Origin of the sequence: Pseudomonas sp. ADAK18, assembly GCF_012935695.1 — a bacterium.
Classification (GTDB): Bacteria; Pseudomonadota; Gammaproteobacteria; order Pseudomonadales; family Pseudomonadaceae; genus Aquipseudomonas.
The window spans coordinates 1,759,396-2,682,141 of record NZ_CP052859.1; the positions used below are offsets into that span (position 1 = coordinate 1,759,396).

Below are 922,746 nucleotides of genomic sequence, written 5' to 3' on the forward strand. Positions count from 1 at the left end.
CCGACAGTGGTGCGCGTCGATCGGAGTTGCCTTCGCGCAGGACCGGGTTCACGGCGCTGCCCTTGATCTTGTCGTAACGTGCGCGGGTTTCTTTTTCCGCGTCGGTGGTTACGGTTTCCGGGTAGTCCGGCAGGTCGAAGCCCTGGGCTTGCAGTTCCTTGATCGCGGCTTGCAGCTGCGGCGTCGAGGCGCTGATGTTAGGCAGCTTGATGATGTTGGCTTCAGGGGTGACGGCCAGGGCGCCCAGTTCGGCGAGGTGGTCCGGCACGGCCTTGGCGCCCAGTTGCTCGGGGAAGCTTGCGAGGATGCGCCCAGCGAGGGAAATGTCGCGGGTTTCCACGGCAATATCAGCGGAAGCGGTGAAGGCCTCTACGATAGGCAGCAGTGAATAGGTGGCGAGGGCTGGGGCTTCGTCGGTGAAGGTGTAGATGATCTTCGAGCGGGTGGGCATATTCGGATTAACTCTCTTCTTTGCTGAAAGCGTGCGCAGAAACTCGAGATGCGCCGGGTAAAGCGCGTTCGTTCAAAGTCATCCATGAGCGAAATGTCGATGTTTCTTCGCGGTGATGTTGGGTTGCATCAGTCGAGCGTCAAGCGGGTGAGCTGCTGTGGCAGCCCGGCTTTTCTGGCGGAGGGCGTCGTTCTAGAGCGGTCAGCCGTCGTGACTCTTTGGTCAGCGGCGGCATTATACATAGGTCGCTATGCTTACGCCGAGCCTTCATACAAAAGGTCTCTCGTCCATTGGTCTAAAGGTCGCAGGGGAGGGCGTGAGCCTAAAGTCGTGGGAAGTGCTCAAGTTTGGCGCTTTTCCCTTTGCTTTCAAGCTTGTAGGTCACTAGATGTGCTGTTTTTGCTGCAAATGTGCAGGGCGTGAGGTTTCAGTCCTCATTTATCTGGAGTAGGCTCGAATGCAGCCAGATGTTCAATCCACAAACGGAGTTCAGCATGGGATACAAGAAGATTCAGGTTCCGGCAGTCGGCGACAAAATCACCGTCAATGCAGACCATTCTCTCAATGTTCCTGACAACCCGATCATTCCCTTCATTGAAGGTGACGGTATTGGCGTCGACATCAGCCCGGTTATGATCAAGGTTGTCGATGCAGCTGTTAACAAGGCTTACGGCGGCAAGCGCAAGATTTCCTGGATGGAGGTTTATGCCGGCGAGAAGGCGACTCAAGTTTACGACCAGGACACCTGGCTGCCTCAGGAAACCCTGGATGCGGTCAAAGATTATGTGGTTTCCATCAAGGGTCCGCTGACCACCCCTGTCGGTGGCGGTATTCGTTCGCTGAACGTGGCCTTGCGTCAGCAGCTTGACCTGTATGTGTGCCTGCGCCCGGTACGTTGGTTTGAGGGTGTACCTAGCCCGGTCAAGAAGCCCGGCGACGTCGACATGACCATCTTTCGTGAGAACTCCGAAGACATTTACGCCGGCATCGAGTGGAAAGCCGGTTCCCCGGAGGCGATCAAGGTCATCAAGTTCCTTAAAGAGGAAATGGGCGTCACCAAGATCCGTTTCGACCAGAATTGCGGGATCGGCGTCAAGCCGGTGTCCTTGGAAGGCACCAAGCGCTTGGCGCGCAAGGCCTTGCAGTACGTGGTTGATAACGACCGTGACTCGCTGACCATCGTGCACAAAGGCAACATCATGAAGTTCACCGAAGGTGCCTTCAAGGAGTGGGCCTACGAAGTGGCGGCTGAAGAGTTCGGCGCAACCCTGCTCGATGGCGGCCCGTGGATGCAGTTCAAGAACCCGCGCACCGGCAAGAATGTCGTGGTCAAGGATGCCATCGCCGACGCCATGCTCCAGCAGATCCTGCTGCGCCCGGCCGAATACGATGTGATCGCTACCCTCAATCTTAACGGTGACTACCTGTCTGACGCCCTGGCGGCGGAAGTAGGCGGTATCGGTATTGCGCCGGGTGCCAACCTGTCCGACACGGTAGCTATGTTCGAGGCCACCCACGGTACCGCACCGAAATATGCCGGCAAGGACCAGGTCAACCCGGGTTCGCTGATCCTGTCGGCGGAAATGATGCTGCGTCACATGGGCTGGACCGAAGCAGCCGACCTGATCATCAAGGGTACCAACGGTGCGATCTCTGCCAAGACCGTGACGTATGACTTCCACCGCCTGATGGACGGGGCCAAGTTGCTGTCTTCGTCAGCGTTTGGGGATGCGCTGATTTCGCATATGTAAGCGGATAACGGCCAATAAAAAACGGCCATCCTGATGATTCGGGATGGCCGTTTTTTTATTCCGGGTCGCGTGCTCAGTGGCGGTCAGGCCAGTTGCTCTTTTGGTTTTTGAGCAATGCTATCTTTGGTTTTGCTGATACTGACTGGAGCGCTGATATTCACCGCATGCAAGCCCTTTGGTCCCTGAATGATCTCAAAGGAAACCGGCTGGCCTGCTTTCAGTGTTTTATAGCCATCCATTTTAATTGCCGAGTAATGCGCAAAAAGGTCGTCACTCTTGCCGTCTTCGACGACGAAGCCGTAACCCTTGGCATTATTGAACCACTTGACCTTACCGCTTGCCATGCCCATATCCCTCTGCACCAGACTCCATCACTGGAGTATCATCCAGTTTATCCGTCCTAACCCGAATAAATAAGGTTGACTGCGCGGACCTTTTTTACCCACTGTGGGTTCTATTGGTTGTAACACCGATTTGCCGATAGTCAAGGCGACCAGTTGGTCAGAGTTGAAATTCTGACAGGTCGCCCCCACCACTGTATTCGCACAACTGACGAACCTTTCTTTCCATGCATGCAATCAGCCAGATTCGACTAACATTCAATCAGGATCGCCCGACTCTTCATCAGGATCACCCGGATGGTCAAGAAGACGACGACGGTTCTGCAGGCATTGCTGTTCAGGAGGCTAAGCCTGCTTTACAGGCGCCGCCGATGTACAAGGTGGTTTTGTTTAATGATGACTACACACCGATGGATTTCGTCGTCGAAGTGCTCGAGGTGTTTTTTAACCTGAACCGCGAGTTGGCGACCAAGGTAATGCTGGCCGTTCACACAGAAGGACGGGCAGTATGTGGAGTGTTTACCCGCGACATCGCCGAGACAAAGGCCATGCAGGTCAACCAGTACGCCAGGGAAAGCCAGCATCCGCTACTCTGTGAAATCGAGAAGGACGGTTAACTCCGACCACTTGGGTATGAGGTGAAGCTATGTTAAACCGCGAGCTCGAAGTCACCCTCAATCTTGCCTTCAAGGAGGCCCGTTCGAAGCGTCATGAATTCATGACCGTCGAACACCTGCTGCTGGCACTTTTGGATAACGAAGCTGCCGCCACCGTGTTACGTGCGTGCGGCGCCAACCTTGAAAAGCTCAAGCATGACCTGCAGGAGTTTATCGACTCCACCACGCCATTGATCCCTGTCCATGATGAGGACCGCGAAACCCAGCCAACCCTGGGCTTCCAGCGGGTATTGCAGCGTGCTGTCTTTCACGTACAGAGCTCCGGCAAGCGCGAAGTCACGGGCGCCAACGTGCTCGTTGCAATCTTCAGCGAGCAGGAAAGCCAAGCGGTGTTTCTGCTCAAGCAGCAGAGCGTCGCCCGTATTGATGTCGTCAACTACATCGCCCACGGCATCTCGAAAGTGCCAGGGCATGGCGATCATTCCGAGGGTGAGCAGGATATGCAGGATGACGAGGGCGGTGAGTCTTCTTCTTCAAGCAACCCGCTGGATGCTTATGCCAGCAACCTCAACGAGTTGGCGCGCCAGGGGCGGATCGATCCGCTGGTGGGGCGCGAGCTTGAAGTTGAGCGCGTGGCTCAGATCCTGGCTCGTCGTCGCAAGAACAACCCGCTGCTGGTGGGCGAGGCGGGCGTGGGTAAAACCGCGATTGCCGAAGGCCTGGCCAAGCGCATCGTCGACAACCAGGTGCCAGACCTACTGGCCAATAGCGTTGTCTACTCCCTTGATCTCGGTGCCTTGCTGGCCGGTACCAAGTACCGTGGCGACTTCGAGAAGCGTTTCAAGGCGTTGCTCGGCGAGCTGAAAAAGCGCCCACAGGCGATCCTGTTCATCGATGAGATTCATACCATCATCGGCGCCGGCGCGGCTTCTGGTGGGGTGATGGATGCCTCCAACCTGCTCAAGCCTCTGTTGTCGTCGGGTGATATCCGCTGCATCGGTTCGACCACGTTCCAGGAATTCCGCGGGATCTTTGAGAAAGACCGCGCCCTGGCACGTCGCTTCCAGAAAGTTGACGTGTCCGAGCCTTCGGTGGAAGACACCATCGGCATTCTGCGTGGGCTCAAAGGCCGTTTCGAAGCGCACCATGGCATCGAGTACACCGATGAGGCCCTGCGTGCTGCTGCCGAGCTGGCGTCGCGCTATATCAATGACCGGCACATGCCGGACAAGGCCATCGACGTGATCGACGAAGCAGGGGCCTACCAGCGCCTGCAACCGGTAGAGAAGCGCGTTAAGCGCATCGACGTGCCTCAGGTCGAGGACATCGTGGCGAAAATCGCGCGGATTCCGCCAAAACACGTCAACAGTTCTGATCGGGAGTTGCTACGTAACCTGGAGCGTGACCTCAAGCTGACCGTATTTGGTCAGGATGCGGCCATCGATTCGCTGTCGACTGCGATCAAGCTGTCTCGCGCCGGCCTCAAGTCTCCGGACAAGCCTGTCGGATCGTTCCTGTTCGCAGGGCCGACCGGTGTGGGCAAGACCGAGGCGGCGCGGCAGCTGGCCAAGGCCATGGGCATCGAGTTGGTGCGTTTCGACATGTCCGAATACATGGAGCGCCATACCGTGTCGCGCCTGATCGGTGCGCCTCCAGGCTATGTCGGTTTCGACCAGGGCGGCCTGTTGACCGAAGCGATCACCAAGCAACCGCATTGCGTACTGCTACTCGATGAAATCGAGAAGGCTCACCCGGAAGTCTTCAACCTGCTGCTGCAGGTTATGGATCACGGGACCCTGACCGACAACAACGGGCGCAAGGCGGATTTCCGCAACGTGATCGTGATCATGACCACCAACGCCGGTGCCGAAACGGCCGCGCGGGCTTCCATTGGCTTTACTCATCAGGATCACTCTTCCGACGCCATGGAAGTGATCAAGAAGAGTTTCACGCCGGAATTCCGTAACCGTCTGGACACCATTATCCAGTTTGGTCGCCTCAGTCATGAGGTCATCAAAAGCGTGGTGGACAAGTTCCTTACCGAGCTTCAAGCGCAGTTGGAAGACAAGCGCGTGCAGCTGGAAGTGACGGAGGCGGCACGCGGCTGGCTGGCAGAGGGTGGTTACGATGCGGCGATGGGCGCGCGGCCAATGGCTCGCCTGATCCAGGACAAGATCAAGCGTCCGCTGGCCGAGGAGATCCTCTTTGGCGAACTGTCTGACCATGGTGGCGTGGTGCATATCGATCTGAAGGATGGCGAGCTGACCTTCGACTTCGAAACCACGGCTGAAATGGCCTGATAGCTGACCGCAGCACAGCAAAAAGGCGCCGAGAAGGCGCCTTTTTGCTGTGTTGAATACACTAAATAACCAATGTGTGAGCGGGCAAGCCCGCTCCCACACAGATAAATAGTGCCCAAACAAAAACGCCCGGCATAACCGGGCGTTTTGTATTGACTTGCTTAACGAGCGCGGTAAGTGATGCGCCCTTTGCTCAAGTCATAGGGCGTCAGCTCGACGCGCACTTTGTCACCGGTAAGAATACGAATGTAGTTCTTGCGCATCTTGCCGGAGATATGCGCGGTTACGACGTGCCCATTTTCCAACTCCACACGAAACATGGTGTTGGGCAGGGTGTCGACGACAGTGCCTTCCATTTCGAAGCTGTCTTCTTTCGACATGCAGTAAAGCCCTCGGTATCCAATGAATGGCCCGGTGCAACTGCGCCAGGCAAAAGCGGCGTGCATTGTGCCCGAAAAATGGGGTTTAAGCCAAGGGGTTCTAGTTCAACGTGACCCATCTTTGATTAATCAGCAGCTCAATGGGCCGATATTGGGTCTTGTAGTTCATCTTTTTGCAGTTCTTGATCCAATATCCGAGGTAAACCGCTTCCAGTTCCAGCCGTATGGCTTCGCCGATTTGCCAGAGGATCGCAAAGCGCCCCAGGCTACGGCGCTCTTCGGCGGGTTCGTAAAAGGTGTACACCGCAGATAACCCGTTGGGTAGCAAGTCGGTGACGGCTACGGCCAGCAGTCGTCCCTCGAGTCGGAATTCGTAGAAGCGCGAGAACGGCAGGTCGCGCACCAGGAAGGTGGAAAACTGGTCGCGGCTGGGCGGAAACATATCGCCGTCGGCATGGCGTTGTTCGATGTAGCGTTGGTAGAGATCGAAATACTCTTCACTGAAGCCCGGTTTTGCCGGTGTCACCGTCAGGTCGGCGTTGCGCTTGAGAATACGTTTCTGATTGCGGTCAGGCAGGAACTGCGCCACCGGGATGCGCGCCGGCACGCAAGCGTTGCAGTTCTGGCAATGGGGGCGGTAGAGATGGTCGCCACTGCGCCGAAAACCCATTTCTGATAAATCGGCGTACACGTGCACGTCCATTGGCTGGCTGGGATCGAGGAACAGCGTGGTGGCCTGCTCATCGGGCAGATAGCTGCAAGAGTGAGGTTGAGTGGCATAAAACTTCAAACGCGCCAGCTCGGTCATGATCAACCCTCGGATAAGCTTTGAAATAAGTGTAAGCCAGGTGCGAGGAAGTCGCCTAGGAAACCCACGGTGCGGCGCTGGGTTGGTCCAGATGGTCGCGCAGGAACCCTGCAAAGTCGCTGCGAGGTATGGCGCGGGCGCCGAGGCTGTGCAGATGGTCGGTGGGCATCTGGCAGTCGATCAGCACAAAACCCCAGGCCTGCAATTGCCTGGCCAGGGTGACGAAGCCGAATTTCGAGGCGTTGTCGGCGCGACTGAACATCGACTCGCCAAAAAACAACTGGCCCATGGCCAGGCCATAGAGACCACCCACTAACTCGCCTTGGTCCCAGACTTCCACCGAATGCGCATAACCCCGCTGATGCAGTTGCAGATAGGCACTTTGCATGGCGTCGGTGATCCAGGTGCCGTCGGCGTAGCTGCGGGGTGCGGCGCAGGCCTGGATGACGGCGGCGAAATCCTGGTCGAAGGTCACCTTGTAGCGCTGCTGGCGCAAAAGTTTGCCCAGGCTACGGGAAACGTGCAGCTCGGCGGGGAATAGAACGGTACGTGGGTCTGGTGACCACCAGAGAATCGGCTGGCCTTCCGAAAACCAGGGGAAGCAACCGTGGCGATAGGCCTGGATCAGTCGGTCGGCAGACAGGTCACCACCGGCGGCGAGCAGGCCGTTGGGTTCACGCATGGCTTTTGTCAGCGGCGGGAAAGTCAGCGTGTTGCGTTGCAACCAGGTCAGCATGGCATCCAGACTTACGGAAGGGGAGGGGAGTGACAGGTGTAAAGCCCATCTCAAGAACAGTGATTATTGTCGACGAAACGGCTGGGGGCTAGCCCGAACATCAATGGGTGCTTTTGCAACTCTATCGCGGGGGCATGGTCGTAATCGGGTTCAAGGAGCGTCCGGTTGTCGTCAAGCTAGCCTGGATTGCTAAAAACAGCTCATAAGCCTTTGTCAGTAAAGACAATGCATGCTCAAATTGAACGCCAAGCGACAGGCCTTTGCTATGCTGCATTACGCAGGCTTACGGCGTGGCAACGGGCACACAAACCCGTACAATACGGCGATTCAGGCGCTATCGCCGTTTCATGAATCAGTCACAGAGTGTTAAAAGTAGTTTCATCGACACTTGTTCATTTTTTACCTGCTCGGATTGGGCAGTGTTTTGCAGTCATTCAACAGATGGACGCGCTAAAGGCGCAGGAAAAGACCCGTTTTGAAGAAATCCGCCGCAACACCTAAAACAGTAGTAGTTCCGGCCTGGCGCCAGCATCTGCACTACCGGCTCAAGGAAGGTGCACTGATCGCCATTGGCGCCTTGTGTCTGTTCCTGATGATGGCCTTGCTGACCTACGGCAAGGATGATCCGGGCTGGAGCCACAACAGCAAGATCGAAGACGTGCAGAACTTCGGTGGTCCTGCCGGCTCCTACAGTGCCGATATCCTGTTCATGGTCCTGGGCTACTTCGCCTATATCTTCCCGTTGTTGTTGGCCATCAAGACCTGGCAGATCTTCCGTCAGCGCCATGAGCCATGGCAATGGAGCGGCTGGCTGTTTTCCTGGCGGCTGATCGGCCTGGTATTCCTGGTGTTGTCGGGAGCGGCCCTGGCGCATATCCACTTTCATGCACCCACCGGTTTGCCGGCGGGCGCGGGCGGTGCCTTGGGTGAAAGCCTGGGCGACCTGGCCCGCAGGACCCTGAATATCCAGGGCAGCACCCTGATGTTCATCGCCTTGTTCCTGTTCGGCCTGACGGTGTTTACCGATCTGTCCTGGTTCAAGGTCATGGACGTGACCGGCAAGATCACCCTCGACCTGTTCGAGCTGTTTCAGGGCGCGGCCAACCGTTGGTGGTCGGCCCGTGTTGATCGAAAACGGATGGTTGCGCAACTGCGTGAGGTCGACACTCGCGTCAACGAAGTCGTGGCGCCGAGTACACCAGATCGTCGCGAGCAGGCCAAGGTCAAGGAGCGCCTGATCGAACGCGAGCAGGCCCTGACCAAGCACATGTCCGACCGTGAGAAACAAGTTCCGCCGGTGATTGCCCCCGCGCCAACCAAGGCGCCGGAGCAAAGCAATCGCGTGCAGAAAGAGAAGCAGGCACCGCTGTTTGTCGATAGCGCGGTGGAAGGCACCTTGCCGCCGATTTCGATTCTTGACCCGGCCGAAAAGAAACAACTCAACTATTCCCCTGAGTCCCTGGCGGCCGTCGGTCACTTGCTGGAAATCAAACTCAAGGAGTTCGGGGTCGAAGTCTCGGTAGATTCGATCCACCCGGGCCCAGTGATTACCCGTTACGAAATCCAGCCGGCAGCCGGCGTCAAGGTCAGCCGTATTTCCAACCTGGCCAAGGATTTGGCGCGTTCCCTGGCCGTGACCAGTGTGCGGGTGGTGGAAGTGATTCCCGGCAAGACCACCGTCGGTATCGAGATTCCTAACGAAGACCGCCAGATCGTGCGCTTCTCCGAAGTGCTGTCGACCCCGGAATATGACAATTTCAAATCGCCGGTCACTTTGGCCTTGGGCCATGACATCGGCGGCAAGCCCGTGATCACCGACCTGGCGAAAATGCCTCACTTGCTGGTGGCCGGTACCACGGGCTCCGGTAAGTCGGTGGGCGTGAACGCGATGATCCTGTCGATCCTGTTCAAGTCGGGCCCGGAAGACGCCAAGCTGATCATGATCGACCCGAAAATGCTTGAGTTGTCGATCTACGAAGGTATTCCGCACCTGCTATGCCCGGTAGTGACCGACATGAAGGACGCCGCCAACGCCCTGCGCTGGAGCGTTGCCGAGATGGAACGACGCTACAAACTGATGGCGAAGATGGGCGTGCGTAACCTCGCAGGCTTCAACGCCAAGGTCAAGGAAGCCCAGGACGCTGGTACGCCGCTGACCGATCCGCTGTACAAGCGCGAAAGCATTCACGACGAAGCGCCGCTACTGACCAAGCTGCCAACCATTGTGGTGGTGGTCGACGAATTTGCCGACATGATGATGATCGTCGGCAAGAAGGTCGAGGAGCTGATCGCTCGTATTGCCCAGAAGGCGCGTGCGGCCGGTATCCACCTGATTCTCGCCACCCAGCGTCCGTCGGTGGACGTGATCACCGGCTTGATCAAGGCCAACATCCCGACTCGTATGGCATTCCAGGTGTCGAGCAAGATCGACTCGCGGACCATCATCGACCAGGGTGGCGCCGAGCAGCTGTTGGGCCACGGTGACATGCTCTACATGCCGCCGGGCACCAGCCTGCCGATCCGGGTTCACGGCGCCTTTGTGTCCGATGATGAAGTACACCGTGTGGTGGAAGCCTGGAAGCTGCGGGGCGCACCGGAATACAACGACGATATCCTCGCCGGTGTCGAAGAGGCCGGTAGCGGCTTCGACGGTGGCAGCGGCGGTGATGATGATGCGGAAACCGACGCGCTTTATGACGAGGCGGTACAGTTCGTCCTGGAAAGCCGTCGTGCCTCGATCTCCGCCGTGCAGCGCAAACTGAAAATTGGCTACAACCGCGCCGCCCGCATGATCGAATCCATGGAGATGGCCGGGGTGGTGACGTCCATGAACACCAACGGCTCGCGCGAAGTCATCGCGCCAGGGCCAATGCGCGACTGATACGTGCCGCGTGGCTACACGCGGCACGCCTTCCACACGAATCTATGAGGACTCCCATGCGTCTTATCCGCATGCTGTTGTTGCCGGCACTGGCTCTGACCGCTCTTTCGGCTCAGGCAGATCCTGCCTCCGTGGCGAGCCTGACCAACTTGCTGGAACAATCCAAAACCATCACCGCGCGTTTTTCCCAATTGACCCTGGACGGTGGTGGTACCCGGTTGCAGGAAACGGCTGGCGAGATGGCTGTGCAGCGCCCAGGGCTTTTCTATTGGAAAACCGACAAGCCCAATGACCAGACCATCGTTTCCGACGGCCAGAAAGTTACTTTGTGGGATCCGGACCTGGAGCAGGCGACCATCAAGAAGCTTGATCCACGCTTGAGCCAGACACCGGCCTTGCTGTTGTCCGGCGATGTGTCGCAGATCAGCAAGAGCTTTGATATTACGTCCCAGCAAGCCAGCGGTGTAATCAACTTCACCCTCAAGCCGACCACCAAAGACACGCTGTTCGACAGCCTGCGCTTGTCGTTCCGTAACGGTGTAATCAATGACATGCAGTTGATCGACAGCGTCGGCCAGCGCACCAATATCCTGTTCTCCGGGGTTAAGGCCAACCAGCCTGTCGCCGCTTCCAAGTTCAAGTTCGACATCCCCAAGGGTGCCGACGTGATCCAGGAATAAACTGCTTAGAGGTTTCAAACGCTGCCCATGGATTTGTTTCGAAGTGACCCGATTGCTCAACCTTTGGCGGCGCGCCTGCGCTCGACCAACCTGGATGAGTACGTCGGGCAGGAACACCTGCTCGCCCGTGGCAAGCCCTTGCGCGAAGCCCTGGAGCAGGGTGCCCTGCATTCGATGATTTTCTGGGGGCCGCCGGGCGTGGGTAAAACTACCCTGGCCCGGCTGCTGGCGAAAGTCTCGGACGCGCACTTCGAAACGGTCTCGGCGGTGCTGGCCGGGGTCAAGGAGATCCGCCAGGCGGTGGACGTGGCCAAGCAGCAGGCCGGGCAATACGGCAAGCGCACCATCTTGTTTGTCGACGAAGTGCATCGCTTCAACAAGTCGCAGCAGGATGCGTTTTTGCCGTATGTCGAAGACGGCACGTTGATCTTTATCGGTGCTACCACCGAAAACCCATCCTTTGAGCTGAACAACGCGTTGCTGTCGCGGGCGCGGGTTTATGTGCTTAAAAGCCTCGACGAAGTGGCGATGCAGAAGCTGTTGCAGCGGGCGCTGACCGAGGAAAAGGGCCTGGGCAAGCGCCAACTGACGGTCAGTGAGGAAGGTTTCAAGATTCTCCTGACGGCTGCCGACGGCGACGGACGACGTTTCCTCAACCTGTTGGAGAACGCCTCCGACTTGGCTGAGGATGGCAGCGAAATTGGCGTCGATCTGCTGCAGAGCCTGCTAGGCGATACCCGCCGCCGCTTCGACAAGGGTGGCGAAGCCTTTTACGACCAGATCTCTGCGTTGCATAAATCGGTGCGTGGTTCCAACCCGGACGGTGCGCTGTACTGGTTTGCCCGGATGATCGATGGCGGTTGCGACCCGCTATACCTCGCCCGGCGCGTGGTGCGCATGGCCAGCGAAGACATCGGCAACGCCGACCCGCGTGCCCTGAGCCTATGCCTGGCAGCCTGGGAAGTGCAGGAACGCCTGGGCAGCCCGGAAGGCGAGCTGGCGGTGGCCCAAGCGATCACTTACCTGGCGTGTGCGCCGAAAAGCAACGCGGTGTACATGGGCTTCAAATCCGCCCTGCGCGCCGCCGCCGAGCACGGCTCCCTGGAAGTGCCGCTGCACCTGCGTAATGCACCGACCAAGCTGATGAAGCAGCTGGGTTATGGCGATGAATACCGTTACGCCCACGATGAGCCGGACGCCTACGCCGCTGGCGAAGACTATTTCCCGGATGAGTTAGAGCCACAACCGTTTTATCAGCCCGTGCCCCGTGGCCTGGAGTTGAAGATCGGTGAAAAACTCAACCATCTTGCTCAACTTGACCGGCTCAGCCCGAAACAGCGGAGAAAGTAGTGCTTAGAACGATTCTTGCCGTGTCCGTGGCCGGCATCGCTGGTACATTATTGCGTTTCGCCACCAGCACCTGGGTCAGCGCCAACTGGCCGCGGCATTTTTATGCGGCGACCTTGGCGGTCAACTTGGTAGGCTGTTTGATCATCGGCTTGTTGTACGGGTGGTTTCTGGTGCGCCCGGAAGTGCCGATTGAAATTCGCGCCGGCTTGATTGTCGGCTTTGTAGGCGGTCTGACGACCTTTTCATCCTTTTCACTGGATACGTTGCGCCTGCTGGAAAGCGGGCAGGCACCGGTCGCCTTCGGGTACCTGGCCATCAGCGTGTTCGGCGGGCTGCTCGCTACCTGGGCTGGCCTGTCCTTGACCAAACTTTGATAAACGAGAGACCGACATGCTCGATTCCAAACTGTTACGTAGCAACCTTCAGGACGTAGCGGACCGCCTGGCATCCCGTGGCTTTGCCTTGGATGTTGCGCGCATCGAAGCGCTGGAAGAACAGCGCAAGACCGTCCAGACCCGCACCGAAGCACTGCAGGCTGAGCGTAATGCGCGTTCCAAATCCATCGGTCAAGCCAAGCAGCGCGGTGAAGACATCGTGCCGTTGATGGCGGACGTTGAGCGTATGGCCGGTGAGTTGGCTTCCGGTAAAGTCGAGCTGGACGCGATCCAGACCGAACTGGATTCGATCTTGCTGGGTATCCCGAACCTGCCGCACGAATCTGTGCCGATCGGCGAAGACGAAGATGGTAACGTCGAAGTCCGTCGCTGGGGCACGCCAAAAGCCTTCGATTTCGAGATCAAGGACCACGTCGCCCTGGGCGAATTGACCGGTGGCCTGGATTTTGAAACAGCCGCCAAAATGTCCGGCGCACGCTTTGCCTTGCTGCGTGGTCCGATCGCGCGCATGCACCGTGCCCTGGCGCAGTTCATGATCAACCTGCATACCGGCGAACACGGCTACGAAGAGGCTTACACCCCGTATCTGGTTCAGGCTCCCGCGCTGGTGGGTACCAGCCAACTGCCGAAGTTCGAGGAAGACCTGTTCAAGATCAGCCGCGATGGCGAAGCCGATCTGTACCTGATCCCGACCGCCGAAGTGTCGCTGACCAACATCGTGGCAGGGGAAATCCTCGATGCCAAGCAACTGCCGATCAAATTTGTCGCCCATTCGCCGTGCTTTCGCAGTGAAGCCGGTGCATCGGGTCGCGACACCCGCGGCATGATCCGCCAGCACCAGTTCGACAAGGTCGAGATGGTTCAGGTTGTAGAGCCGTCGACCTCCATGGAAGCGCTGGAAGGTCTGACCGCCAACGCCGAACGTGTCCTGCAACTCCTGGAGCTGCCGTACCGCGTTCTGGCGCTGTGCACCGGCGACATGGGTTTCAGCGCCGTGAAGACGTACGACCTGGAAGTGTGGGTGCCGAGCCAGGACAAATACCGTGAGATTTCGTCGTGCTCCAACTGCGGCGACTTCCAGGCCCGTCGTATGCAGGCGCGTTTCCGTAACCCGGAAACCGGCAAGCCTGAGCTGGTCCACACCCTCAACGGTTCGGGCCTGGCGGTAGGCCGGACCCTGGTTGCTGTGTTGGAAAACTACCAGCAAGCTGACGGTTCTATCCGCGTACCTGACGTGCTCAAGCCTTACATGGCGGGCGTTGAGGTCATCGGCTAAATGGAATTTCTGCCGCTGTTTCATAACCTGCGCGGCAGTCGTGTGTTGGTCGTCGGTGGCGGGGAGATTGCCTTGCGCAAATCCCGGCTGCTGGCCGACGCCGGTGCGGTGTTGCGGGTGGTTGCTCCCCAGATCGAAGACCAGTTGCGTGAACTGGTGCTGGGCAGTGGCGGTGAACTGATTTTGCGCGGTTATCAGGAGGCCGACCTTGATGGCTGCACCCTGATCATCGCAGCGACCGATGACGAGCCATTGAACGCGCAAGTGTCCAGTGATGCTCGGCGTCGTTGTGTACCTGTCAATGTGGTGGATGCGCCGGCTCTGTGCAGCGTGATCTTCCCGGCGATTGTCGACCGTTCGCCATTGGTGATTGCGGTGTCCAGTGGCGGCGATGCGCCGGTGCTGGCGCGGTTGATCCGGGCCAAGCTGGAAACCTGGGTGCCGTCGACCTACGGCCAATTAGCGGGACTGGCGGCGCGTTTCCGTACTCAGGTCAAAGGCCTGTTCCCGGATGTTCAGCAGCGTCGTGCGTTCTGGGAAGACGTCTTTCAAGGCCCGATTGCCGACCGGCAACTGGCCGGGCAGGGCGACGAAGCCGAGCGCTTGCTGGTGGAAAAAATCAACGGTGCGCCGCCTCATGCGCCCGGTGAAGTCTATCTGGTGGGCGCGGGCCCGGGTGATCCGGACCTACTGACCTTCCGTGCCTTGCGCTTGATGCAGCAGGCCGATGTGGTGCTGTATGACCGCCTGGTGGCGCCGGCCATTCTTGAGTTGTGCCGCCGTGATGCCGAGCGTGTGTATGTCGGCAAGCGTCGCGCGGACCATGCGTTGCCTCAGGACCAGATCAATCAGCAACTGGTGGACCTGGCCAAACAAGGCAAGCGCGTGCTACGACTCAAGGGCGGTGATCCATTCATCTTTGGCCGTGGCGGCGAAGAGATCGAAGAATTGGCGGCCCATGGCATTCCGTTCCAGGTCGTGCCAGGCATTACGGCGGCCAGTGGTTGTGCAGCCTACGCCGGTATTCCGCTGACCCATCGCGACTATGCGCAATCGGTACGCTTCATTACCGGGCATTTGAAGGACGGGACCTCGGACTTGCCCTGGAGTGATCTGGTAGGGCCGTCACAGACCCTGGTGTTCTACATGGGCCTGATCGGCTTGCCGATTATTTGTGAGCAACTGATCCAGCATGGTCGCTCTGCAGACACTCCGGCAGCGTTGATCCAGCAAGGCACCACATCGAACCAGCGGGTCTTCACGGGCACCTTGGCCAACCTGCCGCAACTGGTGGCGGAGCATGAGGTTCATGCGCCAACGCTGGTGATCGTTGGGGAAGTGGTGCAGTTGCGTGAGAAGCTGAAGTGGTTTGAAGGCGCTCAGTCGCAGGTCTGATAAACACGTACCGGCTTCACACAGATCAAACTGTGGGAGCCGGGCTTGTCGTGGTGAGATTGCTTTTGTGGCGAGCGGGCTTGCCCGCGTTGGGGCGCGAAGCGGCCCTAAAGTCGGCGACTCAATCGAACTCCGACCGGGGCTGCTGCGCAGCCCAACGCGGGCAAGCCCGCTCGCCACAGGTGGTGCTTGTGCCTCAGGCCCGTGTCCAAACCCCTTTCTCGCTCAGTCTCCTCCGATCATGGGCGATATCAAAACTCTGTAACGGCCCCTTCGGCACAATTCCCGTCGGGTTAATCGTCTTGTGACTGGCGTAGTAGTGCCCCTTGATGTGAGCAAAATCTACCGTTTCGGCAATTCCCGGCCATTGATACAGCTCCCGCAGCCAGTTCGACAGGTTTGGATAGTCGGCAATCCGCCGCAGGTTGCATTTGAAGTGGCTGTAATACACCGCATCAAAACGAATCATCGTGGTGAACAGCCGTATGTCGGCCTCGGTCAGGTATTCACCGGCCAGGTAACGATGGTCGGCCAGATGCTGTTCCAGATGGTCCAGTTCGGCGAACACATCATCAAACGCTGCTTCATACGCTTTTTGCGAGGTGGCAAAGCCTGCACGATAGACGCCGTTGTTTACGGTCGGATAGATCCGTTCGTTTAGAGCATCAATTTTTGAGCGTAGGGCCTCAGGGTAGAAGTCCAGGGTGTTACCAGTCAGCTCGTCGAACGCAGTGTTGAACATACGGATGATCTCCGCCGATTCATTGCTGACAATCCGCTTCAGCTTCTTGTCCCACAGTACCGGCACCGTGACGCGTCCAGTATAGGTGGCTGTGTCGGCGGTGTAGCGTTGGTGCATGTAGCTGAAGTCATCAAGTTTGTCGCCGGTTGAGCCATGGGCCTTGTCGAAGGTCCAGCCGTTCTCCAGCATCAACCAACTGACCACGGACACATCGATCAGGCTTTCCAGGCCTTTGAGCTTGCGCAGAATCAGTGTGCGATGGGCCCAAGGACAGGCGAGGGAAACATACAAATGGTAACGCCCCGCTTCAGCAGCGAAGCCGCCTTCACCGGTAGGGCCAGGTTGGCCATCGGCAGTGACCCAGTTGCGACGTTGCGCCTGTTCCCGTTGGAAGGCGCCATCTGCGCTACTTTCGTACCACTGGTCATGCCAGCGTCCTTCGATCAGCAAACCCATGACTGACTCCTTGGCTAATAAGCGTTGGAGTCCAGTCTAAAGGTCTGGGTTCGAACAAAAAGCGCAAAGGCTGGGAGTTAATGATCGACTAAATCGATTTGTTCCGGGCGTCCCAGTATTGCTGGGCGAGTTCGAACGCTTGCTCCCGTGGGTGACCAAGGCCGCGCAAGGCCAGGGCCATGGTGGCAATCAAGGCCAGTTGCGGGTAGCTGTCCTGTACGTCACCGCGCCACAGCGCCTTCAAGTGCTCAGGGTCGAGTGCGGCCGGCTTGACGTGGCGTTGGGCGGAGAGGGCGGGCCACTCTTCATCCCAACTTTCGCCGCCGGTGGTGCCATACAAGTGACTGATGGTGTCGGGGTTGATCTCGATCTCGCCGCCGTCGCCCTTGATCACAATGGCGTTATCGCCGAGCAAGCCACTGGCGTCACGGTGCACGCCCTGGTAGCCCGGGTGGAAGATGCTTTGCAAGCCGCAACGGGCGTTCAACGGGTTGAGGATGCGCGCCAGGGAATGGATCGGTGAGCGCAGGCCCAGGGTGTTGCGCAGATCGATCATGCGCTGTAGTTGCGGCGCCCAATCCCCTAGCGGAATAAACGCCAGGCTGCCTTGTTCAAGGGCCGACTCGACGTGTTGCCAGTTACGGCACAACGGTATCTGCAAGCCTTCCAGCAACTGCTCGGTATACAGCCTGCCTGCTGTATGCGCGCCGCCGCCGTGCATCAAAATACGTACGCCGTTTTGTGCCAGGCATTTGGCCGCCAGCAGGTACCACGGCAGGTGGCGTTTTTTCCCTGCGTAAGTAGGCCAGTCGACATCAACGTTGAGTGACGGAGCATTCAAACGTTCGCGTACGGCTTCGGTGAAACCGGCGAGTTCTTCCGGGCTTTCCTCTTTGTGCCGCAACAGCATCAGGAACGCCCCGAGTTGGGTGTCCTCGACCTTTTCATCGAGCAGCATGCCCATGGCTTCGCGGGCTTCTTCGCGGGTCAGGCTGCGGGCGCCGCGCTTGCCTTTACCGAGGATGCGCACGAAGGGGGCAAACGGATGCTCGGCAGGAGTTTCGGTGATCAATGGGGCAAAGTCGGTCATAAGCAATTCGTCGGCCTGGGCAGGCCCGCCAACTTGGCGGCGAGTTTGGCGGGAGTGCCTTTGAACAGTCGGTTGAGGTGCAGGCTGTTGCCCTTTTCCGGGCCCAGCTTCAAGGCGGTGTACTTGATCAGCGGGCGGGTGGCAGGTGACAGTTGGAACTCGTCGTAGAAACCGCGCAGCAACTCAAGGATTTCCCAGTGCTCGGGGGTCAGGTCCATGGCTTCGGCGGCGGCCAGGGCATTGGCCACGTCGGTGGACCAGTCGCTCAAGTCGGCGAGGTAACCGTCCTTGTCCAGCTCGAGGGTACGCTCGCCTACGGTCAGGGTGTTCATAGCCAGGTATTAACCTTGTTGTAGTCGATCGACAGCTGGACGAAGGCTGGGTAATCGACGCTGTCGGCCCAGGCGGGCACAGGCAGATTTCGGGACTGGCTGTCTTCTGCGAGGACAAACACCTTCAGCCCTTTGGCTTGCAGGGCCCGGAAAGGCGCGCTGGCAGCTTGCAGGGCGTAGGCACCGTCACCGCAAAGCAGGATCGCGTCCTGCGCGCCACAGAGGCGCAGGCAGCTCTCCAGCCGGCTATCGGTAAAAGGGGAGTGGGATACCACATGCAAAGTCGCCATCAGAGGGTTATCACCTGGTCGTAACGGTCAATCATCTCGCTGATCTGCTCGCTGCTCAGCGGTTGCGCACTGGTGGGAGATACAAGCCCACGCTCGTTGAGGCTATGACTGCAGGCAAACACATCGTCGATACCAAACAGTGACAGCGCTTGCAGGTTGGCGCTGAGGTCTTTTTGCTGAACGGCCTTGGCATCCTGGCCCGTTGCCAATTGAAACACCCCGTCATCCAGAAACAGCAGGCCAATGGGCAAATCGAATGCACCACCGGCCAGCACGATATCCAGCGCTTCCCGCGCACTGGGCCCGGACCACGGAGCCTGGCGGCTGATCACCAACAAGGATTTCGACATGTCATGGCCCTCCAAAGCAGATCAAACGGTCAGCGGTTTGGGCGGCGTCGTGCAATTGCCCAAGGCCCGACAGCGCCCAGGGCGCGTCCAGGTTTACGGCACTGCGCTGATAGCGCGTCGCTTCTTCGGCATTCAACACCCCGCGACGCAGGGCTGCTGCAATGCACACCACGCCATCGAGCTGATGCTGGCTGACAAAGGCACGCCATTGGTTGGCGATATCCTGCTCGTCCTGCGGCGCGACAATGTTGCTGGACGCGCTGTAGACGCCATCCTGATAAAAAAACAGCCGCACAATCTCATGCCCGCCGGCCAACGCTGCCTGGGCGAACAGCAGGGCACGGCGCGAGGAGGGCGCATGGGCGGCGGAGAAAAGCGCAATCGCGAACTTCATGGAACACTCTGTGGGTAAACCTGGGCCAATGATAAAGCCGCAGACAACAAAAAGCCCGCCGAAGCGGGCTTTTTACATGAGGCTGCGATCAGTCGTCGCGGCTCATGATGCCGAAGATCTGCAACAAGCTGATGAACAGGTTGTAGATCGATACATACAGGCTGATGGTCGCCATGATGTAGTTACGCTCACCGCCGTGGATGATCGCGCTGGTCTGGAACAGGATGCAGACCGAGGAAAACAGCACAAAACCTGCGCTGATCGCCAGTTGCAGGCCGCTGATCTGGAAGAACATCCCGGCGACGACCGCTGCCAGCAACACGAAGAAGCCAGCGGTGATGAAACCACCGAGGAAGCTCATGTCCTTGCGGGTGATCAGTACGTAAGCCGACAGGCCGCCAAACACCAGCGCCGTCATGGCAAACGCCGAACTGACTACTTCCGCGCCGCCCTGCATGCCCAGGTAACGGTTAAGGATAGGGCCCAGCAGGAAACCCATGAAACCGGTCAAGGCAAACGCCGATACCAGGCCCCAGGCTGAGTCACGCAGCTTGTTGGTCAGGAAAAACAGACCGTAGAAGCCGATCAGCACGACAAAGATATTCGGGTAACCGACGCGCATTTGCTGCGCAACGTAGGCCATCACGCCGCTGAATGCGAGGGTAAGAGCGAGCAAGCCGTACGTATTGCGCAGGACGCGGCTAACTTCTAGCTGCTCAGCCTGCGCGTTGCCATTCACTGCGTAATTCTGTTCGCGCATGGCGACACTCCTTCAGTTTTGAAACGTTCAGTCGCAAAGATCATAACAGACGCTCTGTAACAAGCGATGGCGAGAGTTTGACAGTGTGTTTCATTCGGGTATTATGGCGCCCGCTGAGACAGGATGGACTACTATAATCCTGTGCTGCATAAGGGAAATTGGCAGAGTGGTTGAATGCACCGGTCTTGAAAACCGGCGAACGTTAATAGCGTTCCCAGGGTTCGAATCCCTGGTTTCCCGCCAAGATTTACACAAAAGCCTCGCGAAAGCGGGGCTTTTGCGTTTCTGGGGCTTGGGCTGAGAATCGGCTGAAATAGCAGGAGTTCCGAAACTTTTGGGTATGAGTTCCGAAACTTTGCCTATTTGGATGGTTTGGCGGTTGCGCCGATCCTCCTGTAAACCCGCTTGGTGATCTCCTGTTTGCTGTGTCCCAGCAGCAGGCTTGCATCGCCGATATCGATGATTTCCGAGGCTGCCTTCGGCCGTATGTCGCGAAACTGAAACCCTCCAATCTTCGCCGCGAGTAGCGGGTCAACGAACAGGCCGCGATCAATGATGTAGTCCTTGTCGAAGCCTTGGGCCGCTTTCAACTCTGGTGGTTGCAGCATGCGCAGAGTGATGTCCACCAGCACGTAACCGCCGATCATGATCATCTCGGCCGGCTCTTTGAAGTGTTCCGGCAGATGCTCATGCATGAAGGCAGCGCAGCGGCGGGCACCTTCCATTTGCTCAGGTGTTAGCGTGTCCGGCACCTGTACCACCTCGATCAGAGCCACCCGATCTTTCGTCGGTAGGGTGTGCATTGGCTCGGTCAGCGATATGCCGTCCTTCTCGTTGCCGTAGTACTTCACGAGGTAGGCGCTGGCCAGCCGTTGGTTGGCTCCTGATTGGCAGATGGTTGACGTCGGCGAGTATGCAGATCGGCCATCACCCTTGTAGAAGCCGCCGTTCGCCTGCTCGAAGAACGCCGCCGTTACCGCGTGGTGTCCGGTGCTGGTGGCAACCACAGCCAGCGGGCCATCAACATCAGCCCCTACTGATCCCTTGCGCAGCGTCACCATCGATGCCGCGACCAACGCTTGTTCGCCGCGATTGGCTCCGGTGACTGTGCGGGCCGCCTCATCGGGCGAGTAGCCGCTGCGCTCTCCGTGGTGGGAGAGGTGGGTCAGGTGACATGCAGCCATCGCGAAGTGCCCGCCCTTGACCTGGGCGACTTGCGTCCGGAGCGCTTCTTGAACATCGAAGTTGCGCTGCGATGACCCGTTGGCGAATTCGGTGAGGAACGGCGCCGCCACGGGCTGCACGAGGGCGTGGTGGGTACCGCCAGCGCTGATGGTAGAAACTGATTCGTCCACGCCGTGTGTGCTGGTGTGCGCTTCTGACGTTCCGCGCATCGGCACAATGAATGGCTTCTCGCTGGTGATGACGTGACGCCACATGCCCTTGGCCACCCGGCGGCGGGTATTGAGTGCCATTGGCTTGTCCCGGAAGATCGTCTTGCCCAGATTGCTCCAGTCGATGCACTCGGCTGCGGTGCGCCAAGGCTGCTGCTTCGCTGTCGGCTTCTTGTGACGCACAGGCTCAGGCCAAACAATCGGCAGGCCGTCGCTGCGGGCTACCAAGTACAGGCGCTTGCGGATGGTTGGGGCCCCGGCGTTCGCCGCGATGCGCTCTCGCCATTCCACGTTGTAGCCCAGGCCCCGTACCAGGCAATCCACCGGTACGAACTCTCCGATGGATTGCAGGATCTCCGGCATATCCGGGTGATCTGCCGGCAGGCCGGTGCTGAGCGCTGTAATGAATGATTTGAAGGTGCGCCCGCGCTCGGCTTTGATCGGCTGGCCGTGTTCGTCGATAGGACCCCAGTCGCAAAACTCTTCGACGTTCTCCAGGAACATCAGGCGCGGCCGAGTGGCGTGCGCCCAGCGAACAACGACCCAGGCCAGACCCCGCACGCCACGGTCGCGCGGTGCACCGCCCTTGGCCTTGCTGTGGTGGCGGCAGTCCGGCGAAGCCCAGAGGATGCCCACGGGTTGTCCACCAGTGGCCAGGACCGGATCAACCTCAAACACGTCAGCGACGTAGTGCGCAGTCTGGGGGTGATTGGCGCGGTGCACGGCCAATGCTATCGGGTTGTGGTTTACCGCTACGTCCGGCTCCCGGTACGCCCGAGCAATACCGGTACTCGCACCGCCGCCACCGGCGAACAGGTCCACCACCAGCTCTTTCTGAAACGGAAGGCCCATGCTCGGCTGGCCATGGATGAATTGGGGTTTCTTCTGTTGTGCGGACATAGGGGCTTATCTCCCGTGATTTTCGTGATAGCCGAGACTGTTTTCGAAGGATTTTCTGGCGGCCGCTGCATCAAACTTTGATAAGTAGCGGCCGAGGGTTATTTGTTTGCCTGCCAGGTAACCGAAGGATCGCCATAGGCCTCGCGAATCCCACGAGACGCCGGAGACTCCGCTGGAGTTTTTGCAACTGCGCTTTTGGTTTCTGGCGTTTTCCACTGGGCTAGCCTCGCGGAGGTTGATCCAGCGGTTGTCAGTCTTTTGGCCGTTGATGTGATCTACGAACTCGGGCGGGTGCCGGTAGAGCATGTAGACGAATGCGAGTCGGTGCAGGTTGTGCCGCTTCCTGTCGATCATCACCGTCAGATAGCCACTGGAAACCAAGCTCCCGGCTATCGAACCCGAGGGTGTGCGGCTTCTGCTCACCAACCAGGTGAACACACCAGTCTCAGGGGAGTAGCCAAGGATCGACTTCAGATATTCCGGAGTAATAGGCATGGCTTCGCCTCGCCGGCTGGCGTGATTCGTAGAAGTGGGGTATTTGTGCGTCACTAAATATTTGGAGAGTGATGGTTCGAATGGATACGTTTTGGATACCGCTATTACTGGCAGTCGCAGGTGCGGCGTTTGGCGCGTATTTCGCGATTGTCAGAACAAAAAGGGAGAAGCTTTGGACAGAGCGATACGAGCGAATAGCTTCTGCTCTTGAGAAGACGAACCTCATACAGCGCTACCTCGACAGTGAGGTAAACGGTGAGCATCGTATCCATGGGCTCACAGAGCATGAAAAAGCTCAACTCGATGCCAATTGGCCCATAGCCAGATACAAACTATCTACAGACATCACCATGTTGCAGATGCTTTTCACTAAGTCGGATTTCGCTGAGACCCATAAGCGTTGGGACGCGTTACAGAAAAAGCTATTCTCTTTGATCGAAGACTCGATGCCTCACGATGCCCATGAATATGTATCTGCTGCCCGGCCTAAGGCGGAGCAGCTTGAAAAAGCACTCATAGCTCTATCTCGTGCGAAGTGTTTAGGTTTCTTCTGAGGCTGTACGACCAATACCCGGCATGGAGCCGGATCAGGCTGCTACGGCGTCTTCGAACTTGATCAGCAGGCTGCGGGTGTCGTTGGTGCAGCCGTCTTCTTTGACGCAGTACATGGCCGGGGTGTGCTCGTAGATCCGCGTGATCACGCCTTGTTTGACCCTGGTGCCAATAGGCAGCGGCGGCTCGGGCTTGAACTCTTCAGCCCACGCTTTAACCGCCAGGCCCTCGGCCCGATCTACGAGATAGTCGACCTCGTCCAGCGCTTCCATGTCATCCCGCGTAGTGTCCCAGGATGCATACTTGTCGAGTTCCTTTGCCAGCTCAAAGCCATCCATGTGGCGGCGGTAGTGCTGGGCGATGGTTTCGGCGTCTCCATTGATCTTTTCAGCCACAACGGTGCAAGCCTCGAGGATCATTGCTTTGTCAGCCTTTGGGCGGGGCGGGATGGTGTTCATGGACTATCTCCAGGTAGGCGCCGCCCTCCGGAACCGGTGGTGGCAATTTGGTTTGGGTTGGGGTATTACGGGTGACCGGCATGGAGCCGGATCAAGGAGATACTGATGCGCTATGTGGCCTGGGCAGTGATTCTGTTTTTCGCTGTGAGCTGGACTTTCGGTCTTTTGGTGGCCCCGCAGCATCGAGTTAAATCGACAGTTGTAGCTCTCATCCACTGGTGGATATCTATTGCGGTAGTAGTGTTCACCGGCCTTAGCGTGTATCACCTTTTTTGGCTCATGCCGCTTGCATTGGTCGTGTCGATGGTTGCCCTGAATATGGAGCTAAGAAAATTTCGGGCTAATGTTGGAACGATTTTCTTGAAAGTCGCTGTGGTCATGTGGCCTGCCATTTTCTTCACATTGAAGGCTGCGGGCTTCTGAGGTAAGGCGCCGAGCTCCGGGTTACCGGATGCAGCGAGTAGGGTGGGAATTGTGGAAATTCTGGGTGGAATGCGGTTTGATGCTGTCATCAAAAAAGGAGCGTCAAATGGCAGCAGTTCCCGTGTGGGTATCTTTGATTACTGCGGTTCTGGGAGGAGGGATAGTTTCCGGAAGCATTACGTTTATCCTCGAGACTAAGCGATCAGAGAAAAACTTGCTCAGAACAAAACTGGAAGAGCTGCATACTGCATTCGATAGGTCCTCTCGTAACTTAACGATCATCCACGAACTGCTGAGCCAGTACGCAAAAGGTGAGTCCGATCTTCAAGGTTTTTTGAGTGAGTCAACGAGTTACGTCGATAAGTTTTCTGAGCCTACAACGGAGCGAGTGTCAGCACTCTGTGCCATCTACTTTCCTGAGTTAACTATTTGCCATAAGTCTTTCACAAGGGCGCGGGAGCGCTTCACCGAGCTGATGAACGACCGGGCCAGGCTAATGTCGCGTCCAGAGGGTTTCGAGTCTTCAGTAGAGGACTCTTATGACTTTCTTAAAGAAATGGATGAGGCCATGCGTAAAGCGATTTACCGATGTGCGGCAAACATAAATTTGGCGTGGACATCTCGTATGCTTAATAAAGTGCGCTTCCTGGGTAAATAAAATCATCTCCAGGATCTTTATTGAGATATCGCAAGCTTTGATCATGAAACTCTCGCGCCACTCTTTCGTCAATCACGATTTCGTGGCGCGGATAGCTCAAGAAGGCCGCAAGTTCGTCGTCGGCCATCAAATCCATCTTCATGATGGCGATCTGCAGAACCTCGCTGATGATGGGCACCTGGCCGCGCAGCCGGATACGCTCCATTGCTTGCTCGATACCCGGCCTGACCTTGTGTCGCAATTCCTTCTCGGCAACCGCCAGCCGCTTCTGCGCAGCCTTGGCCGACCGTTCCTGTACTGATTTGGCCATGGCCTACCTCTTCTATTCCACTGGCCGGCAGTGCGAGCCAGGTTTGACGTTTGCGTTGCTGGGTGCGGGCTATGCGGCGCATGAAGTGATGCCCCTGGATATGCTTGTCCTACTGAACTGGTCTTGGCTAGGCTCTCCAGTTTTCTGGACGGTGAGTCAAGTTAAGATCGGCGATCTGCTTACCTTTGATCTACTTTGGCGGAATCAGCAGAGATGCGAATAAAAAGCACTGCGTTAATTATTTAGAAATGCCTCGATCTTTCGAGGCATTTAAATCTATTAAACCCTAATCCAACCTGTAAATGCTGGCGTTTGAATGTACTTCAAACGCAAGGTTTGCCAGGCTGTAGAAAGCGGAATAGGCTCTAGCGAGCCTTCTATTGTCGCTCCCAGAGGGATTACTCCTACCACACCAACTGATGAGTCCCTTTTAAAGATAATTTCTTGACCGTCACGCCCAGGTTCAAGTAGCACGTTGTATCCATCACCTGTCAGTACTTCCATAGAGTACTGCATCCTCTTTTTGTCCAGTCTTATTGCTTTGGAAGTTACTCGATAATCCGTTCGGAAAATGCCATTAATTGTCGCTCCGTTATGGAAGGTGTTTCCGCCTACATCCTCTCCGGAAAGAACGTTTCTTAGAGTATTCCCGTTGGCAGGTGGAAACTTTACACCTACACGGTTTTGGAAGTAGCAGTTGGTGACATAAATCGTCGCACCAATGGAACTTCGAAAAGTAATTTCAAAAGTTGAATTTGAATCTGATGCGCCGGTGTAGGTCAATTCGCTGCCGATTTTTTGAAAATTCGCAGATGGTTTCAGCCTAGTAACATGTCGGTGCTGCACGCTGCCGGTGCTGTTTACAACGCGAAGCATTATTTCGATATCACCAGACACACACAATACAAAGCATCCGAAGCTGATTGGGCCATTAATCATTGTAATTGGCCCTTGGGACGCCCGATAAATCGCCTTTTCAGAAGGCAATGCCGGGAAGATAATCTGAGTTGAATTCTCATATCCCGAGTCAGGCATCGCTGAATCAGATGGTGTTGCTATTCCCGACCAGCTTGCACCGGATGTACCTCCTTTATTCCAGCTGTCAGAAATGAAATCACTGCTGTCTAGTAAAAGGTTTGTAGCTGATTGATAATTTCGCGTGATCGTTTCCATACCACGTTTTCCATTGACTTTACCAGTGCCAGCGGAGGCTATCGCCTGTAGTGATAGAAAGGTGAGGCTAGTATTATCCCCTCTGGGTAGCTCGTTGTAGTAATCGACCTGTGTCGCAAAATTAATTGTATTCTCGGGGCCTGCGTAAAAGCCCGCTCCATCGGTTCTAGTTGTGGTGCCTCCTGCGAGAACATTGATTTCGGCATCCTTCCCGTCAGCATAGATGTTCCAGCCAGTGCATGACTCTATGTAGCCTCTATAGACAGTTGCAAAGCCACTATCACGCAGTCCTACTGAAATCTCGGAGCGCCTGCAGTATTCAATGGTTGAATAAATCATGTTGTTCGAACTTGTTGGGTTAACATACACTCCGACCTCACAAGTGGTTGGGTCAGTTGGTATGGTTCCGTCACTATATCGACCACCAATATGCCCGCCGTTTAATTTGTTAGCATTGCTGTTGATGAATACAATGCCTCGAATGGCGTTATCACACCATCCCATGTTTACGACGTTTGAGTAGGAGTTGTTAAATTCGACGTTGTTTTGAAAGCCTCCAATTTGCCCTACGTCAATAATATTCCCGCCCATTCCGGAGATTTGTATGCCTACCAATGGGTGGCCACTAAAGCCTGCGCCTTGCATCCAGTCAATAGTGAGTCGTGCTGTGCAGCTACCAATTGAGACGGCAACCCCCGATGTCTGAATACATATTAGGTGCCGAATATGAACCCGAGATCGGTTAAAGTCGAGGGATGCGGGTGGATTAGTCCTATATTCAGGAATTGTTAGTGGCGAGCCTACGGTCAATGAAATAGTACAATTTACTGATGTTCCTGACGGTACACATGCATCCATAATCCTCTGGACAAGCAGGCCGCAATCGGTACCTTCTGTGACACCCCCATACTCCAATTCGATCGTACCTTCGAGCAGCCGAAGCCAGCAACCTGAACCCTGAGAATCGATCTCGCCGGAGCCTGTCATGTAGTCGAGAATCGACGACTGAGAGGTTGAAAGTGATGTAGTGGGTACGGTGGGGCTGAAAACTCGAAATCCATCGTGGCTGGTCTTCAATACTTCAGGTGCCCATACCAGTGTGCCTCCACCAATGCGGTGATCGGAGTGATATGAGCTAAGTAGTGCTTGTTCGCCTGCTGCCTCACCGCTGACTTCGAAGACATCCTTAATCGAAACGAATTGCCGGACGTAGCCGCCTGGCCCGAACACTGTATTTTCACTTGAAATTACTTCCATTTTTATTACTCCTTTTTAGTGGTGAAAATCGCCCTTTGGCGAAGATTTAGTTAGTCCTGTATGCAACTGATAAACTAATCTTATTCTTACTATCCGACCAGGCTGGGATGGGTGTTGACTATGGCGTCCTCACTTGATCCGGATCGAGCTGTCGCCGCGCTCGAGGCGTGCCCAGGCAAGCTCTTCGATCAGCTCATGCCCTACTTCTTCGCCTGCGGCAATACGTTTACGAACGGCTATGTTGTGCTCGCGGATTTCCTTGAGCTTTTCGGCGATAGCGTTTTTGTTTGGGGTGAAAGTAGTCTTCGGAACAACAAATTCATCCGGGAGCCTTCTCGGCTTCCTGGTCTTCGGCGTGTTCGATCAGCTCTTCGTCCTTCAGTTGGTTGACGTACTCCACGTCGTCAAACATTCCCAGGAACACGTCGGCGCTGAAACCAAGCATCGACAGCGATTTCTTGATGGCATCGGTCAGCGACTTCTTCGGCGCCTCGCCGTCTGTTGTCGTGCCGTACTTCGATTTGTAGAGGTAGCGAGTGCAGCCGTACTGCTCGATCTCACCGCGCTTTCCGTCGAGTTCGAACCAGAAGCGAATCTTGATGGTGTGGTTCAGTTCGCGGCCCAGCACCAAGCGTTTGTCGCCTTCGCCGCTAACCATTTCAGAGCCTTCGTCGAAGCGCTCTTCCATGACCGACCAGCCGAACCCGATCCCGACGGGACCGAAAACCTCCGTGGCCTTCATGATCATCGCCGTACCGTTCAGGCTGGTGATCTTCTGGCCGCCAACCTCGGCAGCTTTGGTGTAGCGGGTATCGGTCGTGCTGACCTTTTCCCAGATCTGCATGTTCGTCGACATGAGGAATCCTTGCCGCGATACACGCAGCGTCGAAAGGGGTAGGGGAAATAAAAGTTGATAAACGTTCTTATTCGTATTTAAGATACGTTATTACATATCAGCTCAACGCAAGGAGCCTCATCGATGAAAGTGCTGTCCTCACTCAAAGAAGCGAAAAACCGTCACCGTGACTGCCAGATCGTTATGCGTCGGGGACGGATCTACGTGATCTGCAAATCCAATCCGCGATTCAAGGCTCGGCAGGGCAGCGCGAAGAACAAGAACAAGGGCAAAGGTTGATCAGCTCTGATCCTGCTGTTGAACCCGGTAGCGCAGGACCTGGAGCACTCGACCGCCGTAGCCAGGCTCTGCGTATTGCTCAACTGGTGCCCCGAAGAAGCCGCGACGTTCGGCCAGGCTGTAGGCCTCGCGAAGATTGTGAGCGCTGATGTCTTCGAGCTGTTCATCGATCAGGAATTTAACCGGTGCGGTACTCATGGAGTCTCCTTACGCCGCCGGCTGACATCCAGGAGGCGTGCGCTATACCAATGGAATTCTTCGGCGTTGATGGTGCCCGAGGTGAAGTGGCGGACGATTAATCCCTCAGTCAGGATCTCGTCCAGCAGGGGCTTGTCTGGATCCTCAAGCGCAAACAGCGCTTTATCGATCTCAACGTATGGGCTCACAGTTCGTTGTCCTCTGCCTGGGCGATCAGAGCGTCTTGGGTCAGTGGGCAAAGAAGACCCTCGGCGATTTCCCAAAGCTTGCCCCGTGGGTGGTCAGTGGCGCCCAGCAGCTCGGCAGTAGCGGTTTTGTCGGCGCGGCCGCTGTTGTTGGCGATCAACAGCCAGCCCAGCGCGGGAGTGCCAACCTTGCAGTCAGCCAGGCGATTGTTCACGTACTCGTCAGCCGCCAATGCGAGCTGAGCCACTGTCACACCCTGCGGCTTCCCAGCTGTGTCCCTCATTGCCCGGAGCTGATCATGCGCAAACACATCTTGAGCGCGATTCAGGCGCATGCGGCGGCCCAGTACCCGAAAGAGTGTTGCGGCCTGGTCCTGGCTATCGGTCGCAAGCAGCAGTACTTCCCGTGCAGGAACATTTCCACGGAGCCGAACGAAGAGTTCCGGCTTGATCCCGAGGACTACGCCGCGGCGGAAGACCTGGGCGAGGTGATCGGCATTGTGCATTCACACCCGGACGCAACCAGCCGGCCCTCGCCTCGGGACCTGGCCATGTGCGAGGTCACGGCCTTGCCCTGGCACATTCTGTCGTGGCCCGAAGGCGACCTCAGGACGATCACGCCGACCTGTAGCACACCGCTGCTGAAGCGCACGTTTGTTCATGGGGTGTGGGACTGTTGGGCGATATGCGCCGAGTGGTATCATCGCGAGTGGGGGCTGGAGTTCGAGGCCTTCCAGCGCACCGATGGCTGGTGGGAGAGTGCAGAGAACATCAGCCTGTACGAGGCGAACTACGAGGCCGCCGGCTTCGTTCGCGTCGACCGGCCGGAGCGTGGCGATCTGATCGTTATGCAGGTCGGTCGGACGGTTCACCCGAACCATGCAGGGATCTACCTGGGTGCCGATCCGGCACTACCTGGCGAAGATACCGCTACATTCGGCCCAGGCCCTTTCCTACTACACCATCTATACGGCCGGCCGAGCGAGATCATTATTTTCGGTGGGCCTTGGCATGACCGGACACGCATGATTCTCAGGCACAAAGATGCAATACCAGGCTTACGACTAAACCCTGGCTGATGTTATTAGCTACTTGGCTTCATCGTTGCGCATCTTCTAACTTGCGTTGCGAGGGCTGCAACCAAGGCATTGTCATCTGGTTCACTAGAGTTTTTGGTCTGGTTAGTGTAATTTTTGTAAATTCCGTCATCTATGTATGCGAAAGCCTGCATGGTTACTTTTGATTTTAATGTTAGCGCTGCGGCCTTCACTTCAAGATTTCTATCGTTGGACGTTATAATTAGATCTCCTAGTTGCTTGTGTAATACTTTTGCGTCGTTGCAGTACTGGGCTCTAACTTCAAATGTCTTATCTTGGAGAAAAGCCTCTCTTTCTTGAGTGGACTTTATTTTTTCCATTTCTAAGAGCTGATCTAGTTTGAATTTTTCTACTGTTAACGAATTTTCTTGCTTGAGTTTTTCTAGTTCCTTGTTGGTGTTGTTGTTTTCGTAAGTTGCATAGCCTGCTGTAAGTGAAGTGAATATAACAGATGCAGCCGCAACCCAGTTTGAACCGCTCATGCTATCGCCCCAATATAATCAAAGGTAGGATGATAGCTAACGGCTATCTTTTTATCATCTGTTGAGATCGAATTGTTTTCGACTTTATTTCACTTGGTGGTCTCCAGTGCTAGAGTCCCGCCAAACCAAAGAGGGAACGACATGCGGATTTTGATAGCGGCGGTAGCGGTGGTGATGCTGGCGGGCTGCACAACACCTGGCGACCTGAAGTCGGGAAAGGCGACCATCAGCGCGTCTTCGAGTAAAGAACCGAAGCAATACGCACTTTGCGTCATGCCGAAATGGCAGGATGCTCGATCGGGCGCCACGATGACTGAAACGGCAAGTGGTTACAGGCTCATCGTCGCAACCGACTCGACGGCTGAGGAGCTTCTTGAGGTAAACCGGTCACTGAAAGGCAGCAGCGTCGCACTTTATCAGCGGTTGTCCTGGGCGCCCGGTTACGGCCGATCAGCCATTGAAAAGGCAGTTCGTGACTGCCTTTAACGAATAACCACATCGAGCCGCCTCCGGGCGGCTTTTTCATGCCCGGAGAAAACCATGGCAGCACTCGCAATCGAATATCAGCCACTCACCACCATCCTTCTCTTCGGTCAGCTACGACAGTTCGGCCGCTCTTTCAGGCTGTCGGTAAGAACTACGGCAGAGGCAATCAAGGCTCTTTGTGTGCAGGTTCCTGGCTTCGAGCGCTTCTTGTCGAATGCGAAGTCTAGAGGCATTGAGTTCGCTGTGTTCAGGGGGAAAAAGAATATTGGAGAGGGCGAACTCTCTTTTGGCGGAGAAGGCGAGATTCGCATTGCCCCAGTGATTACTGGTAGCAAGCGCGCGGGAATCCTCCAGACGATTGTTGGTGTAGTTCTGCTCGCTATTTCATACGTATTCCCGGTGACTGCCCCGTATCTGGCTCCGGCAGGCATCGGCCTCGTCGCCGGCGGCGTAATCCAGATGCTCAGTCCCCAGGCTGGTGGCCTCAAGACCAGCGCTGCGCCCGAGAACACGCCCGGTTACGCCTTCGGCAGCGCCAAGAACACCACCGCCTCAGGCAACCCGGTCCCGCTGTGCTACGGCAAGCGGCGGGTGGGCGGGGCGATCATCAGCGCCGCGATCTACGCCGAAGACCAGATGTAGCAAAAAGCTGACGCACCGCAGCCGCCCATGAGGCGGTTTTTTATTGCCTGGAGGAAAAGATGGGCGACGACAACAAGATCGATATCAGCGGCGCCAAGGGTGGCGAAGAGAAGCCAAAAACGCCAACCGAGGCTCCGGACAGTCTGCGCTCTGTTGCTATCGCCAAGATGCTGATCGCCGTGGGAGAGGGCGAGTTTGAAGGTACGCCCACCGCGCGCGATATCTATCTCGACAACACCCCGCTGCAAGACCCACAGGGCAACATGAACTTCCCGAACGTGAAGTGGGAGTGGCGCACCGGTGCCGTGGATCAGACCTACATCCAGGGTATTCCGTCGGTTGAGAACGAGACAAGCATCAGCACCGAGTTGCGGAGCGGCACGCCGTGGGTTCGTGCGGTCAGCAATATCCAGCTTTCGGCTGTGCGCCTGCGCTTTGCCTGGCCGATGCTTCAGTCCATTGATGCTGGCGGCAACATCAACGGCTACCGGATCCAGTACAAGGTTGAAGTAGCCACCGACGGCGGCACCTACCAGGAAGTGCTGAATGAGGCCGTCGACGGCAAGACTACCAGCACCTATGAACGCACACGGCGGATCAATCTACCCAAGGCGACAACAGGCTGGCTGCTCCGCGTCACTCGGCTGACGGTCAACCAGAACAACAACAAAATTTCCGACACCATGCAGATCGCTGGCTTCACTGAGGTGATCGACGCGAAGTTGCGGTATTCCAGCGCATCGGAGCGCACTCGCTATACCCGCGCCCTGATCAGCTACGACAACCCGGCGAACAACTACGACACGGACGTCACTGCGGTGACGGATGCCAAGCTTCAGCGGCGCTATGGCGATAACCCGCTGGAAATCAGCGCGATCGGCTGCACGCGTGAGTCTGAGGCCCAGCGCCGCGGCAAGTGGGCGTTGCTCACCAACTCCAAGGATCGGGCCATTACGTTTAAGGTCGGCTTGGACGGGCGTATACCGCTGCCTGGCTACGTGATCCCTGTCGCTGACGAACTTATCGCAGGCCGGCCTGTGGGCGGGCGCATCTCGGCGGTGAACGGCAAGGTCATCACCCTGGATCGCGACACCCAGGCCAAGCCCGGTGATCGCCTGATTCTCAACCTGCCTGACGGCAAGTGCGAGGGGCGTACCGTTCAACTGGTCAGCCGCCGCCAGATCACCGTGACCACTGCCTATTCCGTCGCGCCTGAGCGCGAGCTGGTGTGGGCACTGGATGCTGACGACCTGGCCATTCCGTTGTACCGGGTGACCAGCGTTTCCCGGCCAGAGCCTGGCGTGTTCGAGATATCGGCCGTGCAGTACGACCCGAGCAAGTTCGCGCACATCGACACCGGTGCCCGCCTGGAAGAGCGCCCAATCAGCGTGATTCCGGTCACCATCGTTCCGCCGCCGGCCAGCGTTACGCTGTCGTCGAACTACGCCATCAATCAGGGCATCGCCATCAGCACCATGAACATTTCGTGGCCCGCTGTGAACGGTGCTGTCGCCTATGACGTGGAGTGGCGCAAGGACAGCGGCAACTGGATCAAGGTGCAGCGCACGGGCTCGACCAGTGTGGATATCACGGGGATTTACTCGGGCGCCTACATGGCCCGAGTTCGTTCTGTAAGTGCGTTCGAAATCTCGTCGATCTGGAAAAGCTCAAACCTGACCAACCTCGAAGGCAAAACCGGCCTTCCGCCGGCGGTGTCGTCTCTGACCACCACCAGCCTGGTCTACGGCATTGGCATTCAGTGGGGCTTTCCACCAGGTGCGGAGGACACCCAGCGGACGGAACTCTGGTATAGCCAGACGCCGGCGCTTGAGAGTGCGATCAAGCTGAGCGACTTCAGCTATCTCCCGGTTGGCTCTCACCTTGGCGGTCCGGCCGTCTCGGTATTGCGCAATGATTTGCGGTGTTACCGCATCAATGGGTGCATCGCTGAAGGCTTTGCGCAGTTGCTTCAGGCTCAGCAGGTTATCGCTCTGTGTCTTCGGCGCTTTACCGGGGATGATTTCCCGCTCGTACCGGTCAAATACCTGGCCCAGCAGGGCGTTTTTCTTCGGTACCGGCTTGCAGTCGAGCTTTGCCCATTCAGCCTTGGCGATATCCAAGTCACCCCCGAGCGGGATTTTCACCCGCTTCCCATCCTCATTCCTCCCGTCGTAGTAGTACCCAACCCACCCTTTACCGCCTTTCAGCGTGCGTACCCGCCGAATCATTCGCGGCGGCAAGTCCCTGTTTGCCGCCTTTTTCGCTCGCATCTTTTTATCCTACCCGTGACAAGTCCAGTGACCAGGCTTCGGCCGCGACGTTTTCTGCTGATGGTTTGACGCCTGCCAGTTTCATGCGGGCATATATTCGACCCACCACAGGCCGTCTGGCCCTGGTCAGAACGTACCTCCATCCGTTTTTGTTGAGCCAGCCAATTTGGCAAGAGGGGATCATGTAGCCAGTGATCGCCGTCAACTCGTCGTCAGTAAGCGTTTCGCTTTGCATTTCCATAATGTGTACCTCTATGCCTCTGGCTTTTCGAAAGAGCCCGCAGCAGGCCGCGCTGTCTTGATGATGTGGATGGCCAGGCCAAAGGTGACCAGAAGCCAGGTGCAGGTGCCACCGAAGGCGCCGATCAGGGCGACCACGCTGCCGGTACCGACCAGTTCAGGACCGAGCCAAAGGAACCAGCACAGAGTGGCAAGCAGGTACAGCAAAGCGCCCAAGAGGATCAGGGTGAGTTTCGTTGCGTACATGAGGTGTCCTTGCCGAGCTGGGCGGCAGATATTAATAAAGAGAAGGGGCGTATTTCTGTCTGGCCAATCAGCCAGAACTGTTTCCGGACAGTTCCTAAAGACGATGCAAAACCGAATCCATATGATTTTGTATTTCGTGCCTAGCAACTCCTATCGCCGTCGGCGAGAGGTTCTAGGTAGCCAAATCTCTATGTCTCTAAGGGGGGGAACATGTCTTACTACTGGAAAGAGGTTGCTGATCTGGGTAATAGGGTCGAAGTTTCGTCGAAGAACCTTGCTGAGTATCTACGGATCAACCCTGAGCCTTGGAGAGTCGCCGACCTTGAGCGGTTTGCTGCTTTGCATGTAGAACTTTTGGATGCGCAGATTGCTTATGTCTCCTTTCAGCACACAAAACTGGCATAGAGGCGCGGCGCTGCTTGCCGCGCTGGGCGGCAGAAGGTGGTGAGGTGGGATTATGCTGACCGGCGCCCGTTCTCTTTCTGTCGCTCTACGTCGATCTGTTCGTAGAGGGCATCGACTCGAAGGCCTTGGCCGGCTCTCCCTGGTGCAACACCATCTGCTCGGCACGTTCCTTGGGCGTGGCCGGGTCCAGCCATTCTTGGACCAAGACAGGCGCATATGTCTACCATAAGCCGTGTGTTGCGGTTTACAGCTTCAGAGCCTCTTCCAGATCCTTACTTGTTGGTAACCAGCATGTGCTTGCTTCGCATGACTACGGTTCGATCAGGCCGTAATCGCTCGGCGCTACGTGGGCAAGCCAATCCAGGTGCGATGCCAGTCCGAAGGCTTTCTTCGAGGATTTGTTGCAGCATCAACAACTCCTCACGCTGCACTTTTAGCGTGGTTTCGATTTGCTCTATCTCCTCCAGACGTACATTGATCTGTTCCAGAGTGAGGGCTTTTGAGCAGCTCCCGTCATGAAGGAAAAGGCTACGAATGGTGTCGAGCGAAAATCCCAGTCTTTGCGCATGGATCACGACTTCCAAGCGTTTAATGGTGGATTCGCTGTAATAGCGATAGTTGTTCATGTCGCGCGTAGGGGCGTCCAGCAGACCTTGCTCCTCGTAGTACCGTATTGCTGAAGCAGCAAGTCCTGTACGTCGCGCAATCTCGCCTATCTTCATTTTTTGCTTGACCTTCAAGTTGACTTTAATCCGCAGTATAAGCCGGAGCGTAATCCGGAAGGTAATCGGATTGGGCTGGATAAAGACCGTTGACCTACGTGGAATATGAAGAATGAGCAAAATAACCGAGTTGCTGAATTGGCGTTATGCGACGAAAAGTTACGATTCGTCCAAGACAGTACCCGCTGAAAAGCTGGAGCAAATTCTGGAGGCGGTACGACTGACGGCGACGTCGAGCGGGCTCCAGCCATTTGAATTGCTGGTGGTGACTAACCCGCAAATTCGCGAAAAGATTAAGGCGGTCAGCTCGAATCAGTCCCAGATTACCGACTGCTCTCATTTACTGGTGTTCGCCGCCTGGGATGACATCACACCTGAGCGTGTCGACATGATGTTTGACCTGACCAATACTGTACGAGCTACTGTCAACCAGGGTTGGGAAGATTACCGTCAAATGCTCCTAGGCATAGTCGCCGAGCGCGGACAGGAGGCCAATTATCAAGCCGCTGCGCGGCAAGCCTATATTGGTCTGGGCTCGGCTTTAATCGCCGCAGCATCCGAGCAAGTTGACGCGACGCCCATGGAAGGTTTCGACTCATCGGCTGTCGATGACATTCTGGGACTGGGAGCCAGGCATCTGCGCAGTGTGGTGCTCTTGCCCCTGGGTTATCGGGCAGCAGAGTCTGACTGGCTGGTAAATCTGAAAAAAGTACGGCGGTCTCGCGAAAATTTCGTAACCGAAATCGACTAGGGAGAAAGTGCAGCCGCCCCACACTGCAGCAATAGTGGGGTGGCACTATCGCGCTCATAATCGATGGCGCGCAGGATGCCCGTATGGCTGGGTGAAAACTATTCAAAGTCATATAACCATCATGCGTAGAGCGGATTATTTTCGGTCGGCAGGACGCCGGGGAAGGGTGAAATCGTTTCCGCAACCTGATCTCGGCCCCTTGTTCTACGCGGCTTGCAGGGCATCAGCCAATGCTAATTTGCGGAAATTAAATGGCCAAGTTGTTGATTTACACAGCTAAGGCCGCAGTCTTGAAAACCGGCGAACGTTAATAGCGTTCCCAGGGTTCGAATCCCTGGTTTCCCGCCAAATTTAACGAAAAGCCTCGATTAGTCGGGGCTTTTTCGTGTCTGGGTTTTGAGTCTGGATGTGATGCAAAAGGCAGGGACGGTTTGCGGACGCTCCGACCCTTCTATAAATGTGCTTGGTGATCTCTTGTTTGCTAGTGCTTTTGAACGCGCTAAATCCTAGCGCAGGATTGGATACCAGGCGGCTACGGGTATGTGATATCTACCTTGATCAAGGGGCGTTTGTTGCCATTGAATACACAGTGGAAGGAGTCACCAGTTTCGGCACTGACCTTGGGTAGCTGCTCACAGTTGAGTGTGTATGTGATGCCGTCATCCATAGCAGAAAAACCTTTGATTGCCTCCTGCGGTGAAGGAGAACCAACGTATCCGTGCTGACCGGCTAACTTGATCACTGGGCCACCGAATAGCTCATACTTCTGCGTCTGCGCGCACAGCTTACTGTTGATGAATTTTCCATCAATGGTGTTGCTTCCAACGATGCAAAGGCGAACCTGAACCCATTTGTCTAGAACGATTTTTTGCACGGGGACTTCGGTTGTTGGCGGGGGTGGAGGTCCACTTTGGCAGGCTGCCGTGAGTATGGCAGCAGAGAATACAACTACGATTTGCAGGAAAGCCTTCATGGCCATCATCCTTTGGCTAGCAGGGCGGGCAATGTATTTGCCCCGGTGGAACTTAAGAGCAGTATTTGCGCGTAAGTGCGCTCAGGGCACAGTAGGTTTGCCGCAGGTAAGTGCGGCACACCTGATATCAAGCGCCGTCAAAGATGATTTTAGCGCTGACTAATTTCTGGCCGTTGACAGTGAGTGTGCAAAAGCTTTCAGGCATTGTCTTGCTGGGTTCAGTCTTCATAGGGTCGCATTTCAGGATTCCCGTTTTGTCACCAAATGGCAGGGCAAACCCCGATAACGTCTTGCTGAGCTCCAGCGTGTATTTCTGCCCGTAGTTCATCCGAGCGACCACTGTTGGTTCACCGTCACTCAAGAAGCCGGATGAGGGGGACGCGCACAAAGTACCCTCTGCTCGCCGACCGTCAATGATGTTGGCATCGGTATAACAGGCGATATAGCCACGCTTGGCAGCGATCCCGCCAGGACCCAGGTCGGTCCACGTGGCTTGGGGGCCTACGGCGCATCCGACGAGTGTTGAAGCACCCAATAGGCATGCAATGAGTGAACTGGCTTTGGCAAAAGACATGAGGATGAGCTTCCTTACTTTTGAAAGCCGCCACCAATACCGGCAATTGGCCATTATTTCAAGTGTCAGGGTGAACTCATGACAGCCAGGCAGTTCGCTAGTCGCGCAAGATTGCCTCACCGGTCCGCGGGTTTGTCAGGGTTACATTCTCAAGCGCTCGAATGCGCCAGGCCCCGTCCTGTTTCGTCAGCACCGCGAGAATCAGCGTATCCACCACGTGTGGTCCGGCCGGGTGGGCTGCGCCGGCTGCCAGGCGACTCCAGAAATGGATGACGGCCACCCCGTCAGCAACATGAGCAATATCGATCAGTTCGTTCTGGAGCGTAGAGTCGCGGTAGATCGTTTCGTGAATGGGAACGTGGAGCGCCACGATCTCTTCAATACCCCGGACATAGTGTCCGAAACGATTCACGAACGTCGCGTCTTGATCGAACAGATCGCCGAGAGCAGCCATGTCGTGGCCGTTCCAAGCGGCTTGGAGCGCACCGGGCGCATCTTCAGGTCTTTTCATTTTGGTCATCCGTATGCCTGTTGGATTACTACGGTGCCTGGCCGTGGTGGTGCTGGCGGGGTGTTCACGCTTTCCGGAGTCGGCCATAGCCATCGTGAGCAGTGACAGTAGAAGCTTGGCGAACCATAGGGTCAGCTCTTGTGTCGTTGATCGAATAACGTGTCAGACTCACTTGCAAGAATTCCACCTATCAAAGCCTCAGGTTGGTAAAATTCTTTGGCTTTCTCCGCAACTTCCACTGCGCTGATACTAATCTGTCCGATCCCCGATGCCCTGATTTTTTCTATAGAGCTCGCCCAGACGACTCTGGGTATACCGCACCATGCAATCGCGCTCATGCACATAGAGCATGGCTCGCCAGTTGTATACAGAGTCATATTCCTGAAGCCACTGCTGCCATGTTTATCAACAAAGCTATTAATGACAACGATCTCTCCGTGGTTGATTGGGTTCATCGCTCCAGAATTCACGCCTTCAGCCATAATCTCCCCTGTTTCTTCGTTCACAATTACCGCCCCGAAGGGATAGGTTTTATTGTTTTTCGCTTGCTCAATCGCAACCCTCATAAACTTTTTGTGCTTTGATTTTTCTTCCTCTGAAATATTGGGTGCTTTTGAGGGTTCTGATATGTTTTTCGACGAGGACATTGCGGAGTAAATGAAGGGGAGTGCACCCAGTCCGTAGGTAAATACTCTTCTGTTTATCATACAAATCCCTTCTGTTTTATTTTGACGTGGTTGGCTTTTCTGTAATGGCCAAATCGCTGACGTGTCCATGGATTCGTTGAGCTTGGACAGCCCGCAAGGGAGTAGGTCAGCGTTCTGCATCGGTGCTCCTCTGTGGAGTGAACAGCGTAGCAGCTAGCTGGCACCGGCTTCGTCACCTTGACTGAGGAGAATGCGCACTTTTGGAATACACACAACGAAGCTGGCGAAGGCAAAAGCGGTGCTTGAACCTCTCCAGTTGTGGGCGATCAAACGGATACAGGGTCAGGCTTCGCCTGGCCGGAGAGACTCAAATGAAACGAACAACGGTTTGGATCTTTGTGTTGTCAGCCGCATTGCTACTCGGTGGGTGCTGGCCTTATTGGCATGATGGTGGGCATGGACGTGATCATGGTCGTGGCTACGATGGGGATCGTGGCGGCCAGGAGTATCGCCGGTAGCGGCGGGTTAACACTGAGCCGATAACACACGTGTCACCGGCTCAGGTTGATTTTTTAAAGCGCCACGTAGACCAATGCTGCGAGTTTCCGTGCTCTGGGATCCATCAGCACATGACTGCCCAGGGTGCTGTGTCTCTTGCCCCCGGGTTGGTGATCAGCCCATCTACGCGATCTGAGGCACGCTCGAAAGCTGATAGCGACACCACGTTGCCGACTGGATGAGCTGCCTTGAAGCGGTCGGAGGGCTGAAAAAAGATGAACCGTACTGCTCTGGGAGGGGTCAATTACCTATCAGTCACAACTAAAGCGATTCGACTGACTGTGCATACCTAAGGAGGGGAGCATGAGTTGCCTGGTTTGCGCTGGAAGCGCTGAAAGGATCGAAGCGTCTGAGGACTTTGCAGAGCGCATTTGCGCTGAGTGTGGGCATTACCGAATTTCCCGATCGTTTGTTTTGGACCTCATTGAACAGGGCCAGATTTTCGATGTGGTCAAGATGAGAGATTGGCTTGCGGACAACAGGCAACGGGTCGATATACCTTCGATCAATGCGCAACAGGCGATCCTTGTGAAGTGATGCTGATTGGACAGGACCGTGAGCAAGAAAATCCCGGAGAGTCAGAGACTCTACGGGATTTTTTTTGCCTTCAGTTTTCCCCTATTTCAAGGCGAGATGGGCAAGCCAGCTTCAAACCAGGCTGATCATATCCGCACTCAGTTGTGCCGCGCTGAAACCTACCAGGGTGACACTGCTGTTGCCCGCCAGGATCACGCTGTCACTGCCGTTCTGAGTGGTGGCGCCGAGGACGGCGTCGGTTGAGGCAAACAGTGACTTGGAGAACACCAGCAGATCGTGCCCGTTCTGATGGATGTTGAAGTCGCTGATCCGGTCATGGCCGAACCCTGGCTGATCGAACACAAACAGGTCGCTGCCCACGCCACCGCTCAGTTGGTCGTTGCCTTGGCCGCCGATCAGGATGTCGTTGCCGCTGCCGCCATACAGGGCATCGTTGCCAGTGCCGCCGAGCAGCGTGTCGTTGCCATCGCCGCCATGCAGCAGGTCGTTGCCGGCGCCACCTTCGAGCCGATCATTGCCGCCCTGGCCGAATATCAGGTCCCGTGCGGCGGTGCCTTTGAGGGTGTCGGCCAGTTGAGTGCCTTCATAGGCTTTGGCGTAGGCTTTATCGGCGCCGAACAAGCCTTCGAAGTCCAGCTTGCCACTGGTCACGGTGTAGGCGGGCGTCAGAGCCTGCCCGATACCGCTGAAGATCCCGCCGATAATGGGCAGTTGACCAAGGGCGTTGGCCAGGCTGGTTTCGAACTCGACATGCTCAACGCCATGCAGTTCTTTAAGGCCGTACTGGCCGTTGGTGTCGTTGAGAAACAGGGTGCCATCGCTCAGTTTTACGGCTTCGTAGGAGGAGGCTGCGCCCTTGAGGAACACTTTGTCATTGCCGTCGCCGCCAGCGACGATGTCGGTGCCGGTGCTCACCCGGAAGCTGTCGTTGCCGCTGAACCCGTCGAGGAAGTCATCGCTGCGACCGTCCTGCAGCTTGTCTGCACTGTCGGTGCCCAGCAGGAAGGCCGGTGTGCCGAAGTGATTGGAGGTGGCGGTCTGTTTGTCGCTGACCCAGGTGAAACTGCGGCTGATCGGGTCGAGGTTGCTGATGATAACGGTGCTGTCACGCTCGATGTGGTCATAGAACGTCGATTGGCTTATGCGCTGGATAGGATTGATAAAAATCCCTTCGAGGTGCGCGGCCCAGCCGGTCAGGTTGGCGATGGAGAACGGGCCGTTGGGCCAGGTGGGCAAGGCGTAGATCGTGTCGAACAGCACGATGTTGTCGGTGGTCGAGGTGTAGCTCGCATCGCTGCCTTTCAGCGCGTCGATGATGGCGCTGCCCAAGTTGGTTTCCTGGCCTATAAGGCGGTGCACCACATCGTTCTCGAAGCCGAAGTTGAAGATCCCCTCACTGTTGCTGGATTTGGGCGACTCCATGCCGAAGTAGTCCGAATCCTTGAAAAAACCGTCTGCCAGCGTGTCTTTGCCCAGGAACATGCTGTTGGTCACCGAGCCGCCCTGGCTGTAGCCGGTTACGAGTACATCCTTGCCGCTCAGGTTGTGGCCGGTGGCGTAGTCCTTGATCGAGTCGAGCAGGTAGTCGTAGCCGTGGATGTAGGAGTTGTCGATCATCGCCGGCCAGCCCAGCAGATCGATCGGGGAGTTGGTGCCGGCGATGGAAAAGCCCATTTTCAGCAGTTGACCGCTGTCGTCGTATTGGCCGAAGACCCTGGCCTGGGAGCCAAATACGTTCTCACCCTTGAAGCTTCCAGTGAGGTCGGTGTGGCTGTTATCAACGTTCAGTTCGCTGGCACCGATCTCACGCCAGCCCTTGGGCAGCGCGAAGGTGTTGCCCTCTCCCAGGACCAGCCCCGGGATGTTGTAGAGGGCGCCTACGGTGGCTACACCACTGGTATAGGTGGCGAGGTTCCAGGCATCTGAAATCAGGACACGGGCGTCTTGCCCCTTGTAATCGAACATAGCCATTTACGTTCTCCTTGGACCCAACGATCAACACCGATGGTCGACGGTGGAGGCTGATACGTCGGGCTAAACAAACGTGCATTGAAGTTATTTTTGTGCGTTTGATTCAGGTTGCTCCCAATCACCGACATCGGCTTTGACTACGAAGGAAGCCAGGCAACATTAACGTATAAGTAAGTACGATCGTACTAAAAAGACCCGCCGAAGACCGCTTTTGGTGACCGTTCGTCGCGGTGGAAAAGCTGGATTTTTTACCTTTGATAATGCGTTCGTGTGCTTGAAGTACGGGAAATGACAGGTCCAGCTACGTTGAGAAACTTACTCTTGATCTAACTTGATCTAACTTGATCTAAGCTGACGTGCACGAGATAAGAGGTCCTCCACTGAAATCATTTTTGATAGTCCGCATAGCTCTATGCTGACTCCACTTAGAGGATCGCATCCATGTTTCACCACCTGTCACTTGGCGTGAAAGACCTGAACACGTCCGCACGGTTTTACGATGCGGCTTTGGAGGCGCTCGGTTTTCGCAGGGTTTTTGAGGATGAGATGGCAATCGGCTACGGCACCGAGGACGGGAAAGATAAGCTTTGTTTGAAACTACGCCCGGCCGCAATAGCTCCTGGGCCTGGCTTCCACTTGGCCTTTGCTGCCCAGTCAAGAGCCGCAGTTGACGCGTTTCACTCAAGGGCTCTCAGTGCTGGGGGCGTTGATAATGGTGCACCAGGTTTGCGTTCACATTATGGCGCTCACTATTACGCGGCCTTTCTCATCGATCCCGATGGGTATCCGATTGAAGTGGTCATTAACCGAGCTGAAGGTTGATGCCATAAGGACGGGAGCGCACGCTTCAAGTTCACCGCTCAAGGTACGGTGAAATCAGCCCCGCAAACCACTCGATAAACACACTCAAGCGCAGCGAACGCTGGCGACGGTCCGGATACAGCACCGACACCGCCATAGGCGCTGGACGGTACTTGGGCATGACTTCCACTAACTCGCCTGAATCGATCAAGTGCTGCACATCAAACAGCGGAACCTGGATCAACCCAAGTCCTGCGCAGCAGCAAGCGATGTAGTTTTCTGCATTATTGACCACGATATTGCTGGGCAACTGTCGAGTTTGCTCAACACCCTCGCGCAGGTACTCCCAAGCCAACTCATGGCCTGAAATGCCAGAGGTGTAGCCAACACTCATATGACCTTTAACCAGGTCATCGGGATGCTTTGGAATGCCGTATTTGGCGAGGTATCCCGGGCTGGCACAGTTGATCAGCACCGCGCGTCCCAGTGGCTTTACCACCAGGCTGCTGTTGTGCGGCGTACCGAAGCGGATGACACAATCAACGCCTTCATGAATCAGGTCGATGGCCCGGTCTGTTGAGCCCAGGGCCAGTTGGAGTCCGGGATGATCGGTGAGGAAGTCAGGTAGGGCAGGGACCATCAAGCGACGGGCGATGCGGCTAGGCACGTCGACATTGAGTCGCCCTGTTACCTGGTTTTCAACAGGCTGAAACAGCTGATCGAGGGCCTCGATATCGATCAACACCTGTCGCGCCCGCTCAAGTAGCTGTGCGCCGTCGGCGGTCAGGCAAACGTTACGTGTGGTGCGATGCAACAGCCGAGTGCCAATGGTGGCTTCCAATTGCTGGACAGCCGCCGAGACCGAGGCTCGAGGCAGCTTGAGCGCTCGGGCAGCCTTGATGAAGCTCTCCCGCTCGGCGACCTGGACGAAGACACGGTACTGTTCAATTTTATCCATGCCTTTGGCACTCATCCCGTTGCATCGCCATTTCAGGCCACGATTTATTTGGTCGTGTAGCCACCGTTGATCAGGATAGTCTGACCGGTAATCCACCAGCCATCACTGACCAGGTGGCGAATAAACGGAATGACGTCGTGGATGTCGGTAAGGCCTGTCTGGGAGAACGATGACAGAGCGGCGGCGGTTTTATGGTAGCTGACAGCATCAGCGCCTTCTGCCGGATAGAAGAAAGGTGTATCCATCGGCCCTGGGCCCACCGCTGTCACCGAAATCCCGCGCTCGCCAAGCTCCTTGGAGGCCGCCCGCGTGAAGTGTTCGACGGGGGCTTTGCCGCCTGCATAGGCCGCATAAAACGGCGTATAGGCGCCGAGTAGGGAAGTGACAATGGAGCAAATCTTGCCATGGTCGTTGAGGTGTTTACCGGCTTCCTTGATGAAGAAAAAGGCCGTCTTGGCGTTGACGGCCATCATGTCGTCGTATTCGTTCTCGCTGATTTCGGACATCGGTTTTTTCAGGACTTTGCCGACGGTATTGATGGCGATATCTGGCTTGCCGACCGCCGCAACGGCGTCGGAAAACAGCTTCTCGACTGCACCGGCCGAAGTGAGGTCCGCCTGCAGGGCCACCGCCTCGGCGCCCAGGGCCTTGATGGTCGCGACGGTTGCGTCGGCGTCGCTCTTGCTTGCTGCGCTGTTGTAGTGAATCACCAGGGCTTTGGCGCCCTGCTGCGCGAGGTCGCGGGCGATCAAGCCGCCCAGGTTCTTGGCGCCGCCTGCAATGAGAACGACTTTGCCTTTGATCGAGTGGTCTGTCATGAGGTGACTCCTGGCTGGGATGAGGTGAACCACAGTCTAGAGAGCGCCGGTTTAAAGATAAGCCTGCGGTGGCTGGATAGACTGTTCGCTATTTCTGACCAATCCGCAGTTGGGCAATGTTTAAACGGTGGAAGTTAGGAGCGCTCCCCTTATCGCCTATCCGTCTAGCTACCCCCCATTTCTTGACTAAGTTCTTTGTAGGGAGTTTTTATCTGCACGGAGGCAGGAAAGGTGAAAACACGCATCATCTTGGTCGGAGGCGGGGTAGGCGGCACGATGCTGGCTAACCAACTGGTCACCAAGTTGTACCCGGAAATCCTTCGGGGTGAAGTGCAGATCAGCCTGATATCCAACAGTCCAGATCATTTCTACAAGCCTGCGTTTATGTACGTAGCCTTCAACTTGTTTTTTCAGGACGAGTTGAAGCGCTCGGAGCGCTCGCTGCTACGGCCTGAAATCGACTTCACGGTTGACGAGGTCACAGGCTTTGACTTCGCCGGACAAACCCTGCGCACCCGAAGCGGGAGACGGTACGAATACGACATCCTGGTGATTGCCACAGGGTGTGTGCCTGCACCGGAGCGAATTGAAGGGCTGAAGGAGGCCGGTGACCATTTTTATCAATACGAACCTGCGCGGCAATTGGCGCAACGCCTGAGCACGATCAAGCAGGGGCGGATTTTTATTACGGTGTCGTTCCCGCAAACACCCAATGTGCCCCATCAATGTGGCATCGCCCCGGTGGAAACCACGTTGATGCTCGATGATTTTTTGCGTCGACGGGGCGTGCGTGACAAGGTCGAAATTATCTACACCTATCCCAGTACGGCACAGCTGATGCGCAATTGCCTGTTCATGCAGCGGGCCACGGGAGAGGTTTTGCCCAGCCTTTTTGAACAGCGCGGCATTCGTTTTCAGCGCGGCTTTACTTTGAGATCAGTCGACCCGGATCAACGTATCGCCTACTCCGCAGAAGGCGAGGCCCAGCCCTTCGACATCCTGATGGCGACTCCGCCGATCCGGGCCGTCGATGCCGTTCTCGAGTCAGGCGTATCACAAGCCCAAGACAACGAAGGCTGGTTGCCAACCCATCACGAAACGCTTCAGGTGTATGGCCTGGAGAATGTCTACGTCATCGGTGACACCGTTGATTTGCCCGTGAGCAAAGCCGGTGGGGCATGCCATAACTAGGCGCCTGTGATTGCCAACAACATTGCCGGTCAAATCCGCCACGGCTCGGCAGATGCGGTGTACGACGGGCGTGTCCAGGCGGTCGCGCAAATGGGCCTCAATGCAGGCATGCCGCTCTGGTATGACTACACACATGATGTATTACCCACACCCCCCAACAAACTCGGTGGTCTATTACGCGCAGGCTTCAATCGCGGCCTTTATTGGGCCGTTGCACGCGGAATGCTTTGACCTGACATCAGGAGGAGTATGCCGAAATGGAAGAATCAACCCCTAAAGGTAGCTGTGATCCAACAGCGTTAATGGACAACGACATTGCACTACAAGCTTTGCTGAACAAGCTGCAGCCTCTGGTCAACAGTGGTCGGCTGGACAACGTGGTAGATCTGATTTCGGTGACCTCCCACGCGATTGATCTAGTCGACGTGGCGATGGTTGAAAAACTGGCAGGCCTGTTCGATCAGGCTACGTCTGTCAGTTGGGAGCTGGGCAATGCCTTGCGCATGGCCAAGGCACAAACCCAGGCCCAGGTAGAACCCCACAGTCTCTATGGTCTGCTGACGTTACTACGCGAGCCCGATACCCGGCGAGGCGTCGGCTTGGTACTGCGAACATTGAATGTCATTGGAAGACAACTGTAAGACGACCTGGAGGTCAACCTCATGATCGTGAAACCCCTACCGGCAAGTTCGGCGAGTACGCAATGGGATCCGTCGACGTACCTCAAGTTCGCCCAGTTACGCGAGCGCCCGGTGATTGAATTGCTTGACCACATCACGGTCGAGAACCCACAACTGATCTACGACTTGGGCTGCGGCACAGGCATTGCTACTCATCTATTGGCCAAGCGCTGGCCCAATGCGGAACTGATCGGGGTCGACAGCTCTGCTGAAATGCTCGCCGAGGCCACCTACCTTCCCATTCGGGCACTGTGGCAACGGCGCAATCTGCAGGAGTGGCATGCTGAACAACCGGCTGACTTGTTGCTGGCAGCAGCTGTTCTGCATTTTATCAACGGGCATGAGCAACTGATGCCACGGCTGTTGAGTCAGCTCAAACCTGGCGGATGCCTGGCCGCCCATATGCCCAACTGGCGGGAAGCCCATTGGTATCGACTGATGCTGGAAACCCTGGAGCATGCGGGTGTTGGCGGCACGCCCCTGGGCACCGAGGCGCTGCGTCGTTCCATGGCTGAGCGGCCAGTACTCTCGCTGGATTGCTATTACCGTTTGTTGGCACCGCTGACCCAGGACCTGGATATATGGGAGACCGAGCATCTACAGGTAGTTGACGGGCAATCACCGATATTTGACTGGGTAAAGGTGTCGGCGCTGCGCCCGGTGCTACTGACACTGGATGATCAGGAGAGGAAGCGTTTTCTGAGCGAATACCTCAAGCGCGTGCACGAGGAGTATCCACCGGAGCTGGACGGACGCACGTTATTTCCCTTCAAACGCACCTTTATCGTGGCGCGTGTCTGAGGTGTTCCAGAGTGTTGGCTATTCACTATTTTCACCCCCGGTTAGATCGTTTATTTCCTTCTGATTGGTGGGTATTCCTGGATCGAATATCCATAGCGTTGATTCTGAATCGAAAACAGAAGGTTGGTACGTAATAGCTTATTTTTGAACGTTATCGCGGAATTAACGGGCGTTGTGCTCCGATAAACCCTGATGCAGCACCCGTTCCTGCTGCTCGGCCAGCGCCTTGTGCCGTTGCCTGGCATCCCTAGAATCGGCCCCAGAATTTGTCCCTTCCTGTCGATTACGGAGTTTCGAACATGATGAATGCCATGCAGATGCCTATGAACAACGCGATGCCGATGATGCCGATGATGGGCATGCCGATGATGATGGCAACCATGAAGTGCGAGATGACTGGCGATGCCATGATGTGCACCATGAAGCCGGCGGCCGGCATGGACATGGCCATGTTCAAGAACAACGCCGAGATGATGGCGATGATGCTCAACTGCGGCATGCCGATGATGATGCAGTGCGCCAACCTGTCCATGATGTGCATGTCCGAAGACGCCATGGCAATGATGAACAGCATGAGCATGCCGATGATGATGCCAATGGGCATGCCGATGCCGATGATGAAGTGCGTCATGGAATGCAAGATGGAAGCGGATTGCATGACCTGCAAAATGATGCCGATGCCGGGTATGAGCATGGACATGATGAACAACTGCTGCATGCTGATGATGAAGATGATGAACGACTGCGCCATGCCGATGATGATGAGCTGCAACGGCATGCCGATGATGTGCTGCACCTGCTGAAGGCGGCAATGAAAAAGCCCCGGCGTTTGCGCGCCGGGGCTTTTTTGCATTCAGTCCAGTCGTTCGGGGTAGGTGATCACCAGGAACGCCAGCGCTTCGCTGTCGGCAGGGTTTCGATAGCGGTGGGGCTGGTCGGCGTAAAACAGAATGGAGTCGCCGGTGGACAGCAGATACCGCTCCTCGTTGACACTGACTTCCAGCACGCCCTGGGCCACCACCAGGTTTTCCTGGATTCCCGGTCCATGGCCTTCGGAAATCTCCTCGCCGAGGGCGCTCAGGCGTATTTCATAGAACTCTGACTGACGCGCCATATCGTATGGGAACAGCGCCCGGCTGACGAAAGCGCCGCTGGCACTCACCAGGCGCTTGCTCTGTTGCGCCGGCAGCAGTTCAACCCCTTCAAACGCACGATTTTCCAGAAAGGCGGCCACCGAGACCTTCAAACCCTTGGCAATTTTGCACAGGACTTTGATCGACGGCACGCTACGCCCGGATTCAATCTGCGCCAACATCGCCCGGCTCACGCCACACGCCCGCGCCAAGGCATCCAGCGACAGGTGGCGCTTGCTGCGCAGGCGCTGCAAATTCTGCGCGACCTGTTGCCCAATGGCGTCATCGTCGCTGCTGCAGTCCTTGGTGTTGAGAGTGGGCTCTGGCAGTTCGGGAATCGTGTGCAGGAAATTCATGGGCGTCACGCCCGACGCGTGTCGCTGGACGGGTTCGTCGTCTGTGTTGCAAACACCGCCAGCCCGGCCCGGGCCGCATACATCGTCCACATCAGCTCGGCCGCCGCACGTGCCTGGCGCCGTTTGCGGTGAAGGGTGAAATCGATGACGTTGGTCGGTGTGTGCATGGGGTAGATCTCTTGTGACAGTGGCGACTCAGTGGCTTCACATTACTGTGTAGGACTTATTTCGATAAATACTGAGTTTGCATTTGTTAATTCGATTTTGGACTTAGTGGGAGCGGGCCGGTCTGACAGTGCTGTACGACACGTCCGGCTCTATCACCGGGCGTGACCCGTCGGGTTTCTGGTTCTTCCCATGACTGATCTCGTGCCGGGCGTAGCCCTCGCAACACTGAATTCCAAGGATTTGCTCCATGCACCTGCGACAACCCCCGTTTGCTTTTTCTGCCCGCAGGACCTGGCCCGTGCTTGGTTTTGGCGCCGCGCTGACCTTCAGCCAACTGGCCCAGGCCGAGGAGCCCAATACGCTCGAGCTTGCCCCGGTGGAGGTGTCCAGCGCCGAGATCAGCGCGCAGGAGGTGGCCCAGGCCCAACTCAAAAGCGTTCCGGGTGGTACCAACTACATCGACCTCAACAGCGTCAAACAGGGGCGGGTAAGCACTAACGAAGACGTGTTCAAGTACCAGGCGGGTGTCTACGCCAAGGCGGCAAACAATGAGGGCGTGAAGCTTTCCATTCGTGGTTCGGGCATCAACCGGGGCCCGGGTGCCCATGCTTCCGGGTTATACGAGACCTTCGATGGGCTGCCACTCACCGGTCCCGGCGGTACACCCTACGAGCTCAAGGACCCGTTGTGGCTCAGCCGGGTTGAGGTGCTGCGGGGCGCCAACGGTTTTGACCAAGGGGCTTTGGCCCTGGGCGGCGCCGTCAATTACGTCACCCATACCGGTTACGACGCGCCCAAGTTGCAAGTGCGCTACGAGGTCGGTAGCCATGGCTACGGCCAGCGGGAGATCAGTTCCGGACAGGTGTTGGGGGATGCCGACTATTACATCAGCCTGACCGACTCCGAATATGACGGTTTCCAGGATCACAGCTCGGGCAGTGGCAAGGGCGTGGCGGCCAACTTTGGCTACCGGTTCAATCCCGACCTGGAAACACGCTTCTATTTCCGCTACCGGGAAACCGCAAACGACTCGCCCGGCAAACTGACGCGCGACCAGATCAGCCACGACCCGCGAGCAGCCAACGCGCTCAACGTGACCCGTGACTCGAAACGCCTGCAGCCCGGCTCGACCTGGATCGCCAACAAGACCACCCTGCAACTGGATGACAATTCAAGGATCGAGGCTGGTCTGGTGTATCACGACTATCCCATGGACCTGAGGGAGGGGACTAACCGCCTCAAGGTGGCCTATACCGATATCAGCGGCACCTTGAACTACATCCGCCAAGACACCCTGTTCGGCCATGACAGCAAGACCACCCTCGGCCTGCGTACCACCCAGGCGCTGCCCAACAATGGCGCGTCGGAATACGTGCGGGTGCCTGCCGGCAATACGGCAGGTTATGCCCCTGGCACCAAGACTCGCGACTACAGCTACCTGGGCTCCGACAGCGTGCTGCATATCGGCAACGACCTTGAGCTGATCCCGGACCTTTGGCTGACCACCGGGATTGCGGCGATCTATACCCGCCGGGAAACCGAGGTCACGTATCCCCAGACCCATGCTCCTGTGAGCCAGCACGATTGGGACTATGCCCTCCGCGTTGGCTTGCGCTATGACTTCAACCCGCAGCTGCAGGTGTACGGCAACTTGAGTCGTTCGGTCGAGCCACCGCATGCGTGGTCGATGATCTGGGGCTCGAACAAGTTCTTCCCGGCTGGCAGCGGTCCGGCCAGTGGCTTGCAACGTGAAGGCGTGAAGTTGAAGAACCAGACCGCAACCACCCTGGAAGTGGGGGGGCGTGGTGAGGCGTGGCTCGGGCAGTGGGACTTGGCGCTGTACCGTTCCGAGGTGCGGCACGAGTTGCTCGCTGTGGAAATGGTAGCAACCTCTGCCTCATCAGCGGTGATCGCCGAATCCAACGCCAGCCCCACCGTGCATCAGGGCGTTGAATTGAGCTTGATCAGCCCGCTGTGGGATGGCGGCAACACCGGCAAACTCGACCTGCGACAGGCCTACACCTACAGCGATTTCCACTACCGGAATGACGACCGTTTTGGCGACAACGCATTGCCCGGTATCCCCAAGCATTACTATCAGGCACAACTGCGCTACAGCCATCCCACCGGCTTTTACACCAGCTTAAATGGCGAGCATTCCTCACGCGTGGCGGTGGACTATGCCAACTCCTATTACGCGACGGCCTACACGCTACTGGGCGCAACGGTTGGCTACGACGCGCCCAAGCAAGACTGGCAAGCCTGGGTGGACCTGCGTAACCTCACCAACAAGCGCTACGCGAATACGGTCACGCCTGGTTATGACGATAAGGGCCAGGATGTCGCACGCTCTACGCCCGGTGATGGCCGGGGTGTTTATGCAGGCGTTTCCTGGAGTTTGCGTTAATCTGACGGGCATCGAGGAAACTGCTGGCCCAAAGAAATGGAAATTTCGTACCTTGGGGTAGCGCCGAGCCGACCATCGCATGTCTGCCCAGGCCCGTTGGTTGGCTCACCATGACTCAGCCATGAACAAGGATGGACAGTGCCGATGGTCAACTCAGCCTTACGGATATGGTGTGCGGTCAGTGTGCTGTGCGTGGCCTCGTTCACGATGGTAACGTCCGAGTTCGCCCCCATTGGTTTGTTGTCGCAGATATCCGCCGACCTGGATCAAACCCCGTCTACCATAGGGCTGACGGTGACGTTGTACGCATGGATCGGAGCTGCCAGCGGTTTGCTGTCCAACTGGTTGAACTGCTGGATTCCCCGCAAGGCACTGCTGGTCGCTTTGATGCTGATACTGGCTGTATCGAACGGCCTGGCGGCGTTGTCCCCTGAATTTTCGACGCTGCTCGGCGCCCGTGCCGTCGGCGCATTGGCCCATGGCGTGTTCTGGGCAGTCGTGGCCGCCACCGCTGCGCATATTGTGCCGGCGCACCGCATGGGGCTGGCCACCTCGATCGTCTTGGGCGGCATCACGATCGCCACGGTCATGGGCGTTCCGCTGATCAATCTGGTGGGCCAATACGATGGTTGGCGCACGGCCTTTGTGTGCCTGGCCTTGATGTGTGTCGCCAGCGCTGGTGCGATAGCCCTGGTACTTCCCTCCATGCAGATTCACTCACTGGCCAAAGGCGTCGGGTTTGCAGCGGTGCTGCGGCGCAAGGATCTGTTGATCACATACGTCATCACCGGGCTGACAGCGGCTGCGCATTTTGGCGCCTACACCTTTGTCGAACCGTTTATTGGCCAGGTGCCAGGCATCACGTCATACCTGATTGCCGTCCTGCTGTTTGCCTTCGGCGCAGCCGGGTTTCTGGGCAACCTGTTGAGTGCGCTGTTTATTGATCGCTACTTGAAGACGTTCATTCTGGTGGCGTTGATCGCGATGGCATTGGCCTTGGTGACCTTGGGCATCTACGGCCCCTTACTGGGTATCGCACCCGTGGTTATCTTGTTGGTGGTCTGGGGCGTTGCTATTTCCGCCTTGTTTACCGGCCTGCAAACCTGGGTCTTGAGGATTGCCGGTGATCACATGGTGCCGGCAACCGCGATCCATACCGCCGTGTTGAACAGCGCGATTGGGCTGGGGGTGATTATCGGTGGGGGAGCATTAAACATGGCCGGGTTCAAGGGCGCGATGCTCGCGGCCAGCGTGGTGATTGTCCCGGCTATCGTCCTGATGATCGCCTCAGGCCTTCGCGCTCGTACCGAGCCGGTCTTCTCCTAGCGCTGCGGCCGGCAGCGTCGCCTCAATCCGGGCCTGCTCCCAGGCACTCAGCAGGCTGACCGGGTCGGTGCCGAAGCGTTGCCAATGGCCGGTCCTGCCGTCAGGTGCCACACAGGACGGGCAGCCGATCAATACACCATTGCTGGTCAGCAGTGTGATCTCCCAGTCATCCACCTTGAGCACCGTTGTCTCGCCATTGGAGGCGGTGGGCGGGTGTTGCAAGGCGCGGATGTCGAGTGCGACATCCTTGAGCACTTGGTAAGCCTCCCGTGCAGAAACGGTCGCTGTGGATTTCGTCATCGTGATTGCCTTGGTCTGGATTGGCGCAGTTTCGCGTTCCTCAGAGTGGGTTTCAAGCATTGTCGGACTCGTCGCCAGCGCTCGATTTTTTTTGCGAACTGCGCTAGTTTTTTTGTAACAATTGAGTGTATAAGATAAAGGCTACTGGGTAGAAAGATGACTTTCGCCAGTAGTGGAGTTCCTCGCGTTGTTGATTGTTTTCTCGGCGTCGGGTTCTCAAGCGTGTACGCACATGGAATGTCGCCGTACTCGCAAAAAAACATTTGTTCAGCACGCTTAAGTGTTCTTCGGATAAATGTCTGCAATCGACTTTATAGTGCTGCCGTTGCTGGGTGTGGATGGCGTTTCATTATGGGGTCTTATTAACTTTTATTTAATTAATCTGTTTTAAATGGAGCAATACTCATGCAAAGGAAAGCACAGTTGAAGTACCTGGCGCTGTTATGGCTGCCGCTGATGACGGCCTGTACCAGCACCCAAACTACCCGTGAGCCAGTACGTGCCATCCAGGCACCTGTCGAGCAGGCGGTCACGGTCGATAACTGCTCGTTCGGCTGCCCTTCGGGCGGTGGGCCGCTGACGCTGAATCGCCAGGCCTACACCTTGAACAACAATGGCTCGACCAAGTTCGCCAACTGGGTGGCCTATCGGATCACCAAGACCACACCGGCCAGCGGGCGCCCACGTAACTGGCAGACCGATCCCGATATTCCGGCCGGCGAAACCCTTGATCCTGTGGACTACAACGGCGCGAACGTCGCGTTGAAGGTAGACCGCGGGCACCAAGCGAACCTGGCATCGATGGCCGGGGTGTCCGATTGGCAGGCCCTCAATTACCTCTCCAACATCACCCCGCAGAAGTCTGATTTGAACCAGGGCCCTTGGGCGCGTCTGGAGGATCAGGAGCGCAACCTGAGCAAGGATGCGGGTATCGACGAGGTGTATGTGATGACGGGGCCGCTGTATGAAAAGTTTATCGGTACCTTGCCTGGCACCAATAAGGTTCACACGATTCCCAGTGGCTACTGGAAGATTATTGTTGTCGGAAAGTCGCCGGAAGAGGGTCTTTATGCCTCGTTCATCATGAATCAGGATTCGCCCAAGGAGGCCAACTTTTGTGACTATCGTGCTACGATCGAACAAATTGAAGAACGTTCGGGCCTGACGTTCTGGAGTGGTCTTCCGCAAATGGTGCAAACGGCGCTTAAATCCAGGCAGGGGCAACTTCCGCAGAGGATTGGTTGCAAGTAATCGCTGAGGTTGCGCGGCAGTGCCGCACTTAAACTATTCAATCTGATTGACCCACTAAGTTGATAGGGCAGTGAGTGCCTGTCAACTTAGCTGAGACTGTAACGTGGTTTGCGATCAGTAAGCGATCCACACGCTTTTCGAATGTCAGGAGGTCAATCCTGGCATTCGCCCATCCGAAATCCGCCAACGACAACCGACTTTCAGCAGGAGTGGCCTTTTAACATTGCCGCTCACTCTTTATTATCCGCCCCCAGCAACTCCGGCCATGGAGACGCTCCATTAAAAACTAAGGAAGTCGTAATGCACATTGGAAAAATGCTGGGGTTGGCCCTGATCATGTTGGGGATGAGTGGTTGCGCCAGCTTCACGAAGGACGAAGTGGCGCCCGTCAGCCTGCCATCGATGGCCAACTTCGCCAACAAACCGAACGTCTACGTAGACTTTGCGTTCTACCAAGGTGAACCGAAAAGCACGACTGCCGTCGAGGTTCCACAAGCGCGGGACATGCTTCGTCCACAGTTGCAAAAAGTCCTCACCGATTCCGGTCTGTTTGGTCGCGTCACCCTGGACGAGTTCCAGAAGCAGCCGGGCGATTACAGCCTGCGCCTGAAGGTCTACAACCATCCGCCAGGCGGCGGTCAGTTGGTCATGGCCTTTATCAGTGGCCTGACCTTCACCATCATTCCAACCCTGGGGACTGACCAGTACACCATGAGCCTTGAGTCCCTGGACTCGCAGGGTCAAGCGCTGAGTACTGGTACCAACCACGATGGGATCAACACTTGGATGGGTATCTGGTTTATCCCGATGATGGCGTACACGCCGAAAGAGGCGGTGACCGACACATTCACCCGTCAGGTCAACGCGCTGCTCAAGCAAATGGTGGACAGCAAGAACCTGAAGTATTCGGCTCTGGATGCTGGCGTGCCACGGGCCTGACCCGCTCGGAAGAATGCGAGGAAACCTCTGCGAGAGCGGGCTGAACCGCTCTCGCAGTACGTGGTTTATTTAAGCGCTTGAATAAACAACGGTTCGCTGTACAACGACTTGAGCAAATCACGCACCATCGGGTTGTAGGCATTCGCGGCATTCGGGATCGCAATGAACCCGAAGAAAGAACTGGACCACGTGTTATTCACTTCCTTGGTCCCCTCGTACACCACGTCATTACCCTTGAGCAGAGTAAACCGCGCGGCCAGCGTACCGTTGCCGGAGCCCATTCCTGCCGTCAGTGAATTCTTGACCACCAGCACCTGCAGATGACGTTCTGCCTGCGGGTTCAGCAGACCCGCCAATTTGAGTTCCTGGGTGATGGCTGCCTGGATATGTGCCGGGATGCTGCCGCTGGGAGACCTGATCGGATTGGCCCGCACTGTCAGCGTTCCCTCACCAGACGCGGGCGTAACCTGGGCGTTGCTGATGGGCTGCAGTGGGGGTGTTTGCTTGAGGCGCTGGACGTTGTCGAAGTTGGGCTCATATTGCGTCATGGTGACGCCACAACCTTGCAGCAGCAGTGCGAGCAACGGGGCCAACAGTAGAAGCTTTTTCACGGCATTTCCTTGCGTGAGAGTGAGAGAGGGCCGCGATTATCGTCAGCCAATGCCGAGGCGGCAACCACCGGTCGCATGAAGCTTGAAAAGCTATGCGGACCAGGGCTGTGGTGCGGAGCAAAAGTTTGTTTTGGAAAAGTCACCGAGAAGGCATTTTGCTGGCCCTCTTGTTACAAAATGTTCGCCAAAATCACTTTTATTTTCAGGTGGTTAGGCGGGATGCAAATGCGCAATGTAGGAATCATGCTGATCGCCTGTTCTCTGGCAGGTGGTGTGGCGACTGTTCAGGCCAGAGAACTGCGAGAGAACGATCGGTACATGTGCAGTTGGGGAGCGGGCACGGCCGCCAGGGCCCAGGAGTTGAAGCTGTCCGGCGTCTCGCTGTATGCCGCGCGGCAGAAGCTTCAGACGTACAAGTTCAACAAATCCTGGATGCACATGATGGCCATGGGCATTACCGAGCAGACCTATGACAGCCGCTCGCGGGCCAAGCCTGAAGTGATTCGGCAGAGCTTTTATCAGGACTGCCTGCGTTACAAGGTGGCGCGCAAATGATTGCACCGCCCAGTGCAAAATCTGCGTAACCCTGTCCAACTTTGCCCCCGCTGCGCTCTTCATACTGGCCCCAGGTATTTGAAGAGGCAGACGCAATGACTCACTACATATTCACCCCCGCCGAAACACCGTCACTCGCTATCCAGGGTGACGATGCTCGTTTCCCGCTGCGCCGAGTGTTCTGTGTAGGGCGCAACTACAGCGAGCACGCCCGGGAAATGGGGCATGACCCGGACCGTGAACCTCCCTTCTTTTTCATGAAGCCAGCGGACGCGGTAGTGGCGGCCGAGGGCGTGATCGCCTATCCGCCGTTGACCGCCGACTTGCACCACGAAGTCGAGTTGGTGGTGGCCATCGGCAAAGCTGGGGTGGATATTGCCGCCGAAGACGCCTTTGCGCATATCTGGGGTTATGGCGTGGGCATTGACCTGACCCGTCGCGACCTCCAGGCCCAGGCAAAAAAGCTGTCGCGCCCCTGGGAATGGGCCAAGGCCTTCGATGAGTCAGCGCCTTGTACCGCGTTGCGCCCGGTGAGTGCGGTGGGGCATCCCGGCAGTGGGCGAATCTGGCTCAAGGTTAACGGCGAGCAACGTCAGGTGGGCGACCTGGCAGACCAGATCTGGTCGGTCAGCGAGGTGATCAGTCATGCCTCAAGATCGGTGGCATTGAAGGCGGGTGACCTGATCTTCACAGGCACTCCAGCGGGTGTCGGTGCATTGCAGCCGGGGGATGTGCTCACCGCCGGGATCGACGGGATTGGCGAGTTGAGCTTCACCCTCGCTCAGGGTTGACGCTACAGTGGGGCCCAGGCAACCCGAGAGACATTTATGCCCGGCACCCGCGTCACCACCTACGGCATGGCACAACGCAGTGACCGCCCCGACTTCTACATCCGCGACAAGCGAGGCAGGGCGGCGCTGACCAGTCCCCATCGTCACGAATACTTCCAGATCCAGATCAACCTGGGCGGCGACACCGTGCAGCACATCGGTGGCGCCGTGCGCCCGTTCCCGAAGAAGGCCCTGGCGTTTATCCTGCCCCATCGTCTGCATGTGATTCCCCATCCTGAAGACGGCGATTTCATGCTGATCAATTTCAGCCAGGGATTTTTCCTGCCGCAACTGACCTGCGATCCCCTGGACCTGGAAGACATCCCCATCGACCAAGCGCCGGAGCTGTCACCGTTTCGCTTTCAGGAACACATCGACTTCATCCTCGGTGACGATGGGTTTGAAGAAGTGAAAGCCTGGCTGGAACAGATGCGCACGCTGGACGCCCACCGCAGCTTCGGTGCCCGGGAACGGCTCAAGGGTTACCTGTTTCAGATGATCGGCCTGGTGTGCCAACAGTACGCTGGACCGCTCCAGGCCTTTGCCGCCAACAATGCCACCCGGCGTGGCCGCAAGGATGCACTGGCCCGCGTGCAGATCTACATTCGCGAGCATCTGCATGAACCATCGCTCAACTTGAACGATGCAGCGGCGGCGGCCTTCCTGTCGCCCAACTACCTGACCCACCTGCTGCGCAAGGAAACCGGCAAACCCTTCTCTCAGTTGGTCCTCGACCGACGCATGCAACTGGCCCGCACGCTGCTGCTCAACGGTTCGCAGATGATTGGCCAGATAGCCCATGCCTGCGGTTTTACGGATGAAGCCTATTTCTCCCGGTGTTTTCGCAAGGCCCACGGGTTGGCGCCGGGGCAGTTCAGAAAGCGCCAAGGCAATGACTCCCTGATGTAGTCCACCGCTTCAAGCGCGTGCCATACGGCTCTATTACAAATACACCACAATCATTCTGTTTATTCGTGTGTATCCAATTCCCTACAATCAGATGCTTGTGGGGAGGAGGGTATGCATGGATACGCTGGTCAGGGTCGCTACGCTGGACGATATCGAGGTGATCTACGCCATCCGCACGGCCGTTTTGCAGAACCACTTGAGCCGTGAGCAGATGGACGCGCTGGGTATCACGCCCCAGGCGCTGGCGGACAGTCTGCTTGAGGCCGAGTGCTGCTGGATTGCCGAAGTGGGTGGCACGCCCGCCGGATTTTCCAAGGTGGATTTGACCGAGGGCGAGGTGTTCGCCATGTTTGTCCTGCCTTCCCATGAAAACCTTGGACTCGGCCGCCGGCTGATGGCTGTGGCCGAAGTGGCCCTGTTCGAGCGTCACGACACGATCTTCCTGATCACCGACGGTCGCGATGAAATCCGGGCCAACGGCTTTTACCAACACCTCGGTTGGTCGAAGGTCGCCAAGGTCGACGGTGACGACGTTCGTTATGAGAAGCACAGAGTGCAATGAGGTCATGAGCCAGCACGAACCCCCACCTGTTGAGACGAGTGGCAATAGCTTGTTCTACTTTGTCGTCGGGGTGCTGTGTGCAGCGATTTTGTTGGGGATCTATTTCGTTCGGCTCAATGCCCAGGTTGACCAGCAACGCATGCAAGAAGCCGAACGCCTGGTGCTCTGTCGCCAGGTTGAAAGCCTGACCCAAGGCGGGTTGGACAAACCTGACGCGTGTAAATACGTGAGGGAACGTGCGTCCGCGCCCCAGTAAGTAGTTATTCAGTCCGGACATAAGCACCGAAGCAAACAGTCTTTAAGTCCAGTGCAAGGGCCCCGCTATAGTCGGCCCTCGTGTCGACTTGAGAAGCCCGCCCCATGTCCAAATCCTCTGAACAGTTTGAATCCTTGCGCCAGGACATTGATGCCCTGGCCGAACGTTTAGGCGTCAGCTCCATTCTGATCATGCGTTCATTGCCCCAGCACATGCAGGTCGAAGCATCCGCCGGTCGCCACGAAGATACCTACCCGATCGGCGCCCAAGGGCAGAAAAGCAGCCTGGCAAAAAACGGGCAAGCCTTGTATTGCGAGCGTGTGGTGGACACGGCGGGCCCGTTGTATGTCAAGGATTCGCGCCTGGAAGCCGATTGGGCGGGCAACGAAGACGAAGTGGAGTTTGGCCTGAGCAACTACCTCGGTTACCCGGTACGCGGTCCGGACGGCGAGGTCTATGGCACGGTGTGCGCATTGCATGAAGAGGCCAAGGCATACACCCCTGAAGAACAAGCGGCGCTGGATGAACTGCGGGTCAAGGTCGAGGCCATTCTGGCCGGTTAATAACCTGATAGTTGCTAAGGAATAAACCTCGGAAGTTTGTCTAAATTGCACCAAAAAGTGGCACTAAAACTTCCAGCTGCCCTAAAAAATATGTGGTTATTGAATGACTTAGCGCTATTTTAATCCGACGAAAGGTGAGAAGTCATCTTGTTACAGATTCTTTCAAGCGGTATTATTGCCTCGCGTTCACCTCCCACGGTTTATGCATTTTTAAATCCCAAGTTTCCATCAGCTACTTGGGATTTTTTTTGCCTGAAATTTGATGTGTATTGACGCGTTACTCTTCAACCAACACGTCGAACTCTGCCCGCATCCGCCCATTGCGCTTGGCCTGATACAGCAATTTGTCGACAGCTTCGACAAAGGCCAGCGACTGGCTGTCCGGTGTCACCGTGCGGGTTCCGACGCCCAGGCTGACGGACAGCAGATTCGATACTGTCGAATACCCGTGCTCGATCTGCTGCTGGCGAATCAGATGCAGGCAGCGCTCGGCCACCCGTTTTGCTGATTCGGCGTCGGTTTCCGGCAGCAACCACACAAACTCCTCGCCACCGATCCGCGCAATGAAATCCCGTGGCCGGTTGGCGGCCTGGGACAGCGTACGCGCCACCTGACGCAGGCATTCATCACCCTTGATATGCCCGTAGTGGTCGTTGTACTGCTTGAAGTAGTCGATATCGAGGATGATCAACGACAGCGGCAATTGGCTGCGCTGGGCGCTGGTCCATTCGCGTTCCAGCACCGTGTCGAACATACGCCGGTTGGCGATGCCGGTGAGGCCATCCTGGAAGGAGTACTCCTCCAACTGCTTCTGCAGGCGGATCAGGTGTTCTTCGGTCTTCTTGCGCTCGCTGATATCAAACATGAAGCCGACCAGCGCATCTACTTCGTCGTCCTTGCGCACCACATGCACCACGTCGCGAATCCACACGTAGTCGCCATTGGCGGTCAGTGCCCGGTAATCAGCCTCGTGATCGACCCCGGCGCGGGACTGCGAGACGCAGAAGTTGACCACGTACTCGCGGTCGTCCGGGTGCATACGTGCGACCCAGTCATCGACACTGGCCCAGCTCTGCGGCGTCCAGCCCAGCAGCGTTTCGATCTGCGGGCCGATGTAGCTGAAGGTCATGGTTTGCCAGTCGATGCGCCAGGGAATGGCCTTGGTTGACTCCAGCAAGGTCTTGTACACGGCGCTGTCGGGTTCGCTAGGGTTCTCGATGCTCATACGGGACGCTCTGGGTGGGGCAAAAGCCAAGAGCATCTGGTGGGTGGCGCCAGGAATCAAGGACTTCCCATCGCGTTGGGTCAGAAGCCGTGACGTGGGTTTTTTGACGTCAATGGGCCAACGATTTCTATGGGAATGAGGGGTAGCTAACACTTTCGTGCTAATTGTGCGGGCGAAGCTGAAAAGCTCATCTACTCTGGACGGATCCAGTCTGCCGAGTCAGGTCCAGGGAGGGGTGCCATCATGATCTCGATTGTCGAGTTTCGCCGGATCATGGCGTCCGGGTTTCTGCCCTTGGCGTGTGATTGCACTGTGGATCATGATGGGTCTTTGCGGATCAGTGTTTTTGAGCCTGAATCCGGGCGGGTTGATTTGTTGCTCACGGGGGTCTCCACTGAAGGGTTGGACAGTGTTCGTTCTGTTTCCAATCTGATTGGTGAGCTGCGTACGGAAATCAAGGCTGGGCGTAGGGGGTTTGCTGCGGTTGGGTAGGTGGGTGGGTTTGGCGGGCATATCCGTTGCTGCGGTCGTGGCTGCTTAGGGTTTCGCCCTTACGGCGACTCACTTTGCAAAAGCGGCAAAGTAAGCAAAACGCTCTTGCCCCACCACTCGGCACCTCGCTAGTGCTCGGCCAGCGTGGTTTAACGGGGCGCCTAAGATCAAAGTCAAAAGCAGATCAAGAACACAGCGGCCTACCGGCCGGCTTGAGTGGTGTGAAGCGAAGGCAAAATCAAAAGCGGGCACGGTCTACTGTGGGAGCTGGCTTGCCTGCGATAGCGGTCTACCTGTGCAGAACAGGTTGGCTGACACACCGCCATCGCAGGCAAGCCAGCTCCCACAGGGGCACAGTGCTCACTTCAGAGAATAGGTCGGCTGTCAGGCCGCCTTGCTTTTGCTCTGTTCTTGATCTGAGGCACCCAGTGGTGGGGCAAGAGCACTTACTTTCGCGCTTTTCGAAAGTGAGTCGCTGTAAAAGCGAAACCCTAAGAGGCCGTTACCGCAATAACGGATATGCCCCCACCAGCCAATTTCCCGCAGCCCCCAACCTGCTCAAGGCTGCAAACGCCGCACCCTCCAGCCCATATCGCTGCGGTCATACCGCAACCGCTCATGCAGTCGCTCCTGCCCATTCCCCCAAAACTCCAACGACTCAAGCCGCAACTCAAACACACAATACCCCTCGGGACGCGGCAGCGGACCTTGAACCTCGGCCAGCTCCCGGGCAGCGTTGTGCATGGCCTGAACATCCTTCAGCTCTTCACTCTGGCGAGACACCGATGACATCGGATGCGTGGCATAAGGGCGCTTCAACCACGCCTCATCAGCCTTGGCATCCGGCAAGCGCACGGCCAGGCCATTGAGGATGATTTGTTGACTGGTTTCACGCCAATACAACACCCCCGAGGCCCACGGGTTGTGCGTCAGTTCACGGCCTTTCTGGCTACCGGCATGGGTGCTGAACAGCACTCCGGTATCGCTGATCTCACTGATCACCACGATGCGTGTCGAAGGCCGACCCTGGCTGTCGGCGGTGGCCAGCGCCAGCGCCTTGGGCTCGCGGATGCCCACGCGCCGTGCACGCTCCAGCCAGTTGCGCAGTACGCTCATGGGATCGGCGGGCAGCGTCTGGTACTCGGGGAACGGCGCATCCAGTGTGCCGGTGAGGGATTCCGACATGCCTTTACCCAGCAATGGCTTGCCTTGTACTGAACTGTTCATAGCACGATGGTCCCCCGTCCAAAAGTGACGCCATTGCCTGATACTTCGACCCGCGTCAGTTGATCGGCGCGGCCCTCCGCCCGCGCGAACATCAGCGAAGGGCGGCCAATTTCCACGCCCTGGAGAATTTCGACCTGCTGGCCGAACTCGACCTGGCCATGGCGCGCCAGATGAATCGCCAAGGGCCCTGCAGCGGAGCCCGTGGCCGCATCCTCGACCACGCCATAGGCCGGTGAGAACATCCGGCTGCGCCAACGCCGTCCCGCGCCGGCAAAACAATTAATGGCCATATCGTGGAAGCTGGACAGGGCGCGGTGGTCGGGGTGCAGGGCCGACAACGCGGCGATGCTCGGCAGGCCGACGAACACATGGCGCGGGCCGTTGTGATAGATCTCGATGGGAAAGGTCGAGCCGCTGATACCCAGGGCCTTGAGCAATTCGGCGTCGCGCCCCAGAGCCGTCCAGGTTGGTATCGGTTGGTCCATGCTGGCGGCGATGACGCTACCGTTTTGGCGCTCCAGTTCAAAGGCGATGGTGCCCATCTGGGTTTCCAGGTACAGCCGGTGATTGTCGGTGTGCGCCCCCAACGCAATGGCTGTACCCAGCAACGGGTGCCCGGCGAAGGGCAGTTCATTAACTGGGGTGAAAATCCGGATCAGCGCATCGCCGCCATTACGTGGCTTGAGCACGAAGGTAGTTTCCGACAGGTTCATCTCCCGGGCGATGCGTTGCATTTGCGTAGCCGGCAAGTCATCGGCGTCAAAGAACACCGCGACCGGATTGCCTTCCAGCGGGACGCTGGCAAAGGCGTCGATGATGACGTATTTGTGCATGGTTATCTCCCGGCGGCCGAAGCGTTGCTGTCGACAGGTGTGTGGATGAGAGCGTGGCGCAGCAGGTCGGCGATGATGCGCGGGCCTTCCTGGGTCAGCAGTGACTCGGCATGAAACTGCATGGAGGCAAACGACGGCCCACGCAGGGCATGTACTTCGCCGGTCGCGCTGTCGCGGCTGATCTCGACGGTGCCGATGCCGTTGATGTCCAGGCGGTCACTTGAGCTCTGGGCGGCGAAGGTGTTGTAGAAACCCACGCGTTCGGCGCTGCCAAACAGGTCGATTTGTTTTTGTACGCCCTGGTTGGGAATGGTTTTGCGCTGTAATTCCAGACCCAGGCACAGGCTCAGCACCTGATGACTCAGGCACACCGCGAGGAATGGCCGCTGCTGGCTGAGCAAGGAGCGGATGGCCACGTGCAGGTGGTCGATTTTCGGCAGATGGATATCGCTTGGGTTACCGGGGCCGGGGCCCATGATCACCAGGTCGTAACCGTCAAAGCTGTACTCGTCGCTGAAGCTGCACACTGTCACCACCAGGCCCAGGGCTCTCATCTGCTTGGCGATCATCGAGGTGAAGGTGTCTTCGGCGTCGACGATCAGCACCTGGCGGCCACTGAAGTCGGCCTGGGTCTGTTGCCGCTGCTGGCTGTCCATCAACCAGAAGTCCGAGACGTAGGCATTGCGGCTGGCCAATGCCGCACGCACTTGCAGATGGCTACCGAAGCGCGAGGGCTGCTGGTTTTTCAGTGCGGCAATCAGGCCGGCGGCCTTGGCCCGGCTTTCGGCGGCCTCGGCCATCGGTTCAGAATGGCGCACGATGGTCGAGCCCACGCTGATCCGCACCTGGCCGCTGTTATCGATGTCGGCGGTACGAATCAGAATCGCCGAGTCCAGGGAGCGTCCGCCTTTGCCATCGCTGCCGATCAGTGCAGCCATGCCGCTGTAATACGCGCGGCCTTGCGGCTCATAGCGCTGGATCACCCGGCAGGCGCTTTCCAGCGGGCTGCCGGTGACGGTGGGGGCGAACAGGGTTTCGCGCAGGATTTCGCGCACATCACGGCGGGTCTTACCTTCGATGAAGTACTCGGTGTGGGCCAGGTGCGCCATTTCCTTAAGGTAAGGGCCGAGGACGTGGCCGCCGTCCTCACAAATGCGTGCCATCATTTTCAGCTCTTCATCCACCACCATGTACAGCTCATCGGCTTCCTTGCGGTCGGCCAAAAAGTCCATGACTTCCGTCAGGTTTGGCCCGGCGGGCGGGTAGCGGTAAGTACCGCTGATTGGGTTCATTACCGCCAGCCCATCCTTGACGCTGATATGGCGCTCGGGAGATGCACCCACGAAGGTGCGGTTGCCGGTGTGGATGATGAAGGTCCAGTAGACACCTTTCTCCCGCTCCAGCAGGTGGCGAAAGAACGACAGCGCACTGGCCGGGCCATACTCGCTGATCTCGGCCAGAAAGGTGCGCTTGATCACGAAGTTGGCGCCTTCGCCTGAGCCGATTTCGTTGGCGATCACCTGGCTGACGATCTCGGCGTAACTCGCGTCGCTGAGGTCGAAGCGTTCGCTGTTCAACTGGATCGGCACGTTGGGCAGCAACCCCAGCAACTGTTCGATGCCGATGGAGTGCTGCTCGGTGATTTTCATCGCCAGCAGCGGCGACTGATCGTCTACCGCCTCGAAGCCGCGTTCGGCGATTTGGCGGTAGGGAATCAGCGTCAGAACATCCAGGCGGGGTGCGCCGATCGAGGTGGCAGGCAAGTCGATATCGGCCAGGACCTGTGGCTCCGACATTTCCCCTATCAGCACATCCAGCAGGCCGGGCCCACTGGATTCCGGGCGGTACAACAGGGCAAACGGTTCGGGAGCCGGTTGCAGGATGCGCTCCATGAGAAGGGCGGCGGCTTGGCTCATGACACCACCTCGTCGGTGGTGATGACCATGGCGCAACGACTGGCAGCGTATTCGATGGCCATCCAGTGGTGTTCCTTGCTGAAGTCGGCGATAGCGTCGGCAACGAGGAAGGGCTGGATATCGTTGGAGTAGGCATCCACGGTGGAAATCAGCACCCCGACATGGGCGTACACCCCGCACAGGATCAACTGATCGCGCTCGTTGGCACGCATGCGCTCCAGCAGGTCGGAGTTGAAGAACGCGCTGTAGCGCCACTTGGTCAGCAGCCAATCACCGGGCTTGGGTGTCAGGGCGTCAACCACCTCGCGGTCGGTGGGGCTGGCCTTCATGCCTGAGCCCCAGAAGTCCTTGAGCAACCCGCGTTGCTCTTCGCTCATGCTGCCCGGTTGGGCGGTATAGGCCACTGGCACGCCGTTGTCGGCTGCCCACTGGCGAATGCGCGCGGCATTGCTCACCACCTCTTCACGCAGGGCGTCGGGCAAGGGCCGCAGGAAGTAGCGCTGCATGTCATGCACCAGCAGCACGGCGCGCTCGGGGTCGATGTTCCATTGTGCGAGGTTGACGGGTAGATCGCGGGAAGTAGGCAGGGCGTAAGGGACGATCGATGGAATGCCGGTCATGGCGACAAACTCCAGTCAAAGGGAAGCAAGGGTGGAAGACGGCAGGTTTTTCCAGGCCATCACCGCAGTAATGGCTTGCCAGGGGTTCAGGCGCGGGTCGCACAGGCTTTTGTAGTGGCTGGCGACCTGGTTCAGGCCGGCGGCATCGGAAGCGCACTCGCTGACGTCGTCAGGGGTGGTTTCCAGGTGCAGGCCGGCGGCCACGCCCCCGGCCGAGGTCACGGCGTGCTTGAAGGCGGTGATTTCCTCGGTGATGGTCTGCACCATGCGGGTCTTGTTGCCGCAGGGCGCGACGATGGTGTTGCCGTGCATCGGGTCGCTCAGCCAGATGATCTTGTGGCCGGCATGGCGCACCGCTTCAACCAGAGGCGGCAGGCGATCGGCGACCTTGTGGGCGCCCATGCGGGCAATCAGGGTCAGGCGGCCGGGTTCGCGCTTGGGGTCCAGGCGCTCGCATAGGCTCAGCAACTGGTCCCGGGTGATGTCCGGGCCAACCTTGCAGGCCACCGGATTGAGCACTTCGCTGAGCAGCGCCACGTGAGCGCCCGTTAGCTGACGGGTACGCTCGCCGATCCATGGCCAGTGGGTCGAGCCGAGAAATACCCGGCCCTGTTCGTCCCGGCGCAGTTGTGGCAATTCGTAGTCGAGTACCAGCATTTCGTGGCTGGTCCAAGCCGGTGAACCGTTGAGTTGCTCCTGGCCTGCCGGTTCTTTCCAGCCCAGGTGTTGCATGATGTCCTGCGCGGCGCGATAGCCTCGAACCAGGCGTTGCGCATCATGCTGGCGATGGCCGCAGACGGCCTCGCGGCCGTTGACCATGTCGCCGCGATACACCGGCAACTCGAGATCACCAATGCGTTCGCTGTTGTTGGAACGGGGCTTGGCAAACTGCCCGGCAATCCGTCCCACCCGCACCACGGGTTGCTGGGTCACCAGCCGGAATGCACCGGCCAGGATGTCCAGCACCGCAGCTTTACGGGCCACATGGCTGGGAGCGCTTTCATCCATGTCCTCGGCGCAGTCACCGGACTGGATGATCATCGCTTCGCCTGCCGCGACACGCGCCAACGTGGCGCGCAGCACCAGGATGTCCTCTGCCCGAATCAGTGACGCGCTGTCCCTGAGGTAGGCCTGCGCGTCATGCAATTGTGAGGGCTCGCTCCATTGAGGCTGCTGGAACGCTTCACAACTTAGAACCCGTTTCAGTAAGTCTTCCATGATGCGATCACTCTCCCGAGGGATTAAGTAGGAATGCCTTCACGCTTGATTTGCGGTACTGGAATACCCAGGGCGCGTAGTTGTTGAAAGACGTTCATGAACTCGCGATTGCGTTTTACTTTGCCGTCTTCCAGCTCGAAGGAGTGCAGGAAGTGGTTCTCGTAATAGCCTTCCGGATAACCGGGAAAGAGGATCTTGCCGTGGCCATCGCACTCGACCCAGATATGGTTTGGGTCGTCGGTTTCAAATACCTTGACGTTGTACCACTCCCAGTCCGGGAAGCACTTGAGTGACCAAACAGCATGTTCGGCCAACTTGGCTTTACCACTGATTACAATCGGCGCGCCGGTGTCGGTGGTCCATAAACCGCCAGAACCGTCTTCGGTAAATAGTTCATGACGGCGCAGGCGGTCCAGGCCTTTGGTACGCATGTATTGCTCGACCGTGGCGCGGTTTTTTCGGCGAAGTTCAGTGGTGTCACTGGTGGTTAGTTGTCGTGCTGCGCTATTAGGCATGCTCAATCTCCAATGGATAAAGGGGCTTATGAAGCAGGGATACCTTCACGCTTGATTCTTGGAACAGGGATGCCCAAGGCGCGAAGTTGTTCGAAGGGGTTCATGAATTCGCGGTTTTGCGTGATCTTGCCGTTGTCCAGTTCGAAGGAGTGGATGTAATGGTTTTCGCAATAACCCTCCGGATAGCCGGGGACCAGGGACTTGCCGCGGCCGTCGCTTTCCACCCAGAAGTGGTTGGGATTGTCGGTTTCAAACACCCGGACGTTGTGCCATTGCCAGTCTGGAAAGCACTTCTCCAGCCAGACGCCGAGGGCGGCAAGCTTCGAGTGGCCTTTAAACACAAGGGGTTCACCGGTTTCGGTGTTCCAGGAGCCGCCACTGCCATCCTGCGTGAACAGCTCATGACGCCGCAGGCGATCTTTGCCGTTAGTGCGCATGTATTGTTCGACGGTGGCCCGATTTTTTTGGCGAAGTTCAAGATGATCGTTAAAGCCGCTAGGGGAAAGCGAGGCAGACATGGGCAATATCCTCCTTAGTTGATATTGAGATTTTCGAGTATCAAGTAAATATTTAGTTAATTGACTCGGGTAAATATTTACGGTTTTTAACTATTGCGTCGTCATGGCTGTGCTGAGTGGGTGTTGTTTATACACCTGGATTTCTTGGGGTTGGAACTACCAGATCTTGTAGTGATTGGGGTGTGAGTGGGCTGGCCGCAGTCCGTCGGATGAACTGTTGCATTATTGTGAAGAGACACGCTCATTCGTCGGCGGAGGTGCGGTAATGGCCAACTAACATCGCAAAGCTACATGGCCTATGGCTGATTGGTTGGATTGGGCGCAAGAAATCTAGTGCTAGTGCGAAGCGGTCTATGACTGTGTGGTATTGCTTGTTGACATGAGTTCAGGTTGGTCTAGTCTCACGACCTGTTTCCAACTTTAGTAGTGGTGTTCAAAATGGAATTAGGGCAGCTGTTGGGATGGGATGCTTATTTTTACAGTATCTTTGCGCAAACCATGAACATGCAGGAGTTTACTGTTGTCGCGTTGAGGGCATTGCGTGAACTGCGGTTTGATTTCTTTGCCTACGGCATGTGCAGCGTGACCCCGTTCATGCGGCCCAGGACTTATATGTACAGCAATTATCCCGAGGAGTGGGTGCAGCGATACCAGGCGGCTAACTACGCAGTGATCGACCCTACGGTGAAGCACAGCAAAGTCTCGTCGGCCCCCATTTTGTGGAGCAATGAGCTGTTCCGGGGGTGCCCGGACCTGTGGTCTGAAGCCAACGATTCGAATTTATGCCACGGCCTGGCACAACCCTCGTTCAACACCCAGGGGCGAGTCGGGGTGTTAAGCCTGGCGCGTAAGGACACCATCATCAGCCTTCAGGAATTCGAAGCGTTGAAGCCGGTGACCAAAGCGTTTGCTGCAGCTGCCCACGAGAAAATTTCCGAGCTGGAGAGCGACGTACGTGTCTTCAATACGGATGTGGAGTTCAGTGGGCGAGAATGTGATGTGCTGCGCTGGACGGCCGACGGCAAGACCTCGGAGGAAATTGGCGTGATCATGGGGGTGTGCACCGATACTGTGAATTACCATCACCGCAACATCCAACGCAAAATCGGCGCTAGCAACCGCGTACAGGCAGTGTCTTACGCAGTCGCGCTGGGCTACATCTGAGGTTCATCCATTACTGACGAGTCGGCCGCCTGGACGACTCGGTCGGTATCAAGCCGTCTCTTTCAATAATAATGCGCCAGACATGAAGGCTGAAGGTGCGAGGGCGCTGCGGTGGTGCTCACGGTGAGCCGAGAGTTTGATAGCGAGGACTTTTTCATCCTGGTGCACGGTGACTGGCCCCAGTCGTTCGTAGTTGACCCCGTTGATTTTGTAATAGCGCTCCATCGTGCTGTTGACGATGCCGACGATGGCATCGGCACCCGCCAGGCTTGCGGCCTTGAGGCTTCTCCAGAACAACGGCATCGCCAATTGCGGTTCGCGGGTGGTGAAACGTGTCATTTCCCAGATGGCGGGATGCTTGGGCGGTGCCCCGGCGCAGGCATGGCTGAAGACCCCTTCAAGCAGGTTAGGGAGTGTGGTGGGTATCAGGCGGGCGCAGCCAACGATGGCGCAGTCTTCGTTGAACGCTAGGAGGTAGCGGGCGTGCTCGGTGTCGTATTGATCCCATTCACAACCGGCCTGGTGCGGATGGGCTGGCAGTCGCCACCCGAGTTTCTCGACGAATTGTTCGTGCCGAAAGCGGCCTAGCATGAGTTTCAGCTCGTCGCTCATTGTGCTCAGCGTGTGCTCTTCCATGTGCATGGCTGGGGTTTCCTTTGGGATGGGGGGAAGTGCGGGCTTTTATAGAGGACTTGTACAGGCTTGGCACCTACAAGATCTGGTAGGGTGAGTTGGCATGACCTTCGCTCGTTTTTACAGGTTGTTCGTCGCCTGTGCCTTGATGAGACATAAGCCCATGGACCTGAGCCTTCGCCCGCCCGTCGCCTCTGATTATGAGGTCATTGCCCACTGGCTTCCGGATGCCACGGCTTGTCTGCGTTGGGCCGGTGATCGGCTGTCTTTTCCGTTTCTGCCCCATGAACTGGCGGATCGCCTGCAGATTGCCGATAGTCAAAGCGTTTGCCTGGCAATGGGGTCGGCACCTCCTGTGGCTTTTGCCCAGTTCTGGACAGTCACCACCGGCAGTGTGCATCTGGGACGAATCATCGTGTCTCCGTCTGTTCGCGGGCAGGGGGTAGGCGAGGTGCTGGTGCGTCAGTTGATCAGTGCGGCGATTGAGGGCACGGGGGCTGTGCGTTTGACCTTGCGGGTGTACAGCGACAACCTGGCGGCGATTGCGTTGTACCGCAAGTTCGGGTTTGTGACGCTGGATACGCAATCCAACGCCCAGGTGTTGTTTATGCAGGTTGATGCAGGTGCGCCTATAGCCGCCGCAAAAACGACCTGACAATCTGCTTGGTGGCTTGGGTCGTGTCCAACTGCTCCAGTGTGGTGTAGGGGTGCCATTGGCATTCGGTGATCTCACTGCGCGGCCGGGCCTCGTCGATGTTCACCACGGATGCCTCAAACACGTGATGGACGGTGTTGTCCGCCTTCAGCTCCTGCAGGTACAGCAAACCGTCCACGGTTAACCCGGTTTCCTCTTCCAGCTCCCGGGCTGCCGCGCCTGCCGGCCGCTCGTCACGTTCGACCTTGCCCCCCGGCAGTGCCCATTTCGATCTGGCCTTGCGCACGAACAGGATGTGGCCGTCGTGTTCGCAAATGACCGTGGCTCGTATCTTCATCGGATGTGCCCCCGCAGTCGGATGATTGTCATAAAAGTGTAATGCAAATGTCATGCTAGGTCTTTGTCTTGCAGACTGGAGGGGCGAGGGGAAAACACAGATACTGCTCGACTGAAAAGTACACATGGAGAGGCATACCGATGAACACCGTACGTTGGGGCATGATCGGCTGTGGCAGTGTCACTGAATTGAAGAGTGGACCGGCCTTCTACAAAGCGCCAGGTTCTGCCTTGGTGGCCGTAATGGGACGTCGTGAGGAAGCGGTGCGCGATTATGCGGCGCGCCATGGCATTGCCCGGTTTTACACCGACGCCCAAGCGTTGATCGATGATCCTGAAGTGGATGCGGTCTACATCGCCACACCGCCCGACAGCCACCTCGAGTACAGCCTGATGGTGGCGGCGGCTGGCAAGCATTGCTGCGTCGAAAAGCCCATGTCGTTGAACGCCGGGCAAAGTGAGCTGATGCAGCGCACGTTCGAACAGGCGGGGCTGCATTTGTTTGTGTCTTATTACCGGCGTTCGCTGCCACGCTTCCAGCAGGTGCGTGATTGGTTGCAGGCCGGGCAGATTGGCGAGTTGCGTCACTTGACCTGGGCCTTGTGTAAACCGGCGTCGGCGGCGGATGAACGTGCTGGTAACTGGCGTACGGATCCGCAGGTGGCCGGAGGCGGGTATTTTGCTGACCTGGCCAGTCATGGCTTCGACCTCTTCCAGTACCTGGCGGGGGATATTGTTGAGGTGGCCGGTTTCACGGCTCGCCAGGCGGGGCGTTATGCGGCGGAAGATGCGGTGACCGCCAGTTGGCGCTTTGCTTCGGGAGCGCTGGGGATGGGTTGCTGGAACTTTGTCGCGGATCGCCGCGAGGACCGTGTCGAACTGATTGGCAGTAAGGGGCGCATTACGTTCTCGGTGTTCGATGAGCATCCCTTGCGGCTTGAGGGGGAGGTCAACCTGAGCCTCGAGGTGCCTAATCATGAGCATATCCAGTGGCATCACGTACTGGGGATGAATGCGCATATTCGCGGGGAAGGAGAGCATCCTGCGATGGCGATTGAGGCGTTGAAGACGGATCGCATCATGGACCAGGTGCTGCAGCGCAACCTTCATCAATAACGGCAGAGCACTTTTTTAAGGAAATAGACGGATGAAATACAAAGCAGCCTGGATGGCCTTGTGGCTGGTGTTGGCGGGTATGGCCACGGGTGCTGCGGCAGCCCAGCGGGAGCAGGGGCAGGCGGGGGAGTTTGATTTTTATGTGTTGTCACTGTCCTGGTCGCCGACCTTCTGCCTGACCCACCCAGGGGATCAGCAGTGTTCGGGTAAAGGTTACGGGTTTGTGCTCCACGGTTTGTGGCCGCAGTACACGCGGGGAGGGTGGCCGGCGTCGTGTGACCCGCAGTCGAGGTTGTCGGCAGAGGAGCAGGCCAAGGGGGCGACGTTGTTCCCTTCGCCCAAACTGCTCAAGCACGAGTGGTCCAAGCATGGCACGTGCAGTGGCCTTGAGGCGTCGGCTTATCTGGACAAGACCGACGCCGCACTGGGCAAAGTCAACATCCCGGAGCAGTTGCAACCGTTCAACGTGCCGAACTCGCTCGATGCCCAGGACATCGAGACGCTGTTCCGCCAGAGCAACCCAGCCATGCGGAGTCACGGGCTGGCGGTGATCTGCAAGGGCAAAGTGTTGTCGGAGGTGCGGGTGTGCTTGAGCAAGGACCTGGAATTCGCCGGTTGCCCAAGGAGTGTCAAGAGTCAGTGCCGTGGTGGGGACATTCGGATTCCGACGCAGCGCTGAGTAAACCGCCGGCGCTTCAAAACGTCGGCGGCGTAATCACCCAGATCACCACCGTATCCACCTTGCCGGGGTTGCCATAACGGTGGGGCTCACTGCTCGGGAAACTGAAACTGTCGCCTTCATCCAGCTGGAAGTACCGCTCGCTCACCCACAACTCAAAACGTCCGCTCAACACATAGCCGGCTTCTTCACCTTCATGGCTGTAGCTTTGCTGGCTATAGGCCCCCGGCGGGAAGCACGAGTGCAGCATTTCCAGTTGATGGTTGGGCAGGGGGGTCAGCAACTGATCGACGATGCCGTCTTCATAGCGAATGCTCTGGCGATTGTGTTTGCGCACCACGTAGCCTTCGTCTTCCGGCGCCGGGATGGTTTCGCTGGCGAAGAACCACTGGATGGTCACCCCCAGGCTACGAGCAATATTGAACAGTGCCGGGATTGAGGGGTAGGCGAGGTTGCGTTCCAACTGGCTGATGTAGCCGGCAGTCAGGTCACTCATATCCGCCAAGGCGGTCAGCGTCATGCCGCGTGCCTTGCGCAAGCCACGGATCCGTGTGCCCAGGAACAGTTGCTGAGGTTGGTCTTTAGCCATTCATATTTCCCATGCCACCTTGAGTCCTTCATAAATCGCCTCTTCGGCGGTACGTGGTGCCAGGCAGTCGCCGATGCGCCGAAACGCCACCAACCCCTCCAGTTCCGCGCCGAGAGTATCCACCGGCTGGTGCCCTTGGCAAAGCACCAGGGTGTCGATATTTTCCAGCAGCATCGGCTCGCCGCTGGCGGTGTGTTGCAGGTAGACCGTGGTGTCGTCGCAGCCATACAGTCGGGCGTAAGGGATAATCGGGATACCCAGGCGGTGCAGTTCGCCGGCCAGTTGATCACGCACATACAACGGCAGATTCTCCCCGCAATGAGTGCCATTGACCGCCAGTTGCACCGCGTGACCTGCGCGCACCAGACGTTCGGCAATGCCCGGTCCGATCCAGTCGCAGCGCCAGTCGACCACCACCACTGAGCGGCCCAGCGGGACCTCATCGCGCAGCACTTGCCAGGCATCCACCACCTGCAATTCACCGCCGCGTTCGAAGGCCGGCCAGTATGGCTCGGCGCCGGTGGCGATGATCACCAGGTCGGGTTGCTGCTGTTCCACCAACGTGCGGTCGACACGGGTATTGCGAACCACCTGCACCCCGGCCAACTCCATCTCGCGTTGTAAGTTGGTGCTGGCGCCGCCGAACTCGCTGCGCCGTGGCAGCAGTTGTGCCAGCAACACTTGGCCGCCCAGTTGCGCGCTGGCTTCATACAACGTGACGTCATGCCCTCGCTCTGCTGCCACTGCCGCCGCTTTCATCCCCGCCGGGCCGCCACCGGCCACCAGAACGCGCTTGCGTTGCGAAGCGCGCTGCAGATGGCCGAACTGCAATTCCCGTCCGGTTTCAGGGTGCTGGATGCACGAGATGGGCAGCCCCTTGTGGAAATGACCGATACAGGCCTGATTGCAGGCAATGCAGGCCCGCACATCCTCGGCATGTCCGGTGTGGGTCTTGTTGGGCATTTGCGGGTCGCAGATCAGCGCACGGGTCATGCCGCAGACATCGGCTTGTCCCCGCGCCAGCATCAGTTCGGCTTCCTGGGGCTGGTTGATCCTCCCGGTGACAAACAACGGAATCGACAGACTGGCCTTGAACGTTGCGCCTTCAGCGGCGAGGTACGCCGGGGCGATCGCCATGGGCGGCACGATGTGGATCGCACCGCCGAGGGACGCGGAAGTGCCGGCGACGATGTGCACATAGTCGAGTTGCGATTGCAGGCGTTGCACGGCGGACAGCGACTCGTCTTCGGTCAGGCCTTCAGGGTCGCGCTCATCGGCAGAAATGCGCAGGCCGATGATGAACTGCTCATCGGTTTCAACGCGCACGGCGGCGATGATTTCCCGCAGGAAACGCAGCCGCTGATCCAGCTCGCCGTTGTAGCCGTCGGTGCGGCGATTGACCCGGGGATTGAGAAACTGCGACGGCAGGTACCCATGGCTGGCGACCACTTCCACACCATCGATCCCGGCCTGATACAGACGCCTGGCGGCCGCGCCGTAGCCCGCGACAATCTCGTCGATCATCGGCTGATCAAGGGCTCGGGGCATCACCCGGAACCGCTCATTGGGCACCCCGGACGCCGAGTAGGCCACCGCCAGCAACCCGTCAGCCGACTCCATGATTTCCCGTCCGGGATGGAAGATTTGTGACAGCACCACGGTGCCGTGGGCGTGGCAGGTCTCGGCCAGTTTGCGGTAACCCTCAATGCAACTGTCGTCGGTGGCCATCAGCACATGGGAGGTATAACGGGCGCTGTCGTGAACCCCCGCGACCTGCAACACAATCAGCCCGACACCGCCTTCGGCCCGGGCCCGGTGATAAGCGATCAGCTGTGCATTCACCCGATTATCGGTGGGCATCGAGGTGTCATGCCCGCTGGACATGATGCGGTTCTTCAGGTGCTTGCCCCGCAGCAAAAGCGGTTCAAACAGGTGCGCGAAAGCCGGGTGCGACATGGTGCGGATACTCCAGGCGCTGTTATTGTTATTTTTCTATAGGAGGTCAGCTCCAGTAAAAAATCAACTTGTTTTTTTACTGGAGGCTGGATTAGCGTCGGCCATCCCCCCAACACCATGGAGAATAAAAATGACTCACTCCACCGAACAAAAACTGCGTGAAGAGCTTGCCGCCTGCTACCGGCTGATCGCGCACTTTCGAATGAGCGACCTGATATTCACCCATATTTCGGTGCGTATTCCGGGGCCGGAACATCACTTCCTGATCAACCCTTATGGGCTGATGTTCGATGAGATCACCGCGTCCAGCCTGGTGAAAATCGGCCTGGATGGGCGAGCGGTGGAGACCTCGCCGTATGCCGTCAACCCGGCAGGTTTTGTGATTCACAGCGCCATTCACGGTGCGCGGGAAGACGCCCAATGCGTGCTGCATACCCACACGCGGGCGGGGTGCGCGGTGGCGGCGCTGGAGTGTGGACTGTTGCCGGTGAACCAGATCTCCATGGAGTTCTACGGCAAGGTCGCCTACCACGACTACGAAGGCGTAGCCCTGGACCTCGACGAGCAACAGCGCCTGGTTCGAGATCTTGGGGACAAGCCGGTGTTGATGTTACGCAACCACGGTTTGCTGACCGTGGGCGAGACCGTCAGCCAGGCGTTCTTGCGCATGTATTACCTGGACAAGGCCTGTGATATTCAGATTGCCGCCCAGGCCTGCGGCAAGCTGATCCTGCCGCCGGCGAATGTGTGCGAATACACCGAACGGCAATTCAACGATCCCGGCCGGCCGCTGGAGGAGGGTGAATTGAGTGACCCAGACGCTATGCAACTGGCCTGGGCCGCATTGCTGCGTTTGCTGGATCGAGTGTCGCCGGGTTTCCGGGCCTGAGAAGGTTTAATCACGGGTCGCGGTTGCTGTAGAGTCGGGCAGCCGACTCAGCCCAAGGAAATCGCTTCATGACCCAGGAATCCCGTTTCTCCCGTATGGAACCGGAGTTGCGCAAGGCCAATCTGGTCCAGGCGACGCTGGTGTGCCTCAAGCGCCATGGCTTCCAGGGGGCGTCGATCCGCAAGATCAGCGCTGAAGCCGGGGTTTCGGTGGGGCTGATCAGTCATCACTATTCCGGCAAGGATGAACTGGTGGCTGAGGCGTATCGGTCCATCACCGGGCAGGTCATGGACCTGTTGCGCGAAGCCATGGCCAAGGCGCCGCCCAGCCCTCGGGAGCGCTTGTCGGCGTTTTTTCGCGGCTCGTTTTCCCCCGAACTGCTCGACCCGCAACTGCTGGACGCCTGGCTGGCGTTCTGGGGGGCGGTCAAGACGGCACCGGCGATCAATCAGGCTCACGAACACTCCTATGGCGAGTACCGGACCATCATGCGCTCGGCCCTGGCAGACATGGCCGAGGAGGAGGGCTGGGAGCACTTCGACTCCGACCTGGCGGCCATCGGTTTGAGTGCCTTGCTCGATGGTTTGTGGCTGGAGTCGGGGCTCAACCCTGGCACCTTTACTCCGGAACAAGGCATCCAGATTTGCGAAGCCTGGGTCGATGGCTTGCAAGCCGGTGGTCGTCAGCGCTTTCAGATCAAACCCTGAATCCTTTCGCCGCCTGGACGCAATGTTCAGGCTGGCATCCCCCGTCTAAAAAATTTGCATCTTGCCGATTGCCTCCTTGCTGAACACTCGTTTAGTATCGCCCCATGTCGCACCCCTCAAGCCAATTAAAATAATTCGAGGATCCCATGACTACCGACGTGTCCGTGCTCACTCAGGTGCAAGCAGGCGTTGCCTGGATCACCCTCAATCGCAGTGCCCAGCGCAATGCCCTGGACATTCCGACCCTCAAGCACTTGCATGCTTTGCTTGAGGGTTTCAATAGCGATCCGGCCGTGCGCGTCGTGGTGCTGACCGGCAGCGGTCGCAGCTTCTGTGCTGGCGCCGACCTTGCCGAATGGGCCGAAGCCGAAGCTCGTGGCGCCCTCGAAAGCTACGGTTGGACCGAAACCGCCCACGCCTTGATGACTCGCTTGCATACCCTCGACAAACCTACCATTGCCGCCATCAACGGCACTGCCGTCGGCGCCGGTATGGACTTGACCCTGTGCTGTGACCTGCGAATAGCCGCCCAATCGGCACGTTTCAAGGCGGGCTACACCAGCATGGCGTACTCGCCGGACGCCGGTGCCAGTTGGCATCTGCCACGCCTGATCGGCAGCGAACAGGCCAAGCGCCTGCTGTTCCTCGACGAGCTGTGGAACGCCGACCGTGCACTCGCCGCCGGGCTCGTCGGCGAAGTGGTTGCCGATGATCAACTGCTGGCCCACACCGTCGAATTGGCCACCCGCCTGGCCAACGGCCCGACCTTCGCGTTCGCCCAGACCAAGACCCTGATCCGCGAAGGTGCCCAGCGCAGCCTGCCCGAGCAACTCCAGGCCGAACTGGCCGCCGGGTTGTTGTGCGGGCGCAGCGAGGACGGTGCTGAAGCCCTGCGTGCTTCGGTGGAAAAGCGCCCAGCAAATTTCTCCGGCAAATAAAACAGCCCGTTCAAGAAACAACACCCCCGAACGATCAACAGGTAGCGCCATGAATTTCCAACTCAGCCAAGAACAAGACATGTTGGTGGACGCGGTACGCAGTTTTGTTGCCAAGGAATTGCTGCCTCACGAGGAAGCGGTGGACCGTGCCGATGAGGTTTCGCCGGAGCTGGCGGCGCAGATCCGTGACAAGGCCATTGCCGCCGGTTTCTATGCTTTCAACATGCCCGAGGACGTCGGCGGTGGTGGCTTGGATTACCTGTCCCAGGCACTGATCGAACGGGAGTTGTCCAAGGTGTCCTGGGCGCTGCATGTGTTTGTCGCAAGGCCCTCGAAAATCCTCATGGCCTGCACTGGCGCGCAGATTGGCGAGTACTTGTTGCCGTGTGTCCAGGGTAAGAAAATCGACTGTTTTGCCCTCACCGAACCCGGCGCCGGTTCTGACGCCAACGCCATCAAGACCCGCGCCGTGCGCAGTGGCGATGACTTTGTGCTTAACGGCAGTAAGCACTTCATCAGCCATGCGGGGCACGCCGACTTCGCCATCGTGTTCGCCGTCACCGATACCTACGAACACAATGGCCGCCAACGCAACGCCGTCACCTCGTTCCTGGTGGATCGCGGCACCCCCGGCATGACCATCCGCCGCGGCCCCAAGTGTGTGAGCAACCGGGGTTATCACACCTACGAAATGTTCTTTGATGATTGCCGCGTGCCGGCTTCCAAAGTCCTTGGCGAGGTGGGCAAAGGTTGGGACGTGGCCAACGCCTGGCTGACCGCAGGCCGAGTGATGGTCGCCGCCAACTGCGTCGGCCAGGCCCAGCGGGCGCTGGATGTATCGCTGCAATGGGCGGCGGACCGCAAGCAGTTCGGCCAGCCGATCGGCACCTACCAAGGTGTGTCGTTCAAGCTCGCCGACATGGCCACCCAGATTCGCGCCGCCGAACTCTTGACCTTGCACACCGCCTGGAAAATGGACCAGGGCAACATGACCGACGGCGAAGCCGGTATGGCCAAGCTGTTTGCCAGTGAAACCCTGGGCAAGGTAGCTGACGAGGCGGTACAGATTTTCGGCGGTATGGGCCTGATGGACGAAGGGCCGGTGGAGCGCATCTGGCGCAACGCGCGGATCGAACGGATCTGGGAAGGCACCTCGGAAATCCAGCGCCATATCATCGCCCGCGAACTGTTGCGGCCCCTGTTGCGCTGATCGGGTCGGAGAACGCTCATGTCCCAGGTTATTCGCGACAACCTCAAGCGCTTGCTGGCGCCTCGTCACCTGGCTTTCGTTGGCGGACGCAGCATGGCGCGCGCCCTCAAACGCTGTGCCGAAGGGGGCTTTGCAGGCCAGATGTGGCTGGTCAATCCCCAGCATGACCACCTCGACGGCATTCCCTGTGTACGCCGCATCGCCGACCTGCCGTGCGGCCCGGACGCAGTATTTATCGCCACCAACCGCGAGCTGACCCTGACCTGTGTTGCAGAGTTGGCCGCCATCGGTACCGGCGGCGCCATTTGCTACGCCTCCGGGTTTGCCGAGACCGGAGCCGAGGGTCAGACCCTGCAAGATCAACTGCTCAAAGCAGCGGGCGATATGGCGCTGTTGGGGCCCAACTGCTACGGCCTGCTGGACTATCTGCACAGCTCGGCGCTGTGGCCGGTGGCCCATGGCGGCAAGCCGGTGGAGAAGGGCGTGGCGGTACTGACCCAGAGCGGCAACTTCGCCTATAACCTGTCGATGAGTGACCGCTCGTTGCCGGTGGCCTATATGGCGTCGGTGGGTAACCAGGCGCAGTTGGGCGTCGCGGAGTTGATGGACGTGCTGCTGGATGAGCCACGGGTCACGGCCATCGGCTTGCACCTGGAAGGTTTGAAGAACGTGCCTGGATTTGCCCGGGCCGCCCACAAGGCCCTGGTAAAAGGCATCCCGATCATCGCCCTGAAAACCGGCGTCTCGCAGATCGGCGCCGAGTTGGCCTTGAGTCACACCAGTTCGTTGTCCGGCTCTGATGTGCTGTACGACAGCCTCTTTGCCCGCCTGGGTGTGATCCGCGTCAGTGGGCCGGTGAGTTTTGTCGAAACCCTGAAAGCCGCGGCGTGCGGCAACTTGCCGGCGGGCAACCACCTGATCGCACTGGCCTGTTCCGGCGGCGATGCCGGGTTGATTGCCGACTATGCCGAGCGCAACCACCTGGGCCTGCCGAAGTTGGATGCCGGTCAGCGTGAGGAGCTGGCGCAGGTGCTGCCCAGCTACGCCAACCTGGTCAACCCACTGGACTTCACCACGGCCATCTGGGGCAACCGCGAAGCGCTGAACGCCATGCTCGACACGGCGCTGCGCACGGACGCCGATGCCGCCATGTTGGTGCTCGACTACCCCGCAGAGTTTACCGGCGAGCGTAAGGAGTGCGACCTGTTGCTGGAGTTGTTTTGCAGTGCATTGGTGCGCCATGGCAAGACCGGTTTTGTCACCTCGGCGTTTCCGGAGTTGCTACCTGCCCATGCCCGTGAACGCTTGCACGCCCAGGGCGTCGCGGCCTTGCAAGGTGTGGAAGACGCGCTCGCTGCCTGGGGCCGAATTGCCGACTACCAGAGCAACCGTCGGGCCTTGTTGGCGCGGGGGGAGTCAGCGTTGATTCCGCTGTGCCCGCAAGCCCTTCAGGACCCTGGGTTTCCTCTCAATGAATGGGACTCCAAACAAGCCCTACGCGCCTTTGGCCTCACCACACCGACCGGCATCCTCAGTACCCCCGAGCACGCCATTGCCGACGCGCTGACCTTGGGCTATCCGCTGGTGCTCAAGGCGGTCAGCGCCGAGCTGCCGCACAAGACCGAAGCGGGCGCTGTGGCGTTGAACCTGCGGGACGATCAGGCGCTGACGGCGGCTCTGGCGCACATGCGCGTGCAGATTGCCGCCTACGCGCCGGGCGTGGCATTTGATCAACTGCTGCTGGAGACCATGGCCACGCCACCCTTGGCCGAGCTGATCGTGGGCATCAAGCGTGAAAACGACTTCGGCCTGGCGTTGGTGATCGGTGCCGGCGGGATTCTGGTGGAGTTGCTCAAGGACAGTCGCAGCCTGTTGCTGCCCACCACCGACGATGCCATTCGCAATGCCTTGTTGAGCCTGCGCAGCACCGCGTTGTTGCAAGGCTTTCGCGGTCGTGAAGTGGCCGATATGGAAGCCCTGGTGGCGGCGATTCGCGCCGTGGCCGATTACGCCTGCGCCAATGCCGGGCTGTTGCTGGAGCTGGATGTCAACCCACTGCTGGTCAATGCCCGGGGCGCCACAGCGGTCGATGCGTTGATCCGCCTCGCCCAGGCTTGAAGGAGATGACGATGCAAAGCAAAACCTTGACGGGCGGCCAAGCCCTGGTGCGATTGCTGGCCAACTATGGCGTCGACACGGTGTTCGGCATTCCCGGGGTACACACCCTGGAGCTGTATCGCGGATTGCCTGGCAGTGGCATTCGCCATGTATTGACCCGCCATGAGCAGGGCGCCGGTTTTATGGCCGACGGATACGCACGGGTCAGTGGCAAGCCGGGCGTGTGCTTCATCATCACCGGCCCCGGCGTGACCAACGCCGCTACCGCTATCGGCCAGGCTTATGCTGATTCGATTCCTATGCTGGTGATTTCCAGCGTCAACCACACAGCCAGCCTCGGCAAGGGCTGGGGCTGCCTGCATGAAACCCAGGACCAGCGTGCGATGACAGCGCCTATTACTGCGTTCTCGGCCGTCGCGTTGAGTACTGAAGACCTGCCCGAATTGATCGCACGGGCCTACGCGGTGTTCGACAGTGAGCGGCCACGGCCGGTGCATATCTCTGTGCCGCTGGATGTGCTGGCGGCGCCGATTGAGCGGGACTGGAGTGGTGAGGTGGTGCGCCGTCCCGGACGTGGTGTGCCGTCGGCTGAAACCCTTGAGCTTGCCGTGGCGAAACTGGTGTCTGCCAAGCGCCCGATGATCATTGCCGGAGGGGGGGCGTTGCTGGCCGCTGATGCCTTGCAACGTCTGAGCACACAACTGGCCGCGCCGTTTTTCAGCAGTGTCGCGGGCAAGGGTTTGTTGCCGGTGGATCATCCGCTGAATGCCGGTTCCACCCTGTGCGTCGAGCCCGGCTGGCAACTGATCAGTGAGGCCGATGTGGTGTTGGCGATGGGTACCGAAATGGCCGACACCGACTACTGGCGTGAGCGTCTGCCGCTCAGTGGCGAACTGCTGCGGGTGGATATTGATCCGCGCAAGTTCAACGACTTTTATCCTTGTGCCGTCGCCTTGCAGGGCGATGCCCGGCAAACGGCAGAGGCGCTGCTGGAGCGCTTGCCGTCCACGCCGCGTAACGCCGATGCGGCGGTCCAAAAAGTGACGGCATTACGCCAAGCCGTCAGCGCCGGGCACGGACCGTTGCAGTCGATTCACCAGGCCATTCTCGACCGCGTTGCTGCCGAACTGCCTGCCAACGCTTTTATCAGCAGCGACATGACCCAACTGGCCTACACCGGCAATTACGCCTTCGGCAGCCGTGCTCCGCGCAGTTGGTTGCATCCCACCGGCTACGGCACCTTGGGCTATGGCTTGCCCGCCGGTATCGGCGCCAAGTTCGGCGCTCCCCAGCGACCTGGATTAGTGCTGGTGGGCGACGGCGGCTTTCTCTACACCGCCCAGGAACTAGCAACCGCGGTGGAAGAATTGGACAGCCCGCTGGTGGTGCTGTTGTGGAACAACGACGCCCTGGGGCAGATCCGCGACGACATGCTGAACCTGGACATCGAACCCATTGGCGTGTTGCCGCGCAACCCGGATTTTGCCGCCCTGGCGCGAGCGTTCGGCTGCACCGTGACCCAACCCCAGAACCTGGATGAGCTGCAGACGGATTTGCGTAACGGCTTCAAGCGCAACGGCGTGACGTTGATCGAGCTGAAACATGCCTGTGCCTGTTGATCATTAGAGGAACAAGACCATGAGTGATAACAACAACAAAATGACTCAAGCCATGCACCGCCGGGACTTCCTCAAACACAGCGCCGTCGCCGGTGCCGTGGCGGCAGCGTTCTCCATGGGCCTGCCGTTTCAAGCCTTCGCAGAAGACGCCACGCCCAAGGCAGGTGGCGTGCTGCGCCTGGGACTGGCGGGTGGTAGCACCACCGACTCCCGCGACCCAGGCTCCTGGACCGATACCTTTACCTTTGTCGGCTTCTCGGCCGTATACAACACCCTCACTGAAATTGCGGTAGACGGCAGCGCCATCCCCGAACTGGCGCAAAGCTTTGAATCCACCCCAGATGCCCGCGTCTGGACCTTCAAGCTGCGCCAGGGCGTGACCTTCCACAACGGCAAAAGCCTCACCGCCGACGACGTGGTGGCGTCGATCAATCATCACCTGAGTGCTACGTCCACCTCCGCAGCCAAGACCGTGCTGGGCGACGTCGCCAGCGTCAGCGCCAAGGGTGCCGATACCGTGGTGTTCGCTCTGCATTCAGGCAATGCCGACTTCGCTTTTGTGGTCGCCGATTACCACCTGGTGATCATGCCGGCCAAGGACGGCACCGCCGACTGGCAAGCTGGCATCGGCACCAGCGGTTATCGCCTGAAAAGCTTCGAGCCCGGCGTGCGCATGGACCTGGAGCGCAACCCCGATTACTGGAAGCCGGGCAGGGCGCATTTCGCCAGTGCCGAACTGCTCGCCATTGCCGACGGCGCGGCGCGGATCAACGCGCTGGTCACGGGGCAAGTGGACGTGATCAACAAGGTCGACCTGAAAACCGTGGCCCTGCTCAAGCGCAATCCCAACCTGGTGATCGAGGAAACCAAGGGCGCCCAGCAATACACCTTCCCGATGCTGTGCGACAGCAACGAGTTCAAGAACAACGATATTCGCATGGCCATGAAGCACGCGATCAACCGCGAAACCCTGCTGGCCTCGGTGCTGCACGGCTATGGCCTGGTGGGCAATGACCATCCGATCCAGCCCGGCAGCCGCTTCATCAATACCGCGTTGGAGCAGCGCACTTACGATCCGGACAAGTCGCGGTTTTACCTGCGCAAGGCCGGTGTCGATTCCCTCAAGGTGCGCCTGCAAGCCTCGGACGCCGCCTACACCGGCGCGGTGGACGCTTCGGTGCTGTTCAAAGAACAGGCGCGCCAGGCCGGGATCGACATCGACGTGGTGCGCGAGCCGGCGGATGGTTTCTTCTCCAACGTCTGGATGAAACAGCCGTTCACCACCTCCTTCTGGTACAGCAGCCTGACTGCCGACCGCATGTTCAGCATCGGTTATGCCAAGGGCGCGGCATGGAACGAAACCCATTGGGATAACCCCCGTTTCAACCAGTTACTCAACGCCGCGCGCGGCGAGATGAACGCTCCCTTGCGCCAGGAGATGTACAACGAAATGCAGGCCCTGTGCCGGGACGACTGTGGGGCGATTTTGCCGCTGTTTGCCAGCTCGGTGGCGGCCCGCTCGAACCGCGTCAGCCATGGGCCGCTGACAGCACCGTATGGGGAATTGGACGGCTTGCGGCTGATCGAACGGTGGTGGCAGGCCTGAATCTTGTGCAGTACGGGCTCCTGTGGCGAGGGGACAAGCCCCCTCGCCACAGAGGCTCTATCCTTTCAAGGAACCCAGCGATGAATAGCTTATTTAAACTGGTCCTCCAACGCCTGGCCCTCGGCTTGCTGTCGCTGTTCGCCGTCTCGGTGATCATCTTCCTGGCCGTTGGCATGCTTCCCGGCGATATCGCCCAGGCCATGCTCGGCCAGTCCGCGACACCGGAAACCATCGCCGCGTTCCGCGCGCAATTGGGCCTGGACCTGCCGCCCTTGAGCCGTTTTGTGCAATGGCTGTTGCGCCTGCTACACGGCGACCTCGGTGCCTCCTTGGCCAACCAGCGACCCATCGCTGAACTGATCGGCGCTCGCCTGGGCAACACCTTGCGCCTGGCGGCCCTGGCCGCGCTGGTCTCGGTACCGCTGGCGCTGGTATTGGGGATGCTCGCCGCGCTCTACCGCAACAGTTGGTTCGACCGCCTGCTCAATACCTCGGCATTGAGCGCCGTCTCGTTCCCGGAGTTCTTCGTCGCCTACCTGTTGATCCTGGTGTTCTCGGTCAAGCTCGGCTGGTTCCCCAGCCTGTCCAACCTGGCGCCGGATGCGTCCTTGGGCACGATCCTGGAACGCTCAGTGCTGCCGGTGGCGACCCTGAGCCTGGTGGTGATCGCGCAGATGATGCGCATGACCCGCGCATCCTTGATCAACTTGCTGGCCAGCCCCTACATCGAAATGGCCCGGCTCAAGGGCATCAGCCAATCACGAATCATCTGGCGGCATGCTTTGCCCAATGCCCTGGCGCCCATCGTCAACGTGGTGGCGTTGAACCTGGCGTATCTGGTGGTAGGCGTGGTGGTGGTCGAAGTGGTGTTTGTCTATCCGGGCCTCGGTCAGTTGCTGGTGGACTCGGTGTCCAAGCGCGACATCCCGGTGGTGCAGGCTTGCAGCCTGATCTTCGCCGCTACCTACATCCTGCTCAACACCAGTGCCGACGTGCTGTCCATCGCCAGCAACCCACGCCTGATGCATCCGAAGGGGTAGACCATGAACCTGATCCAACAACTGGCCAAGGCGCCATTGAGCGCCAAGTTCGGCCTGCTGGTCATCCTGCTGTACATCCTGGTGGCGCTGTTTGCACCGCTGCTCGCGTCTTACGGTGAAACCCAGGTGGTGGGCGACGGCTTTGCACCCTGGAGCGGGCAGTTCCTGCTGGGCACCGATAACCTGGGGCGCGACATGTTCAGCCGCCTGGTCTACGGCGCGCGTAACACCCTGGGGATTGCCTTTCTGACCACCGTCCTGGCCTTTGCCCTGGGAGGCTTGAGCGGTTTGATCGCGGCGATCAAGGGCGGCTGGATCGACCAGGGATTGTCGCGAGTGGTGGACATCCTCATGGCCATTCCGCAGTTGATCTTCGCCTTGTTGATTCTCAGTGTGGTGGGCACCAATGCCATGTCCCTGGTGCTGGTGATTGCGTTGCTGGATTCAACCCGAGTGTTTCGCCTGTCCCGCGCTGTGGCGATGACGGTGGTGGTGCAAGACTTTGTCGAAGCCGCAAGGCTGCGTGGGGAGGGGCTGTGGTGGCTGGTGACCCGTGAAGTGCTGCCCAACGCCGCTGCGCCGTTGATTGCGGAATTTGGCCTGCGTTTCTGCTTCGTGTTTTTGTTTATCAGCGCGCTGTCATTCCTCGGGCTGGGCATTCAACCACCCACCGCCGATTGGGGCAGCATGGTCCGCGACAACGCGGTGTTGATCACCTTCGGCGATATCAGCCCGCTGCTGCCGGCCCTGGCAGTGGCGTTGATTACCGTCAGCGTGAACTTTGTCGTCGACTGGATGCTGCATAAATCCAGCGGCCTGAAGGAGTGTTGAGGATGGACAGGCCACTGCTGGAAATTCGCGACCTGTACATCGAAGGTCACTACGAAGACGCCTGGCACCCGTTGATCAAGGGCATCGACCTGACCTTGCAGCGGGGCGAGGTGTTGGGGCTGATTGGCGAGTCTGGCGCCGGTAAATCCACCCTGGGATTGGCCGCCATGGGCTATGCCCGTGACGGCTGCCGCATCACCCGTGGTTCAGTGTGCTTTGACGGTATTCAACTGTTGCAGGCCAAGCCCGAAGCCTTGCGTAAATTGCGCGGATTGCGGATTGCCTACGTCGCGCAAAGCGCCGCAGCTTCGTTCAACCCGGCGCACCGCTTGATCGACCAACACGTGGAAACAGCGGTGATCAACGGCGGCATCAGCCGTGCCCAGGCCGAGGCCGAGGCGGTGGAGTTGTACCGTGTGCTGCGCCTGCCCAACCCGGAACAGATCGGCCAACGCTATCCGCACCAAGTGTCGGGCGGGCAGTTGCAACGGGTCATGACCGCGATGGCCATGGCTTGTCATCCGGACCTGATCATCTTTGACGAACCCACCACAGCCCTCGATGTCACCACTCAGATTGAAGTGCTGGCAGCCATCCGTGATGCGATCAAGACTTTCGGCAGCGCCGCGATCTACATCAGCCACGACCTGGCGGTGGTCGCGCAAATGGCTGACCGGATTATGGTGTTGCGACACGGCAAGTTAGTGGAAGAGGCCGAGACCCGCAGTATGCTCAGCGCACCGCAGCAGGACTACACCAAATCCCTGTGGGCGGTGCGCAGCTTTCGTACTGAACCCAAAGCCTGCCCGGTGCAGCAGACACCGCTGTTGGAAGTGCGTCAGGCGTGCGCCAGTTACGGTCATCAGCCGGTGCTGCACGATGTATCCATGAGCCTGTATCGCGGGCAGACGTTGGCGGTGATCGGTGAGTCCGGCAGCGGTAAAAGCTCCACGGCGCGCTTGATTACCGGGTTGTTACCGTCCACGGCCGGGCAAGTGCTGTATGAGGGCGAAGCCTTGCCGGCGGACTTTCGCCGGCGCAGCAAGGAGCAATTGCGGCGGATCCAGATGATCTATCAGATCCCCGACACCGCCTTGAATCCGCGTCAGCGCATCGTCGATATCATCGGTCGGCCACTGACGTTCTACCTCGGCCTCAAGGGCCGTGCCCTGCGTGCGCGGGTCGCCGAATTGCTGGAGATGATCGAGCTGGACCCGGCGACCTTCATGGAGCGCCAGCCCCGGGAACTGTCCGGCGGCCAGAAGCAGCGAATCTGCATCGCCCGCGCCTTGGCGGCCGATCCACAACTGATCATCTGCGACGAAGTGACCTCAGCTCTCGATCAACTGGTGGCCGAAGGCGTGCTGAAACTGCTCAATCGCCTGCAGCAGCAACTGGGTGTGGCTTACCTGTTTATCACCCACGACGTCGCCACCGTGCGCGCCATCGCCGATGAGGTGGTGGTGATGCAACGCGGGCGGGTGGTGGACCACGGCAGCCGCAGCGCGATCTTCACCCCGCCGTACCAGGACTACACCGGCCTGTTGTTTTCGTCGGAGCCGGAAATGGACCCCGACTGGCTCGATCATTTGCTGGCCCAACGTGCCGCGCTCACTTCTTGAGGAGTTTACATGAACGTTCTGATTGTCCACGCTCACCCCGAGCCGCAGTCCTTCACGGCGGCGTTGCGTGACCAAGCCATCGCCACCATGCAAGCCCAAGGGCATGAGGTGCAGGTCAGCGACCTGTACGCGATGGGCTGGAACCCGGTAGCCACGGCTGCCGACTTCACCGCGCGGGAAAATCCCGACTATTTGATGTACGCCCTGGAACAACGTCTGGGGGTGAAAAGCCAATCCATTGCTGCAGATATCCAGCAGGAACTGGACAAGTTGCTGTGGGCCGACCTGCTGATTCTCAATTTCCCGATCTTTTGGTTCTCCGCCCCGGCCATGCTCAAGGGCTGGATCGACCGGGTGCTGGTGTCCGGCGTGTGTTACGGCGGCAAGCGCTTTTACGATCAAGGCGGGCTCGCCGGCAAGAAAGCGTTGGTGACGGTGACCTTGGGCGGGCGCGAACATATGTTCGGCGAGCGGGCGATTCATGGCCCCCTTGAGGACATGCTGCGACCGATTCTGCGCGGGACGTTGGCGTATGTCGGCTTCGACGTGCTGGCACCGTTTGTGGCCTGGCATGTGCCGTACATCAGTGCCGAGGCGCGCGGGGAGTTTCTGCGCAGTTATCAGCAGCGGCTGGAAGGGCTGGCGGATGATCAGCCCTTGGTATTTCCAAAACTTGAACAATTCGACGAGGCGCTTTACCCGTTGTAGCTCAGAGCGGCTGGCCCTGGGTCAGCCACTCTATGAACAACGCAAACAACTCGGCCTGGGAACTGATCGCCAGCTTCGTATAGAGATTCTTGCGATGCATGCGCACGGTTTCCGGGGAGATGCCCAGCATCTGCGCTGTGGATTTCACCGAGTGCCCGCGCAGGATCAAGTGGGCGATTTCCCGTTCCCGCACGGTCAGCAGGCCGCTGCCAAAATGCATGAACGCGGCTTCGATCTGCTGATGCACCGGGGTTTGTGCAAAGACGCTTTCATCACCGATCACCTTGGCCATGCCGCCCGAGGTGCCGAACCGGCGCAGCAGCTCCCGGACCATCGGCAGCACGCTTCTCAGCACGGCCAATTGTTCGTCGCTGAACTGACCGGCACTCAAGCCTTGAAACATGCACAACGAGATTTTGCTCTGGGCACAGAGGTCGACAATGTAATAGCCCTCCTGGGCGCCGCCGCTGCGCAGGTAATAGGTCTTGTAGTACTCGCTGTTGAAGAAATCGTCCGGAGCAATCTGTGCCAGGTGGTAGAAACCTTCCGCCAGGCCCTTGTCCACCGCCAGGCAGAACGGGTCCAGGAGGTAGCCGCGGGAGAAATAGCGGTTGATGATTTCTTCCTGGTACGCCTTGGGAATGCCTTGCTGATACAGCGAATGCGGCGGCAGGCCCCGGCGCTCCAGGCTGATCATCATCGATTCGATGGGTGTCAGCGTGCTTAGCGCGGTGGCCAGATGCTCCAGGAACGACGCCTCATCCACGTGGGTGAAGGCGTGGGCCAATGCGTCATGCCAGGCTTCAAGCAACGGGAATGACGGGGCAGGGTAGCGATCGCTGGATGGGCTCATGCCGGCCAGTCTACCTGGCAGCCACGGCCCAGGCAAAAACGCCGAGACGGGCTCGGCGTTGGAGGTCATCGGCCCTGATACTCGCCGCTCTGGCGTAATTGGGTGGCGGTGTCGAGGATGCACTGGCGCAGGATCTCGACCACCTCGTCTACCTGGGCATGGGTGATGATCAAGGGCGGTGACATCACGTTCAGATGACCAATCGGCCTGACCAACAGACCCTTGGCCTGCGCCCGCAGATGAATTTTCTCGCCGATGTTTACCGCATCCGGCAGCAGCGCCTTGCTGTGTTTGTCGGCGACAAACTCGATGCACGCCATCAGGCGCTGACAGCGCACGTCACCCACCAGCGGCAAGTTCGCCAGGGTTTGCAGGCGCTGTTCCATGTACACCCCGACGTCTTCGACATGAGCCAGCAGGTTTTCCCGCTCGATAATCTCGATGTTTTTCAGTGCTGCCACGCAACTCACCGGGTGGCCGCTGTAGGTGAAACCATGGGTAAAGCAGCGGCCCTTGCCGGGTTCGCCGATCACTTGCCAGATGCGCTCGGAGAAAATGCAGGCGCCCAGGGGCAGATAACCCGAAGTCAGCCCCTTGGCCGTGGTGATGATGTCCGGCTGCATGTCGAACACTTCCTGAGAGGCGAAGAATTTGCCCAAGCGCCCGAACGAGGTAACGACCTCATCCGCCACGTACAGCAGGTCGTGGCGCTGGCAGACTTCCCACATGCGCCGGTGATAACCCTTGGGCGGAATAATCACGCCGCCCGAACCCATGATCGGTTCAGCAAAGAACGCCGCGACCTTGTCGGCGCCGATGGTCAGGATCTTGTCTTCGAACTCGTTCACCAGAAAGTCGAGAAAATCCGCTTCGCTCATGCCCTGTGGCGCCCGGTAATAGTTGGGGCAGGAGATGTGGTGGAACAGGTCGTTCATGAAGTCGAATTCCGGCGCGCGGTCGGCTGCCTTGTTGCCGATGGACATCGTCAGGAAGGTCGAGCCGTGATAGGCATTGAGCCGCGAGATCACGTGTTTCTTTTCATGCTTGCCACGGCTGTTCTGATAGAACTGCACCAGCCGATAGGCGGTGTCGACCGCCGTGGAACCGCCGGTAGTCAGAAACACATGGTTGAGGTCGCCCGGGGCCAGGCTGGCAAGCTTGGCGCACAGCTCGATGGCGGTGACGTTGGCCATGTCGCAAAACGGATTGGAGTAAGCCAGTTGGCGAACCTGGTTGGCGATGGCATCGGCCATTTCCTCACGGCCCAGGCCGATGTTGGTGCACCACATGCCGCCGACGGCATCCAGGTAGCGGTTGCCAGCGGTATCGTAGATATACGCGCCATCGCCTGCGGCAATGTTCAGCGAGCCTTGTTCCCGATGTTCATCGAACATATGGAAACCGTGCATGTAGTGGGCCTTGTCGGCGGCCACCAATTGGTTGTGGTCGAACTGTGCGAAGAATTCGGGATTCGGCAGGGTCATGAGGTTCACCTTCTAGGGTTGAGGAGGTCCTGGATCATTTGCCGGTCTTGACGGCATTCCAGGTTCGGGTGATCAGGCGCACGGCATCTGGCGGCTGGCTTATCTGCGTAAAGAGCCGCTGCATCGTCGCCGGGTCTGGGTAGATGGCCGGGTTATCGCGAATATCGGCATTCACCAGAGGCTTGGCCGCCAGGTTGCTGTTGGCGTAATGAATGGTGTTGCTGACGCCAGCCATCACCTGGGGTTGCAGGAGAAACTCGATGAATGTGTGGGCGTTGGCGACATGGGGGGCGTCGGCCGGGATATAGAAATTATCGAACCAGATCAACGAACCTTCCCGGGGAATGAAATAGTCCAGTTTGATCTTGGCTCCAACCTCTTCAGCCCGTGCCTGGGCGGTGGCGTAATCGCCGGACCAACTGGTGGACAGACACAGGTCGCCGTTGGCCAGGCCATTGATAAAACCACTGGAATCAAATTTGCGCAGGTAAGGGCGCACGGCCATCAATACATCCTGGGCGGCCTTGAGGTCTTTGGGTGCTGCGCTGTTAGGGTCCCGGCCCAGGTAGGTCAGGGCCAGGGGGATCATGTCGGTGGGGGAGTCCATGAAGGTAATGCCGCAGTCGGCAAACCGGGAAATAATCTTCGGATCGAAGATCATTGCCAGGGAACCGATCGGCGCGTTCGGCATGCGCTCTTTGATCTTGTCGACGTTGTAGGCCACGCCATTGCTGCCCCAGGTATACGGGGCGGAATAGGTCACGCCTCGGTCGTAGTTTTCCAGGCTGCTGAGAACCAGCGGGTCGAGGTTTTTCCAGTCCGGCAGTTGTGTCTTGTCCAGGGGCTGGAACATTTTCGCCTTGATCAGCAGCGGTACCAGCGCCGCATTGAGCACCACCAAATCGTATCCCGAACGGCCGGAAAGCAATTTACCCTGGACCGTTTCATAGGAGTCATAGGTGTCGTAGATCACCTTGATACCGGTGGCCTTTTCGAAATCCGCCAGAGTGTGTTCGCCGATATAGTCTGCCCAGTTGTAGATACGCAGCGTGTTGCCAGGATCGTCCGCCGCCCGGCTCAGGGGGGAGAGAATCAGCAATGTAATGCTGAGCAGGGCGATACGGGCTTTATGCATGGCGAACCCACCTTGATATTGTCAGTGTTGTCAGGGGCTGAGAACACTTTCAAGCAGGTACCACGGGTTTGCCATACCCCGTTCGGGTAGGTGGGTATGCGGCCGATTGAACCCTTTCGGCAGATCAGTGCCACACTGTTAAACCGCGAACTCATCTGGAGGTGCCTATGCGAACCATTGATCTGGCCGGCGTTTCTGTCCCTGTTATCGGCCAAGGGACCTGGCGCATGGGAGAAGACCGTCAGCAGCGGCAAGCTGAGGTTGGCGCCTTGCAGTTGGGCATCGATGAAGGCATGACCCTGATTGATACCGCTGAAATGTATGGCGAAGGCGGCGCGGAAGAGGTGGTGGGCGAGGCGATTCGTGGCCGGCGCGGCCAGGTGGTGCTCGTCAGCAAGGTCTACCCACATAACGCCAGCCACAAAGGTATTCCTCGTGCCTGCGAAGCCAGTCTCACCCGACTGGGCACGGATTACATCGACCTGTATCTGCTGCACTGGCGCGGGCAGTATCCTCTTGAGGAAACCGTCGAAGCCTTCGAACGTCTGCGCGAAGCGGGCAAGATCGGCCACTGGGGCGTTTCCAATTTCGACGTGTCAGACCTCCAGGAACTGGCGTCCCCGGCGTGTGCCACCAATCAGGTGCTCTACAACATTGAAGAGCGCGGTATCGAATTCGATTTGCTGCCTTGGTGGCAACAGCATCACTTGCCATTGATGGCTTATTGTCCGATCGCCCAAGGCGGTGAGCTGTTGTCCAGTCCCACCCTCAAGCAGATTGCCCATCGTCACGAGGTGACACCGGCCCAGGTATCGTTGGCCTGGGTCCTGCGCCAGGAAGGCGTGATTGCCATTCCCAAGGCGGTACAGCCCGAGCATGTTCGACTCAATGCCGCAGCAGCCAATATCGTCCTTGACGAGCATGACCTGGACGCCATTGACCGGGTGTTCGGTGCACCGAAGCGCAAACATCCGTTGGCGATGGTCTGATACGCCATTTCCGGTGAATCGGCATCACCTGTGGCAATGCCGATCCTCTTTCAATCGGGTTTAGCCCGCGACGGGGCTGCGCCAGTCATCGGAGCCGGAAGTACCGGAAACCTCGTGGGTCCAGACGATTTTGCGGTAGGTGAAATACACCTCTTCCTGATGAGTGAAGTGGGCATTGTTCGGATCCTGGCAGTTGGGCATCCGCGACTGGATGTCGACGATAATCGCGTCCTCCAGCTCAATGGTGAAGTAGTGCTCCTGAGTGCCGGCGCTGGAGGTGCGGTACCACTCCAGCCGGCATTTGACCATTTCCCCTGAAGTCAGCGCGCTGAACAGCAGCGGCGAAGATTTATCGAATACCTTGCTGATCATCAGCGGTTTGTGAACGCGCTGGCCTGTCGGCTGGCCGGATTGTGGATCGCGGGGAATGATGACCTGATGCGCAAAGGCCTGGACCAGAATCTGATCTTCATGGCCCTCTTGGTAAATGTTGCCGACCGAGTCCTGAGTAAACGTGCCTGCGGTAATCAGACCTTGTTTGGTGCCGGTAATGGACAGATACGCGGGTGTTGGCATGATTGGTTTCCTTGCCTGATAAATAGAATCGCCCCAAATGGCGATATTGCCCGGTGGGCGATATTTGATAACAAGAAGCGTGCCAAAAGATTATGGAGTAGGTAACTAGTGGGTTTCGTGGTGGGTGGTGTTTCAAGTTGATGCGCTTGCTGGGAATTTTGAATTGTTAAGTTGATTTGCTTGCGCAGCGGTGCGCAGTTAATTGCTCATTCTATTTGGCGTTGCATGTGGTTTGAGAGGTGGATGATAAAGAGGTATTCAGCTGGAATTAGCTGCGCAAGTTATTGCATAGGTATTTTTGGTTGAGTGGTTTCGATGTTTTTGTGTCCAGTAATCATTGGGTTTTATGGCTTTTGTGTCAGGGTGTTAATAAGGCGAATGTAGGGTGAGTGCTGGTTGTTTTGTTATTATTTTTAGAGCTTTCATTATTTTTGTAGGAGGTTTCTTAAGTGCGTTCCTTCTACTTGATCAATGCTAAGGGTGTGGATAAGGTGCGTGCTATTCGTTGTGTTAAGACGGAACTTAAACAGTGTTTCGATTCGGGTTGAAAGCTTTGTCGGAACTGTCGGCGTCCCTTGGGAATTAAAGTGCGGTCCCTCAAATGGTTTATTCAGACAAGCTTTCTGCTTATTACCTGGAACTTGCTCAGTCGCCGAGTTCTGAAATGAGCTTCTCAGGTGAGGATGTGCGTTTTTCTGGCGAGTACGAGGCCCTGGAAAACGAACTGAGCAAGGCGCATTCGATACATGGCCATGGTCAGCCTGACTGGCAAAAGATTGTGGAAAAAAGCGATACCTTGTTGCGCCATGAATCCAAGGATCTGCGAATCGCCGTCTGGTTGACCTGGGCACTGTATCAGCGCGAATCCTTCCCTGGACTGCTCGCTGGGTTAGGGCTGTTGCGCTATCTCTGCGAGCATCACTGGGCGGTGGTTTATCCGCGTAAATCGCGTACCCGTGGTGCTGCGTTTGCCTGGCTGGTTCCGCGTATTGAACAGGTATTTACCCAGAGTCTGTCGCTCAAGGACCAACGACCTCTGTTCGAGTGCATGCTCGAACACCTGTCTCGCCTTGACCAGTTGTGGAGTGAACTCCTCGGTGATGAAGCCCCCTTGCTGTTACCCATTCGCCGGCAGCTGGCGGACAGGCTGCAGCGGGTCGCCGAAGGCAACCCCCAGCCTGGAGGGGTGAGTGGTGTCATTACTCAAATCAAGCAAGTCACCACTCAGTTGCTGTCGCCCGATCACGTCGTGGATAACGAAAAAGACGCCCATAAGCTCCTGCGCGTCATGCAGGAAAATGCTCGCCCCTTGTGCGCCTGGTGGTTACGCCAGAGTGCGACTGATCTGCGTGCCCTACGCCTGAACCGAACACTGACCTGGCTGGCGATCTGCACCCTCCCGGAGTGTGACAACGAACAGATTACCCCCTTGCGAGGACCCGCCCCGGACAAGCTCAAGCGTTATCAGGAGCGCTTTCAACAGGGCTGCCATGCCGATCTTTTGCTGGAACTTGAGGGCAGCCTGACCCTCGCTCCTTTCTGGTTCGACGGATTACGCATGGTCTGGGAGTGCCTGCAGGCATTGCAGGCTCACTTGGCCATGACCGAGACGGAAGTGTGCTTCGCCCTGTTATTGCAACGCTTGCCAGGGCTGGCCCAGCTGCGATTTCACGATGGAACGCCGTTTGCCGACGCGGTCACTCGCAACTGGATCAATACCCAGGTCATGCGCCACCTGCATACACCTGCACCAAAAGCCGCACTCGACACTGAGGCCGCCCCTTGGGAGAACGCGTTGCAGGAGGTCACACCCTTGCTTCGCAAGGATGGGCTCAAGGCTGCCGTCCGGGCCTTCAAGCCAGGTCTACAGGCCGCCCGGGGAGCGCGCGCCCGGTTCCATTGGCGGCTGGGCCTGGCCAGGTTATGTGGCCTGGCGGGCAGGTATGAACTGGCCAAAATCCAGCTGGAACAGCTTGATCAAGAGCTACAGCTCGCAGGTTTGCAGCATTGGGAGCCTGACTTGAGCCTTGAAGTGCTGCAACTGTTGTACGGCTGTTGCGATGTGTTGCCGCAAAGCCATGCCGTACGTGAGCGCAAGGAAGAAATCCATCGCAGGCTGTGCCACTTCGATCTTGAAGCGGTACTTGAATAGGCCCTCGATCCACCTAAAAAAGGAGATACATCATGGCCAAAGAAAGTTCGGTAGCCTGAATGGCAGCGGACGGATCGAGGTCAAACCGGGTGTCCTTTAACCGTTACTACCAGAGCGAGCTCAATGCCTTGCGGCAGTTGGGTCGGCGCTTCTCCGAGCGCAATCCGGCACTGGCGCCGTTTCTCGGGGATGCGGGCCAGGATCCTGATGTGGAACGGTTGCTCGAGGGTTTTGCTTTCCTGACCGGTCGTCTGCGGCAGAAGCTTGATGACGAGTTGCCTGAGCTGAGTCATTCGCTGATGCACTTGCTGTGGCCCAACTACATGCGGCCTTTACCAGCGTTCAGCATGTTGCAGTTTGATTCCCTCAAGCGTGCAGGTCCAGCTGTTCGGGTGGAGCGAGACACTCCGGTAGAAAGCGCTGCTACCTGCTGTCCTGCCTCAAGGAGGTGATCGGTCTACTGGCCAACCGTGGCGATGCCATTGCCGAACGCCTGGGTTCCAATGGCAACGCTGGAGGAACGGAGGTTGGCGACTTTCTGATGTTGCAACTGATCAACCGCACTGAGTTGGTTCTGCGTCACTACCTGGACCTCGTCCAAGTCAGTCCTGAAGTGTTGTACCGGACCTTGTTGTCGATCTTGGGCGAACTGTCGACGTTTGCCAGCGACAGCAAGCGCCCCAGCCTTGAGGGACGCTATCGGACAGCTTGCGGGCGTACTTGATGCTCAACCTGCGAGAGCGGCGTGACCCGGACTGGCTGAAGGAACGGGTCGCGGGCCAATGGTCCTCGCTGCACACCGGTGAAACCGGGGCGCAGCGACGGTTGAATGAGCACTTTGAGCGGCTGCTTGAACAACCCTTTGTGCAGACACTCAATGACGAGTTGGTGGCTCAGGCACGTCAGGTGCTGCGAGGGGAGTCATTGGCCAGTGTGGTGTACCGTGTATTGCGCGAGCAGGCGCGTAACCTTGAACCTTATCGCTTTAGCCAGCATCTGGATCCACAGGGTCGGGTGTTTGCTGGGATTGATCACCCTATTCCCGGGTTTTACACACAGCGTTATGTGCGTTATTTCGCGGGGCAAGGAGCCAAACTGGTGAACACGCTCGTGCAAGAGAACTGGGTGCTGGGCGAGGGTACCGACCTGAGCCCGATGGACTTGCGTCGGCTGATAGTGGAGTTGGAGCAACGTTATTTCAGCGAATACGCCGAGGCCTGGAGCGAAGCCCTTGGCCGGGTTCGCCTGCAAGACACCGACACCGTCAGGCAAGGTTCCGAGCAATTGGCCAGCCTGACCTCGGCACAGTCGCCATTGTTACAGCTGTTGCAACAGGTAAAGGAGCACACGCGTTTCCCGTCGGCTGCGGAGCGTGTCGATGAGCTGGCTGCCAGCAAATCGGGGCAGGTGACGCCCATGGGACACGTTGCCCAGGTCGCATTGGGCAGTGCTCTGGCCGCAATTCCCAATGAGTCATCTGATAACGCTCGCCGGGCACTGCAACGTCGTTTCGAGTCCCTGCATCAATTGCTGGATGACCAGCACAATCCAGGAATCGAACTGACCCAGGTGTTGCAGGCGCTCAATCTGCTGCACTTGCAACTGGCAACTCTGAGCCGAGAGGGGCAGCCGGAGCAGGCGGCGTTCAATAGAGTCAGGCAGCGGATGCAGGGACAACAGGATGCCCTGAGCGACCTGCGCAATGTCGCCATGCGTTTACCGTTGCCGCTAGCCTCCTGGATTGATGGCTTGGCTGACAGTCATTGGCGTCGGGTACTCGATGATGCCTACCGCCATGTGAATCAGCGCTATCAGAGTGATGTGTACGGTTTTTACGCTAAGGCAATCAAGCAACGCTATCCATTCAATGCCCACGCCAGCAGTGATGTTGCCCTTGATGACTTCCATGAGTTCTTCAGGCCCCAGGGGGTACTGGCGCGATTCTTTGACGGCTACTTGAGACCTTTTGTCAGTGGTGATGCGGGCCGTTATCGATTGCGTAGCTTGGATGGCCGCAGTTTACCCATGTCTCGAGCGTTGCTTGATCAGTGGGGAAAGGCACAAGTTATTCGCCGCGGTTTTTTTGCTGATGATCAGGGCCCGCCTCATGTGCGTTTTACGCTTGCGCCGTACAGCCTCGACTCAACGGTGAGTCGTGCGATCTTTCGATTCGGTGGCCAGCAAATGGAATACCGCCATGGTCCGATTGTACCCATGGCGTTCCAATGGCCGACCGAGACTGAAGATGGTCGTAGCAGTCTGGTGTTGGAGCGGGGTGCGGAGCGACCGGTGGGCATTGAGAAGAATGCCGGGCTCTGGTCCTTGTTTCGATTGTTCGATCTGATGCAAAGCGAGTCTTTAAGCGGTCGAGATGTGCGGGTACTCAAGGCCGACCTCGGTGGTTTACGCGCCAATTACTTGCTGACCAGTCAGAGCACGTCCAGCCCGTTTGATCTGGCGATATGGCGTACTTTCCGCATCCCGGAGCAGTTGTGATCCGCCGGAACGGTCGCTGGCGCAGCGCTGGACGAACCGACCGCGGCAAGGTCAGGGGTCGCAATGAGGATGCTTTTCTCGATTGTCCACAACAAGGTTGCTGGGCGGTGGCAGATGGGATGGGTGGCCACGAAGCAGGTGACGTTGCCAGTCAACTGGTGGTCAATAGCCTGGCCGAGTTGCCAGGGCAAGGCAGTTTCGATGAGCGCCTCCTGAATGTTCGACGATGCCTGCAATGGCTTGATCGGCAGTTGGGGCAGGTATTACCAGTAACGGATCACGCCACTGATTGCATCATGGGGAGCACGGTGGTGGCGCTATTGCTTGAGGGGGATCGCGCGGCCTGTATCTGGGCCGGTGACAGCCGCTGTTATCTCTGGCGGGAACAGGCGCTGTACCAACTGTCCCGGGATCATTCCTTGATGGAGCAACTGATCGATGAGCGGCAGATGAGCCTGGAACAGGCGCGAGGTCATCCACAGGCCAGGGCCTTGACCCGGGCAGTAGGTGCGCGGGCGCCATTGACATTGGAGGTGCTGGAGCTCAGGACTGTTCCTGGGGATGTGTTTCTATTGTGCAGCGATGGTTTGTATCAGGGACTCAGTCCTGGAGAGTTGGGAGGTGCCCTGAGCCTGAGAACACCACAACGGGTCCTGGACTGGCTGTTCGAAGCGGTATTGCGTGGTGCTGCCAGGGATAATTTGACGGCGGTGGTGGTGCAGCCATGAGTGATATACAGGCAGGCTCCGGTGCAGGTCCGGCCCCGACGGCCACCAGCATGCCTTCCTTGCTGGCTGGGCGTTATCGTATTGAAAGAGTGCTGGGTGCAGGCGGCATGGGGGTGGTGTACCGAGCTAGGGATCTGCTGCATGAGCAATTTGGCGAACCTGAATCCAGTGTGGCGTTGAAGGTGCTGGGGGAAGTATTTTCCCAGGCGACGGACGCTCATGTGCTGTTGTACCGCGAGTTTTCCCTGACACGTCGCCTGCTACATGAGCGGGTGATCCGGGCTTACTCGTTCGAAGTGGACACAGCTTGCGAGATGGCGTTCTACACCATGGAACTGATGACTGGTGTGACCCTGGACCGTTTGCTGCATGAGTGTCCAGGCGGATTGCCGTGGCATGAGTTGCAGCCCATTGCCGTCGGTTTGCTCGAAGCATTGAGTTATACCCATCAACAAGGTGTGCTGCACGGGGATGTAAAACCAGGCAATGTCATGGTGGGTGATCAAGGGCTGCGACTGTTTGACTTCGGACTTGGTCAAACCGTGAAACAGGTAGCGGCAGGGCTGCCTGGTTTAAGCCGCAGTCGATTCAACGCCTGGACCCCGTCCTATGTCGCACCGGAACTGCTTGATGGTGCACCACTGTCTGCGAATGCCGACCTCTATGCCGTGGCGTGTGTACTCTACGAACTGGCGCAAGGGAGGCGCGCTTGTGACGGCCACTTGAGGAATCGGTCGGCAGCACGGTGGGGCTCACCTGGAGAGTTACCCCGGCACTGTTGGTCAGCGCTACGTGTGGCCATGGATTTCGACCCTCGCTGTCGCACGGTGACAATCGGTGAGTTACAAGAGGTGATAGGGCGCGCCAGAGGCGGCATTCGAGGCTGGTTCAAGCTCCGAGGTTGTACTCAGCCAACCAAATCATGAAGCTGGCAGTATTCGGCCCAGCTCAGTCCAGCCATCTGAGCGACTTCTTTATGGACTTCAAGGCGCCGCGCCTCGAATTCTTCGGGCGAGGGTGCCGTCAGTTGCAGTGTCAGCTCCCAGGCGAACAGTCCTTGGCGTTCCGCTTCGGCTTCAAAGGCTTCGTGCAGGCGTTCGGCACGGTATTGCTCAAGCGTTTCTCCCTTGGCCTGGGCGGCCAGGGGGTTCAACGTGTTCAGCTCAGCAGCTAGGTCAGGGTGTTGGTTCAAGAACCTGTCCAGTGCGAGTTGGTGGTTTTCGCCGGGTTGGGACAAAGGCTTACTCCAAAATGGCCAGGTGGTCGATTGGTGTCACGAGGTTCTGTGTAGACGGCTGTTACGTCTGGCGCGTTTGCGCAGACGGTGGTTTATCCAGGTTTGCAATGGGTCAAGCAAGAAGAACAGCAGGTAGGCTGTCAGTACCAGAGCCAAGTCGATCCAGGTTTCCGCTATCGGTCCTTCAAACAACTCGATACCGGCTTTGATCAAAAACAGAAGTGCGACACCACACAGCCATAGCATCAGGGTGAAAAGCAGTGGGCGTGCACGACTTGAACGCTTGTGTTGCATGTTGAATACCCTTTCCTTGAAGACGCAGATGGGCTTCGGCCACACCTGCTGAGTCGGTCTTCCCGCTCGGTTCGAAGCGCGTCTTTCCTAACTGCGCCATATTTCTCATGACTGGCTTGGACGGCTTTGGTTCCCGTATCGATAGTGTTCCTCAGTTGCAGGGTCTTAACCTGTAACGTTGCTGAGCAAAATCGTTTCGAGCACCGCGCAACCTGAAAAAGCATCCTTGGCCAGGCACATGACCATTCGGCCAAATTAAGACGCAGATAGTAACAATTTATCCCGTTTATGTGGGCATAAGTCTCTATCAGAAAACGCTTGAATCCCTCAAGCGTGCGGGATTGCCAGCAACCGTCGCGCCATTGCCTCGAAGGCGGGCAAGGTCACACTGTCGTTGGCGGCATTGCCAGCAATCGGATGAGAAGCGTAGCGGACAATTACCATTTCGGCCTTGGGGTCGATATATATGCTTTGGCCATGTACCCCGCGGGCCATGAAGGCGCCGTCCGGGTTATGGGTCACCCACCACATCGAACGATAGCTCCAGCCTTTCAACTGACCATAACCCGCTTGGGCAAACGCCTGTTTGTCGCCACCTTGCCGGATATCCGTCACAACACTTTCGGGCACGATCTGTTGCCCATTGAAGCGCCCACCGTTGCGCAGCATTTCGCCAAACCGTGCCAGGTCCCGCAGTCCGGTATTCAGGCCGCCGCCGGCGAACGGCGTACCGATGGAATCAACGGTGAAGTAGGCGTCTTGTTCCGCGCCGAGTCGGCTCCAGATTCGCTCGCTGAGCAGTTGGGCGACGTTGCGCCCGGTGGTTCGGGCAATCACCCAGCCCAGCACATCGGTATTCACTGTTTTGTAGCCGAATGCCCGGCCGTGTTCGCCCTTTGGCTGAACGGTTTGCAGGAACTCGTAGTAACTGCGCGGTCCGGTGTAGTCCTTGGGCTTGGGCAGCGGATTGCCGGCTTGGGCGTGGGCCCATACTTGGGCGTTGGGGTCTGCGTAGTCTTCGCTGTAGTCCAGGGCGGTGGTCATGTCCAGCACCTGGCGCAGTGTCGCACTGCCAAAGGCTGAATCAGCCAGTTCCGGAACATACTCGACGATCTTTTTCCCGGCATCGAGTGTGCCGTCTGCCACCAGCATTGCCCCCAGGGTGCCGATCACCGATTTGGTGACTGACATGGCCGCATGTTGCCCGTCTGGCTTGAGCACCCCAAAGTAGCGTTCATAGACAATGGCCCCGCGATGCAGGACCACGATGCCGTCGGTGTAGGTGGCGTCGAGGGTCTGGCGCCAGGTGAGGGGCTGGCTGGCGCCCACTGGCACAACGGACAGCTCATCAATCCCCGGCACAGGGTTTTCCGGCAACGCCAGTGGTGCGCCGAGCCCCCGGGAGACATTGACGGTGGGCATCAATTGGCGAAAATTGGCCACGCTCCAGCGCATGGCCGGGAAGCGGAAATAGCTGCCGCCTTCAAAACGCAAGGTACGGTCAGCCGGTGGCGGGGCGCCGACCATCCATTTGAGTGTCACCGGATCGCTGGCGGCTGCGTCGGGAAAGGTCGGCTGGGTTGCCGCGCTGGCGACGGGGCCAGCCAGCCAGAGCAGCGCACAGGTGGCGACGGTGAGCAAGGGGGAGATTCGCAGCATCAGTGGGCGCCTTGACGTCGGGGAGTCGCTCTGGACAAGGGCATGAGGGTGCTCATGGGCTCGAGTCCGTTCGAGAGGAGCGTCGCCTCTTGAGGCAACAAGTTTGGCAAAGGATGGGCCAAACCCGGGCAGTCGACAAGCGCCGTGGGTCAAGGCGGATGCTGAATAATCGTGCACCCTTGGGCAAATTGCTTTCGTTTGCGGTCTCAGGACGTGTAGCGTTATAGCTTCGTTGAACGCAACGACTTAAGCGTTGCTCCCGGTACCGCGAAGGCCTGGGAGCGATGGGGCAGAGGGATATGTCATGGCGCAAACGCTGTTCAAACTCTTCTTCACCCAACGCCTGGCAGCCTTGGCCAGCACCGAGTCGTTACGGGCCATACGCGAAGGGTTGTTGTGGATCCTGCCGTGCCTGCTGGTCTCGGCGGGTTTTCTGGTGTTGTCCGAATGCGCCCAGGTGCTGGGGTTCGACCCGCAACTGGTGACCTTCCTTTCCGGGTTGCACGCCAAGATCAGCTCGGTGATTCCGTTGCTGGTGGCGGCTTCCATCGGTTACATGCTGGCGATTCAACACCGGCTACCACAGTTGCCGGTGGCCTTCCTGTGTCTGGCCCATGTAGTGATCGCGACGTTCGTCCTGCGGGACCATCCCCGGGCAGCGGCGACTTTTATATTGTTTATCGCGATTGCTTCGCCGCTGCTCAACGTGCCGATCATTGCCTGGCTGCACCGACGCCGCTGGACCCGGTTGGTCAACGTGGATCTGGTAGGGCATAACCTCAAGGGCACCATCAATATGGTACTGCCGGGGGCGATCACGGCGGTGATCCTGGTGTGCGTGCTGTCGCTGTTGCTGCAAATTCCTCATATTGCGCAGATCGAGGGGCCGATGGCGCTCGATGCGCTGGAATCGCCCTACACCAGCGGGACGTTTGTTGCGGCGATCAATTCACTGCTGTGGTTTTTTGGTATCCATGGGGTCTATGCCATTCAGCCGTTGTTCGACGTCATGGAGCAGGCCGTTGCCCTCAATGGTGCAGCCCTGGCCGCAGGCGAGCCGATCAAATACGTGTTGAACGGCGGCCTGCTGGGGTGTTTTGCGTTTATCGGCGGGTCGGGTGGTTCATTGTGCCTGCTGCTGGCGATCCTGCTGTTTTCCAAGAGCCAGTCCATGCGCTTGCTGGCGGTGGCCAGCCTGCCGTTGTCGCTGTTCAATGTCAGTGAAGTGCTGCTGTTCGGTTTGCCCATTATTCTCAACCCGCGGTTGTTCATTCCCTTCCTGCTGGTTCCCGTGCTCAACGCGCTGCTGGCCATGACGGTGGTGCAGATGGGCTGGGTGTCGCCGTCGGTGGTCAGCGTGCCGTTTACCGCTCCAGTGTTGCTCAACGCTTACTTGAGCACCCACGGTGACTGGGGGGCGGTGTTGCTGCAGGTCGTGCTGGTAGCAGTGGGGACATTGATTTATATGCCCTATGTGCGAGCCATCCATCGGGCAGCAGAGGGCGGGACGGTGTACCTCAAATCCTTCGATACAACCTTTAGAGGGTTGGAGGAGAAGGGGCGCCTGCTGGAACTGGACCCGGTATTGGCGTCCCATAAAACCCTGGCCCGCCAGGCGAGTGAGTTGAGCCATATCCAGCAGATCAGCGACTACGAGTTTTACCTGGAATTCCAGCCGCAGGTGTCGACCACCACCGGCTTGTGTACCGGCTGTGAAGCACTAATGCGCGCGCGCGATGCCAAAGGTGTGGTGCATTCGCCCTGGGAGTTCCTGCAATGGTTGGCGCAGGCCAGGCTGATGCCGGATGTCGATGTCTGGGTGGCGACCCAGGCGGTACGGCAATACCAGAAGTGGCAGAAGGTGGGTTTCACGCTGCCCATGACCATCAATATTTCCAGCGCAACCCTGACGTCCCGGGCCTATGGCGACCGCTTGGTGGCGATTCTTGCCCAGGCCCAGGGCCAGGTGTCGGTGGAGATTACCGAGGATGCGTTGGTGGGGGACATTCAGGTGACGCGCCAGATGATCGAGAAGCTGCAGGGTATCGGTGCCAAGGTCTATATCGATGACTTTGGCACCGGCTTTTCCGCCCTGAGTTATTTGCATCAATTCCCGGTGGACTTCATCAAGATCGACCGCAGCTTCGTGGTGGCCCAGCACGACCCCAAAGGTGCCCAAGTGCTGACGGGCTTGTTGCGTTTTTGTGAGGCGTTGAACCTGGGTGTGGTGGTGGAGGGAGTGGAAACCGCCGAACAGTTGGCCTTCCTGCAGTCTGGATCGGAGCTGATTATCCAGGGCTGGTATTTCAGCAAGGCGCTACCGGGTGATCAACTGCAGGGCTTTGTCCGCGATAGGGCGGTCAAGGCCGCAGGCTAGTGTATTCCTCGTGTGTCCGTTGTACTTCTTCAACCAGCCGGTCAATTCCCGCAAGCCGTGCCCGGTTGTCATGATCCCAAGGATGAAACCCCGGCTTGAAGTAATGCATCCACGGCCGTGCCATCCGTGGAAACACGCCCTTGGACCCGTATAGAAACTTGAGCATCCGCCAGAACCCCTTCAGGTGTCCCCCGGCGCGGCGGTCGGCGATTAACAGGTGCAGGTGAAAATCAAACACCACCAACCAGAAGAGCACCGTGGTGAACAGCATAGTCCCGGTGCGTAACAGGTAGCGCTTGGGCCCTGGTTTGATCACCGTATTCCAGACGTCAAACGCCACCGCCTTGTGCTCTGTCTCCTCCAGCGCATGCCAGTACCACATCTGTTGATAGCTCTTGATCGACACACCAAAGCGTGAAGGGTCGCTGAGGAGAATTTCGGCCAGCATCGCGGTGTAATGTTCCAGGGCAATGGTCACCGCCAGGTTGAACGAGGCGGGCAGGTGCTTCTTCTGCAAGTCCAGTATCACTTTCAGTCGACGGTCCAGGGTATGTGCCGGCAGGCCGGCGGCTTGCAGCAGGTCGTTGTAGGCCACATGTTCACGGCTGTGCATGGCTTCCTGACCGATGAATCCTTGGACTTCTTTCTTCAACTGCGGGTCTTCAATGCGATCGCGGTAGTGGCGCACGCTGTCCATGAAGAACAATTCGCCCTGAGGAAACAGCAACGACAAGGCGTTGAAGAAGTGGGTGATGAAGGGGCCTTGCTCGTGCCAGTTCTTGATGTGCTCGGCAGGCAGGGCAAAACGCAGATCGCGACGAATGGGCAGCATGTTGGGTGCTCCGTGGCGTGATGAAAAGTTAGAGACGGTGTTCGTCCTGGGTTTCAAAGGCCGGTGCCTTGGCCTTTTTTGGGGCCATGCGTTTGCTGGCAAATACCACCAGCGCCTGATAGGCCGCCGGCAGGCAGCGCGCGAGCAGGTCCAGGGCGTAGGCGTCGCGGCCGATCAGCACGCGGCGCTTGTTTTTACGCACACCGTGCAGGATCACTTTGGCGGCCTGGTCGGCGTCGGTGATGAATAGTTTTTCGAAGTCGGCCCGGGCCTGTTGTTCGCTGTGGATCAAGAAGCCGTTCATGTTGGGATCGATCCGGCTGCTGCGGCAGATGTCGGTACGAATCCCACCGGGATGTACGCAGGTAGCCGAGACGCCGGCACGTTGCAGGTCCAGTTCCTGGCGCAGGGATTCGGTAAAGCCGCGCACAGCGAACTTGGTGGCGTTGTAGGCACTCATTCCTGGTTGGGCGAACAGGCCGAATACGCTTGAGGTGTTGACCACATGCCCATCGCCGGAGGCCTTGAGGTACGGCAGGAAGGCCTTGGTGCCGTGGACCACGCCCCAGAAGTTGATGCCGACGATCCATTCCAGGTCGGCGTAGTCCACACCTTCGACGGTGCTCGACAGGGCGACTCCGGCATTGTTGAAAATCAGATTGACCTGGCCGTGCTCGGCAAAGCAGAGGGCAGCCCAGTCGAGCATCGCCTGGCGGTCGGAAACATCCAGCACTTGAGAGGTGACGAGCACGGGCGACAGGGTCGAGGTCTTCACCAACTCCACCGTCTGGGCCAGGCCTTGGCTGTTTTTATCGGCCAGGGCCAGGTGGCAGCCCTCCCGGGCTAACGCCAAGGCCAACGCGCGGCCCATGCCTGATGCGGCGCCGGTGATGGCTGCTACGCGGCCGGTAAATGATTTCATGACAGGCTGCCCTCCGCCGTGGTGTTGGGGTGCGAAACTGGACGCGAATCAGCCGTAGCGGGTGCCGTGCTGACCACGTAATCCTTAAGGGAAAAGTGCCGGGTGACCTGTTTGAAGCGCCAGGTCGAGCCGGGCCACAAGGTGGTGTTCTTGCCGGTACGCGGGTCCAGGTACCAGCTTTGGCAACCGCCGGTGGACCAGATAGTGCGTTTGAGTTTTTCTTGCAGATTGAGGTTGTAGGCGCTTTCCACGGCAGGCTTGACGTCTATCGTGTCGATGCGTTGTCGCTGCATCTGCTGCAGGGCATCGAGGATGTAGGTGACCTGGGCTTCGATCATCAGAATCATCGAGTTATGCCCCAGCCCGGTGTTGGGGCCGACGATCAGGAACAGGTTGGGATAGCCCGGCACCGTGGTGCCCAGGTAGGCGTGGGCGCCGTCGCGCCAGGTGTCCATGATGTCGACTCCGTGGCGGCCGATGATGCAGCCACGGGGCAGGGGATCGGTGGCCTGGAAGCCGGTGCCGAAAATCAGGCAATCCGCCGGGTGCTTGATGCCGTCAGCGGTGATCACCCCATCGGCTTCGATACGCACCACGTTGTAGGTGACAACCTGCACATTGCTGCGCGAGAGCGCTGGGTAGTAGTCGTTGGAGATGAGTATGCGCTTGCAGCCGATGGTGTAGTCGGGGGTCAGGGTTTTGCGCAGGGAAGGGCGGGTCACTTGTTTATGCAAGTGACCCACGGCGATCTTTTGCACCACCTTCATCAGCTTCGGGTGCAGGGCAAAACCCACCACGCGACTTTCCAGGGCCAGGTAGAACGCCCCGCGAACCAGGCGCTGGGTGAAGGGCAGGTATTTGAAGGTCCAGCGTTCAAACCGCGAAATCGGCCGGTCCCGCTTGGGCATGATCCACGGTGGGGTACGTTGGAACAGGTCCAGGTGCGCCACGTGCGGCGCAATCTGCGGCACGAACTGAATGGCGCTGGCGCCGGTGCCGATCACCGCCACACGTTTGCCTTTCAATGAATAGTCGTGGTCCCACTGTTGGGAGTGGAAGCGTTTGCCCTTGAAGCTGTCCAGGCCGGGAATGTCCGGCAGTGCGGGGCGCGACAGGCCGCCCATTCCCGACACCAGCACCCGGGCGCTGACCTGGCGGCCATTGCTGAAGCGCAGGTTCCAGCGTTGCTGCGCATCATCGAATACGGCTTGGTCCAGGCCCATGCCGAAGCGCAAGTAAGACGCCAGCTCGTAACGCTGAGCGCATTGTTCCAGGTAGGCGCGGATCTCGGCTTGGGGGGCGAACTGGCGTGTCCAGTCCGGGTTGGGCGCGAAGGAAAACGAATAGACATGCGATTGCACGTCGCAGGCGCAGCCGGGGTAGTGGTTGTCGCGCCAGGTGCCGCCGAGGGTGTCCGCCTGCTCGGCAATAAAGAAGTCGTGCTGGCCTGCTTCCTTGAGTTTGATCGCCATGCACAGCCCGGCGAAGCCTGAGCCAATGATGGCGATGTCGACGCTATCCCTCGTACTGTCCTGCTGGGAGTAGGCATTCATAAGGTGTCCCTCGTTGGCGCTGCGCGCCTTGCGGGTTGAGGCATCGGATTGGCTCCTGTTTTTGTTATGGCTTGGGCGAACTGATTCGCCACAAATAGATAGAACACCATTGCAAAGAAAAATTGAATTAATTATTTTAAAAAACATTTTAAATAATGTGCCTGAAAAATATCGCCTACGCTACGAACCAGTTCCTCAGGTGCGAGCTGTCCGACGGATGAGCGTTTTACGCATGCAGCAGGGTCCAGGGTGTGGACGATTGGCTAGGGGCTCGATCAATTCCGGTCGACCTCCAAGCACAGGGAAGCAGAGGACCGAGCTATGGCTGTTGAATGGGTTGTTGCTGCGGGTGTGTTTGTGGGGGCCAGTGCGGTGTTATGGGGCATCAGTGCCTGGATGACACGGCGTATCGAAGCGGCTGTTCCGATCAACGGGCGCTTTCTGGAGGTCGATGGCGAGCGCTTTCATTATGTAGAAGAGGGCAAGGGCCCGCCGCTGGTGATGATTCACGGCTTGATGGGCAGCAGCCGTAACCTGACCTATGCCTTGTCGGCGCAGTTGCGTGAGCACTTCCGGGTGATCACCGTCGACCGGCCGGGCTCCGGGTATTCCACTCGCCACAAAGGTACGCCTGCCGACCTGCCGGGCCAGGCCCGGCAAATGGCGACTTTTATCAAGACCCTCGATCTGGGTCAGCCCCTGGTGCTGGGGCATTCCCTGGGTGGGGCGATTTCCCTGGCGCTGGCTCTTAATCATCCCCACGCGGTTTCAGGATTAATCCTGGTGGCGCCTCTGACTTATCCTCAAGGCATGTTGCCGTTGGTCTTCGTATCATTGGCCGTGCGTCCAGCGTGGTTACGCCGCTGGGTATCGCGAACGCTGGCGGCACCCTTGGGGATGCTGACCAAGGGCTCGGTGGTCAAGGGCGTATTTGCGCCCGATATTGCCCCGGATGATTTCTCTACCCGAGGTGGTGGTTTGCTGGGGATGCGCCCCGATAATTTTTATGCCGCCTCCAGCGAGATTGCCCTGGTCAACGATTATCTGCCAGAGATGGTCAAGCGGTACCCGCAACTCAGCCTGCCGATTGGCTTGATCTATGGCTCGAGGGACAAGGTGCTGGACTTTCGCAAGCATGGCCAGGCCCTGGCGGACAAAGTGCCCGGGCTGAAACTGCAATTGGTCAACGGTGCCGGGCATATGCTGCCGATCACCTCCCCGGAGCGCATTGCGGCCCTGGTCGAGCAGGTGGCCAAGCGTGCCAGGCCAGCGCAAAGCGCCACGATCCTGCACCCGCCCTTTGCCCTGGCGAGCAAATAATTGTGGCAATCGCGGCGTGCTCAATAGTCCTCAAAGCTTGCTCTAGACACCTGACCGAACAGATGAAAAAGAGACTGTGCGGTCACGTTTAAAAGGGCTCGAGAAAGTAGTTGACGACCTAACGATTACGCGCTATTTATTTAAAAAAATATTTCAATGTTTGTTTTGAAATGATTTTTGAAGTGCCTAAGAGCGAATAAAATAATGAAAAAAACGTCTTTTATCGCATGGTTGATTTCCTGGAGCAGTCATCGCTCCCTGAACCTGTTCACCGTTCATTTTGCTTCCCTGCCATGCCGCGTTGCGCCAAGCGCCCGGAGGTTGCCATGAATCAGACCCTGGCAGCTCCGCACGTCTGGACCGATGGCAAACGCCACTTGTGGTGGCTCGGCATCATGCCCCTGGCAACTCCTTTGCTCTCCGGCGCCCTGGCCATTACCACCGGTGTACAGCAACTGTGGTGGGTCGGCGTACTGGTGATCTTCGGCCTGATCCCGCTGATCGATGGCCTGTTGGGCGAAGACGTCAGCAACCCGCCGGAATCCGCCGTCAGCGGCCTTGAATCCCAAAGCTACTATCGCTGGATCGTCTACACCGGTGTGCTGTTTGTTATTTCCTCGGTGATCATCACCGGTTGGCTGGCAGTCAGCGGCATCGACTGGATCATCAGCGGCGGCTTGCTGCATGCCACCGCGTCGATGGATCCGTCGAGCTGGATGGCACAAACCGCCAGCTTCATCACCGCCCGCACGCAGTTACATGGTGAAGTCAGTTGGTTCACCTACCTGGGCATGGCCATGTCCACTGGCGCTGCCACCGGGATTGCCATCAACACTGCCCATGAGCTGGGCCATAAGCCGCGCCTGTTGGAAGTCATCCTGGCGAAGATCACTTTGGCACCCACCTTCTACGGACACTTCTACACCGAACATAACCGCGGCCATCACGTTCGTGTTGCGACACCGGAAGATCCGGCCAGCTCGCGGTTGGGGGAGAGCTTCTGGGCCTTCCTGCCACGCTCGGTAGGGTTCAGCGCGCGGTCGGCCTGGAACCTGGAGCGTGAACGTCTGCGCAAACTGGGGCTGCCGGCCTGGCATTGGAAGAACGGAGTACTGAGTGCCTGGATGTACAGCGTGGTGTTATGGGGCGCGATGATTGCCTGGCTGGGGGTTGGGGTGATTCCGTTCCTGGTGATTCAGGGTGTCTACGGCTTCTCGCTGCTGGAAGTGGTGAACTACGTCGAGCACTACGGTTTGATGCGCCAGAAGTTGCCTAACGGTCGTTATGAACGTTGCTCGCCTCGGCACTCCTGGAACAGTAATCGAATTGTCACCAACATCTTTCTGTTCCAGTTGCAGCGTCATTCCGATCACCATGCCAACCCGACTCGCAGTTATCAGTCTTTGCGCCACTTTGATGAATCGCCGCAACTGCCTTATGGCTATGCAAGCATGATTGTCTGGGCTTATGTGCCGTACTTGTGGCGTCGCCGGATGGATCATCGGGTACTCAAACATTATTCGGGTGAGGTGACATTAGCCAATATCCACCCGCCAAAACGTTTGAAGATGCTGGAGAAGTACGGCAATACCAGTAGCTTTTGATATGAAGTAGACAGTTGTTGAAGTACTCGGGATCTGTGTATCGCGCAGGTTTTTATCGCCCACGGTTTGCCGATTTCGAGTACTGACTAGTTGCACGAAAGTTGTTTGACCCGAACAAAAATAAAACCAAGGGAAGGGCGTCAACCATGCAAACCACTGCCAAGTTCACCACCCATATTGTACTGGCTGCACTGGGTCTTATTGTCTATCACCAGGCCCAGGCTGCTGCGCGTATCGAACCCGCCGGCAGTGCGTTTACCGCCCAGGGTCCTATCAGTTTCTCCAAGGGTGCCCTCATCAGCGCCGACTGCACCATCAAAGTGGCCGGCAAGGTGGCGGCGGATGGTGCGTCAGTCAGTGTCGACAAAGTCGTGTTCGACGGCGGCCTCAAGTGCAGTCGGGTTGAGGCGACAAACCTGCCCTGGATATTAGTGGCCAAAGATACCAAGAGTGGCTCGATGTCGAAAATCAGCGTCGACGTGCACGCGTTCGGCTTGGGTGGTAAGTGCGGTCCATCCACGGCCGATGGCACCTGGGATAACGCCACCGGCAAGTTGGAGGCCGCAAACGTCCCTATCGGCGAAGACTGCACCATCAAAACGGTGTCGATCAAAATGCCGCCGACTTTCAAGGTCGTCGAGTAAGCGCATTCGAATGTTGTAGCGGTAATTGAATTGAGATTTGGCTGGAAAGGGAAGTTCTGCAGTTTCACCGTGACCTCTCGATCATGGCCATTACCCCCCGGCGAAATGATTCGCCATACATGTGAGGAAAAACAATGAAAAGCTTGAAAACCCTCGTTTGTGCAACTTCTTTCGCAATGTGCTTTGGCGCCGCTTCCATGGCGACTGCTGCTTCGGTCTCGCCGGAAGGTCCGTTCTCGACGAATGCGGGCACCATTGTAGTGAAGTCGCCTTCGTCCTTCGGTGCTGCCGTGACCTGCGGCATCACCTTTACCGGCAACGTTAGCGGTGGCGTGGCTTCGATCAATGGCGCTTCCCTGACCGGCGGCGGTCTGTGCAGCCTGCCGACGCTGACCAACATCCCTTGGGTACTGACTGCTGCGTCTCCTACCACCGGGACTGTGACCAACGTGGGCTATAAGATCTCGTCGATCCCGGCCACCAACTGTGGGCCTACCACTATTAACGTCGCTTGGACAGCAGGCACCAAAACCCTCTCGGCGGCCAATCAGTCGCTGAGCGGCAACTGCACCGTGGTATCGCTGAGTGTCGTGGCACCGACGCTGTCGGTTAATTAACCACTGCAAGACTCCGAAAAGGGTTGATCACCCGTTGAAAGACCGGTGCCTCGCAAGAGGCCCCGGTCGAGGGGCGCCACCGGCGGAGCCGGTTGTGAGCGGTATTTATTGTCTGGGGAACATGGCAATGCAAAGCCTCAAGAAAACAGCACTTTTGGGCTCGATGTTACTCAGCCTGGGAGTTGCCTCATCCATGGCGGGCGCGGCGGGGTTCAGTCCACCGGGGCCGTTTAGCAGTACCAGCGGTAATGTTGTATTGAAATGGCCAGCGACTTTCCAGGCGCCCATGACATGCAATCTCAGTGTGTCCGGGTCCATTGATGTGAACGGTGTGGCAACCATTACAGCTGCCTCGTTGTCGGGCAACAACGCGCTCTGCACCTTGCCCAAAGTGCAGGGGCTGCCCTGGAGCGTGAACCTGAGTAGCGCTTCACAAGGCACCATCACCAACATTGGATTCTCGATGCCCAATCTTGCGCGACCAGGCGAGTCCGTCTGCGGGCCTGGCAGCCTCGCCGTCACTTGGGATAACGCCGCTCATGTGTTGGGTGCCGCCAATCAGGCAATGAACAGCAACTGCACGCTGGTGTCGTTGAACGTCACGTTGGCCGGTTCGCTCACCACTCATCCTTGAAGTCCACGTATCAGTCACGCCGTTCCAGGACAGGCGCTCTTTGAAAGACGCCCAGTGGGTACACGATCAACCGGCAGGGGCCGGGCGCAAATAATAATAAGGAGTGCCGCATGAACAATAAGAAACAACACGCACAAACGTTACTGGGACTGGCTTTGCTGGGAAGCCTGATAACGACAGGGCAAGTGCAGGCGGGTGGCTTCTCCACACCGACCTATGGCGCTCCCGGTTGGGGTCGTGCCTTCGGTGGTGGTTCACTGTTCAAGAACGACCCGAGCTCTGCCTTCAACAACCCGGCGGCCATGGCATTCATTGATCAGAGCATCGCCCAGCAAACCGTCGATTATGCCCGGATAAAGATCAAGTACAGCGGCAAGGCTTACGACTATGCCGGTAACCCGGTCACCAATACACCCGTGCTGGATGACTTGGGCAACGTGGGTGACACGACGCTCAATAACAACAACGGCGGTCAAGGGGGCTTCACGGCCTGGCTGCCGACGGGTTTTCTGGTCATTCCGATCGGCGATCGTTTTGCGTTTGGCTTGAGCCAGGTTGTGCCTCAGGGGATGCGTACTACCTGGGATGAGGGTTCAAAGTTCCGTGACTTTGCAGTCGACACCAAAATCGAAACCGTGGGGCTTACGGGCTCGTTGTCGTTCAAGGTAAACGACGAGTTTTCGGTGGGTGGTGGTGCCATTGTTCAACGCAGTCAGGGCTTCGTCAGTCAGAACGTGGACTTGTACGCAGCGGCCGCCAACTCACCGGGACTGGGTGGGTCCGCGTTCCCGTCAGGCATCGGCGAGTCGTTGATCAGGGTCAAGGTCGATAATGTGTCGGTCGGCTGGTTTGGCGGTGTGGTCTGGAAGCCGACGGCACAAGACACGCTGGGTCTGAACTACCACGCCAAAATCAAAAACAAGATGACCGGCAAATATAACTTCAAGACCGATGCGGTAGGTCGTAACGCCATGACGACGCCCTTTGGGCCCAATGGCGAAACGCTGGTGGAATTCGCCTACCCGGGCCTCAAGCTGTTCCCGGACGGTGCTAACGCCAGTGTTCAGCTGGACATCCCGGCCACGGCGGCGATTGACTGGGTACACCAGTTCAACGATCGCTGGACCTTGGGCCTGAGTGCCCAGTGGACCGAATGGTCGTCGTTCCAGGACCTGACGCTCAAATCCGAGGGGGCGACGATTGTTGCTATTCCGTACAACTACAAAAACTCGTGGATGACGTCGATTGGTGGTGACTACAAAGCCACCGACGAACTCACCCTGCGTGCCGGTGTAGCGTACGACCAGACACCTACCCGCAACTCCACCCGTGATCCACGGATCCCGGACGGTGACCGCTACTTCCTGGCGTTTGGTGCCGGTTACGACATCAAGTATGTTCCAGGCCTGTCCATTGATGCAGCGTACTCGCACCAGTTCGTACAAACGGTCAACATCAAGACCAAGAACGTCGATCGACTGGGCGCAGGCCAACTGGACGGCAAGGCCGAGTCTTCGGGCGATGTGGTCAGCTTGTCGGCAACCTACAAGTTCTAAGATCGTCCAGGGCAGTCGGGGAGAGGGCATCAAGCGCATCTTGATGCTCGCTTCGCGCGGTTACCCTAGCACTCGTTCCAATCTCCTTTCCTTTTGAATAACAAGGCTGACTCGTTCAGCCGCTATTTTTTCGCCAAAGCATTAAATTTAAATTTAAAAACATAATTTGAAATTATCTTTCCAAGTTTGTAGTGTGGCTTTACGCCGCAGGTCTTATCGACCGGCCTGCGTATTGGCTACGCCCTGAATCAAGTGAGGTATCTCCATGGTTATCTGGTTATTGGCGGGACTCGCTGCGGCGATTGCCCTGGCGTATCGACAAGCAGCTGCCATCCTGTGGCTGGGCGCTGGGCTGATCTGGCTGGCGGGTGGTTATCTGTTCAACGCAGTGGCGGGTTTGGGGGGCACGGTCACAGCGCTTCTGGTGGTGTTACCGGCGCTGTTGCTTTCCATCAAACCCCTGCGCCGCAGCCTGTTGACGAGCAAGGCCCTGGGCCTGTTTCGCACGATCATGCCGGCCATGTCCGACACCGAACGTGCCGCCATCGAGTCCGGTACCGTGTGGTGGGATGCCGAGCTGTTCAGTGGCAAACCCCGTTGGGAGCGCCTGCTGCAAGCCGCGCCGGCCAGCCTGACGACGGAGGAACAAGCTTTCCTCGACAACGAAGTGGAAACCCTCTGCGACATCGCCAACGACTGGGAAACCACCCAGATCTGGCAGGACATGTCCCCCGAAGGCTGGCAGTACACCAAGGACGCCGGCTTCCTGGGGATGATCATTCCCAAGCAATACGGCGGCAAAGGTTTCTCCCACTACGCCCATTCCCAAGTGGTCATGAAGCTGTCGACCCGTTGCTCGGCGGCGGCGATTTCTGTGATGGTGCCCAACTCCTTGGGCCCGGCCGAACTGCTGTTGCACTACGGCACAGACGCCCAACGCAATTACTACTTGCCACGCCTGGCCCAGGGTGAAGACATCCCGTGCTTCGCCCTGACCAGCCCGTATGCCGGCTCCGATGCGGGTGCGATTCCTGACTTGGGCATCGTCTGCAAAGGGATGCATGAAGGCCAGGAAGTGCTGGGTTTCAGCGTCACCTGGGACAAGCGATACATCACCCTCGGTCCCATCGCCACGGTGCTCGGCCTGGCGTTCCGCGCTGAAGACCCGGACGGGCTGCTGGGCCAGCCGGGTTCCCTGGGGATCACCTGTGCGCTGATCCCGACGTCTCATCCGGGCGTGAACAGCGGTCGCCGTCATTGGCCCCTCAACGCGGTATTCCAGAACGGTCCCACCACCGGCAAGGATGTCTTCATTCCCCTGGAATGGGTCATCGGCGGCCGTGAGCAAGTGGGTAACGGCTGGCGCATGTTGATGGAATGCCTGGCGGCCGGGCGCGCAATTTCCCTGCCGTCGGCCAACGTCGGCCTGGGCAAGGTAGCGGTGCGCGGCACCACAGCCTACGCGGCGATGCGCAAGCAGTTCGGCTTGCCTATCGGCAAGTTCGAAGGGGTGCAGGCGCCGTTGGCACGCATGGCCGGGCATTTGTATGCCTGTGATGCGGTGCGCAAGGTATCGGTGGCGTCCCTGGATGCCGGTGAAAAACCGTCGGTGATCTCGGCGATTGCCAAGTACCACGTCACCGAGCGTGCACGAATCATCGTCAACGACGGCATGGACATCGTCGCCGGTAAAGGTATCTGCATGGGGCCGAACAACTTCCTGGCCCGTGCCTACCAACAAAGCCCCATCGCGATCACCGTGGAGGGCGCGAACATCATGACCCGCTGCCTGATCATCTATGGGCAGGGCCTGATTCGTTGCCATCCCTATGTGTTCCGCGAGATGGAAGCGGCGCGCAACACCGACCGCCGCAAGGCGCTGGTGGATTTCGACAGCGCGATGTTTGGCCATCTGAGCTTTGTGCTGGCCAATACCGTACGTGCTGCGGTGCATTCGCTGACGGGGGGGCGGCTGATTTCCGTGCCGGGTAAAACCGACCCGGCCCTGGCGTCCTACTACCGCCAGGCCAATCGTCTGTCGGTGGTGCTGGCGTTGACTTCCGACATTTCCATGGGTGTGTTGGGCGGTGCCCTCAAGCGCAAGGAAAGCATCACCGGGCGCCTGGGGGACATTCTGTCGCAGTTGTACATCCTGTCCTGCGTACTCAAGCGTTTCGAGGACGATGGTCGGCCCCAGGCGGACTTGCCACTGGTGCATTGGGCGGCCCAGGACGCGTTGTTGCGCGCCCATGAAGCCCTGGCTGAAGTACTCGATAACTACCCGTCAAAACCTGCGGCAGCGGTGATTCGCGGCTTGAGTTTTCCGTTCGGTATCCCGCAGCGCAAACCGTCGGATCGCCTGCTGGCCCAAGTGGCGGAACTGGTGCAAATCCCGGGGGAAACCCGCGACCGCCTTCTGGCCAATTCCTACGTTCCACGGCCGGAAATCGACAAGCTGGCCTATGGAGAACTGGCTCTGCGCCTGCTGCCACAAGTGGAAGTGATCGAGGCGCGCCTCAAAACGGCGATCAAGCAGGGCCTGATCGAACCGATGCCGATTTCTGCTACCGCGTTTACCGCCTGGCGCATCAAGGCCCGGGCGCTGGACCTGATCAGCGACGACGAAGACACGTTGCTGGGTCGCTATGTGGAATACGCCGACCACGGCATCCAGGTGGACGACTTCCCGCAGGACTTCGGGTTGCTGGAGGCGTTGCAGAAGCGTCAGCAAGCGCTGGAACAAGCAGAAAAACCCAGTGTGAAAAAACGCGTGAGCCAAGGCGAAAACGCATCGGTTAACTAAATAATGCTGGAGGAATGCGGTCCGTGTGGGAGCTGGCTTGCCTGCGATGCAGAGCACTCGGTACATCAGTTACATCGAGGTGATGCTATCGCGGGCAAGCCCGCTCCCACATGGGTCGGGTTTCCATGGCAAGACAGTGTTGTGAGTGAATCTATCCATGAGTGACAGCTACCTATCTTTCGTCAACTCCCCGTGGGGACGCTGGTTCGCCAAGACCGCCGGGTTGCCCCAGCCACTGCCGTTGCAGCGTCATCGCAGCGGCCAACAAGGGTTGGTCAACCCGGTGATCGTGGCCGGGGCAGGGCGTCTGGCGGATGAGATTCGGCGGATCTTTACGGCCACCGACACCGTGACCGCACAGCCGGCGACGATCAAGGCGCCGTCCACGGTCAAGGTTCAGGGCGCAGTGTTTGATGCCAGCGAGATTGTCGACCTCAAACAGCTGGATGAGCTTTACGCGTTCTTCCACACCAATGCCCGGCGCTTGGTGCAACACGCACGGGTGGTGGTGCTCGGCACCGCGCCCGAGCAGTGCAAGGACTTGCCTCAAGCTATCGCCCAGCGTGCCTTGGAAGGCTTGGTGCGTTCATTGGCCAAGGAGCTGCGTCGAGCGATTACCGTGCAGTTGATCTATGTGGCGCCGGGTGCCGAAAGTGCCTTGGAAAGCAGCCTGCGATTCTTCCTGTCACGACGTTCGGCCTATGTGTCGGGGCAAGTGGTGCGGTTGGAAAAACCGGTCGACCAACCCACCGATATCGATTGGGACAAACCCTTCAGCGGATGCCGTGCCTTGGTCACTGGCGCCTCCCGAGGCATCGGCCTGGCGATTGCCCAGGTCTTGGCCCGTGACGGTGCACAGGTAGTCTGTGTGGACGTGCCGCAAGCACAGGAGTCGCTGCAGCAGGCGGCCAATAGCGTTGGCGGCACGGCCTTGGCGCTGGATATCACCGCCGCCGACGCCGCACAAAAATTGCAGGATCATGTCAGCGAACACGGTGCCTTTGACGTCGTGGTGCATAACGCCGGGATCACCCGCGACAAGACTATCGCCAAGATGACCGAAGCTGCCTGGCGCAGTGTGTTGGCGGTCAATCTGGAGGCGCCGTTGCAGCTCAGTACGGCGTTGTTGGAAGGACAGGGATTGAAACCGGGCGGGCGGATTGTTTGCGTCTCGTCGATTTCCGGGATCGCCGGCAACCTGGGGCAAAGCAACTACGCCACCTCCAAGGCCGGGGTGATTGGCCTGGTCCAGGGCCTGGCGCCCCGGGCGGCGCAGCAGCAGGTGACGGTCAATGCCGTGGCTCCAGGGTTTATCGAAACCCAGATGACCGCAAAAATCCCGCTGATGATTCGTGAAGCGGGGCGGCGGATGAACTCGTTGTCCCAGGGCGGCCAGCCCATCGACGTCGCAGAAACCATCGCCTGGCTCGCCCATCCGGCCTCCGGTGGCGTCAACGGCCAGGTGGTGCGGGTTTGTGGCCAAAGCCTGTTGGGGGCCTGAACATGGAGTACGTGACGCAGATTATCGACCCGCCGCCGTCCCGCAACCAGCTGTTGTGGGATGGGGTGCGGGCCTTGCGCAAACCCAAGCTTGAAGGCGCACCGACGTTGCCGAAAGAGCGGCTGGTGCGCTCGGCGGTGGAGTTGTCCGCCACCGCTATCGCCGCTTATAGCCGGGCCTGTGGCTTTCGCCGTGAGCAAGGTGTGCCGTTGTCCTATCCTCATGTGCTGGCGTTCCCGCTGCACCTGATGTTGCTGACCCGTCCGAGCTTTCCATACCCCGCCAGCGGCATGGTGCACCTGGCCAATCGCATTCGTCAGCATCAGCGGCTGGAGGAGGGGCAGGCTTTGCGCCTGGAAGTGTATTGCGAACGTTGGGTCGCCCATCCCAAGGGCCAGGCGCTAAGCATCGCCACCCGTGCCTACAGCGCCGGAGCATTGGTGTGGGAAAGCGACAGCCTATATTTGCGCCGTGATGTTGCAGCGCCGGTAGGTGAGCCATGGAGCGACGCCTTGCCGTTGGAAACTGAAGGCCTGGCCCGCACCCAGCGCTGGGTATTGCCTGCTGACCTGGGGCGACGGTTTGCCAAGATTTCCGGAGACTACAACCCGATTCACACCTCAGTGATCGGTGCCCGATTGTTCGGCTTTCGCCGGGCCATCGCCCACGGCATGTGGACCCTCGGGCGCGCACTGGCTGCCCAGCAACCACCGGGTGGGCTGGAAACTGCTGAGGCCCATTGCGATTTCAAACTGCCGATCTTCCTGCCTGGCCAGGTGGCCCTGTGGAATGCCCCAGTGACCGGCCCACGCCGCGAGTTTGAAGTGCGCAACTTCGCGGGTGACAAGCCCCATATGCGCGGCCTGTTTATCTGGACTGCCAGATGACAGTCACCCATCGCTGTAACCCTCGTAACCCTCGACAGCTGTTACGAAGACGATGGTGATGGTGATGGCGAAGGCGAAGGCGAAGGCGATGACGATGACGAGGCTACGTATTGATTTCCAGAATGAGAGCCATCCATGAGTGACTACAGCTTTAACCCCGCGCCGACCCGTCGCGTGGCGATTATCGGCGGCAACCGCATTCCGTTTGCCCGTTCCAACACGGTGTACGCCCATGACAGCAACCAGGACCTGCTGGTCGCTGCCCTGCAAGGCCTGGTGGACCGCTACAATCTCCACGGCCAGCGCCTTGGTGAGTTCGCCGCCGGTGCAGTGATCAAGCATTCCCGGGATTTCAACCTGGCTCGGGAAAGCCTGCTCTCCACCACGCTCTCCCCAGAAACCCCGGCCTACGACCTGCAGCAAGCCTGTGGCACCGGCCTGGAAGCGGCCTTGCTGGTGGCTAATAAAATCGCCCTCGGCCAAATCGAAGTGGGCATTGCCGGGGGCGCCGACACCACCTCCGATGCGCCGATCGGCATCAACGAATCCCTGCGCCGCACCTTGCTTTCGGCCAACCGCGCCAAGGGCGCCGGCGCTAAAGTGCGCAGCTTGTTGAGCGTACGGCCTTCGATGTTTTTCAAGCCGCTGCTGCCACGCAATGGCGAACCGCGTACCGGCCTGTCCATGGGTGAGCATTGCGAAGAAATGGCCAAGCGCTGGCAGATCAAGCGCCTGGCCCAGGACGAATTGACCCTCATCAGCCATCAGCGACTGGATGCGGCCTATAAACGCGGTTTCTTCGACGACCTGATCAGCCCTTATCGCGGCCTGGCCCGGGACAACAACCTGCGGGCCGACGCCAGCCTGGAAAAACTCGCCGGACTGTCCCCGGCCTACGACCGTCAAAATGGCACCCTCACGGCGGGCAACTCCACACCGTTGACTGACGGTGCCTCGGTAGTGCTGTTGGCCAGCGAGGCGTGGGCCGCCGAACGCGGCTTGCCAGTGTTGGCCTACCTGCGTACCGGCGAAACGGCGGCGGTCAATTTTGTCGACGGCAGCGAAGGCTTGCTGATGGCCCCGGCCTACGCTGTGCCAAGAATGCTTAAACGCGAAGGTCTGAGCTTCGCCGACTTTGATTTCTTCGAAATTCACGAAGCCTTCGCCGCCCAGGTGTTGTGTACGCTCAAGGCCTGGGAAGACGCTGACTACTGCCGCGAACGCCTGGGCCTGGACGTGCCGTTGGGCGTCATCGACCGCGCCAAGATGAACGTCAACGGTGGGTCCCTGGGCTGCGGTCACCCGTTCGCCGCAACCGGTGGCCGGCAACTGGCGGCGTTGGCCAAGGCGATTCATCAGCGGGGCGGCGGGCGTGGCTTGATCTCGATCTGCGCAGCCGGTGGGCTGGGCATCACGGCCATTGTCGAAAAGTAGCTCTGCCAAAAACAACAACAAGGAGACTGCCATGAACGCTGTAAGCCTGGAACAAACAGAACGCATCTGGTTGGACGCTTATCTGCCTGGCGTGCCAGCGGACATCGAGGCCGGGATCGAGGACTATCCGTCCTTGCGCGAGGTGTTCCTGGAGCACCTGCAAAAATTTCGTGAGCGCGTGGCTTATGTCAGCGTCGGCACCGAGATGACCTACGCCGACTGGCAGGTGCAGGGCATTGCGTTTGCGGCCTGGCTGCAGGCCCAGGGCGTGAAAAAGGGCGACCGGGTGGCGCTGATGATGCCCAACTGCTTGCAGTACCCGATCTGCCTGCTGGGCACGATCCTGGCCGGCGCGGTGGTGGTCAACGTCAACCCGCTGTACACCGCCCGTGAACTTCAGCACTTGCTCAAGGACAGCGGCGCCGAGACCCTGGTGATCTTCGAGAACTTCGCCCACACCCTGGAAAAGGTCGTCGCCACCAGTACGGTCAAGCGCGTGGTGGTGGCCGCCATTGGCGACTTGCTCGGCACCTTCAAGGGCGCAGCGATGAACTTCATTCTGCGCAGCGTGCAGAAGCAGGTGCCGAGCTTCAACCTGCCGGGCGCGGTGCGCTTCAACAAAGTACTCAGACAGGGGCGGGGCCTGACCTACCTTCCGGTGGCGATGGAGCGCGAAGACCTGGCCTTTCTGCAATACACCGGCGGTACCACCGGCGATGCCAAGGGCGTGATGCTCAGCCACCGCAATATCATCGCCAACCTGTTGCAGGCCAAAGCCTGGGTGGGTGATCAACTGGATCAGGACAAACAGGAAACCAACGTCACCCTGTTGCCGCTCTATCACATCTTTTCCCTGACGGTGAATTGCCTGATGTTCATGTGCCTGGGCGGGCGCAACATTTTGATCGCCAACCCTCGGGACGTGAAACGGGTGCAGATGATCCTGCGCAAGGAACGCTTCAACGGTATTGCCGGGGTCAACACGTTGTTCAACGGCCTGCTGGAAAACAAAGAGTTCTGTGCGCGGGATTTCTCCGACCTGCGGATGGTGATTGCCGGCGGCATGGCCACCCACACGGCTGTGGCCAAGCGTTGGAAGGAAGTCACCGGGCTGCCGATCATCGAAGGCTACGGCCTGACGGAGTGCTCGCCGGTGGTGAGCATCAGCCCCATCGACATCTCACGCATGCGAGAGATGGAGTTTACCGGCAGCATCGGCGTGCCGTTGCCGTCGACCTGGGTGCGGTTTATTCGTGAGGACGGTGAACTGGCGGAGGTCGGCGAGCAAGGTGAACTGCAAGTGCGCGGCCCGCAGGTGATGCAAGGTTACTGGCAACGGCCTGCGGAAACCGCCGAGGTGCTGGATGCCGAGGGCTGGTTGTCCACTGGCGATATTGGGGTGATGAATGAGCAAGGCTACATCCGTCTCGTCGACCGCAAGAAGGACATGATTCTGGTCTCGGGCTTCAACGTGTACCCCAACGAGATTGAGGACGTGGTGGCGCTGCACCCGGGGGTTGGGGAAGTGGCAGCGATTGGCGTGGAAGATGGCGTCACGGGTGAGCGGGTGAAAATCATCGTGGTGCGCAAGGACCCGAGCCTGACTCAGGAACAGATCCTTGCCCACTGCCGGGAATACCTGACGGGGTACAAGGTGCCGCGGTACGTGGAGTTCCGCACCATCGAATTGCCCAAGACCACGGTGGGTAAGGTGCTGCGTAGGGCGTTGCGTTAACAGCATCGATCTATCAAACACCGAGTTCTCAATGTGGGAGCGGGCTTGCTCGCGAAAGCGGTGGGTCAGGCAATGTATCCGCTGACTGATACACCGCATTCGCGAGCAAGCCCGCTCCCACACAAGCAGCTCCCACATTGGATCATCGCTGGGCTTCAGACCTCATCAATCCTGACCCAACGCTCTTCCCGCGCCGCCACGCGAATCGCCGTCGCCAGCCGCTCAACCTGCCATGCCGCTTCAAAGTCGGTGCCGTCCGCTCCCTGGCCCGCCAGCGCCATGATCAACTCCTGCACCTCCAGCGTCTTGAGCTCGTTGTACCCCAACTGATGCCCAGCAGCCGGGCTGAACGCCGCATAGCCGGGCAGGGCAGGACCGGCCAGCAAGCGCTGGAAGCCATCCTGGCCCGCCCGAAACAGCCGCAGCTCATTCAACCGCTCCTGATCAAATGCCAACGTGCCTTTAGTACCGCTGATTTCAAAACTCAGGTGGTTCTTGTACCCATGTTTGAGCCAACTGCTGCTGACCGTGCCGCGCGCGCCGTTGGCAAAGCGCAGCAGGGCATGCACCTGATCATCCACGGCGATCTCCCGCAGTTCCGTGCTGCCAGGCGTGGCAGGGCGGCGGCGGTGAACGGTCTGGGTATCGGCGCAGACACTCTGCACATCCCCCACCAGAAAGCGCGCCATGGACAACAGATGACTGCCCAGGTCTGCCAAGGCACCGCCGGCATGCCCCACTTCGCAGCGCCATGACCAGGGCGAGGTCGGGTCAGCCATGAAGTCTTCACTGAACTCACCCTGGAAGCTGATGAGCTCGCCCAACTCGCCGTTGTCGATCATCTGCCGTGCCAGGCTGATCATCGGGTTGTGCTGATAGTTGTAACCGACCCGCGTCACCACCCCGGCCGCACTGGCGGCGTGGCGCATGGCATCGGCTTGCTCCAGGCTGACCGCCAGGGGTTTTTCGCAATACACCGCCTTGCCCGCCGCCAATGCCGCCATGGCCATGGGGTAGTGCAAGTGATTGGGGGTGGTGATGGCAACGAGGTCGACCTTGGGGTCGTTGATCAGCTGTTGCCAGTCGCCATGGGCTTGGGCAAACCCCCAGGCGGTGGCGCAGCGCTGGGCACGCTCAGTGTCGGCATCGGCCAGGGCGGCCAGCTTGAGATTCACCGGCAGTTCAAACACCGCCCGGGCATTGTTGAATGCCAAGGCGTGGGCACGGCCCATAAAGCCCGTGCCGATCAGGCCGATTCCGAGTTCGCGCATAGCCGTGGTCCTTTGGATTATTGTTGTCAGGAAGGCTATTTATGGAATAAAAATTCCCTAAATTCAATAGATAGAATAAAAATTCATTGTCGGGGCGGATCATCCCGGCGAATGCCGCTACATTCAGCCCGCACCTGCACGCCCTTTAGTTAACAAAACATAACGTAGCGCCGATTGTCAGACGATTCCAAAGCCCGATAGGATGGCCGTGCTTCTCGCAAGGTGCTCTAGATTGCAGGTTTCAGCGCCCCGCAAAGCAATACGACCTAACAATAATAAATGGGAGAAAGGTCTATGAGTGAGCCTGTCATGGGTGGGGTGGTTTGCCGCCCGCGAGCCGCGCGCACGGTCGCGTTGCTGGCTACAGCGCTCTCGCTGCTGGGGGCCGTCGCATTGTCGACACCGGCCCACGCCGCCAGCGATACCGCCGCCCCGGCGGTGTTTGCCATTGAGTCGGCCAAGGCCGCCAAAAGCCTGATGATCGATGTGGTCCACGCCGGCAAGCGCCTGGTGGCCGTCGGTGATCGTGGGCACATCCTCTATTCCGATGACCAGGGCGCCACCTGGACCCAGGCCAAAGTACCCACCCGTCAACTGCTCACCGCTGTGTTTTTTGTCGATGACAAACAAGGCTGGGCGGTGGGCCATGACGCGCAGATCCTCGCCACTGCCGATGGCGGCGTCACCTGGACCCAACAATTTCAAGACCTCAAGCGCGAAGCGCCACTGCTGGACGTGTGGTTCAAGGACGCCAGCAACGGGTTTGCCGTAGGCGCCTACGGTGCGCTGATCGAAACCACCGACGGCGGTAAGACTTGGGACGACGTCAGCGATCGCCTGGACAACGAAGACCAATACCACCTCAACGCCATCGCCTACGTGAAAGACGCCGGCCTGTTTATCGTTGGCGAGCAGGGCAGCATGTTCCGCTCTGGCGACGAGGGGCAAACCTGGGAAAAGCTCGAAGGTCCCTACGAGGGTTCGCTGTTCGGTGTGATCGGCACCGCGCAGCCCAAGACCCTGTTGGCCTACGGCCTGCGTGGCAACCTGTTTCGCTCGACGGATTTCGGCAGCACCTGGGCGCCGGTAGAGTTGAACGCCGCCCGTGGCGCCCTGGAGTTCGGCTTGTCCGGGGCGACCCTGCTGGACGATGGTTCCCTGGTGGTGGTCGGTAACGGCGGCAGCGTGGTGGTGAGCCACGACGATGGCCTGACCTTCAGCGTATTCAATCGTGCGGACCGTATTTCGTTATCGGCGGTCACGGCGGCGGGCAACGGCAACTTGATTCTGGTGGGGCAGGGTGGCGTTCGTGTCGCCACGCCAACCGGTGCCGAGCTCTCAAAATAATAAGAAGGCGGGGATCAAATGAGCAGTCATCACAACGATAAGGCGACGTTTCTCGAGCGCCTGATTTTCAACAACCGCCCGGCAGTGATCGTCATCTGCCTGCTGGTCAGCGTGTTCCTGTTCTGGCAGGCGACGCTGATCCGGCCGTCTACCAGCTTCGAAAAAATGATCCCCCTCAAACATCCCTTCATCGAGAAGATGATGGAGCACCGTAACGACCTGGCGAACCTGGGCAACACGGTGCGGATCTCGGTGGAAGCCAAGGACGGTGACATCTTCACGAAGGAATACATGGAGACCCTGCGTCAGATCAACGACGAGGTGTTCTACATCTCCGGTGTCGACCGTTCGGGCCTCAAGTCCCTGTGGAGCCCCAGCGTGCGCTGGACCGAAGTTACCGAAGAAGGTTTTGCCGGCGGCGAAGTGATCCCGCAAAGCTATAACGGCTCCCCGGAAAGCCTCGACCAGTTGCGCAACAACGTGCTCAAGTCCGGGCAGGTTGGACGGCTGGTGGCCAACGACTTCAAGTCGAGCATTGTCGACATTCCGCTGCTGGAGTCCTATCCGGACCCGCAAGACCAGGGCAAGTTGCTGGCCCTGGACTATCGCAAGTTCTCCCATGAGCTCGAGGACAAGATCCGCGACAAGTTCGAAGCGCAGAACCCCAACGTCAAGATCCACATCGTCGGTTTTGCCAAGAAGGTCGGCGACCTGATCGACGGCCTGGTGATGGTGGTGATGTTCTTCGGTATCGCGTTTGTCATCACTCTGGTTCTGCTGCTGTGGTTTACCAACTGCCTGCGCAGTACGGTCGCGGTGTTGAGCACCACGCTGGTAGCGGTTATCTGGCAGCTTGGGCTGATGCATGCCCTGGGTTTCGGGCTGGATCCCTACTCGATGCTGGTGCCGTTTTTGATCTTCGCCATCGGTATTTCCCACGGGGTGCAGAAGATCAACGGGATCGCCCTGCAATCCAGCGATGCCGACAACGCCCTGACCGCTGCCCGGCGTACCTTTCGCCAGCTGTTCCTGCCGGGAATGATCGCGATCCTCGCCGACGCCGTCGGCTTTATCACCCTGCTGATTATCGACATCGGCGTGATCCGCGAACTGGCGATCGGTGCCTCGGTGGGGGTAGCGGTCATTGTATTCACCAACCTGATCCTGCTGCCGGTAGCGATTTCCTATGTCGGTATCAGCAAGCGCGCCATTGAGCGCAGCAAGAAGGACGCACACCGCGAGCATTCGTTCTGGCGCCTGCTGTCGAAATTCGCCAGCCCCAAAGTGGCCCCGGTGTCGATTTTCCTCGCGCTGATCGCCTTCGGCGGCGGCCTCTGGTACAGCCAGAACCTGAAGATCGGTGACCTTGACCAGGGCGCGCCGGAGTTGCGTCCGGACTCGCGCTACAACAAGGACAACAACTTCATCATCAGTAACTACTCCACCAGCTCCGACGTGCTGGTGGTGATGGTCAAGACCAAGTCCGAGGGCTGCTCGCGCTATGAAGCCATGGCACCCATCGACCAATTGATGTGGAAGATGCAGAACACCGAGGGCGTGCAGTCGGCCATCTCGTTGGTGACCGTGTCCAAGCAGATGATCAAGGGCATGAACGAGGGCAACCTGAAATGGGAAACCTTGTCGCGTAACCCGGATGTGCTGAACAACTCCATCGCCCGTGCCGATGGCCTGTACAACAACAATTGCTCCCTGGCGCCGGTGCTGGTGTTTCTCAACGACCACAAGGCCGAAACCCTCGACCGCGCGGTGCATGCCGTGCAGGACTTCGCCAAGGAGAACAACAAGGACGGCCTCGAATTTATCCTCGCGGCCGGTAACGCCGGGATCGAAGCCGCCACCAACGAGGTGATCAAGGAGTCGGAGCTGACGATCCTGATTCTGGTCTACCTGTGTGTGGCGACCATGTGCATGATCACCTTCCGCTCCTGGGCGGCGACCCTGTGTATCGTGCTGCCGCTGGTGCTGACCTCGGTACTGGGTAATGCGCTGATGGCGTTCATGGGCATTGGCGTCAAGGTTGCGACCTTGCCGGTGGTGGCGCTGGGGGTGGGGATTGGCGTGGACTACGGCATCTACATCTATAGCCGCCTGGAGAGTTTCCTGCGGGCCGGCCTACCGTTGCAGGAGGCCTATTACCAGACACTTAAATCCACCGGTAAAGCGGTACTGTTCACCGGTTTGTGCCTGGCGATTGGCGTGGCCACCTGGATCTTCTCGGCCATCAAGTTCCAGGCCGACATGGGCCTGATGCTGACCTTTATGTTGCTGTGGAACATGTTCGGCGCACTGTGGCTGTTGCCGGCACTGGCGCGGTTCCTGATCAAGCCCGAGAAGTTGGCAGGGCAAAAAGGCAACTCGTTGTTTGCCCACTGACCCTGCGGGAACGGCAAACAACCTGTAGGAGCGAGCTTGCTCGCGAAGAACGCTAACGATGACGTACTCATTCTGAATGAACGCGTTGCCTGGGCGTTTTTCGCGAGCAAATTAATGGATTGCGGCCACAGTGATACCCGTCACGCGGGGCCGATTAGTTGGGCAGCAGGCTGAGGAACAGTCGCTGATCCAGTGGCGCGGTGATGGGGTGATACAGGTCGCGCACGATGCTTCGGCTGTCTGCCCCCGCTTTTTCGATCAGGGTCTTGAAGGTCTCAAAGCGCTGCTCGGGGCGCTTGAGGTGTGCGGCGGTGTACTCGGCAGGCGGGCTATCGGCCCGGCTGTAGTGGAAATGGGCGTACCACAGCACCGTGAGGGCGTTTTTCTCGCGCACGGCGAATTCCGACACGTAGTCCTTGGCAGCGGTCCTCTGAGGGCGGTGAACCAGACCGATATCGACTGCGGCGTGGGTGCGCAGGAACTCAATGTTTTCCTGGCGCGGACGTTGCGCTTTGTAACCCTCGATGCAATGTTGAATGCCTTGTTCGCGCAACTCATTGGCGCGTTGGCGCAGGCGCTCCATGGTCAGTGGAATGTCCGGTTTGTCCGGATGGTGGCTGGCCAATTCAGTGGCGACGGTTTCAAGGCGATCGGCTTGCTGTGCCAGCATGTCATGCCAGTCACGGGGGTTGAGTTCTTCACGGCGTGTCGGGTCGGTGAGTTTCTTTTTCTGGAACTCGATGGAGCGCTCGATGGCGGCCACTTCGTCGATCAAACGTTGCCCTTGGGCACGCAAGGCGGCCAGTGACGGCACCTGGGCACGTTCGACGGGTTGTACCGGCGGCGCCTCGACAATCTCGACCCAACCTTCGCCTGGATGCTCGATGAAGCGGCCGCTGACCTGTTGGGTGACCGGGTTACGCGTGACCATCGTGGGAAAGGGTGTGCTGGCTTGCGCGGGTTCCAGGTCGCCGACCAGGGCACCCTTGTCCCGGGCCTTGAATACGCGTTTGGTTTTTGACGGCGCTCGCACTGCTTTTAATGGGGTAGGTTGGGACGGGAGGAATTCGTCTTCGCGCAACAAGGCGGCCAGGTCGGCCTCGGCACTGTCGCGCACGAAGTGCAGGCGTTCGACCAGCAGCGACATGTATTTCGAACGAATTGTTGGCGATTCCAGCTCCACGAGGCTTTGGTAAGTCTGCAGGCGCCGGTTGTAATGCTTGATCACGTTGCTCAGCACCGCCTTACGTTCGGCGGCGGTGAAGCCTTCGGTGGTCTGCAAGTCCAGGTGCGAATCTTCCAGGGATGACAGAGAGGACAGGCGTTTTTCGTGGAGGTCGAGGAAGTACTGCTCTTGGGGCGTAGTGGCCGGAATCGTCTGGTCGATGCTCAAATCGGTCAGCACATCCACGGATTCCAGGGTGGCATTGAAACGGGTGTAGTACTTGCGCTTGGAGTGGCCATTGAGGTACTTGAGGCGTTGCGCCGGGCCGGTTTTCAAGTGTCCAGCCATCTCTTCCAGCGTGCTTTCGATGGCAATCATTGTCTGTGCATACTGCTCGGAGACGGCAAAATTGGTTTCCAGAAGGTCGTAGAAATAGCGCATTGACACGACATCTTGCGCGGTATTGTGCAGGTCGATCAGCGACTCGCCCTGCTCGGAGGTGAATGTCGCCAGGTACAGCGATGACAGTTGGTTGACCCGAATCTCGTCGGTGGCAAGGATGGACAGGTATTGCTCGACACATCGACCCTCATAGTCAATTCGATTGTCGACTTCTTTCAATTGGCCAAAGGCCTTGATCAGCTCGCGGCGCAGTTGCGACAAGTCCGCGGCGGCTAGATCAAAGCGTTCTTGCTGCACCTGGAAGTTGGTCTTGGCTCGAGACCGCTGGGCCACTTTGCTGTTTTGGTCGGCGATCAGCGTCGGATCATCGGGGGTAGCGCGCAGCCTCTTATGGGCCACTCCCAGCGCATTGTGGGCGCTCTCGAATTGCAACTGGGCGACGTCCAGTGCTCCGCCGATAGGTGCTACGCGATTGATTTGGGCACTGAGTGCATCGCTTATCCGATTGATCTCATGCGTGGCTTGGCTACGCTTCTCTTCAATTTCCGCAAGCTTGGCCTTGAGCCGATTCTTCGGCCCACCGCCCCGCAGTTTAAGCCCAAGATCCAACGTCCACTGTCCTTTGGCGTTGCGCGTGAGCTGAAAACCCGGGTGCTGGAGTTTTTGCGGGTGAACCAAGGACACCTCGCCCGAGCGTGGCACGACAGCCACGCGAAACAGTAAGCCTGCCACCGAGGCATACCAAGTCTGGTCGATGCGGTACAAGCCTTTGAACTCGCCGATTTCCAGGGGTAGGGGAGCCGGCACTGGCCAAGGCACATGCAATTCGCGCAGGGCGTCCAGCAAGCGGCGGCGGCTGGCGTCGCGGGCATTGGAGTGGATAAAGTCCACCAGGGTCTTATCGCTGGCGGGCGGTTCGGCAGGCAGGCCGACGGGCCCTTGTTCGATCCGCGCCGCCGGATGGGCAGCGGTGACGCCAGGTGGGCGACGCAGCGCCGCGAGGGTCCGCGGCAACGGCGGTTCGACGGTCCGCGAGGACGGCTTGATGGCTGAGCCACCTCGCGAGGAGACGTGCAACAAAATCAGGCCGATGTTAAGCAGCACGTCGACCCAGGCCAGTTCTCGAGCAACGGCGTCGTCGCCGTGCAGCGCGGCCAGGTCGTGCTGGAGGCTGGTTGCCAGTTGCGCCATCCAACCTACCCACATCGCCGGGCCCTGTAACAGCGGCATCAACAGCGCGTTGAATAGCAACCAACCACCTTCGAGCAGCACTGCCCAGCGGCTTTCGGCATTGGACACCGAATCCCGGTCCGCCAGGTCCACCAGAGCCCGGGCATTGCTGCCGTACAGGTACTGAGTCAGGTTGCCGGCAGCCAGTGACTGCGCCAGGTCCCCCGGAATTTCGCCGCCATCGGCGTCTTGCGCCAGTTGGGCGGGTGGCGGGGCGGGCCATTGCACCGTCTCGTCGCCGAGGCCGAAGCGCAGGATATGTGGGCTGTGAAATCCATCATGGTTGTAGATCGGCCGGGCCTTATCCGATAGCCAGTCCAGGACGCTGTCTTGCAGCGCGCCGGGCTGGGCGATGGCCTCGAACAACGCCTGGCGGGTGGCGAATTGCTGCAGCGAATCGCTGTACAGCGGCCGGTAGAGAATAAGCGGGCCGATATCGGTATCGCGGGGTTCGATGATGAACATGTTGTCAGCGATATCCGGCAGGGCGCCGGGCGTGCGGGTGAACGCCAGCGGGCGGATGACAATGTCCTGGTTATCCACCACCCGGCCGGGTGCGCTGCTGTGCAACACGGCTTTGACGTAGCGATAGCCCTGGAACGTGAAGCCTTGCTGTCCGCGGACCTTGTGCTCCAGGGCTTGCATGGGCAGGCGCACCGCCAGCTCCTGGCCGAACAGGGCCTCGCGGCGACGTGCCTCGCGGCTGTCATCCAACAGCAGTTCGCGGATTTTCTCCGGGTAGCGCCGGCCGATATCGACTTGGTTGATCAACCCATGCGCGCTGTGGAACAGGCCTTTTTCCCCCAGTACATAGTCTTGCGTCATCCAGGCCGGCACGGCGGCGCCCGAGGTGTCCCGCAGGGTCATCCGGCCCACAGGGGCGGCGGCCATATTCTTGATCGCAAGCTCGGTCAGCCCCATGGTCACGGGGGACAGGTAACCGCCATGCAGGTCACCCACCGGCACGTGGAAGGTCAGCTCCAGGTTGTCCGGGTCTACAGCCGATTCGGGATGGTCACGATGCATCTGCTCGCGCAAGGTTCGGGTGGTGAAGTCATGCAGGTTCTCGACGCCGTCGAGAAAGGAGGCGCCGGCTGTTTGCCGTTGCAGGCGCGCCTGGTCCACCAACCGTTGGCGATAGGCAAAACGGTCGTCGGCGGCGGCCGCTTGCAGCCATTGGGGCAACGCCGCCTGGATGCGGGCCTGATGAGTCGGGTTGGGGACGGGCGCGTCGAGAAACCCGGGCACCGGGTCGGTGGCCTCGGCGAAGCGTTCTTCAAGGGCACGCACGCCATCGGTGGCGGGCAACGGGATAGCTTCGAGGTCGTCCAGTTGTTGGTTGAGCAGCAAGGCCGCCTGGGTATCGAAAAGATTGCCGTCGGGCTCATAGCGATTGACCAAAATGCTGTCGGCCAGCAACTGGCTTTCCAGGCGTTGGCCCCAGGCCAGGGTGAAGGCCTCCATCGAAGCAAAGGCCTCGACGCTGCCAGAAACCTTGCACAGCAAGACCTGACTAGCCTGCACCAGCAGGATGTCGGTGCTCAGCAGGCGGGCGCTGACGCCCTGATTGATCACACAGGCTTCCAGGCAGTACGCATGCACCCTGTCGCCGGGTGCTGTCTGGCGCTCGCGGCGGTCAGGCTGGCGCGTCACGGCGTACAGCATGTCGCGGGCGTGGGAATGGCTGGTCGGCAGCAGGCTTGCCGTGCTGTTCAGGTTGTCGGCCAGCAGGTCACCCAACCATTGCCAGCGGCTGGCGCCGGTGTCGGCGTTGAGGTTCCAGTAGTCCGCCAGTGCTTGCTGAAAACTGATGTGCAGGGTGAGGCTCAACTCCACGATCAGGTTTTCGATGACGGCAATGTCCGGCTCCCTGGGGCCGTCTGCCTCATAGGTCACGCGCACGGGTGGTTGTTGGGTAAGGAAGCAGCGGCGTTCATCTATGGCGATGGTCAGGTTCAAGGCCGCGCCCGTACTCAGGTAGCTGAGGGCAACGTCTATCAATAGCTTAAGGTCCCAGCCGCCCCGTTGGTTGGGAGTGGCCAGCTTGAGGGTGCGCATATCCAGGGCCAGGGGTGGGTAGTGTTCCTGGATGCGCTCGCGCAGCTGTTGTGCGACCACTTGGCGCAAGGTTGGGCGGCTGGCAAATTGATGGGCGATGGCCTGGGCCAGGGTGTCGCTGTGATGGGGCAAAAGCAGTGGCGCAGGCGACTGGGCCGATGAGACTTCCGGCATGACGGTTTCCGTTCTGTGGGAGTAAAGGGTTGAGTTCCCCCTCAGAATGGCAAGCCTGTGCTGGCCGGATGCGGTAGCCCGTTATCGCGACACGACGCACACGGCGGATTGGCCTATCATCAGCGTTTTCCTATTTGATGAATGATCCTGATGACCGTTTCCAGCCTGCCTACTGAACTTGAAACCAGCGACATGCTCGAAATTGACGGCTTGCATGCCTTTGATTTCACCTTCGATGATAAAAAACTGCTGATCATCTGCATGGACGGCCGGGCCGAGAAACGTTGGTCTTTTACGCTGGAACAGGTGGCGGCTGCGATCTTTGACGAAACGCTGAAAAGCTGGACCCTCACCGGTGATTCAGGCGAACACCGCCTGGTGTGCATGAGCGCCTTCACCGGCAACAATAACGACGAGGAAGATGAGCATGATGATGCGTAAATTCTGGCCGCTGCTGATGGCTGGCAGTGTCGGCGCGATGTCGGTGCAGGCCGCGCCGGTCGAAACCTTTGAACTGTTGGTGGGCACCTATACCGCTGGCACCAGCGAAGGGATCTACCGCCTGCAGTTCGACAGCCGCACCGGTCAGTTCAGCGGCAAACCGGTACTGGCCGCCAAGACGGAAAATCCGTCCTGGCTGACCTTGTCCAAAGACCAGAAACGCCTGTTCGTGGTCAATGAGAACGGTCCGGGCCAGAAGGACCCGGTGGGGCGTGTCAGCAGCTACAGTGTTGATCCAGCCAATCACCAACTGACGCTGATCAACCAGGTGCAAAGCCTGGGCAATGAGCCTACCCACTCCAGCCTGGCCGCCGATGGGCGTTACCTGTTTGTCGCCAACTATTCGGTGCTGGAAGATCCGGGCGGCAGCCTGGCGATCCTGCCGGTGGACGCCGAGGGCAAGTTGTCACCGCCCGTGCAACTGAGCGGGCACCCGGCCAGCCGGGTCAACCCTGAGCGCCAGGCCTCCAACCATGTGCACTCGGTGGTGTCCTCGCCGGACGGCAAATACGTGTTTGCCAACGATCTGGGGGCGGACAAGATTTTTGTCTACCACTACGACTCCAAGGCCAACCACGAGCTGCCGCTGACCCCAGCCGATCCAGCCTTCGTGCAGTTGCCCCCGGGCAGCGGCCCGCGCCACCTGCTGTTCAGTGCCGACGGCAAGCATGCCTGGCTGACCACTGAGATGAGCGCGCAGGTCGCGGTGTTCGACTATCAGGACGGTAAGCTGGTCCAGCGCCAACTGGTGGACTTCGCCGCCGGGCAACCAGTGTCCGACAAGGCCGGCGCGGCGTTGCATGCCTCCAACGACGGCAAGTTCCTCTACGTCAGCAACCGCGGCACCGCCAACCAGATGCTGGTCTTCGCCATCGACCCTGCCACCGCGCAGTTGAAGGAGGTCCAGCGGCGCTCCGTGGAAGGCGATCATCCCCGTGAGTTCGCCTTGGACCCGAGCGGCAAGTTCCTGCTGATTGCCAACCAGAAGAGCAACCAGATCGTGGTGGTCGAGCGCGACGCCAAGACCGGCCTGTTGGGCAAAACCGTGCAGACATTGCCGATTGATGCTCCCAGCGACCTCAAGTTTCTGGTGCGGCAATAAGCCACAGGCCCCGCAACGCGGGGCCTGACTCCTTCTATTAATGCCAGTGATAACAGCTACTGTTTCAATGAATTTCTACCGGTAAGCCCCCGGGCGTAAGTTTGCTTCAAGGCCTTCACAGGCCAACCAGCCAACCGAACACAAGGGTTACCGACATGAACTTCAATCTCTTCTCGATCATCGCCGCTTCCGCTGTTTCTGCCTCTGTGGTCCTGCCTGCCAGCGCCAACGTGGAAATCAGCAGCAAAAAATCCAACACCAGCGCCTACACCCAGAAGTACCTGCAACAAAGTGCCAACTTCTATGCCGCTCTGGACCACAAGGTTCAACACTGAGCGTTAATTGGCACGGGGTTGGTCCTGCATCGACCCGGTGTCAACGTTTAAGGAGCATCCCATGGCCAGAGCCCTCTTGACCTCAGCCAAACACGGCGCTTACATCGCCATCGGCGTCTACGCCGCGATGGTTTTGGTGGTGACGCTTGCAACCTTCAGTCAACCCGCCGCCCAGCCGCCGATTCAAGTGGCGTATCCGGGGGTTCAGTTTGAGCATCAGGCACAGCAGACGGGTGGGGTGGTTCATAGCGTAGTTACTGCGCTCTGATATCTGTAGCCGCTGCCGAGGTACGAGGCTGCGATCGGCTGCGCAGCGGCCGTAAAATCATTCAGCAAGGTGTTTCATTTAGACCGAGTCGCCAAGTTTACGACTGCTACGCAGCCGGTCGCAGCCTCGTACCTCGGCAGCGGCTACGGTTTTTCCATGACCCCTGTAAACAGCTCGGACTCCAGAAAACGCTGCAACCAGGCCTGCAAGCGCCGATGCGACGTACCCGCAAACCACTCCCGATCGACATGGGCAAACTGCCGCACAAACGGTGCGATAGCCACATCCGCCAGGCTCAAATGATCGGCGAGTAAGTAGTTACGCTCCGCCAGCAACTCATCCAGCATGCGCAAAAACACTTCACCCTCGGCCCGATAATGCTCCGTCGGCTGCTCCGGGTAGCGCTCGGCGTACTTGTAGCGATTCAAGTGCAGCTTGAATGCCTGATCGTTCTCTTCAAGCAACCCAGCCATCAGCGCCCGCGCCGCCGGGTCATGCTTGAGCAACCAATCCTCGGGATCATTCTGCGCCAAGGCCCAGTGCATGATCGCCAGGCTTTCGTCGATCACCCGGCCATCCACGCTTAATACCGGCACCGTGCCCTTGGGCGACAGCGCCAGCATTTCGGCGGGCTTGGCCTTGAGGCTGACCTCGATAATCTGCACCGCCGCCCCTGAATACCGCAGGGCCATACGTGCCCGCATGGCGTAGGGGCAGCGGCGAAACGAGTACAACACGCCCCCGCTCATTTGACCTCCAGGGTGCTCAAGCCGTTACCCTGGCGCTTGACCTGGATCTGCACCGGGATCCGCTCATGCATTTCCTGCACATGGGAAATCACCGCTACCTTGCGGCCTTGGGCCTGCAAGCCGTCCAGAGCATCCATCGCCAGTTGCAGCGACTCGGGATCCAGGCTGCCAAACCCTTCGTCGATAAACAGCGATTCGATCTTCAAGGTACTGGACGCCATCGACGCCAATCCCAAGGCCAACGCCAGCGACACCAGGAACGTCTCGCCGCCGGACAGCGAATGCACCGAGCGGGTTTCGTCGCCCATTTCGGTGTCCAGCACCAGCAAACCGAGCATGCTGCCGCCGCGCTTGAGGCGGTAGCGGCGTACCAGTTGGCGCAGTTGCACGTTGGCGTGGTGCACCAGCAGGTCGAGGTTGTAGGCCTGGGCGAATTTGCGGAACTTGTCGCCAGTGGCCGAACCGATCAGCACGTCGAGCCGTGCCCAGCGCTGCCACTCGTCGTAGGCCTTGGCGATCTGATCGGCCAAGGCCTGGTTGGCGTCCTGGCGACGTTGGTCTTCGGCTTGTTGCGCGCGCAGTTCGGCACAGTGTTTTTCGCCGCTGGCCAACTGGCTGTTGAGTTCAGCCAAGGCGCTGTCCAGTTGCTCGACGTCGAGGTTGCCATTGTGCTGGGCCTGGTGATCCTTGAGACGCTGTTCGCGCTCCTGCAACAGGACCTTGGCCTGTTCGATGGCCTTTTCGCTCAATTGCAGCTGTTGCCTAAGGTGCCCCAATTGCGGCTCGTCGATGGCCAGCAGTCGTGCCAGGCCATCATCGTCCAGCTCCGGGTGCAAAGCGCGCCACTCGCTGATGCGGCTGTTCAGCACCTGTTGTTCGGTTTCCAGGGCGTGTTGACGTTCCTGTTGGGCCTTGAGGTCGGCGGCCAGTTGGATCAGTTCGTTGCGGGTGTCCTGCAACTGCTGGTTGGCCTGGGTCTCGCTCTGTCGAGCGTGCTCGACGGCCTGATCCAACTGCTGCTGCCAGTGTTCGGCGCTGGAGTATTGGCCCAACAGCCCGGCGAGTTGTTCCTTGGCCGCCTGTTGCCGCGCGGTCAGCTCGGTAAATTGCAGTAGCAGCAGCTCCAGTTGTTGCTGGCGGTGTTGCTGGCGGTCCTGTTCTTTCTCGATAACCTGCTGGCGCTGTTGCTGCTCGGTGAGTTCTTCACGCTGGTGTGCCAGTTGCTCCAGGCGCTGACTGACTTGCTGGTCGAGCAGCATGAAGGTTGCCGCCGGTTCGCTGCGCAGACCTTCCAGCGTTTGGGCAGGCAGGAGACTGGCGAAGGCGTTGAGCTCTTCGTCCAGGCGCTCACGGTCGTTGGCCAGTTCTCGTTGCTGGTCGATCAGTTGTTGGCGCGCCTGCTGGCTGGCGTCCTGGGCTGCTTGCAGTTGTTGCTGCAGGCGCCCGGCGTTTTGTTGCAGGTTGAGTAGCGCACCTTGGCGCTGTTCGTCCTGGGTGATGCTTTGGTTGAGCTGGCTCAGTTGTTGGGTCAGCCAGGCGTTGCGCTGGGTAGCGTCCTGATTGAGCAGCGCAGTGGACTGCGGGTGCGCCTCAAGGATCGGCGCCAAGGCCTGTTGTTCGGTTGCCACTTCTTGTTGCTGGCGTAAAAGCTCTTTTTGCTGGGCGATCAGTTCGCCCAGCTCCGTGCGCAGCGCATCTACTTTTTCCTTTAGCACATCCACCGATTTGCGGGCGTTGGCCACTTCATCCTCGTCGTGACGTTCAAGGCTGTTCAGCAGCACGTCGGAAGCGTGATACGGATGGTCGACACTGCCGCAGACTGGGCAGGGTTGATCGGACTCCAGTTGTTCGCGCAATGTTTGTACGTTGACGTCACGGGCAAGGCGTTGGCGCTCCAACAGTTGCTGGATGACCGTCAGGGTTTGCTCCGCGACGGCAAGCTCGGCCTTGGCTTGAATACCTGTTCGGTTGAACGCCTCGCGTTGCTCCTTGGCTGCCTGTTGTTTGGCACTCAAGTCGTTCGCCCGTTTCTCCAACCCTTGGTAACTGCTCCACAGCCGGGCCACCTCTTCAAGGGCGCGTTGTTGCTTGCGATTGTCTTGCAGCAAGCTGCCCAGCAGCTGGATCTGCTCGGCTACCGCGTGGGGCTCGGCGCCGGCTTCGTGATACAGCAGGTCCAGCGTATTGTGCTGCTCGGTCCATTGTTCGCTGAGGCGGGTGGCTCGTTGCTCCAATTGCGGCAGTTCGGCCTGGCCTTTATTGAGGCGGTTGCCAATCAACATCAGTTGTTGCAGGCGTTCACGCTGGTAGGTCCAGGCATCGCTCAGGGGCGCGAGGGCGGCGCTGCGCTCAAGTTCTGCGGCGAGCCGTTGCAGGCGTTCGGCGACGTGCTTTTGCTTGTCCAGTAAGCCATTCAAGGTGGCTTGACCTTCCACGCAGGCGCTTTCGTGGAGTTGTTTTTCCGCGCTGCGTTTCGCCAGATCCTCGGTCAAGTGGGCGAGGGTGTTTTGCGTCTCGAAGGCCTGGCGCAGCAACGGCACGGCATCGCCTTGCTGCTTCAGGGCTTGGGCGAGGGCTGCTTGCACGTCGGTCTGCTGCAGTTGCAGTTGATCCCGACGCACATGCAGGCTGGCTTGTTGTTCAAGGTGCTGCTGAATCTGTGCGGCCAAGGGTTGCAACTGGCTGGTCAGCTCAGCTTGGCGTGAGAAGTGATGACGTTGCGGCGTCAATTGTTCCAGGCGGCTCAGGTCCAGTCGTTGCTGGGCCTGGCCATCCCAATCCTGCTGGGCCTGCTGCAGTTGCTCAGTCGCGTTTTGTTGACGCTCCTGCCACTCGCGCAGCTCCTTGAGCCACGTGTGCTGGAGTTCAAGCTGCTTGAGTTGGGCTTGTTGGGTCTTGAGCTGTTGCTGGGCCTCGCTTAACTGTTGATCCAGTTCAGCGCGTGCCTCGGCAGGCAGCGGCGTGACGCCGGTGGCCTGGTCTTGCAGCAGCTTGTGGGCTTCCTTGGCGTCTTTGGCCTTGTCGAAGGCGCGGCGGCCCAGTTGGGTGTAGAGCGCAGTGTCGGTGAGCTTTTCCAGTAGCTCACTGCGCTCGTTGTCATTGGCCTTGAGGAACGCGCTGAACTCACTTTGCGCGAGCAATACCGCACGGGTGAACTGCTCGAAGTTCAGGCCCAGGGCCAGTTCCAGCTGGGTCTTGTATTCGGTTTTCTGGCTGGCCAGCAGTTGCTCGCTGTCGAGATCAATCAAGCTCTGGCGGCTGTTTTGCAGCTTGCCGCTGGCCTTGTCCCGGGCACGGTTGGCTTCCCAGCGCGCGCGATAGCGACGGCCGCTGACGCCGACAAAATCCACCTCGGCATAACCACCGCCGGTGCCGCGACGAATCAGCGTGCGCGGGTCGCCAATGGAAATATCGCTGTCGGCATCGGGCATCTTCGCCTGGCCGGTGTCGCCCAGGCGCGGCACCGCGCCAAACAGCGCCAGGCACAGGGCATCGAGCAAGGTACTTTTACCGGCGCCCGTGGGCCCGGTAATCGCAAACAGCCCGGCGCTGGCCAAGGGTTCGGCGGTAAAGTCGATCTCGAACGGTCCGGCCAGGGAGGCAAGGTTTTTCAAGCGAATGGCGAGGATCTTCATGGCTGTTCATCCTCCTGTTGCACTTCCTGGAGCAGCACGGCGAAATCCTTCAGGGTCTGTTTGTCCACGTCATTGCCGTAGCTTTCCTGCCAGGCTCGGCTGAACAACTCCTGGGGAGTGAGCTGGTCGAGTTCGACCAGACGATCTTCATCACTGTGTTCGCGATTGCCACTGCCCGCATATTCGGCCGCGATGCGCACCAGGCGCACGGCCTTGCCTTGCAGGGCGTTTTCCACTTGTTGGCGCAGGTCGGGTTGCGGCTCGTCGAGGCGTACCCGCACTTCCAGCCAGGGTTGGCGCTGGGTTTCGGCCAGCAGGTCGATATCGGGCAAGTCGGCCAATTGCTTGAGGATGTCGGCCAGAGGCGCGGCTTCCAAGCGTTGCAGATTGACCGCGCGGGGAATCAGCCGGGACTCGACGCTGACCAGGGTTTCGCCGTCCAGCTGCACATCGAGGATCTGGTGCTGATAGCCGATTTCGGAGAACGACAGTGGAATCGGCGAGCCGCAGTAACGAATGCGTTCTTCGCCATTGACCCGCTGGGGTTTGTGCAAGTGGCCAAGGGCGACATAACTGACACTGGCATCGAACAGACTGGCGGGGAGTGCTTCGGCATTGCCGATGATCAGGCTGCGCTCGGAGTCTTCCGACACCGAGCCACCGGCCATGTGCGCGTGGCTGATGGCAATCAGCGCCTGGCCCGGCTCGCGTTTGGCGTTGGCCGCGGCGATCAGCCATTCATGCACTTGGCCAATGCCGCGCAAGTAGTCATCCCCCAACTGCGAGCCGGTGACTTCGGCCGGGCGCAGGAAGGGCAGGGCCAGGCACCAGCCGGTCACGGCGCCGGTCTTGTCGGGCAATGGGATCAGCAGACGTTCGACGTCCAGTTGGCCGTCGTCCAGCCACAACACCCGTCCCAGCGCATGGGTGCGCAAACGGCGCATCAACGGCGCGGGCAGTTCGATCCGCGAGCCGGAGTCGTGGTTGCCGGCGATCATCACAATGGTCAGCGCTGGGTTTTGTTCGTGGGCGCTGATGATGAAGTCGTACAGACGCTCCTGGGCCTTGAGCGGCGGGTTGACCGTATCGAAGATATCCCCAGCGATCAGCAGCACATCGGGGCAGTGCAGCTTGAGTTGGCCCAGCAGCCAGTCGAGGAAACAGGCGTGTTCGAAGTCGCGTTCCTGGCCGTGGAGGTTTTGGCCCAGGTGCCAGTCGGAGGTGTGGAACAGACGCAAGGCGAACTCCGTGAAGAAGATGAAAAGGAGGGGAGTTTACCTGCAAACCTGTGGGAGGGGGCTTGCTCCCGATGGCGGCGGATCAGTTACAGATAAGCTGGCTGACACACCGCTATCGGGAGCAAGCCCCCTCCCACAGGGGTTACGCGGTGTTCAGGCAACCCAACGCTCGGTCGGCCAGGGTTTTGGCCATCTCGATCAGGTGTTCGGTGGAGGCTGCCATATGGCGATGATCGCCGGTCAGCCCTTCGGTTGTGCTGGCTGCGGTGGCGGCTGCGCAGTGCAGCAGGTCGCAGATCTGGGCGAGGGCGTCTTCGAAGCTGAGGTCATGGTGCACGGTGAAGGACGGCGGCGAGGCGGGGTGCAGGTAGTGGCGCAGGGTGCGGTCAAGGGTTTCGCGGTCGGGGGTGAAGCGGGGTGGGTCGGGGACGATTTTGTTCATAAATGAAGTACCTACTGGGTTTGGAGCCATTCTTTTGCCGATCTCACACGTCAAAAGGTGGCAGCTATGTGCGGGGTGAGATACCGGATTAGTAGGAGCACCCGGCCAGACCGAAGTCTGCCCGCACACAGCCGCCATAGAGCATGTTGCTCGTGGCGCCTACAAGTTCACGGGATCTCACACCCGATCGCTGATGTGCAGCGACGGAGCGAAGGCTAGCCAGTGGACTGAGCAGGCGCAAGGCCGTGGGATTGTCTAGGAAACGTCCTGCAAATTAAAGGGATATGGATTGCTGGCCTTTAACAATGCATGTCGATCAGACGATGTAAATCAAGTGTGGTGTCAGGAATGTTTCGGTTACTTGGGATACAGCGGCGGCAAGCTGGTGTTATCCGTGACCGGGTCTTGTGTGTTCTCAGCCATCGGAATCGCCTTCACCGCCCGCCACAACTCTTCACCCTGCCAGTACTGCCCCGCCTCGCTATAGAGCGCTCCATTCAACCCATCCAGCGCATCCGACAACGGCACAAACCGCGCCGCCATTTCCGCCAGGGTTTCCGGTTGCTGGCGTGCCCACGCATCCAGCGCCTGACGCGTCGCCTGAGGGTCATTCGCCTGGCTTGCACGCTTGAGATCATCCAGCAACGTACGCGGACTCGGCCCGGTCTGCGCTGCCCGCAGGATCGCTGGCTGCCAGCGCGCGCGCCACCACAGGCCGAAGCCCAGCAGGGTCGTGCAGGCCAGGATCAGGCTGGTGAGCTGCCAGATCCACAGGCTGTCGGAGTCCGGTGCGGTGATCACCGTCGGCATGGCGGGGGTGTCTACCACCAGGCTTGGGTTGTTCGCCACCTGCAGGGTGCGGGCCGGCAAATGGGTACGTTCCAGATGGTCTTCATGGGTGTTCCACCACACGACTTCCACCGCCGGCAGTTCCACGGTGCCGGCGCGGTTGGGCACCAGCGCTTCACGGTCTTCGCGGCTGCCGATCACGCCGCGATCGCTGTTCTGGTTGCTCAATACCGGTTGGTCCGGGTAGCGGCGCAGGCCTGCAACCTCGGTGTTCGGCAGCGGTGGCAATTGGGCGCTGGCCAGCCCTTCGGCCTTGAGGGTCAGGCTGCGGGTCACGGAGTCGCCCACCTGGACGTGATCCGGTTCCGGGTTCCAGCTTTCACTCAGGCTCAGGCTGCGGGCCGGCAGCCAAGGGGCATCCGCCGGGTACAGGGCGGGCTTGGCCTTGACTGTCAGGAGCAGCTCCGTGGAGCTGACATGCAACAGCTTGCCGGGTTTCGGGCCTTGCGGATTGCTGTCCTGGGCGGGGCGCGGTTCCACCAGGGTCGCACTGAAGACCTGTGCCGGAATCACCAGCGGGCCGCTGCGTTGCGGATAGATGCCGTAGCGCATTTCGATCACGCCATGGCGAATGCCGTTGATGACTTTCTCGTAGTTGCGCGATTCTCCGAGCTGTTCGATGCGGGTGTCTGGAATCTGCAACGGCGTCAGGCTGCTGTCGTCGTACAGCGACACCGAATGGTAGACCCGCACGGTCAGCAAGGCCTGGGCCTGGACATAGACCGTGTCTTGGTCGAGGTTGGCCTCGATGAATACCGGCGCCAGTTGGGTGTTGGTGTCCTGGCTGGCGGTTTCGATGACTTGCAGGGTGATCGGCTGGCTCTTGAGCGCTCCCAACTGCAGCGACGGAATCACTACTGTGCCGTTCTCCTTGGGCAGTAACGTAATGATCCAGCGGGTGGTGGCGTGATTGTCGCCGCCCAGGGTGGTGAGTTGGTTGATCTGGCGTGTGCCGCGTACTTCGAACGTCGGGTCCAGGGGCGCCAGGTCGGGTTTGCCGAACTGCGTGACGTCATTGGATTCCACGGTCAGTTCCACCGTCTCCCCGGAGTTGATGCGGCTGCGGTCGACGCTGGCAACCAGGTCCGCGGCCTGGGCATGGCAGGCCCACAGTGTGAGGGTGAGGAGAAGGGCGGTGCAGCGGCTCATCGAGTCTTGTCCTGATGTTGTTGCTGTTCGTACCAGAATTTACGTCGCAGCAGCTCGCCGGGGTTGTCCGGGATCTGTCGCAGCCACTGTTCCAGGGCCTGGCGGTGTTCGCCGTCGAGGCTGGCATTCGCCCCGCGCAGGGGGGGCGTGGTGGTCTGCTCATCCCCCAGTTCGCTGCCGGGTACCTCGTTGCCGCCCGCGTGCGGCGTGGCGCCGGTTTGCGTCTCGGCGGTGCCCGGCTGGCCCTGGCCCTGTGGCGTCTGCTCGCCACTGGGGGCGGTCTGGCCGCTGGTGCCCGGTTGTGCAGTCTGGCCGGGTTGGGTGGTTTCGTCATCCTCCTTCTTGGGCGGTTTGGCGGGTTCCGGTTCCGGTTCTTCCTGCAGCAGGCTTTCCACCAGGGTTTTGTTTTTCAGGGCCGGTTGCAAATCCGGCTGGGCTTCCAGGGCTTGTTCATAGGCGTCTATCGCCGCTTCCAGTTCACCGGCCTTGGCCAGGGCATTACCGCGATTGTAGTGGGAATAGGCATCGTTGCCTTCGGCAAAGCGCTTGGCGGCTTCGGCATAGTTGCCGGCTTCATACAGGGCAACACCTTGCCATTGCGGGTTTTCGAAGCGTTCGGCGGCTTCCCCAGGGCGTTTTTTCTTGAGCAGGTATTGGCCTTGCTGGTCCGGGCGTAGCCACAGGTCCTGAACGTCGAAGGCGTAGCTCGGTTGCGGGGCGATCAATAGCAACAACGGCAGGCAGAACAGCCAGCCCCGACGACCGGCGCAGGCAGCGAGTAGCAGCAACGGTAACAGCAGCCAATAACCCTGGTCGGCCCAGGTGTCCAGCTGTAACCGTTGGCCGTCGTTGCGCAGGCTTTGCGGGCCGTCCAGCAGACCGAGGCTGCGCAGGTCCTTGTCGTCCAGCCGGGCCTGGCGGTAGCGACCGCCCATCTCGCTGGCGAAAGCCTTGAGGGTTGGGCTGTCCAGGCGTGGTACCAGGATTGCGCCCTGGTCGTCCTTGAGGAACTCGCCGCTTTCTTGAGTCACCGGCGTGCCTTCGCGACTGCCAATGCCAAGGATCGACAGGCTTGGCGCTTGGTCTCCCAGCAGCAGGCGGATACCTTGGCGCTCTTGTTTGGACAACGATGAGCCGATCAACAACAAACGGCCCTGGCCGAGTCCACCTTGTTTGAGCAGTGACAGGGCCTTTTCTACGGCCAGGTCGGCGCGGTGGCCGGCCTCGGGCATGATCGAGGGGCGCAAGGCTTCAAGCAGGTTACCGCTGGTGGCCAGGTCATCCGAGAGCGGCACCAGGGTGTGGGCGCTGCCGGCGTAGACGACGATGGCGGTCTGCGAATCGCTGCGGGCCTGGAGCAAGTCGTGCAGTTTGCGCCGCGCCTGTTCCAGGCGATTGGGCGGGCTGTCGGTGGCGAGCATTTCCGGGGTCAGCTCCAGCAATACCACCAGCGGATCGGCAGGTTTCTGGCTGTTCTGCTCAACGCGTTGCCAGCTAGGGCCGAGTAATGCCAGCACGCACAGCAGCCAGGCGAGGCCAAGGACCACCCACGGCGATTTACTTTCCCGACCATTGCCGCCACTGAGCAGCGCCGCGTGAAACGCCGGCGGCAGAATCATCTGCCAACGCCCGGCGCGCTTTTGTCGGTGCCACAGATGCCACAGCAGCCAGCCGAGCAGCGGCAGCAGCAACAGCCACCAGGGACGGAACCAATGAGGCCACAGGGCAATCATCGACGCCTCCGCAAGCGCAGGCGTTTGAGGCGTTGGCGCCATTCGGGGTGCTGTTGCAGAAAGTGGCCCTTGCTGGAGATTTTGTTGAAGAGGCGTTGCAGGGCGTTGTTCGGCCAGCGTTCCTGGATCACCAGCAACATGCTCAGGATCAGCGCCAGGGCCAACGGCCCGCTATAGAGCGCCTGGGCCGGGCGCGCCTGGGTCGGTTGTTGGGCCACGGGTTCCAGCTGATCGAGGGTTTCCTTGACGGCTTGCAGTTCCTTGCCGTCGCGGGCACGGAAGTAGCGTCCGCCTGTGGCCTCGGCGAGTGCCTTGAGGGCCGGTTCGTCGAGATCCAGGCTCGGATTGAGACCGAGCATGCCCAGGGAACCGGTTTGCTCCGGATCGGCACCGATGCCGATAGGGTAGATTTTCACGCCTTCTTCGGCGGCCAGGCGTGCGGCGGTCAACGGGTCGATTTCGCCACCGTTGTTGGCGCCGTCGGTCACCAGGATCAGCACCCGGCTTTGCGCGGGACGCTGGCGCAGGCGTTTCAAGGCCAGGCCGATGGCATCGCCAATGGCGGTGTTTTTGCCGGCGATGCCAATTCGCGCTTCATCCAGCCAGGTACGCACGGTATGGCGGTCGAAGGTCAATGGTGCTTGTAGATAGGCCTGGCTGCCGAAGAGGATCAGGCCGACTCGATCACCTTCGCGGCCTTCGAGAAAATCCCCCAGCAGGTGCTTGACCAACGTCAGGCGGCTGACGTCTTCGTCCTGCCATTGCATGTCGGGGAAATCCATGGAGCCGGACACATCGACCGCCACCAATAAGTCACGGCCGCTGGCGGCAATTGGCAGGGGTTCACCCAGCCATTCCGGGCGGGCGGCGGCGGTCAACAGCAGCAACCACAACACCACGAACGGCGCTTGTTGACGCCAGCCTGGCAGGTTGGCCCGGGCACGGCGGCGCGCAAGGCCTTCCAGGTCGCCGAGGAAGCTGACCTTCAAGGCGGGCTCGCCGCTGTCGGCGACGGGCAGGAGCATCCGCATCACCCACGGTAGGGGCAACAGGGCGAAGATCCACGGCCAGGCGAACTCAAACATGTTTGCGAATCCAGGTGTCGACGGCCTGGGTCAGGCCGGCGATGGCCTTGTCATCGAGCTTGCATTCGGGCTTGTAGGCGCCTTCCACCAGCACCATCCAGCGGGTTAGACCGGCAGCCGGGCAACGGTTGTCGAGGAAGGCCAGCCATTTGCGACCGTTGAGGGTGTGGCTCTGGCTATAAGGGTAGTCGTTGCGGCACAGGCGCTTGAGCAGTCCGTTGAGTTGCTGCAACCAGGCGCCGGCCGGCGCACCGTCGTAGGGCTTGGGCATCAGTGCCAGTTCCGCGAGGGCGGCAACTCGCAGCGGGTCCAGCGGTTGTTCGGCGCGGGCCACGGGGCGCTTGGCCGGGAGGAAGCGGCGCAACGACCACAGGCCCCAGACAAGCAGGGGGATGAGCAGCAACAATAGCCACCAGCCAGGCGCCGGCGGCCAGAAACCGATGGCTGGAGGTGCGATCAGCGGTTGCAATTGGTCGAGGCTGCTCATTGCTTTTTGGCCGGACGTTGCGGATTGAGGTATTCGCGCAGTTGCTCGACCATTTCGCTCTGGGTACTCAAGGGCATGAGCAATATCCGCAGCTTCTGCGCGAGCAACTCCCAGCGCGCACTACGCTCGTCGGCCTGGGCTTTATAGGCCTGGCGCAGGTCGAAATTCAGGGTGTCGATCTCCAACTGCGCGCCGCGTTCGGCGAACCGCAGTAGCCCGGCGGCTGGCAGGGCATGGTCCAGCGGATCGGACACCGGCAACAGCAGCAAGTCGCAATGGCGTGACAAAAGACTCAGTTGCTGTTCGGCGCCGTCGGTCAGGGCGCGTTCATCGCAAATCACGATCGCCAGGCTGCCGGGGCGCAAGACTTCCCGGCCGCGTCGCAACGCCATGCCAAGGGCATCGGGTTCCGGCTTGCTTTCGGTATTCAGGCTCTGGTTGACCCGCACCAACCGGTTGAGCAATTGCAGCAGGCTTTGCTTGCTGCGTCGCGGCTTGATTTCGTAGTGCTCGTTGTCACCGAACACCAACCCGCCGACGCGGTCGTTATGCCCCAGCGCGGCCCAGCCGATCAGGCTAGCGGCCTGGGCCGCCAGCACCGATTTGAACATCAGCCCCGAGCCGAAAAACAACCGGCAGCTTTGCTCCACCATGATGAAGATCGGGCGTTCTCGTTCTTCGTGGAACAGCTTCGTGTGGGGCTCCTGGGTGCGGGCAGTGACGCGCCAGTCGATGGTGCGCACGTCGTCGCCGGCCTGGTACACCCGCACCTGATCGAAGTCGACGCCGCGACCTCGCAGTTTCGAGTGGTGCAGGCCAATCAGCGGGCTGCGTTGGCTTGGCGTAGAAAAAAGTTGTACTTCCCGTACGCGATGACGCATCTCGATCAATTCGCTCAGGGTGACACGGACTCCATCGCTGGCGTTCATGGGGCTCAAGCGACGGCTACGACGTCGAGAATGCGTTGCACCACGCGGTCCTGGTCAATACCGGCCGCTTCGGCCTCGAACGACAGAATGATCCGGTGGCGCAGCACGTCGAACAGCACCGCCTGGATATCTTCCGGGCTGACAAAGTCGCGACCGGCCAGCCAGGCGTGGGCCCGGGCGCAGCGGTCGAGGGCAATCGAGCCCCGGGGGCTTGCGCCATAGGCAATCCACTCGGCCATTTCCGGATCGAACTTGGCCGGGGTGCGGGTGGCCATGACCAGTTGCACCAGGTATTCCTCCACCGCATCGGCCATGTACAAGCCGAGGATTTCCTTGCGTGCGGCGAAGATCGCTTGCTGGCTGACCCGGCGTTCGGGCTTGGTCTCGCCGTTGAGGGCTTCGCCACGCGCCTGTTGCAGGATGCGGCGTTCGACGGCGGCGTCGGGGAAGCCGATCTTGACGTGCATCAGGAACCGGTCGAGCTGGGCTTCGGGCAGGGGATAGGTGCCTTCCTGTTCGATCGGGTTTTGCGTGGCCATTACCAGGAACAGTGGCGACAGTTCATAGGTACTGCGCCCGACACTGACCTGGCGCTCGGCCATGGCTTCAAGCAAGGCTGACTGAACCTTGGCCGGGGCCCGGTTGATTTCGTCCGCCAGCACCAGGTTGTGGAAGATCGGCCCTTGCTGGAACACGAAGCTGCCGGTTTCCGGGCGGTAGATCTCGGTACCGGTGATGTCGGCAGGCAGCAGGTCGGGAGTGAACTGGATACGATGGAACTGTGCTTCGATCCCTTCGGCAAGCTCCTTGATGGCCTTGGTCTTGGCCAGGCCGGGAGCGCCTTCAACCAGCATATGGCCATCGGCAAGCAGGGCGATGAGCAGGCGCTCGATAAGTTTTTCCTGGCCGAGGATCTGCGTTGAAAGAAAGGTTCGCAGCGCGAGCAGCGCTTCACGATGTTCCATCGATGACGGTTCCTGGAAAGATGAGCCTGGGCATTGTGAAAAATGCCAGAGCCTGGGGGCCTTACTTTAATGCATTGGGGGGGCTGGCGACTAACGGCGCGCGGGGTATTTTTTGGATTTTGTGGGAATTGTCCGTTGCTGCTGTGTAGCCGCTGCCGAGGCACGAGGCTGTGATGGGCTGCGAAGCGGCCCCCGGCGGTGGTCCTGCGGCCCATATCGCAGCCTTGTGCCTCGGCAGCGGCTACAGGATCACAGTTCGCTGATGTAAGTCCCGGTACCCTTGAGAATGTTCTGCAAGGTCTCTTGCACTTCAGCCAAATCTGACTTGTCGGTGCTGTGAATGATCTCCAGATGATCACTGCCACCCAACGCATCCGCGTCCGTCGCGGCAATCTCCACCAGCAGCTTCGTGGCGCTCAGGGTGATCTTCAGCCCGTCCAGGGTCGACGGCTCGTAATCCCAAGTGATTTCCACCTCGTCCTCATCGGGGTAACGAGTGACCATGAACATCTCGCCCTTGTCGCCGTGGCAGCAGAGCATGGCCATGTTGTCTTCTTCGTCATCGCAAGGGTTGACGATCAGGTGGGCGGTGGTCAGTTGCATGGAAAATCCTGTCTGGGAGAGGGCGCGGCGTGACAATTGTGCCATTGCAGCGAATTTTGTGCTTCATTCTGTGTCAGAGGCTCGGTGTGACTTGGGTGGGCATCTCGGTCATTTCCGGTACTCGCAAGGCGCAAATCCACCCGTAAACGGCAGGTTGCCCAAGTCGCAACCCGTCAGCAGCGTGCCGTTGACTGAATATGTCGCAGCGCCGCAAGCAGTTGCCTTCCTACACTCGTTAAGCTGCGCAACGGATGAGCGCCTGCCAGGAGTCTGACCTGCCCGTCGTACCGTCGCCCGGCCAGCGGCTCATCTTATGGAAGTTGTATGTGACCTCGTTGTCTTGTCCAGCTTCACCCACCTGTCACTCTGAATTCGTTATGGTAGACCCCGAACAGAGCTGACGGTCTCCCCGCAAGGGGATAACACGCGACGCTTCCATCAATAACAAGCCCGAGCGGAGTACCACAGATGGCGTTCTTCACCGCAGCCAGCAAAGCCGACTTCCAGCATCAACTGCAAGCGGCACTGGCGCAGCACATCAGTGAACAGGCACTGCCACAAGTGGCGCTGTTCGCTGAGCAATTCTTCGGCATTATTTCCCTGGATGAACTGACACAGCGTCGCTTGTCCGACCTGGCCGGTTGCACCCTGTCTGCCTGGCGCCTGCTTGAGCGCTTTGATCACAATCAACCGCAAGTGCGGGTCTACAACCCCGATTACGAACGTCACGGCTGGCAGTCGACCCACACGGCTGTCGAAGTGCTGCACCACGACCTGCCGTTCCTGGTGGATTCGGTGCGCACCGAGTTGAACCGCCGTGGCTACAGCATCCACACCCTGCAAACCACCGTACTCAGCGTGCGTCGTGGCAAGAAGGGCGAGCTGCTGGAAATCCTGCCCAAGGGCACTCAGGGCGATGACATTCAGCAAGAGTCGCTGATGTACCTGGAAATCGACCGCTGCGCCAACGCCGCCGAGCTGAATGTCCTGAGCAAGGAACTTGAGCAGGTACTGGGCGAAGTGCGCGTCGCCGTTGCCGATTTCGAGCCGATGAAAGCCAAGGTCCAGGACCTGCTGGCCGGTATCGACGCCAGCCAGTTCAGCATCGACGGCGAAGAAAAAGCCGAGATCAAGAGCTTCCTGGAATGGCTGGTGGGCAACCACTTCACCTTCCTCGGCTATGAAGAATTCGTGGTACGTGACGAGCAGGATGGCGGTCATATCGAATATGACGCCAACTCCTTCCTCGGTCTGACCAAGCTGCTACGCGCCGGCCTCACCTTTGAGGACCTGCGCATTGAAGACTACGCCGTCAACTACCTGCGCGAACCGACTGTGCTGTCGTTCGCCAAGGCTGCGCACCCGAGCCGCGTACACCGTCCGGCCTACCCGGACTATGTGTCGATCCGCCAGATTGACGCCGACGGCAAGGTCATCAAGGAATGCCGTTTCATGGGCCTCTACACCTCTTCGGTGTACGGCGAGAGCGTGCGGGTAATCCCGTACATCCGTCGCAAGGTCGCGGAAATCGAACGTCGTTCGGGCTTCCAGGCCAAGGCTCACCTGGGCAAGGAACTGGCTCAGGTGGTCGAAGTACTGCCGCGTGACGATCTGTTCCAGACTCCGGTCGACGAACTGTTCAGCACTGTGATGTCGATTGTGCAGATCCAGGAACGCAACAAGATCCGCGTGTTCCTGCGCAAAGACCCGTACGGTCGCTTCTGCTACTGCCTGGCCTACGTACCGCGCGACATCTATTCCACCGAAGTGCGCCAGAAGATCCAGCAAGTGCTGATGGATCGCCTGAAAGCCTCGGACTGCGAATTCTGGACCTTCTTCTCCGAGTCCGTACTGGCCCGTGTGCAACTGATTCTGCGGGTTGACCCGAAGAACCGCCTGGACATCGACCCGCTGCTGCTGGAAAAAGAAGTGGTACAGGCCTGCCGCAGTTGGCAGGACGACTACGCCAGCCTCGTCGTCGAAAGCTTCGGCGAAGCCCACGGCACCAACGTGCTCGCGGACTTCCCGAAAGGCTTCCCGGCCGGCTACCGCGAGCGCTTCGCTGCGCACTCGGCCGTGGTCGACATGCAACACCTGCTGAACCTGACCGAAGCCAAGCCGCTGGTGATGAGCTTCTATCAGCCGCTGGGTCATGTGACCGGCCAGCAAGAGTTGCACTGCAAGCTCTACCACGCTGACACGCCGCTGGCGCTGTCCGACGTGCTGCCGATCCTGGAAAACCTCGGCCTGCGGGTTCTGGGTGAATTCCCGTATCGCCTGCGTCATTCCAATGGCCGCGAGTTCTGGATCCATGACTTCGCGTTCACTGCTGCCGAAGGCCTGAACCTCGACATCCAGCAGCTCAACGACACCCTGCAGGACGCGTTCGTCCACATCGTCAACGGCGATGCCGAAAACGATGCGTTCAACCGCCTGGTGCTGACCGCCGGCCTGCCATGGCGCGACGTCGCGCTGCTGCGTGCCTACGCTCGCTACCTGAAGCAGATTCGCCTGGGCTTCGACCTGGGTTACATCGCCAGCACGCTGAACAACCACACCGACATCGCTCGCGAGTTGACCCGGTTGTTCAAGACTCGCTTCTACCTGGCGCGCAAGCTCACCGCCGAAGATCTGGAAGACAAGCAGCAACGCCTGGAACAAGCGATTCTGACCGCTCTGGACGACGTTCAGGTGCTCAACGAAGACCGCATCCTGCGTCGCTACCTGGATCTGATCAAAGCGACCCTGCGCACTAACTTCTACCAGGCAGATGCCAACGGTCAGAACAAGTCGTACTTCAGCTTCAAGTTCAACCCGCACGCGATTCCTGAACTGCCAAAACCGGTGCCGAAGTTTGAAATCTTCGTCTACTCGCCACGGGTTGAAGGCGTGCACCTGCGTTTCGGTAACGTCGCTCGCGGCGGTCTGCGCTGGTCTGACCGTGAAGAAGACTTCCGTACCGAAGTCCTGGGCCTGGTAAAAGCCCAGCAGGTTAAGAACTCGGTCATCGTACCGGTTGGCGCCAAGGGCGGTTTCCTGCCCCGTCGCCTGCCATTGGGCGGCAGCCGGGACGAGATCGCGGCCGAGGGCATCGCCTGCTACCGCATCTTCATTTCCGGCTTGTTGGACATCACCGACAACCTGAAAGACGGTGCCCTGGTGCCACCGTTGAACGTGGTGCGCCACGACGACGATGACCCGTACCTGGTAGTGGCCGCCGACAAAGGCACCGCGACCTTCTCCGACATCGCCAACGGCATCGCCATCGACTACGGCTTCTGGCTGGGTGATGCGTTTGCCTCCGGTGGTTCGGCGGGTTACGACCACAAGAAAATGGGCATCACCGCCAAGGGCGCGTGGGTCGGTGTACAGCGCCACTTCCGTGAGCGCGACATCAACGTCCAGGAAGACAGCATCACTGTGGTCGGTGTCGGCGACATGGCCGGCGACGTGTTCGGTAACGGCCTGTTGATGTCCGACAAGCTGCAACTGGTCGCAGCCTTCAACCACCTGCATATCTTCATCGATCCAAACCCGACGCCTGCCAACAGCTTCGTTGAACGCCAACGCCTGTTCGATTTGCCGCGTTCGGCCTGGACCGACTACGACACCAGCATCATGTCCGAAGGCGGCGGTATCTTCTCGCGTAGCGCGAAGAGCATTGCCATCTCGGCGCAGATGAAAGAGCGCTTCGATATCCAGGCCGACAAGCTGACCCCGACCGAACTGCTGAACGCCTTGCTCAAGGCACCGGTGGACCTGTTGTGGAACGGCGGTATCGGTACCTACGTCAAGGCCAGCACTGAAAGCCACGCCGATGTCGGCGACAAGGCCAACGACGCCCTGCGTGTCAACGGCAACGAGCTGCGCTGCAAGGTTGTGGGCGAGGGCGGTAACCTCGGCATGACCCAGCTGGGGCGTGTGGAATTCGGCCTCAATGGGGGCGGTTCCAACACTGACTTCATCGACAACGCTGGTGGTGTGGACTGCTCCGACCACGAAGTGAACATCAAGATCCTGCTCAACGAAGTGGTGCAGGCTGGCGACATGACCGACAAGCAACGTAACCAGTTGCTGGCGAGCATGACCGACGAAGTCGGCAGCCTGGTGTTGGGCAACAACTACAAGCAGACCCAGGCGTTGTCCCTGGCCGCCCGCAAAGCCTACGAGCGAGCAGCCGAGTACAAGCGCCTGATGAGCGACCTGGAAGGCCGGGGCAAGCTGGACCGCGCCATCGAGTACCTGCCTTCGGAAGAGCAGCTCAATGAGCGTGCTGCCACCGGCAAGGGCCTGACCCGTCCGGAGCTGTCGGTGTTGATCTCCTACAGCAAGATCGACCTCAAGGAAGCACTGCTCAAATCCCTGGTACCGGATGATGCCTACCTGACCCGTGACATGGAAACCGCGTTCCCGCCGACCCTGGTGGCCAAGTTTTCCGAAGCCATGCGTCGCCATCGTCTGAAGCGCGAGATCGTCAGCACCCAGATCGCTAACGATCTGGTCAACCACATGGGCATCACCTTCGTTCAACGGCTCAAAGAGTCCACCGGCATGAGCCCGGCGAACGTGGCCGGCGCTTACGTGATCGTGCGTGACATCTTCCATCTCCCGCACTGGTTCCGCCAGATCGAAGCCCTGGATCACCAGGTCTCCGCGCAAGTGCAACTGGAACTGATGGATGAGCTGATGCGCCTGGGCCGTCGTGCCACGCGTTGGTTCCTGCGCAGCCGTCGTAACGAGCAAGATGCTGCTCGCGACGTCGCACACTTCGGCCCGCATCTGGCCGCGTTGGGTCTCAAGCTTGACGAGCTGCTGGAAGGCCCGACCCGTGAAGGCTGGCAGAACCGTTACCAGGCGTATGTCGAAGCCGGTGTGCCTGAGTTGTTGGCGCGCATGGTTGCAGGCACTACCCACCTGTACACCCTGTTGCCGATCATCGAAGCCGCTGACGTGACGGGTCAGAGTGCCGCTGATGTAGCGAAGGCTTACTTCGCCGTCGGCAGCGCCCTGGACTTGCCGTGGTACCTGCAGCAGATCAGCGATCTGCCGGTGGGCAACAACTGGCAGGCCCAGGCCCGCGAAGCCTTCCGCGACGACGTGGACTGGCAGCAACGGGCGATCACCATCAAGGTTCTGCAATTGGCCGATGCGCCTGCAGACATGGAAGCCCGCGTGGCCCTGTGGCTGGAGCAGAACCTGGACATGGTCGAGCGCTGGCGCGCGATGATGGTGGAGATTCGTGCTGCGGTCGGCACGGACTACGCCATGTATGCGGTGGCCAACCGTGAACTGCTGGACCTGGCGTTGAGCGGTCAGTCGGTGCTGTAACAGCCTTGATTGAGCGTTAAAACAAAAGCCCCGTATCGCGAGATACGGGGCTTTTTGTTGGTGCGCGGTTTATCAAGCGACAAAGATCAAATGTGGGAGCTGGCTTGCCTGCGATAGCGGTGTGCCAGTGAATAGCTAATTGGCTGATCCACCACTATCGCAGGCAAGCCAGCTCCCACAGGGTTCAGTGGTGATTCAGTAATTTGGCCTCCAGATGATCCAGATGCTGGGTCATCAACGTCACGGCGGTATCTGCATCCCCACGCTCCACTGCCTCCACAATCGCCATATGCTCCTGCCACGCACAATACGTGCAGGCCTTCGCCTCAAATTGTGCGATCACCAGTGATGTTAGCGGCACCAGGCTATTGAGAAACTGCGCCAGCGGCGCGTTGCCTGCAATGGCAGCCAGTTGCAGGTGAAACTCCCCGGACAGTCGAATCGCCGGCCCGCGCTGATCCCGCTCGATGCATTCGCGCTCCCGGGCAATCAACTCGCGTAGCTGGCGCACCTGTGCGGGCTTTGCCTGGGCGCAGGCCAGTTGCACCACGGTGACTTCGGTCAAGCGCCGCGCTTCAAGAATCTGCCGCGCCTGCTGCGCATCCGGCGCCGCCACCTGGGCGCGGTGATTGGGACGCAGGATGATCACCTGTTGATGGGACAACCGCGCCAGCACTCGACGAATCACGCTGCGGCTGACGCCAAAACTCTGCCCCAGGCTTTCCTCGGTAAAGCGGCTGGCCGGGGCAATCCGTTGTTCGAGAATGGCATCGAACAGCCGTGGGTAAATGTCGTCCACCGAGGGTTTTTTACCGGCCACCAGGCGCATGGCGGGCAGGGCGGTGACGACGGCGTAGCGTTGCAGAGCGTGAGCGGTCATGGCCGGTCTCCAAAAAATCAGCTGCCCAGATGGTCGTCCGGGATGTTCAGGGCAATGCCCATGCGCAAGCCTTCCTGAAGGATATGCCGGCGCATTTCTGCGCTGGCCAAGGCGCTGTTCTTGTTGCGGATGGCGCGCACCACGGCGTCGTTTTCCTGCAGGCGCTCCGCCAGGTGCTCGGGGGAGTTGCGCAACACCTGGGCGCTTTGCTTGAGAGCGTTGCTGGTCTGTTGCACCACGTTCTGGAAGATCGGGTTGGAGGTCAGGGCAAACAGCTCTTCGTGGAAGGCGATGTAGGCGTTCATCCCGGCTTCGCTGTCGTTGGCGTCGAGCGCTTCGCGCATGTCCATCAGGGTCAGGCGCAACTGACCGACTTCCTTGCTACTGATGGATTGAGCTACCAGGCCAACGATGAATGGCTCCAGGGTGTAGCGCAGTTGCAGGATATCTTCGAGGCTGGCGTCGGCCACGGTACTGTCCTGAGACTGAGGCTCACTCAGCGTGGCTTCGAGTACAACCACACCCTTGCCTGGCATGGAACGCACCAGGCCCAGGGTTTCGAGGACGATGACGGCTTCGCGCAGGCTCGGGCGGCTGATGCCCAGTTGCTCGGCCAGTTCGCGCTGGCCGGGCAGCATCTCGCCGCGCCGCCATTGCCCCTTTGCCAAGGCAGCGCGCAGTTTTTCTACCACTGAATTGACGACGGTTGAGGTGGTGATCACGTCGCAGGCTCCTTGAATATAAGTAACCCCTCTGTAGGAGCGAGCTTGCTCGCGAAAAACTTCAAGGCACCGCGTGCATCCAGACTGCCCGGGTTATCGTTGACGATCTTCGCGAGCAAGCTCGCTCCTACAGGGGAAGGTAGCGTTTTTTAGAACTCTTGATGGGCTGGCAACACCGGCTTCTTCGCCTGGAACGCATACCCTTGGTGCCCATCCAACACCTTGTTCGCTCTCTGGATATCAATGTCCTTTTCCCAGCGCGCAATGGCCACCGTGGCGACGCAGTTACCGATCAGGTTGGTCAGCGCCCGGCCAATCCCCATGAACCAGTCCACCGCCAATACCAGCACCAGACCCACCACCGGAATCGCCGGGATCGCTGTGAGCGTGGCCGCCAGAATCACCAGTGCCGAGCCCGGAATCCCGTGAGCACCCTTGGAGGTAATCAACGACACCAGCAAGATGGTCAGCAGGTCGGTCATCGACAGCGGTGTACCTGTGGCGTTGGCGATAAACACGATGGCCAGGGTCAGGTAGATCGAAAAACCATCGAGGTTGAACGAGTAGCCTGTGGGAATCACCAGGCCGACGGTGGAACTGCCAATGCCCAGGTGCTCCAGTTTACGCATGATCTGTGGCAGCACGGCATCGGAGGAGGCGGTACCCAGGACGATCAGCAGTTCCTCGCGCAGGTACTTGAGGAACGGCAGCATGCGCAGGCCCGACAGGCGCATCACCAGGCCGAGGATCAGCGCGACGAAGATGAAGCAGGTCAGGTAGAACAGGCCTACCAGGCTGCCCAGGTGTTGCAGGGAGTCGAGGCCGTACTGGCTGGTGGTGAAGGCGATGGCGCCGAATACACCGATAGGCGCCAGGCGCACGATCATGCCCATGATGCGGAAGATCACGTGGCTCAGTTCATTGATCAGCCGCGAGATACCAGAAGCCGCTTCGCCCACCAGGTTCAAGGCGCTGCCGAACAGCACTGAGAACAGCAGCACTTGCAGCACGTTGTTCTCGGCGAAAGCACCAATCACCGAATTGGGGATCAGCTCCATCAGGAACTGGCTGGTGCCCTTGATGTGCTGACCACGGTCGGCCAGTTCATTGAGACCGGCGGAAGACAGCTGTTCCAGGTGGATATTGGCGCCGGTGCCGATGCCGCTGCTGAAAGCCATGATCAAGCCGATTATCAGCGCGATCGTGGTCAGCACTTCAAAGTAGATCACCGACTTGAGGCCGATACGCCCGACTTTCTTCAAGTCGCCGGCACCGGAAATGCCGCTGACCACCACGCAGAACACGATCAGGCCAATCAGCATTTTGATCAGCTTGATAAAGCCGTCACCGAGGGGTTTGAGTTGCGAAGAGAATTCGGGAAGAGCCAGGCCGCAAATTACCCCGAGGATCAGGCCAATCACGACTTGCAGGAAAATCGAACGCGAGCACCATCTGAGCATGGGAAGGATCTCTATTCGGTGCCCTGGTGGTTCCAGGGCTTAATTGTTGTGGTCTTACCGGTAAGTCCAGTGCGGGGCCAGTCTACGCAGGGTCTTTTTCAAATCTCAAGTAAATAATTGGCGGTTGGTAGGCCCCGGTCTGACCAGTTGGTCGGTAAGGGTGATGCTTGAGCGGTTGGCGGCGTGCAAAGTTTTTTCGCTTATCATCCGGCGCTTGGCCAGAAAGGTGAGCTATGGATATTCCAGGACTGACAACGCACGAAGGCACCACCCACTGCGCATGGCGCACGTCGGCACCTGAGTACCGCGATTACCACGATCACGAATGGGGCGTGCCGGTCGCCGACGACATTCAATTGTTCGAGAAGATCTGCCTGGAAGGTTTCCAGGCGGGCATGGCGTGGATCACCATCCTGCGCAAGCGGGAGAATTTTCGGCGGGCGTTCGAGGGCTTTGATTATCAACGGGTGGCGCAGTACACCGATGAAGATGTCCTGCGGCTGATGGCGAACCCCGGCATCGTGCGTAATCGGGCCAAGATTGTATCGGTGATCAACAATGCGCGGCGGGCGTGTGAGCTGGTGGAGGAGGTCGGTTCGCTGGCGGCCTGGATGTGGTCGTTCGAGCCTGGCGCCGATGAGCGTCCGGCGGTGGTCGACCTGGCCTACTTGACGGCCAACCCGACGTCGAAGGCGTCGATACGCTTATCCAAGGCCTTGAAGAAACGGGGCTGGAGCTTTGTTGGACCGACCACAATGTATGCCTTGATGCAGGCGATGGGCATGGTCAACGACCATCTGGAAGGCTGTATCTGCCGACAGCAAATCGACGCGCAGCGCCGGCAGTTCAAGCGTCCCTAATGCCACCCTTTTCAAGGTCTTTGAAAAACCAGTCGCATCAGGCTGGGGATGAAGATCTAACCGGCGACGTGAAACCCTGGTGGGAGCTGTCGAGCCCCAGCGAGGCTGCGATAGCGGTGGGTCCGCCAACATCGATGCTGGCAGTGCCGACGCTATCGCAGCCTCGCTAAAGCTCGACAACTCCCACAGTTGATCTTCACTGCCCGAAACTGGGTATTTCAACCGTATTTGGCTGCGTTCTCAAAGACCTTGAAAGGGCTGGCGCTTAATGCGCCAGAGGTGTCAGCACGTCGGCCTTGTCATCCATCACCATGACCACCAGCAGCTTGGCCGGTTTGGTCTGGCTGGCATTGCTGGACTCAAAGTGTCGGGAGCCCGCAGGTTCATAGAATGACTGGCCCACCTTGTAGGTAATCGCCTTTTCATCGTTGACCCGCGAGGTGATCTCGCCTTCCAGCACGTAAGCCACGGCGGTGCCGGTGTGGCTATGGGGCGCGGTGGCCTGGCCAGGCGCGTAGTCCACGGTGAGCATGATGGTTTTCTTGCCGGGAACGCTGGTCAGGGCATGCTCCTGCAGCACGTTGATTTTTTCCTGGTTGTAGACCGGGTCGTGGGCAAGGGCGCTGAACGAGGCCAGCAGAAGGGCGGTGCCGAGCAGTACTTTCATGGCGATGCTTCCGAGTAGTTCTAGACCCTTTTACCTTAAGCCCCGGACGTTGCTCGACCAATAGCCAATCCGGCGCAAATACCCTCAGCCAATCTGCTGCAGGATGTCCCGCACGTTGTCCAGGGCCGGGTCGATGTCCAGGGTTTCAATGGCGCCGAAGCCAATCATCAAGCCTTCGCGTACCGGTGTTTCGTGGAAGAACACGTTCAGCGGATACAGCCCCACCTCGACCTTGCGCGCCAACTCTATGAGCAACGGGATATTCACGGGTACCTTGCACAGCGCAGCCATATGGAAGCCGGCCACGGTGGGCACGGCTTCGAGCCAGGGCGACAAGTCCCCGGCCAGGCGGGCGAGAATGCGCTCCCGGCGCCCGGCGTATACCGTGTGGCAGCGCCGTATGTGCTTGAGCAAGTACCCTTCGCTGATGAACTTGGCCAGCGCCCATTGCGGCAGGGTAGAGCTGTGCTGGTCGCTCAGTTGCTTGGCCTTGACGACTGCTCCGAATAGAGCTGGCGGCAGTACCGCGTAGCCCAGGCGCAACTCGGGCAGCAAGGTTTTCGAGAAGGTTCCGACGTAAGTCACTACGCCGCGGGTGTCCATGCTTTGCAGGGAGTCGGTGGGACGACCTTCATAGCGGAACTCGCTGTCGTAGTCGTCCTCGATCACGATCGCGCCCAGTTCGAATGCCCGTGCCAGCAGGGCTTCCCTGCGCGGTGGGCTCATGGGCATACCGAGGGGGAACTGGTGGGAGGGCGTCACGTAGATCAGTCGTGTACCGTCGGGAATCAAGTCGACCTGGATGCCTTGATCGTCTACCGGAACGCCCACCACGGTCGCACCCACGGCATTGAACATCAGCCGCGCCGGGGTATAGCCGGGGTCTTCCATGGCGACGATGGTGCCCGGTTCCAGTACCACGCGGGCGATCAGATCCAGGGCTTGCTGGGCGCCATTGGTGACCACGATGTCCTCGTCCCGGCATTTGACCCCGCGGGAAAACGCGATGTGCCCGGCGATGGCACTGCGCAAGGCCGGCAAGCCTTCGGGTTGGCTGTAGAAACCACTGTTCTGGGCGATGCGGCGCAACGCATCCTGGGTGCAGCGGCGCCATTCGTCTTGGGGGAACTGGTTGCGGGTGGTGGCGCCGCCAATAAAGTCCCAGCGTGGGCTGGTGTCTCGGCTGGGGTGACCCATGGGTGAAGGCAAGGCTTGCCATTTGGCCAACGTGTCGGCGCAGGCGAGGTCAGTTGCACGTTGCAAGCGTTCGGAGCGCGGGCTCCAGGCATTGACGAAGGTTCCCCGGCCGATCTTTCCGATCAGCAAACCTTCGTAGGTCAGCAGTGCGTAGGTATCGGACACGGTCTTGCGCGACACGCCCAATTGCTCGGCCAGCAGGCGGCTGGGCGGCAGTTGGGCTCCCGCAGCCAGGCGTCCGGACTCCATGGCCTCGCGTAGTTGCCGGTACAGCTGCTCGGCCAGGTCTTTGCGTCCGTTGATGACGACATGCAGTTCCATTTTTTATCCTGAGGCGATCAATCCTCGGAAAGATTACCCGTAACCGACCAGTGACGGTATCGGGTAAATGGTCTGTGCATAAAGCCGCACTTTGGCTATAGGGCGGATGCAACGGGTCGTTTAGGCTGGGCAGTCATTGCATTTGCCCACAGAGAGGCCACACCGATGGAAGCTCGCCTGGATTACTACACGGCCTCACCGCAAGCGCTTAAGGGCATGCTGATGTTGGAGGCGGCGATATTTGATTCGTCCATCGAAACACCGTTGCTGGAGCTGATCAAGATTCGGGTCTCGCAGCTGAATCACTGCGGGTTTTGCACGGACATGCACTCGATGGCGGCCCGTCAGCGCGGGGAGAGCGAGCGGCGCTTATTTGCTGTGTGCGTGTGGCGGGATTCGCCGTTTTTTACCGCGAGGGAGAAGGCCGCGCTGGCTTGGAGCGAGTCGATGGCCACGCTGCCGACGTCTACTGTACCGGATGAGTTGTATGCCGCAGTGCGGGTGGAATTCAGCGAGCAGGAGCTGGTGGACCTGACCATGGCGGTGTCCAGCATCAGTGCCTGGAACCGCCTGGCCGTAGGGTTTCGCAAACAGCCACCGAATGTTTGATCAGGACAGGAAACCACCGTCCACATTCAGCGACACGCCAGTGGTGTAGCTCGACGCATCACTGGCCAGGTACAGCACGGCGCCGGCCATTTCACTGGGTGCCGCCACGCGCTTGAGTGGAATCTGTTGCAGGGCCACTTTAAGGATCGAATCGTTCTTCACCAGCGCCGAGGCGAACTTGGTGTCGGTCAGGCCGGGCAGCAGCGCGTTGCAGCGAATGCCAAACTGCGCGCACTCCTTGGCAAATACCTTGGTCATGTTGATTACTGCGGCCTTGGTCACCGAGTAGATGCCCTGGAAGTGCCCCGGCGAAATGCCGTTGATCGACGCCACGTTGATGATGCTGCCACCGCCGTTTTCGCGCATCAGCTTGCCGGCTTCCACCGACATGAAGAAGTAGCCACGGATATTCACGTCGACGGTCTTCTGGAACGCGCCGAGGTCGGTGTCCAGCACGTTGCAGAACTGCGGGTTGGTGGCGGCGTTGTTGACCAGGATATCCAGACGCCCGAACTGTTCGCGAATGCCGGCAAACACCTGGGTGATCTGTTCCATCTCGCCGATATGGCAGGCAATCGCCGTGGCCTTGCCGCCGTCGGCGATAATCGCGTCGGCGACGTGCTGGCAGCCGTCGATCTTGCGGCTGGAGACGATCACATGGGCGCCTTGCTGGGCCAACAGCTTGGCAATCGCCTCGCCGATACCGCGGCTGGCGCCGGAAACGAAAGCAATCTTGCCGTCGAGGTCGAACAACTGGGTCTTGGACATGGTGGTTCCTTGTGGGTCAGAGCGCGGATTTGCCGATGACGTTCAGGCTCATTTGCTCCAGCAGCTTGTTCATGTGGATGAACTGCGCAAAGCGTTTGTCCTGGGTCTGGCCGTGGAAGAAGCGGTAGTAGATCTGCTGCACGATGCCGGCCAAACGGAACAGACCGTAGGTGTAGTAGAAGTCGAAATTGTCGATCTGGATCCCTGAGCGTTCGGCGTAGTAATCGACGAACTCGCGGCGGGTGAGCATGCCTGGCGCGTTGCTCGGCTGGCGGCGCATCAACTGCACGGGCGCCGGGTCGCTGGCTTCGATCCAGTAGGCGAGGGTGTTGCCCAAGTCCATCAGTGGATCGCCCAAGGTGGTCAGCTCCCAGTCCAGCACGCCGATGATCTGCATCGGGTTGTGCGGGTCGAGGATCACGTTGTCGAAGCGGTAGTCGTTGTGCACGATGCTGGACGTCGGGTGGTCGGCGGGCATCTTGTCGTTGAGCCAGGCGCGTACGGTTTCCCAGCTGGGCGCATCCGGGGTCAGGGCTTTTTCGTAGCGGTCGCTCCAGCCGCGAATCTGGCGCTCGACGTAACCTTCGGGTTTGCCCAGGTCGGCCAGGCCGCAGGCGGTGTAATCGACCTGATGCAGTTCGACGAACTTGTCGATAAAGCTTTTGCACAATGCTTCGGTTTTCGCGGCATCCAGGCCCAGTTCCGGCGGCAGGTCCGAGCGCAGGATGATGCCGTTGACCCGCTCCATCACATAGAACTCGGCGCCGATCACCGATTCGTCGGTGCAGTGCACATAGGCCTTGGGGCAATACGGGAAGCCGTCCTTGAGTTGATTGAGAATCCGGTATTCGCGGCCCATGTCATGGGCGGACTTGGCCTTGTGGCCAAACGGCGGGCGACGCAGCACGAACTCCTGGCTCGGGTATTCCAGCAGGTAGGTCAGGTTGGACGCGCCACCCGGGAACTGGCTGATTTTGGGGGTGCCATCGAGGCCCGGGATATGGGCCTTGAGGTAGGGATCGATGAGGCGGACATCAAGTTCTTCGCCTGGGCGAATCTGGGTCGATTGGTCGTTAAGCGCCATGCTTATCCCTTCTGCTTATTCTAAAGGCCTTGGACTATTGGCTAATCTAATGCGCGCAGCCGCCCAGCCACAAGGTCGGGGCGGCTTAATAGGTTAGCGTGTTGGCCGGTGATCAGTGTTCCTGATGTGCCTGAAGGCTCAGATCACCAGAATTGCACGACCACCGGGGTTGCAGGACAGGTTGGCACCGATTTCGACTTTTGCCAGGTCGATGCCCAGGCCGGCGAGGAGGTTGTTGACGAGGGGGTCAAGGAGCGGACTAAGGAGGCCGGAAATGACCCCGCTAAGGAGATTGAGTACGCTGGTCAGCACGTTGACTACAAGGCTAAGTACCAAGCCTAAAAGTCCTCCGAGCGTCGGTGTATGGCTGATCAGTTTGATGCCGTTAAGGGTGTTGCTCAGGCTACCTACTACGTTATTGGAACTGAAACCGTAATAGTCCGCAGGCTGCTTTACTTCGGGAGGCGCCAGGAATACATGCTCCTTGACAGTTTCGGCCACGGTGCTATCAATCATCAGGCCCAAGCCGCCAACGGCATAGGCTTCCCTCGATGCGCAGACACCTTGACTGCAGATTTTCCTCCCTAGGTCCAGCAACGGAAACTCATCGACTTTCAATTGTTCGACAGAGGAAAACAGGTTTTTCGGATCGATCTGACCGACCATGAGCCGTACCGCCGACGTTGTGCCGACCACTGAAAGTTGTTTGTCCTTGGGACCGTTGCAGCGGTAGCCAGAGACGTAGCTGCTGCCGCTGGCGGCTTCCAGTGCAACATCTATTTTCGGGCCTATTTTTGGGTCGAGAGACCCGCCCAGCAAGCCACCGACCAAATCCATGACCCAGCCGATGACGTCGTTAAGTGTACTGATTACCGGCAGATCCACAGAGATCAATGTCCTGACCTGGGCGGTCCTGACAAAGATGGGCTGCGTGTCGATCAGCTTTGGGTTGCCGATGGCTGATATCTGAGCGGGTTCAATGACTTTAGTCTTGACCGTAATGCCCAGTAATCCCAGTACATTGACCGGTAACTCGACTGCTACCGCGCTTTTCTTGTTGGACAGTTGCACAAAGCCCTGGATCAGATTGAACAGCTGTAGGTTGACGTCGAGGGCGCTCTTGTCCGTACCGTTCTGAATTTTCACCAGGTCCCCAAGGTGCAGAATCTCGGTGCCCGGTGCGATGAGCTTGATTGCTTCCAGATTATTGATCACCACCTTGACCGCGTCACTACCCAGTTTGAGTACATCAATCGCTGCTTGGATCAGTTGGCCAACGGTCGCGTCGGTCTTGAGCAGTTGCTCGTAGTTGCCGGCGCTGACATTCAGTCGAATGGCTAAGGCATCGAGATAGGTGAGCAGGTTGATGTCGGTTTTGAGCAAGCCTTGCCAGCCCGCGGCTTCAATTTGCAACTTGCCCCCCAGCAATCCGCCGATCAAAGCGTTCAACGCTGCGGACTTGGTGCTGTCTACGGTCAACAAGGTGCTGCGAACTGTGAGCGTTGCTACCGGAGGAGAGGGCACAGCGGCCACGGCAATTGCAGTCAGTTGCGTCGTAAGATCAGCGTTGCCTGTGGAGAACAGGGCACGGATACCACCGGCAATACTGGTAGTGACGCGATGCTTGGCGATGACTTGAATGGCATCGGCCTTGAGCGGATCGGCATTGAAGGTACGCAGGAAGTTGGCGCCCGTGACCAGCGTGCCGCAGGACGTGGCTAAAGTACGGTTGTCATCGAGGGTAAAGTTATTGCGCGCGGCACTTTCCTGTGCAAACACCGCCGCGTTATTGGCCGGTACGGCGCAGGTGCCGCCACGGCTCACAGCTTCCAGCGCTGCGGTGTCGACAACCCGCTGCAACTTGCGTTTTTCCAGGTACAAACGACCGCTATCGACCACCAACAGCAGCAGCAACAGCGCGAGTCCGAGGGTTAGCGCGCCCATCAGCCCGATCACGCCGCGTTGGCGGGCCGGGCCGGATCCATGGCGAAACATACGGCGTCCTTCGCCAGTCCTGCACCGGCGTCCTGAGGGTCCCCGCAAGCATTGTAGTCAGGATCTGGAAAATTGCTGGCTATAAGCCATTATTTGTGGCGCTTGCAGTGTCCGACTGTTTCAGTTCGGGAGTGGCAGTGCTACCGGCGTCAATACGGGGCGGCCCGCGAAGTATTCCATCAGGTTATCCGCTACCCGCTGCACCGTGTCATGGGCCGCTTCCGGCGACAAACCAGCGACATGGGGCGTCAGCACGGTATTGCTCAGGTGCTTGAGGGCATCCGGCACCTGGGGCTCATCATCGAACACATCCAGCGCTGCGCCGCCGATGCGCCGTTGCTCCAGAGCGCTGATCAAGTCGGCGGTGACAATCACACTGCCCCGGGCGATGTTCACCAGAAAGCCGTGGGGGCCCAATGCGTCCAGGGCTTGGCGGTCGATCAAGTGTCGGGTAGTGGCGCCGCCGGGGGTGGCCAGGATCAGGAAGTCCGAGGCCCGCGCCAGCTCCAGCGGAGTCGAGCAGTAGGTGTAGTCCACATCGTCCCGGGGTTGGCGGCTGTGGTAGCTGACTTCCATGCCGAAACCCAGCGCTGCACGCTTGGCAATCTCCATGCCCACCGCGCCTAGTCCCAGAATGCCCAGCTGTTTGCCCGACAGGGAAGGGCGCATGACCTTGGGCCATTCGCTGCGCCGCACTGCTGCGTCCGCCCGGGGAATGTCCCGCACCAGCGACAACAACAACGCCATGGCGTGATCGGCCACCGACGGTGCATTCACTCCGGCGCCATTGGTCACCACGATCCCACGGTTACTGGCGGCCTGCAGGTCTACATGTTCGTAGCCGGCACCAATCACACAGATGATTTTCAGCAACGGCAGGGCAGCGATTTCCTCGGCATATAGACCCAGCGGTCCCCGGGTCAGCACCGCCTGGATTTGCCCGCCATGGGCCTTGATCGCCTCGGCGCGTTCGGCTGGCGTGGGTGCCAGGATCACATGAAAGCCATTGCCTTCGATGAGCGGCAGGTAGTCGTTGATGGTTTCAACCAGGACCAGAACAGTGATGGGCATGCGAAGGCTCTTCCTGAAGGCTTTGATGGCGCCAGTATGCGACATTTCTTTGGCCTGAATCCTGTGTCTGCTGAAGAAAGATCTGATGCGCGCAGGGTAAATATCTCCCTGCGTGCATCCATGATGTGGATGTCAGGCCCAGACATCTGCCGCCTTGACGCGTTTCACAAATGCTCCGGACAGGGTTGCATTGTGATGCTCGATAATCGTTTCGGCCGATAACACCGGGGTGTCCATGCACGTGTGGCCGTCTTCCGGCAGCACTACCGAAAAGCCCAGTTCTACCGCCACCCGACAAGTCGTGTCGATGCAGTACTGGGTCTTCATTCCGACAAGCACCAGCTCATCGAGCTGCGCTGCCGCCAGTTGCTGGGCCAAATGAGTGCCCAGAAAGCAACTGGGGTGGGTTTTGTTGAAGACCGTGTCCTGAGCTTCATCAATGTCCAGTGCTGGCCATAGCTGCCAGAGCGGACTGCCGGCTTCGATGGGAGAGCCGGTCGGGCCTGTATGACGGGCAGCGTAGACCGGGACACCTGCTCGCCGGGCGCGATGAATCAACTGGTTGATCGTGTCGAGTACACGCTCACGTTCGAACGGCTTTTGCGGCCCATCGTACAGGCCAGCTTGCATATCAATAATCAACAGGGCGGGGCGTTTGGCGTCATGCATGAGGTTGCTCCATCGTGTTGCCAGGTGGACAGAGCAACAAAAAGGCCCCGTCCATTGCTGGTGGGGCCTTGGGTGTTATGGGTGACTTGGTTTAGCTCAAGCGCCACTCACAACCACCACGCGACCCGCCAGAAGCGGTCGTGGTAGTGGTACGGGTGAGGGCTAGCTGAAGAATGGTCATGGGCCGATCATGCTTGGCCTGGCTCGGCGCTGTCAACGTGCCAGCCACCTTTGGATACCTGCACCGCACAACCATTCCTCAGCTAAGTCTTTGCTTATTCAGGCGAATCCCGGACAATCGCGCCCCTGTTACGGTGAGGGCGCTGTCTATCGGACTTTTCCGACCCGCCCCCACTGTGTGGCAATGAACCGGAATGCGGAGATCCGACCGGATGAATGATCAGGCCAATAGCGTCGACGAACGCTACGCAACGACACCTGCAACCCTCACAAGCTGGAGCCGCCAGGACACCACCTGGATGCTTGGCCTGTTCGGCACGGCCATCGGCGCCGGCACCTTGTTTCTGCCCATCAACGCCGGCCTGGGTGGCTTCTGGCCGCTGTTGGTGCTGGCGGTCCTGGCCTTCCCGATGACGTTCTATGCGCACCGTGGCCTGACCCGCTTCGTGCTCTCGGGCCGTGAAGGTTCGGACATCACCGAAGTGGTCGAGGAGCATTTCGGGATCAAGGCCGGTGCGCTGATCACTTTGCTGTACTTCTTCGCGATCTTCCCGATCCTGCTGATCTACAGCGTCGCCCTGACCAACACCGTCGGCAGCTTCCTCGAACACCAACTGCACATCACGCCGCCGCCACGGGCGATCCTGTCGTTTGTGCTGATCCTCGGCCTGCTGGCCGTGGTGCGCTGTGGCGAGCAGGTGATCGTCAAGGCCATGAGCCTGATGGTGTATCCGTTTATCGTCGCCTTGCTGTTCCTAGCGGTGTTCCTGGTGCCGCACTGGAACGGCGGCATCCTCAGCACTGCCAGTACCTTGCCAGCGCCTTCGGCCCTGCTGCACACCTTGTGGCTGGCGATTCCGGTGATGGTGTTCTCGTTCAACCATTCGCCGATCATCTCGGCGTTTGCCGTTGACCAGAAGCGCCGTTATGGCGAACACGCTGAAGAGCGCAGTTCGCAGATCCTGTCCCGCGCCCACTTGCTGATGGTGGCGATGGTGCTGTTCTTCGTCTTCAGTTGCGTCCTGACCTTGTCGCCAGCGCAATTGGCGGAAGCCAAGGCGCAGAACCTGTCGATCCTGTCCTACCTGGCCAACCACTTCAGCAACCCGACCATCGCTTTTGCCGCACCGTTGATCGCGTTCGTGGCCATTGCCAAGTCGTTCCTGGGCCACTACATCGGCGCCAGCGAAGGTCTCAAGGGATTGATCGTCAAAAGCGGTCGCCGTCCTGGACCTAAGGCTCTGGACCGTATGACGGCGGCCTTCATGCTGGTGGTGTGCTGGATCGTTGCCACACTCAACCCAAGCATCCTGGGGATGATCGAGACCCTGGGCGGGCCGATCATCGCGTCGATCCTGTTCCTGATGCCGATGTATGCCATTCGCAAGGTGCCGGCCATGGCCAAGTACCGTGGGCAGGCGTCCAATGTGTTTGTGACAGCAGTGGGATTGGTGGCGATTACGGCATTGGTGTATTCGTTTGTAGCGTAAAGCTTCCTGGGTTCAGGAACTGATAAAGGCCGATCCGCGTTGCGGGTCGGCCTTTTTTATATCTGCAAGATGAGTGTCGTCTGGTCCGGCCTCATCGCGGGCAAGCCCGGCTCCCACAATTGGAGTGCGTCCCCCTGTGGGAGCCGGGCTTGCCCGCGATGGGGCCGGAACAGGCAGCCACTTTCTTCCAGGCATAAAAAACGCCGCGTACCTTGCGATACGCGGCGCCTTCTACATCAACAAACCTTAGGCTTGAATCACCGGAATGTTGGCGTTTGCAGCGGCTTCACGGAACTCGGCGATCTGGTCAAAACTCAGGTAGCGATACACATCGCTGGCCATGGTGTTGATTTCCTTCGCGTAGGCCATGTACTCCTCGACGGTCGGCAGGCGACCCAGGATGGACGCAACCGACGCCAGCTCGGCCGAAGCCAGGTAGACGTTCGCGCCATCACCCAGACGGTTCGGGAAGTTACGGGTCGACGTCGAGACCACGGTGGAGTTCGGTTCAACGCGCGCCTGGTTACCCATGCACAGCGAGCAGCCCGGCATTTCCATGCGCGCGCCAGCCTTGCCGTAGATGCCGTAGTAGCCTTCTTCGGTCAGTTGGTGAGCGTCCATCTTGGTCGGCGGCGACAGCCACAGACGGGTTGGCAGCTGACCCTTGACCTGTTCCAGCAGTTTACCGGCAGCACGGAAGTGACCGATGTTGGTCATGCACGAACCGATGAACACTTCGTCGATTTTCTCGCCTTGTACCGAAGACAGCAGACGGGCGTCGTCCGGATCGTTTGGCGCGCAGAGCACAGGCTCCTTGATGTCGGCCAGGTCGATCTCGATGATTTCGGCGTATTCGGCGTCGGCATCGGCCACCATCAGCTCAGGGTTGGCAACCCAGGCTTCCATCGCTTGGGCGCGACGTTCCAGGGTGCGTGCATCGCCGTAGCCTTCGCCGATCATCCAGCGCAGCAGGGTGATGTTGGAGTTCAGGTACTCGGTGATCGACTCTTTCGACAGCTTGATGGTGCAACCGGCAGCCGAACGTTCAGCCGAGGCGTCGGACAGCTCGAAAGCCTGTTCGATGCTCAGGTTGTCCAGGCCTTCGATTTCCAGGATGCGGCCGGAGAAGGCGTTCTTCTTGCCTTTCTTCTCTACGGTCAGCAGGCCAGCCTGGATCGCGTAGTAAGGAATGGCATGAACCAGGTCACGCAGGGTGATGCCCGGTTGCATTTCGCCTTTGAAGCGCACCAGGATCGATTCCGGCATGTCCAGTGGCATAACGCCAGTGGCGGCGGCAAACGCTACCAGGCCGGAACCGGCCGGGAACGAGATGCCCATCGGGAAACGAGTGTGGGAGTCACCACCGGTACCAACGGTGTCCGGCAGCAGCATGCGGTTCAGCCAGCTGTGGATGATGCCGTCGCCCGGACGCAGCGATACGCCGCCACGGGTCATGATGAAGTCAGGCAGGGTGTGGTGGGTGGTCACGTCGATCGGCTTTGGATAGGCCGCGGTGTGGCAGAACGACTGCATTACCAGATCGGTGGAGAAGCCCAGGCACGCCAGGTCTTTGAGTTCATCACGGGTCATTGGACCGGTGGTGTCCTGGGAGCCGACGGTGGTCATTTTCGGTTCGCAGTAGGTGCCTGGACGAACACCCGCCACGCCGCATGCCTTGCCGACCATTTTCTGCGCCAGGGTGTAGCCCTTGTCGCTTTCAGCCGGAGCTTCCGGCAGCTTGAACAGGGTCGAAGGCGGCAGACCCAGCTCAATGCGAGCCTTCTCGGTCAGGCCACGGCCGATGATCAGAGGGATACGGCCGCCAGCACGGACTTCGTCCAACAGCACCGGAGTCTTCATTTCGAAGGTGGTCAGGACTTCATCGCTGTTGTGCTTGGTGACTTTGCCAGCATGCGGGTACAGGTCGATCACGTCGCCCATGTTCATGTTGGTGACGTCGAATTCGATTGGCAGTGCGCCGGCATCTTCCATGGTGTTGTAGAAGATGGGAGCGATCTTGCTGCCGAAGCAGAAGCCGCCAGCACGCTTGTTCGGTACATAAGGAACGTCGTCGCCGAAGAACCACAGTACCGAGTTGGTAGCCGATTTACGCGACGAACCCGTACCGACCACGTCACCGACGTAGGCGATCGGGAAGCCTTGACCGCGCATTTCTTCGATCTGTTTCATCGGACCGGTGACGCCTTGGACGTCAGGCACGATGCCTTCACGGGCCATTTTCAGCATGGCCAGGGCGTGCAGCGGGATGTCAGGACGTGACCAGGCATCCGGGGCAGGGGACAGGTCGTCGGTATTGGTTTCGCCGGTGACCTTGAACACGCGCAGGCTGATCTTGTCGGCCAGGGTCGGGCGGTTCTTGAACCACTCGCCGTCAGCCCAGGACTGGATCACGTCTTTGGCATGCTGGTTGCCGTTCTTGGCTTTTTCCGCGACGTCGTGGAATGCATCAAACATCAACAGGGTGTGCTTGAGTTGCTTGGCTGCCACAGGTGCCAGGGTCGCGTCGTCCAGCAGATCGACCAGGGTCACGATGTTGTAGCCGCCTTGCATGGTGCCAAGCAGTTCAACCGCGCGTTGTTTGTCGATCAGGGGGGAAGTGGCTTCGCCCTTGGCCAGGGCAGACAGGAAACCGGCCTTGACGTAGGCAGCCTCGTCAACGCCTGGTGGAATGCGGTTGGTGATCAGGTCAACGAGGAAAGCTTCTTCGCCAGCCGGGGGATTTTTCAGCAGCTCGACCAGGCCTGCAGTTTGTTCGGCGTTAAGCGGCTGGGGAACGATACCCAGGGCTGCACGCTCTTCGATATGTTTGCGGTAGGCTTCAAGCACAGTTATTACCCTCATCAGTGGTCCCACGGGACGCTCATCCAGACATGCACGGCACGCATGCGCTCGAGGGCTTTTTGGGCCGTAGAGCCAGCGCTGCCGGCATTTCTCACAGAAGCTGCTTTCAAAGTTTTACGCCTGCAGAACGGAGCTGATGAGGGTTGGCGCTGGCTATTTATCGGGTAAATAACCGTCGCCAACACCGCTCTGAAGGAACGACTGTGCTCGTGACGCTTTGAAAACAGCTTCCAATGGATTATTGGCGCCTTACAAGGCCGGGTGATTCTACGGCAAAAAATTTCTAAACGTAAGTTGCCGTGCCAAGTTTGCGGGGTGATGAACCTTAGACAAAGGGCTAATATGGGCAACTGTTTCTGATTGGCGCGTTGTTGCCCATGTCCAACCAAACCATCAAGACCCCCTGCGTCGGCCTGTGCTCCACGGTCTACGGCGATCTCGTGTGCCGTGGCTGCAAGCGCTTCCACCATGAAGTGATCCAGTGGAATGGCTACAACGAGGAAGAAAAGCGCGCGGTATGGCTCAGGCTCGAGCAACTGTTGGTGCAAGTGATGGCCGGCAAACTGGAAGTGTTTGACCCGAAAATGCTGCGCTGGCAGCTGGAGCAGCGAAAAATCCGTTTTGTACCCCACCAGTCGGAATACTGCTGGGCCTACCAGTTGATCGCTCGTGGGGCACGGGTCATCACTAACCTGGAGGCCTACGGCATGGTGCTGATGCCGGAGTTTCGCGACTGGAGCCTGCCGGAGTTGCGGGATGCCATTGATCGGGAGTTCTTCATCCTCTCTGAAGCCCACTACCAGCGCTATATCGCGCCTGGCTTCCTTAAGGATGCGCTGGGTTACTGATCGGGCGCAGATCAAAATGTGAGTGCCTGCTATGGCAGCGGCTACAACGGCCGAATCCTGTAGCCGCTGTCGAGGCACGAGGCTGCGATGCGTGTCCGCAGGACCGCCCTCTGGGGCCGCTGCGCTGCCCATCGCAGCCTCATTCTTCGGCAGCGGCTACAGTTGCAGTGTTCGGCAGATCAGGCGTTGGTGGCCAACTCCTCGAGGTGATCCATCAGTTCCTGGGGCTTGAGCACCAATACATCACTTTCCAGCGCATCCAGCACCACTTCCGCAGTATTGCCGATCAATGCCCCCGAGAGCCCGGTGCGCGCCACAGTACCGATGATCGTTACCGCCGCTTGCCATTTATGCGCAGCATGGGGGATCAGCACATCCGCTGGGCCTTCTTCGATATGCAGGTGGGGGTCATCGATATCGAACTCGGCCTGGAACGCCTTGCACTGCTCGCGGTAGCGGGCTTCGATGGTTTCCTTGAGCTGAAACACCGGGTCGGCGGCCGAGAGCATCGGCGACGGGTGGGCGCTGATCACATGCAACTGGGCCTTGGCCAGACTGGCGATCTCGAAGCCATGGTCGACGATGGTGTTATGCAGCGCTTGGTGTTCACTGTCGGTGTTGCCCACGTCGATGGCCGCCAGGATGACGCCGCCGGCCCAGGGTGTGTCGGTCTTGACCAGCAACACCGGAGTCGGGCAGTAACGCATCAGCTTCCAGTCAGCCGGCGTCAGCAGGGCTTTTTTCAGCGGGCTGTCGGGGAAGTGCTGCTTGACCACCAAGCCACAGCCTTCAGCCTGCTGCACATCGATGATGGTTTCATGCAGGCTGTCATTCCAGGCCTGCTCGGTGGTGACGCTGTAGCCGTCTTCCTGCAGGCCGGACTTGAGCAGGCTCAACATCGCCGAGTGCTCATGCTTTTTGTCGCAGACCAGCAAGTGCAGGTGCGCGCCGGTCACGCCGGCGATCAGCTTGGCGCGTTTGAGGGCCAGGCTTTCCGAATGCTCGGGCTCGATAATCACCAGGATGCTGCGGATGGCTTGCATGATCGGGATCTCCGGAAAAGGGGCCTGGAACAACTATAGTTGCTACTCGCCAGACGTCATGTTGACGTGCATCAAGGCCTGTGGCTGGTGGTCTGCGGCGCGCTGGGTATAATCGGCGCCCTTCGCTGTGAACCTTTATCCGTGAGCCTCATGTTCTTGACCCTTGCTGTTGTGCCGGAAGTGACCCGATGAACCTGCCGCAAATTCATGAATTCCTCGGCTGCCGTACGCCGGATGGCTGGGTCCAGGCCGCACTGGCGGATCAGGAAACCCTGCTGATCGACCACAAGAACTGCGAATTCAAGGCCGCCAGTACTGCCTTGAGCCTGATCGCCAAGTATCACTCCCACGTTGACTTGATCAACCTGATGTCGCGTCTGGCCCGGGAAGAATTGGTGCACCACGAGCAAGTCATGCGGCTGATGAAAAAGCGCAAGATTGAGTTGCGCCAACTATCGGCCAGCCGGTACGCCTCCGGTTTGCGCAAAGTGGTGCGTAGCCATGAACCGGTCAAACTGGTGGATACCCTGGTGGTCGGCGCGTTTATCGAAGCCCGCAGTTGCGAGCGTTTCGAAGCGCTGGTGCCGCATTTGGACGAAGAACTTGGCAAGTTCTACTTCGGCCTGCTGAAAAGCGAGGCGCGGCATTTCCAGGGTTATTTGAAGCTGGCGTATCAATACGGCGACGCCAAAGACATTGCCCAGGTCATCGACCGTGTGCGAGCGGCCGAGCAGGAGTTGATCGAGTCACCGGACGTCGAGTTCCGTTTTCATAGCGGCGTGCCAGCCTGACGCGACTCCAATCCCGATCAGTGCGGTGATCCCGGCCAACAACAGGATCACCGCCTGCGTGCCCAGCGGCGCCGCCAGCAGCGCAATCAATAAGCCCGCCAAGGGTTGGGACAGATTGTTGAGCAAGGTCAGCACCCCGACGGTTTTGCCAAAGTCCCGGGCCGGGATCACCCGTTGGCGAACGCTGCGTATGTATACGTTGAACATCTTGTCGAAGCCGGTCACCAGCAAGAAGCCGAAGGCATAAGCCCACACGTTCGGGCTGATGGCGGTGATCAGTGCGCCCACCGCAATCATTGAATAAGACAAGCCACCCAGGACTCTCAACGGCAGGGTAGAGCGTGCCAGGAAAAACAGAATGGCAATGGTCACTACTGCGCCGCCGGCTTGCAGTCCTGCATAGGTATCCTTGCTCGCGGCGTATTGGCCAATGACCATGGCGGCCGAGGTGGCCAGGGTTACGCCGATGATCAGGTTGACGCCGACGGCCAGCACGATGATTTTTTTCAGCTCTGGCAGGTGGCGGATATGCCCGAAGGCGATGCGCAACGGCTGCAGCCAGATCCCCGGATGTTGTTCGAAGGTTTCCAGGTTGATGCGGGTGTTGCGTTGCCAAATGCGCATCGCAAAATCTGCCAGCAGAAACAGCCCGGCAACCCCCAGCACCACCCAATGCCAAGCCCAGACCTCCAGCATCAGTGCCGCCACCAGTGGCCCCAGCACCAGGCCGCTCTGGTCGGCGATTTGTGAGTAGGACAGGGTCTTGGCATAACTGTATTGTTTGAAAATATTCGGCAGCAGCACTTCCCGGGCCATGATTCCCTGGGTGGTCAATACACCGCAGAGTGCTGAGAGGATGACAACCCAATAGATGCCGTCAAACAAGCCGTACAGCGCCACGGCCACGACACAGGCCAGCGCTCGGTACACTTGGCTGATATGCAAGATGCGCACTGGCGGGTACTTGTCGCACAATGCCCCGCAGACCGGGAACGACAGATAGCGCGGCAGCGACTCGACAAAAAATGCCAGGCCCGCCCAGGACACGCTGTTGGTGGTTTGAAAGACGATTAACGGCACGATGAACAGTAGAATCTGGTCCGCCAGCCGGGACAGGAACAACGACACGAAGAACGCCAGATAGTCCTTGCGCATAAAACTCCCTGTAGATTGCGGACGATGTCTCGTTAAATATTGCGGACTATTTGTTAAAAACTCTTAAAAGCATGAAGCTTCGTCGAAAACCGACGCTCAATGATGGCTACATGCTCTTAACGACCCGCGCAGCCACCTATAATACGCACACTTCAATCCGCGTTCGCACACTGGGAATTTATGGAAAACTTGGGTCTTGGCAAGGTCTTGCTCGTTGAGGACGATCAGAAGCTGGCAGGGCTGATCGCGCATTTCCTTTCCCAGCATGGTTTCGAAGTGTTGGCAGTACACCGTGGTGATCTGGCGCTGGCCGCCTTTCTGGAGTTCAAGCCCAAGATTGTCGTGCTCGACCTGATGCTGCCCGGCCAGAGTGGCCTGCATGTGTGCCGCGAGATTCGCAATGTCTCCGATACGCCGATCGTGATCCTCACCGCCAAGGAAGATGACCTGGACCATATCCTGGGCCTGGAGTCCGGGGCCGATGACTATGTGATCAAGCCAATCAAGCCTCCCGTGTTGCTGGCGCGCCTGCGCGCGTTGCAGCGGCGCCAGGTGCCTGAGCCGACGGTGCGCGGTTCCCTGGAGTTCGGCCGGCTGTCCATCGACCGCAGTTGCCGGGTGGTGAGCCTGGGGGACGAGAAGATCGACCTGACCACCATGGAGTTCGAGCTGTTGTGGTTGCTGGCCAGCGCCGCCGGGAAAATCCTTTCCCGCGACGACATCCTCAACCGCATGCGCGGGATTGCCTTCGACGGGCTCAACCGCAGTGTCGACGTGTATATCAGCAAGCTGCGCGGCAAACTCAATGACAACCCTCGGGAGCCGGTATGCATCAAGACCATCTGGGGCAAGGGTTACCTGTTCAATCCATTCGCCTGGGAGGTCTAAATGTTACGGCTGTTTCTACGCCTGTATGTGATTCTGGCCCTGGGGCTGGCGGGGGCGATCTGGGCGGTGAACTTCACCTTCGACGAGCTGCTGCCTGAGGCTAACGAGACCTATAACCGCGAAGCAATGCGTGGGCCGATGTATAGCGTGGTGGAGCAACTGCGGGCGGTGCCTGACGCCGCGCGTGCTGATCGCCTGGCCGAACTGCAAACCCATTACGGGCTGCGCCTGGCGTTGATGCCGCGCGGTGCGGCGCAACTGACCGAACGTGAGCAGCAATTGTTGGCGGCCGGGCAGGTGGTGGTGCGTGGGGATTTCATGGAGTTCATTGCTGATATCGACGGTGGCCCACAGCTGCTTAATGTCAAGCTGCCGGAAGAACCCAAATGGCTGTACCTGTGGGCCTACGGCTTCCTGGGTGTGAGCCTGGCGCTGGTTCTGTATTTCTGGGTCCGTCCCCATTGGCGCGATCTGGAGCACATCCGTCTGGCGGCCCAGCGTTTTGGTGACAATGACTTGGGCTCACGGATCCTCTTGCCACGGCGCTCAACCGTGCGTGAATTGGCCGGGCACTTCAACCAGATGGCCGAGCGCATCGAAAGTCTGATCGCCAACCAGCGTGAATTGACCAACGCGGTTTCCCACGAACTGCGCACGCCCATTGCGCGTTTGTCGTTCGAGTTGGATCAGTTGAAACAACAGGCTGACCCACGGCAGAGCCGTGCACTGATCGCCGACATGTACGCGGACCTGGGCGAGCTGGAAGAAATGGTCTCGGAGCTGTTGACCTACGCCAGCCTTGAGCGTGGCGCCACGCAGGTCACCCGGGAAAATATCGAGGCCCACAGCTGGCTCGACAGCGTGATTGGCAGTGTTGCGCTGGAAGCCGAAGCGGCGGGGGTGCAGTTGCTGTTGCGCACCTGTGAAGTCGATTACATCCGCATTGAGCCGCGCTTTATGGCACGGGCGGTGATCAACCTGCTGCGCAACGCCATTCGTTATGCCGACCATCGCGTTGAGGTGTCGTTGGTGAAGTTTGGCGCGGGCTATGAAGTGCGGGTTAACGATGATGGTCCTGGCGTGCCGCTGGATGGCCGATCGAAGATCTTCGAGCCCTTCCTGCGCCTGGATGCCAGCCGTGACCGTCGCACCGGTGGCTTTGGCCTCGGGTTGGCGCTAGTGAAGCGGGTTAGCCAGTGGCATGGCGGGCAGGTTGAAGTACTGGACTCGGAGTGGGGCGGTGCGTCGTTTCGGATGACATGGGCGTATGTCGAATAAGGTGTAGCCGATGCCTCGGGAGTGGGCGGTGTCGATCACCTGTAGCCGCTGGCGCAGCCTGCGATCGGCTGCGCAGCAGTCGCCAGGTCTTGAAACCACTCAGAACGTGTAGTCAATCACCCCCATCACCGAAGTCTGCAAACGCCGCTCGACAATCGGGCTGTTGCCCGCCTCATTGGCCAGGTATTGCACATCCAGCAGGGTCGAGAAGTTGGTGTGTTCGTTGATCGGCAAACTCCACACCAGTTTCATCCCGTTACTGATCATGCCCCCCTTGGCGTCATAAGCACGGAAGCGACTTTGGGCCGCTTGGCCGGTGGTCACGCCATACCAGGTCTGCATGTAGTTGCCATCGCCAAAACGGCTGCTGAGGCTGGCGTCCAGCGAGCCGTATTGGCCCTCATACAAGTTGGTGCCGACGGTCAACTCCAGGGAGGTGAAAGCCTTGCCGCTGTCTTTGTGATCGTCCTCTTTCAGGGCGTGCTCCAGGGTTGCGCCGAGGATCACCGAGCCTAAGGTGTAGCTGCCGCTGATGCCGACCTGGGCGCGGGTCTTGATCTCACCCATGCCTTTGAGTTTGTCGGAGCCTGCGTGGGTACTGCTCTTTTTGTCCTTGCGACTGGCACTGGTGCCGACATAGGCACTGAAGCTGGCGTTGTCGCCTTCATAGCCCCAGCCCAGACCTTTGTCGGTGCTGAGGAAAATCCCCCACGGGCTGATGATCTCGCCGCCCAGCAACGGGGCGGTCACCCGCTCGTCGCTGCCGCTGTAGCGCGGGAGGTTGGCCACACCGGCCTTCAGGCTGTATTGCCAGTCTTCGGCCAATACGCTGTTGGCGCTGGTGAGCAGGCACAGCGAGGTGAGCGACAGACAGAGGTTTGTTGAACGCATGTTGGTTTTCATCCGTGGTTTAAAAGCTCAAGTTGATGTGGGGTGAATCGGTACGCTTGAAGTGGTAACCCGAGGCACTGAGGCCGTTGACCTGACGGCTCACGGTGTCGCCCAGGCCATAGCCGTTGCCAGCCAGCACTGCATGGGCGTTGTCCACGGGCAACAAGATGTAATCGGTCAACGGCTCGTCATGGAGCTGCCCGCGAATTACCAGGAAACCCTCTTCCAGGCGCACGCTGATGCCACTCAGCGGGGCATCGGGCTCATGGGTGTTGAGCACTTGATAAGTGCCGACGGTGTTGGCCCAGGCGCCGGTCAGAGGCGTCGGCTCGATCCGCTCGCCCACTGGGACGCGCTGGCCATGACTCTTGGCGATCAGTACTTGGCGTCCTTGAACGGTCACCACATCCAACTGCACCCGGCCCAATTCACCGAGGTCCTTGAGCCAGAAGCCGAGGAATTTTTTCTGGGCGCGCAGCCAGTCATGGTCGTCGCGCAGCAGTTCGAAGCGGGTGTCGGACAGCTCACCGTACAACTGGCCGTTTTCATCCTTGATGCGAAAGACGCCCCAAGCGGTGGCATAAAAGCCGGCCAGGCGCTTGCGGTCGACAGCGGCTGGGATACGCCGGTGATCCTGGCCGCCGCCGGGCTTCTGGCAGTCATCAGCACAGGCGACTTCACCGTTCTGCGCCTGGAGCATCATGCGCAGGGCGTGGGTGGCCAGGGGCGCGACCATGTCTTCGGCGTTGCTGTCGTTGGCCATGATGATCACGGCCAACTGCTGGTCGGGCAGCATCGTCAGTTGGGCGGCGAAGTCGTCACCGGCACCACTGTGCTGATACGTCCGTACGCCGGGAGCGACCGGTTCATCGCCACAGGGTGCAAGAAACCAGCCCAGGCCGATCTTGCAGTCGAAGTCCAGTACGTTACCGACGTTTTGCTGGGTGAACATTTCGTTGATGGACGCACCGTCCAACAGGCGTTTGCCTTTGTAGTTGCCCTGGGCGAACAGCATCTGCACGTAATGACTGAGGTCCTTGGGGCTGGCCCACAAACCGCTGGCCGCAAGGTCGCGGACCTGGGCATCGGTACTGGCGGTGCCGTCCTGATAGCTCTGGGACCGGTTGCTGACGTCAGTATTGGTCCCCACAAAACTTGATTGACCCATCTCCAGAGGTTTCAACAGGCTGCGCTGCAACTGGACCTCGAAGTCTTGCCCGGCACTGCGCTCGATGGCGGCACCCACCAGCGCATAACCCAGGTTGGAATAGGCCACTTGGGTGCCTGGCGGCGTGCTCAGCCAGATGCCTGAGATCCGCATTGGCATCTGGCTCATGGCGAACCCGCTGCGCAGGTCCCGCAGGTGTTCGCTGGGCAGTCCGGACTGATGGCTGAGCAGGCGACGCAGAGTGACGTCGCGGTCGGCGGCGCTCTGGTCGGCATGAAAGCGCGAGCGCACGTAGAACTCCTTGAGGGTGTCCTGGATCGGCGCATCGAGGGCCAGGCGGTTTTGCTCCACCAACTGCAAGGCGGCACTGGCTGTGATCAGCTTGGAAATCGCCCCGGCGCGGAACGCTGTATTGGGTGAAACCGGCACGCCTCGGGCCTTGTCGGCGTAGCCGAAGCCACGGGCCCAGATCAGCTCTTGGCCGTTGACCAGGGCAATGGACAGCCCTGGCACGTTATAGCGTGCCATCTCCAGGGGAATGCGGTTTTGCAGGTAGCGAATGATTGCGCCGTAGTCGCCCTTGGGAATGGGTGGGGCTGCCGGCGGCTGGGCGTGACAGCCGATGCTGCCCAGCAGACAGCCCAGCAGCGGAATACTGCGCAACGTGCGAAACATGAGGAACACCCAGGAGGTAATTTGGATGCTCGAATGCTAGGGGAGGGTTGTCCAACAATCTTTGAGAGCTTTGTCGGGAAACTGTCAAAGACTGTTAAGTGGATGAATGTGTGATGTTTCAGTTACTTGCGACGGATGTTAGATCCACTCCTCAGGGCCGTGCCTTGCAAGGTCTTTGAAAAACAGGTTTTTGGCTAATACCAGTCACTTGGGAGCGAACACTGACCCTGTGGCGAGGGGGCTTGCCCCCGTTGGACTGCGAAGCAGCCCCAAAAGGATCGCTGAGTTTTTTCAGATAGACCGAGATGGCAGGTTTTAGGGCCGCTTCGCAGCCCAACGGGGGCAAGCCCCCTCGCCACAGGGTCAGTGTTCGCCCTCCACATACGGGCGACTTTTCTAAGACCTTGAAAGGCGTACCCCTCAGGGCGACACCAATCCCAACCGCTCATGCCACTGTGCAATCGACTCCTCGGGGTACTCCTCAAACTGCTGATCCCCCGGCCGCACGGTAACCTCCACCCAAGGCGCCCTGGACCCCAGCATCAAATGCGTATGCTCCGGCGGTACCGGCAGCGGTGTGTCGATGGCCGAGGCAAATGGGTGAATCAACTCCGGCCACTCAGGGCTGAACAGCCACAACGCCGTACCGCACTGCGAGCAGAAATGCCGTTCGGCAGTGCTGGCATGAAAACCGCTGTCCCCAGGTGTTTTCATTCGCGCGTGGTAGACCGAGATCTGCTTGCGCCCACGCACTTTCAAACTGTCGGCATCACCGCCAAGGTTGATCGCATAACCGCCGCCGCCCTGGGTCTTGCGGCAGATCGAGCAGTAGCAGCGCTGATAAGGGTAGGGGTGAACACTGGTCAAGCTGAACGTGACTGCGCCGCAATGGCAGGAACCTTCGAGCAACATGGGGCTATCTCCTTGTCGGCAAGGTGGACGTCCTTCACAGGGTAGTCGCCAGCTTCTGCTTGGCAACGTTTTCCCATCGGCATGAGGGTGGTGCTGATCTATTCGGTTGACTCTATAGTTACTTCAGGGTTTATACGGGTGCTACGGGCATGTCATCCGATGCGCCAGGGTCTTGAATTCATGGAGTCATCATCATGAGCTTTTTCAAAAAAATGCTGGGCGGTCATCATGGTTCTGGCGGCCACGGTTCCAACGGTGGACACGGTTCCACTGGCGGTCGCCATGGCCAATACAACCAGGGCTTGCCACCGACGGACACTGGCGGCACCAGTTGCCCAAGTTGCCGGGTGATGAATCCCGGTAACGCACGCTTTTGTCGGCAATGTGGCACCTCGCTCGTACCCGCAGCCTGTGCTCAGTGTGGTTCGGTGATGGTGGCCGGCGCCAAGTTTTGCGCGCAATGCGGCACGGCCTCTGCCTGAGGTGAACCTCCCGGTTCCGGCATCAACGTGGCGATCAACGCGCGAATGGTGCCGGGCAAGGCTTCCAACTCGCGCACCAGGATGCTGCGTTCGCGCATCGCCCAGCTTTCGTCGAGCTTGATGGTCACCAGTTTCATGGTCCGGCTGTGCCGCACGGCGGCGGATTCGGGGATGATGCCGATGCCCACGCCAGCCTCGACCATCCGGCAGATCGCCTCGAAACTCGATACCTGAATCCGCAGTGACAAGTGCTTACCGATCCGTTCTACATGTTCGCGCAGGAAGCTCAGTAAGGTGCTGCCTTCGTGCAGGCCGATATGTTGATAGGCCAGGGTTTGTTCAAGCGTCACCGACGGCTGGTCCGCCAGGGGGTGACCCACGGGCACCATCAGCACCAGGTGATCGGTGCTGAAGTGCAGCACTTGCAAGCCGGCAGCCTCCACCGGGCCGGCGATGATGCCCATGTCGCTGGTGCCGTCGAGCACGCCGCGGACGATGTCCCGGGACAGGCGCTCTTGCAGGTCCACGGTGACGCCGGGGCGTTTGGAGAGGAAGCCGGCAAGCACTTCCGGCAGAAATTCAGTCACTGCCGTGGTGTTGGCGAAGATCCGGATATGCCCGGCCGAATCGACGCCGTATTGGGTGAACTCGCTCTTGAGGTAATCCACCTGGCGCATGATCAACCGGGCGTGGTGCAGCAGCCGCTCGCCGGCGGGGGTGATCTCCACGCCACGGCTGTCGCGGTACAGCAGACGGGTTTCCAGTTGGCCTTCCAAGGCTTTGATTCTCGCGCTGGCGGCGGCTGGCGAGAGGAAGGCGCGTTTGGCGCCCTGGGTCAGGCTCGGGGACTCGGCGATATGGATAAACAGGCGCAAGTCGGCCAGATCGAAGTGCATGGAAGGCTCCCAAAAATAACCATGATCCCCCGTAGAGACCGTCTTGAGCCTCACCGCGCACCGTAGCAGCTGTCGAGCCCCGGCAAGGCTGCGTCAGCGGGCCACCGGACACACCGCCGACGCAGCCTCGTTTCACTCGACAGCTGTTACGCGGTGGTGTGTTTGCCCGATGAGGTTCAAGGCGGTATCTACGAGAATGTGGATTCGGCGTTCAGCATAGCCGAACGCTGCTTTATTGAAATGCAAATTCTCAGAACGGCGAATGGCTTGCATGATCCGGACAGATTCCCTGCCCGAGGACATGCACCTGATGAGCGCCACAGACTGGATCGGCCGTAGCGAAACAGCCCACGACCACTTGAGCCACAACCTGCTCAAACGCATCGCCGCGACCTTGGGCGAGACGGCGCCGGCGGATGGCGAGCCCGTCCCGCCGCTGTGGCAATGGTGTTTTTTCCAGGATCCGCTGCCGGAATCTGCCCTTGGCAGCGACGGTCATCCGGCCCGTGGCGGCTTCTTGCCGCCTGCCGATAATCGCAACCGCATGTGGGCCGGTGGGCGCATCGAGTTTTTCCATGCTTTGCGCGCCGGTGAGTCCGCCAGCCGTGTTTCCACCATCACCCAGGTGGAAGAAAAAACCGGTCGCACCGGCTCGCTATTGTTTGTCACCGTGCGCCATGACTATTCCCAGGATGGCCGCCTGGCGATCCGCGAAGAACAGGACATCGTCTACCGCGAACCGACACCACCCAAGCAGGGCAGTGGCGACGTATTGCCCCAGGGCGATTGGCGCGAAGCCGTCGACCCGACTCCGACCTTGCTGTTTCGCTACAGCGCCGTGACCTTCAACGGTCACCGCATTCATTACGACTACCCCTACGTCACCGGCACCGAAGGCTATTCGGGCTTGGTGGTGCACGGCCCACTGATTGCCACCCTGAGCCTGCGGGCATTTTGCCGCGCCCATCCTGAGGCGACCTTGCGCCGCTTTGCCTATCGCGGCGTGCGGCCACTGATCGCCCCGCAGCCCTTTGACGTTGGTGGACGCATCACCGCGCCCGGTGTCGCTGAACTCTGGGCCGGCAACGCTGATGGCCTGGCCCAGCGCGCCGACATTTCTTTCGAATAGACCCATAACAACAGGCGGAGAGCCGTTAATGAATCCCAACGACAACGACGAACTGAACGCCATCCGCGAAGGCGTGCGCGCCTTGTGTGCCGAGTTCGATGCTGCTTACTGGCGCAAGATTGATGAAGAAAAGGGCTTCCCTGAAGCCTTCGTCAAGGCTCTGACCGACGCCGGCTGGCTGGCGGCGATGATTCCGGTGGAGTACGGCGGGTCGGGCCTGGGCCTGGCCGAAGCCTCGGTGATCCTCGAAGAAGTGAACCGCTGCGGCGGCAATTCCGGCACTGTCCACGGCCAGATGTACAACATGTTCACCTTGCTGCGCCACGGTAGCGAGGCGCAAAAAAGCTTCTACCTGCCGAAGCTGGCCAGCGGTGAATTGCGCCTGCAATCCATGGGCGTCACCGAGCCCACCACCGGCACCGACACCACCAAGATCAAGACCACCGCCATCAAGCGCGGCGACAAGTACGTGATCAACGGCCAGAAGGTGTGGATCTCACGGGTTCAGCACTCTGATCTGATGATCCTGCTGGCACGCACCACACCGCTGGCCGAGGTCAAGAAGAAGTCTGAAGGCATGTCGATTTTCCTGGTGGACCTGCGTGACGCCATTGGCAACGGCCTGACCGTGCAGCCCATCGCCAACATGGTCAACCACGAAACCAACGAGCTATTCTTCGACAACCTTGAGTTGCCTGAAGACAGCCTGATTGGCGAGGAGGGCAAGGGTTTCCGCTACATCCTCGACGGCCTGAATGCCGAGCGTACGTTGATCGCCGCTGAATGCATCGGCGACGGCCGCTGGTTTATCGAGAAGGCCAGTGCCTATGCCCGCGACCGCGTGGTGTTTGGCCGGCCCATCGGGCAGAACCAGGGCGTGCAGTTCCCGATTGCCGAAGCCCATATCGAAATTGAAGCGGCGGACCTGATGCGTTGGCGTGCCTGCGAGGAATACGACAGCGGCGCTAACGCCGGAGCCAGCGCCAATATGGCCAAGTACCTGGCGGCCAAGGCCTCCTGGGAAGCGGCCAACGCTTGCCTGCAAACCCATGGCGGCTTTGGCTTTGCCTGCGAATACGACGTGGAGCGCAAGTTCCGCGAGACCCGCCTGTACCAGGTGGCGCCGATCTCTACCAACTTGATCCTGTCGTACGTGGCCGAGCATCTGCTCGAGCTGCCGCGCAGCTTCTGAGGGCCTGACCATGAGCCATACCCAAGCCCTGTGCCGATTCCTGGCTGCACTGGATTACGAGCAACTACCCGACACCGTACTGGCCCGCACTGAAGACCTGTTTCTCGACTGGCTCGCTTCGGCGCTGGCCAGCCAAGGTGCCCATCCGATCCCATTGTTCGAGCGTTATGCCCAGAAGATGGGTCCGGCCAGCGGACCTGCGCAGATCATCGTCAGCGGCGCCAGCAGCAGTGCGTATTTTGCCGCGTTGGTAAACGCCGCATCGTCGCACCTGGTGGAGCAGGACGACTTGCACAACAGTTCGGTCTTGCACGCGGCGACTGTGGTATTTCCAGCGGTATTTGCTGCGGCGCAGGACCTCGGCAAGTCAGGCCGTCAACTGCTGCTGGCCTCGGTGGCCGGCTACGAGGCGGGGATTCGCATCGGCGAATTCATGGGTCGTTCCCATTATCGAATCTTTCACACCACAGCCACCGTCGGCACCCTGGCCGCCGCCGTCGCGGTGGGCAAATTGCTGGACTTCAACGAAGAGCAGTTCATCAACCTGTTGGGCAGCGCCGGCACCCAGGCTGCCGGGTTATGGGAGTTCCTGCGGGACGCTGCCGACTCCAAGCAGTTGCATACCGCCAAGGCCGCTGCCGATGGCTTGCTGGCGGCGTATTTGACGGCAGATGGCCTGACCGGTGCGCGCAATATTCTGGAAGGCGATCAGGGCTTGGCGGCGGGCATGTCCACTGACGCTGACCCAAGCAAATTGTCTGATCGTTTGGGCAGTCGCTGGGCGTTGCTGGAAACCTCGTTCAAGTTCCACGCGTCTTGCCGCCACACCCACCCGGCCGCCGATGCGCTGCTGGGTTTGATGCAGCGTGAAGGCCTCAATCATGAACAGATCGCCCGCGTGGAAACCCGCGTTCACCAAGGCGCCATCGACGTATTGGGCCGCGTGGTCGTGCCGCAGACCGTACACCAGGCCAAGTTTTCCATGGGCACCGTGTTGGGTCTGATCGCCGTACACGGCAAGGCTGGGCTGACCGAATTCCATGAGTTTGCGCTTAACGATTCGAACGTGTCGGCGTTTCGCGACAAGGTTGGCATGACCCTGGACAGCGAAGTCGATGGCGCCTATCCGCAGCGTTGGCTGGGCCGGGTGGTGGTCACCACGGTTGACGGTCGCGTGCTGCACGGCGCCATCGACGAACCCAAGGGCGATCCGGGCAACACGTTGAGCCGGGAAGAACTGGCTGACAAGTTCCAGCGCCTGACCCAATTCAGTGGCGCCCGCACACCTGCGCAGAGCGGTGAGCTGATCCAGAAGGTTTGGGATCTGCGCAGCGCCGTGTCCCTGGCTCATTGGCTTTAAGGAACCGTCATGACTGCTAATCAACGACCGTTGGACGGCATCACTGTCGTCAGCCTGGAACACGCGATTGCCGCGCCGTTCTGCACCCGCCAGTTGGCCGATCTGGGCGCCCGTGTCATCAAGATCGAGCGCCCTGGTGCCGGTGACTTTGCCCGGGGTTACGACGAGCGCGTGCGTGGCCTGGCCTCGCATTTCGTCTGGACCAACCGTTCAAAGGAAAGCCTGACCCTGGACCTCAAGCAGGACGAGGCGGGCGATATCCTCGAGCATCTGCTGGCCGACGCCGACGTGTTGGTGCAAAACCTCGCGCCAGGCGCAGCGGCGCGCATGGGGTTGTCATTTGACGCGCTGCACCAGCGCTTTCCACGGCTGATCGTCTGCGACATCTCTGGCTATGGCGAGGGCGGGCCTTATGAGAAGAAAAAAGCCTACGACCTGCTGATTCAGAGCGAAGGTGGTTTTCTCTCGGTGACCGGTGGCCCGGGTGACGACCAGATGGCCAAGGCTGGTTGCTCCATCGCCGATATTTCTGCCGGGATGTACGCCTACAGCGGCATTCTTTCGGCGCTGCTGCTGCGGGGCAAAACCGGGAAGGGCAGTCGTATCGACGTCAGCATGTTGGAAAGCCTGGTGGAGTGGATGGGCTACCCGATGTACTACGCCTTCGACGGCGCCCCCCAGCCACCGCGCGCTGGAGCTGCCCATTCGACGATCTATCCCTACGGGCCGTTTCCCACCGGTGACGGCGGCACGGTGATGCTCGGCTTGCAGAACGAGCGCGAGTGGGCGGCGTTTTGCGACAAGGTCCTGTTGACACCAGAATTGACGGCTGACGAGCGATTCTCGGCGAACTTCAAGCGTTCGGCCAACCGTGAAGTGCTGCGCCAGATCATCGTCGACAGCTTCGCTCAACTGACGGCCGAAGCGGTCATCCAGCGCCTGGAAGACGCGCAGATTGCCAGTGCCCGGGTCAACGACATGCAGGGTGTGTGGGACCACCCGCAACTCAAGGCCCGCGACAGTTGGCGCGAAGTCGACAGCCCGGCGGGCAAGTTACCGTCGCTGCTGCCACCGGCCCGCAATGCGGCGTTTACCCCAAGGATGGACGGCGTGCCGGGGCTTGGGCAGCACACCGAGTCGATTCTCACAGGCCTGGGTTACTCGACCGAAACCCTGGAGCAATTAAGAGCACGGCGAGTCGTGTAGCCGCTGTCGAGGCACGAGGCTGCGATGCGTGCCCGCAGGACCGCCCTCGGGAGCCGCTGCGCAGCCTCGTGCCTCGACAGCGGCTACAGAGTTCGAGATGACTACTAGAAGAAGGAATATAGGTATGGCCCATCCCATAGTGCGCTCTGCACTGTTCGTCCCCGGCAGTCGTCCCGAGCGTTTTGCCAAGGCTTTGGCCAGCGGCGCCGACGCGGTGATTGTCGATCTTGAAGACGCGGTGGAAGAACCACTCAAGCGCCAGGCCCGGGACAATCTCGGGGTGTTTTTGCAGGCAACGCCAGCGGCCCGTGTGTGGGTACGGATCAACGCACCGGAGCATCCCGAGCACTTTGCCGATGTTGCCTTCTGCCAGGCCCATGCCGGGGTGGCGGGCGTTTTGCTGCCCAAAGTGGAAAGCGCCGCCCAGGTGGCGGTGGTGGCCGCGACGGGCAAAGCTATCTGGCCGATCATCGAAAGTGCGCGAGGCTTGCTGGCGGTGGCTGAAATCGCCCATGCGCCGCAGGTCGAACGTCTGTCGTTTGGTGGCCTGGATTTGGCGCTGGACTTGAACCTGAGCAGCAACTCCCCGGCGGCGCAATTTGCCCTGGACCAGGCTCGCCTGGCGCTGATCGTGCATTCCCGGGCTGCGGGGCTGGTGGCGCCGCTGGATGGCGTGCACCCGGCCATCGATGATCCTGAAGGCCTGCGTCGCTCGATTCGGCATGCCTATGAAATGGGCTTCGCCGGGGCGCTGTGTATCCATCCCAAACAAGTGGCGGTGATCCACCAGGCCTTGGCCCCCAGCGCCGAGGACCTGGCCTGGGCGAAGCGGGTAGTGGAGGCTGGTGCCCATGGGGCCGGGGCTTATCAGTTGGACGGGCAGATGGTGGACGCGCCGGTGCTGCTGCGAGCGCAAAGGCTGCTGGCAGTACAGATCTAAAAAATGTGGGAGCGGGCTTGCTCGCGAATGCGGTGGATCAGTCAGTACAGGCAGTGACTGGTATATCGCATTCGCGAGCAAGCCCGCTCCCACATTAGATCTTCAGCGGTTGCAAGATTGGCGTTCGTCCACGCCGAACGCAGGTATCTAAAATTCGAAATTCTCTATACGCGTGACATCAGGCACCTTGCCCTATAACACAACAATAAGAAGGTGATTTCCATGCTCAAGCTTTCTCGGGCGCTGTTCTGCGCCGCCACCTTGTTTGCCGCGGGCCTGGCCCAGGCGGCGGACCCGATTGTGATCAAGTTCGCCCACGTAGTCGCCGAAAACACCCCCAAAGGCCAGGGCGCGCTGCTGTTCAAGAAACTCGCAGAAGAACGTCTGCCGGGCAGGGTCAAGGTCGAGGTTTACCCGAACTCGTCGCTGTTCGGCGACGGCAAGGAAATGGAAGCCATGCTGCTGGGCGATGTGCAGATGTTGGCACCGTCCCTGGCCAAGTTCGAGCAGTACACCAAGCAGGTGCAGATCTATGACCTGCCGTTCCTGTTCAATGACCTGGCCGCCGTCGACCGTTTCCAGGCGGCGCAAGGCAAGGCACTGCTGACCGCGATGCAGGACAAGAACATCCTCGGCCTGGCCTATTGGCACAACGGCCTCAAACAGTTGTCGGCCAACAAGGCGCTGCGTGAACCCAAGGACGCCCGTGGCCTGAAGTTCCGTGTACAGGCTTCCAGCGTGCTGGAAGAGCAGTTCAAGGCGATCCGCGCCAACCCACGCAAGATGAGTTTTGCCGAGGTCTACCAGGGCTTGCAGACCGGCACCGTCAACGGCACCGAGAACACTTGGTCGAACTATGAAAGCCAGAAGGTCAACGAGGTGCAGAAGTACTTCACCGAGTCCAACCATGGCCTGATCGACTACATGGTGATCACCAACGCCAAATTCTGGAACGGCCTGCCACCGGATATCCGCACCACGCTTGACCAGGTCATGGTGGAGGTCACCGTCGAGGTGAACAAACAGGCCGAGGCGCTGAACCAGTCGGCCAAGCAGAAGATCATCGACGCCAAGACCAGCGAAATCATCGAACTGACTCCAGAGCAACGCCAACTCTGGCGCGAAGCCATGCGCCCGGTGTGGAAGAGGTTTGAAGGTGAAATCGGTGCCGACCTGATTCAGGCGGCTGATCAGTCGAACCAGTGATGTTGGGGGAGTGCCGAGATTAAATGTGGGAGCGGGCTTGCTCGCGAAGGCGGTGTATCAGTCACCGGATACATCAACTGAAAGATCGTCTTCGCGAGCAAGTCGAATCGTCGCACCGCCGCTCCCACATTTGACCCGGTTACCCCCCCAAGCCTTGCACTTACCTATCTCTGCTTCGCGAGGTTTTGCCATGCAAACGCTAAGGCGCGTCTGGGAGCACCTGGAGGAAGGTTTTATCGCCTTCCTGCTGACCGCCATGACCCTGGTGACTTTTGTCTACGTCATGCTCAACAACATCTACACCCTGTTCTTTTCCCTGGCCGACAAGTGGGCCTTCAGCAGCAACTTTTTCAACGCCTTGGGCGACGGCACCATGGGTTGGGCCCAGGACATGACCTGGAGCGTTGCCCTGACCAAGGCCATGTTCGGCTGGCTGATTTTCTTCGGGATCTCCTACGGTGTACGCACCGCTGGCCACCTGGGTGTCGACGCGCTGGTCAAGCTGACCTCGCGCCCGGTGCAGCGTGTGCTGGGGATGCTGGCTTGCCTGTGCTGCCTGGCGTATGCGGGTTTGTTCATGGTCGCCAGTTACAAGTGGGTCAGTGCGGTGATGACCGCGCACATCGGCGCCGAAGACCTCGACAAGTTCGGGGTGGATGTCGGCGACATCGTGGTGATCGTGCCGATCGGCTTCGCCCTGGTGTTCATCCGCTACCTGGAAATTTTCTACCGCATATTTACCCATCGGCAAACCGGGCTGGGGCTGGCGGACGAAGCCGGTGAAGCCAGCAAGCTGGCGGGCAGCCATGAGGAGCGTCACTGATGGCCGTTCTATGTCTGTTTCTGTTGTTGTTCGTGTTCATGTTTCTCGGGGTGCCGATTGCGATTGCCCTGGGTTTGTCGGGGGCGGCGTCGATCCTGATGTTCAGCCCGGACTCGGTGAGTTCACTGGCAATCAAGCTGTTTGAAACCTCGGACGCCTACACCTTCCTGGCGATTCCGTTCTTCCTGCTGTCGGGTGCGTTCATGACCACTGGCGGCGTGGCGCAACGGCTGATCGACTTTGCCAACGCCTGCGTCGGTCACATCCGTGGCGGCCTGGCGATTGCCGCAGTGCTGGCGTGCATGTTGTTTGCCGCACTGTCCGGCTCATCGCCGGCCACGGTGGCGGCAGTGGGTTCGATTGCCGTGGCGGGCATGGTGCGTTCGGGGTATCCGAAGGAATTCGGCGCCGGGATTATCTGTAATGCCGGGACCTTGGGCATCCTGATTCCGCCGTCGATTGTGATGGTGGTGTACTCGGCCGCCACCGAAACCTCGGTGGGCAAGCTATTCATGGCCGGGGTGATCCCGGGGCTGCTGCTGGGCCTGATGTTGATGATCGCGATCTACATTGTCGCGCGCATCAAGAAGCTACCGGCACAACCACGGGCCACCTTTCGTGAGTGGCTGACCTGCGCTCGTCGTGCGTTCTGGGGCTTGCTGTTGCTGGTGATCATCCTTGGTGGCATCTACAGCGGCATGTTCACCCCGACCGAAGCGGCAGCTGTGGCGGCGGTGTATTCGGCGTTTGTGGCGCTGTTTGTCTACAAGGACATGAAGTTCAGGGACTGTCCCAAAGTGCTGCTGGAGTCTGGCCGGTTGGCGATCATGCTGATGTTTATCATCGCCAACGCCATGCTGTTCGCCCACGTGCTGACCACCGAACAGATTCCCCAGGAAATCACCGCATGGGTGATCTCCGAAGGCCTGACGCCCATTGGCTTCCTGATCATGGTCAACGTGGTACTGCTGGTGGCGGGCAGCTTTATGGAGCCGTCAGCCATCGTGCTGATCCTGGCGCCGATCTTCTTCCCGATTGCCATGAAGCTGGGCATCGACCCGATTCACCTGGGGATCGTGATGGTGGTGAACATGGAGATTGGCCTGGTGCATCCGCCGGTGGGGTTGAACCTGTTTGTGACGTCGGCGGTGACCGGGTTGACCCTCGGTCAGACCATCCGGGCGGCGTTGCCGTGGTTGATGATCCTGCTGGCGTTCCTGATTCTCGTCACGTATGTGCCGTTTATCTCGCTGGCGTTGCCGGGGTGGTTGGGGATGTAACATTGCCAAAATGTGGGAGAAAACCCTGAATGTGGTTGTAGCCGCTGCCGAGGTACGAGGCTGCGATGGGTTTGGTGCGGCATTCCGACGTAGCGGCCCCCGAGGGCGGTCCTGCGGACACGCATCGCAGCCTCGTGCCTCGGCAGCGGCTACAGTCGTATTGGCGAGCAAGCCCGCACACATTTGATCCCTATTGGGCTTTCCATTGCAGGTACTCGGTTCGCATGCACACCGCACACGGCCGATATCCCGCGGCCCTGGCCGTCGCTTCATCCAGGAAAAACACTCGATTCGCCACATAGCCGCCCCGTGCCAAAGCGCGCAGGGCGGCCGGACAATCCAGCCGGCCGTAGAGCCGGCTTTTTTTATGCCCGCCGACAGTGCCGGGGCGGTCGCTGGAAAACGGCTGCCCCTGGCTGTCGAGCAGTGTCCACTGACGGTCGGGCATTGATGAAGGTCCTATTGATCCATGGCACTCAAGATAGCGTGGGCGGCTTTCACTCGCTCGGCATTCGGGTAGTTCTTGTTCGCCAGGATCACGATACCGATGCCTCTGCTGGGCACGTAGGCCACATAGGCGCCGAAGCCATTGGTGGCGCCGGTCTTGTTGGCCAGCGTATCGGCATGGGGTGGTTGCGGCGGGGTCAGCCAGGTGACCTTATGTGGCTCAAAGGCCATGGAGTTCGAATTACCGGCAACCAAGGCATCCAGCTTGATCGGGTAAGGGTACATCTCCCAGCCCAGGCCCTGGGTGGTGCCTTCGACCGTGTAGTAGCCGGTGTGGGTGGCTGTGATGGCTTGTTGCAGGGGTTTTTCCAGGCTGGCCGGGTTCATGTTCACTTCAACATAGTGAATCAGGTCCGAGGTGCTGGTTTTGATCCCATAGGCTTCGCTGTCCAGGGCTCCCGGGCCTACGCGGGAGGGTTTACCGTCCTTGTCATAGCCTTGGGCGTACAGGCTCATTTGCGATTTGGGCACGTTGATGTAGGTGTGCTTGAGGCCAAGTTTTGGCAGCAAGGTTTTTTCCATCAACTGGTCGAACGGTTGTCCCAGGCTTTGCGCCGCCAGGTAACCAAACAGGCCCAGGCTCGGGTTGGAATACAGGCGTTGAGTGCCGGGCGCGAAATCGGGTTTCCAGTGTTGGTAGTAGCCGATCATCTTGTGGGCACTGTCAGCTTCCGGTGGGAATTGCAGGGGCAGACCGCCCGCCGTGTAAGTGCCGAGGTTAAGCACGCTGATGTGGTCAAACTTGCCACCCCGCAGCGCAGGCAAGTACTGGCTGGCGGGGGCTTGCAGCTTCAGTTTACCGGTGGCCTGGGCATAGCCGGCGAGGGTGGCGGCGAAGGTTTTGCTCACCGAGCCGATTTCAAACAGGGTGTTTTCGGTGATCGGTTGTTGGTCGTCCTTTGAGGCGACGCCGTAGTTAAAGTATTGCGCCTGACCGTTCTGCACAATCGCTACCGACAGGCCTGCGATGTCCTGTTGTTGCATCAGCGGTTTAATCGTTGCGTCTACAACCTGGCGAATGTCGCTGGCCGCCATGCAGTTGCCTGCGCCGAGTAATAAGGCGAATATCGTGGCGCTGCGCACTCGAGACAAAGATTTTTCGTACATGATGATGTCGCTTCCATGAAGTTGATTCGTTGGATACCTGCACCGGCGCGGGCGTTGCAAATCTAGGCAGTTTGTCGCCATTGGGCAAACGACCATATCTCGGAACAGCCATTAGAAAAAATTGGATCAAACCATGCTCCGTTCACATCTGCCCCTCAATGCCTTGCGGGCCTTCGAGGCCTCGGCACGTCATCTGAGCTTTACGCGAGCGGCCATCGAGCTGTGCGTGACTCAGGCAGCGGTCAGCCACCAGGTGAAAAGCCTGGAGGCACAACTCAATGTCACTTTGTTCAAACGCTTGCCCCGGGGCCTGATGCTCACCAGTGAAGGCGAAACCCTGCTGCCGGTATTGCGCGAATCCTTCGACCGCATCGCCCAGACCCTGGATCGGTTTGAAGGCGGACACTACCGCGAAGTACTGACGGTGGGGGCGGTGGGGACGTTTGTCGTCGGTTGGCTATTGCCCCGTCTGCCGGACTTTCAGGCGCGTTATCCCTTTATCGACTTGCGCCTGTCCACCAACAATAACCGCGTTGACGTTGCCGCCGAAGGCCTGGACTACGCCATTCGTTTCGGCGCGGGTGCTTGGCACGGCACTGAGGCCTGTCAGTTGCTGGAGGCACCGCTCACGGTGCTGTGCGTGCCGCAGATCGCCCGGCAGTTGCAGACCCCCGTCGACCTGTTGAAGCACACTTTGCTGCGCTCCTACCGCGCCGATGAATGGACCCAGTGGTTCCAGGCTGCCGGCCTGCCAGCCGATACGCTGGTGCCACGCAGTATCGTCTTCGACTCCTCCCTGGCGATGATGGAAGCCGCGCAGCAAGGTGTAGGTGTGGCCCTGGCGCCGGCGATGATGTTTTCCCGGCAACTGGCCACGGATGTGATCCGGCAGCCGTTTGAGGTGGAGATCACTACGGGCAGCTATTGGCTGACGCGTTTGCAGTCGCGTACAGAGACGCCAGCGATGCTGGCGTTCAAGGAGTGGTTGGGGAGCCATGAGTAGTGGAGCGCTGAGGGTGGATCTCAAGCCAGATACTTGCGAAACCACCCCAACGTCCGCTCCCACGCCAGGTTCGCTGCCGCTTCGTCATACCTCGGCGTCGAATCATTATGAAAACCGTGATTGGCGCCCTTGTAGATAAACGCCTCATACGGGGTACCCGCCGCCTTCAAGGCTTTTTCATACGCCGGCCAGCCCTCATTGATCCGTGTGTCCAGTTCACCGTAATGCAACATGATCGGCGCCTTGATCCGTGGCACATCCTTGGCGTCCGGCTGGCGTCCATAAAACGATACCGCCGCGCCCAACTCGGGATACGCCACCGCCGCCGCATTGGTCACGCCACCGCCATAGCAGAAGCCAGTGATGCCAACCTTGCCCGTACTCGCGTCGTGGTGCATCAGCCATTCGATGGCGGCAAAGAAATCGTTCATCAGCTTTTCAGGATCGACTTTCTGCTGCAACTCCACGCCTTTTTCATCGTTGCCGGGGTAGCCGCCCACGGAGGTCAGGCCATCGGGGGCCAGGGCGATAAAGCCGGCCTTGGCCAGGCGCCGGGCGACGTCTTCGATATAGGGGTTGAGGCCACGGTTTTCGTGCACGACCACCACGGCGGGGATTTTTCCGCTGGCGTTGGCTGGACGCACCAGGTAGCCGCGCACTGTGCCGTTGCCCTTGGGTGAGGGGTAGGTGATGTAGTCGGCGACGATGTCGGGGTCGGTGAATTTCACCTGCTCAGCCAGGGCGTAGTTCGGGCTCAAGGCCGCGAGCAGCGCCGAGGCTGTCAGCCCGCCAAAGGTGAACAGTGCCGCACGGTCCAGGAACTCACGACGGTTGAGCTTGCCGTGGGCGTAGCCGTCGTAGAGTTCCAGCAGCTCAGGGGCGAAGTCTTTAGCGGTCAGACGAGTCATCGGTGTGCTCCTCATTCAACGGATGGCACTGAATGTAGACCACTATCAGGCATCCCGACCATGGGCGGCGGCTGCCAACTGTCCGGTATCGACCCGGACAAAAATTGAATCGCCAATCGCCGTGAGCACGTCACCGGCGTACACCTCGCAGACCACGCGGCTCTTGCGTCCGACCTCACCCTCGACCTTGGCCCGCAAGGTCAGCGGTACGCCCATGGGCGTCGGCTTGATGAACTTGATGCCCAGGTTGCCGGTGACGCAGTCGATACGCGGCAGGCTGCCCGGTTCGCGGTTTTCAGCCCGGTAGTGGTAGGCCATGGCGGTCCAGTTGGAGTGGCAGTCAACCAGCATCGCGATCAGTCCACCATAGACCAGGTCGGGCCAGCCGGAGTATTTGCCGTCGGGTAGATGTTCGGCGATGACGTGGATACCGCCTGCATCCCAGCGGCTCTTGATATGCAATCCATGAGGGTTGCTGCCGCCGCAGCCGTAGCAAATGCCTTCAGGGGCGGTGATGTCCTGCAATGAAAGGTGGTGCATCGGGGATCCTTATTGTTCTGGGGCAGCTAACCTGCGTTAGAGGTCAGGAGCCTAATGCCAGATGCCGGAATAAATCCAGTGCTCGCCCTTTGCCCTTGCGGAGAACTTCATGAGTCGCCGATTTTTGCTTTCTGCCGCACTGGTTACTCTTTTCGTCCTGTGCAGCGCGCAGGCCGTGGAATACACCTACGTCAATCCGGCCGCCAGCACCATCAGCTTCACCTATGACCAGATGGGGCGGCAGGTGTACGGCACCTTCGGCCAGTATGAGGCGACCCTGGATTTTGATACGCAAAACCCTGCTGCTTCCCGCGCTGTACTGAAAATCCAACTGTCGAGCATTGATGCCGGCAGCAGCGATGCGAACACCGAGCTGACCAAGTCCGGCTGGTTCGACATGGCGACGTTTCCAGTGGGTACCTTTGAATCGACGCGTGTCACCGACTTGGGAGGCAACCTTTACCTGTTCACTGGCAACCTGACCCTCAAGGGGCAGACCCGGCCGGTTGATGTACAGGTGGCCCTCAAGGAGCAGGGCGGTATCGGTGTGTTTGATGGCGAGCTTGTGCTCAAGCGTGCCGAGTTCAATATCGGTGCGGGCGAATGGGCAGACAGCGCGGTGTCCAATGCAATCACCATCAAGTTCAAGATCGTCGCGCCGCAGCGTTGAATAAGGTGCTAGCGCGCGAACTTCTTCGCCCCGGCCACGCACAGAATCACCGCCACGGTGACCGCCAGCATGCCCAGGCTGACGCGCTCATGGAGCAGGGTCGCCGCCAGCGCCAGGCCGAAGAATGGTTGCAGCAACTGCAACTGGCCGACGGCAGCGATCCCACCCTGGGCCAACCCGCGATACCAGAACACAAAGCCGATCAGCATGCTGAACAGCGACACATAGGTCAGGCTCAACCAGGCCGGCAGGCTGATGCCCGAGAACGAAGCGGGCATCAGCAGCAAAGTCAGCGGCGCCACCACCGGTAACGACACCACCAGCGCCCAGCAGATCACCTGCCAGCCACCGAGGGTGCGGGACAGCTTTGCCCCTTCGGCATAACCCAAACCGCACACCAGTATCGCCAGCAGCATCAGCAGGTCGCCGACGGGCGCCGCGCTCAGGCCTTGGGAGACGGCGTAGCCCATCACCAGCAGGCTACCCAGTATCGAGAACAGCCAGAACACCGGCCGGGGGCGCTCGCCACCGCGCAGCACGCCGAACGCAGCAGTGGCCAAGGGCAGCAGGCCGACAAACACGATGGAGTGAGCGGAGGTCACGTATTGCAACGCCAGTGCCGTCAGCAGTGGAAAGCCGATCACCACGCCCAGCGCAACGATGATCAGCGGCACCAGTTGATGGCGGGCAGGGCGTTTTTCCTTGAACAGCCACAGCAGGCACAGCCCCAACAGCGCGGCGATGGTCGCTCGGGCGACGGTCAGGAAAATTGGATTGAATTCCAGCACCGCCAAGCGGGTCGCCGGCAGTGAACCACTGAAAATCAGCACGCCGATAAACCCATTGATCCAACCGCGGGCGTTGTTGTGTTCCACGGCATTAAGGGGCGAGGTACGTTCCATGAAAGGCAGGCTCGATAAGGATGGGTTGCATCCAGGGCATCCTATGGTCGAAGATTAAGACAATCAAAAAATTGTCATGGATACGCCGCCTATGCCTCGCGCCCGCTACAAGTCGTTGGTCGATAACTTCGCCAGGGACATTCGCTCAGGAAGCCTGGCGCCCGGCACCCGCTTGCCGACGCACCGGCAATTGGCGAGTACTCATGGCTTGGCATTGGCCACGGCCAGCCGGGTCTATACCGAGCTTGAAGCTATGGGGCTGGTCAGCGGCGAAACCGGTCGCGGGACCTTTGTGCGGGAGATAACGCTGTCGCCGGGGCAGGGGATTGGGCAGGTTGCTGTGGCGGCCGGCATGATTGATCTCAACTTCAACTACCCATCGTTACCCGGCCAGGCCGACCTGCTGCGCACTGCGTTGCGGCAGTTGGCGTTGTCCGGCGACCTGGAATCGCTGTTGCGCTATCAACCCCATGGCGGGCGTGCACATGAACGGGCTGCGGTGGCGCGTCATCTGCGTAGCAGGGGGCTGACGGTCCCGGGCGAGCAGGTGCTGATGGTCAGCGGCGCCCAGCATGGCCTGGCGGTGGCGATGATGGCGCTGCTCAAGCCCGGTGATGTGGTGGCGGTGGATGGGCTGACCTACTCGGGCTTCAAGGTGCTGGCCGAGGCGCTGCACCTTGAAATCGTCGCCCTCCCGGTCACGGCGACAGGCCCTGACCTTGGCTTTCTGGAAGACCTTTGTCGCCGGCGCAAGGTGCGCGCCGTCTACAGCATCCCGACCCTGCATAATCCCCTGGGGTGGGTGTTGGGCATCGAGCAGCGCCAGCAGTTGGTGACGATCGCCCGTCAACACGACCTGATCCTTATCGAAGACGCGGCCTATGCCTTCCTGGCAGAGCACGCGCCGCCACCGTTGGCGGAGTTGGCACCGGAACGCACGGTGTACATTTCAGGGCTGTCCAAGAGCGTCGCTACCGGTTTGCGTGTTGGCTTCGTGGCTGCGCCCCTTCCATGGGTGCACGCGCTGGAGCGCACCATCATGGCGACTGTCTGGAACGCACCAGGGGTGATGACGGCCATCGCTGTCGCCTGGATCGAAGACGGCACCGTCCTGCAGTTGGAAGCACAAAAACGCAAGGATGCCCAGGCGCGCCAGATGCTGGTGGATGAAGTGCTGGCCGGGCTGGATTACATTCGCCATCCATCTTCGTACTTTCTGTGGTTGCCGTTGCCGGAAGACACCCGGGCGGATCAGTTCGCCATGGCGCTGACCCGGGAGAATATTTCAGTGTCCACGGCCGAGCCGTTTGCGACGACGGTGCATGTTCCCCATGCGGTTCGCCTGGCGCTGGGCTCGGTGGATATGACGGCGCTGCGGGAGGCGTTGATCAAGGTGCGGCGGTTGGTGGCGTGGTGAACGTCGGCTACAGAAACAGTGTTCAGAACTTGAACGCTTGGCGCCCAATCAGCAGCCAGTGGCCTTTCTGTTTCTGCCAGACCTGAAAATTCTCGATCTCGGTCGGCACTTCCACACCGCTGTTAACCGCCTGTGCCGAGAAGTGATTGCGCACCAGGGCGGTGTCGCCGTTTAGGGTGATGGTCTGTTTTTGCATTTCCAGGGTCTTGAAACCGCTGCGGCCGGTTTCGATGTCGGCGATGAATTCCTGCTTGGTCTGGATCTTGCCGCTGGAGTGGCCGTAGGTGAGGTTGTTCGCAGTGAGGGCCTGAAGCTGGGGAATATTCTTGTGCAGCATGGCTTGGGTCAGGTGATCGACGGCCTGGGCGACCTCTTTGTCGGCGGCGGCCGGGCTGGCGACTACATAGCCGCTGAACAGGCACAGAAAACCGATCAGCACTTTGACGTTTTGCATGGGGATTTCCTTGTTGTTATAGGGTACGCATGGATGAGCTGGATTTTGCGGAGTCCAGTGCTCACGTCATCATACAACATTGCAATAAATGCCCATGAAAAGGAAAGTGAAATTTCTAGTTAATGCGTAAATCATGGAGTTATTTGAATAAATCATCTTGTACGATGTCTCATCACAAGATAAAAATGGCGTCCCCGTCTAACAATAAATAACGGAGACCTACCATGAGTGTTGCCCCATCGTCCCACTCGGCAGATAACAGTCGCCGGGTGTTTCTCAAGCGAACCCTGGCGGTATCGGCGACGGTTGCGGTACTCGGCAACCTGCCTCGGCTGGCCCAGGCCGAACTGCTGAGCCAACGCTACCCCGACCCGCTGATCAAGATTCTCGACGACAGCTTCCTCGACCTCAGGTTGTTCAATGCCAGCGTGGAAAGGCTCGCTACCGGTTTGCGCTGGGCGGAGGGGCCGGTGTGGGTGGGCGACGGGCGTTACCTGTTGGTCAGTGATATTCCCAATAACCGCATCATGCGTTGGGATGAAGTCACCGACAGCCTGTCGGTGTATCGGGATCACTCGAATTTCGCCAATGGTATGTGCCGCGATCGCCAGGGCCGGTTATTAGTCTGCGAAGGTTCGACCACGTCTGGGGAAGGCCGCCGTATTACCCGCACCGAACACAACGGCAGCATTACCGTGCTGGCCGACAGTTTTGACGGCAAGCCTTTCAACTCGCCCAATGACATCGTGTGCAAGCGCGATGGCTCGGTCTGGTTCAGCGACCCGCCGTTCCAGACTGGCAACAACTACGAGGGGCACAAGGTAACGCCCAGCCAGCCTCACGGCGTGTATCGCATTGACGGTGACAGCGGCAAGGTCAGCCGGGTGATCGACGACCTCAACGGACCCAACGGCCTGTGCTTTTCTCCCGATGAAAAGATCCTCTACGTGGTAGAAGGGCGAGCCAAGCCCAATCGACTTATCTGGGCGATCAGCGTCAATGAAGATGGCAGCCTCGGTGCGCGCCGCAAGCACATCGAAGGCCTGGATTACGCCGCCATCGACGGCATGAAGTGTGACGAAAGTGGCAACCTCTGGTGCGGCTGGGGCGGCAATGGCGACCCCAAGGCCGACTTGGAGAAACTCGATGGCGTGCGGGTGTTCAACCCTGAGGGCAAAGCTATCGGCCACATCTCATTGCCGGAGCGTTGCCCCAATTTGTGCTTCGGGGGGAGGGAGGGCAACCGGCTGTTCATGGCCGGCAGCCATTCGGTGTATGGGCTGTTTGTGAATACCCGGGGCGCCACCTTTGCCGATTAAGTGAGCCCGGTGTTCAGATCTGCGCGAGGGCCTGGGCCAGATCCTTGCGCAGGTCTTCGACGTCCTCCACACCCACTGACAACCGCACCAGACCATCACCAATACCCAACTGCGCACGCGTTTGGGCGGGGATGCTGGCGTGGGTCATGATCGCCGGGTGTTCGATCAGGCTTTCCACGCCGCCGAGGCTTTCAGCCAGGGCGAAGATCTGTACGTTTTCGAGGAAGCGCTTGGCCCCGGCCAGGTCGCTTTTCAGGTCCACGGAAATCATCCCGCCGAACCCGCGCATTTGCCGACGGGCCAGTTCGTGCTGAGGGTGTGACGCAAGGCCCGGATAGTAGACCCGCGCTACTTGCGGCTGTTGCTCCAGCCAGGTGGCCAGATCCAGGGCATTGCTGCAATGACGCTCCATGCGCAGGGCCAACGTCTTCACGCCACGCAGGGTGAGGAAGGCGTCGAACGGGCCGGCAATGGCACCCACGGAGTTTTGCAGGAAGCCCAGGCGCTCGGCCAGTTCCGGGTTTTGCCCGACCACCGCGATACCGCCGATGACATCCGAATGGCCGTTCAGGTACTTGGTGGTCGAGTGCACCACGATATCGAAACCCAGCTCCAGCGGGCGCTGGATCCACGGGCTGGCAAAGGTGTTGTCAGCCACGCAGATGATGCCCCGGGCACGGCAGATGCGGGAAATGGCCGCCAGATCTGTAAGGCTCAGCAAAGGATTGCTCGGCGTCTCGACCCAGACCATTCGTGTGTCGTCCTGCAAGGCCGCTTCGAAGGCCGCCACGTTGCTCAGGTCGACGAAGCTGAAGCGATGCCCGGCGCTGCGTTGGCGCACCTTGTCGAACAGGCGAAAGGTGCCGCCGTACAGGTCATTACCGGAGACCACGTGGGCGCCGGCATCCAGCAACTCCAGCACGGTGGAAATCGCCGCCAGGCCGGAGGCAAACGCGAAGGCCTGGGTGCCTCCCTCGAGGTCTGCCACACAACGCTCCAGGGCAAAGCGCGTAGGGTTGTGGGAGCGCCCGTAGTCGAGACCCTTGTGCACACCGGGGCTCTGTTGCAGGTAAGTGGAGTTGGCATAGATCGGCGGCATCAACGCCCCGGTCGTTGGGTCTGGCGATTGCCCTGCATGGATAACGCGGGTGGCGAAGGCGGTTTTATCGTGCTGACTCATGCAAGGGATCTCCGTAAGTGATTGAGCAGGTCGACGCGGGTAATCAGGCCGTGAAAGCCTGAGGTATCGGCGATGATTGCCACCAGTCCGCGATCCAGTTCTGCCTGCAGTTCAGCCAGGCTGGCGCTGGGCGCGAGGGTTTGCAGGGTGTTGGTCATGGCGCTGGCCACGGTCATGTGAAAGTGCGAGGCATCCTGGTGCATGCCCAGCAAGATATCCGATTCGTCGATCACGCCTACCAGGCGTTGGCCGTCCACCAGCACCGGCAGTTGCGAGATATCCGCCAGGCGCATGCGCTGGAAGGCGGTGAGCAGGGTGTCGTCCGGGCCGACGCTGATCACCCGGCCATCCTCGAAGCGCCGGGCGATCAGGTCGCGCAGGTCGCCGTAGTGCTTGTACTGGAGCAGGCCCTGGTCGTTCATCCATTGGTCGTTGTAGACCTTGGACAGGTAACGGGTGCCGGTGTCGCAGACAAAGGTCACGACCCGTTTGGGCTCGGTTTGCTCGCGGCAGTAGCGTAGGGCGGCCGCAAGCAGGGTGCCAGTGGAAGAGCCGCCGAGAATACCTTCGGCCCGCAGCAGTTGCCGGGCATGGTCGAAGCTTTCTTCGTCGCTGATGGAGTAGGCCTGGCGCACGCTGGACAAGTCGGCAATCGAGGGGATGAAGTCTTCGCCGATACCTTCTACCGCCCACGAGCCCGGCGTGCCGAGGGTGCCGCTGCGGCTGTATTCGGCCATCACCGAGCCGACCGGATCGGCCAGCACCATCGCCAGGTCCGGTTGCACGCGCTTGAAGAAGCGGGTCAGCCCGGTCAGGGTGCCGGCCGAACCGACGCCGACCACGATGGCGTCCAGGTCATGCTGGGTCTGCGCCCAGATTTCCGGGGCGGTACTGGTTTCATGGGCCAGCGGGTTGGCCGGGTTGTTGAATTGATCGGCGAAAAATGAATCGGGAATTTCCTGCGCCAGTCGCGCTGCGACGTCCTGGTAATACTCGGGATGGCCCTTGCCCACGTCGGAGCGGGTGATGTGCACCTCGGCACCCATGGCCTTGAGGTGCAGGACCTTCTCGGTGGACATCTTGTCCGGAACCACCAGCACCACCCGATAACCCTTGGCCCGGCCCACCAGCGCCAGGCCCAGGCCGGTATTACCGGCGGTGGCTTCAATGATGGTACCGCCAGGACGCAGGCGGCCATCGCGCTCGGCGGCGTCGATCATCGCCAGACCGATGCGGTCCTTGATCGAACCGCCAGGGTTCTGTGATTCAAGCTTGAGGAACAGCGTGCAGGGGCCGGTATCGAAGCGGCTCACGCGTACCAGCGGCGTGTTGCCGATCAGTTCGAGCACGGCGGGGCGGGAGTTTTGAGGCATGTCGTCACCTGGCTACGGGGCAGTCGTATTTGGATGGACAGCGGGATGCGAGTGCAGGTTGCAACTGCATTGTCTGGAACATAGGCCGGTAATGCGCCAGCTGCAACTGGTGGCAAAGCCGGTGGCGGAAAAATTGAAGGTGGCTGGCTAATGATATTAGGGCAAGCAACAAGTGACCCTGTGGCGAGGGGGCTTGCCCCCGTTGGGTGGCGAAGCCGCCCCAATCAGACCACTGCGGTTTTTCAGATAGACCGAGATGGCAGGCTTTAGGGGTGCTTCGCACCCCAACGGGGGCAAGCCCCCTCGCCACAGGGTTGGTGTCAGAGCAGCGGTGCGATGCACTATGCTTGCCCATTCTCGGCATTGGGTAGGGATAACCTTATGGGTTTTGACTGGCACAGCGACGTGATCACCCGCAGCACTGAAGTTTCCCGGCACTATAAAAACACCCAGAACGTACGCCGATTCATGCTTGAGCACTGCGGCGCCGCGTTCAAGTTCGACCGGACCTTCATGGCTTGGATCCGCAACGGCACGCCAAAGACCATGGGCGATGTCGTTGATGAGTGGACGCAACGTCAGGAGCGTTGAAGCCCGGCCTCCAGATTCCTGCGTGTGTCTTCGTCCACCAGTTTGCGCATGGCGGCAAACAGCGGATGCAGGCTGGTATAGCGGCGCCCGTAATCCAGGTTGAATTCAAAATCAAAGTCGGGCGGGTTGTTGCCCTGGTTGTGCTGGAGCATGGTTTCCAGCTTGTCGAAGGCTTTGACCGCCAAGGCTTCCGGGGACGAGGCTTGCTCGTATTCATCCCACAGCGACAGGATACCTTCGCGTACCGGCGCGTCCACGGAGCGGGCGAGGAACAGCAAGTCGTCTCTTTCCTGTTCGCCCTTGTTCTGCCCTGGGATTTGCGCAATCGCCGGCACGTCACCGTGAATGGCTTCGCCCAAGTCGTGGATGACGCACATCTTGAGTACTTTCAGACGATCCAGCTCGGCCAGTTCATCCTCGAACACCATCGCCATCAGGCACAGGCGCCAGCTGTGTTCTGCGGTGCTTTCGGTACGACCGGACGAGGTGTGGGCCGAGCGCAGTACGTCCTTGAGTTTTTCTGCCTCGCGCAGGAAGTCGAGGCGGCCTTTGATTTTTTCGATGTCCATATAGCTGCTCACTTGGGTGACTGCCGATAGTCTGGGGCGCTACTGAAGGAGAACGCAAGCCGGTCGTGTGAGGGGGGCTGATGTCTTCTACGCGTTCATTACAGGCAGTGATGTTCATATTGGCTCTCTTTGGCGTTTCGTCCGCCTTTTGCGAGGAAGTGCAGAGTTCGCTGTTCTTGCCTGGGGAAAAATGGTTCGTGGTTCACGAGGAAATACCCGGGCAAGTACCGCAGGCGGGTGGCATTCTGTGGCGCTATGGGGCAGGGGCCAAAACGCTTGAGAGGTGTGACTGTGATCTATGATGTCGTGATTGCCGGTGCCGGCCCGGTCGGTTTGTTTCTCGCCTGTGAGCTGCGCCTCGCCAAGCGGTCGGTGTTGGTGTTGGAGCAAGCCGAGGATCCGCATTCCCCGTTGAAGCGGCTGCCATTCGGCATGCGCGGTCTTTGGACGCCTACCCTCGAGGCCTTCTACCGTCGTGGGATGTTGGATGACCTTGCGATGTCGCAACCCGTGAAAGTGGACTCGGGCAGTCGCGCACAACCGGCACGCGGCCCGGCCGGTCATTTCGCTGGCATTGTGTTCGACCACGACCTTATCGACACTTCGCAATGGCCCTATTATTTGCCAGGCTCCCATGTGACCCATATGGCCTGTGATATGGAGCAGATTGAATCCGTCCTGGCTGCTCGCGCTGGTGCGATGGGGGTCGAGATCAGGCGTGGCCTGGGGGTTGAAGCGTTCGAGCAATTGGACACGGACGTGGTCATCCGCGCCGGTGGTGAGACGTTCCGCGCACGCTGGCTCGTGGGGTGTGATGGCGGTCGCAGTACGGTACGTAAGGTCGGCGGTTTTGAATTTCTTGGCACCGATCCGGAGTTCACCGGCTATTCCGTTCAAGTCGAGATGGCCGACCCTGAGAAACTCCGCCCGGGCCGCCACTACACGCCCATGGGCATGTATTCCCTGACGCCGCCCGGGACCCTCGCCATGGTCGATTTCGACGGTGGGGCTTTCCATCGAACGCAGCCGATCACGCTCGAACACGTGCAGACGGTGTTGCACCGTATCGCCGGCGTCGATGTCAGCTTGACGGCGCTCAAGCAGGCCAGTACCTGGACCGATCGCGCCTGCCAGGCGACGACCTACCGCAAAGGGCGGGTGCTGCTCGCTGGCGATGCCGCGCATATCCATTCCCCTTTGGGCGGCCAAGGGCTCAACCTCGGGTTTGGCGATGCGATGAACCTGGGCTGGAAGCTGACGGCTACGCTGCGTGGCGATGCTCCGCCCGGTCTGCTGGACAGCTATTCAAACGAGCGCTGTCCTGTGGGCGCACAAGTCCTTGACTGGTCACGCGCCCAAGTTGCGCTGATGCGGCCGAGCCGCAATTCGCGGGCGCTTGAAGCCATCATCCGTGACCTAATCGACACGCGCGACGGCGCCACCTACTTTGCCGAGCGTGTGTGGGGTATTTCCTTGCGCTATGACTTGGGCAGCAGCCACCCACTGGTCGGCCGCAGCGCGTCCGACTTCGCGCTGGAGGACGGGACGAAGCTGGGCGAACGGCTGAGGGCGGGGAGAGCGCTGTTGCTGGATTTCGACAGCAGCGCGCCGCTTCAAGCGTTGGTGAACCAATGGAGTGATCGGATTACCTATGTCGCCAGTGATGCCAAGGAGCGGCTGGGATTGAGCGCACTGCTTGTAAGGCCGGATGGCATTGTTGCCTGGGTGAGTGAGGCGGATGCTGATCTTGAGGCAGTTGCCGAAGTGGCAGCGCGATGGTTCGGTGAACCGGTGTGAGGTGCTACGGATTTGTAGGCACCTCCATGCCATCAAGTGACCGAAAGCGAGTGTATGTCGTTTATTTAACTGGAAGATTGGCAAAGTAATCGACATCCAGCAGATAGGTTTTACCCAGCAACTTTCCCGCACCGTACCAAGGCGTTCGGTTGAAACTCAGGTTCAGCCCGTCGTATCCGAACTCAAAAAGATAGCCGTTGTTGCTGGTGAACTTGAAGTCGCTGTCGGAGTACTCAACCAGCGTGTACTGGACATTCTGCCCCTGCGCATAGAGTTCCTTGACCCGCTGTAGATACAGGGGGGCGATGTCGGCGAACTGTGTTTTGGCCTGTTGATTGTATTGCTCCAGCGTCAGGCCCGGGGTCTTCTCCAGTCGGGTGGCAATCAGCGCAAAGAAATCAGCGTCCGCCTTGGCGACAGCCAATTGTATGCCGAGGAAATAGTTAAGTTTTTGCGGGTCGACGTTCAGCTTTTTCTTGCCCGAAGCGGGCGCGGTGGTTGCCTCGACCATGAACTCAGCGGTTTTTGGCACGCTCATCACTGAGGTGGCGATGTAGGCCGCACACGCGGTGACGCGCCGCGATACATCCGGGTCAACCAGCAATGACAGCGGGTGGCCTTGTTGAGGTACCCGGCTCAGGTCAATGCCTTGCTGCAAAAGGTTCTGGGCCACTTGTTGTTGAGTGCTTTCGCCCCGAGCCAGCGCACACACCTGATTCATCATCAATTCATTGCGCTGGCCGTCGGGCATCGGCACCAGCGCCATGACGGCACCCTGAATAATCGGGAGTGCCGGCAGTGCTACGCCTTGCGAGGTTTTCGCGGCGGCGGTGTGAGCACTGTTATCGCAGCCGACAAGCAATACCAGAGGGAGGATCCAGCCAGACATTTTGAACAACGCCATAGGGTATTAGCCTTGTGCTGATGTGGAAAAGACAGGCTGCACGGGTGCAGCCTGTTCGTCAGGTACTAAGCAACGCGCTCACTTACCACTGGTAGCCGACGCCAACGCCAATCCCCGCATCGCCCTGGGTGTTGGTGGTGGCCTGGAGTTTGCTGACCCAGCGGCCGTTATCGGAGATTCTCGACACGCCAAATGACAGCGCTGATTGCCCGCGATAGTTGGCTGCTGCGATTGACGTCATGCTCGCTCCAGGTGAGTAGGGTTGTGGCAGGCTCGCCATTGCCATGGCACCGGCAATCCCCGCGCTCAAGGTGTCGTCCTGTTTCTTCAGGTCGCGCTTGAGTTCGGAGTAACGCTGGTCAGTGTAGGCGTTAGCGTTGTTGGTGATGTTCGACACGCTTTTATTGAGCTGATCGAAGTTCACCGCGTCAGTACCTTGGGTGGCGGCGGCCACATTGGTGATCTGTCGTTCGCTGCCCACTGCGCCGACCGAGACGCTGTTGTCACGGCTCGCCACCGAGTTGGCACCCAGTGCCGTGCTGTTGCTCCCTGTGGCGCTGGCGCCGTTACCCATGGCCACCGAATTCGCTCCGGAAGCCTTGGCATTGGTGCCGACTGCTGCGCTGTTGTTGCCGGAAGCCACCGAGCCGGCACCACCGGCCACCGCATTGGTACCGGTGGCGGAAGGTTTGGCGGCGGTACTGGTGTTGTTCACCTGGAACATGCCGTCGGTACCGTTCTGTACCTTGGAGACATTGCCTTCGACCTGAGTGACACGGTTATCCACGGCCGTGATGTTGCCCGCGATGTTATTGACGTTGGTGTTGATGGTGTTCAGCGAGTTGTCGGTGTACTGCTTGGACTCGGCCACCGCGCCATCAAGTTGCCGTACGTTGACCGCATCGGTAGCCTGCCGGCCATCGGCAACGTTGCTGACCGTGCGGGTCTGGCCCGTGGCGGCATTGCCCACCGAAACAGTGCCCACGCTGGCGTTACTGGCGTTGGAGTATTTGCCGGTGTAGTTCTCGGCACCGCGGCCGTTGTCGCTTGAGCCTTGACCAACGGCTACGCTGCCATCGGCACTGGCCGTGGCGCCATTGCCCACCGCCACAGCCCCGGCGCCGGTTGCCTGCGCACCGTTGCCTGAGGCCACCGACGCAGTGCCCGAGGCCTGCGCGCCGTTGCCCGAAGCCACGGCCCCAGTGCCCGAGGCGCTGGCATTGCCGCCGATCGCCACCGAGTCGGCACCGCCGGCCACCGAGTCAGGCTGGGTAGAGTTGGCGTGGAAGTACTTCACGCCGCCGCCGTTGGTAATGTTGTTGATGTTGCCCTCAATGGTCGTGACTCGCCCGCCCAGGTTGGTGATGTTGGTGGTGTTTTGCGCCACCTGGTCACCCACCGCCGTCAGTTGTTCCACGTTCACCGCATCGTTCGGCGCCGAGCCGGCGGCTAGGCCGGTAATCTTGCGATTACCCAGTGCCGTGCCAATGCCCAATTCACCGACCGAGGTCTGCGGCGCGCTGAGACCGTAAGCGCTGTAGCCGCTCTGGGCACCCACCGTAGTGACCGAGTTGGAGCCCAGCGCAATGCTGTTGGCTTGACTGGCCACTGCACCGGCACCGAGTGCCAGCGACTGTGCGCCTTGAGCCTGGGCATCGACACCGATAGCAATACCGGAAGTCGCCAACACCTTGCTATTGCGACCTACTGCAATGCCGTCCGGCGCCGCCTGGTCAACGGTGGCCTGGTTACCGATGCCGATACCGTTGTCACCACTGACCACGGTACCGCCGCCCACGGCGACGGCTTCCAGACCTACCGCCTGGGAGTCCGCGCTGGTCGAATTGGCGTGGAAGTACTTGATGCCCGCACCGTTGGTGATGTTGGTGATGTCACCTTCGATGGTGGTGACCCGCCCGCCAAGGTTAGTGATGCTGGTGGTGTTCTGCGTCACCCGGTCACCGACGGTTGTCAGTTGTGCCACATTCACTGCATCGTTCGGCGCCGAGCCTCCCGCCACGCCAGTGATCTTGCGATCACCCAGTGCAGTACCAATCCCCAATTCGCCGACCGAGGTCTGTGGGGCGCTGAGGCCATAAGCGGTGTAGCCGTTCTGGGCGCCGACCGTGGTGACCGAGCTTGAACCCAGCGCGATGCTCGTGGCGTGGCTGGCCACTGCACCGGCGCCGAGTGCCAGCGACTGTTCACCCTGAGCCTGGGCCTGGGAGCCGATGGCAATGCCGGAGGCCAGCAGCACCTGGGTATCGCGCCCAATCGCGATGCCACCAGCGGCAGCCTGGCCGACGGTGGCCTGGTTACCGATGCCGATGCCGTTATCGCCATTGACCACGGTGGCCGGGCCTACGGCAATCGACTCCTGTCCCACCGACAAGGAGTCCTGCGGGTTAGCCGAGTTGGCGTGGAAGTACATCGTACCGGTGGCGCTGATCGAACCGATTGCGCCGGTCAGTTGGCGTAACGTCACGGCATCCTGGGAACTGGTACCGTCCGCCACGTTGGTGAGTTGCCGGTACGTGCCGGTTTTACCCAGTGACACGGCACCCAGTAAGGTCGCGTCGGAGGTGTCGTAGCGAATGGCACCATTGCCCACTGGGATCAAACCGGTGGAGGGCGCGATGGCACGGTCCGAGACCGAGCCTTGGCCCAGCGCTACACCGCCCAACACTTGCACACTGGTCTGGTTACCCAGGGCCACGCCGCCGGCGGTAGTCGCGGAAGCACCGGCGCCGGCGGCGAAGGATTGCGCGCCACCCGCTACCGATTGTGGACCAATGGCCACGCTGTCGATGCCCGTTGCGGCGCTATCAGCCAAGGTCGAATTGGCATGGAAATACTTGATCCCCGTACCGTTGTTGACGATGTTGTTCACCGAAGTGCCAAGGCCATCGACCGCCGTATTGGTGGCGAACAATTGGCTGCCGTTGACCGCATCGGTGCTGGTGCCCGTGACTTGGCCAGCCGCCACATTGGTGATCTGGCGTTCATTGCCCGCACTGCCCACACTCAAGACGCCTGTCGGTGCGCCTCCCGCATAGGTGTAGGCCGTGCCGTTGACCGTGCCGCCGGTGGTGGCGTTAGCCGCAGCAGTGGTTGCGCCGCTGCCCAGGGCTATCGAGTTGGCGGTGCCTGCCGTGGCCCCGTTGCCCAAGGCCATGGCATTGGTTGCCGTGGCGCTCGCGCTAGGGCCGACGGCCACGCTGTCGGTGCCGGTGGCGGTGCTGTCCGCCAGGGTCGAGTTAGTGTGGAAGTACTTGATGCCTGCGCCGTTGACGATGTTGTTCACCGAAGTGCCAAGGCCATCGACGGCCGTATTGGTGGCGAACAATTGGCTGCCGTTGACCGCATCGGTGCTGGTACCTGTGACTTGGCCGGCCGCCACATTGGTGATCTGGCGTTCATTGCCCGCACTGCCCACACTCAAGACGCCTGTCGGTGCGCCTCCCGCATAGGTGTAGGCCGTGCCGTTGACCGTGCCGCCGGTGGTGGCGTTAGCCGCAGCAGTGGTTGCGCCGCTGCCCAGGGCTATCGAGTTGGCGGTGCCTGCCGTGGCACCGTTGCCCAAGGCCATGGCGTTGGTCGCCGTGGCGCTGGCGCTAGGGCCGACGGCCACACTGTCGGTGCCAGTGGCGGTGCTGTCGGCCAGGGTCGAGTTAGTGTGGAAGTACTTGATGCCTGCGCCGTTGACGATGTTGTTCACCGAAGTGCCAAGGCCATCGACGGCGGTATTTGTCGCAAACAGTTGGCTACCGTTAACCGCATCGGTGCTGGTGCCTGTGACTCGGCCTGCCGCCACGTTGGTGATCTGGCGTTCATTGCCCGCCGATCCCAGGCTGAGCACACCAATCGGTGCGCCGCCAGCATAGGTGAAGGCCGTGCCGTTGATCGTGCCGCCAGTAGTGGCGTTAGCCGCAGCGGTGGTGGCGCCACTGCCCAAGGCCACCGAGTTGGCAGTTCCCGCCGTGGCACCGTTGCCCAGGGCCATGGCGTTGCTTGCTGTAGCACTGGCGGTTGGGCCGACAGCCACACTGTTGATCCCGCTGGCGGTACTGTCGGCCAAGGTCGAGTTAGTGTGGAAGTACTTGATGCCTGAACCGTTGTTGACGATGTTGTTGAGTGTTGTGCCGACGCCATTGACTGCCGTGTTGGTAGCGAACAGCTGGCTGCCGTTAACCGCATCGGTGCTGGTGCCTGTGACTCGGCCTGCCGCCACATTGGTGATCTGGCGTTCATTACCCGCCGTTCCAAGGCTGAGCACACCAATCGGTGCGCCGCCGGCATAGGTGTAGGCCGTGCCGTTGATCGTACCGCCAACGGTGGCGTTAGCCGCAGCGGTGGTGGCGCCGCTGCCCAGGGCTACCGAATTGGCAGTTCCCGCTGTGGCACCGTTGCCCAGGGCCATGGCGTTGGTCGCCGTGGCACTGGCGGTCGGGCCGACAGCCACGCTGTTGGTGCCGGTGGCGGTGCTGTCGGCCAGGGTCGAGTTAGCGTGGAAGTACTTGATGCCTGCACCGTTATTGACGATGTTGTTGACCGAAGTCCCCAGACCGTCGACGGCAGTATTCGTCGCAAACAGCTGGCTGCCGTTAACCGCATCGGTGCTGGTGCCTGTGACTCGGCCGGCCGCCACATTGGTAATCTGGCGTTCATTGCCCGCGGATCCCAAGCTCAGGACACCAATCGGCGCGACGCCGGCATAGCTGTAGGCCGTGCCGTTGATCGTACCGCCGGCGGTGGCGTTGGTCGCCGCCGTGGTGGCGCCGCTGCCCAGGGCCACCGAGTTGGCAGTTCCCGCCGTGGCGCCGTTGCCCAAAGCCATGGCGTTGGTCGCTGTAGCATTGGCAGTCGGGCCGACGGCTACGCTGTTGGTGCCGGTGGCGGTGCTGTCCGCCAGGGTCGAGTTAGCGTGGAAGTATTTGATGCCGGCACCATTGGTCACGATGTTGTTGAGTGTCGTGCCCACGCCATTGACCGCCGTGTTGGTGGCGAACAATTGGCTGCCGTTGACCGCATCGGTGCTGGTGCCCGTGACTTGGCCGGCCGCCACGTTAGTAATTTGCCGTTCATTGCCCGCCGTCCCCAGGCTGAGCACACCAATCGGTGCGCCGCCGGCATAGGTGTAGGCCGTGCCGTTGATCGTACCGCCGGTGGTGGCGTTAGCCGCAGCGGTGGTTGCGCCACTGCCCAGGGCTACTGAGTTGGCAGTTCCCGCTGTGGCACCGCTGCCCAGGGCCGTGGCATTGGTTGCCGTGGCTTTCGCGTTTGGACCGAACGCTGACGAATTGTCGGCATCCGCTGACGCGCTGGTGCCAAAGGACGCGGCATTGAGACCCAGCGCTTCGGCGTTGTAACCCATTGAAGTGGAGTTATCGCCATTAGCCCACGAATCGCGGCCAATCGAAACCGCCCGCTGTCCAAGGGCCTGTGTATTGCTGGCACCAATGGCGATGGCATCCGCGCCGGTTGCGGTGGGCTTGAAGCTGCTGTTCGTTGCCCCCGTGCCCCCGATCGCGATACTGCCGTCGCCTGCCGCTGATGTATTGCCCACCGAGATCGATCGTATGCCGGTCGCCGAAGAGTTGGCGCCCAGGGCCGAGCTTTGGGCGGCAGCGGCGGAGGCGTTGTTGCCGACAGCGGTCGAGGTGGCGCCATTGGAGACGGCCAACGGGCCCACCGCCACACTGTCGACGCCGACAGCGCTTGAGTCGGCGGCGGTCGAATTGGCATGGAAATACTTGATGCCCGCACCGTTGTTCACGATGTTGTTGAGTGTGGTACCGACACCATTGACCGCCGTGTTGGTGGCGAACAACTGGCTGCCATTGACGGCATCGGTGCTGGTACCCGTGACTCGGCCCGCCGCTACGTTAGTGATTTGCCGTTCGTTACCCGCCGTGCCCAGGCTGAGGACGCCAATCGGTGCGCCGCCGGCATAGGTGTAGGCCGTGCCGTTGATCGTACCGCCAACGGTGGCGTTAGCCGCAGCTGTAGTCGCGCCGCTGCCCAGGGCCACCGAGTTGGCGGTTCCCGCCGTGGCGCCGTTGCCCAGAGCCATGGCATTCGTCGCTGTAGCATTGGCAGTCGGACCGACAGCCACGCTGTTGGTGCCGGTGGCGGTGCTGTCGGCCAGGGTCGAGTTAGCGTGGAAGTACTTGATGCCTGCGCCGTTGTTCACGATGTTGTTGAGCGTGGTGCCGACGCCATTGACCGCCGTGTTGGTGGCGAATAGTTGGCTGCCGTTGACGGCATCGGTGCTGGTGCCCGTGACGCGACCTGCCGCCACGTTGGTGACCTGGCGCTCGCTACCCGCGGCGCCGACACTGAGTACCCCGCCAGCCACTGGCGCCGCGCCCGCAAAGTTATAAGTCGTGCCATTGATCGTGGCATTCGCGGTAGGTGTCGAGGCGGCTACTGTGGAGTTGTTGCCCAGTACAACGGCGCCATCCAGCCCCGTCGGTATCGTAATGTTGTTGCCCAGTGCAAAGGCATTGTTAGACACGATCGTGTTGTTGTTACCCAAGGAGTACGAGTTAGCCCCCGACACCGTGCTCGGGTCACCAATGGCGCCCGAATTATTGCCGCTGACCGTATTGCCAAGGCCGATACTGATGCTTGCAGTCCCCGTCGCCTTGGCGTCTCGACCCACAGCGATTGCGTTGGCGGCAGCGCTGGCACCATCGCCTGCAGCCACCCCATAGGTGCCCGTGGCGGAACTGCCGCGCCCAAGAGCGATGCCGGAGGTTGCTCCCGTCGCCACGGTAGACTGGCCGCCGATTGCGATGCTATCGGCCGCATTGGCTTGAGCCCCTCGTTGACTATTGCTGCCGATGGCAGTCGAGCCATTGCCTGTGGCAATTGTAGAGTTGGCCGGTGTCAACGCGGTTGTACCGTCACCACCCGCCCCACCAATCGCGACAGTGTTAATACCGCGTGCCTGGGCACCGAAACCTAACGCTGTGCTGCCGATACCCGTCGCGGTGCTGGACAGCCCATACGCCGACGCCCATTGGCCTGCCAATGCGGAAAAGCCAAACGCGGCGCCTCCCTGCGCGGTTGCTTGGGCAAAAGTACCGAAAACGGAAACAGACGATTGCCCATTACCACTGGCGTTGCACCCCAAGACATTTGAATACGTTCCAGAGCCATCCACAGGGCCCACAGTCGTTGGTCCCGTCGTGACTTGACCGATCTGGACATTCCCGCCCCCTGAAACACAGGTTCCAGCGGGAGGATAGGCTGATGCTTCAACCGTTTGAAAGCAGCCAGCTGCCAGGAAAACCAACGCCGACGTGGCGGTGATGCACTCTTTTCGCAGCACTGTGTTTTTCGTTTTTTTGCCCTTTCTCTCCGGTATTGATAAGCCTGGTGAATGATCAGAATTAACAATAAAAGGTATTGTTTCTTTCATCTTAATATCGCCCCTATATCATCGATCAACAAGAACATGCATAGGCAAACGGCCCATCCATTGTTGTGAACAAGGCGTAATCATCTGTTTGTTTCGTGTCTTCGAGTCGCACACTCAAGCCTGATAAAAGGGCATAAAACGCTTATGCGTACTTACAGTCTCGCACTGCACTTCGAACCACACATCAGTTTGATTAGAGGTCTAGTTCTTACAATAAAACTCGGAGGTGAGTAACCGATCGCCATTTTCTGGCGTAAAGGTCTTCAAGTGGTATCAAACCCGCAGAAAAAGGCGTAGTCCAAGCTCATTTTGTTTTGCAAGCCATTGAATATAAATGTATTTATTTCGATTGTTTTCGGTGCGTGAGCGGCCATTTCCCGGACCGTAGTCCCTTTGCCGGAACATAACGGGCAACCGTCGTCGCGAAGGTTATTCACCAACACTCCATGTAAGGTAGTTGCAGCAACCATGACAATTCCTTGGCGTCAAAAAAATAAAGCCATTTGAAAACAACAGGTTGTTAGCCTGTTGCTAACCGTAGCAAGAGTCTGGCGCGCGGTTGTATCTTTTTGCTATAAGGACGCTGATTAAATGATATTAGCAGGGCTTTAGTTTTCTGTTTTTGTTTGTGGCGGAATTTTCAGGAAAATTGGTATTAATTATAAAGGTGTGCTTTTGCTGTTTTCGGAACACGCTTGATGTCTACTGTTTAAAAGTATAGTTAGTGCAGCGCCTGCTCATCCAGATAGTTACTCAGACACTCGATAAATGCCTGGTGCTTGCGGGTGTGGCGCCGGTGTTCAGGGTAGATGACATGGATTTTTGCTCCGAACTGATCCGGGTCAGTCTCTATATCAGGGAGTAGTTGCACCAGTTCACCGCGTTTTAGATAAGGGACGGCACTCCACTGCGGACACAACTGCAAGCCCATGCCTGCCAGGAGGGCCGCGAACAGGAAGTCATAATTGTCGCTCGCCAGGCGAGGTGCTGGCTGCGATATGCGCTGACGTTCTCCTTCATGGGTAAACCACCAGTAATGAGGGTTAAGTGCCGGGTGTCGAAAAACCAGCCAGTCGTGCTGATCGAATGTGTGCGGCAGCACCTCCAGTGGCTTGCGTTGCAGGTAAGCGGGGCTGGCGCACAGCAGGATGCGGTTTGCGGTCAGTGGCCGCGCGATCAGGTCGGGCAATTCGACAGGCCCGTCGCGTACCGCCAGGTCGTAGCTGCCCTCGACAAGGTCCACGAGTTCATCGGTCAGGTCGACCTCGAGGCGCATCAGCGGATACTGCTCGAGAAAGCGACAGCACGCGGCATTGAGAAAAGCCGGAGCGAAGGAGGGTGGGGCGACCACGCGCAAGGTGCCGCACATCTCCTGCTGCAGCTGATCAATATCTTCTCGCGCCTGCTGAAGCTCAATCAGCACCTGTCGAGCGCTTGCCAGATAGAGATGCCCGGCTTCGGTCAGGGCAATCCGGCGTGTGGAGCGCTCGAACAGACGTGTTCCCAGTTCCGCCTCAAGGTGGGTCACGGCTCTGGTCAGGGCCGAAGTCGTTTTGCCCAGATAGGCAGCTGCACGGGTGAAACTGCCGTGGTGTGCGGTGGCCACGAACATGGTGATGGCGCCAAGCTGATCCATGCGCTTTTTCCTTTTGGGAAAGTATGTGTTTCTGCCATCAAGTATTCTTAACATCACCTGACTTGGCTAGTCTCTCGAACACTCGAATAAAAAGGTGTTGGGGCTATGAAGAACGTTCTCAGGGCGACGCTGGCAATGGCGGTGGCTTTTTCATCAATGGAAAGCATGGCGGCGGCCGATCTGCTCTTGTACAACGGCAAGGTGTTCACCGCCGAGCCGGGGCAGGCGCTGCAACAGGCCGTTGCGGTGCTCGATGGCCGGATCGTCAAGGTCGGTAGCGACGCCGAGGTGCTTGCGCTGAAAGAAGCCGGCACGCAGGTGATCGATTTGCAGGGCAAGGTGTTGATGCCCGGCTTCATCGACAGCCATAGCCATGCGATCTTTGGCGGGGTGAAACTCAAGTCGGCCGATCTTGAATCGCAGATGCTGCCCTTCGACGAGCTGGATCGACGGTTGCGCGCGTGGCGAGATGACGGCAAGGCTCGCCATGGAGACATGCTCAGTGTCGGCGGCTTCCCGTCGACCTACTGGAGCCAATTGGCCGAACTTGAGAAACGCTTCAACCAGGGTGAATGGGCTGATACGCCGATTGCTTTCATCGGTTGGGACTACCACACCGGCTGGGCCAACAAGGCGATGCTCAAGCGCGCAGGCATTGACGCCGAACGGATCAAGTCGCTCAAGGGCGAAGCCGTAGCGACCATCGGCCATCATGCGGACGGCACCCCAAACGGTTTCGTGGCAGACGCCGGATTGTCTGCGGTGGAGTCTCAGCTTCCTGCTCCAACCTTTGACCAGTTGCTGGATGCAGGCCGGGCGGCGCGTGATCTGAATCACCGTTTGGGCATTACCGCCCTCATGGACCCGGCGGCCAATGCGATGCCAGGCGATGCGGTATTTGATTTCAAACCTACCGCGCAAACGGTGGGGGTCTTGCCCGTCTATAAAGCGTTGTCGGACAAGGGCGAGCTGCAATTGCGGGTGGCCGCGTTAATGGTCGCCAACCCCAAGAGCAAGCCTGTCGATCTGGAGGTGCTGGATCAAGTCAGAAAGCAGTTCTCCGGTGTCGACAACCTCAGCCTGCCAGGCATCAAGATCTTTGCCGATGGTGTCGCCGAGGTCCCGGCGCAAACCGCGTCCTTGCTCGAACCCTACAAGAACTCAAAAAAAGCCGGAGAGTTGTTGATCGACCCTGCGCATTTCGGTGAGCTGGTCAGCGCCGCCGATGCGCGTGGCTGGCTGGTGCATGTGCATGCGATTGGTGACCGTGCGGTACGCGAGTCGCTCAATGGCATCGAGCAGGCACGCCGTGACAGGCAAAGTGGCGTCACCCATTCGATCACCCATCTGCAACTGGTCAACCCCAAGGAATTCGCCCGCTTCAAACCGCTGAATGTGATTGCCTCCATGCAGCTGTATTGGGCCAGTGCAGACGAGACAAGCATCGACTTGCTCAAGCCCTATATCAACGCGATGCAATTCCAGTACATGTATCCGGCGCGCTCGCTGCTGAAAAATGGTGCGACCATTGCGGGTGCCAGCGATTGGCCGGTCAGCACCCCGGAACCGTGGAAAGCCATTTCCCAGGCAATCAGTCGCAAGGGACCCAAGGGTGTGCTGAACAAAGACGAGGGGATCGACCGCGAAACGATGTTCTATGCCTATACCCGCAACGCGGCCCGGGCCATTGGGCTTGAGAAAGAGATTGGCTCGCTCACGCCGGGTAAACAGGCTGACCTGATCGTCCTGGATCGCGATGTATTCAGCGTGGCTGACGAGCAACTGGCCGACACCCAGGTACTCAAGACCTACTTTTCCGGGCGCGAGGTCTATAGTCGCCCCTAGGACTTTGCGAGAGTGGGTGCCCGAGCAATCGATCGGTTCCACCCCCTCCAAAAGCAGACCACCGCAAATCTTGGGATTGATGCGATGAAACCTAGAATCAGTTTGATCACCTTGGCTGTCGATGACCTGAAAAGAGCCGTGCGTTTTTACCAGGAGGGCCTCGGCTTGCCCACCGAAGGCATCGTCGGTGAAGCGTTCGAAAACGGGGCGGTTGCCTTCTTTGACCTGCAGCCGGGTTTTCGACTGGCACTCTGGCCGCGTGTCAGCCTTGCCGCGGACTCGGGTCTGCCGGTGAGCGTTGCGTCTTCAACCGGTATTTGCCTGGCACATAACGTTGCGTCCAGAGATGAAGTCGACCTCGTGATGGCCGAGGTCAAGGCCGCGGGTGGCACTCTCGTCAAACCGGCGAGAGATACTTTCTGGGGAGGGTATGCTGGCTATTTTCAGGACCTCGACATGCACCTCTGGGAGGTGGCCTGGAATCCAGAGATGCTTGCGTAGGCGACGGGGGTGTTCGGCTATGTGTAATAACCGACGGTCAAGACACTTTCAGTGCGCTTAACGACAGTGCATAGGCCGCAGTCATGACCTGCCAAGTGTGCGCATCAGCGGGAATCAGATGCTCGATCCGCAACGACGTCACGGTGATGTCCAGCGGCATGCCGAAGGTCGTGAAGGTCGACAGGAAATTCAACTCGCCTTGCCGGGAATTGATGCGAGTCAGCACCAAGGGCGGCAGATCATTGGCCATGGCGGTGAGGCTGTCCGGAGGCGGCAGTCTTTCCACGAGGCTGGCCAGTGTGGGGTTGCTCAGGGCTTCTCGCGATGCCCGCTGCCAGGCAATATTTCTGATTTCGTCGGCATTGATCAAGTGATCGCCAAGACCTCCAGGCTGCAGCAACGTGACCAGTAGATTCAGCCCTTCGGCCGCGTCTGGCGCCAGCCCTACCAGATCGAACAACACGGCAGTACTGGCATTGGCGGCGAGGACTTCCCACTGGCTGCCCAGCACAATCGCCGGCGCGGGATTGTTGGCGTGAAGCACATGGCTGATGGCGTCTCGAATCGCCTCCATCGACGGTGAAGAGAGCGGGGTGGCTTCGTAGCGCGGGGCATAGCCCGACGCCAGGAACACGCTGTTGCATTGCTCCAGCGGTACCTCCAGCGCCATCAGCAGGTTGTGCAACGTGCCGGGGCTCGGTTTGGCGCGACCTGTCTCGATGCAACTCAGGTGGCGCTGGGAAATTCCGCTGATCAGCGCCAGGTCCAGCTGGCTCAGGCGGGCCTGTCGGCGCAAGTGGCGCAGCTGTGCGCCGGCGGTGCTTGGAGGAGTTGTTCGGAGAAAGGGCTGGGTGCTCATGGTTTGACTCTGGCAGTGCGGGTCAATGACGTCCATGACCTGAGAGGTCATTGAGGGCAAGGCGACGTTATCACTAACGTGCTCGCGTCGATCAGCCACTTTTGTCTCCAAGGAGGAGAAAATGCAACGACCGTATCTCGCCCTCGTTACCCTGGTGGGTTTTTCCCTGTATACGACGTACACGCTGTTGCTGGCAGATCAGTCCCTTATTGCGTTTGGCCTGGAACTCATGTCTCGTCCAGACACCGCGCAAGTGGTCGTCGACCTCTATGTGCTCGCGGTCATGGCTTGCGTCTGGATGTACCGGGATGCTCGCTCGAAAGGACGCTCGCTTGCCTTCATCCTCCCCTACTTGCTGATAACGGCGATCTTCGTCTCGATTGGCCCGCTGCTGTACATCGTGATCAACGGCTTCAGCCGCCAACCCCACACGATGGCAGACGGATGACCGTGTTTGTGTTGGACGTCACCGAAAAATCTACACCGCTTCTGCCTAATGCCGATCAGTTAAGCGAACGCAGGCCTTCAAGACAGAGAAGATCATAGGTGGGAGTTGTCGAGCCCCAGCGAGGCTGCGATGGCGGTGGGTCAGGCAACGTCAATGTTGACTGTGCCGACGTCATCGCAGCCTCGCTGGGGCTCGACAGCCACACGGGATTACGTTCGTTTATCTGACCTTCATTCCTTAACTGACTGGCATTGGGCTGGGTGGCGGGCTCTTGCGTATGACACCTTGTGTCATATACGATCTGTGGTGTTATGCATCAGCCACCGAGGAATTCCAATGAAAGTTCATTTCATCGTTCACGAAGCCTTTGAGAATCCCGGCGCCTATGAGAAGTGGGTCAAAGCGCGCGGATATGAAGCCAGCTATTCCCGTGTCTATGAGGGTACAGGCTTGCCCGGTAACGTCGACAATATCGACCTTCTGGTCATCCTCGGTGGCCCGCAGTCTCCCGCCACTACCCAGCAGGAATGCCCCCACTTTGACGCCGCTGCCGAATGTGTCTTGATCGCCAAAGCAGTCAAGGCGCAAAAGGCTGTGGTAGGTGTGTGTCTTGGCGCTCAACTGGTCGGTGAGGCCTTGGGGGCCAGGTTCGGTCACAGCCCTGAGAAAGAGATCGGCAAGTACCCGATTACGCTGACCTCGGAGGGTAAAACCAACGACAAGGTTGCGGACTTTGGCGACGTCCTGGATGTCGGTCATTGGCATAACGACATGCCCGGCCTGACTGACACCGCGAAGGTCCTGGCCTACAGCGAAGGCTGCCCAAGGCAGATCATTGAGTACAGCCCGCTCGTGTATGGTTTTCAGTGCCATATGGAGTTCACTCGCGACGTCGTGGAGTCGCTCATCTCTGCATCCGAGAGCGAGCTGGCCGCTGCGACAGGCCGTCGTTTTGTTCAGCAATCGGCGGCGCTACTTGCCAACGACTATGACGAAATGAACCAGAAACTCTTTGGGTTTCTGGATAAGTTAGTAGCGGACTACAGCCTGCAATAACGTCGTCCGCTCAAGCACGTCGCGCCATCAACAACACCGTCGCTGCCGCCGACAACAACCCGGCGCAGCAGCGATTGAATATCCGCTTGCCCCGAGGCTGCGCAAACCAGCGGCGCATATGCAGGCCCATGTAGGCGTAGGCGCTGATGGCGATCCATTCCAGGGCCAGGAACATCGCGCCGAGCAGGGCAAATTGCGGGGTGATGGGCTGTGCAGGATCGACGAACTGCGGTAGGAAGGCGGTGAAGATCAGGATTGCTTTTGGGTTGCCCGCCGCTACCAGAAACTCCTGCCGTGACAACGCCCACAGTCCAACCTTGGCCGCCGCCGATTCGGCCTCTGCCTGCGGATTGGCACGCCACAGCTGATACGCCAGATAAAACAGATACGCCGCCCCAAGAATCTTGATCCCGTAGAACAGCAACTCCGAGGTTTGCAACACCACCGCCAGCCCGGCGGAGGCGAGGGCGATCATGCCGGCGAAGGCCAGCAGGCGACCGACACCGGCCAGGCACGAGGTGCGGTAGCCGTAGCGGGTGGAGTTGCTGACGGACAACAGGTTGTTGGGGCCGGGCGCCATGTTCAGGGCGAAGCAGGCCGGGAGGAAAAGGGTGAGGGTGGCGAGGTCCATGAACGGCTCCGGAAGGGCGGACGGGGAGCCTTAAACTGCCATCATCGGAAAGCTGGGGGCAAGCTCTATATTGCTCATCATCAGGCCTGCTTGAACCTGGCTTGACCTTCCTCTGAGCGGATACCGCCGAATGATTCGCCTAGCTATGTGCTGCCAGGCGTCGGGGGTAGGTAAAGCACTCATTGGGCGCGATCACCGCGTCCAGTGTCGTGGCGTTTGGAATAGGAGGCCCCCATCAGATAGAAGCATCCGCCCGCCACGATAAACGCTGCGAGCATATAGAACATGAAATGCGCCGGCTGCGATGCCAGGGCAAATCCGCACAACACCGGTCCCAGTGCTCCGCCGAGGTTGGACAGGTTTTGCGCGCCGTAATACATGCCGCGCAAGTGGTCTGGCGCGATGCGGTCGATGAACATGTACTCGGCCGGGAAGACGATGATTTCGCCTAGGGTGAATATCGCCACTGCCAACGCCCAATGCAGCACGCTGGTGGACAACGCAAAACCGACGACGCCCAGCAGAAACAGGCTGAAGCCCGCCGTCAGCCATTGATTCAAATGCTCATTGGTAATGCGCTTGCCCACGATGTACTGCAGGCAGATCACCACCGTCGCATTAACCGCCACCACCGAGCTGATGACCTGGTAGGTAAATTCCGGTGTGCTTGTGGTCACTAGGTATTGCGAGATGTAGCCGGTGAACTGGCCGAACGCCACAGCGCTCAACGCGCCGCCAACCGTGAAGCAGACCAGGCGATAGTCCTTGAGCAGAATGCGCCCCACCGCGACGAACGATACCGGGGCATTGGCCGGGTCAGCGGAACTGAGGGTCCTGTCGCCCCAGACCATATAAGTCAGGAAGTAGCTCATGCCCAGGATCGCTGACATCAAGAACGGCAGTTTCATATTCATGTGCGCGAGCCCAGCGCCAATGAACGGCCCCACTGCGTAACCAATGTTGATCAGTGTGTAGCGTACCGAAAACACTTTGCCGCGTTCGGCTTCCGGCAGCAGTTTGCCAAACGCGGCCTTGACCACAATATCGATCACTGAATAGGCGAAATTGAATGCCACCAGAAACAGGAAAAACAGCCACAGCTGCCGCGTGACGCACATGCCGATGAAGCCTACGGTGAAAAACCCCGTGAAGCTCAGGATCAATCGATAGCTGGAGATTTTGTCAGTCAGGTAGCCGCCGTACAGGCTGAGTAACGAGCCGACAAGCATCGCACCACCCACTACCAGACCGATTTCGCTGATGCCCAACGTGAAGTTGGATGACAGATAAATCACCATATACGGCAGGGTAATGGCGCGACCCAGTGTCAGGAACAACGCAGACGACAGCAGCAGATTGACCGAAAACGGGTAGTGTCTGAAGGCAGTGAGCATCCGCGTTGGTTCCTGTAATGAACAGTATCAAGGGCTGAGACACATATGGTTACATGGCCAGCTTTGACTTGACAGCGCGATTTGTTGGCTGGCAGGCCATGCGTGGGATTCCGTGCCATCCTCCATTCCGGTGCTACTGCCAATCCGAGTCAGCAGTAGCGCTTGAGTCGAGCACCGGGTCTTGCTCCCACTCACTGATGAAACCTGCGCCCCAACGCATCCAAGCGCACCGCAATCGGCGGCAAGCGCTCACTGCTCCTGGCCAACGTTTCTACATCCTGCGCCGTACTCTGCGCAATGCTCTGCACCGACTGCAGCCGTCCCACAATCTCCACATTCGCTGTGGATTGCTCGCGGGTGGTCGACACAATCCTTCCATTCAACTGATCAATTTGCGAAATGTCATTGCCCACCGCCTGCAGCATCTGCACCGCCAGTTGGCTGTCTTCCACGCACCGCTCCACCCCTTGTCGGCTAGCGTGCATGGCTTCAACCGCCCGCCGGCTGCCGTGTTGCAACCCTTCAATAATGGTCTTGATCTCCTGGGTAGACACCGCCGTGCGCTGCGCGAGGCTGCGTACCTCATCGGCGACTACGGCAAACCCGCGTCCTTGCTCACCCGCGCGGGCGGCTTCGATGGCGGCGTTGAGGGCCAGTAGGTTGGTCTGGCTGGCGATGCTGCTGATGACTTCCAGCACCGAGCCGATTTGTTCGGCTTGCACGGCCAGCCCTTGGACCGTCTCGTTGGTGTCGTGGAGGCGGGTGGCGAGTTGGGTGATTTCCTGTTGGGCGCGGCCGACGCTTTCCTGGCCGCGGATGATTTGCTGGCTGGCTTGGCCCGCGTGTTCGACGGCATGTTCGACGTGTACGGCGATGTGGCCCATGGCGTCTTCCATGCGTTGCATGGAACCGGTCATTTGGGCGATTTCCGCCAGTTGGTGGCGCGCGCCTTTTTCCAGAGTACCGCTGGCGTGGGCAAGTTCCTGGCCGAGTTGGCCGAGGCCGTGGGAGTCGCGGGCGACGCCGTCGATCAGGCCGGTGATCTGAGTGAGAAAGTGGTCGAAGCGGGTGGCGAGGGAGACGTGGATTTTTTCCGGGTCGTCCTTGGCGGCCTCACCGCTGAACTGGGTGGTGACGGCGAGCATTTTTTCGAGCATTTCCTGGCTTTCTACTGCTTCGGTCTGGCTGTGCACGGCGAGGTAGAGCAGGGCGACGGTCTCCATGACCACGTAGAAGGCGTGGACGAAAATCATGTTCCAGCCTCCGTGATGCTCCATCACAAACACAGGGAAACCCTGGTGCTGCAAGGCGTGGAACACCACGTGGTGCACTGCAATGGTGACGGCGGCCACCAGGATGGGCAGCCAGTCGCGGTAGAAGGTCAGCACCGCCAGCAGCGCGAAGATGCCGAAGTGCGATTCGATGACGCCTTGGGTCTGGTTGATGTGCAAGGCAGCCATGACCATCAGGCCAACGCCAAGCGCGCAACGCATCAGGCGTGTGCCGCCGATGACGCGATAGGACAGGGTGAGCACCACGCAGGTGCCGCCTCCCACGAAGAGCGCTTGAAGCAGGGTGTCGTGCCAGAAAGCCAGGCCCAGAGAGAACAGGCCCATCAGCCAGATCAGGGCGAGCATAATGCGGTCGGCTTTGCGGTAGTGCTCGATGAATCGGGCTTGCGCAGGCATTCACTCGTACTCCATGGGGGCTGGCCAAGTTCAAGCAGGCATGCGAGGTGCCACACGCGCATGCGGGGAGCGAATCAGACGTAAGGGAACGCTGATCGATTGATGCAAGAAGGTTATCGGCATCATTGGGACGGGCTTTAGGTCGGTAACGGCCAGAGCAGCCGTTAGACACCTATTAAGCCGAATGGGTAATTGGGTCTCACTGAAAACGTAGTCAATTGAACATCCGGCTCTTGCGATAAAGCCTCACAGGTTCGAGGCTAATTTATAGGGTCTCTCTGCTCAGCCATCACTTCAGATTGCTCTGAAAAAAACTTGCCAGTTTGTCAAAAGGAATGAGGTCGACTCGATCATAAAGGTCAACATGGCCAGCGCCAGCAATGATGACGAGCTCCTTGGGTTGACCCGCGAGCTTGTACGCTTCTTCGCTGAATTCTCTCGAGTGCGCATCGGCTCCGGCGATGAACAGCATCGGACGAGGTGAAATCGTCTCGATGTCATTGAACGGGTAGAAGTTCATGAATTTGATGTTGCTCGTCAGCGTAGGGTGCGTGGTCAACTCTTTGGATGAGCTGGCTGGCGTGTATTCACCGCGCGGTGTGCGATAGAAATCATAGAACTCACGCTGGATCGGGTGAGTATTCTCGTCCAGTTGGTGCACCGTACCGCTGGTGTAGAGGGTTTGACCGCTCGTGAACTCGACATAACGCTGCTGTACCGCTTGTGCGATGGTCTCTTTGCGTTGTTCAAGTGTCTGCGCATGCTTCAGGCCATTGCGATTGGCGGCGCCCATGTCATACATGCTAACCGTTGCGATGGCTTTCATACGTGGGTCGATCTTGGCCGCGCTGATAACGAAGCTACCGCTGCCACAGATGCCGAGTGCACCAATCCGCTCCTTGTCGATAAAAGGCCGGGTACCGAGAAAATCCACCGCCGCGCTGAAGTCCTCGGCATAAATATCCGGCGAGACAGCATTGCGCGGCAACCCTTCGCTTTCGCCCCAGAATGAAAGATCCAGGGACAGTGTCACGAAGCCTTTTTCCGCCATTTTGGTGGCATATAGATTAGCGCTTTGTTCCTTGACCGCGCCCATTGGGTGGCCAACAACAATCGCAGGGCTCCTGGTTTTGGCGTCTGGTTTTTTGGGGATAAACAGATTGCCCGACACGTTCATTTGATACTGATTTTTGAAGTTGACCTTTTGCACGGTCACTTTGTCGCTGGTATAAAAATTATCCGCACCGTTAGACATATCGGCTCCTACTGCTGAGAGTGAACTGACAAGAAGCGTTAATAAAACAATGATCTTTTTCATTGGAATCCCTATCGATGCAAAGTAGTCAGTTTTGGGAAAACATCACTTTCACCGCATGACGACCTAAAACCTGTGCCAGGTTCGCGTTGTCGTCCACGTGCCCAAGGCGGGTGTATGCGTATGTCGATTCAAAGGTCGAATAGAAAATAACCAGGGTGTCCGTGCCATACAGCATCAGATCACCCGTGTGGATCGTTCCCGGTTTGCTTGCATTGGCGGGCAGGGCTTCAGGAAGGCTGGCGTATTTTTCATTGCTATTGAGATCGCTCATGTCCAGCTTCAGTGGCAATAGCGTGGCAAACACACGAGCGGCTGCGTTGTCGGCCAGGGTGATGGCAAAGCGTTGTTCGCCGATGATCATCCACATGCGAGATTTCTCCGTAATCGAAGACGCCGACGCGACATTATTCAGTAGGATGTAACTGCCAAGCACGAAAGCTGAATACAGCAAACCAGGCCAACGAAATGGCCGCTTGCCGCAGCCTTGGCGCTGCTCGGTATTTGCAGCATGCTGAATGCTCCTGGTCATCACCCGTCTCCCGGATCGTTGCGTGGTTCAAGCGGTTCTAGAGGGTGTCGAACGTGACGTCAGTACGGTCACCACTGCACCCAGCAGCAGCACGACTGCGCTAGCGACAAAAGTGCTTTGATAGCCGCGACTATCGAGCAGCAGTCCACCCACGATTGAGCCCAGAGCAATGGCCAGTTGAATCACGGCTACCATCAGGCCGCCGCCAGCCTCGGCATTATTTGGCATGGCCTGTGCAATCCAGCTCCACCAGCCCACCGGGGCCGCAGTCGCCAACAGCCCCCATAAGCCCAGCAGTGCAGCAACGACGATGATCGAGTTGCCAAAAGGGATCAGTGCCAGGGCGATCAAGGCCATCAAGACTGGAATTGCGATCAATGTCCGGAACAGGCTGCGCCTTAGAAATCGGCCGATGGTCAAGGTGCCGATAAAGCCTGCCGCACCGATCACCAGCAAGATCAACGACAACGTGGATACATCGACGCGCGTTACCGTTTCAAGGAAGGGCCGCAGATAGGTGAACAGCGCAAACTGCCCCATGAAGAAGGCCCCGCAGCCGACCATACCCAGCACCACTGATCGATTCTTTAGCAGTTTGAACACGTTCCCGGAGCCCGGTATGCGCGACTGCACCTGCATGGGCGGCAGGCTGATGTACATCCAGACGAGAGCAATCGCCGCGACAGGTACCACACAGAAAAAAGCCCCGCGCCAGCCAATAATCGAGCCCAGATAACTGCCCAGCGGTGCGGCAACTACGGTAGCCAGCGCGTTACCGCCGTTGAAGATGGCCAACGCCCTCGGCACCTGTGCGGCAGGTACCAGGCGCATAGCCGTTGCAGCCGACATCGACCAGAAACCGCCGATGACCACGCCGATAAGCGCCCGGCCGACCAGGTAAGTCTGATAGTCGGGGGCTAGCCCGACGATCGCGCCCGAGAGGGCCATCAACCCGGCCAATGCCAACAGCAGTGTCTTGCGATCGAGGGTTCCGGCAATCCACGAGATCGACAGGCTGGTCAGGACCGCAAATACCCCGGAAATCGCAATGCCTTGCCCGGCCATTCCCTCGGTAACTTGAAAATCAGCCGCCATCGGTGTCAGCAGGCTGACAGGCATAAACTCCGAAGCGATCAGGACGAAAACACAAAGCGTCATTGCAAAGACACCGCTCCAGTAGGCGGGAGCCTCGTTGCTGGTGGAAGAAGTGTCCATCGGGGCCTCACAGTCATTCGTATTCATACAGGAATGATGACGAACGAATACTCACGCGACTAGCTAATGAGTGTTTAACAAGGCTATAAGCTTTACTAATCAATAGCCTTAAAGGCATATCGCACTATGGTCAGAAGAAACCTCAACGATCTGCTGTATTTCGTGACAGTGGCGCGCGAAGGCGGCTTCACCCGCGCCGCCGGGGTGCTGGGTGTTACCCAATCTGCGCTGAGTCAGGCAATCAGCGGTCTGGAAGCACGCCTGCAAATCAGGTTGCTGACGCGCACCACCCGCAGCGTCTCGCCAACCGTCGCAGGCGAGCGGCTACTGCAAGCGATCGGTAATCGCTTCGATGAAATCGAGGCGGAGCTGGATAACTTGACGCAAATGCGCGACAAGCCGGCGGGCACCGTCCGCATCACCTGCGGCGATCATGTTCTGCGTATGACGTTGCTACCCAAACTCACTGCGCTGCTACACGAATATCCGGACATCAACGTTGAGTTCGATGTCAATTACGGCTTCAGGGACATCGTGGCGGATCGTTTTGATGCAGGCGTGCGCCTGGGTGACACCATCGACAAAGACATGATCGCAGTCCCGATAGGCCCACCATTGCGGATGGCTGCCGTCGCCTTGCCAGCGTACTTTGCCACCCGAGGCATTCCAGAAAACCCGCGCGACTTGATGAACCATTGCTGCATCAACCAGCGCATGCAGACATCAGGCGGGCTCTATGTATGGGACTTTGAGCGGCAAGGTAAGCAGGTGAACGTACGCGTAGACGGCCAGCTCATTTTCAACACGTCTAGCCATATCGTGGATGCGACATTGGCCGGGCTGGGCATTGCTTACCTGCCTGAGGAGGAGTTTGAACCGCACCTTCGGGAAGGCAGGCTGATGCGTGTGTTAGAAGATTGGTGCCCACCGTTTTCTGGGTACTATTTGTATTACCCCAGTCGTCGACAACCCTCTCCCGCATTTACGCTGGTTGCCAATGCATTGCGCAAATTAGGGTAGAGGGGACGAACTGATGGTTCAGATGGGCCAGCAGGCGACCGACACCGGCCAGGCACGAAGTGCGATAGCCATAGCCATAGCGGGTGGAGTTGCTGACGGACAGCAAGTTGTTCGGGCCGGGCGCCATGTTCAGGGCGAAGCAGGCGGGGAGGAAGAGGGTGAGGGTGGCAAGCTCCATACGGCTTCGGCTAAGGATAAGGGATGAAGGCCTGACTAGCGCCAATGGCTCAAAGCTGATGTGTCCAAGGCTTGCCACGCTTCCAGATGACGAAGCTGATCTTTCGTCAGCCAGAGTCCTGCGCGTGGGCACAGGGCTTCGGCGGGAAGGGCCAGCAGGTCGCTCAACTTCAGCACGTTGATTGTGCCTCGGTCCCTATCATGCTTGGCGTCCCAGTCGCGCTGAAACAGACGCACCTTCAAGGCCTCGGTATTAAAACCTTCAAACTGTGGTCGATTGCGCAGCCACTGAGGTGAATGCCTCAAGGTTCGCTCCTGCACATCCAACAGCAAGATCTGCCAGGCCCTCCGGCCTGCATGGTCATCGTTGACGTCGGTATGGAGTCGAGTCAGCGCGAGATAGCGTGCATCTTTGGACCAGATCATCGAAGGTGCGAGATCGCTGATGGCGCAACCGGAGGCCGTCAGCAAATGCCCGCCCAGGCGAGGGCTTTGGACGCGCAGCCAACTGTCGGCGTATTCGGTTTCACAGCCGAACAGCCAGGCGGCATCTTTATCCGTAGGGGCTGGCTGGACGAAGTTGCCATCGGCTATGGCTGACTGTGGCTGTTTAACCAGGCGCCAGTCGGGCAGGGCGGTCAGGCCTTGTGGGCTGACGTTCAGCTCGCACCACTCATAGTAAAGTCGCGAGTCCGGTCGATGCTGCGAGAATGCAGCGCCATCGCTCGCCTCCGGTGGCGACTGGTCGAAGCGTTGCAATGGACTGCTTTGCCGATCCTGATCCAGGCGACCTCGAATCACTGCCACGCTCAGTCTCGGGCCACGAAAATCCAACAATCGTGCAACCAGCAGTGGAGGGCTGCTCATCAACTGGCGTTCCTGTGCGTCGACCACCACCACATGACCGGCTGTGGCGGGCGGCAGGGTAAACGGTATCAAGGCGATGTAACGGCCAACGTTCGACACTCGATGATCGAGTAGCCAAACACCCGGCAGCTCCCAGTCCGCAATCCGGCAGGTATAACCGCCGAGCCCAAGGCTATTGTCTTGCTGCCAGGTAAATTGCGCCCGGGTTTTACCCGCCAAAGGTGCCGACTCGACCCTCGTCGCGCCTCGCTGCCCATCACCCGCCAGCGGCACGGCCAACCGCACGCGAGTCAGCTGCCGCTGCGCGACCTGCATCCGGCCGTTCGCATCATGGCCAACCTGAGACTCACAGTCGCTGTGGACGCGGTGCAAGCTGTAACCATAACGACCGCAATCAGGCTGCGGGTATTCGAAGTAGGACGAGAGCCGCAAGCAGTGGTCATCCAGCTCCAGGGGTTCGCTCCAACCCAGGGAGGGCTCACTTTCAGCGGGCACCCATGGGGAAGGCAGTGCTTGCCAGCCTCGGTCTACGTGCCAGAGCCAGTAGTTGAGGGGTTGCTCTGCATCCATCCGTGCGTGGCACGCGAAAGAACGGCCATCGGGATTCCAGATGATTGCGGTGTCAGTCCTGATCAGCAACGCGGTGGGCTGACCGTTCAGGCTGACACGATATTGCGGGTTGCTCAGCGGGTCGCAAGGCTGCGGCAATTCGCGCAAGCTGGCCGGCAGCGCCAGGCTGGCGTCTAAACGTTGCTTGCCATCGGGGGACGTGTACCGGAGCGTTTCGAGGGCAAGGTTTTTTTGCCAGCCACCAGGCTCAAGCCAAAGGTCAACAATGGGTACCAGGCTGACCTTTTCAGCGGTTGTCAGCAGTTGTTCGAGGCTGATCTTCCGTGCGCCATTGTCGACCAGAGGGCTGTAACGCCCAGTCAGGGCGCCGTCGTTAAAGGCGTCCAGCTCCCAGAAATCATCACACGAACACCGGTAGAGCTGACGCAACTGTCGATCCAGAATTACCAACCCCCAGCTTTGGCGCGAGGGCAAAGGCGCGGCGAAATAACGCCCGTCATTGGAGAAACGAGCCGACGATCCAAGGCTCTGGAGCAGCACCCCATCGGGGAACAGGTAATCGCACAGGACGGGGCCGCCCATGGCGATTTCACTGTAGTTGAACACGCGGATGGGCTCGCCCTCGGGCGTTTGCTGGGGTTCGTCTCCACCCCAGGCACTGGCGCCGCCCGAAGACTGCCCCCTCGATGGCGACGACGACTTGGCCTGCTTCTTATCGACCAGGCCAAAACGTTTTTCCAGATGACTGACGCACGCCAGGCCGCAGAACATCACCGCTGCTGCACCCGCGATATCCCAATACGGCGGCAAAGCCCTGCCCAGATTAAAACCCAGGCCTATTGCGGCAGAGGTCATTAACCTGGCAAACCCTTTGCCGGTTGCTTGCCAGCCGGCCCGTGCCGTCAGCCACATCAAGGCAGCACACACCAGCACGACACCCAGTGCCCATAGCAACGGTATTACCGTTACAAGGAAGATCGGGATCAGCAATACGGCGATTTGCCAAAGCAGATCGAGCAATAAGCGCGGCAGGCTTTTTTCGTCAGCACGTTGATCAGAAGAGTTGGGCACCATGACCTCGATAACAGATGGGTGATTTCAAATACACGGGTCTGCGACGATAGGTGTAGCGCTTTTGGACGATCCCGGACCCCATTCAGGGCGAAGCCGGCGAGTGGCGATGTCCATGTAAGCCCCGGTGCGAGGTGGCAGGTAAGGTCACGAGGATAAGGGATGAGAGGCGGTTGAACAATGAATCACGCAGCACCCATCCACGGTTTATTATCCTTCTCGAAAAGACGGCACTATGGCCCGCCTCGCGGGTCTTTGGTTTATGAGAGAGCCGGAAAATCTGATGGAGGCACCTGTGAGCATCAAAGACAACCCCGAGGACTACCAGGACCTGAAGCGGGCCGTGGGTTTGCTGGAGTCACCCTCCCTGACGGCGAGGCTCTCGGGCATGATCGGCTCACCTATCGAAAGCGCGGTAAAGGCATTGCCGGGTGTGGTTTCAAAACGCATCAATGGCGCCGTGGCGGCGGCGCTGCATTCGTCCGCTGACGCAGCACTGTGGAGCCTGGAAAACAGCCCGAAAAAGCCGGCCTCGACCCGTCTGCACAAGGTCTATGCTGCGACCTCGGGGGCTATCGGCGGGGCTTTCGGGATTGCGGCGCTGTTTGTCGAGCTGCCGATCTCCACCACCATCATGATGCGCTCGGTCGCCGACGTGGCGCGCAGCGAAGGTTTTGACCTGGGAGACTTTGCTACCAAGCAGGCGTGCATCGAGGTGTTTGCCATGGGCGGCAACAGCCAGGCCGACGATGCGACGGAGACGGGTTACTACATGACCCGCAGTTTCACCACTCAGGCTATGCAACAGCTGTCCAAGGAGCTGGCGGGGATAGCCGCCAAGCAGGGTTCCAAGGCCATCAGCACCCTTTCCCCAGGGCAGGCCGGGAAATGGCTGGCGATACTGATTGATAAAGTTGCGACACGTTTTGGTTTCACCATTTCCAGCAAGTTCGCGGCCCAGGCTGTTCCGGTGATGGGGGCCTTTACCGGGGCGACGATCAATGCACTGTTTACCCATTTCTATCAGGACATGGCGCGAGGGCACTTCATCGTCAAAAGGCTTGAGGAAAAGTATGGCTTTGAGCAAATCAAGAGCGAGTACACGGCCATCAAGGCCGCGCCTCGGGTGAGCTAGACGCAGGTGAAGCGATTCGACAGCCCTGGTGCGCCACAAGCCCTTTGAAAGGTCACCCGTATTTGGAGAACGACCACTGAACTGTGGCGAGGGGGCTTGCCCCCGTTGGGCTGCGAAGCGGCCCCAATAAGATCGCTGAATTTTTTCAGATAGACCGAGATGGCAGGTTTTAGGGCAGCTTCGCAACCCAACGGGGCGATACGGCGATCCGGCAAGCGCCCTCGCCACAGGGGCAGTGTTGGGTCTTAATTGGCGGCTCGAAGCCAACTCGGTGGGCTTTCAAGGCATTGAATGACAGCAACCGCTCTGCAATCTACTTCGCAAACGCATATTCCCCACCCTGTTCCAGCGCCTTGCGATACGCAGGTCTATCCTGGAACCTTTGCACCCACGCCGCCACGTTCGGGTACGGTTTCAACTTTCCCTGGGCCCTGGCGAGTTCGCCAATGAAACTCATCTGGATGTCCGCGCCACTCAATGCTTCACCCATCAGATAAGGCGTCTGCCCCAGCACATCGTTCAGATAACCCAGGTAATTGGCCAGCTCCGATTCGATACGCGGATGCAACGGTGCGCCAGCTTCACCCAGGCGCCCGACGTACAGGTTGAGCATCAGCGGCAGCATGGCCGAGCCTTCGGCGAAGTGCAGCCATTGCACGTACTCATCGTAGGCGGCAGTGGCGGGGTCCGGTTGCAGGCGGCCGTCGCCATGGCGGCGAATCAGGTAATCGATGATAGCGCTGGACTCGATCAACACCTGGGGACCGTCTTCAATCACCGGTGATTTGCCCAGCGGATGGATGGCCTTGAGTTCAGGCGGCGCGAGGTTGGTTTTCGGGTCGCGCTGGTATCGTTTGATCTCGTAGGGCAGGGCGAGCTCTTCAAGCAGCCATAGAATGCGTTGCGAGCGTGAGTTGTTGAGGTGGTGGACAGTGATCATAGGAGGCTCCGCTGTGCGAAAGTGGGGAGTCTAGGGCAAATACGACACCGCCGCCTTAGCGTCAGACTTTTCAAGGTCTTTGCAGGCTTGGGATGAAGATCTGACCGACGACGTGAAACCCTTGTGGCAGCTGTCGAGCTTTAGCGAGGCTGCGATAGCGGTGGGTCAGACACCCTCAATGTTGGCTATGCCGACGTCATCGCAGCCTCGCTAAAGCTCGACATCTCCCACAGTTGCTCTTCACTGCCCTGAACTGGGTGTTTCAAGCGTAGTTGGCTGCATTCTCAAAGACCTTGAAAGGGCTGTTACTTTGGGGCGGGCACCCGACCGCCCTTATTGGCAAGCTCGGGTTCCCCGTTCTGTCATCTGCCGAACCCGTAGGCACTGCCCATGCGCATTCCAGCGCAACCTCCACGCAGCACGGTGAAACCTCGCTGTCACCTGAGCCGAAACCGTCCGCTTTTGTTGCCGAAACACCCGAGAATCTATTTGAAAATCAAGGGTTTTCTCCCGAGGTTTTTTCCTTTAGCTGTCATCGGAAACTGCGAACTTCTTCGCCATGGCCTCACCTTCAAGTCACCCCTGATCCAGGCTTGGGACCGGAGCGCCATAGCGTCATGCAAGAGCCATCTACTCAACGTACGAACACGACGAAAGGAGCATCTTCATGTTTAAGCGCAATGTTCTCGCGGTATCCATGACCCTCGCTGCACTGTGCACCGCCCAGGCTGCCATGGCTGACATCAACGGTGGCGGTGCAACCTTGCCACAACCGCTGTACCAGACTACCGGCGTGTTGACTGCCGGTTTTGCCCCGTACATCGGTGTGGGCAGTGGTAACGGTAAAGCGGCGTTCCTGAACAACGATTACAGCAAGTTCGTGCCGGGCGTTACCAACAAGAACGTGCATTGGGCGGGTAGCGATTCCAAGCTGTCCACTACTGAGCTGACCGGTTATTCGGCTGCCCATGGTGCGGCCTGGGGCCCGCTGATCCAGGTGCCTTCGGTGGCCACCTCGGTTGCCATTCCGTTCAATAAGGCGGGTACCGCCGCAGTCGACTTGAGCGTCAGTGACCTGTGTGGTGTGTTCTCCGGTCGTGTGAACCTGTGGGAGCAGATTCCGAGTTCGGGCCGTACCGGCGAAATCGTCGTGGTTTACCGTAATGAAGCCAGCGGCACCACTGAGTTGTTCACCCGCTTCCTCAATGCCAAGTGCTCTGAAGCCAAGCCGTTTGCGATCACCACCAACTTCTCGGCCAGCTACGGCACTCTGCCACCGAAGGCGGTGGCCGCCGTGACCAGCCAAGGCGTCATGGACGCTCTGAACGCTGGCGACGGTCGCATCACTTACATGAGCCCGGATTACGCCGCTCCAACGTTGGCCGGCCTGGATGACGCCACCAAAGTGGCTCGCATCGGCGGTGTGTCGCCAGCTCCAAGCAACGTATCGGCCGCCATCGCTGCTGTTCCGGTGCCAGCTGCGGCCAACCGCTCCAACCCTAACGCCTGGGTGCCTGTATTCGCGGCTACCACCAGCGCTGACCCAAGCGTTGTGCCTTACCCAAGCAGCGGCTACCCAATCCTCGGCTTCACCAACCTGGTGTTCAGCCAGTGCTATGCCGACGCAACTCAAACCTCGCAAGTACGTACTTTCTTCGGCCGCCACTACGGCGCGTTGGTCAACAACGACGCCGCCATCAATAGCAACCGCTTCGTGCCGCTGCCAGCTTCCTGGAAAACCGCAGTACGTGACACCTTCGTCACCGCTTCCAACGGCTTGAGCATCGGTAACACCAGCGTCTGCAACGCCATCGGCCGTCCGCTGTAATTCGGGCTTTCGACGCTACGTAACACCCGATCAGCAACGGCCTGTGCCGTTGCTGATTTTTTTTGCCAGGGGGGTGCCCTCTGATGCGTCACCCCACGGATGAACACCACGAAAGGAATTTGCTCATGTTCAAGTGCAACGTTCTCGCGGTCTCCATGACCCTTGCCGCTCTGTGTACTGTCCAGACGGCAATGGCCGACATCAACGGTGGCGGCTCGACTCTGCCACAACCGCTTTACCAGACTGCCGGCGTATTGACCGCCGGTTTTGCCCCTTACATCGGTGTGGGCAGCGGTAAAGGCAAATTGGCGTTCCTGAACAACGATTACAGCCAGTTTGTACCGGGCTCCATCAACAAGAATGTGCATTGGGCCGCCAGTGATTCCAAGTTGACGGCCGCTGAACTGAGTACCTATCGGGTTAATCATGGCGAGGCCTGGGGCCCATTGATTCAGGTCCCGTCGGCGGCCACCTCGATCGCCATTCCCTTCAATAAAACAGGCGCTGCGGCGGTCGATTTGAGCGTCAATACGTTGTGTGGGGTGTTCTCCGGGCGTTTGACCCAATGGGATCAGATCCCTTCCTCGGGTCGCACCGGTTACCTGACTGTGGTTTACCCCGCGCAGAGCAGTGGCACCACCGAGCTGTTCACCCGTTTTCTGAACGCTAAGTGCGCAGAAACCGGGGTCTTTTATGTCACGACCAACTTCGCCTCCAGCTACACGGGGGGCTTGCCGGCCAATGCTGTGGGTGCCGTCACCAGCCAAGGGGTGATGGATGCAATGAATGCCGCCGAGGGCCGTATCACGTTCATGAGCCCGGCCTATGCCGCGTCTACATTGGCGGGCCTGGATGACGCCACCAAAGTTGCCCGGGTCGCGGGTGTGTCGCCTGCGCCTGCCAACATCTCGATGGCAATCGCCGCCGTTGCCGTACCTGCCGTTGCCAATCGTTCCAACCCGATTGCTTGGGTCCCTGTGTTCTCCGTTGCTAATCCTAATGATCCAAGTGCCGTGCCTTACCCAACTCAAGGTTACCCAATCCTCGGCTTCACTAACCTGATTTTCAGCCAGTGCTACGCCGACGCAACCGAAACGGCGCAAGTACGCTCCTTCTTCAGCCGCCACTACGGCGCGTTGGCCAACAACGACGCAGCCATCAACAGCAACCGCTTGGTGCCACTTCCGGCGTACTGGAAAACCGCTGTGCGTCAAACGTTCACCACCGCCGCCAACGGCCTGAGCATCGGCAACCCGAACGTCTGCACCGGGCTGGGTCGCCCTCTGTAGCCCTTGAACGGCAATGGCCCTGGTCGTTGCCGTTTGCACTGGCGGGGTGCCGTTATCAGTTGCATATGAATTTTCCGTGACAGAAGTTCAGTCCCGCCCCTCGCCAACGGCCTAACTCCCATACGTGACGCGCGTATTCGGCAATAACAAAGAAGGATGAGTCCAGATGGTCCGCTGCAAACCTCCGGTAAACGTGAATGCCCAAGGCCCTGGCGGCCAGACGATCCTGCGCCTCAAGCCCCTGGCCCATGCCATCGCCTTGTTGCTGGTAGCGGGCAGCGCCCAGGGTGCCACGGCGTTCAGTTCCGGTTGGTTCGCGGCCAAAGGGGCTTCCCAGGCGGCGACGGCCGCGCGTCCCGGTGCCCAGATGCTGGGGATGCCGCCACCGCTGTCTCAGCAGACCCGGGTCAACCAGCAGTTGCAGCGTTCCTTGAGCACCCTCAATACCAGCGTCGCCGCCATTGCTGCCCAGCAGGCGGCTCAGGCGGCGGGTCGGCAGGCAGCGTTCGGCCAGGTCTCGAGCATTCCCGACGGCCTAGGCAAGGGCGGGCTGCAGGTCGATAACAGCCTGACTCAGGGCTGGACCAACGCCAAAGGCCCGGTACAGAACCAGGCGGGTGGTAAGACTACCGTGACCATCGAGCAGACCGCCGACAAGGCGATCCTCAACTGGGAAACCTTCAACGTCGGACGCAACACCACCGTCGACTTCCAGCAGCAGTCGAACTGGGCCGCACTGAACCGGGTCAATGACCCCAATGGGCGGCCCAGTGAAATCCAGGGTCAGATCAAGGGCGCCGGCACGGTAATGATCATGAACCGCAACGGTGTGGTTTTCAGTGGCAGCAGTCAGGTCAACGTGCGTAACCTGGTGGCCGCCGCCGCGACCATCACTGATGAGCAGTTCACCCAGCGCGGGATTTACGTGGACGCCAACGGTACCCAACCGACGTTCACCGAGGCGGCAGGCAAGGTTGAAGTACAGCGTGGTGCGCTGATCCAGACCCACGCGGCGGCAACCTCCACCGATTCGGGCGGCTATGCTTTGCTGTTGGGCTCGGAGGTGGAGAACGCCGGCACCATCATCACCGCCAAGGGCCAGACCACCCTGGCGGCGGGTGACAGTTTTTATATCCGCCGAGGCGTGGGTACGGCGGGCAACCATAAGTCCACCACCCGTGGCAACGAAGTAGCGACCAGCCTCAAGGCGGGCAGTACGTCCGGTCAGGTCAGCAATAGCGGCTTGATCATGGCCTCGACCGGCGATATCACCCTGACCGGGCACCACGTGCAGCAGAACGGCGTGGCCCTGGCCAGCACGTCGGTGGAGACGCGCGGCACCGTCCATTTGCTCAACTCGGCCACTGACAGCAGTGGCAGTGTGACCCTGGGGCAGGGCAGCACCACCGCCATCCTGCTGGACAGCAGCGGTTCCTCTGCCCTCAACAGCCAGCGGGAGAATGGCCTGGTTAACCTCGACGGCCTACCCAACAACCTGATCACCGGCGCGTTCAATCATTTGAGCACTGTCAGCGATCGTACCGACCAGTCGCGCATCGAGATCGTCAGCGGTGGCACCGTGGACTTCCAGAAAGGCTCGATCACCCTGGCTACCGGTGGCCAGGTGGCGGTCAGCGCCGGCCAGCGCAGTCTGGTACGCGATGGCGCGCTGATTGATGTGTCGGGTGCGGTCGGCGTCAAGGTGGCGATGGAAGCCAACAACATCAAGATCAACGTGCAGGGTAACGAGCAGCGCGATGCGCCGGTCAACCGTGACGGTGGCAAGCTGATCAACAACGATGTGTGGGTCGACTTGCGTGAACTGGTGTTCGTGCCGGCGGGCACCAACGGCTACGCCACCGATCGTTGGTACACCGCCGGGGGGCTGCTGGAAGTGGGCGGCTACCTCGGTACCCAGGGCCACTCGGTGGGCGAATGGATGGCCCAGGGCGGTACCGTGACCTTTACGGGTAAGGATGTGGTGACCCAGCAGGGCGCACAGATCAATCTGTCCGGCGGCACTGTTGATGTGCAGGGCGGCTACATCCAGCAGAGCTGGCTGAAGGACGCCACCGGACGCCTCTATGAACTGTCGAAGGCGCCGGGGGACATTCTCTATACGGGGTTCTACAAGGGCTATGAAGACACCAGCGCACGTTGGGCACGCACCGATCTCTACTACAACCCGCTGATTGCCTCGCAACGTCGCTACGAGGCCGGTTACACCGTAGGGCGCGATGCCGGCAAGCTGGTGATCGGTACCGCCGGCGCGGTACTGGAAGGTCAATTGATCAGTGAGGTGTTCCAGGGCGACCGCCAGACCCTGGCGCCGGCGATCAATCTTGATGGTTATCAGCAGTCGCAGAAGGCGGCGGCTCAGCGCGCACAACTGATCATTGGCAGCTATACACCGATCTACAACAAGGCCACCGGCACCTTGCGCTACAACCTGAGCCCAACGACGAATGAGGTGTTGATCGAGGGCAAACCGCAAAAAATCGCCGATGGCCTGGACCTGAGCACCGCACTGCCTACCGAGCGTCAGGGCAAGCTGGTGCTCGACAGTGATCAGCTTAACGGCTACCAACTGGGTGCGATCAAGGTAGGCGCCAAGCAGCAGATTGAGGTCAATGGAGCCCTCAAGGTCGCCAACGGCGGGGATATCACCCTGTTCGGGCCACGGGCCTTGGTGAATGCCAACCTTACCGCTAACAGCGGCAGCCTGAATGTGGGCAACGTGCTTAACCAGGTCGACCTCAACCGCGCCAATACAGTGGGCGATGTGACGCTCGCACCCACTGCGGGGACTCAAGCATGGGTGAAGGTGGCCCAAGGCGTCACACTGGACGCTTCAGGGCGTTGGAACAACCTGGCGCTGGAGGCTTCTGACGCCAGCGGGGTGGCCTACACCAATGGGGGTAAGGTGTCACTGCGCAGTAGCGGTGATGTCACCCTGGCGAACACCAGCCTGGTGAATGCGGCCTCCGGCGCGACCATCGGCCTGGACGGCAAAGCCAGCGGCGGCAAGGGCGGCAATGTCACGCTGAGTGCCTTGGGAGCGCTTGGGATGGGGGGAGACATTCACGGCTATGGCATCAACGGCGGTGGCACGCTGGCCTTGCAGGCCCGCAAGGTGCTGATCGGTGACGACGCCAGCGCGACGGATACCGGCACCCTGAAACTGGCCGGTGACTTCTTCGACAAGGGTTTCTCGGCGTATGACATCACTGGCAATGAGGGGTTGATTGTCGCCGACGGGACTCGTGTGGATGTCAGCCAGCCGGTCTATCGGTTGGGCGACCAGGCGAGTACCACGCCGAGCGGCAGCGATCCGGCGGCGATCCTGGAACCTTGGACGCCTCCGTTGTATCAAGAGGACGCGGTCAAAGGTGTGCTGACTCAGCGGCGCGGCGCGGGGCTTACGTTGACGGCCGGCCATCTGGAGTCCTCCGCCGCACAGTTGGCCAGCGCCGCGTTGACGGTGGGGCAGGGAGCGGTGATCAGTGTTGATCCGGGCCAGGCGATCAGCTTGCTCAGCGTCGGCCAATTGACCCTGAACGGCACACTCAGTGCCTGGGGCGGCAATGTCAGCCTGGGCGGCCTCACGGTGCCGGTCTCCGAAGCGGTGAATGCCGTGGGGCACAACCGCTCGATCTGGCTCGGCGAACACGCTCTGATTGATGTCACGGCCCGGGCCGCGACGGCCGTCGACAACCGCGGGCGCAACTACGGGCTGGTGCGTGAAGGTGGCAAGATCAGCGTTGGCGGCGAGATTGACCTGGCCACCGGCATCGCTAAGGCCAGCGATCTGTTTGTCGTGGTGCGCGATGGTGCACGGTTGGAGGCCTCGGGTACCCAGGCCTTACTCAATGTGCCGGGGCAGGGCATGCTCCAGGTCGCCAGTAACGGCGGCAGCATCAGCCTGGTTTCCAATAACGGTCTGTATCTGGACGGTAGCCTGATTGCCCGGGCGGGTGGGGCCGGTGCGGCAGGTGGTAGCCTCGCGGTGGGACTGGAGAGCCCGTACTACACCAAGAACGGCGTGACCGACCGGGTGCTCCATGGCCGGGAGCTGGTGCTCGGTCAGACACATCAGACGAATGAACCGGGCGCCACTGCGCAGACTGCCGCCGACCGCCTGGAATATGGCCACGGCCGTCTGGGAGTGGACCAGGTCCGCGCTGGCGGTTTTGACAACCTGGCGCTGCTGAGCAACGGTTTGTTGAGCTTCGAGGGGGATGTGTCACTGAACGTGGGGCAAAGCCTGCGACTGTACAGCGGCGCGTTCAACCTCAGTGAAACGGCGGCGAGTGATTCCCGAGTCAACCTCTCAGCCCCTTATCTGCTATTGGCCGGCATACTCGCGCCGCCGGAATCCAAGGATCAATACGTGCGCGCGGTCGTTGCCAATGGAGTGCCTTCGCTGCGGGCGAGCGAGGCGCAGTTCAATGCCGACGCTGATTTGCTGGATGTGCGCGGCAGTGTGATGTTCGGCAGCAAGGGCAACCTGCACCAGGCAGACAACAGCCTGGTGATGGTCGAGCGTCGAGGCTTCGACCGGGTGCAATTGACCAGTCAGGGGGATTTGCGTTTTCTCGCCGGCGCCGGTCCCAACGTCGTGGCCACGGGCGTCAGCACCCAGTTGTTGACCCAAGGGGACATGACGTTGCGTGCAGCCCAGTTGTACCCGGGTACCGACGTCGGTGCGCGGGTGATCGCCGGTTATCAGGGCGCCAGTTCAGCGTTCGACCCCACGCGAACACTGACCATCGGGCGAACCCACAACAGCGACCCGGCGCTGCCTTATTCGGCATTTGGCCGTCTAAAGCTGGAGGCCGCCAACATTCGCCAGGGCGGCGTGGTTCGCGCGCCGCTGGGGCTGATCGATATCGGCAGCCAGGGCAGCAACCAGGTGCAATTGCTACCCGGCAGCCTGACGTCGGTCAGTGGCAAGGGGCTGGTGTTGCCTTACGGCGGCACGGTCGATGGGCAGGTCTATCAATACAACGGCAAGACGGTGACGTTCCTCGGCCAGGGTGCAGTGGCCAATGATGCAACCGAATTGAGTGTCGGGGTGATCCTCGGTGGCAAGTCGGTCTCGGTATTGCCTGATGCCACCTTGGATCTGTCCGGTGGCGGTGAGTTGCTGGGCGCCGGGTTCATTTCCGGGCGGGGCGGTTCTACCGACGCACGCTATAACCCATTGGTGCAATTCGGGGCCAATAGTGGATTTGTGTTGCCGGGTCTGGCCACCAACCCGGTGTACGCGATCGTGCCTGGCACGCAACCCGCTGCGGCGTCGGTGGCGGCGGAAGGTGGAGCAGTCGCGCCGCTGATCGGCCAGCAGGTCACTATCGGTGCCGGTGTGCCGGGGTTGCCGGCCGGCACCTACACCTTGATGCCGTCCACCTTTGCGCTGATGCCGGGGGCCTTTCGTGTCGAAGTCAACGGTCTGGCCGGGCTGGGCAGTGACGCGGCCACCCAACAGATGCGTAATGGTTCCTGGTCCACTGCCGGGCATTTATCGATTGCTAACACCGCGATCAGCAGCAGCACGGCGAGCCAGTTGATCCTGACCTCAGCTGACACCTTGCGCCGCTATTCCCAATACAACGAAACCGGCTATGCCCAGTTCGCCCGTGCCGACGCGACCAGGCTCGGCGTGCCACGCCCGATGGTGGAGGCGGATGCCAAGACCCTGAAGCTGGCACTGCGCCCCGGCAGCGGCGCAGAGGCGTTTTCGTTCCAGGGGATCGGGCGCTTCGACGCGGCGAGTGGTGGTTACGGTGGGACCGTGGCCGCACTGAATATGAGCAATAGCGGTCTTGAGGTGGTGAAGGCTGACCAGCCGGCGAGCCACTCGTTCAGCGGTGTGACCCTCAACGCCGACAGCCTCAATGCACTGAGCGCCGCGCGCCTGATGCTGGGCGGCCTGACGGGTGTGATGTACGGCCAGTCAGGTAATTACATCACCCTGGTCAGTGGCGTGAACGAGCCCAGGGGTAGCATCATTTTGCGCGAAGGCGCGACGCTGGCGGCCCCGGAAGTCTTTCTGGTCAGTAACACCGGCGAGATCCTCCTGGAGCAGGGTGCATCCATCAACACCCTTGGCCGGGGCAAGGCCAGTTACGACGCCGGGGATGGGTTTATCTATCAGGTCGCAAACATGCTGGCGGTCTCCAATGGCCTGCTCAACGTGGTCAGCAAGACGCAACCACCGGGCGTGGTCAGTGGTGGCGTCAAGATCGGTGTCTGCGCCAGCGTCGCCTGTAGTGGGCAGACCGCCCTGTATTCCGAAGGCAGCATCGTGGCCTTGACGGACAAGACCTTCGAGCTGGGCGATCAGGTGCGTTACGGCACGCGTCACCTCAACCTGGGAGTGAACACCATCAACCTCGGCAGCGCCCAGGCTTTGACCGATGTGGCCGGCAACCGTTTACCGCCGGGGTTGACCCTCACCCAGCCACTGCTCGACCGTCTGCTGCGTGGCGATACCCAATTAGGCGCGCCAGCCCTTGAGACCCTGCAACTCTCGGCTCGTGACAGCGTTAACTTCTACGGCAGCACCACACTGGACACCTATGACCCGGTGACTGGAAAGTCGCTGCTGAGCAACCTGATGCTGTCCACACCCGCGATTTATGGCGCCGGTGGCCGCGATGATGTGGCGACGATCCATACAGCCAACCTGATCTGGCAGGGCGCTTCGACACCGGCAGGTGCGGTGATCGCCGGCGGCGCCGGCACCGGTAGTGGCCGCCTGGACATCAATGCCCAGCGCATCGAATTTGGCTACGGCGCTTTTGCCCAGCCCAGTACCACCAAAAGCTTCGACCGACTGGCCCTGGGCTTTGCCAACGTCAACCTCAATGCCAGCGAACGTATCACCGCCAACCACAAGGGTAGCCTGTCGGTCTATCAGCGCCAGGGTGCGTATGACCCGGTCACAGGCTTCCAGTACAGCGGTGGCGACCTGACTATTCGAACGCCGCTGATGAGTGGCGAAGGTGGTTCGGTCAACCGCATCACGGCGGGTGGAGCCATTGATGTATTGGCCTCGGCCGGCAGCCGTGGCACGGTCAGCGGCCAGGGCGCTGAACTGGCCTTGCAAGGCGACAGCATTCGCCTGGCTAGCGCGGTGGTGCTGCCCAGCGGCAAGGTCAGCCTGAACGCCCGTGGCGATGTGGTGCTGAGCGATGGGTCGTTGATCGACGTAGCTGGTCACGCCATCACCTTCAACGATGTGACGAAGTACAGTTGGGGCGGTGACGTGCTGCTGGACAGCCGGACCGGCAATATCCTCCAAGCGGCGGGATCGACCCTTGACCTGTCGGCCCAGCATAACCAGGCCGGCAAGTTACGGGCCGTGGCGGTGGATGCGGCAGGGGGGATTGTCGACCTGCAAGGCAGGATCCTTGGCAGCAGCAGTGGTGAGTACGATGCCGGTGGCACCCTGATGCCGTACCAGGCCGGTACTGTGGAAATCCAGGCCCAGCGCATGGGCCGCAGCGGTTTGCTGGACCAGCAGTTCGCCGCTCTCAACCAGCGCCTGAACGAGGGCCAGGTCTTCGGCGCGCGCAGCTTCCAGCTCAAACAGGGTGACCTGACCCTTGGTAGCGGCCTCAAGGCCAGCAACATCAACGTCTCTGTGGACCGCGGCAGCCTGCGGGTCAATGGCCTGGTGGACGCCAGTGGAACACGGGTTGGCAGCATCAACCTGGCCGCCCGCGATGGATTGACCCTGGACAGTAGCGCCGTGCTTGACGCTCATGGCAGCCGGCTGCGGGTGGACAGCTACGGCAAGATTATCGACTCACCCAACCGTGCAATGGTGGTCCTGAGCTCAGGCGACGGTGTGCTGACCCTGGCGGACGGCGTGCGCATCGACCTGCGTCACGGCACAGAGGCAGTGAAGGGCAACGATGGGCGCAGTCGTGGGACGCTGGAACTCAACGCGCCACGCCTGGCGGGCGTCGATGGCACCCTCAATGACATTGCCATCGATGCCCGTGGCCGCCTGGATATCCAGGGTGCGCGCTCGATTGCCCTCAATGGCATGGCTCGCTATGACGACGCCGCGCTCAAAAACGATGCCACCGCCAGCGGCCGACCCTACCAGGTGATCGACCAGGTGTATCTGGATGGCAAGCACGCCTTGAGCACTGCGTTTATCAACGCGGTGTTGCTTAACGAGGATCTGCTGCAGAACAAACTGGCCGGCTTGAACAACGCGACCTACGCCGATGTGTTCCACCTGCGCCCTGGGGTGGAAATCGTCAGCAAGACCCCGGACGGTGACCTGGTAGTGCAGGGTGACGTTGATTTGTCCGGTTATCGCTATGCAAGCCTTAACCCGCATACGCAGAAAACGTCGGTCTATGGCTCGGGTGAATCCGGCAGCTTGACCCTGCGCGCCGGTGGTGACCTGAACATCTATGGCAGCATCAACGATGGCTTTGCACCGCCACCGCCAACGGCGGAAGACAAAGGCTGGGTGCTGTTGCCGGGGGTGGACTTCACCGGTGGCGATATCGTTGTGCCCGCCAATGGCGTGACCCTGGCTGACGGTACGGCATTCCCGGCCGGTACCATGCTGAACTATGACTTGCCGATCAAGGGCCTGACCGTGGCCGCCGGTACCCGTTTACCGGTGCGCGCCACCCTGGACCAGGCATTGGTGTTACCGGCCGGGACGGTACTGTCTGCGGCGGTGCTGGATGCCTCGGGTAACCTGCTGCTGGCGGCCGGTACCTTGCTGGACTCAGCGCAGATCCTGGTAGTCGGCACCCAACTGGAGGCTGGCACCTTGCTGGTCGGGGGCACCCGATTGCGGGCCATGATCTGGCCCAAGGGCGTTCCCCTGCCTTCCGTGCACCTTGCGCCCAATGCGGCCAGCAATATCGTGAGCCTCAATGGCAATGTGGCGTTGCCACGCGGCGCTTTGATCCCCTCTGGCACCAACGTCAAGTTGCCAGGCAACGCGGAGTCGGTCCAACTGCGCCCGGAAGTGGCAGGGCGCCAAGGCCAGCTCTGGGCAATTGCGCCGATGCTCGCCGAGGGGTCGCAGTCCTGGTCGCTACGCCTGGTGGCAGGCGCGGATACCGAGGCGGCGGACAGTCGCATTTTGCAGGCAGCTCCACGTAGCGGCGACTTGCACTTGGCGGACAGTCACTACGGCATGTTTGCCAAGGAGTTGCCGTCCAAGGCCGTGCTGGTCTGGACGGCCCAGGCGGTTGAAGAACTGGCGGGATCGGGTATCGACGTCAAGGAGGGCGACCCGATCGATCAAAAACTGTTGGATGATCTTGGACAGGGCAGTATTGCCGACTTCTGCGCCAGCAGCCCCTCGTACTGCGCCCTCAAGGCCACGTATGTATGGACCCAGCAGGCTGTGGATGACCTGGCCAGTTCCGGGATCGATGTTCCGCTCGGCGGGGTGATCGATAACACGTTCCTCGAACAGTTTGGCACCACGGTCGATCAATTCTGTGCCGATACCCCAAGCTACTGCCTCGCGCAAAATGCCAAGGAGTACGGCGCGACACCTTCCAGTGCGCGCTTCAGCGTGATCCGCACCGGCACCGGTGACCTGCAACTGTTGAGCGCGGGCAACCTGAGCATGGACTCGTTGTATGGGGTCTACACCGCAGGCACATCCTCTGCCAGAACAGCGGCGGGCGATCCTTACAACCAACCCAAGGCACTGGGGCGGGCCGATACCGTGCTCAACGACGACCACAGTTATTTCGAGCAATTCGTCAACGGTGGCAGTGACAGCCTGTATCGCGCCTGGTACCCGCAGGGGGGTGGAAACCTGACCTTGGCGGTGGGCGGCAACCTGACGGGCAACATCGTTGCTCCCACGAGCAATGCGTTCTTGCGGCCTAACCCTCAGGATACCGGTACGGACTCGGCAGGCGTGGGTAACTGGCTGTGGCGTCAGGGCAGTGCGGGCGTGAACACCGGGGGCAAACCTCAGCCGACAGCCTGGTGGATCAATTTTGGCAGCGTAACGGCGACCGAGGCGGCTGATCAGTTGGTTGGCTTTACCGGCTTCGGCACCCTGGGCGGTGGTGATCTCGACGTGCAGGTAGGCGGCGATGCCGGCCTGCTGCGACGCATGGCCGGTAGCGCGGTCGACGGTTTCAGGGTCAACCCGCGCAGCCAAGGATTGGTCCTGGCCGTCGGCAGTACCGGGCGTGTGGCGGCTGACGGCAGCCTGCAGTTGACGGGCGGCGGCGATCTGCGTGTGCGCGTCGGTGGCACCTTGAACCCCGCCAGTGACCTGAGTAAGGAACTGCAGAACGGCCTGCTGGTGGACTTGCGTGGCAGCGCGCAGTTACTCAGTGGTGCGATGGGGCAGATTGACCTGCGCTATGGCAGTAATAAATCTGACCACAGCCCCGGTGAGACCCGTGCGTTCGATCCATTGCAGGCGACCCGTGGCCTGGCCACGGGCGGCATGACGCTGGTGCCGGGCGACGCGACCTTCAGCCTCGCCACTTTGGGTGACCTGGTCCTGCAGGACGTAGTCGATCCTGGTCGTGTGGGGTTGTTGAATACCTCCGCGTTCACCCGGGGCACCCAACACGGTACGGGGACCAGCTGGTTTTCGTTGTGGACCGAGCGCACGGCTATTGACCTGTTCTCGGCCGGCGGCAACTTGACGCCTTTCACCGGTATTGCCGCGTCTGACCTGGCGATCGTCTATCCGTCGATCCTTCGGGCGACGGCCGCCAGCGGCAGCCTCTATTACGGCAAGGCGGCTGCGTCGCAGATGCTGGATGTCACTTATTCTTCACCTTTGCTGCTAGCGCCTGGGGCCAAGAGTCAATTGCAGTTCCTGGCGCAGGACTCGATTTATGGCGGTGGCCTGTATGTCACCCCTTCGTCTGCCGACCCGGGCATCATGGCTACACCCTGGCAGCCGGCATTTGTCGGTCAGATTGGCGGTCAGGCAGTGGCGGGTGGCAGTAACCTTTCCGCCAACGGTAACCCGGTGAGCACTGAGGCTTTGCCGCTGTTTGTCTTCGGGGCTGCGAGTGCGTCATCGGCGTCCACCGCCTTGATGGAACCTGCGCGTTTTTATGCGCTGACCGGTGACCTGCTTGGCGTCAGCAGTGGGCGAGTCATCACCTTTGGTACCGGCCCCCAGGATGTCCATTCGGGGCAGACCTGGTACGAGGGCGGCGGGCCGGTGTGGATGATGGCGGGGCGCGACATCGTCAGCAGCGGCAGTCGCTTTGATGACATCGCCAGCCCTCAAGGTGCGCGGTCGCTGGGCAACCTGTTCATCCAGCGTAATCCCAACGATATTTCCGTTATCTCTGCCGGGCGCGACATCCTCTACAGCAACTTCCAGGTCGCCGGCCCCGGTACGCTGGAGCTGACGGCCGGGCGTAACATCCTGATGGAGGACAAAGTCAGCATCACCAGCCTCGGCCCCGTGGTCCCGGGCGATAACCGCCCCGGCGCGAGCATCGTTATGCAAGCCGGTGGCAGCAGCTCGGACTACCGCCGTTTCGTCGAGGCCTACCTCGAGCCGTCCAACCAACTGGCGGCGGGTGAACCGGTGACCTTGCAAAGCAAGAAAGTCGCCAAGACCTATGAGAAAGAACTGGCCACCTGGCTGGCCGAGCGCTTCGGGTTTGTCGGCGACACCGACCAGGCCCGTGCCTATTACGCGGCACTGCCGGCCGAGCAACAACGGGTATTTGCCCGTGACGTGTACTTCGCCGAGCTCAAGGTTGCCGGCCGTGAGTACAACCAGGACGGTGGCGTGCGCCAGGGCAGTTACGTGCGTGGCCGGGGGGCGATTGCCGCGTTGTTCCCGGACAAGGACGTGGCCGGTAATCCGATCACCTACAAGGGCGATATCACGATGTTTGGCGGTTCGGGCGTGCACACTGATTTCGGTGGTTCGATCCAGATGCTCACACCGGGTGGCGGCCAGGTCTTCGGCATCGAGGGCGCCGCACCACCGTCTACGGCTGGGGTGATCACCCAGGGCGCCGGAGATATCCAGCTGTATTCCATGGGCAGCATCCTGCTGGGTCAGAGCCGGATCATGACCACCTTTGGTGGTTCGATCATGGGCTGGTCGGCCGAGGGTGATATCAACGCCGGCCGAGGCTCCAAGACCACTGTGGTGTATACGCCGCCTCGGCGGATCTATGACAACTGGGGTAACGTCAGCCTGTCGCCATCGGTGCCGAGTACCGGTGCGGGTATTGCCACGCTTAACCCGATTCCAGAAGTACTGGCGGGGGATATCGACCTGATCGCACCGTTGGGCACCATCGATGCGGGAGAGGCGGGAATTCGGGTGTCGGGCAATATCAACATTGCGGCGTTGCGGGTGGTGAACGCGGCGAATATCCAGACTCAGGGCAAGTCGTCCGGGGTGCCGGTGTCGGCGGCGGTGAACACCGGGGCGATGACCTCGGCCAGTGCGGCGGGGGCGGCGGCGTCCCAGGCGGCGGAAGATGCGGCGCGTAATCAGCAGGCGGCGGCGCGCCAGGGCAGGGCGTCGATTGTCACGGTTGAGGTGTTGGGGTTTGGCACGGAGCCGGTGCAGCGTGGGCCGGATTCGGCTTCGACGTCGCCGGTTTATAACCCGGACAGTCCGGTGCAGGTGCTTGGGGCTGGGCCATTGAGTGACCAGGCGCGGGCGCAGTTGACGGATGAGGAGCGGCGGCAGATCAGTTTGTAGGGTTTTTAGGGACCTCTCGTTGTATTTGGGGCGATCATTGATCGCCCATTTTTTTTGGGGTTGGGTTGGGTACATATCCGTTTTTTTGGTTATGGCGGCTATTGGTTCCGCTCTTACAGCGGCTCACTTTTGAGAAGCGCAAAAGTAAGCAAAACGCTCTTGCCCCACCACTCGGTGCCTCGCCTAGGCTCGGCATGCCCGCACGCAGGCATTGCTCCGTGGGCCCGCCGCGATCGGCCATCCATGGCCGTGTCGCGGCTACCCCGGCATCCATGCCGGGGTGCCCACTGCGCAATACCTGCGTGCGGCCATCGTGGTTTAACGGGGCGCCTAAGATCACAATCAAAAGCACGGCGGCCTGAAAGCCGACCTGAGTGGTAGAAGCAAAGGCAAGGGCCAGAGCGAAAGCAGATCTGCTTTTCTGTGGGAGCTGGCTTGCCTGCATCGCAGCATAGGTATCTACACATTTCTTGAATCCCCTGAAAACCTGTAGCCGCTGCCGAGGTACGAGGCTGCGATGGGTGGCGCAGCCGCCCCTGGGGCGATCCTGCGGACCGCTTCGCAGCCTCGTACCTCGGCAGCGGCTACAGAAAATCAGGTCCCCAAGCAATTGCGTAGATGCCATCGCAGGCAAGCCAGCTCCCACAGTAGACCGTGCCGGCTTTTGATTTTGCCTTCGCTTCACACCACTCAAGCCGGCCGGTAGGCCGCTGTGTTCTTGATCTGCTTTTGATTTTGATCTGAGGCGCCCCGTTAAACCACGATGGCTGAACGCAGGTATTACGCAGTGGGTAAACCGGCAGGACGCCGGTTTAGCCGCACTGGGCCAGGGATGGCCCATTGCGGCGGCCCACGGAGTAATGCCGGAGTGAGGGCACACCGAGCCTGGGCGAGGTGCCGAGTGGTGGGGCAAGAGCGTTTTGCTTACTTTTGACTGGGCCGGCATTCCGGCTGTTCAAAAGTGAGCCGCTGTAAGAGCGGAACCAATAGCCGCCGTGACCGCAACAACGGATATGTACACCCCCCTCCAACAACCCCCGAATGAAGCTTTTATGACAAAAGTTCGGTAGCCCCCAGCCACTCCCGTCTTGCCTATGTAACGCGCTTGAGGAGGCCGCAAGGCAACTTTCCGGCCAGTGACAAGATGCCAGGAGTGGAGCAAATGGGCACTATGGAACGCTACTCGAAAGTGGGTATGCAGGAGCTGGATCAGCGCCTGTCAAAAATCGTCGAAGCCGCCCGAAAAAAGCCGGTCTCGGTCTATCGCTACGGCGCACCCTGGGTCTGGATCGTCTCCCAGGACGACTGGCAAGGCGCCTTGAAAGAAGTCTCCAGCTACATCCCCGCAGGCCACTCGCTGGTGCTGCTGCGCCCGCAGATCGACGACGTGTTCGACCAACACCGCGACCTGCTCCAGGCCCTCAACGTCGAGCCCGGTCTGGTGATCGCGCCGCGCACAGTGCTGCAAGTCCTCCTGCTGCAACTGCTCTATTCAGTGCCCAGCGAGCAGCAACTGCACGAGCAGCTCAATTACAACCTGCTGTTCCGCTGGTTCGTCGGCTTGGACCTGAGCCAGAAAGTCTGGAGCGCCACCACCTTGCGGCGCGACATCGCCACGCTGCTGGACGACCCGCGCGCGGTACAGCTGATCCAGAAAATCATCGGTGAAGTGTTCTGCGGCGCCTTGCTGCACATGCCGGAGTTCTCGCTGAACTTCGCCCTGCTGCACACCTGGCTGGCGCGTCACGGCGCTACCTCGACCACTAGCAATTGAGTCGGCCAAACGCTGTTCAAACAGCGACGGCCAGTTCCCGGCATCCGGGTATTTCGAGCATTTCAGGGGGCGGTGTGGAGCATCTGTTCAAGTCAACGTGGCCGCTCGGTACCGGGCGTTGCCTGGCGCTGTGCTGGTTGGCGCTGGGGGCGCTGGCGCAGCCGGTGCAAGCTGAGGAGGAGGGCGCCCAGCCTGAGACACCCGCGCGTCTGGTGGACGTCAATGAGTACTTCGTGCGCGGTAATACCGTACTTGATGCGCGGGCCATCGAGGAGGCGGTGTATCCGTTTCTGGGGCCGCAAAAGTCCCTGGGGGATATCGAAGGCGCCCGTGATGCCTTGCAGAAGATCTACCAGGAACGTGGCTACCAGTCGGTGTTTGTCGAGCTGCCGGAGCAGAAGGTCGATGACGGCATCGTCTACCTGCAGGTCAGCGAAACCAAGGTGGGCCGGGTACGGGTGGTGGGTGCCAAACATTATTCGCCGGTAGAAATTCGCGATGAAGTGCCGGCGTTGAAGGAAGGCGCTGTACCGGATTTTGCCCGCGTGCAAACCCAACTGGCCGGCCTCAATCGGGGGGCCGGGCGCCAGGTTACGCCGCTGGTTCGCGAAGGCCAGCGCCCGGGCACCATGGACGTTGATCTGCAAGTGGAAGACCAGAATCCCTGGCACGCCAGCATCGGCCTGAACAACGACTACAGTGCCGACACCGAGAAGCTGCGCAGCGTTGCCACCCTGGGTTACGACAACCTCTGGCAACTGGGCCACAGCATTTCCCTGACCTACTTCACCGCACCCCAGGACAGTTCCAATGCCAAGGTCTGGTCGGGTTCCTACAGCGCACCGCTGAACGAGCGCTGGACCCTGCAATTCTCCGGTTATCAGTCCGATAGCAATATCGCCACCATCGGCGGCAGCAATGTGTTGGGCAAGGGCCATTCCTATGGTGTGTCGGCAATCTACAACCTGCCGGCCAGCGCCAACTGGGCCAACTCCTTGTCGGTGGGCGTGGACTTCAAGGACTTCGACGAGCAGATGCGTTTCGGTGGCAGCAGCGACCAGATCCCGCTGAAGTACGCGCCAATGACCTTTGGCTACAACGGCTTTCGCTACAACGAAAACTCGCAGTTGGGGCTTGGCCTGAACCTAGTGGTCGGCACCCGCAGCTTTTTCGGCTACGGCAGCGACGACAAGGAATTCCAGTACAAACGCGACAAGGCCAGTGCCAGTTTTGCCGTGCTCAAGGGCGACCTGAATTACACCTACACCTTCGCCAATGACTGGCAATCGGCATCCAAGGCCGGTTTTCAGTTGGCGTCCGGGCCGCTGGTTTCCAACGAGCAGTATTCCGCCGGTGGCGCCACCTCGATACGTGGCTACCTCGCTGCCGAGCGCACCGGGGACGAAGGCTTCCTGTTGTCCCAGGAGCTGCGCACGCCCTCCCTGGCCAAATTCCTCAGCAGTTATGTGCAGGAGTGGCGCTTCTATGCGTTCGCCGAAGGTTCACGCCTGCGCCTGCACGACCCGCTGCCCGAGCAGGAAGACGAATACAGCCTGGCCAGTGTCGGCCTGGGCACCCGCGCCAGTTTGAGTAAATGGTTATCCGGCAGCCTGGATTGGGGCTACCCGCTGCTTGATGGACCGAACACCCAGAAACAGGACTCGCGACTGCACTTCAGTGTGCAGGCGACTTTCTGACCCTTTTGACGGAGATCCCTTCACATGCAACGCCTATTTCTGAGCCTGTTGATCTGCCTGGGTTTCGTACTCCCGGCCACCGCCCATGCCTGGTGGCAGGACGATTGGCACTACCGCAAACAGATCTCAGTGGACACCACCGCACAAGGTGCGGCGATCAGCCAGGCCCTGGGTCGTACTGCGCTGTTGGTGCGCCTGCACACCGGTAACTTCACCTTCGACGGGGTCAAGGACGACGGTTCCGACCTGCGCTTTGTCAGTGCCGATGATAAGACCGTGTTCAACCACCAGATCGAAAGCTTTGACCCGTTGATGGGCATGGCATTGATTTGGGTCGACGTGCCCAAGGTCGAAGGCGCCCAGCGCCAGGACCTGTGGATGTACTACGGCAACCAGAAGGCGGCGGCCACGGCCAACGGCCAGTTGACCTTCGATCCGAACTACACCGCGCTCTACCATTTCGACGGTTCCAACGGTATGCCGCCACGGGACACCACGGCGTATGGCAATACCGCGTTGAACGCCACCGGTGCCAGTATCGACGGGGTGATCGGCCGCGCGCTGCAGTTCAGCGGCCAACCGTTGCTGTTGCCGGCCAGCCCATCGTTGCAGCACAACGCTGGCGAGGCTTTTACCTTTAGCGTCTGGTTGCGTCTGGACCAGGCCAGTGGCGAGCAAGTGGTGCTGGCCCGTCGCGAAGGCACCCAGAATCTGTTGCTGGGCTTGAACCAGGGCATGCCGTTTGTGGAAATCGACGGCCAGCGAGCGGTCTCGACTCAGCCGTTGAATCCGGGGCAATGGCAGCACTTGGCGTTCACCGCCGAGGGCGAAAAAGTCACGCTCTACGTCAATGGGCGCGAAACCGCGAGCCTCGCGGCGGCGGTGCCGGCGTTCAATTCACAAATGGCGATTGGCGCCGACCTGCCAGCGGTAGCCGGTGCGCCTGCCAGCACTTACTTGCCGTTCACCGGCGCCATGGATGAGCTACGCCTGTCCAAGGTCGCGCGTCCTGCCAGCCTGTTGTTGGCTGATGCCAGCGCCCAGGGCGCCGAGTCGAAACTGGTGGTCTATGGCGTCGATGAAGAACAGTCAGGCTTCGGTTTTGGCAGCCTGGGCTTCTTGCTCAAGGCCGTGCCGATAGACGCTTGGGTGATCATCCTGGTGCTGGTGGCGATGATGTTCCAGTCGTGGGTCATCATGTTTCGCAAGAACCGCATGGTCGGCCGGGTCAGCAGTGCCAACGAGCTGTTCCGCGAGCAGTTCGCACAGATCGGTACGCGCCTGGAAATGTTCGCCGACGACCAGCAGTTGGCAGAGCGCCTGAACCATTCTTCGCTGTGGCGCCTGTACCTGGTGGCGGTCAAGGAGATCCGTACCCGCCGCGCTCAGGGCGCTGACACTTCGTCGGTATCAGCGGCGACTATCGAAGCCATCCGCTGCTCCATGGACGGTGTGCGCACCCGCGAGAACCAGCAACTGAGTTCCAAGCTCTCGACCCTGTCCAACGCGATTGCTGGCGGGCCTTACATCGGCCTGCTCGGGACGGTGCTGGGGATCATGGTGGTGTTCCTCGGCACGGCCATGGCCGGTGACGTGAACATCAACGCCATCGCCCCAGGCATGGCGGCGGCCTTGCTGGCCACGGCCATGGGGCTGTTCGTCGCGATCCCCGCGCTGTTTGGCTACAACCGCCTGATTACCCGCAACAAGGAAGTCAGCGCCGACATGCGCGTATTCGTCGACGAGTTCATTACCCGCTTGGCGGAGATGCACGGCGAGAGCCAGTCCAGTGAATCGGCGCATCAACGTGCCCACCACGCCGCCTTGCCGGCCTGAGGAGAACCATCATGGCTTCCGTGAATGCCTCCCACGACGATGACGACGACGCCGCTGTCGACAGCATCAATATCACGCCCCTGGTGGACGTGCTGATGGTGGTGCTGGTGATGTTCATCCTCACCGCTACCGCCCAGGTCTCGGGAATTCAGATCCACCTGCCCAAGGCCAGCGCCTCGGTGTCGTTGTCCGAGGCTAAGACCAAGGCTATTTCGGTGAATGACGGCGGCCAGGTGTTCCTCGACGCCTACCCGGTAACCCTCGGCGAGCTGGAAGAGCGCCTGCGTATCGAGAAAGCGCAGAACCCGGACTTCCCGGTAATCGTGCGCGGCGACGCCATGGTGCAGTACCAGAAGGTGATCGAGGTGCTCGACTTGCTGCGGCGTCTGGAGCTGTCGCAGGTCGGGCTGGTCACCGGCAAACCGAGCCAGGGCTGAGTGATGACTGCACAGATGCCGATCCCGCCTGTACCGGTGAAGAACAAGCCGCTGCTGCGCCCACTGAAGTGGGGCGCAGGTCTGCTGCTGGGTGCCGTGGCCGCCTGGTTTCTCTGGCAATGGGCCAATGACATGAGCGGTGTGCGCCGCGAAGCGCCCAAGGTGCCGATGATTATCCCGTTGCCGCCACCGCCACCGCCACCGCCGGAAAAACCCAAGGAGCCCGAGCCCAAGGTGGAAGAGAAGATCCCCGAGCCGGAACCCACACCTGCACCCGAGGAGGTCAAGCCCGAGGAACAGGCGCCCCCGTCTCCGGCCGACGACCTGGCTAACCCGATGCAGATCGACGGCGATGCCCAGTCCGGCACCGACGGTTTCAACATCGGCGCGGGTAAAGGCGGCGGCATGGCAGGTTCCGGTGGCGGCGGTCTTGGCACCGGAACGTTCAAGCAGTACCTGGCGGGCGTTTTCCAGCGCCTGCTGCGCGAAGACCCCGAGTTGCGCAAGAAGGCCTACACGGTGCAGGCCGACCTGTGGCTGAGCGCGGACGGCGAGGTGACCCGCGTGGAATTGGCCAAATCCAGTGGAGATGCCGATACCGACGCCCAGGTAGTGGCGGCACTGCGGGCTACGCCACGCCTGAAAGAACGTACGCCGGCCTCTCTGACCCTGCCGGTACGCCTGTCCCTCAAGGGCCGGCGACCGGATTGATCGAACCCTTTTTTGCAGTTCTCTACAGGAGTTGTGTGCAGATGATTTCCCATGTGAATCGATTGACCCTGGCGGTCGGCATGGTCATTGCGACCCTGGTCGGCCAGGCGACGGCAGCACCTGCCGCGCCCTCGGAAAACGCCACGATCAACCTGATCCGCCTGCTGGTGCAGCAGGGTGTACTCAAGCAGGAACAGGCCGACGGTCTTATCGCCCAGGCCGAAAAAGAAGCCCAGCAAGCCCGCCAGGCCAGCACCGCCACGGCAGTCGCGGCAGGTCCTGCGACGGCCCCGGGGGATGTGCGGGTGCAGTACGTGCCGGCGGCGGTGCGCGATCAGATTCGCGATCAGGTCAAGGCCGAAGTCATGGCCACCGCCAAACAGGAAAACTGGGCCCAGCCCAATACCTTCCCCGATTGGGTCTCGCGCATCAGCTTCGACGGCGACATTCGCCTGCGGGACGAATCGCGCTACTTCTCCGGCAACAACAGCAATGAAATTGTCGACTACGCCAAGCTCAACGACTCGGGCCCTTACGACGTCAACAAGGACACCAACAGCCGGCTGCCGCCCTTGCTCAACACCCGGCAGGACCGCTCCAACAGCATGCGTCTGCGGGCGCGGTTGGGCATGAAAGCGGTGGTGGCGCCGGACTGGACCGCCGGCATTCGTATCGGCACCGGTTCCGACAACAATCCGGTGTCGACCACCCAGGCCCTCGGTGGCGGCTTTGGCAAAAAGGATATCTGGCTCGACCAAGGCTACCTGACTTGGAAGGTCACCCAAGACCTGACCCTGACCGGTGGACGGTTTGCCAACCCGTTCTTCTCCACCGACATGATGTATTCCAACGACCTCAACTTCGACGGTGTGGCGGCGCTCTTCAACCACAAGCTCAGCAGCGATTGGGACGTGTTCGGCACCCTCGGTGCGTTCCCGGTGGAGTACAGCTCCGACACCGCCAGCAACAATGGCCTGGACAAGGAAGACAGCGACAACAAGTGGCTGTTCGGCGGCCAGATCGGCGCCAACTGGAAGATCAATAACACGAACAGCCTCAAGGGTGCGTTGGCCTACTACCGCTTCGACAGCATCGAAGGCCAGCGTTCCAGCCCTTGTGCACCGTGGGCCGGGCAGCCGAGCTGTGACAGCGACGGCTCGCGCTCGGCCTTCATGCAAAAGGGCAACAGCGTGTTCCTGCTGCGCAATATCAGCGCCAACCCGGCCACGCCTGGCCTGACCCCGCAGCCACAGTACGTGGGCCTGGCCTCCAAGTTCGACGTGCTGGACCTCAACCTGGTCTGGGACAGCGAGCTGGCGAACGACTTCAAGCTGCGCAGTCAGACCAACTTCATTCACAACCTGGCCTACGACAAGGGCGAGATGCTCAAGCGCAGCGAAGGCGAGATCGTCAACAACATCAACCGCGATGGCCAGTTCGAAAGCGGCGCCAACGCGATGATGGTGCAGTTCACCCTGGGCCGCGCGCTGGAGATGAAAAAGGCCGGCGACTGGAACGTATTGGCGGGCTACAAGTACATCCAGCCGGACGCCTTGCCCGATGGTTTCAACGACTCTTCATTCCACCTCGGTGGTACCAACGCCAAGGGCTATTTCATCGGCGGCAACTACGGCATCGACAAGAACATCTACGCCAGTGCTCGTTGGCTCAGCGCCTCCGAAGTGTATGGCGCACCGTTTGAAGTCGACGTCATGCAACTGGAACTCAACACGCGCTTCTGACGCGCAGGGAGACACCCCATGAACACGCGAATTTGCGGCCTGTTACTGGTGATTGGCAGCCTGGCCGCCACCGGCGCCTCGGCCGAGGGCATGGAGGAGCGCCTGCGCACTCAACTGCGTAGCACCACCGCCCAGTTGCAGGCCTTGCAAAGCGAGCAGGCCCAGGCCAGTGCTGCGCGCATCGCCGCCGAGAACCAGGCCAAGCAGGCTCAGGCGCAGATCAAGCAATTGACTGGCGAACTGGACAAGGCCCGAGGTGTGGCCGAACAACTGGTGGGGCAGCAGCAGAGCCTGCACAGCCAGGCCCAGGCGCAGGTGTCGGCCAGCAATGAACAGACCGGTAAGTTCAAGAAAGCTTATGAAGAACTGTTGGTGCTGGCCAAGGGCAAAGAGACCGAACGCGCGCGGTTGCAGGTGCAGTTGAGCGAACGTGACACACAAGTGCAGCAATGTTCAGCCAAGAATCAGCAGATGTACGGCGTGGCCCAGCAGTTGCTGACGGCCTACGAAAAAATCGACGTGGCCGAGGTCATGAGCATTCGTCAGCCGTTCGCCAGCGGCGCACGGGTCAAGTTCGAAGAGCTGGCCCAGGGTTTTGGCGACCAGCTGTACCAGAGCCGCTTTGACGCGCCCCAGGCTGTCGTCAATCACTGATCAACCAGGAAGCGATAAACCATGAGCGAATTGATCACCAGCGTGACGCCCCAAGGCCTGACCGAGTTGCTGCAAGAAGCCGGCTACCGGGTCAACCAGACCGAACAGAACGGCATCGTGCAACTGCTCAGCGCCAGCCAGGGCATCGGCTTTGCCGTGCGGTTTGGCAACCCGGCAGCAGAGCAGGGCAGCTACATGGACTTCACCTACAGCTGCGCGCTGCGGGTCCAGGGCCAGTTGCCGGAAGGCCTGGCACAGGTGTGGAACGCTTCCCGGCGTTTTGCGCGGTTGTCATTGCAGGGTGAATTCCTGCTGATGGAAATGGACGTGGTGGTGGGCGGCGTTGGCGCCAGTCATCTGCGCAGTCAGCTGGAGCTGTGGGATCGGCTGTTGCAGGAGTTCATCGTTTACCTGCGTGAGTACAGCCAGAATGCCGCGCAACTGGCGGACGCGTCCTCTGTTGATACCCGTGAAGAGGCGCCGGCCCTGTGAAAAAGCCAACCCTGGTGATCGGCACTGGAGCACTGCTGTTGCTGGTGGTAGCGGTTACGCTGGCCCTGCGCCCGGGCAGTGATCCGGTGGCCGCCCAGCAACCGGCGCCCGTCCTCAATGATGGACCTGCTGTGGCGCGCTTGGGCAATCAACAGGTGGCGCTGGCGGAGCTCAAGGCCTTGTTGGCGACCTTGCCGGTGGAGTCTCGTGAGCAACTGCGGGGCAATCGTGGTGCCCTGGAAACCTGGATCCGCTCGCGACTGGCGCAAAAGGTCGTGCTGGAGCAGGCCGATGCCCAGGGCTGGCGCCAGCGCCCGGAAGTGGAGCAACAAACCCGCGCCGCCACCGAGCAGATTGTGTTTCGCGACTACATGCTGTCGGTCAGTCAGGTTCCAGCCGACTACCCAAGCGAGGCGGAACTGCAACAGGCCTATGACAGTGGCAAGGCTGGCTGGGTGACCCCGCCGTTGTACCGGATCAGTCAGATATTTCTCGCGGTGAATGACCCACAAAGCCTCGACGCGGTGCGCCGCCAGGCCCAGGAACTGAGCCGCAAGGCGCAGGCGGCACCGGGTGAGTTCGCCGCGTTGGCCGGGCAGTACTCCCAGGATGTCGACAGTGCCCCGCGCGGCGGCGATTCTGGTTTGCAGCCGTTGCAGCAACTGGTGCCAGAGGTACGGGGCGCTGTCTCGCGGCTGAAAGTCGGCGCGGTGTCGGACGCGGTACAAAGTGCTGCGGGCTTTCATGTGCTCAAGCTCACCGGGCAACAGCCGGCAGGCACCGCCAGCCTCGAGGACCTGCGCGAGCGCCTGACCCAGGCCTTGCGCGCCCAGCGCCAGGAACAGATCGCCAAGGCGTACCTGGAGGGCATGCTTAATACCGCGACCTTGAGCATTGATGGCGCCGAACTGAACAAGGTTCTGGACTAGAAAACTGCAAGGCTTGGATGCAAAGCCCCATACGACAGGGAGTCCCCCATGGCATTACTGGAACCCGCTGCACCCCAAGACGGCACGCCGTATCGCACCCACAGTCACGGGCGTGAAACCTGGCTTGCCCAGACCTCCACGATCGTCATGAGCGATTCGGAAGTGATCGGTTACTTTCTTACCAGTGCGCGCTGTGGCTGCTTCATGCAGGCGGCGCGCCGGCTCAATATCAAGGCGACGTTGCTGCGCAAGCGCCTGGCACAGCTGGAAAACTACTTGGGGCGTACGCTATTCAACTATCAGGGCAACGGGATCCTGCTCAGTCGTGAAGGTCAGCAGTTGCAGGCTCATCTGGTTGCCAGGTCCCATGAGTGGCGCCTGCCGGTGATCGAGCAACCGCTGATCCGCCTGGCGGTGGCCGAGCCGATCCTGCATGACATCCTCGGGCGCGACCTGATTGCGTTGTTACGGCGCAATGCAAGCGTGCGGCTGGAGATTATCTCCATCGACAGCGAGCTGGCTTTGCAATCCGTGGAGGCCGATGTGGTGCTGTGGCTATCGGGAGCGGACGCTTCAACGCCCGGCCCCGGTTGTGCTACCCAGCCGCCACGGGCCCTGGCGAGTCTGAATTACCTGCCGCATATCGCCAAGCGCTACTCGCGGCTGACGACCCGCCCGGATAGCCTCGACGATTTGGCTGACTACACGTTGGTGCAATGGCAACCAGATCAGCAGGTCGAAGCCCTGCAACCCTGGAACACCCTGGTGCGAGAGCGCCTGGCCGCGGTGGTGCGGGTGCACGTCTATTCCCTGATGCTGGAAATGATTCGCTGCGGTGCATGCATTGGTTTGTTGCCACGCTATATGAGTTGCGTCGACCGTGGGCTGATCGCCTTGCCCGGGTTACTGGCCGAGAACATGCGGCGTCAGGTGTGGATGGCGGTGAATGCTGACGTGCGGTATCCGGAGGAGGTGGACATGATGGTCGAGTTGATCGTCAGTACGTTTGAGGGGCGCAGGGATTGGTTTGATTAAACGGGTGGAACAGGTGTAGCCGCTGCCGAGGCACGAGGCTGCGATGGGTGGCGAAGCCGCCCCAAGAGGGCGGTCCTGCGGACACGCATCGCAGCCTCGTGCCTCGGCAGCGGCTACAAATCAGCGTCCCTCAAACGCAGGCGGCCGACGCTCTGCAAACGCCGCCAACCCCTCGCCAAAATCCGCACTTTCACAGGCCTGGCGCCGCAACTCGGCAATCTGCTCCATGGCTTGCACTGGCATGGGTTGCAGGTCTTCGAGAATCCGCAGTTGTTCCTTCACCGCCTGGATCGCCAACGGTGCTTTGGCGGCAATGCCCTGGGCCATTTCCAGGGCGGTGGACTCCAGGGTATCGGTAGACACCAGCCGGTTGATCACGCCAAAACGCTCGGCGCGTTGTGCGTCCAGTTTTTGTGCGCAGAAGAACATTTCCTTAAGCACATGGATCGGCAGGTTGTTGAAGAACCGCAACAGGCCGCTGGTGGTGTAGGGCAGGCCGATATTGGCCGGGGTCATGGCAAAGCTGGCGCTGTGATCGGCGACCACCAGGTCGCAGCTCATGGCCAGGTCGACGGCGCCCCCCCACGCGGAGCCCGAGATGGCGGCGATGACCACACCGGGGTAGGCGCGAATCCTGCGCAGCACCCGCTCCAGGGGTTTGCCGTAGGCCACCGGGTCGCGATCGTGGGACAGTTCGCCGATGTCGTGACCAGCGCTCCATACCGATTGACCCACTTCGGCCCCGAGGATCACCACGCCAACACGCTGTTCGGCGAGGGCCGCCAGGCTTTCATCGACAGCGTTGAGTAGTTGCGCGCTCAGGGCGTTGCGCTGGCTGGGGTTGCTGAAGACCAAACGGGCGATGCGCGGCTCGAGCCTGTGGACCGTGACGTGGTTGGAAGTCATTGGGCGGTTCCTGTTGAGTGTTGGTAGAGAACGTTGGCTTTGAGCAGGGCCTGGATCGACGCAGGGTCGAAACCGGCCTCTTGCAGCACCGCCACGCTGTGCTCGCCCAGCAGGGGCGGTGGACGTTGTTCGCGGCTTGTGGCGGTACCTGTGTTATTGAAAATCGGCGTCACCACTTGGCGCAGTGCACCCAGGGTGGGATGACTGAGGGTTTGGGTCAACTGGCTGTGCAGCACCTGTGGGTCATTGAAGACTTCGTCCAGGGTATTGATCGGCCCAGCGGGCAATCCTGCGCCGATAAACAATTCGGTCCATTCCCGTTTGCTGCGGGTTTTCAGGCGGCTTTCGAGGATGGCTTTCAGTTCGTCCCGGCGTTCTACCCGGGCTTCATTGCTGGCGAAACGCGGATCGTCTGGCAGATGCGCAAGGTCGAGCAGGGCACACAAACGCCCCCACATGGCCGAGGTGATCGGCGCCAGGTTCAGCGGCCCGTCCAGGGTCTGGAATACCCCATAAGGGGCAATCACCGAGTGCGCGTTGCCGGTGCGCCGTGGCACATCCCCCAGGCTCAGGAAGCGCTGGCCATGCACACTGAGCAAGCCCACCAGGCTGGCCAGCAGCGAGGTGTTGACGTGTTGGCCGCGTCCGGTACGTTCGCGCTCCAGCAGGGCCGCTAATACTGCGGTTACCAGCCACATACCCGAGGTCAGGTCGCCAATGGCGGTGCCGGTACGGGTCGGGTCGCCGTCGCTGAAACCGGTCAAGCTCATCAGCCCCGAATAGCCTTGGGCGATTTGGTCGAACCCCGGCCAACTGCTCATCGGTCCGTCGCTGCCAAAGGCGTTGATACTGCCCAGGATCAGTCGTGGATTGCGTGCGCTGAGTACTTCATAACTCAAACCCATGCTGTCCAGGGTGCCGGGCTTGAAGTTCTCGATGACCACGTCGGCTCCATCGATCAGTTGCTGGATGGTGTCCAGGCCATGGGGGGAACGGAAGTCCACGCACAGGCCGCGTTTGTTGCGGTTGCACGACAGGTAATAAGTACTGACGCCCCGGTCGAACGGTCCCCAGGTGCGGCTCATGTCGCCGGCGGGGCCGGGCTCGACCTTGATCACATCGGCCCCCAGGTCTGCCAGCACCATGGTGCAGAACGGTCCCGAAAGGGCGCGGCTCAGGTCGATGATCTTGATGCCTTGCAACGCTTGCATGGGTTTCTCCAGTCAGGGTTATTGCGGCAATGTCTGGTGGCGGGTTTCGACGGCGAACGGCAGGATCAGGATGCCCAACACAAAGGCCGCAGCCGTCCAGGCGATCGGTGCGCCGATGGAGCCGTACCAATGAATCGCGGCGGCCAGCAGGAAGTTGACCCCGGCACCGATGAAACGCCCCACTGAAGCATTGAAGGCGAACGCCGTGGCGCGAATCCGAGTGGGGTACTGTTCGGGCAGCCACAGGGAAAAGATCGCGAAGTTGCCGCCGAAAAACCCCAGGAACAGCAACGACACCATGAACAGGTGCAGGCCGTTATCCAGGTAGAACACCCAGCCGAAAGCGAAGACGATCGAGGCTGCCATGCCGGCAAAGTAAATGCCCAGCGCCTTGCGTCGGCCAACCCGTTCGGCCAGCCACGGTGCGACGAGGCAGCCGAGGATGGTGCTCAACGACAACACTGCCGCACCAATCGAGGCCAGGTGTACCGCGCCCACGTGGTCGATGCCGGCGCGGGTCGCCAGAGTGACCACTGCGGTGGCTTCATACACCGAGCCGGCCCACAGCCCGACGATGGCTACGCCCACCAGGGCCGAGCTGGTCAACGTGCGACGTCGGAATGCCGGGGCAAATATTTCCCACCACGCAGCACGTGTGGTCGCGGCGGGTTTTACCTGGCGAACATGCTGGGGTTCCTTGACCTTCAACGCGGTATAGATCGCTACGACGGCCGGGAACAGCCCGCACAAAAACATCACCCGCCAGCCATAGGTGGCGCCGACGGTGTAGTTGAGCAAGGCCGCAATGAAAAAGCCCAGGTAGTAACCGGTCTGCAAATACCCGGCGCCCATCTTGCGCCGGTCTTCCGGCCAGCTCTCGGCCACATACGTACCGGCCAGGGCCCATTCGCCACCGACGCCGATCCCAGCGATCAAACGGAAAATCGCCAACTGCCAGATGTTGTCGGAGAACGCCGCCGCGCCGGTAAACAACGAATACACCAGGATGCTCGCGGCCAGCACTTTGACCCGCCCGAACCGGTCCGCCAGCGGCCCCCAGATGAATGAGAGGCCCCAACCCACCAGGAACAACCCAAACATGATCGAGCCGTACATGGCGATGTTGGCGGGCGTGGGGGCGAGGCCCGAGTTGGGCAGCAATTCGGTGAGGGCAGGAATCAGCACCAGGGCAAAGATCACCGAGTCCACGCCATCCAGGACCCAGCCCAGGTACACCGCCCAGAAGCCGCGAATCTGTTCGCGGGACAGGGGTGTTTTGAGTGGTTTTATGCTCGTTGCCGATGCGGTTAACGCTTTGGACATGACGATCTCCCATTGACCCTGATCGGGCCTATAGAAGCGCGGCGAGGCGCTTCGTTTATTGTGAAATCAATCTATGCCCCGTGACCCATAAGCCACAAATATGAAATTCCTTTGGTTCCATCGGATCTTTATATAGAGTCGAATTTTTCAGGAGGCTCCCATGGACCTGCGCCAGCTGCGGTACTTCATCAAGGTGGTCGAGTGCGCCAACATCACCCGCGCCAGCGAAGCCCTGCACATCGCCCAGCCGGCCATCAGCCAGCAGATGCGCAATCTGGAGCGGGACATGGACATGCAACTGCTCGAACGGAGCGTGCATGGCGTGGTGCCGACTGCGGCGGGGCAAACCTTGTATCGGCATGCCATTGAGTTATTGCGCCAGGCCGACGGTACCCGGGAACTGCTGCGTCAGGATGCTGAATACCCGCAGGGCAAGGTTTCAGTGGGCATGCCGTCGAGCACGGCGCGGATGCTGGCGATTCCCTTGGCCCGGACCATTCGCAGTCGTTATCCGGGGATCAAGCTGGAGTTGATCGATGCGCCGAGTGCTGAACTTGGAGGGTTGATCACCGTAGGTCGGGTAGCGATGGCGGTGATTGTCGATGGGGTACCGACGCGTGGTGTGGCGTCGCGGCGGTTGCTCAGTGAGATTCTGTACCTGGTGGCGTGGCCTGAGTTTTTGCTGCCTGATGGGCCGGTAAGTATTGATGCCTTGGCGCAGATGCCGCTGGTGTTGCCGTGTGCGCCGAACACCATTCGCAGCCGGGTTGATGCGGCCATGCAGGAGGCGGGGTTGCCGTTTGAGGTGGAGTTTGAGGCGAACTCGACGGACCTGTTGTTTTCGGCGGTGTTGGCGAGGTTGGGGGTGACGGTGTTGCCTTGGGCTGCAGCGCATGTGGAGTTGGAGCAATGCAGGCTGAAGCTGGCGCGGATTGATCATCGGTTGTTTACGCGGGAGTTGTCGTTGTGCTGGCCGGATACGGGGGTGCAGAGTAATGCGGTGGAGAAGGTCAGGGAGACGATATTTGAGTTGTTTGAGGGGTTTGAAGGGGAGCCGGGGTGGGGGTATTGAGTACATATCCGTTGTTGTGGTCATGGCGGCTTATGGTTCCGCTCTTACAGCGGGTCACTTTCGAAAAGCGCGAAAGTAACCAAAGCGCTCTTGCCCCACCACTCGGCACCTCGCTCAGGCTCGGTGTGCCCGTAATCCGACATTGATTTGGGGGGCCGCCGCCATCGGCCATCCATGGCCGAGGGCGGCTAAACCGGCGTCCTGCCGGTTTACCCCCCAAATCAATGTCGAATTCCGGCCAGCGTGGTTTAACGGGGCGCCTCAGATCAAAATCACAAGCCAGATCAAAAGACCGCTGACTTCGGGGCAAGGGCCAGAGCGAAAGCAGATCTGCTTTTCTGTGGGAGCTGGCTTGCCTGCGATGGCATCACCTCGGTGTTCCTGAAAGACCGAGTTGCCTGCATCGCAGGCAAGCCAGCTCCCACAGTAGACCGTGCCCGCTTTTGATCTTGCCCTTGCTTCACACCACTCAAGCCGGCCGGTAGGCCGCTGTGTCCTTGATCTGCTTTTGATCTTGATCTTAGGCGCCCCGTTAAACCACGCTGGCCGAACGCAGGCATTACGGAGTGGGTATCCCGGCATGGATGCCGGGATAGCCGCGTTGGGCCATGGATGGCCCGTCGCGGCGGCCCACGGAGTAATGCCGGAGTGAGGGCATGCCGAGCCAAAGCGAGGCACCAAGTGGTGGGGCAAGAGCCCTTTTGGTTACTTTTGGGGCTCTTTTCCAAAAGTGACCCGCTGTAAAAGCGGAACCAATAGCCGCCATCACCGCATCAACGGATATGCCCCCACTCAAAGCTCCAAATGACACCGCACCTGCTGGTGCACACTTCCTGCCAGCCGTTGCGGCTTCTCACACCCCTGAGTACGCCTCGAACACCGCTCCAGAAAAAAACACCCACTGGGCAACACCCGATTCCCCGGCAGTTCCGTTGCCGCACTGACATACGCATCATCCAGCGCCACCCCCAACTTCGGCACTGCCTCCAGCAACAACTGCGTATACGGATGCCGCGGCTGCCCCAGCACCTGCTCGGCATCCCCCAGCTCCACAATCTGCCCCAGGTACATCACCGCCACCCGGTCAGCCATGTGCCGCACGACCGAAACGTTGTGGGAGATCAGGATATAGGTCAGGCCCAACCGCCGTTGCAACTGCGCTAACAGGTTGAGGATCTGCGCCTGCACCGAGATGTCCAGGGCCGAGGTCGGTTCGTCGAGCACCAGAATGCTCGGGTTCGACGCCAGGGCCCGGGCAATGGCGATCCGTTGCCGTTGCCCGCCGGAGAACTGGTGCGGGTAGCGGTCCAGGTACTCGGCGCGAATGCCCACTTGCTCGGCCACTTTGGCGGCGATGGCGCGCATTTCGCGTCTGGGCGTGTCACCCAGGGCGAACAGCGGTTCGGTGATGATCTTCCAGATCGGCAGGCGCGGGTCGAGGGACGATTGCGGGTCCTGGAATACGATCTGCACATGGCGATGACGCTCCCGGGCGGAGCTGTAGACCCAGTCCACCTCGCCGCCGCTGGGCGCCACCAGGCCCATCAGCAGTTGGGCGAGGGTGCTTTTGCCGCAGCCGGATTCGCCGACAATGCCCAGGGTTTCACCTGGGCATACCTGCAAGTCGATGCCGTTAAGGGCATGGGCATAACCACGAGGGCGGCCCAGCCAGTCGTTTTTTACCGGGAACTTCACCTGCACGTCCCGCAGGGTCAGCAAGGGCTCTTGGGAAACCGTCATCACACAGACTCCTTGGCGGACAGCCAGCACGCACTTTTGCGCAGGTGGGCCGGATCGATCGGGTTAAGGCGCGGGCGTTCGGCACATTGGGTCATGGCCTGGGGGCAGCGTTCGCGAAAGGTGCAGCCCGAGGGCAGGGCGGCCAGGTTGGGCACTTGGCCGGGGATGGTCAGCAGGTCTTCGCCGGGTTGCACCTGCTCCGGCAGGCCGCTGAGCAAGCCTTGGGTGTAGGGATGCCGGGGATCGCCCATGACGTGGGCGGTGGGGCCTTCTTCGACCACGGCGCCGGTGTACATCACGTACACCCGGTCACAGAACTGCGAGACCACCGCCATGTCGTGGGTGATCAGCAAGATCGCCGTGCCGCGTTGGCGTGCCTTTTCCCGCAGCAGCAACAACACCTGGCGCTGTACCGTGACGTCGAGGGCGGTGGTCGGCTCGTCGGCGATCAGCAGTTGCGGATCGCAGGAAAACGCCAGGGCAATCATCACCCGCTGACGCATGCCGCCGGACAGTTCGAAGGGGTAGCTGTCGAGGATCTGCTCGGGGTCGGCGATGTGCATGTCCTTGAGCAGGGCGATGGCTTTGGCGCGCGCCTCGGCCTTGCTCAGGCGCTGGTGGTGGATGATCACGTCGAGCATCTGCCGGCCGATGCGCCGCGTGGGGTTGAGGGCGGTCATCGGCTCCTGGAAGATCATCGCCGCGTCACGGCCACGGACCTGCAACAGGTCTTTTTCCTGGGCGCCAAGCATATCGCGGCCGAGCATGTGCAAGCTGCCCTGGGTGATCCGGTAACTGCGCTCCGGCAGCAGGCGCAAGCTGAGCATCGCGGTGACCGATTTACCCGAACCGGACTCACCCACCACGCCGACGATTTCGCCGGGATTGACGTGCAGTGACACACCGTTAAGGGCCTGGACGTTGTTGCGGTAAGCCGGGAATTCCAGGCTCAGGTTGTCGATGGCGAGGACCGCTGGACTGGACATGCTCATTTCCCCTGTTGCCGTGGATCAAGCAGGTCACGCACACCGTCACCCAGCAGGTTGAAACCGGTAGCGGTGATCAGGATCGCCAGCCCCGGGAAGGTCGAGTACCACCAGTTGTCGAGGATGAAATTACGCCCGGTGGCGACCATAGCGCCCCATTCGGCGGTGGGCTGTTGTGCGCCCAGGCCGATAAAACCGAGGGCCGAGGCCATGAGGATGGCGCTGCCGATGTCCAGGCTCAGTTGCACCAGCAAGGGTGGCATGGCGTTGCGGCCCACGTGCCAGGAGACGATATGCCAGCGCCCTGCACCGAAGGTCTGGGATGCCTTGACGTAGCCCATCTGGCGAATACTCAAGGCCTGGCCGCGGGCCAGACGCACGTAGAACGGAATGCGCACCACGGTGATCGCCAGCATCGCATTGAACAGGCTCGGGCCCAGGGCGGCGGCCAGCGCCATGATCAGCACCAGAGACGGCACCGAAAGCATGATATCCATCAAGCGCATGATCAGGCCGTCGAAACGCCCTCCGATGATGCCCGACAGACAGCCCAACAGGCCGCCCGCCAGGCACGAGGCAAACGCCACGAACAGGCCGACGCCCACCGATTGACGGCTGCCATGCAATACACGGCTGAACAGGTCGCGGCCCACTTCATCGGTGCCGAACCAGTGCTCGGCCGAGGGCGCAGCCAGGCGTTGGGCCAGGTTCAGGGCGTTGGGGTCATGGCTGGCCAGCCACGGCGCGAAAGCCATGCAGATCAGTACGATCAGGGTGATGGTCAGGCCGGCAATGGTCAGCGGGCTGCGTCGCACTTGATAAGCCAGGTACGCCAGGCGCGCGTGCAGGGTCGGGCGTTGGGCCAAGGGCACGGGCAGTGGGATAGTCACAGGCGTGGTCATTTCAATTCACCTCGCCAATACGCGGATCGATCACCCGGTACAGCAGGTCGATCGCCATGTTCAGCAGCACATAAATAAACGACACCAGGATCGCGAAGCCCATCACCGCCGGGAAATCCAGGGACTGGATCGACTTGACCACATAGGCGCCCATGCCGGGCCAGGCGAACACGGTTTCGGTAAGCACGGCGCCGTAGAGCAAGTCGCCGAGGGTCAGGCCGAGGACGGTGACCGAGGGAATCAGCGCGTTGGGCAGCGCATGCCGCAGAATCACCGCCCAACGTGACAGACCGTAGGCGCGCGCGGTGCGGATATAGTCTTCGCCCAACTGATCCAGCATCGCCGAGCGGATCTGCCGCGCCACTACACCGAGGTTGACGAAGCCCAGGGTGATCGCCGGCAGGATCAAGTGTTGCAGGGCGTTAAGAAACAGCGGGATATCACCGGCCAGCAACGCGTCCACCAGATAGAACCCGGTGATGGTGTGAGGCGGCTCCAGGCCTTCGTCCAGGCGACCGCTGCCGGGCAACCAGCCGAGTTGCCCGTAGAACAACACGATCAGCCCCAACCCAAGCCAGAACGCCGGGGTGGAAATGCCGGTGACGGCCAATGTGCGGGCGATCTGGTCAATGGCGCGGTTGTGATAGACCGCCGATAACACGCCCAGCGGCACGCCCACCAGCACCGACAACAGCAGGGCGGCCAAGGCCAGTTCCAGGGTGGCCGGGAAGAATGCTTGCAGGTCCTCCAGCACCGGGCGGCTGGTACGGATCGAGGTGCCGAGGTCGCCGTGCAGCAGGTCACTCATGTAGCGGCCGTACTGTTGATACAGCGGCAAGTCCAGGCCCAGTTGATGGCGGATGTTCTCGACAATGGCATCGCTGGCCCGGTCGCCGGCAATCAGCCGTGCCGGGTCACCCGGGATCAGGTGGGAGATGCAAAAGGTGATCAGCGAAACACCGATCACGACCAACAGCAGGCCGAGCAGGCGTTTGCGCAACATATTCAGGAAGGCCATGGGGGCTCCTCGTTGTGGCGAGCAGGTTTGCTGTGTGTGGGGCATATCTGTGGTGAGCGAGCTTGCTTGTGGCGAGCGGGCTTGCCCGCGTTGGGTTGCGCAGCAGCCCTAAACCAGCCACCGAGTTCTACCTGACAGAACTCGGTGACCTTATTGGGGCCGCTTCGCAGCCCAACGCGGGCAAGCCCGCTCGCCACAAGAGCTCGCTTGGCGTTACTTACTGATCTGCGCCACGTTAAACACCTGCTCCAGCATCGGATGGAACACATACCCCTTCACCGAATCACGCATCGGCAGGCTGTAGTTCTTCTGATACAGGTAGGCGTAGACCGCGTCCTTGAGCACGATCTTCTGCGCTTGCTGGTACAGCTCGATGCGCTTGGCGGTGTCGTTGTTGGCCGCTGCATCACGCACCAGTGTGTCCACCTGCGGGTTGCTATAGAACGAGCGATTGCCTGCCAGCCCTTGCAGGTTGGAGTCGAACCAGAAGTTCATGAACATGTAGGGGTCGGCGAAGTCCGGGCTCCAGGAACCGATGGCGACATCGAAGTCGCCCTTGCCCAGGCGCTCACGCATCGTGGCATTGGCCAGTTTTTCCATCTTCAGGTTGATCCCCAATGGCGCCAGGCCGGCTTGCAGGGTCAGGCCAATGGATTCCCAGTTGGCGTCTTTGTCCGAGTAGACAAAGTTCAGGTTGCTGATTTTCTGCGGCAGTTTCTTGAGGTTGGCCTCTGCGGCTGCCACGTCTTGTTTCATCACCGGCAGGCTGGTGTCGTGGGCCCACATGCCGTCGGGGATCGGCCCGTTCATCAACTTGGCCTGGCCCTTGAGGATGCCGTCGACGATGCCTGTGTAATCCACCGCGTCGACGATGGCCTGGCGTGCGTCGCGGTTGTCCAGCGGGGCTTTTTTGTTGTTCAGGTACAGGTACGTTACCCGCAGCGACGGGAATTTTTCGACGACGATCCCCGGCTTGCTGGCCAGGGTGCTGAGCTGGTCTTCGGGCATGTCCTCGATGATGTCCAGGTCACCCCGTTCCAGTTGCAGGCGCCGTACCGAGGCTTCGCTGATGATCTTGATCACCACCTTGTTCAGGCTGGGTTTGGGCCCGGCGTAGTACGTGTTGGGCTCCAGGGTCAGGGCCTGGCCTTTCTGCCAGTTGCTCAGGCGAAACGCACCGGAGCCGGCCGTGTGGGTCGACAGGTAGGCGTTGATGTCACCCTGTTTCGCCACGTCCGGGTTGACGATGCCGGCGCCGTTGTGGGCGAGGGTGAAGAGGAAGGGCGCATAGGGTTTAGTCAGGGTGAAGCGTACGGTCATCGGGTCAACGACACTGACGGCCATGTCATCTGGAAAGGCGCCGGAAGGGCCTTGCTTGAGCTTCATCAGACGGTCGAAGGAGAACTTCACCGCGTTGGCATCCACTGCCGCGCCATCGTCGAATTTGTTGCCGGGCTTGAGCTTGAAGTCCCACACCAGATTGTCTGGCGAAATGCTCCAGCTCTCGGCCAGGTCGCCCTGGACTTCGGTGCTGCCTTTACCGTTTTCAACCTTGTAGGCCACCAGTTTCTGGTACGCCGGGTAGGTCACCGCCCAATCGTTGTTGTCGATGGTCACGGCGGGGTCGAGGGTTTGCGGGTCGGCAGCCTTGCCGATCATCAGGGTGTCCTTGGGGGCGGCGGCGCTTGCCGATTGCCAGGCGCCAAGGCTCAGCGCGGCGCACAACAGGGACAGGACGAGGGTCTTGCGGGTGGTCACGGTGTTAAGGGTCATGCCGGTTTCCTTGATCATCAGATGAGGGGAACGTCGTCAGGTTTTTTATTAAATGTATAACCGGGCAGTTGGAGCTAAGGCGTGCTGCTTATTGTTGTGGTGTGGCGGTAAACGGTCAGCGGGGTTCCTCGATAAGGGGGAAGTGTTCGGCGTCCGGCAGCTCGTAGTGCCACCATTCGGTGGTGATGGCCTTGAAGCCGGCGCTCAGCATGATCCCCATCAACAGCAGGCGATTGCGTTGCACCTGGGGCGGCAAGTCGGGGTAGAACGGGTGGGACTTGGGCTCCATGGCGTCGAAGGCCGTGCCCATGTCCAGGGCTTCGCCGTGTTCGTCGACCAGGGTCAGGTCGATGGCCACGCCTCGGGTGTGATGCGAGCCAAGGCGCGGGTCGCGTACGTAGTTGGGGTCGGGCAGGACCTGCCAGAGCAACTGTTGGGCGTACGCGGGCCGATAGGCATCCAGGATGCGCAGGGTCAACCCGGCTTGGCGCGCTGCCTGGCTGGCCTTGCGCAGGCAGGCGGCCGCGTCGACATGCAGCAGGCAACGGTTGTTGCGATAGATCACACGGCCGGCCAGGTTGTCGGCGCTGGCGTAGATCAGGTCGATCTGCACCGGGTACACCTGGGGGTCGATCTCTACCAAGGGGCTGTTATTCACGCAAACACATCCTCTTTAGGGTCAGGATTCAAACTGGCCGAAGGCCTGTTGCAGGGCGCGGTTTTTCGCCAGACGCGCATCCAGGCGCTCGCCGTACTGTTCGGCGACAGCAGAGACAATCAAGTTGAACAGGCAGGCCAGCGGCGCCAGAGAGTCCCAGAACTGGCCGACATCGGTTTTCAATTGCAACAGGTCCAGCTCGTAATCCCGGGCCCAGGGGCATTGCAGGTCGGTGATCAGGGCCAGTGGCAGGTGATGCAGGTTGGCGGTTTCGCAGAACGTCGGCGTGACGGCGGAGTAGGCACGGAAGTCCGAAATGATCGCGTAGGGTTTTTCAAAACCCGAGTTCAGGGTTTCGGCGTAGATCCCCGACAAGCCATCGACGTAATAGACCTTGGGCCGGATGTATTCCAGGTGGCTGTGGAAGGCGCTGAGGATGCCGCGGGTGGATTGGATACCGAGGATGAACACGGCGTCGGCCTCGACAATCTGCTGCACGATCGCGCTGAAAGCCTGGCTGCGGGCCAGGCCATACACATGCTGTATGGCCTCGATTTCCCGGTTCAGGGAGCGGTCGAGGGTGTCTTCCTGGTCATTCTCGTTGCGAAAGGCTCCCAGCCGGTCAGTGATCAGCCACGACGCGGGCGTGTCGCCGCGCAGGCCTTGCTTGACGTCATCGAGGTTGCGATAGCCCAAGGTACGCAAGAACCGTCCTACTGAAATGCCGGTCGTCCCGGCTTGCTGAGCGATGCTGTCGGCGGTCTCGAATGGCAACTGCTGCAGGTTGCCCAGCAGATAAGTGGCAATGCGCTTGCCGGTGGGCGTCAGCGTGGGGAACTGTTGTTCCAGCGTCAGTTGGAAGCTGTTCTTGTCCATGACGGTCTCGAAAAGGGTGACAGCGGATGTTATCTAGATTTCATATATGCATTAGCTGTTAGAAACATAACATCGGCAGTTACAACAATACAATGGCTTTTCGGTGATCCGTTAAGCGCCGCAGAACAAACTGTGGGAGCGAGCTTGTGTGAGAGCGGCGGTGCGACGATTCGACTTGCTCGCTAAAGCGGTGGGTCAGTCGCCAAATGTACTAACTGACCCACGGCCTTCGCGAGCAAGCCCGCTCCCACAGTTTGAGTGGTTAGCGACCTTTCTTTTGCGTATCCAACGCCGTAGCAATCACCGTCCCCATGGCGGTCGGTTGCGGATCGTTCTGGTGGGCCACCGCATCAATCGCCCATTGCTCAAGGCGCACCCGATCTTTCTGGAACACCATCATGTGGGTCGAACCACCGAACTCGAAGTGGCCGATTTCCGTACCGCGAGTGATCGTCACCGGGGCACTGCCTTCGTTGACGATAAACTGCGGCTCGATGATGCAGGTCGACACCTCGACCATGCCGATGCAAATCAATGCCACATAACCACAGGTGGCGTGCTCGAAAATAAAGATAGCGCGAGCCGCCACATGTCCCAGATAGGGCTGCGACTCGGTACCTTCCCAAGTGCCTTCACCTTCACCCTGAGCCGGGCGTTGGGCGAAGTAAGTGCCCGGTTGTACCCATGAGCGCAGGATGGTGCCGTCCAGCGGCGCGTTCCAGCGGTGGTAGTGGGTGGCGGACAAAAATCCCTGATAGATCTGGCCGCCTGCAAACGGCTCTGCCCATTGTGCCTGGCCGGCAAAAAGATCCAGCAGCGAATAGTTGACGTCCTTGATCCAGAAGTCGGTCTCGAAGGCGATATTGTTTTCGTATTGCCATGGCGTGGTCTCACAGCCAATGTCGATCTGGGTCAGTGGGTCGCCCTGGAAAGGCCGCGCACCGGGCACGAATGTGCGGATGAAAAACGCGTTCCAGGAATCGAAGCCATAACCCGGCTTCTGCGGGTCGCACTCCATCTGGTCCCACACACCGGCGGCCCAGGCGGCCTCGGAAATCCACGAGCCTTCTTTCTCGGGATCGTTGATATCCAGTTTGTCGAGGGATTCGGGGCTTTTGAGGAAGGTGTTCCAGGTGTCCAGCACCTTCTTGAATTGCTGGTTGAACGTCTCGTCGTGAAACACCGCCACGCCGGCTTCAGTGGCCATGGAAATGGCCAGGAAGGCGTTCATCGGCGTACCGACCTGCGCGGTGGCATTGAACGAGGAAGAGGTGGTGACGATTTCGTTGAGTATCTCGAAGAAACTGTCGTAGTCCTTGATCCACACGGCGTCGCCGTCCTGGTCCTTGATCTGTTCCAGGGTCTCGGGGTCCAGGGTCAGGACGTAGGCATTGGACTGGTCGATCATCGACATCACCCACATGCGGTACACGCTGTTGGTGGTCACCCAGCGCTTGAATTCGATGAGTTGCGGGCGCATCGGCGTGAGCGTGCCGGCTTTCTTCTTGGCGGCGATGAAGTCGCGCAGGGGCACCAGGAACTTGGCGGTGGCCCACACCCGGTTGGGCACCCAGAACCCCATCTGCACAGGGCCGGCGTTATCGAGGGTGAGGAGGTTGGATCGAGTGCTCTCTACACGGGGCGGGGTTGACGGGTGTTTAGACGAGGCGGTGGAACGATCGAATTGAGCCATTTTGTTAGTCCTTTAAGATAGACGCTTGCGAGAACTCCGTTTAAGCGAAGTTCAGCGTAGCTACCGCAGGACCCGGGGGTTGTAATCGTTGGCTATAAATGGCCCAGACAAGGGTGCATAAGCGCCCACGCTCAGCTGACAAAAATGATCTTCGACACCAACTCGACAATGTTTTTCGCCTGCATTTTCTTCATCAGGCGCGCCCGGTGGACTTCCACGGTGCGGTGGGAGATTTCCAGTTGTTTAGCGATTTCCTTGGACTTCAGCCCGTTGACGATGAGCATCGCGATTTCCCGTTCCCGGGGTGTGAGGTCGCCGGTGCCGTGGTGCGTGCGGTTCAGGCGCTCGAAGTGCCAGACCATCAGCTTGAACGGGTCGTCCGGGGTCAGGGTGTAGCCATGGGACTTGGCCCAGAACACCTCGCCGTTCTTGTGTTGCATGAAGCGCTCATCGGAATAGGAGTCGCTGGGGCTGTTGTGCAACCAGTCGAGGCTGCGCTTGCCGATGGCGTGGTAGTCGGCTTGGGAGGGGTAGATCAGCAGGGTCAACTGATTGAGCAGCTCGTCGCGCTGATAGCCGAACAACTGCAGGAAGGCTTCATTGCAGTCGAGTATCGCCCGGTGGCTGGTGATCAGTTGCGGGGCGGGCGACACCTTGAACGCCAGGCATTCGATGTCTTGGAGTTGTTGTGCAAAGACGGTCATCGGGCATCCTGCCTCAGGTTGAATCCGGCCATGGCGAACGCCGCCTGTCGCAGCGGCTACTTACCCATGTAAGTAGTTGCACGAACTAGCGGGAAATTGGCACGGTAGTTCATTGTAGGGAAAGTTCGAGCCAAGAGAAGAAGAAATTAAACATGCCTGTTGATTGCGTATCGATTGTTGCTGCCGGTCACTCCCGTTTTGGCCGCCTGGACGGTGCCAAGCTGGAAGATCTGATCGTCCAGGTTACCCGCGAGGCCCTGGCGGACGCGGCCATTGACGCCTCGGAGATCGATGCGCTGTTTCTCGGGCACTTCAACTCGGGGATGGTCCCTGACGGTTTTCCCGCCTCGCTGATGCTGCAAGCCGATCCCGGCCTGCGGTTCAAGCCGGCCACCCGCTGTGAGAACGCCTGTGCCTCGGGTTCGGCGGCGATTCAGGCGGGGATCAACGCAATTCTCTCCGGCTCAGCCGAACTGGTACTGGTGGTGGGCGCGGAAAAGATGACCGGCAACTCCACCGCCGAGGTCACCCGGGCGCTGGCCGGTGCCGGTTACCAGAATGATGCGGCCGAAGCCGGCTTGAGTTTCCCGCAGTTGTTCGGCATGGCCTCGCGGCAGTACGCCGAGCGCTACCATTGCCCGATGGCTTCAATGGCGGCCATCGCCACCAAGAACCACTCCAATGCCATGGCCAATCCTTTGGCGCAGATGCGCAAGGTCATGGATTTTGAGCATTGCAACAACGTCTCTCAGAGCAACCCGTATGTGGCGGACTCCCTGCGCCTGACGGATTGCTCATTGATCAGCGACGGTGCCGCCGCCATCATCCTGGCCTCGCCCAAGCGTGCCCGGCTGTTTCGGCGTGACGTGCAGATTCGTACGATGGCCCAGGTCAACGATTTCCTGCCGATTGCCCAGCGCGACATCCTTGCGTTTGACGGCCCGCAGCGGGCGATTCACTCGGCCTTGCGCGGGGCCAATGTGACCCTGGCAGACCTGAGTTTTGCCGAAGTCCACGACTGCTTCACCATCGCTGAACTGCTGATCTACGAAGCCATGGGCCTGGCGCCCAAGGGCGAAGGGCATCGGGCGTTGGATTCCGGTGTGGTGCGCGCTGGCGGGCGCTTGCCGGTGAACCTGTCCGGCGGGCTCAAGGCCAAAGGGCATCCGGTGGGCGCCACTGGAGTCTCGATGCATGCCCTGGCGTTTCGTCAATTGACGGGGGAGCCCATTGGCCTGTCGGTGCCCAACCCCGAGTTCGGCCTGGTGTTCAATATGGGTGGGATGGCGGTCGCCAACTATGCCTCGGTGCTGCAAGTACGCCGGAGCTGAGGATGAACATCGCCAATTGGCTGCACGATACCAGCCGCCGTTACCCGCAACGCCCGGCGCTGTTTGAAGGCGCCCGCCAAATCGCCGACTACGCCACCTTTGCCACCCGCGTTCGTCAACGTGCCGCGCACCTGATGGACGTTCACGGCATTGTGCCGGGCGACCATGTGGCGCTGTTGATGAAGAACTGTTGTGAATACCTGGAACTGCTCTACGCCATCTGGTGGGTCGGTGCAGTGGCGGTGCCGGTCAACAGCAAGCTGCACCCTGGCGAAGCCGCCTGGATCGCCGAAAATGCCGAGGCCCGGTTGATCTTTACCGACGGCGGCCAGGTGTTTTCATCCCAGGGTTTACCCGCCGAATGCCGCGAGTTGGACGGACGAACGCCGCCGGACAGCGCCGGCGATTCAGGGCTGGAATTCCCCTGCATTCGTCAGGATCACGACCTGGCGTGGCTGTTCTACACCTCCGGCACCACCGGGCGGTCCAAGGGCGTGATGCTGTCCCACGGCAACCTGATCGCCATGTCGCTGTGCTACGCCACGGACGTGGACCCGGTCAACGCCGGGGACGCCGCGGTGTATGCCGCGCCGATGTCCCATGGCGCCGGTCTCTACAACTTTATCCATGTGCGCTGCGGCGCACGCCATGTGGTCCCTGAGTCCCGTGGTTTTGATGCCGTCGAGCTGTTCGGGCTGGCGGCGGAGCTGGGTAATGTCTCGTTGTTCGCCGCGCCGACCATGGTCAAGCGCATGGTGGAACAGGCGCGTCGCCAGGAATACGCAGGCGAGGGGATCAAGACCATTGTCTACGGCGGCGGCCCGATGTACCTGGCCGACCTGATGGATGCCGTCGAAAGCTTTGGCCCGCGCCTGGTGCAGATCTATGGCCAGGGCGAGAGCCCGATGACCATCAGTGTCTTGCCACGCGAACTGATCGCTGACCGGCAACGGTCGGATTGGGCCACGCTGGCGGGGTCTGTTGGGCAGGCGCAATCCTGCGTGGAAATCCGCATTCTGGATGCAACCCACAGCCCTGTGCCTTGCGGCGAGCGCGGAGAAATCGCCGTGCGTGGCGCCACCGTGATGCAGGGCTATTGGCATAACGAAACAGCCACCCGCCAGACCCTGGTGGATGGGTGGCTATTGACCGGCGACATCGGCTTTATGGACCCGGCCGGCTACCTGACGCTCACCGATCGCTCCAAGGATGTGATCATCACCGGCGGCAGCAATGTGTACCCCCGGGAAGTCGAGGAAGTGCTGGCGCAGCACCCCGATGTGTTTGAAGTCTGCGTGGTCGGTGAGCCGGATGCGCAGTGGGGCGAGTCAGTGGTAGCCTTTGTGGTTTCCCGGGACGCACAGGCGCTCAATGAAGCGCTGCTCAACGCCTGGTTTATCGAGCGCATGGCCTCGTTCAAAAAACCCAAGAAGTACCTGTTTCGTAGCGATTTGCCGAAGAACAGCTACGGCAAGGTTCTCAAGACACAATTGCGGCAGTGGTTGAAAGACACGAGCATTACCGCCGTTCCCTGAAGCGTTTTCCATGGACAGACATCAGACAGGAGTCCTTTAGATGGGCATTCAACAGCAGGACACGGCCCGCAAGCGGCGCCGTGCGTTTATCGGTGCCACCTCCGGTCACCTGATCGAGTGGTACGACTACGGCGTCTATGGTTTTCTCGCCGTGTACATCGGCCAGGCTTTCTTCGTTTCCGACGACCCCACCACCAGCCTGCTGGCGAGCTTCGCCGCCTTTGCCCTGAGCTTTTTCATCCGACCTCTGGGTGGGCTGTTCTTCGGCCCGCTGGCGGACAAGATCGGCCGGCGCAAGACCCTGATCACTGTGCTGGTGATGATGACCGGTTCGACCTGCCTGCTGGGTCTGTTGCCGACCTACGCCAGCATTGGGATCGCCGCGCCCATCCTGTTGGTACTGGTGCGTTGCGTGCAGGGCTTCTCGGCGGGTGGTGAAATCGGCACGGTGACCAGCTTCATCTCCGAATACGCCGGCCCCGGTCGACGTGGGTTCGCTACCTGCTGGCTGATGGTGACGGCGGTACTCGGCCTGCTGGTCGGGGGCGCCGTGGCCAACGGCATGACCTGGATCCTCGGCGCCGAGCTGATGCAAGAGTGGGCCTGGCGCATTCCGTTCCTGATCGCCGCGCCCTTGGGCATGATCTCCATGTACATCCGCCTCAAGCTGGAAGACAGCCCCGAGTTTCTTGCCTTGCAGCGCGCAGGACAGACCTCCCGGGCGCCACTGCGGGAAGTCTGGCAGTGGAAACGGGCGATTGCCCTGGTGTTCTTCATCATCACCCTGCACAGCTCGATCTTCTATCTGGTACTGACCTTCGCCTCGACCTATATGTCGAAAATCCTCAAGTTCGAAAGCGGCACCACGCTGCTCTACGTGTTTGTCGCCAGTTTTTCGGCGGCCTTTGTGATGCCGTTTGGTGGCGCGTTTACCGACAAGTACGGGCGTAAGCCGTTCTTGCTGGTGATTGGTACGCTGGCCACGTTGGCGATGTTTTGGCTGTTCAAGTCAGCCCCGACGGCGACGGCCACCTCGTTCTTCTTCCCGCTGATGGCGGTGGCGATCCTGTTCGGGCTGTACGCTTCGTCGACCTACGCGCTGATGAGTGAACTGCTGCCCACACGCATCCGCTCCACCGGTATTGCCGTGGCCTACAACGTCCCGGTGGCGGTATTCGGTGGCAGTGCGCCGCTGATTTCCACCTGGCTGATCAAGGCCACCGGCGACATCACGTCGCCCTGGTACTTTTATGTAGGCACGGGCGTGGTGTCGCTGATCGCCCTGGTGATTTTGCGCAAGGAAGATTTTGTGGCCATTGGCAGTGCGGTGGTAACGCCTGTGGATGGGCGAGGGGAGTTGGGACTGGCACCAGCTTCGCCCGTCAGTTAAGGACGGTTGTCCTAAGGTGAGCGGATATACCTGATACAGCTCAATTAAGGTTGAACTCGGTCCCTGTGGCGAGCGGGCTTGCCCGCGTTGGGTCGCGAAGCGATCCTGATAAAGTGATTGCGGTCTACCGGAAAGAACTCAGAGACCTTCTCGGGGCTGCTACGCAGCCCAACGGGAGCAAGCTCCCTCGCCACAGGTTAATTATTGCACGCTCTATTTCATTAACTGGCCGACGTTAGGGCTGGCCCGCCGACCCGATTTAAAAACCGCTGGATCAGGCTGCTCACTTCATCCGGGGTTACCCGGTGTGATAACGCCGGGTTGTCAGCCAGCGGCTTGCGGCTGGATCTGTAACGCTCCATCCACATCCTTGACCAGCCCACTGGCCACCAACAGCGGCAACAACTGTTTGTGCAATTGCGGCTCAACAAATTCCTTCACCGTCGCCAGTTCCAGGGTGCCGCTCAGGGGCAATTCGGCCTTGGTGTAGGACAACCAGGCTTTTTTCAGCATCAGCAGCACATCGCTGCCGGCGGTGGAGGCGAAGCGGCGGTTGGCCGTTTGGCCCTGGAAGTCGAAGGTGTGCTGGAATTCGTAACCGGTCTCGTCGCCGCTGCTGGCCACGCAGCGTATGCAGGCGCAGGGGCCTGCGGCGAAGGCGGCAATCAGGTAGCTGTTGAAGTCCACCACGGGCTTGAGCGACAGACGCTTGTCCACTTCAAACAGGTCCCCAGTCATTTTTTCGTCAGTGTTCAACGTCCTATTCCTTGCAAGTCGGCGGCTGGCTTTTCAAGCGCGGCACCATAACAGCCGAAGGGCGCGCGTGGGTATTTTTTGCGTACGGGGCACCCTTGGTCGGTGTGTATCGCTACGTATCTACCTTGCGCGCAGCCACGGTGACATACAAAACCCTGGGCATGCTGACACCCTGGGGATACATGCAAGCTTCCTAATGAGCTCACCGCATTCGTGCACTCACCGGAGAACTGCAATGACTCGTCCCCGTGCCATCCTCGGTATCGCCTTGGCCCTTGCCACCTTCACGAACCTGTGCCATGCCGAAGACAAACAACCACCGCAAAACTGGCAGGCCGGGCTGCACCGTACTGACCTGACGCGGGGCGACCTTGATGTAGCCGGTCGCGAAGTGATCCAGGTGCGTGTGGATTTCGATCCGGGCGTAACGTCGCCCAAGCATGCTCACCCTGGGGTCGAAGTGGCCCACGTACTGGCGGGCACGTTCGAGTATCAGCTTGATGGACGGCCTACGGTCATCCTCAAAGCCGGTGATTCGTTGCTGATTCCAGCGGGCATTGCTCATGTGGCGAAGAATGTCGGTGCCACCAAGGGATCGGAACTGGCGACCTATATCGTCAAGAAAGACCTGCCATTGGTGGTACTGGAGAAATAACCGGGCGGCTGCGGCAAGCCTGGGGAAGGCCCCAGGCGGACGCTGTTTTTCGCATAACAATAGATCCCGATATTCTTTTCCGGTCTCAGGATTGGTCATTACTCTCGTGGGCCTTCTCGACCTCACGACAGATCCCTCATGAAACCGACTCCCTTCAAGCGTTCCGCGCTGACCCTCCTGACCACTTCCCTTGCCGCCATCAGTGCACTGCTCAGCCCCGGTGCCCAGGCCGAAGGCAAGATCAGCATCGCCCAGCAGTTTGGTATCGGTTACCTGATCCTCGATGTGGTGCGTGACCAGCACTTGATCGAGAAGCAGGGCAAGGCGCAGGGCCTGGATATCCAGGTGGAATGGAACAGTATCTCCGGCGCCACCGCGATGAACGAATCGCTGTTGGCCGGTGCGCTGGACGTGGTGTCGGCAGGCGTGCCGCCGATGCTCACCCTGTGGGACCGCACCAAGGGCAAACAGAACGTCAAGGCCATTGCTTCCCTGGGGTCGATGCCCAACTACCTGCTGACCAACAACCCGAACGTGAAGAGCCTCAAGGACTTTACCGAAAAGGACCGTATCGCCGTGCCCGCCGCCGGCGTTGGTTTCCAGTCACGCACGCTGCAGATTGAAACGGCCAAGCAGTTCGGCAATGACCAGTACAAGAAATTCGACGACATTTCCATCAGCCTGGCGCACCCGGATGCGACGGCTGCGCTGATTGCCGGTGGTTCGGAGATCAACGCGCACTTTTCCAGCCCGCCGTTCCAGTACCAGGAACTGTTGAATCCCAAGGTGCACAAAGTGCTCAGTTCCTACGACATCCTAGGCGGCCAGGCCACGTTCAACGTGCTGTACACCACACAGAAGTTCCACGACGAAAACCCGAAGACCTACAAGGCGTTTTATGACGCCCTGGCTGAGGCCGAGCAGATCATCAAGGCTGACAAACCGGCCGCGGCCCAGGCGTATATCCGTGTCGAGCAATCGAAACTGCCGTTGGCGCTGGTGGAGAAAATCGTCGAAGACCCGGAAATCGACTTCACCATCGTGCCCCAGCGCACCTTTATCTACGCCGAGAAACTGCAGGAGCTGGGGGTGTTGAAGAACAAGGCGGGCAGTTGGAAGGATTATTTCTTTGAAGAGGCCCATGGGGGTGAGGGGAGCTGAGCTAGCGGAAAAACTCCCCCGGCGTGGCGTCGAACTGTTGCCGGAATGCAGCGATAAACGCTGAAGTCGATTCGTAGCCACAGGCCAATGCCACGTCAGTTACCCGGTCACCTTGTTCCAGCGCGGGCAGGGCACTTAATAGACGCAAGCGCTGACGCCATGCCCTGAACGTCAGCCCGGTATCACTGAGGAACAGACGGCTCAGGGTTTTCTCACTCACTTCCAGCTTCTGGCTCCACTGGCCCAAGGTGGTCTGTTGCTCCGGGTGCTGGTCCAGGCTGCGGTAGATCTGCCGCAGACGACTGTCATGGGGCAGTGGCAGCATCAAGTCGACCTTCGGCGCGGCGGCCAGTTGATCCAGCACCACCTGGGCCAGCCGACCTTGGGGGCCATCCTCGACGTACTCCACCGGCAACTCGCTGAAACTGCGAATCAACTCGCGCAGCAGGCTGCTGACGGCCAACACCTGACAACGCTCGGCGGCCCAGGCGGTGACACTGCAATCCAGATACAGACTGCGCATTTCGGTATGGGGCGAACTGAACACCCGGTGTGGCATCCCGGCCGGAATCCATACCGCCCGTTGCGGCGGCGCGACGAAACGTCCGACACTGGTCTGGATCTCCAGTACCCCGGAGATGGCGTAGGACAACTGCACCCACGGATGACTGTGACGACGGGTCAGGGCACGGTTGGGCAATGATTCAGTGCGCCCATACACCGGGCGCGGCAAGCTGGATAGCCCGGGAATACTGCGGCGGACGGCTTTCTCATGTCCTTTAGGCGGCATTTAGTGGCTCATTGGCGTTAGTCGGTAACAAGCCGTTACGTTAGAGTCGCCAGGATGCTCTTGGCAACCCCCTGGAAGATCCTGCTTATGACCCGCCCGCGCTTTTTGCCTGATAACTTCACCCTGACCCTGATTGGCACGGTGATTTTCGCCTCGTTGTTGCCCGTCAGCGGCCAGGCCTCTGTGGCCTTTGGCTGGCTGACCAACCTGGCCATCGCGCTGCTGTTTTTCCTGCATGGTGCCAAGCTGTCGCGCCAGGCCATCGTCGCCGGCGCCGGTCATTGGCGCCTGCACCTGCTGGTGTTCAGCCTGACTTTCGTGTTGTTTCCACTGCTGGGCCTGGCGCTCAAGCCGGTGCTGTCGCCGCTGATTGGCAAAGACCTGTACATGGGCATGCTTTACCTGTGTGCACTGCCGGCCACGGTGCAATCGGCGATTGCCTTTACCTCCCTGGCCCGGGGCAATATCCCGGCGGCGATTTGCAGCGCGGCGGCGTCCAGCCTGTTCGGGATCTTCCTGACACCGTTGCTGGTGACCTTGCTGCTGAATGTCCATGGCGATGGCGGTTCCACCGTTGATGCGATCCTGAAAATCAGCGTGCAATTGCTGCTGCCGTTTATTGCCGGGCAGATTGCTCGGCGCTGGATCGGTGAATGGGTGGGCCGCAACAAGACCTGGCTGAAGTTCGTCGATCAGGGCTCGATTCTGTTGGTGGTTTACGGTGCGTTCAGTGAAGCAGTGAATGAAGGCATCTGGCACCAGATTCCTCTGTGGGAGCTGGGCGGGCTGGTGGTGGCGTGCTGCGTACTGCTGGCATTGGTGCTGGTGGCGTCGACGGTGTTGGGCAAGGCCTTTGGTTTTAGTCAGGAAGACCGTATCACCATTCTGTTTTGTGGTTCGAAGAAAAGCCTGGCAACCGGGGTGCCCATGGCGCAGGTGTTGTTTGCGGGAGCGACCATGGGCGTGCTGATCCTGCCATTGATGCTGTTTCACCAGATTCAGTTGATGGTATGCGCGGCGTTGGCGCAGCGCTATGCCCAGCGGCCGGAGTCGATTCCTGAGTTGATGGGGCAGGTGGATCCCTGATTTGCTGAGACTTGGTTGGCAATCTGAAAAAATAAGTGGGATCGGGCAGCGTAAAGGCTAAAGCTGGCGACCAGACTGACGACGTAATCCTTAACTTCCCAAGTAAGGAGCGTCGGCATGAACCTCAAGCGTTTGTCAGTGGTTACAGGGCTCTTTTTCACCATGGTGGGCTCCTGCGGTGCAACGCCGCAAGCGACTCAGGGCGTGATTCAGTTTCATGGCAGCATTGTGGAGTCCAGTTGTGCCAGCAACGCGGCCGGAGCGGTCATGGAGCTTAAAGGGTGTTCACCTGCCAGTCGCGGCAGTCAAATAAATGTACGCAGCGTTCAACCAGTCAGCAGCGTGACGGCGCTCGACCATTCGGCGGTCAGCGTCAAGCTGATGGCCGACAGCGGTGCAGGCAGGCGCTATTACGACCAGCAATACGTGCTGGTGAACAATGCCGGCAAGCAGGTCTACTCCGGAACCTATTTGATTACCCTGACCTCACCCTGACAGGTTTCGCTACCCTTCCTTGCGCCCGACATTTATCGTTGGCACTGCAATAGAGGCTTCGGCCTCTATTTTTGTTGCGGTAACATTCAACTCACCCTGCTGTCTTTCACGATGTCCCCGCGTCGGGGGAAGTCGATCCATCGGCCTGTCTGTTCATCCATAGAGTTTTAAATGACCATCTCAGCGGCTACACCCCAGGCCAACTGGCAGCCCGTCATCGCGCTGGCGCTGGCCGCCTTTGTCTTCAACACCACTGAATTCGTCCCGGTCGGCCTGCTCAGTGCCATCGGTCTGAGCTTCGACATGCCGGTCGCGAAGGTCGGGCTGATGCTCACCATCTACGCCTGGGTCGTCTCCCTGACCTCGCTGCCGGTGATGCTGATGACCCGCAACGTCGAGCGGCGCAAGCTATTGATCGTGCTGTTCGGCCTGTTCATCGTCAGCCATATCCTGTCCAGCGTGGCCACCGGCTTCGGCATGCTGATGGTCAGCCGTATCGGTATCGCGCTGTCCCACGCGCTGTTCTGGTCCATCACCGCGTCCCTGGCCGTACGCCTGGCGCCGGAAGGCAAGCAGGTCCAGGCCCTTGGATTGCTGGCAACCGGCACCTCGTTGGCGATGGTCTTGGGTATCCCGCTCGGCCGCTTGCTGGGCGAAGCCATGGGTTGGCGCACCACTTTTATCGTCATCGCCGCCTTTGCGGCTGCGCTGGTGTTCTGGCTGGCGCGGACATTGCCGTTGCTGCCGAGCCAGAACTCCGGCTCCCTGAGAAGCCTGCCCATGTTGTTCAAGCGCCCGGCACTGGTGGCGCTTTATGTGTTGACTGCGCTGGTGGTCACCGCCCAATTCACCGCCTACAGCTACATAGAACCCTTCGTCGAAGACGTCGCCGGCATGAGCGGTAACACGGTGACTCTGGTGCTGCTGGTGTTCGGTGGTGCGGGCATCATCGGTTCACTGCTGTTCAGCCTGCTGCACCGGTTCAATCCTTATCGCTTCCTGATTACTGCGGTCACTGTGCTCACCCTGTGCCTGGCTTTGCTGTTGCCGTTGAGTGGAGAGGTGTCGTACCTGGTGACGTTGAGCGTGTTCTGGGGCATGGCGATCATGGCTTTCGGCCTGGCGCTGCAATCCAAAGTGCTGGTGTTGGCACCTGATGCCACGGATGTGGCCATGGCGATGTTTTCTGGCATCTACAACATCGGCATTGGCGGCGGGGCGTTGCTGGGCAGTTGGGTGGGCGGGCAGTTTGGCTTTGCTTACATCGGTGCGGCGGGCGGGTTGCTGGCGGCGTTGGCGTTGGGGGTTTACTGCGTGGCGATCTACCGGTTTGGGCAGGGGGGCGCTCGGCAGTAGGGCACGGGTGTAAGACCACTATTTTATAAAAACTCCGTGGTGGTCTGACCTTTACGTGTGCAACGCGTTTATCCAGTAAACACGCATTACCGTTAACGACCATCACTACCCAGCCCGCGCCTACAGTGACTTCATGCGTCGAGCTGGCGGGCACTAACCCGCCCGACCTTCCTCCTCCCGCAACTGCCTACTCATCCCATCACAACTGCGGGCCCAATCCACCAGCCACTGCGGCATCGGCGGTGACTGTTCGCTCACCCCCAACTCCCGCAGCAATTGCGCGGGTGGGATTGTGCCCTTGGCCGAGCGAAACAGCCCGCGCATCACCACCACGCCTACCACGCGACCGTTACTGATAAAACGGTGCTCCATCAGGCTCCATTTCTCGTCCCAGCCCAACATCCGCGTGTGAATTTCAAACGCTTCGAACAGTTTCAGTTCCCGCCGAAACTTACCCCAGGTGTCGCCCACAATCGGCACGGCCTTGTGGCGCAAAGCAACGCGGAATGCGCCGGTACGCAGGACGAAGTCCATGCGCCCGACATCCGCCAGGGTGAAGTACCGGCCATTGGTGACGTGTCGGTTCAGGTCCAGGTCGGTCGGCCATACCCGCATCCGTATAACGGTGGTTGCAGCGCCGTCGACGGGCTTGCGCCAGGGGCGGCGAAACAGCATGTACAGCAAGCGAAACCACAGATTCATAAAAAATGCCCAGCAGTGATAAGTGGCTGCACTGTAGTGGGTGTGGATCGGGTAAGGTAGGTGCGCAAATGACTTTTTCCATGCGAAAAGCGCAAGTAGGCTTCTTTATGCACATTACCTTGCTCCTGGCCGATCACTGTTCCGCTGCCGGTGCTACCACGGCACTGGAGATGCTCAATGCGGCCAACCTGTTCGCGGAGGTCGCGCCGTTTGAGGTGGTGGCGGTTTCGCTGGATGGCCAAGAGGTGAACGCCTGGGGAGGGCAGCGGTTGCGGGCGGACCGTGCCCTGGCGCAGGTTGGGCGGACCGATCTGGTGTTGATTCCGGGTTTTCTGTTCACCCTCAAGCAGGCCATGCCGACGTTTCCCGCGTACGGTCCATGGCTGCGCCAGCAACACGCTCAGGGTGCGGTGGTGGCGTCGATGTGTACGGCGGCGTTCATGCTGGCCGAGGTCGGGTTGCTGGATGGATTGCGGGCGACCACCCACTGGACGTTTGCCGATTACTTTCGGCATCGGTACGCCGAGGTGGTGCTGGATGAGGCGCAGATGCTGTGCGAAGAAAACCGGGTGATCACCTGCGGCGGCGCGACGGCGGCGATGGACCTGTTGCTGCATCTGATCCGCCGCTTCGGGTCGCCGGAGCTGGCGCAAACCTGCAGTAAGTACCTGCTGATCGACAAGGTGCGCAGCGAGCAATCGGTCTATGCCATGTGGTCGCTGCCCAAGGCGCACGGCGACGCTGACATCCTGCGGGTGCAGCATTGGCTGGAGCAGCATTTCCCCCAGCCGCTGGTGATTGATGACGTGGCCCAGCGCTTTGGCTTTGGCGTGCGCAATTTCAAGCGGCGCTTCAAGGACGCCACCGGCTACACGCCGATTGCTTACCTGCAAACCCTGCGCCTGGAGCGGGCCAAGCAGTTGCTGGAGTCCAGCCGCATGACGCTGGAGAGCATCACCTACGCGGTGGGCTATGAAGACAGCAACTCGTTTCGGCGGTTGTTCCAACAGCGGGTCGGCCTGTTGCCGGCGGCGTACCGCAAGCGATTCCAGTCCAATATGGGCTGAGTCAACGCTGCAACTGCGGCTCGCCCTCGATGCACTCCACCAGAAAATCCATCACCACCTTCACCGAAGGCGAACGCCGAATATCCGGGTACACCGTCAGCCAGATATCCCGCACCGGGCCTTCGCTGCCGGTGGGCAGGCGCACCAGCGCCGGGTCGTTATCGCCGATGATTGTCGGCAGCACCACTGCGCCCACTTCAGCCCTGGCGGCCATTTGCTGGGTGATCAGGTCGCTGGCGGCGAATACCATTTTTCGGGTGCCGCGTAGCTGATGCATCCAGGCTTGTTGGGGCAGGTGGTCACGGGTCGCGTCATAGGCAATGAAGGTCCACTGTTCGGTTGACTGTTGCCTGAGGGCAGGCGTGCCATACAGGCCAAAGCGCACGACACCCACCTGCCGGCGTACCAGCGCCTCTTCGTCGGGGCGTACCGTGCGCAGGGCAATGTCGGCCTCGCCCTTGTCCAGCGCGGCGAGCGTCGTCGAGGACATCAGCACGATATTCAACTGCGGGTATTGGCGCCTGAGCCGGGCGACATGGGGCGCGATGCAGTGGATGGCGATGGACGGCGGGCAACTGACCTTGACCGTACCGGCGACGTCAATCGAGGCGGCACGGGACAAGCGCATCACTTCGCCGGCCATTTCGCTCATGCCCGCCGCCAGTTTGGCCAATGCCAAGCCTTCTTCGGTCAGAGGGCGACTTCTGGGCAGGCGGTCCACCAGCTTCAATCCCAGGGATTTTTCCAGGGCATCCACCCGGCGGCCGACGGTGGCGTGTTCCACCTGCAATTCCCGGGCGGCGGCGGACAGTGACTGGGTGCGCGCCAAGACGGTGAAGAAGTACAGATCCTGCCAGTCGAACATCGGGTTATTTCCGCACAGAGGGTGGGAGAGATTGGGGAGTTCTCGTACAGAGACAGCCCTTTTACCATGGCGCATCCCCCCTGCAAACGGAGTTGTCACGCGATGAAAGCCCTTACCCTGGAAACCTACGGCGGTCCGGAAGTTGTTCACCTGCGCCACGATGTGCCAACGCCGCGTGTAACGCCTGGCCATGTGCTGATCAAGGTCGCCTGCGCCGGGATCAATTTCATGGATATCCATACCCGCCAAGGCAAATACGCTCAGTCCTCGACTTACCCGGTAAGGCTGCCTTGCACCTTGGGGATGGAGGGCGCGGGTCTGGTGATTGAGGCAGGCGAGGGCGTGACTCATCTGGCGCCGGGGGATCGTGTGGCGTGGTGCATCGCCTGGGGCGCCTTCGCTGAATACGCCAGTGTGCCTGCTGCGCGGGTGGCGCAAATCCCTGCGGCCATCGGCTTCGATCAGGCGGCTGCGGCGATGTTCCAGGGCTGTACCGCGCACTACCTGATTGAAGACGTCGCCAGGTTGCAGGCGGGCCATGCATGCCTGGTGCATGCCGCCTCGGGCAGTATTGGCCAGTTGCTGGTGCAGATGGCGCACCGTCTGGGTGCCACGGTGTTTACCACGGGCAGCACCGCCGAGAAGTGCGCCATCGCGTTGCAGCGCGGTGCCGATCAGGCGTGGGAGTATGACGGCGGTCGCTTTGCCGATCGGGTGCTGGAGGCCACCGACGGTGTGGGTGTGGATGTGGTGTTTGACTCCGTAGGCAAGTCCACCTTGCGTGACAGTTTCCGTGCATGCCGCACACGAGGCCTGATCGTTAATTACGGCAATGTCTCCGGCTCGTTGATCGACCTGGACCCCATGGAGTTGGGGGAAGCCGGTTCACTCTTCCTGACCCGGCCGCGGCTGGCCGATCACATGGCCGATGGCCCGACCGTGCAACGGCGCGCCAATGCAGTGTTCGCGGCGATGCTTGAAGGCTCGCTGACGGTGGATATCGAAGGGCATTACACGATGGAGGAGGTGCAACAGGTTCACGCCCGGATCGAGGCGCGGCAACAGGTGGGCAAGGCGGTGATGTGGGTCGATCGCAACCTTGAATAATCCGAGGCGAAAAAAAACCGGCTGATCAGGCCGGTTTGGGGGTGAACCGCGAACAACACTGGGTTATGCGCGGTTTTCCATCAGACGGTCAGCGCCACCTTCGGCTACGCGGCGTTCCAACAGGCGATCAGAGCCACCTTCGGCAATCCGGCGATCTTGCAGGCGGTCAGAACCACCCTCGGCCACCCGGCTTTCCATCAAACGATCCGCGCCGCCTTCAGCGACAACAGGGTGGGCAAAAACATTTACAGCCAGTACCGAAAAAGTGAGACCGAGGAAGAGTTGGCGTTTCATGAGAGTGTGCTCCGGGATGTCTTGGTTGGTATGGGTTTGATGGTACGCCGTGGATTTTTTAAGAGAACTTCATTGGGATGATGGTGACTATCGACGACAGCGATGGACCGGTTGTCCGGGCCATCGCGTGGTTGATCACGGCATTTCTGGCAGCTCACGTGGCCTGAGGTCGAACACCAGCACCTCGGCGTCCTCGCCGTGGCTCAGGTGAATCTCGCGCTCATCGCGCAGCCGTGCGCCGTCGCCTTCCTGCAAGCGTTGGCCGTTGACTTCAACGCTGCCCCGCGCCACATGGATGTAGGCATAACGCTCCGGGGCCAAGGTCAGGCTGGCGGCTTCATCACCGTTGAACCGCCCGGCGTAAACCCGTGCATCCTGGCGAACGCTGAGGGCGCCGTCGGTGCCGTCGGGGGCAATGATCAACTGCAAATGCCCACGTTTCTGCGCCGCGCTGAAATGCTCCTGCTGATAACGCGGTTCGGCGCCACCGACGTTGGGCACAATCCAGATTTGCAGGAAGTGCACGCCCTCGGTCGGGCTGTGGTTGAACTCGCTATGGGCCACGCCGCTGCCGGCGCTCATCAACTGCACGTCACCGGGGCGGATTACCGAGCCGGTGCCGAGGGTGTCCTTGTGTTCCAGGGCGCCTTCGAGCACATAGGAGAAAATCTCCATGTCGCGGTGTGGGTGTTGGCCGAAGCCTTTACCCGCAGCGACGCGGTCATCGTTGATCACCAGCAGGTCGGAAAAACCCTGTTCCCTCGGGTTCCAGTAATTGGCGAAGGAAAAGGTATGGAACGACTTCAACCAACCGTGGTTGGCGGCACCGCGTTCCGAGGCTTTGCGAAGGGTCAGCATGGGTCTTCTCCTCAAGGGGGAGCGGAAGGGCTCCCGGGTTGAGAAGAAGGTTAATGGTTATGAGTTAATTCATTAAGAAGCTGAAAACTGAATAACTGTCTCGCTGAAGTTGACAGTCGCTATCTGCATTTTTCTCAGATGATGGCGATACCGCAACTGACGATTACGCCAAGTCATCGGGTTAACCCCTTCACTGCGGCTGAACATATGGCTGAAATGCGCCTGGTCACAGAATCCGCATTCCTGGCCAATTTGCGTCAGGCTCAGCTCAGAGCCGGCGATCAACACCTTGGCCCGCTGGATACGCTGCTGACGAATCCATTCCCGAGGTGACAAGCCTGTGGTGGACTTGAACGCCCTGGAGAAATGGCTGCGCGACAGCGCACATGCTCGGGCGAGTTCCGTCACTTCCAGGCTTTCCCCAAGGTTAGCGAGGATCAGTTGCTTGACCATGCGCTCGCGGTGGGCGCACAGGGTACCGGTGGTTGAAGCAAAGTGCTCGGGATGGGCCATGGTCGGTTTCCGGGGCTGGGGCAGCGCAATTTCCCTAGAGATTGCTTTACTCAACCGCAGATTGCCAGTGCGGCGTGGATCGGTCGCACACAGCACATACATGCAATTTTTCCATCTCGAAGCGTCGCAGACTGGCGGTACCGTTCGAGCATTCAGGGGAGGCGCAAGCATGGACTCATCGCTGCAAAATTCACCGGCGTCAGACGAAGTGGTCACCCTGGTGGTCAAGCACCGCGTCAAGCAAGGCTGTGAGGTTGAATATGAAGCCTGGCTGCGGCGCACCGTGCGTATCGCCGGTGAGCGCCCGGGGCATCTTGGGGTCGACGTGGTGCGCAGTAAACAAGGTGGCCTGGCGCTGTTTACCTGCGTGTTGCGCTACCGCTCGGCTGATGACCTCAAGCGCTGGCTGGATTCGCCGCAACGTTCGGAGCTGATCAACGAAGCCACACCGTTACTGGCCGACGGCGACAGCACCGAAGTCGGCCCGGTCAATGAGTTCTGGTTCGCGCCGCTGGCCGATGCCGCCGCCAAGCCGCCGCGCTGGAAGCAGGCGGTGGTCACGCTGCTGGTGATTCTGCCGCTGACCCTGCTGATCCCGCTGTTATGGCGCCCGGTACTGGGCCTGCACCCGTTGTTATCCAACTACTTCATCGCCACCTTCCTGGTCACCCTGACCATCGTCCTGTTGGTGGTCTATCTGCTGATGCCGGCCGCGACCCGCCTGTTTGCGCCCTGGCTTGAAGCCTCTGTCAAGGAATCCCTATGAACGCCGATCTGATTCTGTTCAATGGCCAGTTCCACACCGTGGACCGTGAAAACCCACGCGCCAGTGCCGTCGCCATCAGCCTGGGGCGCTTTGTTGCCGTGGGTACGGATGCCGAAGCCATGGCCCTGCGCGGCAGCGGCACTCAGGTCATCGACCTCAAGGGGCGCACGGTGATCCCCGGTCTTAACGACTCGCACCTGCACCTGATCCGTGGTGGCCTGAATTACAACCTGGAACTGCGCTGGGAAGGCGTGCCATCCCTGGCCGATGCGTTGCGCATGCTCAAGGATCAGGCCGACCGCACGCCAACGCCGCAATGGGTGCGGGTAGTGGGTGGCTGGAATGAATTCCAGTTCGCCGAAAAACGCATGCCTACCCTGGAAGAGCTCAACCAGGCGGCGCCCGACACCCCGGTGTTTGTCCTGCACCTGTACGACCGCGCCTTGCTCAACCGCGCAGCATTGCGGGTGGCCGGCTACACCAAGGACACACCGAATCCGCCCGGTGGCGAGATTGTCCGCGACCACAACGGCAACCCTACCGGCATGCTGGTCGCACGGCCCAACGCGATGATCCTCTACGCGACCCTGGCCAAAGGCCCGAAATTGCCCCTGGAATATCAGGTCAACTCCACCCGTCAGTTCATGCGTGAACTCAATCGCCTGGGCCTGACCAGCGCCATCGATGCCGGTGGTGGTTTCCAGAATTATCCCGACGATTACGCGGTGATCGAGCAGTTGGCCAAGGATCAGCAACTGACGGTGCGTATTGCCTACAACTTGTTTACCCAGAAGCCCAAGGAAGAACTCAGCGACTTCAAGCACTGGACCGGCAGCGTCACCCTGCACCAGGGCGACGACTACCTGCGGCACAACGGTGCCGGCGAGATGCTGGTGTTTTCCGCAGCGGATTTCGAAGACTTCCTCGAACCGCGCCCGGACCTGCCGCTAACCATGGAACAGGAGCTGGAGCCGGTGGTGCGCCACCTGGTGGAACAGCGTTGGCCGTTTCGCCTGCACGCGACCTACGATGAGTCGATCTCACGGATGCTTGATGTATTCGAGAAGGTCAATCGCGACATCCCGTTCAATGGGTTGCCCTGGTTCTTCGACCATGCCGAGACCATCACCCCGAAAAACATTGAGCGTGTGCGCGCCCTGGGTGGCGGCATTGCGATTCAGGACCGCATGGCGTTCCAGGGTGAATACTTTGTGGAGCGCTATGGCGCCAAGGCTGCTGAAGCCACGCCGCCGATCAAACGCATGCTGGCCGAAGGCGTGCCGGTAGGCGCGGGCACCGACGCCACGCGGGTGTCGAGTTACAACCCGTGGACCTCGTTGTACTGGATGGTCAGCGGTCGTACCGTCGGCGGCCTTGAGTTGCATGCCGAAGGTTTGCCACGGCTGACCGCCCTGGAGCTGTTCACCCATGGCAGCGCCTGGTTTTCCTCTGAACAGGGCAAGAAGGGCCAGATCAAGGTTGGGCAACTGGCGGATGTGGCGGCGCTGTCGGCGGACTTTTTCACCGTCGAGGACGAGGCGATCAAGTGGATCGAGTCGGTGTTGACGGTGGTCGGTGGCAAGGTCGTTTACGGCGCCGGTGATTTTGAGTCGCTCGCGCCCGCCGCCGTACCGGTGCTGCCGGACTGGTCGCCGGTGGTCAAGGTGCCGGGGCATTGGCGGCCGGCCTCGCCGTTGCAGGCTCAGGTGCATCAGTGCAGCGGCCCTTGTGCGGTGCATGCCCATGGCCATGAACGGGCGCGTTTGTCGAATGCGCCGGTCAGCGACTTCCAGGGGTTCTGGGGAGCGTTTGGGTGTTCGTGTTTTGCCTTCTGACCTACAGTTTCTAATACACAGGTGAACCCATGTGGGAGCGGCGGTGCGACCTGCTCGCGAATACCCTGTAGCCGCTGCCGAGGTACGAGGCTGCGATGCGTGTCCGAAGGACCGCCCAAAGGGCCGCTACGCAACCCATCGCAGCCTCGTACCTCGGCAGCGGCTACAGTAGGCCGCATTTTGATTTGTGGCGGTGCTACTAACTGGCTATAAAGAGCTTCATCGTCCACCGAGAAGCGACAATGAACCCTTTCGAAGACATGCGCCTGTTCTGCCAGGTCATGGAGTCCGGCAGTTTCACCGCCGCCGCCGAGCAATTGGGCCTGTCCAAACAGTTCGTCAGCCGCCGTCTTATCCAGCTGGAAGACCGTCTGGGTGTGCGTCTGCTCAATCGGTCCACCCGCCGTCTGGATGTCACGCCACTGGGGCAGAGTTACTACGAATCGGCCCTGCGCCTGCTCAGCGAGGTCGAGCAAGTGGAGCAGGGCATTGCCGGGCAAAACAGTGAGGCCCGGGGCACGATACGTCTGAGTGCGCCCTTGTCCTTTGCCATGGCCCACTTGGGCAGCCTGCTGCCGCTGTTCCTGCAACGGCATCCCCACGTCTCGGTGGAAGTGGACTTGAGCGACCGCCCGGTGGACCTGATCAGCGAAGGCTACGACCTGGTGTTGCGCATTGGCACCCTGGAAGACTCCACCCTGATTGCGCGTCGCATTGCCAGCGTCCAGCGTGTGTACTGCGCCAGCCCGGATTATCTGGCTGCTTATGGCGCACCCCTCACACCCGAAGACCTCGCCCATCACCAATGCCTGCCTTATGGCCATGGTCGCCAGGTGCAATGGCGTTTCCAGGCCAAGGGTAAACCGCTGACGCTGAATGTGAGCGGGCGCATGCGGGTCAACAACGGTGAGTTGCTGCGCGATGCCGCCGTCGCGGGCTTGGGCATTACGTATTTACCGACGTTTATCGTCGCCCAGGCGCTGGAGCAAGGGCAGTTGGTCAGGGTGCTGGAGGACTTTGCCCCTGAGCCCCTAACCCTATCGGCGGTGTATCCCCAGCATCGGCAAAGCTCACGGCCGGTGCAGGCGTTGGTGGAGTACCTGCGGGAAAGCCTGGCGGGCGGCTGCTGAACCGATGGCTAAAACGCATATTGCACGCGACTGTAGTAATACCCCCCGGTAAACCCGAACGGCGAATAACTGCCCCAGTTATCGCCAAACGATGAGTTCTTCACGCCGATGTGATCCGGGTATTTATCGAACAGGTTCTGTGCCCCGACGGCCACCGTCAGTTGCTTGGTCAGCGCATAGGCCACGTCCAGGTCGGTGATCCACTTGGCCGAATATTCGCGGTCCAGGCTCGGGTCGCTGGAGCTGTTGACCTCGGTGTAGGTGCCGTAGCGGGTCAAGCGCAGGTTGACGTCGAAGTCATGGATGGCCCAGTCGGCGGAGAAGATCATCTTGCTGCTGGGGGAGGTCTTGGTAATCAGCGCGCGGGACTGGCGCCCCAGCAGTTGGAAGTCTCCCAGGGCACTGAGTTGCGCCGGGGTGTCGTTGACGCTGAGGATTTGCGTGTGGTTGTAGTTCAGCGCGGCGGTCCACTTGACCACGCCGTAGCGGTCGAGGTTCTGCCGGTAGTTGCCCACCACATCCACCCCTGAAGTGCGGGTGTTGGCGCCGTTGGTGAAGTACTGCGCGCCGGCAGTAGCCGGTACGCCGATGCTGTCCAGCAGGGCGGCGACGCCGGGTCCCTGGAAGCGCTCGCTGAGCACCAGGCGATCCCGCAGGTTGATCACGTAGCCGTCCACCGTCAGGCTCAGGTCATCGCTGGGGGTCAAGGCGAAACCCAGGCTGAAGTTGGTACTGCGCTCGGGTTTCAGCGACTTGGCACCCAGGGCCTGGGCGCCGGCCGAATCCACCGGCAGGATCACGTAGTTATAGGATTGGTACACGCCGTTGATGGTGTCAAAACCGGTGGAACGTGCGGTGAAGATCTCGTTGGCCAGGGACGGCGCGCGAAAGCCATTGCTGAGGGTGCCGCGCACCGAGAACAGCGGGTTGAATGCATAGCGGGTGCTGAGCTTGCCGCTGCGGGTACCGCCGACGCCTTCGTTGTAATGCTCATAGCGCCCGGCGACGCCGACGTACCATTGTTCGGTGGGGTAAAACCCCAGGTCGATGTAGCTGGCAACGCTGTTGCGGCTGATTTTCTGCGCGTCTTGTGGGGTGATGCCATTGGTGACCTGGGCGCCTGGATCGGGGCGTTGCCCGGCCCGTGGATGGCCTTCGGGAAACACGTAGCCGCCATCGATATAGGAGGCCTCGGAGCCCGCACGGGTCTCGTAGCTTTCCCGCCGATGCTCGAAGCCGAAGGCCACGTCCAACGGTTTGGCCAGGCCCACTTCATAGCTGTTTTTAAGGTCCAGGTTGCTGGTCAACTGGTCGGCGATGTAGATGCCGGAGGTGAACTTGTTAGGGGTGTTTTCGCCCAGGGATGGGTTCTGGTTGTCGTAGGTGCGTTGCTTAGCATAGTTGCGCCCATAGGTGCTGCTCAAGTCCCAGGCCCAGCCGCCCAGGTCATCGCCCTTGGCGCCGAAAGCCGATTGGAAGTCGGTCTCGTTGACCAGCCAGTACGGGCTGTAGCCGTCGGGGTAACCCTTGGGTCCGGTGGTGATGGTGTTGCGCCCGTTGGGCAAGCGGAAGTTCTGGCCATCGTTGTTCTCGCGGGTGGCGAGGGTGGAAAACGAGTAGAGCGTCAGGTTGTCATTCAGCGGCAGGTCGAGGTTATAGGCGAAGTCGGCCAATTGGCTGCGGGGCGCACCGTAGCCTTTGTAGGTGTGGTGGCTGGCCTCGGCCTCACGCGGGTCTGGCGAGCCGTCGGCCAACGGGTAGTAATGGTTGCTGTAGCCGTTGCTGCCCGCCTTGTTGTCCCGCTCCTGATAGCGGGTGTCGAGGGACACGTTGAGTACGCCGGCTTCACCCACCTGGAACCCATAATTCAACGCCTCCTGGCCGGTGCCACGCTTGCCGTCGTAGTTCTGCCCCAGGGTGGTGTCGGAACTGCCGCCGGTGGTTTGTTTGAGGATGATGTTGATCACCCCGGAGATCGCGTCCGAACCGTACTGCGCCGCCGCGCCGTCGCGCAGCACTTCGATATGGTCAATGGCGGCCACCGGGATCAGGTCCAGGTCACTGGGGGCTGCGCCGCTGTTGATGCCGTTGATATTCAAGGTGGCGCTGGTGTGCCGGCGCTTGCCGTTGACCAGTACCAGCACATGGGACGCCGTCAGGCCGCGCAGCGTGGCCGAGCGCACCACGCCGCTGGCGTCCCAGCCGGCGCGGTCCGGCAGGTTGAACGAAGGGATGAGCTTTCCCAGGGCTTCCAGCAGGCTCGGCTTACCCACCGCCCGCAACTGAGCGGCGCTGATCACATCGATGGGCGTGGGGCTGGTGGTGACGGTGCGTTGCTCGGCGCCACGGTTACCGGTGACCACCACGGTGTCGAGGGTAGGGGAGCGGTCTTCGGCGGATTCGACGCCGAAGGAAGCCAGGCCGCACGCCAGGGAGAGCGGCAGCCATGTGTGGCGAGGGAGCTTGCTCCCGTTGGGGCGCGAAGCGGCCCTGAAACTTGGCATCGTGCGCCTGAAAAATCGGGACGGCGCTATTGGGGCTGCTACGCAGCCCAACGGGAGCAAGCTCCCTCGCCACAGGGTATTGGCCAACCGGGCAACCTTGTGTAAGTGCTTGTGCATGAGAGTGAAGCTCCTTGATCTCGGGGGAGTCCTGAATCACCGCTTGCGCGCGGCAACGGCCTCGATTTCCACCAGCCCACCGGGCAGCGGCAGCGCAACCACTTGAACGGCGGTGCGGGCTGGCTTTTTCGGTTGCTCGGCGCTGCCGAAGAAGGGTGTGTAGCCTTCCTGCAAACCGGAGAAATCGAGCTTGCCGCCCTTGCTCGGGTCGCCCACCAGGAATACCCGCAGTTGCACCACGTCACCCAAATCCAGGCCCTGGCTTTTCAGCACGCTTGTGAGTTTTTTGAGGATCGACGTGGTTTGGGTCGCGGTATCGCCATAGGCGGCGAACGAGTCCTTGGGGGCTTTCGGATCGTGCAAGTCAGCCAGCAAACCACTGACAAACAGCAGCTCGGTTTGCGGCGGCACCGAAACCGCCAGGGAGATCGGGAAGTTGGAGTTGGGCAGCGGCACGCGCTTGATCTCATCAGCGTGGGCGGCGAGGGTGGTGGCGGTCATCAGCAATCCTGCGAATAAGGTTTTCATAAGGTCAGTCCGTAGTGAGAAAAGATCAGGCAGCAACGCCCGGTTGTTGGCGTTCGGCATGGCGACCGATCAGCGAGACGATGCGCCGTGCCGAATCGGCGGCGCTGTTCTGCCAGATGCCGACACCGCCATGGGCGAGGGCGTCGCTGGCCAGGTACGTACGGCCCTGGGGCTCGTTGAGAATGCGATAGGCGCTTTCGCCCACCTCGTCGTTGACGATCCAGGGACCTTTGCTGAAGCTGACTTTTGCCCAGTTGATGGCCACCGGTTTTTGCAGCTTGGCGCTGTGGCCGGGGTGCAGCAGTTCCACGGCCTGGCGTGAGGAGGCGAACTGTTCGGCAAGGGATTTTTTGCTGAAGGCCACGGCGGACTCGCTGGTGTTGTAGGCCGCCACCAGAATCCCCTGGGCGCTGTTGAGTCGGTCACTGGGGTACCACAGGCCTTTGACTTCATGGTCGAGGTACGACAGGCCGCCGTAGATGTTGAAGTCGCTTTCCCAGAAGCGCGGTGACTGCCAGGCCACCTTGTTGGCCTGGTCGCTCTGTGCGGTCTGGATCGCCTGCTTGAACGGGGTGGTGAAGTTGCTCGGCAGCTTGGCCAGCAACGGCAAGGGTACGGTGACGATGGCGTAGTCGGCGCTCAGGGTCTGGGTTTTGCCGCTGATACGGTCGCGGTAGGTGATGCGGCTGCCAAGCTCGCCCGTCTGGATATCGCTGACTTCGGCGTTGAAGCGCACGGCATCCTTGAGGTGTTCGTAGAAGGCGTAGGGAATGCGGTCCATGCCGCCCACCGGTTGGAACATGGTCGATGAAAACTCCGGGATTTCATCGAACACCAGCGCGCCCCACAGTTTGGGATTGAGCAAGGTTTGCAGCGCCAGCGGTGCCCGGGTTACCCCGGTTTGATCGCCGGCACCAGGGATGCGGGTGTAGCCGGAGCGCACCGAGCCCTTGTATTGCAGGTCGCTGTTGAGGTCGCCATACACCTTGAGGAAATTGAGCAGCGCCTTGCGGTCGTCAACGTTCAAATCCTGATCCAGGGCCTTGCGGCTGACGGTGCGTGCCAGCAGTTCCGAGAGCTGCCCGCGGGTATCGTTGACCGCCTGGCGCAACTGAAACGCCGGTTGCTGTGTATTCGGCAGGGCCAAGGCGTTGCGGCTGCTGTTGACCAACACTTGCAGCTCCACGCCCAGCTCGCGGCAGTAGCCGAGGAGAGTCTGGTGATGGCTGGGAATACGCGCGGGGCCGGCGTTGAAGAACTGCCCGTCATCGAAGTCGACGGTTTGGCTGACGCCGTCGTCGAAGTCGACTTTACTGCCACGGCGCAGGGTCCAGTTGCGGCCACCGACGCGATCACGAGCTTCCAGGATGGTCACGTTGAAACCGGCTTTGCGTAGCTCATAGGCGCTGACCAGTCCGGAAATCCCGGCGCCGACCACCACCACGTTTTTGCCTTTGCCGGTGCTGCCCAATTGCAGCGGGGTGAAGCTCGACGCCACGGCCTGGGGCGTCAACCCCAATGCACCGAGGGCGCTGACGGCGGCGGAATAGCCGCCCACGGCGGCAATACGGGAAATCAATTCCCTGCGGGTAAAAGCCATGATTCGCTCCTTGATGTAGCGAGGGGTTAGAGGTCGTAGCGCACGGATAACAAGAGGGTTCGCGGGTCGTTGATCGAGTAGTAGCGCGCACCGCTGGAAGGCACATAGCCCACCGATTGCGGGTAGGCGCGGTCCAGCAGGTTTTTCACCGACAGCGTGGTGGTCCAGTGGCCGTCGCCGGAGAGGTAGCTGGTGTGAGCGTTCCAGAAGGTCTGGGTAGGAATTTCCTGGATATCGTCGTTCAGCGCATTGGCGTAGGACTTGGTCTGGAACTGCGCATCGGTGCCTGCCAGCAAGGTGCCGGGCAGCCCGATGGGCACGGTGTAGTTGAGGCCGACACTGGCGTTCCAGCGCGGTGAAAACACCAGCTGTTTGCCGTTGGCATCCACCCCGGCGCCGGCGGCGTTCTGAAAGTCGTCGTACTGGCTTTGCAAGTAGCCGAGATTGGCCGTCAGTTGCAGGTCGCGGCTCAGGGCGGTGAGGGTTTCCACTTCGACGCCATACGTGTGGGCCTGGCCGACATTGGTGCGCAGGCTGACCCCCAGCGCCGGGTCATAGGCGTTGGTTTGCAGGTCTTTGTAGTCGTTGTAGAACAGCGCGACATTGGCCCGCAGGCGCTGGTCGAAGAAGTCGCCCTTGAGCCCGGTTTCCCAGGTGGTTACGTCTTCCGGGGAGAACGCCTGTTCGGCCGCGGCGCGGGTGGGGGCGCGGTTGTCGTAGCCGCCGGCCTTGAAGCCCTTGGCGACGTAGGCGTATTGATTCAGGTATGGGGTCCAGGCGTATTCGAAGCCGATTTTCGGGCTGGTGGACTGCCAGGACTTGCTCGATTCGGCGCTGAAGTTGGTGCCGGTGATTTGCCGGTCGGTGGTGATCGCGTAGTTGGTGAAGTCGAAATTCTTGTGCTCGCGGGTAAAGCGCAGCCCGGCGATCAGCGACAATTGTGCGGTCAGTTTGTAGGTGCCCTGGCCATACAAGGCGTAGCTTTCGGTGTTGGTGGTGCTGTATTGGCCTTGGCCGATCACCTGGTTGCGCGCGACGGAATACGTGAGGTTGTCGCGGTCGGCGTCGAACTTCTCGCGGTACAGGTACAGGCCGGTGCTGAAACTGAAATCGTCGTAGTCGCCGTTGAGCTGGAACTCCTGGGTGGCGTAGTTCTGTTGGTAAAGAATCAGGTTGTTCTGGATCAGCGCGGCTTGCCCGGAGTTGTCATAGTCCACCGGCTGATGGAAGGCCGACCAGGCGCTGACCGACTTGAAATTCAGGTGATCGTCGATGGCGTAGATCGCCCGCAGCACCGAGCTGCCTTGATCGAGGCGGTTTTTCGGGTTGAGGCTGCTGTAGCTCTTGAACTTGTCGAAGTGGCCGTTGGCATCAAACGGGGTATAGCTGGTGGTGTCGCCCCGGTCGAAGGTGCCGGCCAGGGTCAGTTGTACATCCCACGGTGAGTCCACGGGGTTGTAGCGCAGCTTGCCGCGATAGGACTGGATGTCGACGTTGTTCACGTCCTTGCCCCGGGTCGGATCGGAAACGGTGCCATCGCGGGTGAGGCGAATGGCCGAAAAGCTGCCGAACAGCGCGTTGTCCACCAGCGGCCCGCTGATCAGCAGCCGGCCGTTCTGCGCGTTGTAGTTGCCGGCGCCCAACTCCAGGAAACCACGGGTTTCCTGGGTCGGATCGCGGGTGATCACACGGATCGCGCCGGCGCTGCTGTTGCGTCCGTACAACGTGCCTTGAGGTCCACGCAGGACTTCGACGCGTTCGACATCGTTGAAATCGAGCATCGAGGAAATGGCGCGGGGGATGTACAGGTCATCGGCATACACCGCCACCGCGGATTCCTGGATCGGGTCGGTTTCGCCGATGCCGCGAATCCCGTAGGTCTGGGAGCTGTAGGAGATCGACTGGCGGCTCAGGGACAGGTTTGGCACCTGGCCGGCAAGGTCGCGCACACTTTTGATCTGCTTGTCTTCCAGGGCCTTTTCGTCGAACGCGGAAATCGCCAGTGGGGTTTTTTGCAGGTCTTCGCTGCGGTGCTCGGCGGTGACGTTGACCACGGGCAGGGCGGTGTCGTCGGCGTGGGCCGAAAGGCCAAACAGCGCAAGGGAAACGGCCAGTGTCAGGCGATTGGGTACGAGGGTGTGACTCATGTGGGGCCCCTGAGGTAAATGACGGTTTAGGCAAGGCCTCCACCTGGTCAGGGGTCGGTGCTGGATGTAACAGTATTTGTATAAACGCGGCCCGTAAAAGTCCGATTAGTTATAAGTTAATTATAAAAAATAGACATTTATAGTTTTGATAGAAATGCGTAAGTCTGATGATATGTTTCGACGAATGCATAACCAATGTGGGAGCGGGCTTGCTCGCGAAAGCGGAATGTCAGTCACCGGATATGTCGACTGATACACCGCTTTCGCGAGCAAGTCGAATCGTCGCACCGCCGCTCCCACATTTTGATCCCGCTCGGCTTAATAACCGTGCTGGGTATTGGCCAGGTTTTCCAGCGGTAAACCCTCGAGATAGCGTTCCAGATTGCCCAGAAAACTATCCGCAATGTCATACCGGCTATGGGTTGAAATCGCCGACGTATGCGGCGACAGCCTCACCCTTGGATGCCCATACAACGCATGCCCATCCGGCAACGGCTCCGGCTCCGTCACATCGAGCGAGGCCAGGCCCACGCTGCCGTTGTCCAAGGCCTCCAGCAGCGCCTCATGATCCAGCAACCCACCCCGCGCGATGTTGATCAGGTGCAGGCCCGGCTTGGCGCTGGCCAACACTTGGCGATCCACCAGATGGCGTGTCGCCTCGGTCAATGGCGCGGCCAGCACCAGGTGATCGGAGCGGGCAAACAGGTCATGGATATCCCGCGCAGCTTCAACCCCGTCCACCTCGAACGGTATCTGGCTCTGACGCAACGCGACGACCTTGATCCCCAGGCCATGGGCCTTTTGCGCGAGGCTGCGGCCAATCGCACCAAAGCCCAGTATCCCCAGGGTCGTGCCCTTAAGTGGCTTCAGCGCGGTGAACTGCCACTGCGAGTCATGCACCCAGATATCCGGCAAATGCTTGGCCGCAGCGAAAAGGGCGGCCAGGGCGAACTCGGCGATGTTCTCGGCGGCGCTGCCTCGTGACGTACTCACCGGCGGGCCGTTGAACAGCCATTTGGGGTAAAAGTCGATGCCCGAGGACACCACCTGAATCCACTGCACCCCATACGGCCAGCCCGGTGGCGGCGTGTCCGGCGCTTGATAACCGCGCACATTGATGGGTCGCGCCAGCAGGATATTGGCCTGGGCCGGCAGGTCGCTGGGCACGCCCGTCGGTACGCCGATGACCTCGGCATCGGGATGGGTCAGGGCCAGGCGTTGGCGGATGACCTCGTTGAAATCGTCGTCTAACTGGCTGGCGATAATCACCTGGCTCATGTGCGCTCCTTTTGGCGTTGGGCGAAGACGGCCTTGCCGACGCCTTGCAGCACCGCGTCGTTCTGCGGGGTATGTACCCGGCTGCACAGCACGTCGCGGTAATGCCGTTGCAGCGGGCTATGGCGCGACAAGCCGGGATTACCCGAGGCCTCGATGGCCAGCTCGACGGCGCGGATGGCGTTGCCGGTTACCAGGAATTTCAACTGCGCGGCGTTGGCAGCCGGCGTATGCCCCTCGGCCGCTGCGTCCAGCAGGCTGCGGTTGGCGAACAACAGGGTGTCGATATGGCCAACGGTTTCCTGAAAGCGCGGCAGGGTCGACAGTGCCGCGCCGAGGTTGGACGGCTTGCGTTGTTCCAGCCAGTCCACCAGCCAGTCCCGCGCGGCCTGCGCCACGGCGTCGTAGACCGACGACAGCAGCACCGACATCCACAGGAAACCATCGCCATCCAGCTCTGCCTGCGGCGCGCTCCAGGGGCTGACGCTGACGGCGTGATCCAGGGGCACCAGCACGTTGTCGAACACCACTTCATGGCTGCAGGTGGCGCGCATGCCCAGGTGATCCCAGGTGTCGATGATGCTGATGCCGGGGCTGTCCTTGGGCACCAGCCAGGCGCCTACCAGCGGGTCTTCATCACTGCTGCGGGCCCAGACGCTGAACCAGGTCAGGCCATGGCTGCCGGTGGAGTAGATCTTGCGCCCGCTGATCCGCCAACCGGCGCAGGTGCGCCGGGCGATGGTCGCCGGCAGGCCGCCACGGGCTGGCGTTCCGAGGTCTGGCTCAACCCTCAGGGCGTTGATCAGCGCGCCGTTGCGCACCGCATCTTCGGCGACTTTTACCCGCAGTGACGGAGGCCAGCTTTTGCTGTCTTGCAGACGCGTGTGTTGCAGGTACTGCATCACCAGGATCAACGCGGTGGACGGTTCGGCCTTGGCGATCGCGCTGATGGCCTTGCGTGCCTGGGCCAGATTGGCACCGCCACCACCGAGGGCCTTGGGCACGGTCAATGCCACCAGACCGTGCGCGTGCAGCAGTTTGAAATTATCGTGGGGGAAGGCGCCGCTTTCGTCAACGATGTGTGCAGTGGCGGCGAGCTGGGCGCTGAGGCGTTCCAGCAAGGCTTCGAAATTGGCCACTTCCACGGAGCGCAGAAGCGGCGGTTGTTGAGAGGAAAGGCTCATTATCGGTGTACTCGGTCAAAATGTGGGAGCGGCGGTGCGACGATTCGACTTGCTCGCGAAAGCGGTGGATCATTCAGTGCATGTGGTGCCTGACACACCGCTTTCGCGAGCAAGCCCGCTCCCACATTGGCTATTCGGCGTTTTCGAAGGAGGGTTATAGCGGCAGCAACTTGAACTGCCGATCCCACAACGGGCTGACATCCAGCCGCTCGCTCAACACGCCGGCATTGAAGAACAGGTCCGCGACTTCCTGCTGTGAGGCGATGGCCTGGTCGTTGACCTCGATCATGCGGTAGGGCTGGCTGCGGTTGTTGTACATGTCGAGAAACACCGCTTTATCCACCCCCAGCAGTTGTGCCGATTTAGCGGCCCAGGGTTCGGGGTTGTTGTTCATCCATTCCAGGGTGCGTGCCTCGCGCTGCAAGTAATCCTGGATCGCCTGCTTGCGCAGCGGGTCTTCCAGGGCAGCAGGACGCGCGGCGATCAGGTAGTTGCCCGAGAGGTAGCCCAAGGCGGTTTTCAGCACCCGCGCGCCGCTGCGGAATTTCGCCAGTTGGATAAACACGCCATAGATCACCCAGGCGTCCAGCTGACCACTTTGGAAGGCACTGAAACCGTCTTGCGGGGTCAGTGGTACGGCAGTGATGTCGTTCAGCGTCAGCCCTTGTTCTTTCAAGGCCTTGATCAAAAAGTAGTGGGAGGTGGTAGAGCGCACATACCCCACGCGCTTGCCCTTCAGTTGCGCGACCGACTCCAGTTTCGAGTCCTTGGGAATCAGGAACACCTGGTTATTCACGTCCCCTTGCAGCACGGCGATCAGCCTGGGTTCGCGATGACTCTGGATCGAGAAAATCGGCGGGATTTCACTCATGCCGCCGATGTCCAGGCTGCCGGAAGCCAAGGCTTCGACGATCAGGTTGCCGCCGGCAAATTCTGCGAAGTCGACCTTGTAAGGGCGCTCGGAGGTACCGGCGTCATCGGTGAAGTACGAATCCTGGCCACGGTAGGTGGCGACGCTCAGGGTTACGTCCGCCAGTGGGTGGGCCTGGGCGAACGCCCGTGCAGGCAGCCCCAGGGACGACAAACCCATGGCGCCGAGGGCGATGGAGCTGGCGGTGAGAAAGCCGCGACGATTGAACTGTCCGTGTGTGTGCTTCATGGTCGGGCCCTGGTCAGATGGCGAGTTCAAGCTCGACGGCGTGACGATTGACCGGCACGTCCAGGCCGAAGTTGTCCCGCAGCGTGTGGCCGCTGTATGCCTGGCGAAACAGCCCGCGCTGTTGCAGCACCGGCACCACCCATTCGGTGAAGGACTGCAGGCCGTCCGGCAGCAGAGAGTTGATGATGAAACCGTCGGCGGCGCCGCCTTCGAACCAGGTCTGAATGGCGTCGGCCACCTGTTGCGGCGTGCCGACAAAGTCCCGCCGTGGCCGGGAGAAACGCAGTGCGACTTCCCGCAGGGTCAGGCCTTCATCCCGGGCCAGTTGTTTGATGCGGTCGGAGCCGCCTTTTTGGCTGTTGGAGCCCAGGTCGCCCAGCTCGGGGAACGGCGCGTCCAACGGGTATTGGCTGAAGTCATGGTCATTGAAGGGGCGGCCGAGGGCGACGATGGCGTCTTCGATGGTCACCAGCTCCACCGCTTGCTGATAGCGGCTTTCTACCTCGGCGGCATCGCGCCCGACAATGGGTCGGATGCCCGGCAGGATGGACAGGTGGCTGGCGTCGCGACCAAAACCGCGAGCACGCTGTTTAAGGTCCTGCGCGTAGCTCAGTGCTTCTTCGAAACTCTCGGCGTGGACAAAAATGGCATCAGCGTTTTCGGCGGCAAAGTTGCGGCCGTCCTCGGAGGTGCCGGCCTGGAAAATCACCGGCTGGCCTTGGCGGGAGCGCGCAATATTGAGCGGACCCTTGACCGAGAAAAACTCACCTTTGTGGTCCAGGGCGTGGAGCTTGCCGGGGGTGAAAAACTCACCGCTCTGCTTGTTGTAGGCAAACGCATCGTCTTCCCAGGAATCCCACAGGCCCTGGACCACCTTCACATGCTCCTTGGCGATGCGATAACGCACGGCATGGGGTGGATGCTCGGGCTTGCTGAAGTTGTCGGCGGTGCCGCTGAGCCAGGAGGTCACCACGTTCCAACCGGCGCGGCCGCCGCTGATATGGTCCAGCGAAGCAAACTGGCGCGCCACCTGGAACGGCTCGGTGTAGCTGACCGTCACGGTGGCCACCAGGCCGATGTTTGAGGTCAGTGCCGCCAGGGCCGAGAGGATGGTCAGCGGCTCGAAGCGGTTGAGGTAGTGGGGGCTGGATTTTTCGTGGATATGCAGGCTGTCGGCAATGAACACGAAATCGAACTTGGCGCCTTCGGCCAGTTGCGTCTGCTGCTTGTAGAAACCGAAGTTCACACTGGCATTGGCCAGGGCTTGCGGGTGGCGCCATTCGCCCCAGCCATGACCGACGCCATGGACCATCGCACCGAGTTTCAGTTGGCGTTGTTTGCTCATGGTTCTACTCCTTTAGCGGGAAGCCTGGTTAAGAAGGGCGCGCTGGGCGTTGAAGCTTTTGTCGAAACCCTGGGAGACGTCGATGGGTTTGGCGAGGATGCCTTCTTCGCGGTAGATCTCGGCAGTGGCTTGCAAGCCGCTGATCACGCCATCGTCGATCAGTACTGGCTGCATGTGGGTGGTATTCGCCACGGCCACATGCACGGCCAGCGGCAAGCCGGTGACTTTGGCTTGGGCTGCGGCGAAGGCCTCGGGGTGGGCGTTGGTCCAGCGGTAGGCGCGGTCGACCCTGGCAACAAAGTCGTCCAGTTGCGGGCGTTTGTCGGCGATGGCCTGGCGGGTGGCGGCGAGGTACAGGTGGTTGGTCAGCAGGGTGTCGCCACTGGCCAGGACTTTGGCCTGGCTCTGGCTGGTGACCACGGTGGTGTAGGGATCCCAGGTCGACCAGGCGTCGGCAGTACCGTTATCCAGCAACAAGCGCGACTCACTGGGCAACAAGTAGATGAACTGCACATCGTGGGTACTCAGGCCAACACTGCGCAGGGCTTTGATCGCCAACAGGTGGCCGATGGAACCGCGGGTGGTGACGATGCGTTTGCCCTTGAGGTCGAGGGCGGTGTTCAGCGGCGAGTCCTTGGGCGCGAGAATCGCGGTGGTGTAGCGGCCCTCGGCGTGGATGATGCTCACCACCTTGAGCGGCGCACCGGCACCCAGGGCGAAAACGTAGGGCGCATCGCCCAGGGCGCCGATGTCGACAGCGCCAGCGTTCAGGGCTTCACCCAAGGGCGCTGCGGCGGGGAATTCGGAGAACTGGATCTCGTAGGGCACATCTTTCAGTTCACCGGAAACTTCCAACAGCACTTTGATGGTGGACTTCTGGTTGGCCACCCGCAGCGGTTGCAGATCGGCGGCCTGGCTGGTGCTGCCCAAGGCGAGGGCGATCAACAGGAGGGGAAGGGTAAAACGCATCGGGGTTGCTCCAGGCTAGGTCTTGCGTTGGGTCGCCTCCGCCTGGAGAAGGGGTCGGCCAATGTTGGGGGAGCAGCGAGCAGGCTCGCTGCGGGTGTGCTTCAGATCACAAAGAAACCATGGGTACCGTCGCGAGCCAGTTGGTCCACCAACCCGAACTCCCAATCGAGGTAAGCCTGCATGGCTTCCCGAGGGTTGTCGGTGCCCTCGTAAGGGCGGCGATAACGGTCGATGCGCGGGGAGGCGAGGTGGCTTTCGCCTTCCTCAAGCGGTAATTGCGCGGCAATCCAGCTGGCCGTGCCGTCCTTTAGCAAAAACACCTGTTTGCCGGTGATGGCCTCCACTTCGGCCACTGCCAGGCGTGCTAACTGGCTGCTGCCACAGGTCAGCACATAGCGCTGCGCCGACGGCACGTTGCCCAGGGCTTGGGCCAGTTGCCCGCGCAAGGCCCACCAGGCACCCGGGATATGGCGTTTGACGTAATTGGCGCTGCTGGTGAAGTCCAGCACGGCGGTGTCGCCGTGGGTCAGCCATTCGGCCAGGGTTTGCGGGCTGATTGCTTCGGCCTGCTGCGCGGCAGGAACCGGGGCCTGCCAGGCACCACGCTGGCTGAAATGGGCCGGTTGCAGGTCATCCACCACGAAGACCTCCCAGCCCAACTGCGCCAACCAGGAGGCGGACATATTGGCCCGCACGCCATCGTCGTCCACCAGTACCAGGCGCGCGCCGCGAACGCTGGCCACATGATCGGTTTCCTGCACCAGTTGGCCGCCAGGCGTCGAGCGGGCCGAGGGCAGGTGGCCCGTTTCGAATTCTTCCGGGGTGCGCACATCGAACAGGTAGGTGGTGCGCGACAGCTCCTGTTGCCAGCGGCTCAGGTCGGCGAAGGTGGCGCGGCCAACCTGGGCCTTGTCGGCGACCCGGCGCGCCTCTTGCGCGGCCACTTGGCGATGTTCTTCGCCGGTGGGCAAGAAGCGCCGTGATTGGCCGTGTTGCAGGGTTTGCCCGGCGAGGGTCCAGCCGATGGTGCCGTTGCGCAGGGCGGACACCGGGTTGGGAATACCGGCATTGATCAGCGATTGGGTGCCGATGATGCTGCGGGTACGCCCGGCGCAATTGACGATGATGCGGGTGGCCGGGTCCGGCGCCAGCTCCCGGGCTCGCAGCACCAGTTCGGCCCCCGGTACGCTGATGCTGGAGGGGATGCTCATGGTTTGGTATTCATCGAAACGGCGGGCGTCGAGCACCACCACATCGGCCTCGTTATCCAGCAGCGCCTGAACCTCTTCCGCCGCCAGGGACGGCGTATGGCGTTGGCTTTCCACCAGTTCGCCGAATGCCTTGCTGGGCACGTTGACGTCGATAAACAGCTCACCACCGGCGCTGCGCCAGCCGTCCAGCCCGCCTTCCAGCAGGCTGATCCGGGTGTAGCCGAGTGCCTGCAAACGTTGGGCAGCAATCTCTGCCAGGCCTTCGCCATTGTCATACACGGTGACGGCGGTATCACGGCGCGGAATGCGCGAATACACCTCCAGCTCCAGCTTGGACAACGGGATATTGGCCGCAAACAGCGGATGGGCTTCGGCGAACGGCGCCTCTTCACGCACATCCACGAGGGCCAACTCTTCATGGGCCAGCAGTGCCAGGCGAATCTGGGCGAAGGAGCGGGAGGGTACAGTACTCATAGGGCAGGGCTCTCTTTGGACAAGTCCCAGATATTGGGGAGAAAGGCGTTGGAGTAACCGGAGATAAACAGCTTTTCGCTGCCGTCGGCCTGGTACACCGCGCGGCGTACGGCACCGATATTGGCACCGTAGACGTGGATGCTGATGGACACTTGGTCGTCAAAAGCATTGCTGACCTGGTGGATGTCGCCGATCTTCGGTGACACCGCCTCCACCTGGCCCGGTTCAAGCTGGACCCGCTTGCCCTCCGCGATCAGGACGCCCTGGGCATCACGCCCAAAGCCCTGGGCATATTCGGAACCGCGCAACATGCCGATCAACCCCCACACCCGGTGGTCATGAATCGGCGTGGTCTGCCCCGGCCCCCACACGAAACTGACAATGCTGAAGCGCTGGCGCGAATCGGCATGCAGCAGGTATTGCTGATAGCGCTCGGGGTTGGCCTGGGCGAACTCATCCGGCAGCCAGTCGTCATGGCTGACCAGTTGCGCCAGCAGCTTGCCGCCGCGGTGCAGCAAATCGCCTTCGCGAGGATTGCCGTCGATCAATTCCGCCAGGGCGCCTATGAAGGCTCTGAGTCTTTCCGGGTGTCGGGCCTGGGTCATGGCAGTTCCATCGTCGCAGTGATTGGATTTATCTAAGCATAATGTTCATTGTTAATATGCTATTTTTTAATGATTAGGTTATAGCTGAAAGTAATTTAGAACCGGTTTGAATAGCGTTAGACGTTATCGATAGGCCCTGCGGGCTATCCAGATACCGACAATGGAACTATGCTTTTCCGACATCTTATTGACTGTTCTCTATGTGCGGGCCAAATGAAAATTGACGATATCGATGCCTTTGTCGAAGTGATTCGTTGCCAGTCCATCAGCCATGCCGCCGAGTCGTTGCAACTGACTCAGCCGGCAATTACCCGCCGCGTGCAGAACTTCGAGCAGGCGCTGGGCGTGGAGTTGTTCGACCGCAACACCAAACCCCTCAAGCCTACTTTGATCGGTACTCGGGTTTATGAACAGTGCCGATTGATCCTGCGGGAAATGGATGCCCTGCGCGAGCTGGTGGCTACCGACGCGCCGCCCACCGGGCTGCTGCGCCTGGGCGTGCCGCAAACCATCGGCGATGTGGTGCTGCTGGACGCTCTCAAGCACCTGCGCGGTGAGTACCCCGACTTACGCGCTCAGGTCGTGACCGGGTGGGGCAGTCAACTGGTGGGCAAGATCGAGCGCGGTGAACTGGACGCCGCAGCGGCGCTGTTCCCGGCCGGGAAAATTTTTCCGGACAACATCGTCGGCGAATCCATCGGCAAGATGGAGCTGGTGGTGGTCTGCGCCAAGGCTCAGCTACCCAAGCGCCCGTGCAAGCTGGCTGACGTCTATCAGAATGGCTGGGTGCTCAATCCTGATGGCTGCGGCTTTCGCGCCGGTTTACAGCGCACCTTGTCGGACCAGGGCCTGGCCCTGCGGGTCAATCTGGAGACCTTTGGCACCGAGCTGCAACTGGGCCTGGTGGCGGATGGCCTGGGCCTGGGGTTGGTGCCGCGCCCGCTGCTGGAACGCAGCGCCCACCGTGATCAACTGGCGGTGCTGCCCCTCAAGGATTTCAAGCCGGTAATGGACCTGTGGCTGATCTACCCGCACTTTCTTGGCAACCTGCAAGGGCCGGTGGGTGCGTTTGGCAAACGTGTGGCCGACTCACTGCACAAGGTCCGGGACGCAGCGTGATGATGCGCATGGGACATAAAAAATAATAATAATTAGCTTAGATTAAAATGTGCTTTTTATTATTTTTTGCCTTCCCCTAGGCTGACTGGAGATTTCCAATACCTCCAGGAAGTGTTGCCATGAGCAGTGTCAGTCCGTTATCCAGCGCCTCGAAAAATGTTCGCCAGCGGGTCAGCCCTGAAGAGTGGGAGGTGCGGGTCAAGCTGGCTGCCGCCTATCGATTGGCGGCCTTGTACAAGTGGACCGATCATATCTATACCCACTTCTCCGCACGGGTGCCGGGCCCCGAGGAGCACTTCCTGATCAACGCCTTCGGCTTGTTGTTCGATGAAATCAGCGCCTCCAACCTGGTCAAGGTGGACATCGACGGCACTATCGTTGATGACCCGACGGGCCTTGGCATCAACTACGCCGGCTATGTGATCCACAGTGCCATCCACGCTGCCCGCCCCGACCTGCAAGCGGTGTTGCACACCCACACCCGAGACGGCATTGCAGTGTCGGCGCAAAAGGACGGGTTGCTACCGATTTCCCAGCACTCCATTGGTTTCTCCGGGCGCGTGGCGTATCACGGGTATGAGGGCGTGGCCCTGGACCTGGATGAGCGTGAACGGCTGGTGGCAGACCTAGGCGACAAGAGCGTGATGATCCTGCGTAACCACGGGCTGTTGACGGCTGGCATCAGTGTCGAGCACGCGTTCCAGCAACTGCAGGGGCTGGAGCGCGCCTGTAATATTCAGATCGCGGCGCAGGCGGGCGGGAATGCCGAGTTGATCTTCCCGCCGGCAGAGGTGGTGGCCAAGGTCGAGAAACAGGCCGAGGTCTTCAAGAGCGGGGATGGGCCGGGCGTGACTCGGCATTGGAATGCGCTGATCCGGCAGTTGGAGCGTACGGATACCGACTACAAGGATTGAAGCATTGATCGTTCCCGCGTGAGTGGGAACGATCTGCGTGTCAGGCCGCTTGCTGCTTGCGCTCGGCCACCAGCTGACGGGTCAGTGGAATCAGGCGCTTGCCATAGTCGATTGCATCATTGAGCGGGTCAAAGCCGCGAATCAGGAAGGTGGTGATGCCCAGATCGTAATAGTCGAGCAGGGCCTCGGCCACTTGTTCCGGGGTACCGACCAGTGAGGTGGAGTTACCTTGTGCACCCAACAGGCCGGCGATCCCGGTCCACAAACGCTTATCCAGTCTCGAGCCTTGCGCCGCCGCCGCTAACAGACGACGGGAGCCTTCATTCGGGGGTCCACGTCTTACAAAACCGTTCTTTTCAGCCAGCGCGGTAGCCTGTTGCAGAATGCGCTCGGCACGCTCCCAGGCCAGTTCTTCGGTCTCGGCCAGGATCGGTCGCAACGACAAGCTGAAACGTATAGTTCGTCCATGCTTGGCCGCTTCAGCCCGCACCTGTGTCACCACTTCCCGCACTTGCTCATAGGTTTCGCCCCACAGCGCATACACGTCCGCATGCTTGCCGGCCACGGCGATGGCCGCCGCTGATGATCCACCGAAATACAGCGGGATATGCGGCTGTTGCGGCGACTTGACTGTCGAGTGTGCGCCTTCGACCTGGTAGTAGGTGCCGTCATAGTCGAAGGGTGTCTCGCTGGTCCATTCCTGGCGCACCACGCTCAGGTATTCATCCGTGCGGGCGTAGCGTTCGTCCTTGCCGATGTGGCTGCCATCGGCCCGCAATTCACGGTCGTCGCCACCGGTGATGATGTGCACGGCGGTGCGCCCGCCGTTGAAGACGTCGAGGGTGGTGAACTGCCGGGCGGCCAGCGTGGGCTGGACGAAGCCGGGTCGATGGGCAATCAGGAACTGCAGCTTTTTCGTCACGCTGGCGGCATGGGAGGCGATCAACGTGCTGTCCGGACTATTGGAGTGGAAGGCGATCAGGGCGCGGTCGAAACCGGCCTCTTCGTGGGCGCGGGCGACGGTTTCCACATAGTCGGGCTGCAAGGTCGGGCCGCTGCGGGGATGGATTTCCGAGGCGTGGTGGCCACCGATGTAGCCGATAAATTCAATGCTCATGGTCAGTCCTTGTTGAGAGTGAGGTTAAAGCCTCCACCTGGCAGGGGGTCGGGTATGAGGGTGAAAGTAGGGGCAGCGGCAGGGCCTGTAAAATGCCGTTTTGTTCTATCCTAATTATTAAAATAAAGAATCATACTTATATGTAGATATCAGTAATGTGCATTTTAATCGTATTAGGTTATTCCCAAAAAGAATTTCACTGAGGTTTTTTATGCGAATAGCATGAAACCGCAGCGGCGCTCCTGGCCGTGTTCTTGATGAGGTAGGAAGCCTGATGACTGAAAAGACCCTCAATACCCGTTCGTTTTCCGTCAACAAGGCTGCTCGCCTCACCGGCGATGAAGGCGCGTCACGATTGATCCCCCATTGGGTACGCAACTGGCGCACCCCCGACGTGTTGCTACGCCTGGTCAGCCCGATTGTGCTGTTACTGCTGTGGGAACTGGCCTCCGAGCTGGGGCTGATCCCGCAACGGATCATCGCCGCGCCGTCGCAGATCGGCGGCACGTTGTGGGCGATGATCATCTCCGGTGAGCTGGGCAAGCACCTGTGGGTGTCCCTGCAACGGGCGCTGCTGGGCTTGAGCATAGGCGTCAGTATCGGCGTGGTGGCGGCCTTGATTACCGGCTTGTCCAAGCGCGGCGAGGTGATCCTCGACTCACCGATGCAGATGTTGCGCACTATTCCTTCCTTGGCGCTGGTGCCGTTGTTCATCCTTTGGTTTGGCATTGGCGAGTTCACCAAAATCGCCCTGATTGTCACCGGCACCACGTTTCCGGTGTACCTCAATCTGTTCGCCGGCATCCGCAACATCGACCCCAAGTTGATCGAGGCCGCCAACACGTTGGGCCTCAGTCGTCGCGAGCTGATCTGGCATGTGATTCTGCCGGGCTCCTTGCCTTCGTTTTTTGTCGGCCTGCGCTACTCCCTGGGGATTTCCTGGCTGGCCCTGGTGTTTGTCGAGCAAATCAACACCACCGCCGGCATCGGCTACCTGGCCAGTGATGCCCGGGACTTCATGCGCACCGATGTGATCGTCATCTGCCTGCTGATCTATAGCGTGCTCGGCCTCTTGATCGATGGGCTGATCCGCACCCTGGAACGATTCGCCCTGGCCTGGCGCCCATCTTTTGTGAGGAACTGATATGTCGAGCATTGAACCTTCAGCAGCACCGGTGCAGTTGCGTAATGTGGTGCGCCAATTCGGCCAGCAGCGGGTGATAGATGGCCTGGACCTGGACATCGCCCCCGGCGAGTTCGTCGCCTTGTTGGGCGCCAGCGGTTCCGGCAAGACCACCTTGCTGCGCAGCCTGGCCGGGCTGGACAGTATCGACAGCGGCCAACTACGCGTGCCCAAGGCCCGCGCGGCGGTGTTTCAGGAGCCGCGGTTGATGCCCTGGAAACGCGCCTGGAAAAACGTGACCCTCGGCCTGCGCGTTCCCGATGCCAAGGCCCGCGCCGTGCAAGCCTTGACGGAAGTCGGGCTGGCCCATCGGCTTGAAGCCTATCCGGCGACGCTCTCCGGCGGCGAAGCCCAGCGCGTGGCATTGGCTCGAGGGTTGGTGCGCGAGCCGAAGTTGCTGTTACTGGACGAGCCTTTTGCGGCTCTGGACGCGTTGACTCGAATCAAGATGCATAGGTTGATCATCGAGTTGTGGCGCAAGCACACGCCAGCCGTACTGCTGGTGACCCACGACGTTGATGAGGCGATCCTGCTGGCGGACCGCGTGATTGTCCTGGCCAATGGCAAGATTGCCGAGCAGTTGAGTATCGACTTGCCTCGGTCACGAGATACCGGCCAGGAAGGTTTCCAGGCGATCCGGGCACGCTTGCTGAGCCTGTTGGGGGTTGAGGTGGACGCCCCGGCACAGGTCGCGCAAGCCGCAGCCGCTAGCGTCCGGCGGTTTGCCCATGCTTGAGTTCAAAACGTTAATGCTGCTGGGTACCGTGCTGTTGTTAGTCGGTTGCGATAAAGCGGTGGAGGCCCCCAAGTCTTCATCGGAGTTGTCCGGTGTGACCTTGATCCTCGGCGATCAAGCCAAAGGTTTGCGCACGGTGGTGGAGGCCGCCAATGCCCTGGAAGGCATCGATTACAAGGTCCAATGGGCCAATTTCCAGGGTGCCGCACCGCTGTTCGAAGCCTTGCGCGCCGGAGCGGTAGACCTGGGGCCTGCCGGCGACACACCGGTTCTGGCTGCGGCCACTGGCGGCACGCCTTTGCGCATTGTTGCGGTGCGTCGCAGCCAATCCCGAGGGATTGCGATCCTGGTACCGCCGGATTCACCGATTCGCACCGTGGCCGACCTGAAAGAACGCAATGTGGTGGTGTCATCGGCCCGAGGCAGTATTTCCCAGTACCTGTTGATTCGTGCCCTGGCCAATGCCGGGGTGGATGAGCAGGACGTCAAGGTCGGCTTTGTGCTGCCCACCGACGCACTGCCGGCTTTCAATGCCGGGAAGATCGACGCCTGGGCCACCTTCGGTGTGTATCAAGCGTTCGCCGAGCAGGAGGGCGCGCGGGTACTGATCAGCGGCGAAGGGATCAATACCGGGTTGACCTTTATCACCGCCTCCGACGAAGTGCTCGCCGATCCACTTAAGCGCAAGGCCCTCAGCGACCTGTTGCAGCGCTTCGCCAAGGCCTTCGAATGGGCCCGGCAGAACCCCGGGGAATACGCCCGGGTGTTTGCCAAGGTCAACGATATCCCCCTTGAGGTTTCTCAGCTGTTGCGCAGTTGGGGTGATGAGTCGCTGCTGCCGGTAGAGGCCCGGGATGTGCAGGCGCTGCAGCAGGTGGATGATTTGTTCGTGGAGAAGAAGATTTTTCCGCATCGGGTGGAGGTGCAGAAATTGACGGACACCGAGGTGTTTACGCCGCAATGATCCTGGGAGGAGGGGCAGTTTTCGCCACAAAGTGCGACCGTAGATAACGTTGTATTTTGCCGGGGCCTGGGGTCTCATAGACGCCGGAAAAAACCGGGAAGGAATAAACATTGATGAGGGCTGAACTTGCGCAATATGGCGGTATTACCGTCATGATTCCGGCTGCGTTGGTGATCGCCGTCTGGTTGTGGCACTCCCGTCCCCAGGCGCTGAAGTGGTGGGGGGTGACAATCGCTTGCACCTACTCGATCGTGGCGCTCAGCAAGGTGTTGTTCAAGGGCTGGGGCGTGTCCATCCAGTCTCTCGATCTTGCCGTGATCAGCGGTCACGCCATGAACACCTCGCTGATGGTCACGGTGGCGCTGAGCCTGGTGGCACGTCGGATCAACCCCGACTGGCGCTGGCCGGCAGCAGTCGGCGGCGTGTTAATCAGTGGATGGTTCAGTGCGTTTTGCGTCGCGCCCACGGTTCATCCGCTCAATGAGGCCCTGGCGGGTTGCGTGTTGGGGGTGGGCGCCGCGATAGTGTTTCTATGGCGACTTGAGATGGTCGATGTCCGGGTTTCCCCGTCGTTGATCGGTGGTGGCATTGTTATTCTGTTGCTGAGTGCACTGCTGCCCAAATACAACGCCGAGAAGCTGCTCAACCATGTGGCCGTTACGGTCTCAGGTGCGGACCAGGCCCATCAGGAGCCTGTGTGGCGAGAATCGCCTGAGCGCTGAACGGGGTCTTCGCCCGCAAAGGCAATGGTTGCCTGACCGTCCAGTGGGATGGGGGCACTTGCGCCGATGCGATCTGCCAGGTAACGCGCCGGCGGTTTGCCCACGGCTTTACGGAACATGGTGATAAAGCCGCTCGCGTTTTCGTAGCCCAGGTCCAGGGCCACTGCCTGTACGCTTTCGCCCCTGGCCAGGCGTTGCAGCGACAGGATCACGTGCAACTGCCGGCGCCAGCGGCCAAAACTCAAGCCAATTTCCTCCTGCAACAGTCGGGTCATGCTGCGTTCGCTCATGCCGATGCGCACGGCCCACTTGTCGAGGGTCGCCTTGTCGCTCGGGTCGGCCAGCAAGCTGTTGGCCAGGCGCTTTAGCCGAGGGTCCCGGGGCATGGGCAAGTGTAGGGCTTCGATCGGGGCCTGGGCCAGTTCATCCAATAACGTGGATAGCAAGCGTCCCTGGGGGCCGTCGATCTCATACAGCTGCGGGAAACTGACGGTCTTGCCGATCAACTCATGCAGCAGCGCCGATACCGACAAGGTGCAACAGTGGTGGGGCAGGGCGTTGGCAGCACCGGGCTCGATCAGCAGGCAATAGACCTGCGCCTCTCCAGAGCCACGGGCAGCATGGGAAATGCCGCCGGGAATCCACAGTGCGCATTGGGGCGGTACGATCCAGATGCCTTCTTCGATGTCGCAATGAATCACCCCCCGCAAGGTGTACATCAACTGCCCCCGGCGATGCTGGTGTTGAGCATGTTCCCAGCGTTCGGCGTCGCTGGAGGCGCCTGCGGCGACGACCGCACGGGGGACGGCATCGACGTCTTTTGCCAGCAGCGGGTCATGGAGTTCAAGGCGGTGCTTCATGGGGGGATTCGCTGGTGGCTGGAATGCGAAATAGTTTGGCTATTCTGTGCAATGCCGTCCAGGGGTGAGCTGATTATAGTTGGGAACCAATCTCATTAGAGGGTTCTGCCATGCAACTCGACAGCTCAACATTTCCTGTGGTGAAAATTGATTTCGACGCCCCGGCCGGCCCAGGTGCAGAGGACGTATTTGTGACGTTCAGTCGCTTGTTGGAGCGGCAGCAACCGTTCCTGTTGCTGCACGACAAAGCCGTGGATGAAACCGCCCATGAGCACTCCCACGAAGAGCGCAAACAAGCCTCGATCTGGATGAAGAAGAACAAACCGGCCCTGTGCACCTTCGTCAAAGGCATGATCCAGGTTGAGCCGAGTGCGGCCAAGCGCCTTGCGCTCAAGCCGTTTGCCGCAACTTTTGGCAAGGCGTGGGGGTATCCGTTACTGGTAGTGGAGTCCAAGGAACGAGCCTGGACACTGGCGCGGGATGTACTGGATGGTGAGGTTTCGGACGTGGCGCATTTCTAGCGTCGACCACCTTATTGATGAGTGGGCAGGGCTGCCGTGCTGCCGCGTAAGGCGAGCTCAAACGGCAACACCACATGACGCTGTGGCAGCGACGTTTTCTCGATCAGCGCGATGAGCATTTCGACGGCTGTGCGGCCAAACATTTCCGCTGGCTGGGCGATGGTGGTCAGCGGCGGGTCGCAGTAGGCGGCGAAGGGAATGTCATCAAAACCCACCAGCGAAATATCCTGCGGCACACGCAAGCCCTGTTGTTTGATGCGCTTTAACGCACCAATGGCCATTTCATCGTTCTCGCAGAAGAGGGCGGTAGGGCGGCCGGGTAGTTCCAACATCATACCCGCACCGTCGAACCCGGCCTGCAAGGTAAAGTCCCCGTGGCAGATGAGGACCGGGTCACGCGGGATACCCGCAGCCAACAAGGCGTCTTCATAACCGGCCACGCGATCTTGGGTCAGGGGGCTGCTTTTCGGGCCTTTGACCAAGCCGATGCGACGGTGGCCCAAGTCGATCAAATGCTGGGTCATGGCCCTTGCCGCGCCGCGATTATCCAGGCTGATGGTGGGGTGGCGGCCGTTCTGGATCACCTCGCAGGCATTGACCAGGGGCGGTGAGTCCGTGCAATCGGTAAAGGGATCGTATGCCCGCAGTTGAATCACGCCATCAGCCTGATGGGCGTAGACCAGCTCGGCGAACTGCTTTTCGATTTCTGCCTGGCCTTGGGTGTCGCACAACAGCAGCCGATAACCCGCCGCTTGTGCCGCTTGCTGTGCACCGCTGATGACCCGGGCGAAAAACGTGTTGGCAATCGCCGGTACCAGGATCACCAGGTTACCGGTGCGCCGGGAGCGAAACTGCACCGCCATACGGTTAGGCCGGTAACCGGTCTGTTCCACGGCGGCGTTGACCTTGTCTCGGGTCTCGGGGAGTACACGTTCGGGGGAGGCCAGGGTTCTGGATACGGTGGCCACCGAGACACCGGCCAGGCGCGCGACTTCACGAATATTGGACAAGGCAACCTCACTATCAGAGCAGCAGCCGGCGAGCTTACCGCAGTCGGGTCATGGCAGAAACGCCGATGTCTTCCATTCAGGGTTTGACACTGCATGTAACTGGGCTTAGATTTTGTGTGATGTAACCGGTTACATCATGATCGAAAATCGTCTGAAAAGAGAAGACTTGTCATGAATGCTGCTGTGCCAAAAATAAGAATGGGCTTTGTTGGAGGCGGCGAGGGGGCGTTTATCGGCCAGGCCCACCGCCAGGCTGCCGGGCTGGCTGGCCGTTTTGAGCTGGTGTGCGGCGCTTTCAGCCGCGACCCAGACAACAACCGCGACACCGGTGCCACATTGGGTTTGCCCGCATCCCGCTGTTACAACGATTGGCAGCACATGCTGACGGCAGAACAGGCGCTGCCCGTTGAACAGCGTATGGAGTTGCTGGTCATCGTCACCCCCAATCATTTGCACGTCCCCATCGCCACTCAGGCGTTACAACAGGGCTTCCACGTGTTCAGTGAAAAACCCGCCGCACTTAACCTCGCCGAAGTCCGGGCGCTGGCAGAGGTGGTGAACAGCAGCCCCGGCCTCTATGGCCTGGCCCATACCTACCTGGGCTATCCGATGGTTTGGCAGGCTCGGGACATGGTGCGCAGGGGTGTCATTGGTGCGCTGCGCAAAGTCATCGTCGAATACCCCCAGGGCTGGCTGAGCCAGGACGTGGCCGGGCAGGGCAATAAGCAAGCGAGTTGGCGCGATCAGCCCGAGCAGTCGGGGCTGGGTGGTTGCATTGGCGATATCGGCACTCACGCCTTTTCCCTGGCGGAATTTGTCGCCGACCAACCGATTGAACAGGTCTGCGCCAGCCTGGGTACCCACGTGCCCGGCCGGCAACTGGATGATGACGCGGCCATGCTGTTCAAAATGGCCTCCGGTGCCAGCGGTGTACTGATCGCCAGCCAGGTTTGCGCCGGCGAAGAAAACCCGCTGAAGATCCGCCTCTATGGTGAAAACGGCGGCCTGGAATGGCGCCAGGAAGAACCGGCCAGCCTGATCCACCGTTCCCTCGACCAGCCCTTGCGTATCCTGCGCTCCGGTGTCGGCCAGCCTTGGTTGTGCGACGCAGCTCTGCAACGCATGCGCTTACCCCCGGGGCATCCCGAGGGTTACCTGGAAGCCATGGCCAACCTCTACGGTGACTTCGCCACTGCCATTCGCCAAGGCACCGAGGCTGTCGGCGTGCCCGGTATTGAAGTGGGCGTGCGCGGCCTGGCCTTTGTCGAAGCCGTGATCGCCAACCATCGCGGCGACGCGAAGTGGACGACATTGGCCTGCAACCCATGAAGGAGATCGCCTCGATGAACCCAGGAATGCGCGGCCCCGGCATTTTTCTCGCTCAGTTCATATCGACTGAAGCCCCTTTCGACACGTTGGCCAACATCGCCCAATGGGCAGCCTCCCAAGGCTATAAGGCGATTCAGTTGCCGACCCTCGGCACCCAATACATTGACCTGGCCCGCGCCGCTGAAAGCCAAGACTACTGCGATGAAATCAAGGCGGTCTGCGCGCAGGCCGGCGTAGAAATCAGCGAGCTGTCGACTCACCTGCAAGGCCAACTCGTCGCGGTGCACCCGGCCTTCGATACCTTGTTCGATGACTTCGCCCCGGCTCACCTGCGTGGCCAACCCCTGGCTCGCACCGAGTGGGCCATCGACCAATTGAAGCTGGCCGCCCGTGCCAGCCAGCGCCTGGGTTTAAAAGCCCACGCGACGTTCTCCGGCGCGCTGCTCTGGCCGTATATTTACCCTTGGCCACAACGCCCCAGCGGGTTGGTGGCGCAAGGTTTTGCCGAGTTGGCCAAGCGCTGGTTGCCGATCCTCGATTGCTTCGATGCGGCCGGTGTCGACCTCTGCTACGAAATCCATCCTGGCGAAGACCTGCACGACGGGGCGTCCTTCGAGCGCTTCCTCGAAGCCGTCGATTTCCACCCTCGCGCGAATATTCTCTATGACCCCAGCCACCTGCTGTTGCAGCAAATGGACTACCTGGGGTTTATCGACCGCTACCACGAGCGCATCCGTATGTTCCACGTCAAGGACGCCGAGTTCCGTCCCGATGCGCGCTCTGGTGTGTATGGCGGCTATCAAGGCTGGGTCGAGCGCCCCGGCCGTTTTCGCTCCCTGGGCGATGGCCAGATCGATTTCAAATCGATTTTCAGCAAACTCACCCAATACGACTTCAGCGGCTGGGCGGTGCTGGAATGGGAATGTTGCCTGAAGGATGCACAGCAAGGCGCGGCAGAAGGCGCGGCGTTCATCCGGCAGCACATGATTTGCAAGACCACCAAGGCCTTTGACGATTTCGCCGGTGTGACGTCCAGCGAACAGGTCAATCGACGGCTGCTCGGCCTGCCCGACGCCTGAACACAGCGTTGTTTACCAAAATAACAATAAAACGGTGATCACAATGAAAGCGCGACTGAGCGTCATGATGTTCTTGCAGTTCTTTATCTGGGGCGGCTGGTTCGTCACCCTCGGCACTTTTCTTGCCAGCAACCTGGGCGCCAGTGGCGGGCAAATCGGCATGGCGTTTTCGACCCAGTCGTGGGGCGCGATCATCGCGCCCTTTATCATCGGGCTTATTGCCGACCGCTACTTCAATGCCGAGCGGATTCTTGCGGTGCTGCACCTGATTGGCGCCGTGTTGCTGTATCAGCTGTACTGCGCGCCGGATTTCATCGATTTTTACCCCTACGTGCTGGCCTACATGGTCATCTACATGCCGACCCTGGCGCTGGTCAACTCCGTGGCTTTCCGCCAAATGAGCGACCCGGCGCAGGAGTTTTCCCGCATCCGGGTGTGGGGCACTATCGGCTGGATCGTCGCGGGATTGGTGATCAGCTTTGTATTTGCCTGGGATGCCCAACAGGCAATCACCAGCGGCGCGTTGCGTAACACCTTCCTGATGTCGGCCATTGCTTCACTCGCGCTGGGCCTCTACAGCTTCAGCCTGCCGCGCACTGCGCCGTTAAAAGCTGAAGCGGGCAGCGGCGGGATCAAGCAACTGCTGGGGCTGGACGCATTGGGATTGCTCAAGGATCGCAGCTACCTGGTGTTCTTCATTGCCTCGATCCTGATCTGCATCCCCCTGGCGTTTTATTACCAGAACGCCAACCCGTTCCTCGCGGAAATCGGCGTGACCAACCCTACGGCAAAAATGGCCATCGGGCAGGTGTCCGAGGTGCTGTTCATGCTGTTGTTGCCGCTGTTCATTCAGCGATTCGGCATCAAGCTCGCGCTGTTGGTGGGCATGCTGGCCTGGGCACTGCGTTATGCGTTGTTCGCCTACGGTAATAACGGTGAGCTGGCTTTCATGCTGTTCACCGGGATCGCGTTGCATGGCATCTGCTATGACTTCTTCTTTGTCTCGGGGCAGATCTACACCGACGCCAAGGCGCCGGAGCGCTTCAGAAGCTCGGCCCAGGGGTTGATTACCCTGGCGACCTATGGGGTCGGCATGTTGATCGGGTTCTGGGTGGCGGGACAGGTGACAGATCACTATGCGGCGGCGGGTGGCAGCCATGATTGGCGCAGCATCTGGCTGTTTCCGGCGGGTTTTGCGCTACTGATCTTTTTTTGTTTTTCGGTGGCGTTCAAAGGCCGTGAGAAAGGGGTGGGGGCGTCGGGAGTGGAGCAGCACTAACGTACGCACCCGTTGAAAATCACTCATGCAGCGGCGGCAACCTGCGCTTCACCGGGGTTTTCTTGACGATGGCGGTATTGGTTTCGGCGTAGGCATTCAGCCGGTCGAGCAACGTATCCAATTGATCCATGGTGCGTACGTGCAGGCGTGCGATAAAGCAGTCGTCGCCTGTCACCTTGTCGCATTCGGTGAACTCCGGGATCGACTGGATCTGGCGTTCCACCTCCTGCAACTTCCCGGGCAGGGGGCGGATGCGCACGATGGCTTGCAGCAGATAACCGAAGTGTTTGGGTTCGATGTCCACCGTGTAGCTTTTGATGATCCCGCGCTCTTCCAGGCGCCGCAGGCGTTCGCTGACGCTTGGGGAGGAGAGGCCGCTGATACCCGCCAATGTCTTCAGGGACAGGCGCGAGTCTTCCATCAGTGCAGCGATCAGTTGTTGGTCAATGGTGTCGATCATGGCGGCCTCGCAAGCTGATAGTGAGGTTTTGCCTTATAAATAAAGGCAGTTTTGTCATTTCACATTTTTTAGACACTGGAAGCGCTGGCGTCGAGATTGCCATAATTTAGCCTCATTTGAGGAGCTCAATCATGGATAAGTCCATACGCCGTGGTTCTTGGGAAATGATCGGCGCCATGCTGATTTCCGGCACCATCGGCTGGTTCGTATTGGTGTCCGGGGTGTCGGTGGTCGAGGTGGTGTTCTGGCGTTGCGTGATCGGCGCCCTGACCCTGGCGCTGATCTGCCTGGTGCTGGGCTACTTGCGCGTCAACCTGCTGACCTGGCGCATCCTGGCCTTGGCGGTGCTGAGCGGTGTCGCCATCGTGGGCAACTGGCTGTTGTTGTTTGAGTCCTACTCCCGGGCTTCCATCTCGATCTCGACGGCGGTCTATAACGTTCAGCCCTTTATGTTGGTGCTGCTGGCGGCGTTGTTTCTTGGCGAGAAAATCACCGTGCAGAAACTGGCATGGTTGAGCGTGGCGTTTCTCGGCATGCTGGCCATCGTGACGGCTCATGGCGGCCAACAGAACAGCGGCGACGATTATCGGGTGGGTGTCGCGCTGGCCCTGGGGGCAGCGTTTCTGTATGCGATTGCGGCGCTGATCATCAAGCGCTTGACCGGTACGCCCCCGCACCTGATTGCGCTGATCCAGGTCAGCACCGGCGCCTTGCTGCTGGCGCCCATGATCGGGTCGCAGGATCTGCCGGTTTCACCCAGTTCCTGGGCTGCGTTGGCGAGCATGGGCGTGGTGCATACCGGCCTGATGTATGTGCTGCTCTATGGCGCGATTCAGAAGTTGCCGACCGCCATTACCGGAGCGCTGTCGTTTATCTACCCGATTGCCGCGATCTTCGTCGACTGGATCGCCTTCGGTCATCGGCTCGGTTGGCTGCAATGGCTGGGGGTGGCCGCGATCCTGCTGGCGGCAGCGGGGCTGCAGCGAGGCTGGTGGTGGAGGGCGAAAGCGGTGGTGCCGGCTTGATCAAGCGGGCGCTTGATGTATCCTCCGCGCCCGCTCACCGACTTTTTCCGAAGAATGACAGAACTCAACATGCAAGCCCTGCTGGAGTCGATCCTCGACGAAGTCCGTCCACTGATCGGCCTTGGCAAGGTCGCTGATTACATCCCCGCTCTGGCCGATGTACCAGCGCAACAACTGGGCATCGCCGTGTATGGCAACGACGGCGCTTATTACTGCGCCGGCGACGCCTACACCTTGTTCTCGGTACAGAGCATTTCCAAGGTGTTCAGCTTGGTCCAGGCCATCGAACATGGCGGCGAAACCATCTGGGAGCGCCTGGGCCATGAGCCTTCAGGGCAACCGTTCAACTCCATGGTGCAGTTGGAATTCGAACGCGGCCGGCCGCGCAATCCCTTCATCAACGCCGGCGCCCTGGTGATCTGCGACATCAACCAATCGCGCTTTGCCGTGCCGATTTTGTCGATGCGCGATTTCGTGCGGCGCCTGTCAGGCAACCCGCAGATCCTGGTCAACAGCGTCGTCGCCGAATCTGAAGCCCAGCACGGCGCACGCAATGCGGCCATGGCTTATCTGATGAAGTCTTTTGGCAACTTCCACAATGATGTGGATGCGGTGCTGCACAGTTACTTCAACTACTGCGCGTTGCAGATGAGCTGTCTGGACCTGGCCAAAGCGTTCTGTTTTTTAGCGAACGAAGGGACCTGTACCCACAGTGGCGAGCAGATCCTCACGCCGCGCCAGACCAAGCAAGTCAACTCGATCATGGCCACCAGCGGGCTGTATGACGAAGCGGGCAACTTTGCCTACCGGGTCGGGCTGCCGGGCAAGAGCGGGGTAGGCGGCGGGATCGTCGCGGTGGTGCCGGGGCAGTTTACGGTGTGCGTGTGGTCGCCGGAGTTGAATGCAGCGGGGAATTCGCTGGCAGGGATGAAGGCGTTGGAGCTGTTGAGTGAGCGGATCGGGTGGTCGGTGTTTTGACCCAGAGGACGCAGTGCTTTCCCGTCCTCTTGGGATCGTTGTCATCTCGATGAGCGCACGTGTGTGCTCATTCAGGGGGGGTCCTCTTACGCCTTGGCAACGGAAATACCATGCTGACCTCACGCTGATAGCGCCGATACGGCTCTCCAAACAGAGTCACCAAGTCCTTTTCTTCAATATGCGCACCCATAAATATGTAGATGGAAAACCCCAGGGCAAATAGAAAGTGGCCAGCGGTCATGTCTGGCGTGGCCCAGAAAGCAATCAGAAACCCCAGGTAAAGCGGGTGGCGCACAATCTTGTAGAGCAGTGGCGTTTTAAAGGGCTGGGCGCGTGGCACCGCATTACGAAAGCGATCGACAGCCTGTTTCAGGCCAAATAGCTCGAAATGACTGATCAGTACCGTTGCCAGCAAGACAATGCCCCAGCCCGTCCAGAAAACCCCGGTTAACAGCGCTCTTCCCAAAGGCGAGTCTACGGTCCAGAGGTCGGTCGTAATGGGCCGCCAAAGCCAGAAGATCAGCATCAATACCAGGCTGCTGAGCAGCACGTAGGTTGAGCGTTCAGCGGATACGGGAATGAATCTGATCAGCCATGCTTTGAAGTTTTTCCGAGCCATCACGGTGTGCTGGACGGCGAACAGTGCGAGCAAAGAGGTGTTGATCAACGCTGCCGTCCACCCGCCAACGGTTACACCGTCATCAATATTTTTGGGAACGATGACGCGGCCAAGAAAGCCGATCAAATAGAGAACGGTCAGTAAAAAAACCAGATAGCTGGCGGTACTGTAGATAAGTCCAGCCAGGCGCACTGCCAGATTGCTTGCGGTGCTTTTGGTATTCATGGACGACTCCTTTCGTTGTGAAGCTCCTTTGGAAATGGAGTTGCCACGATTCGCGGTCAAACGAAGAGGGTGGCAACTGTACGCGGGTTGACCGACCGGCCCAAAGAAAAACCGGCATACCCGAAGGTATCCTGCGTACAGCTGCCGCGACACGATACATCAGACGTAAAAAAACGCCTAAGATCGGTGTTGGCGCAGTTGCACTTTGGGATCGGACGGTCAAATCCGGTCGCTGAATTGGCAGCGACGGCGAAGGTTAGTCAGCGCAGTTCTGAGCGGCAACCCGAAACCTTTATCGCAAATATCCGAAAGCCCGCGATACACCACCGTCTACTGTAGGAGCGAGCCGTTCGACCTTAAACAAAAAATGCGCCCATTCGGGCTAATGCCAGTCAGTTAAGGAATGGAGATCCAACAAGCGAAGCAGATCCAGTGTGGGAGTTGTCGAGCCCCAGCGAGGCTGCGATGGCGTCGGCACCGTCAACATTGATGTTGCCTGACCCACCGCTATCGCAGCCTCGCTGGGGCTCGACAACTCCCACCTTTGATCTTCTCTGTCTTGAGGCTCTGTGTTCGCTTAACTGATCGGCATTAGCCCATTCGGGCGCATTTTTTCAGGCTGTTATCGCTCTCAGGCGATAGCATCCCAAGCACGATCACCGTTCTCGTCTTTAATCCGAGTCGGCAAGCCCATCACGTCCAACGCTTTCAGGAACGGCTCAGCCGGCAGTTCCTCGACGTTGGCCATGTGTTTCACATCCCACACGCCACGGGCAACCAACAGCGCGGCAGCCACTGGCGGTACGCCGGCGGTGTAGGAAATACCCTGGCTGTCGGTTTCGGCAAAGGCTTCTTCGTGGCAGGCCACGTTGTAGATGAACAGCTCGCGTGGCTGGCCATCCTTAGTGCCTTTGACCAGGTCGCCGATGCAGGTCTTGCCGGTGTAGCCTGGCGCCAGCGAAGACGGGTCAGGCAGCACGGCCTTGACCAGTTTCAGAGGCACGACTTCCAGGCCTTCGGCGGTCTTGACCGGTTTTTCGGAGAGCAGGCCGAGGTTTTTCAGCACGGTGAACACGTTGATGTAGTGTTCGCCGAAGCTCATCCAGAAACGCACGTTGGGCACGTCGAGGTTTTTCGACAGCGAGTGCACTTCATCGTGGCCGGTCAGGTACAGGTTCTGCGAGCCTACAACCGGCAGGTCGTCGGTGCGCTTGACTTCGAACATGGTGTTGCTGGTCCACTGGCTGTTCTGCCAGCTCCACACCTGTCCGGTGAATTCGCGAAAGTTGATTTCCGGGTCGAAATTGGTGGCGAAATATTTGCCATGGAAGCCGGCATTGACGTCGAGAATGTCGATCGAATCAATGCGGTCAAAATGCTTTTGTTGCGCCAACGCCGCGTAAGCGTTGACGACACCCGGGTCGAAGCCCACGCCGAGGATGGCCGTGATGTTCTTCTGTTTGCACTCTTCCAGGTGGTTCCACTCATAGTTGCCGTACCACGGCGGCGTCTCGCAGACTTTGCCCGGTTCTTCGTGGATGGCGGTGTCGAGGTAGGCCACGCCGGTATCGATGCAGGCACGCAGCACCGACATGTTGAGGAAGGCGGAACCGACGTTGATCACGATCTGCGATTCGGTTTCGCGAATCAGTGCCTTGGTCGCTTCCACGTCCAGGGCGTTCAGCGAGAAGGCTTTGATGTCGGCGGGAACCTTAAGGCTACCCTTGGCCTTGACGCTGTCGATGATGGCCTGGCATTTGGAGATGTTGCGCGACGCGATAGCAATACGACCGAGTTCGTCGTTGTGCTGCGCGCACTTGTGGGCCACCACCTTGGCGACACCTCCTGCACCAATGATAAGAACGTTCTTTTTCAATTGCTTTAGCTCTCCTTTATCTGTCCGCTTTACGAAAGGCTGGACAGGTAGTCTTCGTAACCAAATTCACGAACCACTTCGACTGTACCGTCGAGTTGTTTCACTACGATGGACGGCATTTTCAGGCCGTTGAACCAGTTTTTCTTGACCATGGTGTAGCCTGCCGTGTCGATGAACGACAGTCGATCGCCGATGGTCAGCGGACGATCAAATGGGTATTCACCGAAGATATCCCCGGCCAGGCACGACTTACCGCACACCATGTAGGTGTGTTCGCCTTCGCTTGGCGCCAGTTTGGCGTTCAGGCGATAGATCAGCAGGTCCAGCAAGTGGGCTTCGATGGAGCTGTCTACCACGGCCAGGTTTTTGCCGTTGTAGAGGGTGTCGAGCACAGTGACTTCAAGTGAGGCGCTGTTGGTGATCGCGGCTTCCCCCGGTTCCAGGTACACCTGCACGTCGTACTTTTGCGAGAACGCTTTGAGGCGCTGGCAGAAGGCGTCGATGGCATAGCCTTCACCGGTGAAGTGGATGCCGCCGCCGAGGCTGACCCAGTTAACCTTGTGCAGCAGCGCGCCGAAGCGTTCTTCGATGGTGTTGAGCATCTGGTCGAACAGGCCGAAGTCGGCGTTCTCGCAGTTGTTGTGGAACATGAAGCCAGAGATTTGCTCGATCACGGCTTCGATCTTCACCGGGTCCCATTCGCCCAGGCGGCTGAACGGGCGCGCCGGGTCGGCCAGCAGGTAGTCGGAGCTGCTCACTTGCGGGTTGACGCGCAGGCCGCGGGTCTTGCCTTCGCTGCGCTCGGCAAAGCGTTGCAGTTGGCTAATGGAGTTGAAGATGATCTTGTCGCAGTTATCGAGCATCTCCTCGATCTCATCGTCGGCCCAGGCCACGCTGTAGGCATGGGCTTCACCCTCGAACTTCTGCCGGCCGAGCTTGAGCTCATAGAGCGACGAAGACGTGGTGCCGTCCATGTACTCCTGCATCAGGTCGAACACCGACCAGGTGGCGAAGCACTTGAGCGCCAGCAGGGCCTTGGCCCCGGACTGTTCGCGCACGTAGGCGATCTTCTGCATGTTGACCAGAAGCTTCTGTTTGTCGATGAGGTAGTACGGCGTTTTGATCATTTTCAGAGCCTCCGACGGTGCCTGCCAAAAAAGGACACGCATTGTGCCCGCACTTGGTTCAGATCGAAAGGTTAGTGAGCGGATTTTGCGGGCCCAGCTATAAGCTGGCCTGAAAATATGACATCTCGTGGGTCAACGTGCCCACGAAAGACATACTCGCCAGCGCGACTGAGGAAGGGCTTGTCGCCTGATGTTGAAACACAGAACTATCAGGCAACAACGATCCCCTGTGGGAGCCGTCGAGCTTTAGCGAGGCCGCGATAGCGGTGTGTCAGGCAACATCTTTATTGGCTGTGCCGACGCCTTCGCGGCCTCGCTAAAGCTCGACGGCTCCCACATCCGACTTGCGCAATATTTCACAAGGAGCTCGGCCGGGCTCCCAAGGATCTGGCGTGCGTTGCGTGCTCGTCTTGTATCAGCTCAAACCCGCAGCGCAGGTAAAATGCTGCACCCTCGGGCGTATCCGTGGACAGGCGCACGACGCGAAACTGCCGGGATGCATGTTCAAGAAGCTGCCCGACCAGTGCGTTTCCAATGTTGCGACCTCTTGAGGCCCGTGCGACATACACCCTGCGTAGCCTGCCAACGTCGGGCCCGGCATAAGGGTCATATGACAAACCGCCAACGGCGACCAACTTTCCACTGTCGATGACGCCCAAAAGACACTCACCGGTGCGCTCGAAACGGTTGGCCCCGCTTTCCCACTCTGCAATCAGCCGCGTCAGAAACCTGAATCCTTCAGCAACCGCGTCTGCTTCCAGTGCCCAAATTGCTTTGGGCAACGCTGAGAGTTTGCGTATCGACAATCCGTCCGTTGCTTTAGCCACTGTGTATTGACTCAATCCCATGCTCAATGGGGTGACTATAACGTTCTCTCGGTGTTACGTATTGGTCTTCAGCTTCGTCCACAACCGCGTCGCCAACCGCGCGATCGCCGGTGGCAGGTCCTCGACGATGAACAGCTTGTCCATCACGCTTTTGGGCGGGTAAATCGCCAGGTCCTGCTTCACCGCCGGGGTGACGTATTCATCCGCCGCGCTGTTGGGGTTGGCGTAATGAATGCTGTTGCTGATATTGGCAATCACCTTCGGCTCAAGCAGGTAGTTCATATACGCATAGCCATTCTTCTCATGGGGCGCGCCCTTGGGCATTACCATCATGTCCAGCCACAGGGTTGAGCCTTCGTCAGGAATCGAATAGGCAATCTCGATGCCATTCTTGGCTTCCTTGGCGCTGGCCGCCGCTTGCACCACATCACCGTTAAAACCAATCACCGCGCAGATGTTGCCGTTGGCCAGGTCGCTGATGTACTTGGAGGCGTGGAAGTACTGGACGTAAGGCCGGATCTTGAGCAGTGCCTGCTCGGCCTTTTTATAGTCGGCGGGTTCGTGGCTGTGGTGGGGCAGGCCGAGGTAGTTGAGGGTGATGGGCAGGATCTGCGTCGGGTTGTCGATGATTGCCACGCCGCAGGCACTGAGTTTCTTGATGTTGTTTTCGTCAAAAAACAGGCTCCAGGAGCGGGTGACGTCGGTATTGCCGAAGATTGCCTTGATCTTCTCGACGTTGTAGCCGATCCCCGCCGTGCCCCACATATAAGGGAGGCCGTATTGGTTACCGGGGTCGTTGGTCTCAAGCTTTTTCATCAGCACCGGGTCCAGGTTCTTCCAGTTGGGCAACTGGCTTCGGTCCAGCTTCTGGATGGCGCCGGCCTTGATCAGTCTGGACAGGAAATGGTTGGACGGGCTGACGACGTCATAACCGGTGTTGCCGGTCATCAGTTTTGACTCCAGGACTTCGTTGCTGTCATGGATGTCGTAAGTGGCCTTGATCCCGGTTGCCTTGGTAAAACTGGGAAGGGTGTCGTCGGCGATGTAGCCGTTCCAGTTGGAAATATTCACGGCTTCGTCGGCATAACTGGCTGACGAAAACGCGGCGAGCAATACCGCCAGGGACAGACTGTTGATGTGCATTTCAATCACCTTTGTTGAGGTTTTTTTGTTCTAGATTTCTGTCCGGGCCCGGCCCGTTTCCACGCGCATGCGCAACAGGGCGCCGATGTCAAAGAAGGGGCGCGGCGGGAGCCAGCCGGGTTGGGCCCGGTGCATCACCGACTGCAAGAGCGGCGAATCGCCTCCCGATGCCCACTCCGCCAGCAACCGGCCCCATAACGTGCCGCGCGCAACGCCCGAGCCATTGCAGCCGGCGATGGCGTACAGGTTGTTCTCGACTTTCGCGAAATAGGGTTGCCCGCTGCGGGATGCGCTTAAATGCCCGGTCCAGGTGTAGTGGATGTCTTGCTCGGTCAGCCATGGAAAACGTCGCTGCAAGCCGAGCACATGGTGCTGCCGACGGTGCAACAGATCGCTGCTGGACAGGTCCTTGGTGCGGTATTCCGCTGTGTTACGGATCATCACGCGCCGATCCGGCGTCAGGCGCACCGTTGCGCCGAGTGGCCGAGTGGACAGCACTCCCCAGGGCTCTACGCTGCCGATACTGCGGAACTCCTCGTCACTGAGAGGGCGGGTGAGGCTGGCGCTCAACTCCATCGGGAAGGTGGCACTGTCATCCAGGCCCACACGTGGGATGAAGGCGTTCAGGCATACCAGGACCCGTCCGGCCTCGATACTGGCGTCAAGACCGGTGGCACGAATCCCGCCACTGGCGGTGCGCTCAAGGCGGGTGATATCGGTGTTTTCAAACAGGCTCACGTTGGCTGGCAAGGCCTTCAACAAGCCTTTGACGTACTTGGCCGGTTGCAGCAAGGCGTTGCCATTGCCGCACCAGATCGCGGCCTGGTAATGCTCGGTGCCCAGGGTTTTGTGCAATGGTTCGCCTTGCAGGAAGTGTGCAGAGGCGCCGACCGCCTGCAGCGTCGCCAGTTTGGCATCGACGTGGTCGAGCTTCTCAGGATCGTGCACGGCAAAAAAATAGCCGCTGTCCCGGAAATCACAGGCAATGCCATGCAGGGCGATGCGTTGGCGCACTTCGTCGCTGGCTGCCCGGGAAATCGAGGTGTCGATTTCAAAACCGGCAAACCCTGGACGCCCCATCAGTTCATCGACGGCTGGATGCTCATGAGCAACCACAAAACCCGAATTGCGCGCTGAGGCGCCCTGGGCTGCGTGTTGACGGTCGACGATCACGATACGTGCCTGGGGGTGCATGTGCGCCAAACTGTGTGCGGCACACAGTCCGGTAATCCCGGCGCCGATCACCAGCCAGTCGGCTTTCTGCACGCCTGTCAGTCGATCCCGGGCGGGGAGGCTGTCAGTCTGGGCAATCCAGCCACATACGTTTTCCATGAGGTACCTCGGCTGTATGCATTGTTCGCATGGTTGAGTTTTTTCTATAGCTGGAATTTATAGGGGCTGTGGTGATACAACCAACGTTATAAAATCATCCAGCTATTCGGAAAACGCATGGATAACACCCGCCACGTTCCCTCGCTGCAGGGTTTGCAGGCCTTGGTTGAAGTCAGCGACTGCGCCAGCTTCACCCTGGCGGCGCAGAAGCTATGCCTGACCCAGAGTGCGGTTAGCCGAAAGATCCAGCAGTTGGAGAGTCACTTCGGTGTGCCGATGTTTGTCAGGACCAGTCGCAGCCTGCGGCTGACGGCCGAAGGCGAGCAAGTACTGACCAGCGCGCGGAGCATCCTGGCGCAACTGAAGGTGCTGGAAGATCGCCTGTCGCCGCACAAGCGCCCGTTTCGCATCCGCCTGCATGTGTCGCTGGCGGTGCGCTGGTTGCTGCCCAAACTCAGCGACTTTTATCGCCGCCATCCGGATGTTTCGCTGGCGATCGAGACCGTTGCCACCGAGGTTGTCGAGCCTGCCAGTGACAGTGATGCGTATATCCGTTACCTGCCCCAACCTGCCCGTGATCCAGGCAGCCTGAGCTTGTTCCAGGAAGCCTTGGTGCCGGTCTGCGCTCCCGGGCTTGGACCATTGGCGTCGGTGGAGGATCTCGTGCGCTTTGCGCTGCTGCATCGTTCGGCAGACAAGCAGGATTGGATGACCTGGCTGGCAGCCAACGGTGCCAGGTCACTGGAGGCTTACCGGCATATTCCCTTCAATCTTGATGAGCTGGCGCTTGATGCGGCCGCACGCGGGCTTGGGGTGGCGATGACGGACATGACGCTGGCAGCGGAGTCGATCGAGCGTGGTCTACTGGTGGTGCCGTTTGGCCGCCCTTTGCAGACGGGCGGCGTGTATTCGTTGTGCCTGCAACCCTCGGCGGCGTCCCATCCGGCGTGTTCGGTGGTCATGCAGTGGTTCGCTCAGCAAGCGCAGCACAACGTTTCCCTGCCGTGCTAACGTCACGTCTCAAATCACACGCCAAAATCCGCCATGAAAATGCCCGACATAGACGCCATCCAGGCGTTCGTCCTAGTTGCCGAACTCAAGAGTTTCACCCGTGCCGCCGACGTCATCGGCGGCACTCAGGCGGCAATCAGCCTCAAGATCAAACGCCTGGAAGAAAGCCTCGGTCGCAAGCTGCTGGAACGCACGCCGCGACAGGTCACCTTGTCGGCCCATGGTCAGGCATTCCTGACCAGTGCCCAGCGCCTGCTGGACAACTATCAGGACGCGCTCAATTGCTTCGGCCAGCAGAAAAGAACCCTGCGAGTCGGCGTCAGCCATCACATCGTCGGGGCTGATCTCACACTGTGGCTACGGCGTCTGGCGAACACGGATCCGCAGGTGATCGTTGCCTTTAGCCTGGGTACATCCCGCGACATGCTGGTGAATTACGAGCAAGGCAAGCTGGATGTGGCGATGATCCTGCGCCATGACAACCGCCGCCAGGACGGAGAAGTGGTGGGTGTCGAGCGATTTGGCTGGATGGCCTCACAGGAATTTGAACTTCAGCTCGACCGGGCGTTACCGCTGGCGATCCAGCCGGAGCCCTGCGGCATGCGCAGTATGGTGATGGCGGCGTTGCAGGCGCAGAACCGGCCCTGGGAAGAGGCTTTCGTAGGCAGCGGGATCCTCGCCATTGGCGCGGCAGTGATGGCCAGGATTGGTATCGGCGCGATGGTGGGGCGCATGGCGCCGAGTGGCTGCGTCGACGTGGAGACGCGCTTCGATCTGCCGCCACTGCCCAATCGTGACGTGGTGCTCTATACCGCGCAACGGGACGCCCAGGCCAAGGCGCTGATCCGCACCTTGAGCGCCGATATCCCGAGCCTTTGAACTAGAAGATCAAGCGCCCGGCCCAGGCCAATAACAGTGCCAGGCTGCCGATGCCCAGGAGGGAGACGAAGAGGGCGGCGAAGTGGATGAACAGGGCGGTCAGCGGCGGTGTCCGGCGCGATTCCATGGCGGGCTTCCTTGAGTGTCCGGGAAGCAAAAGTATGGGCAGCAGCCCGGCGCACAAACAGACGCTGCGGGCTATTTCAATGATAAGCAAAATGTAAGGCAAGGCTTGAAGCACTGTTAGGCTGCTACTTCCGTAGCCTGTCTTGAGCCTCACCGGGCAAGCGCAAATTCCGGGTCATAAGGCTGGCCCGACTTGAGCACGGCGTAAACAAAATGCAGCAGCTTGCGAATCGCACACACGTACCGAGCCGATTTTGAGATGGTCGAGCGCCCCTTAGCTGGCCTGAGTCATGGCGCTGAGGGTTAAGCCCAGCAGCCGCAACCAGTTTGCGAGGATCGTCGTACTTACGTAGATCGCCCAGCTCGGCCAGCAGCCGCTCAATCCAGACGGAGCGACAGTCGAGATACAAGCAGCTGTCTAGAGGGAGACCTAGGGGGTGACGCCGCGCAGCACCAGGTCACTGATAAACCCTAGCCAATCCTTTTGCTGGCTTTTGTTCGCCAGATCTTCCCCGAGAAATGAACTAAGGGTGTGCTGGTTGGAGTTGTAGAAGTAACACAGCGAGGCAATCATCAAATACACGTGCTTGATGTCGACGTCCTCGCGAAATAGCCCCTGAAGCTGACCGGCCTCGATAATCGGCCGAAGCACCCCAACCGCTTCACCGGACAACCGGCGCAGTTCGCCGGACTGCTTGGCATGCTTGCCCTTGTGCAGATTTTCGATGCTGAGGATGGCGACGAACTCGGGATGCTTGACGTAATAGTTCCAGATAAACGCCACCAGGTCTTGCAACGCCTGGACCGGCGCACTCAGGTCGAGCTTTAGCTTGCCTTCGGCCTTGTTGAACTGCTCGTAGGTGTGCTCCAGCACGCAGACAAACAGATGCTCCTTGCTGCCGAAGTAGTAATAGAGCATGCGGTCGTTGGAGTCGGCTTCTCGGGAGATGCTGTCCACCCGCCCGCCAGAGTAGCCGTCACGGGTGAAGACCTTGATCGCCGCCTGGAGAATCCGCGCGCGCGTCTGGTCGGCTTGCTGGGCGCGAATGCCGGTCTTCTTGATCACCATCGGGGCTGTGTCCTGCACGGCGTAAAGGCCGCGAATATAGCATGGGCCTGATTGGGGCCGTTCCGTCACCGACAGGCTCTGTCATAAAAACGCCATGGTGCTTGGGCATTGGATCCTGGAAGGGCTACTTTTAACGCTTCAAATAACTAGAGTATCCACGGATGAACTACCAACCCTTTACCCGAACATTGATAGCCACGGCGCTGGTGCTGACCGTCAGCGGTGTGCAGGCGGCGTCCCAGGCCCCGGTGGGTGGCGAAAACGGCATGGTAGTCACGGCCCAGCACCTGGCGACCCATGTTGGCGTCGATGTGCTCAAGGCTGGCGGCAACGCCGTGGATGCGGCGGTGGCAGTGGGTTATGCCCTGGCCGTGGTTTACCCGGCCGCCGGTAACCTGGGCGGTGGTGGCTTCATGACCGTCCAATTGGCAGATGGGCGCAAGACCTTCCTCGACTTCCGCGAAAAAGCCCCGTTGGCGGCCACTGCCGACATGTACCTGGACAAGGCAGGCAATGTCGTCCCCGACCTGAGTTCCAAAGGGCACCTGGCCGTTGGCGTACCTGGTACTGTGTCGGGCATGGAGTTGGCCCTGAGCAAATACGGCACCCTCAAACGTGCTCAGGTGATTGCCCCAGCCATCAAGCTGGCGGAAAGCGGCTTCGAACTGGAGCAGGGTGATATCGACCTGCTGCACACCGCCACCGACGAATTCAAAAAGGACCAGGACCTGCGCGGGATCTTCCTGCACAACGGCGAGCCGATGCAGGTTGGCCAGAAACTGGTGCAGAAAGACCTGGCAAAAACCCTGCGGGAAATCTCCGCCAAGGGTACCGACGGCTTCTACAAGGGCTGGGTGGCCAAGTCGATTGTCGACTCCAGCCAGGCCGGCAAAGGCATTATCACCCAGGCTGACCTGGACAAGTACAAAACCCGCGAACTGGCGCCCATCGAGTGCGACTACCGTGGTTACCACGTAGTCTCCGCGCCGCCACCGAGCTCCGGCGGTGTGGTGATCTGCGAGATCATGAACATCCTTGAAGGCTACCCGATGGCCGAACTGGGCTATCACTCGGCCCAAGGGCTGCACTATCAGATCGAGGCCATGCGTCACGCGTACGTCGACCGCAACAGTTACCTCGGTGACCCGGACTTCGTGAAGAATCCGGTCGCCCACCTGCTGGACAAGGACTACGCCGCCAAACTGCGGGCCGCCATCGCGCCGCAAAAAGCCGGGATTTCCCAGGACATCAAGCCCGGCGTCTCTCCCCATGAAGGCAACAACACCACCCACTATTCCATCGTCGACAAGTGGGGCAACGCGGTGTCGGTGACCTACACCCTCAACGACTGGTTCGGTGCCGGCGTTATGGCCAGCAAGACCGGGGTAATCCTCAACGACGAGATGGACGACTTCACCTCCAAGATCGGCGTGCCGAACATGTACGGTTTAGTCCAGGGCGAAGCCAACGCCATCGCCCCGGGCAAAACCCCGCTGTCGTCCATGAGCCCGACCATCGTCACCAAGGATGGCAAGGCCGTGATGGTGGTCGGTACGCCCGGTGGCAGCCGCATCATTACCGCCACCTTGCTGACCATCCTCAATGTCATCGACTACAAGATGAACATTCAGGAGGCCGTGGATGCACCGCGCTTCCACCAGCAATGGCTGCCTGAGGCGACCAATATCGAGACGTTTGCCCTGAGTCCCGACACTCAGAAAATCCTCGAAGGCTGGGGCCACACGTTTGCAGGTCCTCAGGATGCCAACCACCTGGCGGCAATTCTGGTCGGCGCACCGTCCCTGGATGGCAAGCCGGTGGGCAAAAACCGCTTCTATGGCGCTAACGACCCACGGCGCAATACGGGATTGTCCTTGGGTTATTAAGGCCGCCGAGCGTAGGGGCGAGGATGCTCGCTCCTACAATATCCGCGCTTTGCAGCGGAATATTTTTTGAAATCAAGGGGTTGCAAGCCTCGGCAAATGAGTACATAATTGCGCCCATCGAACGCACTGAAGCAGAAAAAACTTCAATGTTTTCAATGATATAGAGTGGTGGCAGGTTTTACGTAGCCCACTCAAGTTTGTATGCGGTGAGTGTCAGCTTTAGGGACATTGACCGTTTGAGGCCGAGTAGCAAAATGGTTATGCAGCGGATTGCAAATCCGCCTACGCCGGTTCGATTCCGACCTCGGCCTCCACTCTTAAAAGCCCCGTAGATCAGTGATCTACGGGGCTTTTTATTGCCTGCGTTTTGACGATCACTTCCGCAATTTTTTGATTCGCTTCCGCAACGTGGCGTTTGTCGCCTAATTGAAGTGTCATTATTGGCATGAGTAGTATCTGCTTGCGTTGGGCTCTGGAGATCGAAAACTACCTCTAAAAACGCGGGCGAGCCGACTCACCTATCTATCCGGTCTGGTTGTTCATCAGCCGCCTATTCTGATTTAAAGAGAGTCGTTACCAGGCGTCGCTTCTGACCCTAATCAGCCTGCAAGCTGAATTGCTTTGCATTTCGTTTGGTCCGTACGACTTCAACCTACCGCTCGAGCTTGTTTCATTACGTTCCTTCATTGCGATATCATCGAGCCATGATGAATAACGAGCATAGCTGGGTATCATGCTCCCGTGCTCATAAAAACCATGATAAAAATCCGTGGCTTCTTTTATTTATTAGCATTCTTGAAGCTGTGCGTGGGGTGGCCAAAATGGACGATTTTGAAAATAGTTATAAGGACGCGGTCGAAGCCGGTCAGCGCAATCTCCGAGCATCTAAGTTATTGAGTAACTGGTGCTTTCATGCTGAATTCGTCAGGTCTCCTGGTAGAGGAATGATTGAAGCTGAAACCAACCTTCCAATTGGGCACATGGGTGTCCAATGCAAGTTCTCCAAAATGAATTCGATGCAGGCATGGCTGTTAGAAGATGCTGCTTACGATTTTTATAAAAATAACTGTAAAAATTGTGACAAGCGAGTTCCAGTAGGTATCCCTAATATTATGGATTTTATTGGTCCTAGGGAGAAGGTTGCCGAAAATCGGAGAAGAGTACGCCAGGAAGAGGAAGCGCTAAGAAAGCAGAAGCAGTCCCATCGACAGGATGAGCGATCCAAACTTCGTTATAAGCTGACTCTAGAAGAAACTTTTGTTTTAGACTTATTGGATGAGCTTGATCGAGAAGGAGTTGCAAGAGACGATCCACGCCTGGAAGAGCTTGCAAACCTTGCCCCTGAGACGTTTAGTAGGAAAATTGTTCAGCAACTATTACCAATAGTACTAAACGAAAACCTGCCGTACTCGATACCTGCCGCAAAGGCTATGCTTAAAGCCTCTTTAGAACCTGATGAGAAAGTTTCGGTGGCCGTCCGCCTGATAAGCTCTTATGAGATGTCATCAGCGGCTATTGATGTGATTTTGTCGGGCGCGGAAAAACTTTCAAACAACGACTTAAGAATGATTGTGCACCGCTTTGTATCGATAGCTTTAGAACCTCCGCCTAGCTCTAGCTTTGGGCGCAACCATAGAGTGATAATAAATGCTGTGCCGTTTCATTCGCTCTTCCAGAAGAGATATTCTGAAATTTGCGGCGAGATCGATCTGCTGCTGAACGATACTAATCCAGGAGCAATTGGAGGGGGCGTTGCGATTATACTCGCCTCTGATAACGCTGAGTTGCTTAAAAAACACGCTAGAAAAATCATCTCCACGTTAATGCGAAGGCGTACCCTGCTGCCGAGCGAGCGGCGAGACAGTAGTGCGATCTATTATCTCCGGGAAGCAGCTTCGAAGCTCCTGGAAATTTTTCCAGATCTGGCGGATACAATCATCCAGTCGTATCTCGCTGATAATGATAGTGTCGGTAGAGAAGAAGCTAGTAAAATCTATAGGTCTGTTCTTAAAAGTAACTATCGGGAAGTGGCTAAAATAGGAGATGCACAAAGAATAGCATTTAAACGACTGCTTTGGATTGCAATGCAAACTCCAGAGGATGGTATGAGCGACGCCGGGCAGTTCTTCAGGCACTCCTGGGATGAATTCTCTAAACTTGGATCTGAGTTCTTTTATGAGTTAGTGGGCGCTGCGGCTACTCTGAGTCAGAGATATGAAGATGTGGATGCAGAGCGCCCTCTGGAGTTTTCAAGTGAAGTGCTTGAGGAAATGGATAGGCGAAATAGGCGTGCATCGATTGAAAATTTGCAGGCGGCTCTGATTGAATGGGCTGCAATTGGAGCGAAATCTAAGGGGCGCGAAGGTGTAGAGGATTTTCTCAAGTTATATAGAAATTTACCCCAAGAGCAGGCGCAAATGCGCGGTAAAATGATATCGCACTTTTCAAAATTATTAAGCGGGGTTGAGAGCATTACACTAGTGCTCTCAGATTGGTATCGTGCCCTCATGGACGAAAGTGCAGTCGTCCGCTGCAGTGCAGTACAGGCGTGGGAGAAGGTGCCGTACGCTCTGGTGAAGAACTTCCCTGATCTATTCCTTGAGTCAATTTCTGTCTTGCTGGCAGACCCATACGTAATTGTTCATCGAGCAGCCGTGCGTACTCTACGACATAGGCCATTTCCCAAAGAGAAACGGAATTTTATCAATGGTGGGCTTTGGAATTTAGTTTTGCATTACTCCAAAAAGGGTAAGCAGGAAGAATTCGTTGTCGACTGTTTAGACGCGCTTGTATTTCTTTGTCTTTCACCTGAGGAAAAAAAGGGAAGTATCGGAAGTTTCATTTCTGGTATTTTGATTGATTTGGAGGGGCATGCCCTTTACCACGCCATTGATCGGTTACATTATGGGTTCGAAGATGTTCCTGGGTTCGTCAAGGTGGCGCTGAAGTCAATTCAAAGTGGATATACTCGCTCCATCTCTATTGACGACTGTGCGTCTGTTATTTTGAAAACTTCACACTTTGAATTAAAAGGCTGTGTGGATGAGATGAGAAATGCTTTTTTTTCTCTTAAGCCATTCAAGCCAAATAATTTTTTCGAGTCTCTTCTATACTCAGCGGCGCTGAGTAAGGCTGGGGAATATGCAGTCGTAAGTACTTGTCTAAGAGAGTTAATTACAAGCATTCCAGCGGAAGCTCGCAACGAGCAATGGCGACTTGAAGTCGATTTGGTAGCGACAGCTTCCGATATAGAAAATGCCATAGAGACTGGAAATGAGCTCGGGGAGCTGATTGAAAGTTGGGGTAAGACTGTTATTAATCTGGAGTGTGAGAATGAAGAGCGATCCAAACTTAGAAATATTCCGCCGAGTTTTTTCTTCGAGGATTGAGGTTGCGGCTGCACTAGAGGGCGCTTTGAAACCATCACAGCCTGAGATTGAGCTACTTAAGGTGGCTTGCCTAAATTTTGAAGCGGTACTTTCAGAGCTTGATAAAGGGGCGGTCGAAGATCAGTATCGGGCGTATTGTACTGCGGTTTCCATATTTACCCCTTTGGCGGAGTGGAAACATAGTGTACGTAATGCTGTGCAAGACTCCCAAAGGTTTCTTAGTTCTGCAAAGCTAAGATCGTCGGAAATCGATCCATCCTTGAGTTTTGCTGCTAATGAGCGGCTAGTTATTTTTTTAGAGAAGATCGAGTGCCTAAAAGAGGTTGGCGAGTTGACTACTATCCAAAGGTACTTGAAGTGTTGGAGCTTACCACTACTTCTCTTTTCCAATCTACGCCATCGAAATGGACAGGGCCTTCGCGTTCCGAATCTTAATGGAAGCTCAAAAAAACTTGAGAAACTCGAGTCGACTGTAGCATTTTTGAAGTTTGATATCGACGGGGAGCCTGCAAAAAATTGGAACTATCTTAAACCAGGAACAGCTTATGATCTCACAGTTGAAGTGAGGGTTTCACATTGGCCAAAAGGTGCAGGTGCTCTTTCGCTGAGGCCTGTAACGATAGATGTCCGGGAGCAGAGCTGGCTACCATCCTTTAAGTTTAATGAGCCTAAGGGCGGTGGCCCGTTTTCTCTTACTGGTACGGGACGTGCCGTTCTGGAGGTAGCCCAATCGTTCGGATCGAGACCATACGAATTTCTTTATGCTGCAGAGTTCGACGATATGAGTAAATGTCTCGATGTGGCAGTTGTAGGGCATCGCCGTTTGTTGCTTGAAGGCGTAGACGTGGTTTCTGATCCATTAAGTGGGTTCTCTAGTGTCGATCGGCACCTCCTCAGTATTAGAAATAGGTTGAGAGCTTACCCTGGCTTGAACTCTGATGACTTATCTAATGCGATGATTGTCCTTGGTGGACTTGGAAATATTGCTGGCCAAGCTTTGAAAGATGCAACGTTTGAGGTCGGTACGTCGGAGAGAGCTTTCCAAAAAAAATCTACTGAAATACTTCGGAGCCGTAGTGATATTGGTGAAGGTCTACAGGGGCACCTTGAAGCGGCAGGCGGGATTACCGATCTAACATTTCGGAATATTCCGATAGAGTTAAAGGTCGAACACCGAAAAACCCTGTTCCCTAAAGATTTTTCTAATTTTTTTAATCAAACTGCCTTATATGCAATCGGCTTGGGAAAACGCATTGGTATCCTGTCTGTCCTTGACGTATCTCCAAAATCTACACCCGTAGGTATTATTGAAGATGATATTCAAGTTTTTGATCATCAGGTCGGTCATTCGTCAGTTGTGATTGTTGTGGTAGTTGTGCGTGGGGGTTTTCCTAAACCTAGTTCATACTCGAGATAGCTAAATTATATTGTGCTTGCGTAAATGCCTAATACTTTCAGCGCTAATCACTCTAGTAGGACTTTGATAAGTCTGAAGGGCTGCTTTTGTCCGTTTTTACCGATGGTGATAAATTCGCATAGTTGGTCATTTCGTGGGTTTAACAATTTCACCAATTCTCCGATATACTTTCTTGGTCATTTCCTCAGTGGAGTGGCCCAGCAGGCGGCTTGCGTGCGTTAGTTCGATCTCGCTGGCAGCTTTCGGCCGGATGTCCTTGAACTGAAACTGCCGAATGGTGGCGGCCAGTACCGGGTCACCATCAGTCGCGGCCTTGATTGCTGCCTTCTCCCGTGCGTCGTCCCACCGATTGCGCAGCATCTGCTGGCTCATTCGAAGCCCTGACGCATTGGTGATCAGGGTTGAGGCCCTAATACCATTGATGGATCTGCGCTCCTGCAGGTCATCGATAAAGGTGCTCAGCCCGGACTGTACGCCTGCATCCTCCAAACGAAGGCGTAGACGCTTTTCAGTTTTGCCCTGACCAATCAGCAAAAAGCCGTTGTTCAAGTCGGTGGCTGCGATCTTGAGCACATCGGCGGGGCGTTGGCCTGTCAGGTAGGCAAGATCCATCGCGTCCTTGAGCTCCTGTACCGCCTCCGCGTATACCGCGTTCCATACGGTTTCACCGGCATAATAGTCCCGCGGCTTTTCCTTGTTGCGGCGAACACCAAAGCAAGGATTCGCTTTTTCAGTCAGGCCCCATTCACGTGCGATGGTGAACACATGGGAGAGCAGGGCGATCTCACGGTTGGCCCTTACCTTAGCTGTTCTAGCATCGCGATATTGAGCCACTACCTGGGGTGTAATCGACTCAATGGGCGCGCTCTCAAATGCTCTTCTGAGCTGCTTGAGTTCTTTACGGTTGTCGGACTGAGTACGAATGGACTTGCCTGGGATGATTTCCTTTTCATACCGGTCGAACACGTGGCCCATCAGGTGGTTGGGTTTAGGTGGTGCCTTGCGTTCAAGTCTGGCCCATTCTACTTTGGCCTGGTCGAGGTCTGTGCCCAGCGGGATTTCCTTCCGTTTACCGTCGGCAGTCCTGCCATCGTAGTAATACGATATCCAAACCTTTCCGGTTTTTCCCTTCCGGATGCGCCGTATCATCCGCGGTGGCAGATCTCGATTTGCTGTGCTTTTCTGGCGCATAGATCAACTCACATTCGAAAGGTCGAGCGTCCAGGTTTCGGCGACTGCGTTAGACGCCGAAGGCTTAACGCCTGCAAGTTTCAGCCGAGCGTATACCCGACCCACGATTGGGCGCCGGGCACCGGTTAGAACGAACTCCCAACGGTTGTCAGTTAGCCATTGGATTTGTTTGTATGGGAGCAGATAGCCAGTGATAGTTGTCAGCTCTTCCTCGGCGAGGGTTTCGCTTTGTATTTCCATGAGGTGGTCCTCACCGCGTTTGGCGGCAGAAGGTGGCCAGCCGCTCGCCGGCAGGCATTTAGGAGGATGAGGGTTAGGCTGTTTCGACTTTGATTTGAGAGGTGATCCAATCGCGCATGCGAACCCAGCGTTGTTCCGGCGTTTCTGCCTGCCAACTGGCTTCGTCGTTCATGAAAACGATCTCTGATGCCATGGCAGGGGCGATATCAAAGGCCTCGCCTACGGCCTCTCGGTCGTCCGGATCAAGCGCCTTCATATCGACGCCACGTTTCGCCCCTAGCGCGCCGATGGTGCAGAACTCACCATCAGCTTGCAGCGAGTCTGCGATAAGACGCTTAGCCGGCATCGCCTCCAGTGCATCACGCAGTTCAATCAAGAAGGCCTGCCCGCGCTTACCCTTGAGCGCAGAATTGACAGCTCCCCTCCAGCAGACCAGATCCCATCCGCTGTAATCATCGCTATATCCGCTGCGGCTCATGGCGTCACCTCCCGGCGCGCCCACCAGCAGACCGGGCCGTCGTCAGTATCGTGGATAGAAAGACAGAACCAGTCCTCACCATCAGGCCGGTTAGGCTCCCAGTAGCTGCAGTCCGGGTCGCCCGATTTGAAATAGCGCTCAGAGATCTCATCGTCCGCGTTTTCAATGCCCACCATCTTCACTGTCAGACCTTGCTTGGCGAGCCATTGCTTACACTTGTCGCCGTCACCCTCATCGAACGGTGGTAGGTCTGCGTGCCAGAACATTCCGTTCTCGTCTCTCCGGACGAGTTGGTGGCTTATCAGGCCTACACGATCCAGGCGCTCAATCTCTGCGAGCAGTAGCGCGGCTGACCTTTACGCAGTCTTCTGAATCCATCAGGTAATTTTCCTGGGATAGTCGTTCCTGCTCAGCCTCAATGGCTGCAATCAATTGCTCAGGTAGCACCACCGCTACCGGCGCGGGTTCGCCCCGGCACAGGCACAGGCCCAGGCGCTGCGCAGCGTCGAGCGAGCCGTAAACGAGCGGCGCATTTGCCAGTGTGGCCCGGGGCTGCTGCTTCAAGGTTTCGATCTGTTCGTCACGTTGATTTAGCAGCTGTTGCAGGGCGTCACGCTCCAGTCTCAGGATCTGGGCGCGCTTGAAGTTCTCCCCGCTGAGCGCTGTCCACTTTTCAATTTCTCCGGCCAGGTACGCTTCACGCGCCTGCCCCTGCTCAATCTTCTGGTTGAAGTCACCGGCGTGAACCCAGAAACCTTTCCTCTCTGATGCCCCGACACCTTGCTGCGTCAATCGCTCCACGTCGCTCATACAGCCTCTCTCGTTACCAGATCATGGGCACTCACAACCGTCATGCCGAGGCGTTCGGCGATCAGGACTTCCAGGCGGGCACCTTTTGAATGCTCCCAGCCGGGCAGGGTGGCCACGGTGTCGCAGTCCATCAGGGCGGCAATGTCGCGGCGCATGCAGTCGTTCCAGGTGCCGCCGCCGGGGTTGAGTTCGGCGGGATTGGTGACGGTGTGGCCGCCGGCGCGCAGGTTCGTGGTCATGGCGTGGAAGGCGGCGAAGTTGAGGTCGGGCAGGCCGGTCATTTGATCTCTTAGGTGAATTTTCCGCATTTAATAACGCCTCGATGGCGGAAGTGGTTTTCGTGAGTTATCTTTCGTTTGAATTAAAACCTTAACCTGCATAGGCATATAAAATTGAGTTTCCCCCCAGCGCCACCACCACCTGGATCATCTAGTAACCTTGCTCAAGCGCTTGGATTTTCTGTGAATCCAATCGTTAAAGGACAGTGGTTTAAAGATCAAACGATGCGTCTAGATGGATGGCAGTTCCAGAATTGCAGATTTGACAGTTGCATGCTTCATGTCGCAACGACTTCAATTCGTTTAGATCGTTGCTATATCGATGAGCATACTTCGATAATATTCGAAGGTATGATTTTGAATATTGTGCGGTTATTTCACGTGCGAAATAATTACATGAAAAATCAATTTCCTTATTTTGCACCGACGTACCATGAAGATGGCACTATCTCCATTGGGGCTGCTTAATATGAGCGTTGAAGGAAAGTTCGAAACGACAGTTTCCCTTACCCCTCAAAAAAGCCAGATATTTACAGTCGGTTGTCTAGTTTTGTCCGGCGTCAGTTTGTTAGCTAGCTGTGCCTTTCTATGGCATGGTAAGGCTGGATGGGAAGTGCCTCTCGCGGGATCATTTGTATTCGGGGTGGGAGGTTTCGCGTGCTGGCTTCTATCCCATCGTAATTCAGAATTGTCTGGGGGTAGATCTACTCAGCTGACCGCTGATGAAAAAAGCATGACTCTGAGATTTGATCCGCGGAATCAGCCTACAAAGCAAATGCTGCTAATGTTTGCCACACATGCTGAGTCTATAGCTTTTAGAGAACGCCTACCGCACTCCCGTGGTTTGCTCGATGATTCGGGCAATGTAATCAAAGATTCTGAAGTAGAGGCAAATCTTCAAATTGAGAAACTAAACATGGTCGTCATCGAGCAGGCTGAAAAGCTAGACCGTCTAGCTTGTGGAATAAAATCGGATGCCCCAGGTTCGGGAGGAAGTATCTCTGCTCCGATGTATACCGGCGAAGAACCGGTCGAAGGTGTGACTTTAACGAGTGGAGTTTAGCTAGTAGAGCGCCCTTTATTGCTGGCGTGATTCGTTGATATGGGGTATTGGTGCGACTCACAAAGGAGCCGGTATGGATACGAACAAGCTGCTCAAAATTCTGATTGCCACCAACTTGCTCACGCTGATTTTGGCGGGAGTGTCTGCGTACTACGCCATGGATGCCCGGGACATTGCCGATGACGCCTACTCGGCAGCGGAGTCCGCCAGTAGTCACGCGAGCAATGTTGAGGACATCCTCAACAGCCGGTGACTTGTTCAGGTGTTGGTGTTTTCGTTGATATGGGGTATTACGGGTGACCGGCATGGAGCTGGATCAAGGAGATGGCAGATGAAGGTTCGGGTTGAGACAGAAGATCTGGTCGCCTACCTAAAAGGCCTGGCCGCTGCATCGATGCTTGTTGTGAGCATGTCAGGACCCGTCTTTGAAATTGGTAGCACAGTGAAATCTACCTATGACTTGGCCCATGTTGCAGAAACTCATCAGGAGTTCTTTGGCAAGGGACCCTATTGGATAGAAAGCAAAGCTGGCATGGAGTGGAAGGAGACCCAGTTGCCCGACCCAGTCTTTGCAAACTACGCAATGGCCTTTGCCGTCCATGCAAAGCTTGCTCGATCTAGTCGCATAATCGGAGGTTACGAAGGCTTGCTGGTGTCCCTCGCGGATTTTGAGGTTATTCATAAATCTGACCCCAAAACGAATGGAGGGGTAGGAACGCTGCTGATAAAGCAGCCACTGGAAACAGCTGACCTTCAGAAACTCCGAGACATTCTTCTGGCTCAATCAGTGCTATTTACAATTAACGACGGTAGTGGTTACTTCAATCCCATGAACACCTTTATGGGGAACGGATTGCATTCGTAGGCTCGATGATCTCGTCGCCGGGGTCTTTCTGGATGGCGAGAAGGCTTTTGTTTTGGAATTCCCGCGCCACGTTTTGAGATATCTCGATTTCGTGGCGCGGCGGATTCAGTAGAGGCTGGCACTTCGCAGCGCCCATCGCGTGCAAGTGATGAATCATCAGCGTCATTGCCTCGCCCTGCTCAGTAATGCCTGACCACTCCATCAGGTCGGCCAGCGCCTGCCGCGTTCCGGGGCGGACACGGAGTCTCAATTCCTCTTCGGCTGCCGCCACACGCTTCCTGGCAGTTTTGGCCGACCGTTCCTGTACTGACTTGGCCATGGCCTACCTCTTCTATTCCGCTGGCCGGCAGTGCGAGCCAGGTTTGACGTTTACGTTGCTGAGTGCGGGCTATGCGGCGCATGAAGTGCTGCCTTGGCGCGCTTTCGGGTAGTCGATGTCGTGGTTGGCGATGATCCGCTCAAAGGCTTTGTTGCCTATTGCCAGTTTTCCGCAAGCCTGCCGTCGGGTTATGCCCAGTTCCAGGAAGGCACGGATCCGTTCGGCGTACTTCGCGTCTCGGGCCTCGATTTGTTCCTGCCGGTGCCTATCGCTTGCACCGCCCCGGGCTGGTTTCTTGAAGGTAATCTCGTTCAGCTTGGCGTGCTTGTAGACGTTCCTCCGGCTGATGCCGAGGGCTGCGGCCGCTTCTGACTGGGTGTGGGTGCCGCTTAACTGGCGCATATGCTCTATCAGCTTTAGGCGGGCCTGCTCTCTGACATCGAGGGCAGCCTAGCCACTCCCTGCTTGATATGCCCACGTTCTCGCCAATGGTGTGCAAGGCGCCGCGTACGTTATCTCCGGCCACGTCATGGCCCAGGCTCTCGACGAGTAGGGTCAGGTCCATCATTGCGGCTTCCAGGGCGAGTTGGTTTTCGTAGATACGTTCGAGGGTGTCGGGGAGGGAGTATCCAGGGGAGGGCATGGCTCCGGCTCCATTCGATGGCATGGAGAGCGTAGCAGCAGGCAAAAAAAATGGCCCGTAATGGGCCTAAAGGGAATTCTGCAAAGGAGTAGGGGCAATTTGCGCCCTATCCTGTGAACGGCGGGTGAAAAGGATGTCGTAGAAACAAGAGGCCCGGCGCTGGGCCGGGCTCTGGCAGCTAAGCTGTATGCTTATGCGTGTATGAATTTTGCTGCAGTGAAAGCAATAACGGCCAAGGCGATCGCTGTACTGATAAACCACTTTGTTTGGGAGGTAAAGCCTTCCGCGATAGCCGTTTTTAGATCCGCGATATCAGTTTTTGAAGCGGTCGTCTTTTCGAGAGACTCGAGCTTTGTTTCCACGCGTACGAGCTTCTCCCGTATTTCTTGGGATACTTTCTCAAGTGCAGCTACGCGCTGTTCCAATGCACTTCCTCCTCCGTTGCCACCAGAATTGTCTCCGCCGCCGCCTCCCTTTCGATCGTCTCCGTGCGGGGCGGCTCTGCGGAACTCCTCACGAAGATAGCTCACACTACTCTTTAAGTCATTCTCCTTCATGACCTGTCTCCTCGCCAATTAGGGAGCCTAGTTTTTCAGCCGCCTGGTCCATGAATCCGATAAATTCGTTTAATTTTTCCCAGGAAACTCCAGCTGCCTCTTTGACGACGGGGTCATTGCTTTCCATCAACACACCTGAAAGGCTAATCAGCCCTGAACCTAGTCTGGCAATGGCGCTGTGGTATGACGCCATTACGGTCAATAGCTCCTTTGCAGTTACAGGCTTGTTCTCTTTCTCGTTTAAATCCATAAAAAGTATCCTGCCTTGGTCTTCGAGGCGCCATTTCGAAACAACTCTCTATCCAAAGTCATCCCTCGGATTTCGCCGTTGTTCCGGCGAATTCTGCAAAGCAACTGGGCTCTTGTGTCGAGCGCGGCCGTCACAGCATCCCGCTGCGCCAAACCACGCGCCTACTCGGGTTTGCTTCGTGTTATTCGTCCGACCTTGATCTCATCCGCATAACCCACCAGCCTGTCAGCTTCCTCATAGAGCGTACCCACCAGCCCCATCAATGCTATGGCATCGGCATCGCTGAGCTTTTCCGCGAACTTGACCAGATCGACACAGGACCGCTCAACGTTGGATGCGATAGCTTTAAGATCGCGACGCAGTTGCTGGTTGGGCTTGGTGAGGGGCATAAAGGCTCCTACAGATCTCCACCGCGCCAGATCACTCGGCCAAGTATACGGTGCTCGTAGATCTCGCCGTCCGGCAAGCCTTCATCGCCGTACATGATCTTGTTCGGGTTATCGCTTCGGATGATCCAACCACCCAGTTCGGACTTCATCAGGCGCTTAACGATGGCGCCGTCAAGGTTCCCCATGACGAAGATTTGGCCATCCACCGGCTCAACTTTAGATTTATCGACCAGCAGAACGTCGTGATCACTGATCGTTGGCCACATGCTGTCACCGTGGGCATAGATCACATCGAGGTTTTTGGGTGAAACGCCCTTGGCGCGCAGCCAATCCCGCTTGAATGCCAGAACGTTACGTAGAACAACGTGGGTATTGTCGTAGCCGTGTCCGGCTGCTGCTTTAGCGTCATATTGATTGATGAACGCGAATTTTTCCCAGTCTGTTGATTCTTCTGTTCCTGGACGGAGGGGCACGATATCAGGTGTAAAAGCTGGGCTTGCTTGATAGTTAGAAAGGGGGCCTGCAGCTTTAGGGATGCTCCCGTACTGAAGCCACTCAGTTCTCACTTTGAGTTTGGATGCGAGAGTTTGCATGTTAGCGCGCCCAGGCATTGACTCTCCGTTGAGCCATTTGCTGACAGCTTTTTCTGTAACTCCGGCAATTTTGGCGAGCTGCTTTCCTCCTCCCCACGCAGGAATGCCATTGTCCTCCATGGCTTCTTTAAGCCTGGAGATGAAAGCACTGCGAATATCTTCTGTCTGTACCATGAGTTCAATATCGCACGTGCTTGCATGTACTTTCAGTTCCGACATATTATGTACTTACAGTTCATTTATCTGGTCGGAAGGCATTCGATGAGCGCACTCAAGAAATCAATCACCAAAGTGGGAGGGGTTGCTAAGGCCTCGATCATCTGCAACGTGAGCCGACGTGCCATTTACAAATGGCTCGCAGCTGAATCCTTGCCTCGTACTGAGTACTCGGGAGAGACCCGCTATGCCCATTTATTAGCGGATGCGTCGTTTGGGCAGTTCACAGCTGAATGGCTGCTCTCAGAAGCGATGCCTGGACAAACCATGAAACTTGCCGGCTAGCGAACATTTGTGTCTGCCGGTCCATTGGTCTGTTTAAGCCATGGCGTATGGATTGATCGGATTGAAGCAGCAAATGCAAGGAGAGGCCATGCAAGGCCTTTCCCAGCTCTCTCAGCAGCAACAACAGGCCAAACAGGCAGAGGACCAAATGAATCAGCAGGCCAAGGCCAATACCAAACAGGGCCAGGTTGGCATGGCTACCACCGGCGCTATGGTCGGGTCGTATTTCGGTCCAATCGGTACGGCAATTGGTGCAGGGGTTGGCTTCATCGCAGGGTCGTTTATGTAGCGCCTCTAGGGTCAGCAACTCACGGATGAAGTTGGTGCTCGATAAGGGAGATGTTACCCCTGAAGTCGCTGAGGGCTTACTTTTCAGTCGCAAACCAAGCGAGGTCCGGAGTCTGTTTCAGAGCCTGGATACAGAGGGAAGGCAAGCTGCCCGTGCGACGATCATTCAAAAGCTTCTCAGAGATTCACAAGGCGTAGATGGGCTGTCTCCGGATCGATTCCTGAATAATCTGAGCAAGATGCCGGCTCAGACAAACGTCTTTTTCAGGGATGCCGATCGCCGGCAACTTGAAGGGTTGCGCCAGGTTTTAGACGCCACCCGGCGTGCCGGACAAGCTGGCGTCATGACAAACACCGGCCAGCAGAACTACAGCATCGGCGGGTTTGCAGCTGCTTCCGCCGCAGGTCTTAAAGCAATCCCTATCGCTGGAGCTATTGGTGGGTTTGCCCGTCTTTACGAGAGCGCACCGGTGCGGAATGCCCTGATTCGCCTTGCTGAGAACCCTAATACTGGTGCCTCTGCCGCGTCGGCGCGAGCGTTGGCAGCGAGGTTTTCACCTTATATCCAGGTATTGCAGTCCAGTGGAGGCGACGACGATCACGCTGAGGTCACTGCTCCAGTAAACACGGCAGTGGGACCACGTGGTTAGGTGATGGTAAGGAGCCCCGGCTCTCATGAGGGGTCGTGCACGAGGTCTCACGAGGTGGCCGAATGATGGTAGATTCTAACGATATGGGTTATCAGCGGAATCGACATGAGTGAAGCGGCGAATCAAACCGACAAACTTCATCTGCTCAAGCAGAAGGTGGATGCTTTTTCCAAGGCGAGAGATTGGGAGAAATTTCATACTCCTAAGAATCTATCCATGGCTTTGACAGTTGAGGCATCGGAGCTGATGGAGATTTTCCAATGGCTTGATCCTCAGGAAGCCTTCACGGATCTAAGCGCCAAGAAAAAGACGGCTGTTGAGCATGAGGTAGCCGATATCTTCATCTACCTGCTGCGTTTTTGCTCCGTAACAGGGATCGACCTGATCGGTGCTGCTGAGGAAAAGCTGAAGCACAACGCTGAGAAATACCCAGCTGAGCTGGTCAAAGGACAATCCAAGAAGTACACGGAGTACTGATGAATCAGCTGTTTATTTTTACCGCTGGGAAGGCTATTGCTCGAGCTCATATCAGCGACTCGATCTCAAGCCCCGTCTCGTTTTTAAAGCTGGACGCTGCCCTTCCTCCAGATGAAGCCTCGTACGTAAAGTCTCTGCTACCTGAAGGTAATGGATTCTTTGCGTGGGGCGCTGTTCCTGGCGAGAAGAACATACCGACGTGGGAGGAAATGAGCGAAGGGGACATAGTCCTCACTGCCTATGACAACCACTACCAGTACGTTTCGTCTGTATTGTTCAAGCTGCATAACCGGGCTCTTGCAGAAAGTATCTGGGGACTGGACGCAGAAGGGAAAACTTGGGAGTACATGTACATCCTGAGTGAGCCTAAGCCCGTCCGCATGCATGTGGCATCCGAGCCCGCAATCAATTACCTGTACAACGGTTATCGAGGGTTCACTCAGATTAAACGTGATCGCCTCGGTCGGATTGATGATGACTACGGAGACCTCAACAGCTTTGTCGCAACGGTATTTGGGGTGAGCATACCGCGGCCGATAGTCCCTGTTGAGATACTGGTCGCTGAGCAAGAGGCGGAATCAGAGGGCACCTTTGACCCCGATAGCGTCATCGATGAGCGTAAGAAAGTCTTTGCGGCGATCGTAAGGCGAAGAGGGCAGCCGAAGTTCAGAAGTGAGCTTCTGGAAGCCTATGAAGGGCGTTGTGCTGTGACAGGCTGCACCGTTGAAGCTGTCCTAGAAGCGGCTCACATCAAGTCATACGCAGGCGACAAAACGAATCACGTCACAAACGGAATACTGTTGAGGGCAGACATTCACACCCTCTACGACCTGGGTAAGCTGAAGATTGACGAGAAGGGGGTAATTCACCTTTCTGGGGATCTTAAGGACTCGATATATGGAGTCCACGACGGTGAGAAAATTAGCTTGCCTAAAGGATCCAAGAAGGCGCCGAACTCCAAAGCACTGAAGCAAAAATTCAGTGCCGGCACGGCGTCATCGGATAGGCAGGCGGTAGTCACTGCATGAGGATGCGAGAGCGTCTGGGCAATTGTGCTGACTTGACTACCCGTTTGTATTCGACCTGACCACAGATTGCATCCGCTCGGGACGGGCTAAACCCTGCCCCTTAACCAAACGCTAGGCTCCTTGCCTCAGATTCGAAAGTACTCTCCTATGTTAAAGGCACTTCTTGTTCTAATCGGTGTGCTGTGTTTCGCAGTCCTAATAGCGTGGCTTGGCAAACCAGCATGGCGCGAGGCCATTGAAAGCGCATCTTCTGTTTTCTCTTTGGTCGCGAGCGTTGCAGCTCTCACAGTCTTTGCTCAGTTTTATGTGACGTTCACTCAATCCAATGAGGCTATAGCCGAGAAGGATCGCTTAGCTAGAGCATTGCTTGTATCTAGAATTACCGCGCTTTCAGCCGAAATCATCTCGAACATTCAGGTTTGCAACCTTTTGCAAGGTGATAAAGATCTTTATCAGTCCGGCACGACGGTTCCCGGTATCAAATTTCAATTTTTTGTAGCGTCTGACCTGATTCGTTCAGGCGAAATCACACACCACAAACTTCGCGCAGAATTAATGTCGCTGATCATGCAAATGGAAGTACTTAACTCAATAATTGAACGGAGTGCGTATCAAATGAGCTTTCGCGGAGCGTTTGGTCAAGAGGGCCGGGAGGCCATGAACAAGTCTATGGGGGCATCAATTCACTTGCTGCTATCCAAAGCCTCTCTGATAAGAGTCCAGCTTGCCGCGACTCAGCCACTCATCGAAGAGTTGCTTCAGGATCCAAACAAGTACGCAGATGAGGAATACCTGCGAAGCAGATTGGTGCCCGACGGGCTGATTCGTTAAGCCAGAAGCAATTCATGTCTTCGTTCGCTAGCCTAACTGGCTGTTCCACAATAGGCCTACCAGCTTCGCTGGCAGACGCCTCTTAACGCGTGCGTTAGGGCCGTTCGGGATCGAAGCTGGGTACGCGAACGGCAGCTTCTGGCCGCTCTCTGTCGGTCATGGTTACGAAACGTGCTGGTCAAGCTCGATGCAAATGACTGGTCAAGTGCAATGCAAACGAGTGGTCAGTACCGATGCAATCAGGTGGTCAAGTGGAGTGCAATTTCGCAAGCATCAGAGGACTACACCGGGGCTTTACGCTCTGATCATGATCACACGTAGGTAATCACGATGCTTAGTCTGGCGCCATGAGGACAGCCAGGGTCAGCTTGATGAACTCTTCGTTCCGGTCGAGGGTGTCCAGGGCCCCGCGCACGTTCTCGGCTACTTCAGTGCCACCTTGCTGCTCAACCCAGTTGGTAAGCTCCATGATGGAAGCCTCGATGGCGAGCAGGTTTTCGTTTAGCTTGGAAAGTAGAGAAGGGAGCAGGTCTGAGTTTGGCATCGGTGTTCCTCCGTGGAGTAAACAGCGTAGCACTTGGGCCGAAAGCGCCTCGTCAAAGCTCGCTTTGCGAACAAGCTCTGGTGATCTAGGGGCAGCGCAATGGTCATGGCCGAAATCGGATATGATGGCCTTTTGTTTCTTCTGGTCCCACGGACTTGGCGATAAGGAATCGCACCATGAAAAAACCGGTGGCTGCCGCGGTCGTTCATCTCGATGGGAAAGTCCTCATCACACGTAGGGCCCCTGGTGAGAAACTAGCGGGCTTGTGGGAGTTTCCAGGCGGAAAGCTTGAACACGAAGAAACTCCTCAGGAATGCATCACCCGCGAGTTACGTGAGGAGCTTGGTGTTGAGTCCGTTGCCGGCGAAATTCTCACTTCCACTGCGTACACCTACCCCGGCGGCACGATCGAACTGATCGCCATCATGGTCACGTTGCAATCTACCCAATTTACCTTGCAGGTCCATGACCTGTTTGAGTGGGTGCGGCCTCAAGAACTCCTGCAGTACGAACTTGCTCCTGCCGACATCCCAATTGCCGAGGAGATCATCCGCAAATATGGCTAATTTCACTCCCCCAGCCCCTGGTTCTAACCTCAACAACGACGATCTGGTGCTTCAGTTTCTTTGCAGTCCTCAAGGGGGAATGCGTAGGTCGAATCGGACCAACACACTTGTCATTGTTTCGAATCATGTGGCGTCAATTTATGACGATCGCTGGGTCGATGACGTGTTGCATTACACCGGTATGGGCCAGCTTGATCACCAGTCGCTTGAGTTCAACCAAAACAGAACACTGAACGAGTCGCGCACCAATGGAGTGGCCGTCCATCTGTTCGAAGTCTTTACTGCCAAGACCTATACCTACATTGGTGAGGTAGTGCTGGCTGACGAGCCGTACCAAGAGAAGCAGCCTGACGTAGAAGGGCGGGATCGTTTCGTTTGGGTTTTCCCACTGCGCCTAAAGTCGGGTGCTCCTCCGGCGATTCCAGATGCCACGCTGCAGCAACTAAATCAGCTCAAAGAGAAGCAGGCTCGAAAGTTGAGTGACGCCGAGGTTGAGGTACTTGCTCGGCGACAGGGGCGGGCAAATGTTGGGAAGCGTAGCGCCAAAGTTACGCAGCATCAGCGTTCACAATGGGTGGCGGAGCATGCTAAGCGAAGGTCCAAGGGGCGATGTGATTTATGCCAGGAAGCTTCGCCGTTCAACAGGAAGGATGGGACACCTTATCTCGAGACACACCACATCGAGTGGCTCGTACATGGTGGAGCCGATACGGTGGAAAACACGGTTGCACTTTGCCCCAACTGCCATAGAAAAATGCATGTGCTTGACGACCAGGGTGACAAAAAGCTGTTGGTAGCACGGCTAGGCGCCCACTAATTAAAGGAGCTGTATATGGACGAGGTATACTGTCACCTACTCCGTTCATGGAGATTAGCTAATTGTTTATCTACCGGATGATAGAAAATGAGAAGCGACTTTATGCGATCTTGATCCGGAAATGTATACGTGGCATTTGAAACAGCAGCTTCGGTCGCTGGATGACCGACCTTGTTCAAGTCAGTCGATTTTATTGGTAGAAGCAATTAGATAATTATTTCGGGCTAAAAATGAACCTAATTAGTGTTGCTCGTGTTCTGTTAGCTGCCGGCAAGGCATTTCTAAAGAGTTCTAAGGCATTAAGGGCCGAAAGAGAAGCAGGGAGAAATCCTGAAGGTGTAAAAGCCACTGATGATTCAATATTGGATGATGCGATTCAGCGCTTATCAGGTGGGCGGCAAAAGGATTCGCTTAGTAAAAATATTATTAATTCTTCAGCACATTTTTTTATTACTCCTGAATACCTTGATACACCAAATGTTGTGGGCTGGCTTAGCGATGACACCGTGAAGAATGACCTCAAAAAAGCCGCGCGCCTGCATGCACTTGGATCCGTGGTTCCCAAAGAGTTATGTGATCGGCTTCAAGATCGATATAGCAAAACTGCTTTAGCAGGGGCACAAGAGGCTGCTAGCATCGTGTCAGGTACGATTTCAATTCTGGCGGAATCCATAGTCGCAAGAGTAGAGGACTCTGGAACGGCTGGTTTAGTTGGAAGTTCCCATCGGGAACTCTCCAACCAAATGCAGAGTGTTCAAGATCTATTGGAAGTAGGTACTCGTCTCACGCCGCAGAAAGCTGAGCAATTTATTGGCGTTGCACTTGAGAACAATATAGCTTGGCTGTCACAGGCGTTTGGCAACAAAAACAAAGCGAGGAGCGCATTTGGCCAGGCGCTTAGCCCTGGTGATGAGTCGATTACTCGCACGATCGATCGTAAAGACCTAAGAGCCAAAGTTTCGGACCTTGTTTTTTGTGCGCCTGATGCTACTGTTACAGCGCTTTTAGGTGCTGATGGTAACGGTAAGTCTTGGATTTTCGCGCAAGCTTGGATTCATCAACCGAGCCGGACTTTGACTGTAGTCATGGTTCCAGATGATATCAATGGTCAACCTTCTCCTGAGTATTGTCAGGATCTTCTGATTTCAAAAATTCTTACACAGACAAAGCAAACACCAACACAGAAGTCGAAAGAATTGTGGCTAAATATTTTTCAGTATTGGGAAAGTTTGCCTGATACTGTGGCGCCTCGCTTGGTTTTACTTATGGATGGTATTAATCAGCGAGAAAGTGTCGACTGGATTCGATTCATCGATACAATGAGTGAAATATTAGCCCCGGTTGGCGGAAGGCTTGTTTTGAGTTGCCGGCGAGTATTCTATCGCGATCGCTTGGAAAGCAAACTCCTGAGCAGAGTAGTCTCAGTCGAGGTGCCTGAGTGGACTGATGCAGAGTTAGATGAACTTTTAACTGCTCGAGGAACATCTATTTCTGTACTCGACGCTGAGATGGTGCGTACTCTCCGTAATCCTAGGATTTTCGGAGTCGCAGCGACTCTATTCAATACTGAAGAAATTGAAGCGTTTGGCGAATTAAGTATTAGTCGTCTACTTTTTGAGCATATTCGAAGCGGTAACGCCGCTGAAGGCACAAAAGTTTCCGACAAACAATTTAAAGCAGACATCTGCGCGCACGCGGAAAATATTGTGCAGCGTCTCAAACTTCAGAATCACGAGGATTTCAACGAGTTTGACATGCCTATGCTAAAGGCTGGCGGGCCAAATCAGTCCGTTTCTGAAAAGTTCATTATCACGTCGGCCGGGCGTTTTTTTGAAGTGGCAGAAGAAAATCCTAATAGATATATCTTGAAGGATGAAGGGCTACCTCTGGCTTTGGGCCTTACCTTAGTAAGGACAGCACGAGAGGCATTAAGAAAAAATAAAAGTGTTGAAGATGCACTTTCTAATATTCTTGAGCCTATTAGTGCGCTTGATCGAACCAGTGATATTTTAATGGGAGCTATTCTCGCCGCAGTACTTGAAAAGTCAGATTTAGAGGTAATAAGTCCGCTGGTGAAGTGTTTTGTTATGCTTCAGAATATTGACTCATTACACTATTCAGAATTCCGAAGTCTATTCGCTCGTAACCCTAAAGCATTCATAGCTTCTTTAGAGGATTCCTCTCTTTCGCGTAACGCGGTATCGAACCTCTCTTGGCTTACCCGCGCTGTTAGTGAATTACGAGGCAGTACAGAATTTGAGATACAACTATCGGCTAGTATTCACCGCTGGCTGAGCACATATTCACTAGCCTCAGAACGTATGGTTTTCCAATCAAATACCGCAGAGCAAGCAGAAGAACGAGAAAAAAAGTTGGTTGAGCGCGAGAAAGAGCTTTCCGCAATCGTTATGTCGTTATCAGATGTCGAGAGTCGTCTTCTGAACAGTATGATTCGGATCGATCATGGCGACTATAGCCAGCTTAATATGCTTGCCTTTCGTGCTTTAGCTGGGCGGCCGCTCGCCCCATACGCTGAGAGCTTACGCAACTGGTGTTTAGCGACCTCGCTTAATGGTGGCTTTCGGAGTCAACACAACGATTTTGATGACCTGCTGCACTTCAATTTGGTTGACTGGGAATCTACCCGTGATGCTCTACGCGAGTCCGCAAAACTGCTTCGGCAAAGTGATGTTTCAAAAGTGGGAAAGTGGGCGCTGGTTTATGTGTTGCGCGCCACTGGCGAGAGTATCGACTGGGAGGAAGGGGACTCAATTGCGGAAGCGCTGATTGGAGATCGAGAGCAAATCGCAGGATGGCGAAGAGTCGAGGATTTTTGTACTTCAGATCCTTGCGATCCGTTATCAAAAAAGCCGGATAATATTGAAGCTACCGCAAAAAAATATAGAGCACTTAATCCGGCCACTCTAAGCCAGAGTAGAGCTTCTACTCTGGATGATCACTTTTTCTCGATGGCCAAACCAGGCCTTGCACGTTTTAGCCCAGACGCGGCTATCGAAGTTTTGCGAGCTTTGGCAGATCAGGTTTTGACTCGAAAAGAGATCGAGTTCCGCTTGGCTGCTTTTTCACTAGAGGGTCATACTGTAGGCTTAGAAAGTCGCGTTGCAAGCCTTTATGTTGAGAAAGCATCGGAAATAGCCCAGGCAGCACTGGATGCAGGCGAGGATAAAAATAACGAAGCATGGATCGCTGCACAGAACTCTCTTCTTATTGCCTTTCCTCATATGAATGGTGAAGAACAGTTTGGTGCTTGGCTAAATCATCCTGCAGATAAAGATATACTTCGGGATATTTGTAGTTTATTGCTTCCGATAGACGAGAACACATTGGAGCGTTCGCTGGTTAAGGCCGTAGAGGAGAATAATGAGATTCTTCAATATCGCATTCTTAGCTTTGCCGAGCACTCAGCTAGCAGCCTCAGCATAATTACTAAAAATACTGTAATTTCATTACTGAAGTCGACAGACTATCATGTTCGTTTAGCTATCATGTCTCTTACACAAGCAACTTCGGATCCAGTACTACTTTCAGGGCTCGTTCAATCAGGATGGAGTGCGCCTTCCCTTGACGAGGCGTCTCAAAAACTCGAAATATTTTATGGCTCCCAGGCCCTTGTTCTTGCTGCTGAATATGGATCAATTTCAGTCGAAGAATGCCTCGATCGAATCGCGATTTCAGCTTACGAATTAATGGCTGATAGACTTGGTTCTAGTGCAGTACTTGCGATTTCAGAACGTCTAAATACGGCCATATTCAAAGCTGCAGAATTTAAAGTGACTAGTAATTTGCCAAGGATTGAGCAAAATATTGGAGGCATTTACTTGCCGGGAATTGTTGAGGTTTCTGAGCGAAAGTCACAAGAGGATTTATTTGAACGTTTAGAGCGATTTGCTGAAACCAGTGAGGCCTGGTATAAGCGACAAGAACATAATAGGTCCGTGTTTGATCGTTTTGAGCGTGAGCTGGTAATGGCGGGAGCTCAGCTTATTGTTAGATCCGTTACTATTCAATTGATGTCATCGATAGAAAAGTTTGTGCCAGCGATCATCGATCGCTGGTGTGAGTGCTTCCAAAAACTAGACAATGAAAGGCTCAGCAATGTGCATAATATAGCCTGTCTTGTTGCTGAAACTATCTCAAAAAGAAACATGAAAGCTGGGCTGGTTTTATATCAACGCCTGAACGATGTTTATCCCAGTGTTCTTGTTACAATAGGGAAAGCTAAAGTTGAGCTTAATGCTGTTAGTGTTTGGAGGGCTGCCGAGGCAGTTGACGTTAAGTCTCTCTGCTTCACTCGTCTCGATAGTGCCGGCAATGATCATGAACTAGCGATGGAGGTATTGGCGGCTATCGAAGCTAAGAGAGAGGTGTTCCTTCATGATTATGTCTTTGACCGTAGACAGCGCCTAGAACCAGCACATCGAGCCCGAGCTGCAATGGTAGCGGGTTTCTCACCAGATGAAGCTTGGGCGTTAGAAACTATAAATCTCTTGAAAGACGAATGTGGTTTTCTACAACAGGCATATATTGCGGCTAAATACGTAATGGATCGTCATCAATGGTCCCGTCATTGGGCTTATAAAATGCGGACGGCAAAAAGTTCAGTCGAACTTTGGCGATATATGGTATTGCTGTCAAAAATAGCAGATGGTCGTTTCGACTTGTCTGAAATATACGGCGATACACCTAGTGCTCTTGTCACACGCTTCGGTCCTACGTTTAATCGCAAAATCCGTAATCGGGTAGGAAAGTGGAAGAGTAAAAGAGAGTCAAAGCTATTTGGTATGCGTGCCCCAAATGTGTCGGTTGTCATTTAGGCGCTGCATAGCAGATCTATCTGATTTAAAGCCGGGGCGATTCAGGAAATCAGTTCCGCAATGCAATCTTGGTGTCTTGGCCTGCTTGACTTACAGCAATTTTATGACGGGGCAGGTGCGGAACGGTATCCTATTTAAGTGGCTGTTAAATAATAAAAAATACGTGGATTGCAAATCCGCCTACGCCGGTTCGATTCCGACCTCGGCCTCCACTCTTAAAAGCCCCGTAGATTAGCGTCTACGGGGTTTTTTATTGCCTGCTGGAAAGTGTCATCGTGCCAAAATTCTCTATTTCATTATTTCGCGGTGCGTACCAACGGCGCCGGAAAGATACGTCAGAACCGCGCAACAAGTCCTCGGCGCTATACAGCCATTCACTGCAAGCCATCTCCTGCGAGGTTTCGGTCACCGGAGGCGGGGAAGGGGTTACGTGTTACTGGTCTGGCGCCAGATTTGTGTGTGCTACGGCGTTGTCTGATCTGGCCGTCTTGCAGTTCCTCGGATGAGGTTCATATACACGCTTAGGCAGATTAGCGGCCACGGAAGGCCTTTGTACGGATCGGAGCTTTTGACCTTGGCGATTCCGTATGCTTAATTGATCATCACTTTTCTAAAAAACCAATTTTAATAACTATTTATGAGGTAAACAGGCATGAAAAAAATTGCCTTCTTCATTCTTCTATCCGTCATTACGCCGGTTTGCTTTTCAAAAAATAATGATGTGGATATTGGGAGTAATGCTATTCAAAGTTCCAATCCCGTTTCTGTTGGTTTGGATTTGGCAAATCTTACGTTTAAAGAAAGTATTCAATCTATTTATAAGCTGGCCGGCATTGATGCGGTTTCATCGGGCGAGAAAACCTTGTTTGGGTATGAAAGGACAGAAAGCTCTTCGCCTGGTTTTTTGAATTACAATGGATTGGCTCTTGCCGGTGAGTTTGAAGATATGAAAAACAAGATAGTTTTTCATTTTTCTGAAGATGGGGAAGTCCTATCAATGTATGAGTTGAGGATTTATTCACAGTCACAGAACAGCCAGTTCGCTGGGGCGATCCAGAAGAAGATGGGTGCACCGTCTGTTACAAAACTCAGCACGGATGATGAGAGTGGCGTTAACTTCAAACAAACGGTATGGGCAAAAGGCGATGTTGTTTATTTTCTTTTGCAAGAGTTGGATAAAACTGGTATCAAAACCTCGAATTTAGCAGTGTTTGAAAATAGTGATAAGAATTTTTATAAACTGCTTGGGCAAAAGGGTTATGCCATTGATCCCACATCACTTATTAATGAAGCGTTAAAGCTGCGTTGAGAGATACTTTCAGGTTTTATTTTTTAATAGCTCATTGTCAATCAATATAAAAACCAAGAAGTCCATGAGGCTGAAGGTTTAAATTGATATCTACAACCCTGTGCCGGTGCAATGCCATCTGGGACACCCTTACAGTCAACGTTACGAACCGATGGCTCGCATGGGCTAGGGAAAATACTGTCTAAACCACCGACTTTTGAATGTGATGATCAAATCTATCTAGATAATCGGGCATGCTGATTTGTCCTAGATCTACCGCTTTAGCGCCGCCGGCTGCAATAAAGGTCACATCCGTGATACCCACGACGTTCAGGATCAGTTTCAAATAGTGGGTCGCAATGTCACGCTCTCTAATCGGGGAGTCGTCGGTGTATACACCTCCCGAGGCGAGCAGCACCGTTGCCTTTTTGCCGGTCACCAGCCCTTTACCATCAAAGCCCAAGGTCAGGCCTTTACGTACCACGTGATCCACCCACGCCTTGAGCGCCGCAGGGACATTATAATTGTAGACCGGCGTTGAAATAACCACGTGATCGGTTTCCAGCAACTCGGCCGCAAGTTCATCGGATAGCTGCAACACGCTTTTCATTTCAGGCGAATGTTGGGTTTCTGGGGTGAAGTAAGCCTGTAACCAGGGGGCCGTCACGAACGTAAGTGGAGTGTCCGTCAGATCCCGTATTTTGATGGTGCCGCCTGGGTGTGCAGCTTCCCACGCGGCCACAAATCGGCGAGTGAGCTGCCGGGAGATTGAAGCATCCCCACGTGAGCTGGTTTCAATGGTGAGAAGCCTGGACATGAAAGTAACTCCTGCGCGGTAACGCGGCGGTGTGTTTTGCGTTGTCGCCTTAGGCGATGTACGACACACTCTACCCAAAGCAATCCATACGCAGGAGTGATTTAAATATGATCGAGTCCATCTGTTTAAGTGATGGTTTATGATCGGAAATCTCAGCTTGGATCAGTTGCGGATCCTTGTAACCATCGCTGATACAGGCAGTTTCTCGGCAACGGGACGTCACCTGCGACGTGCTCAATCTGCCATTAGCCAGTCGATTGCGACACTTGAGTCAGTGCAAGGTGTGAGGCTGTTTGATCGCAGCGGCCATCGTCCAACGCTCACTGAGGTCGGTAGAGTGCTAGTGGTTCAAGCGCGCGCGGTGCTGGCGAGCGCTGCCCAGTTTGAAGCCATGGCCGCGAGTACGGCAGCAGGGGTTGAGCCGGAGTTGGCTCTTGCCATAGACCCTTTAGTCCCTAGCGCACCGCTCATCGAAAGCCTGCGCGCTCTTCGTGAGGCATTTCCGCATCTGGCAGTGAGTTTTTCTACAGAAGGCTTAGGCGGCGCAGAGCGCCGATTACGCAACGGCGGTGCGGCACTGGCACTTTGTACATTGATTCCGACAGTGCCCGACGATGTCACGGCACTGCCGCTGCTCAGCGTCGACTTGAGGCCAGTCGTGGCCAGCGGGCATCCCCTGGCTACGTTAGGCCGTCGGGCAACAAGCGCAGACCTCAAGCCCTATGTGCAACTGGTACTTTCCGATCCGGTTTCTCCCGACGGCCCCAGCTATGGGGTGACGGGCAGTCACCAGTGGCGGTTTGTAGATTTGGCACGGCGGCTGGATTTTTTGCTCGCCGGGTTCGGTTGGTGTCGAATGCCAGAGCATCTGATTGCAGATCATCTGGCTTCAGGACGCCTCCTACCCCTTGAGTTAACCGCCGAGCTTCAGCGCACACCGGACACACTCACGATCTACGCAGCGCACATGCAAAATCGCTCTTTAGGGAAAGCAGGCCGATGGCTTCTGAATGATCTGACTCGTCGTCTGTGCGTGTGATGATACGAAGACGACTAACGCCAGCGGTTTGGTTATCTCGTGGGCCAAAGGGTAGATATTCACGTCTTCTGCATCTGCATCAAACGCTTCGCCCCTTACTAATGAATGGCCGATGGTCGCGACGGTGAGCGTCTGTCAGTCATGGGCGATCCAGGACTGATAGCGCTTAGGGGCAGGGCATATGGCTAGGGGAGTGTAATCCTGTGCTGATCAAGGGGGGCTCCTCACTCGGCATCAGGTGCTTTGTTATTTCTTGGCGCGATTCAGCTCTTCCAGTCTTCCGCTTTCAAGTAACTCCTTGTACTTCATTGCGTCATTTTTATTGTGATAGACACCTACGATAGCCTCGCCTTGGTATACGTCCCACATCTCCACTACCGAGCCCGCTGTTTCGTGGGACATTCCATTTCCTTCTCGCAGTTTTATGGTGATATTCATATTCATACACTCCGATTTGAGGGGGAAAATATAACTCGAAGGGTTGAGTGACAACCATACTGTTTGTACTGCCAGTGGTTGGAACGGTAGGCGCCAGGCCGACCAGAGAGGGCTTTAACCGCATATGGCTTTTTCCTTTTCAGCCAGCCGGACGCAGCACCGGTGCGTCAGCCCTAGCGCACCGGGTCTGCGTGAAACACATACGTCAAGATTCACAATGCCGAACAAACGGGCTGTGAACCGGGGCTTGAGGTTTCAAAACCTGGCTCTCGGTGAAATCCTCATCACGATTAAACGAAACCAGTGGCCAGTCGCCCCATTGTTGAATCTTCGCTTGGTAGTCACCTACTGCTCGCTTCAATTCATCTCGTTGTTGTTCAGCTTGATCTGCGAACAGTCCGCCCCGAACACCATGGATCAAATGCGGTTCCAGCACTTCAAACCCAATGTAATGCAGCGAATACATCACTGGCCATAACAGCAAGCGCATATCACCGTCACGACCATTCGGCGCACAGGCTTGTGCCGATGCTCCCGCTGTGGAGACAAGCAAAGCTCTTTTCCCTCGCATCACGCCGTTCTGATGTCGCTTACTGCTCTGATACAGACCTCCATAGACAAACACTCGATCCATCCATCCCTTCAGTATGGCTGGAGCTCCAAACCACCAGAAAGGGAAATGAAGAATCAGTGCGTCCGCTTGGAGCAGCAGGTTGATATGGCGCTGGGTCGTGGGTGGCAATTGCTGACGTTGCCAATGGTGTCGCTGCTCCTGCATCGGGTCAAACTTGTCGGCATCTTGCCTATGTTCGTAATGCCAGCTACCTTCGCGCGGGTCGAAGTCTTCTGTGTACAAGTCGAGAACGGTGACTTCATGCCCCCGTTCCATCCAGCTTTGCCGTGTAATTTCGGCCAGATGGGCGTTGAAGGACTTCTTCTCCGGATGAGCTAAAACGATCAGTATTCGCACGACATTTCTCCTCAAGTGACGTCGTGATGCTGTGCCTGGTCAATCATCCTGGCAATTACGTACTTTGAGGTAACTACCATGGCTTTTCCTGGGGATGTTTATGTCAGCAACTGCTCCGCTCGTGATGCATTGGAGCTTATTTCCGGCAAGTGGGTGATGTTGATATTGCCTGCCCTGACTCACCAGCCGATGCGTAACGGTGAGTTGCTTCGTCGGATTGGGGGTATTTCCCAAAAAGTATTGACGCAGACACTGAGGCAACTCGAACGCAATGGCTTGATTGAGCGGCGGGAATTGGCGAAGAAGCCTGCCCACGTGGAGTATCGACTGTCCGTTGTGGCGTGCTCACTGGTCGATACGCTGACTGCGCTCGATCGCTGGGCCGAGCATCATTTTCCAGTTCTGGATGCTGCCCGTGAACGGTACGACGCCGCGCATCCATGAGGCATTTTTCGATCTGATCTGACCAGGATCGGAGGCTGATGCGATGGGGCTTCAGGGCAGCGGAGGCGCGATTTTTGCACTTCTGTTTTTGCTGTCCTAGGCTGTGGTTGTGAGTGAACCGTCAACAAGGAGCGTGGGCGAAATATGGAAGTTTTAACTAAAGACGCGCTTGTTGGCGCGTGGGCATTGCTTTCCTTCACTGAAACCAACTCAACAACCGGGGTAGAGTCGTTTCCCATGGGGCCTGATCCGCAGGGCATCCTTTTGTATACAGCTGATGGCTATATGTCTGCGCAGCTTTGCACTACGTCCCGCGACGGGTTTCGGTCAAATGATATGTACTTGGGAACCGGCGCGGAATACATGGCCTCTGGCAAAACCTATCTCGCTTATAGCGGGCCTTACCATTTCGATGAGAGAACAGGCGTTCTCGAGCATGAGATGGCGGTCAGCTTTTTTCCAAACTGGGCCGGGCAACGACAGGTGCGCAGCGCAAGCCTTTATGAAGACTTACTTTATTTGGCGACAGTTACACCCATGTCGTTCAATGGATCGATGAAAACAGCTCAGTTGGTTTGGCGTCGGATCAGCTCCGGGCGGTGAACTGCGGATGTAGATGCGGGCTCTGTTGGCCGATTGGCGCGAAATTCGAATGTAATTTCAAGCGGGCAGGGGCCTGATCCCATTCAGGCCCCGGTGGGCTACTAGGCGGTGGGTCTGACGCGGAAGGCCAGGTACACCGGGCCGAACGGGAAGGTGCTGACCTCCAGCTCATCCAGTGGGTTGAGCGTCCGGGTACGGGAGCCGGCGTTGCTGTAGATCACATGACTGGCTGACACCGCAATGTTGATCTTGCCGGCAGCAGCCTGGATCAACGTGACCTTGAACCCTTCTGTCACATCGTCACCAAGTGTGAGAGTGACGTCGGTGTTGCTGATCACCAGGATCGACTTGCCCGAGTCCGCCATCGTCAGGGCCTGGCTGGCGGTGATCGAAACGTTGGGGTGCACGTGGCCACCGGCGTGGTAGCTGACCATCCGTGGATCGGCGAAGACCCGTGCGAAGGTACCGATGTAGTTGACGCTGGCACGCATGTCATCAAATTGCTCGATCACATAGGTGCCCACGCTACCCGACGCTTCGCCATTAGGGTCCAGGACCCATTTGCGGCCCACCAACAGCCCGATCTGGGTGTTGGCACGCACGCCGGCACGCATCTCTTCGAGAAACAACTGACTGATTTGCCCGCCACCGTTGCCCTGGGCATAGGTGAATCGTGCAATGGAGTGACTGTCCCCCGTGGGGCTGCCCTGGGTGGTATCGACCCGGTAATCGACGAAGTCCGCCGAGACGATGGTGGTCGTGGTGTTGGCGTTCGGAGCCCAGTTGAAATTCAGAACCCGCCCGGTTTTCACCTGCTCCAGCGAGGTGGTGGTCTGGGTGGTAGTGGTGGAACCTGACTGCTCCAGATCATTAGCCATGTTGCTCATCCTTAAGTGAAATGGGGAGTGGAGTGCAGGTCGAATTTACCCTGAAACGGATAAGCCTGTCCTTGAGATGCATTACTCCACGTGGTTTCCAGAGGCGGCTTAGGGGGCCGCAGGCAAGGCCGCAAACTCGAGCGTGACCGTGAAGCGTTGTTGTTCGATGGCGACGTCTATGTGCCAGCCTAATTTGGCGCACAACTGGCGCATCAGTTCCAGTCCCAGTCCGTAGCCGAAATCGCTGGATTCTTGTGTCTGCTTGGCCTCTCTGATGTGATTGGCTATGCGTAATTGAGGGTATTTGAAACTGATTTCCACGTTGCCCTCTTCAGCGTATTGCAGGGCGTTGCGCAGGAAGTTGCCGATAACGATGCGGCATGCGGTGGGGGGCAGGCGACAAGGTTCGTTGTGGATGTCGATAATCAGCTCGATGTCCCGGTTGCCGATCAGGTAACGGTGTTTTTGAATCAGCTCGCCCACCAGTTCGCTCAGGTCGATGTCTTCCTCCGGCAGCGGCTCGGGGCTTTCGCGGCTCATCCACAGTAAGGTCTCTGCGATAAGTTGCATGTTCAGCACCGAGCGTTCGATACGCTGCAGGGGGGATGGCAGGACGCCGCCGGACTGCAGGGCCAGCAGTTCTATATTGGCCTTGAGCACCGCCAGCGGGGTGCGCAGTTCATGGCTTGTGTAGCGCAACAGGCGGCCTTCACGCAGGCTGGCTGCCTGCACCTGTTTCACACTTTGGGCCAGGGCGTCGGCCAGAATGTTGAATTCCTTGAAGCTGAAATCAGGACGCTGACCGGACACGTCCGGGTTCTTCAGCGTGGTGGACCACTGGGCCAGCCGTCCCAGCGGCCGGACCAGCCACCAGACCAGCAGGGCGATGATAACCAGTGCCGGAACGAACACCGCCAGGCTGATGAAAGTGATTCCGCGCAGTTCCTGGTCGAAGTACGCATCAGACAGCGGCGTCTCGACTTCGCCGCCTTCTTCATGGTCGTGGTCGACGTCGAACATATAGAGGGTCTTGCCGTCCCCCAAGGCCTGGGTGAGGATCACCCGGACTTCCGAATCTTCGTCATCGGAGTCCAGGTCGCCGAAGACATGGACAGCGCCGAAGGACAGGCTCGGTGGTGTGTCCACCACCTGACGGATACTCTCCGGCAACGCGTCCTTGCCAATGACGCCGGTATAGAAGTAGTTGTGCGGCGGCAGCGTGGTTGGGTCCTTTTTGTAGTGCCTGACGAAATATTGGGCTTCTTCTTCCATCATGGCGCTGGCGGTGTAGAGCAGGCCGCGCACGGTGTATATGGGCAGCAGCTTGCTGTAAATAATCAGAACCACGGCGATCAGCAACAAAAAGCTGCCGCTGATCACCCACTTCAGGCTCAGGCCGTTACGCATGTGATGTCAACTGTATGCCGACGCCAGGAAGGGTATGGATCAGGGGCTGGCCGAAGGGTTTGTCCACGGTCTTGCGCAGTCGATGCATGTGTACTTTGAGGTTGTTGCTGTCCGGTGGCTCGTCGCCCCAGATGGTCGTTTCGAGACGTTCTCGGGTGACCGGCTCGGGGCTGGCGCGCATCAGGCACTCCAGCAAGGTCCAGCAGATGGGAGACAGATGCAGCTCCTGCCCGGCGCGACTGACTTTGCGGGTGGTCAGTTCCATGACCAGGTCGTCGACCTGAAGACGACTGGCCTGGCCGCTGCGCCGCATGCTCAACGCGCGAATTCTGGCCACTAGTTCTGCCAGTTCGAACGGCTTGACCAGGTAGTCGTCGGCCCCCGCAGCAAAGCTGGCGAGCTTGTCCGACAGCGCATCCAGCGAGGTGAGCATCAGGATGGGCGTCTGACTGCCTTGCTGGCGTAACTGTTCGCACACCTGTTGACCGTCCAGCCGCGGCAACATGATATCCAGGAGAATGACATCGTAGTGCTGCTTGAGCGCCAGGCTAAGGCCGGCCTGGCCATTGCTGGCGTGGTCGCAGCCGATGCCGCTGATTTCCAGGTACTCGATGACGGTAATGGCCAGATCAAGGTTGTCCTCGACCAGCAGCAGGTGAATATGCACGGGAACGTCCCCTTGGACACTTGTCGCTCAGAGGTCCGAAGGATAGCGGATGTCGGACTGCTTTCTGTTGATGTTTACCTGATGTTAACCCTTCGCTGTTTAAGCTGAGGCTCTTCTTATCCAGAGCTCGTCACAGTCATGAACCTGTCTTCGATGGTCAAAGGAATCCTGTTGGCCTTGATTTTCCTCGGCCTGATGGCCGGCGTCCTGCCGTCGGGAGCGCAGTTGGTGCGCATGGGAGGGAGTAGCTGGTTTCTGGTTGGCCAGAGCGCCGAGCGGGCAGGGCCGTATTATGTCGCCAGTGCGTTCTGATGACGTCGGCGTCAGCTACGCCAATCAATTGATGTTGTGTGTGGTGCTGATTATTTGTGTAACGGTTTCACTGGGTACGTACATCGTTCGCCTGAATGCGCGTATTGATAAAGCGCGAGAACTGTCGCCGGTGTATCTGTTTGAGTGTGGCAAGGACGGCGGGGCTTTTATCGTCTATCCCGATGGCAGGCGCCGTAGCAGTGACCGCTGTCACCCGACCCAGGAAGGTGGAGGCGAGGGGGTTACGCGGCTCGTCAATGAGTCGCAAGAAATGCCCCTCACGCCCACGAAGGTGGGTTAGTGATGAATCACCCAGCCGGCTATTCAATTTTTAGGTAACGATTGACAGTCCTCTCGCCCCCGGCCCCAATCTATCCCGGCTATCCGAAGTGAGGCCGCATACAAAGCCATCCGAAAAGGGAAAAGGGCATGGGTGTTTTCGATTACAAGAGCATGACGGGCGAGCACGCAAAGGCGCTGCTGAACGACGCCTTGGCTTTATCCGAGTACGCTTATGACTCCACCGGCCAACCTCTGGCAACCGGTGGCTGGGCACCTATCGGTGCGCAAGCTTTGGGTGTGACCCAGAAAGTGGACAAGCAAGGCACCTTTTGGGGCGAGACAGCATTGGCGCCTTCTGCCAACGTCGAGGTGCTGGGACAATACGATAGCGCTGGCAAACTAGTTGCCATGGGGATCGCGTTCCGCGGTACCTCCTTTGGTTTGACTCTGGATGGCCTGGGCGACGTGGCCAGCGATCTGGCCGCCGCCGTACTCCCCGGGTACGCCACCGACTACGCCAAACTGGCCTTTAACACCCTGCTGGATAACGTCGCTATCTATGCCAAGAGCCAAGGATTGACCGGCAAGGACATCCTGGTCACTGGTCATAGCCTTGGCGCACTGGGTGCCAACAGCCTGGCGACCTTGAGCCGCGATCATTGGGACGGCTTCTATCAGGATGCCAATTACGTAACCTTTGCTTCACCCACTCAAAGCTCGGGCGATACCAAGGTCTTGAATATCGGCTATGAAAATGACCCGGTGTTCAAGGCCATCGATGGCAAAGGCATCAATGTCTCGGCGCTCTTGTGGGGTAACGATAGGGCTTGGGACTCGGCTGCCAACAACCTCGTCAGCTTTACTGATAACTACGCCTCGGCCTCGGCGCATTTTCCCAACAGCCTTAACTGGGGCGTCGCCAAAGCCCACTCTCTGGACGGTTACACCCAAGGCCTGGGGCGTATCGCGGCCTCAGACTTCTACGACCTGACCAGCAAGGATTCGACCATCGTTGTCTCCAGCCTGTCAGACGCCACGCGTGGAACTACCTGGGTGCAAGACTTGAATCGCTACGCTGAAAAGCACACCGGCAATACCTTCATCATCGGCACTGAGGGCAACGACCTGCTCAAGGGCGGGGCGGGCAATGACTTCCTGGAAGGTGGCGCAGGCAACGATCGGTTCCGCGATGACGGTGGTTACAACGTCGTGCTGGGCGGCAAAGGCGATAACGTCTTCGAACTGCAAAAGCCTCTGGCTACCTTCAGTTTTGCCAACGATGGTGACGGCACGCTGTACATCAACGACGCCTATGGCGGCATCAGTCTGACCCGGGATATCGGTGCGCTGGTGAGCAAGGAAACCTCCTATATCCCATGGACTTCCATCCCATGGGGCTCACATGACATCACTTATCAGGTGACCGGCAACGGCCTGCTGGCCGGAACCGATTTAACGCAGTACGCGAGTTCGGCCAAAGGTGATGCCAGCAACAACGTCCTCACCGCCCATGCCGCCGGCGACTGGCTGTTTGGCCTGGACGGCGATGATCACCTGATTGGCAACCAGGGTAATGACGTGTTTGTCGGTGGGGCCGGCAACGACTTGATGGTCTCGGGAGGCGGCAGCAATACCTTCCTGTTCAACGGGTTCTTCGGCAACGATCGGATCGAAGGCTGCCAGGCCAGCGATAAGCTTGTGTTCATGGGTGTTCCGGGCCTGGGGCAAGACTACGATTACCGCTCCCATGCCTCGACGGTTGAGGACAACACCGTACTGTCCTTTGGCGAAAACTCTGTGATGCTGGTGGGCGTAGGTATGACCCAACTGAATGGCGCGGGGATTTTCATTTCCTGACCTGACCCAGGGGGATACATCGAGCACAAGACTGGTCGCTGCTGCAATCCAGTGGATCAGTCTGGCTCCATCATCAACGCGATACTCAGGTCTATGAACGCCTGGTTATGGGTGAGCGTTTCAAGGGCTCCATACACATTCGTGACGGTGTCTACGGAGCCGCGATCACCGACCCATTTGGCTAATTCTTCGATAGCAGCGGCCAATGCGAGTTGGTTTTCGTTGAGCGCTTTGAGTAATGGGGGGATGACATCTTCATGTCTCATGGATAGAAACCGGCGAAGGGGAGCTCATGAGTTGAGGTGATTAATGGCTGTACAGATTCAGCCTTTTCGTCGAGTGAGCACTGTTCCTTCAGCCACGGCAGTCTGCATTGCAAATGATTACTGATCAATCAGATGGCGACGAAGTGTAAAGGGAAGAATACAAAGGTTACTTTGGCAGTTACTTGTCGCGAGCGTCCATCTTGAGTTTCTCCAAGGCCTGTTTTACGTGCCCAACGTTTTTCCCGATCGTAGATAGCGCTTCACGAACGTTTTCACCGACAGCCTCGTCGCCCTGGCGCTCGATCGCAAGGGCCAATTCCATGATCGCAGCCTCCAAGGCAAGTTGGTTTTCGTAGATTTTTTCGAGTACAGCAGGGAGTGAGTGCTGGTTAGGCATAGTGCCGATTCCATTCGAGGATGGGGTCAGTTTAGCAGGCAAAGAAAAAAAGTCCGCGCCGGGCTGGCTTGTACTTTGGAAGGCTACTCTCTGGCAACTGATGTGCGCCATCCATTGAGAAGTGTGCTCGACGGTGAGGCGGATGTGAAAGGGAAAGGAGAGGGCGCCCGTTCAGGGGCGGCCTCCCGAAATTTCAATTTTAGGGTATCGGCCGCAAATGACAGATCTGATTGATTTCAAATCCATAGTGATGGCGGCGCAGCGGATAAATGGATCGGTGATTCGCACTCCGACTGTTTCGAGCGCTCTATTGGCCGAGAAGATTCAAAAGCCTGTGTTTCTTAAGCTCGAAAACATGCAGGTTGGCGGTTCGTTCAAGGCGCGCGGCGTGCTCAATAAGTTCTCGGCATCCCAAGACGATTTAAGCAGCGCAAAATTCGTAGCGGTAAGCGGGGGCAATTTTGGGATTGCGATAGGAGAGGCCGCAAAGAGCTTCGGCGTGGATATAACTGTCATCGTGCCTCAAAGTGCGCCGTCGTCTTCGATTGAAAGAATTCGCTCCTCTGGCAGTTCTGTCATTGTTGAATGTGATGTTTACGCTGCATTTGCCCGGGCCAAAGCTTTGGAGGACGAGGGGTATCTGGTTATCGACGATTGCAGCGACACGCTGATAGCTGAGGGCCACGGAACGCTTGCTCTTGAGTTCATTGCCGATTGCCCTTCACTCACTGACGTCTTTCTTGCTGTCGGAGGCGGGGCAATGCTGGCAGGAGTGGCTACAGCACTAAAATCTATCAAACCCGATATCCGTATTTGGGGCGTAGAGACTTTCGGCGCGAACTCCATGTACCAGGCGCTGCAAGCCGGCAAACCAATTGACGTCGAGATTAGCTCGATCATCTCAACGCTTGGTGTCCCGATCATCAGTGAAGTAATGCTTTCTCATGCTCAACACTATGTAGAGGAGATAGTGATCGTATCTGACAAGGAGGCTATCAATGGCATGATTTCCTTCGGGGAAGACGCAAGGCAATGGGTGGAGCTCGCGTCTGGGGCCCTAATACCCGCAGTAGTTGCTACAGCGCCCAGGCTCCCTGTAGATGCTGTCATTGGCCTCGTCGTATGTGGCGGGAACATATCGCATGAAGACATGACGAAATGGGCGGCCTACTCGCGAAAATCCTGATTATTGCGATGACGGCAGGGGACCGCTCGTGGAGCAAGTACCGATCATTTTGCGTCTGACATTCGTGATGACGTACTGTGCTTATCTATCTCTAACCTGTAGTGGTGTTATCCATGTTCGATGAAGTCCGGCTTGTCGTCATTATCAACACCCAGCCAGGTCGAGGTTCGGACCAGTTGGCTGCTTTTGAGAAGCTGGCGCCTTTGGTCAGGTCTGAACAGGGATGCATTCAATATGACTTGCACCCTGTAGTCGGTAACAGCGACAGCTTTGTCTTGATCGAGAAGTGGGCCTCCAGGAAAGCACTCGATGCTCATCATCTGGCACCTCATATGCTGGAGGCCGCCAAGCACAACCCAACGTTCCGAGCCGGGCCGGCTACGGTTTTGCTTTTGGAACCGGCAGTATCCTCCTTAAAGTAACCGTGCCTGTTTAACGATTGGCTCTGATAGGAATAGGCAATGCTGGAAGACAAACCGGCATAGGTGCCCGGGTTTTCGATAGATACCATGGCGCTCTACCGACTTATTGGAGTTCGCCATGAACAGCAGGAAAACCCTATTCATCACAGGGGTGAGCAGTGGCTTCGGCCAGGCGCTGGCACAGGAAGCTCTTGCGGCAGGCCACTGCGTCATCGGTACTGTGCGTAATCAAGCGGCTTTGCAGGCCTTTGAGGCGCTGTCTGTGGATCATGCTCATGGGGTGATCCTGGATGTGACTGACTTTGCCCGGATCGACAGCGTAGTAGCGGCCGTTGAAGCCACACACGGCCCGGTCGACGTGTTGGTCAACAACGCAGGCTACGGTCATGAGGGCATCTTCGAAGAATCGCCGCTTGAGGAGATGCGTCGCCAGTTCGACGTCAACGTGTTTGGCGCGGTAGCGGTGATCAAGGCGTTCGTGCCTTATTTTCGTAAGCGTCGTGCCGGGCACATCCTCAATATCACCTCCATGGGTGGCACGATCACGATGCCGGGGATCGCGTACTACTGCGGGAGCAAATTTGCTCTCGAAGGTATCTCCGATACGCTGAGCAAGGAACTGCTGCCTTTCAATATCTTCGTGACCGCAGTGGCGCCGGGCTCGTTTCGCACTGACTGGGCCGGTCGTTCGATGCAGCGCACCCCACGGAGCATTGCCGACTATAACGCCAGCTTCGACCCGGTGCGCAAAGCGCGCGAAGAGAAGAGCGGCAAACAGCTTGGCAACCCGCAGAAGGCTGCACAAGCGATGTTGCAGGTGATTGCCAGCGAGGCACCACCGGCCCATTTGCTATTGGGCAGTGACGCACTGGGGCTGGTACGTGACAAGTTGAATCGTGTGCTTAGTGAGATTGATCAATGGGAAGCGCTGACCCGTTCCACCGACGGTTGAGCCGCTAACAAAGAGGACGTCAATGAATCAGGCCGACTTATGCACCTCACGCATGGTGCAGTTGATGGAAAAGCTTGCGCCCGTTGAGGGCTACAATCTCAGCGCGCTGGAGGACATCCGGTTTTTGCGTTCGAATCGGCCACTGACTCGCACGCCGGTGCTGTATGACCCGGGTATCGTGATCCTGTGCCAGGGGCGCAAGCGCGGCTATCTGGGCGATGACATCTACGTCTATGACGCCCAGCATTACTTGGTGGTGTCCGTGCCGGTTCCGTTCACCATGGAAACCGACGCCAGCGAGATGCAGCCGATGCTGGCGGTTTACATGCGTCTGGACTTACAACTGGCCAGCGAGTTGATGTTGCAAGTGGATGAAGCGCTCGGGCCAAGTGATGCCCAGCCCAAGGGCATGTACGCTTCGCCGATGGACGATTTGCTGCGGGCTTCGACGCTGCGCTTTCTCGAGGTGATGAGTCGTCCGGGCGAAGCGCAAATACTGGGGCCGTCACTGGTGCGGGAAATCTACTACCGCATCCTGACGGGCGAGCAGGGTGGCTCGATGCGTGCCGCGCTTAACCGTCAAGGTCACTTCGGCAAGGTCACTCGCGCGATCCGCAAGATTCACAGTTGCTACCAGCAGCACCTGGATGTGGAGTCCCTTGCCCAAGAAGCAAACATGAGCGTGCCCAGCTTTCACCTGCACTTTCGTAGCGTGACGGACTCGTCGCCGATGCAGTACCTGAAGTCGACGCGCTTACACCAGGCGCGGTTACTGATGCTACGCAATGCGATGAGCGCGTCGACGGCGGCGTTCAATGTAGGCTATGAAAGCGCCTCGCAATTCAGCCGCGAGTTCAAGCGCTTCTTTGGGCGAACACCTCACGCAGAGATCGAGTGGATGAAGGCGACCTATGCATTGCCCGCGCCGTCCACGCCCTCTATGTACGTTTCCTCGCATTAGCGATTTTTATAGGTCTCAGTTCTTTTTCAGGTGCTCCCACAAAAACTGATAAACCAGGGCATCCATGTTCGCTGACTGGGCGTTAGTCGCAGCGCCGCCGTGTCCGCCTTCGATGTTCTCGTAGTAGGTCACGTCTTTCCCGGCTTCAATCATCTTCGCTGCCATCTTGCGGGCATGCCCCGGATGCACACGGTCATCGCGTGTGGAAGTCAGGAAGAGCACTGGCGGATAGACCTTGCTCGAATCGAACAAATGGTACGGCGAGAACTTCTGGATGTAGGCCCACTCGTGTGGCTGATCCGGATCGCCATATTCGGCCATCCACGAGGCACCCGCCAACAGGTGGCTATAGCGCTTCATATCGAGTAATGGCACCTGAACCACGACCGCACCGAAAAGCTGCGGATACTGGGTCAGCATATTGCCGGTCAGCAGCCCGCCGTTGCTTGCGCCTTGCACACCCAGGTGCTGGGGCGACGTGACTCTGCGATTGATCAGGTCCTGTGCGACAGCCGCGAAATCTTCGTAGGCGCGTGGACGGTTTTCTTTCAGTGCCGCCTGATGCCAGAGCGGACCGTATTCGCCCCCACCACGGATATTGGCAACCACGTAGACGCCGCCCTTCGATAGCCATGCACGGCCCAGGCCACCAGAGTAGTAAGGCGTCAGGGAGACCTCAAAGCCGCCATAACCGTAGAGCAGGGTAGGCGTGGTGCCGTCCGCTTGCAGAGCCTTTGGGCGTACCAGGAAGTACGGCACTCGGGTGCCGTCGGCGGAGGTGGCGAAGTGCTGTTCGGCGAGCATAGTGCTCGAATCGAAGAACGTCGGCATGGTCTTCAGCACATGCGGAAGATGGCCGATCTCGGCCAGAGACAGAGACGCCGGGGTCAGGAAGTCGGTGGTGTTGAGCCACACCGCGTCGCTCTCGTCAGGGTCCACCGCGTAGACATCGACTGAGCCGACGTCCGGTACCCCGTCGAATCCGCTGCGCTTGAATCCAGTCTCGCTCGGGGTCAGTACGCTGAGGCTGTTCTTGACGTCATCAAGTACGTTCAGTACCAAGTGATTCCTGGTCCAGGTACTGTCGACCAGTGAAGTACTGTTGGTTGGCGTGAACAGAGTCTCGAAATGGCGCTGGCCTGCGAGGAAGTCATCAAGCCTGATCGCCAATAACGAACCGGACGCATAGACCGTCCCCAAGTCCCAGTCATCGCGCAGCTCCAGCAACAGCCAGTCCTTGTGTACTGACTTGTTGGCTGAGTCGGGCGCGTCGATCCTGGTCAGTTTGCCGTCCTTGCTACGCAAGTACAGTTCGTCGCTGTAAAACGCCAGCGCACGGCTGACGAAATCACGCTCATAGCCAGGCGTGTGATCGTGCACGGCATAGACATATTGATCTTCAGGCTGGCCTTCGTAGACAAGGCTGGCAGCGCTGAGCGGGGTGCCGCGTGTCCACTGTTTCACGATGCGTGGATAGCCCGACCGGGTCAACGTGCCCTCACCGAAGTCGGTGAAGACGTAGAGAGTGTCCACGTCGATCCAGCTTGTTCCGCCCTTGGACTCGGGTAATTGGAAGCCGTTTTTTACCCACTGTTTGTCGACCAGGTCGAACTCACGAACGACATGCGCGTCGGCACCCCCACGGGACAGTGTGATCAGGCAATGACGGTAGTCCGGCGGCAGGCAGTCGGCGCCGCCCCAGACCCAGTTCTCGTCTTCGGCCAAATTCAGGGCATCTATGTCGAGCACTGTCTCCCACTTCGGCTCGGGTTTGCGGAACTCGTCCAGCGTGGTTCGGCGCCAAAGGCCGCGCTGATGAGTCGCATCGGTCCAGAAGTTGTAATAGTGCGTGCCGATTTTCTGCACATAGGGGATCTTGACGTCCGAATCGAGCACTGCCAGTAGCTCGGACTCGGTTTGTTTAAAGGTATCGGACTGTGTAAGACGGCCTTGGGTGTTGGCATTCTGGGCGCGTACCCAGTTCAGGGCCTCGGTGCCCTCAACGTCTTCAAGCCACAGATAGGGATCCTCTGCCGAGGCGGTGAGACTGGTTTTGGAGGTAAAGGGCATCTTGGACTTCTCGGAAATTTTAAAGATATCAGACTAGGCGCAGGCTGTTTTTGCTTTCCGGTGGCGGCGCAGGGCAGCGGCAAAGTGTACTCCCTGATTCACCCGCAGCTGTACGGGGCCAAGTCAATCTGCCCAGCGTCTGTGTGTGGGCCGGGTTCGGCAGCGGCTTGCGCAATCTGTTGCGCGAGCCGCGTTGTTTGAGGGTGTTCAACCTTTCCATGGCAGGGCTGTTGGTGCTGTCGCTGTACCCGATGTTTTTCGCAGGATGAAGTGAGGTTCTAGACCGGCGAAATGGTAGCGAGCAAGCCAATTGCGATGGTCAGCGCTAAAAATCCAAATAGAAAAAATGCCATCTTAGCCATAAGGCCTCCGAAAAGAAGGGACGACAGGAGGGTTCCAGTCGCGCTCCACGGGCGTATCGGGAGTGGGTTTATTATCGCTGCTCGCTGGGGTGCGATACAGATGCAGGTGATGAAGAAAAAAGCGTATCAGATGCTCAGGCGATGCCTCAGCGACGGGGCTTGGCCTGATCCTGATAGTTACCCATCAGTGTCTGTGTCGGACAGTCAGCCTCACGGTGAACTGGAGATTTAAGGCGGGGGGCTTCGGGCTTGTCTATTCTTAACCCGCTCTGGGCAAGATCGATGGCGTGGGGATGAGTGATGGGCAAAACACTGGGGGCGCTATCGTTTTTGTTGACCCTGGCCTGGGTCTCTGTCGTCATTGCGGTGATGACTTACTTTTCTTAGGCAGGGTATTTTCGCAGACACGCTCTATTAGAGGCCTGTTTTTTCCCAAGTGGCAGTTGGAGAATCCATATGATCAGCAAGAACACTATTTGTCTCTGGTATGAGGGTACCGCGTTGGATGCGGCGACCTTCTATGCTCGTACCTTTCCCGACAGCGTCGTGGGCGCCGTTCATCACGCGCCTGGCGAGTATCCGGCGGGCCAGGAGGGCGATGTATTGATGGTCGAGTTCACAATCATGGGCATCCCTTGCCTCGGGTTGAACGGCGGGCCGGTGTTCAAGCACAACGAGGCGTTCTCGTTCCAGGTCGCAACCGACGACCAGGCTGAAACAGACCGCTTGTGGAATGCGATTGTCGACAACGGTGGTCAAGAGAGCGCCTGCGGCTGGTGCAAGGACAAGTGGGGGCTGTCGTGGCAGATCACGCCGCGCGTCCTAATGGCAGCAATAACCAGCCCGGATCGAGCGGCCTCCAAACGCGCCTTCGATGCCATGATGGAAATGGGAAAGATCGATATCGCTAAGATCGAAGCGGCCCTGGCGTCGTAGGTATTTCGAGCGTGTGATGTGGGAGGAGCTGCAACATGGACCGATACACGGGCGGCTGCCTGTGCGGCGACGTCCGGATTGAGGCGACGGGGGCTCCCTACCGGGTCGGTCTTTGTCACTGCCTTGAGTGCCGCAAGCATCATGGGGCGCTTTTTCACGCGTCTGCGGTGTTTCCGCAGGACGCGGTGACGATCAATGGCGCAACACGTGACTACGCCGGACGGTTTTTCTGTCCCCGCTGCGGCTCGTCCGTTTTCGCCCGCACCGACGATGAAATCGAAGTGAACCTGGGATCTCTGGATGCCCCGAACCAACTGATACCAACCTACGAAAGCTGGATCGTCCGTCGCGAATCCTGGTTGCCGCCGTTTCCGCTCATCAGGCGATACGAGGGCGATCGTGACGCTACGGGGCGCTTGGAGGAGTAGGTGCGCTTGAGTGGCGTGGCCCAGCCAGGAAGGCAGGGAAGATCAGATACCTCGCTCAGCCCAATTAGCAGGTGGTAGAGTCTCGCGACTTTATTACGAGGGAACGTTATGAGGGCTTTAATCGGAGCGTTATTGCTAGTTGCCATCAGCGGGTGTTCTACATCACCCATATCTACCGAAAATGCTGACCCAGTACCCGCCCCAAGGTTGTATGCGTTCACCGAAAAGAATGCGGCTCAGTTAGTGGTGACCAGAGATTCGGGGATCTATGGTTCTGAGGTCCGCTTTATCCTTAATATCGATGGTAAACCTGCTGCTGAGTTTCACCCGGGCGAGGTCGCCAGATTTGGCTTGGCTCCCGGTAAGCACATTCTTGGGGTGTCGAAATACATGCTTTTTGGACACTCAAGAATCATCGAGTCAGAAGTTGAAGTGAAACCGGGAGATCTGGTTCGTCGTAGAATTTCCCAGCATGGCAGCAGTTTTTCTTTCACTCCGACTGCCTACTAGAACTCAACGGGAATGCCCGCTATTGAGCGGTTTTTTGTCTGGGAAAAGTGATGAGGCTGCCACCTGTACACCCAGCTACGAGAAGCCCGCATCGGGTGCGGGCTTCTCGTGAGCTGTAGCGTTTGATTTCAACAATCAGCGATTATTTGGCATCGTTCCAGTGCAGATTCAGATCCTGAACAGCCCCGCCTTTAAGTTCAACGACACTCCGATGTTCGTGACCATTGCGAGTCCCGACAATCACATACTTTCCGGGTGCTAACTGAACGTAGACAATGGGGCCGACCTTGCTCAGCGTCAGCAGTGAGTGCCCCTGCATATTCTGAATCGCGATATCGACATCAGGCACGTATTCATTACCTGGACCGGTGGAAAAGGTCAGGTGGAGGGTGTATCCCTTGGCCTGCTGAATGGCTCGCGACTCGTCCAGACCAATACCACCGGACAGATAGGCAATACCGTTTTGCTGTTGCTGCTCAAGTTGCACGGCTGACGTATCGATCGGCTCACTGCTGGTAGCGTGCGATACCATTGCAGGGAACCCCGACAGCACGACCAGGGCGGCTCCAGAAAACGCAAGTAAGCGTAAGGACTTCATGATGATGACTCCTGGGTTCTTACAGAACCCATGTATGGATGCCACCACTTAGTGCAATGCCATAAAACGGTGGTATCCCGATTTGAGTACCCCCCTAGTACTGTTGATTCCTCAGGCTACAAAAAGTTTATATTTCGCCGATTGGTTGTTTTGATACCCCTCGGGTGATGGCTTCCACGAAGCAAAAAGCCAGCGGGCGGGCTGGGCTTTGTTACGAGGCTTGGCGGGTGCTCATTTCAATAATCTGGTCATCCCCATCGCACTTTTTTTCATTTTCTCGATCTATGTCTGTCCCGATCACGCTAATTTCCTGCGTGGGCAGAAGAACCAGATTTGGTGTCGATGGATCGTACGTTGCCTGTTTTTGTCACTCGATGGATGCGTCGGCCGCTCGTGCTGGTTGCAGTCTTCATGCTCTGCACCCTCGGTTGCAGCCAGCAGCAGGGGCGCGATATCGCCAGGCAGTTCAGTGATGGCAAGCCTGATGAGTTCTTCCAAACCAGCGTTGATCGTATGGCTACCCTGGGCATGCACGACAATCTGCAAAGCCTGTACTTGCTAATGAGCAAGCTCTATCTGCGTAACCCTAGCCAGTGGCGTCAATCGGGTTATCCAGATGCTGTCAGCGCTGCTCGGGAAGTCCGCCAGGCCATCGAACTTCGTCGACCATTGCCTGCCCTAGGGGAGCGTCGCGATCTAGAGGCCCTGAGCTATTCCTTAAGCCCTGAGTTTCGCGGCGACCGGGTTGGGGCCTTTATCTACGCAATCGGCAGCATGCTCGTTACCGCACACGGCGGGCGGACCGAGTTTTATATGACGAACTCGATCAATCCGCAGTTCGTTAGCAATGCTGCGCGTAATATCGAGAAGGCTACTTGGCTGCTCAGCCAGCGTCAGGATGCCAATGGGGTTTTATTGTTGTTCTCCAATGAGATATCGGAGGAGGCCAGCAACCTCAGTTTCGCCGTTGAGTTCGGCAAGATAGTCGCGCGCCTGGACCTGTTGACCCAAATGCTCGATGAGCGTTACCGACGCGTTGCGCTCAATTACGCGCAAAGTTTGCTGTTGATGAACTTCCTGCCGGTGCAGTAACGATCTGTGCAGACAAGCGTTTTTGATCGGGTCTCAATTGCGCAGATGCAGGTTCAGGACGCCGTAGGAGGGAGTTGCGGAGCAGGTTTCAATATTGCGGAGCAAAGAATAAGGGCCTGCATCAGGTTTCCCCGGCAAGTCCTTGATATAGATGGTGCCGAAGCTGGAATCGAATCATTCATAAGTAATTGAAAATTAACTATTTTATTAGTGTTTTTTGGCGATCCCCCGGCGTTTGTAACGGGTTGGTAGACAGGCGGCCCGTCGTAGATCAATCAACTGAAAGGTTTGAGAAATGCACGTCCCCTCGCAACGTTTCACCGGCAAGACTGCTCTCGTCACCGGTGCGAGTCTGACCGTCGATGGCGGTTATCCGGCCTGGTAGGGGCGGGCTTTAAATCAGGTGGCAGGCCCCTGGCGCGCCACCGTATTTTGGGTCAAAAGCTTCCTGTTGTCGCTCAGCGACGGCTACTGCGGGTGCTGACATCCACCCAGACAGCAAGAACCAAAATGCTGCCCTTGACGATCATCTGCCAGTAGCTGTCGACGTCGAGCATCGACATGCCGTTGTCCAGGCTGCTGATCACCAGCGCTCCGAGCAGTGCGCCGTAGACAGTGCCCGAACCACCGCGCATGGAGGTGCCGCCGATGAAGCAGGCAGCGATGGCGTCCAGTTCGCCCATGTTGCCGGCGGAGGGTGAGCCGGCAGCCAGGCGTGCGGTATTGACCAGGCCGGCGAGAGCGCACATCACGCCCATGATGCCGAAGATCCACAGTTTGACTGCCTGCACGTTGATACCGGACAGGCGCGTGGCTTCCATGTTGCTGCCCACCGAGTAGATGCGTCGGCCGAACACGGTTTGGCTGGTCACGTAGCTGAAGACACCGAGCAGCACCAGCAGAAGCAGTACGGGCACGGGAATGCCATCGTAGCTGTTGAGGGTGTAGACGAAGCCCGCCAGCACCAGGCCGATCAACACTACGCGTACGGTGTCGCGCAGCATCGACGGCACCGCCAAGCCATGTAAGGCGCGGTTGCGGCGTTGGCGCCAGGTCAAAAACAAGGTCAACCCGAACAGCAACACACCCAGAATCACCCCGGCCAGCGTCGGCAGGTAGCCTTGGCCGACGTAAACCAGCTCGGCCGACACTGGCGCAATCGTGGTACCGCCAGTGATGCCCAGCAGCACGCCGCGAAACGCCAACATCCCGCCCAGGCCCACGATGAACGAAGGGATGCGCAGGTACGCGGTCATGTAGCCGTTGCCCAGGCCAATCAGCAAGCCGCAGAGCGCAACGATGGCGAGGTTGAGCGGCAGTGGCACGTGGTAGACCACATCGAGAATAGCCGCGACGCCGCCGAGCAAGCCCAACATCGAGCCCACCGAGAGGTCGATTTCGCCACTGATGATCACCAACACCATGCCGCAGGCGAGAATGCCGGTGATGGACATCTGCCGCAGCAGGTTCGACAAGTTGCGTGGCGTCAGGAAGCCACCTTCGGTCTGCCAACTGAAAAACAGCCAGATCAGGGCAACGGCGAGAAACAAGGCGAGTATTTTGTAGCGCGTGAATAGCTGTTTGACCTGCATCATTTACGCAGACTTCCGATCAGTATGGTCATGCCCGTTCGGCTGGCTAAGTGCTGCGGCGAGCACCTGCTCCTGGGTCAGTTCATGGTTGATAAAATCGCCGCGCAGCTGCCCTTCGCCGATCACCAGCACTCGGTCAGAGACGCCCAGGACCTCGGCCAACTCCGATGACACCATGATGATTGACACGCCTTCGGCGGCCAGTGCCCCCATCAATTTATAAATCTCGTATTTGGCGCCCACATCCACACCGCGGGTGGGTTCGTCGAGGATCAGCACGCGAGGTTGGGTCAGCAGCATTTTGGCCAGTACGGCTTTCTGCTGGTTGCCTCCGGAGAGGCTGGTGATGGGCAGGAAAGGGGTCGCCGTCTTCAGGTGCATGCGCTGGATTTGCTGCTGGATGCTGCCCAGTTCCGCTTCGGCGTCGATGCGCGTGAGGTGGGAAAAATTATCCAGTACCGCGAGCGTGATGTTCTGCCCGACGCTCAGGTCCGGGACGATGCCCTGGCGTTTGCGGTCTTCGGGAACCATGCACAAACCGGCGCGAATGGACTTCAGCGGTGTGCGGGTGTCGATGGGTTTGCCATCCAGCCAGACTTCGCCTTCGTAGCGGCCGGGGTAGGAACCAAACAGCGCTGACACCAGCTCCGTGCGGCCGGCACCGACCAGCCCGGCGACGCCGAGGATTTCGCCGCGCCGCAGGGTGAACGAGATATCGTCCACCCGCTTGCGGCTTGGGTTGTCGACATCGTAGCAAGTGATGTGACGTGCCTCGAACACCACCTCGCCGATCTCATGGGGTTCGGTGGGATATAAATTGCTCATCTCACGGCCGACCATCTGGGTGATGATGCGGGACACATCCATGTCGGCCATGGCGGTGGTGGCGATGTGTTTGCCATCGCGGATCACCGAAATGGTGTCGCAGATCGCCGACACTTCATCGAGCTTGTGTGAGATGTAGACGCAGGCGACGCCCTTGGCTTTGAGTGTGCGGATGATGTCCAGCAGCACATCGATTTCCGAGCGGGTCAGCGCCGATGAGGGTTCGTCGAGGATGAGCAGGCGCGCCTTCTTGTTCAGCGCCTTGGCGATTTCCACGAGTTGCTGGTAGCCGCCACCGTATTGCGAAACGGGCAGGGCGACGTTCATGTCGGGCACGTTCAGTTCGCGCATCAGCGCTTCGGCACGGTGCATCATGGCGGGGTAGTTCATGCGTGCGCCGGGCAGTGTCAATTCGTGCCCCATGAAGATGTTTTCCGCAACGCTGAGGTCGGGCACCAGCGTCAACTCCTGGTGGATGATGACGATGCCGGCCGCTTCGGTTTCGGCAATAGAGTTTGCCCGCAACGGCTTGCCGTCCCAGAGGATTTCACCCTCCCAGGTGTCGCATGGATAGACGGCCGACAGTACTTTCATCAGGGTCGATTTGCCGGCCCCGTTCTCGCCACACAGGCCAACGCATTCGCCAGGCTTGATCCTGATATCGATACCATTTAGCGCTTTGACGCCATCGAAGGCTTTGACGATGTTGTTCATTTCAAGCAAATAGTCGGACATGACGAGTACTCATTCCACAGCGAAAAAGCGAGGTGATAGGCACGCTCCTTGCGAGCGCCGCCTTCGGCAACGCCCGCAGGAAACCGTACGGTTACTGCCCGGCGATTTGCGCTTTGGTATAGAACCCGTCTTCTTCCAGCACGTTGATGTTGTCTTTGGTCAGTGGCGTTGGTTTGAGCAGGATGCTTTCGACCTGTTTGCTGCCGTTGTCGTACTGTGAGTTGTAGGCGGGTTTCTCGTTACGCACCAGTTGCACCGACAGCTTGGCAGCCTCGGTGGCTAGCAACTTCAGTGGTTTGTAGACCGTCATGGTCTGGGTGCCGGCGATGACGCGCTTGATCGCCGCGAGGTCGGCGTCTTGCCCTGAAACCGGTACTTTACCCGCGAGTTTTTGCGCGGCGAGGGCTTGAATCGCACCGCCTGCAGTGGCGTCGTTAGAGGCCACGATGCCGTCGATTTTGTTGTTGTTAGCGGTCAAGGCGTTCTCGACGATGCTCAGCGCTTCGGTCGGGTTCCATTCCTTGACCCATTGCTGGCCGACGATTTTGATGTCGCCTTTGTCGATCGAAGGCTGCAGCACTTTCATTTGGCCTTGACGCAGGATCTTCGCGTTGTTGTCAGTCGGTGCGCCGCCGAGCAGGAAGTAGTTACCTTTAGGCTGGGCATTCAACACGCCTTGGGCCTGCATTTCGCCGACTTTTTCGTTATCGAAGGAAATATAGGCATCGATATCGGCATTCAGGATCAGCCGGTCGTAGGACAGCACTTTGACGCCCGCTTTTTTCGCTTCGGCAACGACGTTATTCAATACCGTGGCATTGAACGGCACGATGACAATCACATCGACGCCGCGGGAGATCAGGTTTTCGATTTGGGAGATCTGGCGCTGTTCATTGGCATCAGCCGATTGCACATAAACCTTGGCGCCCAATTGTTCGGCGGCCGCAGTGAAGTAGTCACGGTCACGCGCCCAGCGTTCGAGACGCAAGTCGTCGATGGAAAAGCCGATTTTCGGATGAGCCGCATCGGCCATGGCCGAGTTGGACAGCAGTGCCAGAACGCTGGTGAGTACAACGGTTTTCAGGTGTTTCATGATGGTGAGTCCCTTTTATTGTTGTTTAGACGCACTTCTGGACCTGGAACGTACTGCGCATGGAACTGTAGAGCGTTCTTGAGGGGATGAACGTAGAGGTTTGTCGCGAGAATGTCACCGCGCACTCACGTCAGCGCCTTGAGCAGGGTAGACCTGACGCATGGCGTGCATTCCCTCGACGATCGACTCCCGCATTTATGGGTAGATGAAGCGGTTCACCACGCCTTCGAGCATCTCTTGGCGGCCACTCACCGCTTGTGGGTTCAGCTCATGGCTGAAAGCATGTTCGGCCAGCGACTCCAGGCTGAAATCGCCTCCGAGCACGGCCTGTCCCAGCGATTGGTCCCAACCTGCATAGCGCTGGGTCTTGAAGCGCTCGAGGGCGTCGTCCTGGAGCATGGTCGCCGCGCGTTCCAGTGACAGCGCGAGTACATCCATCGCCGCAACGTGGCCGTAGAACAGGTCCACTTCGTCGAGGCTTTGACGGCGCACTTTAGAGTCAAAGTTGTAGCCGCCTCCTTTGAACCCACCGGCCTTGAGCACCTCGTAGGTGATCAGCGTCAGCTCTTCGACACTGTTGGGGAACTGGTCGGTGTCCCAGCCGTTCTGCGGGTCGCCGCGGTTGGCGTCGATGCTGCCGAAGATGCCGAGCGAAGCGGCGGTGGCGATTTCGTGGTGAAAGCTGTGGCCGGCCAGTGTGGCGTGGTTGGCTTCGATATTGACCTTGATTTCTTTCTCCAGGCCGAACTGGTGGAGGAAGCCATACACGGTGGCGCTGTCGTAGTCATATTGGTGCTTGGTCGGCTCCTGTGGCTTGGGCTCGATAAACAGCTCGCCAGTGAAGCCGATTTTGTATTTATGCTCGACCACCATGCGCATGAAACGCCCGAGTTGCTCGCGCTCGCGCTTGAGGTCGGTATTGAGCAGGGTCTCGTACCCTTCGCGACCGCCCCACAGTACATAGCTGGAACCCTTGAGGCGCTGGGTGGCGTTCATTGCGCTGAACACCTGCGCTGCCGCATAGGCAAACACTTCCGGGTTCGGATTGCTGGCGGCGCCGGCGGCAAAGCGTGGGTTGCTGAAGCAGTTGGCCGTGCCCCATAACAACTGGATGCCGGTCTCTTCCTGATGGCGTTCAAGTTGATCGACCATTTGCGCGAAGTTGTTGCGGTACTCCTTCAGGCTTGAGCCTTCAGGGGCGACATCGGTGTCATGAAAACTGTAGTAGTCGATACCCAGCTTGGAGAAGAACTCGAACGCCGCTTCGGCCTTGCCTCGCGCCATTTGCATCGCATCCCCGGGTTGTTGCCACGGACGCAGGAAGGTGCCTGAGCCGAACATGTCGCTGCCTGGCCAGACGAAGTTGTGCCAGTAACAGGCGGCCATTCGCAGGTGTTCGCGCATTGGCTTGCCGAGGATGATCTTGTTGGCATCGTAATGACGAAAGGCCAGGGCAGAGTCGCTATTGGGACCTTCATAGCGGATTTTTTCGACAGCGGGAAAGTAGGGCATCGCAAGATCCTTGTTGTTATGAGCGCAGGTTAACCTTGCCCCCGATACTAGCAACGGCCATGTGCCAATCGATTATGAAAATCACCAAACCCGAGTTCGATTTTGAGTAGTGGGAGGGGCGTTTTGCGTGCATAGTTTGCCGACATCTTGCAAGGAGACGCCCCGTGAAAACCGTCCCGCCCGCGCACCGGATCGCCCTGCTGTTCAACGGCAACAAGATTTACGACCGCGGCATCATCACCGGGATCGGCAACTACTTGAGCAGCACGCGGGTGTCGTGGGATTTGTTTCTTGAAGAAGATTTCGTTTACCGGCTGAAGGGGATCGAGCGCTGGCACGGCGACGGTATCATTGCCGACTTCGACGACCCGGCGATGGGCCCGGCGCTGGCGGGCATCCATTTACCGGTGGTGGCGGTGGGCGGGTCTTATGAAGATGAACGCGCTTACCCACAGCATATTCCTTACGTGGCCACCGACAATTTCGCCCTGATCAAGCTGGCGTATGAACACTTGATCGAGGCGGGGTTGACGCGCTTTGCCTGTTTCAGCCTCCCCGAAGCGGCTATCAATCGCTGGGCCCAGGAGCGGGAAAAAGCCTTTCGTCGACTGCTCCAGCGCGATGGCCTGCCAGTGGAGATCTATCGCGGGCTGGGCACTAGCGCACCACTATGGGATACGGCAGTTGAGCAGCAGATCGCCTGGTTGCACAGCCTGCCCAAACCGATCGGCATCATTGCGGTCAGTGACGCCCGTGCTCGTCAGTTGCTGCAAGCCTGCCTGACGGCTGGCATCCCGGTGCCGGAACAAGTTGCCCTGATCGGCATCGACAATGACCCACTGACCCGCACACTGACTCGCGTGCCACTCAGCTCCGTGATGCAGGGCACCGAAAAAATGGGCCGCACCGCTGCGCGTTTGCTCCATCAAATGTTGCACGGCATGCCCTCGGCAGGCAGTCAGATCCTGGTGCCGCCGGAAGCGGTCAACGTGCAGACCTCAAGCCTGCATCAACCTTTGGGTCATCCCTACGTCATGCAAGCGCTGCACTTCATTCGCCAATACGCCTGCCAAGGCATCAAAACCGCCCAGGTCGCCAGTTATGTCGGCGTCTCGCGTTCCTCGCTTGAGGCACATTTTCGCAGCGAACTTAACCGCAGCGTCCACGACGAAATCCTGCGCTTCAAACTTACTGCGGCGGTTGCCAGCCTGACAAATAGCGGCTCAGGTATTGCCGATATTGCCTATGACTGCGGGTTCAAGTCGGCGCAGTACCTGCATACGGTGTTCAAGCGCGAGTTTGGGTGTACGCCGAGGGAGTATCAGGTGGGGCGAGGAGGGGGGTAGCGCGGTGTGCTTGTATGCCAATCAAAAAGGCACCGCATCGCGCGACACCTCTCGGGTTCCGTCAAGGCGCGTTATCTGTCGGGTGCCTGCCAGCAAGTTACCTTGTGAGCGAACTACAGGTTGTTGTCGAAGCGAAATGAGGCTCCGTAAGCCGAGTCGGGTAAATAGTTGCTGCCATCGGCCCTCAGCCTGGACCTGAAAGTCCCACTCTGCGGTTGGGTTCTGTAGAGGCCGCGTTTTTGGAGTTCGGGAATGATCAGCTCCACGAAATCTTCAAGTGTGCCGGGACTGACCAAGGGATTGATCATGTAGCCGCTGGTGCCGGAAATGCGTGCGTGCTCTTCGATCTTGTCGGCGACCTGTTGCGGGGTGCCCACTAGAATCAAGTCGCTCCCACGGGTGACGTTGGCAAAGCGCTGTTTGACGTCGCCGGCTGTCAGTGGCTTGCCACTGCCATCGGGGCGCATGACATAGGACGTCAACCCTTCGGTATGGGTCGACAGTGCATCGCTGTCGGCGTAGCGGCTGATGTCGATACCGGTGTCGCCCGCATAACTGACGAGTTGTGCCTGAAGATGGTAGTTGCTTTGCAACGCATCATATTTACGCTGGGCTTCAATCTCGGTTTTGGCGGTGACGATACGCAGCACGGTCAGGGACTTTACATCCTCCCGCTGACGGCCTCGTGCTTGTGCCTGGGTCCAGATGTCCTCCAGGCCCTCGCGGATTTCCTGAGGGTTGGATTTGGCGATGAAAATCAGCTCGGCGTGCTTCGCCGCAAACGCGCGACCACGACCCGACCAGCCGGCCTGGATCAGCAGGGGGGTGCGCTGCGGTGACGGGGAGGTCAAGTGCGGCCCGGCCACCCGGTAATGTTCCCCGACGTGGTTGATTGGCCGCACCCGATCACCCCGCGCGTAGAGCTGGCGCGCCTTGTCCGCGACCACGGCATCATCGGCCCAACTGCCCTCCCAGAGTTTGTACACCACATCGAGAAATTCTTCGGCACGTTCATAGCGATCATCGTGTTTGATCATCTGCTCCAGGCCGAAATTACGCGCGGCGCTGGACAGATAAGAAGTCACGATGTTCCAGCCCACGCGGCCATTGGTCAGGTGATCCAGGGTGCTGAAACGCCGGGCATGGGTAAAGGGGTGTTCGTAGCTGGTGGTGACCGTGACACCGAATGCAAGGTTCTCTGTTACCGCGGCCAGGGCCGGAATGATCATCAACGGGTCGTTGGCCGGTGCTTCCACGGCCCATTTCATCGCGGCATCGGCATTGCCGCCAAAGACGTCGTAAAAACCCAGCACGTCGCCGAAGAACAGCATGTCGAGGTTAGCTTGATCGGCAATGCGCGCCAGGTTCGTCCAGTACCCCAGAGAATTGATCGCCAGCCGCTCGTCGGCCGGGTGCGTCCAGAGGCTCGGCGCACCGCCGCAGCCCACACTGGCTTGCTCGTAGAGTGCAAACAATAGAGGTTTTGGATCAGCCATCATGGCTCCTGAAAAAGTAGTCGAAGGGAAAGCGGGTCACCGTGGATTCTTGAACCCTTTGCCGAAATGTCGCTCAAGACGCACCTGTATCAATTCCAGGCCAATGGAGAGCAGCCAATAGATGACGGCCGCGGTGGTGAGCATTTCGATATAGCGATATGACGACCGACCATAGGACTGCGCCAGAAACATCACTTCCCAGACACCCATGACTGAAATCAATGACGAGTCCTTGAGCATTGAAATGAATTGACTGGTTGTCGGTGGAATGATCGTGCGCATCGCTTGCGGCAGAACGATGTGTAGAAACGTCGCCGTCGGCCCAAGACCCAGCGCCATCGCCGCTTCGCGTTGGCCGGGCGCTACGGCCATGATGCCGGCGCGAAAGATCTCGCTCAGGTAAGCCCCATAGTTCAGCGAGAGGGCAATGATGCCCGCGCTGATTGCACCGGGAACCACACCCAGTTGCGGCAGCCCCAGATAAATCAGCAGTATCTGAATCAGCAGCGGCGTACCGCGAAAAAAAGAGGCATAGAAACTGGCAATACCGAACGCCACCGCACTCGATGACAAGCGTGCCAGTGCCGTCACGAAGCCAAGAAGCAGCGACAGCCAGATCGAGCAAAAGCACAGAAACAGCGTCAGTGCGGCGCCCTGCAGAAAACCATTGGGCCCCAGATGCAGGCCAACCAGGTTCGGCCATTTCTCCAGAATGATCGAGAACTTCAGATCGAAGCTCATGAAAAACAGGGCACACACTCCAAGCAGTGCCGCCCACGTCAGATACAGGCGCGTGCGAAAGCCAAAAAACTGGATCAAACGGCGTGGCTCGGTTTTGGATAGAACATTCGTCTTGGCTGGGTGTGGATTAAGGGCAGTCATTGGCTGATATCGGCGCCGATCCACTTTTGGGAAATTTTGCTGAGCGTCCCGTCGGCCTTAAGCTGAGTCACCACCTGCGTGACTTTGGTATTCCATTCGGCATCGCCTTTTTCGATGGCCACGACGTTGGGCTCTGCATACAGCGTGTCGCCGGCAATTTTGAAGCGAGGGTCCTGGGCAATACGTTCGCGGGCAGTGATGAGGTTGGTGACCATGGCATCCAGACGAACACCTGTGCCGAGCGCCAGGTCCTGGAACGCCACGGTTTCATTGTCGTAGGGTGCTACCTGGACCTGGTCGAACGGGTAGATCAAAGGCTTGTCCTCGGCCCCCTCAATCACCAGATCCTTGTTCAAATACGCTTCGTAGGTGGAGGCGCTGATTACGCCGACTTTTTTACCCGAGAGATCCTTCGCCGAGGCGATGCCATTGTCCTTGGCGTTCACTACGATGACTGCCGGAGATTGGTAATACTCGACCGGGAAATCGAACACTTCAGCGCGGGCTTTGCTTGGGGTCATTGAGCAAACGCAGATGTCATAACGTCCACTCCAGCGGCCAGCCGCGATCACATCCCAGGACGGGGTCTCCAACTTGAGTTTTACCCCAAGCCGTTGCGCGACAGCCTTGGCAACATCTACGTCAAACCCATCCAACTGATTCTGCTCGTTGAGGAAGGAGAACGGTGGATAGTTTTCCATCAAGACACCGGTGAGCTCGCCTTTTTTCGTCACACGATCAAGCGTGGAACCGGCGAGCGCTACGGAGCAGGTAGCAAGCAAGGCAAGGCCAAGCGGCAGAAGGGCAGTTGTTTTCAAGGCGAGTACTCAGACGGTGATATAAAAAACACCGTTAGATTTAAACGCACTATAAAACCTATGTGTAATTGTTTAATGGAATAAGAAACTTGTATCGGGCTATAACGAGTGGCTGATCTTGAAGGGCGTTTTGTAGCCGCTGCCGAGGTACGAGGCTGCGATGGGCAAGACGGTATCTACAGGGGCTGTGTCCATCACCTGTAGCCGCTGGCGCAGCCTGCGATCGGCTGCGTAGCAGTTGCCAGGTCTTGAAACTGCTGAAGGTCCTTCGGCCCTTATCGCAGCCTCGTGCCTCGGCAGCGGCTACAGCGGGCCAAATCTACAGGACAACCGAACGTCCAGAAGCATTCTGGCCGCTGGGTTACAGCGGTGTCAGCACATTCATCACGGTGTCTAGGGCCACGCGGGTATCGTCCAGTTGCACCAGCGAGGCATGACGGGCACCGAGGGCATCACGATTCTTGATCGCCGTCAGTATCGCTTTGTGCCGGGGCAGGCTGAGTCCCTGGATGTCAGGACGACGGTTGGTGATGTTGATGGACTCTCGAAGTGGCAGCGACAGCATGTTGCACATGTAGGCGAGCAAGTCGTTGCGAGTTGCATCGGCAATCGCCCGGTGGAAGTCCAGGTCGGCTTGCAGCAGGGCGTCGTGGGTCTGGGCGGTTTCCATGCCCAGGTAGGCCTTTTCGATGACGGCGATGTCGGTGTCGGTGGCGGTGGACGCGGCCATGGCGGCGATTTCCGGCTCCAGGATTCGGCGTACACCGGCCAGGGTGTTGAAAAATTCGCTGTGGGGCGTCGACTGCATCAGCCAGGACAGCACGTCAGGGTCCAGCAAGTGCCACTGCGCCCGTGGGCGCACCACCGCGCCCACCTTTGGCTTGGAAATCACCAACCCCTTGGCACTCAGCACCCGAGTTGCCTCACGCAACACCGACCGGCTGACTTTGTATTCCTCGCACAGGGTAGCCTCCATGGGCAATCGTTCTTCCGGCTTGAAGCGTCCGGAAACGATGTGCATGCCCAAGTCTTGAACGATTTGGGCGTGCATGCTCTTGCGCGGCTTGGTCGGCTGCTGATCCATAACAGGGAAGCTACTCTGGCGAAATACGCGGCATCATAGCACCGCTCCTATCCCAATTAGTGGGAATGACGCGGCACCTCGGCGCCACGGCAGCCCACCAGGAAGTCGAAGTCGCAGCCTTGGTCCGCCTGCAATACGTGGTCGATATACAACTGCCGATAGCCCCCAACAATCAGTTGCTGTGGCGGTGCAAGGTCCGCCATGCGTGCCGCCAGTTCGGCGTCCGGAATGTCCAGGTGCAACCGCCCGTTGGCGCAATCGAGTTCGATCCAGTCGCCTTCCTTAACCGTGGCCAACGGTCCGCCGGCCGCCGCTTCCGGTGCCACGTGCAGCACCACGGTGCCGTATGCCGTACCGCTCATGCGCGCATCGGAAATACGCACCATATCGGTCACCCCCAAGGCCAGCAGTTTGGCCGGCAAGCCCATGTTGCCCACCTCTGCCATGCCGGGATAACCCTTGGGCCCACAGTTTTTCATCACCAGAATCGAGTTGGCATCAACGTCCAGTTCCGGGTCGTTGATCCGTGCCTTGTACATGTCGAAGTTTTCGAACACCACCGCGCGCCCGCGATGCTGCATCAGTTCGGCGCTGGCGGCCGAAGGCTTGAGCACTGCACCCAGTGGGGCGAGGTTGCCACGCAGCACACAGATACCGCCGTCGGCGCGGATCGGGTTGTCGAGGGTTCGGATGACCTCGTCCTTGCCGTAGATCGGCGCGTCCTTGGTATTTTCGCCGATGGACTTGCCATTGACGGTCAAGGCGTTGGGGTGCGGGAGCAGGTTGGCTTCACCAAGGCGGCGCAGCACCGCCGGCAGGCCGCCGGCATAATAGAACTCTTCCATCAGAAAGCGCCCGGACGGTTGCAGGTCGACGATGGTCGGCATGCCGCGTCCCATGCGGGTCCAGTCATCCAGATCCAGCTCGACGCCGATACGCCCGGCGATGGCTTTCAAGTGAATCACCGCGTTGGTCGAGCCGCCGATGGCCGCGTTGACGCGGATGGCGTTTTCGAAGGCTTCCTTGGTGAGGATCTTCGACAGTTTCAAGTCTTCGCGGACCATCTCCACTGCGCGCATACCAGACATGTGCGCGAGTACGTAACGTCGCGCATCCACCGCCGGAATCGCCGCGTTGTGGGGCAGGGAGGTGCCCAGTGCTTCGGCCATGCACGCCATTGTCGAGGCGGTGCCCATGGTGTTGCAGGTACCCGCCGAGCGCGACATGCCGCCTTCGGCCGCGAGGAAATCGTCGAGGGTGATGGTGCCGGCCTTGACCTGTTCGCTGAGCTGCCACACCACGGTACCCGAGCCGATGTCCTGGCCCTTGTGCTTGCCATTGAGCATCGGCCCGCCGGTGACGACGATCGCCGGCACGTCGCAACTGGCGGCGCCCATCAGCAGCGCCGGAGTGGTTTTGTCGCAGCCGGTCAGCAGCACCACGCCGTCGATGGGGTTGCCGCGAATGGCTTCCTCCACGTCCATGCTGGCCAGGTTACGGGTGAGCATGGCGGTGGGGCGCAGGTTCGATTCACCGTTGGAGAACACCGGGAACTCCACGGGGAAGCCTCCCGCTTCAATCACCCCGCGTTTGACATGTTCGGCAATCTGGCGGAAGTGCGCGTTGCAGGGCGTCAGTTCCGACCAGGTGTTGCAGATCCCGATGATCGGTTTGCCATGGAACTGATGATCGGCAATCCCCTGGTTTTTCATCCAGCTGCGGTACATGAAGCCGTTTTTGTCGGCAGTACCAAACCAGCTGGCGGAGCGCAGGACGGGCTTTTTCTCGGACATAGTTTGTTCTCTTATTGTAAGACTATATTGATCTAATTCTGGCTTAACATAGGCGTAAATTCGGCGGTTTGGAAGTGTTGTTGATTAAATAGTAATACTATATAGTCCGTTTCAACGAGGCCTGGCCCTGGCGGTTTTCCGCGAGAGGCGACCCGCAAAGCTCTATAAAAATAACAATCGGAGACTGATCACATGAGCCAGGAACAGCGGCTGATACGTCGCATCACGCTGAAACTGATTCCCTTCCTGATCTTGCTGTACCTGATTGCCTACGTGGATCGCTCGGCCGTGGGCTTCGCCAAATTGCACATGGGTGCGGATGTCGGCATCGGCGATGCGGCGTATGGCTTGGGGGCAGGGCTGTTCTTTATTGGCTACTTTCTCCTGGAAATCCCCAGCAACCTGATGCTCGACCGCTTCGGCGCACGGCGTTGGTTTGCACGCATCATGGTTACCTGGGGCGCCATCACCATTGGCATGGCGTTCGTTCAGGGCCCCCACAGTTTCTATGTGATGCGCTTTCTGCTGGGCGCAGCCGAAGCCGGGTTTTTCCCGGGCGTCCTCTACTACATCACTCAATGGTTCCCGGTGCGCCACCGCGGCAAAATCCTCGGGTTATTCATCCTCTCGCAACCCATCGCGATGATGATCACCGGCCCTGTGGCGGGCGGCTTGCTCGGCATGGACGGGGTCCTCGGCCTGCATGGCTGGCAGTGGTTGTTCATCGTCATCGGTACGCCGGCGATTCTTCTGACCTGGCCGGTACTGCGTTACCTGCCGGATGGGCCACACCAGGTCAAATGGATGGATCAGGCCGAGAAGGACTGGTTGACCGGCGAGCTGAACAAGGACCTGCAAGCCTACGGCCAGACCCGTCACGGTAATCCGCTGCATGCCCTGAAGGACAAACGCGTGTTGCTGCTGGCGCTGTTCTACCTGCCGGTGACCTTGAGCATTTATGGTCTGGGCCTGTGGCTGCCGACCTTGATCAAGCAGTTCGGCGGCAGCGACCTGACCACCGGGTTCGTGTCTTCGGTGCCGTACGTTTTCGGGATCATTGGTTTGCTGATTATTCCGCACAGTTCCGACCGCTTGAATGATCGCTACGGCCACCTGGCGGTGCTGTACGTGTTGGGTGCAATCGGTCTGTTTTTCAGCGCTTGGCTGACGGCTCCGGTGCTGCAGCTGGCGGCGCTGTGCCTGGTAGCATTCGCGCTGTTCTCTTGCACGGCGGTGTTCTGGACCTTGCCGGGGCGTTTTTTTGCCGGCGCCAGCGCGGCGGCAGGTATTGCCTTGATCAATTCGGTGGGCAACCTCGGCGGCTACATCGGCCCGTTCGTGATCGGCGCACTCAAGGAGTACACCGGCAACTTGGCGTCGGGCTTGTACTTCCTAGCGTGCGTGATGGTGTTCGGGTTGTTGTTGACCGGGATGGTCTATCGACTGCTGGAGCGCAAGCACGTGCTGCCGGCCGACCAGTTCGCCGCCAGCGCTCGTGGCGCTTCGCGTACTTAATTACATGCCTTTCAAGGCCTTACAAAAACAGCCGTATTTGGAGAGCGAACACTGACTTTGTGGCGAGGGGGCTTGCCCCCGTTGGGCTGCGCAGCGGCCCTAAAACCTGCCATCTCGGTCTATCTGAAAAACTCAGCGATCCTGGTGGGGCCGCTTCGCGGCCCAACGGGGGCAAGCCCCCTCGCCACAGGGGTTGTGTTCGCCTTTCAGTGACCAGCCAAAAAATACCTTGAAAGGGCGTGGTACTTAATGGGCAATCAGGAGAACACTCATGGGTTTAGTGCAGTTTGAATTGAGTAACGGCGAACGCCGAGTAGGCGTGGTCGAGGGCGGGCAGGTTCGCGAGGTGCAATCCGCACGCACGGTACGCGACCTGGCACTTGCCGCCATCGAGGCAGGGCTGACCTTGCGCCAGCAAATAGAACGTCTGGGCCTGGCGGCCAGCCACGACTACGCCGAACTGCTGGCCAAGCAAAGAATTTTGCCCCCGCTGGATCACCCGGACCCGGCGCATATGTTGGTCAGCGGTACCGGCCTGACCCATCTGGGCAGTGCATCGGCGCGGGACAAGATGCACCAGCAGGCGGGTGATGAGAGCACGATGACCGACACCATACGCATCTTCAAATGGGGGGTGGAGGGCGGTAAACCCGCCGCTGGCCAGGCCGGCGTGCAACCGGAGTGGTTCTACAAAGGCGACGGCAGCATCGTCGTGCGCCCGGGCCGTCCGTTCCCGGTGCCGGCGTTTGCCGAAGACGCCGGCGAAGAGCCGGAAATCGCCGGGCTGTATGTCATTGGCCACGACGCCAAGCCCTATCGACTGGGTTACGCGGTGGGCAATGAGTTTTCCGACCACGTGATGGAACGCAAGAATTACCTGTACCTGGCCCATTCCAAACTGCGCAGTTGCAGCTACGGTCCCGAGTTGCGGGTGGGTGAGTTGCCCAAGCATCTGGCGGGCACCAGCCGTATTGTGCGCAACGGCGAGGTGCTGTGGCAGAACGAATTCCTCAGTGGTGAAGCCAACATGTGCCACAGCCTGGAAAACCTTGAATACCACCATTTCAAATACAGCCAGTTCCTGCGGCCAGGGGATGTACATATCCATTTCTTCGGCACAGCCACCTTGTCGTTTGCCGACGGCATTCGTACCCAGCCAGGTGATGTGTTCGAAATCAGCCAGGCTGAATTCGGCGCGCCCTTGATCAATGGCATTGCCAGGGTCGATGGGGTTGTGGCGCCCGGTGACGTAGGCACCCTTTAAAGGAGACAGGCATGACCCAGATTTGCGGCCACAACTACATCGGCGGCCAGCGCAGCGCTACCGGCAGCGTTACGCTTCAAAGCATCGACGCCACCACCGGCGAGGCCTTGCCCTATGATTTCTACCAGGCAACGGCGCAGGAAGTCGACGCCGCTGCCAACGCCGCCGCGACGGCTTACCCGGCCTATCGAACCCTGAGTGCGCAGCATCGTGCGTCGTTTCTGGAGGCGATAGCCGACGAACTGGACGCCCTTGGCGATGAATTCGTCGCTTTGGTCTGCCGGGAAACGGCGTTGCCCGCCGGGCGTATCCAGGGCGAACGTGGCCGTACCAGCGGCCAGATGAGACTGTTTGCCAAGGTGCTGCGGCGCGGTGATTTCTACGGTGCGCGTATTGATCAGGCGCTGCCGGACCGCCAGCCCCTCCCACGCCCGGACCTGCGCCAATACCGCATTGGCCTTGGGCCGGTCGCGGTGTTTGGGGCGAGCAACTTTCCCTTGGCATTTTCCACTGCCGGCGGCGACACCGCTGCAGCGCTGGCGGCCGGTTGCCCCGTGGTGTTCAAGGCCCACAACGGCCACATGGCCACCGCCGAGCGGGTTGCCGATGCGATCCTCCGGGCGGTCCACAGTACCGGCATGCCGGACGGCGTGTTCAACATGATCTTCGGTGCCGGAGTGGGTGAAGCGCTGGTCAAGCACCCGGCGATCCAGGCCGTGGGTTTCACGGGCTCGCTCAAGGGCGGTCGAGCCCTGTGTGATATGGCGGCCGCGCGCCCGCAACCGATCCCGGTGTTCGCCGAGATGTCCAGCATCAACCCGGTCATCGTCTTGCCCCAGGCCCTGCAAACACGGGCAGACACTGTCGCCCGCGATCTGGTCGCCTCGGTGGTACAAGGCTGCGGCCAGTTCTGCACGAATCCGGGCCTGGTGATCGGTATTGCCTCGCCGGCGTTCACCGCCTTCACCCAACAGGTCGCCCAACTGATCGGTAACCAAGCGGCGCAAACCATGCTCAACGCCGGCACGTTGAGCAGCTATGGCAAAGGCTTGCACACGCTGCTCGCCCACCCTGGCATTGAGCACCTGGCGGGCCAGGCGCAAGCCGGCAATCAGGCACAACCTCAGCTGTTTAAAGCGGATGCCAGCCTGCTGATCAACGGCGATGGGGTGTTGCAGGAAGAAGTGTTCGGCCCCACCACGGTGTTCGTGGAAGTCGCCGACCAGGCGCAACTGAGCGCCGCGTTGCACGGCCTGCACGGCCAACTCACGGCAACGATCATTGGCGAGCCTGCGGACTTTGTGCAGTTCGGCGAGTTGACACCGCTGTTGGAGCAAAAGGTCGGCCGCATCCTGCTCAACGGCTACCCCACCGGCGTCGAGGTGTGTGACGCCATGGTGCATGGCGGACCTTATCCGGCGACTTCCGATGCCCGTGGTACCTCGGTAGGCACCCTGGCGATTGACCGATTTCTGCGACCTGTGTGCTTTCAAAATTACCCTGATAGCCTGCTGCCCGACGCGCTGAAGAATGCTAACCCCTTGCGCATTCAGCGTCTGGTGGATGGGCAGCCGTCCCGCGAGGCCTTGTAACGCCAGTAAGCAAACAACAAGAAGGCAGGAGGTTTCATGTCGTGGACCGCAGTTACCCCGCACCGAGCGCGACTGGGCGAGGGCCCGTTCTGGGACGTGCCGGGTCAGGCGCTGTATTGGGTGGATATCATCGGCCAGCAGGCGTTACGCTTGAAGGGCGGGCTACTGCACATCTGGCAACTGCCTGAGCCCGTCTCGGCGTTTATCCCGTGTGCGAGCGGTGATGCGCTGGTGACCCTGAGCAGTGGCGTGTATCGGCTCGCCCTCGATTCGGCGCAGGCCGATCCACGGCTGACCCTGCTCTGCGTCGCCGACCCCCAATCGGGCAACCGTGCCAATGAAGCGCGCTGCGATGCCCGAGGTCGGCTCTGGCTGGGCACCATGCAAAACAACATCGGCGCGCACGGTGAAGACCTGCCGGTGGTGCGGCGTTCCGGCGGGTTGTTCAGGGTTGATGCCGACGGGCAGGTCACGCCGTTGCTGCAAGGCCTGGGGATTCCCAATACGTTGCTGTGGAACGACGCAGCCAGCCAGGTGCATTTCGGCGACAGCCTGGACGGCACGCTGTATCAATTTCCGATTACTGAAGAGGGCCAGCTCGGACCCGCGCAAGTCTGGTTCGGGCCACACGAGCGCGGAGGCCCGGACGGCTCGGCCATGGACGCCGAAGGCTACCTCTGGAACGCCCGCTGGGACGGCAGTTGCCTGCTCCGGTTGACGCCGGGCGGCGAAGTCGACCGTGTGATCGAGTTGCCGGTCAGCCGTCCCACCAGTTGCGTCTTCGCAGGCCAGGACCTCAAGACCTTGTACATCACCAGTGCCGCCAGCCCGCTGAATCACCCGCTGGACGGCGCGGTACTGGCTATCGAGGTTGATGTCCCGGGGAGAATCTGTCACCGGTTTGCAGGATAACCAACAGGCTTCACCGCTGTTTAACGCACTCAAAAACAACAACAAGGAGTCACCCTATGAATCGTCGTCGTGGTATCCGTTCCCTGTGCTGCGCCGCTGTGGCGGTGTCCGCCGTCAGCCTGAGCAGCCTGTTGCTGGCTGCAGAACCTGTGAAGATCGGCTTTCTGGTCAAGCAGGCGGAAGAGCCCTGGTTCCAGACCGAATGGGCTTTCGCCGAAAAGGCCGGCAAGGACAAGGGCTTTGAAGTGATCAAGATCGCCGTGCCCGATGGCGAGAAAACCCTCTCGGCCATCGACAGCCTGGCCGCCAACGGCGCCAAGGGCTTTGTGATTTGCCCGCCGGACGTGTCCCTCGGCCCGGCCATCATGGCCAAGGCCAAAGCCAATGGCTTGAAAGTGATCGCCGTGGATGACCGTTTTGTCGATGCCAAGGGCAACTTCATGGAGGACGTGCCTTACCTGGGCATGGCCGCCTTTGAGGTCGGTGAAAAGCAGGGCAGCGCCATGGCCACTGAAGCGAAAAAGCGCGGCTGGGACTGGAAAGACACCTATGCGGTGATCAACACCTACAACGAACTCGACACCGGTAAAAAGCGCACCGACGGTTCGGTCAAGTCGCTGAAAGCGGCGGGTATTCCAGACGACCACATTCTGTTCGCTGCTCTCAAGACCCTCGACGTACCCGGCAGCATGGACGCCACCAACTCGGCGCTGGTGAAACTGCCCAGTGGCGCAAAAAACCTGATCATCGGCGGCATGAATGACAACACCGTGCTCGGTGGCGTACGCGCGACCGAAAGCGCCGGCTTTGCCGCCGCCAATGTCATCGGTATCGGCATCAACGGCACCGACGCCATCGGCGAGTTGAAGAAAGCCAACAGCGGCTTCTTCGGCTCCATGCTGCCCAGCCCTCACATCGAGGGCTACAACACGGCGAGCATGATGTTCGAGTGGATCACCACCGGCAAAGAACCGCCGAAATACACGGCGATGGACGAAGTGACGCTGATCACCCGCGAGAACTTCAAGCAGGAGCTGGAAAAGATCGGTCTGTGGAACTGAAGACCGCTGACGTTCCCCGGCGGCCCTGCTGAGAGGGCTGCCTGACCTGTGTGATGAGGTAGTTATGCACGCGCAACTGAAACAACCCGACAGCGCGGGCGCGAGCCTGCGCTTCAACGGCATCGGCAAAACGTTTCCCGGGGTCAAGGCGCTGGATGGCATCAGTTTTACCGCCCACCCCGGGCAGGTCCACGCCTTGATGGGCGAGAACGGCGCTGGCAAATCCACATTGCTGAAAATCCTCGGTGGCGCGTATGTGCCGAGCAGCGGCAACGTGCAGATCGGTGCGCAAACCATGGCCTTCAAGTGCGCGGCTGACAGCATTGCCAGCGGTGTCGCGGTGATTCACCAGGAGTTGCACCTGGTGCCGGAAATGAGCGTGGCCGAAAACCTGTTCCTCGGGCATCTACCGGCCAGCTTTGGCTTGATCAATCGCAGCGCGTTGCGCCAGCAGGCACTGGCTTGCCTCAAGGGCCTGGCGGACGAAATCGACCCTCAGGAGAAAGTCGGCGGGCTGTCCCTGGGCCAGCGCCAGTTGGTGGAAATCGCCAAGGCGTTGTCCCGTGGCGCTCATGTGATTGCATTCGACGAACCCACCAGCAGCCTGTCGGCGCGGGAGATCGACCGCTTGATGGCGATCATCGGTCGCTTGCGGGACGAGGGCAAAGTGGTGCTGTACGTGTCCCATCGCATGGAAGAGGTGTTCCGCATCTGCAACGCGGTGACGGTGTTCAAGGACGGGCGCTACGTGCGCACGTTCGAGGACATGAGCGCGCTGACCCACGATCAACTGGTGACCTGCATGGTCGGTCGCGACATTCAGGACATCTACGATTACCGCCCCCGCGTGCGAGGTGCGGTGGCGCTCAAGGTCAATGGCCTGCTCGGCCCCGGCTTGCGTGAACCGGTGAGTTTCGAGGCGCACCAAGGCGAGATTCTCGGCCTGTTCGGGCTGGTGGGCGCCGGGCGTACTGAGCTGCTGCGACTATTGGGCGGCCTTGCGCGCACCACGGCCGGCAGCCTCGACTTGTGCGGTGAAGCACTGCGCCTGCGCTCGCCCCGTGATGCCATCGACGCCGGTATCTTGCTGTGCCCCGAAGATCGCAAGAAGGAGGGCATCGTGCCGCTGTCCAGCGTCGCCGAGAACATCAATATCAGCGCGCGCAGTGCGCATTCGCGCTTTGGCTGGTTGTTGCGCGGCCGCTGGGAGACGGACAACGCCGCCCGGCAGATCAAGGCGCTGAAGGTCAAGACGCCCACGGCGACGCAGAAGATCATGTACCTGTCCGGCGGCAATCAACAGAAGGCCATTCTGGGCCGTTGGCTGTCGATGCCGATGAAAGTCCTGCTGCTCGACGAGCCCACCCGTGGCATCGATATCGGCGCGAAGGCTGAGATTTACCAGATCATCCATGACCTGGCGGCCCGCGGGATTGCGGTGATTGTGGTGTCCAGCGACCTGATGGAAGTGATGGGGGTTTCCGACCGCATCCTGGTGCTGTGTGAAGGTGCGATGTGCGGCGAGATGCAGCGCGAGCACGCCAATGAATCCAACCTGCTGCAAATGGCCCTGCCGCGCCTGCGCGCCGACAGCCAGGGGAACTAACGAGGTGACTATGACAAGCCAAAACACTGCTTTGCCCACGGCGCGCAAGCCCCTGGACCTGCGCAGCCTGCTCGACAACTGGGCGATGCTATTGGCTGCGGTGGGGATCTTCGTGCTCTGCACCTTGCTGATCGACAATTTCCTGTCGCCACTCAACATGCGCGGCCTGGGGTTGGCGATCTCCACCACCGGGATTGCCGCGTGCACCATGTTGTATTGCCTGGCGTCGGGGCATTTCGACCTGTCAGTGGGCTCGGTGATTGCCTGCGCCGGGGTGGTGGCCGCGATCGTGATGCGTGACACCGACAGCGTCCTGCTCGGTATCGGTGCCGCGCTGCTGATGGGCCTGGTGGTGGGGTTGATCAATGGAATTGTGATTGCCAAGCTGCGGGTCAACGCGCTCATCACGACGCTGGCGACCATGCAGATCGTGCGGGGCCTGGCCTATATCTTTGCCAATGGCAAGGCGGTGGGCGTGTCCCAGGATTCGTTCTTTGTCTTTGGCAACGGCCAGTTGTTTGGCGTGCCGGTGCCGATTCTGATCACCCTCGTGTGCTTCCTGTTTTTCGGCTGGCTGCTCAATTACACCACCTACGGGCGCAACACCATGGCCATCGGCGGCAACCCGGAAGCGGCGTTGCTGGCGGGGGTGAACGTTGACCGCACCAAGATCATCATTTTCGCCGTACACGGGGTGATCGGCGCCTTGGCCGGCGTCATTCTCGCCTCGCGCATGACCTCGGGCCAGCCGATGATTGGCCAGGGGTTTGAGTTGACGGTGATTTCTGCCTGCGTACTGGGCGGGGTGTCGTTGAGCGGCGGGATTGGCATGATTCGCCACGTGATTGCCGGGGTGTTGATTCTGGCGATCATCGAGAATGCGATGAACCTGAAGAACATCGATACCTTCTACCAGTATGTGATCCGGGGCTCGATCCTGCTGCTGGCGGTGGTGATCGACCGTATGAAACAACGCTGATCATCCGCCGCAACCTCGGGTTGCGGCGGAAGCCTGTTCAGTCTGCGGAGAATTTCAGCACGGTGTTTTGGGTATAGGTCTGGCCAGGGTCGAGACGGGTTGACGGGAAGTTCGGCTGGTTGGGCGCGTCGGGGTAATGCTGGGTTTCCAGGGTAAACGCACTCCAGTGGGCGTAAGGCTTGCCCCCCTTGCCCTTGACCGACCCGTCGAGGAAGTTACTGGTATAGAACTGCACACCGGGCTCACTGGTATAGAGCTGCAAGCGGCGACCGGACTGCGGGTCGCGAACCTCGGCGGCCAGTTTGCCGACATCACCCTGGGTGTCCAGCACCCAATTGAAGTCAAAGCCACCTTGTTTAGGTTCGGCGAATTTCAGCTGGGGATGATCGTCCTTGATGTGTTGGCCGATGGCGGTGGGTTTGAGAAAGTCCATCGGCGTGCCGGCAACCGGCGCCAGTTCGCCGGTGGGAATCAAGGTGCTGTTGACTGGGGTGTAATGGCTGGCGTTCAGGGTGGCCAGTTGCTTGAGCACGTCACCCTGACCGGCGCCGGCGAGGTTGAAGTAACTGTGGTTGGTGAGGTTCAGCACCGTGGGTTTGTCGGTGGTGGCCTTGTAGTCGATGTGCAGCTCGTTGTTGTCGTTGAGGCTATAGGTGACATCGACTTTAAGGTTGCCGGGAAAGCCCATCTCGCCGTCCTTCGACAGGTAGCTCAAGGTCACGCCTACCGCGTCCTTTTGCTTGACCGGCTGGGCTGTCCACGCGTGCTTGTCGAAGCCTTGCGCGCCGCCATGCAACGAGTTCGGTCCGTCGTTGAGGGGCACTTGAAAGTGTTTGCCGTCCAGCTCGAACGCGCCCTTAGCCAGGCGATTGCCAAAACGGCCGATGGTCGCGCCAAAGAACGCGGTGCCGGCCTGATAGCCCTGGACGTCATCGAAGCCCAGCACCACGTCGGCGAACTGGCCGTGTTTGTCCGGTACTTTCAACGACTGCAACACAGCGCCGTAGGTGATGACCGTGGCTTGCACGCCATGGCTGTTACGCAACACGTACTGCTCGACGGCTGTACCGTCGTTGGTTTTGCCGAAGGGTTTGTGTTCGCTGGACAGGCCAGCCGCCTGAACGCCGAGGCTGGCCATCGCCAGGGAGAGGCCCAGGCCGGTAAGCAGGAATCGGGATTGCCGCATGACTGAGTTACCTTTTATTGTTGTTAGGTAAATAGTTCTACTATTTATTGTGTTTTGATCAAGTGCAGTGCTGATGTATAGACAAGATCGCGAATTTTGCAATATAAAATAAGACTAAATGAAGCGGAGTGACCGTCACATGAACACTGAAAAACGACCTGTCGCCCGGGCGACGTACCCGGACCTGCGCGATAAAACCGTGTTGATTTCCGGCGGCGCTTCAGGGATTGGCGAATCCATGGTGCGTGCCTTTGCACGACAAGGTGCCAAGGTGGCCTTCGTGGACCGGGCGCAAGGGCAGGGCGACCGATTGGCGGCGATATTGTCCGCCGAGGGCCATACCGTCGAATTCGCCCATTGCGATATCACCGACGAGATCGCCTACAAGGCTGCGATAGGCTGCCTTGCGCAGACCCTGGGGCCGATCGACGTGCTGGTGAACAATGCCGCCAATGACGTTCGGCACACCCTGGATGAAATCGATTCAGACATGTTCGACCAACTGATTTCAGTCAACCTGAAGCACGCTTTTTTTGCTGCCAGGGCTGTGGTGCCGATGATGAAGGCAGCGGGGGGAGGGTCGATCATTAACCTGGGCTCCGTTGGCTGGATGATGGCCTCCAGCGGTTACCCGGTATACGCCGCCAGCAAAGCAGCGGCCCACGGCATGACCCGCGCGCTGGCACGGGAGCTGGGGCCCAGCCGAATCAGGGTCAATACGCTGGTGCCGGGCTGGGTGATGACCGAAAAACAACTGGCGATGTGGGTGGATGATGCTGCCCGGGAACTGATCAGCCGCAGCCAGTGCTTGCCGGGCAGTGTGGAGCCTGAACATATCGCCAACATGGCGTTGTTTCTGGCGTCTGATGTGTCGGCGATGTGTTCGGCACAGAATTTTATTGTGGATGGGGGATGGGTGTAGGTATCGCTGAAGCACAACCTTATGATTTGATACCTAGCTAGCCGCTTACGCACCGCGCATACCGCGTGGCTTCAGAGCCTATGAAAAGTAAAAGCAAGGAGGGGTTACTCGGAGGCCCTACAGCGCACCGTGGAAGAAAAGAGTAATGCTGGACGGACTGTATTGCCGACGCCTCAGCTTGTCTGAGGGATGCTCTCAACCGGACAATTTAAATCCGGTTAAAACATTCAATCTTAGCCACTGTTCCATAGACCCCTTGGGCCGACTTCAATCACACTGCCAAAGCGCCTTGGTCCAGAAATGGTTCAGCGACTATAAAATCGCAGGCAATAAAAAACCCAAGGACACATTGTTCCTTGGGTTTTTTTGGTATTTGTGGTGCCAGAGATGAAATCGAACCGCCGACGCGGGGATTTTCAGTTAGGCCTTCCTTGCCATTGGGTTTGACATACCGCATCCGCCAGCCTTTGCGTCCGTTGGTCTGGACAAGCAGATAAAGGCCATCACCATCGAACAGCTTGTAGGCGCGATTTCGTGGCTTGGCTCTGCGATAAGCAGCATCAGAGAGTGGAGTCGTTGTGCGCGACATAAGGGTATACCTTTTATCGAACTGAACTTTACCCCAAATACTACCCTTAAAAACGCTGGAATCAGCTGGAAACTGACGGACTGCCATAAACGAAAAAACCCGCCAAGAGGCGGGTTTTAAAGGGTTCTACGGACTTTACTGGCCGTCAGTAGAACAAAAGTTGGTGCCCGAAGCCGGAATCGAACCGGCACGCCCTTACGAGCGGGGGATTTTAAGTCCCATGCGTCTACCAGTTTCGCCATTCGGGCGGTAGCGCGGTGAAGCGTCTCAGGGGCCTTGATGGTTCAAAACAGCCTTGAGCGTTGCAGCAGGCTAGGGAATATATAGATCCAGCCTCATTGGCGCAAGTTCGAACACGGTCTTCGGCCGATAAATATGTAGATAAAAAAGCCAGACAGATCAGTGATCTACATCGATTGCGTGATCCCGCCTGCGAGACGTGGCCTCAGTGGAAATGGCGACGATATCCGTTTTGAAAAGACACTTGGGGCGACATTCGGTAGGCCACAACCCGGCACCCAGGTGTATGGTGGACCAGACAACTCTTGGATTATCTCTGGATAGAGAGAGGTGATTATGAGCGCTCCCATGCTGAAAAAGATGCATCTCAATGGCTATGAAATCGTGCAGGTCAACAGTGGCCCTTGGCGGGTATGCACCCGGGATGACCGGTTAGCGTCCTTTGGTTCCCGTGAGCAGGCCTTGGCGTATGCCGCAGCGTTGCCGGGGTACAAGCCTCGTACGTCCCCCGTCTCAAACGACGATTGAGTGAGCTTGAATGCCATCAAAAGCCTCGGCAGGTCCGGGGCTTTTTTGTGGCCGATGATTGGCAGCGAAGCAGTTTTTGATGGATCATCCGCTGACCAATGGCCGCAATGAGGCCGCGTTAGATAGGAATTCCCCATGTCCCTGGCCACCTTGTTTTTATTCGTCATGATGAGCGCGGCGATTATCGCCATCCCCGGCCCGACCGTGTTATTGGCGTTGCAGAACGGCTCGCGGCATGGCTTGAAGGCGGCAGTGTGGGGCATGGCGGGGGCGGTGTGGGCAGACGCATTGCTGGTGACAGCAGTGGCGTGTGGCTTGGGGTTGTTACTGGCGGCCAGCGAGGGGTTATTTCAGGCGCTGAAGTGGATCGGTTCTGCATATCTGGTGTGGCTGGGCTGGCAGATGCTGCGTTCGCCGCCAACGACGCTGCCGGCGGTGGGAGAGGGTGAAGAGGCCAATGTTCGTTCGGTCAGCATTTTCACCCGCAGCTTTTTGGTAGCCATTTCCAATCCCAAGGCCTTGTTGTTCATGTCGGCCTTCTTGCCGCAGTTTGTTGACAGCACCCAACCCCAGTTGCCGCAATATGCGTGCCTGTTGCTGGTGCTGTGCGTGCTGAACGTGAGCACCATGATGTTCTACGCTGTGTGCGGGGCGCGTCTGCTTCGTCGCTTGCGGCCCGCGCACTTGCAGCGCTTCAATCGGGGCTCCGGCGGTTTATTGATGACGATGGGTGTGTTGTTGGCAGCCTACCGTCGGGCCCCGGCCCAATAAACTACACGAATGGCTGACCGCCGAAGCCCCGAGGCAGGCGCTGCAGCCCCGGCAAGTCGGTCAGGCGTTGAGCCCAGTCGCTACGCCAGTCGTTGGCGGTGTGGCCGGCTCTGGCTTTGCGCGCGACCCTGCGAGCGGCGTTTCGTTGGGTGCGGCGGGCTTCCTTGTAGGCTTCGGTGTTGCGGCAGGTACGGCATTTCACCCGGTTCAGCTCGGTACTGGAGATGAGGTTGTTGCCGTGATGGCCGCAGGCCAAATGCCCGGCGACCTTGAAGTGAGTGACCATGTAAGCGTCTCCTTCTCTAGGGGTACGCGGCACCTGTAATCTGTTGATGCCCGCGGGTAGGGCGTGACACGTTTGAATGCAAGGCCCTTATGTTTACGACCCCTGGCGTGTCCTGACGTTCGTTATGGGCCTACGGGACGGACCGTGAGCTGTGCAGCACCAATCATGAAAAGGAGTCAGTGATGAGTGTCGATGGTTTTTCCCAGGACGGCGGCTGCCGGTGCAACCGGGTGCGCTTCAGCATCACTCAGAAGCCAGTGATCACCATGGCGTGCCATTGCACCGGTTGCCAGAAAATGACCTCCAGTGCGTTCTCCCTGAGTGCGCTGGTGCCCAGCAGCGGTTTTACCGTGACCATGGGTAACCCGGTGATCGGCGGGCTCCATGGCGTGGATCGCCATTACTGCTGCCCCCATTGCATGAGTTGGCTATTTACCCGACCCAACGACGTCGAGGAGTTCATCAATGTGCGTGCGGTGATGCTGGATGACGCCAATGACTATGTCCCATTCATGGAAACCTGGACCAGCGAAAAACTGCCTTGGGCATCCACACCGGCGGTTCATAGCTTTGCGCAGCTTCCCGAGAGGGAGGCGTTTGCCGGTTTGTTGCAGGCATACGCCGAGCGCGACGGGGCGTAACTCAGTCGATGAGACGCAGCAGGTCGGTATCGCCGACATCACGTCCCGCTTGCGTCAACAGCGTCGTCACCTGGCCCCGATGGTGGGTCTGGTGATTGAAGAAGTGGGTGATCAGGCTGTAGAAGTTTTTGTCTGCGGCGACGCCCCGCATGTTGTGATAGCGCAGGCGATGATCCAGGTCGGGCTCGCTGACCGATTGCGCCCAGTCGAGGATGATCTGGTCCAGCCAGACACGTTGGGCCTGGAGTTCGCGGATGTTGGCAAACGCCAGTTGGTCCAGCCTGTGTGGCGTGGCCAGTGCTTTTAGCGGGACCAGCGCGGCGTATTCGGCTGGATGCTCGGCAATGCGCTTGAGCCAGACGGTATCCCCCAGTGTGAGGTGATTCAGGGTGCCGATGATCGAGCCGAAAAAGGCGCCTCGGTCAGCCAGCAGGGCTTCGTCGCTCAGCCCACGGGCAGCTTCATAAATCTTCAGATTCATCCACTGGTTATAGGTGGCCATCAGGCTAATATGCTCGACGCGGGTCACGTGGGTCCCTCCTCGGTGGGGCGGCTGCTGAGTGTGGTAATGCCATGATAAGGCAGCCTGCAGATGGACGATACGGCAGGGAGAGCACGAACCCTGCCGGGCGGTCACGACGTTATCGCCCAGGCAAGCTATTGTTGCTTGTCTGGAACCTGATGCCCGAGGAGGGCGACACCATGAACACCAGCGATCTACTGGAAAAACTGTTGCAAGCCGGCCAGGCGTCGATGAGCCAGCAGGGCGGCTCGACGGCAGCACCTCAGGGGAGCTCGGGAGGCCTCGGTGGGCTGGGCGGGCTGCTTGGCGGGCTTGGCGGCTTGCTGCAGGGCGGCGGCGCGGGTGGTGCGGCGTCTGGCGGTGGCGGGTTGGGTGGCCTGGGTGGTTTACTCGGCGGCCTTGGCGGTCTCGGTGGTCTTTTAGGTGGATCGAGCGCGGGTAACGGGGCCCAAGGGCGTTCAGGCGGGACCAACTACGCGGCCCTGGCCTCCCTGGGGATGATGGCTTATCAGGCTTACCAGACGTGGCAGAGCCAGCAAGCGTCGGCGCCGCAGCAGGCATTGCAGACCGTTGACCAACTGTCAGGCGCCGAAGTGGATGAGCACAGCCATGCGATCCTGCGTGCATTGATCGCGGCGGCCAAGGCCGATGGCAAGATTGACGATCAAGAGCAGGCAATGATTTCGGCGGAGCTGGCGCGTCATACCGATGAGCCCGAGCTGAAGGCGTGGCTTGATGCAGAAGTTGCCCTGCCTCTCAAGGCTTCGGACTTTAGCGAGTATGCACAGAACCCCGCCATTGGTTCCGAGATCTATCTGGCCAGCGTGATGCTGGTGAATGACCAGCAGCCGGCTGAGCGAGGCTACCTGGACGAATTGGCGGTTGCGCTCAATATCGAGCCTGAATTTCAGGTGCAGTTGGAGCGCCAGGCCAAAGGGCAGGCTTAACGCCTAATGAAGGTGAGCGGGGCAAGCCCGCTCATCTTCATGCTCCTTTAGAACCGTAGCGTAGCCCCCGTCGTCAGCCACTGATGGCGATCCCCGATCAGGCTGCGTCCCACCACCAGATCCACATCGATATTCTTCCCGACATGCACCCGTGGCCCTGCCTGCCACGCCTGGTCGCCACCTTCCTGGCCGTAACGTTCGGCGATCAACGTCAGCGAATCGAACACGTTGTATTCGAACCCGGTGCCCCAGGTCAGGCGATGATGTTGCTCGCCACCGTCATAGGCATGGCTCCAGCCGGCATTGACGTTCAGCCGCAGGGCTTCGATTGGCTGCCAGGTGAAGGGAATGCTCAGGTCGGCACCGTCAAAGGTATGTTGCCGATTGAGGGCGAAATGCGCGGTGGCGGATGCCGCCACCTCTATCCCCAAGTCTTCCCGTGACCACAATTGTGCCTTGAACTGCGGGCTGACCTGGGTTTCGCCATCGCCCTCGGCGGTGGCCCGCGCCACGGCGGCGCCCCATTGCAGCCAGGGTACGCCGGCAGAAGTACAGGCGGCGGACAGGGTTTCATTGTGGGTCGAACCATTGTGCCGATTGGCGGTGTGCCAAGCGTCGACGTTGCATTCTCCAGGCGCATTGATCGCGCCGTCGTCGACCACATACGAGCCGCCGGCGGCATACGCTTTGGACAGTAGGCTGAGGACCAGGACGACACCCAGGGTCGTGCCGATGAAGATCAGGTTGCGCCGCAGCGCACGTTGTTTGGAGGGAGGCAGGGCGTGAAGGCTGGACTTCGATTTCTGGCGTTGCTGGATGCGGTACTTGGCAAATCCGTCAGGCCGCAGTGGCAGGTGCTTTTTGTACATGGTGAACCTCGATAAACAGCCGGCAGCGCGGTCCCGGTCGGCCATTGAACAATGGACTTGGCAGGGACGCGCCGTGATTCAAATAGGGGGGTTGCTGCAGGTTGATGCCGCTACAACTGGGTTCTTCTGGCATGGGGTGATGCTCCAAATAGGGATTGATTCAGCTGTCCACGGTCAGCACATGGATGCCGCACGTTCTTGCCTGATTGATCAGCTCTGAGGTGTCGTCGCCACCGGGCAGTGCAATCACCACATCGGGTCGGCTGTCCGTCAGCATGAACTGGTTGCGATGCCGCTCCGCCTGCTTGCCATGGCGTTGCCAGTTGGGTGGGTAACGCACTACGTCCACCCCGACTTCCCGAGCCCAGTCCTCTATGTCGCTGCCCAGGAACTGGCTGCCACCGTGGATCAAAACCCGCACAGGACGTAGGCGGTGGTAGGCATCCAGCACTTGGCGGGACATTTTTGCATCGGCGTAATGACGACCTGCACAGATCAAGACGCGCATGGTGTTTTCCTTGTATTGCTTATCGCTTCTCATTTTCTCGGCGGCCGCAGCAGCCTGACAGAGGTGTTGCTCAGGGTGCTGGAGAAGGCCAGCATGAAGCGCATTTCCACGGCGCTGAGGAGGTTGCGCACATACAACCTGACGCCCAGTACCATCACCGCCTTGGCGGCCTGGGCAAGGCTGAACACCAGGATTGCGCGCACGCCATTGTCGAGGTAGCTCATCAGTGTGTTCATGGTCAGTCTCCGCAGGCACCGGCTACCTCTCGATAGCCGGCGCTTTCAGGGGCGGTCGATCAGTACCACTGCTTGAAGCGGCGGATGTAGATCGTCTTCATCAGTTGGGCTACGCAGCAGTAGGCGAGCAGGGTGCCCACCAGCCATGGGAAGTACGCCAGCGGCAGCGGCTCGAGACCCACCAGGCTGCCCAGAGGCGAGAACGGTACGTAGATCCCGAGCGCAATCACGATGCAGGTCATCATGATCACCGGCCACGCAGCGGTGCTCTGGAAGAACGGGATCTTGCGGGTGCGCAACATGTGCACCACCAGGGTTTGCGAGAGCAGCCCCTCGATGAACCAGCCGGACTGGAACAGGGTCTGCATTTCCACGCTGTTGGCGGAGAACACGTACCACATCAGGGCGAAGGTGGTGATGTCGAAGATCGACGAGGTCGGCCCGATCCAGATCATGAAGCGGCCAATGTTTTTCGCATCCCACTTGCGTGGTTTGGCCAGGTATTCCTTGTCCATCTTGTCCCACGGCAAGGCCAGTTGGGAGATGTCGTACATCAGGTTTTGCAGCAGCAGGTGGATCGCCAGCATCGGCATGAAAGGAATGAACGCACTGGCTACCAGCACCGAGAACACGTTGCCGAAGTTGGAGCTGGCGGTCATGTTCAGGTACTTCATGATATTGCCGAAGGTTTCGCGGCCCTTGAGCACGCCTTCTTCCAGCACCATCAGGCTCTTTTCCAGGAGGATGATGTCGGCCGATTCCTTGGCGATATCAGTACCGCTGTCCACCGAGATACCCACGTCGGCATCCCGCAGGGCTGGCGCATCGTTGATGCCGTCGCCGAGGAAGCCCACAGTGTGACCGTTGGACTGCAAGGCCTTGAGCACCCGGGATTTCTGCAACGGTGTCAGTTTGGCGAAGACGGTGCGTTCCTCTACGCGCAGTTTGAGGGTGGCGTCGTCCATTGCTTCGATTTCCACGCCCAGCAATGGCTGGCCTGGATCCAGCCCGACCTGGCGGCAGATCTTGCTGGTGACCACGGCATTGTCACCGGTGAGAACCTTGACCGCCACGCCGATATCTTGCAGGGCAGCAATGGCCGGGCCGGCGGTTTCTTTGGGTGGATCGAGGAAGGTCAGGAAACCATGGATCACCAGGTTACGTTCGTCGGCGGTGGTGTACTGGTTGCGCGCCAGGGATTTGGGAATATTGCGAGTCGCGACCACCAATACCCGGAAGCCATCCTCGTTGTAGTCACTGGCGAGGGCCAGCAACTCTTCACGGCGGCGCTCATCCAGGACGATGGCGGTGTCGCCTTCCATCGTATGGGTGGAAATGCTCAGCATCTCCTCCACCGCGCCCTTGCACACCAGCAGGTGATCGCCTTGGGCGTCCTTGACCACAATCGACAGGCGTCGACGCACGAAGTCGAAGGGCAGCTCATCGACCTTGCTGTAGGCGAACGGCACCTGGAACTTTGGATTCTGCTCCGAGAACTGCACCACCGCCTGGTCCATCAGGTTGCGCATGCCGCTTTGGTGATGGCTGTTCAGCCAGGCCAGGGACAGCACCGAATCATCACGTTGGCCGAAGGCGTTGACGTGGTGCTCCAGGATGATTTTGTCCTGAGTCAGGGTGCCGGTCTTGTCGGTGCACAGAACGTCCATCGAGCCGAAGTTCTGGATCGCGTTCAGGCGCTTGACCACCACTTTGCGCTTGGCCATGGCAGTAGCACCCTTGGCCAAGTTCGCGCTGACGATCATCGGCAGCATTTCCGGGGTCAGGCCGACAGCCACCGCCAGGGCAAACAGGAAGGCATCGCCCCAGTCTCCCTTGGAGAAGCCGTTGAGGAAGAACACGATCGGTACCATCACCAGCATGAAGCGAATCAACAGCCAACTGACGCTGTTCACCCCGCGGTCAAAAGCGGTTTGCACCCGGGAGCCGACGATGGCCTTGGCCAGCGACCCGAAGTAGGTGCGCGCACCGGTGGCCACTACCACGGCTTGCGCCCGGCCACTGACCACGTTGGTGCCCATGAAGCAGATGTTGGGCAGGTCCAGCAGGTTGCCCTGGTCTGCCGCCTTGGACGTGGCGGATTTCTGCGTGACGTCCCCCAGGGTGTCGTACTTTTCCACCGGCAACGCTTCGCCGGTCAGTACGGCCTGGCTGATAAACAAGTCCCGGGATTCGATCAGGCGGATGTCCGCCGGAATCATGTCGCCGGCCGACAACTGCACGATATCGCCTGCCACCAGGTCGCGCATCGGCACTTCCCGCAGGGTGGGTTTGGAGCCGACTTGTTCGCGACGCAGCACGGTAGCAGTGGTGCGGACCATGGCTTTCAAGGCTTCGGCGGACTTGGCCGAACGGTGTTCTTGCCAGAACCGCAGCAAGCTGCTGAGCATGACCATGGTCATGATAATGATGACCTTAGTCAGGTCGACTTCTTCACCCGCCTGCAGTGGTAGCCAGTAATCGGTGACGAAGCTGATGCCCGCCAGGGTCAGTAGCACGTAGATGAACGGGTTGTTCAGTGCCTGGAGAAACTGCACGAAAGCGTGAGGTGGCTTGTCGTGGGCCACTTCGTTATAGCCTTCACGTTGCAGGCGAGCCGAGGCGTCCAGCTCGGTCAGACCGTCCTTGGTCGCTCGGACATTGGCCAGGGTCGCCGACAGGCCGTTCTGGGCCTCACGGGCAGCACGCATCGACAGTTTGATGTCGGCTCCTGTGCTGTTTTTGTTTGGCAATTGTGTGGTTTTTACTGCGCTCATTGTATGTGCTCCTGTCGCCAATTTTTCGACAAAACATACCCGGGACTTACCTGAGGACAGGCGAGCGAAAGCATGCCGAGTCGCTGACTTCGCGATCGGTTTAAATAAAGTGTTCAGCAACTTTCTACAGGCCCGCTAGAAGTGCGTTAGTTAACTAGCGCGCAGCGGGCTACTACTGGCTTCGTCCATAGAGAACTCCAGCAAATCAATTGGCGAATAATAAGAAAACAGTCTTGTTCAGGCGCTCGAAGAGGGCGCCTGGCGGTGACTGTTCAACGCTTCCAACCGTGAGCACTCACGTAGAGGCTCAGCATCAGGCTCGCTTGCGCGAACAGGCTGGAGGCGTTTCGACTCTGAGGGTCTTGTGGGTCGGCGTGATCCCAATGCTGCAGCAATTGGCCAGTCGTTGGGCAGATACGCCAGTGGGCCAGGGGAACCGGGCTCACGCGGGGGGCAGGGCTGATAAAGGCGGTGCGGCTAGGCGAAAAGCCCACGGGGTCGCGGCCCAGCTTGGCACGCAGGGCTGACGCCAGCGTACGTAGATCAGGCAAGATTACTTTAGGAAAAACAAAGGTTTGGAAGTTCATAACACACCTCGGGACCGGACTGGCGACCGGTGAGGCAGTTACGTGGAGCATCAAGCTCTAGCGCAGCTTACCCGACCTGAAAGGCGAGTCCCGTCATATTCTGGGTTTTGCGCCCGATTCGCCGAATTCACGGTGATCGGACAGCGACTAGATACTGTGTCCATTGGCTTCTTTTGTGAGGTTTAAAAAAGGCCCGAGTTGCAGGCACGGGCAATCTACTCAGGCAGTTACTGAATGTCAATATTTAATGAATTAAATTGTCACTGGTTCAGAGTTCGTTCAGACAAGAGGTATTAGTAAGTTGCGGAACATATAAATCAAATACCGCGCAGGGCCAACACGGCGAGATAGATCAATACCAACCCGCAGGCGCCATAACTGATCCGTTGCCAAGTTGCCGATGCAGTTTTGCGCAACAGATTGACCAGTGCCGCAATCAGGAAGCACGACAGGATTGAGGCCAACATGAAGCCGGCGAAAAACATCAACGTCTGGTTGTTGCTTGGCGTGGCACCGACAATTCCTGAAAGCGCACTGCCCAGGGCGCCCCAGTAGACAATGTTCTTCGGATTGGCGAGGGAAATCGCCGCGCCGACCATCAATGCGTTTTGTCCAGATCGGGCAGGTGTATTGTCGGCTTCGGGCAGGCGCCAGGCATCCCTCAGGCTCTGAATGCCGAGCCAGGCCAGGTAGAGACCGCAGATGAGCGTCAGCGGGATCCGTATCGACTCGTGTTGGATCAGTAGCGCAATGCCTGTCAGGCCAATCACCGCCCAGACGGCGTCCCCCACCAGCGAGCCGATTTGCACCAGCAATGCCGGGGTAAATCCGTGGAGCAGGCCCCGGCGCAAGGTTTCTGCCAGGACGGCGCCTGGGGACAGGCAAAACACGAAACCGAATACCAGCGCGGAGAAAAAGATCGTCAGCATGCCTGCCTTCCTTATGAGGGATGGCGAGCATACGCTGGCGCTGTGCCCGCCGAAAAGCCGTCGCGCGTTACAGCGCAGCGATACGTTCAAGTTCGGCCCTGAGCTCAACGGCGTCGAGATGGGTGAACGGCAGGCTGAAGAAGGCTCGGCAGCGTGTCTCGATGGTTTCCACGGTGGCATCGAAAGCCGCATCAACATGGGCTTCATCACCCTGGACGTCCGACGGATCTTCCAGCCCCCAATGAGCCTTGAGCGCCGGGCCGAAATACACCGGACAGGCTTCGCCCGCAGCCTTGTCGCAGACGGTGATCACGATATCTGGCGGGCTGCCTTCGAAGGCGTCGTTGCCCTTGCTGTACAAGCCGTCGGTGCTGATCCCTGCGGCCTGCAAAGTGCTTAAGCTACGGGGCAGGACTTGGCCCCTGGGGAAACTGCCGGAACTGATGGCGTGGAACCCATCCGGGGCCAGATGGTTGAACACCGCCTCAGACAAGATGCTGCGGCAACTGTTGGCGGTGCACATGAACAGGACTTTCATGACGGGGCTCCGTTAGGCACTGAGGCGCAAGGCCAGGGCGGCGAGGGTGATCAACAGCACGGGCAAGGTCAGGACAATGCCGACCTTGAAGTAATAACCCCAGGTGATGGTGATGCCCTTGCGCGCCAGAATGTGCAGCCAGAGCAGCGTGGCCAGGCTGCCGATAGGGGTGATTTTCGGGCCCAGGTCGCTGCCGATCACATTGGCGTAGATCATTGCGTCCTTGACCACGCCCACGGCATGGCTGGATTCGATGGACAGCGCACCGATCAACACGGTGGGCAGGTTGTTCATTGCAGATGACAGCAGCGCCGTCAGTACCCCGGTGCCCAGCGCTGCGCCCCAGACGCCGTATTCGGCAAAGGTATCGAGCCAGGTGGCGAGGTAAGTGGTCAGCCCGGCATTGCGCAGGCCGTAGACCACCAGGTACATGCCCAGGGAGAAAATCACGATCTGCCAAGGCGCTTCTTTCAACACCTTGCGGGTGGAGATCTTGTGGCCCTTGGCGGCGATCAGCAGCAGCAACAGCGCGCACACCGCAGAGATCGCGCTGATGGGAATGCCCAGTGGCTCCAGGGCGAAACAGCCCACCAGCAGGATGCCCAGTACCCACCAGCCAGCACGGAAAGTGGCGTGATCATGGATGGCACTGGCCGGGTCGTCGAGGTCGGCCGGGTCATACGCCTGCGGAATGTCACGGCGGAAAAACCACAGCAATACCGCCAGGGTCGCGGCGACGCTGACCAGGTTCACCGGCACCATCACGGCCGCGTATTCGTTGAAGCCGATCTTGAAGTAGTCCGCCGAGACAATGTTCACCAGGTTGGAGACCACCAGCGGCAGGCTGGCGGTGTCGGCGATAAACCCCGCGCCCATGACGAAGGCCAGGGTCGCCGCCGGGGAAAAGCGCAGGGCCAGCAGCATCGACATGACGATCGGCGTGAGGATCAGTGCGGCGCCATCGTTGGCGAACAGCGCCGATACCAACGCGCCCAGCAACACCATATAAGCAAACAACCGTCGTCCACGGCCTCGACCCCAGCGCGCTACGTGCAAGGCGGCCCAGGCGAAAAAGCCAGCTTCGTCGAGCAGCAAACTGATGATGATCAGTGCGACGAAAGTCCCGGTGGCATTCCAGATGATGTGCCACACCACCGGGATATCGGCCAGGCTGATAACCCCGCAGGCCAAGGCGAGGATCGCGCCAGCGGTGGCACTCCAACCGACACCCAGGCCTTTGGGCTGCCAGATGACCAGAACGATGGTGAATAGAAAGATCGAAACAGCGACAAGCATGAAAACACTCTCCGATGAGTCAGCAGCAACTGCTGGCACGTTGTGGTCTGTCGCCCATTGCATCCAGGCGTAGTGCGTCGGCTTGCAGCCAGGACTGGTTGGCCTGCAGGGTGGTTTCCAGCACGCTAGCCACCCACTGCGGCAGTGCCGGATTGAGGCGGTAGTAGATCCACTGGCCTTGGCGCCGATCCAACAGCAATCCAGCACTGCGCAGTTGGGCGAGGTGGCGGGAAATTTTTGGCTGACTGTCGTCCAGGGCATGGATCAATTCGCAGACGCAAAGTTCGCCTTCGCGCAGGATCAACAGAGTGAGTCGGATGCGGGTGGCATCGGCCAGGCATTTGAAGAGGTGGGGAGGGGAGAAAAGATCCGACACGGCCAGGGCCTTTTTGTATATTCGTTTATCCGAATATACGTATTTCCATATGTTTCGGTCAAATCCGGTTTCGATTGATGTGGGTCAAGGCCCGTGCGATGGGTGACAAGTGGTTGAAATTAAAATGAAACAATAATGTCCTAAAGTGCCCGCCTATTGGTGATGAAGGAAGAAAACGCGTGACCCGTGCCACACGAAACCTGCGCAAGACCCTCGATTCCGTCGCGGAAAATAACGAAACCGCGGCCTTTGACCTGATGCGTGCGGTGGAAAAACTCAGCGATGAAGTATTGCGCCAGCGCCTGCTCAACACGATCCACCGCCTTAACCAAGACGCCGATGAACTGCGCGAAGCCCGCGATTCGGTGGAGCAGGTTTCGGTCAAGCTGGCTTGATATCCGGCGATGACCGTTCGGCGATTGGCGGGTGAATATCCCCGGTGATGAGTGGACACTGAGCGCGGCTACGGTCGTGTGAAGTGAGGGCCGTCAGCCCAACTTACTCAATACACAGGAAGTTACCCAATGAGTGAAAAACCGGCAATTGTTCTCGTCCATGGTTTTTGGGGCGGTGCGGCGCACTGGAACCGAGTGATCGCACTGCTGCATGAAAAGGGTTACACCAATCTGCACGCGGTTGAAATTCCTCTCACTTCGTTGGCCGAAGACGCCGAGCGCACCCGCAAAATGGTGGCCCAGATCAAGGGGCCGGTCTTGTTGGTCGGGCACTCCTATGGCGGTGCTGTGATCACCCAGGCAGGCAACGAGCCTAATGTCCAAGGGTTGGTGTTCATTGCCGCCTTTGCCCCGGACGCGGGCGAAAGCCCTGGCGGGATTACCCAGGAACATTTGCCCAAGGCGGCACCGAACCTGGCTCCCGACAGTGACGGCTACCTGTGGGTCAAGCCCGAGTTGTTCCACGAAAGCTTCTGCCAGGATCTGCCGCTGGAAGAAGGGCAAATCATGGGCATTACCCAGAAAACCCCGCTGGCGAGCACCTTTGGTGACACCATCAGCAATCCGGCCTGGAAAAACAAACCGTCCTGGTACCAGATTTCCAGCCAGGATCACATGATCCACCCGGACAACCAGGCGCGCATGGCCAAGCGCATGAACGCGAAAAAGGTCATCACCCTGGATGCCAGCCACGCCTCCTTGGCGTCCAAGCCCGCCGAAGTGGCAGCGCTCATTGACGAAGCGGCTAGTTCTCTAAAGAAGTAATGTCCGCAAGCAAGGTCCCTTCCAAAGGTCGGAACCTTGCTTTGTGCACGATCATTCAAGACAACGTGTAACAGTGCTGGCATGCTCATCGACTGTCTGTTGATGAGCCCGTTGTGTATGCCTACTGCCTTGCCTCACCACGCGTTTGCCCGTGGCGCAATCGCGATCATTCCCTTGTCCCTGGCCTGTGCGCCCTGGGGCCTGCTGGCTGGTTCGACCGCCATTGACGCTCAATTCACCCCACTGGAAAGCCAGGGCCTGTCGGCCATTGTGTTTGCCGGTGCCGCGCAGTTGGTGGCCATCGGCATGGTCAAGAGCGGCGCCAGCCTGATTTCCATTCTGCTGACCACCTTGCTACTGACCTCCCAGCACTTGCTCTACGGCATGCATATGCGCCCCACGTTGTCGCCGCTCAAGCCTCGCTGGCGCATGAGCCTGGGCTTTCTGCTGACAGACGAGTTCTTCGCCCTGGTCAACCACTACGACCGTGAGACCTTCAACCGTTGGTACGCTCTGGGCGTGGGCCTGACCTTCTACTTAATCTGGAATTTGTTCACCTTCGCCGGCATCGTGCTCGGCAAAAGCATTCCAGGCCTGGACCAGTTAGGCCTGGAGTTCTCCATCGCTGCGACCTTTATTGCCTTGATCACGCCGGTGGTGCGGGATGTGCCGACGGTGATCTGTGTCGCCGTGTCGTTGTTCTTCTCGGTGCTGCTCAGTTACTGGCACTGGGAATCGGCGGTGGTGGTGTCGGGTGTACTGGGGATGAGCGTGGGTTATGCCTGCAAGCGACTGGGAGTAGGGCAGCGATGATATTTGTGATGATTGTTGCCATGGGCCTGATCGTTTTCTTCAACCGCTATGTGTTTCTCGAACCTCGCTTGCCAGTGCGCCTGAACCGTGGCGCCCGGGAGTTTCTCGGGTTTGCGGTGCCGGGCATGCTGACCGCAATCTGCGGCCCGATCATTTTCATGGCCGACCATAAGCTCAATGTGAGCCTGGGCAACCCTTATCTGCTGGCGGGGATCTGCGCGGTCGGTCTGATGTTCTGGACCCGCAGCGTGTTGATCACCGTGCTGTTGAGCATGGCACTGTTCTATCTGTTTCGCTGGCTGTTCTGAGACTCTGGGTCGCGTAGATACCTTCTTGAATCGCTACGGGGTGGTGTGCTTGCCCGATGAGGTTCAAGACGGTATCTACGGGGGAGTGGGGAAAACAGGCAAAAAAAAGCCCGCGGGAGGGCGGGCAGAAGGGAGACTTCTAAAAATGAGCTCGTCCACTATAGGCGGCAAGATCTCCCTTCACAGTGAAACAAAATTCATCGGGCTGTCAGCAGCACCAGGTTACTTCTTGTTGGCCTGGGCCTCGGCCGCCAGGCACTCCAGGGCAAACTGTTCGGTGTAGGTCATCTGGATCGGACTGGTTTCGCCCTTGACGGTACGCTCGCCATCGAGAATGTAGCGGATACGCTTGTCGGTCACACCAATACGTTTGGCAATCCACGAAGGCGTCTGGCCGATGCGGCTGATCAGTTTGTCGGCATAGTCGGTGGACGGGTTATAGCGCTCGGCGTTAGGTGTCATGGGGTTTCCGGATAAAAGCGGGTTCACAGGTAGCCTACAGGGTGACGCAATAATCAGTCGGTGTCGCCTGCCAAGTCGGAACCAGTGGTACAGTCGCGTTTTTTTCCAAGGAAGCAACGGTATGCGGATGGTGGTGATAGGCGCGTTGGTACTGGCATCGCTGGCCGGTTGCGCGGGATCGAAGATGAAAGAGGCGCGTTCCGGGGCGCCTTACAAAGCGTTGGCTTCGGACAAGGCGGCGCTGGTGGTTGCCCAGTGCGTCCAGTTCGGCTGGCAGGACGAGGCGGTGTTCGGCGTCGACGCCGGTGGGTTCATGGAGCCTGCCCCGGCCGGTGGTTATACGATCTATACCACCGCTGGTGATTACTTCGTCGATGTGCTGACCACCGGTAAAGGGGCCACTGCCAATTATTACGCCGCCGAAGACAATTGGGCCGCCAAGCGTCGCCTGGCCGCTCTGGCGACATGTCTGTAAGAATCAGCTTTAGATTTATTCAGAAATGCCCGGCGGACAGCCACCGGGCATTGACCTAAAATTTGCCTGCTCGCCCGACATCCAGGCTCTTTACCAGTACATGGACGTCGAGGCCGAAATGTCGGGCGGGCACCTTTTCTGGCGATTCAGCGTGGCATATACCCCAGGTGCCAACGCCGCGGAATCTTCAACGACAGCAGTCCCAGCAACGCCGATAGCAGGCCGCTGACCAGCAGCGCGTGAATCCCCATCTGCCGCTCCAGTAACGCACCGATCACTGCACCTACAAACATCCCGGCCCAGGGAATCAACTGCACCCGCCAGCCATTGCGCCGCTCCCCCAACATCCATCGTCCCAGCCCGCGCCCGAAACGTGACAGCGCCCCCGTGACGTAAGTCAGCCCCACCGGCAAGCCGTTGACCTCTTCAACCGCTGCATTGAGCATGCCCATGGCGATGATCGCCGCCAGCAAGGCGGGCAACTGATCGGCGAAAGGCCAGGCCGCTGCGCCGCACAGCAACGTAGCGATGCACAGCAGCAAAGGCAACGCATGACGTTTGCTCATACGGCTGATGATCACCCCTAAGGCATTGCCCGCGATAAACGTCGCCACCAACAGCGTGAGTCGTCCGATCAGGCCCAGGTTGCCGTCGCTGATCGCCACCGCCAGACGCGTGGTGTTACCGCTCATGAACGAGACAAAATCACCACTGGCCATGAAGCCAATGGCATCGGTCATGCCGGCCAGCACCGAGAGGCTGGCCACCAGCATCAACCCGACACGGCCGCGCCATTTGTGCTGATGCAGCAATGCCGTGTTGGTGTTGAGCCTGAGGGATGAAGGCAGCATGGGGCCAGGTTCCTCGATGAGATTATCCGGCCACTACCGTAGGGTGCTTTGGTCCAGGCTGCAATGACCTGCGGCATTCCATTCAAATCCCCTCGAAACGCCAACCGCCGGCGTGCCAGGTCAAGGTGTGAGTGGGCTGGAGGGCGGCGACAAAAGCCGGGTCATGGGATACCGCGACCAGTGCGCCGGTAAACCCCTGCAACGCCCGTTCAAAGGCGATGACCGATTCCAGATCCAAGTGGTTGGTGGGCTCGTCCAGCAGCAGCAATTGCGCTGGGACTGCGCGCCACAAGGCAATCGCCATGGCGCCTTTCAATCGCTCGCCGCCACTGAGTCGCCCAACCGGCTGCGTGACCCGCAAGGCGTCCAGTTGCAATAGCGCCAGGCGCGTGCGCAACTCACCTTCGGCCAGTGGTGTGTCCAATAACCTGAGGTGTTCGACAATCGATAAGTGATCGTCCAGCAATGCCAATTGTTGATCGATATAGGCAGCGGGGACGTGAACCGCACACTCGCCGCTGATGGGCCGCAGGTGATCTGCCAGCACCTTGAGCAAGGTGGATTTGCCACAGCCGTTGGGGCCGCTGACCACCAGCCGCATCGGGCCAATCAGTTTTGCATTGACGTAGCTGGCGGGTGACTGCGGGTCCAACCAAGGCAACTGCATGCCTTCCAGAGTCAGCACCTGACGACCGGTGGGCAGTACCGTACCGGGCAACGCCAGCAGCGTAGGCGTTTCATCCACCACCCGCGAATGCGCCTGGCGTACACGCTCATCCAGTTCCTGCTTGTGTTGCAGATGATCACTGCGCACGTTGCTGACGATTTCGTTGGCGGCGCCTTTCCAACGTGCCCGGGTGAGTCGGTCGACATTGGCGGCGTCTGCGTTCTTGCGGGACCTGGCGGCGTGGCGCTGGATGTTGTCGTGGTCGCTTTGCAGGCGCTTGCGTTCGCGGCTGCGATCCAGGCGTGCATGCTCAAGGGCGGCCTGGGCGGCTTGCTGTTCGGTCTTGCGTTGAGCGCGAAAATCGTCGTAGTTGCCGCCGTAGACCCGAGCGCCCAAGGGGGAGAGTTCAATGATTTGGCCCATGGTATTGAGTAGCTGGCGGTCATGGCTGACCACAATCAAGCCGCCGCGCCAGTCGCGCAAAGTGCTGAGTAGCCAATCGCGACCCTCGCTGTCCAAATGGTTGGTCGGCTCATCAAGCACCAGCAACTGCGGTTTGGATAACAACGCGCCGATCAACGCCACGCGGGCCAGTTGGCCGCCACTGAGAGCGTCGGCCGGGGTGTCAGCACTGACCTCGGGTAACCCCGACGCATCCAGCGCTTGGCGCAGGCGTTCGGCCAGGTCCCAGCGGTCATCGATCAGCTCCAGGTCCTCCGGCGTGGCTCCACCCTTGGCCAGGTGTTCAAGCGCAACTAGGACCTTGGCGGTGCCCGTTACGTGTGCAACGGTTTCGCCAGGCGCCAGGCTGATTGTTTGTGGCACGTAGGCCAGGCTGGCCGAAGATTTTCGCGTGCCGGATGAGGGCGCAAGTTCGCCCGCAATCAAGCGCGCCAAGACACTTTTGCCCATGCCGTTACGACCGACAATGCCGGTGGGTGTGTGATCGAAAGACAGGGTCAGACCGTCCAGCAAGGTTTCGCCATTGGCGAACTGGAAACACAGGTGTTGCAGGGTTACGAGTACGGGCAGCCGTTTGACGTCAGTCATCAGCACCTCCGGAAAAATGTGAAACAGGCCAACAAGCGCGCCAGGCGGCTCGTTGCGAATACATTTTGGAAGGCTTAGAACTTCACGTCGGCGATCATCCCGGGCATTGGAAAGGGTCGACAGGGTAGCGCACTTGGGTTTTTTCCTACAAGGGCTTGGCCAGTTGTTCGAGAAACATCGCCAGTCCCACTTCCCAGGCTTTCAAGCCTTTACGCACCCGTGGCTTGGGCAGTTTCGCCAATTCGCCCAGGCTGAAATGCTCCAGTATCGCCGGGTGGATATAGCACTTGCGGCATACCGCCGGCGTGTTGCCCAGTTGTCGGGCGACCTCTTTTACCATCGCTACCACGTGCTTCTTCGCGTCGGATTCCGGTTGCCACTCAAGATCCCTCAGCACCGAAAGTGCGAGAGCACTGCCGGCCCAGGTTCGATAGTCCTTGGCGGTAAAGTCGTCCCCCGTCAGGCTGTGGAGGTAGGCGTTGACGTCGGTGGAGCTGACGGTATGCCGCTCGCCGTCTTCGTCCAGATACTGGAAGAGGTTCTGCCCCGGCAACTCCAGGCAGCGTTTGACCACCGTGGCCAGGCGCCGATCCTTGACGGTGATCTGGTGCGCGATGCCACTCTTGCCACGGAACTGGAACAGAATTTCGCTACCCTTGATGTCCACATGCCGGGTGCGCAAGGTGGTCAGGCCGTAGGAGCGATTGTCCCGGGCGTACTGGGTATTGCCCACGCGAATCAGCGTGGCATCCAGCAACAGGATCACCGTGGCCAGGACTTTTTCACGATTGAAACCGGGTTTGGCGACCTGGGCTTCCAATTGTTTGCGCAGCTTCGGCAGGGCGCTGCCGAAGGCTTGCAGCCGTGAGTATTTGTCGCTGTCGCGCACCTCGCGCCAACGGGGGTGATAGCGGTATTGCTTGCGTCCCCGGGCGTCGCGGCCGGTGGCTTGCAGATGGCCGTGCCGGTCGGCGCAGATCCATACATCGGTGTAGGCCGGCGGTACGGCCAGGGCGCTGATGCGCTTGATCTCGGTGGCGTCGGTAATGCGCTCGCCATTGGCCGCGAAATACTGGAACTTGCCTCGTAGCTTTTTGCGGCGGATGCCGGGCTGGGTGTCGTCAACGTAATGCAGGTCGTGGGGCAGGTCGGCAAGCAGCGCTGGATCGGGCATGGTGCAAAGTCCTTGGCCGGTATGTCTGATTGACCGCAGCACTGTGCGGTCGTGCCAAAGGATTGCAATCAGTCAGGCCAGTACTGCCACCGCTTTGATTTGTGCCCATAACACTTGGCCTGGATGCAGCTGCAACTGGTCCCTGGAAAAACGCGTGATACGCGCCAGCAACGGCGTGCCGCCAGCGTCCAGGCGCACCAGCACGTGGGCGCTGTTATCGGCGGGAATTTCCTGGGTCACTGTTACCGGCAGACGGTTGAGAATGCTGCTGTGCTCTTCGGCTTGCAGGCTCAGGCTGACATCCCGGGCCTGCACTTTGAAACGCAGGTGTTTACCACGGTCCAGCGGCGTATGAGCGACTCGAACCTGTAACGGGCTGTTGGGCAGTTGCAGGGTCAGTAATTGGTAGTGGGCGTCATAGGCACTGACCGTGCCATTGATCACCACACCGGCGTCGTCACCCAGGGCCATGGGCAGGTCAAGCCGGGCCAGGGTTTCGCCGATGGGGCCGCTGGCCAGGGCGTTGCCGTCACTGAGCAAGACGATGTGATCGGCCAGCCGCGCCACTTCATCCTGGGCATGGCTGACGTACAGCACCGGTATTTCCAGCTCGTCGTGCAAGCGCTCCAGGTACGGCAGGATTTCGCTTTTACGTTTGCTGTCCAGAGCGGCCAAGGGCTCGTCCATCAGCAGCAGTTGCGGGCTGGTGAGCAGGGCGCGGGCAATGCCGACCCGCTGGCGTTCGCCGCCGGAAAGGTGCTGGGGATGGCGGTCCAACAGGTGGCCGATGCCCAGCAACTCCGTGGCCTGGGCCATGTCCACCCGGCGCTGCTGGCGCGGGATGCGTTTGAGGCCGAATTGCAGATTGGCCAGCACCGACAAATGCGGGAACAGGCTGGCTTCTTGAAACACGTAGCCCAGCGCGCGCTTATGCGGCGGTACAAACAGCCCGTTACGGCTGTCCTGCCACACCTCGTCGTTGATCCGGATGAAGCCTTCGTCAGCCCGTTCCAGCCCAGCGATGCAGCGCAGGCAGGTGGTCTTGCCGGAGCCGGAATGCCCATACAACGCCGTCACTCCGCGCCCGGGCAACTGCAGGTCAACGTCCAGGGCAAACCCGGAATACTTCAGTTGCAGGCGTACTTCTATCATCGACATCAACTCCAGCCCGCTTTGGTTTTACGGCTGGAGTAGAGCGCCAGCAACACCAGGAAAGAAAACACCACCATGGACCCGGCCAGCCAATGGGCCTGGGCATATTCCATGGCCTCGACGTGGTCGTAGATCTGCACCGAAACCACCCGGGTCTTGTCGGGGATATTGCCGCCGATCATCAGTACTACGCCGAACTCACCGACGGTATGGGCAAAACCGAGAATCGACGCCGTGATAAACCCCGGGCGGGCCAGGGGCAGGATCACGTTGAAAAAAGTGTCCCAGGGATTGGCCCGCAAGGTCGCGGCCACTTCCAGCGGGCGGGTGCCGATGGCGGAGAAGGCGTTCTGCAACGGCTGCACTACGAACGGCATGGAATAGATCACCGAGCCAATCACCAGCCCGGTAAAACTGAAGGTCAAGGTGCCCAGGCCCAGCCATTGGGTGAACTGGCCGAAGTAACCATTGGGACCCATGGTCAGCAGCAGGTAGAAGCCGATCACCGTCGGTGGCAGCACCAGCGGCAAGGCGACGATCGCCCCGATGGGGCCACGCAACCACGAGCGGGTGCGTGACAACCACAGGGCGATCGGAGTGCCGATGACCAGCAGAATCGCGGTGGTCAGCGATGCCAGTTGGATGGTCAGCCAGATAGCGGAAAAATCGGCACTCGACAGGGGCATTTAGAGCTCGTAACCGTAGGATTTGATAACAGCGGCAGCTTTCGGCCCTTTCAGGTACTGAACCAGAGCCTTGGCAGCGGCGCTGTCTTTGCCCTTGTTGAGGATCACCGCGTCTTGCTTGATCGGGTCATGCATGGAGGCTGGCACGATCCACGCCGAACCGCTGGTGACCTTGCCGTCTTTATAAATCTGCGACAGGGCGACGAAGCCCAGCTCGGCATTGCCGGTGGACACGAACTGATAGGCCTGGGTGATGTTCTGGCCTTCGACGATCTTGTCCTTCACTTTTTCAGTCAACCCTTCCTTGGCCAGCACCTGAGTGGCGGCAAGGCCATAAGGGGCGGCTTTTGGGTTGGCGATGGACAAGTGCTTATATTCATTTTTCTTCAGCACCTCGCCCTTGGCATCGACGTAGCCTTCCTTGGCCGACCACAGCGCCAGGGTACCGACCGCGTAAGTGAAGCGCGAGCCTTTGACGGTATCGCCTTCGCTTTCGAGTTTTTGCGGGGTGGTGTCGTCGGCGCTCAAGAACACTTCAAACGGCGCGCCGTTCTTGATCTGGGTATAGAACTGGCCGGTGGCACCGTAGGCGGCAATCAGTTTGTGCCCGGTGTCTTTTTCGAAGTCGGCGGCAATCGCCTGGATCGGCGCGGTGAAGTTGGCAGCAACGGCCACCTGGACTTCATCAGCCTGAGCCGAACCTAGGGTGAAGAGGGCGATCAGGGTGGCCAGGCTGGTAGGGGCCAGGCGTGAGGCACGAATCATCATGAAGCTGCTCCTTGGGGGGCCGACTGTACGGCTTGTTATAGGCAGAGAGGTCTACCGCTATGTATGTGAATATATAGCGGTTGGCCATCGCCGGTACAGTGCAAAGTTGCCCAGGAAGTCAGTGTTTTCAGGTTCTTTTGAGTTTTTCCAGCGCTTGCTCCGCCAGCGTACGGGTCAGCTCGTAAGTCGAAAGGTCTTTGCACAGGCGTAACGCCTGACCCGACCACAAGTTACTGAAGCCGGCTTCATCCTTGGCTTTCAACGGTATGAGCGCGCCACCGGACAGCGGAAATGCGGGCGCGGTCGGGTTGATTGATCCCAACTCACGCATCACCCGATTGATGATGCCCCGCGCCGGACGCCCGGTGAACAGGTTGGTCAGGGCTGTCTCACTGGCTTGAGCATTGCGCAATGCGTGGTGGTGCGACGCGGTGACATTGGCCTCGGGGGTAAACAGGTACGCGGTGCCGATCTGCACCGCCGATGCTCCCAGGGCAAAGGCGGCGACAATGCCCCGCGCATCACCGATCCCGCCGGCGGCAATCACCGGAACGCTGACGGCGTCGACAATCTGCGGCACCAGCGCCAGGGTGCCGATCTGGCTGCTGAGGTCTTCGGTGAGAAACATCCCGCGATGCCCCCCGGCTTCATAGCCCATGGCAATGATCGCGTCGCAACCGTGCTGTTCCAGCCAAATGGCCTCTTCGACGGTGGTGGCGGACGACAGCACTTTGGCACCCGTCGCCTTGACCCGATCCAGCAAGGCTTTTTCTGGTAGGCCGAAGTGGAAGCTGACCACTTCAGGACGGAACTCTTCTACAACTTCGCAGGCGGCATTGTTGAAGGGCGCGCGGCTAGAAACGGGCGTCGGCGCATCGAAGTCGGCACCCAGCTCACGGTAGTAGGGTTCCAGCAGGTTTTTCCATTGACGATCACGTTCGGCGTCGGGTGCGGGTGGCTGATGGCAGAAGAAGTTGACGTTCAGCGGTTTAGTGCTGCTTTGGCGAATGGTGGTCAGCGCCTCACGCAGTTGTTCAATGCTCAATGCTGCGGCCGGCATTGACCCCAGGGCGCCGGCCTCGCTGGCGGCAATAACCATGGCTGTACCAGTGGCACCGGCCATGGGCGCCTGGATGATCGGCAGTTCAATGCCCAGCAGGTCGATAATTCGGGTGTCTGGCCAGGTGCTCATGGGTTGCTTCTCCAACGGTGGAATGCTTGCCCGCTGTTTTAGCAGGGGCCAACAGCCCTCGGCCAGTCTGTTTTATTCACTGGACGAACCCGGCTTTTCGTGCCGGGTTCAATCGCAGGTTTCAGTCGATGGCGTGCCCAAGTACTTCGTGGATACGCTGGGCAATCGGCGCCGCGTGGGTTTCCAGGGCGAAGTGACCGGTGTCGAGCAACTCCACCACCGCGTTGGGGTTGTCGGTCTTGTAGGCGTGAGCCCCCGGCGGGATGAAAAACGGATCGTTACGACCCCAGATCACCAGTGTCGGCAGTTGTGTGGCCCTGAAAAATGCCTGGAAGGCCGGGTACAAGGTCAGGTTGTTGCGATAGTCGAGGAACAGGTCGAGTTGGACCTCGTCATTGCCGGGGCGCTGCATCAATAGGGTATCGAGTATGTAGGACTCTGGCGCTACCAACTCCGGTTGATCAACACCGTGCAGGTATTGGTAGCGGGTGCCATCCAGGCTGATCACTGCGTTGTGAATCACTTCCCGATTGGCCTGGCTCGGTTCGGCCCAGTAGGCGCGGATCGGTGCCCAGGCATCACCCAAACCCTCCAGATAAGCATTGCCATTTTGCGACACCAGAGCGCTGACTCGCTGCGGATGCGCCACGGCCAGGCGCAGGCCAACCGGAGCGCCGTAGTCGAAGACATACAGAGCATAACGGCTGAGTTTCAGTGCGTCGACGAAGTGCCCGAGGGTGATTGCCAGGTTGTCGAAGCTGTAGTGGTAGGCGCGTTCAGCGGGTACTTCGGTGAAGCCGAACCCTGGCAGGTCTGGTGCAATCACGCGGTAGCGGGTGGCGAGCAGCGGGATCAGGTTGCGGTACATATGGGAGGAGCTGGGGAAGCCGTGCAGCAACAGAATCACCGGGGCCGCAGGATCGCCGGCTTCACGGTAGAACACGCGCACACCGTCGGCATCGACGTGACGGCAGCGAATCACTGAGACGGGGATCGACATGATCATACTCCTGAGTAACTGGTTAATTTAGTTTTTCGGGTTACTGGTTAAGCAGGCTGCTCGAGTTTTTGTAACCTGTCAAATCAAATTAAGAGGTTACTTTTTGGTTGGGGCGCGTAACTACACAAGCGCTTGGATAGCGGTTACGATGATGCGCGTTCAAGAGGATTCGACATGACTGCCATCACCCCACCCGATTTACCGCTGGAACCTTATGTGCTGGCCGATGACCCGGTATTGGACATGCTCAATACGCGGGCGAATGTCGACGGTGTGGCTCGGGATTTCTGGCAGACGGATGCCGATGTCGAGCGTTGGCTGGTACGCCTTGGCTGGGCCGAGGAGGGCGCCGTGCCTGCGTTCGAGGAGAGTGCTTTGCTAGGCGTGGCGCGGGGATTACGGGAGGTGATCCGGGATCTGCTGGAGCAGCGCAAGGTGGGCTTGCAAGGTGACCCTGTTGCCCTTAACGGTTTCTTGCGCAAGGCCGTCAGCCATCCGCAACTATCCTGGCCTGCACCGGGCGAGGTGCACCTGGAGCGTCAGCGCAAACAGCAAACCCCTGAGCAGTTTCTCTCACCGCTTGCAGAGGCCGCTGCGGTGCTGTTGGTAGAGGGTGATTTCGGTTTGATCCGCACCTGTGAACATCCGGATTGCGTGCTGTGGTTCTACGACCGTACCAAGGCTCACAAACGCCGTTGGTGCAGCATGGCGTTGTGTGGCAATCGGCATAAGGTCGCGGAGTTTCGTCGACGCAAGCTGGAGGGGTAGCTGTAGCGGCTTGCATTCCATTTGTGCGTGCTCACATCGTGTGCAAATGATTTCTTGCCCAGGATGATTGACCGGTACGCGGAGGGAGTGAGGGCCGACCAACAGATGCGGACATGGCTTTATCTTAAACCTATCAATGGGTTAGAGATCCTACTTGCGAAGCACCATCCAAGATGTCAATTTATTCTGGCTCATCGAGAAGGCTAATGGCAGAACGAATGACCAACGCCGCACGTTTTTGAAGCCGCCAGACTTATCCTGACTACCGACCGCACTACATAAAGAGGGAACCCCATGACTAGCACCGCCAGCTCTGCGCAGATCGACGTCATCCAGCGTATGTACAATGCCAAAGGTGATATGGACGTCATACGAGCGGTTATCGCACAGGATGCCGTATGGGACATTGCTGTCGGCTTCCCGAAGGGCGGCGTATACAGCGGCTTCGACAATATCATCAACGACTTTTTCTCCTTCTTTGGCGATTTCAGCGAGTTCTGGGCCGAGGGTGACGAGTTCTTCGAGGTTGGAGACCACGTTATCGCGCTTGGTCGCTACCACGGCGTTACCAAGGACGGCGGCAACCAAGTCACCTCCCGGTTCGTGCATATTTACACCCTGCGCGATGGCCAGATCATTCGGCTTCAACAGACCACCGACACTTTACTCATTGCCCGCGCACTCGGGCGCGGTTGAGTCACGCCCAACACATCCGCACCAGGTGAGGCAAATTCATGACAACAGCGCATGGCCGTACCCTGCTTCAGCTTTTGTTGCCCGGCCGCCTCGGCGACCCCGCCACCGACTTCGGCTCCGATCCTAGAAGCAACGCTCGACTGGTTGCAGCAATGGCCACCTTCGGTATGGACAAGCACGCCACACCGCCGCCCGTCACAGCCACCGACTCAAGGCAAGCCCTGCTTGAGTGGGGCACCGTCGCTGAAGCAGGCTTCGAGCAGCTATACGGAGCGGTCACAACCGGCCTGGCTCCCATTACCGGGGTGACACGCGCTGTAGAGACGATTACCGGCGTAGACGGCAACACGATCAGGCTTTACATACATCGCCCTGCCGAGTCTGCTGGTCCCATGCCTGGCATTATCTACCTGCACTCAGGAGGGATGGTCCTGCTGAGTATGGACAACCCCCTCCACCTACGCTGGGCCGACCAGTTGGCCGCCACCGGCCTGATCGTGGTCGGCGTCGACTTTCGTAATGGTGCGGGAAAACTCGGTCCCCATCCCTTTCCGGCGGGCCTCAATGACACCTTCAGTGCTCTACAATGGACTGACGCACACCGCGATAACCTCGGACTGAGCAAGATCATCGTAGTTGGCGATTCCGGCGGCGGTAACCTCGCCCTCGCCACGGCCCTCAAGGCCAAGCAGGATGGCCTGCTCACCTTGCTGGACGGAGTGTATGCACTCGCGCCACATATCTCCGGCGCCTACGACTGGAGCGTGGAGGACCAAGCGCGGGAGCTGCCCTCCTTGCTGGAAAACGACCAGTATTTCACCAGCCTTGCCACTAGCCAGGTTCTGGCCAGACTTTACGACCCCGATTGTGCCAACCGGCGCAATCCCCTGGCCTGGCCTTACCACGCCACCGAGGCCGACTTGATCGGCCTTCCACCGCACGTAATCTCCACTAACGAACTCGATTCGGTGCGTGACGAAGGCCTTGCCTACGCCCGCAAACTTACTCATGCCGGAGTTAGTGTAATCAGCCGTACGGTGAACGGCATCACCCACGACGGTGACGTTATCTTCGAAGCCGCTCTGCCGGAACTCCACCATGATGCTATCCGCGGCATCTACGACTTCGCCAGTAATCTATAGCCGTCCCGCAGGCGTTGTGAGCTAGCGTGCAACGTACATGTTCAAACATGCGGTAAATGGATCACTGGAGGCTTCAAATATGAAAGCTGTCGCGCACTACCTCAATTTATGAAGGCGTTCTCATGACTAAGTCAAACAATATAAGGGCAGCCCTGCAATAGTCGGTTTTCGTAACTAAACGTCCCGGCGTCAATCGAAAATTGCCGGCCGGCTATGAGTCCCTCGCCTGGGTGCCCAATTCATCTACGTTAATCTAAGGCGAGCGGGACGCCGTACTGATCGATACTTTTCTTACCGTCGACGCCTCGCAGGCGTTACTGGATTGGATCATAGCGAGCGGCAAGAACCTGACCACAATTTATGTGACTCATGGCCATGCTGATCATTTTTTTGGCATCGCGCTGTTCAAGCGGTACTTTCCTAACGCTCGGGCGGTGGGCAGACCGGACGTCATGCAAGCCATGTTCGTTGATACCGACCCGGCGTGCCTTAAAGGTTTCTGGAACACACGCTTTCCCGGGCAAATCCCAGGACAGCTTGAAATTGCCGAGTCACTCGAAGAAAACAGCATCGACCTTAAGGGCATGAATACCCAGGCGTTTCGTACGAGAGGCCCTGACGCATAAAACCTGGATTGGTGCTGTCTCGTCGAAGTCTGTCCGAAGATACTGGTCGAGTGCCTCACGCATCAGCAGCGGCAACGCAAACTTCGCGTGCTCACCCCGTGTCGATCAGACTCAACCAGTGATCATCGACACTTAGATTACTTCGCTTCCGACGGTAAAAACATAGGGTTGCCATTCGCACTGGCTGTCGCAGAGACTTCTTCCTGCAAGACGTCCCAATGCTCGGCCACCTTACCGTCCTTTAAACGAAATATGTCAACGACGATCATTGGTTTTGGCCCCCAACCTACGATCCGTCCGTGAACCATTACGAAATCACCTTCAGATACCGCCATGCCCGGCTGATAGGAAAAGTCCTTCGGCAGTTTCGAGATCACCTCCTTTATCGCAGCCGGACCGTTCGGAATCGAAGGATTATGTTGGATATAATTTGGATCGAAGTATTGATCGACGACACTAGGGTCTCGATCTACAAATGCTCCGGTTAATGCACGAAGAGCAATTTTCTTGTTAGCTTCCGTCGAAACTTTCGAATGAACCTGTTGAGGCGTTGACGGCTCGCTCGACTCTCCGGCAAACGACATGGCCGGTGCAAAAAGGACGCTCGCAAGAAGTGCAGAAGTACAAAGTTTCATGGGGTGATGCTCCTTTTAAACCCTCTTGAGTAGCGCCGAAGCCGACTCGTTATCGAGGGGGTTTGGTCTGGTTTGTGGTGGCGTGTTATCGAAATTTATACTCTGCGCAAGTAGGCTAATCACTTGGCTCAATCAGCTTGTCATAACCCGCTGATTCATTGCAGTCAACAATGGAAAAATGGCGCCATGAAATATCTTCGATAGGCCCTCTCAAAGAGTTCGAATGAACGATCTCGCCGATAGTCATTTGTAGGTAGCATGAGCCCGTCACGCTGAAATACGAGTCCGCGTTTTTTCAAACACGCGCCAACACATCTAATGGCAAGGGACCGGTTTCTAATGTTTGAGAACACTTGCTCCAAGAGCAATGTGTTGGCTCATCAAATAATCGTGCTCATTACTACTCGGCCAAAGGGGCGGTCTTCTATTAGATAACGTACAGCTTCGGCAGCTTCGGTTAGCGGAAACACTTTGGCGATTGTTGGCTGTAAGGCTCCTGCAGCGAGGAAATCAATACATGCTTGCTGGGCGGACTCCACGGTCTCAGTACTGAAGATTCCCGGTTTGAACGTAAAACCGCGAATTTGAGCACCTTTCCATATGATGTCAGTCACATCAACGGCCGCATCCCGTCCTCCTGCGTAGCCTGCGATAATCAGCATGCCGCCGAATGCAAGCGAGCCAAGCGCCGCCTTGGTGAGTGAGCCGCTGATACCATCGACCACAACGTCGACTCCTTTACCATTGGTCAGACGCATGACTCCATCCTGGAGCGGCTCACGAGATAGATCGATCACATGTTCGTAACCTGCGGCTCGGGCCTGCTCGGCCTTGAGCGTGGTACTTGCCGTAGAGATAGCCATGGAGGCGCCAAGATGCCTCGCAATCTGCACGGTCTCCATGCCTACGGCGCCTCCTATGCCAGGGGCTAGAACCGTTTGCCCTGGCTTGAAGTGTGCGAACTCGGTCAAAGCAAGATAACCGGTCAGATATCCAGCGCCAGCGAGGAACGCCGCAGCATGATTATCATCGACGTTGACCGGGACCCGCTTGAGCCCGGTAGCCGGCAGAGCGATCAACTGACGCCAGGTTCCGTCGACTGTCACGCCAAAGTTTTTCCCCGATACGAATACTCGGTCGCCTGCTACCAGATCCGGGCTTTTGCTTTCGAGCACGATACCCACACCCGTTTGGCCGCCGATACGAGGCAGATTCTCTGGTGTTGCGGCATAGAAGTGCCCTGATCGGAGTGTGTTGTCGAGCGGATTGATTCCAACCGAATGTATTTCCACCAGCACCTCACCATCGATTGGTTGAGGCTGTGGAAGATCAACAATCCGATTTTCCTGGTAACCACCATAGGCTTGGTATTGAACTGCTAGCATCGTCATGCCCCTGTATCAGTGTGATGAGTACTTCAGACCTTCCACAGCGGCATTTAATTGAAAATGGCCGCGTTTGCAACCAACATAATTCTTGGCCAAATTAATTGTGGCGGAAGCAGTTCCAGTACTCCCATCAACTTTTACTCGTCGACCAGAGTAGCCCGTGGCCTCTCTGGATCTTTAATGACCTTGTTTAGTTGATGCGATTGGATCGCTCATCGACTTTGCCATGTTTGGGCGCGGTATCGATGTAGTGGAATGGGTTCGGACACCGGCGTCGACACCCACTCTGAGACGCTCGGGCGCGAGCAGTGTATGCCCTCAGGTTTGTGTAGAGCCTTCCCGCTCCAGCAACTGACGTTTACGCTCCACACCCCAGCGATATCCCGACAGGTTGCCATCGCTGCGTACCACCCGATGGCAGGGAATCGCCACTGCCAGGCTGTTGGCCCCACACGCCTGAGCCACGGCACGGAAAGAAGTCGGTGCACCGATGCGCTTGGCTATCTCGCCATAACTGGCGGTGCTGCCCACCGGAATTTCCCGCAAGGCTTGCCAGACCCGCTCCTGAAACGCCGTACCGCGCAGATCCAGGGGCAGGTCCAGGCCCAGCGCCGGCGCTTCGATAAAGCCGACAACCTGGGCGATCAACTGTTCGAAGCCGTGATCGGCACCGATGAGGTTGGCCCGGGGAAATTGATCCTGCAGGTCGCGCACCAGTTTGTCCGGATCGTCTCCCAGCAGAATCGCGCACACCCCGCGATTGCTTTGCGCCACCAGGATTGCCCCGAGGGAGCATTGGCCGACGGCAAAACGGATGTCGCTATTGGTGCCGCCGGCCTTGTAATCACTGGGTTTCATGCCCAGCAATTGGTCAGCGGATTCGTAGAATCGGCTGTTGGAGTTGAAGCCGGCGTCGTACAGCGCATCGGTCACCGAATGGCTGTCCTTGAGCCCGTCACGCATTTTGCGTGAGCGATGAGCACTGGCGTAGCCCTTAGGCGTCAGGCCGGTGACGGCCTTGAAAGTCCGGTGGAAATGAAAGGGGCTCAAGCCGGCGAGGGTGGCCAGCGCTTCCAGGCTGGGCACGGTCTCGGCCTGTTCGATATGCCGGCAGGCTGCCGACACGAGCAGGGCATGACGCTGTGCTACCTGGGTTTGATCCCCTGAGGCGCGTTTACTGGGGCGGTAACCGGCCGCCTCGGCGTGTTGCGGGGTGTCGAAGAACTCGACGTTTTCCGGGCGTGGCAGGCGTGACGCGCTGCTGGGACGGCAATAGATACCGGTGGTTTTTACCCCGTAGACGAACTGCAAGTCAGCCTTGGGGTCGCGGGCGACGATGGCAGCCCAGCGTGGGTCTTGTTCGGTGGAGTGGCGCGAAGTCATGGTTGATTACTCTTGGGCGAACACAGCCAGATTAGTCGGGCTGTGTATCCGCAACACTCCGATGCTTGCGGTCAAATTCAGCCGGCCATACGGAACGTCAGGTTGATACGTTGTGGCCCCATTTGCGGGTGCACGCCTTCCTTGATCGGCAGCACACCATGGAAGCGCAAGCGATCCACGCCACCCCAGACCACCACGTCACCGTGGAACAGCGAGACTTTTTGTGTCTTGTCACTTCGTTCATGGCCGCCGAATAGAAACACCGCCGGCAATCCCAGGGACACCGAGACCACTGGCGCGGTGTAGTGACGTTCATTCTTGTCCTGGTGCAGGGACATTTTTGCCCCCGGCACATAGCGGTTGATCAGGCAGGCGTCCGGTTCAAAGCCGCCGAATCCTGCTTCTGCCGCTGCCATTACCGCCAACTGACGCAAAGCTTCGGGGAGTGCCGGCCAGGGTTGCTGACTGTTCGGATCAAGGGTTGTGTAGCGATAGCCCGCGCGGTCCGTGGTCCATCCCAATTCGCCGCAACTGCTCAAGGCTGCCGACATGGTGAAGCCGCCGGGCGTGACCATTTGCCGAAACGGTGATTGGGCCAGCACGCGCCGCAATTCCGGCAGCAGACGTTCAACCCAGGGCAGGGCGTAGCCCCTGAGGACGTAGGACTGTTCGCCGATTTGCTCGCGTCCCGCCGGTTGCTGCAAGGCGTCGTCGGCAAACAGATCAGCGGTGGGGCCAGGAATTGGCTTACTGCGCATCGTGAAAGATCACTCCCAAGGTATGACGTTTACCACTGTGCAGAACACTGACCCCGTGGCGCAAGGTCACCCGATGAAAACCACGGGTGCTGGGCATTGGGCGCTGGTTGACCGCAAAGATCACCGCATCCCCCTTGTTCAATGGCACGACCTGGGCGCGAGACTGCATCCTCGGGCGTTGCTCGGTCAGTACCAGTTCACCGCCACTGAAGTCTTCTCCAGGCTGGGATAGCAGGATCGCTACCTGTAGGGGAAAGACATGCTTACCATAAAGATCTTGATGCAGGCAGTTGTAGTCCCCCGGGCCATATTGCAGCAGCAGGGGCGTGGGACGTTGTTGCCCGGCGGCGTGGCAGCGGGTGACGAAGTCGGCGTGTTGTGGCGGGTAGGTGATCGGCAGATTCATCTGCTCGTTCCAGCGATTGGCCTGTGACGTCAGATAAGGATAAAGCTGTTCGCGTAGATCGCTGACAAGGGCTGGCAGCGGGTAACGAAAGTATTTGTATTCGCCCCGGCCGAAGCCATGCCTGGCCATTACCACGTGGGAGCGGAATACCTCCTGTCGTGGGTAGTGGTCGCTGAGATCGGCACATTCGCGGGCAGTCAATAGCCCGGGAATCAGCGCATTACCCTGCTGGTCAAGAGCGCTTTCGATAGCATGCCAGTCCTGGGAGGCCAGGCGCTCGGTCAGTGAGGGGGAAACGGATGAAGAAAACATCGGCGAGCTCCTGTGGCAACGGGTGAAGGCTGCCAGTCTAGGAAGTCGCCGGGGGCACGGCACTCCGATGCTTGCGCTCGAATTACAGGGCTTTGCTCACATTGATGTCGGTGATTTCATCGCTCGCATCATGAATCTTCGCCAAGGCCTGCTTGGCCTCTTCGACGCTGGCGGATTGCAGTTGGGCGAATTCGAAGCGGCGCTCACCATTGAGCTTGTACTTGATGACGTATTTGGTGGTTTGAGTCACGGTCTTTCCTGTCGGCTGCGATTGAACAATCAGCTCAGTTTGGAGTTGGTACGGCGAACGATGCGGATCTTGTGGGACAAGGTCGGCTTGCGTGTCACGCTGATGGCGCGGCGGTTGACCACGTCGAGGGTAATGTTCCAGAAACCGGTACTGGGCGCGGTGATTCTAGCCGGGAACGTGTCGAACGCACCGCCGTGGTAACTGTGGCGGCCACCGTTCTTGAAGCTGCGAAAGTTGGCGTCGCTCATCAGGCGGATGTTGCAGGTTTGCGAGCATTCGATGACGACAATGTCCCCTTCGTTAAGGTGCTCGCGCTGGTGAATGAATTTCATGGGGTGTCTCCAGAAGGGCTTTTTCTGAAAAATCAGAACGATACGTAGGTTAAGATGGAGTTTATCAGTCCCAGCACGTTTATTATCGGGCCGTCGTCGACGTCTTCGACAATTTAAAACAGTTATTTACCGAGTTATGAGGGATAAATCCTACGTTTGCGGGAGAAAAATACTATTCCCGCTGTCGTAGGGTCTTTATCGGAGGTTTTGTATGAAGTGGAGTGTGTTGGTTCTGGCCTTGGCGTTAGGTGGGTGTGCTTCGGTTACAGACATCAAGCAGACGCCGCCAACCCTGGCGGTCATCTCCGGGAAAAAACCGCAGGAATATGCGGCCTGCGTGGTTCAGAAATTGTCATCGACCCGTAGACCGTCGCAGATCGAGCCCCACAAGGACGGTGTTCGGGTGATCGTGCCGCAGAAGTTTTCCGCTGATCCGTCGGCCGTCTTTGAAATCGAAGATCGCTCCAGCGGCAGCAGCATCAAGCTCTATGAAAGCATGTCCAATGTGCCCATTCGCCCGGGCGACGTGAAGAAAGCCGCCGAGGATTGCATTTCCGGTTAAGCCTGCAGGCTCGCTCGTACAAATCCGATTCAAAAAGCCTGACCTGATGCAGAGTCAGGCTTTTTTTTGCCTGCGATGAATGTGAAGGTTCGTGTTTGCTGGCAGATGTTTATTTTTGTATTGCGTGCAGGTGTTGTCGCTGTCAACTCATTGCCCTACCATTTGTAGGCTTATACTTTGTAAGTCTAAGCATATAACTATAAAAATGGAGTCGTGATGATGTCTCTGGAACGAGTTCTGATGGGGAGTGCGCTGCTACTGATACTGGGCAGTGCTCACGGGCAAGAGGACGGAAATGTCTTTACCCAAGGCGGTTCGCAGCCCGGCGCTGCGCCCTGCGTAGCTTGCCACGGGGCCGATGGCCTGGGGCTGGCAGCGGCCGGTTTTCCACGCCTGGCCGGTTTGCCGGCGGGCTATTTACGCAAGCAGTTGGAAGATTTCAAAAGTGGGGCCCGCAGCAGCCCAGTCATGCAGCCGCTGGCCAAGGCCCTGACTGAAGAAGAAATCGGCACCGTGACCCAGGCGTTGGCGGCAATGCCCGCACCTGCCGCTGCGGCCCTTCACCGAAGTGTCATGCCCGCCGATGCGGCGCAAAAAATCGCCTTGCAAGGTGCCTGGGATCGACAGATTCCTGCCTGTGTCAGTTGCCATGGGCCCGCTGGCGTGGGCGTTGGTGAGGCATTCCCACCCCTGGCAGGTCAATCTGCCGCCTATATGGTTGCACAGCTGAATGCCTGGCAGAGCGGGGCGCGGCATAACGATCCCAATGACTTGATGGGTCATATCGCCAAGTCACTCACGGCAGAAGAAGTGCAAGGCGTGGCGACCTATTTCTCATCATTGAGCGGCCAGGAGGTCAAGCCATGAAGGTGTTCCTGTTTGCTCCCGTGTTGGGCACGTTGATCAGTCTGCCTGCCTTGGCTGCGACTATCGCCATGGAAGATCAATCGCAATTGCAGGCTCCTGCCGCCGCGCACCCAGCCACACAGTTCCAGCCTCCGCTGGAAAGCGAACTGCCGGACAATGCCTACGGCACGCTGGTCAGGCAGGGGTACGCGCTGTTTGTCGACACCAAACGTCTGGCGCCGAAATTTGTCGGTAATGGTCTCAATTGCAGCAACTGCCACCTGGACCAGGGGCGTCTGGCCAATTCGGCGCCGTTATGGGGGGCCTACCCCATGTACCCGGCGTATCGAAAGAAGAACGACAAGGTCAACACGTTCGCCGAGCGCTTGCAGGGCTGTTTCCAGTTCAGCATGAACGGCGGCACGCCGCCGACGGCTGACAGTCCGGAGATTACGGCGTTGTCGGTCTATTCCTACTGGCTGGCCAGCAAGGCACCCCTGGGCGTCGAGTTGCCGGGACGCGGCTATCCGGAGGTACCGTCCTCCGCTAGCACTTACGACTTGGCTCAGGGCGCCGAGGTCTACAAGGGCCAGTGCGCGGTCTGCCATGGTGCCGAAGGCCAAGGCCAGAAAGTCGGCGACAGCTACGTCATGCCGCCGTTGTGGGGTAAAAACTCCTACAACTGGGGCGCCGGAATGCACCGGATCAACACGGCGGCATCCTTCATCAAATACAACATGCCCCTAGGCAAGGGCGGTAGCCTGACCGACCAGCAGGCATGGGATGTAGCGGCTTACGTCAACAGCCACGAGCGACCGCAGGATCCGCGCCTGGTGGACGGTTCGGTAGAGAAAACCCGTGTGAAGTTTCACGCCAACGATGGCGTCAATCTGTATGGGCAAACCGTAGAGGGCGTGCTGATAGGCCAGGGCATCCGTTAAACTGTTGGCAACCCACAAAAAATGCCGCTGAAACCCAGCGGCATTGTTTTTTTCGGAATTCAGTCATGAAGCGTGAGCAAGTCAGAGACCGACATGCAGCAGGTCACATATCGGCAACCCATGTCATACAGAACCCGGCCGATCCTGGGGAGTGGATTGTGTTCTTCAAGAAAAGCGCCGGGCGCAGTTTTTTCCTGGTGGATGACCAGGATGAGGTCGAATCCTTCTCGCGCCTGGATGATTTGATCGAGACCATTCGCGGCCTGGGCATCAAGTTCGCCGAAATTCACATGTAGCTGATCAACTTACTTGCAGACGACGACTACGCTGCGGTTTTTGAAGTTGCCGACATCTTTACCCAGGGTCTTGTCGCTTTCCTTCAGGGCCGGCGTACCTTCGGTACCGACGATGCGGTAACCGGTGCCTGCACAGGATGCGTCGGCTTTCTCGTAGCAACTGGCCCAGGAATTGGCTTCGCCGGAACAATCAATGGTCAGGCCTTGCTCACCGTTTTTCAGGTAGGTGTCGGAGGCGGTGGTGCAGCCGGTGAGTACCAGTACCGCAATCAGTGCCAGGATCTTGTTCATGTTGTGATCGTCGTTGAAGGTGTTGAGGTGGGGAGCGCTGAAACGGTTCAAGCGAGATTATAGCGAACGGCCATCAGCGTACACAGACAAACACAAAAAAGCCCCGCTCACCGAGGCTTTGGTGTGCGGGGCTGTAGGGCTGCGAAGCTTACTTGCCCTTCGGTCTTTTGCTCGACGCGTGGCCAGCTTCATCCACAAACACTTCCGCTACCGCGATAGCTTCACGTTCGGTCGCGAATGACCCGGCGACGCTGTCACCGTGGAAGTTGATCAAGTGCCAGCCGTCCGCTCGCTGTGTGATCAGGTAGCCGTTCACGCCTTTTGGTTCTGACATCTATCTTTCTCGTGGTCTGGTTCAAGGGCGCAATGATAGCGCCAAATGCCCTTGGACCGCCCAACTTGTTGCAGGTCAGTGCCGATCCTCATAAAGCATGCTAAAAAGGGTGAAGGCCTTTAAAACAACGGGGCGTGGTCAGTTTTCGCGACGCCGCCGGGAAGTCCTGTTTGAAGATGGGCGGAACTTAAGCCGACATTTTTTCTCTATGTTGACATCGCAACGCCAGCAGGACCCATTGTAAGGTGACTGCGGCCTGATTAGACTGCGCCGAATTTCGTACGCACAGCCCTTATTAAGGACTTTTATGATCAAGAAATGCTTGTTCCCAGCAGCCGGTTACGGTACTCGCTTCCTGCCAGCGACTAAAGCCATGCCCAAAGAGATGCTGCCGGTGGTGAACAAGCCACTGATCCAGTACGGCGTTGAAGAGGCACTGGATGCTGGCTTGAACGAAATCTCCATCGTGACCGGTCGTGGCAAACGCGCCCTGGAAGATCACTTCGACATCAGCTACGAGCTGGAAAACCAGATCAAGGGCACCGACAAGGAAAAATACCTGGTTGGTATCCGTAAACTGCTCGACGAGTGCTCGTTCTCGTACACCCGTCAGACTCAAATGAAGGGCCTGGGCCACGCGATTCTGACCGGTCGCCCGTTGATCGGTGACGAACCCTTCGCCGTGGTGCTGGCGGATGACTTGTGCGTCAACCTGGAAGGTGATGGCGTGTTGACCCAGATGGTCAACCTGTACAAGAAATACCGTTGCACCATCATTGCCGTTCAAGAAGTCGATCCTCAGGAAACCAACAAGTACGGCGTAATCGCTGGCGACGAAATTGGCGATGGTTTGATTCGTGTGCGTAACATGGTCGAGAAGCCGGCGCCGGAAGACGCCCCGTCGAACCTGGCGATCATCGGTCGTTACATCCTGACCCCGGATATCTTCAAGCTGATCGAAGAAACCGAGCCAGGCAAGGGCGGCGAGATCCAGATCACCGACGCGCTGATGAAGCAAGCCAAAGACGGCTGCGTGATTGCCTACAAGTTCAAGGGCCAGCGCTTCGACTGCGGCGGCGCTGAAGGCTACATCGAGGCGACCAACTTCTGCTTCGAGCACTTCTACAAGACTGGCAAGGCTTACTGATTCACGGTTGCCTGCCTGATCTCAAGAAAGCCACCTTCGGGTGGCTTTCTTGTTTTTCGGCCCCATATATTGCCCAGAGAGCGGCAGCAGGTATGCTGTTGGCCTGCTGAGGAGAGTGAAATGGCCTACGATTTTGACCTTTATGTAATTGGTGCCGGTTCCGGCGGTGTTCGGGCTGCGCGCTTTGCCGCAGGCTTTGGTGCCAAGGTGGCCGTGGCTGAAAGCCGCTACCTGGGCGGTACCTGCGTCAACGTTGGTTGCGTGCCGAAGAAGTTGCTGGTCTACGGTGCGCATTTTGCCGAAGATTTCGAGCAGGCCAGTGGTTTTGGCTGGTCACTGGGTGAGGCGAACTTTGATTGGGCGACATTGATTGCCAACAAGGACCGCGAGATCAATCGCCTCAATGGCATTTATCGCAACCTGTTGCTCAACAGCGGCGTGACCCTGCATGAAGGGCATGCGCGCTTGGTTGACCCTCATCAAGTGGAAATCAACGGTGAGCGTTTCACCGCTAAACACATTCTGATCGCCACCGGTGGCTGGCCGCAGATCCCGGACATTCCGGGGCACAAGCATGCCATCGGCTCCAATGAAGCCTTCTTCCTCAAAGAGCTGCCCAAGCGTGTTTTGGTGGTGGGTGGTGGTTACATTGCTGTCGAGTTTGCCGGGATTTTCCATGGCCTGGGTGCGCAAACGACGTTGTTATATCGCGGTGATCTGTTCCTGCGCGGTTTCGATGGTGCGGTGCGCAAGCATTTGCAGGAAGAGCTGACCAAGCGTGGGATGGACTTGCAGTTCAATGCCGATATCGAACGCATCGACAAGCAAGCCGATGGCAGCCTCAAGGCCACCCTGAAAGACGGTCGCGTACTGGAAGCCGATTGCGTGTTCTACGCCACGGGTCGACGTCCGATGCTCGATAACCTGGGGCTGGAAAACACCGGCGTCAAACTGGACGAGCGCGGCTTCGTTGAAGTGGATGACCTCTACCAGACCGCCGAATCGTCGATCCTGGCCATTGGTGATGTGATCGGGCGCGTGCAATTGACGCCGGTTGCGTTGGCCGAAGGCATGGCCGTGGCGCGTCGGTTGTTCAAGCCTGAGCAATATCGCCCGGTGGATTACGCGATGATCCCGACGGCGGTGTTCAGCCTGCCGAACATCGGCACCGTTGGTTTGAGCGAAGAGCAGGCCAAAGCTGACGGCCACAAGGTTCAGATTTTCGAAAGCCGCTTCCGGCCGATGAAGCTGACCTTGACCGAATGCCAGGAACGCACGTTGATGAAGCTGGTGGTCGATGCAGAGACCGACAAGGTCCTGGGCTGCCATATGGTGGGGCCGGATGCCGGTGAAATCATCCAGGGGCTGGCGATCGCGCTCAAGGCGGGCGCGACCAAACAGCATTTCGATGAAACCATCGGCGTGCACCCGACGGCGGCGGAAGAGTTTGTCACCATGCGCACGCCAGTGGCGGGCTGATCAACTGTCGGCAGTTGCCTCTGGTGCCGTTGCAACGACGGCTGCCAGGCGCAACGCCTCGATACTGGCTTGGGCTTTGACCAGGTCCAGTTCGAGGGCCTTGTTGGTCTGCTGGTGTTCGATCAATGCCTCCTGACGTAACTGAATATCCAACTGCGCAACCCGCAAACGTTCCTGGAGGAGGGTGCGCTCACTGTCGATCAGGCTGACCTGTTCGCTCAACTGGCGCTGCTCGTCCCGCTCCTTGCGTGATTGTTCATGCAATGCGCCCAACTCCTTCACGGTAACGCGATGCTCAATCAGCAGCCGCTCGTTATCGCGGTGCAACTGAGTAATCTCATCCTGACGCACCATCGCGCTCTGTTGCGCCTGGCGCAGTTCTGCCTGTACCTGTTGCAATTGGCCTTCGTGGCGCCGTTGTTCCTGTTCGCGCTGATCCTTGATCGCGTCGCGGTAATGCTCCAACGCATCCCGTGCATGCAGGTGCTTTTCTTCCAGGGAGCGAATTTGCTCGTCCTTGTCGTTGATCCGTAGCTCGTAGTCACTGCAGGCCTGACTCAGGCCGGCGTTGCGGGTCTGTTCGGTTTGCAGGCTGGAGAGGGTGGTATTGAGTGCGGCGCTCTCATCGGCCAGCGCGTGCGCCTGAACCTCGAACTCCTGTTTGAGTTGGCTGTGGGCCAGTTCCAGCTCTTCGAGTTGAGCGAGCAGGGCGGTTTTCTGCTGCTCGAACTGCGCCAAGGCGCTATCAATCGGCTCCTGAGCCTTGTCTTTAAGGCGTTGGGCCAGCTTGGTCACCAGTTCCGCCAGCTCATCGTCGATAGGCGCCTGGGTGATGGTCTGGCGCGATTCGCTTTCGTCCAGTTCCTTCAAATAACGATGAATCGTGGTTTTCGAGCCGGTATTACCCATCTCGATACGTACAGCATCGATGCTGGGGTTTTCGCCGCGGGCCAGGATCGCCAGGCGTGCCGTTTGAACTACTGCTTTATTGATGCCGCCGCGAGCCATGGAGCCTCCGTCGATTTAGTACTGTGGTACGTATTATGTAAGTACATACTATATCACGATTAATTTTTCGTTTAAATTCATGATTTAACAGATGGGATATTGGCGTATTATCCCGTGTCATAGCCGTTTTGAAGCATTCTTCGTCCAATGGCAGTACGCATACACCCCGCAGGCCATCCCTATGAGCGAGCTGGACCGTTACCTCAACGCCGCCACCCGCGACAACACGCGTCGCAGTTATCGGGCGGCCATTGAGCACTTTGAAGTGAGCTGGGGCGGATTCCTGCCGGCCACCAGCGACAGCGTCGCGCGCTATCTGGTGGCGCATGCAGGCGTGCTGTCGGTCAACACACTGAAGTTGCGTCTGTCGGCGCTGGCTCAGTGGCATACCAGCCAGGGCTTCCCCGATCCCACCAAGGCGCCCGTGGTGCGCAAGGTGCTCAAGGGCGTTCGCGCCTTGCACCCTGCACAGGAAAAGCAGGCTGAGCCTTTGCAGCTCCAGCATCTTGAGCAGGTGATTGCCTACCTTGAGAAAGAAGGGAGTGACGCCAGGAATGCCGACGATCGCCCAGGATGGCTGCGTGCCAAACGCGACGCGGCCTTGATCCTGCTGGGCTTTTGGCGTGGCTTTCGCAGTGATGAGCTGTGCCGGGTCAACATCGAGCATGTGCAGGCCATACCGGGGTCAGGGATCAGCCTGTATCTGCCCCGCAGCAAAAGTGACCGGGGAAACCTCGGCAAGACCTACCAGACCCCAGCGTTGCTGCGCTTGTGTCCAGTCCAGGCGTACACCGAATGGCTCAGCGCCTCGGCCCTGGTGCGTGGTCCGGTGTTTCGCGGCATTGATCGCTGGGGCAATCTCAGTGAAGAAGGGCTGCACCCCAACAGCGTGATCCCGTTGTTACGCCAGGCCCTGGAGCGCGCGGGTATTGCGGGGCAGATGTACACCACCCATTCCCTGCGACGAGGTTTTGCCACCTGGGCCCATCGCAGCGGCTGGGATTTGAAGTCGTTGATGAGTTACGTCGGCTGGAAGGACATGAAATCTGCCATGCGCTATGTTGAAGCGACGCCCTTTCTTGGAATGACGGCGGCGACCGACAAGCTGATGTGAGATTTCTTCTATTAATACAGTCGCCTAATAGCGAAAACCAATCGTCAGCATCAGGTTTGCCAATGAGCCATCGGCGATGAGACTGGGTAGGATTCACCCATCAACTTTTTAACCCCTGACGGAGAGTCAACGATGCCTATCATCAACAGCCAAGTAAAACCGTTCAAAGCAACCGCCTACAAAAACGGCAGCTTCGTCGAAGTGTCGGACGCTGACCTGAAAGGCAAGTGGTCTGTCGTTTTCTTCTACCCAGCCGACTTTACCTTCGTCTGCCCAACCGAACTGGAAGACCTGGCTGATAACTACGCCGAATTCCAGAAATTGGGCGTTGAAGTCTACAGCGTTTCCACTGACACCCACTTTGCCCACGCTGCCTGGCACAACACTTCGCCAGCCATCGGCAAAATCCAGTACACCATGATCGGCGACCCGACCCTGGCCATCTCCCGTAACTTCGACGTACTGATCGAAGAAGTCGGCCTGGCAGATCGCGGCACTTTCGTGATCAACCCTGAAGGCCAGATCAAAATCGTTGAAATCAACGATGGTGGTGTAGGCCGTGACGCTTCCGAGCTGCTGCGCAAAATCAAGGCTGCTCAGTACGTTGCTGCTCACCCAGGCGAAGTTTGCCCAGCCAAGTGGAAAGAAGGTGAGGCCACCCTGGCTCCGTCCCTGGACCTGGTCGGCAAGATCTAAGTCTGTGAAGTACAGCAGGGCGGAACTCCGCACCTAAGTAAGCTGCACCGCCCTCAAAAACGCCCGGGCGAGATTCGCTCGGGCGTTTTTTTTTCGACCGTATTAAATGAATTAACAGGAAATCGCCCGTATGTTGGACGCCAATCTTAAAGCTCAGTTGAAGTCATACCTGGAACGGGTCACCCAGCCGATCGAGATCGTCGCCTCCCTCGACGACGGTGCGAAATCCCAGGAAATGCTTGTCTTGTTGCAAGACGTAGCCAGCCTTTCGACGCTGATTACCCTGCACAGCGATGGTGATGATGCGCGTAAGCCATCGTTCTCCATCAACCGCCCGGGTGCCGATATCAGCCTGCGTTTCGCTGGCATCCCCATGGGCCATGAATTCACTTCGTTGGTGTTGGCGCTGCTGCAAGTCGGTGGCCATCCTTCGAAGGCCAGTGTCGAAGTGATTGAGCAAATTCGCGCCCTGAAAGGCGAGTTCAACTTCGAGACGTACTTCTCGCTGTCATGCCAGAACTGCCCGGACGTGGTCCAAGCGCTGAACCTGATGGCAGTGCTGAACCCGAACATCCGTCACGTCGCTATTGACGGTGCGTTGTTCCAGGCCGAAGTCGATGATCGTCAGATCATGGCTGTGCCCAGCGTTTACTTGAACGGTGTGAACTTCGGTCAGGGCCGGATGGGCCTGGAAGAAATCCTCGCCAAGCTCGACACCAGCGGAATCGAAAAACAGGCCGAGAAAATCAGCGCCAAAGACGCCTTTGACGTGTTGGTAGTGGGTGGTGGCCCAGCCGGTGCCTCGGCGGCGATCTACGCTGCGCGTAAAGGCATCCGTACCGGTGTGGCGGCTGAACGTTTCGGCGGGCAGGTGCTGGACACCATGGCCATCGAGAACTTCATCTCGGTCCAGGAAACCGAAGGGCCGAAGTTGGCCAGCGCTCTGGAAGAACACGTCAAGCAGTACGACGTCGACATTATGAACCTGCAGCGGGCCAGTCGCTTGATCCCGGCGAAAAACGCCGGTGAGCTGCACGAGATTCACTTCGAAAGCGGTGCGACCCTCAAGTCCAAGACGCTGATTCTGGCCACCGGCGCCCGCTGGCGCGAAATGGGGGTGCCGGGCGAGCAGGAATACAAGGCCAAGGGTGTGTGCTTCTGCCCGCACTGCGATGGCCCGTTGTTCAAAGGCAAGCGCGTTGCGGTCATCGGCGGCGGTAACTCCGGTGTTGAAGCGGCCATCGACCTCGCCGGGATTGTCAGCCACGTCACGTTGCTGGAGTTCGATAGCAAACTGCGTGCCGACGCCGTATTGCAGCGCAAGCTGTACAGCATGCCTAACGTTGATGTGATCACCAGCGCACTGACCAGCGAAGTCAAAGGTGATGGCCAGAAAGTTACCGGATTGGTGTACAAGGACCGCAATTCGGGCGAGTTCAAGACAGTCGATCTGGAAGGCATCTTTGTGCAGATCGGTTTACTGCCCAACACCGACTGGCTCAAGGGTACCGTCGAGCTGACACCCCGTGGCGAGATCATTGTCGACGCACGTGGCGAGACTTCACTGCCTGGCGTGTTTGCTGCTGGTGACGTGACCACCGTGCCGTACAAGCAGATTGTGATTGCGGTGGGCGAGGGCGCCAAGGCTTCTCTGAGTGCCTTTGATCATCTGATCCGCAGTTCGGCTCCGGCGTAACGGCTGGCCTGAAACTAAAAAACCCCATGAGTGATCATGGGGTTTTTTAGTTTCTGTAGGAGCCGAGCTTGCTCGCGAAGATCGTCAACGATAACGCGGGCTTTCTGGATGAACACGGTGTCCTTGAGTGCTTTGCGAGCAAGTCGCTCCTGCAGTTTTACATCGGTGCTGGCTGGATGATCTCTACCCAGTAAGCATCCGGGTCCTTGATGAAGGCCAGGCTTTTCATGCGACCGTCAGTCAGGCGCTTCTGGAAGTCGCAGCCCAGGGCTTCAAAGCGCTCACATGCGGCGACGATGTCCGGTACCGAGATGCAGATATGGCCAAAGCCACGCGGGTCGGTGTTGCCATTGTGGTAGGCGAAGTCCGGATCGTTTTCGGTGCCGTGGTTGTGGGTCAGTTCCAGAATGCCGGGAATCGACTTCATCCACTGGGTGCGCTCAGCGGCGTCGGCAGGGATCTGGGCCTTGTCTACCAAGGCAAGGAAGTACAGGCTGAATTCGGCGTCCGGGAAGTCGCGTTTTTCCACCAGGGAGAAACCGAGTACGCGGGTGTAGAAATCCAGCGATTGGGTGATGTCCTTGACCCGCAACATGGTGTGGTTGAAGACGAAGTGGCTGGTGGCGGCATCCGGTTGGGCGGTTACGCCCGGGAAGGTGTTCAATTCGTGCAGGCTCATGGGCCCTCCAGAAAAATGGGGTAGACGCAACTCGTGGTTTGAGCGGTCCCTTGGCTTGCGGCTGACAGGCATCCGTGCAACTGGGCCATGATACGCAAGCCCCGCCTGCTGCGCCAAATGAAAAAGGTCACGCAGCCCTTGCGACCAGTAGGTGAGCGGGCTCAAACTTTGAGGCTTGAACCTCGAGTGTTTTTCGCAATGAGCCGATTGAGCAAACCGTTGTTGACCACCTTGTGCCTTGTATTGGGCAGCACTGCTGTCTTGGCGGCGGACCCGGAGATTCATTGGCCCAGCGGCTGGCAAGTGGAGGAGGTGGTACCTGATGCGGACGCGCCGGCCAAGCCGTCCGCGGTTTCTCGCCAGCGGGCAATAAAAAACGATGAAAACGGCGCGACGCTGATGGTCATAGAGCTCACTGGTACGCCGATCGAAGCAGGGCATGCGGTCAATCTGCAGGGAGTGCTGCTGGAGATGCGCAAATCCATCCAGAAGGATTTTGCCCAGAGTGGTTATCAAAGTGTCTGCAGCAAAATGCGCCCAACTACGTTAAGTCGTCTTGAGGCGCTGGAAACTACCTGTGTAGTCACCGAGAACGGCCGGCACGTGCTGTCGCAAACGCTGGTGGGCGCTGTCGATACGGATAAGGCGTATGTTTTTTCATACGCAGGGCAGGCCGATGCTTATGAATCGAGTAAGGCTGAAGTCAGCTCCGTACGCGATAGCTTGAAACTTTGACGCCTTGGGCTAAACGCTTGGCGTGGGTCGGCGACAAAAAAGCGCACAACTATAAGGCATTAGTGCGAAAGCGCTGACAAGTCGGATTTGTACCAAGTGAAATGTATTTTAAAGTTCACTTTCGAAAACATCCGGGATTCAAATCACGCCCCAAAATAAAAAGCCCCGCGTCTGCGAGGCTTTTATTAGTGCGCTTCTATTAGCCGCGCAGCCAGGAATCTACAGTGGCTGCACCATACTCTTCTTTCCAGGCCTTCAGGCCGCGGTGGTTGCCGCCTTTGGTTTCAATCAGTTCGCCGGTGTGCGGGTTGTGATACACCTTGACCACGCGCGCGCGGCGCGTTTTGGGGGCGGCCGTTACTTGAATGCCGGACTTGCCCGGGTTTGGATCAAGGATGGAAATGATGTCACGCAGGCTCTTGCCGTAGGTTTTCATCAGCCCTTGAAGCTTTTCTTCGAATTCGATTTCTTTCTTCAAACCAGCGTCGTTCTTCAGGGATTCCAGCTGGGCGAGCTGCTCTTGAAGGGCTTTTTCTGCTGCGCGAAATTCGGCGAGTCTGGACAAAATCTTTACTCCAATAGTGTATTTGGCTGATACCAACTGCAAACAAAGCTATAAGCCAAGAGCCTCAACGTGACTCAGTGAAAGTGGCCCTCCTGCCCATTCAGCGCAGGCAGGAAAAATTGTAGTAGTTAATGAGTCACGAGTAAATCATGTCTTTTGTATAAATAACAATATTTCATCCCGGCGCTAGATGGCTATTCAATGGCTGTGCAAAGACTTAATGAAAGCATCAAAGGGCTCGGGGCGACCAAACAGGTAACCTTGCAAAAAGTCCACGCCTTGTGCCGCCAGATACTGGCATTGCTCTTGTGTTTCCACACCTTCTGCGACGATCCCCAAGTCGAGCTTGGCGGACAACTCGATGATGCTGTCCAGTATATGCCGTGATAATGCATCGACACCGATCATTGCGACAAAGCTTTGATCAATCTTCAAGTAGTCAACATTGAAGTTGCGCAAATAGCCTAGGCTGGAGTGGCCGGTGCCAAAGTCATCAATGGCAATCATCACCCCCAGTTCGTGCAGGGACTGGAATAGCTGGTGGGTGACGTCTGTCGGCTCGATCAACTCGCGCTCGGTCAACTCAAGCACCAATATGACCTGGCCTGGTGTGAAGGCCGCGAGAAACGCCCGGCAGTCCTCCACCAACTCCATGTCATGGCAATGACTGGCGGTGATATTGATGCCGATGTGGAAGCCGCTGGTGAAGCGGTCCGCATGGGGTGCCAGGCAGGCAGCGGTCTGGCGCATCAAGGCGCGGGTCATTGGCACGATCAGCCCGGAGTGCTCGGCCAGCGGGATAAACAGATCTGGGCGCACCAGGCCTTCCTTCGGGTGGTTCCAGCGCATCAGTACTTCACAACCGGCCCATTGCAGGCTGTCGCCGCGCACTACCGGTTGAAAATACGGCACGAACTCATTGGCGCCCAACGCCCGTTGCAGTTCGTGAGTGGGTGCGGAGGAGCGCTTTTGCAGCCAGTGAGCGAGGACGCCCGCCAGCCCGCCGAAAAACACCACCAGACTGAACAGCGCCGGATATCGGGCTTCCATGTAGCGCCAGACCTCACCTTCAGGCATACCCGCTTCAACACTGTAGACATAACGCTTGGAGTCGAGACGCTGATGGGCCACGGCAAACACGGGTGGCGCGGTCTGATGGACTTTGCCATCGGCGCCCAGCCAATTGGGCCCCACCTGCAATACAAGGTCGGCATAGCGGCTGATCAAGCGCAGGGCGTTCGTCAGGTGGTAGCCATCAATGGAGGCAAAGGCGCCTTGGTCACCGTCTGTGAGCCGATACACCAGCAAGGCAGTGTCAGGGGTTACCGGATTGCCTTTCATCAGCCACAGTCGGCCGTCGACGTAGTCTTCAGGATTGACCGGTGACACATAGTTGCCGCCAAACAGAGAGCTGCAATAAATCGTTCTCTTCCACGACAGGGTGGTAGCGCGTACGAAGGGGCGGCGCGTAACTTGCTCGCGAAGCGCCAGTTTCGCTGACCTGTCACAGTCCTTGCCAGCCAGTGGCAGGAGGTCTTGAGCGGCGAGGGCGGTGTTATCGAGCATCAGGTCAAACTGGCGCACGGCCTCTTCGGCCGTCTGCGCGGTGCTTTGTTCCAAGGTGCGTTCGGCCTGCAAGTACAGGATGACCACTCCCAGCAGAATCGGCAGCAGAACGCTCAGGGCGGTGATTAGGTAGCGGGTCGTAGGTTTTCGTGGGCCTTTGACGGTCAGTGGCATTTATGCGGCCTGTAGCAGCTAAGGGCAATTGGGCTCTCAAAGGCGGACGGGACAACAAGGCCGTTCAAAAAAGAGTGTGGGTAGTTGCCATGATAGATGGCCCTGAGAGTCTGTGCCCGCTCAGTGACCATGCGGGCGGATGGTCAGCTCGATAAATGCCAGGGTGGTGCGCTGATCCTGCTGGCATGTATCTGTGCAACAAACTCCTTGCGCGGGTCGGGGCAATGGGGATTTGATAAGGAATACGGACAAACGCGGTTACGCTGTGTAGAATCGGTTTACGCATACAAGAATAAGGACTTCCGATTACGGAAGCCTCGTCCCTCCGGGACGCCCGTAAGAGAATGATTCAACCATGAAGCTACTCGGGTCCCCACTCATCTACGGTGACTTCCTCGCCCGCAGCGTGCGGGGTATTTCCTGTGCGCCACCTTCCCACCTCATCCTTGCTGGCAATTAACGATCCGTTAACTACAAAAAGATGATGAGGCGCCAAACCATGGCAGATTTATACGAAAACCCAATGGGCCTGATGGGCTTTGAATTTATTGAATTCGCATCGCCGACGCCGGGTACCCTTGAGCCGATCTTCGAGATCATGGGTTTCACCAAAGTCGCGACCCATCGCTCCAAGAACGTGCACCTGTACCGTCAGGGCGCGATCAACCTGATCCTCAACAACGAACCTAACAGCCTTGCATCGTACTTTGCGGCCGAGCACGGCCCGTCGGTGTGCGGCATGGCGTTCCGGGTCAAGGACTCACAACAGGCCTACAACCGAGCCTTGGAACTGGGTGCCCAGCCGATCCACGTTGAAACCGGTCCGATGGAACTGAATCTGCCGGCCATCAAGGGCATTGGCGGTTCGCCGCTGTACCTGATCGACCGTTTCGGTGAAGGTAACTCGATCTATGACATCGACTTCGTCTACCTGGAAGGCGTTGACCGCAACCCAGTGGGCGCAGGCCTGAAAGTCATCGATCACCTGACCCACAACGTGTATCGCGGGCGGATGGTCTACTGGGCCAACTTCTACGAGAAGCTGTTCAACTTCCGTGAAGCGCGCTACTTCGACATCAAGGGCGAGTACACCGGCCTGACCTCCAAGGCCATGAGCGCCCCGGACGGCATGATCCGTATCCCGTTGAACGAAGAGTCCTCCAAGGGTGCTGGCCAGATCGAGGAGTTCCTGATGCAGTTCAACGGCGAGGGCATCCAGCATGTGGCCTTCCTCACCGATGACCTGATCAAGACCTGGGACGCGTTGAAGAAGATCGGCATGCGTTTCATGACCGCGCCGCCAGACACCTACTACGAAATGCTCGAAGGCCGCCTGCCAAGCCACGGCGAACCCGTAGACCAACTGCAAGCGCGGGGCATTTTGCTGGACGGTTCCTCGGTGGCCGGCGACAAGCGCCTGCTGCTGCAGATCTTCTCGGAAACCCTGATGGGGCCGGTGTTCTTCGAGTTCATCCAGCGCAAGGGGGATGATGGTTTCGGCGAAGGCAACTTCAAGGCGCTGTTCGAGTCCATCGAGCGCGACCAGGTACGTCGTGGCGTACTGACCGCCGACTGACCGTTGATGCAGCTGTAAAAAAGCCCGGCCGAGGTTTCCCTCGGCCGGGCTTTGTTTTGCCAGCTATCAAGCTTTGCGCTGACGCACCAAGTGTTTGAACCCTTCGAACACCAGCACCATCACCGCCAGCCAGATCGGAATGTAGGTCAGCCATTCTCCCGGACCGATGCTCTCGCCCAGCAACAACGCCACCCCGAGCAGCAACACCGGCTCCACATAACTGAGCAAGCCGAACAGGCTGAAGGCCAACAAGCGGCTGGCAATGATGTAGCACACCAATGCCGAAGCGCTGATCAGGCCCAGCATCGGGATCAGTGCGTACAAGCCTTTGTGGGCATCCAGCACGGCAAAGCCTTGTTCACCGCCTTGCACAAACCATAGGGCCACCGGCAACATCAGCGCCATATCCAGCCAGAGTCCGCCCAGATGGTCTGTGGCCAGGTATTTGCGCAGCACGAAGTAGAGGGGGTAGCCGATGATCACCAGCAATGTGGCCCACGAAAAACCGCCGACCTGATACAGCTCGTTGAGCACGCCGATTGCAGCCAATACCACCGCGATCAGTTGCAGTCGCGACAGTTGCTCGCCATAGACCAGGCGTCCGGTGAGGACCATGGTCAGCGGCAGCAGGAAATAACCCAGGGACACATCCAGGCTGCGGCCGTTAAGCGGTGCCCACATGAACAACCACAGTTGCACGCCCAACAACACCGACGACAACACAATGCCGCCGATCAGCCGTGGCTTGCCTGCCACCAGCCGCACCAGCTCCCGCACGCGTCGCCACTCACCGCTGACAGCCATGAATACGGTCATGCACGGCACCGTCAGTAGCATCCGCCAGCCAAAAATCTCCAAACCGCTCAACGGCGTAAGCAGCGATGTGAAGTAATACATCACGGCAAATAACACCGAGGCCGATACCGATAAAACAACACCTTTAGACACGCAATCCTCGCGAAACCAATTCAAACAAAAGAGGGGGGAATTTCAGGTGGGAATATATTGCTTTTGAGGTGAGACGTTTGCTCTGTTTTACGGCATCTTATGGGAAATTTTCTCACGCCCAAGGTTCGCCAGGATGTCCGCCAACCCACAACCACCCCTCGATGATTTCGACCGGGCGATTCTCAAACACCTGCAGCGCGACAACACCACTGCGCTGCGGGTGATCGGTGAGCAGGTCAACCTGTCGACCGCAGCCGTACAGCGGCGCATCAAACGCATGGAGCAGAGCGGGGCGATCAGCACCAACACGGCGGTGGTGAACCAGGAGGCGGTGGGCAAGCCCATTACGATTCTGGTGGAGGTGCACGCCGAGCGAACCCACATCGAGGACCTCGACGTACTCAAGGCACAGATGTCGATCCCTGAAGTTCAGCAGTGCTATTACGTCACCGGCGATGCGGACTTCATGCTGGTGGTCGTGGTGGAAACCATGAAGACCTATGAAACCTTGGCCCGGCAGTTGTTCTACGAGAACCGTAATATCAAATGGTTCCGCAGCATCGTGGTGATGGACCGGGTCAAGGTGAGCCTGGATGTACCGTTGTAAATGCGTTTCTTGTGGCGATCGGGCTTTTGTGGCGAGGGGGCTTGTCCCCCGTTGGGCTGCGAAGCGGCCCCAATAACCCCACCGCGCTCATTCAGACAGAATGAGGCGACTGGTTTTGGGGCTACTTCGTAGCCCAACGGGGGACAAGCCCCCTCGCCACAAGGGAATGAACTGCGCCCTTTATCGGGCAATTCGCCCCGAAACGAAATGCCCCACGTCATTGAACCCCGGTGTCGACGCGTGCCCTGGCGTCACCAGCGAATCAATGAACGCCTCATCTTCGGCACTGATCTTCACCTCCAGAGCTCCCGTATAAGAATCCCACTGTGCCTCGGTGCGCGGCCCGACAATCGCTGAACTGACCGCCTGGTTATTCAACACCCAGGCAATCGCAAACTCGACTATCCCGACCCCACGGCCCTGGGTGTACTGCTGGATCTGCTGGGCAATGCGCAGCGACTCCATCCGCCATTCGGTTTCCAGAATGCGCTTGTCCTGCCGTGCGGCGCGGCTGCCGGCCTCAGGGGCCACATCCGGCGCGTACTTGCCGCTGAGTACCCCTCGGGCCAACGGGCTGTAAGGCACCACGCCCAGCCCATAGGCAGCGGCGGCGGTGATCTGCTCGACCTCAGCCTGGCGATTGACGATGTTGTACAGCGGCTGGCTGATCACCGGCCGGTCCACCCCCAGGCGCTCGGCCACGCGGATGACTTCGGCGATGCGCCAGCCACGGTAGTTAGACAGGCCCCAGTAACGGATCTTGCCCTGGCGAATCAGGTCGCCAATCGCCGATACCGTCACTTCCAGCGGCGTGTTGTGGTCCTCGCGGTGCAGGTAGTAGATGTCCAGGTAGTCGGTGTCCAGGCGGCGCAGGCTGTCCTCCAATGCGGTGAAAATCCGCTTGCGGCTCAAGCCACTGCGGTTGGGCAAGCCATCCAGGGGGCCGATGCCGACCTTGGATGCCAGCACCCAATCCTGGCGATGGCGGGCGATGGCTTCACCGACGATTTCCTCGGAGCGTCCGCCGGTGTAGACGTCCGCGGTGTCGATGAAGTTGATGCCCTGGTCCCAGGCTTTGTCGATGATGCGCAGGGAGTCCTCGGTGTTGGTCTGTTCGCCAAACATCATGCTGCCCAGGGTCAACGCGCTAACCCTTAAGCCGGACTGACCCAGTGTGCGGTAAATCATGGTGAACACCTCAAAAGGGGAGACGTAGGTTATGCAATACCAGAGAGGAGGGCTCTAGAACAAGCCCCGCGTCAGTGGGGCAGTGTTCTTGATCCGGTAGGCGCCCACGGCCATCGCCAGCGTAGCGCACCGTACTACACGGACCGAACGGGCCTGTTCGGTGCCAGCGGTGAGCCCAGGTCCAGGCAGCGATAGACCGCCTCGGTGACGCGTTGCCGGCGTGTGGGGAACCCGGCTTTCCAGCGCCTGCGCATGATGTACAGCGGCACTGCGCCGAGCAGCCATGCACCGATGCACAGGCCGCTCAGGACGAACCAGGGTGCGCTGTCCGTTCCCGTCAGCGCGCCAATGCAGGCACCCATGACCAACAGGGTAATCAGCAGGGCGGTCAGTGCCAGGATGTAGCGGTGTTCGCTTGCGGGCGGGATGCGTGTCGCGGCATAGGGCTCGGAGGTGCGTTGCCAGGCGAAGTGCGTAACGTAGACAGTATCGTCTTCCAGGTTACGCAGGGCGTATACCCAGCGTTCGCCGGTAGACGTGAGGGGCGTATTCAACACGGCCAGTTCGATGCGGTCGCCTTCGGCCAGGAAGGGCGAGCTCGGGTGCCATGAGGGCTCGCGGGTAAGGAACCACATCGATTGGCCATCGACGTCGAAGCTGTAGGCGTTGCCCCGCTTGTAGAGCGACTTCGCTGCCAGTTTCTTGAGTCGGCCCTCGACCCGCTGGATGTCAGGGAGTTCAGCGGCCATGTGTGTACTCGCCGCAGTATTTTGTCATCACCGATGCCATCAACTGCAAGGTTTGCCGGCGGCTGAAACTCTCCCAGAGCGCGCTGATGGAAAAGGCGATCTGGAACAGTGAGAGCATCAAGGCCGCCGTGGCCAGGGCTGTGATGATGAGGAATGGGAGGTTCCAGGCAGACTCGATCCGCAGCGCCAGAAAGAGCGCGACAGCCCCGATCAAGCCGCTGACAGCCGCCAGCCGCAGTGCGTGGGGCAGCGATTGCCTTATTTTTTTGGTTTTCACCGAAGTAGGCTCGGGGGCGATGGGTTGCTGTACGCCCAAGGGCTGCAACCAGTCAAGCGTGTGCGTGCCGTCATGCATTTCGAAAACCCCGGCCACGACCGGTGTGCGCTGATCGGCCAGTGCCTGCAGAATCTCGGGGGTGGCGTTCTGTTCGCGCAGTCGGGCGTCGATCAGGATGCCGCCGAGGGCAAAGCGCACTCGGCCGGTCTCCATCGACGTAGTGACGGCGACACGGAAGTGGTCGAGCGGGCCTTCGAGGACCTTGATCGCGCGTGCGCGACGGTCCCGTGCGATGGGAATCAGTTCTTTCATGGTTCCAACGGCCTTCGCCGAAGCGAGTCCATTCGATGGGGGCGTCACGCCAGTGTTGCCCATGAAATCACTCATAGCCGTTGCCCTTGCAATGAAACTGTTTGTCGATGGGCCACTTGCCGACAGGGGGCAGGGAGCGCTCTTTCAGTTTGAAATGGGTCCAGTTTTTTTCCCAGTCCCAGCCTGGGATTTGCGGCGTGGGGAGGTGCATGCTCCAGGCTTCGTCATCCAGGACCAGATAGAGGTTGTCACCGTTGAGATAGGCCAGGCGGCCTCCGAATCCGGTTGGGCTTCGGGTTTGCCATGTCTTGCCGGCGTCGGCCGAGTAGAGCAACTGGGTCCGGCCGCCGCCGCCTCCTGCATAGACGCCGGATATGTCGTTTCGCCACGGCGCAAGCAGATAACGGGTGTTGGCGGCGTCGACGACGAGTTGGTCGCTCCTGCCGGAGTACTCGTTGCGGCCCCAGTCTTCGACTCGGGAGCGGATGCCTTGCTGGCGGTCCACGTACATCATCGTGCCGGTGATGCAGAAGTAGGACTGACGCGGTATGAACTCAAAGTAGCGGTTGTCGTCGATCCGGTAGATCACCTGCGGTGCCGCGACCGGGCCTCGGTAGGGCTTGCCATTTTCGGGGGCGTCGCGATCTGCGTTGGGGTTCAGGTCATCCCAGTACCTGAAGTCGAGTGCATCCAGGCGTGGCCACTCCGGGTCCATAGTACCGTCCTGCTTGGTACGCAGCTGCAGCGCCTTGAAGTGAATGACATCGCCATCGAGCCAATACAGAACGAACCCACGGGCTTCGGTGGTCTTCGTGTTCTCGTAGGTGCGCAGGGTGTTCTGTGACTCGAGCCGATACGGCTTGGCGCAACCGGGTTGGGCGCTGCGGATGCTGCTGGCCAACTTGTCCCAATGATCACCTTGCAGGGTGTAGCCGCCCGCAGTAGCCCAATCGATCGCGAGTTTGCGCGACCCCGCCACTTGGTCCACGTAGTAGATGTTGGGTGCGGCGCAGGGGTTAGCCTTGTCCGGCTCTGCGACGAAATAGTGCTTGTCGTCGATCTGATTGATGATGCCGTCGGCACCCGCGAGGGCTGGGGATAGATAGACGTTCTGGTTAGTGCATCCGGCAAGCAGCAGCACAACGGCCAGTGCGGAAAAACAGGTTTTTCTCTTCATTATTTTCTCGCAAGGGCATGACTCGCCGCCGCAGCATATCGGGAGCGCTCAAAAGCGGCTACACCAGTAGTTCCGCACAGCGCATCTGTAAAAAACGATGCAGGACTTTGACCCGCTCTGACACTTGCAGGCGATGGGGGCACATCAGGTTGAAAGGCGCGGGTTCACCTTGCCAATCGCCGAACAGCGGGATCAGCCGCCCGGCCTTGATATCCCGGGCCACATCCAGCCTGGCCTTGTAGGCAATGCCATGGCCGGCCAAGGCCCAACGCCGGACGACTTCTCCGTCATCGCACAGGTAATCACCCTTGATCTCGACCTCCTGAAGCACGCCGTCACGGCGAAAGTGCCACGTATTATTGGCCTGGCCCTGGCGCATATAACGCAGCGTGCTGTGCCGGGCCAACTCCAACGGTTCTTGTGGTGTGCCGTGACGCGCCAGGTAGTCAGGGCTGGCGCAGGCAACACGTTGGTGCTCGGGCACCACGGGCAACGCCACCAGGCTGGAGTCCCGTGGCACGCCGAAACGCAGGGCGATATCGACGGTGTCGCGGAACAGGTCGGCATTGCTGTCGTTGAGCAGCAACTGCAGGCGAATGTTCGGGTGTTCGGCCTTGAAGTCATCCAGCCAGGCCAGCAGCACATTGCGCCCGAAATCAGAGGGCGCCGCCAATTGCAGTAAACCGCTCAGGCCCTGGCTTTGCTGCTTGAGGGCCTGTTCGCCTTCCGCCAGCGTGGCCAGGGCCAGGCGGACGCTGTCCAGGTAGCGCCGGCCTTCTTCGGTCAGGCGCATGCTGCGTGTGGAGCGGGCCAGCAGCCGAATGCCCAGGCGGGTTTCCAGGCGCTTGAGGGCAATGCTGGCGGCGGCCGGAGTCAAGTTAAGGCTGCGAGCGGCGGCGGACAGGCTGCCGCTGTCGGCGGTGCGCACAAAGACTTCAAGATCGAGGATTGAACTCATTTGTAAAAATCCTTTAAAGATCTTGTCGTTTTACCGGGATTTTTCACCGATTGCCAAGCGAGGAAGATAAATGCTCATTTTCCAGGACGAGGTAGTTCCCATGGCATCCCCCTTAAACGGCAAGACGGTCATCGTGATTGGCGGCAGCAGCGGCATTGGAGCGGCCGTCGCCAGGGAGGCCACAGCTCGTGGCGCCCACGTGGTATTGGCCGGGCGGCGTTTGTCCTCGACGGTCGAGCATGGGGTGCGCAGCGAGCCGGTCGACGTGACCGACAGCGCGTCCCTACAACGTCTCTTCGAAAGCGTGGGGCGCTTTGATCACCTGGTCTACACCGCCGGCCCTGCAGTGCAGGCCAAGACGTTGATCGAGACCGACTTGAACGAAGCCCAGGCTAATTTCAATGTGAAACTCTGGGGTGCGTTGCGGGCGATTCAACAGGCACTCCCGTTCCTGGATGAGCAGGGCAGTATCAGCCTGACGTCGGGGCAGTTGGGGCGCAAAACCATTGCCGGGCAGTTCATCAAGACTGGCATCAATGCGGCCACCGAAGCCCTGGGCAAGCAGTTGGCCAAGGAACTGGCGCCACGGCGGGTCAATGTGATCAGCCCGGGGGTGATTGATACTGAGGCGTATGCAGGGTTGTCCGAGGAACAACGGTTGGCGATGTTTGCCAAGGCCGGTGGGGCGCTGCCAGTGGGGCGTGTGGGGCAGGCCGAAGAAGTGGCTGCCGGGTATGTGTTGGCCATGGAGAATGGCTTTATCACCGGCAGCGTGATTGATATCGACGGGGGTGGTTTGCTGTAACGCCGATCTTCCCTATTTACACAATCAAATGTGGGAGCTGGCTTGCCTGCGATAGCGGCAGTCCAGCCGCTACTGTGCTGACTGAACCACCGCTATCGCGGGCAAGCCCGGCTCCCACATTGATCTCATTTACACCTTTAGGGTCCGCGTCATCCGCAACGCCAACACACTCCCGGCGACAATCACCGCCGCCAGCAGGTACAGCGCCAAATCGGTCGACCCGGTAGCGTCCTTCACAAAACCGACGATATACGGGCTCAGGAAGCCTGCCATCTGGCCCATGGAGTTGATCAACGCCAGGCCACCCGCAGCAGCACCGGCGCTGAGCATGGCGGTCGGCACCGGCCAGAACATTGGCAGGCCGGTGAGGGCGCCCATGGTGGCGATGGTCAGCCCGAGGATGGCGATGGCCGGAGTGGTGGCGAAGTTCACCGCGATGATCAGGCCGATGGCGCCCATCAACATCGGTACCACCAAATGCCAGCGACGTTCCTTACGCAGGTCGGCGGAGCGGCCCACCAACAACATGAACACCGCCGCCAGCAGGTACGGAATCGCGCTGAGCCAGCCAATCACCAGGTTATCGCTGAACCCCATGTTTTTGATGATCGACGGCAGCCAAAAGTTGATGGCGTACACGCCGCTCTGGATGCAGAAATAAATCAGGCCGAAGGCCCAGATAGCGGGGTTCTTGAACACTTCCAGCAAGGAATCACTGGCGGTTTTCGGTTTGTTGGCAAGGTCCGTGGCCTGGTCGGCTTCCAGCACTTCGCGTTCATGGGCGCTGAGCCATTTGGCGTTGGCAAAACTGTCGCTGAGCAGGAAGTAGGCGAGGGCGCCAAGGATTACGGTCGGGATGCCTTGCAGCAGGAACATCCATTGCCAGCCCGCCAGGCCACCTTGGCCCGCCGCGAAGTGGTTGAGGATCCAGCCGGAGAACGGGCTGCCCAGCAAGCCGGAAACCGGAATCGCCGACATGAACAGCGCCATGATCCGTCCACGGCGGAACGTCGGGAACCACTGCGAGAGGTACAGCACCACGCCCGGGAAGAACCCGGCTTCGGCGGCACCGGTGAGCAGGCGCAGGGTGTAGAAATGCGTTGGTGTAGTGACGAACAGCAAGCAGGTGGACAGGGTGCCCCAGACAATCATCATCAGCGCAACCCAGCGCCGTGGACCAAACTTTGTCAACGCCAGGTTGCTCGGCACGCCGCACAGCACGTAGCCGATGAAGAAAATCCCGGCACCGAGGCCGTACACGGTTTCGCTGAACTTCAAGGCGTCGAGCATCTGCAACTTGGCAAAGCCGACGTTGACGCGGTCGAGGTAGTTGAACAAGTAGCAGATGAAAATGAAGGGGATCAGGCGCAGGGTAATGCGCTTGTATACGGCGTTTTTATCGTCATCGGTGGCCTGGGTGACAGCGGCGCTCTGTGACATGGCAGTCTCTCTTTATTATGATTTTTCGCGATGCGAGGGTAACGTTGATCGCCCAACGAGTCTCGGCCACCTTGCGGGGTGATGTCTTTGTGCTTGCGCACAGTGAAGCATCGTTTGCGCTGTGCCTATGAACAACCCGTTTTCAAGGAAATTAGCCCCATGTTTGAGCTGGATCATGACCTGGCGCAGGATATCGTCGATCGCACCATGGCGATCCTGCCCTATAACGTCAACGTCATGGATAGCCAGGGCCTGATTCTCGGCAGTGGCGAACCGGAGCGGATCAACACCCGACATGAAGGCGCGCAACTGGTGCTAGCCAACGGCCGGGTGGTGGAGATCGACGGCCAGACTGCCAAGCATCTCAAGGGCGTGCAACCGGGGATCAACCTGCCGTTGTTGCATGATCAACGCTTGATCGGCGTGCTGGGCATCACCGGTGAGCCGGAGCTGTTGCGTACTTACGCTGAACTGGTGCGCATGACCGCCGAAATGCTGGTCAGCCAGCGCCACCAACAGGCCGAGCAACAATGGCGGCGCCAGCGCTGCGATGATTTGCTGGCGTTGCTGCTGGCCGAGACTGGCGATTCGCCGAGGTTGGTGGACGAGGCGCAGCAGTTGGGCCTCAAGCCGCAACTGCCGCGCACGCCGTACTTGTTTGAGTTGGGCGTCGGCCAGTCGGCGGAGGCCTTGAGCGCGTGGCTGATGCTGCGCTATCCGGACAGTTGGTGCGTCAGTTCTGCACAGTTTTCGTTGTTGTGGTGCCGGCCGGCGTCGGTGCCGGTGGACAATCTGCGGCTGCTGGAGAAGCTCGAGGGCCTGGGCTGGAACATCCTGCGGGTGGCGGTGGGTGGGCAGGCCGATGGGCTGGCGGGACTGCGTCGCTGCTATCGACGGGTCGGCGACTTGCTGGCCTACGGGCGTGATGTACTGCCGCAGTCGCGCTTGCTGACCCTTAACCGCTATCGCCTGCCGGTGATGCTCTGGCGTCATCGCAACGACGATGCCCTGGACGAACTGCTCAACCCATTGCGCAAGGTGTTGGCCAAGGACAGCAACGGCCAATTGCAGGCAACCTTGCGCAGTTGGTGCGAACACGACGGGCAAAGCCAGGCCTGCGCCGATGCCTTGGGCATCCACCGTAACAGCCTGCGCTACCGCATGGAGCGGATTGCCGAGTTGAGCGGGGTCGATCCATTGACCCTGGACGGGATGCTGGCGCTGTACCTGGGCGTACAGCTGTTGCCGCAGGCTTTGTAGAAATGAACAATAAACCCCGTCCGCACTTGTGCAACGGACCGGCGTTATTGCCGATGCCAACTGGCAGCATGGGCGTTATAAAAACCGGAGAACGCCCATGAAAATCATCATCGCCCCCGACTCGTTCAAGGACAGCCTGAGTGCCGAAGGCGTGGCCCAGGCCATTGCCGAAGGGTTGGCGCAGGTCTGGCCCGACGCCGAGCTGATCAAGTGCCCGATGGCGGACGGTGGTGAAGGCACGGTGGAGTCGTTGCTCGCCGCCTGCAACGGCGAACTGCGCAGCCAGCGAGTGCAGGGGCCATTGGGCGGTACGGTTGAAGCACGCTGGGGCTGGTTGGCCGAGAGTGCGACGGCGATTATTGAAATGGCTGAAGCCAGCGGCTTGCAATTGGTGGCTACGGGTAAGCGAGATGCCTGCTCCAGCACGACGTTCGGCACGGGTGAACTGATCCGCGCAGCCCTGGATGCTGGCGCCCAGCGCATCATCCTGGCGATTGGCGGCAGCGCCACCAATGACGGTGGTGCGGGTGCCATGCAGGCCTTGGGTGTGCAATTGCTGGATACCGAGGGCGCGATTCTCCCCAGCGGTGGCCTGGCGCTGGCGAAGCTTAAGCACATCAGTCTTGAGCAAGTGGACCCGCGCCTGGCTCAGGTACGCTTCGAAATCGCCGCCGACGTCAACAATCCACTGTGCGGCCCTCATGGCGCTTCGGCGATTTTCGGCCCACAAAAAGGTGCCAGTCCCCAGCAGGTGGAGCAGTTGGACCAGGCCCTCGGGCATTTTGCCGATCACTGCGCCCTGGTCTTGCCCAGAGACGTGCGCGATGAGCCGGGCAGCGGTGCTGCGGGCGGCCTTGGGTTCGCTGCCAAGGCCTTTCTTGGTGCGCAGTTCCGCCCTGGTGTGGAAGTGGTGGCTGAGCTGGTGGGCCTGGACGCGGCCGTCCGTGGCGCCGACCTGGTGATCACCGGCGAAGGCCGTTTCGACGCCCAGACCTTGCGGGGCAAGACCCCGTTTGGTGTGGCGCGGATTGCCAAACAGCACAACGTCCCAGTGATCGTGATTGCCGGCACCTTGGGCGACGGTTATGAGCAGATGTACGCCCATGGCGTCGACGCTGCCTTTGCCTTGCCATCCGGGCCGATGAGCCTGGAGCAAGCTTGCAGCGACGCGCCACGGTTACTGCGCGAACGGGCTGCCGACATCGCGCGGGTATGGCGACTGGCGGCGCCCAAGGCTTAAGCCAAAAAGCCTTCCGCCAGTTGCTCGATCAACTGGCGCTGAAACCCCAGCAGTGCCTCCTTGGGCTGCTGCAACTGGATAAATTCCAGCATCGGATCATCCACTGCCGTGCGAACCCCGGCCAACTCTTCAATCGTTGCCAGCCCGCAAAACGGCACATAGGCTTCGCTATAACCCCCTTCATGCACCAGCACCAGACGGCCCTGGCACAGCCGTTCGGCGGCTTGGCGCATGGCTCGGGTCATCAGGCGGAACGATTCACTGTGCAGCAACATGCGCGCCAGCGGATCGACGGCGTTGGCATCGTAGCCGCAGGCAACGATGATCAGTTCGGGCTCGAAGCGCTCCAGAGCTGGCAGCACGATACGCTCCATGGCATGCAGGTAAGCGGCGTGACCGCTGCCCGGCGGCAGCGGGATATTGATGTTCGCTCCCAGGCCATCGCCGTGGCCGCGATCCTGTTCGCCGCTGTAGCCCGGCGGAAAGCAGCCGTCCTGATGCAGGGAAATGGTCAGCACGTCACCACGGCTTTCGAAAATCGATTGGGTGCCGTTGCCGTGGTGCACGTCCCAGTCGATCACGGCCACCTTGCCCAACCCATGGCACGCCTTGGCGGCCTCGATGGCGATGGCGATATTGGCCAGGAAACAAAAGCCCATTGCACCATCCGCGAGGCAGTGATGCCCCGGTGGCCGTGACAGCGAATAGGCATTGTCGGCTTGCCCGGTGAGCACTGCGTCCACGGCGGCCATGGTCAGGCCTGCGGAAAGCCGGGCGATGTCGTAGCTGCCCGGGCCGATGGGCGCTTGAGGTCCAAGGTCGCCACCGCCAGCGTCACTCAGGGCCTTGAAACGCTGTAGATACTTGGCGCTATGGACCCGCAGCAAATCCTCTTCGCTGGCCGCAATCGCGCTGTGCTGAAGCAGATGGCGACTTAATCCAGACACGTCCAGCAGGCTTTTCAGGCGCCGCTTGGTTTCCGGTGATTCGGCATGCCCGGTGCCCGCAGGCGGCTGCACCCAACCGCCTACGGGCAGGGTCAAGACATGGGCGCCGGCGCTGTGCCAAAGGCTCAATTCATCAAAGAAAAACGCAGTGTTTCGGGTCATCGGAGTCTCCAGTCAGGCAGGAAAAGGGCTTCAGGCTTTGGCGCGGCTACTGAGGATCAGCCCCAGGGACAACAGGGTGATCCCGGCACCGCCGATCAACAGCGGGGCAAACCCACCGCTGACCTCGATCAACCGTCCAGCGACGGCAGGCCCTATGGCCAGCCCGCCGCCAATCATCAGGTTGGAGGCATTCATCAGTTTTCCCGTGGGGTCGAGGTCGGCCAGGCAGGCGAGGATCAGCGGCAGGATGAAGGTCCAAGTGAACTTGAACAGCAGCGCGGCCAGGGCAAACCGCAACAGCGTTGGCTGGCCCAGCAGCAACAGCACGGCACCGGCCATCAGGCCGTAGCCCAGGAACAACAGCAGCAGGCGCGGCAGACGGGTGCCGATCAGCGAGGCGCAACCGGCGCCGACAATGCCCATGACCGTGGCAATGGCGAGGATTTCGCCGCTGTGTTGCGGTGAAATCCCGGCGCTGGCGCTGATGGACCCGATAAAGGTCCAGATGCCGCTTAGGCTGGTGTAGAAGGTCAGGACGCCGAGAATGCCCAGCGCGGCTTTGCCCCGTGAGCCGGGTATCGCCGAAGCCCCGGTTTGATGCGCGACCGGGCTGCCGGCCGGAAAACAGCGGGCCAATGGCAGCAACAGGGTCATCAACCCCGCAAGGATCAGGTAACAGGCGCCCAAGCCGTAGCGTGCGAACAGTCCGGGCAGCACACCCAGGCCAATGGCACCGACCACCAGCTGGCCCATCACCCACAACCCGTACACCCGGCTGGGGTTGGCCGTGGCGGCAGCGCTGGCCAGGCAAATGATCATCAGGGAACCGCCAGCCAGGGCGCTGGCAAAGCGCAAGGCGAGCAGGGTGCTGTAGGTGTCGGCCAGCATCGACAGCAGGTTGGCGGCGATAAACAACACACCGGCGACCAAGGCTGCCTGGCGCCAGTCCACCCGCTTCAGCCACCAGAAGGCGGGCAGGGTGGCGAGGCTCATGGCGCCCAGTTCGGTAGAGAACAGGTCGCCGATGCGTGACGGGCTCAGTTGCCATTGCCCTGCGAGTTGGGCCGCCACCGCCGGCGCGGTCATCAGGATGGTCGGGGTAATGGCGGCAAACAACACGATGGCCGCCAGCAGGCTCCAGGAGGTTGACGTCAGTGAGTGTTGGTCAGGTACGGCGTGAGTCTGAGTGTTCATGTTCAAGCTCCGGGAAGGTGATTCAGAACACATGGACCAAGCGCAAAAGAGCGTCGGTGCCTGAGTAGCCGTTGGACGCCGCGACGTTTTGCGAAAGGCTGAACATCAGTTGGTTCTGCCGGTCGAGCCAGTGCCCGACTTCAAAACCGACCTGGGTGTAGCGCTTGTGGGTGTCGTCGATGCGCTGGTTGTTGATGCGTAACTCGCCGCCATCGGCCTGGATCAGCCGCAGCGCGCCGTAGGTGCTGGGGGTGAAGTCATAGGAGGCAAAGGCTTGCAGGCGATACAGCGGGTCTTGCTTGAGGTTGTTGCCGAAGTAGTCGTCGTTCTTGCCGTAGAGCTGGGCTTCGAGGTTGGCTTCCAGCACCCACTTTTCGCCAAAGCCCTGGGTGTAGTTGTAAACGAAGGTCGCGCCCCAGCGATTGGCGCCGGGCGACACGTCCGGGTTGTTGCTGTGGTATTCACCCACGGGCAGGGTGATCAGCGTCAACAGGCCGCTGTAGGTACGGGACGCCGGGTCGTTGATGAAAAATACGGTGCCGCCGACTTGGGGATCGCCAAATCCGCTCTCGCCGGTATGCCCGCTGGCACCGGGCAAGCGGGCGTTGATGTCGGCAAACGGCAGGATAAATTGCGGGGTACACAAGGTGCCGCACAGGTCCGTGAAAAACACTTGTCGGTAGGCCACGGCGTTGACCTTCAATTCGGCCTTGCCAGTGGTGTCCGCCGGGCCATGGAAATCACCGTCGCGGGTGGCGGGCAGATACAGCACGCCAAGGCTGGTGCCAGGCGGTGCGCCGAAAAAGTCCCGGGCGTTGAGGTCGGCGGCCTGGCTATTCAGGCACAGCAGGGGGCCGCCCAACAGCAAGGTCAGGTTACGCAAGGTTCTGTGCTTCATGGCAAGGCGTCTCGTGTGAATTGTTATTGCGGCGACATCGCCGGTACGCGGCAGCTGGAAAATGGGCAAAGCACGCCCGTGGCCGTCAAAACGACAGCGCAAAAAGAATCAGGGGACGGGTGAGAGGTCAGTCGGGCGGGGCGTGCAACAGGTGCGCGATCCGCGCCTTGTCCTTGACCCCAAGCTTGCTGTAGATGGCGCGAATGTGATGCCGCACGGTGTTGGGCGACAGGCCCAGGTCTCGGGCGACCTCCTTGTAGGTCTTGCCTTCGCCAAACCCCTGGGCGACGTCGTTTTCCCTCGGGCTGAGCTGGGGCAGCCCACGGTTGATCCGCGCGGCCAGCAGGAACTGGTTGCCTACTGCCGACGCCTCGATCTGCACCTGCTTGCCGTCATGGCCGCGCTCATCCAGCGTCACGGGCAGGGTGGGGCCGCTCCACTGTGGCCACTCACTGAGCAACAGGTCGACAAACCCGCCTTCGGCGCACTGCAACACCCCGCGCTGGTCACACACCGCCAAGGCCAGGTTGCGCGGGCTGGTCAGGGTCTCGCGCATGGCCACCAGGGTGCGGATCTGATTCGCCGACACCGCAGCCACCAGATGCAGCATCAGGTTGTTGAGGAGTTGGCAGTCCTGTTCGTTGAACCGTGGTGCATCGGGGCGGCGGTAAAGGGCCAGGTGATCACTGAGGTGGGTGTGAGGGTCGACGTACACCACGCAGAGCAGTTGGCCAATGCCATAGCGCTCGCCCAGCCAGTTCAGCCCCGCACCATTGGCCGGGTCACGCATGTCGACAATCGCCGCCTGGCCTGGCGCCTTGTGGACCAGGCCCACCGTGACATCGACATGACGGATCGATTGCCAGTCCGGCAGGTAGCTCGGTGGCAGGTTGTACAGGTGGCAGCTGTGTTCTTCCGGCAAGCCCTCGATCAACGCGGCGCGGCCCCACCAGGCGCTGTCGAAGGCCATCAGTTGGCTGATCCGTGCCAGGGCGTGCCGGTGGAAGTGCTCTATATCCTGATGCTGCGCCAGGCGCTGCAAATCCAGGGTCAGGGTACTGAAAGCCTGCAACAGGCTGGCGTGATCATCGCGGCGCATGGGGATTCCTCTGTGGGACGTTCTTATTGTTTTCGTCACAGGGTTTTCAGGCCAAACGTTCGATGAACGGGGCAGGGCCTGGTGTGAGTATCGGCGCAGCGGGGGAGGATCGCTATCCTACAGATGCAGGATGTGGTGTGGCGGGGGGCTTCTGTTTACATATCCGTTGCTGCTATTGGTTCAGCCCTTACGGCCAGCCCTTTCAAGGTCTTTGAGAACGCAGCCGTACTTGGAAAGAGAACACTGACCTGTGGCGAGGGGGCTTGCCCCCGTTGGGCTGCGGAGCAGCCCTAAAACCTGCCATCTCGGTCTATCTGAAGAAACTCAGCGATCCTATTGGGGCCGCTTCGCAGCCCAACGGGGGCAAGCCCCCTCGCCACAGGGTCAATGTGCACCTCTAGTGACTGATTTTTCAAAAACCTTGAAAGGCATGGCTCTTACGGCCGTTACCGCAGCAACGGATAAGCCCCCATCAGCCATGCTGACAAGCATCCCCCAACCGCACATAGTCCAACTCATGCCGCACACCATGACTGTCAACGTAGACCATATGCCCCTTGACCGGCCCGCACTCTTTCGATGACTCGCTGCTACCACGCACCACCTTGGCAATGTCCAGGTCCTGGGAAGAGTCATCGGCGTCACTGGCCTGGACAGTAGCGCTGGCGTTGGCTGCAGGCACTTCTCCCTGGGCCATGGCAAGGGTGCTGAACACACTCAGCAGGGCAATGAGCAAGTAACGCATGACAACCTCCATCACCACGCCTGTGGCGGTTTGACTGTGGTTGCCATTCTATAAAGCGGCCACCGAGAGGCTGAACGAGTGCGTGGCAATACTGTTTATCAGCCAAAACGATAAGCACGGTTTCTTATATCTGTTTTGTAGCTATCTCATACTTTTTATTACTTCCAAAGCTGATCATCTCTGCTGCAAAGTCGCCCCTTCGACCCTGAGCTCGTTTTGAGCCAGCACTAATTAGACGATTTTTGAGACCGGTGAGATGTCTCGTAAGGGAGCAAGGCATGGGTGTTCAACAGCCCCCCAGTCACGTGTTGATTGGGCAAATGTTCCAAAAGGATTATCAGTGGTTGTGCGGTTCCGTCAGCCGTACGCTGGGCTGTCATCACAGTGCCCAGGACATCGCTTCGGAAACCTTCCTGCGGGTGTTGTCATTGCCGGACCCGACGGCCATTCGCGAGCCGCGGGCGTTGTTGACCACCATCGCCAGGCGCCTGGTGTACGAAGGCTGGCGCCGGCAGGACCTGGAGCGCGCCTACCTTGAAAGCCTGGCTCATGCGTCTGTGCCGGTGCATCCCTCGCCTGAGGAGCGGGCGCTGGTCATCGAAGCGTTATTGGCGGTAGACCGGTTGTTGGATGGCCTTTCAGCCAAAGCCAAGGCGGCGTTTCTCTACCATCAACTGGACGGTCTGACCTACAGCCAGATTGGCGAACGCTTGCAGGTGTCGACCAGTCGGGTACAGCAATACATGGCCGATGCGTTCAAGCGCTGTTACCAAGTGATGGCTCAGCCATGAGGCTGTCGCGCCCTGATGCTGCGGTGGTGGATGAAGCGGCACTGTGGATGGCCTTGCTGCAGTCGGAGCACGTGACTGACCAGGAGCGCGAGGCGTTCGAGGCGTGGTGCGGGGCTGATATCCGGCATCAACAGGTCATCGATCAAATGAGCGGTGGCTTGAGGTTGTTGCGCACCAGCGCTTTGCACCGGGTGCCAAGCCAAAGCGTCTTGCACAGTGTGAATGCACCCTCGAGCCGACGGCGCTTTGTCGCTGGCAGTCTGGTGGTGGCGCTGGCGGCGGTGGTATTGGGACGCCGCGAGGGCTGGCGATGGTCTTCCGGTGAACTGTACACCGGCACTGGCGAGCGCAAGCAATTCACGTTGGAAGATGGCAGCCTCCTGACGCTGAACGCCCGCAGCCGCGTGACCAACCTGTTCGACGCCCACCAGCGGTTGTTGGAGTTACGCGCGGGGGAGTTATGGGTGGATGTGGCCAAGGACGCGGGCCGGCCCTTTGTGGTGCAGACCGATCATGGCCAGATCCGCGCCCTGGGCACGCAATTTCTGGTACAGCGCGGCGAAGATTCCACCCGTTTGGTGATGCTGCATTCGCGGGTCGAGGTGGTCACCCGCGAGGGTGCCCGGCAAGTGGTTGAGGCTGGCCAGAGCGTGCGCTTCGATGAGCACACGATCCTTGCCGTGGAGCATACCAAAGGCGATGAAAGCGCCTGGACCCAGGGCCGCCTTGAAGTTCATGACCGTACCTTGGCCGAAGTGATCGACAGTCTGGGCAACTATCGCCGGGGGATCCTGCGCCTGAATCCACAGGTGGCCGGGCTGCGCCTGAGCGGTATTTACCCGTTGGACGACACGGATCGCACCTTGCTGTTGCTGCAGCATTCATTGCCGATCCGCGTGACGTACCACAGCGCGTACTGGGTCAGCATCGACCCGCGTTAACCGGGTTATAACCCCATAACTTCTTGGCCTATCGGCCGCCCTATAAAAACCCGTAGGCCGCTGCTCATTCCCTGTAGACGCACTTAACAGGGAGGCTCTCGATGCACTCATTCAAACAACAACTACCCCGGCTGACGCTGGCCGCAGTCCTGGCGATGGGGATTTGCCCGCCATTGGTCCTGGCCCAGGAGCCTGCCCAAAAAGTCTTCACCTTTGATATCGCCAGCGGCCCGCTGGACGAGGTGCTGCTGGATATCTCACGCCAGACCGGGGTGATGATTTCCTTCAGCCAACCCCTGGTGCAAGGCAAGCGCAGTGGGGCCATTCGCGGTGCGCTGGACAGTCAGCAGGCAGTGGACAAGGCGCTGCTGGGCAGTGGGCTGCAAGTGGATAACAGCGAACAGGGGCTGACAGTGCGCGCGGCCCCGATCAAGAGCAATGACAGCCCGCCCGTGCAGACAAGCGCCGACTACCGCATGGAAAAAGTTACGGTGACCGGCTCGCGCATAGCCCGCGCACAATCCGACGGCGCCACCCCGGTGAACGTGATCACCCACCAAGAAATGGAAGCCAAGGGCTATCGCAACGTCTACGACGCACTGGCCAGCCAGACCCAAAACACCGGCATGAGCCAGGGCGAAGACTACGGCAACACCTGGCAACCCGCCGCCAGCGCGCTGAACTTGCGGGGCTTGGGGCCCAACCACACGTTGGTGTTGATCAATGGCCGGCGCGTGGCCGATTACCCGACGCCCTATGACGGCAAGGTCAACTTCACCAACCTGGCGAATATCCCGTCAGCGATCATCGATCGCATCGAGATTCTCAGCAGCGGGGCGTCAGCGGTCTACGGCTCGGACGCGATTGCCGGGGTGGTCAACATCATCCTTAAGAACAAGATCAGCGGCATCGACGTCAATCTCAAAGGCGGTACCACGGAGCGGGGCGGCGGTGACAATCAGCGCCTGCAACTCAGCGGTGGCGGCAGTTGGGGGGATTTTGACGGGTTGTTTGGCCTGGAGTTGACTCAACGTGACCCGATCTGGGCCAGCGATCGCGGGTTCATGAACGGCGGCGCGCCCTTGGCTGACGTGGGCTATCGTCGAGACCTGAGCAGCGGCCAGTACCTGGGGCCCGGATGCGGCGGTTATCAAGGCGTATTCGGCAATAAGCTGGTCAATGGCGGTGGCCGCTGCCGTACTGACCAAACCTACAACGACTACTGGACGATCCAGACGCAAAAGGAAAACTACGATGGCTACACCCGCGGCACCTGGCATTTCAGCGACAGCGGCCAGGTGTTCGCCGACCTGATGTACGGCCTGGACCATATCCAGAACAACACCCGCGGCCCGACGTTTACCTCGCCGGACTTTATCAATCAGAACACCGGCAAGCTGGAGCGTTGGTACCGGCGTTTTGGCGAAGAAGAAATCGGCGGGCGTAGCACCAACAACAGTAAATGGACCGACACTTCATGGACCGGCACCCTCGGCCTGTCGGACAAGATCGCCGACAGCAGTTGGAGCTACGAGTTGGCCGCCAACCGCTCGGTGTACCGCAGCGTACGTACGACCCGTTACACGCCGCAGTCGAGCATTCGTGACTTTTACCTGGGGCCGCAAGTGGGCGAGCAGGATGGCCACCCGGTGTTCGCCCCGGACGCCACGCGCCTGGACCGCGCCTTGACCCCTGAAGAGTGGCAGCAGTTTCGGACCAACCAGACCCAGACCAGCCGTTCGGTATCGCAAAACTACACGGCGTCCCTCAATGGTGAACTGTTCGACCTGCCCGCAGGACCTGTTGGGTTTGCCGGGGTACTGGAGTCGGGCAAACAGGAATACCGCGTAGACCCGGACGGCGGCCTCAATGACGGCGAGTTCTATGGCCTTGCCCCGGCGCAAAGTTCAGGCGGCTCGCGCAAGCGTTACGCCGCGGGCGGTGAGTTCAGTATTCCGGTCACCGACACCTTGCTGGCAACCACCGCCGGGCGTTGGGACCAATACAAATTCAGCGGCCGTACCGAACAACAGACCACCTATAACCTGGGCCTGGAATGGCGCCCGGTGAACAGCCTGTTGGTGCGCGGCAGCTATGGCACCAGCTTCCGCGCGCCGGACCTCAACTACATCTACCAGTCCGACAGCAACGGCTACTACCCGTCGCAAATTGACTACTACGGTTGCAGCAAGGGCGTGGACGGCGCCTGTGACAAGGGCATCGTCAACTACACCCAGAGTGGTAGCAGCGACCTCAAGTCCGAACGCGGCAAATCCTGGACCTATGGCTTCGTGTGGTCGCCCTCGCGCAATTTTGACTTCTCCGCCGATTACTGGCGCGTACAGATCGACGACTTGCTGACCAACGTCGACGAAAACCGCCTGCTGCAAGATGAAAACGCCTGCCGCAGCGGCCAGCAGGACATCAACTCGGCCAGTTGCCAGGCAACGCTTGCACGCATTGACCGTAATCCGGGGAACGCAGTGGTGGACCCCAACAAGTTGCAGCGGGTGAAGGTCAATGCGATCAACGCGGCCAGCCAGCGGGTCAGCGGGTTGGACTTCAAGAGCAATATTCGCTGGGGCGCGGGGCGTTACGGCGCCTTCAATGCAGGGTTGGGCTACACGCTGGTGCTGTCCAGTTTCTACAAGGAGTCGGACGACGCGCCGACCCAGGACTGGCGCAGTTCGCGGACTGTTTTCGACTGGCGCAGCAAGGTCAACGCCAGCTTGACCTGGGACTACGAGAAGACCACTGCGACGCTGACCGGTATCCGTTATGGCAGCGTGACCAATGCGGCGGGCGATGGGCGTTTGTCGCCGTGGACGGTGTTTAACGCCAGTGCGCGTTATCAGCTCAGTGACCGGGCAAGCGTGGGGTTGACGGTGAATAACCTGTTGAATCAGATCAAGCATGATGATTCGGCGGGGTGGCCAAATTATCCGACCGGTAACTATGACCCGTATGGGCGGCAGTGGTGGTTGGATGTGAGTTATCACTTTGGGGGGTGAGGGGGCAGTCTCAAGCAAACACATAAGCTAAGCACCCAACGGTCTAATCCCCACCCTATAAAAACCCCACCCCCAACGCACATCCCTGCATAACCACACCGCAGGGATGTCGCGATGACACGATTCAGACCACTTGAAGCACCACTGGGCATGGCCTTGTTGCTGGCCATCAACGCCATGCCTGCGTTGGCCGACGAGGCCTCCGGCACCGAGCCCCAACTACAACGAGTAGAAGTCACCGGTACTGCCATCCGCCGCGCCGATGCCGAAACGGCTGTCCCCGTGACCATTCTGCGCGTCGAGCAACTGCGCGAGCAGGGCGTCACCACCACCGAAGAGTTGATCAACCGCATTTCCGCCAACCAGTCCTCGGTTGGCTCAGGGCGCTCCGTGGGTTCCAGCAGCGGTGGCGCATCGTTTGCTGACCTGCGGGGGATCGGCGCGAACAAGACCCTGGTGCTGCTCAATGGCAGGCGTCTGGGCAACAACGCCGTCAGCAATTCCAACGGCTCCGGGGTGGACCTGAACACCATTCCATTCGCCGCGATTGATCGCGTAGAAGTCCTGCGTGACGGCGCCTCGGCGCTGTACGGCACCGACGCCATCGGCGGGGTGATCAACTTCATCACCAAGAAAAGCGTGACCGGCGGCCAGCTCTCCACCGGTTACGACACGCCTACTCACAGCGGTGGCGGTGACAGCCATAACTTCAGTGGCAGCTATGGCTTCGGCGACCTGGAAGATGACCGCTTCAACGTGTTCGGCGTGGTCAGCTACGACAAACAGACCCGCCTGGCCGCCAAGGATCGCGACTACACCTATAACTACCAGCCCAGCCGCGGCCTGGATTACACCTCGGGCACTGCTGCGCCGGCCAACTGGAGCCAGGGCAGCAACGCCACCAACCCATTGGCGGGTTCGGGCTGCAACTCACCGGGCCTGTTATCGCGCAACGGCATCTGCCGCCAGAGCCTGTGGAGCTACTTGGACCTGGTGCCGGAAACCGAAAAGACCTCGGCCTTTGCCAAAGCCACCGGCAAACTCGCTGATGATCACAACGTTAGCCTTGAGTATTTCTGGGCCCGCAACGAAAACCGCACGCAAATCGGCCCGGGCACGCTGATGGGCAATCAGGTCAACCCCGGCACGCCGTACTACCCCGGCAATGGCATCACCCCGGGACCCAGCGGTTTTGCCCTGGACCCGACACAACCGGTGGATGTGAACTGGCGCGAAACCGACGTCGGGGCACGCAAGCATGAAGACGACAACGTCAGCCAGCGCCTGTTGCTGAGTTTCGATGGCACCGCCGCCGGTTGGGACTACAACGTCGGCGCCTCGTATAACCAGAACAAAGTGGTGCAAACCATCCTCGACGGCTATGTGAACGACCAGTCCATCAGCCAGGGCATTGCCAACGGCGTGATCAACCCGTTCGGCCCGCAGACCGAAGCGGGCAGGGCGCTACTGGCATCCAGCCGTGTTGACGGTGACTACGCAACGGCCGTGGGCCGGGTCAAAGCCATCGACGGACGCGTCAGCCGGGAAATCGGCGACTGGTTTGGCGCAGGCCCATCGGCCTTGGCGCTCGGTGGTGAATACCGTAAGGAAGACTTCCACCAGGACTTCGCCCAGTTTGTCGAAACTGTACAAAGCCTGGGTGTGGACCCGAATGGCGCGGTGCACGGCGATCGCAGCGTCTCGGCGCAATACGCCGAGGTCAATGTGCCGGTACTCGACAGCTTGGAGTTGTCCGCCGCCATACGCCATGACAAGTACAGCGACTTTGGCAACACCACCAACCCGAAATACTCGTTCCGCTTCCAGCCGTTCAAAGAGCTGGTAGTGCGCGGGGCCTACAGCGAAGGTTTCCGCGCACCGTCACTGTATGAGTTGTACAACCCGACCTACACCAGCTACACCGTGGCCAATCACAACGACCCACGGCTGTGCCCCGGCGGTAACCCGGCCAATGGCGGGATCGCTAACCGAGACTGCGCCCAGCAGTTCCGCCGGCAAAGCGGCGGCAACGGCAGCCTGAGCCCGGAAACCGCGCGTAACGTCACCTTCGGCTTCGTCTATCAACCCATCGAGCGCCTGACCGCCGGGCTGGACTTCTGGTGGATCACCATCGCCAACCAGATCGCCGAGTTTCCTGAATCATCGGTATTCGAAGACCCGGACCAGTACTCCGCACGCCTGATTCGCAAGGCCGATGGTTCGATCGACCACATCGTCACCGGCCTTGCCAACCTGGGCAAAACCAAGACCAACGGCGTCGATGTCAATTTCGACTACCGCTTCCCGAGTACCACCATCGGTGATTTCGGCCTCGGCCTGCAGGGCACCTACGTCAACCAATACAAATATCAGCAAGAGCTCAAGGGCGAGTACATCGACAAGCTCGGTGATTTTCGCGGCGGTGAGTTCTCTACGGCGGGCGCCGTGGCGCGCTGGCGGCATAGCCTGACCGGCACCTGGAACTACGGCCCGTTGGGCGCGAGCCTGACCAACCGCTTCACCAGCGGTTACCACGACTCTGATCGTGACACCCACGACTCCGTCGGCTCCTACAACGTCTGGGACCTGGCCGGCACCTACACCTGGCGCAAGACCCTGGCCGTCACCCTCGGCGTGAAGAACCTGTTTGACCGCGAGCCACCGTTCAGCAACCAGACCTACACCTTCCAGAGCGGCTACGACCCGAAATACGCCGACCCGTTCGGACGGATTCTCTATACCCGGCTCAGCTACAACTTCTGATTTTAAGAAGCAATGGATCTAAGACCTGCCCTATAAAAAACGCCGACCCGCTGCACATATCCAATAAGTGCAGCGGGTCGGCGCCTTGCATGAGGATCAACCCGATGCTTCGCCGATTGACCACCCTGGCACTGTGTTTTTGGTTAAGCCCGGCCGTCTACGCCACGCCGCAACCGGCGCTGACGGTGTACGGCGATGCGCCCAAGTACGGGCCCGGCTTTGCCCACCTGGATTACGCCAACCCGAATGCCCCCAAGGGCGGCAGCCTGAGCCGCTCCTCCCTGGAAAGTGGCCAGTACGACCACATGCTCCCGTATATCGACAAGGGCACTGGCGTGGCCGAGATCGATGGCTGGCTGTACTCGCCGCTGGGCTATCGCTCATTTGACGAGCCTTACAGCGTCTATGGTCTGGTTGCCCAGCAGATGGAACTGGCGCCGGATCGTAGCTGGTTGCGCTTCTACCTCAACCCTGCGGCACGTTTTGACGACGGCAGCCCGATCACCGCCGAAGATGTGCGCTACACCTTCGAACTGTTGACGACCCAAGGCAGCCTGCAATACCGCTTGCAGTTCGCGGACGTGGCCGAGGTGGTGGTGGAGTCGCCCACGCAAGTGCGCTTCGTGTTCAAGAACAACGAGAGCCGAACCCTGCCGCTGGACCTGGCGACTTTGCCAGTGCTGCCGGAACACTGGTGGCGCACCCGCAACTTCGCCGACGGTGGCGGTTTTGAAGCGCCGCTGGGCAGCGGGCCGTATCGGATCAGCCAGGTGGATGCCGGGCGCAGCGTGCATTTCGAACGGGTCAAGGACTGGTGGGCCAAGGACCTGCCAGTCACGCGTGGCCTCTACAACTTCGATCGCTTGAGCGTCGAGTTCTTTGCCGACACCAGCGTCTCCCAGCAAGTGCTCAAGGCCGGCGCCTATGATTACAACCGCGAGTTCTCCGCCACGGCCTACACCATCGGTTATGAGGGGCCCGCATTAAACGATGGTCGCCTGGTGCGAGAACACTTGGCCCCCGGTGCGGCACGTGGTTCCCAAGGCTTCGTGTTCAACCTGAAAAAACCGCTGTTCCAGGACCGTCGGGTACGCCAGGCGATTGCCTTGCTGTGGGATTTTGAATGGAGCAATCGACAGATGATGCGCAGCATGTACCTGCGCCAACGCAGCTATTTCTCCCACAGTGAACTCTCGGCCACCCAACTGCCGGACGCCGAAGAGCTGAAAATCCTTGAGCCCTGGCGCGGCAAAATCCCCGATGAAGTCTTCACCCAGGTGTTCCAACCGCCCCATACCGATGGCAGTGGCAACATTCGCGGCCTGCAGTTGCAAGCGTTGAAGTTATTGGAAGAGGCGGGTTGGAAACCCCAGGGCGATCAGTTGGTCAACGCCCAGGGCGAAGCGCTGCACTTCACCTTTCTCAATGGCCAGAAAGGCTTCGAACGCTTGCTGCTGCCGTTCAAGCGCAACCTGGCACAGATCGGCATCGGCTTCGATATTCGCCAGGTGGACACCGCGCAATACGCCAACCGGGTGCGCAGTCGCGACTACGACATGATCGTCAACGCTTACCCGGTGTCCCAGGCACCGGGGCGCGAGATGTTCAATTATTTTGCCGGTGAAAGTGCCGACGATCCCGGCTCCAACAACTACATGACCCTGCGCGATCCCGCCGTGGATGCCTTACTCACCGGGCTGATCCAGGCTGACAGCCGCACGACGATGTTGCATTACGCCCATGCGCTGGATCGCGTATTGCAGTGGGGTTATTACTGGATTCCCAACTACTATCCGCCGGGCATTTCAACGGTCTGGTGGAACCGTTTCGGCCGCCCGAAGGTGGCGCCGCTGTACGACGCGGGCCTGGAGACGTGGTGGGAGATCAGCCCCACCGCCTTGACCCAGGGCCAACAGCAAAAACGCACCGGAGACTATTCCCATGTGGGGTTATAGCCTGCGGCGTTTGCTGCTGATTGTGCCGACCTTGTTGTGCATTTTGCTGGTCAATTTCGTGATTGTGCAGGCTGCACCGGGTGGCCCGGTGGAGCAGGCCATCGCGCGCTTGCAGGGGATTGGTGTGAGCGGTGCGGTAGGGGGCGGGCATGTCGAGACCGTGGGTGGCGAATCCCGCGCCACGCGCGGCCTGGACCCGAAACTGCTGGCTGATATCGAGCGCCAGTACGGCTTCGATAAACCCGCGGGGGAACGTCTGTGGCTGATGCTCAAGCAGTATGCGCGGCTGGATTTTGGCTCGAGTTTCTTTCGCGGTGCCAAGGTTACCGACCTGATCCTGCAAAAGTTGCCGGTGACCTTGTCACTAGGCTTATGGGCCACGCTGATCACCTACCTGGTATCGATTCCCCTGGGGATCCGCAAGGCCGTGCATAACGGCACGGCCTTCGATGTGTGGAGCAGCGCGGCGATCATCATTGGCTATGCGCTGCCGGGCTTTCTGTTTGCGCTGTTGCTGATCATCACCTTTGGCGGCGGTTCGGCCCTGGACTGGTTCCCCGTGCGTGGCCTGGTCTCGGAAAACTTCGCCCAGCTGTCGCCATGGGGCAAGGTCGCGGACTACTTCTGGCATCTGGTGTTGCCGGTCAGCGCGCTGGTGATTGGCGGGTTTGCGACCCTGACCCTGCTGACCAAAAACAGCTTCCTTGGCGAGATTTCCCGGCAGTACGTGGTAACCGCTCGTGCCAAGGGCCTTAGCGAACACCAGGTGTTGTACGGCCATGTGTTTCGCAACGCGATGCTGCTGGTGGTGGCTGGATTGCCCCAGGCGCTGGTGACGGTATTTTTCGGCGGTTCGCTGTTGATCGAGGTGATTTTCTCCCTCGACGGCTTGGGGCGCATGAGCTACGAAGCGGCCGTCGCCCGGGATTATCCGGTGGTATTTGGCTCGCTGTTCATCTTCACCCTGTTTGGCCTGCTGATAAAACTGCTGGGGGACCTGTGTTACACCCTGGTGGACCCGCGTATCGATTTCTCCCAGAGGGCTGCCTGATGTTGACCTTGTCTCCCTTGGGCCGTCGCCGCTGGGCGCGTTTCAAGACCCATCGCCGTGGCTGGTGGTCGCTGTGGCTGTTTCTCGGCGTGTTTGCCCTGAGCCTCGGCGGCGAGCTGGTGGCCAATGACAAACCGCTGCTGGTGTCGTATCAGGGCCAGTGGTTCTTTCCCGCCTTCAAGCGCTACGTCGAGCAGGACTTTGGCGGCGAGTTGCCGTTTCAACCGGATTATCGCAGTGCCCAGGTCAAGCAACTGATCGAAGGGCAGGGCGGCTGGATGCTGTTCCCGCCGATTGCTTTCGGCTTCGACACCGCCAACTTTGACCTGACGCAACCGGCGCCCAGCCCGCCAAGCGGCGAGAACTGGCTGGGTACTGATGACCAGGCTCGGGACGTGCTGGCACGGGTGATTTTCGGCACGCGTATTTCGTTGCTGTTCGCCCTCGCGTTGACGGCGCTCAGTGCCGTGATGGGTATCGCTGCCGGGGCGCTGCAAGGCTATTACGGCGGTTGGATCGACTTGCTCGGGCAGCGTTTGCTGGAGGTCTGGTCGGGGCTGCCGGTGCTGTACCTGCTGATCATTCTGTCGGGCTTTGTCGAGCCCAATTTCTGGTGGTTGCTGGGGATCATGGCGCTGTTTTCCTGGCTCAGCCTGGTGGACGTGGTACGCGCCGAGTTCCTGCGCAGCCGTGGCCTGGAGTACGTCAAGGCCGCCCGAGCGCTGGGCGTCGGCGATGGCCAGGTGATGTGGCGGCATATTCTGCCCAACGCCATGAGCGCGACGCTGACCTACTTGCCGTTCATCCTCACCGGGGCGATTGCCACCTTGTCGGCCCTGGATTTCCTTGGCTTTGGCATGCCCGCCGGCAGTGCTTCCCTGGGAGAGTTGATCAGCCAAGGGAAAAACAACCTGCAAGCGCCCTGGCTGGGGCTGACCGCGTTTTGTGTGCTGGCGTTGATTCTGTCGCTGCTGGTGTTTATCGGCGAAGCCTGCCGTGATGCTTTCGATCCGAGAACTTGAAATGACCGAGAACCTGATGGAATTGCGCAACCTGCGGGTGGCGTTCAATGGCAGTGAAGTGGTGCATGGCATCGACCTGGATATTCGTCCCGGCGAGTGCCTGGCGTTGGTGGGGGAATCCGGCTCCGGTAAATCGGTGACGGCCCATAGCATTCTGCAATTACTTGAACCGTCCACCAGCTGCATCCGGGGCAGTATTCGCTATGCCGGCGAGGAACTGCTGGGTGCGTCGCCCCAGCGTCTGCGGCAACTGCGGGGCAACCGCATTGCGATGATCTTCCAGGAGCCGATGAACTCCCTCAACCCGCTGCACACGGTCGAGCGGCAACTCGGCGAGACCCTGGCCGTACACAAGGGACTGGCGGGCGAAGCAGCGCGGCGGCGGATTATCGAGCTGCTGGACCTGGTGGGGATTGCCCAGGGCAAAAACCGCTTGCAGGCCTATCCACACCAACTGTCCGGTGGGCAACGCCAGCGAGTGATGATCGCCATGGCCCTGGCCTGTGAACCGCAGTTGCTGATCGCCGACGAGCCCACCACCGCGCTGGATGTGACGGTGCAGCGCAAGATCCTGGTGCTGCTCAAACACCTGCAACTGCGTTTGGGCATGGCGTTGCTGATCATTAGCCATGACCTGAACCTGGTTCGTAGCATCGCTCAACGGGTGGCGGTGATGCGGGGCGGGGTGATTGTGGAGCAAGCGGCTTGTGAGCAATTGTTCACTGCACCGCAACATCCTTACAGCATCGAGTTGCTTAACGCCGAGCCGGGGGGCTGCGCGGTACCCGAGGGTGACGGCGAGACCTTGCTGACGGTCAGGGACTTGAGCGTACGCTTTGCCCTCAAGGGCAGTTGGTTGCGCACCTCGTATCTGCAGGCGGTAAAACGTGTGGATTTCAGCCTGCAACGGGGCAAGACCTTGGGCATTGTCGGCGAGTCGGGCTCCGGCAAATCGACCCTTGGCCAGGCGATCCTGCGGTTGCTGGATGCCCGGGGCAGCATCGAGTTTCAGGGGCAGGCGCTGGAACGACTGAGTGGCAAGGCGTTGCGACCGCTGCGCAAGCGCATGCAGGTGGTGTTCCAGGATCCGTTCGGCAGCCTCAGCCCACGCTTGAGTGTGGAGCAGATCATCGCCGAAGGCTTGCAGGTGCACAGCGATTTGAATGCGCAACAGCGTGAGCACGCCGTGATCGAAGTGCTGGGAGAGGTGGGCCTTGATCCAGCGACCCGACATCGCTACCCCCACGAGTTTTCCGGCGGGCAGCGCCAACGTATTGCCATCGCCAGGGCGCTGGTGCTCAAACCGGAACTGATCCTGCTGGATGAGCCCACCTCGGCCTTGGACCGCACCGTGCAGCGGCAGATCGTCGACTTGTTGCGTCGCTTGCAGGCGCAATACGGCCTGACGTATCTGTTTATCAGCCACGACCTGGCGGTGGTCCGCGCACTGGCCCATGACTTGATCGTGCTCAAGGATGGCCAGGTGGTGGAGCAGGGGGCTGCGAACACTGTGTTTGAGTCCCCCCAGCATCCGTATACCCAAGAGTTGCTGACGGCTTCTTTCTAACGCCGGCTACAGCCTTTGATCAGTGCTCATCAAAAATAGATTGAATAATCACACCTAATGTTATTTAAATAACAAAACAACAGCGTCACGGCCTGCCTGGTCGTGCTCGCAACAAGGTGGGATAGCAATGAGCAAGATCGCAGTCATCGGCAGCAATATGGTGGATCTGATCACCTACATTGACCGCATGCCAGCCCAGGGCGAGACCCTGGAGGCACCGGGGTTTGCCCTCGGTTGTGGCGGCAAGGGCGCCAACCAGGCAGTGGCCGCCGCCAAGTTGGGGGCCGATGTGCTGATGCTCAGCAAAGTCGGCGATGACATGTTTGCCGACAACACCTTGGCCAATTTCCAGCGGTTTGGCATCGATACCCGCTATGTGCAGCGGGTACCGGGTGTCTCCAGCGGCGTGGCGCCGATCTTCGTCCAGGCCGATTCCCACAACAGTATTCTGATCGTCAAAGGCGCCAACGCCCATTTGCTGCCGGCGGATATCGACGCGGCGGCCGCCGACCTGCGCGATTGCTCGCTGATTGTGCTGCAGTTGGAAATCAACCTGGCTACGGTCTACTACGCCATCGAGTTTGGCCGACAGCACGGCATTCCCGTCCTGCTCAATCCGGCACCGGCGTTGGCGGGCTTGAGTGCCGAACATTTGGCACAGCTGGATTTCCTGGTGCCCAACGAGTCGGAACTGGCGCTGATTACCGGGCAGAACGTCGACTCGCCAGACTCGGCCCGCGCGGCGGCCCGAACCTTGGTGGCCAGCGGTATTCGCCACGTCATTGTCACCCTCGGCCAGGAAGGCGCGCTGTACGTAGGGGAGGAGGGTGAGTTCCAGGTCAATGGCCTACGCGTTGCGGCCCGGGATACCACAGGCGCCGGGGATGCCTTCATCGGTTGCTTTATCCAGCACTGGAACCACGACGGTGATATTCGCCGGGCAATGGAGCAGGCCGTGGCCTATTCCGCCTGTTCGGTCACGGCCCTTGGCACCCAGACGTCCTACCCCGATCGCAAGGCCTTCGCGCGCTTCCAGCAACAGCGGTAACACCCTCAACCCAGCCCGGAGAACAATAATGAACAAACCTGCGCTGCAACAGACACCCGATGGTTTTTACCTGAACCGCACGCCCTGGTTCGCTTTTATCCTGTTGTGCAGCATTTTTGCGTTGTGGGCGGCGGCGGCGAGCATGAACGACGTGCTGATTGCTCACTTCAAGAAGGCCTTCCTGCTCAGCGATTTCCAGACGGCATTCGTGCAGTCGGCGTTCTACCTGGGCTACTTTTTCGTGGCGATTCCGGCGGCAATGGTGGTGCGGAGGTTCAGCTATAAAAGCACCATCCTGATCGGCTTGTTGTTGTACATGCTGGGTTGCCTGTTGTTCTTCCCGGCGGCGTCGACGGCCAAGTACGGCATGTTCCTGCTGGCGCTGTTTGTGATCGCTGCCGGCCTGTCGTTCCTGGAAACCGCCTGCAATACCTATTCGACCTTAATGGGCCCACGGGAAACCGGGACTCGGCGCTTGAACATCTCCCAAACCTTTCACCCGTTTGGTGCCATGGCCGGTGTGTACGTCGGCAGCTTTGTGATGTTCAAGGACACCGACGCCACCACCGATCAACTCAAGCAGATGAGTGTTTCGGATGCAGCAATCCAACAACTGCAAATGATCCAGTCCACGCTGTTGCCGTACAAATGGATGATTGCGGTGCTGGTGCTGATGTTCATCCTGATTGCCTTCACCCGTTTCCCCGCTTGCAAAGGCAACCAGAAACCCGATGGCAAGCGTAGCAGCGTGCGCCAGAGTCTTGGCCGGTTGTGGCGTAACCCGCGTTTCACTTTTGGCGTGTTGGCGCAGTTTCTCTACGTCGGTGCCCAAGTGGGCGTGTGGAGCTTCACTATTCGCCTGGCGATGCAAATGGGCGGCATGAACGAGCGCAGTGCCTCGTGGTTCCTGTTGACTACGTTTGCCGCGTACTTCGTCGGCAAGATGATTGCCAACCTGCTGATGCGCCGGCTGCATCCGGCCAAGGTCCTGGCGATCTACGGCGTGCTGTGCATTGTGCTGCTGGCTTATACGATCCTGGTGCCGAACATCTCGGCGGTGTATGCGGCGGTGGGCGTGAGCATTTTCCTCGGCCCGTGCTGGCCGACTATCTATGGCCTGACCATCGACGGTTTGGGTGAAGACACCGGTGTCGGCGGTTCGCTGCTGGTGATGAGCATTGTCGGCGGCGGAGTGATCCCGATCTTCCAGGGCCTGCTGTCGGATGCCAGCGGCGGCAATATGCAACTGGCTTACAGCGTACCGTTGCTGTGCTTTATCGTGATTGTGATGTATGCCCTCAAGTGCCTGCGCCAGTCGGACAAACTGCCGGCAGGTGCCGCGGCGGTGGCCTCATGAGTACGCGTATTCCGCTGTATCGAGCGCTGTTTGGCGAGCAGGAAAAGACCTTGCTGCAGTCAGCAGATTTCAAGGTCAGCGCTTGGGCCTATCCGTCCGGCGTCCTGGCCCTGAGCCTGGAAAACAGCCGGGGACGGTTGGTGGTGTTGCCGTATCAGGGGCAGATGATCTGGTCGGCCGTGTTCGATGGCTGTGATCTGACCATGACCAACTTGTTCGACCAGCCTCGGCCGAGCCCCACGGTGATCGGCACGTATGGCTGCTTCATGTTCCACAGTGGCTTGCTGCGCAACGGCTGTCCGGCGCCGACGGATGATCACGCCTTGCATGGTGAGATGCCGTGCGCCCCGATGGACACGGCCTGGCTGGAAATCGACGACGGCTGGCTGCGCCTGGGTGGCGAGTATGAATACGCCCAGGGCTTCGGTGATCGCTACCGGGCTCGCCCCAGCGTCACCTTGCGGGCCGGCTCGGCGCTGTTCGATATCTCCATGGACGTGACCAATCTGGCCGGCAAACCCATGGAGCTGATGTACATGGCCCATATGAACTACGCCTACGTCGACGGCGGGCGGTTCGTCGAACCACTAGGCATGGAGCGCCTGCGCTTGCGCAGCAGCGTGCCGGATCACGTCAAGCCGACGCCGGACTGGAGCGCCTATATGGTGCAATTGGCCGAGCATCCGCAGCAGTTGGCGCAACTGGATCAGTCTGGGCTGTATGACCCAGAGATTGTGTTTTTCTTCGATGGTGTGGGCACCGATGCCCTGGGACAGGCGCATTTTCTGCTGGATCATCCCGGCGGCGCCGCGTTCTACACGCGCTATCGACCTGAACAGTTCGAACATGCGGCGCGCTGGGTTCTGCATAACCCGGATCAACAAGTGGCGGCGTTTGTCCTGCCGTCTACCTGTGAACCGGAGGGTTACAACGCCGAGAAAGCCAAGGGCAATGTGCGTTCCCTGGCGCCCGGGGCCAGTGCTGCTTTCAGCGTGACCACCGGCTACCTGAGCGCCAAAGAGCGGCACGTACTGCTGGGTTAAATCAGTAACTGCGCGCCGCTGGCTTCGATGGCATCTTTATAGTTACGGGGGATTTTCTTGTCGCTGACCACGTACTGGAAGTCTTCCAGCGTGGCGAAGTGAGCCGTGCGCACGGTGTCGAACTTGCTGAAGTCGGCCAGCAACACCCGCTGCTGGGCCTGGCGCAGGACCTTTTGCTTGACCTGCACTTCGTTGAAGTTAAAACAGGTCACGCCGAATTCCTGGCTGACTCCTGCGGCGGAAACAAAGGCCCAGGTCAGCCGTACATTGTCGAGGATGCTGCTTTCGGCGGTGCTATCGAACACTTGGTTCTGGCGATGAAAGGTGCCGCCACACATGACGATGTGGCAATTGGGTTTGTTGTACAGCTTGAGCAGCACGTTCAGCGAGCTGCACACCGCAGTGAACTCCAGCTCATCAGGCAGGAAATCAATGACAAAGGGCGTGGTGGTGCCGCAGTCGAAAAACACCGTGTCACCGGGCTGGATCAGCCGGGCGGCCAGTTTGCCGATACGGCGTTTTTCCTCGACATGACGGGTGTCCTGGTCGGCCACGCGGTAGTCACCGGCATCACTGCCAACCCGAGTGATATAGCCGCCCAACAACCGCAGATGATCGCTGAAGTGGTTCAGGTCGCGGCGCAGGGTCATCTCGGAAACATCCAGCAGGGCCGCCATTTCCCGCAGGTGGATGGCGTCCTGGTCCTGCAGGGCTTGCTGGATAAGCTTGAGTCGCTCGGCTTTTTTACTGTCCACAGGCATTCCAGGGCTTGATTATTGGTGTTGTATAAGTAACATTATATGTGAATATTGTAACGTATTTGTGCGATCACCCGATACGGCGTCGCATGATCATTGGCAACATACAGGCAAGGGCACGCTAAATGAAGAATCTTCAACCTGCAGCATTGGCCAGCTACATCGATCACACCTTGTTGGCGCCAGATGCCTCCCGGCAGCAGATTCGCACGTTGTGTGAAGAGGCCCAGGAACATGGGTTTTATTCGGTGTGCCTGAACTCGGCGCAGGTGCCTTATGCCGCTTCATGCTTGAGCGGTGATGCGGTGGTGATTTGCGCGGTAGTTGGCTTTCCACTGGGCGCCGGCTTGAGCGACACCAAGGCCTTTGAAGCCCAACGCGCGATAGCCTCCGGGGCAGGGGAGATCGACATGGTGCTCAATATTGGCTGGTTGAAAGAAGGTTTGCTGGACCTGGTACGTGACGATATTGCCCAGGTGCATCAGGCGTGTGGCGCGGTGCCCTTGAAGGTGATTCTGGAAACCTGCCTGCTTACCGATGAGCAGAAGATCCAGGCCTGTGAAATCTGCCGGGAATTGGGGGTGGCGTTCGTCAAGACCTCTACCGGATTCAGCCGCAGCGGTGCGACGGTTGAGGATGTGGCGTTGATGCGCAAAGTCGTGGGCGAGGGGGTTGGGGTCAAGGCATCGGGTGGGGTGCGGGATTATCCGACGGCGGTGGCAATGATCGAGGCCGGTGCTACGCGGCTGGGTAGCAGTTCGGGGGTTGCGATTGTGGCGGGGAATGCTGCGGCGGGCAGCGGGTACTGAGGTCAGTTAAGAACGAACACTGGCCCTGTGGCGAGGGGGCTTGCCCCCGTGGGGTGGCGAAGCCGCCCTAAAACTGTTATCTCGGTCTATCTGAAAAACTCGGCGATCTTATTAGGGCCGCTGCGCAGCTCAACGGGGGCAAGCCCCCTCGCCACAGGTCAGTGCGCGGCTCGTGTCGTTACCGTCATATCTGGTAGCATGCCTGCGACCTATTCGCATGTTACTTGCTTACTTCGACACGATCCGCGCAAAAGAGCCTCATGAATAAACCTGACTGGATCATCTGCGAGCACTGCGACTCCGTCTACCAGCCCACGCCGCTGGTGCGTGGGCAAAAGTCTTTTTGCCTGCGTTGTGGTGCTGTCCTCGATCGCGGCGGGCAGTTGAGCACCCAACAACTGCTGGCGCTTTCCATTTGCGCCGCGATTGTCTTCTGTTTCGCCAACGCGTTCCCGGTGATGTCCATCAGCCTGCAAGGCCTGGGCAATGAGGCCACGTTGTGGCAGTCGGTGGAAGCGCTTGCCCAGGGGCGTATCAGTGTCATCGCCGCCGTGGCTGGCCTGACCATCATCCTGGCGCCGATGCTGCAAATCATCCTGTTGTGTTGGGTACTGAGCTTTGCGGTGGCGGGCGTCGCCGCACCCGGCTTCAAGGCCTGCATGCGCGCGTTGGAGCATCTGCGGCCCTGGAGCATGCTGGAGGTCTGCCTATTGGGCATCCTGGTGGCGATCATCAAGCTGGGAGGGATGCTCGATGTGCACCCTGGCCTGGGCCTGTGGGCACTGGCGATGCTGACGGTGCTGATCATCATCATTTCCGGCAAAGGCATTCGCCGCCTCTGGCACGACCTTGAAGGGGTCATCCCGTGAGCCTGCCGCCTTATGCCCGCGACCTCCAGCTGACGCTGTGCCATACCTGCGGCCAGGCCTGTGCCGAGGACGTCCACAACTGCCCACGCTGCAACTCAGCGGTGCACCGGCGCAAGCCGGAAAGCCTGGCGCGTACCTGGGCGTTGCTGCTGGCCAGCCTGATTTTCTATATCCCCGCTAATCTGCTACCTGTGATGTATACCGACATGTTCGGCAGTGGCAGTGAAAACACCATCATGAGTGGGGTGGTCGAGTTTTGGGAAAGCGGCTCCTGGGATATCGCCCTGTTGATTTTTATCGCCAGCATCGCGGTGCCGTGCCTGAAGTTTCTGGTGCTGGGCACGTTGCTGGTGACGTGCCAGATGCGCAGCCGGTGGGCCATGCGCGAGCGCTCCAAGCTTTACCGTCTGATCGAGGTGATCGGCTACTGGTCGATGCTGGATGTACTGGTGGTAGCACTGATCGCCGCCCTGGTGCAGTTCCGTTCGCTGAGCAGTATCGAGCCGCGCCTGGGTATCCTGTTTTTTGGTTTGGTTGTGGTACTGACGATGTTGGCTGCCATGAGTTTTGATCCCCGGCTTATCTGGGATGCAGAGGTTGAAGATGCCTGATCACCCACGTTCCACCCCCACACCTTCGAACCCCGAGGTCCGGAGCCGACGCTTCAACGTTTCGCTGGTCTGGCTGGTGCCGATCGTGGCAGCCCTGATCGGCCTGTCGATGGTGGTGCACAAGGCCATGTCGGTGGGTCCGCAGATCGTCGTCACCTTCCTTACCGCCGAAGGACTTGAGGCGAACAAAACTCAGGTCAAGTACAAGAACGTGGTGATCGGCAAGGTCACCTCGATCGCCTTGAGCGACGACCGTGCCCATATCGACGCGACTATCGAACTCGATCAGTCAGCCGCGGCGTTCACTAAGCGCGACACGCGTTTCTGGGTGGTGCGCCCACGCATCGGTGCCGGCGGCGTATCGGGGGTCGATACGCTATTGTCAGGCGCGTTCATCGGCGCAGATCCAGGTGAGGCAAAGGACACCGAAGACAACTTCGTTGGCCTGGAGAATCCTCCGGCTATTACCTATGGGCAGAAGGGCAAACGCTTCACCCTGCACACCGCTGACCTGGGCTCGCTCGACATCGGCTCTGCGGTCTACTACCGGCGCATTCAGGTCGGGCAGGTGGTGTCCTATCAGTTAGCCGCCGACGGCAAGGGCGTGGACGTCGACATCTTCGTCAATGCCCCCAACGATCAGTATGTGCGCAAGGACAGCCGGTTCTGGAACGCCAGCGGTGTGGACGTCAGCCTCGGCGCCAACGGCTTGAAGGTGAACACCCAGTCGGTGGCTTCCATCCTGGCGGGTGGCGTTGCCTTTATCGAGCCTAACTACAGCGTCGACAAATCCCTGGCCGATGAGCGCGCGGAGTTCACCCTGTTCGATGACTTGGAAACCGCATTGGCGCGGCCTGACGGCCAGGGCCGTTATGTGCAGATGCGCTTCGACCAGTCTCTGCGCGGTCTTACCGTGAACTCGGCAGTCGAATTCCTAGGTGTAAACGTTGGCCGCGTGGTCTCGGTGGACCTGGATTACGACGCCAAGGCTGAGACCTTTCCCACGGTAATCGGGGCCGTCATCTATCCCAACCGCCTGGGTAAGGCACACGACAAGCTGGCCCTGATGGGCGATGACGATGAAGCCAAAGGTGTGCACCTGATGGAGCAGATGGTCAAGCACGGCCTACGCGCTCAGGCCCGCAGTGCGAACCTGCTGACGGGGCAGTTGTACATTTCGATGAACTTTGTGCCCAACGCCAAGCCAGTCACCTTCGACTCGACCGCACGGCCCATGCTCATTCCCACGGTGCCCGGCAGCCTGGACAAGGCGCAGGAGCAGTTGCAGGCCTTCGTCGACAAGCTCAGCAAGATCCCGATCGACCAGATTGCCGACAACCTCAACGGCAGCCTCGGCCAACTGAACAAGACCTTGGCGAACGTCAACGGCCAGGTGCTGCCAGAGATGCGTGACACCCTGGTGCAAACGCGCAAGACCCTGGCCACGGCCAACGACAGCTTTGCCGAAGATTCGCCACAGCGCCAACAGTTGGGCCAGGCCATGGATGAAGTGCAGCGCACGGCACGCTCGGTGCGCGTGCTCACCGACTTCCTCGGACGCCACCCGGAAGCTTTGATTCGTGGCCGTCTCAAGGACGGTAAGCCGGACGCCTACCAGCCGACGCCTTCAACCTCTCGTGAAATTGAACAGGAATGACCGCCATGACCTTTCGTTCCCTGGCCTTGCTGGCCACCTTGGGCCTGGCGGCCTGCAGCTCGGCGCCGACCCATTACTACACCCTGGTGCCCACGGCGCCTGAACAACGGCAAAATGTCGCGGCGCCAGCCTTCCAGTTCGAGATGCTGGGCGTGCGCATGCCGGTGCAGGTCGACCAGCCACAGATGGTGGTGCGTCAGAGCAACGGCGGGCTGATGATTCTGGAGACCGAACGCTGGGGTGCGCCCCTCGCTGATGAGTTCCACGACGCCCTGGCCGGGCAGTTGGAGTTGAAGTTGGGCACACGCAATCTGGCGGGTCTGCCCAAGGCCGCCGACAAGCCGGTGGTGTCGCTGCAGACCGACGTGCGTCGCTTTGACTCGTTGCCGGGGCAATACGCCTTGATCGATGTGGTGTGGAGTTTGAGCCAGCGCAGCGAGGGTCAGAAGCGCCGTAACCTGACGTGCTCCAGCGTGATTCACGAGCCGGCGGGGGTGAGCATGGATGCCCTGGTGCTGGCGCATCAGAAAGCCATTGGCCAATTGGCCAGCCAGATTGCTCGGGCGGCCAATAGCTGGGCTTGCCCGGCTGCGTGACACCACCAACCTGTGGCGAGGGGGCTTGCCCCCGTTGGGCTGCGTAGCGGCCCTAAAATCGGTTATCTCGGTCCATCTGAAAAAACTCAGTGATCTTATTGGGGCCGCTTCGCAGCCCAACGGGGGCAAGCCCCCTCGCCACAACTCCATCTCTAACTGTTATCTTGCAGGCTGCTCGCCAAGCAGCGGCTGTTCTTGCTCCTTGTGGTGAGTCTCGCCAATAAACATGTACATGGCCGGCACCATGAATAGCGTCAGCAGGGTGCCGATAGACAAACCGGCGAAGATCACCAACCCCATGTCATGACGCCCCGCAGCACCGGCACCGCTAGCCCAAACCAGTGGCACCACGCCCAGGACCATGGCGGCGGTGGTCATCAGAATCGGTCGTAGACGCACCGCCGCAGCTTCTTCAATGGCTTCACGCTTGCTGTGACCTGCACGCTGCAGTTCGTTGGCGAACTGGACGATCAAAATCCCGTGCTTGGTAATCAGCCCGAGCAACGTCACCAGCCCCACTTGCGTGTACACGTTGATGGACGCGAACCCCATGGTGATGAAGGCCAGCGCGCCAAAGAGCGCCGGGGGCACTGAGAACAGGATCACCACCGGGTCTCGGAAGCTCTCGAACTGGAAGGCCAGCGCCAGGTAGACAATAAGGATCGAGAACAGGAGCAGGCCAACGAACCCGCCCGACTCTTGCATAAACTGACGCGACTCTCCCGAGAAATCCGAGGTGTATCCCGAAGGGGCGACCTTATTCAGAATCGCCTCCAGTTTCGCCAGCAACTCGCCTTGGGCCACGCCGCTGACACCCGACAGGGTGGCCGAGTTAAGTTGCTGGAAGTGGTTGATCGACTCCGGCTGGGTAGAGGTCTCGATATGCGCCACCGTGCGTGCGGGAATCATCGCGCCTGAGGGGGTGCGAATGTAGTAGTCGAGTATTTGCTCCGGGTTGAGACGGTCAACCTGCAGCACCTGGGGAATTACTTTGTAGGAGCGCCCGGCCGTCGAGAAGTAGTTCACGTAGTTGCCGCCGAGCGCCGCTGACAGGGCCGCGCCGACGTCTGCCTGGGTCATGCCCAGCGCCGCGATGTTCTCCCGGTCAACCACTAACTTGGCTTGCGGTTTGTCGAGTTTCAAATCCATGTCGGAGAACCAGAACAGCTGTTGCTTTTGCGCCTCGGCCATCACGGCCTGGGCGACATCATTCAAGTTGTCGATTGAATCGGTGGTGGTAATCACAAACTGCACCGGCAGGCCTTGTGCCCCCGGCAACGAGGGCAGCGGAAAGGCTGCGATCGTCGCGCCGGGCACCTGGTTCCATTGCTGCTGGAGCTGCTTGATCAGGTCGGCTTGCGACCGGCTCCGATCGCCCCACGACTTGAGTAGCACCCCACCCAGGCCCTGGTTGAGTGCCGGCAACCCCGTCAATTGGAACATCTGTGCGTATTCAGGTTCTTTTTTGGCGATCTGGAAGGCCTGGTCGGCGATCCGTTCCATCTGCTGGGGCGAGGCCGTCGGTGGGCCTTTGATCTGCATGAACACCAGGCCCTGGTCCTCGGTCGGCGACAGCTCGCTTTTGGCGGTCATGCCGCTGGCAGCCACCAACAGGAACAGGATAAAGCCGAAGGTCACCAGCACCGGCCAGACGTTCAAGCCCGCGGACAACACCCGATGGTAACGGCCGCGCAACCAGTCGAAATACTGGTCGAGCCGACGCGCGAAGCGGCCTTCTTCCTGGCCTGACTTGAACAGCTTCGAGGTCATCATCGGTGAAAGGGTCAGCGCCACGACGGCCGATACGGTCACCGCACCGGCCAACGAGAAACAGAACTCCTTGAATAGCGCACCCGTGAGGCCGCTGCGTAATCCGATGGGCACGTAGGCGGCAATCAGCACCACGGTCATTGCGATGATCGGACCGCCCAATTCCCGCGCCGCGATCAGTGCGGCCTCCAGCACGCCTTTGCCTTCTTCCTTGATATGCCGGTCGACGTTTTCGACCACAATAATCGCATCGTCAACCACCAGCCCAATCGCCAACACCAGTGCCAGCAGGGTCAGCAGGTTGATGGAGTAGCCGAGCAAATACATGATGAAGAATGTTCCGACCAACGACAGCGGGATCGCCACCAAGGGCACAATCACCGCCCGGAACGAGCCGAGGAACAGGTAGATGACCACCGAGACGATCACCATGGCTTCTACCAGGGTCTTCACCACCTCGTAAATCGAGGTATTGATGAACTCGGTGGAGTCGTAGACGATCTCGCCGCGAACACCCGCCGGCAGTTGGGATTGCAGCTCGGGGAAGGCTTTGCGTACATTATCGGCGACGGTCAGGATGTTGGCATTGGGGGCCGCCTTGATCCCGATGAACACCGAGCGCTTGCCGGAGAACGCCACGCTGCTGTCGTAGCTTTCCGCACCCAGGGTGACCGTCGCCACATCCTCCAGGTACACCAGCGCATCGCCTTTCTGCTTGATCACCAGCCGCTTGAATTCATCCACCGTGTGCAAGTCGGTGCCGGCGGTCAAATCCACCGTGACCGTTTGCCCTCGGGTCGAGCCGACCGCAGACAGGTAGTTGTTATTGGCCAGCGCCGTGGAAACGTCCTGCGCCGAGACGTTATGCGCCGCCAACTTGTCCGGATCCAGCCAGGCACGCAGCGCGAACTGGCGCCCGCCGAGAATCTCGGCGGTTTGCACGCCCTGGATCGAATCCAGCTTGGGCTTGACCACCCGCACGAGGTAGTCGGTGATGTTGTTGGTGGGCAGTGTGTCGCTGTAGAAACCCAGGTACATGGCGTCCGTGGTTTGACCGACCGCTACCGTCAGGACCGGCTCCTGGGTTTGTGCCGGCAACTGGTTCTTGACTGAGTTGACCTGGGTATTGATCTCGGTCAGCGCCTTGCTGGCGTCGTAGTTGAGTCGCAGCGTCGCGGTAATGGTCGACACGCTGGTGATGCTTGAGGACGACAGGTAGTCGATGCCTTGCGCCTGGGCGATGGCCGACTCCAGCGGCTGGGTGATAAAACCGGCGACGGTGGACGCGTCTGCACCGTAGTAGGTGGTGGTGATGGTGACGACCGTGTTTTCAGTGCGTGGCCATTGGTTGACCGGCAATTCGAAGATCGAGCGCAGCCCCAGGATCAAGATGAACAGCGAGACGACGATGGCCCAGACCGGTCGCTGGATGAAGGTATCGGTAAGTTTCATGAGACACCTTAGTGTTCTTGGGGAGTCGGCGCGGCGTCGTTCAGGGGCGCGGCACGGTTATCAATCTGCACCGGCGAGCCGTTCTTGAGCTTCATCTGCCCACTGGTGATCACTTGGTCGCCTTCCTTGACGCCAGACAGAATCGCGACCTGGTCACCCCGGGTCGGCCCGGTCTTGATGAACGTTTGCGCCGCCGTCAGTACGTCTTCACCTTTGTCGTTCTTCGTCGTCGTAGCGATGAATACGGTGGTCCCGTATGGGTTGTAGGTGACCGATGTCTGTGGAACGGTGAGGTAGCGCTGCGTCGCGCCAGACTGCACCACGGCGCGGGCAAACATGCCCGGCACCAGGCTCTGCTTGGGATTCTCGACGGTGGCTTCTACCGTGACGTTGCGCGTGGTCGAGTCGAATTGGGTATCGACGGTAGTGATCTTGCCGGCAAAGGTCTGATTGGACAGGCCGTCCGCCGTCACGGAGACCGCCTGCCCGATGCTGATCGCCTCCAGTTGGGTTTGCGGCACAGTGAAGTCGATATAGATCGGGTCGAAAGTTTGCAGCGTGGCGATTTTGTCACCGGGGTTGAGGTATTGGCCGGGGTTGACGCTGGTAATCCCGATGCGCCCGGCAAATGGTGCCCGAATGGCCTTTTTCTCCACCAGCGCCCGCTGTTGCTCTGCGGCCGCGAGTTTGGCTTTCAAGTCTGCGCTGTCGGTATCCACTTGTGCTTGCGACACGGCGTTCACCGCCAATTGCGCCTTGTCGCGCTTGAGGACGATGACGGCCAAGTCAGCCGTAGCCTCAAGCGAATGCAGCTGGGCGATGTCCGAGTCGGCATTCAACTGGACGAGGAGGGCTTGAGCCGGGACCTGCTGCCCAGGCTTGAAGCCCAGCGTGCGGACGATGCCGCCCACCTCCGTGGTGACGTCGACCCCGCGCACCGCTTTTATCGAACCCACGGCGGAGACACTCGGTTGCCAGTCGGCGAACTGCGCTGGCATGGCGGTGACCACGGCGGCGGGCAGGGGGATTTTGGATTGTGCGATCAACGCCGAGATCTGGGTGAACTTGACCCCGACGATGATCGCGACGATCACCAGCACCACCACGATCATCAGGATCATCGGCCGCCACAGGCGCCGCTTGCGCGGGCTGCCAGGCGCAGTCGGCTGTGGGGGCAGGGGAGAGTCGGTGTTGACGTCAGCCATGGGTGTTCTCACTGTTGAAAGGGTTCAAGTCAGTTGAACTGCGGCGTATCGGCAGAGGCATCTTTTCTGTTGGCCGGCATGACCTCCTGCCAGGAGGGCAGGCCAAAGCGGTCAGGCTTGCCCGCCGTGGCGGGATCAACATCGGCTCGGTTCCACCAACCGCCGCCCAACGCCTGGAAGAGCGCTGCGGTATCGCTGTAACGGGCGGCCTGGGCCTGGACGCGTGTGACCACGGTGTTTTGATAGGTTTGTTGGGCCGTGAGCAGATTGATGTACGCCACCGCACCGAGGCGGAACTGCGACTGCACCAGAGCCAGGCTCGCTTGAGCAGAACGTTCGGCGGCCACCTGCTGATTGAGCGCATCAGCATCGGCTTCCAGCGCCCGGAGCGCGTTGGCCACATCCTGGAAGGCGGCTATTACGGTACTGCGGTAACGGGCAGCCGACTCGTCATAGGCAGCCACGGCGGCGCGTTTGCGATGCTCGAGTGCCCCGGCGTCAAAGATGGGCTGGGTGATCGAGCCGGCAAGGCTCCAGACCCCGCTGCCAGATGAAAACAGCTTGGTCCCGCTCGCGACCGTGGAGCCCAGGGAGCCGGTGATGCTGAATTGCGGTAACTGATTGGCGATGGCCACCCCAATGTTCGCGCTGGCTTGATGCAATTGCGCCTGCGCGGAACGCACATCAGGGCGCTGGCCCACGATTGCCGAGGGCAGGCTGACCGGCAATTCCTGCGGCAAATGCAGGGAGGCCAGAACGAAACGTTCGCCCTGATCCTGATTGGGAAACCGGCCGAGGTAGGCCATCAACTGGTTACGGGTCTGTGCCAGCTGTTTTTGCAGGGGCGGCAAGCTCGCGCGGGTTTGTGCCAGGGCCGTTTCTTGTGTGAGCACATTGGTGTCGCCAATGGCACCCAGTCGCCGCTGGGCTTGTAGAACGTCAAGTTGGTCGCTCTGCAGGCGAATGATTTCCTCGGTGGCCGCCACTTGATCGCGCACCGACGCCAGGCTCACGGCGGTATTGACCACATTCGAGGTCAGCGTGAGGTAAGTGGCCTCCAGCTGGAAGCGCTCGTACTCGGCCTGTGCCGTGGATGATTCGATCTGGCGACGGGTGCCCCCGAACACGTCCGGAGCGTAGGAAACGCTCAGCGACGCTGAGTTGACGGTCAGAATCGGTGACGACGCAGTGCCTGTAGAGACCCCGGATACCTTCTCCCGGGTTTTCGACGCCGAGCCGCTCACCGAAGGAAACAGCGAGGCCTGGTCGGCATACACCAGTTCGTTGGCCTGACGCAGCGCCGCTTGGGCCGCGCTCACATCCGGGTTGGCCCGCAACGCCTCTTCGACCAATGCATTCAGCGCGGGTGAGCGGAACAGCGTCCACCATTGCCCGGGAATATCCATGCCGGCGACCAGCTTCTGCGCCGCGCCGCCTGCGGCCACATCCGCCGAAGCTGTGGTAGGCAGTTTTTCCTGAGAGTAGTCGGCACCGGCAGGAACATCGGGGCGGGTAAAGTTCGGCCCAACGGTACAACCAGCGAGTACAGCGAGGCACAGTAGGCTGACCGGCAAATGCTCTTTCATATTTACTCTAATTAATCAGTTAGTTAACTTCTTTGTTGAGTAGTGAAAGCAGGGAGCATTGGCCGGTCCTCCGTAAAGGGAGGAAATGGCAGCTGGGTTCTAGCCGGATGGATGCGTGGATTGAACGTTAATTCATGAGTTGGTTTACCGCCAATAGAGGAAATGTTGTCTGGCGGAGCTTTTGCTAGGCTTCGCACTATGCTGCTCTCTTTCAAACGTCCAGTGAGAACGCTGCCATGTTCAAGTTTTCAGTTCATGAGTATCCCTACGCCTCACAGCGTCAGTGCGTTTTCGCGAAACGCGGCATGGTCGCGGCGTCCCAACCCTTGGCCGCAGAAGCGGGGATTGAAATGCTACGCAAGGGTGGCAACGCCATTGACGCGGCGATTGCCACGGCGGCGGCGCTGACGGTGGTTGAACCGACCGGCTGCGGGATTGGTGGCGATGCCTTTGCGCTGGTGTGGACGCAGAATAAATTGCATGGCTTGAATGCCAGCGGCCATGCCCCGCAAGCCCTGAGCATCGAGGCGGTGAAAGCGGCTGGCCACGCGCATATGCCATCGCATGGCTGGACGCCGGTCACCGTGCCGGGTTGCCCGGCGGCCTGGGCAGAATTGTCCAGGCGCTTCGGGCGCTTGCCCTTTGCCGAGCTGTTGCAACCGGCCATCAGCCTGGCGCGGGATGGGTTTCCCGTCTCACCGGTCGTCTCACTGCTCTGGCAAACCGCGCTGGAGAATTTCACTCAGGACCGGGACGTCGCCCTCGACGCGTGGTTCGAGACTTTTTTGATCGAGGGCAGGGCACCACGAGCCGGCGAGATGTTTCACAACCCCGCCCAGGCGCAGACCTTAATGGAGTTGGCGGCAACCGGCTGCGAAAGTTTCTACCGTGGCGCCCTGGCGCAACGTTTGGACGCGCACTCCCGGGCCACGGGCGGTTACCTGCGTGCCAGTGACTTGCAGGACTACCACGCCCAGTGGGTTGACCCGATCAAGGTGAATTACAGGGGGTATGACGTCTGGGAGATTCCGCCCAGCGGCCAGGGGCTGATAGCATTGATGACCTTGAAAATCCTCGAAGGCTTCGACTTCGATCACCGCGACAGCCAACAGACCTGGCACCGTCAACTTGAAGCCATGAAACTTGCGTACAGCGACGGTTTACACCACATCACCGACCCAGCCCATATGCGGGTCGCCGTTGAAGACTTGCTCAGTGAGTCCTATACCGCCCAGCGCCGTGCACAGATCGGCGAGCAGGCAGTGGCGCCACATCCGGGGGATCCTCACGCCAGCGGCACGGTGTACCTGGCCACCGCCGATGGCGAAGGCAATATGGTCTCGTTCATCCAGAGCAACTACCACGGCTTTGGCTCCGGCGTGGTGCTGCCCAATAGCGGTATCGCCCTGCAAAACCGCGGCGAAGAATTCAGCCTCGATCCTGAGCATGTCAATTGCCTGGCTCCCGGGAAGAAAACCTTTCATACCATCATCCCGGGGTTTCTCAGCAAAAACGGTGTGGCATTGGGGCCGTTCGGTGTCATGGGCGCCTACATGCAACCCCAGGGGCATGTGCAGTTGGTCATGAACCTGGTGGATTTTGGCCTGAACCCGCAAGCCGCGCTGGATGCACCGCGCTGGCAATGGCTGGGAGGGCTGAAGGTCGGCATCGAGCAGGGCGCTTCGCGTGATATGGCCGCCGCGTTGGCGAGGCGAGGGCATGAGGTGCAAATAGCCTGCAACCTGACCCGCTACGGACGAGGACAGATCATCCTGCGTAATCCTGAAACCGGCGTGTTATGCGGCGGGACTGAACCACGCACGGACTCGCATATCGCGGTGTGTTGAGGTCGCGGCTACGAGGCGGCCATTTATCGCCCGAATTGCGCAGGTTCCCCCAACAACTTCTTTTGCCGCGAGGCCGGTGCGCTGGTGGGGAAAAGCACTTCGGTCGGCCGAAAGCGGGCGATGCCGCAGGCGGCGGCAATGCGCTGGCGTTGCTGACCCTGGGCAAGTGCTTGCTGAAAACTGTTCACGCTATGCGGCAGCCCCAGCATATAGCTGACGCCCGCCTGGAAATCACCTCCATGGGCCTGCCACCAGACTGCAATTGACTGCGGGTCGGGCCAGGGCAGGTTCTCATCGGGGTCCATGACGACATTGGAGTCCTCGGCGTCGTCGTTCGGGCCAGCATCGAAATCCGGCAGCTGCTGCAGTTCCAGATTGAGCAGCGCCAAGTCTGCGCCGGTCATCAGGCTGAAGGCTTCGCCGGCGACGCGGGCATAAGGCAGGTCGCTCATCTGCTGGATCAGCCACGGCACGCCGACGGGATCGCCCAGCAGCCCAATGGCCTGGATGCCGATGCGCGGCTGCTCAGGGTTCTGTATCAACTGGTGTATCCAGGCGATGCTGTGCTCACGATGTTGCCAGGCCAACAGGACGCAGAGCGCACGGTACTGGAACTCACCCGGTTGCTCAGCGAAGGGTCGCAGTGACTCCAGTGCGTGCTCATCGCCCATCTGCGCGGTGGCCCAATTGACCCAGAAGCGTGTCGCTGCATCTTTATGTAGACGGTGGGCACGAATGGTCGGCATCAAGTCATGCCGGCGCAGTTCGCCGGCCGTACGGGCGGCACGTGCCAGCACGCTGGGCTCGGCTTGCGAAAGCTCCGTAAGCAGGGCAGCGCCCGGATCGTGACGATGCATACCACAGGCAGCAAGGCCGAGGCGGCGGAACAGGGGCTTGGGGGAGGCGAGCATGCGGTCGATCCAGGGTGCTACCCACTCCCAGTCGAGCCACCCCAAGGCCATCAGATAACCGCGCTCCGTTTCCACGGCGTTTCTCACGTGTTCGCTGAGCTGCGATAACCCATTCGTATTGTGCGCCTCGAAGGCCAGGACCACGCTGGCGAATATCTCGCCAACCGTGTGTGGGCCAAGTTGGGCCAGCAAGGTTTCCAGGCCGGCGGGGCCGGCGATACGCAGGCCATCGAGATGGGCGTCGATACGGTCTTCCAGTTTGCCGAGATCGTCCAGATCGTAATGCGGCGCGCGTAATGCGTAGTCGCGCAGGATGGCGAGGAAGCTGGCTTCTTCAGCATGCAGGTCAAGGACGACGGGGAGGGTGTTCATCAGTCGTTGGTCCTGATGCGAGGGCAGGGCGGGAGCGTCGGGTTAGTCAATTTGCAGGCACCGCGTCCAGGTCGAACCATCGAACTGCATGACATCCTTGGGCCCGATGGACCACATGATCCCGTCGGCCGCGCTCAGGTGATAACAGGTCAGCGGAACGTCGTCGCCGAAATCGACGGGCTTGAGCTTGCCGTCCTCGAGCCGGTAGACGAAATGGGTGGACGACACGTAAAGCTGCCCATCGAAAACTTCCATGCCCCAGAGGTCTTCCTCGGTGCTTTCATGTTCGATCATTTCCCATTGATCATTGCGTCCCCGAAGCAAGGTCCCGAGTTGGCCACAGGCATAGGCAAAACCATCCGGCGCGCAGCGAACCTTGTAGAGCGCCAGGTTGGTCGGGCTGTTCTGCTGGGTGAAGCGGGCGCCGTCGTACTGCCAGATTTCGCCTTCCCAGCCGACGGTATAGATTTCCTGTTCGCTGAAGCCATCGATGGACTCAAAGCTGGTGTCGGTGATTGGAGTGTCACCGACTTGGGCGCTCTGGTCGATGCATCTCCACTGGTCCTCGTCCTCGCGAAGATAGGCTTGCCGGCAGGTGCCTACGGCATAGGCTCGACCTTTGGCGATGCCACGGATTTCACGTAGAGGGCCGCGTTTTTTTGGGTCTACGCCGCAGTTGGCGATGACTTCTTGCGAAAGAGTGCCACCACCACTGGCTTCGACCGACCCTTCCGTGCCAAGCGCCAGATAACGTTCGGCTGGCACATGGCAGACTGTTCCGGAACAGGCGAGCCATGGCACTGTGTCGGCGCCCCAGGTTCCACAATCCAGAGAGATCAGTATCGAACCGGTGTAACCTTCACTAATAGAGATGTCGTTCGTGGTAATCAAATAACTGAGGTCTGAGTAGCGAACGACTCCAGTACCAATGCTAAGTCCGCGGAATCGTGGGTCTCGAGGGTCCATGTAGGTCTCCTGAAGCGAATAAATTAACGACGAGTTTTTTTGTTATCGAACATCTCGGCCTGAGCCTTATCGCGCTCGTCTTGATTGCTGGTCATGGAAGCACAGGCATTGATCGGTTTTTCCTTGCCAGGGTCCTTGGCTTTGTCGTGATACGTGTTCAACTGAGCTTCCAGACATTCCTGACTACAGTCGGAGTTCGGGAAGGTTTTCTTGGCCGCCTTGGCCCCAGTCTGCGTGGCCTTGGACCTTGGCCATTCACCTTTTGCATCGGCCTCCTCCATGGCCACCACCCCACGTCGGGTATGAATCTGGCCGTGGGTAGCGGTGGTCTGATTGGGTCCCTCTACGCACATCACTGGGGCTTTGTCGGTCTGGTATTTGCTCCAGCCGGCTTTTGTGGGGTGCTTGCTTCGGGGTTGGCCGGGAAAGGCCGGCCCGTCGGTAAAGGACGCCGAGTCGATCAGGTGGTCACCGGTTTGCCCAGGGCAACATCTGTTGGGTTTGAACGGCGCGAGAAAACAGCGCATCGCCTTTTGGCAAGGGTCGCGGTTGATGGTCTTGGCCAGGGACGAATACTCGCCCTGGACTTCGGCATGTTTGCCCAGATAGGCCGCATTATCTTTAAACCCGCCGCCTGCCGCACTTTTAGCGGCTTTCCTGGCGCTGGTCGCAGCCTGTAGCTTGCTGATATCCGGGCAGATCATTTTCTGCTTGGTGTCCCCGCAAGCGTCTTTCGCCCGGTCTCGTTCTCCCTCGCATTGGGCCAAATCCTTGGCGAGTGCCATTCGGTCCGTATAGGTCCAGGGCATGGTATTGCCCGGTTGGGAGGCATGATTGTGGGTGGTCAGGTCCATGTGCCGGACGACGTTCTTCCCTTCGTATTTCACATCCATCGACCAGGAGGTGAAATACACCTTGCCCTTTATCTTGCTGGTGACGACGCCCTTTTTGGGCGCATTTCCCGCCTCATCCCCATAGCTGGTCTTGAAGTAGCTTTGGTCCTTGAGCATGATTTCCTTACCACTGATTTTCACCGTCCGACTGCCCTTGGTCGTGTCCTTGGCCATGCCGGTGTTGGGGTAGGGGATGGGCACACCCAGCGGAGTGGGCGGGGCCACGGGCGGGGTGAAGCAGACATCCGGAAAGCAGGCGATCGATTTGCCGTCGGCCGATTTGCAGGAGACTTCCATATTGTTGGCAAATACTTGGTTGGCCATCAGGCAGCCCTCACGGTCTGGTAACTGAGCAGCGCGACGGCGCGTTGGCCGGCGTCGTTGCCCAGGTGGCAAAAAATATTCGGCCCTTCGCCATAGCCCTTACGGCTGGCGGCCAGCGCCACGGCGAGCATCGCCGGGCCGATGGCGGCGCCGACTTCGCCGATGCAGTCGGCTGGATGCCAGAGATGGAAGAACTCCTTGCGTACTCGCAGGCTGCGGCTCAGGGCCAGGGAGGCTTCCTTGAAGTAATACTGTTCGCCGGAAATATCCGTCAGGCGAAAATCCATCTGTTCCAACCCGCAACCGGCTTCGCTCAGGGCTGCGCGGACAGCCTGGGTCAGGCCTTCGGCGCGCAGCGGGATGTCTTCGGATTCCACCGTGGCCTGTTCTGTGCCGAAACCCAGGCCGATGCAGGCCAATTGCGGCTTTTCGTTGACGACGGGGGCGGCCAGCACCACGGCTGCGGCACCTTCGCCGGGGATAAAGCCGTTGGAGTTCTGACTGGTGAGCAGGCGTTCGCGTTGCTCGAAGGCGGACAGCGTTGCTGCGCTAAGGAAGGAATCGACGCCGGCAATCAGCACGTGACGATGGCCACCCCGGTAGATCAGCGTACGTGCGTCAAGCAGGGCCACGGCGGCGCTGATCCGGCCATGGGCGATGATGCTGGAGGCGGGATGAAAGCGCAGGCCCAGTTCGTCTTCGATGGCGTGCAGCAGCCCTTTATCGAGACCCTCGAGGCGGCCGGGGCGTTCGGGCTCCGCCAGCCCCAGCAGCAGCGGGGTCTTTTCCGGGTCGACGTTGGGGGTGCTGTGCAGGGCCTCAGCGATGGCCCGGGCGGCCATTTTGATCAGCTTGGTGCGGCCGCGCCAGGGTTGTTCCAACGGCACACTGGCGGCAATCAGCCATTCGCCGCCGCGATCGATAAAGCGGGTTTCCTGGAAGTTGTCGATGGCGCAGCGGATCGCCGCGCAACTGGCCGGTGCGCTGAGGCCGACAGCGCTGACCATGCCGGAGCCGATGATGCACAGAGCACTCATCAGTGTGTTTCCTCCGGGGCGCGCTTGGCGTTTACCAGGGCGCGCAGCGACGGGTAGTAGTCCTTACCCAGTTCTCGGGCCCTCCACCAGCCCGTGGACATGGTGCCGACCAGCACCTGGGCAATCTCGAACATGTTGCGCCGTAGCGGACGGGAGATACGCCAGGTCAACTGCACCTGGCGAGCGTCTGTGTCGATCAGCAGGGTGTCGATCACCGCTGACACCGTTTCATGGCCGCCTTTCTTCAGGAAGAAGGTCACCGGCACCTCCATTTCAGGGATGCGAAAGCCTGCTCGCTCCTGGGAGGTGAGGTTTAGCAGCAGCACATCCTCACCGCCGCGCAGGTAGTCGACCTGCTGATCGTCAGGGGCTGCCTGATAGTAGCGGGTATCGAAATCCGCTGGCAGAAACGGAAAGCAGTCAGCCTTCCAGGCATCGTCGTAGGTACCGGCGAAGCGGGCGCGTTGCGGCCAGCTACGACCGATGGGGCCGAGGGCCATAGGGCGGAAGTCGCCACAGGGATTGTCGATCGGCTTGCCCAATTCCTCGGTGTTGGGCATTGGCCTACCGACGATGTAGGCGTGATCAAGTCCGCGCGGGTACCAGCCACAACCACTTGGGTTGTCCAGGTAACCGTCACGCATTTCGGGGGCGTTCACCATAGGATGGGAGCCACCGTAGGCCTGGGCATAGGAGATGCTCTGTTCGGTAAACGGTTGCGGCGAGCCGGGAGAGATGCCCAATAGTCCCAATTGCCATTGCCTCGGGCCAAGGACGGAAAAAGCCTTGCTCACCCGACCCACGCGAATACCCGCAGTCAACTGCGTCAAGGGCCGCCCGCCGGGCGCATAGGCCTTGCCACACACCAGTACATCGCAGAACGGCTTGACCGGGGCGAAGTCCATTTCCAGCAGCGGGGCGCTGAGGCCCGGTTCGCCGAGGAAGGTGTCAGCCATCAGCAGCGGTTGCTGGCTGTCAGCGAGGGTCAAGGCGCGGCCGTCCAGCGGTAGATTGAACGTGCCTTTGGCCACCACGACCAGAGATTCGCGGCCATCGCGCGTCACGCCCAGGGTATAGGCAACAATCAGTTTGCTGGCATTGAGCAGTTCCATAGGCCGACTACCTGTTTAGTTGATTTGCACCGAGCCGCCCTTGATGCGGTTGACTCCGCTGGAACGGCTGGACAGGTAGGCGCCCTGGATGATCACTTTGCCCGCGCGGGTCAGGGTGATGCTGGCTTTGCCGCAACGCAGCACGATCTCGCGTTCGGCGCTCAACTCCAGGCACTGCTCATCCAGTCGCACGCTGGCGACGGGAGCAGGTGCGGCCTGTGCGCCAAGCAGAAGACCGATCACCAATGGACGGATCGGGTCGCCGTCTTCGAACATGAGCGCCACCGGGCTGCCGATATCCGCCGGGCTTAGCCGCGCGGTGCAACGAGCGACGATGCCGCTGTTCGGGCACCCCGGGTAGGTGACCGTGGGCGCGCCGGCGTGCGGCAGTTCGAGCAAGGTGCCGATGACGACGCCGTCAATGCGGGCCAGGGTGGGTAGCGGGTGATGAACCGTCATATATATACCTCCATGTCCTAGTTCTGCAGGATCTTCTGCCCTTTGATCACCACGTTCTTGTTGGCCTTGATGTTGATGGCACCGGAACCGTCGATGATGATGTTCTTGCCGCGAATCGTGATGGAACCGTCCTTTTTCATGGTGATGCTGGACGCGCCGGTGGTCAGGGTGATGGAGTCGCCGGCGGTGAGGGCAAAGTGCTTGCCAACGTCCAGGTTGTCGTTCTGCTTGATGCTTGTGGTTCGGTTTCGGTCGACGTCACGGGATTCGTTCTGGCCGATCTGGGTACTCTGGTTGCCGTTGATCTCGATCCCTTCGTTGCCTTTGACCGTTTCGTTACGGTTGCCCGTGATGTCGATGGTCTCGTTACCGCCTACATCTTCGGTGCGGTTGCTGACGATGGTGATCTTTTCGTTGGCGCCGACCTTTTCCGTGCGGTTTGTACCGATAGTGATGGTCTCGTTGCTGCCCACGTGCTCGGTGCGATTGACACCGATGGTGATTTTCTCGTTATTGCCCACATCCTCGGTACGGTTCACACCGATGGAGATGGTTTCGTTGTTGTCCACAGTTTCTGTGCGGTCGTGTTTGACGTGTACGGTTTCGTCGTTGTCGATGGTCTTGCTGCGGTCATGACCAACCCAGTGAGTCTCGTCGTTCTCGACCTCAATGTCCTGGTTCTTCTCGGCATGAATAAACAGTTGCTCCTCGCCTTTTTTGTCCTCCATGCGGATTTCATTGAAGTTGGCGGGTGAGCCGTCTTTGCTTGAGCGGCTTTTCACTCCGCTCTGGGTGGCATTGGCCGGCAACTTGTAGGGCACCGTCTGTTCGGCGTTGTAGACACGACCGGTGATGATCGGCCGATCCGGGTCGCCTTCGAGGAAACTGACGATTACTTCCTGACCTATCCGCGGGATTTGCATGGCCCCCCAGTTCTTGCCGGCCCAGGCCTGGGACACGCGAATCCAGCAGGAGCTGTTTTCGTTGGATTGGTCATGGCGATCCCAGTGGAAGTGCACTTTGACCCGGCCATACTGGTCGGTCCAGATCTCCTCGCCACTGGGGCCAACCACCACGGCAGTCTGCGGCCCGCGGACGATGGTCATGGGGGTCAGGGGGAGGGGACGGAAGGCCTGGCTGGCATCCATGCAGTCCAGCTCGCTGATGAACTGTTCGGCCAGTTCCAAGTGTCCGCTTTCATAGAGTTCCTGGCGGATCTGATAGCGTGCGACCACAATCAGGTATTCGCGGTTCTGGTCCGCACGGTCGTAGCCCGTCAGCTTGAACAAATGGCCGGAGCCCAGGCCCCGGGTGCAGCCGCGCAATTGCACGCGCTCGAACTGGCTATGAATGGCTTCGATGCGGGTACGCGCGTAGTGCTCGCCATCGTTGCTTTGTACGTATTCACCGGGATAGTCGTAAAGCGGATAATCGCCGTTGCTGTGGTTGCGCTGCACACTGGAGCGCACATCAAGGTTGGCGCGAGGACGCTGGAAGTCATAGTCGTTCAGCGCCAGCGAACCGGATTGTACTTCCCGTGCCAGTTGCCAATCGTAGAAATGATCGCGCTCACGCATTTGCCGATCGGGGGGATAGAAGGGCACCGAGTCGTAGTCTGCGGCGGTGGAGTGGGCACCATAGGCGTCGGCCAACACCAGGATATGGCGCGCCTTTTCGTGGCGAAAGTAATAATAGATGCCTTCCTGCTCCATCAACCGACTGACAAAGTCGAAGCTGGTTTCGCGGTACTGCACGCAATATTCCCACTCGTGGTAGCTGCCGCTCAGGCTGTCTTCGAAGTCGGAGAAACCGAGGTCGCGAAATACCTGCTTGATGATGTCCGGCACCGTCTTATTCTGGAAAATCCGGCAATCCGAGGTACGCGTGAGCAGCCAGAACCAGGGCCGCAGGCTGACGCGGTAGCCCGCAAACTGGCCATGGCCGGTCAGTTGTCGGCAACTGCCGACAATGCCGTGAAAGTAGCGATATCCACCCTCGAACAGTTCCAGGGTCAGGCCCATCGGCTTGCCCAGCAACTGGTCGAACTTGATCGCCTGGTCTTCGGAGGTGAGATCCAATTCGTAGTGGAACAAGCGCCCCAGTTCTTCACTGCCTGCCATGCTCTGCAGCAACAGGACATCGCCGCCGAGGGGACTGTCGACCTGCACCCAGCGAGTGTTTTGCGTTATTGCCATATTTGCCTTCCAAGTTGGCGTAGCACCTAGAGTTTTAGCGTATCTGGCCGCAGAATCAAATGCTCGGTTGCGATTCAAGGGTGGGACGGGAGATTAGGGAGGCGCATCCCAGGACCCAGCTTGCGGCTTTGCCGTCAGACGTAATCCTTGCCAGGGGCTTTATGAGTGGTCTATCCGCAAAAAACACACTGCGTCGAGACCTCACCGGTATCTACCAACAGCGCTAATCAGGAGAAGTGAATGACTATCGTCGCAATTGTGTATTCATCTGGACAAGGCCATACCCGGACTGTTGCTGAGCATGTTAGGCGCGGCTCAGAAATGATCGAGGGAACCTATGCGGAACTCATCGAGATCATACCTGCCCAGATTGACAATGCTGGCAGATGGCGTGACGACGAGATCATGAAGCGGCTACTGGCGGCTGACGCCATCGTTTTCGGCGCGCCCACCTATATGGGATCCGCGCATGGATTGTTTAAGCTATTCCTTGAGGCTGGCATCGTGCCTTGGCGCAGCCAGGAGTGGAAGGACAAAATAGCGGCTGGGTTCACAAACTCAGGGTCGCGCTCCGGCGATAAGCTCGTAACACTTCAGCAGATGTCGATTTTTGCAGCGCAAATGGGAATGATGTGGGTGAGCGCCGGGGATCTGCCTGGTGGCTGCTACACCGATGGCGGTTTCACCGACGTCAATGTCAACGGATCATGGCTAGGTCTAATGACCCAAAGCTTGAATGATAGCCCGCTGGAGAACGCTCCACACCCAGGCGATAGACTTAGCGCAGAACGTTTTGGACGGAGAGTTGCTCGGGCGACGGCACGTTGGGCAGTAGGTGCGGACCGGTTTCCTCCCCAACGGATCGACGCACAGGAGAACAGGCGGCGGAATCTTGCTGGGATCGACGAATGGCAACGGTTTGACGACTGACATCAGCCTCGATGAATGACTGGCCATGAACACGGAGTACATGGCCAGTTGAGGAGAGTGGCCTCCCATTTCCAGATTACGAATCTCTGGCAGCTCTATCAGCGTTCCAATGGACGTAATGCATCGTCGCTCTCCTGTGCCGTTTCCAGGGTCCGGGCAACCAAGGCCTTGGCCCAATGAAACTGCATGCACTAGCGAACAGACACCTGGATCGTGCATTCATACAGTGCCTGAGATCATAGTCGGGAACATCGTCGCGCGAGACATAAGCGCAGGAGCGTCAGGATGCATATCTGCCTGATCGGCCTGGGTCGATTGGGGATCAGCACGTTTACCGTCGGTCTGTTAGCCTCACTGGCACGCGACTGCAATCTGCCTGAGTGCACACGGACCTGGCAGGGGAGCACTGCCATCGCGGTCTAGTCGATTCCGTTGCGTTTTAGAATGTTAATTCGGAAAAGGAATTTGCATCGTTTCTGCGGCAGGCTAGAGTCTTATCCTACAAGCACATTGAAGTGCCTATTGCGCGGCGACTGGCGGCCTCCCTCTGGTCACAGGCAGTCCGCCCTGAAACAAGGAAGTGTCATGAACAAGCCGATCAAGAATATCGTCATCGTGGGCGGCGGCACTGCGGGCTGGATGGCCGCCTCGTACCTCGTCCGGGCGCTCCAACAGCAGGCGAACATTACGCTCATCGAGTCTGCGGCGATCCCCAGGATCGGCGTGGGCGAGGCGACCATCCCGAGTTTGCAGAAGGTGTTCTTCGACTACCTCGGGATACCGGAGCGGGAGTGGATGCCCCAAGTGAACGGCGCGTTCAAGTCCGCGATCAAGTTCGTGAATTGGAGAAAGTCTCCCGACTACTCGCGCGACGATCACTTCTACCATTTGTTCGGCAACGTGCCGAACTGCGACGGCGTGCCGCTTACCCACTACTGGCTGCGCAAGCGCGAACAGGGCTTCCAGCAGCCGATGGAATACGCGTGCTACCCGCAGGCCGGGGCGCTAGACGCTAAGCTGGCACCGTGCCTGCCCGACGGCACCCGCCAGATGTCCCACGCGTGGCACTTCGACGCGCACCTGGTGGCCGACTTCTTGAAGCGCTGGGCCGTCGAACGCGGGGTGAAGCGCGTGGTCGATGAGGTCGTGGACGTTCGTCTGAACGAGCGCGGCTACATCTCCAGCCTGCTCACCAAGGAGGGACGGACGCTGGAGGCGGACCTGTTCATCGACTGCTCCGGCATGCGTGGGCTCCTGATCAATCAGGCCCTGAAGGAGCCCTTCATCGACATGTCCGACTACCTGCTGTGCGACAGCGCGGTCGCCAGCGCTGTGCCCAACGACGACGCGCGCGAAGGGGTCGAGCCGTACACCTCCGCGATCGCCATGAACTCGGGGTGGACCTGGAAGATTCCGATGCTGGGCCGGTTCGGCAGCGGCTACGTCTTCTCGAGCAACTTCACCTCGCGTGACCAGGCCACCGCCGACTTCCTCAACCTCTGGGGCCTTTCGGACAATCAGCCGCTCAACCAGATCAAGTTCCGGGTCGGGCGCAACAAGCGGGCGTGGGTCAACAACTGCGTCTCGATCGGGCTGTCGTCGTGCTTTCTGGAGCCCCTGGAATCGACGGGAATCTACTTCATCTACGCGGCGCTTTACCAGCTAGTGAAGCACTTCCCCGACACCTCGTTCGACCCGCGCTTGAGCGACGCATTCAACGCCGAGATCGTCTACATGTTCGACGACTGCCGAGATTTCGTGCAGGCGCACTATTTCACCTCATCGCGCGAAGACACACCGTTCTGGCTCGCGAACCGGCACGACCTGCGGCTCTCGGACGCTATCAAAGAGAAGGTCGAGCGCTACAAGGCGGGGCTGCCGCTGACCACCACTTCGTTCGACGATTCCACGTACTACGAGACCTTCGACTACGAATTCAAGAACTTCTGGTTGAACGGCAACTACTACTGCATCTTTGCCGGCTTGGGCATGCTGCCCGACCGGTCGCTACCGCTCTTGCACCACCGACCGGAGTCGATCGAGAAGGCCGAGGCGATGTTCGCCAGCATCCGGCGCGAAACCGAGCGTCTGCGGACGAGCCTGCCGACGAACTACGATTACCTGCGGTCGCTGCGTGACGGCGACGCGGGGCTGCCTCGCAGCCAGCGCGGGCCCCGGTAGTGGAACGCACCTTGGACCGGGTAGGCGCATTCGCGGCCACGCACGCTTCCGTGGCGGCCAGCGACCCGCTGCACGCTCGCTCGCTCGTTCTGCAACTGCCGGGCCTGAACCGTAATAAGGACGTGCCCGGCATCGTCGGCCTGCTGCGCGAGGTGCTCCCGGCGCGTGGCGTGCCCTCCGGCTGGGGCTTCGTCGAAGCCGCCGCCGCCATGCGGGACATCGGGTTCTTCCTGGGATCGCTCAAGCGACACGGACACGAGCCCGTGGACGTGGTGCCTGGGCTCGAGCAGGTACTACTCGACCTGGCGCGCGTGACCGACCTGCCGCCGCGCGAGACACTCTTGCATGTGACGGTCTGGAACCCCGCGACGGCCGACGCGCAGCGCAGCTACACCGGGCTGCCCGACGAAGCGCACTTGCTCGAGAGCGTGCGCATCTCGATGGCGGCCCTCGAAGCGGCCATCGCAGTGACTGTCGAGCTGTACGAGGTGCCCCTGCGGTCGCCAGCGTTCGCGCAAGGGTGCGACGAGCTGGCAGCCTATCTGCAGAAAATGGTTGAATCGATCGTTTACGCCTACCGCTTCATCTCGGTGCAGGTCTTCTACGACGAGCTGCGCCCCTTCTACGAACCCATTCGAATCGGAGGCCAGAGCTACCTCGGGCCCGGTGCCGTGGAAATGCCCCTCTTCGTGCTGGAGCACGTGCTGTGGGGCTCGCAATCGAACCACCCAGCTTATCGAGAATTCAAAGAGACGTACCTGCCCTATGTGCTTCCAGCGTACAGGGCGGTCTACGCTCGGTTCACTGGGGGGCCGGCGCTCGTCGACCGCGCGCTCGGCGAGGCGCTTGCGCTTGGTGCGCACAGCGAGCCCGTCCGAGCTGGGCTGGCAGCCCTCGAGCGGGTCATCAAGGTCCTGCTGCGCTTCCGGGCACCTCACCTTAAATTGGCGGAGCGGGCGTACGAAGTCGGGCGAAGCGGCCCCGCAGTCGGCAGCGGAGGGTACGCGCCCAGCATGCTCGGCGATCTACTCACGCTCACGTGTGACGCGCGGTCTCGCATCCGCGCTGCGCTCGACGAATCCTGACGCACACGGACATGTGTTATCTCACAAGGAGAGTGTACTCCCATGACTCAGAAGAGCCCCGCGAACGGGCGCGATAGCAACCATTTCGATGTGATCATCCTCGGCTCGGGCATGTCCGGCACCCAGATGGGGGCCATCTTGGCCAAAAAGCAGTTTCGTGTGCTGATCATCGAAGAGTCGTCGCACCCGCGGTTCACGATCGGCGAATCGTCGATTCCCGAGACGTCTCTTATGAACCGCATCATCGCTGATCGCTACGACATTCCGGAGCTCGATCACATCACGTCGTTCTACTCGACACAACGTTACGTCTCGTCGAGCACGGGCATCAAGCGCAACTTCGGCTTCGTGTTTCACAAGCCTGGCCAGGAGCACGACCCGAAGGAGTTCACGCAGTGCGTCATTCCCGAGCTGCCGTGGGGGCCGGAGAGCCATTATTACCGGCAAGACGTCGACGCCTACTTGTTGCAAGCCGCCATTAAATACGGCTGCAACGTCCGCCAGAAGACTAGCGTGACCGAATACCACGCCGATAAAGACGGCGTTGCGGTCACCACCGCCCAAGGCGAACGGTTCACCGGCCGGTACATGATCGACTGCGGAGGACCCCGCGCGCCGCTCGCGACCAAGTTCAAGCTCCGCGAAGAACCGTGTCGCTTCAAGACGCACTCGCGCAGCCTCTACACGCACATGCTCGGGGTCAAGCCGTTCGACGACATCTTCAAGGTCAAAGGGCAGCGCTGGCGCTGGCACGAGGGGACCCTGCACCACATGTTCGAGGGCGGCTGGCTCTGGGTGATTCCGTTCAACAACCACCCGCGGTCGACCAACAACCTGGTGAGCGTCGGCCTGCAGCTCGACCCGCGTGTCTACCCAAAAACGGACATCTCGGCGCAGCAGGAGTTCGACGAGTTCCTCGCGCGATTCCCAAGCATCGGCGCGCAGTTCAAGGACGCCGTGCCGGTGCGCGACTGGGTCAAGACCGACCGCCTGCAATTCTCGTCAAGCGCCTGTGTCGGCGACCGCTACTGCCTGATGCTGCATGCGAACGGGTTCATCGACCCGCTCTTCTCGCGGGGGCTTGAGAACACCGCGGTGACCATCCACGCGCTCGCGGCGCGCCTCATCAAGGCGCTGCGCGACGACGACTTCTCTCCCGAGCGCTTCGAGTACATCGAGCGCCTGCAGCAAAAGCTTTTGGACCACAACGACGACTTCGTCAGCTGCTGCTACACGGCGTTCTCGAACTTCCGCCTATGGAACGCGTTCCACAGGCTGTGGGCGGTCGGCACAATCCTCGGGCAGTTCCGGCTCGTGCAAGCCCACGCGAGGTACCGCGCGTCGCGCGACGAGGCTGACCTCGATCACCTCGACAACAACCCCCCGTATCTCGGGTACCTGTGCGCGGACATGGAGGAGTACTACCAGTTGTTCAACGACGCCAAAGCCGAGGTCGAGGCCGTGAGCGCCGGGCGCAAGCCAGCCGAGGAGGCCGCGGCGCGGATTCACGCCCTCATTGAAGAACGAGACTTCGCCAAGCCGATGCTCGGCTTCGGGTACTGCATCACCGGGGACAAGCCGCAGCTCAACAACTCGAAGTACAGCCTACTGCCGGCGATGAAGCTGATGTACTGGACGCAAACCAGCGCGCCGGCAGAGGTGAAAAAGTACTTCGACTATAACCCGATGTTCGCGTTGCTCAAGGCGTACATCACGACCCGCGTCGGCAGAAGTAGCCGGCCGACGACGACAAAAAAACGATGAACGACATTCAATTGGATCAAGCGAGCGTCAAGAAGCATCCTTCGGGGGCGTACGACGCGACCACGCGCCTGGCCGCGAGCTGGTACGTCGTGATGCGCTCGGACGATCTCAAGGGCAAGCCGACGGAGTTGACGCTCTTCGGCCGTCCATACGTGGCGTGGCGCGGAGCGACGGGGCGGGCCGTGGTGATGGACCGCCACTGCTCGCACCTAGGCGCGAACCTGGCTGACGGGACGGTCAAGGACGGGTGCATCCAGTGCCCGTTTCACCACTGGCGGTACGACGAGCAGGGCCAGTGCGTTCACATCCCCGGCCACAGCCAGGCGGTGCTCCGGCTTGAGCCCGTGCCGCGTGGGGCGCGCCAGCCGACGTTGGTTACCGTCGAACGATACGGCTACGTGTGGGCCTGGTACGGCTCCCCGCAGCCGCTGCACCCGCTGCCCGAAATCGCCGCGGCCGACGTCGACAACGGCGACTTTATGCACCTTCACTTCGCGTTCGAGACGACGACGGCGGTCTTGCGGATCATCGAGAACTTCTATGACGCGCAGCACGCGACCCCCGTGCACGCGCTCCCGGTCTCGGCCTTCGAGCTCAAGCTCTTTGACGATTGGCGCCAGTGGCCGGAGGTTGAGTCGCTGGCCCAGGCGGGCGCGTGGTTCGGTGCCGGGATCGACTTCACCGTGGACCGGTACTTCGGCCCCCTCGGCATGCTGTCGCGCGCGCTCGGCCTGAACATGTCGCAGATGAACCTGCACTTCGATGGCTACCCCGGCGGGTGCGTCATGACCGTCGCCCTGGACGGAGACTTCAAATACAAGCTGCTCCAGTGTGTGACGCCGGTGAGCGACGGCAGGAACGTCATGCACATGCTCATCTCGATCAAGAAGGTGGGCGGTGCCCTGCGCCGCGCGACCGACTTCGTGCTGTTCGGGCTGCAGACCAGACAGGCAGCGGGGTACGACGTCAAAATCTGGAACGGGATGAAGCCGGACGGCGGCGGCGCGTACAGCAAGTACGACAAGCTCGTGCTCAAGTACCGTGCGTTCTACCGGGGCTGGGTCGACCGCGTCGCGAGCGAGCGGTGATGCGTGAAGCTGAGCCGGTCTCGGCCGCGTTGCTCCGCCAGGCGCTCGCGAACCTGGCGAGCGGCGTCACGGTCATCACGGCGTACGGCGTGGCGGGCCCGCTTGGGCTCATGGCCACCAGCTTCGTGTCGGTGTCGTTCTTTGCGAGGTATTCATGACTATCTGGCTGCTGCAACTCGTTCTGGTGATCGCGCTCTGCAACGTCTGCGGCCGCATTGCCGAACGGCTCGGCCAGTGCGCGGTCGTCGGCGAGATCGCGGCCGGTTTGCTGTTGGGGCCTTCGCTGTTCGGCGTAATCGCACCGAGTTTCTACGACGCATTGTTCGGCCCACGTGCGCTGTCAGCGATGGCGCAAGTCAGCGAAGTCGGCCTGGTACTGCTGATGTTTCAGGTCGGTCTGCATATGGAGTTGGGCGAGACGCTGCGCGGCAAGCGGTGGCGCATGCCCGTCGCGATCGCAGCGGGCGGGTTCGCTGCACCGGCCGCGATCGGTATGATCATCGCCACCGCCTCGAAAGACACGCTCGCCAGCGACGTACCGGCGCTGCCCTATGTGCTCTTCTGCGGTGTCGCACTTGCGGTGTCAGCGCTTCCGGTGATGGCGCGCATCATCGACGACCTGGCGCTCAGCGCCATGGTGGGTGCACGGCACGCAATGTCTGCCGCGATTCTGACGGATGCGCTCGGATGGATGCTGCTTGCAACGATTGCCTCGCTATCGAGCGGGGCTGGCTGGGCATTTGCGCGCATGCTCGTCAGCCTGCTCGCGTATCTGGTGCTGTGCGCGCTCCTGGTGCGCTTCGTGATTCGACCGACGCTTGCGCGGCTCGCGTCGAATGCGCATGCGGCGCGCGACCGCTTGGCCGTGTTGTTCTGCTTCGTAATGGCGTCAGCACTCGCAACGTCGCTGATCGGATTCCATAGCGCATTTGGCGCGCTTGCGGCGGGGCTGTTCGTGCGGCACGTGCCCGGTGTCGCGAAGGAGTGGTGCGACAACGTCGAAGGTTTCCTCAAGCTTGTGCTGATGCCGGTGTTTTTCGCGTATGCGGGGCTGCATGCGTCGATCGGTACGATCGACGACGCGGCATCCTGGATGTGGCTCGGTGTATTCCTCGCGGGCGGATTCATCGGCAAGTTCGGCGGCAGCTATCTGGGCGCGCGTGCCACCGGGCTTGCGCCACACGATGCGATGCTGGTGGGCTCGTTAATGAATACACGCGGCTTGATGGAGCTAATCGTCCTGTCAATTGGTCTGCAGATGCAGATCCTTCCGCCAAGGGTCTACACGATCCTCGTGGTGTTCGCGCTGGTGACAACGGCGCTGACCGCACCGCTCGTTCGATTCACGCTGCGCGTGCAATCGCGTGCGACGCCAGCAATCCCGGATGCCGCCAAGTGACGCGCGCCAGACATGTATACGCCAATTGAAAATTGCCCCTCTAGAGGGGTTGTGCCCATTTGGAGGCAATACCGATGCTTTCGACGACGCGCGCCTGTTCGCACCCTGGTGGTTCGACGCGGAGCAATGCGATGCCTTTATCACAAAAATGAACCAACAGGCGCCCGAGCCAGCTTGAGGGGAGAGATCACCATGAGTGCCGCCACCGAAACCAAGTCTCACTATTTGCTCGATGCCCAGGGCCGCGATACTCGCGAACTGCGCAACGTGCTGGGGCAGTTCGCTACCGGTGTGACCGTGATCACCACGCGCACCGCTGACGACCGCAACGTCGGTGTGACCGCCAACTCGTTCACCTCACTGTCGCTGTCGCCGGCGCTGGTGCTCTGGAGCCTGGCACGCACGGCACCGAGCCTGAAGGATTTTTGCTCGGCGAGCCACTTCGCCATCAACGTGCTGGGCGCGCACCAGCACCACTTGTCGGAGCAATTCGCACGGCCCGCAGCTGACAAATTCGCCGGTGTAGCTCATTCCTATGGCAAGGCGGGAGCCCCAGTGCTGGACGATGTGGTGGCAGTGCTGGTGTGCCGCAATGTCACCCAGTATGAGGGCGGTGACCACCTGATCTTCATTGGCGAGATCGAACAATACCAGTACAGCGGCGCCGAACCGCTGGTCTTCCATGCAGGCCAGTACCGGATTGCCGCCGCGCATCCGGCACTGGAGAGCTGATGAAAGGGATTAAGTTCGTGGCGGAAATTGAGATCAAGGAGGAGGGCGGTCATCTGCAATCGAGGAAGCACGAAATTGGAGGCCTTGCGAAGCGCCAGACATGTATTCGCTTGCTGACACCTGATGGTCGCACCGCTAGCCAGTCGATAGATTGACGCTAACGATCCGGCTTTCAGGCTGCGGCAGCGAGTCCTGTCGGGCCAAGCATTGATGATATGGCTCTCAAAGCGCCGTTCAATTACATCGGCGACATCTGCAAATGTGTTGTATGCACGATTCCTAACATGGCATATGATTTAACATAATATACATTATGCGTAGTATCGTATTAAAGCGACTGGCCTACGTCAGGTAGACTTGCTCTGGTAGAAACCAGGAATACAGAACCCAACCAAGGATTGATCATGGAAGCCAGAACCCTGTTCATCAAAGCCAGCCGTATCACTGAGTCGATGCTCGATCCCGTTCACATTGCCCGTAACAAGTCGGCGAATATCGAGACGACTATCTCGCTGGACACCAACATGCTCATCAGCATGGAAAAAGTCGTCAAGCATGGCAACAAATGGGCGTCTGTCAAAAAACAAGGCCTGCATAATCTAGTGAAGCTATTGCATCGTTGCCCGCCTCAAAGTGTTTGCTTGTCACCTGGGCTGGCGCTTAGCGAAATGCCTCCTGAGCTGGCACGTCAAGCAAGTGACGCCTATGAGCTTTTCTGCGCCCAACATCTGCCTCAGTTCATCGATACGCCGAATGCAGTTCACACCTTGTTCCAAGGCAAAAAGGAAGATTACGGTTATGACGACTTGTCGTCAGACGCCAAGGTTACGCTTGCAGTACCGTATGCCAGTCTGATTTATCTGAACGTTGCCGATCGAATGAAGTTGAAGCCCTTCGACAAGTTCAAATGGTTTATCGACAACCTTGAGGCGCATGTCGATATTCTGAGCGCTACTGAAATCGAAATCGCCAAATACTGCTTCGCAGAGCCCGACGCACATTCCCGGGAAACCATTGAGTTACGGCGCAAGGTCAGAAATAACTTCCTCAAGACTGGTGAAGAGAAACTGCCGGTAACCGTGGCGGATGTAAAGGCGATTGCCTTCAACGGAGCCTCTGATATCCGCCTCCTGCATGCCGCTAATATAACGGATCAGAACGGACTTGATGGCGTTCCACAAGACTGCTGGATAGCCACCAAAGACAAAAAATTGGTAGATTTCTGCAGCGTTTTCCACCATCTGAAAGCTGATGGTGAAGCCGGTAAATATGCCGCAAAGGTGGTACATACCGAGCATGTTGATGACCATTACTGGTTGAATGTCGATCGTTATGCGATTGAACGCGTAATGCAACGCAGTCATCATCATGACAAACGCGAAATCGATCACCAGCAACTACTCAATGCTGTCGATAGCGCGTTAAATGCAGCCACTTTGGCATTTGGCTAACACTGCCCTCCTACTCTGAATGCGGTTATGGGTTAACTAAACTAAATGACTGTTTAGTTTAGTTATAAAAATCAACATAGCGGCGTTGTTGGCAGCCATGCCATTGACGCTGACTCCGCGGCAATGTCGATCAGGACGACCGCAATTGAGTATGATCCCGCCTCTATCAAGGCCCCTGCCCCTCCAACCAAGAGATTTTCCATGCCAAACCAAGACCTAGCCTTCACCCCCGACCTCGACCCGGACTCCATTTCCTCCGACGTCATTGGGTTCAACGGCATCCTGGTTTCCACCCAGATCCCTACCCGCGCCGACGGCAGCCTGGAACTGGGCGACATCACCCTGCAAAGCGAATGCACCCTGCAATCCCTCAAAGTGGCCCTGGAACGTGCCGGCAGCTCCATTGACCGGGTCATGCACCTGACCATCTATCTGACCGACATGGCCGACCGCGCCGCCTTCAACGAAGTCTACAAACGCTACTTCGCCAAGCCTTGGCCGGTACGCGCGGCGGTTGGCATCGCGGCGCTGGCGGTGGAAGGCATGCGTGTGGAAGTCACGGCGATGGCGGCCAAAGGCTGAACAGGTGCCGGTCAGGCAATTCGCGGCTACAATGCGCACCTCCGTGACAAGCCTGACTAAAAAAACTATGTCCCTGCCCAAGCATCACCTGGAATTGCTCAGCCCCGCCCGTGACGTGGCCATTGCCCGCGAAGCCATCCTGCATGGCGCCGACGCCGTGTACATCGGTGGCCCAAGCTTCGGCGCCCGCCACAACGCCAGTAACGAGGTGAGTGATATCGCTCAGTTGGTGGAGTTCGCCCGTCGCTATCACGCACGGGTGTTCACCACCATCAACACGATCCTGCATGACAACGAGCTGGAGCCAGCCCGCAAGCTGATCCACCAGTTGTATGACGCCGGCGTCGATGCGCTGATCGTCCAGGACCTGGGGGTGATGGAGCTGGACATCCCGCCGATCGAGCTGCATGCCAGCACCCAGACCGACATCCGTACCCTGGGCCGGGCGAAGTTCCTCGACCAGGCGGGCTTCTCCCAACTGGTATTGGCCCGCGAGCTGAACCTGCAGGAAATCCGCGCGATTGCCGACGAAACCGACGCCGCCATCGAGTTCTTTATCCACGGTGCGTTGTGTGTAGCCTTCTCTGGTCAGTGCAACATCTCCCACGCCCAGAATGGCCGCAGCGCCAACCGTGGCGACTGCTCCCAGGCCTGCCGTCTGCCCTACACCCTCAAGGATGACCAGGGCCGCGTCGTAGCCTTCGAGAAGCACCTGCTGTCGATGAAAGACAACAACCAGAGCGCCAACTTGCGTGCACTGGTGGATGCAGGCGTGCGTTCGTTCAAGATCGAGGGTCGCTACAAGGACATGGGCTATGTGAAGAACATCACCGCCTATTACCGCCAGCGCCTGGACGAGATCCTCGAAGATCGTCCCGACCTGGCCCGCGCCTCCAGCGGCCGTACCGCACACTTCTTCCTGCCCGACCCGGAAAAAACCTTCCACCGTGGCAGCACGGACTACTTCGTCAGCGATCGCAAGATCGACATCGGCGCCTTCGACACCCCGACTTTCACCGGCTTGCCGGTGGGTGTGGTCGAGAAAGCCGGCAAGCGTGACCTGCTGGTGGTGACCCACGAACCACTGTCCAATGGCGACGGCCTCAATGTGCTGGTCAAACGTGAAGTCGTCGGGTTCCGTGCCAACATCGCCGAGCCTAAAGGCGAGTTCGACGAGGACGGTGAAAAACGCTACCGCTACCGTGTCGAACCCAACGAAATGCCCGCCGGGCTCCACAACCTGCGACCGAATCACCCGCTGAACCGCAACCTGGATCACAACTGGCAACAGGCCTTGCTCAAGACCTCCGCCGAGCGCCGGATTGGCCTGTCCTGGGTCGCTCGCCTGCGCGAAGACCGTCTGGAACTGACCGCCACCAGCGAGGAAGGCGTCAGCGCCAGCGTCGCCCTGGACGGTCCGTTTGGCGTGGCCAACAAGCCGGAACAGGCCCTGGAGCAACTGCACGACTTGTTGGGGCAACTGGGCACCACTCAGTACCACGCCACGGCTATCGAACTGGATGCACCGCAGGCCTTCTTCATCCCTAATTCACAACTCAAGGCCCTGCGCCGTGAAGTGATCGAGGCGCTGACCGAGGCTCGCATCAAAGCCCATCCTCGGGGTGGCCGCAAAGCCGAGACCACACCGCCACCGGTGTACCCGGAAGCGCACTTGTCTTTCCTGGCCAACGTCTACAACCAGAAGGCCCGGGAGTTCTATCACCGTCACGGGGTCAAGCTGATCGATGCGGCCTTTGAGGCCCATGAAGAAACCGGCGAAGTGCCGGTGATGATCACCAAGCACTGCCTGCGTTTCTCCTTCAACCTGTGTCCCAAGCAGGCCAAGGGTGTCACTGGCGTGCGCACCAAGGTCGCGCCGATGCAGTTGATCCACGGCGATGAAGTGCTGACGCTGAAGTTCGACTGCAAACCGTGCGAGATGCACGTGGTGGGCAAGATCAAGGGGCATATCCTTGGCCTTCCGCTGCCGGGTAGCGGCGTGCAACAGGTGGTGGGCCACATCAGCCCGGCCGACCTGCTCAAGACGATTCCTCGCGGTACCCACTGAAAGACGGGCGCAGGCTGATCAGGCCTGCGCCCTCACCAACCCCTGCTCCTCCAACAACCGCACCAGCATGGTCAAGCTCTGGGACACCGTGCCCCGGCGCCAGATCAGCCACGTCTGCAAAAAGCGCAAGTTGTCGCAAAGCGGCCAGACGCTCACTGCCGTAAACCCCGGCATGCTCTCCAGCATGCTGCGAGGCATCAATGCCAGCCCGGCGCCGGCACTGACGCAGGCGAGCATGCCGTGGTACGACTCCATCTCGAAGATTTTGCCGGGCACTGCACTGTCCTGGGTGAACCAACCCTCGAAGTGGTGCCGGTAGGAACAGTTGGGCCGGAACGTGTACAGGCTCTCACCGCCAACGTCCTGCCCGCGGGTAATCGGCGGGTGGTGCAGCGGCGCGATAATGACCATTTCTTCCTCAAACACCGGGACGCCTTCCAGCGCCGGGTGCAGCACGGGGCCGTCGACGAACGCGGCGGTCAGGTGCCCGGCGAGTACACCGTCGATCATGGTGCCGGACGGGCCCGTGGCCAGGGCCAACTCGACCTTGGGGTGCTTCTGGTTATAGGCGGCCAGCAGCGCAGGAATCCGCACGGCAGCGGTGCTTTCCAGGGAGCCTAAGGAGAACGGTCCCTGGGGCTCATCGCCGGCGACGGTCATGCGTGCCTCTTGTACGAGTTCCAGGATGCGCCGGGCATAGCCGAGAAAACTCCAGCCAGCCGGCGACAGACGCAAACGGCTTTTCTCGCGAATAAACAGGTCCACCCCCAGGTCCTGTTCCAACTGTTTGATACGGGTGGTGAGGTTTGACGGCACCCGGTGAATCAACTGGGCAGCGGCGCTGATGCTGCCCTGCTCCGCCACTGCCTTGAAAATTTCCAGCTGGACCAAATCCAAGTCACTCTCCAAACGTGAATGAAAGGCTTAGTATTATTCAGTTTCCGGAAAAGCAACAGCGCCGTAACCTGAGCTCATTCTTCACTGAGCAGGACGGTGCCATGACTCCCCTTCCCTACGCTGTTTCCATCAACCCCGCCAACGGTGAGACGGTGGGCCAGTACCCTTTTGAAACCCAGGCCCAGCTGGATGCGGCGTTGACACGCGCCACCGTTGGCTTTGCCGCGTGGCGTCGGATTCCCGTCGAACAACGTGCGCAAAAACTGCTCGATCTGGCCCGGGTACTGCGCGACAGCCTCACATCCATGGCGCAGATGATCACCCTGGAAATGGGCAAACCCATCACCCAGGCCCGCGCCGAGATTGAAAAATGTGCCCAGCTCTGCGAGTGGTACGCCACAAACGGCCCGGCCATGCTGCAGGCCGAGCCTGTGCAGGTGGACAACGGCCACGCGCGCATCGAATACCGCCCGCTGGGACCGATCCTGGCCGTGATGCCGTGGAACTTCCCGATCTGGCAAGTATTGCGCGGTGCGGTACCCACGCTGCTCGCGGGTAATACCTACGTGCTCAAGCACGCGCCAAACGTGATGGGCTGCGCCTACCTGCTGCGGGATGCGTTCCAGCGTGCAGGGTTTGCCGAGGGCCTGTTCGAGGTGATCAACGTCGACCAGGACGGCGTCTCCAAAGCCATCGCTGATCCGCGAATCGCCGCCGTGACCCTCACCGGCAGCGTGCGTGCCGGGATGGCGATTGGTGCCCAGGCCGGTGCAGCCTTGAAGAAGTGCGTGCTGGAACTGGGCGGCTCCGATCCGTTTATCGTGCTTAACGATGCCGACCTCGACGTCGCGGTCCAGGCCGCCGTGATTGGCCGCTACCAGAACACCGGCCAGGTATGCGCCGCGGCCAAGCGCCTGATCGTCGAGCAGGGAGTGGTGGAAGCCTTCACCGCTCGTTTTGTCGCCGCCACCCGCCAACTGGTCATCGGTAACCCGCAGTCTGCTGAAACCTACGTGGGCCCCATGGCGCGCTTCGACCTGCGCGATGAGCTGGATCAACAAGTCCAGGCCACGCTGGCCGAAGGCGCCACGTTGCTGCTGGGCGGCAACAAGGTGGACGGTGCCGGGAATTACTATCAGCCGACCGTGTTGGCGGATGTCACCGACCAGATGACCTCCTTCAAGCAGGAACTGTTTGGCCCGGTGGCGTCGATCATCACCGCCCGTGACGCCGAGCACGCCCTGGCGCTTGCCAATGACAGCGAGTTTGGCCTGACGTCGACGGTTTTCACCGCAGACCTTGAGCGGGCACGCCACATCGCGGACCGGCTGGAAACCGGCGGTGTCTTTATCAATGGTTACTGTGCCTCGGACCCTCGGGTGGCCTTTGGTGGCGTGAAGAAAAGCGGGTTCGGTCGAGAGCTGTCGCACTTCGGTGTACGTGAGTTCTGCAATGCGCAGACGGTGTGGATCGACCGGCACTGATGGATGCTCACATGGGCGTATCGGTGACTCGCAGCGCAACGACGCCCTTGCCCAGATCAACCAGTCTCACGTAGTGCGCAGCGTCATTTCGGCCAAAAAAAGTATCGGCTCTCTGACCGGTTAATCTGTCGTGGAACTTAAAAGGCTCTGTGATCTGGCGCTTTATATCCGCTCTGAAACGGTCTGCGTGAGTATCGATCCAGCGAATAGCCGCACGACACTCTGCCAACGGGCGGCGCATACCCGGAGTGACGTTCGGCAGGACCGCTGGATACAAGGAGAGTGTCGAAATATTGTATTTCATGTACACATGGCAGAGTTCCTGCCCGGCCGCGTTAAATACCGTGACACGTAAGTTGGATTCACCCTGCGTCGATTTTCGGGCCAGCTCAGATGCATCAACCTGCGCCGTCCACTCAGGCTGTTGGCGGATGTCTCCCACGTTGAGATCTACCTGATCTTCGATAATTGAATAGACGGTATTGTTTACCCTGACCCAACCGATTTTCCCTTCCTTCGATATACACAGGTAACGGTACTGAGGCTTAAGACGGTGGCTCTCTTTATTGATAGACCAGGTCAGTAGATGTGGCCCCATTAACGAGTACTGAAACATCGATTTGCTGTCGCTGTAGCGTGAAGACACCCTGCATTTTCGAGGGTTTGATTGTGGCCTTCGCCCCAGCGCCGACGTCACCTGGAGGCCGATTTTCCGCTCTTTCTTCGAGCTTTGCTTTCTTGCAGAGCTCAAATGTATTTCAGCCTGATCAATCTCGTTTTTTAACGTCTCATAGCGCGCCGAAAAACTGTCTGCCTTCTGTTTTACCGCCTCCAAAAAATCAGGCGTGATCTTCTCGGCCGCAGCCTCCAGTTTCGAGACAATCGAACGAGCTCGAGTGTTCATTCCACTAAACAGGAAGCTGACCTCTTTGCTCCGGGTATTCCCATTATCCGTAAAGTTCTGGCTGCCCACCGTAATGAACGACCCGTCGGCGATAATCATCTTGGCATGCAGGTTGGGAACCGAATAAACCTCAAACTTCGCGTCTATAAGCGCTTTTATCGTGCAATAACAGGAGGAGCCGAACGCGAGTACCTGCACATTCAACAGCGTGAATACTTTCGCGCTTTTACCCAGTTTTGCTATGTCTAAAGCGACGTCCCCTGTCAGATAGGGGGAGAATATTTTCAGGTCGACTGTGTTGTTTTTCAGTTTGCCCGTGATCAGCGGCACAATATTTTCAGTAAATTCCAATGCCCGTCATCCTTGTCAGTACCGCCTCGGTTTGTGCGGCGGCAGAGTATCAGACCCGGGCGGGTTTCACTCATGCAACGCCTGCGCGGCCGTCAACAGCCCTTGGAATTTGCGATAGCGAGCCTGCAATCTTGGCCGTTGTGCAGCATCCGGAACAAACCGCACCTTGACCGGCATGCCTGCCGACAACAGTTCGGCGCCAAGCCCCATAGCTTGAAACCCCAGTTTCGCCGCACCAATGCACGCGCTCAGTTCGCTGCCCTGCAAGGTATAAATCTCCCGCTCGAGGATGTTAGCCAGCAACTGCGCCCAGTACTCACTGCGGGCACCACCGCCCACCAGGGCACAGGCCTGTACTGTTGCGCCGGCGGACTGCACCGAATGCAGCGCATCCAGCAACCCGAAACCAACCCCCTCCATCACCGCATAACCAAGCATTGCCGGGGTGCAGTCGTGGCCCAGGTTCATGAAACCACCCCGCAACAAGGGATCGTTGTGAGGTGTTCGTTCCCCGGCCAGGTAGGGCAGAAACAGCGGGTTGGACAGCGGTACCGGATGCCCGATCGGCAACAGTGCCTGCACCTGATCCAGCAACGCCTGTTCCTCGGCGAAACCCGTCAACCGGGTCACCCAACGCAAGCAACTGGCGCCCGCCAACATGGCACCCATGGTGTACCAACGATTGGGCAACGCATGGCAAAAACTGTGCACGGCACTGGCAGGATTGCCCGCTGCATGGTCAGTAATGGCGACGATTGCAGCGCTGGTGCCCAAGGTGATAAACCCGTCACCGGCGTTGATTGCGCCAATACCGACCGCTGCGACCGGGTTGTCCCCTCCTCCCCCGGCGATCACCAGGCCAGGGGGCAGATTCAGCTCTACCGCTGTTGTGTGGTTCACGCGTGCGCTGGCGGCACCGCCTTCTACCAGCGACGGCATTTGCGACAGTTTTAGCCCTGTGGCACGCAGCATTGGCTCGAACCAGCAACGGTTGGCCACGTCCAGCCACAAGGTGCCGGCTGCATCCGAGACATCGCTGATGCGTTCGCCGCTCATGCGCAGGCGCAGGTAATCCTTGGGTGACAGCACACAGTCGATGGCGTTGAACACCTGTGGCTCATGCTGCTGCATCCATAGCAACTTGGGGGCTGTCAGCCCCGCCATTGGCAAACTGCCGGTGACCTCGGCAAAGCCTGGGTAGTCACGCCCCAAGGCTTCGGCCTGGGCCACCGCCCGGGAGTCGTCCCAGAGAATTGCCGGGTACAACACGCGGTCGTCGTCCCCCAGCAACACCGCGCCATGCATCTGACCGGACAGGCCAATGCAGCACACTCGGGCAAACGCCTCGGGCTGCTCAAGGCGCAATTGATCCAACGCACTGAGGCAAGCCTGCCACCAGTCATGCGGATTCTGCTCGGACCAGCCGCTGCGGCGCCGCGACACCGTCAACCGGGCACCGGCATGGGCCAGGACGCCGCCGCGCTCATCCAGCAAGATGGCCTTGAGTTCCGAAGTGCCGAGGTCGATTCCGAGGGAAACAGGACTGCTCATACCGATGATTTTCCGATCAAGGACAGCCGCATGAATGGCGAATCCGCAAAGTGGGTGCCAGGCGCACACTGTGTTTTTTACGTTTGGGTGATGCCATGCGTTCCAGCAGCAAACTGACTGCTCGCGCGCCCAGCTCCTGGACGGGTTGGGCAATCAAGGTCAGGCGCGGCACAAAGAAGTCTGCCCAGTCAAAATCATCGAAACCCACCAGCGCCATTTGCCCAGGCACCTCGATCCCTGCATCACGCAACGCGTGCATGGCGCCAAGGGTCATCAGGTTGTTGCCGGCCATGATCGCCGTGGGTGGCGATGACAGCGCCAGCAACTGCCGGGTGGCCTGCCGCGCCGGTTCGCTGTTGGAGCCGCCATTGACCAGCAGCGCCGGATCCAGGGGAAAGCCCGCTGCCTGTAACGCGGCCTGATAGCCCAGCACTCGCTCGTCAGTGGTGCCTAGCCCGGCGCGCCCGGCGACGAAGCCGATACGCTGGTGCCCATGCTCGATCAGGTGCGTGATCAGGGCCTGGGTGGACTGGGTGTTCTCCACCCCGACCTGATCAAACCCGTCGTCGACCATACGGTCCACCAGCACCGCCGCGATGGAGTTAGCTTGCAGGTACTCCAAGGCCAGCGACCCGCTGGACGGCGCCAGAATGATGCCGTCCACCCGTCGATGATGCAGCGCCGTGATCACCCGCAGCTCCTGTTCGGGATCGTCATGGGTGTCGACGAACAGCATCATGAAGCCATGCTTGGCGCACTCGGTTTCAATCGCGTGCACGGTTTCGCTGAAGTAATGGTTGGAGAGCGCCGAGATCGCCACGCCAATGGTGTTGGTGGTCGAGCGCGCCAGCGAACGGGCCAGGGTGTTGGGGATATAACCCAGTGCCTGGATCGCTTGCTGTACTGCCTGCACCGTGTCCGCGCTGACCTTGCGGGTGCCGTTCAACACGTGGGACACCGTCGACGTCGACACGCCGGCGATCTTCGCCACATCATCCATGGTTGCCACGTTGCTCTCCCCTTACTGCCTCAATGTTTGCTCGACCAACCGCTGTAAGTGCCCACGTTGTCACGGGTGATCAGCTTCGGCGTGAGCAGGGTAACCGCTTCGGCCGGGACCTTGTCATTGAGAATGTCGTTGCCGACGTTCACCGCGGTCTGGGCCATGGCCCATGGGTCCTGGCTGGACGAAGCCTGGATCGATGATTCGGTCTTCAGGGCGTTCTCGATGTCCGGCGCACCGTCCACGGAAGTAATGATGATACCGCTGCGTTTCAACTGGCGGGCGGCCAGGTCGCTGCCGATGGCTTGCGGGTCATTGATGGCGAACAGTCCGTCGATTTTCGGGAAACGCGTCAGGTAGCCCTGCATCACGTTCAGCCCGCCTTCACGGGAGCCCTTGCCGTCCTGGTCATCGGACAGCACCTTGATATCCGGCGCGCCGGCCAGGGCCGCTTTGCAACCTTTGACCCGGTCGGTCACCGCCGTCACTTGCGGGCCGTTCTGGATGATCACATTGCCCTTGCCCGCCAGCTTGTCGACGATGAACTGGCAGGCCAGCTTGCCGGCCTCGACGTTATCGGTCTGCACCGTGGCATTCACGCCCTTGGCATCGACGTCCACCGCCACCACCACGATCCCGGCATCCCGGGCTTTCTTGATCGCGGAGGCCATCGCCGAGGGGTCGACGGCATTCAATAGGATCAAGTCGACCTTGGACGAAATGAAGTTATCGATCTGCGAAAACTGTTTGCTCAGGTCGTAATCGGCCGACACCGAAGTGACTTTGACCGCTGGGTTCAACGCCTTGGCTCGCGCCGTGGCACCGTCGGCCAGGGTCACGAAATACGGGTTGCCCAACGACCCCATGCTGATGCCCATGGCTTTCAGTTCACGGGCCTGTACGGCTTGTGACATCAGCACGGCCAGGCTCAAGGAGGCGACAACAGGAAAGATGCGTTTGAAGTTCATGATGGCTCTCTTGTGATTGTTGTTGAGAACAGCATTGAAAAATCAGGTCCGCACACCGGACTGGCGATAACGATCCAGCGCCACCGCGCCAATGATCACGATGCCTTTAATGATGTACTGCCAGATGTCTGACACCCCCAGCAGCACCAGTCCATTGGTCAGCACCGCAATGATCAGTGCACCAATCAGGGTGCCGCCGATGGTGCCGACGCCGCCGGTAAAGCTGGTGCCGCCGAGGATCACCGCCGCAATCGCATCCAGCTCATAGGATTGGCCCAATTGCAGGCCGTTGGCGGCGAACAGTCGCGAGGCGCTCATCACTGCGCCCAAGCCGGCCAAGGCACCGGACATGGCATAGACGAACAGCAGCACCTTCCACACCTTGATCCCGGACAGGCGCGCCGCTTCCGGGTTGCCGCCCACGGAATAGATCTGCACCCCCATCACCGTACGCCGCAGGATGAACCACGACAGGCCGATGACGGCCACTGCGATCACCACCAGCCACGGCACGCCAAGGATCGAATCGTTGCCGATAAACGCAAACGGCAGGTCCGGGTTGAACACGGTCTTGTCGTCGGCCAGCAACCGCGCCAGGCCACGCATAGCGGTGAGCGCACCGAGGGTGACGATAAACGGCGGCAGGCGCATGAAGGCGATCAACCCGCCGTTGACCAGGCCCAGCAACAGGCCGAAGCCGACACCGGCAAAAATCCCCAGCATGCCGTACTGGGGCGACATCGACGCTTGCAGCGCAACCACGGCAGACGCGGCGAGAATCGCCCCCACCGACAGGTCAATGCCGGCGGTGAGGATCACAAAGGTCATGCCCGCCGCCAGCACCACATTCACCGAGGCTTGCTGGGTGATGATCGACAGGTTCTGCACCGTCAGGAAGTTCTCGCTGGCCAGGGCAAAACCCACCAGCAACAGCACCAGTACCGGCAGCATGCCCACCGTGCGCATCAACTCTTGAATACGCTCGCGTTTGTTGACCGTTGCAGGCGTGTCCAGGCTCATCGCGTTGCTCTCCATCTTGTTGGGATTAGCCATGGGCGGCCACCTGCTCGCCACCGGTGGCAAGGTCGATAATGCGTTCCTGCGAGATTTCATGGCCGGACGCCCCGCCCACTTCGGCCACCAACTGGCCCTCGCGCATGATCAGCACGCGGTCACAGGTACCGATGATTTCCGGCAGTTCGCTGGAGATCACCACAATGCCGACGCCGGCCTTCGCCAGTTGATTGATGATCCGATAGATTTCCGACTTGGAACCGATGTCCACGCCTCGGGTGGGTTCGTCGAGGATCAGCACATGGGGCTTGACCTCCAGCAGTCGCGCCAGCAGCACCTTCTGTTGGTTACCACCGGACAAGGCTCCGACATTGACCTTGCCCGAGGCGACGCGAATCGACAGTGACTTGATGGCATCAGTGGCCCGCTGCGCCGCGTGACCTCGGTCCAGCACCCCACCCGCATGGGCATCCGGCACACAGGCGCAGACATTAATGTTGTCGGCCACGCTCATGTCGAGGAACAGCCCCTGGGCTTTGCGATCTTCGGTGAGGTAGACGACGCCGGCACGGATCGCATCCGCCGGATTACGCAGTTGCGTCACGGTCTTGCCCACCACTTCCAGGGTGCCGGAGATGCGCGGGTCGGCCGCAAAAATCAGGCGTGCCAATTCGGTACGCCCGGCGCCCACCAGCCCGGCGATGCCCAGCACTTCGCCGGCGTGCAAGTCGAAGCTGCATTGGCGCACGCGTTTGCCGTCGGCCATGTCGCGCACGCGCATCACCACGGCGCCTGGGTCGTAGGCCGCATGTTCTTTCTTATAGAACCCGGAGAGGTCGCGACCTACCATCATCTTCACCAGCACCTCGGCAGACAGCACGTCCCGGGCCAGTTCGCCAACGTATTCGCCGTCACGCAGCACCGACACGCGGTCCGACAGTTCATAAATCTCGGCCATGCGATGGCTGATGTAGATGATCGCCAGGCCTTGGCTGCGCAGTTGTTTGATCAAGGCGAACAGCCGGTCCGTCTCGCGGGACGACAACGGCGTGGTGGGCTCGTCCATCACTAGGATTTTGGCGTGGGCATGTAGGGCGCGGGCGATTTCCACCAATTGGCGTTCGGCAATCGACAGCGTGCTGATCCGGGTTGATGGTTTGAACTCGGCCCCCAGCCGCGCCAGGACTTCAATACAACCGGCCTCCATCCCCTTGCGGTCGATGGTCCAGCCACGGCGCAGCTCACGGCCCAGGTAGATGTTCTCGGCCACGCTCAGGTTCGGGCACAGGCTCAACTCCTGATAGATCACAGCGATGCCGAGGGCTTTGGCGGTGCCAGGGGTGTAACGGGCGACAGGCTGGCCTTCGATGCGGATTTCGCCGCCATCATCGGCCTGATAGGCACCGGAGAGAATTTTCATCAGGGTCGACTTGCCGGCGCCGTTCTCGCCCATCAAGGCGTGGATTTCACCGGGGAAGACTTTCAGGCCGACGTTTTTGAGCACCCGCAGGCCGTTGAAGGTCTTGGAGATGGCGCGCATTTCAAGCAGGGGAATTGCGGTGGTTTCAAGGTGCATGGTGACCCCGATATTTTTATTGTTGTACCTGGATCATCACCGATAACGCGGTATCGGGTGACCTGATTGGGGTCGACTCTAATCAGATAAATTTACTTGCGCAAGCGCTTGCGTGCGCCTTTTATCGGATGATGAAACGTTTCATCACGTACTAAAAGAGATAAACACGCACGATCATTCAGGCCATTTCCCCACTCATCTCAAACAACTGTTTGATGGTCTCGCCCAGCAAAGGCAGCCAGTCAGTCTGTTTGTTAGCTATAGCAAGATGCACCAATAGGCTGCGGTCTTGGCCTAAGGATCAGCCTTTCCAAGGTCTTTGAGCATGCCGCCCAATACGCTTGAAACCTCCAGCTCAGGGCAGTGAAGATCAAGGGTGGGAGTTGTCGAGCCTCGCCGGGGCTCGACAACTCCCACAAGGTGTTCACATCGCCGGTTAGATCTTCATCCCTGGCCTGATGCGACTGATTTTTTAAAGACCTTGAAAGGGCTGGACCTAAGGATCCAGCACCCCACCACTCCAGTTCTCCGACAAACGACTGCCGGTAAACTTCGCCACCACAGAGCCCTGGGCTATCAACCGCTCCCGATGCCGAGTCACCAGCCGCCCGGTTTGTGCAGCACGTAGCACAACCTCAGAGCCCGGGTCGCCGGGCCGCCGGATAATCCTGGCAAACCGCTCGCCCTCCTCGATCGCGTCACCCAAGGCTTTTTCAAACACCAGCACGCCCGCACAAGGCGCAAGAACGGTCTCCATGCAGCCCATGTCTATGACCTGCCCTTGCCACTCGGAAATCACCGCAACTTCATCGATGACCCCGCTTACGCAGAGCCAGGCCCAGAGACCTTCGGCGTCCTGCTGTGCCAGCGCGTCGCTCACATCCGCCTGGCCTCGCAGTTCAATGGTTGCCGCCAGTCGTGGGTCGGCATGGGCAATGATGGTTTCTTCAAAAGAACCATCTCCGCCCTCGTCCCAGACAATCACCAGGTCCACCTTCAAGGCCGCCGCCAACGCCAAACCGTCAGGCCAGAAGTTGCGATGGATGTACAGGTACGGCAAGGCCTCGTCATCGGTGTGCAGGTCCAGCACCAGATCGGCATCACCGGCCAGTTGCACCAGGCTCTTTTGCCAGTGCGCGAGGTTGCTGGCCGGCCGTTCCATTGCCAGGGAGTGATCGAAAGCGCGGTTGAAATTCTGCCCGGTAGCATCGTGAAAACGCCCCAGCAAGCGCCCCTGGCGAAACTGGCCGATGCCGAGCGGGTTGGCCTGGGGCACCACCGTGATACTGCCCTTGAGCCGCCCTTGATCCTGGCATGCCTGCAAACGGGGCAACAGTTGATGCAGCACCAGCATCCCGGCGATTTCGTCGGCGTGTACCCCGGCTTGCAGGTGCACCCTCGGTCCACTGCCGTCGCCTTCAAAGCGCCAGGCGCCAACCTGCAGCGTATTGCCCGAGTCTCCGGTCACTTGCCAGGAAATATCTTTTGCCATGCCGCGCCCTCCTCTCATCATTTGTGGGTAGAGATTGAACACCCGTTCAACTAATCTGATTGCTCTGGTATTCCTCCAAGGCCATTGCCGTGACTGTCGACCCTCCCAAATTGCGCCGTGCCGACCCCGACGAGCGCCGCGACTTGCTGATAGCCGCCACCCTCACGAGCTTGGCCCGAGATGGTCATGCCGGGATTTCCGTACGGCGGATCGCGGCGCAAGCCGGGGTTTCCGTGGGCTTGCTCAATCACCATTTCGGTAGCATCGATGCCCTGATCGCCGAGACCTATCACAAACTGGCCAGCGAGCTGACCGCTGCGCTGTGGCAGGAAGTCGATCTGGTCCAGGGCCCTGCTGCGCGGCTGGATGCTTTCCTGGTCGGTTCGTTTTCCTCCCGGATCATGGACCCCAAGCTGCTCGGCGTGTGGGTGGTGTTCTGGAGCTTGATTCGCCACTCGCCTCACGTGAATGAGTCCCATGAAAAAAGTTACCGCGCCTACCTCGAACTGATCCGCCAACTGCTCGACGACCTGGCCGTCAGCGAAGGTTTGGTGATCCACGACACTCGCCTGGCTGCCATCGGCTTATCGGCGATGCTCGACGGACTCTGGCTCGAGGGGTGCCTCAACCCCGACACCTTCAGCCCCGCCAACGGGCTGCACATCTGTCGCTGCTGGGTACAGGGGCTGCGTCACGGAGCATTCGGCGCCGACCACGTCCTGTGACTCGGAATGCCGGGCGCTGAGCATGGCCAACGTGCCGCTGACGGCAATCAGCACGGCACCGATGATCAACGAGACGTCCATCGAGGTGCCCCAGATCAGGCTCGATAGCAGGAATGCCCAAATCAACCCCGTGTATTCGAACGGCGCCAACAAGGTTGCAGTGGCACGGCGGAAGCTGGCGAACAGCAGGAACTGACCAATGCCGCCCACCAACCCTGCCGCCAACATGCCCAACCAGGCTGGCGTGGGTGACGGCGTGTGGGTCCAGGGCAACGTCACCGCCATGCACATCACAAACACCACATTGGTGATCAACATCTGCTCCAGCACCGAAGTGCCGGGATCGACCTGGCGCAGTTGGATATAGGTAAAAGCCCAGCACAAGGCCGCTGCCAATGTGAGCGCTATCGGCAGCGGATCGACCATGTTGCTGGGCCGGCAGGCAATCACTACGCCGACAAAGCCGATGACCAGCGAGATCCACTGCCCGCGACTGGCACGTTCCTTGAGGATCAGCGCGGCCAGCAGCGTGACCATGATCGGCGCGGAAAAATACAGGGTGGTCATTTCCGCCAGGGTCAGGTCCTTGGCGGCGGTGTAGTACAGCAACCACGCCAGCAACGACAGCAGCCCACGCACGATCAACAGTTTGCGGCTGCCGGAATGCCAGGCGCGGCGCAACAAGCCCAGGCGCCCGGCAATCACACAAGCGACCACCACCACGAGGCTGCGCCAGAACAGGATGGTGAACACTGAATAGTCGGCCACCAGCCATTTGATCGCGGCGTCCTGCAACGCCAGGAAGGCATAGGCTAGGGAACACAGGGCAATCCCTTGTAGGGAGCGGTCGGCGTTGTTCATCCCGCGGACCTGCGCAACGGCGTGCCGCGTCGTTCGGCAATGGCGTACATGGCCTCGATGAGGAAGGTCAGGCACAGGTAGACCCCAGCCACCAGCAGCAGCGGCTGGTAGATCTGTAGGGTCTGAGCACGCACCACGTTGGCGGCGCCCAGCAGGTCGACCACGGCAATCGTCGATGCGAGGGCGGTGGACTTGAGCAGCATCACCGTCTCACCCGCCAGGGTCGGCAACAACAGGCGCATGGCCCGTGGCAAGCGCACCCGCAACAGCGCCTGGCGTGGGGTCATGCCGAAGGCCGAAGCGGCCTCCATTTCACCCTTGGGTACGGCCAGCAGGCCACCGCGAATCACTTCCCCCACATAAGCACCTACCGACAACACCAAGGCAAAGACGATGTACCAATAGCCGTCCCGCAGGAATGGCCAGAGGAAACTGCCACGTATCAGCGGGAACTGGGCGAAGAGACTGCCCAGGCCATAGTAGAAAATGTAGATCTGGATCAGCAGCGGCGTTCCCCGCAACGCACTGGTGTAGACCACGGCACAGCGTGCCAGCCACTTGCGCCGAGACAAACGAGCCAGCGCCACCAGCACCGCCAGGGCAAAGCCCAGCACTGCGGAAACTACCAGCAGCGACAAGGTAGTCTGCAAGCCTTTGCCGATCAGTCCTGCGTAATAAATTATCCAATCTGGCATGGGGTTCACTCGACCACGGGCATCCAGCGACGAATACGTCGTTCCAGGCGTCCGGACAGGTAGTTGGAGGCCAATGTCACCAGGTAATACAAGGCAGCGGCCGTGAGGTAGAACAACAAGTAATGCCGGGTCGAGCCCGCCGCCTGCTTGGCGGTGTACAGCAGCTCATTGGTGCCGACCACGCTGATCAGCGCGCTGTCCTTGATCAGGTTGATCCACAGGTTGGACATGCCGGCCAACGCGTAAGGCGCCATGATCGGCAATGTCACCCGACGGAACAGGCCAAAACCACTCAAGCCAAAGGCTCGTGCGGCTTCGATCTGGCCGTGTGGAATCGCCAGAATTGCCGCCCGGAATATCTCCGAGGCATACGCGCCCTGCACCAGCCCCAGCACCAGAATCGCCACCAGCGGCCCGCTGATGTTGACCTGGGCAAAACCCAGCCACAGCATCAGCGCGTTGAGTCCCATGGAACCTGCGTAATACAGCAGCAGAATCAGCAGCAACTCGGGCACCGCCCGAAATACCGTGGTGTAGCCGCGCATCACCAAGGCAATCGGGCGTGGTGCACTGAGCTTGGCACAGGCCACCACCAGGCCGATCAGCAGCCCGACCACAAACGATCCGGCCGAGATCTGCAGGGTCATCCATAACCCTTTGAGCAGCGCGTTACCCCATCCTTGTTCGCTGAAATTGAGTAGATCGAACATCGCCGGCATTTCAGGCTTCCTTACTGGGCGTAGGGACTGTCGCAGACTTTGCTCACGTAGGCAGGCGTGTCCGATCGTTTGCAGGGGCTGACGGACAGGCCGAAGTACTTCTCGGACAAGTCAGCGTAGTCCTTGCTCACCAGCAGCTCGCCGATGGCCTTGTCCAACCGGGCTTTAAGTTCGGTGTCTTCCTTGCGCAAGCCGGCACCGACGCCACGGCCGATGATCGGGTCGTACGGCACGCTGGCGATGTGGGCCAGGTCCTTGGCTTCCGGGGTTTTCACCATCATTGCGATGGCGGTGTCGTCGGCCATCATGTAGTCGATGCGCCCAGCGATCAGGTCAGCATTGGCCGATTCCTGGGTGTCGTAATACTTGAGGTCGGCGATGTTCTCGTAGTACTTCTTCAGGTAGTTGGCGCTGACGGTGGAGATCTGCACACCGATCAACTTGCCCTTGAGGCCCGCCGGGGAGATTTCCACTTCGGCGCCCTTGGGCCCTGCCACACCCAGCAGCGAGTCGTAATAGGCGCGGCTGAATGCAATCTGCTTTTCACGCTCATCGGTGACCGACATCGACGAGAAAATCACGTCGATCTTCTTCGCCAGCAACGAAGGAATAATTCCGTCCCACGCCACTTCCTTGATCTGACAGTCGGCTTTCATGCCTTCACAGAGCTTGTGGATCAGGTCCACTTCAAAACCCGACCATTGCCCGTTACCACCCTTCACGGTGAACGGTGGATAGGGTTCTGCTGCCACCGCAAACACGATGGGCGTCTGCGCCGCCAGCGCCGTACCGGCCGCCAGCATCAACACCGCACTGCTCAACCACTTTGCCAGTCGTTTGGAAGTCATGATCTTGCCCCGTCTTTTTATGGAGTTAGCGAGTTTGATGCGCGTTGACGAACTGTCGGCAACGCTCACTGCGTGGATCGATAAACACCGAGTCCGGCGAGCCGGTTTCCTCGATCAAGCCTTGATGCAGAAACGCGACTTTGCTGGAGACATCCCGGGCGAAGGCCATTTCATGGGTCACCAGGATCATGGTGCGGCCCTCTTCTGCCAGGGAGCGAATCACCCGCAGCACTTCCCCTACCAGTTCCGGGTCGAGGGCCGAGGTGGGTTCGTCGAACAGCATGACTTTGGGGCGCATGGCCAAGGCACGGGCGATGGCGACGCGCTGTTGCTGGCCGCCGGAGAGAAATGCCGGGTATTCGTTGCGCTTGGCGGCCAGGCCCACGCGGTCGAGCAAGGCTTCGGCCCGTTCGATGGCCTCGGCACGGTTTTCGCCCAGGACCTGGGTCGGTGCTTCGATCAGGTTTTCCAGCACCGTACGATGAGGCCACAGGTTGAAGTTCTGGAACACCATGCCCAGGGTCGAGCGAATCCGCACCAATTGCTTGGCGTCAGCCACCAGCGGTGCGCCGGGGCGACCGTAGTTGAGCTTGATGCTTTCGCCGTCGACATGAATGCTGCCCTGATCCGGCACTTCCAGCATATTGATGCAGCGCAGCAAGGTGCTTTTGCCCGAGCCACTGGCGCCGATCAGCGAAATCACCTCGCCTTCGTGGGCCGTCAGGGAAATACCCTTGAGCACGTCGATATTGCCGAAGCGTTTGTGCAGGTCGATGACTTCGATCATCTTGCGGGCTTCGGCGGGTTGTGGCGCGATGATCTTGGCAATCGGGGCTACCTGTGGCTCCCCCGCCAGCTTGCCAACAAACCCGGTGATGCGCTGGCAGGCCTCGGCCAAGCGAGCTTCACCCAGGGTGAATGACAGTCGCACAAAGCCTTGGGCCGGCTCGCCGAATGCTGCCGCATCCAGCACTGACACACCCGCTTCCCGGAACAGCCGCCAGGCAAAATCCAGGGAGCTGAGGCCTGTGTCGCGCACATCCACCAGCACGAACATCCCGGCCTGGGGCGCTTGCACACGGATGCCTGGGCAGCCGCTGAGCCCAGCCACCACCAAATCACGGCGGCGGCGGTAGGTTTCACGCATGCCCTGGGTGACTTGGTCATGGGCCAACACCGCAGCCAGGGCGGCTTCCATGATAAACCCCGGCAAACCATAAAGCATGCTCAGCACCAGGGTTTCGGCGTGGGCAACCATCGCCGGGGTGGCGATGATCCAGCCGATACGCCAGCCGGTCATGGCATGAGACTTGGACAGGCTGCCAATCACGATGCAACGTTCGGCCATGCCCGGCAGCGCAGCCAGGCTGTGGTATTCACCGTCGAACACCAGGCTTTCGTAAACCTCGTCCACCACCACCCACAGGTCATGGGCGACGGCCAGGTCGGCAATCACCTGGAGCTCGTCGCGGTTGAGTACTACGCCGGTAGGATTGTTCGGGTTGGAAAAGAAAAGCGCCCGGGTACGCGGCGTAATCGCAGCGGCCAGCAACTGCGGGTCAAGGCGAAAACCTGACTCTGCCGAGCACGGTACCCGCACCAACGTAGCGCCACTGGCTTTGAGCGTGGCTTCGTAGGTGACGTACATCGGATCAAGCACCAGTACTTCATCACCCGCCTGCAGCAGGCACATCGAGGTGACGAACAACGCGTTCTGCGCCCCGGCAACCGTGATGACGTTTTCAGCGTTGAGTGAGCGCGCCAGGGAATGGCTGTAGCGCTTCGCGATGGCCTCGCGCAACGCCAGGCGGCCAGAAATTTCGGTGTAGTGGGTGTCGCCCTGGCGCAGGGCGTCGATGGCCGCATCGGTGATAAACGACGGTGTGGCGAAATCCGGATCACCGACACTGAGGATGATCACATCTTCGCCCTTGCTGCTGGCTTCGAACGCAGCGTGGTGAATGTCCCAGGCCGCAACGCCCTGTCCTGCAATTCTCTCAACGAAGGGTGAAAACCGCATGCCAGTGCCTCTCGTTCAATCATAAAAAGCGCAAGCCCGACTGTCGCCAGTCAGGGGGTGCAGTCAACATAATTGAAACTGAACACTCGTTCAACGGTAAATTTCACAGGGTGTCGCTTACAGCTAAAACAGGTCGGGCTCAGGTTAAGCAGATATGTCTCCAGCCTGTAGCCGCTGCCGAGGCAGCGGCTACAGGCTGGCGTATGGCTTTAGTCCTCCTCGGTATTGCCCACATCATCCAAATCATTCAGCGGCACTTCCGCATCATCCATAAGTGATCCCGGATCTTCATTGCCCGGGTCGTTGAGCTCATCATCCTCATCAATCTCAAGTGACATGTCGTTTTCCTCTAACCGCCCTGGGTATCGATATCGGCATCAGTGTCCGGCTTGGGCTCACGCTCGGGCTTGAAGTCTGGACTGTAGTCGTTTTCCGCTGCCTTGGGATCACGGGCAGGCCTGGGGTCCTTCGGTGCATCGGCGCCCGTGCCGGGGGCGGGCTCACCACGGTCAATCGCTGGATCATTGCGGCCGCTGACTTGCGGGTCGTCTTTATCGTGTGTGCTCATGGTCACCTCTTCGCAGAGCCTTGAAAAAATACATCCTGCGTAAAGGTAAGGCGCTGCCCTGGAGGCTGAAGTTCATTCCAATTAGCTAGGCGCCAGGGTTATCTATCTGGATATAGAAGGCATAAGCCTCCAGCAGCACCCAGAACACCATGAACAACCACGGGGTGCGCACCGAAAACAGCAAGGATTTGCGATAACCCTTGTGGGATGACTCGGTCTCGCAAAACAGCGGGGAATCATCATAGGCCAAGCCCATCACCGGCTCACTGCGCAGCAGCTGGCTTTGCTTGAAGTGCCAGTGATCGATGATGTCGTAGGCGGCGCGAATGCCCGGCCAGGCATTGAGCGAACTGAGCACCCCGAGCATCGCCAGGAACGCCGGCACCACCAGAGTGAACAACTTGCCCCACTCCGGGTTGAGATTGCCCATGCAGGAAACAAAGGCGATCACAAGGAATGATTGTGCCGTGAGGTAGGCATCGGTGCGGTTGGCCAGGATGGTGGTTTCGTACTGGATCTCCCTCCGGTAGAAGTCCAGGCGGTCCTTGGGCGAGCCGAAAATCTTAGCCGTGTGCTCGGTATGGTCAGTCAACGCCGACTCTGGCGTGTGTGGAGAAATGATTCTGGGCACGATCAAATGTCCTCCCGGGATCGAATATCGTTAGAAGAATCGGCCTTGCCCGAAGTTCAAGTTCGTTCGACGCACCATCTTGGAGCGCACTTCAACGTTGTGGCGAGCGGGCTTGCCCGCGTCGGGTCGCGAAGCGGCCCCAAAATAGGGACCACTACGCTGCCCAACACATGCAAGCCCCCTAAACCACAGCTTTATCGCAGCGCAAGACCGGTTTAGGCACAGGCATTGCTTTACCCCTTCAATACCCTGCCGCCACTCACCATTGAAGGAGCAATCGTTACCCCCCGACCCAGAGCCGACCCCAAAAGAAAGTAAGGACCAGGCCCACTGGCACCATCAGCCACGGGCTCATATAAAAATGCGTTTTTTAAAGCGGCAGTGCCAACCCAGGTATCACCCCCCGGCACTGACAAGGTACTGGAATGGCTCGATCTTTCTTTGATGAAATGAATGACGCACAAGGCGTTTGCCGTGCGCACTATCAAGAGTTCTCTCGCTGGCTGGCCAATACGCCGCCGGAACTGCTGGCCCAGCGCCGCCGTGAAGCCGATCTGCTGTTTCACCGCGCCGGGATCACCTTCACCCTGTACGGCGACGAGCAGGACACCGAGCGCCTGATCCCCTTCGACATCATTCCCCGAAGTATCCCCGCCAGTGAGTGGAGCATCATCGAGCGTGGCTGCATCCAGCGGGTCAATGCGCTGAACATGTTCCTCGCCGACATCTACCACGACCAGCGCATCATCAAGGCCGGGATCATCCCCGCCGAACAAGTCCTGGCCAACGAGGGCTATCAGAAGGCGATGGTCGGCCTGGACCTGCACCGCGATATCTACTCGCACATCTCCGGCGTCGACCTGGTGCGCGACGGCGACGGTACTTACTACGTGCTCGAAGACAATCTGCGTACGCCCAGCGGTGTCAGCTACATGCTCGAAGACCGCAAGATGATGATGCGCCTGTTCCCGGAAGTGTTCGCCAAGCAGCGCATCGCACCGGTGGACCACTACCCCAATCTGCTGCTCAAGACCCTGAAAAGCTCCAGCCGCCTGGACAATCCCAACGTCGTGGTGCTGACACCGGGCCGGTTCAACAGCGCATTCTTCGAGCACGCGTTCCTGGCCCGGGAAATGGGCGTGGAACTGGTGGAAGGCGCCGACCTGTTCGTCCACGACCTCAAGGTGTTCATGCGCACCACCGACGGCCCGAAAGCCGTGGACGTGATCTATCGGCGCATTGACGACGCGTTCCTCGACCCGCAGGCGTTCAATCCCGAGTCAATGCTCGGCGTGCCTGGCCTGGTGGCCGCCTACTGCGCCGGCAACGTGGTGCTGGCCAATGCCATTGGTACCGGAGTGGCGGACGACAAATCGATCTACCCCTATGTGCCGCAGATGATCCGCTTCTATCTGGATGAAGAGCCGATTCTGCAAAATGTACCGACCTTCCAATGCCGCAAGCCGGAGGAGCTATCCCACGTCCTGGCCAACCTGCAGGACCTGGTGGTCAAGGAAACCCAGGGCTCCGGCGGCTACGGCATGCTGGTTGGCCCGGCTTCCACGGCCGCTGAAATCGAGGACTTCCGCCAGCGGATCAAGGCTCGACCCCACGCCTACATCGCCCAACCGACCTTGAGCCTGTCCACCTGCCCGACCTTTGTCGAAAACGGCATCGCGCCCCGGCATATCGACCTGCGGCCCTTCGTGTTGTCGGGCAAGGAAACCCGCCTGGTGCCCGGTGGTTTGACCCGGGTTGCATTGCGCGAAGGTTCATTGATCGTCAACTCGTCGCAAGGCGGCGGAACCAAGGACACCTGGGTGGTGGAGGGCTGAATATGCTGAGTAGAACCGCCGCAGATTTGTATTGGATGTCCCGTTACCTGGAGCGCGCCGAGAACCTGGCGCGCATGCTGGAAGTCAGTTATTCGTTGTCGTTGATGCCCCAGGCCGGGCGCAGCGACGGGCTGGATGAACTGGCAATGTCGTTGCTCAGCAGCGGCACCCTAGAGAGTTACCTGGAGCGTCACCAGCAACTGGATGCCGAACGCATGTTGCACTTTTTCGCCCTGGACGAAGAAAACCCGGCCAGTATCTACAACTGCCTGCGTGCCGCCCGCGGCAACGCCCACGCGGTGCGCGGGCGCATCACCGCCGACATGTGGGAAAACCTCAACGCTACCTGGCTGGAAATGCGCAGCATCGCCGCCGGCGGCCTGGCGCGTCATGGCATCAGCCACTTCTGTGAGTGGGTCAAGGAGCGCTCGCACCTGTTCCGAGGCGCGACGTCCGGGACCATCATGCGCAACGATGCGTATCGTTTCATTCGCCTGGGGACGTTTGTTGAACGGGCCGACAACACCCTGCGCCTGCTGGATGCGCGGTACGAGATGTTTGGCGAGGAGTCTGAGGAAGTCAGTGATCTGTCGGCTCGCGGCTATTACCAGTGGAGCGCCCTGCTCCGCGCCTTGTCATCGTTCGAGGCCTACACCGAGCTTTATCCCAACGCGCTGAATGCCCGATCGGTGTCGGAGTTGCTGCTGTTGCGCAGCGATGTGCCGCGCTCGTTGCATGCCTGCATCGAGGAGTTGAGTCATATTCTTGCGGACTTGCCGGGCAGTTATGGGCGCACGGCGCAACGCCTGGCCGCTGAGTTCGAGGCGCGGCTGCGGTATACGGGGATTGATGAGATTCTGGAGGCCGGGCTGCATAGCCGGTTGACGGAGTTTATCGACACCGTGCGGGAGTTGGCGCAGGCGATTCACAGTTCGTATCTGGAAGTAATCTGACGTGTAGGAGCGGGCTTGTGTGGGAGCGGGCTTGCTCGCGAAGGCGGTGGGTCAGTTGATGCCTATTTGACTGACACTGCGCATTCGCGAGCAAGCCCGCTCCCACTTTGAACCGATGGTGCCTGGACTGTTTGTTCAAGGCATATAACTGTCAATTCGGATCATTGATCCCGCTTCGGTGCTGCTCTTATCTTGACCAGGTCCTCATAAGAACAGGAACAGACCATGTCCGAACTCAGCCTGAACCCCCACGCCGCCCACAGCCTGCAACGCTGGCACGCCATGCTGGCCAGCGCCGACCTCAGCGCCTTGCCCGAGCTGCTGGCACCCGACGCCGTGTTCCGCTCCCCCATGGCCCACACGCCCTACCCCGGCGCACCGGTGGTGGCGATGATCCTCAACACCGTGTTCAAGGTCTTCGAAGACTTCAAATACCACCGCGAACTGGCCACCGCCGATGGCCTCAGCGTCGTGCTGGAGTTCAGCGCTCGGGTCGGCGACAAACAGCTTAAGGGCATCGACCTGATCCGCTTCAACGAACAAGGGCAGATCATCGAGTTTGAGGTGATGATCCGCCCCTTGAGTGGGCTACAGGCTTTGGGCGAAGAGATGGGCCGACGCCTTGCGCCCTATCTGGCTAAAGCCAAAGGCTGAGGCCTACTGGTTTTTCACCAGTACCGGCTCGGCTCGATAGTGCTCGGGGAACAGTTTTTTCAACTGCGCCACTTTGGGCAAGTCGTTGATCACGATGTACGGGTAGGACGGATTCTCTGTGAGGAAGTCCTGATGGTAGGACTCCGCTGGGTAGAACGGTTTGTCCATCTCGATGCGGGTCACGATCGGTTTACCGAAAGCCTTGGTAGCGTCCAATTGGGCAATGTAAGCCTGGGCGACTGTCTGTTGTTCGGCATTCTGGGCAAAGATCGCCGAGCGATACTGGGTGCCGCTGTCCGGGCCCTGGCGATTGAGTTCCGTGGGGTTATGGGCCACCGAGAAGAAAATCTGCAGCAACTTGCCGTAGCTGACAGTGGCCGGGTCGTAGGTCACTGACACTGATTCGGCGTGCCCGGTGTTGCCCTCGCTGACGGTGTCGTATTGAGCCGTGGTGGCTGCGCCGCCGTCGTAGCCGGAGACGGCGTTTTTCACCCCTTGCACATGTTGAAACACCCCTTGTACGCCCCAGAAACAGCCACCGGCAAACACAGCAGTTTGCAAACCGCTTGAAGTCGCGGGCGTGTCCAGGGCGGGTGGCGCGATTACGACCGTGTCGTCGGCCGGGCCGAGGGAGAAGGCTGCGCATTGGCCAACAAAGACGGCGATGGCAAGCACAGGCAAGTACTTGAAAAATCTCATTATATTTTCTCCCAATCAACCGAAGGTGAAGGCATACGCCGACACCTGCGGATCAAAAAACTCGATGGTGAACGTCCGGTCCTTGATCGCCCCCGTTTGGCGTACCAACTGGTACAGGCGCTGATCCGTCACTGTACCGCTGCCATCGGGCGCTACATCTGTACCGTGAGCATCCCCCGGCGCCTGGCCGTCAACCGTGACCTTGAATCGCACGGGCTTGCCATCCGCACCCGGCCCCAGCACCAGGTGCAGGTCTCGGGCATGAAAGCGATACACAATCCGCCCTTGGGCGGCAGCCAACGTGGCTTGCTGGCCGCCGACGTTCCACTGGCCTTCCAGGGTCCAGTCATTGAGTGCCAGGTTGCCGGCCACCGGGTAATTCACCACCTTGTCGGTGGCCAACGTACCGGTGGTAACAAAGTGCTCGGCCCGCTGAAAGCCCAGGTAGGTTTCCGGCGACTGCACTTCGTTCATGTCTGGTGCCTGCTCGACACCCTTGGCATCGGCCTCGATCAAACCGCCGGCCACCTGGGTCGCCCCCGCTTCGCGTAGCAATTGCTGAATCACCCGCTCGGACTCGGCGTAATCACCCTCGCCAAAATGGTGGTAGCGAATCTGGCCCTTGGCATCGGCAAAATAGTGCGCCGGCCAGTATTGGTTGTTGAACGCGCGCCAGACCTTGTAGTTGTTGTCGATCGCCACCGGGTAGGTGATGCCCAAATCCTTCATGGCCTTCGTGACGTTGTTCACGTCCCGCTCAAAGGCGAATTCCGGCGCGTGTACGCCAATTACCACCAAGCCCTGATCACGGTATTTCTCGGCCCAAGCCTTCACATAAGGCAAGGAGCGCAGGCAGTTGATGCAGGAGTAAGTCCAGAAATCCACCAGCACCACTTTGCCTTTCAGTGCTTCGGCGGTCAGGGGTGGGGAGTTGAGCCACTGCACGGCGCCGTCCAGAGACGGCAGCGTGCCTTCTACCGGCAAGGTGTCGCTGTGGTTGGCGGCCATCATCATCGCCCCGCTCTTCTGCGCAGGCGGCGCGCTCAGTTGGTTAACCAGGCTTTGCTCCAGGCCACCAGTGGAAGCGGTCGATAACCGCGCCAGGATTCCGGTGTCCAGGCCCAGGGCAATTGCCGCTACACCCGCGAGCATCAGCGCACCCAAGCCACGGCGCAGCCATTCCCCCGCGCCCAGCGAGCGTTTCATCAGCCCAAAGACCTTACCGCCGACCAGCAACGCCAAAGCCAGGGAAGTCGCAGCCCCGGCGGCGTAGGCCAGCAAGAGCAAGGTAGTACCGATACTCGCGCCTTGCAGCGCGGCGCCCGTTAGCACCAAGCCCAGGATGGGACCGGCGCACGGTGCCCATAGCAGCCCGGTGGCCACGCCGATCAGAAACGAGGCGCCCGGCCGCGGCTTGGCGTCGGCCCCTGCGGCTTCCGACAGGCGACTGCCGGCGGCCACCAACGGCCGTGTCAGTCGTTCGGCCAGCCTTGGCAGCAGCAGCGTCAGCCCGAACAGTGCAACGAACAGCAACGCGAGCCAGCGCCCGTACTGATTGACTTGCACCACCCAACCGCCGCCCACCGCTGCCAGCGAGGCGACCACGGCGAAGGTCAGGGCCATCCCCGCTAACAGCGGCAAACCACTGCGCAAAAACGGCTGCCCGGTGCGAGCGAAGACAAAAGGCAGAACCGGCAGGATGCACGGGCTGACAATCGTCAGCACGCCGCCCAGGTAAGCGAGAACCAGAAGCCACATGGAATGGACCCTTATAGGAAGACATTGAATTAAGCCGCGACAAAGGTCATGGCCGCGCCGTTCATGCAATAGCGCAGGCCGGTGGGCCGTGGACCGTCATCGAACACGTGGCCCTGATGACCGCCGCAACGACGGCAGTAGATTTCGTTGCGCTGCATGCCAAAGGACGTGTCGCGATGGCTTGCGACTGCGTTGTCCAGCGGTTGCCAGAAACTTGGCCAGCCGGTGTGACTGTCGAATTTAGTGGCGGAGGAAAACAACGCCAGACCGCAGCCGGCACAGGCGAATGTACCGCTGCGGTGTTCCTCGTTCAGTGCGCTGCTGTAGGGCCGTTCGGTGCCCCTCTCCCGAAGGATTGCGTACTGCTCTGCCGTCAGCAGGGAGTGCCACTCGGCATCCGTATGGCTGACCTCGAAGCTTTCGGCCGCTTCAGCTTGCGAGATCAACGTACCCGCCGCGTTGATCTTCTGCAGCAAGCCACCCGCCAGCACCGCGACCCCAAGGCCACCGCCGGCCAGCAGCAACTGTCGACGTGAATACATGAGCTTCTCCTACTTCTTGGCCGATGGATAACCTGTGGCGGGGGGGCTTGCCCGCTCGCCACAACATCAGTGATGGTTAATCCTAGGCGCTGGCGGGTCGCGGAATCCTCACGCAGAGTTAAACAATTCGTGATAACTACACTGTTGCAAAACCCGCACAATGCGCGGACTGCCAACCGAAAGGCTTCTTCAATGGATCAGCCCAAACGCGTCCTCGTAGTCGAGGATGACGCCCATATCGCCGACCTGATTTGCCTGCACCTGCGGGACGAACAGTTCGAGGTCGTCCACAGCGCCGACGGCAACGAAGGCCTGCGCCTGCTGGAGCAAGGCGGCTGGGATGCCCTGATCCTTGACCTGATGTTACCCGGCGTCGATGGCCTGGAGATTTGCCGCCGCGCTCGGGCCATGACCCGCTACACACCGATCATCATCACCAGCGCCCGTTCCAGCGAACTGCACCGCATCCTCGGCCTGGAACTGGGGGCCGATGACTACCTGGCCAAACCGTTTTCCTTTCCGGAGCTGGTGGCGCGGGTCAAGGCGCTGTTGCGCCGTGTCGAAGCCATGGCCAGGAACCTGAAAATGGACGCCGGCAGCCTCGACCTCGGTTCATTGTTTATTAACCCGCTGACCCGCGACGCCAGCCTCAATGGCCAACGCCTGGACCTCACGCCTCGGGAGTTCGACCTGCTGTATTTCTTCGCCCGCCAACCCGGCAAAGTGTTCTCGCGCATGGACCTGCTCAATGCGGTGTGGGGCTACAGCCACGAGGGCTATGAACACACGGTCAATACCCACATCAACCGGCTGCGGGCCAAGGTCGAGACCGACCCGGCCAACCCGGCGCGCATCCTCACCGTGTGGGGCCGCGGCTATAAATTTGCCGAGCAGCCGCCATGAGATTGACCCTGACCCAACGGCTGTCCCTGGTATTTGCCCTGTTGCTGCTGATCTGCAGCGGCACCTCGGCCTGGCTGCAAGTGCGCTCCAACCGCATGCATGAGCTGGAAGTGGTGCAAGGCCTGTCCCGCGACCTGGCGACTCACATCGCTCGCGATACTCAACTGATGGACGCCGATGGCCTCAAGCCTGAGGCGGTGCGCAATCTGTTCAGCCAGTTGATGTTGGTCAACCCCAGTGTCGAGGTGTACTTGCTGGATATCGACGGGCGCGTCGTCGGCAACGCTGCCCCCAGCGGCCACCTGCGCCGGGAACAGGTCAACCTGGAGCCGATCCGCCGCCTCCTCAGTGGCGCCATGCTACCGATCCTCGGTGATGACCCGCGCAGTGTCGACGGCCTCAAGGTCTTCAGCGCCGCGCCGCTGCGAGTCAACGGCAAGCAGGCCGGTTATCTGTATGTGGTACTGCTGGGTGAGGCCCACGACCGGTTCGATGCCCGGGATGCCACGAGCCTGGCACTGAACATCGCCTTGTGGTCAATCGCGCTGGTGGCGTTGCTGTGCTTGCTCGCCGGGTTGACCGCTTTTGCCTGGATCACCCGGCCATTGCGCCAGTTGACCGAGAAAGTCGGTGAGTTTGATATCAACGGTGTACCGAAAACCTCAACCGCCGTGACACCAGCCGTGTCCAGCCAGGACGAAATCGCCGTGCTGGACCAGGCCTTCATCCAGATGGAAAACCGCCTGGGCGAACAATGGCGCGCCCTCACCCACCAGGACCAGGAACGTCGGGACATGGTGGCCAATATCTCCCATGACCTGCGTACGCCGTTGGCGTCCTTGCATGGCTACCTGGAAACGCTGTCCCTCAAGGATGCCAGCCTGAGTCCTGAGGAGCGTCGACGCTATTTGGGGATTGCCCTGGACCAGAGCCGCAAGGTCGGCGGCTTGGCCCAGTCATTGCTGGAACTGGTGCGGCTGGAACATGGTTTTGTGCAACCGGTGATTGAGGGGTTTTCGCTGCCTGACCTGGTGCAGGATATCTTCCAGAAGTTCGAATTGACTGCGCAGGCCCGCGGCATCGCCCTTATCGCCACCCTGCCGCCGGTGGTGCCTACGGTGTTTGCGGACTTGGGGCTGATTGAACGAGTACTGACCAATTTGCTGGATAACGCATTGCGGCATACGCCGGTCAATGGCGATATCGAGGTCATCCTGGCGCCCAAGGGTGATCGGGTCGAAGTGACCGTCAGCGACAGCGGGCCGGGAATTGATACCGAGTTGCGTGAGGGCTTGTTCCTGCGGGCGTTCACCATTGGTGGCGCCCGGCGGGATGGTGGGCTGGGATTGCGCATTGTGCATCGCATTCTGCAACTGCACGGGCAGGCTATCGGCTTGGTCGATCTGCCAGGACGCGGTGCAACGTTTATTTTTGACCTAAGAACCAGCCCTTTCAAGGTCGTTGAAAAAACAGTCGCATCAGGCTTGGGATGAAGATCTAACTGACGACGTGAAACCCCTGTGGGAGATGTCGAGCTTTAGCGAGGCTGCGATAGCGGTGGGTCAGGCAACATCAATGTTGGCTATGCCGACGTCATCGCAGCCTCGCTAAAGCTCGACAGCTTCCACCGTTGATCTTCACTGGCCTGAGCGGGGTATTTCAAGCGTATTTGGCTGCGTTCTCAAAGACCTTGAAAGGGCTGGACCTAAGAACCCAAGCAACAGCTCGTTGACCTTCGGCCCCTGCTCGTTCTGAATCCAGTGACCACAATTGGCCAGCACCGCCTGCTGTAGATTCGGTACCACCTCAGGCATACGCTTGAGCGTGTGAGCCTCAAATATGCCCACCGGGTCGCGGTCACCGATCAGAAACAAGGTCGGTTGTAGTACCTGTTTTCCCGCAAGACGCTCGGTGTGCTGCCAATTGCACTCAAAGTTGCGATACCAGTTCAGTGGCCCGCGAAAGCCACCGCCAGCAAGGGTTTTCACGTAAACATCCAGTTCCCGCTGACTGCACCACTGCGGCAGTGCTTGCGGCAGTGCAACGCCTTCGAGCAGCGTAGCGGTAGCCGGCTTTTGCTGCAGGAATACGTCCTGGTCCTGCATGAATAGCCGCAGGGTGCGCTCGATATCCGCGTCCAACTCTTGTTCCGCCACGCCGGGCTCCTGGAAGTACAGGATGTAGTTGAACCGGTCGGCATACAGCTGCCGCATGATCTCGATCACCGGCCGCTTGGCTCGTCCGGCATAAGGCACCGACATCGTGACCAGGGCGGTGATACGCGCAGGCTCCAGCAACGCCAGGTGCCAAGCCACCACAGCGCCCCAGTCGTGGCCGACCATGACCACATCACGATGCCCGAACAGGTCCATGGTGCTCTGGATATCGGCGCATAAGGTCAACAGCTCATAGTCGGCGATATCAGGCGGCGCGCTGCTCTGCCCATAACCGCGCATCTCAGGAACAAACACCCGATACCCGGCGGCCGCCAGTGCAGGAATCTGTTCTCGCCAGGAATGCCAGCACTCGGGGAAACCATGGAGCAGCCATACCGGACGGCCGCTCTCGGGGCCAGCGATGTACAGGCTTAGATCAATGCCGTTGACCGCCACTTGCTGGTGCTGGATTTCGCTCATCAATCGGCTCCTTACGTAGGTGCTCAAGGTTCAGCGTCGAGCGGGTGTGGCGTGGCCCTAGTCGATCGCCCACCAACGCGGCAACAGGTGCCTGACCCGCGACTCGCCGAAGCGATCGTCGATCAACATTAGCACCCCACGGTCATGTTGGCTGCGGATCACCCTGCCCGCCGCTTGCACGACTTTCTGGATGCCAGGGTAGAGATAGGTGTAGTCATAACCGCCACCGAAGATCGCACCCATGCGTAGCTTCATCTGCTCGTTGACCGGGTTCAGTTGTGGCAGGCCCAAGGTGGCGATAAAGGCGCCGATCAAGCGCGTGCCCGGTAAGTCGATACCTTCGCCAAACGCCCCGCCCAGTACTGCAAAGCCAATGCCTTGGCTGTGCTGGGTGAACTGATCGAGAAAGCCCTGGCGCTCGGTTTCACTCATGCCACGAGATTGTTGCCATAACGGTATGCGCGGATACCGCTCGGCCAGTAATTGAGCCACCTGTTGCAGGTAATCGAAGCTGCTGAAGAACGCCAGGTAATTGCCGGGCTGCTGCGAAAACTGTGCGGCAATCAGCTCGACTATCGGCGCCAGAGAGGCCTGGCGATGGACAAACCGGGTGGAAATCTGGTTGACGATGCGCACCTGCAATTGTTCGGCCTTGAACGGTGATTCAACGTCGATCCAGGCGGTATCCGCCGGTAGCCCGAGCAAGTCGGCGTAGTAATGCCGGGGGCTCAAGGTGGCGGAAAACAGCACGCTGCTACGGGCTGCCGTCAAGCGCGGACGAATAAATTCGGCAGGCACCACGTTGCGCAGGCACAGTTGAGAGGAACTGCGCTTGCCGCTGAGTTCGCGCTTACTGATGTCGAAGATGAAGTGTTCGTTGAACAGCTCCGCCACTTTGGAAAACTGCAAGGCTTCGAAGTAGAAGGTTTGCAATTCACCACTGAGGCTTTCGGGATGCTCGTTGAAATAGTCACCCATGGCGCTGGTACACAGGGCCAGGGCCTGCAGCAACTTGTCCGGTTTGTCAGGGTAGGCCTGGTAAGGCGCAATCTGCTCCTTGTGCAGGGCGTTCCATTCGCGGTTCAAGCGTTGCAGGGATTTCTTCAGCGCTTCGGGGGCTATATCGCGCAAGGTCTTGAGCGCGTACTGGTCGAGACCGGCGCTGTACATCGAGCGGCCACGCTCCACCAGGTTATGGGCTTCATCCACCAACACCGCGACTCGCCATTGGTTAAGCTGCGCCAGGCCAAACAGCATGGCGCCAAAATCGAAGTAGTAGTTGTAGTCGGCGACCACCATGTCGGCCCAGCGCGCCATTTCCTGACTCAGGTAATAAGGGCATACCTGATGCGCCAGGGCCACTTCCCGCAGGTTGCGCTGGTCGAGTAAACGTACCTTGGACGCGGCTTCCCGAGCGGCCGGAAGGCGATCATAAAAACCCTTGGCCAGCGGGCAGGAGTCGCCATGGCAGGCCTTGTCCAGGTGTTCGCAGGCTTTGTCCCGGGCTACCAGTTCAAGGACCCGCAGGGGAAGATCAGGGCGGCTGTCATATAAGACTTGCGATGCATCCAGCGCCAGCTTGCGGCCTGGGGTTTTCGCGGTGAGAAAAAACACCTTGTCCAGTTGTTGAGGGGCCAGGGCCTTGAGCATCGGGAAGATGGTGCCGACGGTCTTGCCGATACCGGTGGGCGCCTGGGCCATCAGGCAACGTCCGGTGCTGGCCGCCTTGTATACCGATTCGGCAAGGGAACGTTGGCCGCCGCGAAATTCGACATGGGGGAAAGCCAGGGCTTGAGCCGCTGTGTTGCGCGCTTCTCGTTGACGCATCTCCTGTTCAGCCCAGCCAAGAAACAGCGCGCACTGCTGGTTGAAGAACTGCTCCAGATCGCCGGCCTGAAAGCGGTGACTCAACAGGGTTTCCTGCTCGCCGACGATATCGAAGTACACCAACGCCAGGACAATCTCGGCAAGGCCCAGCTTCTGGCACATCAACCAGCCATAGACCTTGACCTGAGCCCAATGCAATTGTCGGTGATTGTCCGGTTGGGCATCGAGGTCGCCACGGTAGGTCTTTACCTCTTCAAGTTGGTTACGGTCCGGATCATAGCCGTCTGCCCTGCCCCTGACTTTCAGTTGCTGATACTCGCCCTCCAGCGCTACCTCGTTCTGGTAGTGAGCACTACGCCGTGAGGCCACCGTACGGTGGCCGACGATACCTTCCTGGGCACTGGGTGACGGGGTAAACCGCAGGTCAAGATCGCCGACTTTAGCCGTGAATTCGCACAGCGCACGCACCGCCACGGTGTAACTCAAGCCCCCTGCTCCGCCCAGCGTACGTAGCAGACCGTCACCGGCATCTGGTGCTCGCCGCAGAACTCCAGCCAGCGCAGTTGGTTGTCCTGCAAGCGATCGCCGGGGCCTTTGACTTCGATCATGCGGTAGGTCTTTTGCTCGGGCCAGAATTGGATCAGGTCCGGCATACCGGCGCGGTTGGCACGAATGTCCAGCAGCAGACGCTCAAACCAGTGACGCAGATGCTCGGCGGGCAGACAGTCGAGGGCCTGGTCGAGGAGTCCATCCGTCAACACGCTCCAGAACACAAACGGTGACTGAATACCCCATTTCTCGGCGTAGCGCTGGCGGATGGTGGTTTTATAGCGCTCGTCCTGCAGTTCATCCAGGCAGGCGCTGAACAGTTCGCTACGCCGCTGATGGAAGTCCTCACTGTGCAGATCCGCCGGGCCGCGCTGGAACGGGTGGAAGAACGACCCCGGCAACGGCGCGAAAATCGCCGGCCAGCACAACAGGCCAAACAGTGAATTGATCAGGCTGTTCTCGACGTAATGCACCGGCGCGTCGTGTTCACTCAAGTGCGCCTGGACGCAGTATTCCACCGATATAAGAGGCTCCGGGAACGGCAGTTCAAGGTCCAGACGCTGGGTTTCCCTAGCCTTGGGCTTGGGCTGTGCCGGCTCACCCAGCTTGCGCCTTAGCCTCGGCAAGACCCGTAACAGGTGTTGCTGTTCGGCGGCGCTTTCCGGTGCATGGTGGGCGGTGCATGCCAGCGTCAGTGCCTGGGAAAAGTCTTCCTGGCGTTCCAGAACCCGAATCAACCGTGCCCGCGCGCCCGGGTAGGTGCACCCTCGGTAAATACCTTCGGCCAGGGTCAGTTCGGCCATGCGCTCGCAATGCTGGCCGGCCTGGAACAACAGCTTGCCCCGGCGCTTTTCCAGCCAAGGGTTGTCGGTGTTCAAGGTCGCGATCTGCTCGAGCACGGCGCTCAGCGCCTCCCCAGCCTCAAAGGCCTGTTGGCATTGATGCAGGAACAGGAACCCCTGAATGTCGTCACGGCTACGCAACCCACGGGATTCGGCGCAGAACTCGACTTTTTCGTAGGTATAGATCCCCAGATCCGCGAGTACGAACTCCGACCAATCCTGGTACAGGTTGCCGAAAAATATCAGCCGCAGGCGGTCGCAGAGGTCCATGACCGTGAGGCTGTAGAGCGAGTCTTCAACCTGTGGGCACCACTGCTGGAAGCTGCGGCTTTCAGCGAACTGCGCCGCCAACTCGGGTAACCAATCGGTCTTCTTGCCCTTGGGTTGATCGATCCAGGGTTTGAACGCCGTCAGGACTTCGCCTTTTTGCAACAACGAGAACAGCTCTTCAAAAGGCAGCAGGCCGTGCTCATCCACCCAGCCCAGTTCCAGTAAGGGCACGACCGCCTCTTGCGTCGGACCGATTTCGTCATAATTGAGTTTGCTCGCCCGGAAATGCACCCCTTTGCGCATCACCATGCGCACCAGCAACGCCTGGGATGCTTGCGGCAACCTGTCAAATTGCTGAATGAAATGCTGTTCGTCACCGTCCAGCAAATCGGCGTAACGCTGCCCCAGCCAGTCGAGCACTTGCCGGAAGTTATGCAGATAATAGAAGGGATTTTCCAGGGGATCGGGCATTCAGGGCACTTGAACAAATACTGGTTATGCATACAGATTGCCGCCTCCCGTCGGCTGTTGCAATCGGTAATAGATCAGTGGCGCACGCAACTTTTTGCATAAAAGTGATCAGATGGTGGGCGATGGCGTAATATTTGTGGTCCTAAGTCGCTTCAGGCGTAGGATTTTTGAAGATTTAAGGTAAGGGTTATGAACATGAAGAGCTTGGGTCGACCACTGGTTGTGCTCACTTTCCTGGTATTGGCCGGTTGCTCGACGCAGACCGTCGTGACCTTGCAGAACGGTACCCAGTACCTGACCAAAGACACACCGAACGCCAAGACCGCCGATGGTTTCTACGAGTTCACCGACATCGCCGGCAAGCGTGTACGGGTCAAGGCTGCGGATGTAGCGACGGTTATCAAGGAAAAATAGTAACCCCAAATCTGTAGCCGCTGCCGAGGTACGAGGCTGCGATGCGGTCCGCAGGACCGCCCTCTGGGGCCGCTTCGCAGCCCATCGCAGCCTCATACTTCGGCAGCGGCTACAACTCAGCTAATGGCAATCCCGTCCGCCGACAGGCTGTTAAGCCCTACTCCCACCAGCGTCACCGAATCCCCACCGAAGCTAAGCACCGTATCGGCCCCCACTGCCGTGGCATGGTCGCGCACGTCATAGTGCCCACCCACGCCGTCCACACCCATGAACACCAGTTTATCCGTCGCCTGGTAACCGATGATCTTGTCCTGGCCAAACTGGCCGGTGAACAAGAAGGTATTCTTGCCGCCGCCCGCCTCCATCAGATCATTGCCGGCGCCGCCCACGAATACATCGTTACCCTTGCCGCCGATCAGGTGATCATTGCCATCCAGGCCGAACAACCAGTCACCGCCGGCATGCGCCTTGAGCACGTTGTCGCCTGCATCGCCCTTGACCGATGAGGCGTAGGCTGTGAGGTCCTTGCCCGCCAGCAGGCCTTTGTCGGTGACGCTATGGGTAACGTCCTTGTTGAAGAAAAACAGGTAGCTTTCCTTGCTCACCAGCGCACCGATGTCCTGGGTCATGCTGATGCCGCCGTGGCTGTCGCGGACGTACAGAGTCCCTGCGCCATCGTTGGCAACGTCGACGTTTTTCAGCGACTGCTGCAAGTCCAGAGTGTTGTGGCCCGAGCCACCAAGGATGATGTTGTAGCCGCCACTGTCGCGGAAGGTGTCATTGCCGGCGCGCCCTTCCAGGTAGTCGTTGCCACTGCCGCCTTGAATCAGGTCGGCGCCGTCGCTGCCGATGATAAAGGTGCTGCCTTTGTGGGCTTCGGCGTTGCGGTTGAGGTCCTGCACCCAGGTGTCGGCCTTCGCCGGATCCGACAGGTTGGCAACGATAATCGTCGAGTCCCGGGTGGTCAGGTCGTAGAACTTGGACTCCAGGATACGCGTCATGCCGTCGCCATAACCCGTCGGTAGATGCGTCACCCAGGTCGGGAGGTTGACGATAGAAAACGGCAGCACATTCCACAGTGCCGACGCGTAGTAATCGTTGAAGCTGACGATGTTATCGGCAGTCGATTCGTGGGGCGTGTCATGCACCCCCAGGGACGACAGGTTGAACGACGAGCCATCCAGGGCGCGGTACACCGGGTCCTGTTCATAGCCGACGTTCAGCACCTTGTCGCTGGGGCTTTGGGTCGGTGAAGCGTAAGCCAGGTAGTTGGCGTCCTTGTAGAACCCCGACCATTTATCGTTGCTCAGGTCGGCCATGCTATTGACGGCAATGCCCCCAAGGCTGTGGCCGCTGACGAGCACGTCCTTGCCTGTCAGGCCTTGGCTGCCGGCGTAGGCTGCGACGTCCTGGAGCAAGGTGCCGAAGGCTTCGCCCGAGTAGTTTTTCGCATAGTCCTTGGGCCCGAAGGCTGATAGCAGGTCGTTGACCAGGTCACCGATGGAGTCGGTGATCAGTGTCTCCCGTGGCCCCGATGTGCCGCGAAAGGCAATGCCGATTTCCAGCAACTTTCCGGCATCGTCGTATTTGCCCAGCACCTCCGCCTGCGCGGTGGTGTAGCCCGCTTTTTCGCCAAAGAACGTCCCGCGGGCGTCGACCTTGCCGTCATAGCCCAAGGTGCTGGCGCTGATGGGCGTCCAACCGGCCTTTTGCACCGCGTCGAGGGCGGCTTTTTCCGAATCGGGGTTCCAGGGAATTCCCGGAATTATGCCCTGGGAGTTGGTGCTGCCGATCAGCGCCTGCACCACGGTGGCTGGTAGTCCAAGGCCCAGGCCGTTGTGTTGATATCCAACGGCAAAGCCGTTGTCCAGGTTGTGGTAGGAATACAACGTGATCGCCATGGCATCGGCGAACAGTGCTTTGGAGTCCTCGGTCCCGAGGTTTTTGTAGTCATAGACACCCATGGTATTGCCTCTCTTTTGTTGGAATTTTCGAGAAAGCTAAAACTGGCAAATCTACTGTTGGAAAATACCCGGGCTGTGAAGATCAAATGTGGGAGCCGTCGAGCCCCAGCGAGGCCGCGATGGCGTCGTCACGGCCAGACTGCTTTTTCGCAGCCTCGCCGGGGCTCGACAGCTCCTACAGGTCAAGGATGGATCAGAATGCCCAATCCAGACTCAACCCCACCCCGTGGATTTTCTCCCTGCTGGCCAGCAGGCCGTTGTAATCAAAGTTCACCCGTGCATCTTTGGTCAGCGCCAGGCTGACTCGAGCCCCTACCAATGCCGCATCACGCACCATCGGCGAACTCTCGACCGAGAACGCCGTGCTGTTTGATGCAAAGGCCAGGTGCCGCTCGGAGTCGGTGCCACTCAGGTTGTGCTGCCAACCCAACGTGCCAGACACCTCAAGTTGCTGGTGATCGTTCACGTTGAAGGTTTTCAGCGCCCGCATACCGAGGGTGCTCAACACTACGTCACGGCTGTCATCCCCACCCTTGAGCGCGGCAGCATCACCCTTCTCGGTGAAACCATCCATGTCCAGGTGCACGTAAGCCAGGTTGGCGAACGGCTCCAGGGCCAGCGGTTGCAGGTTCAGGCGATAGGCCGCTTCGGTGAACACTTGAGTGGTGTGGGCATCGACCTTGGCTTTCTGCTTGCCGGACACTTCGCCGTATTGCAGTTCGCGCTTCACATCGGCACGGTGCCAGCTATAAGTCGCACCACCGGTCAGGCGCAACGCGCCGATTTCATGCCCGGCATAGGCGCCGAGGTGGTAGCTGTCCACCGAAGCACGGGAGTGCGTGCCGTCGCCCATGTTCAGCGACGTGTCGCTGTAACCGCCCACCAGACCGATTCGGGTGTTGTCATCCAACGCGCCGTCCACACCTGCCAGCATGCCGCCGATGGACGTGGTGTAGCCCGCCGTCTCACTGCCGCTGTTGGTCTTGCCCCAGGCACCCAGGGCCTTGACCCAGACGTTGCCACGGGTGTCGATGGTTTGGGTGGAGGTGCCCATTTCACCTTGCTGCAAGCGTTCACCCACGGCTTCGCGCAGGTAGCGGCTGTCATTGATCAACGCGGTTTCCAGGGCTGGGTAGATCTCCCCGGTCAACTGTTGGAAGGCCCCTTGCGCCGACGCCGCGTTCGGCGCTGACAGCAGGCTTTCATAAACACCATTGCCGGCACCCAATTGCTCGGCGGCAGCAGCCACCGAGCGCTGGTTGTCGGTGGCCGCGACGCTGGCGAAGCTGTTGCCATTGCGGCCTACGTTCAACTGCACACCGTTGGCGGCGTAATTCAGCGTGCCACCCAGAAACAGGTAGTTAGGCAACACCGAACCGAAGCTGCCCGTAACGCCGCCAGCGGCCTGGAGAATGTTGTATTGGCGACCGATCAAGCTCTGGGCTTCAGTCTGGCTGAGCAAAGTCGGGCTGTTTTCCAGGGCCAAAGTCACCGTACCGCCGTTGAGGGTAGCCTTGCCGCCCGCGACGATGCGATCACTGCTGGTGGATGACAGCTCCACGGCATAAGTCGAGCCTGCATCGAAGCTCACATCCCCGGCCACGTTCAAGGTACCGATGGAGTTGCCTGGTGCCACGGTGCCGCCGCTTTTGGCTGCCAGCGAGCCGATACGACCGGAGCCACCGACCACACCGCTGTTGCTGACAGTGACGTCAGAGGTGACCGAGCCATTGATCGCCAGCAAACCTTGTTTGACCAGGGTCGGACCGCTGTAGGTGTTGGCGCCGGTCAGCACCAGGGCACCAATCCCTTGCTTGGTCAGCCCGCCGTGACCGGAGATATTGTTGCTCCATACGTCCAGGCCGCAATGCACGTCATTGCACACTCGCTGGGTTGGTTTGCCGGCGTCCACCACGGCGCCAATCCCTGGCAAGTCCGCAACAAACTGGCCGCTGCCATAGCCGCCATCGATACGGAACTCGGCCGGAATATCCTCGGCGGTGATAAACATGCCTGGGCCGTTTACCGCTTTGCCCAGGTTGATCATGCCCCAGCCGTACAGCGAATCGATGCCGGGGGCACCGAGGTCAGTAGCCGTGGTTTTCAGGATCGTGGAGATCTGGTCGCCGCTCATGTACGGGAACCGCTCCATCAACACCGCTGCGGCACCGGCCACATGAGGTGCCGCCATGGAGGTGCCATTTTTGTTTTCCCACTCCTGCTTCATGTTCTCTAACGTCGTGCCGTTGAACACCGAGCTGTAGATTTTTGTACCGGGCGCCGAGACACAGAAGCTGGCGGCATAACCGCAACGCGAGGAGAAGGTGCTGATCACATAGGGGTCGCTGCTGGCGGTGTCGGGGTTCTGTTGCAAGGCCGCCACCGATAGCCAGTTAGGTGCGATGTCCGGCACAAAATACGCCAGGCCCGACATGGCATCCGGGTTGTTGCGGTTGTAGTCGTTGCCGGCGGCGAAGATGGTCAGCACACCACTGCGGGCTGTGTCGATGGCGCCTTGGTAAGCCCCGCCGGCAATGGTGCCAAGGATCGGCCGGATATTATTGAACTGTGCCTGGGCCTCATTGACCGTGAAGTTGGGGAAGGCTGGATCCCGACCGCCCTTGGCGTACTGATCACCGATACCGATGCCCCAACTGTTGTTGACGATCCGCGCACCGCTAGCCACCAGGGCATCCCAGCCCGCTTTGTATACCGCACCGTCGTTACCGAGGATGATCCCGTCTTCCGGGCCCGGGTCACCGTTTTCGGCACTGATGATCTGCGCGTTGAACGCTACGCCATGCATCGGGCCACCGTCACGGTTACCCGCCGCGATACCACCGACGTGAGTGCCGTGGTTGCCCAGCTTGCCATTGGAACCCAGGGACGGCGTGCCGTCATAACGGAAAGCATCGCCGGCCTTCACCGGGATATACGGGTCGGTGTATTGGCGGATGCCTTCGGTGACAATCGTCACCACCTTGTTGGGGCTGTTGAACTCCGGATGTGGGGCATACACCGGCTGGTCGAAGATCCCCAGCTTGACGCCCTTGCCGGTGTAGCCGGCGGCATAGGCCGTATCCGCATGCACCGCGCCCAGGCCCCAGTCGGCCTTGAATTCATTGCTGCGCCAACTGGCGGCGTCGCCCAATTTTCCGGTTTCAACGTAGGGTGCGGCCTGGGCGGTACCCAGGCTTGCCAGGCAACACAGCAGCGCGCCGTATGGCACGCAGCTCAAGGCCTTGAGCGGGTAGCCCGGGCCTGTTGACGGGGCGGTGTGTAACCCTCGGTTTTTTACGTTCACGGTGACCTTCCTTAGTTTTTTATTGCATTTGTGGTGAATCACTTCTCTTTCGAACACTGGCGGCCAAATGTGGGAGCGGGCTTGCTCGCGAAGGCGGTGGATCAGTATCAGATGTGCTACCTGTTACACCGCTTTCGCGAGCAAGCCCGCTCCCACACAAGCCCTCCCACATTTGATCTGTGGCTCAGGTTCAGAACTGCCAGTTCAGGCTCAAGCCCACGCCCTGATTCTTCTCCCGGCCACCCAATTGGCCGTTGTAATCCAGGTTGACCCGTGTGGTTTTGCTCAACGCCAGGCTAGCCTGCACGCCCACCAAGGCGGCATCGCGCAGCAATGGCGAACTTTCAACCGCGAACGACGGACCACCGGCAACAAACGCCAGGTGCTCTTCGGACTCGACGGCACTCAAGCTGTGCTGCCAGCCCAACGAACCGGATACGTCCAATTGTTGATGGTTATTGAGGTTGAAGGTTTTCAGGGCACGCAGGCCCAGGGTGCTCAGTACCGCGTCGCGGCGATCGCTACCGCGCTCAAGGGCGGCGGCATCACCTTTTTCATGGAAGCTGTCGCTGTCCAGGTGCACATACGCCAGGTTGGCGAAGGGTTCCAGGGCCAGGGCTTGCAGGTTCAAGCGGTAGGCGGCCTCGGTGAAGAGTTGGGCGCTACGGGCATCCAACTTGGTCTTCTGCTTGCCGCTGACTTCGCCGTACTGCAAGTCCCGTTTGACGTCGCCGCGATGCCAGCTGTAAGCACCACCGACACTCAAGCGCCAGTTGCCCAACTCATGCCCGGCGTAAGCGCCGAGGTGATAGCTGTCGATGGACGCCGACGAATGCGTGCCGCTGCCCATACTCAAGGAGCTGTCGCTGTAGCCTGCCACCAGGCCGATGCGCGTCTGTTCGTCCAGCGCACCGTCGACACCCGCGAGCATGCCGCCGATGGAGCTGGTGTAGCCGGCAGTTTCGCTGCGGCTGTCGGTCTTGCCCCAGGCGCCCAGGGCCTTGACCCAGACGTTGCTCTCACCCGTTACCGGCGTATGGCGCAGGCGCTCGCCCACCGCATCCCGCAAGTGACGGCTGTCATTGATCAGCACCGCGCCGATCGCCGGGTAGATTTCCCCGGACAACTGCTGGAAGCCCTGCTGCGCCGACGCTACCGAATCCGAACGCAGCACGCTTTCATACACCGGGTTGCCCGCGCCCAATTGCTCGGCAGCTGCGGCCACGTTGCGCTGATTGCGAGTCGCGCCGACGCTGGCGAAACTGGCGCCGTTGCGGCCGATGTCCAGTTGCACGGCGTTGGCGGCGTAGTTGAGGGTGCCGCCGAGGAACAGGTAGTTGGGCAGTACCGCACCAAACTGCCCTTGTATCCCGCCTGCGGCCTGGAGGATGTTGTATTGCCGGCCGATCAGGCTTTGGGCTTCGGTCTGGCTGAGCAAGGTCGGGCTGTTCTCCAGCGCCAGGGTCACGGTGCCGCCGCCCAGTACGGCCTTGCCGTCGGCGACAATGCGGTCGCTGCTGGTTGGCGTCAGTTCCACCGCATAGGTGGAACCCGCCGCGAGGTTGACGTCACCCGCTACCTGCAAGGTGCCCACCGAGTTGCCCGGTGCCACGGTGCCGCCGCTGTTGGCGGTCAGCGATGCGATGCGGCCGGAGCCGCCCAGGGTGCCGCTGTCGTTGACCGTAACGGCCGAAGTCAGCGAGCCGTTTACCGCCAGCAATCCACCGTTGACCGTGGTGGCGCCGCGATAAGTGTTGTCGCCGGTAAGCACCAGCGTTCCCGCGCCCGACTTGATCAGGCTACCCTGATAAATACGCTGGGCGGCAGCGGCGTCCCGTGCGCTACCGACGGCGTAATCGGTCTTGTCCTGCTGACTGGCGTTGGCTCCGACGCCATTTTCCCAACCCTTGTCTTTCAAGGTCTGCTGCCAGGCCGCGTGTTCGGCGCTGTCTTCGGGTTGACGCTGAATCAGCGCCTTGTCGGAGATTGCGTTGCTCCACACATCGCCCTGCCCGGCCGCCAGGGTGTAATCCGTTGGCCCCAGCAGTTGCCCAGGCCCATGCATCGCCCGGCCCAAGTCCGGCACGCCCCAGCCGACCTTGGTGTTCGGCGCATCAGTGATTGATCCATCCAGCTGTGTGGCGGTAGTCAGCAGCACCTGCAACGCCTGCTCGTTGTTCATGTACGGGTAGCGCTCCATCACCAGCGCCAAGGCGCCAGTGGCATGGGGCGCCGACATTGAGGTGCCGGATTTAACCCCATAACCGCCATCCGGAACGGTGCTGTTGATCAGCGCGCCCGGCGTGGAAATGCACCAATACTTGGCGATGCCGCACTGGTTGTATTTCTGGTTATTGGCCTTGTCCAGGCCCGATACCGCCAGCCAATGGCCTTCCAGCTCCGGTTGGAAATACGGCAGTGCCGAGCGCACGCTGGCATTCGCGTAGCCGCTGTTGCCGGCGCTGAACACGTTGATCACGCCAGCCTTGGCCACGTCGGCGGCGGAATCCAGCCAGGTGCCCTGGTTGTAGTGCTGGGCATAAGCGGCATGCAGGTCGCCCAATGTCTGGTAGCTGACGTCCTTGGGCTGGCTGCCCCAACTGTTGTTGATCGCACGCACGCCCGAATCTACCAGCGCGCTGTACACCGCTTTGAAGTACTTGGGGTCCGGGGTCGGACCAAACAGAAAGCTGTCGTTGGCGTTGGTATTACCGACGTAGATCTGTGCGTTGTACGCCACGCCGTGCATGCCGACGCCGTCACGGGCCGCGCCCATGGTGCCGGTGACGTGGGTGCCGTGGGAGTCGTTGTTGGGGTTGAGTGCGCCGGTGGTGCTGAACGGGCTGCCATTGACGTAAGTGCCCGTGGCGGTGACGGCGTGATAACGGTCCTTCGACGCTTCAGGATGGTTGGGGTCGAAGCCCGAGTCCAGGGCGCCGATCTTCACCCCGCTGCCGGTGATGCCGGCAGCGTAGGCTTCATTAGCCTTCATACGATCCAGGCCCCAATCGCTCTGGAATTCGGCGGAGCGCCAACTGGCGGGGTTGCCCAACTGACCGGTCTCGGCGTACTGCGCGTTTGCCGCAACGGACAACAGCAGCAAGGAACCGGCGGTCAAAGGTTTAAAACGACGTGGTTGGATGATCATGAAAAGTCCTTGTTTTCTTATTGTTAAAACACGCTGTGGTGCTGAATTTGTTCTGTGGCGAGCGGGCTTTTGTGGCGAGCGGGCTTGCCCGCGTTGGGCTGCGTAGCAGCCCCAACAAACTCGCATCCATACATCAGACAAAACGCGGTCTCAGGTTTCAGGGCCGCTGCGCGCCCCAACGCGGGCAAGCCCGCCCGCCACAAAAGCCCACTCAGCACAAAAAAACTCCATCACAGGCATCCCGTTACTTGCCTGCCATCGGCCCAAACGCCTCATCCACCTTGGCCAAATCGGTGTCCCGCAGGTTGCCGGCGTAGTAATGCAATTTGGTCCAGGCCATCAGGTAGTCGTAACGGGCCTGGGCCAGGTCGCGACGGGTGCTGTACAGCTGCTGCTCGGCGTTGAGGGCATCGAGGTTGACCCGCTCGCCGCCAAGGATGCTTTGCTTGGTCGAGATCACCAGGGCCTCGGCCGACACCAGGGCTTTTTGATAGGCCCGCAGCTTGCTCACCCCCGACAAACAGGCGCTGAACTGGCGGCGCAGTTCGATCAGGGTTTCCCGGGTCTTGCCTTCCAGTTCGTACTCGGCTTGCTCCATGGCACGACTGGCCTGGCGGGTCGAGGCCGATACGCCGCCACCGGCATAGATCGGCACGCTGACCTCCACGCCGATGGTGTTGGTGTTGTAGCGCTGGTTGTAGGTGTTACCCGTGTCCGACTCCTGCCGCCGGGAGGTGGCGTAAGCCGTCACCCGTGGCAAGTGTCCGGCGCGGTTGCGTTCCACTTCGAAGCGCGCCACTTCCAGGGACTGGCGCTGGGACGCCAGCGTCGGGTTGTTGGTGAGTGCCAGCTCATGCCAGGTGTCGTAGTTGGCCGGAGTCAGGGTGAAGGTGGAGAAACCTGCGTTGAGCGGTGCAAGGTCAGTGATATTGACGCTGGGCATGCCAATCAGCGCGCCCAATTCGCGCAGCGAGGCGTCCTGCTCATCCAGTGCCTGGATTTCCTCGGCGGTCGCCAGCTCATAACGCGACTCAGCTTCGAGGATATCGGTGCGGGTGCCCTCGCCCTGCTTGAACAGGTGTTCGTTCTGTTGGAACTGCTGCTCGAAGGCCTTCTTCTTGGCCCGCGCAATATCGATCTGGTCCTGGGCAAACAAGGCCTGGGTGTAATAGCTCAGTACTCGCACCAGCAGCGCCTGACTCTTGTCGCGAAAGCTTTCATCCGCGTACAGCGCCTGGGCCACGCCCTTGCGGTAGTTGGCATAGGCTTCGTAGTCAAACAGCGGCTGTTGCAGGCTGAAGGTGGAGCCGAAGCTTGTGTAGTTGCGATCATCGCGAGACGTCCCACCCGTGCGGGAGTCCGGCAAGTGAGCCTCGGAGTCGTTGCGCCCCTTGTTGTAGTTGTAGGACAGCCGTGGCAACAGTCCGGCGCGGCCAATGATGCGGTTTTCCAGGCCGGCATCGCGCTCCTTGATGGCGCCGAGAAATACCGGATCGTTACGCAAGGCCTGCTCATAGACATCAAACGGGCCCATGGCCGCCTGGACAGTACCGCACACCAGGAACAGGGAAATGAACACTGACTTCATGCTCATTCCTCAGTCAACGCGGAGCCGGCGCGATCCAGCAGCGGCTTGAACAGGTAATTGAGCAGCGAGCGCTCACCGGTGCGTACAAACATCTCCGCCGGCATCCCTGGCTTGATCACCAGGCCGTGGAGTTTTTCCAGGGCACCGTCGCTGACGGTGGTACGCAACACGTAGTACGGCGCGCCGGTCTTCTCGTCGAGCATCTGGTCGGCGGAAATCAGGCTGACTTCCCCCGGCACCCGTGGCGTACGGCTCTGGTTGAACGCGGTGAACAGGATGTCTACCGGCAAGTGAGTGCCGACCTTGTCCACCAGGTGCACCGGCAGATGGCCTTCCACCTCCAGGCGCGTGCCCTGAGGCACGATCTCCAGCAGGGTTTCACCGGCGCGCACCACGGCGCCTTCGGTGTGCACCCCAAGGTTGACCGCGATGCCGTCAGCCGGGGCGTTGATTTCACTGTGCTGCAAGTCAAACCCGGCGGACGTCAGTTGCTGCTCCAGGGTCAGGCTGCGCAGTTGCGCATCCGCCAGTTGGCTGCGCACCTCCTTTTGATATTCCTCGACGTGCTGTTGCTGCTTGAGTTTCGATTCGAGGATGCCCTGCTCCACTCGCCCGCTTTCCCCGGTGTTCTGCGCCAGGTCCTGTTGCACCTGGGACAGTTGCCGCTGGTATTCCATCAAGCGGTTGCGCGGGATATAGCCGTTGTCGGCCAGGGGTTGCAGGTTGGCTAACTGGTCGCGCAGGGACTGGGCTTGAGCGGTGAGGTCAGTGCGTGCACGGCGCATGCCGTTGAGTTGCGCCGTAGCACCTTCGATACTGGCGCGGATCCCCGCCTGTTCCCGGGCAAAGGCTTCGCGGCGGCTGCTGAACAGTTGGCGTTGACCTTCCAGCACCAGGGCCAGGGCCGGGTCAGGACTGCCGCTCAGTTCGGCGGGAAAGGTGATGCTGGAACGGTTGTCACGCTCGCTCTGCCAGCGAGCGACGCTGGCCCAGGCCATGCGGTACTGGGCTTGCAGCGATTGCACATCGGCCTGGCTTTGCGTCTGGTCGAGGCGAAACAGCGGCTGGCCTTGTTTCACCACCTCCCCTTCACGCACCAGAATCCGGCTGACCACGCCAGGGCTCAGGGTTTGCACTGCTTTGCGTTTACCGGAAACCACCACCGTGCCTTGCACCGGAATACCTTGATCCAGCGGCGCCAGGCTGGCCCAGAGAAAGAAGCCACCGGCGCCGACCACCGTCAGGATCCATCCCATGCGGGCAAAGAACCGTGCGTCGCGCTCAGGGTGCGTCTGCTCATAGTCGTGGTTGATTTGAATGCTGTTGTCGATGCTCATGCGCCTGGGTTCCTTCCGGCTTGATACTGACGGCTGAGGCTGACCCCGGCCTTTTCACGCGGCGCTTCTTGTTGCTGACCGGACAATGCGCGTAACACCTCCTGGCTTGGGCCGAACGCCTGCAAGCGCCCTTCGTTGAGCACCAGCAACTTGTCGGCCTGGGCCAGGGCCGAGGAACGGTGAGTGACCAGGATCACGCTGCTGCCTTGGGCCTTCATCTGCACGATGGCACTGGCCAAGGCGGCTTCGCCGACGGTGTCGAGGTTGGAATTGGGCTCATCGAGCACGATCAACCGAGGGTTGCCGTATAAGGCCCGGGCCAGGGCCACCCGTTGTTTCTGCCCACCCGACAGGCCGCTGCCGTCGTCACCCAGTACGGTGTCGTAGCCATGGGGCAAGCGCAGGATCAGTTCGTGCACGCCGGCTTGCTCGGCAGCCTGCACCACCAGTTGGGGATCAGCCTCGCGAAAGCGCGCGATGTTGTCGGCGATGCTGCCGCTGAACAGTTCGATGTCTTGCGGCAGGTAGCCGATATGCGGGCCGAGGTCGTCACGGTCCCAACGGTGAATGTCCGCACCGTCCAGGCGCACGGTGCCCGCCAGGGTCGGCCAGACGCCCACCAACACGCGGGCCAGAGTCGATTTGCCAGAGCCGGAAGCGCCGAGCACGCCCAGTACCTCCCCAGCCGCCAGGCCGAAGCTGACTTGATGCAAGGTCGCCATCCGGCGCCCCGGAGGCCCGGCCGTGACTTGCTCGAAACTCACCTGCCCCTTGGGCGCCGGCAAGGCCATCTGCTCGCCTTCCGGTGGAAACTCCTGCAACAGGCCATCCAGGCGTTGGTAGGCCAGCTTGGCCGAGCTCCATTGCTTCCACACGGCAATCAATTGATCGATAGGGCTCAACACCCGGCCCATCAGAATGGAACCGGCGATCATCATCCCGGCGGTCATGTCGCCCTTGATCACCAGCAGCGCGCCCAACCCAAGTACCAGCGATTGCAGGCACAGCCGTAATGACTTGCTCAGGGAACTGATGATCGAACCAGTGTCGCTGGCCTTGTTCTGCAACCCCAGAAACCGTGAGTGCACCTGGAACCAGCGTTTGCGCAACGCGCCGAGCATGCCCATGGCCTGGATGGTTTCAGCGTTGTGCAGATGACTGGTCGCCAATTGTGTCGACTGTTGGGAGTAGCCGCTGGCTTCCCCCAACGGTTTTTTGGTCAGGTATTCGTTGAGGCACGCCAGGGCAATCAGCAGTACCGCACCCGCAGTGGCCAGCACCCCGAGCCAGACGTTGAACAGGAAGATCACAAACAGGTAGATCGGGAACCATGGTGCGTCAAAGAAGGCAAACAACGCAGGCCCGGTGATGAATTGGCGAATGTGGGTCAAGTCCCCCAGGGATTGCCCGGCGTGCCCCTCGCCCCGCTTCAGGTTGCGTTCGAACGCAGCCTTGTATACCCGCAGGTTGAAGCGGCGCTCCAACTGGCTGCCGATACGGATCACGATAAAACTACGGATCACTTCCAGCACACCGATAAAGGCGAAGAAGCCCACCACCATCAGCGTCAGCATGACCAGGGTGGTTTCGTTTTGGGAGGAAAGAACGCGGTCGTAAACTTGCAGCATGTAAATCGAGGGCACCAGCATCAGCACATTGATCAATGCGGTGAAGCAGCCAATGCTGATCAGAATACTTTTGTAATCGCCGAGCGCTTTGAACAGTGGTGCAACGGGAGTGGTCTTCGCCATGTTGCTTAATTTCCCTGAGCTGAAATGCGCACAATAGTTTGCCGGGCGACCCGGTGTGGGGCGGGCAAACTATCAAAACCCTTGTGGGGCGTTAAAAGTGACAGACAAACCAATAGTGGGGTGCTCTACGCACTCTTTTTAATCCATCGAGACGATGGATATTGGTTATAACGATATAACGTGAAACTCATGTAATTGCACAATTAAGGTGCACGCCTTAGTACAACTAGGTTTCCGGATTTAGTCCGACCTTCGTATTCGCCTTCTTTCTCACGGTTCAAGTGAGTAATGCCTGTGCCTTCGGCGTTCATCAACCAGATACCATCGGGTGTAGGCGACCAACTGGTGGGTTTTTCTCCCAGCCAACGGCTGGCGCATTCCACGTCACCGCCCAGGGCGCTGGCGTTTTCAATCAGGTCCAGTGGGCAAACCTGGTTTTGCTGGTGCAACTCCCAGTGTCCCGCCAGCTGTGCGGGGCTGGGTAAAATCAAACTACTTGCCATGGCTGTGGCTCCTGCCGACATAAACAACCCCAGGAAAACCCGGCGGGCTGCGGTGCGATATCTGTTCATGGGCGCTTCCTTTCATGCTCCGGCACCTTCGCCCGTTTGCAGGGTGGATGCAAGGGCAGAGAGCGGCGCGCGCGCACCGCTCTCCTTTACGCCTGAATCAGGCCACGATGTCGCTGACGGCTGCCTGGCCTACGGTAGTGACGAGGAAATCCGCCACGCCATGCCCGGAGAAGTCCACTGCCAGCGTGCCCAGGTTGGTACCTGAGGCATAGCTGAGCACTGCGTCGCCTGCGTGACCGGTGAACGAGTTCACGAAGCTCAGGCCGGCGCCTTTGGTGATACCGGTCAGGTCGATCTTGTCCGAACCCGAGGTGAAGTCCAGGATCTGATCCGCTGCACCCGGCTTGGAATCAGAGCTGGCACCGAACACAAAGGTGTCCGAACCTGCACCGCCCCACAGCTTGTCCGCACCGCCACCACCGAAGATGATGTCGTTACCGGCACCGCCTTTGAGGGTGTTGGCCGCAGCGTTACCGATCAGCAGATCATTGCCGGAACCACCGATGGCGTTTTCTACGGTCACACCCTTGGCAATGGAAACGTTGCCAACCAGGCCACCAACGTCAGAGAGCGAGGTCTCATTGAGGTTGATTTTCTGGTTTTGGGTGAAGCCGGAGAAGTCCAGGGTGTCGTTGCCGCCACCGTCCCATACCGAGAACACCAGTTTGTCGGAGTTCGAGGTGGCGCTGAGGAAATCACGCCCGGTATTGGAGTTGAAGCCGTAGGTGGTGTCGCCCGAACGGGTTGCGTAATTGGCACCATAGAGCTTCTGGATCGCGGCGATGTCATCGATCAGCGGACCCGACGAGTAAGCTTCTACGCCGCCTTTGGTGAAGTTCTGGCTGGTGTTGCTCTCGCTCCAGTAGCTCATGACGCTGTAACCACGTGAATCTTGTCCGTAGTCCGCATCCTTGTAGGATGGGTTGCCAGTCCCGGCGTTGTAGTCGCCGGGGTGGGACAGGCCCAGGGTATGGCCAATTTCGTGGGTCAGTGTCTGACGACCGTAGTTGTTCAGGTCCGGTGTCTTGTTCGGCGTGTAGCTGCTATTGGTCAGGTACCAGGAGGTGCCATCAAGGCCACTCTCGTTGTACTTCTCGTTGGTACCCGGCAGATAGGCAAACGCTGCCGCGCCATCCTGGCCACTGCTGTAGTTGCCGAACGTCATATGGAAGTCACCGCCCGAGGCTTTCTCGGTAAAGGTGACGTTGGCCACATCCGCCCAGGATTGCATGGCCAGCGCGGCCTGTGCTTTCTGCTGGGTGTTGAACTGGCTGAACCCGGAGATACCATGGTTGTTCATGGTCGCCGTGGAAGCCGAGGTCAGGAAGGTGTAGGTAAGATCGATCTTGCCGTTGCCGTCAATGTCCCGGTACGCCGCGTTTTCGCGTAGTAGGTGGTCGGCTGCCTGGTCGACAGAGAACGAGGGTTTGCCATTGACCGTGAGGTTGCCGCCGCGGTCGTACTGATGGCTAAAGCTATCAATTTGCGTATAAGCGCTACTTGCTTGAGCCGCCGATACAATAGCTTTGTCTTTTACTTTTGACATAAACGTACTTCCTTGTTTGCAAGTGGAACAGTTTTTGTCCGATAGCGACCATCTCTGGCGAGATCGTCCTATCACTCGCCTCTTATGAAGGCGGTAGAAAAACTGACACAATTCGAAATCAATCGTCCAGCACTTTTTTCACGACAAAAATGCGCTGGATCAACAACTCCTGCAAACACGGGCAAATGACTCTGAATATTCCTTTGTCTTGAGCCTTCATTGGGCTAAACAGGTGCAAGCCTGTATTTAAATATTAAATACTACTAAAGCTTTAAGTGTTAAGCAGCTCACATTCAGCCGCTAAGTGGATCCAATATATTGTTTGGGTGCACTAAGAAAGTGCCACCGTGTCATTACCAAGATTAAAGAGCCACTACTTTTAATAGTATTGACAGTGTGTCCCCTATTATGGGGACACACTTGCACAGCGTGTAGCCGCTGCCGAGGTACGAGGCTGCGCTGGGTGGCGAAGCGACCCCGAGGGCGCTCCTGCGGACCGCATCGCAGCCTCGTGCCTCGTCAGCGGCTACAGCAGACGCGTACGCCAACCTGTTGTGCGCAACGCTCCGAGCAGTGTCTGCCCATCAAGCCCTGGCACCAAAACACCCTCGTCGGTATCCATGTCCTCCCCGGCGAGGATCGCATTAATGATCGCCTCCTCCACCGCCTCGGCGGCGGCACTGAACAGCGGCGAAATATGATCGTTGTTGACCATCGCCAACGGAGTGCTGAACGGCAAACCCTTGCGCCCATAATCCGCTGGCGGCAAATCCTGGTTGCCGGTGGCGAACGCCAGGAACAGGTCGCCACTGGAGTCCTCGGTGCCACCGCCCGTGCGAGCAATGCCGATGGACGCCCGTTGCGCCAACCGCTGGCACTGATGCGGCAGCAAGGGCGCGTCGGTGGCGAGAATCACCACGATCGAGCCCATGCCCGGCGTGCCGCGCTCGGCAAACGGTGAAGGAATCTCTGTCAAGTGACGCCCCACCGGGTAACCATCCACCCGCAACTCCTGACGCTTGCCATGATTGGCCTGCACCAGCACCCCCACGGTCCAACCGCCCTGCTCCGCCGATAACCGGCGCGACGCCGTGCCGATACCGCCCTTGAATTCATGGCAGATCATCCCGGTACCGCCACCGACTGCGCCCTCCTGTACCGGGCCTGATACAGAGCCGGCCAAGGCTTCGCGAACATGCTCCGGGCCGACGTGCTGACCCCAGATGTCGTTGAGCAAGCCGTCATAGGTTTCCATCACCACCGGCATGCACCAATACACCGCAGGGTCCGCCAGCTTTTCCCGCTCCAGGGCAATCAAGGTGTCACGCACAATGCCGATGCTGTGGGTATTGGTGATCGCCAGTGGCGTGGTCAGCAAGCCCGACTCGCTGATCCATTCCAGGCCAGTGGCGTCGCCGTTGCCATTGAGCACGTGGTAGCCGGCAAAGCACGGTTGTTGCCGGGCCTCACCCGCTCGGGGCTGGATCACCGTCACGCCGGTGCGGACCTGTTTGCCATCGATGCGGGTCTTGAGGGTGCTGTGGCCAACCCGAACGCCTGGGACGTCGGTAATGGCATTCAATTCACCGGGCGTGCCCAGACCCAACGTGATGCCCAATTGACGTGCGCGCATAACCACTCCTTACAGTTTCTGGAACGCCGGACTCAACCGGCCGCTGATGCAATACAAAATCACCGACAGCGCCAACAAGCCGATGATAATCATGATGTCCCGGGCTGAAGCCTCAAGGATCAGGGTAAACAATAGATAGCTGGCTCCCAGTACTGCCAGCAGCGCCGGCAGTGGCCACAGTGGCATACGGTAGGGATGCTCGCGATCACGCAGCAGTACCCGGCTCATCAGCGCGCTCAAGGCCACTATCAAGTACACCAGCATGATCAGCAGCACGCTGAAGGACGTCAGGTCCGCCAGGTTGGAGCTGAAACTGAGCAGCGCCGACGGAATCGCCAGGAACAGCGTCGCCAACCACGGTGAGTCCCAGCGCGGATGAATACGGGTGAACAGTTTATTGATGCTCGGCGTCCACAACGCATCGCGACCACTGCTGAATACCACCCGGCCAATCTGGATGACGATGGCGACAATGGCATTGAAGACCGACAGGAAGATCCCGGCGCTCACCAGCCGTGACAAGGTCTCATTGCCGTGGCTGGTCAACAGGTAACCGATAGGATCGGGGCTGCTGATCATTGCACTGAGGGATGGCGCGCCAATCAGCAGCGCCGTGATCGGTACCAATTCGATCACCACTACTAAACCCAAGGACCACAACACCGCCTTGTGCACGCCCTTGCCGCCACATTTCATGTCTTCGGCCAGCAGCACTGCCGGGCCATAGCCATTGAATGAGAACAGACCGATACCCACTGCGCCAATCACCAGAGCCCATGGCGCAAGGTGCAGCACGCCGTTTTCGACAATTTGCGGTTGGAACAACACGCTGGCCGACTGCACCGGATTGCCGAAACCGATAAACACGATCACCAGCAACGCGGCCACTTCCAACAGCAAGCAGGTGCCAGTAATCCAGGCGTTGAGCTTGATATTGAGAATACCCAGGGCGTAGCTGCAGACCACAATCACCAGGGCCACGGTTTGCGAGTCGAATTTAGTGCCCAGGGCGTTATTGAGATAGGTTGCGGCACCGGTGGCCAGCACCGGCGGGATAAACAGCAACATCACCAGCACCGTGAGGAAGGTTGCGTAGCCGGCCATGCCGCCGAACACACGCTTGGCGTAAACGTATTCACCCCCGGCGCTGTTATGGGCACGGCCCAGTTCGGCGTAACAGAAGGCGAACATCAGCGCGAGCACCGCCGCCATCACGAAAGCCAGGAACACCCCGCTGCCGGCCTGCTGGATGGCAAACGGCGCGATCACGAATACGGAACTGGCCGGGGTCACCGCCGAGACGGTGATGGCGACTACGTCGAATACGCTTAACGTGGGTTTAAGCACGCCGTCTAGCGCGGGGGAAGCACTCATGTCGTTATCCTCGTAGTTATTCTTGGTTTGAGGCAGAAACGAAAAGGGATAGCAGTGCGGGATATGTTTCCCGCTGGCTGTCAGCGAATCTAGACCCTGTGTCTCAAGCAGCCAATTCCCCTATTGGAGTACTCCCCTTGACGGGAACGGGCAAAAGCCGAAACCTTGCGCGATCTTTTCGCCGTCGGAGCACCGTACATGAGCCTGTTCAGGGAAGTCGGCATGCACGCAGGACTGGGCCGAACCGTGTCACAGATTGGTACCGAGCGTTTCTGGAAGCAGTTGATCCTGTTGCTGCACCAATGCCTGCCCTTCGACAATGCCCTGGCGATTTTCTACCCCCTTGAGGGCGCGCCCCAGGCACTGGAGGAATACGACGCCCAACCCAGCAACAAACCCACACCGATGCTGATCTACCTCAATGGGTTGTACTTGATCGATCCGTTTTTCCAGGCCTGTCGGGACGGCTACGCCAGCGGCGTGTACCACCTTGAAGAAGTGGCACCGGATCACTTTCGCCAGAGCGAATACTTCCTCAATTACTTCCACGACAACGTGCTGGAAGACGAGGCGCAGTTCATTCTGCAGTTGCCGGGCAGCGGGACCTTATCCCTGTCCCTGGGCATGCAGAGGATGTTTACCCCTGATGAAACGGGACTGCTGACCACCCTCTGCGCCTGGGTACTGCCGTTGATGCAACAGCATTGGCAACAAAGCACCCAGCGGGCGCCGGCGCCAGACGCCATGGCCAGCCAGATTCGTGATGCGTTGAGTCATTTTGGCAGCGGCGTGCTGTCGGAGCGCGAGCTGGAAATTGCTCGCCTGGTGCTGCGCGGGTTTTCTTCAAAGGCCATGGCCGAACGCCTGAGCATCTCACCGGACACGGTCAAGGTTCATCGCCGGCATCTGTATGCCAAGTTGGATATCTCGTCACAGCCGGAGTTGTTTTCGTTGTTTATCCAATCGTTGGGGCATGATCTGGAGAACCCTTAGCCTCGGCGTCGCATCCTACGCCACGCACCTCGTTCGTAGCAGCTGTCGAGCGCCAGCGAGGCTACGTAGAACACTGACCTGTGGCGAGGGGGCTTGCCCCCGTTGGGCTGCGAAGCGGCCCCAATAGGATCGCTGAGTTTCTTCAGATAGATCGAGATGGCAGGTTTTAGGGCTGCTACGCAGTCCAACGGGGGCAAGCCCCCTCGCCACAGGGTTAATGTGCGCCTCTAATGACTGTTTTTTTCAAAGACCTTGAAAGGGCTGGCCCTAACTGCCAATCCTCAAAAATTGGTTCTCTGTGGTAAGTCACAGCGGTCAACAGATACACGCCACCCACCTCTGACGCCCGCCCGATCCTTAATCGTCCTGGGTTGTTCAATACAGGCATTCCTTGCCTCCCGTTCAATATTAGGAGGAAAGGAAAGTACCTGCTTTGTCGCTTAGACAGAGACGCAGATGAACAACGAAATATTGCCGATCAACGCCCCGTGCGAATGGTGTTCCACACCCGCGTGCGAATCCGGTCGATGTTCAGCGGCATCGCTTCCAGGGCAAACAACTTGCCCATCATTTCCGGGCTTGGGTAGACCTTGGTGTCGCCCTTGATCGCCGGGTCCACCAGGCTGTCGGCCGCGGAGTTGCCGTTGGCGTAGTGCACGTGGTTGGTGATGCTGGCCATCACGTCGGGGCGCAGCAGGTAGTTCATGAAGGCATAACCGGCCTTTTCATCTGGAGCGTCGGCGGGCATGGCCACCATGTCGAACCAGATGGCAGCGCCTTCCTTGGGAATGTTGTAGCCGATCTTCACCCCGTTCTTGGCTTCAGTGGCGCGGCTTTCGGCTTGCAGGATGTCGCCGGAGAAGCCGACCGCAACGCAGATGTCGCCGTTGGCCAGGTCGCTGGTGTATTTCGAGGAATGGAAGTAACTGACGTAAGGCCGCACTTTCATCAGCAGCGCTTCAGCTTTCTTGTAGTCCTCGGGGTTCTTGCTGTGGTGCGGCAGGCCCAGGTAATTCAGCGCGGCCGGCAGCAGTTCCGGGCCGTTGTCGAGGATAGCAACCCCGCACTTCTGCAGCTTTTCCATGTACTCGGGTTTGAAAATCAGGTCCCAGGAATCCACCGGGGCATTGTCCCCGAGCACGGCCTTGACCTTATCGATGTTGTAGCCAATACCCGTGCTGCCCCATAGGTACGGGAAGCCGTGAGCATTACCCGGGTCGTTGTTTTCAAGGGCCTTGAGCAGCACTGGATTGAGGTTTTTCCAGTTGGGCAACTGGCTCTTGTCGAGCTTCTTCAATGCCCCACCCTGGATCTGCCGGGCCATGAAGTGGTTGGAAGGAAACACCACGTCATAGCCGGATTTGCCGGTCATCAACTTGCCGTCGAGGGTTTCGTTGCTGTCATAGACGTCGTAGGTGAAGGCGATGCCGGTCTCTTTCTGGAAGTTCTTCGTGGTGTCCGGGGCGATGTAGTCCGACCAGTTGTAGATTTTTACCGTTTCAGCGGCCTGGCTGAGGGAGGCCACCAGCAACAGGGGCAACAGGACAATGGGTTTCATGAGTCGATTTCCTGGCGGTTATAGGGCTGTTTTTATGGCAGGCGATCAAGGATCAAAGGTTTACAGAATCAACACGTAGGTCTTGCGCACGGTTTCCTGGATGTCCCAGATACCGGTGCTGTTGGCCGGCAACATGAGTGCATCACCGGCTTCGATGTGCAGGGTTTCGCCGTTGTCCGGGGTAAAAGTGCAGCGGCCCTGGATGAAGTGACAGAACTCCTGGGCGACGATCTGGCGACGCCAGCGCCCCGGGGTACATTCCCAGATGCCGGTCTCGACGTTATCGCTGCGCTCCACGCTCAAGGTCGAAGCCTGCGCAATGGGGCTACCCAAGGGCACGGCAACTGGCGCCGAATCCGGCAAGTGGGTGTCGAGGGCGTTTTTGAATTGGGTGATGCTCATGGTCATACCTGTAGTGATTGAAACGACTTAGTGCATGAAACCTTCCATAAACCCGGCGACCCCACTGGCCAAGCGTCGGCGCCAGGGCGCGGTGCTGGGGTTGGCGAGGGTCTGGTCTTCGTGGACAAAGCTGCGAATGATCGCGTTGTAGCCCAGCCAGCGGCAGGGTTCCGGCTCCCAGGCCTTGAGCGCGTCCAGGGAACCTTGAGGGATAACCCATGGCTGGCTGACCAGCGACGTGTCGAGGCCCAGGATCATGTCCGCCAGGGTCCGGCCGCCAAGGTTGCTGGCCCCTACGCCCTCACCGCCATAACCACCGGACAAGGCAATGCCCGTCGTGTGATCGCAGAGCATGTGCGGCCTGAAGCGCCGGGACATGCCCAGGTTGCCGCCCCAGGCGTGAGTGATGCGCACGTTCTTGAGTTGGGGAAACAGCTCGCCGAACAGATAGCGGCGCAGCTCGACTTCACTGTTTGTAAGATCGAAGTTGTGCCGCAGCTTGCCGGCAAACTGATAGCCGCCACGGGCACCGAACACCAGGCGGTTGTCCATCGTGCGCTGGCCATAAGTGACCTGGCGGCTGCTTTCGCCAAACGCCTGGCCTCGGTTCAGGCCGATTTCGTCCCAGGTGCTGGCGGGCAGCGGCTCAGTGGCGACGATCAGGCTTTGTACCGGCAACTGATAACGCCCCAACGGCGCCAAGGTCGTGGCATAGCCCTCGACGGCCGGCACCACCCAGGAAGCGCGGACCACTGCCTTGCCGGTGCGTAGACTGCCGGACTGCCAGTGGGTCACCGGGCTGTTTTCGTAGATGTTGACCCCCATTTGCTCGACCACGCGCGCCAGGCCGCGCACCAGCTTGGCCGGGTGAATAGTCGCAACATGGGGGGCGTAGATCCCGCCGTAGGGCTTGGCGATACGGATCTGCTCGGCCAACTGCTGCGGACTCAACCAGCGGTAATCGTCTTCGGTGAGGCCTTGGGCACGGAGCTTTTCCAGGTACTGGCGCAGGCTGGCTTCTTGCTCTGGATAACGGGCGGCGCAGTACAGCACGCCGCCCTTGCGGTAATCACAGGCGATGCCTTCGCGCTCGATCACCTGGGCCACTTCATCGGGGATGCCATGCAGCAAGTCGAACGACGCGCGGCGTTGCTCGGGGGACAAACCCGACAGTAAGCGGTCTTCCCCCAACAGATTGCCCATCAACCAGCCACCGTTGCGGCCCGAAGCGCCAAAACCGGCGGTTTGCGCCTCGATGATGGCGATCTTCAGTTCAGGGGCCTGGCGCTTGAGGTAGTAGGCGGTCCACAGCCCCGTATAACCGGCACCGATAATCACCACGTTGACGTCCAGGTCCTGCTCCAGGGACGGCCGCGCCACCAGCGGCTCGTCCAACTGGTCCATCCATAAACTGATATTGCGCCACGCCGGCATACCCAACTCCACCATCCAAAATCGATGGTGTGATCCTAGTGCCTGACCTCAGGGAGCGTCTTGCGCGCGTGCACGCAGGGAAATTTGTTTGACGTAGGCCTTGGGCGACAGGCCAGTGTGCTGACGAAAGCAGCTGTAGAAGGCCGACAGGGAATTGAAACCGGCGGCAAAGGCCAGCTCATCGATGCGAATCGGCGGCAGGGCCTTATCCAGCGTCGTAAGCAAATGCTGCAAACGCGCCTGGTTGACGTAGCGGTAAAAGCTCTGCCCCAGCACCTGATTTAACAGGTAGGAAATCTGGTTGCGGCTGTAACCACACTCCTTGGCCACCTGTTGGAGGTCCAGCTCCGGGTCCAAATAGGGTTGCTGGCGCTGGAAGTACTGCTGCAAGTCGTTGGCCAGGTAACTCAACTGCTGGGGCGACAGGCCCAGACGGCTGACGGTTGGGCGCAGCGCCTGGGAGCGCGTGCGGCTGGTGGGTTGCTCATGTACCAGTGATGCATATTCATTGACCCGCCAGATCAAGCCATCGCGCACGGTGATCGCTTCACTGGTGCGAAACGACACCAGGCCCTGACTGCCCCGCAGCGTAATGCGGTATTGAATGAACGCGGTGTCGCCGTCGACACGGATGCGATCACTGTGCTCAATGGCTTCGTCGGGGCCGCGGGGCATGCTGGCGTGCAGGTATTCGCGCAGCTCATCGAAGCCCACGACGCGGTTCTGGAAGAAGTCGTGGTACTGGATAGCCGGGTGGTAGTACGCCATTACGCCTTCCAGGTCCCGGCGCTTCCAGCAAAGATGATGGCGCAGGACGATCTCGCCGGTAGCCTGGGATTGGTGGGAATCATCGTCTGGGGCGATGTCGGGCATAAAACGCTCTGAGGCTGGCAAACGTCGGAGCTTGCCGAACTTTTCCAAGGGCTTCAATGGCCAATTGATGGTTCTGACTAATGGCCTATTGCCCAAAGTTCTGTGGGATATGACGCACATCAAATTAATGGATGACAACCGCCGAACGGAGCTAAAAAACTACCCATGGTGTTGCGAACGAATGCTATTTTTATGATTCGACGGCCAAGACCAGTGACGGTCATGGCACCCCTGCCGCGAGCTAAAGGAAGCGCTCAATGAACAAGGTGGGCAATATGAATAAAGTGACGTTCCCCAACGCCTGCCAGCTGATGCGCTGGCATTTTCACCCGATGGGCTTTGAGGCGAGTATGGATACTCCCGCAAGCATGATCGCCCGGCTGTTTGATCGAGCCACCGGCGAAACCTTGATCGCCATTGCTGGCATCCCCTGCGCCACCGTGATGAACGCGGCGGATGTGGAGCGGATTATCGAGGCCGTCGAGGACGAGCTGGAGTCGTTTGTGCCGCCGCTGTCCCTTCGGGCCTGATTTTCTGTAGGAGCGAGCGTGCTCGCTCCTACAGTTTTGATCCGCGCTGATCATCAAAAAACACCTTGCTCCCCGTAATACGATCCGACGCCTTCGGCACATTCACCCCTTGGGCGTCCTGCCCTTCGATATACCAATAGCAATGGCTTACCGTCCGGGTAATGCCCACATAGGCCAGGCGCAATACTTCGTCCTTTTGCGCAGAATCGTAAGCGTCGGCATCACCCTCTTTGCCCAGTCCCGCCATGCGGTAGACCTGATTCTTGTAGGGCGAACTCGTCAGATGCTGGCAATCTCCGAGCAGGAACACGGCGTCCGCCTGCAGCCCTTTGGCACTGTGATAGGTCAATTGCTTGAGCCTGCGTGCTGCGGGCGGCAAGCTCGAATCCAGATTAACAACAGATTGAATATGCTCTTGAATCAATAGCTTATCGCTACTTTTTCGATACAACATTAATATTGAATCGCCCTGTTGATAATGCGCTAACAGCTCCCGACCCAGGGCCGCATCGTCGCGGTCACGCACCACCACAGGCACCAGGGCTTTCGGTGCTCCACTCGCCTTGGCCTTCTTGCCACTGATGGCCGGAGCGGCCCGCACGATATGCTCAGCGGCATCAATCACATGTTGATGACTGCGGTAATTCTCCCCCAGCATCACCCGGGTCGTGGCGGGCGACGGGAACTCCTTGTTGAACTCCATGAAGTATTTGGGCGAACTGCCACGCCAGCCATAGATCGACTGCCAGTCGTCCCCCACGCACAGCAGCGAAGAGCGCTGCGCGCCACGGCCCACATGCATCGCTGGGCCACGGCTGCGAATCTCCCGCAGGCTGGCGCGCAGCCACGAGACGATCTGCGGTGACACGTCCTGGAATTCATCGATCATCAGGTGCGACATCGGCCGCAGTAGCCCATCACTGAGTAACTTCAGGTTTTCCGGGGTATTTTCGCCAAACAGCGAGAACATCCGGTTGTAGGTCATGATCGGCGGTGATTGGTCCAGCAAGTGATCTTCCAGGGCCTTCCAGAAGATGCTCAGGGCTTCAAAAAAGAAACGGTCTGGGTCGTCCTTGGCAAAGCTCATTTGTCCCACGGCGGTGGGTACATCCAGGCCCAGGTTCTCGATAAAACCGGCAGCCGTGACAAAACTATCCAGCAGAGGTGCCGACGCCAATTCGCCTTTGACCTTGTAATCGAAGCCTGGCCCGGCGGTTGCGTCCCCAGCCAGGCTGCTCAGTAGGCGCTTTGATGATTCATAGCTTTCAAGCCATATCAATGGCTTACGACAGAAAGCTTGAAATAGTGTGCGCTTAACCGCCCACTCCGCACGCACCGACAGTTTGGAACCTGGGCGGCTGATCTGGGCGTTCTCACGAGGGTCGAAGCCCAATACCACCCAGGCGTCCAACTCGGCGATATAGCCGTGGCAGTGGAACTGCGCCCCGTTGATCTCCAGCGTTTGCCGATTCGGTTCGATGCCCTTGATCGGCCAGGCGCCGGCACGAAACCACAGGTCTTCGATCACATCACAGAGTTCTTCATCGCGCTTGGCCGCCAGCTCCGTCACCGCTACCCGTTTTTGCACGTCCGGATGGTCGCGCTCCAGCTCCTTGAGTTGCAGGGCGTGGCGTGCCAAAGGCGCTATCAGCTCACGGAACCGCTCATGACGAGTGTGGAGCCCGTAATAACAGGCGTTCAGTTGCTGGCGCTGGGTATCGTTGATGCGCAGCTCGAAGGGGTTGCTGTCCGCCTCATCAAAACCTGCTTCAGTGCGGGCGTTGAGGTTTTCAAACGCTTGCAGCCGCTCAAAGCCTGGCAGGCTGCGCACCATCGGCAAGATACGCGAATGGAAGGTACGCACCACCGCCTGCGCTTCTTTCATGCCAAGGGGTTGGCCCCACAGGCTGAGAATCTCCATGAGCTTGTTGATGAAGTCTTTACGCGACTCCCGGGTGAATGTCACCACGGTCATCGAGCTCAGTTCAAAGCCCAGGTAATGGGTGAGCAACAAGATGCGCAGCACCAGGGAGGTGGACTTGCCCGCACCGGCGCCAGCAATCACCGAGGTGGACGGCGTATCGCTGAAAATCATCTTCCACTGGGCAACGCTCGGTTGCGCATGGGCGGGCAGCAGGCGCGCCACATCGGCCTTGATGCGTTTTTTCAGCTCGGCGGTGAGCGGCAGACGCCAATCATCGAACAGGTGATCGTCCACGCCCGGTGCGCGGTGTTCATCGGGACGGAAGTCGCGAATCAGCAGGACTTGACGACCCTCCTCGATACCATCGAGCTTGCCTTCCTTGTAGCCATAATCCACACCTGCCGTGTGCCCGCTGCGAAAGCCGTCGGCCTGGCCGTGTAGCCAGGAGAAACGGTGCTGGGCGCGCAGGCGCGTCAGGCCGTGGCCGAATAATCGAGCGGCGAGCCGTTTCAACAGGGGCATTTCGGCCAAGGGCCGCAGTTCGGGAGGAAGATCGGGGGTGTGTTGCGGCACGCGGACTCCTGCGATAAAGCGGTAAAAGCGGGGGCCTATGGTCGCCGGAATCCTTCGCCAGTTCCAGCCAATTGCTTTGCACTCATGCAGTTAGGCGATGAAGTGAAGATGGGATCTAAGTAGCGGCACCTGGAAAACATCGAATCAACTGATGAAAAACCGGCAGTTTTTACGCTTTTTATCGATCTTGGCCTGTTGGATGATACGGCCATCAACAGGAGACGATCATGCTTGAACTTCGACCTTTCAACTCCCTGGGCGGCGCTCACCACGGCTGGCTGGATGCTCATCACCACTTTTCATTCTCCGAGTACCACGATCCCAAGCGCATGCATTGGGGCAACCTGCGGGTCTGGAACGACGACATCATTGCCGCGGGTACCGGTTTCCCGAAACACCCGCACCGGGACATGGAGATCATCACCTATATCCGTGAAGGCGCCATCACCCACGAGGACAGCCTCGGCAACAAGGGCCGTACCGAAGCCGGTGACGTGCAGGTAATGAGCGCGGGCACCGGTATCGTTCACAGCGAATACAACCTTGAGGCCACGCCTACCAAGCTGTTTCAGATCTGGATTATTCCCAATGAAGCCGGCTCCGCGCCGTCGTGGGGGGCCAAGCCGTTTCCGAAAGGCAATCGTGAGGGGTTTGTGACCTTGGCCAGTGGTAAGGCTGACGATAGCGAAAGCCTGCGGATTCGGGCGGATGCGCGGTTGGTCGCGGCCAACTTGAAAGCCGGGGAAAGCGCCGAGTACCGGTTGGACAGCGGACGCCGGGCGTATTTGGTGCCGGCTACGGGGGTCATTGAAGTCAATGGCTTACGTGCGCAAGCTCGAGACGGTGTAGCCGTTGAGGATGAGCAGGTGTTGCGGGTGACGGCGATTGAGGACAGCGAGATCGTGTTGGTGGATCTGGCTTGAGCCAATGTGGGCTGGGTTCGGCTTGTCTGCGATAGCGGTGTGGCAGTTGCTGGATGGGGTGAGTGGATTCACTCGTTGCGGTGGGCGTTGGGGGGCATATCCGTTGCTGCGGTCATGGCGGCTATGGGTTTCGCCCTTACGGCGACTCACTTTGCAAAAGCGGCAAAGTAAGCAAAACGCTCTTGCCCCACTCGGTACCTCGCTAGTGCTCGGTGTACCTTCTCTCCGGCATTGCTCCGTGGGCCGCCGCAATGGGCCATCCCTGGCCCAGTGCGGCTAAACCGGCGTCCTGCCGGTTTGCCCATGGACCAATGCCTACGTTCAGCCAGCGTGGTTTAACGGGGCGCCCAAGATCAAAAACAGAGCGAGGCGGCCTAGTAGCCGACCTAGTATCTGAAGCGTATGCGTTTCTTCCTCCCCACCCTCGCGTAGCAGCTGTCGAGCGCCAGCGAGGCTGCGTGCTCTTGATCTTGCAGTTGATCTGCTTTTGATTTTGATCTGAGGCGCCCCGTTAAACCACGCTGGCCGAACGCAGGTATTACGCAGTGGGTAAACCGGCAGGACGCCGGTTTAGCCGCGTTGGGCCATGGATGGCCCGTCGCGGCGGCCCACGGAGTAATGCCTGCGTTCGGGCACACCGAGCACTAGCGAGGTGCCGAGTGGTGGGGCAAGAGCCCTTTTGGTTACTTTTGGCTGGGCCGGCATTCCGGGCTCTTTTCCAAAAGTGACTCGCTGTAAGAGCGAAACCAATAGCCGCCGTGACCGCAGCAACGAATACACCCCCTACCCAATCAGTTGGACGAAATAGCCCCATCCACCAACACCTGCGCCTCTTCCACCAACCGCTTGAGGTGATCCTCGCCAATAAAGCTCTCGGCATAGATCTTGTAGATATCCTCAGTGCCCGATGGCCGCGCAGCAAACCAGCCGTTTTCGGTCATGACCTTCAACCCGCCAATCGCCTGATCGTTGCCCGGTGCATGGCTGAGGATCTGCTGAATGCTCTCCCCGGCCAGTTGTTTGGACGTCACCTGCTCCGGCGACAGCTTGCCCAGCAAGGCTTTCTGCGCCGGCGTAGCCTTGGCATCAACCCGAATGGCAAACGGCTCACCCAACTCGTCCGTCAGGCCACGGTAGATCTGGCTCGGGTCCTGGCCTTTACAGGAAGTCATCTCAGCGGCCAGCAAAGCCGGAATCAAGCCGTCCTTGTCGGTACTCCAGACGCTGCCATCCTTACGCAGGAAGGAAGCTCCGGCACTCTCTTCGCCCCCAAAACCCAAGGTGCCGTCGAACAAACCATCGGCGAACCATTTGAAACCCACCGGGACCTCATAGAGGCGTCGACCCATGCGTTTGGTGACCCGATCAATCAATCCGCTGCTGACCACGGTCTTGCCCACGGCCGCATCGGCGCGCCAGTCGGGACGGTTCTGGAACAGGTAGTCGATGGACACTGCCAGGTAGTTGTTCGGTGCAAGCAAACCACCGGACGGCGTGACGATGCCATGGCGATCGTGGTCCGGATCGCAGGCGAAAGCCACGTCGAAGCGTTCCTTGAGGCCGATCAAACCTTGCATGGCATAGCTGGAGGACGGGTCCATGCGGATCTGACCGTCCCAATCCACGCTCATGAAGCGGAAAGTGGCGTCGACTTCGGTGTTCACCACGTCCAGGTTCAGACGGTAGTGCTCGGCAATCGCCGACCAGTAGCGCACGCCGGCGCCGCCCAGCGGATCGACGCCCAGGCGCAGACCGGCGCTGCGGATCGCGTCCATATCAATGACGTTGACCAAGTCCGCAACATAACTGTTGAGGTAATCATGACGGTGAGTGGTGTCAGCTTTCAGTGCTTGCGCATGGGTGATGCGCTTGACCCCGGCCAGCTTGTTGGCCAGCAACTCGTTCGCCTTGGCTTCGATCCACTTGGTGACGTGGGTATCGGCCGGGCCACCGTTGGGCGGGTTGTACTTGTAGCCACCGCTTTGCGGCGGGTTGTGGGACGGCGTGATGACGATGCCGTCCGCCAGGCCGCTGGTACGACCACGGTTGTAGCAAATGATGGCGTGGGAAATCGCAGGCGTCGGGGTGTATTCGTCGCCTTCGGCGAGCATCACATGCACGCCATTGGCGGCCAACACTTCCAGGGCACTGGCGCCGGCCGGGGTCGACAATGCATGAGTGTCCAGACCAACAAACAATGGGCCGTTGATGCCTTGGGCTTCGCGGTACAGACAGATAGCCTGGCTGATGGCAAGCACATGCCATTCGTTGAAGCTCAGGTCGAAGGAGCTGCCACGGTGCCCGGAGGTACCAAAGGCCACGCGTTGAGTGGAGATCGCTGCATCAGGCTGGCCGGTGTAATAGGCCGTTACCAGTCGCGGGATGTCCACCAGCAACTGAGCTGGCGCCGGTTTGCCCGCAAAAGGACTGAGAGTCATGCATAAACCTCTGAAAGAGAAGAATTCGGGAAAAGTGCAGTTTACTGGGAGTTGGACTGCTGCGCGACGATATCGATCCTACAACAACTGGCAAAACTTCTGACATTTCCTCACAGTCACCCCACTTGCGCCTGTTTTAACGCCTGAGCCAGCTCAATCAGGGCACGGTCCAGATTGTGCTGCCCGTTAAAGCTGTGGCTCAACCGCAAGTGTTGTTGATGCAAACCGCTGACGCTGAACAGTTCGCCCGGCGCAATCACTACCTGCCTGCCCAGCATGTGCTGGAACACTTGACGCATGTCCACGGCTTGTCGCGAGGATAACCAAGAAGTCGCGCCGGCCACCGGCACCCGGTAGCTGACCCAATCAGTCAGGTGCTCGTCCAGGCGCTGGCTCATCAAGGTCGCCTGCTCTTTCAACAAACGCCGCAACGCCTGCAGATGTTGGTCAATTCGCCCGGTTTGATAGAGCCGGGCAAGCGCCCGCTGGCGGATTGAAGAGAGACGAAATGCCCGCAGCAGAAACTGGCGCTGCAACTCGGCACTCAAGTAGCGAGACAACAGGTAGCCAAAGGGCGCTTCCGGCCCGAGCACCTTCTCGAACGTGGAAAACACCATCAACCGTTCGGGGTTTACCAAGTCCCGTAACGCCGTCACCGGTTGTTCAAAGCCCAGCTCACCCTCGGTATCGTTTTCCAGCAGCCAGCAACCGTACTGATCCAGCAGGCGCACCACCTGCAAGCGCTCACCGCTGGACATGACCGAGCCCGAGGGCTGGCTGACCCTTGATGAGAGCAAAGTCAGGTGCACCGACTCGTTACGTAGCAGTAGCTCAAAAGCCGCCAGGTCCAGGCTGCCATGAAGGTAGGGCAACTCAATGACGCCCACGCCAGACTCTTGCAACAGCCGCAGAATCGACCAATCGCAGGGCGACTCCACCACAACGGTCGCGCCCTTGAGGCCCAGTACTTCAATCAGAATTTCCAGAACACCCCGCAGGTCGGCGCCAATGTAGACGTCATCTGCTTGCCAGCAACGGGTCGGTGACGAGGTGTAGCGCGCCGCCAACGCTGCCCGCAGCTCCCAGACCCCGCATGGCTGTGACCAGGGCTGCAAATGGCGCGGGTACTGGCGCACCAGTTCACGCTCCAACAGCAGTAATGGACCGTCCAGGGACAACTGCAGTGCCGGCTCGTCTGCGCTCAGCACCAGCATGCCCGGACGGCGGGTGCCGGCATACAGTCGCTCCAGCAGGTCGCCCCCCGTACACCCTGCTGGCTGAGTGGGCACCGGCCAGGCGTAGTAGCCAGACTTGGCCACCGAGTAGATCCTGCCCTCCTTCTCCAGCAAGGAATAAGCGTACTGCACCGTCGAGATCGATACGTTCAGGCGCCCCGACAATTGCCGCAAGGAAGGCAACTTGACCCGGGCGTCGGTGCCGACCTCGTTGATCAGGTTGATCATATAGCGATAGACCGCCTGGTAGGCGAAGTCCGTTTGCCGATCGCCCTTGAGGATCATCTCCGGCCCCTTGCACACACCTGCAACGCCAACCGCTTAACGCCCTGACAGCCGATAGTCCCGCGCCGCGCCACCCGCCGGGACAGCTGCTTCATGCCGTCCCTCGGCGACAGTGCCAGGTCGCTTACGATACAGATGGAGCACCAGCGACATCGGCAAGCCGCTGATATGGGCGATCCAGTTTTGGAGCATATCGGCCACAGGCTTGCCCTGAAGCGCCTTGTGCAATTCGGGGAGCGCCACCAGCATGCCTGGGTGACATTGACGCAAAAAACTTTCGAGCCGTTCGCCATGGTGGATAAAGGGCGAAAACAACAAACAAATCAGCTGGCTTTCGTCCAGGCCAAAGAATTCCTGTGCATAGGTTGCCGCCAGGATGCGTCCGTCCTGGGTGCCCGCCTGGGCGATCAAGTCGTCAGGGATATTTTTATGCGCCATGAACAGGCACGCCTCCTGCACGAAGCCATCGACGCCAGATGCGTAATCAAGCTCGCGCAAACACTGGGCCTGCAGACCACGCATATGCGCCATCAACAAGGGGTTGGCGCAGGCCGGATTGCTGAAGTGAAAACCAAACGTGTCCACGTGGTAACCCAGGAACTCGGCCAGCAGGGGCGTGAACTCTTTATTCAAATCGCTGATCAGGTCGGCGATGCCAATGTAGGACAAATGGCGATGGCCGTCCTTGCCCGACGCGTCAGGCGTCACGTAATGCTCGCCATAAACATCCTGGTAATAGCCGGTGCTCCATTCATCCATGCGGGCAAACAAGGGGTTGAGCGCCACGGGCCAGCGCTCAGGCACGGACAATCCCGCTGCCTGTGCCGTTTTTTTCAGCCACGCCAGGTATTGCCGTTGCTTGCGCGATGAGTCACCGCTGACCAGGGCGTGCACGCCGCCGCCCCACGAAGTGACACGCTGGTAGAAATCGCCCAGGGCCAGGTAGCCGTCACTGCACAACGTCGCGCGAATATCCCCTGACGTCAGGTGGCCGATCATCAACATATTGCGCCGGCTGGCTTCCTGCCCCGCACTGGAAGCCGGGCGCAGGGGGTTGAACGGCAGCACTTCCTGGTTCTCCACCATCAGCAGCTCTACGCGCGGGTCGTCATGAAAAAACAGTGCGCTGTAGCCACGATGAATGGTGTCCAGGGCGGTCTGTGTCATGCCAGCGTGCCTCAGAGTGGCGACACGCAGTTGAAAGGTCCTGGGGGATCGACCGGCAATGGTCAGTTGCGCGGCGCGCAAAAACGCCAGGCTATAGCTGCTGCCCTTGCCGGCGCCGTGGGCCACGAGCACCTTATAGTCGCCAATCTGTTCAATCCCGCCGGCCGCCACGATTAATCGTTGAATCAGTAATTGAAGTGCCGTGCGTTCAATCCGGGAAAAGTGCCCTAACAGGCGCTGTAACACTTGTTGATAAACATAGTTCATGGCCTGCTCATGAATAGCGCTCATAGTTTTACTACCTGAGTTTAAGTATCAGCTTCGAGCAACCGTTAACGGATTTTCTCGACTGTTATTTCCATAGGGATAACGTCCATTGCGGGACGTATTGGCTGCCAAAGATTAGCACCGCATAACCGGACAAAAACTGGAAAACACTGGGTGACAAGCCCTCTGAAGCATAAGAAAAACGAGAGACTAGCGCAGCAGCAGTGCTTCACCGGACACCCTAGGAATATTCCGACAGCCTCCTACTCCGGTTTAACTCACAAACTAAAGAAGTGCCTGACGTATATAGCCAAAGCAAGTTAATCGATAGTTGCTGTTCCGATTGAACTGCCCACGACGCACATCCGTATCCTTGGATCTGCGGATGATTAATTTCGACAGGCATAGGCTGTAACTTGAGACATTGGTTCATTGCTCAGTCCTTGAGATGAAAATGACTCGGCAATTATCAGCGCTTGAATAATGATTAACAGATACAGAACCGGCGTATAAACCAGTTCAGATGAGGGAAAGGGAAAACAGCAGATGCCCACAAACAACGACGCCGCACTGGGATTCAGGGCGACGTCAGGGTCGGGCATATCATTTACGGGGGGTACGCGTTGGGTCAGTTGCTCAGCACCCGTGCGGATTCAATCCTTTCAAATGGCGCATTTGCCCCATTCACAGCACTGGGGCAATAGCCGTTTGCGAATTTTCCCACGGGTCAAACAGCTTCTACCTGCAACGCCACACGCTCACGGCACGGGCATTCGTCCATATAACGGTGAGCCTCGACGAACTGGCTGAACGGAAACACCGTCGTCTTCAATGGCACCAGCACCTTGTCAGCGGTCAACTGGTTGATATCACGCAGGGCCCGTTGCAGTGCCACCTGGTCCTGGATAATGCCCAGTTCCGGCTTGCCGGTGAAGTTGCCGATGCAGTGTACAAAGAACTGAATGTTCTTCTGGAACGCGGCACAGGCCGGGAACGGCGTCTGATTGCCGCCTTGCAAGCCATAAAGCACCAGGCTGCCACGGGGAGCCAGAACATCCCCCAATAGCGACATCTGCGGGCCACCCAAGCCATCGAACACCACATCGACGCCACGGTTGTCGGTGAACTTGTTGATCTGCATCAGCAAATCCTGTTCTTCCGTGACAATCACCTTCTCTGCGCCCAGGGACAGCAGGTATTCACGCTCATCAGCCGTCTTGGTCGCGGCAATCACCCGCACACCCAGGGCTTTGCCCAGTTGCACAAACGAAGGGCCGGCGCAGTGGCTGGCGTCCGTCACCAGGGCAAATTGCCCAGGTTTGACCCGCGCCAGGTCGATATAGGCAAAGTAGGCAATCAGCAACGGTGTGTAGTGCACGCTGGCCTGCACCGGGCTCAAGACATCCGGATAACGGGTCAGGGCCGAACGGGGCAGGACGATCTGTTCGCCATACACCGGGTAGTCATTGGGGCTCTCGGCCGGAAAGCTGGCGACCTTGTCACCCACCGCCAAGTCGTCGACACCCTCGCCGACGGCAACCACCACACCGGCCATTTCATGGCCCAGGCCTGACGGAAGACGTGCATGGGACGACGCCAGGTTCTGGCGCCAGAGAATGTCGTACCAGCTGATGCCAATCGCTTCGACACGCACCTGCACTTCGCCCGGTGCGGGCTTTGCGGCTGCATGCTCTTCGCATTTGAGCACCTCGGCCGGACCAAACTTGTGAAAACGGATCGTGCGGGACATCGCAAACCTCGTCAAAGTAACCTCTAATGCCACGAACTTTATCTGGGCTTTGGGAGCAAGACCATCGGTCGCCGTTAATAGTCGACATGCCTGTCATTGATTCCGCAGATGAGGAAAGCAGCTCCATCCACGTAGGAAATCTCAATTAGCCGGTGCAGAGTAGCAGTCTTTCCCCGTAAGATTCATGCCGGCCATTGTTCTCATGTGGCTGCTCTCGTCAAGTTTGCTGACTCTTCCAGGACACAAGATGAACCGTAACGACCTACGTCGTGTCGACCTTAACCTGTTGATCGTATTCGAAACCTTGATGCATGAGCGCAGTGTGACTCGCGCCGCCGAGAAGCTATTCCTCGGCCAGCCGGCCATCAGCGCCGCCTTGTCACGCCTGCGCGGACTGTTCGATGACCCCTTATTCGTGCGTACCGGCCGCAGCATGGAGCCCTCGGCCCGGGCCGTAGAAATCTTCGCCCTGCTCTCCCCGGCCCTGGATTCGATCTCCACGGCGGTCAGCCGTGCCTCCGAGTTCGACCCGGCCACCAGCACTGCGGTGTTTCGCATTGGCTTGTCCGACGATGTCGAATTCGCGTTGCTGCCGCAGTTGCTCAAGCGCCTGCGGGCCGAGGCCCCGGGAATCGTGCTGGTGGTACGCCGCGTCAACTACATCTTGATGCCAGGCCTGCTGGCCTCCGGGGAAATTTCCATCGGCGTCAGCTACACCACCGACCTGCCGGCCAACGCCAAGCGCAAGGTACTGCGGCGCAGTGTGCCCAAGCTGCTGCGGGCCGACAGCGTGCCGGGTGCGTTGAGCCTGGATGATTTTTGCGCTCGCCCCCACGCCCTGGTGTCATTCGCTGGAGACTTGAGCGGGTTTATCGATGAGGAACTGGAAAAGCTCGACCGCAAGCGCCACGTGGTGCTGGCCGTGCCGCAGTTCAACGGGTTGGGCACGCTGCTGGCGGGCACGGACATCCTGGCCACCGTGCCAGACTATGCCTCCGAAGCGTTGACCGCTGCCGGTGGCCTGCGCGCGGAAGACCTGCCATTGCCAACACGCTCTTTTGAGCTGCACATGGCGTGGCGCGGGTCGCAGGATAATGATCCGGGGGAACGTTGGTTGAGATCGCGGATTCAGATGTTCTTTGGCGATCCGGACAGCCTGTAAACCGGCAAGAGCTACCGACACCGGCAGCTCTTGCGCTTGGAGTTGCAAGTACTCCTTGAAAAAGTAATCACGTTGCTACCGAAGTGACTCAGCCAGTATCGCTGCTGAATCTGCAACCTTGCGCCGCCGACGTTCGAACCATAGATACACCACGGGTGTGGTGTAGAGCGTGAGGATCTGCGACACCGCCAACCCGCCGACAATCGCGATACCCAGCGGCTGACGCAATTCGGAGCCGGCGCCGTGACCAAAGGCCAGTGGCAGCGCTCCCAGCAACGCTGCCAACGAGGTCATCAGGATCGGGCGCAGCCGCAACAGGCAACCTTCACGCACCGCCTCACGGGGTGACAAGCCCCGCTGCTGCGCCTGCAAGGTGAAGTCGACGATCATGATCGCGTTTTTCTTGACGATGCCGATCAGCAGGATGATGCCGATCATGCCCAGCACCGAAAGGTCCTGGCCGCACAGGATCAAGGCGAGCAAGGCGCCAAAGCCGGCTGACGGTAACGTCGAGATGATCGTCAGGGGATGAATCGCGTTTTCGTAGAGCACGCCAAGCACGATGTACACCGTCAGGATCGCCGCGAGAATCAGCCACGGTTGCGACTTCAACGAATCCTGGAAGGCCTGGGCGGTGCCCTGGAAACTGCCGACCACCGTGTCCGGCATGGCCACCGCCAATTTTGCCTGATCGATGGCATCCACTGCCGCACTCAAGGCCTGGCCGGGCGCCAGGTCGAACGACAGGGTAATTGCCGGGAACACCCCCTGGTGGTTGATGATGATGGGCACCTGCTCGGTCTGCACCTTCGCAAGCAGGCTCAACGGCACCAGGCTACCGGAACTGGCACGCACGAACAGATGCTCAAGGGTGGCCGTGGAGGTCTGCCAGCTGGGGTCGAGTTCGAGAATCACGTGATTCTGGTCCAGCTGGGTGAACATCGTCGCGATCTGGCGCTGGCCGAAGGCGTCATACAGCACATCGTCGATGGCTTGCACCGTCACCCCCAGCCGCGCAGCGGTCGGACGATCAATCACCAGCGTCGACTGGGCAATCGCCTGTTGCTGGTCGGAGGTCACGTGTTGCAATTGCGCCAAGGTCTTGAGCTTGTCCAGCAACACCCCGCTCCAGTGGTCCAGTTCGAGACTGTCGGGGTCCTGCAAGGTGTATTGGTACTGGGTCTTGCTGGCCCGGCCGCCAATCTGGATGTCCTGGTTGGCCTGCATGAATACCTTGACCCCGGACAACGCATCCAGCGCCGGTTGCAAGCGGCGGATCACCTCACCAGCGCTGGCGGTACGCTCGCTGAACGGCTTGAGGTTGATCATCACCTTGCCTTGGCTGACGGTCGGGTTGGGGCCGATCCAGAAATACACGCGGGCCACTGCCGGGTCCTGGCCGATGACTTCAGCGGCGCGATTGACCTGGGCACGCATGGCAATCGGTGAGATGTCCGGCGCCGCTTCCGCCACGCCCTGGATCAAGCCATTGTCCTGCTGTGGGAAGAAGCCCTTGGGAATTTCCACGTACAACACTGCGGTGGCGGCCAAGGTGGCGATCGCCACCGCCAACGTCAGCCGCTGATGATCGAGTACCCAATCGAGGCTGCGCCGGTAGCCGTCATGCAAGCGACTGAAGACGCGCTCGCAGGCCTGGGCGAAGCGCCCTTCTTCATGCTCGGCATGGGGTTTGAGCAGCCAGGCGCAGAGCATCGGGGTGATGGTCAGCGAAACGATGCACGACATGATGATCGCCACACTGACGGTCACCGCGAACTCGCGCATCAGGCGTCCGACAATCCCCGACATCAACAGGATCGGCAGGAACACCGCAATCAACGACACCGTCATCGACACAATGGTGAAGGCCACCTCGCGCAGGCCATCGACCGCCGATTGCAGCCGCGACTTGCCCATCTCCAGGTGGCGCACGATGTTTTCCATGACCACGATGGCGTCATCCACCACAAAGCCGACGGCAATCGCCAGGCCCATGATCGACAAGTTGTCGAGGCTATAGCCCAACAAGTACATCGCCCCGAAAGTCGCCACCAGCGACAGCGGAATGGTCAGGCTGGGAATCAGCGTGGCGGTGGCTTTGCGAAGGAACACGAAGATCACCACGACCACCAGGGCGATGGACAGCAGCAAAGTGAACTGCATGTCATTGACTGAGGCTTCGATGGTTTGGGTGCGGTCGCCGACCACTTGCACCTGCACGTCCCGAGGCAAGGAGGCGGTGAGTTCCGGCAGCTTGGCCTTGATCGTGGCGATGGTCGACAGCAGGTTGAAGCCCGGCTGTTTGTGGATGTCGACGATCACCGTGGGCTCGGCCCCCAGTTGCGCGGCTTGCTGGGTGTCTTCGGCACCGGCAATCACCCGGCCGAGATCGCCCAGCTTGATCGGCATGCCACTTTTATAGGCGATGACCTGATCACGGTAGTGCTGGGGATCGAGCAACTGGTCGGTGGCGCCCAAGGTAATCGAACGGCTCTGCCCGTCCAGGCTGCCCTTGGGCTGATCGAGGGTGCTGACGCCGATCACGTTGCGCACGTCCTCCAGGGTCAGGCCGCGGGCAGCCAGTGCATCCGGGTCGATCTGCACGCGCACCGCAGGTTTTTGTTCGCCGTGAAAATCCACCAGGCCGACGCCCGGCATTTGCGACAGACGCTGGGCGATGTAGTTGTCGGCGTAGCGATCCAGCTCCGGCAACGTGCGGGTGGGCGATGTCAGCGCCAGGGACAACACAGTGCCTTCGGCCGGGTTGACCTTGTTGAAGGTCGGCGCGCTGGACATGGTTTTGGGCAGGTTGGGCGTAGCGGTGTTGATCGCCGTTTGCACGTCCTGGGCAGCGCCGTCGATGTCCCGATTGAGATCGAATTGCAAGACAACTTGGGTTTTCCCTGCCGCACTCGACGAGGTCATCGAGGTGACTTGCGGTACGGCGGCAAACGCCCGCTCCAGGGGCGTGGCCACTGAGGACGCCATGGTCTCGGCGCTCGCGCCGGACAACTTGGCGGTGACTTGAATGGTCGGAAAATCCACCGTCGGCAATGGCGCCACCGGCAGTTGAAAATAGGCAAACGCGCCCAGCAACATGATGCCGACTGCCAACAGGCTAAGGCCGACACGGCGCTGAATCAGTCCGGCAAGGCCGTTCATTGATTAACCTCCACTAGATCCGCTGTGGTATCGGTCTTGACCGGCATCACCTTCACCCCCGGCGCTACCCGCGACTGCCCTTGCACCACCACGGTTTCTCCGGCCGCCAGGCCCTGGCGAATCCACTGTTTGCCGTCAACTACGCTGCCCGCGTCCACCAAGCGCGGCTGCACCCGCTGATCCGCACCGACCACATAGACAAAGTTACCCTGGCGGCCGAATTGCACCGCTTCGGCCGGCACCACAGTGACGTCCTGGCGGGTTTGCACCAGCAACCGGGCGCTGACCAACTCGCCGGGCCACAGTTGGCCGGTGGCATTATCGAACTGCGCCTTGAGCTGAATCTGGCCGCTGGCGGCGGTGACCTGGCTGTCGATAAAGCTCAAGGCACCCTTGGCGATTTCCTGACGACCGTCGCGGGTCATCGCCACCACCTGCAAGGCGCCTTTGGCGTTTTCTTCGAGGATTTGCGGCAGATCGTCCTGGGAGACCGCAAACGCCACGGAGATCGGATTCATCTGGGTAATGGTCACCAGCCCGGTGGCTTCAGCACCATGGGCAATGGCGCCCACATCCAGTAAACGCTGGCCGGTGCGCCCGGTGAGCGGTGCCTTGACCTGGGTGAATTCCAGTTGCAGGCGTGCCGTGTCCAGCGCGGCCTGATCGGCCTGCACCGCGGCTTGTTGCGCGGCCAGTTGTGCACGAAAGGTATCGACGTCCTGGGTCGGGCCGGCCTTGGCGGCGGCCAGTTTACTCGCCCGATCAAGGTTGACCCGCAGGTTGGCCAGTTGCGCCTGATCCTTGGCCACCAGTGCCTGAGCCTGAGCGACTTGCGCCTGATAAACCCGTGGGTCAATCACCGCCAGCAGACTGCCGGCGGCGACGGTTTGGCCCTCGTTGAACAGGACCTTTTGCAGCTCCCCATCCACCCTCACCCGCACATTGACGCTGTTAAGCGGCTGCACATTGCCGATGGCGCTGATCCAGATCGGCAGGTCCTGGCGGCTGACGGGTGACATCTGCACCGGCACCGCGCCGGCCTCGGTTTTCAGTGGCGCCGCCTGGGCATGCCTGATCCATTGAAATCCGCTGATGGCCGCTACCAGCGACAACACCACCAGCGTTCCGAGCGCAAGACGATGACGAGGGTGTAAAACATTCATGGTTGAGCCACCTGAGCAGAAGAGTTGGAGGCGATGGCAGCGGCGGAAAAGTCCCCGCCCAAGGCTCGAAAAAGACCGACGGAGGCCTGTAAATGCTGGAGCCGTACCTGAAGCAACGCGTCTTCGGCCTGGTATTGAGTGCGTTCGACGATCAGCAAGGTCTGGAAATCGGTGGAACCCAAGCGGTAGCGCACCTGCGCCAGGCGCGCAGCTTCTCGGGCCGAGTCCACTGCTGCCTGGTTCAAGGCATAGCTCTTGTCCAGTTCACTGGCGGCACTGAGTTGGGTTTCGACGTCTTGCAGGGCCTCGATGATCGACTCGCGGTAACTGGCCGTCAGTTCCTGCACATGAGCCAGGTCAAAATGCAGCTGGCCCTTGAGTTGACCACCGGCGAACAGCGGCTGGCTGAGGGTGCCGATGGCGCTCCAGATCTGGCCACCGGCGAGCGTATCGATGCCGCCCAGCAGGTCCAGGGACAGGTTGGGCAGAAACGCGGCGCGGGCCACACCGACATCAAAGTTGGCCGACTGCAAACGGGCTTCGGCGGCTTGAATGTCCGGGCGCTGACGCAGCAAGCCAATGGGCAACCCGGTGGCTGGCTGCGGTACTTGCAGGTCTTTGAGGCCGTCGCCGTGCAGATGAAAACCCTCAGGTGGCGCGCCCACCAGCACGGCCAGTTGATACAGCGCCTGATCACGTTGCTGGCGCAGGGGCGGCATGGCCGCTTCAAAGGTTTGCATGGCATTGCGCTGTTGGGCGACCTCCAGGTTGGAGACCGCGCCCTGGCTGGCCTGGATTTGCACCAGTTCGAGCACTTGGCGCGCATCATCGGCAATCGACTGGGCCAGGCGCAGGCGCTCTTCCAGCGACAGCACCTGGAAGTAACTGTCGGCGATGCTCGCGCCTAATGTCATGCGCAAGGTGCCGGCATCAAACACGCTGGCATGGGCCAAGGCATCGGCTGAGTCAGCGGCGGCCCGCTGTTTACCCCAGAAATCCAGCTCGTAGGTGGCCTCGGCAAACACGCTGCGTTTTTGTGTGGTGCCATAGTTGTTCTGGCGTTGGAAGTTGCCGCCCAGATTCAGTGCCGGGTATTGCGCGGCGCCCACCACCTGGGCTGACGAACGCGCCTCGTCGATGCGACTGACCGCCGCCTTCAAGGTGTAGTTGGCCGTCAGGCCGCGGGCGATCAATTGATCCAGTTCGGCGCTATGGAACTCGCGCCACCACTGCCCACCTGCGACCGCTCCGGCGCCCTGCCCGGCGTCCCACTGGGCCGCCAGGGGAATTTCAGGCGGTTTATAGTCAGGCACCATTGAACAGCCGCTGAGCATCAGCAGCCCAAGGGCAATCAAAGTAATGGAGGTTGGGCGCATCGAGCGCCCGGTTGCAACTGACATGGGCAAGCTGTCTCCCGCTTGAGCCGCTGTGGACAGGTCCACGAATGCGCCAAAGATAGCGAGAGGTGCCTGGCAGAGCGTTCGCCGGCAGATAAACTTTTGTTTAATCGCGGGTTGCGGTGCCCTCGAAACTGTAGCCGGCGCCAGGAACAGTTCTGATCAGCGAGTACTCAAAGCCTTCATCCAGTTTGCGGCGCAGGCGGTGAATGTGTTTGTCGATCACGTTGTCGTTGGGGTCGAAGTCGTAATCCCAGGCGCTGTCGAGCAGCATGTCGCGGGTCACCACCTGGCCGCTGTGGCGCATGAGTTTTTCCAGCAGCAACGTTTCGCGGTGTTGCAGGACAATCACCCGCCCCTGGCGCACCGCGGTGCGGGTCGCGCAATCGAGTTGCAGCTCACCGACTTCCAGGGTGCGCGCCGGGTTGCCAGGCTGATCGCGGCCACGCAGCAAGGCATCGAGCCGGGCCAGCACTTCGGCGAAGGCATAGGGTTTGCCCAGGTAATCATCGCAGCCGGCTTGCAGGCCTTCGACCTTGTCCGCCGTCGAGGACTGGGCACTGAGCATCAGCACCGGCACCCGCCGCTGTTGCGCGCGCAAGGCCTTGACCAGGCCGATACCGTCCAGGCCCGGCAAGCGTCGGTCGACAATCAACGCATCGTGAATACCTTCCAGGGCCATGCCCAAACCGCTGTTGCCGTCGCTGGCAACGTCGACGACATGCCCGCCCTCCGTCAAGCCGCGCAGCAGGTACGCGGCGGTCTGGTCATCGTCTTCCACCACAAGAATGCGCAAAGAGGCGCCTCCAACAAAAACTAAACTTTAATTTATCCTGCGGGAACGTGGCACCGCAGTAGGCTTTGCCACACTATGCCATCTCTGCCCCGAAGACGTGACCGGTTCCCTTGCCATGACCCATGTTCTGGTCGTCGAAGACGACTTAGCCACTGCCCGCGAAATAGAAGCCGCCCTGTGTGACCACGGCTTCACCGTCACCCTTGCCGACAACGGCCGCGATGGCCTGTTGAAAGCCTTGAGCGAACCGTTCGACCTGATCGTGCTTGACCGCATGCTGCCGGGCGGCGTCGATGGCCTGGGCGTGCTCACCGCCTTGCGGGCCGCAGGCACCGCGACACCGGTGCTGATTCTCAGCGCCTTGAGCGCCCTCGACGAGCGAGTCCGTGGCCTGCGTGCCGGTGGCGATGACTACCTGACCAAACCCTTTGAATTCATCGAATTGACCGCCCGCCTCGATGCCTTGAGCCGGCGCCGCGCCGAGCCGTCGGCACCTGTCCAGGAGACTCGGCTACGGGTCGGCAACCTGGAAATCGACTTGTTGCGCCGCACGGTGCGCCGTGGCGAACGCATTGTTGACCTGGTGCCCCGGGAATACGCGCTGCTCGAACACCTGATGCGTAATGCCGGGCAAGTCATCACCCGCACCATGCTGTTTGAAGCCGTGTGGAACTACAGCTACGACGAGCGCACCAACGTCATCGAAGTCCACATCGGCCGCTTGCGGCGCAAGATCGATGGCGAAGGCGATGGGCAGATGATCCACACCGTGCGGGGAGCCGGCTATGTCCTCCGTTCGCCTGAGTGAAATACCGCGCACCATCAGTTTCCGCACCGGATTGCTGTTTCTCGGGCTATTCGGCTGCTCGTTCCTGGCCTTGTTCGGCTACATCTATTGGCAGACCGCGTTTTACCTCAAAGGCGAAGCCGACGCCGCGCTCTACCAACAAGTGGAGAACCGCAGCGCACAAGCGCCCGAGGTTCAGTTGCAGGAAATCCGCAACCATGCGGTGCAAGACGTCGAAGGTCGCTTGCCCCATAGCCTGTTCGATGCGCAAGGAAAGTACATTGCCGGGGTGATCCGTGAATTGCCTGACTTTGCGACCTACGACAAACCCCAGGAGTTTCGCTGGCTCAAGAGCAGCGGCCACCACCGCCCCGTGCGGTTCATCGCGCACCGCTTGGCAGACGGCAGGATCCTGCTGGTCGCCCAGGACATGCACGATATTCGCGAGTTCGACGAACTGCTGATCAATGCGCTGATTTCCGGCGGTGTGCTGTTGCTGGTAGTCGGCCTGATCGGTGCGGTGGTGCTGGGGTTTTCCGCCCACCGGCGTCTGGACAAGGTCAGTCGCTCCATCAAGGGCATCATTGAAGGCGACTTGACCGGCCGGCTGCCGATCCAAGGCAATAACGACGACATCGACCGTCTCGCCTCGGTGGTCAACGGCATGCTCGACGAACTGGAGCGCCTGATGAGCGAGGTCAAAGGCGTCTGCGATGACATCGCCCACGACTTGCGCACCCCGCTGACCCGACTGATCGCCGGCCTGGAGCGCGCCCAACGACGCGGCCTGGACCAGGCGCAATATGCCGCCAGCATCGACTCGGCGCTCACCGAAGCCAAGGGCCTGCTGTTGACCTTCAAGGCGCTGCTGCGTATTTCGGAAATCGAAAACAGCGCCCGCCGCAGTCACTTCGCCCCGGTGGACTTGAACCTGATCGCCGCTGATGCGGCGGAGCTCTACGAGCCGCTGGCCGAAGAGCGCGGCATCCGCCTCACCGTCGACAACAGCCAGGCCCCAGCGGTGATGGCCGGTGATCCGCAACTGTTGTTTGATGCACTGTGCAACCTGCTGGATAACGCCATCAAGTTTTCACCGGATCACAGCCATGTACGCCTGAGCGTCATTGCGGACGGGGCCGTCGTGGGAATTCGCGTGGAGGACAACGGGCCGGGCATCCCTCAAGCCGAACGTGAGGCCGTGCTGCGCCGGTTGTATCGAGCGGAATCCAGCCGACATACACCGGGCAACGGGCTCGGCTTGAGCATGGTCTCGGCGGTAGCGCGGCTGCATGATATGCAGCTGACGGTGAGCGATGCGGCACCGGGGTGTCGAGTCGACCTACTGTGCAAGGAATAAAGGCCGACTGCACATGCCCGATAATGTTCCTTGCGCCTTCTGCAACAGTCTTTTGTTATCAGCCATATTGATAGCACCCTAACGAAAGCCCCATCCTAGAGGGCTCGATTCGCGCTTATATCATTCCGAATGATAGTTACCTTTGTTTCATTCGATTCGTGAGATAGCACCTCGCCGAGCATGATCCGCCCATCTCAAATACATTGGCGGATGCACCTCATGGAACAGTCACTCAAACATTTGCGCTATCCCCTGGCCCTCTTGGCCGTGCTGGTGATGAGCGCATGCGGCAAGACCCCTGATCAAGCGGCCGCCATGCCACCGAGCAAAGTGAGCGTGGCAAAAGTCATTGAACAACCTGTCAACGAGTGGGATGAGTTCACCGGCCGCCTGGAAGCCCCAGAGACCGTACAGATTCGTCCGCGCGTGTCCGGCCAGATCGACCAGGTAGCCTTCACCGAAGGTGCACTGGTCAAGAAAGGCGACTTGCTGTTCCAGATCGACCCGCGTCCGTTCCAGGCCGAAGTGCGCCGCCTCGAAGCCCAGCTAGCCCAAACCCGTGCCGCCGCGACCCGCAGCGATAACGAAGCCCAACGCGGCGAACGCCTGCGCCAAAGCAACGCGATCTCTGCCGAACTCGCCGACTCGCGCACCACCGCTGCCCAGGAAGCCCGCGCCGCTGTTGCCGGGATCCAGGCGCAGTTGGACGTGGCCAAGCTGAACCTGAGCTTCACCCGCGTCACCGCGCCCATCAGTGGGCGTGTCAGCCGTGCCGACATTACCGCCGGCAACTTGGTGACCGCCGATGTCACGGCGCTGACCAGCGTGGTCTCCACCGACAAGGTCTACGCCTACTTCGACGCCGATGAACGCGTGTACCTCAAGTACACCGAACTGGCTCGCCAAGGCCGCCGTGGCGCCACCACGCCGGTGTACCTGGGCCTGTCCAACGAGGATGGCAACCCGCACCTGGGCCAGATGAACTTCGTCGACAACCAGGTCAACCCAGCCACCGGCACCATCCGTGGTCGCGCCGTGTTCGATAACACTGACGGGCGCTTCACCCCCGGCCTGTATGCACGCCTGAAACTGGTGGGCAGCGGGACCTACTCCGCCGTGCTGATCAACGACGAAGCGGTCGGTACTGACCTTGGCAAGAAGTTCGTGCTGGTGATGGATGGCGACAATAAATCGTCGTACCGCGCCGTGGAACTGGGGCCAAAGATCGAAGGTTTGCGCATCGTACGCAGCGGCCTGAACAAGGACGACACCATTATCGTCAAGGGCCTGCAGCGGGTTCGCCCGGGATCGCCGGTAGCCCCGGAAACCATCCCGATGGCCAGCAAGGAAACCCTCGCCGCATTGGCACAACAACGACAAGCGCTTGAAGCCAGCAACCTGGAGCAAGTGGCGCCGGATAAAGCCGCGCCCAAGCTCGCCAGTACAGCGACTCCACGCGGTTAAGGGACAACACTCAAGATGAATTTTTCCCAGTTCTTCATTTCACGGCCGATCTTCGCAGCGGTGCTGTCGCTGTTGATCCTGATCGCCGGCGCCATTTCGCTGTTCCAGCTACCGATCAGCGAATACCCGGAAGTAGTGCCGCCTACCGTGGTGGTACGCGCCAACTTCCCGGGCGCCAACCCGAAGGTTATCGGTGAAACCGTTGCCGCTCCCCTGGAGCAAGCCATTACCGGCGTCGAGAACATGCTGTACATGTCCTCGCAGTCGACGGCTGACGGCAAGATCACCCTGACCATCACCTTCGCCCTCGGCACCGACCTGGATAACGCCCAGGTGCAGGTACAGAACCGCGTCACCCGGACCCAGCCCAAGCTGCCGGAAGAAGTGACCCGGATCGGTATCACCGTAGACAAGGCCTCCCCCGACCTGACCATGGTTGTGCACTTGACCTCACCGGACAAGCGCTACGACATGTTGTACCTGTCCAACTACGCCATCCTCAACATCAAGGATGAACTGGCACGCCTGGGCGGCGTGGGTGACGTGCAATTGTTCGGCATGGGCGACTACTCCCTGCGGGTATGGCTGGACCCGAACAAGACCGCTTCACGCAACCTGACCGCCACTGACGTGGTGACCGCAATCCGTGAGCAGAACCGTCAAGTGGCCGCCGGTGCCCTGGGCGCTCCGCCTGCGCCGAATGCCACCAGCTTCCAATTGTCGGTCAACACTCAAGGCCGCCTGGTCACTGAGGAAGAGTTCGAAAACATCATTATCCGCGCAGGCGATAACGGTGAGATCACCCGCCTGAAAGACATCGCACGGGTAGAACTGGGCTCCAGCCAGTATGCCTTGCGTTCGTTGCTCAATAACCAACCGGCGGTGGCGATCCCGATCTTCCAGCGTCCGGGTTCCAACGCCATTGAGATCTCCAATGAAGTGCGCGCCAAGATGGCGGAGCTCAAGAAGAGTTTCCCTGAAGGCATGGATTTCAGCATCGTCTATGACCCGACCATCTTCGTGCGTGGCTCCATCGAGGCGGTGGTTCACACCCTGTTCGAAGCACTGATCCTGGTGGTGCTGGTGGTGATCCTGTTCCTGCAAACCTGGCGCGCCTCGATCATCCCGTTGGTGGCGGTGCCGGTATCGCTGATCGGTACCTTTGCGGTCATGCACCTGTTTGGCTTCTCCCTCAACGCCCTGTCGCTGTTCGGGCTGGTATTGGCCATCGGTATCGTGGTGGACGACGCCATCGTGGTGGTGGAGAACGTCGAGCGAAACATCGAGCTGGGCCTGCAACCGTTCGAGGCCACTAAAAAGGCCATGAGCGAAGTGACCGGCCCGATCATTGCCACGGCGCTGGTGCTGTGTGCGGTGTTTATTCCGGCGGCCTTCATCAGCGGCTTGACTGGGCAGTTCTACAAACAGTTCGCCTTGACCATTGCCATTTCGACAGTGATCTCGGCCTTCAACTCGCTGACCTTGTCCCCTGCCCTGGCCGCTGTGTTACTGCGCAGCCATGACGCGCCGAAGGATCGCTTCTCGAAAATCCTCGACGGGATCTTTGGTGCCTGGTTGTTCCGCCCGTTCAACCGCTTCTTCGATAAAGCCAGTCATGGTTACGTCGGTACCGTACGCCGGGTAATTCGCGGCAGCGGCATCGCGCTGTTCCTGTACGCAGGCCTGATGGTGCTGACCTGGTTCGGTTTTGCCCACACCCCGACCGGTTTCGTGCCGGCCCAGGACAAGCAATACCTGGTGGCCTTCGCTCAATTGCCGGACGCCGCGAGCCTGGACCGCACCGAAGACGTGATCAAGCGCATGTCTGACATCGCCCTGAAACAGCCGGGCGTGGAAAGCGCCGTAGCGTTCCCGGGCTTGTCGATCAACGGTTTCACCAACAGCCCCAACAGCGGCATCGTCTTTGTGACCTTGAAGCCGTTCGACGAACGTAAAGGTGCGGGCATGTCGGCCGGGGCGATTGCCGGCGCACTGAATGGCAAGTACAGCGACATCCAGGAAGCCTACATGGCGATCTTCCCTCCGCCGCCGGTACAGGGCCTGGGCACCATTGGCGGGTTCCGCCTGCAAGTTGAAGACCGTGGCAACCTGGGTTACGACGAGCTGTACAAAGAAGTGCAGAACATCATCACCAAGAGCCGCACCGTGCCGGAACTGGCCGGGTTGTTCACCAGCTACACGGTCAACGTGCCGCAGGTCGATGCCGCTATCGACCGGGAAAAGGCCAAGACCCACGGCGTGGCGATCAGCGACATCTTCGACACCCTGCAGATTTACCTGGGTTCGCTGTATGCCAACGACTTCAACCGCTTCGGTCGTACCTATCAGGTCAACGTGCAGGCTGAGCAACAATTCCGCCTGGATTCCGAGCAGATTGGCCAGTTGAAAGTGCGCAACAACAAAGGCGAGATGATCCCGCTGGCGACCTTTATCAAGGTCAGCGACACCTCGGGCCCGGACCGCGTGATGCACTACAACGGCTTCATTACCGCCGAGATCAACGGTAACGCGGCACCGGGCTACAGCTCCGGCCAGGCGCAGATTGCCATCGAGAAACTGCTCAAAGACGAGCTGCCCAACGGCATGACCTACGAGTGGACCGACCTGACCTATCAGCAAATCCTCTCGGGCAATACCGCGCTGTTCGTGTTCCCGCTCTGCGTACTGCTGGCGTTCCTGGTACTGGCCGCCCAATACGAAAGCTGGAGCCTGCCACTGGCGGTGATCCTGATCGTACCGATGACCCTGCTGTCGGCCATCACCGGGGTGATTCTCTCCGGCGGCGACAACAACATCTTTACCCAGATCGGCTTGATCGTACTGGTGGGGCTTGCCTGTAAGAACGCGATTCTGATTGTCGAGTTTGCCAAGGACAAACAGCAGGAAGGTCTCGATCCGCTCGCCGCGGTACTGGAAGCCTGCCGTCTGCGTCTGCGGCCGATCCTGATGACCTCGTTCGCTTTCATCATGGGCGTGGTGCCTCTGGTGTTCTCCAGCGGTGCCGGTGCCGAGATGCGTCATGCCATGGGCGTGGCGGTGTTCTCCGGGATGATCGGGGTGACCTTCTTTGGTCTGCTGCTGACGCCAGTGTTCTACGTACTGATCCGTCGTTTCGTCGAGCGCGGCGAAGCCCGCAAAGCGACCAAGGCCTTGACGCTGGAGACACAGCAATGAGCGTGAAAGTGTTCCTGCCAAGCCTACTGGTACTGGCGCTGAGCGCCTGTGCCGTGGGCCCGGACTATAAAACCCAAACCCCGGAGGCAGCCAATATCACGGCCGCCGCCGACGCCAAACAGTATGACCATGCAAAGTTCGAAGGCATCTGGTGGCAGCAGTTCGACGACCCAACCCTCAACCAGTTGGTGACGCAATCCCTGCAAGGCAACCGTGACCTGCGCGTAGCGTTTGCCCGCCTGCGGGCCGCACGAGCGATCCGTGATGACGCCGCCAATGACGTCATGCCAGTGATCACCAGCCGTGTCAGCAGCGATGTGGGTAAAGGCCAGATCCCTGGCCAGACCACCAAACGCGTCAACAGTGAGCGTTACGACCTGGGCCTCGATATGGCCTGGGAAGTGGACTTGTTCGGCCGCATTCGCCGTAACCTGGAAGCCAGTGACGCTGACCAAGAGGCCGCCGAAGCGGACCTCTATCAACTGCAAGTCACCATGATTGCCGAGTTGGTGGACGCTTACGGTCAACTGCGGGGTGCGCAACTGCGCGAGAAAATCGCCGTGGCTAACCTGAAGAACCAGGAAGATTCGCGCGGCATTACCGTCAGCCTGCGGGATGCCGGTGTCGGCGATCAGCTTGACGTGGAGCGTGCCGACGCGCGCCTGGCGGCGGTAGAAGCCAGCGTGCCGCAACTGCAGGCCGAAGAAGTGCGCGAGCGTAACCGCATCGCCACCCTCCTCGGCCAGCGCCCGGACAAATTGACCGTGGACCTGAGCCCGAAAGACCTGCCGGCGATTGCCAAGGCCTTGCCGATTGGTGATCCGGGGCAACTGCTGCAACGTCGCCCGGACATTCTCAGCGCCGAACGCAAACTGGCCGCTGCCACCGCGCGGATCGGCGTGGCCAAGGCCGACCTGTTTCCACGGGTCAGCCTCAGCGGCTTCCTCGGCTTTACCGCCGGGCGTGGCTCGCAGATCGGTTCGGCCGCCGCCAATGCCTGGTCCCTGGGCCCGAGCATTACCTGGGCTGCATTTGACCTGGGCAGCGTGCGGGCGCGTTTGCGTGGCGCCGATGCTGAAGCCGATGGCGCCCTGGCGACCTACGAGCAGCAAGTATTGCTGGCTCTGGAAGAGTCGGAGAATGCGTTCAGTGATTACGGCAAACGCCAACAGCGCCTGGTCTCGCTGATTCGTCAGAGTGAGTCCAGCCGCGCCGCTGCGGACCTGGCCGAGATTCGCTACCGCGAAGGCACCGTGGACTTCCTGGTGCTGCTGGACGCTCAGCGTGAGCGCTTGGCGGCCGAGGATTCCCAGGCCCAGGCCGAAGTGGATCTGTATCGCGGCATTGTTGCGATCTACAAGGCGTTAGGTGGTGGTTGGCAGCCGGACACCACGGTGGCCAGCGCAAAGTAATCTGAAGAGCTCCTTTGGTTGGTCGCATCCAACCAATTTTTAGCCCCATGCCTCATTCGGTCGTGGGGCTTTTTTTTGCCTGGTGTATCAGTTGGCTTCGTTGAGAATCAAGCTGCGGTAATGCCCCGGATTGGACCCCGACCACTTGCGAAAGGCCTTGTAGAACGAGCTTACATCGGCAAATCCCAGGCGGGTGGCGATGTCGGCAAAGCTGATATCGGCCTCGGCCAACCAGACGACGGCCAGTTCTTTACGCACACTGTCCTTGAGCCCCTGATAAGTCTGGCCTTCTTCCGCCAGGCGACGGCGCAAGGTGGACGCCGACATGCACAGGCGGGTGGCCAGGCTCTCGGTTTCGGGCCAGGTGTCGGCAGGCATCTTGCGCAGATCGTTCTTGATGCCCATGGCCAGGCTGTCGGGGTCGCGGTATTTAACCAGGATGTTAGCCGGCGCACGAGCCAGGAAGCGCTTGAGTTCTTCGGCGCTGCGCTTGATCGGCAAGTCGAGGCAGTCAGCGGAAAAAATCATCCGCGTGCGTGGCCGATCAAAGCGCAGGTTGTCGGAGAACATCACCTGGTAATCGTCACAGAACGGCGGCGGCGGGCAGCGCAGCTCAATGGCGAGGATCGGGATGCGCCTGCCTACCAGCCAGCACGCCACACCGTGGACGATCATCCAATAGGTAAAGTAGGTAAACGCCCGCTTGGGCTCCGGATCGGGTTCCAGCAGCACGATCTCCGCCAGACTTTGCTGGCGCACCAACTGGGCAGGCAAGTGGTCAAGCATCAACGACAGGAAGCCCAGGCCGGTCTCCAGGCCAGCCCCAAGGCCAATCTGCGCCATGGTCGCGCGGCAGAGGAATTCCAGGCTGCCGGACTTGAGTTTGCGCGGGTCCATGCCGAAAAACTCATCGTCCATGCGCCGTGCCAGCAAGCGCCATAGCCGTGCATAAGCCATGGCCGGGACGCGGGCAGCCGGCCGTTCCAGCAGCGCCGGATCAATTCCGACTTTGTTCAGGACTTCATAGGTCGCCGCACCTGGGGCACAGCTCTGTAGCAGGGCTTCGCGGACCAGATGGATGGAGATGGTGTCTTTTTCCGCCATGACGTGTGAGGTAACCCGGTTGTGCTGGAGATGTCGGCCATCATAGTGGGCGCAACGCCTCACCACCACCGTTCAGCCGCCGTTCAGTAAACGTCAATAATAGCTGTTTAGTAATGAGTATCATTATGTTACAAATTAGCATCCTATCTAATTACGATTCGGTGCCGAATGCTTGTTCCATTTCTAATCATGCTGCGCGAAGGGATTGAAGCGGCACTGATCGTTGGCATTATCGCCAGTTACTTGAAGCAGACAGGCCGTGGCCAGTGGATGCCAGCCGTATGGATCGGCGTGTTTCTCGCGGCCGCGCTGGCGTTGCTGGTCGGTGGTGGCCTGGAATTGATGAGTGCGGAGTTTCCGCAAAAGCAGCAGGAACTGTTTGAAGGTCTCGTGGGCCTGGTCGCCGTGGGCATTCTCAGTTCCATGGTGTTCTGGATGCGCAAAGTCGCGCGCTCCATCAAGCATTCCCTGCATCAATCCCTCGATCATGCGCTGACCGGCTCCAAACACCAGGTCACGGCCTTGATCGCCATGGTGTTTTTCGCGGTGGCCCGGGAAGGCCTGGAAACGGTGTTCTTCCTGCTCGCGGTGTTCCAGCAGAGCGAAGGCCCGGCCGCGCCCATCGGCGCCCTGCTCGGCCTGATCCTGGCGATCATCGTCGGCTTCCTGATCTATACCGGCAGCATGCGCCTGAACCTCGGTGCGTTCTTCCGCTGGACCGGCCTGTTCATTCTGGTAGTGGCCGCCGGCATCCTCGCCAACTCGGTGCAGGCGCTGCATGAAGCCGGGGTCTGGAATCACCTGCAAACCGTCTTGTTCGACTTTAGCGCCAGCCTGCCCATGGATGGCCCGCTGGGCTCCGTGCTGGCCGGGATGTTCGGTTATCAGGATGCGCCGACAGTCAGTACGTTGGGTGCCTACCTGATCTACCTGGTGGTAGCCCTGGTGATGTTCTTCCTGCCAGCGGCACCTGCCAAACCGGCCGCCAGTAGCACTTCTTCCGTTTCCAGCCAGTAAGGACCGTCTCTTGTCCAGCCAATCCCCTCAACCCGCCTCGCCTCCCCGTGCCCTGCGCTGGGCGGTGGCCGGCTCGGTGGTCGTGATGATCGCCGCCGGTGGCCTGTTCTACTATGCCTCGCAACTGGCCGCTGCCAAGCGCCAGGTTAACCACAACGAAATCGCTGTGACCATCCACGCCCATAGCTGCGAACCCAACGCGCTGACCGTCCCGGCAGGCCGTGCCAGCTTTCGTATCATCAACCGCTCGGACCGGGCGGTGGAGTGGGAAATCCTCGACGGTGTGCTGGTGGTCGAGGAGCGGGAAAACATCGCTCCAGGCCTGAGCCAGGTGATCAACGCCAACCTGTTGCCGGGCGATTACGCGATCACCTGCGGCCTGCTGAGCAACCCGCGTGGCACCTTGCATGTGACACCAACCGCCGAGTCGGACGCCCAAGCCAAGGCCAAGCCATCAATGGTGGCCTTTATCGGGCCGCTGTCTGAGTTCCGCGTTTACCTGAGCAGCCAGGGCGGCGCACTGATCAAAGCCGTCAGCGCCCTCGATCAAGCCATCGAAGCCGGTGACCTGAACCAGGCTCAGGCGCTCTATGTACCGGCCCGCGAGGCTTATCAGCGCCTGGCACCTGCCTCGCAACGCCTGGCGGAACTGGATAACGCCATCAACGCCCGTGCCGATTACTTCGAAAAGCGCGAGCAGGACCCGGCGTTCAGCGGTTTCCACCGCATTGAATACGCACTGTTCCAACAACGTAGCACTGACAACCTGACGCCGATTGCCCAGCGTTTGCTGAGCGACGTCACCCACCTCAAGCAGCAGTTGCTGGCCCAGTCACTGCCACCGGAACAACTGGTGAGCATTCTGGTGCGCAACCTCAACAGCCTGGCCGACGTTCGCGCCGCCAGCGGCGAAGAGGAGCGCTACAGCCATATCGATCTCAACGGTTTTGCCGCCAATCTGGATGTCTCCCGCAAGGTGGTCGACCTGATGCGGCCGCTGCTGACCAAATCAGCCGCGGACCTGCTGCCCGGGATCGACAGCGCCCTTACCGCCTTCGACGCCGAACTCAATGGCTTGAAAGTCGGTAATGGCTACAGCACGTATGACAGCGTCACCGTCGATCAGCGCAAGCAGATCGCCGACAAGGCCAAGGCTCTGGCCGTTGCACTCGATGGAATCGATCCGGCCCTTGGCCTCTCCGGCCTACAGTGAAGACCCCAGTTAAATGAGTGATTCAGATCAGTGCTCCTTCAACCCCCAGCGTCGTCGCGTATTGCTGGGCATGGCCGCCACCGGTGCGGCCATTGCCGGCAGCAGCCTGAGCTGCCCGGCAATGGCCGCAGGCGCCGCCCAAGTCACTACCGCGCCGAGCAGTGAAAAGACTCAGGACCACCACGACTTCCACGGCAAGCATCAGACCGGCATCGTCACCCCGCGCCCCGCGTGCGGCATGCTCGTTTCCTTCGATGTGCTGGCCAGTGACCGCGAGGACCTTACGCGGTTGTTCCGTACCCTGAACGAGCGGATCAGCTTCTTGATGACCGGAGGCACCGTACCGCAAGTCGATCCGAAACTGCCGCCTACCGACTCAGGGATCCTCGGGCCGGTGGTGACGCCGGATAACCTGACCATCACCGTCTCGGTAGGCGAGTCGTTGTTTGATGAGCGCTTCGGCCTGACCAGCGCCAAGCCCAAGCGCTTGATCCGTATGGTCGGCTTCCCCAACGATGCCCTGGAACCGGCCCAGTGCCACGGCGACTTGAGCCTGCAGTTCAGCTCCAACACCCCGGATACCAACATTCACGCCCTGCGCGACATCGTGAAAAACCTGCCGGACCTGCTGCTGGTGCGCTGGAAACAGGAAGGTAGCGTACCGCCTCAGGCCCCCGCCCGCCCCGGCACGCCGGCACAAAGTGCGCGCAACTTTCTCGGTTTTCGTGACGGCTCGGCCAACCCCGACTCCAACGACAACAAGACCATGGACCAGATTGTCTGGGTCCAGCCCGGCAGCGACGAACCCTCCTGGGCGGCCAATGGCAGCTACCAGGCCGTGCGGATCATTCGCAATTTTGTCGAGCGCTGGGACCGCACCCCATTGCAGGAGCAAGAAAGCATCATTGGTCGGATCAAGGCCAGTGGCGCGCCCATGGACGGTCAGAAAGAAACCCAGGTCCCTGATTACAGCAAGGACCCGGAAGGCAAGTTGACCAAGCTCGATGCCCATATCCGCCTGGCCAACCCGCGTACCCACGAGACCCAGGCCAACCTGATCCTGCGCCGGCCGTTCAACTACTCCAATGGCGTCAACAAAAACGGTCAGTTGGACATGGGGCTGTTGTTCATCTGCTACCAGGCAGACCTGGAGAAAGGTTTTATCAGCGTACAAACCAGGCTTAACGGCGAGCCTCTGGAGGAATACCTGAAGCCGGTCGGAGGCGGTTACTTCTTCACCCTGCCGGGCGTTACCGGGCCCCAGGATTTCATTGGGCGCACGTTGCTGGATGCCACGCACCCGCAAACCACTGCCAATACCTAAAACAAACCCACAGCGGAAACCGTCCCATGAAAAAGTCGTCTCTCGCGTTGTCGTTGTTAATGACCTTATCTCCGCTGGCGGCCTTTGCCGCTACGGCACCACTGGACCTGGTTGGCCCGGTGTCGGACTACAAAATCTACGTCACCGAAGAAATCGGTGAATTGGTAACCCAGACTCAGGCGTTCACCGACGCCGTAAAAAAAGGCGATCTGGCGACTGCCAAGAAGCTCTACGCACCGACTCGCGTCCACTATGAATCCATCGAGCCGATCGCCGAGTTGTTCAGCGACCTCGACGCCTCTATCGACTCCCGAGTCGACGACCACGAGAAAGGCGTAGAAGCCGAAGACTTCACAGGCTTCCACCGTATCGAATATGCGTTGTTCTCCAAGAACACTACCGAAGGCCTGGGCGCCCTGGCTGACAAACTGAACAGCGACGTCAAGGACCTGAAGACCCGCGTCGACGGCCTGACCTTCCCGCCAGAAAAAGTCGTCGGCGGTGCCGCCGCATTGTTGGAAGAAGTTGCTGCCACCAAAATCTCGGGTGAAGAAGACCGCTATAGCCACACTGACCTGTATGACTTCCAGGGCAACATCGACGGCGCGAAGAAAATCGTCGACCTGTTCCGGCCGCAGATCGAGAAGCAAGACAAGGCGTTTGTCGCCAAAGTCGACAAGAACTTCGCCGCCGTGGACAAGATCCTGGCCAAGTACAAGACCAAGGATGGTGGTTTTGAAACCTACGACAAGGTCAAGGAAAACGACCGCAAAGCGCTGGTCGGCCCGGTCACTACCCTGGCCGAAGACCTGTCGACCCTGCGCGGCAAGCTTGGCCTGAACTGAGGCTGGAGTGCTCGCCCGAACAACCGGGCGAGCGACGGGAACACCTCAGGCGCTTACCCTGGGTGGTGAATAGTCCCGCAGGGGCGGTCCGAAAGGCTCGCCACTGCGTGGATCCACCGAGTACCAGTGCCCGTTGTACTGACGGGGCTGCGCCCTATCCAACTGGCCCGGTGTGCCGACCACCGGTCGGTCGACGAGCTTCGTGTCACCGTCACTCAGTCCGGCGGCGACCATTAGGTAGCAGCGCAACTTCTCTTCAGCGCTCAGCAAATGCGGCCCTACTTTTCCAAGCCGCACTGAACCACCCGCAATCAGTCTGGGCAATTTATCCAAGCCTTTGACCGCGGCATTGACCATCTGCGAGTAACCATCCAGTGGATTCATCGCGGCGCTGCCAAAGAGCACAGTCTCCTTCGCAAAATCAAACGCCCTGTCGCTGAAGCTAATCCCAGGCTTTGCCCAGGCGGCCTTGGGTGCAAGGGGGCTGACGCTGGGCCTGAGCTTGCCAATAAGCCCGGCTACCGGGGCAGGTCCCAACGCTTTTGCCGAACGAATGAGAGCCCGCGCGCGGCCCGCCGCACCGATCGCCACACCGGCCAGATCCAGCGTCAGGTAAAACATTCCACGGCCGATATTGCCGTCGGCAAACTCCTGATAAGCCCCCACGAACGGCACCAGCCCAACCAGCAAACTATGGTCCCGAGCAATGGCCTCCCGTCGCTCCTCCAATGGAAGTTGCTCTCTGGCGCGTTCAAGCATTGTGTTTTGGGCTTCGGGGAAGTTGCCCGCGACAAGGCTGCTGACAATGCTCGCAGTCTTTTTCGAGGTATACGTATCTGGAGCAAAGCTATTGAGCCCTTGGTTGCCAGGCAAGACCCGCGCCTCAAAGGTGCTCCCCAGTTTCTCGATGATGATCTTCGAGGATCTGGCCTTGGGCCGGGGCTCCGATCCCTTTGTATAAGCGTCGAAATCAAACCCCACCACGTGACCTCGCCGAACATAAAGGTTGGTGCTGCCATTGGGCACCACCAGTTTCTCCCTTTGAACGACACCGTTGAGGGTCAGCACCTCGGGCAGGTCGGTTCGACGGATGATTTTGCCCTTGGCAAAGATTTCGTAGTAACGAACCTGGTTGTCATGCTCCACCCGCATCAGCGTACCTTGGCGCCCGCGACTGGCCTCTCGTTGCGCTTGGATTTCGTTTCCCAGGGTTTCATCCGTCTCCCCCCTGAGAGTGAACAACTCGACCTTGCCCAACTCCAAGGCCCGGCGGTCCATCAGGGGCAGCTCGGCAATCATCAATTTGAGTTTAGTGGCATAGGCTCCCTGCAGGCTTTTGTAATGATCATCCACCTTCTTTTCGAGCAAACCGCCCAGCTCTGGCAGGCGGCGCAGGCGCCTGTCCAGATCCGCGCGTTTGTCTGCCGCCGCCTGAGGCCCACGGTATGACTGATAGGGCGTAGCAGGCTTGCTACGGCCCGTCGGTGCAACCATATCCTGGGTCAGCGCCCATTTGCCCGGGGTCAGGTCACCCGTCATGTAGGTCTCGATGATCGAGCGGGTGCGAGGCTCGGAAACACTCATGTTTCTACGCGCCTGATCGTCGGCGATCTGCACGGTGGTGGTTTCCAACTGGGCAGCCGTCAAATCAGGGAAGACCCTGAGCAGTTCCTTGATGGCCAAGGTCCGTCGAGTGGGCAGCGCACTAGCCGCTGCGGTGAAGGCTGCACTGGCATCCCCACGCTGCTTGAAGAAGGCCTTGGTCGCGTCCTGAATATCCGCTTGGGAGTAAGCACCGTTGCGTCGTTGACGTACCACCCCATTGAGCACACCCCAGTCGGCCATGATCCTCAGGCCATGGAGTTGCATCAGGGTCTGGTGCGCCTGGCTGACGGGGGCCAACGTGGTGAGGCCGGTTACCTGCTCTTCATTCATCACCCTGGACGTCCCGGGAGCATGGCTGTCAGCCATGGCACACCCCAGACGCAGTTCCATCCAGGCGGGCGTACCGATATGAACGGCATCAGGCACGTCCCTGACCAGAAACTCCGGCGCGGCCTGAGCCAGGCAGAGATGGGTTGCCAGGATAGCCAGCTTGGGGTCCAGGCCCTTCTTTTCCCGCAGGTGTTTCTCGATATCATCGCGCACATCGTTAAGGCTACGGCCCATATTCGCGGGTTGGTAAATCGGGTAGCCCCCCACTTCACCGGGTTTGCCGGGCATGTCGGGATCGACATGGAGTTTGATCGCCGCAATAACCAATTGCTGGCGGACTTCCTTTGATAGCCCTGGCCCGCCGCGAGCTGCGCCATACCAATTCACCGCCCTGCCCAATTGCTCCCCAAAGGCCAATGCGTCCGGGCTATTGAGCAGATTATCCAAGTGCTTGGCGGTATGGGTTCGTAGCACCTGCGGGGCCTTGCCCGCCAGCTCGATGAACCCTCGAGACTGAGTCCCGCTCAGCCGCGTTCGGGCCAAAGTGCCCAGGGTGCTTTTATCATTCTCGCTCAACTGGCCCGGCGCCCATTCCCTGCCCATCAGGCCGGCGTAATCCCCAAGGGGCGGTGCCGGAGGCAAGGAAGTTCGCAACCATTCAATGACACTACGCGTCTCACCGGCGGTGCGGGGCGAACCCAAGCCTTTGAAATCAATGAGCTGGCGCATGTCGTAGCGTCGCGTCGAGTACAGGGCGTTACCCAGTGGCTCACTGAGTTCCTGTAGGGCCGCGAACTCGCCGCTGAGGGCATCCAATCCCTCCACATAACGGGTGAAATCACGCCAGCCACCGACAGGTGTCAATTGTTCGAACTTGCCCTCCGATATCCGAAAAGGCAAACCAGGCCAACCTGCGCCCTCGTCCCTGAGCAACTCGCGCATTTGCGGCAACTCGATAAAACGCCGAAGCCGCTCGCGGGCCTCGTGGTCATCTTTGGCCAAAGGTGATCCAGGCGACAACTCGCTCGCCTGCGAGGACCAGTCGACAGGACTCCCGTCCGGCAAATCGGCAACCAATAAAGAAAGCCGCTCAGCCAGGTTCTGGCGTTCTTGCAGATCGTTGATCGTTTGCCGGGCGCAATCAAGAGCGGCATCCCGACGGACACGATCATCGGCAGGCAGGGAAAGACCATCGGTGCGCAGCCGGCTAATGAGCAAATCGACGTCTTCCTGCGAATCGGGTGCTTGCAGGTTGAAGGCGTGCATCACAACGTTGCGGGGCACCCAGTGGTCGTCATCTCCCACATAGTTCAGCCCTTGATCCGTCGGGTCCAGCAGCGCGCGAATCCCACGCAGTTTCACCGAAGCCTGCCACCATCCTGAATCGTCCGCAGCGGTGAACTTCACGGCGGTACGCATACCGTAGTTGTCGGCGTAGCCTTCAATGAAATCCTTGTGCATGTTGATCTTGGCTGTTTCCAGGCCTTTGCTTTTTATCCAGTTCTGCAGCTCAGGCTGGCTCAGCATCTGCTGGTAGATGGTCAACAACGGAGACAACGTGCTGCCCGCAGGTACTTGCACCATGGAGTATCCGCTCGTTAACGCGGTGGTCAGTCGTTCGGCGAGGATGGCATCCGCTGCGGCGCGGTCATGGGTCTCGTTGTGAGCAGAGCGTCTGATGCGTGGCATCAGTTGGGGAAGTGGTATCGATGGAAGCGGGTGAGCAGCGGCGCTCGGGAGGGTGTGCCGGGTATTGATTATTTGCATCGGCATATTCATGTCCTCTTCGGCTGAGTCCCTGAAAATAGGATCCGTGCCTCCATGAACGGTGGATGGCAGTGTATGAAGCCTACTGCCCTGCTGCCTGTAATCTCCTTCCGAAAGCATAAAGGGATGACGGAGCAGGCCCCGTCATCCCTTTACTTGCCCTGCGGTTCATTGTCCGCCGGCCGATTGGGTGGCAACCGACGTTACAGTATCCGATACAACAACCGCTCGATCCGTACGCGGCTGACTCGACGCAAGAACTTGCCAACCGCCTCCGGGTACTCCAGCAGCGTCTGCAACTGCTGATAGCGTTCGATCCGTGTGGTGTGCTGGAAAATTTCGGCGAGTTCAATTCGTCGCGGCTCCAGCCACTCACCCTTGGGATCATCGATCAACAAGCCGTTTTCCAGGTCCAGACGAAAAGCCCGTGGATTGAGGTTGTTGCCCGTGAGCAAGGTGTAGCGCTGATCGACCCACATACCCTTGAGGTGGTAGGTGTTGTCGCCGTCGTGCCACAAGTGCAGGTTCAACTGGCCGCTGTCGATCATCGACTGGTGGCGCTTGGCAAAGCGCCGCAGGCTGATTTCGTACAGGTATGGCAGTGCGGCGATCACCTTGAATGGCTCGCTGGGTGGGATGTAGAAGTCATTGGCGGTCTTGTCGCCAACGATGATGTCGATCTTCACCCCGCGCGCCAGGGCACGGTTGATTTCTCGGGTCACCGGCAACGGCAGATTGAAGTACGGGGTACAGATGGTCAGTTGATGCTGGGCGCTGGCAATCAGTTCACAGATCACCCGGCTCAGCGGGTTGTTCTTGCCGACGCCCAGCAACGGACTGACCGACAAGCTGGCGCTGGCTACGCTGCCGGCACTGGTGTCATAGGCCGCATGTTTCAGGCGACTGCGCAGGTCGCCAATGTCATTGCGCAAACTTCGGGTGCTCGGCAGGTTCGGCAGGTCCAGGCGGTGTACGGCCTTGGAGGCCACCAGGCCGTGCTCCACCAGGTGCTGCATCGAGTCGGCCAGCGCCTTGTTGTGAATCAGGTGATAGCGGTCGAAGCGGTACTTGTCGAACTTGTGCAGGTACACGTTGTTGAGGCTCGCGCCGCTGTACAGCACGCAGTCATCGATGACAAAGCCCTTGAGGTGCAGCACGCCAAACAGTTCGCGGGTTTGCACCGGTACGCCGTATACCGGTACTTCGCTGTTGTGGGACTGGGTCATGGCCTGATACCAGGCGCTGTTGCCCGGCTGCTTGCCAGCACCGATCAGGCCCCGCTGGGCCCGCAGCCAGTCGACCACCACCACGATATCCAGCTCGGGCCGCGCCGCTTTGGCAGCGTGCAAGGCATCGTATATCTCCTGCCCGGCCTCATCCTGTTGCAGGTAAAGCGCAACGATGTAGATGCGCTGGGTAGCCTGGGGGATTTTTTCCAGCAGGCAACGGCGAAACTCAGCGGCGCCGGACAGCACGCTGATGGCCTCGGGAGTGAGAGGGAAACCGCGTAGCTTGGGCAACAGGGAGCGTTTGAAGAACGACGGCATAGGGCTCGCAATAGGTCTAATCCGAAGAGTCCGAGAGCTTACACTATGGGTGCACTCAGGTCTTGTTGTTGAAATGTAAAATACCCAATTGACCAAGAAGAACGATCGTTCTACTGTGTACAGCATGAACGATATGACTAGTAACGAAACCCGCGACATCATCCTGGATGTCACCGAAAAGCTGATCTACAAAAGTGGCATCGCCGCCACTGGCATGGATCTTCTGGTGAAGACCGCCGGCGTCTCCAGAAAGAGTATCTACCGTTACTTTGCCAACAAGGACGAACTGGTGATCGCCGCCTTGCAGCGCCGCGATGAACGCTGGATGCAGTGGTTGCGCAATGAGGTGGAGCGTAGCGAAACCACGGGCGGGCGCCTGCTGGCGCTGTTCAGCGCACTCAAGGACTGGTTCGGTTCGGCCGATTTTCGCGGCTGCGCGTTCATCAACACCAGCGGAGAGACCGGCAACCCTCAGGACCCGGTACGTCTACTGGCCAAGGCCCACAAACAGAAACTGTTCGAGTACGTTCTCCAACTGTGTAAAGCACATGGCACCCCCGACCCGGAACGACAGGCCGCGCACCTGCTGATCTTGATCGATGGCTCTATTACCGTTGCCCTGATCATGGGTGATTCAACAGCTGCCGATAATGCGCAATGCATGGCGCAAACGTTATTGGGACTTTGAACCCTAGACCTCACGCAACTTTCATCTGAACTTTTCAGGAGTTGTCCTATGTCATCCAACACTGAAGTACGCCCGCCACTGCCGCCGTTCACCCGCGAGTCGGCCATTGAAAAGATCCGCCTGGCCGAAGACGGTTGGAACTCCCGAGACCCGCAACGGGTATCGCTGGCCTACACCCTGGATACGAAATGGCGCAACCGCGCCGAGTTTGCCAACAACCGCGAAGAGGCCAAGGGGTTTCTGACGCGCAAGTGGGCCAAGGAGCTCGATTATCGGCTGATCAAGGAGCTGTGGGCCTTTACCGGCAACCGGATCGCCGTGCGTTATGCCTACGAATGGCACGACGACTCCGGCAACTGGTTTCGCTCCTATGGCAATGAAAACTGGGAATTCGACGAGAATGGCCTGATGTCCAATCGTCACGCCTGCATCAATGATATGCCCATCAAGGAAACCGAGCGCAAGTTCCACTGGCCGCTGGGACGGCGCCCGGACGAGCATCCTGGGCTATCTGAGCTGGGGCTGTAGCCGCTGCCGAGGCACGAGGCTGCGATGCGTGTCCGCAGGACCGCCCTCAGCGGGGGCTGTTCCGCCGCCCATCACAGCCTCGTACCCGTCAATCCTGATTCAAGCCCACCCGATACAGCACCCCATTGTCCTCATCCGTCAGCACATACAGAAAACCATCCGGCCCTTGTCTTACATCACGGATCCGCGCCTTCAAACCACCCAACAGGCGCTCTTCGTGAATCACCTTGTCCCCGTCGAACTGCAAGCGGATCAGCTCCTGACTGACCAACGCGCCGATAAACAGGTTGTGCTGCCAGGCTTTGAAGCGATCAGCGTCGTAGAACGCCATACCACTGACACCCGGTGACTTTTCCCAGACATGGTGAGGCGGCACAGTCCCTTCGGCAGTCTTGCCCTTGGCCTCGGGAATCGGCGTCAGAGAGTAGTTGATGCCATGGGTCGCCAGCGGCCAGCCGTAGTTTTTCCCACGCTCAATGATGTTGACCTCATCACCGCCCCGTGGGCCGTGTTCGTTCTCCCACAGGGTGCCGCTCCAGGGGTTCAGCGCCGCGCCTTGAGGGTTGCGCTGGCCATAGGACCAGATCTCTGGCCTGGCCCCTTCCTGGCCGACAAAGGGGTTGTCTTCCGGCACACGGCCGTCAGGGAAGATTCGGACGACCTTGCCTTGCAGTTTGTCCAGGTCCTGGGCGGTCGGACGGTCATTGTTTTCCCCCAGAGTCACAAACAGGTAGCCATCACGGTCAAACACCAGTCGTGAACCAAAGTGATTGCCAGTGGATAGCTTGGGCTCCTGGCGCAGGATCACCTGAAAGTCCTTCAAGCCACTCAAATCATCGCTCAAGCGCCCTCGCCCCACCGCTGTCCCGGCGGTGCCACCCTCGCCGCCGCCTTCGGCGTAAGACAGGTACACCAGCCGGTCCTGTTTGAAGTCAGGTGACAGCACCACATCCAGCAAACCACCCTGCCCTTTGGCCCAGACCTTCGGCACTCCGCTCAAGGGCGCGGAGAGCTTGCCATCAGGGCTGACAAATCGCAGGTTGCCAGGAAGTTCGGTCACCAGAAAGCCTTGCTTGCCCGGCAGAAAAGCCACTGCCCAAGGATGATCCAGGCCTTTGACAATCGCAGTGGCGGTGACGCTGCCCTGTTCGCTGGGGAACTGTTGAATATCGGCAGCAGAAACGGGAAGCGCCAGGGGCAGCAATGCGCTGGCGCAGAAAGTCGCTAAAAGGGTTTTGCGTAGAAACATACCGTGGATTTCCTTGTTCTCTTTACACACTCAATCGCTGCAGCCCTCAGGGCTGGCGATTGCCATTGGCATCGCGGGTGGGCGCTTGCGGCTGAGCTGCAGGTGGCGTGGGTGACGCATCGCGCTGCGGATAACGGTTGCCGATCCCGCCATTTTCGAGGGTCGGCTGGCGAGGCACCGGGGCGATGTTGGTGCCACGAACGGTCGGGGTGTTGGGCTGCGTACCCTGCATGCTATTGGGGTTGGCCCGGTGAATAGGGCTGTTATACGGATTGTTGTTGCCAGGCAGGTTTTGTGCCTGAGCCAACGAGGTGAGTGCAAGGCCCAGCGCCAGCACTGCGAGATTGCGCATAGGGATGTTCATGACAAAGCCTCTCTGTGGCGAGTAGTACCTGCTTTGGATAACACGCTACGCCTTGGGTTCGGCTTTGGTAACTAAATAGTTCCTCATCAGGTGTAACACGATCTGTCTGAACATCTGTTGATGTGGGGGCCCGTGCCAGCCAGCCGACAGTGGAAACTTTTGCCGAATCCAGCGGGTCACCTGAAGACCTGACCCTTATAAGGAAACGACGTCATGCCACGGGCCATCTGGAAAGGCGCAATCAGTTTCGGCTTGGTTCATATCCCCGTGTCGCTGGTCTCGGCAACGTCCTCGCAGGGCGTCGACTTCGACTGGCTGGACAAACGCAGCATGGACCCGGTGGGCTATAAGCGCATCAACAAGGCCACCGGCAAGGAGGTCACCAAGGACAATATCGTCAAGGGCGTGGCCTATGAGAAAGGCCGTTATGTGGTACTCAGCGAAGACGAAATACGCTCGGCCCATCCTAAGTCGACCCAGACCATCGACATCATCGCCTTCGTCGCCAGCGACCAAATCCCCTTGCAGAACATTGATACGCCCTACTTCCTCGCGCCGGATAAACGCGGGGGAAAGGTCTATGCGTTATTACGGGAAACCCTGAAGAAAACCCAAAAAGTCGCCCTGGCCAATGTGGTGCTGCATACCAAGCAACACCTGGCTGCATTGATGCCACTGTACGCGGCCTTGGTGCTGGTGATGCTGCGTTGGCCCACCGAAGTGCGCAGCCTGGATGAGCTGGAACTGGGCGGCGATGTGACTAAGGCGACCCTGGCCAAAGGCGAGTTGGACATGGCCAAGCGTCTGGTGGAAGACATGAGCTCCTATTGGCAGCCAGAGGAGTACCGCGACAGTTTCCAGGACAAGATCATGGCGCTGGTGGCCAAGAAGGCCAAGGCCGGCAAGATTGAAGACGTGGAGTCGAGCGAGGGCGTTGAGGAACGTAAGTCAGCGGATGTCATCGACCTGACGGAGTTGCTCAAGCGCAGTCTGGCCGGCAAGCCCGCACGCAAAAAACCAATCCAAAAAAAGACCACCAAGGCCTCTTGAGCCCGCCATACGAGGTAGATCGCCATGGCTAAGCCGCTGAGTGAATACAACCGTAAGCGCGACTTCGAAATCACCGCCGAACCTTCTGGCGCCCGATCCCGTGGTAAGAACCGAGCCTCGGCCTTGAAGTTCGTGATTCAGAAGCACGACGCACGCAACCTGCACTACGACTTTCGCCTGGAGCTCGATGGCGTGCTGAAAAGTTGGGCGGTGCCCAAGGGACCGAGCCTGGACCCGAGCCAGAAACGCCTGGCGGTCCACGTTGAGGACCACCCCTTGAGCTATGGCAACTTTGAAGGAAGTATTCCAGCCGGGCAGTACGGGGCCGGTGACGTGATCGTCTGGGACCGAGGTGTCTGGCAGCCACACGACGACCCTCATAAAGCCTACGTGACCGGCAAGCTGAAATTCACCCTGATCGGCGAAAAACTGGCGGGCGATTGGGCCTTGGTGCGCACCCGCCTCAAAGGCAGCGGCGACAAGGAACAATGGCTGTTGATCAAGGAAAACGATCAGCAGGCCCGCCCGGTGGCTGACTACGATATCGTCCAGGCTGAACCGAAAAGCGTGCTGAGCGGCGAGACGGTCGGCCACATCAAAACACCTGCGCCCCCTAGAAAAGCCAAGCGCAAATCCCCAACTGCCCTACCCGATCAATTCACACCACAATTAGCAACCCTGGTAGACCGGGCACCTGCGGGCGATTGGGTGTACGAAATCAAATTCGATGGTTACCGCATCCTGGCGCGCATCCATAACGGCGAGGTACGCCTGTTCACCCGCAACGGTCATGACTGGACCGATCGCTTGCCACGCCAGACCAAGGCCCTGCAAGCACTGAAGCTAAAGGACAGCTGGCTTGACGGCGAGGTAGTCAGCCTTAACGCCGAGGGCCTGCCGGACTTCCAGGCGCTGCAAAATGCCTTTGATATCGGACGCAGCCTGGACATTGTCTATTACCTGTTTGACGCACCATTTCTCGAAGGTCGCGACCTGCGTGAGGACCCCGTCGAGAAACGGCGCGCCGCGCTCAAAGAGGTGCTCGCGCGCAGCAACAACAAATTGCTGCGCTTCTCCGAGGCCTTTGCCGCCAACCAACGCGACATTTTCGAAAGCGCCTGCGACCTGGCGCTGGAAGGTGTGATCGGCAAGCGGGCCGGCAGTCCGTATGTGTCCAGGCGCAGTGCCGACTGGATCAAGCTCAAGTGCCGTCTGCGCCAGGAGTTCGTGATTATTGGCTACACCCGCCCCCAAGGCTCGCGCAGTGGTTTTGGCGCACTGTTGTTGGCGGTAAATGATGATTCAGGCCTGGTGTATGCCGGCCGGGTAGGCACCGGCTTTGATCAGGCGTCGCTGAAAAAAATCTTCGAGCAGTTGAAACCCTTGGAACGCAACACGTCGCCGCTGGACAGCCCCCTGCCCCCCGCACAAGCCCGTGGTGTGCATTGGGTCGAGCCACAGCGGGTTGCAGAGGTGCAATTCGCCGAATGGACCCGTGAAGGTGTGGTGCGCCAAGCCACGTTTGTCGGCCTGCGCACTGACAAGCCGGTGGCGCAGATCATTCATGAGCAACCGCGTGCGGCGAAGTCACTCAACAAAACAGCCAAAACCAGCGCCACACAGGCCGGCGTCACGATCACCCACCCCGATCGGGTTATCGACCCACAAAGCGGCCTACAAAAACTGCAACTGGCGCAGTTCTATGAGGGCATCAGCGAATGGATCCTGCCACACCTGCGCCAGCGCCCCGTGTCATTACTCAGGGCCCCGGAAGGCATCGCCGGCGAGCAGTTTTTCCAAAAGCATTCCGAGCGCCTGGCCATACCCAATATCAAGCAACTGGACCAGGCCCTGGATCCGGGTCATGCCCGGCTGATGGAAATTGACCGCACGGCAGCATTGATCGGTGCCGTACAAATGGGCACGATCGAATTTCACACCTGGGGCGCCACCACGGACAAGATCGGAACGCCTGACTTGTTTGTGCTGGACCTGGACCCTGATCCGGCGCTGCCCTGGAAAACCATGCTGGAGGCGGCACAACTGACCTTGTCAGTGCTCGATGAATTGGGCCTGGAGGCGTTCGTCAAAACCAGTGGTGGTAAAGGGTTACACCTGATCGTGCCCTTGGCGCGCAAGGCTGACTGGGACACGGTCAAAGCCTTCGCCAAGGCCATTGCCCAATTCATGACGCAGCAACTGCCAGAGCGATTCACTGCGACTTCAGGACCGAAAAACCGTGTGGGGAAAATCTATCTCGACTACCTGCGCAACGCCCGTGGCGCCAGTACCGTGGCGGCCTATTCGGTACGGGCAAGGCCTGGGCTGCCGGTGTCGGTGCCTGTCAGTCGAGACGAATTGACACGCTTGCGCAGTGCCCAGCAGTGGACTGTCGATAACTTGCAGGAGCGTTTGCGGGGTTTGAAGAAAGACCCATGGGCGGGTTATGCCAATCGACAGAAGATCAGCAAGAAGATGTGGGAGCAGCTGGGGGCAATCCCACCAGGCTGACACTCCCATACAAGCCTTAGATGAGCAGAAAGATCGCCGCCAATCCGGCGAAAATCGCCCATTTTTCCAAGTAGTAGCGTGTGCGATTGCGCTTTTTCAGCTCTTTTCCACGCAGGCGAATCTTGTACAGGCGGGTAAAGGCGCGGTTCAGGGCACCCGTCTTATCGCCAGCATCATTGGGCGAGCCTGCGGCGGCCATCACGTTGCGGCTGAACCAGCGATTGAATGCCGCCGCCCAGCGATACTTCATCGGCCGTTCGATATCGCAGAACAAAATGATGCGGTTATGCGGCGTGGTGTTTTCCGCGTAGTGGATATACGTCTCGTCGAACATCACCGGCTCACCGTCGCGCCAGTAGTAACTCTCACCGTCGACATTGATGTAGCAGCCCGGATCGTTGGGTGTATCCAGGCCCAAGTGGTAACGGTAGGACCCCGCATACGGGTCACGGTGGCGCACCAGCTTGGAGCCCGGTGGCAACTCGGCGAACATCGCCGCTTTGACCGAACCGATGCTTTGCAACAGCTCGGTGGTCCGTGGGCACAGCTTCATAGCCGAAGGATGGCTGTCGCCATACCACTTCAGATAAAAACGCTTCCAGCCCGATTTGAAGAACGAGTTGAACCCCACATCGTTGTACTGATCCGAGCGCTTGATCTCCCCTGCCCGCATCAGGTTCTGGCCTTCCTGGCGGATCTCTTCCCAATGCTCCTGCAACGGGCTCAGGTCCGGGAAATCACTGGGGGATAGATAGGGGCGGCTGGGGAGCTTGGAGAACAAGTAGAGAAAGCAATTCACCGGCGCCAGGAAGGTCGAGTGATCGCTTAGCTGACGGCCCAGCTTATGTCGCACCCGGCCACGCAGGTGTACATACGCAATGGAGACAACGTAGAGAGCAACAATAATGAGTTTCAAGGTAAGTCGTCACAAGTCAGGAGAGAACAGGCTGCTCCTGCGTGCCCACGACGGCCGAGGATTGAATAAGCAGCACCTGAAATCACATTTCACAAACGGGCAACACGTCCGGTTCGGTGACAATTCGGACGTGGCCATTGGCTGCTATTTTAGCCACACTTTGTAACCAAAGGTTAACTAAGAATTGTGAAAAGGTGTCCAAACGCTTGGACCAGGCACTGCAAACAATCAAGGGCGGCAACGAGGTGGGAGGCCTTTGGCCCCCACCTGTCCCCACTTAAACCAGGGGCTGGTCATCCTTGTGATCACGCAGAGGAAGCCGATGACCATCCTCTGCTAAGCGGGGCTCGAGCTCACGTCGAGTCAGAATGAAATGGCGAGCCAACGCTGCGATGACCCCCAATACCAAACCGATCACCAGACTCAAGGTGATAACCAGGCCCTTTTTCGGCTTGATCGGGCTCAACGGCTCCTGAGCCCGGCGGTCGATTGTCACGAGCTTCAAGGTGCTCATATCGATGTTCAAGCTACGCAGCCGTGCCACTTCAGCACGCAATGGATCAACATCTTTCAGGAAGATGTCTTCATTCCCGCGCTTTTTCAGCACCTCAACCTCGCGGTTGGTATTCAGCAACTGCAATTCTTTGCCGATTTCAGCAATGCGCGGGTTGGTGAAGTCATCACTGGTGCGCTGCTGCAAGGCAGTGCGCTCGGCCTCCAACGCTTCCGTCCCCATAAAGTACAACGGAATCTTCTGGTTGTTGACCTCAGTGCGCATGACCTGACTTGAGCCGCTGCGCGACGAGTCAGCCATGGACGATGGCGTGGTAGGTTTTTTTATGCCCATGGACTTGGCAATGGAAACCGCCTCAGCCAGTTCCGCCAGACGATTGGTGCGCTCCATTTTCATCTGCAGGCGCAATGCTTTGAGTTCATCTTCCAGCTGTGCGCGCTTGAGGTTGTCACCTTCGAGCAGTTTGGCGATTTTCGACTCTTTATCGGTATCGTAGTTGGCGCGAGCGGCGTCGATCTTACCCTTGAGTTCATTGAGGCGGTTGTTGACGATTACTTTGAGGTCAGCACCGATCTGATCGCGTGCCGAGGCAAGGGCGTAATCGACGAAGCCATTGAGAATCGCCACGCCGTCAATGTTCGTGGGGTATTGCAACTCCAAACGGATATAGCTGCTCAGAGAGTCAGTTTTTTTAGGGTCCGGGAGTATCAGGTTGATTGAGTTGCGATTGAACTCTTCAAAACTCTGCTCAAGGGTCTGTCCGGGTTTCTGAAACGGCTTGAACAGTGCTTCGTTGGCTTTGAAGAAGCCTAACCGGGCTTCATAGGAGTCCAGCTCAGAACCCACCTTGGCCAGCGCGTCCGGCGGAGGCAACTTGTAGACATCGGAGCGGTTGAGTGCGTCCAGCTCGTTGATCGCTGCAGGGCGTAACACACTGCTGACCTGATACTCCCGTGGCGCCAGGAAGGCATAGCCAACCCCCACAACCCCGGCAAGAATCGTGCAACCAATGATCAGCTTTTTTTGTCGCCAGATGGATTGAAACAGTTCAAACAGGTCAACTTCGTCTGATACAGCTTGAGCTTGGAGCTGAGGAGTTTTATTCAAAATCATTGCATCCTGAAAAGTTGACGCTCAACGTCTGGAAAGCACTGTCAACCTGAGTAAATAATCAAAAAACAGGGGCAACGCCCTGAACATCGAACATGCGGGGTCTACTGATGGCTATCCGACCACTCAGTCACCAGAAAAATCCCACGCATTGCAGATTGTTTTCACAATCAGGTAAGAAAATATTCGTACTACCTGTACGAGCGTAGACGAACATCGGTCGGACATTATCCCTACGCGATGTCAAAAGTAAGTTAAATACCTGCCAGCAAAGAGAAAAAACATAGGAATAGACCCCAAATGGGAAGCCTCGCACAAAAATGCTTCAGCCAGCCTGAATCAGCACTGAACAACACGACACTCTTATCAAAAGGATTTTGTATGCCGTCTGTATCAACCCCCGAACAAATCTGCGTCAGCGAGCATGACTGGCAGCGACTCCAAGGCGCCTGGGTACAAACCGCTCTGGAGGATAGCGGCGTGCTCAACCCTGCGGATGAACACAGCGCGCCCGGTGCCGTGACTACCATTAGCGGTGACCAATTCGAAGTGGTGACACTCACCGGGGAAGTGCTACTGGCAGGCGCCTTTACCCTGGACGCCACGACGACACCCAAAACGATTATCTGGGTGGATGCAATTGGGGCTGATGCCGGCAAGCAACTGCCAGCGAGCTATCGTCTGGAAGGTGATCACTTCATCTTTATTGCTGCCGACGAAGGCATGCCAAGACCTACTCGATTCAGTACTGCCCCAGGGCAAACCATGCGCACCTTCGTGCGCAAAGCGAGCGTCACGTCGAACACTTGAGCGCCGTCAGGGTGTAGCACAAGGGCAATTGCGCCGGCTGGTGTTCATATTGGTCGTAGAGGTCCTCGCGATTGGAATGCGGATACTCTTTCAGATGACTGATCTGTAGGCCGGCCGCGAGGACGCCACCCACGATGTCCCCCATCGTATGAACGAACCAATAGGAGGCTGCCGTGGCGCCTGCGGCCTCTCCTTCGTAAACAATGGCCTCCTGCTGTATGAACGGCTCACGCTGAAAATACGAACTGACAGGCACCATCGGATTGGCAGCCTTGGGGTCAAACATCTCCAGGTACGGGTGAGTTTCATAAATCACCAGAGTGCCGCCAAGCTTGAGCGTGCGGGCGACGTGGGCCATGAACAAGCCGATGTCCGGCATCCAGTTGAGTACGCCGATGGTAATCAAGGCGAGATCAAACCGGTTGTGCAACTCTTCGGGCAATTGATGGATATCGGCTTCGATGAATTCCGGGCTGTGGGGCGACCTCTCTGCCAACTCACGAGCCTGCTGCAGGAAGGCTTCGGACTGATCCACCCCTACGACCGTTCTAGCCCCAAGGCCGAACAGCGACAAGCTTTCACGACCATTGTTGCAGCCCAGTTGCACCACGTCCTTGCCCTTCACGCCGACATCGAGCAACAAGTCGGTGAGCGTCGGGTCCAGCCGGGAGAAGCCAGCATTGCCCACGGAGTCGAGCAATGCTTGCCAACTGGCGGTGCCTTTATGATGTTTGGCGGATTCGTTCCAGGCATCCTTGTTACTGGATATCGCCTGCTTAGCTGACAGCCTGTCCATTGCATCTCCGAAGGGTCATTGCGATATGAAGAGGTCCGCCCTACACCGATAGCCTCGCCATCCTTGAACCGGTAAAGAGCCATAACTGCAGGACGAACGGACAAAAAATATTCCAGCCCCTTGAAATATTCAACTGTCATCAATGAGCGGATCAAAGAAAAGACAGCCGATGCTGTTTTTTTCGATGCAACTGCATCGTTTTTGTCGATATTTGAACGAAATTAACCGATGTCCTCCTGCCGAATGCGCCCTGCTTGCCGCCCTTGCCTTCCCCGCCATACAACTCACGCCTCACATATGCGACAATGCGCGCCAAATTCCAACATGCACCCCAATTTTCTGCTCAGCGACAGGGTTTCGCGCCTTGATATCGCTGTTGACGCATGCCCGCAGGCCCAGGTCCAGGAATGGCCCAGATGCATTCGGCGCTGCTCGCATCCCATTGATAGGTAAAGTAATTGATCTCCACAGCTAACATCACCATGCAGTTCGGCGCCAAGCCGCTCTTCGAGAACGTCTCGGTCAAGTTCGGTGCGGGCAACCGGTATGGCCTGATCGGCGCCAACGGTTGCGGCAAGTCGACCTTCATGAAAATCCTCGGCGGCGATCTGGATCCTTCCGGCGGCCAGGTCATGCTGGAGCCAAACGTGCGCCTGGGTAAACTGCGCCAGGACCAGTTCGCCTACGAAGAATTCACCGTACTCGACACCGTGATCATGGGTCACGAAGAGTTGTGGAAGGTCAAGGCCGAGCGCGACCGCATCTATTCGCTGCCGGAAATGACCGAAGCAGACGGTATGGCCGTCGCCGAACTGGAAACCGATTTCGCCGAAATGGACGGCTACACCGCCGAATCCCGTGCCGGTGAACTGCTGTTGGGCCTGGGTATCGGCATCGAACAGCACAACGGCCCGATGAGCGAAGTGTCGCCCGGCTGGAAGTTGCGGGTTTTGCTGGCTCAAGCACTGTTTTCCGATCCGGAAGTGCTGCTGCTCGACGAACCCACCAACCACTTGGACATCAACACCATCCGCTGGCTGGAAAACATTCTGACCCAGCGTTCGAGCCTGATGATCATTATCTCTCACGACCGTCACTTCCTGAACAGCGTCTGCACCCACATGGCTGACCTGGACTACGGCGAACTGCGTCTGTTCCCGGGCAACTACGACGAATACATGACCGTGGCGACCCAGTCCCGCGAGCAGTTACTGTCGGACAACGCCAAGAAGAAAGCCCAGATCTCCGAGCTGCAATCCTTCGTCAGCCGTTTCTCGGCCAACGCCTCGAAAGCCAAGCAGGCCACTTCCCGCGCCAAGGCGATCGACAAGATCCAGCTGGCCGAAGTCAAGCCGTCGAGCCGCGTCAGCCCGTTCATCCGCTTTGACCAGACCAAGAAGCTGCATCGCCAGGCGGTCATCGTCGATCGCATGGCCAAAGGCTTTGACGGCAAGACGCTGTTCAAGGACTTCAGCTTCCAGGTTGAAGCTGGCGAGCGCGTGGCGATCATCGGCCCGAACGGTATCGGCAAGACCACCTTGCTGCGCACCCTGGTCAACGAGCTGAGCCCGGACGCCGGTACCATCAAGTGGACTGAAGCGGCCGAACTGGGCTACTACGCCCAGGACCACGCTTCGGACTTCGAAGACGAGTCCAACCTGTTCGACTGGATGGGCCGCTGGACCAAGGAAGGCGAACAAGTGGTTCGCGGCACCCTGGGCCGGATGCTGTTTTCCAACGACGAGATTCTCAAGTCGGTCAAGGTGATCTCCGGTGGTGAGCAAGGCCGCATGCTGTTCGGCAAGCTGATCCTGCAAAAACCAAACGTGCTGATCATGGACGAACCGACCAACCACTTGGACATGGAATCCATCGAAGCGCTGAACCTGGCGCTGGAAAACTACCCAGGCACGCTGATCTTCGTCAGCCACGACCGTGAGTTCGTATCGTCCCTGGCCACTCGTATTATCGAGCTGAGCCCAAGTGGCGTGACCGACTTCAGCGGCACCTATGATGATTACCTGCGTAGCCAGGGTGTGGTGTTTTAAGGACAGCAACTCGCTGTTAGCCACAAATTGCAAGTGGAAGCCCCGTCCAACGTGACGGGGCTTTTTGTTTTCAGATGAGTCATTGCAAAACTAGTTAGCCTGCTTCCTTTTCCCTTCGCCTCACGCCATCATGCGCTCACCGCCCGCCCGCGAACGAGCTCCCATGCCCGCACCCCAGCCTGCCACCCCCAGCTCACTGTCGATCACCCTGCAGATCGTCTCTATCGTTTTCTACACCTTTATCGCCTTTATCTGCATCGGCCTGCCGATTGCGGTGATTCCAGGCTATGTGCATGAGCAACTGGGATTCAGTGCGGTAGTCGCCGGGATCACCATCGGTTCCCAATACCTGGCCACCCTACTCAGCCGGCCCATGGCCGGGCGCATGTCGGACACTGTCGGGACCAAACGTGCGATTGTGCTGGGCTTGAGCGGTATTTTGCTGAGCGGCGTGCTGACGTTTATCGCCACGTTGCTGGAAAGCATGCCGTTGCTGAGCCTGAGCGTGCTACTGATGGCTCGGCTGCTGCTGGGCGTGGCCCAGGGCCTGATCGGCGTCGGGACCATCAGTTGGTGCATGGGACAGGTCGGCGCGGAGCACACTGCACGCTCGATTTCCTGGAACGGAATCGCCTCCTACGGTGCCATTGCCATTGGTGCACCATTGGGGGTAGTGATGGTTGCAGAATACGGCTACACCAGCCTCGGCATCGCCCTGTCGGTGTTGGCTGGCCTGGGTCTGTTGTTGATCCGTAACAAGCCGTCCGTGCCGGTGATACGCGGCGAGCGACTACCGTTCTGGGCAGTATTCGGACGCATTGCTCCCTTTGGCGCAAGCCTGTGCCTGGCATCGATCGGCTACGGCACCCTGACCACCTTTATCACCCTCTACTACCTGAGCCGAGGCTGGACGGGGGCCGCGTACTGCCTGACGGTATTTGGTGTTTGCTTCATCCTGTCGCGGCTGCTGTTTATCTCCAGCATCAGCCGCTTCGGCGGCTTCACGTCGGCGATTGCCTGCATGACCATTGAAACCCTGGGGCTGATATTGCTGTGGCTGGCGCCGTCCACTGGACTGGCATTGGTTGGTGCCGGGCTGACTGGTTTTGGCTTATCACTGGTGTATCCGGCGCTGGGCGTAGAGGCGATCAAGCAGGTGCCCAACAGCAGCCGGGGCGCCGGATTGAGTGCCTATGCGGTGTTTTTCGACCTGGCCCTGGCGATTGCCGGACCGTTGATGGGCGCCGTGGCGCTGAACCTTGGGTATTCGTGGATCTTCTTCTGCGCAGCATTGCTCTCGGTCACCGGTCTAGGCCTGACCCTGCTGCTCAAGCGCCGGGCCTACTGATCGGCGGTCTGCATGCCTGCCCGCGTTTCCTGGCCGAGGGTGTGACTGAAAAAGCGCCCAGCCTCGGAAATCAGGTCACGGTGAATGCCCTCGCGGTCGACACCATCAGCATCGGTGCACACGGCTGGCATGGCCGCCAGTTGATCGTTATCGCACGGTGCCATGAAGATGAAGTGCCCTGCCCCCGCCAACAGTTTGAAGTCCGGTGGTTCCGGCAGCTTGCGTGCCAGGGCGGCGGCGTTCTTGTCCACCGCCACCAGCTTGTCGCCGTCGCCGCTGTACAGCAGTACCGGCACATGCACGTCTGACAGGGTGTGGCGACCGAACATCAGGCTCAAAGGTGCCATCAGCATCAAGGCATGGATCCGAGGATCGGCCTTGGGCTGCAAGTCATCACGATCGACAATCAACTCACCCTTGGTGGTACACGCATCACTGTCTTCCGGGCGCTGCTGGCAATAACGCCGCAACCGATCCAGGTCAGGTTTGGCGCCCGCCAGGATCAGCGCTGTTTCTCCGCCCGCCGAGTAGCCGATGACGCCCACCTGATCAACGTTGACGAACGGTGACAGCATCGGGTCGCCCAGGGTGGCGGTGATCGCTTCGGAAATTTGGATCGGCCGACCGTACAAATTGCTCAAGGTGCCCAGCCGGCTGTGGTCCTTGTAGTTGTCGCCGGGATGCAATACCGCCACCACTACAAACCCCTTGCGCGCCAGGGAGGTCGCCAGGTCATGCAAGGCCAGCGGCGTACCGGTGTTGCCATGGGACAACATCAGCATCGGAAAGCGGCCGATGGCAACCTTGGAGTCTTCAGTAGCTGCAATGTGATAAGCGCCCACCTGAGTGGAGTGCTCGCGGCCGGTGGAAGGATAAAAGGCAATCGCCTTCATCGGCTGCAAATCCAGCGGATCGAGAAAGCTCATGCGATGAAAGCCCACACTCCAATGAGGGTGCGGCGCGGGCGCGGCGTGCACTGAAACCAGGCCGCCGAGCAATGAAAGAACCAAAACTGCACAAAGACGCATCATGGGGATGTCCACCTTTGCTGCCTGACCGCCTGCGTGTCTGTTGCAATTCCCATGGGGTATGGCGCTCGAACGGGGTGATAAACCCATGCGTGCATAACCTGGGCCAAATTAAAGACTGCGCGTAAACGAAAAAACTCCGTACTCCGGTCGCTTTCAGGCTACCAGAATACAGAGTTTAGGCGCCTCGAATCAGATTGATATCGAGGTGCGATGAACTTTACACAAGTCTTACGCAGCGGCGAACAATTGCTCGCTGATTTGCACGTTGGCATCGCTCATGGCTTTGCTGCGGAACTCGTCACCGTAGGCCAGGCCATGGGCCCGAACGAACTCGATGTCGGTGATACCGAGGAAGCCCAGCAGCACTTTCAGGTAGTCTTCATGCGCCACACCAGTGGCTTGGCCTGCGTGCAAACCGCCAGAGGTGGAGACCACAATCACCTTCTTGTTGCCACACAGGCCTTCAGGACCGGCTTCGGTATAGCGGAAGGTCTGGCCCGCCACCGCGATGCGGTCGATCCAGGCTTTGAGCTGGGTCGGGATGGTGAAGTTGTACATCGGTGCTGCCAGGACCACAGCATCGGCGGCGAGGAATTCGGCCAGGGTCTGCGCGCTCAGGTCGGCTTCGTGCTTTTGCACGGCATTGCGCAATTCAGCGGCCGTGCCGAGGGCACCCAAGGTAGCACCGGAGAAGTGACTGATGCCTTCACTGGCCAGGTCACGGTAGGTAACTTCTACGCCCGGCTCAGCGGCTTGCCAGGCCTTGACCACGCCGGCGCTCAACTGACGGGAAGCAGAGTTGTCACCAAGGATGCTGGAATCGATATGCAAGAGTTTCATGGGGGATCTCCAAGTGAGGACCGCCACCGGGCGATCAATTGCTGATAATCCTACAGATGAAACCAATAGCCGATTAGTCGGTTAAAATGCGATAGTTCGTTCCACTGACAGGACAATAGGCCGATCATGCAAGATCTCAATGACCTTTACTATTTCGCCAAAGTGGTAGAAGCCGGGGGCTTTGCCGCCGCCGGACGGCTGCTGGGGATCCCCAAGTCACGGCTGTCCCGGCGCATTGCCGAACTGGAGGAACGCCTTGGCGCGCGACTGCTGCAACGCACCACCCGACAACTGACCCTGACCGCCGTCGGCGAACGTTACCTGCGCCATTGCCAGGCGATGCTGCTGGAAGCGGAGATGGCAGATGAGGCTGTCGCCAGCATGTCCAGCCAGCCACGCGGACGCCTGCGAGTGAGCTGCCCGGTTGGCCTGGCCCATGAGACCCTGCCGGGCATGGTGGCCGACTTTCTGGCGACCTATCCGCAGGTCCAGTTGGAAATGATACTGGTCAATCGTCGCGTCGATCTGATCGGCGAAGGCGTTGATGTTGCGCTGCGGGTACGGGAGTTGGGGGATGAAGACCCGTTGCTGGTGACTCGCCGACTGCGCCAGGCGCAAACCGTGCTGGTGGCCAGTCCTGACTTTGTGCGAGAGCATCCGGTCAACGCGCCGCATGACCTCAAAGGGATACCCGTCCTCGGCGCGCTGGAGCCCGACCGATTGGTTCATTTGCGCATGCTCGGCCCCAACGAACAAACCTGTGACCTGGCACTGGAAGCCCGATTGGGTATTGACGACTTTCTCGTGCGCCGCACCAGTGCCCTCGCCGGCCTGGGCTGCACGGTGCTGCCGATGATGTATTGCGAACAGGAACTGCAAAGTGGTCAGCTCGTGCAACTGCTACCCGAATGGTCGCTGCCAGGCGGCTGGCTGCAGGCGGTCTACCCTCATCGACGCGGGGTATTGCCGGCGATACGGGCCTGGATCGACTTCCTGGATCAAGCGTTCAAAGGGTGCGGAGACCGACTGATATGAGCACAAAAAAGATGAGTGAGGAGGATGTCGCCCGCTTCTGCCTGGATTTGCCCGGTGCACGGGAGGACTATAAATGGGGCGGCGTCCGGGTGTTCTCGATTGCCACAAATAAGATGTTTGCCCTACAGAACCTGCGGGGCGAGTCCCTGGCGTTCAAGGTCGACAAGGAACTGTTCCTGGGGCATGTGGATCGCCCCGGCATTCATCCGGCGCCTTATCTGGCACGTGCGCAGTGGATCATTATGAATACGCCCTACCCGCTGGGCGCCGAAGAACTGCGTGGCCTGTTGCAACGCTCTCACCAACTGGTGGTGAACAAACTGCCCAAGCGCACACAGGTTGGCCTGCTTCTAGAACAACGACAGTAGCGTGCCGCCCAGAAACAGCTGATCGATCCAGAACACCTGGTGCAGCAGCACGATCAGCCAGAACACCACCTGGTACGACACTTTGCGGGTCTTGTGGCGAAACACTTGCTGGGCAATCAATGCGCCCGGCCAGCCGCCCGCCAGCTCCACCGCATGCAGGACGTTTTCCGGGGTGCGCCAACTGTCCTCGCGGGCCTTACGCTTGTCACTCCAATACAGGAAAAACGCCACGACGCTGACCGTGCCATAAGCCACCAGTGGAATCAACGAAACCCCGCGATACCAAAGCAATGCCGAGCCGAACAACGGCACGGCACACAACAGCACGAACACCAGGGCCTTCAAACGTGGATGCTGGATGTTCATGGTCTTCACGCCTTGACTGCCGCCCATTCAACCCAGCCGAACTGCCAGGTCGCCAGAATCACCAGGCCAAAGGCAATACGATACCAGGCGAATGCCGCATAGCTGTGGCTGGCGATGAACTTGAGCAGGCCCTTGACCGCAATCATCGCGAAGATGAACGAGGTGACAAATCCAATGGCGAACACCGGCAGGTCATCGGGCTGGAACAGGTGACGGTATTTGTAGCCCGAATAGACCGCAGCACCGACCATGGTTGGCATCGCCAGGAAGAACGAAAACTCGGTAGCGGTCTTGCGCGACAGACCAAACAGCAGACCGCCAATGATTGTGGCGCCGGAGCGGGAGGTGCCTGGAATCATCGCCAGACACTGGGCAAAACCCACCTTGAGGGCATCTTTCCAGGTGATCTCATCGACAGTTTCGGCGTGTACTTCATGCTGCCGGCGCTCAGCCCACAGCATGATGATGCCGCCCACCACCAGCGCCGTGGCCACGGTGATCGGGTTGAACAGGTAGTGCTTGATCAGATCGGCAAAAATCACTCCCAACACCACCGCTGGCAAGACGGCGATCAGCAGGTTAAGGGTGAACCGTTGGGCATTGCGCTGGGTGGGCAAGCCGACAACCACATCAAGAATCTTGCGTCGAAACTCCCAGACCACGGCCAGGATGGCGCCCAGTTGGATGATGATATTAAACGCTTCAAATCGCTCGCCACCGAAACCGATCAAGTCGGCGACGATAATCTGGTGACCGGTACTGGAGATCGGTAAAAACTCCGTCAGTCCTTCGACAACGCCAAGTATCAATGCCTGTGCGGCAGTCCAAAGATCCATGCTTCCCCCATGAGGTCATGTCTGCTGCATGCCTCGTTGATATTTCTTAGTGGTTCACTAACGAAGAGTGCACTGAAAACCAGCGCAAAAAAAATCAACACCGAACTGCGAAAATTCCGTGAAAAATCAGGCAGGACTCAGGTTTTTTGATTCCGGGCCGAAAGCCTATCAGACAAGCTCGTTTTTCGCTTTGCGATATTGAAATACAGATGGATGCAGCACCAAAAACTATAAGAACACGGAGTGATTGGACCATGAACAGTTTGCGCACCATGTCGATCAGCCGCCGCCTTTGGCTGATCCTGATCGTCGCCGTATTGATGCTGCTGACGCTGGGCCTGCTGATGCTCAAGCAGGTCCATGACGGCCTTTATCAGGCCAAGAGCCAACAAACCCAACACGTGGTGCAGACCGCCAATGGGGTCCTGGCCTACTACCATGCCCTGGAAACCACGGGCGTTCTGACTCGCGACGCTGCGCAAAAACAAGCCTTGAGAGTGGTGCGCGGCCTGCGTTATGACCACGACGATTACTTCTGGATCAACGACCTGACGCCGGTGATGATCATGCACGCGGCCAACCCTAAGCTTGACGGCCAGAACCTGTCGGCCATTCGCGACCCAGACGGTTTTGCAGTGTTCAATGAGTTTGTCATCCTGGCCAAGGCCAAGGGCGCCGGGATCGTCAACTATCGCTGGCCGAAACCGGGAGCCGACGCGCCGGTAGAAAAGACCTCCTATATCCAGTTATTCGAACCCTGGGGCTGGATCATCGGCTCCGGCGTCTACGTCGATGACGTACAAGCCGAATTTCGCGGTCAGGTATGGAAAGCCTCGGCGATTGGCGTGGGGATTGCCGTGATCATGGCCCTGCTGGTGGTGCTGATCGCCCGCAGTATCGTGCGTCCACTGCAAGAGGCGGTTAACGCCATGGCCAATATCGCCAGCGGCGAAAGTGACCTGACCCGTAGCCTCGACACTCATGGCCAGGACGAAGTCACCCAACTAGCCCAGCACTTCAATAGCTTCACCGCCAAGTTGCGCCAGGTGGTTGGGCAGTTGCAGAGCTGCGCCAATGCCCTGGGCCAGTCGTCCGCAGAGTTGGGCAGCAATGCCAGCCAGGCCCATGACCGCAGCCAGCAGCAGTCCCAGCAAATGGAACTGGTGGCCACGGCTATCAACGAGGTCACCTATGGTGTACAGGACGTCGCCAAGAACGCCGAGCACGCCGCCAGCGAAATGCGCGACGCTCAAGCCCAGGCTGAGCAAGGCCAAGTCAATATCGACGGCAGCCTGAGGCAGATCGATCAGTTGTCCAGCACCATCAACCAGGCCGTGGAGGTGATCCGCACTCTGTCCAGCGAAAGCACCCAGATCGGTGGTGTGCTGGAAGTGATACGTTCCATCGCCGACCAGACCAACCTGCTGGCCCTCAATGCCGCCATCGAGGCGGCACGCGCCGGTGAACAAGGCCGCGGTTTTGCAGTGGTCGCCGATGAGGTGCGATTGTTGGCCCAACGTACGCAAAAATCCACCGCTGAAATCCAGTCCATGATCGAGCGCCTGCAAGGCCACTCGGAGGCGGCGGTCAAGGTGATCAGCGACAGCCACCAGGCTTCGCAGTTGACTATCGAGCAAGCAGGCCAGGCCGGGGCCAGCCTGAACGCGATCGGCCAGGCTTTGCGCAATCTCAATGGATTGAATGCTTCGATTGCCAGCGCCACTTTGCAACAGGCCCACGTGGTGGAAGATATCAACCAGAACGTCACACAGGCGGCCGGGCTTTCCCACAGCACCGCGTTGGCGGCTCAACAGTCCAGCGAGGCGAGTACGCATTTGAAAGACCTGAGCGAGCAATTAGATGGGTTGTTGCGCCAGTTCAAGGTATGAGCGTACGCCTACCTAAAGGCATAGGTATCTGCACAACGCTTGATGCGTCGGTCATATCCGTTGCGGTCAAACTCAACTTCAAAGAAAGCTCCTACACTGCTATCCGTAACTGCCTGTATCAATCACCCTTCCTGCATTTGGATCCCAATTGTAGACTCTCCTCTCACCTCATCTAATTAATCAACACCCGTAGTCTGAATTCGGCGCAGAGCCTTCTCACTCTGCGCTGCGATTGCCGGGCCGACTGTTAATACCTATAAAAACGCCATAAAAAGTAGAGGAACGTTTCGTGTCCGATGATCAATTACCCGACCCTGCCCACCTCGGCTACATACCCATCCCCGTTCCGGACATGGACCGATTGATGGAACTGCGTGATGCACTGGTAGCGCTGAAAGGACCGTTGGCCAACGATCCTGGGTGGCGAGAAAATCTTCATAAGCGGCTGTTCAACGCCGACACTGCTGAGCAGGTTCTGGGAAAGCTCAGCAGCGCCCTCTCCTGAACGACCTGACTGCAAAATTAATGCATTTAACCTGCATTAATATGCATTAGCGGTGAATCGAACAGATCGGCACACTGCGCCGGTTCCTCCCCCAAATGCAGGAACTTTCGAAGGGCTTTCCGGGAAACCAGATGAGCCCTTCTTTTTTGCCCGTTTTTTATCGCCTGGATCGTCTTTCAATGCTTGCTCGCTGGTTACCCGCTGCTATCAACACCCGTCCCGCCGAATGGAGTCGTGCCGCCCTGGGCATGGCCTTGGGCACTCTGCTCAGCGTCTGGGTCTGTGCCCAGGTGTTTGGAATGGATGTCGCCTTGCATCTGGTTGGTCCTCTTGGAGCCTCGGCGGTGCTGCTGTTTGCCGTATCGTCTGGGGCGTTGGCCCAACCTTGGTCGATCATCGGCAGCTATTTATGTGCAGGTGTGATTGCGCTGCTGGTGGCACGGGTCCTGGGGCGAACACTGGGCAGTGCGTGCCTGGCCGCCGGCATGGCGCTGATCCTGATGTGCTGGCTGCGCTGCCTGCACCCGCCGGCCGGGGCGCTGGCGCTGACGCTGGTACTGGCGGATCCAGCGACCATCGCCTTGCAATGGTGGGAAATCGGGCCGGTGATGCTCGGCGCCGGTACGTTGCTGCTGACGGCCCTTGCCTATAACAATTTGACGCGCACCCGCTACCCTAAAGGCGCAGTTGAACCCACAGCGCAGGCCTTCGTATCCACGTCGGCGGAAAATCCTGCGATCTGCGCCGACGATCTGAAACTGGCGCTGGAAGAAATGGAGCAGTTCTTTGACGTCACCCCCCAGGAGTTGGAACAACTGATCCAGGCCAGTGAACGTCATGCCCGTCGCAGGAGCATCGGCGCCGTGCTGGCAAGTGCGCCTGAGCGCCGTTAGCCCGGAAAAAGCCGGCGCTGTCTGCATTGCAAAAATGCACACCTGACCTGCACATATCGGCGTTGTACTTGGCAAATTTGCGCTGGTACGATCGAGAGAAAGTTCGTCCGCGAACATCTTAATAAAGAACAATAAAAGCAGGGAGTTAGAGATGACTGCTCAGGTTCCATCCGAGGCCACTCGCAGCCCCGGGATTCTTCAGGACGACGTCCTGGCCGAAGTCCGCAACCATATCGGTCACCTGACCCTTAATCGTCCCGCTGGCCTGAACGCCATTACGCTGGATATGGTCCGCAGCCTTGCCGGGTATTTGCGAGCCTGGGCCGATGATCCAAATGTGCATGCCGTTGTGCTGAGGGGGGCCGGTGAAAAAGCCTTCTGCGCCGGCGGCGACATTCGCTCGCTATACGACAGCTACAAAAGCGGCGACAGCCTGCACGAAGACTTCTTCGTCGAGGAATACGCACTCGACCTGATGATTCATCACTACCGTAAGCCCGTACTGGCACTGATGGACGGCTTTGTCCTGGGCGGCGGCATGGGCCTGGTACAAGGCGCAGACCTGCGGGTGGTCACCGAGCGCAGCCGCCTCGCGATGCCGGAAGTGGCCATCGGTTATTTCCCGGATGTCGGCGGCAGCTACTTCTTGCCGCGCATCCCCGGTGAGCTGGGGATCTACCTGGGCGTGACCGGCACCCAGATCCGCGCGGCCGATGCGCTGTATTGCGGATTGGCGGACTGGTACCTCGACAGCGCCAGGCTCATTGACCTGGACCGCAAGCTCGACCAATTGAAATGGCAAGACTCGCCGCTCAAGGACCTGCAGAGCGTTCTGGCCAAACTGGCCGTGCAGCAACTGCCCAATGCACCGCTGGCACCACTGCGCCCGGCCATCGATCATTTCTTCGCCCTGCCCGATGTCCCCAGCATCGTTGAACAGCTGCAACAAGTCACCGTTGCCGACAGTCATGAATGGGCGCTAAGCACCGCGAAGCTGATGCAAACCCGCTCGCCCCTGGCCATGGCTGTCACCCTGGAAATGCTCCGGCGCGGGCGTCACCTGACCCTGGAAAACTGCTTCGCCCTAGAATTGCATCTGGATCGCCAGTGGTTTGAACGGGGCGACCTTATCGAGGGCGTGCGTGCGCTGCTGATCGACAAGGACAAAACCCCACGCTGGAACCCACCGACACTCCAGGCGCTGGACGCCACCCATGTCGAAAGCTTCTTCAGCGCCTTCGACCAGAACGGGAACTAAGCCATGCAAGATATTGAACTGACTGAAGAACAAGTCATGATCCGCGACATGGCCCGGGACTTTGCCCGTGGCGAAATAGCCCCTTATGCCCAAGCCTGGGAAAAGGCCGGCTGGATTGACGATGCCCTGGTGGCGAAGATGGGTGAACTGGGCCTGCTCGGCATGGTGGTTCCGGAAGAATGGGGCGGCACCTACGTCGACTACGTGGCCTATGCCCTGGCCGTGGAAGAGATTTCCGCAGGTGACGGCGCTACCGGCGCACTAATGAGTATCCACAATTCAGTGGGTTGCGGGCCAATCCTCAACTACGGCTCAACAGAGCAGAAACAAACCTGGCTGGCGGACCTGGCCAGCGGGCAAGCCATTGGTTGCTTCTGCCTGACCGAACCCCAGGCCGGCTCCGAAGCCCACAACCTGCGCACCCGTGCCGAGCTCAAGGACGGCCAGTGGGTAATCAATGGTGCCAAACAGTTTGTCAGCAACGGCAAACGGGCCAAGCTGGCCATCGTGTTTGCCGTCACCGACCCGGAGCTGGGCAAGAAAGGCCTCTCGGCGTTCCTGGTTCCCACTGACACCCCTGGCTTCGTGGTGGACCGCACGGAACACAAGATGGGCATCCGCGCCTCGGACACCTGCGCCGTCACCCTCAATCAATGCACGGTGCCTGAAGCCAACCTGCTGGGAGAGCGCGGCAAGGGTCTGGCTATCGCCCTGTCCAACCTCGAAGGCGGCCGCATCGGCATCGCCGCCCAAGCCCTGGGCATTGCCCGGGCTGCGTTTGAAGCGGCACTCGCCTACGCCCGAGACCGTGTCCAGTTTGACAAGGCCATTATCGAGCACCAGAGCGTGGCCAATCTGTTGGCCGACATGCAAACCCGCCTGAACGCTGCGCGCTTGCTGATCCTGCATGCCGCACGGCTACGCAGTGCCGGTAAACCGTGCCTGTCAGAAGCCTCACAGGCCAAGTTGTTTGCCTCGGAAATGGCGGAAAAGGTCTGCTCTTCGGCGATGCAGATTCATGGCGGGTACGGCTACCTGGAGGACTACCCGGTAGAACGTTACTACCGGGATGCGCGGATTACTCAGATTTATGAGGGGACCAGCGAAATTCAGCGGATGGTGATTGCCAGGGAACTGAAGAACTATCAGCTTTAATCAATCCATGTTGATCGTTCCCGGTGGCGGGAACGATCAACAGTAGATGAGCTTCGTCTTATACATTTTTAATATTGAAGTCCACATCAACTTCTTTTTCTATAGTGCCTTGCTTGCACTTGAACAGAAACCTCCCATGAACGGCTTTCCTTTCTGAATCGAAATAAATTAAAAAAGCACCACCCGTCGTCTCGTAGTGCCCCTCGGAAATAGGCGGGTAGTAACCCAAGTAAATGACTTCTTCGGCATCAAACTGATACAAACCAGACCCTGTACCCGGTTTCAGTTGAAGCAAAATCACAGAAGACTCCGGCGTTTCTGGTTTTTCTATGCCGTATATCTGGATGAGGGTCGAAAGATTTTCGAGGTAAACGGCATTCGCTTTAAAGAGCCTTTCATATATGCATCCAACGAATATTCCGCCGCTCATTTCTCCCGTTGATTTTGTAGTCGGACTTTCAATTGGCAAGTGATTTTCTCTAGACATTTCAACCTCCACGCTGTTGATTTTTTGAATGACAGAAAGTCTATTGAACTACAAAAACCAAGAAAGAAAACCTGTCAGAGTTGACAGCCAATAAAAGGCTTTTTTTTAATTTCTTTTAGTTATATTTGTTATTTACATCGCTGCCACCAGGCTTGGCTTCCTTTCCGTGTGCGTGTACCGCTTACCTACTGACCCGACCGAGGGAGCTGGATCAAGGCCCACTGAAAAATACCCGGAGACTCCCGTGCGTTGTTCGGGAGTACGACTATTCTGACAGCTCCTAGTGCCCAGTCTCGCCACACAGGAGGTGTGTCATGCACGCTGTTGAGCACCCGATCCGCCTTGAGCGGATCACTCAGGAACGTTATATCCAGGCCCCCATCGAAGACGTCTACGACTACGTGACCCAGCCGGATCGTTGGCACGAGTGGCACCCGACATCACTGAGTGCCGAGACTGGCGTCAGTGGTTCATTGCCGGTCGGCCACCGCTTCACCGAAATTATCGACTTGCTGGGCGTGCGTATGCCCATGAGCTACCGCGTGCAAGTCGCCTCGCGCCCGCAGGAGTTCAAGACCGTATTCACCTCCCAGGCTGTGGATGGCTGTATTCACTACTTCTTGCAGGAGCATGGCGGTGGAACCTTGTTCAAACGCGTCCTTTCCTACGAAACAGAGTTACAGCTGACCACGTTGCATGAGCGCATCGTCGCGTTATCAAACACGGCCCTGGACCGCCTCAAGCAGCGCCTGGAAACGTCCTCCACCTGACAAAATCGGCCCTACAGTTCCTTAACTGACCAGCATTAGGGAGAATGCCCATCTATTGTCCCGCGCCTGATGAGATAACCGATGAAAACCACCCTTCACCTGACCCTCCTGACGGCCCTGTTCATGAGCACGCTGGCCCAGGCCGCCGAGTTGATCCCGATCGATGTGCACCGTGATGCGAACTGCGGCTGCTGCAAAAAGTGGATCACGCATCTGGAAAACAACGGCTTCAAGGTCAATGACCATGTCGAAGCCAACATGAGCGAAGTCAAGCAGCGCCTGGGCGTAGCCCCGCGTCTGGCCTCGTGCCATACCGCTGTGATCGACGGCAAGTTTGTTGAAGGTCACGTACCTGCCGAGCAAGTACTGGCGCTGCGCAAGCGCGACGACCTGCTGGGTGTGGCGGCACCTGGCATGCCCATGGGCTCGCCGGGCATGGAGATGGACGGCATGAGCGACGCCTATCAGGTCATCGGCCTGACCCGTGATGGCAAAGACGTAGTGATCGCCGACTACCCGGCACACTGATTGATGCTGGCGGGTTACCTGGGGTTATTTTTCGCCGCCTTCGGAGCGGCGACGCTGTTGCCACTGCAATCGGAAGCTGTGTTGGTGGGCCTGCTGCTCAGCGGGCATTACAACCTGTGGTTGCTGCTGGCCATAGCAACCTTCGGCAACGTGCTGGGTTCGGTGGTGAACTGGCTGCTGGGGCGTTCGGTTGAGCGCGTCAAGGACCGCCGCTGGTTTCCGGTCAGCACAGCGCAACTGGAGAAAGCCCGTGCCCATTACCAGCGCTGGGGGCATTGGACGCTGTTGCTCAGTTGGGTGCCGGTGATTGGTGATCCGCTGACGCTGGTGGCGGGTGTAATGCGTGAGCCATTGTGGCGCTTTTTGTTGATCGTGAGTTTGGCCAAGGGCGCTCGATACGCGATCCTGGCACTGTTTGCCGTGAGTCAGTTTACAGGGCACTGAATGCCGGACTTCGCACCACTCGTCGCCACTGTCAATTCTAACAGCTAGACACCTCTGCCCTACCCAGCGTCCTATTTCCCTTGCCTATACGCGCCGTTTCACCTGACGCGTTCTTTCCAGCAAGGAGCATTTTCCATGTCCAAGCCCCCCATTGCCCCCCAGAGCAGTGACCAGACTCCGGTTCCTGGCGATATCCCTCGCCGGCTTTCGGATCTGGAGGATCCTTATTCGAGATTCTCCCACGTTGACCTGAGTGCATTCCCGGATGAGCCCTATTACTACGGCTTAGGCATTCGCCAAATACTCCCCAATGCCACATGGTTGTTTGAACGTTGGTTTGATTGGAATCTCTTCGATTCCTTCTTGTTGTACCTCAATGACATGGTCGATCCAGTGGCAGGCGATACGGTGCTGACGCAAGAGAACCGCTATCCCCTGCATGTTCTTGAGCATAACGTGCCAAGGGGTGAGGTCTGGATCAAGGGGCGCGTCGAGCGTGTCGGCTCGGGTACGCCCAGTGAATCCGTGGAGCGGCTCATTCTGATCAAGACCGACCGTCCGGGAGGGTTCAGCCGGGACCCCGAGCCTGGCGAGCCCGGTTGGCATACTGGTTTAACCCTGCAGGTCGTGGGTTTTCCAGAGGGCTCAACCATTGATCGGGACAATATCCGGGGCGGGCTGTGGTGCGTCATCAACTTCTATGAGCATATGCGCAAAAATGATCTGATTGATCTTCGCTGGGACGGTATTGAGGTGCATCACCGAGTCACCCCCGACGAGGTTGCCGCCAGAGAGGTACGGGTGTTTGTCAGTGAAACCGTGATTTTGCAAGGTAGCCTCCTTGGACGGACGACTATCCGGTTCCGGGTGCAGGACGTGGTGCTCAATTACTCCGGCGGGGAAAAGTATCAGTATTCCAAACCATACTTTCTGGAGAGTGAGCTGGACCCCAGCTTGCGTAATGCACCGATTTTCCTGGCTAACTGGGAGGAAACCAACCACGTTGATCTGGATACCCATAGTGAATCGGAATTCACCGTATTGGTCGATCTCGAACGGGAAACACCCACACCCAGTCCGCGTTACCGAGTCACTGTCACCGTGTTTGGTACGCTGGCAGATGGTTCTTCGAAGACGTTCGTATTGCCATTTGTAGAAGACAGAAACCTTAGGGGCGAAAGCGTGCCAATCCCCGTCGAGATCATCGAGCAGATGATCGGTGGTTCCTTCAGGATCTCCTACCTGTGGCATACCAGCACCGGAGCAGTCCTGGGGCAGTCAGGCAGCATCACGGTGACCGTGGTGGGCACGCCTGTGGCGATGCCGGCGCCGACCATCACGCCGATTGAGCTGGGGTTGATAGACCCGGATCAAGATTGTTTCGCACACATCCCCAACAACTATGAGCCGTACGATTCCAGTTGGCTGGAAACGCTGGTCATGGAGGAAAGAATCTCAAGCGGCGGTGGTGAATATTACGAGGAACCTCAACTGGCTGGAGCGCCAGGCGGTACTCGCCGGATAACCTCAAGCACCTTGCAACGCTTCAAGGGGAAGGCCAGCATCTTTGTTTACTATATGGTTGACGACGGTACTGCCGTTCGTAAGTCACGGGAAATCGGCGTGCAAGTGGGCGAGCGCATTGCCAATATGCCGCAAGCAAGGCTGCAGGGCGTCATGGGTAACAATGTCAATCCGGCGGACATTATAGGGCCTGAGGTGGTGGTGACATTCACTTATCTGGGAACCCTGTCCGGTGACGTCATTCATTACACCATTATTGGCTCGGGTGTTGGCGGCTCTCTCCAGGGCACGATCCCTATCAACGGTGGTACTGCCGGCCGGGAGTTGCCGCTTCCGGTGAGCCGAGACATTCTCGACAAAAACAACAATGGCAGCCTGCGCATTGGTTACAGCTTGCTACGCGAAGGTACGCCACCTCTGATTCTACGTTCAGAGGTGCTTAGCCTGACTGTGGGCGTAGGCGTGCAGTTGGACCGTCCGATCATCGAAGGCGCCTCTACGTTCCCGGATCTACTCAACCCTCTGGCGGTGTTAGCGGGTACCTATGTGAGGGTGATTTTTCGGTCGATGCATCTGACGGATCAAATTTATGTCGACTGGCTGAGTGACGACGGCATTGGCAGCTACACCACGCAGGTGCAGGGTGATCCCAGTACAAATGAAGTCGCTGCATTTATTCCGCGAGGGGTCATAGCCAAGTGTATTCGCGAGCGGGGAAACCGGATCCATGTGCAGTATCGCTTCATGCGCGGAGTTTTTCCGTATGAATCCGAGATCGTGAGCCTGGAGCTGCAGCGTCTCACTGGCCTGCCTACCCCATTTATCCAGGGCGTAGGGAATGCTCCAGAGCTGGTGCTCTCTCAGTTGATAAGCGGTGCGCGTGCCCTGACGCCAGTCTGGCCATTCATTCATCCTGACAGTCGTATCTGGATGGAGTATCGGGGAACATTTGCCAGTGATGATCACTATAACGAGATGACCTACATTTCCCACAGACTGGGTGAAGACGATGCGCTGACCGGGTTGCAGCCTCCGGCGCCGATTGAAGCACTACAAAGACTCATGAACGGTTCAGATCTGACTATTCAGGTCTGGGTAGGATTCAGTGGAAGCCTGAGTAAAGACTTGGCCGTCCCCTTCCCCACAAGGCTCTACAGCATTCGAGTTGATTACTTCAGGGACCTGACAGACTTCTATGGTTTTAACTGGAATGGCTGGGCAAATGCCGTCAACGGACGAGGCGAGCTTGCAATAGAGGGTGCCGAAAATGTGGTCTGGCGTGCTTCAAAGACCGCTATCGAGGTCATAGAGCCTGGAGTGCAGAAAACCTATAACAATTTAACGGCTAACACACAGTATGAAGTCAGCTTTTACTGCAAGACGACAGGCAGTTTTTCTCAGGTAACAGCCAGGATTGGTTTTGCCGGGGTGACGGTCCCCAGGAGCGTGACTCCCGAGCGAAATTGGGAAAGGTTCAGCCATATTTTTACAACCCCTGCTACCCCCCCCACCCAAACCCAGGTCGCGAGAATTACCTTTTCAGTCAGTGCGGCCACCACATTCTTCATGGATCAAATCCAGATTCGAGAAGTGCCCCGCGTAAAGTGAGTCAGAACGCAGTGTTTAGTCCATAGGTATCAACAATGAGGCAAACAAGTGAATTGTTTGCCTCATTCTTTTAGCCCTTTCTTCACTGCGCAAAAAACCCGCGACATGCGCGGGTTAGTTTTCTGCCGGGTAGATGATGTGCGAGGGAATACCGTCTATTTTGCTTTCCGGGGATCAAAATACTGGTTCCTTACATTCCCCCCCCATAACACATAAGTACCATCAACCCGTCGGGCCGCAAAAGAAGGGTCGTTGTGCGGAGGTATGGGCGGTGGTGGCGGTGGAAGGACCACGTACGGAAAGCGCTTGATCGAATACAGCTCCGTTACTCCACTGCGCAAGTACTCCGCCAGCTCAACAGGAATCTCGCCGGCATCCTCCATCGCCAAGGTTGCGCCCCATACCGAAACCGCTCCCTGGGTCCCCCCTTGGGTGGTAATGACTCCATAGGCACCATTGGTGCAGTAAGCATCACGGATCAAGCTCGCCATCAATGTTTGGCGCAATGCTGGATTCATTGTCCCGCCATGGGTATTCAAGCCGGTCAGCACGATGGCGTTGGTTCGTCCATCATCATGACGGCTCAACAAAAAGAAGCTGACATCGTTGGCATACAGCGTGAGATTGCCATCAACAATAATGGCACTGGACGAGACATTTCTACGGCGTCTTTGCGTATTGCTCTTTTCATTGCGGCGCTGAGGATAGCCTGGCACGGGTTCGGCATCCTTGAATACGGCCTCATATTCGTTTTTTTCTTGAGCCGTGAGCGGAGCACCGCCGTATTGCGGTGCGCCCCACGCTTCGGCCTGGCCACTGCTGTTGGCCATAAGAAACGCCCATCGGGCAGCACGACAGAGAATGATATTGCCACGCGCCGCTAGCTCAGCAGCGCTGGCAGACATATCGCCGCCCTCACCCGCAGTGCCCCAACTGATAGCTCTGCTCCTGTTTTTGGTGATGGCGCAGAATGCCGTGGTCGCAGCAATGACTGACTGTACGCCGCCATCATCAAGAATTCTCAGCAGCCTATCTGACGGGATTGTTCCTCCTCCCAGCGGACTCCCCCACACCGCAATTGCCCCATCCTCGTCGATGGCGCAGAAGGAAACCGCTGTCGCCACAATTCGAGTCACACGCATCGCATTCAATTGTGCCCTGACATTCGCGGGAATGTTCCCTCCATTATTGGGTTGTCCCCAGGCATAAACCCTGCCGTTCGTAGTACGGACAGCAAATGCATCGTCGGCGGCATAAATGGCTTCGGGTGGATCAAACCACAACTCTCGTTGGATCTCTGCGGGAATCGTCGAGACCGGGTTATTCAGTGGACCAATCGCACCAATGGAGTCTGCCCCTGGAGTAGGATTATCATAAATGAACGCAAACGCGCTTCGCGTGCTGTAAACCGATTTTATCCCCCGCAGAGGTGGCAGATTGACGGGAACCGTATTACCCCAGCACAAGAGCTGATTGGTAGAGCCAACGTTCACCAATGCGGCAAAGCTAAACTCTGCAGAAAATAATTTAATAGCCTTGTTATTCTTTAAGAAGTTTATTATCTCTGGAGGAACTGGCAGCCCCCAATTTACCTGCCCCTCTAAATGAACATCACCAGTAGAAGGTTCAAGCAGTGCAAAAACACCGCCTGTAGAAACAAATATTCGGTCTGAGGGTTCGGGTACATGGAATGAAAAATTCCCACGCTGTTTCAAATAACACCACTCATTCTCTTCGTCAGAGATACCTTGAAAACCTGAGCGTATTTCATAATATGGCGAGAAGTACTCGACACCTTGCGTACCACCTGAGTCCACTGGAATGACTGAAAACTGCAGAAACTTTCTGTCGTCTCCAGGGTGGATCTTAAAATCCAGTTGCCCTTCGTCCAACACCCGCTCGCCGTTTATATGCCAGTAAAAAAGAGAAAGTCCCTCATGGCTACCTCCGTTACTGTCATACCTATAGAAACCGCGAACGGTAGCGCCTACAAATACGTCACCAACGATCTCCACGTCATTTGCAATAGGGGCAGCCTTACAGGTTTCACCTTTCGTCTTATTCATGACCTATTCTCCGGATACGCAATCTCGTTGAACTATTGATCCCTTGGCCAAATTCTTCAAAAAACGAGGAACAAAACAGCGCCCCCTCAAAATTCCAGGGTAGTAGTTGGCTTAAATAACTCGTTAATCACCCATGTTCCGCCCCCCCAGATGACATACTCTCCATTTACGCACCTGGCTGCAAAGGCTGAGGGAGGTTTTGCGTAGCCTGGGTGTGCAGGCGGCATTCCCATAATGGCGTAAAGCCCCTTCACATTGCTTCTTAAGTACTCTTCCAATTCAACTGGAATTATCCCAGCATCCTGCTGATCTATACCGCCACCAAAAACAGAGACGGCGCCTGTTATAGACCCCTGGGTGCTTATTACCCCATAGGCCCCATTAGTGCAGAATACAGCTGTTATCTGACTGGCCATCAGTACTTGTCTGATATTCGGTGGAATGACGCCCCCCCCTGTTGCCTGGCCCCAACTGAACAAATCCTTGGTTCGTCCATCCGTCTCCTTCGCCACCATAAAAAAGCTGGCATCATTGGAGTAAAAATTTATTACCCCATTGGGGGTTATCACTTCAGATAAGTTACTTCCAGGAACAGGGTCCGAACTACACGTACAGGTGTAAGGCTTTTTAACCAGCCGTTGTTCGTACCAGTCATTGACCTTCATTTCCTTGAAAAGCGCTTCGATTCGTTGTTTTTCACCACTGTTCTCAAACACTTTTCCCGCATCGTTTTCCTCCTCGGTGCCGTCTGCACGAGACCCTCCGCCATAGCCGGCAGCGCCCCATGATTCGGAAACGCCAGAGTTATTGACCATGCAAAATGCCCAGGTAGAGCCCCGACATAACAATATGTTGCCTCCTGCGGCGAGTCTTTTGGCGCTTTCGCTCATTGTGCCGCCATGGGTAGCACTACCCCAGCTGATTGCTCGCTTTCTCAGTTTAGTAATGGCGCAAAAGGCATTGCGATTGGCAACCACTTGGTCCACGCCATCCTGATCAAGGATGTACGTAATGTCTTGAGCAGAGATGGAACCACCACCGTTTGGATCGCCCCAAGGTACAACGTGTTTTATATCAGGGTCGTTAATCGTCTCAGGTCCAATGGCGCAAAAGGCACTAGCAGAAGCTATGATGCGTTCGACCTTTAAGTTTCTTAGATAGTTCTCGGCGGCCAATGAGATCTGTCCGCCACCTGTTGGACTCCCCCAAGCATAGACACTCCCTCTATTGGTTAATACGGCAAATGCATTTTCGGTTGCATAGATTGCCTTGGGAGGGTCGAATAACAGTTTTGTTTGAATTTCTGTGGGTACTACCCCACCATTTACGGCATTCCCAAATGCTCCAATCGTATTTTTCCCTGGCGCTGGATTGTCATAGATAAAAGCTACCGCAGTACGGTTACCGTACACAGACCTGATATTATTCAGATCAAGCTGAGGAGGAATGTTAGCCATATTGACCCCCCACAAAAGCAAACGCTTCGTGCTGCCCAATACGGGAACAAGCGCACCAAAATCAAGCTCAGTTGAAAACATTTGGGTGGCCGGGTTATTTTTCAAGTACTGTCGTATTTCTTGAGGAGGCTCACCTGCAGAACCAGCACGACCTCTAACATGGACACTTTGCGTTTCACCACTAATTAGTGAAAGTGCACCGTTACTGGCAATGCACATCTTGTCTTTGGGATCTGGGGTATGGTGTTTGTGGTGACCGCGCTGAGACATAAAGCTATTTCGATTCTCCTCTTCTGTAATATTTTGATAGCCATCTGAAATGGGCATCTCCGGCGAGAAGGTTTCTATTCCGGCTTCACCTTCAGATGATATAGGCGTAACGGAAAATCTTAATTTGCTGCCAGCCATCTCTGGAGTAATTAAATAATCCAGAATTAGAGAGATCAAAAAATTTTCCCCATCTCTATACCATCGATAAATTGAATCACCTTCCGGTTGTGCACCACTATAGAAATAGCTGCCGCGGACGGTTCCGCCAGGTGTCACCTCACCGAGAATTGTTACATTTGTTGCAACAGGAGTTGATAATGTTGCACTCATGACATTAATCCCTCGAGATCAAGCTGAAGTTAATTACGAATGTTCTGGACAAAAGCCAAGCAATCATACGACTCGACGCCATATGAAATTTTTGCCAACTACCTATCAATTCCAGAAACTATCGCTCCCTTCTCTAATTGGCCTGCTCTAGAGCCAATTGGATACAAGGGCAACGACTCCGAGTTCGCGTTACCAGTTAGCGCCGCAAGCAAGGGGCTGTCTACTGTCATAATTGACAGGTAAAGTAACCGTTCGTCTGTCTATTTTCAGGCTTATGCAGTTTTGAAATATCAGTTGTATGAGACCCTGGCAACGCGATATGTACTGCACTATTAACCCCAGCTTAATCTCTCCAACACAGCATCCGCAGACTGCCTTCGGAGTTACACCATGCCTCTATCCCGCTCGTTCTGTCTGGCCAGCCTGCTGCTTACCAGCAGCCTCCCTGCTTTTGCCAATACCGAAGGCCCGGCCTACGGCCCCGAACTGCAAGGCTTCAAATACCCTTACCCCGTCGAGCACTTCAGCTTCCAATCCCAGGGTGAAACCTTGCAAATGGGTTACATGGACGTGCCGGCCAAGGGCAATCCCAACGGTCGCAGCATTGTGCTGATGCACGGCAAGAACTTCTGTGGCGCGACGTGGGAAGAATCGATCAAGGCCTTGAGCGATGCGGGTTACCGAGTCATCGCCCCCGATCAGATCGGTTTTTGTACCTCCAGCAAGCCGGACCATTACCAGTACAGCTTCCAGCAATTGGCGATCAATACCCACCAACTGCTGGAAAAGCTCGGCATCCAGAAAGTGACGCTGCTGGGCCATTCCACCGGCGGAATGCTGGCCACCCGCTACGCCCTGCTTTATCCGCAGCAAACCGAGCAGCTTGCACTGGTCAATCCCATTGGCCTTGAGGACTGGAAAGCCCTTGGCGTGCCTTATCGCAGCGTCGACCAATGGTACGAGCGCGAGCTGAAGCTAACGGCCGACACTATCCGTACCTATGAGCGTGATACTTACTATGCCGGGCACTGGAAGCCGGAGTTCGAGCGCTGGGTGGATATGCTCGCGGGCCTGAACAAGGGCCCGGGGCATACCCAGGTGGCATGGAACTCGGCGCTGATTTACGACATGATCTTCACCCAGCCGGTGTACTACGAGTTCAAGGACTTGCAGATGCCAACCCTGTTGCTGGTCGGCACCGCAGACACCACTGCCATCAACAAAGACCTTGCCCCGCCTGCGGTCAAGGCGAAGATCGGTAACTATCAGGTCCTGGGCAAACAAGTCGCCAAGCTCATTCCCCATGCCACCTTGGTGGAATTCCCGGGGCTGGGCCATGCACCGCAGATGGAAGAACCGGCGCAGTTCCACAAGGCGCTGTTGCAAGGACTCAAAGCCCTTTAAATCAACTTTTTGAGGTTCTGTTGAATGTCGGTACGGATCGCAGTGATTGATGATTGGCAGAATGTCGCCAGCGGCGTGGTGGATTGGTCGGTGCTTGAGGCGGTGGGCCAGGTCAGCTTCCTTCATGACTATCCAGCAGAGACCTCCACGATGATCGAGCGTTTGCAGCAGTTCGACGTCATTTGCCTGATGCGCGAGCGCAGCACGTTTGATCAGGCCCTGTTACAGGGCTTGCCCCATCTGAAACTGCTGGTCACCGGCGGCATGCGCAACGCTGCCGTGGATATCCCGGCGGCCAAGGCCTTGGGCATCCAGGTGTGCGGTACCGACAGTTACAAGCAGGCGGCCCCGGAGCTGACCTGGGCATTGATCATGGCCTCCACCCGTAACCTGATGGCCGAAGCTAACTCCCTGCGTGCCGGGGAGTGGCAACAAGGCCTGGGCGGTGACCTCCATGGCAAGACTTTGGGCATTCTCGGCCTGGGCAGCATTGGCCAACGTATTGCTCAATTCGGCAAGGTGTTCGGCATGCGGGTCATCGCCTGGAGCGAGAACCTCACGCCTGAACGCGCAGCTGAGGCGGGTACGGCCTGGGTCAGCAAGCGCGAGCTGTTCGAACAAGCCGATGTGCTGTCGATTCACCTTGTGCTCAGTGATCGCAGCCGTGGGCTGGTAGATGCGCAAGCCCTGGGCTGGATGAAGCCTACGGCGCGATTGGTCAATACCGCGCGCGGGCCTATTGTTGATGAGGCGGCCTTGATTGATGCACTGGTCAGCGGGCGATTGGCGGGGGCCGCACTGGATGTCTTTGACCAGGAGCCATTGCCGGTCGATCACCCGTTTCGGCAATTGGTCAATGTGTTAGCGACACCGCATGTGGGTTATGTCAGTGAACAAAATTACCGGCAATTCTATGCTCAGATGATTGAGGATATCCAAGCGTGGGCCAACGGCTCACCCATCCGGTTGTTGGGCTGAACCCGGGAAGATCCGATGAAATTATCGAGATATCTCTTTAGGTTTGTGAGCTATCTATTTGTTTTTAAATAGTTTTAAACCCTTAATAAATAACATTAACTTCGATTTTTCTTCTTCCTGCGAACTGCACAATAGCCGTCAGCGCACCATAATCTGGCACTCTCACCGGACAGCCCCCTCGTTGCACATAACCTGTGCTCCCCATAGCGCTCAAATGAGGCACATGGTTTCTTTGGCGAGCAATCAAGCTATCCGACCTCCTCGGGGAGGATTTCACCAGATGAAAAAAATTTTGTCCTACAAAAATCTCCAACACCCCTTACAGGCTCTGGGATCTGGCCTAGACTGATGACTGATGGGTTCCAATCAAAACAAAAAGCCCCGCAAAAAATCGAAACTTTCGAACTCTGCCGTAGGTCAGGTTTAAGGTAAGGCGAGCGCAGCCGGTCCACGCCGAATGCCCGTCTATCCACTCAAATCAAGACTCCAGCGCAACTGGCATAAGGCTTGCCAGTCTGTGTAGCGCTTGTGCGCCTGACCGCAGGATGCGGTCAACCTTCGTTGATGGCATAAAGCCATTAATCGGCCAATAAAATGGGAGAGAACTATGATCAGTGCTGCCGTAGATACTCAGGGAGAGCGTTTCAGTCAGCCGGTTGGCGGGCCGACTTCATTGGCGGACATTCCCAACACTGGCCGGCCGGTCTCCACCCTGAACCCCAACCGCAAGAAAGTGCTGTTTGTGACGTCGGAACTGGCTGATCTGGTGAAAACCGGTGGCCTGGGTGACGTCTCCGCCGCCCTGCCCCGGGCCATGGCCCATCTTCACGATGTACGCGTACTGATCCCCGGTTACCCGCAGGTGCTGGACAGTGACAACCCCATTCACATCATCGGCGAGCTGGGCGGCCATGCGGCGTTACCACCGTGCAAGATCGGGCGCATGGACCTCAAGGATGGCTTGGTCATCTATGTGCTGATCTGCCCCGAACTGTATGAGCGCGAAGGCACGCCCTACGGCGCCAACAACGGTCGTGACTGGCCGGACAACCATATTCGCTTCGCCCGCCTGGGCCTGGCCGCTGCCGACATTGCCGCCAACCTGGCGCAAATCCATTGGTGCCCGGATCTGGTGCACGCCCATGATTGGCCTGCCGGCCTGGCTCCGGCCTATATGCACTGGCGTGGTTCACGTACGCCCACCCTGTTCACCATTCATAATCTGGCCTACCAAGGCGTGGTCAGCCTGGCCTCGTGCCCAGAGCTGGGTATTCCCGAACACGCCCTTCAACAGGAAGGCATGGAGTTTTACGGCAAGCTGTCGTTCCTGAAAGCCGGCATGGCCTATTCCAGCCACATAACCACGGTCAGTGCCACCTACGCCCAGGAAATTACTACCCCGGAATTCGGCTGCGGCCTGGACGGTTTCCTGGCCAGCAAGACCCAGCAAGGTTTGCTCAGTGGTATTCCCAACGGTATTGATGAGAGCTGGGAGTCGTCCACCGACCCGCACCTGACCCACCCGTTCAACATCGGTGATTGGGAAGGCAAGGCGGTCAACGCGGCCCATGTACGCAACCTGTTTGGCCTGCACGACTCCACGGGTCCCCTATTTGCGGTGGTCTCGCGGCTGGTCTATCAGAAAGGCCTGGACCTGACCGAGGCGGTGGCCAGCTTTATCGTCGAATCCGGCGGCCAGATAGCGATCATCGGTCGTGGTGAGCCAGAAGAAGAGCATGCCATGCGCGCCCTCGCCTTACGCTTTCCCGGGCAGATTGGTGTGCGGATCGGCTTCAACGAAACCGACGCCCGCCGTATGTTCGCCGGCAGCGACTTCCTGTTGATGCCATCGCGCTATGAACCCTGCGGCTTGAGCCAGATGTATGCCCAGCGCTTCGGCTCGTTGCCGGTCGCCCGCAACACCGGCGGCCTGGCGGACACTATTGAGGATGGCGTCACCGGCTTCCTGTTCGATGAGTCCACGGTCGAAAGCTACGAGGCGGCGCTCAGCCGTGCGTTCAAGGTCTTCGCGTTCCCAGGCCTGCTCAACGCCATGCGTTGCCGGGCCATGGCCGCACCGTTCAACTGGTGTCAGGCGGTGGAACCCTACGCCGAACTTTACGAGCAACTGGTGGCGAAAGCGCTGGGAAAATCTGCGAAATAGGAAAAGAGGTCTGCATAGATGCCGTTACGGACTTTGGAAGCCCGGCCCCACGGCGCAATCATGCTGGACGCGGAACACACCCGTTTCGCCTTGTGGGCGCCCGATGCGCTTTACGTAAGCGTTGAGTTTGAAGAAGAAGGCAAGTCAGTGGCCATGCTGTCCCAGGCAGATGGCTGGTTCGTGGTGCAGTTGCGCTGCCCGGCGGGGACTCGCTACCGCTACAACATCGACGGTGAACGAGAGGTCCCCGACCCGGCGTCCCGGGCCCAGGCCAAGGATGTCCATGGTTTCAGCGTGGTGGTCGATCCCTTGGCCTACCACTGGCGGCACAGCACCTGGCGCGGGCGGCCATGGCACGAGGCAGTGATTTATGAGCTGCATGTCGGCGTGCTGGGAGGCTATGCCGAAGTCGAGCGGCAACTGCCGCGCTTGGCCGAGTTGGGTATTACGGCGATCGAACTGATGCCCCTGGCGCAATTCCCCGGCGAGCGCAATTGGGGTTATGACGGGGTCCTGCCCTACGCGCCGCACACGAGCTACGGTTCTCCCGCGCAATTGAAGCAACTGATCGACGCAGCCCACCACCATGGCCTCGCGGTGATTCTCGATGTGGTCTACAACCACTTCGGCCCCGACGGTAACTACCTCGGCCAATACGCCAAGGATTTTTTTCGCGAAGACACCCACACGCCCTGGGGCGTCGGTATCGATTTTCGGCGCCGGCCAGTACGGGACTTTTTTATCGACAATGCCCTGATGTGGCTGCTGGACTATCGCTTTGACGGCCTGCGCCTGGATGCTGTCCACGCCATCAACGATCCCGAGTTCCTCCAAGAGCTGGCCCAACGGGTGCGCCAACAGGTGGATCCAGGACGCCACATCTGGTTGGTATTGGAAAACGAATTCAACCAGTCCAGCCTCCTGGAGCATGGCTTCGACGCCCAATGGAACGACGACGGGCACAACGCACTGCATGTGTTGCTGACCGGTGAAACCGACGCCTACTACGCCGACTTTGCACAAGACCCCACCGGCAAACTGGCCCGCTGCCTGAGCGAAGGCTTTGTCTACCAGGGTCACACCACTCGCCACGGCAGCGAGCGCGGTGAACCCAGCGGGCACTTACCGCCGAGCGCCTTTGTACTGTTTCTGCAAAACCATGACCAGATCGGTAATCGCGCCCTCGGCGAACGCCTGCATCAACTCTGCTCGCCTGAGGCCTTGAACGCCGCGACGACGTTGCTGCTGCTGTCGCCGATGATCCCGCTGATGTTCATGGGTGATGAACTCAACGCCGAGGAACCGTTCCTGTTCTTTACCGACCATCACGGCGAGTTGGCTGAGGCGGTACGTGAGGGGCGGCGCAACGAGTTTGCCGAGTTTGCTGCCTTCGCTGACCCCGAGCGGCGCGAACACATCCCGGATCCCAATGCCCTGACCACGTTCCGCCGGTCGATGCCCAGCCTGGCGGAGTCCGGCAACACGCCGCTCTATCGACAACTGCTGAGCCTGCGTCATCAGCATATCGTGCCGCACCTGCCTGGCAGCGAGGCGCTGGGCGCGCACGTACTGGGGGAAGGTGCGGTGTCGGCCCGCTGGCGGCTGGGCAACGGTAGCCTGCTGCAAATCGACCTCAACCTCAGCGCTGCCACCTTTGAGCATCCGGCAGCCGAGCACACCCTATTCGTGACCCCGACCACTACCGCCCCGACCCTGGCGCCCTTCAGCGCCCGCGTCAGCCTATCCCCTACTGGAGAGCACCCTTGAGCGAAGCGCAATTGGAACTACTCGCCAGCCGAGCGGGCCTGGCCGTCGACTGGATCGACGCCAACGGCCGTCCACAACACGTCACGGCCGACGCCCTGCGCGCCGTGCTCAAGGGCCTGGGCCATCCGGCCGACAGCGATGCAGCCATAGAGGCCAGCCTGCAAGACCTTGCGCGTGCGCAGCAAGACAAGCACTTGCCACCGCTGATGACCGTCGACAACGGCGCCGGGTTGAACCTGGCACACTTTTTCGCCCCCGGCACGCCGTGCCAGATCCATCTGGAGGACAGCAGCGTGCTGGACCTCAGCCTGGACGCCAACGCCACCTTGCCGGGATCGATTCCGGTGGGTTACCAGCAGGTGCATATCGCCGGCCAGCATTTCACCCTCGCGGTCGCCCCGACGCATTGCTACCGCGTTGACGAGGCGGTGGACAGTCAACCCGCCCGTGCCTGGGGCTTGAGCGCCCAGCTCTATGCCCTGCGCCACCCTGGCGATGGCGGCTTTGGCGACACCCAGGCCCTGGAACATCTGGCCCGTACCGCTGCCGAGCGTGGCGCTGATGCCCTGGCCATCAGCCCGATGCACGCGATGTTCAGCACCGATACCGAGCGCTACAGCCCCTACTCACCTTCAAGCCGCCTGTTCCTCAACAGTCTTTATGCCTCTCCCGGCTGCATCCTAGGTGATCGGCTGGTACGCGATGCCATCCAGGCCTGCGGTCTGACGGAGGAACGCCGGGCACTGGAGCAACTGAGCCTGATCGACTGGCCGGCCGCTGCCAAGGCCAAACAACGCTTGCTGCGAGCGCTGTACAACGATTTCTGCCAGGGCAATCACCCGCAACACGCCGATTTCCTGAGTTTCCGCCAGGCAGGCGGCGAAGCCCTGGAAGACCACTGCCGTTTTGAAGCCGTGCAGTCGGAGCGCGCGGCCAACGGCGAAAGCCTTGACTGGCGACACTGGCCCGAAGCCTGGCGCGACCCACGCAGCCCGGCGCTGGTGCAATTTGCCGAAGACCACGCGCAAGAGATCGGTTTCTTCGCATTCAGCCAATGGTTGATCGCCCGCTGCCTGGAACGCGCCCAACAAGCGGCGCTTGGCAGTGGCATGGGTATCGGTTTGATCGCCGACCTGGCAGTGGGCGCCGATGGCGGCGGCAGCCAGGCCTGGAGTCGCCAGGACGAATTGCTCGCGGACCTCACCGTGGGTGCTCCACCGGACATTCTCAACCGTGCGGGTCAGGGCTGGGGGATTTCCGCGTTTTCCCCTGAAGGTCTTCAGCGCAACGGCTTCCGGGCATTCATCGAAATGCTGCGCGCCAACTTCGCCCATGCCGGAGGCTTGCGCATTGACCATGTGATGGGACTGCAACGGCTTTGGGTGATTCCCATGGGCGCCTCGCCTCGGGAAGGTGCCTACCTGTATTACCCGGTGGATGACCTGCTCCGGTTACTAGCCCTGGAGTCGAGTCGCCATCAGGCCATCGTGCTGGGCGAAGACCTGGGCACGGTGCCCGATGGCCTGCGGGAAAAACTCATCGCCCGCTCGATTCTCGGCATGCGTGTCTTGTTGTTCGAACAGGAACACGGCCACTTCAAGCCGATCCTCGACTGGCCGGACAACGCCCTGGCCACCACCAGCACCCATGACTTGCCTACCCTCAATGGTTGGTGGCACAGCCGCGACATCGAATGGAACATACAACTGGGATTGATTGATGGGCCGACCGTGGAGCACTGGAGCGAGCATCGCCTGCGGGAACGCCAGGCACTGCGCCAAGCCTTGAGCCAGGACCCGCAGAACTTCCGGGAAGAAATCCGTAACGAAACCGACCACGTCCTCGACGCCAGCATCCGCTATCTGGGCCACACCCGCGCACCGCTGGTGCTGCTGCCCCTGGAAGATGCCCTGGGCGTAGAAGAACAGGCCAACCTCCCCGGCACCACCGACACTCATCCGAACTGGCGTCGACGCTTTCCGGGAGACGCCAGCACCTTGCTCGACGACGAAAACGCTGCCCGGCGCCTGGAGTTACTGGCGGTCGCCCGCCTGCAAGCCCATGAGCGTGACCGATGAAGGTGTCGACCCTCAGGGCGACCCAGCGCCTGCAGTTTCATCAAGGGTTCACCCTGGATGATGCGGTGCCGTTGGTGCCCTATTTCGCCCAGTTAGGCATCAGCCACCTGTATGCCTCGCCGCTGCTCAGCGCCCGCGCCGGTTCCATGCACGGCTACGATGTGGTCGACCCCACCAGTGTCAACCCGGAGCTGGGCGGCGAAGCGGCGTTGCGCCGGCTGGTGGCCGCGTTGCGCGAACACGACATGGGGCTGATCCTCGATATCGTCTCCAACCATATGGCGGTGGGCGGCGCCGATAACCCTTGGTGGCTGGACCTGCTGGAATGGGGCCGCTTGAGCCCCTACAGCGAGTTCTTCGACATCCAGTGGCATTCGCCGGACCCGCTGCTCAAGGGCCAGTTGCTGATGCCCTTCCTGGGCAGCGACTACGGTGAAGCGCTGCAAACCGGCAGCATTGTGCTGCGCTTCGACCCGCAGCAAGGCCACTTTTTCATCGAGCATTACGAACACCGCTTCCCGATCAACCCCAGCGACTACGGCGACATCCTGCGTCCTTACGAACCCCTCAAGGCCCTGGCCGACGACTTCAGCAGCCTCGCCTACCATCCAGATGCCTACCTCCAGGCCACTGCGCTGAAACAACAACTGGTTGAACACGCGCAAGATCCCGCCACCCTCGCCGCCATCAAACACAGCCTCAGCCTCTACGACTCCCGCCAACCAGAAGGCTTCACGCGCCTGCATCACCTGCTGGAACAACAAAGCTACCGCCTGGCCAGTTGGCGCACGGCAGCGGATGACATCAACTGGCGGCGCTTCTTCGACGTCAACGAACTGGGTGGCCTGCGGGTGGAGCGCAGCGCAGTGTTCGAGGCGACCCATGGAAAGATCTTCCAACTGATCAGTGAGGAACTGGTGGACGGCCTGCGCATCGACCATATTGACGGTCTGGCCGACCCTAGAGGTTACTGCCGCAAGTTGCGGCGTCGGGTGGACTCACTGGCGCCCGGGCGGCACCTGCCAATCTTCGTCGAAAAGATCCTCGGTGAAGGTGAAACCCTGCGCGAAGACTGGTGTGTGGACGGCACCACCGGCTACGAATTCATGAACCAGTTGTCATTGCTGCAACACGATCCCGCAGGTTTTGCGCCGCTGGCCGAGCTGTGGACGGGGCACACTGAGCGCCCTTCGGCCTTTATCGAGGAAGCCTGGCTGGCCCGCCAGCAGATCCTCAACGGTTCCCTGGCCGGCGACTTTGAAAGCGTCGCCCAGGCGCTGCTGCAAGTGGCCCGTGACGATGTAATGAGCCGCGACCTGACCCTGGGAGCGATTCGTCGGGCCTTGCAGGAACTGATCGTGCACTTCCCGGTGTATCGCACCTATATCAGCGCCCGGGGCCGCAGCAACCGGGACGATGTGTTTTTCCTGCAGGCCCTGGCCGGTGCCCGCAGCACCTTGGGCGAGGCCGACTGGCCGGTGCTCGATTACCTGGAGCAGTGGCTCGGCGGCGAGCCTTGGCGCAAGCGGCCATTGGGCCGTGAGCGCAAGATCCTCAAGCACGCCTGTGTGCGCTTCCAGCAACTGACCTCTCCAGCCGCCGCCAAGGCCGTGGAAGACACTGCGTTCTATCGTTCGGGAGTGTTGCTGTCACGCAACGATGTCGGCTTCAGTACCGAACAATTCAGTGCCCCCCTGGCCGACTTCCACACCGCCAACCAACAGCGCCTTTGCGCGTTCCCGGACAACCTGCTGGCCAGCGCCACCCATGACCACAAGCGCGGCGAAGACACTCGCGCACGCCTGGCGGTACTCAGTGAATGCGCCGACTGGTATGCCAAGCAGGTGGCACACTGGCGTACCCTGGCCGTGCATCTGCGCAGTGACGCCAGCACACCCTCGGCAGGCGATGAGCTGATCCTCTATCAAGTCCTGCTGGGCAGTTGGCCGCTGGACCTGCGCAGTGATGACACCGAGGCGCTGGACAACTATCACCAGCGTCTATGGCAGTGGCAACAAAAGGCCCTGCGCGAAGCCAAGCTGCACAGCAGTTGGAGCGCGCCGAACGAGCTGTACGAACAAGGGGTGCAAGCGTTCCTCTCGCGGTTATTGCTCGAGGACCAAGGCCTACCTTTGCGCACGGCCCTTGGCCTCGCCGCCCAGGCCATCGCCCCGGCCGGTGCACTGAATGGCCTGGCGCAATCCTTGCTTCGCCTCACCGTGCCGGGGGTGCCGGATGTGTATCAGGGGAATGAGTTCTGGGACTTCAGCCTGGTGGATCCGGACAACCGGCGGCCTGTGGATTTCAACGCCCGACAACAGGCGCTGGAATCGCCAGCCGACATTGACGAACTGATGCTGCACTGGCGTGACGGGCGCATCAAGCAGGCGCTTATCGCCCAAGTGCTGAACCTGCGCAGGGAGCATCCGCAGGTATTTAGCCTGGGCAGCTACGAGCCTCTGGACGTGGTAGGCGAACACGCTGATCGGGTGGTCGCCTTCTGCCGTGAATATCAGGGCACACGCCTGTTGGTAGTCGTGCCGCGCTGGCCCCATCGCCTGCTTGATAACGGTGTTTATCCGCAGGTCCGCGCGCAGATTTGGGGCGATACCCGGGTCGCATTACCGTTCGCCGCTCCAACGCAAAACTGGAAGGGACTTTTCCAAACAGGTGCAGTCACATCCAACAAGGAGCTGAAGATCAGTACTGCCTTGGGAGGTTGCCCGATCAACGTCTTTATCAACCCTGATCATCATGAAAGCTGAAATTTTCTGTGAGGTGCAATGCGATGAGTACTGAAGACAAACGCGTTCGCGAATTCGCGTATCAGATCTGGGAGTCCGAAGGCAAACCCGAAGGGCAGGAAGACCGCCATTGGGAGATGGCGCGCAAGCTGGCTGAGGCCGAGGCGCTGACACCGAGCAAACCCAAGACCGCCGCCAAACCCAAGGCCAAGCCCAAAGCTGCCGCACCCGCGAAGGCTGCGACGGTGGAAAAGCCCGCGGCCAAGCCTAAGCCCAAGGCCCCGCGCAAGCCTGCCAACTGACCACACACCCCCGACAGGAGCCCGCTCTTGTCGGGTCACTCATGAGCATTTTCAACTGAGCAACCTTCAGCACGGCCCCGTTCGGCCTGAAAAAACCTTGCAGGAGCACCTACATGAGCAAACCCGACAAAGCCAAACCGACGCCTGATAATGAGCCGTCGCGGATTCGTGAAGGTTTGCCCTTCCCCCTCGGCGCGACCTGGGACGGTCTGGGGGTCAATTTCGCCCTGTTCTCGGCCAATGCCACCAAGGTTGAACTGTGTATTTTCGACGACAGTGGCGAAGAGGAACTCGAGCGCATCGAGCTACCGGAATACACCGATGAAACCTTCCACGGCTACCTGCCCGACGCCCATCCCGGGCTGATCTACGGCTATCGCGTGTACGGTCCCTACGATCCGGCCAATGGTCACCGCTTCAACCACAACAAACTGCTGATCGACCCCTATGCCAAACAACTGGTGGGCGCGCTCAAATGGTCCGAAGCCCTGTTCGGCTACACCATCGGCCACCCCGACGCCGACCTCAGTTTTGACGAGCGCGACAGCGCACCCTTCGTCCCCAAGTGCAAGGTCATCGACCCGGCGCACACCTGGGGCAACGATCAACCGGTGCGCACCCCGTGGGACCGCACAATCATTTATGAGACCCACTTGCGCGGCATCACCATGCGCCATCCTTCGGTACCCGAAGACGTGCGCGGGACCTGTGCCGGGCTGATGGTCGACGATGTGCTCAAACACATCCGCCAGTTGGGCGTGTCGTCGGTCGAGTTGCTGCCGGTTCACGCCTTCGTCAACGATCAGCACCTGCTGCAAAAAGGCATGACCAACTACTGGGGTTACAACAGCATTGCCTTTTTCGCCCCGGACCCGCGCTACCTGGCCAGCGGCAAGATCGCCGAGTTCAAGGAAATGGTCGCGCACCTGCATGAAGCTAAGCTGGAAGTGATCCTCGACGTGGTCTACAACCACACCGCCGAAGGCAATGAACAAGGCCCGACGCTTTCCATGCGCGGCATCGACAACGCTTCGTACTACCGGCTGATGCCCGATGACAAGCGCTTCTATATCAACGACTCCGGAACCGGCAACACCCTGGACCTGAGCCATCCTTGCGTACTGCAGATGGTCACCGACTCCCTGCGCTATTGGGCGACGGAAATGCATGTGGATGGTTTCCGCTTCGACCTGGCGACCATTCTCGGCCGTTACCACAACGGTTTCGACGAGCGCCACAGCTTCCTCGTCGCCTGTCGCCAGGACCCGGTGCTGCGCCAGGTGAAGATGATCGCCGAGCCCTGGGACATCGGCCCGGGCGGCTATCAAGTGGGCAACTTCCCACCCGGCTGGGTGGAGTGGAACGACCGCTTCCGCGACACCGTGCGGGCGTTCTGGAAAGGTGACGATGGCCAACTCGCAGACTTCGCCGGACGCATGACCGCCTCGGGCGAGATGTTCAACCACCGTGGACGTCGGCCCTACAGCTCGGTGAACTTCATCACCGCCCACGACGGCTTCACCCTGCACGACCTGGTGTCCTACAACGACAAACACAACGAGGCCAACGACGAGAACAACCAGGACGGCAGCAATAACAACCTGTCGTGGAACCACGGGGTCGAAGGCCCTACCGACGATCCCGAAATCAATGCCCTGCGCCTGCGCCAGATGCGCAACTTCTTCGCCACGCTGTTACTGGCCCAAGGCACGCCGATGCTGGTGGCTGGCGACGAGTTCGCCCGTACCCAACACGGCAACAACAATGCTTATTGCCAGGACAGTGAAATCGGTTGGGTCAACTGGGATCTGGACGAAGACGGCAAGGCCCTGCTCAAGTTCGTCAAACGCCTGATCAAGCTGCGCCAAGCCTATCCGATCCTGCGTCGCGGGCGGTTCCTGGTGGGTGACTACAACGAAGACATCGGGGTCAAGGACGTGACTTGGCTGGCCCCCGATGGCAATGAAATGACCACCGAGCAATGGCAAGACAGCCATGGCCGTTGCCTGGGCATGTTGATGGATGGCCGCGCCCAGGAAACCGGTATTCGCCGCCCAGGTGCTGACGCCACCTTGCTGCTGGTGGTCAACGCCCATCACGACACGGTCAATTTCCGTCTGCCGCCGGTGCCGGATGGCGGCTTCTGGACCTGCATGATCGACACCAACCAAACGGCAGTACACGGCCAGGAGCGCTTCGATTTCGAGCACGAATATGCCGTTACTGCACGCTCATTATTGTTGTTTGAACTGCAGCATGAGGACGAGGTGTGAGATGGTTTTGCATCGATTTCTTCAAGGGAACCGCGACTACCCGGATATCCAGGCGCTCGGCCAGGCACTGAGGGATCTTGTGGAGGAAGGCCTTGATCAGTTGCCATTACCCGGTAGCGGTCAAACCCTGGAGCGGTTCAGTCAGTTGGCTCAAGTAGCGGGCCATGACTTGAGCCTGTGCAAGTTGTTTGAGGGGCATACCGACGCATTAGCGATCATTGCCGAACTCCACAGCCCACTGCCTCCGGTAGGCAGTACCTGGGGCATGTGGGCTGCCGAACCGCCCACGGCCCGGGTACAAGTGCGGCATGACAGCCATCGCCTATTGCTCGAAGGCCGCAAGGCTTGGTGTTCCGGCGCAGCGGTAGTCAGCCATGGCTTGCTGACGGCCTGGGACGAAGAGGGTCGCCAGCAACTGGTGGCCGTGGACATGCACAGCCCTGGCGTTACCGTCACCCAAGAGGGGTGGCATGCCGTGGGCATGGCGGCCACCGCCAGTGTCGAGGTGCAATTCAAGGGGGTCATCGGGGTTGCCGTTGGTGGCCCGGGAGATTACCTCTCACGTCCGGGCTTCTGGCAAGGCGGAATCGGTATTGCAGCGTGCTGGTATGGCGCCGCGCAACGCCTGGGCGAGGCCCTGCGTGAGCACTGCGCACGGCGTACTGAGCCACACGCGCTAGCCCATCTTGGCGCTGTTGACAGCACCCTGCATGGCGCCGGCTGTGTCTTGCGTGACAGTGCCTTACAGATCGACCAGCAGCCCAAAGCCGATGCACGATTGCTGGCCCAACAAACTCGAGCCTGTATTGAAGAAGCTGTGGATCAGGTCATCCATCATGTCGGCCGCGCCTTGGGGGCAGGTCCTTACTGCAAGGATCCGCACTTCGCCCAGTTGATGGCTGACCTGCCGGTATACCTGCGCCAAAGTCACGCCGAACGCGACCTGGCCGCCCTTGGCCAACTCGTCGCAGACCAACCTGCAGGGAGGTGGCAGTTATGAAAACCAACCCTATTGTCGGCCAGGGCACGCCGTTGCACTTATGGCAAAGCTCAGCGCACCTGACGCAATTACCCTATATCGACATTGCCGAACTGGTGCCTGAAGGCAGTCGGGCCGTGATCATTGCACCACATCCTGACGATGAAGTGCTTGGCTGTGGCGGTCTGTTACAGGGCCTGGCGGCACTCGGGCGGCCGTTGCAGCTGATTTCCGTGACTGACGGCAGTGCCAGCCACCCTGGTTCTCGTCGTTGGCCGGCGCAGCGTTTGAGCGTGGTCCGCCCCCAGGAGTCGGCCCAGGCCCTGCATCGTCTGGGCCTGCCGCTGCATAGCCTGAAATGGTTGCGCGCCGGATTCAGCGACAGTCACGTGGCCGCCCAGGAAGATGAATTGCGTCAGTTTATCCAGCGCCACCTCAAGCCCACCGATGTGGTCCTCACCACCTGGCGCGAAGACGGTCACTGTGATCATGAGGCGGTCGGTCGTGCCAGTGCCAACGCCGCCCGGGCAGTCGGTGCGACATTGCTTGAACTGCCCGTATGGACCTGGCATTGGGCAACCCCCGAGGACAGCCAGATTCCCTGGCACCGCGCGCGTAAAATCCCCCTCACTACCGACGTCGTGGCACGTAAGCGGCACGCCATTCATGCCTTCGCCAGCCAATTGGAGGGCGACCCACAGATCGGCCTGCCACCGGTACTGGCCCCGTATGTGCTGGAACGCCTGCTGCAACCCTTTGAGGTAGTGTTCGTATGAGTGTCACCACACCCTACTTCGACCAACTGTTTGCCAAAAACGATGATCCCTGGGAATTTCGCCAGCGCTGGTACGAACGCCGTAAACGGGCGCTGACCCTCGCTGTGCTGACACGGCCACACTACACCTCGATTTTTGAACCGGGCTGCGCCAATGGAGAGTTAAGCGCCGAACTGGCGCCGCGCTGTGACCGCCTGTTGTGCTGCGACACCTCGATGGCTGCGGTGATTCTGGCGCGTAAGCGCCTGACGGAGTTTTCCCATGCCGAGGTGCAACAAAGCCGCTTGCCGCAACAATGGCCCACACAAGCGTTCGAGCTGATCGTGCTCAGTGAGCTTTGTTATTACCTGGATCGTGATGACCTGTGCAGCCTGATCGATTGCGCCCTCGCCTCCTTGACCCCCAAGGGGCAAATCCTTGCCTGCCACTGGCGCCCAGTCATCGAGGGCTGCCCGCAGACGGCCGAACAGGTGCATGAACTTCTACAGGTACGGCTGGACATGCCACGCCTGATCCATCACCACGACAGTGATTTGCTGCTCGACCTGTGGTGTCGTGAGGGAGCTTCAGTTGCCGAGTTGGAGGGACTGCGATGATCGGCATTTTGATACCGGTGCATAACGAAGAGGCGCTGTTGGGAGAATGCCTGAAAGCCGCCATAGTGGCCGCGAGCCACCCAGGGTTGTTGGGGGAAGAGGTACAGATTCTGGTAGTGCTCGACAGCTGCAGCGATGGCAGTGCCGCTATCGCCCAGGCGTTCGAAGTGCACAGTCTAGAAGTGCAGGCGCGTAATGTCGGTCATGTACGTGGTGTGGGGGCCCGGTATTTACTCAACAACGGCGCCCGCTGGATTTCCTGCACGGACGCCGACAGTCGAGTCGCCCCTGACTGGCTGGTGGCGCAACTGGCCCTTGGGGTAGATGCCGTGTGCGGTACCGTGACAGTAGATGCCTGGAGCGAAGGCTTCGATTCCGCCGCGCAAATCCGCTATCACCTGGACTATGAGGCCCGTGAGGGACATCGGCACATTCATGGGGCCAACCTCGGTGTCAGCGCCGGCGCCTACGTGCGGGCGGGCGGGTTCGAGCCACTGGCCTGTCATGAGGATGTACAGCTTGTACTTCAATTGGAGCGTTGCGGAGCTTCCATAGCCTGGAGCCACCGGCCCCAGGTGATTACCAGCGCCCGTCTGGACTGTCGGGCCAAGGGCGGGTTTGGTGACTACTTGAAGAGCCTGATGCAGGCCTCGTAAAAAAATAGCGGGATTCATCGCCGTAAACGAGACGAATCGTTGACTATGATCAATACTCTTCGCACGGCAATCCAAGGTTGGAGCGTCGGCGCGGTGCGAAGGTCAGGTTCACGGTTCCTGCGAACCCGGTTCTCGCGCTACCAAAAAGAGTCGTCCCGTCAACGGGGTACGACCAGGCACTACCAGGACAAGGACGTGATACTCATGAAGCCCGCCCCCTTAGTTGAAGGCCGCCGTGGCCCTGCTCAAATCTGGAATAGTGCGCCGCAACTGGCGCAGATCCCCGCTATCAGCCCAACCACCCTAGTGCCCCCCGGCGCGCGCGTGGTGGTCATTGCCCCACACCCCGGCGATGAAGTAGTAGCCTGTGGCGGTTTGCTGCAATTGCTGAGTACCCTCGATTATTCCCTGCAACTGATTTCCGTGACCGACGGCAGCGCGAGCCATCCGGGTTCCAACGTCTGGCCAGCCAAGCGCTTGAGCGTGATTCGCCCCCAGGAAAGCGTCGAGGCGCTACGACGCCTGGGCATGCCTCTGCACAGCCTGAAGTGGATTCGCGGTGGTTTTACCGATAGCGCGCTCCCGGCTCGGGAGCAGCAACTAAGCCAATTCATTGCCCGCTACCTGCAACCCGGCGACGTGGTGTTCACCACCTGGCGCTCTGACGGCAACGACGATCATGACGCCGTTGGTCGCGCCGCCGCCAAGGCCTGCCTGCTGGTGGGCGCACGTCTGCACGAATTGCCGGTATGGGCCTGGCATTGGCCCGCCCGCGAAGCCATCAACATTCCCTGGCGACAGGCACGCAAGATTCGCCTCGACACCTGGAGCGTCGCGCGCAAGCTACACGCTGCCCACGCGTATGCCAGCCAGTTGGTGGGTGACCCGGAAATCGGCCTGCCACCCATGATGGCGCAGGTGCTGCTGGAGCGGATGCGAGAGCCATATGAGATTGTGTTTTTATAGCCATGAAACACCCCCAATCCAACGCCAGCGCTGGGTTGAGGGCTCCACTTCAGCCCTGCGGCCGTAGAATCAATACCCCCAGCGGCGGCAGGTTCAGCGACAGCGAGACCGGCTGTCCATGCCGTGGCTCATCCTCAGTAAACACCCCGCCACCGTTGCCATAGTTGGACCCGGCATAGGTATCGGCATCGCTATTGATCGCCTCGCTCCACTGCCCGGCAAACGGCACGCCGACCTTGTAACCCTCACGTGGCACCGGCGTGAAGTTAGCGACCACCAGCACCGGCCTGCCCTCCTTGCTCCAGCGCAGCCAGGCATAGACACTGTTGATCGCGTCATCGCCGATCAGCCACTGAAAGCCCTGGGGGGCGTCATCCTGATCGTGCAGTGCCGGTTCTTCGCGGTACAGGCGATTGAGGTCACCCACCAGCTTTTGCACACCCCGGTGCTCCGGGTATTGCAGCAGGTACCAATCGAGCTGCTGATCGTGGTTCCACTCCCGCCATTGGCCAAACTCGCAGCCCATGAACAACAGCTTCTTGCCAGGATGCATCCACATGAAACTCAGGTAGGCCCGCAAGTTGGCGAATTTCTGCCAGCGATCACCGGGCATCTTGTCGATCAACGAGTGTTTACCGTGAACCACTTCATCGTGGGAAATCGGCAGGATAAAACGCTCGGACCAGGCGTAGACCAGGCCGAAGCTCAGCTCATTGTGGTGATGGGCGCGGTAGACGGGATCTTGCTGGATGTAGTGCAGCGAATCGTGCATCCAGCCCATGTTCCACTTGTAGTTGAACCCCAGGCCGCCTTGCTGGGTACTTTGGCTGACCCCGGGCCATGCCGTGGACTCCTCGGCAATCACCAGCGCACCGGGGGCCTCAAGGGCCACTACGTCATTCAGATGACGCAGGAAGTCGATGGCCTCCAGGTTCTCCCTGCCGCCATGGCGGTTCGGCACCCATTCACCGGCCTTGCGTGAATAGTCGCGGTACAACATCGACGCCACGGCATCCACCCGCAGGCCGTCGATATGGAAATGCTTGAGCCAGTGCAGCGCCGAAGCCAGCATGAAACCGTGGACTTCCGTGCGCCCCAGGTTGTAGATCAGCGTGTCCCAATCCTGGTGAAAGCCTTCCAGCGGGTTGCCATATTCGTACAGCGCGGTGCCGTCAAATTGCGCCAGGCCGTGGGTGTCGGTGGGAAAATGCGCGGGCACCCAATCCAGAATCACGCCGATATCCGCCTGGTGACAGGCGTTAACGAAGAACGCGAAATCGTCCGGCGAACCGAAGCGCGCGCTGGGGGCGAATTGCGAAAGCGCCTGATAGCCCCAGGAACCACCAAACGGGTGCTCCATGATGGGCATCAGTTCGATATGGGTAAAACCTAGCTGCTGCACATAGGGAATCAGCCGTTCAGCTAACTCGCGCCAACCATACTGACGGGCCACTTCGCCGACCTCGTCCAACTCGCACTGCCAGGAGCCAGCGTGCAACTCATAGATGGACAAGGGCGCGCTGGGCTGTTGCCGTTCGCTACGCGCTTGCATCCATGTCTGGTCCTGCCAATCCACGTGCAGGGGTGAGGCAACTTTTGACGCAGTGTCCGGTGGCAACTGGGTGGCCAGGGCCATCGGGTCGGCCTTAAGCGGCAAGATGCCACTAGCCCCGAGAATCTCGTATTTATAGGCAGCGCCGGGCTGCAGACGCGGGATGAAAATCTCCCAGACACCTGAGGGATGGCGCAAGCGCATCGGGTGCCGACGGCCGTCCCAGATATTGAAGTCCCCTACCACCGAAACCCGCTTGGCATTCGGTGCCCACACCGCAAAGCGCACGCCCTGGATACCGTCGACGCTCGTCACTTGGGCGCCAAGGCAACTGCTCAGGTCACGGTGATTGCCTTCGGCAAACAAATACAGGTCCATCTCCCCGAGCAACTGGCCGAAGCTGTAGGGATCTTCGGTGACCTGTTCGCCACCGGCCCATTGGATCTTCAACAAATAGCCTTGGCGCGTGGCGAAGTGGCCGACAAACAGCCCGGGTATGTGCGCCGCATCCAGGTTGCCGATCTGCTCTCCAGTGTCTTGAGCCAGTACCTGAACACTCAAGGCTTCGGGCAAATAGGCGCGGATAAACTGACCGCCCGCCTCGTCATCGTGAGGACCGAGAATCGAGAATGGATCCTGATGTTCGGCCCGCACCAAAGCTTCGATATCCTTGGAGGCAGGCATCACCGTCAGCTTGGGTTGCAGCGGTTCTTTGTGTGTAAAACTCATGACGTCTCCCCACCGCGTGCAGTTTTGGATACAGGTTTGAGCCCGCTGAGCAGCCCGTGCAAACCTTGCAACGGCACCGGCAACCAGGTCGGGCGATTTTCCGCTTCGTAGGCTACTTCGTACGCGGCTTTCTCCAGGCTGAACAACGTCAGCGCTGCGTCCTGGCCTTTGGCGTCCTGCCAGTCATGGGCCAGTGTAGTCGTGGCCTCATGGTAGGCCTGGATAAATGCCTGTCGTGCCTCACTCAGGTAACGATCTGCCACCCTTTGCCGCGCCGCATTGGCTTCGGGCGAGTGATCCACCCCTTGCACATTCAGGGCCATGGCGGCGGCATAATCAAACGACCGTAGCACGCCACTCACATCCTTGTACGGGCTGTGTTTGCCGCGTCGCTCATGGAGCGGCCGTGCGGGTTCGCCTTCAAAGTCGATCAGGTAGGCGTCGCCCTTGACGACAAGCACCTGGCCCAGGTGCAAGTCGCCATGCACGCGAATCCGCAAGCCTCCCACCGTGGCCTTGGCCAGCGCCTGGACGTGGCTGGCGATGAGTTTTTTCTGATCCAGCAAAGCACTGACCAGCGCTTGATCAGCAGCGCTCAACTTGCCCTGATGGTGCTTGAGCAACTGCAGCGCACGGTCAATTTGTGCGCCTACCTGCTTGGCCCAACCCTGACTGTCCTTGAGAGACGTGACCTCGGGCTTGAAGTCTTTGTTGGCGGTTGGCGCCGCCAGCACCTGATGCATCTCCCCCAGGCGCTGGCCGAGCATTCCGGCGAAGTCCGCCAGTTCACCGAGGGCGTTGTAGTGTTGTTCCTGCTCGGAAATTGCCTCGGCCAACTCATCGCGAATCGCCCGCTCCAGGTTGTTCTGGGTCCAGCCCCAGGCGTCGCCCTGATTACTCAGGTAACCCTGGGCAATCATCAGCAAGCTGTCCTGGCCTTCGGCATCGCGACGAATCACCGAGCCCAGCAGCGGCGAGATGTGTTCATAGCCGGCGGCTGTCAGGTAAGCCCCCATCTCCAGTTCGGGATGCACACCCGCGCTGACTTTGCGGATCAGCTTGAGCACCAGACTGCCGCCCACCACCACGGAACTGTTGGACTGCTCGGCGGCCAGGTAGCGCACGTCCGACTCGTCGGTGAGTTCCAGTTGAGCCAGTTGCGCCGCGGATTCGAAGCGAATGTCGCCGTCGGTGGAATGCAGCACGGTAGTGGCTTGCAGGCCATGGATCACCGCGCGGATGTAGGTGTCGAGGCTGAAGGCATCGGTCACCAGACCGACCTGGCGCACCCGGCGTACACGGGCCAATGCCAGTTGTTGTGGCAAGGCGCTGGTGTACTGCTCTTCGGCCAGGAAGCCGAGCGGCAGTTGATACCGGCTGACCTGTCCGCCGGTGGTGACTTCGATCTCGCTGAGCAATACCGGGTGCAGGGGATCACCAAAACGCACACCGTAGGCGATGTGTACGTTGTCGATAGCCGAGTCCTTGTTGGCAAACCAGCGGCGCTTGGGCAACCAGGCAGGCAGCGAGGTCTGCTCCAGGGTGGTGCGACATGGCGCTTCGAGCAACTCTTCCATGCGCTTTTTCAGCACCAGCGTGGTGAAGTCCGGAATGCTTTGCGCCGGCTCCACATGCCAGCTCGGCATCTGGTTTTCCGCCGCCAACACAAACCAGTAGAAGCCATACGGCGCCAGGGTCAGCAGGAAAGTCAGCTGGCCGATGGGTGGGAAGGCATTGCCGCCGAGCATTTCCACCGGGACCATCCCCGCAAATGCCGAGAGGTCCAGCTCTGCCGCTTGGGCGCTGCGCGAGACGTTGGCCACGCAGAGGATGATTTCCTGCCTGCCGTCATCGCCCGTGTATTCACGGGTATAGGCCAGGATCCTGCGGTTGGTCGGCGAAAGCATTTTCAGACTGCCACGACCGAACGCCTTGGACTGCTTGCGGATTGCCAACATACGCCGGGTCCAGTTCAGCAGCGAATGCGGGTCCTGGGCCTGGGTTTCGACGTTGACTGACTGGTAGCCGTAGAGCGGGTCCATGATCGGCGGCAGCACCAGGCTTGCCGGATCGGCACGGGAAAAGCCGCCGTTGCGGTCAATGGACCATTGCATGGGGGTTCGTACGCCGTCGCGGTCGCCGAGGTAGATATTGTCACCCATGCCAATTTCATCGCCGTAATACAGGGTTGGCGTGCCCGGCATCGACAGCAGCAGGCTATTGAGCAGTTCGACGCGGCGGCGGTCGCGCTCCATCAGTGGTGCGAGGCGGCGGCGAATACCCAGGTTGATCCGGGCGCGGCGGTCGGCGGCGTAGTAATTCCACAGGTAGTCGCGCTCTTTGTCGGTGACCATCTCCAGGGTCAACTCATCGTGGTTGCGCAGGAAGATCGCCCACTGGCAATTGGCGGGAATCTCCGGGGTCTGGCGCAGGATATCGGTGATCGGGAAGCGATCTTCCTGAGCCAGCGCCATATACATGCGTGGCATCAGCGGAAAGTGAAAGGCCATATGGCATTCGTCGCCGTCATCGCCCTTCTTGTCACCGAAATACAGCTGCGTGTCCTCCGGCCATTGATTGGCTTCGGCCAGGAGCATGCGGTCCGGGTAGTTGGCGTCGATTTCGGCGCGGATCTGCTTGAGGACGTCGTGGGTTTCCGGCAGGTTTTCGTTGTTAGTGCCGTCACGCTCGATCAGATAGGGAATGGCGTCCAGGCGCAGGCCGTCGATGCCCATGTCGAGCCAATAACGCATCACCGACAGCACGGCTTTCATGACCTGAGGGTTGTCGAAGTTCAGGTCCGGCTGGTGGGAATAGAAGCGGTGCCAGAAGTACTGGCCGGCGACCGGGTCCCAGGTCCAGTTGGATTTTTCGGTATCGAGAAAGATGATACGGGTGCCGTCGTATTTCTGGTCGTCGTCGGACCAGACGTAGAAATCCCGGGCCTTGGAACCTGGCTTGGCCTTGCGCGCGCGCTGGAACCACGGGTGCTGGTCGGAGGTATGGTTGATTACCAGCTCGGTGATGACCCGCAGCCCGCGTTTATGGGCCTCGGCGATAAAACGCCTGGCGTCGGCCATGGTTCCGTAGTCGCTGTGCACGCCACGGTATTCGGCGATGTCATAGCCATCATCGCGCCGTGGTGAGGGGTAGAACGGCAGCAGCCAGATGGTGTTCACGCCTAGCTCGGCGATGTAGTCGAGTTTGGTGATCAGCCCAGGAAAGTCGCCGATACCGTCGTTATTGGAGTCGAAATAGGATTTGACGTGAACCTGATAAATCACCGCATCCTTGTACCAGAGCGGGTCTTTGATAAAGGTGGCAGCCTTGGGTTTCTTCGCCATTGGATACTCCTGGAGAGTTCAAAAAAATCTACCTGAATAACCACAATCAATGTGGGAGCTGGCCTGCCTGCGATAGCGCTTTGCCGGCTAGCATTTCCGGCACTGACCCACCGCTATCGCAGGCAAGCCAATTCCCACAGTTGATCTCCGGTGTTTTGGAGATCAGGGCCCCTTCAGGAAACGGTAATCCGCCAAATCCCGAACGGCTGGTGCCACGGCTCGATCCGCATCCACTGGGTCTTGCCGTACCAGGTCCAGCGGTGGCCGTTCATCAGGTCCTCGCCCTGGGTCTGGGCATCGTCCGCAAGGCCCATCTCCCACAGCGGCAATTCAAAGTGGGCTTCCTGGGCGTTGAACGGATCGAGGCTGACGGCCACCAGAATGAAGTTGCTGCCGTCATCGCTGCGCTTGCCGAAGTACAGGATGTTGTCGTTCCAGGCGTTGTAGAGCTTCAGACCCAGGTGACTGTGCAGTGCCAGGTTTTGCCGGCGTATCCGGTTCAATTGGGCGATCTCGGCAATGATATTGCCGGGCGCGCTGAAGTCCCGTGGGCGGATCTCGTACTTCTCCGAGTCCAGGTATTCCTCCTTCCCCGGAATCGCGGCGGCTTCGCACAATTCGAAACCTGAATACATGCCCCATAACCCTGAGCCCATGGTGGCCAGCACGGCACGAATCAGAAAGCCAGCGCGGCCGGACTCATGGAGAAAGCCTGGGTTGATGTCCGGCGTATTGACGAAAAAGTTGGGGCGAAAGCATTCGCGCCAGGGCGACTCGTTCAACTGCGTCAGGTATTCGGTTAGCTCGGCCTTGGTGTTGCGCCAGGTGAAATAGGTGTAGCTCTGGGAGTAACCGACCTTGCCCAGGCGCGCCATCATGGCCGGGGTGGTAAACGCTTCGGCGAGGAAGATCACATCCGGGTGTTTGGCCCGTACATCACTGATCAGCCATTGCCAAAACGGCAGCGGCTTGGTGTGGGGATTGTCGACCCGAAACGTCTTGACGCCCTCCAGGACCCAGCCCACCACGATGTCCCGCAGCTCGGTCCACAGGCTTGGAATGGCGTCGGCGGCGTAGAAGTCGACGTTGACGATGTCCTGGTATTTCTTCGGTGGGTTCTCGGCGTATTTGATACTGCCGTCGGGGCGCCAGTTGAACCAGCCGGGGTGTTGCACAAGCCAGGGGTGGTCCTGGGAGCACTGGATAGCGAAGTCCAGGGCGATTTCCAGGCCGTGATCGGCGGCGGCCTGCACCAGGCGCCGGAAGTCTTCGCGGCTGCCTAGTTGCGAGTGAATGGCGTCGTGACCACCCTCCTCACTGCCAATGGCGTAAGGGCTGCCCGGATCATCGGGCCCGGCCGTCAGGGCGTTGTTCTTGCCCTTGCGATGGCGGCGGCCGATGGGATGGATCGGCGGGAAGTACAGCACGTCAAAACCCATGTCATGGATCATCGACAAGCGTGAATGCACATCGTTGAAGGTGCCGTGACGGGCCGGGTCGTCAGTGATCGAGCGGGGAAACAGCTCGTACCAACTGGCAAATTGCGCAGCCTGACGCTCCACATCAATCGGGTACACCGGGCTGATGCTCAAATAGGGGCGATGATCAGCCTGGGCCATCAGGCGTGCACTTTCTTCGTGCAAAAACATCGCTACTTGTTCGGTTTCCAGCAAGCCCGAGAGTTGGTGGTGCAACTGCATCAAGCGGTCGCGCAGTTCGTTTTCACTGCGCTCGGCAGCTTGTAGCACCTGGCTGCGACCTTCCTGCAGTTCCAGGCTGACTGGCACGCCAGCCTCATGCTTCTTGCCCAGCTCGTAGCAAAAGCTGGCGAAGTGATCGATCCAGGCCTCGATGCAGTATTGATGAGGGCCTTGGGCGCTGACGGTCAATGCGCTCTCCCAGCCATTGTTGCCGACATCGGTCATGGCCACGCGGTGCCAGCTCTCTTCACTCAACGGGCGCCAACGCACCAGCACCGCGAGCTTATCGTGACCGTCAGCAAATACCTTACTGGTCACGGTGATGCGCTGCCCCACCACGGCCTTGACGGCAAACTCGCCGCCGTCGATCACCGGGGTGGTGCTTTCAATGGCAATCCTGGGCAGCAGCAGTGCCTGGGACAGTGGTAACAAAGGCGTTGAATCGTCTTGCGTCGGTGCTATCTGGTTCGGTGATTCAGCGGTCATCGAGCATGTCCCCTTACGCCCCATGGACGCTCTTGTGCTTGATACGCAAAGACCCATCCTGAAGCGGACCCTTTAAGTTCCGAGCCCGATGGCGGGTGAAAAGTTCAGGTGAATCTGCCGCCGCCGGGCGGGGAATCAAATCCCCCCTACAGATGTCCACCGATATAGCAAAGCACAAAGGAGGCCATACCGATGAATATCCCGATTCCGGCTGAAACGCCTGATCCCAACATTGATAAGCCGACATTGCCGCCAGCCGAACCCGAGCCGATCCCGGAGCAGGAACCACCGGACACAACGCCGCCAGCGAAGGAAGACCCTCCGACGACGAGGCCCCCAGTGATCGTCTGAATACCAAGGAGAACATCATGCCCGTACGTATCGAAAACCAGACCTGCTACTTCTTGGTCGACGAGAGCGGCGAAGAGCAAAGCCTCGCAGCCACCGATGTCACGGTGATTACCGACAGCGAAAAATCCATGTCCGCCGTCGAACTCAATGGCCGACGTCTCTACATTACAGAAGCAGAAGCCGACGCCCTGACCGTCGCAGGCGCCAAGGACGGTCGTAAGCATTTGAAGGCGACTGACGGTGATTCGGTGATTTGATTGATCTGTGTCAGAACACCGCTAAGTTGACTGATACAGGCCCAGGCCCCTGGACCCACGGGGTGCTGCACATTGTCGCAGGAGCGGATCGGCAGCTCATCTGATCCGCTTTTTATAGCAACACCTGAGCCTGTTATGCAAACAGATCGCCGGGCATAGTTCATCCGCCTGATGGAGGCTGATGAGCGAAAGACCATGAGCGAGAGAATCCCCGTCCGATTAGTTGAAACATTCGAGCCTGCTCAACAGAAGAAGGCCAAATCCAGCGACAACCTGATCCACACCCGAAGCTTCACCGGTTTGTTCCGCACCTTGCGCCTTAGCGGCGCGGCCTTTCTGTTCCTGGCGTTCTTCGCCACCGTGTGGCTGAACTGGGGCGGTCGGCAGGCGGTGTTATGGGACCTGGCTGAGAGCAAGTTCCACATTTTTGGCGCAACTTTCTGGCCTCAGGATTTCATCCTGCTGTCGGCGTTGTTGATCATCTGTGCCTTTGGCCTGTTTGCGATCACCGTGTTTGCCGGACGGGTCTGGTGCGGCTACACCTGCCCGCAGAGCTCGTTCACTTGGTTGTTCATGTGGTGTGAAAAAGTCACCGAGGGCGAGCGCAACCAGCGCATCAAGCTGCAGGCCGCGCCATGGAGCCTGAACAAGTTGATCAGGCGTTCGGCCAAGCACACGATGTGGCTGGCGATCAGCGTCCTGACGGGGTTGACCTTTGTCGGTTATTTCACCCCTATCCGCCCGTTGGCCGAGGAACTGCTGACCTGGCAAATGGGTGGTGTCAGCCTGTTCTGGGTGCTGTTTTTCACCGGTGCCACCTACATCAACGCCGGATGGCTGCGCGAAGCAGTGTGCATGCACATGTGCCCGTATGCGCGGTTCCAGAGCGTGATGTTCGACAAAGATACGCTGACCATTTCCTACGATGTGGCTCGCGGCGAACACCGTGGTCCGCGTAAGCGTGATGTGAAGCCTGCCGAGGTTGGCCTGGGCGATTGCATCGACTGCCAGCTCTGCGTGCAGGTTTGCCCTACTGGTATCGACATCCGTGACGGTTTGCAGATGGAGTGCATTGGCTGCGCCGCCTGTATCGATGCCTGTGATTCAATCATGGACAAAATGGGTTACGCCCGTGGCCTGGTGAGCTACACCTCTGAACATCAACTGCAAGGCGGCAAGACGCGCCTGCTCAGGCCAAGGCTGATCGGCTACAGTGCCGTGCTGTTGGTGATGATCGGCGCGCTGGTGGTGGCATTGGTGGAGCGGCCGATGGTGTCGCTGGACGTGACCAAGGACCGTGGGATGTTTCGTGAGAACAGTGAAGGCTTGATCGAGAACATCTACAGCCTCAAGGTCATCAACAAGACCCAGCAGCGTCAGGATTATCGTCTGGAACTGGTGGACGGTGATGGCTTCCAGTTGCAAGGCAGGACCGAAATCAGCCTGGCGCCTGGGGAGATTACGGATGTGCCGGTGTCGGTGGCGATGACAGCAGATAAGCCGAGCAGCAGTTCCCAGACCATCAGCTTCAAGGTATCGGACAGCGACGAGCCCGGTATTTATAGTGTCGCCAACAGCCGGTTTGTGGCGCCGTTGAATCGTTGAGAAATGCAATGCCAGAAACACCGGAAATCAAATGTGGGAGCGGCGGTGCGACGATTCGACTTGCTCGCTCCCACATTTTGGTCTGTGTTCAATCAGCAAAATCTGTTTAAAGCACTGAGTCCCGATGAAACGCTACGAAAAATTCGCCGACGACATCGCAGAACTGATCCGCTCCGGCGTCCTCGGCCCCGGCCAGCGCGTACCGTCGGTGCGCTATGCCAGCCAGACCTATGGCGTGAGCCCGTCCACGGTGTTCCAGGCGTACTACCTGCTGGAACGCCGAGGCCTGATCCGCGCCCGTCCCCGCTCCGGGTATTTCGTCAACACCCACGCGCCGAGCCCGTTTTCCGAGCCGGCTGTCAGTGAACACGTGCATGAATCCACCGAGGTGGATGTCAGCGAACTGGTGTTCTCAGTGCTGGATTCGATCAAGGACCCGCAAACCGTACCGTTCGGCTCGGCCTTCCCCAGCCCGACACTGTTCCCGCTGCCGCGTCTGGCCCGTTCCCTGGCCAGCGCCAGCCGGGAAATGGACCCGCGCATGGTGGTCACCGACATGTCGCCGGGCAACCCGCAATTGCGTCGGCAAATCGCCCTGCGCTACATGGTCGGCGGGCTGATGTTGCCCATGGAAGAACTGCTGATCACCAATGGCGCCCTGGAAGCGCTGAACCTGTGCCTGCAAGCCGTGACCGAGCCCGGCGACTTGGTGGCCATCGAAGCCCCGGCGTTTTACGCCAGCCTGCAAGTACTGGAGCGCCTCAAGCTCAAGGCCGTGGAAATCCCCGTACACCCACGGGACGGCATCGATCTTAAGGTCCTGGCTCAAAGCCTGGAGCGGTACCCGATCAAAGCCTGCTGGTGCATGACCAGTTTCCAGAATCCCATGGGCGCCACCATGCCCGAGGCCAAGAAACAGGAATTGGTGGAGCTGCTACGCGGCCATCAAGTGCCGCTGATCGAGGATGACGTCTACGCCGAGCTGTATTACGGCCAGCAGGCGCCAAAACCGGCCAAGGCGTTCGACACCGAAGGCCTGGTGATGCATTGCGGCTCCTTCGCCAAAAGCCTGGCTCCTGGCTACCGCATTGGCTGGGTCGCCGCCGGGCGTTATGCGCAGAAAATCGAGCGATTGAAGTTGATGACCTCGCTGTGTGCCTCAATGCCAGCCCAAGCGGCGATTGCCGACTACCTGCAACACGGTGGCTATGACCGGCACCTGCGAAAGTTGCGCTATGCCCTGGAAGAGCAACAAAGCGCCATGCTCGCCGCCATCGCCCGCTACTTCCCGGCGCAAACCAGGGTCAGCCAGCCGGCGGGCGGCTACTTCCTGTGGCTGGAATTGCCGGAACAAATGGATTCGTTGAAGTTGTTCCAGATGGCATTGGCCCAGGGCATCAGCATCGCCCCGGGGCCGATTTTTTCGCCGACACAGCGGTTCAGGAACTGCATTCGCTTGAATTACGGTAGCCCGTGGAATGATGCTTCGGAAAAGGCAATGGAGACACTGGGACGAATCGTGCGGTCGTTTTGATGGAGTGCCCCTCGCCACCACGGGTATCTGCCCTCTGTAGCCGCTGGCGCAGCCTGCGATCGGCTGCGCAGCAGTCGCCAGTCTCTTGAAACTGTCGAAGGTCCTGCGGCCCTTATCGCAGCCTCGTGCCTCGACAGCGGCTACAGGGCTTTCGGGGGGGCCAAGAAATGTGTAGAGACCTATCCGTCGCCACCGATACTCACCCGCTATCGCCCGCCGGCCAGGTCGATAAAGGTCCCGGTGGCATAGGACGCTTTGTCCGACAGCAGCCAGATAATCCCCTCCGCCACTTCCTCCGCCCTCCCGCCACGGGCCATGGGAATACTCGGTTCAAGCTTGCTGACTCGATCAGGGTCGCCGCTCAAGGCATGGAAGTCAGTGAAAATGAAGCCGGGACGTACGCCGTTGACACGGATCCCCTCGCCGGCCACTTCTTTGGAAAGGCCAATGGTGAAGGTGTCCAGCGCGCCTTTCGACGCCGCATAGTCAACATATTCCCCTGGCGAGCCCAGGCGCGCGGCGCCCGATGAAACGTTGACGATGCTGCCACCCTGCCCGCCATGCTTGGGCGACATGCGCAGCACGGCGTGCTTGGCGCACAGGATCGGCCCCAATACGTTGGTCTTGAGAATCTTCAGGATACGAAATTCGGACATCTCATCGACCCGCGACTTGTGTCCCACGGTACCGGCGTTGTTCACCAGCGCCGTGACCCGGCCCAGTTCGGCATCGACGCGGTTGAACAGGCTGATCACTTCGTCCTCGATGCTGACATCGGCGCGCACGGCGATAGCCTGGGCACCGAGGGCGCGGACTTGATCCAGTACCTGATGGGCGGCGTCCTCGTCGGACTGGAAGTTGATACAGATGCGATAACCCTGACGGGCAGCCAACAACGCCGTGGCGGCGCCGATTCCACGACTGCCACCGGTGATGATGACGACTTTGTCCATGCGTGCTGTCTCCTGGTTCACCTGAAAACGGTTGGATCCAAGAATACCTTTGACAGACGGATTTTGCATGGACTCACGTCAAGCTGTCCGTCGTGAATTCAGCCTGGCGTATAAAGTTCGGCCGTGGACAGGGGCGCAGGATGGGATGTAGGCCTTCCTCCACCGGCGATCAACACCTGGCCCGAAGACAAACTCGACGCGCTGTGTTCAAAGCGCCCATCGTGCAGCTCACCCGTCAGGCTCCATTGGCCTGACGCGGGGTCGAACAGCTCGGCTGTCCGGGCGCTCACAGGGTCAGAGGTCGAGCTGTTACCGACAACCAGGACTTTGCCCGTCACCAATCTTGTTGCAGTGTGACCTTTACGGGAGACGTTCATCGTCGTGGGTTCCCACTGATTCAGCGTTGGATCGTAAATAAAGGCCAGGTTTTGCGCTGGCCCGAAAGGTTCATCTGTACCTCCGGCGATCAAGACTCGACCGTCCTCCAACAGAGTTGCGGTGTGCTGCATTCGTGGCGCCGGCAATGGTTGGACCGCTGCCCAAAGGTGTGTTGTGGGGTTATAGATAAATGCTGTCGTCAGTGCGGCATTGCGCCTGCCGGAAAATCCTCCGACCACGAGCACCTCATCTGTCAATAACCGGGTCGCAGTGTGGTTCATGCAATCGACAGACAACCATGTTTCACGTTGCCATTGCCCTGTTTCAGGGGTGTACAACTCGACGCTGTCCTGCACTTGCCCAGAGCCCTGTTGCAGATTGTTGCCACCGGTGACCAGGACCTGATTGGATGCCAATAACGTGGTGGTATGACTAAAACGAGGCGTGTGTAATTGACCGGTTAGCGTCCAGCAATTTTCAGACGGGTCATACAGTTGAGTATCGCTGAGTGCGTGGGCGGTGCCACTGCCCCCCACCACCAGCACCAGGCCCGAGGGCAGCAGCACTGCACCGCAGGAGCGGCGAAGGACAGGAAGTGGCGCAACCGCAGACCACGTCTCCAAGTGCTGGTCATAAAACTCGACCCGCGTCATGGCCCTTGGATTTTGTGAGGTATCACACAGACCGGGCAGGGTTTTGTCGAAACGCCTGACAATGCGCTGCCCCACGCCTGATCCTGAAAAAACCAGCACCCCGCAGTCTGTTATGGCAATAGCACTGTGGAAATAGCGGGGTTCAAGCATTGATCCGGTCGGCATGAAGCCGTCAGGCGTGAGGGTGCTCATGAGCGTTGACTCCCTTTAGACAGGCGTTTGCCAATGAGGCCAAAGCCCGAATCATCCAGGAATCAAAACTTATACCCCATGAGCAACTGTCGCTACTGTCAGAATTAACAGGTCCCTGTGTCAGAGAACCTGCCTGCCCCTTTTACAATTGCGTGTGCGGAGTTGCCGCTGGCGGCGCCCTTGATCTCGACCATAAATGCCTCCGCTGGCAATGGATGTCCCAGCAAGTAACCCTGCAAAGAATCGCAGCCCAAGCGTGTCAGAAAACTCTGCTGCACATCGGTCTCAACACCTTCCGCCACAATCCGCAGCCCCAGCGCCTGGCCGAGGGCAACAATAGCCGAGACGATGGCAGCATCATCGCTGTCGTGCTCCAGGTCGCGGACAAAGCCACGGTCGATCTTCAATTCATTGGCTGGTAGGCGCTTGAGGTACATCAGGCTGGAATAACCCGTGCCGAAGTCATCAATAGACAGGTCGACACCCATGTCCGAGAGCTTCTGCAGCACCGTCATGCTGGCATCGGCGTCGCTCATGGCGGTGGTTTCGGTAATCTCCAGGGTCAGGCTGTTGGCCGGCAACTGATGACGTTCCAGGGCGCTGGCGACGCTCTTGACCAGCCCCGCGTGGCAAAACTGCAAGGCCGACAGGTTCACGGCGATGCGCCAATCCCGATAACCCTGGGCGTACCAGACTTGCATCTGACGACACGCCTCATTGAGTACCCACTCGCCAATGGGAATGATGAGCCCGGTCTTTTCCGCCAACTCAATGAATTTGTCTGGCATCAACAGACCTTGTTGCGGGTGCTCCCAGCGTAACAGCGCTTCGGCGCCCACTGGCCGCCCCGTACCGGCGTCGAACTTGGGCTGGTAATAGAGTTGGAACTGCCCTTGCTCCAGGGCATTGCGCAAGTCCTGCAGCAACTGCAGTTGCTTGCGGGCGTTGGTGTTCATCGAGACATCGAAGAAGCTGTAACCGTTCTTGCCCATCCCCTTGGCGTGATACATAGCCGCGTCTGCATTCATCAGCAGTTCATGCGGTGTACCGCCGTTGCCCGGGAACATGGCGATGCCCACGCTGGCAGAGATTTTCAGCTCATGTTCGGCGACGTGGAACGCCTGATTGATCAAACCCACCTGTCGTTCGGCCAGGCGCATCGCGTCATCGGCTTGAGTCAACTGCACCAACAACACGAACTCGTCACCGCCGATTCGGGCCAAGGTGTCCTGGCTACGCAGGTCTTCGCGCAAACGCAGGCCCACTTCGCGCAATAACTGATCGCCCATGTGATGGCCAAAGGCGTCGTTGACGGGCTTGAAACCATCCAGGTCGATAAACATCAGGGCAAAACAGCCGCCCTGCTCCGTGATCACCTGCATAGCCTGTTGAATACGGTCGGCGAGCAGGCTGCGGTTCGGCAGACCGGTCAGAGTGTCATGCAAGGCCAGGTGGGTCAGTTCCTGATTGGCCAGGCTCAACGAGTCCGCGAGTACGGCCGTACGCGCCTCCAGGCGAGCGTCGAGCAATGACGTCAGCAGCGCGATGATCAACACCGCCAGGCTGGTGACCAGCACCAGATTATCCAGGCCCTTGCCGCTGAGGCCATCCAGGGCGGCGCCACAGAAACTGCCATCGGCGAACCGTGCGGCAGCCATGCCGGTGTAATGCATGCCGACAATCGCCACCCCCATGATAATGGCCGCCCCGCCTCGGGCCAGGCGCACGTAAGGGGTGTTGCGCCGCAAGTTGAAGGCGATCCACAACGCGGCGGCCGAGGCACCGACGGCAATCAACAACGAAGCGCCAAACAGGGTCGGATCGTAGTCGATGCCCGGTGTCATGCGCATGGCCGCCATGCCGGTGTAGTGCATGGCACTGATGCCGCCGCCCATGATCAGCGCACCAAACGCCAGTTGCCAGGCAGGCAGGCGCGGCTGGCTGACCAGCCATAAGGCAAACCCGCTGGAGAGCACGGCGATCAGCAGCGACAGGAACGTGATACCGATGTCATAGCCCAGGTTGATGGGCAAACGGAACGCCAACATACCGATAAAGTGCATGGACCAAACACCGACCCCCATGGCCAGCGCTCCGCCGCTCATCCAGAGGTACACGGCGCGCCCCCTGGACGTAGCAATACGGCCAGTCAAATCCAGCGCGGTATAGGAAGCGAGGATCGCGACAAATAGCGAGATCAGGACCAGGGCGGGGGAATAACTACCGGTGAGCATGGGACTTCTCGTGGCCAGAGGGCCGAACGGCATCCATGCCGGGTGGAAAAGTCCGCGATTGTAGCGAGAATAATTCTCGGGCACCGAAAAATTATCACGGGGCCACTATTGCCCCGAGTGGCCTTATGTGGCGAGCGGGCTATGTGGCGAGCGGGCTATGTGGCGAGCGGGCTTGCCCGCGTTGGGCTGCGCAGCAGCCCCAATAAGGTCACCGTGTTTTCCAGGCAGAACCAGGTTGCAGGTTTCAGGGCCGCTTCGCGACCCAACGCGGGCAAGCCCGCTCGCCACAACTGCCGACGGGCCGAGTGGCGGTACGCTTACTTCTTGTCGCTCAATTGCATCTGCCCATCCCAACCACCGCCGAGTGCGGCAATCAGTTGCACGCTGGCCACCAGCCGTGTTTGCAGCAGCGTCAGGGCCGTACGTTCGTTGCTCAAGGCGGTTGCCTGGACAACGACCACATCCAGGTAGGCAATCAATCCGGCTTTGTATTGGTTCTGGGTCAGGCGCAAGGATTCCCGGGCCGCTTCCAGGGCTTCATTAGTGACGCCCGCCTCATCCTGCAGGACCTTGAGCTGAACCATGTAGTTTTCCACTTCGCGGAAACCATCGAGCACGGTCTGGCGGTACTTGGCCACGGTTTCGTCGTAGGAGGCCTCGGCGCGGTCGACTTCCGCCGAGCGCTGGCCGCCGTCAAACAGGGTCATGGCCAGCTTCGGTCCAACCGACCAGAAACGGTTGGGCAGGCTGATCCAGTCGGCGTACGTGCTGCTGGAGTAGCCGCCTGCCATGCTCAAGGTCAGGTCCGGGTAATAGGCCGTTTTTGCTACGCCGATATTGGCGTTGGCGGCGATCACAGCCCGTTCCGCCGAGGCAATGTCTGGACGACGCTCCAATAACTGTGAAGGCAGGCTGACAGGAATCTGCGGCAATGCCGGAATATCCTTGCTCACCGCCAGGTTGAAGTTGGCCGGTGGCACACCCACCAGCACCGCGATGGCATTTTCCAACTGAGCCCGCTGCCAGATCAGGTCGATCATGCTGGCCTGGGTGCTTTTCAACTGAGTCTGGGCCTGGGCGATTGCGTCTTTACCCGACACACCGGCGCGGTATTGGTTTTCGGTCATCTGCAGGGAGCGCTGGTAAGTATCCACCGTGGCTTGCAACAAACGAGTCTGCTCATCCATGACCCGCAGTTGCAGGTAGTCCTGCACCAGTTCTGACTGCTGGCTCAAGCGCATGGCCGCCAAATCTGCCGCACTGGCTTCGGCACTGGCTTCATTGGCTTCCAGGCCGCGACGCAGCTTGCCCCAGATATCCGCCTCCCAACTGACGCCCAACTGGGCGTTTAGGGTGTCACGAATACCGCTGCTGGAGGTGCTCAGGCCAGAGCTACTGCTGCCGGTGCCCTGGCTCGCACGGGTTTTCCCGACACTCAGGTCGACACTTGGAAAAAACGCTCCACGGGAACTGCGCACCAGCGACTGGGCCTGGCGAAAACGCGCTTCAGCCTGGGCCACGCTCTGGTTGGCAGTGTTGAGTTTATCTACCAACTCATTGAGTTGTTTGTCGCCGTACAACTCCCACCAAGCGCCACGGGCCAAGGAGTCGCTGGGCGTTGCCTGACGCCAGCCCTGGGCCTCTTTGTACTGGGCCGGCTCGGTGAGTTCCGGACGTTTGTAGTCCGGGCCGACGGCGCAGGCGCTGAGCAGAACTCCGATAAGCGCCACTCCCATTGTAGGAGCGAGCTTGCTTGCGAAGGTCGTTAACGAAAACACGGGAAGCCTGACACCCCGATGCGCACTCAGGTTCTTCGCGAGCAAGCTCGCTCCTACAGGGGGAAACGTTGAATCGGTCATAGCGCAGTATCCAGAGCAGCATCGGTACGCACCCCGCGCCAGCCGTTGAAACGGTGGCGCAGGCGGTCGAGATAAAGGTAAACCACCGGGGTGGTGTAAAGGGTCAGGATCTGGCTGAACACCAGGCCACCGATAATCGTCAGGCCCAGGGGCTGGCGCATTTCCGCGCCTTCGGCGCTGCTGATCAGCAGCGGCACGGCACCGAGGATCGCCGCCAGGGTAGTCATCAGGATCGGCCGCAGCCGCAACAGGCAGGCACTGCGAATCGATGCCAATGGGTCCATGCCCTCCTTGCGCTCCAGTTGCAGCGCCAGGTCGATCATCAGGATGGCGTTTTTCTTGACCACCCCGATCAGCAGGAACAGCCCCAGCAGGGAGATCAGGCTGAACTCGCCCCCCAGCACGTAGATCGACAGCAAGGCGCCGACCCCGGCAGACGGCAAGGTCGACAGGATGGTCAACGGGTGAATGTAGCTCTCATAGAGAATCCCCAGCACCAGGTACACCGCCACCAACGCGCCGAGGATCATGAACGGCTGGCTTTTCTGGGTAGCCGCGAAGGCATCGGCGGTGCCAGCCATCTTGGCGATCACGTCTTCCGGCAGGCCAACCTTGGCGATTGCCCGTTCGATGGCTGCGGTGCCCTGCTCTACCGTCACGCCGGGGGACATGTCGAACGCGATATTCTCGGAAGCGAACTGGCCTTCGTGGCTGACCCGGTCGTCCGCCAGGCTGTTTTCATAGTGCGCAATGGCCGACAGCGGAATCCGCGCGCCAGTGGACGTAATGACCTGCACCTGATTCAGGGTGATCGGGTCCTGGGCGTACTTCGGATTGACCTCCATCACCACCTGATACTGGTTGAGGCTGTCATAGATGGTGGAAATCTGCCGCTGGCTGTAGGCGTTGTTCAACACCGCCGTCACCATGTCCATGTCTACCCCCAGGCGCTTGGCCTGATCGCGGTCGACCACCAGTGTCACCTGTTGCGCGCCACGGCCTTCCCGGGCGTCGATGGCGGTCAGCTCCGGCAGTTCACGCAGCGCAGCAACCACTTTCGGGTACCACAGGCGCAGGGCTGCCAGGTCGCCACTTTGCAGGATGTAGGAGTATTGCGAGGTGGTCTGGTCTCGGCCACCGCCAAATTGCAGGTCCTGGTCGGCCATCAGCATCAGGCGCCCGCCGGGCACCAGTGGCACGTTCTTGCGCATGCGTTCGATCACTGCCTGGGCGGAAATCTTGCGCTCGCTGATGGGCTTGAGCCGCACCAGCATCACCGCGTTGTTGGTGCCGCTGTTGCCACCGATAAACCCGGCCACGCTTTCCACCGCCGGGTCTTGCAGCACTGCTTTGCGGAAAATCTCCATTTTCGGCTGCATGACGCTGAACGACAGGCCGTCATCGCCACGGACAAAACCGATCAGTTGGCCGGTGTCCTGCTGTGGCATGAAGGTTTTCGGTACCACCACGTACAGCGCGATATTGACACCTACCGTCACCAGCAGGCTGAGCAGGGTCAGGCGCCGATGCCGCAGCACCCAATCCAGGCTGCGGGCATAGCCGGCAACCATGCGGTCATTGACCTTCTCGCTCCAGCGCTGCAAGCCGGTTTCTTCGCCCTTGATGTGGGGCTTGAGCCAGCGGGCGCAGAGCATCGGCGTCAGGCTCAGCGAGACGATCAGCGAGACGATGATCGCCGCCGCCAAGGTGATAGAGAACTCGCGGAACAGGCTCGTGACGATCCCGCCCATGAACAGGATCGACAGGAACACCGCCACCAACGACACGTTCATCGACAGCAAGGTGAAGCCGACTTCCTTGGCTCCCAGGTACGCGGCCTTCATCGGCGAAATGCCGTTATCGATATGCCGGGAAATGTTCTCCAGCACCACGATGGCATCGTCCACCACCAAGCCCGTGGCGAGGATCAGTGCCATCAGCGACAGGTTGTTCAGGGAAAACCCGAACAGGTACATCACCGCAAATGTACCCACCAGCGACACCGGCACTGCCAGGGTCGGAATCAACGAGGCCCGGAAGTTACCGAGGAACAGGTAGACCACCAGAATCACCAGGGCTACCGCAATCAGCAGGGTCATCTCGGCTTCGTGCAAGGTGGCGGTGATCACCGGCGAGCGGTCCATGGCCAGGTTCAATTTGACGCTGGATGGCAACACCGCCTGCAAGGCCGGCAACTGCGCCTTGATCTGCTTCACGGTCTCGATGATGTTGGCGCCGGACTGGCGGTTGATCACCAGCAGTACTGCCGAATCGTTGTTGAAGAAGCCACTGTTGTAGCGGTCTTCCACGCCGTCGCTGATTTTCGCCACATCGCTGAGGCGCAACGCCGCGCCGTCCTGGTAGCGAATCAACAGCGGTTCGTAGTCCTTGGCCTTTTCCAACTGGTCATTGGCCTGGATCTGCCAGTTGCGCTGGCTGTCTTCCAGGGAGCCTTTTGGCCGACGCACGTTGGCATTGGCGATGGTGTTACGCACATCATCCAAAGCCACGCCGTATTGGTCGAGGGCCTTGGGTTCCAGCTCGATACGTACCGCCGGCAAGGAGCTGCCGCCGATCTGCACTTCACCGACGCCCGGCACCTGGGACAGGCTTTGAGAGAGGATGGTGGATGCCAAATCGTAGAGCTGGCCCTTGGGCAACACGTCCGACGTCAGCGATAGCACCATGATCGGCGCTTGGGACGGGTTGATCTTCTTGTAGGTGGGCATGCTGCGCATGCCGCTGGGCAGCAGATTGCGCGAGGCGTTGATCGCAGCCTGCACTTCCCGCGCCGCGCCGTTGATATCCCGCCCGGAATCAAACGCCAGGATGACCCGGGTCGAACCCTGGCTCGAAGAACTGCTCATAGTGGTGATGCCGGCAATTGCACCGAAGGATCGCTCCAGCGGCGTAGCCACCGTGGATGCCATCACCTCGGGGCTGGCGCCGGGCAAGCTGGCTTGCACGACGATCACCGGGAAGTCGATTTGCGGCAACGGCGACACCGGCAGCAAATTGAAACTGACGCCCCCCAGCAGCATGATCGCCAGGCTCAGCAGCATCGTGGCGACCGGCCGGCGAATAAAAGGTCCGGACAGGTTCATGGCTCAACCGGCTCCAGGCGCTCAGGCTGTTTGCCCCAGCGACGGCCCAGGCGATCGAAGTACAGGTAGATCACCGGGGTGGTAAACAGCGTCAGGACCTGACTCAACAGCAACCCGCCGACCATCACCAGGCCCAGGGGTTGGCGCAGTTCGGCGCCAGAACCTGTGGCCAGCATCAAGGGCACCGCACCGAACAGCGCAGCCAGTGTGGTCATCAGGATCGGTCGGAAGCGCAACAGTGCCGCCTGGTAGATTGCCGTCTGCGGGTCCAGGCCCTGGTTGCGTTCGGCGTCGAGGGCGAAGTCGATCATCATGATCGCGTTCTTCTTGACGATACCGATCAGCAGGATGATGCCGATAATCGCGATCATCCCCAAGTCGTTTCCGCTGATCAGCAAGGCCAGCAAGGCCCCCACCGCTGCCGATGGCAAGGTCGACAGAATGGTAATCGGGTGGATGTAACTCTCATAGAGCACACCCAGTACGATGTACATGGTCACCACCGCCGCCAGGATCAACAGCAAGGTACTCGACAGCGATGCCTCGAACGCTTGGGCCGCGCCCTGGAACTGCGTCTGTACGCCCACCGGCATGCCGATGTCTTTCTGGGTCTGGTTGATCAGCTCGACGCCCTTGCCCAGCGCCACGCCGGGCGCCAGGTTGAACGACATCATCACCGCCGGGAACTGGCCGATATGGGCAATCGCCAACTGCGCCTGGCGCTGTTCCACATGGGCCAGGCTCGACAGCCGCACTTGGCCGCCATCAGTGGTTTTCACATGGATCTGGTTCAGCGCATCCGGCCCCAGGGTTTCCCCGGACTGGGCCTGCAACACCACGCGGTATTGGCTGGCCTGGGTGTAGATGGTGGAAATCTGCCGCTGGCCAAAGGCGTCGTACAGCGCGTCGGTGATGGTCGACACCGATACACCCAGGCGCGAGGCGGCGTCACGGTCGATCACCAGATACACCTGCAACCCCTTGTCTTGCAGGTCACTGGCCACGTCGGTGAGTTCCGGCAATTGGCTGAGGGCATGCACCAGCTTGCCGCTCCACAGGGCCAGCAGTTCGGCATCCGGTGAAGACATGCTGAATTGGTACTGGGTACGACTGACGCGGTCTTCGATGGTCAGGTCCTGCACCGGCTGCATGAACAGGCGGATGCCCACCAGCTTGTCCAGTTCCGGCTGCAGGCGCGTGATGATCTGCGCTGCGCTCAAGTCCCGTTGGTTGTGGGGTTTGAGGTTGATCAGCAAGCGACCGCTGTTGAGGGTGGCATTATCGCCGTCGACACCGATATAGGACGACAGGCTCTGGACCGAAGGATCCGCCAGGATAACCTTCGCCAGTTCCTGCTGACGCTGGCTCATGGCGGCGAAGGAAATGGATTGCGGCGCTTCGGAAATACCCTGGATCACCCCGGTGTCCTGCACCGGGAAGAAGCCCTTGGGCACCACCATGTACAGCACCACCGTCAGGCCCAGGGTGGCGACGGCTACCAGCAAGGTCAGCGGCTGGTGCTTGAGTACCCATTGCAGCTTGCGTCCGTAGGCTTCGATCAACCAGTCGATCCAGGCGCCGCTGGCCTTGTAGAAGCGGCCTTGTTCTTCTTCCTTGGGTTCGCGCTTGAGCAAACGGGCGCACATCATCGGCGTCAGGGTCAGTGACACCACCAGGGAAATCAGGATCGCCACCGCCAGAGTGATAGCGAACTCACGGAACAACCGCCCGACCACGTCTGCCATGAACAGCAGCGGAATGAGTACCGCAATCAGCGACAGGGTCAGGGAAATCAGGGTGAAACCGATCTGCTTGGCGCCCTTGAGCGCAGCGTTCAGCGGTGTCTCGCCCTCCTCGATATAGCGGGAAATGTTCTCCAGCATCACGATGGCGTCGTCCACCACAAAACCGGTGGCGATGGTCAGGGCCATCAACGTCAGGTTGTTGACCGAGAAACCGGCCAGGTACATCACGCCAAAGGTACCCACCAGCGACAGCGGCACGGCGATGGACGGAATGATAGTGGCGCTGAAACGGCGCAGGAACAGGAACGTCACCATCACCACCAGGGCGATAGCGATCAGCAATTCGTGTTGCACGTCGGTGACCGAGGCGCGGATGGTCTGGGTACGGTCGGTGAGAACCGTCACGTCCAGGCCCGCCGGCAGGTTGTCGGTGATGCTCGGCAGCAAGGCCTTGATCCGGTCGACCACCTCAATCACGTTGGCCCCTGGCTGACGCTGGATATTCAGCAGCACAGCCTGGTTTTCATTGGCCCAGGCAGCAAGGCGCTCGTTTTCCGCACCGTCGACGATCTGCGCAACGTCCTTGAGACGCAACGGTGCACCGTTGTTGTAGGCGAGGATCAGCTCGGCGTATTCCTTGGGCGAGACCAACTGGTCGTTGGCGTCGAGCATCGAGACCCGGGTTGGGCCGTCGAAGTTACCCTTGGGCTGGTTGACGTTGGACGCGCCGATCAAGGTGCGCACATCCGACAGGTTCAAGCCATTGGCGGCCAGGGCCTCGGGGTTGACCTTGATTCGTACCGCCTGGCGCTGGCCGCCAGCGATGCTGACCATGCCGACGCCGCTGATCTGGGCGATTTTCTGCGCCATGCGGGTGTCGACCAAGTCATTGAGCTTGGGCAACAGCATGGTTTTTGAGGTGATGGCCAGTGTCAGCACCGGGGTGTCCGCCGGGTTGACCTTGTTGTACACCGGTGGCGCCGGCAAATCCTTGGGCAACAGGTTGGTGGCGGCGTTGATGGCAGCCTGGACCTGTTGCTCGGCGACATCCATGTTGATGTCGAGGTTAAAGCGCAGGGTCAGCACCGACGCGCCGCCGGAACTGGTGGACGCCATCTGGGTCAGGCCGGGCATCTGCCCGAACTGGCGCTCCAGCGGCGCGGTCACTGCACTGGTCATTACGTCCGGGCTGGCGCCGGGGTACAGGGTCATGACCCGGATGGTCGGGTAATCGACCTGAGGCAAGGCCGAAACCGGCAGCAAGCGATAAGCGATCACGCCGGCCAGGACAATGGCCAGCATGCTCAGAGTGGTGGCTACCGGGCGAAGGATGAACAGCCGCGAGAGGTTCATGCGCCGCCCTTTTGCGCCTTGCCGGCAGCAGCCGGGCCTTGCGGTGCCTTGGCCGCCGGTTGGCCCTGCAGGTGTTCGGTCGGCGTAGTCGGGACTTCGGCGCTGTCGTTGACCACTTCAACCTCGCTGCCGTCCTTCAGGCGGTCGGTGCCTTCCAGTACCACCCGGTCGCCAGCGGCCAGGCCTTCCTTGATCACGGTGTTCTCACCATCGCTGTCACCAATCACCAACGGAAGTATCTTGACCTTCTTGTCGCCATCGAGGGCGTAGACGAAGGTACCGTTGTTGCCAAACTGAATCGCGGCGGAAGGTGCCAGGACTACGTTATGCAGGGTATCGGCCAGCAGGTGCACATTGACGAACTGGTTGGGAAACAGCACCTGGTCCTGGTTATCGAAGCGCGCCTTGAATTTCAGGGTACCAGTGGTCACGTCAATCTGGTTGTCGAGACTTTGCAACACGCCGGTGGCTTGGCGTTTGACGTCGCCACGGTCCCAGGCTTCCACCGGCAGCTTGTTGCCGCCACGGTAGCGAGCGAGCACGACGCCCAGGGTGGTTTCCGGCAGGGTGAAAGCCACGCTGATGGGCTGGGTCTGGGTGATCACGGCCAGGGCAGTGGTGTCATTGGCGGCGACAAGGTTGCCGACGTCCAGTTGGCGCAGGCCTACACGTCCGGCAATCGGCGCACGGATCTTGGTGAAGTCGAGGTTGAGCTTGGCGTCATCCACCGCGCCCTGGTTGGTCTTGACCGTGCCCTGGTATTGCAGGACCAGCGCTTCGGCGGTGTCCAGGGTTTGCTTGGCGATACTGTCTTGCGCATACAGATCACGATAGCGCTGAACGTCAACCTGGGCGTTTTTCAACTGAGCCTGGTTCTGCAAGAGCGTGCCCTGGGCCTGAAGCAAGGCGTTCTGGTAACTGCGTGGGTCGATCTCTGCCAGCAGGTCACCGGCCTTGACCATCTGCCCTTCCTCGAAGGCAATCTTGACCAACTCCCCCGCTACCCGGCTGCGCACGTTGATGGTGTTCAACGCGGTCACGGTACCCAGGGCCTTGTAGTACACCGGAAACTCTCCCAACACCGCCGGCGAAACGCGTACCGGCACCGGGCCGGTCGAGCCACCGAAGCCAGGGCGCATCATGCCCGACTTGCCAGCATGCCCGGCGGGCTTCTTCTCGGTGCTGTCTTTATGGCTGCCAGGCCAGAATTTCCAGCACAGGCCGGCAATAACCAGCAGGACGAGTAAGCCGAACAGCCAGCGGCGGGAGTTACGGGGGGTGGATTGCATGGAATGATCAACCATTGGGCGCGAGAGCTTCTTCTTTGGGAGGCTGAAAGATAAGCACTAGAGCGCTGTAAGAAAAGCGCCTTTACCGGCTATTTACCTTTGGAGTTACAACTTTTCACTTTTACAGTTGAAACTTCAGTGTCCTGGCTAAGCCGCTGAACCATAAATAAAAACGGCCTGGACTAGGCCAGGCCGCAATCATGCATCAAACGTGTTACTGCAAAACGACAGTCATGTGCAGTAATCGTTACTTCAAAACAGCCAGGGCCGCTTCGTAGTTTGGCTCTTCAGCGATTTCTTTGACCAGTTCGCTGTGCAGAACGTTGTCATTTTCGTCCAGCACGACAACCGCGCGAGCGGTCAGGCCCTTGAGTGGACCGTCAGCGATGGCTACGCCGTAGTTTTCTTTGAACTCGGCACCACGAAGGGTGGACAGGTTCTTCACGTTTTCCAGGCCTTCGGCACCGCAGAAGCGCGCCTGGGCGAATGGCAGGTCAGCGGAAATGCACAGTACAACGGTGTTGGCCACGTCATTGGCCTGGGTGTTGAACTTGCGCACGGAGGTAGCGCAGGTCGGAGTGTCGACGCTAGGGAAGATATTCAGCACTTTGCGCTTGCCGGCAAAGCTGGCCAGGGTAGCGTCCGACAGATCGCCGGCAACCAGGGAAAAGGCTGGGGCCTTGGAACCGGCTTGTGGCAGTTGGCCATTGACTTGGACAGGGTTGCCTTTAAGGGTGACTTGAGCCATGAACGGATTCCTCTTGTGGATTTTGGTAGAACGAATTCGAGAGGCCGAAGTTAAACACAAAGTGATTCACGGACCTACGGTCAAACACAAATTGTCACGGTCCATGCTGCAACGCGAGAACCGGGCCGCTGTGGTTTAATTGCCGCGTTTTTTGCCCTGCCCCATTAAGGAACGCTTTTTGATGAATCAGCCCGCCACCAAAGTCCTGGTTATCGGTTATGTCTGGCCAGAACCCCGCTCCTCGGCGGCCGGTGGCCATATGATGCAGATTCTGCAGAGCTTCCTGGATCAGGGCTGGGACGTCACCTTCAGCAGCCCGGCGACCATTGGTGAACACAAGGCCGACTTGCCGGCGCTGGGCATTCGCGAATGTGCCATCGAGCTTAATAGCAGCAGCTTCGACGACTTTATCCGCACATTGGCCCCGGACATCGTGCTGTTCGACCGATTCATGATGGAAGAGCAATTCGGCTGGCGGGTAGAAAAGCACTGCCCCGACGCGTTGCGGGTGCTGGAAACATCAGATTTGCAAAGCCTGCGGGATGCCCGCCAGCAGCGTCTCAAGGAGTACCTTAAACGCAAGCCCGAAGCGGATGACTTTAGCGCGGTGTTCTGCGAAGCGTTGGACGAAGAGTTCCAGTTGATGGCTGAAAGTGACTTGGCCAAACGAGAGATTGCTGCCATTTATCGCTGCGACATCAGCCTGATGATCTCCGATGTGGAAATCCAGTTGCTGACCGATCACTTCAAGGTGCCCGCCGCCCTCCTCCACTGGTGCCCGCTGATGGTCGAAGCACCGACCGCCGCCTTCGCGCCGTTTGAGGATCGGGCGCACTTCCTGAGCATTGGCAACTTTCGCCACGCCCCCAACTGGGATGCCGTGTTGTGGATGAAGAACAGCGTCTGGCCGTTGATCCGCCAGCAACTGCCCGGCGCGCAACTGCATGTGTACGGGGCCTACACCCCGCCCAAGGCCACGGCATTGCACAACCCGGCCCAGGGTTTTCACGTAATGAACTGGGCCGAAGATGCCCTACAGGTGATGACCGCTGCACGCATCTGCCTCGCACCGTTGCGCTTTGGTGCCGGGATCAAGGGCAAGCTGGTGGACGCGATGCTCTGTGGCACACCCAACGTCACCACGCCAATCGGCGCCGAAGGCATGGGCGATGATCAGCCATGGCCCGGAGCAATCGAGCGCAGCGCCAGTACCTTGGCGGCCGCGGCGGTTGCCTTGTATCAGGACCCGGACAGTTGGGCCAAGGCTCAGGAAAACGGCCGCAGACTGCTGTCTCGCCGCTACGCCCAGGAAATCCATGGCCCGGCGCTGGTGGAGCGTCTGGAGCAATGCCGCAGCCAGTTGGCCGAACACCGACGCAACAATTTCACCGGCAGCATGCTGCGCCATCACCTGCACAAAAGCACCCAGTACATGGCGCAGTGGATCGAGGCAAAAAACCGCAGCGTTTAACCATATAAACAGCAGGTGCTGGCGAGGTAGCAGGCAAAGGGGCATTATCCTTTTGGCAACCACTATAAAGCGACTGCAGCATGACCCGAGCAGCGAGGATCACCGATCCGTCCTACGAGCTGATGGACGACCACAACGGTCTGTCCATCATCTATCGCCAACACGGCTTCCCGTGCCCGTTGGTGCGCTGGCATTTCCACAAGGAATACGAACTGCATTTGATCGTTGCCAGCTCGGGCAAGGTGTTTATCGGCGACTACATCGGTAACTTTTACCCGGAGAGTTTGTTTCTCACCGGCCCCAACCTTCCCCACAACTGGATCAGTCAGGTGGCGGAAGATGAGGTGGTGCCCAAGCGCGATATGTTGGTGAACTTCACCGATGAGCTGTTGGAAGGCGGCAGTCATATTTTCACCGAACTCAAGACCTTGGCCCCGTTGCTGGAGCGGGCCCAATATGGCATTGAGTTTCGCTGTAAACGCACCATCGCCCAGGCCATGACCTTGATGCAACGCATCGAAGACGCCAGGGGCATGGCGCGCCTTGGGCACTTCTTTATCCTGATGGAGGTGCTCTGCGCCTGTGAGGATTACCAGTTGCTGTCCGACGTGACCACGCCGCAATTGGCCGATGAACACAGCATCGACCGCACTAACCGGGCGGTGAACTATATCTTTGCCCACTACGCGCGGGAGTTGTCCCTGGAGGAAGTGGCTGAGTATTTGGGGATGAAGCCCACTTACTTCTCCCGGGTGTTCAAGCAGGCTACCGGGCGAACTTTTATCGAGTTTGTTAATCGGTTGCGGATCAGCAAATCCTGCGAGTTGTTGGCTGATGGCGATAAAGCTGTGACGGATGTGTGTTTTGAGTCGGGGTTTAATAATATTTCAAACTTTAATCGGCGCTTTCAGCAGCTCAAGGGGATGACGCCTTCGCATTATCGGCGGTTAGCGGTGCAGCGCTTGACTGAGCAGAATCTCGCTTAGTTTTTTGGGTGTATATCCGTACTTAACGGATATACACCTCAACGTCCCCAACACTAACCGCTTACTTACCTTTGAGCTTGACGTAAGACTGGTGCAGATCCGAAGCCCAACCATCAATCACACTCTTCACATCATCCGCCTTCATCACCTGCGAATCATTTGCCAGCGGCTTGCCGGTACCTTTACGCACAACCTGAGCAACCACCTTGCCACTATCACCATCAAGGAACTGCGCCTCAGTGCCCAAGGTCGTTTCCTGATCACGAATCCCGGCCCCCGTACTCACCGCTGCGGCCACCAGAGCAACAGGAATGTACTCATAAGGCTTGAGGCTTTCGGTCTTGCTGCTGACGGCCGTAATCGCCGCCCGCACCACAATCACCCCAGGACCCGGCGCGTTGGCCAGCGGCAGCGACCTGACCAACTCACGCTTGAGCGCCTGGTTGTAGTAGTTGTTGATGCCTTGCAGCGTACTTTCGGGAATCTTGGTAGTGGCTTGGGGCTTGGGGAAGAACTGAGTGGGTTCGATGTACACCGAAGTGTATCGGTTGAGGTTCAGATTGGGATCAACCCAGCGCATCACTTGCGCACCGGACGGTGATTTGGCTTCCTTCAAATGGCTGTAGTCCGAGAGGAACCCAGAATACTCGTCCGGCTGCGTCACCTTGCTGGAACACCCCACTACACCAATCGAGGCAATGCACAACGTGCTGATCATTAGCCCTAGCTTCATCATGGAACTCCTTGGCAGTCATCATCGAAACACTGAGCTGTAGGTATAGCCAACTCTGGGAAAAAAGCGCTTTCAGCGTTGCAGGTTGCGGAGTATTTCACAACGCGAATTTGACAGGCCGACTAACAGCGTCAAAGCTGCACCCAGCTTAAGTACGCCACAGAGCGTCAATGCATCTGGACATCGGAAGTCGCAATGCCCAAGCCTGACAATAAAACCGTAACCCGCCGTGATTCATCCAGTCGTTACCTGTACCCCCTGTTGATTGCCCTGCTGCTGGCCATGGCCGGGATCTGGTTTTTTCTCCAGGCCAGCACGCCCAAACCGCAGGCTCTTGCGCCCGCGCCGGTCGCCGTCACGGCCAAGCCGGCGGTGGTCGCGCCTGCGCAAATGGTCGATGAACAGCAATGCCAGGGCTGCCACCTGGCCCAGGCCAAGGATTGGCAAGGCTCTCACCATCAATTGGCAATGCAGGCGGCTACGCCCCAGACGGTGCCGGCCGACTTCAATGACGTGGCCTTTAAAGGCGAGGAAGAAACCACACGATTCTTTCGTCGGGGCGATGAGTTTTGGGTCAACACGCCGGGCGCCGATGGCAAACCGGCCGACTTCAAGGTGGCCTATACCTTCGGCATCGCGCCGTTGCAGCAATACCTGATCGAGTTCGACGACGGACGCTTACAGGCATTGGGCGTGGCCTGGGATACCGAAAAAAACCGCTGGTTTCAGCTCTACCCCGGCCAAGGAGTGAACTTCAAGAACCCGCTGCACTGGAGCAAGCCCAGTCAGAACGCCAACTTCATGTGCGTCGAGTGCCACACCACTGGCTACAAACGCAATTTCGATGCCGCCAACAACCGCTTCAACAGCCAATGGAACAGCCTCGGTGTCGGTTGCCAGGCCTGCCATGGCCCGGCGTCCAGCCATGTGCAATGGGCGGCGAAAAAGGGTGATGTGCTGCATGCCGGCTTTGCCGTTGATTTGAAAGACAAGGACGCCACCGTCGAGATCGAAACCTGCGCCCGCTGCCACGCCCGCCGCGCACCACTGGGAGATGGCTACACCGTCGGCAAGCGCCTGATGGACGACTACCTGCCCAGCGTATTGACCCGCGAGCTGTATGCCCTGGACGGCAAGATCAAGGATGAAGTGTTCGAATACGGCTCTTTCGCCCAGAGCAAAATGGCCGACAAGGGTGTGCGTTGCAGCAACTGCCACAACCCCCATAGCAACGAACTGAAGTCCCCCGGTAACGGCGTCTGCCTGCAATGCCACAACACCGCCGGCAAGAGCGCTGTCGCGACAGTAGACGGCCAAGGGTTGCAGGCCAAGAACTACGAAGCCCCTGAACACACGCGCCACGTCGCCGGGCAACCGGAGTCGTTCTGTGTCGATTGCCATATGCCCGGCAAGTTCTACATGGGCAATGACTTTCGCCATGACCATAGCTTCAGTATTCCCAGGGCTGGCGATAAGGTCAGCGAGCAATTCAAACTATGGAGCAATAACGAAACCGTCCAAGCGCCGCGTTACGACGAAAGCCTGATGTTGATTCGTGGCGGCCAACCAGGCGCTGCGCAGGCGTTGTATGAGCAATTGGCACGCAACCATCTGCCAGCGATCCAGCGCGCGACGTTGCTGGCAGAGTTGGCGAACTACCCGAGCGAACAGGCGTTGAAACTCGCGACCAGGGACCTGGGCAACCCCGCCCCGCAAGTGCGCGAAAGTGCGGTACGGGCAGTCAGTGCATTCCTGCCGCCGGCCGAACGGATTGCGCTGTATGGACCGCTGCTCAAGGATCCGGTGCGAGCCGTGCGCATCATCGCGGCCCGGGACCTGCTGAGCGTCTCCGCTCAAGGCCTGGGCCCTGCCTGGGAGCAGGCCATCACCGAGTACGAAAACGTACAACTGAGCTTGCTGGAGCGCGCCGAGGCCAACCTCAACCTGGCCATGCTGTACCAGGCCAGCGGCCGTGGGGATAAGGTCGAAGCGCAACTGCGCACCGCCCTGCTCCGCGATCCGGATTTCTACCCGGCGCTGGTGACCCTGGCGCAGTGGCTGGAAGCCAATGGGCGCAGTGAAGAGGCCCGCAGCCTGATCGCCGACAACCTCAAGCAACACCCCGAAGCGGCGCTGCTGCGACACACCCAAGGCTTGATGCTGATTCGTGCCGGCGATACGGCCAAAGCCATGCCCCATCTGCGGGAGGCGGCCCGCCTGGAGCCTGCGAACGGTCAATACAGCTTTGTGCTGGCGGTGGCGCTGCACGACAGCGGGAACATCGATAAGGCCTGCCAGCAACTGGAAGACCTCCTCAAACGCCAGCCGTACAACCGCAATGCCCGGTTGTCGCTGATTCAGTACTACCTGGAAAACGGCCAGGAACCCAAAGCCCAGGTGGTGATGCAGGGCTGGAAAAAGCTCAATCCTGGAGACCCTGCGTTGAAATGAACACGGCGTCTGATCCGTATTAATGCAGCTTTCCTGAGGCTGTTTTGTTTTCCCCGGACTTCCTACAGTCCCCCACCTGCCAGACCGGTCGGCCTGGCATGACTTGGAACCGTGGGAAGACTGACCATGAGCACAGCATCAACCGCGCAGGCCTACAACTATAAGGTCGTGCGCCAATTCGTCATTGCCACCGTGGTGTGGGGTGTCATCGGCATGGCCATGGGGGTGTGGATCGCCTCGCAACTGGTGTGGCCAGAGATGAACCTGGACCTGCCCTGGACCACCTTTGGCCGGTTGCGACCGTTGCACACCAGCCTGGTGATTTTCGGTTTTGCCGGCAGCGCGCAATTTGCCGCCAGCTACTACGCAGTACAACGTACCTGCCAGGTGCGGTTGTTTTCCGACACGTTGGCGGCGTTTACCTTCTGGGGTTGGCAGTCGGTGATCGTCGTTATGCTGATCAGCCTGCCGTTGGGCTACACCACCACCAAGGAATACGCCGAGATCGAGTTTTCCGGCGCGGTATGGATGACGGTGGTGTGGGTGGCCTACGCCATCGTGTTCTTCACTACCGTGGTGCAGCGCAAGACCAAACATATCTATGTCGGCAACTGGTTCTTCGGTGCATTTATCGTGGTGATTGCCATGTTGCACGTGGTCAATCACCTGTCGATCCCAGTGGACTGGTTCAAGTCCTATCCGGTGTATTCCGGGGCCACCGACGCCATGGTGCAGTGGTGGTATGGCCATAATGCGGTGGGGTTTTTCCTGACCACCGGGTTCCTCGGGATGATGTATTACTTCGTGCCGAAACAGGTCGGGCGGCCGGTGTATTCCTATCGGTTGTCCATCGTGCACTTCTGGGCGCTGATCACCCTGTACATCTGGGCCGGCCCCCACCACCTGCACTACACCGCACTGCCGGACTGGGCGCAATCGTTGGGCATGGCGATGTCACTGATTCTGCTGGCGCCGAGCTGGGGCGGGATGATCAACGGCATGATGACCCTGTCCGGCGCCTGGCATAAGCTGCGTACCGACCCGATCCTGCGCTTTCTGGTGCTGTCCCTGGCGTTCTATGGCATGTCGACCTTTGAAGGGCCGATGATGGCGATCAAGACGGTCAATGCGCTGTCCCACTACACCGACTGGACCATCGGCCACGTCCACGCCGGCGCCCTGGGTTGGGTGGCGATGATCACCTTTGGTTCGCTGTACCACATGATCCCTAAAATCTTCGGCCGCGAGCAGATGCACAGCGTGCCGCTGATCAACCTGCACTTCTGGCTGGCGACTATCGGCACGGTGCTGTACATCGCCTCGATGTGGGTCAACGGTATTACCCAAGGCCTGATGTGGCGTGCAATCAACGACGACGGCACCCTCACCTACTCGTTTGTCGAAGCCTTGCAGGCCAGCCATCCGGGGTTTGTGGTGCGGTTTGTCGGTGGGGTGTTTTTCCTCAGCGGAATGCTGCTGATGGCGTACAACACCTGGCGCACGGTGCGCGTAGCAGATTTGAAGGTGGCGCAGCTTGATGCGCAAATCGCCTGATGTGGGAGGTTGTCTTGAGCCTCGCAGCGGTCATTTGCCTGTACGGCACAGTGGAGTACTGCTTGCGGGGTCAGTCGAGGGATGATCTGGATGAGGCGAGCCTGATTCCGTTTGCCGACGACCCGGAGGTTGCGCGGCGGGTGGAGTTGGCGACGGGCAAGCGGGTCAAGGCCGTGGAGCCTGAGGAAACAAAGAAGGGTTGGGGTAATGTAGAGCTCTGAATGTGGGTGGACTTGTGTGGGAGCTGGCTTGCCTGCGATAGCATCACCTCGGTGTAACTGATGCATCGAGGCGTCTGCATCGCAGGCAAGCCAGCTCCCATACTTGATCTTCAGTGTTGCCGAGACCTCATCCGCGCTCGCGGGGAATCAAACTCTGCAACTGCAAGGCCAGGAAATTGGCGTCGAAGGCGAAGGTGTCCGGGTCTTTCAGGCCGTTGGTTTTCTTCCACAGCCAGTCGTTCTTGCCTGGCAGCAACACCAGGGAAATGCTGCCGTAGCGGGCGGCGGTCAGGCCCATCACCGACAACGAAATCAAACCACCAACGCCCATCACGTCCGGCACGAACTCCACCGGTTTGCCCGCGATATGGATGGTCAGCTTCTCGGTCTTGAAGGTCGATGTTTCCACCGGCACGCTGGGGCCGGATGCCACATAGGCTTCACGTTGCACTTCCAGCAGGCCAACGCTTTTAACCGGCTCCAGCCACTGCTCGATCTGGCCGAACAGCTCAGTGATTTTCTGTGCCCAGTGCGCGGACTGCACCTCGAACTGCTGCTGTTTGTGCGCTTCGCTGTCGGCGTAATGACGAAGCATCTCGCCCAGTTGCTGTACATCGTCCATTGCGGTGTTCCTCGGGTAACCCTGACTGCGAACAACCAGCATGGCAGATGCGGCACCGACGCGTATGACTAACGCATCGGTCTTGGGTAATGTGTGCCTTTCGCCCATCTGTTTGAGGAGCATCGCATGCGCACCATCGGCCTTATCGGCGGTATGAGCTGGGAGTCCAGCGCCGAGTATTACCGGATCATCAATCAACAGGTCCGCGACCGATTGGGGCCGCTGCGTTCGGCGCAGATACTGATGTATAGCGTTGACTTCGGCCCAGTGGAACAGGCCCAGCACGCTGGCCGCTGGGATGACGCGGCACTGATCCTGGAAGACGCCGCACGCCGGCTGCAAGCGGGCGGTGCCGAATGCGTGGTGCTGTGTACCAACACCATGCATCTGGTGGCGCCACAGATTGAGGCGGCGGTGTCGATTCCGTTTCTGCATATTGCTGATGCCGCCGTCGCCGCTGCTATCGGGGCCGGCACACTCACGGTGGGCCTGCTAGGCACGGCGTTCACCATGGAACAGGACTTTCTCAAGTCTCGCCTTACCGCCCAGGGGCTGACCGTGCTGATACCTGACGCGGATGAGCGCCAGGCCGTGCATCGGATCATCTATGAGGAGTTGTGTGTCGGGGTAATCAGCGAAGCGTCACGCCGGGAATACCTGCGGGTGATCGACTCCCTGGCCGCTCGCGGTGCCCAGGCGATCATCCTTGGTTGCACGGAAATCAGTCTGCTGATCAAGCCGGAACACAGTGACCTGCCGCTGCTGGACACCACCGAGCTGCATGCGCAGGCTGCGGTGGCGTTTGCCTTGGAAGGTCAGGCGGTCTGACGCAAGCGGGCCATGGTCAGGGCATCGACAAATACGCCGTCACGCACGGCGTAATCACGCAGCCGACCTTCGGTCTCGAAGCCGAACTTGCGGTAGAGCGCCTGGGCCGGCTCGTTGTCGACATACACCGTCAATTCTACGCGGCGCAGGTTCATCCAGTTGTCGGCAACATCCAGCGCCGCCCCCAGCAACTTTGTACCCACGCCCTTGCCCTGCCAGGCCACTGCGACCCCCATGCCAATCCCGCCGACATGGTTTTGGCGGCTGCGTGAATACTGGTCCAGGGTGCAATTGCCAATCACCTCACCTCCGTGCAGGGCGACCAGCCTGATCAGTCGCTCATTGGTGTCTGCCAGGCGTTTGCGCCAGATCTCCACCGACTGGAAAGGCATTTGCAGCACCTGACGGCACACGGCCGGGTCGTTGTAGAGCGCATTCATGCCTTCGATATGGTCTTGGGCAAAGCGCTGGATCACGATCTTGGGTTCAGGTGGGTGCATTGTGTTTCATCCTTTGAAAGACAAGTGGCAGCCCAGTGTAGAGGGATGGGGGCTGTCATGGCGAGACCTGATGCGCGGGTTTTTCGGTTCACCGTGGAGGTCGGACCTGTACGATTTTTGATGGTTGCGGAGTCTGGGAGTGGGGCTGGGAGTTGGGTACATATCCGTTGCTGCGGTAATGGCTGAGTAGGGTCCCGCCCTTACGGCGGGTCACTTTTGGCTGGGCCGGCATTCCGGCTCTTTTCCAAGAGTGACCCGCTGTAAGAGCCAGCCCTTTCAAGATCTTTGAGAACGCAGCCGTACTTGGAAAGAGAACACTGACCTGTGGCGAGGGGGCTTGCCCCGTTGGGCTGCGGAGCAGCCCTAAAACCTGCCATCTCGGTCTATCTGAAGAAACTCAGCGATCCTATTGGGGCCGCTTCGCAGCCCAACGGGGGCAAGCCCCCTCGCCACAGGGTCAATGTGCACCTCTAATGACTGTTTTTTCAAAGACCTTGAAAGAGCTGGCTGTAAGAGCGGAACCAATAGCCGCCATTACTGCAGCAACGGATAAGCCCCTCATCGCATCCTCACCCACCAAGATCAAAGATCAAACCGATCCACCGCCATCCGCCGCTCATTATCATCGCGCACGTCATAACTCGCGGTGGTCTGAATATTAGTGTGGTGCGCCAACTTCTGGGCAATGGACAAGTCATGCTCTTCAATCACCCGCGTAATAAACGAGCGCCGAAAATCGTGGGGCATGATCTTCACCCCCACTTGCTGCCCTCGCTGACGGGCGATGTAGTAAATCGCATGTTTGGTGATGCGCTCCCGGGTGATGTGGCTACCCCGGCGGATGCGGTTGAACAGGAAGGTATCGTCCTCCTCCCCCTCTTTAAGCTGTTCGCGACGAAACGCCAACCAAGCCTGCAGTTTGGCAAAGGCCCAAGCCGGAGCATACTTGATCAGTTCCTTGTTGCCCTTGCCGATCACCCGCAGGCTGCGCTCGTCAAAGTTGATCTGCGTCAGGTCGAGGTTGACCGACTCGGATTTACGCATCCCCGAACCGTACAGAATCCCGATGACTGCTGCGTCCCGCAGACCCTGAGGGCGCGGGTCGGCGGCGCAGACGTCCATCAATTCTCGGATCAGTGAGCGCCGCAGGTTGCGCCCCTGGCTCAAGCGCGTGCCGGGTGTGGCCTTGACCGAACGCATCTTCAACAGATGGTCCTGGCTGATCAGGCTCATGCGCCAGGCTTCGTTCATCACCCCGCGCACCGCGTTGACATACAACGACGAGGTGTTGGGCGCATAGCCGTCCTCTCGCAGCACGGCCACCAGGGCCATGACCTGTTCGGGTTGCAGCAAGTGCCAGGGGATGTCTTCCAGGTTGACCTCTTCAAAGCCCAGGCGGTCGGCGGCATCTTGCAGCACGTAGCGCATGGTCAGTTGGCTTGAAGGGGCCAGACGGGTGAGGTAGAGGGTCAGCGGGTTGCGGGTAGACTCAGTCAAGGTAGATCAGCCTTTGGATTAAATACAGCGACTAACCAATTGTTTAATCGATATATTTAGTGGTTTGGCGAGCACGGAGTCTAACGCAGGTTCTGCGCGCCCGCCAAACCAGGGGCTTATTACTGATCGTCTGGCTGATCGTCGGAAGGCTCCTGGGGCTGGCTCCAGGTAGTGTCTTGCTTGGCCATCAGCGCGAACCATTGCTGACGCATAAAGTCCAGGTACGGCTGGGGTGCCTTGGCGAAATCGTCCTCATCGCCATAACACCCCGGCAAGGGCAGTTCGGTGCCCTGCTCCTTGAACTGGCTGACCAGCGCCTGTTGCCCGGCGGTGCTGCAATCCTTGGGCAGCGGCATGCCTTGGAGCGCTCCGGCGTCTTCATCCCACCAACTGGCGCCATAGCGGTCGACGCCGCGCAAGCGGTACCGCTGCGTCTTGCCCACGTGCATGATCAGCTTGAATTCATTGGGGCTGACATCGCTGGTACAGGTGCGGGAATAGCCGACGGTGGCCTGGGTGATACCGTCCCCCAGCAGGTCAGTGACCAGGGTCGCCTCGGGATTGAAGTGCACGCCAGCATCAAATTCACAATGCTGGACGTCGTCGTAGAGCATCCATACCCGCTTGGGGCGGCTGCCATCGAGCAAGTACTGGGCGGCGTAGACGAAAGCCGACTGCGCGCCATCGTCATCGCGCTCGCTGGTCTGTTCGCCCAGCACCAATAGGTTTTTGCCTTGCCGGTCGTTCCAGGTATAGGCGCCCACCTGCTTGCCACGCAGCTCGACACCGTCCGGCAGTTGATCCAGCGGCGTAAGCGCCACTCGGTCATCGGCCCATACCGTGGAGGCACAGGCCACCGTCATCCACATCACCATCAGGGCCGGCCGTAATTGACCGCGTAAACGTTGCACGCTGTTCATTCGTCTATCCAGGCGAGAGATGGCTTACTTTACCGATACTTGCAGGACAATGGAGAGAAGATTCGTCAGCAAAATCGGCCCTATGCTAATGTCCGATCCTGCTTCCTACGACGAGTTTTTTTCAATGCCACGGACTGCCGCCTTCGAAAAGCCGCGCTGGCTGCGCGACCTGCTGCGTTTTTTACCCCTCAAAAGCCAGTTTGTGCTCTCCGGCAATGTCCGCGACCTACAAGCCAGCGAGGTCGCGCCAGGGGTGATTACCGCCCAGAGTTTCAACCTCAACCTGCGGGACGCGCTGCTACAAGGTGGTTTTAGCCAGGTGCTGATCTGGGACCCGCTGGCCGGCTTCAGTGTGTTGGATGCACCTGGTACCGATCCCGCCAGCGGCCAGACCCTGCTGCGTGAGCTGGGCCTGACGCCGGTTGACGGTCACGCCCCGGCCGGCATCGACTTGCTGAGCGCCACCCTGCAGCGTCTGATTACCCGCGCGGGTGAGCCCGTTGCACTGATCATCGACTTCGCTTCCCGCCTGGTGGTACGCAACGATTCGTTGACCGCTGCCGAACACCAGCTGTTCACCCAAGCCCTAGTGTTGTCCCATCAAGCCACCAGCCGCCCCGCTGGTGAACAACGCAAGCCCTTCTTTAATAGCGTGCTGTGGGTGGTGGAAAAGGAAGGCGATTTACCGGACTGGCTACTGGTAGACAACCCGCGCCTGCGCCACATCCCGGTATCCAAGCCCGACCTGCAAGCCCGCCAGGCCTTGGCCCCGGCTCTGTTGCGGGGGTTGCCCGGCGCCCAGCAGGCCACCCCTGAAGCCCAGGAGCAAGCCGCCAAGGCTTTTGTCGAAAACACCGAAGGCCTGTTGCTGCTGGACCTCAATGCCATCGCCCAACTGGCCCGGGTCGAAGCCGTGGCCATGGAGCGCATCGCCGATGCCGTGCGCCGCTACAAGGTCGGCGTTACCGAAGACCCATGGTTGAAGATCGACCGCCAGCGCATTCGCCAGGCCGACGACTTTATCCGCCAGCGGGTCAAGGGCCAGACCCACGCGGTGACCCATATGCTGGACATCGTCAAACGCGCCATGACCGGCGTCGGTGCCAGCCGCAAGGGCAACCGGCCCCGGGGCGTGGCGTTTCTCGCCGGCCCCACCGGCGTGGGCAAGACTGAACTGGCCAAGACCATTACCAGCCTGCTGTTTGGTGACGAAGGCGCCTATATCCGCTTCGACATGTCGGAATTCAGCGCCGAACACGCCGACCAACGCCTGATCGGCGCCCCACCCGGCTATGTCGGCTATGACGTGGGCGGTGAGTTGACCAATGCGATCCGCGAGAAGCCCTTCAGCGTGGTGCTGTTCGATGAAATCGAGAAAGCCCACCCGCGAATCCTCGACAAGTTCCTGCAAATCCTCGACGACGGCGTGCTGACCTCCGGCCGTGGTGATCGGGTGTACTTCTCCGAAGCGTTGATCGTGTTTACCTCCAACCTTGGCATCTATCGCCAGGGCGAGAACGGCGAACGGGTCGCCAATGTGTTGCCCGGCGATGCCTATGACCAGGTGCAGGGCAAGGTCCTGAGCGAGATCGAGCGTTACTTCAAGCTGGTGCTCAATCGCCCGGAGATCCTCAACCGTATCGGCGAGAACATCATCGTCTTCGATTTCATTCGCCCTGATGTTGCCGAGCAGATCTTTACCCAGATGGTCAGCGCCACCCTGAGCGACCTGGCCGCTCAAGAACTGCATGTCGAGCTGACCGACAGCGCCCTGCAAGCCTTGCGCGAGGTGTGCCTGCACGACCTGTCCAATGGCGGCCGCGGGATTCGCAACCAGTTGGAAGCGCACCTGCTCAACCCATTGGCCCGCGCCCTGTTCGATCAAGATGCACAACCCGGCGAGCACTTCAGTTTGACCCGACTCGACAGCCAAGGGTTGTCCCTGGAGCGTCGTTGAAGCTGTCCCGGGTGCATTTTCCGGTCACCACGTTGGGGCCAGGTAATCGCCTGGGCATCTGGTTCCAGGGCTGCAGCATCCGCTGTCCCGGCTGTATTTCTGCCGACACTTGGGGCCCGGGCAAACACGCGATCGAACTGGAGGCACTGCTGACGGATTTGGCGCCGTGGCTGGAACACGCCGACGGCATCACCATTTCCGGCGGTGAGCCCTTCGACCAGCCCGACGCCCTGCTGGCCTTGCTTGGCGGTCTGCGCCGAAGCGCCCACGTTGATATCCTGGTGTACAGCGGCCATGCCCGCGAACAGCTTGAACCTTGGCTGGCCCAGGCCGACGGTTTGATCGACGCCTTGATCTGCGACCCCTTTGAGCAACAACAGCCACAAACCCTGGTCCTGCGGGGCAGCGACAACCAACGCCTGATACTTTTAAGCGAGCTGGGCCGCCAGCGCTTCGCGGGCTATGAACGCCCGCTGAATGCCAGCGACCGGGCTCTGGATTTGATGTTCGACGACGATGGCAGCATCTGGATGGCTGGAATCCCGGGACGCGATGACGTGTTGCGCTTGCGCGACCTGTTGCAGTCCCAAGGTCACCAGCTCCAGACCAGCGCCCACACTTCACGCCGCCGTTTACCGGAATTGCCTTAATGATACGTTTTTGCCCCAACTGCCAGACCGAACGCTCCCTGGCCGAACTGTTCTGCGAAGGCAGCGTCCACGAGCAGCCATGTGGCTGGGACTTGTCCAGCGTTGCCATCCAGCAAGCCGGCTGGCGCCCGCAGACGGTGGTAACCGTCGAAGTGGCCGAGCAACAAACCGCCTTGCAGTGCAGTAATGGTCACCCGATGGAGGCCGGCGACCTGATGTGCATGGTCTGCGATGCTGAGCCTGCCACGGACGCGCCAGCCGAAGAGGTGCCGGTTGAAACTACCAGCAGCGAAACCCTGATCGACGGCTGGCGCCTGCTGCGCCAGATCAGCAGCACCGATGGCGTGCGTGAGCGCTACCAGGCCGAGCAGGTCAGCGACGGCCGTCAGGCGGTGCTGACCTTGTACCGTGCCGGCTCCGAACCCGACCCCGCGGTCTACGAAGTGCTGCGTCGCCTGCCCCGCGAACATGTGCCAGAAATCATCGCCACGGGCCGTTGGGACGACCGCGCCTATGAAATCGCCGAAGAACTCACCGGCGGCACCCTGTCCGAGTTGGGCATCGTCGTCACCGACCTGACGGCCGTTGAGCATATCGTGCGTGAACTGGGCCAGGCCCTGCACGCCTTCAGCGAAGCCGGCCTGCGCCACCGTGACCTGCGCCCGGGCACGTTGCTGGTGCGCAGCCGCGAACCGCTGGACCTGGTGATCAGCGGTTTCGGTTCGGCACGCTTGTCAGAGTTCGACCTGGACATCGTCTCGCCCCTGGAAACCAGCCGCTACATGGCTCCCGAAGCCATCGCCGGTGGCGTCGCCGCCGCGTCCGACTGGTGGAGCCTGGGGATGATCCTGTTGGAGCAATTGACCCAAGGCGAGTGCTTTGCCGGGATCAACCCCAACGCTTATCTGATTCATGTGCTGGCCAGCGGCGTGCCGTTGCCGGAAGACCTCGACCCGCGTCTCGACCTGCTACTGCGTGGCCTGCTGGCCCGTGACCGCCATCAACGCTGGCAGTGGCCGCAGGTCCAGGCCTGGCTGGCCGGTGAAGACGTAACGGCCCCGGCGTCCCATGTCGCCGAACAGGATGACGCTGAAGGCGCAACTATTGCCCTCGGCACGCGGCGCTTCCGTAAACCGGCGCTGTTTGCCCTTGGCGCTGCTGAAACTGAACACTGGCCGCAAGCGGTGGATCACCTGCTGCGCGGGGTGATTGTGACCTGGGCCGAACAGGCCGGGCTGTCACCCAAGCTGCTGGCGGGCCTGCGTCAGGTGGCCCAGCACGATGGCCTTGAAGATGACGTACGGCTGATGCTCGCGCTGAAACTGCTGAACCCGGAAATGCCGCTGATCCAGCGCGGCGAAATCGTCACCCCGGGTTGGCTGCTGGAACACCCATTGGAAGGCTACCGACTGATCACCGGCCCTGCGCCGGACCTGCTGGAACGTCTTAGCCAACTGGTCAGCGACAGCGGCGAAAACTGGCTATCGCGCCTGAAAAACCGCGCCGAGCAGGTGCGTCAACGGGCGCTGCACCAAAGCATTGAGCTGGACGAAGAACAACTGCGGATCTACCTGCTTTCCACCTCCCGCGCGCGCCTCGCCGCGCAATGGGAAGAACGCCAGCGCCTGCTGCCGGACAGCGACCATGCCGGATTACTGTCGTTGTCCGACCGTCGGCTGATCAGCGAAGAAGACCTGATCGTGCTGCTGAGCGCTGCCATCGGCCAGTTCCGCTCCGTAGACGGCATTCTCGAAGAGGCTGCGGGCCTCGCCAGGGACGTCGAGGTGCTGCTGTTTGATCAGGACGCCGCTCGAGCCTTGCTGGCGTTGCCGCGCCAGGACATCTATCGCCAGGTGGACGAGCGCATCACCGGTTTTGCCCGCTGCGGCGTGCCGGCCGTGGACGAATGGGCGGAACAGTTTCGTCTGGAACGGCGCATGCCCCTGGCCCGCGCACTGGTGTTGCTGGCGGTGCCGGCCGAACAATGGCTGGAGCCGCAAAAACAGCACTATGTGGCGCAGATCCTCGATTTCTTCGAGAAAAAGGTCTCCAGCGCGGTGATGCGCGGACCGCTGGTGCGTATGAGCATCGGCAAGACCACCGCCCGGGTTGACCTGCAAGAGTTGCACAGCGAGCGCCGCCCAGCCGCTGCGTTGCTTGATCACCTGCTGCAACGCAATGCCCAGTCGGTGCCGCTGGACGCGGCGATCTTTGCCGACAATCCCGGCTTGGAGCAGCGCCTTAACAGCCTCAGCCGGCAAAGCTCGCTGTACAAGCGCGACACGGGTATCGACGGCCTGTACCTGGGCTTCCCGTTCTTGCTGACCCGCGACCCGCGTGGCACCACCCGTACGCGCATCGCACCGTTGCTGTTATGGCCGGTGAAGTTGCAGCTGGAAGTGGGCAGCCGTGGCCAGGTGTCACTGGTGTTCGACAGTGAACGCGAAGAAGTGCGCCTCAACCCGGCCCTTGAAGGCATGCTCGGCATCGACGGCTGCAAAGCTTGGCGCCAGGCCGCCGATGAAGTACTGGGCCGCTCCTCGCTGAAAGCCGCCGATGTGATGGATGCCTTTGGCATGCTCGCCACCAGCCGCGCCCGAGTGTTGGGCGCCCTGCCCCCGGTGGGCACCGAAGTGGTGGCGTATCAGGATGAACTGGCCTGTGCGGCGGTGTTCTTCCACGTGACCTTTATGGGGCAAGCGATTGGCGAAGACCTGCGCCAGCTCAAGGCCTTGCCGCCCGGCGGCACCGGCCTGGAAACCGCACTGCGCCTCAATGGCAGCAGCACCGAAGCACCGGATCAGGAACACGTGCCGGAGTTGCAGCGCTTCTTCACCGTCGCCAGCGACCCCTCCCAGGAAGCCGCCGTACTGCAAGCGCGCATGGCCCCCGGCTTGCTGGTCGAAGGCCCGCCTGGCACCGGCAAGAGCCAGACCATCGTCAATATGGTGGCCGACGCCATTGGCCGCCAACGCAGCCTGCTGATCGTCTGCCAGAAGCACGCGGCCCTGGAAGTGGTGCATAAGCGCCTGGTGGCCGAGGGTTTGAGCAACCGCATCGTTATGCTCAATGACGTCAACCGCGACCGTGAGCCGGTGATTCGCGGGGTGCGCGAGCAGTTGGAAGAACTGTTCAAAACCGAATTGATTACCCAGCCCTGGCAGCGTCAGCGCGAACGCCTGGCCGCTCGGATTGAAGCGCTGGAAGGTGAACTGGATCGCTTCCATCAAAGCCTGCACAAGGTTGATGAGCACAGTGGCTTGAGTTATCGCAGCCTGATCGGTGAGTTGATCGAACTGGAACGCGGTGAGCCGCCGCTGGAGATTCCGGCCCTGCGCCAACGCCTGGCGGCCCTGGACATCGCCGACCTGACGCGCCTGGAAGAAAACTGCGCGCCGTTGGCCCGGTTCTGGTTGCCGGCCCGTTACGAAGGTAGCCCGCTGGCCCAGTTGCAGGCCTTCCCCACGGACAAGGCCACTTTGGCTGCGTTCGACGACAGCTTCCAGCGCTTCTGCGCCTGTGAAACCGCACGCCTGGACGTTCTGCAAGCCCACCCCGCACCGTTTGAGGTCGACGACCCAGCGCCTTATCGCGCCTGGCTCGACAGCCATGTGCAAACACTGCTGGCGCTGAATGATGAGCAACGGCAACTGTTGGCCCGCTGGTTACCGCTGTTCCGTGCCGACAGCCAGGGCGAAAGCCTGATCCAGGAAGTGGCCGGGCTTGAGCGCCAGTTGCAGCAGTGCGCCGCCGATCAGTACAGCCCTGCCTTGTCTTCGCCGTTGTCCGCGCTGGCCAATGCCGAGTTGCGTACGCTGCAAAACAACGCAGCCAACGTGATCAAGGGCACCTCCTGGCTGGCCCGCCTGAGCCCCGTACGGTTTGTGCGACGCCGCAAACTGCTGGGATTCATCAGCGAATCCGGCGATGTGGCCGGCGACGAGCGCTTGCCGGCCCTGTTGGCCGCCGCGCAGTTGGAAAGCCAGTGGCGCCCGTTGCGTGCCGAACTGCAAAAGCTGCATCAACAGCTAGGCCTGCCGGCCATCGCCGCTGACAGTGGTCCGGACCTGCATCGCCAAAGCATTACCGACCTCAATCGTCTGAACGAAGTGCGCAGCCTTGCCGACGGTCTACGCCAAGCGCCTCGTACTGAACAAGTAGATGCCGCCGTACTGACCGGCGAACGCCAGTCCTTTGAAACCCTGCTGGCCCAGTACGACGCTGCCTTCATCCGCCACAACGCGCGCCAGAACAGCCTGGAAACCCTCAAGCGCCTGGCCGATTGGCTGGACGCAGGCTTGGTGCGAGCGCTGCAACACGCCGTCGAACGCAACCAAAGCAACCTGCTGGCCCTGAATCCGCTGACTGCCGCCCTGCCCCACGTCGGCGCCTACCAGCAGTTCCGCGCCCGCTCCGGGCAACTGACCGAGGCCGATACCGCCTTGTTCGCCTTGCTGCGTGAATACCAGCCAGCCCTGGAGGCCTACCCGGCCGAACAGTTGGACGCGGTGGTCCGCCGCCTGCTCAACCGCGAAGCGCGCCTGGGCTGGAAGCGCAACCTGGAACAGCAAAACCCCGAGCTGATGCTGGAGCACAGCGAAACCCAGGACAAAATCACCAGCCTCGCCGAGGCCGATACCCAGATGCGCGGGCTCAACCGCCAGTTGCTCAGCGAGGGCATCGACCTCAGCCGTCTCGGTACGCGTAAGGAATGGGAAGACGTCACCCGCCTCACCGGCAAGCGCTCCCGGCGTTTGCGTGAGTTTATCGAGCTGGGGGCCAATCTTGGCCTGATGAGTGTGCGCCCGGTGTGGTTGATGAACCCGGACGTGGCCAGCCGCGTCCTGCCCTTGAAAGCCGGGCTGTTCGACACCGTGATCTACGACGAAGCCTCGCAGATGCCGGTGGAGTTCGCCTTGCCGACGTTGTATCGCGGTCGCGTCACGGTGGTCAGTGGTGACGAGAAACAAATGCCGCCCACCGCATTTTTCTCCAGCCGCATTGAAAGCGACGAAGCCGAGCTGTTCGACGGTGACATGCCCGAAGACCAGGCCGATGAAGAACAGCGCGAAGCCTTCGAAGACACCTGGAACCGCCGGGAAATCAAAGACTGCCCGGACCTGCTACAACTGGCCCGCAGTTCGCTGCCTGCCACCACCTTGCAGATTCACTATCGTTCGGCCTACCGCGAACTCATCGGTTTCTCCAACGCCTCGTTCTACGGCAACCGCCTGAGCATTCCGGTACGTCACCCGCAGGCCAACATCCTCAGTATCAAGCCGCTGGAGCTGATCCGCGTCGACGGTGTATACCAGAACCAGACCAACGAGCAGGAAGCCGAACGCGTCGTCGATCACTTGGCCCAGTTGTGGCTCAAGCCATATGCCGAACGCCCATCCGTGGGCGTCGTGACCTTCAACCGCAAGCAGGCGGACTTGATCGAGGAACGCCTGGAACTGCGTGCCGAGCAGGACGAAGCCTTCCGCGCTGCCTACAGCCAGGAACGCGAGCGCAGCGAAGACGGTGAAGACATGTCGGTGTTCGTCAAGAACGTCGAGAACGTGCAGGGGGATGAGCGCGACATCATCGTCTTTTCCTCGACCTTCGGCCGCAACACCCAAGGCACCTTCCGCCGCAATTTTGGTGTACTGGGGCAGACCGGTGGTGAACGCCGGTTGAACGTAGCGGTAACCCGGGCGCGCAAGAAGGTGGTCATGATCACCTCGATGCCGATCGGCGATATCTCCGACATGCTCAGTACCCAGCGTCCACCGGCTAGCCCACGGGATTACCTACAAGGCTACCTGGAATATGCACGGGCCCTCTCCGCCGGCGAGTTCGACACCAGCCACAGTGTGCTGGGCCGCCTGCTGACGGAACGCACGCAAACCCGCAAGCAACAGGCAACCTTGGGCGACGGCTTCACCGAAGCGGTGGCCGCCTACGTGCAAACCCTCGGCTGGACTGCGGCGCCCGCCAACGAAGGCGATGCCTTCGGCCTGGACTTTGCCATCGAGAACCCGCAAACCGGGCTCTACGCTCTGGGCATCGAATGTGACACCCCACGGCATGCGCTGCTAGCCAGGGCGCGTTCCCGGGAAATCTGGCGCCCGTCGGTACTGCGCCGGGCGATCCCACATATTCACCGGGTTTCGTCCCAGGGCTGGTATCAGGACGTCGAGGGGGAAAAGGCCCTGCTCAAGGCGGCGATAGAGCAAGCCCTCAAGGTCGTGCAGCCAGTTCAACCGCTGCTGGACGTGGAGCCTGCACAATGAGCGGCCCTAAAGTGGTGCGGATCGTCACCCGCGAAGAAATCATCGCGATTTGCCAGGGGCATCTGAATCGCCTGGAAAAGGCCGTGGCTCGCTGGGAAGCCCAAGGGATGAAGATCGGTGAGTTGAGCGACAGTGAGCGCGCGGCCACTCACGCCCGGCGTGATCAGTTGCGCCAGTTACTGGCCGACGACCAGTTACTGGAGCTGCAAAAGCGTGTGCCGATCGAAATCGAGTTCCTGTCCCGGGATATGGCACAGCGCGAAGAGCAGGCGGTGAGCAAGGCCATTAACGTCCGCCAGCAGCAACGCAACCTGCGGGAGAGCGCCGCAACGCTGGCCAAGGCCCTGGAAGGCAAGAACGCAGCACCTGCCCTGCTCGACCAATTGCATGAAGTAAGCGCCGGTAAGCTGGCGGACCAAGCCCAGGCCTTGCTGGCCCAAGGGTTTGCCCTGCTGAGTGCAGCGCCTCAGGCTGAACAGCTGACAGAGCGCCAACGGCAATTGGCCCAGCAGTTGAAAACCGGCGAGCCCGTTATTCAGTTCAGTCAGTGGCTGGCCGACCAAGCGCGGCAAACCGTGCGCGACCCGCGACTGGAGCGGATCGATCAACATATCGCCCGCCTGCAAACCCTGGACGGCCCGGCGATTGCTGCGCCTTTCCTGCTGCAACTGAGCCGCCTGGAAAACGAAACGCGTGAAACCCAACGCAATCTGCTGCTGGACAGCCTGGTATTGGACCTGGCCCAGGCCACCCTGACGCATCAACAGCGTCGCCTGGCCTTTGAGCAGTTGCAGTTGTTGGCGGCAGAAGTCGCGGCATTAGGCGCAGCGAACAACGCTGAACTGTTGGAGCAGGTGGCTGCCAGCGAAGCTGATAGGGACCTGGCCACCCTTGCGCAACTGACGGAACAGTGCCAGGCGCAGATTGCCCTTGAACTGCGACAACGCGCGGCCCTGGCCCGGCGTCAGGCCGTGCTGGAGGGGTTGGGCAGCCTGGGTTATGAAGTACGCGAGGGCATGGCCACCGCGTGGGCCAACGAGGGTCGGGTGGTATTGCGCAAAACGGCGACACCGGGAGTTGGGGTGGAAGTCGGCGGCAATGCCGAAAGTGGCCGCCTGCAAGTGCGCGCCGTGGCCCTCAGTGCAGACCATGACGCCCGTCGGGACCGCGACATCGAGACGATCTGGTGCGGCGAGTTCCAGCGTCTGCAGGCATTGCTGGCGTCCCGGGGCGATGACCTGAGTATCGAGCGAGCATTGGCGGTAGGAGAGGTGCCGCTCAAGGTCGTCGCTTTGGATGCGTCTGTAGTACCACGAGAAGTTGCACAGCACAGAACGCTCTAGTTCGGGCTGCAACAAGGCATTCACAGATAGGGGTTACAGTGTGAAAAGGCTCTTGTTCGCCAATCTAGCGATGTTTTAGCTGAACACTAGCTGTCTGCTCGCAAAATAAACGAGTTTTTCATCTGCGTTTCATATTCGTTATACATTTTTGCGCTTAATCTTGGCCGCGGGATTTGAGAACTAACCGCATCTTGATGACTAACCTGTTGATTCAGCTTTACCTTTGAGTTTTTTCGGCTTTACTCTTGATACTCACGGAAGGCTCTACCAGACCCACCAGGAACCGCTCATGACTGTCATGAAACCTCTCGATATTTAATCGGCACTGGTTATTAACGGCTGTTGATTGTCCTTGTTCTCAAGCTCTAACTTGCTCTAAACCCGAGGTAATGAATCTTTGAAACCCTACCCAATTCATTGCGTGTCGATCGTTATCCCGGTCTACAACGAAGAACAGAGCCTGCCTGAACTGCTGCGGCGCACCAGCGCGGCCTGCAAGCAGTTGGCTTATGAATACGAAATCATCCTGGTGGACGACGGTAGTCGCGACACTTCCGCCCAACTGCTGGAAGACGCTGCTGCCGAACCCGACAGCAACGTGGTGGCGGTGATCCTCAACCGTAACTACGGTCAACACGCCGCCATCATGGCGGGCTTCGAGCACTGCCGCGGTGACGTGGTGATTACCCTCGACGCCGACCTGCAAAACCCGCCGGAAGAAATCCCGCGCCTGGTCGAGCAAGCCGCCCTGGGCTACGACGTGGTCGCCACCGTACGCAACAACCGCCAGGACTCGGCCTTCCGCCGCTGGCCTTCGCGCCTGATCAACCTGGCTGTACAGCGCTCCACCGGCGTGGCCATGAGTGACTACGGCTGCATGCTGCGCGCTTACCGCCGCACCATCGTCGACGCGATGCTGGCCTGCCGCGAGCGCAGCACCTTTATCCCGATCCTGGCCAACAGCTTCGCCCGCCACACCACGGAAATCCTGGTGCATCACGCCGAGCGTGAACACGGTGAGTCCAAATACAGCCCGATGCGCCTGATCAGCCTGATGTTCGACCTGCTGACCTGCATGACCACCACGCCCTTGCGCCTGCTGAGCATCGTTGGTTTCAGCCTCGCGGCCCTGGGCATGCTCTTCGCCTTTGCGCTGATCGTGATGCGCCTGGCCTTCGGTGCCGGCTGGGCCGGTGACGGTACCTTTGTACTGTTCGCCGTATTGTTCGTGTTTACCGGTGGCCAGTTCATCGGCATGGGCCTTCTGGGTGAATACCTGGGCCGCATGTACAGTGACGTGCGCGCACGTCCACGGTTCTTTATTGAAAAAGTGCTGCGCAACCAACCGGCAGCACCGGCTCCTACCGTCATTGTCGACGGCCTGAGCTCCTCTCATACTTCCACTTCTCCTTCCGATCAGGTTTCGTCATGAATCCAAAAGCTGTTGTCTTCGCCTACCATGATATTGGCTGTGCAGGCATTGAAGCCCTGCTCAACGCGGGTTACGACATCGCCGCCGTGTTTACCCATGCCGATGACCCCAAGGAAAACAACTTCTACGGTTCCGTCGCACAGCTGTGCGCCCGCAACGGCATTCCAGTGCATGCCCCGGAAGACGCCAACCACCCGCTGTGGATCGAGCGCATCGCCAAACTGAACCCTGAGTACATCTTCTCTTTCTACTACCGCAATCTGCTGAGCGAGGCCTTGTTGGCCACCGCGAGCAAAGGCGCGTTCAACCTGCACGGCTCCTTGCTGCCGACATACCGTGGCCGCGCACCGGCCAACTGGGTACTGGTCAAGGGCGAAACCGAAACCGGCGTGACCCTGCACCGTATGGTCAAGCGTGCCGATGCCGGCGCGATCCTGGCTCAGCAAAAAGTCGCTATCGAGCGCACCGACACCGGCCTGACCCTACACGCCAAACTGCGTGAAGCCGCCAGCAACCTGCTGCGTGATGCGCTGCCACAACTGGCCCAAGGCAAGTTGACGGAAACCGCCCAGGATGAAAGCAAAGCCACCTACTTCGGTCGCCGCACCGCTGCCGACGGCAAGCTTGAGTGGAAAAAACCGGCTGAAGAGCTGTTCAACCTGGTTCGCGCTGTTACCCAGCCTTATCCAGGTGCGTTCTGCGCCGTGGGCGAGCACAAGCTGATCGTCTGGAGTGCCGAAGTCGTCAAAGGCAACGAAGGTCAGGCCCCTGGCCGTGTGATCAGCGTCGACCCGCTGCGCATTGCCTGCGGTGAAGACTCGCTGGTGATCACTTTCGGTCAACGCAACGAAAACGGCCTGTACCTGGCCGGCCCATCCCTGGCCGACGAACTGGGCCTGGTGGACGGTTCCGTCCTGCGCGGCGCCGAGTCGGGTCGCAAGCCACGTCGTACCCGCGTACTGATCCTGGGCGTTAACGGCTTTATCGGTAACCACCTGTCCGAGCGCCTGCTGCGTGACGATCGTTACGAAGTCTACGGCCTGGACATCGGCTCCGACGCCATCGAGCGCCTGCGCAGCCACCCAAACTTCCATTACGTGGAAGGCGACATCAGCATCCACTCCGAGTGGATCGAGTACCACATCAAGAAGTGCGACGTGGTCCTGCCGCTGGTAGCCATCGCCACCCCGATCGAATACACCCGTAACCCGCTGCGCGTGTTCGAACTGGACTTCGAAGAGAACCTGAAACTGGTTCGCTACTGCGTCAAGTACAACAAGCGCGTGATCTTCCCGTCGACTTCCGAAGTCTATGGCATGTGCCAGGACGAAAACTTCGACGAAGACACCTCCAACCTGGTAGTCGGTCCGATCAACAAGCAACGCTGGATCTACTCGGTCTCCAAGCAATTGCTGGACCGCGTGATCTGGGCTTACGGCGACAAAGGCCTGAAGTTCACCCTGTTCCGTCCGTTCAACTGGATGGGCCCGCGCCTCGACCGCCTGGACTCGGCCCGTATTGGCAGCTCCCGTGCCATCACCCAGCTGATTCTGAACCTGGTGGAAGGCACGCCAATCCGTCTGTTCGACGGTGGCGAGCAGAAGCGCTGCTTCACTGATATCGCCGACGGCATCGAAGCCCTGGCGCGCATCATTGATAACGACAACGATAACTGCAACGGTCAGATCATCAACATCGGCAACCCGGAAAACGAAGCCAGCATCCGTCAGTTGGGCGAAGAACTGCTGCGTCAGTTCGAAGCTCACCCACTGCGCGCCAACTTCCCTCCGTTCGCCGGTTTCCGCGACGTGGAGAGCAAGGCGTTCTACGGCACCGGTTACCAGGACGTGGCACACCGCAAGCCAAGCATCGAAAACGCCAAGCGCCTGCTGGACTGGGAGCCTACCGTGGAGATGAGCGAAACCATCGGCAACACCCTGGATTTCTTCCTGCGTGAAGCCATGCTCGAAATCGCGGACAAGCGTTGATGCAGGCAGGTCTACGCATTGACGTCGACACCTACCGAGGCACCCGTGATGGGGTGCCGAAGTTGTTGGAACTGCTCGATGAAGCCGGGATCAAGGCAACGTTCTTCTTCAGTGTCGGGCCGGACAATATGGGGCGCCACTTGTGGCGCCTGATCCGCCCGCAATTTCTGTGGAAGATGTTGCGCTCCAATGCAGCCGGTTTGTATGGCTGGGACATTTTGCTGGCCGGCACCGCCTGGCCAGGCAAACCCATTGGCCGCGACCTGGGGCATCTGATGCGCCAGGCCAAGGCTGCCGGCCATGAAGTGGGCCTGCACGCCTGGGATCACCACGGCTGGCAGGCCAATACCGGACGCTGGAGCGATACCCAGTTGATCGAACAGATTCGCCGTGGCGTCGACACCTTGAGCGACATTCTGGGTGATCGCGTGGACTGCTCGGCGGCCGCCGGTTGGCGTGCCGATGAGCGCGTGGTGCAAGCCAAGCAAGGTTTCAATTTCCGTTACAACAGTGATTGTCGCGGTGACAGCCTGTTTCGGCCAACCCTGGCCGATGGCAGTGCTGGCACCCCACAAATTCCGGTGGACCTGCCGACCTTCGACGAAGTCGTCGGGCCGGTGGTGGCTGCCAAAGATTTCAATGCCTACATCCTCGATCGGTTTACCGAATCGAAGTTGAACGTTTATACGATCCACGCAGAAGTAGAAGGGATTCTGATGGCCAATGAGTTTCGTCAGTTGCTGGCCCACGCCGGGCAGCGCGGCATTGACTTCCAACCGTTGGGTAACCTGTTGCCCGCCGACCTTGCCACCCTGCCCCAGCAACAGCTGGTGCGCGGTGCGTTGAGTGGCCGCGAGGGTTGGCTGGGAGTGCAACAGGCATGATCCGCCGTTGGGCTTTGCCCCTGCTTCTGCTGGCCTTTGGTGTGTTCTACCTGCTGCCATTGGCCACCCATGGCCTGTGGATTCCCGACGAAACCCGCTATGCACAAATCAGCCAGGAAATGCTGCTGACCGGCAAGTGGGCGTCGCCGCACTTCATGGGCATCCGCTACTTCGAAAAACCGGCGGCCGGCTACTGGATGATCGCGCTGGGCCAGGCGATTTTTGGCCAGAACCTGTTCGGCGTGCGCTTCGCCTCGGCCTTGAGCACCGGCTTGAGCATCCTGCTGGTGTATATCGTCGCCCGGCGGTTGTGGAACGACCCGCGCAAGAGTCTGGTCAGCGCTGTGCTGTACATGAGTTTTGTCAGCGTGGCGTTGCTGGGCGGCTACGCCAACCTGGATCCGCAATTCACCTTCTGGGTCAACCTGACGGGCGCCGCCTTGTGGTTCTGTTTCGACAGCACGACACGTCGGGGCAAGTTGTGGTCCTGGGCCCTGCTGGGTTTCGCCTGTGGCATGGGGTTCATGACCAAGGGTTTCCTGGCTTGGCTGCTGCCGGTATTGATCGCCCTGCCCTACGCAATCTGGCAAAAGCGCTTTCGTGAATTGCTGGGCTATGGCCTGGTGGCCGTGGTGGTGGCGATTGTCGTAAGCCTGCCGTGGGCGCTGGCCGTGCATGCCCAGGAAGCGGATTATTGGAACTTCTTTTTCTGGCACGAGCATATCCAGCGCTTTGCCGGTGACGACGCCCAGCACGCAGAACCGTTCTGGTATTACCTGCCGCTGCTGGTCGCCTTCTGCCTGCCGTGGATGGCCCTGCTGCCTTCGACCCTGAAACAGGCGTGGCAGGAAAAACGTACGCAGAAGACCGCGTACCTGCTGCTCTGGCTGTTGATGCCCCTGGCGTTCTTCAGCCTGGCCAAAGGCAAACTGCCGTCCTACATCATGCCGTGCCTGCTGCCTCTGGCCTTACTGATGGGCAATACCCTGGCAGACAAACTGGCCCAGGCCCGCGGTCGTGTGCTGCGCATCAACGGTTGGCTGAACCTGATCCTAGGCGTGCTCGCGTTGCTGGCCCTGACCTGGTTCCAACTGAAGAAGCCGGTGTACGAACACAACGAAGAGCTGCTGAGCCTGGTGCTGGTGTTCGTGTTCCTGTTCGGCTGGATCATCGCCAACGTTCTGCAAGCGGCTCGTCCACTGCACCTGTGGGCCGCACCGGTGGTTGGCACCTGGCTGCTGGTGGCATTGGTTCCAGCGGCGCTGCCTCACTCGGTGGTTTATAACAAGACTCCCGACCAGTTCATCATTGATCACATCCCAGAGCTCAAGCAGGCCAAGCAACTGCTGAGCAACGATCTGGGAGCCGCCTCCGCCTTGTCCTGGCGCCTGGCCCACCCGGAAATCATGCTCTACAACACCGTCGGCGAAGTGAAATACGGCATTGCCTTCCCGGATACCGCCTATCGCAAGATCGACACTGCAGAAGTCCAGCAATGGATGACGGATGCCCGAAAACAGGGCCCGGTGGGTGTGGTGATGCGGGTCAAAGGCGACGATGAGCAACGCGAAGTGGACTTGCTGCCCCAAGACGGCAAGCGCTACGAGCAAGGCAATCTCGTGATCCTGTTTTTCCCGCAGAGTGCGCCATGACCTCTCTGCTCCTGCTGCTGGTGGCCTGCTTGTTGACCTGTATGGGCCAGGTGTCCCAGAAGTTTGCCGTCGAGAGCTGGCGCGACCAGCCCGACGGTTGGGCAACCAAGCTGCGCTCGCCGTGGCTATGGTCGGCGTTGATCTGCCTGGGCCTGGGCTTACTGGTCTGGCTGCTGGTACTGCAACGCCTGGAAGTCGGCGTGGCCTACCCCATGCTCAGCCTGAACTTCGTGCTGGTGACCCTGGTGGCACGTTTTGTCTTTCATGAACACATTGACGGTCGGCACTGGCTGGGTGTGGCCCTGGTGATTGCCGGCGTTGTGCTGTTGGGGCGCCAAGTATGAGCCGGGTTCGCGGTTTTGCCTTAGCCCTGGGCAGCGTCGCGCTGGTCAGCAGCGCCCAGTTGGGCATGCGCTGGAGCATGACCCGCCTGCCGTTGCCCACCGAGTGGCTGAACGCTCTCAACAGCGGCTCCATCGACCTCGGCGCGCTCGGTGTGGTGATCCTGGCGATCATCGCCTACGCCCTGTCGATGCTCTGCTGGCTGGGCGCCCTGCGGGATCTGCCCTTGGGCCGTGCCTATTCGCTGCTGAGCGTCAGTTATGCGCTGGTGTACCTGCTGGCTGCCAGCCTGCCGGTCTTCAACGAGCACTTTTCACTTTCTAAAACGGCGGGGGTGGCGTTGGTCATCTTCGGTGTACTGACTATCAACTCTCGTCGTGCTAGCACCACAAGTCCCAGGAATGCCCCATGAAAATCAGTGTATTTGGTAGTGGTTACGTCGGTCTGGTACAAGCCACCGTACTGGCCGAAGTTGGTCACGATGTCATCTGCATGGATGTTGACGAGAAAAAGGTCAAGCTACTGCAGCAAGGCCACGTGAGCATTTTCGAGCCAGGGCTTGCGGCCATGGTCAAAGAAAACCTCGAAAGCAAGCGCCTGCAATTTACCTATGACGAGAAGCTCGCTGTCGAGCATGGCGAAGTGTTGTTCATTGCGGTGGGCACGCCTTCGGATGAAGACGGTTCGGCAGACCTGAAATACGTGCTATCGGTGGGCGATGCCGTCGCCCGTCACCGTGTTGCGCCCGTCATCCTGGTGGAGAAGTCAACCGTGCCCGTCGGCACCGGTGACACCCTGCGCGCGCATATGGAAAAAACCTTGCACGCGGCCGGACGCAGCCTTGAGTTCGATATCGTCTCCAACCCGGAATTTCTCAAGGAAGGCTCGGCCGTCGCCGACTGCCGCCGTCCAGACCGTATCGTCATCGGTTGTGAGCGCGAAGAAGTGCGTGAGGTGATGCGTGAGCTGTATGCACCCTTCAACCGCAACCATGACCGCATCATCTTTATGGACCTGCGCAGCGCCGAGCTGACCAAGTACGCCGCCAACTGCATGCTGGCCACCAAGATCAGCTTTATCAACCAGATCGCCGAACTGGCCGAACACCTGGGTGCAGACATCGAAGCCGTACGCCTGGGCATCGGTGCCGACTCGCGTATTGGTTACCACTTTATCTACCCGGGCTGCGGTTATGGCGGCTCGTGCTTCCCCAAAGACATGCGCGCGCTGATCCACAGCGCCAAGGAAGCCAACTGCTCCAGCGACCTGCTCGAAGCAGTGGAAGCCATCAACCAGCGCCAGAAAAGCAAGCTGTTCGAGCGCGTCAACGCCTTCTTCAAGGGCGAACTGCGCGGCAAGACCTTCGCCCTGTGGGGCCTGGCATTCAAGCCCAACACCGACGACATGCGTGATGCGCCAAGCCGGGTGTTGATGGAAGCGTTGTGGGCGGCCGGTGCCAATGTGCGCGCGTTTGACCCGGAAGCCATGCAGGAAACCCAGCGCCTGTACGGCGATGACCCGCGCCTGATGTTGATGGGCACGCCGGAGTCGACCCTGAGCGGTTCCGACGCCCTGATCATCTGCACCGAATGGCAGCAATTCAAGGCCCCGGATTTCGACTTGATCCACGAACGCCTCAAGACGCCGGTGATCTTCGACGGGCGCAACCTGTACGACGGCGAACGTCTGGCGCGCAAAGGCTTCCAGTACTTCCCGATAGGCCGTGGCGATTCGTGCAACCTGCCTATCCCCCAACAACAATGGGTATCTGCGGTCAAGGAAGCGTAAAACGTGGATAAAGTTCTCCAGCCCCTGCTCAGTCCGACAATTCGCCGACACTCGCTGGGGCTGGGGCTCCTGACATTGATCCTGTTTGTGGCCGGCAATTGGCACCAGGCGATCATTGGCTTTGATTCACGCTTCGTGCTCTTCGCCCAGGAAATGCTGCGTCATGGTCCAGGGTTTTTCCCCACCACTTATGGGCAGCCCTATGCCGACTATTCGGCGACCTCCACGCTGTTTGTCTGGCTGTTATCGCTGCCGTTTGGTGAGGTGACCAGCTTCACCGCTTGGTTGCCGACGGCGATTGCTTCGGCCGTGATCGTGATGCTGATCTACCGGCTAACCGCGCCCTACTCCCAACGCTGGGCGTTACTGAGCGTTGCATTGCTGTTGCTCAGCAGCACGTTCATCAGCGAAACCCGTGCGGTGTCGCTCGACCAGATGCTGGCCGCGGTGGCCCTGACTGTGTTCTACCTCGGTTATGCCCATGATCACTTTGGTGCCAGCAAACGCCTGCACTGGCTTTTGCTGTTGGTGATTCTGGGATTCGCCATTCGAGGCCCCATCGGCCTGGTGATTCCGACGGGCATGCTTTGCAGCTATTACCTGATCAATCGGCAATGGCGCCAACTGTTCACCTTCGGCCTGTTGGCCCTGGCGTTGCTGATAGCGTGCATCGGCCTGTTGCTCTTGCTGGCCAAGCTCAGCGGCGGTGAACCGTTCATGCAGGAAGTCATCCGCATGCAGTTCCTCGGCCGCATGGACGGCACTGAAGGCGCCAGCCCGTTGCTGTATTACTTCACCAGCTCCATGGGCAACTATGCCCTGGCCTATCCCATGGCGGTATTGGTGTTGGTTGCCGTACTGGTGGGTGGTCGCCGACCGGTGGATCCTGCCCTGCAATTAGTGCTGTATTGCGCGGCTGCCGGCTTGATCGTGATGATTGGCCTGTCGGTTCCGCAGGCGAAAAAAGCCCGCTACATGTTGCCGATGTTGCCCATGGCGGCGATCATTGCGGCGTATCCGTTCCAGGTGACTCAGGGACGCGTGTTCGCCTCGCTGCGAGTCCTGATGCTGGGGCTCTGGACGCTGATTCCGGGGTTGCTGATCGCGGGTCTGTTCGTGGCTCGCCATCGCTTCGCCAAGGACTTGGGCAGCCTCAACCCCATCTTCGGGATTCTGATAGCGCTCCAGGTGCTGAACCTGGGGCTGCTGTTCAAACAACGCCTGCGCTACCTGGGCCCTGCCTTTGGTGCGGTGTTGGCGGTGTGGGCCACCTATATCGTGATGGTCGAGCCGCTGCAGCGCAGTCTGTATGACACTCGCACCTTTACGGTTCAGGCCCATACGTTGATCAAGGAACAACCGGCGCCGATTGTGCTGCATGCGTTGGGCAAGGACGCGAAAGCGATCAAGTTCATGGTCAACCTTGATTGTGATCGGGTGCCTTTGTTTACCCAGCAGCCTGGCGATCTGACGCCAATCCAGGCACCCGCCTGGTTGGTGATGAGTCAGGCTGATTTTGAAGCGTTGACTGATCCGCGCCTGCGTGCGTTGTCTCCGGTGCTGATTGGACAGTTTGACAAGGACCCCTACGTGCTTCTGCATCTGGTCAAGGGTTCCCAGCCGTAGGTATCGGGCGATTTTTAACGGATATGCCCCCAGCCATCCGGGCTACAGAATGCTGCCCGCAAAGATGTATCGATAGCCATGCCTATAAGGGCGCTTGTTTGGTTACAATCGGCGCCCTCTCCCACTTCCCCAAGGAACCCCAATGTCCGGGCTTGAACTGTTTGCCGCCGCGCTGGGGGTGATCGCCGTCTGGCTGACAGTCAAACAGAACCCCTGGTGCTGGCCCATCGGCCTGGTCATGGTATTGCTGTACACCTGGGTGTTCTTCGATGTGAAGCTGTATTCCGACATGTTGCTACAAGTGGTCTACGCCGCCTTGCAACTCTACGGTTGGTGGCAATGGACCCGGGCCGGTGAGGTCAAGCAAGGGCGCCAGGTCACCAGCCTTGGCTTGCAACCGATCCTCCTTAGCTTGGCCCTCGGCGCCGTAGGCAGCCTGTTGCTGGGGGCTGCCATGGCCCACTGGACCGACGCCGCGCAGCCGTGGCTGGACGCAGCACTGACCGGTTTCAGCCTGGTGGCACAAATGTGGATGGCGCAGAAACGCGTGCAGTGCTGGCCGTTGTGGATTGCCGTGGACGTGATCTTTGTCGGCCTGTTCCTCTACAAAGGCCTGTACCTCACCGCCGCACTGTATGCCCTATTCACCGTGATTGCCGTGCAAGGCTGGCGGGAATGGCGCGCTGACCCGGCGTTACAGGCATGAAGGTAGTGGTCATGGCCGGCCCCGAATCCAGTGGTAAAAGCTGGTTGGCCGGAGAATTACAGGCGCATTTTGGCGGCCTGATGGTCGGGGAATATGTGCGCTATTTCATCGATCACCACCAGCGCGATACCACCCTGGACGATATCCCGGACATTGCCCACGGCCAATTGGCCTGGGAAGACGCCGCCCGCGCAGAACAGCCCGCGCTGTTGATCCTCGATACGAACCTGCTGACCAACAAGCTGTGGAGCCTGACGCTGTTTGGCGACTACCCGAAATGGCTCGACAGTGAACTGTTGGCTCGGTACTACGACCTGCACCTGCTGCTGTCCCCCGAGGACGTTGGCTGGGCGGAGGATGGGCAGCGTTGCCAACCGGAACTGGCGGACCGCCTGGCGTTTTTCCAGGCAAGCCGCGAGTGGCTGGAGCAACACCAGCAGCCACTGCTGGTGATCCGAGGGGATTGGGAGGAGCGCCGTACCAAGGCGTTCTCAGCCGTCGAACAACTGCTTACTGGCGCTGCTCGCTGATCACCTGCAACTGATACTGCGGGTCCGTCTTGATCTGCTGCTCGGTAAAGGGCAGCGGGCTCAACTTCTTCTCCGAAAACGCCTGGGTCTGGTCCTTCGAATACTTCGACGCCGGGTCACTGGACAATGAGAACGCCAACAGCCCTTGCGCACGCGGCCCCTGATCGTCGAAGGTGACAATCTGCAAGTAGCTGCTGCCACTGACCACTTCACGCTTGCCGTCTTCCCGAGGCACGCTCTGCATTGCGTTATAAATGCCCAGCTCTTGCGGCCCGCCGTGGAGCGGAACCTTGCCGGACACCTGAACATCACCCCAATGGCTGTCCTGGTTCAACCCAAGTTTTGTCACCTGCGCCGCTGACGCCAACATGGCCTCGCGCAGCGCCTTGGCCACCGGCGCCCGCTCGATAGCCAGCCCACGCGGCGTGGTGAGCGGCTGCGCCGGATCGAAGCTCACTTGCCACGCCTCAGGCACTTGCTGCATCTGCTTGAACAGGTTGATGAAGTGCACAAGGCCCAGGCCGCTTTCAAGATTGGCTTTCTGATCCCAGTTTTTCAGGCTGTCACACACCGGCTGCAAGGTAGTGGCGTCAGTGCCCAGGTCTTGCCTACAGAACTTCATCAGGTCCGGCATGACCAGGCTGGCGAGGTACACTTGGTTATCCATGACCATGTGTTGCAAGTCGGAGGGAGTAATCGGTTGCTTATCCAGCGCCTGCAAGCGCTGCAAAGCGAAGCGCGCACGCGGCCCCAAGCCAATCTTGTCCTGGCTGATCACGGGTGAGAACCCGGTCAGCGGTGCCTTGGGATTGACCATCCACGCCGAATCATTGGAGTGCTGCACGTAATCGGTGCGCGCAAGCTGCGGCAATTGGTCGGAGGGGAAAATACCCGCCTGTGCTGCACGCGGATCCACGTCCCAGGCGCAAGCGCTATGGGAGCCATCGAGCATGATCATTTGCAGGCCCGCGCGAGGGTCGCTGCATTGCGCCAGTTTCTTCGCGCTGACGTTAGGCACCACCGACAGGTTCATGTACAGGCTCTGGCCCTGATCATCCGCCGCCAGCGTGTTGACCCACGGGATCCCTTGCAGGGTGTGCACGGAAGTTTGCAGGTCCTTGAGGCTGCCGGCGCGGTTCATCGCGTACCACTGCTGCAGCACCCGGTCGTTACCCAGGTTGGCGTCCCGCAGGCTGAAAGCGTATTGCCTGTTCCAATCCAGCTTGCCCGGCCATTGCACCACCGGGCCGAATTGCGAGCTGTAGACCGTGCGCGATTGGCTCTGGGTACTGCCATCAGCGGTTTTCACCTGCACTACGATGGTGGACTTATCCATAGGAACGGACTTGCCATCCAGCAGGTAGCGGGTTGGGTCTTTCGGGTCCAGGGTCAGGCGATACAGGGTGAAGTGCTTGGAGGTATCCACCGTGTGGGTCCAGGCCACATGCTGGTTAAAGCCGATATTGATCACCGGCAATCCCGGTAAGGCCGCGCCCATCACGTCCAGTTGACCGGGAATGGTCAGGTGCATTTCATAGAAGCGCATACCGCCAATCCAGGGGAAGTGCGGGTTGGCCAACAACATGCCACGGCCGTTGAACGAACGCTCACGCCCCACCGCCACCGCGTTACTGCCGCGATCGAGGGCAAACCGCTGTTGATTGGCGGCTGCGACTTCAAACGTTCGGGTGTCAGGCTGCACACTCGCGGTGGCTTGAGGGGGCGTGGCGCCCACCAGGGCCTCGGCGAACTGGCCTACGCCACCTTCCACCAGCAAACGTCGGGTCAACTTGACCAGATCCTCGGGAGTGATCGCCCGCACCCAGGCACCTTGGCACTGCTCGGGCAGGCCGGTGGCCGTGCGCTCTTTCAAATAACGGTTGTAGCCCGCGACATAACCTTCGATCCGCTGCTGCATCTGCGGGGTCTGGGCGTTCCAGAATGCCGCAATCGCCTGGGGCGTGTTGAGCCAGGTAAAGAACACATCGCTGGTGAGATTGTTACGCCGCTCCAGGGGCGACTTCTCGGCGCCAAAATACTGGGCACGCTCACCGTTCACGGTCACCACTTCGTTGGCCAGCAGGCACAGATTGTCCTGGGCGTAGGCGTAACCAATGCCGTAACCCAGTCCGCGTTCATCATTGGCACGAATGTGCGGGACACCAAACCCGGTACGGCGAATCTCGGCCTTCGTCTCGCTGACCTGTACCCGGGCCGACACTGAAAGGCTCAAACCGAGACACACCCCCGCTACACACACCCTGCACAATCCGTTGGAAATATTCACGCAGACTCCACACTCAACCCGGAAAAAATACGACGTGGCCCAACAGACCACCGCGACCTTCCAGTAGAGACGTAAAAAGCGGGAATAATTTAGCGGGCACAGACGTTTATTCGCAGGCGTTCACATGTCACAGACCTGATACCGACAAATTTTCTACATGTTGCGCTTCATGATTTGCGCTGCTCGTTCGTCTTAGTCACTAAGAGCGCCATCATTTTCCTGATCAGGCTCTGAAAAGGAGTTTTGCATGTACAACCCGCAACTGCCCACGGAAGGTCACCCATCGACGCACGATGCTGCTTTTGGCACCGGCGCCCAAGCGTTCGGCAAGGAGCTGGAGCGGCACGGCAACCAGCGCATTCGCTACTTGCTCAAGTGTTTTGGCCTGCGCACCAGCCTGATCCGGCTGAAGGTCATCGACGCCCTCCTCACCGCCGCCGACAACCAGCGCAGCCTGGGTGTTCGAGGGGTGCACAGCCATTTGTTGGAACTGGGCATCCCGCTGTCGTTTCTCAGCGTGCGCGAGGTGCTCAAGCGCCTGTGCAGCGAGGGCGTGGTTACCCTCAATGCCGATAAGAGCTACAGCCTGCACGAGCAGGCTGCCAAAGTCCTCGAAGGTCGCGCCTGACTCAAGCGTTGGGCTTGACCTTGCGGCGCATGAAGCCGTTGATCACCACCACGACTACCGCCACGCCAATGGCGATGTACTGGAATGTTTTTTCGCTGATAGCCCCGGTGTTCTGCAAATAGGACAGGCCAAACATCGTCCCAAGGACGACCAGAGCGATCAGAATCGAGTATTTCAAACGTTGTGACTGGGTCATGACGGGTTCCTGAACCTGAAGATATGTATCCACTTTGTATCGACAACCATGCCAAACGCATACCCGGTTACGGGGATGGCGCGGGGTTATCAGGGTCTCATGTTACAGGCGATGAAAAGCTTTGGCTTGTCTTGCGCCTGATTGAACTTGTGAGAACCCTAGAGGATTTAATAATGCTCCGTCGAATCACACTGCTGATTCCCCTGCTGATCATGTTGAGTATGAGCGGCTGTCTCTTTTTCCCCCATGAGGGCGGCCGGCATGACCACCGCTATAGTGAGGGCGGACCGGGGTACTACCATCGCTGATCACGTGGCATAAACAACAAACCCGATATTCAATCGGGTTTGTTTGTAACTACAACTACAGGCTCTAATTGTTCGCACCATGCACCCAACGCTGATGCAGCCACCGCGCAAACGCATCCAGGGCAAAGCCTAACAGCCCGATCAGCAATACCATCGCCATCAGCTCTGAATAGGCCAGCCGATCCCGGGTGTCGAGGATGTAGTAACCCAACCCCGCACTGACCCCGAGCATCTCGCACGGTACCAGCACAATCCACAGGATCCCGATGGCCAGGCGCACGCCGGTCAGCACATGCCCCATCACCCCAGGAATAATCACCCGGCGCAAGGTTTCCCAGCGCGTGGCGCTCAGGCTTTTGCTCAGTTGCAGCCAACGCGGGTCCAACTGACGCACACCGGCCGCCGTATTGAGCAGGATCGGCCAGACAGCGGCGAAGGCCAGCAGGAAATAGATCGGCTGGTCCCCTACCCCCATCAGCATCACCACGATAGGCATCCACGACAGCGGTGAAATCATCCGCAAAAACTGGAACGCCGGCGTGGTGGCCGCCTCCAGGTTACGCGAACTGCCCACCAGCAATCCCAACGGCACGCCCACCAACAAAGCCAGGAACAACCCGACAAAGATTCGCTTGAGGCTGACGGCGATGTGCAGGTACAGCTCGCCACGCCCCAGCAATTCCCACAAGCTGGCCAGGGTGGCCGACAACGAGAACCGCGCAGACAAGCCGCCCGCCTCGCCAAATACGTTCACCCCCAGCCACCAGAGCAACAACAACCCTGCCAATCCGGTGACGCCGAGCAACCAGCCCGGCCACACCACGGTTTTGCCGTTGTTCAAACGCCAATCTCCTCGCTGCGCTCAAAGCTATCGGCCAAACCGAAGGTTTTCATGCCGCCCACCGCTTCGATGGCATTGCGCACAAAGCGGTCGTCCACCAGGTCCTTGGCGACGAACGCCGGGTCCAGGTCAGCGAGAAAGCGCTTGTCACCTTCGATCAGCGTGTCTTTCAGGCGACGTACCAGTTCCTCGGTGTAGCTGGGGAACGGGTACGGTTGGAAGTCGATACGGTGCTCATCCCAATTGGCGTGCTGGATCGCGCCATCGGCCAGATACGCTGCGCGGTCGCTGGCCGGTGGTGCCAACACTTTGCTCAACACCGGTTCAGCGTGTGGGGTGTAGCGATTCGGACCGTCCTTGGACAGCAGCTTCACCGCTTCTTCGCGGTTATCACGGGTCCAGACCTGCGCCTTGACGATGGCATTGACCACCTTCTGCGACCATTCCGGGCGATTGGTCAGGTCGTGCTCATGCATGAACACCACGCAACACGCGTGATTGCGCCACACATCGCCGGTGAAACGCTGCACCCGGCCAACATTGAGGTTCTCCGCCAGGGCGTTGAACGGCTCGGCGACGATATAGCCGTCAATACGTTTGCTGGCCAGCGCCGGCGGCATGTCCGACGGCGGCAATACGATCAGGTTGACTTCGTTAGCCGCCAGGCTGCTGCCGGCGGCGCGGCTGACCGGGGTCAGACCGTTGTCGCGAAACAGTTGCTGCACCACCACGTTGTGGATCGAGTACCAAAACGGAATCGCCACCGATTTGCCGCCCAACTGCTTCACATCGGTAATGCCTGGCGACACGGTCAGGCCCGAGCCGCCCACATGGTTCCACGCCACCACTTTGGCAGGCACCTTGCTGCCATAGCGCGCCCAGATGGTCATCGGCGACAACAGGTGAATCACGTTGACCTGGCCCGAGATAAACGCCTCGATCACCTGGGCCCAACTGCGCAGCAGCACCGGGCGTTCGGCCTTGATGCCTTCGGCTTCGAACAGACCGTTGTTATGGGCCACCAGCAACGGCGTGGCGTCGGTGATTGGCAGGTAACCGATGCGCACCGGTGCGTCCGGTTCGGCTGCCGCGCGGGCTTGCAGGCTGCTCAGCAGCGGCAAAGCACCGGCCGCGCTGAGCACGGCCGAGAGTTTGAGAAAGTCACGGCGCGAGTGGGTCAGGTCATCCAGACACATGTTGAGGCTCCAGCAATTCAGAGGTATGGGGTAAAGGGCGGCTTGCCCGCCGTAGGGTTTTGAGAATGTCGATACGCAGGGCGCCGATTTCCTCGACCTGCTCTTCCCGCGGTTGCGGCAGGTCGATGCGCCATTCTCCCAGGGTTCGCGCCGGGCGGTTACCCAACAGCAGAATCCGATCGGAAAGCAACAGCGCTTCATCAATGTCGTGGGTGATCAGCACCGCAGCCGAACCTTGCTCGCGATTGACCTTGAGCAGCAAGTGTTGCATGTCAGCGCGGGTTACTTCATCCAGCGCGCCGAAGGGCTCATCCAGCAGCAACACCTGGGGTTGGCGGGCCAAGCAGCGGGCCAGCGCCGTGCGCTGGGCCATGCCGCCGGATAACTGCGCCGGGAATTGCAGACGGGCGTGTTCCAGGCCGACGGCGGCAATCGCATGATCCACTCGGGCCCGGCGCTCTTCAGCACTCAAGTGCGGTTGACGGGCGAAGTCCAGGCCAAAGGCGACGTTTTTTTCCAGGCTCAACCACGGCAGCAGGCTCGGATCCTGAAAGGCTACCGCCACCCGTGGATGCGGACCGTTCAACGGCTCGCCGAGCAAGCGAATGCTTCCGCCCTGAGGCGCCTGCAAACCGGCGAGCACCCGCAGCAGGCTGGACTTGCCAACACCGCTGGGGCCGAGGATCGACACCACTTCACCGGGCTGCAGTTGCAGGTCGAAACCTTCCAGTACCGGTCCGCTGGCGTAACCCAGGCAGATCCCCTGGGCCTGCAAGACCGCCTGACTCATAAGGCAGCCTGACGTGCCAACTCGGTCCGCAACTGCACCAGGCTCGGGGTGACAATCGGCACAAAGGCCGACTCCCTCCAGCGCCGGGCAAAGCCGCTGCCGTGGGCCGTCAGGTAGGCTTTGCCGCCGCTGGCCTGCAGCTCAAGCTGCACTGCGTTGGCGGCAGTTTCCGCCAGCGCAATACGCAAACGGAACAACGGCGCAGGCTCGGCAGTGAAGCGCCCGGACAGCAACCCTTGCTTGAGTTCGGTGACCAGATGATCCAGGGTCGCCCGCAGCGCCTCCAGTTCCTCACGCAATACCGTGCGGCTGGAGCCCAAGTGGTTGGCCACCTCTGCCAAGGAACGCCGGGCCAGGCCGATGGCCATGCCGCATTGCAGGCCAAGGAAGGCTGGACGCACTGCCGGCAGGAACTTGCGGGCATCTTCATGCAGCAACCAGTCGCGGCTCAATTCAACGCCTTCCAGGCCAAGGGCGGCCGTGTTGCTCGATTGCAGGCCGAGCAATTCCAAGTCACGGGAACGTTGCAAGCCGGCCACCGAGTCGGGGATCGCCATGATAAACGGCGTACCACCCTGGTTATGCTCGACGGCCGCAGCCACCACAAAACCGTTCTTGCGCAGGTTGGTCACCCAATGCAGACGGCCATTGAAGATCCAACCGTCATCCGTTGGCTCGGCATTGATCTGCAAGGTCTCGATGCCGGAAAGAAATTTCATCGCGTTGGAAAGCCCGGTGGCCCCGGCGAGTTTGCCGCTGAGCAGGTCCGGCAGCAGTTGTTCGCGCAGGCGTTCATTCGGGCTCAGTAGCAGGTACTCGATAAACGAACGCTGGCCCCAACAGACAAAGGCCGCCGCTAGGGAATGACTGGCCACATCGGCAATGGCCTCTACAGCGCCGGCCACGTCGCCGCCCAGTCCGCCCTGGCTTTTCGGTACACCGATTCGTAATACATTGGCTTCTGCCAGCCTTGGCAGCACTTCCTGTGGATCGCAACTGCCCACATCCAGGGCTTGCGCTTGAACATCGAGCCAGCGGCTCAAGATAGGGTCAAGCATGGGTGTCTCTCCTTGTTACAGCATGTTTACCATCGCTGACGCCAGCGCGCCGCTTCTGCCTGAGTGCATCGAGCGTCTTCAGCCCGCAGGCCTTTCCCAACGGTATTGCGCCAGCTCCGGGTTCAGCGGCGTACGGGCAAACACGTTGGCGAAGTTGCACAGCGTGGCCAGGCTGACACCCAGAATAACTTCCAGAGCATGACCGTCCGTGTAACCGGCTGCACGCAATTGTTCGTAACCAGCGTCGCTGACATCACCACGGGTGGCGATCACTTCCCGGGTAAAGGCGGCCAGTGTCTCATAACGCTCGTTGGGCAGCTCACCGCGCTGGCGCAGGGCATCGATGACTTCTTCCGAGAGCTTGGCCTTGTTACGTGCTACCGCCGTGTGCCCGGCGACGCAGAAATCGCAACCGTGGGTGGTCGCGGCAATCAACTGCACCACTTCCCTTTCCGCCAGGCTCAGCTCGGACTTGGCGTTGAGGCCCGAGACGGTGACGTAGGTTTCCAGCGCGGCCGGAGCATTGGCCAGCACGGCCAGCAGGTTAGGGATGAAACCAGAGCCCTTGAGGGCATTTTCGAGGAACGGTTTGGCCGCTTCCGGTGCGGTTTCCAGAGTCAGCATGGGTACACGGGACATGGAGTGGTCTCCTGATTGATTCGTGCTCCAAGTCTGTTGGTTATAAAAAAACCTCTCAATAGTCTAAAGTAGCGATTACTTGCTCTAGAGTCTTTCCATTAGATGAATTCGTCCAATTCACTCCTCGATTGGTTATTAGATAGCCTCGAACTCGATACCAGCCTGTTCCATGTCGGGCGCTATTGCGGCGGCTGGCACGCCAGTACCCACGGCTTGGCCAACGCCAGTTTTCACCTGGTTGTACAGGGTCAATGTTGGTTGCATGTGGAGGGCGATGATGCCCCAGTACTGTTGAACAACGGCGACGCCCTGTTTCTGTTGCAAGACCTGGGTTTTCGGCTGTCAAGCGAAGCGACCGCTGAGGGCGCCCGCAAATCCCCGCGCCGTCCGATGCTGCCGCTGGATGCCGAAGCCACCGACGGCGTGGGCCTGGTGTGCGGTTTCTTTCACTTTCATTCGGGCTTGTCGGCGATGATTGTGGACGCCCTGCCCAACTGGATCATCTTGCGGGCCGGCGACCCGTCACTGGTGGCCGCGCGCAACCTGTTCGAACTGATTCTCCAGGAATGCCAACGCAAGCCCGTGCCGTCCTCGGCACTGTTGGAGCGCCTCTGCCACCTGTTGTTTCTCTATGTATTGCGCCAACAGGTGGTGGACAACACCGACCTCGGCGGCCTGGCGGCGCTGGCTCGGCAACCGGCGTTTGCCGGTCTGCTGGAGCGATTGATCGCCCAACCGGCCGAGCCGTGGAGCCTGGAAAGCATGGCGGCCTGTACGGGCTTGTCCCGTTCAGCATTTTTCAAGCGCTTCAATGAGCTGTGCGGGCAATCACCGGGGCAAGTACTGTTGATGATGCGCATGCGCCACGCCCGCCAGTTGTTCAAGAACAATCTGACAGTGGCGGATGTTTCGCTGGCGGTGGGTTATCAGTCAGTGGCAGCGTTTACTCGGGCCTTCCACAAGGTCACCGGACAACAACCCGGCGCCTACCGAAAGGCTCAGGGCTAACGCTGCAATCCATTGTCAGGATGGGCACAAAGCTCCACCAGCCAATCCACAAACACCCGCACCCGCTGGGACAGCTGGCGGTGCGGCGGGTACAGCGCGGTCAACGCCAATGGCGGCGGCAGCAAGGCCGGCAGCACCTCGACCAAGGTGCCTGCTTGCAGCTCGCGCCTGGCGTGATAGTACGGCGTCTGCACCAGCCCATAACCGGCAGCACAGGCTGCGAGGTAACCGTCGGCACTGTTGACCGCCACCTGCTTGGGCAGGTCTACCAGACGTATTTCGTTGTCTATCTGGAATTCCAGACCGTAACGCTTGCCACTGGCGCTTGAAAAATACTCGACGACTTGATGGCCGGCCAACTCATCCAGACTATTGGGCACACCAACGCGCAGCAGGTATTCAGGACTGGCGCAGGTCACCTGATCCATCATCGCCAGCGGCCTTGCCACCAGTGATTCGTCCAGGGCCAGGCCGCCGCGCAAGACGCAATCCACGCCTTCGCGAATCAGGTCTACAGGACGGTCATTGAGGCCGATTTCCAGGTCGATCTGCGGGTAGCGTGCCGTGAACTCGGGCAACGCCGGAATCACGATAAATCGCCCTATTCCTGCAGGCATATCAATACGCAACGTGCCGCGCGGGTTGCGACGGCTGGTGGAGAACACCGCTTCGGTTTCCTCCAGGTCCGCCAATAGACTGACGCAGCGTTGATAGTAGGCAGCGCCGTCCAGGGTTGGGCTGACCTGGCGCGTGGTGCGTTGCAACAATTGCACGCCCAAATGCGCCTCCAACTGCTTGATCAGAATCGTCACAGACGCGCGCGGCAGTTGTAGGCTGTCGGCCGCCTTGGCGAACCCGCCCAATTCGACAATCCGCGTAAAGACCCGCATGGCGTTGAAACGGTCCAAAGGACGGCCTCCTCTAAGGGATTATTTAGAATTTACTAATAGTGATAGTGTTTTTAGCCGGTTTATCTTGGTTTTGTCGAGGACAACAATGGAGCCCTTCCCCCTCAACGGAGCTGGACCCATGCACACTCGTCAACTCGGCAAAAACGGCCCCCACGTCTCCGCCATCGGCCTCGGCTGCATGGGCATGACTGATTTCTACACCACCGGCACCGATACCACGGAGGCCACCGCCACCCTGCACCGTGCCCTGGAGCTGGGGATCAACTTCCTCGACACCGCCGACATGTACGGCCCCCATACCAACGAGACCCTGATCGGCAAGGCCATTGCCGGCAAGCGCGACCAGGTGTTCCTGGCCAGCAAGTTCGGCATCGTGCGTGACCCGGCCAATCCCGCGATACGTGGCGTGAATGGCCGCCCAGAGTACATTCGCCAGTCCATCGACGGTACGTTGCAACGCCTGGGTATCGACACGCTGGACTTGTACTACCAACACCGCATCGACCCCGCTGTGGCCATCGAGGAAACCGTCGGTGCCATGGCCGAATTGGTCAAGCAAGGCAAAGTGCGTTACCTGGGTTTGAGCGAAGCCTCGGCCGCCACCCTGGAGCGGGCCCACAAGGTCCACCCCATCAGTGCGCTGCAAAGTGAATACTCATTGTGGAGCCGGGATCAGGAAGACAATGGCTGCCTGGCGGCCTGCCAACGCCTGGGGATCGCCTTCGTCCCGTACAGCCCTCTGGGCCGTGGTTTTCTGACCGGCGCACTGAAAAGCCCGGATGATTTTGCGGCGGACGACTACCGCCGTTTCAGCCCACGCTTTCAGGGTGAGAACTTCACGAAGAACCTGTTACTGGTGGATCAGGTGCAGGCGCTGGCCGTCGAGAAAGGTGTTAGCGCAGGCCAGTTGGCGTTGGCGTGGGTGTTGGCACAGGGGGACTACCTGATCCCGATTCCGGGGACCAAGCAGCGTAAGTATCTGGAAGAGAATGTGGCGGCACTGGAGGTTAAGCTGAACGCTCAAGAGCTGGCGGCACTGGAGGCGATATTCCCGGCCAATGCCACTGCAGGCCAGCGGTATCCGGAGGCTGTGATGCAGTTGCTCGATAAATAGCAGACTGTGGCGAGGGGGCTTGCCCCCGTTGGGCTGCGGAGCAGCCCCAGATAAAACGACTGCTGTCTTTCAGGAAGACCGAACAGGCAGGTTTTAGGGCTGCTTCGCAGCCCAACGGGGGCAAGCCCCCTCGCCACAGGGTTATTTGTCCTTGAACTCCGGCGCGCGTTTGGCCACAAATGCCGCCATGCCTTCCTTCTGATCCTGTGTGGCAAACGCCGCATGGAACACCCGACGCTCAAAGCGCACGCCTTCAGACAGGCTGACTTCAAAGGCGCGGTTGACGCTTTCCTTGACCATCATGCTGATGGGCACCGATTTGCTGGCGATCAATGCCGCGACTTTCAGTGCTTCTTCGAGCAACTCATCCGCCGGCACGATCCGTGCGACGATGCCACAGCGCTCGGCTTCCACCGCATCAATAAACCGTCCGGTAAGGCACATTTCCATGGCCTTGGCCTTGCCCACCGCACGGGTCAAGCGCTGGGTCCCGCCCATACCCGGCAGCACACCCAGGTTGACTTCCGGTTGGCCAAACTTGGCCGTGTCGCCTGCCAGGATGAAGTCGCACATCAGCGCCAGCTCACAGCCGCCACCCAAGGCGAAACCGTTGACGGCCGCGATGATCGGCTTGCGACGGTTGGCCACGCGGTCACTGTCGCTGAACAAGTCGTCGAGGTAGATCTGCGGGTAGGTAAGATCGGCCATTTCCTTGATGTCGGCACCGGCAGCAAAGGCCTTTTTCGAGCCGGTGATCACGATGCAGCCAATCTCGGGGTTGGCCTCCAGGCTGTCCAGCGCCAGGTTCACCTCGCTGACCAACTGCGCGTTCAGGGCGTTCAGCGCTTGCGGGCGGTTCAGGGTAATCAGCCCGACCCGGCCCTGGACGTCCAGCAAAATGGTTTCGTAACTCATCTAGTGCTCCTCAGAGATTGCGTGAGATGACCATGCGTTGAATATCGCTGGTGCCTTCGTAGATCTGGCAGACCCGCACATCGCGATAGATCCGCTCCAGGGGAAAGTCGCTTAGGTAACCGTAGCCGCCGAGGGTTTGCAAGGCTGCCGAACAGACCTTTTCGGCCATTTCCGAGGCAAACAGCTTGGCCATGGACGCTTCCACCAATGCCGGCTTGCCGCTGTCACGCAGGGCCGCAGCGTAGTGCACCATCTGCCGGGCGACCGCAATCTGGGTTGCCATGTCCGCCAGACGGAAGGCCACGGCCTGGTGTTCGATCAGTGCCTTGCCGAAACTTTCCCGCTCGCGGGCGTAATCACGGGCTGCTTCAAACGCCGCCCGGGCCATGCCCACTGACTGCGAGGCGATGCCGACGCGACCGCCTTCCAGGTTAGCCAGGGCGATCTTGTAGCCTTCGCCCTCCTCGCCCAAACGGTTAGCCACTGGCACCTTCACGTCCTCGAAGAGAATCTGGCAGGTGTCGGACGCATGTTGGCCGAGCTTGTCCTCGACCCGCGCCACCTTGTAGCCCGGCGAGTCGGTGGGCACGATAAACGCACTGATGCCACGCTTACCCGCCGCCGGATCAGTCACGGCAAACACAATCACGATCCCGGCGTTTTGCCCGGAAGTGATGAATTGTTTGCAGCCGTTCAGCACGTAATGGTCACCGTCCAGGCGGGCACGGGTTTTCAGGCTGCTGGCGTCGGAACCGGCCTGGGGTTCGGTCAGCGCGAAGGCACCGAGCATGGCGCCGCTGGCCAAAGGCTTGAGGAATTGCTCTTTCTGCTGGTCCGTGCCGAACTTGAGGATCGGCACGCAGCCCACGGAGTTGTGCACGCTCATGATGGTCGAGCAGGCGCCATCACCGGCGGCGACTTCTTCAAGCGCCATGGCATAGGCCAGGTAACCGGTGTCGCAACCGCCCCATTGCTCTGGAACCAGCATGCCGAAGAAGCCCAACTCGGCCATTTCGCCAATGGCTTCCTTGGGGAAACGGTGCTCGCGATCCCACTCGGCGGCGAACGGTTTGAGCCGTTCCTGGGCAAATTGCCGAGCTGCTTCGCTGATCTGCAGTTGTTCGTCATTGGGTAGCATGGGTGCTCCTTAGTACAGGCATTCAACGGCCATGGCCGTGGCTTCGCCGCCGCCGATACAGATGGCCGCCACACCGCGTTTCAAACCTTGCTGGCGCAGGGCCGACAACAGCGTCACCAGAATTCGCGCACCGGACGCTCCAATCGGATGCCCCAGTGCACAAGCGCCGCCGTGGATGTTGACCTTGCTGTGGGGGATCTCCAGCTTGCTCATGGTTACCAGACTGACCACGGCAAAGGCTTCGTTGATTTCAAACAAGTCCACTTCGCCCAGGTTCCAGCCGGTCTTGCTCATCAGCTTGCGAATCGCCCCCACCGGCGCTACCGGAAACAGGCCTGGCTCATCGGCAAACGCCGCATGGCCATGAATCACCGCCAGAGGTTTAAGCCCACGCTTTTGTGCCTCGGACTGGCGCATCAACAGCAACGCCGCCGCACCGTCGGAGATGGAGCTGGAGTTGGCCGCTGTCACCGTGCCGCCCTCGCGAAATGCCGGTTTCAGCGTCGCGATCTTGTCCAGCTTGGCCTTCGGCGGCTGTTCATCGTGGCTGATGGTTTTCTGTTCCTTGCCGACGGTGACCTGCACCGGAACGATCTGCGCAGCAAAGTTGCCTTCGGTGATGGCTTGCTGAGCGCGGGTCAGGGAGGCAATGGCGAATGCATCCTGGGCTTCACGGGTGAAGCCGTTATGTTCGGCGCAGTCTTCGGCATAGGTGCCCATCAGGCGGCCCTTGTCATAGGCGTCTTCCAGGCCGTCGAGGAACATATGGTCGATGACCCGGCCATGGCCCATGCGGTAACCACTGCGGGCGCGGTCCAGCAGGTACGGGGCGTTGGACATGCTTTCCATGCCACCGGCGATGATCACGTCAACGCTGCCGGCCAGCAGAGAGTCATGGGCGAGGATGGTGGCTTCCATGCCCGAGCCGCACATTTTATTGAGGGTGGTGCAACGGGTGGATTTGTCCAGGCCAGCACCGAGGGCAGCCTGACGTGCGGGCGCCTGGCCCAGCCCGGCGGGCAGCACACAACCGAACAGCACTTCATCCACCGCATCACTGGCGATACCGGCGCGTTCAACCGCTGCGCGAATCGCCGCCGAGCCAAGTTGCGGCGCGGTCAGGCCCTTGAGGTCGCCCTGAAAACCGCCCATGGGCGTGCGCACAGCACTGACGATAACGACGGGATCGTGATTAGTAGTCATGACAAATATTCCTTATTTGGCGGCCATGCGCAAGGCGCCGTCGAGACGGATCACCTCGCCGTTGAGCATGCTGTTTTCAATGATATGCCGGACCAGCGCGGCGTACTCGCTCGGCTTGCCCAGGCGTGGCGGAAACGGCACGCCGGCGGCCAGGGACTCGCGCACTTCGGGGGTCATGCCGGCCATCATCGGGGTCTCGAAAATACCGGGAGCGATGGTCATCACCCGAATGCCGAAACGCGCCAGTTCCCGGGCGGCGGGCAACGTCAGGCTGGCAATCGCGCCCTTGGAGGCCGCATAGGCTGCCTGGCCGATCTGGCCGTCAAAGGCGGCCACCGAGGCGGTATTGATGATCACGCCGCGCTCACCATCGGCATTGGCCTCGGTTTCAGCGATGGCTGCTGCACATAGGCGCAACAGGTTGAAGCTGCCAATCAGATTCACGTTGATCACCTGGGCGAAGCTGCTCAGGGCATGAGGGCCGTTCTTGCCAAGGATCTTCTCGCCACGCACCACACCGGCGCAGTTCACCAGCCCATGTAAACCGCCGAAGGCGGCAACGGTGGCCTGCACGGCGGCTTCGGCGGCGGCTTCCTGGCTGATGTCAGCCACGGTGCTGCGGGCCTGGTCGCCCAGCTTGGCGGCCTGGGCGGCGACAGCGTCGGCGTTCAGGTCGACCAGCATCACCTTGGCACCGGCCGCTACCAGCATCTCAGCGGTGGCCGCACCGAGGCCCGAGGCACCGCCGCTGACCAGAAAAACCTTGTTCTCAATCTGCATCACTGTTTCCTTGAAAGAGGGGGTCAAACCGCAGTCGCAGCAGCTTGCGCCGCCTGGACCTTGGCAATTTCCTGATTACGCAAAATGAAGCGTTGCAGCTTGCCGCTCGGGGTCTTGGGCAGCTCGCTGACAAATTCGATTTCCCGTGGGTACGAGTGAGCCGCCAGACGCTTGCGCACGTGTTGGCGCAGCTCCTCGGCCAGTTCCGGTGCGGCGCGGTATTGCGGGCTGAGCACCACAAACGCCTTGACCAGTTCGGTACGCTCCGGGCACGGCTTGCCCACCACTGCCGCCTCCACCACGGCCGGGTGTTCGATCAGCGCACTTTCCACATCGAAGGGGCCGACCCGATAGCCGGAGGTGGTGATCACATCATCGCTGCGCCCGACAAAGCTGATGCTGCCGTCGGGATTCAATTCCACGGTGTCGCCACTGAGGTAGTACTGGCCGACGAAGGCCTTGGTCTTGCCTCCTTCGTAGCCGGCGAACCAGCACATCGGTGACTGGTCGCGGTCGATGGCCAGAATCCCGGGCTGGCCGGCAGGCAGCTCCTGATGGTTGTCGTCCAGCACCACAATGCGATGGCCCGGAGAGGCAAAGCCGGCCGAGCCGACGTGCACCGGGTGATCCAGGCCGTGGTGATTACACAGGACCATGCCCAGTTCGGTCTGGCCATAATGGTCGTGGATGGTGACGCCCAGGTTGTCGGCAAACCAGCGGATCACTTCCGGGTTCAACGGCTCTCCAGCGCTGCTGACAATCCGCAGCTTGCCCTTGATCGAGCTGGCAAATTGTTCGCCACCGGCAATCAGCAGCCGATAGGCCGTGGGTGAACCGGTGAGGTTGGTGATGCCATATTTATTGATGACCCGGCAGGTGCTTTCCAGGGTGAACGGACCATCGTAAAAGGTAATCGGATGCCCCATGGACAAGGGCCCGGTCACGCCAAAATAAATGCCATAGGCCCAGCCCGGATCGGCTACGTTCCAGAACGCGTCTTCGGGGCGCAGGTCCACGGCGTCGCGGGTGTAGCTCTGGAAGGCGACAATCGCCTTAAGCGGCACCGCCAAGGCTTTTGACGGACCGGTGGTGCCAGAGGTGAACATCAACAGAAAGGGCTCATCAGCGTCCAACAGCACCGGCTCGCAGACGCTGGAATGATTGGGCAACTCCGCCCAGAAACTGAAATCGCCACGTACAATGCCTTCACCCTTGGGGCCGGCGACGGTGACGATGGTTGGGCAGTCGGCAACTTCGTTGAGTTTGGGCCGGTTGACCGCATCGGTGACCACCAGCGCGGCGCCGGAGCTGCTCAGGCGGTGCTCGATGGCCTTGGGGCCGAATGCGGTGAACAGCGGCTGATAGACCGCGCCGATGCGCCAGGTGGCAAACACCACCACCAGCAATTCGGCGGTACGCGGCAACAGGCCGGCCACTTTGTCACCCCGCTTGACCCCCTGGGCCAGGAGGAAATTGGCGAAACGCGCCGCCTGGTCCTGCAACTCGCTGAAGGTGGACGTGGCACTGCGGCCATCCTTGCCCTCCCAGAACAGCGCAATACGCCCCGGCAACGCATGCCGATCACAGCATTCAACGCAGGCATTGAGCCCTTGCAGGCTGCCGGACAGTGCGGCGTCGACCGTTTGCTGGTAGTTGAACTGGGTGGTGGCCGTCGAGTAATCACGCATCGCTTCAAATCCCTCTGTGTTTTTGTTTTCAGGATGGGCTACGTAAACCGGGGAAATAGTCGCCCCAGAGCGCCCGGCGGACAATGGTCAAAGCCTTCAACATGGCTGACTGGTTTGGCCAATAGCCTGGGTCATAGAGCCCGCCGATCACGCGGTCGACACTGGCGATTGGACGCTGCGCGGCCAGGCTTCTAATCTGATGGCCTGCACTTGCGATGAAGCCCTCCGATGATCGTCCGTCCAAAACCCAAACTGCTCGGCATCCTGTTCTCGCTCAAAGGCTCGATTGCCAAGCGCATCGCCACGCGCAGCCTGATGGTCACGTTGCTGGCCTCGGTGATTGTGCTGGTGGAAACCCTGCACCCGGCGTATTTCTCCAAGGTCAACGCCACGCCCTTCACCTTGTTGGGCCTGTCGCTGTCGATCTTCATGAGTTTTCGTAACAACGCCTGCTATGACCGTTGGTGGGAAGGTCGCAAACAACTGGGGCAGATGGTCATTGAGATACGCTCGTTGATCCGTGAAACCCAGGTCTTGCGCGACCCCGCCGAGCGTGCCGGCGTGCTCCGGGGTTTGTGCGGGTTTGCCCATGGCTTGGTTGCGCACCTGCGCCGGGAAGATGAGGCGCGCGTTATCCAGCCGTGGATCGTCGTGACCCCAGGCCACCCCAACCTTCCCGACAGCGTCCTGCAAGCGGTCGGCGCCCAGTGTTCGACGGCGGCTGAACAAGGCCGGATCAGCGACTGGCGCTACACCCAGCTGGAAACCCGTCTGGCGGGCCTGAGTCAGGTCCAGGCCGCCTGTGAGCGGATAAAAAGTACCCCGTTGCCCTTCCCCTACACCTTGCTGCTGCACCGCACCATTTACCTGTTCTGTATTCTGCTGCCCTTCGCTATGGCTGAGCCGTTGGGCTGGCTCACGCCGCTCTTCACCGCCATCGTCAGCTACACCTTCTTTGGTCTGGACGCCATCGGTGATGATTTGGAGGACCCGTTTGGCTTCGATGAAAACGATCTGCCCTGCGATGCCATCGTTCGCACCCTGGAGCGGGAAATCCTCGCCGCCCTCGGCGAAACCCAACTGCCGCCGGCGCTGGAGCCTGTGGACTATGTGCTGACGTGATGCGGGTTTGACACATCGAGTGGTCTGACCGAAGCTGATGGCTTTGTAATAGCTGCCCAGCTTTTGGACGCCTGCATGTCAAAGTCTCGCCGTTACTCCATCATCGGCTTGTGCGCCCTGTTGTTTATCGTGCTGATCACCTGGTATTTCACCCGCACCGCTCAAGTGGCCGTGCCGCCAGCCATTGCCCACGGCTATTCCAAGGCTTTGAAACAAGCCCGTAACGGCGAAGCAGGAGCCGCACGGGTGTTGTATCAACAACTGGGGCGTCCAGACTTGTCCGATGTACGTCGGGCCGCCCTGCATGCCGAACTGGCGAACTACCCCAGCCCCCAAGCCTTGAAGCTGGCAGACAAGGACCTGGCCAACGAAGCACCGTTGGTGCGCCAGGCGGCCATTCACAGCGTTGTCGGGCTGGTACCCAGCGGCCAACGCACGTTATTGCTTGGTCCTCTGCTGGAAGATCCCGAACAAAGCGTACGGTTTGCCGCCGCCAACGCCTTGCTGGGCCTTTCACCCGACACCCTGGGCTTGTACTTCGGACCGTTGCAACGAGTGCTCGACGAGTTTGAGAAGCAGCTCAAGGGTCAACCCGAAACCGCCGAGGGCTGGATTCAACTGGCACGCCTGTACATTCACAACGCTCGCCTGCAGGAGGCGCAGAATGCTCTGGAGCAGGCCCTGCGCCTTGAGCCGGACAACCTGCCGGCCGTCGTGGCGCAAATCGAGTTGCTGGACAAGCAAGGCAAGGTCGACGACTCCCGCCAGTTGCTGGCCAATCAACTGCAAGCGCACCCCGAGTCGGCCTACCTGCAGCACGCCTTGGGCATGTGGCTGCTGCATCATGGCGAACGCGAATACGCCCTGCTCGGCCTGTCCAAGGCTGTAGAACTTGAGCCGGGCAATCAGGATTACCGCTACGACCTGGCTACCACCCTACACGCCCAGCAGGAACTGGAAGCTGCCCAGCGTCAGTTGGAAGAGATCGTCCAGCGCCACCCGGAGAACCGCAAGGCACGGGTGCTGCTGGTCAACTACTGGACGCAAAGCGGCCAGTTGCAAAACGTCCAGGTGTTATTGGCACAGCTGGAACAGCAGAATCCCGACGATCCGGCGCTGCAACAGGGTCTGTAGCCCTGCAAAAGTTGGAGACTGCGAGCCACCTTGCATAATTGAAAGATAACGTTGAACGGCCCCACGGCTCCACTGTCAAGTGAATATGGCATGCCTCACCCGGCGTGCCTTTCTCCTGACACGTGACTTGAGGGCACTCCTTGTCTACATCCAAAGAGCTGTTCACAGCAAAAGCAGCAACCGGTATTGAAGGGCTCGATGACATCCTTTCCGGTGGGCTGTCCCGTAGCCATTTGTTCCTGCTCGAAGGTGAGCCCGGCACCGGCAAAACCACCGTGGCCCTGCATTTTCTCCAGGCAGGGGCCAGGGCTGGCGAGCGCTCGCTGTACATCACGCTGTCGGAAACCGAGCGGGAACTGCGCCAGGGTGCCAAATCCCACGGCTGGGATCTGGACGAGAACATCCATATCTTCGAGCTGACCCCGCCGGAAAGCCTGCTCAACGCGGACCACCAGCAAAGCCTGCTGTACTCTTCGGACCTGGAGCTGGGGGAAGCCACCCGACAGATCTTCGAAGTGGTAGAACGGGTCAAGCCGACCCGCGTGGTCATCGACAGCCTCTCGGAAATCCGCCTGCTGGCGCAAAGTTCCTTGCGTTATCGCCGGCAGATTCTGGCGATCAAGCACTACTTCGTGCGCTACGACGCCACCGTCCTGCTGCTGGACGACCTGACCACCGAATCCCTCGATAAAACCGTACACAGCGTGGCCCATGGGGTGATCCGCCTGGAAGAACTGACCCCCAACTACGGCGCTGAACGACGGCGTGTACGGGTGGTGAAGTACCGGGGCCAGAAATACCGCGGTGGTTTTCATGACTTCACCATCATGGAAGATGGCGTCCATGTGTTCCCTCGCCTGGTGGCGGCCGAGCACCGTGGCGGCTACAACCGCGAAACCTTGACCAGTGGCATCCGCGAAATGGACGCGCTACTGGGGGGCGGTATCGAGACCGGATCCAGCACCCTGATCCTCGGTCCAGCCGGTACCGGCAAGTCGCTGATCTCAATGATCTTTGCTGCGGCCGCCGTGGCTCGTGGCGAAAAAGCGGCGTTGTTCATTTTTGATGAGGAACTGGGGCTGCTGTTCGAACGAATGAAAAACATGGGCATCGACCTGGCGGCCCTGCAACAAACGGGCAATCTGCTGATTGAGCAGGTAGACGCCGCGGAGCTGTCCCCGGGGGAGTTCTCGCACCGGGTCCGACGTTGCGTCGATGAGCGTGGGATCAAAACCGTGGTGATCGACAGTGTCAACGGCTACCAGGCCGCCATGCCGGAAGAGAACGCCCTGATCCTGCACATGCACGAACTGCTGCTCTACCTCAACCGCCGAGGTGCCGCGACCTTCATGACCGTAGCCCAGCACGGCCTGGTTGGCGATATGCAGGCACCGGTGGACATTACCTATCTGGCCGACACGGTCATTCTGCTGCGCTACTTTGAAGCGCTGGGTAAAGTCCGCCGGGCCATTTCGATCATCAAGAAACGCACCGGTAGCCATGAGTCGACCATTCGCGAATACCGTATTGGCGGCCGGGGCATGACCATCGGCGAACCCCTCGAGGCCTTTCAAGGCGTGCTGCGCGGCGTACCGAACTATATGGGTGCAGGCAGCCCATTGCTCCAGGATGAGGAAACGTGAGTGGCCTGCCGGCCATCTCCGAGCGTGCGATCATTCTCGCGCCGCTGGGACGCGACAGCGCGCTGGCGCTGATGATGCTCAATGAGGCAGGTTTCAGCGGCATCATCGCCTCCCACTTGCAGATGTTGTGTAACGAACTCGAACAGGGCGCCGGCCTGCTGATCATCGCAGCCGAAGCCCTGCGTGGTGTCAACCTGGACCCACTGCTTGACTACCTGCATCAACAGCCTGCCTGGTCAGACCTGCCTATCGTGCTGATGACTCACCATGGCGGCGTGGAGCAAAACGCCTCCTCACACCTGAGCGCACTGCTGGGCAACATCACCTTGCTGGAACGACCTTTCCATCCGGTGACCCTAATCAGCCTCGTGAGCACCGCCCTGCGTGGTCGATGCCGACAATACGAGGCCCGGGACCGCTTGATCGACCTGAGCCAAGGCGAATTGCGCCTGCAACGCACCCTGGAAACCCTTGAGCAGCAGGTTGAAGAGCGCACCGCACAGTTGCGCAACAACGAAGAGGCGCTGCGCCAATCACAGAAAATGGAAGCCGTCGGGCAGTTGACCGGCGGTATCGCCCATGACTTCAACAATATGCTTACCGGGATCATCGGCAGCCTGGAGTTGCTGCGCAGGCGACTGGCCCGAGGCCGGCTGGAAGACCTCGACAGCCTGATCGACCTTGGCGTCACTTCGGCCAACCGTGCCGCCGGCCTGACCCACCGCCTGCTGGCGTTTTCCCGTCGCCAGTCACTGGACTCAAAACCGGTGGAGATCAATCATCTGGTGACGTCCATGGGTGAGTTGCTGCAACGCAGCCTCAACGAAAGCATCGTCCTCGACATGCGCCTGAACGAACCGCTCTGGATTGCCGAGGCCGACCCCAATCAACTGGAAAGTGCCCTGCTCAACCTGGCTATCAACGCCCGAGACGCTATGCCCGACGGCGGCCAACTGGTGGTGGAAACCAGCAATCGCCATCTGGACAGCATTTTTACAGCCGCCTATGGCACCCTCACCCCCGGTGACTACGTGGAGCTGAGCGTCAGTGATACCGGCTGTGGCATGCCCGACAGTGTGATCAGCCGCGCCTTCGATCCCTTCTTTACCACCAAGCCCATTGGCCAAGGGACCGGCCTGGGCTTGTCGATGATCTATGGCTTTGCTCGACAGTCCCACGGCCATGTGACCATTCACAGCGTCGTCGGCGAGGGCACCACCGTCAGCCTGTTCCTGCCGCGTTTTGCCGGCGAAGTGGCAGCTGATGAACCCCTCAACCCTGCCCTGCTGCCTTACGCCAATGCCGGTGAAACGGTGCTGATCGTCGAGGATGACCCCGCCGTGCGGGTATTGGTGAGTCAAGTACTAAGCGAGCTGGGTTACGCGTTTGTCGAGGCCGGTGACGCCAACAGCGCCATGCCGATTATCGAATCCGGGCAGCGGATCGACCTGATGATCAGCGACGTCGGTTTGCCGGGAATGAATGGCCGGCAACTGGCGGAAATCGGGCGGCAGATTCGTCCGGACTTGAAGGTGTTATTTATCACGGGGTATGCCGAGCACGCGGCGGTGCGCGGCGGGTTCCTGGATCCGGGAATGCAGTTGATCACCAAGCCGTTCACATTTGATTTGTTGACGGCGAAAGTGCGGGAGATGATTCGGGCGTGAGGCCCAGCATTCAGTGCGGACTGGGCATGAAGCCCGTCTTCGCTTTGTTTGTTAGCAAAGACGGAGCCTGTAAAACCTAGTGCGCTAATTGTTCAATATTTCTGTTCAGCGTGCTCGCCGGTGTGAAAGCGAAGTCGTATCGATGTCCGACAAGGCCCGGTATGTTATCCCCCACATCGAGCCATGTTTGTAGCGCCTGTTGCTTACTGTTATCTAGATTGAATGCCCTCACAGAACGGGACTCATGTACTGCGTCCCCAGTACGAATAAGTGCGGCATCCAAAGTGATTTGATTGCTGTTGTAAAGGTATAGTTTGTTATCGACTGTTCTCTGAATATAAGCCGTATGGACTACTTTCCCGTTGGCGTTCTTGTCTATGAAATTTATGAATCCTGACTCGGTAATATCCGCAGGATTAAATGTATGTTTTATGGTGTCGGGGGCGATCCCCATAAAATCCCGATAGCCTTTCGGATACCCATCAACAAGTTTTGAACTGTTGATTGCCTCATAAGCCTTCGCTGAAATTGTACTCTCAGCACGCGCAATTTGCGATGACCTATGAAAACAGAGCCCGGCGTCTTCCGCAGCATTCGTTATCTGTGTATCAAATTTTATTTGCAGCTTATCGTAAGTTGTTTTTTTAAGCGCAGGTGCAGCCTCGGGGGTAAAGTCAATAGGCATTCCATACGCACGGCGCGTGGCCGGATCATAGTGATACCACTTACCCGTTGCCTCATCGAGTCGTGCAGTTCCCCTGATGCTATCGACCTTATTGGCAGCCTTATAAGTGCCCTCAGCGACGTTAGGCCGTTTGGCTAATTCAACCAGGTCTACTTTACGTATGCCAGGGCGCAATTGCGCTACTACAGCACCTGCACCGCGCCGGACGCCATTAGCCGCATCTGTCACGAAATTGCCGGCATTTGAAGCCGCTTTTCCGAGCGCCTTTCCGAATAACCTGGTGCTTTTGAGCCCATTCAGCCCCTTCGCCGCTCCAGCTGCCTTGCCAAAACCAAGAGTTGTCGCATACATCACGCCATCGAAAACGACATCGCCCAAAGCCTCCAAGGGCTTTCCCTGAATAAGGTGGCGAATAGCCGAGGCGCCAGGTATAACGCCGAGGAAAATCTCAGTTGCCATTGCCTTTCTGGCTTCTTCATTATCAAACGTCGTAATAGCCTTGGATGACTCAAATAGGCTGTCGAAGCTAAACGCATCGGTAGTGTGCTTGGAGAGTAACTCACCAAGGTATTGACTTCGCTGGCTGGAAAATGATGCTGGTGCACTGGTCAATTCCTGCTGTGCATCTTGCAGAGCCTTGTGCTGCTCAGTGCCTGGCTTTTTCTCCTGAATAGCCCTGTTGGTTTCTTTCTTGCCATTAGGGGATGGCCGCTCGACCCATCGTTCCTGCACACCTTCCAGAAATCCGCTCTTTAAGTCATCTCGCCTGCGGATCCGCCCGTGCTGTGGCGATATTTCATAAAAGGTCGTCTCGTCATTTCGCTCAGTTTTGATCAACAGCACACGCTCTTTCAAAGGTTGCTCTGGAAACGACGACTCGTGGACATGGGTAAACCCCGGCAGAAATGATGTAGTTCGAGTGACCTCCCCATCGACATAAACATTAATTTTTCCATATTCAATATTTTTCCTGTCTTCCAGTGGTAGCTGTGAGATCAGGTTTTTAGTTAAAGTGACATAGGCGTTCTTTATCCCACTTTCGTACTCGGCAAATACTTTCTCATGCAGGCCTTTCGGTTTCTGGAGCGCCACTAGTTTGTTGAGCATATAGGAAATAGGTACATCTTTATCAGTGGAAAACCACCCCACTGGATCCGCGGCGCGCCCTGATAAATAGAGATCCAGCATTGAGTAATCGCCCGTGGGCTCTGTCGTGAGAGAGGGGGTAAGATAATGGCTGTCTTGCGTTACACGGTTGCTGTTGATGCAGTTACGTTCAAAAGGAATGCCCTCGCCAAAAGCTTCTTTGAGCGCTTTCAGCGCGATACTTTTCTGCGTCGGTATTTCAGCCCTCAGGGCCGGGGAGACTTTGCTCAACTGCTCCGTTTTTTCAGCGATCGCTTGTTGCGCGAGGTCAACATGCGACTGCGAATAGACGCCTGTTGTTGACTTCGGGAACACCCCATTTATTTCCCCCCACTCAATGAGTGCCGATCGCCGGGCCTGGCTCTGAATCAGGTCGTCGTCTGCCGAAATCGGATCGTTGGCGTCCCGTAAAATCACCTCTGCAAACGTCATTTTCGCACTGGTACCAGGACTTTGAGCTTCAATACGCGCCACCGCAGCCTTCAGACTCACCCAGGCCATAGAGCCATAGGTCACGCCATCAGGGATGTCTCTGACCAGCAGCTCAGGAGCTGCGTGAGACAGCAGCAGATGAGCGCCGATAGGGGCCATTTCGACGGTGGTTTTGTTCCTCGCGACCAGATGATCAATCAACCCCTGTTTGATCGCCCCAAGAGGCTGCCCATAATGGTTTCCGGACGCTAGATCGAATCCAGCCACATGATTTTTTTTCGGGTTGAAGATGCTTTCACTATCCAGCGTGGTGGCGATGGCCGTCAAAATCCAGTCTTGGTTACTTTTTTCAGTCGAAAGCGCGCCCATCTTTTCTTGCAGAGCCTTACCCAAGGCCTGCGCCTTGGGCGAATCGACGATTTGCTCAATAACTCGACCTGGGTTACGCAGCTCGCTGGCGGACCAATGAAGATTACGGCTGAGGTACCCTAGCGCCCCCGTTACTCTGAACTGCTCACCCAAATCTGGCAGCCCCACGTTGTTATGAGTGACGTGGCTATACACCCACTTTTTTTGGTCGCTACTCAGTGGGATTTTCCAGGAAAGAGCGCCGCCGAGATTGCCAAGGCTTACCTCCGGCAAGGAGGGAGTGATCAACACACGTATCAGGTTGGCAAGTTCGTCCTGACTGTTGGGTAGTCTCCAGCCGCTGTTACTAATGAATGTCTCAAGGCTGACAGCATTGGCATCGACCGGCTCACTCTGCTTGGAGTACGTGCTATCCGGGTGGACTGACAGAAGAGTGTTCTTCAAATACTCATCAAGCCGGCGTGATCCATTGCGGGGGAAACTCTGCAACTTTTCCGTCAAAGCATGTTGGTTCTGCGAATCTCCCAAGGCAGTTTTTGCTGAATCTAGTGCACTGTCAGATCGTATCTCTGCAGCACGGGTTGTATCACCGAGAGGTATTTTATTGAAGGCCCCCTGTTGTTGCAGTTCGGCAGAGCGTTTCGTCGCGATTTGCGTCGAAATGGGAAACCTGGGCTCACCATAAAACTGGGCCACCGCAACAAAAGGCGCAGATGTACTGGAGGTTGGCGCGGTAACTTCTCTTCCTGCCCCCACAACTTTAACAGCGTGCATCAAGGGCGCCGTTACTGTTGACCAACGGCTGTCCTGTTCAGGACCCCACAATGTCTGGCGTTTACCACTGATGGTGCAGGCTATCTGATCGAAAGAAGGATGAATGTCTATGGGCTTTGAAAGATCAATGTTCTTGCTTTTTGCCCAAGCGATAAACGAGGGGTTTTTAATGGCCCCACATAGATGTGACCACCATTTGCCAAATGTTGAGTCTTTGGGGATATTCTCGAGAAATTCCGGTACTGCGCCTGTTTTTATTCCCTCTTGAAGGGCCTGCGCGTAAAGATTAGCTAATTTTCGATCTCCATTATGCTCGGCGTTATTGGCCAGCGCTGGCACCTCGCTACTCACTGATGCTCGCTTCTCGCGCCCTACGCTGTGTGCCTGAGCAGCCTCCTGCGGAAAAAGCTGATGCACATGGGCAATACCTATAGTGGGAGAGATCATAAAGGCTCCGATCTTTGGGTGACTTGAAGGAGTAACCTGAACGACTGTTAGTCCGCCAGGTTTAACCTTCTTGTCAAAAACGATCGATCGGTTCCGCTACTGAAAGGATTGGTACTAATAGTTTTTTAGCAGGATGGCAACCGTGAATATCATTCAGGCCAACAACCGCTGGATATGCTCCTGCAACGTATCCAGATCAAACGGCTTGGCCAGGATCGGTGCGTTGCGGGTAATCGGACTGTTGCAGTCCAGAATCTCCTGCGGATAGCCACTGATAAAGATGACTTTCAGCTCAGGCCGCAGTTTGACCGCCGGTTCAGCGATCTGCACCCCGGAAATGCCACCCGGGAGGCGATAGTCGGTCACCATCAAGTCCAGATGCGGCTTGGAGGCAAGAATCTCGAAAGCCTGCTCACCGTCCTCAGCCTTCAGCACCCGATACCCCAAGCCCGATAAATACTCGCCCAGGACAAACAGAATCGAAGGGTCATCTTCGACGATCAGTACAACGTCTTGCGCATCTTCACTCATGGGAAGCCTTTGTTCGGTCAATTGCTGCTGTTACGACCATAGGGTCACGCAGAGGTTGCGTCAGATGCTCGATTGATTTCACCCACCAGACTCCAAAGGCAGGCACACCCGGAACAACGCGCCCTCGCCTATCCGGCTCTCAACCTCAATCGTCCCGCCGTGAGCAGCGACGATCTGCTCGGAAATAAACAGCCCCAGCCCCAGCCCTGCCACTGCATGGTTGGCGGAAACCCGCTCGAACTGTTGAAAAATTCGCTTCTGGTTGTCTTCGCTGATGCCAATCCCATGGTCACGCACCTCAACCCGGGCCTCACCATGCTCGGCGTACACTCGTACTTCCACCGGACTCTTGGCCCCGTAACGTAAAGCATTGGTCAGCAGGTTGGACACCACTTGTTCGATCCTGAACTCATCCCAGTTACCTTCCACCGGTTGCGGCGCATCAAACTGCACCGAAGATTCGGCCGCCGCGACTTGCGGGGCGAAGTTCTCCAGAAGGTTGCGCACCAACTGGCACAGGTCGAAATGCCCCGGGCGAATCGACAGCTTGCCGGTGCGGATTCGCGACACGTCGAGCATGTCTTCGATCAGGCGGATCAGGCTCTGGATCTGCCGCTCATCTCGGTCGACCATGGCGTGCATCTTGTCCAGGGTAAAGGCTGCAGCGTTGTCCCGGGCCAGGTGCATCTTGCGCAACTGGGTTTCCAGGATGAGACCGTTGAGGGGGGTGCGCACCTCGTGGGCAACGATCGACATGAAGTCATCGCGCATGCGTACCGCTTGTTCCAGTTGCGCCTGGGTCGCCTGCAGGCGCGTCAACAACAGCTCCTGCTCGCGACGGCTCTGCTCCAGGGCCTCGACCTGCAGTTTCATGGCCTTGCTCTGGCGGTACAGGTCGACGAAGACATTAACCTTACTCTTGACCGCATGGATATCCAGTGGCTTGTGCAGGAAGTCCACCGCACCACTCTCGTAGCCCTTGAACGCATAGTTGAGTTCACGACCGGCCGCGCTGACAAACACGATGGGAATGTTCTTGGTCTTCTCGGTACCACGCATCAACTCGGCTAACTCGAAACCGTTCATACCAGGCATTTGCACGTCGAGAATCGCCATGGCGAACTCGTGCTCCAGCAACAGCGACAAGGCCTCGTCGGCGCTCAGCGCCTTGTAGACCTGGCGGTCCTCGCGTTTGATCAAGGCCTCAAGGGCCAGCAGGTTTTCCGGCAGATCGTCGACGATCAGCAGTTTGGCCTGGACATTACTTAACATGAGGAAGATTCCAGGGAGGCCAGCAAATCGCCAATGCGGCTCAAGGTGAGAATATGGTCAGGTGTGTGCAGCGCCAAGGCTGCCCGGGGCATGACGTCTACCCGCGCCTGCGATGGGTCCTGGACCACCGTGATACCGCCGCGCCGCTTGACGTGAGCCAGGCCGCGCGCGCCATCCTGATTGGCACCGGTGAGCAGGATCGCCAGCAGGTTCGGGCCGTATACGTCGGCGGCCGATTCAAACAGATAATCAATGGCTGGCCGGGAGTGATGCACGCGCTCCTCCTGGCTCAACGACAGGCTACGGTCGTGCTCCACCGACAAGTGGTAACCAGGGCCAGCAAAATATAGAGTGCCGTCCTCAATCGCTTCTTTGTCCCGCGCCTCCACCACAGGCATCGACACACGCCGGGCAAAGACCTCCGCCAACTGACTGCGACGCTCGTCCGGCAGGTGCAGTACGGTGATGATCGGCAGGCGGAAGCCTTGGGGCAACGTGCCATAAATGCTCAGCAACGCCTCGACCCCGCCCGCGGATGCGCCCACGACAATGGCTTCGATACCGGGTACAGCCACAGGTCTGGCAGCAACTTCATTCATGATTTTCGGTAGATCCGTTCTTGCTTGACCAAGGGTTCGAACTGCTTGCTGTAGGCGGAAAAATCCAGGGTTTCCTTGCTGCCCAGCACCAGAAAGCCGCGATGGCACAGCGACTCATGAAACAATCCAAACGCTCTGTCTTGTAGTTTTTTATTAAAATAAATCAATACATTACGACACGAAATTAATTGAGTTTCTGAAAAGACACTGTCGGTTGCCAGGCTGTGGTCGGCGAACGTCACATTTTCCCGCAGGGTCTTGTCGAAAATCGCGTAATCGTATGCCGCCGTGTAGTAGTCGGCAAACGAGCGCTGCCCACCCGCTTGCTGGTAGTTGTGGGTGTAGGCGCGGATATTCTCCAGGGAGAAGATCCCCTGCTTGGCCTTTTCCAGGGAACTCGGGTTGATATCAGTGGCGTAGATGATAGTGCGCTCCAACAACCCTTCTTCCCGCAGCAAGATGGCCATGGAGTACACCTCTTCCCCCGTGCTGCACCCGGCGATCCAGACCTTGATCGACGGATACGTCTTGAGCAGCGGCACCACTTCCTGACGAATCGCCAGGAAGTGCGACGGGTCGCGAAACATCTCGCTGACGGGAATCGTCAGGAACTGCAGTAACTGCATGAACGCCGTAGGATCGTGCAGCACCCGCTCTTGCAAGGCCGAAATGGTCTTGCAATCGAACTGGCGCAAGGCATGCGCCACGCGGCGCTTGACCGAAGCCCCGGAGTAGTCACGAAAGTCATAGCTGTACTTGAGGTAAATCGCCTCAATCAACAAGCGCAGTTCAATATCAGTACTTCGGTCCAATTAGTGTATTTCCACTTAAATGCGTTCCATCTTCGGCAACCACACGCGAATCAACGAGAACAGTCGATCAAGGTCGATGGGCTTGGCCAGGTAATCGTTGGAGCCCGCCGCCAGGCAGCGCTCCTGATCGTCCTTCATGGCCTTGGCCGTCACCGCAATGATCGGCAGCTTACGCCAGCGCGGGTCCTGTCGGATCAGCGCGGTGGCTTCATAGCCGTCCATCTCCGGCATCATCACGTCCATCAGCACCAGATCGATGTCGTCGACCTCATTGAGTTTCTCGATCGCCTCACGGCCGTTACGGCCAATGACCACAATCGCCCCCTTGTGCTCCAGGGCACTGGTGAGGGCGAAGATGTTGCGCACATCGTCGTCCACCAACAGTACCTTGCGCCCCTCGAAGACCTTATCGCGGCTGCGGGCGGTCTTGAGCATCTTCTGGCGCTCTTGGGACAACCCGGATTCGACTTTGTGCAGAAATAACGTCACTTCGTCCAGCAATCGTTCAGGTGAGCGGGCACCCTTGATGATGATGGAGCGTGAATACTTGCGCAGTTCCGCCTCTTCATCCCGGGTCAGGTTACGCCCGGTGTAGATAATCACCGGCGGGAACGAACAGATGTCCTCGGTGGCCATGCGCTTGAGCAATTCATTACCCAGCATGTCCGGCAGTTTAAGGTCGATGATCATGCAGTCATAGACCGTGCTGCGCAGCAGGTCCAGAGCCTCCTGAGCGAAGCCAACTGCAGTGATTTCAATGTCATCGTCGCCGATCAGTCGGGCAATGCTGTCGCGCTGCAGGTCATCGTCTTCCACCAGCAGGATTCGTTTGACCTTCTGCGTCAGCTTGGCTTCCAGGCGTGCAAACACGTCCTTGAGCTCTTCGCGGGTGGTGGGTTTGACCGCATAACCGATGGCGCCCATATGCATGGCGGCTTCGACGCGGTCTTCCACGGAAATCACATGCACCGGGATATGCCGGGTTTCGGCGTGCTCCTTGAGGCGCTGCAGCACGGTCAACCCCGAATGGTCCGGCAAGCGCATGTCCAGCAAAATCGCGTCGGGCAGGTACTGTTCGGCCAGGCTGTAGCCCTCGTCCGCACCATGGGCCACCAAACAGTGGTAACCCAACTCATGAGCGAGATCGAAGAGGATACGCGCAAAGTTCGGCTCATCTTCCACCACCAGGATACAGCGTGTGGCAAACGGAGCCTTTTCGCGATCGTCGGCAAAACGTGGGATCAGCGCTTCGTCGGCCACCGGTAACGGTGAAACCTTGATTGAGGCTGCGGGTGCAGGAGTAACCACCACCGCCCGGGAGTGCTCGATAGCCGGAGCGTCTTCGTCACGCTCGACATACTGCTCTGGCAACACCAGCGTAAAGATACTTCCCTGGCCCGGCTCACTGGTGACGCTGATGTAGCCCCCCAGCAACGTGGCCAGGTCCCGGGAAATCGAGAGCCCCAGGCCAGTGCCGCCATAACGGCGGTTGGTGGTGCCATCGGCCTGGCGGAAGGCTTCGAAGATACTTTCCTGCTGGTCCGGGGCAATACCGATCCCGGAATCGCGCACGGTGAAGGCAATGCCCTCCCCCGGCTGACGGGAAATGGTCAGGCTGACCTGGCCCTTCTCGGTGAACTTGACTGCGTTGGACAGCAGATTCTTGAGGATTTGTTCCAGACGCTGGCGGTCGGTGAACAGCATCAGCGGCGCACCTTCCTGTACCTCCACCTGAAACCCCAGTTTGCGGTCGGCCGCCAAGGGTTCGAACATCCCGCGCAAGCCATCCGTGAGGCGCGCCACGCTGGTGTTCTCCGGGCGCATTTCCAGCTTTCCGGCCTCGACCTTGGCAATATCCAGGATGTCGTTGATCAGGTTGAGCAAGTCGTTACCCGCCGAGTAGATCGACTCGGCAAACTTGACCTGTTCGGCGCTGAGGTTTTCCTCGGAGTTCTCCGCGAGCAACTTGGCCAGGATCAGCGAACTGTTGAGCGGTGTGCGCAGCTCGTGGGACATGTTGGCGAGGAACTCGGACTTGTACTTGCTGGAGCGCTGCAATTCGTCGGCGCGATCCTCCAGCTCGACCTGCACACGATTGAGTTCAACGTTCTTGCGGTCCATGGCATCGCGCTGGTCGGCCAGGATCTGGGTCTGTTCGGCCAGTTGCTCGTTAGTCTGCTCAAGCTCCGCCTGTTGAGTTTCGAGGTGAGCCTGGGACTCCTTGAGGATGCGTGACTGCTCTTCCAGCTCCTCGTTGGCGGTCTTGAGCTCCTCTTGCTGCACTTGCAGCTCTTCATTGAGCTGCTGGGTCTCGGCCAGCACTTCCTGCAGGCGCTGGCGATAGCGTGCCGCTTCGATGGAGGTACCGATATTGCCGGCGATCAGCTCCATCAATTCCACATCACGCTCATCCAGCGGGCGCAAGAAACCCAGCTCGATCACCCCGTTGACCCGGTCATCGTCACTGGTAGGCACCACCAGCACGCTGCGGGGCGCACCGTCACCAAGACCGGAACTGACTTTGAAGTAGTCCACGGGCACATCATCCAGACGGATCAGGCGGCGTTGTTGGGCGGACTGGCCGACAATGCCTTCGTCGTTGTAGATCGACTGTTCCTGCTGCTCCTGCTCACGGGAGAACCCGTACGCGGCCACGCGCGTCAGGCCACCGTGCTCTTCGCGTACATACAGCGCGGCAACCACCGAGCCCATGTATTGGGCAAAGAACTGCAGGATGTTACGACCCAGCAGGTTCAAGGTCAGTTGGCCGAGTACCTGTTCCGCCAGTTCGGTCTGGCCATTGCGCAGCCAGGCTTGCTGTTCCAGGCGTTTTGATATCTTCATTTGCGACGCGAGGTTTGTGCTGTAACTATCTGAAAGTACTAAAAGATTTTTCCTACCAGCGTAGGCTAAAAAACCACTCAGGCCCAGAACGAACAACAGATAGAGGGTGACGCTCAGGACCGTGGTGCGGGTGACGTCCTCATTGCGAGTGATGCGAAACTGTTGCTCCATCGCCACCGCCTGGTCGTACTCCTTGCGCACTTCATCGGTCAGGCGCTTGCCGCGCCCAGCCTGTACCGCGGCCCGGTAATCGCCGTTCTGACGGCGCATTTCGATCATTTCCTGGGCGTAGTTATTCCACTCATTCTGCAAGGACTCCAGGCGTTTGAGGCGGTCAACCTGCTGTGGATTGTCAGACACCAGCTCCTGCAGCCCACGCAGGTCGGAAATGATCCGTGGCTTGGCCACTTCGTACGGGTCGAGGAAATGCTCGTCGCCAGTGATCAGGAAACCACGCATGCCTGTTTCCAGGTCGATGGTCAGTTTCGAGGTTTCGTTGAGATTGGTAATCACACGATCGGTGTGCTCCACCCACTGGATCACCGATAACAAATAGGTGATCAGGCACACAAAAAACACCGCACTGAGTACACCAACCCCCAGCGGCAACGCCACGTTGCGGCTCAGAAGTTTGCGGAAACTGTTCTCATCGATAGACGACGCGGGAGTCATGGGCATGCCTTGGCCAAGTGCGGAAAAACCGCGAGTTTGCCCCAAAGCCGGTGTCGAGGGCTACGTTTCTGACGTGTATCAAGGACAAACCTTAGGTGTCATTTCCATCAGTTCCCCTCCGAACGCCTTTTTACATCGTGTCACCTACATAAAACTTGACAACTACCGGCACCGCCCAACGGAACGCAGTTATCTGTTTTGAACACCCAACGATACGCCTCGGGTACAGGGAAGCTCCTTTGGGAAGGCGTTTTTCCGGAACATTCAAACAGGTAATCCGAGATGAATGCAGTCAACAGCCTACATTTGCCCCTCGCCACCAACCTCCCACTAGCACCTGTCACCACCTCCGATACAATTGCTTCCCCGCCTGGGAGTACAGGCGCGACAACTACTTCCGCCGTCAACACCCCCCAAGCGCTGCAACAGGCACTCGGGGACCAAGGTAACCGGCACAACCTGGCGCAAGCACTTTATACAGTTGCTCAAGGTTTACCCAAAAACGCCGATGAGCAGGCCGTATTGGCCGCTCTGAAAAACCAGCAAATGGACATTCATCCTGCCTCCAGCTACCCCCAGGAAACTCCGCAGGCAAGCAGGCGAAGCGTCAGTCTTGAAGCATTCATCACCCAGAGTCGCCTGGCCCTGCCAAAAACCCAAAACCACTGTGTCTACCTGGCAGATGCTGTAGCCCAGAAAGCACTGCAACATCCTTTAGGCAATTTTGGTGGTGGTCTGTCCTGGCCAATCCCCTTGAGCGTGGAAGATCAAAGCAAGGTCGGCACCCTGGTAGATAAGAATACGGCGGACTTGCCGGGCCTCCCACTACAGGACATACGCAAGGGCACGCTTGGTTACCTGCTCAGTAGTACCCCCTTGTCCACTGCTGAACTGCAAGATCCTGCCAAAGCGCTGGAGAAACTTGTTGCCTCCCCCGCAGCACAAGCGTTGGGCCAAGCCATCCAGACTCAACTGAACGGCATCCCCACCGCCAACAGCGTCACTGATTATGTACTGGCCGCCATCAACATAGGCCTTGATGTGGACTCCATGTCTGTGGCGCAGAGAAACAGCGCCGCAGGATTTGACTTGGCAAAGGCACAACACTGGGGCAAACCAGCCTCATCTATCGTCAATAACCTGAGCCTGCATCTGGTCAGCGAAGGTAAAGCTACAAATGCAACGGCCAAGCTTGCCACTCACCTGCTGCTGGCACGTACCGCTCCTCAGTTTCTGGTCAAGGACATTCCCGCCTCCACCGTTTACGGTAGCCAGGCATGGGCCAACTTCTGCATTGCGGTCGCCAAAGTGGAAGCTGAAGTCCCTGGAACCGCCGCCAACATGACGTTCGCCCAGGTCATGAAAGCCGCTGGTGGATCCGACGCGGCCGCACCCGAGTCTGCGCAGAAAGCCGCGCTGGTGGACTGGGCCGTCGCCAATGGCATCGTTCCTAAGATTGACGACGATACCTATACGCCCGCTCAACTGGAGACGGTAAGAACCGCATTTAATCAACAACAAAGTGAACGATTAGATGCCTCGGACTTGTTGAGTACGCCGATCCCGAGCCGAAAAGAAATCGCACTGGCCAAACTCAAGCAACAGTTTGGGGACAAAGTACCGTTTGAAGAAAAACTTTTGCGCCTTGACGAGCCCGGCACACCCTACGCCGAACCGCTCTACAACCCGAATCGGCGCCCCGCCGGCCTGCATTCGATGCTCGATATTGCCATGATGGAGTTAGGCGACGCCAAATGGAAAACGACTGACGAGCGCATTCCCATTGACGCAATCAACGCGCCTCTCAAGTTCGAGGTAAACAAGACATTCAACGATCAATTCAAAACGGCCATCGAGTCGCGCCAAAAAGGCATTGGCACGACCATCAAACACCTTATTGCCCAGCTTCCATTGGCCGACAGGCAAAACCTGGAGCATGGAAAGCTCGAATTCTTCCAGAAAAAAACTTACGCCTTGGGTTTGGACTTCACGTCTAAAACACTTCACGACAAAGACAACAACCTGTTGGTTAAAGCCACTGGGGTTAATGGGGAGAGCGTCTATGAAATTGACATCAAGAAAGGCGCAATCACTGCTGTTTCAGCGTCTGCACTGACTAGGACCAAGGAGCGGCAAGCCAATAAGGTAGAAAAAATAGAACTGTTCACGCCGTCCAAAACCAGCGAATCAGACCTGAGCCAAACACCGCAAGGCGGCTCATCGACCGTGCCCTCCAGCTTTTCCTCCACTCGAACACAGTCCATCGCCGATGTATTTGTTGAGCACCTTGATATCGACAGTGATGACGTCGTGAAACACGCCAGGGGAGCCAGCACACTCGATAAACAAAAAGAACACGAATGGAAAGTCGCGGATTTTTTCCTGAACCTGGTGCCGCTCAGGTCGGCCATTGTCAACTTTCAGAACGGCAACTACCTGGACGGTGCGACAGACTTGGCGATGGATGTCTTTGGCTTCGTGACCGCCGGCGTGGGAACTGCAGCGAAAGTCGCAAAGGTCAGCGCCACAACCGCCAGCACGACCGCCAAGGCCGCGAAAATGGCAAAAATCATTGGCGTGGGCACGATCAACGCATTCAATCCGGCGGGCGGGGTCGGGGATTTGCTTGTGGGCGCAGGAAGAGTCGCGGTAGGTGGAGCGAAGGCCGCCGCACGGGGCTTGGGTTCCGCCGGCAAGGCTGGCTTATCGCTAGTGTCCGACACTATTAACAAAGCCCGTGGCGCATCGGGTAGCTATGATCTGTTGAAAGCGGCCAACAAAGAATATGGGGCGGCGGCATTAGGCTCCTTCAAAGTAGCGAATCGTAATATCGAAGGGGCCGCCATATTCCAAAATGGCAATTGGTATCACTACGACCTAGTCAAGCAACAGCCATTTGGCTCACCCATCCAGAACTTCACCCCTATAAACGGTAGGCTGGGAAGCCCCATAGGTGCTGGAGCACCGATGGGCCCCCGCCATGAGGGCTTCCAAAAAAACCTGGACAGTGCGCGAGAGTCACACAATCGTGCAGCCTTTGACCAGGGCTATGAACATGGGCACGTGACCAACCTTCCAGATTATTATCCGAACATAAACTATGACGGACTTGTAGAGTTGGTTTCAAAACCCAATCGACTGCCGGAAGAGATCGGCATCCTCGCCAAGGAAATAAAACTAAAGAGCATGGAGGGCGCTAAATATGCGTCTCAACTTCTTAACAATGACGTAAAGGCACCAGGTGTTCAGTTGATCCCTGCCTCACAAGCCCATTACCTCGCTCATGTCGACCCAGCTTCAAGAGGCGAGTGCGCCGCACTGGCAAATGCTATGGCAATGGCTATCGGGAACGGAAAAGAAGACTTGCTCCTGAATAACCTTTACCGGGCGGCGAACGTCCCAACGACAACCGAAGCCCAAAAATTCATTAAAACCTTAAGGTCTTTTCAGGAGGTCGTAGGCAATAAGAAAACTTTTCATTTGGATCAACCCATCAGAAAATTGAGTGTTGCAGATATCATCGAAAATCTCACCAATTCCCCTACATCAAAGACACTTAGAATCGGAGAAAAAGATCATGGATTGATAGCAGGCATAAAAGTTGAAGCTGGAAAAACGGAATGGTTCTTCTACGATCCGAACGCGGGATTGGTAAAATTTCAAACATTGCAATCCATGCAAGAAGGTATAGAACTTACATTAAGTAGCGGACTGAGTGCTGCAACGCGAAAGCCATATGGATCAACACGTGGGGCCGTCGAATATAATGTCAGTGAATTCCATAATGGCGACGTAGTTTTCGATAACGTTGACGATTTAGCCTTGGCACACTTGGTATTCACTCCGTTATGAAGTATTGCCTCACCCGTTGAATACGTTGTGGACCCCAGCCTCGTTCAGTTTTCGAGTGAGGCTGGGGCGACTATAAACAGGCCTCTGGCCAGACAAAACTCCCCTGTTTCTGTTTCCTGAACGGGACATTCTTGTCCATTGCCGTCACAATGCCTCGCTTGTTTCGGGAACTTGCCACGATCGACATGACTCACTAGAGAATAGTCTTTCAACTGACCCCAAGCCCTTTACCTTCACCTCTCGGGAACCCTCATCATGTCCACCGCCTCCACCATCCTTGTAGTCGAAGACGATGCCATCGTGCGCATGCTGATCGTCGATGTCCTCGAAGAGCTGGAGTACATGGTGCTTGAAGCGGCAGACGCCACACAGGCCCTGAAAAACATCGAAAATACCGATCAAGCGATCGACCTGATGATGACCGACTGGGGCTTGCCCGGTATGAACGGCAACGAATTGGCAAAAAAAGCCCGGGAACTACGCCCCACATTACCCATCCTGTTTGCCAGCGGTTATGCCGAGAACATTGAGCTTCCCCAAGGTACGCAGATGATCGGCAAGCCATTTTCCATCGACCAGTTGCGCGATAAAGTCAAAGGCATGCTGGTAAACCACTGATCCCCTTTATCCAGGGGTCGCTTCCACGGCGACATCCGAGCAAACACTGATTCGGCTATTTCCGACTGTATGCCCCCACCGAGGCCTACTTCGATAAAAGCTGGAAACTCGACGACATCACCCCAGCTCCTTAATAGAGACGCAACAACATGATCAGAAAACCGACGCGCCTGCTGTTGGCGAGCCTCTCGATTCTCATGAGCACCGGCGCCTGGGCCGACTTCACGGCTACCCCCAGTGATGCCAGGGTCATTGCCAAGGAGGCCTACTTGTATGGCTTCCCGGTGGTGGAAATGTACAAGACCCTCTACGCCCAGGCGGTGGATAAGGGCGGGGCGAATTTCAAGGCGCCGTTCAACCATATCGGCAACACCGCTCAGGTCTTCACCCCCAAGGACACCGCGTTCGTCACCCCCAACTCGGACACGCCCTACTCCTTCGTCTGGCTGGACCTGCGGGCTGAACCGGTAGTGCTGACCCTGCCAACGATCGAGGAAAACCGTTATTACTCGGTGCAATTGATTGACCTCTATACCCATAACTTCGGCTACCTGGGCACTCGCAGCACCGGCAACAACGGTGGGCATTACATGATCACCGGGCCCGACTGGAAAGGTCAGCAGCCGGCCAATATCGATCGCGTGGTGCGCAGTGAAAGCAACATCGCCTATGCGCTGTATCGCACCCAATTGCTCGATGACAAGGACCTGGGCAAGGTCAAGCAGATTCAGGGCGGCTACAAAGTGGAGCGCCTGAGCCGTTATGTGAACCAGCCCGCGGTCAAGGCATCGAAGATCATCTGGCCAAAACCCTCGCCCCACATGAGCGACAGCCCTCAACTGTTCCGCTACTTGAACTTCATGCTGGCCTTCGCCGCCCCGCAAGACAGTGAAAAAGACCTGCTCGCACGTTTTGCCACCATTGGCATCGAAGCGGGCAAGCCGTTTGACCTCAAGGCGCTGAACACCGAGCAACGCAAAGCCCTGGAAGACGGGATCGCCGACGGCAAGGCTGAGTTTGCCGCGTTCAAGAAGGACAAGCTCGACACCCATAAAGTCAGCAACGGTGACCTGTTTGGTAGCCGTGACCACCTGCAAAACAATTACCTGTACCGGTACGCCGGCGCCAACATGGGGATGTTCGGCAACTCCAGCGATGAAGCGGCCTACATAAGCTACTTTGTCGACAGCGAGGGCAAGCCCGTCAACGGCGCTCGGCACAGCTACACCTTGCATTTTGCCAAGGACCAGTTGCCACCGGCCGACGCGTTCTGGTCGCTGACCCTGTACGACGGCAAAACCAAGCTGCTGGTGTCCAACCACAAGAAGCGCTACCTGATCAATTCGCAGATGTTGCCCAAACTCAAGCTCGATGCCGACGGCGGGCTAACATTGGCCCTGCAACACCACGAGCCACCGAAAGCCGAACAAAGCAATTGGCTGCCGGCGCCACCAGGCCCGTTCTACGCCGTTTTGCGCATCTATCTGCCCAAGCCCGAGGTAGGTAACGGTCAGTGGAAGCAGCCACCGCTGACGCCGCTCAAGTAAGCCTGCGTGTCCGGTCGCCTGAAACAAGACCGGACACGTCCATCCCACCTCATCACTCTCCGCTCCAACCGCTGGCCACCGCGACAATCCCTTTCAACCACTCCCCCATCAAGTGCAAAAAAGTATCAGTAAAAGTGCTCCCAAGGATTTGTCACCGCGCCATTTGAAGGCTGTAATCAACGCACACTCTTCCAGCTGTCGTGGGAGACACAACAACAATAACTGTCCTTCTGTAGCCCCCAGGGCGCAGAAATGGAGTGCGCGATGAAGTTCACAGCTAAAGCACTGCTTGCCTCTACTTGCATCACAGCATGCATGACCCTCAGCGCCGTCAGTCTTGGCGCGCAAACCCTGACCATTGCCACCGTCAACAACAGCGACATGATCCGCATGCAAAAGCTCTCGAAAACCTTCGAGACCGAGCATCCGGAGATCAAGTTGAACTGGGTGGTACTCGAAGAAAACGTCCTGCGCCAACGCCTGACCACCGACATCGCCACTCAGGGTGGACAGTTCGATGTGTTGACCATCGGCATGTACGAAGCTGCACTCTGGGGCGCCAAGGGCTGGCTGGAACCGATGAAGGACCTGCCAGCATCTTACGACCTGGACGACGTGTTCCCTTCCGTGCGTGACGGCCTTTCGGTCAAGGGCTCGCTCTACGCCCTGCCGTTCTACGCCGAAAGCTCCATCACCTATTACCGCACCGACCTGTTCAAGGATGCCGGGCTGACCATGCCTGAGCATCCCACCTGGACACAGATCGGCGAGTTTGCCGAAAAGCTCACCAACAAGGACAAAGAACAATACGGCCTGTGCCTGCGGGGTAAAGCCGGTTGGGGCGAGAACATGGCGCTGATCACCACCCTGGCCAACGGCTACGGTGCACGCTGGTTCGACGAGAAGTGGCAGCCGGAATTCAACGGTCCTGAGTGGAAAGACGCGCTGAACTTCTACGTCGACAACATGAAAAAATCCGGCCCTCCGGGGGCGTCCAGCAACGGTTTCAACGAAAACCTGGCGCTGTTCAACAGCGGCAAGTGCGCCATCTGGGTCGATGCCAGCGTTGCCGGCTCGTTTGTCACCGACAAGACCCAGAGCAAGGTGTCCGAGCATGTGGGCTTCACCTTCGCCCCGCATCAGGTCACGGATAAAGGCACCTCGTGGTTGTACTCCTGGTCCCTGGCAATCCCTACCAGCTCCAAGGCCAAGGATGCCGCCAAGGTGTTCAGCGCCTGGGCCACCTCCAAGGAATACAGCGCTCTGGTTGCCAAGACCGACGGCGTCGCCAACGTACCGCCAGGCACACGCAAGTCGACCTATAGCGATGAATACATGAAGGCTGCGCCGTTCGCCAAGGTGACGCTGGAATCGCTGAAAGTCGCGGACCCGACCAAGCCAACCCTCAAGCCTGTGCCGTACATCGGCATCCAACTGGTGACCATTCCTGAATTCCAGGCGATTGGTACCCAGGTTGGCAAGTTCTTCTCGGGCGCGTTGACCGGCCAGCAAACGGTGGACCAGGCCTTGGCCGCCGCGCAGACCACCACCGAGCGCGAAATGAAGCGGGCGGGTTATCCCAAGTAAAGCGGGCTCATCCCACTGAGTGTGGGGCCCCGCTTTATGTGGGAGCCGGGCTTGCCCGCGATGCAGACAACTCGGTCTGTCAGTGACACCGAGGCGATTTCATCGCAGGCAAGCCAGCTCCCACATTTGACCGCGCTCCAGCCCTCGTTCTGCCTGTAACCAACTGGTTCTGATCACCATGAATACTTCCACTGCCCACGTGCAAACTGCTCAACCGGAAAAGGCGCGTAAAAGCCGCCTGATCAACCCCGGCTGGTTCCTTGTCAGCCCCTCGGTAGCCTTGTTGCTGCTGTGGATGATCGTGCCTCTTGGCATGACCCTGTACTTTTCGTTGATCCGCTACAACCTGCTTTACCCCGGCGAAAACCAATTCGTGGGCCTGGAAAACTTCACCTACTTCATCACCGACTCAGGTTTTCTGCCCGGTGCGACCAATACCCTGTTGCTGGTGGGTAGCGTCTTGCTGATCAGCGTAGTGCTTGGCGTACTGATCAGTGCCTTGCTTGAGGCCAGCGAATTTTTCGGTCGCGGCCTGGTGCGGGTGTTGCTGATTTCGCCGTTCTTCATCATGCCCACCGTCGGTGCGCTGATCTGGAAGAACCTGATTTTCCATCCGGTGTCGGGGATTCTCGCGGCGGTGTGGAAGCTGTTCGGCGCTCAGCCGGTGGACTGGCTGGCCCACTATCCGTTGCTGTCGATCATCATCATCGTGTCCTGGCAATGGCTGCCCTTCGCGATCCTGATCCTGATGACCGCCATGCAGTCCCTGGACCAGGAACAGAAAGAAGCCGCACGCCTGGACGGTGCCGGCGCCATCGCGATCTTCTGGCACCTGACCCTGCCCCACCTGGCGCGCCCCATCGCCGTAGTGGTGATGATTGAAACCATCTTCCTGCTGTCGGTGTTCGCGGAAATCTTCACCACCACCAACGGCGGTCCGGGTTACGCCTCGACCAACCTCGCCTACCTGATCTACAACCAGGCGCTGGTGCAGTTCGATGTGGGTATGGCGTCGGCCGGCGGCTTGATTGCCGTGGTCATTGCCAATATCGCGGCGATCATCCTGGTACGGATGATCGGCAAAAACCTGACTGACAAGCCTTGAGGGCCGCGCCATGACGCTTCAACAATCCCGCCGCCTGCAAAGCGTGCTGCTCGGCACCCTGGCCTGGGCCATTGCGATCCTGATCTTCTTCCCGATCTTCTGGATGGTACTGACCAGCTTCAAGACCGAAATCGACGCGTTCGCCACGCCGCCGCAGTTCATCTTCGCCCCGACCCTTGAGAACTACCTGCACATCAACGAGCGCAGCAACTACTTCAGCTACGCGTGGAACTCGGTACTGATTTCCTTCAGCGCCACGGCTTTGTGCCTGCTGATCTCGGTACCGGCAGCCTATTCCATGGCCTTCTACGAGACCAAGCGCACCAAAGGCACGCTGTTGTGGATGCTGTCGACCAAGATGCTGCCGCCAGTCGGCGTGCTGATGCCGATCTACCTGCTGGCCAAGAGCTTTGGCCTGCTGGATACGCGTATTGCGCTGATCATCATCTACACCCTGATCAATCTGCCGATCGTGGTCTGGATGGTTTACACCTACTTCAAGGACATCCCCAAGGACATCCTCGAAGCCGCCCGCCTGGACGGCGCCACCCTGTGGCAGGAAATGGTCCGGGTGCTGCTGCCAATCGCCAAGGGCGGCCTGGCCTCCACGGTGTTGCTGTCGCTGATCCTGTGCTGGAACGAGGCGTTCTGGTCGCTGAACCTGACCTCCTCCAACGCCGCGCCACTGACCGCGTTGATCGCTTCCTACTCCAGCCCCGAAGGCTTGTTCTGGGCCAAATTGTCCGCCGTGTCGACCCTGGCCTGTGCGCCGATCCTGATCTTCGGCTGGATAAGCCAGAAGCAGTTGGTCCGCGGTTTGTCCTTCGGTGCCGTGAAGTAACGGCCTCTATTTAACTATTTGAAAGCGGAGGCCCATCATGGCCAACCTGAAAATCAAGAATCTGCAAAAAGGCTTCGAAGGCTTCTCCATCATCAAGGGCATCGACCTGGAAGTGAACGACAAGGAATTCGTGGTCTTCGTCGGCCCCTCGGGCTGCGGTAAATCCACCCTGCTGCGGCTGATCGCTGGCCTGGAAGAAGTCACCGAAGGCACCATCGAACTGGATGGCCGCGACATCACAGAAGTAACCCCGGCCAAGCGTGACCTGGCGATGGTGTTCCAGACCTACGCCCTGTACCCGCACATGACCGTGCGCAAAAACATGTCGTTTGCCCTGGACCTGGCAGGTATCGACAAAAAAATCGTCGAGAGCAAAGTCAGCGAAGCCGCGCGCATCCTGGAGCTGGGGCCGTTGCTGGAGCGCAAGCCCAAGCAACTGTCGGGCGGCCAGCGTCAGCGGGTGGCCATCGGTCGCGCCATCGTGCGCAACCCGAAGATTTTCCTGTTCGATGAACCGCTGTCCAACCTCGACGCCGCCCTGCGGGTGCAGATGCGCCTGGAATTGTCGCGCCTGCACAAAGAACTGCAGGCGACCATGATCTACGTGACCCACGACCAGGTCGAAGCCATGACCCTGGCCGACAAAGTGGTAGTACTTAACAGCGGCCGCATCGAACAGGTCGGCTCGCCGCTGGAGCTGTATCACCAGCCGGCGAACCTGTTTGTCGCGGGCTTCCTCGGCACACCGAAAATGGGTTTCCTCAAAGGCAAAGTCACCCGTCTTGAGGCCCAGGGTTGCGAAGTGCAACTGGACGCCGGTACTCGTATCAGCCTGCCCCTGAGCAGCGCGACCTTGAGCGTCGGCAGCGAAGTGACCCTGGGCATTCGCCCGGAGCACCTGGAAATCGCCTCCCCCGGCGACACCAGCCTGACCGTCACCGCCGATGTCGGCGAACGCCTGGGCAGCGACACCTTCTGCCACGTCATCACCTCGAACGGCGAGCCGTTGACCATGCGTATCCGTGGCGACATGGCCAGCCAGTACGGTGAGACGTTGCACCTGCGCCTGGACCCGACTCAGTGCCATCTGTTCGATGCCGACGGCGTGGCCGTGGTCCGTCCACTGCGCGCTGCCGCCTGATTTCGCGAGAACCTTTTGATGAAACTGAACAAGCAAAACCTCACGCAACTGGCGCCTGAAGTGCAACTGCCGGCCTACGCGATCGCCGATACCCACCAGGGCATTGCCCATATCGGTGTGGGTGGTTTCCACCGGGCCCATCAGGCGTATTACACCGATGCGCTGATGAACCTGGGTGAGGGTCTCGACTGGAGCATCTGCGGTGTCGGCCTGCGGGCGGAAGACCGTAAGGCCCGGGACGACCTGGCCGGCCAGGACTATCTCTACACCCTGTATGAACTGGGCGACACCCACGACACCGAAGTTCGGGTGATTGGCGCCATCAGTGACATGCTGCTGGCCGAAGACGGCGCCCAGGCGCTGATCGACAAGCTGGCCAGCCCGCAGATTCGTATTGTCTCGCTGACCATCACCGAAGGCGGCTACTGCATCGATGACAGCAACGGCGAGTTCATGGCCCACCTGCCGCAGATCCAGCACGACCTGGCGCACCCCAACGCGCCGAAAACCGTGTTCGGGTTTATCTGTGCGGCGCTGACCAAGCGGCGGGCGGCGGGCATTCCAGCATTCACGGTGATGTCCTGCGATAACCTGCCCCACAACGGCGCCGTTACCCGAAAGGCGCTGCTGGCCTTCGCGGCGCTGCAAAACGCCGACCTGCATGACTGGATCAAGGCCAATGTCAGCTTCCCCAATGCCATGGTCGACCGCATTACGCCGATGACCAGCACCGCTCACCGCCTGCAATTGCACGATGACCATGGTGTCGATGATGCCTGGCCAGTGGTGTGCGAGCCTTTTGTGCAATGGGTGCTGGAAGACAAGTTCGTCAATGGCCGTCCGGCCTGGGAAAAGGTCGGAGTGCAGTTCACCGACGACGTGACCCCCTACGAAGAGATGAAAATCGGGCTGCTTAATGGCAGTCACCTGGCATTGACCTACCTGGGGTTTCTCAAGGGTTATCGCTTTGTCCACGAGACCATGAACGACCCGCTGTTCGTAGCCTATATGCGTGCCTACATGGACCTGGACGTGACCCCGAATCTGGCACCGGTACCGGGTATAGACCTGACTGAATACAAGCAGACCCTGGTGGATCGTTTCTCCAACCAGGCGATTGCCGACCAGTTGGAGCGCGTGTGTTCCGATGGTTCATCGAAATTTCCCAAGTTCACCGTGCCAACCATCAACTGGTTGATCGCCGATGGGCGCGAAACCGAGCGTGCAGCGCTGGTGGTGGCGGCTTGGGCGCTGTATTTGAAGGGAGTGGATGAGAACGGTGTGATCTACCGCATTCCGGATCCCCGTGCCGAGTTCTGCCAGGGGCTGGTGACTGACGATGTGGTACTCAGTCGAAGGTTACTGGGGGTGGAAGAGATTTTTGGTTCGGCTATTCCCAACTCCCCGGCGTTTGTGGCAGCGTTCGAGCGTTGCTATGAAAGCTTGCGTGATGTGGGTGTGAGCAAGACGCTGGAGCGGTTGTTGGCCAATATCCACTGACGGAACCGTATCAAAATGTGGGAGCGGGCTTGCTCGCGAAAGCGGTGGTTCAGCCATATATTTGCTGACTGAATGGCCGCTATCGCAGGCAAGCCAGCTCCCACACTGACCGCATTCCATACCTATAAACGTGCTGAGCGACCCACCATGACCCAGCAAAACCTTTACCTCGGCATCGATTGCGGCACCCAAGGCACCAAGGCCATCGTCCTCGACGCCGCCAGCGGCAAGGTCCTTGGCCTTGGCGCCGCCAGCCACACACTGATCAGCGGTGCCAACGGCCGCCGTGAACAGGACACCCAAGAGTGGCTGGATGCCTTTACCGAAGCCACCCACCGCGCCTTGCAACAGGCAGGGGTCGATGGCCAGGACATCCTGGCCATCGGCGTTTCCGGCCAGCAACACGGCTTGGTGCTGCTGGATGACCACGGCAAGGTCCTGCGCCCGGCCAAACTGTGGTGCGACACTGAAACCACGCCAGAAAACGATCGCCTGTTACAGCATCTGGGCGGCGAAAGCGGATCTCTGGAGCGCCTCGGCGTGGCCATTGCGCCCGGCTACACCGTGTCCAAGTTGCTCTGGACCCGCGAGCAGCACCCGGATGTTTTCGCCCGCATCGCCCATATCCTGCTGCCCCACGACTACCTTAACTATTGGCTCACCGGCCGTGCCTGTGCGGAATACGGTGATGCTTCTGGCACTGGTTACTTCAACGTACGGACTCGCGAGTGGGACCTGCCGCTGTTGCGCCATATCGACCCCGATGGACGTCTGGAAGCGGCGTTACCAACGCTGATCGAGGCCCACGAAAGCGTCGGCACCATCCTGCCAGCCATCGCCGAGCGCCTTGGGATCAACCCCAATGCCCAAGTATCCAGCGGCGGTGGCGACAACATGATGGGCGCCATCGGTACCGGCAATATCGTCCCTGGGGTGATTACCATGAGCCTGGGCTCGTCCGGTACGGTCTATGCCTTCAATGATCAGCCCAATGTCAGCCCTCAGGCGTCGGTGGCGACCTTTTGCTCGTCCAGCGGCGGCTGGCTGCCGTTGATCTGCACCATGAACCTGACCAACGCCACCGGGGTTATCCGTGAGTTGTTCGAGCTCGACCTCGCCAGCTTCAATGCCTTGGTCGCTCAGGCACCCGTCGGGGCTGACGGGGTGAGCATGCTGCCGTTCCTCAACGGCGAACGGGTGCCCGCCCTGCCCCACGCCACCGGTAGCCTATTGGGATTGACCATGACCAACCTGACGCGCGCCAATCTCTGTCGCGCGGTGGTCGAGGGCACCACCTTCGGCTTGCGGTATGGCCTGGACCTGTTGCGCGAGACCGGCCTGCAAAGTCAGAGTATCCGCCTGATCGGCGGAGGTTCGAAAAGTCCCGTCTGGCGGCAGATGGTCGCCGACATCATGAACACCGAAGTTATCTGTACCGAACAAAGCGAGGCAGCGGCCCTGGGCGCGGCGATCCAGGCGGCCTGGAGCCAGTCCGGTGAAAGCCTGGCAGCGCTATGCCTGCGTTGTGTCAGCGTCGACCCGGCCAGCCGCACCCTGCCGACCGCAACCAGCGTCAGCGCCTATCAGCAGGCCTATGAGCGCTATCAACAGCACGTGGCATCCCTTTAAGAGCGAACGAATATGTATTTGGTATGTGGCGAAGCGCTGTTTGATTTTTTCAGCGAGGAAGATGCCAGCGGTCAGGCGTCGAAGGTCAACTACAAGGCCATTGCCGGCGGCTCGCCGTTCAATGTGGCGGTGGGTCTGCGCCGCCTGGGGATCGATGCGGGGCTGTTTGCCGGGTTGTCCAGCGATTACCTGGGACGACGCTTGCTGCAGGTGCTCAAGGACGAAGGTGTGCGTGAGGACTACCTGCTGGAGTTCACCGCCCCCACCACCCTGGCGATGGTCGCAGTGGGCGCCAATGGCTCACCGCAGTACAGCTTTCGCGGTGAGGGTTGTGCAGACCGACAATTGCAACTGAAGCATTTGCCGACCCTTGGCGCCGATATTCGCGGCGTGCATATCGGCTCGTTCTCCCTGGTGGTCCAACCGATTGCCGATACCTTGCTGGCTCTGGTCCGTCGGGAAAGTGGCAAGCGCCTGATCAGCCTTGATCCCAACGTACGCCTGAACCCTGAGCCGAATATTGAATTGTGGCGCCAGCGCGTGGCCGAGCTGGTCAAGCATGCCGACCTGATCAAGGTCAGCGATGAAGACCTGCACCTGCTATATCCCGACCAGTCACCCGAAAGCGTCCTGCAAGGTTGGTTGCAGTACCGTTGCCAATTGGTGTTCCTGACCCGTGGCGGTGACGGTGCCAGCGTGTTCAGCCGCCAGCACGGCAGTTGGACAGCGCCAGCGGTCAAGGTGGTGATGGCCGATACTGTCGGCGCCGGGGATACCTTCCAAGCTGCGTTGATTGCCTGGTTGACCGAGCAGCAATTGGACTCGGTCGATGGGCTGCAGAACCTCTCCAGGGCGCAGATCGACAGCATGCTCAATTTCGCCATCCGTGCTGCAGCGCTGACGTGTGGCAAGACCGGGCCAGACTTGCCGTATCGACATCAACTGGGTTGAGTCCTGCCTATTTCTCCTTGAGCGCCCCGGCCAGGCAGGCCCCCAACGCTCCCCCCAACAGCGGAGCCAGCCAGAACAGCCAGAGCTGTGACAGGTAGGCGGTACCGGCGAACAACGCCGGTCCCGTACTGCGGGCCGGGTTGATTGAGGTGTTGGTGATGGGCGTCGCCACCAGATGGATCAGCATCAGCGCCAGCCCCATGGCAATGGGCGCAAACCCCGCCGGTGCTCCCGGCGCCGTGACCCGCATGAAGATGAACACATAAAATAGCGTCGCCACGACTTCGACCACCAGCGCCGCCAACAGGCTGTAGCGGTCCGGACTCAATGGGCCATAGCCATTCGCCGCGAACGCGCCTATTTCAAAGCCCGGGCGGCCACTGGCAATCAGCGCCAGGACAGCAGCAGCCACGACAGCGCCAGCCACTTGGGCAATGATGTAGGGCAGCACATCAACTCCCTCGACCCGACGTTCGAGCCATAGGCCAATGGTCACCGCCGGGTTGAAGTGCGCCCCGGAAATACCACCCACTGCGTAGGACATCGTCAACACCGCCAGGCCAAACGCGAGGGCTACTCCGAAATAACCGATACCTGACTCAGGCAACACCGCCGCCAAAATGGCGCTGCCACAACCACCGAAGGTCAACCAGAAGGTTCCGAGAAACTCTGCTGCGATTTTTTGTTGCAAGATCAACCCCACGCATTGCACATGCCCTCTCGCTGAGGAACCCGGCAGGGACGTTAACAACGTAAATGCCGTGTACATATCAGACTTTTCCGGTAGGCATGTTGATTTTCCAAACCAGCAGCGCAGGCCCTTTCGATGGGCGCGGTATTTGTGTGAGATGAAGGTTTTGTCAGCAAAGCCCGGCTTAATCCATGGTTAATCCCCCACGCCGAGAGTGAAATCGACCGCACTCGCACAGCTCCTGTGCCTTGAGCGGTCGCTCCTCCATCACGTTGATGGATGGCCGAACGACTAGCGGAGAAACACCATGAAACTGCGTACGTTAATGCTCGGTGGTGCACTTGCCCTGACTGCTGTAACGGGGATGGCGCAGGCGGATACCACGCCCGTAGTGCCCTATCACTACGGCATGCCGTTGAATATTGCCAAGGTGATTTCAATGAACGAAACCCCGACCAATGAATGCAAGGTGATCAAGGCGGATATGAAGTTCCTGGACAAGGCCGGGAAAGTCGAAGACGTCAGTTATCACAAACTGTCAGAAGCCTGTGATTTTCAGAATTGAGGGACGGTGAAACAACAGTGGGCCTGGAATTTACCAGGCCCTGAGCTCATCGTTGACGCAACCTCAGCCGTCCCTTTAGCTAGTGCCAGGGACGCTCCCCTACTCGTTTAAGCGCCGGAGCATGTGGATGCTTGAGGTCCTCACGCAACCCGGTGATCAGGTTGCAAAGGGCTCGACTGCTATCGAGTTTGTCGGCGCAAATGCCGGTCACCACAAGGTTCACCCGATCGTGGTCCTTTTCGTCGTAGACCTTGACCGTCAACGACGCGTCCTCGGCCTTGATGCACTCACAACGCTTAGGCAGGAAACTTCCTTCAATAATGCTGCGTAACTCTAGATCCGAAAGCATAGCCAACCTCTCCTTTTTTGTGACTGCCAATGGTTTTTTATAACGATTGATAACAAGCTGATGCGCCTTGCCAACCCTGGAAAACGCACTCACTTATCTAGCGTACTCGGCTGTGTCTGAACTCGTTGGACCCTTTTCTCATAAGCGACAACGATACTTATATAAGTTCTAATACCCCGGCTTTTGTCATGTACTAATGTTCTATCCGTAAACTTTTACAAGGACGCACCATGATTTCCTCCCTTCGCCTCTCCATCGCCGGCCTCGCATTGACAGGCCTGTGCGCCCAGGCCAACGCCGCCAAACTTGAAGATATTGCGCCCTACCCCAAGGCTGACGCGGGGTTCGTACGCCAGGTCATCCACCTGCCGGCGCAAAACAACGAAGCGGACTTCAAGGTCGAAATCCTCGCCGGCAAGACCCTCGACGTAGACTGCAATCTGCAGCGTCTGGGCGGCATGCTGGAAGAAAAGAACCTTGAAGGCTGGGGCTATTCCTTTTATCGGCTGGAGACGGTCAGCAGCCCCATCAGCACCATGATGGGCTGCCCCGACGGCAAGACCCACAAGGACTTCGTGCCCGTGGTGGGTGATGGTTTTGTACTGCGTTACAACAGCAAACTGCCCATCGTTGTATATGTACCAAAAAATGTCGAAGTTCGTTATCGGATCTGGTCAGCCTCGGCTACGGTCAATAACGCCGTCGCCGAATAAGCGGGCTTAAACGATTAATCCGGTATCACGCCCCTACTTGCGCCGCCACCCGTTCGGCGACATGACGCAAACTGTCAAAGTTGATATTGGCACCGGAATTAATCGCCACCAGTGTCTGGCCCTGGATACCGGTCTGCGCCACATAACGGCAGATTCCAGCCACGGCCAGAGCACCTGAAGGCTCGGTGATGGAACGGGTGTCGTCGTAGATCAGTTTGATGGCGCTGCACAGTTGATCGTTGCTGACGGTGATCACCTCATCGACGTACTGCCGGCAGATTTCAAAGCCACAGGCGCCGATCTGCGCGACAGCCGTGCCATCGGCAAACGGGTCAACGCTGGGCAACACCACGCGTTCACCGGCTTGTAATGCAGCCAGCAGGCAACTGGAACCCTCAGGCTCCACACCGATGATGCGCACCTCGGGCCGCAGGTATTTTACGTAGGCTGCGATTCCGGCGATGAGGCCCCCACCGCCCACCGGCACGAAGATCACATCCAACGGTCCTTGCTGCTGGCGCAACACCTCCATGGCCACAGTACCCTGCCCGGCGATCACGTCCGGGTCATCGAACGGCGAGACAAAGGTGCAACCCGACGCCTCGGCCAATTGCAACGCATGGGCCAGAGCAAAGGGAAAGCTGGCACCGTGCAAGACCGCCTCGGCTCCCCGAGAGCGCACCCCCACCACTTTGAGTTCCGGGGTGCTGCAAGGCATGACAATGGTGGCTTTGATCCCCAACTGCCGCGCCGCCAGCGCCACGCCTTGTGCATGATTGCCCGCCGAGGCGGTCACCACACCTCGCGCTTTTTGCTCATCCGTGAGCTGTACCAGTTTGTTGTAGGCCCCGCGAATCTTGAAAGAAAACGTCGGCTGCAGGTCTTCGCGCTTGAGCAGGACCTGGTTGCCGAGCAGCGCCGAGAGCGCCGGCGCCATCTGCAACGGAGTCCGCACCGCCAGGTCGTAGACCGGCGCGGCCAGGATCTTTTTCACGTAGCGCTCAAGCAATCCCCGGTCAGAGATCGGGGTCACAGGAAGTGGCTGGCGGGTGCTCATCGGTGTCTCCTGGATTTTTTGCAGAGCCCTGGAGACGGAAAAACAAAACCCGCCTCTAAGGCGGGTTTGGGTACAGCCGTGCGCTATCCCGCCAAATAAGGAATGGCGGTAATAATGCTTGGCTGGGAACGGAAGGCTTGAAATGTCATGACATCAAAATTAACCGGGAGGGTTGTGACAAGTCAATGGCCAAGCGTTGTTGGCCCAAAGACTTTACGAGCGACATACGAAACATATACGATTCGTATATCAATCGACGCAGTGAAGCTTATGGGCATCGTCAAGATCACCGACCAATTGCATGAACAAGTCCGTCTGGCCAGCGCCACCATGGACCGCTCCATCAACGCCCAAGCAGAATTCTGGATCAAGATCGGCCTGTTGGCCGAGCTCAATCCCCACCTGGCCTACAACGACCTGATCAACAAGCTGTTGTTGGACAAACCCGACCTGATCCGAGGGCGCATCTGATGATCAAGAGTGCCGAACAGATTGCAGTGATGCGTGAATCGGGCCGCCTGCTGGCGAAGGTATTCACCATGCTCGACGGTTTTGTCACCGCCGGCCAGTCAACACTGGAACTGGACAGCGCCGTGGAAGCCTTCATCCGCGGCGAGCTGCAAGCCCGCCCGGCCAGCTTGGGACAATACGACTACCCCTTCTGCATTAACACCTCGATCAACGAAGTGGTGTGCCATGGCATGCCCGATGCCAAGGCGGTGCTCAAGGACGGCGACATCGTCAACATTGACATCACCCTGGAGAAAGGTGGCTTTATCGCTGACTCCAGCAAGATGTACATGATCGGCACCGTCACGCCCAAGGCCAAACGCCTGGTGGAAATGACCTTCGAGGCGATGTGGGCCGGGATCCGCCAGGTCCGACCGGGCGCGCGCCTGGGGGATATCGGTCATGCCATCCAGACCCATGCCCAGAACAACGGTTACAGCGTGGTCCGCGAATATTGCGGGCACGGCATCGGCAAGGAGATGCATGAAGAGCCGCAGATCCTGCACTTCGGCCGCCCCGGCACCGGCCTGACGCTGCGTGAAGGCATGGTGTTTACCATCGAACCGATGTTGAACCAGGGCAGCGCCAAGGTTCGCAGCTTGAACGATGGATGGACGGTGGTGACGCGGGACAACAGTTTGTCAGCGCAGTGGGAACATACGGTGGCGGTGACGGCGGATGGTTTTGAAGTGCTGACGCTGCAACCCAACGCCTAGGCGATACACATCAAATGTGGGAGCAGCATCTCAGACCGCCTTATCACCGCCCCCGGCAATCCGCTTGAGCCCCAGCACCATTCCCCCCGCGCCCAGCCCCATCGCCACCAGAAACAAGGGGTACGCCACCCACCACGGCGTACCCGCCGTCATCATGCTGAACTCGGACATCCCGCCAATACTGGCGATCAGGTTCAACGGTAGAAACACCACGTTGATCAGCGTCAACTTGCGCAGCAGGTTGTTCATACTGTTGTTCATCAAGTTGCCCCGGGCATCGATCAGCCCGGAGAACACGTTGGAATAGATCTCCGCCTGTTTGTAGCACTGGTTGTTCTCGATGATCAGGTCATCGATCAACCCCAGGGTCTCCAGGCTGAAGTGCTCCTTCTCGCCATGGTTGCGCAACCGCGTCAGCACCGCGCCGTTGCTGTGCAGGGCGTTGATGTAATAGATCAGGCTCTCGCTGAGGCTGAACATCTGCATCAGGTGGCGATTGCTCATCGAGGCGTTGAACTGCTGCTGCAACTCCCGGGCGACCAGTTTGATCACCTTGAGGTGGCCCAAGTAGTGATGGACGTTGTTGAGCAGCAGATCCAGCAGTACGTCCAGCGGCGTATGCAGCGGCCTGCGTGCTCCCAGCCCGGAAAGCTGGCTGTCGCCGGTGGCGATGACAAGCAGGCGATTTTGCGAGAACAGCAAGCCGCAAGACGACACTTCAAACACTAGGTTGCTGCCACCCGAGTAGTTTTCCGGACGCTTCCAGATCAAAAACAGGTTGTCGGGATGGAACTCAATGCGCGACACCTCGTCCGGGTCCAGCGCCGAGGCCAGGGCGTGCTCATCGAGCTTGTAGCGTTCGCGCAGCAGTTCGCGTTCAACACTGTCAGGGTTACTGAACAGCAGGATTTGGGCGCTGTCGTGTTCGGTGTGGTGTAACGCGCCCTCGCTCAATTCAAAGCGCTGGATCATGGACGATCACCAAACCTGGCCTTGACGTTTCAGCTCCAGGCGTCGGACGAACTCCTCCAGCACCAGGGAATACAGGTCGTCTTGCAGGTAGGCGTCTTCGATCCCGGCATCCATATTCGGGTTGTCGTTGACTTCAATCACCACCACCTTGTCGCCGGACTGCTTCAAGTCCACGCCGTACAACCCGTCGCCGATCAGATTCGCGGTTTTGACTGCCAGCTCCACCACCGCCTTCGGTGCCTCGTGAACCGCCAGGGTGCGGCATTCGCCGTTGATGTCCTGACCGATGGCCTTGTGGTTGTAAATCTGCCAATGGCCCTTGGACATGAAGTACTGGCAGGCAAAGATCGGCTTGCGGTTGAGCACGCCAATGCGCCAGTCATATTCGGTGTAGAAGAATTCCTGGGCCAGCAACAGCACCGAGTGTTCGAACAGTTCGGCGGTGGCCGTCAGCAGCGCTTGCTGGCTTTCCACCTTGATCACCCCACGGGAGAAACAACCGTCGGGGATTTTCAGCACCAGGGGGAAGCTCAGACGTTCACCGACTCGTTCGAAATCTTCCGGTCGTTCCTTGTAGAGAATCTCGGTGGCGGGCATGCCCAGTTGATGGCTTTTCAGCAGGTCAGTGAGGTAGACCTTGTTGGTGCAGCGCAGGATCGATGCGGGGTCATCCATCACCACCAGCCCTTCGCTCTCGGCTTTTTTCGCAAAACGGTAAGTGTGGTTGTCGACACTGGTGGTCTCGCGGATCAGCAAGGCATCGTATTCGGCCAGCCGGGCGTAGTCCTTGCGCTCGATCAGTTCGACATCAATGCCCAAGCCCTTACCCACCCGTACGAAGTTATCCAGCGCCTTGGCATTGGAAGGTGGCAATTGCTCCTGGGGATCATGAAGGATTGCCAGGTCATAACGGGCCAGCCGCCGGGAACGCGGTTGCCGCCAGATCTTGCGGCTGAAGTTGTCCAGGGCATTGGCGAATTGATCTTCCTGATCGTCGCGCAACTTATGCAAGACACCAGACTTTATACCTTCGATGTGCCAGCCGTTATTCTTGCGAAATTCAACTAACAGGATCGGACACGGAAACGCTTCGAATAACTGCCGGGCCAAATCCTGCAACGGCTCGATATTGGTTCGACCAAAATAAAGTGTCAGGGTAAAGCCTTCGGTATTACTGTAAAGGTGATGACTCAAGGCTTTATCGAGGGTTTTATCCAAGTCATCCAAAGCCAGGCCATACAGGGACTTTTTCGTCAGTTCGCTGATGGTCCGAACCGACGGAATGACCTTGTGCCCCCGCGCCTCAGCCAGCAGCGAGCAGTAATACCCGTGCCCCAGGTACTTGTAGCTGCGGCACAGGTTGATCACCTGTACCCGCTTGCCTGCCTCGTTCTCCCGGGGGTGTTCGAGGTATTCCTGGGCGGTGACAATGTCTTCGCTAGGGAAGTAGGACGCCCAGTCTTCCTTGCGTTCGACAATAATCACGACTTGGCTTGCACTCTTGGGCGGTGTGGGAAAATAACCGCCGGAAGTTATTGTCGCCGCCACTGTTTGCTCGGATACTTCTCGCCAATGACTTTGTACCGCTGACATATTGATTGATCCGCTAGAGAACTTGACCTTTTCTATTAAGCACGATCTTTCAGAGAAGTCCCGTTTCGTTACGCAACTTTTACGGCGGTCATATGGCTCTTTCCTTTCGCGTTGCAACACTCGATGATTTGCCAGCATTGGTGACATTGGAACAACACTGTTTCACCACAGATCGGCTCACCCCCCGCAGTTTCCAGTGGATGGTCAGCCGTGCACACGCGCAGCTGCTGGTGGCCGAAAACGATGGGCAATTGCTCGGTTATGCCTTGGTGCTGTTCCACCGAGGCACATCGTTGGCGCGCCTGTACTCCATTGCCATCGCCGCGCCTGCCCGGGGGATGGGATTGGGCAAACAGCTACTGACCCGTATCGAAGCCTGCGCCCTGGAGCACGACTGCGCCTACCTGCGTCTTGAAGTACGCATCGACAACCCTGGCGCCATCGCCTTGTATGAACGCAATGGCTATCGCCGCTTTGCGCTGATCAACGACTATTACGAAGACCACACCGACGCCTTGCGCCTGGAGAAACGCATTCTCCAACATCATGATGCACGGGCCTTGAGCGTGCCCTATTACCAGCAGACCACCGATTTTACCTGCGGCGCGGCCTGCCTGCTGATGGCCATGGGGGCCCTGGAGCCAAACCGTGTGGCCCTGCGTCGCGAAGAGTTGCAGATCTGGCGCGAGGCAACCACCGTATTCATGACCGCCGGCCATGGGGGTTGCAGTCCCCAAGGCCTGGCGCTGGCCGCCTGGCGCCGGGGTTTTCGGGTGCGCATGCAGGTGAATGTCCGTGGGCCGCTGTTTCTCGATGGCGTGCGTGATCAGCATAAAAAAGACGTCATGCGCCTGGTGCATGAGGCTTTTGAAGAGGAGTTGGCCGGCAGCGATGTCGAGCAGGTGTTCGGCGGCCCGCTGGACCTGGTGCAGGTATTGAACGATGGAGGTCAGCCGCTGGTGCTAATCAGCAGCTACCGATTGACGCGCTCCAAGTCACCGCATTGGGTGATCGTGACGGATTGCGATGAGGAGTTTGTCTACCTGCATGATCCGGACGTGGACCACAGCCAGCATCGCCAACCCATGGACTGCCAGCACCTGCCGGTCAGCCATGGGGAGTTCGAGCGAATGTGCCGGTTTGGCAATAACAAGCTTCGGGCTGCGGTGGTGGTGTACCCGCCGAAAACAACTCACCCGTAGCAGCTGTCGAGTGAGGTTCAGGACGGTATCTACGCGGTCAAAAGCCCAGTGCATATCAAGCCACTTGCTTGATCCCGGCCTTGGCCTCCAGCTCCCGCACCAGAGGGAGCACGCGCTTGCCGAAGTATTCGACTTCCTCCTGGAAATGCAGGAACCCCGCCAGCACCAGGTCCACTCCCACCGCTTTCAGGGCGACGATACGCTCGGCAATCTGCTGCGGGGTGCCAATCAGATTGGTCTTGAAGCCGTCGTTGTATTGCACCAGGTCTTCAAAGCTGGACTTGGCCCAGTTGCCCTCGCCTTCCGGTGAGGCTTTACCGGCCTGTTTGGCCGCGTCACCAAAGGCGTTAACCGCTTCCGGATCGGCCTTGTCGATGATTTCCGCGAGCACGGCGCGCGCTTCTTCTTCGGTGTCGCGGGCGATGACAAAGGCGTTCACCCCAACCTTCACCGAATGGTTATTGGTCGCCGCCTTGGCACGGATGTCATCGACCTGGGCCTTGATGCCTTCCGGTGTGTTGCCGTTGGTGAAGTACCAATCCGAGACCCGCGCTGCCATATCCCGCGCAGCCCGTGAACTGCCGCCCTGGAAAATTTCCGGATGCGGTTCGCCCAGCGGTTTAGGCTTGAGGCTGTAGTTGTTGAAACGGTAGAAATCGCCCTTGAAGGTAAAGTCGTCCTGGGTCCAGACGCCCTTCAATACGCGGATGAACTCTTCGGAGCGGCGATAACGCTCGTCATGCTCCAGCCAGTGTTCACCGATGGCATGGAACTCACCTTTGAACCAGCCGCTGACGATATTCACGGCAATACGGCCATTGGTCAGTTGGTCGATGGTCGCCAATTGCTTGGCCGCCAACGCCGGTTGCCACGGCCCGGGCAGGATCGCCGCGATGACTTTCAGTTTGGTAGTGGAGGCCAATAGCGCATGACTGAACGCTACGGACTCATGCTGGTATTCGGCGCCATAACCGGCAGTAAAGCGGATCTGAGTCAGGGCATATTCAAAACCGGCCGCTTCGGCCAGTTGCGCCAGTTTACGGTTGTAGTCGATGCCCCAACTGGTGCGCTGTTCGATCTTGCTCACCACCAGCCCACCGCTGACGTTGGGTACCCAATAGGCAAATTTGACGGCTTGTTGGCTCATTGAGCGATACCTCTGTGCAGGGGATGTACCGCTGATGGAGCAGCAAGCGTGCCAGTGATTCCCAAAGCCGCGTACCAAAGGGCTCCGGGAGGGGTTCGAGGGTAAAACAGCCAGGCTGCTGGCTGTTGCAGATCCCCAAGTTTTGTTGGATCACTGTTGGTGGAGCAACACTCGCCACAGGCCCCGCCCAGGAAACACAGGGGTTATCCCTCGGCACGGACTCTGCAATGGTCTTGGCAATGCACCCCCTTCCAAGGAGCCGTAACCATGACCGAGCATCATGTCATCAACCCACTGTCCACCGGCGTCGACTACCAAACCCTGGCCGGGCGTTTCCGCCCGATCTTCCAACGTATCGCCTCTGGCGCCGTGGAGCGCGAGCAAACCCGCGCCCTGCCCTTCGAACCAATCCAGTGGCTCAAGGAAGCCGGTTTCGGCGCCGTACGAGTGCCGGTGGAATACGGCGGCGGCGGCGCCTCCCTGCCCCAGTTGTTTGAACTGCTGATCGAGCTGGCCGAAGCTGACTCCAATGTGCCCCAGGCTCTGCGTGGGCACTTCGCGTTCGCCGAGGACCGTTTGAATGCCACGCCGGGAGCCGCGCGAGACCTGTGGTTCAAGCGTTTTGTCGACGGCGACATTGTCGGCTGTGCCTGGACCGAAATCGGCAACGTGGCCATTGGCGATGTCATCACCAAGGTCAGCCCAGACGGTGACAAATGGAAACTCAACGGGGAAAAGTTCTACAGCACCGGTAGCATTTTTTCCGATTGGATAGACGTTTACGCTCAGCGTAGCGACACCGGCGCCGACGTGATTGCCGCTACCCACACCCGCCAGCCGGGTGTGGTGCAAAGCGATGACTGGGACGGTTTTGGCCAGCGCACTACCGGCAGTGGCACGTCGAAGTTCACCGACGCGGTGGTGGAAGCCGAAAACCTGATCGACTTTGCGACACGGTTTAAATACCAGACGGCGTTTTACCAACTGGTGTTGCTGGCGACCTTGGCAGGTATCGGTCGTGCAGCCCTCAATGATGTGGCCCATCAAGTCCGCGTACGTAAACGTATCTACAGCCACGGCAATGCCGCGCATGTGAGCCAGGATGCGCAGATTCAACAGGTGGTGGGTGAAGTGGCGGCACTGGTGTATGCCGCCGAAGCCAGTGCGATAAAAGCTGCATTCCCCGCGCAACGTGCGTACCTGGCGCGGTTTGGCGGGGATGATGCCGTGGAGCGCGAAGCAAATGTGGTTGCTGAAATCGAGTCGGCCAAGGCACAGGTGGTGGTGTCGGAACTGATCCAGCGGGCCACGAGCGAGCTGTTCAACGCGTTGGGCGCCTCGGATGTCCGCGAGGGCAAATCCCTTGATCGGCACTGGCGCAATGCGCGGACGGTGTCATCGCATAATCCGGTGATCTACAAGGCGCGAATTGTCGGGGATTGGGTAATCAACAGAACGGATCCGCTTTTTGTCTGGCAGATTGGGAATGGGCCAGTGAAGCGTTAAGCGTTTGCAGTGAATTCAAGGCCCTCATCGCGGACGGAACAGTCGCCGCAGGATCAGGTTATGGGTAAGATATCGACCCTTCGCGCAGCCCCTTTCTGCGCCCGCCGAATTAAGTCGATCCCATGCCCTTCGAACTCAGCGTTGACCTCACCACCCTGGCCATCCTGGCCTTCGTCGCGTTTATCGCCGGTTTCATCGATGCCATTGCCGGCGGTGGAGGCTTGCTGACCACGCCGGCCCTGCTTACCGCCGGTATGCCGCCCCATCTGGTGCTGGGCACCAATAAGCTCAGCTCGACCTTCGGCTCGGCCACTGCCAGCTTCACCTTCTATCGGCGCAAGCTGTTCCATCCAAGGCAGTGGGTGCATGCGATTGTCGGCACCTTGATTGGCGCGCTCGCCGGGGCGATCGTCGCCCATTACCTGCCCGCCGAAACCCTGAACAAGATGTTACCGGTGATTGTCTTCGGTTGTGGCCTGTACCTGTTGTTCGGCGGTACGCCCAAGGCTGCGCTGGACAACGATGCGCCGATCAAGAAGAAATGGCAGTCGACCCAAGGCTTCGGCCTGGGCTTCTACGATGGCGTCGCCGGGCCCGGCACCGGCGCATTCTGGACCGTCAGCACGATGCTGTTGCACCCAATCGACCTGGTGAAGGCCAGCGGCGTGGCGCGCAGCATGAACTTCGTCAGCAACGCAGCGGCGCTGTCGGTGTTCATCTTCAACGGTTCGGTGGATTGGATCGTCGGCCTGTGCATGGGCTTTTCGGTGATGGTGGGCGCATTCTTTGGCGCACGCAGCGCAATCAGCGGCGGCGCCAAATTCATTCGCCCGGTGTTTATCACCGTGGTCTTGGGCCTGACCGTGCGCCTAGCCTGGCAGCACTGGTTCAGCGCGGCCTAAACGGCGGGCCAGGTAGAGATCGATCAGGTAGCGGGCAATCGAGCGTGACGCCGGCAACGGCGGCAGTTCATGGATGTTGAACCACTGCGCATCTTCGATCTCATCGGCTTGAGGCACGATATCGCCGCCAGCGTATTCGGCGTGAAACCCCAGCATCATCGAGTGTGGGAACGGCCAGCACTGGCTGCCCATGTACTGGATGTTTTTCACCTCAACCTGTACTTCCTCACGCACTTCGCGAATCAGACAGTCTTCGGCCGACTCTCCCGGCTCGGCAAACCCGGCCAGGGTGCTGTAGACCCCGGTGACGAAGCGCGGCGAACGGGCCAGCAGAATTTCGTCACCACGGGTCACCAACACAATCATGCTCGGTGAAATTCGTGGGTAGCTGCGCAGGTCACACGCCTGGCAGAACATCGCCCGCTCCCGTGGCACCTGGACCATGGCCTGACCGCAACTGCCGCAAAATCGGTGCTCACGGGCCCAGGTACCGATTTGCGCGGCGTAGCCCAAAACCTTGTACAGGGTGTGATCGCCCTGCAGCATGAACCCGCGCAGGCCTTGCCAACTACAGCCTGGTATATCACCCGCCGAATTGAGTTCCAGCAGGTACACAGGCTCGCCGTCCAGGTGGCCGATGCCATGCTCGGCGAACACCGAAATATCCTGGCGTTTGAGCCACTCTCGGGGGAACAGCGGCCCGTTGTCGTCCCGTAAAAAGCCGTCGCGGCTACGGGCCACGGCCCAGCCACCTGGGGTTTCATTGTCCAGCAACGTCGTGGTAATCCAGCCTGGGGTCATGTTCAGTCAATCCACAAATTCGGGTTTCTGCTTGCTCATATGGGCCGCGATGGCCACGCGCAGGTCATTGGATTGCAGCATAGCTGCGTTCCAGGTGGCAACGTATTCCAGACCGTCATTGATCGTGTGGTCACGCATGTAGCTGATCATGGCTTTGGTGCCGGTCACGGCAATCGGTGATTTGGCAGCAATGTCCCGGGCGATGTCCATCACTCCGGCCAACAGGCTTTCCTGATCGCTGTAGACACGATTTACCAAACCGATATTGCGTGCCTCTTCGGCGTCGAACTGGCGACCGGTGTAGGCCAACTCGCGCAACATACCGTCGCCGATGATCCGTGGCAGGCGCTGCAAGGTACCCACGTCGGCGGCCATGCCGATATCGATTTCCTTGATAGAGAACTTTGCATCACCGGCAGCGTAACGCATGTCGCAGGCACTGATCAGGTCGATCGCCCCGCCGATGCAATAACCCTGGATGGCCGCCAATACCGGCTTGCGGCAATTATCGACGGCGTTGAACGAGGCTTGCAGTTGCAGGATCTTGCGCCGCAGCAGGCGGGCGTTACGGCCTACATCCTTGCCGAACTCATTAGCTACCGAGGCCAGCATCATGAGGTCGATGCCCGAGGAAAAGTGCTTGCCGGCACCGCTAAGCACCACCGCACGCACGGCGTCGGTGTCTTCAATCCATTGGAAGATGTCGATGATTTCGGTCCAGAACGCGGCGTTCATCGCGTTGATTTTTTCCGGACGGTTGATCTGCACATGGGCGACGTTGCCTGTGAGTTCGACGACAAGGGCTTGGTATTCGGACATGGCAGTGATCCTTGACTGGCGGCTGATAAGGGCCGAACTATAACAAGGCTGCGTGATGCGGGGTAAGGCTGTGCATGCGCCAAAAACAGGACTTGTGGCCACGCCCCCTGTAGCCTCTGACGCAGCCTGCGATCGGCTGCGCAACAGTCGTCAGGCTCTTGAAACCGCCGAAGGTCCTTCGGCCCTTATCGCAGCCTCGTGCCTCGGCAGCGGCTACAGGGAGTGTGCCGATCACTTGTAGCCGCTGGCGCAGCCTGCGATCGGCTGCGCAGCAGTCGTCAGGATCTTGAAACTGCCGAAGGTTCTTCGGCCCTTATCGCAGCGGCTACAGTTGAGTCGGCAGCCACAGTCGGAACCGCGCCCCGCCCAACGGCGACGCCTGGGCCGTCAACGTCCCGCCCTGCGCTTCCAGCGCCCGTCGACTGATTGCCAGCCCCAGGCCAAAACCACCCGTGGCTCTATCGCGGCTGCGATCCAGACGATAGAACGGTTCAAAAATCCGCTCACGCTGATCCGTCGGGATGCCAATCCCGTCGTCATCCACCCAAATCTCACAGCCGTTGGGACACACCTTGACCCCCACCTGAATCCGTCGCTCGCAATACCGCATGGCATTGCGCAGCAGGTTCTGCAGCGCGCGGGCGGTAAGCCGCGGGTCGAGGGTAAAGCGCTCCACGGAGCAATCCAGTGCCACATCGATAACGATTTCAGGGTTTTCCAGCTCATCGTCGACGCTGCCCAGGATACTGTCGATAAACTCGTCCAGCACCACCTCCACCCGCTCCGGCAATTGAGCCGGGTTTTGCAAGCGGCTGTAGGAAAGCAGCTCCAGCACCAGCTCATCCAGCTCACGAATATGCGCCACCAGGCCTTGCAGGCGTTCGCGGCTCGGCGCCGGAAGGTCATCGGAGAGCGCCAGGGCCAGGCCAAAGTCCAACCGGGTCAGTGGCGTACGCAATTCGTGGGAAACGGCATTGAGCAGGTCACGCTGCTGGTTGAGCAGGTGTTCGATGTCGTCGGCCATGGTGTCGAACACCACCGCCAGGCTGCCGATGTTGGAGCTGGAACGAATATGCGTACGCGCCTCCAGATTGCCCTGCCCCAACTGGGTCGCCGTACTCTTGAGGCGATCCAGATCGCGCCAGTGGCGCCGCAGCCAATACAACAGGCCCGCCAACAGCGCCGCACCGATCAGTACGTTCATGCTCCAGAACAGCAGGTTCATGTCCAGCGGATCCGGCGGCACCGACAGTTTGACCACCAGTTGATCGTCCAGGGGAGAACTGATGTCATCCATCCATCCCCATTCCCCCAGGCGGATCACCGGTTGGTCCTGCTCCAGCAAGCGATGTTCCTCCGGGGTGTAGCTGGCGTCCTGGATACGCAGTAACTGAATTTTCAACGGCGCGAAATCCGCCGCGAGCCGCACGGTGACATTCGCCCACTGCTCCACCGGTACCCGCCGGTATTCGTTGACGATCAGGCTCTGCGTGCCCCGGGACTGTTCGACGTTGTAGTTCATATAACGGTGTTCAAAAACCTGGATCACCACCTTGGGAATCAGGTAGATCGCTGCACTGTAGGTGACGATAGTAATCAGGTAGAGACGAATCAGAACTCTGAACATGAATCAGCATTCCCACTCGGAACGGCTGAACAGGTAGCCCTTGCCCCACACCGTCTTGATCTTTCGCGCCTCACCGGCGTGATCGTCGAACTTGCGTCGCAGCTTGGAGATGGCCACGTCCACCGAGCGGTCGGTACCGTTGAACTCGATACCCCGCAAGCGTTGCAGGATCTGGTCGCGGCTGAGCACTTCACCGGCATGCCGGGCCAGGACCACCAACAAGTTATATTCACCGCTGGACAATTCCACCGGTTGATCACGCCAGGTCACCGAACGCTCCGACAAATCGATGCACAAGTTGCCCATGAGAATCTGGTCGTTGGCCACTTGGGGTTCGGTGAGGCTGCTGCGGCGCAACAGGGTTCGCACGCGGGCCAACAATACCCGGGGTTCACAGGGTTTGGTCACGTAGTCGTCGGCGCCCATTTCCAGGCCCAGCACCTGGTCGTGGCTGTCATCGCGGGCGGTGAGCATCAGGATCGGCAGGCTCGCCGAATCGGCACGCAACAGCCGACAGACTTGCAGACCGTCGAGGCCCGGCAGCATCAGGTCGAGAATCACCAGATCCGGTGGGTTGAGCCGGGCCCGCTCGCGCACGTGGTCGCCACGGCTCAGCACGTTGACGTGATAGCCATTGCGTTCCAGGTAGCTGGCAATCAGCTCGGAGAGTGCGGCGTCGTCTTCCACCAGGAGGATGTTGGGCATGGTGTTTCCAAATAATACAGTTGTTGGTCATACAGAGATCCAATGTGGGAGCGGGCTTGCTCGCGAATGCAGAGTGTCAGTCGCGGATGTATTGACTGATCCACCGCCTTCGCGAGCAAGCCCGCTCCCACATTTGATCTTCAGTGTTTGCAGGATTGTGCAAGGATATACGCCCTCGCGCCCAAGCGCGCTGGCACCTTACATTTCTTCACACACACCCTACACAGCTTCACAGCACTGTGACGGAGGCGCCCGTAGGATGCGCCTGTCAATATTGGGATATCAGCATGTCGAAGAATCTGTTTGCGCCGTTTTGCCTGTTAGCCCTGGCACTGACATTGAGCGCTTGTGACAACTCTTCCAGTGGCCCCCCCGAAATGCCGCTGGCCAAAGTACGCATCGAAACCCTCGAAGCCAAGCCCCTGTCCATCAGCAACGAGCTGAGCGGACGGATCGCGGCGCCGCGCATCGCCGAAGTGCGTGCGCGGGTGGCCGGTGTAGTGCTGCAACGGGTGTTCAAGGAAGGCCATGACGTCAAACAGGGCGATGTGCTGTTCCGTATCGACCCGGCACCGTTCAAGGCTGACCTGGACAGCGCTCAGGCCAGCCTGCGCAAGGCCGAAGCCAATGCGTTCCAGGCCCGCTTGCAGGAGCAACGCTACAGCCAGTTGGTGGAGGGCAACGCCATCAGCGCCCAAGAGTATGACAACGCCCGCGCCGCCGCCCGACAAACCGCCGCTGAAGTCGCCGCCAATCAGGCCGCCGTGCAACGGGCCAAGCTGAGCCTGGGCTACGCCACGGTCACCGCGCCGATTTCCGGCCGCATCGGCCGGGCCTTGGTCACCGAAGGCGCCCTGGTGGGCCAGAACGAAGCCACGCCGCTGGCGGTCATCCAGCAACTGGACCCGATCCACGCTGACCTGACCCAGTCCACCCGCGAGCTCAATGACTTGCGCCGGGCTTTTCGCGCCGGGAACTTGAAGCAAGTCGGCCAGGACCAGGCCAAGGCCACGCTGATCCAGGATGACGGCAGCCTCTACCCCTTGCCCGGCAAGTTGCTGTTCGCCGAGATCAGCGTTGACCCGGGTACCGGCCAGATCATCCTGCGTAGCGAGTTCCCCAACCCGGACCTCGACCTGTTGCCCGGCAGTTTCATCCGCGTACGCCTGGAACAAGCCGTCGACCAGCAAGGCATCAGCGTACCGCAGCGGTCGATCACCCGTGACAGCGCCGGCATTCCCATGGTGTTGCTGCTGGATGCCGAGCAAATGGTCAGTCTGCAACCCGTGGAGTTGGGGTCGGTAATCAACGATCGCTGGATCGTCACCAGTGGCCTCAAGCCCGGTGACCGCATTGTCGTGGAAGGCCTGCAACACGCGCGTCCTGGCGAAAAGGTCCAGGTCGACGACAGCCCCGAGCCACTCGCCCAAGCGCGTGGCCAGTAAGAGAAAGGGATAGCAACTAATGCCGCAGTTCTTTATTGATCGCCCGATCTTCGCCTGGGTGGTCGCCTTGTTTATTCTGTTGGCTGGCGCTCTCGCCATCCCGCAGCTTCCGGTGGCGCAGTACCCCAACGTGGCACCACCGAAAGTGGAAATCTACGCGGTGTACCCGGGCGCCTCGGCCCAGACCCTGGACGAAAGCGTGGTCAGCCTGATCGAGCAAGAGCTCAACGGCGCCGACCACCTGCTGTATTTCGAATCCCAGAGCAGCCTTGGTTCGGCCACCATCACCGCCACCTTCCAGCCAGGCACCAACCCAGAAATGGCTCAGGTCGACGTGCAAAACCGCCTCAAGGCCGTTGAGCCACGCCTGCCGCAAGCGGTGACACAGCAAGGCTTGCAGGTGGAAAAAGTTTCCGCCGGTTTCCTGCTGCTGATCACCCTGACCTCCAGCGACGGCAAGCTTGACGACGTAGCGCTCAGCGATTACCTGGCGCGCAACGTGATGAATGAGATCAAGCGCCTGGACGGCGTCGGCAAGGCGCAGCTGTATGGTGCCGAGCGGGCGATGCGGATCTGGATCGACCCGCAGAAGCTGATCGGTTTCAACTTGACACCCGCCGATGTGAATGCCGCGATTGCCGCGCAGAACGCCCAGGTTTCAGCCGGTAGCATTGGTGACTTGCCGGGCACCTCGACTCAGGAAATCACTGCGTCGATCCTCGTCAAAGGCCAGCTGTCGACGCCTGCGGAATTTGCCGACATCGTGCTCAAGGCCAATCCGGATGGTTCCACTGTGCGTATCGGTGACGTGGCGCGGGTGGAAATTGGCAGCCAGGAATACCAGTTCTCCACGCGCCTGAACGGCAAGCCGTCCACCGCCGTCAGCGTGCAACTGTCGCCGGGGACCAACGCCCTGAACACCGCAACGCTGGTGCGAGCGAAGATGGACGAACTGGCCCGCTATTTCCCGGCCAATGTCGAATACAAGATCCCGTACGACACCTCGCCGTTCGTCAAGGTCTCGATCACCAAAGTGGTGTACACCCTGGGTGAGGCGATGCTGCTGGTGTTTGCGGTGATGTTCCTGTTCCTGCAGAACATCCGCTACACCCTGATCCCGACGCTGGTGGTACCGGTGGCATTGATGGGTACCTTTGCCACCATGCTGTTGCTGGGATTCTCGATCAACGTGTTGACCATGTTCGGCATGGTGCTGGCCATCGGGATCCTGGTGGACGACGCGATTGTGGTGGTGGAGAACGTCGAACGGATCATGGCCACCGAGGGTTTGTCGCCCAAGGAAGCGACGCGCAAGGCCATGGGCCAGATTACGGGTGCGATCGTCGGCATTACCCTGGTGCTGGTGGCCGTGTTCCTGCCAATGGCGTTCATGCCGGGTTCGGTGGGTGTGATCTATCAGCAATTCTCGCTGTCGATGGCCACCTCGATCCTGTTCTCGGCCTTCCTGGCCCTGACCTTGACCCCGGCATTGTGCGCAACCTTGCTCAAGCCGATCGCCAAGGGTGAGCACCATGAAAAGACTGGGTTCTTCGGCTGGTTCAACCGGCGCTTTGAACAGCTGACCAACCGCTACGAAGGTTGGGTGGCCTATGCCATCAAGCGCAGCGGGCGTTACCTGCTGATTTACCTGGTGCTGCTGGTGGGCCTGGGTGTGCTGTTCAGCCGACTGCCCTCCTCGTTCCTGCCGGTGGAAGACCAGGGCTACACCATCACTGACATCCAGCTGCCACCGGGCGCCAGCAAGAACCGCACGGTGCAGGTGGCCGAGCAGATCGAGGCACATAACGCCACTGAGCCTGGCGTGGGCGACACCACGATGATCATGGGCTTCAGTTTCTCCGGTTCCGGGCAGAACGCGGCACTGGCGTTTACCACGCTCAAGGATTGGTCGCAGCGCAGCAGCGAAGATTCGGCTGCCGCCATCGCGGATCGGGCAACCGAAGCCTTTACCGAGCTCAAGGACGCGATTGCCTATGCGATCTTGCCGCCGCCCGTGGATGGCCTGGGCACGTCCAGTGGTTTCGAGTTCCGCTTGCAGGATCGTGGTGGCGTCGGCCATGCCGCGTTGATGGCGGCCCGTACCGAGCTGCTGGCCGCTGCCGAGAAGAGTCCGATCCTCGCCAACGTGCGTGAAAGCGCCCTGGCCGAAGCACCTCAGGTGCAGCTTGAGGTCGACCGCAAGCAAGCCAATGCCCTGGGCATTTCCTTTGCTGATATCGGCAACGTGCTGTCTTCAGCGATTGGTTCGGCCTATATCAACGACTTCCCCAACCAGGGCCGTATGCAGCGGGTTGTCGTGCAGGCTGAAGGCGATCAGCGCAGCCAGGTGGCGGACCTGATGAAGATCCATGTGCGTAACAACGTCGGCAAGATGGTACCGCTGTCAGCCTTCGTGCAAGCCCGTTGGGTGCAGGGCCCGGCGCAGTTGACCCGCTACAACGGTTACCCGGCCATCGCTATTTCCGGTGAGGCCGCGCCCGGCCACAGTACCGGTGAGGCCATGGAGGAAATCCAGCGTCTGGTCACACAATTGCCAGCGGGGCTGGGCCAGGAATGGACCGGCCTGTCGTTGCAGGAACGCTTGTCCGGCTCTCAGGCACCACTGCTGTTGGTACTGTCGCTGCTGATCGTGTTCCTGTGTTTGGCGGCGCTGTATGAAAGCTGGTCGATCCCGACCTCGGTGTTGCTGGTGGTGCCGCTGGGGGTGCTTGGTGCGGTACTGGCCGTGACCTTGCGCGGGATGCCCAACGACGTGTTCTTCAAGGTCGGACTGATTACCATCATCGGTTTGTCGGCAAAAAATGCGATTTTGATCATCGAGTTCGCCAAGGACCTGTACGACCAAGGCGAAGACCTGTTCGAGGCCACCTTGAAGGCTGCGCGCCTGCGTCTGAGGCCGATCATCATGACGTCCCTGGCGTTCATCCTCGGCGTAGTGCCGTTGGCCATCGCCACCGGCGCCAGCTCGGCGAGCCAGCAAGCCATCGGCACCGGAGTGATCGGCGGGATGATCACCGCGACCTTGGCGGTAGTGTTTGTACCGGTGTTCTTTGTGGTGGTCATGAAACTGGTGCGCAAGCGCCACAAAGAGGGCTGAACAATGGATCGAGGTGGGCTAAGGTAGTGCAAACCCTGGCCCATCGAGTTCCCATGTACTTTCTCGCCCGCACCCACCCTCGCCTCTCCACCGCCGCCGTCCTGGGTTTGGCGGTGGGTATCCTGGTTCCGGCCGATACGATCATCAGCAAAGTCCTCTTCGGCTGGAATGCCGGCGTCTGGACCTATCTGGTGCTGATGCTATGGCTGACGATCCGAGCCAAGGCAGACGATGTGAAGCGCATCGCAGAGGTTGAGGATGAGAACGCCGGCCTGGTGCTGTTCATGGTGTGTATTGCGGCCATCGCGAGCCTGGCGACCATTACGTTTGAGTTGATAGGCACCAAGAACCTTGGCACCGCCGAGCGCTTGCTGCACTACGGTTTTACCGGACTGACCGTGATCGGTTCCTGGTTGCTGATCGGGATGATCTTCAGCGTGCACTACGCACGGCTGTATTACACCTGGGAGGGTAAGGAGCCAGCGCTGCGCTTTGCCGAAGGGTTGCTGACACCCAACTATTGGGACTTCCTGTATTTCTCTTTCACCATTGGCGTGGCGGTGCAAACGTCCGACGTGGGCGTCGCGACTCGCAGCCTGCGCAAGATAGTCCTGGCGCAGTCGCTGATTGGCTTTCTGTTCAATACGGCGATTCTGGGGTTTTCGATCAACATTGCCGCTGGGCTGTTCGGCTGAGACTGGACAAAGCCTCTGGAGCACTCCAATACGGGTGTAGGCCAAGTACCGCGCAAAAAAAAGGAAGCCCAAGCTTAATGCCAGTCAGTTAAGGGCGAACACTGTACCTGTGGCGAGGGAGCTTGCTCCCGTTGGGTCGCGAAGCGGCCCCAAAAATGGGACTGCTGCGCAGTCCAACGGGAGCAAGCTCCCTCGCCACAGGTTACTTTTTACCCCCTTCTACTTCTTAACTGACTGGCATTAAGCCCAAGCTTCCTTTTTTCTTAACCAAGTGCCTTAGAAGTCGTAACGCACACCGACGTTGACGCCCCACGGCTGATCGATCTTTTTACCTCGGCTGTGCTCAAAATCAGCATGCAGCTTAACGTTTTTCGACATTGATACCGCCACACCGGCAGCCACTTCGATCCGCGACCCGAACACATCATTATTGAAGGTCTGGTCGTTGATCTTGACCTTGTTACTATGATTGAACTCATGGGCCAACGCGGTACGCAGGTACGGTTGCAATACCCCACCGCTGTCCAGCTGAATGTTTTTACCTGTTGTCACACCCAGCTTGCCGACCACCGAAGCGGAACGGTCGCCCTTGGCGTTCAACCCATTGTCCAGCTCGTAGCTTTGGGCCTGGGTAATGGTCGCCGACAGTTGGGAGTACGGTTCAACAAAGTAGCCGTCATCCAGCTTGATATGCCGACCCACTTCCGCCGATGCACCGACTGCGTTCTGCGCGTAGTTACCCTTGGCACGTTTACCATCACTCATGGTGACGTTGACGTCGTTGTGCAAGCGGTTGAGCTTGGCGACACCGTCGAAGTACAGGCCACTTTCATCGTCCAGCCAGGTGGCATAGGCACCGAGGTAGTAACTCTTGACCTCGCCCTTGCTGCCACGGGTCAGGCTCAAGTCCGAGGTACTGTGACCGGCCATGACACCGGCCAGCCACTGGCCATCACCGCCGGATAATGGAGCATCGGCACCGATGGTGAAACCTTTCTGGATCTGCGAGTAGCCGGCACCGTTCTTGTTGCCCGCTACCTCGAACTTGTTGCCATAGCTGCGCATCCACAAACCGTTGCTCTGGCCGTCGCTGAAGCGCAACTCACCCATGCGCGTACGCAGGATGCTCATCTCACCATACAGCACGGTCGGCGCGCTGTTGAACAAGGCCAGTACCGACTGGGCGCTGGTGCTGGTGCCGCGACGGGTAGGGTCGAGGAACCAGTCAGTGCCTTCTTGCTTCAAACCGTAAGAGTAGGCTCCAACATCGACCGTATCGCCCAACAGGGTGAACTTGCCGTCACCTCCTTCGGTGTGTACCACATGAACGGGTTGGGCATTCGACAACTCTGACCCGGTGGCAGCCAGCAACAAGCTGTGATTGCCCTCGGCCTTGCCTTCGACGTTCAGGAAATCGGTCTGGCCGTTGGAAAAGTCGGTGTGCATGATGTAGGTGCCACTACCGGCCAGACTCTTGACGTCCAGTTGATAGAACTCATCCGGCCCACCGAAATGCACAGTACCGCCGCCCATCTTCAGATCGCCAACAGCGCTGTTGCCTACCAGTACCCAATGGGACTCCTCATTGACGCTCAACTCGGCGACATTTTTCAACTGGCCGGTGAGCCAGGAGCCGTTGTTGAGTTGCAACTTGGCGGTACTGCCGTCCTCAACCACCACATCACCCACCAGAAAGCTGCGGTCGACGTTCATGTTGGCGAGGGAACCACCGGTGACCTCCAGAATATTGCCGTTGCCACCGGTCAAGGTCGACCCGTTGAGCACTTGTATGTCAGCGTCAGTCGAGCCGTATTCATCCCCCTCTACCAGCAACGCCGCCCCGTTGCGGCCTTCAACATGAGAGCCGCTCAATACCAGGGTGCTGGCGTTCATGTCTACATATTCATAGCTCAGGCGTACGCCATTCTCGCCGCCGATGATCCGGCTATCGGACGCACTGGCCGAGCCGCCGAATAGCAGTACTCCGATGCCATTTTCGTCGGTAGCAACCACATCCGAGCCAATGAAGTTAAGTTGGCTGAATGACGTGGCGCGCGCGCCCTCCGTCGAGCCTTGGACGAGGCTATCGAACACATTGACAGTCGATCCATCCTGGGTCAGGAAGTTACGTGCAGCGAGGATGCCCACGCCATTATTGTTAATGACGCTGCTGCCCCTGATTTGAGCATGGCTGCCCTGCAGGTTGACGGCATAGGCAGTCGAGGCTCTGGCTTCAAGCGTAGTGCCGTCAAGACTGACTTGCGAGCCTTGGGTAGCGTAGATGTCCTGCGCCTTGGTCCCTGCATTGAGTGTCAGCTTGCCTGACGAAATACGGGACTGTTTTAACTCGGCACCATTGGACGTCAAGTGGGCATCTTTGCCGATTACCCAGTCATCGACTCTGGCACCGGCCCCAATAGTGCGTTCCATACCTGGATGAAGCTCCGTGGTGGCTTGTGCCAACGAAGCACCTAAAATCAAGAAACCAGCCGCTGGCATTTGAAGCGCTACTGCCAAAGGGTGCCTTTTGAAGAGTGTATTGAAATTCATTGCATGCATACCCGTAAAGAACCTTCCCAAAAGGGAACGAATTGACCGGCACCAAGCGAGATAGGCCCAGGTCATGACGAGCAGCAGATTAGGGATGACGAGTGAATATATATGTAGGATTTATCCTTTATGAGCGTTTGAATTGCTCAACGCCTGGCGTAGGGCCGCTCAAAAAAAAGAGGAGCCAGGCTCCTCTTTCTCGACATAAAGCACGCTTTTTTTTCAACTTGGCCAAGATGTGCCGTCGCAGTAAACCAGACCCGGCCGGACGCCACGAACCAACAAAATGGCCTCGGCTGAGTCTATCGGGGTCGGGACGCCTGTCAGACTGACCGTGTACGTGATGTGCACCGAGCCCATATTGAAGTCAGCCACATTGATAGGCTTCACATAGGTACCGTAGGGCCTCACGGGAACGTTAAAACCGACCTGTGTTTGCTGGAAGGTCAGGGGGCCGAAATTGAAAGTGCCTGTCGCCGTAGCAATCGGAACCGCACCCTCGTTGTCGCTGCAGCCTGTCCAGTTCACTCGAATAATCATGCCGACTTCCAAAAGCTCATGGGGCGGCACGAAAACATGCACTTCTCTGTCTGGTCCTTGCAGCGTGTTACACACGATTTCACCTCGCGCTATGCCGGGTATTTCAGGCAAAGCGCCCACCACGTCAGGCGCCAGGAACGCAATCACGTTGGCATTGACGTTGATGTCCTGAGTCGGTGAGGAGACTCGGTTGTGGGTAGAGGCAATCGCAATTTCATAACGCAACGAATTAAGGTTATTGGAGTGTTTGCGGATATAGGGCCAAGCAAGGGTCATCGGAATTTCATCGCCGGGCATGGCTGTGCTGGGGTCCACAGACTTTCTATCGACCTGCTCGTTTTGGTAATACAGGACAATGTCGAATGGCTGCGCCGACGGCAAAGGGCTGGCACTCCACAAGGGAACGACTACACCGGCATCCATATTCGCATCGCGTTCATCCAGTTCGTTTTCCAAGCCTGAACCACTCCCGGTCAACACAGGCAGCGGCAGGTTGGGGTTGACCAAGTCCGGCTCCCAAGGATTTACCGGGCCGCCCACTTCCAGTTCAAGCTCGACATTGGTGGCTGTGGGTACCCAAAACAGTACGCCATGGCGCTCCACTGCATACTCCACACGCAGGTTAATCTTGCCGGTGCTGCTGGCATACAGTTCAACCAGCCGTTGAAAGGGCACATGAAAGTTATAGGGCAGCGGACTTCCACCCAGATCGTAGGGGCCTATCTCCCGCACACCATGGGTAGTCGTCAGACGCACATGAAGCTTGTCGCTGGTACGGTCTGCCTCAAAGGAAGGAATGATCACAAACATTCCGGAAGAAACCGCAGTGTCGGCACGATCGATCAGGCGATCGCCAACACCGATCAGCGAGATTGCATCCCTGACGCCTGCCGGACCCAGGACCGGTGCGGGATTGAGCGCAACCGAAATCGGTAATTCGAACGAGGGGTCGCTGATGTTGCCGGCAACATCCACCAAGCGATATACGAGCTTTTTCGGGCCGTCCGCGACCTCGGCCAAAGCTGCGGTGTAAAGCACCGTCATATCAGGAAACACTGACCCCTGCGCAATATGCTCGTTGGAGTCGCCATTATATAAACGCCACTGGTCTCCTGGGTGAGCACCTTCGTCTGCATAAGCCGGGATTCCAAACGGAACGCCGCCTGGGTTCGCATCCAGGAAGGCTCGCGTGAGGCTGCCCGGCCAGCCTGCTGGAAGCGTCAGGCGTCGAGGGCCATTGGGAATGCTGTCGTAGGGCGCGGTCCGGTCAATGATCAGCGGAGCCTGAAACGAGCCGGAATCATTCCCCGAGAACTGAATAACTCTGTAACTGACGTGATGATCGCCCTCGGTCAAAAATCGCCTCAGGACTCTTACCGTGTATGTGGTCGGAATAGGCGGGGTAAAAAACACCGGTTCACTGCTGATACGCCCAGACTGAAAGTCACCGACATCGTCCAAGTGAACGTCCAGCACGTCCGGCCTACCGGCAATGGTAGAAGCAGGCGACCAAACGAGAATCTCTATTTCCAGAAATTCCTTGTCCGCAACCTCTCGCGACACCAGTCCCGGATACACTACTGGATCCACAAGTCCTGTAACAGAGGGGGCCGGTAGGACGATAGGAACGGTAAGAGCCCCTACGTTTTTTTTCGTTGTCTTGGCATTGATTTTTCTCATCTCTTTACTCCCTACGGTTAAGTAAGCGAAACTCATATCGCGAATAGATCCCTACAAACGCCTCAACTCAAAAAACAACTACCCTTCCTCCAACTCCACCCACAACATTTACTTACCCACGCGAAGCCCTCTATACCCACAACAAAAAACAGATACCGGAATACTCACTAGAACGCGGACATGTAGAGTTCAAAACAAATGCAGTAGCTTTTTATTGGCGACAAAACTCAGGCTTAAAGTTCCCGATTACAATCATCCTGTAAGTCATCACAGAATCCGGTATCTCCAGGCTGGCAAATTTTCCCACTGCCGGGAGACACACGGTCGATTCTGACCCGTCCAATACCTGACTCCCCGATCAGCCCGCCACTACGTCGGACAAAGAACTTGGCCGTTGCCGAAGCAAAATTACGCATGGGTTCGATTTTTGTGTCCCATGGCCAGACACGTACAGCCAGGCCCCCCGTTACATAATCAACGGTCGTGCTGAAGTCTGTTCCGTCGATCGGGTTCTCCCAAGCATTGCTCAAGTAGCCTTGCCAAAAAAACTCAACTTCATCGCCCGGCTGAAAACCTGCATCGTCACGTATAAACCAATACACACCATGGCATATAGACGGTTTGGATTCACAAGTAATATATCGTCCTGGCCCCAGCAACGTGTGTTGTATCAATGGCGCATCAAACTTGATCAGTGGTGCAACATGAACATTAACCGGAGTGTCCGGTGAGTACTGCTCATTTACGCCGTTGCTGGTGGTATAAAACACCGGCAGATTCGGCAAGTTACCTCCGTCTACGATAACGGTACCTGGCACATCACTGAACTGGAATGGCTGATTAAAAACATCACCGGGCTGAACAACATAATGAGCCACCGGCCCAACACCATTCCAATAGAGCTCAAGCCGCTCTCCAGGCTGTGGGTCCACATACAGACGTCCCCACACTTCAGCCCCCACATCCCGGTCCCGGAAGTCGAGTTCATTGTGCAAGCCGGACCCTTTGCCGAAAACGTCCACCACGGCCAGAGTCAGGTTTAACAGTGCCGGGGCATTGGTATGATCCTGTCCGGCAATGGTGAAGTCGACCCAGAAAAAATTGACCAGAGAGGGAAATGGTGGGCGCCCTGCACGATGAATTTCATACCGCACAGGCACTTCCATACGCGCCAACGGACCGGTACCACGCAAAATATTCCAGGGGATTTCTACCGGGAACGGAAAGTGGGTAATGGGCTGCGGCGGCAGTACCGCACGGCCGTCCCATATCATCACCACCTCATCTCCCGGAGCGTAGCCGTCATACAGGGACGGAATCACCGCCGCAACAGCTGCCCGCGCATCGTCACGCTTGATCAAAAAATCGATATAGGCAGGAGGACGAATCTCAGGGGGGGGCAATACACCCGGAGAAGAGACCAGATTAACGCTGTAATCCATTGGCGCACTAAGTACCGAGAAGTTCCCCGCGCGATCATACAAACGGTAATGCAAGTAGGCCGTGCCATTTGACAGGACACGGAAATACTCAGCGGGAATCCGCAGAATCAAGGGTTCACCGGGAAGAACAAACTCTTGAATATCTGTCTGCGAGGGGGGAAAAGGCGGCGTGTTGTTGCTCAGGTAGTAGCCAACCAGATCGCGGCCGGCACGACCGATATAGGCCGCAAGCTGTACGTCAATAAATGGATTGGCTGCCAACACCGCTTCCGTGATGCCCGACGCTTCGATAGCGGGGTCGACAAAACGGGCCTTATCATCCGGACTCTGAAACCTCGGTGGGTTGTTATCTACAGTCAATGTCCTGCGATCTGACGGTGTCTCAGTCCCCCCCTCATCCGCCACCGTATAAAACACTTCTACGACTGCATCGATTTCCCTCATGTAGTCCATGGGCACGTAGAGCGAATAGGGAAAATCGATCGGGTTCAACGGGCCTGTAAAGGAATGCGAATCAGCCTGGACCTCTACGCCCTGTATCCGCCACCACAGTTTGAGGGTATGGGTCCTGCCGGGTGTCGGGCCTGGTACCCATTGGGGGATACGGCACTCCAAAGGTTGCAATGACACGGAGAGAGGTATCAATCCCTCAGGGTCATCGGGGTCAACGCCCACAATCTCGTCAAACCCGGGCAACATGATGATCTTACCCCCAACACGAGACAGCATAGAAGTCAGCGGCGCAATCGTATCTGGACTGGACATTTGAATTCTTTCCTTAGGCGAGCCTGGAAAGAATTAAGCGCTCAATTTTCTGCTGCGGATACTGTCAGAACTAACAGGTAGTCCTATCCGTTCGTCGGTTAACGACCGATCAACCTACGGATGCACTCATCGATATGTTCTTGACGAAACGCCCTGCCTGGTGTTTTCTGAAACCGGTTTCAGCGCCTGATTGATGGGTGCAGTCTGATAGTCCAATAAGAAAGGCCCACCACCGTGACCTCTTTTTCCGCCGCCCAGCGCAGCCGTGTGACCATGCTTGACGTGGCCGAGCGCGCCGGGGTTTCCAAAGCCAGCGTGTCGCGCTTTATCGGTGACGATCGCGCTCTGCTTTCCGATGCCATTGCCCTGCGCATTGAACAGGCCATTGATGAACTCGGCTACCGCCCCAATCAGATGGCCCGCGGCTTGAAACGCGGCCGCACCCGCCTGATCGGCATGCTGGTGGCCGATATCCGCAACCCCTATTCGATTGCCGTGATGCACGGCGTGGAAACCGCCTGCCGCAAGCACGGCTACAGCCTGGTGGTGTGCAATACCGACCGCGATGACGAGCAAGAGCGTCTGCACCTGGCGGCCTTGCGTGCGTACAACATCGAAGGCCTGATTGTGAACACACTCGGCCACCACCTTGATCAGCTTGTTGAGTTAAAAAGGGAAATGCCCCTGGTGCTGGTGGACCGCAAGGTCGAGCCGCTGCACAGCGACCTGGTCGGCCTGGATAACCCGGCGGCAGTGCGCATGGCCATCGACCACCTTGAATACCAGGGCTATCGGGATCTGTTGCTGGTCAGCGAACCGCCCGATGGCACCAGCTCGCGGGTAGAGCGGATGGAGAGTTTCAAAGCCGAAATTGCCCGGCGTTCAAACCTGACCGGCACGGTGCTGGAAATCGACGACGCATTGAACACGCATCTGCATGCCTTCCTGGCAACGACTCACAACGGTCCAAAAGCCTTGTTCTGCGCTAACGGTATCGCAGCGCTGGCGTGCACCAAAGCGTTGCGCGACTTGGGCTGCACACTGTTCGAGGACATAGGTTTGATTGCCCTGGATGACCTGGATTGGTACCCGCTGGTTGGCAGCGGTATCACTGCCCTCGCCCAGCCGACCGAAGCCATTGGAACCCAGGCTTTCGAGTGCCTGCTCAAGCGTTTGCGTGGCGATACCGAACCCACGCGAACCCTGGATTTTCTGCCCCAACTGATTATCCGCGGGTCGACACAATCCCTTGTGGGAACCGGGCTTGCCCGCGATGGCGGTGTGTCAGCGAACAGAAATATTGACTGACAGGTCGCCATCGCGGGCAAGCCCGACTCCCACATTTAATCTTCACTAAAAAATGAAACCGGTTTCAGAGGTAAATAACAATGCACAAATACCCCGTCTCCATCAGCCTCTCCAGCTACGGGGCCGAGCTTGTCCACCAACGTGGCCAGTTGAGTTTTGTCGAGGTGCTGGCAGCAGCCGGCGCCCAGCGCATCGAATGGCGTGAAGAATTACTGACCACCGAAAATCCCGCAGAGCTGGCGCAAGCGGCGGCAGACCATGGTCTGGAATGCGTGTTTTCCTCACCACTGGAACTGTGGGTCGCCGGACGCGCGCAGCCCAATGCCGAGCTGGCCTCGGCCCTCGACCGCGCCCAAGCCTTTGGTGCCCGCTGGCTGAAAGTCTCCCTCGGTTACTTCACCGACACCAACGACCTGCAAAGCCTGAGTGCACTACTCAACCGCCACCCGGTACGCCTGCTGGTGGAAAACGACCAGACCTTGCACGGCGGTCGTATCGAGCCGATGCAGCGCTTCTTCAATGAGGCTGAGAGGCTGCAGGTCCCCGTGAAAATGACGTTCGATATCGGCAATTGGCAATGGCAAGACCAGTCCGCCAGCACCGCTGCGCGCCTGTTGGGCCGACACGTCGACTACCTGCACTGCAAGGCGGTGGCTCGTCGCGCAGACGGCAAGCTAGTGGCACTGCCGCCGGGCGCCGCTGATTTACATCTGTGGGAACAACTGCTGCGGCACATGACTCAAGGTATTACACGGGCCGTGGAATTTCCGCTGCAAGGCGAAAACCTCGTCCAGGTCACCGCCTTGCAGGTTACCGCCCTCGCCCTCCTTGGCCAGCCTCGCGTGGAGAACGCTCATGTCTGAGATCGATATTCTGTCGTTTGGCGAAACCATGGCGATGTTTGTCGCCGAGCAAACCGGTGACTTGGCCAGCGTTGGCCAGTTTCACAAGCGCATCGCCGGGGCCGACAGCAACGTTGCGATTGGCCTCTCGCGCCTGGGTTTCAACGTTTCCTGGCTCAGTCGGGTCGGTGATGACTCTCTAGGGCGCTTCGTGTTGGATACCTTGCGCAACGAAGGCCTGGATTGCAGCCTGGTGGCGGTTGATCCGCTGCACCCCACAGGCTTTCAACTCAAGTCCCGGGAAGATGCCGGCGCCGATCCGCAAGTCGAATACTTTCGTCGCGGTTCGGCGGCCAGTCATTTGTCTGTTGCGGCCATCCGCCCCGAGGTGTTACAGGCTCGCCATTTGCACGCCACCGGCATTCCTCCGGCGCTGTCCGATGCCACCCGTGACCTGTCCCGGCAATTGATGGTGCAAATGCGTGAAGCTGGCCGCAGCGTGTCGTTCGACCCCAACCTGCGTCCGGCCCTGTGGGCCAATGAACAGCGCATGATCAGTGAAATCAACGCCCTCGCCTGCCTGGCGGATTGGGTGTTGCCGGGCCTGAGCGAAGGCCGGTTGCTGACCGGCTTCGAAGACCCGGCCGACATTGCCGCGTTTTACCTGGACCAGGGTGTCGAAGCGGTAGCGATCAAGCTCGGCCCGCATGGTGCGTACTACCGCACGCAGTTGGACCAAGGCTTTGTCGACGCCGTGCCCGTCACCCAAGTGGTGGACACCGTCGGCGCCGGCGATGGTTTTGCAGTGGGCATGATCAGCGCCCTGCTGGAAAACTTAAGCTTTGCCCAAGCCGTACAGCGCGGCAACTGGATTGGCAGCCGCGCGGTGCAGAGTCGTGGCGACATGGAAGGCCTGCCGTCCCGGACCGATCTGCCCTCTGTCGGCACGGACGCCTCTTTGTGGCGAGCGGGCTTGCCCGCGTTGGGCTGCGCAGCAGCCCTGAGAAGCTGAACTCGACTCTTTCAAAAGGAACTCAGTGCGGGTTTCCAGGGCTGCTACGCAGCCCAACGCGGGCAAGCCCGCTCGCCACAACAAGCCCGCTCGTCACAGTAAGCCCGCTCGCCACACCTGTTGCCACAACTACAACAAGCTCAGGAGCACACCCATGGAAACGCTGAAACTCGCCACCCGTCGTTGGTGGTACATCATGCCGATCGTTTTTATTACTTACAGCCTGGCGTACCTTGACCGTGCCAACTATGGCTTCGCCGCCGCCTCAGGCATGGCCGAAGACCTGATGATCACACCAGGCATGTCATCACTGCTCGGTGCACTGTTCTTTCTCGGTTACTTTTTCTTCCAGGTGCCAGGCGCGATCTACGCGCAGAAACGCAGCGTGAAGAAGCTGATTTTTGTCAGCCTGATCCTCTGGGGCGGCCTGGCCACCTTGACCGGGATCGTCTCCAACGCCTACATGCTGATCGGCATCCGCTTCATGCTCGGCGTAGTGGAAGCCGCCGTGATGCCGGCGATGCTGGTGTACCTGTGCCACTGGTTCACCCGCGCCGAACGCTCCCGGGCCAATACCTTCCTGATTCTCGGCAACCCGGTGACCATGCTCTGGATGTCCGTGGTCTCGGGTTACCTGGTGCAGCATTTCAGTTGGCGCTGGATGTTTATCGTCGAAGGCCTGCCTGCGGTGATCTGGGCGTTTATCTGGTGGCGCCTGGCTGATGAGCGTCCGGCCGATGCCAAGTGGCTGAGCGCGCAGCACAAGCAAGACCTGGAAAGCGCCCTGGCGGCCGAACAGGTGGGCATCAAGGCGGTAAAAAACTACGCCGAAGCCTTCCGCTCGCCCAAGGTGATCATCCTGGCGCTGCAATTCTTCTGCTGGAGCATTGGGGTGTATGGCTTTGTGCTGTGGCTGCCGTCGATCCTCAAGGCCGGCTTGCAAATGGACATGGTCGAGGCCGGCTGGCTGTCGGCGCTACCTTACCTGGCTGCGGTGATCGCCATGCTGGCGGTGTCCTGGGGCTCGGACAAGCTGCAAAAACGTAAACGTTTTGTCTGGCCGCCGCTGCTGATTGCCTCGGTGGCCTTCTACGGCTCCTATGCCTTGGGCGCCGAGCATTTCTGGTGGTCGTACTCGTTGTTGGTGATCGCCGGCGCCTGCATGTACGCACCCTACGGGCCATTTTTCGCGATTGTCCCGGAAATCCTCCCGGCCAACGTCGCCGGTGGCGCCATGGCTCTGATCAACAGCATGGGCGCGCTGGGCTCCTTCGGCGGCTCGTACCTGGTGGGTTACCTCAATAGCACCACCGGTTCCCCCGGTGCGTCCTATTTGCTGATGAGCGGCGCACTGTTGGTGTCGGTGGTGTTGACGATTTTTCTCAAGCCCGGCGCCAGTGACCGGGAACAGCCTCGGCCAGCCCCTTTGCGCCCCCTTGAATTGAAGGTAAGAACCTGATGAAAAAGCATATCGTGCTGTACAAAAAACTCTCTGCGCCGCTGATGGGCCGCTTACAGGAAGCGGCCGACGTCACGCTGATCGAAAGCCTCGACGCCGGCGGCCTGGCGCAGTTGCGCGATGCTCTGCCTACAGCGCAAGGGCTATTGGGCGCCAGCCTGCGTCTGGACGCGAAGCTGCTGGACCGGGCGCCGCAGTTGGAAGCGGTGGCCAGTGTCTCGGTAGGTGTCGATAACTACGACATCGACTACCTGACCCAACGCGGGATCCTCCTCAGCAATACCCCGGATGTGCTGACCGAAACCACCGCCGACACCGGTTTCGCACTGATCCTGGCCACCGCTCGCCGAGTGGTAGAGCTGGCAAATATGGTACGCGCCGGCAACTGGAACCAGAACATCGGCCCGCTGCACTTTGGCAGCGACGTGCATGGCAAGACCCTGGGCATTATCGGCATGGGCCGTATCGGTGAAGCCCTGGCCCAGCGCGGGCACTTTGGGTTTGGCATGCCGGTCATCTACCACAGCCACTCGCCAAAGCCTGCGGTGGAACAACGGTTTGGCGCCGAATACCGCAGCCTGCCGGACTTGCTCAAACAAGCCGATTTCGTTTGCCTGACCTTGCCATTGACCGTCGAAACTCAAGGCCTGATCGGCGCCAAAGAGTTCGCACAAATGGGCCCGGAGACGATCTTTATCAACATTTCCCGAGGCAAGGTAGTGGACGAAGCGGCACTGATCGATGCCCTGCAGCAGCGCACCATTCGGGCGGCAGGATTGGATGTGTTCGAGCGCGAGCCGTTGAACCACGACTCACCGTTGCTGAGCCTGACCAACGTGGTCGCCACTCCGCATATCGGTTCCGCCACCCATGAAACCCGTGAGGCGATGGCGCGTTGTGCGGTGGACAATCTGCTGGAGGCGCTGGCGGGGGAACGGCCGAAGAATCTGGTGAATCCCAAAGCCTGGAAACACTGAATGCTTTGACCCTTAGCCGCTGCCGAGGCACGAGGCTGCGATAAGGGCCGAAGGACCTTCGTCGGTTTCAGGACCTTGGCGACTGCTGCGCAGCCGATCGCAGGCTGCGCCAGCGGCTACAGGTGATCGACACAGCCCCCCGACAGTGACCTTTTTCAGATCACAAACCGCGCCACCATCCCATTCAAATCCACCGCCAGTCTGGACAACTCATGACTGGCCACGCTGGTCTGATTCGCCCCGGTAGCGGACTGCGTCGCCAGGTCACGGATATTCACCAGGTTGCGGTCCACCTCGCGGGAAACCTGCGCCTGTTCCTCCGAAGCGCTGGCTATCACCAGGTTACGTTCGTTGATCAGGCTGATGGACTCGGTGATTTGCTCCAGCGCTACGCCGGCAGCGCGGGCCATTTCCAGGGTGCTTTGGGTGCGCTGGTTGCTTTGTTGCATCGAGTGCACCGCTTCACCCGTCCCGTTCTGGATGCCGGCGACCATTTTTTCGATTTCCTGGGTCGACTGCTGGGTGCGATGAGCCAGCGCCCGGACTTCGTCAGCCACCACAGCAAAACCACGCCCGGCTTCACCCGCCCGTGCGGCTTCAATCGCGGCGTTAAGCGCCAGCAGATTGGTCTGCTCGGCAATCGCGCGGATCACGTCCAATACCTTGCCAATATCACGCCCCTGGGCAGCCAGGCCTTCGATCAGCACCGAGGTGCTTTGCACATCCCGGGTCATGGTCTGAATGGCGTCCACGGTTTCCACAACCCGGTCGCGCCCTTCCCGCGCGGCCTGGTTCGACTGGGCCGAGGCTTCTGACGTCGACACCGCGTTGCGCGCCACCTCTTCCACGGCTGCGGTCATCTCATTGACTGCGGTGGCCGCTTGTTCGATTTCGTTGTTCTGTTGCTGCAAGCCTCGGGAGGACTCTTCGGTGACAGCACTGAGTTCTTCTGCCGCAGAAGCCAGTTGCGTGGCAGCGCCGGCAATGTGCTGGATAGTCTGGCGCAGGTTGGCCTGCATGGCCGCCAAGGCGCCCAGCAAACGGGCCGGTTCATCCTTGCCCTCGTCTGCGATGACCTGGGTCAGATTGCCCCCGGCGATAGTCTCAGCGACCTCCACCGCTTTGCGCAACGGCGTGACGATGCTGCGGGTCAACAGCCAGGCCAGCAACACCGTCATGAAGGCTGCTATTACCGCAACCGCAATGATTCCGGAAATAGCCCCCTGATAGCTGTCACTTGCTTCAATGGCCGCTTGCTTGGCATCGGCACCATTGATGGCGATCAACTTGTTCAATTGCTCGCCCATCAAATCGGTACCGTCCTTGATTCGTGAGTTGATCAGTTTGAGCATCTCATCGACTTTATTCTGGCGCGACAGTTCGATCATCTCCGCCTGGGCAGCCAGATAACTATCAAGGGTGCTGGCGAAACTCTTGTACAGCGCCGCCTCCTCACCTCCAGCAGGCAGTGCCGCATAGCTGGCCTGGGCTTTGCGCACCTTGTCCACCAGCACATCGATGCGTGTCTTGGCCTCTTGCAGGGCCGCCGGGTCACGGTTGACCAAAACCCGAAACGACAGGATCCGCAAGCGCAGCACGTTTTCGGTCATCACGCCCAGGAAGCCGACACTGGGCAACTGGTTGGTTTCCATCTCGGTCGTGGCCTGATGGATAACCGCCATGCGGTTGGCCGCAAATACCCCCAGGACAATCACCAGCAACGCAATGAACGCAAAACCGAGAAAAGCCCGAGGTGCAATATTCAGATTACGCAGGGACATAGAGGGACTCTCAGAGGGTAGTGGCTGCGAGCATCCTTGCAGCGACACGGCCGGTGAGCGTCAACGCGCCTGAACCGACCGTTCGGCGCCACTGTTATCGTTAGTGTGTGGGCCTATTACTGATATCGGCAGGGTTTAGGTTTTTCTGCGGGAAAAAGAGAAATATATTTCTGAATATGTACAACGCCCGGATCGGAAAACCGTTGCAAGCGACCTGTCGCCTGCAACGGTAAGCGTCAGTTGCGATCCACCTTATGCCGCGCCGCATACAGGCAGAGCATTTCCATGGCCAGCGTCGCGGCGGCCAGAGAGGTGATTTCGGCACTGTCATAGGCCGGCGCCACTTCCACCACGTCCATGCCCACCAAGTTGATACCCCGCAAACCGCCGAGGATTTCCAGTGCTTGCACGGTACTCAAACCGCCGCATACCGGGGTACCGGTGCCTGGCGCAAACGCCGGATCCAGACAGTCAATGTCAAAGGTCAGGTACACCGGATGATCACCAACCCGGGCCCGGATCGCCTCGACAATGGCCTCGCAACCTTGCCGGTGGACCTGACGCGCATCCAGCACCTCGAAACCCTGTGGGTCGTCGTTGGTGGTACGTAAGCCGACTTGCACCGAACGGCTCGGGTCCACCAACCCTTCCTTGGCGGCATGCCAGAACATGGTGCCGTGATCGATGCGCTTGCCGTCCTCGTCGGGCCAAGTGTCGCTGTGGGCATCGAAGTGGATCAACGACAACGGGCCATGGCGACGGGCATGAGCCTTAAGCAGCGGGTAACTGATGAAGTGATCGCCACCGAAGGTGAGCATGGCGCAGCCTGCGTCGAGAATCCGCTCGGCATGGGCTTCAATGCTATCGGGCACGCTCTGCGGTCGACCTGAGTCGAAATCACAGTCTCCAAAATCGATCACGGCCAAGTGATCAAACGGGTCAAACGCCCAGGGCCAGTGGCGCTCCCAGGCAATCCCGGTGGAGGCGGCACGAATGCCCCGGGGCCCAAAGCGCGCGCCCGGGCGATTACTGGTGGCGGTATCAAACGGCACGCCGCTGACCACCACATCCACACCACGCAAGTCGCGACTGTAGCGGCGACGCATGAAGCTGGTGATACCGGCGTAGGTGCTTTCAGCGGCGGTGCCGTAAAGGCTGTCCCGCGTGATGGCTTGATCATTCAGGTCGACACTGTCCACGGTGATTGCTTCCTTCTTATTGGCGGCTACGGAAAGTGGTCCACAGGCGGGTACGCTGACGCATGTCCTTAAGCGTCATGCTGCGGTCGGCGTACAACCGGGCGCGCACCTCGGGCGTTGGGTAAATATTGGGGTCGTTGCGCACGGCTGCGTCCACCAGCAGCGTGGCGGCCTGGTTGGCCGAGGCGAAGAACAGCGTGTTGGTCAACGCCGCCACGGACTCGGGCCGCAGCATGAACTCAATGAAGGCCAAGGCCGCTTGGGGGTGCGGTGCGTCCTTGGGAATGGCCAGGTTGTCTTGCCAGATCACTGTGCCTTCCCGGGGAATGCGGTAGGCCACTTGGTAGGATTTATTCGCCTTGCGTGCTTGTTCGGCCGCCATGCTGGCGTCGCCGTTATAGGCCAGCGCCAGGCACACACTGCCGTTGGCCAGGTCATTGATTTGGCGACCGCTGGCCACGTACAGCACCGACGGTTGCAGTTGATGCAACAAGGCTTCGGCTGCCGCCAGATCGGCCTTGTCGACACTGTAGGGATCCTTGCCCAAATAGTGCAGGGCCAGGCCGATGACCTCCTGCGGCGAGTCGAGAATCGCGATACCGCAATCCTTGAGCCTGCCGGCGTATTCGGGCTTGAACAGCAGATCCAGGCTGTCGAGAGGCGCATCCGGCAAGCGTTGGCGCACCGCTTCGACATTCAACCCCAACCCCAGCGTGCCCCAGGTATAAGGCACGCCGTAGCGATTGCCCGGGTCCACAGCCGCGAGTTTTTTCAGCAAATCGGGATCGAGGTTAGCGTATCCCTTGAGGCGGTCATGGTCGATTTCCTGTAGCGCCCCGGCTGCCAAACCCCGGGCCAACACACTGGCGGACGGCACCACCACGTCGTAGCCGCTGCCCCCCGTCAACAGCTTGGTCTCAAGTACTTCCGAGGTGTCGAATGTGTCGTAGCGCACGTGAATCCCGGTTTCCTGCTCAAACCGTTGCAAGGCTTCAGGCGCGACGTAATCGGCCCAACTGTAGAGGTTCAGCACCTTGTCTTCGGCCAGCGCAGGCAGCGCCAATGCCGTCACCAAAGCAGAACAGCACACTGTACGAATCCATTGCATGACCGGCACCTGAAAGGATGAGTGACTGCAGCATGGCGGATGGCATACATTGGAAAAATATCAAGTTTGTTAATCTGACTTTCGCTCGGAGTAATGTTTGATGCTTGGCCAACTGCACGATGTGGATCTGAACCTGTTGCGCTTGTTTGTCAGCGTGGTGGAATGCGGTGGATTCAGCGCCGCCCAAGGGGAAATGGGCCTGAGCCAATCGAGCATCAGCCAGCAAATGGCCAAGCTGGAAACCCGTCTGGGCTATCGCGTGTGCAGCCGGGGCAAAAGCGGTTTCAAGCTCAGCGCCAAGGGCGAACAACTGTTGATCGCAACCCGCAGCCTGTTGGAGTCCATCGAGAAATTTCGCCAGGCCTCCAACGGTGTCGCCGGCCGGTTGATCGGCGAGGTGCGCGTGGGCCTGTCTGAAGCCCTCGCCCCAGCGGTGCTTGCGCAACTGGCCGAGGCCATCCGGCGTTTTCGTCAGCGGGACGAATCGGTGCGCATTGAATTGGTGACGGCTATGCCTGGGGAAATGGAGCGTGGGTTGTTACAGCAACGGCTCGACTTGGCGATCGGCTATTTCTCACAGATCCAGGGTGCGTTTGACTACCGGCAGCTGTTCAATGAAACCCAACATTTGTACTGCGCGGCCACCCATCCCTTGTTTGCGGATGCCGAGCCCGATGACAACACCTTGCGCGATGCCGACCGTGTCGACCATCCCTACCGCTTTTTGCGCAGTGACGAACCTTTCCAGGGTGGCCGCTGCTCGGCACGGTCGGAACAGGTGGAAGGTACCCTGGCGTTTATCCTGTCCGGCGAGCACATCGGTTATCTACCGGATCACGTCGGTCAATGCCTTGAAGCCTAAGGCCTGCTCAAACCGCTGCGCAAGGCCGACCTGAGTTTCGACGTGGCTTTCCATCTGGCTCGCCATCGTGCGCAGGCCCCGGGGGATGCACAACGAGCGTTCGAAGAGGATTTGCTGGCGGTGTTCGCCGCCAATTGACCGCCCGATGCCAACTGGCGCTTCTGGCGCTGTCCACTTTCTGGCATCCTGCGCCTCCTTTTTCCTACCCGAGCCCGTATTTTGTCTGACGCTCAAGCCCCTCGCCCCCGCTATAAATCCGACCTGATCTACGGCCTGGAAGATCGCCCGCATTTCACTGCGGCGATTTTTGCCGCACTGCAGCATGTGCTGGCCAGTTTTGTCGGCATCATCACCCCAACCTTGATTGTCGGCGGAGTGCTTGGCCTGGAAAGCGAAGTGCCGTATCTGGTGAGCATGGCGCTGTTCGTCTCCGGGCTGGGCACCTTTGTTCAGGCGCGACGCTTTGGCCCGATAGGTTCGGGGCTGTTGTGCCTGCAAGGCACCAGTTTTTCGTTTATCAGCGTGATCCTCAGCGCCGGCTTCATGGTCAAGGCCCGGGGCGGCGGCACCGATGAAATTCTCTCGACGATTTTCGGCATCTGCTTCTTTGCGGCCTTTATTGAAGTGGTGCTCAGCCAGTTTATTGGCAAGTTGCGCATGCTGATTACGCCGGTGGTCACCGGCACCATCATTACCCTGATGGGCCTGTCGCTGATCAAGGTGGCGGTCACCGACATGGCGGGCGGCTACGGTGCTGGCGACCTGGGTGCGGCCAGTAATATGGGGCTCGCAGCGCTGGTGTTGCTGACCATCGTGGCGCTCAATCGCTTCAACAACCCGTTCCTGCGCCTGGGCTCAATCGTGATCGGCCTGACCCTGGGCTTCGTGGTTGCCTGGTGGCTGGGCCGCGTGGACCTTGCGGCGTTGCCTCAAGTACCGCTGATCAGCGTACCGGTGCCGTTCAAGTACGGATTTTCTTTCGACTGGGTGGCGTTTATCCCGGTAGCCGTGATCTTCCTGATTTCCCCGTTGGAAGCTGCCGGCGATCTGACTGCCAACTCGATGATTTCCCAGCAGCCGGTCAAAGGCCCGCTGTACATCAAGCGCATCAAATCCGGGCTGTTGGCTGACGGCCTCAACTCGGTGATGGCTGCCACCTTCAACAGCTTGCCGATGGTGACATTCGCCCAGAACAACGGAGTGATCCAGTTGACCGGCGTGGCCAGCCGTTATGTGGCGTACTTCATTGCCGGGCTGTTGGTGTTGCTCGGGTTGTTCCCGGTGATTGGCGCAGTGTTGCAGTTGATGCCCAAGCCTGTGTTGGGCGGCGCCACGCTGATCATGTTCGGTACCGTGGCGGTGGCCGGGATCAAGATCCTCGCCGAAGCCGGCCTGCATCGGCGCAACGTACTGATCGTGGCCATTTCCCTTGGGATGGGCCTGGGTGTCGCGGCGGTACCTGAAGTGCTGCGTGATCTGCCCAAGGCGCTGCACAACATCTTCGAGTCACCGATCACCGTCGGTGCGTTCTGCGCTATCGTGCTGAACATTTTCCTGCCGGAAGAGTTCATAGAACTGGAAGAAGATGAATTTGATCCGGAAGCGGCCACCCTCAAGGTGATGCAAGACCCGGACGTCACGAAATAGGAATCCTTATGCGCAGACTCGCTGGCCTGACCCTTTCACTGCTGTTGCTCACCCTGAGCGCCTGCGCCCTGTTCCCCAATCGTGACCCGGTGAACATCAACGTGGTGGGCATCGAGCCGCTGCAAAGCCAGGACCTGGAAGCGCGTTTCGCCGTGAAGCTGCGAGTGCAGAACCCCAATGAAACAGCGATTGACTACAACGGCGTGGCCCTGGACCTGGAGGTCAATGGCCGGCCACTGGCGTCGGGGGTCAGCGATCAGCAGGGATCCATCCCGCGGTTTTCCGAGACCGTTCTGATGGTGCCCGTGAGTGTTTCCGCGTTTTCTGTGCTGCGCCAGACTCTGGGCCTGAGCCAGACCCAGAGTCTGGACAACTTGCCCTACGTCTTGCGCGGAAAACTGGCGGGCGGATTGTTCGGGACCATGCGCTTTGTGGACCGAGGCACCCTGGACCTGCCGAACGCCGCCGCTACTTGGTAGCTATGTAAGCATGGAGAACTCTGCACCATGGACGCACCACCGACGCTTTACACCAAACACCTGATTCTACGCCCGCTGACCCTCGACGATGCCGAGGGTATTCAGCAGCAGTTCCCTCACTGGGAAGTGGTGCGTTACCTCAATGCCTTCGTGCCTTGGCCCTACCCCGCCGATGGTGCCCGTACCTATCTGGAAAAAATCGCCTTGCCGGCCATTGCCCGTGGTGAGGAATGGCACTGGTCGATCCGCCTGAAAAGTGCGCCAGAGCAACTGATCGGCAACATCAGCCTGATGGACGACGTCGACAACAATCGTGGGTTCTGGCTGGGGCCACAGTGGCAAGGCCAGGGGTTGATGGCCGAGGCCAGTGCGGCGGTGACCGACTATTGGTTCGAGGTACTTGAACGGCCTGTGATGCGAGTACCCAAGGCAGCGCCGAACACGGCTTCCCGCCGGATTTCCGAACGCACGGGAATGCGCCTGATCAGAAGTGACGAAGGCCAGTTTGTCGAAGGCAATTTCCCACGTGATATCTGGGAAATCACCCGCGAGGAATGGCTGCTCAATCGCGGATAAATCGCACGCCCGGCTTGGCCCGTTCATCCACGGTCAGCTCAAACACATCCGGCCGGGCGTAGTGGCCAACCACGTCGTAGTCATACCGTGCCCGCACCAGGTCATCGGTATCAATTTGCGCCGTGAGCAACCCCGCCCCACCGAGCAAAGGCCCGGCCAGAATGTCACCCATTGGCCCGACAATCACACTGCCACCGGCAATCAGCGGGCGCTCGGCGGGCCAGTTGGCAACCTCGACACCCAAGGCCTCAGGTGATGCCTGAACCTGGCAAGCACTGACCACAAAGCAGCGCCCTTCATGGGCGATATGGCGCATGCTGACCTGCCACATTTCCCGCTCATCTACTGTTGGCGCGCACCATACCTCCACACCCTTGGCATACATCGCCGTGCGCAACAGCGGCATCATGTTTTCCCAGCAAACAGCGCCGCCAATGCGTCCCACGGCCGTGTCGATCACCGGCAAGGTCGAGCCATCACCCTTGCCCCAGATCAGCCGTTCAGTGCCCGTGGGCATCAGCTTGCGATGCTTGGCCACCAAACCGCCCAGGGGTTCGAAATACAGCACCGTGCAGTACAACGTGCTGCCACTGCGTTCGATCACACCCAGTACCAGGCTGGCACCGGTGCGCGCCGACAGGCCAGCCAGCGCATCAGTTTCGCTGCCCGGTACGTCGATGGCGTTGGCAAAGTAGCGGGCAAACGCTTCGCGACCTTCCGGCAAGCGGTAACCCAATTGCGTGCCAAACCCTTCACCCTTGGGATAGCCACCCAGCAAGGCCTCAGGCATCACCACTAATTGCGCACCACTGCGCGTGATGGCGTCTTCGTAGGAAAGGATCTGCTCCAGGGTTTCACCCTTGCCGCCGGGCAACGAACCGATTTGCAGGGCAGCCACAGTAGAGAGGGGCATCGGGATCACTCCGAATCAATGGGGGTTGCCCATTCTCCGGCCAGCACCGATCATGAATAAAGCCCGCCTCGCTGCTAAATGATATGAGCCAAATGAATATCGCCCAGGTCGATCTCAACCTGCTCAAAGCCTTCGAAGCCCTGCACGATGAATCCAGCGCCAGCCGTGCGGCACTGCGTTTGGGCGTCACGCAATCAGCCGTCAGCGCGGCCTTGCGGCGTTTGCGCGAGCTGTATGGCGATCAGTTGTTTGTGCGCACCGGCCGAGGCCTGGCGCCCACCTTGCGGGCCAATCAATTGAAACCGGTGATCAGCGAAGCGCTGGATCGTTGCCGGCAAAGCCTGGCGATGGTCGATCCCCACGGCAGTCATTATCAGGGGCGTTCGGTAGCGTTGGGTTTATCCGACGATTTCGAGATTGCCTATGGCCGACGCCTGATCGAAGAAATCGCCCGGCGTGCGCCGAAGCTGCGGGTGATCTTCCGCCAGACCCATAGCCAGATCGTCGCCAATGCCCTGCTCGACCGCACCCTGGACCTGGCGATCACTGCGGGTGGCTTCGCTGAGCGGCGACTGAGCCGGCAAGTGCTGGGGGAAGGTGATTATCAGTGCCTGGTGGACCCCAGCAGTGTGGAGCCCGGTCAGCAGAGCATCAGCCTTGACGAGTTCGTCGAGCGTGAGCATGTGCTGGTGTCGTCTGGCGGGTTTATCGGGATCACCGATGAAGGGTTGGCCGCGCTGGGTTTGAGTCGCCAGGTCTGCGCCTCGACCACACATTTTGCGGCCTTGCCATTCCTGCTCAAGGGCAGTCAAGCGGTGGCGACCATTCCCGGGCACGCGGCCCAGGCCATCGCCCACATGACCGGTTTGAGGGTATTACCGTGCCCACTGACGTTGCCGCGTTATCCAGTGGAACTGGGCTGGCGCACCCAGGCCCAGTTGGACCCGGTGCTGCTGAAAGTGCGGGAGGCGGTGGTCGCCTGTTTTACTTGGCCGCCATCAGTCGATTGACTTCACTGCGCACCATGTTGGCAAATTCCGGCGGCGACATGCTGTCCAGCTCCGAACGCACCCACTCGGCCCACTTGCCCTTGCGCTTGGCGCGCTCGCCAAACAAGCGTGCACCTTCGCCCTTGGCTTTGCCCAGGTTGCTTTGCCACAGGTCATACAGACGGGACTTTTCATCTTCAAGCGCGGCGCGCTCGGCTAGGGGCTTGTTGGCCAGATTGAAGCTCATGTGGAGTTACCTGCTGCGCAAATAGGCGACATCTTACACTGTAGGTGGAAATGTCTGAGTTCGGATTTATCATCAGGAAGGCAGCGACGTGAAAAAAAAAGCAACTTTTGCCGCGCTCCCCGACTCCATTGTTCATCGCCAAATACACATCAAGGAGTTATCCAATGGCCCGTAAAACCGCCACTCAAGCCGCGCAAGCTGTCGAAGATCAAATCAAGGATCAAGCTTTCAGCGAACTCCAGGCGCTGATCGAGGAATCGGACAAGCTGCTCAAGAGCAGTGCCAGCCTGGTAGGTGAAGAAGGTGAAACCCTGCGTGAGCAGGTGGCGATCAAACTCAAGCAAGCCCTGGACTCTGTGTCCAACGTGCGTGAGCGCAGCAAGCCGGTGGTGGATGCCACCGAGACTTACATCGGTGGCCACCCATGGCAAACCGTGGCCATCTCCGCAGGTTTCGGCCTGGTGGTTGGCCTGTTACTGGGGCGTCGCAACTGAAATGAGGGAGAGGGGCTTGCCCCTCTCCACCATTAACTCTGCGCCAATACCCGCAACCGACTCAACTCATCACTATCGATAGAAATCCCCTCCACCACAGCCTTCGCCCGTGAACGATGGCGGCGGTCCCCAGGCAAGCGCTTAAGCCCCGCCGCATGCATCTGCCGCACCAACTCCTGGCTGCGTTCGGCAAAGTTCTGCCCGGCGGTTTTGCTCGGGTCGATCACGATCAGCAACTGGCCTGTCCAGGGCGTCTTGGCGCCAGGGTGGTTGGACCAGTCAAACTCGAAAGAAAAATGACCTCCGGTCAACGCCGCCGCCAACAACTCGACCATCATCGACAACGCCGACCCCTTGTGCCCACCAAACGGCAGCAACGCACCGCCTTCGAGGATTGCCTTGGGGTCCTGGGTGGGTTGCCCGAGGCTGTCGACGCCGGTTCCCGGTGGTACGCGTTCGCCCTTGCGCGCAGCAATCTGCACGTCGCCATGGGCAATGGCACTGGTGGCAAGGTCAAAGACAATCGGCGGTCCATCGGCCCGTGGCGCCGCAAAGGCGATAGGGTTGGTGCCGAACAGCGGTCGGTCAGCACCATGGGGCACCACGCAGGTCATGCTGTTGACCATGCTGAGGGCCACCAGCCCTTCTTCGGCGAATGGCTCGACATCGGGCCACAGCGCAGCAAAGTGGTGGGAGTTACGGATAGCCAACACGGCGATCCCGGCGCTGCGGGCTTTTTCAACCAGTAACGGACGCGCAGCGGCCAATGCCGGCTGGGCAAAGCCATTGCCGGCGTCGACCCGGACAAACCCCGAGGCGACATCCTCGACCACCGGCACCGCAGCACCATTGACCCAACCACTGTTCAGGGTTGAGACGTAGCCCGGAATGCGAAACACCCCATGGCTATGAGCACCATCGCGTTCGGCGCGGGCGCAATTGTCGGCCAGCACGCCAGCGACCTCAGGTGAGGTGCCATGGCGGATGAAGATTTGCTTGAGCAAGGCGACCAGTTCAGTGAAGGCAATCGTCTGCGACGCATTCACCGCAGTAACGGGTGTGGCTGACATCTGAAGCTCCAGTGTAATTATTGGAGGGGGCTACAGCCTGCTGGGTTCAGCCTCATGATTAAACAACGCGGAGCGAGTGGCCTGTCAACTACCTGTTCTTCTGATGAGAGGCCTGCCCGCGCCTAGGGCAGGCAGGTGAGGCATGTGCTGACGGAATCAGTCCTTCTGGTCCCGTAGCACGTTGCCGGAAGTGCCGTCGATGCGGAACTCGTAGACCACGCCGTCAGACTTACGCCCTTCCCCTTCCCAATAGCCGTCGTTATCCGCCTCGATCTTGTAGATCTCGACGTACCCGGCCTTGGTCTTGGCAGTCTCGATGGCTTTTTCGATGGTGATCCAGCCGGCACCCGGGCGATCAGCCAGGGCAGCGCCCGCGCTGAGCAAGGTAGTGGCGGCAATCATGGCAGCTAAGGTTTTCTTCAGCATTTTCATACTCCATTTAAACAAAGACAGACACTGTTCCTGTGTTTTAGGGCGCGGTGTTTAAGAAATAGTTCCAATTGATGGGCAATTGCCATGACTGCTGTTCTCGTCACGGGGCCGTGAAGGTTAGAATGTAGGAAATCAGGATGAATCAATGACCGAACAGTCCCTTTCAGAAGCCGAATATGACGCTATCACCGATGCGGCCGCGCACTGGTGCATGCGTCTGCACGCCTCTGATTGCACGACTGCCGAACGTCAGGCATTTACGCAATGGCACGACGCCCATCCACTGCATGCCTTCGAGTACGCGGCGATGCTGGAAATCTGGGATGTCGCCGATCACTTGCCGCGCATTGAAACCACGCCAACTCCGGTCGTTGTGCCATTCAAGCCACGTAGCCGGGTACGCACCTATGCGGTCGCCGCAGCTGTCTGCCTGGTTGCCTTGCCCCTGGCCGCTTTCACCGGCTGGGAAGCCGGTTGGTTGCCCAGTTCCTATCAGCACATTGAAGCCGAGGGCGGCCTGCGCCAGGTCACACTGAGCGATGGCAGCCAGGTGGAATTGAACCTGGGCACCGAGCTTATCTACAGCAACTACAAAGACGAACGCCGTGTGACCCTGCGCAAGGGCGAAGCCTTTTTCAAGGTCAGCCATGACGCCGGACACCCGTTCGTGGTCCGGGCTGGTGAAGGGCGTATCCGTGTGACGGGCACCCAATTCAACGTCTGGAAATACGAAGACCAAGTACGGGTCATGTTGCTGGAAGGCTCGGTGCAGATCGCCAGTGACGAGGCCCACAGCGGAGCGCGGCTGTCACCCGGCATGCAGGCCAGTTATAACCGCGGCGACACCAGCCCCAAGGTCAAGCCGATTGACCCCGACGACACCGCCCTCGCCTGGCGCGATGGAAAACTGATTCTCGACAACCTGGCCCTGGCCGATGCCCTGCCGCTGATCAACCGCTACCTGAATACACCGGTGATGCTGGCCGACGCCAATACGGGTGCCATTCGTATCGGCGGGATCTACAACCTCAACGAAGTCAGCAACCTCGTCCCCTCCTTGCCCAAAGTCCTGCCGGTCTATCTGACCCTGAACCAGGACGGCAATCCCGTGCTCAATTCGATACCGCAAAAAACGCCCAAGGGCTGATCGCCAATATTTTGCGCCGGGCCCCGTGCGCTTTGAAGTGTCCACTTTTGAAACACCCATCTCGTCTGAATCAACGGCCCGCTGCGGCATCACCGGATTGTCATCCAGAGTGCTTCATTTCTGAGACAGGCATAGGCATATACGGCTGACGGGATCATGGCCAGCGCGCTGTTTCAGGCTTGATACACATCATTTGCCTCCCTCCCTCTCGTATCGTTCAACCAACTGAATACAAAAGAAAAATTAAAAGCGGCACAGCTTCTGCTCTGTTCCTGATAACGCTGTTTAGGGTCAGCGTTACAAAACAAGGAATGCTGCCGTGATCACCTTCACTCCAGGCTCGATGAGCCTCCTGCTGATCAGTTGTGTACTCATCAGTACCGCTGCGTTCGCCGCCGGTGATGGGATCATCGTGATCCAGCGCACGGTACAAGGTCACATGGCCGGCCGCTCCCCTGGCATTGACCCCAACCCAACCACCGTCAACGCCAATCCTTCCGTACAAGTGCTACGCGCTACCAGTGGCGAACTCAGCGATAACGATATCGCCGGAGTCGCCAGCGGTTCCGGCATCACCCGCGCCATCCTGCCTAACGGCAACCTTCCCGGCTTGAACACAACCCAGGCCGCCAGCACCTCCGGCCTTGGTGGTTCAGCCATTGGGCACAGCGGCGGCGGGTCAAGCATGGCCGGGCAAATCAACGGTTCAATTCAACGCGGTATGACGCCCCTTAACAACATCAGCAACATGATGGGAGGCCAGTGATGAATCGCTCCTGGCTGATCTTCGCGCTGCTGGGCTGCTCATCGGTCATGGCTGGCAGCGACAACAAAGCGCAGATCGATAACTCAGGCCAACAGTATGGCGGCGTCGCCTCGGTCAACCAGGCCGCCGGCAACCAGCAACAACAGATCAACAGCCGATCCATTACGGTCGGTGGCCAATCCAGTGGCGCTCTCACCCAGAAACTCGACAGCAAGGCCGATCCTTCCCTGAATGCCAAGGCGGCGATCCAGGGTTCTTCTTTCAGCAATGGCAACGGAGTACTGGGCGTCAACCAGTCGGCCGGGGCCAACAACCAATCGATCAATGCCGTGCGGATCAGCATCAATGCAGGTCCCCAAAGCATCGACGACAGCGTCCTGTCACAGCAAAACGTGACGCTGTCACCAAACTCAGGGCCCACCTCCACCACTGGCAGCCGCCAGGTCGTTACCAGCGACCAGGCCTTCACCGGCAGCCGAGGAGTGGTACAGGTGAACCAGAGTGCCGGGGTGGGGAACCGAGTGGCTAACACCCTGAACCTGCAGCTCAATTGATACCCGAGCTGTTCGCTGGACCGTACCAACACTTAACCCACAATTAGAAGCAAGGAGATACACCATGAAACCCACAATGGCTCTTAAACCTCTGGTTTTTGCTCTGGCTGCGCTCATGGCTGTTGCTGCACAAGCCGGCGGCGGCGGTGGCTGGCACCCTCAACCTCAGCCAAGCGGAACCGTGGCTGCGGTAGTGACCGACACACAAGTGAATAAGGACAACAAATTCACCGACGAAAAAACCGAAAACAACGCCTCTGCCAACGGATCACTGAACGGCAGCAATGGCAACCTGGGCGCCAACGTGGCCTCAGGCTCCGGTAACCAGCAAGACAACGCGGCGGCCATTGCCAGCAGCGCCGGAGATGCCTTGACGGTCTTCGCCCTGGTCGATGTGTATCAGGAAAGCAAAGACAACAAATTCAATAACGAAGGGACTCGCAACAACGCCTCCCTCAACGGCTCGCTCAATGGTAGCTCCGGCAATGCCGGCGCTAACGTGGCAGCCGGTACCGGCAACCAACAGAAAAACAACCTGGCAATCGTGACCTCCGACGGCAAGTCGCTGGCCGCTGTGTCGAATACCGATCAACAAGCTCTGGCCAACGTCTACACCAACCAACCTGCTGGCCACGGCGGCTATGGCAGCGCGCAAGTCGTCACCAACAACGCCAGCCTGAACGGTTCGGGTAACGGCTCCTCGGGCAACCTGGGTGTCAACATCGCCGCAGGTGCCGGCAACCAGCAAAGCAACACCCTGTCTCTGGGCAGCGGTTGCACCCAGTGTGCAGCAAACGTTCGCTTCTGATCCAACGGGGCCTTGGCAACAAGGCCCTTTCTTATTCCAGTGTCCAACAGGTCATTCGATCATGCGGATCATCGCCCTCACCCTCTTGTTGCTGTTCGCCGGTCCTACCTTGGCGGCGCAAATGGCGATTGCCATGCCAGGTGGCTCGGTGATCTACAAGAAGGTCGAGAGCATCCGCGAACGGCGCTTCGCCAACCTGGTGGAACAGAAAACCGATTTCAGCTGCGGTGCCGCAGCACTGGCGACCATCTTGCGCCAGGCCTATTGGATGGACGTGGATGAAGACCACGTCATCAAAGGCATGCTGGTCAATGCCGATCAGGACCTGGTGCGCACCCAGGGCTTTTCCATGCTGGACATGAAGCGTTACCTCGAAAGCATCGGCATGCGCGCCCGAGGTTACCGGATCGGGCCTGACACCTTGATCACCGTGAAGATCCCGGTGGTGGTGCTGCTGGAAATCCGCGGCTACAAACACTTCGTGGTGATGCAGCGGGCCGACAAGGATTGGGTCTATATCGGCGATCCGGTGCTGGGCCATAAGCGTTATTCGAAGGACGATTTCGTCAAAGGCTGGAATGGCATTGTGTTTGCGATATTGGGTGAAGGCTACGACAAGGCCAACGTCCTGCTCGCTCCGCCCACGCCCTTGACCGCGAAAAACAAGCTGAACGAGTTCAGTCCGGTCCGTGATTCAGAGCTGATGGACTTCGGTTTTATCCAGAGCGACTTCTTCTAGGAAGCGCAATAAGGGGCAGGACGCTCCAGGAGCACACCATGAACACTTACCGTTGGCTGACGGTCATGTGCCTGGCAGCCGCGATGCCTGCTTATGCTTCAACGGTGTTCAAGCCGATTGAAATGAAGGATTCGGAACTGGCCCAGTTACGCGGTCGCTACGTCATGCCCGGACGGATCATCAGCTTCGGCATTGTCATGAGCAGTACCTGGACCAATGCGGCAGGCGACAGCATTACCGGTAAGGCGAGCATGCAGATCGACTCCTCCACCATCACCCCACAATTTTATGTACAGACCACCGGCAGCTCGGGCAAAGGCCCGACGCCGAATACGGGCACCGGCACCGTGGTCGGTGGCACAGGCCTGGGCAGCGGCCAGGGTGTGACTCAAAGCGTACGCGCGGCCGGCGATGGCAATACGGCTTACAACAATGTCGGCATCAAGGTAAGCGATAACGGCCTGGCACCCGCCAACATCGTGCAATCCGGACAGACGCTGGTGGCCGGCGGCACCATCACTGGCGATAGTGGCGCGGGCCGGGTCAGCGTTTCCGCCACCAATGGCGGCCTGCAAATGGCCATTCAGGCCAACCATAACCAAGGCAACAGCGTGCAGCAGATCGGCGGCGGAAACGTCCTGCAGGGCACGGTTTTGCAAGGCAACAGCAATTTCGTCAACAACATGACCCAGCTCAATGTGGTCATGGGAAACAACGGCCTCGGCAACACGGCACTCAATTGCAATCTGGACCAACTCAAGAACCTACGCTCAATGGGTTATTGAACTACGCTGAGCCTCGACACCCACGCACTAGAAAAGGACGGCTTTCATGCCTCGATCGTTATCGCTACGTGCGGTGGTCTGTTTAAGTACACTCCTGCCCGCGAGTTTGTTATATGCCGCGCCGGACGCCGATATCGAAGCCCTCAAGCAGCAACTGATGGAGCTTAAACAACGTTACGAGGTACAGCAGAAAGCCCTGGCGGTCCTTGAACAGCGCGTACGCCAAGTCGAAGATCAGCCGGCGGCACCAACGCCCAAACGCTTGGCCAAATCCCCTGCAGATTTCCAGAAAGGCGGATCTACCGTGGCCGCCAACACTTCCGGTGGTGCCGCCGGAGGCAGTTCCTACGGGCAATCCCTCAAGGACGACTCGGCCCCCGCTCAAAGCGTGAGCAATCTGTACAACGAGGCCAGCGGTTTCTTCGGCAACGGCAAGTTCAGCTTTGAAACCGGCGTCACCTATGCCCGCTACGATGCCCGTCAGTTGACCCTCAATGGCTTTCTGGCGCTGGACTCGATCTTCCTCGGCAATATCAACCTGGACCGAATCAAGTCTGATAGTTGGACTGTGGACCTGACCGGGCGCTACAACCTCGATAATCGCTGGCAGTTCGATGTGAACGTGCCCGTGGTGTATCGCGAATCGACCTACCAGTCCGGTGGCGCCAATGGCGGCAGCGGTACGGCGACCTCTGAAGAGTCGGTCAGCCGCAACCCGACCATTGGCGACGTCAACTTTGGCGTGGCCTACAAGTTCCTCGACGAATCAGCCAGCCTCCCGGACGCGGTCGTTTCGTTGCGGCTCAAGGCGCCCACCGGTGAAGATCCGTTCGGTATCAAGCTGGTGCAATCACCCAACAACACCAACCTGTATGTGCCGGAGAACCTGCCCACCGGTAACGGCGTCTGGTCGATCACTCCCGGCATCTCGCTGGTCAAGACCTTTGACCCTGCGGTGTTGTTCGGCTCACTTTCCTACACCCATAACCTTGAAGAGTCCTTTGGTGACATCAGCTCCACGGTCAACCAAAAGGTCCCCGGCAAAGTGCGGTTGGGTGACAGCTTCCAGATCGGCGCTGGCGTGGCCTTTGCCTTGAACGAAAAGATGAGTATGTCGTTCTCGGTCTCCGACCTGGTGCAACGCAAGAGCAAACTCAAGCCTGACGGCGGCGACTGGCAGTCGGTGGTATCCAGCGATGCCAACGCCGGCTATTTCAACGTCGGCATGACCATCGCCGCGAGCGACAACCTGACCATCGTGCCTAACCTGGCCATCGGGATCACGCCGGATGCGCCGTCCTTCAGCTTCAGCCTGAAGTTCCCTTACTACTTCTAAGCCCAAACAAAAGGAAAAGCCCCGTAACGATAAGGGTCGTTACGGGGCTTTTTTACCCACCCTAGCGGATCTGGTGTTTGTGCAACAACCGGTAGAACGTCGGCCGGGACACCCCCAGCACACGGGCCGCGACACTCAGGTTGTCGCTATGCCGGTTGAGCACGTCACACAGCGCCTGGCGTTCGGCGCGGTGCTTGTAATCTTCCAGGGTTGCCATTGGCAAGGCGATGGACTGGTGGCTTTGCAGCCCCAGATCCATGGCTTCGATCTGCCGCCCTTCGGCCAGGACCAGACCACGGCGTACCCGATTGGCCAATTCCCGCACATTGCCTGGCCATGCATGTTTACCCATGGCCACCAGCGCGTCCTCGCTGAAACTGCGGGGACGGCGGCCGGTTTCGCGGCTGTAGAAATGGGAAAAATGACTGGCCAGCATGCCTACGTCACCGTGGCGCTCACGCAGGGGCGCGGTCATCACCTGCAGGACATTGAGCCGGTAATACAAATCTTCGCGAAAGGTGCCCTTCTCAATCGCAGCTTCCAGATCGACGTGGGTCGCTGCCAATACCCGTACATCCACCGGAATCGGCTGGCTGCCCCCCACCCGCTCGATGTGCTTTTCCTGGAGAAACCGTAGCAGGTTGGCTTGCAACTCCATGGGCAAGTCGCCGATTTCATCGAGAAACAAGGTGCCGCCATGGGCGGCCTCGATCCTCCCGACCTTGCGCTGGTGCGCGCCAGTGAACGCGCCCTTTTCATGCCCAAACAGTTCGGATTGGATCAGGTGCTCGGGAATCGCCCCGCAGTTGATAGCCACGAAGGGCTTGGCATGGCGCTGGGATTGCCGATGCAAGGTTCTGGCGACCAGCTCCTTGCCAGTACCGCTGTCGCCCCGAATCAATACCGGCGATTCGGTGGGCGCCAGTTTAGCCAGCAGTTTGCGCAGTTCGCGGATCGGCCGGCTGTCCCCCAACAGCTCATGCTCCTGCTGCTCAACCTGGGTATTACCCTGCCCCCGTAGCCGTGCCATGCCAAACGCGCGGCCCAAGGTCACCTGAACTCGGGACACGTCGAACGGTAACGTGTGGAAATCGAAGAACCACTCGCAGACAAAGTCTCCGACGTTTTGCAGGCGCAACATCTCCGGACTCAGTACCGCAATCCATTCGGTACCGCTGCGACTGATCAATTCCTTGACTGCTTCGGGTCGATCCAGATGAAACGGTTGTAGGCGCAATAGCCCTACATCACAGGACCGATCCCCTACGGCTTCCAAGGTGCAACTGTCCACATCCCACCCCACTGTGCGTAAACCGGGCAGTAACCGGTGGCAATCATCGCAGGGATCGACCACAAGCAGGCTACGCAGGGTAGGTGTAACGACCATGACTATTCCTTGGCGTCAAAATCATTAAAGTTATTTAGAAACAGTAGTTTGTGAATGCTGTCGGTAACCCTAGCAAGATCTTGACGCCGGCTTGTATCGTTTGGCTATAAAGCTGTCAAAAAAACGATTTTTTTGTGAGACGGAAAGCCAGTCCCGTCTTTCACCAAACTTTCAAAGGCGCGCCTTACATGACCCTAATCACGGAAAGTTGAAAATTGTTGTTCTAACATGTGACCCGCACCCCGCCATCGTGCATCAGTACAAGTACAAGCCGAACGGTAAGCCCAACCGACGGCAGATCATTTGATTGGGCATTTAGCGAGAAGACCCTATGAACGCCCCGCTCCGTATCAACGAAGCACTTTTGATTGCAGACCGCGCCTTCAAACCCTTTCAGTGTGTGGCTTGGGCCGACGGTAACGGCGAACTCAGCCTGACCGTCATCGACCGGACCAATACCCGTATTGGCCGCAAACAGGTGTCATCCAGTACTTACTCCGATCCGGCACAGTTGGAAGACCTGCTTATTCAAGCGCGTTCCGAACTGAGTAAAGAAGGCTACACCCTGCAATCCTGGGACATGCCCAAGTAACACAAGACGCTAGCGAGTGACGGAACATGTTCTGTCACTCGCCTTCTTGGTCTAACGATTAGAACCCGTTACCAACACTTTTCCCGCTACTTGCCAACTAACGCCAAAATAAATCCCACCGCGACTTGATCTTCTCTCCTCGCTGCGGCACGTTGCGCGCTTCTGCACAAAGGAGCCCCTCATGTCTGAATCAATGGCCCAGGCCTTTACCCATAACTTCCTCGGTCATTCGCCCCGTTGGTACAAGGCCTGCATTCTTGCCTTTCTGATCCTCAATCCAATGGTGCTCTGGGCATTCGGTCCTGTAGCCGCCGGCTGGCTGCTGGTGGCCGAGTTTATTTTCACCCTGGCCATGGCACTGCAGTGCTATCCGTTGATGCCCGGCGGCCTGTTAATGGTCGAAGCCTTGCTGTTACGAATGACAACGCCCGAAGCGCTGTACGACGAATTGCTGCACAACTTCCCGGTAATCCTGCTGCTGATGTTCATGGTCGCCGGCATCTATTTCATGAAGGATTTGCTGCTGTTTCTGTTCTCACGATTGCTGTTGGGGGTTCGATCGAAGGCGCTGCTGGGGCTGATGTTTTGCTTTCTGTCGGCATTTCTCTCGGCCTTCCTCGATGCATTGACTGTGACCGCCGTGATCATCAGCGCGGCCGTGGGTTTCTATTCGGTGTATCACCGCGTCGCGTCCGGCAATGACCCGCGCCAGGACAGCGAATTCAGCGATGACCAACACTTGCCCGCCTTGCACCATGCCGACCTGGAACAGTTCCGCGCCTTCCTGCGCAGCCTGCTGATGCACGGCGCGGTCGGAACGGCCCTCGGCGGCGTGTGTACCCTGGTAGGCGAACCACAGAACCTGTTGATCGGCCATGAGATGGGCTGGAACTTCAGCCAGTTCTTCAGCCGAATCGCGCCCGTGTCTTTACCGGTGCTGGCTGCCGGCCTGATCACCTGTGTACTGCTGGAGAAACTGCGCTGGTTCGGATATGGCACGCTGTTGCCGGACAACGTGCGCCAGGTGCTGGCCAATTACGCCCAAGAGGACAACGCCGAACGCACCCCGCGCCAGCGTGCGGCCTTGATCGTCCAGGGCCTGGCAGCCTTGATTCTGATTGCCGGGCTGGCGTTTCACGTCGCTGAGGTGGGCCTGATCGGCTTGCTGGTAATCGTGTTGATCACCGCCTTCACTGGCATCACCGAAGAGCATCGCATCGGCAACGCGTTCAAGGACGCCCTGCCCTTTACTGCGCTGCTGGTGGTGTTCTTCGCCGTAGTAGCCGTGATTCACGATCAACAGCTGTTCACCCCGTTGATCCAGTGGGTGCTGGCGCTGCCTGCCGATCAACAACCAGGGATGCTGTTTATCGCCAATGGGCTGTTGTCGGCCATCAGCGATAACGTCTTCGTGGCGACGATCTACATCACCGAGGTCAAACAGGCATTTGTTTCCGGGCACATGAGCCGCGAGCATTTCGAAACCCTGGCGATTGCCATCAACACCGGTACCAATTTGCCTAGCGTAGCGACACCTAATGGCCAGGCGGCGTTTCTGTTTTTGCTGACGTCGGCGATTGCACCGTTGATTCGCCTGTCGTACGGACGAATGGTGTGGATGGCGCTGCCGTATACGGTGGTGATGGGATTACTGGGCTGGTACGCGGTGAGTTACTGGCTGTAAAGAGAGAAGGAGGCTGCAATTGCAGCCTCATTATCATCGAGCCGAAAGAATAAACCGCTCGATCGCTTCCGCCGCGCCGTCCTCGACATTACTGCCGGTGACCACCGAGGCTTGCTGCTTGACCACTTCCTCGGCCTGACCCATGGCTATTGATAACCCGGCCACATGAAACATGGCTGGGTCATTGCCGCCGTCACCGATGGCCGCTGTCTGCTCCAACGGAACGCCCAGGTATGCCGCCAGGGTTTTCAGAGCCTCGCCCTTGTTGGCCTTCATCGCCGTCACGTCCAGGAACACCGGCTGTGAACGGGAGACCTGGGCCACCCCTTTGACCTTGGGCAACAGCTGCGCTTCCAACTCGATCAGCAATTGAGTGTTGGTACTGGCGGCGACGATCTTGTTGACCCGATCCAGATACGGCTCGAAGCTCTCGACCACAATCGGCCCATAACCCAAGCCGTGCTCCTCCCGGACCGCCATCGGGCCGCCCGGATCGCGACGCAGCCAGTCACCGTCGGCAAACAACCAGACTTCAACGTCAGGCTGTTCAGAAAACAAAGCCAGGGCAATCAACGCCGCCTCGGCCGGCAGGTGATGGGAAACCAACACGCTGCCGTCAGGATTGACCAGCGTACCGCCATTAAAACCCGCTATCGGCACGTCGACGCCCAATGCCTCAGCCTGTTGCAACATGGCCTTGGGCGGGCGCCCGCTGGCCAGGCTGAAGAACACCCCGGCGTCGCGCAGCGCGCGAACCGTATCGATGGTGTACTGACTGAGACTGTGATCCGGATGCAACAACGTGCCGTCCATATCACTCAGGACAAACCGGATGGGATGGCTCGGTACGTCACTCATCCGAGGCTGTGCCAGGTTCGGCCATCGCGAGCCAGCAACTCATCCGCCGCCGCCGGACCATCTTCCCCAGCCTTGTAAGCTTGAATACCGTCATCTTCCTTCCAGGCATCCAGGAATGGCTGCACCGCTCGCCAGCCGTTCTCGATGTTGTCGGCACGCTGGAACAAGGTTTGATCACCGGTCAGGCAGTCGTAGATCAGGGTTTCGTAACCCGTCGACGGCTGCATCTCGAAGAAGTCCTTGTAGGCAAAACCCAGCTCGATGTTGGCCATGTCCAGGGTCGGCCCAGGCTTTTTCGCCAGCAGGTCGAACCACATGCCTTCATTGGGCTGGATCTGGATCTTCAGGTACGTGGCCTTCAGCTCATCGACCTCAGTGTCGCGGAACTGTGCATAAGGCGCAGGCTTGAAGCAGATAACGATTTCGGTGTCGCGAATGCTCATGCGCTTGCCGGTACGCAGATAAAACGGCACACCGACCCAGCGCCAATTGTCGATCATCACCTTGAGGGCGACGAAGGTCTCGGTGCTGCTGTCAGGCGCGACGTTGGCCTCTTCACGGTAACCCGGCAGTGGCTTGTCGCCGACAACGCCGGCGGTGTACTGGCCACGTACCGAGTTAGCCCGAGCGTCTTCCAGGGACCATGGGCGTATTGCACCGATCACCTTGGCTTTTTCCCCACGCACCGCATCAGCGCCAAAGGCAGCCGGCGGCTCCATGGCAACCATCGCCAGTAACTGGAACAGGTGATTGGGCACCATGTCCCGCAATGTGCCGGTGTGTTCGAAGAAACTGCCACGGGTTTCCACACCAACCGTTTCTGCGGCGGTGATTTGCACGTGGTCGATATAGTGGTTGTTCCAGAACGCCTCGAACAGCACGTTGGAGAAACGGCTGATCAGGATGTTCTGGACCGTTTCTTTCCCCAGGTAATGGTCGATGCGATAGATCTGCTTTTCGCTCATGACCTTAAGCAGGCAGGCGTTCAGCGCCTCGGCGGTGGCCAGGTCGGAGCCGAACGGCTTCTCGATCACCACCCGACGGAACGCCTCGGGGGTTTCTTCCAGCAGCCCTGCACGCCCCAGGCGCTGCACCACTTCACTGAAGAAGCGTGGTGCAGTGGCCAGGTAAAACACCGCGTTGCCGGTGCCGCTGGCGGCGATTTTCGCCGCTAGGTCGCTGTAGGTGCTGTCATCGAGGAAGTCGCCCTGGACGTAGCTGATGCCCTTGGCTAACTGGGCCCATAACTCGGGGTCCAGGGCGTCTTCGGCATTGCCCTTGACCTTGCTGGCAGCCTCGGTGCGAATGAAGTCTTCGAGTTTCTTGGCGAAGTCGGCATCGCTGATGGCGTTGTGATCAACGCCCACAATGCGTAAACCGTCACCCAGCAAACCATCGCGGTTGAGGTTGTACAGCGCCGGCATCAGCAGGCGCTTGACCAGGTCGCCATGGGCGCCAAACAGAAACAGCGTGGTCGGTGGAGCGGGTTCGGCCTTGGGTTTCTTGCCGTTGGCGGTCATTTTTTGGAAGTCTCCACATGGCCGCCAAAGCCGAAGCGCATGGCGGATAGCATCTTGTCACCGTAGGTGCTCTGCTGACGGGAACGGAAGCGCGCGAACAGCGAGTTGGACAGCACCGGTACTGGCACCGATTGCTCCATGGCCGCCTCAATGGTCCAGCGCCCTTCGCCGCTGTCGGCGACCGAACCGGAATAACCGTCGAGCTTGGGATCAACCGCCAACGCATCAGCCGTCAGGTCCAACAGCCAGGAGGAGACTACACTGCCGCGACGCCAGACTTCAGCGATGTCAGCCACGTTGAGGTCAAAACGCTGGTCTACCGGCAGGTTTTCCGAGGACTTGGTCTTGAGGATGTCAAAGCCTTCAGCGAAGGCCTGCATCATCCCGTACTCGATGCCGTTGTGGATCATCTTGACGAAGTGCCCGGAACCGGCAGGGCCGGCGTGGATGTAGCCACGCTCAGCACGGTCGTCGGTGGAGGTCCGGTCCTTGGTGCGTGGGATGTTACCCAGGCCCGGCGCCAGGCTTTCGAAGATCGGATCCAGACGTTTGACCGTCTCGGCATCGCCGCCGATCATCATGCAATAACCGCGCTCCAGGCCCCAGACGCCACCGGAAGTGCCGACGTCGATGTAATGCAGGCCCTTTTCCGACAGGGTTTTGGCCCGACGGATGTCGTCCTTATAGAACGTGTTGCCGCCGTCGATGATCACGTCACCGTCATCCAGCAGTTGGCTCAGGGTTTCAATGGTGTCTTCGGTCGGTGCGCCTGCCGGCAGCATGACCCAGACAGCCCGTGGCTTTTGCAGCCCGGCGACCAGCGCAGGTAAATCGGCGACGCCGGTGGCGCCCTCTTCGCTCAGGCCTTTGACGAACGCCTCATTGCGGTCGTAGACCACGGTGGTATGCCCATTGAGCATCAGGCGCCGCGCAATATTGCCGCCCATGCGGCCTAGTCCGATAATCCCCAGTTGCATGTGCTGATGCTCCTTACTACTCATAAATACAAAAAAATGTGTGACATAGTTTATAGCGCAATGAGGCTAATGAGGGTTAGTCCAGAGCGGATTGGCATAGTTTCATGACAAATAGTGGCCATTCTTTCGCCTCTACTGCGGCAAAAGTCACAGCGACCATGAAAAATAAAAAAGTTCCCTTGAGCAAAAAAAGAAATCAGAATTGGCACCGACTGTTGCTCGACGCTTCCCACAAGTGTCCGAGCACCGCGATGCACCGGCCATTTGCGAGGTAAGCAATGAGCGCAACACAGATGACACGCCCGCCACAGACCCTCTATGTCACGATCCGTCGCGATGAACTGCGTGACTTGAAAGATGAGCGCGACCAACTGCAACAGGAAGTCATGCGCCTGCGCTCACACTTGCAAGCCCAGCTTGAGCAGCCCTCGCCCAAACTGCCTGCGGCCTGCTGACTACCCTGCTGCCGCTGCTCAGGCAGCGGCCGGTGCAATATGTGTCAGATTTAACTCACAAAGTTTTCACACGCCTTTCTTGATAATCCCGCGCCAAAGGGGCGCCCCCACGTGCGGGAGCCCTCCTGTCGCGCATCTGTGCGCGCGGCAACGGTGAAAATTATCGGGTGGAGCGCTGGATGGCGATGTTTAAACGCAGCACTACGTCTGCGAAAGGGTTCGATTGGTCCGGCCTCGGCTGGATGTTCCTGTTTTTCTGGTACTTCTCGGGTATTACCCAATTACTGATCCAACTGACCGGCACTTCCGGCTTCAGCGGTTTCCGCCAGGCGTTCTTCATGAGCGCGCTGTGGCTGGCGCCCATGCTGTTGTTCCCACGGCGTTCGCGCCTGATTGCGGCGTTGATTGGCGTAGTGCTGTGGGCCTGTTCCATGGCCAGCCTGGGTTACTTCTTCATTTACCAGCAGGAATTCTCCCAAAGCGTCATCTTCATCATGTTCGAGTCGAACATCTCTGAAGCAGGCGAATACGCGACCCAATACTTTGCCTGGTGGATCGTCCTGGCGTTCCTCGCCCACACCGCTGTGGCGATTTTCCTGTGGACCCGAGTGCGTCCGGTCTACCTGCCACGCGGCCAAGCTATGCTGGCCGCCGCAGCCATCGTGATTGCCATCATTGGTTACCCGCTGGTCAAGCAGATCGCCAGGACCGACTCCATGGAACTGGCCATCGACCGCTTCGAAACCCGAATCGAGCCGGCAGTGCCGTGGCAGATGATCGTTGCCTACCGCCGCTACACCGAGCAACTGGACAACATGCAGGGCATGCTGGACAGCGTCAGCAAGATTCCACCGCTGACCAACCTCAAGGACAACATGGCCGGCCAACCGTCGACCCTCGTGCTGGTGATCGGCGAGTCCACCAACCGCCAGCGTATGAGCCTGTACGGCTACCCGCGCAACACCACGCCGGAGCTGGACAAGCTGCGTGACCAGATGGCCGTGTTCGATAACGTCATCACCCCGCGCCCCTACACCATCGAGGCACTGCAACAGGTACTGACGTTCGCCGACGAAGAAAGCCCGGACCTGTACCTCAAGACACCCTCCCTGGTCAGCGTGATGAAGCAGGCCGGCTACAAGACCTTCTGGATCACCAACCAGCAGACCATGACCAAGCGCAACACCATGCTCACGACCTTTTCCGAACAGGCCGATGAGCAGGTGTACCTGAACAACAACCGCAACCAGAACGCCCGCCAGTACGACGGCGACGTGCTGGAACCGTTTGCCAAGGCCATGGCCGACACCGCCGAGCGCAAGTTCATCGTCGTGCACTTGCTGGGCACTCACATGAGCTACCAGTACCGTTACCCGCCGACCTTCGACAAATTCACCGATCGCCAGGGCGTGCCGGCCGGAATCAGCGACGATCAGTTGCCGACCTACAACAGCTACGACAACGCCGTGCTGTACAACGATTTTGTGGTCTCCAGCCTGATCAAGGACTACGCCAAGACCGACCCCAATGGTTTCTTGCTGTACCTCTCCGACCACGGCGAAGACGTCTACGACTCTGCGGGCCACAACGTTTTGGGTCGTAACGAAGGCAAGCCAACGGCGCCTATGTACACCATTCCGTTCATGGCCTGGGCCTCGCCGAAGTGGCGCGAAAGCCATGACTGGAATTTTGCCGGTGACTTGCAGCGTCCCTTCAAGAGCTCGCAGTTGATTCATACCTGGGCGGACATGGCCGGCATCACTTTTGATGAGCTGGACCATAGCAAGAGCCTCGTCAGCGACAGCTTCAAGGCCCGGCCACTGATGATTGGTGATCCTTATGCCCGTCAGCAAAAGCCCTTGATTGATTTCAGCCTGCTGGCACCGAAGAAACCTGACCCGGCCAACGTCGTCGTCAAGTAACTCACACCCACGGGTTTCACCTGCGCAACGCGGTGAAGCCCGATGTTTCTTACACGCAAAGATAATAATTATTCTCGTTTAAAGCTAAAGATCCCCGCCTCCCTTCGTCTTTGAGCCAATGGCATTTTTTCAAAGACGACAAGGAGTTCGCTGCGATGTTCGCGCCCATCACCCGTTCAACAACCCTGGCCGCTGGCCTGCTGAGCCTGGCCATGAGCCCGGATTTGCTGGCTGAAACAGAGGTTCGGCAAGAAGCCGAAGAACCTGCAACAACCCTGGAACTGGCCAGCACCAACATCACCGCCGACAGCCTCGGCGCCAACACCGAAGACACCGGTTCCTACACCACCGGCGCCATGAGCACCGCAACGCGGCTCAACCTGTCGATCAAAGAGACCCCGCAGTCCGTATCGGTCATCACCCGCCAGCATATGGACGACTTCAAGCTGGGCACCTTGACCGAGGTGATGAACCAGACCACGGGTGTCGTGGTGCAACGCACCGACTCCGAACGCTTCAACTTCTATTCGCGCGGCTACAGCATCCAGAACTTCCAGATCGACGGGATGCTCAACACCTTCTCCGGTTTAAAGTCGGACTCCGACACGATCATCTATGACCACATCGAAGTGGTGCGTGGCGCCACTGGCCTGACCACAGGCGCTGGCGATCCGTCAGGCACCATCAATATGGTGCGCAAGCGCCCTACCCATGAATGGGCGAGCAAGGTCGGCGTCAGCGGTGGCAGCTATGACAATTACTACAGTTACCTCGACGTCGGCGGCCCGCTGGGCTTCGATGGTCGCTTGCGTGGGCGTACGGTGCTGGCCTATCGCGACAGTAAATCGTTCCGCGATCGCTATGCCGTTGAACGCAAGGTCGGCTACGGCATCCTTGAAGCCGACCTGACTGACGACACGGTACTGGCGGTGGGTTACGACTATCAGGACAAACAGGCTGAGGGCGCGACCTGGGGCAGCCTGCCGTACTGGAACTCTTCGGGAGGCAAGGCCAATCTGCCACGCCACAACAACATCACTCAGTCCTGGAGCAATTGGCCGCTGACCGACCGTACAACCTTCGCCACGCTAGACCAGCGACTGGCCAACGACTGGCACCTCAAGGCCGCCTACACCCATCGGGAGAGCGAAACCGATGGCAAGACTTACTACGGCGGTCGTGGTTATCCGAACGACGATCGTAGCGGGATTGTTGCCTATCGCAGCCATTGGGTAGGCGAAGACAAGATGGATGCGGTGGACTTCAATGTCGCCGGCTCCTATTTGCTACTGGGCCGTGACCATGAAGCCATGTTCGGCTACGGCCAGGCCCGTCACCGAGACTCCGAGCCTTATATCATCGACGGTGGGGTACCCGACAGCTACATCCAGATCCCCGACTGGGCCCACCCGGGGCGCGTTCCCGAGTACCCCGATGAAGTCACCAACCTTGATGCCTATCGCAACAACACCTATCAAAAAGCCGGCTATCTGGCGACTCGCCTGAACCTCAGCGACGACTGGCATGCCGTACTTGGCAGCCGTTATGGCAGCTGGGAAACCAACTCTTCGACTTACAAATACGATAGCAATCGCCAACTGACCTCCGCCCAAACCAGTCGCCAGACCCATAACGATGTCTGGACACCATATGCAGGGCTGCTTTACGACATCAATCAGGACTTCACGGCGTACGTCAGCTACACCGACATCTTCAAACCCCAGACGCAAAAAGACGTAGGCGACAAGTACCTGGAGCCGATTGTTGGCAAGAACTACGAACTGGGCCTCAAGGGCAGCCTGTTCAATGACCGCCTCAACCTGTCCAGCGCGGTCTTCTGGACAAGCCAGGACAACGTGGCAGAAGTCGACGATTCAGTACCGCCCGGCCCCAAGGGCGAGGCGTACTACAAGTCCGGCGGCAAGGGCAACAAGGTACAAGGGTTTGAGCTGGAGGCAGCAGGCGAAGTGTTGCCCGACTGGAACCTGACGGCGGGCTACACCTACACCCATTCGGTCAATGGTGAGAAGCAGCGCAATAACACCCAGCAGCCACTGAACTTGCTCCGAGCGTCCACCACCTATCGCCTGCCGGGCGCCTGGAAAGCCTTGACGGTCGGTGCAGGCCTGAGCTGGCAGAGCGATATCTATGGCTTTGGAAACCGTCCGGTCGGGCGTGACGCCACTGGAAAAATCATCACCCAGAGGACCGAGATCCACCAGGAGACCTACGGCCTGGTCAACCTCATGTCCCGCTACGAGTTCGATAAGCAGCTATCGGCATCGCTGAACGTCAACAACCTGTTCGACAAAAAGTACTACAACAACGTCGGCTTCTATAACGGTGTCTACTGGGGTGACCCACGCACCATGACCCTGAGCCTGGACTGGAAGCTCTAAATCACCCTGTCGGTCACCGGGCCTGAAGTTAACGAAATCGTTAACTTCAGGCCACCGTCACGTTAACTCCCACTTAATACAATTGACCCACACTTCGCCCATGACGCTGATCACGGATGAGGCAGACACCAATCACACTTAATGGGAACACACACGATGAAACTCTCGACTTTGATGCTTGCTGGCCTGATGACCTTAACTTCCGCCGCCGCTTTTGCAGAAGGTGGTTCTGAACGTTCGAAGGAGTTCTACAATAACTTCACGTTCATGCAGGAAAAAAATCACGGCACTACCGAACAGACTGCCTCCGCACAGGCCAAGAAAGTCAATTCGGACGTCGTCGAAAAAAATGACACCACGCAACAACCCAACAGCTGATTTCCCGCAACACCCTGCGCTATTGTGCTCCGATAGCGAAGGTGAACTTGGCGCCCATCAATGGGCGCTTTTTTTATGCCTGCTTTTTTCAATAAGCTTTCGGCAACATTACAAATAAGTCATTCATCACCTGAAATAGCTGCCAGGTATTAATATCCCGTTAATGATCAGGGTATTTTTGGGATTAGCGAGGAAATATTCAGAATGAATTATCGCAGCCTTTCATCCCCTTTTCCTTGTAGGACCAAACGCCGTGTGAAATCACACCACGCACCTAGCGACCGATCGTCGCACCCCCACATAAAGCCCGTATTATAAGCCTTTAACGCTTGACCCTATAGTTACTTCAAGGTGCAGAATTTTCCTACTACCGGGACTACAAAACTCGTAAATTTTATTATTTCTTCATGTTTTAGAGGTGAACTTTCATGCGCATTCTTGTCGTCGAGGACGAGCCAAAAACAGCCGACTATTTACATCAGGGTCTGACTGAAAGTGGCTATGTCGTCGACTGTGCCACCAACGGCGTAGATGCACTGCATCTGACGGATCAACAACCCTATGAACTGGTACTTCTTGACGTCAATCTTCCGACTAAAGATGGCTGGCAAGTCCTCGAAGAACTACGTCAGAACACCACGACCCGCGTGATGATGTTAACCGCTCGCGGTCGACTGGCAGATAAGATCAAGGGCCTGGATATGGGCGCCGATGATTATTTGGTCAAGCCCTTTGAGTTCCCAGAATTACTGGCTCGCGTTCGTACATTATTGCGGCGTAGTGAGCATATTCCGCTGCCAGAAGTATTTCGGGTAGCCGATCTTGAACTTGATCCGCGTCGGCACCGGGCTTATCGCGGCACACGGCGCATTGACTTGACCACCAAGGAGTTTGCACTTCTGCAAGTACTGATGCGCCAAAGTGGAGAAGTAATGACCCGCACCCAGATTATTTCATTGGTCTGGGACATGAACTTTGATTGCGATACCAACGTGGTAGAAGTTTCCATCAGCCGCTTGCGGGCCAAGATTGACGACCTGAGCGACGTCAAGCTGATACACACCATCCGGGGCGTCGGTTATGTGCTGGAGGTACGTCAGTGAAGTCCTCCAGCCTGTCGATGCGCCTTGGGCTGACGGTCAGCCTGATGGGCGCAGGCCTGGTGTTGTTGTTGGCAACCCTGGCCTACCTGGCACTCAGCCATGAGCTGGAAAACCTGGCGCGCAAGGGCCTGGAAAGCAAGATGGAGCAACTGCAGCACAGCCTGACCCAAGACCTGAAGTCCAGCGACATCGCCGCGGCCCCCCATTCAGTGCTGGACTTGGTGATGGGTCATGACAACTTTTACCTGACCATCACTGGCACCGACCCTACTGCCGCCCCGCTACTCAGTGTCGGCGCCCGGTCGCAAGTGCCGTTGCTGACTGACTTTGCCGCCAGTGAAAGTCTCGGTTACCTGAACTGGACCGACAGCACCGGCAATCAGATCCTCAGCGCCTCCAGCCTGATGCGCTTGCGCAACGGCGAAAACGTGCGAGTGCTGTTGTCCCTGGATCGCTCCGATGATCAGGCCCTGCTCAGTGCCTACCTGCGCTCCACGGTGATTGCCCTGCCCTTGCTGCTGATGTTGATCGGCATCGGTGCCTGGTGGGTAGTGCAACGCGGCCTGGCACCATTGCAACAATTCAGTCGCATTGCGGCCAAAGTCACCACCCAAGACCTGACCCATCGTTTGTCTGTGGACAACCTGCCCAGGGAGCTTGGTGAATTGGCCCAAGGCATCAACTTCATGCTGCATCGCCTGGATGGCGGCGTGCAGCAACTGTCGCAGTTCTCCGACGACCTGGCCCATGAGCTACGCTCGCCCATCACCAACCTGATGGGAAAGGCACAGGTGACGTTGTCCCGGGAGCGACCGCCTGCGGAATACAAAGCCGTGCTGGAGTCGAGCACCGAAGAGCTGGAGCGTTTGACACGGATCGTCAGCGACATGTTGTTTCTCGCTCAGGTCAGCCATCCAGCAGCACGGGTGGCCTTTGAACAGGTGTCGCTGGAGCAGGAGGCGCGGCGGGTCATGGACCTGTTTGCCTTGAGTGCCGAGGACAAACACCTGACCCTGAGCCTCTCGGGCGAGGGCTCGGTTCATGGTGATCGGTTGATGATCCAGCGGGCGATTTCCAACCTGCTGTCCAACGCCATCCGCCATAGTCCTCGGGCCGCGAGCATTTCGTTGTTGGTAGAAAACCATGCCGACAGTGTGTCGCTATCAGTGGGCAATCCCGGTGCAGGGATTGCTGCGCAACACTTGCCGCACTTGTTCGAGCGCTTCTACCGCGTCGACAGCAGCCGTGCCCGAGCTGAAGGCGGGACAGGCCTGGGCCTGGCCATCGTGCGCTCGATCATGAACCTGCATCAAGGCCAGACCGAAGTCAGCAGCCTGCAAGGCAGCTTTACCCTGTTCCGGTTGGTGTTTCCCGGCCCTGTCACAGACTTATAAGTACGCCTGCCGCGCCGCCCAGGGCCACCACCAGCCAAGGCGGCCATTTCCAGATCACCAAAGCCAGCAGCGCCAGCAGCATCAAGGCGAAATCCACCGGTGCCAGGATGCCGGTGGTCCACAGAGGTTGATACAAGGCCGCCAGTAACAAACCCACTACAGCGGCGTTGACACCGGCTAAAGCAGCCTGTGCACGGGGGTTGGTGCGTAATACCTGCCAAAACGGCAAGACACCGACCACCAATAACATTGAAGGCAGGAAGATCGCGAGGACACACACCAGCGCGCCAACCCAGCCGTCGATGGCCGCACCTAGAAAAGCCGAAAAACTGAACAGCGGCCCAGGCATCGCCTGGGTCGCCGCATAACCGGCCAGGAACGTGTCACTGTCAACCCAACCGCTCGCCACCACCGTCTGTTCCAGCAACGGCAATACCACATGCCCGCCGCCGAATACCAGGGCTCCCGAGCGGTAGAACCCGACAAAGAGCTGCAGCAGCGTCGCATCAGAGTGCTGCGCCCACCACGGCAGGCCGATTAGCAAGATCACAAACAGTGCCAGCATGGCACCACCCGCTCGTCTTGATACGCCAATGACCACATCCTGCTCATGTCGTATCGCTGAAGGCTTGAGCAAACAGACACCCAGCCCCGCCGCCATGGACATGATCAACACTTGGCTGACCGGCGCCGACCACAGCACCGCCACACATCCCGCCATGATTGTCAGGGCCCAGCGTCGGCCATCAGTACAGAGCAAGCGTGCCATGCCCCATACCGCCTGGGCGACAACGGCCACGGCCATGACTTTAAGCCCATGCACCAGCCCGTCTGGAAGGCGAGCGCCCCACGTTGTCAAACCCAACGCCAACACTGTCAATGCCACTGCCGACGGCAAGGTAAAACCGAACCATGCAGCCAGCGCGCCGCGATAACCGGCCCGAGACAACCCAAGGGCCATGCCCACCTGACTGCTGGAAGGCCCAGGTAGAAATTGACACAGGGCGATCAGTTCAGCGTAGGAGGCTTCACTCAGCCAGCGACGGCGTTCGACGAACTCGGTACGGAAAAAACCCAGATGAGCCACCGGTCCGCCAAACGCAATAACGCCCAGGCGCAGGAAAATCAACAAGATGCGCCAAGCGCTTTCAGGGTGGCCGCCCTTGGCGCCGGAGGTGGTGGTCACGGCCTCAATCTCTAGAGAGCCTTGCTCCAGAACAGCATACGACCATAGGCAGGATCGAAGATCGAATCGTCAAAACCGAACTTGCGGTATGACGCCTGAGCCACGTCATTGCCTTCAAGCACCTCCAGGGTGATCTTGCAGCAACCACGTTGACGAGCGATTTCCTCGACCTTTTGCAGCATTTTCTGGCTCAGCCCCAAGCCACGGAATTTGTCCATGACCACCACGTCGTGGACATTGACCAGTGGCCGGCAGGCGAAGGTCGAGAACCCTTCGAAACAGTTGACCAACCCGGCCGGGACTCCGTTCACAAACGCCAGCACACTGAACGCGTGCGGGCGTTTGGCCAACTCGGCCGGCAGTTGCAGCAGACGGTCGGCGGGCAGCTCATGACCGCCACCCATTGGGTCTTGTGCGTAATGATTGAGCAACAGGCCGAGGGCCTCGGCGTGTACAGGGTTGCTGTAGCTGGCTTGTAGCACCAGTATGTCTGCGGCGTCCATTTCCTTCCTCGATAACGACTGAACGGGGACTACTTCCCCTCAAAGGGGTCGATTGTAAGCGTGGAGCCCGCGTTAGATGAAGGAGATTAACTACATCCACCTGCGTGAAAGCGCGAATTTGCTTCGTAGGGAAGTCAATTTTCTATTGGTTACAGCGCTTTTTCGGACACAGGAACAGCAAAACGCTGCAACTGCATCTCTCGCAGGCGGCTCAAGGTGCGCCGAAACGGGAACTCCAGATAGCCCTCGGTATAGAGACTTTCCAGTGCTACCTTGGCCTCGATATACAGCGGCACCTTGCGGTCGTAGCACTCGTCTACCAGGGCAATGAAACGCCGGACACTGTCGTCATGCACCGATAACTCGGGCAGCTCTCGATCACCGGCATCCACACGCAGCGCGGCGTCCTCAGTGCCACGAGCGATCCGCCCGGGGCGTTTTTGTGCGCTCAGGTTAGGCACTTCTCCCAGCAATATCACCTTGAAGCGGTCGCACAGCAGCATGAAATCCATGGCCGCCAAGGGTTGTTCACACAGATCACAGTAGCGGCACCACAACACTGTGTCGCTGGACTGCACGGCAATAACGGTGCGGTAACCAACGGCGACCGGAGCACTGCTGACCGTCTGCCCATTGCTCAGTTGCCTGAACACCTCGGCCAACGCCTCGGGTTGATTGACCCAGTAACGCTGCACGCCGACGCCCGGGTGCAGGCGATGATCCTCTCCCCCATCCACTGCCACTACTTGCATATGTCGTTTGATTGCTTCAATGCCCGGCAGGAACCGGTCGCGGTTGAAGCCGTCGGCATACAGCTGGTCCGGCGGCTGATTGGAGGTGCAAACCATCACCACCCCTTCCTCGAACATCACCTGGAACAACCGACCAAGGATGATGGCGTCGCCGATGTCGTTGACGAACAACTCGTCAAAGCACAGCACCCGCACTTCCTGGCTCAGCTCTCGGGCCAAGGCCTGCAACGGGTCGTGGGTACCCGTCAACTGGAACGAGCGCTGATGCACCCACCCCATGAAGTGATGAAAATGCTGACGCCGCGCCGGCACTCTCAACGTCTCGTAGAACTGATCCATCAGCCAGGTTTTGCCACGGCCGACTGGACCCCACAGATACACCCCGGTAACCGGCGTGCGGCCTTGGTGCAAGGCTTCGTGGCATTGTTGAAGGGCCTGCACCGCCCGCCATTGGGCGTCATCGGCGATGAAGCCGCTCTGGGTGATGGCGTGTTGGTAGGCTGCGAGTGGCGAGTCGAAAGTCATGCGAGGCAGTATGCCATGACCTCGCGCTCCTGTAGCCGCTGTCGAGGTACGAGGCTGCGATGGGCAGCGTAGCGGCCCCAGGACGGCGGTCCTGCGGACACGCATCGCAGCCTCGTACCTCGACAGCGGCTACACCGGTTACAGGGAAATATCCAGCCGGGAAATCTTCCCTGCCTCATTCAGCCGAAAGGTGTAGCGCAACTCCAGGGGGCTGCCCGGAAAGCTGCCGGTTATCAGGTTGCTGACCAGCACCTTGCCGGTACGGTGCTGGACGTTCAACACCTCGACCTTCGGCTGGTAACGACGCCCCGTCTCTTCCATCCAGCGGGCAATGGCTGCCGTACCGGCCTGGTGCTCACCTTCATCGAACACGTTGGCATCTTCGGCGAAGCAGTGAGTCACGGCCGAGGTATCTCTGGCGTTAGCCGCCGCGATGTAAGCCACAATCGCCGGCGCCAGTTCAGGGGTGGGTTGGGACATGCTGGCAACTCCTTGTTGGTGATTTCTGGAGTCATCCTAAAGCAGCGTTGTGTCAGTTCTTGTCAGGAGTGAAAGGCCCGGATTCGTTCTGCTCCATCAACTTGCGCCACCCTCGCAACCAGTCACTGCGCCGCCCCGGATAACGTTCACCCTGGACAGTGGCGGCGGCAATCCGATCGGTGCGAAAAGTGCGATAGGCTCCGCGCAATTCGCACCAGGCCACTATCACCCGCGCTTCATTGAGAAAGCCCAGGGCCAGGGGCCAGATCAGGCGTTGGCTCGGGGTCTGGCTGGCGTCGGCATAATCGATATGCAACTTGGCCTGGTTGCGAATGGCGTCACGGAACACATTCAGTGGCACTCGGTTTTCCGGGTAGCCATACCCCCGCGGGCCCGGTAACAGCGTGGGATTACGCAAGGCTTCCTGGGCGGTGGGGTCCAGTACCGCAGCGATTTTCGCCAACGCATTGGCAGCGGCGTGACTCAACACCTCATCGCCCCGCTGATCGACATAGCGCAAGCCCAGGACGATGGCTTCGGTCTCGTCGGCATTGAGCATCAGCGGCGGCAGGAACAATCCGCTGCGCAACACATAGCCCACGCCGGCTTCACCGAAGATCGGCGCGCCGAGGGCCGTCAACTCAGCGATATCCCGATAGAGCGTGCGCTCGGAAACCTCCAGCTCTACCGCCAGGATGGCCGCCGTCACCGGGCGTTTTTTGCCCCGCAAGACTTGCAACAAGGTCAGCAGACGACTGGTTCGCGACACGTTCCTCACACTCCAAAAAAGGAAGTTCGCGTAGCTTAGCAGAGGACCCTGTCAGAAAGTGTCAGGAGCGAACCACCCTGCTGTACCGCGCAAAAAAGACCCTTGACGGAAAATATTACCAGCATCATATTAAATACACATCGCCAATAAACCCAGCGTTTCAGGAGTCTACTCATGCATTACAAAGTCTTCGGTCGCCGCAGCGGCCTGCGGGTTTCAGAGCTGGCCCTGGGCACCGGCAATTTCGGTACGGGCTGGGGTCATGGTGCCGAGCGTGATGAGGCCAAGCGGATTTTCGACGGTTATCTGGAAGCGGGTGGCAACTTCATCGACACCGCCAACGGCTATCAGGTCGGGCAATCGGAAAGCATGCTCAGCGAGTTCATTACCGCCGAACGCGACAACCTGATACTTGCCACCAAATACACATTGTCGACTCGTCCCGACGACGGCATTTCAAAGTCCGGCAACAACCGCAAAAACCTGATCCGTGCGGTCGAAGAAAGCCTCAAGCGCCTGAAGACCGACCACATCGACCTGTTCTGGGCCCATATCAGTGACAGCGTCACGCCAATGGAAGAAATCCTGAGGGGCTTCGATGATCTGGTCCGAGCCGGCAAGATCCACTACGCCGGGTTGTCCAACTTCCCGGCCTGGCGTATCGCTCGGGCGGACCTGTTGGCTGAGGTGCGCGGCTTTGCGCCGATCGTCGGGATTCAGATGGAATACAGCCTCGCCGAACGCAGCGCCGACCGCGAACTGCTGCCCATGGCCGAAGCGTTAGGATTGGCCGCAACGCTGTGGTCGCCGCTGGGCGGCGGATTCCTCACCGGCAAATACCGCACCAGCCAGGACGACACCCGCGCCAGCAAGCTCGGTATTTTGGTCCACACCGAAAGAAGTGCCCAGGAAACTGCGTTGCTCGACACCTTGTTGGCCGTCGCCGCAGAGATTGATGCCACCCCCACCCACGTTGCCATTGCCTGGCTGCGGGAAAAGGCCCGTCGCTCCACCACCAGCCTGATCCCGATCCTTGGTCCGCGTACCCGCGAACAGTTGGACGCGACCCTCGGCGCGTTGCAGGTACAACTCTCGGCTGATCAACTGAGCCGATTGGACGCCGTGAGCGCAGTGGCACTGGGCATACCGCATCAAATGATCGTCGACTACGCGCCCCGCTTCACCGGCACGCCGAACCTTGATCGCCCCTTCCTTCCGACCGTCTGAGAATCGGCCACACCAAAGGTTGCCTTGCGCAACCCTTGGCACAATCAATCAAACCATTCACGGCGTTCATCAAAGGTTCGCACGATCAAATCGACTATCGCCTGCACCGCAGCCGACGCTTCGAGCTGGGCATTCAGTGCCACCCACGCTTGCCGTTGCATGGGTGCATCAAACAGACCGGGCAACGGCGTCAGGGTCCGATCAAACCGACTCATGTAGGCGGGTAACAAACCAATGCAGGCACTGCTCCGGATCATCTCCAGCATCAGCTCGTAGGTATGCACCTGCACCACCCCGGCTTCGCGTCGGTCGATCTGCGCATTCCAGGGCGCAAACGCCTTGACCTGCCGCTCGGGCTGCCACTGCACCAACAGATAATCGGCCAACCCCTCCAGGTGTTCCGGACGGGCAATGGTTCGGGAATAGCGCTTGGCCATATGCGGCAGGTAATCAAGGCTGGCCAGATGTTGAGGTTCACGAATCGCAAAGCCCGGGCTGGTGGATACCCCGCCGGAGTCCGACAGCCATAACACCACGTCGGCATTGACCGTTTGCAACGACTGTTGATTGTTGTCCACGGCGATCACTTCAAGCCGTACGCTGGCATCGCGCCGCAACAAAGCAATGAGGTCACGGCTCAGGATGTCATGCAGGATGGGTGCGGCAATCGCGAGGCGCACCAACGGCGGGCTGGCCACCTGCGCGGTGCGTTGTGGCACCAGAGCCATCAACTGCGCCTGCAATTGCAGGCCTTCACGACTGAGGGTCAGCGTGCTGCCCTGGTAGGAGAACAGCGTCCGCCCTACTGCGTCTTCCAGTTGCGCCAGTTGCCGACGTAAAAGGGGCGCGCCGATATTCAGATGGCGTGCCGCCTGCTTGAAGCAGCCGCAGCGCGCACTGACCAGAAAATATTCGGCCACTCGGGGTTCAACCGTGGCCGCCAGAGTCGTCCATGAACGAGGATGACTCGCAAGCGGAACACGAGCCAGCCCCTCGATACCCGGGGTTTGAAACATTGCCATCAATGACTTCCTGTCGTTGGCCTGGGATCGAGCGAGGGCGATTACGCCCCCGCTCCAGTCTGTCTATCAAGCGTGCGCCGACTCCGTGTCCGGCGCCACGGCCTCACCCGCCCCGGCCTGCTCCTGCAACTGCGCGGCCCGCTGACTGTAATCGCGCAGGTAGACAATGAACTCCTGCAGCAACCGATCCCACAACTCCAAGCTGCCGCGCAAATGGTCAAGGGTAATACCTGCTGCCAGCACATCCATCTCCATCACCAGGAACTCACCCTGGACCGACAAACGAGCGAAACGTCGCGAGGCATTCCAGAACTCCGCCAACCCGGCTGGCAGCTCGCCCTGAATACGCAACGCACAGCTGAAGGTGAAATCAACGTAATGGCCGGCTTCCGTGCCAGGGTTGCCGAAGCGCAACGCATAACCGATACCCTGGCTGGCGCTGAGCAGTTGTACGACAGAATTCTGTTCGGAACGGTTGACCCGCAGACCGGCCCCTTGCAGGACTTCGGTCAGGCTGTCGGCGGAAACACTGGTGATCAATGCTGGGGAGGTCATCGTGAATGCTTTCCTTGTCATGGGCTGAACGATGGCCACCTTGGGGTTATCCCAAGGCGGACCTTCATAGGCTAGCCGGAATTTTCCAGTCTGCTCGACCGGGCTGAAAAATTGACAAGGTATAAACAGAAACGGCCCGTTTCGTGAAAAACGGGCCGTTCGACGGGGATGTTAAGCGAGGCTTTTGCTGACCACTTCAAACACATCGCTGGACAGCTCGCCGGAAGCGCGAATCCGCTCCAGTTCGGCCTTCATCAGCGCCTGACGGGCGCTGTCGTATTTACGCCAGCGGGTCAGCGGCGCCAACTGCCGCGAGGCAATCTGCGGGTTGAAGGCATTCAACTCGATCACAAGGTCCGCCAGGAAGCGATAGCCTGAACCATCTGCCGCATGGAAGTTGATCAGATTCTGCCCGGCAAACGCGCCCACCAGCGCGCGAACCTTGTTCGGGTTCTTGATGTTGAACGCCGGGTGCTGCATCAGCGCCTTGACCCGCTCCAGCGCGCCCGGCAAACCGCTGCCGGCCTGGACGCTGAACCACTGGTCCATGACCAGCGGGTTGTCCTTGAAGTTCTCGGCAAACACCGCCAGGGCGTTGGCCTTTTCAGCGTCGAACGGTGAGTTGACCAACACCGCCAGCGCCGTCAGGCGTTCGGTCATGTTGTCGCAAGCGTCGAACTGTTCCAGGGTGGCTGCCAATACTTCGGGCTTGCCGCTGAGCATCAGGTACGACAAGGCGATGTTTTGCAGCGCGCGCCGGGCGAAATGCTCGGCAGCCGCCACGTATGGCGTTTTCTTGGACAGGTCGCGATTGGCCTGGTAACGCAGCCACAAGCCTTCGAACAGGCTGTCGGCCAACTGCTTGCGGGCAAACTCACGGGCAGCGTGAATGGCATCGACGTCTGCCACTTCGCTGATTTCAGCCAGGTAGGCTTCACTCGGCAGTGACAACATCTCGGCGACCATCGCCTGGTCCAGGCTTTCGTCGCTCAACACGCTACGCAGTGCGGTGATCAGGCGTTGATCCAGCACCAGCGCCTTGCCCTGTTGATGTTGGCCGATCAGCTCTTGCAACACCTGCACTGACAGTTGCTGCCCGGCGTCCCAGCGATTGAAACCATCGCTGTCGTGCTGCATAAGGAACATCAACTGATCGCGGCTGTAGGGGAAGCTCAGTTTCACCGGCGCCGAGAAGCCACGCAGCAGCGAAGGCAATGGTTGTTCGGCGATCTCAACGAAGGTGAAGGTCTGTTCGGCTTCAGTCACCGAGATCACTCGGGACGTAGCACCCGCCTTCGCTTCACCCGCCAGACGTAAGGCAATACCGGCGCCTTTGCTGTCCAGCAGGCCCAGCTCCACCGGAATCACGAACGGCAGTTTTTCGACCTTGTCCGGGGTTTCCGGGCAGCTTTGACGGAAGGTCAGGCTGTAGGTTTTTGCCGCAGCATCGTAGGACTCGCTCACCGCCAACCGTGGCGTACCGGCCTGGCTGTACCAGCGTTTGAACTGGGTCAGGTCGGCGCCATTCGCGTCTTCCATGGCCTTGATGAAGTCATCGCAGGTCACGGCCTGGCCGTCATGGCGTTCAAAGTACAGATCGCTGCCTTTGCGGAAGCCTTCGGCGCCAAGCAAGGTGTGGATCATGCCGACCACTTCCGAGCCCTTTTCGTACACGGTCAGGGTGTAGAAGTTGGAGATCTCGATAAAGCTGTCCGGGCGCACGGCGTGGGCCATCGGGCCGGCATCTTCGGCGAACTGGTGCGTGCGCAGGTAGGCCACGTCCTGGATGCGCTTGACCGTGGCCGAGTTCATGTCGGCGGAGAAGCCCCCGTCACGGAACACGGTGAAGCCTTCCTTGAGTGACAGTTGGAACCAGTCACGGCAGGTCACGCGGTTGCCCGACCAGTTGTGGAAGTATTCATGAGCGACGATCGCCTCGACCCGCTGGTGTGCGGCGTCGGTGGCGGTTTCGGCGCGGGCCAGCACAGCGCTGGAGTTGAAGATATTGAGGCCTTTGTTCTCCATCGCACCCATGTTGAAGTCATTGACCGCAACGATCATGAAGATGTCCAGGTCGTACTCGCGGCCATAGACTTCTTCGTCCCAGCGCATGGACTTCTTCAGGCTGGTCATAGCGTGCTGGCACTTGTCGATGTTTTCTGGCTCGACGTAAATGCGCAGCGCCACGGTGCGTTGGGTCATGGTGGTGAAGGTGTCTTCGACGCACCACAGGTCACCCGCTACCAGCGCAAACAGGTAAGCCGGTTTCATGAACGGGTCTTCCCAGGTCGCCCAGTGCCGGCCGTCTTCGCCAGGACCCGACGAAATCGGGTTGCCGTTGGACAGCAGCACCGGGTAGATGTGCTGCTCGGCGATCACCGTGGTGGTGAACTTGCTCATCACATCCGGGCGGTCGAGGTAATAGGTGATCTTGCGGAAACCCTCGGCCTCGCACTGGGTGCAGAACATGCCACTGGATTTGTACAGGCCTTCCAGGGCGGTGTTGGTTTCCGGATGGATCTTGACGCTGGTGTCGAGCGTAAAGCTGTCGCTCGTCGGGTGCAGCGTCAGGTGGTTTTCGCTCAACTGGTAGTCAGCCGCTGTCAGTTCGCGGTCGGCCAGGCTGACCGACAGCAACTCCAACTGCTGGCCGTCCAGCACCAGCGGCGGCAGGCCCGTGCCACGCGCCGGGTTGCGGCGCATCACCAGTTGCGCGTGGACCAGGCTGTGGTCCTCGAACAACTCGAAGGTCAGGTGCGTCTCGTCGATCAGGTACTCGGGCGCCTGATAGTCCTTGAGGTAAATCATCTTCGGTTGTTCGGTGCGCATGGCTTTCGTCCTTCTACTGATGCACGGCGAGCTGGTAGGCCGTGTATTTACGAATATTGATAACGCCGGTGTCGAAGATCAGGTATTGGCCCTTGATCCCCAGCAGCGTGCCTTCGGCAATCGGGTTCTTGTCCAGGTTGAAGCTGACGATCTTGGTCGGGTACTGCTCGATCGGGTAGCGGATTTCGATCGGCTCGATGTCTGTTACCGGTTGGATCGCCTGGAGGCCAAAGCGTTCTTGCAGCCCCAACAGACCTTCGGCGCAGGATGCAAAGAGTTCATCGCGCACCTGCTTGAGGTCCACCGCCTGGGCATCACCCTTGAGCAGTGCGCGCCAGTTGGTCTTGTCGGCCACCTGGCTGCGGAACAGGTCTTCGACAAAGCCCGATTGCTGACGGGTAGCAACGCGCATGATCGGCAATGCCTGGCTCGCTCCCTGGTCCAGCCAACGGGTTGGCAGCTGACTGGCACGGGTGATACCGACCTTGATCCCCGACGAGTTAGCCAGGTAGACCACGTGGTCGGTCATGCAGAACTTCTCGCCCCAGGCCGGATCGCGGCAGGTGCCGGCATCGTAATGGCAGCGCTCGGGACTCATGATGCACAAGTCGCACTGAGCCAACTTGGTCATGCACGGGTAGCAGTAACCCTGACTGAAGCTGGTCTTGGTCTTGCGGCCACAATGGGTGCAATGAATCGAACCCAGGTATTCCAGGCGTACGGTGGTGCCAATCAATGGGTTGACCGGTACCTCGGTATCGCCCAGGCGAAAGGCGTATTGAACGGTCGGCTCACCCAGCTGCGCCGACATCTTGCTGACTGCACCACGGCCAATCTCAATCAATGGATGGCATCCGACTTGAACAGGATGTTCGGCACCGGTGCCGACTTGGAGGCGCACTCCTGTGGCCCCATGTAGCCGGTGCGCTGGTCTTCCGGCAGATTCTGCAGCTCCCAGGCGATTACCGCCTGCAGGGACAGTTCACGCTGCTCGGCAGTGAGTTTGCGACCATCGGACCATTTGCCGATTTCCACGGCGAGCTTGAGGCTCTGGTAGATGTCCGGGGTGATGTTTTCGATCATTTCAGCAAAAGAGGACATAAGGCTCTTCCTTAACAAATAGGAGATTCAAAGGGCTTGTTTACGACGGCTGTACAAGCCGCCCAACAAGCCCGTCAGGCAACCGACCACCAGCCCGCCGACGTGCGCGGCGTTGGCGATTTCACCGAAGCCGATCATCGAAACCAGGCCCGACAGGCACAGCAGCAGCCATACCAGCATCATCACCAGCACCCCACGGGGCAGGCGATAAGCCGGGTTTGGCGAAAGCAATTGATAGATCCAGCAGTGACCCAGCAAGCCATACAACACGCCGGACAATCCGCCGAACAGACCCGGGCCACCAAAATAGTATTGAGCGTAGTTGGACACGAGGCTGAACAGCAGCGTCAGGCCGAGCAGGTTGATACTGCCCTGACGCACCTCGATGCGCCGCCCCAACTCCCAGTACCACATACCGTTCATGGCCAGGTGCAGGATGCCGAAGTGGATCAGCATCGGCGTCACCAGGCGCCACCACTGCCCCGCCGCCAGGCTGTCGGCCAACGGTGTGAAGTGGAGGTATTCGCCCACCACCTGGAACTGCAGGAAGGTCAGCCAGCTCATGGCTTGCAGGTTATCCCCCAGCATCGTCACTGCACCGACGATCACGCTGAGCAACAGAATCAGCGCAGTCACCGGGCTATGGCGTAGTTGCTGGACAAAGCCGGCACGCGGGGCCACCGGTTGCTGTGGAATATCCAATTGCTGGTCCGGATCACCCGCCGGAAAGCGTTGGTACAACACGCGCACGTCTTCGCTGATGTTATCGGGCACCCACAGCACCTGCTCTCCCGCCTCTTCGCTGACGCGATGGGGCACTTGCATGCGCTGCAACAACTTGACGAAACCGGCCAGGTCCACGCTCAGGGGCAGGCGCAATACCGCAACGGCACTCATGAAATCACCTCGGGGCGCTCGACATCCACCCAAACAAATTTACGTGGATCAAGGCGAGTTTCCTGGTCCAGCCGATAAGCGACCAACTTGCCGTACAGCACTGCGCTGTAATCCAGGCAGGCTAGGTTCGGACGAATCGGCGCCGGTTTTCCGCTGCGCCAGTAATGGCCGACGAACAACAACGGCTCGTCGACGCCATAGCGCAGCAGGGAATTTTTCTCCGTGGAGGACAGCGGCGTAGCCGCCACCGGCTCCGGCAGCGCATCAGGCTGGAAGACGATATCGCCGTAGGTTTTCGGGTCGTCTTCCCAGAACTTGGTGCGGAAGAACGAGCGCGTCAGGCCATCGCCGCCGGTCAAGGTCAAGCCGTCCGGCAGGCGCATGTCGGTACCCCGCAACAGGCGATCAAAGGCATTGCTGGCGAAACTGCCCGGTACGGCGGCCGCCTGCAGAAAGTGTTGGTCGATACAGCCATCAGGGAAACTCGAACGCAGGGGCTCGATAAAGCCATCATCCCAACAGGCGTGGACCACACGGAAACGCCCAGCGTCGACAAACAGCGGCATGTCGTAGAACCAGCCGAGGAAGTCGTGCCAATCGGCCGGGTGCTGTTCGAACTGGGTCAGGGTCTCGTGGATCAGCCGGGCATGGCGCGGCGTATGCTCTCGCACAAACTGCTTGCCACTGCCAGGCGGTGCCGACGTGCTCCAGCCCAAGGCGTTGAACTCATGGTTGCCCATGATGCACAACGCCTGGCCGGCCACGGCCATGTCGTGGACGATATGCAGCGCCTCGCGAATACGCGGGCCACGGTCGATGATATCGCCGAGGAACACCGCCATTCGCGTGGGATGGCGCCAGGTGCCGCCCTGCTTGTGGTAACCCAACCGGTCGAGCAAGTGCTCAAGGGTATGAGCGCAACCGTGCACGTCACCAATCAGGTCGTAGCTACGCGCGGGATCGAGCATCAGTCGCCTCCACCCCCCAAGCGGCTGCCCCAGCCCAACTTGGTCCGGCAGACTTCGTAATAGTTGTGGTCCAGCGGGTGGATCAGCCGCAGTTTCTGCGCCTTTTTGCTCACGGTGATGGTGTCACCGGGGGCGCAGGTGAAATGGTTCTGCCCGTCGCAGGAGACTTGCGGGTAAATCTGCATGTCTTTGGAAACCACGATTTTCAGCTCACTGTTACCGTCGACCACGATGGGCCTGCTGGACAACATATGGGGGTACATCGGCACGATCACAATGGCATCCAGCTTGGGATGCATGATCGGACCGCCGGCAGACAATGCGTAGGCCGTGGAGCCGGTGGGCGTGGCGACGATCAGGCCGTCCGCCTTCTGGCTGCAAACGAACTGGCCATCGATATACAGCTCGAACTCGATCATCCGCGTCGACTTGCCAGGGTGCAGCACCACATCGTTAAGGGCATCGCCCTGGCCGATGGCTTCGCCGTGACGGCGCACTTCAGCCTGCAACAGGAAGCGGTTTTCCACCAGATAGTGGCCGTCCAGCACCTTGGCCACTTCGACTTCCAATTCATCGGGGCGGATATCGGTGAGAAAACCCAGGCTGCCACGGTTGATCCCCAGCACCGGCACGTTATGCCGGGCCAACGCACGGGCGGCGCCCAGCAGGCTGCCGTCGCCGCCGACCACGATCACCATGTCACAGACTTCGCCGAGCATCTTGCGCGACGAGGTCTGCAGGCCATGACCCGGCAGAATCTCGGCGATGGTGTCTTCGAGGATCACATGCAGGTGGCGCTCGAGCAGAAACTTTTTCAGCCGGCGGACGGTGTCCAGGACCTGTGTACTGCCCAGGCGACCGATAATGCCGATATTGCGAAATTGCTCCATGGGGCTCCTGCGGGGTTTGCGTGGCGACAAAAAGAACGATTATGGGCGAAAGGTGGCATTAGACAAAATTCTTTGTCGTCGCCCTGTAGCCGCTGCCGAGGCTACACTCGCACAATGACTCTGTTCCCTGATTTACAGAACCTGCCCCGCCAACTGCGCCACCCTGAAGTGCGCGACTTGGCGTGGGTGATGCTCGCCCCACCGATGCTGGCGCAAACGCCTTGGCCGCAGCGTCATCCATTGACAGGCAGCGACTGGGTGCAAGCGCCGCACCTGCTGGAACAATGGCTGCGGCAACTGGACCACGACAGCAGCGCCTTGCAGCACTGGTTGAGCCTGGCCCGCACCCGTCGGCTGGGGCTGTATTACGAGCGTCTCTGGCAATTTGCCGTACAGCATGCGCCCGGCGTGGAGTTGCTGGCGGCCAACCTGCCAATCCGCCAAGCCGGGCATACCCTGGGTGAGTTGGACATGCTGCTGCGCGACCGCGACGGTGTGCACCATCTCGAACTGGCGATCAAACTTTATCTGGGGCCTCAGGAAGGTGATGGACGCGACACGGCCAAATGGCTGGGCCCAGGTTGTCACGACCGGCTGGACCGCAAGCTGGCCCATCTGGCCCAGCATCAACTGCCGATCTCCGCCCGCCCGGAAAGCCGCGAAGCCCTGGCGGCGCTGGATATCCAGCACTTTGATGCGCACCTTTGGCTGGGTGGCTATCTGCTGTACCCATGGCCCGGCACCGCGCAGGCGCCTCTTGGCGTCCATCCGCAGCATTTGAATGGGCGCTGGCTGCATCAGCGGGACTGGTTGGAGTTTGTCACGCAAAGCCCGGCCGGCCGCTGGCAACCCCTGCCCCGCCATGCCTGGCTGGCGCCGGCGCACTATCCGGCAGATCAAACATGGGAGCCGACCAAAATGCTGCACTGGCTGACTGAACTGGACCCCATGGCGCCCGCACAATTACTGGTGCGGCTGGTTGAAAATACCGAGGGCGAGTGGGAAGAGGCCGAGCGGTTGTTTCTGGTGGCAGATCTTTGGCCGAATGTGCCAGCGCTTACAGGCTATCGATATGCCGATAGTCAACCTGTAACCCCGTAGCCAATGCCTGTGCCCGCCCCAGCCGAATGGGCCCCCGCTCTATATCCACCAGTAGTCCCGGGCAATCGAGCTGCGGCAACGGCATGACATCCTTGAGCCGGCCATCCGTGATCACCAGCAAGCGCTGCTGCTCCGCCGGATAACGCTTGCGCCGGGCCGCCAGCCAATGACCGGCTTCACTCAGCGCCGCCAGCAATGGCGTGCCACCGCCCGCCCCCAGGCCGTCGAGCCACTGACTTAACCCTTTGGCCGCCCTCAGCCCCTGTACTTGCCACTTGGGTGACGGCCCGCTCACCGTGAGCAATGCCATCCGCGCCCGTTGGCGGTAAGCATCGTCAAACAGCTGAGCCAGAAAGCCCTTGGCGTCACTCAAGGCCTGATGTCGCCGAGTGGAAGCCGAGGCATCGACAATCACCAACCACAACTCATGGGGTGATCGGCTACGCAGGCGGTACAACAGGTCTTCACGGCATTGCGGCCGCCCGCCGAGCAAAGTGCCCGGCCAGTTGACTGAACCTTGTACAGCACTGCGCGCCGGCCCTTGCCGGCCCTTGTCCAGTCGGCCCGCTTTGGGCCGGGCATCCGCCCCCGCGTCAAGTCGAGGGCGAATGCCTAGGGCTTTTTTGGCCAGGCAGGCACATCTCGCCGGGCGCCCACGGGCAAAGCAGGTGCAGGCATGTCGCCCCACTGGCCCTGCCCCTCGGAAGGCGATGGATCAGAAGGCTTTGATGACTGGCCATTTGACGGGCTCGCAGGACTGGACGGCTCCTGACGCCGATGTCGCAGGGCAAACTCCGCCACCGCGTCGATATCTTCCTCACGGATAGCCGCCGCCCCACGCCACGCCGCATGCGCTCTCGCGCCGCGCAACCAGACCAGATCGGCACGCAAACCGTCGACGCCGGCCGCAAAGCAGCGCTCGGTAATTTGCCCCAAGGCCTGATCATCCAGTGGGATGCTCTCCAGTAGCGCCCGGGCCTGTGTGCAGCGCTCACGTAACGCGGCCTGCTGACCGGCCCACTGTGCGCAGAAAGCTTCGGGATCGCTGTCAAAATCCAGCCTGCGGCGAATGATCTGCCTCCGTTGCGCAGGCAGCGTTTGCCCGCTCAACGCCACATTGAAACCAAACCGATCAAGTAACTGCGGGCGCAGCTCACCTTCTTCCGGGTTCATCGTGCCAATCAGTACAAAGCGCGCCGAATGGCGGTGGGAAATGCCGTCGCGCTCGATCAGGTTGGTGCCGCTGGCCGCCACGTCCAGCAGCAGGTCCACCAGATGGTCAGGCAGCAAATTGACCTCATCGACGTACAACACGCCGCCATCCGCCTTGGCCAGCACGCCGGGGGAAAATTGCGCGCGGCCTTCGCTCAGCGCGGCGTCCAAGTCGAGGGTGCCCACCAGGCGCTCCTCGGTGGCGCCCAGGGGCAGCGTGACGAACTGGCCGCTCGCCAACAAATCCGCCAGGCCACGGGCCAGGGTAGATTTGGCCATCCCCCGAGGGCCCTCGATCAACACGCCACCGATTTTCGGGTCGATGGCGGTCAGGCACAGGGCCAGTTTGAGGTCGTCGGCGCCAACGACGGCGGACAGCGGGAAATGAGGGAGGTCGGTCATCAACTGTCTTCTTCTATATCCAACAACAAATTTTCCAACGCCTCACGATAGGCCCCGGGTTCCTGCCACATACCTCGCTGCTGGGCTTCCAGCATGCGCTCAGTCATCTCTCGCAAGGCGGCCGGGTTGTGCTGCTGCACAAATTCGCGGGTGTCGGGATCCAGTAAATAGGCATCAGCCAGCAACGCATATTGATGATCATCGATCAGCGCCGTAGTGGCGTCGAAGGCAAACAGGTTGTCCACGGTCGCCGCCATCTCGAACGCACCTTTATAGCCATGGCGCTTGACTCCTTCGATCCACTTCGGATTGGCCGCCCGGGCACGGATTACCCGGTTCAGCTCTTCTTTCAAGGTGCGGATCTTCGGTAAGTCCGGCTGGCTGTGGTCGCCGTGATAACTGGCGGCCCTATCACCGCTCAGGGTTTCCACGGCAGCGAGCATACCGCCCTGGAACTGGTAGTAATCGTTGGAATCGAGCACGTCATGCTCGCGGTTGTCCTGGTTCTGCAACACTGCCTGGACCTGGCTCAAACGCTGAGCGAACTGTTCACGGGCGGCAGTGCCTTCGTCGGAACCGCCATAAGCGTAGCCACCCCAGTTGAGGTAAACCTCGGCCAGGTCTTCTCGGCTCTGCCAAAGACGACCGTCAATCGCCCCCTGCACGCCCGCGCCATAGGCACCGGGCTTGGCACCGAAGATTCGCCAGCCGGCCTGTTTTGCCGCAGCCTCGTCATCCAGTCCGGACAGGCGCAAGGCTTCGCGTTCGCTGCGCACCTTGGCCGCCAGCGGGTTCATGTCATCCGGCTCATCCAGCGCCGCCACGGCTTGCACGGCCGCGTCGAACAGGCGGATCAGATTGGCGAAGGCGTCCCGGAAGAACCCGGACACCCGCAACGTCACATCAACGCGTGGGCGATCCAGCAGGCTCAGGGGCAGGATTTCAAAGTCATCCACCCGCTGACTGCCCGTGGCCCATACCGGACGCACGCCCATCAGTGCCATAGCTTGGGCGATATCGTCACCCCCGGTGCGCATGGTAGCGGTGCCCCACACCGACAGGCCGAGTTGGCGCAGGTGGTCACCGTGGTCCTGCAAATGCCGCTCAAGAATCAGGGTTGCCGACTGGAAGCCAATACGCCAGGCCGTGGTGGTGGGCAGGTTGCGCACATCCACCGAGAAAAAGTTGCGTCCGGTAGGCAGCACATCCAGACGGCCACGGCTGGGTGCGCCGCTGGGACCGGCCGGCACGAAACGCCCGCACAGGGCATCCAGCAAACCGCGCATTTCCGCCGGGCCGCAAGCATCCAGGCGCGGAGCGACGACAATACGCAGGCTCTCGATCACACCTTTGACGTCTTGCCAGCCTGGCTCTTCAAGCTGCTCAAGTGCGCCCTCCAGGGACTGCTCGATCAGGCGCGCAGCGTAGAGTTCCAGACGTTCACGGGTGTCGCCCGCCGTACGCCACAACTGTGGGTCAATCTTCTGCAGGACCTCGGGACGACGCCCGGTCCACGGTTCGGCCAGCGCGCAATCCAACGGATCGAAGCCCAGTTCAAACGCCTTGGCCAGCACCCGCAACAAACTCGATTGCGGCCCGCGGCCGTCGCCTCGCGGAATGCGTAGCAATGCCAGCAGGGTGTCGATACGCAAGCGCCCCACTGGCGACTCACCGAAAATGTGCAGACCGTCGCGGATCTGCGACTCCTTCAAGTCACACAAGTACGTGTCCAGGCGTGGCAACCAGATGGCCGCATCGGCATCGCTGTCGAGGTTTTCGTCCAGCGCCAGCTCCTGGTCGATACGGGTTTCCCGCACCAACTTGAGAATGTCCTTTTGCAACTCCCGGGCACGGCGCGGATCAAGCAGTTGTGCTTCGTAATACTCGTCCGCCAGCAACTCCAGGTTGCGCAACGGCCCGTAGGTTTCGGCACGGGTCAGCGGCGGCATCAGGTGATCGATGATCACTGCCTGGGTACGACGTTTGGCCTGGGCGCCCTCGCCCGGGTCGTTGACAATAAAGGGATAGATATTCGGCAGCGGCCCCAGCAACGCATCCGGCCAGCAGTTTTCCGACAGCCCGACGCCCTTACCCGGCAGCCACTCCAGGTTGCCGTGTTTGCCGACGTGGACCACCGCATGGGTGCCGTAGGTCTGGCGCAACCAGAAGTAGAACGCCAGATAACCGTGAGGCGGCACCAGATCCGGGTCGTGGTACACAGCGCTGGCATCCACCTGATAACCCCGGGCGGGCTGAATGCCGACGAAGGTCAGGCCAAAACGCAGGCCGGCGATCATCATGCGGCCGTCACGGAACATCGGATCATTGTGGGGAGAGCCCCAGCGCTCCAATACGGCTTGGCGGTTGGCCTCGGGCAGGCGCTTGAACATTGCCTCGTAGTCGTCCAGCCCCAGGCTTTGATGGCAAGGACGCAGATCGAGGCTGTCGAGGTCGTTGCTGACGCCACCCAACAGCGCTTGAATCAATGCCGTACCGCTTGCCGGCAGCTCGTCCGGCAACGGGTAATCCTCGATTTTCAGCGCCCGAAGGATATTCAGTGCCGCCGCCGGGGTATCAAGACCGACGCCGTTGCCAATGCGCCCATCGCGGGTCGGATAGTTGGCAAGAATCAGCGCAATACGCTTTTCGCTATTGGGCACCCGCGCCAGTTCGACCCAGCGCCTTGCCAGTTCGGCGACAAAATCCATGCGCTCCGGTTGCGCCCGGTAGCACACCACATCGGACTGACTGCGCTCGCTGCGCCAGGCCAGGTCCTTGAAGCTGATGGGCCGGCTGATGATCCGCCCGTCCAGCTCCGGCAAGGCAATATGCATCGCCAGATCACGGGGGCCGAGGCCTTGCTCGCTGGCTTGCCAGGCAGGTTCGTTGTCCTGGGCGCAGATGGCCTGGATCACCGGGATGTTGCGGCGAAACGGCCGCAGGTGCGGCGCTTCGGGGCTGGACTGGGCAAAGCCGGTGGTGTTGAGAATCACCGACGCCTGCACCTCATCCAGCCAGTCCTCGACCACCGTCAGGCAGCCGGGCTCTTTCAAACTGGCCACCGCAATGGGCAACGGGTTGAGACCCGCAGCCTGTAAGCGTTGGCAAAACACATCGATAAAAGCGGTGTTGGCCGCCTGCAAATGAGAGCGATAGAACAACACCGCCGCCACCGGGAGCCCGGCCTGCCAGTCAGCCTGCCAATCGCTCAGGCTGGCATTGGCTTTATGCGGGTGATAAATCGCCGTGCGTGGCAGCACCTGTGGCTCGGCCCAGGCGTAATCGCGCCCCAGGTAAGTCGTGGCCAGGCAGCGATAGAAATCCAGCGCATTGCCCATGCCGCCCTGGCGCAGGAAGTGCCAGAGGCGGTCACGCGCCTCCATACTCACGGTGCTGAGGCCGCTGAGCTCCGGGTCCGGACGATCGTCCCCCGGCACCAGAATCAGTTGAACGCCGCGCTGCGCCAACTCCACCAGGCGCTCAATGCCGTAACGCCAATAAGCAATCCCGCCGTGGAGCGAGATCAGGATGACCTTGGCGTGACGCAGCACCTCATCCACATACAAGTCGACCGACGCATGATTCTGCACCTGCATCGGGTTGGCCAGGCGCAGGCTCGGGTAGTCCGCAGGCAATTGCTGTGCGGCTTCGGCCAGCAGCGCCAGGCTGGAATCGCCGCTGCACAAAACCACCAGCTCGGCCGGGGTTTGTCCAAGGTCGGCAATGTTGTCATCCGAGACGAAACCCCCGGGCTGGGTCCTGAGCAGGTGCATGGCTTAAACGCTGAGGGCAGCGCGCAGTTGCGCTTCGAGCAAGGTGGCATCCAGTTCCTGGCCGATCAGCACCAGATGAGTCGCGCGCCGCTCATCGGCACGCCAGGCGCGGTCGAAGTGTTTGTCGAAACGGGTGCCTACACCCTGGATCAGCAGGCGCATTGGTTTGTTGGGAATAGCCGCGAAGCCCTTGACCCGCAGGATGCCGTGCTGGACCACCAGTTGAGTCAATGCGTCGAGCAACAGGCTTTCGTCGGCTTGCGGCAGTTCGATGGAGATCGAGTCAAATGCGTCGTGATCATGGTCGTCTTCACCTTCGTGGTGATGATCGTGATGGCTGTGACGGCCGTCGATGTGCTCTTCGGAACCGGCACCCAGGCCAATCAGTACATCCAGCGGCAAACGACCACTGCTGGCTTCGATGATCTTGACCGCTGGCGGCAGCTCCTCGGCGACTTCCAGGCGTACGCGGGCCAGGTCTTCGGGGCTGATCAAGTCGGATTTGTTGAGGATCACCAGGTCGGCGCTGGCCAGTTGGTCGGCGAACAGCTCGTGCAGCGGCGATTCGTGGTCAAGATTAGGGTCGAGTTTGCGCTGGGCATCCACTTGATCCGGGAACGCAGCGAAGGTGCCAGCCGCCACGGCCGGGCTGTCGACCACGGTGATCACTGCGTCAACGGTGCAGGCGCTACGAATTTCCGGCCACTGGAAGGCCTGGACCAGCGGTTTTGGCAGGGCCAGTCCCGAGGTTTCGATGAGGATATGGTCGAGGTCGCCGCGACGGGCCACCAACTCGCGCATCACCGGAAAGAACTCTTCCTGGACCGTGCAGCACAGGCAACCGTTAGCCAGCTCGTAAACGCGGCCGTTGGCTTCTTCTTCGGTGCAGCCGATGGAGCATTGCTTGAGGATTTCGCCATCAATGCCCAACTCGCCGAACTCGTTGACGATCACCGCGATACGGCGGCCCTGAGCGTTGTCCAGCATGTGGCGCAGCAAGGTGGTCTTGCCCGAACCGAGGAAGCCGGTAACGATGGTGACGGGGAGTTTGGCCAGTGTTTTCATCGGATGCCCTTTGGGGCGGGCATACGGGACGACTGGCCCTGCGACGGCACGCAGAAACCTGTTTCGCCACCGGATCACCCCGCCCGGTTGAAAGTTGAGAATCGTTGCGAGGCAGGTCTCCTGGCTTGGGGCTTGCCAGTCGTTCGACTGGCGCTGGCTGCGCCTTCCCGCCTGGTTCAGGCAGTGGCGTGGCAGTCAGATAAACCCTTTACAGTTGCGGGGGCAGCCGCGGCATTGACCGCGTTCCCTTCTTAGCTTCGGCCTGGGCCGAAGAACCTCGAAGGCGCAAGGCTACGCAGTGCACGAGGAAGGGTCAATCTCCGAACGTTTGGTGTGTATCAACGCCAAACGCTCCAGCATGCCTTCGCTCGCCGCGGGTCCAGCCCGTACGCGGCATTGTTCCATCGGCACGATAGCCCCCTGGGCAACGTCAACCACCGCCACCGCCACTGGACGGGCGGTCGCGGCATCGACCATCTGCAGGCTTTCGCCCTCCGGCGCGAAGTGCCGGTTGCCCCACCCCACGAACGCCATGATCACGATCCTGAAATCCTCACCGGCGGGCGTCGGCACATATTCAAAACGCGGCGGCCGCTCACTGTAGCGCCGGCGCTCCAGCAGTCCGCCCTCCACCAGCGTATTCAACCGGCGCGTGAGCATGTTGGGCGCAATATCCAGGCTCTGGGAAAACTCGTCAAAGCGCCTCAAGCCCTGCAGCGCATCACGCATGATCAGAATGCTCCACCACTCACCCACCCTTTCCAGCCCGCGCGCCACCGGGCACTCGGCATTTACCAGCGACTTGCGTTGCATTGCAGTTCCTCTATGGGGAAACCCGGAATATTTTCGCTACTCGAAGTTACTTTCATGATGATAGCTTCGTCCATGCATTGCTACCAACCAGAAATTGCGGAGCTGAGCGATCATGAATAAGCGAATTGTTGTGACCGGCATGGGTGCAGTGACCCCTTTGGGGAGCGGCGTGGAACAGACGTGGAAACGCTTGTTGGCGGGCCACTCCGGGATACGCCGACTGCCGGAGCAACTGGTCGGCGACCTGGCGATCAGCATTGGTGGGCAAGTGCTGGACCGCATTCAGGACCCTGAAGCCGGGTTTGACCCGGACACCGTCATCCCGGCCAAAGAACAGCGCAAGATGGACCGCTTCATCGTGTTTGCCCTGGCCGCCGCTCAAGAAGCCCTGGCCCAGGCCGGCTGGAATCCGCAAACTGCATCGCAACAGGAACGTACCGCGACCATTATTGCCTCCGGCGTCGGCGGCTTTCCGGCGATTGCCGAGGCGGTGCGGACCGCGGACAGCAAAGGCCCGCGACGCTTGTCGCCGTTCACCATTCCCTCGTTCCTCGGCAACATGGCCGCCGGGCATGTGTCGATCCAGCATCAGCTAAAAGGCCCGCTCGGCTCCCCCGTCACAGCCTGCGCCGCCGGTGTGCAAGCGATTGGCGACGCAGCCCGGATGATTCGCGCGGGAGAAATCGACATCGCCGTTTGCGGCGGCGCCGAAGCCTGTATTCACCGGGTCAGCCTGGGCGGTTTTGCCGCTGCGCGCGCGTTGTCCCACAGCTATAACGCCACTCCTGAGCTGGCCTCACGCCCCTTCGATCAAGGCCGCGACGGTTTTGTCATGGGCGAAGGTGCCGGATTGTTGGTCATCGAAGAACTCGAACATGCGCTGGCCCGGGGCGCGACCCCCATCGCGGAGCTGGTGGGATACGGCACCAGCGCCGACGCCTATCACATGACCTCCGGCCCGGAAGATGGGTCTGGTGCCCGCAGGGCAATGGAGCTGGCGATCCAACAGGCGGGGATCACTGCGGCGCAGATCCAGCATTTGAACGCCCATGCAACGTCGACCCCGGTGGGTGATAACGGCGAGTTGGCGGCCATCAACGCGTTATTCGGCGCACACGCAGGCGTTGCGATCAGCGCAACGAAGTCGGCAACCGGTCACCTGCTAGGTGCCGCAGGAGGAATCGAGGCGATATTCACGGTACTCGCCTTGCGCGACCAGATTGCCCCCGCCACGCTGAACCTGGACCACCCGGACGATGCGGCTGCAGGACTTGACTTGGTGCGCGGTGCAGCCCGGTCGATGCCTATTGAATATGCGATATCCAACGGGTTCGGGTTTGGCGGCGTCAACGCTAGCGTGCTGTTCAAGCGCTGGGACTTACGCTTGTAATCGCGTATTTGACGTGAATCCCCGCCCATGCTCTCCTACACATCTTGTTTCGGGTGCCCTTCACAGGGTGAAACGGGAAACCGGTGAGTCATGAGGTTATGACGAGTCCGGTGCTGCCCCCGCAACGGTAAGCGAGCGAAGCGTCAGAGCCACTGTGTCGACACGACATGGGAAGGCGATGCTTTTTGACGTCAAGTCCCTCGCAAGCCCGGAGACCGGCCCGAAAAAATCAGATAACAAACCCGCGGTGGGCGGGCGCTGTTAAGGCCCTGCGTGCCTGGCTCGCGGGGTTTTCATGCGCTCGTTTCACCCTGACACTCGAAAAGGGACGCGCCATGTCGATCATCAGCAGCACCTCGCACACCGCCAGCAGCACTGCCACCTTGAGCCAACGCCTGACCGCTGCCATTGGCGCGTCGATCCTCGGTGCGTGCCTGGTGTATTTCGCCGGTTTCTCGCATATCGAGGCCGTGCACAACGCCGCCCACGATACCCGCCACAGCGCCGCATTCCCGTGCCACTGAGACCTGCCGACATGATCAAGCGTATTGCGCAAACCGCAGGTTTCACTGGCCTGCTGGCCGCCCTGCTGCTGACCCTGCTGCAAAGCTTCTGGGTCGCCCCGTTGATTCTCCAGGCGGAAACCTTCGAGAAAGCCCCGGCCACCGAATTGCATGAACACGCCGATGGCGCGGCCGCCGCTCACGGCCATGACGCCGAAGCCTGGGAGCCGGCAGACGGTTGGCAGCGCGTGCTGTCCACCACCGGCGGTAACCTGGTGGTCGCTGTTGGTTTTGCCCTGATGCTGGCGGGTCTCTACACCTTGCGCGCGCCAACCCGCACGGCCCAAGGCCTGCTGTGGGGCTTGGCCGGTTACGCCACTTTCGTGCTGGCGCCGACCCTTGGCTTGCCGCCTGAGCTACCGGGCACTGCGGCCGCCGACTTGGCGCAACGGCAAATCTGGTGGATCGGTGCTGCGGCCTCCACCGCTACCGGTATCGCGTTGATTGTGTTCGGGCACAACTGGCTGCTGAAAGCGCTGGGCGTGGCGATTCTAGTGGTGCCTCACGTGATTGGCGCGCCGCAACCGGAAGTCCATTCGATGCTGGCGCCTGAAGCCCTGGAAGCACAGTTCAAGATTGCCTCGCAGCTGACCAACGTTGCGTTCTGGCTGGCCTTGGGCCTGATCAGTGCCTGGCTGTTTCGCCGCAATCGTGACGATCAGTACTCAGCATGAACACCGTGCCAACCCTGGTGGTTGGCCTGGGTTGCCGGCGGGGCTGTGGCGTCGACACCCTGCTCAACCTGTTCAATGCGGCCCTCGATGCCAGGGGGATCGAACGCCGGCACGTCATTGCACTGGCCAGCATCGACCGTAAACAGGATGAGCCGGGACTGCTGGCGCTGGCCAAGGTCCTGGATCTGCCACTGCAGTTTTTCAGTGCCGAGCAATTGGCGGGTTATGAAGCTCGATTGAGCCATAAGTCGCCCATCGCCCATGCACATACCGGTTGCTACGGCATCGCCGAAAGCGCGGCCCTGGCCCTGGCCGAATCCATGGCTCAGGCCTCTGCCTCACTGCTGATCACCCGCCAAAAAAACGCCCAGGCCACCTTTGCATTGGCGTGTGCCGGCTAAATTCCCGATAATCGTGCCCCTCGATCATGAGCAATCTTCATCTGAAGCCTTGCTCGCACGCGTTTGCACAGGAAAGCATCCATGACCGTCTTTTTCATCGGCGCCGGCCCCGGCGACCCGGAGCTGATCACCGTCAAGGGCCAGCGACTGATTCGCAGCTGCCCGGTGATCATCTATGCCGGCTCCCTGGTACCGGCGGCCGTGCTGGAAGGTCATCAGGCGGAACAGGTGGTCAACAGCGCTGAACTGCACCTGGAACAGATCATCGAGCTGATTAAAGTCGCCCACGAAAAGGGCCAGGATGTGGCTCGGGTGCATTCCGGCGACCCCAGCCTCTATGGCGCGATTGGCGAGCAGATCCGCGGCTTGAGAGCGCTGGGAATACCGTTTCAGATCATTCCAGGCGTAACAGCCGTGGCGGCCTGCGCCGCGCTGCTGGAGACCGAACTGACGCTGCCGGACATTGCCCAGAGCGTGATCCTGACCCGTTATGCCGATAAAATCGCAATGCCGGCAGGTGAGGCATTCAGCAGCCTGGCCCAGCATGGCACGACGATGGCGATTCACCTGGGGGTCAATCATCTGGAGAAGATCGTCGCTGAGCTGCTGCCCCATTACGGCGCGGATTGCCCGATTGCCGTGGTGCACCGTGCGACGTGGCCGGATCAGGACTGGGTTATTGGGACTCTCGCGGATATTGCCGAGAAAGTCGCGGCCAAGGGTTTCAGGCGTACGGCGTTGATTGTGGTGGGCCGGGTGTTGGCCAGTGACAGCTTCCGTGAGTCATCGCTCTATCGTGCGGGGCATGCCCACCTCTACCGCCCCTGAGCAAATTCTGAGCCCCATGCAAAACCCTGTGGGAGCCGGGCTTGCCCGCGATGACGGTGGCACAGCCCGCATTGATGTTGGCAGCCCTATCGCTATCGCGGGCAAGCCCGGCTCCCACACTTAACCTTTAACGTCATAAAGCATCCGTAATACATTGAATTATAGGCATAAAAAAACGGCGCTCGCGGGGCGCCGTTTTTTGTTCGCAACGAACGCCTTAATAGTAGGCGTTTTCTTTCTGCGTGTGGTCGGTCACGTCACGTACACCCTTGAGCTCGGGGATCCGCTCCAACAGAGTGCGCTCGATGCCTTCGCGCAAGGTCACGTCCGCCTGGCCACAGCCCTGGCAACCACCACCGAATTTCAACACGGCGATGCCGTCTTCGACCACATCGATCAGGCTGACCTGACCGCCGTGACTCGCAAGGCCCGGGTTGATTTCGGTTTGCAGGTAGTAATTGATGCGCTCGTTGACCGGGCTGTCAGCGTTGACGTTTGGCACCTTGGCGTTGGGCGCCTTGATGGTCAATTGGCCGCCCATGCGATCGGTGGCGTAGTCGACCACCGCATCGTCGAGGAAGGCTTCGCTGAACGCGTCGATATACGCGGTGAAGCTTTTCAGCCCCAGGGCGGTATCTTCGGGTTTTTCTTCGCCCGGTTTGCAGTAGGCAATGCACGTCTCGGCGTACTGAGTGCCGGGCTGGGTGATGAAGACGCGGATGCCGATGCCTGGGGTGTTCTGCTTGGACAGCAGATCAGCCAGGTAATCGTGGGCGGCGTCGGTAATGGTTATGGCAGTCATGGAAACTCCTCACAGGCTTGCCCGCAGTTTACGCCAAATTATTACGGAGGTACAAAGTCCTAGTGTTTTTGTCGGGATAGGCTTTTTTGGGGGAGATGGGGTTGGTGGGCATATCCGTTGTTGCGGTCACGGCTGCTATTGGTTCCGCTCTTACAGCGGGTCACTTTTGGAAAAGAGCCCCAAAAGTAACCAAAAGGGCTCTTGCCCCACCACTCGGCACCTCGCCTAGGCTCGGTGTGCCCTCACTCCGGCCTTGCTCCGTGGGCCGCCGCAATGGGCCATCCTTGGCCCAGTGCGGCTAAACCGGCGTCCTGCCGGTTTACCCACGGACCAAGGCCTGCGTTCAGCCAGCGTGGTTTAACGGGGCGCCTAAGATCAACGTCAAAAGCAGATCAAGAACACAGCGGCCTACCAGCCGGCTTGAGTGGTGTGAGGCAAAGGCAAAATCAAAAGCGGGCACGGTGGACTGTGGGAGCTGGCTTGCCTGCGATGCAGGCAACTCGGTCTTTCAGGAACACCGAGGTGATGCCATCGCAGGCAAGCCAGCTCCCACAGAAAAGCAAAAAAAGCAGCTTGGCTGTTGATCTGCTTTGATCTGCTCTGCTCTGCTCTGCTTTTGATTTTGATCTAGGCGCCCCGTTAAACCACGATGGCCGCACGCAGGTATTGCGTAGTGGGCACCCCGGCATGGATGCCGGGGTAGCCGCGACACGGCCATGGATGGCCGATCGCGGCGGGCCCACGGAGTAATGCCTGCGTTCGGGCACACCGAGCCTGAGCGAGGTGCCGAGTGGTGGGGCAAGAGCGTTTTGGTTACTTTGCCGCTTTTGCAAAGTGACCCGCTGTAAGAGCGGAACCAATAGCAGCCATCACCGCAGCAACGGATATGTACCCAACGCCAACCCCACCCCCCTACAAATTCTCATACCGATTCATATCCAACACCCCCTCCTCAACCGGCGCCGTCTCATGGATATACCGCGACAAGTCATGAAAGTACTGCCAAAACAACGGATGACTTCGACGAATCCCCCACCGATCCACGATTGCCTCAAACCGCTTCGCATCCTTGGCACTCTCCATCGCAGCCACAAACGCCGGCACTTCCTGCGCCGGAATATTGAACATGAAATTCGGATAGCTGCTGAGCACTCCCGGATAAATCGTCACCGTATCCAGACCCGGTTGGTAGCGATAAGCCTCACCCAACATAAACGCCACATTGCTGTGGGCCCGATTGCGCATCAGGCTGTACACCTCACGTTTGCCACTGCGGGTTTCAATCCGCAACATCGTCGCTTCCGGTAACTGCTCAATCACCTTGAGCCCGGCCGCCGGACGTGAAGTCAAACGGCTCAAGGCCTGTTCCGCATCCCGCAGCGCCGGATCGATACCCGGACGCGAGCAATAGGCACTGACACACCGATTGATCGGATCCGGGCTGGCATTCAGCTCGCTATAACGGGCCAGCAGTTGGTTGGCAAAATCACGCTTGGGATCCTTCTCGTCCAGGCTCAACCCCGTAGGCTTGTCGTCGTCAATCGCTTCATAATCCATCCACAACTTGACCTTGCCGCTGTTCTGATACCAGTCATCCAGAAAGCCGTCCCGCGAATCCGCAGGCATCAGGCGCAGGAAGTTCTGCTCGGCACCATTACGGATCAGGTCGAAGTACAGCCGGGTCTGCGCCTGGTGGGAGACATTACCGAAGACATCGAAGTTGACCGCCAACTGGTAATACGTGCGCTCCAGCAACGGATAGTCGAACAGCCACATCGTCTGCGGGACTTCGCCAATCAATCCCTTGGTCACCGAAGCACTGTCGAAGTGGCGGAAGATCGACAACAGCGCATTGTCATTACCGGCCCACAGGCTCGACCAACTAGGTGCGGACAAGTCAGCATAACTGTCGCGACGCAAGGCTTCATAAGCGTTGCGCTTGTCGCGGTAGGCCAGCCACAGGCTCAGCACGCTGCCCACGTCATCGTTTTGCCCAGGCATTGCCAGCAATGGCGTAGCCTGGCCACGATAGCGGGCATCGGTGATGTACAGGTCGTGATCGGGGTCTTGGAACAGCGTCCAGAAGTTATCGCGAATCACATCCGTGGCGATCTGCCCACGGCACACCGGCCCTCGAATAAAGGTGCGCACAAAGTATTCGGCGTTATCCAGCATGAACTGATAACGCGCCTTGGCCGGAATGGCTTCGAACGTCTCGAATGGGTTGGCCCGGCGCGCTGGCCCGTAGCCCGGCAAGGCATGCACTTGCCAGTCACCGCTGTAGAACAGTGACTTGATGCGGGCCATTTTATCGGCGCTGAACGGATAGGTGATGTGGGTCTTGTGCACGATCACCCCTTGCACCGGCCACAGGCGGTAGTACACCTGGGTGCCTGGATCGTCGTTGGGCCGGCGGGTGTTGATCAGGTCAATCGGCTGGCCGCTGGGCGTACGGGAACGCACCCACTGAAAGAAATGCCCCGGCTCGCCACCCTCAAAATAGATATGGGCCAGGAACAGGTGCTCATACAACCAACGCGCCACCAGGCTTTCCCGGGCGCCGGGCTGGTTGAACAGATTTTCCCATTGCTGGACCTGCAAGGCTTCCTGGGCGCTCGGTGCCAGGCCTTGTTCATCGATAGGCGCGCCAGAGGCCAGCCAACGTTGCAGGGTTTGGTATTGCTGATCGGTCAGGCCAGTGACGGCCAGCGGCATGCCTTCTTTGGGGTGGGCGCCGGCATAAGCGTCGAACTCGCCGGGCATCGGGCACATATTTTCGCGGCTCAGACCCAGGACAATTTCGTCTGGCAACTTGGCGTTCGGCTGCAAGGGCGCGTTATGCCCCAACTCCAGCATCCGCGCCATCAACGCTGCCTGGCTGCCCTGGGCGTCAAGTACTGAGCCAAACCCCTGGCGCTGCCACGCGGCCTTGCCGAACGCGTCATAAAACAAGCGGGTCGGCGGCGTGGCCTTGCTGCGTTCGCCATCGTAGACCGGAACCTTGGTTGCGCCGCGAGCGGCGCCTTCGCCACTGCCCAGGTTGAGCTGGCAAGCCGAGTCATAGCAGGCGTGGCAGGCCACGCACTTCTCGGTAAAAATCGGTTGAATATCACGGGTATAGGAAATCGCCGGGGCGGGACCTTGGGCCTGTGTGCTGCTGGCTATCAGCAATAGAAGAACGCTGATGATGAGGCGATACGACATGTTCCCGGTCCCGATTCAATACGTGCGATAAAAACCCGGGCGATTCTACCGGGCTACAGCCCTCACCAACATGAGCGATATTCATGCAAAACCCGAACATGCTCTAAAAGCGCACAGGTTTGCTATGATCCCCACCCTTCGTAATCGCCTGACCAGAGTAGTCCCATGTCCGATCGTAGCGCTCGTCTGCAAGCCCTTCACCAAGCCCTCAAGGAACGCATCCTGATCCTCGACGGCGGTATGGGCACGATGATCCAGAGCTACAAACTGGAAGAACAAGACTACCGTGGCAAACGCTTCGCCGACTGGCCTAGCGACGTCAAGGGCAACAACGACCTGCTGATCCTCACCCGGCCTGACGTGATCGGCGGGATCGAGAAGGCTTACTTGGATGCCGGCGCCGACATCCTCGAAACCAATACTTTTAACGCCACCCAAGTGTCCCAGGCCGACTACGGCATGGAGGGGCTCGCCTATGAATTGAACGTAGAAGGCGCCCGCCTGGCACGCAAGGTCGCCGACGCAAAAACCCTCGAGACCCCGGACAAGCCGCGTTTCGTCGCAGGCGTGCTCGGCCCGACCAGCCGTACCTGCTCGCTGTCGCCCGATGTGAACAACCCAGGCTACCGCAACGTGACCTTCGATGAACTGGTGGAAAACTACACCGAGGCCACCAAAGGCCTGATCGAAGGCGGTGCGGACATGATCCTCATCGAAACCATCTTCGACACCCTCAACGCCAAGGCCGCGATCTTCGCTGTGCAGGGCGTGTATGAAGAGTTAGGTGTCGAACTGCCGATCATGATTTCCGGCACCATCACCGATGCCTCCGGCCGCACCCTGTCGGGCCAGACCACCGAAGCGTTCTGGAACTCCATCAGCCACGCCAAACCGATTTCCGTTGGCTTGAACTGCGCCCTGGGCGCCAGCGAACTGCGACCGTACCTGGAAGAGCTGTCGAACAAGGCCAACACCTACGTTTCGGCTCACCCGAACGCCGGTTTGCCTAACGAGTTCGGCGAGTACGACGAACTGCCATCGCAAACCGCCAAGGTCATCGAAGAGTTCGCCCAGAGCGGCTTCCTCAATATCGTCGGTGGTTGCTGCGGCACCACTCCGGGCCATATCGAAGCCATCGCCAAAGCCGTGGCCGGTTATGCGCCACGCCAGATTCCGGATATCCCCAAGGCTTGCCGCCTGTCTGGCCTTGAGCCGTTCACCATCGACCGCAGTTCGCTGTTCGTCAACGTCGGTGAGCGCACCAACATCACCGGCTCCGCGCGCTTCGCCCGACTGATCCGTGAAGACAACTACACCGAAGCCCTGGAAGTCGCCCTGCAACAGGTGGAAGCCGGCGCCCAGGTAATCGACATCAACATGGACGAAGGGATGCTCGACTCGAAGAAGGCCATGGTGACCTTCCTCAACCTGATTGCCGGCGAACCGGACATCTCCCGCGTGCCGATCATGATCGACTCCTCCAAGTGGGAAGTGATCGAAGCCGGCCTCAAATGCATCCAGGGCAAGGGTATCGTCAACTCCATCAGCATGAAGGAAGGCGTCGAGCAGTTCATTCACCACGCCAAGCTGTGCAAGCGCTACGGCGCTGCGGTGGTGGTGATGGCGTTCGACGAAGCCGGTCAGGCCGACACCGAGGCGCGCAAGAAAGAGATCTGCAAACGCTCCTACGACATCCTGGTGAATGAAGTCGGCTTCCCGCCGGAAGACATCATCTTCGACCCGAACATTTTTGCGGTCGCCACCGGCATCGAAGAGCACAACAACTACGCCGTCGATTTCATCAACGCCTGTGCCTACATCCGCGACCACCTGCCGTATGCGCTGACCTCGGGCGGCGTGTCCAACGTGTCGTTCTCGTTCCGGGGCAACAACCCGGTGCGTGAGGCGATTCACTCGGTGTTCCTGCTGTACGCGATCCGCAATGGCTTGAGCATGGGTATCGTCAACGCTGGCCAACTGGAGATCTACGACCAGATTCCAGTGGAATTGCGTGACGCCGTGGAAGACGTAGTGCTTAACCGCACGCCGGAAGGCACCGACGCCCTCCTCGCCATCGCCGACAAGTACAAGGGCGACGGCAGCGTCAAGGAAGCCGAGACCGAGGAATGGCGTGGCTGGCCCGTCAACAAGCGCCTGGAACACGCGCTAGTCAAAGGCATCACCACCCACATTGTTGAAGACACCGAAGAGTCCCGGCAGTCGTTCGCGCGCCCGATCGAAGTGATCGAAGGTCCGTTGATGTCCGGCATGAACATCGTCGGCGACCTGTTTGGCGCCGGCAAAATGTTCCTGCCCCAAGTGGTGAAATCCGCTCGGGTGATGAAGCAGGCCGTGGCTCACTTGATCCCGTTCATCGAGCTGGAGAAAGGCGACAAGCCGGAAGCCAAGGGCAAGATCCTGATGGCCACCGTCAAAGGTGACGTGCACGACATCGGCAAGAACATCGTCGGCGTGGTGCTGGGTTGCAACGGCTATGACATTGTCGATTTGGGCGTGATGGTTCCGGCCGAAAAGATCCTGCAAGTGGCCAAGGAACAGAAGTGCGACATCATCGGCCTGTCCGGCCTGATCACCCCGTCGCTCGATGAGATGGTGCATGTCGCCCGCGAGATGCAGCGCCAGGACTTCCACCTGCCACTGATGATCGGTGGCGCCACCACGTCCAAGGCCCACACGGCGGTGAAGATCGAACCCAAGTACAGCAACGATGCAGTGATCTACGTCACCGACGCTTCCCGCGCCGTGGGCGTGGCCACGCAGTTGCTGTCCAAGGAACTGAAGGCCGGTTTCGTCGAGAAAACCCGCCTGGAATACATCGACGTACGCGAGCGCACCGCCAACCGCAGCGCCCGCACCGAACGCCTGAGCTACCCGGCGGCCATCGCCAAGAAGCCGCAGTTCGACTGGAGCAGCTACACGCCAGTCAAACCGACGTTTACCGGCTCCAAGGTGTTGGACAATATCGACCTCAAGGTGCTGGCCGAATACATCGACTGGACGCCGTTCTTTATCTCCTGGGACCTGGCCGGCAAATTCCCACGCATCCTCACCGATGAAGTCGTAGGTGAAGCCGCCACCGCGCTGTACGCCGATGCCCAGGAGATGCTCGCCAAGCTGATCGACGAAAAACTCATCAGCGCCCGCGCCGTGTTCGGTTTCTGGCCGACCAACCAGGTGCAGGACGATGACCTGGAAGTGTACGGTGATGACGGCCAGCCGATTGCCAAGCTGCACCACCTGCGCCAGCAAATCATCAAGACCGACGGCAAGCCCAACTTCTCCCTGGCTGACTTCGTTGCACCCAAGGACAGCGGCGTGACCGACTACATCGGTGGTTTCATCACCACCGCTGGCATCGGCGCCGAAGAAGTCGCGAAGGCTTACCAGGACGCTGGCGACGACTATAACTCGATCATGGTCAAGGCCCTGGCCGACCGCCTCGCCGAGGCTTGTGCCGAATGGCTGCACCAGCAAGTGCGTAAAGAACATTGGGGCTACGCCAAGGATGAACAACTGGATAACGAGGCGCTGATCAAGGAGCAATACAGCGGTATCCGGCCTGCCCCAGGCTACCCGGCGTGCCCGGATCACACCGAGAAAGCCCAACTGTTCCAACTGCTCGACCCGCAAGCCAGCGAAATGCATGCCGGGCGCAGTGGCGTGTTCCTCACAGAGCACTACGCGATGTTCCCCGCAGCAGCGGTCAGTGGCTGGTACTTCGCCCATCCACAGGCGCAGTACTTTGCCGTGGGCAAGGTCGACAAGGATCAGGTGGCGAGCTACACCGCGCGCAAGAACCAGGACCTGGCCGTGACCGAGCGCTGGCTGGCGCCGAATCTGGGCTACGACAACTAATCCCTGTGGCGAGGGGGCTTGCCCCCGTTGGGTTGCGAAGCAACCCTAAAACCTGCCATCTCGGTCTATCTGAAAAATCAGCGATCTTATTGGGGCTGCTACGCAGCCCAACGCGGGGCAAGCCCACTCGCCACAGGGGGCATGCTGACCACAGAAGCCTGACCCGCCCGGCTTTCGCTGTTCGACTATGCTGTCCTCACACACCTTGTAGCGAGGGATGTATGGACGATCCAGTCGACAACAAGCCGCCAACCTTCTGGCAAATGCTCCACAGCGTGATGGCTGCCGCCTTTGGCGTACAAAGCGGCAAGAACCGCGCCCGGGACTTTACCCACGGCAAACCCAGCCATTTCGTGGTACTGGGGATCCTGTTCACCGCAATCTTCGCCTTGGCGCTGTTTGGCATCGTCAAGTTGGTGCTGCATCTGGCCGGGGTATAAGCACAGTCAGTGCATCAGCAGTTGCAGGCTGAAGGGATAACGGTAGGACTCGGGCTTGCCTTGGGCTGACAGTGCACGAAAATCCACGTTGTATTGCTGGCTGGCGTTGATGGCTTGTAGACGCCGAGCCTGCTCCGGCTCGATCAACTGGAACAGTGCTTCCTTGCGGTAACGACCGCCATGCAAACCGATATCCACGCCGTGGGCATCGTCATCGAGCAGCACCATTGCCCAGCCACCCGTGGTGAAATGCCCGGCCACCAGTGTATTCAGCCGACCTTCAATGCGTGCACCCAGCACCTCGGACGAGCTATTGACCGCACTGAACAACACGTCCTTGCCGGGTGTGTGTCCGGCCTCCTGCGCCGCCTGCATGGCCCCCAAGGCCATTTCATCGTTGGCCGACCACACCAGCGCCGTCTGCGGATAACGCTTGAACAACTGTGTGGCCTGCTCAAAGGCGCGCTGGCGGTTCCATTCGCCATACACCACCTGACGCAGGCGCACTTCAGGATGCTCGTACAGGGCACGGCGCAGGCCATCTTCGCGTCGCTGGGCCGCAGGAGTGTTCTTGGCGCCGGAAAAGGCCAGCAGGTCAAGGGACTGGCCAGGCTTGGTCTCACCGAACTGACGCAGCATGTCCTTGAGCATCAGGTAACCGGCCAGCTCATCGTCAGCCACGATACTGCCAATCCAGTTAGGGTATTTGCCAGCGTCCAGCAACTGCATCTGATCGACCGTCAGGGCGTTGTTGACGATTAGCAGCTTGACGCCACTGCCCTGGGATAGACGCAGAATTTGCGGGGCGATGTACTGCTCGTTGACCAGCACCAGGTAATCCGGTCGCTCTGGCCCCTGCAAGGCTTCACGGGCCTGTTGGAGGGTGTTCTGCGGGTCGCGCTCGGAATAGCGCACGCGCAAATCCAGGCCGAGGTCCTTGGCGGCGGCCTGCATGAATTGCGCATAACTGACCCAGAAGGTTTCAGTCGAAGTGCCGGGATTGAGAAAGACCACCGACGTTGCATGGGCCGTTGCCCCGCACACCATCCCCACCAACCACACACACGCACAAAGAACCTTCAGCATTGTTGCCCGAACCCCGAAAATTGACAGCCCATGATAGTGGCAATAAGCCGTTCCATCTCGGCTAATTACCAGTTGTCGGACAATCGGAGACTGCATCAGGACTCGGGCAACCCCCTTTATTGGTGACTGACCCAGAACACAGCGGTTGAAACCACTAGGATTATCAGGAACAGAATGGCCCAAGCGTCCACGGCACTGTCGCTTTTACGGGCTTTGGTTGGATTGCTCATCGCATCGCCTCTTGTCGGTTTTATAGGTGATTGCACTAAGACTCGACCACAGTAAAGATCATGGTTGCCCGTATGACAAATGTGGGTAATTCGATAACCAGTCTCATTAGTCGATTTGGTTCTTTGCATATACTCAAACATCACTTTTGCGCATAAACGCAAACTGGTATCGTGCGCCGGCTCCGTTGGGAGTGCGCGGCCGTGCGCGCAGATTTGCCGAGAACAGGACCTATATGTACGTATACGACGAATACGATCAGCGCATCATCGAGGACCGCGTCAAGCAGTTCCGTGATCAGACCCGACGCTATCTGGCAGGTGAACTGAGCGAAGAAGAGTTCCGCCCTCTGCGCCTGCAAAATGGCCTTTATGTTCAGCGCTTTGCGCCGATGCTGCGGGTTGCCGTGCCCTATGGCCAATTGACTTCGCGCCAGACGCGGATGATGGCCAAGATTGCCCGCGACTTCGACAAAGGCTACGCCCACATCAGTACCCGCCAGAACGTTCAGTTCAACTGGCCGGCGCTGGAAGACGTGCCGGACATCCTCGCTGAGTTGGCCACCGTGCAGATGCACGCGATTCAGACCAGCGGTAACTGCTTGCGCAACGTCACCACCGACCAGTTCGCAGGTGTTGCCGCCGATGAGCTGATTGATCCGCGCCCGTGGTGCGAAATTGTCCGTCAGTGGACCACCTTCCACCCGGAATTCGCCTACCTGCCGCGCAAGTTCAAGATCGCCATCAATGGCTCGACTTCGGACCGTGCAGCGATTGAAGTCCATGACATCGGCCTGGAGCCGGTACACAACGCTGCAGGCGAACTGGGTTTCCGCGTACTGGTGGGTGGCGGCCTGGGTCGTACCCCGGTGGTGGGGGCCTTCATCAATGAGTTCCTGCCATGGCAGGACCTGTTGAGCTACCTCGACGCTATCCTGCGGGTCTACAACCGCTATGGCCGTCGTGACAACAAGTACAAGGCCCGCATCAAGATCCTGGTGAAAGCGCTGACCCCTGAAGTCTTCGCCCAGAAAGTCGACGCCGAGATGGAACACCTGCGCGGCGGCCAGACCACCCTGACCGAAGCTGAAGTGCATCGCGTCGCCAAACACTTCGTCGACCCGGACTACAAGGCCTTGAGCAATCTGGACGCCGAATTGGCCGAGCTCGATCAACAACACCCAGGCTTTGCCCGCTGGCGTGTGCGCAATACCCTGGCTCACAAGAAGCCAGGCTATGTCGCCGTGACCCTGTCGCTCAAGCCGACTGGCGTAGCACCGGGCGATATCACTGACAAGCAACTGGACGGCGTCGCCGACCTGGCCGAGCGCTACAGTTATGGCCAACTGCGCACCTCCCACGAACAGAACATCATCCTGGCCGATGTTGAACAGAGCCAGTTGTTCACCCTGTGGGGCGAGTTGCGCGAACAAGGTTTCGCCACGCCGAACATCGGCCTGTTGACCGACATCATCTGCTGCCCGGGCGGCGACTTCTGCTCCCTGGCCAACGCCAAGTCGATCCCGATTGCCGAGTCGATCCAGCGTCGTTTCGATGACCTGGATTACCTGTTCGACATCGGCGAACTGGACCTGAACATCTCCGGCTGCATGAACGCCTGTGGTCACCACCACGTCGGCCATATCGGCATCCTCGGGGTGGACAAGAAAGGCGAAGAATTCTACCAAGTGTCCCTGGGCGGCAGTGCCAGCCGCGACGCGAGCCTGGGCAAGATCCTCGGCCCGTCCTTCGCCCAGGAAGCCATGCCTGAAGTGATCGGCAAGCTGATTGATGTCTACATTGAACAGCGCACCGAAGATGAGCGTTTCATCGACACCTATCAGCGCATCGGCATCGACCTGTTCAAGGAGCGCGTCTATGCAGCGAATCATTAAAAACAACGAAGTGGTCGACGAAACCTGGCACCTGTTGCCCAAGGACGCGACCCTCGATGGCATCTCCAACTGCGACGACCTGATCGTGCCGCTGGCCCTGTGGCGCGAGCACGCTCACGCTCTCAAGGCCCGCGATGGCGGCCTGGGTGTGTGGCTGGACGCGGAAGAAGAAGCCGAAGAAATCGGTGACGATGTGACCAACTTCCAGGTCATCGCCCTGAACTTCCCGGCCTTCACCGACGGTCGCAACTACTCCAACGCCCGCCTGCTGCGTGACCGTTATGGTTACAAGGGTGAGCTGCGGGCGATTGGCGATGTGCTCCGCGACCAACTGTTCTACCTGCACCGCTGCGGGTTCGATGCCTACGCCTTGCGCGCTGACAAAGACCCGTATGAAGCCCTGGAAAGTCTCAAGGACTTCTCGGTGACCTACCAGGCAGCGACTGACGAACCGTTGCCGTTGTTCCGCCGGCGCTAAGCACCAGCGTATAAAAAACCCTGGCATGCCAGGGTTAATGAGATGGTCACCCCCAACACCCTGTGAGGGCTACGCTTTCACGGGGTGTTTTGTTTTCGGAGGCCATCATCATGAGCGAGTCAGCACTGATCGGTATCGATCTCGGCAAACATACTTTCCACCTGCACGGCCAGGATAAGTCGGGCTGTGAGGTGTTTCGCAAAAAATGCTCACGGACGCAAATGATGCAGTTTTTCGGCAACTCGCCGAGCTGTATCGTGGTGATGGAGGCCTGTGCGGGGTCGCACTATGTTGCTCGTCAGTTGGCGGCAATGGGGCACACGGCCAAGCTGATTTCTCCGCAGTTCGTTAAGCCCTTCGTCAAGGGCAATAAAAACGACTTTGTCGACGCTGAGGCAATCTGCGAAGCCGCTTCGCGCCCATCTATGCGCTTCGTCACGCCTAAAACCGAATCCCAGCAAACCCTGTCCGTGCTACACCGGATGCGCGAATCGCTGGTGCATGACCGCACCAAAACGGCTAATCAGATGCACGGTTTCCTGCTGGAGTTTGGGATCAGTCTGCCCAAAGGGTTGGCCATCATGAAGCGTCTGGCGAGCGCCTTGGCCGAGCATGAATTACCCGTTCGTCTGACGATATTGTTGCAACGCCTGCACGACCACTTTGCCTACCTGGATGAGCAAATCAAGGTCTTGGACAAAGAGCTGGCGGGCCAACTGGCCGACGATGATCTGGGCAGTCGTTTGCTGAGTCTTCCATGTGTCGGCCCGATCACCGCCAGCCTGCTGGCTGTAGAAATGGGCGACGGCAAGCAGTACCGATGCAGTCGGGACTTTGCCGCCTCAGTGGGCTTGGTGCCCAGACAGTACAGCACCGGTGGCAAGGCCAACTTGCTGGGAATCAGCAAGCGTGGTGACAAGCACCTGCGACAACTGTTGGTGCAGTGTTCCAGGGTCTATATGCAAAATCTGGAGCACCAAAAAGGCGCCTTGGCCGATTGGGTGCGCTCATTGCTAAGTCGACGACATTCGAATGTCGTGGCCTGTGCCCTGGCTAACAAACTGGCGCGTATCGCTTGGGCGATAGCCGCTCACCATACGCAATATGAAGCAGGGCCAGACGCCTTGAACGCCTGACCCCGCGGTTGTTGCAGTACCACGATTCACCTTCAGGTTTTGCGATAGCTGAACAACAGATGATGTGAACGGCACACCGGCCTGGCGAAGATCCTGACATAAAAATCGGCTTCAGAAGCCGACGGGTTTTAAGGATCGTCAGGCGCGACTCTCATCGTGGCGCTGGGGCATGCCCCAAACAGACGCCGGATAGATTTAAGCAAGCCAACCACACCACCCGTTAATCAGTATTGCAAAAATGGGGGTGACCATAGATTTTTCATGGGTTGATTTTGATCGACGCCAGTACCTGATTCTGCCCCATGGAACACGGCACGCCTTCCGGGTGCGCCCGTACCGCCTCGATTACGCCCAGCAACTGCGCCTTGCTGTGCGCCAACTGCGCCTGCATCACCTCGATCTGCGCCACTTTGCTCTCCAGCCCCTCAATCAGTGCCTCACGCTTGTGCTCACCTTCGGTCGGCATCAGGGCTTTAAGTTCCTGCAAGGTAAACCCGGCCTGTTGTGCGCTCTGGATCAACTGCAGAGTCTGTAGTGCCTGCGGCGCATAACGCCGATATCCATTGGCCTGGCGCCCTACCTGACTGATCAGCCCTTCAGCTTCGTAAAACCGAATGCGCGACGCCGCCAACCCGCTGAGCTTTGCCAATTCGCCAATATTCATCGCTACGCCCTTCTTACCCGCTTGACATTAAAGTTAGCTTTAAGCTTAGCCTGAGGCCTCCGCAAACGAGGAGTCAACCATGTCGCCCTTTTCAGCCCTGCTATTGCCCAACGGCCAGACCATCGGTAACCGCATCGCTAAGGCGGCGATGGAAGAGAATATGGCCGATCTGCACCAGGCTCCCTCTGAAGCGCTCATGCGCCTGTACCAGTCCTGGGCCGACGGCGAGCCAGGGCTGCTGTTGACCGGCAATGTGATGATCGACCGCCGCGCCATGACCGGCCCCGGCGGGGTTGCGCTGGAAAACGAGGAGCACCTGGACAAGTTTCGCCAATGGGCCGCGATTGGCCGCGCCAAAGGTGCGCACTTCTGGATCCAGCTCAACCACCCGGGTCGTCAGACCCAGGCCAACCTAGGCCAGCAAGCATGGGCGCCTTCAGCGGTAGCGCTGGACCTTGGTGGTTTCTCAAAGATGTTTTCCCAACCCAAAGCCATGGGCGAGGAAGAGATTGAGGAAGTGATCGCGCGTTTTGCCAGCAGCGCACGCCTGGCTGAAAAAGCGGGTTTCACCGGCGTACAGATTCATGCGGCGCACGGCTATTTGCTCAGTCAATTTCTCTCCCCTTTGAGCAACAAGCGCACTGATCGCTGGGGCGGCTCGCTGGAAAACCGCGCGCGCCTGTTGCTGGAAGTGGTAAAGGCCGTACGGGCGGCTGTCAGCCCCGATTTTTGCGTGGCGGTTAAGCTCAATTCAGCAGATTTCCAACGCGGTGGTTTTGACGCCAACGACGCCCGCGCCGTGGTTGAACTGCTCAATGCATTGCCCCTTGATTTGCTGGAACTGTCCGGCGGCAGTTACGAAGCACCGGCGATGCAAGGTGAAGCACGAGACGGTCGAACCCTGGCCCGCGAAGCGTACTTCCTCGAGATGGCCTGCGAGCTCGCAAGCCTGGCGCGTATGCCGGTGATGGTGACCGGGGGCATCCGCCGCTTGCCGGTGGTCCAGCAGGTACTGGACAGCGGCATCGCCATGGCCGGGATTGCCACCGCCCTGACCCTCGAGCCACAGCTAATCAAGCAATGGCGCGAAGGCCGCGATCTCAACCCGCAGATACCGCCCATTCGCTGGAAACGCAAACCACTGGCCGCCCTGGCGACCATGGCGGTGGTGCACCATCAACTGCGTCGACTGAGTCAGGGGCGCCAGCCGAAACCGGGCATCGCGCCGCTGTTGGCGCTGATCAGGGACCAATTGTTCATCGCTAAACGCACCCGCCAGTACCGCGCCGCGATGAACAATTAGTCATGTTGGCGGGTGAGTATTCAGTGTTCTGAGGTTGTCCTCTATTGATCTGCGGTTTTTAACCTCACTGACGATGGAGTTCCTCATGGCGAAAATCACCCTGGCCCAACAGCTGGCGACCACCCTTGAGCAGGCGGGCATCAAGCGCGTCTGGGGCCTGACTGGCGACAGCCTCAACGGTCTGACCGATGCCCTGCGCACCATGGACAGCATCGAGTGGATGCACGTGCGCCACGAGGAAGTCGCCGCCTTTGCCGCCGGCGCCGAAGCGGCAGCAACGGGGGAGCTGACGGTGTGCGCAGGCAGTTGCGGGCCGGGCAATCTGCACTTGATCAACGGGCTCTTCGATTGCCATCGCAACCATGTACCCGTGCTGGCCATTGCCGCGCAGATTCCCTCGTCGGAAATCGGCTTGAACTACTTCCAGGAAACCCACCCTCAGGAGCTGTTCAAGGAGTGCAGTCACTTTATCGAACTGGTGACCAACCCGGCACAGATGCCTCATGTGCTGCACCGCGCCATGCGCTCGGCCATCCTCAATCGCGGCGTGGCGGTGGTGGTGATTCCTGGAGATGTGTCGCTGTTAGAAGTAGAAGACAAATTCAAGCCCTGGCCAGCACTGATGACGCCGCGCACCCTGCCGGCAGAGCAGGACCTGCTGCGCCTGAGCGAGCTCCTCAATCAAAGCACATCCGTGACCCTGCTGTGCGGCAGCGGTTGCGCCGGCGCCCACGACGAAGTAGTTGCGCTGGCCGATGCCCTGGGTGCGCCGGTGGTGCATGCGCTGCGAGGCAAGGAGCATGTGGAGTGGGACAACCCCTTTGATGTCGGCATGACTGGCCTGATCGGCTTCAGCTCGGGCTATCACGCGATGCTCAACTGCGACACGCTGATCATGCTCGGCACCGACTTCCCCTATCGCCAGTTCTACCCCACCGACGCGAAGATCATCCAGGTTGACCGTAACCCCCAGGCGCTGGGCCGTCGCGCCACCCTGGACCTGGGCATTGCCGCCGACGTCAGCGAGACCATTCAAGCCCTGCTGCCGCGCCTGACCCGCAAGACTGATCGCAGCTTCCTCGAAGCCTCGCTCAAGCATTATGAAAAAGCCCGCCAGGGTCTGGATGACCTGGCGCAGCCGTCTGCCGCCAACCGTCCGATCCACCCGCAATACGTGACCCGCCTGCTCAGTGAGCTGGCGGACGACGATGCAATCTTCACCGCCGACGTCGGCTCGCCCACGGTCTGGGCCGCACGCTACCTGAAAATGAATGGCAAACGCCGACTGATTGGCTCGTTCAACCACGGCTCCATGGCCAACGCCATGCCCCAGGCCATCGGCGCCCAGGCGGCATTTCCCGGTCGACAGGTCATTTCGCTGTCCGGCGACGGCGGTTTCAGCATGTTGATGGGCGACTTCATTTCCCTGACACAGTTGAAATTGCCGGTGAAAGTCGTGGTGTACGACAACGCCTCACTGGGATTTGTCGCCATGGAAATGAAGGCTGCCGGCTATCTGGACACCGGCACCGAGCTGAAGAACCCGGACTTCGCCGCCATGGCCAATGCGATGGGTATCCTCGGCATCCGTGTGGAACAGTCTGAGGACCTGGAGCCCGCCTTGCGCCGCGCCCTGGCCCATGACGGCCCGGTGTTGGTCGATGTGGTCACCGCCACTCAGGAATTGGCCATGCCGCCCAGCATCAAATTGGAACAGGCCAAGGGCTTCAGCCTGTACATGCTCAAGGCTGTGATGAGCGGACGTGGTGATGAGGTGATCGAGTTGGCGCGGACCAACTGGTTTCGCTGATCCACGCGCTCACTAACGGCGGGAGGCGCCGTAGCGGACGATGACGTGGGTAACGGCCTCGACGATGGTCGGGTCGGCATCCGGGGCGCTGAACAGGCGAAACTCGGCATCGGGCAGCGCTGGCAAGCCATGCTCGGCGCCGAGTTCTACCAACCCCTGAGACACCTGGCTGCGAGTCATGGGCGCGATGGCAAACCCCGCCAGGGCAGCCGCTTGCAGTCCGACATAGCTGGTGCAAAGCATCGCCGTGCGCTGGGTGATACCGGCCTGTGCAAGGCGGCTGAGCGCAGCTTCCCGGTAAGGGCAAGGCTCTGGAAACAAGGCCAGGGGCAAAGGTGTCGGCAACGCACCGACCGCCTGTGCCGACCACGCCCACACCAGCGGCTCCTGCCACAGCGCCAGGCCAGGCTCGCGGGCCTCGCACAACGAACCGACCACCACGTCCAGTTCGCCTTGTTTCATCAGGGCCAGCAGCGAACCCGGAATGCTCACCTGTACCTTGATCTGTATGCCGGGATAGTCGGCGGCAAACACCTGCAAATCACGTAGCAGACGCGCATCCGCGAACTCCTCCGACACACCTATACGCAGGTCACCGTGAAACGCCGAACGGGTCAACTCGGCCCAGGCATCGCGGTTCAGCGCCAGAATGCCTCGGGCATACGCCATCAAGCGCTCGCCATCGGCGGTCAGTTGCTGCGAGCGGGTGGTGCGGGCCAGTAAAGGTTTGCCGACCTGATCTTCCAGTCGCCGCAAATGACCACTAACGGCTGATTGGGTCAGGTGCAGGCGAGCTGCGGCGCGACTGAATCCCCCCTCATCAACTACCGCAACAAAGGTTTTGAGTAGCAGGACATCGAACATATATAGATTCGTGATTAATAGCTTATTTAGATACGATTTATATTCCATATAGCACTATGTTGCAATGACCCGGTCACCCTCCTCCCTCTTGAGGCAAACCATGACCATCCTGCTGCACATCGAATGCTCCCCACGCAAACAACGCTCGGCCTCCCTAGAAGTCGCCCACCACTTTATCGCCCGCTACCAGCAGAACATCCCAGACACCGAAGTGGTTACGCTGGATCTATGGAGCCTGGACCTGCCGGAATTTGACGGACCGGTGATGGACGCCAAGTACGCGGGCCTGAACGGCACGGCCTTGACCGAAGAACAGGAAGTTGCCTGGAAAGCGGTGAAATCCCTCGCAGCCCACCTCCATGAAGCTGACGTGCTGGTGTTTTCCATTCCGCTCTGGAATTTTGCCGTGCCCTACAAGCTCAAGCACTTTATCGACGTGGTATCGCAGAAGGACGTGCTGTTCGACTTCCACCCGGAACACGGTCTTCAAGGGCTGCTTCACGGCAAGACCGCGGTCAATGTGTATGCACGTGGCATGGACTTTTCTGACCGAGCGCAGGCGGCCGAGCACCCTATGGATTTCCAGAAACCCTACATGGAAGCCTGGCTCAAGTTTATCGGCGTCACCGATGTGCACGCCTTGTATGTGGAGAAAACCATTCTGGGGCCTGAGGTGGATCTGGCGTCGCGGCACATCTCCAATGGGCAGGCGCTACAACTGGCAGACCGTTTGACCTGACCCTCAAAAAAAAGACCCCGCCGATACGGCAGGGTCTTGTCGAGACCGATGAATGTCAGCCCTTCAGTTTTTCTACCCATTTGCCGTAGGCATCGATAAACGCCTGCAAAAACGGCTTGGTCTTTTCCGTCACCTTGCCTGACTCATCAAACGCGCTGCCGGCGCCACCCAGGTAGGCTTCCGGCTGCTGCATGCATGGCACATCGAGGAACACCAGGGACTGGCGCAAATGGTGATTGGCACCAAAACCACCGATGGCACCCGGGGACACACTGATCACCGCGCCCGGCTTGCCGCTCCAGACGCTTTGGCCATAGGGGCGGGAGCCGACGTCAATGGCATTCTTCAATGCGGCGGGCACGGAGCGGTTGTATTCCGGGGTCACGAACAACACCGCGTCGGATGAACTCACGTGTTGGCGGAAAGTACTGTAGGCTGCCGGCAGTCCAGCACCTTCAATGTCTTCGTTGTAGAGCGGCAAATCGCCGATTTCGACAATGTTCAACTTAAGGTTGGCGGGCGCCAGCTCGGCCAATGCCAGGGCAACCTTGCGGTTGATCGACTCTTTTCTCAAGCTGCCAACCAGTACGGCAATCGTGTAGACCTTGCTCATTGGGGTTTCCTGACGTCTGACTAAAGGAGCTTGTAGTTATAGAGTTTCGCGACCCGATCACCAACAGGTTTTTACAACAGCCATGACGTTCAAGATGCGCCGCACCATGTAAGCAATATCTGAAAAAGTCAACGAATAGTATTTTTTTTCCATAGGTAAACTACCCCGCTCCAAGACGGTCTACAGAACCGCAAATCGAGTGTTTATCTCCAGAGGTTCTAAACAGATGGCAGCAGTACTTGTCGGACAGTTCCATGCCAGAGACGCGGAAGGCCGCGTTTATTCCGTGCATGAGTTCCAGGAATCCAACCCGCCGCTCGACGGCTTGGCGGGCTCGGCGCCCACCATCACCTACAAGCTGGCCATTGGCGATCGTGTAGAAAAACTGGACGGCGACGAGTTCCGGTTGATTCAGTCGGGCACCATCATCACCCGCGAATCGCAAACCACCCACGCTTCATAAGCGCTTATTCTCCAAAGGCGATATCAACATTATCGCCAACACCACCCAACGTCCGATCCTTACCGAACGAAAACAGGTCAAAGCCAGTTTTGGCCTGGGTCGCAGGATAGTGGTACTGATAGGGAACGCCCCAGGGGTCGGTGAGTATGTCTTCGTTGACGTATGGCCCCTTCCACTTCGGTTCGCCCGCAGGCTGGGTAGTCAATACCGCCAGGCCCTGCTCATCGGTCGGGTAACGCCCCATATCCTGATGGAACCGCTCTACAGCCTTGCCCAGGACATTGAGCTGAACCTTGGCCGTCGCAATTTCCGACTGGCTGACATCGCCAAATATCCGCGGCCACGCCACGCCGGCGAGCACGCCAATAACGAGTACCATGACCAGGAAGTCCCAGCGTGTTACCCCCCCGCTGCTCATCCTGCTACCTGTTGGTTCGGTTTTACCGGGCATCTGTGGCGCTCCCCCTGTAACACGCGCTGCGTCTTGAGCGTATAAGTCTAGGCGCAAGCGCCTGGCTCAACCATGGATTTCCCCATGCCTTGGATTCAACCATTGAATACAGGTCGTGCTAAACATAGACTCCCTCGATGCGTTTACGTCATATCGAAGTAATTCAGGCCATCTTGCAGACCGGACATCTCGGCACCGCCGCCGAATGGCTGCAATTGCCCGTGGCTGATGTAGACGCAGCGCTCAAGGATGCCGAGCTGCAATTGGGCTTTATGCTGTTTGCCAGTGTGCGCGGGCGCCTGCAGGCGACGCGGGAAACACTGGAGCTACAGGCGCAGATCGCCCATGTGTATGAAGCGCTGGAGCCGGTGCAACGCCTGGCCAGCCGTTTGAAACACCATCACGCCCCCACACTGCGCGCCCTCTGCACTGCGCCCCTGGCCAATCAGGTATTGCCGCAAAGCCTCGCTCTGCTGCGCAGACGCTTCCAGGACACACCCTGCAACCTGTCAAGTCAGCCAACCCGAGAGATCGTCAGGAGCCTGCTGCTGCACGAAGCCGATGTGGGCCTGAGCCTGCATGATCCGGAACACCCACAAATCCAAAGCACCGTGTTGGCACAGGGCAAGCTGCAATTGCTCGCCCCCCATGGCTGGCTCAAGCCCAAGCAAAAGTACATTGCGTTGCAGGACCTGGCCGGCCAATCGATGATTGGACTCGAAGGGCAAGACCCACTGAGTCGCTTGCTGGACGCCAAGCTGCAAGCCTTGCTCCCCCTGCCGGTGGTGCAGACACGGGTGCAGACCTATCAAATGATGCGCAGCATGGTCGAAGCGGGAGAAGGCTTGGCGATTGTCGACCCGTTTACCGCATTCGGCGCGCGGGAGGTTGGGCTGGATGCTTGTCCGTTGTCTCCGCCCATTCCTGTCATCCTCTACGGATTGACTTTGAAGGACGTCGCACCCACGCCAGCGTTGAACGCGCTGCTGGAAATCGTCGCGCACAAGGCCGAGGCCTTCCTGGCCGGCACATCACACGGCACGCCCACCCTGTAAACCCCACCCCACCGCCCTTTTACTCGCCCTGTCACTGACACACCTCCAGACAGTCGAGCGGGAACCTCGTCCGAGACTTTTTACACCCATTCGCTGAAGAAAGTGCCTCGCCGCGCTTTTTATTGGACGATATTCTACAACTACGGAAAGGTTCTCCATGAACGCCATTCAACCCGCTCATGCTCATCTGCCTCTCACAAACCTGGCCAGTCTCGAACCAAAGCAAAGCGCCAGCACTTTAATGATTCCCCAACCTGCTCCGCCCGAAGCGGCGATCAGCGACACAAGCTCTGACGAGCACGACAACCCCGCAACCCTTAAAAAAGCCTTTGGTGAACGCTGCAACTGGAAAGAGCTGGCCGCGGCACTGCGTACCCTCCTTGACGAAGCGAACAAAGCCTTCCCAGGCGAATTGTCCAGCGACCAGCAAAGCCGTCTTGAGGTGCAGTTGGCATCGCGCTTGACCACCCTCTCACTGCCGGTGTGTGAAGACTCCACCTACTACCAGAAACACAAGCTGACGCCCGCCAACTACGTCGTCAGCCTTCACACCTACCTCAGCGGCAGTGGCTTGAGCGCACCGAAGACCCTTGACGAGTTGCTCGCGCTGTATCAGGTCGCAATCAAGCACATCCAGATACATCCCCTGGGTAACTTTAGCGGGGCGCTGTCCTGGCCGACCCCTATGGCGGTACAGGATCAACAAGCCATCATCGACCTGCTGAATGCACCTGGCTCGACCCTGCCAGGGCTGCCATTGACCGACAAAAAAGGGGGGGCGCTGGGCTATCTGCTTTCAGGTAGCAACCTGTCAGACAACGACTTGAAAAAGGCCAGCAACGCGACGGAGACGTTGCTGGCTTCAGCCAAAGCGCAGGCACTGGGCAAGGCCATACAAACCCATTTGGGCGGCATCGCGACGAATACCAGCGTCAATGACTACTTATTGGCGGCCATCCACCTGGGCCTGGACCCCGAATCCCTGAACAACGCGGCGCGCAACAGCGTCGCCGGCTTTGACCTTGGACAACGGCAGCATTGGGGGAAATCAGCCGCAGCGGTGATCGAGAGCTTAAGCCGCCATCTGGTGAAGGAAGGGCGAGCGTCCCCACCATCGGCCGATCTCGCGGCCCGCATATTGCTGGCACGCACTGCGCCTGAACACCTGGTCAAGGATATCCCGCCCAGCGTGACTTACGGCAGTATCCCCTGGACGCAACTGACGATCGCGGCGGCCAAGCTGGAAGCCCAGTCGCCAGGGCGTGTACTCACGATGACCTATAGCGAGGTGCTGACGGCCGCCGAGGCCGCGGTCGACGCACAGCGCATTCAACCTATCCAGCGCGAAGCCTTGAACAATTGGGCTGCCGTCAATGGCCTGTTGAATACCGATCCAGCACCCACCGATGCTGAAATTCGGCGCTCGTTCATCACCCAACAGAACGCCGTGCAAGATATATCCATAGCACTGGCAACGCCCATCCCCGACCGGGAAGCGATGGGGCTGGAGTTACTCAGGAAAGAGTTTCCGGGAGCCGAGGACCGCGTCTTCAAGGTAAAAAATATCCTCAAAGCCCGATTGCATGAAGGGCGCCCCGGCCGCGCCCCCGGGGAGTACTCGATGCTGGACATCGTCATGCAGGGCGACAGGGTCACCCATGACGATAATGAGCATTGGGTAACCAATGACAAGCGGATCCCCATTCAGGCTTTTTGCGACAAATCCGCCAGCGGAAAGCTGACGGTTGAAGATGACTTTACCAAGCGCTACACGTCGGCAATAGAGGATCAGGTAAACGGTCACACAGGCCTGACCAAGTACCTTATCTCGACTTTGCCGCCGGAGGACCGGAAAAATTTCGAGTATGGCCAGCTCGAATTTTTCCATACCAATGAATACAAAATAGGTACGGACTTCTGGACAAAAAGCCTGACCACTAAAGGCCATACGCTGGATGTGAAAATCACACGTGACAAGCAGGTCAACGTTTACCGCATTGATACTCGCGCCGGCACCATTACAAAAGAAAACTACCTGTCCGACGGCTATTCGCCACCCTACAAACTCGAAACGAGAAACGCCAGCACGCTAAAAAAAACCGTCTCGTTCAACCCATTCCCGGACGACCACACCGAACAGTCCAAGGAAAAAAAGACGGTCTCGCAAACGCCGCAGGTCTTCGATTCCGAGCGTACGAACTACATCGCCAAGGTGTTCGCTCACTCCCTTGATCTGCACGGTGATGACCTGCTTCAACATGCTCGCGGGGTAACCTCTTACGACAAAGACATCGCCGACAACAAAGCCGTGCGCGATTTTTTCCTCAACCTCATTCCCCTGAGATCGGCGATCGTCAACTTCACGCAAGGTAACGTCGCCGAAGGTGTGTTTGACCTCGGCCTCGATGTGATTGGCCTGCTGTCGCTGGGTACCGGCAAGGCCGCCCAAGCGGGCAAGGTACTTGCCAAGGGCGTAACCAGTGTGAACGCTGCGTCGAAAGCAGTGCGATTCCTGGGCACCGTCGCAATCGAGGCGGTCAACCCCTTGAGTGGCGCAGGCGGCATGCTCAGGGAAGCCGGGGGACTGATACATAGCGGCGCCCGCTTGGGGCGAGAGGCGGTCAATGTTCTAAAGGGCGCCAGCGGCAACTACGATCTGCTCAAAGCGGCAGGCACACAACATGGTTTGGCTGCAGTGGGCAGCTACAAGGTTGCCGATCACAGCCTTGAAGCGGGTGCCGTGTTCCGCGACGGTAACTGGTACGCCTACGACGTGGCCAAGGGCAAGCCCTATGGGGCACCGCTGAATGATTTCCAGCCCCGTGTGGCGGCGGCCGCAGGTGAAGTCAAAGTGCTCGATACGCCAGAGTTACTGGGCTATGAAGTTGCCATATCCCCTGATCTGCTGCGGGTGAAAGGCCTGCAGGCCAATGTCTACGTGGGTCCGGGCAACAAGGAATATATAAAAATCGACGGCAGGTTTTATCAATCCAAGCTCAAAGATGGCCAACGTGTTGTCCAGCACCCCAGCGCAAGCCGAGCCGACACCGCTGTCAGGGACCTGGGCAGCGCGGGCTGGGAACCCTCTGTCACTGCCAACCGTTTACTCGGTGGTCACCCCAGCACCCCGGCTGCCTGGAAGATCGGTGATAACACCTACATCCTGCCGATGGACGACGTAAAAATAACAACGGGCTCTGTTGCATCTATCTACTCCGTCAAATATGACGGCACGAACTATTCCGTCACCTTTGACAGCCAGGTGGGGGCTTGGAGCAGCGGTCCGAATATCGATGGCAAAACCCGTTATTTCTGGAGAAGCGCGAATAACAAATGGGAAAGGGGGACGCTAGATCAACTGAAAAGAGCCAAGAAAATAGACGCGCACAATTACAGCTTCGTCGAGCTGACCACACCGGCCATATTGCATGCGCCCAAGAATGTCCGGCCACTACCCAAAGATATCCACTACTTCTGGGCTGGCGGCGACATACGGGATGCGCTGGTTAAGAATATTGCGCAAAACGCCGAGAAAATGCCGGGGTTCAAATCCATTTTGCACGTCGACGCCGACACCCCGGAGGTGTTCCAGACCATCAAGGCAAAGCTGGAAAGAGACGCACCGGGCATGACCGTCATGAACCTTCACGAAGACAGTTTTTTCCAATCATTGAAAACCACAGACATATACTCATACTTCCGCCAAGGTCAGGGCAGGAACCTCGCCGCGGCCTCCGACGTGGCACGCTACCCGTTGATGAATAAGTACGGTGGTATCTATCTTGATACCGACGACTCGATCAAAGGGTCTGTCGGTTCGGCAGGCCTGAACGCAGGCGACGCGGATATCCTGGTCGGCCGACCGATCACGCACCCAGTAGCCAATGAAAAAAATTTCTACAATACGAGCAACTTCGCCACGCAAATGGACAACCCGGTGGTCACTGAAATGATCGCCGAGATGAATCGCCGCTTCACCAAAAACAAGCCCTATTTTGAGGGCAGTCGCCCTACCGCCAGCAGAAACGCCCAGGGCAGCGTCAACTACACCCCGGAATTTCTGGAGTACGAAGGCAAGATTTTTGAAACCGTTGGCCCGATGATGTTTGACGACGTACTGAAATCTCGGCGACCTGACATTTACGACCTAGGCTTCGATGGGATGAGTAAAGAAAGAAAGTGGCTCCATGGCTCGCTCCTGAACGGCGCCCTGTTTAACCTGGAAAGCGACACTCGTAAGTATTTTGAGAGAAAAGGCATAACGGCGCCCCACGAGCTTAAACAGCACCTGCAGGAGGCCAAAAGGCACTACCAGGCGTTCCGAGAACAACTGAAGATCCAAATCGGGGGTGAACACTCCTGGATCGATTCATAGTCTACCCTGCGCGGCTTGAGCCGTTGACAGTGAGCAACGTTCAGGCCGCCTCCAGTTCAGATTTGAATAACCGATACCAGAAAATCGCCACCTCCCTGGTCTGCGGATCGATCCCGCGATAGCGCAAGTGATCGATCCCACCCATCACATACCCGCAACGCTCATACAAGCGGCAGGCACCGAGGTTGTTGTTCTGGGTCTCCAGCATCATGCCCGGCAGGCTTTTCTTGCGGCTCCAGAACTGCGCCACATCCAACAGCGCCTTGGCCACACCATGGCGGCGGGCCGGTAACACCACCGCCAGCTCATCCACATGGGCAAAGCCGTTCCAGTTGGTGCTGACCACAACATGCCCAACAGGCCGGTCGTCCAGGTAGGCCATGAACACCGCGCTGTCGGCGGCATCCCGGTAGCTGGCAAACTCTTGCGGGTCAATGCCGTAGCACTTACGGTACGGCAAGACCCGCTCCACCGCCCACTGCTCGACCCGCTTGCCCATCTCCGGCACACCGTAGGCGCCGACCTCAAAGCTGAAGTCATTGCCCCACACGTAGGCGTCAAATCCCTCATCGGCGACTCGCACACTGAGCCCCGGATACTTCGGATTCATCACAGCTTGCATATCTATCCCTAAACCTTGATGCAATCGACGGTGTAACAACGACCCTTGCCGTCATCTTCGTGTTGCAATCCATGAACATCCGCGACAAAACCGGGGAAGCTGCTATCGAACTCCCGCGCAAAGGCCAGGTAATCGATGATCGAACGCGTCGACTCGGTAAAGCGCTCCCCTGGCATGATCAATGGAATACCCGGCGGGTAAGGCACCAGCATCACCGCTGCAATGCGACCTGGCAAGGCATCGATGGGTACCGCCTCGACTTCACCCCGTACCAATTGGTCGTAGGCATCGGCGGGCTTCATCGCAATCTCAGGTAACACGGTGTACATCCGCTTGAGATGCTTGGCCGTGGCATTGCTGCGATAACAGCTGTGCAACTGATCACACAAGTCCTTCAATCCCAAGCCCTGATAACGCAACGGGCCTTGTTGAAACACCGATGGCAAGCAGCTTGCCAGGCTGACATTGGCATCGTAGCTGCGTTTGAATTCGAGCAGTTCGGTGAGCAGGGTACTCCACTTGCCTTTGGTGATCCCCATGGAGAACAGCACCAGGAAGGAATATAGCCCGGTCTTTTCCACCACCAGCCCACGCTCCCACAGGAACTTGCTGACCACTGCGGCTGGAATGCCGCACTCGCTCAAGGCCCCGCCGGCGTTGAGCCCAGGCATCACCAGCGTCACCTTAATGGGGTCGAGCAACACATAGTCTTCGGCAATATCACCGAAGCCATGCCAGTCAGCTTCAGGTTGCAGCAGCCAATCGGCGGTGACGACCCGATCAATACCCGCCACCAGCGGCGGCTGCCAGATGGAAAACCACCAGTCTTCAGCGGCGATGTGTTGGCGCAAGTTGGCCAATGCACGGCGAAAACTCAGGGCCTCGTCGAACATTTCCTGCAGCAGCGAACGTCCCGCCGGGCCTTCCATCATTGCCGATGCCACATCCAGGGAAGCGATGATGCTGTACTGGGGCGAGGTGGAGATATGCATCATGAACGCTTCGTTGAAGCGGTCACGATCCAACTGCCGGGCACCGCCATCCTGCACGTGAATCATCGAGGCCTGACTGAAGGCTGCCAGCAGTTTATGGGTGGAGTGAGTGGTGAATACCAGCGGACTGTCCGGGGTGCGCGAGGTGCCCATGCCATAGCGCCCGGCAAAGAACTCGTGAAAGGCCGCGTAGGCGTACCAGGCCTCATCGAAATGCAGCACCTCGACGCTGTTGCCCAGTTGCTGCTTGATCAGCTCTGCGTTGTAGCACAGGCCGTCGTAGGTGGAGTTGGTGACCACGGCCATCTTGACCTTCGCCGGTCGGCCACGGGTCAGTGGGCTGGCGTCGATCTTGGCGCGAATCGATTCGCGGCTGAACTCGCTTAAAGGAATCGGCCCGATAATCCCAAGCTCATTACGCTCCGGGCATAGGTACAGCGGGATAGCGCCAGTCATGATGATTGAGTGCAGCACCGACTTGTGGCAGTTGCGGTCCACCAGCACCATGTCATCACGACCGACCATGGAGTGCCAGACGATCTTGTTCGCGGTGGAGGTGCCATTGATGACGAAGAAGGTGTGGTCGGCACCGAAGTTACGCGCCGCCCGCGCTTCGGCTTCAGCCAAGGGACCGGTGTGATCCAGCAGCGAGCCCAGTTCCGGCACCGACACGGACAAATCCGAACGCAAGGTGTTTTCCCCGAAGAACTGATGAAAAGCCTGCCCTACCGGACTCTTGCGATACGCCACACCGCCGCCATGGCCGGGGGTGTGCCAGGAATAATTGGAATCGGCAGTGTGCTGCACCAGGGCCTTGAAGAATGGCGGTAACAGGCCATCCAGGTAACTGCGCGCGGCGCGCGCCACTTGCCGGGCGAGGAACGGCACGGTGTCTTCAAACAGGTAGAGGATGCCCCGCAATTGGTTGAGTTCACTCATGGCATCGGCGGGGGCGTTTTCCAGGGTGACTTGCTCACCCAGGGCAAAGATCGGCAGGTTCGGCGCCCGAACCCGCGCCAACCGAATCAGCTCCACCATATTTTGCAGTAAATGGGTATTTTCCCCGGCGCCCTCGGCGGCGATCAGCATGCACGCCAGGCCGTGATGGGTCGAGGCAACCAGCCGGCCTTCGGCATAGTCCACCGCCGAGAAGATACTGAAGCCCTCCTGTTCCAGCTCCCGGGCGATGCCTCGGACCCGATCACCGGCAACGGTGTCGGCCTTGATGTCACGGTGCACGATAAGGACAGGGAACTTCAGGTCTTTGTACATGAGTGCTGGGCGTCCTGAGAATTTTTTCTCAGTGTAGCCGCTGCCGAGGCACGAGGCTGCGATGGGCGGCGCAGCGGCTACTGCTCAGTCAATTGGCTCCACAACGCGGGCGCGCCGGCAGACTTGGCAATAGCTTCCAGCCGCTGCGCGTGTTCGAGCATGTCCTGCTCGCTGGCACGAATGATCGTGGTCGGCTTGCGATCAGCCGGCAGGCGACGGATTTCCGAAGGGCGATTGCCCGAGCCTTCCGCCGAACCGTTGCCATCCGAGGCGTTACCGGCCAGGGACAGGCTGGTCTGGCCGCCGGTCATGGTCAGGTAGACGTCGGCGAGGATCTCGGAGTCGAGCAAGGCGCCGTGCAATTCACGGCCAGAGTTGTCGACGCCATAACGTTTGCACAAGGCATCGAGGCTGTTGCGCTGGCCCGGGTGACGCTCACGCGCCATCATCAGGGTATCGAGGATCGAGCAGTGCCGGGTGATATCGGCACGGTCCGTCTGACCCATCAGGGCGAATTCGTTATTGATGAAGCCGACGTCGAACGCCGCGTTATGGATGATCAACTGCGCGCCATCGATGAACTCGAAGAACTCATCAGCGACTTCGGCAAAGCGCGGCTTGCCCACCAGGAACTCGTTGGTAATACCGTGGACGCCAATGGCGCCCTCGTCACTTTCCCGGTCCGGCTGCAGGTACACATGGAAGTGGCGACCAGTGAGGCGGCGACCCAGTAGTTCGACACAACCGATTTCAATGATCCGGTGGCCGTCGGTCACCGGCATGCCGGTGGTTTCGGTATCGAGTACAACAGATCGGATGGCCATCAGGGTTCAGCTCTCAACGGTTCGGTGCATTTCAAGGGGCGAGATATTAGCACGCTCCATAACCGAAGCGACCTATGACGCAAAACCGCGAGCGCGCGCCCAACAGTTTTTTACAAGATTTAGCAAACCTGCTGCTGTTTGCTACACGCCTCGTTGCTAGCCTGCGCGGCTCTCTACTGATGCGGAATACTCAGGTTCATGTTCAAGAAGAAATGGCTGTTCACCCTGTGCCTGCTCGGCGCCACCAGTGTGCAGGCCACCAGTTTTGTCATGACGACTGACGCCTTGGTCAGCCTGTCGATGAGTGCCACCAAAGGTACGAGCAGCAGCTTCAAGGACGACAAAATCGTGTTGGCGGCCAAGACCGACGCCGCATCGTTTGTCGCAAGCCGGGGTGAAATACGCGGTGCCCAGTTGGAGTCGGCATTCCAGCACATTCGCTACACGCTGGCGGATTTACAGTGCACGGACGAGCAACTCGCCCGTGCGATCCTGATCCTGTGACCGATGTCGATCACTGGGTCTTTTTGATCAGGTCAAAATCCCGCAGGGCTACGTAGGGGTCCCAGTACTCGCGCACAGACTGGATCTGCCCGTCCTTGGCCATGCGCAGAATGGCGATGAAGGTTTGGTGGTAGGGCTTGCCGCTGGAGCGAATCACGCCGTCGCTGGTGTACTCAAACACATAAGTCCCCTTTTCGGTGGTCTCAAGCAGGGTCCAGGTCTTGGGATCGCTGTACCTCAAGTTGCCCATTTGCTTACTGAAGTTGGTGAAGTAATCAGTCATCTCCTGACGCCCCTTATTCACGCGCTTGAAACCGGCGTTGGGGAAATCGTCTACGGGCGCATAGGTCAGCTCGTAAGCACCATCCTTTGTATAGTACTTAGCCATTTCAGCCGGATGCTCCGACCAGCCATCCAGGCTACGCCAGTAGAAGTCAGCCACATCAGCCTTGGTGTAACCCGGCGACAGGTAGTAAAAGCCACCCTGCTCCTTGATTGCTGCTTTGGGTTGGGCGTTAACCCCGGCGGCAAAGACTGCCGTGGTGACCAGAACACCCAGTAACCATCCACGAAGACTCATCATGTTTATTACCTCACTCTCGATTGACTAACGGGTTGATTCGGCTTTATTGCGGGCGCAACTTTCCCGATGCGGTCATGGCCTGACGGCACGGGTGCCAGGTGTGACTCAATGGGGCATGCGCAGAACGGCCTTGATGGTTTCGCCGGAATGGATATCAGCGATCGCCTGGTTGATCTGTGCCAGATCGTAGAAGCGGATCATCTTGTCTACCGGGAAACGACGTTGCTTGAACAACTCCACCAGCCGAGGCAGGAAGACTGAAGGCGCCGCGTCACCCATGATGCTGCCGCGCACCACTCGGCCCCGGATCAGTTGCATGACATCCAGAGACAGTTGGGTTCCGGGCGCGACCACGCCGGTCAGCACCGCCTCGCCGCCCTCTTCCAGGACATTGACTGCGCTGGCCATCACGCCAACATGACCGGCGCATTCGACAGCGTATTTCACGCCCTTGCCGGCGGTCAGCGCCATGACCTGTTGCACCGAGTCGCCCTGACTGGCGTCAATCAGGTGGGTCGCTCCCATCTCTTGGGCAACCGCCAGGCGTGAGGATTGCGGGTCTACCGCAATGATCGGATTGCAACCGATAGCCCGCGCCGCCATGACCGCGCTCAGGCCTACCGCGCCCATGCCGAACACGGCGATGGCAGTACCAGGCGCTGGCTTTAGAGTATTCATCACGGCACCGGCACCGGTCATCACGCCACAGGCAAAGGGCCCCAGAAACTCCAGTGGCGCGTCATCTGCAACCTTGACGAGGCTGCTGGCGGTCACCACCGCGTAGCTGGCGAACGAAGACTGGCCAAAAAAGTGGCTGTGCACTGGCTGCCCCTTGTCATGCAATGACACCGAGCCATCGGCACGGGACGCTTTCCAGTTGTAGTCGAAATGCTCGTCGCAGTAAGTCGGCAGGCCACTGGCGCAGTGGCTGCATTGACCACAGAAGCCCAGGGACAGGATGACCTTGTCACCCACCTGCACATGGCTGACATTCGGCCCGACTTGCTCGACGATGCCTGCACCTTCGTGGCCGAGCACCACGGGCATCGCGACTGCGATCTGCTGGTCGCGTACGGCGAGGTCGGTGTGGCAGATGCCCGTGGCGATGATTTTGACCCGGACTTCGCCGCTACGCGGTGTGTCCAGTTGCAAGTGGCGCAGGTCAAACAGCGAGCCTTTGCCTTCGGTAACGGCAGCCAGGATTCTCATGGCGTTTTTTCTCTGCAACGTCAGTGGCTTGTAGCTGATTACCGGAGTAACCAGTCGTTGAAGCCAGACTAACCAGCAGATCTGCCGACAGCTTTACCTTGCCTGCTGTTGTGTTGACGCTTCTTGCGCAATGAACGGCGCCTAAGGCGCCATGCCTTTCAAGATCAGCCGTATTTGGAGAGCGACCACCGCCCCTGTGGCGAGGGGGCTTGCCGGACCTTAGTTGACCGGTATTAGCCAACAGCTGGCTTTCAAAGACCTTGAAAGGCATGCGTCTAAGGACCACGCAGTTCACTGGCGGACTGCCCGACAATACGGCGAAACGCTCGAGAAAACTGACTGGCACCGGCAAACCCGGTATCCAGCGCAATGTCCAGCAGGCTGCGGTCAGTGGTGGTAATCAAGTGCTTGGCCCGGTTGACCCGACACAGCAACAGGTACTGGTACGGTGACATTCCGAAGGTACGTCGGAATACCCGGGAAAAATGGTAGGGGCTGAGGTTAACGATGTTCGACAAGTCGGCCAGGCGCACCTCATCGGCCAGGGAAGCTTCAATGTATTCGGTCAAGCGCTGACGCTGCACCAAGCCCAGTTCACCGGCATTGGCCGGCGAGGCCTCCGGTAGTTGCTGTAGCGAACGCACCTCCTGCATCAACAGCATGACCAGGGTTTCCAGGTACAGCGTATCGGTTTTGCCGTCACGTACCGTCTGATCGAGGCGCTCAAGCAGTCCTCGCAGGAACCCGTCATGACAGCTGATCAGCGGCTTGAGATCTTTTTGGGCACGATAAGTCGGACAGACCCCGGCCAATTGATCCTCGTCAACCGACACCAATACATAGCCGATCCTGGCGCGCTCCCCTGTCCAGCCTTCAAACAATGACCCCGCCGGAATAAAGTCAATGAGCTGATCCAAGGCCCGGGCACCGGCCTGTCTCAAGCCGTCGATACTGACCTCGCCATCGCTGACCGAGCCTTGCCGATACAGTACGAACTGGTGCTGTTGGCGGCGCATTTCAAACTGGTGAGGGCGATGCGCCACCTGCACACACTCGATAGCTCCCCAGGGCGGCAGCGCACGGTGGATCATCTGGGAAATTCCCGATGGCGTGTACGTCAGGCCCTCGGGTTCGCTCTCCACCGCTTCGTCAAGAAACGCCTGGACATCGGCATGGGGTGAAGAGGACATCCAGCGCTCCCTGGTGGAATTCGGTAAGGTATTAATTAAATGACGGCCACTTCCGTTTATCAATCAGGCCAGTCATTACGCCTTTTTCCCTACCCGGACAGTATGCCGGGCATACCCCCGAGAACGCGAACCCCCAATGATTGAAACTCGATATGCCAGTGCACTGCTGATCGCCAGTCTCCTTCTGGGCGGGTGCGCGTCCCTGCCAACCCCCGATACCTCGGGCGAGCACCTGCCGCTGATCGTGGCGCACCGAGGTGGCACGGCGGACTTTCCGGAGAACACGCTGCTGGCTATCGACAATGCCTTGCGCAATAACGTCGATATGCTCTGGCTCACCGTGCAACTGAGCAGTGACGACATACCTGTACTGTATCGGCCGGCCGACCTGAGCGCCAATACCCAAGGCTCAGGCGCTGTAACCGGGAAAACGTGGGCCCAGCTGCAACAACTCAACGCCGGATGGCAGTTCAAGCAAACAGCAGCCGATGGTCAGGTGACGTATCCCTATCGCAGCCAGGCAGTCTCGATGCCCTCATTGCAACAGGCGCTGGCCGTGATCCCAGCCGCAACCCCCATCATCCTCGACATGAAAGCCCTGCCGGCCGCCCCACAAGCCAAGGCTGTCGCACGGATACTGGAGCAAAACCACGCCTGGAGCCGAGTGCTGATCTACTCCACCGACGCCAGCTACCAGCAAGCCTTCGCTCAGTACCCTCAGGCCCGTCTGTTCGAATCCCGGGACGGTACTCGTGGCCGCTTGGCAAACGTCGCCCTGGCGCACAGCTGTAATCCGGTGCCACAAGCCGGTAGCTGGGTGGCATTCGAGTATCAGCGCAAGGTTGAACTGGTGGAAACCTTCACCTTGGGTGAAGCCCGCTCACCGGTGAATGCCAAACTGTGGACACCCCAGGCCATCGACTGCTTCCAGTCCCAGGGCAAACTGAACATTTTGGCGATTGGAGTTAACAGCGAAGCCGATTATCGGGCTGCAGCTTGCCTGAAGATTGATGCAGTACTGGTTGATTCGCCGCGTACGATGCGGGATGTAAAGCAGCGGCTCGAACGGCCGCTGCGGTGTAACTAAGCATCAGCTCTGCTTGTAACCGCGCACATCATCCACCCCGCGGTTGGCCAACTGGTCAGCCCGTTCGTTACCGGGATGGCCGATGTGCCCGCGCACCCATTTCCAGGTGATGTTGTGGCGGTTGCATTGCTCGTCGAGCAACTGCCAGAGGTCGGCATTCTTCACCGGCTCCTTGGCTGCGGTCTTCCAGCCGCGCTTCTTCCAGTTGACCATCCACTCATTGATGCCCTTCATGACGTACTGGGAGTCGGTCACCAGCAATACGTCACAACGACGCTTGAGTTCTTCAAGGCCACGAATGGCGCCCATCAGCTCCATGCGATTGTTGGTGGTATTGGGCTCGCCGCCCCACAGTTCCTTCTCCACGCCCTTGCACACCAGCAAGGCGCCCCAGCCGCCGGGGCCAGGGTTGCCCTTGCAGGCGCCATCGGTGAAGAGTTCTACGCTATCGGTCATTGCAATATCCATTAGAAAAGGCTGCCGATAAATGATCGACAGACCCCGAGGCCGAGCAACTCGGCCTGAAACCAAAAAAAGAGTTTTACTGTTCGCTGGTTCTACGATTGACCTTGGCCATTGGCATCGGCACCAATTTGCCCATGGCCTCGCGCCGCTCCTGACGCACGGGGCGCAACCCGACCACAATCTTGCGCGCCACCAGCAGATAGAAACCACCGCCGGACAACTGCCAGCCGCCGGCCTTGCGTTCCCAGCCAGACAGACGCCCTTGCCACTTGGTGGATGCAAGCGGCGGACGATAGCACCCGAAGCGGCGTTTCTCCAGCGCAAAGCCCAGCAGGTTCAACCAGTCACCCACCCGCGATGGCGAGATACACCGTGCCTGGCGCAACCCGTCATGGGCGAAGAAATGGCGCAGGCCCCAGCTGCTCCAAGGGTTAATGCCAACGATTAGCAAATGGCCACCCGGGCGCACGCTGCTGGCGGCTTCGCGCAATAAGCCGTGGGGCGACAGGCAGAAATCCAGGCCATGCTGCAACACCACCACATCGGCGGCGTGCTCGCTCAATGGCCAGGCCTGCTCCTCACAGACAATCTCCACGCCCGGCAACGGTGCGCCCAGGCGCACATTGCGCTGGACCTGCGGCGCCGCCGGTGGGGTTTGTGCCGAAGGGCCGTAATGCACCAGATAACCACCGAAGAACCGGCCCAGCTCGTCTTCGAGCATGCGCCGCTCCTCATCCAGCAGGAATTGCCCGATGGGCCCGGCCAACCATTCACGGGCCGCGCTGATCAAGGCCAGCCACTCAGGATCGGCCTGGGCGAACGCTTTATCAGTCATTGCATTCTCCAACTCGCCAAGACGTTCTAAGATGCACCAATGTGTTCAGCTTGGCGAATCGAAGAATGATACAGATCAGTGCCCTGCCCGCCTTCACCGATAACTACATCTGGTTGTTACAGGATCACCGCAGCCATCGCTGTGCAGTGGTCGATCCTGGTGACGCCACGCCTGTCCTGGCATGGCTCAAGCAACATCCCGCGTGGGCACTCAGTGACATCCTGGTCACGCACCACCACCATGATCATGTCGGCGGCGTGGAGCAACTGAAAAGTGTTTGCGGCGCAACCGTGTATGGCCCGGCGAACGAGCAGATTCCGGCCCGGGATGTTGCCCTGACCGATAACGACCGCATCAGCGTGCTGGGCTGGGACTTCGACGTCTTTGCCGTGCCTGGCCATACCTTGGGCCACATAGCCTTTTATCATCATGGCTTGCTGTTCTGCGGTGACACGTTATTCGCCGCCGGCTGCGGTCGTCTGTTCGAAGGCACCCCAGAGCAGATGCACGCGTCGCTGGAGCGCCTGGCGGCCCTGCCTGACGACACGCTGGTTTACTGCACCCACGAATACACACAAAGTAACCTGAGATTCGCCCAGGCGGTCGAACCGGGCAACGCCGACATTGCTTCGAGGGTAGAAAAAGTCAGCCAACTGCGGGCTAACGGCAAGATGACCCTGCCTTCAACTCTGGCCCTGGAAAAACTCACCAACCCCTTCCTGCGTACGGCTGAAACATCTGTTAAAGAAAAAGCGGACGAACGGAATGGCCGTGATAACCGGTCCGGGAGTGAGGTGTTTGCTAGCTTACGGTCTTGGAAAGATACGTTCTAAGAAGAAGGATTCTGATACGCAATTTCTGAATGGTTGACCGGAACCAAAGCGCTTTCTAGAATCGCCCGACATTTTTGCCCGGAACTTACTTCCAGCCAATGTCGTCATCTATTCGTAAATCCAACCATTCAGACGCATTGACCCGCTTGGCTCAAGCCATAGCGGTGGCTGTCTCCGCAACTCTGGCGGGCTGCCAAACGACCAATTTCGCTGCACAATCCACCGTGCAACCCAAACCGAATCTTGCTGCCAAGATCAAGCAAAAACCCCTTTGGCTATCAGAGAAGCCAAGCCCTCAGGTGCCCCAGGATGTCTGGGAACGCATGCGCCAGGGTTTCCAATTGCAGGACGGGCTGGGCGTCAACCCGCGCATCGAGCAACAGCGCTTGTGGTTCGCCAGCAACCCGTCCTTCCTGGAGAATGCCGGCGAACGCGGCAGCCTCTACATTCATTACATCGTCGAGCGTCTTGAAGAGCGCAACATGCCCCTGGAGCTGGCGCTACTGCCAGTGATTGAAAGTGCCTACAACCCGATGGCCTATTCGCGCAGCGATGCGGTAGGTTTGTGGCAGTTCATTCCCTCCACCGGGCGCTACTTCAACCTGCGCCAGACCCGCGCCTATGATGGCCGCCGCGATATCACCGCTTCCACTACCGCCGCCCTGGACTATCTGACACGTCTGCATGACATGTTCAACGGCGACTGGTTGCTGGCCCTGGCGGCTTATAACGCGGGCGAAGGCACCGTCAGCCGAGCCATCGAGCGTAACGAGAAGCTTGGCCTGCCGACTGACTATTGGAACCTGCCACTGCCCCAGGAAACCAAGGACTACGTGCCCAAGTTCCTGGCACTGTCCCAGGTGGTGCTTGCGCCCGAGGCGTATGGCGTCAACTTGAATCCGATTGCCAACACGCCGTACTTCGAAGTGGTTGAAGTCAAGCAAAGCATGGACCTGTCACGGGTCGCCGCGCTGGCAGAGATCGACGAAGACGAGTTGTTCCAGCTCAATCCGGCCCTCAAGCAACGCACTACCCTGGATGGCCCGCAGCACTTGCTGGTACCGACCTCCAAGGCGCAGTTGCTGGCCAGCAGCCTGTCGGCGATGAACCCGGAAGAACTCCTCAGCATGCGCCCGAAAAAGGCGGTGTTCGACGAAGTTGAACACAAGGCCGTGGCTGGGCGCTCGCGCAGCTACAAGGTCAGGAGCGGTGATAACCTGACGATGATCGCCAAGGCCAACAAGGTCGATGTCCACGACCTGCAACGCTGGAACAAGCTCAACGGCCAGTCCCTCAAGGTTGGCCAGACCCTGGTGATGCAGGACACCCGCAAGTTGGTGGCCAAGACTAGCAGCAAGCCAGTGCAGTACAAGGTCAAGAAGGGTGACTCGTTGTATATCGTCGCCAAGCGTTTCAACGTCGAGATGCAACATCTCAAGCGTTGGAACCCGCGTACTGGCCAGGCGTTGAAGCCGGGGCAGATGCTGGTGGTTTCCGGGCCTCGTTAAGGCCTTAAAAACGCCAAGGGCTGGCTTGTGTGGGAGCTGGCTTGCCTGCGATGCAGACGACTCGGTACTTCTGAAAGACCGAGGCGATGCTATCGCAGGCAAGCCAGCTCCCACATTTGATCTCCATGCCCCTCTATACCGGATAAATCCATAGGATCCCTTCCACGGCGACATGCTTTTTCCAACCGGAACAAGCTGTTACTGTACCGATCATAAAGCCCAAGCCGCCTGGATCGGATCTCTGACTTGAAGCGTCCCCTCCTTCTACTAATAAGTCTGGCCTTGAGCTTTTCCGCGAACGCGACCATCACCGAGAGCCACGGTTATGCGCAGTTCGGCACGCTCAAGTACCCGGCGAAATTCACCCACTTCGATTGGGTAAACCCCGTAGCGCCCAAAGGCGGCACTTTGCGGGTCATGGCGTTTGGCACTTTTGACACCCTCAACCCCTATACCTTCAAGGGCTCAAGCCCGGTTTCCACCGCCAACTTCCTGCAATATGGAGTCAACGAGCTCAATGAGCCGTTGATGGTCGGCACTGGCCAGTACGCCCCTTCAGGCGATGAACCCACGTCCAGTTACGGCCTGATTGCACAGTCGGTGGAATACAGCGAAGACCGCAGTTGGGTGGTGTTCAACCTGCGTCCGGAAGCACGTTTCCACGACGGCAAGCCGATTACCGCCGACGACGTGGCTTTTTCCTACCGCACGCTGCTGACCGAAGGCCACCCGCAATACCGTACCAACCTGCAGGAAGTGGCGCGGGTTGACGTGCTCAACCCTCATCGCATCCGCTTTGTATTCAAGCGCGCCGGCAATCCACTGCTGATCCTGCGCCTTGGAGAGTTACCGGTGCTGCCCCAGCACTACTGGAAAAATCGGGATTTCAAGGCCACCACCTTCGAACCGCCCCTGGGCAGTGGGCCTTATCGCATCAGCAAGGTGACACCTGGCCGGCAACTGGTGTTTGAGCGGGTCAAGGACTACTGGGGCAAGGACCTGGCGGTCAACCGCGGGTTCTACAACTACGACAAGGTCGAGGTGGAGTTCTACCGCGACAGCGACGTGGCCTTCGAAGCCTTCAAGGCGGGTGAATTCGATATCTATATCGAACACCAGGCAAAGAACTGGGCCAACGGCTACAACTTCCCGGCGGTCAATCGCGGCGAAGTGATCAAGGCGCAGATTGCCCACCAGATTCCAACCCAGAGCCAGGGCCTGTTTATGAACAGCCGGCGCCAAGCCTTCAGCCAGGCCAAGGTCCGCGAAGCCTTGGGGCTGATGTTCGATTTTGAGTGGACCAACCGCACACTGTTCAGCGGCGCCTACAAACGCACCCTGAGCTACTACCCCAACAGTGAATTCTCCGTCACCGGGGTGCCAGTGGGCCATGAATGGCTGATGCTCTCGCCTTACCGCGATCAGTTGCCGGCCAACCTTTTCACCCAGGTGTTCAGCTTGCCCCAGACCGATGGTCGTGGCATTCCTCGGGACACGATGCGCCGCGCCTTGGCCTTGTTGGCCGAATCCGGCTGGAAGCTGTCCGGGCAGCGCTTGCTCAACAGCGATGGGCAGCCATTACGCCTGGAAATCCTGCTGGTCAATCCGAATCTGGAGCGGATCCTGCAGCCTTATGTCGAGAATCTGGCGAGTATCGGCGTCGATGCCCGCTTGCGTACCGTCGACCGGGCACAGTACAAACAGCGCCTCGATCAATTCGACTTCGACATGATTCTGATGACCCTCAACCAGACCCTGAGCCCGGGCCTCGAGCAGTGGCAATACTTCCACTCCAGCCAGGCCGGGATCAAAGGCAGCAAGAATTACGCGGGCATTGCCAACCCGGTGGTCGACCATTTGCTGGAACAGCTGCTGGCGGCGCAAACCCGTGACGAGCAATTGGCCGCCGGCCGGGCCCTGGACCGGGTCTTGCTGTGGCAGCACTACAGTATTCCCAACTGGTACCTCAACTATCATCGCCTGGCGTACCGCAACCGGTTCGCCTTCGTCACCACGCCGCCCTACAGCCTGGGCCTGAGCGCATGGTGGCTGAAAGCTTCGGAGAAAGCCCAATGATGCCTTTGCGTACTGCGATTCTTGGCGGCCTGTTGTTTTGCGCAGCGGCCAACGCTGCCCCGCAACATGCTCTGACGCTCTACAACGAACCGCCCAAATACCCCGCCGATTTCAAGCATGTCGACTATGTGAACCCTGATGCGCCCAAGGGCGGGACGTTTCGCGAGTCCAGCATGGCCGGTTTCGACAGTCTCAACCCGTTCATCAGCAAGGGCGTGCCGGCAGACAATATCACCCTGATCTACGACACCCTGGCCCAGCAAAGCCTGGATGAACCCATCACCGAATACGGCCTGGTGGCGGGCAAGATCGAAAAGGCCCCTGATAACAGCTGGGTGCGCTTCTACCTGCGCCCCGAAGCTCACTTCCATGACGGCCACCCCATGCGCGCCGAAGACGTGGTGTTCAGCTTCCAGACCCTGATCAAACAGGGCTCGCCGATCTACCGCACCTACTATGCCGACGTCGATGAAGTGGTGGCCGAAGACCCGCTGCGGGTGCTGTTCAAGTTCAAGCGCACCAATAACCGCGAACTGCCATTGATCCTCGGTCAACTGCCGGTACTGCCCAAACACTGGTGGGCCACCCGCGATTTCAGCAAGGGTAATCTGGAAATTCCACTGGGCAGTGGCCCGTACAAGGTGGCCGAGGTCAAGGCCGGCCGTTCGGTTCGCTATGAGCGGGTCAAGGATTACTGGGGCAAAGACCTGCCGATCAACCAAGGCTTCTACAACTTCGACTACCGCGTCACCGACTATTACCGCGACAACACCGTCGCCCTGGAAGCCCTCAAGGCCGGACAGTTCGACTACTGGCTGGAAATCAGCGCAAAGAACTGGGCCAACGCCTACAACGTCCCTGCCGTGGCCCAAGGGCGGCTGATCAAGGAAGAGATTCCCAACGGCAACCCCACTGGGATGCAGGGCTTCGTCTTCAATATCCGTAAACCGATGTTCCAGGACGTGCGGGTGCGCAAGGCCATCAGCCTGTTGCTGGACTTTGAATGGAGCAACAAGCAGCTGTTCAGTGGCGCCTATACCCGCAGCCGCAGCTATTTCGAAAACTCCGACATGGCCGCCACCGGCCTGCCCGGCCCGGATGAGCTGGCGATTCTCGAACCGCTGCGTGACAAGATCCCGTCCCAAGTGTTTACCAAAGCCTTCGAACCGGCCAAGACCGACGGCAGCGGCATGATCCGCACCCAGCAACGCGAGGCCTATCAACTGCTGCAAGAGGCCGGCTGGCGCATCGTCGACGACAAGATGGTCGATGCCACCGGCAAACCGGTGACCATTGAGTTTCTGCTGGCCCAGACCGAGTTCGAGCGCATCTTGCTGCCGTTCAAGCGCAACCTGGCCGACCTGGGCATTGGTCTGGTGATACGCCGGGTCGACGTCTCGCAGTACATCAACCGCGTCCGCTCGCGGGATTTCGACATGGTGGTGGGCAGCTTCCCGCAATCTTCCTCGCCGGGAAACGAGCAGCGTGAGTTCTGGAAATCCTCCAGCGCCGATAACCCGGGCAGCCGCAACTACATTGGCCTGAAAGACCCGGCCATCGACCAGTTGGTGGAAGAGCTGATCGACGCCGACTCACGTAAAAGCCTGATCGCCCATGCCAAGGCGCTGGACCGCGTACTGCAATTCGGCTACTACGTGATCCCCAACTGGCACATCAAGACCTTCCGCGTGGCCTATTGGGATCATCTGGGTCATCCAAAGGTTTCGCCTCTGTACGACGTCGGCACCGCCACCTGGTGGAGCAAACCCGACGCCAAGCCGGCTGTGCCCCTAGACTCTGATGCAAGCGCCGATCCGGCGAGCGGGGGCAACTGAGATGCTGGCTTATATTTTCCGCCGACTGCTGCTGATCATCCCCACTCTGTTCGGTATTTTGCTGATCAACTTCGTGATCATCCAGGCAGCCCCCGGTGGCCCGGTGGAACAGATGATCGCCAAGCTCGAGGGCTTTGAAGGCGCCACCAGCCGCATTGCCGGCGGCGGTGCCGAAGTCTCGGTGGCGGGTTCCAGCTACCGTGGAGCCCAGGGCCTCGACCCGGCACTGATCAAGGAAATCGAGAAGATGTACGGCTTCGACAAATCGGCGCCGGAACGCTTGTGGATCATGGTCAAGAACTACGCCCGGCTGGACTTTGGCGACAGCTTCTTTCGTGACGCCAAGGTGATCGACCTGATCAAGGAAAAGATGCCGGTGTCGATCTCGCTCGGGCTGTGGAGCACCCTGATCATGTACCTGGTGTCGATCCCGCTGGGGATCGCCAAGGCCACCCGCCATGGCAGCCACTTCGATGTCTGGACCAGTTCGGCAATCATCGTCGGCTATGCCATTCCGGCGTTCCTGTTTGCCATCTTGCTGATCGTGGTGTTTGCCGGTGGCAGTTATTTCGACTGGTTCCCCTTGCGTGGGCTGACCTCCAACAACTTTGAAGAGTTGAGCTGGGGCGGCAAGATCCTCGACTACTTCTGGCACCTAGCCCTGCCCGTCACTGCCCTGGTGATCGGTAACTTCGCGACCATGACGTTGCTGACCAAAAACAGCTTCCTCGACGAAATCAACAAACAGTACGTGGTCACCGCCAAGGCCAAGGGCCTGACCAATCACCGCGTGCTCTACGGCCACGTGTTCCGCAACGCCATGCTGCTGGTGATTGCCGGCTTCCCTTCGGCGTTCATCGGCATTTTCTTCACCGGCTCCTTGCTGGTGGAAGTGATTTTCTCCCTCGACGGCCTGGGCCTCATGAGCTTTGAAGCGGCGATCAACCGTGACTATCCGGTGGTGTTCGGCACGCTGTTTATTTTCACCCTGTTGGGCCTGGTAGTGAAACTGATCGGCGACCTCACCTACACCTTGGTGGACCCACGCATCGACTTCGCCAGCCGGGAGCATTGAGATGAATCTATCCCCCCTCAATCGCCGACGCTTCGAACGCTTTAAGGCCAACAAGCGTGGCTGGTGGTCGCTGTGGCTGTTTTTGATCCTGTTTGGCCTGAGCCTCGGCGCCGAGCTGATCGCCAACGACAAACCGCTGGCCGTGCATTACGACGGCGACTGGTATTTCCCAGCGCTCAAGCGTTATCCGGAAACCACCTTCGGCGGCGAATTCCCCCTGGAAGCCAACTACAAGAGCCCGTACATCCGCGAGCTGCTCAAGGCCAAGGACGCCTGGACCCTCTGGGCGCCGATCCCCTTCAGCTACCAGAGCATCAACTACGACTTGAAAGTCCCGGCCCCTGCCCCGCCCTCCGCCGACAACCTGCTGGGCACCGACGACCAAGGCCGTGACGTGCTCGCACGAGTAATCTATGGCTTCCGCGTTTCTGTGCTGTTTGCCCTGACCCTCACAGTGCTCAGCTCGATCATTGGTGTGATCGCCGGTGCCTTGCAGGGCTTCTACGGCGGTTGGGTGGACTTGGCCGGTCAGCGCTTCCTGGAGATCTGGTCCGGCTTGCCGGTGCTGTACTTGCTGATCATCCTTGCCAGTTTCGTACAGCCCAACTTCTGGTGGCTGCTGGGGATCATGCTGCTGTTTTCCTGGATGAGCCTGGTGGACGTGGTGCGTGCCGAGTTCCTGCGCGGGCGCAACCTGGAATACGTGCGGGCAGCCCGGGCCCTGGGGATGCAGAACGGCGCAATCATGTTCCGCCATATCCTGCCCAATGCCATGGTCTCGACCATGACCTTCATGCCCTTCATTCTGACCGGCGCTATCGGCACCCTGACCGCTTTGGACTTCCTGGGCTTTGGCCTGCCCGCCGGCTCGCCATCCCTCGGGGAACTGGTGGCCCAGGGCAAATCCAACCTGCAAGCGCCGTGGCTTGGCATGAGTGCTTTTGCCGTGTTGGCGATCATGTTGAGTTTGCTGGTGTTTATCGGCGAGTCCGCTCGCGATGCCTTCGACCCGAGGAAATGAGATGAATCAGGACAATCTGATCGAAGTCCGCGACCTCTGCGTCGAGTTCGTTGTGGGCACCAGCCACCAGCGTGTGGTGGAGAACGTCAGCTTTGATATCAAGCGCGGCGAGACCCTGGCGTTGGTGGGCGAAAGTGGTTCCGGCAAGTCAGTAACGGCTCACTCGATCCTGCGCCTGCTGCCCTACCCGCTGGCGCGACATCCTTCGGGGACGATCCAGTACGCCAACCATGACCTGCTGACCCTGAAAGAAAAAACCATCCGGCATATTCGCGGCAACCGCATTGCAATGATCTTCCAGGAGCCGATGACCTCGTTGAACCCGCTGCACTCCATCGAGAAGCAGATCAACGAAGTGCTTGGTTTGCACAAAGGGCTGACGGGTAAAGTCGCCACCAAACGCACCCTGGAACTGCTGGAATTGGTGGGCATCCCCGAGCCTCACAAACGTTTGAAAGCCCTGCCCCACGAGTTGTCTGGCGGCCAGCGCCAACGGGTGATGATCGCCATGGCCCTGGCCAACGAGCCGGAGCTGTTGATCGCCGACGAGCCGACCACAGCCCTCGACGTGACCGTACAGCTTAAAATCCTCGAACTGCTCAAGGAGTTGCAGGCCCGCCTGGGCATGGCCCTGCTGCTGATCAGCCACGACTTGAACCTGGTGCGACGCATTGCCCATCGGGTGTGCGTGATGCAGCGCGGCTGTATTGTCGAGCAGGCCGATTGCGAAACGCTGTTCCAGTCGCCGCAGCACCCTTACACCCAGGAACTGCTGGCCGCCGAGCCCAGCGGCTTACCGGCCACCAACGAGATTGGCCCGCCGCTGCTGGAAGTCGATGACCTGAAAGTCTGGTTCCCGATCAAGAAAGGCTTTTTGCGCAACACCATTGATTACGTCAAGGCCGTGGATGGCATCAACTTCAGCCTGCCTCAGGGCCAGACCCTGGGCATCGTCGGCGAAAGTGGCTCCGGCAAGTCCACCTTGGGCCTGGCCATCCTGCGCCTGATCGGTAGCAAGGGCGGGATTCGTTTCGAAGGGCATCAACTCGACCGCCTAAGCCAGCAGCAGGTCCGACCGCTGCGCCGAGAAATGCAGGTGGTGTTCCAGGACCCGTTTGGCAGTTTGAGCCCGCGCATGTGCGTCAGCGAAATCGTCGGTGAAGGCCTGCGTATCCACAAGATGGGCAGCGCGGCCGAACAGGAGGCCGCCATTATCGCCGCCCTCAAGGAAGTGGGCCTGGACCCGGAAACCCGCCATCGCTACCCCCATGAATTCTCCGGTGGCCAGCGCCAACGCATCGCCATCGCCCGGGCCCTGGTGCTCAAGCCGCGACTGATCCTGCTGGATGAACCGACCTCAGCCCTGGACCGCACGGTGCAGCGCCAGGTGGTGGAGCTGCTGCGTAATTTGCAGACCAAATACAACCTGACCTACCTGTTCATCAGTCATGACCTGGCGGTGGTCAAGGCATTGAGCCACCAATTGATGGTGGTCAAGCATGGGCAGGCGGTGGAGCAAGGCGATGCCAAGGCGATCTTTGCAGATCCCCAGCATGCCTACACGCGGCAGTTGCTGGAGGCGGCGTTTTTGGTGCCGAGCCCAGCCTAATCCCAACCTCCTCGGGCAAGCACACCACCGCAGCTGTCGAGCCCCAGCGAGGCTGCGTAGAGCGCGACTCGATGACAGCTCTGCCTCGATGGCGCAGGTGCGGCCTACGTAGCCTCGCTGGGCTCGACAACTGCTACGGCGGTCATTCGCTGAGCAAACCTAGTGCGGGTACTGCCGAATGCTCATAACTGTGCAATGATCTCTGCTCGATCTTGCGTGAGAGGGAGTCACAGACATGTCTCTGAACGCCACTAATCAGTCATCCCGGGAACCACTTTTCTGGCGCGACGACACTCTGCCGTTCATCGAGGCGCGAACCATCGCCGATGGGCGCAAGGTCTCTTACACCCGTCATTCCCACGAGCACTTTTCCATTGGCGCGATCACTGCCGGGCGAAGCCTGTATCTATACGGTCAGGACACCTTCCAGATCAGCGCCGGCACCGTAGTGCTGATGAACCCCGGCGACGTTCACGCCTGCAATCCTCTCTACGACCAGCCCTGGTCCTATCACATGCTGTACATCGACACGCCTTGGCTGATCGACCTGCAGCACCAACTGGGTTTCAGTACCGACCTGGGCTTTCGTCCCTTCACCACTCCCCATACCCGGGACAGCGTGCTGTATGCCGGGCTGGTCGAGCTGTATCAGCTATTGGTGGAGGAGCAGGCCGAACACCTGCAAAAGCAGAGCGCCATCGTGAGTTTCTTCACTGAGGTGCAACAACGCCTGAACCCGGCACAGACGGTGGTGCGTGAGGTCAATCACAAGCTGGAACGGGCTGCCGAGTACATTCGCGAGCACTGTACTGAGGCCTTGAAACTGGAAGATATTTGCCTGGCGGCAGAGCTGTCACCGTCCTACCTGATCCGTGCGTTCAAGCAGTATTACGGCATGACGCCCCATGCGTACCTGGTTAACCGGCGGATCCAGTTTGCCCGCACCCAACTGCGCAGCGGCCAGTTGATCGCCGACGTCGCGCTGGCGGCCGGCTTCGCTGATCAGGCGCACTTCCAGCGCACCTTCAAACAACACTTCGCCGCTACGCCAGGGCAATATCGCAGCTGATTCAAGCGAGCAGCAAATACCCCACGCTGGCTACCAGCAAAGCTGCCATCGACCGATTGAACAGGCGCACGCCTTGGGGATTGTTCAGGTAGCGCCGCAGGAACGTCCCGGCATAAGCCCAGCACGCCACCGACAAGTAGCAAATGACCAAGTAGATCACTGCAAACAGCCAGACCTGTTGCGCATCGCCATCGGCCACAAACAATCCCATCCCCGCCACACAGGCCAGCCATGCTTTTGGATTGAGCCACTGCATGACCGCGCCGTAGAGCATCGAGGGGGCCGTCGCCGTACCTTCAGCTTCCAGCCGTCCATCGTCGACTGCCAGCTTGTAGGCCATGTACAACAAAAACACCACGCCGCCCCATTGAATCACCTGGGTCAGCAGCGGCCAGCGTATCAGCACCTCATGCAGCCCCAGGCCAATCAGTACCAGCAACAGGGTGAACCCCAGCGCAGCCCCGGCCACATGCTGCTGACTGGCGCCAAAACCAAAGCGCGCCCCCGAACTCAAGGCCACCACGTTCACCGGTCCCGGCGTAATCGAAGTGGCCAGGGCGAAGGCGGCCATGGAAAGTATCAAGCTCATTGCGGTTCCCTTTTGTTCTGACGATTGGAGTGGGGAACACGGTAAAACGCCGCCTGAGGCGCGTATTGAAGAAAATGCCCCTCACTCCCCCGTCATCCGCTCCAGGCTGTTACTCAAGTGCAGCAGCATCGCCGCCCTGGCCGCATCCGGATCCTGGCGGCGGATGGCCTTGAGGATGGCCTCGTGCTCCAGGTTCGCCAGTTGCCCCAATTTCATCAGGTCGGCATCGCCGCGCTCCTGGGCGTTGATCCGCGTACGAGGGATCACTGAATTGCCCAGGTGATAGATCACATCGGTGAAATAGGTGTTGCCAGTGGCTTGGGCGATCAATCGATGGAAGCGCACGTCGGGCTCGACGCTACTGTCGTTGTTGGCCAGCGAGTCCTGGTAATCGTCCAGGGCCTGGCGCATCTGTTGCAGTTGTTCATCAGTACGACGCAGCGCAGCCAGGGCCGCAGCCTGGGTTTCGAGCCCCATACGCAACTCCAGGATGCCGCGCACGCTGGCCGCCGTGTCGTGGGTCAGGTGCAAGCCCTGGCGCTCATCCCGCGCCAGCACGAAAGTGCCCACGCCGTGACGGGTTTCCACCAGCCCCGCCGCTTGCAATTTGGAAATCGCTTCACGCACCACCGTGCGACTGACGCCGTATTCACCGACGATGGCCGACTCGGATGGCAGCTTTTCCCCCGGCGCCATCTGCCCCAGGAGGATGCGCTGGGTCAGCGCCGTAACGATGTCGTGGGCCAGGCCCGGGGAACGCTTGCGAATAAGGGTGCCGCTTTCGTTTTGCATCGGGACGTCCGGTCGAGAGTGCCCGCCAATACTAGCATTCCCGTGAGCCTGCTACAGCGCGCATCTTGTATGACAACTAATAAATAGATTCACCTTTTCAGATCAGTATTCACGGTCCACCTTGAGCAAATAACCCAGCAATACCGATAAAACCTACTCATAAGGGGATTGCCACTTTCAAAAATCAAGTTGTATGATGTCTATCAAGTTGTCAGACATCTCCGGCAGCCAAACACATCCCCGCACAACAATAATCAGTGGGAGTTTTGCCTCGTGACCCCTTCAAGCCCTGCGACAGCTGCGCCCGCCCTCGACCCGATCCTGGCCCGCGCCATCAAGAAGGTGAAGAGCCATGTGCTCCCCCTCTTCGTGATCATGTTCATCGTCAACTACATCGACCGCGTCAACATTGGTTTCGTCCGTACTCATATGGAGCATGACCTGGGCATTGGTGCGGCGGCCTATGGCTTTGGTGCCGGACTGTTCTTCATCGGTTATGCCTTGTTTGAAGTGCCCTCCAACATGCTCCTGCAAAAAGTCGGCGCGCGTATCTGGCTGACCCGAATCATGTTCACCTGGGGCATCACCGCCACCCTGATGGCGTTCATCCAGAACGAAACCCACTTCTACATCTTGCGCTTCCTGTTGGGGGTGGCCGAAGCCGGCTTTTTCCCTGGCGTGATCTACTACTTCACCCGCTGGCTGCCCGGCGTCGAACGCGGCAAAGCCATCGCCATCTTCCTCAGCGGCTCCGCCCTCGCCTCGCTGATTTCCGGGCCGCTGTCCGGCGTGCTGCTGCAAATCACCGGCCTGGGCCTGCACGGCTGGCAGTGGATGTACATCATCGAAGGCATGGCTTCGGTGCTGCTGTGCTTTTTCGTCTGGTTCTGGCTGGACTCAAAGCCCCATGACGCCAAATGGCTCAGCCGCGAAGAGCAGGATGCGCTGGTCAATGAGATCGACCGCGAACAGCGTGAGCGTGACGCGGCCACCACCGTCAAACCGACCCTGGGCAAGTTGCTCAAAGACCGCCAGATCATGCTGTTCTGCGCCCTGTATTTCTGCATCCAGTTGACCATCTACGCTGCAACGTTCTGGCTGCCGAGCATCATCAAGAAAATGGGCGACTTGAGCGATATTCAGGTGGGCTTCTACAACTCGATCCCCTGGCTGATTTCGATCATCGCCATGTACACCTTCGCGGCCCTCGCCGGCAAGTTCAAGTTCCAGCAAGCCTGGGTCGCCACCGCCCTGCTGATTGCGGCCGCCGGCATGTTCCTCTCCACCACCGGCGGGCCGATCTTTGCCTTTGTCGCGATCTGCTTTGCCGCCATCGGCTTCAAGTCGGCGTCGTCACTGTTCTGGCCAATCCCCCAGGGCTATCTGGATGCACGGATCGCTGCAGCGGTGATCGCGCTGATCAACTCCATTGGCAACCTCGGCGGGTTTGTCGCGCCGACCACCTTTGGTTTCCTGGAACAGACCACCGGCTCGATTCAGGGCGGCCTGTATGGCTTGGCTGGCACGTCAATCCTGGCGGCCATCCTGGTGTTTTTCGCCAAGACCGTGCCCAGTCCAACCACCACCAGCGTGCTGCAACCCGCCCCCGCCGTGAGCAAATAAGGAAGACCCCATGAACACAGAACACCAGCACCACGCCAACAATGCCCCGGTCGTCACTCACCTGGACGTCATTCCAGTGGCCGGCCACGACAGCATGCTGCTCAACCTCAGCGGCGCCCACGGCCCGTTTTTCACCCGCAATATCGTGATTCTCAAGGACAGCGCCGGGCATATCGGCGTTGGCGAAGTGCCCGGTGGCGAGCGCATCCGCGAAACCCTGGAAGATGCCCGCAGCCTGGTGATCGGCAAGCCCATCGGCCAGTACCAGAGCATTCTCAATGCCATGCGGCGCACCTTTGCGGCCCGAGATAGTGCCGGGCGCGGCCAGCAGACGTTCGACCTGCGCATCACCATCCACGCCGTCACGGCCATGGAAGCGGCGCTGCTGGACTTGCTCGGCCAGTTCCTCGAAGTGCCAGTGGCGGCACTGCTGGGTGAAGGGCAACAGCGGGACACGGTGAAGATGCTCGGTTACCTGTTCTACATCGGTGATCGCCAGCAAACCAACCTGGCTTATCGCAGCGAAGACGATGCAGACGACTGGTTCCGCTTGCGTCACGAACAAGCCATGACTCCCGAGGCGATCGTGCGCCTTGCGGAGGCGGCGAAGGCCCGTTACGGCTTCAACGACTTTAAACTCAAGGGCGGCGTACTGCGCGGCGGCGAAGAAATCGAAGCCGTTACGGCCCTGGCCGAGCGCTTCCCCGATGCCCGGATCACCCTGGACCCGAACGGTGCCTGGTCGTTGAAAGAAGCCATCGCCCTGTGCCGCGACCAGCACCATGTCCTGGCCTACGCCGAAGATCCTTGCGGCGCAGAAAATGGTTATTCGGGACGGGAAGTCATGGCCGAATTCCGGCGCGCTACAGGACTGCCCACCGCGACCAACATGATCGCTACCGACTGGCGAGAAATGGGCCACGCGATCCAGTTGCAGTCGGTGGATATTCCCCTGGCCGACCCGCACTTCTGGACGATGCAAGGCTCGGTTCGGGTGGCGCAGATGTGCCACGAATGGGGCCTGACCTGGGGCTCACACTCCAACAATCACTTTGATATTTCCCTGGCGATGTTCACCCAGGTGGCAGCGGCCGCACCGGGAGACATCACTGCCATCGACACCCACTGGATCTGGCAGGACGGCCAGCGTCTGACCAAGGCACCGTTGCAGATTGTCGACGGCCATATTCAGGTGCCGGCCAAGCCAGGCCTGGGGGTGGACATCGACATGGACGCCGTGGCCCACGCCCACGAACTGTACCAAGGCATGGGCCTTGGCGCGCGCAACGACAGCGTCGCCATGCAGTTCCTGATTCCCGGCTGGACCTTTGATAACAAGCGGCCGTGCCTGGTGCGCTAAACCGCTAACCTCAGCCCATAATCAGCGTGTAGTGCCTGGCGCAGGCGGTCAATTGCGCATTGCCCCAGGCCTTTGATGACACTCGGGTCTTGCTGCTGGAGCGCTTGGGGAGCGTCCCCAGGTATAAAAAACTTAATCCAGTTTCATTTGTTGATGGCCCAGCCTATCGCCTTAATGCTCCCACACGACTTCGTGCACTGGAGCAACAATAATGAAAAAACGCCACCCGGCACTTCAGCTCAATACCTTGGCCGTGGCGCTGGCATTTGCCATGCCGGCCATGAGCTATGCCAGCGATCAGTCCGACTCCAAGGGATTTGTCGCAGACAGCAGTTTAAATATCCTCAACCGCAATATGTTCTGGAACCAGAACGGCAGCGGCACCCACACCCGTGACTGGAGCCAGGCGCTGATGGCGACCTTCAGTTCGGGCTTTACCCAGGGCACCATCGGTGTCGGCGTTGATGCATTTGCCGACCTCGCATTGCGCCTCGACGGGAGCAGCGACCGTGCCGGTGGCCCGAACATTCCATCCGACGCCAATGGCAATCCAGATCACGGCTATGCAAAAGCCGGCGGCGACATCAAGTTCCGCATTTCCAATACCACGCTCAAGGCCGGTGACCTGCAGCCCACGGCACCGGTATTTGCCACCGCCGACAATTACCTGATGCCACAGACCGCAACAGGCTTTCAGATCGACAGCCATGAAATCGCCGGACTGAACCTGGAGGCCGGCCATTACACCTCTGGTACCGGCAACACCACCACGTCGCGCAGCGGCGACATTCTCGCCAGTTATGCCGGTGTGGAAGCGCCATCGGCCAGCTTCGCAGGTGGCAAGTATCAGTTCAGCAAAGAGTTCACCGCGTCGCTTTACGGAGCGCACCTGGAAGATGTCTGGAATCAGTACTACGTCAACTTGAACCTCGTTCATCCGTTGAGCGTCGACCAATCCGTCGCGCTGGACTTCAACCTCTACCGCACCCTGGACGACGGCAGCGCCAAGGCCGGTACCATCGACACCACCGCCGCCTCGCTGTCGGCTGCCTACACCCTGGGCGCGCAAACCTTCACCTTGGCCGGGCAGAAGATCCATGGTGATGAGCCGTTCGACTATGTCGGCTTTGGGGATACCAATGCCGGGGTCGGCGCCGGACGCTACGGTAACTCGATCAACCTCGCTGACTCAGTGCAGTACTCCGACTTCAACGGCCCGGGCGAGAAGTCCTGGCAGATGCGTTATGACCTGGACATGAGCACCTTCGGTGCCCCTGGCCTGAGCTTCATGGCCCGCCATATTCGCGGTTCTGGCATCGACGGTACGCATACGGCGAGCAACTCGGCCTACGCTGGGGTTTATGGGGCCAACGACCAAGAGCACGAAACCGATGCCGAGGTGAAATACGTGGTTCAGAGCGGTCCGGCCAAGAAGCTGACCTTTCACCTGCGGGAGGCTTGGCACGATGGCGATGCTTCCACCGGGGGACATCTGGTGCAGACGCGTCTGATTACTGAGTATCCGTTGAATATTTTCTGAATGGGCTGGTGAAGATCAACTGTAGGAGCTGTCGAGCCCCGGTGAGGCTGCGATAGCGGTGGGTCAGGCTGCATCAATGTTTGCTGTGCCGACGTCATCGCAGCCTCGCCGGGGCTCGACAGCTCCCACAAGGGTTTCACTTCGCTGGCTGGATCTTCATCCTGGCCAAACGTGACGCGCCAACTCACCCCGTACAAACACATCACCACCCCTGCCGCCCATTCCGACAAAAATCGGGATAACCGCATCAACAGTTCTCGTCAGGTTTAAAAACGAGCCACAACGCAGGCCTGAAACAACCCTGTCAGAAAGTTTATCTACCGGAGAACGAACCGCCACCCTCCCTCAGCCAGGATGTGCCCAAGCCTGAGGTCAAGCCCCGACCAGCAGGCCTTGCACGCATATAAATCACTCCTGCCCGAGGCTCGACCCATCATGACCCGCGCCCTCTCTCCCCAAGCCAACTTCAGTATCGCCCTGGTCAATTACAAATCCCTGGAATTGACCAGAATGTGCCTTGATCTGCTGCAAGAAGGCCTGCAACACAGTGGCGTACCGATTTTTGTGGTGGACAACGACTCGTGTGACGCCAGCACCGAATTCCTGCGTACCCGCCAAGGTATCCAGTTGATCGAGCGCAAGAGCGTGGGCCCGGAAGCGGGCAGCATGGCCCATGGCAAAGCCCTGGACTGTGCGCTGGAACAGGTTGAGACCGAATACCTGTTTGTGCTGCACACCGACACCTTCATCTACGACCCCAGTGTGTTCACCCGAATGCTCGAACGCTGCAAGGGCCCGCAAGAAGTGGCCGCCGTCGGTTGCCTGGAGCAACTCAATCGGGGCCCACTCAGAACCGCATGGCGCCTGGGTTCGCGTTTCCTCAAGCACTACACCCGTCGCAGCCTGCGGGCGATGGGCCTGAACGCCAGGGAACCGAAACCCTTCAAGGAAACCCACTTGAAGAGCTTTTGCACCCTGTGGAATGTCCGGCTGATCAAACAGCACGGGCTGCGCTTTCAAATGGACGACCGTAACCCCGGCTACGAACTGCAGGACCGCATGAGCGCCTTGGGCTACCGGATCGACTTTCTATCCCCGCGCACGATTTTCCGTTACCTGGACCATATCCAGAGCGGAACGGTAGCGGCCATGGGCGGCTATGCCGGTAATCACCGGCGCAGCAAAATGTACAAGCGGCTGACCGCCCTTACCGCGTTAGCCAAGCAGCCGTCCTGGGTTCACTGAAGCACGCAAAGGTAGGCAGGCCGGGCCTGCGGCCTTACAGGAAGTCGCCCTTGAGCAAGCGCAGCTCCAGATACTGCAGCAACATGATGGTCTTGCCGTCGACAATCGTGCCGTCGGCAACCTGCGCAATCGCCTCGTCAAATCCCAGCTCCAGCACCTCGATATCCTCGCCCTCTTCTTCCAGTCCACCACCGTCGCCCACCCGATCACCTGGCCGGTATTCACCGATAAAGAAGTGAATTCGCTCAGTCACTGAGCCGGGGCTCATAAAGGCCGAGTAGATCTTCTCGACATGACTTACCCGGTAGCCGGTCTCTTCCTCCGCCTCCAGGCGAATGCGTTCTTCGGGGCTGGCATTGTCCAGCAAGCCCGCCGCAGCCTCGACCAGATAACCATCGTAACCGTTGACGAAAGTCGGCATGCGGAACTGGCGGATCAGCAGGACCGTGCGCTGCTCACGGTTGTACAACAGAATGGTCGCGCCGTTGCCACGATCGTAGACCTCCCGGGTCTGGGCCTGCCAGCTGCCGTCGCGGCGACGCAGGTCAAAGCTGTATTTCTTCAGCACGTACCAGTTGTCGGAGAGGGTTTCTTCGCCAGTGATACGAACGGGGCTGTTTTCCATGACGGGGCCTTTTTGTCTTGTGTTATTCAGCATGTCGTGCAAAATCGTGCACAGTCAAGAAAAAGCGTGCAGAGAGCAGCCAATGCTAACCCGTCAACGCAAGCAATACCTCATGGATTTATTGCGCCAGGAAGGCCGATTGGTGGCCAAGGAGTTGAGCTGCACGCTTGCCGTGTCGGAGGACACCATTCGGCGCGACCTGCGGGAAATGGCCAAGGAGGGCTTGCTGCTGCGGGTTCACGGCGGAGCACTGCCCGCCTCGCCGGCAATCGCCGATTTCACCGTGCGTGAACACCTGGTCCCCGAAGAAAAAATCGCCATCGGCCGAGCGGCTGCGCAGTTGGTGCAACCCGGCCAAGTGGTGTTTATCGATGGCGGTACCACCTGCCTGCAATTGGCACATCATCTACCGACGGACTTGAAGGCCACTGTGATCACTCATAGCCCGTCCATTGCCATGGCACTGGTAGATCATTCAGAGATCGAAGTGATCATGCTGGGCGGCCGACTTTTCCGGCACTCCCAGGTGGGTGTAGGTGCGGCAACGCTGGAAGCGATCGGTCGGGTAAGGGCAGACCTGTATTTCATGGGTGTATGCAGTGTGCATCCCACCGCTGGCTTATCGACCGGCGACTTTGAGGAGGCCGTGATCAAGCGAGCCTTGTGCCAGGCGGCAGCGGAAACCATCGTTCTGGCAACCTCGGAGAAGCTGACCACCGCATCGCCGTATCAGGTAGTCGAATTGGCCAGCATCAGTGCGATTGTGCTGTTGGCCAGCACTTCCCCCGCACTGCGAGAACCCTATGAAAAGCAGGGTATCTCGCTCTATTTGGCCTGATATCCCTTTGCTTTCCTGCTGCTGAAACACTTTGCAAGCAATCCTGGATGACGGCTGTCGAAATATTTCCTGCATGACCAGGGCTTCTGTTAAAACCCGTGCTCCGCTTGCACCTTGGAACCTCCATGCCCTCACGTCTTCTCTCCCGCTTCGGCCTTCGCTGGTTTCCCCTGCTGTGCATGGCTGTCTTGATTATTGGTTTGCCAGTAGGTTGCGCAGTGCTTCAACACAAAGAACGGGAATTGGTGTTTCGCATCGAGCCCGGCACCGCCAGTTGGTACAGCGGCCTGCCACGGAGCGTGCAGGAGTTCGAACTCAAACCCGCCAGCTTCAAGTCAGGGCAAAACATTCATGGCTGGTGGTGGCCGGCCGAGAAGAAAAACGCGCCGGCGATTCTTTACCTGCATGGTGTGCGCTGGAACCTCACCGGTCAGTTATTCCGCATTGAACAACTGCACGCCCTGGGCTTCTCGGTGCTGGCCATCGACTACCGTGGATTCGGCCAAAGCCACGGCGATTTGCCGTCGGAAGCCAGTGTCTACGAGGACGCTCGCGTCGCCTGGGAACGCTTCAAGCTGCTGCAACCTGATCCCAATAAGCGCCTGATCTATGGCCACTCCCTCGGCGGCGCAGTGGCCATCGACCTGGCGGCGGAGCTGGGCAAGCAGGCCGCTGACAATCACGTGCCTGCCCCAGTACGAGGGTTGGTGATCGAGTCCACCTTCACCTCCCTGGCCGATGCTGCCACGGCGGTCGCCAACACCTCCCTACCGGTGCGCTGGTTGCTGTCGCAGAAGTTCGACTCCATCGACAAGATCGCCGATATCCACATGCCGCTGCTGGTGGTACATGGCCTGGATGACCGCTACGTACCACCGCGTTTCAGCGAAGCACTGTTCAAGGCGGCCCAGGAACCCAAGCGCCTGTTGCTGGTGCCCGGCGCCAGCCATAACAACAGCATGAGCCTGGCAGGTCGCAGTTATCGCCAGGCCTTGGATAACCTGATGAAGTCCAAGGCACCCGCTCAGGTTGCCGGACCTACACACCTACCTTCCACAGGTCCCACCGGTGACTCGTAAACCCGCATTCCGGCACCGATATTGCCGATGCCTGTCAAGCGTAACCCCACGCCATACTGGCTCGCAGCAGGGGTTGATCAAATATTGACCTGACGTTAAATCGCCATCCCTGCCGGGCTCCGGCAGGGTTATCCACAGAGATACCCACGGTTTTCGTGGACAACTCTTTTCACGTTTTTACGATGTTTTTATCCCGGAAAAGTCCCCGGCAGCAAAATATCCCGAGTGACTTGGCGAATATCGTTATACCCACACAGCGCCATGGACACATCCAGCTCACGGGCAATAATGTCCAGCGCCTTGGTCACACCCGCCTCACCCATAGCCCCCAGACCATACAGATGCGGCCTGCCAATCATCGTCCCTTTGGCTCCCAACGCTACCGCCTTGAGTACGTCCTGGCCGCTGCGGATACCGCCATCGAGCCACACCTCAATGCGCTCACCCACCGCCTCGACGATGGCCGGCAACTGGCTGATGCTCGATGGCGCGCCGTCGAGCTGACGCCCGCCGTGGTTGCTGACCACCAGTGCGTCAGCCCCGGAGTCCGCCGCGAGCCGCGCGTCTTCCACATCCAGAATGCCCTTGATGATCAACTTACCGCCCCAGCAGCGCTTGATCCACTCGACATCAGCCCAACTCAGGCGAGGGTCAAATTGCTGGGCGGTCCACGAGGACAGGGAACTCATGTCGGCCACGCCTTTGACGTGGCCGACGATATTGCCGAAACCGTGGCGTTTGGTGCCCAGCATGCCCAAGGCCCAGCGCGGCTTGGTCATGATGTTCAGCAGGTTGGGCAACGTGAGTTTAGGGGGCGCCGACAGGCCGTTGATCAAGTCCTTGTGACGTTGCCCGAGGATTTGCAGGTCCAGGGTCAGTACCAGCGCATCCACCCCGGCCGCCTTGGCCCGCTCGATCAACTGTTCGATAAAGGCGCGGTCACGCATCACGTACAACTGGAACCAGAAGGGTTTGCCAACGTGCTCAGCAATGTCTTCCAGGGAGCAGATGCTCATGGTCGACAGGGTGTAACGCAGACCAAACGCCGCCGCTGCACGCGCGGTGAGAATCTCGCCATCGGCGTGCTGCATGCCGGCCAGGCCCGTGGGCGCGAGGGCCACCGGCATGGCCATGTCCTGGCCGATCATCGTCGCGCGGATCGAGCGCTCATCGATGTCGCGCGCTACCCGCTGGCGAAACTTGATCCGGGCAAAGTCGCTTTCATTGGCCCGGTAAGTACTCTCGGTCCACGACCCGGAATCGGCGTAGTCGTAGAACATTCGTGGTACGCGTTTTTGTGCCAGTTTGCGCAAGTCTTCGATGGTTGTGATCAGCGTCATCAATGTCACCTCTCCCTGAACGAGTCCAGAGAGTAACCGCCGATCCTGCGTGTCACCAGTACTGCTGCCTGCTGCGACGAGGAATCGACTGGGTGACACTCAGAAAGAGCGGCTCGGCCAGCCGCGTGCTGATGCGCGCATAGTAGACCGCCAACACTCGACTTTCGGGCATGTCGGCAAGGCTGCGAAAGTTCAGGTAGCGTTGCTCCGGCAGCTTCAGATGGGCGGCACTGTAGCTTGCGTTGGGCGTGTCTTGGGCCGGGTAATGAAAATGTGCATAAGCCACCGCCTTCCTGGACGTGTCGCGAATCACATATTCCTGCAGATAGTCATTGTCGTGCTTGAGTTTGATGCGCCCCTCCACCAGCAAGATATCGACCTGGCCCTGGCTT

The 922,746-nt window shown here is 59.2% G+C and carries 789 protein-coding genes, 3 tRNA genes, 19 pseudogenes and 2 riboswitches (2 of these 813 cut by a window edge); of the genes and pseudogenes, 405 read left to right on the forward strand and 406 right to left on the reverse strand.

Annotated features, from left to right (window positions below; translation table 11 throughout):
- A protein-coding gene (locus HKK55_RS07885; protein ID WP_169354129.1) for an NADP-dependent isocitrate dehydrogenase crosses the window boundary here: on the reverse strand, positions 1–451 show its start. 1,775 nt of this gene lie to the left of the window's left edge; only the first 451 of its 2,226 coding nucleotides appear in the window; it begins with the start codon at positions 449–451; its stop codon lies off the left edge, out of view.
- 494 nt (positions 452–945) lie between these two features.
- Between HKK55_RS07885 and icd the strand changes: the two genes are divergently transcribed.
- Positions 946–2,202, forward strand: coding sequence for an NADP-dependent isocitrate dehydrogenase (icd, locus tag HKK55_RS07890; protein ID WP_010172708.1), 1,257 nt, complete (start codon positions 946–948; stop codon positions 2,200–2,202).
- 83 nt (positions 2,203–2,285) lie between these two features.
- Here the strand turns inward: icd and cspD are convergent, their stop codons facing one another.
- On the reverse strand, positions 2,286–2,552 hold the full coding sequence (gene cspD / locus HKK55_RS07895) for a cold shock domain-containing protein CspD (RefSeq protein ID WP_272902585.1): 267 nt from the start codon (positions 2,550–2,552) through the stop codon (positions 2,286–2,288).
- A gap of 218 nt (positions 2,553–2,770) precedes the next feature.
- Between cspD and clpS the strand changes: the two genes are divergently transcribed.
- Together clpS and clpA are read left to right on the forward strand one after the other, a co-directional pair.
- Positions 2,771–3,160, forward strand: coding sequence for an ATP-dependent Clp protease adapter ClpS (gene clpS, locus HKK55_RS07900; RefSeq protein ID WP_169354131.1), 390 nt, complete (start codon positions 2,771–2,773; stop codon positions 3,158–3,160).
- A gap of 29 nt (positions 3,161–3,189) precedes the next feature.
- Positions 3,190–5,460, forward strand: coding sequence for an ATP-dependent Clp protease ATP-binding subunit ClpA (gene clpA, locus HKK55_RS07905; RefSeq protein WP_169354132.1), 2,271 nt, complete (start codon positions 3,190–3,192; stop codon positions 5,458–5,460).
- Positions 5,461–5,621: 161 nt separating this feature from the next.
- Here the strand turns inward: clpA and infA are convergent, their stop codons facing one another.
- From infA to aat, 3 genes are all read right to left on the reverse strand, one after another.
- A complete protein-coding gene (infA, locus tag HKK55_RS07910) occupies positions 5,622–5,840 on the reverse strand; it encodes a translation initiation factor IF-1 (RefSeq protein WP_002553999.1) in 219 nt (72 codons plus the stop codon).
- Between the two features lie 100 nt (positions 5,841–5,940).
- The gene (locus HKK55_RS07915) at positions 5,941–6,648 is read right to left on the reverse strand and encodes an arginyltransferase (RefSeq protein WP_155584002.1); all 708 of its coding nucleotides are present in this window, start codon (positions 6,646–6,648) and stop codon (positions 5,941–5,943) included.
- A 55-nt stretch (positions 6,649–6,703) separates the two neighbouring features.
- Complete coding sequence (gene aat, locus HKK55_RS07920) at positions 6,704–7,384, reverse strand: leucyl/phenylalanyl-tRNA--protein transferase (RefSeq protein WP_169354133.1); 681 nt, start codon at positions 7,382–7,384, stop codon at positions 6,704–6,706.
- A 475-nt stretch (positions 7,385–7,859) separates the two neighbouring features.
- On the opposite strand from aat, the gene ftsK reads away from it, so the two are divergent.
- Genes ftsK through cysG form a run of 6 tightly spaced genes read left to right on the forward strand, consistent with a single transcriptional unit; the run spans position 7,860 to position 15,361 of the window.
- Positions 7,860–10,265, forward strand: coding sequence for a DNA translocase FtsK (gene ftsK / locus HKK55_RS07925; RefSeq protein ID WP_169354134.1), 2,406 nt, complete (start codon positions 7,860–7,862; stop codon positions 10,263–10,265).
- Positions 10,266–10,321: 56 nt separating this feature from the next.
- The gene (gene lolA, locus HKK55_RS07930) at positions 10,322–10,945 is read left to right on the forward strand and encodes an outer membrane lipoprotein chaperone LolA (RefSeq protein ID WP_169354135.1); all 624 of its coding nucleotides are present in this window, start codon (positions 10,322–10,324) and stop codon (positions 10,943–10,945) included.
- Positions 10,946–10,972: 27 nt separating this feature from the next.
- Entirely contained in the window at positions 10,973–12,295 is a 1,323-nt protein-coding gene (locus HKK55_RS07935; protein WP_169354136.1) for a replication-associated recombination protein A, read from the forward strand.
- A complete protein-coding gene (gene crcB, locus HKK55_RS07940; RefSeq protein ID WP_169354137.1) occupies positions 12,295–12,669 on the forward strand; it encodes a fluoride efflux transporter CrcB in 375 nt (124 codons plus the stop codon). The genes HKK55_RS07935 and crcB overlap by 1 nt, the downstream gene beginning before the upstream one ends.
- A 16-nt stretch (positions 12,670–12,685) precedes the next feature.
- Positions 12,686–13,966, forward strand: coding sequence for a serine--tRNA ligase (gene serS, locus HKK55_RS07945; RefSeq protein ID WP_169354138.1), 1,281 nt, complete (start codon positions 12,686–12,688; stop codon positions 13,964–13,966).
- Positions 13,967–15,361 carry a siroheme synthase CysG gene (cysG, locus tag HKK55_RS07950; RefSeq protein WP_169354139.1) on the forward strand — a complete coding sequence of 465 codons (1,395 nt, stop codon included), beginning with the start codon at positions 13,967–13,969 and terminating at the stop codon, positions 15,359–15,361.
- Positions 15,362–15,557: 196 nt separating this feature from the next.
- Here the strand turns inward: cysG and HKK55_RS07955 are convergent, their stop codons facing one another.
- The 7 genes from HKK55_RS07955 to HKK55_RS07985 form a co-directional block, all read right to left on the reverse strand.
- Positions 15,558–16,559 carry a glutathione S-transferase family protein gene (locus HKK55_RS07955; protein WP_169354140.1) on the reverse strand — a complete coding sequence of 334 codons (1,002 nt, stop codon included), beginning with the start codon at positions 16,557–16,559 and terminating at the stop codon, positions 15,558–15,560.
- Between the two features lie 88 nt (positions 16,560–16,647).
- Positions 16,648–17,631 (reverse strand): glycosyl transferase family protein, encoded by a 984-nt coding sequence (locus HKK55_RS07960; protein WP_178128873.1) that lies wholly within the window; start codon positions 17,629–17,631, stop codon positions 16,648–16,650.
- 14 nt (positions 17,632–17,645) lie between these two features.
- Positions 17,646–17,981: a TusE/DsrC/DsvC family sulfur relay protein gene (locus HKK55_RS07965; RefSeq protein ID WP_169354142.1), complete on the reverse strand. Its 336-nt coding sequence runs from the start codon at positions 17,979–17,981 to the stop codon at positions 17,646–17,648.
- Positions 17,978–18,271: a sulfurtransferase complex subunit TusB gene (gene tusB, locus HKK55_RS07970; RefSeq protein WP_169354143.1), complete on the reverse strand. Its 294-nt coding sequence runs from the start codon at positions 18,269–18,271 to the stop codon at positions 17,978–17,980. Before tusB ends, HKK55_RS07965 begins: the two co-directional genes overlap by 4 nt.
- Positions 18,271–18,621, reverse strand: coding sequence for a sulfurtransferase complex subunit TusC (gene tusC / locus HKK55_RS07975; protein WP_169354144.1), 351 nt, complete (start codon positions 18,619–18,621; stop codon positions 18,271–18,273). Before tusC ends, tusB begins: the two co-directional genes overlap by 1 nt.
- Before the next feature lies 1 nt (position 18,622).
- The gene (gene tusD / locus HKK55_RS07980) at positions 18,623–19,015 is read right to left on the reverse strand and encodes a sulfurtransferase complex subunit TusD (RefSeq protein ID WP_169354145.1); all 393 of its coding nucleotides are present in this window, start codon (positions 19,013–19,015) and stop codon (positions 18,623–18,625) included.
- Positions 19,016–19,103: 88 nt separating this feature from the next.
- Complete coding sequence (locus HKK55_RS07985) at positions 19,104–19,775, reverse strand: Bax inhibitor-1/YccA family protein (protein WP_155584015.1); 672 nt, start codon at positions 19,773–19,775, stop codon at positions 19,104–19,106.
- A 152-nt stretch (positions 19,776–19,927) separates the two neighbouring features.
- Between HKK55_RS07985 and HKK55_RS07990 the strand changes: the two genes are divergently transcribed.
- A tRNA-Ser gene (locus tag HKK55_RS07990) sits at positions 19,928–20,018 on the forward strand.
- Between the two features lie 116 nt (positions 20,019–20,134).
- Here the strand turns inward: HKK55_RS07990 and HKK55_RS07995 are convergent.
- Together HKK55_RS07995 and HKK55_RS08000 are read right to left on the reverse strand one after the other, a co-directional pair.
- Entirely contained in the window at positions 20,135–22,069 is a 1,935-nt protein-coding gene (locus tag HKK55_RS07995) for a DNA cytosine methyltransferase (RefSeq protein ID WP_169354146.1), read from the reverse strand.
- A 6-nt stretch (positions 22,070–22,075) separates the two neighbouring features.
- The gene (locus HKK55_RS08000) at positions 22,076–22,564 is read right to left on the reverse strand and encodes an HNH endonuclease (RefSeq protein ID WP_169354147.1); all 489 of its coding nucleotides are present in this window, start codon (positions 22,562–22,564) and stop codon (positions 22,076–22,078) included.
- 80 nt (positions 22,565–22,644) lie between these two features.
- Between HKK55_RS08000 and HKK55_RS08005 the strand changes: the two genes are divergently transcribed.
- A complete protein-coding gene (locus HKK55_RS08005) occupies positions 22,645–23,118 on the forward strand; it encodes a hypothetical protein (RefSeq protein ID WP_169354148.1) in 474 nt (157 codons plus the stop codon).
- Positions 23,119–23,151: 33 nt separating this feature from the next.
- Here HKK55_RS08005 and HKK55_RS08010 read toward each other — a convergent pair whose 3' ends face one another.
- Positions 23,152–23,574 (reverse strand): hypothetical protein, encoded by a 423-nt coding sequence (locus HKK55_RS08010; RefSeq protein WP_169354149.1) that lies wholly within the window; start codon positions 23,572–23,574, stop codon positions 23,152–23,154.
- 105 nt (positions 23,575–23,679) lie between these two features.
- On the opposite strand from HKK55_RS08010, the gene HKK55_RS08015 reads away from it, so the two are divergent.
- Both HKK55_RS08015 and HKK55_RS08020 read left to right on the forward strand, forming a co-directional pair.
- Positions 23,680–23,997 carry a hypothetical protein gene (locus HKK55_RS08015; RefSeq protein WP_169354150.1) on the forward strand — a complete coding sequence of 106 codons (318 nt, stop codon included), beginning with the start codon at positions 23,680–23,682 and terminating at the stop codon, positions 23,995–23,997.
- Positions 23,998–24,103: 106 nt separating this feature from the next.
- The gene (locus HKK55_RS08020; RefSeq protein WP_169354151.1) at positions 24,104–24,655 is read left to right on the forward strand and encodes a hypothetical protein; all 552 of its coding nucleotides are present in this window, start codon (positions 24,104–24,106) and stop codon (positions 24,653–24,655) included.
- Here HKK55_RS08020 and HKK55_RS08025 read toward each other — a convergent pair.
- The 3 genes and pseudogenes from HKK55_RS08025 to HKK55_RS08035 form a co-directional block, all read right to left on the reverse strand.
- Positions 24,627–24,965 (reverse strand): hypothetical protein, encoded by a 339-nt coding sequence (locus HKK55_RS08025; RefSeq protein WP_169354152.1) that lies wholly within the window; start codon positions 24,963–24,965, stop codon positions 24,627–24,629. The genes HKK55_RS08020 and HKK55_RS08025 overlap by 29 nt on opposite strands.
- A 279-nt stretch (positions 24,966–25,244) precedes the next feature.
- Complete coding sequence (locus HKK55_RS08030; RefSeq protein WP_169354153.1) at positions 25,245–27,395, reverse strand: hypothetical protein; 2,151 nt, start codon at positions 27,393–27,395, stop codon at positions 25,245–25,247.
- A 334-nt stretch (positions 27,396–27,729) separates the two neighbouring features.
- Positions 27,730–28,251 (reverse strand): annotated as a pseudogene (locus HKK55_RS08035) (hypothetical protein); the annotation flags it as partial.
- A 123-nt stretch (positions 28,252–28,374) separates the two neighbouring features.
- On the opposite strand from HKK55_RS08035, the gene ykgO reads away from it, so the two are divergent.
- Positions 28,375–28,530 (forward strand): type B 50S ribosomal protein L36, encoded by a 156-nt coding sequence (ykgO, locus tag HKK55_RS08040; protein ID WP_169354154.1) that lies wholly within the window; start codon positions 28,375–28,377, stop codon positions 28,528–28,530.
- Here ykgO and HKK55_RS08045 read toward each other — a convergent pair whose 3' ends face one another.
- From HKK55_RS08045 to HKK55_RS08055, 3 genes and pseudogenes are all read right to left on the reverse strand, one after another.
- A complete protein-coding gene (locus HKK55_RS08045) occupies positions 28,531–28,728 on the reverse strand; it encodes a hypothetical protein (protein ID WP_169354155.1) in 198 nt (65 codons plus the stop codon).
- Positions 28,725–28,916, reverse strand: coding sequence for a hypothetical protein (locus tag HKK55_RS08050; RefSeq protein WP_169354156.1), 192 nt, complete (start codon positions 28,914–28,916; stop codon positions 28,725–28,727). The genes HKK55_RS08045 and HKK55_RS08050 overlap by 4 nt, the downstream gene beginning before the upstream one ends.
- A pseudogene (locus tag HKK55_RS08055) lies at positions 28,913–29,179 on the reverse strand (hypothetical protein); the annotation flags it as partial. The gene HKK55_RS08050 and the pseudogene HKK55_RS08055, both read right to left, overlap by 4 nt.
- 33 nt (positions 29,180–29,212) lie before the next feature.
- Here HKK55_RS08055 and HKK55_RS08060 point away from each other — a divergent pair.
- Complete coding sequence (locus HKK55_RS08060; protein WP_169354157.1) at positions 29,213–29,992, forward strand: C40 family peptidase; 780 nt, start codon at positions 29,213–29,215, stop codon at positions 29,990–29,992.
- Between the two features lie 5 nt (positions 29,993–29,997).
- Here HKK55_RS08060 and HKK55_RS08065 read toward each other — a convergent pair whose 3' ends face one another.
- Positions 29,998–30,492, reverse strand: a complete 495-nt coding sequence (locus HKK55_RS08065; protein WP_169354158.1) for a hypothetical protein — start codon at positions 30,490–30,492, stop codon at positions 29,998–30,000.
- Positions 30,493–30,633: 141 nt separating this feature from the next.
- Here HKK55_RS08065 and HKK55_RS08070 point away from each other — a divergent pair, with 141 nt between their 5' ends.
- The 3 genes and pseudogenes from HKK55_RS08070 to HKK55_RS08080 form a co-directional block, all read left to right on the forward strand.
- Positions 30,634–30,978, forward strand: a complete 345-nt coding sequence (locus HKK55_RS08070; RefSeq protein WP_169354159.1) for a hypothetical protein — start codon at positions 30,634–30,636, stop codon at positions 30,976–30,978.
- 54 nt (positions 30,979–31,032) lie between these two features.
- Entirely contained in the window at positions 31,033–31,620 is a 588-nt protein-coding gene (locus tag HKK55_RS08075; protein WP_169354160.1) for a tail assembly protein, read from the forward strand.
- A 59-nt stretch (positions 31,621–31,679) separates the two neighbouring features.
- A pseudogene (locus HKK55_RS08080) lies at positions 31,680–33,482 on the forward strand (host specificity protein J); the annotation flags it as partial.
- On the opposite strand, the pseudogene HKK55_RS29225 reads toward HKK55_RS08080, so the two are convergent.
- The 3 genes and pseudogenes from HKK55_RS29225 to HKK55_RS08090 all read right to left on the reverse strand — a co-directional run.
- A pseudogene (locus tag HKK55_RS29225) lies at positions 33,477–33,890 on the reverse strand (integrase); the annotation flags it as partial. The pseudogenes HKK55_RS08080 and HKK55_RS29225 overlap by 6 nt on opposite strands.
- A 4-nt stretch (positions 33,891–33,894) precedes the next feature.
- Entirely contained in the window at positions 33,895–34,131 is a 237-nt protein-coding gene (locus HKK55_RS08085; RefSeq protein ID WP_169354161.1) for a DUF4224 domain-containing protein, read from the reverse strand.
- An 11-nt stretch (positions 34,132–34,142) separates the two neighbouring features.
- Positions 34,143–34,376: a hypothetical protein gene (locus HKK55_RS08090; protein ID WP_169354162.1), complete on the reverse strand. Its 234-nt coding sequence runs from the start codon at positions 34,374–34,376 to the stop codon at positions 34,143–34,145.
- A gap of 210 nt (positions 34,377–34,586) precedes the next feature.
- On the opposite strand from HKK55_RS08090, the gene HKK55_RS08095 reads away from it, so the two are divergent.
- Positions 34,587–34,781 carry a hypothetical protein gene (locus tag HKK55_RS08095; protein WP_169354163.1) on the forward strand — a complete coding sequence of 65 codons (195 nt, stop codon included), beginning with the start codon at positions 34,587–34,589 and terminating at the stop codon, positions 34,779–34,781.
- A gap of 115 nt (positions 34,782–34,896) precedes the next feature.
- Here HKK55_RS08095 and HKK55_RS29230 read toward each other — a convergent pair.
- Both HKK55_RS29230 and HKK55_RS08100 read right to left on the reverse strand, forming a co-directional pair.
- Positions 34,897–34,995 (reverse strand): annotated as a pseudogene (locus tag HKK55_RS29230) (DUF159 family protein); the annotation flags it as partial.
- 58 nt (positions 34,996–35,053) lie between these two features.
- Entirely contained in the window at positions 35,054–35,521 is a 468-nt protein-coding gene (locus HKK55_RS08100) for a MerR family transcriptional regulator (protein ID WP_237151326.1), read from the reverse strand.
- Between the two features lie 94 nt (positions 35,522–35,615).
- On the opposite strand from HKK55_RS08100, the gene HKK55_RS08105 reads away from it, so the two are divergent.
- Positions 35,616–36,254, forward strand: coding sequence for an NAD(P)H-dependent oxidoreductase (locus HKK55_RS08105; protein ID WP_169354164.1), 639 nt, complete (start codon positions 35,616–35,618; stop codon positions 36,252–36,254).
- A 532-nt stretch (positions 36,255–36,786) separates the two neighbouring features.
- On the opposite strand, the gene HKK55_RS08110 is transcribed toward HKK55_RS08105, so the two are convergent.
- The 4 genes from HKK55_RS08110 to HKK55_RS08125 all read right to left on the reverse strand — a co-directional run bounded on the left by HKK55_RS08110 (position 36,787) and on the right by HKK55_RS08125 (position 39,139).
- On the reverse strand, positions 36,787–37,227 hold the full coding sequence (locus HKK55_RS08110; protein WP_169354165.1) for a hypothetical protein: 441 nt from the start codon (positions 37,225–37,227) through the stop codon (positions 36,787–36,789).
- Between the two features lie 127 nt (positions 37,228–37,354).
- The gene (locus tag HKK55_RS08115; RefSeq protein ID WP_169354166.1) at positions 37,355–37,801 is read right to left on the reverse strand and encodes a hypothetical protein; all 447 of its coding nucleotides are present in this window, start codon (positions 37,799–37,801) and stop codon (positions 37,355–37,357) included.
- A 97-nt stretch (positions 37,802–37,898) separates the two neighbouring features.
- Complete coding sequence (locus tag HKK55_RS08120) at positions 37,899–38,312, reverse strand: SgcJ/EcaC family oxidoreductase (protein ID WP_237151327.1); 414 nt, start codon at positions 38,310–38,312, stop codon at positions 37,899–37,901.
- A gap of 131 nt (positions 38,313–38,443) precedes the next feature.
- Positions 38,444–39,139 carry a nucleoside deaminase gene (locus HKK55_RS08125; RefSeq protein WP_202020921.1) on the reverse strand — a complete coding sequence of 232 codons (696 nt, stop codon included), beginning with the start codon at positions 39,137–39,139 and terminating at the stop codon, positions 38,444–38,446.
- 681 nt (positions 39,140–39,820) lie between these two features.
- Here HKK55_RS08125 and HKK55_RS08130 point away from each other — a divergent pair.
- Positions 39,821–40,054 (forward strand): hypothetical protein, encoded by a 234-nt coding sequence (locus HKK55_RS08130; RefSeq protein WP_169354168.1) that lies wholly within the window; start codon positions 39,821–39,823, stop codon positions 40,052–40,054.
- A gap of 111 nt (positions 40,055–40,165) precedes the next feature.
- Here HKK55_RS08130 and HKK55_RS08135 read toward each other — a convergent pair whose 3' ends face one another.
- Entirely contained in the window at positions 40,166–42,025 is a 1,860-nt protein-coding gene (locus tag HKK55_RS08135) for a calcium-binding protein (protein WP_169354169.1), read from the reverse strand.
- A gap of 441 nt (positions 42,026–42,466) precedes the next feature.
- On the opposite strand from HKK55_RS08135, the gene HKK55_RS08140 reads away from it, so the two are divergent.
- A complete protein-coding gene (locus HKK55_RS08140) occupies positions 42,467–42,847 on the forward strand; it encodes a VOC family protein (protein ID WP_169354170.1) in 381 nt (126 codons plus the stop codon).
- 31 nt (positions 42,848–42,878) lie between these two features.
- On the opposite strand, the gene HKK55_RS08145 is transcribed toward HKK55_RS08140, so the two are convergent.
- A complete protein-coding gene (locus HKK55_RS08145) occupies positions 42,879–43,784 on the reverse strand; it encodes a LysR family transcriptional regulator (RefSeq protein ID WP_169354171.1) in 906 nt (301 codons plus the stop codon).
- Between the two features lie 44 nt (positions 43,785–43,828).
- On the reverse strand, positions 43,829–44,602 hold the full coding sequence (locus tag HKK55_RS08150; protein ID WP_169354172.1) for an SDR family oxidoreductase: 774 nt from the start codon (positions 44,600–44,602) through the stop codon (positions 43,829–43,831).
- A gap of 231 nt (positions 44,603–44,833) precedes the next feature.
- On the opposite strand from HKK55_RS08150, the pseudogene HKK55_RS08155 reads away from it, so the two are divergent.
- From HKK55_RS08155 to HKK55_RS08165, 3 genes and pseudogenes are all read left to right on the forward strand, one after another.
- A pseudogene (locus HKK55_RS08155) lies at positions 44,834–46,024 on the forward strand (FAD/NAD(P)-binding oxidoreductase).
- A 71-nt stretch (positions 46,025–46,095) separates the two neighbouring features.
- Positions 46,096–46,434 carry a DUF1641 domain-containing protein gene (locus HKK55_RS08160; protein WP_237151361.1) on the forward strand — a complete coding sequence of 113 codons (339 nt, stop codon included), beginning with the start codon at positions 46,096–46,098 and terminating at the stop codon, positions 46,432–46,434.
- A gap of 21 nt (positions 46,435–46,455) precedes the next feature.
- Positions 46,456–47,274 carry a methyltransferase domain-containing protein gene (locus tag HKK55_RS08165; RefSeq protein WP_169354174.1) on the forward strand — a complete coding sequence of 273 codons (819 nt, stop codon included), beginning with the start codon at positions 46,456–46,458 and terminating at the stop codon, positions 47,272–47,274.
- A 283-nt stretch (positions 47,275–47,557) separates the two neighbouring features.
- Here the strand turns inward: HKK55_RS08165 and HKK55_RS29165 are convergent, their stop codons facing one another.
- The 3 genes from HKK55_RS29165 to HKK55_RS08180 are packed head-to-tail and all read right to left on the reverse strand — an operon-like array spanning position 47,558 to position 48,930.
- Positions 47,558–48,070: a hypothetical protein gene (locus tag HKK55_RS29165; RefSeq protein ID WP_178128874.1), complete on the reverse strand. Its 513-nt coding sequence runs from the start codon at positions 48,068–48,070 to the stop codon at positions 47,558–47,560.
- 57 nt (positions 48,071–48,127) lie between these two features.
- Complete coding sequence (locus HKK55_RS08175; protein WP_237151328.1) at positions 48,128–48,763, reverse strand: helix-turn-helix domain-containing protein; 636 nt, start codon at positions 48,761–48,763, stop codon at positions 48,128–48,130.
- A 5-nt stretch (positions 48,764–48,768) separates the two neighbouring features.
- The gene (locus tag HKK55_RS08180; RefSeq protein ID WP_169354176.1) at positions 48,769–48,930 is read right to left on the reverse strand and encodes a hypothetical protein; all 162 of its coding nucleotides are present in this window, start codon (positions 48,928–48,930) and stop codon (positions 48,769–48,771) included.
- A gap of 248 nt (positions 48,931–49,178) precedes the next feature.
- Between HKK55_RS08180 and HKK55_RS08185 the strand changes: the two genes are divergently transcribed.
- Both HKK55_RS08185 and HKK55_RS08190 read left to right on the forward strand, forming a co-directional pair.
- Positions 49,179–51,338: a TonB-dependent receptor gene (locus HKK55_RS08185; RefSeq protein ID WP_169354177.1), complete on the forward strand. Its 2,160-nt coding sequence runs from the start codon at positions 49,179–49,181 to the stop codon at positions 51,336–51,338.
- Positions 51,339–51,482: 144 nt separating this feature from the next.
- Entirely contained in the window at positions 51,483–52,664 is a 1,182-nt protein-coding gene (locus HKK55_RS08190; protein WP_169354178.1) for an MFS transporter, read from the forward strand.
- On the opposite strand, the gene HKK55_RS08195 is transcribed toward HKK55_RS08190, so the two are convergent.
- Positions 52,626–52,964: a hypothetical protein gene (locus HKK55_RS08195; protein ID WP_169354179.1), complete on the reverse strand. Its 339-nt coding sequence runs from the start codon at positions 52,962–52,964 to the stop codon at positions 52,626–52,628. The genes HKK55_RS08190 and HKK55_RS08195 overlap by 39 nt on opposite strands.
- A 405-nt stretch (positions 52,965–53,369) precedes the next feature.
- Here HKK55_RS08195 and HKK55_RS08200 point away from each other — a divergent pair, with 405 nt between their 5' ends.
- Both HKK55_RS08200 and HKK55_RS08205 read left to right on the forward strand, forming a co-directional pair.
- On the forward strand, positions 53,370–54,215 hold the full coding sequence (locus HKK55_RS08200) for a DNA/RNA non-specific endonuclease (protein ID WP_169354180.1): 846 nt from the start codon (positions 53,370–53,372) through the stop codon (positions 54,213–54,215).
- Positions 54,216–54,515: 300 nt separating this feature from the next.
- Entirely contained in the window at positions 54,516–55,154 is a 639-nt protein-coding gene (locus tag HKK55_RS08205; protein WP_169354181.1) for a hypothetical protein, read from the forward strand.
- Positions 55,155–55,219: 65 nt separating this feature from the next.
- Here the strand turns inward: HKK55_RS08205 and HKK55_RS08210 are convergent, their stop codons facing one another.
- Positions 55,220–55,765 (reverse strand): hypothetical protein, encoded by a 546-nt coding sequence (locus HKK55_RS08210; RefSeq protein ID WP_169354182.1) that lies wholly within the window; start codon positions 55,763–55,765, stop codon positions 55,220–55,222.
- 225 nt (positions 55,766–55,990) lie between these two features.
- Here HKK55_RS08210 and HKK55_RS08215 point away from each other — a divergent pair, with 225 nt between their 5' ends.
- From HKK55_RS08215 to HKK55_RS08240, 6 genes are all read left to right on the forward strand, one after another.
- A complete protein-coding gene (locus HKK55_RS08215) occupies positions 55,991–56,320 on the forward strand; it encodes a hypothetical protein (RefSeq protein WP_169354183.1) in 330 nt (109 codons plus the stop codon).
- Positions 56,321–56,415: 95 nt separating this feature from the next.
- Positions 56,416–57,111: a fumarylacetoacetate hydrolase family protein gene (locus HKK55_RS08220; protein WP_169354184.1), complete on the forward strand. Its 696-nt coding sequence runs from the start codon at positions 56,416–56,418 to the stop codon at positions 57,109–57,111.
- A gap of 36 nt (positions 57,112–57,147) precedes the next feature.
- Positions 57,148–58,059, forward strand: coding sequence for an AraC family transcriptional regulator (locus HKK55_RS08225; protein WP_169354185.1), 912 nt, complete (start codon positions 57,148–57,150; stop codon positions 58,057–58,059).
- A 115-nt stretch (positions 58,060–58,174) separates the two neighbouring features.
- A complete protein-coding gene (locus tag HKK55_RS08230; protein ID WP_169354186.1) occupies positions 58,175–58,621 on the forward strand; it encodes a GNAT family N-acetyltransferase in 447 nt (148 codons plus the stop codon).
- Positions 58,622–58,670: 49 nt separating this feature from the next.
- Positions 58,671–58,877, forward strand: a complete 207-nt coding sequence (locus HKK55_RS08235; protein ID WP_336604607.1) for a hypothetical protein — start codon at positions 58,671–58,673, stop codon at positions 58,875–58,877.
- Positions 58,878–58,981: 104 nt separating this feature from the next.
- Entirely contained in the window at positions 58,982–59,440 is a 459-nt protein-coding gene (locus HKK55_RS08240; RefSeq protein WP_169354188.1) for a GAF domain-containing protein, read from the forward strand.
- Positions 59,441–59,717: 277 nt separating this feature from the next.
- On the opposite strand, the gene HKK55_RS08245 is transcribed toward HKK55_RS08240, so the two are convergent.
- On the reverse strand, positions 59,718–60,665 hold the full coding sequence (locus HKK55_RS08245) for a sensor domain-containing diguanylate cyclase (RefSeq protein ID WP_169354189.1): 948 nt from the start codon (positions 60,663–60,665) through the stop codon (positions 59,718–59,720).
- A gap of 243 nt (positions 60,666–60,908) precedes the next feature.
- Between HKK55_RS08245 and HKK55_RS08250 the strand changes: the two genes are divergently transcribed.
- Positions 60,909–61,157: a DUF1652 domain-containing protein gene (locus HKK55_RS08250; RefSeq protein ID WP_169354190.1), complete on the forward strand. Its 249-nt coding sequence runs from the start codon at positions 60,909–60,911 to the stop codon at positions 61,155–61,157.
- Positions 61,158–61,715: 558 nt separating this feature from the next.
- Here HKK55_RS08250 and phzG read toward each other — a convergent pair.
- Genes phzG through HKK55_RS08285 form a run of 7 tightly spaced genes read right to left on the reverse strand, consistent with a single transcriptional unit; the run spans position 61,716 to position 68,004 of the window.
- Positions 61,716–62,384, reverse strand: a complete 669-nt coding sequence (phzG, locus tag HKK55_RS08255; RefSeq protein ID WP_169354191.1) for a phenazine biosynthesis FMN-dependent oxidase PhzG — start codon at positions 62,382–62,384, stop codon at positions 61,716–61,718.
- Positions 62,381–63,217 carry a PhzF family phenazine biosynthesis protein gene (locus HKK55_RS08260; protein WP_169354192.1) on the reverse strand — a complete coding sequence of 279 codons (837 nt, stop codon included), beginning with the start codon at positions 63,215–63,217 and terminating at the stop codon, positions 62,381–62,383. Before HKK55_RS08260 ends, phzG begins: the two co-directional genes overlap by 4 nt.
- 2 nt (positions 63,218–63,219) lie before the next feature.
- Positions 63,220–65,133 (reverse strand): anthranilate synthase family protein, encoded by a 1,914-nt coding sequence (locus HKK55_RS08265; RefSeq protein ID WP_169354193.1) that lies wholly within the window; start codon positions 65,131–65,133, stop codon positions 63,220–63,222.
- Entirely contained in the window at positions 65,130–65,753 is a 624-nt protein-coding gene (locus HKK55_RS08270) for an isochorismatase family protein (protein ID WP_169354194.1), read from the reverse strand. The genes HKK55_RS08265 and HKK55_RS08270 overlap by 4 nt, the downstream gene beginning before the upstream one ends.
- Positions 65,754–65,768: 15 nt before the next feature.
- A complete protein-coding gene (locus HKK55_RS08275; protein WP_169354195.1) occupies positions 65,769–66,971 on the reverse strand; it encodes a 3-deoxy-7-phosphoheptulonate synthase in 1,203 nt (400 codons plus the stop codon).
- Positions 66,972–66,994: 23 nt separating this feature from the next.
- Positions 66,995–67,486: a PhzA/PhzB family protein gene (locus tag HKK55_RS08280; RefSeq protein ID WP_169354196.1), complete on the reverse strand. Its 492-nt coding sequence runs from the start codon at positions 67,484–67,486 to the stop codon at positions 66,995–66,997.
- A 26-nt stretch (positions 67,487–67,512) separates the two neighbouring features.
- Positions 67,513–68,004: a PhzA/PhzB family protein gene (locus tag HKK55_RS08285; RefSeq protein WP_169354197.1), complete on the reverse strand. Its 492-nt coding sequence runs from the start codon at positions 68,002–68,004 to the stop codon at positions 67,513–67,515.
- A gap of 438 nt (positions 68,005–68,442) precedes the next feature.
- On the opposite strand from HKK55_RS08285, the gene HKK55_RS08290 reads away from it, so the two are divergent.
- Positions 68,443–69,168, forward strand: coding sequence for an autoinducer binding domain-containing protein (locus HKK55_RS08290; RefSeq protein ID WP_169354198.1), 726 nt, complete (start codon positions 68,443–68,445; stop codon positions 69,166–69,168).
- A 48-nt stretch (positions 69,169–69,216) separates the two neighbouring features.
- Here HKK55_RS08290 and HKK55_RS08295 read toward each other — a convergent pair whose 3' ends face one another.
- Positions 69,217–69,810: an acyl-homoserine-lactone synthase gene (locus tag HKK55_RS08295; protein ID WP_169354199.1), complete on the reverse strand. Its 594-nt coding sequence runs from the start codon at positions 69,808–69,810 to the stop codon at positions 69,217–69,219.
- Positions 69,811–69,964: 154 nt separating this feature from the next.
- Here HKK55_RS08295 and HKK55_RS08300 point away from each other — a divergent pair, with 154 nt between their 5' ends.
- Positions 69,965–70,456 (forward strand): N-acetyltransferase, encoded by a 492-nt coding sequence (locus tag HKK55_RS08300; protein WP_169354200.1) that lies wholly within the window; start codon positions 69,965–69,967, stop codon positions 70,454–70,456.
- Here the strand turns inward: HKK55_RS08300 and HKK55_RS08305 are convergent.
- Positions 70,431–70,793: an NUDIX hydrolase gene (locus HKK55_RS08305; protein ID WP_169354201.1), complete on the reverse strand. Its 363-nt coding sequence runs from the start codon at positions 70,791–70,793 to the stop codon at positions 70,431–70,433. The two genes, HKK55_RS08300 and HKK55_RS08305, sit on opposite strands and share 26 nt — an antisense overlap.
- A 140-nt stretch (positions 70,794–70,933) precedes the next feature.
- On the opposite strand from HKK55_RS08305, the gene HKK55_RS08310 reads away from it, so the two are divergent.
- Positions 70,934–71,908 carry a Gfo/Idh/MocA family protein gene (locus HKK55_RS08310; protein ID WP_169354202.1) on the forward strand — a complete coding sequence of 325 codons (975 nt, stop codon included), beginning with the start codon at positions 70,934–70,936 and terminating at the stop codon, positions 71,906–71,908.
- A gap of 31 nt (positions 71,909–71,939) precedes the next feature.
- A complete protein-coding gene (locus tag HKK55_RS08315) occupies positions 71,940–72,587 on the forward strand; it encodes a ribonuclease T2 (protein ID WP_169354203.1) in 648 nt (215 codons plus the stop codon).
- Between the two features lie 16 nt (positions 72,588–72,603).
- On the opposite strand, the gene HKK55_RS08320 is transcribed toward HKK55_RS08315, so the two are convergent.
- Complete coding sequence (locus HKK55_RS08320; protein ID WP_169354204.1) at positions 72,604–73,176, reverse strand: helix-turn-helix domain-containing protein; 573 nt, start codon at positions 73,174–73,176, stop codon at positions 72,604–72,606.
- Complete coding sequence (locus HKK55_RS08325; protein ID WP_169354205.1) at positions 73,177–75,132, reverse strand: FAD-dependent oxidoreductase; 1,956 nt, start codon at positions 75,130–75,132, stop codon at positions 73,177–73,179.
- A 130-nt stretch (positions 75,133–75,262) separates the two neighbouring features.
- Between HKK55_RS08325 and HKK55_RS08330 the strand changes: the two genes are divergently transcribed.
- The 11 genes from HKK55_RS08330 (at position 75,263) to HKK55_RS08380 (ending at position 88,420) form a co-directional block, all read left to right on the forward strand.
- Positions 75,263–76,021 (forward strand): class II aldolase/adducin family protein, encoded by a 759-nt coding sequence (locus HKK55_RS08330; protein WP_169354206.1) that lies wholly within the window; start codon positions 75,263–75,265, stop codon positions 76,019–76,021.
- Positions 76,022–76,089: 68 nt separating this feature from the next.
- On the forward strand, positions 76,090–76,728 hold the full coding sequence (locus HKK55_RS08335; RefSeq protein WP_169354207.1) for a TetR family transcriptional regulator C-terminal domain-containing protein: 639 nt from the start codon (positions 76,090–76,092) through the stop codon (positions 76,726–76,728).
- 146 nt (positions 76,729–76,874) lie between these two features.
- Positions 76,875–77,666, forward strand: coding sequence for an enoyl-CoA hydratase/isomerase family protein (locus HKK55_RS08340; RefSeq protein WP_169354208.1), 792 nt, complete (start codon positions 76,875–76,877; stop codon positions 77,664–77,666).
- 49 nt (positions 77,667–77,715) lie between these two features.
- Complete coding sequence (locus HKK55_RS08345; protein ID WP_169354209.1) at positions 77,716–78,876, forward strand: acyl-CoA dehydrogenase family protein; 1,161 nt, start codon at positions 77,716–77,718, stop codon at positions 78,874–78,876.
- Between the two features lie 18 nt (positions 78,877–78,894).
- A complete protein-coding gene (locus HKK55_RS08350; RefSeq protein WP_169354210.1) occupies positions 78,895–80,994 on the forward strand; it encodes an acetate--CoA ligase family protein in 2,100 nt (699 codons plus the stop codon).
- 11 nt (positions 80,995–81,005) lie between these two features.
- On the forward strand, positions 81,006–82,613 hold the full coding sequence (locus tag HKK55_RS08355) for a 5-guanidino-2-oxopentanoate decarboxylase (protein ID WP_169354211.1): 1,608 nt from the start codon (positions 81,006–81,008) through the stop codon (positions 82,611–82,613).
- 19 nt (positions 82,614–82,632) lie between these two features.
- Positions 82,633–84,219 (forward strand): ABC transporter substrate-binding protein, encoded by a 1,587-nt coding sequence (locus HKK55_RS08360; RefSeq protein WP_169354212.1) that lies wholly within the window; start codon positions 82,633–82,635, stop codon positions 84,217–84,219.
- 80 nt (positions 84,220–84,299) lie between these two features.
- Positions 84,300–85,259, forward strand: a complete 960-nt coding sequence (locus HKK55_RS08365; protein ID WP_169354213.1) for an ABC transporter permease — start codon at positions 84,300–84,302, stop codon at positions 85,257–85,259.
- Between the two features lie 3 nt (positions 85,260–85,262).
- Entirely contained in the window at positions 85,263–86,090 is an 828-nt protein-coding gene (locus tag HKK55_RS08370; RefSeq protein ID WP_169354214.1) for an ABC transporter permease, read from the forward strand.
- A gap of 2 nt (positions 86,091–86,092) precedes the next feature.
- Positions 86,093–87,712, forward strand: coding sequence for an ABC transporter ATP-binding protein (locus HKK55_RS08375; RefSeq protein WP_169354215.1), 1,620 nt, complete (start codon positions 86,093–86,095; stop codon positions 87,710–87,712).
- Positions 87,713–87,721: 9 nt separating this feature from the next.
- Complete coding sequence (locus tag HKK55_RS08380; protein WP_169354216.1) at positions 87,722–88,420, forward strand: NAD(P)H-dependent oxidoreductase; 699 nt, start codon at positions 87,722–87,724, stop codon at positions 88,418–88,420.
- A 1-nt stretch (position 88,421) separates the two neighbouring features.
- Here HKK55_RS08380 and HKK55_RS08385 read toward each other — a convergent pair whose 3' ends face one another.
- The 3 genes from HKK55_RS08385 to HKK55_RS08395 all read right to left on the reverse strand — a co-directional run bounded on the left by HKK55_RS08385 (position 88,422) and on the right by HKK55_RS08395 (position 91,892).
- Entirely contained in the window at positions 88,422–89,273 is an 852-nt protein-coding gene (locus tag HKK55_RS08385) for a helix-turn-helix transcriptional regulator (RefSeq protein WP_169354217.1), read from the reverse strand.
- A gap of 65 nt (positions 89,274–89,338) precedes the next feature.
- Positions 89,339–90,757: an aminotransferase gene (locus HKK55_RS08390; protein ID WP_169354218.1), complete on the reverse strand. Its 1,419-nt coding sequence runs from the start codon at positions 90,755–90,757 to the stop codon at positions 89,339–89,341.
- Positions 90,758–90,791: 34 nt separating this feature from the next.
- Positions 90,792–91,892 (reverse strand): polyamine ABC transporter substrate-binding protein, encoded by a 1,101-nt coding sequence (locus tag HKK55_RS08395; RefSeq protein WP_169354219.1) that lies wholly within the window; start codon positions 91,890–91,892, stop codon positions 90,792–90,794.
- 167 nt (positions 91,893–92,059) lie between these two features.
- On the opposite strand from HKK55_RS08395, the gene HKK55_RS08400 reads away from it, so the two are divergent.
- Entirely contained in the window at positions 92,060–92,881 is an 822-nt protein-coding gene (locus HKK55_RS08400) for an aldo/keto reductase (protein WP_169354220.1), read from the forward strand.
- 60 nt (positions 92,882–92,941) lie between these two features.
- On the opposite strand, the gene HKK55_RS08405 is transcribed toward HKK55_RS08400, so the two are convergent.
- A complete protein-coding gene (locus HKK55_RS08405) occupies positions 92,942–93,457 on the reverse strand; it encodes an Hcp family type VI secretion system effector (RefSeq protein WP_169354221.1) in 516 nt (171 codons plus the stop codon).
- Between the two features lie 601 nt (positions 93,458–94,058).
- Between HKK55_RS08405 and tssA the strand changes: the two genes are divergently transcribed.
- The 6 genes and pseudogenes from tssA (at position 94,059) to HKK55_RS08435 (ending at position 99,759) form a co-directional block, all read left to right on the forward strand.
- Positions 94,059–95,609, forward strand: coding sequence for a type VI secretion system protein TssA (gene tssA, locus HKK55_RS08410; protein ID WP_169354222.1), 1,551 nt, complete (start codon positions 94,059–94,061; stop codon positions 95,607–95,609).
- An 89-nt stretch (positions 95,610–95,698) separates the two neighbouring features.
- A pseudogene (locus HKK55_RS08415) lies at positions 95,699–96,028 on the forward strand (type VI secretion system baseplate subunit TssF); the annotation flags it as partial.
- Between the two features lie 5 nt (positions 96,029–96,033).
- A pseudogene (tssK, locus tag HKK55_RS29235) lies at positions 96,034–96,312 on the forward strand (type VI secretion system baseplate subunit TssK); the annotation flags it as partial.
- A pseudogene (gene tssM / locus HKK55_RS08425) lies at positions 96,306–98,105 on the forward strand (type VI secretion system membrane subunit TssM); the annotation flags it as partial. The pseudogenes tssK and tssM, both read left to right, overlap by 7 nt.
- Positions 98,072–98,833 (forward strand): PP2C family serine/threonine-protein phosphatase, encoded by a 762-nt coding sequence (locus HKK55_RS08430; protein ID WP_169354224.1) that lies wholly within the window; start codon positions 98,072–98,074, stop codon positions 98,831–98,833. The pseudogene tssM and the gene HKK55_RS08430, both read left to right, overlap by 34 nt.
- Before the next feature lie 50 nt (positions 98,834–98,883).
- Positions 98,884–99,759, forward strand: a complete 876-nt coding sequence (locus HKK55_RS08435; RefSeq protein ID WP_237151362.1) for a serine/threonine-protein kinase — start codon at positions 98,884–98,886, stop codon at positions 99,757–99,759.
- Here the strand turns inward: HKK55_RS08435 and HKK55_RS08440 are convergent.
- From HKK55_RS08440 to HKK55_RS08450, 3 genes are all read right to left on the reverse strand, one after another.
- Positions 99,741–100,070 carry a DUF6388 family protein gene (locus tag HKK55_RS08440; RefSeq protein WP_169354226.1) on the reverse strand — a complete coding sequence of 110 codons (330 nt, stop codon included), beginning with the start codon at positions 100,068–100,070 and terminating at the stop codon, positions 99,741–99,743. The two genes, HKK55_RS08435 and HKK55_RS08440, sit on opposite strands and share 19 nt — an antisense overlap.
- A gap of 36 nt (positions 100,071–100,106) precedes the next feature.
- Positions 100,107–100,364, reverse strand: a complete 258-nt coding sequence (locus HKK55_RS08445) for a hypothetical protein (protein ID WP_169354227.1) — start codon at positions 100,362–100,364, stop codon at positions 100,107–100,109.
- Positions 100,365–100,691: 327 nt separating this feature from the next.
- Positions 100,692–102,023 carry a serine hydrolase gene (locus HKK55_RS08450; protein ID WP_169354228.1) on the reverse strand — a complete coding sequence of 444 codons (1,332 nt, stop codon included), beginning with the start codon at positions 102,021–102,023 and terminating at the stop codon, positions 100,692–100,694.
- A gap of 304 nt (positions 102,024–102,327) precedes the next feature.
- On the opposite strand from HKK55_RS08450, the gene HKK55_RS08455 reads away from it, so the two are divergent.
- Positions 102,328–104,400, forward strand: a complete 2,073-nt coding sequence (locus HKK55_RS08455; protein WP_169354229.1) for an EAL domain-containing protein — start codon at positions 102,328–102,330, stop codon at positions 104,398–104,400.
- Here HKK55_RS08455 and HKK55_RS08460 read toward each other — a convergent pair.
- From HKK55_RS08460 to HKK55_RS08470, 3 genes are read right to left on the reverse strand one after another with little or no spacing between them, the layout of a single operon-like run.
- Complete coding sequence (locus tag HKK55_RS08460) at positions 104,384–105,232, reverse strand: metal-dependent hydrolase (protein WP_169354230.1); 849 nt, start codon at positions 105,230–105,232, stop codon at positions 104,384–104,386. The genes HKK55_RS08455 and HKK55_RS08460 overlap by 17 nt on opposite strands.
- 28 nt (positions 105,233–105,260) lie before the next feature.
- Complete coding sequence (locus HKK55_RS08465; protein ID WP_169354231.1) at positions 105,261–106,154, reverse strand: SDR family oxidoreductase; 894 nt, start codon at positions 106,152–106,154, stop codon at positions 105,261–105,263.
- The gene (locus HKK55_RS08470; RefSeq protein ID WP_169354232.1) at positions 106,151–107,707 is read right to left on the reverse strand and encodes an NAD(P)/FAD-dependent oxidoreductase; all 1,557 of its coding nucleotides are present in this window, start codon (positions 107,705–107,707) and stop codon (positions 106,151–106,153) included. The genes HKK55_RS08465 and HKK55_RS08470 overlap by 4 nt, the downstream gene beginning before the upstream one ends.
- Positions 107,708–108,028: 321 nt before the next feature.
- On the opposite strand from HKK55_RS08470, the gene HKK55_RS08475 reads away from it, so the two are divergent.
- From HKK55_RS08475 to HKK55_RS08525, 11 genes are all read left to right on the forward strand, one after another.
- Complete coding sequence (locus HKK55_RS08475; RefSeq protein ID WP_169354233.1) at positions 108,029–109,027, forward strand: alpha/beta fold hydrolase; 999 nt, start codon at positions 108,029–108,031, stop codon at positions 109,025–109,027.
- 326 nt (positions 109,028–109,353) lie between these two features.
- A complete protein-coding gene (locus tag HKK55_RS08480; protein ID WP_169354234.1) occupies positions 109,354–110,631 on the forward strand; it encodes an alkane 1-monooxygenase in 1,278 nt (425 codons plus the stop codon).
- A 146-nt stretch (positions 110,632–110,777) separates the two neighbouring features.
- Complete coding sequence (gene praA / locus HKK55_RS08485; RefSeq protein ID WP_155584112.1) at positions 110,778–111,275, forward strand: alkane oxidation protein activator PraA; 498 nt, start codon at positions 110,778–110,780, stop codon at positions 111,273–111,275.
- A gap of 134 nt (positions 111,276–111,409) precedes the next feature.
- Positions 111,410–111,892 (forward strand): alkane oxidation protein activator PraB, encoded by a 483-nt coding sequence (gene praB, locus HKK55_RS08490; RefSeq protein WP_169354235.1) that lies wholly within the window; start codon positions 111,410–111,412, stop codon positions 111,890–111,892.
- Positions 111,893–112,019: 127 nt separating this feature from the next.
- Positions 112,020–112,526, forward strand: coding sequence for an alkane oxidation protein activator PraB (gene praB, locus HKK55_RS29460; protein ID WP_336604608.1), 507 nt, complete (start codon positions 112,020–112,022; stop codon positions 112,524–112,526).
- A gap of 110 nt (positions 112,527–112,636) precedes the next feature.
- Positions 112,637–114,082 (forward strand): outer membrane protein transport protein, encoded by a 1,446-nt coding sequence (locus tag HKK55_RS08500; protein ID WP_169354237.1) that lies wholly within the window; start codon positions 112,637–112,639, stop codon positions 114,080–114,082.
- Between the two features lie 265 nt (positions 114,083–114,347).
- On the forward strand, positions 114,348–116,885 hold the full coding sequence (locus HKK55_RS08505; RefSeq protein WP_169354238.1) for an acyl-CoA dehydrogenase: 2,538 nt from the start codon (positions 114,348–114,350) through the stop codon (positions 116,883–116,885).
- Positions 116,886–117,042: 157 nt separating this feature from the next.
- Positions 117,043–118,386: a 3-oxoacyl-ACP reductase gene (locus tag HKK55_RS08510; protein ID WP_169354239.1), complete on the forward strand. Its 1,344-nt coding sequence runs from the start codon at positions 117,043–117,045 to the stop codon at positions 118,384–118,386.
- 2 nt (positions 118,387–118,388) lie between these two features.
- Complete coding sequence (locus HKK55_RS08515; RefSeq protein WP_169354240.1) at positions 118,389–119,273, forward strand: MaoC/PaaZ C-terminal domain-containing protein; 885 nt, start codon at positions 118,389–118,391, stop codon at positions 119,271–119,273.
- A gap of 135 nt (positions 119,274–119,408) precedes the next feature.
- The gene (locus tag HKK55_RS08520) at positions 119,409–120,707 is read left to right on the forward strand and encodes an acetyl-CoA C-acetyltransferase (RefSeq protein ID WP_169354241.1); all 1,299 of its coding nucleotides are present in this window, start codon (positions 119,409–119,411) and stop codon (positions 120,705–120,707) included.
- A 31-nt stretch (positions 120,708–120,738) separates the two neighbouring features.
- Positions 120,739–122,442, forward strand: coding sequence for an AMP-binding protein (locus HKK55_RS08525; RefSeq protein WP_169354242.1), 1,704 nt, complete (start codon positions 120,739–120,741; stop codon positions 122,440–122,442).
- A gap of 155 nt (positions 122,443–122,597) precedes the next feature.
- On the opposite strand, the gene HKK55_RS08530 is transcribed toward HKK55_RS08525, so the two are convergent.
- Entirely contained in the window at positions 122,598–123,713 is a 1,116-nt protein-coding gene (locus HKK55_RS08530) for a Gfo/Idh/MocA family protein (RefSeq protein ID WP_169354243.1), read from the reverse strand.
- Between the two features lie 309 nt (positions 123,714–124,022).
- Between HKK55_RS08530 and HKK55_RS08535 the strand changes: the two genes are divergently transcribed.
- On the forward strand, positions 124,023–125,060 hold the full coding sequence (locus HKK55_RS08535) for a YCF48-related protein (protein ID WP_178128875.1): 1,038 nt from the start codon (positions 124,023–124,025) through the stop codon (positions 125,058–125,060).
- 18 nt (positions 125,061–125,078) lie between these two features.
- Complete coding sequence (locus HKK55_RS08540) at positions 125,079–127,454, forward strand: RND family transporter (RefSeq protein ID WP_169354245.1); 2,376 nt, start codon at positions 125,079–125,081, stop codon at positions 127,452–127,454.
- 154 nt (positions 127,455–127,608) lie between these two features.
- On the opposite strand, the gene HKK55_RS08545 is transcribed toward HKK55_RS08540, so the two are convergent.
- Positions 127,609–132,483 (reverse strand): DUF6543 domain-containing protein, encoded by a 4,875-nt coding sequence (locus tag HKK55_RS08545; protein WP_169354246.1) that lies wholly within the window; start codon positions 132,481–132,483, stop codon positions 127,609–127,611.
- A gap of 150 nt (positions 132,484–132,633) precedes the next feature.
- Between HKK55_RS08545 and HKK55_RS08550 the strand changes: the two genes are divergently transcribed.
- The 4 genes from HKK55_RS08550 to HKK55_RS08565 all read left to right on the forward strand — a co-directional run bounded on the left by HKK55_RS08550 (position 132,634) and on the right by HKK55_RS08565 (position 134,689).
- Positions 132,634–132,924: a DUF5629 family protein gene (locus tag HKK55_RS08550; protein ID WP_169354247.1), complete on the forward strand. Its 291-nt coding sequence runs from the start codon at positions 132,634–132,636 to the stop codon at positions 132,922–132,924.
- Complete coding sequence (locus HKK55_RS08555) at positions 132,911–134,086, forward strand: lactonase family protein (RefSeq protein WP_169354248.1); 1,176 nt, start codon at positions 132,911–132,913, stop codon at positions 134,084–134,086. Before HKK55_RS08550 ends, HKK55_RS08555 begins: the two co-directional genes overlap by 14 nt.
- 155 nt (positions 134,087–134,241) lie before the next feature.
- Positions 134,242–134,421, forward strand: a complete 180-nt coding sequence (locus HKK55_RS08560) for a hypothetical protein (protein ID WP_169354249.1) — start codon at positions 134,242–134,244, stop codon at positions 134,419–134,421.
- Positions 134,422–134,482: 61 nt separating this feature from the next.
- On the forward strand, positions 134,483–134,689 hold the full coding sequence (locus HKK55_RS08565; RefSeq protein ID WP_169354250.1) for a hypothetical protein: 207 nt from the start codon (positions 134,483–134,485) through the stop codon (positions 134,687–134,689).
- 143 nt (positions 134,690–134,832) lie between these two features.
- Here HKK55_RS08565 and HKK55_RS08570 read toward each other — a convergent pair whose 3' ends face one another.
- The 11 genes from HKK55_RS08570 to HKK55_RS08620 all read right to left on the reverse strand — a co-directional run bounded on the left by HKK55_RS08570 (position 134,833) and on the right by HKK55_RS08620 (position 148,553).
- Positions 134,833–135,438, reverse strand: coding sequence for a glutathione S-transferase (locus HKK55_RS08570; RefSeq protein ID WP_169354251.1), 606 nt, complete (start codon positions 135,436–135,438; stop codon positions 134,833–134,835).
- Positions 135,435–139,073, reverse strand: a complete 3,639-nt coding sequence (locus HKK55_RS08575; protein ID WP_169354252.1) for an AAA family ATPase — start codon at positions 139,071–139,073, stop codon at positions 135,435–135,437. Before HKK55_RS08575 ends, HKK55_RS08570 begins: the two co-directional genes overlap by 4 nt.
- Complete coding sequence (locus HKK55_RS08580) at positions 139,070–140,311, reverse strand: exonuclease SbcCD subunit D C-terminal domain-containing protein (protein WP_169354253.1); 1,242 nt, start codon at positions 140,309–140,311, stop codon at positions 139,070–139,072. Before HKK55_RS08580 ends, HKK55_RS08575 begins: the two co-directional genes overlap by 4 nt.
- Positions 140,312–140,453: 142 nt before the next feature.
- Entirely contained in the window at positions 140,454–140,753 is a 300-nt protein-coding gene (locus tag HKK55_RS08585; RefSeq protein WP_169354254.1) for a DUF3077 domain-containing protein, read from the reverse strand.
- A 357-nt stretch (positions 140,754–141,110) separates the two neighbouring features.
- On the reverse strand, positions 141,111–142,751 hold the full coding sequence (locus HKK55_RS08590) for a BatD family protein (RefSeq protein WP_169354255.1): 1,641 nt from the start codon (positions 142,749–142,751) through the stop codon (positions 141,111–141,113).
- The gene (locus tag HKK55_RS08595; protein WP_169354256.1) at positions 142,748–144,484 is read right to left on the reverse strand and encodes a VWA domain-containing protein; all 1,737 of its coding nucleotides are present in this window, start codon (positions 144,482–144,484) and stop codon (positions 142,748–142,750) included. Before HKK55_RS08595 ends, HKK55_RS08590 begins: the two co-directional genes overlap by 4 nt.
- Positions 144,481–145,569, reverse strand: coding sequence for a VWA domain-containing protein (locus HKK55_RS08600; RefSeq protein ID WP_169354257.1), 1,089 nt, complete (start codon positions 145,567–145,569; stop codon positions 144,481–144,483). The genes HKK55_RS08595 and HKK55_RS08600 overlap by 4 nt, the downstream gene beginning before the upstream one ends.
- Entirely contained in the window at positions 145,562–146,056 is a 495-nt protein-coding gene (locus HKK55_RS08605) for a DUF4381 domain-containing protein (protein WP_169354258.1), read from the reverse strand. The genes HKK55_RS08600 and HKK55_RS08605 overlap by 8 nt, the downstream gene beginning before the upstream one ends.
- On the reverse strand, positions 146,053–146,985 hold the full coding sequence (locus HKK55_RS08610; protein WP_169354259.1) for a DUF58 domain-containing protein: 933 nt from the start codon (positions 146,983–146,985) through the stop codon (positions 146,053–146,055). Before HKK55_RS08610 ends, HKK55_RS08605 begins: the two co-directional genes overlap by 4 nt.
- Before the next feature lie 5 nt (positions 146,986–146,990).
- On the reverse strand, positions 146,991–147,950 hold the full coding sequence (locus HKK55_RS08615; RefSeq protein ID WP_003218556.1) for a MoxR family ATPase: 960 nt from the start codon (positions 147,948–147,950) through the stop codon (positions 146,991–146,993).
- A 249-nt stretch (positions 147,951–148,199) separates the two neighbouring features.
- Positions 148,200–148,553, reverse strand: a complete 354-nt coding sequence (locus tag HKK55_RS08620; RefSeq protein WP_169354260.1) for a hypothetical protein — start codon at positions 148,551–148,553, stop codon at positions 148,200–148,202.
- 468 nt (positions 148,554–149,021) lie between these two features.
- On the opposite strand from HKK55_RS08620, the gene HKK55_RS08625 reads away from it, so the two are divergent.
- Positions 149,022–153,881: an NAD-glutamate dehydrogenase gene (locus HKK55_RS08625; protein WP_169354261.1), complete on the forward strand. Its 4,860-nt coding sequence runs from the start codon at positions 149,022–149,024 to the stop codon at positions 153,879–153,881.
- A 184-nt stretch (positions 153,882–154,065) separates the two neighbouring features.
- Here the strand turns inward: HKK55_RS08625 and HKK55_RS08630 are convergent, their stop codons facing one another.
- The 4 genes and pseudogenes from HKK55_RS08630 to HKK55_RS08640 form a co-directional block, all read right to left on the reverse strand.
- Positions 154,066–154,761 carry a GntR family transcriptional regulator gene (locus HKK55_RS08630; protein WP_169354262.1) on the reverse strand — a complete coding sequence of 232 codons (696 nt, stop codon included), beginning with the start codon at positions 154,759–154,761 and terminating at the stop codon, positions 154,066–154,068.
- A 17-nt stretch (positions 154,762–154,778) separates the two neighbouring features.
- Positions 154,779–155,483 (reverse strand): FadR/GntR family transcriptional regulator, encoded by a 705-nt coding sequence (locus HKK55_RS08635; RefSeq protein WP_169354263.1) that lies wholly within the window; start codon positions 155,481–155,483, stop codon positions 154,779–154,781.
- Between the two features lie 32 nt (positions 155,484–155,515).
- Positions 155,516–155,602, reverse strand: a pseudogene (locus HKK55_RS29240) (outer membrane lipoprotein carrier protein LolA); the annotation flags it as partial.
- 30 nt (positions 155,603–155,632) lie between these two features.
- Positions 155,633–156,943 (reverse strand): C4-dicarboxylate transporter DctA, encoded by a 1,311-nt coding sequence (locus tag HKK55_RS08640; protein ID WP_169354264.1) that lies wholly within the window; start codon positions 156,941–156,943, stop codon positions 155,633–155,635.
- Between the two features lie 233 nt (positions 156,944–157,176).
- Between HKK55_RS08640 and HKK55_RS08645 the strand changes: the two genes are divergently transcribed.
- The gene (locus tag HKK55_RS08645) at positions 157,177–157,803 is read left to right on the forward strand and encodes a DNA-3-methyladenine glycosylase I (protein ID WP_169354265.1); all 627 of its coding nucleotides are present in this window, start codon (positions 157,177–157,179) and stop codon (positions 157,801–157,803) included.
- 265 nt (positions 157,804–158,068) lie between these two features.
- On the opposite strand, the gene HKK55_RS08650 is transcribed toward HKK55_RS08645, so the two are convergent.
- A complete protein-coding gene (locus tag HKK55_RS08650) occupies positions 158,069–158,470 on the reverse strand; it encodes a cupin domain-containing protein (protein ID WP_169354266.1) in 402 nt (133 codons plus the stop codon).
- A gap of 84 nt (positions 158,471–158,554) precedes the next feature.
- The gene (locus HKK55_RS08655; protein ID WP_169354267.1) at positions 158,555–159,988 is read right to left on the reverse strand and encodes a PLP-dependent aminotransferase family protein; all 1,434 of its coding nucleotides are present in this window, start codon (positions 159,986–159,988) and stop codon (positions 158,555–158,557) included.
- 165 nt (positions 159,989–160,153) lie between these two features.
- Here HKK55_RS08655 and HKK55_RS08660 point away from each other — a divergent pair, with 165 nt between their 5' ends.
- Complete coding sequence (locus tag HKK55_RS08660; protein WP_169354268.1) at positions 160,154–160,597, forward strand: carboxymuconolactone decarboxylase family protein; 444 nt, start codon at positions 160,154–160,156, stop codon at positions 160,595–160,597.
- Here HKK55_RS08660 and HKK55_RS08665 read toward each other — a convergent pair whose 3' ends face one another.
- From HKK55_RS08665 to HKK55_RS08685, 5 genes are all read right to left on the reverse strand, one after another.
- Entirely contained in the window at positions 160,598–161,365 is a 768-nt protein-coding gene (locus HKK55_RS08665) for an SDR family oxidoreductase (RefSeq protein ID WP_169354269.1), read from the reverse strand. It abuts the gene before it with no gap.
- A gap of 16 nt (positions 161,366–161,381) precedes the next feature.
- Positions 161,382–162,449, reverse strand: a complete 1,068-nt coding sequence (locus HKK55_RS08670) for a phosphotransferase family protein (protein WP_169354270.1) — start codon at positions 162,447–162,449, stop codon at positions 161,382–161,384.
- 138 nt (positions 162,450–162,587) lie between these two features.
- Positions 162,588–164,444, reverse strand: coding sequence for a pilus assembly protein TadG-related protein (locus HKK55_RS08675; RefSeq protein ID WP_169354271.1), 1,857 nt, complete (start codon positions 164,442–164,444; stop codon positions 162,588–162,590).
- A 120-nt stretch (positions 164,445–164,564) separates the two neighbouring features.
- Positions 164,565–165,515, reverse strand: coding sequence for a 2-hydroxyacid dehydrogenase (locus tag HKK55_RS08680; protein ID WP_169354272.1), 951 nt, complete (start codon positions 165,513–165,515; stop codon positions 164,565–164,567).
- 132 nt (positions 165,516–165,647) lie between these two features.
- A complete protein-coding gene (locus tag HKK55_RS08685) occupies positions 165,648–166,184 on the reverse strand; it encodes a cysteine hydrolase family protein (protein ID WP_169354273.1) in 537 nt (178 codons plus the stop codon).
- A 392-nt stretch (positions 166,185–166,576) separates the two neighbouring features.
- Between HKK55_RS08685 and HKK55_RS08690 the strand changes: the two genes are divergently transcribed.
- Entirely contained in the window at positions 166,577–167,854 is a 1,278-nt protein-coding gene (locus HKK55_RS08690) for an HAAAP family serine/threonine permease (protein WP_155585251.1), read from the forward strand.
- Between the two features lie 246 nt (positions 167,855–168,100).
- Here the strand turns inward: HKK55_RS08690 and acnB are convergent, their stop codons facing one another.
- Positions 168,101–170,701, reverse strand: a complete 2,601-nt coding sequence (acnB, locus tag HKK55_RS08695; RefSeq protein WP_169357808.1) for a bifunctional aconitate hydratase 2/2-methylisocitrate dehydratase — start codon at positions 170,699–170,701, stop codon at positions 168,101–168,103.
- A 392-nt stretch (positions 170,702–171,093) separates the two neighbouring features.
- Between acnB and HKK55_RS08700 the strand changes: the two genes are divergently transcribed.
- Entirely contained in the window at positions 171,094–171,564 is a 471-nt protein-coding gene (locus HKK55_RS08700) for a DUF1289 domain-containing protein (protein ID WP_169354274.1), read from the forward strand.
- A gap of 179 nt (positions 171,565–171,743) precedes the next feature.
- Here HKK55_RS08700 and HKK55_RS08705 read toward each other — a convergent pair whose 3' ends face one another.
- The gene (locus tag HKK55_RS08705; RefSeq protein WP_169354275.1) at positions 171,744–172,607 is read right to left on the reverse strand and encodes a universal stress protein; all 864 of its coding nucleotides are present in this window, start codon (positions 172,605–172,607) and stop codon (positions 171,744–171,746) included.
- 188 nt (positions 172,608–172,795) lie between these two features.
- Here HKK55_RS08705 and HKK55_RS08710 point away from each other — a divergent pair, with 188 nt between their 5' ends.
- The gene (locus HKK55_RS08710; protein ID WP_155585247.1) at positions 172,796–173,398 is read left to right on the forward strand and encodes a tRNA-(ms[2]io[6]A)-hydroxylase; all 603 of its coding nucleotides are present in this window, start codon (positions 172,796–172,798) and stop codon (positions 173,396–173,398) included.
- Here HKK55_RS08710 and HKK55_RS08715 read toward each other — a convergent pair.
- Positions 173,354–174,553, reverse strand: coding sequence for an MFS transporter (locus HKK55_RS08715; protein WP_169354276.1), 1,200 nt, complete (start codon positions 174,551–174,553; stop codon positions 173,354–173,356). The genes HKK55_RS08710 and HKK55_RS08715 overlap by 45 nt on opposite strands.
- 180 nt (positions 174,554–174,733) lie before the next feature.
- On the opposite strand from HKK55_RS08715, the gene HKK55_RS08720 reads away from it, so the two are divergent.
- Positions 174,734–175,441: a winged helix-turn-helix domain-containing protein gene (locus HKK55_RS08720; RefSeq protein ID WP_169354277.1), complete on the forward strand. Its 708-nt coding sequence runs from the start codon at positions 174,734–174,736 to the stop codon at positions 175,439–175,441.
- Positions 175,442–176,719 (forward strand): ATP-binding protein, encoded by a 1,278-nt coding sequence (locus HKK55_RS08725; RefSeq protein ID WP_169354278.1) that lies wholly within the window; start codon positions 175,442–175,444, stop codon positions 176,717–176,719.
- Between the two features lie 99 nt (positions 176,720–176,818).
- On the opposite strand, the gene HKK55_RS08730 is transcribed toward HKK55_RS08725, so the two are convergent.
- The 3 genes from HKK55_RS08730 to HKK55_RS08740 all read right to left on the reverse strand — a co-directional run bounded on the left by HKK55_RS08730 (position 176,819) and on the right by HKK55_RS08740 (position 180,365).
- A complete protein-coding gene (locus tag HKK55_RS08730) occupies positions 176,819–177,610 on the reverse strand; it encodes a MipA/OmpV family protein (protein WP_169354279.1) in 792 nt (263 codons plus the stop codon).
- Between the two features lie 19 nt (positions 177,611–177,629).
- Positions 177,630–179,453, reverse strand: a complete 1,824-nt coding sequence (locus HKK55_RS08735) for a serine hydrolase (RefSeq protein ID WP_169354280.1) — start codon at positions 179,451–179,453, stop codon at positions 177,630–177,632.
- Between the two features lie 420 nt (positions 179,454–179,873).
- Positions 179,874–180,365 (reverse strand): GFA family protein, encoded by a 492-nt coding sequence (locus HKK55_RS08740; protein ID WP_169354281.1) that lies wholly within the window; start codon positions 180,363–180,365, stop codon positions 179,874–179,876.
- A gap of 194 nt (positions 180,366–180,559) precedes the next feature.
- Here HKK55_RS08740 and HKK55_RS08745 point away from each other — a divergent pair, with 194 nt between their 5' ends.
- On the forward strand, positions 180,560–180,847 hold the full coding sequence (locus HKK55_RS08745) for a zinc ribbon domain-containing protein (RefSeq protein ID WP_169354282.1): 288 nt from the start codon (positions 180,560–180,562) through the stop codon (positions 180,845–180,847).
- 32 nt (positions 180,848–180,879) lie between these two features.
- Here HKK55_RS08745 and HKK55_RS08750 read toward each other — a convergent pair.
- Positions 180,880–181,743: pseudogene (locus tag HKK55_RS08750) on the reverse strand (LysR family transcriptional regulator); the annotation flags it as partial.
- Positions 181,744–182,053: 310 nt separating this feature from the next.
- On the opposite strand from HKK55_RS08750, the gene HKK55_RS08755 reads away from it, so the two are divergent.
- The 8 genes from HKK55_RS08755 to dctM all read left to right on the forward strand — a co-directional run bounded on the left by HKK55_RS08755 (position 182,054) and on the right by dctM (position 190,879).
- A complete protein-coding gene (locus HKK55_RS08755; RefSeq protein ID WP_169354283.1) occupies positions 182,054–182,872 on the forward strand; it encodes a MaoC family dehydratase N-terminal domain-containing protein in 819 nt (272 codons plus the stop codon).
- Positions 182,873–182,900: 28 nt separating this feature from the next.
- Complete coding sequence (locus HKK55_RS08760; protein ID WP_169354284.1) at positions 182,901–184,064, forward strand: acyl-CoA dehydrogenase family protein; 1,164 nt, start codon at positions 182,901–182,903, stop codon at positions 184,062–184,064.
- 10 nt (positions 184,065–184,074) lie between these two features.
- Positions 184,075–185,424, forward strand: a complete 1,350-nt coding sequence (locus tag HKK55_RS08765) for an MmgE/PrpD family protein (RefSeq protein ID WP_169354285.1) — start codon at positions 184,075–184,077, stop codon at positions 185,422–185,424.
- A gap of 9 nt (positions 185,425–185,433) precedes the next feature.
- The gene (locus HKK55_RS08770; protein ID WP_169354286.1) at positions 185,434–186,630 is read left to right on the forward strand and encodes a CaiB/BaiF CoA-transferase family protein; all 1,197 of its coding nucleotides are present in this window, start codon (positions 185,434–185,436) and stop codon (positions 186,628–186,630) included.
- Between the two features lie 124 nt (positions 186,631–186,754).
- The gene (locus HKK55_RS08775) at positions 186,755–187,570 is read left to right on the forward strand and encodes a CoA ester lyase (RefSeq protein WP_169354287.1); all 816 of its coding nucleotides are present in this window, start codon (positions 186,755–186,757) and stop codon (positions 187,568–187,570) included.
- A 222-nt stretch (positions 187,571–187,792) separates the two neighbouring features.
- Positions 187,793–188,776: a TRAP transporter substrate-binding protein gene (locus tag HKK55_RS08780; RefSeq protein ID WP_169354288.1), complete on the forward strand. Its 984-nt coding sequence runs from the start codon at positions 187,793–187,795 to the stop codon at positions 188,774–188,776.
- Positions 188,777–188,966: 190 nt separating this feature from the next.
- Entirely contained in the window at positions 188,967–189,599 is a 633-nt protein-coding gene (locus tag HKK55_RS08785) for a TRAP transporter small permease (protein WP_169354289.1), read from the forward strand.
- The gene (dctM, locus tag HKK55_RS08790) at positions 189,599–190,879 is read left to right on the forward strand and encodes a C4-dicarboxylate TRAP transporter large permease protein DctM (protein WP_169354290.1); all 1,281 of its coding nucleotides are present in this window, start codon (positions 189,599–189,601) and stop codon (positions 190,877–190,879) included. The genes HKK55_RS08785 and dctM overlap by 1 nt, the downstream gene beginning before the upstream one ends.
- 190 nt (positions 190,880–191,069) lie before the next feature.
- Here dctM and HKK55_RS08795 read toward each other — a convergent pair whose 3' ends face one another.
- Positions 191,070–191,327, reverse strand: coding sequence for an Ada metal-binding domain-containing protein (locus tag HKK55_RS08795; RefSeq protein ID WP_169354291.1), 258 nt, complete (start codon positions 191,325–191,327; stop codon positions 191,070–191,072).
- A gap of 11 nt (positions 191,328–191,338) precedes the next feature.
- Positions 191,339–192,493, reverse strand: a complete 1,155-nt coding sequence (gene ampC / locus HKK55_RS08800) for a class C beta-lactamase (protein WP_169354292.1) — start codon at positions 192,491–192,493, stop codon at positions 191,339–191,341.
- Between the two features lie 133 nt (positions 192,494–192,626).
- Here ampC and HKK55_RS08805 point away from each other — a divergent pair, with 133 nt between their 5' ends.
- Positions 192,627–193,496 carry a LysR family transcriptional regulator gene (locus HKK55_RS08805; RefSeq protein ID WP_169354293.1) on the forward strand — a complete coding sequence of 290 codons (870 nt, stop codon included), beginning with the start codon at positions 192,627–192,629 and terminating at the stop codon, positions 193,494–193,496.
- A gap of 20 nt (positions 193,497–193,516) precedes the next feature.
- Here HKK55_RS08805 and yghX read toward each other — a convergent pair whose 3' ends face one another.
- On the reverse strand, positions 193,517–194,404 hold the full coding sequence (gene yghX, locus HKK55_RS08810) for a YghX family hydrolase (protein WP_169354294.1): 888 nt from the start codon (positions 194,402–194,404) through the stop codon (positions 193,517–193,519).
- A 45-nt stretch (positions 194,405–194,449) separates the two neighbouring features.
- Entirely contained in the window at positions 194,450–194,944 is a 495-nt protein-coding gene (locus HKK55_RS08815; protein ID WP_169354295.1) for a PaaI family thioesterase, read from the reverse strand.
- Between the two features lie 109 nt (positions 194,945–195,053).
- On the opposite strand from HKK55_RS08815, the gene HKK55_RS08820 reads away from it, so the two are divergent.
- Positions 195,054–195,614, forward strand: a complete 561-nt coding sequence (locus tag HKK55_RS08820) for a YceI family protein (RefSeq protein ID WP_169354296.1) — start codon at positions 195,054–195,056, stop codon at positions 195,612–195,614.
- Between the two features lie 8 nt (positions 195,615–195,622).
- Here HKK55_RS08820 and HKK55_RS08825 read toward each other — a convergent pair whose 3' ends face one another.
- A complete protein-coding gene (locus HKK55_RS08825; RefSeq protein WP_169354297.1) occupies positions 195,623–196,516 on the reverse strand; it encodes a DMT family transporter in 894 nt (297 codons plus the stop codon).
- A gap of 91 nt (positions 196,517–196,607) precedes the next feature.
- Between HKK55_RS08825 and HKK55_RS08830 the strand changes: the two genes are divergently transcribed.
- Positions 196,608–197,933 (forward strand): PLP-dependent aminotransferase family protein, encoded by a 1,326-nt coding sequence (locus HKK55_RS08830; RefSeq protein WP_169354298.1) that lies wholly within the window; start codon positions 196,608–196,610, stop codon positions 197,931–197,933.
- Positions 197,934–197,955: 22 nt separating this feature from the next.
- On the opposite strand, the gene HKK55_RS08835 is transcribed toward HKK55_RS08830, so the two are convergent.
- Positions 197,956–198,387, reverse strand: coding sequence for a nuclear transport factor 2 family protein (locus HKK55_RS08835; protein WP_169354299.1), 432 nt, complete (start codon positions 198,385–198,387; stop codon positions 197,956–197,958).
- Between the two features lie 224 nt (positions 198,388–198,611).
- Between HKK55_RS08835 and HKK55_RS08840 the strand changes: the two genes are divergently transcribed.
- Positions 198,612–199,706 (forward strand): SMP-30/gluconolactonase/LRE family protein, encoded by a 1,095-nt coding sequence (locus tag HKK55_RS08840; RefSeq protein ID WP_169354300.1) that lies wholly within the window; start codon positions 198,612–198,614, stop codon positions 199,704–199,706.
- A 13-nt stretch (positions 199,707–199,719) separates the two neighbouring features.
- Here the strand turns inward: HKK55_RS08840 and HKK55_RS08845 are convergent, their stop codons facing one another.
- Together HKK55_RS08845 and HKK55_RS08850 are read right to left on the reverse strand one after the other, a co-directional pair.
- Positions 199,720–200,886, reverse strand: a complete 1,167-nt coding sequence (locus HKK55_RS08845) for a cystathionine gamma-synthase (RefSeq protein WP_169354301.1) — start codon at positions 200,884–200,886, stop codon at positions 199,720–199,722.
- Positions 200,883–202,259, reverse strand: a complete 1,377-nt coding sequence (locus HKK55_RS08850; protein ID WP_169354302.1) for a cystathionine beta-synthase — start codon at positions 202,257–202,259, stop codon at positions 200,883–200,885. Before HKK55_RS08850 ends, HKK55_RS08845 begins: the two co-directional genes overlap by 4 nt.
- A gap of 381 nt (positions 202,260–202,640) precedes the next feature.
- Here HKK55_RS08850 and HKK55_RS08855 point away from each other — a divergent pair, with 381 nt between their 5' ends.
- A complete protein-coding gene (locus HKK55_RS08855) occupies positions 202,641–202,850 on the forward strand; it encodes a DUF6434 domain-containing protein (RefSeq protein ID WP_169354303.1) in 210 nt (69 codons plus the stop codon).
- Here the strand turns inward: HKK55_RS08855 and HKK55_RS08860 are convergent.
- Positions 202,838–203,419: an HD domain-containing protein gene (locus tag HKK55_RS08860; protein ID WP_169354304.1), complete on the reverse strand. Its 582-nt coding sequence runs from the start codon at positions 203,417–203,419 to the stop codon at positions 202,838–202,840. The two genes, HKK55_RS08855 and HKK55_RS08860, sit on opposite strands and share 13 nt — an antisense overlap.
- A 285-nt stretch (positions 203,420–203,704) precedes the next feature.
- Between HKK55_RS08860 and HKK55_RS08865 the strand changes: the two genes are divergently transcribed.
- On the forward strand, positions 203,705–205,216 hold the full coding sequence (locus tag HKK55_RS08865) for an FAD-dependent monooxygenase (protein WP_237151329.1): 1,512 nt from the start codon (positions 203,705–203,707) through the stop codon (positions 205,214–205,216).
- A gap of 61 nt (positions 205,217–205,277) precedes the next feature.
- On the opposite strand, the gene HKK55_RS08870 is transcribed toward HKK55_RS08865, so the two are convergent.
- The 3 genes from HKK55_RS08870 to HKK55_RS08880 form a co-directional block, all read right to left on the reverse strand.
- Positions 205,278–206,120 (reverse strand): hypothetical protein, encoded by an 843-nt coding sequence (locus tag HKK55_RS08870; protein WP_169354306.1) that lies wholly within the window; start codon positions 206,118–206,120, stop codon positions 205,278–205,280.
- Between the two features lie 82 nt (positions 206,121–206,202).
- Positions 206,203–213,156, reverse strand: a complete 6,954-nt coding sequence (locus HKK55_RS29405; protein ID WP_169354307.1) for a YadA-like family protein — start codon at positions 213,154–213,156, stop codon at positions 206,203–206,205.
- A gap of 1,111 nt (positions 213,157–214,267) precedes the next feature.
- Positions 214,268–215,182 (reverse strand): LysR family transcriptional regulator, encoded by a 915-nt coding sequence (locus tag HKK55_RS08880; protein WP_169354308.1) that lies wholly within the window; start codon positions 215,180–215,182, stop codon positions 214,268–214,270.
- A gap of 105 nt (positions 215,183–215,287) precedes the next feature.
- Here HKK55_RS08880 and HKK55_RS08885 point away from each other — a divergent pair, with 105 nt between their 5' ends.
- Complete coding sequence (locus HKK55_RS08885; RefSeq protein WP_169354309.1) at positions 215,288–217,027, forward strand: amidohydrolase; 1,740 nt, start codon at positions 215,288–215,290, stop codon at positions 217,025–217,027.
- An 84-nt stretch (positions 217,028–217,111) separates the two neighbouring features.
- The gene (locus tag HKK55_RS08890) at positions 217,112–217,528 is read left to right on the forward strand and encodes a VOC family protein (RefSeq protein ID WP_169354310.1); all 417 of its coding nucleotides are present in this window, start codon (positions 217,112–217,114) and stop codon (positions 217,526–217,528) included.
- A 37-nt stretch (positions 217,529–217,565) separates the two neighbouring features.
- On the opposite strand, the gene HKK55_RS08895 is transcribed toward HKK55_RS08890, so the two are convergent.
- On the reverse strand, positions 217,566–218,387 hold the full coding sequence (locus HKK55_RS08895; protein ID WP_237151330.1) for a helix-turn-helix domain-containing protein: 822 nt from the start codon (positions 218,385–218,387) through the stop codon (positions 217,566–217,568).
- Between the two features lie 121 nt (positions 218,388–218,508).
- On the opposite strand from HKK55_RS08895, the gene HKK55_RS08900 reads away from it, so the two are divergent.
- Positions 218,509–218,835 (forward strand): DUF2834 domain-containing protein, encoded by a 327-nt coding sequence (locus HKK55_RS08900; protein WP_169354311.1) that lies wholly within the window; start codon positions 218,509–218,511, stop codon positions 218,833–218,835.
- Between the two features lie 336 nt (positions 218,836–219,171).
- Positions 219,172–219,891 carry a type 1 glutamine amidotransferase gene (locus tag HKK55_RS08905; RefSeq protein ID WP_169354312.1) on the forward strand — a complete coding sequence of 240 codons (720 nt, stop codon included), beginning with the start codon at positions 219,172–219,174 and terminating at the stop codon, positions 219,889–219,891.
- Between the two features lie 10 nt (positions 219,892–219,901).
- On the opposite strand, the gene HKK55_RS08910 is transcribed toward HKK55_RS08905, so the two are convergent.
- The 6 genes from HKK55_RS08910 to HKK55_RS08935 all read right to left on the reverse strand — a co-directional run bounded on the left by HKK55_RS08910 (position 219,902) and on the right by HKK55_RS08935 (position 226,666).
- A complete protein-coding gene (locus HKK55_RS08910) occupies positions 219,902–220,522 on the reverse strand; it encodes a LysE family translocator (protein ID WP_169354313.1) in 621 nt (206 codons plus the stop codon).
- A gap of 179 nt (positions 220,523–220,701) precedes the next feature.
- Complete coding sequence (locus HKK55_RS08915) at positions 220,702–221,916, reverse strand: MFS transporter (protein ID WP_169354314.1); 1,215 nt, start codon at positions 221,914–221,916, stop codon at positions 220,702–220,704.
- Between the two features lie 191 nt (positions 221,917–222,107).
- Positions 222,108–223,604 carry a methyl-accepting chemotaxis protein gene (locus HKK55_RS08920; RefSeq protein WP_169354315.1) on the reverse strand — a complete coding sequence of 499 codons (1,497 nt, stop codon included), beginning with the start codon at positions 223,602–223,604 and terminating at the stop codon, positions 222,108–222,110.
- Positions 223,605–223,893: 289 nt separating this feature from the next.
- Positions 223,894–224,922 carry an alpha/beta hydrolase gene (locus HKK55_RS08925; protein WP_169354316.1) on the reverse strand — a complete coding sequence of 343 codons (1,029 nt, stop codon included), beginning with the start codon at positions 224,920–224,922 and terminating at the stop codon, positions 223,894–223,896.
- A gap of 25 nt (positions 224,923–224,947) precedes the next feature.
- Entirely contained in the window at positions 224,948–225,451 is a 504-nt protein-coding gene (locus tag HKK55_RS08930; RefSeq protein WP_169354317.1) for a cyclophilin-like fold protein, read from the reverse strand.
- Between the two features lie 27 nt (positions 225,452–225,478).
- A complete protein-coding gene (locus tag HKK55_RS08935; protein ID WP_169354318.1) occupies positions 225,479–226,666 on the reverse strand; it encodes an MFS transporter in 1,188 nt (395 codons plus the stop codon).
- Positions 226,667–226,792: 126 nt separating this feature from the next.
- Between HKK55_RS08935 and HKK55_RS08940 the strand changes: the two genes are divergently transcribed.
- On the forward strand, positions 226,793–227,686 hold the full coding sequence (locus tag HKK55_RS08940; protein WP_169354319.1) for a LysR family transcriptional regulator: 894 nt from the start codon (positions 226,793–226,795) through the stop codon (positions 227,684–227,686).
- A 25-nt stretch (positions 227,687–227,711) separates the two neighbouring features.
- Here the strand turns inward: HKK55_RS08940 and HKK55_RS08945 are convergent.
- A pseudogene (locus tag HKK55_RS08945) lies at positions 227,712–227,864 on the reverse strand (LysE family translocator); the annotation flags it as partial.
- A 35-nt stretch (positions 227,865–227,899) separates the two neighbouring features.
- Complete coding sequence (locus HKK55_RS08950) at positions 227,900–230,374, reverse strand: hypothetical protein (protein WP_169354320.1); 2,475 nt, start codon at positions 230,372–230,374, stop codon at positions 227,900–227,902.
- A 280-nt stretch (positions 230,375–230,654) separates the two neighbouring features.
- On the opposite strand from HKK55_RS08950, the gene HKK55_RS08955 reads away from it, so the two are divergent.
- Positions 230,655–231,506, forward strand: a complete 852-nt coding sequence (locus tag HKK55_RS08955) for an EcsC family protein (protein WP_169354321.1) — start codon at positions 230,655–230,657, stop codon at positions 231,504–231,506.
- Between the two features lie 313 nt (positions 231,507–231,819).
- On the opposite strand, the gene HKK55_RS08960 is transcribed toward HKK55_RS08955, so the two are convergent.
- Entirely contained in the window at positions 231,820–232,446 is a 627-nt protein-coding gene (locus HKK55_RS08960) for a glutathione S-transferase family protein (RefSeq protein ID WP_169354322.1), read from the reverse strand.
- Positions 232,447–233,113: 667 nt separating this feature from the next.
- Here HKK55_RS08960 and HKK55_RS08965 point away from each other — a divergent pair.
- From HKK55_RS08965 to HKK55_RS09025, 13 genes are all read left to right on the forward strand, one after another.
- A complete protein-coding gene (locus HKK55_RS08965) occupies positions 233,114–234,274 on the forward strand; it encodes a substrate-binding domain-containing protein (protein WP_169354323.1) in 1,161 nt (386 codons plus the stop codon).
- Positions 234,275–234,399: 125 nt separating this feature from the next.
- The gene (locus HKK55_RS08970) at positions 234,400–235,563 is read left to right on the forward strand and encodes a substrate-binding domain-containing protein (RefSeq protein ID WP_169354324.1); all 1,164 of its coding nucleotides are present in this window, start codon (positions 234,400–234,402) and stop codon (positions 235,561–235,563) included.
- Between the two features lie 166 nt (positions 235,564–235,729).
- Entirely contained in the window at positions 235,730–248,275 is a 12,546-nt protein-coding gene (locus tag HKK55_RS08975; RefSeq protein ID WP_169354325.1) for a filamentous hemagglutinin family protein, read from the forward strand.
- A gap of 1,195 nt (positions 248,276–249,470) precedes the next feature.
- Positions 249,471–250,049: a transposase gene (locus HKK55_RS29410; RefSeq protein WP_272902590.1), complete on the forward strand. Its 579-nt coding sequence runs from the start codon at positions 249,471–249,473 to the stop codon at positions 250,047–250,049.
- 74 nt (positions 250,050–250,123) lie between these two features.
- Positions 250,124–251,746: a ShlB/FhaC/HecB family hemolysin secretion/activation protein gene (locus tag HKK55_RS08985; RefSeq protein WP_169354326.1), complete on the forward strand. Its 1,623-nt coding sequence runs from the start codon at positions 250,124–250,126 to the stop codon at positions 251,744–251,746.
- 24 nt (positions 251,747–251,770) lie between these two features.
- Positions 251,771–253,582: a DUF2341 domain-containing protein gene (locus HKK55_RS08990; RefSeq protein WP_169354327.1), complete on the forward strand. Its 1,812-nt coding sequence runs from the start codon at positions 251,771–251,773 to the stop codon at positions 253,580–253,582.
- A gap of 11 nt (positions 253,583–253,593) precedes the next feature.
- On the forward strand, positions 253,594–254,019 hold the full coding sequence (locus HKK55_RS08995; protein WP_155582224.1) for a biopolymer transporter ExbD: 426 nt from the start codon (positions 253,594–253,596) through the stop codon (positions 254,017–254,019).
- 3 nt (positions 254,020–254,022) lie between these two features.
- Entirely contained in the window at positions 254,023–254,730 is a 708-nt protein-coding gene (locus tag HKK55_RS09000) for an energy transducer TonB (protein ID WP_169354328.1), read from the forward strand.
- Positions 254,731–254,771: 41 nt separating this feature from the next.
- On the forward strand, positions 254,772–256,472 hold the full coding sequence (locus HKK55_RS09005) for a putative porin (protein WP_169354329.1): 1,701 nt from the start codon (positions 254,772–254,774) through the stop codon (positions 256,470–256,472).
- 18 nt (positions 256,473–256,490) lie between these two features.
- Positions 256,491–257,126 (forward strand): DNA repair protein, encoded by a 636-nt coding sequence (locus tag HKK55_RS09010; protein ID WP_169354330.1) that lies wholly within the window; start codon positions 256,491–256,493, stop codon positions 257,124–257,126.
- Between the two features lie 21 nt (positions 257,127–257,147).
- Complete coding sequence (locus HKK55_RS09015; RefSeq protein ID WP_169354331.1) at positions 257,148–257,618, forward strand: YbjN domain-containing protein; 471 nt, start codon at positions 257,148–257,150, stop codon at positions 257,616–257,618.
- On the forward strand, positions 257,615–258,547 hold the full coding sequence (locus tag HKK55_RS09020; protein WP_169354332.1) for a peptidylprolyl isomerase: 933 nt from the start codon (positions 257,615–257,617) through the stop codon (positions 258,545–258,547). The genes HKK55_RS09015 and HKK55_RS09020 overlap by 4 nt, the downstream gene beginning before the upstream one ends.
- Positions 258,548–258,595: 48 nt before the next feature.
- The gene (locus tag HKK55_RS09025; protein WP_169354333.1) at positions 258,596–259,582 is read left to right on the forward strand and encodes a LysR family transcriptional regulator; all 987 of its coding nucleotides are present in this window, start codon (positions 258,596–258,598) and stop codon (positions 259,580–259,582) included.
- Positions 259,583–259,702: 120 nt separating this feature from the next.
- On the opposite strand, the gene scpB is transcribed toward HKK55_RS09025, so the two are convergent.
- The 3 genes from scpB to HKK55_RS09040 are packed head-to-tail and all read right to left on the reverse strand — an operon-like array spanning position 259,703 to position 263,022.
- A complete protein-coding gene (gene scpB / locus HKK55_RS09030; protein ID WP_169354334.1) occupies positions 259,703–260,488 on the reverse strand; it encodes a methylmalonyl-CoA decarboxylase in 786 nt (261 codons plus the stop codon).
- Positions 260,485–261,699, reverse strand: coding sequence for a CaiB/BaiF CoA-transferase family protein (locus tag HKK55_RS09035; RefSeq protein ID WP_169354335.1), 1,215 nt, complete (start codon positions 261,697–261,699; stop codon positions 260,485–260,487). The genes scpB and HKK55_RS09035 overlap by 4 nt, the downstream gene beginning before the upstream one ends.
- An 18-nt stretch (positions 261,700–261,717) precedes the next feature.
- Positions 261,718–263,022 (reverse strand): MFS transporter, encoded by a 1,305-nt coding sequence (locus tag HKK55_RS09040; RefSeq protein ID WP_169354336.1) that lies wholly within the window; start codon positions 263,020–263,022, stop codon positions 261,718–261,720.
- 160 nt (positions 263,023–263,182) lie between these two features.
- Between HKK55_RS09040 and HKK55_RS09045 the strand changes: the two genes are divergently transcribed.
- On the forward strand, positions 263,183–264,094 hold the full coding sequence (locus HKK55_RS09045; RefSeq protein WP_169354337.1) for a LysR substrate-binding domain-containing protein: 912 nt from the start codon (positions 263,183–263,185) through the stop codon (positions 264,092–264,094).
- Positions 264,095–264,886: 792 nt separating this feature from the next.
- Here the strand turns inward: HKK55_RS09045 and HKK55_RS09050 are convergent.
- The 9 genes from HKK55_RS09050 to HKK55_RS09090 all read right to left on the reverse strand — a co-directional run bounded on the left by HKK55_RS09050 (position 264,887) and on the right by HKK55_RS09090 (position 274,444).
- Positions 264,887–265,834 carry an oligopeptide/dipeptide ABC transporter ATP-binding protein gene (locus HKK55_RS09050; protein ID WP_169354338.1) on the reverse strand — a complete coding sequence of 316 codons (948 nt, stop codon included), beginning with the start codon at positions 265,832–265,834 and terminating at the stop codon, positions 264,887–264,889.
- The gene (locus tag HKK55_RS09055; RefSeq protein WP_169354339.1) at positions 265,834–266,826 is read right to left on the reverse strand and encodes an ABC transporter ATP-binding protein; all 993 of its coding nucleotides are present in this window, start codon (positions 266,824–266,826) and stop codon (positions 265,834–265,836) included. The genes HKK55_RS09050 and HKK55_RS09055 overlap by 1 nt, the downstream gene beginning before the upstream one ends.
- Positions 266,823–267,722, reverse strand: coding sequence for a D,D-dipeptide ABC transporter permease (ddpC, locus tag HKK55_RS09060; RefSeq protein ID WP_169354340.1), 900 nt, complete (start codon positions 267,720–267,722; stop codon positions 266,823–266,825). Before ddpC ends, HKK55_RS09055 begins: the two co-directional genes overlap by 4 nt.
- A gap of 1 nt (position 267,723) precedes the next feature.
- Positions 267,724–268,740, reverse strand: a complete 1,017-nt coding sequence (locus tag HKK55_RS09065; RefSeq protein WP_169354341.1) for an ABC transporter permease — start codon at positions 268,738–268,740, stop codon at positions 267,724–267,726.
- Positions 268,741–268,953: 213 nt separating this feature from the next.
- Positions 268,954–270,531, reverse strand: a complete 1,578-nt coding sequence (locus tag HKK55_RS09070; protein WP_169354342.1) for an ABC transporter substrate-binding protein — start codon at positions 270,529–270,531, stop codon at positions 268,954–268,956.
- Positions 270,532–270,628: 97 nt separating this feature from the next.
- Positions 270,629–271,171, reverse strand: coding sequence for a D-alanyl-D-alanine dipeptidase (gene ddpX, locus HKK55_RS09075; RefSeq protein WP_169354343.1), 543 nt, complete (start codon positions 271,169–271,171; stop codon positions 270,629–270,631).
- A gap of 21 nt (positions 271,172–271,192) precedes the next feature.
- On the reverse strand, positions 271,193–272,047 hold the full coding sequence (locus HKK55_RS09080) for a MurR/RpiR family transcriptional regulator (RefSeq protein ID WP_169354344.1): 855 nt from the start codon (positions 272,045–272,047) through the stop codon (positions 271,193–271,195).
- Positions 272,048–272,309: 262 nt separating this feature from the next.
- Positions 272,310–273,740: a phosphatidylserine decarboxylase family protein gene (locus tag HKK55_RS09085; protein ID WP_169354345.1), complete on the reverse strand. Its 1,431-nt coding sequence runs from the start codon at positions 273,738–273,740 to the stop codon at positions 272,310–272,312.
- Positions 273,741–273,871: 131 nt separating this feature from the next.
- Positions 273,872–274,444 carry a LuxR C-terminal-related transcriptional regulator gene (locus HKK55_RS09090; RefSeq protein ID WP_169354346.1) on the reverse strand — a complete coding sequence of 191 codons (573 nt, stop codon included), beginning with the start codon at positions 274,442–274,444 and terminating at the stop codon, positions 273,872–273,874.
- Between the two features lie 152 nt (positions 274,445–274,596).
- On the opposite strand from HKK55_RS09090, the gene HKK55_RS09095 reads away from it, so the two are divergent.
- Genes HKK55_RS09095 through HKK55_RS09105 form a run of 3 tightly spaced genes read left to right on the forward strand, consistent with a single transcriptional unit; the run spans position 274,597 to position 278,700 of the window.
- On the forward strand, positions 274,597–275,775 hold the full coding sequence (locus tag HKK55_RS09095) for an acetyl-CoA acetyltransferase (protein ID WP_169354347.1): 1,179 nt from the start codon (positions 274,597–274,599) through the stop codon (positions 275,773–275,775).
- A gap of 2 nt (positions 275,776–275,777) precedes the next feature.
- Entirely contained in the window at positions 275,778–277,310 is a 1,533-nt protein-coding gene (locus HKK55_RS09100; protein WP_169354348.1) for a class I adenylate-forming enzyme family protein, read from the forward strand.
- A gap of 40 nt (positions 277,311–277,350) precedes the next feature.
- Entirely contained in the window at positions 277,351–278,700 is a 1,350-nt protein-coding gene (locus HKK55_RS09105; RefSeq protein ID WP_169354349.1) for an MFS transporter, read from the forward strand.
- Between the two features lie 324 nt (positions 278,701–279,024).
- On the opposite strand, the gene HKK55_RS09110 is transcribed toward HKK55_RS09105, so the two are convergent.
- The gene (locus HKK55_RS09110) at positions 279,025–279,456 is read right to left on the reverse strand and encodes a hypothetical protein (protein ID WP_169354350.1); all 432 of its coding nucleotides are present in this window, start codon (positions 279,454–279,456) and stop codon (positions 279,025–279,027) included.
- A 235-nt stretch (positions 279,457–279,691) separates the two neighbouring features.
- On the opposite strand from HKK55_RS09110, the gene HKK55_RS09115 reads away from it, so the two are divergent.
- Both HKK55_RS09115 and HKK55_RS09120 read left to right on the forward strand, forming a co-directional pair.
- A complete protein-coding gene (locus tag HKK55_RS09115) occupies positions 279,692–280,111 on the forward strand; it encodes a cupin domain-containing protein (RefSeq protein WP_169354351.1) in 420 nt (139 codons plus the stop codon).
- Between the two features lie 138 nt (positions 280,112–280,249).
- Entirely contained in the window at positions 280,250–281,272 is a 1,023-nt protein-coding gene (locus tag HKK55_RS09120) for an ABC transporter substrate-binding protein (protein ID WP_169354352.1), read from the forward strand.
- A 1-nt stretch (position 281,273) separates the two neighbouring features.
- Here HKK55_RS09120 and HKK55_RS09125 read toward each other — a convergent pair whose 3' ends face one another.
- Positions 281,274–282,062 (reverse strand): helix-turn-helix transcriptional regulator, encoded by a 789-nt coding sequence (locus HKK55_RS09125; protein WP_169354353.1) that lies wholly within the window; start codon positions 282,060–282,062, stop codon positions 281,274–281,276.
- 87 nt (positions 282,063–282,149) lie between these two features.
- Between HKK55_RS09125 and HKK55_RS09130 the strand changes: the two genes are divergently transcribed.
- The 3 genes from HKK55_RS09130 to HKK55_RS09140 all read left to right on the forward strand — a co-directional run bounded on the left by HKK55_RS09130 (position 282,150) and on the right by HKK55_RS09140 (position 284,999).
- Positions 282,150–283,148 (forward strand): bile acid:sodium symporter family protein, encoded by a 999-nt coding sequence (locus HKK55_RS09130; protein WP_169354354.1) that lies wholly within the window; start codon positions 282,150–282,152, stop codon positions 283,146–283,148.
- 117 nt (positions 283,149–283,265) lie between these two features.
- A complete protein-coding gene (locus HKK55_RS09135; protein ID WP_169354355.1) occupies positions 283,266–283,643 on the forward strand; it encodes a type 1 fimbrial protein in 378 nt (125 codons plus the stop codon).
- Positions 283,644–283,814: 171 nt separating this feature from the next.
- Positions 283,815–284,999, forward strand: a complete 1,185-nt coding sequence (locus HKK55_RS09140) for a sugar transporter (protein WP_169354356.1) — start codon at positions 283,815–283,817, stop codon at positions 284,997–284,999.
- A 153-nt stretch (positions 285,000–285,152) separates the two neighbouring features.
- Here HKK55_RS09140 and HKK55_RS09145 read toward each other — a convergent pair whose 3' ends face one another.
- The gene (locus HKK55_RS09145; protein ID WP_169354357.1) at positions 285,153–285,701 is read right to left on the reverse strand and encodes a thioesterase family protein; all 549 of its coding nucleotides are present in this window, start codon (positions 285,699–285,701) and stop codon (positions 285,153–285,155) included.
- 107 nt (positions 285,702–285,808) lie between these two features.
- Between HKK55_RS09145 and HKK55_RS09150 the strand changes: the two genes are divergently transcribed.
- Entirely contained in the window at positions 285,809–286,768 is a 960-nt protein-coding gene (locus HKK55_RS09150; RefSeq protein ID WP_169357811.1) for a GlxA family transcriptional regulator, read from the forward strand.
- Between the two features lies 1 nt (position 286,769).
- Here the strand turns inward: HKK55_RS09150 and HKK55_RS09155 are convergent, their stop codons facing one another.
- Positions 286,770–287,633: a LysR family transcriptional regulator gene (locus HKK55_RS09155; RefSeq protein ID WP_169354358.1), complete on the reverse strand. Its 864-nt coding sequence runs from the start codon at positions 287,631–287,633 to the stop codon at positions 286,770–286,772.
- 102 nt (positions 287,634–287,735) lie between these two features.
- On the opposite strand from HKK55_RS09155, the gene HKK55_RS09160 reads away from it, so the two are divergent.
- Positions 287,736–288,740 carry a quinone oxidoreductase gene (locus HKK55_RS09160; protein WP_169354359.1) on the forward strand — a complete coding sequence of 335 codons (1,005 nt, stop codon included), beginning with the start codon at positions 287,736–287,738 and terminating at the stop codon, positions 288,738–288,740.
- 63 nt (positions 288,741–288,803) lie between these two features.
- Here HKK55_RS09160 and HKK55_RS09165 read toward each other — a convergent pair whose 3' ends face one another.
- The 3 genes from HKK55_RS09165 to HKK55_RS09175 form a co-directional block, all read right to left on the reverse strand.
- The gene (locus tag HKK55_RS09165; RefSeq protein ID WP_169354360.1) at positions 288,804–289,034 is read right to left on the reverse strand and encodes a hypothetical protein; all 231 of its coding nucleotides are present in this window, start codon (positions 289,032–289,034) and stop codon (positions 288,804–288,806) included.
- A gap of 135 nt (positions 289,035–289,169) precedes the next feature.
- Positions 289,170–289,892 (reverse strand): pirin family protein, encoded by a 723-nt coding sequence (locus HKK55_RS09170; protein WP_169354361.1) that lies wholly within the window; start codon positions 289,890–289,892, stop codon positions 289,170–289,172.
- Positions 289,893–289,964: 72 nt separating this feature from the next.
- The gene (locus HKK55_RS09175; protein WP_169354362.1) at positions 289,965–290,405 is read right to left on the reverse strand and encodes a helix-turn-helix domain-containing protein; all 441 of its coding nucleotides are present in this window, start codon (positions 290,403–290,405) and stop codon (positions 289,965–289,967) included.
- 169 nt (positions 290,406–290,574) lie between these two features.
- Here HKK55_RS09175 and HKK55_RS09180 point away from each other — a divergent pair, with 169 nt between their 5' ends.
- The 3 genes from HKK55_RS09180 to HKK55_RS09190 all read left to right on the forward strand — a co-directional run bounded on the left by HKK55_RS09180 (position 290,575) and on the right by HKK55_RS09190 (position 294,136).
- Positions 290,575–291,171 (forward strand): antibiotic biosynthesis monooxygenase, encoded by a 597-nt coding sequence (locus HKK55_RS09180; RefSeq protein WP_169354363.1) that lies wholly within the window; start codon positions 290,575–290,577, stop codon positions 291,169–291,171.
- Complete coding sequence (locus tag HKK55_RS09185; protein ID WP_169354364.1) at positions 291,168–293,006, forward strand: amidohydrolase; 1,839 nt, start codon at positions 291,168–291,170, stop codon at positions 293,004–293,006. Before HKK55_RS09180 ends, HKK55_RS09185 begins: the two co-directional genes overlap by 4 nt.
- Before the next feature lie 242 nt (positions 293,007–293,248).
- On the forward strand, positions 293,249–294,136 hold the full coding sequence (locus HKK55_RS09190) for a LysR family transcriptional regulator (RefSeq protein ID WP_169354365.1): 888 nt from the start codon (positions 293,249–293,251) through the stop codon (positions 294,134–294,136).
- Between the two features lie 8 nt (positions 294,137–294,144).
- On the opposite strand, the gene HKK55_RS09195 is transcribed toward HKK55_RS09190, so the two are convergent.
- From HKK55_RS09195 to HKK55_RS09245, 11 genes are all read right to left on the reverse strand, one after another.
- The gene (locus tag HKK55_RS09195) at positions 294,145–296,640 is read right to left on the reverse strand and encodes a TonB-dependent siderophore receptor (RefSeq protein WP_169354366.1); all 2,496 of its coding nucleotides are present in this window, start codon (positions 296,638–296,640) and stop codon (positions 294,145–294,147) included.
- A 153-nt stretch (positions 296,641–296,793) separates the two neighbouring features.
- A complete protein-coding gene (locus HKK55_RS09200; protein WP_169354367.1) occupies positions 296,794–297,285 on the reverse strand; it encodes a RidA family protein in 492 nt (163 codons plus the stop codon).
- Positions 297,286–297,310: 25 nt separating this feature from the next.
- Entirely contained in the window at positions 297,311–298,885 is a 1,575-nt protein-coding gene (locus HKK55_RS09205) for an FAD-dependent oxidoreductase (RefSeq protein WP_169354368.1), read from the reverse strand.
- A gap of 26 nt (positions 298,886–298,911) precedes the next feature.
- The gene (locus tag HKK55_RS09210; protein ID WP_169354369.1) at positions 298,912–301,032 is read right to left on the reverse strand and encodes a TonB-dependent receptor; all 2,121 of its coding nucleotides are present in this window, start codon (positions 301,030–301,032) and stop codon (positions 298,912–298,914) included.
- Positions 301,033–301,350: 318 nt separating this feature from the next.
- Positions 301,351–302,310 (reverse strand): D-isomer specific 2-hydroxyacid dehydrogenase family protein, encoded by a 960-nt coding sequence (locus HKK55_RS09215; RefSeq protein ID WP_169354370.1) that lies wholly within the window; start codon positions 302,308–302,310, stop codon positions 301,351–301,353.
- Positions 302,307–303,491, reverse strand: a complete 1,185-nt coding sequence (locus tag HKK55_RS09220) for an acyl-CoA dehydrogenase family protein (protein ID WP_169354371.1) — start codon at positions 303,489–303,491, stop codon at positions 302,307–302,309. The genes HKK55_RS09215 and HKK55_RS09220 overlap by 4 nt, the downstream gene beginning before the upstream one ends.
- Positions 303,492–303,645: 154 nt before the next feature.
- Positions 303,646–304,650: an ABC transporter substrate-binding protein gene (locus HKK55_RS09225; protein WP_169354372.1), complete on the reverse strand. Its 1,005-nt coding sequence runs from the start codon at positions 304,648–304,650 to the stop codon at positions 303,646–303,648.
- A 13-nt stretch (positions 304,651–304,663) separates the two neighbouring features.
- Positions 304,664–305,995, reverse strand: coding sequence for an LLM class flavin-dependent oxidoreductase (locus HKK55_RS09230; protein WP_169354373.1), 1,332 nt, complete (start codon positions 305,993–305,995; stop codon positions 304,664–304,666).
- A 12-nt stretch (positions 305,996–306,007) separates the two neighbouring features.
- The gene (locus HKK55_RS09235) at positions 306,008–306,964 is read right to left on the reverse strand and encodes an ABC transporter substrate-binding protein (RefSeq protein WP_169354374.1); all 957 of its coding nucleotides are present in this window, start codon (positions 306,962–306,964) and stop codon (positions 306,008–306,010) included.
- A 101-nt stretch (positions 306,965–307,065) separates the two neighbouring features.
- The gene (locus HKK55_RS09240; protein ID WP_169354375.1) at positions 307,066–308,649 is read right to left on the reverse strand and encodes a rhodanese-related sulfurtransferase; all 1,584 of its coding nucleotides are present in this window, start codon (positions 308,647–308,649) and stop codon (positions 307,066–307,068) included.
- Complete coding sequence (locus HKK55_RS09245) at positions 308,646–309,254, reverse strand: cysteine dioxygenase (RefSeq protein ID WP_169354376.1); 609 nt, start codon at positions 309,252–309,254, stop codon at positions 308,646–308,648. The genes HKK55_RS09240 and HKK55_RS09245 overlap by 4 nt, the downstream gene beginning before the upstream one ends.
- A gap of 213 nt (positions 309,255–309,467) precedes the next feature.
- Here HKK55_RS09245 and HKK55_RS09250 point away from each other — a divergent pair, with 213 nt between their 5' ends.
- Together HKK55_RS09250 and HKK55_RS09255 are read left to right on the forward strand one after the other, a co-directional pair.
- On the forward strand, positions 309,468–310,373 hold the full coding sequence (locus HKK55_RS09250) for a LysR family transcriptional regulator (protein ID WP_169354377.1): 906 nt from the start codon (positions 309,468–309,470) through the stop codon (positions 310,371–310,373).
- 119 nt (positions 310,374–310,492) lie between these two features.
- Positions 310,493–311,287 (forward strand): class II aldolase/adducin family protein, encoded by a 795-nt coding sequence (locus HKK55_RS09255; RefSeq protein WP_169354378.1) that lies wholly within the window; start codon positions 310,493–310,495, stop codon positions 311,285–311,287.
- Positions 311,288–311,327: 40 nt separating this feature from the next.
- Here HKK55_RS09255 and HKK55_RS09260 read toward each other — a convergent pair whose 3' ends face one another.
- Positions 311,328–312,404, reverse strand: a complete 1,077-nt coding sequence (locus tag HKK55_RS09260; RefSeq protein ID WP_169354379.1) for an LLM class flavin-dependent oxidoreductase — start codon at positions 312,402–312,404, stop codon at positions 311,328–311,330.
- A 274-nt stretch (positions 312,405–312,678) separates the two neighbouring features.
- On the opposite strand from HKK55_RS09260, the gene HKK55_RS09265 reads away from it, so the two are divergent.
- The 4 genes from HKK55_RS09265 to HKK55_RS09280 all read left to right on the forward strand — a co-directional run bounded on the left by HKK55_RS09265 (position 312,679) and on the right by HKK55_RS09280 (position 316,009).
- Entirely contained in the window at positions 312,679–313,548 is an 870-nt protein-coding gene (locus tag HKK55_RS09265) for an ABC transporter permease (RefSeq protein WP_169354380.1), read from the forward strand.
- Between the two features lies 1 nt (position 313,549).
- Positions 313,550–314,323 carry an ABC transporter ATP-binding protein gene (locus HKK55_RS09270; RefSeq protein ID WP_169354381.1) on the forward strand — a complete coding sequence of 258 codons (774 nt, stop codon included), beginning with the start codon at positions 313,550–313,552 and terminating at the stop codon, positions 314,321–314,323.
- Positions 314,316–315,287 carry an ABC transporter substrate-binding protein gene (locus HKK55_RS09275; protein WP_178128834.1) on the forward strand — a complete coding sequence of 324 codons (972 nt, stop codon included), beginning with the start codon at positions 314,316–314,318 and terminating at the stop codon, positions 315,285–315,287. Before HKK55_RS09270 ends, HKK55_RS09275 begins: the two co-directional genes overlap by 8 nt.
- A 110-nt stretch (positions 315,288–315,397) precedes the next feature.
- Positions 315,398–316,009: a hypothetical protein gene (locus HKK55_RS09280; RefSeq protein ID WP_169354383.1), complete on the forward strand. Its 612-nt coding sequence runs from the start codon at positions 315,398–315,400 to the stop codon at positions 316,007–316,009.
- Here HKK55_RS09280 and HKK55_RS09285 read toward each other — a convergent pair.
- Entirely contained in the window at positions 315,973–316,869 is an 897-nt protein-coding gene (locus tag HKK55_RS09285) for a helix-turn-helix domain-containing protein (protein WP_169354384.1), read from the reverse strand. The two genes, HKK55_RS09280 and HKK55_RS09285, sit on opposite strands and share 37 nt — an antisense overlap.
- 110 nt (positions 316,870–316,979) lie before the next feature.
- Here HKK55_RS09285 and HKK55_RS09290 point away from each other — a divergent pair, with 110 nt between their 5' ends.
- The gene (locus tag HKK55_RS09290; RefSeq protein ID WP_169354385.1) at positions 316,980–317,390 is read left to right on the forward strand and encodes a hypothetical protein; all 411 of its coding nucleotides are present in this window, start codon (positions 316,980–316,982) and stop codon (positions 317,388–317,390) included.
- Positions 317,391–317,401: 11 nt separating this feature from the next.
- On the opposite strand, the gene HKK55_RS09295 is transcribed toward HKK55_RS09290, so the two are convergent.
- Positions 317,402–318,400 carry a LacI family DNA-binding transcriptional regulator gene (locus tag HKK55_RS09295; protein WP_169354386.1) on the reverse strand — a complete coding sequence of 333 codons (999 nt, stop codon included), beginning with the start codon at positions 318,398–318,400 and terminating at the stop codon, positions 317,402–317,404.
- 171 nt (positions 318,401–318,571) lie between these two features.
- Between HKK55_RS09295 and HKK55_RS09300 the strand changes: the two genes are divergently transcribed.
- The 3 genes from HKK55_RS09300 to HKK55_RS09310 are packed head-to-tail and all read left to right on the forward strand — an operon-like array spanning position 318,572 to position 322,087.
- Positions 318,572–319,729, forward strand: a complete 1,158-nt coding sequence (locus HKK55_RS09300; protein WP_169354387.1) for a Gfo/Idh/MocA family protein — start codon at positions 318,572–318,574, stop codon at positions 319,727–319,729.
- Positions 319,730–319,755: 26 nt separating this feature from the next.
- On the forward strand, positions 319,756–320,808 hold the full coding sequence (locus HKK55_RS09305) for a sugar phosphate isomerase/epimerase (RefSeq protein ID WP_169357812.1): 1,053 nt from the start codon (positions 319,756–319,758) through the stop codon (positions 320,806–320,808).
- Between the two features lie 43 nt (positions 320,809–320,851).
- Positions 320,852–322,087 carry a nucleoside permease gene (locus tag HKK55_RS09310; RefSeq protein WP_178128835.1) on the forward strand — a complete coding sequence of 412 codons (1,236 nt, stop codon included), beginning with the start codon at positions 320,852–320,854 and terminating at the stop codon, positions 322,085–322,087.
- A 19-nt stretch (positions 322,088–322,106) separates the two neighbouring features.
- Here HKK55_RS09310 and HKK55_RS09315 read toward each other — a convergent pair whose 3' ends face one another.
- A complete protein-coding gene (locus HKK55_RS09315; protein ID WP_169354389.1) occupies positions 322,107–322,547 on the reverse strand; it encodes an Lrp/AsnC family transcriptional regulator in 441 nt (146 codons plus the stop codon).
- Positions 322,548–322,678: 131 nt separating this feature from the next.
- Between HKK55_RS09315 and HKK55_RS09320 the strand changes: the two genes are divergently transcribed.
- Both HKK55_RS09320 and glsB read left to right on the forward strand, forming a co-directional pair.
- Positions 322,679–323,572 (forward strand): DMT family transporter, encoded by an 894-nt coding sequence (locus HKK55_RS09320; protein ID WP_169354390.1) that lies wholly within the window; start codon positions 322,679–322,681, stop codon positions 323,570–323,572.
- A gap of 69 nt (positions 323,573–323,641) precedes the next feature.
- Entirely contained in the window at positions 323,642–324,550 is a 909-nt protein-coding gene (glsB, locus tag HKK55_RS09325; RefSeq protein WP_169354391.1) for a glutaminase B, read from the forward strand.
- A gap of 67 nt (positions 324,551–324,617) precedes the next feature.
- Here glsB and mddA read toward each other — a convergent pair whose 3' ends face one another.
- From mddA to HKK55_RS09355, 6 genes are all read right to left on the reverse strand, one after another.
- The gene (gene mddA / locus HKK55_RS09330; protein ID WP_169354392.1) at positions 324,618–325,394 is read right to left on the reverse strand and encodes a methanethiol S-methyltransferase; all 777 of its coding nucleotides are present in this window, start codon (positions 325,392–325,394) and stop codon (positions 324,618–324,620) included.
- A 631-nt stretch (positions 325,395–326,025) separates the two neighbouring features.
- Positions 326,026–327,270, reverse strand: a complete 1,245-nt coding sequence (locus tag HKK55_RS09335) for a saccharopine dehydrogenase family protein (RefSeq protein ID WP_169354393.1) — start codon at positions 327,268–327,270, stop codon at positions 326,026–326,028.
- Positions 327,271–327,299: 29 nt separating this feature from the next.
- Positions 327,300–328,397: a carboxynorspermidine decarboxylase gene (locus HKK55_RS09340; protein WP_169354394.1), complete on the reverse strand. Its 1,098-nt coding sequence runs from the start codon at positions 328,395–328,397 to the stop codon at positions 327,300–327,302.
- Positions 328,398–328,753: 356 nt separating this feature from the next.
- On the reverse strand, positions 328,754–329,224 hold the full coding sequence (locus HKK55_RS09345; RefSeq protein ID WP_169357813.1) for a GNAT family N-acetyltransferase: 471 nt from the start codon (positions 329,222–329,224) through the stop codon (positions 328,754–328,756).
- A gap of 54 nt (positions 329,225–329,278) precedes the next feature.
- Complete coding sequence (locus tag HKK55_RS09350) at positions 329,279–330,367, reverse strand: polyamine ABC transporter substrate-binding protein (protein WP_169354395.1); 1,089 nt, start codon at positions 330,365–330,367, stop codon at positions 329,279–329,281.
- 30 nt (positions 330,368–330,397) lie between these two features.
- Entirely contained in the window at positions 330,398–331,699 is a 1,302-nt protein-coding gene (locus HKK55_RS09355; protein ID WP_169354396.1) for an FAD-binding oxidoreductase, read from the reverse strand.
- 117 nt (positions 331,700–331,816) lie between these two features.
- Between HKK55_RS09355 and HKK55_RS09360 the strand changes: the two genes are divergently transcribed.
- The gene (locus tag HKK55_RS09360) at positions 331,817–332,710 is read left to right on the forward strand and encodes a LysR substrate-binding domain-containing protein (protein WP_169354397.1); all 894 of its coding nucleotides are present in this window, start codon (positions 331,817–331,819) and stop codon (positions 332,708–332,710) included.
- A gap of 33 nt (positions 332,711–332,743) precedes the next feature.
- Positions 332,744–333,589 (forward strand): LysR family transcriptional regulator, encoded by an 846-nt coding sequence (locus HKK55_RS09365; RefSeq protein WP_237151331.1) that lies wholly within the window; start codon positions 332,744–332,746, stop codon positions 333,587–333,589.
- Position 333,590: 1 nt separating this feature from the next.
- On the opposite strand, the gene HKK55_RS29415 is transcribed toward HKK55_RS09365, so the two are convergent.
- The 3 genes from HKK55_RS29415 to HKK55_RS09375 form a co-directional block, all read right to left on the reverse strand.
- A complete protein-coding gene (locus HKK55_RS29415) occupies positions 333,591–333,716 on the reverse strand; it encodes a hypothetical protein (RefSeq protein ID WP_272902586.1) in 126 nt (41 codons plus the stop codon).
- Between the two features lie 124 nt (positions 333,717–333,840).
- The gene (locus tag HKK55_RS29495) at positions 333,841–334,125 is read right to left on the reverse strand and encodes a transposase (RefSeq protein WP_178128836.1); all 285 of its coding nucleotides are present in this window, start codon (positions 334,123–334,125) and stop codon (positions 333,841–333,843) included.
- Positions 334,126–334,145: 20 nt separating this feature from the next.
- Positions 334,146–334,784: a TetR/AcrR family transcriptional regulator gene (locus HKK55_RS09375; RefSeq protein ID WP_169354398.1), complete on the reverse strand. Its 639-nt coding sequence runs from the start codon at positions 334,782–334,784 to the stop codon at positions 334,146–334,148.
- A gap of 161 nt (positions 334,785–334,945) precedes the next feature.
- On the opposite strand from HKK55_RS09375, the gene ggt reads away from it, so the two are divergent.
- From ggt to HKK55_RS09395, 4 genes are all read left to right on the forward strand, one after another.
- Positions 334,946–336,670, forward strand: coding sequence for a gamma-glutamyltransferase (gene ggt, locus HKK55_RS09380; protein ID WP_169354399.1), 1,725 nt, complete (start codon positions 334,946–334,948; stop codon positions 336,668–336,670).
- A gap of 240 nt (positions 336,671–336,910) precedes the next feature.
- Positions 336,911–336,984 (forward strand) — tRNA-Cys (locus HKK55_RS09385).
- Positions 336,985–337,377: 393 nt separating this feature from the next.
- Complete coding sequence (locus HKK55_RS09390; RefSeq protein WP_202020922.1) at positions 337,378–340,059, forward strand: hypothetical protein; 2,682 nt, start codon at positions 337,378–337,380, stop codon at positions 340,057–340,059.
- Complete coding sequence (locus tag HKK55_RS09395) at positions 340,004–341,476, forward strand: hypothetical protein (protein ID WP_169354400.1); 1,473 nt, start codon at positions 340,004–340,006, stop codon at positions 341,474–341,476. The genes HKK55_RS09390 and HKK55_RS09395 overlap by 56 nt, the downstream gene beginning before the upstream one ends.
- Positions 341,477–341,602: 126 nt before the next feature.
- On the opposite strand, the gene HKK55_RS09400 is transcribed toward HKK55_RS09395, so the two are convergent.
- The 6 genes from HKK55_RS09400 to HKK55_RS09425 form a co-directional block, all read right to left on the reverse strand.
- Positions 341,603–342,667 carry a tyrosine-type recombinase/integrase gene (locus HKK55_RS09400; protein WP_169354401.1) on the reverse strand — a complete coding sequence of 355 codons (1,065 nt, stop codon included), beginning with the start codon at positions 342,665–342,667 and terminating at the stop codon, positions 341,603–341,605.
- A gap of 3 nt (positions 342,668–342,670) precedes the next feature.
- On the reverse strand, positions 342,671–342,907 hold the full coding sequence (locus HKK55_RS09405) for a DUF4224 domain-containing protein (protein WP_169354402.1): 237 nt from the start codon (positions 342,905–342,907) through the stop codon (positions 342,671–342,673).
- A 73-nt stretch (positions 342,908–342,980) separates the two neighbouring features.
- Positions 342,981–343,385 (reverse strand): hypothetical protein, encoded by a 405-nt coding sequence (locus HKK55_RS09410; protein WP_169354403.1) that lies wholly within the window; start codon positions 343,383–343,385, stop codon positions 342,981–342,983.
- Entirely contained in the window at positions 343,382–343,651 is a 270-nt protein-coding gene (locus HKK55_RS09415; protein WP_169354404.1) for a hypothetical protein, read from the reverse strand. Before HKK55_RS09415 ends, HKK55_RS09410 begins: the two co-directional genes overlap by 4 nt.
- Before the next feature lie 58 nt (positions 343,652–343,709).
- The gene (locus HKK55_RS09420) at positions 343,710–344,195 is read right to left on the reverse strand and encodes a hypothetical protein (RefSeq protein WP_169354405.1); all 486 of its coding nucleotides are present in this window, start codon (positions 344,193–344,195) and stop codon (positions 343,710–343,712) included.
- Complete coding sequence (locus HKK55_RS09425; protein ID WP_169354406.1) at positions 344,192–344,503, reverse strand: DUF4406 domain-containing protein; 312 nt, start codon at positions 344,501–344,503, stop codon at positions 344,192–344,194. Before HKK55_RS09425 ends, HKK55_RS09420 begins: the two co-directional genes overlap by 4 nt.
- A 403-nt stretch (positions 344,504–344,906) precedes the next feature.
- Here HKK55_RS09425 and HKK55_RS09430 point away from each other — a divergent pair, with 403 nt between their 5' ends.
- The 3 genes from HKK55_RS09430 to HKK55_RS09440 all read left to right on the forward strand — a co-directional run bounded on the left by HKK55_RS09430 (position 344,907) and on the right by HKK55_RS09440 (position 346,401).
- Complete coding sequence (locus tag HKK55_RS09430; RefSeq protein ID WP_169354407.1) at positions 344,907–345,536, forward strand: hypothetical protein; 630 nt, start codon at positions 344,907–344,909, stop codon at positions 345,534–345,536.
- Positions 345,537–345,609: 73 nt separating this feature from the next.
- Positions 345,610–345,789 (forward strand): hypothetical protein, encoded by a 180-nt coding sequence (locus tag HKK55_RS09435; RefSeq protein ID WP_169354408.1) that lies wholly within the window; start codon positions 345,610–345,612, stop codon positions 345,787–345,789.
- A 78-nt stretch (positions 345,790–345,867) separates the two neighbouring features.
- A complete protein-coding gene (locus tag HKK55_RS09440) occupies positions 345,868–346,401 on the forward strand; it encodes a hypothetical protein (protein WP_169354409.1) in 534 nt (177 codons plus the stop codon).
- On the opposite strand, the gene HKK55_RS09445 is transcribed toward HKK55_RS09440, so the two are convergent.
- The 7 genes and pseudogenes from HKK55_RS09445 to HKK55_RS09470 all read right to left on the reverse strand — a co-directional run bounded on the left by HKK55_RS09445 (position 346,376) and on the right by HKK55_RS09470 (position 349,371).
- Positions 346,376–346,720, reverse strand: coding sequence for a hypothetical protein (locus HKK55_RS09445; protein ID WP_169354410.1), 345 nt, complete (start codon positions 346,718–346,720; stop codon positions 346,376–346,378). The two genes, HKK55_RS09440 and HKK55_RS09445, sit on opposite strands and share 26 nt — an antisense overlap.
- A 69-nt stretch (positions 346,721–346,789) precedes the next feature.
- Entirely contained in the window at positions 346,790–347,122 is a 333-nt protein-coding gene (locus HKK55_RS09450) for a hypothetical protein (RefSeq protein WP_169352804.1), read from the reverse strand.
- Positions 347,123–347,136: 14 nt separating this feature from the next.
- Positions 347,137–347,363: pseudogene (locus tag HKK55_RS29260) on the reverse strand (hypothetical protein).
- A gap of 191 nt (positions 347,364–347,554) precedes the next feature.
- A complete protein-coding gene (locus HKK55_RS09455; RefSeq protein ID WP_169354411.1) occupies positions 347,555–347,920 on the reverse strand; it encodes a hypothetical protein in 366 nt (121 codons plus the stop codon).
- On the reverse strand, positions 347,907–348,170 hold the full coding sequence (locus HKK55_RS09460; protein ID WP_169354412.1) for a hypothetical protein: 264 nt from the start codon (positions 348,168–348,170) through the stop codon (positions 347,907–347,909). Before HKK55_RS09460 ends, HKK55_RS09455 begins: the two co-directional genes overlap by 14 nt.
- A gap of 161 nt (positions 348,171–348,331) precedes the next feature.
- A complete protein-coding gene (locus HKK55_RS09465) occupies positions 348,332–348,559 on the reverse strand; it encodes a hypothetical protein (RefSeq protein WP_169354413.1) in 228 nt (75 codons plus the stop codon).
- Between the two features lie 8 nt (positions 348,560–348,567).
- On the reverse strand, positions 348,568–349,371 hold the full coding sequence (locus HKK55_RS09470; RefSeq protein WP_237151332.1) for a S24 family peptidase: 804 nt from the start codon (positions 349,369–349,371) through the stop codon (positions 348,568–348,570).
- A 42-nt stretch (positions 349,372–349,413) separates the two neighbouring features.
- Here HKK55_RS09470 and HKK55_RS09475 point away from each other — a divergent pair, with 42 nt between their 5' ends.
- The 6 genes from HKK55_RS09475 (at position 349,414) to HKK55_RS09500 (ending at position 352,927) form a co-directional block, all read left to right on the forward strand.
- Positions 349,414–349,653 (forward strand): hypothetical protein, encoded by a 240-nt coding sequence (locus HKK55_RS09475; protein WP_169354415.1) that lies wholly within the window; start codon positions 349,414–349,416, stop codon positions 349,651–349,653.
- 88 nt (positions 349,654–349,741) lie between these two features.
- A complete protein-coding gene (locus HKK55_RS09480) occupies positions 349,742–349,942 on the forward strand; it encodes a bacteriocin (protein WP_169354416.1) in 201 nt (66 codons plus the stop codon).
- A gap of 25 nt (positions 349,943–349,967) precedes the next feature.
- Positions 349,968–350,591: a hypothetical protein gene (locus HKK55_RS09485; protein ID WP_169354417.1), complete on the forward strand. Its 624-nt coding sequence runs from the start codon at positions 349,968–349,970 to the stop codon at positions 350,589–350,591.
- 105 nt (positions 350,592–350,696) lie between these two features.
- Positions 350,697–351,068: a nucleotide pyrophosphohydrolase gene (locus HKK55_RS09490; RefSeq protein ID WP_169354418.1), complete on the forward strand. Its 372-nt coding sequence runs from the start codon at positions 350,697–350,699 to the stop codon at positions 351,066–351,068.
- Positions 351,068–352,096, forward strand: a complete 1,029-nt coding sequence (locus HKK55_RS09495; protein WP_202020923.1) for an HNH endonuclease — start codon at positions 351,068–351,070, stop codon at positions 352,094–352,096. Before HKK55_RS09490 ends, HKK55_RS09495 begins: the two co-directional genes overlap by 1 nt.
- 147 nt (positions 352,097–352,243) lie before the next feature.
- Complete coding sequence (locus HKK55_RS09500) at positions 352,244–352,927, forward strand: hypothetical protein (RefSeq protein ID WP_169354419.1); 684 nt, start codon at positions 352,244–352,246, stop codon at positions 352,925–352,927.
- A 334-nt stretch (positions 352,928–353,261) separates the two neighbouring features.
- On the opposite strand, the gene HKK55_RS09505 is transcribed toward HKK55_RS09500, so the two are convergent.
- A complete protein-coding gene (locus HKK55_RS09505; protein ID WP_065873923.1) occupies positions 353,262–353,471 on the reverse strand; it encodes a hypothetical protein in 210 nt (69 codons plus the stop codon).
- 176 nt (positions 353,472–353,647) lie between these two features.
- Here HKK55_RS09505 and HKK55_RS09510 point away from each other — a divergent pair, with 176 nt between their 5' ends.
- The 4 genes from HKK55_RS09510 (at position 353,648) to HKK55_RS09525 (ending at position 360,998) form a co-directional block, all read left to right on the forward strand.
- Positions 353,648–354,037 carry a (deoxy)nucleoside triphosphate pyrophosphohydrolase gene (locus tag HKK55_RS09510; protein WP_169354420.1) on the forward strand — a complete coding sequence of 130 codons (390 nt, stop codon included), beginning with the start codon at positions 353,648–353,650 and terminating at the stop codon, positions 354,035–354,037.
- On the forward strand, positions 354,030–354,854 hold the full coding sequence (locus HKK55_RS09515) for an HNH endonuclease signature motif containing protein (RefSeq protein ID WP_237151333.1): 825 nt from the start codon (positions 354,030–354,032) through the stop codon (positions 354,852–354,854). The genes HKK55_RS09510 and HKK55_RS09515 overlap by 8 nt, the downstream gene beginning before the upstream one ends.
- A gap of 230 nt (positions 354,855–355,084) precedes the next feature.
- A complete protein-coding gene (locus tag HKK55_RS09520; protein ID WP_169354421.1) occupies positions 355,085–359,689 on the forward strand; it encodes a hypothetical protein in 4,605 nt (1,534 codons plus the stop codon).
- 652 nt (positions 359,690–360,341) lie between these two features.
- Positions 360,342–360,998, forward strand: a complete 657-nt coding sequence (locus HKK55_RS09525) for a hypothetical protein (protein ID WP_169354422.1) — start codon at positions 360,342–360,344, stop codon at positions 360,996–360,998.
- 181 nt (positions 360,999–361,179) lie between these two features.
- On the opposite strand, the gene HKK55_RS09530 is transcribed toward HKK55_RS09525, so the two are convergent.
- On the reverse strand, positions 361,180–361,794 hold the full coding sequence (locus HKK55_RS09530) for an FMN-dependent NADH-azoreductase (protein WP_169354423.1): 615 nt from the start codon (positions 361,792–361,794) through the stop codon (positions 361,180–361,182).
- A 139-nt stretch (positions 361,795–361,933) separates the two neighbouring features.
- Here HKK55_RS09530 and HKK55_RS09535 point away from each other — a divergent pair, with 139 nt between their 5' ends.
- Positions 361,934–362,833 (forward strand): LysR family transcriptional regulator, encoded by a 900-nt coding sequence (locus tag HKK55_RS09535; RefSeq protein ID WP_169354424.1) that lies wholly within the window; start codon positions 361,934–361,936, stop codon positions 362,831–362,833.
- 246 nt (positions 362,834–363,079) lie between these two features.
- Here the strand turns inward: HKK55_RS09535 and HKK55_RS09540 are convergent, their stop codons facing one another.
- Entirely contained in the window at positions 363,080–363,271 is a 192-nt protein-coding gene (locus HKK55_RS09540; protein WP_169354425.1) for a hypothetical protein, read from the reverse strand.
- Between the two features lie 205 nt (positions 363,272–363,476).
- Positions 363,477–364,241, reverse strand: a complete 765-nt coding sequence (locus HKK55_RS09545) for an NAD(P)H-dependent oxidoreductase (RefSeq protein WP_169354426.1) — start codon at positions 364,239–364,241, stop codon at positions 363,477–363,479.
- A 78-nt stretch (positions 364,242–364,319) separates the two neighbouring features.
- Here HKK55_RS09545 and HKK55_RS09550 point away from each other — a divergent pair, with 78 nt between their 5' ends.
- Both HKK55_RS09550 and HKK55_RS09555 read left to right on the forward strand, forming a co-directional pair.
- Positions 364,320–364,685 carry a helix-turn-helix domain-containing protein gene (locus tag HKK55_RS09550; RefSeq protein ID WP_169354427.1) on the forward strand — a complete coding sequence of 122 codons (366 nt, stop codon included), beginning with the start codon at positions 364,320–364,322 and terminating at the stop codon, positions 364,683–364,685.
- A 144-nt stretch (positions 364,686–364,829) separates the two neighbouring features.
- Positions 364,830–365,288 carry a lipocalin-like domain-containing protein gene (locus tag HKK55_RS09555; protein WP_169354428.1) on the forward strand — a complete coding sequence of 153 codons (459 nt, stop codon included), beginning with the start codon at positions 364,830–364,832 and terminating at the stop codon, positions 365,286–365,288.
- Between the two features lie 101 nt (positions 365,289–365,389).
- Here the strand turns inward: HKK55_RS09555 and HKK55_RS09560 are convergent, their stop codons facing one another.
- The 3 genes from HKK55_RS09560 to HKK55_RS09570 form a co-directional block, all read right to left on the reverse strand.
- Positions 365,390–366,166 carry a hypothetical protein gene (locus tag HKK55_RS09560; protein ID WP_178128837.1) on the reverse strand — a complete coding sequence of 259 codons (777 nt, stop codon included), beginning with the start codon at positions 366,164–366,166 and terminating at the stop codon, positions 365,390–365,392.
- Between the two features lie 108 nt (positions 366,167–366,274).
- Positions 366,275–367,573, reverse strand: a complete 1,299-nt coding sequence (locus HKK55_RS09565; protein ID WP_169354429.1) for a HAMP domain-containing sensor histidine kinase — start codon at positions 367,571–367,573, stop codon at positions 366,275–366,277.
- On the reverse strand, positions 367,566–368,240 hold the full coding sequence (locus HKK55_RS09570; RefSeq protein ID WP_169354430.1) for a response regulator transcription factor: 675 nt from the start codon (positions 368,238–368,240) through the stop codon (positions 367,566–367,568). The genes HKK55_RS09565 and HKK55_RS09570 overlap by 8 nt, the downstream gene beginning before the upstream one ends.
- Positions 368,241–368,378: 138 nt before the next feature.
- Between HKK55_RS09570 and HKK55_RS09575 the strand changes: the two genes are divergently transcribed.
- From HKK55_RS09575 to HKK55_RS09585, 3 genes are all read left to right on the forward strand, one after another.
- Positions 368,379–368,552: a hypothetical protein gene (locus tag HKK55_RS09575; RefSeq protein ID WP_169354431.1), complete on the forward strand. Its 174-nt coding sequence runs from the start codon at positions 368,379–368,381 to the stop codon at positions 368,550–368,552.
- Positions 368,533–368,853 (forward strand): hypothetical protein, encoded by a 321-nt coding sequence (locus tag HKK55_RS09580; RefSeq protein ID WP_237151334.1) that lies wholly within the window; start codon positions 368,533–368,535, stop codon positions 368,851–368,853. Before HKK55_RS09575 ends, HKK55_RS09580 begins: the two co-directional genes overlap by 20 nt.
- A 128-nt stretch (positions 368,854–368,981) precedes the next feature.
- Entirely contained in the window at positions 368,982–370,691 is a 1,710-nt protein-coding gene (locus HKK55_RS09585) for a polyurethanase (protein WP_169354432.1), read from the forward strand.
- A gap of 56 nt (positions 370,692–370,747) precedes the next feature.
- Here HKK55_RS09585 and HKK55_RS09590 read toward each other — a convergent pair whose 3' ends face one another.
- The gene (locus tag HKK55_RS09590; protein WP_169354433.1) at positions 370,748–370,957 is read right to left on the reverse strand and encodes a hypothetical protein; all 210 of its coding nucleotides are present in this window, start codon (positions 370,955–370,957) and stop codon (positions 370,748–370,750) included.
- Positions 370,958–371,135: 178 nt separating this feature from the next.
- Positions 371,136–371,354 (reverse strand): hypothetical protein, encoded by a 219-nt coding sequence (locus tag HKK55_RS09595; protein WP_169354434.1) that lies wholly within the window; start codon positions 371,352–371,354, stop codon positions 371,136–371,138.
- A gap of 217 nt (positions 371,355–371,571) precedes the next feature.
- On the opposite strand from HKK55_RS09595, the gene HKK55_RS09600 reads away from it, so the two are divergent.
- The 4 genes from HKK55_RS09600 (at position 371,572) to HKK55_RS09615 (ending at position 374,875) form a co-directional block, all read left to right on the forward strand.
- Entirely contained in the window at positions 371,572–372,540 is a 969-nt protein-coding gene (locus HKK55_RS09600) for a threonine/serine dehydratase (protein WP_169354435.1), read from the forward strand.
- Between the two features lie 113 nt (positions 372,541–372,653).
- A complete protein-coding gene (locus tag HKK55_RS09605) occupies positions 372,654–372,962 on the forward strand; it encodes a putative quinol monooxygenase (protein ID WP_169354436.1) in 309 nt (102 codons plus the stop codon).
- Positions 372,963–373,080: 118 nt separating this feature from the next.
- Complete coding sequence (locus HKK55_RS09610) at positions 373,081–373,914, forward strand: oxidoreductase (RefSeq protein ID WP_169354437.1); 834 nt, start codon at positions 373,081–373,083, stop codon at positions 373,912–373,914.
- Between the two features lie 22 nt (positions 373,915–373,936).
- Positions 373,937–374,875 carry an AraC family transcriptional regulator gene (locus tag HKK55_RS09615; protein WP_169354438.1) on the forward strand — a complete coding sequence of 313 codons (939 nt, stop codon included), beginning with the start codon at positions 373,937–373,939 and terminating at the stop codon, positions 374,873–374,875.
- Between the two features lie 15 nt (positions 374,876–374,890).
- Here the strand turns inward: HKK55_RS09615 and HKK55_RS09620 are convergent, their stop codons facing one another.
- Entirely contained in the window at positions 374,891–376,945 is a 2,055-nt protein-coding gene (locus HKK55_RS09620) for a prolyl oligopeptidase family protein (protein ID WP_169354439.1), read from the reverse strand.
- 122 nt (positions 376,946–377,067) lie between these two features.
- On the opposite strand from HKK55_RS09620, the pseudogene HKK55_RS29265 reads away from it, so the two are divergent.
- From HKK55_RS29265 to HKK55_RS09635, 3 genes and pseudogenes are all read left to right on the forward strand, one after another.
- Positions 377,068–377,214: pseudogene (locus HKK55_RS29265) on the forward strand (LysE family translocator); the annotation flags it as partial.
- 549 nt (positions 377,215–377,763) lie between these two features.
- Complete coding sequence (locus HKK55_RS09630) at positions 377,764–378,243, forward strand: VOC family protein (RefSeq protein ID WP_169354440.1); 480 nt, start codon at positions 377,764–377,766, stop codon at positions 378,241–378,243.
- A gap of 35 nt (positions 378,244–378,278) precedes the next feature.
- Positions 378,279–378,671, forward strand: a complete 393-nt coding sequence (locus HKK55_RS09635; protein WP_169354441.1) for a GFA family protein — start codon at positions 378,279–378,281, stop codon at positions 378,669–378,671.
- A gap of 652 nt (positions 378,672–379,323) precedes the next feature.
- On the opposite strand, the gene HKK55_RS09640 is transcribed toward HKK55_RS09635, so the two are convergent.
- Complete coding sequence (locus HKK55_RS09640) at positions 379,324–379,779, reverse strand: carboxypeptidase regulatory-like domain-containing protein (protein WP_169354442.1); 456 nt, start codon at positions 379,777–379,779, stop codon at positions 379,324–379,326.
- Between the two features lie 342 nt (positions 379,780–380,121).
- On the opposite strand from HKK55_RS09640, the gene HKK55_RS09645 reads away from it, so the two are divergent.
- A complete protein-coding gene (locus HKK55_RS09645) occupies positions 380,122–380,871 on the forward strand; it encodes a hypothetical protein (protein ID WP_169354443.1) in 750 nt (249 codons plus the stop codon).
- A gap of 458 nt (positions 380,872–381,329) precedes the next feature.
- Here HKK55_RS09645 and HKK55_RS09650 read toward each other — a convergent pair whose 3' ends face one another.
- The 4 genes from HKK55_RS09650 to xylA form a co-directional block, all read right to left on the reverse strand.
- Entirely contained in the window at positions 381,330–382,466 is a 1,137-nt protein-coding gene (locus tag HKK55_RS09650; protein ID WP_169354444.1) for a sugar ABC transporter permease, read from the reverse strand.
- Positions 382,467–384,023, reverse strand: a complete 1,557-nt coding sequence (gene xylG / locus HKK55_RS09655) for a D-xylose ABC transporter ATP-binding protein (protein WP_169354445.1) — start codon at positions 384,021–384,023, stop codon at positions 382,467–382,469.
- Between the two features lie 91 nt (positions 384,024–384,114).
- Positions 384,115–385,116: a D-xylose ABC transporter substrate-binding protein gene (xylF, locus tag HKK55_RS09660; protein WP_169354446.1), complete on the reverse strand. Its 1,002-nt coding sequence runs from the start codon at positions 385,114–385,116 to the stop codon at positions 384,115–384,117.
- A 195-nt stretch (positions 385,117–385,311) separates the two neighbouring features.
- Positions 385,312–386,628 (reverse strand): xylose isomerase, encoded by a 1,317-nt coding sequence (gene xylA / locus HKK55_RS09665; RefSeq protein WP_169354447.1) that lies wholly within the window; start codon positions 386,626–386,628, stop codon positions 385,312–385,314.
- Positions 386,629–386,792: 164 nt separating this feature from the next.
- On the opposite strand from xylA, the gene HKK55_RS09670 reads away from it, so the two are divergent.
- A complete protein-coding gene (locus HKK55_RS09670) occupies positions 386,793–387,974 on the forward strand; it encodes a DNA-binding transcriptional regulator (RefSeq protein WP_169354448.1) in 1,182 nt (393 codons plus the stop codon).
- 113 nt (positions 387,975–388,087) lie between these two features.
- Here the strand turns inward: HKK55_RS09670 and HKK55_RS09675 are convergent, their stop codons facing one another.
- The 5 genes from HKK55_RS09675 to HKK55_RS09695 form a co-directional block, all read right to left on the reverse strand.
- Positions 388,088–389,470, reverse strand: a complete 1,383-nt coding sequence (locus tag HKK55_RS09675) for an LLM class flavin-dependent oxidoreductase (RefSeq protein ID WP_169354449.1) — start codon at positions 389,468–389,470, stop codon at positions 388,088–388,090.
- A gap of 36 nt (positions 389,471–389,506) precedes the next feature.
- On the reverse strand, positions 389,507–390,352 hold the full coding sequence (locus HKK55_RS09680) for an amino acid ABC transporter permease (RefSeq protein WP_169354450.1): 846 nt from the start codon (positions 390,350–390,352) through the stop codon (positions 389,507–389,509).
- Positions 390,349–391,170 (reverse strand): ABC transporter substrate-binding protein, encoded by an 822-nt coding sequence (locus tag HKK55_RS09685; protein ID WP_169354451.1) that lies wholly within the window; start codon positions 391,168–391,170, stop codon positions 390,349–390,351. The genes HKK55_RS09680 and HKK55_RS09685 overlap by 4 nt, the downstream gene beginning before the upstream one ends.
- Before the next feature lie 361 nt (positions 391,171–391,531).
- Positions 391,532–392,254, reverse strand: a complete 723-nt coding sequence (locus HKK55_RS09690; protein WP_169354452.1) for a FadR/GntR family transcriptional regulator — start codon at positions 392,252–392,254, stop codon at positions 391,532–391,534.
- Positions 392,255–392,310: 56 nt separating this feature from the next.
- Positions 392,311–394,047 carry an IlvD/Edd family dehydratase gene (locus HKK55_RS09695; protein WP_169354453.1) on the reverse strand — a complete coding sequence of 579 codons (1,737 nt, stop codon included), beginning with the start codon at positions 394,045–394,047 and terminating at the stop codon, positions 392,311–392,313.
- Between the two features lie 192 nt (positions 394,048–394,239).
- Between HKK55_RS09695 and HKK55_RS09700 the strand changes: the two genes are divergently transcribed.
- From HKK55_RS09700 to araH, 7 genes are all read left to right on the forward strand, one after another.
- Positions 394,240–395,562: an MFS transporter gene (locus HKK55_RS09700; RefSeq protein WP_169354454.1), complete on the forward strand. Its 1,323-nt coding sequence runs from the start codon at positions 394,240–394,242 to the stop codon at positions 395,560–395,562.
- Positions 395,563–395,833: 271 nt separating this feature from the next.
- A complete protein-coding gene (araD1, locus tag HKK55_RS09705) occupies positions 395,834–396,826 on the forward strand; it encodes an AraD1 family protein (RefSeq protein ID WP_169354455.1) in 993 nt (330 codons plus the stop codon).
- An 11-nt stretch (positions 396,827–396,837) separates the two neighbouring features.
- Entirely contained in the window at positions 396,838–398,418 is a 1,581-nt protein-coding gene (locus HKK55_RS09710; protein ID WP_169354456.1) for an aldehyde dehydrogenase (NADP(+)), read from the forward strand.
- 36 nt (positions 398,419–398,454) lie between these two features.
- Positions 398,455–399,330, forward strand: a complete 876-nt coding sequence (locus HKK55_RS09715; RefSeq protein WP_169354457.1) for an SMP-30/gluconolactonase/LRE family protein — start codon at positions 398,455–398,457, stop codon at positions 399,328–399,330.
- Positions 399,331–399,386: 56 nt separating this feature from the next.
- Entirely contained in the window at positions 399,387–400,391 is a 1,005-nt protein-coding gene (locus HKK55_RS09720; RefSeq protein ID WP_088423465.1) for a substrate-binding domain-containing protein, read from the forward strand.
- 64 nt (positions 400,392–400,455) lie between these two features.
- On the forward strand, positions 400,456–401,997 hold the full coding sequence (gene araG, locus HKK55_RS09725) for an L-arabinose ABC transporter ATP-binding protein AraG (protein WP_169354458.1): 1,542 nt from the start codon (positions 400,456–400,458) through the stop codon (positions 401,995–401,997).
- 10 nt (positions 401,998–402,007) lie between these two features.
- Entirely contained in the window at positions 402,008–402,976 is a 969-nt protein-coding gene (gene araH, locus HKK55_RS09730; RefSeq protein WP_169354459.1) for an L-arabinose ABC transporter permease AraH, read from the forward strand.
- A gap of 37 nt (positions 402,977–403,013) precedes the next feature.
- Here araH and HKK55_RS09735 read toward each other — a convergent pair whose 3' ends face one another.
- Positions 403,014–404,162, reverse strand: coding sequence for an aldose epimerase family protein (locus tag HKK55_RS09735; protein ID WP_169354460.1), 1,149 nt, complete (start codon positions 404,160–404,162; stop codon positions 403,014–403,016).
- 139 nt (positions 404,163–404,301) lie between these two features.
- On the opposite strand from HKK55_RS09735, the gene HKK55_RS09740 reads away from it, so the two are divergent.
- Positions 404,302–405,084: an SDR family NAD(P)-dependent oxidoreductase gene (locus HKK55_RS09740; protein ID WP_169354461.1), complete on the forward strand. Its 783-nt coding sequence runs from the start codon at positions 404,302–404,304 to the stop codon at positions 405,082–405,084.
- A gap of 418 nt (positions 405,085–405,502) precedes the next feature.
- Here HKK55_RS09740 and HKK55_RS09745 read toward each other — a convergent pair.
- Both HKK55_RS09745 and HKK55_RS09750 read right to left on the reverse strand, forming a co-directional pair.
- Positions 405,503–405,673, reverse strand: a pseudogene (locus HKK55_RS09745) (integrase arm-type DNA-binding domain-containing protein); the annotation flags it as partial.
- 161 nt (positions 405,674–405,834) lie between these two features.
- Positions 405,835–405,921 (reverse strand) — tRNA-Leu (locus HKK55_RS09750).
- A gap of 328 nt (positions 405,922–406,249) precedes the next feature.
- On the opposite strand from HKK55_RS09750, the gene HKK55_RS09755 reads away from it, so the two are divergent.
- Positions 406,250–406,441 carry a DUF2188 domain-containing protein gene (locus HKK55_RS09755; protein ID WP_169354462.1) on the forward strand — a complete coding sequence of 64 codons (192 nt, stop codon included), beginning with the start codon at positions 406,250–406,252 and terminating at the stop codon, positions 406,439–406,441.
- Positions 406,442–406,576: 135 nt separating this feature from the next.
- Complete coding sequence (locus tag HKK55_RS09760; protein ID WP_169354463.1) at positions 406,577–407,212, forward strand: LysE family translocator; 636 nt, start codon at positions 406,577–406,579, stop codon at positions 407,210–407,212.
- Between the two features lies 1 nt (position 407,213).
- Here the strand turns inward: HKK55_RS09760 and HKK55_RS09765 are convergent, their stop codons facing one another.
- Positions 407,214–407,498: a hypothetical protein gene (locus HKK55_RS09765; RefSeq protein WP_169354464.1), complete on the reverse strand. Its 285-nt coding sequence runs from the start codon at positions 407,496–407,498 to the stop codon at positions 407,214–407,216.
- Positions 407,499–407,680: 182 nt separating this feature from the next.
- Here HKK55_RS09765 and HKK55_RS09770 point away from each other — a divergent pair, with 182 nt between their 5' ends.
- Positions 407,681–408,139 carry a GFA family protein gene (locus tag HKK55_RS09770; RefSeq protein WP_169354465.1) on the forward strand — a complete coding sequence of 153 codons (459 nt, stop codon included), beginning with the start codon at positions 407,681–407,683 and terminating at the stop codon, positions 408,137–408,139.
- Position 408,140: 1 nt separating this feature from the next.
- Here the strand turns inward: HKK55_RS09770 and HKK55_RS09775 are convergent, their stop codons facing one another.
- Entirely contained in the window at positions 408,141–408,668 is a 528-nt protein-coding gene (locus HKK55_RS09775) for a DinB family protein (RefSeq protein WP_169354466.1), read from the reverse strand.
- 173 nt (positions 408,669–408,841) lie between these two features.
- Here HKK55_RS09775 and HKK55_RS09780 point away from each other — a divergent pair, with 173 nt between their 5' ends.
- The gene (locus tag HKK55_RS09780) at positions 408,842–409,609 is read left to right on the forward strand and encodes a DUF533 domain-containing protein (RefSeq protein WP_169354467.1); all 768 of its coding nucleotides are present in this window, start codon (positions 408,842–408,844) and stop codon (positions 409,607–409,609) included.
- A 47-nt stretch (positions 409,610–409,656) separates the two neighbouring features.
- Here the strand turns inward: HKK55_RS09780 and HKK55_RS09785 are convergent, their stop codons facing one another.
- The 9 genes from HKK55_RS09785 to HKK55_RS09825 all read right to left on the reverse strand — a co-directional run bounded on the left by HKK55_RS09785 (position 409,657) and on the right by HKK55_RS09825 (position 417,722).
- Positions 409,657–410,478, reverse strand: a complete 822-nt coding sequence (locus HKK55_RS09785) for a hypothetical protein (RefSeq protein WP_169354468.1) — start codon at positions 410,476–410,478, stop codon at positions 409,657–409,659.
- A gap of 160 nt (positions 410,479–410,638) precedes the next feature.
- A complete protein-coding gene (locus tag HKK55_RS09790) occupies positions 410,639–410,986 on the reverse strand; it encodes a DUF2493 domain-containing protein (protein WP_169354469.1) in 348 nt (115 codons plus the stop codon).
- Between the two features lie 29 nt (positions 410,987–411,015).
- Complete coding sequence (locus HKK55_RS09795) at positions 411,016–411,222, reverse strand: hypothetical protein (RefSeq protein ID WP_237151335.1); 207 nt, start codon at positions 411,220–411,222, stop codon at positions 411,016–411,018.
- A gap of 59 nt (positions 411,223–411,281) precedes the next feature.
- Entirely contained in the window at positions 411,282–413,996 is a 2,715-nt protein-coding gene (gene mgtA / locus HKK55_RS09800; protein WP_169354470.1) for a magnesium-translocating P-type ATPase, read from the reverse strand.
- Between the two features lie 272 nt (positions 413,997–414,268).
- Positions 414,269–414,583, reverse strand: a complete 315-nt coding sequence (locus tag HKK55_RS09805) for a hypothetical protein (protein ID WP_155585336.1) — start codon at positions 414,581–414,583, stop codon at positions 414,269–414,271.
- A 317-nt stretch (positions 414,584–414,900) separates the two neighbouring features.
- Positions 414,901–415,512 carry a LysE family translocator gene (locus tag HKK55_RS09810; RefSeq protein ID WP_169354471.1) on the reverse strand — a complete coding sequence of 204 codons (612 nt, stop codon included), beginning with the start codon at positions 415,510–415,512 and terminating at the stop codon, positions 414,901–414,903.
- Positions 415,513–415,579: 67 nt separating this feature from the next.
- Positions 415,580–416,050, reverse strand: coding sequence for an arsenate reductase ArsC (locus HKK55_RS09815; protein ID WP_169354472.1), 471 nt, complete (start codon positions 416,048–416,050; stop codon positions 415,580–415,582).
- Positions 416,051–416,062: 12 nt separating this feature from the next.
- Positions 416,063–417,346: an arsenic transporter gene (locus tag HKK55_RS09820; RefSeq protein WP_169354473.1), complete on the reverse strand. Its 1,284-nt coding sequence runs from the start codon at positions 417,344–417,346 to the stop codon at positions 416,063–416,065.
- A 19-nt stretch (positions 417,347–417,365) separates the two neighbouring features.
- The gene (locus HKK55_RS09825; RefSeq protein ID WP_169354474.1) at positions 417,366–417,722 is read right to left on the reverse strand and encodes a metalloregulator ArsR/SmtB family transcription factor; all 357 of its coding nucleotides are present in this window, start codon (positions 417,720–417,722) and stop codon (positions 417,366–417,368) included.
- 179 nt (positions 417,723–417,901) lie between these two features.
- Here HKK55_RS09825 and HKK55_RS09830 point away from each other — a divergent pair, with 179 nt between their 5' ends.
- The 4 genes from HKK55_RS09830 (at position 417,902) to HKK55_RS09845 (ending at position 420,063) form a co-directional block, all read left to right on the forward strand.
- Entirely contained in the window at positions 417,902–418,117 is a 216-nt protein-coding gene (locus HKK55_RS09830) for a hypothetical protein (protein ID WP_169354475.1), read from the forward strand.
- 129 nt (positions 418,118–418,246) lie between these two features.
- Positions 418,247–418,942 (forward strand): alpha/beta hydrolase, encoded by a 696-nt coding sequence (locus tag HKK55_RS09835; protein ID WP_169354476.1) that lies wholly within the window; start codon positions 418,247–418,249, stop codon positions 418,940–418,942.
- A 117-nt stretch (positions 418,943–419,059) separates the two neighbouring features.
- Complete coding sequence (locus tag HKK55_RS09840) at positions 419,060–419,755, forward strand: AzlC family ABC transporter permease (protein ID WP_169357821.1); 696 nt, start codon at positions 419,060–419,062, stop codon at positions 419,753–419,755.
- Positions 419,752–420,063: an AzlD domain-containing protein gene (locus HKK55_RS09845; protein ID WP_169354477.1), complete on the forward strand. Its 312-nt coding sequence runs from the start codon at positions 419,752–419,754 to the stop codon at positions 420,061–420,063. The genes HKK55_RS09840 and HKK55_RS09845 overlap by 4 nt, the downstream gene beginning before the upstream one ends.
- 222 nt (positions 420,064–420,285) lie before the next feature.
- Here HKK55_RS09845 and HKK55_RS09850 read toward each other — a convergent pair whose 3' ends face one another.
- Positions 420,286–420,525: a hypothetical protein gene (locus HKK55_RS09850; RefSeq protein ID WP_155585329.1), complete on the reverse strand. Its 240-nt coding sequence runs from the start codon at positions 420,523–420,525 to the stop codon at positions 420,286–420,288.
- A gap of 121 nt (positions 420,526–420,646) precedes the next feature.
- Here HKK55_RS09850 and HKK55_RS09855 point away from each other — a divergent pair, with 121 nt between their 5' ends.
- Positions 420,647–421,000 (forward strand): hypothetical protein, encoded by a 354-nt coding sequence (locus HKK55_RS09855; protein ID WP_169354478.1) that lies wholly within the window; start codon positions 420,647–420,649, stop codon positions 420,998–421,000.
- Between the two features lie 146 nt (positions 421,001–421,146).
- On the opposite strand, the gene HKK55_RS09860 is transcribed toward HKK55_RS09855, so the two are convergent.
- From HKK55_RS09860 to HKK55_RS09895, 8 genes are all read right to left on the reverse strand, one after another.
- Positions 421,147–421,851, reverse strand: coding sequence for a YoaK family protein (locus HKK55_RS09860; protein WP_169354479.1), 705 nt, complete (start codon positions 421,849–421,851; stop codon positions 421,147–421,149).
- Between the two features lie 82 nt (positions 421,852–421,933).
- Complete coding sequence (locus tag HKK55_RS09865) at positions 421,934–423,568, reverse strand: ABC-F family ATP-binding cassette domain-containing protein (protein WP_169354480.1); 1,635 nt, start codon at positions 423,566–423,568, stop codon at positions 421,934–421,936.
- 145 nt (positions 423,569–423,713) lie between these two features.
- A complete protein-coding gene (locus HKK55_RS09870; protein WP_169354481.1) occupies positions 423,714–424,742 on the reverse strand; it encodes a DNA topoisomerase IB in 1,029 nt (342 codons plus the stop codon).
- Between the two features lie 72 nt (positions 424,743–424,814).
- Positions 424,815–425,894 (reverse strand): molybdenum ABC transporter ATP-binding protein, encoded by a 1,080-nt coding sequence (gene modC / locus HKK55_RS09875; RefSeq protein WP_169354482.1) that lies wholly within the window; start codon positions 425,892–425,894, stop codon positions 424,815–424,817.
- Between the two features lie 5 nt (positions 425,895–425,899).
- The gene (modB, locus tag HKK55_RS09880; protein ID WP_169354483.1) at positions 425,900–426,580 is read right to left on the reverse strand and encodes a molybdate ABC transporter permease subunit; all 681 of its coding nucleotides are present in this window, start codon (positions 426,578–426,580) and stop codon (positions 425,900–425,902) included.
- On the reverse strand, positions 426,581–427,348 hold the full coding sequence (modA, locus tag HKK55_RS09885; RefSeq protein ID WP_169354484.1) for a molybdate ABC transporter substrate-binding protein: 768 nt from the start codon (positions 427,346–427,348) through the stop codon (positions 426,581–426,583).
- Between the two features lie 127 nt (positions 427,349–427,475).
- Positions 427,476–428,540: a nitronate monooxygenase family protein gene (locus tag HKK55_RS09890; protein WP_169354485.1), complete on the reverse strand. Its 1,065-nt coding sequence runs from the start codon at positions 428,538–428,540 to the stop codon at positions 427,476–427,478.
- A 121-nt stretch (positions 428,541–428,661) separates the two neighbouring features.
- The gene (locus HKK55_RS09895; protein WP_169354486.1) at positions 428,662–429,540 is read right to left on the reverse strand and encodes an alpha/beta fold hydrolase; all 879 of its coding nucleotides are present in this window, start codon (positions 429,538–429,540) and stop codon (positions 428,662–428,664) included.
- Positions 429,541–429,714: 174 nt separating this feature from the next.
- On the opposite strand from HKK55_RS09895, the gene HKK55_RS09900 reads away from it, so the two are divergent.
- The 4 genes and pseudogenes from HKK55_RS09900 to HKK55_RS29500 all read left to right on the forward strand — a co-directional run.
- A complete protein-coding gene (locus tag HKK55_RS09900; protein ID WP_169354487.1) occupies positions 429,715–430,308 on the forward strand; it encodes an ABATE domain-containing protein in 594 nt (197 codons plus the stop codon).
- A 294-nt stretch (positions 430,309–430,602) separates the two neighbouring features.
- Complete coding sequence (locus HKK55_RS09905) at positions 430,603–431,004, forward strand: nuclear transport factor 2 family protein (RefSeq protein WP_169354488.1); 402 nt, start codon at positions 430,603–430,605, stop codon at positions 431,002–431,004.
- Between the two features lie 167 nt (positions 431,005–431,171).
- Positions 431,172–432,146, forward strand: a complete 975-nt coding sequence (locus HKK55_RS09910; protein WP_336604616.1) for an alpha/beta hydrolase fold domain-containing protein — start codon at positions 431,172–431,174, stop codon at positions 432,144–432,146.
- Between the two features lie 272 nt (positions 432,147–432,418).
- Positions 432,419–432,772 (forward strand): annotated as a pseudogene (locus tag HKK55_RS29500) (MBL fold metallo-hydrolase); the annotation flags it as partial.
- Positions 432,773–432,909: 137 nt separating this feature from the next.
- Here HKK55_RS29500 and HKK55_RS09920 read toward each other — a convergent pair.
- The 7 genes from HKK55_RS09920 to HKK55_RS09950 all read right to left on the reverse strand — a co-directional run bounded on the left by HKK55_RS09920 (position 432,910) and on the right by HKK55_RS09950 (position 438,236).
- Positions 432,910–433,407 carry a nuclear transport factor 2 family protein gene (locus HKK55_RS09920; protein WP_202020924.1) on the reverse strand — a complete coding sequence of 166 codons (498 nt, stop codon included), beginning with the start codon at positions 433,405–433,407 and terminating at the stop codon, positions 432,910–432,912.
- A 380-nt stretch (positions 433,408–433,787) separates the two neighbouring features.
- Positions 433,788–434,792 carry a zinc-binding alcohol dehydrogenase family protein gene (locus tag HKK55_RS09925; RefSeq protein ID WP_169354490.1) on the reverse strand — a complete coding sequence of 335 codons (1,005 nt, stop codon included), beginning with the start codon at positions 434,790–434,792 and terminating at the stop codon, positions 433,788–433,790.
- A 321-nt stretch (positions 434,793–435,113) separates the two neighbouring features.
- Positions 435,114–436,178 carry a bifunctional DNA-binding transcriptional regulator/O6-methylguanine-DNA methyltransferase Ada gene (gene ada / locus HKK55_RS09930; RefSeq protein WP_169354491.1) on the reverse strand — a complete coding sequence of 355 codons (1,065 nt, stop codon included), beginning with the start codon at positions 436,176–436,178 and terminating at the stop codon, positions 435,114–435,116.
- A 77-nt stretch (positions 436,179–436,255) separates the two neighbouring features.
- The gene (gene alkB / locus HKK55_RS09935) at positions 436,256–436,921 is read right to left on the reverse strand and encodes a DNA oxidative demethylase AlkB (protein ID WP_169357824.1); all 666 of its coding nucleotides are present in this window, start codon (positions 436,919–436,921) and stop codon (positions 436,256–436,258) included.
- A gap of 4 nt (positions 436,922–436,925) precedes the next feature.
- Positions 436,926–437,654 carry a 2OG-Fe(II) oxygenase gene (locus HKK55_RS09940; protein ID WP_169354492.1) on the reverse strand — a complete coding sequence of 243 codons (729 nt, stop codon included), beginning with the start codon at positions 437,652–437,654 and terminating at the stop codon, positions 436,926–436,928.
- An 82-nt stretch (positions 437,655–437,736) separates the two neighbouring features.
- Positions 437,737–437,904, reverse strand: a complete 168-nt coding sequence (locus HKK55_RS09945; RefSeq protein WP_169354493.1) for a hypothetical protein — start codon at positions 437,902–437,904, stop codon at positions 437,737–437,739.
- 29 nt (positions 437,905–437,933) lie between these two features.
- Positions 437,934–438,236: a DUF1883 domain-containing protein gene (locus tag HKK55_RS09950; protein ID WP_169354494.1), complete on the reverse strand. Its 303-nt coding sequence runs from the start codon at positions 438,234–438,236 to the stop codon at positions 437,934–437,936.
- A gap of 211 nt (positions 438,237–438,447) precedes the next feature.
- On the opposite strand from HKK55_RS09950, the gene HKK55_RS09955 reads away from it, so the two are divergent.
- From HKK55_RS09955 to HKK55_RS09970, 4 genes are all read left to right on the forward strand, one after another.
- Complete coding sequence (locus tag HKK55_RS09955; protein WP_169354495.1) at positions 438,448–438,798, forward strand: hypothetical protein; 351 nt, start codon at positions 438,448–438,450, stop codon at positions 438,796–438,798.
- A gap of 216 nt (positions 438,799–439,014) precedes the next feature.
- Positions 439,015–439,665, forward strand: a complete 651-nt coding sequence (locus HKK55_RS09960; protein ID WP_169354496.1) for a c-type cytochrome — start codon at positions 439,015–439,017, stop codon at positions 439,663–439,665.
- Positions 439,662–440,585, forward strand: coding sequence for a c-type cytochrome (locus tag HKK55_RS09965; protein WP_169354497.1), 924 nt, complete (start codon positions 439,662–439,664; stop codon positions 440,583–440,585). Before HKK55_RS09960 ends, HKK55_RS09965 begins: the two co-directional genes overlap by 4 nt.
- Before the next feature lie 65 nt (positions 440,586–440,650).
- Positions 440,651–440,881 carry a hypothetical protein gene (locus HKK55_RS09970; RefSeq protein WP_169354498.1) on the forward strand — a complete coding sequence of 77 codons (231 nt, stop codon included), beginning with the start codon at positions 440,651–440,653 and terminating at the stop codon, positions 440,879–440,881.
- 9 nt (positions 440,882–440,890) lie between these two features.
- On the opposite strand, the gene HKK55_RS09975 is transcribed toward HKK55_RS09970, so the two are convergent.
- Together HKK55_RS09975 and HKK55_RS09980 are read right to left on the reverse strand one after the other, a co-directional pair.
- Positions 440,891–441,172 carry a hypothetical protein gene (locus tag HKK55_RS09975; protein WP_169354499.1) on the reverse strand — a complete coding sequence of 94 codons (282 nt, stop codon included), beginning with the start codon at positions 441,170–441,172 and terminating at the stop codon, positions 440,891–440,893.
- A gap of 148 nt (positions 441,173–441,320) precedes the next feature.
- Positions 441,321–441,506, reverse strand: a complete 186-nt coding sequence (locus HKK55_RS09980) for a hypothetical protein (RefSeq protein ID WP_010562799.1) — start codon at positions 441,504–441,506, stop codon at positions 441,321–441,323.
- A gap of 307 nt (positions 441,507–441,813) precedes the next feature.
- Between HKK55_RS09980 and galU the strand changes: the two genes are divergently transcribed.
- Complete coding sequence (gene galU, locus HKK55_RS09985) at positions 441,814–442,653, forward strand: UTP--glucose-1-phosphate uridylyltransferase GalU (RefSeq protein WP_169354500.1); 840 nt, start codon at positions 441,814–441,816, stop codon at positions 442,651–442,653.
- A 120-nt stretch (positions 442,654–442,773) separates the two neighbouring features.
- Complete coding sequence (gorA, locus tag HKK55_RS09990; RefSeq protein ID WP_169354501.1) at positions 442,774–444,132, forward strand: glutathione-disulfide reductase; 1,359 nt, start codon at positions 442,774–442,776, stop codon at positions 444,130–444,132.
- On the opposite strand, the gene HKK55_RS09995 is transcribed toward gorA, so the two are convergent.
- Positions 444,133–445,140, reverse strand: a complete 1,008-nt coding sequence (locus HKK55_RS09995) for a DNA-binding protein (protein WP_169354502.1) — start codon at positions 445,138–445,140, stop codon at positions 444,133–444,135.
- Between the two features lie 181 nt (positions 445,141–445,321).
- Here HKK55_RS09995 and HKK55_RS10000 point away from each other — a divergent pair, with 181 nt between their 5' ends.
- The 3 genes from HKK55_RS10000 to ahpF all read left to right on the forward strand — a co-directional run bounded on the left by HKK55_RS10000 (position 445,322) and on the right by ahpF (position 448,646).
- Positions 445,322–446,254 (forward strand): site-specific integrase, encoded by a 933-nt coding sequence (locus HKK55_RS10000; protein ID WP_169354503.1) that lies wholly within the window; start codon positions 445,322–445,324, stop codon positions 446,252–446,254.
- A gap of 132 nt (positions 446,255–446,386) precedes the next feature.
- On the forward strand, positions 446,387–446,950 hold the full coding sequence (ahpC, locus tag HKK55_RS10005; RefSeq protein WP_169354504.1) for an alkyl hydroperoxide reductase subunit C: 564 nt from the start codon (positions 446,387–446,389) through the stop codon (positions 446,948–446,950).
- 130 nt (positions 446,951–447,080) lie between these two features.
- A complete protein-coding gene (gene ahpF / locus HKK55_RS10010; RefSeq protein ID WP_169354505.1) occupies positions 447,081–448,646 on the forward strand; it encodes an alkyl hydroperoxide reductase subunit F in 1,566 nt (521 codons plus the stop codon).
- A gap of 157 nt (positions 448,647–448,803) precedes the next feature.
- Here the strand turns inward: ahpF and gloA are convergent, their stop codons facing one another.
- Positions 448,804–449,325, reverse strand: a complete 522-nt coding sequence (gene gloA / locus HKK55_RS10015; RefSeq protein ID WP_169354506.1) for a lactoylglutathione lyase — start codon at positions 449,323–449,325, stop codon at positions 448,804–448,806.
- Positions 449,326–449,523: 198 nt separating this feature from the next.
- On the opposite strand from gloA, the gene HKK55_RS10020 reads away from it, so the two are divergent.
- Entirely contained in the window at positions 449,524–450,060 is a 537-nt protein-coding gene (locus tag HKK55_RS10020) for a DUF4946 domain-containing protein (RefSeq protein WP_169357825.1), read from the forward strand.
- Positions 450,061–450,259: 199 nt separating this feature from the next.
- Here HKK55_RS10020 and HKK55_RS10025 read toward each other — a convergent pair whose 3' ends face one another.
- Together HKK55_RS10025 and HKK55_RS10030 are read right to left on the reverse strand one after the other, a co-directional pair.
- Positions 450,260–450,625 (reverse strand): histone-like nucleoid-structuring protein, MvaT/MvaU family, encoded by a 366-nt coding sequence (locus HKK55_RS10025; RefSeq protein ID WP_169354507.1) that lies wholly within the window; start codon positions 450,623–450,625, stop codon positions 450,260–450,262.
- Between the two features lie 198 nt (positions 450,626–450,823).
- Complete coding sequence (locus HKK55_RS10030) at positions 450,824–452,365, reverse strand: EAL domain-containing protein (protein ID WP_169354508.1); 1,542 nt, start codon at positions 452,363–452,365, stop codon at positions 450,824–450,826.
- A gap of 499 nt (positions 452,366–452,864) precedes the next feature.
- On the opposite strand from HKK55_RS10030, the gene hppD reads away from it, so the two are divergent.
- On the forward strand, positions 452,865–453,941 hold the full coding sequence (hppD, locus tag HKK55_RS10035; RefSeq protein WP_169354509.1) for a 4-hydroxyphenylpyruvate dioxygenase: 1,077 nt from the start codon (positions 452,865–452,867) through the stop codon (positions 453,939–453,941).
- 66 nt (positions 453,942–454,007) lie between these two features.
- Here the strand turns inward: hppD and rarD are convergent, their stop codons facing one another.
- On the reverse strand, positions 454,008–454,889 hold the full coding sequence (gene rarD / locus HKK55_RS10040; RefSeq protein ID WP_169354510.1) for an EamA family transporter RarD: 882 nt from the start codon (positions 454,887–454,889) through the stop codon (positions 454,008–454,010).
- A 133-nt stretch (positions 454,890–455,022) separates the two neighbouring features.
- Between rarD and HKK55_RS10045 the strand changes: the two genes are divergently transcribed.
- The gene (locus HKK55_RS10045) at positions 455,023–455,496 is read left to right on the forward strand and encodes an Lrp/AsnC family transcriptional regulator (protein ID WP_169354511.1); all 474 of its coding nucleotides are present in this window, start codon (positions 455,023–455,025) and stop codon (positions 455,494–455,496) included.
- A gap of 180 nt (positions 455,497–455,676) precedes the next feature.
- On the opposite strand, the gene HKK55_RS10050 is transcribed toward HKK55_RS10045, so the two are convergent.
- The 5 genes from HKK55_RS10050 to HKK55_RS10070 all read right to left on the reverse strand — a co-directional run bounded on the left by HKK55_RS10050 (position 455,677) and on the right by HKK55_RS10070 (position 460,157).
- Positions 455,677–456,684 (reverse strand): aldo/keto reductase, encoded by a 1,008-nt coding sequence (locus HKK55_RS10050; protein ID WP_169354512.1) that lies wholly within the window; start codon positions 456,682–456,684, stop codon positions 455,677–455,679.
- 134 nt (positions 456,685–456,818) lie between these two features.
- A complete protein-coding gene (locus HKK55_RS10055; protein ID WP_169354513.1) occupies positions 456,819–457,433 on the reverse strand; it encodes a hypothetical protein in 615 nt (204 codons plus the stop codon).
- Positions 457,423–458,022 carry a hypothetical protein gene (locus HKK55_RS10060; protein WP_169354514.1) on the reverse strand — a complete coding sequence of 200 codons (600 nt, stop codon included), beginning with the start codon at positions 458,020–458,022 and terminating at the stop codon, positions 457,423–457,425. Before HKK55_RS10060 ends, HKK55_RS10055 begins: the two co-directional genes overlap by 11 nt.
- 67 nt (positions 458,023–458,089) lie before the next feature.
- Positions 458,090–459,199 carry a hypothetical protein gene (locus HKK55_RS10065; protein WP_169354515.1) on the reverse strand — a complete coding sequence of 370 codons (1,110 nt, stop codon included), beginning with the start codon at positions 459,197–459,199 and terminating at the stop codon, positions 458,090–458,092.
- Positions 459,200–459,257: 58 nt separating this feature from the next.
- Complete coding sequence (locus HKK55_RS10070) at positions 459,258–460,157, reverse strand: LysR family transcriptional regulator (protein ID WP_169354516.1); 900 nt, start codon at positions 460,155–460,157, stop codon at positions 459,258–459,260.
- Between the two features lie 100 nt (positions 460,158–460,257).
- Between HKK55_RS10070 and HKK55_RS10075 the strand changes: the two genes are divergently transcribed.
- Positions 460,258–460,962 carry an SDR family oxidoreductase gene (locus HKK55_RS10075; RefSeq protein ID WP_169354517.1) on the forward strand — a complete coding sequence of 235 codons (705 nt, stop codon included), beginning with the start codon at positions 460,258–460,260 and terminating at the stop codon, positions 460,960–460,962.
- Positions 460,963–461,091: 129 nt separating this feature from the next.
- Here HKK55_RS10075 and HKK55_RS10080 read toward each other — a convergent pair whose 3' ends face one another.
- The gene (locus HKK55_RS10080; RefSeq protein ID WP_169354518.1) at positions 461,092–462,402 is read right to left on the reverse strand and encodes an MFS transporter; all 1,311 of its coding nucleotides are present in this window, start codon (positions 462,400–462,402) and stop codon (positions 461,092–461,094) included.
- 159 nt (positions 462,403–462,561) lie between these two features.
- Between HKK55_RS10080 and HKK55_RS10085 the strand changes: the two genes are divergently transcribed.
- Together HKK55_RS10085 and HKK55_RS10090 are read left to right on the forward strand one after the other, a co-directional pair.
- Entirely contained in the window at positions 462,562–463,662 is a 1,101-nt protein-coding gene (locus HKK55_RS10085) for a sugar diacid recognition domain-containing protein (protein ID WP_169354519.1), read from the forward strand.
- Positions 463,663–463,759: 97 nt separating this feature from the next.
- The gene (locus tag HKK55_RS10090; RefSeq protein ID WP_169354520.1) at positions 463,760–464,902 is read left to right on the forward strand and encodes a glycerate kinase; all 1,143 of its coding nucleotides are present in this window, start codon (positions 463,760–463,762) and stop codon (positions 464,900–464,902) included.
- On the opposite strand, the gene HKK55_RS10095 is transcribed toward HKK55_RS10090, so the two are convergent.
- The 5 genes from HKK55_RS10095 to HKK55_RS10115 all read right to left on the reverse strand — a co-directional run bounded on the left by HKK55_RS10095 (position 464,899) and on the right by HKK55_RS10115 (position 469,947).
- On the reverse strand, positions 464,899–466,011 hold the full coding sequence (locus HKK55_RS10095; protein ID WP_169354521.1) for a class II histone deacetylase: 1,113 nt from the start codon (positions 466,009–466,011) through the stop codon (positions 464,899–464,901). The genes HKK55_RS10090 and HKK55_RS10095 overlap by 4 nt on opposite strands.
- A gap of 30 nt (positions 466,012–466,041) precedes the next feature.
- Complete coding sequence (locus tag HKK55_RS10100; RefSeq protein ID WP_169354522.1) at positions 466,042–467,205, reverse strand: MFS transporter; 1,164 nt, start codon at positions 467,203–467,205, stop codon at positions 466,042–466,044.
- A gap of 22 nt (positions 467,206–467,227) precedes the next feature.
- Complete coding sequence (locus HKK55_RS10105; protein WP_169354523.1) at positions 467,228–468,103, reverse strand: transporter; 876 nt, start codon at positions 468,101–468,103, stop codon at positions 467,228–467,230.
- Between the two features lie 127 nt (positions 468,104–468,230).
- A complete protein-coding gene (locus HKK55_RS10110; protein ID WP_169354524.1) occupies positions 468,231–469,202 on the reverse strand; it encodes a helix-turn-helix transcriptional regulator in 972 nt (323 codons plus the stop codon).
- A 472-nt stretch (positions 469,203–469,674) separates the two neighbouring features.
- On the reverse strand, positions 469,675–469,947 hold the full coding sequence (locus HKK55_RS10115) for a DUF2790 domain-containing protein (RefSeq protein WP_169354525.1): 273 nt from the start codon (positions 469,945–469,947) through the stop codon (positions 469,675–469,677).
- A 278-nt stretch (positions 469,948–470,225) separates the two neighbouring features.
- Between HKK55_RS10115 and HKK55_RS10120 the strand changes: the two genes are divergently transcribed.
- The 11 genes from HKK55_RS10120 to HKK55_RS10170 all read left to right on the forward strand — a co-directional run bounded on the left by HKK55_RS10120 (position 470,226) and on the right by HKK55_RS10170 (position 486,496).
- A complete protein-coding gene (locus HKK55_RS10120; RefSeq protein WP_169354526.1) occupies positions 470,226–470,738 on the forward strand; it encodes a sigma-70 family RNA polymerase sigma factor in 513 nt (170 codons plus the stop codon).
- The gene (locus tag HKK55_RS10125) at positions 470,735–471,679 is read left to right on the forward strand and encodes a FecR domain-containing protein (protein WP_169354527.1); all 945 of its coding nucleotides are present in this window, start codon (positions 470,735–470,737) and stop codon (positions 471,677–471,679) included. Before HKK55_RS10120 ends, HKK55_RS10125 begins: the two co-directional genes overlap by 4 nt.
- Positions 471,680–471,780: 101 nt before the next feature.
- Positions 471,781–474,690, forward strand: a complete 2,910-nt coding sequence (locus HKK55_RS10130) for a TonB-dependent receptor (protein WP_169354528.1) — start codon at positions 471,781–471,783, stop codon at positions 474,688–474,690.
- A gap of 114 nt (positions 474,691–474,804) precedes the next feature.
- Positions 474,805–477,453, forward strand: coding sequence for a TonB-dependent receptor (locus HKK55_RS10135; RefSeq protein WP_169354529.1), 2,649 nt, complete (start codon positions 474,805–474,807; stop codon positions 477,451–477,453).
- 104 nt (positions 477,454–477,557) lie between these two features.
- Positions 477,558–479,408: an extracellular solute-binding protein gene (locus tag HKK55_RS10140; RefSeq protein WP_169354530.1), complete on the forward strand. Its 1,851-nt coding sequence runs from the start codon at positions 477,558–477,560 to the stop codon at positions 479,406–479,408.
- On the forward strand, positions 479,395–480,459 hold the full coding sequence (locus HKK55_RS10145; protein ID WP_169354531.1) for a microcin C ABC transporter permease YejB: 1,065 nt from the start codon (positions 479,395–479,397) through the stop codon (positions 480,457–480,459). Before HKK55_RS10140 ends, HKK55_RS10145 begins: the two co-directional genes overlap by 14 nt.
- Positions 480,459–481,481 carry an ABC transporter permease gene (locus HKK55_RS10150; protein WP_169354532.1) on the forward strand — a complete coding sequence of 341 codons (1,023 nt, stop codon included), beginning with the start codon at positions 480,459–480,461 and terminating at the stop codon, positions 481,479–481,481. The genes HKK55_RS10145 and HKK55_RS10150 overlap by 1 nt, the downstream gene beginning before the upstream one ends.
- A gap of 1 nt (position 481,482) precedes the next feature.
- Positions 481,483–483,048: an ABC transporter ATP-binding protein gene (locus HKK55_RS10155; RefSeq protein WP_169354533.1), complete on the forward strand. Its 1,566-nt coding sequence runs from the start codon at positions 481,483–481,485 to the stop codon at positions 483,046–483,048.
- A 127-nt stretch (positions 483,049–483,175) separates the two neighbouring features.
- Positions 483,176–484,096 (forward strand): ribokinase, encoded by a 921-nt coding sequence (gene rbsK / locus HKK55_RS10160; RefSeq protein WP_169354534.1) that lies wholly within the window; start codon positions 483,176–483,178, stop codon positions 484,094–484,096.
- A gap of 28 nt (positions 484,097–484,124) precedes the next feature.
- Complete coding sequence (gene fucP / locus HKK55_RS10165) at positions 484,125–485,453, forward strand: L-fucose:H+ symporter permease (protein ID WP_169354535.1); 1,329 nt, start codon at positions 484,125–484,127, stop codon at positions 485,451–485,453.
- A complete protein-coding gene (locus HKK55_RS10170; protein ID WP_169354536.1) occupies positions 485,450–486,496 on the forward strand; it encodes an aldose 1-epimerase family protein in 1,047 nt (348 codons plus the stop codon). The genes fucP and HKK55_RS10170 overlap by 4 nt, the downstream gene beginning before the upstream one ends.
- Here HKK55_RS10170 and deoR read toward each other — a convergent pair.
- Complete coding sequence (deoR, locus tag HKK55_RS10175; RefSeq protein ID WP_169354537.1) at positions 486,493–487,251, reverse strand: DNA-binding transcriptional repressor DeoR; 759 nt, start codon at positions 487,249–487,251, stop codon at positions 486,493–486,495. The genes HKK55_RS10170 and deoR overlap by 4 nt on opposite strands.
- 128 nt (positions 487,252–487,379) lie before the next feature.
- Here deoR and deoC point away from each other — a divergent pair, with 128 nt between their 5' ends.
- From deoC to HKK55_RS10200, 5 genes are all read left to right on the forward strand, one after another.
- Positions 487,380–488,063 (forward strand): deoxyribose-phosphate aldolase, encoded by a 684-nt coding sequence (gene deoC / locus HKK55_RS10180; RefSeq protein ID WP_169354538.1) that lies wholly within the window; start codon positions 487,380–487,382, stop codon positions 488,061–488,063.
- 260 nt (positions 488,064–488,323) lie between these two features.
- A complete protein-coding gene (locus HKK55_RS10185; RefSeq protein WP_169354539.1) occupies positions 488,324–488,932 on the forward strand; it encodes a paraquat-inducible protein A in 609 nt (202 codons plus the stop codon).
- Positions 488,929–489,543, forward strand: a complete 615-nt coding sequence (locus tag HKK55_RS10190; RefSeq protein WP_169354540.1) for a paraquat-inducible protein A — start codon at positions 488,929–488,931, stop codon at positions 489,541–489,543. The genes HKK55_RS10185 and HKK55_RS10190 overlap by 4 nt, the downstream gene beginning before the upstream one ends.
- Positions 489,536–491,200: an intermembrane transport protein PqiB gene (locus tag HKK55_RS10195; RefSeq protein WP_169354541.1), complete on the forward strand. Its 1,665-nt coding sequence runs from the start codon at positions 489,536–489,538 to the stop codon at positions 491,198–491,200. Before HKK55_RS10190 ends, HKK55_RS10195 begins: the two co-directional genes overlap by 8 nt.
- A 5-nt stretch (positions 491,201–491,205) precedes the next feature.
- Positions 491,206–491,796, forward strand: a complete 591-nt coding sequence (locus HKK55_RS10200) for a membrane integrity-associated transporter subunit PqiC (RefSeq protein WP_169354542.1) — start codon at positions 491,206–491,208, stop codon at positions 491,794–491,796.
- A 159-nt stretch (positions 491,797–491,955) separates the two neighbouring features.
- Here HKK55_RS10200 and HKK55_RS10205 read toward each other — a convergent pair whose 3' ends face one another.
- The 3 genes from HKK55_RS10205 to HKK55_RS10215 form a co-directional block, all read right to left on the reverse strand.
- A complete protein-coding gene (locus HKK55_RS10205; RefSeq protein WP_169354543.1) occupies positions 491,956–495,018 on the reverse strand; it encodes an efflux RND transporter permease subunit in 3,063 nt (1,020 codons plus the stop codon).
- An 8-nt stretch (positions 495,019–495,026) separates the two neighbouring features.
- The gene (locus HKK55_RS10210; RefSeq protein WP_237151363.1) at positions 495,027–496,139 is read right to left on the reverse strand and encodes an efflux RND transporter periplasmic adaptor subunit; all 1,113 of its coding nucleotides are present in this window, start codon (positions 496,137–496,139) and stop codon (positions 495,027–495,029) included.
- Between the two features lie 113 nt (positions 496,140–496,252).
- Positions 496,253–497,809, reverse strand: coding sequence for an efflux transporter outer membrane subunit (locus tag HKK55_RS10215; RefSeq protein WP_169354545.1), 1,557 nt, complete (start codon positions 497,807–497,809; stop codon positions 496,253–496,255).
- Positions 497,810–498,045: 236 nt separating this feature from the next.
- Here HKK55_RS10215 and HKK55_RS10220 point away from each other — a divergent pair, with 236 nt between their 5' ends.
- Entirely contained in the window at positions 498,046–499,656 is a 1,611-nt protein-coding gene (locus tag HKK55_RS10220) for a gamma-glutamyltransferase family protein (RefSeq protein WP_169354546.1), read from the forward strand.
- 23 nt (positions 499,657–499,679) lie between these two features.
- Here the strand turns inward: HKK55_RS10220 and HKK55_RS10225 are convergent, their stop codons facing one another.
- The 7 genes from HKK55_RS10225 to HKK55_RS10255 form a co-directional block, all read right to left on the reverse strand.
- Positions 499,680–500,939, reverse strand: coding sequence for a TIGR02270 family protein (locus tag HKK55_RS10225; RefSeq protein ID WP_169354547.1), 1,260 nt, complete (start codon positions 500,937–500,939; stop codon positions 499,680–499,682).
- A gap of 42 nt (positions 500,940–500,981) precedes the next feature.
- Positions 500,982–501,704 carry a hypothetical protein gene (locus HKK55_RS10230; RefSeq protein ID WP_169354548.1) on the reverse strand — a complete coding sequence of 241 codons (723 nt, stop codon included), beginning with the start codon at positions 501,702–501,704 and terminating at the stop codon, positions 500,982–500,984.
- Between the two features lie 224 nt (positions 501,705–501,928).
- Positions 501,929–503,122 (reverse strand): PAAR-like domain-containing protein, encoded by a 1,194-nt coding sequence (locus HKK55_RS10235; RefSeq protein WP_169354549.1) that lies wholly within the window; start codon positions 503,120–503,122, stop codon positions 501,929–501,931.
- Positions 503,122–504,162 carry a hypothetical protein gene (locus tag HKK55_RS10240; RefSeq protein ID WP_169357826.1) on the reverse strand — a complete coding sequence of 347 codons (1,041 nt, stop codon included), beginning with the start codon at positions 504,160–504,162 and terminating at the stop codon, positions 503,122–503,124. The genes HKK55_RS10235 and HKK55_RS10240 overlap by 1 nt, the downstream gene beginning before the upstream one ends.
- Positions 504,159–505,271: a DUF2169 domain-containing protein gene (locus HKK55_RS10245; RefSeq protein ID WP_169354550.1), complete on the reverse strand. Its 1,113-nt coding sequence runs from the start codon at positions 505,269–505,271 to the stop codon at positions 504,159–504,161. The genes HKK55_RS10240 and HKK55_RS10245 overlap by 4 nt, the downstream gene beginning before the upstream one ends.
- Positions 505,272–505,286: 15 nt before the next feature.
- Complete coding sequence (locus tag HKK55_RS10250; RefSeq protein ID WP_169354551.1) at positions 505,287–505,730, reverse strand: DUF6484 domain-containing protein; 444 nt, start codon at positions 505,728–505,730, stop codon at positions 505,287–505,289.
- A gap of 17 nt (positions 505,731–505,747) precedes the next feature.
- Positions 505,748–507,925: a type VI secretion system Vgr family protein gene (locus tag HKK55_RS10255; RefSeq protein WP_169354552.1), complete on the reverse strand. Its 2,178-nt coding sequence runs from the start codon at positions 507,923–507,925 to the stop codon at positions 505,748–505,750.
- Positions 507,926–508,165: 240 nt separating this feature from the next.
- Here HKK55_RS10255 and HKK55_RS10260 point away from each other — a divergent pair, with 240 nt between their 5' ends.
- The 11 genes from HKK55_RS10260 to HKK55_RS10310 all read left to right on the forward strand — a co-directional run bounded on the left by HKK55_RS10260 (position 508,166) and on the right by HKK55_RS10310 (position 521,205).
- Positions 508,166–508,855 (forward strand): flavodoxin family protein, encoded by a 690-nt coding sequence (locus tag HKK55_RS10260; RefSeq protein WP_169354553.1) that lies wholly within the window; start codon positions 508,166–508,168, stop codon positions 508,853–508,855.
- A gap of 585 nt (positions 508,856–509,440) precedes the next feature.
- Positions 509,441–511,036: a tryptophan halogenase family protein gene (locus HKK55_RS10265; RefSeq protein WP_169354554.1), complete on the forward strand. Its 1,596-nt coding sequence runs from the start codon at positions 509,441–509,443 to the stop codon at positions 511,034–511,036.
- The gene (locus HKK55_RS10270) at positions 511,036–512,121 is read left to right on the forward strand and encodes a monodechloroaminopyrrolnitrin synthase PrnB family protein (RefSeq protein ID WP_169354555.1); all 1,086 of its coding nucleotides are present in this window, start codon (positions 511,036–511,038) and stop codon (positions 512,119–512,121) included. Before HKK55_RS10265 ends, HKK55_RS10270 begins: the two co-directional genes overlap by 1 nt.
- Positions 512,122–512,163: 42 nt before the next feature.
- Entirely contained in the window at positions 512,164–513,885 is a 1,722-nt protein-coding gene (locus HKK55_RS10275) for an NAD(P)/FAD-dependent oxidoreductase (RefSeq protein ID WP_169354556.1), read from the forward strand.
- Positions 513,882–514,973 carry a Rieske 2Fe-2S domain-containing protein gene (locus HKK55_RS10280; protein ID WP_169354557.1) on the forward strand — a complete coding sequence of 364 codons (1,092 nt, stop codon included), beginning with the start codon at positions 513,882–513,884 and terminating at the stop codon, positions 514,971–514,973. Before HKK55_RS10275 ends, HKK55_RS10280 begins: the two co-directional genes overlap by 4 nt.
- Complete coding sequence (locus tag HKK55_RS10285; protein WP_169354558.1) at positions 514,973–515,131, forward strand: flavin reductase family protein; 159 nt, start codon at positions 514,973–514,975, stop codon at positions 515,129–515,131. The genes HKK55_RS10280 and HKK55_RS10285 overlap by 1 nt, the downstream gene beginning before the upstream one ends.
- Positions 515,128–516,372, forward strand: a complete 1,245-nt coding sequence (locus tag HKK55_RS10290) for a cation:proton antiporter (protein WP_169354559.1) — start codon at positions 515,128–515,130, stop codon at positions 516,370–516,372. Before HKK55_RS10285 ends, HKK55_RS10290 begins: the two co-directional genes overlap by 4 nt.
- Positions 516,373–516,564: 192 nt before the next feature.
- Positions 516,565–517,104, forward strand: coding sequence for a flavin reductase family protein (locus tag HKK55_RS10295; protein ID WP_169354560.1), 540 nt, complete (start codon positions 516,565–516,567; stop codon positions 517,102–517,104).
- Positions 517,105–517,508: 404 nt separating this feature from the next.
- Entirely contained in the window at positions 517,509–518,555 is a 1,047-nt protein-coding gene (locus HKK55_RS29175) for a hypothetical protein (protein WP_178128838.1), read from the forward strand.
- Positions 518,556–518,756: 201 nt separating this feature from the next.
- The gene (locus HKK55_RS10305) at positions 518,757–519,137 is read left to right on the forward strand and encodes a RidA family protein (protein ID WP_169354561.1); all 381 of its coding nucleotides are present in this window, start codon (positions 518,757–518,759) and stop codon (positions 519,135–519,137) included.
- 67 nt (positions 519,138–519,204) lie between these two features.
- A complete protein-coding gene (locus HKK55_RS10310) occupies positions 519,205–521,205 on the forward strand; it encodes a U32 family peptidase (RefSeq protein ID WP_169354562.1) in 2,001 nt (666 codons plus the stop codon).
- Between the two features lie 18 nt (positions 521,206–521,223).
- On the opposite strand, the gene HKK55_RS10315 is transcribed toward HKK55_RS10310, so the two are convergent.
- Positions 521,224–522,102, reverse strand: coding sequence for a LysR family transcriptional regulator (locus HKK55_RS10315; RefSeq protein ID WP_169354563.1), 879 nt, complete (start codon positions 522,100–522,102; stop codon positions 521,224–521,226).
- A 101-nt stretch (positions 522,103–522,203) separates the two neighbouring features.
- Here HKK55_RS10315 and HKK55_RS10320 point away from each other — a divergent pair, with 101 nt between their 5' ends.
- The gene (locus tag HKK55_RS10320; RefSeq protein WP_169354564.1) at positions 522,204–523,586 is read left to right on the forward strand and encodes an aldehyde dehydrogenase family protein; all 1,383 of its coding nucleotides are present in this window, start codon (positions 522,204–522,206) and stop codon (positions 523,584–523,586) included.
- Positions 523,587–523,593: 7 nt separating this feature from the next.
- Here the strand turns inward: HKK55_RS10320 and HKK55_RS10325 are convergent, their stop codons facing one another.
- The 7 genes from HKK55_RS10325 to HKK55_RS10355 all read right to left on the reverse strand — a co-directional run bounded on the left by HKK55_RS10325 (position 523,594) and on the right by HKK55_RS10355 (position 532,445).
- Positions 523,594–524,841, reverse strand: a complete 1,248-nt coding sequence (locus HKK55_RS10325; protein WP_169354565.1) for a phospholipase D-like domain-containing protein — start codon at positions 524,839–524,841, stop codon at positions 523,594–523,596.
- 66 nt (positions 524,842–524,907) lie between these two features.
- On the reverse strand, positions 524,908–526,392 hold the full coding sequence (gene xylB, locus HKK55_RS10330) for a xylulokinase (protein ID WP_169354566.1): 1,485 nt from the start codon (positions 526,390–526,392) through the stop codon (positions 524,908–524,910).
- A gap of 16 nt (positions 526,393–526,408) precedes the next feature.
- Entirely contained in the window at positions 526,409–527,401 is a 993-nt protein-coding gene (locus HKK55_RS10335; RefSeq protein WP_169354567.1) for a LacI family DNA-binding transcriptional regulator, read from the reverse strand.
- Between the two features lie 20 nt (positions 527,402–527,421).
- Positions 527,422–528,363, reverse strand: a complete 942-nt coding sequence (locus HKK55_RS10340; protein ID WP_169354568.1) for an ABC transporter substrate-binding protein — start codon at positions 528,361–528,363, stop codon at positions 527,422–527,424.
- Between the two features lie 42 nt (positions 528,364–528,405).
- Complete coding sequence (locus HKK55_RS10345; protein ID WP_237151336.1) at positions 528,406–529,416, reverse strand: ribose ABC transporter permease; 1,011 nt, start codon at positions 529,414–529,416, stop codon at positions 528,406–528,408.
- Positions 529,409–530,953: a sugar ABC transporter ATP-binding protein gene (locus HKK55_RS10350; RefSeq protein ID WP_169354569.1), complete on the reverse strand. Its 1,545-nt coding sequence runs from the start codon at positions 530,951–530,953 to the stop codon at positions 529,409–529,411. Before HKK55_RS10350 ends, HKK55_RS10345 begins: the two co-directional genes overlap by 8 nt.
- A 496-nt stretch (positions 530,954–531,449) precedes the next feature.
- Complete coding sequence (locus tag HKK55_RS10355; protein WP_169354570.1) at positions 531,450–532,445, reverse strand: succinylglutamate desuccinylase/aspartoacylase family protein; 996 nt, start codon at positions 532,443–532,445, stop codon at positions 531,450–531,452.
- 89 nt (positions 532,446–532,534) lie between these two features.
- Between HKK55_RS10355 and HKK55_RS10360 the strand changes: the two are divergent.
- Positions 532,535–533,074 (forward strand): annotated as a pseudogene (locus HKK55_RS10360) (TetR/AcrR family transcriptional regulator); the annotation flags it as partial.
- On the opposite strand, the gene HKK55_RS29270 reads toward HKK55_RS10360, so the two are convergent.
- From HKK55_RS29270 to HKK55_RS10390, 8 genes are all read right to left on the reverse strand, one after another.
- The gene (locus HKK55_RS29270; protein WP_237151337.1) at positions 533,030–534,031 is read right to left on the reverse strand and encodes a DMT family transporter; all 1,002 of its coding nucleotides are present in this window, start codon (positions 534,029–534,031) and stop codon (positions 533,030–533,032) included. The pseudogene HKK55_RS10360 and the gene HKK55_RS29270 sit on opposite strands and share 45 nt — an antisense overlap.
- The gene (locus HKK55_RS10365) at positions 534,028–534,726 is read right to left on the reverse strand and encodes an ABC transporter permease (protein ID WP_169354572.1); all 699 of its coding nucleotides are present in this window, start codon (positions 534,724–534,726) and stop codon (positions 534,028–534,030) included. Before HKK55_RS10365 ends, HKK55_RS29270 begins: the two co-directional genes overlap by 4 nt.
- A 5-nt stretch (positions 534,727–534,731) precedes the next feature.
- On the reverse strand, positions 534,732–535,445 hold the full coding sequence (locus tag HKK55_RS10370; RefSeq protein WP_169354573.1) for an ABC transporter permease: 714 nt from the start codon (positions 535,443–535,445) through the stop codon (positions 534,732–534,734).
- A gap of 11 nt (positions 535,446–535,456) precedes the next feature.
- The gene (locus HKK55_RS10375; protein WP_169354574.1) at positions 535,457–536,293 is read right to left on the reverse strand and encodes a transporter substrate-binding domain-containing protein; all 837 of its coding nucleotides are present in this window, start codon (positions 536,291–536,293) and stop codon (positions 535,457–535,459) included.
- 25 nt (positions 536,294–536,318) lie between these two features.
- Complete coding sequence (locus HKK55_RS29420; RefSeq protein ID WP_169354575.1) at positions 536,319–538,313, reverse strand: aminotransferase class I/II-fold pyridoxal phosphate-dependent enzyme; 1,995 nt, start codon at positions 538,311–538,313, stop codon at positions 536,319–536,321.
- Positions 538,314–538,522: 209 nt separating this feature from the next.
- Complete coding sequence (locus HKK55_RS29425; RefSeq protein ID WP_272902588.1) at positions 538,523–538,651, reverse strand: hypothetical protein; 129 nt, start codon at positions 538,649–538,651, stop codon at positions 538,523–538,525.
- A gap of 11 nt (positions 538,652–538,662) precedes the next feature.
- A complete protein-coding gene (locus HKK55_RS10385) occupies positions 538,663–538,881 on the reverse strand; it encodes a hypothetical protein (protein WP_169354576.1) in 219 nt (72 codons plus the stop codon).
- Between the two features lie 85 nt (positions 538,882–538,966).
- Positions 538,967–539,512 carry a hypothetical protein gene (locus tag HKK55_RS10390; protein ID WP_169354577.1) on the reverse strand — a complete coding sequence of 182 codons (546 nt, stop codon included), beginning with the start codon at positions 539,510–539,512 and terminating at the stop codon, positions 538,967–538,969.
- A gap of 425 nt (positions 539,513–539,937) precedes the next feature.
- Between HKK55_RS10390 and HKK55_RS10395 the strand changes: the two genes are divergently transcribed.
- The 3 genes from HKK55_RS10395 (at position 539,938) to HKK55_RS10405 (ending at position 542,954) form a co-directional block, all read left to right on the forward strand.
- The gene (locus HKK55_RS10395; protein ID WP_169354578.1) at positions 539,938–541,347 is read left to right on the forward strand and encodes a circularly permuted type 2 ATP-grasp protein; all 1,410 of its coding nucleotides are present in this window, start codon (positions 539,938–539,940) and stop codon (positions 541,345–541,347) included.
- A 2-nt stretch (positions 541,348–541,349) separates the two neighbouring features.
- The gene (locus HKK55_RS10400) at positions 541,350–542,300 is read left to right on the forward strand and encodes an alpha-E domain-containing protein (protein ID WP_169354579.1); all 951 of its coding nucleotides are present in this window, start codon (positions 541,350–541,352) and stop codon (positions 542,298–542,300) included.
- Positions 542,301–542,525: 225 nt separating this feature from the next.
- On the forward strand, positions 542,526–542,954 hold the full coding sequence (locus HKK55_RS10405; protein WP_169354580.1) for a nuclear transport factor 2 family protein: 429 nt from the start codon (positions 542,526–542,528) through the stop codon (positions 542,952–542,954).
- 3 nt (positions 542,955–542,957) lie between these two features.
- Here HKK55_RS10405 and msrA read toward each other — a convergent pair whose 3' ends face one another.
- Genes msrA through msrB form a run of 3 tightly spaced genes read right to left on the reverse strand, consistent with a single transcriptional unit; the run spans position 542,958 to position 545,953 of the window.
- Positions 542,958–543,653 (reverse strand): peptide-methionine (S)-S-oxide reductase MsrA, encoded by a 696-nt coding sequence (msrA, locus tag HKK55_RS10410; RefSeq protein WP_169354581.1) that lies wholly within the window; start codon positions 543,651–543,653, stop codon positions 542,958–542,960.
- 15 nt (positions 543,654–543,668) lie between these two features.
- The gene (locus HKK55_RS10415; protein ID WP_169354582.1) at positions 543,669–545,411 is read right to left on the reverse strand and encodes a cytochrome c biogenesis protein DipZ; all 1,743 of its coding nucleotides are present in this window, start codon (positions 545,409–545,411) and stop codon (positions 543,669–543,671) included.
- A 29-nt stretch (positions 545,412–545,440) separates the two neighbouring features.
- On the reverse strand, positions 545,441–545,953 hold the full coding sequence (gene msrB, locus HKK55_RS10420) for a peptide-methionine (R)-S-oxide reductase MsrB (RefSeq protein WP_169354583.1): 513 nt from the start codon (positions 545,951–545,953) through the stop codon (positions 545,441–545,443).
- A gap of 192 nt (positions 545,954–546,145) precedes the next feature.
- Between msrB and HKK55_RS10425 the strand changes: the two genes are divergently transcribed.
- Both HKK55_RS10425 and HKK55_RS10430 read left to right on the forward strand, forming a co-directional pair.
- A complete protein-coding gene (locus HKK55_RS10425; RefSeq protein ID WP_169354584.1) occupies positions 546,146–546,856 on the forward strand; it encodes a response regulator transcription factor in 711 nt (236 codons plus the stop codon).
- Entirely contained in the window at positions 546,853–548,349 is a 1,497-nt protein-coding gene (locus tag HKK55_RS10430) for a HAMP domain-containing sensor histidine kinase (RefSeq protein ID WP_237151338.1), read from the forward strand. Before HKK55_RS10425 ends, HKK55_RS10430 begins: the two co-directional genes overlap by 4 nt.
- A gap of 144 nt (positions 548,350–548,493) precedes the next feature.
- Here HKK55_RS10430 and HKK55_RS10435 read toward each other — a convergent pair whose 3' ends face one another.
- Genes HKK55_RS10435 through HKK55_RS10445 form a run of 3 tightly spaced genes read right to left on the reverse strand, consistent with a single transcriptional unit; the run spans position 548,494 to position 553,451 of the window.
- Positions 548,494–549,492, reverse strand: coding sequence for an alpha/beta fold hydrolase (locus HKK55_RS10435; RefSeq protein WP_169354585.1), 999 nt, complete (start codon positions 549,490–549,492; stop codon positions 548,494–548,496).
- A gap of 57 nt (positions 549,493–549,549) precedes the next feature.
- Positions 549,550–551,805, reverse strand: coding sequence for an ATP-dependent DNA helicase (locus HKK55_RS10440; RefSeq protein WP_169354586.1), 2,256 nt, complete (start codon positions 551,803–551,805; stop codon positions 549,550–549,552).
- Positions 551,802–553,451 carry a VRR-NUC domain-containing protein gene (locus HKK55_RS10445; RefSeq protein WP_169354587.1) on the reverse strand — a complete coding sequence of 550 codons (1,650 nt, stop codon included), beginning with the start codon at positions 553,449–553,451 and terminating at the stop codon, positions 551,802–551,804. Before HKK55_RS10445 ends, HKK55_RS10440 begins: the two co-directional genes overlap by 4 nt.
- Before the next feature lie 189 nt (positions 553,452–553,640).
- Between HKK55_RS10445 and HKK55_RS10450 the strand changes: the two genes are divergently transcribed.
- Positions 553,641–553,865 (forward strand): YgdI/YgdR family lipoprotein, encoded by a 225-nt coding sequence (locus HKK55_RS10450; protein ID WP_169354588.1) that lies wholly within the window; start codon positions 553,641–553,643, stop codon positions 553,863–553,865.
- A gap of 116 nt (positions 553,866–553,981) precedes the next feature.
- Here the strand turns inward: HKK55_RS10450 and HKK55_RS10455 are convergent, their stop codons facing one another.
- The 10 genes from HKK55_RS10455 to HKK55_RS10500 form a co-directional block, all read right to left on the reverse strand.
- Entirely contained in the window at positions 553,982–555,829 is a 1,848-nt protein-coding gene (locus HKK55_RS10455) for a polyurethanase (RefSeq protein WP_169354589.1), read from the reverse strand.
- Between the two features lie 193 nt (positions 555,830–556,022).
- Positions 556,023–559,133, reverse strand: a complete 3,111-nt coding sequence (locus HKK55_RS10460) for an autotransporter domain-containing protein (protein WP_169354590.1) — start codon at positions 559,131–559,133, stop codon at positions 556,023–556,025.
- A gap of 190 nt (positions 559,134–559,323) precedes the next feature.
- Positions 559,324–562,281 (reverse strand): autotransporter serine protease, encoded by a 2,958-nt coding sequence (locus tag HKK55_RS10465; RefSeq protein ID WP_169354591.1) that lies wholly within the window; start codon positions 562,279–562,281, stop codon positions 559,324–559,326.
- Between the two features lie 244 nt (positions 562,282–562,525).
- Positions 562,526–563,869 carry a TolC family outer membrane protein gene (locus HKK55_RS10470; protein WP_169354592.1) on the reverse strand — a complete coding sequence of 448 codons (1,344 nt, stop codon included), beginning with the start codon at positions 563,867–563,869 and terminating at the stop codon, positions 562,526–562,528.
- Positions 563,870–563,871: 2 nt separating this feature from the next.
- Positions 563,872–565,206, reverse strand: a complete 1,335-nt coding sequence (locus HKK55_RS10475) for an HlyD family type I secretion periplasmic adaptor subunit (protein ID WP_169354593.1) — start codon at positions 565,204–565,206, stop codon at positions 563,872–563,874.
- The gene (locus HKK55_RS10480) at positions 565,203–566,957 is read right to left on the reverse strand and encodes a type I secretion system permease/ATPase (RefSeq protein WP_169354594.1); all 1,755 of its coding nucleotides are present in this window, start codon (positions 566,955–566,957) and stop codon (positions 565,203–565,205) included. The genes HKK55_RS10475 and HKK55_RS10480 overlap by 4 nt, the downstream gene beginning before the upstream one ends.
- A 203-nt stretch (positions 566,958–567,160) precedes the next feature.
- Positions 567,161–567,529 carry a protease inhibitor Inh/omp19 family protein gene (locus tag HKK55_RS10485; RefSeq protein ID WP_169354595.1) on the reverse strand — a complete coding sequence of 123 codons (369 nt, stop codon included), beginning with the start codon at positions 567,527–567,529 and terminating at the stop codon, positions 567,161–567,163.
- 97 nt (positions 567,530–567,626) lie between these two features.
- A complete protein-coding gene (locus HKK55_RS10490; RefSeq protein ID WP_169354596.1) occupies positions 567,627–569,075 on the reverse strand; it encodes a serralysin family metalloprotease in 1,449 nt (482 codons plus the stop codon).
- Between the two features lie 526 nt (positions 569,076–569,601).
- Positions 569,602–570,708 (reverse strand): P1 family peptidase, encoded by a 1,107-nt coding sequence (locus HKK55_RS10495; protein ID WP_169354597.1) that lies wholly within the window; start codon positions 570,706–570,708, stop codon positions 569,602–569,604.
- Positions 570,709–570,717: 9 nt separating this feature from the next.
- The gene (locus HKK55_RS10500; protein WP_169354598.1) at positions 570,718–572,082 is read right to left on the reverse strand and encodes an APC family permease; all 1,365 of its coding nucleotides are present in this window, start codon (positions 572,080–572,082) and stop codon (positions 570,718–570,720) included.
- 198 nt (positions 572,083–572,280) lie between these two features.
- Here HKK55_RS10500 and HKK55_RS10505 point away from each other — a divergent pair, with 198 nt between their 5' ends.
- Positions 572,281–573,075: a helix-turn-helix transcriptional regulator gene (locus tag HKK55_RS10505; RefSeq protein ID WP_169354599.1), complete on the forward strand. Its 795-nt coding sequence runs from the start codon at positions 572,281–572,283 to the stop codon at positions 573,073–573,075.
- Positions 573,076–573,553: 478 nt separating this feature from the next.
- Here HKK55_RS10505 and HKK55_RS10510 read toward each other — a convergent pair whose 3' ends face one another.
- Genes HKK55_RS10510 through HKK55_RS10525 form a run of 4 tightly spaced genes read right to left on the reverse strand, consistent with a single transcriptional unit; the run spans position 573,554 to position 577,342 of the window.
- On the reverse strand, positions 573,554–574,633 hold the full coding sequence (locus tag HKK55_RS10510) for a polyamine ABC transporter substrate-binding protein (RefSeq protein WP_169354600.1): 1,080 nt from the start codon (positions 574,631–574,633) through the stop codon (positions 573,554–573,556).
- Positions 574,634–574,693: 60 nt separating this feature from the next.
- Positions 574,694–575,035 (reverse strand): cupin domain-containing protein, encoded by a 342-nt coding sequence (locus HKK55_RS10515; RefSeq protein WP_169354601.1) that lies wholly within the window; start codon positions 575,033–575,035, stop codon positions 574,694–574,696.
- 27 nt (positions 575,036–575,062) lie between these two features.
- A complete protein-coding gene (locus tag HKK55_RS10520; protein ID WP_169354602.1) occupies positions 575,063–576,469 on the reverse strand; it encodes an FAD-binding oxidoreductase in 1,407 nt (468 codons plus the stop codon).
- A gap of 48 nt (positions 576,470–576,517) precedes the next feature.
- Positions 576,518–577,342 carry an AraC family transcriptional regulator gene (locus HKK55_RS10525; protein ID WP_169354603.1) on the reverse strand — a complete coding sequence of 275 codons (825 nt, stop codon included), beginning with the start codon at positions 577,340–577,342 and terminating at the stop codon, positions 576,518–576,520.
- Positions 577,343–577,599: 257 nt separating this feature from the next.
- On the opposite strand from HKK55_RS10525, the gene HKK55_RS10530 reads away from it, so the two are divergent.
- Positions 577,600–577,872 carry a DUF1652 domain-containing protein gene (locus tag HKK55_RS10530; protein ID WP_169354604.1) on the forward strand — a complete coding sequence of 91 codons (273 nt, stop codon included), beginning with the start codon at positions 577,600–577,602 and terminating at the stop codon, positions 577,870–577,872.
- 28 nt (positions 577,873–577,900) lie between these two features.
- Here the strand turns inward: HKK55_RS10530 and HKK55_RS10535 are convergent, their stop codons facing one another.
- Positions 577,901–580,369, reverse strand: coding sequence for a UvrD-helicase domain-containing protein (locus tag HKK55_RS10535; protein WP_169354605.1), 2,469 nt, complete (start codon positions 580,367–580,369; stop codon positions 577,901–577,903).
- A 227-nt stretch (positions 580,370–580,596) separates the two neighbouring features.
- On the opposite strand from HKK55_RS10535, the gene HKK55_RS10540 reads away from it, so the two are divergent.
- Complete coding sequence (locus HKK55_RS10540; protein WP_169354606.1) at positions 580,597–581,292, forward strand: pirin family protein; 696 nt, start codon at positions 580,597–580,599, stop codon at positions 581,290–581,292.
- A gap of 791 nt (positions 581,293–582,083) precedes the next feature.
- Here HKK55_RS10540 and pgm read toward each other — a convergent pair.
- The 4 genes from pgm to HKK55_RS10560 form a co-directional block, all read right to left on the reverse strand.
- Entirely contained in the window at positions 582,084–583,730 is a 1,647-nt protein-coding gene (gene pgm / locus HKK55_RS10545) for a phosphoglucomutase (alpha-D-glucose-1,6-bisphosphate-dependent) (protein WP_169354607.1), read from the reverse strand.
- Between the two features lie 116 nt (positions 583,731–583,846).
- Positions 583,847–585,250 (reverse strand): PLP-dependent aminotransferase family protein, encoded by a 1,404-nt coding sequence (locus HKK55_RS10550; protein WP_169354608.1) that lies wholly within the window; start codon positions 585,248–585,250, stop codon positions 583,847–583,849.
- Between the two features lie 36 nt (positions 585,251–585,286).
- The gene (locus HKK55_RS10555) at positions 585,287–586,708 is read right to left on the reverse strand and encodes a hypothetical protein (RefSeq protein WP_169354609.1); all 1,422 of its coding nucleotides are present in this window, start codon (positions 586,706–586,708) and stop codon (positions 585,287–585,289) included.
- 703 nt (positions 586,709–587,411) lie between these two features.
- A complete protein-coding gene (locus HKK55_RS10560; protein WP_169354610.1) occupies positions 587,412–588,434 on the reverse strand; it encodes a zinc-dependent alcohol dehydrogenase family protein in 1,023 nt (340 codons plus the stop codon).
- 247 nt (positions 588,435–588,681) lie between these two features.
- Here HKK55_RS10560 and HKK55_RS10565 point away from each other — a divergent pair, with 247 nt between their 5' ends.
- Complete coding sequence (locus tag HKK55_RS10565) at positions 588,682–589,596, forward strand: LysR substrate-binding domain-containing protein (RefSeq protein WP_169354611.1); 915 nt, start codon at positions 588,682–588,684, stop codon at positions 589,594–589,596.
- Between the two features lie 75 nt (positions 589,597–589,671).
- Here HKK55_RS10565 and HKK55_RS10570 read toward each other — a convergent pair whose 3' ends face one another.
- The 4 genes from HKK55_RS10570 to HKK55_RS10585 all read right to left on the reverse strand — a co-directional run bounded on the left by HKK55_RS10570 (position 589,672) and on the right by HKK55_RS10585 (position 596,114).
- Positions 589,672–592,758 carry an efflux RND transporter permease subunit gene (locus HKK55_RS10570; RefSeq protein WP_169354612.1) on the reverse strand — a complete coding sequence of 1,029 codons (3,087 nt, stop codon included), beginning with the start codon at positions 592,756–592,758 and terminating at the stop codon, positions 589,672–589,674.
- Positions 592,755–593,921, reverse strand: a complete 1,167-nt coding sequence (locus HKK55_RS10575) for an efflux RND transporter periplasmic adaptor subunit (protein WP_169354613.1) — start codon at positions 593,919–593,921, stop codon at positions 592,755–592,757. The genes HKK55_RS10570 and HKK55_RS10575 overlap by 4 nt, the downstream gene beginning before the upstream one ends.
- The gene (locus HKK55_RS10580) at positions 593,918–595,321 is read right to left on the reverse strand and encodes an efflux transporter outer membrane subunit (RefSeq protein ID WP_237151339.1); all 1,404 of its coding nucleotides are present in this window, start codon (positions 595,319–595,321) and stop codon (positions 593,918–593,920) included. Before HKK55_RS10580 ends, HKK55_RS10575 begins: the two co-directional genes overlap by 4 nt.
- 103 nt (positions 595,322–595,424) lie before the next feature.
- Positions 595,425–596,114, reverse strand: a complete 690-nt coding sequence (locus tag HKK55_RS10585; RefSeq protein WP_169354614.1) for a response regulator transcription factor — start codon at positions 596,112–596,114, stop codon at positions 595,425–595,427.
- 115 nt (positions 596,115–596,229) lie between these two features.
- Here HKK55_RS10585 and HKK55_RS10590 point away from each other — a divergent pair, with 115 nt between their 5' ends.
- From HKK55_RS10590 to HKK55_RS10610, 5 genes are all read left to right on the forward strand, one after another.
- Positions 596,230–596,922, forward strand: a complete 693-nt coding sequence (locus HKK55_RS10590; protein ID WP_169354615.1) for a response regulator transcription factor — start codon at positions 596,230–596,232, stop codon at positions 596,920–596,922.
- Positions 596,900–598,258, forward strand: a complete 1,359-nt coding sequence (locus HKK55_RS10595) for a HAMP domain-containing sensor histidine kinase (protein WP_169354616.1) — start codon at positions 596,900–596,902, stop codon at positions 598,256–598,258. Before HKK55_RS10590 ends, HKK55_RS10595 begins: the two co-directional genes overlap by 23 nt.
- A 219-nt stretch (positions 598,259–598,477) precedes the next feature.
- Positions 598,478–599,722 (forward strand): multidrug efflux RND transporter periplasmic adaptor subunit MexE, encoded by a 1,245-nt coding sequence (gene mexE, locus HKK55_RS10600; RefSeq protein WP_169354617.1) that lies wholly within the window; start codon positions 598,478–598,480, stop codon positions 599,720–599,722.
- A 15-nt stretch (positions 599,723–599,737) separates the two neighbouring features.
- Positions 599,738–602,917, forward strand: a complete 3,180-nt coding sequence (locus HKK55_RS10605; protein ID WP_169354618.1) for an efflux RND transporter permease subunit — start codon at positions 599,738–599,740, stop codon at positions 602,915–602,917.
- Complete coding sequence (locus tag HKK55_RS10610; protein WP_169354619.1) at positions 602,914–604,329, forward strand: efflux transporter outer membrane subunit; 1,416 nt, start codon at positions 602,914–602,916, stop codon at positions 604,327–604,329. Before HKK55_RS10605 ends, HKK55_RS10610 begins: the two co-directional genes overlap by 4 nt.
- Before the next feature lie 87 nt (positions 604,330–604,416).
- Here HKK55_RS10610 and HKK55_RS10615 read toward each other — a convergent pair whose 3' ends face one another.
- The gene (locus HKK55_RS10615) at positions 604,417–605,433 is read right to left on the reverse strand and encodes an AraC family transcriptional regulator (protein ID WP_169354620.1); all 1,017 of its coding nucleotides are present in this window, start codon (positions 605,431–605,433) and stop codon (positions 604,417–604,419) included.
- A 168-nt stretch (positions 605,434–605,601) separates the two neighbouring features.
- On the opposite strand from HKK55_RS10615, the gene efeU reads away from it, so the two are divergent.
- The 4 genes from efeU to efeO (HKK55_RS10635) are packed head-to-tail and all read left to right on the forward strand — an operon-like array spanning position 605,602 to position 609,832.
- Positions 605,602–606,450: an iron uptake transporter permease EfeU gene (efeU, locus tag HKK55_RS10620; protein WP_169354621.1), complete on the forward strand. Its 849-nt coding sequence runs from the start codon at positions 605,602–605,604 to the stop codon at positions 606,448–606,450.
- Between the two features lie 10 nt (positions 606,451–606,460).
- Positions 606,461–607,663 (forward strand): iron uptake system protein EfeO, encoded by a 1,203-nt coding sequence (efeO, locus tag HKK55_RS10625; protein ID WP_169354622.1) that lies wholly within the window; start codon positions 606,461–606,463, stop codon positions 607,661–607,663.
- A gap of 13 nt (positions 607,664–607,676) precedes the next feature.
- Positions 607,677–608,987, forward strand: coding sequence for an iron uptake transporter deferrochelatase/peroxidase subunit (efeB, locus tag HKK55_RS10630; RefSeq protein WP_169354623.1), 1,311 nt, complete (start codon positions 607,677–607,679; stop codon positions 608,985–608,987).
- Between the two features lie 26 nt (positions 608,988–609,013).
- Positions 609,014–609,832 carry an iron uptake system protein EfeO gene (gene efeO / locus HKK55_RS10635; protein ID WP_169354624.1) on the forward strand — a complete coding sequence of 273 codons (819 nt, stop codon included), beginning with the start codon at positions 609,014–609,016 and terminating at the stop codon, positions 609,830–609,832.
- 45 nt (positions 609,833–609,877) lie between these two features.
- On the opposite strand, the gene HKK55_RS10640 is transcribed toward efeO (HKK55_RS10635), so the two are convergent.
- Positions 609,878–613,540: a hypothetical protein gene (locus tag HKK55_RS10640; protein WP_169354625.1), complete on the reverse strand. Its 3,663-nt coding sequence runs from the start codon at positions 613,538–613,540 to the stop codon at positions 609,878–609,880.
- 197 nt (positions 613,541–613,737) lie between these two features.
- The gene (gene pssA / locus HKK55_RS10645; RefSeq protein WP_169354626.1) at positions 613,738–615,081 is read right to left on the reverse strand and encodes a CDP-diacylglycerol--serine O-phosphatidyltransferase; all 1,344 of its coding nucleotides are present in this window, start codon (positions 615,079–615,081) and stop codon (positions 613,738–613,740) included.
- A gap of 124 nt (positions 615,082–615,205) precedes the next feature.
- On the opposite strand from pssA, the gene HKK55_RS10650 reads away from it, so the two are divergent.
- Positions 615,206–615,769, forward strand: coding sequence for a TetR/AcrR family transcriptional regulator (locus tag HKK55_RS10650; RefSeq protein ID WP_169354627.1), 564 nt, complete (start codon positions 615,206–615,208; stop codon positions 615,767–615,769).
- Between the two features lie 48 nt (positions 615,770–615,817).
- Positions 615,818–616,297 carry a nuclear transport factor 2 family protein gene (locus tag HKK55_RS10655; RefSeq protein WP_169354628.1) on the forward strand — a complete coding sequence of 160 codons (480 nt, stop codon included), beginning with the start codon at positions 615,818–615,820 and terminating at the stop codon, positions 616,295–616,297.
- 88 nt (positions 616,298–616,385) lie between these two features.
- Here the strand turns inward: HKK55_RS10655 and HKK55_RS10660 are convergent, their stop codons facing one another.
- Together HKK55_RS10660 and HKK55_RS10665 are read right to left on the reverse strand one after the other, a co-directional pair.
- Positions 616,386–617,546 (reverse strand): PQQ-dependent sugar dehydrogenase, encoded by a 1,161-nt coding sequence (locus tag HKK55_RS10660; RefSeq protein ID WP_169354629.1) that lies wholly within the window; start codon positions 617,544–617,546, stop codon positions 616,386–616,388.
- Between the two features lie 46 nt (positions 617,547–617,592).
- On the reverse strand, positions 617,593–617,910 hold the full coding sequence (locus HKK55_RS10665; RefSeq protein ID WP_169354630.1) for a hypothetical protein: 318 nt from the start codon (positions 617,908–617,910) through the stop codon (positions 617,593–617,595).
- A 213-nt stretch (positions 617,911–618,123) separates the two neighbouring features.
- Between HKK55_RS10665 and HKK55_RS10670 the strand changes: the two genes are divergently transcribed.
- Positions 618,124–618,960, forward strand: coding sequence for a Ku protein (locus HKK55_RS10670; protein ID WP_169354631.1), 837 nt, complete (start codon positions 618,124–618,126; stop codon positions 618,958–618,960).
- Positions 618,961–618,984: 24 nt separating this feature from the next.
- Positions 618,985–621,471 carry a DNA ligase D gene (gene ligD / locus HKK55_RS10675; RefSeq protein ID WP_169354632.1) on the forward strand — a complete coding sequence of 829 codons (2,487 nt, stop codon included), beginning with the start codon at positions 618,985–618,987 and terminating at the stop codon, positions 621,469–621,471.
- Positions 621,472–621,487: 16 nt separating this feature from the next.
- Here ligD and lpxO read toward each other — a convergent pair whose 3' ends face one another.
- Positions 621,488–622,387 carry a lipid A hydroxylase LpxO gene (gene lpxO / locus HKK55_RS10680; protein ID WP_169354633.1) on the reverse strand — a complete coding sequence of 300 codons (900 nt, stop codon included), beginning with the start codon at positions 622,385–622,387 and terminating at the stop codon, positions 621,488–621,490.
- Positions 622,388–622,664: 277 nt separating this feature from the next.
- A complete protein-coding gene (locus HKK55_RS10685) occupies positions 622,665–624,008 on the reverse strand; it encodes an LPS O-antigen chain length determinant protein WzzB (protein ID WP_178128839.1) in 1,344 nt (447 codons plus the stop codon).
- Between the two features lie 384 nt (positions 624,009–624,392).
- Here HKK55_RS10685 and HKK55_RS10690 point away from each other — a divergent pair, with 384 nt between their 5' ends.
- Entirely contained in the window at positions 624,393–624,821 is a 429-nt protein-coding gene (locus tag HKK55_RS10690) for a TIGR03067 domain-containing protein (RefSeq protein ID WP_169354635.1), read from the forward strand.
- Here HKK55_RS10690 and HKK55_RS10695 read toward each other — a convergent pair.
- On the reverse strand, positions 624,805–625,617 hold the full coding sequence (locus HKK55_RS10695; protein ID WP_169354636.1) for a class I SAM-dependent methyltransferase: 813 nt from the start codon (positions 625,615–625,617) through the stop codon (positions 624,805–624,807). The genes HKK55_RS10690 and HKK55_RS10695 overlap by 17 nt on opposite strands.
- Before the next feature lie 458 nt (positions 625,618–626,075).
- Between HKK55_RS10695 and HKK55_RS10700 the strand changes: the two genes are divergently transcribed.
- Both HKK55_RS10700 and HKK55_RS10705 read left to right on the forward strand, forming a co-directional pair.
- Positions 626,076–627,665: an ABC-F family ATPase gene (locus HKK55_RS10700; RefSeq protein WP_169354637.1), complete on the forward strand. Its 1,590-nt coding sequence runs from the start codon at positions 626,076–626,078 to the stop codon at positions 627,663–627,665.
- A 163-nt stretch (positions 627,666–627,828) separates the two neighbouring features.
- Positions 627,829–629,013 (forward strand): MFS transporter, encoded by a 1,185-nt coding sequence (locus HKK55_RS10705; RefSeq protein WP_237151340.1) that lies wholly within the window; start codon positions 627,829–627,831, stop codon positions 629,011–629,013.
- On the opposite strand, the gene HKK55_RS10710 is transcribed toward HKK55_RS10705, so the two are convergent.
- Both HKK55_RS10710 and HKK55_RS10715 read right to left on the reverse strand, forming a co-directional pair.
- Entirely contained in the window at positions 629,007–630,044 is a 1,038-nt protein-coding gene (locus HKK55_RS10710) for a dienelactone hydrolase (RefSeq protein ID WP_169354639.1), read from the reverse strand. The two genes, HKK55_RS10705 and HKK55_RS10710, sit on opposite strands and share 7 nt — an antisense overlap.
- 228 nt (positions 630,045–630,272) lie before the next feature.
- On the reverse strand, positions 630,273–630,884 hold the full coding sequence (locus HKK55_RS10715; protein ID WP_169354640.1) for an FMN-dependent NADH-azoreductase: 612 nt from the start codon (positions 630,882–630,884) through the stop codon (positions 630,273–630,275).
- A 126-nt stretch (positions 630,885–631,010) separates the two neighbouring features.
- Between HKK55_RS10715 and HKK55_RS10720 the strand changes: the two genes are divergently transcribed.
- The gene (locus HKK55_RS10720; protein ID WP_169354641.1) at positions 631,011–631,919 is read left to right on the forward strand and encodes a LysR substrate-binding domain-containing protein; all 909 of its coding nucleotides are present in this window, start codon (positions 631,011–631,013) and stop codon (positions 631,917–631,919) included.
- Positions 631,920–631,930: 11 nt separating this feature from the next.
- Entirely contained in the window at positions 631,931–632,287 is a 357-nt protein-coding gene (locus HKK55_RS10725) for an MmcQ/YjbR family DNA-binding protein (RefSeq protein ID WP_169357829.1), read from the forward strand.
- Here HKK55_RS10725 and HKK55_RS10730 read toward each other — a convergent pair.
- Both HKK55_RS10730 and HKK55_RS10735 read right to left on the reverse strand, forming a co-directional pair.
- The gene (locus tag HKK55_RS10730) at positions 632,270–632,653 is read right to left on the reverse strand and encodes a DUF1294 domain-containing protein (protein ID WP_169354642.1); all 384 of its coding nucleotides are present in this window, start codon (positions 632,651–632,653) and stop codon (positions 632,270–632,272) included. The genes HKK55_RS10725 and HKK55_RS10730 overlap by 18 nt on opposite strands.
- 5 nt (positions 632,654–632,658) lie before the next feature.
- A complete protein-coding gene (locus tag HKK55_RS10735; RefSeq protein ID WP_169354643.1) occupies positions 632,659–633,489 on the reverse strand; it encodes an undecaprenyl-diphosphate phosphatase in 831 nt (276 codons plus the stop codon).
- A gap of 254 nt (positions 633,490–633,743) precedes the next feature.
- Between HKK55_RS10735 and HKK55_RS10740 the strand changes: the two genes are divergently transcribed.
- From HKK55_RS10740 to HKK55_RS10760, 5 genes are all read left to right on the forward strand, one after another.
- On the forward strand, positions 633,744–635,378 hold the full coding sequence (locus tag HKK55_RS10740; protein WP_169354644.1) for a methyl-accepting chemotaxis protein: 1,635 nt from the start codon (positions 633,744–633,746) through the stop codon (positions 635,376–635,378).
- Between the two features lie 289 nt (positions 635,379–635,667).
- The gene (locus HKK55_RS10745; RefSeq protein WP_336604609.1) at positions 635,668–635,883 is read left to right on the forward strand and encodes a type VI secretion system contractile sheath small subunit; all 216 of its coding nucleotides are present in this window, start codon (positions 635,668–635,670) and stop codon (positions 635,881–635,883) included.
- Positions 635,884–636,062: 179 nt separating this feature from the next.
- Positions 636,063–636,776 carry an HPP family protein gene (locus HKK55_RS10750; protein ID WP_169357831.1) on the forward strand — a complete coding sequence of 238 codons (714 nt, stop codon included), beginning with the start codon at positions 636,063–636,065 and terminating at the stop codon, positions 636,774–636,776.
- 151 nt (positions 636,777–636,927) lie between these two features.
- Positions 636,928–638,034 carry an enoyl-CoA hydratase/isomerase family protein gene (locus HKK55_RS10755; RefSeq protein ID WP_169354645.1) on the forward strand — a complete coding sequence of 369 codons (1,107 nt, stop codon included), beginning with the start codon at positions 636,928–636,930 and terminating at the stop codon, positions 638,032–638,034.
- A gap of 3 nt (positions 638,035–638,037) precedes the next feature.
- Positions 638,038–639,189: an acyl-CoA dehydrogenase family protein gene (locus HKK55_RS10760; RefSeq protein ID WP_169354646.1), complete on the forward strand. Its 1,152-nt coding sequence runs from the start codon at positions 638,038–638,040 to the stop codon at positions 639,187–639,189.
- Between the two features lie 58 nt (positions 639,190–639,247).
- Here HKK55_RS10760 and HKK55_RS10765 read toward each other — a convergent pair whose 3' ends face one another.
- Positions 639,248–639,676 carry a hypothetical protein gene (locus tag HKK55_RS10765; protein WP_169354647.1) on the reverse strand — a complete coding sequence of 143 codons (429 nt, stop codon included), beginning with the start codon at positions 639,674–639,676 and terminating at the stop codon, positions 639,248–639,250.
- Between the two features lie 314 nt (positions 639,677–639,990).
- Here HKK55_RS10765 and HKK55_RS10770 point away from each other — a divergent pair, with 314 nt between their 5' ends.
- From HKK55_RS10770 to HKK55_RS10785, 4 genes are all read left to right on the forward strand, one after another.
- On the forward strand, positions 639,991–640,446 hold the full coding sequence (locus HKK55_RS10770; RefSeq protein ID WP_169354648.1) for an SRPBCC family protein: 456 nt from the start codon (positions 639,991–639,993) through the stop codon (positions 640,444–640,446).
- A gap of 81 nt (positions 640,447–640,527) precedes the next feature.
- The gene (locus HKK55_RS10775; RefSeq protein WP_169354649.1) at positions 640,528–640,974 is read left to right on the forward strand and encodes a DUF411 domain-containing protein; all 447 of its coding nucleotides are present in this window, start codon (positions 640,528–640,530) and stop codon (positions 640,972–640,974) included.
- Between the two features lie 3 nt (positions 640,975–640,977).
- The gene (locus HKK55_RS10780) at positions 640,978–641,418 is read left to right on the forward strand and encodes a YqaA family protein (protein WP_169354650.1); all 441 of its coding nucleotides are present in this window, start codon (positions 640,978–640,980) and stop codon (positions 641,416–641,418) included.
- Positions 641,419–641,553: 135 nt separating this feature from the next.
- Positions 641,554–644,550: a hypothetical protein gene (locus HKK55_RS10785; RefSeq protein WP_169354651.1), complete on the forward strand. Its 2,997-nt coding sequence runs from the start codon at positions 641,554–641,556 to the stop codon at positions 644,548–644,550.
- A gap of 155 nt (positions 644,551–644,705) precedes the next feature.
- Here the strand turns inward: HKK55_RS10785 and HKK55_RS10790 are convergent, their stop codons facing one another.
- Entirely contained in the window at positions 644,706–646,616 is a 1,911-nt protein-coding gene (locus HKK55_RS10790; RefSeq protein WP_169354652.1) for a hypothetical protein, read from the reverse strand.
- A gap of 86 nt (positions 646,617–646,702) precedes the next feature.
- The gene (locus HKK55_RS10795; RefSeq protein ID WP_169354653.1) at positions 646,703–648,673 is read right to left on the reverse strand and encodes a hypothetical protein; all 1,971 of its coding nucleotides are present in this window, start codon (positions 648,671–648,673) and stop codon (positions 646,703–646,705) included.
- Positions 648,674–649,063: 390 nt separating this feature from the next.
- On the opposite strand from HKK55_RS10795, the gene HKK55_RS10800 reads away from it, so the two are divergent.
- The 13 genes from HKK55_RS10800 (at position 649,064) to HKK55_RS10860 (ending at position 666,356) form a co-directional block, all read left to right on the forward strand.
- Positions 649,064–650,077 carry an alpha/beta fold hydrolase gene (locus HKK55_RS10800; protein WP_169354654.1) on the forward strand — a complete coding sequence of 338 codons (1,014 nt, stop codon included), beginning with the start codon at positions 649,064–649,066 and terminating at the stop codon, positions 650,075–650,077.
- Between the two features lie 24 nt (positions 650,078–650,101).
- Positions 650,102–651,055, forward strand: coding sequence for a D-2-hydroxyacid dehydrogenase family protein (locus HKK55_RS10805; RefSeq protein ID WP_169354655.1), 954 nt, complete (start codon positions 650,102–650,104; stop codon positions 651,053–651,055).
- 607 nt (positions 651,056–651,662) lie between these two features.
- On the forward strand, positions 651,663–653,219 hold the full coding sequence (glgA, locus tag HKK55_RS10810; protein WP_169354656.1) for a glycogen synthase GlgA: 1,557 nt from the start codon (positions 651,663–651,665) through the stop codon (positions 653,217–653,219).
- Between the two features lie 18 nt (positions 653,220–653,237).
- On the forward strand, positions 653,238–654,986 hold the full coding sequence (gene treZ, locus HKK55_RS10815; protein ID WP_169354657.1) for a malto-oligosyltrehalose trehalohydrolase: 1,749 nt from the start codon (positions 653,238–653,240) through the stop codon (positions 654,984–654,986).
- On the forward strand, positions 654,983–657,064 hold the full coding sequence (gene malQ, locus HKK55_RS10820; protein ID WP_169354658.1) for a 4-alpha-glucanotransferase: 2,082 nt from the start codon (positions 654,983–654,985) through the stop codon (positions 657,062–657,064). The genes treZ and malQ overlap by 4 nt, the downstream gene beginning before the upstream one ends.
- Entirely contained in the window at positions 657,061–659,829 is a 2,769-nt protein-coding gene (locus HKK55_RS10825; RefSeq protein ID WP_169354659.1) for a malto-oligosyltrehalose synthase, read from the forward strand. The genes malQ and HKK55_RS10825 overlap by 4 nt, the downstream gene beginning before the upstream one ends.
- 23 nt (positions 659,830–659,852) lie before the next feature.
- Entirely contained in the window at positions 659,853–660,110 is a 258-nt protein-coding gene (locus HKK55_RS10830; protein ID WP_169354660.1) for a DUF2934 domain-containing protein, read from the forward strand.
- Positions 660,111–660,223: 113 nt separating this feature from the next.
- Positions 660,224–662,383 carry a glycogen debranching protein GlgX gene (gene glgX / locus HKK55_RS10835; RefSeq protein WP_169354661.1) on the forward strand — a complete coding sequence of 720 codons (2,160 nt, stop codon included), beginning with the start codon at positions 660,224–660,226 and terminating at the stop codon, positions 662,381–662,383.
- Between the two features lies 1 nt (position 662,384).
- The gene (locus HKK55_RS10840) at positions 662,385–663,383 is read left to right on the forward strand and encodes an acyl-CoA dehydrogenase family protein (protein WP_169354662.1); all 999 of its coding nucleotides are present in this window, start codon (positions 662,385–662,387) and stop codon (positions 663,381–663,383) included.
- Complete coding sequence (locus tag HKK55_RS10845) at positions 663,380–664,138, forward strand: PIG-L deacetylase family protein (protein WP_169354663.1); 759 nt, start codon at positions 663,380–663,382, stop codon at positions 664,136–664,138. Before HKK55_RS10840 ends, HKK55_RS10845 begins: the two co-directional genes overlap by 4 nt.
- A complete protein-coding gene (locus tag HKK55_RS10850; RefSeq protein WP_169354664.1) occupies positions 664,135–664,734 on the forward strand; it encodes an SAM-dependent methyltransferase in 600 nt (199 codons plus the stop codon). The genes HKK55_RS10845 and HKK55_RS10850 overlap by 4 nt, the downstream gene beginning before the upstream one ends.
- Positions 664,731–665,390: a glycosyltransferase family 2 protein gene (locus HKK55_RS10855; RefSeq protein ID WP_169354665.1), complete on the forward strand. Its 660-nt coding sequence runs from the start codon at positions 664,731–664,733 to the stop codon at positions 665,388–665,390. Before HKK55_RS10850 ends, HKK55_RS10855 begins: the two co-directional genes overlap by 4 nt.
- A gap of 204 nt (positions 665,391–665,594) precedes the next feature.
- Entirely contained in the window at positions 665,595–666,356 is a 762-nt protein-coding gene (locus HKK55_RS10860) for a PIG-L deacetylase family protein (RefSeq protein WP_169354666.1), read from the forward strand.
- Positions 666,357–666,405: 49 nt separating this feature from the next.
- Here HKK55_RS10860 and glgB read toward each other — a convergent pair whose 3' ends face one another.
- From glgB to HKK55_RS10875, 3 genes are all read right to left on the reverse strand, one after another.
- A complete protein-coding gene (gene glgB, locus HKK55_RS10865) occupies positions 666,406–668,637 on the reverse strand; it encodes a 1,4-alpha-glucan branching protein GlgB (protein WP_169354667.1) in 2,232 nt (743 codons plus the stop codon).
- Positions 668,634–671,981 carry a maltose alpha-D-glucosyltransferase gene (treS, locus tag HKK55_RS10870; protein WP_169354668.1) on the reverse strand — a complete coding sequence of 1,116 codons (3,348 nt, stop codon included), beginning with the start codon at positions 671,979–671,981 and terminating at the stop codon, positions 668,634–668,636. Before treS ends, glgB begins: the two co-directional genes overlap by 4 nt.
- Positions 671,982–672,154: 173 nt before the next feature.
- Entirely contained in the window at positions 672,155–674,167 is a 2,013-nt protein-coding gene (locus HKK55_RS10875) for an alpha-1,4-glucan--maltose-1-phosphate maltosyltransferase (protein WP_169354669.1), read from the reverse strand.
- 368 nt (positions 674,168–674,535) lie between these two features.
- On the opposite strand from HKK55_RS10875, the gene HKK55_RS10880 reads away from it, so the two are divergent.
- From HKK55_RS10880 to mapR, 3 genes are all read left to right on the forward strand, one after another.
- Complete coding sequence (locus HKK55_RS10880; protein ID WP_169354670.1) at positions 674,536–674,775, forward strand: DUF3203 family protein; 240 nt, start codon at positions 674,536–674,538, stop codon at positions 674,773–674,775.
- Positions 674,776–674,970: 195 nt separating this feature from the next.
- Complete coding sequence (gene ccoG / locus HKK55_RS10885) at positions 674,971–676,380, forward strand: cytochrome c oxidase accessory protein CcoG (RefSeq protein ID WP_169354671.1); 1,410 nt, start codon at positions 674,971–674,973, stop codon at positions 676,378–676,380.
- 124 nt (positions 676,381–676,504) lie between these two features.
- Entirely contained in the window at positions 676,505–677,914 is a 1,410-nt protein-coding gene (mapR, locus tag HKK55_RS10890; RefSeq protein ID WP_169354672.1) for a GntR family transcriptional regulator MpaR, read from the forward strand.
- Positions 677,915–678,120: 206 nt separating this feature from the next.
- On the opposite strand, the gene HKK55_RS10895 is transcribed toward mapR, so the two are convergent.
- The 4 genes from HKK55_RS10895 to HKK55_RS10910 all read right to left on the reverse strand — a co-directional run bounded on the left by HKK55_RS10895 (position 678,121) and on the right by HKK55_RS10910 (position 684,060).
- A complete protein-coding gene (locus tag HKK55_RS10895; RefSeq protein WP_169354673.1) occupies positions 678,121–678,867 on the reverse strand; it encodes an SDR family oxidoreductase in 747 nt (248 codons plus the stop codon).
- 98 nt (positions 678,868–678,965) lie between these two features.
- Entirely contained in the window at positions 678,966–680,090 is a 1,125-nt protein-coding gene (locus HKK55_RS10900; RefSeq protein WP_169354674.1) for a kelch repeat-containing protein, read from the reverse strand.
- Between the two features lie 104 nt (positions 680,091–680,194).
- Positions 680,195–682,357, reverse strand: coding sequence for an EAL domain-containing protein (locus HKK55_RS10905; protein WP_336604610.1), 2,163 nt, complete (start codon positions 682,355–682,357; stop codon positions 680,195–680,197).
- A 284-nt stretch (positions 682,358–682,641) separates the two neighbouring features.
- A complete protein-coding gene (locus tag HKK55_RS10910; protein WP_237151341.1) occupies positions 682,642–684,060 on the reverse strand; it encodes an efflux transporter outer membrane subunit in 1,419 nt (472 codons plus the stop codon).
- A gap of 13 nt (positions 684,061–684,073) precedes the next feature.
- Here HKK55_RS10910 and HKK55_RS29285 point away from each other — a divergent pair.
- Positions 684,074–684,160, forward strand: a pseudogene (locus HKK55_RS29285) (outer membrane lipoprotein carrier protein LolA); the annotation flags it as partial.
- A gap of 19 nt (positions 684,161–684,179) precedes the next feature.
- Here HKK55_RS29285 and HKK55_RS10915 read toward each other — a convergent pair.
- From HKK55_RS10915 to tpx, 4 genes are all read right to left on the reverse strand, one after another.
- On the reverse strand, positions 684,180–687,287 hold the full coding sequence (locus HKK55_RS10915) for an efflux RND transporter permease subunit (RefSeq protein WP_169354677.1): 3,108 nt from the start codon (positions 687,285–687,287) through the stop codon (positions 684,180–684,182).
- Positions 687,284–690,385 carry an MdtB/MuxB family multidrug efflux RND transporter permease subunit gene (locus HKK55_RS10920; RefSeq protein ID WP_169354678.1) on the reverse strand — a complete coding sequence of 1,034 codons (3,102 nt, stop codon included), beginning with the start codon at positions 690,383–690,385 and terminating at the stop codon, positions 687,284–687,286. Before HKK55_RS10920 ends, HKK55_RS10915 begins: the two co-directional genes overlap by 4 nt.
- On the reverse strand, positions 690,382–691,689 hold the full coding sequence (locus tag HKK55_RS10925; protein ID WP_169354679.1) for an MdtA/MuxA family multidrug efflux RND transporter periplasmic adaptor subunit: 1,308 nt from the start codon (positions 691,687–691,689) through the stop codon (positions 690,382–690,384). Before HKK55_RS10925 ends, HKK55_RS10920 begins: the two co-directional genes overlap by 4 nt.
- 232 nt (positions 691,690–691,921) lie before the next feature.
- Positions 691,922–692,422, reverse strand: coding sequence for a thiol peroxidase (tpx, locus tag HKK55_RS10930; RefSeq protein ID WP_169354680.1), 501 nt, complete (start codon positions 692,420–692,422; stop codon positions 691,922–691,924).
- 181 nt (positions 692,423–692,603) lie between these two features.
- On the opposite strand from tpx, the gene HKK55_RS10935 reads away from it, so the two are divergent.
- Both HKK55_RS10935 and HKK55_RS10940 read left to right on the forward strand, forming a co-directional pair.
- Positions 692,604–693,893 (forward strand): glycosyltransferase, encoded by a 1,290-nt coding sequence (locus HKK55_RS10935; protein WP_169354681.1) that lies wholly within the window; start codon positions 692,604–692,606, stop codon positions 693,891–693,893.
- An 80-nt stretch (positions 693,894–693,973) separates the two neighbouring features.
- Positions 693,974–694,879 carry an AraC family transcriptional regulator gene (locus tag HKK55_RS10940; RefSeq protein WP_169354682.1) on the forward strand — a complete coding sequence of 302 codons (906 nt, stop codon included), beginning with the start codon at positions 693,974–693,976 and terminating at the stop codon, positions 694,877–694,879.
- A gap of 61 nt (positions 694,880–694,940) precedes the next feature.
- Here the strand turns inward: HKK55_RS10940 and HKK55_RS10945 are convergent, their stop codons facing one another.
- The gene (locus HKK55_RS10945) at positions 694,941–695,612 is read right to left on the reverse strand and encodes a DUF3313 domain-containing protein (RefSeq protein WP_169354683.1); all 672 of its coding nucleotides are present in this window, start codon (positions 695,610–695,612) and stop codon (positions 694,941–694,943) included.
- Positions 695,613–695,807: 195 nt separating this feature from the next.
- On the opposite strand from HKK55_RS10945, the gene HKK55_RS10950 reads away from it, so the two are divergent.
- The 3 genes from HKK55_RS10950 to HKK55_RS10960 all read left to right on the forward strand — a co-directional run bounded on the left by HKK55_RS10950 (position 695,808) and on the right by HKK55_RS10960 (position 699,838).
- On the forward strand, positions 695,808–698,063 hold the full coding sequence (locus HKK55_RS10950) for a tetratricopeptide repeat protein (RefSeq protein WP_169354684.1): 2,256 nt from the start codon (positions 695,808–695,810) through the stop codon (positions 698,061–698,063).
- Positions 698,064–698,189: 126 nt separating this feature from the next.
- Positions 698,190–699,617, forward strand: a complete 1,428-nt coding sequence (ccoN, locus tag HKK55_RS10955) for a cytochrome-c oxidase, cbb3-type subunit I (protein WP_169354685.1) — start codon at positions 698,190–698,192, stop codon at positions 699,615–699,617.
- Positions 699,617–699,838, forward strand: a complete 222-nt coding sequence (locus HKK55_RS10960; protein WP_169354686.1) for a cbb3-type cytochrome c oxidase subunit 3 — start codon at positions 699,617–699,619, stop codon at positions 699,836–699,838. The genes ccoN and HKK55_RS10960 overlap by 1 nt, the downstream gene beginning before the upstream one ends.
- 127 nt (positions 699,839–699,965) lie before the next feature.
- Here the strand turns inward: HKK55_RS10960 and HKK55_RS10965 are convergent, their stop codons facing one another.
- The gene (locus HKK55_RS10965) at positions 699,966–700,460 is read right to left on the reverse strand and encodes a hypothetical protein (RefSeq protein WP_169354687.1); all 495 of its coding nucleotides are present in this window, start codon (positions 700,458–700,460) and stop codon (positions 699,966–699,968) included.
- A gap of 126 nt (positions 700,461–700,586) precedes the next feature.
- Between HKK55_RS10965 and HKK55_RS10970 the strand changes: the two genes are divergently transcribed.
- Positions 700,587–701,288, forward strand: a complete 702-nt coding sequence (locus tag HKK55_RS10970) for an aspartate/glutamate racemase family protein (RefSeq protein ID WP_169354688.1) — start codon at positions 700,587–700,589, stop codon at positions 701,286–701,288.
- Here HKK55_RS10970 and HKK55_RS10975 read toward each other — a convergent pair.
- The 3 genes from HKK55_RS10975 to HKK55_RS10985 all read right to left on the reverse strand — a co-directional run bounded on the left by HKK55_RS10975 (position 701,276) and on the right by HKK55_RS10985 (position 704,205).
- Positions 701,276–701,788 (reverse strand): GNAT family N-acetyltransferase, encoded by a 513-nt coding sequence (locus HKK55_RS10975; RefSeq protein WP_169354689.1) that lies wholly within the window; start codon positions 701,786–701,788, stop codon positions 701,276–701,278. The genes HKK55_RS10970 and HKK55_RS10975 overlap by 13 nt on opposite strands.
- A 582-nt stretch (positions 701,789–702,370) precedes the next feature.
- Positions 702,371–703,285, reverse strand: coding sequence for a tyrosine recombinase XerC (gene xerC / locus HKK55_RS10980; protein WP_169354690.1), 915 nt, complete (start codon positions 703,283–703,285; stop codon positions 702,371–702,373).
- Positions 703,286–703,404: 119 nt separating this feature from the next.
- Positions 703,405–704,205, reverse strand: a complete 801-nt coding sequence (locus HKK55_RS10985; protein WP_169354691.1) for a M949_RS01915 family surface polysaccharide biosynthesis protein — start codon at positions 704,203–704,205, stop codon at positions 703,405–703,407.
- 82 nt (positions 704,206–704,287) lie between these two features.
- Here HKK55_RS10985 and HKK55_RS10990 point away from each other — a divergent pair, with 82 nt between their 5' ends.
- From HKK55_RS10990 to HKK55_RS11055, 14 genes are all read left to right on the forward strand, one after another.
- Positions 704,288–706,162 carry an AAA family ATPase gene (locus tag HKK55_RS10990; RefSeq protein ID WP_178128840.1) on the forward strand — a complete coding sequence of 625 codons (1,875 nt, stop codon included), beginning with the start codon at positions 704,288–704,290 and terminating at the stop codon, positions 706,160–706,162.
- Entirely contained in the window at positions 706,159–706,812 is a 654-nt protein-coding gene (locus tag HKK55_RS10995) for a 4Fe-4S cluster-binding domain-containing protein (RefSeq protein WP_169354693.1), read from the forward strand. The genes HKK55_RS10990 and HKK55_RS10995 overlap by 4 nt, the downstream gene beginning before the upstream one ends.
- Positions 706,812–713,087 (forward strand): AAA domain-containing protein, encoded by a 6,276-nt coding sequence (locus HKK55_RS11000; RefSeq protein WP_169354694.1) that lies wholly within the window; start codon positions 706,812–706,814, stop codon positions 713,085–713,087. The genes HKK55_RS10995 and HKK55_RS11000 overlap by 1 nt, the downstream gene beginning before the upstream one ends.
- On the forward strand, positions 713,084–714,430 hold the full coding sequence (locus HKK55_RS11005; protein WP_169354695.1) for a hypothetical protein: 1,347 nt from the start codon (positions 713,084–713,086) through the stop codon (positions 714,428–714,430). Before HKK55_RS11000 ends, HKK55_RS11005 begins: the two co-directional genes overlap by 4 nt.
- A gap of 397 nt (positions 714,431–714,827) precedes the next feature.
- Positions 714,828–715,862 (forward strand): undecaprenyl-phosphate 4-deoxy-4-formamido-L-arabinose transferase, encoded by a 1,035-nt coding sequence (gene arnC, locus HKK55_RS11010; protein ID WP_169354696.1) that lies wholly within the window; start codon positions 714,828–714,830, stop codon positions 715,860–715,862.
- A complete protein-coding gene (gene arnA / locus HKK55_RS11015; RefSeq protein ID WP_169354697.1) occupies positions 715,859–717,850 on the forward strand; it encodes a bifunctional UDP-4-amino-4-deoxy-L-arabinose formyltransferase/UDP-glucuronic acid oxidase ArnA in 1,992 nt (663 codons plus the stop codon). Before arnC ends, arnA begins: the two co-directional genes overlap by 4 nt.
- The gene (gene arnD / locus HKK55_RS11020; RefSeq protein ID WP_169354698.1) at positions 717,850–718,734 is read left to right on the forward strand and encodes a 4-deoxy-4-formamido-L-arabinose-phosphoundecaprenol deformylase; all 885 of its coding nucleotides are present in this window, start codon (positions 717,850–717,852) and stop codon (positions 718,732–718,734) included. The genes arnA and arnD overlap by 1 nt, the downstream gene beginning before the upstream one ends.
- Complete coding sequence (arnT, locus tag HKK55_RS11025; RefSeq protein WP_169354699.1) at positions 718,731–720,386, forward strand: lipid IV(A) 4-amino-4-deoxy-L-arabinosyltransferase; 1,656 nt, start codon at positions 718,731–718,733, stop codon at positions 720,384–720,386. Before arnD ends, arnT begins: the two co-directional genes overlap by 4 nt.
- The gene (arnE, locus tag HKK55_RS11030; RefSeq protein ID WP_169354700.1) at positions 720,383–720,730 is read left to right on the forward strand and encodes a 4-amino-4-deoxy-L-arabinose-phosphoundecaprenol flippase subunit ArnE; all 348 of its coding nucleotides are present in this window, start codon (positions 720,383–720,385) and stop codon (positions 720,728–720,730) included. The genes arnT and arnE overlap by 4 nt, the downstream gene beginning before the upstream one ends.
- Positions 720,727–721,140 (forward strand): 4-amino-4-deoxy-L-arabinose-phosphoundecaprenol flippase subunit ArnF, encoded by a 414-nt coding sequence (gene arnF / locus HKK55_RS11035; protein ID WP_169354701.1) that lies wholly within the window; start codon positions 720,727–720,729, stop codon positions 721,138–721,140. Before arnE ends, arnF begins: the two co-directional genes overlap by 4 nt.
- A complete protein-coding gene (locus tag HKK55_RS11040; protein ID WP_169354702.1) occupies positions 721,137–722,516 on the forward strand; it encodes a UDP-glucose/GDP-mannose dehydrogenase family protein in 1,380 nt (459 codons plus the stop codon). Before arnF ends, HKK55_RS11040 begins: the two co-directional genes overlap by 4 nt.
- Positions 722,517–722,519: 3 nt before the next feature.
- Positions 722,520–724,142 carry a glycosyltransferase family 39 protein gene (locus tag HKK55_RS11045; protein ID WP_169354703.1) on the forward strand — a complete coding sequence of 541 codons (1,623 nt, stop codon included), beginning with the start codon at positions 722,520–722,522 and terminating at the stop codon, positions 724,140–724,142.
- A 142-nt stretch (positions 724,143–724,284) separates the two neighbouring features.
- On the forward strand, positions 724,285–724,848 hold the full coding sequence (gene pnuC / locus HKK55_RS11050) for a nicotinamide riboside transporter PnuC (RefSeq protein WP_169354704.1): 564 nt from the start codon (positions 724,285–724,287) through the stop codon (positions 724,846–724,848).
- The gene (locus HKK55_RS11055; RefSeq protein WP_169354705.1) at positions 724,845–725,378 is read left to right on the forward strand and encodes an AAA family ATPase; all 534 of its coding nucleotides are present in this window, start codon (positions 724,845–724,847) and stop codon (positions 725,376–725,378) included. Before pnuC ends, HKK55_RS11055 begins: the two co-directional genes overlap by 4 nt.
- On the opposite strand, the gene HKK55_RS11060 is transcribed toward HKK55_RS11055, so the two are convergent.
- Complete coding sequence (locus HKK55_RS11060; RefSeq protein ID WP_169354706.1) at positions 725,359–727,665, reverse strand: acylase; 2,307 nt, start codon at positions 727,663–727,665, stop codon at positions 725,359–725,361. The genes HKK55_RS11055 and HKK55_RS11060 overlap by 20 nt on opposite strands.
- A 247-nt stretch (positions 727,666–727,912) precedes the next feature.
- Between HKK55_RS11060 and HKK55_RS11065 the strand changes: the two genes are divergently transcribed.
- Positions 727,913–728,293: a fe2+ zn2+ uptake regulation protein gene (locus HKK55_RS11065; RefSeq protein ID WP_169354707.1), complete on the forward strand. Its 381-nt coding sequence runs from the start codon at positions 727,913–727,915 to the stop codon at positions 728,291–728,293.
- Position 728,294: 1 nt separating this feature from the next.
- Here HKK55_RS11065 and HKK55_RS11070 read toward each other — a convergent pair whose 3' ends face one another.
- The 6 genes from HKK55_RS11070 to HKK55_RS11095 form a co-directional block, all read right to left on the reverse strand.
- Complete coding sequence (locus HKK55_RS11070; RefSeq protein WP_169354708.1) at positions 728,295–728,489, reverse strand: hypothetical protein; 195 nt, start codon at positions 728,487–728,489, stop codon at positions 728,295–728,297.
- A 372-nt stretch (positions 728,490–728,861) separates the two neighbouring features.
- On the reverse strand, positions 728,862–729,620 hold the full coding sequence (locus HKK55_RS11075) for an ABC transporter permease (protein WP_169357832.1): 759 nt from the start codon (positions 729,618–729,620) through the stop codon (positions 728,862–728,864).
- 14 nt (positions 729,621–729,634) lie between these two features.
- Positions 729,635–730,834: an ABC transporter substrate-binding protein gene (locus HKK55_RS11080; RefSeq protein WP_169354709.1), complete on the reverse strand. Its 1,200-nt coding sequence runs from the start codon at positions 730,832–730,834 to the stop codon at positions 729,635–729,637.
- Positions 730,821–731,624: an ABC transporter ATP-binding protein gene (locus HKK55_RS11085; protein WP_169354710.1), complete on the reverse strand. Its 804-nt coding sequence runs from the start codon at positions 731,622–731,624 to the stop codon at positions 730,821–730,823. Before HKK55_RS11085 ends, HKK55_RS11080 begins: the two co-directional genes overlap by 14 nt.
- Positions 731,621–732,682: an acyl-CoA dehydrogenase family protein gene (locus HKK55_RS11090; RefSeq protein ID WP_169354711.1), complete on the reverse strand. Its 1,062-nt coding sequence runs from the start codon at positions 732,680–732,682 to the stop codon at positions 731,621–731,623. The genes HKK55_RS11085 and HKK55_RS11090 overlap by 4 nt, the downstream gene beginning before the upstream one ends.
- Before the next feature lie 78 nt (positions 732,683–732,760).
- Entirely contained in the window at positions 732,761–733,321 is a 561-nt protein-coding gene (locus HKK55_RS11095; protein WP_169354712.1) for a carboxymuconolactone decarboxylase family protein, read from the reverse strand.
- Between the two features lie 102 nt (positions 733,322–733,423).
- Here HKK55_RS11095 and HKK55_RS11100 point away from each other — a divergent pair, with 102 nt between their 5' ends.
- Positions 733,424–734,329 (forward strand): AraC family transcriptional regulator, encoded by a 906-nt coding sequence (locus HKK55_RS11100; RefSeq protein WP_169354713.1) that lies wholly within the window; start codon positions 733,424–733,426, stop codon positions 734,327–734,329.
- Here the strand turns inward: HKK55_RS11100 and HKK55_RS11105 are convergent.
- Positions 734,326–735,237: a LysR family transcriptional regulator gene (locus tag HKK55_RS11105; protein ID WP_169354714.1), complete on the reverse strand. Its 912-nt coding sequence runs from the start codon at positions 735,235–735,237 to the stop codon at positions 734,326–734,328. The genes HKK55_RS11100 and HKK55_RS11105 overlap by 4 nt on opposite strands.
- Before the next feature lie 121 nt (positions 735,238–735,358).
- Here HKK55_RS11105 and HKK55_RS11110 point away from each other — a divergent pair, with 121 nt between their 5' ends.
- On the forward strand, positions 735,359–736,354 hold the full coding sequence (locus HKK55_RS11110; RefSeq protein WP_169354715.1) for an aldo/keto reductase: 996 nt from the start codon (positions 735,359–735,361) through the stop codon (positions 736,352–736,354).
- A gap of 141 nt (positions 736,355–736,495) precedes the next feature.
- On the opposite strand, the gene HKK55_RS11115 is transcribed toward HKK55_RS11110, so the two are convergent.
- The 5 genes from HKK55_RS11115 to HKK55_RS11135 are packed head-to-tail and all read right to left on the reverse strand — an operon-like array spanning position 736,496 to position 742,078.
- Positions 736,496–737,269: an enoyl-CoA hydratase gene (locus tag HKK55_RS11115; protein WP_169354716.1), complete on the reverse strand. Its 774-nt coding sequence runs from the start codon at positions 737,267–737,269 to the stop codon at positions 736,496–736,498.
- Positions 737,270–737,279: 10 nt separating this feature from the next.
- Positions 737,280–738,407 carry an acyl-CoA dehydrogenase gene (locus HKK55_RS11120; RefSeq protein WP_169354717.1) on the reverse strand — a complete coding sequence of 376 codons (1,128 nt, stop codon included), beginning with the start codon at positions 738,405–738,407 and terminating at the stop codon, positions 737,280–737,282.
- 9 nt (positions 738,408–738,416) lie between these two features.
- Positions 738,417–739,610 carry an acetyl-CoA C-acyltransferase gene (locus HKK55_RS11125; RefSeq protein ID WP_169354718.1) on the reverse strand — a complete coding sequence of 398 codons (1,194 nt, stop codon included), beginning with the start codon at positions 739,608–739,610 and terminating at the stop codon, positions 738,417–738,419.
- A gap of 12 nt (positions 739,611–739,622) precedes the next feature.
- Positions 739,623–740,390 carry an SDR family NAD(P)-dependent oxidoreductase gene (locus tag HKK55_RS11130; protein ID WP_169354719.1) on the reverse strand — a complete coding sequence of 256 codons (768 nt, stop codon included), beginning with the start codon at positions 740,388–740,390 and terminating at the stop codon, positions 739,623–739,625.
- 23 nt (positions 740,391–740,413) lie between these two features.
- Complete coding sequence (locus HKK55_RS11135; protein ID WP_169354720.1) at positions 740,414–742,078, reverse strand: AMP-binding protein; 1,665 nt, start codon at positions 742,076–742,078, stop codon at positions 740,414–740,416.
- Between the two features lie 228 nt (positions 742,079–742,306).
- Here HKK55_RS11135 and HKK55_RS11140 point away from each other — a divergent pair, with 228 nt between their 5' ends.
- The 4 genes from HKK55_RS11140 to HKK55_RS11155 all read left to right on the forward strand — a co-directional run bounded on the left by HKK55_RS11140 (position 742,307) and on the right by HKK55_RS11155 (position 747,644).
- Positions 742,307–743,200 (forward strand): bestrophin family protein, encoded by an 894-nt coding sequence (locus tag HKK55_RS11140; RefSeq protein WP_169354721.1) that lies wholly within the window; start codon positions 742,307–742,309, stop codon positions 743,198–743,200.
- A gap of 75 nt (positions 743,201–743,275) precedes the next feature.
- Entirely contained in the window at positions 743,276–744,334 is a 1,059-nt protein-coding gene (locus tag HKK55_RS11145) for a HEAT repeat domain-containing protein (protein ID WP_169354722.1), read from the forward strand.
- A gap of 140 nt (positions 744,335–744,474) precedes the next feature.
- Complete coding sequence (locus tag HKK55_RS11150) at positions 744,475–745,977, forward strand: ATPase domain-containing protein (protein ID WP_169354723.1); 1,503 nt, start codon at positions 744,475–744,477, stop codon at positions 745,975–745,977.
- The gene (locus tag HKK55_RS11155) at positions 745,974–747,644 is read left to right on the forward strand and encodes an ATP-binding protein (protein WP_169354724.1); all 1,671 of its coding nucleotides are present in this window, start codon (positions 745,974–745,976) and stop codon (positions 747,642–747,644) included. Before HKK55_RS11150 ends, HKK55_RS11155 begins: the two co-directional genes overlap by 4 nt.
- 76 nt (positions 747,645–747,720) lie before the next feature.
- Here the strand turns inward: HKK55_RS11155 and HKK55_RS11160 are convergent, their stop codons facing one another.
- The 6 genes from HKK55_RS11160 to HKK55_RS11185 form a co-directional block, all read right to left on the reverse strand.
- Positions 747,721–751,497 (reverse strand): hypothetical protein, encoded by a 3,777-nt coding sequence (locus HKK55_RS11160; protein ID WP_169354725.1) that lies wholly within the window; start codon positions 751,495–751,497, stop codon positions 747,721–747,723.
- A gap of 153 nt (positions 751,498–751,650) precedes the next feature.
- Positions 751,651–752,028, reverse strand: a complete 378-nt coding sequence (locus HKK55_RS11165) for a response regulator (RefSeq protein WP_169354726.1) — start codon at positions 752,026–752,028, stop codon at positions 751,651–751,653.
- Between the two features lie 78 nt (positions 752,029–752,106).
- Complete coding sequence (locus tag HKK55_RS11170; protein WP_169354727.1) at positions 752,107–753,300, reverse strand: hybrid sensor histidine kinase/response regulator; 1,194 nt, start codon at positions 753,298–753,300, stop codon at positions 752,107–752,109.
- Positions 753,294–753,899, reverse strand: coding sequence for a chemotaxis protein CheB (locus HKK55_RS11175; protein ID WP_169354728.1), 606 nt, complete (start codon positions 753,897–753,899; stop codon positions 753,294–753,296). The genes HKK55_RS11170 and HKK55_RS11175 overlap by 7 nt, the downstream gene beginning before the upstream one ends.
- On the reverse strand, positions 753,896–754,711 hold the full coding sequence (locus HKK55_RS11180) for a protein-glutamate O-methyltransferase CheR (protein ID WP_169354729.1): 816 nt from the start codon (positions 754,709–754,711) through the stop codon (positions 753,896–753,898). Before HKK55_RS11180 ends, HKK55_RS11175 begins: the two co-directional genes overlap by 4 nt.
- 15 nt (positions 754,712–754,726) lie before the next feature.
- Positions 754,727–758,227, reverse strand: a complete 3,501-nt coding sequence (locus HKK55_RS11185; protein ID WP_169354730.1) for a response regulator — start codon at positions 758,225–758,227, stop codon at positions 754,727–754,729.
- Between the two features lie 282 nt (positions 758,228–758,509).
- Here HKK55_RS11185 and HKK55_RS11190 point away from each other — a divergent pair, with 282 nt between their 5' ends.
- The 10 genes from HKK55_RS11190 (at position 758,510) to HKK55_RS11235 (ending at position 772,998) form a co-directional block, all read left to right on the forward strand.
- Positions 758,510–762,079, forward strand: a complete 3,570-nt coding sequence (locus HKK55_RS11190; RefSeq protein ID WP_169354731.1) for a hypothetical protein — start codon at positions 758,510–758,512, stop codon at positions 762,077–762,079.
- Positions 762,080–762,334: 255 nt separating this feature from the next.
- A complete protein-coding gene (locus HKK55_RS11195; protein WP_169354732.1) occupies positions 762,335–762,697 on the forward strand; it encodes a response regulator in 363 nt (120 codons plus the stop codon).
- Positions 762,698–762,846: 149 nt separating this feature from the next.
- The gene (locus tag HKK55_RS11200) at positions 762,847–764,244 is read left to right on the forward strand and encodes a DUF1254 domain-containing protein (RefSeq protein WP_169354733.1); all 1,398 of its coding nucleotides are present in this window, start codon (positions 762,847–762,849) and stop codon (positions 764,242–764,244) included.
- A gap of 264 nt (positions 764,245–764,508) precedes the next feature.
- Entirely contained in the window at positions 764,509–765,831 is a 1,323-nt protein-coding gene (locus HKK55_RS11205; protein WP_169354734.1) for a sugar ABC transporter substrate-binding protein, read from the forward strand.
- A 178-nt stretch (positions 765,832–766,009) separates the two neighbouring features.
- Positions 766,010–766,936, forward strand: coding sequence for a carbohydrate ABC transporter permease (locus HKK55_RS11210; protein ID WP_169354735.1), 927 nt, complete (start codon positions 766,010–766,012; stop codon positions 766,934–766,936).
- Between the two features lie 10 nt (positions 766,937–766,946).
- Entirely contained in the window at positions 766,947–767,777 is an 831-nt protein-coding gene (locus HKK55_RS11215; protein ID WP_169354736.1) for a carbohydrate ABC transporter permease, read from the forward strand.
- A gap of 37 nt (positions 767,778–767,814) precedes the next feature.
- Positions 767,815–768,918: an ABC transporter ATP-binding protein gene (locus HKK55_RS11220; protein ID WP_169354737.1), complete on the forward strand. Its 1,104-nt coding sequence runs from the start codon at positions 767,815–767,817 to the stop codon at positions 768,916–768,918.
- An 18-nt stretch (positions 768,919–768,936) separates the two neighbouring features.
- Entirely contained in the window at positions 768,937–770,418 is a 1,482-nt protein-coding gene (locus tag HKK55_RS11225; RefSeq protein ID WP_169354738.1) for a mannitol dehydrogenase family protein, read from the forward strand.
- A gap of 147 nt (positions 770,419–770,565) precedes the next feature.
- The gene (xylB, locus tag HKK55_RS11230) at positions 770,566–772,047 is read left to right on the forward strand and encodes a xylulokinase (RefSeq protein ID WP_169354739.1); all 1,482 of its coding nucleotides are present in this window, start codon (positions 770,566–770,568) and stop codon (positions 772,045–772,047) included.
- A gap of 12 nt (positions 772,048–772,059) precedes the next feature.
- A complete protein-coding gene (locus tag HKK55_RS11235) occupies positions 772,060–772,998 on the forward strand; it encodes a carbohydrate kinase (protein ID WP_169354740.1) in 939 nt (312 codons plus the stop codon).
- Positions 772,999–773,005: 7 nt separating this feature from the next.
- Here the strand turns inward: HKK55_RS11235 and aqpZ are convergent, their stop codons facing one another.
- The gene (aqpZ, locus tag HKK55_RS11240; protein WP_169354741.1) at positions 773,006–773,689 is read right to left on the reverse strand and encodes an aquaporin Z; all 684 of its coding nucleotides are present in this window, start codon (positions 773,687–773,689) and stop codon (positions 773,006–773,008) included.
- 307 nt (positions 773,690–773,996) lie between these two features.
- Between aqpZ and HKK55_RS11245 the strand changes: the two genes are divergently transcribed.
- Complete coding sequence (locus HKK55_RS11245) at positions 773,997–774,254, forward strand: DUF2790 domain-containing protein (protein ID WP_155582751.1); 258 nt, start codon at positions 773,997–773,999, stop codon at positions 774,252–774,254.
- 79 nt (positions 774,255–774,333) lie between these two features.
- On the opposite strand, the gene HKK55_RS11250 is transcribed toward HKK55_RS11245, so the two are convergent.
- On the reverse strand, positions 774,334–774,603 hold the full coding sequence (locus tag HKK55_RS11250) for a DUF1652 domain-containing protein (RefSeq protein ID WP_169354742.1): 270 nt from the start codon (positions 774,601–774,603) through the stop codon (positions 774,334–774,336).
- Positions 774,604–774,833: 230 nt separating this feature from the next.
- Between HKK55_RS11250 and eco the strand changes: the two genes are divergently transcribed.
- A complete protein-coding gene (gene eco, locus HKK55_RS11255; protein ID WP_169354743.1) occupies positions 774,834–775,316 on the forward strand; it encodes a serine protease inhibitor ecotin in 483 nt (160 codons plus the stop codon).
- Between the two features lie 25 nt (positions 775,317–775,341).
- Here the strand turns inward: eco and ilvA are convergent, their stop codons facing one another.
- Positions 775,342–776,373, reverse strand: a complete 1,032-nt coding sequence (ilvA, locus tag HKK55_RS11260) for a threonine ammonia-lyase, biosynthetic (RefSeq protein WP_169354744.1) — start codon at positions 776,371–776,373, stop codon at positions 775,342–775,344.
- Positions 776,374–776,643: 270 nt separating this feature from the next.
- Here ilvA and HKK55_RS11265 point away from each other — a divergent pair, with 270 nt between their 5' ends.
- Both HKK55_RS11265 and map read left to right on the forward strand, forming a co-directional pair.
- Positions 776,644–776,844: a ParD-like family protein gene (locus HKK55_RS11265; RefSeq protein ID WP_169354745.1), complete on the forward strand. Its 201-nt coding sequence runs from the start codon at positions 776,644–776,646 to the stop codon at positions 776,842–776,844.
- Positions 776,844–777,599: a type I methionyl aminopeptidase gene (map, locus tag HKK55_RS11270; RefSeq protein ID WP_169354746.1), complete on the forward strand. Its 756-nt coding sequence runs from the start codon at positions 776,844–776,846 to the stop codon at positions 777,597–777,599. The genes HKK55_RS11265 and map overlap by 1 nt, the downstream gene beginning before the upstream one ends.
- Before the next feature lie 30 nt (positions 777,600–777,629).
- On the opposite strand, the gene HKK55_RS11275 is transcribed toward map, so the two are convergent.
- Positions 777,630–778,571, reverse strand: a complete 942-nt coding sequence (locus HKK55_RS11275) for a magnesium transporter CorA family protein (protein WP_169354747.1) — start codon at positions 778,569–778,571, stop codon at positions 777,630–777,632.
- A gap of 6 nt (positions 778,572–778,577) precedes the next feature.
- On the reverse strand, positions 778,578–780,164 hold the full coding sequence (locus tag HKK55_RS11280; protein WP_169354748.1) for a RimK family protein: 1,587 nt from the start codon (positions 780,162–780,164) through the stop codon (positions 778,578–778,580).
- Between the two features lie 92 nt (positions 780,165–780,256).
- Between HKK55_RS11280 and HKK55_RS11285 the strand changes: the two genes are divergently transcribed.
- Positions 780,257–781,366: a GNAT family N-acetyltransferase/peptidase C39 family protein gene (locus HKK55_RS11285; RefSeq protein WP_169354749.1), complete on the forward strand. Its 1,110-nt coding sequence runs from the start codon at positions 780,257–780,259 to the stop codon at positions 781,364–781,366.
- A 55-nt stretch (positions 781,367–781,421) separates the two neighbouring features.
- On the opposite strand, the gene sfnG is transcribed toward HKK55_RS11285, so the two are convergent.
- Positions 781,422–782,513 carry a dimethylsulfone monooxygenase SfnG gene (sfnG, locus tag HKK55_RS11290; protein ID WP_169354750.1) on the reverse strand — a complete coding sequence of 364 codons (1,092 nt, stop codon included), beginning with the start codon at positions 782,511–782,513 and terminating at the stop codon, positions 781,422–781,424.
- 267 nt (positions 782,514–782,780) lie between these two features.
- Between sfnG and HKK55_RS11295 the strand changes: the two genes are divergently transcribed.
- Positions 782,781–784,019: an acyl-CoA dehydrogenase family protein gene (locus tag HKK55_RS11295; RefSeq protein WP_169354751.1), complete on the forward strand. Its 1,239-nt coding sequence runs from the start codon at positions 782,781–782,783 to the stop codon at positions 784,017–784,019.
- Between the two features lie 122 nt (positions 784,020–784,141).
- Positions 784,142–784,921 carry a TSUP family transporter gene (locus HKK55_RS11300; protein WP_169354752.1) on the forward strand — a complete coding sequence of 260 codons (780 nt, stop codon included), beginning with the start codon at positions 784,142–784,144 and terminating at the stop codon, positions 784,919–784,921.
- Here the strand turns inward: HKK55_RS11300 and nudC are convergent.
- From nudC to HKK55_RS11320, 4 genes are all read right to left on the reverse strand, one after another.
- Positions 784,889–785,722, reverse strand: coding sequence for an NAD(+) diphosphatase (gene nudC / locus HKK55_RS11305; RefSeq protein WP_169354753.1), 834 nt, complete (start codon positions 785,720–785,722; stop codon positions 784,889–784,891). The two genes, HKK55_RS11300 and nudC, sit on opposite strands and share 33 nt — an antisense overlap.
- 6 nt (positions 785,723–785,728) lie before the next feature.
- A complete protein-coding gene (locus tag HKK55_RS11310; protein WP_169354754.1) occupies positions 785,729–786,541 on the reverse strand; it encodes a crotonase/enoyl-CoA hydratase family protein in 813 nt (270 codons plus the stop codon).
- Positions 786,542–786,866: 325 nt separating this feature from the next.
- Entirely contained in the window at positions 786,867–788,168 is a 1,302-nt protein-coding gene (locus HKK55_RS11315) for an ATP-binding protein (protein WP_169354755.1), read from the reverse strand.
- A 3-nt stretch (positions 788,169–788,171) separates the two neighbouring features.
- Positions 788,172–788,873, reverse strand: coding sequence for a response regulator transcription factor (locus HKK55_RS11320; protein ID WP_169354756.1), 702 nt, complete (start codon positions 788,871–788,873; stop codon positions 788,172–788,174).
- 287 nt (positions 788,874–789,160) lie between these two features.
- Between HKK55_RS11320 and HKK55_RS11325 the strand changes: the two genes are divergently transcribed.
- The 3 genes from HKK55_RS11325 to HKK55_RS11335 are packed head-to-tail and all read left to right on the forward strand — an operon-like array spanning position 789,161 to position 794,131.
- Positions 789,161–790,318: an efflux RND transporter periplasmic adaptor subunit gene (locus HKK55_RS11325; RefSeq protein ID WP_169354757.1), complete on the forward strand. Its 1,158-nt coding sequence runs from the start codon at positions 789,161–789,163 to the stop codon at positions 790,316–790,318.
- Positions 790,319–790,337: 19 nt separating this feature from the next.
- Complete coding sequence (locus tag HKK55_RS11330; protein WP_169354758.1) at positions 790,338–793,436, forward strand: efflux RND transporter permease subunit; 3,099 nt, start codon at positions 790,338–790,340, stop codon at positions 793,434–793,436.
- A 53-nt stretch (positions 793,437–793,489) separates the two neighbouring features.
- On the forward strand, positions 793,490–794,131 hold the full coding sequence (locus HKK55_RS11335) for a DUF1345 domain-containing protein (protein ID WP_169354759.1): 642 nt from the start codon (positions 793,490–793,492) through the stop codon (positions 794,129–794,131).
- Positions 794,132–794,407: 276 nt separating this feature from the next.
- On the opposite strand, the gene HKK55_RS11340 is transcribed toward HKK55_RS11335, so the two are convergent.
- The 3 genes from HKK55_RS11340 to HKK55_RS11350 form a co-directional block, all read right to left on the reverse strand.
- Positions 794,408–796,681: an autotransporter outer membrane beta-barrel domain-containing protein gene (locus tag HKK55_RS11340; protein WP_169354760.1), complete on the reverse strand. Its 2,274-nt coding sequence runs from the start codon at positions 796,679–796,681 to the stop codon at positions 794,408–794,410.
- Positions 796,682–796,903: 222 nt separating this feature from the next.
- Positions 796,904–798,901 carry a hypothetical protein gene (locus HKK55_RS11345; RefSeq protein ID WP_169354761.1) on the reverse strand — a complete coding sequence of 666 codons (1,998 nt, stop codon included), beginning with the start codon at positions 798,899–798,901 and terminating at the stop codon, positions 796,904–796,906.
- 233 nt (positions 798,902–799,134) lie between these two features.
- Positions 799,135–801,108 (reverse strand): hypothetical protein, encoded by a 1,974-nt coding sequence (locus HKK55_RS11350; RefSeq protein ID WP_169354762.1) that lies wholly within the window; start codon positions 801,106–801,108, stop codon positions 799,135–799,137.
- Positions 801,109–801,342: 234 nt separating this feature from the next.
- Here HKK55_RS11350 and HKK55_RS11355 point away from each other — a divergent pair, with 234 nt between their 5' ends.
- From HKK55_RS11355 to HKK55_RS11375, 5 genes are all read left to right on the forward strand, one after another.
- Positions 801,343–802,416 (forward strand): LacI family DNA-binding transcriptional regulator, encoded by a 1,074-nt coding sequence (locus tag HKK55_RS11355; RefSeq protein WP_169354763.1) that lies wholly within the window; start codon positions 801,343–801,345, stop codon positions 802,414–802,416.
- A gap of 80 nt (positions 802,417–802,496) precedes the next feature.
- Positions 802,497–803,279: a sugar phosphate isomerase/epimerase gene (locus tag HKK55_RS11360; protein WP_169354764.1), complete on the forward strand. Its 783-nt coding sequence runs from the start codon at positions 802,497–802,499 to the stop codon at positions 803,277–803,279.
- On the forward strand, positions 803,272–804,270 hold the full coding sequence (locus tag HKK55_RS11365; protein ID WP_169354765.1) for a sugar kinase: 999 nt from the start codon (positions 803,272–803,274) through the stop codon (positions 804,268–804,270). The genes HKK55_RS11360 and HKK55_RS11365 overlap by 8 nt, the downstream gene beginning before the upstream one ends.
- Positions 804,271–804,424: 154 nt before the next feature.
- Positions 804,425–805,729 carry an MFS transporter gene (locus HKK55_RS11370; protein ID WP_169354766.1) on the forward strand — a complete coding sequence of 435 codons (1,305 nt, stop codon included), beginning with the start codon at positions 804,425–804,427 and terminating at the stop codon, positions 805,727–805,729.
- On the forward strand, positions 805,729–806,706 hold the full coding sequence (locus HKK55_RS11375; protein WP_169354767.1) for a D-glycerate dehydrogenase: 978 nt from the start codon (positions 805,729–805,731) through the stop codon (positions 806,704–806,706). The genes HKK55_RS11370 and HKK55_RS11375 overlap by 1 nt, the downstream gene beginning before the upstream one ends.
- A gap of 155 nt (positions 806,707–806,861) precedes the next feature.
- Here HKK55_RS11375 and HKK55_RS11380 read toward each other — a convergent pair whose 3' ends face one another.
- From HKK55_RS11380 to HKK55_RS11390, 3 genes are all read right to left on the reverse strand, one after another.
- The gene (locus HKK55_RS11380) at positions 806,862–808,487 is read right to left on the reverse strand and encodes a methyl-accepting chemotaxis protein (protein WP_169354768.1); all 1,626 of its coding nucleotides are present in this window, start codon (positions 808,485–808,487) and stop codon (positions 806,862–806,864) included.
- A gap of 236 nt (positions 808,488–808,723) precedes the next feature.
- Positions 808,724–809,686 (reverse strand): agmatinase, encoded by a 963-nt coding sequence (gene speB, locus HKK55_RS11385; protein ID WP_169354769.1) that lies wholly within the window; start codon positions 809,684–809,686, stop codon positions 808,724–808,726.
- A gap of 16 nt (positions 809,687–809,702) precedes the next feature.
- Positions 809,703–810,794 carry a polyamine ABC transporter substrate-binding protein gene (locus tag HKK55_RS11390; RefSeq protein ID WP_169354770.1) on the reverse strand — a complete coding sequence of 364 codons (1,092 nt, stop codon included), beginning with the start codon at positions 810,792–810,794 and terminating at the stop codon, positions 809,703–809,705.
- A gap of 100 nt (positions 810,795–810,894) precedes the next feature.
- On the opposite strand from HKK55_RS11390, the pseudogene HKK55_RS11395 reads away from it, so the two are divergent.
- The 4 genes and pseudogenes from HKK55_RS11395 to HKK55_RS11410 all read left to right on the forward strand — a co-directional run bounded on the left by HKK55_RS11395 (position 810,895) and on the right by HKK55_RS11410 (position 814,358).
- Positions 810,895–811,794, forward strand: a pseudogene (locus tag HKK55_RS11395) (LysR family transcriptional regulator).
- 81 nt (positions 811,795–811,875) lie between these two features.
- Complete coding sequence (locus HKK55_RS11400; RefSeq protein ID WP_169354771.1) at positions 811,876–813,303, forward strand: nucleobase:cation symporter-2 family protein; 1,428 nt, start codon at positions 811,876–811,878, stop codon at positions 813,301–813,303.
- An 8-nt stretch (positions 813,304–813,311) separates the two neighbouring features.
- The gene (locus tag HKK55_RS11405; protein ID WP_169354772.1) at positions 813,312–813,782 is read left to right on the forward strand and encodes an LEA type 2 family protein; all 471 of its coding nucleotides are present in this window, start codon (positions 813,312–813,314) and stop codon (positions 813,780–813,782) included.
- 27 nt (positions 813,783–813,809) lie between these two features.
- Entirely contained in the window at positions 813,810–814,358 is a 549-nt protein-coding gene (locus HKK55_RS11410; protein ID WP_169354773.1) for a GNAT family N-acetyltransferase, read from the forward strand.
- On the opposite strand, the gene HKK55_RS11415 is transcribed toward HKK55_RS11410, so the two are convergent.
- On the reverse strand, positions 814,345–815,271 hold the full coding sequence (locus tag HKK55_RS11415; protein WP_169354774.1) for a carbon-nitrogen hydrolase family protein: 927 nt from the start codon (positions 815,269–815,271) through the stop codon (positions 814,345–814,347). The two genes, HKK55_RS11410 and HKK55_RS11415, sit on opposite strands and share 14 nt — an antisense overlap.
- Positions 815,272–815,354: 83 nt before the next feature.
- On the opposite strand from HKK55_RS11415, the gene HKK55_RS11420 reads away from it, so the two are divergent.
- Positions 815,355–816,281, forward strand: a complete 927-nt coding sequence (locus HKK55_RS11420) for a LysR family transcriptional regulator (RefSeq protein ID WP_169354775.1) — start codon at positions 815,355–815,357, stop codon at positions 816,279–816,281.
- On the opposite strand, the gene HKK55_RS11425 is transcribed toward HKK55_RS11420, so the two are convergent.
- Complete coding sequence (locus tag HKK55_RS11425) at positions 816,256–816,507, reverse strand: hypothetical protein (RefSeq protein ID WP_155583833.1); 252 nt, start codon at positions 816,505–816,507, stop codon at positions 816,256–816,258. The two genes, HKK55_RS11420 and HKK55_RS11425, sit on opposite strands and share 26 nt — an antisense overlap.
- Positions 816,508–816,671: 164 nt before the next feature.
- On the opposite strand from HKK55_RS11425, the gene HKK55_RS11430 reads away from it, so the two are divergent.
- The gene (locus HKK55_RS11430; RefSeq protein ID WP_169354776.1) at positions 816,672–817,001 is read left to right on the forward strand and encodes a YqjD family protein; all 330 of its coding nucleotides are present in this window, start codon (positions 816,672–816,674) and stop codon (positions 816,999–817,001) included.
- Positions 817,002–817,033: 32 nt separating this feature from the next.
- Here HKK55_RS11430 and HKK55_RS11435 read toward each other — a convergent pair whose 3' ends face one another.
- Both HKK55_RS11435 and HKK55_RS11440 read right to left on the reverse strand, forming a co-directional pair.
- The gene (locus tag HKK55_RS11435; protein ID WP_169354777.1) at positions 817,034–818,071 is read right to left on the reverse strand and encodes an Ldh family oxidoreductase; all 1,038 of its coding nucleotides are present in this window, start codon (positions 818,069–818,071) and stop codon (positions 817,034–817,036) included.
- 156 nt (positions 818,072–818,227) lie between these two features.
- The gene (locus HKK55_RS11440) at positions 818,228–818,497 is read right to left on the reverse strand and encodes a PepSY domain-containing protein (protein WP_169354778.1); all 270 of its coding nucleotides are present in this window, start codon (positions 818,495–818,497) and stop codon (positions 818,228–818,230) included.
- A gap of 151 nt (positions 818,498–818,648) precedes the next feature.
- On the opposite strand from HKK55_RS11440, the gene HKK55_RS11445 reads away from it, so the two are divergent.
- The 7 genes from HKK55_RS11445 to HKK55_RS11475 all read left to right on the forward strand — a co-directional run bounded on the left by HKK55_RS11445 (position 818,649) and on the right by HKK55_RS11475 (position 824,638).
- Positions 818,649–819,650, forward strand: coding sequence for a FecR family protein (locus tag HKK55_RS11445; protein WP_169354779.1), 1,002 nt, complete (start codon positions 818,649–818,651; stop codon positions 819,648–819,650).
- Between the two features lie 319 nt (positions 819,651–819,969).
- Positions 819,970–820,416, forward strand: a complete 447-nt coding sequence (locus HKK55_RS11450) for a hypothetical protein (protein WP_169354780.1) — start codon at positions 819,970–819,972, stop codon at positions 820,414–820,416.
- On the forward strand, positions 820,416–820,970 hold the full coding sequence (locus HKK55_RS11455) for an adhesin (protein ID WP_169354781.1): 555 nt from the start codon (positions 820,416–820,418) through the stop codon (positions 820,968–820,970). Before HKK55_RS11450 ends, HKK55_RS11455 begins: the two co-directional genes overlap by 1 nt.
- Positions 820,971–821,034: 64 nt before the next feature.
- Positions 821,035–821,778 (forward strand): hypothetical protein, encoded by a 744-nt coding sequence (locus HKK55_RS11460; RefSeq protein WP_169354782.1) that lies wholly within the window; start codon positions 821,035–821,037, stop codon positions 821,776–821,778.
- 61 nt (positions 821,779–821,839) lie between these two features.
- Positions 821,840–822,517 carry a C39 family peptidase gene (locus HKK55_RS11465; RefSeq protein WP_169354783.1) on the forward strand — a complete coding sequence of 226 codons (678 nt, stop codon included), beginning with the start codon at positions 821,840–821,842 and terminating at the stop codon, positions 822,515–822,517.
- Between the two features lie 38 nt (positions 822,518–822,555).
- Complete coding sequence (locus tag HKK55_RS11470) at positions 822,556–823,302, forward strand: hypothetical protein (protein ID WP_169354784.1); 747 nt, start codon at positions 822,556–822,558, stop codon at positions 823,300–823,302.
- A 46-nt stretch (positions 823,303–823,348) separates the two neighbouring features.
- Positions 823,349–824,638 carry a hypothetical protein gene (locus tag HKK55_RS11475; protein ID WP_169354785.1) on the forward strand — a complete coding sequence of 430 codons (1,290 nt, stop codon included), beginning with the start codon at positions 823,349–823,351 and terminating at the stop codon, positions 824,636–824,638.
- A gap of 61 nt (positions 824,639–824,699) precedes the next feature.
- Here the strand turns inward: HKK55_RS11475 and HKK55_RS11480 are convergent, their stop codons facing one another.
- Complete coding sequence (locus HKK55_RS11480; RefSeq protein ID WP_169354786.1) at positions 824,700–826,025, reverse strand: sigma-54 dependent transcriptional regulator; 1,326 nt, start codon at positions 826,023–826,025, stop codon at positions 824,700–824,702.
- 331 nt (positions 826,026–826,356) lie between these two features.
- On the opposite strand from HKK55_RS11480, the gene HKK55_RS11485 reads away from it, so the two are divergent.
- A complete protein-coding gene (locus tag HKK55_RS11485; protein ID WP_169354787.1) occupies positions 826,357–826,617 on the forward strand; it encodes a hypothetical protein in 261 nt (86 codons plus the stop codon).
- A 181-nt stretch (positions 826,618–826,798) separates the two neighbouring features.
- Complete coding sequence (gene nhaB, locus HKK55_RS11490; protein ID WP_169354788.1) at positions 826,799–828,301, forward strand: sodium/proton antiporter NhaB; 1,503 nt, start codon at positions 826,799–826,801, stop codon at positions 828,299–828,301.
- Between the two features lie 33 nt (positions 828,302–828,334).
- Here nhaB and HKK55_RS11495 read toward each other — a convergent pair whose 3' ends face one another.
- The 3 genes from HKK55_RS11495 to gnd are packed head-to-tail and all read right to left on the reverse strand — an operon-like array spanning position 828,335 to position 831,680.
- Complete coding sequence (locus HKK55_RS11495; protein WP_169354789.1) at positions 828,335–829,159, reverse strand: HAD family hydrolase; 825 nt, start codon at positions 829,157–829,159, stop codon at positions 828,335–828,337.
- On the reverse strand, positions 829,156–830,679 hold the full coding sequence (gene zwf, locus HKK55_RS11500; protein WP_169354790.1) for a glucose-6-phosphate dehydrogenase: 1,524 nt from the start codon (positions 830,677–830,679) through the stop codon (positions 829,156–829,158). Before zwf ends, HKK55_RS11495 begins: the two co-directional genes overlap by 4 nt.
- Entirely contained in the window at positions 830,676–831,680 is a 1,005-nt protein-coding gene (gene gnd / locus HKK55_RS11505) for a phosphogluconate dehydrogenase (NAD(+)-dependent, decarboxylating) (RefSeq protein WP_336604611.1), read from the reverse strand. Before gnd ends, zwf begins: the two co-directional genes overlap by 4 nt.
- Positions 831,681–831,949: 269 nt before the next feature.
- Between gnd and HKK55_RS11510 the strand changes: the two genes are divergently transcribed.
- The 6 genes from HKK55_RS11510 (at position 831,950) to HKK55_RS11535 (ending at position 839,307) form a co-directional block, all read left to right on the forward strand.
- A complete protein-coding gene (locus HKK55_RS11510) occupies positions 831,950–832,111 on the forward strand; it encodes a DUF6026 family protein (RefSeq protein WP_169354792.1) in 162 nt (53 codons plus the stop codon).
- Between the two features lie 179 nt (positions 832,112–832,290).
- The gene (locus HKK55_RS11515; protein WP_169354793.1) at positions 832,291–834,033 is read left to right on the forward strand and encodes a phosphoethanolamine transferase CptA; all 1,743 of its coding nucleotides are present in this window, start codon (positions 832,291–832,293) and stop codon (positions 834,031–834,033) included.
- Between the two features lie 155 nt (positions 834,034–834,188).
- Positions 834,189–836,432, forward strand: coding sequence for a TonB-dependent siderophore receptor (locus HKK55_RS11520; RefSeq protein WP_169354794.1), 2,244 nt, complete (start codon positions 834,189–834,191; stop codon positions 836,430–836,432).
- 156 nt (positions 836,433–836,588) lie between these two features.
- Positions 836,589–836,810, forward strand: coding sequence for a hypothetical protein (locus HKK55_RS11525; RefSeq protein WP_169354795.1), 222 nt, complete (start codon positions 836,589–836,591; stop codon positions 836,808–836,810).
- Positions 836,811–837,238: 428 nt separating this feature from the next.
- A complete protein-coding gene (locus HKK55_RS11530; protein ID WP_169354796.1) occupies positions 837,239–837,913 on the forward strand; it encodes a heavy metal response regulator transcription factor in 675 nt (224 codons plus the stop codon).
- Positions 837,910–839,307 (forward strand): heavy metal sensor histidine kinase, encoded by a 1,398-nt coding sequence (locus HKK55_RS11535; protein ID WP_178128841.1) that lies wholly within the window; start codon positions 837,910–837,912, stop codon positions 839,305–839,307. Before HKK55_RS11530 ends, HKK55_RS11535 begins: the two co-directional genes overlap by 4 nt.
- On the opposite strand, the gene chrA is transcribed toward HKK55_RS11535, so the two are convergent.
- The 5 genes from chrA to HKK55_RS11560 all read right to left on the reverse strand — a co-directional run bounded on the left by chrA (position 839,294) and on the right by HKK55_RS11560 (position 843,522).
- Entirely contained in the window at positions 839,294–840,493 is a 1,200-nt protein-coding gene (gene chrA / locus HKK55_RS11540) for a chromate efflux transporter (RefSeq protein WP_178128842.1), read from the reverse strand. The two genes, HKK55_RS11535 and chrA, sit on opposite strands and share 14 nt — an antisense overlap.
- A gap of 11 nt (positions 840,494–840,504) precedes the next feature.
- Positions 840,505–840,996, reverse strand: coding sequence for a GNAT family N-acetyltransferase (locus tag HKK55_RS11545; protein WP_169354797.1), 492 nt, complete (start codon positions 840,994–840,996; stop codon positions 840,505–840,507).
- Between the two features lie 149 nt (positions 840,997–841,145).
- Positions 841,146–842,273 carry a cell division protein ZapE gene (gene zapE, locus HKK55_RS11550; protein WP_169354798.1) on the reverse strand — a complete coding sequence of 376 codons (1,128 nt, stop codon included), beginning with the start codon at positions 842,271–842,273 and terminating at the stop codon, positions 841,146–841,148.
- Between the two features lie 138 nt (positions 842,274–842,411).
- On the reverse strand, positions 842,412–842,753 hold the full coding sequence (locus HKK55_RS11555) for a nuclear transport factor 2 family protein (RefSeq protein WP_169354799.1): 342 nt from the start codon (positions 842,751–842,753) through the stop codon (positions 842,412–842,414).
- 52 nt (positions 842,754–842,805) lie between these two features.
- Complete coding sequence (locus HKK55_RS11560) at positions 842,806–843,522, reverse strand: YafY family protein (RefSeq protein WP_169354800.1); 717 nt, start codon at positions 843,520–843,522, stop codon at positions 842,806–842,808.
- Between the two features lie 174 nt (positions 843,523–843,696).
- On the opposite strand from HKK55_RS11560, the gene HKK55_RS11565 reads away from it, so the two are divergent.
- The gene (locus HKK55_RS11565) at positions 843,697–844,749 is read left to right on the forward strand and encodes an aldo/keto reductase (protein WP_169354801.1); all 1,053 of its coding nucleotides are present in this window, start codon (positions 843,697–843,699) and stop codon (positions 844,747–844,749) included.
- Between the two features lie 44 nt (positions 844,750–844,793).
- On the opposite strand, the gene HKK55_RS11570 is transcribed toward HKK55_RS11565, so the two are convergent.
- The 8 genes from HKK55_RS11570 to HKK55_RS11605 form a co-directional block, all read right to left on the reverse strand.
- Positions 844,794–845,771 carry a LysR family transcriptional regulator gene (locus HKK55_RS11570; protein ID WP_169354802.1) on the reverse strand — a complete coding sequence of 326 codons (978 nt, stop codon included), beginning with the start codon at positions 845,769–845,771 and terminating at the stop codon, positions 844,794–844,796.
- A 66-nt stretch (positions 845,772–845,837) separates the two neighbouring features.
- Complete coding sequence (locus tag HKK55_RS11575; protein WP_169354803.1) at positions 845,838–846,326, reverse strand: YbjN domain-containing protein; 489 nt, start codon at positions 846,324–846,326, stop codon at positions 845,838–845,840.
- A 171-nt stretch (positions 846,327–846,497) separates the two neighbouring features.
- Positions 846,498–849,155 (reverse strand): aminopeptidase N, encoded by a 2,658-nt coding sequence (gene pepN / locus HKK55_RS11580; RefSeq protein WP_169354804.1) that lies wholly within the window; start codon positions 849,153–849,155, stop codon positions 846,498–846,500.
- 13 nt (positions 849,156–849,168) lie between these two features.
- Positions 849,169–849,999, reverse strand: a complete 831-nt coding sequence (locus HKK55_RS11585) for a DUF2797 domain-containing protein (RefSeq protein ID WP_178128843.1) — start codon at positions 849,997–849,999, stop codon at positions 849,169–849,171.
- Positions 849,996–850,256, reverse strand: a complete 261-nt coding sequence (locus HKK55_RS11590; protein ID WP_169354806.1) for a YeaC family protein — start codon at positions 850,254–850,256, stop codon at positions 849,996–849,998. The genes HKK55_RS11585 and HKK55_RS11590 overlap by 4 nt, the downstream gene beginning before the upstream one ends.
- A 27-nt stretch (positions 850,257–850,283) precedes the next feature.
- Entirely contained in the window at positions 850,284–851,153 is an 870-nt protein-coding gene (locus HKK55_RS11595; RefSeq protein WP_169354807.1) for a rhomboid family intramembrane serine protease, read from the reverse strand.
- The gene (locus HKK55_RS11600) at positions 851,150–852,124 is read right to left on the reverse strand and encodes a metallophosphoesterase (RefSeq protein WP_169357835.1); all 975 of its coding nucleotides are present in this window, start codon (positions 852,122–852,124) and stop codon (positions 851,150–851,152) included. Before HKK55_RS11600 ends, HKK55_RS11595 begins: the two co-directional genes overlap by 4 nt.
- Positions 852,121–853,011, reverse strand: a complete 891-nt coding sequence (locus HKK55_RS11605; protein WP_003217892.1) for an NAD(+) kinase — start codon at positions 853,009–853,011, stop codon at positions 852,121–852,123. Before HKK55_RS11605 ends, HKK55_RS11600 begins: the two co-directional genes overlap by 4 nt.
- A gap of 114 nt (positions 853,012–853,125) precedes the next feature.
- Here HKK55_RS11605 and HKK55_RS11610 point away from each other — a divergent pair, with 114 nt between their 5' ends.
- A complete protein-coding gene (locus HKK55_RS11610) occupies positions 853,126–854,112 on the forward strand; it encodes a DUF1853 family protein (protein ID WP_169354808.1) in 987 nt (328 codons plus the stop codon).
- Here HKK55_RS11610 and HKK55_RS11615 read toward each other — a convergent pair.
- The 5 genes from HKK55_RS11615 to HKK55_RS11635 all read right to left on the reverse strand — a co-directional run bounded on the left by HKK55_RS11615 (position 854,069) and on the right by HKK55_RS11635 (position 861,377).
- Complete coding sequence (locus HKK55_RS11615; protein WP_169357836.1) at positions 854,069–854,671, reverse strand: VWA domain-containing protein; 603 nt, start codon at positions 854,669–854,671, stop codon at positions 854,069–854,071. The two genes, HKK55_RS11610 and HKK55_RS11615, sit on opposite strands and share 44 nt — an antisense overlap.
- A 53-nt stretch (positions 854,672–854,724) precedes the next feature.
- On the reverse strand, positions 854,725–855,726 hold the full coding sequence (locus tag HKK55_RS11620; RefSeq protein WP_169354809.1) for an ATP-binding protein: 1,002 nt from the start codon (positions 855,724–855,726) through the stop codon (positions 854,725–854,727).
- Entirely contained in the window at positions 855,726–859,499 is a 3,774-nt protein-coding gene (cobN, locus tag HKK55_RS11625; protein WP_169354810.1) for a cobaltochelatase subunit CobN, read from the reverse strand. The genes HKK55_RS11620 and cobN overlap by 1 nt, the downstream gene beginning before the upstream one ends.
- A gap of 3 nt (positions 859,500–859,502) precedes the next feature.
- Complete coding sequence (gene cobW / locus HKK55_RS11630) at positions 859,503–860,564, reverse strand: cobalamin biosynthesis protein CobW (protein ID WP_169354811.1); 1,062 nt, start codon at positions 860,562–860,564, stop codon at positions 859,503–859,505.
- A 92-nt stretch (positions 860,565–860,656) separates the two neighbouring features.
- A riboswitch (cobalamin riboswitch) is annotated at positions 860,657–860,859 on the reverse strand.
- A complete protein-coding gene (locus HKK55_RS11635; protein WP_169354812.1) occupies positions 860,856–861,377 on the reverse strand; it encodes a helix-turn-helix domain-containing protein in 522 nt (173 codons plus the stop codon). (Overlaps the previous riboswitch by 4 nt.)
- Positions 861,378–861,489: 112 nt before the next feature.
- On the opposite strand from HKK55_RS11635, the gene fabF reads away from it, so the two are divergent.
- The 5 genes from fabF (at position 861,490) to cobM (ending at position 865,233) form a co-directional block, all read left to right on the forward strand.
- Positions 861,490–862,767 carry a beta-ketoacyl-ACP synthase II gene (fabF, locus tag HKK55_RS11640; protein ID WP_169354813.1) on the forward strand — a complete coding sequence of 426 codons (1,278 nt, stop codon included), beginning with the start codon at positions 861,490–861,492 and terminating at the stop codon, positions 862,765–862,767.
- 34 nt (positions 862,768–862,801) lie between these two features.
- Positions 862,802–863,006, forward strand: a riboswitch (cobalamin riboswitch).
- A 96-nt stretch (positions 863,007–863,102) separates the two neighbouring features.
- A complete protein-coding gene (locus HKK55_RS11645) occupies positions 863,103–863,291 on the forward strand; it encodes a CbtB-domain containing protein (protein WP_024075128.1) in 189 nt (62 codons plus the stop codon).
- Positions 863,292–863,302: 11 nt separating this feature from the next.
- Complete coding sequence (locus tag HKK55_RS11650; RefSeq protein WP_169354814.1) at positions 863,303–864,004, forward strand: CbtA family protein; 702 nt, start codon at positions 863,303–863,305, stop codon at positions 864,002–864,004.
- Complete coding sequence (locus HKK55_RS11655) at positions 864,001–864,405, forward strand: cobalamin biosynthesis protein (RefSeq protein WP_169354815.1); 405 nt, start codon at positions 864,001–864,003, stop codon at positions 864,403–864,405. The genes HKK55_RS11650 and HKK55_RS11655 overlap by 4 nt, the downstream gene beginning before the upstream one ends.
- A gap of 81 nt (positions 864,406–864,486) precedes the next feature.
- On the forward strand, positions 864,487–865,233 hold the full coding sequence (gene cobM / locus HKK55_RS11660) for a precorrin-4 C(11)-methyltransferase (RefSeq protein WP_169354816.1): 747 nt from the start codon (positions 864,487–864,489) through the stop codon (positions 865,231–865,233).
- Between the two features lie 217 nt (positions 865,234–865,450).
- Here cobM and nfuA read toward each other — a convergent pair whose 3' ends face one another.
- Positions 865,451–866,035, reverse strand: a complete 585-nt coding sequence (nfuA, locus tag HKK55_RS11665; RefSeq protein WP_003173594.1) for a Fe-S biogenesis protein NfuA — start codon at positions 866,033–866,035, stop codon at positions 865,451–865,453.
- A 912-nt stretch (positions 866,036–866,947) separates the two neighbouring features.
- Entirely contained in the window at positions 866,948–869,239 is a 2,292-nt protein-coding gene (locus HKK55_RS11670; RefSeq protein ID WP_169354817.1) for a fatty acid cis/trans isomerase, read from the reverse strand.
- Between the two features lie 165 nt (positions 869,240–869,404).
- On the opposite strand from HKK55_RS11670, the gene metH reads away from it, so the two are divergent.
- Positions 869,405–873,115, forward strand: coding sequence for a methionine synthase (metH, locus tag HKK55_RS11675; RefSeq protein ID WP_169354818.1), 3,711 nt, complete (start codon positions 869,405–869,407; stop codon positions 873,113–873,115).
- A 221-nt stretch (positions 873,116–873,336) separates the two neighbouring features.
- Positions 873,337–873,555 (forward strand): DUF2970 domain-containing protein, encoded by a 219-nt coding sequence (locus HKK55_RS11680; RefSeq protein WP_155583867.1) that lies wholly within the window; start codon positions 873,337–873,339, stop codon positions 873,553–873,555.
- Positions 873,556–873,561: 6 nt separating this feature from the next.
- On the opposite strand, the gene HKK55_RS11685 is transcribed toward HKK55_RS11680, so the two are convergent.
- Positions 873,562–874,641, reverse strand: a complete 1,080-nt coding sequence (locus tag HKK55_RS11685; protein ID WP_169354819.1) for an ABC transporter substrate-binding protein — start codon at positions 874,639–874,641, stop codon at positions 873,562–873,564.
- Between the two features lie 463 nt (positions 874,642–875,104).
- Here HKK55_RS11685 and HKK55_RS11690 point away from each other — a divergent pair, with 463 nt between their 5' ends.
- The 3 genes from HKK55_RS11690 to HKK55_RS11700 all read left to right on the forward strand — a co-directional run bounded on the left by HKK55_RS11690 (position 875,105) and on the right by HKK55_RS11700 (position 878,377).
- The gene (locus HKK55_RS11690; RefSeq protein WP_169354820.1) at positions 875,105–876,763 is read left to right on the forward strand and encodes a nitrite/sulfite reductase; all 1,659 of its coding nucleotides are present in this window, start codon (positions 875,105–875,107) and stop codon (positions 876,761–876,763) included.
- On the forward strand, positions 876,747–877,241 hold the full coding sequence (locus tag HKK55_RS11695; protein WP_169354821.1) for a DUF934 domain-containing protein: 495 nt from the start codon (positions 876,747–876,749) through the stop codon (positions 877,239–877,241). The genes HKK55_RS11690 and HKK55_RS11695 overlap by 17 nt, the downstream gene beginning before the upstream one ends.
- A gap of 110 nt (positions 877,242–877,351) precedes the next feature.
- Positions 877,352–878,377 (forward strand): IS110 family transposase, encoded by a 1,026-nt coding sequence (locus HKK55_RS11700; RefSeq protein ID WP_169353046.1) that lies wholly within the window; start codon positions 877,352–877,354, stop codon positions 878,375–878,377.
- Between the two features lie 259 nt (positions 878,378–878,636).
- Here the strand turns inward: HKK55_RS11700 and HKK55_RS11705 are convergent, their stop codons facing one another.
- Positions 878,637–879,041 carry a MerR family transcriptional regulator gene (locus HKK55_RS11705; protein ID WP_169354822.1) on the reverse strand — a complete coding sequence of 135 codons (405 nt, stop codon included), beginning with the start codon at positions 879,039–879,041 and terminating at the stop codon, positions 878,637–878,639.
- A gap of 79 nt (positions 879,042–879,120) precedes the next feature.
- Here HKK55_RS11705 and HKK55_RS11710 point away from each other — a divergent pair, with 79 nt between their 5' ends.
- Together HKK55_RS11710 and poxB are read left to right on the forward strand one after the other, a co-directional pair.
- Positions 879,121–880,344: an NADH:flavin oxidoreductase/NADH oxidase family protein gene (locus tag HKK55_RS11710; protein WP_169354823.1), complete on the forward strand. Its 1,224-nt coding sequence runs from the start codon at positions 879,121–879,123 to the stop codon at positions 880,342–880,344.
- An 85-nt stretch (positions 880,345–880,429) separates the two neighbouring features.
- Entirely contained in the window at positions 880,430–882,154 is a 1,725-nt protein-coding gene (gene poxB, locus HKK55_RS11715) for a ubiquinone-dependent pyruvate dehydrogenase (protein WP_169354824.1), read from the forward strand.
- Positions 882,155–882,166: 12 nt separating this feature from the next.
- Here the strand turns inward: poxB and HKK55_RS11720 are convergent, their stop codons facing one another.
- Complete coding sequence (locus HKK55_RS11720; protein WP_169354825.1) at positions 882,167–883,018, reverse strand: LysR family transcriptional regulator; 852 nt, start codon at positions 883,016–883,018, stop codon at positions 882,167–882,169.
- A 100-nt stretch (positions 883,019–883,118) separates the two neighbouring features.
- On the opposite strand from HKK55_RS11720, the gene HKK55_RS11725 reads away from it, so the two are divergent.
- Positions 883,119–883,757 carry an FMN-dependent NADH-azoreductase gene (locus HKK55_RS11725; protein ID WP_169354826.1) on the forward strand — a complete coding sequence of 213 codons (639 nt, stop codon included), beginning with the start codon at positions 883,119–883,121 and terminating at the stop codon, positions 883,755–883,757.
- 55 nt (positions 883,758–883,812) lie between these two features.
- On the opposite strand, the gene HKK55_RS11730 is transcribed toward HKK55_RS11725, so the two are convergent.
- Positions 883,813–884,370, reverse strand: coding sequence for an NADPH-dependent FMN reductase (locus HKK55_RS11730; RefSeq protein ID WP_155583876.1), 558 nt, complete (start codon positions 884,368–884,370; stop codon positions 883,813–883,815).
- A gap of 226 nt (positions 884,371–884,596) precedes the next feature.
- Between HKK55_RS11730 and HKK55_RS11735 the strand changes: the two genes are divergently transcribed.
- The gene (locus HKK55_RS11735; RefSeq protein WP_169354827.1) at positions 884,597–884,833 is read left to right on the forward strand and encodes a hypothetical protein; all 237 of its coding nucleotides are present in this window, start codon (positions 884,597–884,599) and stop codon (positions 884,831–884,833) included.
- A gap of 4 nt (positions 884,834–884,837) precedes the next feature.
- Here HKK55_RS11735 and gspG read toward each other — a convergent pair whose 3' ends face one another.
- Positions 884,838–885,284: a type II secretion system major pseudopilin GspG gene (gene gspG, locus HKK55_RS11740; RefSeq protein ID WP_169354828.1), complete on the reverse strand. Its 447-nt coding sequence runs from the start codon at positions 885,282–885,284 to the stop codon at positions 884,838–884,840.
- Between the two features lie 137 nt (positions 885,285–885,421).
- Between gspG and HKK55_RS11745 the strand changes: the two genes are divergently transcribed.
- Together HKK55_RS11745 and HKK55_RS11750 are read left to right on the forward strand one after the other, a co-directional pair.
- Positions 885,422–886,339 (forward strand): LysR substrate-binding domain-containing protein, encoded by a 918-nt coding sequence (locus tag HKK55_RS11745; protein ID WP_169354829.1) that lies wholly within the window; start codon positions 885,422–885,424, stop codon positions 886,337–886,339.
- A 157-nt stretch (positions 886,340–886,496) separates the two neighbouring features.
- On the forward strand, positions 886,497–890,714 hold the full coding sequence (locus HKK55_RS11750) for a glycosyltransferase (protein WP_169354830.1): 4,218 nt from the start codon (positions 886,497–886,499) through the stop codon (positions 890,712–890,714).
- Between the two features lie 40 nt (positions 890,715–890,754).
- On the opposite strand, the gene HKK55_RS11755 is transcribed toward HKK55_RS11750, so the two are convergent.
- From HKK55_RS11755 to dnaQ, 3 genes are all read right to left on the reverse strand, one after another.
- Positions 890,755–891,336, reverse strand: a complete 582-nt coding sequence (locus HKK55_RS11755) for a GNAT family N-acetyltransferase (protein WP_169354831.1) — start codon at positions 891,334–891,336, stop codon at positions 890,755–890,757.
- A gap of 8 nt (positions 891,337–891,344) precedes the next feature.
- Positions 891,345–893,600, reverse strand: a complete 2,256-nt coding sequence (locus tag HKK55_RS11760; protein WP_169354832.1) for an Orn/Lys/Arg decarboxylase N-terminal domain-containing protein — start codon at positions 893,598–893,600, stop codon at positions 891,345–891,347.
- Between the two features lie 77 nt (positions 893,601–893,677).
- Positions 893,678–894,418 carry a DNA polymerase III subunit epsilon gene (gene dnaQ, locus HKK55_RS11765; protein WP_169357837.1) on the reverse strand — a complete coding sequence of 247 codons (741 nt, stop codon included), beginning with the start codon at positions 894,416–894,418 and terminating at the stop codon, positions 893,678–893,680.
- A 204-nt stretch (positions 894,419–894,622) separates the two neighbouring features.
- Between dnaQ and HKK55_RS11770 the strand changes: the two genes are divergently transcribed.
- Positions 894,623–894,928 (forward strand): DUF2388 domain-containing protein, encoded by a 306-nt coding sequence (locus HKK55_RS11770; RefSeq protein ID WP_169354833.1) that lies wholly within the window; start codon positions 894,623–894,625, stop codon positions 894,926–894,928.
- A 10-nt stretch (positions 894,929–894,938) separates the two neighbouring features.
- Here the strand turns inward: HKK55_RS11770 and HKK55_RS11775 are convergent, their stop codons facing one another.
- The 3 genes from HKK55_RS11775 to HKK55_RS11785 form a co-directional block, all read right to left on the reverse strand.
- The gene (locus HKK55_RS11775; RefSeq protein WP_169354834.1) at positions 894,939–895,511 is read right to left on the reverse strand and encodes a nuclear transport factor 2 family protein; all 573 of its coding nucleotides are present in this window, start codon (positions 895,509–895,511) and stop codon (positions 894,939–894,941) included.
- A 105-nt stretch (positions 895,512–895,616) separates the two neighbouring features.
- A complete protein-coding gene (locus HKK55_RS11780) occupies positions 895,617–896,720 on the reverse strand; it encodes an NAD(P)-dependent alcohol dehydrogenase (RefSeq protein ID WP_169354835.1) in 1,104 nt (367 codons plus the stop codon).
- Positions 896,721–896,995: 275 nt separating this feature from the next.
- The gene (locus tag HKK55_RS11785; RefSeq protein WP_169354836.1) at positions 896,996–897,910 is read right to left on the reverse strand and encodes a helix-turn-helix domain-containing protein; all 915 of its coding nucleotides are present in this window, start codon (positions 897,908–897,910) and stop codon (positions 896,996–896,998) included.
- A gap of 136 nt (positions 897,911–898,046) precedes the next feature.
- Here HKK55_RS11785 and HKK55_RS11790 point away from each other — a divergent pair, with 136 nt between their 5' ends.
- Entirely contained in the window at positions 898,047–898,997 is a 951-nt protein-coding gene (locus HKK55_RS11790; RefSeq protein ID WP_169354837.1) for a glycerophosphodiester phosphodiesterase family protein, read from the forward strand.
- 3 nt (positions 898,998–899,000) lie between these two features.
- On the opposite strand, the gene rnhA is transcribed toward HKK55_RS11790, so the two are convergent.
- Together rnhA and HKK55_RS11800 are read right to left on the reverse strand one after the other, a co-directional pair.
- Entirely contained in the window at positions 899,001–899,453 is a 453-nt protein-coding gene (rnhA, locus tag HKK55_RS11795; protein ID WP_057436798.1) for a ribonuclease HI, read from the reverse strand.
- An 85-nt stretch (positions 899,454–899,538) separates the two neighbouring features.
- A complete protein-coding gene (locus HKK55_RS11800; protein ID WP_169354838.1) occupies positions 899,539–900,297 on the reverse strand; it encodes a class I SAM-dependent methyltransferase in 759 nt (252 codons plus the stop codon).
- A 65-nt stretch (positions 900,298–900,362) separates the two neighbouring features.
- On the opposite strand from HKK55_RS11800, the gene gloB reads away from it, so the two are divergent.
- From gloB to HKK55_RS11840, 8 genes are all read left to right on the forward strand, one after another.
- A complete protein-coding gene (gene gloB, locus HKK55_RS11805) occupies positions 900,363–901,130 on the forward strand; it encodes a hydroxyacylglutathione hydrolase (RefSeq protein WP_169354839.1) in 768 nt (255 codons plus the stop codon).
- A gap of 98 nt (positions 901,131–901,228) precedes the next feature.
- Positions 901,229–902,638 carry a lytic transglycosylase domain-containing protein gene (locus tag HKK55_RS11810; protein WP_169354840.1) on the forward strand — a complete coding sequence of 470 codons (1,410 nt, stop codon included), beginning with the start codon at positions 901,229–901,231 and terminating at the stop codon, positions 902,636–902,638.
- A gap of 246 nt (positions 902,639–902,884) precedes the next feature.
- Positions 902,885–904,714, forward strand: coding sequence for an extracellular solute-binding protein (locus HKK55_RS11815; RefSeq protein ID WP_169354841.1), 1,830 nt, complete (start codon positions 902,885–902,887; stop codon positions 904,712–904,714).
- The gene (locus HKK55_RS11820) at positions 904,711–906,549 is read left to right on the forward strand and encodes an extracellular solute-binding protein (protein WP_169354842.1); all 1,839 of its coding nucleotides are present in this window, start codon (positions 904,711–904,713) and stop codon (positions 906,547–906,549) included. The genes HKK55_RS11815 and HKK55_RS11820 overlap by 4 nt, the downstream gene beginning before the upstream one ends.
- Before the next feature lies 1 nt (position 906,550).
- A complete protein-coding gene (locus HKK55_RS11825) occupies positions 906,551–907,624 on the forward strand; it encodes a microcin C ABC transporter permease YejB (protein WP_169354843.1) in 1,074 nt (357 codons plus the stop codon).
- 1 nt (position 907,625) lies between these two features.
- On the forward strand, positions 907,626–908,645 hold the full coding sequence (locus HKK55_RS11830) for an ABC transporter permease (protein ID WP_169354844.1): 1,020 nt from the start codon (positions 907,626–907,628) through the stop codon (positions 908,643–908,645).
- A gap of 1 nt (position 908,646) precedes the next feature.
- Positions 908,647–910,254: an ABC transporter ATP-binding protein gene (locus HKK55_RS11835; protein ID WP_169354845.1), complete on the forward strand. Its 1,608-nt coding sequence runs from the start codon at positions 908,647–908,649 to the stop codon at positions 910,252–910,254.
- Between the two features lie 235 nt (positions 910,255–910,489).
- A complete protein-coding gene (locus HKK55_RS11840; protein ID WP_169354846.1) occupies positions 910,490–911,323 on the forward strand; it encodes an AraC family transcriptional regulator in 834 nt (277 codons plus the stop codon).
- 1 nt (position 911,324) lies between these two features.
- Here HKK55_RS11840 and HKK55_RS11845 read toward each other — a convergent pair whose 3' ends face one another.
- Positions 911,325–911,912 (reverse strand): LysE family translocator, encoded by a 588-nt coding sequence (locus tag HKK55_RS11845; protein WP_169354847.1) that lies wholly within the window; start codon positions 911,910–911,912, stop codon positions 911,325–911,327.
- Between the two features lie 81 nt (positions 911,913–911,993).
- Positions 911,994–912,704 (reverse strand): FadR/GntR family transcriptional regulator, encoded by a 711-nt coding sequence (locus HKK55_RS11850; protein ID WP_169354848.1) that lies wholly within the window; start codon positions 912,702–912,704, stop codon positions 911,994–911,996.
- A gap of 273 nt (positions 912,705–912,977) precedes the next feature.
- On the opposite strand from HKK55_RS11850, the gene HKK55_RS11855 reads away from it, so the two are divergent.
- The 4 genes from HKK55_RS11855 (at position 912,978) to HKK55_RS11870 (ending at position 918,472) form a co-directional block, all read left to right on the forward strand.
- On the forward strand, positions 912,978–914,327 hold the full coding sequence (locus tag HKK55_RS11855) for an MFS transporter (protein WP_169354849.1): 1,350 nt from the start codon (positions 912,978–912,980) through the stop codon (positions 914,325–914,327).
- A gap of 10 nt (positions 914,328–914,337) precedes the next feature.
- On the forward strand, positions 914,338–915,687 hold the full coding sequence (gudD, locus tag HKK55_RS11860) for a glucarate dehydratase (protein WP_169354850.1): 1,350 nt from the start codon (positions 914,338–914,340) through the stop codon (positions 915,685–915,687).
- A 211-nt stretch (positions 915,688–915,898) separates the two neighbouring features.
- The gene (locus HKK55_RS11865; protein WP_169354851.1) at positions 915,899–917,227 is read left to right on the forward strand and encodes an OprD family porin; all 1,329 of its coding nucleotides are present in this window, start codon (positions 915,899–915,901) and stop codon (positions 917,225–917,227) included.
- A 435-nt stretch (positions 917,228–917,662) separates the two neighbouring features.
- Positions 917,663–918,472 carry a glycosyltransferase gene (locus HKK55_RS11870; protein WP_169354852.1) on the forward strand — a complete coding sequence of 270 codons (810 nt, stop codon included), beginning with the start codon at positions 917,663–917,665 and terminating at the stop codon, positions 918,470–918,472.
- A 34-nt stretch (positions 918,473–918,506) separates the two neighbouring features.
- On the opposite strand, the gene HKK55_RS11875 is transcribed toward HKK55_RS11870, so the two are convergent.
- Positions 918,507–919,097, reverse strand: a complete 591-nt coding sequence (locus HKK55_RS11875) for an NUDIX domain-containing protein (protein WP_169354853.1) — start codon at positions 919,095–919,097, stop codon at positions 918,507–918,509.
- Between the two features lie 82 nt (positions 919,098–919,179).
- Between HKK55_RS11875 and HKK55_RS11880 the strand changes: the two genes are divergently transcribed.
- Positions 919,180–919,935 (forward strand): DeoR/GlpR family DNA-binding transcription regulator, encoded by a 756-nt coding sequence (locus HKK55_RS11880; RefSeq protein ID WP_169354854.1) that lies wholly within the window; start codon positions 919,180–919,182, stop codon positions 919,933–919,935.
- Positions 919,936–920,060: 125 nt separating this feature from the next.
- Positions 920,061–921,014, forward strand: coding sequence for an alpha/beta hydrolase (locus HKK55_RS11885; RefSeq protein WP_169354855.1), 954 nt, complete (start codon positions 920,061–920,063; stop codon positions 921,012–921,014).
- Positions 921,015–921,202: 188 nt separating this feature from the next.
- Here HKK55_RS11885 and HKK55_RS11890 read toward each other — a convergent pair whose 3' ends face one another.
- Positions 921,203–922,354, reverse strand: coding sequence for an alpha-hydroxy acid oxidase (locus tag HKK55_RS11890; protein ID WP_169354856.1), 1,152 nt, complete (start codon positions 922,352–922,354; stop codon positions 921,203–921,205).
- Positions 922,355–922,406: 52 nt separating this feature from the next.
- Positions 922,407–922,746: the 3' end of a hypothetical protein gene (locus tag HKK55_RS11895; RefSeq protein ID WP_169354857.1), read on the reverse strand. It continues 443 nt past the right edge of the window; the window shows 340 of its 783 coding nt (coding positions 444–783); the start codon falls outside the window, past its right edge; it ends in the stop codon at positions 922,407–922,409.

Coding starts and splice junctions, on each gene's coding strand:
- icd (WP_010172708.1), top strand. CDS start 946: ATGGGATACAAGAAGATTCAGGTTCCGGCAGTCGGCGACAAAATCACC.
- cspD (WP_272902585.1), bottom strand. CDS start 2,552: ATGGGCATGGCAAGCGGTAAGGTCAAGTGGTTCAATAATGCCAAGGGT.
- clpS (WP_169354131.1), top strand. CDS start 2,771: ATGCATGCAATCAGCCAGATTCGACTAACATTCAATCAGGATCGCCCG.
- clpA (WP_169354132.1), top strand. CDS start 3,190: ATGTTAAACCGCGAGCTCGAAGTCACCCTCAATCTTGCCTTCAAGGAG.
- infA (WP_002553999.1), bottom strand. CDS start 5,840: ATGTCGAAAGAAGACAGCTTCGAAATGGAAGGCACTGTCGTCGACACC.
- HKK55_RS07915 (WP_155584002.1), bottom strand. CDS start 6,648: ATGACCGAGCTGGCGCGTTTGAAGTTTTATGCCACTCAACCTCACTCT.
- aat (WP_169354133.1), bottom strand. CDS start 7,384: ATGCTGACCTGGTTGCAACGCAACACGCTGACTTTCCCGCCGCTGACA.
- lolA (WP_169354135.1), top strand. CDS start 10,322: ATGCGTCTTATCCGCATGCTGTTGTTGCCGGCACTGGCTCTGACCGCT.
- HKK55_RS07935 (WP_169354136.1), top strand. CDS start 10,973: ATGGATTTGTTTCGAAGTGACCCGATTGCTCAACCTTTGGCGGCGCGC.
- serS (WP_169354138.1), top strand. CDS start 12,686: ATGCTCGATTCCAAACTGTTACGTAGCAACCTTCAGGACGTAGCGGAC.
- cysG (WP_169354139.1), top strand. CDS start 13,967: ATGGAATTTCTGCCGCTGTTTCATAACCTGCGCGGCAGTCGTGTGTTG.
- HKK55_RS07955 (WP_169354140.1), bottom strand. CDS start 16,559: ATGGGTTTGCTGATCGAAGGACGCTGGCATGACCAGTGGTACGAAAGT.
- HKK55_RS07965 (WP_169354142.1), bottom strand. CDS start 17,981: ATGAACACCCTGACCGTAGGCGAGCGTACCCTCGAGCTGGACAAGGAC.
- tusB (WP_169354143.1), bottom strand. CDS start 18,271: ATGGCGACTTTGCATGTGGTATCCCACTCCCCTTTTACCGATAGCCGG.
- tusC (WP_169354144.1), bottom strand. CDS start 18,621: ATGTCGAAATCCTTGTTGGTGATCAGCCGCCAGGCTCCGTGGTCCGGG.
- tusD (WP_169354145.1), bottom strand. CDS start 19,015: ATGAAGTTCGCGATTGCGCTTTTCTCCGCCGCCCATGCGCCCTCCTCG.
- HKK55_RS07985 (WP_155584015.1), bottom strand. CDS start 19,775: ATGCGCGAACAGAATTACGCAGTGAATGGCAACGCGCAGGCTGAGCAG.
- HKK55_RS07995 (WP_169354146.1), bottom strand. CDS start 22,069: ATGTCCGCACAACAGAAGAAACCCCAATTCATCCATGGCCAGCCGAGC.
- HKK55_RS08000 (WP_169354147.1), bottom strand. CDS start 22,564: ATGCCTATTACTCCGGAATATCTGAAGTCGATCCTTGGCTACTCCCCT.
- HKK55_RS08005 (WP_169354148.1), top strand. CDS start 22,645: ATGGATACGTTTTGGATACCGCTATTACTGGCAGTCGCAGGTGCGGCG.
- HKK55_RS08010 (WP_169354149.1), bottom strand. CDS start 23,574: ATGAACACCATCCCGCCCCGCCCAAAGGCTGACAAAGCAATGATCCTC.
- HKK55_RS08015 (WP_169354150.1), top strand. CDS start 23,680: ATGCGCTATGTGGCCTGGGCAGTGATTCTGTTTTTCGCTGTGAGCTGG.
- HKK55_RS08020 (WP_169354151.1), top strand. CDS start 24,104: ATGGCAGCAGTTCCCGTGTGGGTATCTTTGATTACTGCGGTTCTGGGA.
- HKK55_RS08025 (WP_169354152.1), bottom strand. CDS start 24,965: ATGGCCAAATCAGTACAGGAACGGTCGGCCAAGGCTGCGCAGAAGCGG.
- HKK55_RS08030 (WP_169354153.1), bottom strand. CDS start 27,395: ATGGAAGTAATTTCAAGTGAAAATACAGTGTTCGGGCCAGGCGGCTAC.
- ykgO (WP_169354154.1), top strand. CDS start 28,375: ATGAAAGTGCTGTCCTCACTCAAAGAAGCGAAAAACCGTCACCGTGAC.
- HKK55_RS08045 (WP_169354155.1), bottom strand. CDS start 28,728: ATGAGTACCGCACCGGTTAAATTCCTGATCGATGAACAGCTCGAAGAC.
- HKK55_RS08060 (WP_169354157.1), top strand. CDS start 29,213: ATGCGCAAACACATCTTGAGCGCGATTCAGGCGCATGCGGCGGCCCAG.
- HKK55_RS08065 (WP_169354158.1), bottom strand. CDS start 30,492: ATGAGCGGTTCAAACTGGGTTGCGGCTGCATCTGTTATATTCACTTCA.
- HKK55_RS08070 (WP_169354159.1), top strand. CDS start 30,634: ATGCGGATTTTGATAGCGGCGGTAGCGGTGGTGATGCTGGCGGGCTGC.
- HKK55_RS08075 (WP_169354160.1), top strand. CDS start 31,033: ATGGCAGCACTCGCAATCGAATATCAGCCACTCACCACCATCCTTCTC.
- HKK55_RS08085 (WP_169354161.1), bottom strand. CDS start 34,131: ATGGAAATGCAAAGCGAAACGCTTACTGACGACGAGTTGACGGCGATC.
- HKK55_RS08090 (WP_169354162.1), bottom strand. CDS start 34,376: ATGTACGCAACGAAACTCACCCTGATCCTCTTGGGCGCTTTGCTGTAC.
- HKK55_RS08095 (WP_169354163.1), top strand. CDS start 34,587: ATGTCTTACTACTGGAAAGAGGTTGCTGATCTGGGTAATAGGGTCGAA.
- HKK55_RS08105 (WP_169354164.1), top strand. CDS start 35,616: ATGAGCAAAATAACCGAGTTGCTGAATTGGCGTTATGCGACGAAAAGT.
- HKK55_RS08110 (WP_169354165.1), bottom strand. CDS start 37,227: ATGAAGGCTTTCCTGCAAATCGTAGTTGTATTCTCTGCTGCCATACTC.
- HKK55_RS08115 (WP_169354166.1), bottom strand. CDS start 37,801: ATGTCTTTTGCCAAAGCCAGTTCACTCATTGCATGCCTATTGGGTGCT.
- HKK55_RS08120 (WP_237151327.1), bottom strand. CDS start 38,312: ATGAAAAGACCTGAAGATGCGCCCGGTGCGCTCCAAGCCGCTTGGAAC.
- HKK55_RS08125 (WP_202020921.1), bottom strand. CDS start 39,139: ATGCAGAACGCTGACCTACTCCCTTGCGGGCTGTCCAAGCTCAACGAA.
- HKK55_RS08130 (WP_169354168.1), top strand. CDS start 39,821: ATGAGTTGCCTGGTTTGCGCTGGAAGCGCTGAAAGGATCGAAGCGTCT.
- HKK55_RS08135 (WP_169354169.1), bottom strand. CDS start 42,025: ATGGCTATGTTCGATTACAAGGGGCAAGACGCCCGTGTCCTGATTTCA.
- HKK55_RS08140 (WP_169354170.1), top strand. CDS start 42,467: ATGTTTCACCACCTGTCACTTGGCGTGAAAGACCTGAACACGTCCGCA.
- HKK55_RS08145 (WP_169354171.1), bottom strand. CDS start 43,784: ATGGATAAAATTGAACAGTACCGTGTCTTCGTCCAGGTCGCCGAGCGG.
- HKK55_RS08150 (WP_169354172.1), bottom strand. CDS start 44,602: ATGACAGACCACTCGATCAAAGGCAAAGTCGTTCTCATTGCAGGCGGC.
- HKK55_RS08160 (WP_237151361.1), top strand. CDS start 46,096: ATGGACAACGACATTGCACTACAAGCTTTGCTGAACAAGCTGCAGCCT.
- HKK55_RS08165 (WP_169354174.1), top strand. CDS start 46,456: ATGATCGTGAAACCCCTACCGGCAAGTTCGGCGAGTACGCAATGGGAT.
- HKK55_RS08175 (WP_237151328.1), bottom strand. CDS start 48,763: ATGAATTTCCTGCACACGATTCCCGAACTGCCAGAGCCCACTCTCAAC.
- HKK55_RS08180 (WP_169354176.1), bottom strand. CDS start 48,930: ATGCACACACCGACCAACGTCATCGATTTCACCCTTCACCGCAAACGG.
- HKK55_RS08185 (WP_169354177.1), top strand. CDS start 49,179: ATGCACCTGCGACAACCCCCGTTTGCTTTTTCTGCCCGCAGGACCTGG.
- HKK55_RS08190 (WP_169354178.1), top strand. CDS start 51,483: ATGGTCAACTCAGCCTTACGGATATGGTGTGCGGTCAGTGTGCTGTGC.
- HKK55_RS08195 (WP_169354179.1), bottom strand. CDS start 52,964: ATGACGAAATCCACAGCGACCGTTTCTGCACGGGAGGCTTACCAAGTG.
- HKK55_RS08200 (WP_169354180.1), top strand. CDS start 53,370: ATGCAAAGGAAAGCACAGTTGAAGTACCTGGCGCTGTTATGGCTGCCG.
- HKK55_RS08205 (WP_169354181.1), top strand. CDS start 54,516: ATGCACATTGGAAAAATGCTGGGGTTGGCCCTGATCATGTTGGGGATG.
- HKK55_RS08215 (WP_169354183.1), top strand. CDS start 55,991: ATGCGCAATGTAGGAATCATGCTGATCGCCTGTTCTCTGGCAGGTGGT.
- HKK55_RS08220 (WP_169354184.1), top strand. CDS start 56,416: ATGACTCACTACATATTCACCCCCGCCGAAACACCGTCACTCGCTATC.
- HKK55_RS08225 (WP_169354185.1), top strand. CDS start 57,148: ATGCCCGGCACCCGCGTCACCACCTACGGCATGGCACAACGCAGTGAC.
- HKK55_RS08230 (WP_169354186.1), top strand. CDS start 58,175: ATGGATACGCTGGTCAGGGTCGCTACGCTGGACGATATCGAGGTGATC.
- HKK55_RS08240 (WP_169354188.1), top strand. CDS start 58,982: ATGTCCAAATCCTCTGAACAGTTTGAATCCTTGCGCCAGGACATTGAT.
- HKK55_RS08245 (WP_169354189.1), bottom strand. CDS start 60,665: ATGAGCATCGAGAACCCTAGCGAACCCGACAGCGCCGTGTACAAGACC.
- HKK55_RS08250 (WP_169354190.1), top strand. CDS start 60,909: ATGATCTCGATTGTCGAGTTTCGCCGGATCATGGCGTCCGGGTTTCTG.
- phzG (WP_169354191.1), bottom strand. CDS start 62,384: ATGAACAGTTCAGTACAAGGCAAGCCATTGCTGGGTAAAGGCATGTCG.
- HKK55_RS08260 (WP_169354192.1), bottom strand. CDS start 63,217: ATGCACAAATACGTCATCATCGACGCCTTTGCCAGCGTCCCGCTGGAA.
- HKK55_RS08265 (WP_169354193.1), bottom strand. CDS start 65,133: ATGAGCCAAGCCGCCGCCCTTCTCATGGAGCGCATCCTGCAACCGGCT.
- HKK55_RS08270 (WP_169354194.1), bottom strand. CDS start 65,753: ATGACCGGCATTCCATCGATCGTCCCTTACGCCCTGCCTACTTCCCGC.
- HKK55_RS08275 (WP_169354195.1), bottom strand. CDS start 66,971: ATGGAAGACTTACTGAAACGGGTTCTAAGTTGTGAAGCGTTCCAGCAG.
- HKK55_RS08280 (WP_169354196.1), bottom strand. CDS start 67,486: ATGCCTAATAGCGCAGCACGACAACTAACCACCAGTGACACCACTGAA.
- HKK55_RS08285 (WP_169354197.1), bottom strand. CDS start 68,004: ATGTCTGCCTCGCTTTCCCCTAGCGGCTTTAACGATCATCTTGAACTT.
- HKK55_RS08290 (WP_169354198.1), top strand. CDS start 68,443: ATGGAATTAGGGCAGCTGTTGGGATGGGATGCTTATTTTTACAGTATC.
- HKK55_RS08295 (WP_169354199.1), bottom strand. CDS start 69,810: ATGCACATGGAAGAGCACACGCTGAGCACAATGAGCGACGAGCTGAAA.
- HKK55_RS08300 (WP_169354200.1), top strand. CDS start 69,965: ATGGACCTGAGCCTTCGCCCGCCCGTCGCCTCTGATTATGAGGTCATT.
- HKK55_RS08305 (WP_169354201.1), bottom strand. CDS start 70,793: ATGAAGATACGAGCCACGGTCATTTGCGAACACGACGGCCACATCCTG.
- HKK55_RS08310 (WP_169354202.1), top strand. CDS start 70,934: ATGAACACCGTACGTTGGGGCATGATCGGCTGTGGCAGTGTCACTGAA.
- HKK55_RS08315 (WP_169354203.1), top strand. CDS start 71,940: ATGAAATACAAAGCAGCCTGGATGGCCTTGTGGCTGGTGTTGGCGGGT.
- HKK55_RS08320 (WP_169354204.1), bottom strand. CDS start 73,176: ATGGCTAAAGACCAACCTCAGCAACTGTTCCTGGGCACACGGATCCGT.
- HKK55_RS08325 (WP_169354205.1), bottom strand. CDS start 75,132: ATGTCGCACCCGGCTTTCGCGCACCTGTTTGAACCGCTTTTGCTGCGG.
- HKK55_RS08330 (WP_169354206.1), top strand. CDS start 75,263: ATGACTCACTCCACCGAACAAAAACTGCGTGAAGAGCTTGCCGCCTGC.
- HKK55_RS08335 (WP_169354207.1), top strand. CDS start 76,090: ATGACCCAGGAATCCCGTTTCTCCCGTATGGAACCGGAGTTGCGCAAG.
- HKK55_RS08340 (WP_169354208.1), top strand. CDS start 76,875: ATGACTACCGACGTGTCCGTGCTCACTCAGGTGCAAGCAGGCGTTGCC.
- HKK55_RS08345 (WP_169354209.1), top strand. CDS start 77,716: ATGAATTTCCAACTCAGCCAAGAACAAGACATGTTGGTGGACGCGGTA.
- HKK55_RS08350 (WP_169354210.1), top strand. CDS start 78,895: ATGTCCCAGGTTATTCGCGACAACCTCAAGCGCTTGCTGGCGCCTCGT.
- HKK55_RS08355 (WP_169354211.1), top strand. CDS start 81,006: ATGCAAAGCAAAACCTTGACGGGCGGCCAAGCCCTGGTGCGATTGCTG.
- HKK55_RS08360 (WP_169354212.1), top strand. CDS start 82,633: ATGAGTGATAACAACAACAAAATGACTCAAGCCATGCACCGCCGGGAC.
- HKK55_RS08365 (WP_169354213.1), top strand. CDS start 84,300: ATGAATAGCTTATTTAAACTGGTCCTCCAACGCCTGGCCCTCGGCTTG.
- HKK55_RS08370 (WP_169354214.1), top strand. CDS start 85,263: ATGAACCTGATCCAACAACTGGCCAAGGCGCCATTGAGCGCCAAGTTC.
- HKK55_RS08375 (WP_169354215.1), top strand. CDS start 86,093: ATGGACAGGCCACTGCTGGAAATTCGCGACCTGTACATCGAAGGTCAC.
- HKK55_RS08380 (WP_169354216.1), top strand. CDS start 87,722: ATGAACGTTCTGATTGTCCACGCTCACCCCGAGCCGCAGTCCTTCACG.
- HKK55_RS08385 (WP_169354217.1), bottom strand. CDS start 89,273: ATGAGCCCATCCAGCGATCGCTACCCTGCCCCGTCATTCCCGTTGCTT.
- HKK55_RS08390 (WP_169354218.1), bottom strand. CDS start 90,757: ATGACCCTGCCGAATCCCGAATTCTTCGCACAGTTCGACCACAACCAA.
- HKK55_RS08395 (WP_169354219.1), bottom strand. CDS start 91,892: ATGCATAAAGCCCGTATCGCCCTGCTCAGCATTACATTGCTGATTCTC.
- HKK55_RS08400 (WP_169354220.1), top strand. CDS start 92,060: ATGCGAACCATTGATCTGGCCGGCGTTTCTGTCCCTGTTATCGGCCAA.
- HKK55_RS08405 (WP_169354221.1), bottom strand. CDS start 93,457: ATGCCAACACCCGCGTATCTGTCCATTACCGGCACCAAACAAGGTCTG.
- tssA (WP_169354222.1), top strand. CDS start 94,059: ATGGTTTATTCAGACAAGCTTTCTGCTTATTACCTGGAACTTGCTCAG.
- HKK55_RS08430 (WP_169354224.1), top strand. CDS start 98,072: ATGGCGTACTTTCCGCATCCCGGAGCAGTTGTGATCCGCCGGAACGGT.
- HKK55_RS08435 (WP_237151362.1), top strand. CDS start 98,884: ATGCCTTCCTTGCTGGCTGGGCGTTATCGTATTGAAAGAGTGCTGGGT.
- HKK55_RS08445 (WP_169354227.1), bottom strand. CDS start 100,364: ATGCAACACAAGCGTTCAAGTCGTGCACGCCCACTGCTTTTCACCCTG.
- HKK55_RS08450 (WP_169354228.1), bottom strand. CDS start 102,023: ATGCTGCGAATCTCCCCCTTGCTCACCGTCGCCACCTGTGCGCTGCTC.
- HKK55_RS08455 (WP_169354229.1), top strand. CDS start 102,328: ATGGCGCAAACGCTGTTCAAACTCTTCTTCACCCAACGCCTGGCAGCC.
- HKK55_RS08460 (WP_169354230.1), bottom strand. CDS start 105,232: ATGCTGCCCATTCGTCGCGATCTGCGTTTTGCCCTGCCTGCCGAGCAC.
- HKK55_RS08465 (WP_169354231.1), bottom strand. CDS start 106,154: ATGAAATCATTTACCGGCCGCGTAGCAGCCATCACCGGCGCCGCATCA.
- HKK55_RS08470 (WP_169354232.1), bottom strand. CDS start 107,707: ATGAATGCCTACTCCCAGCAGGACAGTACGAGGGATAGCGTCGACATC.
- HKK55_RS08475 (WP_169354233.1), top strand. CDS start 108,029: ATGGCTGTTGAATGGGTTGTTGCTGCGGGTGTGTTTGTGGGGGCCAGT.
- HKK55_RS08480 (WP_169354234.1), top strand. CDS start 109,354: ATGAATCAGACCCTGGCAGCTCCGCACGTCTGGACCGATGGCAAACGC.
- praA (WP_155584112.1), top strand. CDS start 110,778: ATGCAAACCACTGCCAAGTTCACCACCCATATTGTACTGGCTGCACTG.
- praB (WP_169354235.1), top strand. CDS start 111,410: ATGAAAAGCTTGAAAACCCTCGTTTGTGCAACTTCTTTCGCAATGTGC.
- praB (WP_336604608.1), top strand. CDS start 112,020: ATGCAAAGCCTCAAGAAAACAGCACTTTTGGGCTCGATGTTACTCAGC.
- HKK55_RS08500 (WP_169354237.1), top strand. CDS start 112,637: ATGAACAATAAGAAACAACACGCACAAACGTTACTGGGACTGGCTTTG.
- HKK55_RS08505 (WP_169354238.1), top strand. CDS start 114,348: ATGGTTATCTGGTTATTGGCGGGACTCGCTGCGGCGATTGCCCTGGCG.
- HKK55_RS08510 (WP_169354239.1), top strand. CDS start 117,043: ATGAGTGACAGCTACCTATCTTTCGTCAACTCCCCGTGGGGACGCTGG.
- HKK55_RS08515 (WP_169354240.1), top strand. CDS start 118,389: ATGGAGTACGTGACGCAGATTATCGACCCGCCGCCGTCCCGCAACCAG.
- HKK55_RS08520 (WP_169354241.1), top strand. CDS start 119,409: ATGAGTGACTACAGCTTTAACCCCGCGCCGACCCGTCGCGTGGCGATT.
- HKK55_RS08525 (WP_169354242.1), top strand. CDS start 120,739: ATGAACGCTGTAAGCCTGGAACAAACAGAACGCATCTGGTTGGACGCT.
- HKK55_RS08530 (WP_169354243.1), bottom strand. CDS start 123,713: ATGCGCGAACTCGGAATCGGCCTGATCGGCACGGGCTTTATGGGCCGT.
- HKK55_RS08535 (WP_178128875.1), top strand. CDS start 124,023: ATGGGTGGGGTGGTTTGCCGCCCGCGAGCCGCGCGCACGGTCGCGTTG.
- HKK55_RS08540 (WP_169354245.1), top strand. CDS start 125,079: ATGAGCAGTCATCACAACGATAAGGCGACGTTTCTCGAGCGCCTGATT.
- HKK55_RS08545 (WP_169354246.1), bottom strand. CDS start 132,483: ATGCCGGAAGTCTCATCGGCCCAGTCGCCTGCGCCACTGCTTTTGCCC.
- HKK55_RS08550 (WP_169354247.1), top strand. CDS start 132,634: ATGACCGTTTCCAGCCTGCCTACTGAACTTGAAACCAGCGACATGCTC.
- HKK55_RS08555 (WP_169354248.1), top strand. CDS start 132,911: ATGATGATGCGTAAATTCTGGCCGCTGCTGATGGCTGGCAGTGTCGGC.
- HKK55_RS08560 (WP_169354249.1), top strand. CDS start 134,242: ATGAACTTCAATCTCTTCTCGATCATCGCCGCTTCCGCTGTTTCTGCC.
- HKK55_RS08565 (WP_169354250.1), top strand. CDS start 134,483: ATGGCCAGAGCCCTCTTGACCTCAGCCAAACACGGCGCTTACATCGCC.
- HKK55_RS08570 (WP_169354251.1), bottom strand. CDS start 135,438: ATGAGCGGGGGCGTGTTGTACTCGTTTCGCCGCTGCCCCTACGCCATG.
- HKK55_RS08575 (WP_169354252.1), bottom strand. CDS start 139,073: ATGAAGATCCTCGCCATTCGCTTGAAAAACCTTGCCTCCCTGGCCGGA.
- HKK55_RS08585 (WP_169354254.1), bottom strand. CDS start 140,753: ATGAACAAAATCGTCCCCGACCCACCCCGCTTCACCCCCGACCGCGAA.
- HKK55_RS08590 (WP_169354255.1), bottom strand. CDS start 142,751: ATGAGCCGCTGCACCGCCCTTCTCCTCACCCTCACACTGTGGGCCTGC.
- HKK55_RS08595 (WP_169354256.1), bottom strand. CDS start 144,484: ATGATTGCCCTGTGGCCTCATTGGTTCCGTCCCTGGTGGCTGTTGCTG.
- HKK55_RS08600 (WP_169354257.1), bottom strand. CDS start 145,569: ATGTTTGAGTTCGCCTGGCCGTGGATCTTCGCCCTGTTGCCCCTACCG.
- HKK55_RS08605 (WP_169354258.1), bottom strand. CDS start 146,056: ATGAGCAGCCTCGACCAATTGCAACCGCTGATCGCACCTCCAGCCATC.
- HKK55_RS08610 (WP_169354259.1), bottom strand. CDS start 146,985: ATGAACGCCAGCGATGGAGTCCGTGTCACCCTGAGCGAATTGATCGAG.
- HKK55_RS08615 (WP_003218556.1), bottom strand. CDS start 147,950: ATGGAACATCGTGAAGCGCTGCTCGCGCTGCGAACCTTTCTTTCAACG.
- HKK55_RS08620 (WP_169354260.1), bottom strand. CDS start 148,553: ATGCAACTGACCACCGCCCACCTGATCGTCAACCCTTGCGATGACGAA.
- HKK55_RS08625 (WP_169354261.1), top strand. CDS start 149,022: ATGGCGTTCTTCACCGCAGCCAGCAAAGCCGACTTCCAGCATCAACTG.
- HKK55_RS08630 (WP_169354262.1), bottom strand. CDS start 154,761: ATGACCGCTCACGCTCTGCAACGCTACGCCGTCGTCACCGCCCTGCCC.
- HKK55_RS08640 (WP_169354264.1), bottom strand. CDS start 156,943: ATGCTCAGATGGTGCTCGCGTTCGATTTTCCTGCAAGTCGTGATTGGC.
- HKK55_RS08645 (WP_169354265.1), top strand. CDS start 157,177: ATGGATATTCCAGGACTGACAACGCACGAAGGCACCACCCACTGCGCA.
- HKK55_RS08650 (WP_169354266.1), bottom strand. CDS start 158,470: ATGAAAGTACTGCTCGGCACCGCCCTTCTGCTGGCCTCGTTCAGCGCC.
- HKK55_RS08655 (WP_169354267.1), bottom strand. CDS start 159,988: ATGGAACTGCATGTCGTCATCAACGGACGCAAAGACCTGGCCGAGCAG.
- HKK55_RS08660 (WP_169354268.1), top strand. CDS start 160,154: ATGGAAGCTCGCCTGGATTACTACACGGCCTCACCGCAAGCGCTTAAG.
- HKK55_RS08665 (WP_169354269.1), bottom strand. CDS start 161,365: ATGTCCAAGACCCAGTTGTTCGACCTCGACGGCAAGATTGCTTTCGTT.
- HKK55_RS08670 (WP_169354270.1), bottom strand. CDS start 162,449: ATGGCGCTTAACGACCAATCGACCCAGATTCGCCCAGGCGAAGAACTT.
- HKK55_RS08675 (WP_169354271.1), bottom strand. CDS start 164,444: ATGTTTCGCCATGGATCCGGCCCGGCCCGCCAACGCGGCGTGATCGGG.
- HKK55_RS08680 (WP_169354272.1), bottom strand. CDS start 165,515: ATGCCCATCACTGTTCTGGTCCTGGTTGAAACCATCAACGACTACCTG.
- HKK55_RS08685 (WP_169354273.1), bottom strand. CDS start 166,184: ATGCATGACGCCAAACGCCCCGCCCTGTTGATTATTGATATGCAAGCT.
- HKK55_RS08690 (WP_155585251.1), top strand. CDS start 166,577: ATGAATGATCAGGCCAATAGCGTCGACGAACGCTACGCAACGACACCT.
- HKK55_RS08700 (WP_169354274.1), top strand. CDS start 171,094: ATGTCCAACCAAACCATCAAGACCCCCTGCGTCGGCCTGTGCTCCACG.
- HKK55_RS08705 (WP_169354275.1), bottom strand. CDS start 172,607: ATGCAAGCCATCCGCAGCATCCTGGTGATTATCGAGCCCGAGCATTCG.
- HKK55_RS08710 (WP_155585247.1), top strand. CDS start 172,796: ATGAACCTGCCGCAAATTCATGAATTCCTCGGCTGCCGTACGCCGGAT.
- HKK55_RS08715 (WP_169354276.1), bottom strand. CDS start 174,553: ATGCGCAAGGACTATCTGGCGTTCTTCGTGTCGTTGTTCCTGTCCCGG.
- HKK55_RS08720 (WP_169354277.1), top strand. CDS start 174,734: ATGGAAAACTTGGGTCTTGGCAAGGTCTTGCTCGTTGAGGACGATCAG.
- HKK55_RS08725 (WP_169354278.1), top strand. CDS start 175,442: ATGTTACGGCTGTTTCTACGCCTGTATGTGATTCTGGCCCTGGGGCTG.
- HKK55_RS08730 (WP_169354279.1), bottom strand. CDS start 177,610: ATGCGTTCAACAAACCTCTGTCTGTCGCTCACCTCGCTGTGCCTGCTC.
- HKK55_RS08735 (WP_169354280.1), bottom strand. CDS start 179,453: ATGTTTCGCACGTTGCGCAGTATTCCGCTGCTGGGCTGTCTGCTGGGC.
- HKK55_RS08740 (WP_169354281.1), bottom strand. CDS start 180,365: ATGTTGCTCGAAGGTTCCTGCCATTGCGGCGCAGTCACGTTCAGCTTG.
- HKK55_RS08745 (WP_169354282.1), top strand. CDS start 180,560: ATGAGCTTTTTCAAAAAAATGCTGGGCGGTCATCATGGTTCTGGCGGC.
- HKK55_RS08755 (WP_169354283.1), top strand. CDS start 182,054: ATGAGCGCCACAGACTGGATCGGCCGTAGCGAAACAGCCCACGACCAC.
- HKK55_RS08760 (WP_169354284.1), top strand. CDS start 182,901: ATGAATCCCAACGACAACGACGAACTGAACGCCATCCGCGAAGGCGTG.
- HKK55_RS08765 (WP_169354285.1), top strand. CDS start 184,075: ATGAGCCATACCCAAGCCCTGTGCCGATTCCTGGCTGCACTGGATTAC.
- HKK55_RS08770 (WP_169354286.1), top strand. CDS start 185,434: ATGACTGCTAATCAACGACCGTTGGACGGCATCACTGTCGTCAGCCTG.
- HKK55_RS08775 (WP_169354287.1), top strand. CDS start 186,755: ATGGCCCATCCCATAGTGCGCTCTGCACTGTTCGTCCCCGGCAGTCGT.
- HKK55_RS08780 (WP_169354288.1), top strand. CDS start 187,793: ATGCTCAAGCTTTCTCGGGCGCTGTTCTGCGCCGCCACCTTGTTTGCC.
- HKK55_RS08785 (WP_169354289.1), top strand. CDS start 188,967: ATGCAAACGCTAAGGCGCGTCTGGGAGCACCTGGAGGAAGGTTTTATC.
- dctM (WP_169354290.1), top strand. CDS start 189,599: ATGGCCGTTCTATGTCTGTTTCTGTTGTTGTTCGTGTTCATGTTTCTC.
- HKK55_RS08795 (WP_169354291.1), bottom strand. CDS start 191,327: ATGCCCGACCGTCAGTGGACACTGCTCGACAGCCAGGGGCAGCCGTTT.
- ampC (WP_169354292.1), bottom strand. CDS start 192,493: ATGTACGAAAAATCTTTGTCTCGAGTGCGCAGCGCCACGATATTCGCC.
- HKK55_RS08805 (WP_169354293.1), top strand. CDS start 192,627: ATGCTCCGTTCACATCTGCCCCTCAATGCCTTGCGGGCCTTCGAGGCC.
- yghX (WP_169354294.1), bottom strand. CDS start 194,404: ATGACTCGTCTGACCGCTAAAGACTTCGCCCCTGAGCTGCTGGAACTC.
- HKK55_RS08815 (WP_169354295.1), bottom strand. CDS start 194,944: ATGCACCACCTTTCATTGCAGGACATCACCGCCCCTGAAGGCATTTGC.
- HKK55_RS08820 (WP_169354296.1), top strand. CDS start 195,054: ATGAGTCGCCGATTTTTGCTTTCTGCCGCACTGGTTACTCTTTTCGTC.
- HKK55_RS08825 (WP_169354297.1), bottom strand. CDS start 196,516: ATGGAACGTACCTCGCCCCTTAATGCCGTGGAACACAACAACGCCCGC.
- HKK55_RS08830 (WP_169354298.1), top strand. CDS start 196,608: ATGCCTCGCGCCCGCTACAAGTCGTTGGTCGATAACTTCGCCAGGGAC.
- HKK55_RS08835 (WP_169354299.1), bottom strand. CDS start 198,387: ATGCAAAACGTCAAAGTGCTGATCGGTTTTCTGTGCCTGTTCAGCGGC.
- HKK55_RS08840 (WP_169354300.1), top strand. CDS start 198,612: ATGAGTGTTGCCCCATCGTCCCACTCGGCAGATAACAGTCGCCGGGTG.
- HKK55_RS08845 (WP_169354301.1), bottom strand. CDS start 200,886: ATGAGTCAGCACGATAAAACCGCCTTCGCCACCCGCGTTATCCATGCA.
- HKK55_RS08850 (WP_169354302.1), bottom strand. CDS start 202,259: ATGCCTCAAAACTCCCGCCCCGCCGTGCTCGAACTGATCGGCAACACG.
- HKK55_RS08855 (WP_169354303.1), top strand. CDS start 202,641: ATGGGTTTTGACTGGCACAGCGACGTGATCACCCGCAGCACTGAAGTT.
- HKK55_RS08860 (WP_169354304.1), bottom strand. CDS start 203,419: ATGGACATCGAAAAAATCAAAGGCCGCCTCGACTTCCTGCGCGAGGCA.
- HKK55_RS08870 (WP_169354306.1), bottom strand. CDS start 206,120: ATGGCGTTGTTCAAAATGTCTGGCTGGATCCTCCCTCTGGTATTGCTT.
- HKK55_RS08880 (WP_169354308.1), bottom strand. CDS start 215,182: ATGGATCAGCTTGGCGCCATCACCATGTTCGTGGCCACCGCACACCAC.
- HKK55_RS08885 (WP_169354309.1), top strand. CDS start 215,288: ATGAAGAACGTTCTCAGGGCGACGCTGGCAATGGCGGTGGCTTTTTCA.
- HKK55_RS08890 (WP_169354310.1), top strand. CDS start 217,112: ATGAAACCTAGAATCAGTTTGATCACCTTGGCTGTCGATGACCTGAAA.
- HKK55_RS08895 (WP_237151330.1), bottom strand. CDS start 218,387: ATGAGCACCCAGCCCTTTCTCCGAACAACTCCTCCAAGCACCGCCGGC.
- HKK55_RS08900 (WP_169354311.1), top strand. CDS start 218,509: ATGCAACGACCGTATCTCGCCCTCGTTACCCTGGTGGGTTTTTCCCTG.
- HKK55_RS08905 (WP_169354312.1), top strand. CDS start 219,172: ATGAAAGTTCATTTCATCGTTCACGAAGCCTTTGAGAATCCCGGCGCC.
- HKK55_RS08910 (WP_169354313.1), bottom strand. CDS start 220,522: ATGGACCTCGCCACCCTCACCCTTTTCCTCCCGGCCTGCTTCGCCCTG.
- HKK55_RS08915 (WP_169354314.1), bottom strand. CDS start 221,916: ATGCTCACTGCCTTCAGACACTACCCGTTTTCGGTCAATCTGCTGCTG.
- HKK55_RS08920 (WP_169354315.1), bottom strand. CDS start 223,604: ATGCCTGCGCAAGCCCGATTCATCGAGCACTACCGCAAAGCCGACCGC.
- HKK55_RS08925 (WP_169354316.1), bottom strand. CDS start 224,922: ATGAAAAAGATCATTGTTTTATTAACGCTTCTTGTCAGTTCACTCTCA.
- HKK55_RS08930 (WP_169354317.1), bottom strand. CDS start 225,451: ATGACCAGGAGCATTCAGCATGCTGCAAATACCGAGCAGCGCCAAGGC.
- HKK55_RS08935 (WP_169354318.1), bottom strand. CDS start 226,666: ATGGACACTTCTTCCACCAGCAACGAGGCTCCCGCCTACTGGAGCGGT.
- HKK55_RS08940 (WP_169354319.1), top strand. CDS start 226,793: ATGGTCAGAAGAAACCTCAACGATCTGCTGTATTTCGTGACAGTGGCG.
- HKK55_RS08950 (WP_169354320.1), bottom strand. CDS start 230,374: ATGGTGCCCAACTCTTCTGATCAACGTGCTGACGAAAAAAGCCTGCCG.
- HKK55_RS08955 (WP_169354321.1), top strand. CDS start 230,655: ATGGAGGCACCTGTGAGCATCAAAGACAACCCCGAGGACTACCAGGAC.
- HKK55_RS08960 (WP_169354322.1), bottom strand. CDS start 232,446: ATGATCACTGTCCACCACCTCAACAACTCACGCTCGCAACGCATTCTA.
- HKK55_RS08965 (WP_169354323.1), top strand. CDS start 233,114: ATGTTTAAGCGCAATGTTCTCGCGGTATCCATGACCCTCGCTGCACTG.
- HKK55_RS08970 (WP_169354324.1), top strand. CDS start 234,400: ATGTTCAAGTGCAACGTTCTCGCGGTCTCCATGACCCTTGCCGCTCTG.
- HKK55_RS08975 (WP_169354325.1), top strand. CDS start 235,730: ATGGTCCGCTGCAAACCTCCGGTAAACGTGAATGCCCAAGGCCCTGGC.
- HKK55_RS29410 (WP_272902590.1), top strand. CDS start 249,471: ATGCAGGAGCTGGATCAGCGCCTGTCAAAAATCGTCGAAGCCGCCCGA.
- HKK55_RS08990 (WP_169354327.1), top strand. CDS start 251,771: ATGCAACGCCTATTTCTGAGCCTGTTGATCTGCCTGGGTTTCGTACTC.
- HKK55_RS08995 (WP_155582224.1), top strand. CDS start 253,594: ATGGCTTCCGTGAATGCCTCCCACGACGATGACGACGACGCCGCTGTC.
- HKK55_RS09000 (WP_169354328.1), top strand. CDS start 254,023: ATGACTGCACAGATGCCGATCCCGCCTGTACCGGTGAAGAACAAGCCG.
- HKK55_RS09005 (WP_169354329.1), top strand. CDS start 254,772: ATGATTTCCCATGTGAATCGATTGACCCTGGCGGTCGGCATGGTCATT.
- HKK55_RS09010 (WP_169354330.1), top strand. CDS start 256,491: ATGAACACGCGAATTTGCGGCCTGTTACTGGTGATTGGCAGCCTGGCC.
- HKK55_RS09015 (WP_169354331.1), top strand. CDS start 257,148: ATGAGCGAATTGATCACCAGCGTGACGCCCCAAGGCCTGACCGAGTTG.
- HKK55_RS09025 (WP_169354333.1), top strand. CDS start 258,596: ATGGCATTACTGGAACCCGCTGCACCCCAAGACGGCACGCCGTATCGC.
- scpB (WP_169354334.1), bottom strand. CDS start 260,488: ATGACTTCCAACCACGTCACGGTCCACAGGCTCGAGCCGCGCATCGCC.
- HKK55_RS09035 (WP_169354335.1), bottom strand. CDS start 261,699: ATGCAAGCGTTGCAAGGCATCAAGATCATCGACCTGAGCCGCGCCCTT.
- HKK55_RS09040 (WP_169354336.1), bottom strand. CDS start 263,022: ATGTCCAAAGCGTTAACCGCATCGGCAACGAGCATAAAACCACTCAAA.
- HKK55_RS09045 (WP_169354337.1), top strand. CDS start 263,183: ATGGACCTGCGCCAGCTGCGGTACTTCATCAAGGTGGTCGAGTGCGCC.
- HKK55_RS09050 (WP_169354338.1), bottom strand. CDS start 265,834: ATGACGGTTTCCCAAGAGCCCTTGCTGACCCTGCGGGACGTGCAGGTG.
- HKK55_RS09055 (WP_169354339.1), bottom strand. CDS start 266,826: ATGAGCATGTCCAGTCCAGCGGTCCTCGCCATCGACAACCTGAGCCTG.
- ddpC (WP_169354340.1), bottom strand. CDS start 267,722: ATGACCACGCCTGTGACTATCCCACTGCCCGTGCCCTTGGCCCAACGC.
- HKK55_RS09065 (WP_169354341.1), bottom strand. CDS start 268,740: ATGGCCTTCCTGAATATGTTGCGCAAACGCCTGCTCGGCCTGCTGTTG.
- HKK55_RS09070 (WP_169354342.1), bottom strand. CDS start 270,531: ATGATCAAGGAAACCGGCATGACCCTTAACACCGTGACCACCCGCAAG.
- HKK55_RS09080 (WP_169354344.1), bottom strand. CDS start 272,047: ATGGACAAGAACAGCTTCCAACTGACGCTGGAACAACAGTTCCCCACG.
- HKK55_RS09085 (WP_169354345.1), bottom strand. CDS start 273,740: ATGGCTCAATTCGATCGTTCCACCGCCTCGTCTAAACACCCGTCAACC.
- HKK55_RS09090 (WP_169354346.1), bottom strand. CDS start 274,444: ATGACCGTCTTTGCACAACAACTCCAAGACATCGAATGCCTGGCGTTC.
- HKK55_RS09095 (WP_169354347.1), top strand. CDS start 274,597: ATGCCTGTTGATTGCGTATCGATTGTTGCTGCCGGTCACTCCCGTTTT.
- HKK55_RS09100 (WP_169354348.1), top strand. CDS start 275,778: ATGAACATCGCCAATTGGCTGCACGATACCAGCCGCCGTTACCCGCAA.
- HKK55_RS09105 (WP_169354349.1), top strand. CDS start 277,351: ATGGGCATTCAACAGCAGGACACGGCCCGCAAGCGGCGCCGTGCGTTT.
- HKK55_RS09115 (WP_169354351.1), top strand. CDS start 279,692: ATGACTCGTCCCCGTGCCATCCTCGGTATCGCCTTGGCCCTTGCCACC.
- HKK55_RS09120 (WP_169354352.1), top strand. CDS start 280,250: ATGAAACCGACTCCCTTCAAGCGTTCCGCGCTGACCCTCCTGACCACT.
- HKK55_RS09125 (WP_169354353.1), bottom strand. CDS start 282,062: ATGCCGCCTAAAGGACATGAGAAAGCCGTCCGCCGCAGTATTCCCGGG.
- HKK55_RS09130 (WP_169354354.1), top strand. CDS start 282,150: ATGACCCGCCCGCGCTTTTTGCCTGATAACTTCACCCTGACCCTGATT.
- HKK55_RS09135 (WP_169354355.1), top strand. CDS start 283,266: ATGAACCTCAAGCGTTTGTCAGTGGTTACAGGGCTCTTTTTCACCATG.
- HKK55_RS09140 (WP_169354356.1), top strand. CDS start 283,815: ATGACCATCTCAGCGGCTACACCCCAGGCCAACTGGCAGCCCGTCATC.
- HKK55_RS09145 (WP_169354357.1), bottom strand. CDS start 285,701: ATGAATCTGTGGTTTCGCTTGCTGTACATGCTGTTTCGCCGCCCCTGG.
- HKK55_RS09150 (WP_169357811.1), top strand. CDS start 285,809: ATGCACATTACCTTGCTCCTGGCCGATCACTGTTCCGCTGCCGGTGCT.
- HKK55_RS09155 (WP_169354358.1), bottom strand. CDS start 287,633: ATGTTCGACTGGCAGGATCTGTACTTCTTCACCGTCTTGGCGCGCACC.
- HKK55_RS09160 (WP_169354359.1), top strand. CDS start 287,736: ATGAAAGCCCTTACCCTGGAAACCTACGGCGGTCCGGAAGTTGTTCAC.
- HKK55_RS09165 (WP_169354360.1), bottom strand. CDS start 289,034: ATGAAACGCCAACTCTTCCTCGGTCTCACTTTTTCGGTACTGGCTGTA.
- HKK55_RS09170 (WP_169354361.1), bottom strand. CDS start 289,892: ATGCTGACCCTTCGCAAAGCCTCGGAACGCGGTGCCGCCAACCACGGT.
- HKK55_RS09175 (WP_169354362.1), bottom strand. CDS start 290,405: ATGGCCCATCCCGAGCACTTTGCTTCAACCACCGGTACCCTGTGCGCC.
- HKK55_RS09180 (WP_169354363.1), top strand. CDS start 290,575: ATGGACTCATCGCTGCAAAATTCACCGGCGTCAGACGAAGTGGTCACC.
- HKK55_RS09185 (WP_169354364.1), top strand. CDS start 291,168: ATGAACGCCGATCTGATTCTGTTCAATGGCCAGTTCCACACCGTGGAC.
- HKK55_RS09190 (WP_169354365.1), top strand. CDS start 293,249: ATGAACCCTTTCGAAGACATGCGCCTGTTCTGCCAGGTCATGGAGTCC.
- HKK55_RS09195 (WP_169354366.1), bottom strand. CDS start 296,640: ATGCCAAGTTTCAGGGCCGCTTCGCGCCCCAACGGGAGCAAGCTCCCT.
- HKK55_RS09200 (WP_169354367.1), bottom strand. CDS start 297,285: ATGAAAACCTTATTCGCAGGATTGCTGATGACCGCCACCACCCTCGCC.
- HKK55_RS09205 (WP_169354368.1), bottom strand. CDS start 298,885: ATGGCTTTTACCCGCAGGGAATTGATTTCCCGTATTGCCGCCGTGGGC.
- HKK55_RS09210 (WP_169354369.1), bottom strand. CDS start 301,032: ATGAGTCACACCCTCGTACCCAATCGCCTGACACTGGCCGTTTCCCTT.
- HKK55_RS09215 (WP_169354370.1), bottom strand. CDS start 302,310: ATGAGCCAGGTGATTATCGCCAGCCAGTTAGACGACGATTTCAACGAG.
- HKK55_RS09220 (WP_169354371.1), bottom strand. CDS start 303,491: ATGAGCCTTTCCTCTCAACAACCGCCGCTTCTGCGCTCCGTGGAAGTG.
- HKK55_RS09225 (WP_169354372.1), bottom strand. CDS start 304,650: ATGAAGCACACACACGGACAGTTCAATCGTCGCGGCTTTCTCACCGCC.
- HKK55_RS09230 (WP_169354373.1), bottom strand. CDS start 305,995: ATGAGCAAACAACGCCAACTGAAACTCGGTGCGATGGTCCATGGCGTC.
- HKK55_RS09235 (WP_169354374.1), bottom strand. CDS start 306,964: ATGCGTTTTACCCTTCCCCTCCTGTTGATCGCCCTCGCCTTGGGCAGC.
- HKK55_RS09240 (WP_169354375.1), bottom strand. CDS start 308,649: ATGAGTACTGTACCCTCCCGCTCCTTCGCCCAGATTCGCCTGGCACTG.
- HKK55_RS09245 (WP_169354376.1), bottom strand. CDS start 309,254: ATGACCCAGGCCCGACACCCGGAAAGACTCAGAGCCTTCATAGGCGCC.
- HKK55_RS09250 (WP_169354377.1), top strand. CDS start 309,468: ATGAAAATTGACGATATCGATGCCTTTGTCGAAGTGATTCGTTGCCAG.
- HKK55_RS09255 (WP_169354378.1), top strand. CDS start 310,493: ATGAGCAGTGTCAGTCCGTTATCCAGCGCCTCGAAAAATGTTCGCCAG.
- HKK55_RS09260 (WP_169354379.1), bottom strand. CDS start 312,404: ATGAGCATTGAATTTATCGGCTACATCGGTGGCCACCACGCCTCGGAA.
- HKK55_RS09265 (WP_169354380.1), top strand. CDS start 312,679: ATGACTGAAAAGACCCTCAATACCCGTTCGTTTTCCGTCAACAAGGCT.
- HKK55_RS09270 (WP_169354381.1), top strand. CDS start 313,550: ATGTCGAGCATTGAACCTTCAGCAGCACCGGTGCAGTTGCGTAATGTG.
- HKK55_RS09275 (WP_178128834.1), top strand. CDS start 314,316: ATGCTTGAGTTCAAAACGTTAATGCTGCTGGGTACCGTGCTGTTGTTA.
- HKK55_RS09285 (WP_169354384.1), bottom strand. CDS start 316,869: ATGAAGCACCGCCTTGAACTCCATGACCCGCTGCTGGCAAAAGACGTC.
- HKK55_RS09290 (WP_169354385.1), top strand. CDS start 316,980: ATGCAACTCGACAGCTCAACATTTCCTGTGGTGAAAATTGATTTCGAC.
- HKK55_RS09300 (WP_169354387.1), top strand. CDS start 318,572: ATGAATGCTGCTGTGCCAAAAATAAGAATGGGCTTTGTTGGAGGCGGC.
- HKK55_RS09305 (WP_169357812.1), top strand. CDS start 319,756: ATGCGCGGCCCCGGCATTTTTCTCGCTCAGTTCATATCGACTGAAGCC.
- HKK55_RS09310 (WP_178128835.1), top strand. CDS start 320,852: ATGAAAGCGCGACTGAGCGTCATGATGTTCTTGCAGTTCTTTATCTGG.
- HKK55_RS09315 (WP_169354389.1), bottom strand. CDS start 322,547: ATGATCGACACCATTGACCAACAACTGATCGCTGCACTGATGGAAGAC.
- HKK55_RS09320 (WP_169354390.1), top strand. CDS start 322,679: ATGGATAAGTCCATACGCCGTGGTTCTTGGGAAATGATCGGCGCCATG.
- glsB (WP_169354391.1), top strand. CDS start 323,642: ATGCAAGCCCTGCTGGAGTCGATCCTCGACGAAGTCCGTCCACTGATC.
- mddA (WP_169354392.1), bottom strand. CDS start 325,394: ATGAATACCAAAAGCACCGCAAGCAATCTGGCAGTGCGCCTGGCTGGA.
- HKK55_RS09340 (WP_169354394.1), bottom strand. CDS start 328,397: ATGATCAAAACGCCGTACTACCTCATCGACAAACAGAAGCTTCTGGTC.
- HKK55_RS09350 (WP_169354395.1), bottom strand. CDS start 330,367: ATGCACATCAACAGTCTGTCCCTGGCGGTATTGCTCGCCGCGTTTTCG.
- HKK55_RS09355 (WP_169354396.1), bottom strand. CDS start 331,699: ATGGAAAACGTATGTGGCTGGATTGCCCAGACTGACAGCCTCCCCGCC.
- HKK55_RS09360 (WP_169354397.1), top strand. CDS start 331,817: ATGGATAACACCCGCCACGTTCCCTCGCTGCAGGGTTTGCAGGCCTTG.
- HKK55_RS09365 (WP_237151331.1), top strand. CDS start 332,744: ATGAAAATGCCCGACATAGACGCCATCCAGGCGTTCGTCCTAGTTGCC.
- HKK55_RS29415 (WP_272902586.1), bottom strand. CDS start 333,716: ATGGAATCGCGCCGGACACCGCCGCTGACCGCCCTGTTCATCCACTTC.
- HKK55_RS09375 (WP_169354398.1), bottom strand. CDS start 334,784: ATGGTGATCAAGAAGACCGGCATTCGCGCCCAGCAAGCCGACCAGACG.
- ggt (WP_169354399.1), top strand. CDS start 334,946: ATGAACTACCAACCCTTTACCCGAACATTGATAGCCACGGCGCTGGTG.
- HKK55_RS09390 (WP_202020922.1), top strand. CDS start 337,378: ATGAATAACGAGCATAGCTGGGTATCATGCTCCCGTGCTCATAAAAAC.
- HKK55_RS09395 (WP_169354400.1), top strand. CDS start 340,004: ATGAAGAGCGATCCAAACTTAGAAATATTCCGCCGAGTTTTTTCTTCG.
- HKK55_RS09400 (WP_169354401.1), bottom strand. CDS start 342,667: ATGCGCCAGAAAAGCACAGCAAATCGAGATCTGCCACCGCGGATGATA.
- HKK55_RS09405 (WP_169354402.1), bottom strand. CDS start 342,907: ATGGAAATACAAAGCGAAACCCTCGCCGAGGAAGAGCTGACAACTATC.
- HKK55_RS09410 (WP_169354403.1), bottom strand. CDS start 343,385: ATGAGCCGCAGCGGATATAGCGATGATTACAGCGGATGGGATCTGGTC.
- HKK55_RS09415 (WP_169354404.1), bottom strand. CDS start 343,651: ATGTTCTGGCACGCAGACCTACCACCGTTCGATGAGGGTGACGGCGAC.
- HKK55_RS09420 (WP_169354405.1), bottom strand. CDS start 344,195: ATGAGCGACGTGGAGCGATTGACGCAGCAAGGTGTCGGGGCATCAGAG.
- HKK55_RS09425 (WP_169354406.1), bottom strand. CDS start 344,503: ATGCGGAAAATTCACCTAAGAGATCAAATGACCGGCCTGCCCGACCTC.
- HKK55_RS09430 (WP_169354407.1), top strand. CDS start 344,907: ATGAAGATGGCACTATCTCCATTGGGGCTGCTTAATATGAGCGTTGAA.
- HKK55_RS09435 (WP_169354408.1), top strand. CDS start 345,610: ATGGATACGAACAAGCTGCTCAAAATTCTGATTGCCACCAACTTGCTC.
- HKK55_RS09440 (WP_169354409.1), top strand. CDS start 345,868: ATGAAGGTTCGGGTTGAGACAGAAGATCTGGTCGCCTACCTAAAAGGC.
- HKK55_RS09445 (WP_169354410.1), bottom strand. CDS start 346,720: ATGGCCAAGTCAGTACAGGAACGGTCGGCCAAAACTGCCAGGAAGCGT.
- HKK55_RS09450 (WP_169352804.1), bottom strand. CDS start 347,122: ATGCGCCAGTTAAGCGGCACCCACACCCAGTCAGAAGCGGCCGCAGCC.
- HKK55_RS09455 (WP_169354411.1), bottom strand. CDS start 347,920: ATGAAGGAGAATGACTTAAAGAGTAGTGTGAGCTATCTTCGTGAGGAG.
- HKK55_RS09460 (WP_169354412.1), bottom strand. CDS start 348,170: ATGGATTTAAACGAGAAAGAGAACAAGCCTGTAACTGCAAAGGAGCTA.
- HKK55_RS09465 (WP_169354413.1), bottom strand. CDS start 348,559: ATGCCCCTCACCAAGCCCAACCAGCAACTGCGTCGCGATCTTAAAGCT.
- HKK55_RS09470 (WP_237151332.1), bottom strand. CDS start 349,371: ATGTCGGAACTGAAAGTACATGCAAGCACGTGCGATATTGAACTCATG.
- HKK55_RS09475 (WP_169354415.1), top strand. CDS start 349,414: ATGAGCGCACTCAAGAAATCAATCACCAAAGTGGGAGGGGTTGCTAAG.
- HKK55_RS09480 (WP_169354416.1), top strand. CDS start 349,742: ATGCAAGGCCTTTCCCAGCTCTCTCAGCAGCAACAACAGGCCAAACAG.
- HKK55_RS09485 (WP_169354417.1), top strand. CDS start 349,968: ATGAAGTTGGTGCTCGATAAGGGAGATGTTACCCCTGAAGTCGCTGAG.
- HKK55_RS09490 (WP_169354418.1), top strand. CDS start 350,697: ATGAGTGAAGCGGCGAATCAAACCGACAAACTTCATCTGCTCAAGCAG.
- HKK55_RS09495 (WP_202020923.1), top strand. CDS start 351,068: ATGAATCAGCTGTTTATTTTTACCGCTGGGAAGGCTATTGCTCGAGCT.
- HKK55_RS09500 (WP_169354419.1), top strand. CDS start 352,244: ATGTTAAAGGCACTTCTTGTTCTAATCGGTGTGCTGTGTTTCGCAGTC.
- HKK55_RS09505 (WP_065873923.1), bottom strand. CDS start 353,471: ATGCCAAACTCAGACCTGCTCCCTTCTCTACTTTCCAAGCTAAACGAA.
- HKK55_RS09510 (WP_169354420.1), top strand. CDS start 353,648: ATGAAAAAACCGGTGGCTGCCGCGGTCGTTCATCTCGATGGGAAAGTC.
- HKK55_RS09515 (WP_237151333.1), top strand. CDS start 354,030: ATGGCTAATTTCACTCCCCCAGCCCCTGGTTCTAACCTCAACAACGAC.
- HKK55_RS09520 (WP_169354421.1), top strand. CDS start 355,085: ATGAACCTAATTAGTGTTGCTCGTGTTCTGTTAGCTGCCGGCAAGGCA.
- HKK55_RS09525 (WP_169354422.1), top strand. CDS start 360,342: ATGAAAAAAATTGCCTTCTTCATTCTTCTATCCGTCATTACGCCGGTT.
- HKK55_RS09530 (WP_169354423.1), bottom strand. CDS start 361,794: ATGTCCAGGCTTCTCACCATTGAAACCAGCTCACGTGGGGATGCTTCA.
- HKK55_RS09535 (WP_169354424.1), top strand. CDS start 361,934: ATGATCGGAAATCTCAGCTTGGATCAGTTGCGGATCCTTGTAACCATC.
- HKK55_RS09540 (WP_169354425.1), bottom strand. CDS start 363,271: ATGAATATCACCATAAAACTGCGAGAAGGAAATGGAATGTCCCACGAA.
- HKK55_RS09550 (WP_169354427.1), top strand. CDS start 364,320: ATGGCTTTTCCTGGGGATGTTTATGTCAGCAACTGCTCCGCTCGTGAT.
- HKK55_RS09555 (WP_169354428.1), top strand. CDS start 364,830: ATGGAAGTTTTAACTAAAGACGCGCTTGTTGGCGCGTGGGCATTGCTT.
- HKK55_RS09560 (WP_178128837.1), bottom strand. CDS start 366,166: ATGGCTAATGATCTGGAGCAGTCAGGTTCCACCACTACCACCCAGACC.
- HKK55_RS09565 (WP_169354429.1), bottom strand. CDS start 367,573: ATGCGTAACGGCCTGAGCCTGAAGTGGGTGATCAGCGGCAGCTTTTTG.
- HKK55_RS09575 (WP_169354431.1), top strand. CDS start 368,379: ATGAACCTGTCTTCGATGGTCAAAGGAATCCTGTTGGCCTTGATTTTC.
- HKK55_RS09580 (WP_237151334.1), top strand. CDS start 368,533: ATGTCGCCAGTGCGTTCTGATGACGTCGGCGTCAGCTACGCCAATCAA.
- HKK55_RS09585 (WP_169354432.1), top strand. CDS start 368,982: ATGGGTGTTTTCGATTACAAGAGCATGACGGGCGAGCACGCAAAGGCG.
- HKK55_RS09590 (WP_169354433.1), bottom strand. CDS start 370,957: ATGAGACATGAAGATGTCATCCCCCCATTACTCAAAGCGCTCAACGAA.
- HKK55_RS09595 (WP_169354434.1), bottom strand. CDS start 371,354: ATGCCTAACCAGCACTCACTCCCTGCTGTACTCGAAAAAATCTACGAA.
- HKK55_RS09600 (WP_169354435.1), top strand. CDS start 371,572: ATGACAGATCTGATTGATTTCAAATCCATAGTGATGGCGGCGCAGCGG.
- HKK55_RS09605 (WP_169354436.1), top strand. CDS start 372,654: ATGTTCGATGAAGTCCGGCTTGTCGTCATTATCAACACCCAGCCAGGT.
- HKK55_RS09610 (WP_169354437.1), top strand. CDS start 373,081: ATGAACAGCAGGAAAACCCTATTCATCACAGGGGTGAGCAGTGGCTTC.
- HKK55_RS09615 (WP_169354438.1), top strand. CDS start 373,937: ATGAATCAGGCCGACTTATGCACCTCACGCATGGTGCAGTTGATGGAA.
- HKK55_RS09620 (WP_169354439.1), bottom strand. CDS start 376,945: ATGCCCTTTACCTCCAAAACCAGTCTCACCGCCTCGGCAGAGGATCCC.
- HKK55_RS09630 (WP_169354440.1), top strand. CDS start 377,764: ATGATCAGCAAGAACACTATTTGTCTCTGGTATGAGGGTACCGCGTTG.
- HKK55_RS09635 (WP_169354441.1), top strand. CDS start 378,279: ATGGACCGATACACGGGCGGCTGCCTGTGCGGCGACGTCCGGATTGAG.
- HKK55_RS09640 (WP_169354442.1), bottom strand. CDS start 379,779: ATGAAGTCCTTACGCTTACTTGCGTTTTCTGGAGCCGCCCTGGTCGTG.
- HKK55_RS09645 (WP_169354443.1), top strand. CDS start 380,122: ATGGATCGTACGTTGCCTGTTTTTGTCACTCGATGGATGCGTCGGCCG.
- HKK55_RS09650 (WP_169354444.1), bottom strand. CDS start 382,466: ATGATGCAGGTCAAACAGCTATTCACGCGCTACAAAATACTCGCCTTG.
- xylG (WP_169354445.1), bottom strand. CDS start 384,023: ATGTCCGACTATTTGCTTGAAATGAACAACATCGTCAAAGCCTTCGAT.
- xylF (WP_169354446.1), bottom strand. CDS start 385,116: ATGAAACACCTGAAAACCGTTGTACTCACCAGCGTTCTGGCACTGCTG.
- xylA (WP_169354447.1), bottom strand. CDS start 386,628: ATGCCCTACTTTCCCGCTGTCGAAAAAATCCGCTATGAAGGTCCCAAT.
- HKK55_RS09675 (WP_169354449.1), bottom strand. CDS start 389,470: ATGGCTGATCCAAAACCTCTATTGTTTGCACTCTACGAGCAAGCCAGT.
- HKK55_RS09680 (WP_169354450.1), bottom strand. CDS start 390,352: ATGACTGCCCTTAATCCACACCCAGCCAAGACGAATGTTCTATCCAAA.
- HKK55_RS09690 (WP_169354452.1), bottom strand. CDS start 392,254: ATGGATCAGCAGCCGACCAAGCCGCGCAAGAGCATGCACGCCCAAATC.
- HKK55_RS09695 (WP_169354453.1), bottom strand. CDS start 394,047: ATGTCCGAGAAAAAGCCCGTCCTGCGCTCCGCCAGCTGGTTTGGTACT.
- HKK55_RS09700 (WP_169354454.1), top strand. CDS start 394,240: ATGAGCCAGGAACAGCGGCTGATACGTCGCATCACGCTGAAACTGATT.
- araD1 (WP_169354455.1), top strand. CDS start 395,834: ATGGGTTTAGTGCAGTTTGAATTGAGTAACGGCGAACGCCGAGTAGGC.
- HKK55_RS09710 (WP_169354456.1), top strand. CDS start 396,838: ATGACCCAGATTTGCGGCCACAACTACATCGGCGGCCAGCGCAGCGCT.
- HKK55_RS09715 (WP_169354457.1), top strand. CDS start 398,455: ATGTCGTGGACCGCAGTTACCCCGCACCGAGCGCGACTGGGCGAGGGC.
- HKK55_RS09720 (WP_088423465.1), top strand. CDS start 399,387: ATGAATCGTCGTCGTGGTATCCGTTCCCTGTGCTGCGCCGCTGTGGCG.
- araG (WP_169354458.1), top strand. CDS start 400,456: ATGCACGCGCAACTGAAACAACCCGACAGCGCGGGCGCGAGCCTGCGC.
- araH (WP_169354459.1), top strand. CDS start 402,008: ATGACAAGCCAAAACACTGCTTTGCCCACGGCGCGCAAGCCCCTGGAC.
- HKK55_RS09735 (WP_169354460.1), bottom strand. CDS start 404,162: ATGCGGCAATCCCGATTCCTGCTTACCGGCCTGGGCCTCTCCCTGGCG.
- HKK55_RS09740 (WP_169354461.1), top strand. CDS start 404,302: ATGAACACTGAAAAACGACCTGTCGCCCGGGCGACGTACCCGGACCTG.
- HKK55_RS09755 (WP_169354462.1), top strand. CDS start 406,250: ATGAGCGCTCCCATGCTGAAAAAGATGCATCTCAATGGCTATGAAATC.
- HKK55_RS09760 (WP_169354463.1), top strand. CDS start 406,577: ATGTCCCTGGCCACCTTGTTTTTATTCGTCATGATGAGCGCGGCGATT.
- HKK55_RS09765 (WP_169354464.1), bottom strand. CDS start 407,498: ATGGTCACTCACTTCAAGGTCGCCGGGCATTTGGCCTGCGGCCATCAC.
- HKK55_RS09770 (WP_169354465.1), top strand. CDS start 407,681: ATGAGTGTCGATGGTTTTTCCCAGGACGGCGGCTGCCGGTGCAACCGG.
- HKK55_RS09780 (WP_169354467.1), top strand. CDS start 408,842: ATGAACACCAGCGATCTACTGGAAAAACTGTTGCAAGCCGGCCAGGCG.
- HKK55_RS09785 (WP_169354468.1), bottom strand. CDS start 410,478: ATGTACAAAAAGCACCTGCCACTGCGGCCTGACGGATTTGCCAAGTAC.
- HKK55_RS09790 (WP_169354469.1), bottom strand. CDS start 410,986: ATGCGCGTCTTGATCTGTGCAGGTCGTCATTACGCCGATGCAAAAATG.
- HKK55_RS09795 (WP_237151335.1), bottom strand. CDS start 411,222: ATGAACACACTGATGAGCTACCTCGACAATGGCGTGCGCGCAATCCTG.
- mgtA (WP_169354470.1), bottom strand. CDS start 413,996: ATGAGCGCAGTAAAAACCACACAATTGCCAAACAAAAACAGCACAGGA.
- HKK55_RS09805 (WP_155585336.1), bottom strand. CDS start 414,583: ATGAACTTCCAAACCTTTGTTTTTCCTAAAGTAATCTTGCCTGATCTA.
- HKK55_RS09810 (WP_169354471.1), bottom strand. CDS start 415,512: ATGCTGACGATCTTTTTCTCCGCGCTGGTATTCGGTTTCGTGTTTTGC.
- HKK55_RS09815 (WP_169354472.1), bottom strand. CDS start 416,050: ATGAAAGTCCTGTTCATGTGCACCGCCAACAGTTGCCGCAGCATCTTG.
- HKK55_RS09820 (WP_169354473.1), bottom strand. CDS start 417,346: ATGCTTGTCGCTGTTTCGATCTTTCTATTCACCATCGTTCTGGTCATC.
- HKK55_RS09835 (WP_169354476.1), top strand. CDS start 418,247: ATGAGTGAAAAACCGGCAATTGTTCTCGTCCATGGTTTTTGGGGCGGT.
- HKK55_RS09840 (WP_169357821.1), top strand. CDS start 419,060: ATGCCTACTGCCTTGCCTCACCACGCGTTTGCCCGTGGCGCAATCGCG.
- HKK55_RS09845 (WP_169354477.1), top strand. CDS start 419,752: ATGATATTTGTGATGATTGTTGCCATGGGCCTGATCGTTTTCTTCAAC.
- HKK55_RS09850 (WP_155585329.1), bottom strand. CDS start 420,525: ATGACACCTAACGCCGAGCGCTATAACCCGTCCACCGACTATGCCGAC.
- HKK55_RS09855 (WP_169354478.1), top strand. CDS start 420,647: ATGCGGATGGTGGTGATAGGCGCGTTGGTACTGGCATCGCTGGCCGGT.
- HKK55_RS09860 (WP_169354479.1), bottom strand. CDS start 421,851: ATGCTGCCTTCATCCCTCAGGCTCAACACCAACACGGCATTGCTGCAT.
- HKK55_RS09865 (WP_169354480.1), bottom strand. CDS start 423,568: ATGACTGACGTCAAACGGCTGCCCGTACTCGTAACCCTGCAACACCTG.
- HKK55_RS09870 (WP_169354481.1), bottom strand. CDS start 424,742: ATGCCCGATCCAGCGCTGCTTGCCGACCTGCCCCACGACCTGCATTAC.
- modC (WP_169354482.1), bottom strand. CDS start 425,894: ATGATAGAAGTACGCCTGCAACTGAAGTATTCCGGGTTTGCCCTGGAC.
- modB (WP_169354483.1), bottom strand. CDS start 426,580: ATGCCCCTGTCGAGTGCCGATTTTTCCGCTATCTGGCTGACCATCCAA.
- modA (WP_169354484.1), bottom strand. CDS start 427,348: ATGATGATTCGTGCCTCACGCCTGGCCCCTACCAGCCTGGCCACCCTG.
- HKK55_RS09890 (WP_169354485.1), bottom strand. CDS start 428,540: ATGAGCACCTGGCCAGACACCCGAATTATCGACCTGCTGGGCATTGAA.
- HKK55_RS09895 (WP_169354486.1), bottom strand. CDS start 429,540: ATGTCGATCCCCGTCTCAGTGATTCGCTGCCGTCACGTCGATGCCGAC.
- HKK55_RS09900 (WP_169354487.1), top strand. CDS start 429,715: ATGACTGCCATCACCCCACCCGATTTACCGCTGGAACCTTATGTGCTG.
- HKK55_RS09905 (WP_169354488.1), top strand. CDS start 430,603: ATGACTAGCACCGCCAGCTCTGCGCAGATCGACGTCATCCAGCGTATG.
- HKK55_RS09910 (WP_336604616.1), top strand. CDS start 431,172: ATGGACAAGCACGCCACACCGCCGCCCGTCACAGCCACCGACTCAAGG.
- HKK55_RS09920 (WP_202020924.1), bottom strand. CDS start 433,407: ATGAAACTTTGTACTTCTGCACTTCTTGCGAGCGTCCTTTTTGCACCG.
- HKK55_RS09925 (WP_169354490.1), bottom strand. CDS start 434,792: ATGCTAGCAGTTCAATACCAAGCCTATGGTGGTTACCAGGAAAATCGG.
- ada (WP_169354491.1), bottom strand. CDS start 436,178: ATGACTTCGCGCCACTCCACCGAACAAGACCCACGCTGGGCTGCCATC.
- HKK55_RS09940 (WP_169354492.1), bottom strand. CDS start 437,654: ATGTTTTCTTCATCCGTTTCCCCCTCACTGACCGAGCGCCTGGCCTCC.
- HKK55_RS09950 (WP_169354494.1), bottom strand. CDS start 438,236: ATGAAATTCATTCACCAGCGCGAGCACCTTAACGAAGGGGACATTGTC.
- HKK55_RS09955 (WP_169354495.1), top strand. CDS start 438,448: ATGAAGTGGAGTGTGTTGGTTCTGGCCTTGGCGTTAGGTGGGTGTGCT.
- HKK55_RS09960 (WP_169354496.1), top strand. CDS start 439,015: ATGATGTCTCTGGAACGAGTTCTGATGGGGAGTGCGCTGCTACTGATA.
- HKK55_RS09965 (WP_169354497.1), top strand. CDS start 439,662: ATGAAGGTGTTCCTGTTTGCTCCCGTGTTGGGCACGTTGATCAGTCTG.
- HKK55_RS09970 (WP_169354498.1), top strand. CDS start 440,651: ATGAAGCGTGAGCAAGTCAGAGACCGACATGCAGCAGGTCACATATCG.
- HKK55_RS09975 (WP_169354499.1), bottom strand. CDS start 441,172: ATGAACAAGATCCTGGCACTGATTGCGGTACTGGTACTCACCGGCTGC.
- HKK55_RS09980 (WP_010562799.1), bottom strand. CDS start 441,506: ATGTCAGAACCAAAAGGCGTGAACGGCTACCTGATCACACAGCGAGCG.
- galU (WP_169354500.1), top strand. CDS start 441,814: ATGATCAAGAAATGCTTGTTCCCAGCAGCCGGTTACGGTACTCGCTTC.
- gorA (WP_169354501.1), top strand. CDS start 442,774: ATGGCCTACGATTTTGACCTTTATGTAATTGGTGCCGGTTCCGGCGGT.
- HKK55_RS09995 (WP_169354502.1), bottom strand. CDS start 445,140: ATGGCTCGCGGCGGCATCAATAAAGCAGTAGTTCAAACGGCACGCCTG.
- HKK55_RS10000 (WP_169354503.1), top strand. CDS start 445,322: ATGAGCGAGCTGGACCGTTACCTCAACGCCGCCACCCGCGACAACACG.
- ahpC (WP_169354504.1), top strand. CDS start 446,387: ATGCCTATCATCAACAGCCAAGTAAAACCGTTCAAAGCAACCGCCTAC.
- ahpF (WP_169354505.1), top strand. CDS start 447,081: ATGTTGGACGCCAATCTTAAAGCTCAGTTGAAGTCATACCTGGAACGG.
- gloA (WP_169354506.1), bottom strand. CDS start 449,325: ATGAGCCTGCACGAATTGAACACCTTCCCGGGCGTAACCGCCCAACCG.
- HKK55_RS10020 (WP_169357825.1), top strand. CDS start 449,524: ATGAGCCGATTGAGCAAACCGTTGTTGACCACCTTGTGCCTTGTATTG.
- HKK55_RS10030 (WP_169354508.1), bottom strand. CDS start 452,365: ATGCCACTGACCGTCAAAGGCCCACGAAAACCTACGACCCGCTACCTA.
- hppD (WP_169354509.1), top strand. CDS start 452,865: ATGGCAGATTTATACGAAAACCCAATGGGCCTGATGGGCTTTGAATTT.
- HKK55_RS10045 (WP_169354511.1), top strand. CDS start 455,023: ATGTCCGCCAACCCACAACCACCCCTCGATGATTTCGACCGGGCGATT.
- HKK55_RS10050 (WP_169354512.1), bottom strand. CDS start 456,684: ATGATTTACCGCACACTGGGTCAGTCCGGCTTAAGGGTTAGCGCGTTG.
- HKK55_RS10055 (WP_169354513.1), bottom strand. CDS start 457,433: ATGGCCGCTGAACTCCCTGACATCCAGCGGGTCGAGGGCCGACTCAAG.
- HKK55_RS10060 (WP_169354514.1), bottom strand. CDS start 458,022: ATGAAAGAACTGATTCCCATCGCACGGGACCGTCGCGCACGCGCGATC.
- HKK55_RS10065 (WP_169354515.1), bottom strand. CDS start 459,199: ATGAAGAGAAAAACCTGTTTTTCCGCACTGGCCGTTGTGCTGCTGCTT.
- HKK55_RS10070 (WP_169354516.1), bottom strand. CDS start 460,157: ATGAGTTCAATCCTCGATCTTGAAGTCTTTGTGCGCACCGCCGACAGC.
- HKK55_RS10075 (WP_169354517.1), top strand. CDS start 460,258: ATGGCATCCCCCTTAAACGGCAAGACGGTCATCGTGATTGGCGGCAGC.
- HKK55_RS10080 (WP_169354518.1), bottom strand. CDS start 462,402: ATGTCACAGAGCGCCGCTGTCACCCAGGCCACCGATGACGATAAAAAC.
- HKK55_RS10085 (WP_169354519.1), top strand. CDS start 462,562: ATGTTTGAGCTGGATCATGACCTGGCGCAGGATATCGTCGATCGCACC.
- HKK55_RS10090 (WP_169354520.1), top strand. CDS start 463,760: ATGAAAATCATCATCGCCCCCGACTCGTTCAAGGACAGCCTGAGTGCC.
- HKK55_RS10095 (WP_169354521.1), bottom strand. CDS start 466,011: ATGACCCGAAACACTGCGTTTTTCTTTGATGAATTGAGCCTTTGGCAC.
- HKK55_RS10100 (WP_169354522.1), bottom strand. CDS start 467,205: ATGAACACTCAGACTCACGCCGTACCTGACCAACACTCACTGACGTCA.
- HKK55_RS10105 (WP_169354523.1), bottom strand. CDS start 468,103: ATGAAGCACAGAACCTTGCGTAACCTGACCTTGCTGTTGGGCGGCCCC.
- HKK55_RS10110 (WP_169354524.1), bottom strand. CDS start 469,202: ATGCGCCGCGATGATCACGCCAGCCTGTTGCAGGCTTTCAGTACCCTG.
- HKK55_RS10115 (WP_169354525.1), bottom strand. CDS start 469,947: ATGCGTTACTTGCTCATTGCCCTGCTGAGTGTGTTCAGCACCCTTGCC.
- HKK55_RS10120 (WP_169354526.1), top strand. CDS start 470,226: ATGGGTGTTCAACAGCCCCCCAGTCACGTGTTGATTGGGCAAATGTTC.
- HKK55_RS10125 (WP_169354527.1), top strand. CDS start 470,735: ATGAGGCTGTCGCGCCCTGATGCTGCGGTGGTGGATGAAGCGGCACTG.
- HKK55_RS10130 (WP_169354528.1), top strand. CDS start 471,781: ATGCACTCATTCAAACAACAACTACCCCGGCTGACGCTGGCCGCAGTC.
- HKK55_RS10135 (WP_169354529.1), top strand. CDS start 474,805: ATGACACGATTCAGACCACTTGAAGCACCACTGGGCATGGCCTTGTTG.
- HKK55_RS10140 (WP_169354530.1), top strand. CDS start 477,558: ATGCTTCGCCGATTGACCACCCTGGCACTGTGTTTTTGGTTAAGCCCG.
- HKK55_RS10145 (WP_169354531.1), top strand. CDS start 479,395: ATGTGGGGTTATAGCCTGCGGCGTTTGCTGCTGATTGTGCCGACCTTG.
- HKK55_RS10150 (WP_169354532.1), top strand. CDS start 480,459: ATGTTGACCTTGTCTCCCTTGGGCCGTCGCCGCTGGGCGCGTTTCAAG.
- HKK55_RS10155 (WP_169354533.1), top strand. CDS start 481,483: ATGACCGAGAACCTGATGGAATTGCGCAACCTGCGGGTGGCGTTCAAT.
- rbsK (WP_169354534.1), top strand. CDS start 483,176: ATGAGCAAGATCGCAGTCATCGGCAGCAATATGGTGGATCTGATCACC.
- fucP (WP_169354535.1), top strand. CDS start 484,125: ATGAACAAACCTGCGCTGCAACAGACACCCGATGGTTTTTACCTGAAC.
- HKK55_RS10170 (WP_169354536.1), top strand. CDS start 485,450: ATGAGTACGCGTATTCCGCTGTATCGAGCGCTGTTTGGCGAGCAGGAA.
- deoC (WP_169354538.1), top strand. CDS start 487,380: ATGAAGAATCTTCAACCTGCAGCATTGGCCAGCTACATCGATCACACC.
- HKK55_RS10185 (WP_169354539.1), top strand. CDS start 488,324: ATGAATAAACCTGACTGGATCATCTGCGAGCACTGCGACTCCGTCTAC.
- HKK55_RS10195 (WP_169354541.1), top strand. CDS start 489,536: ATGCCTGATCACCCACGTTCCACCCCCACACCTTCGAACCCCGAGGTC.
- HKK55_RS10200 (WP_169354542.1), top strand. CDS start 491,206: ATGACCTTTCGTTCCCTGGCCTTGCTGGCCACCTTGGGCCTGGCGGCC.
- HKK55_RS10205 (WP_169354543.1), bottom strand. CDS start 495,018: ATGAAACTTACCGATACCTTCATCCAGCGACCGGTCTGGGCCATCGTC.
- HKK55_RS10210 (WP_237151363.1), bottom strand. CDS start 496,139: ATGATCCTGATGATCGTGGTGGTGCTGGTGATCGTCGCGATCATCGTC.
- HKK55_RS10215 (WP_169354545.1), bottom strand. CDS start 497,809: ATGAAAGAGCATTTGCCGGTCAGCCTACTGTGCCTCGCTGTACTCGCT.
- HKK55_RS10220 (WP_169354546.1), top strand. CDS start 498,046: ATGTTCAAGTTTTCAGTTCATGAGTATCCCTACGCCTCACAGCGTCAG.
- HKK55_RS10225 (WP_169354547.1), bottom strand. CDS start 500,939: ATGAACACCCTCCCCGTCGTCCTTGACCTGCATGCTGAAGAAGCCAGC.
- HKK55_RS10235 (WP_169354549.1), bottom strand. CDS start 503,122: ATGGCCAACCAAGTATTTGCCAACAATATGGAAGTCTCCTGCAAATCG.
- HKK55_RS10245 (WP_169354550.1), bottom strand. CDS start 505,271: ATGGAACTGCTCAATGCCAGCAAACTGATTGTTGCCTATACCCTGGGC.
- HKK55_RS10250 (WP_169354551.1), bottom strand. CDS start 505,730: ATGACGGTTCATCACCCGCTACCCACCCTGGCCCGCATTGACGGCGTC.
- HKK55_RS10255 (WP_169354552.1), bottom strand. CDS start 507,925: ATGGCAATAACGCAAAACACTCGCTGGGTGCAGGTCGACAGTCCCCTC.
- HKK55_RS10260 (WP_169354553.1), top strand. CDS start 508,166: ATGACTATCGTCGCAATTGTGTATTCATCTGGACAAGGCCATACCCGG.
- HKK55_RS10265 (WP_169354554.1), top strand. CDS start 509,441: ATGAACAAGCCGATCAAGAATATCGTCATCGTGGGCGGCGGCACTGCG.
- HKK55_RS10275 (WP_169354556.1), top strand. CDS start 512,164: ATGACTCAGAAGAGCCCCGCGAACGGGCGCGATAGCAACCATTTCGAT.
- HKK55_RS10280 (WP_169354557.1), top strand. CDS start 513,882: ATGAACGACATTCAATTGGATCAAGCGAGCGTCAAGAAGCATCCTTCG.
- HKK55_RS10285 (WP_169354558.1), top strand. CDS start 514,973: ATGCGTGAAGCTGAGCCGGTCTCGGCCGCGTTGCTCCGCCAGGCGCTC.
- HKK55_RS10290 (WP_169354559.1), top strand. CDS start 515,128: ATGACTATCTGGCTGCTGCAACTCGTTCTGGTGATCGCGCTCTGCAAC.
- HKK55_RS10295 (WP_169354560.1), top strand. CDS start 516,565: ATGAGTGCCGCCACCGAAACCAAGTCTCACTATTTGCTCGATGCCCAG.
- HKK55_RS29175 (WP_178128838.1), top strand. CDS start 517,509: ATGGAAGCCAGAACCCTGTTCATCAAAGCCAGCCGTATCACTGAGTCG.
- HKK55_RS10305 (WP_169354561.1), top strand. CDS start 518,757: ATGCCAAACCAAGACCTAGCCTTCACCCCCGACCTCGACCCGGACTCC.
- HKK55_RS10310 (WP_169354562.1), top strand. CDS start 519,205: ATGTCCCTGCCCAAGCATCACCTGGAATTGCTCAGCCCCGCCCGTGAC.
- HKK55_RS10320 (WP_169354564.1), top strand. CDS start 522,204: ATGACTCCCCTTCCCTACGCTGTTTCCATCAACCCCGCCAACGGTGAG.
- xylB (WP_169354566.1), bottom strand. CDS start 526,392: ATGAGCAGTCCTGTTTCCCTCGGAATCGACCTCGGCACTTCGGAACTC.
- HKK55_RS10340 (WP_169354568.1), bottom strand. CDS start 528,363: ATGAACTTCAAACGCATCTTTCCTGTTGTCGCCTCCTTGAGCCTGGCC.
- HKK55_RS10345 (WP_237151336.1), bottom strand. CDS start 529,416: ATGGCTAATCCCAACAAGATGGAGAGCAACGCGATGAGCCTGGACACG.
- HKK55_RS10350 (WP_169354569.1), bottom strand. CDS start 530,953: ATGCACCTTGAAACCACCGCAATTCCCCTGCTTGAAATGCGCGCCATC.
- HKK55_RS10355 (WP_169354570.1), bottom strand. CDS start 532,445: ATGGCAAAAGATATTTCCTGGCAAGTGACCGGAGACTCGGGCAATACG.
- HKK55_RS29270 (WP_237151337.1), bottom strand. CDS start 534,031: ATGAACAACGCCGACCGCTCCCTACAAGGGATTGCCCTGTGTTCCCTA.
- HKK55_RS10365 (WP_169354572.1), bottom strand. CDS start 534,726: ATGCCAGATTGGATAATTTATTACGCAGGACTGATCGGCAAAGGCTTG.
- HKK55_RS10370 (WP_169354573.1), bottom strand. CDS start 535,445: ATGCCGGCGATGTTCGATCTACTCAATTTCAGCGAACAAGGATGGGGT.
- HKK55_RS10375 (WP_169354574.1), bottom strand. CDS start 536,293: ATGACTTCCAAACGACTGGCAAAGTGGTTGAGCAGTGCGGTGTTGATG.
- HKK55_RS29420 (WP_169354575.1), bottom strand. CDS start 538,313: ATGCGGTTTTCACCCTTCGTTGAGAGAATTGCAGGACAGGGCGTTGCG.
- HKK55_RS29425 (WP_272902588.1), bottom strand. CDS start 538,651: ATGTCACTTGAGATTGATGAGGATGATGAGCTCAACGACCCGGGCAAT.
- HKK55_RS10385 (WP_169354576.1), bottom strand. CDS start 538,881: ATGAGCACACACGATAAAGACGACCCGCAAGTCAGCGGCCGCAATGAT.
- HKK55_RS10395 (WP_169354578.1), top strand. CDS start 539,938: ATGGCTCGATCTTTCTTTGATGAAATGAATGACGCACAAGGCGTTTGC.
- HKK55_RS10400 (WP_169354579.1), top strand. CDS start 541,350: ATGCTGAGTAGAACCGCCGCAGATTTGTATTGGATGTCCCGTTACCTG.
- HKK55_RS10405 (WP_169354580.1), top strand. CDS start 542,526: ATGTCCGAACTCAGCCTGAACCCCCACGCCGCCCACAGCCTGCAACGC.
- msrA (WP_169354581.1), bottom strand. CDS start 543,653: ATGAGATTTTTCAAGTACTTGCCTGTGCTTGCCATCGCCGTCTTTGTT.
- HKK55_RS10415 (WP_169354582.1), bottom strand. CDS start 545,411: ATGTGGCTTCTGGTTCTCGCTTACCTGGGCGGCGTGCTGACGATTGTC.
- msrB (WP_169354583.1), bottom strand. CDS start 545,953: ATGTATTCACGTCGACAGTTGCTGCTGGCCGGCGGTGGCCTTGGGGTC.
- HKK55_RS10425 (WP_169354584.1), top strand. CDS start 546,146: ATGGATCAGCCCAAACGCGTCCTCGTAGTCGAGGATGACGCCCATATC.
- HKK55_RS10430 (WP_237151338.1), top strand. CDS start 546,853: ATGAGATTGACCCTGACCCAACGGCTGTCCCTGGTATTTGCCCTGTTG.
- HKK55_RS10435 (WP_169354585.1), bottom strand. CDS start 549,492: ATGAGCGAAATCCAGCACCAGCAAGTGGCGGTCAACGGCATTGATCTA.
- HKK55_RS10445 (WP_169354587.1), bottom strand. CDS start 553,451: ATGCCCGATCCCCTGGAAAATCCCTTCTATTATCTGCATAACTTCCGG.
- HKK55_RS10450 (WP_169354588.1), top strand. CDS start 553,641: ATGAACATGAAGAGCTTGGGTCGACCACTGGTTGTGCTCACTTTCCTG.
- HKK55_RS10455 (WP_169354589.1), bottom strand. CDS start 555,829: ATGGGTGTCTATGACTACAAAAACCTCGGGACCGAGGACTCCAAAGCA.
- HKK55_RS10465 (WP_169354591.1), bottom strand. CDS start 562,281: ATGATCATCCAACCACGTCGTTTTAAACCTTTGACCGCCGGTTCCTTG.
- HKK55_RS10470 (WP_169354592.1), bottom strand. CDS start 563,869: ATGAAGTCAGTGTTCATTTCCCTGTTCCTGGTGTGCGGTACTGTCCAG.
- HKK55_RS10475 (WP_169354593.1), bottom strand. CDS start 565,206: ATGAGCATCGACAACAGCATTCAAATCAACCACGACTATGAGCAGACG.
- HKK55_RS10480 (WP_169354594.1), bottom strand. CDS start 566,957: ATGGCGAAGACCACTCCCGTTGCACCACTGTTCAAAGCGCTCGGCGAT.
- HKK55_RS10485 (WP_169354595.1), bottom strand. CDS start 567,529: ATGAACAGATATCGCACCGCAGCCCGCCGGGTTTTCCTGGGGTTGTTT.
- HKK55_RS10490 (WP_169354596.1), bottom strand. CDS start 569,075: ATGTCAAAAGTAAAAGACAAAGCTATTGTATCGGCGGCTCAAGCAAGT.
- HKK55_RS10495 (WP_169354597.1), bottom strand. CDS start 570,708: ATGCGCGCACGTCAATTGGGCATCACGTTGGGTCTGGGCACGCCCGGT.
- HKK55_RS10500 (WP_169354598.1), bottom strand. CDS start 572,082: ATGAGTGCTTCCCCCGCGCTAGACGGCGTGCTTAAACCCACGTTAAGC.
- HKK55_RS10505 (WP_169354599.1), top strand. CDS start 572,281: ATGAGCCTGTTCAGGGAAGTCGGCATGCACGCAGGACTGGGCCGAACC.
- HKK55_RS10510 (WP_169354600.1), bottom strand. CDS start 574,633: ATGAAACCCATTGTCCTGTTGCCCCTGTTGCTGGTGGCCTCCCTCAGC.
- HKK55_RS10515 (WP_169354601.1), bottom strand. CDS start 575,035: ATGAGCATCACCCAATTCAAAAACGCCCTCGACACCCACTTGCCGGAT.
- HKK55_RS10520 (WP_169354602.1), bottom strand. CDS start 576,469: ATGCCGGCGTGGCGCAATATCAGTTTATGGATGGACCAGTTGGACGAG.
- HKK55_RS10525 (WP_169354603.1), bottom strand. CDS start 577,342: ATGCCCGACATCGCCCCAGACGATGATTCCCACCAATCCCAGGCTACC.
- HKK55_RS10530 (WP_169354604.1), top strand. CDS start 577,600: ATGAACAAGGTGGGCAATATGAATAAAGTGACGTTCCCCAACGCCTGC.
- HKK55_RS10540 (WP_169354606.1), top strand. CDS start 580,597: ATGCTTGAACTTCGACCTTTCAACTCCCTGGGCGGCGCTCACCACGGC.
- pgm (WP_169354607.1), bottom strand. CDS start 583,730: ATGACTCTCAGTCCTTTTGCGGGCAAACCGGCGCCAGCTCAGTTGCTG.
- HKK55_RS10550 (WP_169354608.1), bottom strand. CDS start 585,250: ATGATCCTCAAGGGCGATCGGCAAACGGACTTCGCCTACCAGGCGGTC.
- HKK55_RS10555 (WP_169354609.1), bottom strand. CDS start 586,708: ATGAGCGCTATTCATGAGCAGGCCATGAACTATGTTTATCAACAAGTG.
- HKK55_RS10560 (WP_169354610.1), bottom strand. CDS start 588,434: ATGTCCCGCACGATCCGTTTTCACAAGTTTGGTCCGGCCGAGGTGCTC.
- HKK55_RS10565 (WP_169354611.1), top strand. CDS start 588,682: ATGAACCGTAACGACCTACGTCGTGTCGACCTTAACCTGTTGATCGTA.
- HKK55_RS10570 (WP_169354612.1), bottom strand. CDS start 592,758: ATGAACGGCCTTGCCGGACTGATTCAGCGCCGTGTCGGCCTTAGCCTG.
- HKK55_RS10575 (WP_169354613.1), bottom strand. CDS start 593,921: ATGAATGTTTTACACCCTCGTCATCGTCTTGCGCTCGGAACGCTGGTG.
- HKK55_RS10580 (WP_237151339.1), bottom strand. CDS start 595,321: ATGTCAGTTGCAACCGGGCGCTCGATGCGCCCAACCTCCATTACTTTG.
- HKK55_RS10590 (WP_169354615.1), top strand. CDS start 596,230: ATGACCCATGTTCTGGTCGTCGAAGACGACTTAGCCACTGCCCGCGAA.
- HKK55_RS10595 (WP_169354616.1), top strand. CDS start 596,900: ATGTCCTCCGTTCGCCTGAGTGAAATACCGCGCACCATCAGTTTCCGC.
- mexE (WP_169354617.1), top strand. CDS start 598,478: ATGGAACAGTCACTCAAACATTTGCGCTATCCCCTGGCCCTCTTGGCC.
- HKK55_RS10605 (WP_169354618.1), top strand. CDS start 599,738: ATGAATTTTTCCCAGTTCTTCATTTCACGGCCGATCTTCGCAGCGGTG.
- HKK55_RS10610 (WP_169354619.1), top strand. CDS start 602,914: ATGAGCGTGAAAGTGTTCCTGCCAAGCCTACTGGTACTGGCGCTGAGC.
- HKK55_RS10615 (WP_169354620.1), bottom strand. CDS start 605,433: ATGGCGGAAAAAGACACCATCTCCATCCATCTGGTCCGCGAAGCCCTG.
- efeU (WP_169354621.1), top strand. CDS start 605,602: ATGCTTGTTCCATTTCTAATCATGCTGCGCGAAGGGATTGAAGCGGCA.
- efeB (WP_169354623.1), top strand. CDS start 607,677: ATGAGTGATTCAGATCAGTGCTCCTTCAACCCCCAGCGTCGTCGCGTA.
- efeO (WP_169354624.1), top strand. CDS start 609,014: ATGAAAAAGTCGTCTCTCGCGTTGTCGTTGTTAATGACCTTATCTCCG.
- HKK55_RS10640 (WP_169354625.1), bottom strand. CDS start 613,540: ATGCCGATGCAAATAATCAATACCCGGCACACCCTCCCGAGCGCCGCT.
- pssA (WP_169354626.1), bottom strand. CDS start 615,081: ATGCCGTCGTTCTTCAAACGCTCCCTGTTGCCCAAGCTACGCGGTTTC.
- HKK55_RS10650 (WP_169354627.1), top strand. CDS start 615,206: ATGAACGATATGACTAGTAACGAAACCCGCGACATCATCCTGGATGTC.
- HKK55_RS10655 (WP_169354628.1), top strand. CDS start 615,818: ATGTCATCCAACACTGAAGTACGCCCGCCACTGCCGCCGTTCACCCGC.
- HKK55_RS10660 (WP_169354629.1), bottom strand. CDS start 617,546: ATGTTTCTACGCAAAACCCTTTTAGCGACTTTCTGCGCCAGCGCATTG.
- HKK55_RS10665 (WP_169354630.1), bottom strand. CDS start 617,910: ATGAACATCCCTATGCGCAATCTCGCAGTGCTGGCGCTGGGCCTTGCA.
- HKK55_RS10670 (WP_169354631.1), top strand. CDS start 618,124: ATGCCACGGGCCATCTGGAAAGGCGCAATCAGTTTCGGCTTGGTTCAT.
- ligD (WP_169354632.1), top strand. CDS start 618,985: ATGGCTAAGCCGCTGAGTGAATACAACCGTAAGCGCGACTTCGAAATC.
- HKK55_RS10690 (WP_169354635.1), top strand. CDS start 624,393: ATGCCGTCTGTATCAACCCCCGAACAAATCTGCGTCAGCGAGCATGAC.
- HKK55_RS10695 (WP_169354636.1), bottom strand. CDS start 625,617: ATGGACAGGCTGTCAGCTAAGCAGGCGATATCCAGTAACAAGGATGCC.
- HKK55_RS10705 (WP_237151340.1), top strand. CDS start 627,829: ATGCCCGCACCCCAGCCTGCCACCCCCAGCTCACTGTCGATCACCCTG.
- HKK55_RS10710 (WP_169354639.1), bottom strand. CDS start 630,044: ATGATGCGTCTTTGTGCAGTTTTGGTTCTTTCATTGCTCGGCGGCCTG.
- HKK55_RS10715 (WP_169354640.1), bottom strand. CDS start 630,884: ATGAAACTCTTGCATATCGATTCCAGCATCCTTGGTGACAACTCTGCT.
- HKK55_RS10720 (WP_169354641.1), top strand. CDS start 631,011: ATGCAAGATCTCAATGACCTTTACTATTTCGCCAAAGTGGTAGAAGCC.
- HKK55_RS10725 (WP_169357829.1), top strand. CDS start 631,931: ATGAGTGAGGAGGATGTCGCCCGCTTCTGCCTGGATTTGCCCGGTGCA.
- HKK55_RS10730 (WP_169354642.1), bottom strand. CDS start 632,653: ATGAACATCCAGCATCCACGTTTGAAGGCCCTGGTGTTCGTGCTGTTG.
- HKK55_RS10735 (WP_169354643.1), bottom strand. CDS start 633,489: ATGGATCTTTGGACTGCCGCACAGGCATTGATACTTGGCGTTGTCGAA.
- HKK55_RS10740 (WP_169354644.1), top strand. CDS start 633,744: ATGAACAGTTTGCGCACCATGTCGATCAGCCGCCGCCTTTGGCTGATC.
- HKK55_RS10750 (WP_169357831.1), top strand. CDS start 636,063: ATGCTTGCTCGCTGGTTACCCGCTGCTATCAACACCCGTCCCGCCGAA.
- HKK55_RS10755 (WP_169354645.1), top strand. CDS start 636,928: ATGACTGCTCAGGTTCCATCCGAGGCCACTCGCAGCCCCGGGATTCTT.
- HKK55_RS10760 (WP_169354646.1), top strand. CDS start 638,038: ATGCAAGATATTGAACTGACTGAAGAACAAGTCATGATCCGCGACATG.
- HKK55_RS10765 (WP_169354647.1), bottom strand. CDS start 639,676: ATGTCTAGAGAAAATCACTTGCCAATTGAAAGTCCGACTACAAAATCA.
- HKK55_RS10770 (WP_169354648.1), top strand. CDS start 639,991: ATGCACGCTGTTGAGCACCCGATCCGCCTTGAGCGGATCACTCAGGAA.
- HKK55_RS10775 (WP_169354649.1), top strand. CDS start 640,528: ATGAAAACCACCCTTCACCTGACCCTCCTGACGGCCCTGTTCATGAGC.
- HKK55_RS10780 (WP_169354650.1), top strand. CDS start 640,978: ATGCTGGCGGGTTACCTGGGGTTATTTTTCGCCGCCTTCGGAGCGGCG.
- HKK55_RS10785 (WP_169354651.1), top strand. CDS start 641,554: ATGTCCAAGCCCCCCATTGCCCCCCAGAGCAGTGACCAGACTCCGGTT.
- HKK55_RS10790 (WP_169354652.1), bottom strand. CDS start 646,616: ATGAATAAGACGAAAGGTGAAACCTGTAAGGCTGCCCCTATTGCAAAT.
- HKK55_RS10795 (WP_169354653.1), bottom strand. CDS start 648,673: ATGAGTGCAACATTATCAACTCCTGTTGCAACAAATGTAACAATTCTC.
- HKK55_RS10800 (WP_169354654.1), top strand. CDS start 649,064: ATGCCTCTATCCCGCTCGTTCTGTCTGGCCAGCCTGCTGCTTACCAGC.
- HKK55_RS10805 (WP_169354655.1), top strand. CDS start 650,102: ATGTCGGTACGGATCGCAGTGATTGATGATTGGCAGAATGTCGCCAGC.
- glgA (WP_169354656.1), top strand. CDS start 651,663: ATGATCAGTGCTGCCGTAGATACTCAGGGAGAGCGTTTCAGTCAGCCG.
- treZ (WP_169354657.1), top strand. CDS start 653,238: ATGCCGTTACGGACTTTGGAAGCCCGGCCCCACGGCGCAATCATGCTG.
- HKK55_RS10825 (WP_169354659.1), top strand. CDS start 657,061: ATGAAGGTGTCGACCCTCAGGGCGACCCAGCGCCTGCAGTTTCATCAA.
- HKK55_RS10830 (WP_169354660.1), top strand. CDS start 659,853: ATGAGTACTGAAGACAAACGCGTTCGCGAATTCGCGTATCAGATCTGG.
- glgX (WP_169354661.1), top strand. CDS start 660,224: ATGAGCAAACCCGACAAAGCCAAACCGACGCCTGATAATGAGCCGTCG.
- HKK55_RS10840 (WP_169354662.1), top strand. CDS start 662,385: ATGGTTTTGCATCGATTTCTTCAAGGGAACCGCGACTACCCGGATATC.
- HKK55_RS10845 (WP_169354663.1), top strand. CDS start 663,380: ATGAAAACCAACCCTATTGTCGGCCAGGGCACGCCGTTGCACTTATGG.
- HKK55_RS10850 (WP_169354664.1), top strand. CDS start 664,135: ATGAGTGTCACCACACCCTACTTCGACCAACTGTTTGCCAAAAACGAT.
- HKK55_RS10855 (WP_169354665.1), top strand. CDS start 664,731: ATGATCGGCATTTTGATACCGGTGCATAACGAAGAGGCGCTGTTGGGA.
- HKK55_RS10860 (WP_169354666.1), top strand. CDS start 665,595: ATGAAGCCCGCCCCCTTAGTTGAAGGCCGCCGTGGCCCTGCTCAAATC.
- glgB (WP_169354667.1), bottom strand. CDS start 668,637: ATGAGTTTTACACACAAAGAACCGCTGCAACCCAAGCTGACGGTGATG.
- treS (WP_169354668.1), bottom strand. CDS start 671,981: ATGGCGAAGAAACCCAAGGCTGCCACCTTTATCAAAGACCCGCTCTGG.
- HKK55_RS10875 (WP_169354669.1), bottom strand. CDS start 674,167: ATGACCGCTGAATCACCGAACCAGATAGCACCGACGCAAGACGATTCA.
- HKK55_RS10880 (WP_169354670.1), top strand. CDS start 674,536: ATGCCCGTACGTATCGAAAACCAGACCTGCTACTTCTTGGTCGACGAG.
- ccoG (WP_169354671.1), top strand. CDS start 674,971: ATGAGCGAGAGAATCCCCGTCCGATTAGTTGAAACATTCGAGCCTGCT.
- mapR (WP_169354672.1), top strand. CDS start 676,505: ATGAAACGCTACGAAAAATTCGCCGACGACATCGCAGAACTGATCCGC.
- HKK55_RS10895 (WP_169354673.1), bottom strand. CDS start 678,867: ATGGACAAAGTCGTCATCATCACCGGTGGCAGTCGTGGAATCGGCGCC.
- HKK55_RS10900 (WP_169354674.1), bottom strand. CDS start 680,090: ATGAGCACCCTCACGCCTGACGGCTTCATGCCGACCGGATCAATGCTT.
- HKK55_RS10905 (WP_336604610.1), bottom strand. CDS start 682,357: ATGCCGTTCGGCCCTCTGGCCACGAGAAGTCCCATGCTCACCGGTAGT.
- HKK55_RS10910 (WP_237151341.1), bottom strand. CDS start 684,060: ATGGGAGTGGCGCTTATCGGAGTTCTGCTCAGCGCCTGCGCCGTCGGC.
- HKK55_RS10915 (WP_169354677.1), bottom strand. CDS start 687,287: ATGAACCTGTCCGGACCTTTTATTCGCCGGCCGGTCGCCACGATGCTG.
- HKK55_RS10920 (WP_169354678.1), bottom strand. CDS start 690,385: ATGAACCTCTCGCGGCTGTTCATCCTTCGCCCGGTAGCCACCACTCTG.
- HKK55_RS10925 (WP_169354679.1), bottom strand. CDS start 691,689: ATGGTTGATCATTCCATGCAATCCACCCCCCGTAACTCCCGCCGCTGG.
- tpx (WP_169354680.1), bottom strand. CDS start 692,422: ATGGCTCAAGTCACCCTTAAAGGCAACCCTGTCCAAGTCAATGGCCAA.
- HKK55_RS10935 (WP_169354681.1), top strand. CDS start 692,604: ATGAATCAGCCCGCCACCAAAGTCCTGGTTATCGGTTATGTCTGGCCA.
- HKK55_RS10940 (WP_169354682.1), top strand. CDS start 693,974: ATGACCCGAGCAGCGAGGATCACCGATCCGTCCTACGAGCTGATGGAC.
- HKK55_RS10945 (WP_169354683.1), bottom strand. CDS start 695,612: ATGAAGCTAGGGCTAATGATCAGCACGTTGTGCATTGCCTCGATTGGT.
- HKK55_RS10950 (WP_169354684.1), top strand. CDS start 695,808: ATGCCCAAGCCTGACAATAAAACCGTAACCCGCCGTGATTCATCCAGT.
- ccoN (WP_169354685.1), top strand. CDS start 698,190: ATGAGCACAGCATCAACCGCGCAGGCCTACAACTATAAGGTCGTGCGC.
- HKK55_RS10960 (WP_169354686.1), top strand. CDS start 699,617: ATGTGGGAGGTTGTCTTGAGCCTCGCAGCGGTCATTTGCCTGTACGGC.
- HKK55_RS10965 (WP_169354687.1), bottom strand. CDS start 700,460: ATGGACGATGTACAGCAACTGGGCGAGATGCTTCGTCATTACGCCGAC.
- HKK55_RS10970 (WP_169354688.1), top strand. CDS start 700,587: ATGCGCACCATCGGCCTTATCGGCGGTATGAGCTGGGAGTCCAGCGCC.
- HKK55_RS10975 (WP_169354689.1), bottom strand. CDS start 701,788: ATGCACCCACCTGAACCCAAGATCGTGATCCAGCGCTTTGCCCAAGAC.
- HKK55_RS10985 (WP_169354691.1), bottom strand. CDS start 704,205: ATGAACAGCGTGCAACGTTTACGCGGTCAATTACGGCCGGCCCTGATG.
- HKK55_RS10990 (WP_178128840.1), top strand. CDS start 704,288: ATGCTAATGTCCGATCCTGCTTCCTACGACGAGTTTTTTTCAATGCCA.
- HKK55_RS11000 (WP_169354694.1), top strand. CDS start 706,812: ATGATACGTTTTTGCCCCAACTGCCAGACCGAACGCTCCCTGGCCGAA.
- HKK55_RS11005 (WP_169354695.1), top strand. CDS start 713,084: ATGAGCGGCCCTAAAGTGGTGCGGATCGTCACCCGCGAAGAAATCATC.
- arnA (WP_169354697.1), top strand. CDS start 715,859: ATGAATCCAAAAGCTGTTGTCTTCGCCTACCATGATATTGGCTGTGCA.
- arnD (WP_169354698.1), top strand. CDS start 717,850: ATGCAGGCAGGTCTACGCATTGACGTCGACACCTACCGAGGCACCCGT.
- arnT (WP_169354699.1), top strand. CDS start 718,731: ATGATCCGCCGTTGGGCTTTGCCCCTGCTTCTGCTGGCCTTTGGTGTG.
- arnE (WP_169354700.1), top strand. CDS start 720,383: ATGACCTCTCTGCTCCTGCTGCTGGTGGCCTGCTTGTTGACCTGTATG.
- arnF (WP_169354701.1), top strand. CDS start 720,727: ATGAGCCGGGTTCGCGGTTTTGCCTTAGCCCTGGGCAGCGTCGCGCTG.
- HKK55_RS11040 (WP_169354702.1), top strand. CDS start 721,137: ATGAAAATCAGTGTATTTGGTAGTGGTTACGTCGGTCTGGTACAAGCC.
- pnuC (WP_169354704.1), top strand. CDS start 724,285: ATGTCCGGGCTTGAACTGTTTGCCGCCGCGCTGGGGGTGATCGCCGTC.
- HKK55_RS11055 (WP_169354705.1), top strand. CDS start 724,845: ATGAAGGTAGTGGTCATGGCCGGCCCCGAATCCAGTGGTAAAAGCTGG.
- HKK55_RS11065 (WP_169354707.1), top strand. CDS start 727,913: ATGTACAACCCGCAACTGCCCACGGAAGGTCACCCATCGACGCACGAT.
- HKK55_RS11070 (WP_169354708.1), bottom strand. CDS start 728,489: ATGACCCAGTCACAACGTTTGAAATACTCGATTCTGATCGCTCTGGTC.
- HKK55_RS11080 (WP_169354709.1), bottom strand. CDS start 730,834: ATGTGTCTGGATGACCTGACCCACTCGCGCCGTGACTTTCTCAAACTC.
- HKK55_RS11085 (WP_169354710.1), bottom strand. CDS start 731,624: ATGAGTCAGGCGGTCTTGCAGGCCCAGGGGATCTGCCTGGGTTACGCC.
- HKK55_RS11090 (WP_169354711.1), bottom strand. CDS start 732,682: ATGCTTGACCCTATCTTGAGCCGCTGGCTCGATGTTCAAGCGCAAGCC.
- HKK55_RS11095 (WP_169354712.1), bottom strand. CDS start 733,321: ATGTCCCGTGTACCCATGCTGACTCTGGAAACCGCACCGGAAGCGGCC.
- HKK55_RS11100 (WP_169354713.1), top strand. CDS start 733,424: ATGAATTCGTCCAATTCACTCCTCGATTGGTTATTAGATAGCCTCGAA.
- HKK55_RS11110 (WP_169354715.1), top strand. CDS start 735,359: ATGCACACTCGTCAACTCGGCAAAAACGGCCCCCACGTCTCCGCCATC.
- HKK55_RS11115 (WP_169354716.1), bottom strand. CDS start 737,269: ATGAGTTACGAAACCATTTTGCTGGACGTCCAGGGCCGGGTCGGGCTG.
- HKK55_RS11120 (WP_169354717.1), bottom strand. CDS start 738,407: ATGCTACCCAATGACGAACAACTGCAGATCAGCGAAGCAGCTCGGCAA.
- HKK55_RS11125 (WP_169354718.1), bottom strand. CDS start 739,610: ATGACTACTAATCACGATCCCGTCGTTATCGTCAGTGCTGTGCGCACG.
- HKK55_RS11130 (WP_169354719.1), bottom strand. CDS start 740,390: ATGCAGATTGAGAACAAGGTTTTTCTGGTCAGCGGCGGTGCCTCGGGC.
- HKK55_RS11135 (WP_169354720.1), bottom strand. CDS start 742,078: ATGCGTGATTACTCGACGGCCACCACCCAGTTCAACTACCAGCAAACG.
- HKK55_RS11140 (WP_169354721.1), top strand. CDS start 742,307: ATGATCGTCCGTCCAAAACCCAAACTGCTCGGCATCCTGTTCTCGCTC.
- HKK55_RS11145 (WP_169354722.1), top strand. CDS start 743,276: ATGTCAAAGTCTCGCCGTTACTCCATCATCGGCTTGTGCGCCCTGTTG.
- HKK55_RS11160 (WP_169354725.1), bottom strand. CDS start 751,497: ATGATCTCTCCCACTATAGGTATTGCCCATGTGCATCAGCTTTTTCCG.
- HKK55_RS11165 (WP_169354726.1), bottom strand. CDS start 752,028: ATGAGTGAAGATGCGCAAGACGTTGTACTGATCGTCGAAGATGACCCT.
- HKK55_RS11170 (WP_169354727.1), bottom strand. CDS start 753,300: ATGTTAAGTAATGTCCAGGCCAAACTGCTGATCGTCGACGATCTGCCG.
- HKK55_RS11175 (WP_169354728.1), bottom strand. CDS start 753,899: ATGAATGAAGTTGCTGCCAGACCTGTGGCTGTACCCGGTATCGAAGCC.
- HKK55_RS11185 (WP_169354730.1), bottom strand. CDS start 758,227: ATGACTCCCGCGTCGTCTATCGATGAGAACAGTTTCCGCAAACTTCTG.
- HKK55_RS11190 (WP_169354731.1), top strand. CDS start 758,510: ATGAATGCAGTCAACAGCCTACATTTGCCCCTCGCCACCAACCTCCCA.
- HKK55_RS11195 (WP_169354732.1), top strand. CDS start 762,335: ATGTCCACCGCCTCCACCATCCTTGTAGTCGAAGACGATGCCATCGTG.
- HKK55_RS11200 (WP_169354733.1), top strand. CDS start 762,847: ATGATCAGAAAACCGACGCGCCTGCTGTTGGCGAGCCTCTCGATTCTC.
- HKK55_RS11205 (WP_169354734.1), top strand. CDS start 764,509: ATGAAGTTCACAGCTAAAGCACTGCTTGCCTCTACTTGCATCACAGCA.
- HKK55_RS11210 (WP_169354735.1), top strand. CDS start 766,010: ATGAATACTTCCACTGCCCACGTGCAAACTGCTCAACCGGAAAAGGCG.
- HKK55_RS11215 (WP_169354736.1), top strand. CDS start 766,947: ATGACGCTTCAACAATCCCGCCGCCTGCAAAGCGTGCTGCTCGGCACC.
- HKK55_RS11220 (WP_169354737.1), top strand. CDS start 767,815: ATGGCCAACCTGAAAATCAAGAATCTGCAAAAAGGCTTCGAAGGCTTC.
- HKK55_RS11225 (WP_169354738.1), top strand. CDS start 768,937: ATGAAACTGAACAAGCAAAACCTCACGCAACTGGCGCCTGAAGTGCAA.
- xylB (WP_169354739.1), top strand. CDS start 770,566: ATGACCCAGCAAAACCTTTACCTCGGCATCGATTGCGGCACCCAAGGC.
- HKK55_RS11235 (WP_169354740.1), top strand. CDS start 772,060: ATGTATTTGGTATGTGGCGAAGCGCTGTTTGATTTTTTCAGCGAGGAA.
- HKK55_RS11245 (WP_155582751.1), top strand. CDS start 773,997: ATGAAACTGCGTACGTTAATGCTCGGTGGTGCACTTGCCCTGACTGCT.
- HKK55_RS11250 (WP_169354742.1), bottom strand. CDS start 774,603: ATGCTTTCGGATCTAGAGTTACGCAGCATTATTGAAGGAAGTTTCCTG.
- eco (WP_169354743.1), top strand. CDS start 774,834: ATGATTTCCTCCCTTCGCCTCTCCATCGCCGGCCTCGCATTGACAGGC.
- ilvA (WP_169354744.1), bottom strand. CDS start 776,373: ATGAGCACCCGCCAGCCACTTCCTGTGACCCCGATCTCTGACCGGGGA.
- HKK55_RS11265 (WP_169354745.1), top strand. CDS start 776,644: ATGGGCATCGTCAAGATCACCGACCAATTGCATGAACAAGTCCGTCTG.
- map (WP_169354746.1), top strand. CDS start 776,844: ATGATCAAGAGTGCCGAACAGATTGCAGTGATGCGTGAATCGGGCCGC.
- HKK55_RS11275 (WP_169354747.1), bottom strand. CDS start 778,571: ATGATCCAGCGCTTTGAATTGAGCGAGGGCGCGTTACACCACACCGAA.
- HKK55_RS11280 (WP_169354748.1), bottom strand. CDS start 780,164: ATGTCAGCGGTACAAAGTCATTGGCGAGAAGTATCCGAGCAAACAGTG.
- HKK55_RS11285 (WP_169354749.1), top strand. CDS start 780,257: ATGGCTCTTTCCTTTCGCGTTGCAACACTCGATGATTTGCCAGCATTG.
- sfnG (WP_169354750.1), bottom strand. CDS start 782,513: ATGAGCCAACAAGCCGTCAAATTTGCCTATTGGGTACCCAACGTCAGC.
- HKK55_RS11295 (WP_169354751.1), top strand. CDS start 782,781: ATGACCGAGCATCATGTCATCAACCCACTGTCCACCGGCGTCGACTAC.
- HKK55_RS11300 (WP_169354752.1), top strand. CDS start 784,142: ATGCCCTTCGAACTCAGCGTTGACCTCACCACCCTGGCCATCCTGGCC.
- nudC (WP_169354753.1), bottom strand. CDS start 785,722: ATGACCCCAGGCTGGATTACCACGACGTTGCTGGACAATGAAACCCCA.
- HKK55_RS11310 (WP_169354754.1), bottom strand. CDS start 786,541: ATGTCCGAATACCAAGCCCTTGTCGTCGAACTCACAGGCAACGTCGCC.
- HKK55_RS11315 (WP_169354755.1), bottom strand. CDS start 788,168: ATGTTCAGAGTTCTGATTCGTCTCTACCTGATTACTATCGTCACCTAC.
- HKK55_RS11320 (WP_169354756.1), bottom strand. CDS start 788,873: ATGCCCAACATCCTCCTGGTGGAAGACGACGCCGCACTCTCCGAGCTG.
- HKK55_RS11325 (WP_169354757.1), top strand. CDS start 789,161: ATGTCGAAGAATCTGTTTGCGCCGTTTTGCCTGTTAGCCCTGGCACTG.
- HKK55_RS11330 (WP_169354758.1), top strand. CDS start 790,338: ATGCCGCAGTTCTTTATTGATCGCCCGATCTTCGCCTGGGTGGTCGCC.
- HKK55_RS11335 (WP_169354759.1), top strand. CDS start 793,490: ATGTACTTTCTCGCCCGCACCCACCCTCGCCTCTCCACCGCCGCCGTC.
- HKK55_RS11340 (WP_169354760.1), bottom strand. CDS start 796,681: ATGAATTTCAATACACTCTTCAAAAGGCACCCTTTGGCAGTAGCGCTT.
- HKK55_RS11345 (WP_169354761.1), bottom strand. CDS start 798,901: ATGAGAAAAATCAATGCCAAGACAACGAAAAAAAACGTAGGGGCTCTT.
- HKK55_RS11350 (WP_169354762.1), bottom strand. CDS start 801,108: ATGTCCAGTCCAGATACGATTGCGCCGCTGACTTCTATGCTGTCTCGT.
- HKK55_RS11360 (WP_169354764.1), top strand. CDS start 802,497: ATGCACAAATACCCCGTCTCCATCAGCCTCTCCAGCTACGGGGCCGAG.
- HKK55_RS11365 (WP_169354765.1), top strand. CDS start 803,272: ATGTCTGAGATCGATATTCTGTCGTTTGGCGAAACCATGGCGATGTTT.
- HKK55_RS11370 (WP_169354766.1), top strand. CDS start 804,425: ATGGAAACGCTGAAACTCGCCACCCGTCGTTGGTGGTACATCATGCCG.
- HKK55_RS11375 (WP_169354767.1), top strand. CDS start 805,729: ATGAAAAAGCATATCGTGCTGTACAAAAAACTCTCTGCGCCGCTGATG.
- HKK55_RS11380 (WP_169354768.1), bottom strand. CDS start 808,487: ATGTCCCTGCGTAATCTGAATATTGCACCTCGGGCTTTTCTCGGTTTT.
- HKK55_RS11390 (WP_169354770.1), bottom strand. CDS start 810,794: ATGCAATGGATTCGTACAGTGTGCTGTTCTGCTTTGGTGACGGCATTG.
- HKK55_RS11405 (WP_169354772.1), top strand. CDS start 813,312: ATGCGCAGACTCGCTGGCCTGACCCTTTCACTGCTGTTGCTCACCCTG.
- HKK55_RS11410 (WP_169354773.1), top strand. CDS start 813,810: ATGGACGCACCACCGACGCTTTACACCAAACACCTGATTCTACGCCCG.
- HKK55_RS11415 (WP_169354774.1), bottom strand. CDS start 815,271: ATGCCCCTCTCTACTGTGGCTGCCCTGCAAATCGGTTCGTTGCCCGGC.
- HKK55_RS11420 (WP_169354775.1), top strand. CDS start 815,355: ATGAGCCAAATGAATATCGCCCAGGTCGATCTCAACCTGCTCAAAGCC.
- HKK55_RS11425 (WP_155583833.1), bottom strand. CDS start 816,507: ATGAGCTTCAATCTGGCCAACAAGCCCCTAGCCGAGCGCGCCGCGCTT.
- HKK55_RS11430 (WP_169354776.1), top strand. CDS start 816,672: ATGGCCCGTAAAACCGCCACTCAAGCCGCGCAAGCTGTCGAAGATCAA.
- HKK55_RS11435 (WP_169354777.1), bottom strand. CDS start 818,071: ATGTCAGCCACACCCGTTACTGCGGTGAATGCGTCGCAGACGATTGCC.
- HKK55_RS11440 (WP_169354778.1), bottom strand. CDS start 818,497: ATGCTGAAGAAAACCTTAGCTGCCATGATTGCCGCCACTACCTTGCTC.
- HKK55_RS11445 (WP_169354779.1), top strand. CDS start 818,649: ATGACCGAACAGTCCCTTTCAGAAGCCGAATATGACGCTATCACCGAT.
- HKK55_RS11455 (WP_169354781.1), top strand. CDS start 820,416: ATGAATCGCTCCTGGCTGATCTTCGCGCTGCTGGGCTGCTCATCGGTC.
- HKK55_RS11460 (WP_169354782.1), top strand. CDS start 821,035: ATGAAACCCACAATGGCTCTTAAACCTCTGGTTTTTGCTCTGGCTGCG.
- HKK55_RS11465 (WP_169354783.1), top strand. CDS start 821,840: ATGCGGATCATCGCCCTCACCCTCTTGTTGCTGTTCGCCGGTCCTACC.
- HKK55_RS11470 (WP_169354784.1), top strand. CDS start 822,556: ATGAACACTTACCGTTGGCTGACGGTCATGTGCCTGGCAGCCGCGATG.
- HKK55_RS11475 (WP_169354785.1), top strand. CDS start 823,349: ATGCCTCGATCGTTATCGCTACGTGCGGTGGTCTGTTTAAGTACACTC.
- HKK55_RS11480 (WP_169354786.1), bottom strand. CDS start 826,025: ATGGTCGTTACACCTACCCTGCGTAGCCTGCTTGTGGTCGATCCCTGC.
- HKK55_RS11485 (WP_169354787.1), top strand. CDS start 826,357: ATGAACGCCCCGCTCCGTATCAACGAAGCACTTTTGATTGCAGACCGC.
- nhaB (WP_169354788.1), top strand. CDS start 826,799: ATGTCTGAATCAATGGCCCAGGCCTTTACCCATAACTTCCTCGGTCAT.
- HKK55_RS11495 (WP_169354789.1), bottom strand. CDS start 829,159: ATGAGTGACGTACCGAGCCATCCCATCCGGTTTGTCCTGAGTGATATG.
- zwf (WP_169354790.1), bottom strand. CDS start 830,679: ATGACCGCCAACGGCAAGAAACCCAAGGCCGAACCCGCTCCACCGACC.
- gnd (WP_336604611.1), bottom strand. CDS start 831,680: ATGAGTAGTAAGGAGCATCAGCACATGCAACTGGGGATTATCGGACTA.
- HKK55_RS11510 (WP_169354792.1), top strand. CDS start 831,950: ATGACACGCCCGCCACAGACCCTCTATGTCACGATCCGTCGCGATGAA.
- HKK55_RS11515 (WP_169354793.1), top strand. CDS start 832,291: ATGGCGATGTTTAAACGCAGCACTACGTCTGCGAAAGGGTTCGATTGG.
- HKK55_RS11520 (WP_169354794.1), top strand. CDS start 834,189: ATGTTCGCGCCCATCACCCGTTCAACAACCCTGGCCGCTGGCCTGCTG.
- HKK55_RS11525 (WP_169354795.1), top strand. CDS start 836,589: ATGAAACTCTCGACTTTGATGCTTGCTGGCCTGATGACCTTAACTTCC.
- HKK55_RS11530 (WP_169354796.1), top strand. CDS start 837,239: ATGCGCATTCTTGTCGTCGAGGACGAGCCAAAAACAGCCGACTATTTA.
- HKK55_RS11545 (WP_169354797.1), bottom strand. CDS start 840,996: ATGGACGCCGCAGACATACTGGTGCTACAAGCCAGCTACAGCAACCCT.
- zapE (WP_169354798.1), bottom strand. CDS start 842,273: ATGACTTTCGACTCGCCACTCGCAGCCTACCAACACGCCATCACCCAG.
- HKK55_RS11555 (WP_169354799.1), bottom strand. CDS start 842,753: ATGTCCCAACCCACCCCTGAACTGGCGCCGGCGATTGTGGCTTACATC.
- HKK55_RS11565 (WP_169354801.1), top strand. CDS start 843,697: ATGCATTACAAAGTCTTCGGTCGCCGCAGCGGCCTGCGGGTTTCAGAG.
- HKK55_RS11570 (WP_169354802.1), bottom strand. CDS start 845,771: ATGGCAATGTTTCAAACCCCGGGTATCGAGGGGCTGGCTCGTGTTCCG.
- HKK55_RS11575 (WP_169354803.1), bottom strand. CDS start 846,326: ATGACCTCCCCAGCATTGATCACCAGTGTTTCCGCCGACAGCCTGACC.
- pepN (WP_169354804.1), bottom strand. CDS start 849,155: ATGCGCACCGAACAACCGAAGATGATTTACCTCAAGGACTATCAGGCG.
- HKK55_RS11590 (WP_169354806.1), bottom strand. CDS start 850,256: ATGTCCTCTTTTGCTGAAATGATCGAAAACATCACCCCGGACATCTAC.
- HKK55_RS11595 (WP_169354807.1), bottom strand. CDS start 851,153: ATGAGTGCCGTTGCGGTATTGCGCCTGCCCCTGAGCGTGGACCTGGCC.
- HKK55_RS11605 (WP_003217892.1), bottom strand. CDS start 853,011: ATGGAGCAATTTCGCAATATCGGCATTATCGGTCGCCTGGGCAGTACA.
- HKK55_RS11610 (WP_169354808.1), top strand. CDS start 853,126: ATGACTCTGTTCCCTGATTTACAGAACCTGCCCCGCCAACTGCGCCAC.
- HKK55_RS11620 (WP_169354809.1), bottom strand. CDS start 855,726: ATGACCGACCTCCCTCATTTCCCGCTGTCCGCCGTCGTTGGCGCCGAC.
- cobN (WP_169354810.1), bottom strand. CDS start 859,499: ATGCACCTGCTCAGGACCCAGCCCGGGGGTTTCGTCTCGGATGACAAC.
- cobW (WP_169354811.1), bottom strand. CDS start 860,564: ATGAAAACACTGGCCAAACTCCCCGTCACCATCGTTACCGGCTTCCTC.
- HKK55_RS11635 (WP_169354812.1), bottom strand. CDS start 861,377: ATGCAACGCAAGTCGCTGGTAAATGCCGAGTGCCCGGTGGCGCGCGGG.
- fabF (WP_169354813.1), top strand. CDS start 861,490: ATGAATAAGCGAATTGTTGTGACCGGCATGGGTGCAGTGACCCCTTTG.
- HKK55_RS11645 (WP_024075128.1), top strand. CDS start 863,103: ATGTCGATCATCAGCAGCACCTCGCACACCGCCAGCAGCACTGCCACC.
- HKK55_RS11650 (WP_169354814.1), top strand. CDS start 863,303: ATGATCAAGCGTATTGCGCAAACCGCAGGTTTCACTGGCCTGCTGGCC.
- HKK55_RS11655 (WP_169354815.1), top strand. CDS start 864,001: ATGAACACCGTGCCAACCCTGGTGGTTGGCCTGGGTTGCCGGCGGGGC.
- cobM (WP_169354816.1), top strand. CDS start 864,487: ATGACCGTCTTTTTCATCGGCGCCGGCCCCGGCGACCCGGAGCTGATC.
- nfuA (WP_003173594.1), bottom strand. CDS start 866,035: ATGACTGCCATAACCATTACCGACGCCGCCCACGATTACCTGGCTGAT.
- HKK55_RS11670 (WP_169354817.1), bottom strand. CDS start 869,239: ATGTCGTATCGCCTCATCATCAGCGTTCTTCTATTGCTGATAGCCAGC.
- metH (WP_169354818.1), top strand. CDS start 869,405: ATGTCCGATCGTAGCGCTCGTCTGCAAGCCCTTCACCAAGCCCTCAAG.
- HKK55_RS11680 (WP_155583867.1), top strand. CDS start 873,337: ATGGACGATCCAGTCGACAACAAGCCGCCAACCTTCTGGCAAATGCTC.
- HKK55_RS11685 (WP_169354819.1), bottom strand. CDS start 874,641: ATGCTGAAGGTTCTTTGTGCGTGTGTGTGGTTGGTGGGGATGGTGTGC.
- HKK55_RS11690 (WP_169354820.1), top strand. CDS start 875,105: ATGTACGTATACGACGAATACGATCAGCGCATCATCGAGGACCGCGTC.
- HKK55_RS11695 (WP_169354821.1), top strand. CDS start 876,747: ATGCAGCGAATCATTAAAAACAACGAAGTGGTCGACGAAACCTGGCAC.
- HKK55_RS11700 (WP_169353046.1), top strand. CDS start 877,352: ATGAGCGAGTCAGCACTGATCGGTATCGATCTCGGCAAACATACTTTC.
- HKK55_RS11705 (WP_169354822.1), bottom strand. CDS start 879,041: ATGAATATTGGCGAATTGGCAAAGCTCAGCGGGTTGGCGGCGTCGCGC.
- HKK55_RS11710 (WP_169354823.1), top strand. CDS start 879,121: ATGTCGCCCTTTTCAGCCCTGCTATTGCCCAACGGCCAGACCATCGGT.
- poxB (WP_169354824.1), top strand. CDS start 880,430: ATGGCGAAAATCACCCTGGCCCAACAGCTGGCGACCACCCTTGAGCAG.
- HKK55_RS11720 (WP_169354825.1), bottom strand. CDS start 883,018: ATGTTCGATGTCCTGCTACTCAAAACCTTTGTTGCGGTAGTTGATGAG.
- HKK55_RS11725 (WP_169354826.1), top strand. CDS start 883,119: ATGACCATCCTGCTGCACATCGAATGCTCCCCACGCAAACAACGCTCG.
- HKK55_RS11730 (WP_155583876.1), bottom strand. CDS start 884,370: ATGAGCAAGGTCTACACGATTGCCGTACTGGTTGGCAGCTTGAGAAAA.
- HKK55_RS11735 (WP_169354827.1), top strand. CDS start 884,597: ATGGCAGCAGTACTTGTCGGACAGTTCCATGCCAGAGACGCGGAAGGC.
- gspG (WP_169354828.1), bottom strand. CDS start 885,284: ATGCCCGGTAAAACCGAACCAACAGGTAGCAGGATGAGCAGCGGGGGG.
- HKK55_RS11745 (WP_169354829.1), top strand. CDS start 885,422: ATGCGTTTACGTCATATCGAAGTAATTCAGGCCATCTTGCAGACCGGA.
- HKK55_RS11750 (WP_169354830.1), top strand. CDS start 886,497: ATGAACGCCATTCAACCCGCTCATGCTCATCTGCCTCTCACAAACCTG.
- HKK55_RS11755 (WP_169354831.1), bottom strand. CDS start 891,336: ATGCAAGCTGTGATGAATCCGAAGTATCCGGGGCTCAGTGTGCGAGTC.
- HKK55_RS11760 (WP_169354832.1), bottom strand. CDS start 893,600: ATGTACAAAGACCTGAAGTTCCCTGTCCTTATCGTGCACCGTGACATC.
- HKK55_RS11770 (WP_169354833.1), top strand. CDS start 894,623: ATGTTCAAGAAGAAATGGCTGTTCACCCTGTGCCTGCTCGGCGCCACC.
- HKK55_RS11775 (WP_169354834.1), bottom strand. CDS start 895,511: ATGATGAGTCTTCGTGGATGGTTACTGGGTGTTCTGGTCACCACGGCA.
- HKK55_RS11780 (WP_169354835.1), bottom strand. CDS start 896,720: ATGAGAATCCTGGCTGCCGTTACCGAAGGCAAAGGCTCGCTGTTTGAC.
- HKK55_RS11785 (WP_169354836.1), bottom strand. CDS start 897,910: ATGTCCTCTTCACCCCATGCCGATGTCCAGGCGTTTCTTGACGAAGCG.
- HKK55_RS11790 (WP_169354837.1), top strand. CDS start 898,047: ATGATTGAAACTCGATATGCCAGTGCACTGCTGATCGCCAGTCTCCTT.
- rnhA (WP_057436798.1), bottom strand. CDS start 899,453: ATGACCGATAGCGTAGAACTCTTCACCGATGGCGCCTGCAAGGGCAAC.
- HKK55_RS11800 (WP_169354838.1), bottom strand. CDS start 900,297: ATGACTGATAAAGCGTTCGCCCAGGCCGATCCTGAGTGGCTGGCCTTG.
- gloB (WP_169354839.1), top strand. CDS start 900,363: ATGATACAGATCAGTGCCCTGCCCGCCTTCACCGATAACTACATCTGG.
- HKK55_RS11810 (WP_169354840.1), top strand. CDS start 901,229: ATGTCGTCATCTATTCGTAAATCCAACCATTCAGACGCATTGACCCGC.
- HKK55_RS11820 (WP_169354842.1), top strand. CDS start 904,711: ATGATGCCTTTGCGTACTGCGATTCTTGGCGGCCTGTTGTTTTGCGCA.
- HKK55_RS11825 (WP_169354843.1), top strand. CDS start 906,551: ATGCTGGCTTATATTTTCCGCCGACTGCTGCTGATCATCCCCACTCTG.
- HKK55_RS11830 (WP_169354844.1), top strand. CDS start 907,626: ATGAATCTATCCCCCCTCAATCGCCGACGCTTCGAACGCTTTAAGGCC.
- HKK55_RS11835 (WP_169354845.1), top strand. CDS start 908,647: ATGAATCAGGACAATCTGATCGAAGTCCGCGACCTCTGCGTCGAGTTC.
- HKK55_RS11840 (WP_169354846.1), top strand. CDS start 910,490: ATGTCTCTGAACGCCACTAATCAGTCATCCCGGGAACCACTTTTCTGG.
- HKK55_RS11845 (WP_169354847.1), bottom strand. CDS start 911,912: ATGAGCTTGATACTTTCCATGGCCGCCTTCGCCCTGGCCACTTCGATT.
- HKK55_RS11850 (WP_169354848.1), bottom strand. CDS start 912,704: ATGCAAAACGAAAGCGGCACCCTTATTCGCAAGCGTTCCCCGGGCCTG.
- gudD (WP_169354850.1), top strand. CDS start 914,338: ATGAACACAGAACACCAGCACCACGCCAACAATGCCCCGGTCGTCACT.
- HKK55_RS11865 (WP_169354851.1), top strand. CDS start 915,899: ATGAAAAAACGCCACCCGGCACTTCAGCTCAATACCTTGGCCGTGGCG.
- HKK55_RS11870 (WP_169354852.1), top strand. CDS start 917,663: ATGACCCGCGCCCTCTCTCCCCAAGCCAACTTCAGTATCGCCCTGGTC.
- HKK55_RS11875 (WP_169354853.1), bottom strand. CDS start 919,097: ATGGAAAACAGCCCCGTTCGTATCACTGGCGAAGAAACCCTCTCCGAC.
- HKK55_RS11880 (WP_169354854.1), top strand. CDS start 919,180: ATGCTAACCCGTCAACGCAAGCAATACCTCATGGATTTATTGCGCCAG.
- HKK55_RS11885 (WP_169354855.1), top strand. CDS start 920,061: ATGCCCTCACGTCTTCTCTCCCGCTTCGGCCTTCGCTGGTTTCCCCTG.
- HKK55_RS11890 (WP_169354856.1), bottom strand. CDS start 922,354: ATGACGCTGATCACAACCATCGAAGACTTGCGCAAACTGGCACAAAAA.